The sequence below is a fragment of the Thalassospira sp. MIT121401 genome, assembly GCF_047125595.1.
GTDB lineage: Bacteria > Pseudomonadota > Alphaproteobacteria > Rhodospirillales > Thalassospiraceae > Thalassospira > Thalassospira povalilytica.
In genome coordinates, this window is sequence record NZ_CP138926.1 from 3901374 (window position 1) to 4602094 (window position 700721).

At 56.2% G+C, this 700721-nt stretch carries 621 protein-coding genes, 4 tRNA genes, 3 pseudogenes and 3 riboswitches (1 of these 631 only partly in view); of the genes and pseudogenes, 344 read left to right on the forward strand and 284 right to left on the reverse strand.

Going from position 1 to position 700721, the window contains the following annotated elements:
• The 3 genes from cysS to SIB88_RS18040 all read right to left on the reverse strand — a co-directional run.
• Positions 1-1328 carry the 5' portion of a cysteine--tRNA ligase gene (gene cysS, locus SIB88_RS18030; RefSeq protein WP_412558723.1) on the reverse strand. It extends 49 nt beyond the left edge of the window, so the window shows 1328 of its 1377 coding nt (coding positions 1-1328); its start codon is at positions 1326-1328; the stop codon falls past the left edge of the window.
• A gap of 67 nt (positions 1329-1395) precedes the next feature.
• Entirely contained in the window at positions 1396-2748 is a 1353-nt protein-coding gene (gene gltX / locus SIB88_RS18035) for a glutamate--tRNA ligase (protein ID WP_412558724.1), read from the reverse strand.
• A 24-nt stretch (positions 2749-2772) separates the two neighbouring features.
• Positions 2773-4449 carry an NAD+ synthase gene (locus tag SIB88_RS18040; protein WP_412558725.1) on the reverse strand — a complete coding sequence of 559 codons (1677 nt, stop codon included), beginning with the start codon at positions 4447-4449 and terminating at the stop codon, positions 2773-2775.
• 260 nt (positions 4450-4709) lie between these two features.
• Between SIB88_RS18040 and SIB88_RS18045 the strand changes: the two genes are divergently transcribed.
• The 3 genes from SIB88_RS18045 to SIB88_RS18055 are packed head-to-tail and all read left to right on the forward strand — an operon-like array spanning position 4710 to position 7011.
• Positions 4710-5054, forward strand: a complete 345-nt coding sequence (locus SIB88_RS18045; protein ID WP_082817668.1) for a YbjQ family protein — start codon at positions 4710-4712, stop codon at positions 5052-5054.
• Between the two features lie 18 nt (positions 5055-5072).
• On the forward strand, positions 5073-6404 hold the full coding sequence (locus tag SIB88_RS18050) for a M48 family metallopeptidase (protein WP_412558726.1): 1332 nt from the start codon (positions 5073-5075) through the stop codon (positions 6402-6404).
• A 31-nt stretch (positions 6405-6435) separates the two neighbouring features.
• A complete protein-coding gene (locus SIB88_RS18055; RefSeq protein ID WP_412558727.1) occupies positions 6436-7011 on the forward strand; it encodes a hypothetical protein in 576 nt (191 codons plus the stop codon).
• Between the two features lie 129 nt (positions 7012-7140).
• Here the strand turns inward: SIB88_RS18055 and SIB88_RS18060 are convergent, their stop codons facing one another.
• Together SIB88_RS18060 and SIB88_RS18065 are read right to left on the reverse strand one after the other, a co-directional pair.
• Complete coding sequence (locus SIB88_RS18060) at positions 7141-7626, reverse strand: hypothetical protein (protein ID WP_068517214.1); 486 nt, start codon at positions 7624-7626, stop codon at positions 7141-7143.
• A gap of 393 nt (positions 7627-8019) precedes the next feature.
• Positions 8020-9405: a class II 3-deoxy-7-phosphoheptulonate synthase gene (locus SIB88_RS18065; protein ID WP_068517216.1), complete on the reverse strand. Its 1386-nt coding sequence runs from the start codon at positions 9403-9405 to the stop codon at positions 8020-8022.
• Positions 9406-9826: 421 nt separating this feature from the next.
• On the opposite strand from SIB88_RS18065, the gene SIB88_RS18070 reads away from it, so the two are divergent.
• From SIB88_RS18070 to SIB88_RS18080, 3 genes are all read left to right on the forward strand, one after another.
• Positions 9827-10570, forward strand: a complete 744-nt coding sequence (locus SIB88_RS18070; protein WP_206928044.1) for a sulfite exporter TauE/SafE family protein — start codon at positions 9827-9829, stop codon at positions 10568-10570.
• 126 nt (positions 10571-10696) lie between these two features.
• Positions 10697-11341 carry a hypothetical protein gene (locus SIB88_RS18075; protein ID WP_412558728.1) on the forward strand — a complete coding sequence of 215 codons (645 nt, stop codon included), beginning with the start codon at positions 10697-10699 and terminating at the stop codon, positions 11339-11341.
• Between the two features lie 52 nt (positions 11342-11393).
• Complete coding sequence (locus SIB88_RS18080) at positions 11394-11966, forward strand: IMPACT family protein (RefSeq protein ID WP_412558729.1); 573 nt, start codon at positions 11394-11396, stop codon at positions 11964-11966.
• A gap of 23 nt (positions 11967-11989) precedes the next feature.
• Here the strand turns inward: SIB88_RS18080 and SIB88_RS18085 are convergent, their stop codons facing one another.
• A complete protein-coding gene (locus tag SIB88_RS18085) occupies positions 11990-13015 on the reverse strand; it encodes a LacI family DNA-binding transcriptional regulator (RefSeq protein ID WP_068517220.1) in 1026 nt (341 codons plus the stop codon).
• Between the two features lie 171 nt (positions 13016-13186).
• On the opposite strand from SIB88_RS18085, the gene SIB88_RS18090 reads away from it, so the two are divergent.
• From SIB88_RS18090 to SIB88_RS18110, 5 genes are all read left to right on the forward strand, one after another.
• The gene (locus tag SIB88_RS18090; RefSeq protein ID WP_068517221.1) at positions 13187-13750 is read left to right on the forward strand and encodes a gluconokinase; all 564 of its coding nucleotides are present in this window, start codon (positions 13187-13189) and stop codon (positions 13748-13750) included.
• 45 nt (positions 13751-13795) lie between these two features.
• Positions 13796-14824: a TRAP transporter substrate-binding protein gene (locus SIB88_RS18095; RefSeq protein WP_068517222.1), complete on the forward strand. Its 1029-nt coding sequence runs from the start codon at positions 13796-13798 to the stop codon at positions 14822-14824.
• A 194-nt stretch (positions 14825-15018) separates the two neighbouring features.
• Positions 15019-15612: a TRAP transporter small permease subunit gene (locus SIB88_RS18100; protein ID WP_412558730.1), complete on the forward strand. Its 594-nt coding sequence runs from the start codon at positions 15019-15021 to the stop codon at positions 15610-15612.
• Between the two features lie 85 nt (positions 15613-15697).
• On the forward strand, positions 15698-17005 hold the full coding sequence (locus tag SIB88_RS18105) for a TRAP transporter large permease (protein WP_114114039.1): 1308 nt from the start codon (positions 15698-15700) through the stop codon (positions 17003-17005).
• Positions 17006-17080: 75 nt separating this feature from the next.
• Entirely contained in the window at positions 17081-18283 is a 1203-nt protein-coding gene (locus SIB88_RS18110; protein ID WP_412558731.1) for a mandelate racemase/muconate lactonizing enzyme family protein, read from the forward strand.
• Positions 18284-18347: 64 nt separating this feature from the next.
• On the opposite strand, the gene gor is transcribed toward SIB88_RS18110, so the two are convergent.
• Entirely contained in the window at positions 18348-19709 is a 1362-nt protein-coding gene (gene gor, locus SIB88_RS18115) for a glutathione-disulfide reductase (RefSeq protein WP_412558732.1), read from the reverse strand.
• Positions 19710-19935: 226 nt separating this feature from the next.
• Between gor and SIB88_RS18120 the strand changes: the two genes are divergently transcribed.
• Together SIB88_RS18120 and SIB88_RS18125 are read left to right on the forward strand one after the other, a co-directional pair.
• A complete protein-coding gene (locus tag SIB88_RS18120; protein WP_412558733.1) occupies positions 19936-20355 on the forward strand; it encodes a DUF4870 family protein in 420 nt (139 codons plus the stop codon).
• Between the two features lie 132 nt (positions 20356-20487).
• Positions 20488-21942, forward strand: coding sequence for a deoxyguanosinetriphosphate triphosphohydrolase (locus tag SIB88_RS18125; RefSeq protein WP_412558734.1), 1455 nt, complete (start codon positions 20488-20490; stop codon positions 21940-21942).
• A 52-nt stretch (positions 21943-21994) separates the two neighbouring features.
• Here the strand turns inward: SIB88_RS18125 and SIB88_RS18130 are convergent, their stop codons facing one another.
• Entirely contained in the window at positions 21995-22738 is a 744-nt protein-coding gene (locus tag SIB88_RS18130) for a phosphoadenylyl-sulfate reductase (RefSeq protein ID WP_101248184.1), read from the reverse strand.
• Positions 22735-23295: a bifunctional precorrin-2 dehydrogenase/sirohydrochlorin ferrochelatase gene (locus SIB88_RS18135; protein ID WP_412558735.1), complete on the reverse strand. Its 561-nt coding sequence runs from the start codon at positions 23293-23295 to the stop codon at positions 22735-22737. The genes SIB88_RS18130 and SIB88_RS18135 overlap by 4 nt, the downstream gene beginning before the upstream one ends.
• Before the next feature lie 255 nt (positions 23296-23550).
• Here SIB88_RS18135 and SIB88_RS18140 point away from each other — a divergent pair, with 255 nt between their 5' ends.
• The 12 genes from SIB88_RS18140 (at position 23551) to SIB88_RS18195 (ending at position 40139) form a co-directional block, all read left to right on the forward strand.
• Entirely contained in the window at positions 23551-24606 is a 1056-nt protein-coding gene (locus tag SIB88_RS18140) for a COX15/CtaA family protein (protein WP_412558736.1), read from the forward strand.
• A 228-nt stretch (positions 24607-24834) separates the two neighbouring features.
• Positions 24835-26268 (forward strand): metalloprotease TldD, encoded by a 1434-nt coding sequence (gene tldD, locus SIB88_RS18145; RefSeq protein WP_412558737.1) that lies wholly within the window; start codon positions 24835-24837, stop codon positions 26266-26268.
• A gap of 251 nt (positions 26269-26519) precedes the next feature.
• On the forward strand, positions 26520-27989 hold the full coding sequence (locus SIB88_RS18150; protein WP_206928053.1) for a tetratricopeptide repeat protein: 1470 nt from the start codon (positions 26520-26522) through the stop codon (positions 27987-27989).
• Between the two features lie 2 nt (positions 27990-27991).
• Positions 27992-29437 carry a hypothetical protein gene (locus SIB88_RS18155; protein WP_412558738.1) on the forward strand — a complete coding sequence of 482 codons (1446 nt, stop codon included), beginning with the start codon at positions 27992-27994 and terminating at the stop codon, positions 29435-29437.
• A 36-nt stretch (positions 29438-29473) separates the two neighbouring features.
• Entirely contained in the window at positions 29474-31756 is a 2283-nt protein-coding gene (locus SIB88_RS18160) for a CHASE2 domain-containing protein (protein WP_412558739.1), read from the forward strand.
• A 69-nt stretch (positions 31757-31825) separates the two neighbouring features.
• Positions 31826-32908: a threonine aldolase family protein gene (locus tag SIB88_RS18165; protein WP_412558740.1), complete on the forward strand. Its 1083-nt coding sequence runs from the start codon at positions 31826-31828 to the stop codon at positions 32906-32908.
• Positions 32909-33023: 115 nt separating this feature from the next.
• Positions 33024-34043 carry a threonine aldolase family protein gene (locus SIB88_RS18170; RefSeq protein WP_412558741.1) on the forward strand — a complete coding sequence of 340 codons (1020 nt, stop codon included), beginning with the start codon at positions 33024-33026 and terminating at the stop codon, positions 34041-34043.
• A 408-nt stretch (positions 34044-34451) separates the two neighbouring features.
• Complete coding sequence (locus SIB88_RS18175; protein ID WP_101248133.1) at positions 34452-36059, forward strand: ABC transporter substrate-binding protein; 1608 nt, start codon at positions 34452-34454, stop codon at positions 36057-36059.
• Positions 36060-36178: 119 nt separating this feature from the next.
• A complete protein-coding gene (locus tag SIB88_RS18180) occupies positions 36179-37189 on the forward strand; it encodes an ABC transporter permease subunit (protein ID WP_068517235.1) in 1011 nt (336 codons plus the stop codon).
• 14 nt (positions 37190-37203) lie between these two features.
• The gene (locus SIB88_RS18185) at positions 37204-38127 is read left to right on the forward strand and encodes an ABC transporter permease subunit (RefSeq protein ID WP_068517236.1); all 924 of its coding nucleotides are present in this window, start codon (positions 37204-37206) and stop codon (positions 38125-38127) included.
• 3 nt (positions 38128-38130) lie between these two features.
• On the forward strand, positions 38131-39144 hold the full coding sequence (gene dppD / locus SIB88_RS18190) for a dipeptide ABC transporter ATP-binding protein (protein ID WP_412558742.1): 1014 nt from the start codon (positions 38131-38133) through the stop codon (positions 39142-39144).
• Complete coding sequence (locus SIB88_RS18195) at positions 39144-40139, forward strand: dipeptide ABC transporter ATP-binding protein (RefSeq protein WP_412558743.1); 996 nt, start codon at positions 39144-39146, stop codon at positions 40137-40139. The genes dppD and SIB88_RS18195 overlap by 1 nt, the downstream gene beginning before the upstream one ends.
• A 136-nt stretch (positions 40140-40275) precedes the next feature.
• Here SIB88_RS18195 and SIB88_RS18200 read toward each other — a convergent pair whose 3' ends face one another.
• The 4 genes from SIB88_RS18200 to SIB88_RS18215 all read right to left on the reverse strand — a co-directional run bounded on the left by SIB88_RS18200 (position 40276) and on the right by SIB88_RS18215 (position 42760).
• Complete coding sequence (locus SIB88_RS18200) at positions 40276-40923, reverse strand: LysE family translocator (protein WP_412558744.1); 648 nt, start codon at positions 40921-40923, stop codon at positions 40276-40278.
• Positions 40924-41000: 77 nt separating this feature from the next.
• Positions 41001-41504, reverse strand: a complete 504-nt coding sequence (locus SIB88_RS18205; RefSeq protein WP_068517240.1) for a cupin domain-containing protein — start codon at positions 41502-41504, stop codon at positions 41001-41003.
• A 112-nt stretch (positions 41505-41616) separates the two neighbouring features.
• The gene (locus SIB88_RS18210) at positions 41617-42174 is read right to left on the reverse strand and encodes a copper chaperone PCu(A)C (RefSeq protein ID WP_412558745.1); all 558 of its coding nucleotides are present in this window, start codon (positions 42172-42174) and stop codon (positions 41617-41619) included.
• A gap of 67 nt (positions 42175-42241) precedes the next feature.
• Complete coding sequence (locus tag SIB88_RS18215) at positions 42242-42760, reverse strand: DUF2946 family protein (protein WP_412559386.1); 519 nt, start codon at positions 42758-42760, stop codon at positions 42242-42244.
• Positions 42761-42819: 59 nt separating this feature from the next.
• Here SIB88_RS18215 and SIB88_RS18220 point away from each other — a divergent pair, with 59 nt between their 5' ends.
• A complete protein-coding gene (locus SIB88_RS18220; protein ID WP_181848986.1) occupies positions 42820-43320 on the forward strand; it encodes a DUF2867 domain-containing protein in 501 nt (166 codons plus the stop codon).
• A gap of 74 nt (positions 43321-43394) precedes the next feature.
• Here the strand turns inward: SIB88_RS18220 and fumC are convergent, their stop codons facing one another.
• Positions 43395-44786, reverse strand: coding sequence for a class II fumarate hydratase (gene fumC / locus SIB88_RS18225; protein ID WP_341653010.1), 1392 nt, complete (start codon positions 44784-44786; stop codon positions 43395-43397).
• 160 nt (positions 44787-44946) lie between these two features.
• Positions 44947-45750 carry a DeoR/GlpR family DNA-binding transcription regulator gene (locus tag SIB88_RS18230; protein WP_412558746.1) on the reverse strand — a complete coding sequence of 268 codons (804 nt, stop codon included), beginning with the start codon at positions 45748-45750 and terminating at the stop codon, positions 44947-44949.
• Between the two features lie 228 nt (positions 45751-45978).
• Here SIB88_RS18230 and phnD (SIB88_RS18235) point away from each other — a divergent pair, with 228 nt between their 5' ends.
• The 5 genes from phnD (SIB88_RS18235) to glpD all read left to right on the forward strand — a co-directional run bounded on the left by phnD (SIB88_RS18235) (position 45979) and on the right by glpD (position 50973).
• Entirely contained in the window at positions 45979-46947 is a 969-nt protein-coding gene (phnD, locus tag SIB88_RS18235; protein WP_228194372.1) for a phosphate/phosphite/phosphonate ABC transporter substrate-binding protein, read from the forward strand.
• A gap of 85 nt (positions 46948-47032) precedes the next feature.
• Positions 47033-47830, forward strand: coding sequence for a phosphonate ABC transporter ATP-binding protein (phnC, locus tag SIB88_RS18240; protein ID WP_068517247.1), 798 nt, complete (start codon positions 47033-47035; stop codon positions 47828-47830).
• A complete protein-coding gene (phnE, locus tag SIB88_RS18245; protein ID WP_068517248.1) occupies positions 47827-48633 on the forward strand; it encodes a phosphonate ABC transporter, permease protein PhnE in 807 nt (268 codons plus the stop codon). Before phnC (SIB88_RS18240) ends, phnE (SIB88_RS18245) begins: the two co-directional genes overlap by 4 nt.
• A complete protein-coding gene (gene phnE, locus SIB88_RS18250; RefSeq protein WP_068517249.1) occupies positions 48627-49451 on the forward strand; it encodes a phosphonate ABC transporter, permease protein PhnE in 825 nt (274 codons plus the stop codon). Before phnE (SIB88_RS18245) ends, phnE (SIB88_RS18250) begins: the two co-directional genes overlap by 7 nt.
• Before the next feature lies 1 nt (position 49452).
• Positions 49453-50973, forward strand: coding sequence for a glycerol-3-phosphate dehydrogenase (gene glpD / locus SIB88_RS18255; RefSeq protein WP_412558747.1), 1521 nt, complete (start codon positions 49453-49455; stop codon positions 50971-50973).
• 81 nt (positions 50974-51054) lie between these two features.
• On the opposite strand, the gene SIB88_RS18260 is transcribed toward glpD, so the two are convergent.
• Positions 51055-52425: a glutamate--cysteine ligase gene (locus SIB88_RS18260; RefSeq protein WP_068517251.1), complete on the reverse strand. Its 1371-nt coding sequence runs from the start codon at positions 52423-52425 to the stop codon at positions 51055-51057.
• Between the two features lie 11 nt (positions 52426-52436).
• Complete coding sequence (locus tag SIB88_RS18265; protein ID WP_412558748.1) at positions 52437-53237, reverse strand: 16S rRNA (uracil(1498)-N(3))-methyltransferase; 801 nt, start codon at positions 53235-53237, stop codon at positions 52437-52439.
• Between the two features lie 73 nt (positions 53238-53310).
• Here SIB88_RS18265 and ubiA point away from each other — a divergent pair, with 73 nt between their 5' ends.
• The 3 genes from ubiA to SIB88_RS18280 all read left to right on the forward strand — a co-directional run bounded on the left by ubiA (position 53311) and on the right by SIB88_RS18280 (position 57054).
• Entirely contained in the window at positions 53311-54264 is a 954-nt protein-coding gene (ubiA, locus tag SIB88_RS18270; protein ID WP_101248142.1) for a 4-hydroxybenzoate octaprenyltransferase, read from the forward strand.
• 213 nt (positions 54265-54477) lie between these two features.
• Positions 54478-56277: a cation:proton antiporter gene (locus SIB88_RS18275; protein WP_068517253.1), complete on the forward strand. Its 1800-nt coding sequence runs from the start codon at positions 54478-54480 to the stop codon at positions 56275-56277.
• A 69-nt stretch (positions 56278-56346) separates the two neighbouring features.
• The gene (locus tag SIB88_RS18280) at positions 56347-57054 is read left to right on the forward strand and encodes a class I SAM-dependent methyltransferase (RefSeq protein WP_412558749.1); all 708 of its coding nucleotides are present in this window, start codon (positions 56347-56349) and stop codon (positions 57052-57054) included.
• 269 nt (positions 57055-57323) lie between these two features.
• Here SIB88_RS18280 and SIB88_RS18285 read toward each other — a convergent pair whose 3' ends face one another.
• The 3 genes from SIB88_RS18285 to SIB88_RS18295 all read right to left on the reverse strand — a co-directional run bounded on the left by SIB88_RS18285 (position 57324) and on the right by SIB88_RS18295 (position 60464).
• Positions 57324-59021, reverse strand: a complete 1698-nt coding sequence (locus tag SIB88_RS18285) for a methyl-accepting chemotaxis protein (RefSeq protein ID WP_068517255.1) — start codon at positions 59019-59021, stop codon at positions 57324-57326.
• Between the two features lie 319 nt (positions 59022-59340).
• Complete coding sequence (locus SIB88_RS18290; RefSeq protein WP_206928065.1) at positions 59341-60090, reverse strand: hypothetical protein; 750 nt, start codon at positions 60088-60090, stop codon at positions 59341-59343.
• 17 nt (positions 60091-60107) lie between these two features.
• Entirely contained in the window at positions 60108-60464 is a 357-nt protein-coding gene (locus SIB88_RS18295; protein WP_068517306.1) for a DUF4170 domain-containing protein, read from the reverse strand.
• A 254-nt stretch (positions 60465-60718) separates the two neighbouring features.
• Between SIB88_RS18295 and SIB88_RS18300 the strand changes: the two genes are divergently transcribed.
• Entirely contained in the window at positions 60719-62245 is a 1527-nt protein-coding gene (locus SIB88_RS18300; RefSeq protein ID WP_412558750.1) for a UbiD family decarboxylase, read from the forward strand.
• Positions 62246-62294: 49 nt separating this feature from the next.
• Here the strand turns inward: SIB88_RS18300 and SIB88_RS18305 are convergent, their stop codons facing one another.
• On the reverse strand, positions 62295-62882 hold the full coding sequence (locus SIB88_RS18305) for a hypothetical protein (RefSeq protein ID WP_412558751.1): 588 nt from the start codon (positions 62880-62882) through the stop codon (positions 62295-62297).
• Between the two features lie 251 nt (positions 62883-63133).
• Here SIB88_RS18305 and SIB88_RS18310 point away from each other — a divergent pair, with 251 nt between their 5' ends.
• Positions 63134-64483, forward strand: coding sequence for a TldD/PmbA family protein (locus SIB88_RS18310; protein ID WP_412558752.1), 1350 nt, complete (start codon positions 63134-63136; stop codon positions 64481-64483).
• A 102-nt stretch (positions 64484-64585) separates the two neighbouring features.
• Here SIB88_RS18310 and SIB88_RS18315 read toward each other — a convergent pair whose 3' ends face one another.
• Together SIB88_RS18315 and SIB88_RS18320 are read right to left on the reverse strand one after the other, a co-directional pair.
• A complete protein-coding gene (locus tag SIB88_RS18315; protein ID WP_197460759.1) occupies positions 64586-66544 on the reverse strand; it encodes a methyl-accepting chemotaxis protein in 1959 nt (652 codons plus the stop codon).
• Positions 66545-67194: 650 nt separating this feature from the next.
• Positions 67195-68142 carry a diacylglycerol/lipid kinase family protein gene (locus SIB88_RS18320; protein WP_068517260.1) on the reverse strand — a complete coding sequence of 316 codons (948 nt, stop codon included), beginning with the start codon at positions 68140-68142 and terminating at the stop codon, positions 67195-67197.
• A 219-nt stretch (positions 68143-68361) separates the two neighbouring features.
• Between SIB88_RS18320 and SIB88_RS18325 the strand changes: the two genes are divergently transcribed.
• Together SIB88_RS18325 and SIB88_RS18330 are read left to right on the forward strand one after the other, a co-directional pair.
• A complete protein-coding gene (locus tag SIB88_RS18325) occupies positions 68362-69279 on the forward strand; it encodes a UDP-2,3-diacylglucosamine diphosphatase (protein WP_068517261.1) in 918 nt (305 codons plus the stop codon).
• Positions 69276-70415, forward strand: coding sequence for a glycosyltransferase family 4 protein (locus tag SIB88_RS18330; RefSeq protein ID WP_412558753.1), 1140 nt, complete (start codon positions 69276-69278; stop codon positions 70413-70415). Before SIB88_RS18325 ends, SIB88_RS18330 begins: the two co-directional genes overlap by 4 nt.
• 48 nt (positions 70416-70463) lie before the next feature.
• On the opposite strand, the gene SIB88_RS18335 is transcribed toward SIB88_RS18330, so the two are convergent.
• Positions 70464-71264 (reverse strand): hypothetical protein, encoded by an 801-nt coding sequence (locus tag SIB88_RS18335; RefSeq protein WP_412558754.1) that lies wholly within the window; start codon positions 71262-71264, stop codon positions 70464-70466.
• Between the two features lie 256 nt (positions 71265-71520).
• Here SIB88_RS18335 and SIB88_RS18340 point away from each other — a divergent pair, with 256 nt between their 5' ends.
• The 7 genes from SIB88_RS18340 to SIB88_RS18370 all read left to right on the forward strand — a co-directional run bounded on the left by SIB88_RS18340 (position 71521) and on the right by SIB88_RS18370 (position 78507).
• Positions 71521-73251 carry an ABC transporter ATP-binding protein gene (locus SIB88_RS18340; protein ID WP_082817672.1) on the forward strand — a complete coding sequence of 577 codons (1731 nt, stop codon included), beginning with the start codon at positions 71521-71523 and terminating at the stop codon, positions 73249-73251.
• 26 nt (positions 73252-73277) lie between these two features.
• Positions 73278-74051, forward strand: a complete 774-nt coding sequence (locus SIB88_RS18345; protein ID WP_231856654.1) for a lysophospholipid acyltransferase family protein — start codon at positions 73278-73280, stop codon at positions 74049-74051.
• Positions 74048-75340 carry a 3-deoxy-D-manno-octulosonic acid transferase gene (locus tag SIB88_RS18350; protein ID WP_412558755.1) on the forward strand — a complete coding sequence of 431 codons (1293 nt, stop codon included), beginning with the start codon at positions 74048-74050 and terminating at the stop codon, positions 75338-75340. Before SIB88_RS18345 ends, SIB88_RS18350 begins: the two co-directional genes overlap by 4 nt.
• Positions 75333-76304: a tetraacyldisaccharide 4'-kinase gene (lpxK, locus tag SIB88_RS18355; RefSeq protein ID WP_412558756.1), complete on the forward strand. Its 972-nt coding sequence runs from the start codon at positions 75333-75335 to the stop codon at positions 76302-76304. The genes SIB88_RS18350 and lpxK overlap by 8 nt, the downstream gene beginning before the upstream one ends.
• The gene (locus SIB88_RS18360; RefSeq protein WP_206928076.1) at positions 76297-77196 is read left to right on the forward strand and encodes a lauroyl acyltransferase; all 900 of its coding nucleotides are present in this window, start codon (positions 76297-76299) and stop codon (positions 77194-77196) included. Before lpxK ends, SIB88_RS18360 begins: the two co-directional genes overlap by 8 nt.
• Positions 77197-77296: 100 nt before the next feature.
• Entirely contained in the window at positions 77297-77890 is a 594-nt protein-coding gene (locus SIB88_RS18365; protein WP_412558757.1) for a hypothetical protein, read from the forward strand.
• A 113-nt stretch (positions 77891-78003) separates the two neighbouring features.
• On the forward strand, positions 78004-78507 hold the full coding sequence (locus tag SIB88_RS18370) for a MarR family winged helix-turn-helix transcriptional regulator (protein WP_068517269.1): 504 nt from the start codon (positions 78004-78006) through the stop codon (positions 78505-78507).
• 31 nt (positions 78508-78538) lie between these two features.
• On the opposite strand, the gene SIB88_RS18375 is transcribed toward SIB88_RS18370, so the two are convergent.
• Genes SIB88_RS18375 through xseA form a run of 3 tightly spaced genes read right to left on the reverse strand, consistent with a single transcriptional unit; the run spans position 78539 to position 82692 of the window.
• Positions 78539-80095, reverse strand: coding sequence for a gamma-glutamyltransferase family protein (locus tag SIB88_RS18375; protein WP_412558758.1), 1557 nt, complete (start codon positions 80093-80095; stop codon positions 78539-78541).
• 15 nt (positions 80096-80110) lie between these two features.
• Positions 80111-80965, reverse strand: coding sequence for a M23 family metallopeptidase (locus tag SIB88_RS18380; protein ID WP_289078370.1), 855 nt, complete (start codon positions 80963-80965; stop codon positions 80111-80113).
• A complete protein-coding gene (gene xseA, locus SIB88_RS18385; RefSeq protein ID WP_412558759.1) occupies positions 80965-82692 on the reverse strand; it encodes an exodeoxyribonuclease VII large subunit in 1728 nt (575 codons plus the stop codon). The genes SIB88_RS18380 and xseA overlap by 1 nt, the downstream gene beginning before the upstream one ends.
• A gap of 119 nt (positions 82693-82811) precedes the next feature.
• On the opposite strand from xseA, the gene purD reads away from it, so the two are divergent.
• The gene (gene purD / locus SIB88_RS18390; RefSeq protein WP_412558760.1) at positions 82812-84095 is read left to right on the forward strand and encodes a phosphoribosylamine--glycine ligase; all 1284 of its coding nucleotides are present in this window, start codon (positions 82812-82814) and stop codon (positions 84093-84095) included.
• A 33-nt stretch (positions 84096-84128) separates the two neighbouring features.
• On the opposite strand, the gene SIB88_RS18395 is transcribed toward purD, so the two are convergent.
• Genes SIB88_RS18395 through SIB88_RS18405 form a run of 3 tightly spaced genes read right to left on the reverse strand, consistent with a single transcriptional unit; the run spans position 84129 to position 87056 of the window.
• Complete coding sequence (locus SIB88_RS18395; protein WP_101248159.1) at positions 84129-84929, reverse strand: ABC transporter ATP-binding protein; 801 nt, start codon at positions 84927-84929, stop codon at positions 84129-84131.
• Positions 84926-85990 (reverse strand): FecCD family ABC transporter permease, encoded by a 1065-nt coding sequence (locus SIB88_RS18400; protein ID WP_206928082.1) that lies wholly within the window; start codon positions 85988-85990, stop codon positions 84926-84928. Before SIB88_RS18400 ends, SIB88_RS18395 begins: the two co-directional genes overlap by 4 nt.
• Before the next feature lie 40 nt (positions 85991-86030).
• On the reverse strand, positions 86031-87056 hold the full coding sequence (locus tag SIB88_RS18405; protein ID WP_250284818.1) for an ABC transporter substrate-binding protein: 1026 nt from the start codon (positions 87054-87056) through the stop codon (positions 86031-86033).
• Positions 87057-87282: 226 nt separating this feature from the next.
• A riboswitch (cobalamin riboswitch) is annotated at positions 87283-87482 on the reverse strand.
• Between the two features lie 170 nt (positions 87483-87652).
• Between SIB88_RS18405 and SIB88_RS18410 the strand changes: the two genes are divergently transcribed.
• Positions 87653-89254 (forward strand): glucan biosynthesis protein, encoded by a 1602-nt coding sequence (locus SIB88_RS18410; RefSeq protein ID WP_228194392.1) that lies wholly within the window; start codon positions 87653-87655, stop codon positions 89252-89254.
• A gap of 55 nt (positions 89255-89309) precedes the next feature.
• Here the strand turns inward: SIB88_RS18410 and SIB88_RS18415 are convergent, their stop codons facing one another.
• The gene (locus tag SIB88_RS18415) at positions 89310-90227 is read right to left on the reverse strand and encodes an AraC family transcriptional regulator N-terminal domain-containing protein (protein ID WP_412558761.1); all 918 of its coding nucleotides are present in this window, start codon (positions 90225-90227) and stop codon (positions 89310-89312) included.
• Positions 90228-90398: 171 nt separating this feature from the next.
• Between SIB88_RS18415 and SIB88_RS18420 the strand changes: the two genes are divergently transcribed.
• Complete coding sequence (locus SIB88_RS18420) at positions 90399-91145, forward strand: SDR family oxidoreductase (RefSeq protein ID WP_068517278.1); 747 nt, start codon at positions 90399-90401, stop codon at positions 91143-91145.
• Between the two features lie 92 nt (positions 91146-91237).
• Positions 91238-91504 (forward strand): Atu4866 domain-containing protein, encoded by a 267-nt coding sequence (locus SIB88_RS18425; protein WP_412558762.1) that lies wholly within the window; start codon positions 91238-91240, stop codon positions 91502-91504.
• A gap of 62 nt (positions 91505-91566) precedes the next feature.
• Here SIB88_RS18425 and SIB88_RS18430 read toward each other — a convergent pair whose 3' ends face one another.
• Positions 91567-92208, reverse strand: coding sequence for a class I SAM-dependent methyltransferase (locus tag SIB88_RS18430; RefSeq protein ID WP_412558763.1), 642 nt, complete (start codon positions 92206-92208; stop codon positions 91567-91569).
• Positions 92209-92363: 155 nt separating this feature from the next.
• On the opposite strand from SIB88_RS18430, the gene SIB88_RS18435 reads away from it, so the two are divergent.
• Positions 92364-92837 (forward strand): RrF2 family transcriptional regulator, encoded by a 474-nt coding sequence (locus tag SIB88_RS18435; protein WP_412558764.1) that lies wholly within the window; start codon positions 92364-92366, stop codon positions 92835-92837.
• A 1-nt stretch (position 92838) separates the two neighbouring features.
• Here SIB88_RS18435 and SIB88_RS18440 read toward each other — a convergent pair whose 3' ends face one another.
• Positions 92839-93291: a nucleoside deaminase gene (locus SIB88_RS18440; RefSeq protein WP_068517281.1), complete on the reverse strand. Its 453-nt coding sequence runs from the start codon at positions 93289-93291 to the stop codon at positions 92839-92841.
• A 296-nt stretch (positions 93292-93587) separates the two neighbouring features.
• Between SIB88_RS18440 and SIB88_RS18445 the strand changes: the two genes are divergently transcribed.
• The 6 genes from SIB88_RS18445 (at position 93588) to SIB88_RS18470 (ending at position 99870) form a co-directional block, all read left to right on the forward strand.
• A complete protein-coding gene (locus tag SIB88_RS18445) occupies positions 93588-94310 on the forward strand; it encodes a gamma-glutamyl-gamma-aminobutyrate hydrolase family protein (protein ID WP_412559387.1) in 723 nt (240 codons plus the stop codon).
• The gene (locus tag SIB88_RS18450; RefSeq protein ID WP_412558765.1) at positions 94307-95683 is read left to right on the forward strand and encodes a pseudouridine synthase; all 1377 of its coding nucleotides are present in this window, start codon (positions 94307-94309) and stop codon (positions 95681-95683) included. The genes SIB88_RS18445 and SIB88_RS18450 overlap by 4 nt, the downstream gene beginning before the upstream one ends.
• Positions 95684-95689: 6 nt before the next feature.
• Positions 95690-96259 carry a 16S rRNA (guanine(966)-N(2))-methyltransferase RsmD gene (gene rsmD, locus SIB88_RS18455; RefSeq protein WP_412558766.1) on the forward strand — a complete coding sequence of 190 codons (570 nt, stop codon included), beginning with the start codon at positions 95690-95692 and terminating at the stop codon, positions 96257-96259.
• A 139-nt stretch (positions 96260-96398) separates the two neighbouring features.
• A complete protein-coding gene (locus tag SIB88_RS18460) occupies positions 96399-96980 on the forward strand; it encodes a helix-turn-helix domain-containing protein (protein ID WP_101248193.1) in 582 nt (193 codons plus the stop codon).
• A gap of 166 nt (positions 96981-97146) precedes the next feature.
• Positions 97147-98313, forward strand: coding sequence for a CynX/NimT family MFS transporter (locus SIB88_RS18465; protein WP_068517284.1), 1167 nt, complete (start codon positions 97147-97149; stop codon positions 98311-98313).
• A gap of 96 nt (positions 98314-98409) precedes the next feature.
• Complete coding sequence (locus tag SIB88_RS18470; RefSeq protein WP_412558767.1) at positions 98410-99870, forward strand: serine hydrolase; 1461 nt, start codon at positions 98410-98412, stop codon at positions 99868-99870.
• A gap of 61 nt (positions 99871-99931) precedes the next feature.
• Here the strand turns inward: SIB88_RS18470 and chrA are convergent, their stop codons facing one another.
• The 4 genes from chrA to SIB88_RS18490 all read right to left on the reverse strand — a co-directional run bounded on the left by chrA (position 99932) and on the right by SIB88_RS18490 (position 104165).
• The gene (gene chrA, locus SIB88_RS18475; RefSeq protein WP_412558768.1) at positions 99932-101113 is read right to left on the reverse strand and encodes a chromate efflux transporter; all 1182 of its coding nucleotides are present in this window, start codon (positions 101111-101113) and stop codon (positions 99932-99934) included.
• A gap of 294 nt (positions 101114-101407) precedes the next feature.
• Entirely contained in the window at positions 101408-102877 is a 1470-nt protein-coding gene (locus tag SIB88_RS18480) for an AMP nucleosidase (RefSeq protein WP_101248169.1), read from the reverse strand.
• Between the two features lie 516 nt (positions 102878-103393).
• The gene (locus SIB88_RS18485) at positions 103394-103636 is read right to left on the reverse strand and encodes a hypothetical protein (RefSeq protein WP_068517287.1); all 243 of its coding nucleotides are present in this window, start codon (positions 103634-103636) and stop codon (positions 103394-103396) included.
• Position 103637: 1 nt separating this feature from the next.
• A complete protein-coding gene (locus SIB88_RS18490; RefSeq protein ID WP_068517288.1) occupies positions 103638-104165 on the reverse strand; it encodes an RNA polymerase sigma factor in 528 nt (175 codons plus the stop codon).
• Between the two features lie 344 nt (positions 104166-104509).
• Between SIB88_RS18490 and SIB88_RS18495 the strand changes: the two genes are divergently transcribed.
• Positions 104510-104719 carry a hypothetical protein gene (locus SIB88_RS18495; RefSeq protein ID WP_068517289.1) on the forward strand — a complete coding sequence of 70 codons (210 nt, stop codon included), beginning with the start codon at positions 104510-104512 and terminating at the stop codon, positions 104717-104719.
• Positions 104720-104790: 71 nt separating this feature from the next.
• Here the strand turns inward: SIB88_RS18495 and SIB88_RS18500 are convergent, their stop codons facing one another.
• Positions 104791-105375, reverse strand: a complete 585-nt coding sequence (locus SIB88_RS18500; protein WP_101248172.1) for a YqaA family protein — start codon at positions 105373-105375, stop codon at positions 104791-104793.
• 97 nt (positions 105376-105472) lie between these two features.
• Positions 105473-105940 carry a hypothetical protein gene (locus SIB88_RS18505; RefSeq protein WP_114114354.1) on the reverse strand — a complete coding sequence of 156 codons (468 nt, stop codon included), beginning with the start codon at positions 105938-105940 and terminating at the stop codon, positions 105473-105475.
• Positions 105941-106167: 227 nt separating this feature from the next.
• On the opposite strand from SIB88_RS18505, the gene SIB88_RS18510 reads away from it, so the two are divergent.
• Together SIB88_RS18510 and SIB88_RS18515 are read left to right on the forward strand one after the other, a co-directional pair.
• Entirely contained in the window at positions 106168-106671 is a 504-nt protein-coding gene (locus tag SIB88_RS18510) for a Dps family protein (RefSeq protein WP_068517290.1), read from the forward strand.
• A 74-nt stretch (positions 106672-106745) separates the two neighbouring features.
• On the forward strand, positions 106746-108125 hold the full coding sequence (locus SIB88_RS18515; protein WP_101248173.1) for a diacylglycerol/lipid kinase family protein: 1380 nt from the start codon (positions 106746-106748) through the stop codon (positions 108123-108125).
• A gap of 56 nt (positions 108126-108181) precedes the next feature.
• Here the strand turns inward: SIB88_RS18515 and ftsY are convergent, their stop codons facing one another.
• The 15 genes from ftsY to SIB88_RS18590 form a co-directional block, all read right to left on the reverse strand.
• On the reverse strand, positions 108182-109117 hold the full coding sequence (gene ftsY, locus SIB88_RS18520; RefSeq protein ID WP_068517292.1) for a signal recognition particle-docking protein FtsY: 936 nt from the start codon (positions 109115-109117) through the stop codon (positions 108182-108184).
• Positions 109114-110370 carry a tRNA (N(6)-L-threonylcarbamoyladenosine(37)-C(2))-methylthiotransferase MtaB gene (mtaB, locus tag SIB88_RS18525; RefSeq protein ID WP_068517293.1) on the reverse strand — a complete coding sequence of 419 codons (1257 nt, stop codon included), beginning with the start codon at positions 110368-110370 and terminating at the stop codon, positions 109114-109116. The genes ftsY and mtaB overlap by 4 nt, the downstream gene beginning before the upstream one ends.
• Positions 110371-110581: 211 nt before the next feature.
• The gene (locus SIB88_RS18530; protein WP_412558769.1) at positions 110582-111607 is read right to left on the reverse strand and encodes a GGDEF domain-containing protein; all 1026 of its coding nucleotides are present in this window, start codon (positions 111605-111607) and stop codon (positions 110582-110584) included.
• 196 nt (positions 111608-111803) lie between these two features.
• Positions 111804-112733 (reverse strand): acetylglutamate kinase, encoded by a 930-nt coding sequence (argB, locus tag SIB88_RS18535; RefSeq protein WP_068517295.1) that lies wholly within the window; start codon positions 112731-112733, stop codon positions 111804-111806.
• Between the two features lie 37 nt (positions 112734-112770).
• Complete coding sequence (gene yihA / locus SIB88_RS18540; RefSeq protein WP_114114343.1) at positions 112771-113433, reverse strand: ribosome biogenesis GTP-binding protein YihA/YsxC; 663 nt, start codon at positions 113431-113433, stop codon at positions 112771-112773.
• 72 nt (positions 113434-113505) lie between these two features.
• Positions 113506-115218, reverse strand: a complete 1713-nt coding sequence (yidC, locus tag SIB88_RS18545; protein ID WP_068517296.1) for a membrane protein insertase YidC — start codon at positions 115216-115218, stop codon at positions 113506-113508.
• A 45-nt stretch (positions 115219-115263) separates the two neighbouring features.
• Complete coding sequence (gene yidD, locus SIB88_RS18550) at positions 115264-115575, reverse strand: membrane protein insertion efficiency factor YidD (RefSeq protein ID WP_101248177.1); 312 nt, start codon at positions 115573-115575, stop codon at positions 115264-115266.
• Positions 115572-116033, reverse strand: a complete 462-nt coding sequence (rnpA, locus tag SIB88_RS18555; RefSeq protein WP_068517297.1) for a ribonuclease P protein component — start codon at positions 116031-116033, stop codon at positions 115572-115574. The genes yidD and rnpA overlap by 4 nt, the downstream gene beginning before the upstream one ends.
• A 4-nt stretch (positions 116034-116037) precedes the next feature.
• Entirely contained in the window at positions 116038-116172 is a 135-nt protein-coding gene (gene rpmH, locus SIB88_RS18560; RefSeq protein ID WP_007091264.1) for a 50S ribosomal protein L34, read from the reverse strand.
• Positions 116173-116331: 159 nt separating this feature from the next.
• Entirely contained in the window at positions 116332-136845 is a 20514-nt protein-coding gene (locus tag SIB88_RS18565; protein WP_412558770.1) for an Ig-like domain-containing protein, read from the reverse strand.
• Between the two features lie 146 nt (positions 136846-136991).
• On the reverse strand, positions 136992-138347 hold the full coding sequence (locus SIB88_RS18570) for an HlyD family type I secretion periplasmic adaptor subunit (RefSeq protein ID WP_068518769.1): 1356 nt from the start codon (positions 138345-138347) through the stop codon (positions 136992-136994).
• On the reverse strand, positions 138344-140485 hold the full coding sequence (locus SIB88_RS18575) for a peptidase domain-containing ABC transporter (protein WP_412558771.1): 2142 nt from the start codon (positions 140483-140485) through the stop codon (positions 138344-138346). Before SIB88_RS18575 ends, SIB88_RS18570 begins: the two co-directional genes overlap by 4 nt.
• A complete protein-coding gene (locus SIB88_RS18580; protein ID WP_068518767.1) occupies positions 140482-142203 on the reverse strand; it encodes a peptidase domain-containing ABC transporter in 1722 nt (573 codons plus the stop codon). Before SIB88_RS18580 ends, SIB88_RS18575 begins: the two co-directional genes overlap by 4 nt.
• A 199-nt stretch (positions 142204-142402) precedes the next feature.
• Positions 142403-142810 (reverse strand): RNA-binding S4 domain-containing protein, encoded by a 408-nt coding sequence (locus tag SIB88_RS18585; RefSeq protein WP_410177007.1) that lies wholly within the window; start codon positions 142808-142810, stop codon positions 142403-142405.
• A gap of 95 nt (positions 142811-142905) precedes the next feature.
• The gene (locus tag SIB88_RS18590) at positions 142906-145746 is read right to left on the reverse strand and encodes a helicase-related protein (RefSeq protein WP_068518766.1); all 2841 of its coding nucleotides are present in this window, start codon (positions 145744-145746) and stop codon (positions 142906-142908) included.
• A gap of 153 nt (positions 145747-145899) precedes the next feature.
• Between SIB88_RS18590 and SIB88_RS18595 the strand changes: the two genes are divergently transcribed.
• Positions 145900-146208 carry a hypothetical protein gene (locus SIB88_RS18595; RefSeq protein WP_156480863.1) on the forward strand — a complete coding sequence of 103 codons (309 nt, stop codon included), beginning with the start codon at positions 145900-145902 and terminating at the stop codon, positions 146206-146208.
• 31 nt (positions 146209-146239) lie between these two features.
• The gene (locus tag SIB88_RS18600) at positions 146240-147001 is read left to right on the forward strand and encodes a hypothetical protein (RefSeq protein WP_068518765.1); all 762 of its coding nucleotides are present in this window, start codon (positions 146240-146242) and stop codon (positions 146999-147001) included.
• Between the two features lie 23 nt (positions 147002-147024).
• Here the strand turns inward: SIB88_RS18600 and soxR are convergent, their stop codons facing one another.
• On the reverse strand, positions 147025-147483 hold the full coding sequence (gene soxR / locus SIB88_RS18605) for a redox-sensitive transcriptional activator SoxR (protein ID WP_082817795.1): 459 nt from the start codon (positions 147481-147483) through the stop codon (positions 147025-147027).
• Between the two features lie 115 nt (positions 147484-147598).
• Here soxR and SIB88_RS18610 point away from each other — a divergent pair, with 115 nt between their 5' ends.
• On the forward strand, positions 147599-148189 hold the full coding sequence (locus SIB88_RS18610; RefSeq protein ID WP_412558772.1) for an NADPH-dependent FMN reductase: 591 nt from the start codon (positions 147599-147601) through the stop codon (positions 148187-148189).
• A 220-nt stretch (positions 148190-148409) separates the two neighbouring features.
• Here SIB88_RS18610 and SIB88_RS18615 read toward each other — a convergent pair whose 3' ends face one another.
• A complete protein-coding gene (locus SIB88_RS18615; RefSeq protein ID WP_068518762.1) occupies positions 148410-148736 on the reverse strand; it encodes an HPF/RaiA family ribosome-associated protein in 327 nt (108 codons plus the stop codon).
• Positions 148737-149048: 312 nt separating this feature from the next.
• Here SIB88_RS18615 and htpG point away from each other — a divergent pair, with 312 nt between their 5' ends.
• From htpG to SIB88_RS18630, 3 genes are all read left to right on the forward strand, one after another.
• A complete protein-coding gene (gene htpG / locus SIB88_RS18620) occupies positions 149049-150929 on the forward strand; it encodes a molecular chaperone HtpG (protein WP_412558773.1) in 1881 nt (626 codons plus the stop codon).
• Between the two features lie 155 nt (positions 150930-151084).
• The gene (locus SIB88_RS18625; RefSeq protein WP_412558774.1) at positions 151085-152419 is read left to right on the forward strand and encodes a deoxyguanosinetriphosphate triphosphohydrolase; all 1335 of its coding nucleotides are present in this window, start codon (positions 151085-151087) and stop codon (positions 152417-152419) included.
• Positions 152420-152422: 3 nt separating this feature from the next.
• The gene (locus SIB88_RS18630; protein ID WP_412558775.1) at positions 152423-152653 is read left to right on the forward strand and encodes a hypothetical protein; all 231 of its coding nucleotides are present in this window, start codon (positions 152423-152425) and stop codon (positions 152651-152653) included.
• A gap of 107 nt (positions 152654-152760) precedes the next feature.
• Here the strand turns inward: SIB88_RS18630 and SIB88_RS18635 are convergent, their stop codons facing one another.
• The 7 genes from SIB88_RS18635 to SIB88_RS18665 form a co-directional block, all read right to left on the reverse strand.
• Positions 152761-152958: a YqaE/Pmp3 family membrane protein gene (locus tag SIB88_RS18635; protein ID WP_068518759.1), complete on the reverse strand. Its 198-nt coding sequence runs from the start codon at positions 152956-152958 to the stop codon at positions 152761-152763.
• 30 nt (positions 152959-152988) lie between these two features.
• Complete coding sequence (locus SIB88_RS18640) at positions 152989-153753, reverse strand: OmpA family protein (RefSeq protein ID WP_228194417.1); 765 nt, start codon at positions 153751-153753, stop codon at positions 152989-152991.
• Between the two features lie 585 nt (positions 153754-154338).
• Complete coding sequence (locus SIB88_RS18645) at positions 154339-155181, reverse strand: hypothetical protein (RefSeq protein WP_114112998.1); 843 nt, start codon at positions 155179-155181, stop codon at positions 154339-154341.
• Positions 155182-155363: 182 nt separating this feature from the next.
• Entirely contained in the window at positions 155364-156161 is a 798-nt protein-coding gene (gene xth / locus SIB88_RS18650; RefSeq protein WP_068518756.1) for an exodeoxyribonuclease III, read from the reverse strand.
• A gap of 76 nt (positions 156162-156237) precedes the next feature.
• Entirely contained in the window at positions 156238-156924 is a 687-nt protein-coding gene (locus tag SIB88_RS18655; RefSeq protein ID WP_068518755.1) for a fumarylacetoacetate hydrolase family protein, read from the reverse strand.
• Between the two features lie 66 nt (positions 156925-156990).
• Positions 156991-159738, reverse strand: a complete 2748-nt coding sequence (locus tag SIB88_RS18660) for a cation-transporting P-type ATPase (protein WP_412558776.1) — start codon at positions 159736-159738, stop codon at positions 156991-156993.
• Between the two features lie 171 nt (positions 159739-159909).
• Positions 159910-160896 carry a 2-hydroxyacid dehydrogenase gene (locus SIB88_RS18665; RefSeq protein ID WP_068518754.1) on the reverse strand — a complete coding sequence of 329 codons (987 nt, stop codon included), beginning with the start codon at positions 160894-160896 and terminating at the stop codon, positions 159910-159912.
• Positions 160897-161096: 200 nt separating this feature from the next.
• Between SIB88_RS18665 and SIB88_RS18670 the strand changes: the two genes are divergently transcribed.
• Positions 161097-161612, forward strand: coding sequence for an SH3 domain-containing protein (locus SIB88_RS18670; protein WP_068518753.1), 516 nt, complete (start codon positions 161097-161099; stop codon positions 161610-161612).
• Positions 161613-161831: 219 nt separating this feature from the next.
• On the opposite strand, the gene SIB88_RS18675 is transcribed toward SIB88_RS18670, so the two are convergent.
• Entirely contained in the window at positions 161832-162878 is a 1047-nt protein-coding gene (locus SIB88_RS18675; RefSeq protein WP_412558777.1) for a hypothetical protein, read from the reverse strand.
• A 260-nt stretch (positions 162879-163138) separates the two neighbouring features.
• Complete coding sequence (locus SIB88_RS18680) at positions 163139-164530, reverse strand: class I SAM-dependent RNA methyltransferase (RefSeq protein ID WP_412558778.1); 1392 nt, start codon at positions 164528-164530, stop codon at positions 163139-163141.
• 389 nt (positions 164531-164919) lie between these two features.
• Between SIB88_RS18680 and SIB88_RS18685 the strand changes: the two genes are divergently transcribed.
• A complete protein-coding gene (locus tag SIB88_RS18685) occupies positions 164920-167547 on the forward strand; it encodes an EAL domain-containing protein (protein ID WP_068516910.1) in 2628 nt (875 codons plus the stop codon).
• A gap of 127 nt (positions 167548-167674) precedes the next feature.
• Here the strand turns inward: SIB88_RS18685 and mgtE are convergent, their stop codons facing one another.
• The 3 genes from mgtE to SIB88_RS18700 all read right to left on the reverse strand — a co-directional run bounded on the left by mgtE (position 167675) and on the right by SIB88_RS18700 (position 172001).
• Complete coding sequence (mgtE, locus tag SIB88_RS18690; protein WP_101247078.1) at positions 167675-169078, reverse strand: magnesium transporter; 1404 nt, start codon at positions 169076-169078, stop codon at positions 167675-167677.
• Between the two features lie 201 nt (positions 169079-169279).
• Entirely contained in the window at positions 169280-171571 is a 2292-nt protein-coding gene (locus SIB88_RS18695; RefSeq protein WP_068516912.1) for an NADP-dependent malic enzyme, read from the reverse strand.
• 343 nt (positions 171572-171914) lie between these two features.
• Positions 171915-172001, reverse strand: a tRNA-Leu gene (locus tag SIB88_RS18700).
• Positions 172002-172118: 117 nt separating this feature from the next.
• On the opposite strand from SIB88_RS18700, the gene lipB reads away from it, so the two are divergent.
• From lipB to SIB88_RS18715, 3 genes are all read left to right on the forward strand, one after another.
• Positions 172119-172781 carry a lipoyl(octanoyl) transferase LipB gene (gene lipB / locus SIB88_RS18705; RefSeq protein ID WP_206928107.1) on the forward strand — a complete coding sequence of 221 codons (663 nt, stop codon included), beginning with the start codon at positions 172119-172121 and terminating at the stop codon, positions 172779-172781.
• A 65-nt stretch (positions 172782-172846) separates the two neighbouring features.
• On the forward strand, positions 172847-173776 hold the full coding sequence (locus tag SIB88_RS18710) for a diguanylate cyclase (protein WP_412558779.1): 930 nt from the start codon (positions 172847-172849) through the stop codon (positions 173774-173776).
• Between the two features lie 355 nt (positions 173777-174131).
• A complete protein-coding gene (locus SIB88_RS18715) occupies positions 174132-174671 on the forward strand; it encodes a hypothetical protein (RefSeq protein WP_228194426.1) in 540 nt (179 codons plus the stop codon).
• Positions 174672-175128: 457 nt separating this feature from the next.
• Here SIB88_RS18715 and SIB88_RS18720 read toward each other — a convergent pair whose 3' ends face one another.
• Positions 175129-175521 (reverse strand): DUF4169 family protein, encoded by a 393-nt coding sequence (locus SIB88_RS18720; protein ID WP_341652873.1) that lies wholly within the window; start codon positions 175519-175521, stop codon positions 175129-175131.
• A gap of 131 nt (positions 175522-175652) precedes the next feature.
• Positions 175653-176771 (reverse strand): hypothetical protein, encoded by a 1119-nt coding sequence (locus SIB88_RS18725; RefSeq protein ID WP_068516916.1) that lies wholly within the window; start codon positions 176769-176771, stop codon positions 175653-175655.
• Positions 176772-177107: 336 nt separating this feature from the next.
• Here SIB88_RS18725 and SIB88_RS18730 point away from each other — a divergent pair.
• Both SIB88_RS18730 and SIB88_RS18735 read left to right on the forward strand, forming a co-directional pair.
• Positions 177108-177184 (forward strand) — tRNA-Arg (locus SIB88_RS18730).
• A 56-nt stretch (positions 177185-177240) separates the two neighbouring features.
• Positions 177241-177317 (forward strand) — tRNA-Arg (locus SIB88_RS18735).
• A gap of 182 nt (positions 177318-177499) precedes the next feature.
• On the opposite strand, the gene SIB88_RS18740 is transcribed toward SIB88_RS18735, so the two are convergent.
• Entirely contained in the window at positions 177500-177988 is a 489-nt protein-coding gene (locus tag SIB88_RS18740) for a fasciclin domain-containing protein (RefSeq protein WP_068516917.1), read from the reverse strand.
• 267 nt (positions 177989-178255) lie between these two features.
• On the opposite strand from SIB88_RS18740, the gene SIB88_RS18745 reads away from it, so the two are divergent.
• Positions 178256-178777: a glycine cleavage system protein R gene (locus SIB88_RS18745; protein ID WP_228194428.1), complete on the forward strand. Its 522-nt coding sequence runs from the start codon at positions 178256-178258 to the stop codon at positions 178775-178777.
• Positions 178778-178831: 54 nt separating this feature from the next.
• Here SIB88_RS18745 and SIB88_RS18750 read toward each other — a convergent pair whose 3' ends face one another.
• Positions 178832-179992: a GGDEF domain-containing protein gene (locus tag SIB88_RS18750; protein ID WP_412558780.1), complete on the reverse strand. Its 1161-nt coding sequence runs from the start codon at positions 179990-179992 to the stop codon at positions 178832-178834.
• A gap of 377 nt (positions 179993-180369) precedes the next feature.
• Here SIB88_RS18750 and SIB88_RS18755 point away from each other — a divergent pair, with 377 nt between their 5' ends.
• Entirely contained in the window at positions 180370-181356 is a 987-nt protein-coding gene (locus tag SIB88_RS18755) for an HpcH/HpaI aldolase/citrate lyase family protein (RefSeq protein ID WP_288348699.1), read from the forward strand.
• A gap of 87 nt (positions 181357-181443) precedes the next feature.
• Here the strand turns inward: SIB88_RS18755 and SIB88_RS18760 are convergent, their stop codons facing one another.
• Positions 181444-182466, reverse strand: coding sequence for a zinc-binding alcohol dehydrogenase family protein (locus SIB88_RS18760; RefSeq protein WP_412558781.1), 1023 nt, complete (start codon positions 182464-182466; stop codon positions 181444-181446).
• Positions 182467-182644: 178 nt separating this feature from the next.
• On the opposite strand from SIB88_RS18760, the gene SIB88_RS18765 reads away from it, so the two are divergent.
• A complete protein-coding gene (locus SIB88_RS18765; protein WP_068516922.1) occupies positions 182645-183013 on the forward strand; it encodes a winged helix-turn-helix transcriptional regulator in 369 nt (122 codons plus the stop codon).
• Here SIB88_RS18765 and SIB88_RS18770 read toward each other — a convergent pair.
• Positions 183010-183501 (reverse strand): GNAT family N-acetyltransferase, encoded by a 492-nt coding sequence (locus tag SIB88_RS18770; RefSeq protein ID WP_412558782.1) that lies wholly within the window; start codon positions 183499-183501, stop codon positions 183010-183012. The genes SIB88_RS18765 and SIB88_RS18770 overlap by 4 nt on opposite strands.
• Positions 183502-183649: 148 nt before the next feature.
• On the opposite strand from SIB88_RS18770, the gene SIB88_RS18775 reads away from it, so the two are divergent.
• The 7 genes from SIB88_RS18775 to SIB88_RS18805 all read left to right on the forward strand — a co-directional run bounded on the left by SIB88_RS18775 (position 183650) and on the right by SIB88_RS18805 (position 193205).
• Positions 183650-184606 (forward strand): acetyl-CoA carboxylase carboxyltransferase subunit alpha, encoded by a 957-nt coding sequence (locus SIB88_RS18775; RefSeq protein ID WP_068517011.1) that lies wholly within the window; start codon positions 183650-183652, stop codon positions 184604-184606.
• A gap of 159 nt (positions 184607-184765) precedes the next feature.
• A complete protein-coding gene (locus SIB88_RS18780; RefSeq protein WP_412558783.1) occupies positions 184766-185599 on the forward strand; it encodes an ion transporter in 834 nt (277 codons plus the stop codon).
• Positions 185600-185716: 117 nt separating this feature from the next.
• Positions 185717-186496 carry an MBL fold metallo-hydrolase gene (locus SIB88_RS18785; RefSeq protein WP_068516925.1) on the forward strand — a complete coding sequence of 260 codons (780 nt, stop codon included), beginning with the start codon at positions 185717-185719 and terminating at the stop codon, positions 186494-186496.
• Between the two features lie 88 nt (positions 186497-186584).
• Entirely contained in the window at positions 186585-189821 is a 3237-nt protein-coding gene (locus tag SIB88_RS18790; protein WP_412558784.1) for an ABC transporter transmembrane domain-containing protein, read from the forward strand.
• A 30-nt stretch (positions 189822-189851) separates the two neighbouring features.
• On the forward strand, positions 189852-190097 hold the full coding sequence (locus tag SIB88_RS18795; RefSeq protein ID WP_101247088.1) for a hypothetical protein: 246 nt from the start codon (positions 189852-189854) through the stop codon (positions 190095-190097).
• 179 nt (positions 190098-190276) lie between these two features.
• Positions 190277-191764, forward strand: coding sequence for an NAD-dependent succinate-semialdehyde dehydrogenase (locus SIB88_RS18800; protein ID WP_412558785.1), 1488 nt, complete (start codon positions 190277-190279; stop codon positions 191762-191764).
• A gap of 40 nt (positions 191765-191804) precedes the next feature.
• On the forward strand, positions 191805-193205 hold the full coding sequence (locus SIB88_RS18805; protein WP_412558786.1) for an aspartate aminotransferase family protein: 1401 nt from the start codon (positions 191805-191807) through the stop codon (positions 193203-193205).
• A 135-nt stretch (positions 193206-193340) separates the two neighbouring features.
• On the opposite strand, the gene SIB88_RS18810 is transcribed toward SIB88_RS18805, so the two are convergent.
• Positions 193341-193766, reverse strand: a complete 426-nt coding sequence (locus SIB88_RS18810) for a hypothetical protein (RefSeq protein ID WP_412558787.1) — start codon at positions 193764-193766, stop codon at positions 193341-193343.
• Between the two features lie 331 nt (positions 193767-194097).
• Positions 194098-195117 carry a TRAP transporter substrate-binding protein DctP gene (dctP, locus tag SIB88_RS18815; RefSeq protein ID WP_068516931.1) on the reverse strand — a complete coding sequence of 340 codons (1020 nt, stop codon included), beginning with the start codon at positions 195115-195117 and terminating at the stop codon, positions 194098-194100.
• A gap of 219 nt (positions 195118-195336) precedes the next feature.
• Here dctP and SIB88_RS18820 point away from each other — a divergent pair, with 219 nt between their 5' ends.
• The 10 genes from SIB88_RS18820 to SIB88_RS18865 all read left to right on the forward strand — a co-directional run bounded on the left by SIB88_RS18820 (position 195337) and on the right by SIB88_RS18865 (position 205058).
• Positions 195337-196734 (forward strand): PLP-dependent aminotransferase family protein, encoded by a 1398-nt coding sequence (locus tag SIB88_RS18820; RefSeq protein ID WP_068516932.1) that lies wholly within the window; start codon positions 195337-195339, stop codon positions 196732-196734.
• A 156-nt stretch (positions 196735-196890) separates the two neighbouring features.
• The gene (locus tag SIB88_RS18825; RefSeq protein WP_228194436.1) at positions 196891-197472 is read left to right on the forward strand and encodes a TRAP transporter small permease; all 582 of its coding nucleotides are present in this window, start codon (positions 196891-196893) and stop codon (positions 197470-197472) included.
• Positions 197473-197485: 13 nt separating this feature from the next.
• Complete coding sequence (locus SIB88_RS18830; RefSeq protein WP_068516934.1) at positions 197486-198769, forward strand: TRAP transporter large permease; 1284 nt, start codon at positions 197486-197488, stop codon at positions 198767-198769.
• A 117-nt stretch (positions 198770-198886) separates the two neighbouring features.
• Complete coding sequence (locus SIB88_RS18835) at positions 198887-199672, forward strand: Asp/Glu racemase (RefSeq protein WP_412558788.1); 786 nt, start codon at positions 198887-198889, stop codon at positions 199670-199672.
• A 12-nt stretch (positions 199673-199684) separates the two neighbouring features.
• Positions 199685-200674, forward strand: a complete 990-nt coding sequence (gene eutB, locus SIB88_RS18840) for a hydroxyectoine utilization dehydratase EutB (protein ID WP_412558789.1) — start codon at positions 199685-199687, stop codon at positions 200672-200674.
• Between the two features lie 5 nt (positions 200675-200679).
• Positions 200680-201672 carry a cyclodeaminase gene (locus SIB88_RS18845; RefSeq protein ID WP_412558790.1) on the forward strand — a complete coding sequence of 331 codons (993 nt, stop codon included), beginning with the start codon at positions 200680-200682 and terminating at the stop codon, positions 201670-201672.
• A 57-nt stretch (positions 201673-201729) separates the two neighbouring features.
• Entirely contained in the window at positions 201730-202911 is a 1182-nt protein-coding gene (gene doeA / locus SIB88_RS18850) for an ectoine hydrolase DoeA (RefSeq protein WP_068516937.1), read from the forward strand.
• A gap of 101 nt (positions 202912-203012) precedes the next feature.
• Positions 203013-204011 (forward strand): N(2)-acetyl-L-2,4-diaminobutanoate deacetylase DoeB, encoded by a 999-nt coding sequence (gene doeB / locus SIB88_RS18855; protein WP_412558791.1) that lies wholly within the window; start codon positions 203013-203015, stop codon positions 204009-204011.
• A 1-nt stretch (position 204012) separates the two neighbouring features.
• Positions 204013-204504: an Lrp/AsnC family transcriptional regulator gene (locus SIB88_RS18860; protein WP_068516939.1), complete on the forward strand. Its 492-nt coding sequence runs from the start codon at positions 204013-204015 to the stop codon at positions 204502-204504.
• A 116-nt stretch (positions 204505-204620) separates the two neighbouring features.
• Positions 204621-205058: an EamA family transporter gene (locus SIB88_RS18865; RefSeq protein ID WP_068516940.1), complete on the forward strand. Its 438-nt coding sequence runs from the start codon at positions 204621-204623 to the stop codon at positions 205056-205058.
• Positions 205059-205195: 137 nt separating this feature from the next.
• Here the strand turns inward: SIB88_RS18865 and SIB88_RS18870 are convergent, their stop codons facing one another.
• From SIB88_RS18870 to SIB88_RS18920, 11 genes are all read right to left on the reverse strand, one after another.
• On the reverse strand, positions 205196-205381 hold the full coding sequence (locus tag SIB88_RS18870; protein ID WP_068516941.1) for a hypothetical protein: 186 nt from the start codon (positions 205379-205381) through the stop codon (positions 205196-205198).
• Entirely contained in the window at positions 205381-206733 is a 1353-nt protein-coding gene (locus tag SIB88_RS18875) for an amidase (protein WP_101247337.1), read from the reverse strand. The genes SIB88_RS18870 and SIB88_RS18875 overlap by 1 nt, the downstream gene beginning before the upstream one ends.
• A gap of 13 nt (positions 206734-206746) precedes the next feature.
• Positions 206747-208168: a TRAP transporter large permease gene (locus tag SIB88_RS18880; protein ID WP_114113022.1), complete on the reverse strand. Its 1422-nt coding sequence runs from the start codon at positions 208166-208168 to the stop codon at positions 206747-206749.
• 57 nt (positions 208169-208225) lie between these two features.
• Positions 208226-208798 carry a TRAP transporter small permease subunit gene (locus SIB88_RS18885; RefSeq protein ID WP_068517014.1) on the reverse strand — a complete coding sequence of 191 codons (573 nt, stop codon included), beginning with the start codon at positions 208796-208798 and terminating at the stop codon, positions 208226-208228.
• A gap of 98 nt (positions 208799-208896) precedes the next feature.
• Positions 208897-210054, reverse strand: a complete 1158-nt coding sequence (locus tag SIB88_RS18890; RefSeq protein ID WP_068517015.1) for a TRAP transporter substrate-binding protein — start codon at positions 210052-210054, stop codon at positions 208897-208899.
• 208 nt (positions 210055-210262) lie between these two features.
• Entirely contained in the window at positions 210263-211228 is a 966-nt protein-coding gene (locus SIB88_RS18895; RefSeq protein WP_412558792.1) for a 2-hydroxyacid dehydrogenase, read from the reverse strand.
• Between the two features lie 505 nt (positions 211229-211733).
• Entirely contained in the window at positions 211734-212897 is a 1164-nt protein-coding gene (locus tag SIB88_RS18900; RefSeq protein ID WP_412558793.1) for a Gfo/Idh/MocA family protein, read from the reverse strand.
• Between the two features lie 56 nt (positions 212898-212953).
• Entirely contained in the window at positions 212954-214009 is a 1056-nt protein-coding gene (locus SIB88_RS18905) for a sugar phosphate isomerase/epimerase family protein (RefSeq protein ID WP_412558794.1), read from the reverse strand.
• A gap of 104 nt (positions 214010-214113) precedes the next feature.
• Positions 214114-215070 carry an ABC transporter substrate-binding protein gene (locus SIB88_RS18910; RefSeq protein WP_068516946.1) on the reverse strand — a complete coding sequence of 319 codons (957 nt, stop codon included), beginning with the start codon at positions 215068-215070 and terminating at the stop codon, positions 214114-214116.
• Between the two features lie 63 nt (positions 215071-215133).
• Positions 215134-216147: an ABC transporter permease gene (locus tag SIB88_RS18915; protein ID WP_068516947.1), complete on the reverse strand. Its 1014-nt coding sequence runs from the start codon at positions 216145-216147 to the stop codon at positions 215134-215136.
• Complete coding sequence (locus SIB88_RS18920; protein ID WP_412558795.1) at positions 216140-217693, reverse strand: sugar ABC transporter ATP-binding protein; 1554 nt, start codon at positions 217691-217693, stop codon at positions 216140-216142. Before SIB88_RS18920 ends, SIB88_RS18915 begins: the two co-directional genes overlap by 8 nt.
• Positions 217694-217946: 253 nt before the next feature.
• Between SIB88_RS18920 and SIB88_RS18925 the strand changes: the two genes are divergently transcribed.
• A complete protein-coding gene (locus tag SIB88_RS18925) occupies positions 217947-218981 on the forward strand; it encodes a LacI family DNA-binding transcriptional regulator (protein ID WP_412558796.1) in 1035 nt (344 codons plus the stop codon).
• Between the two features lie 60 nt (positions 218982-219041).
• Here the strand turns inward: SIB88_RS18925 and SIB88_RS18930 are convergent, their stop codons facing one another.
• On the reverse strand, positions 219042-219530 hold the full coding sequence (locus SIB88_RS18930) for a VOC family protein (RefSeq protein WP_068516949.1): 489 nt from the start codon (positions 219528-219530) through the stop codon (positions 219042-219044).
• Between the two features lie 812 nt (positions 219531-220342).
• Between SIB88_RS18930 and nspC the strand changes: the two genes are divergently transcribed.
• Together nspC and SIB88_RS18940 are read left to right on the forward strand one after the other, a co-directional pair.
• Positions 220343-221440 carry a carboxynorspermidine decarboxylase gene (nspC, locus tag SIB88_RS18935; RefSeq protein ID WP_068516950.1) on the forward strand — a complete coding sequence of 366 codons (1098 nt, stop codon included), beginning with the start codon at positions 220343-220345 and terminating at the stop codon, positions 221438-221440.
• A gap of 76 nt (positions 221441-221516) precedes the next feature.
• A complete protein-coding gene (locus SIB88_RS18940; RefSeq protein ID WP_068516951.1) occupies positions 221517-222758 on the forward strand; it encodes a saccharopine dehydrogenase family protein in 1242 nt (413 codons plus the stop codon).
• 54 nt (positions 222759-222812) lie between these two features.
• Here the strand turns inward: SIB88_RS18940 and SIB88_RS18945 are convergent, their stop codons facing one another.
• Positions 222813-223250 (reverse strand): Lrp/AsnC family transcriptional regulator, encoded by a 438-nt coding sequence (locus SIB88_RS18945; RefSeq protein ID WP_068516952.1) that lies wholly within the window; start codon positions 223248-223250, stop codon positions 222813-222815.
• A 245-nt stretch (positions 223251-223495) separates the two neighbouring features.
• Between SIB88_RS18945 and SIB88_RS18950 the strand changes: the two genes are divergently transcribed.
• The 13 genes from SIB88_RS18950 to SIB88_RS19010 all read left to right on the forward strand — a co-directional run bounded on the left by SIB88_RS18950 (position 223496) and on the right by SIB88_RS19010 (position 237553).
• Positions 223496-223729: a hypothetical protein gene (locus tag SIB88_RS18950; protein ID WP_068516953.1), complete on the forward strand. Its 234-nt coding sequence runs from the start codon at positions 223496-223498 to the stop codon at positions 223727-223729.
• Between the two features lie 334 nt (positions 223730-224063).
• Complete coding sequence (locus SIB88_RS18955; protein ID WP_114113029.1) at positions 224064-224525, forward strand: (2Fe-2S)-binding protein; 462 nt, start codon at positions 224064-224066, stop codon at positions 224523-224525.
• A gap of 3 nt (positions 224526-224528) precedes the next feature.
• Complete coding sequence (locus tag SIB88_RS18960; RefSeq protein WP_412558797.1) at positions 224529-226697, forward strand: molybdopterin cofactor-binding domain-containing protein; 2169 nt, start codon at positions 224529-224531, stop codon at positions 226695-226697.
• 102 nt (positions 226698-226799) lie between these two features.
• Entirely contained in the window at positions 226800-227795 is a 996-nt protein-coding gene (locus tag SIB88_RS18965; protein ID WP_412558798.1) for an XdhC family protein, read from the forward strand.
• A gap of 13 nt (positions 227796-227808) precedes the next feature.
• Positions 227809-228453, forward strand: coding sequence for an NTP transferase domain-containing protein (locus SIB88_RS18970; RefSeq protein WP_412558799.1), 645 nt, complete (start codon positions 227809-227811; stop codon positions 228451-228453).
• Positions 228454-228509: 56 nt separating this feature from the next.
• On the forward strand, positions 228510-229190 hold the full coding sequence (locus SIB88_RS18975) for a response regulator transcription factor (protein ID WP_101247111.1): 681 nt from the start codon (positions 228510-228512) through the stop codon (positions 229188-229190).
• Positions 229191-229195: 5 nt separating this feature from the next.
• Positions 229196-230536 (forward strand): histidine kinase dimerization/phospho-acceptor domain-containing protein, encoded by a 1341-nt coding sequence (locus SIB88_RS18980; RefSeq protein ID WP_412558800.1) that lies wholly within the window; start codon positions 229196-229198, stop codon positions 230534-230536.
• 75 nt (positions 230537-230611) lie between these two features.
• Complete coding sequence (locus tag SIB88_RS18985; RefSeq protein ID WP_412558801.1) at positions 230612-231520, forward strand: LysR substrate-binding domain-containing protein; 909 nt, start codon at positions 230612-230614, stop codon at positions 231518-231520.
• A 427-nt stretch (positions 231521-231947) separates the two neighbouring features.
• The gene (locus SIB88_RS18990) at positions 231948-233108 is read left to right on the forward strand and encodes an ABC transporter substrate-binding protein (protein ID WP_114113033.1); all 1161 of its coding nucleotides are present in this window, start codon (positions 231948-231950) and stop codon (positions 233106-233108) included.
• A 220-nt stretch (positions 233109-233328) separates the two neighbouring features.
• On the forward strand, positions 233329-234318 hold the full coding sequence (locus SIB88_RS18995; RefSeq protein ID WP_412558802.1) for an ABC transporter ATP-binding protein: 990 nt from the start codon (positions 233329-233331) through the stop codon (positions 234316-234318).
• Positions 234315-235286, forward strand: coding sequence for an ABC transporter permease (locus SIB88_RS19000; RefSeq protein ID WP_412558803.1), 972 nt, complete (start codon positions 234315-234317; stop codon positions 235284-235286). The genes SIB88_RS18995 and SIB88_RS19000 overlap by 4 nt, the downstream gene beginning before the upstream one ends.
• Complete coding sequence (locus tag SIB88_RS19005; protein WP_228194455.1) at positions 235276-236091, forward strand: ABC transporter permease; 816 nt, start codon at positions 235276-235278, stop codon at positions 236089-236091. The genes SIB88_RS19000 and SIB88_RS19005 overlap by 11 nt, the downstream gene beginning before the upstream one ends.
• 34 nt (positions 236092-236125) lie before the next feature.
• Positions 236126-237553 carry a gamma-aminobutyraldehyde dehydrogenase gene (locus SIB88_RS19010; protein WP_068516963.1) on the forward strand — a complete coding sequence of 476 codons (1428 nt, stop codon included), beginning with the start codon at positions 236126-236128 and terminating at the stop codon, positions 237551-237553.
• Positions 237554-237617: 64 nt separating this feature from the next.
• On the opposite strand, the gene SIB88_RS19015 is transcribed toward SIB88_RS19010, so the two are convergent.
• From SIB88_RS19015 to SIB88_RS19030, 4 genes are all read right to left on the reverse strand, one after another.
• Positions 237618-238838, reverse strand: a complete 1221-nt coding sequence (locus SIB88_RS19015) for an amidohydrolase family protein (RefSeq protein WP_412558804.1) — start codon at positions 238836-238838, stop codon at positions 237618-237620.
• On the reverse strand, positions 238831-241395 hold the full coding sequence (locus SIB88_RS19020) for an ATP-binding cassette domain-containing protein (RefSeq protein WP_412558805.1): 2565 nt from the start codon (positions 241393-241395) through the stop codon (positions 238831-238833). Before SIB88_RS19020 ends, SIB88_RS19015 begins: the two co-directional genes overlap by 8 nt.
• Positions 241395-242270 carry a branched-chain amino acid ABC transporter permease gene (locus SIB88_RS19025; protein WP_250284957.1) on the reverse strand — a complete coding sequence of 292 codons (876 nt, stop codon included), beginning with the start codon at positions 242268-242270 and terminating at the stop codon, positions 241395-241397. Before SIB88_RS19025 ends, SIB88_RS19020 begins: the two co-directional genes overlap by 1 nt.
• A gap of 106 nt (positions 242271-242376) precedes the next feature.
• Positions 242377-243564 (reverse strand): ABC transporter substrate-binding protein, encoded by a 1188-nt coding sequence (locus tag SIB88_RS19030; protein WP_170310213.1) that lies wholly within the window; start codon positions 243562-243564, stop codon positions 242377-242379.
• Positions 243565-243845: 281 nt separating this feature from the next.
• Here SIB88_RS19030 and SIB88_RS19035 point away from each other — a divergent pair, with 281 nt between their 5' ends.
• Positions 243846-244271: a nuclear transport factor 2 family protein gene (locus SIB88_RS19035; RefSeq protein WP_068517020.1), complete on the forward strand. Its 426-nt coding sequence runs from the start codon at positions 243846-243848 to the stop codon at positions 244269-244271.
• Positions 244272-244379: 108 nt separating this feature from the next.
• Here SIB88_RS19035 and SIB88_RS19040 read toward each other — a convergent pair whose 3' ends face one another.
• Entirely contained in the window at positions 244380-245093 is a 714-nt protein-coding gene (locus SIB88_RS19040) for a GntR family transcriptional regulator (RefSeq protein ID WP_412558806.1), read from the reverse strand.
• A 138-nt stretch (positions 245094-245231) separates the two neighbouring features.
• Here SIB88_RS19040 and SIB88_RS19045 point away from each other — a divergent pair, with 138 nt between their 5' ends.
• On the forward strand, positions 245232-246824 hold the full coding sequence (locus SIB88_RS19045; RefSeq protein WP_412558807.1) for a gamma-glutamyltransferase family protein: 1593 nt from the start codon (positions 245232-245234) through the stop codon (positions 246822-246824).
• 34 nt (positions 246825-246858) lie between these two features.
• On the opposite strand, the gene maiA is transcribed toward SIB88_RS19045, so the two are convergent.
• The 4 genes from maiA to hppD form a co-directional block, all read right to left on the reverse strand.
• Positions 246859-247539: a maleylacetoacetate isomerase gene (gene maiA / locus SIB88_RS19050; protein ID WP_412558808.1), complete on the reverse strand. Its 681-nt coding sequence runs from the start codon at positions 247537-247539 to the stop codon at positions 246859-246861.
• 9 nt (positions 247540-247548) lie between these two features.
• Positions 247549-248568, reverse strand: coding sequence for a fumarylacetoacetate hydrolase family protein (locus tag SIB88_RS19055; RefSeq protein ID WP_412558809.1), 1020 nt, complete (start codon positions 248566-248568; stop codon positions 247549-247551).
• A 15-nt stretch (positions 248569-248583) separates the two neighbouring features.
• The gene (hmgA, locus tag SIB88_RS19060; RefSeq protein WP_412558810.1) at positions 248584-249954 is read right to left on the reverse strand and encodes a homogentisate 1,2-dioxygenase; all 1371 of its coding nucleotides are present in this window, start codon (positions 249952-249954) and stop codon (positions 248584-248586) included.
• 82 nt (positions 249955-250036) lie between these two features.
• The gene (hppD, locus tag SIB88_RS19065) at positions 250037-251149 is read right to left on the reverse strand and encodes a 4-hydroxyphenylpyruvate dioxygenase (RefSeq protein WP_412558811.1); all 1113 of its coding nucleotides are present in this window, start codon (positions 251147-251149) and stop codon (positions 250037-250039) included.
• A gap of 163 nt (positions 251150-251312) precedes the next feature.
• On the opposite strand from hppD, the gene SIB88_RS19070 reads away from it, so the two are divergent.
• Positions 251313-251783: an Lrp/AsnC family transcriptional regulator gene (locus SIB88_RS19070; RefSeq protein ID WP_412558812.1), complete on the forward strand. Its 471-nt coding sequence runs from the start codon at positions 251313-251315 to the stop codon at positions 251781-251783.
• A gap of 99 nt (positions 251784-251882) precedes the next feature.
• Here SIB88_RS19070 and SIB88_RS19075 read toward each other — a convergent pair whose 3' ends face one another.
• From SIB88_RS19075 to SIB88_RS19095, 5 genes are all read right to left on the reverse strand, one after another.
• Positions 251883-252635: an ABC transporter ATP-binding protein gene (locus SIB88_RS19075; RefSeq protein ID WP_068516972.1), complete on the reverse strand. Its 753-nt coding sequence runs from the start codon at positions 252633-252635 to the stop codon at positions 251883-251885.
• Positions 252632-253393 (reverse strand): ABC transporter ATP-binding protein, encoded by a 762-nt coding sequence (locus SIB88_RS19080; RefSeq protein ID WP_101247124.1) that lies wholly within the window; start codon positions 253391-253393, stop codon positions 252632-252634. The genes SIB88_RS19075 and SIB88_RS19080 overlap by 4 nt, the downstream gene beginning before the upstream one ends.
• 3 nt (positions 253394-253396) lie before the next feature.
• A complete protein-coding gene (locus tag SIB88_RS19085) occupies positions 253397-254575 on the reverse strand; it encodes a branched-chain amino acid ABC transporter permease (RefSeq protein ID WP_412558813.1) in 1179 nt (392 codons plus the stop codon).
• A gap of 1 nt (position 254576) precedes the next feature.
• Complete coding sequence (locus SIB88_RS19090) at positions 254577-255593, reverse strand: branched-chain amino acid ABC transporter permease (RefSeq protein ID WP_068516975.1); 1017 nt, start codon at positions 255591-255593, stop codon at positions 254577-254579.
• Between the two features lie 118 nt (positions 255594-255711).
• Positions 255712-257073 carry an ABC transporter substrate-binding protein gene (locus SIB88_RS19095; protein WP_114113046.1) on the reverse strand — a complete coding sequence of 454 codons (1362 nt, stop codon included), beginning with the start codon at positions 257071-257073 and terminating at the stop codon, positions 255712-255714.
• A gap of 201 nt (positions 257074-257274) precedes the next feature.
• On the opposite strand from SIB88_RS19095, the gene SIB88_RS19100 reads away from it, so the two are divergent.
• The 4 genes from SIB88_RS19100 to SIB88_RS19115 all read left to right on the forward strand — a co-directional run bounded on the left by SIB88_RS19100 (position 257275) and on the right by SIB88_RS19115 (position 262456).
• Positions 257275-258855: a helix-turn-helix domain-containing protein gene (locus SIB88_RS19100; RefSeq protein ID WP_228194464.1), complete on the forward strand. Its 1581-nt coding sequence runs from the start codon at positions 257275-257277 to the stop codon at positions 258853-258855.
• Between the two features lie 163 nt (positions 258856-259018).
• Positions 259019-259402 (forward strand): response regulator transcription factor, encoded by a 384-nt coding sequence (locus tag SIB88_RS19105; protein WP_369813515.1) that lies wholly within the window; start codon positions 259019-259021, stop codon positions 259400-259402.
• 91 nt (positions 259403-259493) lie between these two features.
• Positions 259494-259673: a hypothetical protein gene (locus tag SIB88_RS19110; protein WP_068516978.1), complete on the forward strand. Its 180-nt coding sequence runs from the start codon at positions 259494-259496 to the stop codon at positions 259671-259673.
• Between the two features lie 2 nt (positions 259674-259675).
• Positions 259676-262456: an ATP-binding protein gene (locus tag SIB88_RS19115; RefSeq protein WP_412558814.1), complete on the forward strand. Its 2781-nt coding sequence runs from the start codon at positions 259676-259678 to the stop codon at positions 262454-262456.
• A gap of 29 nt (positions 262457-262485) precedes the next feature.
• Here SIB88_RS19115 and SIB88_RS19120 read toward each other — a convergent pair whose 3' ends face one another.
• The 3 genes from SIB88_RS19120 to SIB88_RS19130 all read right to left on the reverse strand — a co-directional run bounded on the left by SIB88_RS19120 (position 262486) and on the right by SIB88_RS19130 (position 265706).
• Complete coding sequence (locus SIB88_RS19120; protein WP_068516980.1) at positions 262486-263667, reverse strand: CmpA/NrtA family ABC transporter substrate-binding protein; 1182 nt, start codon at positions 263665-263667, stop codon at positions 262486-262488.
• A gap of 3 nt (positions 263668-263670) precedes the next feature.
• Positions 263671-264261, reverse strand: coding sequence for an ANTAR domain-containing response regulator (locus SIB88_RS19125; RefSeq protein WP_068516981.1), 591 nt, complete (start codon positions 264259-264261; stop codon positions 263671-263673).
• Positions 264262-264398: 137 nt separating this feature from the next.
• Positions 264399-265706 carry a NarK family nitrate/nitrite MFS transporter gene (locus SIB88_RS19130; RefSeq protein ID WP_250284980.1) on the reverse strand — a complete coding sequence of 436 codons (1308 nt, stop codon included), beginning with the start codon at positions 265704-265706 and terminating at the stop codon, positions 264399-264401.
• A gap of 777 nt (positions 265707-266483) precedes the next feature.
• On the opposite strand from SIB88_RS19130, the gene nirB reads away from it, so the two are divergent.
• The 4 genes from nirB to SIB88_RS19150 are packed head-to-tail and all read left to right on the forward strand — an operon-like array spanning position 266484 to position 272991.
• On the forward strand, positions 266484-268955 hold the full coding sequence (gene nirB, locus SIB88_RS19135) for a nitrite reductase large subunit NirB (protein WP_412558815.1): 2472 nt from the start codon (positions 266484-266486) through the stop codon (positions 268953-268955).
• A 5-nt stretch (positions 268956-268960) separates the two neighbouring features.
• Positions 268961-269311 (forward strand): nitrite reductase small subunit NirD, encoded by a 351-nt coding sequence (gene nirD, locus SIB88_RS19140; RefSeq protein ID WP_068516984.1) that lies wholly within the window; start codon positions 268961-268963, stop codon positions 269309-269311.
• Positions 269301-272009, forward strand: coding sequence for a molybdopterin-dependent oxidoreductase (locus SIB88_RS19145; protein WP_412558816.1), 2709 nt, complete (start codon positions 269301-269303; stop codon positions 272007-272009). Before nirD ends, SIB88_RS19145 begins: the two co-directional genes overlap by 11 nt.
• Positions 271981-272991 carry a siroheme synthase gene (locus tag SIB88_RS19150; RefSeq protein ID WP_412558817.1) on the forward strand — a complete coding sequence of 337 codons (1011 nt, stop codon included), beginning with the start codon at positions 271981-271983 and terminating at the stop codon, positions 272989-272991. Before SIB88_RS19145 ends, SIB88_RS19150 begins: the two co-directional genes overlap by 29 nt.
• 116 nt (positions 272992-273107) lie before the next feature.
• Here SIB88_RS19150 and SIB88_RS19155 read toward each other — a convergent pair whose 3' ends face one another.
• On the reverse strand, positions 273108-274607 hold the full coding sequence (locus SIB88_RS19155) for a CoA-acylating methylmalonate-semialdehyde dehydrogenase (protein WP_114113052.1): 1500 nt from the start codon (positions 274605-274607) through the stop codon (positions 273108-273110).
• Between the two features lie 152 nt (positions 274608-274759).
• Between SIB88_RS19155 and SIB88_RS19160 the strand changes: the two genes are divergently transcribed.
• Complete coding sequence (locus SIB88_RS19160) at positions 274760-275647, forward strand: LysR family transcriptional regulator (RefSeq protein WP_206928156.1); 888 nt, start codon at positions 274760-274762, stop codon at positions 275645-275647.
• A 158-nt stretch (positions 275648-275805) separates the two neighbouring features.
• Here SIB88_RS19160 and SIB88_RS19165 read toward each other — a convergent pair whose 3' ends face one another.
• Positions 275806-276210: a DUF2218 domain-containing protein gene (locus SIB88_RS19165; protein WP_068516989.1), complete on the reverse strand. Its 405-nt coding sequence runs from the start codon at positions 276208-276210 to the stop codon at positions 275806-275808.
• 602 nt (positions 276211-276812) lie between these two features.
• The gene (locus tag SIB88_RS19170) at positions 276813-277400 is read right to left on the reverse strand and encodes a 4'-phosphopantetheinyl transferase family protein (RefSeq protein ID WP_412558818.1); all 588 of its coding nucleotides are present in this window, start codon (positions 277398-277400) and stop codon (positions 276813-276815) included.
• 191 nt (positions 277401-277591) lie between these two features.
• On the opposite strand from SIB88_RS19170, the gene SIB88_RS19175 reads away from it, so the two are divergent.
• The 20 genes from SIB88_RS19175 (at position 277592) to yghX (ending at position 296872) form a co-directional block, all read left to right on the forward strand.
• Positions 277592-277990 (forward strand): hypothetical protein, encoded by a 399-nt coding sequence (locus SIB88_RS19175; RefSeq protein ID WP_412558819.1) that lies wholly within the window; start codon positions 277592-277594, stop codon positions 277988-277990.
• An 8-nt stretch (positions 277991-277998) separates the two neighbouring features.
• Positions 277999-278766: a beta-ketoacyl synthase chain length factor gene (locus SIB88_RS19180; protein WP_412558820.1), complete on the forward strand. Its 768-nt coding sequence runs from the start codon at positions 277999-278001 to the stop codon at positions 278764-278766.
• Complete coding sequence (locus SIB88_RS19185; RefSeq protein WP_412558821.1) at positions 278759-279709, forward strand: lysophospholipid acyltransferase family protein; 951 nt, start codon at positions 278759-278761, stop codon at positions 279707-279709. Before SIB88_RS19180 ends, SIB88_RS19185 begins: the two co-directional genes overlap by 8 nt.
• Positions 279684-279944 carry a phosphopantetheine-binding protein gene (locus tag SIB88_RS19190; protein WP_068516994.1) on the forward strand — a complete coding sequence of 87 codons (261 nt, stop codon included), beginning with the start codon at positions 279684-279686 and terminating at the stop codon, positions 279942-279944. Before SIB88_RS19185 ends, SIB88_RS19190 begins: the two co-directional genes overlap by 26 nt.
• Before the next feature lie 2 nt (positions 279945-279946).
• On the forward strand, positions 279947-280195 hold the full coding sequence (locus SIB88_RS19195; protein ID WP_068516995.1) for an acyl carrier protein: 249 nt from the start codon (positions 279947-279949) through the stop codon (positions 280193-280195).
• A complete protein-coding gene (locus tag SIB88_RS19200; RefSeq protein ID WP_412558822.1) occupies positions 280176-280781 on the forward strand; it encodes a hypothetical protein in 606 nt (201 codons plus the stop codon). Before SIB88_RS19195 ends, SIB88_RS19200 begins: the two co-directional genes overlap by 20 nt.
• Complete coding sequence (locus SIB88_RS19205) at positions 280778-282505, forward strand: AMP-binding protein (protein ID WP_412558823.1); 1728 nt, start codon at positions 280778-280780, stop codon at positions 282503-282505. The genes SIB88_RS19200 and SIB88_RS19205 overlap by 4 nt, the downstream gene beginning before the upstream one ends.
• Complete coding sequence (locus tag SIB88_RS19210) at positions 282502-284211, forward strand: glycosyltransferase family 2 protein (RefSeq protein WP_412558824.1); 1710 nt, start codon at positions 282502-282504, stop codon at positions 284209-284211. The genes SIB88_RS19205 and SIB88_RS19210 overlap by 4 nt, the downstream gene beginning before the upstream one ends.
• Entirely contained in the window at positions 284201-285760 is a 1560-nt protein-coding gene (locus SIB88_RS19215) for an HAL/PAL/TAL family ammonia-lyase (RefSeq protein WP_412558825.1), read from the forward strand. The genes SIB88_RS19210 and SIB88_RS19215 overlap by 11 nt, the downstream gene beginning before the upstream one ends.
• Positions 285757-286164, forward strand: coding sequence for an acyl-CoA thioesterase (locus tag SIB88_RS19220; protein ID WP_068517000.1), 408 nt, complete (start codon positions 285757-285759; stop codon positions 286162-286164). The genes SIB88_RS19215 and SIB88_RS19220 overlap by 4 nt, the downstream gene beginning before the upstream one ends.
• Positions 286161-286883: a LolA family protein gene (locus tag SIB88_RS19225; RefSeq protein ID WP_412558826.1), complete on the forward strand. Its 723-nt coding sequence runs from the start codon at positions 286161-286163 to the stop codon at positions 286881-286883. The genes SIB88_RS19220 and SIB88_RS19225 overlap by 4 nt, the downstream gene beginning before the upstream one ends.
• Positions 286883-289222 (forward strand): MMPL family transporter, encoded by a 2340-nt coding sequence (locus SIB88_RS19230; protein ID WP_412558827.1) that lies wholly within the window; start codon positions 286883-286885, stop codon positions 289220-289222. The genes SIB88_RS19225 and SIB88_RS19230 overlap by 1 nt, the downstream gene beginning before the upstream one ends.
• Positions 289222-290451 (forward strand): NAD(P)/FAD-dependent oxidoreductase, encoded by a 1230-nt coding sequence (locus SIB88_RS19235; protein ID WP_101247145.1) that lies wholly within the window; start codon positions 289222-289224, stop codon positions 290449-290451. The genes SIB88_RS19230 and SIB88_RS19235 overlap by 1 nt, the downstream gene beginning before the upstream one ends.
• A complete protein-coding gene (locus tag SIB88_RS19240; protein ID WP_412558828.1) occupies positions 290436-291071 on the forward strand; it encodes a DUF3261 domain-containing protein in 636 nt (211 codons plus the stop codon). The genes SIB88_RS19235 and SIB88_RS19240 overlap by 16 nt, the downstream gene beginning before the upstream one ends.
• Entirely contained in the window at positions 291068-292294 is a 1227-nt protein-coding gene (locus SIB88_RS19245) for a beta-ketoacyl-ACP synthase (protein WP_412558829.1), read from the forward strand. The genes SIB88_RS19240 and SIB88_RS19245 overlap by 4 nt, the downstream gene beginning before the upstream one ends.
• On the forward strand, positions 292291-292797 hold the full coding sequence (locus SIB88_RS19250) for a hypothetical protein (RefSeq protein WP_412558830.1): 507 nt from the start codon (positions 292291-292293) through the stop codon (positions 292795-292797). Before SIB88_RS19245 ends, SIB88_RS19250 begins: the two co-directional genes overlap by 4 nt.
• Positions 292794-293519, forward strand: coding sequence for a 3-oxoacyl-ACP reductase FabG (gene fabG, locus SIB88_RS19255; protein WP_412558831.1), 726 nt, complete (start codon positions 292794-292796; stop codon positions 293517-293519). Before SIB88_RS19250 ends, fabG (SIB88_RS19255) begins: the two co-directional genes overlap by 4 nt.
• Positions 293516-294745: a beta-ketoacyl-ACP synthase gene (locus SIB88_RS19260; RefSeq protein WP_068517008.1), complete on the forward strand. Its 1230-nt coding sequence runs from the start codon at positions 293516-293518 to the stop codon at positions 294743-294745. Before fabG (SIB88_RS19255) ends, SIB88_RS19260 begins: the two co-directional genes overlap by 4 nt.
• A 35-nt stretch (positions 294746-294780) precedes the next feature.
• On the forward strand, positions 294781-295734 hold the full coding sequence (locus SIB88_RS19265) for a D-2-hydroxyacid dehydrogenase family protein (RefSeq protein ID WP_412558832.1): 954 nt from the start codon (positions 294781-294783) through the stop codon (positions 295732-295734).
• 247 nt (positions 295735-295981) lie between these two features.
• Complete coding sequence (yghX, locus tag SIB88_RS19270) at positions 295982-296872, forward strand: YghX family hydrolase (RefSeq protein WP_412558833.1); 891 nt, start codon at positions 295982-295984, stop codon at positions 296870-296872.
• A 111-nt stretch (positions 296873-296983) separates the two neighbouring features.
• Here the strand turns inward: yghX and SIB88_RS19275 are convergent, their stop codons facing one another.
• The 7 genes from SIB88_RS19275 to SIB88_RS19305 all read right to left on the reverse strand — a co-directional run bounded on the left by SIB88_RS19275 (position 296984) and on the right by SIB88_RS19305 (position 304568).
• Positions 296984-298036, reverse strand: coding sequence for an aldo/keto reductase (locus tag SIB88_RS19275; protein ID WP_068518409.1), 1053 nt, complete (start codon positions 298034-298036; stop codon positions 296984-296986).
• Positions 298037-298132: 96 nt separating this feature from the next.
• Positions 298133-298768, reverse strand: a complete 636-nt coding sequence (locus tag SIB88_RS19280) for a DAK2 domain-containing protein (RefSeq protein WP_412558834.1) — start codon at positions 298766-298768, stop codon at positions 298133-298135.
• 12 nt (positions 298769-298780) lie between these two features.
• Complete coding sequence (locus SIB88_RS19285; RefSeq protein ID WP_068518404.1) at positions 298781-299782, reverse strand: dihydroxyacetone kinase subunit DhaK; 1002 nt, start codon at positions 299780-299782, stop codon at positions 298781-298783.
• 11 nt (positions 299783-299793) lie between these two features.
• Positions 299794-300840: an ABC transporter permease gene (locus tag SIB88_RS19290; RefSeq protein WP_082817772.1), complete on the reverse strand. Its 1047-nt coding sequence runs from the start codon at positions 300838-300840 to the stop codon at positions 299794-299796.
• Positions 300837-302384: a sugar ABC transporter ATP-binding protein gene (locus SIB88_RS19295; protein WP_170310216.1), complete on the reverse strand. Its 1548-nt coding sequence runs from the start codon at positions 302382-302384 to the stop codon at positions 300837-300839. The genes SIB88_RS19290 and SIB88_RS19295 overlap by 4 nt, the downstream gene beginning before the upstream one ends.
• Before the next feature lie 92 nt (positions 302385-302476).
• Entirely contained in the window at positions 302477-303487 is a 1011-nt protein-coding gene (locus SIB88_RS19300) for a substrate-binding domain-containing protein (protein ID WP_206928175.1), read from the reverse strand.
• A 58-nt stretch (positions 303488-303545) separates the two neighbouring features.
• The gene (locus SIB88_RS19305; protein ID WP_068518401.1) at positions 303546-304568 is read right to left on the reverse strand and encodes an ABC transporter permease; all 1023 of its coding nucleotides are present in this window, start codon (positions 304566-304568) and stop codon (positions 303546-303548) included.
• 185 nt (positions 304569-304753) lie between these two features.
• Between SIB88_RS19305 and SIB88_RS19310 the strand changes: the two genes are divergently transcribed.
• A complete protein-coding gene (locus SIB88_RS19310; protein WP_412558835.1) occupies positions 304754-305785 on the forward strand; it encodes a LacI family DNA-binding transcriptional regulator in 1032 nt (343 codons plus the stop codon).
• 186 nt (positions 305786-305971) lie between these two features.
• On the opposite strand, the gene SIB88_RS19315 is transcribed toward SIB88_RS19310, so the two are convergent.
• The gene (locus SIB88_RS19315; protein ID WP_412558836.1) at positions 305972-306856 is read right to left on the reverse strand and encodes a helix-turn-helix domain-containing protein; all 885 of its coding nucleotides are present in this window, start codon (positions 306854-306856) and stop codon (positions 305972-305974) included.
• 158 nt (positions 306857-307014) lie between these two features.
• On the opposite strand from SIB88_RS19315, the gene SIB88_RS19320 reads away from it, so the two are divergent.
• The 7 genes from SIB88_RS19320 (at position 307015) to SIB88_RS19350 (ending at position 315769) form a co-directional block, all read left to right on the forward strand.
• Positions 307015-308226, forward strand: a complete 1212-nt coding sequence (locus tag SIB88_RS19320; protein WP_412558837.1) for an FAD-dependent monooxygenase — start codon at positions 307015-307017, stop codon at positions 308224-308226.
• Positions 308227-308229: 3 nt separating this feature from the next.
• Complete coding sequence (locus SIB88_RS19325) at positions 308230-309315, forward strand: maleylacetate reductase (RefSeq protein WP_412558838.1); 1086 nt, start codon at positions 308230-308232, stop codon at positions 309313-309315.
• A complete protein-coding gene (locus tag SIB88_RS19330; protein WP_412558839.1) occupies positions 309312-310154 on the forward strand; it encodes an intradiol ring-cleavage dioxygenase in 843 nt (280 codons plus the stop codon). Before SIB88_RS19325 ends, SIB88_RS19330 begins: the two co-directional genes overlap by 4 nt.
• A 92-nt stretch (positions 310155-310246) precedes the next feature.
• Positions 310247-311698 (forward strand): aldehyde dehydrogenase, encoded by a 1452-nt coding sequence (locus SIB88_RS19335; RefSeq protein WP_412558840.1) that lies wholly within the window; start codon positions 310247-310249, stop codon positions 311696-311698.
• Between the two features lie 141 nt (positions 311699-311839).
• Entirely contained in the window at positions 311840-313459 is a 1620-nt protein-coding gene (gene mdlC / locus SIB88_RS19340; RefSeq protein WP_412558841.1) for a benzoylformate decarboxylase, read from the forward strand.
• Positions 313460-313515: 56 nt separating this feature from the next.
• Positions 313516-313848 carry a hypothetical protein gene (locus SIB88_RS19345; RefSeq protein WP_412558842.1) on the forward strand — a complete coding sequence of 111 codons (333 nt, stop codon included), beginning with the start codon at positions 313516-313518 and terminating at the stop codon, positions 313846-313848.
• A 175-nt stretch (positions 313849-314023) separates the two neighbouring features.
• Positions 314024-315769 carry an ABC transporter ATP-binding protein gene (locus SIB88_RS19350; protein ID WP_412558843.1) on the forward strand — a complete coding sequence of 582 codons (1746 nt, stop codon included), beginning with the start codon at positions 314024-314026 and terminating at the stop codon, positions 315767-315769.
• A gap of 22 nt (positions 315770-315791) precedes the next feature.
• Here SIB88_RS19350 and SIB88_RS19355 read toward each other — a convergent pair whose 3' ends face one another.
• The 8 genes from SIB88_RS19355 to SIB88_RS19390 form a co-directional block, all read right to left on the reverse strand.
• Positions 315792-316583 carry an ABC transporter ATP-binding protein gene (locus SIB88_RS19355; protein WP_412558844.1) on the reverse strand — a complete coding sequence of 264 codons (792 nt, stop codon included), beginning with the start codon at positions 316581-316583 and terminating at the stop codon, positions 315792-315794.
• Positions 316580-317629 (reverse strand): FecCD family ABC transporter permease, encoded by a 1050-nt coding sequence (locus tag SIB88_RS19360; RefSeq protein ID WP_412558845.1) that lies wholly within the window; start codon positions 317627-317629, stop codon positions 316580-316582. The genes SIB88_RS19355 and SIB88_RS19360 overlap by 4 nt, the downstream gene beginning before the upstream one ends.
• Positions 317626-318756, reverse strand: a complete 1131-nt coding sequence (locus SIB88_RS19365) for an ABC transporter substrate-binding protein (RefSeq protein ID WP_412558846.1) — start codon at positions 318754-318756, stop codon at positions 317626-317628. The genes SIB88_RS19360 and SIB88_RS19365 overlap by 4 nt, the downstream gene beginning before the upstream one ends.
• A 73-nt stretch (positions 318757-318829) precedes the next feature.
• The gene (locus SIB88_RS19370) at positions 318830-321127 is read right to left on the reverse strand and encodes a TonB-dependent receptor (RefSeq protein ID WP_412558847.1); all 2298 of its coding nucleotides are present in this window, start codon (positions 321125-321127) and stop codon (positions 318830-318832) included.
• 145 nt (positions 321128-321272) lie between these two features.
• Positions 321273-322334, reverse strand: a complete 1062-nt coding sequence (locus SIB88_RS19375; protein ID WP_412558848.1) for a FecR family protein — start codon at positions 322332-322334, stop codon at positions 321273-321275.
• A gap of 156 nt (positions 322335-322490) precedes the next feature.
• A complete protein-coding gene (locus tag SIB88_RS19380; protein ID WP_068518387.1) occupies positions 322491-323021 on the reverse strand; it encodes a sigma-70 family RNA polymerase sigma factor in 531 nt (176 codons plus the stop codon).
• 392 nt (positions 323022-323413) lie between these two features.
• A complete protein-coding gene (locus SIB88_RS19385) occupies positions 323414-324115 on the reverse strand; it encodes a GntR family transcriptional regulator (RefSeq protein ID WP_250280398.1) in 702 nt (233 codons plus the stop codon).
• On the reverse strand, positions 324112-325488 hold the full coding sequence (locus SIB88_RS19390; protein ID WP_412558849.1) for a formimidoylglutamate deiminase: 1377 nt from the start codon (positions 325486-325488) through the stop codon (positions 324112-324114). Before SIB88_RS19390 ends, SIB88_RS19385 begins: the two co-directional genes overlap by 4 nt.
• Before the next feature lie 81 nt (positions 325489-325569).
• On the opposite strand from SIB88_RS19390, the gene hutI reads away from it, so the two are divergent.
• The 7 genes from hutI (at position 325570) to SIB88_RS19425 (ending at position 334153) form a co-directional block, all read left to right on the forward strand.
• Positions 325570-326781, forward strand: a complete 1212-nt coding sequence (hutI, locus tag SIB88_RS19395) for an imidazolonepropionase (protein ID WP_412558850.1) — start codon at positions 325570-325572, stop codon at positions 326779-326781.
• Positions 326782-326825: 44 nt separating this feature from the next.
• Complete coding sequence (gene hutH / locus SIB88_RS19400) at positions 326826-328367, forward strand: histidine ammonia-lyase (protein WP_412558851.1); 1542 nt, start codon at positions 326826-326828, stop codon at positions 328365-328367.
• A 1-nt stretch (position 328368) separates the two neighbouring features.
• Complete coding sequence (hutG, locus tag SIB88_RS19405; RefSeq protein ID WP_412558852.1) at positions 328369-329172, forward strand: N-formylglutamate deformylase; 804 nt, start codon at positions 328369-328371, stop codon at positions 329170-329172.
• Complete coding sequence (hutU, locus tag SIB88_RS19410; RefSeq protein WP_412558853.1) at positions 329169-330845, forward strand: urocanate hydratase; 1677 nt, start codon at positions 329169-329171, stop codon at positions 330843-330845. Before hutG ends, hutU begins: the two co-directional genes overlap by 4 nt.
• A gap of 77 nt (positions 330846-330922) precedes the next feature.
• Positions 330923-332017, forward strand: coding sequence for a TRAP transporter substrate-binding protein (locus SIB88_RS19415; protein WP_101247173.1), 1095 nt, complete (start codon positions 330923-330925; stop codon positions 332015-332017).
• Positions 332018-332084: 67 nt separating this feature from the next.
• Entirely contained in the window at positions 332085-332606 is a 522-nt protein-coding gene (locus SIB88_RS19420) for a TRAP transporter small permease subunit (protein ID WP_101247174.1), read from the forward strand.
• Complete coding sequence (locus tag SIB88_RS19425) at positions 332606-334153, forward strand: TRAP transporter large permease (protein ID WP_114113091.1); 1548 nt, start codon at positions 332606-332608, stop codon at positions 334151-334153. Before SIB88_RS19420 ends, SIB88_RS19425 begins: the two co-directional genes overlap by 1 nt.
• A 79-nt stretch (positions 334154-334232) precedes the next feature.
• Here SIB88_RS19425 and SIB88_RS19430 read toward each other — a convergent pair whose 3' ends face one another.
• From SIB88_RS19430 to SIB88_RS19455, 6 genes are all read right to left on the reverse strand, one after another.
• Positions 334233-336392 (reverse strand): HlyD family efflux transporter periplasmic adaptor subunit, encoded by a 2160-nt coding sequence (locus tag SIB88_RS19430; protein WP_412558854.1) that lies wholly within the window; start codon positions 336390-336392, stop codon positions 334233-334235.
• Positions 336393-336397: 5 nt separating this feature from the next.
• Positions 336398-337726 carry an efflux RND transporter periplasmic adaptor subunit gene (locus SIB88_RS19435; protein WP_412558855.1) on the reverse strand — a complete coding sequence of 443 codons (1329 nt, stop codon included), beginning with the start codon at positions 337724-337726 and terminating at the stop codon, positions 336398-336400.
• 51 nt (positions 337727-337777) lie between these two features.
• Positions 337778-338509 (reverse strand): efflux RND transporter periplasmic adaptor subunit, encoded by a 732-nt coding sequence (locus tag SIB88_RS19440; RefSeq protein WP_412558856.1) that lies wholly within the window; start codon positions 338507-338509, stop codon positions 337778-337780.
• 68 nt (positions 338510-338577) lie between these two features.
• Positions 338578-340167, reverse strand: coding sequence for a TolC family protein (locus SIB88_RS19445; RefSeq protein WP_412558857.1), 1590 nt, complete (start codon positions 340165-340167; stop codon positions 338578-338580).
• Positions 340168-340337: 170 nt separating this feature from the next.
• Positions 340338-343337, reverse strand: coding sequence for a beta strand repeat-containing protein (locus SIB88_RS19450; protein WP_412558858.1), 3000 nt, complete (start codon positions 343335-343337; stop codon positions 340338-340340).
• Between the two features lie 72 nt (positions 343338-343409).
• On the reverse strand, positions 343410-346028 hold the full coding sequence (locus SIB88_RS19455; protein ID WP_412558859.1) for a DUF4347 domain-containing protein: 2619 nt from the start codon (positions 346026-346028) through the stop codon (positions 343410-343412).
• A gap of 397 nt (positions 346029-346425) precedes the next feature.
• Here SIB88_RS19455 and SIB88_RS19460 point away from each other — a divergent pair, with 397 nt between their 5' ends.
• From SIB88_RS19460 to SIB88_RS19520, 13 genes are all read left to right on the forward strand, one after another.
• A complete protein-coding gene (locus SIB88_RS19460) occupies positions 346426-347139 on the forward strand; it encodes a phage tail protein (protein WP_412558860.1) in 714 nt (237 codons plus the stop codon).
• 79 nt (positions 347140-347218) lie between these two features.
• Positions 347219-347929, forward strand: a complete 711-nt coding sequence (locus tag SIB88_RS19465) for a phage tail protein (protein WP_412558861.1) — start codon at positions 347219-347221, stop codon at positions 347927-347929.
• Positions 347930-348717: 788 nt separating this feature from the next.
• Positions 348718-350223 (forward strand): sensor histidine kinase, encoded by a 1506-nt coding sequence (locus SIB88_RS19470; protein ID WP_412558862.1) that lies wholly within the window; start codon positions 348718-348720, stop codon positions 350221-350223.
• Positions 350192-351562: a sigma-54-dependent transcriptional regulator gene (locus SIB88_RS19475; protein WP_412558863.1), complete on the forward strand. Its 1371-nt coding sequence runs from the start codon at positions 350192-350194 to the stop codon at positions 351560-351562. Before SIB88_RS19470 ends, SIB88_RS19475 begins: the two co-directional genes overlap by 32 nt.
• A gap of 244 nt (positions 351563-351806) precedes the next feature.
• Positions 351807-353144 (forward strand): ABC transporter substrate-binding protein, encoded by a 1338-nt coding sequence (locus tag SIB88_RS19480; protein ID WP_412558864.1) that lies wholly within the window; start codon positions 351807-351809, stop codon positions 353142-353144.
• Positions 353145-353165: 21 nt separating this feature from the next.
• A complete protein-coding gene (locus tag SIB88_RS19485; protein ID WP_068518374.1) occupies positions 353166-354479 on the forward strand; it encodes an ABC transporter substrate-binding protein in 1314 nt (437 codons plus the stop codon).
• 95 nt (positions 354480-354574) lie between these two features.
• Positions 354575-355474 carry a branched-chain amino acid ABC transporter permease gene (locus tag SIB88_RS19490; RefSeq protein WP_412558865.1) on the forward strand — a complete coding sequence of 300 codons (900 nt, stop codon included), beginning with the start codon at positions 354575-354577 and terminating at the stop codon, positions 355472-355474.
• Position 355475: 1 nt separating this feature from the next.
• Positions 355476-356423: a branched-chain amino acid ABC transporter permease gene (locus tag SIB88_RS19495; RefSeq protein ID WP_412558866.1), complete on the forward strand. Its 948-nt coding sequence runs from the start codon at positions 355476-355478 to the stop codon at positions 356421-356423.
• Positions 356420-357196 (forward strand): ABC transporter ATP-binding protein, encoded by a 777-nt coding sequence (locus SIB88_RS19500; protein WP_412558867.1) that lies wholly within the window; start codon positions 356420-356422, stop codon positions 357194-357196. The genes SIB88_RS19495 and SIB88_RS19500 overlap by 4 nt, the downstream gene beginning before the upstream one ends.
• Positions 357193-357855 (forward strand): ABC transporter ATP-binding protein, encoded by a 663-nt coding sequence (locus SIB88_RS19505; RefSeq protein ID WP_068518370.1) that lies wholly within the window; start codon positions 357193-357195, stop codon positions 357853-357855. Before SIB88_RS19500 ends, SIB88_RS19505 begins: the two co-directional genes overlap by 4 nt.
• A 48-nt stretch (positions 357856-357903) precedes the next feature.
• On the forward strand, positions 357904-359058 hold the full coding sequence (locus SIB88_RS19510) for an iron-containing alcohol dehydrogenase (RefSeq protein WP_412558868.1): 1155 nt from the start codon (positions 357904-357906) through the stop codon (positions 359056-359058).
• Positions 359059-359076: 18 nt separating this feature from the next.
• Positions 359077-360552 carry an NAD-dependent succinate-semialdehyde dehydrogenase gene (locus tag SIB88_RS19515; RefSeq protein ID WP_412558869.1) on the forward strand — a complete coding sequence of 492 codons (1476 nt, stop codon included), beginning with the start codon at positions 359077-359079 and terminating at the stop codon, positions 360550-360552.
• 21 nt (positions 360553-360573) lie between these two features.
• Positions 360574-361728 carry an iron-containing alcohol dehydrogenase gene (locus SIB88_RS19520; protein WP_412558870.1) on the forward strand — a complete coding sequence of 385 codons (1155 nt, stop codon included), beginning with the start codon at positions 360574-360576 and terminating at the stop codon, positions 361726-361728.
• Positions 361729-361831: 103 nt separating this feature from the next.
• Here SIB88_RS19520 and SIB88_RS19525 read toward each other — a convergent pair whose 3' ends face one another.
• On the reverse strand, positions 361832-362779 hold the full coding sequence (locus tag SIB88_RS19525; RefSeq protein ID WP_082817770.1) for a cyclase family protein: 948 nt from the start codon (positions 362777-362779) through the stop codon (positions 361832-361834).
• 214 nt (positions 362780-362993) lie between these two features.
• Positions 362994-363079 (reverse strand) — tRNA-Leu (locus tag SIB88_RS19530).
• Positions 363080-363296: 217 nt separating this feature from the next.
• Here SIB88_RS19530 and SIB88_RS19535 point away from each other — a divergent pair.
• From SIB88_RS19535 to SIB88_RS19550, 4 genes are all read left to right on the forward strand, one after another.
• On the forward strand, positions 363297-363884 hold the full coding sequence (locus tag SIB88_RS19535; RefSeq protein ID WP_068519748.1) for a YqaA family protein: 588 nt from the start codon (positions 363297-363299) through the stop codon (positions 363882-363884).
• Positions 363885-363927: 43 nt separating this feature from the next.
• Complete coding sequence (locus SIB88_RS19540; RefSeq protein ID WP_228194507.1) at positions 363928-364434, forward strand: disulfide bond formation protein B; 507 nt, start codon at positions 363928-363930, stop codon at positions 364432-364434.
• A gap of 297 nt (positions 364435-364731) precedes the next feature.
• Positions 364732-365619, forward strand: coding sequence for a helix-turn-helix domain-containing protein (locus SIB88_RS19545; protein WP_412558871.1), 888 nt, complete (start codon positions 364732-364734; stop codon positions 365617-365619).
• Between the two features lie 146 nt (positions 365620-365765).
• Positions 365766-367946, forward strand: a complete 2181-nt coding sequence (locus SIB88_RS19550) for a TonB-dependent receptor (protein WP_412558872.1) — start codon at positions 365766-365768, stop codon at positions 367944-367946.
• Between the two features lie 104 nt (positions 367947-368050).
• Here the strand turns inward: SIB88_RS19550 and SIB88_RS19555 are convergent, their stop codons facing one another.
• Positions 368051-368617: an HNH endonuclease gene (locus tag SIB88_RS19555; protein WP_068519752.1), complete on the reverse strand. Its 567-nt coding sequence runs from the start codon at positions 368615-368617 to the stop codon at positions 368051-368053.
• Positions 368618-368991: 374 nt separating this feature from the next.
• A complete protein-coding gene (gene rpmB / locus SIB88_RS19560) occupies positions 368992-369285 on the reverse strand; it encodes a 50S ribosomal protein L28 (protein WP_008889909.1) in 294 nt (97 codons plus the stop codon).
• Positions 369286-369371: 86 nt separating this feature from the next.
• Between rpmB and SIB88_RS19565 the strand changes: the two genes are divergently transcribed.
• Entirely contained in the window at positions 369372-369770 is a 399-nt protein-coding gene (locus SIB88_RS19565) for a hypothetical protein (protein WP_412558873.1), read from the forward strand.
• Positions 369771-369803: 33 nt separating this feature from the next.
• Positions 369804-369992: a hypothetical protein gene (locus SIB88_RS19570; RefSeq protein ID WP_068519754.1), complete on the forward strand. Its 189-nt coding sequence runs from the start codon at positions 369804-369806 to the stop codon at positions 369990-369992.
• 119 nt (positions 369993-370111) lie between these two features.
• Here the strand turns inward: SIB88_RS19570 and SIB88_RS19575 are convergent, their stop codons facing one another.
• Both SIB88_RS19575 and SIB88_RS19580 read right to left on the reverse strand, forming a co-directional pair.
• Positions 370112-372196, reverse strand: a complete 2085-nt coding sequence (locus SIB88_RS19575; protein WP_412558874.1) for a putative bifunctional diguanylate cyclase/phosphodiesterase — start codon at positions 372194-372196, stop codon at positions 370112-370114.
• A gap of 180 nt (positions 372197-372376) precedes the next feature.
• Entirely contained in the window at positions 372377-372976 is a 600-nt protein-coding gene (locus SIB88_RS19580) for a short chain dehydrogenase (protein WP_412558875.1), read from the reverse strand.
• Positions 372977-373078: 102 nt separating this feature from the next.
• Here SIB88_RS19580 and SIB88_RS19585 point away from each other — a divergent pair, with 102 nt between their 5' ends.
• A complete protein-coding gene (locus SIB88_RS19585) occupies positions 373079-374014 on the forward strand; it encodes a LysR substrate-binding domain-containing protein (RefSeq protein WP_412558876.1) in 936 nt (311 codons plus the stop codon).
• Here the strand turns inward: SIB88_RS19585 and gluQRS are convergent.
• The 4 genes from gluQRS to SIB88_RS19605 all read right to left on the reverse strand — a co-directional run bounded on the left by gluQRS (position 374005) and on the right by SIB88_RS19605 (position 378703).
• A complete protein-coding gene (gene gluQRS, locus SIB88_RS19590; protein ID WP_412558877.1) occupies positions 374005-374844 on the reverse strand; it encodes a tRNA glutamyl-Q(34) synthetase GluQRS in 840 nt (279 codons plus the stop codon). The genes SIB88_RS19585 and gluQRS overlap by 10 nt on opposite strands.
• Positions 374845-374862: 18 nt before the next feature.
• Positions 374863-376788, reverse strand: coding sequence for a cobaltochelatase subunit CobT (gene cobT, locus SIB88_RS19595; protein WP_068519758.1), 1926 nt, complete (start codon positions 376786-376788; stop codon positions 374863-374865).
• A 51-nt stretch (positions 376789-376839) separates the two neighbouring features.
• Positions 376840-377847: a cobaltochelatase subunit CobS gene (gene cobS, locus SIB88_RS19600; protein WP_412558878.1), complete on the reverse strand. Its 1008-nt coding sequence runs from the start codon at positions 377845-377847 to the stop codon at positions 376840-376842.
• A 211-nt stretch (positions 377848-378058) separates the two neighbouring features.
• Positions 378059-378703 (reverse strand): J domain-containing protein, encoded by a 645-nt coding sequence (locus SIB88_RS19605; protein ID WP_068519760.1) that lies wholly within the window; start codon positions 378701-378703, stop codon positions 378059-378061.
• Positions 378704-378862: 159 nt separating this feature from the next.
• Between SIB88_RS19605 and SIB88_RS19610 the strand changes: the two genes are divergently transcribed.
• From SIB88_RS19610 to SIB88_RS19620, 3 genes are all read left to right on the forward strand, one after another.
• On the forward strand, positions 378863-379159 hold the full coding sequence (locus SIB88_RS19610; protein ID WP_068519761.1) for a BolA family protein: 297 nt from the start codon (positions 378863-378865) through the stop codon (positions 379157-379159).
• A 141-nt stretch (positions 379160-379300) separates the two neighbouring features.
• Positions 379301-380554: a PQQ-dependent sugar dehydrogenase gene (locus tag SIB88_RS19615; protein WP_068519762.1), complete on the forward strand. Its 1254-nt coding sequence runs from the start codon at positions 379301-379303 to the stop codon at positions 380552-380554.
• Positions 380554-381144 carry a c-type cytochrome gene (locus SIB88_RS19620; RefSeq protein WP_412558879.1) on the forward strand — a complete coding sequence of 197 codons (591 nt, stop codon included), beginning with the start codon at positions 380554-380556 and terminating at the stop codon, positions 381142-381144. The genes SIB88_RS19615 and SIB88_RS19620 overlap by 1 nt, the downstream gene beginning before the upstream one ends.
• Before the next feature lie 25 nt (positions 381145-381169).
• On the opposite strand, the gene SIB88_RS19625 is transcribed toward SIB88_RS19620, so the two are convergent.
• The 6 genes from SIB88_RS19625 to SIB88_RS19650 all read right to left on the reverse strand — a co-directional run bounded on the left by SIB88_RS19625 (position 381170) and on the right by SIB88_RS19650 (position 387282).
• A complete protein-coding gene (locus tag SIB88_RS19625; protein WP_412558880.1) occupies positions 381170-382549 on the reverse strand; it encodes a hypothetical protein in 1380 nt (459 codons plus the stop codon).
• A gap of 122 nt (positions 382550-382671) precedes the next feature.
• Complete coding sequence (locus SIB88_RS19630) at positions 382672-383259, reverse strand: DUF2889 domain-containing protein (RefSeq protein ID WP_114113126.1); 588 nt, start codon at positions 383257-383259, stop codon at positions 382672-382674.
• Between the two features lie 174 nt (positions 383260-383433).
• Positions 383434-383883, reverse strand: a complete 450-nt coding sequence (locus tag SIB88_RS19635) for a CBS domain-containing protein (protein WP_068519766.1) — start codon at positions 383881-383883, stop codon at positions 383434-383436.
• 231 nt (positions 383884-384114) lie between these two features.
• Positions 384115-385389 (reverse strand): HlyC/CorC family transporter, encoded by a 1275-nt coding sequence (locus SIB88_RS19640; protein ID WP_412558881.1) that lies wholly within the window; start codon positions 385387-385389, stop codon positions 384115-384117.
• A gap of 163 nt (positions 385390-385552) precedes the next feature.
• Complete coding sequence (gene aroB / locus SIB88_RS19645; RefSeq protein ID WP_288348619.1) at positions 385553-386668, reverse strand: 3-dehydroquinate synthase; 1116 nt, start codon at positions 386666-386668, stop codon at positions 385553-385555.
• Positions 386669-386670: 2 nt separating this feature from the next.
• Complete coding sequence (locus SIB88_RS19650) at positions 386671-387282, reverse strand: shikimate kinase (protein ID WP_068519769.1); 612 nt, start codon at positions 387280-387282, stop codon at positions 386671-386673.
• A 431-nt stretch (positions 387283-387713) separates the two neighbouring features.
• Here SIB88_RS19650 and SIB88_RS19655 point away from each other — a divergent pair, with 431 nt between their 5' ends.
• The 5 genes from SIB88_RS19655 (at position 387714) to SIB88_RS19675 (ending at position 393418) form a co-directional block, all read left to right on the forward strand.
• Positions 387714-387851: a hypothetical protein gene (locus SIB88_RS19655; protein WP_412558882.1), complete on the forward strand. Its 138-nt coding sequence runs from the start codon at positions 387714-387716 to the stop codon at positions 387849-387851.
• Position 387852: 1 nt separating this feature from the next.
• Positions 387853-389910 (forward strand): antifreeze glycopeptide, encoded by a 2058-nt coding sequence (locus SIB88_RS19660; protein WP_412558883.1) that lies wholly within the window; start codon positions 387853-387855, stop codon positions 389908-389910.
• Between the two features lie 12 nt (positions 389911-389922).
• The gene (gene xerD / locus SIB88_RS19665; protein WP_412558884.1) at positions 389923-390873 is read left to right on the forward strand and encodes a site-specific tyrosine recombinase XerD; all 951 of its coding nucleotides are present in this window, start codon (positions 389923-389925) and stop codon (positions 390871-390873) included.
• A gap of 213 nt (positions 390874-391086) precedes the next feature.
• Entirely contained in the window at positions 391087-392925 is a 1839-nt protein-coding gene (locus SIB88_RS19670) for a GGDEF domain-containing protein (RefSeq protein WP_101247198.1), read from the forward strand.
• A gap of 139 nt (positions 392926-393064) precedes the next feature.
• On the forward strand, positions 393065-393418 hold the full coding sequence (locus SIB88_RS19675; protein ID WP_101247199.1) for a hypothetical protein: 354 nt from the start codon (positions 393065-393067) through the stop codon (positions 393416-393418).
• Between the two features lie 21 nt (positions 393419-393439).
• Here the strand turns inward: SIB88_RS19675 and SIB88_RS19680 are convergent, their stop codons facing one another.
• The 5 genes from SIB88_RS19680 to SIB88_RS19700 all read right to left on the reverse strand — a co-directional run bounded on the left by SIB88_RS19680 (position 393440) and on the right by SIB88_RS19700 (position 397130).
• Entirely contained in the window at positions 393440-394090 is a 651-nt protein-coding gene (locus tag SIB88_RS19680) for a GDSL-type esterase/lipase family protein (protein ID WP_341650697.1), read from the reverse strand.
• Positions 394087-395406, reverse strand: coding sequence for a CCA tRNA nucleotidyltransferase (locus SIB88_RS19685; protein ID WP_341650698.1), 1320 nt, complete (start codon positions 395404-395406; stop codon positions 394087-394089). Before SIB88_RS19685 ends, SIB88_RS19680 begins: the two co-directional genes overlap by 4 nt.
• A 73-nt stretch (positions 395407-395479) precedes the next feature.
• Positions 395480-395767, reverse strand: coding sequence for a hypothetical protein (locus SIB88_RS19690; RefSeq protein WP_068519776.1), 288 nt, complete (start codon positions 395765-395767; stop codon positions 395480-395482).
• A 38-nt stretch (positions 395768-395805) separates the two neighbouring features.
• On the reverse strand, positions 395806-396450 hold the full coding sequence (locus tag SIB88_RS19695; RefSeq protein ID WP_068519777.1) for a CoA pyrophosphatase: 645 nt from the start codon (positions 396448-396450) through the stop codon (positions 395806-395808).
• Entirely contained in the window at positions 396447-397130 is a 684-nt protein-coding gene (locus SIB88_RS19700; RefSeq protein WP_412558885.1) for a DUF1285 domain-containing protein, read from the reverse strand. The genes SIB88_RS19695 and SIB88_RS19700 overlap by 4 nt, the downstream gene beginning before the upstream one ends.
• A gap of 11 nt (positions 397131-397141) precedes the next feature.
• Between SIB88_RS19700 and SIB88_RS19705 the strand changes: the two genes are divergently transcribed.
• Genes SIB88_RS19705 through SIB88_RS19720 form a run of 4 tightly spaced genes read left to right on the forward strand, consistent with a single transcriptional unit; the run spans position 397142 to position 403919 of the window.
• Complete coding sequence (locus SIB88_RS19705; protein ID WP_068519779.1) at positions 397142-398182, forward strand: AAA family ATPase; 1041 nt, start codon at positions 397142-397144, stop codon at positions 398180-398182.
• On the forward strand, positions 398183-399136 hold the full coding sequence (locus SIB88_RS19710) for a DUF58 domain-containing protein (protein ID WP_412558886.1): 954 nt from the start codon (positions 398183-398185) through the stop codon (positions 399134-399136). It begins immediately after the preceding gene.
• Positions 399133-401847, forward strand: coding sequence for a DUF4159 domain-containing protein (locus tag SIB88_RS19715; protein ID WP_412558887.1), 2715 nt, complete (start codon positions 399133-399135; stop codon positions 401845-401847). The genes SIB88_RS19710 and SIB88_RS19715 overlap by 4 nt, the downstream gene beginning before the upstream one ends.
• The gene (locus SIB88_RS19720; RefSeq protein ID WP_412558888.1) at positions 401844-403919 is read left to right on the forward strand and encodes a hypothetical protein; all 2076 of its coding nucleotides are present in this window, start codon (positions 401844-401846) and stop codon (positions 403917-403919) included. Before SIB88_RS19715 ends, SIB88_RS19720 begins: the two co-directional genes overlap by 4 nt.
• A 179-nt stretch (positions 403920-404098) precedes the next feature.
• Here SIB88_RS19720 and SIB88_RS19725 read toward each other — a convergent pair whose 3' ends face one another.
• A complete protein-coding gene (locus SIB88_RS19725; RefSeq protein WP_068519783.1) occupies positions 404099-405064 on the reverse strand; it encodes a LysR family transcriptional regulator in 966 nt (321 codons plus the stop codon).
• A gap of 176 nt (positions 405065-405240) precedes the next feature.
• Here SIB88_RS19725 and SIB88_RS19730 point away from each other — a divergent pair, with 176 nt between their 5' ends.
• Positions 405241-406197, forward strand: coding sequence for a glutathione S-transferase family protein (locus tag SIB88_RS19730; RefSeq protein WP_412558889.1), 957 nt, complete (start codon positions 405241-405243; stop codon positions 406195-406197).
• Positions 406198-406347: 150 nt separating this feature from the next.
• Here SIB88_RS19730 and SIB88_RS19735 read toward each other — a convergent pair whose 3' ends face one another.
• From SIB88_RS19735 to SIB88_RS19775, 9 genes are all read right to left on the reverse strand, one after another.
• Positions 406348-406851 carry a F0F1 ATP synthase subunit B gene (locus SIB88_RS19735; protein WP_068519785.1) on the reverse strand — a complete coding sequence of 168 codons (504 nt, stop codon included), beginning with the start codon at positions 406849-406851 and terminating at the stop codon, positions 406348-406350.
• A 4-nt stretch (positions 406852-406855) separates the two neighbouring features.
• A complete protein-coding gene (locus SIB88_RS19740; protein WP_101247207.1) occupies positions 406856-407341 on the reverse strand; it encodes a hypothetical protein in 486 nt (161 codons plus the stop codon).
• Positions 407342-407415: 74 nt separating this feature from the next.
• Complete coding sequence (locus tag SIB88_RS19745; protein ID WP_033068123.1) at positions 407416-407640, reverse strand: ATP synthase subunit C family protein; 225 nt, start codon at positions 407638-407640, stop codon at positions 407416-407418.
• A 60-nt stretch (positions 407641-407700) separates the two neighbouring features.
• Positions 407701-408423: a F0F1 ATP synthase subunit A gene (locus SIB88_RS19750; RefSeq protein ID WP_114102061.1), complete on the reverse strand. Its 723-nt coding sequence runs from the start codon at positions 408421-408423 to the stop codon at positions 407701-407703.
• 34 nt (positions 408424-408457) lie between these two features.
• Positions 408458-408811, reverse strand: a complete 354-nt coding sequence (locus tag SIB88_RS19755; protein WP_068519788.1) for an AtpZ/AtpI family protein — start codon at positions 408809-408811, stop codon at positions 408458-408460.
• Positions 408812-409253: 442 nt separating this feature from the next.
• Complete coding sequence (locus SIB88_RS19760; protein WP_412558890.1) at positions 409254-410585, reverse strand: class I SAM-dependent methyltransferase; 1332 nt, start codon at positions 410583-410585, stop codon at positions 409254-409256.
• A gap of 109 nt (positions 410586-410694) precedes the next feature.
• Complete coding sequence (gene smc / locus SIB88_RS19765; RefSeq protein WP_412558891.1) at positions 410695-414228, reverse strand: chromosome segregation protein SMC; 3534 nt, start codon at positions 414226-414228, stop codon at positions 410695-410697.
• Between the two features lie 72 nt (positions 414229-414300).
• Positions 414301-414897, reverse strand: a complete 597-nt coding sequence (locus tag SIB88_RS19770) for a thioredoxin domain-containing protein (protein WP_068519791.1) — start codon at positions 414895-414897, stop codon at positions 414301-414303.
• 257 nt (positions 414898-415154) lie between these two features.
• On the reverse strand, positions 415155-415760 hold the full coding sequence (locus SIB88_RS19775) for a DUF721 domain-containing protein (RefSeq protein ID WP_231856781.1): 606 nt from the start codon (positions 415758-415760) through the stop codon (positions 415155-415157).
• A gap of 77 nt (positions 415761-415837) precedes the next feature.
• Between SIB88_RS19775 and mutY the strand changes: the two genes are divergently transcribed.
• Positions 415838-416911: an A/G-specific adenine glycosylase gene (gene mutY, locus SIB88_RS19780; RefSeq protein ID WP_412558892.1), complete on the forward strand. Its 1074-nt coding sequence runs from the start codon at positions 415838-415840 to the stop codon at positions 416909-416911.
• A gap of 102 nt (positions 416912-417013) precedes the next feature.
• Here the strand turns inward: mutY and SIB88_RS19785 are convergent, their stop codons facing one another.
• Together SIB88_RS19785 and SIB88_RS19790 are read right to left on the reverse strand one after the other, a co-directional pair.
• Positions 417014-417223 carry a hypothetical protein gene (locus tag SIB88_RS19785; RefSeq protein WP_228196116.1) on the reverse strand — a complete coding sequence of 70 codons (210 nt, stop codon included), beginning with the start codon at positions 417221-417223 and terminating at the stop codon, positions 417014-417016.
• Between the two features lie 140 nt (positions 417224-417363).
• The gene (locus tag SIB88_RS19790; RefSeq protein ID WP_114113140.1) at positions 417364-418464 is read right to left on the reverse strand and encodes a site-specific DNA-methyltransferase; all 1101 of its coding nucleotides are present in this window, start codon (positions 418462-418464) and stop codon (positions 417364-417366) included.
• Between the two features lie 487 nt (positions 418465-418951).
• Here SIB88_RS19790 and SIB88_RS19795 point away from each other — a divergent pair, with 487 nt between their 5' ends.
• The 8 genes from SIB88_RS19795 (at position 418952) to SIB88_RS19830 (ending at position 428357) form a co-directional block, all read left to right on the forward strand.
• Positions 418952-419956 carry a BMP family protein gene (locus SIB88_RS19795; protein ID WP_412558893.1) on the forward strand — a complete coding sequence of 335 codons (1005 nt, stop codon included), beginning with the start codon at positions 418952-418954 and terminating at the stop codon, positions 419954-419956.
• Between the two features lie 230 nt (positions 419957-420186).
• Entirely contained in the window at positions 420187-421797 is a 1611-nt protein-coding gene (locus tag SIB88_RS19800; protein WP_412558894.1) for an ABC transporter ATP-binding protein, read from the forward strand.
• Positions 421794-422861 carry an ABC transporter permease gene (locus SIB88_RS19805; RefSeq protein ID WP_114113141.1) on the forward strand — a complete coding sequence of 356 codons (1068 nt, stop codon included), beginning with the start codon at positions 421794-421796 and terminating at the stop codon, positions 422859-422861. The genes SIB88_RS19800 and SIB88_RS19805 overlap by 4 nt, the downstream gene beginning before the upstream one ends.
• 11 nt (positions 422862-422872) lie before the next feature.
• The gene (locus tag SIB88_RS19810) at positions 422873-423814 is read left to right on the forward strand and encodes an ABC transporter permease (RefSeq protein ID WP_114102049.1); all 942 of its coding nucleotides are present in this window, start codon (positions 422873-422875) and stop codon (positions 423812-423814) included.
• Between the two features lie 48 nt (positions 423815-423862).
• Complete coding sequence (locus SIB88_RS19815; RefSeq protein WP_412558895.1) at positions 423863-425152, forward strand: amidohydrolase family protein; 1290 nt, start codon at positions 423863-423865, stop codon at positions 425150-425152.
• Between the two features lie 49 nt (positions 425153-425201).
• Positions 425202-425810 (forward strand): flavin reductase family protein, encoded by a 609-nt coding sequence (locus SIB88_RS19820; RefSeq protein WP_068519801.1) that lies wholly within the window; start codon positions 425202-425204, stop codon positions 425808-425810.
• A gap of 168 nt (positions 425811-425978) precedes the next feature.
• Entirely contained in the window at positions 425979-427280 is a 1302-nt protein-coding gene (locus SIB88_RS19825; RefSeq protein ID WP_412558896.1) for an esterase-like activity of phytase family protein, read from the forward strand.
• 102 nt (positions 427281-427382) lie between these two features.
• Positions 427383-428357, forward strand: coding sequence for an SAM-dependent methyltransferase (locus tag SIB88_RS19830; RefSeq protein WP_412558897.1), 975 nt, complete (start codon positions 427383-427385; stop codon positions 428355-428357).
• On the opposite strand, the gene SIB88_RS19835 is transcribed toward SIB88_RS19830, so the two are convergent.
• Positions 428348-428758, reverse strand: coding sequence for a GFA family protein (locus tag SIB88_RS19835; protein WP_231856783.1), 411 nt, complete (start codon positions 428756-428758; stop codon positions 428348-428350). The two genes, SIB88_RS19830 and SIB88_RS19835, sit on opposite strands and share 10 nt — an antisense overlap.
• 237 nt (positions 428759-428995) lie before the next feature.
• Here SIB88_RS19835 and nadB point away from each other — a divergent pair, with 237 nt between their 5' ends.
• The 3 genes from nadB (at position 428996) to SIB88_RS19850 (ending at position 432328) form a co-directional block, all read left to right on the forward strand.
• Positions 428996-430642, forward strand: a complete 1647-nt coding sequence (nadB, locus tag SIB88_RS19840) for an L-aspartate oxidase (RefSeq protein ID WP_101247220.1) — start codon at positions 428996-428998, stop codon at positions 430640-430642.
• 68 nt (positions 430643-430710) lie between these two features.
• On the forward strand, positions 430711-431187 hold the full coding sequence (locus tag SIB88_RS19845; RefSeq protein ID WP_412558898.1) for an MOSC domain-containing protein: 477 nt from the start codon (positions 430711-430713) through the stop codon (positions 431185-431187).
• A 70-nt stretch (positions 431188-431257) separates the two neighbouring features.
• The gene (locus SIB88_RS19850; protein WP_412558899.1) at positions 431258-432328 is read left to right on the forward strand and encodes a sensor domain-containing diguanylate cyclase; all 1071 of its coding nucleotides are present in this window, start codon (positions 431258-431260) and stop codon (positions 432326-432328) included.
• Between the two features lie 18 nt (positions 432329-432346).
• Here the strand turns inward: SIB88_RS19850 and SIB88_RS19855 are convergent, their stop codons facing one another.
• A complete protein-coding gene (locus SIB88_RS19855; protein ID WP_412558900.1) occupies positions 432347-432895 on the reverse strand; it encodes a DUF4269 domain-containing protein in 549 nt (182 codons plus the stop codon).
• Between the two features lie 208 nt (positions 432896-433103).
• Between SIB88_RS19855 and SIB88_RS19860 the strand changes: the two genes are divergently transcribed.
• Entirely contained in the window at positions 433104-434060 is a 957-nt protein-coding gene (locus tag SIB88_RS19860) for an AEC family transporter (RefSeq protein WP_068519808.1), read from the forward strand.
• A gap of 65 nt (positions 434061-434125) precedes the next feature.
• Here SIB88_RS19860 and SIB88_RS19865 read toward each other — a convergent pair whose 3' ends face one another.
• Positions 434126-435268, reverse strand: coding sequence for a YHYH protein (locus SIB88_RS19865; RefSeq protein ID WP_412558902.1), 1143 nt, complete (start codon positions 435266-435268; stop codon positions 434126-434128).
• An 89-nt stretch (positions 435269-435357) separates the two neighbouring features.
• Positions 435358-437232 (reverse strand): ABCB family ABC transporter ATP-binding protein/permease, encoded by a 1875-nt coding sequence (locus tag SIB88_RS19870; RefSeq protein ID WP_101247223.1) that lies wholly within the window; start codon positions 437230-437232, stop codon positions 435358-435360.
• Between the two features lie 251 nt (positions 437233-437483).
• Here SIB88_RS19870 and SIB88_RS19875 point away from each other — a divergent pair, with 251 nt between their 5' ends.
• From SIB88_RS19875 to SIB88_RS19905, 7 genes are all read left to right on the forward strand, one after another.
• Entirely contained in the window at positions 437484-438770 is a 1287-nt protein-coding gene (locus tag SIB88_RS19875; protein ID WP_412558903.1) for a glutamate-5-semialdehyde dehydrogenase, read from the forward strand.
• Positions 438767-439375 carry a nicotinate-nucleotide adenylyltransferase gene (locus SIB88_RS19880; protein WP_068519811.1) on the forward strand — a complete coding sequence of 203 codons (609 nt, stop codon included), beginning with the start codon at positions 438767-438769 and terminating at the stop codon, positions 439373-439375. The genes SIB88_RS19875 and SIB88_RS19880 overlap by 4 nt, the downstream gene beginning before the upstream one ends.
• Before the next feature lie 53 nt (positions 439376-439428).
• A complete protein-coding gene (gene rsfS / locus SIB88_RS19885; protein ID WP_412558904.1) occupies positions 439429-439818 on the forward strand; it encodes a ribosome silencing factor in 390 nt (129 codons plus the stop codon).
• Between the two features lie 76 nt (positions 439819-439894).
• Positions 439895-440353 (forward strand): 23S rRNA (pseudouridine(1915)-N(3))-methyltransferase RlmH, encoded by a 459-nt coding sequence (gene rlmH, locus SIB88_RS19890; protein ID WP_068519813.1) that lies wholly within the window; start codon positions 439895-439897, stop codon positions 440351-440353.
• A 199-nt stretch (positions 440354-440552) separates the two neighbouring features.
• On the forward strand, positions 440553-442322 hold the full coding sequence (locus tag SIB88_RS19895) for a methyl-accepting chemotaxis protein (RefSeq protein WP_412558905.1): 1770 nt from the start codon (positions 440553-440555) through the stop codon (positions 442320-442322).
• Positions 442323-442528: 206 nt separating this feature from the next.
• A complete protein-coding gene (locus tag SIB88_RS19900) occupies positions 442529-444364 on the forward strand; it encodes a methyl-accepting chemotaxis protein (RefSeq protein ID WP_412558906.1) in 1836 nt (611 codons plus the stop codon).
• Positions 444365-444421: 57 nt separating this feature from the next.
• Complete coding sequence (locus SIB88_RS19905; protein WP_250280469.1) at positions 444422-445186, forward strand: DeoR/GlpR family DNA-binding transcription regulator; 765 nt, start codon at positions 444422-444424, stop codon at positions 445184-445186.
• Positions 445187-445227: 41 nt separating this feature from the next.
• On the opposite strand, the gene SIB88_RS19910 is transcribed toward SIB88_RS19905, so the two are convergent.
• Together SIB88_RS19910 and SIB88_RS19915 are read right to left on the reverse strand one after the other, a co-directional pair.
• Positions 445228-446562, reverse strand: coding sequence for an aspartate aminotransferase family protein (locus tag SIB88_RS19910; RefSeq protein ID WP_412558907.1), 1335 nt, complete (start codon positions 446560-446562; stop codon positions 445228-445230).
• Positions 446562-447560, reverse strand: coding sequence for a phosphotransferase enzyme family protein (locus SIB88_RS19915; protein WP_412558908.1), 999 nt, complete (start codon positions 447558-447560; stop codon positions 446562-446564). The genes SIB88_RS19910 and SIB88_RS19915 overlap by 1 nt, the downstream gene beginning before the upstream one ends.
• Before the next feature lie 489 nt (positions 447561-448049).
• Here SIB88_RS19915 and fabG (SIB88_RS19920) point away from each other — a divergent pair, with 489 nt between their 5' ends.
• Positions 448050-448829 carry a 3-oxoacyl-ACP reductase FabG gene (gene fabG / locus SIB88_RS19920; RefSeq protein ID WP_412558909.1) on the forward strand — a complete coding sequence of 260 codons (780 nt, stop codon included), beginning with the start codon at positions 448050-448052 and terminating at the stop codon, positions 448827-448829.
• Between the two features lie 68 nt (positions 448830-448897).
• On the opposite strand, the gene SIB88_RS19925 is transcribed toward fabG (SIB88_RS19920), so the two are convergent.
• Positions 448898-449437, reverse strand: coding sequence for a dihydrofolate reductase family protein (locus tag SIB88_RS19925; protein WP_068519822.1), 540 nt, complete (start codon positions 449435-449437; stop codon positions 448898-448900).
• A gap of 164 nt (positions 449438-449601) precedes the next feature.
• On the reverse strand, positions 449602-451044 hold the full coding sequence (locus SIB88_RS19930; RefSeq protein WP_101247230.1) for an L-serine ammonia-lyase: 1443 nt from the start codon (positions 451042-451044) through the stop codon (positions 449602-449604).
• Between the two features lie 200 nt (positions 451045-451244).
• Positions 451245-451339: riboswitch (glycine riboswitch) on the reverse strand.
• 272 nt (positions 451340-451611) lie between these two features.
• Here SIB88_RS19930 and gpmI point away from each other — a divergent pair.
• The 11 genes from gpmI (at position 451612) to SIB88_RS19985 (ending at position 462511) form a co-directional block, all read left to right on the forward strand.
• Entirely contained in the window at positions 451612-453204 is a 1593-nt protein-coding gene (gene gpmI, locus SIB88_RS19935) for a 2,3-bisphosphoglycerate-independent phosphoglycerate mutase (RefSeq protein WP_412558910.1), read from the forward strand.
• Entirely contained in the window at positions 453182-454543 is a 1362-nt protein-coding gene (locus SIB88_RS19940; RefSeq protein WP_101247232.1) for a murein hydrolase activator EnvC family protein, read from the forward strand. Before gpmI ends, SIB88_RS19940 begins: the two co-directional genes overlap by 23 nt.
• The gene (locus SIB88_RS19945; RefSeq protein WP_068519826.1) at positions 454540-455841 is read left to right on the forward strand and encodes a S41 family peptidase; all 1302 of its coding nucleotides are present in this window, start codon (positions 454540-454542) and stop codon (positions 455839-455841) included. The genes SIB88_RS19940 and SIB88_RS19945 overlap by 4 nt, the downstream gene beginning before the upstream one ends.
• Positions 455842-455899: 58 nt before the next feature.
• Positions 455900-457432 (forward strand): divergent polysaccharide deacetylase family protein, encoded by a 1533-nt coding sequence (locus SIB88_RS19950; RefSeq protein ID WP_412558911.1) that lies wholly within the window; start codon positions 455900-455902, stop codon positions 457430-457432.
• 43 nt (positions 457433-457475) lie between these two features.
• The gene (locus SIB88_RS19955) at positions 457476-458021 is read left to right on the forward strand and encodes an RNA pyrophosphohydrolase (RefSeq protein WP_341653346.1); all 546 of its coding nucleotides are present in this window, start codon (positions 457476-457478) and stop codon (positions 458019-458021) included.
• A gap of 85 nt (positions 458022-458106) precedes the next feature.
• Positions 458107-458295 (forward strand): hypothetical protein, encoded by a 189-nt coding sequence (locus SIB88_RS19960; RefSeq protein ID WP_068519828.1) that lies wholly within the window; start codon positions 458107-458109, stop codon positions 458293-458295.
• A gap of 76 nt (positions 458296-458371) precedes the next feature.
• Positions 458372-459178 (forward strand): methyltransferase domain-containing protein, encoded by an 807-nt coding sequence (locus SIB88_RS19965; protein WP_068519829.1) that lies wholly within the window; start codon positions 458372-458374, stop codon positions 459176-459178.
• Between the two features lie 35 nt (positions 459179-459213).
• Entirely contained in the window at positions 459214-460050 is an 837-nt protein-coding gene (locus SIB88_RS19970) for an alpha/beta fold hydrolase (protein ID WP_412558912.1), read from the forward strand.
• Positions 460051-460277: 227 nt separating this feature from the next.
• Positions 460278-460955, forward strand: coding sequence for a hypothetical protein (locus tag SIB88_RS19975; protein WP_412558913.1), 678 nt, complete (start codon positions 460278-460280; stop codon positions 460953-460955).
• Between the two features lie 129 nt (positions 460956-461084).
• Entirely contained in the window at positions 461085-462068 is a 984-nt protein-coding gene (locus SIB88_RS19980; protein WP_114113163.1) for a squalene/phytoene synthase family protein, read from the forward strand.
• 200 nt (positions 462069-462268) lie between these two features.
• On the forward strand, positions 462269-462511 hold the full coding sequence (locus SIB88_RS19985; RefSeq protein WP_114113164.1) for a hypothetical protein: 243 nt from the start codon (positions 462269-462271) through the stop codon (positions 462509-462511).
• A gap of 72 nt (positions 462512-462583) precedes the next feature.
• Here SIB88_RS19985 and SIB88_RS19990 read toward each other — a convergent pair whose 3' ends face one another.
• The 3 genes from SIB88_RS19990 to SIB88_RS20000 all read right to left on the reverse strand — a co-directional run bounded on the left by SIB88_RS19990 (position 462584) and on the right by SIB88_RS20000 (position 465441).
• Positions 462584-463780: a phosphoglycerate kinase gene (locus SIB88_RS19990; protein WP_206928245.1), complete on the reverse strand. Its 1197-nt coding sequence runs from the start codon at positions 463778-463780 to the stop codon at positions 462584-462586.
• 188 nt (positions 463781-463968) lie between these two features.
• Entirely contained in the window at positions 463969-464814 is an 846-nt protein-coding gene (gene dapF, locus SIB88_RS19995; protein WP_412558914.1) for a diaminopimelate epimerase, read from the reverse strand.
• A 108-nt stretch (positions 464815-464922) separates the two neighbouring features.
• Entirely contained in the window at positions 464923-465441 is a 519-nt protein-coding gene (locus tag SIB88_RS20000; protein WP_068519836.1) for a hypothetical protein, read from the reverse strand.
• A 418-nt stretch (positions 465442-465859) separates the two neighbouring features.
• Between SIB88_RS20000 and ccoN the strand changes: the two genes are divergently transcribed.
• From ccoN to leuB, 20 genes are all read left to right on the forward strand, one after another.
• Entirely contained in the window at positions 465860-467317 is a 1458-nt protein-coding gene (ccoN, locus tag SIB88_RS20005; protein WP_068519837.1) for a cytochrome-c oxidase, cbb3-type subunit I, read from the forward strand.
• A 14-nt stretch (positions 467318-467331) separates the two neighbouring features.
• Positions 467332-468063 (forward strand): cytochrome-c oxidase, cbb3-type subunit II, encoded by a 732-nt coding sequence (ccoO, locus tag SIB88_RS20010; RefSeq protein WP_068519838.1) that lies wholly within the window; start codon positions 467332-467334, stop codon positions 468061-468063.
• Positions 468064-468079: 16 nt separating this feature from the next.
• Complete coding sequence (locus tag SIB88_RS20015; RefSeq protein ID WP_101247242.1) at positions 468080-468241, forward strand: cbb3-type cytochrome c oxidase subunit 3; 162 nt, start codon at positions 468080-468082, stop codon at positions 468239-468241.
• A 15-nt stretch (positions 468242-468256) separates the two neighbouring features.
• On the forward strand, positions 468257-469129 hold the full coding sequence (gene ccoP / locus SIB88_RS20020) for a cytochrome-c oxidase, cbb3-type subunit III (RefSeq protein WP_101247243.1): 873 nt from the start codon (positions 468257-468259) through the stop codon (positions 469127-469129).
• Between the two features lie 307 nt (positions 469130-469436).
• Positions 469437-470936 (forward strand): cytochrome c oxidase accessory protein CcoG, encoded by a 1500-nt coding sequence (gene ccoG, locus SIB88_RS20025; protein ID WP_231856784.1) that lies wholly within the window; start codon positions 469437-469439, stop codon positions 470934-470936.
• A 34-nt stretch (positions 470937-470970) separates the two neighbouring features.
• Positions 470971-471489: a FixH family protein gene (locus SIB88_RS20030; RefSeq protein ID WP_114113165.1), complete on the forward strand. Its 519-nt coding sequence runs from the start codon at positions 470971-470973 to the stop codon at positions 471487-471489.
• On the forward strand, positions 471486-473909 hold the full coding sequence (locus SIB88_RS20035) for a heavy metal translocating P-type ATPase metal-binding domain-containing protein (RefSeq protein WP_412558915.1): 2424 nt from the start codon (positions 471486-471488) through the stop codon (positions 473907-473909). The genes SIB88_RS20030 and SIB88_RS20035 overlap by 4 nt, the downstream gene beginning before the upstream one ends.
• A 4-nt stretch (positions 473910-473913) precedes the next feature.
• Entirely contained in the window at positions 473914-474102 is a 189-nt protein-coding gene (gene ccoS / locus SIB88_RS20040) for a cbb3-type cytochrome oxidase assembly protein CcoS (RefSeq protein WP_068519843.1), read from the forward strand.
• 78 nt (positions 474103-474180) lie between these two features.
• The gene (locus SIB88_RS20045; RefSeq protein ID WP_068519844.1) at positions 474181-474879 is read left to right on the forward strand and encodes a cyclic nucleotide-binding domain-containing protein; all 699 of its coding nucleotides are present in this window, start codon (positions 474181-474183) and stop codon (positions 474877-474879) included.
• 215 nt (positions 474880-475094) lie between these two features.
• Positions 475095-475940, forward strand: a complete 846-nt coding sequence (gene panB / locus SIB88_RS20050) for a 3-methyl-2-oxobutanoate hydroxymethyltransferase (protein WP_412558916.1) — start codon at positions 475095-475097, stop codon at positions 475938-475940.
• A 54-nt stretch (positions 475941-475994) separates the two neighbouring features.
• Positions 475995-476864 (forward strand): pantoate--beta-alanine ligase, encoded by an 870-nt coding sequence (gene panC / locus SIB88_RS20055; RefSeq protein WP_412558917.1) that lies wholly within the window; start codon positions 475995-475997, stop codon positions 476862-476864.
• A gap of 244 nt (positions 476865-477108) precedes the next feature.
• Positions 477109-478596, forward strand: coding sequence for a signal recognition particle protein (gene ffh, locus SIB88_RS20060; RefSeq protein WP_101247350.1), 1488 nt, complete (start codon positions 477109-477111; stop codon positions 478594-478596).
• 148 nt (positions 478597-478744) lie between these two features.
• Positions 478745-479155 (forward strand): 30S ribosomal protein S16, encoded by a 411-nt coding sequence (gene rpsP, locus SIB88_RS20065; protein WP_068519848.1) that lies wholly within the window; start codon positions 478745-478747, stop codon positions 479153-479155.
• A 47-nt stretch (positions 479156-479202) separates the two neighbouring features.
• Positions 479203-479877, forward strand: a complete 675-nt coding sequence (gene rimM, locus SIB88_RS20070; protein WP_101247249.1) for a ribosome maturation factor RimM — start codon at positions 479203-479205, stop codon at positions 479875-479877.
• Positions 479878-479880: 3 nt separating this feature from the next.
• Positions 479881-480597, forward strand: a complete 717-nt coding sequence (gene trmD, locus SIB88_RS20075) for a tRNA (guanosine(37)-N1)-methyltransferase TrmD (RefSeq protein WP_068519850.1) — start codon at positions 479881-479883, stop codon at positions 480595-480597.
• A gap of 3 nt (positions 480598-480600) precedes the next feature.
• Entirely contained in the window at positions 480601-481005 is a 405-nt protein-coding gene (gene rplS, locus SIB88_RS20080) for a 50S ribosomal protein L19 (RefSeq protein WP_068519851.1), read from the forward strand.
• A gap of 576 nt (positions 481006-481581) precedes the next feature.
• Positions 481582-482988 (forward strand): 3-isopropylmalate dehydratase large subunit, encoded by a 1407-nt coding sequence (gene leuC / locus SIB88_RS20085; RefSeq protein ID WP_101247351.1) that lies wholly within the window; start codon positions 481582-481584, stop codon positions 482986-482988.
• 11 nt (positions 482989-482999) lie between these two features.
• Positions 483000-483188, forward strand: a complete 189-nt coding sequence (locus SIB88_RS20090; protein WP_068519852.1) for a hypothetical protein — start codon at positions 483000-483002, stop codon at positions 483186-483188.
• Between the two features lie 4 nt (positions 483189-483192).
• Positions 483193-483804: a 3-isopropylmalate dehydratase small subunit gene (gene leuD, locus SIB88_RS20095; protein WP_068519853.1), complete on the forward strand. Its 612-nt coding sequence runs from the start codon at positions 483193-483195 to the stop codon at positions 483802-483804.
• Positions 483805-483896: 92 nt separating this feature from the next.
• Positions 483897-485000: a 3-isopropylmalate dehydrogenase gene (gene leuB, locus SIB88_RS20100; RefSeq protein ID WP_068519854.1), complete on the forward strand. Its 1104-nt coding sequence runs from the start codon at positions 483897-483899 to the stop codon at positions 484998-485000.
• 35 nt (positions 485001-485035) lie between these two features.
• Here the strand turns inward: leuB and sigJ are convergent, their stop codons facing one another.
• From sigJ to SIB88_RS20120, 4 genes are all read right to left on the reverse strand, one after another.
• Complete coding sequence (gene sigJ, locus SIB88_RS20105) at positions 485036-485959, reverse strand: RNA polymerase sigma factor SigJ (protein ID WP_287465316.1); 924 nt, start codon at positions 485957-485959, stop codon at positions 485036-485038.
• A gap of 149 nt (positions 485960-486108) precedes the next feature.
• Positions 486109-486543 carry a carboxymuconolactone decarboxylase family protein gene (locus SIB88_RS20110; protein ID WP_412565923.1) on the reverse strand — a complete coding sequence of 145 codons (435 nt, stop codon included), beginning with the start codon at positions 486541-486543 and terminating at the stop codon, positions 486109-486111.
• A 135-nt stretch (positions 486544-486678) separates the two neighbouring features.
• Complete coding sequence (locus SIB88_RS20115) at positions 486679-487101, reverse strand: hypothetical protein (RefSeq protein WP_341651126.1); 423 nt, start codon at positions 487099-487101, stop codon at positions 486679-486681.
• Positions 487102-487229: 128 nt separating this feature from the next.
• Complete coding sequence (locus SIB88_RS20120; RefSeq protein ID WP_228196087.1) at positions 487230-488453, reverse strand: SAM-dependent methyltransferase; 1224 nt, start codon at positions 488451-488453, stop codon at positions 487230-487232.
• A gap of 449 nt (positions 488454-488902) precedes the next feature.
• On the opposite strand from SIB88_RS20120, the gene SIB88_RS20125 reads away from it, so the two are divergent.
• The 7 genes from SIB88_RS20125 (at position 488903) to SIB88_RS20155 (ending at position 496336) form a co-directional block, all read left to right on the forward strand.
• Positions 488903-489925, forward strand: coding sequence for an aspartate-semialdehyde dehydrogenase (locus tag SIB88_RS20125; RefSeq protein WP_068519858.1), 1023 nt, complete (start codon positions 488903-488905; stop codon positions 489923-489925).
• A 184-nt stretch (positions 489926-490109) separates the two neighbouring features.
• Entirely contained in the window at positions 490110-491060 is a 951-nt protein-coding gene (locus tag SIB88_RS20130; RefSeq protein WP_068519859.1) for a sugar-binding transcriptional regulator, read from the forward strand.
• A 198-nt stretch (positions 491061-491258) separates the two neighbouring features.
• Positions 491259-492569, forward strand: coding sequence for an ABC transporter substrate-binding protein (locus tag SIB88_RS20135; RefSeq protein ID WP_101247254.1), 1311 nt, complete (start codon positions 491259-491261; stop codon positions 492567-492569).
• Between the two features lie 154 nt (positions 492570-492723).
• Positions 492724-493596: a carbohydrate ABC transporter permease gene (locus SIB88_RS20140; protein WP_068519861.1), complete on the forward strand. Its 873-nt coding sequence runs from the start codon at positions 492724-492726 to the stop codon at positions 493594-493596.
• A gap of 10 nt (positions 493597-493606) precedes the next feature.
• On the forward strand, positions 493607-494437 hold the full coding sequence (locus SIB88_RS20145) for a carbohydrate ABC transporter permease (protein ID WP_068519862.1): 831 nt from the start codon (positions 493607-493609) through the stop codon (positions 494435-494437).
• A gap of 40 nt (positions 494438-494477) precedes the next feature.
• Complete coding sequence (locus SIB88_RS20150; protein WP_068519863.1) at positions 494478-495485, forward strand: ABC transporter ATP-binding protein; 1008 nt, start codon at positions 494478-494480, stop codon at positions 495483-495485.
• An 80-nt stretch (positions 495486-495565) separates the two neighbouring features.
• On the forward strand, positions 495566-496336 hold the full coding sequence (locus tag SIB88_RS20155; protein ID WP_068519864.1) for an SDR family NAD(P)-dependent oxidoreductase: 771 nt from the start codon (positions 495566-495568) through the stop codon (positions 496334-496336).
• 120 nt (positions 496337-496456) lie between these two features.
• Here SIB88_RS20155 and SIB88_RS20160 read toward each other — a convergent pair whose 3' ends face one another.
• On the reverse strand, positions 496457-497677 hold the full coding sequence (locus tag SIB88_RS20160) for a winged helix-turn-helix domain-containing protein (RefSeq protein ID WP_412558919.1): 1221 nt from the start codon (positions 497675-497677) through the stop codon (positions 496457-496459).
• A gap of 231 nt (positions 497678-497908) precedes the next feature.
• Between SIB88_RS20160 and SIB88_RS20165 the strand changes: the two genes are divergently transcribed.
• The gene (locus SIB88_RS20165) at positions 497909-499891 is read left to right on the forward strand and encodes an SLC13 family permease (protein ID WP_412558920.1); all 1983 of its coding nucleotides are present in this window, start codon (positions 497909-497911) and stop codon (positions 499889-499891) included.
• Between the two features lie 59 nt (positions 499892-499950).
• On the opposite strand, the gene folD is transcribed toward SIB88_RS20165, so the two are convergent.
• Genes folD through SIB88_RS20180 form a run of 3 tightly spaced genes read right to left on the reverse strand, consistent with a single transcriptional unit; the run spans position 499951 to position 501491 of the window.
• Complete coding sequence (gene folD, locus SIB88_RS20170) at positions 499951-500850, reverse strand: bifunctional methylenetetrahydrofolate dehydrogenase/methenyltetrahydrofolate cyclohydrolase FolD (protein WP_412558921.1); 900 nt, start codon at positions 500848-500850, stop codon at positions 499951-499953.
• Positions 500843-501178 carry a DUF167 domain-containing protein gene (locus SIB88_RS20175; RefSeq protein WP_412558922.1) on the reverse strand — a complete coding sequence of 112 codons (336 nt, stop codon included), beginning with the start codon at positions 501176-501178 and terminating at the stop codon, positions 500843-500845. Before SIB88_RS20175 ends, folD begins: the two co-directional genes overlap by 8 nt.
• Before the next feature lie 16 nt (positions 501179-501194).
• The gene (locus tag SIB88_RS20180; RefSeq protein WP_068519870.1) at positions 501195-501491 is read right to left on the reverse strand and encodes a YggT family protein; all 297 of its coding nucleotides are present in this window, start codon (positions 501489-501491) and stop codon (positions 501195-501197) included.
• 500 nt (positions 501492-501991) lie between these two features.
• Between SIB88_RS20180 and SIB88_RS20185 the strand changes: the two genes are divergently transcribed.
• Positions 501992-502579, forward strand: a complete 588-nt coding sequence (locus SIB88_RS20185; RefSeq protein ID WP_412558923.1) for a DNA-3-methyladenine glycosylase I — start codon at positions 501992-501994, stop codon at positions 502577-502579.
• 52 nt (positions 502580-502631) lie between these two features.
• The gene (locus SIB88_RS20190) at positions 502632-503798 is read left to right on the forward strand and encodes a glycosyltransferase (protein ID WP_412558924.1); all 1167 of its coding nucleotides are present in this window, start codon (positions 502632-502634) and stop codon (positions 503796-503798) included.
• A gap of 35 nt (positions 503799-503833) precedes the next feature.
• Here the strand turns inward: SIB88_RS20190 and SIB88_RS20195 are convergent, their stop codons facing one another.
• From SIB88_RS20195 to SIB88_RS20220, 6 genes are all read right to left on the reverse strand, one after another.
• Positions 503834-504880 (reverse strand): LacI family DNA-binding transcriptional regulator, encoded by a 1047-nt coding sequence (locus SIB88_RS20195; RefSeq protein ID WP_412558925.1) that lies wholly within the window; start codon positions 504878-504880, stop codon positions 503834-503836.
• Between the two features lie 109 nt (positions 504881-504989).
• Positions 504990-505601 carry an alpha-ketoglutarate-dependent dioxygenase AlkB family protein gene (locus SIB88_RS20200; RefSeq protein WP_068519874.1) on the reverse strand — a complete coding sequence of 204 codons (612 nt, stop codon included), beginning with the start codon at positions 505599-505601 and terminating at the stop codon, positions 504990-504992.
• Between the two features lie 153 nt (positions 505602-505754).
• Positions 505755-507206 carry an efflux transporter outer membrane subunit gene (locus SIB88_RS20205; RefSeq protein WP_412558926.1) on the reverse strand — a complete coding sequence of 484 codons (1452 nt, stop codon included), beginning with the start codon at positions 507204-507206 and terminating at the stop codon, positions 505755-505757.
• Position 507207: 1 nt separating this feature from the next.
• On the reverse strand, positions 507208-510402 hold the full coding sequence (locus SIB88_RS20210; RefSeq protein ID WP_412558927.1) for an efflux RND transporter permease subunit: 3195 nt from the start codon (positions 510400-510402) through the stop codon (positions 507208-507210).
• A gap of 2 nt (positions 510403-510404) precedes the next feature.
• Positions 510405-511562 carry an efflux RND transporter periplasmic adaptor subunit gene (locus tag SIB88_RS20215; RefSeq protein WP_412558928.1) on the reverse strand — a complete coding sequence of 386 codons (1158 nt, stop codon included), beginning with the start codon at positions 511560-511562 and terminating at the stop codon, positions 510405-510407.
• Between the two features lie 309 nt (positions 511563-511871).
• Complete coding sequence (locus SIB88_RS20220) at positions 511872-513989, reverse strand: methyl-accepting chemotaxis protein (RefSeq protein ID WP_287465298.1); 2118 nt, start codon at positions 513987-513989, stop codon at positions 511872-511874.
• Positions 513990-514432: 443 nt separating this feature from the next.
• Here SIB88_RS20220 and SIB88_RS20225 point away from each other — a divergent pair, with 443 nt between their 5' ends.
• Entirely contained in the window at positions 514433-515326 is an 894-nt protein-coding gene (locus SIB88_RS20225) for an AraC family transcriptional regulator (protein WP_289078577.1), read from the forward strand.
• Positions 515327-515400: 74 nt separating this feature from the next.
• Here SIB88_RS20225 and SIB88_RS20230 read toward each other — a convergent pair whose 3' ends face one another.
• The 6 genes from SIB88_RS20230 to SIB88_RS20255 all read right to left on the reverse strand — a co-directional run bounded on the left by SIB88_RS20230 (position 515401) and on the right by SIB88_RS20255 (position 521268).
• Positions 515401-516204, reverse strand: a complete 804-nt coding sequence (locus SIB88_RS20230; RefSeq protein ID WP_101247265.1) for a carbon-nitrogen hydrolase family protein — start codon at positions 516202-516204, stop codon at positions 515401-515403.
• Between the two features lie 3 nt (positions 516205-516207).
• A complete protein-coding gene (speB, locus tag SIB88_RS20235) occupies positions 516208-517260 on the reverse strand; it encodes an agmatinase (protein ID WP_101247266.1) in 1053 nt (350 codons plus the stop codon).
• Between the two features lie 65 nt (positions 517261-517325).
• Positions 517326-518132, reverse strand: coding sequence for an ABC transporter permease (locus SIB88_RS20240; RefSeq protein WP_068519881.1), 807 nt, complete (start codon positions 518130-518132; stop codon positions 517326-517328).
• Positions 518129-518980: an ABC transporter permease gene (locus tag SIB88_RS20245; RefSeq protein WP_412558929.1), complete on the reverse strand. Its 852-nt coding sequence runs from the start codon at positions 518978-518980 to the stop codon at positions 518129-518131. The genes SIB88_RS20240 and SIB88_RS20245 overlap by 4 nt, the downstream gene beginning before the upstream one ends.
• On the reverse strand, positions 518977-520026 hold the full coding sequence (locus tag SIB88_RS20250; protein ID WP_412558930.1) for an ABC transporter ATP-binding protein: 1050 nt from the start codon (positions 520024-520026) through the stop codon (positions 518977-518979). The genes SIB88_RS20245 and SIB88_RS20250 overlap by 4 nt, the downstream gene beginning before the upstream one ends.
• A 141-nt stretch (positions 520027-520167) precedes the next feature.
• On the reverse strand, positions 520168-521268 hold the full coding sequence (locus SIB88_RS20255; protein WP_101247269.1) for an ABC transporter substrate-binding protein: 1101 nt from the start codon (positions 521266-521268) through the stop codon (positions 520168-520170).
• 182 nt (positions 521269-521450) lie between these two features.
• Between SIB88_RS20255 and SIB88_RS20260 the strand changes: the two genes are divergently transcribed.
• The 3 genes from SIB88_RS20260 to SIB88_RS20270 all read left to right on the forward strand — a co-directional run bounded on the left by SIB88_RS20260 (position 521451) and on the right by SIB88_RS20270 (position 523670).
• The gene (locus SIB88_RS20260) at positions 521451-522359 is read left to right on the forward strand and encodes a LysR family transcriptional regulator (protein WP_068519885.1); all 909 of its coding nucleotides are present in this window, start codon (positions 521451-521453) and stop codon (positions 522357-522359) included.
• A gap of 166 nt (positions 522360-522525) precedes the next feature.
• Positions 522526-523347: an AzlC family ABC transporter permease gene (locus SIB88_RS20265; RefSeq protein WP_412558931.1), complete on the forward strand. Its 822-nt coding sequence runs from the start codon at positions 522526-522528 to the stop codon at positions 523345-523347.
• Positions 523344-523670: an AzlD family protein gene (locus tag SIB88_RS20270; RefSeq protein ID WP_412558932.1), complete on the forward strand. Its 327-nt coding sequence runs from the start codon at positions 523344-523346 to the stop codon at positions 523668-523670. Before SIB88_RS20265 ends, SIB88_RS20270 begins: the two co-directional genes overlap by 4 nt.
• Positions 523671-523682: 12 nt before the next feature.
• Here the strand turns inward: SIB88_RS20270 and SIB88_RS20275 are convergent, their stop codons facing one another.
• The 4 genes from SIB88_RS20275 to SIB88_RS20290 all read right to left on the reverse strand — a co-directional run bounded on the left by SIB88_RS20275 (position 523683) and on the right by SIB88_RS20290 (position 527880).
• On the reverse strand, positions 523683-524693 hold the full coding sequence (locus tag SIB88_RS20275; protein ID WP_412558933.1) for an acyltransferase family protein: 1011 nt from the start codon (positions 524691-524693) through the stop codon (positions 523683-523685).
• Between the two features lie 35 nt (positions 524694-524728).
• A complete protein-coding gene (locus SIB88_RS20280) occupies positions 524729-526324 on the reverse strand; it encodes a peptide chain release factor 3 (protein ID WP_068519888.1) in 1596 nt (531 codons plus the stop codon).
• 103 nt (positions 526325-526427) lie between these two features.
• Entirely contained in the window at positions 526428-527465 is a 1038-nt protein-coding gene (locus SIB88_RS20285) for a permease (protein WP_412558934.1), read from the reverse strand.
• Positions 527466-527514: 49 nt separating this feature from the next.
• Positions 527515-527880 carry an ArsR/SmtB family transcription factor gene (locus SIB88_RS20290; protein WP_068519889.1) on the reverse strand — a complete coding sequence of 122 codons (366 nt, stop codon included), beginning with the start codon at positions 527878-527880 and terminating at the stop codon, positions 527515-527517.
• 159 nt (positions 527881-528039) lie between these two features.
• On the opposite strand from SIB88_RS20290, the gene SIB88_RS20295 reads away from it, so the two are divergent.
• The 8 genes and pseudogenes from SIB88_RS20295 to SIB88_RS20330 form a co-directional block, all read left to right on the forward strand.
• Positions 528040-528378, forward strand: a complete 339-nt coding sequence (locus SIB88_RS20295) for an ArsR/SmtB family transcription factor (RefSeq protein ID WP_412558935.1) — start codon at positions 528040-528042, stop codon at positions 528376-528378.
• Positions 528379-528406: 28 nt separating this feature from the next.
• A complete protein-coding gene (locus tag SIB88_RS20300) occupies positions 528407-528919 on the forward strand; it encodes an arsenate reductase ArsC (protein WP_412558936.1) in 513 nt (170 codons plus the stop codon).
• Between the two features lie 23 nt (positions 528920-528942).
• The gene (gene arsB / locus SIB88_RS20305; RefSeq protein WP_412559388.1) at positions 528943-529980 is read left to right on the forward strand and encodes an ACR3 family arsenite efflux transporter; all 1038 of its coding nucleotides are present in this window, start codon (positions 528943-528945) and stop codon (positions 529978-529980) included.
• A 22-nt stretch (positions 529981-530002) separates the two neighbouring features.
• A complete protein-coding gene (locus tag SIB88_RS20310; protein ID WP_412558937.1) occupies positions 530003-531019 on the forward strand; it encodes an ArsJ-associated glyceraldehyde-3-phosphate dehydrogenase in 1017 nt (338 codons plus the stop codon).
• An 11-nt stretch (positions 531020-531030) separates the two neighbouring features.
• A complete protein-coding gene (gene arsJ, locus SIB88_RS20315) occupies positions 531031-532257 on the forward strand; it encodes an organoarsenical effux MFS transporter ArsJ (RefSeq protein ID WP_258548190.1) in 1227 nt (408 codons plus the stop codon).
• A 338-nt stretch (positions 532258-532595) separates the two neighbouring features.
• Positions 532596-533357, forward strand: a complete 762-nt coding sequence (locus tag SIB88_RS20320; protein ID WP_412558938.1) for a PhoH family protein — start codon at positions 532596-532598, stop codon at positions 533355-533357.
• 181 nt (positions 533358-533538) lie between these two features.
• A riboswitch (cobalamin riboswitch) is annotated at positions 533539-533764 on the forward strand.
• A gap of 107 nt (positions 533765-533871) precedes the next feature.
• Entirely contained in the window at positions 533872-536832 is a 2961-nt protein-coding gene (locus SIB88_RS20325) for a ribonucleoside-diphosphate reductase subunit alpha (RefSeq protein WP_412558939.1), read from the forward strand.
• 37 nt (positions 536833-536869) lie between these two features.
• Positions 536870-537997, forward strand: a pseudogene (locus SIB88_RS20330) (ribonucleotide-diphosphate reductase subunit beta); the annotation flags it as partial.
• Between the two features lie 82 nt (positions 537998-538079).
• On the opposite strand, the gene SIB88_RS20335 reads toward SIB88_RS20330, so the two are convergent.
• The gene (locus tag SIB88_RS20335; RefSeq protein ID WP_228196060.1) at positions 538080-539060 is read right to left on the reverse strand and encodes a cation diffusion facilitator family transporter; all 981 of its coding nucleotides are present in this window, start codon (positions 539058-539060) and stop codon (positions 538080-538082) included.
• Between the two features lie 235 nt (positions 539061-539295).
• On the opposite strand from SIB88_RS20335, the gene SIB88_RS20340 reads away from it, so the two are divergent.
• From SIB88_RS20340 to SIB88_RS20360, 5 genes are all read left to right on the forward strand, one after another.
• The gene (locus SIB88_RS20340) at positions 539296-541278 is read left to right on the forward strand and encodes a heme lyase CcmF/NrfE family subunit (protein WP_068519897.1); all 1983 of its coding nucleotides are present in this window, start codon (positions 539296-539298) and stop codon (positions 541276-541278) included.
• 22 nt (positions 541279-541300) lie between these two features.
• Entirely contained in the window at positions 541301-542539 is a 1239-nt protein-coding gene (gene ccmI, locus SIB88_RS20345; protein WP_412558940.1) for a c-type cytochrome biogenesis protein CcmI, read from the forward strand.
• Positions 542540-543002: 463 nt separating this feature from the next.
• Positions 543003-543449: a response regulator gene (locus tag SIB88_RS20350; protein ID WP_068520018.1), complete on the forward strand. Its 447-nt coding sequence runs from the start codon at positions 543003-543005 to the stop codon at positions 543447-543449.
• A gap of 22 nt (positions 543450-543471) precedes the next feature.
• A complete protein-coding gene (locus SIB88_RS20355; protein ID WP_412558941.1) occupies positions 543472-546096 on the forward strand; it encodes an ABC transporter permease in 2625 nt (874 codons plus the stop codon).
• A 148-nt stretch (positions 546097-546244) separates the two neighbouring features.
• On the forward strand, positions 546245-546451 hold the full coding sequence (locus SIB88_RS20360) for a hypothetical protein (protein ID WP_412558942.1): 207 nt from the start codon (positions 546245-546247) through the stop codon (positions 546449-546451).
• Positions 546452-546454: 3 nt separating this feature from the next.
• On the opposite strand, the gene atpC is transcribed toward SIB88_RS20360, so the two are convergent.
• The 6 genes from atpC to SIB88_RS20390 form a co-directional block, all read right to left on the reverse strand.
• Complete coding sequence (atpC, locus tag SIB88_RS20365) at positions 546455-546859, reverse strand: ATP synthase F1 subunit epsilon (protein ID WP_068519900.1); 405 nt, start codon at positions 546857-546859, stop codon at positions 546455-546457.
• Positions 546860-546900: 41 nt separating this feature from the next.
• On the reverse strand, positions 546901-548319 hold the full coding sequence (gene atpD, locus SIB88_RS20370) for a F0F1 ATP synthase subunit beta (RefSeq protein ID WP_068519901.1): 1419 nt from the start codon (positions 548317-548319) through the stop codon (positions 546901-546903).
• A 52-nt stretch (positions 548320-548371) separates the two neighbouring features.
• Entirely contained in the window at positions 548372-549262 is an 891-nt protein-coding gene (locus SIB88_RS20375; RefSeq protein WP_068519902.1) for a F0F1 ATP synthase subunit gamma, read from the reverse strand.
• Positions 549263-549292: 30 nt separating this feature from the next.
• A complete protein-coding gene (gene atpA, locus SIB88_RS20380; RefSeq protein ID WP_412558943.1) occupies positions 549293-550825 on the reverse strand; it encodes a F0F1 ATP synthase subunit alpha in 1533 nt (510 codons plus the stop codon).
• The gene (locus tag SIB88_RS20385) at positions 550825-551382 is read right to left on the reverse strand and encodes a F0F1 ATP synthase subunit delta (protein ID WP_068519904.1); all 558 of its coding nucleotides are present in this window, start codon (positions 551380-551382) and stop codon (positions 550825-550827) included. The genes atpA and SIB88_RS20385 overlap by 1 nt, the downstream gene beginning before the upstream one ends.
• Before the next feature lie 546 nt (positions 551383-551928).
• Complete coding sequence (locus tag SIB88_RS20390) at positions 551929-552252, reverse strand: nucleotide pyrophosphohydrolase (protein WP_412558944.1); 324 nt, start codon at positions 552250-552252, stop codon at positions 551929-551931.
• A gap of 60 nt (positions 552253-552312) precedes the next feature.
• Between SIB88_RS20390 and SIB88_RS20395 the strand changes: the two genes are divergently transcribed.
• Positions 552313-553146: a substrate-binding periplasmic protein gene (locus tag SIB88_RS20395; protein ID WP_068519906.1), complete on the forward strand. Its 834-nt coding sequence runs from the start codon at positions 552313-552315 to the stop codon at positions 553144-553146.
• A 17-nt stretch (positions 553147-553163) separates the two neighbouring features.
• Here the strand turns inward: SIB88_RS20395 and SIB88_RS20400 are convergent, their stop codons facing one another.
• Positions 553164-555395, reverse strand: coding sequence for a primosomal protein N' (locus SIB88_RS20400; RefSeq protein ID WP_412558945.1), 2232 nt, complete (start codon positions 555393-555395; stop codon positions 553164-553166).
• 173 nt (positions 555396-555568) lie between these two features.
• Between SIB88_RS20400 and fsa the strand changes: the two genes are divergently transcribed.
• The 10 genes from fsa to SIB88_RS20450 all read left to right on the forward strand — a co-directional run bounded on the left by fsa (position 555569) and on the right by SIB88_RS20450 (position 563688).
• A complete protein-coding gene (gene fsa / locus SIB88_RS20405; RefSeq protein ID WP_068519907.1) occupies positions 555569-556225 on the forward strand; it encodes a fructose-6-phosphate aldolase in 657 nt (218 codons plus the stop codon).
• Between the two features lie 125 nt (positions 556226-556350).
• Positions 556351-557040, forward strand: coding sequence for a DUF484 family protein (locus tag SIB88_RS20410; protein WP_068519908.1), 690 nt, complete (start codon positions 556351-556353; stop codon positions 557038-557040).
• On the forward strand, positions 557019-557972 hold the full coding sequence (locus SIB88_RS20415; RefSeq protein WP_412558946.1) for a tyrosine recombinase XerC: 954 nt from the start codon (positions 557019-557021) through the stop codon (positions 557970-557972). The genes SIB88_RS20410 and SIB88_RS20415 overlap by 22 nt, the downstream gene beginning before the upstream one ends.
• Positions 557973-558053: 81 nt before the next feature.
• Positions 558054-558347: a YrhK family protein gene (locus SIB88_RS20420; protein ID WP_101247285.1), complete on the forward strand. Its 294-nt coding sequence runs from the start codon at positions 558054-558056 to the stop codon at positions 558345-558347.
• A gap of 104 nt (positions 558348-558451) precedes the next feature.
• Positions 558452-559057, forward strand: coding sequence for a glutathione S-transferase family protein (locus tag SIB88_RS20425; RefSeq protein ID WP_412558947.1), 606 nt, complete (start codon positions 558452-558454; stop codon positions 559055-559057).
• 95 nt (positions 559058-559152) lie between these two features.
• The gene (locus tag SIB88_RS20430) at positions 559153-559647 is read left to right on the forward strand and encodes a class I SAM-dependent methyltransferase (protein WP_412558948.1); all 495 of its coding nucleotides are present in this window, start codon (positions 559153-559155) and stop codon (positions 559645-559647) included.
• Between the two features lie 66 nt (positions 559648-559713).
• Complete coding sequence (locus tag SIB88_RS20435) at positions 559714-561102, forward strand: glutamine synthetase family protein (protein WP_412558949.1); 1389 nt, start codon at positions 559714-559716, stop codon at positions 561100-561102.
• 224 nt (positions 561103-561326) lie between these two features.
• Complete coding sequence (gene nadA, locus SIB88_RS20440; RefSeq protein WP_101247289.1) at positions 561327-562349, forward strand: quinolinate synthase NadA; 1023 nt, start codon at positions 561327-561329, stop codon at positions 562347-562349.
• 75 nt (positions 562350-562424) lie between these two features.
• A complete protein-coding gene (nadC, locus tag SIB88_RS20445; protein ID WP_412558950.1) occupies positions 562425-563264 on the forward strand; it encodes a carboxylating nicotinate-nucleotide diphosphorylase in 840 nt (279 codons plus the stop codon).
• Between the two features lie 67 nt (positions 563265-563331).
• Positions 563332-563688, forward strand: coding sequence for an NUDIX hydrolase (locus tag SIB88_RS20450; RefSeq protein WP_412558951.1), 357 nt, complete (start codon positions 563332-563334; stop codon positions 563686-563688).
• A 29-nt stretch (positions 563689-563717) separates the two neighbouring features.
• On the opposite strand, the gene SIB88_RS20455 is transcribed toward SIB88_RS20450, so the two are convergent.
• Positions 563718-566321, reverse strand: coding sequence for a mechanosensitive ion channel family protein (locus SIB88_RS20455; RefSeq protein WP_206928286.1), 2604 nt, complete (start codon positions 566319-566321; stop codon positions 563718-563720).
• 175 nt (positions 566322-566496) lie between these two features.
• On the opposite strand from SIB88_RS20455, the gene SIB88_RS20460 reads away from it, so the two are divergent.
• The 11 genes from SIB88_RS20460 (at position 566497) to SIB88_RS20510 (ending at position 580510) form a co-directional block, all read left to right on the forward strand.
• Positions 566497-567486, forward strand: coding sequence for a CorA family divalent cation transporter (locus SIB88_RS20460; protein ID WP_068520026.1), 990 nt, complete (start codon positions 566497-566499; stop codon positions 567484-567486).
• 137 nt (positions 567487-567623) lie between these two features.
• Complete coding sequence (zapE, locus tag SIB88_RS20465; RefSeq protein ID WP_289078561.1) at positions 567624-568751, forward strand: cell division protein ZapE; 1128 nt, start codon at positions 567624-567626, stop codon at positions 568749-568751.
• A 588-nt stretch (positions 568752-569339) separates the two neighbouring features.
• Positions 569340-570290, forward strand: coding sequence for a malate dehydrogenase (gene mdh, locus SIB88_RS20470; protein WP_068519918.1), 951 nt, complete (start codon positions 569340-569342; stop codon positions 570288-570290).
• Positions 570291-570431: 141 nt separating this feature from the next.
• Positions 570432-571661 (forward strand): ADP-forming succinate--CoA ligase subunit beta, encoded by a 1230-nt coding sequence (gene sucC, locus SIB88_RS20475; protein ID WP_228196313.1) that lies wholly within the window; start codon positions 570432-570434, stop codon positions 571659-571661.
• 2 nt (positions 571662-571663) lie between these two features.
• A complete protein-coding gene (sucD, locus tag SIB88_RS20480) occupies positions 571664-572539 on the forward strand; it encodes a succinate--CoA ligase subunit alpha (RefSeq protein ID WP_068519920.1) in 876 nt (291 codons plus the stop codon).
• A 69-nt stretch (positions 572540-572608) separates the two neighbouring features.
• Positions 572609-575521, forward strand: a complete 2913-nt coding sequence (locus SIB88_RS20485; RefSeq protein ID WP_250280576.1) for a 2-oxoglutarate dehydrogenase E1 component — start codon at positions 572609-572611, stop codon at positions 575519-575521.
• Between the two features lie 105 nt (positions 575522-575626).
• Entirely contained in the window at positions 575627-576892 is a 1266-nt protein-coding gene (gene odhB, locus SIB88_RS20490; protein WP_068520028.1) for a 2-oxoglutarate dehydrogenase complex dihydrolipoyllysine-residue succinyltransferase, read from the forward strand.
• Between the two features lie 24 nt (positions 576893-576916).
• Positions 576917-578323: a dihydrolipoyl dehydrogenase gene (gene lpdA, locus SIB88_RS20495; protein WP_412558952.1), complete on the forward strand. Its 1407-nt coding sequence runs from the start codon at positions 576917-576919 to the stop codon at positions 578321-578323.
• A gap of 158 nt (positions 578324-578481) precedes the next feature.
• Positions 578482-579021: a hypothetical protein gene (locus tag SIB88_RS20500; protein ID WP_412558953.1), complete on the forward strand. Its 540-nt coding sequence runs from the start codon at positions 578482-578484 to the stop codon at positions 579019-579021.
• A 59-nt stretch (positions 579022-579080) separates the two neighbouring features.
• Complete coding sequence (locus SIB88_RS20505; RefSeq protein ID WP_412558954.1) at positions 579081-579527, forward strand: methylglyoxal synthase; 447 nt, start codon at positions 579081-579083, stop codon at positions 579525-579527.
• A gap of 56 nt (positions 579528-579583) precedes the next feature.
• Positions 579584-580510 (forward strand): AEC family transporter, encoded by a 927-nt coding sequence (locus SIB88_RS20510; protein ID WP_068519924.1) that lies wholly within the window; start codon positions 579584-579586, stop codon positions 580508-580510.
• On the opposite strand, the gene SIB88_RS20515 is transcribed toward SIB88_RS20510, so the two are convergent.
• Complete coding sequence (locus SIB88_RS20515; RefSeq protein ID WP_412558955.1) at positions 580457-581245, reverse strand: RluA family pseudouridine synthase; 789 nt, start codon at positions 581243-581245, stop codon at positions 580457-580459. The genes SIB88_RS20510 and SIB88_RS20515 overlap by 54 nt on opposite strands.
• A gap of 151 nt (positions 581246-581396) precedes the next feature.
• On the opposite strand from SIB88_RS20515, the gene SIB88_RS20520 reads away from it, so the two are divergent.
• Genes SIB88_RS20520 through SIB88_RS20530 form a run of 3 tightly spaced genes read left to right on the forward strand, consistent with a single transcriptional unit; the run spans position 581397 to position 583416 of the window.
• Positions 581397-582212 carry a DUF6134 family protein gene (locus SIB88_RS20520; protein WP_412558956.1) on the forward strand — a complete coding sequence of 272 codons (816 nt, stop codon included), beginning with the start codon at positions 581397-581399 and terminating at the stop codon, positions 582210-582212.
• Complete coding sequence (locus tag SIB88_RS20525) at positions 582209-582976, forward strand: SDR family NAD(P)-dependent oxidoreductase (protein WP_412558957.1); 768 nt, start codon at positions 582209-582211, stop codon at positions 582974-582976. Before SIB88_RS20520 ends, SIB88_RS20525 begins: the two co-directional genes overlap by 4 nt.
• The gene (locus SIB88_RS20530; protein WP_068519928.1) at positions 582973-583416 is read left to right on the forward strand and encodes a nuclear transport factor 2 family protein; all 444 of its coding nucleotides are present in this window, start codon (positions 582973-582975) and stop codon (positions 583414-583416) included. Before SIB88_RS20525 ends, SIB88_RS20530 begins: the two co-directional genes overlap by 4 nt.
• 33 nt (positions 583417-583449) lie before the next feature.
• Here SIB88_RS20530 and SIB88_RS20535 read toward each other — a convergent pair whose 3' ends face one another.
• Genes SIB88_RS20535 through SIB88_RS20555 form a run of 5 tightly spaced genes read right to left on the reverse strand, consistent with a single transcriptional unit; the run spans position 583450 to position 588814 of the window.
• Positions 583450-583992, reverse strand: coding sequence for a DUF3833 domain-containing protein (locus SIB88_RS20535; RefSeq protein ID WP_412558958.1), 543 nt, complete (start codon positions 583990-583992; stop codon positions 583450-583452).
• A 29-nt stretch (positions 583993-584021) separates the two neighbouring features.
• The gene (locus SIB88_RS20540; protein WP_412558959.1) at positions 584022-585368 is read right to left on the reverse strand and encodes an MFS transporter; all 1347 of its coding nucleotides are present in this window, start codon (positions 585366-585368) and stop codon (positions 584022-584024) included.
• Entirely contained in the window at positions 585355-586632 is a 1278-nt protein-coding gene (locus SIB88_RS20545) for a class I SAM-dependent methyltransferase (RefSeq protein ID WP_412558960.1), read from the reverse strand. Before SIB88_RS20545 ends, SIB88_RS20540 begins: the two co-directional genes overlap by 14 nt.
• Before the next feature lie 5 nt (positions 586633-586637).
• Positions 586638-587474 (reverse strand): DUF1365 domain-containing protein, encoded by an 837-nt coding sequence (locus tag SIB88_RS20550; RefSeq protein WP_412558961.1) that lies wholly within the window; start codon positions 587472-587474, stop codon positions 586638-586640.
• Positions 587471-588814 (reverse strand): NAD(P)/FAD-dependent oxidoreductase, encoded by a 1344-nt coding sequence (locus tag SIB88_RS20555; protein WP_412558962.1) that lies wholly within the window; start codon positions 588812-588814, stop codon positions 587471-587473. The genes SIB88_RS20550 and SIB88_RS20555 overlap by 4 nt, the downstream gene beginning before the upstream one ends.
• 213 nt (positions 588815-589027) lie before the next feature.
• Here SIB88_RS20555 and SIB88_RS20560 point away from each other — a divergent pair, with 213 nt between their 5' ends.
• A complete protein-coding gene (locus SIB88_RS20560) occupies positions 589028-589618 on the forward strand; it encodes a sigma-70 family RNA polymerase sigma factor (RefSeq protein ID WP_068519933.1) in 591 nt (196 codons plus the stop codon).
• A complete protein-coding gene (locus tag SIB88_RS20565; RefSeq protein ID WP_206928297.1) occupies positions 589615-590319 on the forward strand; it encodes a ChrR family anti-sigma-E factor in 705 nt (234 codons plus the stop codon). Before SIB88_RS20560 ends, SIB88_RS20565 begins: the two co-directional genes overlap by 4 nt.
• A gap of 73 nt (positions 590320-590392) precedes the next feature.
• Here the strand turns inward: SIB88_RS20565 and SIB88_RS20570 are convergent, their stop codons facing one another.
• The 3 genes from SIB88_RS20570 to SIB88_RS20580 form a co-directional block, all read right to left on the reverse strand.
• Positions 590393-591280 carry a 23S rRNA (adenine(2030)-N(6))-methyltransferase RlmJ gene (locus SIB88_RS20570; protein WP_412558963.1) on the reverse strand — a complete coding sequence of 296 codons (888 nt, stop codon included), beginning with the start codon at positions 591278-591280 and terminating at the stop codon, positions 590393-590395.
• Positions 591281-591286: 6 nt separating this feature from the next.
• A complete protein-coding gene (locus SIB88_RS20575; RefSeq protein ID WP_412558964.1) occupies positions 591287-592171 on the reverse strand; it encodes an rRNA large subunit pseudouridine synthase E in 885 nt (294 codons plus the stop codon).
• Positions 592172-592248: 77 nt separating this feature from the next.
• Positions 592249-592983 (reverse strand): SIMPL domain-containing protein, encoded by a 735-nt coding sequence (locus SIB88_RS20580; protein WP_412558965.1) that lies wholly within the window; start codon positions 592981-592983, stop codon positions 592249-592251.
• A 261-nt stretch (positions 592984-593244) separates the two neighbouring features.
• On the opposite strand from SIB88_RS20580, the gene SIB88_RS20585 reads away from it, so the two are divergent.
• Positions 593245-593922 carry a D-lyxose/D-mannose family sugar isomerase gene (locus tag SIB88_RS20585; protein WP_114114093.1) on the forward strand — a complete coding sequence of 226 codons (678 nt, stop codon included), beginning with the start codon at positions 593245-593247 and terminating at the stop codon, positions 593920-593922.
• Between the two features lie 112 nt (positions 593923-594034).
• Here the strand turns inward: SIB88_RS20585 and SIB88_RS20590 are convergent, their stop codons facing one another.
• Positions 594035-594985 carry a tetratricopeptide repeat protein gene (locus SIB88_RS20590; RefSeq protein WP_412558966.1) on the reverse strand — a complete coding sequence of 317 codons (951 nt, stop codon included), beginning with the start codon at positions 594983-594985 and terminating at the stop codon, positions 594035-594037.
• Positions 594986-595168: 183 nt separating this feature from the next.
• Here SIB88_RS20590 and SIB88_RS20595 point away from each other — a divergent pair, with 183 nt between their 5' ends.
• The 3 genes from SIB88_RS20595 (at position 595169) to SIB88_RS20605 (ending at position 597862) form a co-directional block, all read left to right on the forward strand.
• On the forward strand, positions 595169-596293 hold the full coding sequence (locus SIB88_RS20595) for a GGDEF domain-containing protein (protein ID WP_412558967.1): 1125 nt from the start codon (positions 595169-595171) through the stop codon (positions 596291-596293).
• Positions 596294-596365: 72 nt separating this feature from the next.
• A complete protein-coding gene (locus SIB88_RS20600; RefSeq protein WP_412558968.1) occupies positions 596366-597550 on the forward strand; it encodes an NAD(P)/FAD-dependent oxidoreductase in 1185 nt (394 codons plus the stop codon).
• A gap of 120 nt (positions 597551-597670) precedes the next feature.
• Positions 597671-597862: a PLD nuclease N-terminal domain-containing protein gene (locus SIB88_RS20605; protein ID WP_068519944.1), complete on the forward strand. Its 192-nt coding sequence runs from the start codon at positions 597671-597673 to the stop codon at positions 597860-597862.
• Positions 597863-597948: 86 nt separating this feature from the next.
• On the opposite strand, the gene SIB88_RS20610 is transcribed toward SIB88_RS20605, so the two are convergent.
• Positions 597949-599715, reverse strand: coding sequence for a TRAP transporter permease (locus SIB88_RS20610; RefSeq protein ID WP_101247309.1), 1767 nt, complete (start codon positions 599713-599715; stop codon positions 597949-597951).
• Between the two features lie 73 nt (positions 599716-599788).
• The gene (locus SIB88_RS20615; protein ID WP_068520032.1) at positions 599789-600745 is read right to left on the reverse strand and encodes a TAXI family TRAP transporter solute-binding subunit; all 957 of its coding nucleotides are present in this window, start codon (positions 600743-600745) and stop codon (positions 599789-599791) included.
• Between the two features lie 78 nt (positions 600746-600823).
• Between SIB88_RS20615 and SIB88_RS20620 the strand changes: the two genes are divergently transcribed.
• The 3 genes from SIB88_RS20620 (at position 600824) to SIB88_RS20630 (ending at position 605053) form a co-directional block, all read left to right on the forward strand.
• On the forward strand, positions 600824-601123 hold the full coding sequence (locus SIB88_RS20620; protein WP_341650577.1) for a hypothetical protein: 300 nt from the start codon (positions 600824-600826) through the stop codon (positions 601121-601123).
• Positions 601124-601183: 60 nt separating this feature from the next.
• Positions 601184-602629, forward strand: coding sequence for an MFS transporter (locus tag SIB88_RS20625; protein ID WP_412558969.1), 1446 nt, complete (start codon positions 601184-601186; stop codon positions 602627-602629).
• Between the two features lie 231 nt (positions 602630-602860).
• A complete protein-coding gene (locus SIB88_RS20630; RefSeq protein WP_289078550.1) occupies positions 602861-605053 on the forward strand; it encodes a malate synthase G in 2193 nt (730 codons plus the stop codon).
• A gap of 98 nt (positions 605054-605151) precedes the next feature.
• Here SIB88_RS20630 and map read toward each other — a convergent pair whose 3' ends face one another.
• The 4 genes from map to pcaH form a co-directional block, all read right to left on the reverse strand.
• Positions 605152-605901, reverse strand: a complete 750-nt coding sequence (map, locus tag SIB88_RS20635; protein ID WP_068520033.1) for a type I methionyl aminopeptidase — start codon at positions 605899-605901, stop codon at positions 605152-605154.
• A gap of 100 nt (positions 605902-606001) precedes the next feature.
• Positions 606002-607642: a GGDEF domain-containing protein gene (locus SIB88_RS20640; protein WP_233433107.1), complete on the reverse strand. Its 1641-nt coding sequence runs from the start codon at positions 607640-607642 to the stop codon at positions 606002-606004.
• Between the two features lie 233 nt (positions 607643-607875).
• Entirely contained in the window at positions 607876-608505 is a 630-nt protein-coding gene (pcaG, locus tag SIB88_RS20645; RefSeq protein WP_412558970.1) for a protocatechuate 3,4-dioxygenase subunit alpha, read from the reverse strand.
• A 3-nt stretch (positions 608506-608508) separates the two neighbouring features.
• Entirely contained in the window at positions 608509-609222 is a 714-nt protein-coding gene (gene pcaH, locus SIB88_RS20650) for a protocatechuate 3,4-dioxygenase subunit beta (protein ID WP_412558971.1), read from the reverse strand.
• Between the two features lie 101 nt (positions 609223-609323).
• Here pcaH and SIB88_RS20655 point away from each other — a divergent pair, with 101 nt between their 5' ends.
• Both SIB88_RS20655 and SIB88_RS20660 read left to right on the forward strand, forming a co-directional pair.
• Positions 609324-610277 carry a LysR family transcriptional regulator gene (locus tag SIB88_RS20655; protein WP_412558972.1) on the forward strand — a complete coding sequence of 318 codons (954 nt, stop codon included), beginning with the start codon at positions 609324-609326 and terminating at the stop codon, positions 610275-610277.
• 10 nt (positions 610278-610287) lie between these two features.
• Positions 610288-610923 carry a trimeric intracellular cation channel family protein gene (locus tag SIB88_RS20660; protein ID WP_068519953.1) on the forward strand — a complete coding sequence of 212 codons (636 nt, stop codon included), beginning with the start codon at positions 610288-610290 and terminating at the stop codon, positions 610921-610923.
• Positions 610924-611058: 135 nt separating this feature from the next.
• Here SIB88_RS20660 and phnF read toward each other — a convergent pair whose 3' ends face one another.
• Complete coding sequence (gene phnF / locus SIB88_RS20665) at positions 611059-611772, reverse strand: phosphonate metabolism transcriptional regulator PhnF (RefSeq protein WP_114114097.1); 714 nt, start codon at positions 611770-611772, stop codon at positions 611059-611061.
• A gap of 131 nt (positions 611773-611903) precedes the next feature.
• Here phnF and phnG point away from each other — a divergent pair, with 131 nt between their 5' ends.
• The 8 genes from phnG to phnN are packed head-to-tail and all read left to right on the forward strand — an operon-like array spanning position 611904 to position 618328.
• Positions 611904-612419, forward strand: a complete 516-nt coding sequence (phnG, locus tag SIB88_RS20670) for a phosphonate C-P lyase system protein PhnG (protein WP_412558973.1) — start codon at positions 611904-611906, stop codon at positions 612417-612419.
• Positions 612416-613024 carry a phosphonate C-P lyase system protein PhnH gene (gene phnH / locus SIB88_RS20675; protein ID WP_412558974.1) on the forward strand — a complete coding sequence of 203 codons (609 nt, stop codon included), beginning with the start codon at positions 612416-612418 and terminating at the stop codon, positions 613022-613024. Before phnG ends, phnH begins: the two co-directional genes overlap by 4 nt.
• Before the next feature lie 2 nt (positions 613025-613026).
• Positions 613027-614160 carry a carbon-phosphorus lyase complex subunit PhnI gene (locus SIB88_RS20680; protein ID WP_412558975.1) on the forward strand — a complete coding sequence of 378 codons (1134 nt, stop codon included), beginning with the start codon at positions 613027-613029 and terminating at the stop codon, positions 614158-614160.
• 4 nt (positions 614161-614164) lie between these two features.
• Positions 614165-615091 carry an alpha-D-ribose 1-methylphosphonate 5-phosphate C-P-lyase PhnJ gene (locus SIB88_RS20685; RefSeq protein WP_101247319.1) on the forward strand — a complete coding sequence of 309 codons (927 nt, stop codon included), beginning with the start codon at positions 614165-614167 and terminating at the stop codon, positions 615089-615091.
• A complete protein-coding gene (gene phnK, locus SIB88_RS20690; protein WP_412558976.1) occupies positions 615091-615873 on the forward strand; it encodes a phosphonate C-P lyase system protein PhnK in 783 nt (260 codons plus the stop codon). The genes SIB88_RS20685 and phnK overlap by 1 nt, the downstream gene beginning before the upstream one ends.
• A 13-nt stretch (positions 615874-615886) precedes the next feature.
• Positions 615887-616591 carry a phosphonate C-P lyase system protein PhnL gene (phnL, locus tag SIB88_RS20695; RefSeq protein ID WP_412558977.1) on the forward strand — a complete coding sequence of 235 codons (705 nt, stop codon included), beginning with the start codon at positions 615887-615889 and terminating at the stop codon, positions 616589-616591.
• Positions 616584-617726: an alpha-D-ribose 1-methylphosphonate 5-triphosphate diphosphatase gene (locus SIB88_RS20700; protein WP_412558978.1), complete on the forward strand. Its 1143-nt coding sequence runs from the start codon at positions 616584-616586 to the stop codon at positions 617724-617726. Before phnL ends, SIB88_RS20700 begins: the two co-directional genes overlap by 8 nt.
• Positions 617723-618328: a phosphonate metabolism protein/1,5-bisphosphokinase (PRPP-forming) PhnN gene (gene phnN / locus SIB88_RS20705; RefSeq protein WP_412558979.1), complete on the forward strand. Its 606-nt coding sequence runs from the start codon at positions 617723-617725 to the stop codon at positions 618326-618328. The genes SIB88_RS20700 and phnN overlap by 4 nt, the downstream gene beginning before the upstream one ends.
• A gap of 61 nt (positions 618329-618389) precedes the next feature.
• On the opposite strand, the gene SIB88_RS20710 is transcribed toward phnN, so the two are convergent.
• From SIB88_RS20710 to SIB88_RS20735, 6 genes are all read right to left on the reverse strand, one after another.
• On the reverse strand, positions 618390-619088 hold the full coding sequence (locus SIB88_RS20710) for a DUF1045 domain-containing protein (protein ID WP_412558980.1): 699 nt from the start codon (positions 619086-619088) through the stop codon (positions 618390-618392).
• Positions 619089-619224: 136 nt separating this feature from the next.
• Positions 619225-619872, reverse strand: a complete 648-nt coding sequence (locus SIB88_RS20715) for a chloramphenicol acetyltransferase (RefSeq protein ID WP_412558981.1) — start codon at positions 619870-619872, stop codon at positions 619225-619227.
• Positions 619873-619876: 4 nt separating this feature from the next.
• Entirely contained in the window at positions 619877-620692 is an 816-nt protein-coding gene (phnE, locus tag SIB88_RS20720) for a phosphonate ABC transporter, permease protein PhnE (RefSeq protein ID WP_412558982.1), read from the reverse strand.
• 66 nt (positions 620693-620758) lie between these two features.
• Positions 620759-621775, reverse strand: a complete 1017-nt coding sequence (gene phnD / locus SIB88_RS20725) for a phosphonate ABC transporter substrate-binding protein (protein WP_068519969.1) — start codon at positions 621773-621775, stop codon at positions 620759-620761.
• Positions 621776-621843: 68 nt separating this feature from the next.
• Positions 621844-622689: a phosphonate ABC transporter ATP-binding protein gene (gene phnC / locus SIB88_RS20730; protein ID WP_068519971.1), complete on the reverse strand. Its 846-nt coding sequence runs from the start codon at positions 622687-622689 to the stop codon at positions 621844-621846.
• A gap of 298 nt (positions 622690-622987) precedes the next feature.
• On the reverse strand, positions 622988-623983 hold the full coding sequence (locus tag SIB88_RS20735; RefSeq protein ID WP_412558983.1) for an Ldh family oxidoreductase: 996 nt from the start codon (positions 623981-623983) through the stop codon (positions 622988-622990).
• A 215-nt stretch (positions 623984-624198) separates the two neighbouring features.
• On the opposite strand from SIB88_RS20735, the gene SIB88_RS20740 reads away from it, so the two are divergent.
• Positions 624199-624660 (forward strand): META domain-containing protein, encoded by a 462-nt coding sequence (locus SIB88_RS20740; RefSeq protein ID WP_412558984.1) that lies wholly within the window; start codon positions 624199-624201, stop codon positions 624658-624660.
• 96 nt (positions 624661-624756) lie between these two features.
• On the opposite strand, the gene SIB88_RS20745 is transcribed toward SIB88_RS20740, so the two are convergent.
• The 4 genes from SIB88_RS20745 to SIB88_RS20760 form a co-directional block, all read right to left on the reverse strand.
• Positions 624757-626427: a BCCT family transporter gene (locus SIB88_RS20745; RefSeq protein ID WP_114114108.1), complete on the reverse strand. Its 1671-nt coding sequence runs from the start codon at positions 626425-626427 to the stop codon at positions 624757-624759.
• A gap of 66 nt (positions 626428-626493) precedes the next feature.
• On the reverse strand, positions 626494-626907 hold the full coding sequence (locus SIB88_RS20750) for a universal stress protein (RefSeq protein WP_412558985.1): 414 nt from the start codon (positions 626905-626907) through the stop codon (positions 626494-626496).
• A 312-nt stretch (positions 626908-627219) separates the two neighbouring features.
• Positions 627220-628164 carry an alpha/beta hydrolase gene (locus SIB88_RS20755; RefSeq protein ID WP_412558986.1) on the reverse strand — a complete coding sequence of 315 codons (945 nt, stop codon included), beginning with the start codon at positions 628162-628164 and terminating at the stop codon, positions 627220-627222.
• A 72-nt stretch (positions 628165-628236) separates the two neighbouring features.
• Positions 628237-629169, reverse strand: coding sequence for an L-lactate dehydrogenase (locus tag SIB88_RS20760; protein WP_412558987.1), 933 nt, complete (start codon positions 629167-629169; stop codon positions 628237-628239).
• A 347-nt stretch (positions 629170-629516) separates the two neighbouring features.
• Here SIB88_RS20760 and SIB88_RS20765 point away from each other — a divergent pair, with 347 nt between their 5' ends.
• Entirely contained in the window at positions 629517-630455 is a 939-nt protein-coding gene (locus tag SIB88_RS20765) for a 3-hydroxyacyl-CoA dehydrogenase NAD-binding domain-containing protein (RefSeq protein ID WP_412558988.1), read from the forward strand.
• 109 nt (positions 630456-630564) lie between these two features.
• Here SIB88_RS20765 and SIB88_RS20770 read toward each other — a convergent pair whose 3' ends face one another.
• The 7 genes from SIB88_RS20770 to SIB88_RS20800 form a co-directional block, all read right to left on the reverse strand.
• Positions 630565-631500 (reverse strand): 3-keto-5-aminohexanoate cleavage protein, encoded by a 936-nt coding sequence (locus tag SIB88_RS20770; protein ID WP_114114112.1) that lies wholly within the window; start codon positions 631498-631500, stop codon positions 630565-630567.
• Between the two features lie 23 nt (positions 631501-631523).
• Positions 631524-632306 (reverse strand): SDR family oxidoreductase, encoded by a 783-nt coding sequence (locus tag SIB88_RS20775; RefSeq protein WP_412558989.1) that lies wholly within the window; start codon positions 632304-632306, stop codon positions 631524-631526.
• 44 nt (positions 632307-632350) lie between these two features.
• Positions 632351-633061 (reverse strand): ABC transporter ATP-binding protein, encoded by a 711-nt coding sequence (locus SIB88_RS20780; RefSeq protein ID WP_068519990.1) that lies wholly within the window; start codon positions 633059-633061, stop codon positions 632351-632353.
• Positions 633058-633828, reverse strand: coding sequence for an ABC transporter ATP-binding protein (locus SIB88_RS20785; RefSeq protein WP_114114114.1), 771 nt, complete (start codon positions 633826-633828; stop codon positions 633058-633060). Before SIB88_RS20785 ends, SIB88_RS20780 begins: the two co-directional genes overlap by 4 nt.
• Positions 633825-635108 (reverse strand): branched-chain amino acid ABC transporter permease, encoded by a 1284-nt coding sequence (locus SIB88_RS20790; RefSeq protein ID WP_412558990.1) that lies wholly within the window; start codon positions 635106-635108, stop codon positions 633825-633827. The genes SIB88_RS20785 and SIB88_RS20790 overlap by 4 nt, the downstream gene beginning before the upstream one ends.
• Entirely contained in the window at positions 635108-636049 is a 942-nt protein-coding gene (locus SIB88_RS20795) for a branched-chain amino acid ABC transporter permease (RefSeq protein WP_228196014.1), read from the reverse strand. The genes SIB88_RS20790 and SIB88_RS20795 overlap by 1 nt, the downstream gene beginning before the upstream one ends.
• Before the next feature lie 74 nt (positions 636050-636123).
• Positions 636124-637365 carry a branched-chain amino acid ABC transporter substrate-binding protein gene (locus SIB88_RS20800; protein WP_068519995.1) on the reverse strand — a complete coding sequence of 414 codons (1242 nt, stop codon included), beginning with the start codon at positions 637363-637365 and terminating at the stop codon, positions 636124-636126.
• 322 nt (positions 637366-637687) lie between these two features.
• Here SIB88_RS20800 and SIB88_RS20805 point away from each other — a divergent pair, with 322 nt between their 5' ends.
• Entirely contained in the window at positions 637688-638428 is a 741-nt protein-coding gene (locus SIB88_RS20805) for a GntR family transcriptional regulator (RefSeq protein ID WP_412558991.1), read from the forward strand.
• Between the two features lie 167 nt (positions 638429-638595).
• Here SIB88_RS20805 and SIB88_RS20810 read toward each other — a convergent pair whose 3' ends face one another.
• From SIB88_RS20810 to SIB88_RS20860, 11 genes and pseudogenes are all read right to left on the reverse strand, one after another.
• Positions 638596-640245: a recombinase family protein gene (locus tag SIB88_RS20810; protein WP_412558992.1), complete on the reverse strand. Its 1650-nt coding sequence runs from the start codon at positions 640243-640245 to the stop codon at positions 638596-638598.
• Positions 640246-640257: 12 nt separating this feature from the next.
• Positions 640258-640653 carry a growth inhibitor PemK gene (locus tag SIB88_RS20815; protein WP_412558993.1) on the reverse strand — a complete coding sequence of 132 codons (396 nt, stop codon included), beginning with the start codon at positions 640651-640653 and terminating at the stop codon, positions 640258-640260.
• 40 nt (positions 640654-640693) lie between these two features.
• Positions 640694-640948, reverse strand: a complete 255-nt coding sequence (locus tag SIB88_RS20820; RefSeq protein ID WP_412558994.1) for a type II toxin-antitoxin system prevent-host-death family antitoxin — start codon at positions 640946-640948, stop codon at positions 640694-640696.
• 627 nt (positions 640949-641575) lie between these two features.
• Positions 641576-641833: pseudogene (locus SIB88_RS20825) on the reverse strand (ATP-binding protein); the annotation flags it as partial.
• Positions 641752-642657, reverse strand: coding sequence for a nucleoid-associated protein (locus SIB88_RS20830; RefSeq protein WP_412558995.1), 906 nt, complete (start codon positions 642655-642657; stop codon positions 641752-641754). The gene SIB88_RS20830 and the pseudogene SIB88_RS20825, both read right to left, overlap by 82 nt.
• A gap of 108 nt (positions 642658-642765) precedes the next feature.
• Positions 642766-644745 carry a relaxase/mobilization nuclease RlxS gene (gene rlxS, locus SIB88_RS20835; RefSeq protein WP_412558996.1) on the reverse strand — a complete coding sequence of 660 codons (1980 nt, stop codon included), beginning with the start codon at positions 644743-644745 and terminating at the stop codon, positions 642766-642768.
• Positions 644746-645100: 355 nt separating this feature from the next.
• Positions 645101-645463 carry a hypothetical protein gene (locus SIB88_RS20840; protein WP_120226701.1) on the reverse strand — a complete coding sequence of 121 codons (363 nt, stop codon included), beginning with the start codon at positions 645461-645463 and terminating at the stop codon, positions 645101-645103.
• A gap of 255 nt (positions 645464-645718) precedes the next feature.
• Positions 645719-646369, reverse strand: a complete 651-nt coding sequence (locus tag SIB88_RS20845; RefSeq protein ID WP_008889661.1) for a lytic transglycosylase domain-containing protein — start codon at positions 646367-646369, stop codon at positions 645719-645721.
• Positions 646357-646920, reverse strand: coding sequence for a S26 family signal peptidase (locus tag SIB88_RS20850; protein WP_412558997.1), 564 nt, complete (start codon positions 646918-646920; stop codon positions 646357-646359). Before SIB88_RS20850 ends, SIB88_RS20845 begins: the two co-directional genes overlap by 13 nt.
• Positions 646913-647143 carry a helix-turn-helix transcriptional regulator gene (locus tag SIB88_RS20855; RefSeq protein WP_008892353.1) on the reverse strand — a complete coding sequence of 77 codons (231 nt, stop codon included), beginning with the start codon at positions 647141-647143 and terminating at the stop codon, positions 646913-646915. The genes SIB88_RS20850 and SIB88_RS20855 overlap by 8 nt, the downstream gene beginning before the upstream one ends.
• Positions 647144-647321: 178 nt before the next feature.
• Positions 647322-647654: a DUF736 domain-containing protein gene (locus SIB88_RS20860; RefSeq protein ID WP_008892301.1), complete on the reverse strand. Its 333-nt coding sequence runs from the start codon at positions 647652-647654 to the stop codon at positions 647322-647324.
• Positions 647655-648362: 708 nt separating this feature from the next.
• Here SIB88_RS20860 and SIB88_RS20865 point away from each other — a divergent pair.
• A complete protein-coding gene (locus tag SIB88_RS20865; RefSeq protein ID WP_412558998.1) occupies positions 648363-649574 on the forward strand; it encodes a helix-turn-helix domain-containing protein in 1212 nt (403 codons plus the stop codon).
• A gap of 42 nt (positions 649575-649616) precedes the next feature.
• On the opposite strand, the gene SIB88_RS20870 is transcribed toward SIB88_RS20865, so the two are convergent.
• The 5 genes from SIB88_RS20870 to SIB88_RS20890 form a co-directional block, all read right to left on the reverse strand.
• On the reverse strand, positions 649617-651356 hold the full coding sequence (locus SIB88_RS20870) for a ParB/RepB/Spo0J family partition protein (RefSeq protein ID WP_412558999.1): 1740 nt from the start codon (positions 651354-651356) through the stop codon (positions 649617-649619).
• Positions 651357-651426: 70 nt separating this feature from the next.
• Positions 651427-651846, reverse strand: a complete 420-nt coding sequence (locus SIB88_RS20875) for a DUF2958 domain-containing protein (RefSeq protein ID WP_412559000.1) — start codon at positions 651844-651846, stop codon at positions 651427-651429.
• A 14-nt stretch (positions 651847-651860) separates the two neighbouring features.
• Entirely contained in the window at positions 651861-652064 is a 204-nt protein-coding gene (locus SIB88_RS20880; RefSeq protein ID WP_008892296.1) for a hypothetical protein, read from the reverse strand.
• Complete coding sequence (locus SIB88_RS20885; RefSeq protein WP_412559001.1) at positions 652061-652966, reverse strand: ArdC family protein; 906 nt, start codon at positions 652964-652966, stop codon at positions 652061-652063. Before SIB88_RS20885 ends, SIB88_RS20880 begins: the two co-directional genes overlap by 4 nt.
• 417 nt (positions 652967-653383) lie before the next feature.
• Positions 653384-653605 carry a helix-turn-helix domain-containing protein gene (locus tag SIB88_RS20890; protein ID WP_412559002.1) on the reverse strand — a complete coding sequence of 74 codons (222 nt, stop codon included), beginning with the start codon at positions 653603-653605 and terminating at the stop codon, positions 653384-653386.
• A 164-nt stretch (positions 653606-653769) separates the two neighbouring features.
• Here SIB88_RS20890 and SIB88_RS20895 point away from each other — a divergent pair, with 164 nt between their 5' ends.
• Entirely contained in the window at positions 653770-654036 is a 267-nt protein-coding gene (locus tag SIB88_RS20895) for a DNA -binding domain-containing protein (RefSeq protein ID WP_008892292.1), read from the forward strand.
• Between the two features lie 8 nt (positions 654037-654044).
• Here SIB88_RS20895 and SIB88_RS20900 read toward each other — a convergent pair whose 3' ends face one another.
• The 25 genes and pseudogenes from SIB88_RS20900 to phbB form a co-directional block, all read right to left on the reverse strand.
• Complete coding sequence (locus tag SIB88_RS20900) at positions 654045-654557, reverse strand: DUF2285 domain-containing protein (protein WP_412559003.1); 513 nt, start codon at positions 654555-654557, stop codon at positions 654045-654047.
• On the reverse strand, positions 654514-654864 hold the full coding sequence (locus SIB88_RS20905; protein WP_008892290.1) for a transcriptional regulator domain-containing protein: 351 nt from the start codon (positions 654862-654864) through the stop codon (positions 654514-654516). The genes SIB88_RS20900 and SIB88_RS20905 overlap by 44 nt, the downstream gene beginning before the upstream one ends.
• 108 nt (positions 654865-654972) lie before the next feature.
• Complete coding sequence (locus SIB88_RS20910) at positions 654973-655605, reverse strand: acyl-homoserine-lactone synthase (protein ID WP_120226702.1); 633 nt, start codon at positions 655603-655605, stop codon at positions 654973-654975.
• A gap of 96 nt (positions 655606-655701) precedes the next feature.
• Positions 655702-656427 carry a helix-turn-helix transcriptional regulator gene (locus tag SIB88_RS20915; protein ID WP_008892288.1) on the reverse strand — a complete coding sequence of 242 codons (726 nt, stop codon included), beginning with the start codon at positions 656425-656427 and terminating at the stop codon, positions 655702-655704.
• A 261-nt stretch (positions 656428-656688) separates the two neighbouring features.
• Positions 656689-657522, reverse strand: a complete 834-nt coding sequence (locus tag SIB88_RS20920) for a nucleotidyl transferase AbiEii/AbiGii toxin family protein (RefSeq protein WP_412559389.1) — start codon at positions 657520-657522, stop codon at positions 656689-656691.
• Positions 657523-657651: 129 nt separating this feature from the next.
• Positions 657652-657804: pseudogene (locus tag SIB88_RS20925) on the reverse strand (IS3 family transposase); the annotation flags it as partial.
• A gap of 310 nt (positions 657805-658114) precedes the next feature.
• A complete protein-coding gene (locus SIB88_RS20930) occupies positions 658115-658786 on the reverse strand; it encodes a methyltransferase family protein (RefSeq protein ID WP_008892284.1) in 672 nt (223 codons plus the stop codon).
• Positions 658783-659025: a DUF2933 domain-containing protein gene (locus SIB88_RS20935; protein ID WP_008892283.1), complete on the reverse strand. Its 243-nt coding sequence runs from the start codon at positions 659023-659025 to the stop codon at positions 658783-658785. The genes SIB88_RS20930 and SIB88_RS20935 overlap by 4 nt, the downstream gene beginning before the upstream one ends.
• 48 nt (positions 659026-659073) lie before the next feature.
• Positions 659074-660150: a YncE family protein gene (locus SIB88_RS20940; RefSeq protein ID WP_008892282.1), complete on the reverse strand. Its 1077-nt coding sequence runs from the start codon at positions 660148-660150 to the stop codon at positions 659074-659076.
• Positions 660151-660201: 51 nt separating this feature from the next.
• Positions 660202-662562 (reverse strand): heavy metal translocating P-type ATPase, encoded by a 2361-nt coding sequence (locus SIB88_RS20945; protein ID WP_081579331.1) that lies wholly within the window; start codon positions 662560-662562, stop codon positions 660202-660204.
• Between the two features lie 79 nt (positions 662563-662641).
• Complete coding sequence (locus tag SIB88_RS20950) at positions 662642-662977, reverse strand: SHOCT domain-containing protein (RefSeq protein ID WP_199679524.1); 336 nt, start codon at positions 662975-662977, stop codon at positions 662642-662644.
• Between the two features lie 438 nt (positions 662978-663415).
• The gene (locus SIB88_RS20955) at positions 663416-663631 is read right to left on the reverse strand and encodes a YHS domain-containing protein (RefSeq protein ID WP_008892279.1); all 216 of its coding nucleotides are present in this window, start codon (positions 663629-663631) and stop codon (positions 663416-663418) included.
• Positions 663631-664413: an enoyl-ACP reductase FabI gene (gene fabI / locus SIB88_RS20960; protein WP_008892278.1), complete on the reverse strand. Its 783-nt coding sequence runs from the start codon at positions 664411-664413 to the stop codon at positions 663631-663633. Before fabI ends, SIB88_RS20955 begins: the two co-directional genes overlap by 1 nt.
• A gap of 112 nt (positions 664414-664525) precedes the next feature.
• Positions 664526-666310, reverse strand: a complete 1785-nt coding sequence (locus SIB88_RS20965; RefSeq protein WP_412559004.1) for a PHA/PHB synthase family protein — start codon at positions 666308-666310, stop codon at positions 664526-664528.
• 3 nt (positions 666311-666313) lie between these two features.
• Positions 666314-667324 (reverse strand): bifunctional enoyl-CoA hydratase/phosphate acetyltransferase, encoded by a 1011-nt coding sequence (locus tag SIB88_RS20970; protein WP_008892276.1) that lies wholly within the window; start codon positions 667322-667324, stop codon positions 666314-666316.
• Positions 667317-668534: an acetate/propionate family kinase gene (locus SIB88_RS20975; protein ID WP_372071495.1), complete on the reverse strand. Its 1218-nt coding sequence runs from the start codon at positions 668532-668534 to the stop codon at positions 667317-667319. Before SIB88_RS20975 ends, SIB88_RS20970 begins: the two co-directional genes overlap by 8 nt.
• The gene (locus SIB88_RS20980) at positions 668524-670347 is read right to left on the reverse strand and encodes a DUF3141 domain-containing protein (protein ID WP_008892274.1); all 1824 of its coding nucleotides are present in this window, start codon (positions 670345-670347) and stop codon (positions 668524-668526) included. Before SIB88_RS20980 ends, SIB88_RS20975 begins: the two co-directional genes overlap by 11 nt.
• On the reverse strand, positions 670344-670682 hold the full coding sequence (locus tag SIB88_RS20985; protein ID WP_199679526.1) for a DUF5676 family membrane protein: 339 nt from the start codon (positions 670680-670682) through the stop codon (positions 670344-670346). Before SIB88_RS20985 ends, SIB88_RS20980 begins: the two co-directional genes overlap by 4 nt.
• Positions 670675-671034, reverse strand: a complete 360-nt coding sequence (locus SIB88_RS20990; protein WP_008892272.1) for a YHS domain-containing protein — start codon at positions 671032-671034, stop codon at positions 670675-670677. Before SIB88_RS20990 ends, SIB88_RS20985 begins: the two co-directional genes overlap by 8 nt.
• A gap of 15 nt (positions 671035-671049) precedes the next feature.
• Positions 671050-671496 (reverse strand): phasin family protein, encoded by a 447-nt coding sequence (locus tag SIB88_RS20995; RefSeq protein ID WP_293344188.1) that lies wholly within the window; start codon positions 671494-671496, stop codon positions 671050-671052.
• Between the two features lie 116 nt (positions 671497-671612).
• Positions 671613-672227, reverse strand: coding sequence for an RNA polymerase sigma factor (locus tag SIB88_RS21000; RefSeq protein ID WP_008892270.1), 615 nt, complete (start codon positions 672225-672227; stop codon positions 671613-671615).
• A gap of 107 nt (positions 672228-672334) precedes the next feature.
• A complete protein-coding gene (locus tag SIB88_RS21005) occupies positions 672335-673648 on the reverse strand; it encodes an APC family permease (protein ID WP_008892269.1) in 1314 nt (437 codons plus the stop codon).
• A 101-nt stretch (positions 673649-673749) separates the two neighbouring features.
• Positions 673750-674259, reverse strand: coding sequence for a potassium channel family protein (locus SIB88_RS21010; protein ID WP_008892268.1), 510 nt, complete (start codon positions 674257-674259; stop codon positions 673750-673752).
• 157 nt (positions 674260-674416) lie between these two features.
• Positions 674417-675604, reverse strand: coding sequence for a thiolase family protein (locus tag SIB88_RS21015; protein WP_008892267.1), 1188 nt, complete (start codon positions 675602-675604; stop codon positions 674417-674419).
• Positions 675605-675655: 51 nt separating this feature from the next.
• The gene (gene phbB, locus SIB88_RS21020; protein ID WP_008892266.1) at positions 675656-676378 is read right to left on the reverse strand and encodes an acetoacetyl-CoA reductase; all 723 of its coding nucleotides are present in this window, start codon (positions 676376-676378) and stop codon (positions 675656-675658) included.
• A gap of 353 nt (positions 676379-676731) precedes the next feature.
• Here phbB and SIB88_RS21025 point away from each other — a divergent pair, with 353 nt between their 5' ends.
• The 8 genes from SIB88_RS21025 (at position 676732) to SIB88_RS21060 (ending at position 683429) form a co-directional block, all read left to right on the forward strand.
• On the forward strand, positions 676732-677193 hold the full coding sequence (locus SIB88_RS21025; RefSeq protein WP_008892265.1) for a sigma-70 family RNA polymerase sigma factor: 462 nt from the start codon (positions 676732-676734) through the stop codon (positions 677191-677193).
• A 314-nt stretch (positions 677194-677507) separates the two neighbouring features.
• Positions 677508-678443 carry a cation diffusion facilitator family transporter gene (locus tag SIB88_RS21030; RefSeq protein ID WP_008892264.1) on the forward strand — a complete coding sequence of 312 codons (936 nt, stop codon included), beginning with the start codon at positions 677508-677510 and terminating at the stop codon, positions 678441-678443.
• Entirely contained in the window at positions 678440-679354 is a 915-nt protein-coding gene (locus tag SIB88_RS21035) for a DMT family transporter (protein WP_008892263.1), read from the forward strand. Before SIB88_RS21030 ends, SIB88_RS21035 begins: the two co-directional genes overlap by 4 nt.
• 117 nt (positions 679355-679471) lie before the next feature.
• Positions 679472-680365 (forward strand): DMT family transporter, encoded by an 894-nt coding sequence (locus tag SIB88_RS21040; protein WP_008892262.1) that lies wholly within the window; start codon positions 679472-679474, stop codon positions 680363-680365.
• 308 nt (positions 680366-680673) lie between these two features.
• Complete coding sequence (locus tag SIB88_RS21045) at positions 680674-681315, forward strand: RNA polymerase sigma factor (protein WP_291896742.1); 642 nt, start codon at positions 680674-680676, stop codon at positions 681313-681315.
• Between the two features lie 638 nt (positions 681316-681953).
• Positions 681954-682484 carry a hypothetical protein gene (locus SIB88_RS21050; protein WP_008892260.1) on the forward strand — a complete coding sequence of 177 codons (531 nt, stop codon included), beginning with the start codon at positions 681954-681956 and terminating at the stop codon, positions 682482-682484.
• Between the two features lie 70 nt (positions 682485-682554).
• Entirely contained in the window at positions 682555-682707 is a 153-nt protein-coding gene (locus SIB88_RS21055) for a hypothetical protein (protein WP_008892259.1), read from the forward strand.
• The gene (locus tag SIB88_RS21060) at positions 682704-683429 is read left to right on the forward strand and encodes a TVP38/TMEM64 family protein (RefSeq protein ID WP_412559005.1); all 726 of its coding nucleotides are present in this window, start codon (positions 682704-682706) and stop codon (positions 683427-683429) included. The genes SIB88_RS21055 and SIB88_RS21060 overlap by 4 nt, the downstream gene beginning before the upstream one ends.
• 442 nt (positions 683430-683871) lie before the next feature.
• Here the strand turns inward: SIB88_RS21060 and SIB88_RS21065 are convergent, their stop codons facing one another.
• Positions 683872-684273, reverse strand: coding sequence for a MerR family transcriptional regulator (locus tag SIB88_RS21065; protein ID WP_008892257.1), 402 nt, complete (start codon positions 684271-684273; stop codon positions 683872-683874).
• A 95-nt stretch (positions 684274-684368) separates the two neighbouring features.
• On the opposite strand from SIB88_RS21065, the gene SIB88_RS21070 reads away from it, so the two are divergent.
• The 20 genes from SIB88_RS21070 to lspA all read left to right on the forward strand — a co-directional run bounded on the left by SIB88_RS21070 (position 684369) and on the right by lspA (position 700484).
• Entirely contained in the window at positions 684369-684782 is a 414-nt protein-coding gene (locus tag SIB88_RS21070) for a mercuric transporter MerT family protein (protein ID WP_412559006.1), read from the forward strand.
• A 19-nt stretch (positions 684783-684801) separates the two neighbouring features.
• Positions 684802-685086 (forward strand): mercury resistance system periplasmic binding protein MerP, encoded by a 285-nt coding sequence (gene merP, locus SIB88_RS21075; protein WP_008892255.1) that lies wholly within the window; start codon positions 684802-684804, stop codon positions 685084-685086.
• A gap of 4 nt (positions 685087-685090) precedes the next feature.
• Complete coding sequence (gene merF, locus SIB88_RS21080) at positions 685091-685345, forward strand: mercury resistance system transport protein MerF (protein WP_008892254.1); 255 nt, start codon at positions 685091-685093, stop codon at positions 685343-685345.
• Positions 685342-686787, forward strand: coding sequence for a mercury(II) reductase (merA, locus tag SIB88_RS21085; protein WP_412559007.1), 1446 nt, complete (start codon positions 685342-685344; stop codon positions 686785-686787). Before merF ends, merA begins: the two co-directional genes overlap by 4 nt.
• An 8-nt stretch (positions 686788-686795) precedes the next feature.
• Positions 686796-687011, forward strand: a complete 216-nt coding sequence (locus SIB88_RS21090; protein WP_008892252.1) for a hypothetical protein — start codon at positions 686796-686798, stop codon at positions 687009-687011.
• 68 nt (positions 687012-687079) lie between these two features.
• Positions 687080-688432 (forward strand): dihydrolipoyl dehydrogenase family protein, encoded by a 1353-nt coding sequence (locus SIB88_RS21095; protein ID WP_412559008.1) that lies wholly within the window; start codon positions 687080-687082, stop codon positions 688430-688432.
• 196 nt (positions 688433-688628) lie between these two features.
• Positions 688629-689087 carry a MerR family DNA-binding protein gene (locus SIB88_RS21100; RefSeq protein WP_412559009.1) on the forward strand — a complete coding sequence of 153 codons (459 nt, stop codon included), beginning with the start codon at positions 688629-688631 and terminating at the stop codon, positions 689085-689087.
• Complete coding sequence (locus SIB88_RS21105) at positions 689084-689833, forward strand: cytochrome c biogenesis CcdA family protein (protein WP_412559010.1); 750 nt, start codon at positions 689084-689086, stop codon at positions 689831-689833. The genes SIB88_RS21100 and SIB88_RS21105 overlap by 4 nt, the downstream gene beginning before the upstream one ends.
• Positions 689834-689845: 12 nt before the next feature.
• Entirely contained in the window at positions 689846-690064 is a 219-nt protein-coding gene (locus SIB88_RS21110) for a heavy-metal-associated domain-containing protein (protein ID WP_412559011.1), read from the forward strand.
• Entirely contained in the window at positions 690061-690741 is a 681-nt protein-coding gene (locus SIB88_RS21115) for a cytochrome c biogenesis protein CcdA (protein WP_412559012.1), read from the forward strand. Before SIB88_RS21110 ends, SIB88_RS21115 begins: the two co-directional genes overlap by 4 nt.
• On the forward strand, positions 690738-692207 hold the full coding sequence (locus SIB88_RS21120) for a hypothetical protein (RefSeq protein ID WP_412559013.1): 1470 nt from the start codon (positions 690738-690740) through the stop codon (positions 692205-692207). Before SIB88_RS21115 ends, SIB88_RS21120 begins: the two co-directional genes overlap by 4 nt.
• Before the next feature lie 9 nt (positions 692208-692216).
• Positions 692217-694757, forward strand: a complete 2541-nt coding sequence (locus SIB88_RS21125; RefSeq protein WP_412559014.1) for a heavy metal translocating P-type ATPase — start codon at positions 692217-692219, stop codon at positions 694755-694757.
• A gap of 49 nt (positions 694758-694806) precedes the next feature.
• On the forward strand, positions 694807-695331 hold the full coding sequence (locus SIB88_RS21130) for a MerR family transcriptional regulator (RefSeq protein ID WP_412559015.1): 525 nt from the start codon (positions 694807-694809) through the stop codon (positions 695329-695331).
• A complete protein-coding gene (locus tag SIB88_RS21135; protein ID WP_412559016.1) occupies positions 695328-695927 on the forward strand; it encodes a gamma-glutamylcyclotransferase in 600 nt (199 codons plus the stop codon). Before SIB88_RS21130 ends, SIB88_RS21135 begins: the two co-directional genes overlap by 4 nt.
• A complete protein-coding gene (locus SIB88_RS21140) occupies positions 695924-696982 on the forward strand; it encodes a lysylphosphatidylglycerol synthase transmembrane domain-containing protein (protein WP_412559017.1) in 1059 nt (352 codons plus the stop codon). Before SIB88_RS21135 ends, SIB88_RS21140 begins: the two co-directional genes overlap by 4 nt.
• Positions 696969-698234 (forward strand): MFS transporter, encoded by a 1266-nt coding sequence (locus SIB88_RS21145; RefSeq protein ID WP_412559018.1) that lies wholly within the window; start codon positions 696969-696971, stop codon positions 698232-698234. Before SIB88_RS21140 ends, SIB88_RS21145 begins: the two co-directional genes overlap by 14 nt.
• The gene (locus SIB88_RS21150; protein WP_293344248.1) at positions 698225-698791 is read left to right on the forward strand and encodes a gamma-glutamylcyclotransferase family protein; all 567 of its coding nucleotides are present in this window, start codon (positions 698225-698227) and stop codon (positions 698789-698791) included. The genes SIB88_RS21145 and SIB88_RS21150 overlap by 10 nt, the downstream gene beginning before the upstream one ends.
• Positions 698792-699011: 220 nt before the next feature.
• Positions 699012-699371 carry an ArsR/SmtB family transcription factor gene (locus SIB88_RS21155; protein ID WP_293344250.1) on the forward strand — a complete coding sequence of 120 codons (360 nt, stop codon included), beginning with the start codon at positions 699012-699014 and terminating at the stop codon, positions 699369-699371.
• Positions 699364-700008, forward strand: a complete 645-nt coding sequence (locus tag SIB88_RS21160) for a hypothetical protein (RefSeq protein WP_412559019.1) — start codon at positions 699364-699366, stop codon at positions 700006-700008. The genes SIB88_RS21155 and SIB88_RS21160 overlap by 8 nt, the downstream gene beginning before the upstream one ends.
• On the forward strand, positions 700005-700484 hold the full coding sequence (gene lspA / locus SIB88_RS21165) for a signal peptidase II (protein WP_293344254.1): 480 nt from the start codon (positions 700005-700007) through the stop codon (positions 700482-700484). Before SIB88_RS21160 ends, lspA begins: the two co-directional genes overlap by 4 nt.
• Positions 700485-700721: the final 237 nt, after the last annotated feature.

The window sequence follows — 700721 nt, forward strand, 5'->3', positions numbered from 1 at the left end:
CCGCGCGCCAGAAGATCATCACGGATCTTGTCAGCAGTTGCGAAATCCTTGTTCTTCTTGGCGTCGGCACGCTGGGCAATCAGGCCTTCGATCTCGGCTGCCTCATCCGCATCGGCAGAACCGGTAAACCAGGCTTCCGGATCACCTTCCAGAATACCAAGCAACTTGGCCGCGGCCAGGATTTTACCCTTGGCCTCGGCGCGTTCATACTTGGTTTCGGCCTTGTTGAAACGGGTCACAAGGTTATGGAACTCGGCAATCGCAAGCGGCGTATTAAGATCATCACACAGCGCATCAAGAACCGCACGGGGCACCGGCACATTTTCCGGGGTCACGTCCGCACTTTGACGAAGGGCGGTATAGAAACGATCAAGCGCCTCTTTGGCCTGACGCAGGTTTTCTTCCGTCCAGTTGATCGGCTGATGATAATGGGTGCCCATCATCGCCAGACGGATGGCTTCGCCCGGCCATTTTTCCAGAAGCTCATGCACGGTGACAAAGTTGCCAAGCGACTTGGACATCTTTTCACCTTCGACCATCAGATGGCCGTTATGCATCCAGTATTTGGCATAGCTCGAACCCTTGTTCGCGCAGCAGCTTTGCGCCAGTTCGTTTTCATGGTGCGGGAACACCAGATCCGAACCGCCGCCATGGATGTCAAAGTTTTCACCGAGATAACGGGTCGACATGGCCGAGCATTCAATATGCCAGCCCGGACGACCACGGCCCCACGGGCTGTCCCAGCCCGGAATGTCATCTTCGGACGGTTTCCACAGAACAAAGTCCGCCGGGTCCTGTTTATAGGGGGCGACTTCAACGCGGGCACCGGCAATCATTTCCTTGCGATCACGGCGTGACAATTTGCCATAGTCGTCAAACTTGCTGACCGAAAACAGAACGTGGCCTTCGGCGGCATAGGCAAAGCCCTGCTCGATCAGGCTTTCGCACATGGCGATCATTTCGGCGATATGTTCGGTCGCACGCGGTTCGATATCGGGCTTGGCGGCATTCAGCGCGCCCATATCATCAAGATATGCCTGATGCGTGCGCTTGGTGATTTCGGAAATCGGCTCGCCGCTTTCCTTGGCACGGGCATTGATCTTGTCGTCAACGTCGGTGACGTTCCGGACATAGGTTACCTTGGGATAGATATGGCGCAGAACGCGCACCAGCGTATCAAACACCACGACCGGGCGCGCATTGCCGACATGGGCATAGTCGTAAACGGTCGGGCCGCAGACATAAAGGCGCACGTGATCGGGATCGATCGGCTCGAACACCTGCTTTTCGCGGGTCAGCGTGTCATAGATACGAAGGGTCTTGGTCATGTCAAAATTGTCCGTTTGGCTGTATTGGCGATTGAATGCGGGCATTTCCGGCGATCAAAGCAGATGCTCAGACCGCCTTCCCACACAACCGCGCACGCGCCTTTTCAGAACCGATCAGAACCAGCATTGCCGACATTTCCGGGCCATGTTCACGCGCGGTCAGCGCCTTGCGAAGCGGCATGAAAAGCTGTTTGCCCTTGCGGCCCGTCGCCTCCTTGAGCGCCCCGGTCCAGGTTTTCCAGCTGGTTGCGTCAAGCTCACCTTCAGGCAGCATATCGGCCGCCTGCTTGACGAACTCGGCATCCTCGGCATCGATTTCCGGGATCACGGTCTGATGAATAACGTCCCACCATTCCAGGGCCTCGGCCACGCGCCAGCAATTGCCGCGCACCGCATTCCAGAACATCTCGTTGGCATCATTCATGCCCGCCGCAACCAGTTTCGGCTGCGCGGTTTCAAACGGCATGTCATGGATGACTTTTTCGTTCAGGCTGGCCAGTTCGGCCGGATCGAATTTCGGCGTCGAACGGCCGTAATGATCCAGATCGAATTTATCAAGAACCTGGGTCAGGCTGGCCGGTTCGATTTTATCCGATGCCCCAAGACCGGTCAAAAGCCCCACAAGAGCTTCGACCTCGAACCCGTCATTGCGCAATTCACGCAGCGACAAACTTCCCAGACGTTTGGAAAGCTGCGAACCACCCGGTCCGGCCAAAAGCGGCATATGGGCAAATTCAAGCGCACCCGGCTTACCGCCAAGGGCAAGATACAGCAAAATCTGCGACACGGTGTTGGTCACGTGATCTTCGCCGCGAATGATGTGGGTAACCCCCATTTCAAGGTCATCCACCACCGAGCCCAGCATATAAAGCAGCGATCCGTCTTCGCGGATCAAGACCGGATCCGACACATGTTCGGTGTCAAACGAGCAAATCCCGCGCGTCAGATCGTCCCATTCAACCATGCCGTCGGTCAGAAGGAAACGCCAGTGCGGCTTGCGGCCTTCGGCTTCGAGTGCCTTGATCTCGTCAGGCGACAGGGTCAGCGCCTTACGGTCATAGATGAAAGGCTGGTGACGCTGGCGGGCGGCCTTGCGTTTCCAGTTCAGCTCACCTTCGGTTTCATAGCACGGATAAAGCAATTCACGCTTTTTCAGGTCGGCGATTGCCGCATCATATTTGTCCTGACGAAGCGACTGGCGTTCTTCGCGGTCCCAGTCAATGCCAAGCCATTCCAGATCTTCACGGATGGCATCAACATATTCATCCTTGGAACGCTCCGGATCGGTATCGTCAAAGCGCAGAATGAATTGGCCACCCGATTTACGGGCATAAAGCCAGTTCATCATGGCAACGCGGGCATTACCAACATGGAGAAGCCCGGTCGGGCTGGGGGCAAATCGAAGGACAGGTTTTGTCATATCTAACTTTTCAGTTCACTTGAATCACGTAACAAGGTTCGTGAAGCCATTGGTGATCGGATAGCGACGGTCACGGCCAAAGGCGCGCGGGGTGATCTTGACCCCCGGCGGTGCCTGACGGCGCTTATATTCCGCCCGGTCGAGCAACCGCCAGACCCGGCGTACTGTGGCCTCGTCGTGACCACTATCCACGATTTCGCGTACTGACCGCTCGCCTTCAATCATCTGATGAAGAATATCATCAAGAACATCATAAGGCGGCAGACTATCTTCATCTTTCTGATCCGGGCGCAATTCGGCGGATGGCGGTTTGGTAATGATCCGTTCGGGGATCACCATGCCATCCGGGCCAAGTGCCCCGGCCGGTTTGTGTTCGTTGCGCCAGTGGCACAGGGCAAACACCGTGGTTTTATAAAGGTCTTTCAGAACCGAATAGCCACCACACATGTCGCCATAAAGCGTGGCATAGCCGACCGACATTTCCGACTTGTTGCCGGTGGTCAGCACCATGTGGCCAAACTTGTTTGAAATCCCCATCAGGATGATCCCGCGCGAACGGGCCTGAATGTTTTCTTCGGTGATGTCGGCGTCACGCCCGTCAAAGGCCGGGGCCAGCATCTGTTCGAACGCGGCCATGGCCGGACCGATATTGATGCTTTCAATCCCGGTTTTCAGCATCCCCGCACAAATTTCCGCGTCTTCCAGGCTTTCACGCGACGTATAGGGCGACGGCATCATTACCAGCCGCACCCGATCCGATCCCAGCGCATCAACCGCAACCGCGGCCGAAAGCGCACTGTCAATACCGCCCGACATGCCGATCACGACACCGGGGAACCGGTTTTTATTCACATAATCGCGCAAGCCCAGAACAAGGGTCTGATAGATCGCATCAAGGCCAACCGGATAATCGGCCTTGGGCACATCATCGCCGCAACGCCATTTGCCGTTATCGTCCTTCGACCATGTGGTCACGACAACGTCCTCGGCAAAGGCCGGCAGGGCAACCGCAAGCGATCCGTCGCCATTAAGCCCGAACGATCCGCCATCAAAGACCAGCTCGTCCTGACCGCCAACTTCGTTGCAATAGATCATCGGTGCGCCGGTTTCCGAAACGCGGTCCTCGATCAGTTTGCGGCGCAAATCGCCCTTATCTGCTTCGAACGGTGATCCGTTGGGCACCAGGAAAATCTCGGCCCCGGCTTTGGCAAGATGACCGACCACATTGGAGGTCCAGACATCTTCGCAAATCGGAACGCCAAGTTTGACGCCCCTGAACGAAACCGGTTCTGGCATCGGACCGGCTGCGAAAACGCGTTTTTCATCAAACACGCCATAATTCGGCAGATCCTGCTTGGCCCGGACATCAACGATCTTGCCCTGATCAATCAGGAGAACCGCATTATGACGGATACCGTCAATTTCCCATGGCGTGGTCAACAGCAATGCCGGACCATTTTCGCGTTTGGCTGTCTGTTCGCAAATGCTGGCGACGGCTTCATGCAGGTGACGCATGAAAGCAGGCTTCATCACCAGGTCTTCCGGCGGATAGCCCGACAACACCAATTCGGAATACAAAACAATATCAGCGCCCCGATCGGCCGCAGATTCCCAGGCAGCCACAACCTTGTCCCGGTTACCGGCAACATCGCCGACAATCGGGTTAAGCTGGGCAATCGCAATGGCAAGCATATTTGTCATGATGTTGGAATAGGAGCCGCCTTACGCGGTGTCAATTGCGGAATACGCAATATCCCATGTTTCAAACGAGATTGCCATTCCTGCATGGCAGAATTGCAGTACCTCAAATCCCGCTAATTGACTGGGATCGCAGTCTGTTTCTGCATCTGTCATGATTTTTTCATGTTGATAATGACTTGCAATTCCGCAAGCAGCCCGGTCTATTTCACCCGACCGTGAACACACGGCAAAAAACATAACAATTGATACGAGCAAACAAAATGGCCAACAGCCCCACCTCTGCCGCCGAAATGGCGGTGGTAACCATTTCCCATATCCCGGGTCGGGAGATCAGCGAAAACCTTGGTATCGTTTTTGGCAGTTCGGTACGCAGCCGCAGCTTCCTGTTTGATATTTTCGCGACTTTCAAAAACCTTTTCGGTGGCGAAGTCCGATCCTATACCCGACTTCTTGAAGACGCCCAGCACGAAGCCACCAGCCGTCTGGTCGCCCAGGCACAAAAAATGGATGCCGATGCTGTCGTTGACGTCCATTTCGCCACATCCCAGGTTGCCTACAAAGCCGCCGAGATTTTTGCATACGGCACGGCCGTAAGACTGAAATAAGGAACAGGTGCATTTATCATGGAAGACCTGTTTCTTCCGGGAATTGCACTGACCATCCTGATCGGAATCGCCTATTTGACCGGCCGTCTGGCCGACAGGGCACATGAACGCGCGCTTGTGCGCGACGAAGCATTGTTGCCCCATCAATATCTTGATTCCGGGGATGCAGTTCCCGACACAGTTTCAATACAGCAATCCCGCATGGTGACCGGCAAGGTCGTCATTGCCGAAGACCGTTTTCGCAATCTGCTGGCGCGCTTGCGCGTTTTTGTTGGCGGACGTCTTGCCGCCCACGAGGCCGCCGTTATCCGTGCCAAACGCGAAGCCGTCCTGCGCCTGCGCATCAATGCCAAGGGGGCAAGCCACATCATCGGGCTTCGGTTCCAGTCGGCCGAAATCAGTCGCGGCATGATCGAAATGATCGCATCGGGCACCGCCCTTTATACCGATCATCGTCCAACGGGTGGCAAACCGGCCTCCCTGCCCGATGACGGGGTGAATATCAGTCACCGCAATCTGTTGACCGAACTGGCATCGGCCAGCATGGCATTTCTTTTGATCTGCTGGGGGATTTATACCGCAAGCGGCTTTGCCATCGAATGGGCAGCAAGCAGCATCTCGGTAAAGGACGAAGTCGCGATCTGGTCTGAACTTGAACCGGAAATCATTGACGGCCATCGCGTCGGTTCCCAACGCAATGTGTTTGAAAACTATCTGGTTGATCTGATCAATTCTGTCCCCAAAGAGGCCCTTGGACCGGCACGTGATTATGACTTTGACGTCATGATCATTGCTGATTCGTCGCCAAATGCCGCGGCCCTGCCCGGCGGCCTGATCCTGGTCAATAGCGGGATGCTTGATCTGGTCGAAAGCGAGAACGAGCTTCTGTCGATCCTTGGTCATGAAATCGGTCACTATAACGGCCGCGATCATCTTGAAGGACTGGGACGCGAAATTGTCGGTGTCGCCTTGTCCGCCATGATGTTCCAGACCGATGCGATTTTGACAACATGGGTCGCCGGATGGCCGAAATTGCTGGCTGATCGGGATCATTCGCGCAGTCAGGAACTCGATGCCGATGACTGGAGCCTCAAGATCCTGATGGCGAAATACGGTCATGTTGGCGGCGTATCGCGGACCTTTGAAAAACTGGCTGCCATGCAGGGGGATCACAGCGTCATGGACTATCTGTCGACACATCCCCACCCGATAGACCGCGTAAACCGGCTTGATGACATGGCCCGTGAACGGGGACTTCCGATTGGCGAGACGATCGACCTGCAAACCGGGTTTGATAACTTTCTTAAAAAGTTTGACGAAATCCCGGCCCAGTCTTTGGAATTCCAATAAACAACAACTTTCCGACACAGGATATTGAACAATGCGTGGACTTTTCGCCCCGTTCCGCTTTCTGAGCGTCAGCGGCCAGCCCAATACCGAATTCTGGCTGACCCAGTGCATCATTCTGGCATCAACCGTTCTGGGTGTGTATCTGGCAAGCTTTGCCGGCTTTGAGATTGCCGTCGATTTCGACCGTTATCAAAGCACATCCGATGTCTATAACCTTGAACGATCGCTCGAAGCGGAATTTGTCGACAATATCGAAAAAGTCGAAACCTGGATTGCCGAATATCCGGAAGGCCCCATGACCTGGCACGCCCCGCAACTTGCGCCGCGCGAACGCCACAAACTTGATGATATGGTCTGGGAAACCATGCGTTATTCCCCGCGCACTTTCGAGGTCGATCCGCAAATCATTACCGGTGTGCGCCGGTTCTATTCCGACATTGACGCCCAGATGACCATCATGTTCATGCAGCAAAATGCCAATGGCATGGCGCGCAATGCCCTTAAGAATATGGGGGAAATCGTCGCCACGGCACGTAACGGCGTCCTGCCGTTGCTCAGATCGGAAATCGAACGTCTGGACGGGGAACTGGCAGAAATGACGGACTGACCGTCATCTGCCATATCCGAACATCACAAAGCCGGGGCAAAACTGTCCCGGCTTTTTCTTTCGATGGATCCGGGAAAGCGGGCCAAACGACGCCTTCCGTCCCGCCAAGCTGCACGCCAAAGTGACCGCTCAAAGCGCAAGTGCGGCGTCGATTTCATCCTGGCTCATGGTTTTGGCCGAACCGTGGATAATGCCACTGGCGACATCCATGAATTTTTGCAGCGATACGGTGATGGCATGCGCGGTTTCGCGCAAAAGTGCCTCGTTCCCGTCCGCAATGATGGCTTCAAGCTGGGTTATCGCGTGGGCAACAATGGTATTGAGGTGATTGATCGTTTCTTCAAACGGTTGACGGAATCGCGGCGGCACATGTTCATAGGCCTCGATCGCCAGTTCCTTGTCGGAAAAGGTGCTATCGCGGAAATGGTCCTGATAGCTTTTCGGTGCCCATTCCTTGCAATCCTCGATCATGTCAGGCATGTCCGGCACCATTTCGAGAAGCATCACGATCTCATTGAAATGATTGAGATAATCGGTCGCCAAAAGCGTGGTCGAGGAAATATTTGTTCCCTCTACTTTCTGTTGCCATTCGGTGAAATCCGCTTCATCCACCATCCGCGTTGCGACCTCTTGAATTTTGTTCTTGTGCAGGATTGCCCTGAATTTCTTTATACTTAAGGATATTTCATGGCGTTTGGTAGAGGTTTTTTTACAGCCAGGCCCCTTGATTGCACGACGAAACGTTCCTGTACCGCAATTTAACCCACAAAATACTGATATTCAGCCCCCAAACGGGACTCAATTTTGTGAAATTGCCTGCATCACCAACCATCATCACCCCGAACACACCAAAATCGCAAGAAATTCGTCCGCAGTAATGCGTCTGCGATGTTCGTTTCCTGTCGATCACGGTCCTTATCGACCATCGGGGCCGCCTTATAAAACAAGGCGCCCGGTTTCCCGGACGCCTTGCTGATCGACACGCATGTCGAAATATTCGAAATCAGATCAGGCAGAAGCCGCAAGCTGCTCTGCGCGGATGCTGTCGCGTTCTTTTTTGATCATTTCGGCCATCAGGAAGGCAAGCTCAAGCGCCTGGCCACCATTAAGGCGCGGATCGCAATGGGTGTGGTAACGATCCGAAAGCGCGTCTTCGGTCACTTCGCGTGCGCCACCGATGCATTCGGTCACGTCCGTTCCGGTCATTTCGAAATGAACGCCACCGGCATGGGTGCCTTCGGCCTTGTGAACGTCAAAGAAGTTTTTGACTTCCGACAGGATCGAATCAAACGGACGGGTTTTGTAACCGTTCGCAGCCTTGATCGTGTTGCCATGCATCGGATCGCACGACCAGACGACCTTGCGGCCCTCGGCCTTAACACGTTTGACCAGACGCGGCAGATGATCACCAACCTTGTCAGCACCCATACGGGCAATCAGGGTCAGACGACCGGCTTCGTTCTGCGGGTTCAGACGATCAATCAGGCGAATCAGATCATCTTCATCCATGGTCGGGCCGCATTTCATGCCAATCGGGTTTTTAACCCCACGCATGAATTCAACATGGGCCCCGTCAAGATTACGGGTACGATCGCCAATCCAAAGCATATGCGCCGAGCAGTCATAATATTCGCCGGTCAGGCTGTCCTGACGGGTCAGGGCCTGCTCATACCCCAGAAGCAATGCTTCGTGCGAGGTATAGAAATCGGTCTCGCGCAACTGCGGGGCACTGTCGGCGGTAATGCCGCAGGCCTGCATGAAGGCGACCGCCTCGTCAATCTGGGTGGTCAGCTTGCTGTAACGTTCGGCCGCCGGGCTGCCATCGACAAAGGACAGGTTCCAGCGATGGATTTTGGTCAGATCGGCAAAACCGCCCTGGGCAAAGGCACGCAGCAGGTTAAGCGTCGCCGCCGACTGGTTATAGGCGCGAATTTGACGCTGCGGATCAGGAATGCGGGCTTCTTCGGTGAACTCGATCCCGTTGACCACGTCACCGCGATAGCTTGGCAGTTCGACGCCATTGATGGTTTCGGTATCGGCCGAACGCGGCTTGGCAAACTGGCCCGCCATCCGGCCGACCTTGACCACCGGGCAGGACGCACCAAAGGTCAGAACAACCGCCATCTGCAACATGACCTTGAAGGTGTCGCGAATGTTGTTCGGATGGAATTCCTTAAAGCTTTCGGCGCAGTCGCCGCCCTGCAGCAGGAAGGCATTGCCTTCTGCGACTTCACCAAGCTTTTCTTTAAGTGCGCGCGCTTCGCCAGCAAATACCAAAGGAGGATAGCTGCCGAGCTCTTGCTCTACGGCCTCGAGGGCCTGTGCATCTGGATAAGTCGGCACCTGCTTGATCGGCAGGTTGCGCCAGCTATCAATGCTCCAGCTCTTGCTCATTTGCTTCCTCTCAATCCGGCATGTTCTTGATCATGCCGCCATTATAACACAAATCCGGTTTTTCGGCGGATTTCCGCCCTGTGGTCCGGTCATTGAACCGGGCCAAACTTGATACGGGGTTTGACCACGCATTTCCACCCCTTCTAGACTTAAGGACGATAAAAACCCGCAATTTTTTACCAACGCACCCAAAAACCACGCAAAATTCCACTCATCCCCGCCAGATTATCCGGATGGCGGCGGGCTTGACCAAACAGTCATAGCAATCAACTAGGTGCGAATCCGCCCATGCGCAATCGCCGGACGGGTTATCCCAACCAGTTATGCCACCCAATTCCGCTGACCAACGACGCTGATCAATTGCACAGTCTGGCAAATGCGGGCACACTGCGCACGCGTCACACCATTGTCCGGACCCTCCATGCCCATTGAAACCATTGCCATTATTGCCTGCGCCTATTTTGTTGCCGCCTTTGTAAAGGGCGCAACGGGTCTCGGGTTTTCGACATCGGCCCTGCCGATCCTGGCCCTTGGACTGGGTCTTAAGGCCGGCATGCCGCTTGTCATCATCCCGTCCCTTGTCAGCAATTCAATAATCATGGTCCAGGCCGGGCATTTCCGCGAAACCGTCAACCGGTTCTGGCCAATGTTTCTGGCGACCATTCCGGGACTTCTGATCGGGCTTGCTGTCCTTGAAATGGTCGACAGCATTGTGGCGGGTGCGGTTCTGGGGCTGGTTCTGATGAATTACGGGGCGATCACGCTGTTTCGCCATGGCAAGCCGATTTCGGACAAGATCGCACGCCGACTGGCGCCGATTTCCGGTTTTTCCACCGGGCTGGTCAATGGCATTACCGGGTCACAGGTGATGCCGGTTCTGCCCTTTCTGCTTTCCATGCGCCTGGATCCCAAACGCTTTATCCAGGCCATCAATATCTCGTTCAGTCTTTCAAGCATCGTAATGGCTTTTGGCCTGAGCCGGATGGGCTTGATGACGCTTGAAACCATCTGGATATCACTTGCCGGACTGGTTCCGGTTTATATCGGAACGAAACTTGGCAGTGCTGTGCGCAACCGCATGGATGCCGAAACATTCCGCAAGGTCGTTCTGATCATGCTGATTATTTTTGGCGTGATCCTTGTTGCGAAATTCGTGACCAACTAAGGCAATCACACATCCCCCGCACGGGGGATGTGGCAGAAAAGCGCGTGCAATCAATCGCATGGAATTTATAGTGGATCAGTAATCCCGAAGCACACCCGCAAAGCGCAAAGCCCGGAAACTGATTTGATGACACGCATTTTGACGATCGCCATTGCGGCGGCGACCCTTTGGCTTGCCACCGCAGCCCACCAAACCGCACACGCCCAAAGTATCACGGCGATGGATGCGTTTTTGCGCGACTTGAAGCACATGCATGTACAGGCCTTGCAGTTCTGCGACAGCAACCGCAACATCATGTCAGCCAGCGACCTTTCCAAGGCCACCAAAGAAAATGACGTTTTCGAGCTGCTGTGTATGCGCGCGCTAAAAGGGCGCAGCATCGCCAATACCGGCTGGACGTTTTACCACGAAGGCGAACGGATTGAGGGCGGCACATCGGATTTTCTGGCAATGTTGAAGGGCTTTAATATCGAAGGAAAGCTGTTCTACACCGTCATCGGCCATCGCAAGATCAAACAACATATCGGCCAACCGAATGCGCGCGTATTCTATCAACCCCGCGCGACACTTTATCGTTATGTCGATGGCGAAATGCAGCACGTCTTTGAATTCATCGATCCGCAAACCATGAACTGGAACAGCCCGGCCCCCGAAAAGCCGGATTTTTCGGCGGCAAGCAAACAGCATTCTGTGGCAATTGATGACGTCTGGAACGCTGTCCTGCTCGAAGAATTCGGTCAGACTGTCAGCTTCATCTCCGCCACCAAATAGCAACACCGATCCTGACTGGCGATCGCTGACGGATCTTGATATCAACGCTTCAATGAAAACCATCGCCCGCCCCGCTTTTGCTGAAACCGAAGAAAAGAAATCACGTTTTCTGGCCGAACTCGTTTTTCATGACGATCTGGCCGGGCGGATTGACGCGTTGCGCGCCCTTCATCCCAAGGCCAACCATCACGTAAATGCCTATCGCTACCTTAATGAGGAAGACCAGCTGATCGAGCATGGCAAGGATGATGGCGAACCGTCGGGGACATCGGGCATCCCGTGCCTCAAGGTTCTTCAGGGACGTGATCTGATCAATGTTGCGGTGATCGTTACCCGCTATTTCGGGGGCACAAAACTGGGCACCGGCGGGCTGGTTCGCGCCTATAGCGGGGCGGCCAACGCGGTGTGTGACGTTGCGGAAATCATTGATTATATCCCGCAGGGCGAGGCTGATCTGTTTGCCGGTTTTTCCGATGCCGGCACACTTGAACAGGCCTGCGCACAGGATGGCATCACCATCCTTGATCGGCAGTTTGACACCCAAGGCACGCGTATCAAAATTGCCGGGCCGCGCGAGATACTTGGCGAACTTGCCAAACGTTTCCCGTTACCCGATGCCGATTAGGCCCGTGACAAATCAGGCCAGCGTTACTTCTGGCGTGACGTGCTTTCGCGTTGCTGAAGCTCAAACCCGAGATCGACGATCTTTTGTTCGGGGACTTCCCCGTCAAGTTCGGCCTTGATCATTTCGACCGCGCGTTTGCCAATAGCATAGCGGTCGGTTCGGATCGAGGTCAGGGACGGGTGACTTGCCGCCATCATTTCAAGGTCGTTAAACCCGATGATGCCCATGTCATCAGGCACGGAAATGCCGGCCTTCTGACAGCCAAACAATGCCCCGAGCGCCAGATCATCATTGTTGCAAAATACCGCATCAAGATCGGACCGGCGTGCCCGCAATTGCCCGATCAGTTCCGCACCGAGCGACACACTGGATGAAACCGTGGTGGTCATGATCAGATCCGGATCATAGCGCCCGCCGATCCGCAGGGCATCCTTGAAGCCTTCAAGACGGCGGTGCGACCGGGGATCCATTCGCGCACCAAGGAAACCGATGCGCTTGTATCCCTTTTGCATAAGATGGGTACCGGCAGCCTTGCCACCTTCGAAATGCGAGAACCCGACCATCATATCAATCGGGTCATCCCCGACTTCCATGATCTGAACCACCGGGCATTCTGCATTTTGCAAAAGTTCGCGGGTGGCATCGGTCTGATCGGTGCCGGCAATGATCATTGCCGATGGCCCCTGCCCCAGGAAGGTCCGCACAAGGCGTTCCTCGTCCTTGGCAACATAACGCGAATTGCCCAGCTGGACCTGAAACGGCCCCTGATCCAGTTCGTCATAAATCGCACGCAAGGTATCGGCGAACACATTGTTGGTGAGCGACGGCACGATCACCCCGACAATATTGGAACGAGTCGAGGCCAATGCGCTGGCATGGGAATGCGGCACGTAATTGAGCTTTCTCACCGCATTATTGATCTTCCTGCGCAGGTGATCAGACACCTTTGAGGGATCACGCAATGCGCGTGAGACTGTGATTGTGCTGACGCCGGCCTTCTCGGCAACATCAGCAATTGTCGGCCGCCCGGCCCCTTTGCGTTTCCTCATACCCTTACATTTATTACGTCTTTTGGCTGCCGACAAGCGCCTTGTGATTGGCACGAAATTCGGCAGTTGACTCGATGTTAGCGCTAACATTATGTTAGCGCTAACATCATAACACGACAGGGCTGTCCAAGTGTAAAACCCGCCCTGAAAACCAGTGAGACCATCAATTTCATGAACCGGCAGACCAAATATGTCGTCGTCATGGGCGTGTGCGGATCGGGCAAAACCGAAGTCGCACGACGCCTGGCCAGCATCACGGAAAATGCGTGGCTTGATGCAGACGATCATCATCCCAAAGAAAATGTCGCGCATATGAGTCGCGGCCTGCCGCTGAATGATGAAATGCGCTGGCCATGGCTGGATGCGGTCTGTGCCGCGGCACAGACTGTTGGAGAAACCACCGATCCGACCACCCCGCTCGGCACGCCGTTTCCCGGCACGGTTTTCATTGCCTGTTCGGCCCTTAAGCGCCGGTATCGCGATTTCATTCGCAGCCGTCTGGGCCATGTCAGCTTTGTGTTTCTCAATGGTCCGCGCCAATTGATTTTCGACCGCATGAACAGCCGCGCTGATCACTTCATGCCGTCACAACTTCTTGACAGTCAGCTTCACGATCTTGAACCACCGGGCCCCGATGAAGACCCGCTGGCTGTTTCTATCGAAGGCCCGCTTGATGCAATCGTCCAAACCGCTGTTTCGGGTTTGAAGCAGCGTTACGCCACCCCGGAAGCCTGACGGCGACCGGAACCGCGTATAAAAATCAACCCAGGGAGAAAACAAATGAACATGTCCTTGAAAACATTGGCCGGCGCAGCCGTTGCCATCACCATGAGCGTAAGCGCCCCGTTTGCCGCAAACGCCCAGGATTACAGCTTCAAATTCCAGTCCAGTGACCCGGCCGGCAACCCGAACTTCATCATTCAGCAGGAATGGGCAGAACGCGTTGGCACCCTGACCGGTGGTCGCATTTCGATCGAAATGCTGCCGGTTGGATCGGTTGTTGAACATAACGAAACCCAGGACGCGATTGCGGCCGGCATTCTTGACGGTCACATCACCGATACCAGCTATTTCTCGGGCAAGGATCCGGCATTCGGCCTGATTGCCAACCCGGTTGGCGCATGGTCCGACCCGCAGGAAATGTTCCGCTTCATGGAATATGGCGGCGGCAAGGAACTGATGAATTCACTGGTCGAGCCTTATGGCCTGCATTTCATCGGTGCGACCACCCCGGGTCTTGAAGCATTCGTTTCCGCCGTTCCGCTTGATGGCGTTGACGACCTTAAGGGCCTTAAAATGCGCGCGCCCGAAGGCATGGTAAACGAAGTCTTTGCTGCTGCCGGTGCCACCCCGGTCAATATTCCGGGTTCGGAAGTCTTTACGTCTCTTGATAAAAAAGTGATCGAGGCTGCCGATTACACCGTGTTCTCGACCAACCAGGCACAGGGTCTGCACGACATTGCCAAACATCCGGTCTATCCGGGCTTCCATTCCATGCCGCTGGTCGAAGTTTCGATGAACAAGGCGAAATGGGATGGCCTTCCGGCCGATCTTCAGGAAATCCTGACCGTTTCGGTCCGCGACCTTGCACAGGATGAAGTTTCCCAGCTGGTCGCCAAGGACATGAAGGCAGTTGCCGAAGCCCGCGCCAAGGGTGACATCACCATTCACAACTGGTCTCAGGAAGAACGCAACAAGTTCCGCGCCATTGCCACCAAACAGTGGGCGAAAGTTGCCGAACGTTCCGAAAATGCCAAAAAGGTCTATGATACCCTGATGGAATATCTGACCTCGCAGGGCATGATCTAAGACCTGTCGAACCTGATCGGGGTGGCAAGCACCATGCTTGCTGCCCCGGTTGCAACAGCCTGCGGTGTCAGACCACCCGGTCTGCCCGGTGCAATCTGACAACCGGTACCGTTCGAGACGGCGGGACCGGTGCGGCCTCCCCCGCGTGTCAGATTGCAGGCTGTTTCTATATCGTCCCGAAGGATTACCTGATAATGACCCATCCCGCGGAACAGAACGCGCCGACCACCCCGGCGGCCATCGCTGACGAGGACACCGTGACGGTCCCGGCGGAATCCGGCTTTTATGGCAAGATGGTCGACAAGGTCGGCACCGTCTTTGCCATCGGATTTCTGGCCTCGATGAGCGTGCTGATCATTGAAATCATCATGCGCCATGTTTTTGACAGCCCGACACTTTGGGCCCATGAAACAACGACATTCCTGTGCGGGATCGGATTTGTGTTTGGCGGCCTGTTCTGTGCGTCACGCAACAAGCACATCCGGGTGGTCATTCTTTATGATATTGCCGGACCGAAAATGCGCCGGGCACTTGATATCGCCATTTCGGTGATCTGCGCGGTGGCATCGGGCTTCTTTGCCTGGGCGGCATGGTTGATGGTCGGACGTGCGGCCTTTGCCCCGGACGGATCGATCCGCCTTGAAACCAGCGGATCGGCCTGGAACCCGCCTTTTCCGTCGCTTCTTAAAATCTTTCTGTTGATCGTGATGGTGGCTTTGACCATTCAGTTTGTCATTCTGGCCATCAATTACATGCGCGGCCTTGGCGGCAAGAATGCCAAAAGTTAGGCCCGCCGCATGCCAAATGCCAACATCCCCCATCGCTTTCACATGACATTCGACGCGCCACAATGCGCAATCAGGAACCGGCTTGATGTTTGATTTACAGTCCCTTGGCATTGAATACGGCACACTTGCCATGTTCGTCATGCTGCTTGGTTTTCTTATCACCGGCATGCCGCTGGCCTTTGTTACGCTTTTGATTGCCCTGATCTTTACCCTGGGATGGTTCGGCCCGATGGCCGTTCCGCTGATCACCAGCCGGGTTTATTCATTCGTTTCATCCTTTGTCTTTGTCTCGGTCCCGATGTTCGTGCTGATGGCTGCGATCCTTGACCGATCGGGGATTGCGCGTGATCTGTTTGATGCCATGCGGCTGTTTGGCGGACGTTTGCGCGGCGGCGTTGCGGTTCAGACGATCTTTGTTGCGGTCATTCTGGCCGCCATGAGCGGCATCATCGGCGGCGAAATTGTGCTGCTGGGCCTGATTGCCCTGCCCCAGATGCTGCGTCAGGGCTATGACAAGAACCTTGCAATCGGTGTGGTATGTGCGGGCGGGTCGCTTGGTACCATGGTCCCGCCTTCGATTGTTCTGATCATTTACGGCCTGACCGCCAATGTTTCGATCGGCGATCTGTTTACATCGGCCTTTGTGCCGGGCTTCATGTTGGCGGGCTTTTATGTCGCCTATGTCCTGTTCCGGTCCTATACCGGCGACAATGTCGCGCCGCCGCCCCAAACCGAAAAAATCCCCCATTCGGAAAAAATGCGCCTGCTTAAGGGGCTTTTCCTGCCCATTCTGGTGGTTTTCTGTGTTCTTGGGTCGATCTATGGCGGGATCGCATCGGTCACAGAGGCATCGGCAGTTGGTGTTGCCGGGGTGATTGTATCGACCATCCTGCGTCGTGAATTCTCGCTTACGATGCTTAAGGCCGCGGCCATTCAAACGCTTTCGACCTGTGGCATGATTGTCTGGATCGGGATTGGTGCATCGGCCCTTGTCGGGGTGTTCAACCTGATGGGCGGGATCAAGTTCGTATCGGGCCTGATTACCGGCATTTCCGATGATCCGACCATGATCATCCTGTTCATGATGCTGATCCTGTTTGTGCTTGGCATGTTCCTTGATTGGGTGGGCATCGCACTTCTGACCATGCCGATCTTTGTGCCGATCGTTAAACAGCTTGGCTTTGATCCGGTCTGGTTTGGCGTTCTGTTTGCCATGAACATGCAGGTCAGCTTCCTGTCGCCGCCCTTTGGCCCGGCCGCGTTCTATCTTAAATCCGTTGCCCCGCCCGACATATCACTGGGCGATATTTTCAAGGCCCTTCTGCCCTTTATCTGTCTTCAGATTTTGGCGGTTGCGCTTCTGATTATCTTCCCGGGCATTACTGGGCGATAATCTGACTGATCCCTTTGGGCGGAGCCGCGTGGCTCCGCCTTTTGCGTATGATTTGCGTATTAAAGGTCACCACCGATGAAAATCACCGCCATCGAAACCGTCCGCATTGCTGAACGCCCCAATCTGTTGTGGGTACAGGTCCATACCGACGAAGGCATTACCGGCCTTGGCGAGACATTCTTCATGTCTGAAACGGTCGAGGCCTATTTGCATGAATATGTCGCCCCGCGCGTGATCGGACGCGATCCGTTGCAAATCGATCTTCTGTCGGCGGATCTTGTCGGCTATGTCGGGTTTCGGTCATCCGGTGCGGAAGTACGCGGCAATTCGGCCTTTGACATCGCACTTTGGGATATTTTCGGCAAGGCCACCAACCTTCCGATCACCCAGCTTCTGGGCGGCTTTTCACGCCGTGAAATCCGCACTTACAATACCTGCGCCGGCACCGAATACATCAAAAAGGCCACGGGCCAGACCACGGCCAACTATGATCTGAATGCCAAATCGGCCAAGGATTATGACGATTTGAACGGGTTCCTGTATCGGGCAGATGAGCTTGCAGAATCGCTTTTGGAAGACGGCATTACAGCGATGAAAATCTGGCCGTTTGATATCGCAGCTGAAAAAACCCGCGGGCAATATATATCGCTGCCGGATCTGAAATCCTGTCTCGAACCGTTTGAGAAAATCCGCAAGGCCGTGGGCGACAAGATCGACATTATGGTCGAATTCCATTCGATGTGGCAGCTCCTCCCTGCCCAGCAAATCGCCAAGGCACTCACCCCCTATCAGACGTTCTGGCACGAAGACCCGATCAAGATGGACAGTCTTTCAAGCCTGAAACGCTATGCCGAGGTTTCACCGGCCCCGATTTGCGCATCGGAAACACTCGGATCGCGCTGGGCATTTCGCGACTTGCTTGAAACCGATGCTGCCGGGGTTGTGATGCTTGATCTAAGCTGGTGCGGCGGCCTGTCCGAAGCCCGCAAGATTGCCGCCATGGCCGAAGCCTGGCACCTGCCGGTCGCGCCGCATGATTGCACCGGGCCGATTGTTCTGACCGCATCCACCCATCTGTCGCTTAATGCGCCCAATGCGTTGGTACAGGAAAGTGTGCGTGCGTTCTACAACACCTGGTATCGCGATCTGGTGACCAACTTGCCCACCGTCACAAACGGCATGATCACCATCCCCGACGGACCGGGACTGGGTACAGAACTGAACCCGGACCTTGAAAAGGCATTTACGGTTTCGCGACGGAAGTCGGTTGCTGAATAAGCAAAGGCAAACAGGCGGTGCCATACAGCACCGCCTGTTTTGATTTCAGCCCGATCAATCGGGTTTATTCGGAAACCGGGAACCGCATGGTGACGAATTCCTCGGCCGCGGACGGATGAACTGCGACGGTCTGATCGAACTGGGCCTTGGTCGCACCCATGCGAACCGCAATGCCGATGCCCTGAATGATCTCGGCTGCATCCGGACCGACCATGTGGGCACCAAGAACCACATCGGTGGTTTTATCGACAATCAGCTTCATCAGCGTTTTTTCATCGCGGCCCGACAGGGTGTGGCGCATCGGTTTGAAGGTCGATTTGTAAATCACGACCTCGCCACCCTTGGCACGTGCTTCTTCCTCGGACAGGCCGACGGTACCGACCGGCGGCTGACTGAATACGGCGGTCGGGATCGCCTGATAGGTCATGTGCCAAGGCTTGCCGCCATAAACAGTATCGGCAAACGCCATGCCTTCCTTGATCGCAACCGGGGTCAGTTGCACCCGGTCTGTCACATCGCCAACCGCATAGATGTTTTCGGTCGTGGTCTGAAGACCCTGATTGATTTTGACAGCACCGCGTTTATCAGTTTCAACACCGGCATTTTCCAAACCAAGGCCCGCTGTATTGGGGGCGCGCCCGGTGGCAAACATGACCTGATCGGCAATCATGGTCGAACCATCGGTCAGGGTCAGTGACAGGCTGCCATCTGCCTGTTTTTCAATCGCGGTGACATTGGTGTTCACGCGCAGATCAATGCCCTTTTTAACGATTTCCTCGGCCAGATGGTTGCGGATATCGTTATCAAAGCCGCGCAGGATCTGTTCACTGCGATAAAGCTGGGTCACACGGGATCCAAGACCGGCAAAAATCCCGGCAAATTCAACCGCGATATAGCCACCGCCAACCACGACAACGCGTTTGGGCAGCTCATCAAGATAGAATGCCTCGTTCGAGGTGATGGCATGCTCCGCCCCCGGAATATCGGGCTTGGTCGGATGGCCACCAACGGCAATCAGAATGCGTTCGGCCGTGACTTCGCGGTCGCCAACGATGACGGTGTGGGCATCCTTGAAGGTGGCGCGATGTTCAAACAGTTCGACATTCGAGCCAGCCAGAAGCTTTTTATAGATGCCGTTCAGACGGTCAATTTCGGCATCCTTGTTGGCGATCAGCGTTTTCCAGCTGAAGGTCGGCTCCCCCGGAAGGGTCCAGCCATAGGCAGATGCGTCTTCGAAATCCTCGGCGAAATGTGCGCCGTACACCAGAAGCTTTTTGGGCACACAGCCCCGGATGACACAAGTACCGCCGACCTGGCTTTCCTCGGCGATGGCGACCTTTGCACCATATCCCGATGCCACGCGGGCTGCGCGCACGCCACCCGATCCGGCACCGATTACAAACAGATCAAAATCAAAGTCCGACATGCGGAAATCCCTATTTTCGGTCAATTGACAACATGGCGCCAAATGTAGGGCGATAATTCCCAAAGTCGAGGTAAAACCAAGCAAAGTGGCCGTAAATTTCGTGTGAAGGGCCGTGAAGATCAAAAAGGATGATCAGTTTAACCAACCCGAGATAGCATTTTTAAACTTTCGCGCTATATGATGGGCAAGACGCGATGGGGATTGCGATGAATAAAGGAAAAACTCGATGAATGACCATATTCACGGTCAGGATGCGTCTTTTGACAATGCACCGCATTATGCGGACGAGCGTGGCGGCAATACCGCTCTTGTCTGTTACGGGCTTATGATCGCAACCCTGTTTACGGTCTTTGCCACCGGGTTGATTGCGCTGATCGTTTCTTATTTCGCGCGCGAAGATGACAATCACTGGACCAACAGCCACTACACCTTTGTGATCCGGACTTTCTGGATCAGTACACTTTACTGGATCATCACAGGCATTTTCTCCTTCTTGATTGGCTGGATTCCCCTCCTCGGTTGGGCAATCGTTGGCTTAATGATCTTGTATAACGGTGCATGGTTCATCGGGCGCAATGCGATCGGGCTTTTGCGTGCCCTTAACGGGCGTCCGATCGACAACCCGCAAAGCTGGTTCTTCGGCTAAGCCGGCATTCCAATGATGCTTTAAAATGGTGCAATCGGCGCGAAATCACTTTGCCCGATTGCACCGGACTCCCTCGCCCGTTAAAGTCAGTCGGAACACAAGATATACGACACGGACAGGGGTAGCACCGCCATGACATTGGCGTCGTCTGCGCAAGGGTCTGGCGATAAAATGCGCTGGGAAAACCTTCTTTCATCTCATCGGCTTGAATTTCGGGATGGCAAAATCCGCCTGCCCGAAGGTGCGCCCTATCCCACGCCAGATGGCAGAAGCCCATTTCAGATCGATGTGGATCGAGTGATTTTTTCCTCCTCGTTCCGTCGTCTTCAGAACAAGACACAGGTTCATCCACTTTCCGATAACGACCATGTCCATACCCGTCTGACCCATACGATTGAAGTCGGATCGGTCGGGCAGTCACTTGGCCTGATGGCCGGGGCACATATCGTCAAAAACCTGCCCGAAGGATCGGAAACCACGGTCGCCGATATCGGCTATATGGTTCAGGCGGCCTGTCTTGCCCATGATATCGGCAATCCGCCCTTTGGCCATTCCGGCGAAGATGCCATCAATGAATGGTTCACCACATCGCGCCTTGCCAAGGATGAGCTGACATCGCGCCTTTCCGGGCCGGAGCTTGAAGACCTTCGTCATTTTGAAGGCAATGCGCAAGGCTTGCGCATTATCAGCCAGCTTGAAATGAAGCGCTTTGACGGCGGACTTAACCTGACATACGGAACGCTTGGCAGTTTCATCAAATATCCGCGCAGCACGTCGGTCCCCGATAGCCGCCGCAAGGAATATACCGGCCTTAAAAAGCCCGGCTATTACCAGGCGGAACGCGACATCGCCTTTGCCATTGCACGCGTTTGCGGCCTTAGCCCGCTTGACGGGTTTGACGGGGCATGGCGGCGCCATCCGCTGGTTTACCTTGTCGAGGCGGCGGACGATATTTGCTATTCGGTGGTTGATCTTGAAGATGGCTGGGAACTGGGCTGTGTCAGTTTCGAGGAAGTCGAACGTGCCCTTGCCCCGATTGCACGCCATCCGGAAAAATATCAGGGTGATGCCGAACAACGCTGGAAAGACCTTCGTGCCGAGGGCTGGTATGCCGAGAAATCGGAAAATGACCGGATCGGGTTCCTGCGCGGCAAGGCCATCGGCAATCTGGTCAAGGCCGCAGTTGATGCCTTTATCGAACATGAAGACGCGCTTCTGGCCGGCACACTTGAAGGCGATCTGTTGGCCAACACCCCGCTTGGTCCACATGCCAAGGCCTGCAAGAAGCTTGCGGTCGAAAAGATTTACAATGCGCCCCATGTCCTGCCGATCGAGATGGCCGGGTTTGAGGTGATTAACGGTCTTCTCGACAGCTTTGTCCGTGCTGCCATCGACATTGACGAACATAAAAATCATGGCAAGCGCTTGCCGCCACAAGCGGACCGGATCGACAAGCTTCTGTCGGGCAAACTGTCCGAGGCGCCCGATCTTTACAGCCGTTTGATGCGGGTGATGGATTACATATCTGGCATGACGGATCGCTATGCCGTCACCCTGTTTCGCAAGCTTCAGGGCATTACGATCTGAATGAAAAAACCCGGCCAGATGGCCGGGTTTTTCGTTTCAAGCAACAATGTGCCTAGATGATGTAGTGAATACCGCATTCGGTCTTGTCCTGACCGGCCCAGCGACCGGCACGTACATCGGTTGAATTGGGATCAACGCGGTCTGTGCAGGGCATGCAGCCAATCGACAGGAAACCTTCGGCCTGAAGCGGATGGCGTGGCAGCGCACGATGCTCAAAGATATCTTCGATATCTTCGCGCTTGTAGCCCGCCAGCGGGTTGATCTTGATCCGCGTGCCGGCCGGTTCGATCACCGGAAGGGCATCACGTTCCCCGCCATGGAACCGTTTACGACCGGTCAGCCAGGCATCATAGCCTTCAAGCGCACGCTGAAGCGGTTCGACCTTGCGCAGGTAGCAGCATTTCGCGGTGTCCGAGGCAAACAGCATCCCGTTAGGGTCTTCGGCTTTAAGCTTTTCCTCGTCCGGGCGCATGATCCGGATATTGGTCAGGCCCAGCTGATCGACGAGCTGTTCCCGGTATTTGTGGGTTTCACCAAACAGCTTGCGGGTATCGAGGAAAATCACCGGCAGATCACGATCCACCTCGGCAACCAGCGCCAGCAAAGCCGCGGCCTCGGTCCCGAAAGACGAGGTCATGGTCACGCGGCCCTGGAATTCTTCATGCACCATCGGTTCGATCAGCGAAACGCCCTGCAAATGACCATATTTGTCAAGCAGGCGCGCGGCACGATCGGTTGCTTCTTCGACGGACATGGAGCCGCCAGAAACAATATCTTCTTCACGCATGACATTCATGGCAACCATCTCCGCCGATCGATATATTCGTCGGTCTTTTGCAGCAGTGTCTGCATATCGGCACCGCTGGCTTTCCATTTCTCTCTCTGGTCGGACAATTCGCGCAGGCGCTTGTCCCATGTTGGCACCAGCCAGGTTTCAATCGCGCGACGGATACGGCCCGCCAGCCGCGGGCTGTGACCGTTCGTCGATACTGTAATCATCAGGTCACCGCGCTGAACCCGCGCTGGCGAAAAAAAATCACAGTATTCTTTGACGTCTTCGACATTGGCAATGGTGCCGACGGCCTTGGCAATGGCGGCAAGTTCGGCTGCCTTTTCTTCGCCAAGGTCGACAATGAACATGATCGATGCCGCATTCACATCCGCCGAATTCGGCAAATAGCGATGCAGGCGATCACCGGCCTGATCGACCAGTTCGGGTATCGGGTTTTCTGAATAAACGGTGACGTATCTTGCCCCATCACCGTCAAACTGGCGCAAACGGTTCAGGGTTGCCTGACCGTTCCCAACCAAAGCGACCGAAAGTCGCGTAAGGTCCAGATTGATGGGAAACATCGTCGATCCTCTAAACGTAGTTTCTGTTTGTTGTCCATGACTATGGGTGTGGAAATGAAAACATTCAATACATTTTTTATGTGTTTTATATTTATATAACAGTTTATTTTGTGTTTAATAAGCATGGTGATTTTTGATCCGAAAGGCCACCTGCGCCCGTAAAGCTTTTCCTGCAATTTTTCGAAAAAGCCCCTATATTGGGCCAAATTCAAGCACATCTGTGCCCTTGAGAATAACGACCAAGAGAGCGTCCCGATGCCAAGCAGTGCCGCCCCTGCCCTGTCCAATCACCCGACCACCGCCCCTGTTGCACACAAGAATGTTGCCATCTGGCTTTTCGGGTGTGCGGCGATGGTCTTTATCATGGTGGTGATCGGTGGCCTGACCCGCCTGACAGAGTCGGGACTTTCAATCGTTGAATGGCGTCCGTTCACCGGCATTATCCCGCCGCTGAACGAAGCAGACTGGACCGCCCTTTATCAGCAATACAGCCAGTATCCCGAATTCCAGAAAATCAATGCCTGGATGTCGGTCGAAGATTTCAAATCGATCTTCTGGCTGGAATTCATCCATCGCCTTTGGGGTCGATTGATCGGGGTTGTGTTCTTTATCCCGTTCGTCTGGTTCCTGGCCAAAAAGTCGATTGATGGCACCACCAAGTGGAAACTGTGGGGCCTGTTCATTCTTGGTGGTCTTCAAGGCCTGATGGGCTGGTACATGGTGATGAGCGGCCTGGTCGACCGCCCCGATGTCAGCCAGTATCGCCTGACCGCACATTTCGGGCTGGCACTGGTGATTTTCATCGCCCTTCTGTGGGTCGGACTGCAACAGTTTGCACCGCGTACGATTGCCACAAATGCATCAAGGCGCAGTTGGCAGCTTTTGGGGCTTATTGTCTTTACCGCCCTTTCCGGTGGCTTTGTTGCCGGGCTTGATGCCGGATATGCCTTTAACACCTTCCCGCTGATGGACGGGCAACTGATCCCCGACGGACTTTATGTGTTTGACCCGGTCTGGCTGGCCCCGTTCGAGGACCATATGACCGTGCAATGGGATCATCGCTGGTTGGCGAAACTGACCTTTGTCATGGTTATGGTCTTCTGGTGGCGTGCGGGCAAATGGAACCTGACATCTGATCAGCGCTTTGCCACGCATCTGGTTCTGGCTGCGGCCTGCCTTCAGGTTGCGCTTGGCATTTCGACCCTGCTCAGTGTCATCTGGCTTCCGCTTGGCGTTGCCCATCAGGCCGGGGCGGTGGTCCTGGTCGGTACGGCAACCTATGCCGCATACCGGTTACGTTCCGAGAACTGATCAATATTGAACAAACAGTGCCGCGGGCTTTCATAATCGTGCTTTGCGGTCTATATAAAACGCTACGGCAATGGTTCTTTGCCATTGACCGAAAAGTACCTTTGACGGCACCGGCCGGCACGGATGGATACCCGGACATTTTTCGGGAATATCTGGCATCACGGCCATTTGCCACAAAGGGAAAGTCAAATTGCCCAGGCTGAAATTCTCAGCCCCCAAGGAGGTTTCATGACCGATCTTCGCACCACTGATAATCTGTTTTTCGCCAAGGGCGATCTTGATCGTGACCGGCTTGAATCACAGGTCAATGACGCACTGGGTACCGCCGAAGACGGGGAACTGTTCCTGGAATATCGCCAGTCCGAAAGCCTTGTATGGGATGACGGACGCCTGCGCAGTGCGAATTTCGATACCGCCCAGGGTTTTGGCCTGCGTGCGGTTGCCGACGAAGCCACGGCCTTTTCCCATTCCAACGAATTGTCCAATGATGCGATTGCGCGTGCGGCCGAAACCGTCAAGGCGGTCGGATCAGGTCGTTCGGGCAAGGTCGATTTGGGATCAATCGGCACCAATGTGTCGCTTTATTCCGACGTGAACCCGCTTGGCGAAGCAACGTTCGAGGCCAAGGTTGATCTTCTGGCCCAGATTGATGCCTATGCCCGGTCGCGTGATCCGCGCGTTGTTCAGGTTTCCGCATCGATTTCCGGCAACTGGCAGGCCGTGCAGATCTGGCGTCCGGGTGGGCAGCGCATTGGCGATATCCGCCCGCTGGTACGTTTCAATGTCTCGGTCGTTGTCAAACAGGGCGACCGCATGGAAACCGGATCGCATGGCGAAGGCGGCCGGATCGGCTATGACGGTTTCTTTGATGAGAAAACCTGGAAAAAGGCCGTTGATGAATCGCTTCGTCAGGCTGTTGTGAACCTTGATTCCGTCGCCGCCCCTGCGGGTGAAATGACCGTGGTGCTTGGCCCGGGCTGGCCGGGCATTCTGCTGCACGAAGCCATCGGCCATGGCCTTGAGGGTGATTTTAACCGCAAGGGCACATCGGCCTTTGCCGGGCTGCTTGGTCAGCGCATTGCATCGCCGGGTGTCACGGTAGTTGATGACGGTACCATAAATGATCGCCGCGGGTCGCTTTCCATTGATGATGAAGGCACACCGACCCAGCGCACCGTTTTGATCGAGGACGGTATCCTCAAAGGCTTTATGCAGGATCGCCTCAATGCGCGTCTGACCGGGGTGAAATCAACGGGTAACGGCCGTCGCCAATCCTATGCCCATGCGCCGATGCCGCGCATGACCAACACCTATATGCTGGGCGGTGACAAGGAACCCGAAGAAGTATTGGCGTCCGTCAAAAAAGGCATCTATGCCGTGAATTTCGGCGGTGGCCAGGTCGACATCACGTCGGGCAAATTCGTATTTTCCGCATCGGAAGCCTACCTGATCGAAGACGGAAAGCTTGGCGCACCGGTCAAGGGCGCGACCCTGATCGGCAATGGCCCCGACAGCCTGACCAAGGTTTCCATGATCGGCAATGACATGGCGCTTGATAACGGGATCGGCACCTGTGGCAAGGATGGACAGGGTGTGCCGGTTGGCGTTGGCCAGCCGACCTTGCGCATTGATGGCCTGACAGTGGGTGGGACCGCTGTCTGATAATCCGGCCTGACTCATCCGGATGCAGGGGTTTTCGCCAATTTCTGCATCCGCAAGTATAAGAAAACTATACAGACAAATCCAATCTCACCGGTCACCTGAATGGCTTCCATCGGCCCGTCATAGTTCATAATCTGTCTAAAGAAGATCAATAAGGTTTTGACGCGTCAGGGTTGAAGTTTGCCACCCGGCTTGATTGTCATGATCAAGTCGAGGCGGCCGTCACGATCCGAGAACATTTGGGGGAAAGCTTGAAGACAAGCCGATGGCGGCACGGTTCTGCAATTGCAACCGTACTTGGCACGCTGGTAATGGGGGTTTCCGGTGCCAATGCCCAGCAAAGCGTTGATGTGCGCACAGATGAAGCACGTCAGCTTTCGGACGATTTTGACCGCCTGCGAGACGCCACGGAACGTGCCAACCTGCTTTTGCGCACCGACGATGGCGGCGACATTACCTATGCCGATATTCTTGCCAATCCTGACGACATTGTTCTGAATTTCCGCTGGGCCAAGGCGCAATTGGCGCGCGGTGAAGTCCGTGGTGCTTCGGCAACCCTTGAACGCATTCTGGTTCTTGACCCGGATCTGGCGCCGGTGCGGCTTTACTACGCCATCGTGCTGTATCGTCTTGATAGTCTTGATGAGGCACGCGCACAGTTTGACCGTCTGCGCCAAATGGACATCTCGCCCGAGGTTGCCACCAACATCGACAGCTATGTTGATGCCATCGAAAGACGGCGCCAACGGCTTCGTCAGGCACTGACTGTCACGCTAGGTTCGCAAGTCGATAGCAACAGAAACTCGGCCCCGAATGATAAACAGCAGTTGGTGACCGGCACCCTGACAAACATCACAGCAAGTGGTGACAAACCGCAAAACGACATCGCCTATATCGGGGCGCTGCGTTACGATATCAGCTATGATCTTGGCTATCAGGAAGGGCACGAAGTCTTTGCCAGCGTAACCGGTTATGGCAGCGACCAGGTCAGGCTTGATTCCCTTGATCTTGGTTCGTTTTCTGTTGATGTCGGAACCCGTCTGCGCGGCGGTTACTGGATGCTGACACCAAGTGTGAACCAGACCGTCCAATCGCTGAGCAAGGAAAAATACCTGACATCCCGTTCAGGACGGCTGCGCCTTGACTGGAACCCGCGCCCGTTTTTCAACCTCAATGGCGAAGTCAGTTATGCTGATGAGCGTTTTCAGAACACGAGTGAATCCAGTGCATTGCGCCTTCATTCCGGTCAACGCTATGGCAGCAGGCTGGGCACGAATTACAGCTGGACCCCCAATAACCGCACCTCGTTTAACCTTTCTGCAGGTAAAAAGGAGGCTGCGCGCAACTATTACAGCTATGACAGCTTGAGTGGCGAGTTGATCCATGCTTATCTGTTTGGTGGGGGAAGTTACATAAGTGGAAGTTTCCGCTATGGGATCGACCGGTATCGCGATCCGGATTATCTGGTGACGGGCAATTCACCCCGCCACCGCATGGATCGCAGCGCACGGACAAGATTGACCTATGGCGCGCCTCTTTCACAAATACTGCCATCGGATTTGTTTGGGGATAGTAATACGGCAAATCAGATTTATGACCTGCTTGCGCCAATCAACTGGTCGATCACAGGTGAATATCTGAACACTAAATCGAACATTCCCAACTATGAATACCACAATGCCAGGGCGCAGATTTATCTGACCCGGCGATGGGAGTTCTAGTGATGCTGAACAATGCGACCACCACCCTTCACCACCGGTTCAAACGTCTTGTGCGCGGTGCTGCGCTTTGTGCCGTTTGTGCCCTGCCCCTGATGCAAGCAGCACCGGCCCGGGCCGAAGTCACCGTTGAAATGGCAGGCGTATCCGCCGCTGTTACCGGCGATGTGACACTTAACAAGGTAACAGGCGAAATCGGCATCCTTGTCGAAAGCGGAATGCCGGTCTATCTGGGCGACCGGATCATCACATCCCCCAATTCGGGAATGCAGATCTTGCTGCTTGACGAAACCGTTTTCACCATCGGTCCGGACAGCGACGTTGCCATTGACGAGTTTGTCTATGACCCGGCCACGGGCGATGGACGGATTGTTGCCGATATGGCACGCGGGGTCATGCGGTTTGTTACCGGAAAAATTCCGCTAAATAACCCGTCGAGCATGGATATCAACCTTCCGGTCGGCTCAATCGGCATCCGGGGAACCATCGGCCTGATCCGGTCGGTTTCCGTCGAACAGGCCAATGCAATTCTGCCGGGTTCTTTTGATACATCCGATCCCGACACCGCCAATCAGCAGATCTTTATGGCGGTCAATCAGGGCCCCGGCCTTGCACGCAACGACACAACATCGCGCCCGGGCGCCTTCGCTGTGACCGATCAGAATGGAAACAGTGAAAACATCACCGGGGAAAATTTCGGGGTATTTGTTGGCAGCAACGTGGTGACAGAACCATCACGCTTCCCGCTTGGTGCAGCGAGTTTTGATTTCTCGACCAATCTTGTTCGCACCGCATCGCGCAGCGATGATGAAAGTGACGGCACCAGCAGTGGCACATCAACCACACAAAATGTTGCATCGTCCCCGCAACAAACCGGCCTGACCGCCGACCAGGCCCAACAGGCAAATGCACAAACCGGCTCGAACATGGCCGGCAGCATCGAAGTGGCCATGGCGCAACTTGGTGCAACAGCAGCATCGGGCTCACAAGGCGAAATCACGTCAATTCTTGGCAATGTTGATACTGCTAGCAGCAATAACAACAGCAGCAATGATCCGTTCACCTACGATGCTTTGCGCCAGATCACCAGTGGTTCCGTGTCGACCGGTACGATCAATATTGACGGAGCAGACGTGGATTACAGCTTCAGCTCGACAGTCGATTTCGCCAACCGGACAATTGCCGTCCTGTTTTCGAACATCACCCAGACTGGATCGGGCCTGACCGGCAAGGCTGGTATTCTGGATGGCAGCTTCAATCCAACGACCCTTGATTACACCAGCAGCTCGGGCAATGTTGAGTTTGCAAGCGGGGATTTCTCGTACGATCCGAACTGCTCCTCACTCGGGTGTAGCGCGACCGCCACGTTCAAGGACGCCTATAATGTCGAATTCAATTTGTCGACCACGACCTATACTTCGGGGACGGACGGCAGCGCGACACTGAACTAGGCTGATGCAGGCTGTAATACGAAAACAGGACCAGACATGCGCCTGAGCAAAAACAGCCTGCTTCGCGTTCTTCATTATCTGATTCCATTGGGCATCCTGCTGACTTGCATCTTTTTGCGGTGGCAGGATGTTCCATTCGTCGATCAGATGCGGATGAGTGTTTTTGACACCTATCAGCGTATTGCACCGCGTCCTTTTGAAGATGTCGGGGTGCGTATCATCGATATCGACGAAAAAAGTCTTGAGGAACTGGGCCAATGGCCCTGGCCGCGCACCCGGCTTGCCGGGCTGGTGTATCGGTTGCGTTCGGCAGGAGCACGGGTTGTCGGGTTTGATGTGGTCTTTGCCGAACCCGATCGGACGTCGCCGGCGCGCGTGGTCAAGGACTGGCCCAAGGGTCGTGAGATCGGCGAAATCACGGCACTGGCCGAAAGCCTTCCTGATCATGACAGCCTGTTTGCCAAATTCATCCGCGGCACGGGGCAGGTCGTCACAGCCATTCAGCTTAGCACCAAAAAGCTTGAAACCCCGCCGCGCCAGATTGGCAATTTCAGTGTTTCCGGCGAAGCCGGGCGTCAATTATCCGATTTCATCGCGGTGTTGCCCGGGGCTGCGAAGAACCTTGAAGTCATAGAAGACGCCGCAAGCGGCAACGCCCTGGTCAATGTATCGCCCGGTCAGGATGGGGTGGTCCGGCGGGTTCCGTTGCTGGCCGCCCTTGACTATGACCTGCCCGCAATTGGCATGCCGATCTATCCGACACTGTCGATGGAGATGCTGCGCGTGCTGCAAGATGCCCCGCGAACCATGAATGTCCGTCTTTCGGGTGCAAGCGGCAGCGCCCGCTGGACCCAGTCCGAAGGGGTCGAGGCCATCCGCGTTGGCTCGGTCACCATCCCGACCGACTATGCCGGATATATGTGGGTGCATTTTACCGGTCATAAGCCCGAACGTTACATTTCAGCCGTTGATGTCATGACCGACAAGCTGCCAGCCGACAGCCTGCGCAACACATATGTTCTGATCGGCACCAGCGCAGCGGGCCTGCTTGATTTGCGCTCGACCCCGCTTGACCGGGTTCTTCCTGGTGTCGAGGTCCATGCCGAAATGCTTGAACAGATGCTGCTTGGGCATTTTTTGACCCGCCCCTATTGGGCAGCGGAAAGCGAAAACCTTGCCCTGCTTTTGATCGGTCTGTTTTTTGTGTTTGCGGTTCCGCGACTTGGTGCGGTCTGGCCAGCCGTGATTGGCGGCACCCTTGCATTTGGTGCGGCCGGCATTTCCTGGTGGGCATATGACGCCAAACTGCTGCTGATTGATCCGGTCTATCCGCTGGTCAGTTTGTTGGCAGTATATCTTGCCACCAGTTCAATCGGCTTCATGCGGACCGAAGGCGAACGTCGCCAGGTACGCACGGCATTTGGCAACTATTTGTCCCCGGCACTGGTCAATGAATTGTCGCGCCACCCCGAACGCCTGAAACTGGGCGGTGAAACCCGCGACATGACATTGATGTTTTGTGATGTCCGCGGATTTACATCCATTTCCGAAGGTTTCAAATCAAATCCGCAAGGACTGACACGCCTGATCAACCGGCTATTGACACCTTTGACCAAATGCATTCTCGATCGCGAAGGCACCATCGACAAATATATGGGCGACTGCATCATGGCATTCTGGAATGCGCCGCTTGATGTGGAAAACCACGCCCATCATGCGTGTGACAGCGCCCTTGCCATGCGACAAGCACTTGATGTTCTCAATACCGAACGCCTTGCCGAAGCCAAACGCGACAATGCACCTTTCCTGCCGCTGAATATCGGGATCGGGATCAATTGCGGGGATTGCCTGGTCGGCAATATGGGATCCGATCAGCGGTTTGATTATTCTGTGCTGGGCGATGCGGTCAATCTGGCGTCGCGCCTTGAAGGTCAGTCAAAGAATTACGGTGTTGATATCGTTCTGGGCGAAGAAGTCGCCAAACGGGTGGAAAACGATTTCGCCACCCTTGAACTTGACCTGATTGCGGTCAAAGGCAAAAGCGAAGCTGTCCACATCTTTGCGCTGCTTGGTGATGGCAAGCTGTGCCAGACTGACGCATTCCGCAACTGTGTGACACTTCATAAATCCATGCTTGCGGCCTATCGCCAGCAACAGTGGCAAGAGGCCGAAAACCTGATTGCGCAATGTCGTCAGGCATCACGCGGTATTGGCGCGCTTGCAGGTCTGTATGACATGTATGCCGACCGCATTGCCACATTCCGCACAAGCCCGCCGCCCGCCGACTGGAACGGGGTGTTTGTGGCAACCAGCAAATAGCTGGCTTGCCAAAAGGCCGGTTTCGCAACACTGTGAAAGAAAACAGGCAGTCTTGATGGTGGCTGGAAAATGCCGACCACTATCGGATTGATTGCCACCTGCCTTGCGCCCCACCAATGTAACGAGGCCCTGATGAATTTCTCGTCTGATAATGTGTCGCCAATCTGTCCGGAAATATTGAACGCGATCGCCGCCGAAAGCGAAAGTGCCGCCCTTCCATACGGGGCAGATGACCAAAGCCGGCAACTTGATGCTGCCTTTTCCAGATTGTTTGGTACAGATGTCTCGGTGGTGCCGGTGGCGACCGGGACGGCGGCCAATCTTATCGGATTATCCGGGCTTGTTTCCCCGTTCGGCGGGATCGTTTGCCACCATCACGCCCATATCAATATGACGGAATCAACCGGTGTGGCCTTTTATGGCAATGGCGCCAAACTTCTGGGCATTGACGGTCCGTCCGCCAAGATCGAGGCCGAAACCCTTGACCGGTATCTGAGCACCCATATTTCCAATGGCATGCATTCGGTTGATCCGGAATGTGTTGCGATCACCCAAAGTACAGAATTCGGAACCGTTTATGACGTTTTGGAAATTCAGGCGATCGGCAAGGTCTGCCAGAAACACCAGACCCGACTTTTCATGGACGGGGCACGTTTTGCCAACGCGATCGCAGCCCTTGACTGTCATCCGGCCGACATCACCTGGAAGGCTGGTGTTGATGTTCTGAGCTTCGGGGCGACAAAGAATGGCGCATTGGCAGTTGATGCGATTGTGCTGTTTGACCCGGCCTTGCGCCGCCACACCGAAAAAAACCGCAAACGTGGCGGACACCTGTTTTCAAAGCACCGCTATCTTGCCGCGCAATTGCTGGCATATCTGGAAGATGATCTTTGGCTGCGCAACGCCCGCCACGCCAATGACGCGGCCAAAGAACTGCAAAAAAGCCTTGAACAGCTTGGTGCAACTGCGGCCTTCCCGCCGCAAGGCAACGAGCTGTTCATGCATATGAATGACGATCTTGCCAAACGTCTGAGCGACAATGGTCTGGTATTCCGCCCGTGGGGGTCCATTGGCCCGGATGCCTATCGGTTTGTCTGCGCCTGGAACAGCCCGATTGAGGCCATTCGCGATCTGCCACACACACTTGCCTGATCCGCGCTGTTTGCCAAAATAATGCCCGCCATGTGATAAGCATTCAAAGCCCGCCTGCCCGGTTGCACCCGATCAGGGTTCACCGGACTGCCACCAGATAATTGCGAGATAGAAGATGAATTTTGCCTCTGACAATGTGTCGCCCTTTTGCCCGGAAGTCCTTGAAGCCCTGAGCGCAGAAGCCAAAAGCAACGCCCCGGCCTATGGCGGTGATGACATCAGTCAGCAACTTGACCATGCCTTTTCCGAACTGTTTGACAAGGAAGTGGCCGTCATCCCGGTTGCGACAGGCACCGCCGCCAATTGCATCAGCCTGTCGGCACTTGTGTCCCCCTATGGTGGCATCATTTGCCATCACGAGGCCCACATCAACGAAGATGAAAGCACCGGGGTGGCCTTTTTCACCGGCGGGGCAAAACTGATTGCGATGGACGGCCCGACCGCCAAGCTTGAAGCAGATGCCCTTGACCGCTTTGTTGCCGGTCAGGTCAATCGCGGGGTGCATTCAGTTGCGCCGGAATGCGTTGCCATCACCCAGGCCACCGAACTTGGCACGGTCTATCGCCCGGACGAGGTTGCGGCCATTGGCGATGTGTGCCGCAAACACGGTCTGCGCCTGTTCATGGATGGCGCACGTTTTGCCAATGCGGTTGCCCATCTTGATTGTTCCCCGGCAGACATCACCTGGAAAGCCGGCGTGGACGCCATCAGTTTCGGCGCCACCAAAAATGGTGCAATGGCGGTTGATGCCATTGTGCTGTTTGACACAAGCCTGAAACATCGGGTCGAGCAGGCCCGCAAACGCAGTGGTCATTTGCATTCCAAACATCGCTATCTGGCGACCCAGCTTCTGGCCTATGTCAAAAATGACGTGTGGCTCAAGAATGCCTCGCATGCCAACAAGGCCGCCGCGACCCTTGGCGAAATCCTGATCGGGCGTGGTGCAAGTCTGGCCCATCCGGCCGATGGCAACGAACTGTTTGTCAAACTGTCGTCTGATCTGGCTTCGCAATTGCGGGACGCCGGGGTGATGTTCCATCCGTGGCCGTCACTCGGGGCGGATATCTATCGCTTTGTTGCGGCCTGGAACACGGATATCGGGCAAATCACCGAATTGAATACTACCCTGGGGTAGTAAACTGGTATTCGGACCGGCTTGCGAATCAAACGAATCATTAAAATTCAACGGATTATGAATCGTTTAAAAGCACATCTGAATGACGTGATATTCATCCTTGCCGGTCCGAGCCCCGAAAAAAATGCACATCTCCCATACGTAAATGTTGGGGTGATTTTCATAAAAATAACAAACACTTGACATAAATTCATCATTCGGATGTCATGTCCAAACTACGTAGAACCACGCAGCAAGCGTTGACGATACGTAGAAACCCTGATTATTTTCCCTCGTCGATTGCCAACATAAATTTCTGTTGGATCGGGTAAACCCCGTCCGTTCCAATATGGCGAAGTCAAACATGACCTGAACAAGATCATGCAGGCCGCCTTGATTTGCACGGACCAGCCTTGAGGGAGGCATTTAATGAAAGCGAATTTCGTCAAAGTGGCGATTGGTGCAGGCCTGCTTGCGGCCACTGCACTTGCTGCTCCGACCGCCGCTTCGGCAAAAACCCTGGTATATTGCTCGGAAGGTAGCCCGGAAGGCTTCAACCCGTCGCTTTACACCGCAGGTACCACGTTTGATGCTTCTTCGCGTCAGATCTACAACCGTTTGGTACAGTTCAAACGCGGCACCACCACCATCGTTCCGGGTCTTGCGACCAGCTGGGACGTTTCGGCTGATGGTCAGGAATATACCTTTAACCTGCGTAAAGGTGTGAAGTTCCACACGACTGACCTGTTCACCCCGACCCGTGATTTCAATGCTGATGACGTGATCTTCACCTTCATGCGTCAGTTTGACAAAAATCATCCGTATCATGGTGTTTCCGGCGGCTCGTACGAGTACTTCAACGCAATGTCCATGCCGGACCTGATCAAGGACATCGTCAAAGTTGACGATTACACCGTTAAATTTGTTCTGAACCGTCCGGAAGCACCGTTCATCGCCAACATGGCAATGGATTTCGCATCCGTTCTGTCGGCAGAATATGCGGACAAGATGATGGAAGCCGGCACGCCGGAGCAGGTTGACCTTGAGCCGGTCGGCACCGGTCCGTTCCAGCGCATTCAGTATCAAAAAGATGCGGTCATCCGTTACAAGGCATTCCCGGAATATTGGGAAGGCAAAGCCGCAATCGACAACCTGATCTTTGCCATTACCCCGGACAGCACCGTTCGCTACCAGAAGCTTAAAGCTGGCGAATGCCATGTCATGCCGTACCCGAACCCGGCTGACCTGACCGAGATGGATGCAGACGCGTCGATCAACCTGATGAGCCAGGAAGGTCTGAACGTCGGCTATCTGGGCTACAACACCCAGAAAGAGCCGTTCACCAATCCGAAAGTCCGTAAAGCACTGAACATGGCGATCAACAAAGACGCCATCATCGAAGGTGTTTACCAGGGGGCCGGTGCTGCTGCCAAAAACCCGATCCCGCCGACCATCTGGTCCTACAACAACGATACCGTTGATGACCCGTATGATCCGGAAGCTGCAAAAGCAATGCTTGCAGAAGCAGGTTTCCCGGAAGGCTTCAAAACTGACATCTGGGCCATGCCGGTTCAGCGTCCTTACAACCCGAACGCACGTCGTATGGCCGAGCTGATTCAGGCTGACTGGGCGAAAATCGGTGTTGATGCCGAAATCGTGTCTTACGAGTGGGGCGAATACCTTGAGCGCACCAAAAAAGGTGAACAGGGTACCTTCATGCTCGGTTGGACCGGTGATAACGGCGACCCCGACAACTTCCTTGCTGTTCTGCTTGGCTGCGATGCAGTTGGCGGCTCGAACCGTGCACAGTGGTGCAACGAAGAGTTCGACAAGCTGATCCAGCAGGCAAAAACCACCTCGGACGTTCTTGAGCGTACCCGTCTGTACGAAGAAGCTCAGCTGGTCTTCAAACGTGAAGCACCGTGGGCAACCATCGCACACTCGATCGTTTTCGAACCGATCCGTAACGAAGTCGTTGACTACAAGATTGATCCGTTTGGCGGTCACATCTTCTATGGCGTCGACATCAAAGAATAAGACGACCTAAAACCTTGTCGAAGAGGCCCGGTCTTCCGGGCCTCTTTGCAATTCCGCAATAGAGAGAGACGTCCACCCGTGCCGAGAACACGCGTGGATGCACAAAAAGGCCCGATGGCATGCTAGGATTCCTGTTTCGCCGTTTGGGGGACATCATCCCGACCTTCTTCGGTGTCACCCTTCTGGTATTCTTCCTGATACGCCTCATTCCCGGCGACCCGATTCTGATGATGGCCGGTGAACGTGGTGTTGATGCAGCACGATACGCAGAACTTCAGGCACAATACGGTTTCGACCAACCGATTATCGTTCAGTATTTCGATTACCTGATGGGCGTATTCCAGGGTGATCTGGGCAAATCGTTTGTCACCAAGAAACCGGTCATTGAAGAATTCCTGACTTTGTTCCCGGCGACGGTTGAACTCAGCATCATGGGGATCCTGTTTGCCGTTATCCTGGGTGTGCCGCTCGGTGTGCTGGCTGCCATCCATCGTGGAAAATGGATCGACCATCTGACCATGTCAGTTTCCCTGACCGGGTATTCGATGCCGATTTTCTGGTGGGCGCTTCTACTGATCATGTTCTTTTCGACAACACTTGGCTGGACCCCCGTTTCCGGGCGCCTGTCGGTGCTGTACTACATTCAGCCAACCACGGGCTTCATGCTGATCGATACCCTGATCAGTGATGAAAAAGGTGCCTTTATCAGCGCACTGCGCCATATGATCCTGCCAACGGTGGCGCTTGGCACCATCCCGATGGCCGTGATCGCGCGTATGACACGTTCTTCGATGCTTGAAGTTCTCGGCGAAGAATATATCCGCGTTGCCCGCGCCAAAGGTCTGGCACCGATCCGTGTCATCATGGTCCACGCCCTGCGCAATGCCCTGATCCCGGTTATCACCGTCATCGGCCTTCAGGTCGGTGTGTTGCTGGCCGGTGCGATCCTGACCGAGACGATCTTCTCCTGGCCGGGCATTGGCAAATGGATCATCGAAGCCATGAACCGTCGCGATTATCCGACCATTCAGGGCGGCATTCTGATGATTGCCTTCCTGGTTATGGGCGTGAACCTGATCGTCGATCTTCTGTACGGGATTGTTAACCCCCGTATTCGTCATAAACGCTAAGGGGACTGCGAAAGATGAGCGAGAATACCACCCCGTCCGCAGCCCCGGCAGCCAATGTCGCAGAGCCGATTGGTGCTCCGCCCAGCCCGCTGCGCGAAACCTGGGACTATTTCCGTAAGAACCGTGGTGCTTATGTCGGATTGATGGTCATTGCCTTCATCCTGTTCCTGGCACTGACCGCACAATGGATTGCACCGTTTGATCCGATTGCACAGGACCGCACCGCGTTCCTGAAACCACCGGTCTGGATGGAAGGTGGTGACCCGCGTTACCTGCTTGGAACCGATGCGGTTGGTCGCGATATCCTGTCGCGTCTGATCCATGGTGCACAGCTGTCGGTGTCGATCGGCGTGTTCGTTGTGATCCTGTCGATGATTTCGGGCATTTGCCTTGGCATGGTTGCGGGTTATTTCCGCGGCTGGGTCGAAGTTTGCATCATGCGCCTGATGGACATCATGCTGGCCCTGCCCAGCCTGATCATGGCGCTTGCCATTGTCGCCATCCTCGGCCCGGGTCTTGAAAACGCCATGCTGGCCATCGCGATCGTCCAGTTGCCGCATTATGTGCGCCTGACCCGTGCATCGGTGGTATCCGAACTGAACAAGGAATATGTCATCGCATCGCAGATTGCCGGTGCCGGGCATATGCGCCAGATGTTTGTGAACATTCTTCCGAACTGCATGGCGCCCCTGATTGTTCAGGGCACCCTTGGTATTTCGAGTGCGATCCTTGACGCTGCTGCCCTTGGCTTCCTTGGTCTTGGTGCACAGCCGCCGCTGCCGGAATGGGGCACCATGCTGTCCGAAGCCCGTGAATTCGTGGGTTCGGCCTGGTGGGTGATCACCTTCCCCGGCCTTTGCATCCTTGTCACCGTGCTTGCCTTCAACCTGATGGGTGATGGTCTGCGCGATGCCCTTGATCCCAAGATGAAACGGTAAGTCATGGCTCTTCTCGAAGTAAAAAACCTGACAGTCGAGTTCGGCTCCGAAGACAAGCCGTTTCGCGCTGTTGACTCAGTAAGCTATTCCGTCGATCGCGGCGAAGTCCTTGGCATTGTCGGTGAATCGGGTTCCGGTAAATCGGTATCGTCCCTGGCCGTTATGGGCCTGATCGACTTCCCCGGGCGTGTCACCGCAGATGCCCTGACCTTTGATGGTCAGGATCTTCTGGGCATGCCCGCCAAGCGTCGTCGTGAAATCACCGGCAAAGACATCGCCATGATCTTTCAGGATCCGATGTCGGCGCTTAACCCGTGCTTCACGGTCGAAGCCCAGATCATGGAGGCCCTCAAGGTCCATGAAGGCGGCACCAAGAAGCAGCGTCGCGAACGCACACTCGAACTTCTTAATCAGGTTGGCATTCCCGATCCGAAGTCGCGTATGACCGCCTATCCGCATCAGCTGTCGGGTGGCATGAGCCAGCGTATCGTCATTGCCATGGCGATTGCCTGCAAGCCGCGCCTTCTGATTGCCGATGAACCGACCACGGCGCTTGATGTCACCATTCAGGCCCAGATCATTGATCTTCTTCTCAAGCTTCAGGAAGACAGTGACATGGGGCTGATCCTGATCACCCATGATCTGGCACTGGTGTCGGAAGCTGCCAACCGCATTCAGGTCATGTATGCCGGTCAGCTGTTTGAAAGCGGCCCGGCCGACAGCATCTTTGCCGCCCCGCGTCATCCCTATACGCAGGCGCTGCTCGAAGCATTGCCGGAACGTTCAGAAGGCCATGACCGCCTGCGCACCATCCCCGGCGTGGTACCGGGTCAGTATGACCGCCCGACGGGCTGTCTTCTGGCACCGCGTTGCCGCTACGCCAATGAAAGCTGCATCACCGCCCGTCCGGAAGTCCGTGACTTCAACGGGCGCGATGTCCGCTGCTTCTATCCGCTAAATGATCAGGGCCGGCCCACCGGCCTGACTGCCGATATGGCCACCGGGGAGAATGTATAATGAGCTTTCTGGAAACCAAACCCGGTGTTCCGCTTCTGGAATCCGATAATCTTGTCCGCCATTACGACGTCAATCGCGGCTTTGGCAAACCCAATGCCACGGTCAAGGCGCTTGATGGCGTATCCTTCACGCTCGAAGCCCAGAAGACCCTTGCGGTTGTTGGTGAATCGGGTTGCGGCAAATCGACCCTTGGCCGTCAGTTGACCCTGATCGAACAGCCAAGTGCCGGCGAACTGAAAATCAACGGCAACACGGTCGGCAACCTGTCGGACAAGGAAGCCAAACTGTTCCGTCGCACGGTTCAGATGATTTTCCAGAACCCTTACGGGTCGCTGAACCCGCGCAAAAAGGTCGGTCAGATCCTGGCCGAGCCGGTTTTGCTGAACATGGATCAGCTGGGCCGCAAGGAACGCGAAGAACGTGTGCGCGAAACCATGGCCAAGGTCGGCCTGCGCCCCGAATTCTATCAGCGTTATCCGCACATGTTCTCGGGCGGGCAGCGTCAGCGTATCGCCATTGCCCGTGCGCTTATTCTTGAACCGAAAGTCATCGTTGCCGATGAACCGGTTTCGGCCCTTGATGTGTCGGTCCAGGCACAGGTTCTCAACCTGATGATGGACCTTCAGGAAGAGATGAATGTCGCATATGTATTCATTTCGCATGATCTTTCTGTCGTCAGACATATTGCAGATGACGTCATGGTGATGTATCTCGGGCGCGTCGCTGAAAAAGGACCGACCGAAGAAATCTTTGCCAAGCCGCTGCACCCCTATACACGGGCGCTTCTGGCATCGGCACCGAAGATCGACCCGGCACATCGTGTAAAGGCAGAACCGCTTACCGGTGAATTGCCTTCGCCGATCAACCCGCCTTCGGGCTGTGCGTTCCATAAACGCTGCCCGTTTGCGACCGAGGAATGCGCAAAAGTTCGTCCCGAACTGCGTTCATTCGAAGGCCGCGAGGTGGCATGCCATCGGGTCGAAGAAATCGCCTGAGAACAGGCGATCACCCGGATGTCCGGGTAGACAAGGGAGCAAGGGGGCGCGCTTTAACGAGCTGCGCCCCTGCGCATTTCTGCATGAAAAACGGATTGAATGCGGCGCGCCATTTTGCGGGCAGTCCGCCCTTTGACTAGGCGGCTGAGCGCGTCCGGTCGGTAAAGGCCAAAAGCACACCGGCCCCCACCAGAAGCGTTCCCGACACCCGATTGAGCATCCGCATATGGGTTGCCGACCGGATCAGACCTTTGACCTGGCCGCCAATCAGGCCATAGGCCAGCAAAACAGTCGTTTCCATCGCAATAAAGGTCGTGCCCATCACGGCAAATTGCGGCCCGTAAGCCACAGCCGGATCGAGAAATTGCGGGAAGAAGGCCGTAAAGATCAGGATGGCCTTGGGATTGCCAATTGCCGTGATGAATTCCGTGCGCGCCAGATTGAGCGCCCCGGGATTGGTCATAAGCACCATCTGGCCATCGGTTTCGTCGGTATCATTGACCTTGGCAAGCCAGCTTTTGACACCAAGCCATACCAGATAAACCGCCCCGACCCATTTGATCACAAAGAATGTGGTTTCACTGGCCGCAAGAATGACACCAAGTCCGGTCGCGGTAATGGCAATCATCAGTGCAAAGGCGACAATACGCCCGATTCCCCCGATTGCAGCGGACGAGACACCAAAACGCGCACCATTAAACATCGCCAGAAGATTGTTTGGTCCCGGGGCCATCGCCAAGGCGATCGCAGCCCCGGCAAATAAAAGCCAGGTATCGAACTGCATGGGGCAAAATCCTGTAAGGCGGGATCATATTGCGTAAATACGTCCCGTTTGGGTGACCGTGTGATTTCGCCCGAAAATCAGTCGCGCGTCAATGCCGCAATCATGTCCGCCGCCGCAGGCCATTTGGCGGTCAGCGCGGCGCGTTTGCCCATGGAGAAATCGGCAAAATCAAATCCCGGCGCGACTGTGCATCCCAACAAGGCATATTTCCCGCCCGGTTTCAGACGCGCCCCTTGCCAGACATTCTTGGGCACGACCACTTGCGGTTTTTGCCCGGCCAGAAGGTCCTTGCCGATTTCAACCTGTTTGTGGGTGCCGTCATCAAACAGCTGAAGCTGTTCAACCGCATCGCCCAGATAATGGTGGAAGATCTCGTTGCTGGTCAGAATATGCATCCCCGAAAAGGTATCGGGTGTCAGCAAATAGTATATCGCGGTACCGGTGCTGCGTACGCCGAGATAACGGTTCCCCGGATTGCATGTTTCAAAGGCGCGAAACGTTTCGGTGTAATATCCGCCTTCGGGATGGGGTTGCAGGCCGAGTTTGGTAATCAGATCGTCGATGGTGATGTTTTCTGACATGACGGGCTCCCTCTGACCGGCGCGATTGTTTTTCCCATCATGACGAAAAACGGGAGAAGGCGCAAACCTTCCCCCGCAAAATAGTAGTGCCGATCCGAGGATACGGACCCGATCAGTTGGCGTTGTGGTTCATGCCGCCATGGTCCTTTTGACCATGTTCCATCTGGTTGTGATCCATTTGCCCGTGATCCATTTGGCCGTGATCCATTTGGCCGTGATCCATGCCTGCCGGGCCCTTGGCCATGGCATCCATCACATGGATCATCACCGGAATGTCACCGGCCTTTTCAAATTCCAGCGTCACCTGAACCATCTCGCCCTGTTCAAGCGGCTTTTTCAGGCCCATCATCATCACGTGATAGCTGCCCGGTTTGAAAAGAACTTCGCCATGCATCGGCACGTCAATGCCGCCTTCGACCTGGCGCATCTTCATGACATTGTTGGCCATGATATGGGTGTGCAGTTCGGTTTTATCGGCAAGGTTACTGCGTACACCAATGATGCGGTCCGCACCACCATGGTTCACAACCGTCAAAAAGGCCGCGCCATTGCGCACCTGTCCAAGGGATGCCTTTGCCCAGGCATCCTTGATTTCGATATCAGCCGCAAAGGCGTTGGTCACAACAAACAGCGACGCCAAAGTCGCCAGAACAGCAAACAGCTTTTTCATGAAAATTCATCCGTCTTTTGCCCGCCACATGCGGGTCCGATTTCATCAATTGAGCGGGAATTGAAAATCAGATAACGGCTGGCGGGGCGCGCGAATGACGGATGCGTGGCCATTCATGCCCGGTGGCCACGCCATTTGCCGCGGCAAAGCGGACATCATGAACAACGGCAACCGGGGCAATATCGGGCATTTCGACCGCAACCACCGCCCCGTGATGGGTCGCGCAAAGCGAACAAAATGCATGTCCTGCGGGTGACGGTATCCCGTCGGGGGCCGACGCGTGTCCGACATCCCCGTCGGCCACAGTCACCGACTTGATGCCGTTTGGCGTACAGATCAGAAGAACATCACCACCCGGAAACACATCAGCCGCGCTGGCCCGGGCAATTCCGGTTGCCTGTCCGCCAAGCAAGGCCGGGATCAAACCGGACTGGGTAACCCCGGCAAGCAGGATCACAAACGCCATCAGCCACGTTTGCAAAACGCGGGTAATGGATGGTCCCCGATCATGACGGGTATGGCGCCGGATTGAGATCATCTGGTTGATATGCCCGAATTCATCATCACCTGCAATGACATTGATCATTGCCAAGATCACATCTTGCGATGATGATGCGATCCTGTCGCCCCACCGGGAGTCCCGCGATGCACCACCCCGCCAGCACCAATGCAAGTGCCCGCCCCGTCAAACTGCCCCACCGCGCCCTTAAAGATGCAGACTGGGGGGATTCATTTGTCATTACGGTCGACAAGCCCGGGCTTGGCGCCCGTGAAGCCGCCCGTCACGTCATCAATTCGGCACCGCGCTGGTATTATCATCTGCTGGCACTGCGAAACGCCATTGTCAGGCCGCTTGGACTGAAGACCGATCTTGATACCGCCGCCATGACCAAGGTCGATACGATCGGCGTGTTTCCGGTGATCTCGGAAACAGATGACTGCGTCATCCTTGGTCTGGATGACCATCATCTGAATTTCCGCATTGTGTTCGAGACCGAAGCACTGGAACGCAATCGCACCCTTGTCCGCAGCATCACACTTGTCCGGCGCAACAATACCCTTGGGCGGATCTATCTTGCGGCGGTCCTGCCGTTTCACAACCTGATTGTGCCGGCGATGCTGAATGCTGCCTATGGCAGCAGATAACTTGTTCGGGCACGCAAAAGGCCGGACAAACAGTGCCCGGCCTTGGAAAATCGGAATGGATCGGATCAGCGTGATCAGATCATGTCGCGGGCCTGAACCAGTTCATCGAACTTTTCCCCGTCAAGGAAACCAAGCGCCATGCAGGCTTCCTTAAGACTGCTGCGATCCTTGTGGGCCTTTTTGGCAACGGCCGCCGCATTATCATATCCGATATGCGGGGCCAGTGCGGTTACCAGCATCAGGCTTTGTTCGACATAATGGTCGATCTTTTCCTGATCGGCTTCAAGCCCGGCCACACAATTATCAGCAAAACTGACCGACGCATCGGCAATCAGGCGCACCGATTGCAGCAGGTTATAAATGATCACCGGCTTGAACACATTAAGATCAAGATGCCCGTTCGAACCGCCAACTGTCACGGCGACGTGGTTGCCCATCACCTGTGCGCAGACCATGGTCAATGCTTCGGCCTGGGTCGGGTTCACCTTGCCCGGCATGATGGATGATCCGGGCTCGTTGGCCGGCAGGATCAATTCGCCAAGACCACAGCGCGGCCCCGATCCCAGCAAACGAATATCGTTGCCGATCTTCATCAGGGATGCGGCCAGCACATTCATGACACCAGACATTTCAACACAGGCATCATGTGCAGCCAGGGCCTCGAACTTGTTTTCAGCGGTTGAAAAATCAAGTCCGGTAATCTCGGAAACCTGTTTGGCAAATTCAACGTCAAAGCCCTTGGGCGCGTTCAAACCAGTGCCAAGAGCAGTCCCGCCCTGGGCCAGTTTGCGCAGCCGTTTCAGCGCATCTTCAACCCGTTCCAGCCCCAGTTCGATTTGCGCCGCATAACCGGAAAATTCCTGTCCCAGTGTCAGCGGGACGGCGTCCTGCATATGGGTTCGGCCGATTTTGACAATATCGGCAAAGGCCGCGACCTTGTCATCAAGCGCCTGTTTCAGATGTTTCAGGGCCGGTTTCAGCGCCCGTTCAATTTCCACCACCGCGGCGATATGCATCGCAGCCGGGAAACTGTCATTGGAGGATTGCCCGCGATTGACGTGATCATTGGGATGAACCGGATCGCGCATGCCCATCGGTTTGCCAAGGATTTCACACGCACGGTTGGCGATCACCTCGTTGGTATTCATGTTGGTCTGGGTACCCGACCCGGTCTGCCAGACAACCAGCGGAAAATGATCGAGCAATTTGCCATCGGCAACTTCGAGTGCCGCGGCCTCGATCGCCTTGGCCAGTTCCGGGTCAAGATTGCCAAGGGCAGCATTGGCACGCGCTGCTGCCAGCTTCTGAATGCCGAACGCCTTGATCAGGGCATCGGGCATCCGTTCGCCACCAATGCGGAAATTCTGTTTTGAACGCTGGGTTTGCGCCCCCCAATACCGGTCTGCGGGCACCTCGATTTCGCCCATGGTGTCCTGTTCAGTACGGGTGGTCACTGTTGTAGTCACGATAGATATCCTCCGTGTCAGACGTCAAACTGACCGGGGCGGGAAACCCGGTGCAACAATCCCGTGCGCTTCAACGCGGGACGTCGCCCAGAAATATGGTTCGGAACATGCCCAAAGGCAAATGCAAATAAGATTTGTTTGCATTTATTGCCCGATCGGCCTAGCCCGCCTTTTCCATCTGTTCCTGCCAGGCCAGCAATCTGATGCCGGCCCGTTCAAGCTGGGATGCGATTTCCGGGGCCGGGGCACGGTCGGTTATGATCCCCGTCAGATCTTCGAGTGGTGCGACATTTTCAAGATAGCGCTGATCGAACTTGGTATGATCCACCATCAGCCAGGTTTCGTCTGACCGTTCCATCATGGCGCGTTTGACCGCGACAGCGCGACGGTTGACGTCGCTAAATCCCTGGCGCGATACGCCGGATGCCCCGATAAAGGCGATATTGGCATGAAAACGGCGCAGATATTCGACCGTATCCGTTCCGTAAACCGCATTTTCACGCCGGTCATACTGACCCGGGCACATCAGGACGTCATCATAATCGCAAAGATCAGCCATGCCCTGCACGACCGCATAGCAATTGGTCAAAAAGGTCCGGGGCAAGGGGCTGCGCCGTGCTGCAAGAAACGGGGCGATCTGTGGCACGGTTGATCCGGCATCGATCATCGCAACATCGCCTGAACGCACCATATCGGCGGCCAGCATGCCAATCCGTTCAAACCCGGCAACGGCCGATAACTGGCGTTCGGCCAGATCGGGTTGATGGCCCATCGGCCGGGCCGATGCCCCGCCAAACTCGCGCTTGATCAGGCCTTCATTGCTGAGCGCATCAAGATCGCGGCGAATTGTTTCGGTCGCCACGTCGAATCGCTCGGCCAATGTGGCAACTCTCACATGCGGGTGAACCTGAAGTTCATGGAGAATGCGTTGTTGGCGTTCTTTTTTTCCCAAACGCAAAGCCATATCCCCTTTGAATATTGGCGGCTTTCATGATGATACAGGCATTCTAGCAACCTCTGCTGAAATCTTTTGTTACAGTTTTATGTTGATTTCTCAACTTTTCCGAACCCATAATGTTGTTAAAAGCAACAATAAAACCAACAAAACCACATCACAAATGGCTGAAATCCAGCGTTCACAGGGAAGAAAGGTTCGGTAGCCGTGTTTTCACATCCGAAAAAAACTGACGTTTTGAAACTCACCACACTGCTTGCTGCGGTTGGTATGTTTGGCTTCGCCGCCAGCCCGGCAGCTGCGGCTGACGACTGCATCGCGCGTGGCGATCTTGATCCGATTTATTGCGACATGGATGGCGATCTGGTTGCCGATGCACCGCCCGCCGATCAGCTTGTTGATCCCGACACCCTTGTCTTTGCATATACCCCGGTCGAAGACCCGGCCGTTTATGCCGACATCTGGGAGCCGTTCCTTGAGCATCTTGAAAAAGTAACCGGCAAGGACGTTCACTTCTTTGCGGTTCAGTCGAACTCGGCCGAAGTCGAAGCCATGCGTTCCGGCCGTCTGCATGTTGCCGGCTTCTCGACCGGTCCGACCCCGTTTGCCGTCAACCTTGCCGGTGCGGTTCCGTTCGCCCTGATGGGTGGCGATGATGGTCGTTTCGGTTACACACTTCAGCTTTACACCCGCGTTGACAGCGGCATCAACACCCCGGCCGACCTGAAAGGCAAGCGTGTTGCCCACACTTCGCCGACCTCGAACTCGGGCAACCTGGCACCGCGCGCCCTTCTTCCGGGTCAGGGCATTGTTCCGGAACAGGATTACGAAGTCGTCTATTCCGGTTCCCACGATCAGTCGATCCTCGGTGTTGTCGCCGGTGACTATGACGCAGCCCCGGTTGCCTCCGAAGTTGTCGAACGTATGGCCCAGCGCGACCTTTATGATCCCAAAGAAGTCAAGATCATCTACGAAAGCAAGCCGTTCCCGACCACTTCGTTCAACTATGCCTATAACCTGAAGCCGGAACTGATCGAAAAGATCAAGGAAGCCTTCTTTACCTTCGACATGAAGGGCACCGCCCTTGGTGAAGAATTCAAGGGTGTGTCGAAGTTCCTGCCGGTCACCTATCAGGAAGACTGGGCCGTCATTCGTGAAATCCAGGCTGCCAACGGTGTCAAATACACCCCGGACAACCTGAAGTAATTCACCTCAATCAATTGACGAAAACATCACAGGGCCCGGCTTGCCGTGGCCCTGTGTCGTCTCCCATTCAAACCGGGGTAACGCAATGCTGCGTATCAAAGAACTTGTAAAACGCTATGGCGACGAAAAGGCAGTGTTGAAGAACCTGAACCTTGAAGTACCTGGCGAAAGCGTGGTTTCGATCATTGGCGCATCCGGGGCGGGTAAAAGTACCCTTCTGCGCTGTATCAACCGCCTTGTTGAGCCATCATCGGGCTCCATCGAACTCAATGGCACCGAACTGACCAAGCTTGAAGGAAAGGCGCTGCGTCTGGCGCGCCGCCGTATCGGCATGGTGTTCCAGGGCTTTAACCTTATTGACCGCCTGACGGTCATGGAAAATGTTCAATCCGGGCGCCTTGGCTATCTTCCGGCCTGGCGTGCCGTGACCCGCAAATATCCGCAAGAAGACATCGACCGTGCATTTCATCTGATGGAACGTGTCGGGATCGCCCATTATGCAGACAAACGCGCCGACGAACTTTCCGGCGGCGAACGTCAGCGTGTTGGCGTTGTCCGCGCCCTGATGCAGGAACCAGAAATCCTGCTGGCCGACGAACCGACCGCGTCGCTTGATCCGAAAACGTCGCGCCAGATCATGGAACTGCTGCGCGCCCTGGCGTCCGAGCTGCATCTGCCGGTTCTGATCAACATCCATAACGTCAACGAAGCCAAGGAATATACCCAGCGCATCGTCGGCATGCGGTTTGGCCGCATCATTTTCGACGGCGAACCGACCGATCTGAACAATGACGCGATGGATGAAATCTATGCCGGTGTTCCGGCCGAAGAACGCGGTGGTGCCGAAAGCAACACCCACCTGCGCGAGGTAGCAGCACGATGAGCAGCACCGTTCAATCAACGGGCCGCACATGGAAGAAGCCACCCTTTATTGCCAACCCTGTGTTGCGCTGGGGTCTTCTGATCGCGACTGTGGCCTATGTCTGGTGGGCTATGACCAGCCTGCCCTTTGACTGGGACCGTATCCAGGATGGTGTTCCGCGCGCCATTCGCATTTTCAAGGGTGCCTTCCCGCCAAGCTTCATCCGTGGCGAGTTGCTGTTTGACGGCTTTATGGAAAGCATCAAGATCGCCATTGTCTCGACCCTTCTGGGTCTGGCACTGAGCGTTCCGATTGCCTTTGCATCGGCATCGAACATCGCACCGAAATGGCTTTATACCATCGGGCGTGGCGTGATCATCGTTGCCCGTTCCTTCCACCCGGTCATTGTCGCCATCCTGTTTGTCAAAGCAGTCGGTTTCGGCCCGCTTGCCGGTATCCTGACCCTGACGGTCTATTCCATCGGTTTTGTCGCCAAAATGCTGGCCGAACGGATCGAGGAAATCGACTGGGGACAGGTCGAAGCCATCCGTGCTGCGGGCGGGGCGACCTTTGTCACCCTGCTTTATGCCGTCATTCCGCAAATCATGCCCCGTCAGATCGGTCTTTCGATCTATCAGCTTGATAGCAACCTGCGTGCGTCGGCGATTGTCGGCATTGTCGGTGCTGGCGGCATCGGATCGACGCTTCTGAATGCGTTTGGCCGATATGACTATGACTTTGCGCTGGCCATCACCCTTTGCATCATTGGTGTGATCCTTGTCAGCGAGGCCATCAGCGGCCGGATCAGGAGGAACCTATGGTAGCCACCACTCAACCTACCGGACCGGACGCAATCGCCCATCGCGAATGGTCACGTTACACAACCAAGGAACGCTGGCGCCGCTATGGTGTCATGGCACTGGTTGCACTGGCTGTTGTCTGGTCACTTTCGACCATCAACATCATCTGGCCGTGGCTTTGGGATGCGCCCGAACAGATGGGCGATCTGTTTGCACGTATGTTCCCGCCATCGCTGGACGGCTGGAAAGACATTGCCTGGACGCTGCTTGAAACCGTCAATATCGCAACGATTGCGACATTCTTTGCAGTGTTCCTGTCCTTGCCGATTGCCCTGATCGCCGCCCAGAACACCACGCCGAACCGCTTCACACTGTGGCTTGGCCGGTTCATTCTGGTGTCGTCGCGTTCGGTTAACACCATCATCTGGGCATTGCTGTTTGTGGCGGTGTTCGGCCCCGGTGTGCTTGCCGGTATTCTGGCAATCATTTTCCGGTCTCTTGGTTTCCTTGGCAAATTGCTGGGCGAAGCGATCGAGGAAATCGACCGCGCACCGATCGAAGCCCTGGAATCTGTTGGCGCGTCGCGCTTCAAGATTCTGATCTATGGCATCATTCCGCAAGTCATGCCGACCTTCTTTGCCGTCTCCATTCTGCGCTGGGACATCAACCTGCGTGAAAGTACGGTTCTGGGTCTGGTCGGTGCTGGCGGCATCGGGATCATCCTTCAGGGGGCGATTGACACCTTTGCCTGGCAGACGGTTGCCACCATTCTTCTGGCGATCATCGGTCTGGTGATTATTGGCGAGGCCATTTCAGCTTACCTGCGTAAAAAGGTGATCTGACGTGGATAAAACATACGACCTTCTGGTCGTAGGCGGCGGCATCAATGGTGCAGGTATTGCACGTGATGCCGCCGGTCGCGGACTTTCTGTTCTTCTGGTCGAACAGCGCGACCTTGCCTCGGCCACCTCTTCTTCTTCGACCAAACTCATTCATGGCGGCCTGCGATATCTGGAACATTACGAGTTCCGTCTGGTGCGTGAAGCCCTTCAGGAACGCGAAGTTCTTCTGGCTGCTGCCCCGCATATCATCTGGCCTTTGACATTCGTTCTGCCCCATCACAAGGGTTTGCGCCCGCAATGGATGCTGCGTGCCGGTCTGTTTCTGTATGACCATCTGGCGAAACGCAAACGACTGCCCGGCTCAAAGGCCCTGTCACTGCCCGGAACCCCGGAAGGCAGCCCGTTAAAGCCGCAATTCACCCGTGCCTTTTCCTATTCGGATTGCTGGGTTGATGATGCCCGTCTGGTGGTTCTCAATGCGCAGGATGCCATGGCGCGCGGTGCCGAAATCTGCACGCGCACCAAATGCACAAGCCTGTCGCGCCAGATTGACCACTGGACGGCCGAACTGGCGCAGGCCGACGGATCGCAACGCACCGTCAAGGCGCGCGCGATTGTCAATGCGGCGGGACCATGGGTAACGCAGATGGTGGAAAATGCCGGTCTTGGCGACAAGGCCGCCGGTCTTCGACTGGTCAAGGGCAGCCATATCATCGTGCCGCGCATCCATGACCATGACCATTGCTATATCTTCCAGAATGACGATGGCCGCATTGCCTTTGCCATCCCCTATCAGCGCGATTACAGCCTGATCGGCACGACCGATGTGCCCTATGACGGGGATCCGGCACAGGTAAAGATCAGCGATCAGGAAGTCGATTACCTGCTTGATCTGGTCAATGGCTATCTGGCAACGCCGCTGACACGCGATGATGTTGTCTGGGATTATTCCGGGGTCCGGCCGCTTTATGACGACAAGAATGCCAATGCATCTGCCGTGACCCGCGACTATGTGTTTGATCTTGATACTGGCACTGGGGGCACCGCGCCTGCCATCCTGTCGATTTACGGCGGAAAGATCACGACATATCGCAGGCTTGCCGAACATGCGATGCAAAAGCTGGCCCCGGTCCTTGGCAACAAGGCCCCCGACTGGACCGCATCGGCAACCCTGCCCGGCGGGGATATGGCAGATGGCGACTATGACCGTTTCCTGGGTGATCTTCGCGCAGAGTTTGACTGGTTGCCCCAACCGCTGCTTGAACGCCTTGCACGCTGTTATGGCACCGCAATCAGAACAGTTCTGGGTACTGCCACGTCAGTGGCGCAATTGGGTCAACAGGTTGCCCCAAACCTGTATGAAGCTGAACTGCACTACCTGATTGCCAATGAATGGGCCTGTGACGCAGACGACGTCCTGTGGCGCAGAACCAAGCTTGGTCTCGGGATGCAGCCTGATCAGATCGATGCTGTCCATCATTGGTTTGCCACCCAAGCCCGACTTGGTCAGGCTGCACAGTAAGCCGTCGTATCGACAATCGACACATGAAAAAGGGCAGTGATTTCACTGCCCTTTTTTTGCCGATACGGGATCGCGATGCCCTTAATAGGCGTATTCCTTAAAGAGCGGATCGACCGACCCGTTCCATTCGGTTTCGTATTTATCAAGAAATTCCTCGGCCAGAGTCCGGCCGCTTTGGGCGACGTCGTCAAGACTGTCAAGGAAGTGGCTTTCATCATCGCCATAGCCATCCATGCGGCCACGCGCCTGAAGCCCCTGTCTGGCAACCGCCAGAACATCCTTCGACAGGTCCTGCACCGTGCCATTCTTGAACCTGGTGGCAAGGGCCGTGCGCGGCACATCATTGCGAAGGGCTTCGCGTTCCTCAACCGACAGGTCCTTGACCAGTTCCCAGGCAGCATCAAGGGCCGCATCATCATAAAGAAGCCCGACCCAAAGAGCCGGCAAGGCACAAATGCGTTTCCACGGACCACCATCGGCCCCGCGCATTTCCAGAAACTTCTTAAGGCGCACTTCCGGGAAAGCCGTGGTCATGTGATCGGACCAGTCATTCATGGTCGGACGTTCGCCCGGAACAACATCAAGTTTGCCATTCATGAAGTCACGGAACGACTTGCCTGCCGCATTGATGTATTTGCCGTCGCGATAGACAAAATACATCGGCACATCAAGCATATAGTCGACATAACGTTCAAAGCCGAAACCGTCTTCGAACACGAATGGCAACATGCCGCAACGATCCGGGTCAGTATCGGTCCAGACATTGGATCGCGACGACAGGAAACCGCTTGGCTTGCCATCGACGAACGGGGATGCGGCAAACAGCGCGGTCGCAACCGGCTGAAGCGCCAATGACGTTCTGAACTTCTTGACCATGTCGGCTTCCGAACTGAAATCCAGATTGACCTGAATGGTCGAGGTCCGAAGCATCATATCAAGGCCAAGCTTGCCGACCTTTGGCATATAGTCGCGCATGATCCCGTAACGCCCTTTGGGCATCCAGGGGGTATCTTCGCGCGACCATTTCGGCTGATGACCAACACCAAGCATGTCAATGCCAAGATCACCGCAAATTTCGCGCAATTCATGAAGATGGGTATGAACTTCACCACAGGTCTGGTGAATATTCTTAAGCGGGGCACCCGACAATTCGATCTGACCGCCCGGTTCAAGCGACACAGAACATTTGTCCTTGGTCAGGGCGATGACATTGCCGTTCTCGATGATCGGTTCCCAGTCATAGCGTTCGGCAAGGGCATTAAGCAGGGTTTTGACACCGCGCTCCCCCTCATAGGGGATCGGGCGAAGATCATCGCGGGTGAAGGCGAATTTTTCGTGTTCGGTGCCGATGGCCCAGTCACTTTTCGGTTTACAACCGGACTCAAACCATTCGACAAGCTGGCGCCGGTTTTCAATAACCGGGCTGTCGCCAGTGGAGGCGCTGACAGTCATAAGGGCTTCCCCTAATCTCTCGTAACTGGCCGGTGCGACCAATCGCCGATGCGATCCTGAAATACCGCCAATGCAGCAATTGCCGCTGTTTCGGCACGCAGGATGCGCGGGCCGAGACTGACAGGAGTTGCAAAAGGCTGTTTGCGGATACGTTCAAGTTCGTCGGCGCTAAAGCCGCCTTCAGGTCCAATCACGAGTGCATGGTTAACAACATTGGTATTGTCGATAACCGAGCCAGCGCCCTTTGCCAATAGCTGACTTAACACTTCACCAATTGGTGACCCGGTTCCTGTTTCGTCACAGAACAGAACATGGTGATTTTCAGCACCGTTTGCGACCCAGTCAAGCAACCGTACCGGGGCGGCAATTTCTGGCACAGTCAGGCGTTCGCATTGTTCGGCGGCCTCGATCACCTGTGCCTGCAACCGGTCAAGGCGCACCTTGTCGGTGATGCCATGCTGGGTGATGATGGGTTGAAGTTTTCCGACACCCAGCTCCACCGATTTTTCAATCAGGAAATCAAGCCGCTGCTTTTTGATCGGTGCAAAAACAAGAGTCGGTCCGGTTTCGGTCCCCTGTGCACGCAATCGGGTCTCTGCGGTGATGCGCCCCTTCTTTTTGCGAAGTTCGCTGATCGTGCCTAGCCACTCGCCATCCAGACCGTTAAAAATCTTAACAGGCGTTCCGGGCTTGAGACGCATCACATGTTCAAGGTAATGAGACTGTTCAGGAGCAAGTTCGATCTCGCAACCGGCCGTGATAGGATCGTGAACGAAAAGGCGTTGACGGGCGCGGGTGGCGTCTGCGGTCATGGATGTCCCCAAAGATGCCCGGGCAATGGTCGCGCCGGGATTTTATAAGATTAAATCGTTAGATAGGCCAATTATGACACAGGTCAACCAACCAATACAGAATACCAAAAACGACATGCCGGCAGATGGTTGGATTGACCGCTATATGCCCGTGCCCATACGGCCGTATCTCAAGCTGCTGCGTCTTGATCGCCCGATCGGCACCTGGCTTCTGTTATTGCCGTGCTGGTGGTCAACAGCCATGGCAGGCGGCATCACACCGGGCGTCGATGCCAAACAGATCGTGATCATGATGGCCCTGTTCGGGCTTGGCGCGGTGATTATGCGTGGTGCGGGCTGTGTCATCAATGATCTGGCCGATCGCAATTTTGACGGCAAGGTCGAACGTACCATCACCCGTCCGCTTCCCAGCGGTCAGGTCAAGGTCTGGCAGGCCTTGCTGTTTCTTGGGTTCATGATGTTGCTGGGCCTGGCCATTCTGGTGCAATTCCGGATTGAAGCGATCATTGTCGGGCTGTGTTCGATCCCGATCATCATCGTTTATCCGTTCATGAAACGATACACCTACTGGCCGCAATCTGTTCTGGGACTTGCGTTTAACTGGGGTGCGCTGGTGGGCTGGGCGGCGGTTACCGGCACGGTCGAACCGGCTGCGATTGCCATGTATGCGGCGGGCTTTTTCTGGACGCTTGGCTATGACACCATCTATGCCCATCAAGACAAGGATGATGATGCCAAGATCGGCCTTAAATCCCTTGCCCTGCGCCTGGGGGATGATACCCCGAAATGGGCCAAGGGTTTCTATACCCTGACCACGCTGTTGCTGGGCATTTCCGGGATGCTGGCCGATCTGCACTGGTCCTATTTCATCTTGCTGGGTCTGGCGGGCATTCATCTTGGCTGGCAGGTTGCCACCGTCAAACTCGATGATGCGGCCAATTGCCTGCGGCGTTTCAAATCAAATCGCGACTATGGACTTCTGGTTCTTGTCGCCATCGTTCTTTCGCATCTGATTGCTGCTGCGTGATAGCGTCACAGGTTTGTAAGGATTGCACACTGTCAAAAGATGCTATGAAAACTGTGGGCGTTTGCCTGCGGGATGATCGGGCGCGACCGGATCGAAAGTTTTTGTGCAATTTCAGCCAATTGAATTGAACGCGCCCTATAGGTTTTTGGAAACCAGACACCATCTGTCTGAAACCTTTTTCGATTAACTGATACCAACAACAGAGGCGCATAGATGGCCGCACCGATTGCCTTGATGATTGCAAGCTTGATCCTGGCTGGCGTTGGCGCACAGTGGTTTGCCTGGCGCGCAGGTGTGCCGGCCATTGTGTTGCTGTCTGCACTTGGGCTTATTCTTGGACCGGGGACCGGGCTTCTTGATCCGGTTGCCGATTTTGGTCCGCTATTGCAGCCCCTTGTTGCGGTTGCCGTCGCCGTGATCCTGTTTGAAGGCGGTCTGGCACTTGATTTCCGTGAATTGCGCCACAGTGTCAGCGGCATATTGCGCCTGACGACGATTGCGCCGCTTCTGGCATGGTTGCTTGGTGCTTTTGCCGCCCATTATCTGGCCGGGCTGAGCTGGCCGGTTGCAGCCCTGTTTGGCGGCATCATGATTGTGACCGGGCCGACCGTGATTGCCCCGCTGTTGCGTCATGCCCGTCTGGCCAAACATCCCAGCACACTTCTGAAATGGGAAGGCATCGTCAATGACCCGATCGGGGCGCTGTTTGCCGTTTTGGTCTATGAAATCATCGTCGCCACCGAACATGGCAACGGACTAAGTGGTGTGATCGGCCATCTGGCCTTTAACATCCTTGTCGCCATTGCCATCGGCCTGATTGCCGGCATTTGCACAGCCCAGGTGTTTCGCCGGGGCTGGATACCGGAATTTCTCAAGGCGCCGCTGGTTTTGGGCGTGTTGCTGACCTGTTTTGCCGGGGCCAATATCGTTCAGGAGGAAACCGGTCTTTTGGCCGTGACTGTTCTTGGTCTTGTCATCGGCAACGCCCATCTGATGGCGATTGATGAAATCCGCCGGTTCAAGGAAACCCTGACGGTCATTCTTGTTTCAAGCGTCTTTATCATTCTGACCGCCACCCTGAAATGGTCGATGGTCGAAGAACTGACCCTGGGGCATGGCCTGTTTGTGGCGGCAATGTTGTTGATTGTGCGTCCGGTTTCGATCATTGGCGCGCTCAGTTTTTCGAAGATTGAATGGCGTGAACGGTTGCTGGTCGGCTGGATCGCACCGCGCGGGATTGTCGCGGTTGCCGTTTCCGGTCTTTTTGGCGCCGAGCTTGTCCATCTTGGGTATGCCGATGGGGCGCTTCTGATCCCGCTTGCCTTTGCCATGGTGTTTTCAACCGTGGTTCTGCACGGATTTTCGATCCGGCCGATGGCCCGTTATCTTGATCTTGCGGTCAATGGTCCGCCCGGCGTTCTGATTGTCGGTGCGCATCAATGGACAATTGATCTGGCCACCCGCCTTGATGAACTTGATATTCCGGTCGTGGTGACCGATTCACGCTGGCACGCCTTACGCCCGGCACGTGAAGCGGGCCTGACGACATTTTACGGTGAAGTCCTGTCAGAGGTGTTTGAACATCACCTTGATACCAGCGCATTGGGCAAACTGATCGCGGCCACCGACAATGATGCCTATAACACGCTGGTTTGCACCGACTTCGCCCCGGAATTCGGGCGACGCTCGGTCTTCCAGACCGGCATTCATCGCGGGTCGGATGATCGCAGCCGTCATAGCGCCAGCCAGACACTTGGCGGATTGCCGCTATGTGCCAAGCCGCTGACCACCGATGACATCCGCTATGATTATCGCAGCGGCGTTTCCGTCCGTCAGACACGGTTCACCGACAGCTTTGGCTGGGATGATTTTATTGCCCTGCATGACGAAGCGCCGACCGTTCTTGCCATGGTGCGCGGCAACCAGCTGTTTCTGGGAACCGAAATTCCCAAAGCCAAACCGCGTGACGTGATCCTGTATCTCGGGATGGCTGAAACCGAAACCGCATCATGAAGAACTGCTTGCCCAAGATCGGCAAAGCCGTTACTCCGGCGCAAATGTTCATAGTCAAAGCAGCCCAGCATGACCGATAACGTCTTTGCCGATGCCCTGGTGCCAAATGTCGATGATCCGCAATTTGCCGATCTGATCGAAACTTTCACCGTGCCTGCGCGCGTGCCGCTGGCGCCGGAAATCGAAATGTATCTGGCGACCCATATCACGCCACTGTGGCAGGCGACCGAGGATATTCTGGGCATCCTTGATATCCCGCCCCCCTATTGGGCCTTTGCCTGGCCCGGCGGGCAGGCAATCACGCGCTATATCCTGGACCATCCCGAACTGGTGCGTGGCAAGCGGGTGCTTGATTTTGCTTGTGGCGGCGGCATGCAGGCGATTGCCTGTGTGATGGCGGATGCGGCCGACATCACGGCAAATGACATCGATCCGGTGGCCATCACCGCCACGCGCCTCAATGCCAAACGCAATGGTGTCGAATTTGCCACCACGACGGACAATTTTGTCGGCACCAGCGCCCCGCAGAAACGTTGGGATGTGATTTTTGCCGGCGATGTCTGCTATCAGCAGGATATGGCAAATGCGGTTCTGCAATGGCTGATGGCCCAAGCCCGTCTTGGCACCCGGGTCATTCTGGCCGATCCGGGCCGGACCTATGCGCCGACCCACAATATTGACGAGCTCGAAACATATGATGTGCCCGTCGATGTCGCGGTCGAAGATGCCGACACCAAATTCACCCGCATCTGGCAACTGTTGCCCGATCGCGGCTAGAGCAATTTCTGTTTCGTTAGATTGAAGCGTTTTGTTCGTGTTTGGCGAATTGTTTGGCAGGCACAGCACGCAAGGGCGATGCGCGGCGCCGTTCAAGCGGTGTAACGCCGCAAAACATCGCCAAACTGAAGCCTGCGGACCTTGCGGACCCTGCGGGCCGGGCATTCTAAACGGAAACGGCTCTGTGACCCATTGCAGATCGCCTGAAAAAAGCCCGACCGTCTTTGGGACCGTCGGGCTTTTGCGTGATCAGGGATGTTTGTTGTGCGTCAGCTTGCGATGCTTTTCACACAATCATTCAGTTCGGAAATCCCGTTAAAGACAAACTGGATATTCTTGGAAATATCCTGGGTGACGCTGGTTTGTTCCTCGACGGCTGATGCGATGGAATCGACATAGCTGCTGACCGATTCCGCCGATGTGGAAATCCCGGCGGTCGACGCAACCACCCGCTTGGTAATATTCATCATTGCTTCGATCTGGGTTTCGATTTCATCGGTAGCCTTGGCGGTCTGGTTGGCAAGGTTTTTGACCTCGCCTGCGACCACGGCAAAGCCCTTGCCTGCTTCACCGGCGCGCGCGGCTTCGATCGTCGCGTTAAGCGCAAGCAGGTTCACCTGTTCAGCCAGATCACGGATGATCTGAACCACGCCCGCCATCGATTCCGACGTGGTTTCCAGATCGGCACGTACTTCGTTGGCTTCTTCGGTCTTGGACACGATATCGTTCATCGCGATTTGTGACCGGTGCATGCTTTCGCTGATTTCCTGAATGGCTGCCAGCATTTCCTCGGATGCGCTGGCCACGGCTTCGGCACTGGTGCTTGATCCTTCGGCCAAATCCTTGGCCTTGCGGCGGGCATAGATCTGCTTGGTGATGTCGGTCGCATATTTCACCACCTTGATCGGACGCCCGTTCATATCCATCACCGGGTTATAGCTGGCCTGAATCCAGACTTCCTTGCCGCCTTTGCCAAAGCGCCGGAATTCGGCAACCTTGTGCTCCCCGCGCCGCAAGGCATCCCAGAATTCCTTGTATTCGGTGCTTTGGGCTTCGGCCGGATCCATGAAGATGCTGTGATGCTTGCCGATCACCTCGTCATAACTATATCCCATCGCATTGAGGAAATTGGCATTGGCATTGCGGATGGTGCCATCCATTTCAAACGAAATGACGGCTTGCGATTTGTGGATTGCTTCGATCTGTCCGGCAAAGTTGGCCGCCTGAAGCTTTTGCTCGGTAATGTCGGTGGCGTATTTCACCACCTTGAACGGCCGCCCGGCCATGTCAAAGATCGGGTTATAGCTGGCCTGAATCCAGACTTCCTTGCCGCCTTTGCCAAACCGCTGATATTCGGCCATCAGATGTTTGCCCGCGGCAAGCTGTTTCCAGAAATCCTTGTATTCGTCGCTTTTGGCATAGGCCGGATCAACAAAGATCTGGTGATGCTTTCCTTTGATCTCCGACAGCTTGTAGCCCATCGTCACAAGGAAATTCTCGTTGGCATTAAGGATATTGCCCTTAAGATCAAATTCAATCACGGCTTGCGACTTGCTGATGGCGTCAATCTGCCCGGCATAGTCGGCGGCCTGCAATTTCTGTGCAGTGACATCACTTGCAACCTTGAACACCTTATAGGGCTTGCCATTGCTGCCTTTGACCGAATTATAGGTCGCCTGGATCCAGATTTCCTTGCCACCCTTGCCGAACCTCTGAAATTCGGCGGTGAAGGATTCCCCACCCTTCAGGCGATCCCAGAAATTCTTGTATTCCGCACTTCTGGCGAACTCCGGATCAACAAACATGCTGTGGTGATTGCCACGCACCTCTGACAGATCATATCCGACCAGATCCAGAAAATTCTTGTTTGCATCAAGGATTTTACCATCGAGCGTAAATTCGATCGTACCTTGTGACTGCTTGATAGCCTGAACGATATGACGGTCATCAGAACCAGAGCCAAACATTTAGTTCTCCCTTAATCACGAAGCGTGAAACACGCACGCGAACACATAACGCACGCAAACCGCGTCGTCGGCATTCTCCCAGATTGATTCACCCAAATTTCGGTACCCTTGCTGCACAATTGGTACCTTTGAAATTACAATTCAACCGCTCATTCCGAAATTAGCCGGTTGAATACACCGTTCTTTGGACGGCTTACTGGATCCGATATAAGCATTTACTTTTCAAGTACTTACATAACATCCCGACACAATTTCAAGTGTCAAAACACATTTCCGGAATATATATAGGGTCACACCAATGGCAATTACAGGGTCGGCGCTATTTTGTGTGATCCAGATCGCCAAACGACTTTCTGAAGGCCGGATCGTCAATAAGCCGGATCACCAGATCAGGTCGAAAAACCTGCCCTGCAAGGCGCGCGACATGTGCGACCATCTGCCACTGTTCCAGGGACGGGTATCTGCGCCCGGTTGCTTCAACTGCGTTCAGGGCAAAGATATGGCCAGATGCGAATTCAAACCCGGCAACCGACTGATAAAGACCGACATGGTCGGTCGTAATACCGCAATCAAGGTCAAGATCACGGCCATGCAATTGCTGATAACGGTAATGTGTCGGAACGCTTTCGGTTACATGCATATGTCCAAGCTGCGCCGCCGTAAGCCAGGTCACCGCAACCCGGACCCGTGTCCCCGGTGACGGGGCAAGGGTTGCCGGAAAGGCACCATACCCGGTGACATGTGCCGAATAGACAATATCATGATGGCGCATCCATCCCAGTGTCACCGGAACATCATCGGGCAGGTTTTGATGGGTGAATTTGCGCGTCAACTGAACCGGCGCACGGTTTGACCCGACGGCCAGGACCGGGACCCGCCCGGCGATGGCGTCGCCGACTTCCGATGTATCAAGCGGCGTTACCGATCCACCACGAAACAGGAAATCCCGGTCCGGGGCGGCATAGGGATACAAAAACGCGCGCAGGAGATCCTGCGCGCGTGGATGATGTTCGATCTGTTCACGGAGTACGGGGTCACTGATCGCCCGCACATCGGATATCGAAAACATTGTCTGGTCGATCCGGCTTAGCCTTCAACGACACGGTAGCGGAAGTTGCAGTCATCAACATGCTGCCAGGCCAGTTTCGACCATGCTTTTTCAGCGTCGCTGAATGTGGCGAACGGACCATGGCGTTCTTCGGAACCGCCAACCGGCTTTTCGAAGTCGGTGCTTTCATATTCACCGCCAACGACCCAGTATTCTTCAAGGCGTTCGATGCGATAGCGCGAATTCGCGTCATCGACCGACTGCCAGGCCATTTTCGACCATTCCTGTTCCGCGTCTTCGAAGCTGCCAAACGGACCGACTTTGGTTTCTTCGCCGATCGGCTTGTCGAAACCGGTATCCTGATAGGTGCCCCCGATAACCCAGTATTTGGCCATCTGTGCGTCCTTCATGCTTTTGGTGAGTTGCCATGTCGCGTGTTGTGGGCCACGCGACTCAATTCTAAGCCAATGTATAACCAAATGATGCGTCAACCAAAACCGCAAAATTATGCAACGCAGCATCCCGGTTTCATGTAGGAAGCGATCGATCCAGTTACAAATGGCGTATTTGATAACAGCAAGGTTGTCCAAGCCCGCGTGCACGCGTATGAAGACAATCAGGTTTCAAAGCTTTGCAGATGACAGGTGCCATGCCCTATCAATCCCTTCGTGACTTCATGGATGCGCTGGAAAAGTCCGGCCGTCTTGTTCGTGTCACTGAACCGGTATCCCCCAATCTTGAAATGACGGAAATCCAGACCCGGCTTCTGGCCGAAGACGGCCCGGCGGTTCTGTTTGAAAACGTCGTTGGCGATGACGGCAAAAAATATGACATGCCGGTTCTGGTGAACCTGTTTGGCACGGTGGACCGGGTTGCCGCGGGCATGAACCGCAAACCCGAAGAACTGCGTGAAGTCGGCGAAACGCTGGCCTTCCTCAAACAGCCCGAACCACCGGCAAGCATCCGCGAAGCATTTTCGATGCTGCCACTGGCCAAAACCGTCATGGCGATGAAACCCAAAACGGTTTCCAAGGCCCCCTGTCAGGAAGTGGTGCTTCAGGGCGACGATATCGATTTGTCAAAAATCCCGGTTCAGTCCTGCTGGCCGGGGGAACCCGCCCCGCTGATTACCTGGCCCCTGGTTGTGACCCAGGGCCCGACGGCCGGTGAAAAAGGCGGCGACAAGCGCGATGTGTTTAACCTTGGCATTTACCGCATGCAGGTGCTGGGCAAGAACAAGACCATCATGCGCTGGCTCAAACATCGTGGCGGGGCACAACATCATGCCCGCTGGAAACAGGAAAAGCGTGATCCGCTTCCGGCCGCCATCGTGCTGGGCGCCGATCCCGGTACGATCCTTGCCGCGGTAACACCGGTGCCCGATACCCTTTCGGAATATCAGTTTGCCGGGCTTCTGCGCGGTGAAAAGGTTGAACTGGTTGATTGCAAGACCGTGCCGCTCAAGGTACCGGCAACCGCCGAGATCGTGCTCGAAGGTTACGTATCCTTGGACGAATATGCGCCCGAAGGCCCGTATGGCGATCACACCGGCTATTATAACTCGGTCGAAGATTTCCCGGTCTTTACCGTAACCGCGATCACCATGCGCAAAAAACCGATTTATCTGTCGACCTTCACCGGACGCCCGCCTGATGAGCCGTCGGTTCTGGGCGAGGCACTCAACGACGTGTTCGTGCCACTCCTGCAACAGCAATTCCCCGAAATCGTCGATTTCTGGCTGCCACCTGAAGGATGCAGTTACCGTATCGCAGTTGTATCGATGAAAAAGGCCTATGCCGGTCACGCCAAGCGCGTGATGATGGGTGTGTGGTCATTCCTGCGTCAGTTCATGTACACCAAGTTCGTCATTGTTGTGGATGACGACATTGATGTGCGCGACTGGAAGGACGTCATGTGGGCGATCTCGACCCGGATGGACCCGGTGCGCGATATCACCACGGTTACCGACACCCCGATTGATTATCTTGATTTCGCATCCCCGGTTTCGGGCCTTGGCGGCAAGCTTGGCCTTGATGCCACCAACAAATTCCCGGGCGAAACCGACCGCGAATGGGGTGAAAAAATCTATATGGATGATGACATCATCGACCGGGTTGATCAGAAATGGGAACGCTATGGCCTGCCCGGATCAGGCAAGAAAATCTGGCGGGATTAGTTGACAAAGGCGGGCTTCTAACCCGCCTTTTCTTTTCAAGAACTCACGATCAATTTCGGAAAAAGAACCAGTGATCGCCATTCTCCGCCGGTTTTTCCGAATAGAAGAATTGCGGCGCATCACACATGAAGTCATCCACCCGGATCGCGAAATTGCACATCTCTTTCGATCCGATGACTTCCTCCATGAATTCCTGGCTGTTTTCCTGCCAGCTCATGACCGGCGGGGCGGTTTCATCATGGATGCAAAGTGCATATTGTTCGGACTGCTCGAACGGCAGGTAGCGGATTTCGCTTTGTGCCTTACCGCCATGGTTGGTGACAAACAGCATGGCAAATTTCGGACCGTCGGGACTGTCTAGATCGACCCAGCCCGCAACCCGGTCGACCACATCGTCACAGGTAAAATCCCCGGTCAGCATCTGATGCCGGTAATTGCTGGCATATTGGCCACCCTGGATGCGCATTTCGCTATAAAGCTGTGCGCTTGAAACCGGGTCGGCTTTGCCATTGGCATTCAGTTCCCAAACACCATTTTCGTCGGGACCAGACGGATTACCCGGCTCATCCGCCAAAGCCGGATGGGAAATTCCCAAAATCATTGCCAAGCCGATTGCGCCCGACCTTATGTTCCGCATTTGCATTCTATCCCGTGTGCTTTGTCTGGCGGTATCACCGCCAATTATTTGCTGTTTTCCGGACTATAGCAGAAACAGGGATGAAAACAGAACGTCCAGCCCCTTGCCCCACAGATACATTCACGCCACCTTTGGGAACAAGACCAAGGGCACCTGCAATGCAGATGCATCAAACCGTTTCTGTTCTTTGCGAATACGTCCCTGCCGCCTATAACTAGCCGATAGATACATTCCGAAATAAGGGAGCTTCCATGCCCAAGACCGACATGACACTTGATCGTATCAATGATCTGCTGGCGCGCGCCAAGAAAGCCGGTGCTGATGACGCAGATGCCGTCTATGTCGAAGGAACATCTCTTTCGGTTGCCCAGCGACTGGGCAAGATGGAAAAGCTTGAACGATCCGAAGGAGCCGATCTTGGTCTGCGCGTTCTGATCGGCAAGAAACAGGCTGTCGTGTCATCATCGGACACCAGCGACGCCGCCTTGAACGAACTGGTCGAACGGGCCGTTGCCATGGCCAAGAACGCCCCGGAAGACCCGTATTGCGGCATTGCAGATCCGTCCGAACTTGCCGCAAGTTTTGATGTCGACGCGCTTGAACTTTGTGAACCGGGCGAAGTCAGCCAGGACAAACTGATCGAATGGGCAAGTACCTGCGAAGAAGCCGCCCGTTCCGTCGAAGGCATCACCAATTCCGAAGGATCAGAAGCCGGCTGGGGCCGCCATCAGATCACGCTGGCCGCGACCAATGGCTTTGCCAATTCCTATGCCGGTTCGGGCAGTCACATTTCGGTTTCGGTGCTGGCCGGGACCGGAACGGCAATGGAGCGCGACTATGATTATGACAGCGCGGTCTTTTCGACCGACCTGCGTGACCCGGTCGAAATCGGCAAAAAGGCCGCAGAAAAAACCCTGCGCCGTTTGAACCCGCGCAAAGTCAAAAGCACGCAGGTTCCCGTCATTTATGATCCGCGTGTTTCATCCTCAATCGTTGGCCATCTGTCCGGTGCGATCAACGGATCGGGCATCGCGCGCGGGACCAGCTTCCTGCTTGATGCGATGGGCAAGGAAATCTTTGCCCCGCATATCAATATTGTCGATGATCCCCACCGCAAACGCGGTCTGCGTTCCAAACCGTTTGACGCCGAAGGTGTCGCCAATGAAAAACGCTACCTGATTGAAAACGGCGTTTTGAAAACCTGGATCCTTGATTTGCGCTCGGCCCGCCAGTTGGGGCTGAAATCAACGGGCAACGCATCGCGCGGGGCCGGAAGCCTTCCGGGGCCGTCAACCACCAACCTTTACATGGAACCGGGCACCATTTCGCCCGAAGACATGATCAAGGATATCAAATCGGGTCTCTATATCACCGAAATGATCGGAAGCAGCGTCAATGGCGTTACCGGCGATTATTCGCGCGGTGCGTCGGGCTACTGGATTGAAAATGGTGAACTGGCTTATCCGGTATCGGAAATCACGGTGGCCGGGAACCTCAAGAACATGTTCAAATCCGTGGTCCCGGCCAATGATCTGACCTTCAAATACGGCACCAATGCCCCGACCTTGCGCATTGATGGCATGACACTGGCCGGTCAGTAACCTGACCGACACCAACAGACATCCAGATACAAAAACGCCCGGACTTGAATGTGCCGGGCGTTTTTTTTCGAGTCTTTTGTAATCGACAGGTTACCTCACCGATCAGCTTGCGCGGATCGTGTTGACGAAATTGTCCGTGGCACCTTTCAGGGTCGTGAAGTTTTCCGAAAGCATGCTGACCGCGCGCAAAACGTCACCCGATGCTGTTCCGGCCTCATTGACGGCCGAACTGACGGTTGCGATGTTTGAACTGACCGTGGTGGTGCCGGTTGCCGCCTGTTCTACGTTAAAGGCGATTTCACGGGTTGCTGCGGTCTGTTCTTCGATCGCCGATGAAATGGTGGCAATAATTGCATCCATTTCACTGACGGTTTTGCCGACTGCCTCAACCTGATTGACCGCACTTCCGGTGCGGGCCTGAAGGTTTTCGACATAACGGGTGATTTCCTCGGTCGCCTTGGCGGTCTGATCGGAAAGATTTTTGACCTCATTTGCGACCACGGCAAAACCACGCCCGGCATCACCGGCCCGTGCGGCTTCAATCGTGGCATTAAGGGCCAGCATGTTGGTCTGATCGGCAATATCGGAAATCAGTTTCAGCACATTTGAAATATTTTCCGATGCTTCGACCAGTTGCTGAAGGTCGGCCTGGGTCTTGTTGACTTGCCCGACCGCACTGCGTGCCACATCGGATGAATGGACAACCTGACGGTTGATTTCCTCGATCGAGGAATTGAGTTCCTCTGTGGCCGAGGCAACAGAATGCACATTGCCGCTGGCTTCTTCGGTTGCCGATGCCACAGCCACCGTCTGTTCGGATGCCGAACTTGCCAGACGTGACATACTGTCTGCGGTTGCCTGCAATTCCACTGCCGCTGCGGCAACGGTTTCAATGATTTGCCCGACATCGGAATTGAACGTGTCGGCCGTCTGGTTCATGAATTGGCGCTGGGCTTCCTTGGCGCGTTTTTCATCTTCGATTGCCTTGGCTTCAAGTTCGTCATTGCGAATGGCATTTTCCTTGAAGACCTGAACCGCGCCGGCCATCTGGCCGATTTCATCGCGCCGTTCCTGCCAGGGCACAGTGACCGTCAGATCATGGTCGGCAAGCTTGCGCATGATCTGGGTGATGGCAATGATCGGCTTTGACAGACGATCACCGATCAGAATGGCAATGACGATGCCAAGCCCCATACCGATCAGCGACGCGATCAGGATTTCGGTTTCCGCCAGACCGATTTCATCAACAACCCGTTCAAAAATTGAATGTTCGGTCGCCGAAAATTCAGCCATCAGATCGGCTGCTTCGGACAGCAACAGACTGGATGCCTGTTCCATATCGCCATTGACCGTTTCGATGATGACCAGTTCATTTGACCTGATCTTGTCAAATGCATCACGGTAATCATCAAATAATGTCATGACTTCGCCGATGGTCTTTTTGTATTCCGCATCGGGTACTGTCTGGTTGATTTCAATCAGCCCGGTCTTGAGAAGGCCGAACTCGCTGGCTGCCTTTTCGCCAAAGCTGTCATCCTGACGCCCGATCAGAATATTGGAATAAAGACGCGCCAGAAGCGCATGCTCACGCGCGGCCACCGCCTTTTTCAGGGCATCGATATTCTGGGTGGTTTCTGCACGTGCGATCAATGCATTGAGATCGGAAACGACCTTGATCCCGTCGGGTTCAAGCCGGTCAGTGATCAGGGCGTGATATTCATCGCTCAGATCACGGACTTTTTCGAAATCCTGCATGTAGCGATCAAGTGCCCCGGATATTTTCTCGATCCGGGCACGATGTTCGGCTGACTCGAAACTTTGCAATGCCTTGTCAAGAATTGGGCGGATTTGATCGGCGATGACAAACACCTGTTCCGCGTCATGGGCGCTTGCCTTGTTGGCAAATTCGCGGGCATGGCTTTTGAAACGCAAAAACCGCGTTTCAATCTGGGCAACAAGTGCGGCTTCTTCGACCCGCAGCGCATATTCATCAACATCATGTGCAACTTTGGTGAAGCTGTAGAATGCGAATGCCAGCGCTGAGACAAGAATGACCAGCACTGCTGAAAACCCCAATAGAATCTTTGTCTTAACACCCAAGTTTTCCAAAAACGCCCCCGTCGGCGCAGAAGAAACACGCGACACCATCATACCCTCCGTGTTCGCAGCACCGCGCTACGATCTCTTTGATTACCAAGGTATCTGCTCATGACAGTCACTACCCTCCCCATATGGGGAGTACACAACCCTTGTTTTAGATAATCACAATATTGCAACTAACTTAAAGGTTTGGCGTAACATGCGAAATTACAAGGAAAAGTAAGGCCGACCTATCCAGAAGACCTGTATACCTGTCCTTTCGAATATGCCCGGCAGATCGGCCCAATTCGGCGGATCAGTTTCCCTGTTTGACAACACCAAACACCGTAATTTCCAGACATGCTGGCAGACGCCGCAAAGCAGGGCACAACGCATTGGACCATCCCCAGTTATCAACCCAAGGGCATCGAAAATCAGAACCGGGGCATCGGTCCATAAAACGCCGATTTACACGCGGAAAAACCGCGAAATGGCGGGTAAGATCATGGGAATTTGCAAAAGAATGCCTGATCTTTGCTTTGCGATTTCCAAGCGTGATCACATGCCTTCTGATATCCCGGCCGCAAACAACCGGGATATCGTGCATTTGCTCTGAAGTCCTCGCTTCGGGGTTAACCGCTGGTCAGGCGAAGTGGTTCCGGGCCGGTTTCAACCACGCCCCCCGCGGCCATTGCATAGGCCTGTGGCACCATCAGCCGCACCGGATAGGGCGACAGACTAATTTCGCATGGCAGTTTGCCGGCACTTTCACCGTCAATCTGAAGCGGAGCCGGGCCACAATGGCTGGTGATCGTGATGCGTTCAGACCGCACAACCGAGACATCGCTTTGCTCATGCAACCTGTTTAACGTCAGGGCCAGCCCATAGCGCGACAATGCACCGATACCGTTGCCGGGCATCAGGACAACATCAAAACCGTTATCGGTCAGCTTCGCAGTCGGTGAAATGATGAATTCGCCGCCGTAATGCTGCGCATGGGTCACCACAACCCCGGCCACCCGATAGTTTTCCCGCCCGATATTGACTTCAAAGTCGCGATGACGCGGGAAAAAGATGTTCCGCAATCCTTCAAGAACATAGGCACCCTTGCCGATCATGCGCTTGAGCTTGAGCGACACATTGGCAACCGTATCGGCATCGGCCCCCATTCCAACCATCAAAAAGAAGGCCCGCCCATTGACCAGTCCGGGCCGGATCCAGACCTGACCGGGATTGTTGATATAGTCGGCAATTGCCTTTGCCTTGCGTTCCAGCCCGACTTCGACGGCCAGAACATTCGCCGTCCCGAGCGGGATCACGCCAAGTGGCGGGACTTCGTGACCATCGATCTGGGCATCAAGCAGACCGTTCAGGGCCTCGTTCAATGATCCGTCGCCGCCGGCAACAAACAGGCGTTGATGGGCACGAACCTTGCGCGCCAATTCACGGGCATGGCCGGGATGGGTGGTCTGCAACAATTCCACCCTGATCCCTGCATGTTGCAAAATCTTGGACAGAAACCGCTGTTTGTTCCCCCCCGCACGGGGATTGAAAATCACAGTCACATCGGCATGGGTCATTCAGAACATACTTCCGAAATAAAACCGAAATAAATCATACACACGCACTACCATATGAAAGAAAAAATGTAACAGTTGCTTTACAGAACGACGAAATTTCTGTGAACGGGTTATAAAATCACGTTTTTTATTTTAAACCGATACTGGTTGGGGACAGTATTCGGCACCTCGAAACGCCGAATTCCAGCCATCCTTTTGGCAGGATACGGAGGAGCGGCAATGACAGCGATGACGCTGCAACCGCATTACCGCACGGTCTGGATTTCAGACGTCCATCTGGGGACACGTGGATGTCAGGCAGATCTTCTTTTGGATTTCCTCAATGAAGTAACAGCAGATACCTATTATCTGGTCGGTGACATTATTGATGGCTGGCGGCTCAAGAAAAGCTGGTATTGGCCGGAAAGTCACCATGCTGTTATCACGACAATCATGGATAAGGCAAAAAATGGCGCCAAAGTCATCTTTGTCCCCGGAAACCATGATGAATTTGCCCGCGAATTTGTCGATATGACCTTTGGGCATGTCGATGTCAAAATGAACGATATCCACGAAACAGCCGATGGCAAACGCCTGCTGGTCATCCATGGCGATGAATTTGACGGGGTTGTCAAATATGCCAGATGGCTGGCCTATCTTGGGGACACGGCCTACAACCTGGCCATCGCCCTTAACCGTTACTATAACGGCATTCGCCGCCGCCTTGGATACGGTTACTGGTCGCTTTCGGCTTATCTTAAAAACCGGGTCAAAAACGCCGTTCAGTTCATCTGCAATTTCGAAAATGCCGTCGCCCACGAAGCCGCGAAACGCAAGGTCGATGGCGTGGTCTGCGGTCATATCCATCATGCCGAAAAACGCATGATCGGTGATGTGCTTTATTGCAATGACGGCGACTGGGTCGAAAGCTGCACCGCCCTTGTTGAAGACAAGGATGGCAAGCTTGAACTTCTGCACTGGGCGGAAATGCGCCAGATGGCCATGAGCCATTCCAGCCCCGGCCGGGACGCTGCAAGCACCCCGTCACTGGGTCTTGGCAAACTGATCTCCATGTTCCGCATTGCCCATGGCACGGACAATTCCGCATCGGGTGCTTCCAAAAAGCGCAGCGATGCCCCGATTGGAAAGACTGCATGAAAATACTGATCGTAACCGATGCCTGGTATCCGCAGGTAAACGGTGTTGTCCGTACCCTTGAAACCGTACGTGGCGAGCTGGGCGCGATGGGACATGATGTTCACATCATTTCGCCCGATCAGTTCAAAACTGTTCCATGCCCGACCTATCCGGAAATCCGTCTGGCCCTGTTTGCCAAACGCAAGATGGCCAAAATGATCGAGGCATTGCACCCGGTCGCCATCCACATTTCGACCGAAGGTCCGCTGGGTCAGGCTGCGCGTTCCTATTGCCTGAAACACGGCTTGCCGTTTTCAACCGCCTATCACACGCGGTTTCCGGAATATATTCATGCGCGCTGGCGGCTGCCGCTGTCGATTTCCTATCGCGGGATGCGCAAATTCCATTCCAAATCACGCTCGGTCATGGTCGCCACCGAAAGCCTGCGTCAGGAACTGTCCGACTGGGGCTTTGAAAACCTGCATATCTGGTCGCGCGGGGTGGATCTTGATCTGTTCCGGCCCCGACCGGACGCATCATTTGGCGATTTCCCGAAACCACACTGGCTGTTTGTCGGGCGGGTTGCGGTGGAAAAGAATATCGGCCATTTCCTTGACCTTGATCTGCCCGGGACAAAGTTCGTGGTTGGCGACGGCCCGCAACTTAACGAGCTTAAGGGCAAATATCCCAATGAGCAGTTTCTGGGCAAAAAGGTTGGCGAAGAACTGGCAACAGCCTTTGCTTCGGCGGATGTCTTTGTGTTTCCAAGCAAGACCGACACCTTCGGCCTTGTGATCCTTGAAGCACTGGCATCGGGCACCCCGGTTGCCGTCTTCCCGGTTCAGGGACCAGCCGATATCGTGCGCGGCACCAAGGCCGGTGCGATTGATGCCGACCTGCGTGAAGCAGCCCTGGCCGCACTTGAGCTGACATCCGAAGATGCCCGTGCATTGGCCGAACAATATAGCTGGCAGAATTCCGCCACCCAGTTCCTGCACAATCTGGCACCGTTTTCCGGCGGGTTTGACGGGATCGAGGTCGTCCGGATTTCGGTTGACGATGCCACCCGGCACAATGCGGGCACAAACCCGGCCACATCCCCGGATCAAGATCAGGCAAGCCTTGGCACAACCCCGGTCGGTCAACCCGCCCAGTAAGTGGCTGGTCCCGGAAAAACCGACGGAAAGCGTGGAACGGGTGAAGTTCTATCTGCGATAAAGGCTTTTGCGCAAAGTGCGATAAGCCAGAATACCATTCAATGCGTCCGTTCCCAGCCATCTGCGGAACGGACGCAAAATCATGTAAACCGGTCGCAAAAGCCTGATGACCTTGCGCAAAGGGACAAGTTGCCCGGCAGTCTCGCCCGCTGTGGCAACATAGGTTGCCCATCCTGACCGCAACAATTCCGGACGTTTTTTGAACTCGCGCTGAATGGAAAATACGAACAACAAAATGTCGCGGGCCTGCGCATCTTCCAATGGCATGCGGGCGTTCGGGTCTTCTTCAAAATCAATGAAGCCGATCTGGCCATCATCGCGTATCGTCATGTTACGCAATAAAGGTGCCCCGTGCGACACACCCGATGCGTGCAGTCGCGCCAGTGCGGATGCAGCAGCAGTGATATGCTGTTTGACCCGGTCTTCATTGCCGGACCGAACATCATCTTCGATCCTGGTCTGAAGGATACCGCCATTGTCACCGATTGCGATCCAGTTCGCCCCTTCGCCAATCAGATCAGGCACAAGTACGCCATGTGCGGCCAGTTTGCGCAGGGTATTGGCTTCATTCACAAGCCCCGCTTTGCCGCCGGGCGACACCGTTGGACGCAAAAGCGGAATGCCCGTGACATTGGCCAGAAAGCGCTGCAACCGATGCCAGACTTTTTCCTTTGCCGGCACCGCCTGTTTGACCCATATCCGCCGACCATTCCAGCTTAACGGGAAAACGCGTGCGCCCACGCCCTGGGCTATTGTGTGCTCGACAAGTGCGTGCAGTTGCTCGTTCATTATTTTGTCTTATATGTCGCTCTTTGTGACCTGCTGATCTACAGATCAGTTTTGTGTCCGTATGAAGCTTACTGCGGCTTGCCGCTTATGGCTCGGCGTGCTAGCAACAGCGCGTACATTTGAATATTTATTTGAAGCCTTATCCATATAGACAGTATCAGTTCGATACAATGTGGAAATGGCCTAAACGACCAGGAAGAAGCAATTGCCCAAGAACTCCTTGGACCACACCACAGAACATTGGGGCACATGGCCGTTGGTCAAGCGCATCGTCAAAGATGCCGTTGCTCCATACTTCGGGAAAATTCTTCTTGCTCTTCTGTGTATGGCTTTAATGGCTGGTGCAACCGGCCTTTATGCGCTTCTGATGGACCCCATTATCAATGATGTCTTCATCAACAAGCGCGAAGCGATGCTTGTTCCTGTCGGCGCCGCAGTTCTTGGTTCCTTTGCACTGAAAGGTTTCGCCAATTACGGCCAGACCGTTTTGATGAGCTATGTCGGTGGACGTATTCTGGCCGACATCCAAAACCGTTTGTACGAACATGTCATTCGTCTTGATATCGGCTTCTTCCACAGCACCAATACCGGCAAGCTGATCACGCGCTTTACCAACGACATCACGGCAATGCGTGCGGCCGTTTCCAACTCGCTGACCGGATTTGGCAAGGATTTGTTGACTGCCATCGTCCTGATCAGCGTCATGTTCTACAAGGATTGGCTGCTTGCCATCATTGCATTCACGGTCTTTCCCGCTGCGATCTACCCGATTGCGCGACTGGGTCGCCGGATGCGCAAGGTGTCAGCCAACACCCAGCAGCAAATTGGTGAATTTGCCACCCTGCTTGAACAGACATTCCAGGGCATCCGCCATGTAAAGGCATATGGCATGGAACCTTACGAATGTTCACGTATGGGCAAGCTGGTTGAAACAGTCTTCAAACTGAGCTTCAAGGCACAAACCGTCAGTGCCCGTTCATCCCCCATCATGGAAACGCTTGGGGGTGCGGCGATTACAGCGATTATTATTTATGGCGGCAGCCGGGTGATCGACGGTGCCAGCGATCCCGGAAGCTTCTTTGCCTTTATCACCGCCCTTTTGCTGGCCTATGAGCCGGTAAAACGTCTGGCAAATATCAACATCACACTGCAGCAAGGTCTGGCAGCATCACAGCGCGTTTTCACAGTTCTTGATATAGAACCCGAAATCAAGGATGCGCCGGATGCCAAAGCGCTGACGGTTTCAGGTGGCGATATTAGCTTCAAAAACGTCGCCTTTTCCTACAATCCGGAAATCACCGCCCTTCGCGATATTGATCTGGATATCAAGGCCGGGGAAACCGTCGCACTTGTTGGTCCGTCCGGTGCAGGCAAATCCACCATCCTGAACCTGATCCCGCGTTTCTATGACATTGATGCCGGTGCGATCACCATTGATGGTCAGGATATTCGTGGCGTTACGCTTGAATCCCTGCGCAAGGCAACTGCACTGGTCAGTCAGGAAATCACCCTGTTTGATGATACGGTACGCGCCAATATTGCCTATGGTCGCGCCGGTGCCAGCGACGCCGAGATCGAGGAAGCCGCCCGTCACGCCGCCGCTCATGACTTCATCCTTCAGCTTGAACACGGCTATGACACCATTGTCGGCGAACATGGCGTGAAGCTTTCAGGCGGGCAGCGTCAGCGTATTGCAATTGCGCGCGCGATGCTTAAAAACGCACCGATCCTGCTTCTGGACGAGGCAACATCGGCCCTTGATACGGAATCGGAACGCCATATCCAGGGCGCGCTTTCCGAATTGATGAAGGGGCGCACCACCCTTGTGATTGCGCACCGTCTGTCGACCATTGTTGATGCCGACAAGATTTGTGTCATCAATAACGGGCGCGTCATTGAACAGGGCAAGCACGAAGAATTGCTCGAACTTGGAGGGGCTTACGCAAACCTCTATAATCTGCAATTCTCAGAAGAAAACGGAAACTGATCCGGGCAATTTCGGGATAATCGGGCGTGCAGTGGCATAAGCGGATCATCAAAAGCGACACGATGCGCAGCACCTTGTGCTGGATAGCAGCGGCCTATGTGCGCCTTGTCCGCGTGACCGGCCGCTGGAAAACAGAAGGCGGCGATCTGCCCGCGCAATATTTGCGCGACGGCAAACCGTTCATCGTTGCCTTCTGGCATCAACGTTTGTTGATGATGCCCTATACCTGGCGTGCGGTTGGCGGTGATTTGCCGTTTCATATGCTGATTTCTTCACATCGCGATGGTGAAATCATTTCGCGCACCGTGGCTCATTTCGGCATTCAGACCATCGCGGGCTCCACCGGGGTTGGCAAAGGCGGGGCTGCGGCCCTGCGTCAAATCATCAAGGCACTCAAGGCCGGTGACGTTGTCGGCATGACCCCCGATGGCCCGCGCGGCCCCAGAATGCGGGCATCCGACGGGGTCGTACAGGCAGCCCGCATGGCCGGCGTTCCGGTTTTCCCGCTGACCTATTCCGCATCAAGCCGCAAGATTTTCAAAAGCTGGGACCGTTTTGTCCTGCCCCTGCCGGTGCCATTTGCCCGCGGTGTCTTTCATTGGGGGGAACCGGTTTTCGTTGAGCGCAAACTCGATGATGCCGGTCTTGAAGCCAAACGGCTTGAAATCGAAAACGCCCTGACCAAACTGACCCAGGATACCGACCGCGATCTTGGACTTGACGTCATTGCACCTGCCGGGCCCGATGAATTGCCCAAACAGAAACGGTCCGAAATCGCAGCGGGGGCAACCGGCAAATGAGCCTGTTTTACGCCTATCGCGCGGCGACCCGCCTGCTTGGCCCGGCACTTCATCTTTATCTGAACCGGCGAAAAAAACGCGGCAAGGAAGATCCGGGCCGTATTGGCGAACGGTTCGGTCATCCAAGTGCGGTTCGCCCCAAGGGACATCTTGTCTGGATCCATGGCGCCAGTGTTGGTGAATCATTATCTGCCTTGCCGGTGATTGATGAAATTCGCCGTCGCTATCCCGGCCTGTCCATTCTGGTGACGACGGGGACTGTTACTTCGGCCGAACTGATGAATGCCCGCCTGCCGGAAGGTGTAATCCATCAATTCATTCCAATCGACCGACAGGTCTGCGTTGCCCGTTTCCTGCATCACTGGAAACCCGATGTCGCGCTTTGGCTTGAAAGTGACCTTTGGCCCAATATGCTGACCAAGGCACAAAAGGCCGGTGTGAAACTTGCGCTTCTGAATGGCCGGATTTCGGAAAAAAGCTTTAAGGGTTATTCCCGCTATCCGTCATTCATTCGTCCGGTCATATCGGCGTTTGATCTTGTCCTGACGCAAAGTGATCACGAAACAAATCGGTTTGCCTCACTAGGCGCTGGTAATGTCAAAACGGTCGGGAACCTCAAATTCGCTGCCCCGCCGCTGCCTGCCAATGAAAGTGCACTGGCAAAGCTTCAGGAACAGATCGGACTGCGCCCGGTCTGGCTGGCATCAAGCACATTCGCCGGTGAAGAACGCATTGCCGGGGACATTCACAAAAAGCTCTCAGCTGAACAGGCCGGGCTTTTGACCATCATCGTGCCCCGCCACCCGGACCGCGCAAACGAGATCGAAGCCGAGCTGATCGCACAGGGGTTGCAAGTTGCCCGACGCAGCCTTGGTCACATCATTACCCCGGGCACGGATATCTATCTTGCCGACACAATTGGCGAGCTGGGCCTGTTTTACCGGATCGCGCCGGTCTGCTTCATGGGCAAGACGCTTTGCGCATCGGGCGGGCAAAACCCGCTTGAACCGGCCCGCCTGAATTGCGCCATCCTGCATGGCCCGGATATGAGCAACTTTGCCACCATCAGCGAAGAAATGCGTATTGCGGGTGCATGCCGCCCGGCATCGGATGCAGATGATCTATGCCGTCAGGTCGGCGCCCTGCTGCGTGATCGCGAAACCGCGCGAACGATCGCCGAAGCCGCCCTGCACTATGCCAATTCAAAGGCCGAAGTTCTTGACCGAACCGTTGATGCGCTGCGCCCGCTGATGGCGCAAAAAGCAATCGACGAGGCCGATCATGCGTGATCCCCGCTTCTGGCAGAAAGATGGTCTGGTTCCGAAACTGCTAAGCCCGTTATCATTGCTGTGGCGTGCCGGGGCATGCATGCGCGCAAAAACCACAACCGCGCGTCATCCGGGCTGCCCGGTATTTTGCGTTGGCAATTTCACCGTCGGCGGTGCGGGCAAAACACCAACATCCGTTGCCCTGTTTGATGTTCTAAGCGCATTGGGTCGTCACCCGCATTTTGTCAGCCGCGGCTATGGCGGCTCCATTGCCGGTCCCCATCGCGTCGACCCGGGTCTTGATGACGCATCAAAGGTCGGGGATGAACCGTTGCTTCTGGCGCACCATGGTCCGGCATGGATATCGCGCGAAAGATTTCTGGGTGCGGAAATGGCCCGGGATAACGGCGCGGATGCGATCATTCTTGATGACGGATTACAAAACCCGTCCCTGATCAAGGATTGCAGCTTTGCCGTTATCGACAGCAATTATGGCATCGGAAACGGTCGCGTCATGCCCGCAGGCCCCATGCGCGAACCCCTGATCAGCGGCCTTGAAAAGGTCCATGCGATCATTCTGATCGGCGATAAGACCCCGCACTTCATCACCAATCTTCCGGCATCCGTGCCGATCCTGCGCGCGCGGATCGTGCCGGTAAACGGCGAACGCTTTGCTGGCAAGAATGTGGTCGCCTTTGCCGGCATTGGCCGCCCGCAGAAATTCTATGACAGTCTGGCGTTGGTCGGGGCACGGATCGTCGCCACACAGGATTTTGACGACCATCATGTGTTTGCGCCCGATGAGTTGACAGCTTTGCGCATGACCGCGGCAAAACTCGATGCGGAACTTGTGACCACGCAAAAAGACCTGATGCGCTTGCCATCCGACAGCCGGAACGGCATAAACAGTCTCGACATTCGACTGGTGTTCGAGGCACCCGATCAGCTTTCCCAGATTGTGAAGACAGTACTCGCCGATGGATAAGAACAGCGACCTTTACCGGATGCGCCAAAAATACCTGTCCCACCCGTTGCAAGGGTTCGGGGCCTATCTGCTTTACTGGATGTTCGCCATCATGCCGATCGATATGGCATCGGGATTTGGGGGCTGGCTGCTGCGAACAATCGGCCCCAAACTGGGACAGTCCAAAAAGGCCCGCAACAATCTGGTCAAGGCGTTCCCGGAGAAGTCACCGGCCGAAATTGATCAGATCATCGTTGATATGTGGGACAATCTTGGCCGGTCGGCCGGGGAAATCCCCCATCTTCACAAATTGCGCCCGGGCGGACCTCGCATCGAGATCGTTGGCGTGGAAAACGGCTTGGCGCTCAAGGACGATGGCAAGCCCGGCCTGTTCTTTACCGGTCATATCGGCAACTGGGAAGTCACCATGTGCATTGCCACCGTGCTGGACATGGAAATGATGAGCGTCTATCGCGCGCCCGACAATCCGTGGGTCGATAACCTGTTCATGCGCGCCCGCAAGACATTCCGGGGCGAACTGGTACAAAAAGGTCCAAGCGGCGCCCGCAAACTGACGCGTTGCCTGAAAGACGGCGGCCATGCCTGCATGCTGGTCGATCAGAAAATGAGCGACGGCATCGCGGTCCCGTTCTTTGGCCGCGATGCAATGACGGCCCCCGCACTTGCGCAATTTGCGCTCAAATACGATGCGCCGATTGTTCCGGTGCGTTCAGAACGGATCAATGGCGCGCATTTTCGCATGACGTTCTATCCGCCCGTTCCGGTCACCAAAACCGGCGACCGTCACGCCGATGTCGCCAAAATCATGACCGATGTGAATGCGATGATGGAATCCTGGATCCGCGAACGCCCCGCCCAGTGGCTTTGGGTGCATCGGCGCTGGCCAAATTAGCATTTGCAAATTTTCCGGCATTTATTAACGCATTGAGAACATCATTGCTTCAGACTTGCGGTTCTGAAATTTGAACCCCGGGGTCAGGAGCTACCCTTTCTTGCGCCGCTTATTGATCATTCTGACTTTGATGATCGCCGGATCAATGTTTGTCGTTTGGCCAAGCATGGCGCTTGATCATGACATTGCCGATATCCGCGAAACAGCCCGTGAAATCCGGCTGCGGATATCCGAACTTGATCAGCAGCTCAAGGAACATCTGCGCAAGGCCATCGAGGAATATGGCGACCGCCCGGTCGAATGTTCGGACGAAAATCCAAGATCCACACTTGCCGAATGTGTCGAAGCCGATGCCAACGACCTGACCCGAACGGCAATCACGATTGCACGTGCGGGCGATACTGAAGACGACCTGACAGGCGATCTTGCCGATACCGAAGAACGGTTTGCCCTGTTTACCCAGCAAATGAACAAGACAAATGATCTTTTGGCGCGCGCTGGTGCCAAACTTTACATGAACAGTCTTGATGTCGGCCCCGAAATGGATCAGTTGCGCCACAATGTCATTGCCTATATCGAACTGAAACAGGCCAATCAATTGCGCACCAAGCAGGCCTTACTGATCGCAACAGTGGCGATTATCCTGCTTGCGATCTTTTCGCTGATTTTTGCCGTGATCCAGCGGTTCAGATAGAATTCAACGCCCCATCGCGTTTGTCACAGGACAATTGGCCTTGATCAATCACGCAAAGGTCGTTACCCGGTAACTCACACCTTCACACGCCCGAAACGTCAAAGGGAACCGTCATGACCGAAGCCTATTGGCAGGACATTCTTGTCGCCTTGCGCCAGATTATCCGGGCGACGGATCTCCATTCCAAACGTGTGATGAAGGCATGCGGCCTGACCATCCCGCAAGTCATGGTGTTGCGCGCCATTGACGAATTGCAGAATGTCACGGTCAAGCGCATTTCCAATCACGTGTCGCTTAGCCAGGCGACTGTGACGACCATTTTGAACCGTCTTGAGCAGCGCAACCTTGCCGAACGCCGCCGCAGTTCAACCGACAAACGGGTGGTAAACACCTTCTTGACCGATGCCGGGCGTGACGTTCTGGCAACCGCGCCGACCATGCTGCATGAAGAATTCATTACCCAGTTCGAAGCCCTGCCCGACTGGGAAAAAACACAGCTTTTGTCGTCAATGCAGCGCGTGGCAACCATGATGGATGCAGAACAGATTGACGCCGCCCCGATCCTTGACGTCAAGGCCGCCGACTGGGTGCCGCCGCAAAGCGGCCAGAACGGATAGACCGCACAACCACGCCCAAGTCCGGTCGCGATCAGACGCCTTGTTCGGGCAGACCGATGATCTGGTTGCCATTGCGTCTGGCATCGCCAACCGCCGAAAACCTGGCGCCATCCGCGCTGACCTTGGCGGCGTGAACCCCGCCAAAGAACATGTCTTCGCGGTCCCAGCGGCTTTGATTTTCAAGACTAAGCTGATCAAGCAACGCATCATCAAAGCCCGGCTCCACCGACAGAAGGCTGTCTTCGACATGCATGCGCGGCGCGGATACCGCCCCGTGCAGGGTCATGTCAAACGCATCAATATTCAAAAGCACCTGAAGCATGGTGGACCGGATGCGATTTGATCCCCCCGATCCAAGCGCAATCGCCCCGCCATCATCACCAAGATAAAGCGCGGGCGTCATCATCGATGTCATCCGCACCCCGCAGGGCCACATATGAAACCCGTCGGGCGAAAGATCGGCTTCGCCAAGCATATTGTTCATCATGATGCCGGTTTGCGGCACGATCCGCCCGGAACTTGACCCGTTTGAGATGGTCGCAGCGGCAAGGTTGCCGTCTTCATCGACAACCGAAATATGGGTCGTGCCCTGCTGACTAAGCGGGCGTTCGCCGATCATCAGACGATATCTTTCGCAAAGCTCGTCCGACAGGATCGCCGACGTCGCGCCATATTCCCCGCGCACCAAACCGGTTGCGTGGATGATCTGTGAAATTGCTTCAAGATGGCGGGCCGAACCGAAACCACCCAGTGCCATTTCCCGCGCAAGCTTAAGACCAAATCCCACCAGCACCCCGCCCGATGCCGGGGGCGGGTTCAGGACAAACCGGCCCTTGCGCCCGCCAACCAGAAGCGGGTCCCGCACCAGCACACGATAGGCCGCAAGATCATCCGCCCCAAGATATCCGCCGAATTCCCGGCATTCCCGGATCAGCGCATGTCCGATGTCACCACGATAAAACCCGTCGGCACCGGTCCGCACCAGATATTCAATGCTGTCTGCAAGATCGGATTGAACATGGCGGGCACCCGTTTCAAGCAGTTCAAACCCGGCTTCGTCGGTATGGCCCGGCTTGCCAAAAACGGCACGGCTTTCGGCCGAAAAGCCCAGCAACGGTTCGACAATCCCCATCACATAGCGTTGAAAATCATCCAGAACCACGCCATTGCGGGCCGCATCAATTGCCGGTTCGGCCAGTTGCGCCATTGGCAATGTCGCCAGATCATCATGAATTTCAAACAGGCCGGCAACAACGCCCGGCATTGCCACCGATCCATAACCGCCGTGGAATTCCTGGGTGACACCCCCGGCAAAAGTCGCAAGACGGCTTTCGAATTCAAGATCTTCGCGGGATCGCTTTTCAAGGGGGGTTTCAACAAAGAAATCATAAAGACGCGGCGGTTCCCCGACAGGGCGTGCCATCACAAACCCGCCACCACCAAGGGACGCCAAAACCGGTTCGGCGACACAGGCCGCCCACATGGCCGCCACCACCGCATCGAACGCATTGCCACCATCATCAAGCACACGGGCGGCGGCGCGTGCGGTGACTTCATGTCCTGCGGCGACGGCCCCGTGCTTTTTCATGGTTTGCGTTTCCCGTTAATTATTGGCGTTTGCCGCCTTTTGGGCCTGGTCCATCGGGGGTACAAGCAATTGGGCATCAACGCGTGCCGCTCCGACATTGATCCGCCAGTCCAGATGCGGACCGGTTGCCCGGCCCGATGCGCCCACCTTGGCAATCACATCCCCCTGTTTGACGACATCACCAACTTTGACGTCGATTTCAGACAGATGCAAAAAGGCCGACACCATGCCAAGCCCGTGATCAATAAACAGGGTGGCACCCGAAAAATACATATCGGGATGGGCAAGGGTCACGATCCCGTCTGCCGGGGCCACCACCGGGGTTCCGGTCGGAACGGCGATATCCACCCCCCAATGCGGGGCGCGCGGCTCGCCATTAAGGATACGCTGTGATCCGTAAACCCCGCTGATCGGACCAAGGGCAGGCCAGATAAAGCCGTTCTCAAGAAAATTCTCGGTAAAGCGTTCGGTGCGGGCTTCGCGGGCCTGACGACTGTCATCCTTGATCCGGTTCATGACGTCGGGATCGGGCGTGACCATTTTGGGCGGCAAACCGTCAATGCGCTGAATATCAAATTCGCGATCGGCGATGGCATAGGCGAATTCTTCGGTGCTGCCATCTGCATGGCGAACCGTCAGTTTGGCCGGACCTTCATAATCGCGGGGGAATCCGATGATGAACCGCCCGTCCGGGGCAATCGTATCAATCGCGTCCCCGTCAAGCAGAACAACATCACCGGCAGTTGTCTGACCAAAAACAATCCCGCCCTGAACAAATTGCCCCTGATAGGTCGGCTCGGCCGCCTGTGCGGTGATGCTTGCGCCCAAAAGACCGACAATTGCGATAACGGTTTTAAATGCCAAACGCATTACAGAAGGCTCCCCTGCCTGTCATCTTCCTGTGGACGCGGATTTTTCTTTTTCACCGGTTTGGGTTTGGCAAGCTTTGGCGCCACGGTTGCGCCAGCTGTTTCAACCGCGATGTTAGCGCTATCATCCTTGCGCTGTGCCGGTTCTGTCGGCTCTGACAGTTCTGACAGTTCTGACGGTTTCGCGCTTGCCGGCCCCGACGTCGCGGTACCCTCGCCAGCGGTGACACGGGCGATGCCATCGCCCATTTCAAGATCATAGGACTGCCCGGCAACAAGATCGCCCGACTTGCCAACAAGATTGCCCGCCCCATCACGCACCACGGCAAAGCCGCGTTTAAGAACGTTACGATAGGAATAGCTCTCCAGAAGCCGGTCATAACGCGCCAGTCCTTCGGCCTCACGTTTGACGATATTGCCAACCGCTGCCTGCATCCGGGCACCAAGATCAGCAATCTGTTTTTCCGCCCGAACAACATCACGCTTGGCATCACCGGGGCGCAAGCCCGCAGCCGCGCGGTCAAGACGCGCTTGCTGCATCTGAAGGGCGGATTTCATCGCCCCGTCCAGACGAAGGGCCGCATTTTCAAGACGCCCGCGCTTTTCCGAAAGCTGTTCACGCGGACTGACCAGCCGCGCACTGGCCTCGTTCAGGCGCGCACGCGCCTGCTGCGTCAGGTTGACAGCCGCACGTGGCAAACGATCCGCCCAGTTATCGAGTGTCTGGGCGCGTTCTTCGAGCATCCTTTTGGGATCCCCCAGACCACGTGCAAGACTTTCAAGGGCGGTTTTCTTTTCAAGACCCAGACGACGCACGGCCTGGGCCAGTCGAAGACCGTCTTCTTCGACCTGCCCGATCAGGTCCATGCGCACCGGCACGGCCTTTTCCGCCGCCCCGGTCGGGGTCGGGGCGCGCAGGTCCGACACGAAATCAATCAGGGTGGTGTCGGTTTCATGCCCGACTGCCGAAATCACCGGAATGTCGGAACCGGCGACCGCACGGGCAACGGTTTCCTCGTTAAAGCACCACAAATCTTCAAGCGACCCGCCACCACGCGCCACGATCAGAACGTCTGGTCGCGGGATCTGGCCATAGGGCAACAGATCATTGAAACCGCGCACCGCCTCGGCCACCTGTTCGGCGGCACCCTGGCCCTGAACCAGCACCGGCCACAAAAGAACCCGGCGCGGGAAACGGTCACGCAGTCGATGCATGATATCGCGGATCACCGCCCCGGTCGGCGATGTCACAATGCCAATGACATCGGGCAGAAACGGGATCGGCTTTTTGCGATCGGGGTCAAACAGCCCTTCGGCAGCGAGTTTCTTTTTGCGTTCTTCAAGCAGTTTCAGAAGCGCGCCTTCGCCCGCGACTTCCATGCTTTCAATCACGATCTGATATTTCGAACGGCCCGGGAATGTTGTCAGGCGGCCGGTAACGATGACTTCCATGCCGTCTTCGGGCACCAGACCAAGTTTGGCCGCCTGCCCGCGCCAGCACACGCCATCAAGAACCGCCTTGTCGTCCTTGAGCGCCAGATACATATGGCCGCTGCTGGCCTGTTTGAAGCCGGAAATTTCCCCGCGCACCCGGACAAAGGAAAAGGCATCCTCGACCGTGCGTTTGAGTGCATTGGACAGGTCGGATACCGAAAATTCGGGCGCATTTCCCGATTTCACAGGGGTTTCCGGTACCGGGGCATAAGGGTCGAACAAATCTTGCGTCATCAAGGGCACTTTATGCTAAAAGCCCGCACATTGAATCATTCTGCGGGATGGCGTTTGGGTCTAGCCTAGTTCATCGCGCATGGACCATCAAGCAATCGGACAAGTCGAAGGATAAAGTCATGAAGGTTCTGGTCGTTGGCGGCGGCGGACGTGAACACGCACTATGCTGGGCTATTGCGCGCAGCCCGCGCATTTCCAAACTCTGGTGCGCACCGGGCAATGCCGGCATTGCGGATTCTGCGCAATGTGTCGCGATTTCCGATGGCGATATCGACGGTCTGGTAACCTTCGCCAAGGACAATGCGGTCGATCTGGTTGTTGTCGGCCCCGAGGCCCCGCTGGTTGCAGGGCTTGTCGATGCGCTCGATGCTGTTGGCATAAAGTCGTTCGGTTGTTCCAAGGCGGCTGCACAGCTTGAAGGGTCCAAGGGCTTCATGAAAGACATGGTGGCAAAGTTCGGTGTCCCGACGGCTGCCTATGGCCGTTTCACCAATCCCGCCGATGCCAAGGCATTTGTTGAAAAGCACGGTGCGCCGATTGTCGTTAAGACCGATGGTCTGGCCGCAGGCAAGGGTGTTACGATCTGTCAGACCGCGGACGAAGCATTTGCCGCAATTGATGAATGCATGGTCGGTGGCAAGTTCGGCGACGCGGGGGCGGAAATCGTGATTGAAGAATTCCTCAAAGGTGAGGAAGCCTCATTTTTTGCGGTTTGCGATGGCGAGAACGTCATTCCGCTGGTTGCAGCCCAGGATCACAAGGCGGTTGGCGAAGGCGATACCGGCCCCAATACGGGCGGCATGGGGGCCTATTCCCCGGCCCCGGTCTTTACCGATGCGGTCGAAGCCAAGGTCATGGAACAGATCATCGTCCCGACCGTCAAAGGCATGGCAAACGAAGGCCACCCGTTCAAGGGTGTGCTGTTTGCCGGCCTGATGATTGACGATGAAGGCAACCCGAAACTGATCGAATACAACATTCGTTTCGGTGACCCGGAATGCCAGGTTCTGATGACCCGCCTGAAATCAGATGTGCTTGATATCCTTGATGGTGCGGCCACCGGCACGCTTGATCAGGTCAAACCCGAATGGCACGACGAAACTGCAATGGTCGTTGTCATGGCCGCAAAGGGGTATCCGGGGTCCTATGAAAAAGGGACCGAGATCAAAAACGTCCCGGCAGCCGATGCCATGGACAAGGTCAAGGTCCTTCATGCCGGGACCAAGATGGATGGTGATAAGCTGGTTGCGACCGGTGGTCGTGTTCTTGGCGTCACCGCGCGCGGCGCAACCGTCACCGAAACCCAGAAACGCGCCTATGAGGCGGTTGATGCGATTGACTGGGAAGGTGGTTTTTGCCGCCGTGATATCGGCTGGCGCGCCGTGGCCCGCGAACAGGCATAAGCCCGTATCCAAACCGATTTTTAAAAGACCGGGTTACGCAACCCGGTCTTTTTTTATGCCCGTCTGACCCGATATCCCGACCTGATAGCGGATATGACAGCGGCCCTGATCATCGCGTTCGATATCGGCAGCAACCCCGAAAACATCGCGCAGGTTTTGCGATGTCAAAATCTGTTCGGGCGTGCCAATCGCAATCAGTTTGCCGCGATCCATCATCGCAATCCGGTCACAGAACATCGCCGCATGGTTCAGATCATGCAGGGCCGCCACCACCGTCACCGGAAGGGTCCGGACAAGATCAAGCAATCCCAGTTGATGATGGATATCAAGATGGTTGGTCGGCTCGTCCAGCAACAGGAAATCGGGCTGTTGCGCCAATGTCCGGGCGATATGAACGCGCTGTTTTTCCCCGCCCGACAATGTTTGCCACATCCGGTCAGCCATCAGATGCATCTCAACTGCTTCCAGCGCCTTTTGGACAATCGCCTGGTCATCTTCCGACCAGGGTGACAGCAAACTCAGATACGGCGTTCTGCCCAGCGCCACCGCCTCGCGCACGGTAATGCGGTCAATGGTGTCGGCCTGTTGTTCGACAAAGCCGATCCGTCGCGCCAGATTGCGACGCCCGACTTTTTTCATCGCTTGCCCGTCAAGCAGGGCCTGTCCACGAGACGGGGCACGAATACCGGCCAGAACCGACATCAGACTGGTTTTGCCAGACCCGTTCGGCCCGATCAGACCAAGGAATTCCCCCGGTTCAACCCGCAGCGACACATCACTGATGATTTTCTTGAAACCGGCATTCCAGCCAACATCGCGCAGTTCCAATGTCATCGCAGAACCCTTCCATGACAAAGAATAAGCGCAAAGGCCGGTGCCCCGATCAGGGCGGTAATCACCCCGATGGGAAGAACCTGACCATCCAGGATGATGCGTGAAACAATGTCAGCCGCAACAAGGAATATCGCCCCGATCAGGGCCGAAACCGGCAGCAAAAGCCCATGCCGGGTCCCGACAAAGAACCGTGCCGCATGCGGGATGACCAAACCGACAAAGCCGATCGAACCGACAAGACTGACCATCACAGCCGTCATGGATGCCGCCACCGCAATCAGAACCACATAAACACGGCGCACCGGCACGCCAAGCGATGCCGCCGATTCCACACCAAAGGTAAAAGCATCAAGTGCGCGCGCATACCAAAGACACACAACCAGCCCGCCAAACGCAACGGGCAGCGCAAGATAGACATCGTCCCAGCGCACACCGCTCAGATTGCCAAGCAACCAGAACATGATGCCGCGCGCCTCGTCCGCGGTTGCTGCCTTGGTGACGATAAAGGATGTCAGGGCGTTGAAAAGCTGTGATCCGGCAACCCCGGCCAGAATGATCGCGCCCGCACCACGACCGGCCGGAATGGCCAGAAGCGCTACAAACCCGAATGCCACCAGTGCACCGACAAACGCGCCAAGTGACAGCGAAACCATCCCCGCCCCAAGACCAAGAATGGCAACACTGACCGCGCCGGTAGATGCCCCCGCCGAAATGCCCAGCAAATAGGGATCGGCCAGACTGTTGCGCAAAAGCGCCTGCAACACGGCCCCCGACAACGCAAGTGACGCCCCACAGGCCGCAGCCACAAGTGCACGCGAAATCCGGTAATTCCAGATGATCCCGGAATCGATTGGATCAATCTCATAGCCTGCCTGCCACAGATGATTGGCAATGGTTTGAAGAACCGTGCCAAGGGGAATGTGTGTCTCCCCCTTGGCAGCGGCAATTGCAACCACAGCGGCAAGCAGGATCAAAGCCGCCACGGCCGCACCGCTTCGCGCAAGATATGCCCGCCCCGCCCGCGATCGTGCGGGGGGCTGAGGGGGTGCTTTTTCAAACATTGAAGTCTCCGGGCATATCGAGCGCCATCGGGTTAGGCAATCAGTTCGAGGCACTCAGGCGTTCGACAGCCTGGGCAAGCGTTTCAATACCGTCAATCAGACGAATGGTCGGGTCCATCGATTGCGCATCCATCACAACGATATTGCCGTTTTTAACCGCTTTCATCTGGCGTGTAACCGGATCGGTTTTCAAAAAGTTCATTTTGACTTCCCAATCATCTGCCGGAAACCGGCGACGGCCCATTTTACCGATCACAATGATATCGGGATTGGCGCGCGCAATGGTTTCCCACCCCACGGTCGGCCATTCTTCGTCGCTGTCGATGATGTTTGTTACGCCAAGTTTTTCCGCGATATAGCCCGCCGCCCCGTTTTTGCCCGCGACATAGGGATCGCTTTTAATCTCGGCACTGGAAAACCAGAAGACGGTTGAAACATTGCTGTTCCCGCTGGCATTGACCTGTGCCAGGGACCGGGCTTCACGATCTTTCAACCTGGCAATCAGGGCCGCGCCGCGATCCTCGATATCGAAAATCTGCGCAAGGTCGGAAATTTCCCGATAAATCAGGTCCATGGAGAAACGGTCATGGCGCACCCCGTCGCCGCCGCCGGCATTGTCCTTGCCGACACAATCGGCCGGTGCGGTATAGACCGGGATCGAAAGTTCATTGAACTGTTCGGTGGTGCCGACAATGCCCTTGGGACCGACATGCCATTGATACTGGGTGGCGACCAGTTGCGGTTTTTGCGCAACCACGGTTTCAAAGCCCGGATCATTATCAGCCAGACGCGGCACGGACGCATTCACATCCCTGAATTCATCCATGACCGGACCAAACCAGACCCCGGTGCCTTTGACCTTATCGGCCAGCCCCAGCGAATAGAGGATTTCTGTCGTGCTTTGTCCAAGCGACACAACCCGTTCGGGGGCTGCATCAAAGTGCAGCGTGCTGCCGCAATTTTCGATGGCAAGCGGATATTCCGTCGCAGCCGCAAACGGGGCCGAAATCATAAAACCGGCAGCAAACACCCCGACTGCCAGCGCATTTTTATAGTGACTGATCACTTTGACTTCCTTTCAAAGACATACCGGCAAGGGTCGGCAATTACCGGCCATTGCACAGCATATCGCAAATGTTATGTTATAACATAACATACACTTTACTATCGTCAAGGGACTGGCAAAAGTGTCGGGAAATGGCGGAAGATGTCAGGATCGGTATTCAGGCGCATTTACAAAAAACTGCCGGAAACCGCGACATATGCCGACATTCTCCGGGGCACCCCGCCCGGTCCGTCGCATTCATGTCGGCAGGTCTCCTGGCTCGCGGGTCAAAGCACTTTTCCTGGCCTTCCCGGGTTCATCCCAGTGGCATTGGTCAGAAAAACGCTCACCGCCTACAGTTGCGGGGGCAGCTTCGGTTGATGGGCATGCAGCCCAGATCGAATTCCCTTCATCCGATATCCGGATACCGACATCTGACCGTTAGATTAAAGCCCAAACCCGGTCAAGGAAATTGGCAGATGACCAGAGGCATTTACACAGGGGTCCATGCAGAAATTGCAGTCGACACGACCTTGAATTTGCCATGTTTCATCCCGATTACCTCCACACTGTCTGGTATGCTTGCCGACAAATGAAACCATTGGAACATGATGCACATGACGACTTCTGTTGAACGCAGACGCTTTTTGAAATCCATCGCGGCAGCCGGTCTTATCCTGCCGGGAATGTCGATCTATCAGCATGCATTGGCAGAAGTACCGGGGCTTGACCTTGGTGCGGGACAGCCGTTTGATTTTGCCGATCTGATTGCGCGTGCCAAATCGATGGCGCAGGCCGCCTATGAGCCGCCGGTCGCCCCCAACCCGGAAATTGTCGGGCGGATCGATTACGACACCCATGGAAAATTGCATTACAAACGCGATCATTCGCCATTTTCCGATGGATCGGGCACCTATCCGGTGACGTTCTTCCATCTGGGCATGTATTTCGCCAAGCCCGTGCACATGTATCTTCTTGAGGACGGCACAGCACGCGAAGTCATCTATAAACCCGATTACTTTGACATGCCAGCCGACAGTATTGCCCGCCAGCTGCCCGAAAACAGCGGCTTTGCCGGGTTCCGACTTCATGAAGAACTGTCGCGCGATGACTGGAAAACCCAGGACTGGGCGGCGTTTCTTGGCGCATCCTATTTCCGTGCCATCGGTGATGAAGGCCAGTATGGCCTGTCCGCGCGCGGGATTGCGGTCAATACCGCCACATCCCAACCCGAAGAATTCCCCGATTTCCGCCAGTTCTTTATCGAGCCGGCCAAAAATGCCGAAGACCCGGTCACCATCTATGCGCTGCTTGATGGGCCAAGCATTACGGGTGCATACAAATTCCTGCTCTATCGCGGGCAGGGTGTGACGATGGATATCGAAAAACACCTGTTTGTCCGTCGCGATATCGAACGGCTTGGCATTGCGCCGCTGACCAGCATGTTCTGGTATTCCGAACAGAACAAATCATTCCGGTTTGACTGGCGCCCGGAAGTCCATGACAGCGATGGCCTGGAATTGTGGACCGGCAGTGGTGAACGCATCTGGCGACAGTTGAACAACCCCGAAACCATCCGCGCATCTGCCTTTGCCGATCATAATCCGCGCGGTTTTGGACTGATGCAGCGTGACCGCGATGTGAAGAACTATCTTGATGGTGTGCGCTATCACCGTCGCCCCAGCCTGTGGGTCGAACCCCAGGAAGACTGGAATGACGGTGCTGTACAGTTGATCGAAATCCCGACCGACGATGAAATCCACGATAACATCGCGGCATTCTGGGTTCCGAACGCCCCGGCCAAAGCCGGAAACAGCTATCAGTTCAAATATCGCCTTCACTGGCAGGCCCATAACCCGTTCCCGGTTGCCGAACTGGCAAAGGCAACTTCTACCCGGATGGGACGCGGCGGCGAACCGGGCACCAACCGCCCGAAAGACGAGGTCAAGTTTTCCGTCGAATTCGAAGGCGATGTTCTTGGCACCCTTGCCTATGGCGAGTTCCCGGAAATCGTCGTATCGACATCGCGTGGTGAAATCACCCGCACCAAGATCGAACCGATCATGGATACCCGTATCTGGCGGGCGGCCTTTGACCTGAAGGCGGCCGGCACCGATCCGGTTGATCTGCGTATGTATCTCAAACGCGGGGATGCCCCGCTCAGTGAAACCTGGATGTTCCAGCATCTGCCGGCACTGGGTAATCAGCATCAAGGCTGATCAAAACCTGGCAAGAATGATCAGGGGGCGGCAACACCGCCCCCTGTTTTTTTATTTACGACGCCATGCCTTCGCCCGGGCGCGCTTGGGCCGATTGCCCAAGGATTGCCATGACATCGCGCATCGGTGGTGCACCAAACATGCGGGCATATTCGCGGCTGAACTGCGATGCACTTTCATAGCCGACCGCATAGGCCGCACTGGCCGCGTCCTTCATTTCTGCGAGCATGATCTGACGCGCTGTCGTCAGGCGCAGGCGCTTTTGATATTGCAGCGGACTCATGGCGGTGACCTGTTTGAAATGATGATGGAAGGATGACGGGCTCATATTGGCGAAATCTGCCAGTTCCTCGATCTTCAGCGGCTTGTCGAAATTATCCTTCATCAACCGCAATACCGCCGATATCCGCTGCATGTTGCTGCCACCAATCGCAAGACCGGCAATCAGCGCACCCTTGCCGGTGCGCAACAGTCGGTAATGCACTTCGCGCATCAAAAGCGGCAACATGACCCCAATGTCATCGGGCCTTTCAAGCAACTCGACCACGCGCAACACCGCGTCAATCAGGCTGTCGGTGGTTTGTTCGACAAACAGTCCGCGGGCACTTTCGCCTTCTGCCCCGATCTTGAGATCCATATGCGTGACCAGCTCGCTTAAAATCTTGCCATCAAGATCAAGCGACAAACTGCGATAGGGTTGCTGATCACTTGCCAGTGTCACATGCCCGACAAGGGGCAAATCCACCGATGCCGCAAGAAGCTGTCCGGGTTCATATCGATAGAGTTCCTGACCCAGCGTGACTTCCTTGGCCCCCGACACAATCAGACACAGGCAGGGCTTGTAAATCGTTGGCACCTTAAGGCTTGGCGCGGTTGACCGGAACATCCAGACAGGCTCAACCGCCGTGCGCACCGAGCCATCCGCCTCGCAGTATTTGTCAATCAGATTACAAAGCCGCTGATAGCTATCCATTACCAAATCCCTCGCATTTCCTAGGATGCAGTATACACACCCTCACACCCAGACAAAGCCCGCTTTGACCTACTTGGAGGATTAGGCAATCCAATTCGAGTTCTGTGTATTCAACAAGCCACATCTGATCGGCACAGTAAGCGCCATGACACAAACGCAAAGGAGCATGTCATGACGAACCCGATCAATTATCTCGAAAACAAGACCGTCATCATCACCGGCGCCAGCAGCGGCATCGGGGAGGCCACCGCGCGGCTTCTGGCATCGCGCGGGGCCAAGGTTGTTCTGGGCGCACGGCGTACCGAACGCCTTGATCAGATTGTTACCGAAATCGAGGCCGCCGGTGGCACTGCCATGGCCCGGTCGGTTGATGTCACCAATGCCGACAGTGTCGAGGCACTGGTTTATAACGCCCAGAACCTTTTCGGGCGCGTCGATGCGATTTTCAACAATGCCGGTGTGATGCCGCTTGCCCCGATGTCGGAACTTAAAACCGATGAGTGGGAAAACATGATCAACGTCAATATCCGTGGTGTTTTGAACGGGATTGCTGCTGTTCTTCCGATTTTCAAGGCACAGGGCGGCGGCCATGTCATCAATACCGCATCGATTGGCGCACATGTTGTTGTGCCAAGTGCGGCGGTCTATTGCGGCACCAAATACGCCGTCTGGGCCATTTCCGAAGGCCTGCGCCAGGAAAGCGAAAATGTCCGCGTGACGACCATTTCGCCGGGCGTGGTTGAAACCGAACTGGGCCACGATATTTCCGATCCGACCAGCAAGGAATTGCTGACCCAGTTCCGCCAGATCGCCCTGACACCCGATGCGATTGCCCGTGCGGTTCTTTATGCGCTTGATCAACCCGCCGATGTTGATGTCAACGAAGTCATCGTGCGCCCGACGGCATCGGCCTTCTGATGAGGCAATCCGTCCTTTCATCCGGCTTTGCAACTTTGCTGATGATGCTGGTGGTGCTTGCACCATCAGCATCGGCCCAACAGGAGACAGAGATGCGCAAAACCATCCAAACCGCCCCGCATCCCTATATCGGCATGTGGGTGACCAAGGACGGCCATGTCCGTCAGGAACTGCTGCCCAATGGTCGCTATGACGAAGCCCGTGACACCCGTCAATCGGCCTATCAGGGCGATTATCAGGTATCGGGAAATTACATCACCTATCAGGATGACACCGGCTTTACCGCAGATGGATATTTTGAAAATGACGTTCTTTATCACGGCGGTATGGTGATGTTCCGCGAGGCGACCATAAACTAGGTCAGCCTGCCGACCCCCGGACAATACGGGCGGGCATACGGGCCCGCCCGGTTTTGTCTTACTCAGATACGTTCAAGTGCAATGACCGTATCAATGACCGAGCCCTTTTCACCCTTGGGACCGGTCGCCATGCGTTCGAAATTATCCACCGTGACGGTTTTCCACTGGCTCATATCAAGCCCCAGGGCATCGCGCGCCTGTGCAGGTGACGGGAACACCATGTCTTTGGGGGCCGATGACCATGATGGACGTGATCCGTGGGTGGTAATCAGCAACAAGCCGTTTATCGCGACCTGTTGTGCTGCCCGGTTCAAAATCCTGTCGCGGGCAAATTCGAGTGGCGATTGCAGGAATTGCGCAGTTACCAGATCAAACATGCCGTTGGGCAAGCTTGTATCCAGATCATGGGCCGCGAAGGCAATATTATCCTGCACGCCACTTCGCAGGGCATTGGCCCGCGCATAGCCCAGTGCCGTTTCCGAAATATCAACAGCCGTCACTTGCCACCCGCCTTTTGCCAGCCAGACGGCGTCATCGCCCTTGCCACAACCAAGTTCAAGTGCGCGCCCCACCGGGCGACCGACAACAAACCGCTCAAGAACAGCAGACGGCTTGCCGCTGGTTTGCGGGGACTGCTTTTCATAGGTTTCTTCCCAAAAGGTTCTGGCGTCCATTTTGGGATCAACATTTGGATCAAATTTCATCGGAGTTCTCTTGATAAAGTCGGGGATATCCGTGATTGCGAATCACGTAACATTAAAAGTTACATGATTTGTCGCACCTGTCAATTTCATGTATCTTTGATTGTTACATGTGATAAAAACGACGGAACATCTGATCGACGAACAGGACCGCCTTCATGCGTCAGGACAACCGCCTGCCCCGGGTTTTGCATGCCCTTTTGCATCTGAGCGACATGAAAGACCCCGCCACATCCGAACAACTGGCCGGGATGCTCAATACCAATGCCGCCGTTGTCCGGCGGACAATGGCGGGGCTGCGTGATCGGGGGATATTAACATCCATCAAGGGCCATGGCGGCGGCTGGCAACTGGCACGGCCGCTTGAAAAAATCACGCTGGCGGAAATTTATCAGGCGCTGGGCGCACCGACCCTTTTTGCCCTTGGCTGCGGGGATGAAGAGTCTCAATGCTTGATGGAAAAGGCGGCCAATACGGCGACCGCGCGCGCATTACAATTGGCGTCAGAGACATTCATCACGGCACTATCATCCGTCACCATGGCAGATCTGGCCGTTGATTTTGAAAAGCGGCTGGCGGAATTGGGATTAAGCCCGGATAACCTGCATCATTTTTCTGACCAGCACCACTGAGTCAGCGCAGGCTGCCAAAGAATTCCTTCAGAAGGGTTGCGGCCTCGACCTCGCCAATCCCGCCGTAAACTTCGGGCCGGTGATGACAGCTTGAACTTTCAAACACGCGCGGGCCGTGATCAACCCCGCCGCCCTTGGGGTCGTAGGCCCCGAAATAGACGCGCCGAAGGCGGGCAAATGAAATGGCGGTCGCGCACATCGGACAGGGTTCCAGCGTGACATAGAGATCGCAATTGGGAAGACGTGGCTCACCCTTTGCCCCGGCGGCGGCCCGGATCACCAGAATTTCGGCATGGGCCGTGGGATCGTTCATTTCTTCGGTCAGGTTTCCGGCGCGCGCCAGAACTTCGCCGGTATCGGCATCAACCAGAACCGCCCCGACCGGCACTTCGCCGCGACGTGCGGCCGCGCGGGCTTCTTCAAGGGCCATGTCCATATAGCTGTCTGCGCTCATAGTCTTTCCATCCCGATGATCGAACCAGTGACAGACCGGCGTCATCCCTGCCGGGTCCGGTCTTTTAGTTTGTTTCAGGACATTTGGTCCTTTTTGGGTTCATGACATTGTCCTATCACTTCACAGGGTCGGTCAAGCCATGATCACCGGCATTGGCGGATCAACACACCCTTGCCCGCCTGCGCAGAACGCATAGACTGTCGGCGTGAATTGCCGTTGCCCTTCACGGGTTAGAAAGGTAGTTTCCGCCAAACTTGTTTCGCCATCCCGTCACCAGCATCAAGGTTCGCATCGTCATGACCACGCGCAAGCCGATCATTGGCATTACACTCGATTCCGAAGAACCGGGCGGATATTCCAAATTTCCGTGGTATGCGCTGCGTGAAAACTATGCCGGTGCGGTCACGGCAGCCGGTGGCATTCCCATGCCCCTGCCCCATGAAATTGAACTGGTGCCCGATCTTCTTGATCTGATTGACGGGCTGGTGGTGACCGGTGGCGCGTTTGATGTTGATCCCGGCCTGTTTGGCGCAACCGAAAAACACGACACGGTTGTCACCAAGGATCGGCGCACCAAATTTGAATGGGCGATGGCCGAAGGTGCGCTTAAACGCGACATGCCGGTTTTGGGCATTTGCGGCGGGCAGCAGCTTTTGAACGTTATTCTGGGCGGATCATTGATCCAGCACATCCCAGACGCGATCGAAAACTGCCTTCCCCACGAACAGCCAAACCCGCGCGACGAGGCCGGTCATGACGTCACGGTCGAGCCCGATACGCTTCTGGCCAAAATCGTTGGCGATGTCAAAACACTGTCGGTCAATTCCGCCCACCATCAGGCGGTTGATGGGGTTGGCCCGGATGTGATCATCAATTCCTATGCGCCTGATGGCGTGATTGAGGGGATTGAACATCCGAAATACCGCTATTGTCTCGGGGTCCAGTGGCATCCCGAATTTCATATCAGCTCGGGCGATGCCAAAATCTTTGACGCCCTGATTGCCGAGGCCCGCAAATGAGCGACAAAAACGACACCCAGAACGACAACAAACCCGAACGCATTGCCAAACGCATTGCGCGATCCGGTGTCTGTTCCCGGCGTGATGCCGAACGCATGATCGCCGAAGGTCTGGTGCGCCTGAACGGCAAAAAGCTTGATAGCCCCGCCGTAACGGTCACCGACGAGGACGAGATCATTGTCGATGGCAAGCCATTGCCGGAAAAGGAAAAGCCGCGCCTGTGGCGACTGTTTAAAAAGCGCGGGCTGGTCACCAGCCACCGCGATGAACAGGGCCGCGATACGGTATTTGAACATCTGCCAAGCTATGTGCCGCGCGTGATTTCGGTTGGTCGTCTTGACCTTAACTCCGAAGGGTTGCTGTTGCTGACCAATGACGGGGAACTTGCCCGTTATCTGGAACTTCCGGCAACCGGATGGGCGCGCCGGTACCGTGTGCGCGTGCATGGCCGGATCGAGGAAGAAAAACTTAAACAGCTTGAAGAAGGCATCACGGTTGATGGCGTCCATTACGGATCGATCCAGGCCGAAGTCGACGTTCAGAAAGGCACCAATGCCTGGATGACCGTCACGCTTCGCGAAGGCAAGAACCGCGAAATCCGCCGGGTGATGGAACATCTGGGCTGGCCGGTAACGCGCCTGATGCGCGTATCTTACGGCCCGTTCCAGTTGGGCAGTCTGGCCCCGGGCGAGTGCGAGGAAATCACCGGCAAGGTGATGAAAGAACAGCTCGCCGCGTTCTTCCGCGGTGATTACAGCAAGGTTTCCGAAAAAAAATCGGTTGCCCGTGGCGGCACCGGTCGCCCGAAGGCACCGCGTACCGTATTTGGCCAACCCGCCCAGCGGAAACGCCCGCAAGGCAATCAGGGTGGCCCGGCAGGTACCGCCCAGAACACCAGTGATGGCGAGGATGCGCGCGACAACCGCACGGCTTCCCGCCCAAGTTCCGGTGCCGCCCGCAAGGGCCCGCGCATCGGTGCTGCCCCGCGTCCGGGTGGACGCGGCAAGCCCGCCGCCCAGAATACCCGCCCGGAACGCGAAGAGCGTGATGAACGCGGTGCAGCACGTCCGACCAACAAGGGTCGCGGTCGTTACAGCACCGGCGGCAAGGCCGGTGCATCCGATGACCGCAATGCCCCCGGCAACGGGCGCGGGCGCGGCCGTGGTGCCGGTTCTGGTGCCGGTACGGACGGCCGATCGAATGCAGGTGCAGGCGGTGGTCGTTCAGGCAGCCGTTCGGGTGGCAACTTCAACGATGTCAGCAACAAGCCGGTCGGCCGATCGGGTGGCCGGGGCGGCAAATCCGCATCATCGGGCAATGCAGCACCGGGTCGCAAACCCGCAGGCAACCGCCCGCGCGGCAAAAAGGAATGACCATAAATGCGGATTGTTGGCGGAAGTCATCGTGGACGGGTTTTGAACGCGCCTGAAGGGCGCGACACCCGCCCGACCCTTGATCGTGTGCGCGAGGCCCTTTTTAACATCCTGTCGCACGCATCACGTTGGTATGAGGATGACTTCCATCCGCTTTATGACGGCGTGGTGCTTGATGCCTATGCCGGGTCTGGTGCCTTGGGTCTTGAGGCCCTTTCGCGCGGGGCGTCAAAGGCCGTGTTCTTTGACACCGACCGCAAGGCCATCGCCATTGTCGAGCAGAATATTGACACCCTGAAGGTCGGCAATCAGGCCAAGGCACAACGCGCGGATGCCACCAAACCGCCCCGCGCCATCGAACCGGCCAGCATGATTTTCCTTGATCCGCCCTATGGCAAGGATTTGCTCGACCCCAGCATCAGCGCCCTTGCCACAGCCGGATGGATTGATGCCAATACCCTGATCATTGCCGAACGTGATCCCCGTGATCCGCAAATCGGCCTTGCCGGGTTTGAGCTTTGTGATTCACGCAAATATGGTCGCTGCCAGATTGATATCGGCCGCATGGCAGGCTGATCATCGCCCAAGCGCGACTTACAAGTGCGATTTACAAACGCGATTGAAATGATCGCGCAGATCAGCCATTCCCACCCGCCTGCTGCCAGATTGCGCAATTTGTGATACCGTTCAGACAGCATTGAAACGGTTGATGATCATGAAAGCCCTGTCGACACCCGCCCCGGACAAGGAATTTGGACGCCTGTTGCGCCAATGGCGCCGCATGAGCGACATCAAACAATCGCGTCTGGCCGATATTCTGGGTGTTACACAGGCAACCGTTTCGCGCTGGGAAAACGGCACACAGCGCCCCGCCCCGCTCCAATATGATCTGATCCATCAGATGATGACGCGCAAACGCAATTTCCGTCTTGATCATGCGATCAAGCGGCTGGTCACCCATTCCAGCCAGCGGGTCCACCTGATCGAGGACCGGTCCCACAGACTGCTATGCGCATCCCATGCCCGTGCCCATGAATGGCAGCGCGACTGCACCGAACTGCTTGGCACATCGCTTTGGCGGTTTGCCACGCCGGAAATCGCGACCGCGGAAAAAAGCCTGCATGACATGGGATGGCACGAAGATCAGGCCGATCATCTGACCTTCGAGACGTCCCGACGGGACGGTGCGCCGATGCGCATCGTTGACAGTTTCATCCTGTGGGAACGTTTTTTCCTGTCGGATGGAACGGCGGTGCGCCTGACCACCGGCTATGACCAGGCACCGAACCACATCTGATCCGGTTCGGCTTTCCCGTCCGCACGCATATTTCATACGTGGTCACCGGCCCCCGATTTCGGGTAGTCATAGCGACACCGGAATTGCCATGCATTCGAAGTGCCGCGCATTTCCGGCGATCTGCCATTTCAAACCATAAAAAAACACCACCTGACGGAAACGCCACATGCCACCGATATTTGCCATCATCATTCTGTATGGATTGGGACTGACTGCATCCATGCAGGTTGGCCTGATCGGGCCGATTGCCCCCGATTTGCGGGCGGGCTTTGGCCTTAGCCAGGCGGAATTCGGTCTTGTTGCATCCCTGATCACCGCGGCCGGGGCACTTGCCGCCATTCCAACCGGTGTCTGGGCTGCGCGCGCCGGTTTGCGCAAATCACTGGTCCTGGGCGGGCTTATGATGATTGCCGGTGCCGTGATCTTTGCCACGGCCAATGCGACGCCACTGCTTTATGCCGGGCGGCTGGTCACATCGATCGGCTATTTGCTGATTGTGGTCGGTGCGCCAAGCTGGATGGCGGGCTTTGACAATCCGAAAATGGTCGCCATGGCCATGAGCATCTGGGGCACCTTTATTCCGGTGGGCATTGCATTGGGCAACTGGATCAGTGCGGCGATGGTTGTGTGGCTGGACTGGCGTCTGGCGGTTGCGGCCTGCACGGTTCCAGTTCTTGTTTTATTGCCGCTTCTGGCATTGATGGAAAAACCGCCCACCGCGACCGTACGCAAGTCCCTTGGCAGCGGGGTGATGGGGGTTCTGAAATCACGTTCCGCGCTGAAAGTCGCGCTGACATTTTCCGCCTTTGCCGGGGCAACATCCGCAGCCCTCGCCTTCATGCCGGCAATGATGGTCGACAATCTTGATATCGGGATCGCACCGGCCGCCGGGATCATCGGAACGACCGCGATTGTCGGCAATATTATCGGGAGTATCGGTGCGGGCGTGGCCCTTGGCCGTCAGGTTGCCGGACGGCGCATTCTGATCGCGTTCTTGCCGATGATGGCAGCCGCCATTGCGACCTTGTTTGTCAGCACGGACATGGCAATCAGCCTGATCGCGCTGGTGATTTTCAATATCGGTCAGGGGGCGGTTGCCGGCACCTGTTTTGCCCTGTTGCCGGCCATCGCCAAGGACGGTCTTTCAATGCCCGCCCTTCAGGGGATGCTTGCCCAGTTTGCCGAGATTTTTGTGGTCATTGTCCCGCCGCTTACCGGGGCCATGATTGATTTCAATGGCTGGGGTGGTGCGGCGGTGATCCTTGCCGGTTTCTATTTTGCAGGCTTCATGATCTCGGCGATCAGGTCCCCCATACGCCGCGTAACCGCCTGACCTATACGATACGATGACTTGACCTATCCTGCGAAGCAGGCGACCCTCCAATCCCCTCAATCAAAGAGGCAATGACACACAGGGCAGGGAAGCGGGATGCAGTTGATCAAGGCCATCTTTATCGGAACGATATTGATTGGCCTGTCTGTTGTTGCCGCGTTCTTTATCTGGCTTGCGCCGGTCGGAGCGGCCTATAGCGCAAAGATCATGTGTTCGGCGATTTTTGTGAACGGATTGCCATCCAGCCGTGCGCGCGATGAAGACGTTCTTGCCGACAATAATGCGTTGCTGTCACTGATCACCACCAATGTCGATCTGCGCAACCAGACGGTCAGCGCCCATGCATTCGGTTTCCGGAAACGGTTTGCGGTTTATCGGCCGAATCTGGGCTGTACGCTGGCCGATGATCAGGGCCATATTGCGCGCCTGCGCAATTCGACACCGGTGATCAAACCGATTGCTGCCAAGCCGCTTCTGACCACAAGTCTTCCGGCCGAAGTCGACCGCCGCGCATTGAACAATATCCTGTTTGATGTCATGGACGAACCCGGTGTCCGACCCGAACGGCGCACGCGCGCGGTATTGATCCTGTATCGCGGCAAGGTCATTGCCGAACGATATGCCGACGGCATTACCGCACAGACGCCGCTTCCGGGATGGTCGATGACCAAAAGTGTCTGGAACACCGTTCTGGGCCGCATGCAGAACGAAGGCATGATGCCCGACATTCATGATCCGGTTCTGATCAATGAATGGCAGGCGCAGACAAATGATCCGCGCGCGGCCATTACCTATGACCAGTTGCTTCGGATGCGCAGCGGCATTGAATTTAGCGAATCCTACTGGAACCCGCTTTCCGATGTGGTGCAGATGCTGTTCGTTCAGCCGGCCGCCGCGGGCTATGCCGTGTCCAAACAGCTGGAACACAGCCCGGGTGAAGTCTTTGCCTATAATTCCGGGGCATCAAACATTCTGTCGGCTGCCGTTCGCAATCTGAGCGGTTCACGCAGCACATATCTTGCCCGCCCGACCGAACTTTTGTTCAGGCCGCTTGGCATGAAAAGTGCGGTGATCGAAACCGACCCCGAAGGATATTTCATCGCATCAAGCTTCATGCATGCAACGGCGCGTGACTGGGCCAAGATCGGACAGCTTTATCTTCAGGATGGCGTTTGGGAAGGACAGCGTTTGCTGCCCGAAGGCTGGGTCGATTACACCAGCAGCCCGGATGAAAGTGACCCCGACGTCATTTACGGGGCGCATTGGTGGCTTGATCTGCCCGGCGACCGTGATGACGAAGGCAACCCGCGAAACGGCATCGCCGAATTGCCCGATGATGCGTTCTTTGCACTTGGCCATGATGGCCAGTCACTTAGCGTCATCCCGTCCAAGGAACTGGTCATCGTGCGGCTTGGCGTTACCCGCAAGCGCGAAGCATTCAGCCTGCGCAATTTCGTATCCGATATCAGCAACCTGTTTCCCGATGCCCCGACCGCATCGCAAAACAGTCCGGACGGCGAAGACATCCAGGATGCCACCGGGCCCAGTACTGATTGATTAGCATCGATTGATTTGTGGGGGCCGAATCACGGCTAGAAGAACCAACCGGATTCAGATCCTAGGCCAGCAGCGCCACAACATACCCGGCACCTGCTCCGGTCCCGACCAGCGCCCAGACCGGCATGATCCGCCATTGCAAAACAACAAAGGCGATCGCGACACAGCCAATATCAAACATGTCATGGATTGCACCGGTCCAGATCGGGTCATAAAGAACCGCCGCCAGCAACCCAACCACCGCAGCATTAACGCCCAGCAACCCGGCCCGCATCGCGCCGATATGCCGCACCCGGTCCCAGAACGGCAACAGCCCGACAACCAGCAACCAGGCCGGCAAAAAGATCGCCACCAGGGTAATCATCGACGTCACCGCACTGATCACGATGCCGCCATCCATGGCCGACCCGTTATGCAAGGCAGCACCAAGATACGCCGCAAAGGTAAAGATCGGCCCGGGAACCGCCTGGGTCGCGCCATAACCGGCAAGGAAGGTCTGTGTATCGACCCAGCCCGGATCAACCACCGCATTTTCGAGAAGCGGCAAGACAACATGCCCGCCGCCAAATACCAGCGCCCCGCTGCGATAAAACCCGTCAATCACCGCAAACAGCCCGCTTTGATCAAAATGGGCTGCCAGTGGCAAAATGACCAAAAGGGCAAAGAAACAGCAAAGTGCGGCAATCGCCCCGGTGGCCGAACGGGGGGCCATCGGCGCCATCGGATGGTTATCGACCTTGGCGCGCAGCATCACAAAACCGGCGAGCATCCCGCCCAGAATGACCGCAAATTGCGCAAGCACCGTGTTGCTTGCGATCATGATGGCGGCGGCAACAATGGCCAGAACCGCACGCGCAATATCGGGACAGAGGCTTCGTGCCATGCCAAACAAGGCATGGGCAACCACGCCCACCGCCACCAGCTTGAGACCGCGCAGAACCCCGTCAACCGATGCCAGATCAAACCCGACAAACGCCATGCCAAGAACCGCCAGCACAATGGCCGACGGCATCGTAAAACCAAGCCAGGCCACAAGGGATCCGCGCACACCGCCAAGCGCCATGCCGATCCCCATGCCAACCTGTGAACTGGCCGGTCCGGGTGCGAACTGACACAGTGCAACCAGATCGGCATAGGCCGCATCACTTAGCCATTTGCGCCGGGCGACGAATTCTTCGCGGAAATAACCGATATGGGCGACCGGCCCGCCAAAGCTGGTCAAACCAAGGCGCAGGAAAATCATGAAAATCTGCCACAGCCCCACACCGTTTTCCGGCAGTAAAGCAGGTGAGACAGATGACACCGGCGCAGGGTCAGATTCAGAGTTAGGGTTTGTCATGTTGTCAGACATTGCGGGTTATTGCCCCATGATCACGTTCGTCAGGATCGTTTTGCCTGAACTTACGCAACCGGGCTGCACCTGCAAAGTCAAAAGCAGCCCCCTGCCCGTTCGTCATCAAACCATAATAAAACCCCTGCCACCGGTTTGATGCGGTGACAGGGGCAAGATCAAAGCGCCAGACCGGAAATCCGGGTTTTAGCGGAATGCCGGTTCGTCAAGCGAACGCAATTTGCGTGAATGCAATTGGTTGACGTCCTGACGGAGGGTATCGATGGTATCGAGACCAACCTGAAGATGCTGACCGATCCGCTGGCGATAGAAATTGTTGGCCATGCCCGGCAGTTTCAGTTCGCCATGGACCGGTTTGTCGGAAACACACAGAAGCGTGCCATACGGAACACGGAACCGGAAACCGTTGGCAGCGATTGTCGCACTTTCCATATCCACGGCAATTGCGCGTGACTGGTTCAGACGGCCGAACAGTTCGCTGTAACGCAGTTCCCAATTACGGTTGTCCGTGGTTGCCACCGTGCCGGTTCGCATGCGTGCCTTCATTTCGCGGCCCTTGAGACCGGTGATTTTGGCAACCGAGTCGGCAAGCGCTACCTGTACTTCGGCAATCGGCGGGACCGGAATCCACAAGGGCAAATCCGAATCCAGAACATGGTCGTCACGCACGTAACCATGGGCCAGCACATAATCACCAAGCAACTGACTGCGCCGCAGCCCCGCACAGTGACCAAGCATCAACCAGCAATGCGGACGCAACACAGCAATATGATCCGTTGCCGTTTTTGCATTGGACGGCCCGACACCGATATTGACCAGCGTCACACCAAGCCCGTCTTCACGGATCAGGTGATAGGACGGCATTTGCGGCAGTTGCTTGACCGCCTCGCCCGATTCCTGCCAACCCGCCGGGGCGTCTTTGCGCACATGGACCTTCGGCCCCGGTTCGACAAAGGCGACATAGGGGCTTTGCGGATCTTCGAGCTGCAATTTGGCGAATTCGATGAATTCATCGACATAGCGCTGATAGTTGGTGAACAGCACGAACTTCTGGAAATGTTCCGGTGCGGTCGCCGTGTAATGGCGCAAACGTGCCAGTGAATAATCAACACGTTCCCCGGAAAACAGCGACAGCGGTTTGGGGCCGTCACTGTTGCCGTAATGCACGCCATTGGCGATATCATCATCGGTACGGGCCAGATCGGGCATGTCAAAGATCAGTTGCATCGACCGGATATCGGTCGGACCGATACTGTCGGTTGCCGATTCGACCAGGAATGGCAGCGGGATCGGGCGATCAGACACACCAACCACAACAGGCACGTCGTGGTTCTTAAGCAGAAGTTCGATCTGCTCGCGGTAATATTCTTCAAACAGGTCAGGACGGGTCAGCGTCGTGCCGTAAATGCCCGGGTCGCGTGGTGCGCCGAACGAAAGCGTGCTTTCGACATGCAATTTTTCCGGCGGCACTTCGATGCCAAGATACGGGTAATAGGCACGTACGGGGGAAGATTGCTGACCTTGACCGAAACGGTTAAAGGCCTCCTGGACGGCATTGGCACCGGTCGCATAGATATCCTTGATGCGCGCAAGTGCCTTGTCAGCGTCAGTGAATTCAAACAGATCGCGTACCGATCCGTGTACTCCAGAAACCATAATGGATGCTCCTTTTTGTTATTGTTGTTTCAGAACCCCTGTCTGATCAAGGTGCGTGAAATCACGCCCGATCAATTACAAAGGCCCTTGGAGCGAGAGATTTATCACCGCCCGCCCGCCTTCTGACAACCGAAAACTTTTTCATCCCGTTCTATCCCTGGGTGAATATCCTGAAATACAGGGAACCGGCTGTGCCGAAACAACCCGCTTTTCCGGCGGTTTCAGATGCTTATGACTTATATGTCGGATTTATTTTCAAGAATTCCAAATGACAGTTTTGATGCGCGGCCCATAACAAGGCCGGTCTCAAATATTCTGCGCACCGGTGACGTTATCGCGGGTGCCGGAATCCGGGCAAAAAAAGTGCCGAAACCGGGGGACGGTTTCGGCAATTTCAGGGAGGTGCCTTAGACGTTGAGGGAAAAGACGGTCAACCCTGATGTGAGTTTTATATGACCATTGGTCATTAATGTCAATTTTAATCGACGCGTAGCATCCATTCGCCTGACGCATATCTCATGCTAATATATCGGCGTCTTCGGCGATCTCTTGCAGGTATTCAAGCCTGCGCTTCGCGCCCTGATCAAATGCCCACGAGTCACCTAGATGGGTCATTTTCAAGTCACTTACAATTCTGGCGGCACGCGGGTCACTTTGGACCAGGCTTTCGATTTCGTGTTTCTCTTCGTCGTCCTGAAGTGTCCCGCGTACATAGCCAAGAATGTGCTCCTTGCCATATATCGCAAGAACCGGGCTCATATTATGCGGCCTCTGAGACGTAGCGTGAGGCGTGCTCGCGCGCTTCGATTCGACCAACCGACGCACGCAGTTTGCGGCGTGCACGTCCAACACGCGATTTCACGGTACCGATTTCAACAGACATCTGATCGGCAGCATCCTGATAGGATACTTCTTCAACAGCGGTCAGCAGGATGGCCTGGCGTTCCTGTTCGGGCAATTCTTCAAGAACACGGTCGGCATCACGCAATTGCAGACGCGCCATCTGGTTGCTGCCATGACCATACACATCACCAAGATCATCCCAGTCGACCTGCGGGCCGCGGGTTTTTTCACGGCGCTTGCTGGAAATAAAGGTGTTGAACAGGATCCGGTGCAACCAGGCCTTAAGGCTCGTGCCTTCTTCGAACTGGTCCTTCTTGCTGATGGCTTTCAACAAAGTGTCCTGAACCAGATCCTGCGCAAGATCGGTGCTGCCGGTCAGGCGATATGCATGACGGCGCAGTGCTGGCACATGGTCTTCGATTTCGTTCATCACTTGAGTAGACATCACAACCTCCTTGTTCGGATGAACTTACCGTAACAAAAGAAAATGAAATTTAAAGTAAAATCGTATAGTTAACTTAGGCAATACAATGAACAAACAGCACATACACAACATTATCAAAACACATATCTGACACAATGTAGTTAAGTGCATCACGTTACATTATTTACCGCCTGTGATTACTTTACATTACTTACATCACTGCTCGAACTTACCGAGAGTCAGCAAGATGGTTGTCTTATGGAGGAAACGGAGGTAACGTAAGTTACTCCAAAATTTTTGAATGCCTTGATTTTCAATGGCTTCAGGGGCTAATTAAAGCTCCTGAAATTGACAGGAAACCCCACGTGCCAACGCCGAAAAGAACAGAAAAGCTCCAGATCATGCTGGATGACGAGGAGCTTAAGGTCATTGATGACTGGCGCTTCGATCATCGAATGCCAACGCGTGCCGCCGCAATCCGTGAATTGATCCGCCGCGGTCTTATCGCCGAGGACGTCGAAGAACCGGAGACAGAGGGCAAAAGCACGACAGATTTTCGTGTTGAGCCGGAATAAAACAAATCTTCCATGAACAAGGCCCGTCAAAAGCGGGCCTTTTTCATATCTATTTTTTCCCGATACTGGACTTATTTTCCGGGAACGGAAATGTTTTTGGGTTTCTTTCCTTCGAAAATGCGGGCGATTCCCGCGCCGAATCCCAAAACCAGTGCCCACAATCCGTAATATCGCAAGGCCCGCGATATCGTAATGGCAATCAGAAAAAGCCAAACCGGATAGGACGCGGCCCCGGCTGCCAATGCGGCAATCTGCATGGGAACGGGTGTGACACTGACCAGAAAGACCAGCCAGAACCCGCCATCTTCGAATTTCGCCTGAAGTTCATCAAACTGTTGCTGACTGCCCATCATGTCGATCAGGGGCTGGGCCAGATCATCAAATAATGCCCAGGCCAGGAAATAAAGCCCGACCGCGCCGGCCACACTGCCAGCCAAGGTCACCGTGGCGACGATAAAGCCGCGTGCACGCGATGCCGCCATCACCGGGGCAATCACGATTTCAATCGGAATCGGGATGATGGTTGTTTCAAGAAACGACGCCCCGGCAATACCGGCCAGTCCCTTGCGCCCGGCGGCAAGTTTTGCCAGCCGTTCCTGGGCTGCACGGAAAAAATCCCCGAGCCGTCCGAAAGAACGATTTTGATCGCTTTTCAAGATGATGTCCTTCCTGCCGCACAAAAAAGAACAGCCCGCCCAAAACGGGCGGGCTGTCACCCTCGGACGTCAATCGCCGAGTTCAGGTTGTGACGTCTTATTCGGCGGACTGACTGTCCGAGATGGCTTTCTGCGCATTTTCAAGCGCGTTCAGCGTATCGCGTTTGACGTCTTCCCACGTATCTGCCGATGCATCCTTGGCCGATGCCATGGCATCGCTCAACTCGTCGGTAGCGCTATCCCAGGCTTCTGCCAGTTCATCAACAGCGTCTTCGCTGTCATCTTTCACACGGGCAGACACGTCGTCATACTGATCACCAAGCTGGTCGGATTTTTCATCGACCCATGCCAGGAAATCTTCTTTCTGTTCAAAGGTGAAGTCTTTGGCTTCTTCATACTGGGCCGCAATCTTGTCGCCCAGCTTGTTGGCGTCCGACTTCATTGCATCATCGGTCTTGATCGTGCCCGATGCGTCGGTGGCATTCGCCGAACCGGCATAGGCCGGAACCGCAACACCCATCGACATAAGTACAGTACCAATCATCAGCGTTTTCTTGCTCAACATCACAACCTCCTTATTCATAATAGGCAGCACAATTACTTGCGCGCTGCTTACACTGACAAACGGATGGTGCAAAAGAATGTTCCAATTATGGTCATTTTATTTCATGGAACTTTTGAAAAAGGCCAACGTTTATATGGTCAAAGCGGCCCCGCCAAATCGCAATAAGGCACATGACATATATATATCGTGCCGATGCGGGGGCGCCTCAAAACCAAAGGAGTTTTAAAATGGCACATAGCAGTATGCAGACCGTTGCAAAGGAATTTCCCGTCGAAACCGGCGTGAACCGCAAGGATCGCCGCGAACTGGCCACGATGCTGACCCAGATCATTGGCTCGTCGCACGTACTCTATGCCAAAATGCGCGGTGTTCACTGGAACGTGGTCGGCCCGGCCTTCTATTCGCTGCATAAAATGACCGAAGAGCAGTATGAAGACCTGCATGCCGCCATTGACGATATGGCCGAACGTATTCGCGCCATCGGCTTTGCTGCACCGACCGGCCTTAAGGAAATGATGGAAAATTCTGTCATTTCTGATCAGGATAAGCTGCTTGAAACCAATGACATGGTTGCGGAGCTTGTTGATGACCACGAAAAAATGGCCCGCCTGATCCGTGACGGCGTTGCCGCAGCCGAGGAAGTCGATGACGTAAAAACTGCCGATCTTCTGACCGAACGTATCGGTGTGCATGAAGAAGCAGCCTGGATGCTGCGCGCAACGATTTCCTGATACATATATTATGAACCGGCGCCATCAGGCGCCGGTTCACCCCCGCCCTTCTCATCTTGTGAAAGTCCATTGCCGTGAAAAGTTCCGATCTGACCGGTAAGGTACATTTGCTGTTAACCCGCAAAAAGTTGCCTGATGACTGGCGTACCAATGGCGCAGAACCCCTGCGCACCGTGTTCGAAGATGCCGGTTATCAGACCGATCTTACGCTGTGTGACAATCCGGATGATATTTGCAAACACCTGAAATCCACTGCCAAACCCGGTGACATTGTCGCTGTGGGTGGCGGGGATGGCACCATCAATGCGGTTCTTGAAACCGTGATTGAAACCCGCACCGTTCTGATCCCCGTACCACTTGGCACGGCAAACGACTTTGCGCGGACCCTTGGCCTGCCCGATGATCTGGTTGATGCCGCGCGCGCTGCCATTCACGGTCAGATCAGGATGCTGGATGTCGGACGGGTCAATGACCACAGCTTTATCAATGCGGCCAGCATCGGTGTTCCGGCCGATGCGCGCAAACGGATCAATCCCGATCTTAAGCGTACCCTGGGCGCAATCAGCTATGCCGTTGCCAATTGGCAAAGCTGGCACGAAATGGATCCGCTGGATCTGACGATCACCTGCGGCGATGAGAAACCGCAAAAAATGAAGCTGCGCCAGCTGACCATTACCAATGGCCGGTATTTTGGCGGCGGCCTGCGTCCGAGCGAATCCAAAAGCCCGGAAGACGGTCTTTTGCACATGTTTGCCATTCGCGACAGTGTCGACACACTTAGCGGTCTTGATATCGCCGCCGAACTTTTATTTGGCTCGGTCGATAACAGCAGCTATGCGCTGACCATGGAATGCGACGACATCACGATCGAGGGCGAAGATGGCGCGCCGATCCTTGCCGATGGTGAAATCATCGGCAAATTGCCGGCCCGCTTTACCCTGCGCGCCGGTGCGCTGCCGGTTTTCGCCCCGAACAGCTATGTCGCTGAAGAAAACCGCAATCGCAGCGACATGCCCGAAACCATCGACCAGCAAAACGAAATCAATGATGTCGTGCGTGACACGGTTGATTTCACCTTGCGCCTTGAAGCCATCCTGCCGGTTGTTCATGACGGCCAGCTCAAATCGCTTTGCCATGACAGCACGCGCACATTGCGCGACCTGTATCGTCAGCTGGAATTAAGCTTGCGGCCCTTCGGGATCACTGCACCGTCACCCGATCCGGATTTGCACAGCCTTGAAGAACTTCGGGACCGTGTGATGGAGTGGCTGTTTGACAATGCCGACCAGCGCCTTGCAAACGGGCTTGATCACCGCGCAAAGGAACTTGCAGCCGAACTGGACCATCTTGACCAGAATGCATTGCCAGATGACCTGAAAAAGCCGATTGCGACCCTGACACAGGAAATCGCAAATTTCCGAAAGTCGATCGGCGACATCATCGCGAAATTCTGACGCAAAAAGGCAGCCCCGCGGGGCTGCCTTTTGATTTGGGAAACAGTGCGGTTAAATCAGTCCGAAAGCCCGGCCAGACTGCGGGCGAATGATTTGGCCTCGAACGGACGCAGGTCTTCGGCCGCTTCGCCAACGCCGATGGCATGAACAGGCTTGCCGAATTTTTCAGCCAGCGCGACGACAACACCGCCCTTGGCCGTGCCATCAAGTTTGGTCACGATCAGGCCCGAGACATCGGTCGCCTCGCCAAAGGTTTCGACCTGGGAATGGGCGTTCTGACCGGTCGTTGCATCAAGCACCAAAAGCGTGTCATGCGGCGCACTGTCATCACGTTTCTTGATCACGCGAACGATCTTTTTAAGCTCATCCATCAGATGGGCCTTGTTCTGAAGGCGACCGGCAGTATCAATCAGCAACAGGTCGTAACCTTCGCGCTGGGCCTGATCGATCGCGTCAAAGGCAAGGCCAGCGGCATCCGCGCCGGTATCGCGCGCAATCACCGGGCAATCGGTGCGTTCGCCCCAGACCTTAAGCTGCTCGACCGCGGCCGCACGGAATGTATCGCCCGCCGCCATCATGACCTTGAGCCCCTGATCCTTATAGGTCTTGGCAAGTTTGCCGATCGTTGTGGTCTTGCCCGATCCGTTGACCCCGACAACAAGAACCACATGCGGCTTCTTGGTCGCATCAATAACCAGCGGCCTGGCAACCGGATCAAGGATTTTGGCGACTTCGTCGGCGATGAATTCCTGGATTTCGGCGGAATCAACTTCCTTGTCGAAACGGGTTTTGGCCAGTTCCGCGCTCAGCTTTGCAGCGGTCGTAACACCCAGATCCGATGTAATCAGAAGATCTTCGAATTCTTCAAGCGCATCGTCATCAAGACGGCGCTTGGTGAAGATATCAGCAATCCCGGTGGTCAGTTTTGAGGAGGACCGCTTCAGCCCGTCTTTCAGGCGGCTAAACCAGCTTTTCTTCCCCTCTTCACTCATCCCACAAGCTCCGCTATCAGTTTTCCATCTTCAAGGCCGGTTACCTTGGCCTTGGCTATTGAGCCCGGTTCTATCACGCGATCAAGCAGAACGGGAGCAAAATGCTCGGTATGGCCGGTATTTTCCTTTTCGACCAACACATTCTCGATCATGCCGATGCGTGATTGCAGGAATTTGTTGAGCTGAATATCACCTGCTTCGCGCAGTGCGCTTGCCCGTTCCTTGCGCAGGTCCTTGGGCACCTGGGGCATCCGTGCCGCCGGGGTCCCCGGACGTGCGGAATACGGGAAGACATGCAGATAAATCAGACCGCACTCATCAACCAGACGCAGGGTATTGTCCGCCATTTCGTCAGTTTCGGTCGGGAAACCGGCAATGATATCGGCCCCGAATGTCACATCCGGGCGCAATTGCCGAACTTTTTGACAGAAATCGACCACATCCTGACGCAGATGGCGGCGTTTCATGCGTTTGAGCACCATGTCATCGCCTGCCTGCAAACTGATATGCATATGCGGCATCAGACGCGGTTCGGTTTCGATCAGACGAAACAGGTCTTCGTCCACCTCGACCGGGTCAATTGATGAAATGCGCAAACGCGGCAGTTCGGGCACCTGTGCCAGAAGCCGGCGCGACATCTGGCCCAATGTCGGCTGCCCCGGAAGATCGTGCCCATAGGACGTGATATCAACCCCGGTCAGGACGACTTCGCCATACCCGTTGGCGACCAGTTCGCGCACCTGGCTGACAATTTCCCCCATCGGCACAGAACGTGAATTTCCGCGTCCATAAGGGATAATGCAGAAGGTGCAGCGGTGATCACAGCCGTTTTGAACCTGTACGAAGGCGCGTGCGCGGCCCTCGAACCCCGAGACCAGATGACTTGCCGTTTCTTCGACCGACATGATGTCATTGACGACAACGCGTTCATGTTCGGGCATCAGGAACGTTTCGGCCTTCATCTTGGCGTCATTGCCAAAGATGCGGTCGATCTCGGTCATTTTGGCGAATTTGTCGGGATTGACCTGAACAGCGCACCCGGTCACGAAGATCTTGGCATCGGGGTTTTCCCGGCGCAGGCGGCGGATGCTTTGCCGCGCCTGACGTTCGGCCTCGGTCGTAACCGCACAGGTATTGATAATGATCGCATCATCAAGGCCGGCATTTTTGGCATGGTCGCGCATCACCTCGGATTCATAGGTGTTCAGGCGACATCCAAATGTAACTACGCGCGGCTCTTTGGTGCTTTGCATTCTGCGATCTGCTGTTGGTTCGGGAAACTCTGCGCCTGCGCAACATTGATGATGACTGCAAGTGCGGAACGCCCGGCACAGTCATCAGACCATGCCGGGCGCTGGTTACATACGCTTTTGAACGCTTCAATGCAAGTCTGCCACCGTCATGGCACACATGCATTGAAACGCAAAACCACGCCCATTGCCCCAATCGACAGTAGAACCCGTGTCACTCGGCGGCGAAATTCCGGTTCCGACCATTCTTCTTGGCGCGATAAAGGGCACTGTCGGCACGATCAATCAGCTTTGCCCCGCCTTCATTGGCGATATATTCCGCAGCCCCGACCGAAATGGTCATCTGGCCATAGGATGTCCCGGAACTCTTGGCCTTGATTTCGCGTGCAGCGATGCGTTTGCTCATATCTTCGGCCAGTGCCATGGCATCGCCAAGCGGCGTCTGGGGCAGCAGGATGGCAAATTCATCACCGCCATAACGCGCAACAATGTCACGCCCCTTGATATTGGCCTTCAGCATCGAGGCAATCAGAACCAGAATTTCATCCCCGATGCGATGCCCGAACCGGTCATTGACCGATTTGAACTGATCAAGATCGACCATCATCACACAAAACGGTTCGGGATGATCAGATGCATCATATTCCGCCGCCAGCAAGGTCAGCTGTTCTTCGAAATACATGCGGTTGGACACCCGCGTCAGGCCGTCGGTATAGGATCGCTCTCGGGTTTCATCGAGTTCACGTTGCAACATGGCAACGCGGCTCAGATAGCTATCAAGGCGCTTGTGCAAACCGTCGATTGTCTGGCGCATCTGATCGGTTTGATCGATGACCTCGGTCAGGATCGGGCTTAGTTCACGATGATCCTTAAGGGTCGCAAGTGACCGGCCAAGAAGATCGCCATATTTGCCAAGACCGGCACGCGCCGTACTCAGACATTCGTCGCTGTTTTCCACCAGCTCGGAAAAGTCTTCCATGCCACGTTGCAGGAAATCGGCAGCCTGACGGTCAAAGATATAACGGTAATAAAGCTGAAGCAGGGTGTCTTCGGCAAGTTGGTCGCCGCTGGCCTGGACCGCATCAATGACGCGCAAGATTTCGGGATTTTCTTCGGCGAAATAGACGAACCATACATGGTACAGCTCTGGCGTGGGGCGCAGGCCGCGCTCGCGCAGAGCCCTTAAAGTCGCATCCGCACATTCCCAGTGACGGGTTATCTGTTGGTCCGTCGTCGTCACCACGGTTGCTCCGGCTCGTTTTCGGTAATCATGTCAATGCACTACGCCAGAACGGCGTAAATCTGCGCATCAACATATCACGGAACCCGATATCCGTCGCGGGAAACTATACGAAAGTGGTGGTTCATTGCAGGGATCCGGTCCCGTCCGTCCGGCTGATCATTCAAGCCAGATTGACAGGACCGGTACCCGTTGATCAGTTCCCGCGGATCATGGTTCCGGCACCGCGTTCGGTGAACAGTTCCAGCAACACGGCATGGGGGGCACGCCCATCGACAATCACGGCGGCCTCGACCCCGTTCTGTACCGCATCCATGCAGGTTTCGGTTTTCGGGATCATGCCACCCTGAATGGTGCCATCGGCAATCATCTCGTTGATGTGGTCGGTATCGGCATCCCTTACAAGGTTTTTGTCCTTATCAAGAATGCCCTTCACATCGGTCAGCATATAAAGACGACGCGCACCGACCGCCTTGGCAATCGCCCCGGCCGCCGTGTCGGCGTTGATGTTATAGGTCTGACCATCCTCGCCAACACCGATCGGTGAGATGACCGGGATAATGTCGGTATTGATGAAGCAATCAAGCACATGCGGATTGACCTTTGCCGGTTCACCGACAAAGCCCAGATCAAGCACCTTTTCGATATTGCTTTCCGGGTCGCGCTTGGTCCGGGTCAGTTTGCGCGCCGTGATCAGATGCGCATCCTTTCCGCACAGACCGACACCGATGCCGCCAGCGGCATTGATGTTGGAAACGATTTCCTTGTTGATCTTGCCGGCCAGAACCATTTCGACAACGTCGATGGTTTGCTGATCGGTTACACGAAGACCGTCGACAAATTCCGACTGGATATTGAGCTGCTTGAGCATCTGGCCGATCTGCGGACCACCGCCATGCACCACGATCGGGTTCATGCCGACCTGTTTGAGCAACACCATATCCTGGGCAAACAGGCGGGCCAGTTCCGGGTCACCCATCGCGTGGCCGCCATACTTGATCACGATCGTCTGACCGTTAAATCGTCGCATATAGGGAAGAGCCTCGGAAAGGACTTTGGCACGTGCCAGCGTCCGGTATGCGCTGGATTCCGATTGATCTTCTTCAGAACGGATTTCTTCGTTCATCTCACTTCCCCATAATTAAGCGATGAACCTGACGATGTTACAGCAGCGTGGATATTTCTGCCCGCAATTCCGCAAGTCCGGTATTCTTCTCACTTGATGTCGCAAAAATCTGTGGCAAGGCGGCCGGGTGTTTCACCAGGGCATCGACCACTTCCTTGATGCGTTTTTCAAGCTGTCCCTTTTTTAGCTTGTCCGACTTGGTCAGCACAACCTGATAAGGCACCGCTGACTCATCAAGCAGCTTCATCATGTCCAGATCGGCCTTTTTGAAGCCGTGTCTGGAATCAATCAGCACGAACACACGACGCAGGGTCACACGCCCGCGCAGATACTGTTTGATCAGTGCATGCCAGGTATCGACGATATCCTTTGGCGCCTGGGCAAAACCATAGCCCGGCAAATCGACGACATAGCACGCGCCATCCAGATCAAAATAGTTCAGCTGCTGGGTACGTCCCGGTGTGTTTGACGTCCGGGCAATGTCCTTGCGGCCCGTGATCGCATTGATCAGGCTGGACTTGCCGACATTGGAACGTCCGGCAAAACAGATTTCTGTTTTTTCCTCTGGCGGCAACTGTTCGAGCTGCGCCACACCAAGAACGAAGTTAACCGGGCGGCTAAAAAGCTTCCGCCCGGCTTCGATTACTGAGTCTTCATGCTTCGGAATAGCAGTATCCGAGGGCAAATTTTCTTGTGTCATTGTCATTCCTTCCCCGAACTGGCGGGGATTTTCCCCCGAAGGGAAGATAAACCCGTAAAGGGTAGATGGGGGTTAAACCCCCATCTTGTACATGATGTAGCGCTGCTGAATGATCGACAGCGTGTTGTTCCATGCCCAGTAGATCACCAGACCAGCCGGGAAACTTGCCAGCATGAAGGTAAAGATGAACGGCAGGAACATCATGATCTTCGCCTGGGTCGGATCGGCCGGTGCCGGGTTCAGTTTCTGCTGCAGATACATGGTAAGACCCATGATCAGCGGCCAGACACCAATCATCAACATCTGGGGCGGATCCCACGGGATCAGGCCAAACAGGTTGAAGATCGTGGTCGGATCCGGTGCAGACAAGTCCTGGATCCAGCCAAAGAACGGCGCATGGCGCATTTCAATGTTCACAAACAGGGTCTTATACAGTGCAAAGAAGACCGGGATCTGAACAATAATCGGCAGACAGCCCGAAGCCGGGTTGATCTTCTCGCGCTTGTAAAGCGCCATCATTTCCTGCTGCTGACGCTGACGGTCATCCTTGAACTGTTCGCGCATCGCAGTGATTTTCGGCTGAAGCTTTTTCATCGCACTCATGGATTTGTACGACTTGTTCGCCAGCGGGAACATCACGGCCTTGACCAGAACCGTCAGCAGAAGAATGGCAACGCCGAAGTTGCCAACCAGATGGTTGATCCACTGCAGCATTTCAAAGAACGGAATGGTCAGGAACCAGAACCAGCCAAAGTCGATCGCACGGTCCAGAAGCTTGATCGAAAATTCATCCTGATATTCGACCAGCAGGTTGTATTCCTTGGCACCGGCAAACAGGCGGCTTTCCGAGGATGCAGACGCACCATCGGCAACCGTGCGGGCCGAACCAAGGTAATCTGTCTGGAACTTGTCGGTATTGTTATCGATATGGTGGCTAAAGCGCGTGGTCATCTGTTCATCAGATGCCGGCGCCAGCGCGACCAGCCAATATTTGTCCGAGAAACCAAGCCAGCCGCCGGTGGTTGTTTCTTCAACCGCACCATCATCGGCAAGGGAATCGTATTTGTATTCCTCAAGGCTGCCATTGATGACGCCGATCGGGCCTTCATGCAAAACGGCAAAGCCCGACGTATGGGGCATGCCCTTGCGCGAGATCAGGCCATAGGGATGCAGGGTAACTTCCGCACCGCTATTGTTTTCGACCGACTGTTTGACGGTGAACAGATAATTCTCGTCAATGGCGATTTCACGTTTGAAGGTCAGGCCCGCACCGTTGTCCCAGGACAGGACAACCGGGGTTTCCGAGGTCAGCTTGTCGCTGCTTGCCGTCCAGCGGGTGTCGCTGTTGGGAAGGGCGATGTTCCTGTCAGCGCCGACCCAGCCGAATTCGGCGAAATAGGCATCATCGCTGCCGGTCGGGTTCAGAACATGGATCAGCGGGCTGTCGGGTTCTTCGGTCTCGCGATAATCCTGAAGCTGGATATCGTCGATCACGCCGCCAACAAGGCGAATCGAACCTTCGATGCGTGGGGTATCAATCGCGATGCGCGGCGATTTCGCCAGTGCATCTTCACGTTTGACTGTCGGCACTGCCGGTCCACCGCCCGGTACACGCGGTGTACCGTTTGATACCTGCGGCGTGTTGGTGCCGTTTGCATCAAGCTGTTCACGAACTTGCGCCTCGCGAACCTGGGTATCAGGCTCCGGCGCAAAGAAGAATTGCCACCCGATAAGAATCACAACTGCCGATGCAATTGCCACCCACAGGTTACGTTGTTCGTTCATCGCCTCTTTCCGCTTTGCTCAGCCAGCACGCGCCGACCGCTTATTCTATTTACATGACGAAAGCGCCGGGGACCGGTTTTCACCATCCGACGACGCTTTGTTTTGTTCGCAGCCACATCCGGGCACGGGATCATAACCATGACCACCCCATGGATGGCAACGCATTATCCGTTTAAATCCCATCCAGCCGCCTTTTATTGCCCCGTGACGGGCCAATGCTTCTATCATAAATGCCGAACAGGTCGGCTGATAGCGACAGGACCACCCGATATAAGGCGACAAAAACAGCTGGTAACCGCGAACAGCGATTTGAAGAAGACGGGCTACGAAACCGGGTGCGGGCGTCCGGGAGGTCATTTTGACTGGCCTCCTGCCTTTGTCTGGGCACTGGACGGATTGCCACCGCGTCCCTTGCGGGGACGGCGCGAATCCGGTGCTGACGGTTTGGCATCAGGAACCCGACGCAGAGCAAACTTCATATCATCAATCAGCTTGTCAAACGGCCGATCAATGGTTTGGGCACGACCGATCACGACATAATCCCAACCGGGTAATGCGAGTTCGCTCATCAATTGCTCTGCCACAGCACGCAAACGCCGCCGAACGCGATTGCGGACGACGGCCTTTCCCACCTTTTTGGTGACGGTAAATCCGACTCGTGCGAATCGATCTTCACCGGCGTATTCTGTATCCGGCTTGATCCCCGGGCGCGGTGCGCCCTGAAGGATCAACCCTTGTGTAACCCATTTTCGGCGGGTGCCCGCAACACGGAGGAATTCCGCACGCTTTTTAAGGCGTTCCACCGAAATGGTCACAACATTAGGCCGACAGACGCTTGCGGCCCTTGGCGCGGCGTGCGGTCAGCACACGGCGGCCACCGACGGTCGCGCTGCGGGAACGGAAGCCGTGGCGGCGTTTCCGTACGAGTTTGCTTGGCTGGTAGGTGCGCTTCACTGCACTTACTCCGTTCTAAATAAGGTAATCCGATAAAATTCGAGGTCCGCTGTATAGGGCTTCACACAATGGCTGTCAACTCGTGACAGGGTGATTCCCCCCAGAAAACCGGCAATGCCGCCGGGATTTCGTCCCGACGGCACCCGAAATGTGAATTCGTTACCACTCGATACGTTCGACATTGGAGAAAGTCAACTCAGAACCATCCGAAAAGACGATGGTTCCCGACGAATCGGTGGAAAGTTCAAGCGAGTGTTTCTTCGAATCGGTGATTGTCCCTTCATCAAGAATCAGGGTCCAGTCACACGAATCGAGATGGCCACCCCCAACACCATGCAATTCGATGGTATCGGTCGTCCAGCCGTTGGCACCACCATCTACATGGTCCTTGCCATCGCCCATATTAAAGATGAACAGATCCGAACCGCCGCCGCCATACAGGGTATCATCCCCGATGCCGCCTATCAGCGTATCGTCGTCATCCCCGCCAAGCAGAAGATCGTTACCGTCCCCGCCACTTAGCGTATCGCGCCCGGCACCGCCCGAAAGGGTGTCGTCGCCTTCTTCGCCATACAGCTTGTCGTCACCGCCACCGCTATCGAGTGTGTCGTTGCCCGACCCGCCATAGAACGTATCCTTGCCCCAGCCCCCGGTCAGGGTGTCATTGCCAGAACCACCATCGAAATAGTTGTCACCACCATCGGCATTAAGAATGTCATTGCCATCGCCGCCAAGGAAGGTGTCATCGCCCCAGGCCCCATGGATGGAGTCGTTGCCATCCCCGCCCCAGACGGTGTTTTTGCCGCTGCCAACGTCGATATTGTCGTTGCCCGACCCGGCCGAGACCGTGTCATTGTCACTGCCGGCCGTGATGGTGTCATTGCCGCTGCCGGTTTCGATATAGTTGCGACCTTCGCCAGCACCGATGGTGTTGTTGCCGTCTCCGGCAAAGATTTTGTCATCGCCGGAACCGACACTGATGCTGTCGTCTCCTGCGCCGGTCCAGACGGTATTGCGCCCCTCACCGGCAGAGATTTTGTTGTCTCCGCCTTCGTCATAGATGATGTCGTCGCCAGAGCCGCTGCTGATCGTGTCATTCCCGGTGCCGGTCCAGACGACATTGCGACCTTCGCCTGCACTGACAAAGTTGTCACCGTCGCCGCCAATGATCGTGTCATTGCCACTGCCGGCATACAGGGTGTCCTTGCCGTCACCGGTCTCGATATAGTTATTGCCTTCATTGGCATAAATGATGTTGTCACCATCGCTGGCAAAGATCTTGTCATGACCGCTTCCGGCCGTGATGTAATCATTGCCGGTACCGCCATAGATGGTGTTGTTGCCTTCGCCGCCATGCACCGTGTCATTGCCGGAACCGGCATCGATATAATCATGGCCGTCATCACCGGTGACACTGTCATCACCGTCCCCGGCATAGATCACGTCATTGCCATTGCCACCCCAGATCGTGTCATTGCCGGCATTGGTCGATACCGTGTCATGACCGCCACCGGCACCGATGGTATCGTTGCCCGAACCGGTTTCGAAGGTTTCATTGGCATCGGTCCCCCACAGGGTTTCGTTGCTGTCTGCCAGTTCTTCGATCGTGACTTCCAGAATGGCCGTTGTCGTTGCCGTATCGTCACCATCCCGGGACTGAACAGACACCGTCAGTTCGAACGTACCGGAATAGTCGCTTGCCGCGGTGATGGTCAGCCCGACCAGCTGTGCAGCCCCAAGCGTCCAGCTTCCATCGCCGTTATTGGTCCCGGCCGACAGGCGTGCGCCATCGGGAACCCCGGAAATCGTGATCGACAGGGTTTCACTGCTGTCCGTGACCGCAGCATCAATATCAAGCGGAACACTGTTGCCTTCATCGCCGCTGGCGTCAGACACCTCAAGCGTTGGTGTATCGGCAACGCCGGCAACGTCCACAGTAATGGTGTCATTGACACTTGCACTGTCATTGCCATCGGTTGATGTCACCGTGACGTTCAGATCGAACGATCCGGAATAGTCATCGGGCGGCGTGATGGTCAGACCGTCAAGATCGCCTGCCGACAGGGTCCAGGTGCCATCACCATTATCGGTTCCGGCCGACAGGGTTGCCCCGTCGGGCACACCGGAAATCGTGATCGAAAGGATTTCGGACGCGTCGCTCAACCCGGCACTGATATCAAGGCTGATCGCACTGTCCTCGTTGCCCGATGCATCGGCAACCTCAAGACTTGGCATATCGGCAACCCCGGCCACATCAACCGTGATGACGTCACTGGTTGATGTACTGTCAGCACCAGACGTTGAAACGGCGGTAACCGACAGATCAAACGACCCGGAATAATCATCGGGCGGTGTGATCGTCAGACCTTCAAGCTGGTCCGAGTTCAGCGTCCAGGTGCCATCACCATTGTCGGTTCCGGCCGACAAAGTCGCCCCGTCCGGAACGCCCGAAATCGTGATCGTCAGCGTTTCGGTGCTGTCATTCAGCCCGGCAGCAATATCAAGCGAAATGCTTGTATCTTCATTGCCGCTTGCATCGGCAACCGACAGGGTCGGGCTTTCTGCTGACGGGTCATAAAGTTCGCCATCGACATAGATTTCAAGATTTTCGACATTGTCGACTTCAACACCCAGTGCCTCAAGCGTAAGGCTGCCCTCACCGCCAGATGCAATGTGGTCCTGCAAATCCTGAAGCGCATCAAGGACACCATCGCCCGAAAGCTGTTCCGAGGTCAGATACAGCTTCAGGGTATCGGTCTGGCTGCCCCCGTCAATGATGCCCGTGCCCTCGCCGGTCAGATCGACCGTATAGCGGATTTCATCCGATCCGGATTCGCCATACAGCTTGTCATCGCCCGACCCGATCAGGATATCGTTCGAATTCCCGCCATAAAGCGTATCGGTGCCCTCACCGCCATCAAGGGTGTCATGACCGCTGCCGCCAAGGATGGTGTCGTTGCCCGCACCACCATCAACAGTGTCGCTTGAACTTCCGGCATCGATGTAATCATCCCCGGCACCGCCGGTAATCGTGTCTTTGCCGCCGCCGCCAAAGATGGTGTCATTGCCTTCACCGCCATCGACAGTGTCATGCGAACCACCGGCATTGATGTAATCGTCACCGGCACCACCGGTTATCGTGTCCTTGCCACTGCCGCCAAAGACCCTGTCATCGCCGTCGCCACTATCGATGATGTCATTGCCGCCACCGCCATATACCGTGTCAGCACCTCCACCGGAGCTGATGGTGTCGTGACCGCTTTTGGCGTTGATGTAGTCATCGCCATCACCGGTCGTGATGCGGTCGGTGCCATCCGTGCCAATTACCGTCTCGTTCGGGTTATCAATGACCTCAACCTGAAGGTTCTGCGAAATGCTTGCACTGTCAGCACCATCAACCGAGGTCGCGGTCACCGTCAGGTCAAAATTGCCGGAATAATTGTCTGCGGGCGTGATCTTGAGCTCGGAAAGCTGCGACGCCGACAAGGTCCAGGTGCCATCACCGTTATCGGTTCCGGCCGACAGACTTGCGCCATCGGGCACACCGGCAATCGTTACCGACAGAATTTCGGATGCATCGGTCAGCCCTGCTGCAATCGCAAGGCTGATGGCACTGCCCTCGCCACCACTTGCATTCGATACCGTCAAAGTCGGCGCGTCTGCCACCCCCGCAACATCAACCGTGATGCTGCCCGTGGTCGTCGCGACATCTTCGCCATCAGCTGAAGTCGCGGTCACACCGAGCTCGAACGATCCACTGAAGTCGTCAGCCGGCGTGATCGTCAGGCCTTCCAACTGATCCGGGCTCAGTGTCCAGGTGCCATCGCCATTATCGGTACCAGCCGACAAGGTCACACCATCCGGAACACCACTGATCGTGATCGACAGAACTTCCGAGCTGTCCGTAAGACCTGCGTCGATGTCGAGCGCGATCGCAGAATCTTCGGAGCCAGAGGCATCCGCGACATCAAGCGTCGGGGCGTCTGCGACACCAGCCACATCGACTGTAATGCTGCCCGTGGTTGTCGCGACATCTTCGCCATCAGCTGAAATCGCCGTCACACCCAGATCAAACGATCCACTGAAGTCTTCAGCAGGCGTGATTGTCAGACCTTCAAGCTGATCCGGGCTCAGTGTCCAGGTGCCATCGCCATTGTCCGTACCAGCAGACAAGGTTGCACCGTCCGGAATGCCGGAGATGGTGACGCTTAGAACTTCCGAGCTGTCGGTCAGTCCAGCGTCGATATCAAGTGCAATTGCACTGTCTTCCGAACCGGAAGCATCAGTGACATTCAAAGTTGGCGCATCCGCAACACCAGCCACATCAACCGTGATCAAGCCGGTCGTCGTTGCGACGTCTTCGCCATCAGTTGAGGTTGCCGTCACCCCAAGATCAAACGACCCACTGAAGTCCTCAGCAGGCGTGATCGTCAGGCCTTCCAACTGTTCCGGATTCAGCGTCCAGGTGCCGTCACCATTATCGGTACCCGCCGACAAGGTTGCACCGTCCGGAACGCCGGAAATGGTAACGCTCAGAACTTCAGAGCTGTCCGTCAGGCCTGCATCAATATCGAGTGCAATGGCGCTATCTTCAGAACCAGAGGCATCGGCGACATCCAAGGTCGGTGCATCCGCAACGCCCGCAACATCAACCGTGATCGAACCGGTCGTAGTTGCGACGTCTTCGCCATCAGCTGAAGTCGCCGTCACACCGAGATCAAACGATCCGCTGAAGTCCTCAGCCGGTGTGATCGTCAGACCTTCCAACTGGTCCGGGCTCAGCGTCCAGGTACCATCGCCATTATCGGTACCCGCAGACAAGGTCGCACCGTCAGGAACGCCAGAAATGGTAACGCTTAGAACTTCCGAGCTGTCGGTCAGGCCTGCATCAATATCAAGCGCAATGGCACTATCTTCGTTGCCGGACGCGTCGGACACATCAAGTGTCGGCAGATCCGCATCCCCAATGACATTGACCATCACGGTGTCTGTCACGCTGGCGATATCCACACCATCCTGCGTGCTTGCCGTGATTTCCAGATCGAAACTGCCGCTGAAATCTTCCGGCGGGGTAATCGTCAGGCCTTCAAGATCGTCTGAGGTCAGTGACCAGGTGCCATCGCCATTATCGGTACCGGCGGACAGGCTTGCCCCTTCCGGCACACCGGAAATGGTGATGGTCAATGTTTCGGAACTGTCCGTCAGGCCCGCATCAATATCAAGTGCAATGGCGCTGTCTTCTGTACCCGACGAGTTCGCGGTCTCAAGTGTCGGTGCATCGGCAACACCGGCAACATCAACCGTGATCGATCCGGTTGTTGATGCCGCATCTTCGCCATCAACCGACGTCGCCGTGACGCCAAGATCAAACGTTCCGCTGAAATCTTCCGGCGGCGTGATCGTCAGGCCTTCAAGTTGATCCGGGTTTAGGGTCCAGGTACCGTCACCATTATCGGTTCCGGCCGACAGGGTTGCGCCATCGGGCACGCCCGAGATCGTTACGGTCAATGTTTCCGCGCTATCGGTCAGGGCAGCATCAATATCAAGCGCGATCGCACTGTCTTCGTTGCCCGAAGCATCCGAAGTCTCAAGCGTCGGGGCATTTGCGACATCATCGACTGCGATGCTGCGGCTTACCGATACCGAATTGGTGTCAGTACCGTCGGTTGCCGTCGCCGTAACAACAAGATCGATGCTGCCTTCAAAGTCCGACGGCGTGGTCAGCGTCAAACCCTCAAGATCATCAGGATCAAGGCTCCAGCTGCCATCTTCATTTTGTGTACCGGCACTCAGGGTCGCACCTTCAGGGACCCCGGTGATGGTAATGCTCAGGCTTTCCGAACCATCGGCATCATTCAGGGCCGCCTCGATGGTTACCGGATATGAAATGCCACCTGTTTCAGGGGCCTGGACCAGATCGGCATTTCCGACCACGACGCCGTCACCAAACGAAATCGCCTCGATCTGATTGACGGTCAGGGTTTCGCCGGTATCCAGATCAATGATCTGTGTATTGATGACGCCCTGATTGTTGGTGAAGTTCTGCAGGGAATAGGAAGTGGATGCCTTGCCAAGATACAGGACATCACTACCCGAACCGCCATCCACGGCCGATGTCTCGCCGATATCGCCCTTGATTGTCAGGCTGTCATTGCCATCGCCAAGACGGATATTGTTCCCCAGATTGGTATCGCCATTCAGGATGATCTGATCGTTACCGCCCTGCAGATCAAAATTCTCGTTCATGTTCAGGTTACGGTCGATGACAAATGTATCATCGCCACCGGTGCCCTGATGATTGGAACTGCCATTATCGACAAAGTCGTTCTGGCCCCCGCCAGTCTCCCCACCGGTTGGCGTTCCCTCCCCAATCGAAACACTCAAGGACGGCGCGTCAGCAACAGCGGCAACATCAACGGTGATGCTGCCCGTGGTCGTCGCAACATCTTCACCATCAGCAGAGGTCGCGGTCACGCCAAGATCAAACGAACCGCTGAAATCTTCAGCCGGTGTAATAGTAAGACCTTCAAGGTGGTCCGGGCTCAGGGTCCAGGTGCCATCACCATTATCGGTCCCAGCAGACAAAGTCGCGCCGTCCGGAACACCGCTAATCGTGACACTCAGAACTTCACTGGAATCTGTAAGACCCGCATCGATATCCAATGCGATAGCTGAATCTTCATTGCCAGATGCATCAGCGACATCCAAAGTTGGCGCATCGGCAACACCAGCCACATCAACCGTGATCGAGCCGGTAGTAGTCGCAACGTCTTCGCCATCAGCAGACTGGGCGGTGACGCCGAGATCAAACGATCCGCTGAAATCTTCAGCCGGCGTGATCGTCAGACCTTCAAGCTGGTCCGGGCTCAGGGTCCAGGTGCCGTTGCCATTATCCGTACCCGCTGACAGGGTTGCTCCGTCCGGAACGCCGGAGATGGTGATCGACAGAACTTCCGAGCTGTCGGTAAGACCCGCGTCGATATCCAATGCAATAGCGGAATCCTCAGAACCACTGGCATCAGCCACATCAAGCGTCGGCGCATCAGCAACGCCAGCAACATCAACCGTGATGCTACCCGTGGTCGTCGCAACGTCATCGCCATCGGCGGAAGTCGCGGTAACGCCAAGATCAAAGCTGCCGCTGAAGTCTTCAGCCGGGGTAATCGTCAAACCTTCCAACTGATCCGGGCTCAGTGTCCAGGTGCCATCACCGTTATCGGTACCAGCCGACAAGGTCGCGCCATCAGGAACACCACTGATCGTGACACTTAGAACTTCACTGGCATCCGTAAGGCCAGCATCAATATCGAGTGCGATAGCTGAATCTTCATTACCAGATGCATCGGACACATCAAGCGTCGGAGCATCCGCAACACCCGCTACATCAACCGTAATCGAGCCGGCGGTCGTCGCAACGTCATCGCCATCCGCAGAGGTCGCGGTCACACCAAGATCAAACGAACCGCTAAAGTCCTCAGCCGGTGTGATCGTCAGACCTTCAAGCTGGTCCGGGTTCAGCGTCCAGGTGCCATCACCATTATCGGTACCCGCAGACAAGGTTGCACCGTCCGGAACACCCGAGATGGTGATGCTCAGAACTTCCGAGCTGTCGGTCAGGCCTGCATCGATGTTGAGTGCAATTGCGCTGTCCTCAGAGCCAGATGTATCAGACACATCCAACGTCGGGGCGTCTGCAACACCAGAGACATCAACGGTGATCGACCCGGCCGTGGTTGCGACATCCTCGCCATCGGCGGAAGTCGCGGTAACGCCAAGATCAAAGCTGCCGGAGAAGTCTTCAGCCGGTGTGATCGTCAGACCTTCCAACTGATCCGGATTTAGCGTCCAGGTACCATCGCCATTATCGGTACCCGCAGACAAGGTTGCGCCATGCGGAACGCCACTGATCGTAACGCTGAGAACTTCCGAGCTGTCCGTCAGGCCTGCGTCGATATCAAGTGCAATTGCACTGTCTTCCGAACCGGAAGCATCAGCGACATCCAAAGTCGGGGCGTCTGCAACACCCGCAACATCAACCGTGATCGACCCGGTCGTGGTTGCGACGTCCTCGCCATCAGCTGAGGTCGCGGTCACGCCCAAATCAAACGATCCGCTGAAATCTTCAGCCGGTGTGATTGTCAGACCTTCCAACTGATCCGGGTTCAGCGTCCAGGTGCCATCACCATTGTCGGTACCCGCCGACAAGGTCGTACCATCCGGAACGCCGCTGATCGTGATCGACAAGACTTCCGAACTGTCCGTAAGACCTGCGTCGATATCCAATGCAATTGCGGAATCTTCGCTGCCCGTAGCATCGGACACATCCAAAGTCGGTGCATCGGCAACGCCAGCAACATCAACCGTAATGCTGCCAGTGGTCGTTGCAACATCCTCGCCATCAGCAGATTGTGCCGTCACACCCAGATCAAACGAACCGCTGAAGTCTTCAGCCGGCGTGATTGTCAGACCTTCCAACTGGTCCGGGTTCAAGGTCCAGGTGCCGTCACCATTATCGGTACCCGCAGACAGGGTCGCACCGTCCGGAACGCCACTGATCGTTACCGTCAGCGTTTCGCTGGAATCCATGAGACCAGCATCAATGTCGAGCGCGATGGCAGAATCTTCGGAGCCAGATGCATCTGCAACATCCAAGGTCGGGGCGTCTGCAACACCAGCTACATCAACGGTGATCGACCCGGTCGTGGTTGCGACATCCTCGCCATCGGCGGAAGTCGCGGTAACGCCAAGCTCGAACGATCCGCTGAAGTCTTCAGCCGGCGTGATCGTCAGGCCTTCCAGCTGATCCGGGCTCAGGGTCCAGGTGCCATCACCATTATCAGTCCCCGCAGACAAGGTTGCACCGTCCGGAACACCACTGATCGTTACCGTCAGAACTTCGCTGGAATCCGTGAGACCAGCATCAATGTCGAGCGCGATGGCAGAATCTTCGGAGCCCGAAGCATCAGCCACGTCAAGCGTCGGCGCGTCAGCAACACCAGCTACATCAACCGTGATCGAGCCGGTCATGGTTGCAACGTCTTCACCATCTGCAGAGGTCGCGGTCACACCAAGGTCAAACGACCCGCTGAAGTCCTCAGCCGGCGTGATTGTCAGACCTTCCAACTGATCCGGATTCAGCGTCCAGGTACCGTCACCATTATCAGTACCTGCCGAAAGGGTCGCACCGTCGGGAACACCGCTAATCGTGATCGACAGAACTTCCGAGCTGTCCGTCAGGCCTGCGTCGATATCAAGTGCAATGGCGGAATCTTCGTTACCGGAAGCATCGGACACATCAAGGGTCGGTGCGTCAGCAACACCCGCTACATCAACCGTGATGCTGCCGGTTGTGGTCGCAACATCTTCGCCATCGGCGGAAGTTGCGGTCACACCAAGATCGAAACTGCCGGAGAAGTCTTCAGCCGGGGTAATCGTCAGTCCTTCGAGCTGATCCGGGCTCAGCGTCCAGGTGCCGTCACCATTGTCGGTGCCAGCAGACAAGGTCGCGCCGTCCGGAACACCACTGATCGTAACGCTGAGAACTTCCGAGCTATCGGTAAGACCGGCATCGATATCAAGTGCAATTGCACTGTCTTCCGAACCAGAGGCGTTCGAAGTTTCGAGGGTTGGGGCATCGGCAACGCCCGCCACATCAACAGTGATGCTGCCCGTGGTCGTCGCGACATCTTCACTATCCACAGAAGTCGCAGTCACACCTAGGTCAAACGACCCGCTGAAGTCCTCAGCCGGCGTGATCGTCAGACCTTCCAACTGATCCGGGTTCAGCGTCCAGGTGCCGTCACCGTTATCGGTACCCGCCGACAGGGTCGCACCGTCTGGTACGCCACTGATTGTGACACTCAGAACTTCCGAGCTGTCGGTAAGACCAGCGTCAATGTCGAGTGCAATTGCAGAATCTTCCGAGCCACTGGCATCAGTCACATCCAGCGTCGGTGCATCGGCAACGCCCGCCACATCAACGGTGATCGAGCCGGTCTTGGTGGCAATATCATCGCCGTCGGCAGAGGTCGCGGTGACGCCAAGATCAAACGATCCGCTGAAATCTTCAGCCGGTGTGATCGTCAGACCTTCCAACTGGTCCGGACTCAGCGTCCAGGTGCCATCACCATTGTCGGTACCTGCCGACAGGGTCGCGCCATCGGGAACGCCGGAAATGGTAATGCTCAGAACTTCCGAGCTGTCCGTCAGGCCTGCATCGATGTCGAGCGCAATTGCGGAATCTTCAGAACCAGAAGCGTTCGAGGTTTCGAGGGTTGGCGCATCGGCAACGCCAGCAACATCAACCGTGATCGAACCGGTGGTCGTCGCAATGTCTTCGCCATCAGCAGATTGTGCTGTCACACCGAGATCAAACGACCCGCTGAAATCTTCAGCCGGCGTAATCGTTAGACCTTCCAATTGGTCCGGATTCAGCGTCCAGGTGCCGTCACCATTATCGGTACCAGCCGACAGGGTTGCACCGTCCGGAACACCACTGATCGTAACGCTGAGAACTTCAGAGCTGTCCGTCAGACCGGCGTCGATATCGAGCGCGATCGCACTATCTTCGTTGCCGGACGCATCGGACACATCCAAAGTCGGCGCATCCGCAACACCCGCAACATCAACCGTAATCGAACCAGTCGTCGTTGCAACGTCTTCACCATCGGCGGAGGTCGCCGTAACACCGAGGTCAAACGAACCGCTGAAATCTTCAGCCGGTGTCATTGTCAGACCTTCAAGCTGGTCCGGGCTCAGCGTCCAGGTGCCATCACCATTATCAGTCCCCGCAGACAAGGTTGCACCGTCCGGAACGCCGGAGATCGTGATGCTCAGAACTTCCGAGCTGTCGGTAAGACCCGCGTCGATATCCAATGCAATAGCGGAATCCTCAGAACCACTGGCGTCAGCCACGTCAAGCGTCGGCGCATCAGCAACACCAGCTACATCAATCGTGATGCTGCCGGTTGTCGTCGCAACGTCATCGCCATCAGCTGAAGTCGCGGTAACACCAAGATCAAACGAACCGCTAAAGTCCTCAGCCGGTGTGATCGTCAGTCCTTCGAGCTGATCCGGGCTCAGGGTCCAGGTGCCGCCACCATTATCGGTACCCGCCGACAAGGTCGCTCCGTCCGGAACACCACTGATCGTGATCGATAGAACTTCCGAGCTGTCCGCTAGGCCTGCATCAATATCAAGCGCAATTGCGCTGTCCTCAGAGCCAGATGCATCAGACACATCCAACGTCGGGGCGTCTGCAACACCAGCGACATCAACGGTGATCGAGCCGGTGGTCGTCGCAACATCTTCGCCATCGGCGGAAGTCGCGGTAACGCCAAGATCAAAGCTGCCGGAGAAGTCTTCAGCCGGGGTGATCGTCAGACCTTCCAACTGGTCCGGGTTCAACGTCCAGGTGCCATCACCATTGTCCGTACCCGCCGACAAGGTCGCGCCGTCCGGAACACCACTGATCGTGACACTCAGAACTTCACTGGAATCCGTAAGACCCGCATCGATATCCAATGCAATTGCTGAATCTTCGTTGCCGGAAGCATCGGACACATCAAGCGTCGGCGCGTCAGCAACACCAGCTACATCAACGGTGATCGACCCGGTCGTGGTTGCAACATTCTCACCATCGGCAGAGGTTGCTGTGACACCAAGATCAAATGACCCGCTGAAATCTTCAGCCGGTGTAATCGTCAAGCCTTCAAGCTGATCCGGGCTCAAGGTCCAGGTACCATCACCGTTATCGGTGCCAGCAGACAAGGTTGCACCGTCCGGTACACGGCTGATCGTTACGGTCAGAACTTCGCTGGAATCCGTCAGACCGGCGTCGATATCAAGTGCAATTGCAGAATCTTCGGAGCCAGAGGCATCCGCGACTTCCAAAGTCGGCGCATCGGCAACGCCAGCCACATCAATCGTAATGCTGCCCGTGGTCGTCGCAACGTCTTCGCCATCGGCGGAGGTCGCCGTCACACCAAGGTCAAACGATCCGCTGAAGTCCTCAGCCGGTGTGATTGTCAGACCTTCTAACTGATCCGGATTCAGCGTCCAAGTGCCGTCACCATTGTCGGTACCAGCCGACAGGGTCGCGCCATCTGGAACGCCGGAAATGGTGATGCTAAGAACTTCCGAGCTGTCCGTCAGACCCGCATCGATATCGAGCGCAATCGCTGAGTCTTCAGAACCACTGGCATCAGCCACATTTAAGGTCGGCGCATCTGCAACGCCAGCAACATCAACAGTGATGCTACCCGTGGTCGTCGCAACATCATCGCCATCGGCAGAGGTCGCGGTCACACCAAGATCAAACGATCCACTGAAATCCTCAGCCGGTGTGACCGTCAGACCTTCCAACTGGTCCGGACTTAGCGTCCAGGTGCCATCACCATTGTCGGTGCCAGCTGACAATGTCGCTCCATCCGGAACGCCGGAGACGGTGATCGTTAGAAATTCCGAGCTGTCCGTCAGGCCTGCATCAATATCAAGTGCGATGGCGGAATCTTCGTTGCCGGAAGCATCGGACACATCAAGCGTCGGTGCATCTGCGACACCTGCAACTTCAACCGTGATCGAACCAGTGGTCGTCGCGACGTCTTCACCATCGGCGGAAGTCGCGGTAACGCCAAGATCAAACGACCCGCTGAAGTCGTCAGCCGGTGTAATCGTCAGACCTTCAAGCTGATCCGGGCTCAGCGTCCAGGTCCCGTCACCATTATCGGTACCAGCCGACAGGGTCGCGCCATCTGGCACACCACTGATCGTAACGCTGAGAACTTCACTGGAATCTGTAAGACCCGCATCGATATCCAATGCAATTGCGGAATCTTCGTTGCCCGACGCATCGGCGACATCCAAAGTCGGAGCATCGGCAACGCCCGCGACATCGACAGTGATGCTGCCGATTGTGGTGGCAACGTCATCGCCATCAGCGGAAGTCGCGGTCACGCCAAGATCAAAGCTGCCCCAGAAGTCTTCAGCCGGCGTGATTGTCAGACCTTCCAACTGGTCCGGTGTCAGTGTCCAGGTGCCGTCGCCATTATCTGTACCCGCCGACAAGGTCGCGCCATCCGGCACGCCGCTGATCGTGATGGTCAGAACTTCCGAGCTATCGGTCAGGCCTGCATCAATATCAAGCGCAATGGCAGAATCTTCGGAGCCAGAGGCATCGGCGACATCCAAAGTCGGAGCATCAGCAACACCAGCCACATCAACCGTAATGCTGCCAGTCGTCGTTGCAACATCCTCGCCATCAGCAGATTGTGCCGTCACACCCAGATCAAACGAACCGCTGAAGTCTTCAGCCGGCGTGATCGTCAGGCCTTCGAGCTGGTCCGGGCTCAGGGTCCAGGTACCGTCACCATTGTCAGTACCAGCCGACAGGGCTGCACCGTCCGGAACGCCGGAAATGGTAACGCTCAGAACTTCACTGGAATCCGTGATACCCGCATCGATATCCAAGGCAATAGCGGAGTCTTCAGAACCAGAGGCATCAGCCACGTCAAGCGTCGGTGCGTCCGCAACACCCGCTACATCAACCGTAATAGAACCGGTGGTAGTGGCAATGTCATCGCCATCAGCTGAAGTCGCGGTAACACCAAGATCAAACGAACCGCTAAAGTTCTCAGCCGGTGTGATCGTCAGACCTTCGAGCTGGTCCGGGTTCAACGTCCAGGTGCCGTCACCATTATCGGTACCAGCCGACAAGGTCGCACCGTCCGGAACGCCACTGATCGTGACACTCAGAACTTCGCTGGAATCCGTCAGACCCGCGTCAATGTCGAGTGCAATCGCTGTGTCTTCAGAACCAGAGGCGTTCGAAGTTTCGAGGGTTGGCGCATCGGCAACACCAGCAACATCAACCGTAATGCTGCCCGTGGTCGTCGCAATATCCTCGCCATCCGCCGAGGTCGCCGTCACACCAAGGTCAAACGAACCGCTGTAATCTTCAGCCGGGGTAATCGTCAGACCTTCCAACTGGTCCGGGCTCAGCGTCCAGGTACCATCACCATTATCGGTCCCGGCCGACAGTGTTGCGCCATGCGGAACGCCACTGATCGTTACCGCAAGAACTTCGCTGGAATCCGTGAGATCAGCATAAATGTCGAGCGCGATGGCATTGTCTTCAGAGCCAGAGGCATCAGACACGTCGAGCGTTGGAGCGTCAGCAACGCCCGCCACATCAACCGTGATGCTGCCAGTTGTGGTAGCAATATCCTCGCCATCAACAGACTGAGCCGTCACACCCAGATCGAAGCTGCCGCTGAAATCCTCAGCCGGCGTGATCGTCAGGCCTTCGAGCTGGTCCGGGCTCAGGGTCCAGGTGCCGTCACCATTATCTGTCCCCGCCGATAGGGTCGCGCCATCTGGAACGCCGGAAATGGTGATGCTAAGAACTTCCGAGCTGTCGGTAAGACCCGCGTCAATATCCAATGCAATAGCGGAATCCTCAGAACCACTGGCATCAGCCACATCAAGCGTCGGAGCATCGGCAACGCCAGTTACATCAACCGTGATCGAGCCGGTGGTTGTCGCAACATCTTCACCATCCGCAGAAGTCGCGGTCACGCCAAGATCAAACGATCCGCTGAAGTCTTCCGCCGGTGTAATGGTCAAACCTTCGAGCTGATCCGGGCTCAGTGTCCAAGTGCCATCACCATTGTCCGTACCAGCCGAAAGGGTTGCACCGTCCGGAACGCCGCTGATCGTGATGCTCAGAGCTTCCGAGCTGTCGGTCAGACCTGCATCAATATCGAGCGCAATCGCACTGTCTTCAGAACCAGAGGCATCAGCGACATCCAAGGTCGGCGTATCGGCGACACCTGCAACATCAACGGTGATGCTGCCCGTGGTGGTCGCAACGTCATCGCCATCGGAAGAGGTCGCGGTAACGCCAAGATCGAACGATCCGCTGAAGTCCTCAGCCGGTGTAATCGTCAGACCTTCCAACTGATCCGGGTTCAGCGTCCAGGTGCCGTCACCATTGTCCGTACCAGCCGACAAGGTCGCACCGTCCGGAACGCCGCTGATCGTGATGCTCAGAGCTTCCGAGCTGTCGGTCAGACCTGTATCGATGTCGAGTGCAATTGCTGAATCTTCAGAACCAGAGGCATCGGACACTTCGAGCGTCGGAGCATCGGCAACACCCGCAACATCAACTGTGATGCTGCCGGTCGTGGTTGCGATATCCTCGCCATCGGCAGAGGTTGCGGTTACACCAAGGTCAAACGATCCGCTGAAGTCCTCAGCCGGTGTAATCGTCAGACCTTCCAACTGATCCGGGTTCAGCGTCCAGGTGCCGTCACCATTGTCCGTACCAGCCGACAAGGTCGCACCGTCCGGAACGCCGCTGATCGTGATGCTCAGAGCTTCCGAGCTGTCGGTCAGACCTGCATCAATATCGAGCGCAATCGCACTGTCTTCAGAACCAGAGGCATCAGCGACATCCAAGGTCGGCGTATCGGCGACACCTGCAACATCAACGGTGATGCTGCCCGTGGTGGTCGCAACGTCATCGCCATCGGAAGAGGTCGCGGTAACGCCAAGATCGAACGATCCGCTGAAGTCCTCAGCCGGTGTAATCGTCAGACCTTCCAACTGATCCGGGTTCAGCGTCCAGGTGCCGTCACCATTGTCCGTACCAGCCGACAAGGTCGCACCGTCCGGAACGCCGCTGATCGTGATGCTCAGAGCTTCCGAGCTGTCGGTCAGACCTGTATCGATGTCGAGTGCAATTGCTGAATCTTCAGAACCAGAGGCATCGGACACTTCGAGCGTCGGAGCATCGGCAACACCCGCAACATCAACTGTGATGCTGCCGGTCGTGGTTGCGATATCCTCGCCATCGGCAGAGGTTGCCGTTACACCAAGGTCAAACGATCCGCTGAAGTCCTCAGCCGGTGTAATCGTCAGACCTTCCAACTGATCCGGGTTCAGCGTCCAGGTGCCGTCACCATTGTCCGTACCAGCCGACAAGGTCGCACCGTCCGGAACGCCGCTGATCGTGATGCTCAGAGCTTCCGAGCTGTCGGTCAGACCTGTATCGATGTCGAGTGCAATTGCTGAATCTTCAGAACCAGAGGCATCGGACACTTCGAGCGTCGGAGCATCGGCAACACCCGCAACATCAACTGTGATGCTGCCGGTCGTGGTTGCGATATCCTCGCCATCGGCAGAGGTTGCCGTTACACCAAGGTCAAACGATCCGCTGAAGTCCTCAGCCGGTGTAATCGTCAGACCTTCCAACTGATCCGGGTTCAGCGTCCAGGTGCCGTCACCATTGTCCGTACCAGCCGACAAGGTCGCACCGTCCGGAACGCCGCTGATCGTGATGCTCAGAGCTTCCGAGCTGTCGGTCAGACCTGTATCGATGTCGAGTGCAATTGCTGAATCTTCAGAACCAGAGGCATCACTCACATCCAGCATCGGTGCATCCGCAACCCCAGCCACATCAACCGTGATGCTGCCCGTGGTCGTTGCAACATCCTCTCCATCGGCAGAAGTTGCGGTTACACCAAGATCAAACGAACCGCTGAAGTCCTCAGCCGGTGTAATCGTCAGACCTTCCAACTGGTCCGGGTTCAGCGTCCAGGTGCCGTCGCCATTGTCCGTGCCCGCCGACAAGGTTGCGCCGTCCGGAACGCCACTGATCGTAACGCTCAGAACTTCGCTGGAATCCGTGAGACCAGCATCAATATCAAGTGCGATGGCACTATCTTCAGAGCCAGAGGCATCGGACACTTCGAGCGTCGGAGCATCGGCAACACCCGCAACATCAACTGTGATGCTGCCGGTCGTGGTTGCGATATCCTCGCCATCGGCAGAGGTTGCCGTTACACCAAGGTCAAACGATCCGCTGAAGTCTTCGGCCGGGGTGATCGTCAGACCTTCCAACTGGTCCGGGCTCAGTGTCCAAGTGCCATCACCATTGTCCGTACCTGCCGAAAGGGTTGCACCGTCCGGAACGCCGCTGATCGTGATGCTCAGAGCTTCCGAGCTGTCGGTCAGACCTGTATCGATGTCGAGTGCAATTGCTGAATCTTCAGAACCAGAGGCATCACTCACATCCAGCATCGGTGCATCCGCAACCCCAGCCACATCAACCGTGATGCTACCAGTTGTCGTCGCTACATCTTCACCATCGGCAGAGGTCGCGGTCACGCCCAGATCGAACGACCCGCTGAAATCTTCAGCCGGTGTGATCGTCAGACCTTCAAGCTGATCCGGACTCAGCGTCCAGGTCCCGTCGCCATTGTCCGTGCCCGCCGACAAGGTTGCGCCGTCCGGAACGCCACTGATCGTAACGCTCAGAACTTCGCTGGAATCCGTGAGACCAGCATCAATATCAAGTGCGATGGCACTATCTTCAGAGCCAGAGGCATCGGACACTTCGAGCGTCGGAGCATCGGCAACACCCGCAACATCAACTGTGATGCTGCCGGTCGTGGTTGCGATATCCTCGCCATCGGCAGAGGTTGCCGTTACACCAAGGTCAAACGATCCGCTGAAGTCTTCGGCCGGGGTGATCGTCAGACCTTCCAACTGGTCCGGGCTCAGTGTCCAAGTGCCATCACCATTGTCCGTACCTGCCGAAAGGGTTGCACCGTCCGGAACGCCGCTGATCGTGATGCTCAGAGCTTCCGAGCTGTCGGTCAGACCTGTATCGATGTCGAGTGCAATTGCTGAATCTTCAGAACCAGAGGCATCACTCACATCCAGCATCGGTGCATCCGCAACCCCAGCCACATCAACCGTGATGCTGCCCGTGGTCGTTGCAACATCCTCTCCATCGGCAGAAGTTGCGGTTACACCAAGATCAAACGACCCGCTGAAGTCCTCAGCCGGTGTGATCGTCAGACCTTCCAACTGGTCCGGGCTCAGCGTCCAGGTGCCATCACCATTATCGGTACCAGCAGACAAAGTCGCGCCGTCCGGAACGCCGGAAATGGTAACGCTCAGAACTTCCGAGCTGTCCGTCAGGCCTGCATCAATATCAAGTGCGATGGCAGAATCTTCATTACCCGATGCATCACTCGCATCAAGCGTCGGCGCATCCGCAACACCCGCAACATCAACCGTGATTGAACCGGTCGTGGTCGCAACATCTTCGCCATCAGCAGACTGAGCGGTAACGCCAAGATCAAACGACCCGCTGAAATCTTCAGCCGGTGTGATAGTCAGACCTTCAAGCTGATCCGGGTTCAGCGTCCAGGTGCCGTCACCATTATCGGTACCAGCCGACAGGGTCGCGCCATCCGGCACGCCGGAGATGGTGATCGTCAGAACTTCCGAGCTGTCCGTCAGGCCAGCGTCAATGTCGAGTGCAATTGCCGAATCTTCAGAGCCGCTGGCATCAGTGACATCCAGCGTCGGCGCATCGGCAACGCCCGCAACATCGACAGTGATGCTGCCGGTTGTGGTGGCAACGTCATCGCCATCAGCGGAAATTGCGGTCACACCAAGATCAAACGATCCACTGAAGTCCTCAGCCGGTGTGATCGTCAGACCTTCGAGCTGATCCGCATTCAGCGTCCAGGTTCCGTCACCATTATCCGTACCTGCCGACAGGGTCGCGCCGTCCGGAACTCCGGAAATGGTAATGCTCAGAACTTCCGAACTGTCCGTCAGGCCAGCGTCGATATCGAGTGCAATCGCTGAATCTTCGTTGCCGGAAGCATCGGACACATCAAGCGTCGGGGCGTCTGCAACGCTCGCCACATCAACGGTGATCGAGCCGGTGGTGGTGGCAACGTCTTCACCATCTGCAGATTGTACCGTCACACCCAGATCAAACGAGCCGCTGAAGTCTTCAGCCGGCGTAATCGTCAGACCTTCAAGCTGGTCCGGGTTCAGCGTCCAGGTACCGTCACCATTATCAGTACCTGCCGACAGGGTTGCACCGCCCGGCACGCCACTGATCGTTACTGTCAGAACTTCACTGGAATCCGTGAGGCCTGCATCGATGACCAATGCAATTGCAGAATCTTCCGAGCCAGAGGCATCCGCAACATCCAAAGTCGGTGCATCTGCAACACCCGCAACATCAACCGTAATCGATCCGGTGGTGGTTGCGATATCGCTACCATCAGCTGATTGAGCAGTGACACCAAGATCAAACGATCCGCTGAAGTCTTCAGCCGGCGTGATCGTCAGACCTTCCAGCTGGTCCGGACTCAGCGTCCAGGTGCCATCACCATTATCGGTACCAGCCGACAAGGTCGCACCGTCCGGAACGCCGGAGATGGTAACCGTCAGCGTCTCGCTGGAATCTGTCAGGCCTGCATCGATGTTCAGCGCAATCGCGCTATCCTCGGCGCCCGAAGCATTTGAAGTCTCGAGCGTCGGGGCATCTGCGATGCCTTCGACATCGACTTTGATTTCTTCCATCACAACGGCGGTGTCGTCGCCATCGGTGGTCGAGACAAGGACCGAGAGGTCAATTTCGCCGCTGAAATCCGGTGCCGGGGTAATGGTCAGGCCTTCGAGCTGATCCGGGCTGAGCGTCCAGGTGCCATCGCCATTGTTGGTCCCGGCCGAAAGTGTGGCGCCGTCCGGGACACCGGTAATCTTGACGGAAATGCTTTCGCTGCCATCGAGAAGTTCGGTATCGATATCAAGTGCAATCGCGCTGTCTTCGCGCCCGGAAGCATCCGAAACATCAAGCGTCGCGCCGTCGGCAACACCGGCAACATCAACCGTGAAGCTTGAAGAGGTCGAGCTGGTGCTGCCATTTGCTTCGCGGCTGGTTGCGGTCACGGTGAGGCTGAAACTGCCGCTGTAATTTTCCGGCGGCGTGATTTTCAATCCGCCAAGCTGCCCTGCCGGAACAGACCAGGTGCCATCGCCATTATTGGTACCAGCCGACAAAATAGCGCCTTCCGGCACGCCGGAGATCACCACCGAGAGTGTTTCACTTCCGCCATCAAGGTCATTAAGCGCAGCAGACACATTGAGCGAAATGGCGCTGTCTTCCGACCCGGTAACACTGCCGGCCGACAGTGTCGGCGCGTCGGCGACTTTTTCGACCTCGATCACGTCATCAGTGATCGCTTCATCGGTGATCTCGGACTGGGCGGCATCATCTGCAAGGGCGGGTGCATCCGCATCGGTCGCAGGTGCTTCTTCCCCGGACGGGATGAAATCGGGTCCGCGTTCGCCGCGGCCGGTGCCGCGCGGCTGTTCGCGATCACCACGCAACTGGTTGGTGTCGCTGGTCGAAAGCGGGATTTCAGGCAGCTCGATCGTGCTGGGATCGGATTTCAGCGAAATGTCGTCATGACCGAAGCTGTCAAGATTACCATCAAAGGTTCCATCGACCGTATCAAGATTGTTTTCAATCTCGGCATTTATCGCCTGGGCGATAGACTGTTTTTCGGTGGCTTCTTCTGCCTGGACGCGTTCCTGGCGCTGGGTCGCGGCATTCTGACGACGGAAGGCCTGCTGGGCTTCGGCCTGGGGGTTGAAAACCTGGTTGCCATAATGGACAGAGCCAAGCTCCTCTTCGGGCGGACGCGCAGTATTGTTCAGGTCGTCATGAAGTTCGACCAGTTCATTACTTTCCCCATCCTGTTCCTCCACGCGCATCAGCTCTTCTGGCGTCGCTTCCTCATTGACGCTGCTGATATCTTCACTGCGTGAATTTTCCGTATCGCGAGGATCGTCCGCCATCTAACCCATTCTCCGTGAAACGCAAGACGGGTATAACCCGACTCACACTTCTATACCTTAGTATAGACACCCTGACACATGCCAGAGTTTTGTGCGGCCAGGCAGTAGAAATGGTTTCGGCATTTCCAGCGGGACCAAATGAAAGCTCATCGTTCTTTGAACGCCTGATCAAGCGAGACATACACAGGTTTCAGCAAATACTGAAGAAGGGTACGTTCCCCGGTCTGGATGTCTGCCTGCACAGTCATGCCCGGTATGATCCGTTGAGCCGAAGCGCCTTCACCAACCATGTCGGTATCAAGCGCGACCTTTCCTTTATAATATGGTTGTCCTTCCTCATCAATAAAAGTAGATGCAGAGATCGATACCAATTCGCCGGAAATACCACCATAACGTATAAAGTCAAACGCACTGACCTTGACCGTCACCGGCTGCCCGAGATGGACATGGCCGATATCTTCGGTCGAGATGCGGGTTTCCGCAATCAGGTCATCATCAACCGGCACCAGTTCCATCACGATCTGGGCCGGGGCAATAACCCCGCCGATCGTGGTGAATTGCAGGCCCTTGATGTAGCCACGCGTGGGCGCAACAATTTCAAGGCGGGCAACACGATCACGCAATTTGCGCAATGCCTCGCGGGTCTGGGCAATTTCACCGCCCAGTCGGCCAAGCTCGGTAATTGCTTCTTCGCGCTGGCTTTTTTCAAGTTCATTCAGACGCAGCTTGGCCTCGGCAATGGTTTCGCGGGCCCGGGCCTGTTCGGCAACGACCCCTGAAAGATTGCCCTGGGCTTCGTTCAGTTCGCGCTGGATATTAAGGAACAGCACCTTGGAGTTCAGCCCCTGCTCATAAAGCGAACGGCGCATGGTGACTTCCTGGCTTAGCAAATCAACCGATTTGCGAAGCGTTGCTTCCTGTTCACTGAGCTGGGCAAGTTCGGCGTTGCGTTCCTTGATCTGAACCTGAAGGATTTCGTTCTGGTTGCGATCAAGTTCGGTCTGGATGTTATAGATTTCCTGCTGATTGCGTGCGAGTTCCGGATATTGCGCAAGCAGGCTGGCAAAATCCGGGTCGCGGCCTTCGGCAAGCGCACGATAGCGTTCCGCTTCGAGCTGAAGGTTGCCAAGCTTGGTTTCCGTCTGGGACAGTTCGGCCTGCGCGCCGTCGGCCTTGAGCCGGACAAGAACCTGGCCTTTTTCAACAAGATCGCCGTCACGCACCATGATCTGTTCGATGATGCCGCCTTCAAGATGCTGGATCTTGTTGACCGCACCTGTTGGCATCACCTGGCCAAATGTAATGGCCGTTTCCTTGATCTCGGTGGTGGCAGCCCAGGCAACAAGCGCCAGAAAGCCCACCGATAGCAGCACCATGGCCGAGCGGATAAAGACCGAAATACCGCCTTCTTCAAGCAGCACGGCATGCGAAAGATAACGCGCCATGCGACGGGACCGGCGGAACCGTTCAATCGCAGTATTCTGCACAGCTGCATCACTCATAGGTAGCCTCCGTCTATCACCTGTTGCTTGATCCGTTCGGGCGGGCCGTCGCCGCGCAACTGTCCGGCTTCAAGAACAAGTATGCGGTCGGCCAGATCAAGGTGACTTGGCCGATGGGTAATCAGGAAAATGGTCGACCCGCCACGCAACCGGTTGATTGTGTGCTGAAAAGCGCGATCGGCGCGCTGGTCCAGACCGTTGGTCGGTTCATCAAACAAAATGATCGGGGCTTCACGCACAAAGGCGCGTGCCAGTGCCAGCCGTTGCAGGAAGCTTGCTGAAAACCGCGAGGAATGCTGATCACCGACACGGGTATCAAACCCGTCGGGCAAGGCTTCGACTTCCTGCAAAATGCCCGCAGACATGCACGCCATGCGCAGGTCATCAGGCGACGCCACCGGATTGGCCAGACGCAGGTTCTGGGCGATCGACCCCCGGAAAAATTCGATATCCTGCGGCACATAGGAAATGGCCTGACGCAGGGTTTGCGGATCCATCTGGCGGATATCCGCCCCGTCGATCAGAACCGCGCCGGCCTGGGGCTGATACATGCCGGCCACCAGCTTGATCAGGGACGACTTGCCCGCGCCATTGGCCCCGACCACGGCAACGACCTGTCCGGGTTTGATGTCAAAATTGACCCCGACCAGTGCCGGATCGGAATCCGAGCTGTAGCGGAAACTGACGCGCGAAAACGTAATCGCCCCCTCAAAGCGGCGCTGTTCGACCGAACGCGGCACAAGATCGCCTTCGGGCTGAAGGTTCATCAGCCGGTTGATCTGGCGGACACTCCCGCGCAACTGTGCCAGACGCGGTAAACCAAGGAAGGCCTGGTTGATCGGCCCCAGAACACGCCAGGCCAGCATCATCGAGGCCACAAGCGCACCGACACTCATTTGCGCATTCATCACCTGGTCCGCACCGAATGCCAGAACCAGCGCGCCCGCAGAAATCATCAGGATCTGGGCTGATGTGTTGATGATATTATTGACCATCGAAACCCGGAACCCGGCATAGGCCGTATCGGCCGATATGTCGCGGAACCGTGCCAGCCAGCGCTTTTCGGATGCGGTATATTTCAGAACCGACATCTTGCCGACCGTTTCGACCAGGAATTCCTGGCGGCTGGCCCCATGACGGCCAAGCTCGACCACCCGGCGTGAAACAACCGGAAAGGCAATGACGCCGATCAACAGGAAGACCGCCATCAGGACAATCGGAATGATTGCCAGCCAGCCCCCCAGATAGAACATGGCAATCAGGAAGATCGGCACAAACGGCATTTCAAGCATCACCATGGCCATCGGCCCGGTAAAGAATTCACGCACACTTTCAAAGTCGCGAATACGCGAAATCTGTACCCCGACCGGTGCCCGTTCGGTAAAGGTCGGCGGCAACGACAGCAACCGTTCAAAGATCGCGCCACTGACCAGCGTGTCAAGACGGGCACCAAAATGACTGACGATCTGACTGCGCAAGGATCGCAGGATCCAGCCCAGAACCATGACGATCACGATCCCGATTGAAAACTGGATCAGCATCGGAATGGACCGGGTTCCAATCACCCGATCATAAATGCCCATAACAAAGACCGGCGTTGCCAGTGCCATGATGTTGAGAACAAGCGTAAGCAGCAGCAGCTGATAACCGAGCGAGGAAAACCGTGCGGCAATGCCGCCAAACCAGCCGCGCTTGTCATCTTCGAAATAGCGGGCCCGGCGATCGGCCATCGTGAATTGATAGAGCTTGCCCGGCAGCGAAGACGACCGGATGACCATTTCACGATCCGTTCCGCCATCAAAAACCCGGATACCGTTATCTTCGGGGCGAATGACCACCAGTGCGGTGCCGTTATCGGGCACGAACAGGCAGGGCATCATGCGTTCGTCAATCTGATCGAAGGTCGCGTCAATTTCGCGCGACTGATAGTTCAGATGCGCAAGAACGTTGCGGAAATCGGTGATATCAAGCGTCTGGTCCAGATGCGGCAGGGCTTCTGCGACCTGGCGGGGCAACCCGCGCCAGCCAAGTGCCTGAAGCAGCGGCCAAAGACAGGCATCGAAATCCGACTGGGCATCAATGCTTGCCATTCCCATGCGATAGCCCAGCGCATAGTTCATGTTTTCGAGCTGTTTCATTGTGCCCCCGTCTCTACTGGTGCACTGAAGTTCGATTCCGCACGGGTAACGCGGGCATTGCTGCGCTTGAGAACCGGCACAAGATGATGGTCGACAATCCGGTATTGCTTGTTTGCCAGCGCAATCAGCGACGGTCGATGCGACACCATGACAAGGGTGCAGTGCTTTTTCAGTTCCAGCATCAGACTGGCCATGATGTTGTCACCGGCCATATCAAGCGAACTGTTGGCTTCGTCAAACAGCACGATGCGCGGATAATCAATCAGTGCTCGCGCAACCGCGATACGCTGCTTCACGCCACGCGGCAGTGTTTCGGATGCCTGTCCGCCGACTTCGGTGTCATAGCCTTCGGGCATGCGCATGACAATGTCGTCAAGGCCAAGACGACGGGCAATTTCAACCACCCTGTCCACACCGATTTCCTTGCGGAAGCCGGTAATGTTTTCAAGAATGGTGCCCTTGAACATCACGCCATGTTGCGGCAGATAGGCGATCTGACGGCGCGTTGATTCCGCCGTATAGTCAGACGGATTTTTGCCATCGAGCAATATGTCACCACTGTCAGGGCGCAATGCCCCCATCAAAAGCCACAGCAATGTGGTTTTGCCGGTCCCGTTATCGCCGGTGATCGCCACTGAATCCCCCGGTTCAACCACCAGATCAAGCCGGTCAAAGATCTTCTTTCCGTCGGCATGCGAAAAGCCCAGATTGCGCAATTCGATCTTGCCTTCAAGCAGCGGCATTTCCGCGGTTACCGCGCTGTCTTCGGGTTTGATTTCAAACAGTTCATTGACGCGCTGACGGGCAACACGGATATTCTGGAACTGTGTCCACAGGCTCATGGCGCGCTGCAATGGCTGGATCGAGCGCCCCGACAACATGGTGCAGGCCGCAAGTCCACCAACGGTCAGGTCACCATTGATCACCAGCACACTGCCGATCGCGGCAACCATCACCATGGTCAGCATCGAAAAGGTTGCACTGGCATTGACCGCCGCATGGGCCGAACGCGCCGCAATCAGGTCATCACCCGAACATTGTTCCTGAAGCTGTTCATGACGGCGCACCATCAGGTTTTCCATCGCCATCGACTTGATGGTGTGAATGCCCGTAAGGGTCTCGATGATAAAGTTATACCGGCGTTCGTCAGACTGGCTGCGCTTGTCCAGGGCGGCACGCAACTGATGGCCCAAAATCATCGCGGTCAGAAAGAAGGCAAGCAATATGCCGACAGGCACGGCAACAAGCACCCCGCCAATAACCGCAATCAAGGCCAGAAACAGTACGACGAATGGAAGGTCCACAATCGCGCCGATCGCCTGACCGGAATAGAAATCGCGCAGCAGATTAAGACTGTTCAAACGCTGAAGATGCAGCCCCGGTGCGGTTTTGTCATAGTCGATCAGACTTGCCGAAAGCAAATGACCGACGGCCTTTTGCGAGCTTTCATGTTCGAATTTCGCCGCCGACAACGAAGAAATATAGGCTCGGCCAAGACGCAGCACAGCCTCGATCAAAAGAGCGCCAAGAACGCCCAGGATCAGCAAAGTAAGCGTCGGTATGGAATTATGCGGCAGGACACGGTCATAAACCTGAAGCAGGGTAATCGGCAGCGCAAGCGACAGCAGATTGATCACCAATGCGGCAATCAATAGCGAAAAACGGCCGGTGCGCAGATGCGACAATGTCCCGATATTCAAGCCCGGACGACGTGTCATAAAGCGGGGATGCTCCAGGTTATGCAGAAAATACCATCCTAAAGTGGTGATATTATACCATCAGATAGGATACATAGCCGATCACTAATCCCAGTGCAAGAAATTCGTGCACCAGACACAACCGGATAATTTTGTATTCTTGCCATCCTGGCGTTAAGTCGCAGAGATCACCTAAATATCAGAAAAAACTTAAAAAGTCCTAGCCGACATCCCTGTCACCCCGCAGCCGGTCAAGCGCCCGGCGCTCTGCCTTGGTCGGACGTCCGGCACCGGCTTCGCGTTCCGCAACCGGTGCGGTTCGTATATCTGACGCAACTGCCTTTTTCGGTAATCTTGGGGGGGAATGGTCGACATACAAGCCCTGGGCTTCCGGGGCGGGCCCGCGACGTTCGCCAAGGGCGATGACTTCGACCACACGCAAATGCGGCCCCTGAAAGAACTGCAACCGGTCACCGGCGACGACCGTGGCACTTGCCTTGGAGACGGACTGACCATTCAGAACGATATGCCCGGACTGGCAGGCTTTGCTGGCCAATGACCGGGTTTTGTAAAACCGGGCATGCCAAAGCCATTTGTCGACCCTGAGCTTTTCTGACTGTTCGTTCACAACCATCCGATCCTGCATCAAGTGATTATAAAGACATAGAACGCAGAACGGCGACCCGCAAGGATCGCCGTTCAATTCCGATTTCCAGGATGCTATCAGCCTTTGGCTTCGAGCATCTCCTTAAGCTTGGCAAACGGAGAATCTTCGTTGATCTGGTTGCCTTTGTCCGGGGCCGGGCCACGTCCGCCCGGCTTGCCACCGCGACCACCCTTGCCGCCATGGTTCGGACGGTTGCCGCCCTTGCCCTTGGGACCGCCTTTGCCGCGTGCATCCTGACGCGGACCGCGCTGCTGACCACGACCGGCACCGCCACGCTTGCGGCGATCAACACGGACAAAGTATTTGACCTCGACCAGCTCATCGCCATCCGCATCGGTTTCCGCGGCCTCGGCCGGGGTTGCTTCTGCAGTGTCGGTGGATGCGGCGTCATTTGCCGGTGCTGTTTCGGCGCTTTCAGCCGGTGCAGCTTCTTCGGTTTTGACTTCGGCATCGGCCTTGGCGGTTTCTTCGGCCTTTTTCTCGGCTTCCTTGGCAAGAAGTTCGGATTTCTTGACCTTGGTTACCTCGGCACGCCAGCCAAGAGCGGTAAATACGCCTTCGGCCTGCTCGACCGTGCAGCCCAGAAGTGACAGCAGATCGGGATCAGGACGTACCTTGCCGTCGTTTTCACGGGCCTTCTGACGCAGAAGGGCTGCGAAACGTTCAAGCATGTCCACACGTGCCGCAAGCGGACCAACCGGCATATAGCCAGCAGCAAGGTAAAAGCCCTTGGAATTGGCACGATCGTTCGGAACCGATGTCCGGCCTGCCGGTGGCAATTCCGGAAGCGCATCCAGTTCACGGGCAACCGCCCAAAGAATGCCGCGCAGCTCCACCGGATCGGGTTTGAGCGCATCAAGCACATGGACGGTTTCAACACCCAGACGCACGCCAAGTTTGGCAAGCGCCTTGCGGTCTTCGTCCGACAGGTCCTTGACCAGGCTTTCAAGTTCCGAGCGCGGAACACAGCCCAGACCTTCGTTCAGCTGGAACAGAAGACCGCGAATCGGACCGGACAACTGACAATCGCGCAGGCGGGTCAGCATTTTAAGGCGCGCTTCGATATGGGCATTGACGAAATTCTGCAAACGGGTGCGCACACGCTCACGTGTCGGACCGTCAAAGAACTCGCTGTCGATCACCTGAACTTCGGGCGACAGAACTGTGTCACCTTTTTTCAGCACGCCAACCTGCGCACCGTTCCAAAGGACATCAAGCTGCCCATTCACCGCGAACTTGTCGTCTTCGTCGGTTTCAAGTTGTTTGACACGCTGGGCGATTTCGCCGGTCAGCGCGCGACGTGCGGCACTGGCAATAGCCTTGCCTTCGAAAGCAGCATCGGTTTCATCAGGGATGAAACGGAATCCATCAAGACGGCCGACAAATTCACCTTCGACCTGTACTTCACCATTCGCAGTGATGGTAGACATGAGTTCAGACTTGTCCTTGAGACTTTTCAATAAAACCGAGGTCCGTCTGTCAACGAACCTTTGGGTCAGGCGTTCATGTAGCACATCTGAGAGCTTATCCTCAATGGCCCGCGTGCGTTCCTGCCAATGATTGGCATCTTCGAGCCAGTGATGCTTGTGCGATACATATGTCCAGACGCGAATACCTGCCAAACGTGATGACAACTGATCGATATCACCATCATAACGATCCAGACGCAAGACTTGTTCGCCCAACCAGTCGATAGGCAGTTTGCTTCCGGGTTTCGCAAGATAGCGATAGATAGATGTTAGCAGCCTTGGATGGGCATCGGTATGGATATTTCTGAAGTCGGGAATCTGGCAGACTTCCCACAATAACTGTACACGATCCGGGGCCGAGGCAATGCGCGCGACATCTTCGTTATGCGCCAGATGATCGAGCATGATTTCATCGACCGGCTCGCGCGCCAGAATAAGGGTCGGGTCATCCGACCGACGGCGCAAGGATTTCTGCAACGCATCCACAGACCGGAAATCAAGCCGCGCATTCCGCCAGAAGACTTTGGCAAGCGGCTCGAACTCGTGGGCTTCGATCTGTTCGATGATGTCGGGATCAATGCCCGAAAGGTTGCCGGTAACCCCAAATGTCCCGTCATTCATGTGACGGCCGGCACGCCCGGCAATCTGCGCGGTTTCAGCCGCCGTCAAACCGCGATTGAACTTGCCGTCAAACTTGGTCAGCGCGGCAAAGGCAACGTGGTTAAGATCAAGGTTAAGCCCCATGCCGATGGCATCGGTCGCAATCAGGTGTTCGACCTCGCCATTCTGGAACATTTCGACCTGGGCATTACGGGTGCGCGGGCTCAGCGCGCCAAGAACCACCGCAGCCCCGCCCTTTTGACGGCGCACAAGTTCGGCCACCGCATAGACTTCCTGTGCCGAAAAGGTCACCACAGCCGACTGGGCCGGAAGGCGCTGGATCTTCTTCGATCCGTTATAGCTTAGGGTCGAAAAACGTTCGCGCCGGTCAAATTCGACATTATCAACCAGCTTGCGGATCACCGGGCGGATGGTTTCCGCCCCCATGAACATGGTCTCTGAGCGCCCGCGCGCATGCAACAGCCGGTCGGTAAAGACATGCCCGCGTTCGGGATCGGCACACATCTGGATTTCGTCAATTGCCAGGAAATCGACCTGCTTGGCCACAGGCATGGCTTCGACGGTACACAGGAAATAGCGGGCGGTTTTCGGCAAGATACGCTCTTCGCCGGTGATCAGCGCCACCGCCCCCTTTCCGACCTTGGCCACTGCGCGATCATAGTTTTCACGCGCCAAAAGCCGCAACGGGAACCCGATCATCCCGGTCGTATGCGCCAACATCCGTTCCATGGCCAGATGGGTCTTGCCGGTGTTGGTCGGCCCCAATATGGCAAGGATACGAGGACCGGTTCGGGTTGAAATCTGCATCAAACTTTTCCAATCGACAGCCCATTGATCAGGACCATCGCAATCTTTGGGCCTTTCAACACGCGAACCGGCGCAATGTCAAGCTTTCAGCAAAGTTCGTCACATCGTGTTTCCTCCCCCGTCAACACCCCAAACCATTTGCAGGAGGCCCCGATGAGCAACCCCGATTCTGACGACGACAACGAAGGCCAGGCAGGCACATGGCCATCAGTCGCTGCAAAGGCTGTCAAACGTCAAGTCGAGCCAGAGTGGGAAGAAACCAGTCAAACAAAACCAGTCGACCCTCACAATCCAAACGTTGAACCAGAACTTCCTGCGGATAATGAAGATTGGGAATATTGGTGGCGCAAGCTCCTCCAGCCACCGGCAAAACAGCATAAGCCCGGCTTGCCGAATATCGGTCTCGGACCTTTTGACGCCCCGCTAAAGGAATGGCGTCTATTCCGACGCCCCAAGATCTGACACCCCCAGTACGTACTAGGACCAACACCGAATGATTGTTCTGTTCAAAGTATCGACGCGTGAAAAATTTAGCCCTTTCATCCCCGGTCCTGAAACCGCTGGATACTTCAATGCATGGCGATTTGGCATCGCCAAAGTTCCTGATCAGGATTTCGGGCGCGGCGTAGAAAACTGCTTCAAATGCCCATGCTGCGAGCGCATCTTACCCACCGTATTTGCAGAGGCTGATCATCTGTTTCCCAAATCGGCGCTGCTTCAGGCACTCACTGGTGCCACCTATGCCGGGTGGCGGCGGTTTACAGAACTCGCAAACGAGGCAAACAAAAAGGATAACTATGTCTCGCCGGACGGAAACGTAGCGAACTTGAAGCTTGGTAAATCGGTCTTGCGTCTGCCTGATTACGACAACCTGACCGGGATTCTCGCCGACAACTCGGACGAGGGTTACGAACTTATCAAGGCGATCTACACGACCCCAGACGCCATTGAAAAAGACTATGATTCCGACGAGGTAAAGGTTGCCCACTGGGCAATGTCGGGGATTCAAAACGATAGCGGCATCGTACTCGATAACAGCGGAACAGAAATCCTATTTGCCGACCTTGCCGCCTTTGACATTACGAACATCGCGTTCCTTTGTTCCGTTTGCAATCAAGCCAAGAACAAAGACTTCTTCCCTGCTCACAAGGGGTTTCGAACGCGCATCAACCAACAAAAGCAGCTTGTCCACATTACCAAGGGCAGCATCATGCTGAGCAACTCGGGTAACACCTATATTGAGCAACGCAATTAGGTACTAACGCACACTGAGTGTCACTATTTCCCGTGTTCGAGCAACGGTGCCCCTGGCCCATCCTTTGCCAACTCATCTGCCGGGTTGCGCAGCGGGCAATCTGATATCGACAGGCATCCACAGCCAATACATTGCCCCAACTGATCACGAAGCCGGGTCAGTTGATCGATCCGCTCGTTCAAGTCATCGCGCCATTGCGAAGACAGCTTTTCCCAGTCCTTGGCATTGGGGACCGTGTTATGGGGCAACTTGTCAAAGGCTTCTGCAATTTCAGAAAGCGGTATCCCGGTTTTCTGGGCGACCTTGATGATGGCAAGCTTGCGCAACACGCCGCGGTGAAACCGGCGTTGATTGCCATCGGTGCGGATCGAACTGATCAGACCTTTGCGTTCATAAAAATGCACAGCCGACACCGCAATCCCGCAGCGGCTGGCGACTTCCCCGACGCTCAGATAACGCTGCAATACACCGCTTCCGGCCATTTCCCCCTCCTGCATCCTGCCTTCTGACAGGTATCGAATTTCATTGTTGACCTTAACATTAGTTGAGGTTCTAGAAGCTTACGCATTGAAGCGAAATTATCAAGGTGTCAAATCCGTGAAAGAAACATTCAATGTCACCATCATCTATGGCAGTGCACGAGAGGGGCGGCTTTGTGACATGGTTGCGCGCTGGGTACTGACAACACTTGGATCGGATCGCGATCTTTCACTTGATACGATTGATCCGGCTGTCCTGAACCTTCCGGCGGCACATACGCGTGCAGAACATCCGGGCATTGATGAACTGCACACCGCCCTTTCAGAGGCCGATGCCTTTATCGTCGTGACACCGGAATACAATCACAGCTTTACCGGCGAGCTGAAATTGCTGATTGATGCAGCCAAACAGCCATGGCGTCGCAAGCCGGTCGCCTTTGTTTCCTATGGCGGGATGTCAGGGGGATTGCGCGCCGTCGAGCAATTGCGTCTTGTCTTTGCCGAACTTCATGCCGTGACCATGCGCGATGTGGTGAGCTTTGCAAACGTCTGGGACCGTTTTGACGAAGACGGAAACCCAATCGACCAGGAAAGCACAAACCAGGCACTGCATCACATGGTGGGCGACTTGAAATGGTGGGCCGGCGCATTGCGTGATGCCCGGTATCCGAACAGCAGTCAGCAGCTTCGAAGCGCTGTTGCATCCTGACCGATAAAAACAGCTAAAACCCGGCAGGCGAAAGCCCGATATCCGTCCGACTGCGACTTTTGTGCTTTGCCCTTCTCGCGCCACCACCGCATTTGCCGAAAAACCGCAAGATCAGGCTCAAACAAAATCAGCCCCCAAAAGCAAAACGGGGCGACCATAAGGTCGCCCCGCCAATCAATGCCGGTCGGTCATCATCATTCGACCATCACCGGTCGGGTCATTAATGGTTACGCATCTTGTCCGCATAATCCTTGAGCTGTCGGCGTGCGGCCTGGAAACTGTTTTTAAGCGCGACATAGACATCTTCATGGGCATGATCAGCACTGTCACGCTTTACCATGATTTCCTTGCCCGGCACATTGATCCCGAAATGTACGGCGAAACGGTTACCGTGGTTATGGGAAGCTTGGGGTCGTTCCACCACAACATGACAACTGGTCATGCGATCGAAGGTTTCTTCCAGTTTTTGCACCTTGAAACGGATACGCTCGTCAAGCGCATCAGACTGATCAACATCACGGTAGGTGATTTGAACGGGAACCTTCATGATACGGCCTCCTGTTTAAAGCCTTGGACGCAAAGCAGGGCGTTGCACCCTGCCGTTTACCCCCGGTCCATTTGCTGTCCCGGGAAATTCAGGAACGCTTGGGTTTTGGTTTCGCGCCCCTTTTGAAAAACCGTCTATATCTATACTTAGGATACAGGACTTGCGCTGCAAGGTGCGTTGACGCATATCAAGCGCGGTCAGTAGCAATAACAGGTCACATTGCTATTTCGTGTAGCCCGTTGAAGTGTTGCAACTTCTGCCGATTGCGGGGAAGTTCAACAGACGCTTGAAACAAAGGAGAATAAAGAGGTCATGACGGAAGAAAAAATGCGGTTCGAGGCCGAGGTCAGCCGACTGCTCGATATCGTTGTCCATTCGCTGTATTCAAACAAGGACATCTTCCTGCGCGAGCTGATCTCCAACGCTTCGGATGCGTGCGACAAATTGCGTTACGAAGCGATTGCCAAACCGGAACTGCTCGCAGGCGACGCTGAATTCAAGGTCCGCCTTCTGACAGACAATGTCCGCAATGTTCTGACGATTGCCGATAACGGGATCGGGATGAACAAGGAAGACCTGATCGACAATCTTGGCACCATTGCCAATTCCGGCACTGCCAAGTTCCTTGATGCGGTCTCCAAATCCGACAATCCGAAGGATGTCGACCTGATTGGTCAGTTTGGTGTCGGTTTCTATTCCGCCTTCATGGTGGCAAACCGGGTTGATGTCGTAAGTCGCAAGGCCGGCGAAGACCAGGCATGGAAATGGTCATCGGACGGCAAGGGCGAATACACCATTTCCGAAGCCGAAATGGAAGGCCGCGGCACCCAGATCACCCTGCATCTGACCGACGAGTTCAAGGAATTCACCGAGGAATACAAGCTCCGCCATATCGTCAAAACCTATTCCGATCATATCGGCATTCCGGTGGTTTTGATGAAGGCTGATGGTGACGAGACCCTCAATGAGGCATCCGCCCTTTGGACCCGTCCGAAATCCGAAGTCACCGAGGAACAGTACAAGGAATTCTACAAACACAATTCGCATGCGTTTGATGATCCCTGGAAAACCATCCACTATCAGGCCGAAGGCGCGATTGAATATACCGGCCTTCTTTACCTTCCGACCATGCGGCCGTTTGATCTTTATGATCCGCAGCGCAAAGGCCATCTGAAACTTTATGTCCGCAAGGTCTTCATCACCGAAGGTGCCGACGAATTGCTGCCGCCATGGCTGCGTTTTGTTTCCGGTGTGGTCGATAGTCAGGACCTGCCGCTTAACGTCTCGCGCGAGATGTTGCAGCACAACCCTGTCCTGACCAAGATCAAAAACGGCCTGACCAAAAAGGTCCTGTCCGAACTGGAAACTGCCGCCAAGAAGGACGCCAAAGGGTTTGACACCTTCTGGGAAAACTTTGGTGCCGTGGTCAAGGAAGGGCTTTACGAAGACCAGTCCAACCGTGCGCGCATCCTCAAAATCGCCAAGTTCCGTTCGACCCATGGCGATGGCTGGACCACGCTTTCGGAATATGTCGAACGCATGAAAGAAGGCCAGAAGGCCATCTACTATATCAGCGGCGAAGATATCGAAGCCCTGAAACGCAGCCCGCAGCTTGAAGGCTTTGCCGCCAAGGGGATCGAGGTCCTGCTTCTGACCGATCCGGTCGATGAATTCTGGATGCCGTCAGTTGGCCAGTTTGAAGAAAAGGACTTCAAATCGGTCACCCGTGGCGGTGCCGATCTCAATGACGTCAAATCCGATGACAAGGATGACGCCAAGGACGAGAAAAAGGATGATGCCGCCAGTGACGCGTCACTGGATGCATTGATCGCATCGATCAAGATCGCCCTTGGTACCGGTGTTAAGGACGTTCGGGAATCCGATCGCCTGACCAGTTCGGCCTGCTGCTTGATTGCCGATGAAACCGGCATGGATCTGCGGATGGAACGGTTGATGAAGCAGCATAACCGCGTTGATGAAATCAGCCCGCGTATCCTTGAACTCAATCCGAAGCACAGCCTGATCAAAAAGCTGTCTGACATTGCCATCAAGGATGCCGAGGCACCGATTCTCAATGACGCGGCCCAGTTGCTGCTTGATCAGGCCCGCATTCTCGAAGGCGAAGCCTTGCCCGATCCGGTCAGCTTTGCCCGTCGTCTGGACCTGATCATGGAAAAGGGTCTGGGTGCATAATCCAGCCCGCCCACCGACATTGCGAACGGCGCATCCCCGGATGCGCCGTTTTCTTTTGCATATCGGCAAAATTTAAAATGCTTATTTACCAACAACGGGCATAAAGGCCCCACATTTGAAAGAAGCTCGGAACCGACGGGAAGGCCCAAAACACCATGACTGCGATGATGAACTGGCAAAAACTGTTGTCACCCGCACGGCTTGGCACCCGTCATTCAAGTGTCGGCGCTTTTGGCCGGTCCGATTTTCACAAGGATTACGACCGCATCATTTTCTCTGCCGCGTTCCGGCGCCTGCAACGCAAGACCCAGGTTCACCCGTTGCCCGAAAATGACAATGTCCATACCCGCCTGACCCACAGCCTTGAAGTTTCCTGTATCGGCCGGTCGCTTGGCCTGATGGTTGGTCATCGTCTTTCGGAAAAGGGCAGCCTGCCTGATACCATCGACCCCGATCACATGGCCGCCATCGTTCAGGCCGCCGCCCTGTGTCATGATATCGGCAACCCGCCATTTGGCCATGCCGGTGAATATGCCATCCGCCAATGGTTTATCGATGCCGACCCGGCCTTTACCGGCAGCCTGTCCCGCGAACAGTTTGCCGATCTGACGACCTATGAAGGCAATGCGCAAGGGTTCCGGCTTTTGACCAACAAACGGACTGGTCTGTATGATGGGGGGATGCGGCTGACCTATGCGACGCTGGCAAGTTTCCTGAAATATCCGTGGTCGGCATCGGGAAGCCCGTTTCCCCAGAAAAAGAAATTCGGGACATTCCAGAAGGAATTCGCACTGCTTGAGGAAGTGGCCGATGCCACCGGTCTGATCCGGACAAGCGATCAGGCATTTTGCCGCCATCCGCTGGTTTATCTGGTCGAGGCCGCCGATGATGTTTGCTATGCCCTGATTGATATCGAAGACGGGGTCGAGCTTGAACTGGTGGAATTCGAGACGCTGGAAAAGATGCTGCGCCCCTGTATCGAAGGGGACCTTCCCGCCGAATATCACCGCGAACAGAATATCAGCCGCAAGATATCCTTCCTGCGCGGCAAGATCATGTCGGGTCTTCTTGATGCGCTTGTCGATGCCTTTGTCCGCCACGAAGAAGAACTTCTGGCAGGTGTGTGGAAAGATGATCTTCTTGCCTGTGCCGATGGCCCCTATAACGAGCTGATCGCCACTGCCAAGTCATTCTCGGAGAAACAGATCATCCTGAACCGCCGCAAGGTCCAGATCGAGGTCGGCGCCTTTGCCCATCTTGAAACCCTGCTTGAGACATTCTGCAAAACCGCACTTGAAGTCCACAAAGCCCGATCCGAAGCAGACATTCCCTATCGGGCCGGACGTGTTCGGGAACTGATCGGCAATGATGCCATGCCGATCGGAGCGTCGCTTTATGATCTGTGTCTGGTGATCCTGGATTATGTATCGGGCATGACCGATGATTTTGCCGCCCGCCTTGCGCGCGACATTGGCGGCGGTCAGCACTGATCAATGTGGATGCTTGGCCCCTTTATTGCGCGCTATCGCAGACGGACCGCCTTTATTGCCGCAAGCGCGATGGCTGCCGTCATTTACGGGCTGGTTGATCAAAGTACCCGTCCGGAAGTTCAGGCATGGTATTGGCCCGCCGCCCTTGCCGTGACGAGCTTTATGATCACCCGGCTGGTTGTGTCGCGCCTGATCGGGCGTTTTGTCGGCGGGGTCAGACGCCATCTGCGTTGATGCCAGCGGCCCCGACCACACGTCCGGACAATCAAAAAGGCAGGCCCGAAGGCCTGCCTTTATTCTTGGGAATGTCTGTTTGGCCCATATGGGGCAAACACAGTCAGTTAGTCCTGACCGCCACCCATGGCACTGCTGATTTTCTTGTCAGTATTGTACTGACTAAGCGAATAGACAGCCCAGATCGCCGCCGGTACCCAGCCGATCAGGGTAATCTGCAAAATCAGGCAGATAACGCCTGCGATTGGACGCCCGATGGTAAAGAACAGTAACCAGGGCAGAAGTAGTGCGATCAAAAGACGCATGGATGAAATCCCCTTGTTGCGTTGACGTGCTTACATGCTGTCTTTGAAGGTGACAACAACGACACGGTTACCCTGTTCGGCCACACCGTCTTCGGTTGCGACCGGAACATTGGCTTCGCCGCTGATGCTGATCGCAAGCTTGCTTGCCGGAACACCACCATCACGAAGCGCCTTTACAACCGCATCGACACGCGATTTTGCAAGAATATCGTTATACATTGCATCGCCGGCACGGTCGGCATAGGCAACCAGGCTGATCGCAGCCGGGTCGTATTTGCCATATGCTTCGACAATCCCGTTAATGACCGACATAGCTTTGCCGTCAATTGTGGCACTGTCAAAGCCGAAATAGACATTCATCGGAACCGGCATTGCCATCGCGGCAACCGGGGCCGGTGCGGTGTCGATTTCAGCCTGAACAATTGCCAGCGCCTGATAGAAGGCGGCACGGCAATTGTCGATGTCTTCCTGCTGAATGTTTTCTTCAAGTTCCTGCAACCAGCAATCAAAGCTTGCCTGTGCCCGTGCAGCAGCCGTTGCGGCCTTTTCACGGCCACCGGCATCAAGTGCCGCCAGAAGGTCGCTGCGCGCGACTTCGACTTCACCGGTGCTGCCTTCAGGCAGGGAACGTTCGGAAATCATCTGCGGGCCGGTATCCTGGCTCATTGCAGCCATTTTGGCACGGCTGGTGAAGTACCGCGCATCCGCCCAATCGGCTTCGTCATATTCTGCCTGGGCAAGGTCGGCGTAATTCTGATGGAGGGCTGCGTCAAATGCCGACCCTTCGTCAGCCATCTCACGTACCCCTGGAATGTTCATATTTGCACACGCGCTCAAGAAGGCAGCGGCGGACACAACAGCGAGCAGTTTAGCTTTCATCGGTATTACTCCTTGTCTGACCGACATTTTGATCCCAATCCCAATTTTTTGACGGTGATGTTGGCGTCATCATGTGACGGATTTTTACATGCACCTGACAGGTCGTTTTTGCCTGTCTGTTTTTCCATGTTCTGTTTGCCATCGATCAGATCCCCGGTGCCTCAGATCCCGGAACCGACCCCGAATAGAAGGATGTGAAACCAGTTCATATCCCGAACGCATCATCACAACATGGACGGGGATATAATTACCCCTATCCAAGGATATATAGAAGTCAATTTCATGAAAAAAAGCAGTGGGATAGAGAAAATTCACAATCTTCATACTTCACGGTCGAACACAGACCATTGATCCCGCGCGATTTTATCCCGCCCCATTCCCCGAACAGGTCACAAGCTGTTGCAAAACGCATAAAAAAGCCTGACCGGGCGTTTACCCGATCAGGCCATGATTGATTACATGATTGATTATATGTCCCGGAAATCCGGCAGAAAGAAAAGATCAGTCGGACGATCCGCCAAACAATCCTTTGACAGCCCCGCCAAGCGCATTGGCGCCGTCTTTTAGTTTCTCGCCACCTGTTCCGGCTGCACCGCCAACGGCACCGACTGCACCGACAACGCCCTTGCCAAGATCACCAACACCTTGCAGCAGACCATCAACATTAAGGTTTGAAACCGCCTTGAACACCGATGCGTTGATCGCGGTCAGGATTTCACCGGCAACTTCGGCCGGCGTTGCGCCGTTATCTTCCTTGCCAACGTCCTTGAGATGAATTTCCGGAAGATTGGCCGACAATGACTTGCCCTGAAGCAATGCAGCGGAAACACCGACATTGCCGTTGCGCACATACACATTATCAATGATGATTTTGGGCCCGGACGCGGCGTCTTCGCCAGCAGCACTGTCATCTGTGCCCTGACCACCGGACGGACCGGAAACACGATGGACAAAGCTTTCCACGTTGCGCTGAATGGTCGCGATGTTGGAACTGCCATTGCCAAGTTCATAGGTCACACTTGGCGCATCCACCACCACTTCGATGATGCGGATGGTGTCGCTGGTCAGTGTCGATCCATCAAGACGTACCGAAATATTGCCAAGTGAAAAGGCATGGTCGGTTTTGTATCCTTCGGGATTGCCGATCACCAGCCCCTTGATGGCCGCAGTATTTTGCGTTGTCTCGATCGATACGGCATCGACCGTCACATCCGCAAGGGTCACCCGCGTTCCGGCCTTTTCGATCGTCGTTTTCACGATGTCATCAAGATTGACATAGACATAAACAAGCCCGCCCACGACCAGTACGATGATCGCTGCCAAACCAAACAGTATCTTTTTCATTGCCCGTATCCTGCGTAATTAGTCATCGAAACGGTGCGACATTGACCTTATGGGCACCTGTCCTGCTTCATACTCCCCAAAGAGTTGCGCTGATTGGCAGGACAATCAAGTTATTTCAAATGACAAACAGCGGGCCGGATGACCCGGGCCCGCTGTTTGGAAGTGTGATGGTCCAGCCGTGATTACAAATTGAATTCGACAACCACCGGTGCGTGGTCGGACGGCTTTTCCCAATCACGCGCAAGGTCATAGACCGATGCGGTGCGGACCGTGCCGGCCATGTTCGGTGTCATCCAGACATGATCAAGACGGCGTCCCTTGTTGCTTGCACGCCAGTCGCGCGCCCGGTAGCTCCACCAGCTGAAAAGCTTTTCGGGTTCGGGCACGACTTCACGAACCGAATCAATGAAATCGCCGGACTGACGGAACTTTTCGAGAATTTCGACCTCGATCGGGGTGTGGCTGACGACACGCAGAAGCTGCTTGTGCGACCAGACATCATTTTCCGACGGCGCGATATTGAAATCCCCGACCAGAACCGCCTTGCGGTTCGGGTCTGCGGCACGCCGATCGGACCACCAATTGGTCATTTCATCGATGAAGGACAGTTTGTGGGCGAATTTTTCATTGATCGCCGGATCCGGTTCATCACCGCCTGCCGGGATATAGAAATTGTGAAGCTCGACACCGTTTTCGAATTTCGCCATGCAGTGGCGGCGATCTTCCTTGCCACAGAAATGAGTGATGTCGGTTTCAACGAAGGGCAATCGCGATACGATTGCCACACCGTTATAGCTTTTCATGCCATGGTTATGGCGATGAACATACCCGGCGGCTTCGAATGCCTCATGCGGGAAATGTTCATCCGGGCATTTCAATTCCTGAAGGCACAATGCATCGGGTTGCTGGTCTTCGAGAAACCGGACCACCTGTTCGATGCGCAGGCGCACGGAATTGATATTCCAACTTACAATCTTCAAAACGGGCTCCGTTCAAGTCTTGTTGGGGAAAGGCCCCTGCCCCACAACCCCGGAAAGTCTATAAAAACCAAAAGGCTTATTTCAGCGTTACCGACAGTTCCGCAACATCGGCAATCACCAGATCCATACGGTCACCGCGCACAACCTGACCGACACCTTCGGGCGTACCGGTGAACAGAAGGTCACCCGGCTTCAATTCGATCAGTGTGGACAGATGCACCAGCGCATCGACAACCGGCCAGATCATTTTCGCAGTGGTGTCATTCTGGCGCACATCCCCATTGACCGAAAGTTTCAGATTGGTGGCATGCGGGTTACCGGCATCGGCTTTCGGCTTGATTTCCGAAATCGCCGCACAACCGTCAAAGGATTTTGCCATGTCCCACGGCAAACGGCGTTCCTTGAGACCGGCCTGAACATCGCGGCGCGTCATATCAAGTCCGGCCGCATATCCGAAAATCGCATCTTCGACCGCCGCACGGTCAAGATCCTTGCCCCCCTTGGACAGGGCAACCACCAGTTCGCCTTCGTAATGCAGATCATCGGTTGCCGACGGATAGGGCAGATCACCATCACCAACCACAAGGCAATCGGCCGGTTTCATGAAAACACATGGCGGGGTATCAGACGGGTCAGACCCCATTTCGCGCACATGTTCGGCATAGTTCTTACCAATACAGAAAATGCGGTTCACAGGAAAAACCTGATCCGAACCGGTAACCGGAACCGTTGTATGCTGAGCTGGTTCAAAGACGCTGCGCATTCGAAATCATCCTCAAAAAATCATGTTTGAGATAGTGATAGTCGCTCTGCGTCTAAAAGAAAATGGTCACGTTTTGCCAATTCGATCCGTAACAACACGGATCACCAGTTTTTCCAGTTCCAGAATGACAAACAGCCCGATCCCGGCCCCAATGATCCCGATGCCCGCCACAATGCTGACCGGTCGGGTTTCAAACAGGAAATGCATCACCGGCACATAGGTAAAGATCAGTTGCAGGACAAAGACCGACGATATGGCAATCAAAACCGGTCGCGTCCCGACCATGCCGCGCAAGGTCAAGGATGTACCACCAAGATAACGCACACTGAAAAGATAGAAGACTTCCATCGCGACCAGAACATTGACCGCAACCGTACGCGCAGTTTCAACAGATGCCCCTTGCATCAGCGCCAGTTCGAATGATCCAAAAATGCCCGCCATGAATAACAGCGACACAAACACAATACGCCAGACCAGAAAGCCCGACAAAACCGGTTCGGCAACATTGCGCGGCTTGCGTGCCATCAGGTCGGGTTCGGCCTTTTCAAAGGCCAGCGACAATGCCAACCCGATTGAACTGACCATATTGACCCAAAGAATTTGCAACGGCGAAATCGGCAAAACGACGCCCATCATCAGCGCAACCAGAACACCAAGCGTTTCCCCACCATTGATCGGCAACAGGAACGTGATCGATTTTTTCAGGTTGTCGTAAACCGTGCGTCCTTCGCGTACTGCATTGACGATAGAGGCAAAATTATCATCGACCAGCACCATTTCGGCGGCTTCCTTTGCGGCCTCGGTGCCCGATATGCCCATGGCGATGCCGACATCGGACCGTTTGAGTGCCGGGGCATCATTGACGCCATCCCCGGTCATCGCCACCACCCGTCCTGCGGCCTGCAACGCCATAACCAGTTGCAATTTGTTTTCCGGGCTGGTGCGGGCAAAAATGTCTGTGGTTTCGATGGCCTGTTGAAGGTCGGCCTGGCTCATCGCATCAATTTCGGGGCCGGTCAGGTAGCGTTCGGTATTTTCAAGACCCAGCTGTGCCCCGATCGCCTGTGCGGTAATGCCGTGATCGCCGGTAATCATTTTGACGCGAATGCCGGCCTGCCGACAATTTGCCACCGCGCTGATTGCTTCGGGGCGTGGCGGATCAACAAGCCCCAGCAACCCGATCATCACAAGCCCGTTTTCGACATCATCAAATGTCAATTCCTGATGGCTTGCTGGCATTTCGCGAATGGCAACCGCAAGAACACGCATGCCCTGTGCGGCAAGTCCGGCGATCCCGGCAGTCCATTTTTCCCGATCAATTTCATGATCCTGGCCATCGCTGTTGCGCTGATGGCTTGCCATGGCAACCAGACGATCCGGCGCACCTTTGACAACAATCAGTTTGTGCCCCGCATGATCATGATGAAGGGTCGCCATGTATTTGTAGCTGGAATCAAATGGCAGAACATCAAGACGCGGAACGGTTTCATCAAGCCGGTCATGATCAAACCCCGCCTTCATCGCCAGAACCAGAAGCGCACCTTCCATCGGATCGCCAAGGACGTTCCACGCATCGTCCTTGCGCACCAGTTTGGCATCGTTGCACAACATGGCCGCGCGGGTCAGAAGCGCCAAGCCTGGAATGTCATCGGCATCCTGTTCGACCCCACTGGCAACAAAGCCGCCATGCGGGTCATAGCCGATCCCGGAAACATTCACATTGCAATCAGGCATCCAGACCGATTGCACCGTCATCTCATTGCGCGTCAGTGTCCCGGTCTTGTCCGAACAGATTACCGATACCGCGCCCAGCGTTTCCACCGCCGGCAATCGCCGGATGATGGCGTGCTGGCCGGCCATGCGCTGAACACCGATCGCCATCGCGATGGTCAGAATGGCGGGCAAACCTTCTGGGATGCCGGCCACGGTCAAACTGACGACCGCGACAAAGGTGGCGTCGATGCTCATGCCCTGCACCACAACGCCAAAGGCAAATACCATCACCGCAACCAGCAAAATGATGCCGGTCAGGATCTTGGCGAACTGGCTCATTTGTCGCAGAAGCGGCGTGGTCAGGGCCGCGACATCGCCCAGAAGACGGTTGATTTTGCCGATTTCTGTCTGGAATCCGGTTGCCACCACCAGCCCCTGGGCCTGACCGGTGGTAACCAGTGTTCCGGCATAGGCCATCGATTTGCGATCACCAAGGGCTGCTTCCCTTGCCACCGGATCGGCATTTTTGGTAACCACCAGGGATTCCCCCGTCAGGGCAGATTCAAGCACCCCGAAATTCTTGACCATGAAAAGTCGAATATCCGCCGGGATGCGGTCCCCTGCTTCGAGGCGCACAACGTCCCCCGGGACGAGTTCGGTGGTCGGAATTGTCTTGCGCTGACCATCGCGCAGCACCGATGCGCTTGGCGAAAGCATGTTCTTGATGGCGCGCAGCGTTTCTTCGGCCTTGCCTTCCTGAATGAAGCCGATAGTCGCATTCAAAAAGCACACCGCCAGAATAACCACCGTGTCGATCCAGTGCGCCATCATCGCGGTTACCGATGACGCAATCAGCAATACATAGATCAAAAGATTGTTGAATTGCCTGGCAAAACGTACGAGCGCGCTTTTGGGTTTGGCCGTCGGCAGACTGTTTGGGCCATATTGGCTTTGGCGGGCAATAACGGCGTCATGGGAAAGTCCGGTGCGATCGCATTCAAGCTGATCACAGACCGCATCGATGGCAAGACCATGCCAGGCTGCGGGTGCTGTTTTGTCCTGCGAAGACTGACCGTTGTTGGAACCATTGCGTGACGCCATCAAAGCACCTGCTGCCGAATTCGAACCCGGCATCAATCATAACCATGCTGCACCGCAGCGCAATTACAGACTGTAGCCATGCACGCAATTGGCAACGTCACCACACATTTCAGATGTGGTGACGTGCCGAAATTTGTTGGTCGGATTTTGAAAAACCGGACTGTAACCGGGTCACAGAAGGCCTTCGATCACCCGGTCTGGCGGTGTGTGACCATCAACAAAGGTCTTGATATTGATCAGAACCTTTTCGCCCATATCAACACGGCCTTCGATGGTCGCCGATCCCATATGCGGCAACAGAACTGCATTTTGCAGTTCCAGCAATTTGGGATTAACCGCCGGTTCGTGTTCGAACACATCAAGGCCGGCACCGGCGATCTCGCCATCGGCCAGCATCCGCGTCAGGGCCGGTTCATCAACGATTTCCCCGCGTGCCGTGTTAACCAGAATGGCGTGCGGCTGCATCAGCTTAAGACGGCGTGCCGACAACAGATGATAGGTTGCTGGCGTATGCGGGCAGTTGACCGAAACGATATCGACATGTGCCAACATCTGATCCAGGCTTTCCCAATAGGTCGCATCAAGTTCGTCTTCGATCTCTGGATGAACGCGCCGACGGTTATGGTAATGCACAGACAGACCAAACCCCTTGGCACGGCGCGCCAGCGCACGGCCAATACGGCCCATGCCGACAATCCCCAGACGCTTGCCCCAGATACGATGCCCCAGCATCAGTGTCGGCCCCCATCCGGCCCATTCGCCTTTGCGGATAAGACGCTCGCCCTCGGCAAGGCGGCGCGAAACCGACAGGATCAGCGCCATGGTCATGTCGGCGGTGTCTTCGGTCAGGACATCGGGGGTATTGGTAACCGTAATCCCGCGCGACCGCGCTGTTTGCAGGTCCACATGATCAACACCGGTCCCGAAATTGGCAATCAGTCTAAGGTTCGGCCCCGCATGGGCAAGCACGGCCGCATCAATCTTGTCCGTCACGGTCGGCACCAGAACATCGGCCTCTTTGACGGCATCAATGAGTTCCTGTTTGCTCATTGCAGCGTCATCAATATTCAGACGCGCATCGAACAATTCCATCATGCGGGTTTCAATCGCTTCCGGCAGTTTCCGGGTTACGACGACAAGCGGTTTTTTCTTGGTCATCTGCCGATCCTATGCGGTCTTTTAACTCTTTTTCTGACAAAATGTGGCATGACGCGCTTTTGTGCCCTGCCGCATTGCAGTGATGCCACGCTCAAAGGTACAAAAGCAAGGATTTTGACGCAGTTTTTGTAATTTTATTACACAAAGAAGAGCTCTGGCAGGACGCTGTCAGAGAAAATAAACGAAGGAATACCAACACGATGCCGCAGATTTTGCGCAAATTTCTGTATCGCTTCATGGCTTTGGCGATTTTGGGCAGCCTGACCACCCCGATCGTGGCCAGCGCACAAGAATCCGGCTTGCCCATTCCGCGATTTGTCGCACTGCGGTCAGACAAGGTATTTCTGCGTTCGGGCCCGGGTTTGCGATACCCGAAGGTCTGGATCTATCATCGCCGCAACATGCCGATGGAAGTCGTTTCGGAATTTGATACATGGCGCAAGGTCCGCGACTGGGAAGGCAGCGAAGGCTGGGTTCACCAAAGTCTTTTGGTCGGGTCACGTCATGTCATCGTTACCGATGACAGCATCACGCTTTATTCCGCAGCAGATGAAAACGCCCGGAAAATAGCCATGGTTTCGGCCAGTGTCATCGGTCGCATCGAAGATTGCCCCGCTAACCTGAACTGGTGTCAACTGCGCTTTGGCGATTTCGAAGGCTGGGCCCCCCGTCACGGGTTCTGGGGCGTCTATGAGGATGAAACCGTCGAAGGCTAGGTCGCCACGCCCCGTCCATTTCCAAAGCACGTCCCGCTCAATCACCTTCACGGCCCGGGATGCGCGTGTCATCGCAATTGACCGACTGATTGTAATCACCTGAATACGGCCAAATGGTTGTGGGCAACTAAGGGTGATGACTTCCGGTGCCGTCATTGCCCTGTGCCCCAAAAAGTTCACCGGTTCAGGGCAATAATCCCGCCATAGCCCGGTGCGGCATCAGGCATCAACGGACACCCGGCTTGGGCGCTGTGAATTGCCGCCACCGCCGCTTGAGGTTGCCTGACCACCACTGTCATAACCACCAAAGACCGGCGTGCTGGTGGTTCGTGTGCCTGCGGGGCTGGTTGGTGTCGTGCCGCCAAATCCGGTTTCAAAGCCGGTATCGTCATCAGAATTCGGATCAAAGGCTGCCGTGTCATTCTGTTCAAGGAACGGATCAGGTTGCGGTTCCGGCAGGGCAAAGCCACCGACCGTCACGGTCTGGTTGGCAAGCTGACTGGCGATATCCCCCAGATAGGCCTGAAGGTTTTCAGAAATTCTGGCCTGCACATCGTCAGCCGTCGAAGCATCATTTGCGGCCAGCTGCGCCTGGACAATGTTGTCACCGGCAACCTGCGAAATACGATTCTGATCACGGGCAATCGATATGCTGCCGCCATCAGCCGCCAGCGAGATTTCACGATCACGAAGGGCTTGCTGCGCCTCGTCAATGCGGGTGCGTGCATCGGTGACGCCCGCCACATCCGACAGGTCAATCGATGACAAACCCGCTGCCAGATCATCGGCCGATGACGCATACAGATCGACATTGATCCGGTTATCCGACGAGGTTCCCGAACCGGCCTGAACGGTGATGGTCTGGTCTTCGGCCAAAAGATTGCGACCGTCATAGCTGCTATTTGCCGCGATATCGTCGATTGAGGTCAGATAATCTTCGATCTGGGCATTAAGCTGGGCGCGTTGTTGCCGTGAAAGGGTCGGATTTTCTTCGGCGGTTTTGATCAGCGCATCTATTTCATCAAGCGCATCGCCGATCCGTGACAGATCATTTGCAGCCTGCGAGACCAGATCGCTGGCACTGCCAAGTGTGCCACGCAGCTTTTCAGATGTGTAATTTGCGCCGCGCACCGCATCGGTATTGCGCCCGGCGGATCCGGCATTGGTGGCAGACTGGTTCGCATCGCCCGCAATCAACCTGTTCTGCGGTGCGATTGCACGCGCAGTATTGGTATAGATCGTAAGCTGGCTGGCCAGTGGTTCCATCGCTTTTCCGCACAAACAAGCCGGCGAGGCAACTACATGCTGCGCGGACAAAGAATTTGAAATGCTTTCAAACTTTTGCCCGCCTGACCTTCCTGGTGTCCGGCGGAAATACCAGCCATTAGTATAGATTATTCGGCGTTAAACATTAAGCGCAAATGCACAATCGGCGCGCGATATCGGGATTTCCGGCCTGATCGACCCGCATCAAAGGTGATACCGGCCCCAACCGCACCATAAATCGGCGCCGAATCGATCCCTGATCAAGCGGCCTTTGTGCGTCGCAATACCGCAAACAGTTCAAGATGCGATGACCACAGGAACTGATCGACCGGGACGATTTTCTGGATTTCATAACCGCCATTGCGCAGCACCCGCATGTCACGGGTGAATGTCGCCGGATTGCACGAAACGGCCAAAACCCATTCCGGGCCACCAATCGCCAGTTCCTCGCACTGGGCAAGCGCCCCGGCGCGCGGCGGGTCAAACACAACCAGATCAAATCCCGCCAATTCGGTCGCGGTCAAGGGCTGTCGGAAAAGATCCCGTTTGACGACCTTGATCGGGCTTCCTGATTGTCCGACCGCATATTGCAGCAATTCAACGGCACGCGGATCGCTTTCAACCGCGGTGACCGAACGCCGTTTCCCGGAAAGGGCCAAGGCAAAGGTGAAACTTCCAACCCCGCAAAACAGATCGGCCACCTGTTTGGGGGCAATATCGGCCAGTGCGGCCTTAAGGGCCGTGACGAGTGACTGTTCACCTTCGCGGGTGGCCTGCAAAAAGCCGCCCGGGGCAATCGGCACATCGACATTTTCAAAACCGACCGTTGGCGTATGACGGGCCGCAACCGGTTCGTCGGGGCGATCACCGACCTTCCAGCTCAGGCGGGCAATATTCAGACTGTCTGCAAATTCCGCCAGGTCCTGACGCATATCAAGATCAGGATCGGCTGTCGCATGGATCAGAACATCAAGCCCATTATCGGCATGCGTGACAAAGACTTCCTTGATGTCGCGCGCCTGATCGGGCGGACAGGAGGACAGAAACGTCACGAATGCTTCGCGAAATGCCATCAGCTCAGGGCGCAAAACCACGCAATCCGGAACATTGAGAACAGTATGGCTGAACCGGCCATGGAAGCCGACAAACACGCCAGACGCCCCGACATGAACCGAAAAACCGGCCCGTCGGCGACTTGCCGGCGGGGAGATTTCAACATCGGCAATCAGGTCATCGGCATCTTCGGGGTCAATCCCGGCCCGTACAACCGCCGTTCTGGCCTTGTCGTGTTTCCAGGCGCGGTAATCATCATCATTCATATGCTGAAGCGCGCAGCCACCGCATTCCTTGAAATGCGAACAGCGCGGCGGATTGAATGCGGGGCTTCTTTTCAGTTCCTCGATGACTTCGGCGCCATAGCCATCACCGCGCTTCTGGCGCAGGGCGACACGCACCTCGTCCCCGGGCAAAACGCAATCGACATAGACCAGCACGGACTTGCCGTCCGGCGCCTGGACATGGGCGATACCATCACCACGCGCCCCAACCTGTTCGATTGTGACCGGCGCTTCAAAACCAATCAACGGATCGCGCCGCGACGGCTGACGCTTGCGTCCCCCGCGGGCCCGGGGATTGCGATGATGATGTTTCATAAATTCTCTCTCGGGGGTGATCTTTGTCACGCTTTGCCTGACAGATCGACGCCACTGTCAGATGCCCGCCTGAGATACACCAGTTGACGCACCGCGAACAGGGGCGATCAAAGATTTATCTCCCGATCACGTCGCGCAATCGCCATACAGGCCGGGGCAGCATTACCATGACGCGAAAATTTATCCGCAAATGAACGCGACCAAACCCTTAAAATCGTGTAAGAATAACACCATAAAACATACAGGGAACTGTTAATCGGCCGCGTGACACGACACCATTTGTGCGACATCATGGGTTTGATGATCAGCGCAAATGGCGCGACGGAAACGTTTTCTGCGCGTATTGACGGGTCGGGGGACCTGTTTGGCGGGTCACGTATGGGGGAGATATGGAAGAAGAAAACAAGCAAGCCGACGAAAACACATCCACGCAAACGACCCGTTTGAAAAAGCGGGCCTTGGTGGCTGGTTTTCTGACGGCTCTTTTCTTTGCCTCAGTGACATTCTTTTTCTGGCAGACGTTTGAAAACAACCGCCGGACCATTTTGCTGTCTGCGGCCCAGATCACCGCCAATGCTGTTGCCCAGCAGGTCAATCAGATCGTCACCAGCAATCTGGCTGTGCTCGAAAGTTTTGCCGATAACTGGCAGGACGGCGCACCGGAAGACGAACGCGCATATCTGTCGATTGCAACGCCGTTACAAAGCCGCTTCCCCGCACTTCAGGCCATCAACTGGATTTCGCCCAACTACATCATTCTGTATGTCGCCCCGATCAAGGGCAATGTGCCCGCGATCGGTGCCGACCTTAAACGTCATCCGGTTGCCGGTCCCGTGCTTGATATCGCACTTGATCAACGCCGCACCCAGATCACTCCGACACTTGAACTTCTTCAGGGCGGGCGCGGTTTTGCCGCCTATAGCCCGGTCCTCGGGCGGGATGGGGAAATTATCGGCGTGATTAACGGTGCGTTTCGCATCCGGTCCATGCTGGCAGCAGTGATCAATACCGAACAGGTCGAAGATTACACCGTTCGCGTCCGCGAAGGTGACACCGTCCTGTTTGAAATCCGCGGCGAAGGCGACAATGAATTGTTGCAGCGTACCGTACCGGTCGAAATCGTCGGGCGCCAATGGCTGGTTGATGTGATTGCCGATCCGAAACTGGCAACACAGAGCACCATCAATCCTGAACTGATTCTTGTGTTCGGGGGAACGGCGACCGTCATATTCACCGTTCTGATCTTCATGCTTTGTAACCGGCAAAGACCGGCGGGCCGCCGGACCATGCATCACATCAATGCCGGTGATGACATCAATGATCTGGCGCTGTCGATTACCAAGCTTGATGGTCACCTGAAATCGATGTCACCCGAAACCGCCGAATTCTTTGACCTGCGCGAAGAAGATTACGGCTTTATCCGGTTTTACAATCTGGCCCCCGAATTCCAGTCGGACGGCACCGCATCGCGCCGGTCACAGGAAAAGATGCTGCTTGCGATCAATCGCGGTGACGAAGAATTGCGCCGTGAATGGATTGTGCGCAGCGCCGAGGGCGTTCATGTCGTCTGCAATCTGTCGATGAAGCCATCGACGACCAATGCCGATTGCGTCGATATCACCCTGCATCACAATCCGGCTGCCAATGCATCGGTCAATCGTTTGCGGTATCTGGCAACCCATGATCCGCTGACCGGATTGCCAAACCACGCACTGTTTGAAGACCGCCTTAATCAGGCGGTTGCGCATGCCAAACGCTATGAAAAGCTGTTGTCGGTTCTGGTGGTCGATATCGACAATTTCCGCGCGATCAATGATCGCTTTGGTGCAGATATCGGGGATGAAACCCTTCGGACCATTTCCGGGCGTCTACGCGCGACCGTGCGTGAAAAGGATACCTGTGCGCGGTTTTCCGGCGACATGTTTGCGATCATCGCAACCGACCTGTCAGAAGCCGAAGGTGCCGCACTGGTCGCCGAACGTGTCGTCGAAGCCATGTCGCAACCCATTCAGACGGCAACCGGTGATGAAATCCGGCTGCATGTAAGTGTCGGCGTTGCCCTTTATCCCAATGACGCGCGTGCGCCGTCGCAATTGCTGGCCAATGCCGATGCGGCAATGTATCGCGCGCAAAAATCGGCAGAATCGTCTTATTGCTTCTTTGTTGAAACAATGAACAACGTCATGCATGCGCGCCTGTCGATGGAAACGCAGTTGCGCCGTGCGGTGGATGAAAAACGCTTTGTGCTGGAATATCAGCCGCGCTACCGGACATCGGATCGCAGCCTGACCGGGTTCGAAGCATTGCTGCGCTGGATCGATGACAGTGGCAAACGCCGCCTGCCGCCCGACTTCATCGCGGTTGCCGATCGCACCGGATTGCTGTCCCCGCTTGGTCAATGGATCATTGAAACCGTGTGCAAGCAACTGTCCGACTGGCGGGCACAGGGATATGTCCCGGTTCCGATTGCGCTGAACGTTTCAAGCCGCCAGTTCATTCAGGCCGACCTGATCAAGAACATCATGGATCTGACCACAGAACATGAAATTGATGCGGCCATGATCGAGATCGAGGTATCCGAAGACATCGCCATGCGCGAACCCGAACGGGCACTTGGCCAGTTCTATCGCTTTGCCGAGGCGGGCATTGGCCTGACACTTGATCATTTTGCGGCTGGCAACACGTCCTTGCGCTATCTGAAACGCTTCCCTGTACAGCGTATCAAGCTGTCAAAATCGCTGTTTAATCTTTCACTCGATGAACAGCCCGAAAACAGCATTTTGCAGCCGGCAATCCGCCTGTGCAAAAGCCTGAACCGCAAAGTCGTTGCCGTGGGTGTTGAGACCGAAGAACAGCTGGCCGTCCTGCAAGCCGCCGATTGCGATGAAATGCAGGGCTTCCTGCTTTCAGCCCCGCTTGATGCGCAGGACACGACGGAACTCCTGACCCGTCAGAAAAGCTCGACGCGGGCTCAACCCAAATCAAAACCCAAACAGGATGAACAGTCCGGCAAGTAAAGCTATGCTGGCTGCTGGGCCTTTTGCGGTTCCTGTCATGCGAAATGCCATAATGCCATGACGAAATGACAAAAGCCCCGCTCGGACTGAGGCGGGGCTTTTTATTTTTGGTGTGCGATGTCCGGTCCTAAAGCAGGAATGCCGCGGCCAGTCCCAGAAAGGCAAAGAAGCCGACCACATCGGTAATCGTCGTCAGGAACACCGATGACGATACCGCCGGGTCAATGCCTGCGCGCTCAAGCCCAAGCGGGATCAGCGCTCCGAACAATCCGGCAAACAGCAAATTGACAATCATTGCCACACCAATCACAGCGCCAAGCATGACATCACCAAACCAGAACCAGGTCACCGCCCCCGAAAGCACGGCAAAGGCAAGCCCGTTCAGCCCGCACACGGCCACTTCCTTGCGGATGACGCGCCAGGCGTTGGTGCTGGTCAGTTCACGGGTGGCAATCGCACGCACCGCAACGGTCAGGGTCTGGGTGCCGGCATTGCCGCCCATCGATGCAACAATCGGCATCAGAACGGCAAGTGCCACCAGCTGCTGAATCGTTCCTTCGAACATCCCGATCACAAGCGACGCCATGATCGCGGTGCCCAGATTGACCAGAAGCCAGGTAAAGCGCGACCGCGTGGTATCAAGGATGGCACTGGAAAGGTCATCCTCCTCGCCAACCCCGGCAAGACGCATCATGTCTTCTTCATATTCCTCATCGATAACGTCAACGACGTCATCGACCGTGATCACACCGACCAGACGGCCGCTGTCATCAACCACCGGGGCGGAAATAAGGTCGCGCTGACGGAACAGATGGGCGACGTTTTCCTGTTCCTCGGTAACCAGAACCGTGCGCATTTCTTCTGATTCCATGACATCGCGCACCAGAACCGGCCGGTTGGTGCGGATCACACGCGACAGCGGCACGATCCCGACCGGGCTATAGCGCGGATCGACAACAATGATGTCATAGAAATCATCCGGAAGGCTCTTGGCCGAACGCAGGAAGTCGATCGTCTGGCCGACCGACCAGTAATCAGGGATCGCCACCAGCTCGCGCTGCATGATACGGCCGGCGGTATATTCCGGATAGGACAGCGCTTCTTCAACACGCGCACGTTCGATATCTGACAGTGCACCCAGAAGTTCGCGCTGTTCGTCCTCGTCGAAATCCTCGATGACCTCAACGACGTCATCGGAATCCAGTTCGGTAATGGCCTCGGCCACCACATCGGTGCCAAGCAGATTGATGACTTCTTCGCGAAGTTCGTCATCAAGCTCGGTCAGGAATTCCGGATCGAAATCGGGACGGATCAGTTCGACAAGCTGCGCACGCTGGTTGGAACTTGCCCAGCCAAGCAAGTCGGCAATATCGGCAAAGTGCAGTTCCGAAAGCAGTTCGGACGCGGTGTTGCTGTCATCTTCACCAAGCGCGTCGAAAATCTCGCGCGCATATTCAGGTGTCAGATCGACATATTCATCGCCAGTCGACGTTTCCGCCGGACGGTCCAGTTCTTCAACCTGACCTGTCATCTGCCCCTCCCTGAATGATGTGCTGCTTTTTGGTCCCGCACCAGATTTCGATTGCGCCAAGAAAACGCCGCGCCGGGAAGTTGAGAATCAAAATCCCGACACGGCTGTTTCTGCGCTATCACATGGCCCCGGTCAAGGGCCCCGATAGAAGATTAAAGTCTGAACCCCGCCGAATAATTCAAGTGGGGTTCAGGCTATTTTTTATTGGCCTTCCTGGCTGCGCGTCACCGCGTCAACAACGGCAATCGCCGTCATGTTGACAATACCGCGCACCGTGATGGACGGGCTGACGACGTGTGCGGATTTTGCCGCACCCACCAGAATCGGACCAACCGGCAAACCGTCGCCCAGCATCTTGACGAGATTGTACGAGATGTTGGCGGCATCAAGGGTCGGCATCACCAGAAGGTTTGCAGAACCCTTAAGCATCGAATGCGGGAAGATACGATCACGGATCGGCTGCGAAATTGCGGCATCGGCATGCATTTCACCTTCGACCTCAAGATCGGGGGCCTGGGTGCGGATCAGCTGCAACGCATCACGCATTTTGCAGGCCGACTTGTTTTCGTGGCTGCCAAAGTTGGAATGCGAAATCAGCGCGGCTTTTGGCGTGATGCCAAACCGCTTGACCACATCGGCGGCCATGATCGTGGTTTCGGCCACATGTTCCGGGGTCGGATCCACCGACACATAGGTATCGGTCAGGAAGAATGTCCCCTGCTTCATGATCATCATGTTGACGGTCGAGAAATCGGTGACACCTTTGCGCAGGCCCACAAGGTTGCGGACATAGCGCAGATGACGCAGGAAACCGCCCTGACAGCCGCACAGCATCGCATCGACTTCGCCACGACGCAGCATCAGGGCCGCAATCACGGTCGGACGGGTACGCACGATGGAACGGGCATATTCCGGGTTGATCCCGCGACGGCCCATGATGTTGTGGAAGTCCTGCCAATCCTGTTCGAAATGCGGATTGTCATCGGGATCGTGAATTTCGATCTGTTCATCAGGAACAAGACGCAGGCCAAGCTCGGCAATCCGGTCAAGGATCACTTCACGACGGCCAATCACCACCGGATGGCACACACCGTCATCGACCAGCACCTGGCAGGCCTGAAGCACACGGCGCGATTCGCCTTCGGGATAGACAACGCGTTTCTTGTGCGCACGCGCCATGTCAAAGACCGGCTTCATCACCAGACCGGACCGGAAGACAAAGCCTTCAAGCTGCTGACGGTAATGATCGAAATCCTCGATCGGGCGTTTTGCAACACCGCTATCCATCGCGGCCTTGGCAACGCGCGGCGGAATTTCAAGCATCAGGCGCGGGTCAAACGGCTTGGGAATAAGGTATTCCGGACCGAATTTAAGCTCCTCCCCGCCATAGGCGGTCGCCACCACGTCCGACACTTCGGCGGTTGCCAGATCGGCAATTGCCTCTACCGCGGCAATCTTCATTTCCTCGTTGATCTCGGTCGCGCCGACATCAAGCGCGCCTCGGAACAGGAACGGGAAGCAAAGAACGTTGTTCACCTGGTTCGGATAATCGGTACGCCCGGTTGCCATAACGGCATCGGGGCGGATTTCCTTGACCAGTTCCGGCGATACTTCCGGGGTCGGGTTGGCCAGCGCCATGATGATCGGGCGTTCGCCCATCTTGCGCAGCTCGTCCTCGCCCATGACATTTGGCGCAGAAAGGCCAAGGAAGATATCGGCACCTTCGACCACATCGCTCAGGGTGCGGGCGTTGGTTTCAATGGCATATTCCGCTTTCCACGGATCCATTTCTTCCTGACGGCCCTTATAGACCACACCAAACCGGTCGGTGACCGTGATGTTTTCCTTGGGCAGGCCCATCGACACCAGAAGGTTCAAACACGCCAGTGCCGCGGCACCGGCACCCGATGCCACCAGACGGACCTTGTTGATATCCTTGCCGGTCACACGCAAACCGTTCAGGACGGCCGCGGCCACACAAATTGCCGTGCCGTGCTGGTCATCATGGAAGATCGGAATGTTGCAGCGTTCGCGCAATGCCTTTTCGATGATGAAGCATTCCGGTGCCTTAATGTCTTCGAGGTTAACACCCCCGAAAGTCGGCTCCAGCGCTGCGACAATATCGATAAATTTCTGCGGGTCGGTTTCGGCGACTTCAAGGTCGAAGACATCGATATTGGCGAACTTCTTGAACAGAACCGCCTTGCCTTCCATCACCGGCTTGGATGCCAGCGGGCCGATCGGCCCAAGACCAAGCACAGCCGTACCGTTGGAAATCACACCAACCAGATTGCCGCGAGCGGTAAATTCCGCCGCAGTATCGGGGTTTTTGACGATTTCCTCACATGCGAACGCAACGCCCGGCGAATAGGCCAGCGCAAGGTCACGTTGGTTGGCAAGTGTGGTGGTTGCCGTTACGGACAATTTCCCCGGGGTGGGATACCGGTGATAGTCCAAAGCCGCTTCGCGCAGCTTGTCATTTCTATTTGCCATTATAATACCTTTTAATTTCAGGTATTTACATTAATTAACCACGAAATGGTTAAATCCTGATAATTCACTCTAGCGGGACGCCCAGACTAAAGCAGTTTTCCCTGCGATAGAAGCACTCAGTGTAACGCACGGCCAATGGGCTGCATTGCATAATTCTCAACGCGGCACTGCACAATAAATCAATCAGTTGTATCGCAACTGCGTTGATTACCGGACATCGCCCGACACCGCCTGACCGGAACATTGTAGGACATATATGGGGAAGGTCCAGAAACGAAAAAACCCGCCATTTCTGGCGGGCTCTTTTTCGTGGCTTTCCCGGTCGCCCGGGTGGGCCAGATAATGGTGCGGTCGAGAAGACTCGAACTTCCACGGTATTTCTACCACAGCGACCTCAACGCTGCGCGTCTACCAATTCCGCCACGACCGCATATTGTCTGCAGCAAGTCCCGTGAGGTTTCGAAGTGGGCTTGCCTTGGCGCGGAAAGGGAGATAGCAAATTGATTACCCCTGATCAAGGGATCTTTTCACTTATTTGACAGGAAAAATGCAAAGCATCGCCCCAACCGCGCAAATCCTAGAGTGGCGCACCACCTCCGAGTTGGTTTCGTACCCCGAAGCCCTTGCCGAAATGGAAGCCCGTGCCGAGGCCATCCATGCTGGCGAAGCCAATGAACTTGTTTGGTTTCTTGAACATCCGCCACTTTATACAGCCGGCACCAGCGCCCATCAGGAGGATTTGGTCGATCCGGATCGTTTTCCTGTCTATGACGCGGGCCGTGGCGGCCAATATACCTATCACGGGCCGGGTCAACGTACGGTTTACCTGATGCTCGACCTCAAGAATCGCGGTCGTGACGTACGTGCCTATGTCCATAATCTTGAAGAATGGGTGATTCGCACCCTTGCTCTGCTTGGGGTCAAGGGCGAACGCCGGGACGGCCGTGTCGGCATCTGGGTGGTGCGGGCGGATGGCCGTGAAGACAAGATTGCCGCCATCGGCGTACGTGTGCGCCGCTGGGTGACCTTCCACGGCATTGCCATCAACCTTGCCCCGGATCTTTCGCATTTCGGTGGCATTGTTCCGTGCGGAATTTCCGATCACGGGGTCACAAGCCTTGCCGACCTTGGGGTCGATATTACTATGGATGAACTTGATCGCCTGTTAAAACAGACCTTTACCGAAGTATTTCCCGGGCCAGCTGAATGAATGACACGTCGCAACCAGCATCGAATGCCACCCGATCGGCGAAAGGCAACAGCAAGGGCCACAAAATGCCCGAAAGCGTTGCCGAGGGCGGCATGGCCGATGCTGAACGCGACATCCTGGCCGAGCTCGAAAAGGCACTTGGCGAACATATCGCACTGATATTGCGCTGGAATCGGAAGCTGATGTTTCCCGATTCCCCGCATCCGTCCGAAATGGACGATGACGAACATGACTGCGATTTTGGCGCCTGGTACGAACTTAACCGCAATAACCGCCTGATTGATCAACCCGCCATGCATGCGCTGGCAGCAACCCATCAACAATTGCACGATTCGGCCAAACGGCTTTTAAGTGCGCGCGCTGTTGATGGCGAAATCGATTCGGCCGAATTCGATATGATGGCCCTGCGCGCCGAATCGTTTTTTGCCCAGTTGCGTCGTCTTGAACGCGCATTTCGCACGGCGCGCTCCGATGTTGACCCGCTGACCGGGACCTATAACCGTCAAACCATGATGGGGGATCTGAATTCCGAACGCGAACGTGCGATTCGAACCCAGGTCCCGACCGCCATCGCCCTTGTTGACCTTGATCACTTCAAATCGGTTAATGATACCTATGGCCATCAGGCCGGTGATCTGGTGCTGCAATCGGTTGCCGGTATCCTGCAATCCCATGTCCGCCCGTTCGACAAGGTTTACCGATATGGCGGCGAGGAATTCCTGATCTGTCTGCCCAATGCAGACATGAAACAATGCGCGCGCGTGCTGGAACGTCTGCGCCGGGTGATCGAAGCATCCCCGGTAACAATATCCGATAGCACCACCCTTCCGGTCACTGCCTCCATCGGGGCGGCACCGATGACCAAAAGCCGCACAATCGAACAAATCATCGAAAAGGCCGACAGGGCCCTATATGCCGCCAAGGAAGGCGGCCGCAACCGGGTGCGGGTCTGGCGCAACCCCGACACAAAACCGGCCCCAAAACCGTCTAAATAGCGCGCAAGGCGCATTCCCGATCCCTAAACAGTGACCAAGTGGATGCGAATTGCGCATGCAGGCGTGTTTTCATGCGTCATGATCGGGTTTGTATCGGGTTTAAGGGTGATCATCCCCTGATTTGCCGGTCTGCCGATTTTCACGGAAAAACAGACACCTGGTGCTTTGGTGCGATGTATTTCACACACAGGAATAAAAAATTCTTTCGGTCTGCAATCTTGTCTTCACAAGTTGGAAACATATCTGCAAACTATAATAATAAAAGGCAGCATGGCTTCGGCCCCGACGCCGAGGTGAGAGAGAAAAGCTGCCAGCTTGGGAGGGAATTCGGTTCTATCTGAACGGAGGCCCCTGAATGTCCAGTTCTATGGATTTTGCACCTGGCGATCCCGCGCTGATGCTCACGGTGTTGCGCAGTGCCGAAGCAAATCTTGACCGCAACATGCTGTTGCGGCGCGTTTTATCCCTTTTCTGCACAGACGATGATGGCAATCAGGTTGCCATTGAAGATGGCCCGGATTTGCAACGGCGCATCGACACCGCCATTGCCAATCTGCAAATGGCCGGGCTTATTCGTGTGACCACCGGTGACGAACTTTCGATCACTTCCCTTGGAACAGCCATGATGATGGCCTATCCGCTGGGTATTGATGATGGTGTGCTGTGTTCGCTGCCGGCATTTCGCAATCGGGTCTATGAAACCAATGCCCCTGTGGTGCATGAACGTCATCTGCCCAATTCGGCGTATGGTTCGGGCTTTTCCGCCGGGCTTGATGCGCATCGCCTGACGGAAAATCCCTACCCGTCAGATTCGCGCGATCATGAAGACTGGCTTATGGGCTGGGACGAGGCACTTGATCAAAGCAAACGCGAAGCCGAAACGCTTCTGAACTGATTTCCGGTTCATCCGGAATATCCGCCCAAAAGACCTGTGACCGGCACCGGATCAAAAATGGTTTTGGTGCTGTGATTTGAATTCCCGGCATATCGCCGGTACTGCCGTGCTCATCCGATGTAACGGCCCGAATTTGCCCGCGTGTTTTGCAGTGACGGCATCAGGCCCCTGACACTGTATTTCCGACCCGGGTGACGGCATTCTGCCCCCTGCTTCCCAGTTCAATGTCCCTATTCAATGTCCACGCCCCGTGACGAAGGCGCGCTCAGCCACTCGAGAGCGCACCAGTGATGCCTTGCACGTCCGACATCACCTCCTCCACCCAGCAGGCAGGCAAGACTGCTTAGCGGCCCCATGAAGTAGTACGGCGGGGTACCCCCGAACGCGACTATGAACCACCATCACGCTGTCACACGCAACGACAGGATGGGAAATTTATCTATGACAGGAAGGCTGATCAGGCCGGGTCATTCCCCGGTTTGCCGTGACCGAAAATCGATACGACATTATCCCGCGCGGTTTCGTCTGATCGGCTTTTTGCCAGCCCGGGCTCGGACGGCTGCGGGTTTTGATCGGCATCATGGTCTTTGACACCCGCATCCCGGACATCAGCCGCATCGTCTTTATCCGGTCCATCGGACACTTTGGGCCTATTGGACCGATTGGACGCATCAGGATCATCACGGCGATGACCATCAAGATGCTTGCCCGCCGATTGCTTGCGGGCGTCATTCAGATCGCGTTCATGCCGGGTGCGCCCGTGGAGAACCCGGTTCTCGTCGGCTTTTTTGGCCTTTTCATTGCGCTGCTTACGTTTGCGCACCTGACGCAAATTGACGAGATCACCCATCACACTCTTCTTTGGAACATTATCAAACCGACAGGGGATCTGTCGGGTCACATTATCCAAAACAAACGGGTGCTTCGATTTCCCGAAGCACCCGCCATAGCCGTTCTTAAAATCCGTATGTCCAGCCGGACTTAGCGCACAAAGACATGCACCTCGTTGGCCGAAACAGATGCGCTGGTGGCATCCGATGCGCGCACGCGCGAACTCGGCATGCCCATATCGGTGAGCGAGCGAAGAACCGCCTGCGCATTACGTTTGGATTTGTTGGAATTCAACGCAACCTGCGCCGGGGTACCACGATTCGGGGTCACGGCAACCACGTCAAAGCTTGCCTGCGGGCGACGTTCCAGAACACGGTTTACCGCGTTATAAAGCGCCTGCTCGTATTTCACGTTGGCATTGTCAAACCGGATAACCACCAGCGGACGGTCGCTGGTTGCGGCCATGCGCGGGCTGCTCGATGCCGGTGCGGCCTGTGACTGGAAGACACGCTTGGAAAGCGAATCCCCGAAGATTTCACCGTTTTTAACGGCCAGTGCCAGGGCATTCAGGTTCGCACGTTCGGTGCTGACATAGGATGTCTGACGCGACAGGCTTTCGCTGATTTCATTGAGAAGACGGTCAATCAGCACCGTGGTGCGGTTGGTTTCGTCTTCAAGCAGCGCGAGCTGACGGTGATCTTCGTCAACAGCACCCGATACCTGATAAGCCGAACGAACCGACTCAAGCAGGAAGGTCGAAAGCGTGCTGTCGGCGGCAACCTTGTTTGCCAGCGAATTCAGCGCGGCGATATCGTCATTCACACGATCCAGTTCGGACTGCGCGGTGTTCCACTGCTGCACCAGAACCGGGTTACCCGGGGTGGTACCAACCTGCAGACGCGCGCTGATTGCCGCCACAGTGCCGTGATAGGCCTGCGAGTGCGACACAGTCTGTGCCCGAAGCTGTTGCAATTCGTTGTTGTGTTCATTCAGAGCCGCCTTCAGGCGGTTGAGTTCCTGCTGCATGTTCTCGACTTTGGAACCGACAAAGGTCCCGGTCTGAGAAACACCGGTCAGCGGCTGCGTGCTTGCAGCAACATCGTAACTGGTGGTGGCATTGGCACCAACCGGCTCGGATGCGACCACATTGTTCTGGGTCGTATCTTCTTCACCAGCAAGTGTCGGCCAAAGGGCCTCAGAAGAAAAAGAACATCCCCCCAGCATAAGGGCGGTGCCGATTACGGCAAGGTAGGTTTTACGAACGGCCATTTCGATCTATTACCTAAGTAGAAATATGCGAATCTCCCTGGGCTTGCCTTTTTATGTGGTGAAACAAGCCCCTGCTCCCCCGGGATTGAAAGCATCTTAGTCCACGACCACTTATGGAACAAGACGCATTTGCCCCTTTTTTGCCGAGTCTTGTCCATAAGTCCGACAAACCGGACAAAGCCGGGCAAAACAAGTGCGTAGCAGTCCTGTAAACGGTGGCTTGTGAAAAAATACCTTTTTTTGAAATTTACTGCTTGCAATGCCCTGCTCGTTTGCATAAGTTCCGCTCCGCCGACGGGGAGCACACCCAAGCAAACCGCCGGAAATTAAGGCAATGCGCCCGTAGCTCAGCTGGATAGAGCATCTGACTACGAATCAGAAGGCCGGAGGTTCGAATCCTTCCGGGCGCGCCAGTGAAAGGCTCGACGTTACCGCGTCGAGCCTTTACCATTTACATAAGCTTTAAAAAGCGCCCGTAGCTCAGCTGGATAGAGCATCTGACTACGAATCAGAAGGCCGGAGGTTCGAATCCTTCCGGGCGCGCCAGTCAAAGGCCCGACGTTACCCGTCGGGCCTTTGTGCTTTTTGGGCCTTTGTTGTTTTTGCACTTTGCCGCTGCCCTTCGATCACAATCCCCAAAAGAAAACAGCCCGCCGCAATTGCGCGACGGGCTGCACGGATGCCAATTCTGGCAAGTTGCCATTCCAGCCAATCATAATTCCGGCAAATTACATCGATGGCATGATCACGCTGTCGATCACGTGAATGACACCGTTATCGGCTTCGATATCGGCCGTTACGACCGATGCGTCATCGACCATGACGCCACTGGTGGCGTTCACATCAATGGTGTCGCCCTGCACACTGGCAACCGCCATTTCCTTGCCGGCGATGTCACCCGACATCACCTTGCCCGGCACCACGTGATAGGTCAGGATTGCAACAAGTTTGTCCTTGTTTTCGGGTTTCAGCAGGTCTTCGACCGTGCCTGCCGGCAATTTCGCAAAGGCATCATCAGTCGGGGCAAATACAGTAAACGGTCCGTCACCCTTAAGGGTATCGACCAGGCCTGCTGCCTGTACCGCAGCAACCAGCGTTTTGAACGAACCGGCCGAAACGGCGGTATCGACGATGTCGGCAGCCTTGGCCGATGCCGCGCCAAGCAAAAGGCCCGCAGCGGCGCTAACAGCAATAAGCGAAGTTCTGAAAGCAGTCATGTTTCAATCTCCTTGGAACGTGATTACGGAATTTCGCATTCCGCATTTCGCTGTCAGAGATCGCTTACGCTCAGGGTTTGACGGTTGGTTCAATCATATAAATGTGAACCCGGATACCTCATCGGATGTCTGATCCCGCGCGTACTGACCTTATTTTTCTTTGTTTCGGACAATCGACAAAAGACCGCGCGAAGCGCATATAGCTATTGATAGGATGGCAATTCAAAACAAAGCCTTAGGGAACTTCCACAATACGGAGCGCGACAGATGAACGCCAACGCACGCATTATGATTTCTTGCGATGACCGCGTCGGTCTTATTTCGGACATTACCGGACGCCTGTTTGACATTGGAGCGAACCTTGGCACGACTTCCTTCACCATGAAGGACGCAAAAGCGATCTTTGAAACCGATTGCGAACTGCCTGAAAGCTGTTCCATTGCCGAATGCAAATCCGCTGTCAGCGAACTGCCGATGACCGATGCGGACATTGTTGTTGAACAGATCGCGGCTGCACCGGAACTGACCACCGCCCCCGGCGCGACCCACTTGATCGAATGTTCCGGCATTGATCAGCCGGGCCTGATCGCCCGGCTGTCGGAAATTTTCATCGAATATAATGCCAATATTGTCCGCATGGCGGCATCGGCGACCGATGAAAAGGATGCGCGCATCTATACCACCCGTTTCGCGGTCGAAATCCCGGCCGAACGGGCGGCAAACTGCCTGGCGACCCTTGCCAATACGGCGGGTTCCATGCGGCTTGTTTTCAAATTTGATGAGCTTTGAGTAGCAAGGCAGCCAAGCCTGACACCGGCCCGAACCGATAGTTTTGTTGCCTGATCAGGCAACCACGCGGTTACGGCCGGCCTGCTTGGCTTCATAAAGTTTCTGATCGGCGCGCTTCAAAACGCCCCAGGGATCGGTCGCATCATCGTCGCGTTCGCAAACCCCGACCGAAATCGTCACGGAAACGGTTTTGTTCTTTTCAGGGACAGCAATTTTATTTTCAGCAATCCGTTTGCGCAGCGCTTCGAGCGGCTCTGTAGCCTTTTGCACGGTCCGGCCAGCAAACAGCACGGTGAATTCTTCGCCGCCATAACGGAACGCCTTGCCACCCCCGCCAACACGTGACAATTCACGCGCCACCTTTTTCAGAACAATGTCACCAACATCATGCCCATAGGTGTCGTTGAATTTCTTGAAGTGATCAACGTCAAGCATCGCAACCGTGTATTGATTGCCAAGTTCGGCCATGGCATGGCCAAGGGCGCGCCGCCCGGGCAATCCGGTCAGATCATCGACAAATGCCATTCGCCAGGCTTCCTGGGCCAACCCGGCAAGAACCACCCCCGTCGCGGCGAGATAACCATATTGAATGATGCCCGTACCCATGACAGTCGCGACATCAATGGCAATGATCGCCGCCGCAAAACTGGTTTCAAGCGGCTTGTGACGGATCAGCAACAACACCACCGCCACAAACGAAATAATCATGGCCGGGTGGGGCATCGCGTCGAGGAAACCGGCACTGACGAAAAACCGGGTATCCAGCAGATGATACAGTGCCGATCCAACATCGGGCTGCCCGGCAAGCATCAGCATGACAAAAATCTGCAATCCCAGAACCAGCATCCGGGCGATGCCGCGCGGATTCAGAACACCACGTTCCGCGGTAAAGCCAAGGATCAGCAGATTGATCGGGATCAGATACAGCGTCGCGATGCGTAAAAAGGCCAGCCCGTCGGGCGAAAACCCCGCCCCGTTACCGACCAGAAGCCAATAACAGATCAGCAGCAATAGCATCACAAACACCGCGCGCCCGCGGTTGAACCACCACGCGATCGCACCGCCCAGAACCGCCAGCAAAAACGGACCATACCGGACAAGCCCGGCCAGTTCGTTCGGTACAAGGTTTGGCGAAATCGCCAGAACCAGACATGCCCCCATGATCAGGACAGGTGCCATACCGGCGGAAACAATGATGGAATAAGCGCGACGCATGGGTCGATTTTTACTACCTGCTGATGTGACCATCGGGAATGGCTGCAGTACGCCGCCCCCGGATATCGGCGGTAATCTAGCGGCTGAGCTGTTAAGGGGCTATTGCTTTATCGGGCTTATCTCCACTTTTTCTTATTAAACACCCGTCTGCGTCGAAAGCACAATGGAACGTACGCTTTTTAAGCTTGCCAGCCTTCGCATATGCACCATAAATTGAGATCAGGACTACCGCGACGCACAATGATCGCGGACCACATAACTGTCACGGCGGCCACGGTACGATCCCGAAAACGGGACGCAAAACACGCCAGCGACATTCACGGGATTGCTTGCCCGTGATGTCCACTTGAAATGACAGGTTCTGGAGAGACGTTATCATGAGCTTCACCACACCGACCCCGGCGCCAGCACGCCTGAACAGATCGGAACTTGCCGTCCCCGGCAGCCGGATCGAGCTGTTTGAAAAGGCCGCCAAATCCAAAGCCGATGCCATTTTCCTTGATCTGGAAGACGCGGTAGCGCCCAGCGACAAGGAACAGGCCCGCAAAAACATTATCGCGGCAATCAACGACATTGACTGGGGTGACAAGGTTCTGTCGGTCCGGATCAACGGTCTTGATACACATTATATGTATCGTGATGTTGTCGATGTTCTTGAACAGGCCGGCGACCGGCTTGACCTGATCATGATCCCCAAGGTCGGGACCGCTTCCGACGTCTACGCCCTTGATATGCTGACAACCCAGATCGAAACGGCCAAAGGCCGCAAAAAACGGATCGGGTTTGAATTGATCATTGAAACCGCCCTTGGCATGCAGAACATCCACGAAATTGCCGCGGCCTCCCCGCGCAATGAAAGTCTGCATTTCGGTGTTGCCGATTACGCGGCCTCGACCAAGGCGATGACCACCGGCATTGGTGGCCCGAACCCGCATTATGGTGTTCTAACCGACAAGGATGGCGACAATCCGCGCGACTATCACTGGGGCGATATGTGGCATTATGCCATTGCGCGTATGGTGGTGGCCGCACGTGCCAATGGTCTGCGCCCGATTGATGGTCCGTTTGGTGACTTTTCCGATCCCGATGGCTATCGCGCCCAAGGGGCGCGCGCCATGGTGCTGGGCTGCGAAGGCAAATGGGCCATCCATCCAAGCCAGATCGGCCTTGCCAATGACGTCTATTCACCGTCCGAGGCCGAAGTGACCAAAGCCAAACGCATCCTCGAAGCCATGGCAAAAGCCCAGGCCGAAGGATCCGGCGCTGTCGCCCTTGATGGCCGCTTGATCGATATTGCATCGATCAAACAGGCCGAAGTCATGGTTAAACAGGCCGAAGCCATTGCCGCGCGTGATGCGGGCTAATCCAAAAGCCCGGCGACGTTAAAACGGTAAAAGGGGCGCAGATCACTGCGCCCCTTTTGGCTGTAAAACGCGAATTTTCAGGCGTTCCTAGTCCGGGATCGCATCAAAGGTGATCTTGCCAATCGCCTTGCCGCTTTCAAGAAGCGCATGGGCCTTTTGCAGGCTTTCCGGTGTCAGCGGGCCAAAGCTTTCATTTGCGGTATTGGCAATCACACCGTCATCGACCAGCTGTGCGACAGTTGCCAGCAATTTATGCTGTTCAATCATGTCATCGGTCTGGAACATCGAGCGGGTGAACATGAATTCATAAGAGAAGCTGGCAGACTTTGCTTTCAGAAGGTCGACATTATGATTTTGCGTCGCTTCGGTGATGGTCACGATCCGGCCCTGTGGCGCGATCATGGTTGCCATCACATCGAAATACTGATCCGTTTCCGACGTGCAGAAGATGTAATCGACATTCGACATGCCAAGGACGGCCAATTCTTCATCAAGCGGATTGCGATGATTGATGACGTTGTCCGCGCCGAGTTTCTTGACCCAGGCAACGGTTTCGGGGCGCGATGCGGTCGTGATCACCTTCAAACCGGCAAGTTTTGCCAACTGGATCGCGATCGAGCCGACACCGCCTGCACCGCCAATGATCAGGATGGTTTTTGCGCCATTCGTTGCCACCGCATCGCGATCAATCAGCAAACGGTCAAACATCGCTTCCCACGCGGTGATGGTGGTCAATGGCAAGGCCGCGGCCGCTGCGAAATCAAGTGATTTCGGTTTTGGGGCGACGATGCGTTCGTCCACCAGTTGCAACTGGGCATTCGATCCGGACCGGGTGACATCGCCCGCATACCAGACTTCATCGCCCGGACGGAACAGGGTCACATCTTCGCCGACCGCTTCGACAATACCGGCCGCGTCCCAACCCAAAACCCTGAACGCGCCGTCATCCTGTTTGCCTTTGCGAACTTTGAAATCAACCGGGTTAACCGCAACCCCCTTGACCCGCACAAGAATGTCATGACCGGTCGCGACCGGTGCTTCGGTCTCAATCCGGGTGAACAGCCCGTCGGTATCGACCGGGGCGGATTTGTAAACGCCAATGGCTTTCATCGTAAGTCGTCCTTTTCTTCAAAGGTTTGATTTGTGAATGCCAAAGAGTTAGCGCATAATGACCAAACTGATAAGTACGCACAATTTTTGCATATAGTGACAATTTGTATACTATCGCGGATTTATCCGGTTTTCGCCAACAGTGCTCGCGTTATTTCGACCATGAAGGAGTTTCACGATGACCATCTGTCCGCCCAATCGCAGTCCCGGTTGCCCGGTCGAAGGCGCACTTGATGTCATTGGGGGCAAATGGAAAGGTGTGGTGATGTTCCATCTGCTTGATGGAACAAAACGGTTCAACGAATTGCGCCGCATGATGCCCGGCGTTACCCAGCGCATGCTGACCCGCCAACTCCGCGAGTTGGAGGCCGACGGTCTTGTCCATCGCGAAGTCTATGCCGAAGTTCCCCCGCGGGTCGAATACAGCCTGACGGCCAAGGGCGAAACATTACGCGACATTATCCTGGCCCTTAAGGCATGGGGTGAAACCCATGTGCCCTATTATGCAGTGTCAAAACAGGGGCTTCCGGAAACACAGACCGCCTAGACCGAAAGACGCCGGGCCATTTTCCAGAATGTCGGGCGATCATGTCCGTCGTGAATGCCCTCGCCAGCAATGTCAAATCCGCGGGCGCGAAAGAACGCGATATTGTCGCGCAGTTCCACACGAACATGCAAGCGCATCATCTCCTTGCCGTTCTTTGCCGCCAACGCACAGGCCGCCTCGACCAGTGCACGGCCGATACCCCCGCCCTTGATCGCGGGGTCCACTGACAATTTATATAGGTACGCATCCTTGCCGATATCTTCGATCCAGACCTGTCCGACCACGGTGCCGTTTTGATCTTGGGCCAGAATCAGGGTATCGCGGGCAAATCGCCACTGAAGTTCGGACACATTCACCGACTTTGCCGAGCTTGGCGGATCGACGATGCCATCCTGAAAGGCAAATGCCGCCAGAAGAATTTCCACAAGCCGGTCAAACGGAACTTTTTCAGGTACTTGCGCGACTGTGATCTGGATACTGGACGTCATGGCAACCCGCGTGCAAAATGTCACTGGATGAAGTGCGAACCTTACGCCATAAACGGAAAATATGGATAGCTTATCGGTCAACTCTTGACGTAGCGGGTTGATCAACTATGTTCCGCCCCATTGTTTCCCAGTCGGATATGATGCCCTGATGCATAACTTCCTCGATTTTGAAAAACCGATCGCCGAACTTGAAGGCAAGATCGAAGAGCTCCGTCACCTGACGGGCAATGACGAAGTCAACATCGCAGACGAGGTTGCGCGCCTGCAGGACAAGCTGACCAAGTTGCTGCAAAGCACCTATGGCAAGCTGACCCCGTGGCAGAAGACGCAGGTCGCCCGCCACCCGGATCGTCCGCACTTTACCGACTATATCGCAAACCTGTTTGACGATTTCACCCCGCTTGCCGGCGACCGCCAGTTTGGCGAAGACGCTGCAATCATCGGCGGTTTTGGTCGTCTTCAGGGCCGCACCGTAATGGTGATCGGCCATGAAAAAGGCCGTGATACCGAAACCCGTGTGAAACACAATTTCGGTTCGGCCCGTCCGGAAGGGTACCGCAAGGCCATCCGCCTGATGCGTATGGCTGAACGTTTCAACATTCCGGTTGTGACCCTGGTTGATACGGCCGGCGCCTTCCCGGGTGCCGATGCCGAAGCACGCGGCCAGTCCGAAGCCATCGCGCGTTCGATCGAAGCCTGCCTTGATATCAAGGTTCCGCTGGTATCGGTCATCATCGGCGAAGGCGGTTCTGGTGGTGCGATTGCGCTTGCGGTTGCCAACACGGTGCTGATGCTTGAAAACTCGATCTATTCGGTGATTTCACCAGAAGGCTGTGCCTCCATTCTGTGGCGTTCGGGCGACGAAGCCAAAACCGCTGCCGAGGCCCTGCGCCTTACCGCACAGGATCTTCATCAGCTTGGCGTGATCGACGATATCGTGCCCGAGCCGCTTGGCGGCGCACAGCGCAACGCCAAGGAAGCCTGCAAACGTGTGGGTGATGCCATCATCAAGGCCCTTGAAAGCATGGATGATGTCGAAGGCGGTGTTCTCAAGGCACGCCGTCGCGACAAGTTCCTTGAAATGGGCCGCAAAGGCCTGAACTGATTTTAAATTCAGGGCGCGATACTCGTGGTTTGACGTGTCGCGCCCTGTTTTGCTGATCTCCGGCGCAATGTGTCCGTCGGTTACATCCCGGCAAGAACAGGCGCCCATTTTCTCCCCTTTTCGGTGTCATCATACTCATCGAACGGAGCCTAGACCTGAATGGACGCTCTTCGCCGGATCGTAGAATCCAGTCGCTTTAAAAATTTCATCACCATCGTCATTGCTGTGAATGCCGTGATTCTGGGGTTTGAAACCTCTGAAACGGTCATGGCAAAGGCCGGAACGGTTTTACATGTTCTCGACCAGATTGCCGTTGCGATCTTTGTCGTCGAACTGCTGATGAAACTTGCCGTTTATCGGCTGGCCTTTTTCAAGCGCGCCTGGAACGTCTTTGACTTCACCATTGTCGCGATCACACTGCTTCCGGCCGGACAGGGCATTTCGGTATTGCGGGCATTGCGAATCCTGCGTGCGTTCCGCCTGATTTCGACCGTGCCATCGATGCGCAAGGTGGTCGAAGCCCTGATGCGTGCCATTCCGGGCATGGTGTCGGTGCTGACATTGCTGTCGCTTGTTTTCTATGTTTCTGCTGTCATGGCAACCAAACTGTTCGGTCAGGGTTTCCCCGACTGGTTTGGCACAATCGGCGCGTCGCTTTATTCGCTGTTCCAGATCATGACGCTCGAAAGCTGGTCGATGGGGATCGTCCGTCCGGTCATGGAGTCTTACCCGCTGGCATGGCTGTTTTTCGTTCCTTTCATCCTTGTCACGACATTTGCGGTGCTCAACCTGTTCATCGCAATTGTGGTTGATGCAATGTCGACCCATGTCGATGTCGAAGAAAACAAAACCCGCGACGAGATCGAATTTGATCATCAGGAAATCATGCAGGAACTCCGCGCGTTACGTCAGGAAATGAGCAAACTTTCCGCGGCCCAATCAGCGGCAAACACCGGCCCGAATTCCGATCAAAACAGATCATCCAACACCTAAAAGACAGGTGGTCAGAGCACCATCGACAAGAAAAATTCAAGCTTTGCTCATAAAAGGGGGTGGTTAAACGCCCCGAACCTCGTCTAATCTTTCGACAAAATATCGGGAGAACGGGGAATGAAGCTTACGTTTGCGGGGACGGGCTCAGCCTTTTGCATGGCAGCCGACAATTTTCAGAGCAACATGGTTCTGGAAACGACCCCGTCGGGTAACGCACAACCGCATCGCCTGTTGATTGACTGTGGTTCAGATGCGCGCCATTCGCTGCGCAACCTTGGCTACATGCCCAACGACTTTGATGCGGTCTATATCAGCCATCTGCATTCGGACCATATTGGTGGTCTGGAATGGATGGCGCTTGCCAACTATTTTGTGTTTGACGGGCATCGCGCCACGCTGTTTGCGGTTCAGGAACTGCTGGAACCATTGTGGGAACATTCCCTGCGGGGCGGTCTTGAAACCAGCGACCATGGCAACAGCCAGCTGTCATCCTATTTCGATGTTGCCCCGCTCAGCATCAAGGACGGCTTTGACTGGCAGGGACTGCATCTTGATGTCATCCCCGCACCGCATATCGTGACCAATGAAACCACCATGTATTCCTATGCCCTGTTCGGGCACGGAAAAAAGCAGTCCTTTTTCCTGACGACAGATGCGATTTTCAATCCCGACGACCATATGTCGCTGTATCAAAAAGCAGATATCATTTTTCAGGATTGTGAACTTGGCCCCAGACATTCCGGCGTCCATGCCCATTACAAAGAACTGGTCACGTTGCCCGACGCGGTAAAAGCCAAGATGTGGCTTTATCACTATCAGGCCTATGACAAACCCGATGCGATTGCAGACGGATTTTGCGGTTTTATCGAGCCAGGACAAAGTTTCGATCTTGGCTGATCGGTATCCTTGCGCATAATCTGCACTGCACCCAATAAAAACGAGCGACAGGAACAAAAAGTTCCAATGCAACAGACGGGACGTGCGAATGCCCAAATCGGTCTTTGCCTATATCTGGCGCCATAGTCGCCTTCAGCAGATCATCCTGACCGTGGTGACGCTGCTTTCATTCCCCTTCCTGTATTATTCGCTCGACCTGCCAAAGCAAATCGTCAACGAAGCCATCGGTGGTGCCGGCGCGCCCTATGATATTCTTGGCGTGCCGCTGAACCAGATTGAATATCTGTTTGCGCTGTCGGCAATTTTCCTGTCGCTTGTATTTGTGAATGGCGGGTTCAAATATTTCATCAACGTCTATCAGGGCGTGATGGCAGAACGCATGCTCAGACGGATGCGCTATGAGCTGTTTGATCGTGTCCTGCGTTTTCCCCTACCGCATTTTCGCAAAACCAGTCAGGGTGAAATCGTTTCAATGATCACCGCCGAGGCCGAACCGCTCGGCGGCTTCTTTGGCGAGGCGTTTGCCCTTCCGCTTTATCAGGGCGGTATCCTGATCACGATTTCGGCCTTTATCTTTATCCAGGATCCGCTGATGGGTCTTGCGGCGGTCGCCTTTTATCCGTTGCAGGGATATCTGATCCCCAAATTGCAACGCCGGGTGAACCTGCTTGGCAAACAGCGCGTGCAAAACGTGCGGCGCATGTCCGAGCATATCGGCGAAACCGTTGGCGGTGCGACCGATATTCGCGCCCATGAAACCCAGGGGTTTGAACTTACCCATTTCACCCAGCGTCTGGGCCGGATTTTTGAAATCCGCAAGGAAATCTATTACCGCAAATTCTTTATCAAGTTTCTCAACAACTTCATTGCCCAGATCACGCCGTTCTTTTTCTATTCGATTGGCGGTTATCTGGTTATCACCGGTGACCTCAGCTTCGGGGCGCTGGTTGCGGCCCTTGCCGCCTATAAGGACATGTCAGCACCGTGGAAAGAATTGCTGGCCTATTACCAGCGTCTGGCGGATGCCCACATCAAATATGAACAGCTGCATGAACAGTTCGAACTGCCGGATCTTGCGCCCGAACATCAGCTTAGTGCGCCTTTGTCGCCTTCGCTTTCCGGCCCGCTTGATGTCAGTGCGCTGTCCTGGATCGACGAAGACGGCACCCGCGTTGTTGAAAATGTTTCCTTTAACATGGCGCTTCCGGGCAATGCCCTTCTGACCGGATCCTCCGACAGCGGCAAGTCCCAGCTTGCCCGTCTTTTGGCGCGCATTCTTGATCCGACCAGCGGACGCATCCAGTTCAATGATCTTGATGCAACCGCATTGCCACCCGCGGTCATCGGCCAGCGTCTGGCCTATGTCGGGGCGGATGCGTATCTGTTTAATGGCAGCATCGCCGATAACCTGTTTTACGGATTGAAGCACCGCCCGGTCATCATTGATCAGGATGCGGAAAACGATAATACGGACCCTGAAAAATCCGACGTTAAAAACGCGCTCGCCCGTACCAAACAGGACGCGAAGCGCCAAACAGACGATCCCAAATATCCGCTTCCGAAATTCGTCGAGACCATCGAACTGTCAGATCCGGCCGATCTGCCCTGGAAGTTGACCCGCGAGATGTATGACGAGATCAGGATGTCGGGCAACATCCCCTATGATCCGTCTGCCGAATGGATTGATTATATCGGGCCGGGCTATCAGTCGCTTGATGAATTGCGCAGCGAACTTTTGCGCCTGCTCGAAGTTGTGGGCCTGGATCGGGACATCTACCGGATCGGCCTGTCGCGCCGGATCAATGCCGAAGAACGCCCTGACCTTGTCGAGGCCATTCTTGATGTTCGCCCGCGCCTGAAGGCGATCCTTGAAGAACGGCAATTGTCCGATCTTGTCGAACCCTATGACATCGAAAAATATAATGATAACGCCCCGGTCGGCGTGAACCTGATGTTCGGGTCGCCATCGCGTACCGATTTCAAGCGTTATGAATTCCTGTCTCATCCTTACATTCAGGAAAGCCTGCGGGAAAACGGCCTCTATGACAAAATGGTCAAGATGGGTCGTGAAACACTTGATCTGATGATCGAACTGTTTACCGGCTTGCCGCCCGGGCATGAATTTTTCGATCGTTACAGCTTTGTCTCGGCCGATGAGATTGCCGATGTCAAAAACATCCTGAAACGCACAGACGGCGTTGCTGTCGATGACATGCGCGAAGAAGACCAGCTTCGTCTGCTTGACGTTGCCATGCAACTGACCCCGGCCCGCCATCGTTTGCGGGTGATTGATGATGATTTCCGTGACCTGATTCTCAAGGCGCGCCCGAAAATTCGGGCCAACCTGCCAGAAGAACTGTCACAACATATCGACTTCTTCGAAGCAGACGGTTACGCCCCGGCTGCCCCGATCATTGACAACCTTCTGTTTGGTCGCTTTGCCTATGGCCGAGCGCACTCAGAAGAACGCGTTGGCGAAGTCCTGTTCGAAATCGCCCATGAAGGCCGCCTGTATGAAGGACTGGTTGCACTCGGTCTTGAAAGTCAGGTCGGTGTCGGCGGCAGTCGCATGTCACAGAACCTGCGTCAGAAAATCGCCCTTGTCCGCGCCCTGATCAAAAATCCCGATCTTCTGGTTGTCGACGAAGGGTTGTCGGCACTTGACCGTGAAACCCGTGAAAGCGTCATCAATTATCTGACCGGGGAAAACGACAATACCAGTCTGGTCTGGGTTGATGGCGATGATCAGGACAATGACAAGTTCGATACATTGCTGCATATGTCGAACGGCAAACTGGTCAAACGCCGCAGCCATACCGACGATGAAAGCAGCGACACCACCGAAACCGAAGACGATGCCGCCATTCTTGCCGATGGCAATATCGAACAGGAAGTCCGGCTGCTGCGCACCATTCCGCTGTTTGCCGGTCTTGATCCCAGTGTCGTCAAGCTGCTGGCCTTTACCAGTCCGCGCCTGACCTTCAAACATGGCGAGGTCCTTGTCAAACAGGGCGACCCGGGCGATGCCGCCTTTATCGTGATTTCCGGTCGCGGTGAAATCTGGCTGACCACCGAGGAACAACAAACCCTGAAACTGCGCGATGTCCATCCCAAGGAAGTCATCGGCGAAATCGCCCTTCTGGTCGATGCACCGCGTTCGGCAACCATCCGTGCTGTCGAGGACATGACGGTTCTCAAACTCGACAAAACGGAATTCCTTGGCCTTGTCCGACAGGACCAGGCCGTCGCGGTACAGCTGATCCGTGTCCTTGCAGACAGACTGGATCAAACCACCAAACAACTCAGCAGCCGGACAAGCGACTAAATGTGCCCTGAATTGCTGAAATAGCCGACCATGAACAAAGTTGCTTCCATATTGCTTGCTGCGGTGATGGCCATTGTCATGCTTGGCGGGTTTATGGCCCTTCTGGGCGGCAGCATCGTCGGGGCGCTGGTTTTCATCCTTGGCATTCCCTTTGCCTTTCCGATGTCGACCAGTGTGGTTGTTCTGTTCTTTTTGGTGATTATCATCCGTACCGTGATCGAAAAGCGCCGCCAGAAACGCGAAATGCAGAAATACCTGACATCGCCTGACGACTGAAAACCGGGCGTTTTGCGCCCGCGCAGAAAAAACATCCGGATTTGACCATCGCCGACCAAAAAAAACGCATCATTTGGGTCCGAGTTCGGAAACCTCCTCTGAGAAACTGCTGATAGCTTCCTTGCAGTTCAACAAACAGGCTCGACCGGAAGTGTCGGCTGGTTCTCAAGGAGGTCAAAATGACGGCACAGTCAAAAGAACAGCGTTGTGTGTCGTTAAGCCAGCTTGCCGATTTGCGGCTGCTGCGCGAACACGCCTATATCGATGGACGCTGGTGCTCGGCCGATAATCTTCAGGTTATCGAAGTCACCAACCCGTTCGATGGAAGTTTTATCGGCACAGTCCCGAATATGGGAATCTTCGAAACCCGCAAGGCCATTGCCGCGGCCCGCGCGGCCTTTCCGGCATGGGCCGGGTTGCTGCCCCAGGAACGAGCATCTGCACTGCGCCGCTGGCATGATCTTCTGATCGAGAACAAGGAAGATCTGGCTTTGCTGATGACCCTTGAACAGGGCAAGCCGATCAACGAAGCGCGTGGCGAAATCGATTACGCGGCAAGCTTTGTCGAATTTTACGCCGAAGAAGCCAAACGCGTGAATGTTGAAAACATCACGTCCCACCTTCCCGGCCGCAATATGAGCGTCAAACGCGAACCGATCGGTGTTACCGCAGCCGTCACACCATGGAACTTCCCGTGCGCAATGATCACGCGCAAGGCCGCTGCTGCATTGGCAGCCGGTTGCACCATGATCGTCCGCCCGGCAACCGAAACGCCGTTTTCCGCCACCGCCCTTGCCGAACTGGCCGAACGGGCCGGGATCCCGGCGGGCGTGTTCAATATCGTTACCGGTGACCCCAACCCGGTGGTGGGTGAGCTGTGCGGCAATCCGCTGGTGCGGGCATTGTCCTTTACCGGTTCGACCGAAGTTGGACGTTTGTTGCTGTCACAAGGGGCACAGACCATCAAGAAAATGTCGATGGAACTTGGCGGCCATGCCCCGTTCATCGTGTTTGATGATGTTGATGTCGACGAGGCAGTTGCACATGCAATCAATGCCAAATTCGCCACCAGCGGACAGGATTGCCTTGCAGCCAACCGCATCTTTGTCCAGCGCGGCATTTATGATGCGTTCCTCGACAAATATGCCAAGGCGATTGCTGCCCTTCGGGTTGGAAACGGCATCGAGGAACATGTCGAGATCGGACCTTTGATGCATGATCGCGCCATTACCAAATGCGAACAGCATGTGGCGGATGCCCGCGCCAAAGGTGCGCGCGTTCTGACCGGCGGCAAAAAGATGGGTGGCTTGTTCTATACCCCGACACTTCTGGCCGATGTCACAAGCGATATGCAAATCTATCGCGAAGAAACATTTGGCCCGGTCGCACCGGTCATGGCCTTTGACCACGAAGATGATGTCGTCCAACAGGCCAATGACAGCGAATATGGTCTGGCTGCCTATCTGCTGACCAATGATCATGACCGTGCAGCACGGGTTTCCAACGCCCTGGAATACGGCATGGTCGCGCTTAACTGCGTCAAGATCACCGGCGCCCCCATTCCGTTTGGCGGGGTCAAGCAGTCAGGACTGGGTCGCGAGGGATCGCGTCACGGTCTCGAAGAATTCACCGAACTCAAATATGTCTGCGCCGCCTACAAGGCCTGATGCGCCAGAACGACCACCGCATTCACATGGGAGAAGCAAAATGAATGTCATCAAAAACACCACCGCCGACTTGCAGGAAATGGATCGGGCGCATTTCATGCATCCATCCACCCATATGCGCCAGCACGCCGCCGGGGAAACCCCGAACCGCATCATCAATGGCGGCAAGGGCATCTATATCCATGACACCGAAGGCAAAGAAACCCTTGATGCCTTTGCCGGTCTTTATTGCGTGAATATCGGTTATGGCCGCACCGAGGTCGCCGATGCGATCTATGCCCAGGCCAAGGAACTGGCCTATTATCACACCTATGTCGGGCACAGTAACGAGCCGATCATTCGTCTGTCGGACCGCATTGTCAAAAGCGCACCCGAAGGCATGCAGCGCGTCTATTACGGCATGTCAGGGTCGGATGCGAACGAAACCAATATCAAGCTGATCTGGTACTACAACAATATCCGCGGCCTTCCGCAGAAGAAAAAGATCATCTCGCGCTGGCGCGGCTATCATGGTTCCGGGATCATGACCGGTAGCCTGACCGGCCTTGCGGCCTTCCACAATGCGTTTGACCTTCCACGGGCACCTGTTCTGCACACCACCTGCCCGCACCATTACTGGAACGCCGAGGCCGGCGAGACCGAGGCCGAATTCGCCAAACGTTGCGCCGATGATCTTGAAAAAATGATCCTGCGCGAAGGTCCGGAAACCGTGGCCGCCTTCATTGGCGAACCGGTCATGGGTACGGGCGGCATCATCACCCCGCCCGAAGGCTACTGGGATGCCATTCAGGCGGTTCTGAACAAATATGACGTTCTGCTGGTTGCCGACGAGGTTGTCACCGCGTTTGGTCGTACCGGGTCCTATTTCGGGTCCCAGCATTACAGCATGAAACCCGACCTGATCACGATTGCCAAAGGTGTGTCATCGGGCTATCTGCCGCTTTCGGGTGTGATTATCGGTGAACGCGTCTGGAAGGTCCTGGAACAGGGTTCGGATCAGATGGGCCCGATCGGCCATGGCTGGACCTATTCCGCCCATCCGGTATGTGCGGCTGCTGCCAATGCCAACCTTGATATTGTCGATGGTGAAAACCTGACGGGCAATGCGGCCGAGACCGGTGGCTATTTCCAGCATCTGCTGCGTGAAACCTTCAAGGATCATCCGCTGGTGGGCGAAGCCCGCGGTGTTGGTCTGATGGCGGCCCTGGAATTTGTTGCCGACAAAACCAAAAAGGAACGCTTCGATCCGAACGCAAAGATCGGCCCGCGTGTGTCAGCCGCCTGTCTTGAACGCGGCATGATTGCACGCGCGATGCCGCACGGTGACATCCTTGGCTTTGCCCCGCCGCTTTGCATCACCAAGGCGGAAATCGACAAGGTTGTCGATATCGCCAAACAGGCGGTCGATGCCGTTGCCGACGAAGTCGCCGCGGGTAAATAAGCCGGCGGAACATAATCCCCGCCGCGTCCAACCTTCTTCCCAACGCGGTGCACGAACAGGGGCCGGGCCCATGACCGGCCCCTGTTTTAATTTTTGTCATTGATGGTCACGGCACCGCTGATCCGGGGATCCGGATTACTGACAAACCGTTTCAAACTTGCCAGACGCCCCTTTTTTTGACGATACAGTGCAACTGCCGGTCACACTGCCGGATGCATTGATGATTTGAAGTTTGATTTCGGCATTGCCGCCATTTTCCGCGGGCCACCAGATCGAACCGGCACCGTCAGAACCCGACAGGTTCACATAAGGCGCAGCATTGCTGTTGGTCACCCCTGAAACGACAGTGCTGTTTGCGGAATTGCTAAGCGCATCACGCACAGTCACCGCCGCAGAATCAGGCGACTTTTCCGCCCATTCAGGCGGCGACACAGGCACACCATTGGGGTTGAGGACCTCTGCCTTGGGCGAGGTCACAAATGTTCCAAGCGCCATCAACGCAAACATCAGCACCGGAAAAATAGCATCACGGGCACATTGAAGCAGGTTGAACATATTCACGGCCAGTTCCTTTCACGTCAGTTTCAACACCACAGACCGGTTATCGGAATGGGCACGTATTAGACGCCTGACCCCCGTTATTGTGAGGTTTGCAATAACGTCCGCCCCGCCCGTCAAGCCATCGATCCGGCCATCGATCAAACACCCGCGCATCGAAAACAGACCGGGCATCCGCGATGCATACGTCATTTGCGGCACAGGTTTGAAATGCACGCCAAGATATCAACCATCAAAAAATACAACTTTTGGTATTAAATCTCAAAATACAAAAACCCCGCAGCAAAGTGCTGCGGGGTTTTGTCAGATCACCGTTGAAGACGGCGAGACGTTATTACATCTCGGTGCCGAATTCCTTGCGAAGTGAGTCCAGAACTTCTTTGGTGTCACCACCGACTTCCTCGACCAGGCTTGCGCCAATGCCTTTGGAAGCGTCTTTGAACGCTGCGCGCTGTGCATCGTCAAGACGGATCACCTGGATGTCCGGCTTGGCTTTCTTGATGCGATCAAGTGCTGCGTCGTTGGCTTTTTTCTGGGCTTCATAGATGAAGTCGTCGAGTTCGGATTTCACCTCTGCCAGCATTGCCTTGCGCTCGTCAGACAGACCTGCATAGAAGTCCGCATTCGAGACCACCGTGGTGGTGTATTGCTGCTGACCGGCATAAATCAGATAGTCGGTAACTTCATAGAACTTGGCACTTTCGATGAAGAAGATCGGGTTGACCTGTGCGTCGATCACGCTGGTCTGAAGGCCCGAATAAACTTCACCCCACGGCAGTGCGACCGGATCGGAACCGAACGATTTATAGGTCTCGATCAGGATCGGCGAAGTCATGACGCGGAATTTCACACCGTCGAAATCAGCCGGTTTCTTGACTTCTTTCTTGGTGGTCCAGACCATTTCGCCTTCCGGGTACATGGTATAAAGCTTAAGTCCCTTGGACTCGAAATCCTTCGAAAGACCTTCATAAATGGTCGGGCTGCTCGACAGGACCTTTTTGTTCACATCGTTGTCCTGCGACAACAGATACGGAACACCAAATACCTGGATTTCCGGAACAAAGGTACCAAGGTGACCCGGTGACGCGTTCGAGAACTGAACGGCACCTGCCGCCGTCAATTCGGTAATGTCGTTTTCCGTGCCGAGCTGACCATAGGTGTAAATGGTAACCGTCACATCGCCATTGGTCTTTTCTTCAACAAGGCGTTTGAATTCCTTGGCATAAAGATCCTGAACATCACCCGGGCTTTCCTCGTGGGCGAATTTCCATTCTTCGGCATGGACGGCGGTCCCGGCTACTGCGAACAGGGCGGCAGCAGACAGGGTTGCCTTGAAGAGTTTGTTCAAACTCATATCGAAGTCTCCCTTATTGTTACGCGCAACGACCGAGTTTTGACCCGGATTCAGGGGCGTTTGGTTGGCACATCAATGTCATGAACGCGCAAAGTGTTGAAATGTTCCTGCATCAGGTCAATGCTAGTTTTGTTTCATGACAAAATAACATTGACGTCTACACATTAACCCGCAGCTCATGTTAGGGTTCGACAAAACAACGAGGGTGGAAATCGAACAATGTGGCTGCCAGACATCAATCTCAGCGGCGAAACAGGTCCGAAATACAAGGCACTGGTCGAAGCAATCATCACCGATATCGAGTCGGGCAGATTGCGCCACGACGTTCGCATGCCAACCCATCGCGAACTGGCCTATCGCCTGAAAGTCAGCGTGCAAACCGTCAGTGCGGCCTATAAGGAAGTCGAACGTCAGGGCTATCTCAGATCCGAACGCCGACGCGGCACCTTTGTCCAGGCGCGCCTGACCGACCGGGCATCGACCTTTATCCTCGACAGTCGGCAACCCGACCTGATCGACCTGTCGATCGTGCGCGCCGCCTATACCGATTTTCACAATGATCTGTCGCGTCAGATCAATACCCGCCTGTCCGAAGAACCGCATCACAGCTGGATGGAAAGCTGCCGTCCGGTCGCCGGCTTTGAATATCACCGTGACATCGGCCGCACCTGGCTTGCCGGACATGGTGTTGATGTTGCCATCCCCAATCTTTTGATCACCAATGGCGCGGCACAGGGGGTTTTCACTGCCCTTGCCACCGTTGTTCAGCCCGACGACGTGGTCCTGACCGAAAGTCTGACCGACCATGGGGTCATCGGAACGGCAAGTATCCTGCGTTTTAAACTCGGCGCCCTGCCCACCGATGACGAAGGCATCCTGCCCGATGCCTTTGAACGCGAATGCCGCAACCGGCAGATCCGCGCCCTTGTCGTCACCCCGATTTTCACCAACCCGACCAACTGCCTGATGGGGCTGGAACGGCGCAAGAAGATCGCTGAAATCGCCGAACATTACGGTGTGTATGTCATTGAAGATGACGTCTATCGCCCGCTTCTTGAACAAAACCTGCCCCCGATCACAAGCTTTTTGCCCAAGCTCGGCTTCCATGTTTCAAGCCTGACCAAGATCGTCATGCCGGGCCTGCGCACCGGTTTCCTGACCGTTCCCCAGCACTTGTCGATTCGCGCCAGCAGCGTGTTGCGCGTCACCGGCTGGATGGGGACCCCGATGATGGCAGAGATCGGCGCACGCTGGATTGTCGATGGTACGGTCGAACAGGCCGTCACCGTGCAACGCGCCCTGATGCGCGAACGCCAGGCCCTTGTCGCCGATATTCTGGGCAGTGCGGTCGTGCGCCATCACCCGACATCGCTAAGTGCCTGGGTTCGTATTCCCGCCCATTGGCAGGAAGAATGGTTTGCCTCCGAACTGCGTAAAAACGGCATTGCGGTTACGATTTCCGACCCCTTCATGACCGTAAAGGTCCCCCGCCCCAATGCCATTCGCATCTGCCTTGGCGGAGCCCCCGACACCCCGACATTGCATCACGGGCTGATGCAAATCCGCCATACAATGGAACAGATGCCCGGCGTTCATGCCTTCGACGTTATGTATTGATTTTTGTGCCATGACAAAAATCTGATTGAACCGTCACAAAGCGTTTTTATTCTGACCAGACCGGCGCGAAGCGGACGGCAATACTGTGTGGGAGGGAACCATTCACCGCACATCACGTTCTGCAACAATGTCTCGCACGCGCATCAAGGAGGTCGTATGTCAGGTTCAAACGGGGAGACCCCCGCCCCGAGTGGTGGGGTGTTGGGCATTCTGAAACGTCTTGATGACGGGTTATCCGTGATCGAGCGTCAGCTTCTGGGGTGGAGCATCGTGATCATGGCGGTCAATACCGTCGCCAACGTGATCATGCGCCTTGTCTTCAGTTCGAGCATCTTCTTTTCCGAAGAACTCAATCAGTTTCTGATCATTCTTGTCACATTCGTCGGCATCAGCGAGGCCGCCCGCATGGGGCGCCATATTCGCATGTCCGCCTTTACCGACATGCTCGGCCCGACGACCAGCAAGATCATGATGATCATCATTACCACCGGGACCGCCTGCCTTCTGTTTCTTCTGGCCTGGTATTCCGTCGATTATGTGATGTCCCTGATCAAGTCGAACCGCCTGACCCCGGCCTTGCGCATACCGTATTACTTCACCGTCCTCTGGGTTCCGTTCGGTCTGACCGTTACCGGCATCCAGTTCCTGTTTGCCGCTGCAACGAACATCTTCAAACCGGGGACCCATCTGTCCTATCGGGTCGAAGACACGTTCGAAGCCGAAGATCATCACCTGTAAGGAGGACGGAAAAATGGATCTTGGAACCTCAATCCTTCTGGTGATGCTGGTCCTGCTGGTACTTGGCTTCCCGATGATGGTACCGCTGGCAACCGCCAGTGTTGTGGCATTTGCCTTTTACATGCCGATCCCGGAACGCATCCTGATTCAGCAAATGGTCACCGGCATTTCGCCCGTGGCCCTGATCGCGGTGCCGATGTTTATCTTTGCCGCCGATATCGTGACAAAGGGCCATACAGCCAACCGGCTGATTGACCTTGCCATGACATTTGTCGGCCATGTGCGTGGCGGTCTTGCCGTGACCACCGCCCTTGGCTGTACGCTGTTTGGCGCGGTATCGGGCTCGACCCAGGCAACCGTGGTTGCCATGGGGGGACCGTTGCGTCCCAAGATGCTCAAGGCCGGCTACGAAGACAAATTCGCCATGGCCCTGATCATCAATGCCAGTGACATTGCCTTTTTGATCCCGCCATCAATCGGCATGATCGTGTTTGGTGTGGTTGGCAAGGTTTCGATTGGCGAGCTGTTCCTCGCGGGGATTGGTCCGGGCATTCTGATCCTGATCATGTTCTCGCTTTACTGCATGTATTACGCCAAAAAGAACAATATCCCGACCATCCCGCGCATGACCTGGGCGGAACGCGGACGGGCCGTGATCAATGCCGGTCCGGCGATCATGTTCCCGGTTCTGATTGTCGGGGGCATCTATCTGGGTTGGGTCAGCCCGACCGAGGTCGCAGCCGTTGCCGTGGTATATGCAATCATTCTTGAAGTTCTGATCTTCAAATCGGTCAAATGGTCCGAATTGCTTGAAATTGCGCGCTCCACCGGCCTGATTACCGCGGTTGTGTTTATTCTGGTTGGCGCTGGAACGACATTCTCGTTTGTCATTTCCTTTGCCCAGATCCCGCAGCATGTCATTGGTGCGCTGGGTCTTGAAGGTGCCAACCCCTACATCATTCTGGCCGCGATCTGCATCGCGTTCTTTATCGGTTGCATGTTTGTCGACCCGATTGTCGTCATTCTGGTTCTGACACCGATCTTCATGCCGCTGGTCAATCAGGCCGGTCTTGATCCGGTTCTGGTCGGCACACTGGTCACGCTTCAGGTCGCGATCGGATCGGCCACACCACCATTCGGGTGCGATATCTTTACGGCCATCGCGATCTTCAGGCGACCCTATGCCGAGGTCATTCGCGGGACGCCACCGTTCATTTTCATGCTGCTGCTGGCAGCGGTGATTCTGATTTTCGTTCCGCAGATCGCGTTGTTCCTGCCTGAACTGGCGTTCCGTTAACCGACACCAGTCTGGCAGAAACCGGGCACTGTCCCGGAAACAAATTCGACAGCATGTGAAACCCGGGGCGGTCCCGATCAAAACATAAAGACCGCCCCATCCATGGAGTTCAGGACGATGTCCGTATCCCCAGCGGTCACGCCAGAGCCGGTAGACCTGCCCTATTTTCCTGATCCGGTCGGACCGGCGGGCAAGATCGGGCTGATCACACTGGCGACTGACTTCAACAGCGAGGATGACCTGCGCGGCATCCTGCCTGCCGATATTCGTCTGTTCACCACCCGGATTGAAAATGCCAATCCGGTCACGGTCGAAAACCTGCGTGCGATGGCCGATGACCTGCCACGCGCGGCCCGCACCTTGCTGCCGGGATACGGGGTGGATGTTGCGATATTTGGCTGTACGTCGGGCACGGCTGTCACCGGTTCGGAACGGATCGCATCCCTGATCCATCAGGGGATGCCCGGTGTAAAGGTCACCAACCCGCTTCTTGCCGGTGAATTGGCCCTGCGCGCGGTAAAGGCGCAAAAAATTGCCATCCTGACCCCCTATGTTGCCGACGTTACCCGTTCGGTCGCCGACGGCTTTGCCGCACAGGGTTTCGAGGCCTCCCGTCTGATGGGGTTTGGCCTTGATAGCGATCAGGACATGACCGCTCTGCCCCCGGGCATTCTGCTTGAAGCAGCCCTTAAGGCCGACACACCCGATGCCGATGCAGTTTTCATTTCCTGCACGGCCATTCGATCGGCCGAAATCGCCGCCGAGGCTGAAAAGAAACTCGGCAAACCGGTGATCACCAGCAATCAGGCCCTGATCTGGCATGCGCTGCATCTGCTTGGTTATGACAAACCGGTCACGGGGTTCGGAACCCTGTTTGACCATGCCCCACAACCCGAAGAATAAGTCGAGGTCGCCATGAAAGACCCCATCACATTTGCTGATGTTCTTTCTGCCCGCAAAACCATTGCGGGTCATGTGATCCATACGCCATTGCGCCCCTCTACCGCCCTGTCCGAGCGTGTCGGGAACCCCGTCTGGCTGAAATGCGAACACCAACAATATACCGGAAGCTTCAAGCTGCGCGGTGCTGCCAACGCTGTCTTGCGCCTCAACGACGATCAGAAGGCCAAAGGCGTCGTTGGCGTTTCGACCGGCAATTACGGTCGCGCCCTTGCCTATGCCGCGCGCAATGCCGGGGTGCGATCGGTCATCTGCATGTCCGAACTGGTGCCAAAGAACAAGGTCGACGGCATTCGCGCCCAAGGGGCCGAAGTCCGTATAACCGGACAGTCGCAGGATGAAGCCCAGCTTGAAGTCGACCGTCTGGTCAAGGAAGACGGCATGACCATGCTGCCGCCCTTTGACCATGCCGATATCATTGCCGGGCAGGGCACACTTGGACTTGAAGTCATCGAAGCCCTTCCGGATGTCGATACCCTTCTGGTGCCGTTGTCTGGCGGCGGGCTTCTGGCCGGGGTTGCGCTGGTGGCGAAATCGATCAATCCGGCCATCCGGGTGGTTGGCATTTCGATGGAACGCGGCTGCGCAATGATCACAAGCCTTCAGGAAGGCAAACCAACCGCTGTTCGGGAATTGCCGACACTAGCCGACAGTCTTGGCGGCGGCATTGGCGAAAACAACCAGTACACATTCGATATGTGCGCCGATCTGACCGATGATTTTGTTCTGGTCAACGAAACCCAGATCGCAGACGGCATTCGTGCGGCCTATCACGATGATCAACAGGTGATCGAAGGATCAGGCGCCGTTGGCATCGCCGCCCTGCGCGCCGGTCTGGTGGATAACCCCGGACGGACGGTTGTCCTGACCACGGGCTGCAACATCGATATGGAATTGCACAAACGCATTGCCGGCGGCGAAGACGTCGACCTGATGGCGGAGTAACCGATATGCCCAAAATCAGAATTCTGACCGAAAGCGATCTTCGCAACGTCATCGATCTTGATCGTGATGCGATCAAATGCGTTGAAGATGCCTTTGACGCACTGGCGACCAAGGATGTGCGCATGCCACCGATCCTGCGCCTTGATATCGAAGATCATAATGGCGAGGTCGATGTCAAAACCGCCTATGTGCCGGGCCTTGACAGCTTTGCCATCAAGATCAGCCCGGGCTTCTTTGACAATCCCAAACTGGGCCTGCCGTCGGTTAATGGCATGATGAACCTGTTTTCATCAGAAACCGGCATGCTTGAGGCCGTCCTGCTTGATAACGGCTATCTGACCGATGTGCGAACAGCAGCAGCGGGGGGCGTTGCCGCGAACCATCTTGCGCGCAAGGATGCCAAACATGCCGCCATCTTTGGGGCCGGTGTGCAGGCCCGCCTGCAACTCAAGGCGCTGACACTGGTGCGTGATATCACCTCTGCCACCATTTGGGCCCGTGACATCGCCAAGGCCGAAGCATGTGCCAAAAAGGCATCGCTTGAACTGGGCATCCCGGTATCGGCCACCGATGATGGCAAGGAGGCCGCATCGAACGCCGATATCATCGTCACCACAACCCCGGCCCGTGAACCGGTCTTGATGGCCGACTGGGTTGCACCGGGCACCCATGTCACGGCCATGGGATCGGATGCCGAACATAAAAACGAAGTTGATCCGGCCCTGATCGGCAGGGCGGATCTTTATGTCTGCGACAGTCAGGCACAGACCAGCATCCTTGGCGAACTTCACCACGCCTTGGCTGCCGGGATTGTTGCCCCTGATGCCGCATTCCCCGAACTCGGTCAGATCATCGCCAAATCGGCACCCGGCAGGACATCTGCCGCGCAGATTACGGTCTGTGACCTGACCGGAACCGGTGTCCAGGACACCGCAATCGCCACCCTCGCCCGTCAACGCTGCGACTTGGTCGCTGCTGGCGTCGAGATTTCGTCTTAATAACACAAGGACAATGGGTCAGGAAAAACTGAAACCCGCCTTTTTTGGAGGCCTGCGATGAGCCAGGTTGAATTGAATTTCACGCGCGAGGAATATGCCGAGCGTCTGGAGAAAACCAAAAACGCCATGGTGGAAAGGGGCATCGATCTTTTGATCGTCACCGATCCGTCAAACATGGCCTGGCTGACCGGCTATGACGGCTGGTCCTTTTATGTCCATCAATGTGTGCTTGTCCCGATCGAAGATGATCCGATCTGGTTCGGGCGATCCCAGGATGCCAACGGGGCAAAGCGCACGGTCTATATGACCCATGATCGCATCATCCCCTATGCCGATTACTACGTGCAATCGACGACCCATCACCCGATGGATTATCTGTCGGAGGTCATCGAACATCGCGGCTGGGCAAGTCGCCGTATCGGCGTGGAAATGGATAACTACTATTTCTCGGCCAAGGCGTTCCTTCAACTTCAGACCCATCTGCCCAACGCCAAGTTTTCCGATGCCACCGCACTGGTAAACTGGCAGCGCGCGGTAAAATCCGAGACCGAAATTTTCTATATGCGTCAGGCTGCCCGCATTGTTGAAAACATGCATGAACGCATTTTCGAAATTGTCGAACCGGGCATGCGCAAGAACGAACTGGTTGCCGAAATCTTCCGTACCGGGATTGCCGGGATTGACGGTATTGGCGGCGATTATCCGGCGATCGTGCCGTTGCTGCCATCCGGGCAGGATGCCAGTGCGCCGCATCTGACCTGGGATGAAAAACCCATCCCCGGCGATGCCGGAACCTTTTTCGAGATCGCGGGCTGCTACAAACGCTATCACGCGCCCTTGTCACGCACGATCTTCCTTGGCGATCCGGATCAACGGTTCCTTGATGCCGAAAGTGCACTGATCGAAGGCCTTCAGGCCGGGCTCGAAGCCGCCAAGCCGGGCAATGTTTGCGAAGACATCGCCCTTGCCTTCTTTGGTGTGCTTCAGAAATTCGGCATCGAAAAAGACAGCCGCTGTGGCTATCCGATCGGGCTGTCCTATCCGCCGGACTGGGGCGAACGCACCATGAGCCTGCGCCCCGGCGATCGCACGGTCCTTGAACCGGGCATGACATTCCACTTCATGCCGGGTCTCTGGTTTGATGACTGGGGGATCGAGATCACCGAAAGCATGATGATCACGGAAACCGGCAGCAAAACACTGACCAGCTATCCGCGTCAGCTGTTTGTAAAGAACTAAGCCAAAAGCCGCACCGGGCCGCGCCATCGACATACGATGCGGGGCCCGGTTGCCCGATATCAAAGCCCTTACAAGACGGTCGCAAGACCAAGGACACGACCATGACAAAACCATCCCCCATCAGCCCGACGATCCCCCTTGATCAGGATGGCGTGCATCACGGCTTTTTAAAACTGCCCTATTCGCGCGATGATTCCGCCTGGGGCGCTGTGATGATTCCGATTACCGTTATCCAGAACGGCGATGGCCCGACCGCCCTTTTGACCGGCGGCAACCATGGTGACGAATATGAAGGGCTGGTTTCGCTGTTCAAACTGGCAGGATCGCTTCAACCATCCGACATTACCGGTCGCGTCATTATCCTGCCGGCCATGAATTATCCGGCCTTTCGCAATGCATCGCGCACGTCGCCCATTGATGCCGGCAACCTCAATCGCAGTTTCCCGGGCAAACCCGACGGAACCGTGACCCAAAAGATCGCCGACTACGTTTTCCGCCATCTGGTGCCGATGGCCGATATCGTTCTCGATATCCATTCCGGTGGCAAGACACTTGATTTCATTCCGTTTGCAGCCGCCCACGTCCTGCCAGACAAGGAACAGGAAGCCCGGTGCGTTGCCGCGATGAAGGCATTTGGCGCCCCCTATGCCATGATGATGCTTGAACTTGATGCGGTTGGCATGTTTGACACTGTGGTCGAGGAAGCCGGTAAAACCTTTGTCACCACCGAACTCGGTGGGGGTGGTTCGACCACGGCCGAACGGGTGGCGATTGCCGATCGCGGGGTGCGCAATCTTCTGATCCATGCCGGGATCATCACCGGTGACATTGAACCGGCCCCGTCGGGGACCACCATGCTCGATATGCCCGATGACAGTTGTTTTGTCGCATCCGAGGCCACCGGGCTTTTCGAACCCTGTGTCGATCTGGGTGCAATGGTCAAAAAGGGCGATCTGATCGCACGCATTTATGATGTTGAACGCACCGGCACGCCCCCGCGCGAATATCACGCGGCCCGTGACGGCATTCTGTCATGTCGCCATTTCCCGGGACTTATTAAGACTGGCGACTGCCTGGCAGTGATTGCAAAGGTACTCTGACATGATCAGGCTGGATGAGCTGGATCTGAAAATCCTTAAAACCCTGCAACGCGAAGGGCGCATCACCAAAGTCAAACTGGCCGAGGCGGTGAACCTTTCGCCCAGCCCGTGCTGGGAACGTTTGAAACGCCTTGAAGACCTTGGCGTTATTTCGGGGTATCACGCCCATCTCAACCTTGAAAAGCTGGTCAAACCGACACTGGTGATGACCGAAGTCACCCTGCGTCATCATCAGCATGCCGATTTCGAAATTTTCGAAAAGGCCGTGCAGGACATCCCCGAAATCATCGAATGCTATGCGCTTGGTGGCGGGGTTGATTACATGCTCAAGGTGCTTTGTCATGATGTTGATGCCTATCAACGTCTGATCGACCGGTTGCTGGTGTCCGATATCGGGATTGACCGGTATTTCACCTATATCGTGACCAAAAAGGTCAAAACCACCGCCATCATCCCGGTCGAAAATCTGGTCGAGCCCCCCGAACGGCGATAAGTGCGTGAATATTCCTGGTTATGGGCGTTTGAAACGTCTTAACAGTCAGGGATTATGATATCGCGGGCAATCCCCAACCGGATTGCCCGCATACACGCATTTGGCAGGATAAACCGATGAAAGAAGTAATCGACAGCTGGCAACTCTGGGCCGGGCTTGCGGCCTGTTTTGCCGCATTAACAGCAATCTTCGCCAAGGTCGGGGTCGCCAATATCAATTCCGATTTCGCAACCTTTGTTCGTACCATCATCATTTTGATCATGGTTTGGGTGATCATGCTGACCAAGGGGGCCTGGGAAAATCCGGCCACCATATCGGCGAAAACCTGGTATTTCCTGATCCTGTCGGGACTGGCAACCGGTGCATCCTGGCTGTGTTATTTCCGCGCTCTTAAAATCGGCGAAGCCGCCAAGGTGGCCCCGATTGACAAGCTCAGCGTCGTGCTGGTTGCGGTGTTTGGCGCGATCTTCCTGGGTGAAAAACTGACCATGGTCAGTTGGCTGGGTGTCGCCATGATCGGAAGTGGTGCCGCCCTGATCGCCTGGCGGGGATAGCGTCCCGCCCACCCCAACCAAAAAGCTCCAACCACAAAGCCCTATCGACAAAAAGAGAGGCAGGAATATCTCCCTGCCTCGTCAGTTTGCTCACATCTATCTGTGATCTTCAGGGTATTGGTATTCCCCTGAACAAATCAGTGTTTGTCTTCGGAATGGCCCATGGCAACACGCCAGATGTCCCAACCGGCAAGCCCGATACAGATCGAAACCATGATGGCAAGATCCCAGCGCGGCACATAGGCCACCAGAATGCCGACGAACCCGACCAGAATGACAAACGCCAACAGCGCCATGACCCGATTTAAAAGACCGCTTTGCATTACGCGTCCTCCTGATTTTTGAGGAATTTTTTCAACCAGTTTGCCGTGCGCATCAAACGCGCATCATCGCCAACCCGGCCAACAAGCTGAATGCCCATCGGCATGCCGTTCTGTGACCATAACAGCGGAATGGTAACCGCCGGGGTGCCACAAAACGTCCAGAGACCGTTAAAGATCGGATTGCCGGTTGTCTGAAGATTTTTCGGTGCCGGTCCTGTTGCCGCCGGCGTGATGATCACGTCACACCGGTTAAAGACTTCCTCAAGCCCGGCATTAAGCACCGTGCGCCAGTCAAGTGCCGCAAGATAATCGCGCGCCTTGATGTCATTGCCCTTGTCGATCGCCTCAAGGATTTCGGGGGACAATTGTGCGCGACCGCGCTTTTCATAATCGTAGTAATCCTTGGCCATTTCGGCAAAGTTGATGCGTGCGCGCAACGCATTGGCATCATCAAACGCCTTTGGCAGCGGGGCCTCGAAACATTGATCCCCCAGCATCCCGGTGATTTCCTGAAATGCCATGACAGTTTCTTCGTCTGCAACTTCTTCAAATTGCGGCGGACGAACAAACGCAAACATCGGGGTCACCAGCGGATCGCTTTTTGCGATTTCAAGCAATCTTGGTGCCGGACTTGGCGTCGTTGCAGGATCCTTTGGATCATATCCAAACAGGCTTTCGGCCACCAGCGCCGCACCATTGACCGAATTGGAAAACACTCCGATCGTATCAAGGGTCGGGCTTTGGCTTAGAACGCCGGTCCGGGCAATGGCCCCGAAGGTCGGCTTGAACCCGACGACACCGCAAAACGATGCCGGACGGATCACCGATCCCCCGGTTTGGGTTCCCACGGCAAGTGGCACCATGGCCGCGGCAACTGCGGCGGCCGACCCGGCAGATGACCCGCCCGGGGTATGTTCCGGGTTATGGGGGTTGCGGGTTTTTGACGGATGCATAAAGGCAAGTTCGGTCGAAACCGTCTTGCCCATAATGATCGCACCGGCAGCCTTAAGGCGCGAAACCAGCACGGCATCTTCTTCGGGCACGCGTCCCTCATCAAGAACCGTGCCGTTTGACGTCGGGATTTTGGCCGTATCAATCACATCCTTGAGACCGACCGGAAGCCCGTGCAACGGTCCGATCGGTGCACCGGATTGCCGCCGAATATCAAGTGCTCGCGCCTGGGCAAGGGCATGATCCCCATCCAGCCACGCCCAGGCCTGAACCTGGGGTTCGACCTCGGCGATGCGGGCAAGACAGGCCTCGACATATTCGACTGCACGGACCGCCCCGCTGGCAAGGCGGTCGCGCAGTTCAATAACATCAAGTGTCAGTAACGGGTTGATTTCAGTCATCTGAATGCCCCCGTTACCGTGCGCCATAGAACAGGTCAGGCAGATGGAACACGATCTGCGGGAACGCGTACATCAGAACCATGCTGACAATAACCATGAACAGGAACGGCATGATGCCCTTGAAGATATCGGTCAACAGGATGCCGCTTGGCGCAACCCCCTTCAGATAATAGGCCGACATCGCCATTGGCGGGGTCAGGAAGGAGGTCTGAAGGTTCAGGGCAACAAGAATACCAAAGAACAGCGGATCGATATCAAACAGCGGCAGCAGCGGCAGGAAGATCGGCACGAAGATGATGATGATCTCCGACCATTCCAGCGGCCAGCCAAGCAGGAAGATGATCAGCTGTGCCAGCAGCAGGAACTGAAGCGGGGTCAGGTCCAGTCCACCGACAAATTCCGCAATCACATGTTCGCCGCCAAGATAGGAGAACACAGACGAGAAAGTGTAGGAGCCGACAAACAGCCAGCACACCATCGCCGATGTCCGCACCGTCAGATAAACCGACTCACGCAGGCGATCAAAGGTCAGCGCACGATAAGCCGCAGCAAGGATCATCCCGCCAAGTGCACCGATCGATGCTGCTTCGGTCGGGGTTGCCAGACCAAACAGGATCGAGCCCAGAACCGCCAGAATAAGAAACGCCAGCGGGAAGAACGATGTCGCCAGCATCCACAGAACCTGCGGCAACGGAACTTCCGGAATTTCATCGCTGGTCGGACGCGGTGCGGCTTTGGGCTGCAACATTGCACGGCCCATCACATACAGCAGATACAAACCGACAAGGGTCAGACCCGGCAACAGCGCACCGGCATAAAGGCGCACGATCGACACACCCGATGCGGCGGCATAAACAATCAGCATGATCGAAGGCGGGATCAGAATGCCAAGCGTACCACCGGCACAGATAATGCCCGCAGCAAAGCTTTTGTCATAGCGTGCCTTGAGCATCGCAGGCAGTGCCAGCATCCCCATCAGGGTCACAACCGCACCGACAATACCGGTGGCCGTTGCAAACAATGCACAGGTGATCAGGGCTGCAACACCGAGTGATCCGGGGATATTGCGGGCCGCGATATTCAGGGTCGAGAACAACCGGTTGACGATATTGGCGCGCTCAACGATATAGCCCATGAACAGGAACAGCGGTACTGCGGTCAGCACCTCGTTGGACATCACCGTGTATGTCTGGTTGATAAACAGATCGAAAATTCGGTTATTGAACGCCCCCTCAAACCAGGTCAGCGCAGAGGTAAGGGTATCGCTGTCTTCGGCAAGCCGGTTAAAGGCCCGCCACATACGACCGGCATCAAAATAGGCGTAGTAGCCAAATCCGATCCCCAGCGCCATCAGGGTAAAGGCAACCGGGAAACCCAGAAATACCAGTATAATAAAGATGCCCAACATCATAAGGGCGACATGTGCGTCAATCACTTTGGAAGCTCCGTTCGGGGGCGTGTCTTGCGCGTGTATGACAAAGGCTGATCATCATCAGTCTTCTTTGGTCACACGCTGTTTGATCAGCAGTTCTTCGGTTTCTTCAACATCATCCTCTGCATTGCGCCAGTACCCTTCACGGATACACAGAATGCAGCGCATCACCTGTGCGATGCCCTGAATGAAAAGAAGAATTCCGGCCGCGACCATCACCGCCTTGAATTGGAAAATCGGAACACCCGCCGGGCTGTTCACACTGACTTCGCCATATCCCCACGACCGGATGGCATATTTGCTGCCAACCAGAATGAGCGCCGTCACCCCGGGGAAGAAGAAGAAGATATAAAGTACCAGGTCGACCATGGCCTGTGTTTTGGGTTTCCAGAGACGATACAGGAAATCCCCACGGACATGTCCGCCGCGTGACAGGGTATAAGCCCCACCCATCATAAAGAGCGTGCCATACATGATGAATGAAACATCAAGTGACCAGGTCGTCGGCGCGTTAAAAATATATCGCGCAGCAACCTCATAGCTCATGCCCAGTGTCATCAAAATGATCAGCCAGCCAAAAGCCTTGCCAAACCAGCCCGAAAGCTTGTCCGCGAATTCAATAAATCCAATCATGAAACCCTGTCCGTTAGCATTGACCGCCCCGCCTGATGCACGGGCACCAGACGGGGCAGTCAGATTCATCGCAACACTGAACAACCGTTAATGGTTGATCAGAGTTTCAGCTTGCCCGGGAAGTAGTGATTATAAGCAAGCTGATAATCAGGCGAGTTCATCAGTTCATAATAGGTTACACGCTCGACCCAGGCGCGCTGGCTGTCGAGAACCTTTTTCATGAACGGATCTTCTTCAAGCGTCGGGATCAGTTTGTCCCACGCATCAAGCTGTGCACTCAGGATTTCCTTGGACGTACGATGTACTTCGACACCTTCGGCCTGCAGTTTCTGCAAGTCAGAGGAATAGTTGTCCATCGCAAGTGCGGTGTTCGAGGTCGAAGCTGCTTCAACCGCGTGACGCAGGATCGCCTGCAGATCCGGTTCCAGATCTTCCATCAGCGACTTGTTGAACAGGAATTCAAAGCTTTCGGATGCCTGATGGTACGAAGACAGATAGTAGTTCTTCGCAACGTCCTGTGCGCCGAAACGCATATCCGAAGACGGGTTGTTGAATTCGAACGCGTCAATCACGCCACGTTCCATTGCCGGTACGATCTCGCCGCCCGGAAGCTGTGCAACAGACATGCCCATCGACTGCAGAAGGTCTGCGGCCAGACCGACAGTACGGTATTTGAAGCCCTGGATGTCGGCAACGGAGTTTACCTGGCCCTTGAACCAGCCGAACGGCTGCGCAGGCATCGGGAAACCAAGAAGACCGACAATATCAAGCCCCATCACGTCCTGAATCAGTTCGCGATAGAATTCTTCACCGCCACCGGCATAGAACCAGCTCAGCATGGTGGTTGCAGAACCGCCGAAGACCGGACCGGTACCGAACAGCGATGCTGCCTTGTTCTTGCCGTACCAGTAAACCGGCACGGAATGGGCGATGTCGATCACGCCATCATTGACACCGTCCAGAACCTGGAAGGCTGCGACAACCGCACCAGCCGGCAGAAGGTCGATTTTAAGACGACCACCCGACATTGCTTCGACGCGGTCAACATATTGCTGGGCAAACGTCATCCAGATATCGGACGACGGCCAGGAAGTCTGCATTTTCAGCACCATCGGTGCCGGCTGCGCATGAACTGCCGGTGCGGCAAACAGCCCTGATGCTGCTGCACCGCCGGCAACCACCCCGGTCGCACCTTTGGTAAGGAACGAACGACGGGATACTTCCTTGGACTTCACGTCTTCAGACTTGGTCTTCATATCCATTATTTCCTCCCAGATTTACCGTCTTTGACCAACAACCATTGCCGGAAAAAGAACGATAACTGTCAGCCTTCAAAAGCCCCTGACTTCAGTATTGAAGATCGTAGATCATGCGCTTATCCCGTTTCGGGACCTGAAAAACGGCACGCATTTTGTTATTATTAGAATTACGAACTAACTGAATTACGACGGTTTTCCCGTCTTGTTATGCCACCCGGTCACCCGGTTCACGGCCTGCAAAATAGGCATCAAGATTATCAAGTGCGCGAAAGCCCATCGCATCGCGCGTTTCTTCGGTTGCGGAGCCTATATGTGGCAACAGAAACACGTTTTTCAACGCGCTAATTCGTTGATTTCCACCGGGTTCGTTCCGAAAAACGTCCAGACCGGCAGCAAACAACTTACCACTTTCAAGCGCATCCACCAATGCGTCCTCATCGACAAGATTACCACGTGCTGTATTGACCAGAATGGCCCGGTCCGGCAGCCAGCCGATCGTCTCGGCATTGATGATGCCGGTTGTCTCGGGCGTTGACGGACAATGCAATGACAACACATCGGAATTGGCAAACAGGCCTTCAATCGTGTCGTGATAAATTGCCCCCTTTGCCAGATGTTCGGCAACCGGCTGACGATTATGGTAATGAACAGTCATTCCAAAACCGCGCGCACGTTCGGCGGCAACCTGACCGACACGGCCCATGCCAAGCACACCGAAACGCTTGCCGGTCACCTGACGCCCGACCATAAAGGCCGGCGACCAGAAATCCCAGTTTCCGGCACGGATCATGGCGTCACCCTCGGCCCCGCGACGCGCGGCACCAAGCATGCACAACATGGCGATTTCGGCCGTGGCATCGGACAATACGTCCGGCGTATTCGTCACGACGATGCCGGCCGTCTTGGCAGCCGCCAGATCAACATGATCAACCCCGACCGAATGGTTGGCGATGATTTTGAGACGATCGGGCAATGCCGCAATCACATCGGCAGAAAAATGTTCGGAATGACACGGCAAAACCGCGTCAACCTGCTGACATTTTTCAATAAGCTCTTCCCGGGTAAATACCCGGTCTTCGGCATTGGTAAGCACCTGATAGTCGCGCGCCGCGCGTGCCTGTACGGCATCGCGAAGACGTCGGGTAATCAGAAGCTTTGGTTTCTCGGGCATGCGGACGCTCCCGGTTTTCCCTGATAGGTAGATTTATTTATTATGCTTCAAGGAAACACCTATACGAAAAAACCATCAATAGGCGATCAACCAACCGGTAACTCTTTTTCACTTCGTGGAAAACCATCAGGTTGACGCCCATCGCGCCGCACATGCGAAAATTTAGCTATCACATTGATTCTAATATGTTAAACACGGATTGCAGGTTCCCGTACGGCCAATGTTGCGGCCATCGAAATCCGGACCACCTCCACCATCCAGAAGTATAAAATCATCAGATCCCCGATCGGGAATCGTTACATCAACATTGGTCATTTACCGCACTGCAAGACTCTGATTCGCGGCAAATCGTTGTCAAAATTGATCGATAAAAAAGCCGCTGCCAGATGGCAGCGGCTATATGCCGACATGGCTGTCGGTCGGGAAGAATCCGTTTCAAGGATGTCTCGACATGGTTTGGCGATCCCCAGAAACACCAAGCAATGTCAACGAATATGAGACATCCTCACATTTTGACCCAAACGGCCCCGTCCCGCCCGGACCGCACGACGGCCTCGACAAATTTCATGCCCTTAAGGCCTTCGACCACACCGGGCACCAGAAGCGCGCCGTCATCGGGCTTGGTGCCATTGATATGGGCCGTCAGTTGATCGGCAAAATCGGTGTAAAGGTTGGCAAAGCCCTCAAGATATCCCTCCGGATGTCCCGGCGGGACGCGTACACCACGAAGCCCCTCGGCACCGATCCCCGCACCACCGCGGGTCATCAGTTCCGGACGACCATCAAGGGGACGGAAATGAAGCTGGTTGGGATGTTCCTGGGCCCATTCGATGCCGCCCTTGTCGCCATAGACCCGCAAACGCAGACCGTTTTCATGTCCGACCGCAATCTGGCTTGCCCATAACATGCCACGCGCACCATTGGCATAGCGCAACAGGATTTGCACATTGTCATCAAGCTTGCGGCCCGGAACGATCGCATCGACATCGGCACAAAGTTCACTGATCTCAAGCCCGGTTACGAACTCGGCAAGGTTATGGGCATGGGTTCCGATATCGCCAAGCGCACCGCCCATGCCTGCCTTGGCCGGGTCGGCGCGCCAATGGGCCTGTTTGTTGTCGGTATCTTCAACCCGGGTCGCCATCCAGCCTTGCGGATATTCGACCTGCACCAGACGAATATCGCCAAGCTTGCCATCCGCCACCATTTTGCGGGCCTCGCGGACCATCGGATAGGCGGTGTAATTATGGGTCAGGGCAAACAGAAGTCCGGTTTCCTTGACCTTGGCGGCGATCTTTTCGGCTTCTTCCACTGTCAGGCAAAGCGGCTTGTCACAGATCACGTGAATTCCGGCATCGAGCATCGCCATGGTGATGGGAAAATGCAGATGGTTCGGCGTGACAATCGCACAGACATCAATGCCGTCCTCGCGAGCGGCCTCGGCCTTTGCCATGGTTTCAAAACTGTCATAGCTGCGATCGGCGGCAATGAACAGTTCGGCCGCGGATGCCGCCGCCACATCGGGCTTGGATGACAATGCACCGGCAACCAGTTCATAACGATCATCAAGACGGGCGGCGATGCGATGGACCGCACCGATAAAAGCCCCCTGACCACCGCCAACCATGCCAAGGCGGATGCGACGACCGGGATTGGGAGAATTGCTCATGTCTGTCTCCAGATGTCGTTGACTGTTTTCGAACCGCGAAAGTCTTTTACGACGGCCTATCCAAGGCCAAGGATGCGGCGATTGGCCGCCTCGTCGGTGCCGCCATCGGCAAAATCGTCAAAGGCCTTTTCGGTTACGCGAATGATGTGATTCTTGATGAATTCGGCCCCTTCGCGGGCACCGTCTTCGGGATGTTTAAGGGCGCATTCCCATTCCAGCACGGCCCAGCCATCAAAATCAATGGCCGCCAATTTCGAGAAAATCGCACCGAAATCGACCTGCCCGTCGCCAAGCGACCTGAACCGGCCGGCCCGCCCGACCCAGCTTTGATACCCGGAATAGACACCCTGGCGTCCGGTCGGATTAAACTCGGCATCCTTGACGTGGAACATGCGGATACGATCAGCGTAAATATCGATAAAATCAAGATAATCAAGCTGCTGCAACACAAAGTGACTTGGATCATAAAGGATGTTGGCACGCGGGTGGTTCCTGACGCGTTCAAGGAACATCTCGAATGTCACCCCGTCAAACAAATCCTCGCCCGGATGAATTTCATAGCAGATATCAACCCCGGCATCCTCGGCAGCATCAAGGATCGGGCTCCAGCGTCTGGCAAGTTCATCAAATGCGGTTTCGATCAGACCGGCCGGACGTTGCGGCCACGGATAAACATAGGGCCAGGCAAGTGCGCCCGAGAATGTCGCATGGGCCGAAATACCCATATGGTTTGATGCCTTGATCGCGGCCTTGACCTGATTGACGGCCCATTCCTGACGGGCCTTTGGATTGCCGCGGACTTCCGGTGCGGCAAAACCGTCAAACATTTCATCATAGGCCGGATGAACGGCAACAAGCTGTCCCTGCAAATGGGTGGAAAGTTCGGTTAGCTCGACACCATACTGGCCAAGAATTCCGGTGATTTCGTCGCAGTAATCCTTGCTTGATGCGGCCTTTTCAACATCAAAAAGGCGCTTGTCCCAACTGGGAATTTGCACCCCCTTATATCCAAGCGACGCAGCCCAGCGACCAATGGAATCAAGGCTATCGAACGGGGCTTCATCGCCTGCAAACTGTGCAAGAAAGATTGCCGGTCCCTTAAGTGTTTTCATTGCGGGCCTCTTTAACTGCGTCCTGACGGGATATCGGGGAAAGATGGATGTGTCGGGCGGACAGCCGCCCGACACGCAAGTGTGCTCGTCTCAACCAAACCCGATTAGAACGGGCTGTCCGGGAAATAGAAGTTCTCGGCATTGTCCTGGGTGACAACCGTGGCACCAAGGATGTAACGGCCTTCGACCGGCGCGTTCGAGGTAAACTTCATCACCGTGATATCAATCGCGGTTGCGATCATTGCCGGCGGATAAAGCACATCAATCGGGGTCAGTTTGTCGCCATCCATCACGCGTTTGATGATGTCTTTCATGCCCGCACCGCCAACGATGAACATCTCATCGGTACGATCGGCCTGTTTGACCGCTTCGATCACGCCAAGCGCAATGTCGTCATCCTGTGCCCAAACCGCATCGATTTTCGGGAAGCGCGACAGGAAGTCCTGCATCACTTCATAGCCGTCATCGCGGTTCCAGTTGGCATGTTTCATATCAAGGATTTCGATCTTTGACCCATCAAGCGTTTCGACAAACGCATCAACACGTTCGGTATCAACCGTGGTCGGAATGCCGCGCAAAACAACGATCTTGCCTTCGTCATTCAGACGTTCACGAATATATTCACCCGATACACGGCCCAGTTCCGGGTTGTTGCCCGCAACATAGACATCCTCGATCCCCGGAAGCGAAAGACCACGGTCAACCACCGTGACAAACTTGCCGGCCTGTTTGACCTGCTGGACCGGAACGGTCAGCGGATCGGATTCAAAGGGCAGAACCACAAGCGCGTCGATATTCTGAACCGATACCAGATCTTCAAGATCGTTGGCCTGCTCGGATGCGCCATTCGCGCTGACCACGATGATGTCGATATTCGGATAGGTTGCCTCGATCCGCTTTTCAGCCTGTTCGGCATGCCAGTTCAGGCCACCGGCCCAGCCATGGGTCGCCGCAGGAATGGAAACCCCGATCTTGATTTTATCAGCCGCCAAGGCCGTCGTGGATGCAAGGCCAAGACCCAGCACACAAGCAGCCCCCAGATATTTTGTAAACGTTTTCATCAACGCTTCCTCCTGATCAAAAAATGATGCGTTTTCACATTCTTCCCGGACGTTGATCGCCGGTTATTTGCTCTTTTTGCGTCGCCAGTCCCCGCGTTGCAGGAACACAGCCACGATAATGATCAGCCCCTGAACCGCTCCGTTCAGATAGTTACTGATCGCATCCGTCAAATTCAGGATATTGCCAATGGTGGTCAGCATGATCGCACCAACGACCGTGCCCCAGATCCGGCCATAGCCACCCTTAAGCATCGTGCCGCCAATGATCACTGCGGCAATCGCTTCGAGTTCCCAAAGAACGCCCGTGGAACTGGATGCCGATCCCAAGCGCGGCACATAGATGATGGTGGCAAGCGACACGCAAAGCCCCTGGATCACATAGGTCATGGTCTTGACCCGGTCGACATGGATTGCCGAATACCGCGCGACCTGCTCGTTTGATCCGATGGCAAAGCATTTGCGGCCAAACGGCGTCATGTTCAGCAACACATAACCGGCAACCGCGACGGCAAAGAACACCAGAACCGGCACAGGAATGCCCAGAACATCGCCGTAATAGACCGGGCGATAGACACCGCGCACCTCGAAATCAAGCGACAGCGTCCCGCCATCAGCCATATAGGTCACAAGCGACCGGTAAATCCCCATGGTGCCAAGGGTGACGATGAAAGCTTCGATCTTGCCTTTGGTACTGACAAGCCCGTTGATCGCACCGGCCCCGACACCCAGAACAATGCTGAGCACAACACCGATCAGAACCGTTTCGATCCCGGCGCCAAGGGTTGCGACCAGCGTGTTCATCACAACAATCATCGCACCCGATATAAAGGCCGCCATCGACCCGACCGAAAGATCAATCCCACCAGCGGTAATCACAAAGGTCGCCCCGACCGCGATGATCCCGATAAAGGCCGCACGGGTAAAGATATTGGCAAGATTGCCACCACTCAGGAACGCTTCGTTGATCGCGGTTCCCAGAATGAACAAGCCGACAAGGGCCAGAAACGGACCCAATGCCTTAAAATCAATAGTGAACCCGCTTGAAGCCGATCTTTCGGTTCGCTCAAGGCTATTCATGAACAGACACTCCCTGCTTGCCTGAAATTCCTGTCGCATGCCGCATGATTTCATGTTCGTTGCGGTCGTTTCCTTCAAGAATGCCGGTAATGCATCCGGCTGCCATGACTGCAATACGGTCAGACAAGCCAAGCATCTCGGGCATTTCAGACGACAGGAGGATGACGGATTTTCCGCGATTGGTCAGATCGCCGATGAAATGATAAATCTGGCTTTTGGTGCCGATATCGATGCCGCGCGTCGGCTCGTCGATAATCACGATTTCCGGGTCGGTTTCCATGACCTTGGCCAGCAACAGCTTTTGCTGATTACCGCCGGAAAAATCACCGACCTTGGATTTGCGATCGGCGGCCCGGATGTCGAATGCTTCAATCGCGGTTTCAAGGGCGGCTTCCTCGGCCTTGCGGTCAATGATCACCCGCCCGAATTTCTCCAACGCCAAAAGGGTCAGGTTCGGGCGCATTTCCATATTCAAAAGAAGTCCGCTGCCTTTTCGATCCTTGGTCAGATAGGCAATCCCGCACGTCTTGGCATCCTGAAGACTGTTGATCGCGACCCGATTGCCATTGCGTTCGATTTGGCCTGAACTGCGTTCGCGAAGCCCGATGATCGCTTCCATAAGGGCGGTACGCCCGGCACCGACGATCCCGGCAAAACCAAGAACCTCGCCGCGTCTAAGATCAAAGCTGGCGTCACGGACCTGACCGTCCACCGACAGATTGCGCACCGAAAGCGCAACATCACCGGCATGTCCGGGGGTGCGATCGGGGAACATCTGTTTGATGTCACGTCCGACCATCAGGCGCGCCATATCATCCTTTTCAAGACCCGCGACCGGTTCGGTCGTGATATGGCGGCCATCGCGCAGAACCGTTACCCGGTCGGCGATGGCTTTGATTTCATCAAGCTTGTGGGAAATATAAAGGATCGCGACACCCTGATCGCGCAGGCGCCTGATCTGGTCAAACAGGATATCAACCTCGCGCCCGGTCAGAACCGCGGTCGGTTCATCGAGGATCAGGATATCGGCCTTTTTCGACAGTGCCTTGGCGATCTCGACCATCTGACGATCGGAAACCGACAGATCACGGATACGGGTTTTGGGGTCAACATCACATTGCAACTGGTCCAGAAGCTTTGCGGCTTCCTGTCGCATCGTGGCTTTATCAAGGAACCAGCCACGCTTGATCTCGCGGCCAAGGAAGATGTTTTCTTCAACGGTCAGCTGTTCGGCAAGATTGAGTTCCTGATGGATCAGGATCACACCGTGATTTTCACCGGCTTCGCTGTCATGGAAGGTGACTGGCGCCCCATCAAGAACAAGTTCGCCGCTGCTGGGCTGATGATAACCGGACAGGATTTTCACAAGTGTCGATTTGCCAGCACCGTTTTCCCCCAACAGCGCATGAACTTCACCGGCCATCAGGTCGATGGAAACGTCAAAAAGGACCTGTGCCGATCCGAATGACTTGCAAATCTGCCGACCGGACAGGCGTGTGCGCACCTGCTGATCGGGATTAACGGCGTGAACGGCCGCATCCGTCATGAATGTATCCTCCCTGGCGTCGCATTTTTTGCGATCAGCTTTTAGCACCGCGTGCCGTGATAAATGCCCCGGCCGGGCGCATCGGGCGCCAACAGACCGGCCATTCACCTGAACTGGCGGTATTTACCACTGTGTAAACGTTTTCATTTTGAATGTAAACCTTTACATTTTCATGATTGTGACCAAAATCACCACCGACAACGATGTATCGAATGCCGCTGGACAGGTTTTATCGGGCGGAGTAGGAAGAAGCATGAGTGAAAAAATCGCGACGATTGATGATGTTGCCCGCCATGCAGGGGTGTCTATCGCCACTGTCAGCCGGGCCTTGCACAAACCTGATGTGGTTTCCGAAACCACACGCGAAAAAGTGCAAACTGCAATCGCCGCGACCGGCTATACCGCCAATGTCATGGCCAGAAACCTGCGCCTGAACCGTTCGGGCATGATCCTTTTGCTGGTGCCTGACATCGGAAATCCGTTCTTTTCGGCGATTCTGTCCGGGATCGAAAAAGGTGCTAGCCAGGCGGGCTATAATGTCCTGATCGGCGATACGCAAAACGACCCTGAACGCGAAGCAACCTATGCCGCCTATTTGCGCAGCAATCAGGCCGACGCCATGATCCTGCTGAACGGGCGTCTTCCGGCATCGCTTGCCAATGCACCGGCCAATGCCACCCCGCCGGTGGTGGTTGCCTGCGAACGAATTCCGGGATGTGCCTTGCCAACGGTGATCATTGACAATGACGAGGCATCCTTTATCGCCAACCGTCACCTGACAGAGCTTGGCCATACCCGCATCGCCCATGTCAGCGGCCCATCCACCAACATCCTGACCACGGACCGCGTTGCCGGATATCGCCGCGCACTCGAAGCCGCCGGCATTGCCCATGACCCGGCCCTGATTTATCGCGGGGATTTCTCGATAGATTCGGGTATTGCAGCAGGCCGGGCGCTTCTGGCCGATCCTGAAACCCGGCCGACCGCCGTTTCCTGTGCCAGTGATGGCATGGCCATCGGCGTGATTGTTGCCGCCAAGGAATATGGCCTTAGAATTCCCGAAGATGTATCGGTGGTCGGCTTTGACGATATTCCCCATGCCGCGGCCTATGATCCGCCCATCACCACCGTTCGTCAGCCGCGCCGCCGCCTTGGCGAACAGGCAATCAGCCTGCTTCTTGACCGTCTGGGATCAAAGGGGATGTTTGAACATCGCGAACCCGGTCCGGTCATTATCCCGACCGAACTGATCATCCGCCAAAGCAGCGGCCCCTGCCCGGCATCCTGACACATAAGGCACCATCGCTGCCCGAACCGGTCAGCGATCTTTCATCGGCAGAACGCCCGATCAGTCACCGGAAATCTTTTTCCATTCACCAATGACCGCACGGGCATTGCCTTCGTGATCATGTCCGGACTTGGCACTTTCGGATGCAAAAATCTCGAACCGGATGCCATTGGGATCGCGAATGAAAAGACGCCGCGACTGTCCGTCATCTTCGTTGTGATAGACGACCTTGTGCTGGAACAGATGGTTTTGCCAGGCAATCACATCGCGTGGTGCGGCACAGCGCAACCCGATATGAAAAACGTCATCTGGCATATGCGGATCATCGGGATAAGGCCCGGTATCCGCCGGCCAGTCATAAAAGGACAATCTGGTCCCGTCAGGCAGCGCATAGGTAATCAGCAAATAATCGCTTTTCCAGGATGGGCTGTAACCGCTTTCGGCATGGACAAGCTTGGCCGCCAGCACCTTGGAATAAAAGTGGTCGGTTGCTTCAAGGTCGCGGGTTGGAAACGCAAGATGGTCTACACTGACTGCTGCAGGTTGCATGGTTTCCTCCGTCTTTGTGAGTCCCTACCGCCCCAACGCCCGTGATCGGAAAATGATCCGTCACGGGGTTTGCGTTTTGCCGGTGCATCGGGTTCCGGTCTGGCGGGGGTGCAGGCACACCCGTCCACGAACATTATTCCACCATCACCTTTACCGGCGTCACATTGCGGGGCCGCTCCGTTGGCGGGCGGGTCATGATCGATCAAACCATGCGCACCGCCCATAACTATCAGATAGGCAATGGCAAACCGAAATCAATGCGACCAAATACCAGATGCCCGCGCGCACGAATGACATGTCCCGATGCGCGATACCCCGTGCAAAACCCACGCTGCATCGCGAAAGTCCGGTGGGGCCACCAACCGAATACACATCAAAACAACAACATCGCCCCCATGACCACCGCATCGCATCACGGCTAAGCACTTGGTTATTTTGGCGAATGCGCATCGGTCCGGGGTGTTTTGCAAATCCCGGCAGTGCCGTTACAATCATGTTAAACAGTTCGGACTTTGGAATGCGGTATTGACCACCCTGCCCCCCGCTGCTATTGGGTCGCGGCAGATACGCAGAAACACGCGCAGCCCTTATCGGCTGACTTTGGCAACAACTCAAATGACGGGGACGAAGTGATGAATGAATACAGTTTATCTGTCTCTGTCTATTGGATCACGCATCGTCTTGCTGATCACTAGTTGATCCGGTTGTTTTCCACCAGATTGGTGACTGCCCGAAACCCGGAAACTGGCGCAACCCGCCATGTATCGCGTTTCATCCGCATTTTCCCGTGACATAGTTGTAGAGAGCCGCCTATGCCCGCAACGCCCTATTATCTGATCGACAAATCCAAGCTGCTGCGCAACATGGAAAAGATCGCCTATGTGCGCGAACATTCCGGTGCAAAGGCGCTTTTGGCGCTCAAATGTTTTGCGACCTGGTCGGTTTTTGATTTCATGTCCGATTATATGGATGGCACGACGTCTTCGTCGCTTCATGAAGTCAAACTGGGTCGTCAGAAATTCGGCAAGGAAACCCATGCATACAGCGTGGCCTATTCCGACAGCGAAATCGCCGAAGTCATCGAAAATGCCGACAAGATCATTTTCAATTCGATCAGCCAGCTGACCCGGTTCAGCGCGCAGGCATCGGGCATTGTCCGCGGCCTTCGCCTTAATCCGCAGGTTTCGACTTCAAGCTTTGATCTGGCCGATCCGGCGCGCCCGTTTTCACGTCTGGGCGAATGGGATGTCACCAAGGTCGAAGCGGTGATGGATCAGATTTCCGGCTTCATGATTCACAATAATTGTGAAAATGCCGACTTTGATCTGTTTGACCGGATGCTTGGCAATATCGAGGAAAAATTCGGATCCCTTCTGTCGCGTGTTGAATGGGTCAGTCTTGGTGGCGGCATTCATTTCACCGGTGATGACTACCCGCTCGATAAATTCTGTGCGCGTCTTAAGGCCTTTTCCGAAAAATTCGGCGTGCAGGTCTATCTGGAGCCGGGCGAAGCATCGATCACCAAAAGCACGACCCTTGAAGTCACCGTGCTTGATACCCTGTTTAACGGCAAGAATCTGGCCATCGTTGATAGCTCGATCGAAGCCCACATGCTCGATCTTCTGATCTATCGCGAAAGTGCAAAGGTCCTGCCCAACAAGGGCGACCATCATTACATGATTTGCGGCAAGTCCTGCCTTGCCGGGGATGTCTTTGGCGAATTTGATTTCGAAAACGAGATCAAGGTAGGCGACCGTATCTCCATTCAGGATGCGGCCGGTTACACCATGGTCAAAAAGAACTGGTTCAACGGGGTCGGCATGCCGTCCATCGTGATCCGGGAACTGGACGGAACTGAACGCGTTATTCGCGAGTTCACTTTTGATGACTACGTTTCGAGCCTTTCGTAAATCGAAAGCGCACTTTTCATAGCGAACCGGAGCACGGGTGCTCCACCTCTCAAAACAAGGGAGTTTTTGGCCCGACATGAAAAAGAATGTTCTGATTATCGGCGCAGGTGGCGTCGCACAGGTCGTAGCACATAAATGTGCGCAGCATAATGACGTGCTTGGCGATATCCATATCGCTTCGCGTACTGCTGCGAAGTGCCAGGCAATCATCGACAGCATCCATGAAAAGAAAAACCTCAAGAACCCCGGCGTTCTTGAAGGTCATGCACTTGATGCCACGGATGTCGATGCAACCGCCGCCCTGATCGAGAAAACCGGCAGCCAGATCGTCATCAATGTCGGGTCTGCTTTCATCAATATGCCGGTGATGTCGGCCTGCATCAAAACCGGTGTCGCCTATCTCGATACCGCCATCCATGAAGAGCAGGACAAAATCTGCGAAACCCCGCCATGGTATGCCAACTATGAATGGAAGCGCCGCGAAGAATGCGAAAAGGCCGGTACCACCGCGATCCTCGGTGTCGGCTTTGATCCGGGCGTTGTGAATGCCTATGCCAAACTGGCGGTCGAAGACTATTTCGACAAAATTGACTCGATTGACATCATCGACATCAATGCCGGCAGCCACGGCAAATATTTTGCCACCAACTTCGATCCGGAAATCAATTTCCGCGAATTCACCGGCACCGTCTATTCCTGGCAGGATAACGAGTGGAAATCGAATAAGATGTTCGAGATCAAAAAGATCTGGGACATGCCGGTGGTCGGCGAAAGCCAGACCTTTATGACCGGCCATGACGAAGTCCATTCCCTGTCGCAGAATCTTGACGTTCCGAACGTTCGTTTCTGGATGGGCTTTGGCGATCACTACGTCAATGTGTTCACGGTTCTGAAAAATATCGGCCTTCTGTCCGAACAGCCGGTCAAAACCGCCGAGGGTCTTGAAGTTGTGCCGCTCAAGGTCGTAAAGGCCTGCCTGCCCGATCCGAGCTCGCTTGCACCTGATTACACCGGTAAAACCTGCATCGGTGATCTGGTCAAGGGTACGAAGGATGGCAAGGAAACCGAAGTCCTGATCTATAACGTGGCCGATCACAAGGACGCCTATAACGAAGTCGGAAGCCAGGGCATTTCCTATACCGCCGGCGTGCCGCCGGTTGCCGCTGCGATGCTGATCGCCACGGGCGAATGGGATGTGAAGAAAATGGCCAATGTCGAAGAACTTCCGGCCAAGCCGTTCCTCAACCTGCTCAATGGCATGGGTCTTCCGACCCGCATCAAGGATGCCAATGGCGACCGGGCACTCGACTTTTCCTAAGTCCAAGTGACGTCAGAAATACAAAGAAAATGGCGGGTTTTGACCCGCCATTTTTCATTTAAGCGATCCGAGAACCGCAAGACTTTCATATCGCTTGATATAGGGTTCATGAAACACCCGATCGACAAAGGCACTGTATTCTTCCATGTCACCGACCTGAATGCGCAGCACAAAGTCATGGGCACCGGTGACGTGATGGCACTGCACGACTTCGGGCATTTTGGCGAATTCTTCGCGCATCAGCATGTACCGGTCCGGGCGATCACGTTCCATGGTCAGCAGCACGATCACGGTCATGCGCTTGCCAAATACCTTGGGCGATACCACCGCAACATCACGTTCAATCACACCGGTTTCACGCAAACGCTGAACACGGCGCAGGCATGCCGCCGACGAAAGCCCAACTTTCCCCGCCAGTTCATTGCCTGTCATGCGGCTGTTTTCCTGCAACAGCTCCAGCAGGCGATAGTCGAATTTATCGAGTTCCGCCACGTTTCGAATTCCCGGCTCGTGATGATGCCATGTTAACCCATCAATCGGGTTCGGCCCCTAACACCCTGTAACCAAACATGGCGCAGGCCGCAAACGAAAGAAAATCGTTTTTACAGAATTTTTGCGAAAATCTCGCACGAATTTGCGAAGTTTGCGCGCCAATTCACATAAGTCAGGCGTAAATTGTTTTCGGGTTCAGAGGAAACTCTGCCCCTTATTAGCAAACAAACTAGCGAGCCAGCATCATGCCAGCACAGTTTACGAATGACTCCCTCGTCGCCACCACCAATGTAGCGCCGGTTTCGGGCGCATCCATCTGGCGCTGGCTCGTCCTTTTGCCCCGCAAATGGGCCCATGCCCACAAGGTCGCGCGCGACACCGAAATGCTTCGCCATGCCCCGCGTGAACGCCTTGAAGATATCGGCATTGCCCGCAGTGACATTGACTTTGCCTGCGAACACGGCCACGCCCCGCGGTAATTCACATCCCCCAAAAAAAGATGGCAGACACGTGCCCCACACAGTCTGACCAACTAAAAAAGCCTGTCCATGCAGTGTGCATCGACAGGCTTTTTTTGTTCTGGCAATACACGAATTGCAAAAACCGTAAAACCGCCGCTTCTCCTTGCTGTGGGAACGCGGAATTTCCTGCCCGAAACACCCGTCGCGACCAGCCTGTTTCTGGCCATTTGGAAAAACTGATCACCCTGTTCGCAGCCCACGGGAAATGGGCCAAATACCCGTTTACCGCTTGGTTACCTGTGCCTGCGTGATGATCGCCCATAACAAGCCAAAAGAGAGAGATGAGGCGGTCATGCAATATCAGCTTAAAATCAATGGCGAGACCCGCACCGTTGATGCCGAACCCGGCACACCGTTGCTTTGGGTTTTGCGCGATGAACTTCAACTGACCGGGACCAAGTTCGGTTGCGGTGTTGCCTATTGCGGTGCCTGCACCGTGCATGTGGACGGTTACCCGACCCGTTCCTGCCAGACCTTTGTCGAAGACGCGGTGGATAGTGAAATCACCACCATCGAAGGTGCAACCGACAAGGTTGCCCAGGCCGTTCAGGAAGCGTGGCGTGAAAAAGACGTCGTGCAGTGCGGCTGGTGCCAGTCCGGTCAGATCATGTCGGCCATCGGTCTTTTGACCGAAAACCCGAAACCGACCGATGAAGACATCAAGGATTACATGAATGGCAATGCGTGTCGCTGTGTGACCTATGTCCGCATCAACGAAGCCATCAAGCTCGCATCCCAGAAGCTGGAGGCCTAAGTCATGAACATCAATGTTTCACGTCGCGGTTTCCTTAAGGCATCTGCTGCGGGCACGACCGCCCTTCTGGTCGGGATCAATGCCAAGGGTGTTCTGGCCGCCGGTTCAACGGCGGCGGCGGCAACCGATCTGAACCCGTTTGTCAAAATCGATGCCGATGGCACCGTTACCGTCATCATCAAGCATTTTGAAATGGGCCAGGGCACGACAACCGGCCTGACCACACTGGTCGCCGAAGAACTCGATGCCAATTGGGATACGGTTGTTCCCGAATTCGCCCCGGCCGATGTTGAACGCTACAAGAACCTGTTCTTTGGTGCGCAGGGCACGGGTGGTTCCACCTCGATCGCCAACTCCTTCATGCAATATCGCGAAGCCGGTGCGGCTGCGCGTGATCTTCTGGTCCGTGCTGCCGCCCAAAGCTGGGGGGTGGATGCATCAACCATCACGGTTGAAAACGGCATGCTGTCATCGGGTGGAAAATCCGGTCATTTCGGCGAATTCGTTGCCATCGCCGCAACGCTTTCCCCTGTCGAAAAGCCCGCGGTCAAAACCCCCGATCAGTTCAAACTGATTGGCAGTGACAAACTGCACCGCAAGGACAATACCGGCAAAACCAATGGCACCGCGATGTTTGCCATGGATGTCAATCTGCCTGGCATGATCTATGCCGCCATCATCCGCAGCCCGAAATTCGGCGGCACGGTGGTGTCATTTGATGACAGTGCGGCCAAGGATGTCGGTGGTTTTATCGCTGCACAGGTTCTGCCCAACAAGGCCGGCGTGGTTGCCTTTGGCAAAAATACCTGGGCGGCGTTCCAGGCCCGTGATGCCCTGTCGGTTGATTGGGATTTCAGTGCGGCGGAAACGCGCAGTACCGATGCCATGATTGCCGATCATGTGGCATTGCTTGACGCCCCGCAATTTGATGCCAATCACGAAGTGCCGCTGGCCTCGGTTGCACCGATCCTTGAAGGGGCTACCAAAACGATTGATGCACAATTCACCTTCCCGTTCCTGGCCCATGCGCCGCTGGAACCGGAAAACTGCACGATTGAGCCGGTCGGTGATGGTGTACGCGTTCATGACGGCTGCCAGTTCCCGACCCTGACCCGTCCGATGGTCGCAGCAACCCTGGGCATTGATCCGTCCAAGGTCGAAATCAGAACATTGTATGCCGGTGGTTCGTTCGGGCGTCGTGCCAATGCGGCATCGGATTACAATGTCGAAGCCGCCATGGCCTTTGCCGTTTCCGGGCGCAAGGTCCCGGTCAAACTGGTCTGGAGCCGCGAAGACGATATCAAGGGTGGCTATTATCGCCCGATGTCGGCCCATCGTGCCAAAATCGGCCTTGATGCCGATGGCAAGATTGTCGGCTGGGATCATCGTCTGGCAACCAAGTCGATCGCCAAGGGTGGCCCGTTCGAAATGATGGTTCAGAACGGCGTTGACCCGACCTCGGTCGAAGGGGTCGCCGAAAGTCTTTATACCCTTCCCAATATGGGGATCGGTCTCAGTGACTTTACCACGGCGGTTCCGATCAACTGGTGGCGGTCAGTCGGCCATACCCATACCGGCTTTGTGATGGAAAGCCTGATGGATATGGTCGCGACCGAAACCGGTCAGGACCCGATTGACATGCGTCTTGCCATGCTCGATCCGTCCGGTGCCAATCAGGCCCGCATGATCGAGGCCATCAAACTGGTCCGCGAGATTTCCGGTTGGGAAAGAGGCGACAAGCGCGGCTTTGCGGCCCACTTCTCGTTCAATACCTGTGTCGCAGTGGTTGCCGATGTCACGGTCGAAGACACCACTGTTCACGTCAACAAGCTGTTCATGGCGGTCGAATGCGGGGTTGCCATCAATCCCGATGTCATCCGTGCCCAGATGGAAGGCGGGGCGGGCTATGCCCTTTCAGCCATCTTCCGCAACGAAGTCACCCTGACCGACGGCGAAGTCGATCAGTACAACTTCCCGGACTATGAATTGCTGCGCAATCCGGAAATGCCGGAAATCGAAGTCGCCATTGTTTCATCGAACAATGCACCAACCGGTGTTGGCGAACCGGGCGTTCCCCCGACCGGTCCGGCTGTTGCCAACGCCATCTTTGCCCAAACCGGCAAACGGATCCTTGATCTTCCCATGACCAAGGCCGGTTTCGATTTCGTCTAAGGTATCGTCGGCATTGCCGGCATCGCTGCCCGGGGGACCAAATTTCTTCCCCTTCCCCGGCTCTCCGGGCAACTCCCCTTTTATTGAAAGGGCGTGTGACTGATGAATAACCAACTTTCCGCCATGCTGTCGGCCTGGCAGGAAAACCGCAACAGCACCGAATGGGTGCTGGGCACGGTTTACCGCACCGAAGGATCGGCCTATCGCAAGGCCGGGGCCATGATGCTGATTAACGGGCACGGACAGCAGTTCGGCCTGCTGAGTGGCGGCTGTCTTGAGGCCGACATTATCCGCAATGCCCGCAAGGCCATGCTGACCGGTCGCCCGGTCATGCTGACCTATGACGGCAATGACGAAGACGACCTGTCCTTCAAGCTTGGTGTTGGATGTGGTGGCACGGTCCATATCATGCTGCAACCGGTCAGTGCCGAAAACGATCTTGGCCTGTCGGATTTGCACCGCGCCCTGACCCGACGCCAAAGCGGCCTTTATTTTCAGAAAATCAACGCGGTCGAAGGCTATTTCCAGACCGGTGAAATTCACGCCAACCCGCCCGCCCATATCGAAAATCGTATCGATGGCGACTGGCTGGTTACGCCGATTTCGCCCGAACCCCACATCCTTGTGGTGGGGGGCGGCATTGATGCCCGCCCGGTGATCGGGATTGCCCATACCATGGGCTGGAAAACCACACTGGTCGACCCGCGCCCCGCCAATGCGCGGCCCGAACATTTCCCGCAGGCCGATATGATCCTGCGCACTATTGACCAGGACCTTGCCGCCTATGTCCGCGATCAGCGGGTCGATGCCGTGATCCTGATGGCGCACAGTGTCAGCATTGATGCCAATGCGCTTGGCATTTTGTGCAACACCCCGATCCGGCATCTTTCGGCCCTTGGCCCGCGCCATCGTTTTGCCGATGTGCTTGAACGGGCCGGACTTGAACGCCGTGATCTGCGTTTTGACATTTCAAGCCCGGCGGGTCTGGATATTGGCGGGCAATTGCCCGAAAGCATCGCGCTTTCGATGTTGTCAGGCATCCATCATGCCCTGTTCAAACAGCGCGCCGCACCGGCCATGGCGCAGGCCGCGGAATAAGACTGATGCATTCATGACCCCGCAGACAAATCATCCCGTGCCCAAATGCGCTGCCCTTATTCTGGCTGCGGGTGAAAGTACGCGTTTTGGCGGCCGCAAACAGTTGGCCGACATCCATGGCGTTCCGATGATCCGCCACACGATTGATGCGCTTGCCAGTTTGCCCGGGCTTGATCGCTTTGTCGTGCTGGGTGCTTTTGCCGATGAAATTCGCCCGGTCATTGGTACCGATTGCCATATCGTTGACAATCCGGACTGGGCATCGGGGATGGGAAGCTCGATCGCTGCTGGTATTAAGGCCATTGCGAAAAACGGGGATTATGACGCCGTTCTGATCGCGCTATGTGATCAGGTCAGGCTAGGCCGTCGCGATTATCAAAAACTGATCGGATCCTTTGACGGCGAACACATCATTGCCACGCGCTATTCCGGTGGCTTTGGTGTTCCAGCACTGTTTCCGGTGCGTCTGTTTTCCGAACTTGCGATCCTGTCCGGGCCATCGGGGGCGCGCGCAATCCTGAACGGGGCGGATCATGACGTGATCGGTCTTGAACTTGAAGCCGCGCGTTTTGATATCGATACCCGTGACGATCTGAATGCCGTTCTGAGCATGCCCGCTGGCTCGGCCGTATCTGGCAAGCCGGGCTTTTCCGGCTGACCTGCGGGTGGAAATGCGACATGGTAACCCTGCGCGCTGTTAACGAGATGACGTGAATGAAAGCAACCGCCAACATCATGGTCCTTCTGGTCGAGGACAATATGGATATCGCCGCAACCGTCAGTGACTATCTGACAATTGAAGGGGTCGAATGCGACCATGCCTATGATGGCGAAACCGCGTTCAAAATGGCCCTGACCGGGGAATATGACGTTATCCTGCTTGATCTGATGTTGCCATTTCGCGACGGCATCAGCATTTGCAAGGCGCTGCGCGATGAAGGGATTGATACCCCGGTCTTGATGCTGACCGCGCGCGATACCCTTGATGACAAGATCGAAGGTTTCCATGCCGGTGCCGATGACTATCTGGTCAAACCGTTTGCGCTTGAAGAACTTTTGCTGCGGACCCGCGTTTTGTCACGCCGGCGCAGTGGGGAAGTAAAACGGTTCTCGCTTGGTGACCTTCGGATTGATTTTGAAAATCGTTCGGTCGTGCGGGCCGGGCAAAATATCAACGTATCGCCAACCGGTTGGACGATATTGGAAGTTCTTGCGCAAAACAGCCCGCGCGTTGTCACCCGCTCGCGCCTTTCAATGGCATTGTGGCAGGGCGATCCGCCTGATACCAATGCGCTGAAAACGCATCTTTACAAATTGCGCCATCGGATCGACAAACCGTTCGAGCAAAATCTTATTCACACCATTCCGGGCCAGGGCGTGGCCCTGCGCGAGTAACTGTTATGTCGTCACCCTGCTGTGCCCCCAAGACCCGCTCCTTTTCGCGCTTTGTGCGCAATTACGTGTTGCTGGGTCTGATCATCACGCTGGTTCTTTATACCGCCGTGCTTAATTTCTACATGCTCTATGGCAAGTGGATGGTCGCAGCCTTTCAGCTTCAGCTGATTGCCGAACAATATGACGATCAACTTCTTCGTGACCCGAATGCGCCCCTGCCCAAGGGGTTCAATATTGAATCCTTTGAAAATTTTGATCAGTTGCCCGCCGAATTGCGCGCCCATGTCACACCCGATGATCTGGAAACCGGCGAGCTTTTCTACATCAATACCGATCAATATACCGATCAGAAAACCCCGGAAAATCCGATCTTTCTGGTCTTTCCCCATCAGCTTGCCGATGGGCGCAACATCCTGATTTTGCAGACCTATCACGTTGGTGACGGTGATAGTGTGTTTTTCGAACGCCTGCATAATCTGGCGTGGCTGTCTGTTCCCTTTGCCCTGATCGTGATCTGCATCTTTGCGTGGTTCCTGTGGATCATTGGCAAACGCCTGACCAAACCGTCCGAAGATTTGCAAAGCTGGGCCAATAACCTGACCGCCGACAACCTTGGTGCGCCAATCCCCGACTTCGGGTTCGAGGAACTGAATGACGTTGCCCACGAACTGCATCGGTCCGTTGACCAGATCGACAAATTCGTTGCCCGCGAACGCGAATTCCTGCGTCAGGCCAGCCACGAATTGCGCACGCCTGTCACAATCGTTTCGGGCAATGTCGAATTGCTGGAAAAAAGCCCGCTGAACGCCACCCAGTCACGGGTGATGGCACGCATCAAACGCGCAAACCGCAACATGCAGCAATTGCTTGAAACGCTTTTGTGGCTGGGTCGGGAAAACGCGCCGCTGGGCGAAACCGAGCATATCCATTTCTCAAGCTTTATCGAACAGGAAATCAGCGATCTTTCCTACCTGACCGAGGGCAAACACGTCACATGCCACTTTGTCCCCGATAGCCGGGAAACCGAAATTGCGACATCACGTGCGGCCCTGATGATTGTGGTGTCCAACCTGATCCGCAATGCGTTTCAGCACACCCCAAAAGGCCAGGTCACCATCACCCTGACCGGCACCGAACTGACCGTTGAAAACACCATTTCGACCTGTAATGGCCAATGTACCACGCCGCAGGGCGAAGGCATCGGCTTGCAGCTTGTCCGGCGCATTTGCCAACGGCTGGACTGGCATTGCACATCGACGCATCTGCCCAATGGCGGCATGTCGGTCAGCTTCGACCCCGGTGCCAGAACACTGGTCAAACCGGCCCCCGAACTGGTGGAAAGCTAAGTCCATCTGCATTCCTTGTCACGGTATCGAAAAAACCGCGACAAGGTAACTGCCATCGCCTATCGTGATGGCATCATGGCATTTACCATTCGACAGCTTCAATATTTCGTCGCCGTTGCCGAACAGGGAACTGTATCGGGGGCGGCGCATATTCTGTCGATTTCGCAATCTGCCGTGACCGAGGCGATCAAGGAACTTGAAGCCGATCTTGGCGTCACCCTGTTTGACCGGCATTCGCGGGGCCTCAATATCACCCATAACGGTCACCAGTTCCTGCGCCATGCCACCACGATCCTGGCCAGCGTATCGGACGCCAAACAGGCATTCGAAGACACCGCCAAGGCCGAACAGGGCGAATTGCATCTGGGCGTGACGTCGCTTGTTGCCGGTTATGTTCTGTCTGACATTCTGGCCCGTTATCGCCGCGCCTATCCGCATGTGACGGTCAGTGCGATTGAAGATAACGGTGATTATCTGGAACATCTTCTGATTGGCGGGGAAATTGATGCCGCGGTCATGGTGATTTCCAACCTGCGCGATCGCCTTGCCCTGCAATCGGAAATTCTTGAAGTTTCCCCCTATCGCCTGTGGTTGCCACTTGGTCATCGGTTGGCCACCGCGCAAAGCATCACCCTTGATGATGTGACATCCGAACCCCTGATCATGTTGACCGTTGATGAAATCGAAGAAGCCACCGGCAAGCTTCTTGGTGCGCTGGGCACCCGTCCGCGGGTGGCGTTTCGCACCAGATCGGTCGAGGCAGTACGCAGTCTGGTCGCCACCGGGGCTGGATTGTCGTTGCTGCCCGATCTGGTTTATCGCCCCTGGTCGCTTGAAGGTGACCGGATTGAAAGCCGCGATGTATCGGGCACCCTTCCAATGGTTCAGGTCGGCGTGGTCTGGCGGAAAGGATCACCGCTTTCACAAGCCGCACGCGATTTCATCGGACTTACGCAGGCCCATCGTGCAACACGTTTGCGTTAAAGCATATTGCCTTAAATCTGATCCACTTTGCCGGAGGCATCATTTTGTCCGGCAAGGAAAGGTTTGCAGAGCGTAGCGGGGCTACGATCAAGAACCTTGACGCTGCGGGGCAAAACGATGTCCCGGCCCGAAGGGTTTGATTTTGGCGGCCTTTGGCGAAGTTACATCGCTTGAACGATGCGCCGCATCGTCCTGTGCGCTGTGCCTTGCCAAACGACACGCCAAAAACAAACAAAGTGAACCAGATTTAAGGCAATATGCTTTGGGCCCCCCAATCGCTTTGCCACCATACGCCACAGTATGATATCGGAAAAACCGATAACGCATTTCTGATAAATGAAATTGTGAATGCTCAGGATCGGCGTACCCTTGGCTGCGGGAAATAAAAGTCACACGAATTGACGCCCTGCAACTGGGAGACATCACAATGAAATCGTTACTGAAATCGGGCACGTCCGTCATGGTCGTGCTTGCCTTTGCGGCCAGCCAGGCCGCAGCCGCCGACATGATGACCGAACTTGGCACCCCCGAAGGCAACGTGAATATCGTTGCATGGCCGGGCTATATCGAACGCGGTGAAACCGATGCCAATTTTGACTGGGTGACATCGTTTGAAAAAGAAACCGGATGCAAGGTGAATGTCAAAACCGCCAACACATCCGATGAAATGGTCGCCCTGATGAACGAGGGCGGCTTTGATCTTGTCACCGCATCGGGCGATGCATCGCTTCGCATGATTGCCGGCAAACGCGTTCAGCCAATCAATACCGACCTTATTCCAAGCTGGAACACGGTTGATGACCGTCTGAAAAGTGCACCCTGGCACACGGTTGACGGCAAACATTACGGCACGCCCTATCAGTGGGGGCCGAACGTTTTGATGTATAATACCGAAGCCTTCAAGGAAGCGCCGAAAAGCTGGGATGTTGTTTTCAAGGAAATGACGCTGGCCGATGGCAAATCCAACAAGGGCCGCGTTCAGGCCTATGACGGCCCGATCCATATTGCCGATGCGGCGCAATATCTGATGGCGCATAACCCGGAACTCGGCATCAAAAGCCCCTATGAGCTCAATGCCGATCAATATGCCGCTGCCCTTGATCTTTTGCGCGGACAGCGCGAACTGGTTTCGCGGTACTGGCATGATGCCTTCATCCAGATGGATGATTTCAAAAACGAAGGCGTTGTGGCATCGGGTTCATGGCCGTTCCAGGTCAACCTTTTGAAATCCGAAGGCCTTCCGATTGCATCGACCATCCCCGAAGAAGGTGTGACCGGCTGGGCTGATACCACCATGCTTCATGCCGATGCCGAAAACCCGACCTGTGCCTATTTGTGGATGGAACATTCCCTGTCACCAAAAGTTCAGGGCGACCTTGCCGCATGGTTTGGCTCCAACCCGGCAGTTCCGGCTGCTTGTAAGGGCAATGCCCTTTTGGGTGACGAGGGTTGTGCAACCAACGGCTTTGATGATTTCGACCGCGTAAGCTTCTGGCAGACCCCGGTTTCGAAATGTGAAAGTCAGGGTGAATGCGTCCCCTATTACCGTTGGGTATCTGACTATATCGGTGTGATTGGCGGTCGCTAAGACCTCCTTGTGACCAGACATGGTAGGGCGTCAGGTGTCTCGTACACCCGGCATCTGATGCCTGCCTGCTGAAATGTGCAATCGCTGCCAATCCGGGGGGCTTGGCCGTGCGATGGGCATCAGCCACGGTCACACATCACCCGATTGGGCGCCACCCGCCACCTCCCTTGCGACCCGAAGCCCGCCCTGCGCGGGCGGGCTTCAAACAACTGGTTTACCAATGACGACTGCAGTTTCCTTTTCCAGAGTTTCACGCCATTTCGGCTCGGTTCGCGCCGTTGATGATGTGGATCTGTCAATCGCCGAGGGCGAATTTTTCGCTATGCTCGGCCCGTCAGGATCGGGCAAGACGACCTGCCTGCGCCTGATTGCCGGCTTTGAGCAACCGACAAGCGGCCATATCGAAATCTTCGGCACCAAGGTCGAAAACGTGCCGCCCTATCGGCGCAACGTGAATACCGTGTTTCAGGATTATGCCCTGTTCCCGCATATGAACATCATCGACAATGTGGCCTATGGCCTGATGATCCAGGGAATGGGCAAGGCCGAACGTCACAAGGCCGCCAACGAGGCCCTCGAACTTGTCGCCCTGCCCGGCTATGGCGACCGTCGCCCGGGGCAGCTTTCCGGTGGGCAGCGCCAGCGCGTTGCCCTTGCCCGTGCCTTGGTCAACAAACCCAGGGTCTTACTGCTGGATGAACCGCTGGGCGCGCTTGATCTGAAACTGCGTGAACAGATGCAGGACGAACTCAAAACCCTGCAACGCAAACTTGGCATCACGTTCGTCTTTGTCACCCATGATCAGGGCGAAGCCCTGTCGATGGCCGACCGGGTTGCTGTTTTCAATAACGGTAAAATCCAGCAGATCGGAAGTCCGCAGGATATCTATCAACGTCCGCAAAGCCGCTTTGTCGCCGATTTTGTCGGATCATCAAACGTACTTGAACCGGCCTTTGTCAAACAGCTGACCGGCAAGGCCGCCTATGCCAGCCTGCGCCCCGAAGCCATCCGCTTTGTTCAGTCTGATGGCCACGCAGCAACCGTGACCGGAAGCAGCTATTTGGGCGGCACCACCCGGGTCGGGTTGGCGCTTGGCGATATGCGGATCAATGCCCTGATCGCTGCCGATCAGGTCGTGCCGCAAAATGGCGCCGCTGTTCAAATCAGTTGGCAGGAAAGCGAATTGCATTTGATGGAGGATGCCCAATGACGGCCGCATCCCCCGTCACGGAATCCGCGCAAGGTACGGCCATTCTGCCCGGTCAGGGCGGATGGACCGGATCGCTGTCAGACCGGTTCTGGCGCAATCCCAAACTGCTTTTGATCCTGATGCTGACCCCGCCGGTTCTGTGGCTTGGCATCATCTATCTTGGATCGCTGTTTGCGTTGCTGGCGCAAAGCTTCTTTTCCATCGATGAATTTTCCGGGATGGTTCAGTACGAACTGACGCTTAAAACCTATGGCGAACTGTTCCGTCCGGCCAATCTTGATATCATCATCCGCACCGTTTCCATGGCGGCCATCGTTACGGTTGCCGCGGCCTGTGTGGCATTTCCGATTGCCTATTTCGCCGCGCGTTATGCGCGCGGAAAATGGAAGGCACTGTTTTACATCGGTGTGATGCTGCCGCTTTGGTCTAGTTATCTGGTCAAGGTCTATGCCTGGAAACTGATCCTTGCCAAGGAAGGCATCCTGACATGGATTTTTGCCAAGCTGCATCTGACCTGGCTTCTTGAAGCATGGCTGGCGATCCCGATCATTGGTGGCTATTCCCTGTCGGTCAGCTATACCGGGACCTTCCTTGTGTTCCTGTATGTCTGGTTGCCCTTCATGGTTCTGCCGGTTCAGGCCGCACTTGAACGGGTACCGGGAAGCTATATCGAGGCATCGGGTGATCTTGGTGCGACGCCGGGTCAGACATTCCGCCATGTGATTTTCCCGCTGGCCTTGCCCGGTATTGTCGCGGGGTCGATTTTTACCTTCTCGCTGACCCTTGGCGATTACATCATTCCGCAAATTGTCGGGTCATCGCGCCTGTTTATCGGTCAGGCCGTCTATGCCCAGCAAGGCACAGCAGGCAACATTCCGCTGGCCGCGGCCTTTACAGTCGTGCCGATTGTCATCATGGGCTTCTATCTTTGGGGTGCCAAACGCATGGGGGCTTTCGATGCGATCTGATGGAAAGCAACGCGCACCCTTTGCGCTTAAGGCAGCTGCCGGGCTTGGACTTGCCTTCATGCATCTGCCAATTGCCCTGATCTTTGTCTATGCCTTCACGACCGAGGATAAATCATATCAGTGGCCGCCCCCCGGTTTCACCCTGAAGTGGCTGGAAGTCACATGGAACCGCCCGGATGTCTGGGATGCCCTTAAACTGTCGCTTCAGGTCGCGACCATTTCGACCGTGATTGCCATGGTTTTGGGAACGCTTTGTGCTGCGGCGGTATCGCGGACCAAATTCTTTGGCCGGGAAACCATATCGCTTCTGGTGATCCTGCCGATTGCCTTGCCGGGCATCATCACCGGTATTGCGCTTCGATCCGCCTTCAGCATTGCTGACATCCCGTTCTCGATCTGGACGATCATTCTGGGTCACGCGACGTTCTGTGTTGTCGTTGTCTATAACAACGCCGTCGCACGGTTCCGGCGGACATCGGGATCACTTGTCGAAGCATCAATGGATCTGGGCGCCAACAGTTTCCAGACATTCCGCCATGTCATTCTGCCCAATATCGGCACGGCCCTTTTGGCGGGGGGGATGCTGGCCTTTGCCCTGTCCTTTGACGAGGTGATTGTCACGACCTTTACCGCCGGTCAGCAATCAACATTGCCGATCTGGATGCTCGAAGAACTTGTCCGACCGCGCCAGCGACCTGTCACCAACGTGGTGGCGATGGTTGTGGTTCTGGTCACGGTCCTGCCGATCCTTGCGGCCTATTACCTGACCCGTGATGGCGATCAGGTGGCCGGATCCGGGAAGTAACAACGTAATAACGATAGAAACGGGAGAGCTTATCATGGACACAAAGATGCTGATCGGCAGCAGCCTTGAAACGGGCGTCGAAGCCGAAGAAAACATCATCAATCCCAAAACCGGCGAAACCATCATGATGCTGCCCGAAGCATCGATGGAACAGATCGACCGGGCCGTAAATGCCGCCGAACATGCATTCCAGTCGTGGTCGCGCACCACACCGGCGGAGCGGTCGAATTACCTTCTGAAAATTGCCGACCGGATCGAGGCCGAGGCCGAAGAATTCGTCAAACTGGAATCGCTTAACTGTGGCAAACCGATCAATGCGGTACGCGATGACGAAATCCCCGCCATTGTCGATTGTTATCGTTTCTTTGCCGGTGCCGTGCGCTGCATGCAAGGGTCGCTTGCCGGTGAATATATGCCCGGCCATACATCAATGATCCGTCGCGATCCGATCGGGGTTGTGGGTTCCATCGCGCCGTGGAACTATCCGATGATGATGATGGCCTGGAAACTGGCCCCCGCCATTGCCGGGGGCAACACCGTTGTTTTCAAACCGTCTGAACAAACCCCGCTGACCGCCCTTAAGCTTGCGACCATTCTGGCCGATATCCTGCCCGAAGGCGTGGTCAACATCGTTCTGGGCCGTGGGGCCACGGTTGGCAATGCCCTGATCAACCACCCCAAGGTCGATATGGTTTCGATCACCGGCGATGTCGCGACCGGCAAAAAGGTCCTTCAGGCCGCCGCCAAATCGGTCAAGCGCACCCATCTTGAACTCGGTGGCAAGGCGCCGGTGATTGTATTTGATGACGCGGATGTCGATGCCGTCGTCGAAGGCCTTCGCGCCTTCAGCTACTATAACGCCGGGCAGGATTGCACAGCGGCATGTCGTATCTATGCCGGTCCGAAAATCCATGACAAGCTGGTGGCGGATCTTTCGTCGGCGGTTTCAAGCATTGCTTATGCCCGCCCCGATGATGCTGAAAACGAAATTGGCCCGCTGATTTCCGAACGTCAGCGCGACCGGGTGGCAAGCTTTGTCGCCCGCGCATCCGAACAGAAACACATCGAAATCACCACCGGTGGCAAACTGCATGACGGTCCGGGCTTCTTCTATCAGCCGACCGTGATTGCCGGTGCCCTGCAAAGTGACGAAATCGTCCGTCGCGAGGTCTTTGGCCCGGTGGCATCCATCACCCGCTTTACCGATGTTGACGAGGCCGTCGCATGGGCCAATGATTCCGATTACGGTCTGGCATCGTCAATCTGGACCAAGGATATCTCACGCGCCATGCAAACAAGTGCCCGTCTGCGGTATGGCTGTACCTGGATCAACACCCACTTCATGCTGGTCAATGAAATGCCCCATGGTGGTTTGAAACAGTCCGGCTATGGCAAGGACATGTCGCATTACGCACTCGAAGATTACACCGCTGCTCGTCACATCATGATCGCGCACGGTTAATCCAAAAAGCAATCATCAGACAAAAAGGGCAGCCGATCCGCTGCCCTTTTTTCATTTGTATGATTTATGGGTGAAACAGCCTTGCGGCGGGATGTTCGAACGTGACCCGCCCGTCTTTCATGCCCCACACGGGGCGGCTGATTTCGGAAACCACCTGTGCGCGGCTTTGGGCCGGTAGGATGATGAAGCTCGCAGCTTCGCCCACTGCAATCCGGCTGGATCGCCCCAGAAGTCTGGCCGGGGCATCGGCGATCATGGCAAAGCAGTTTTCAAGTTCGGCTTCTGTCGAAAGCTGACTTACATTGGCATAAAGGTTCGCCATCCGGGACAATGAACAATCCCCAAAGGGCGTAAACGGATTAAGCACATTGTTGGTCGCAATCGTGCAGCAAACCCCGTGCGCGGCAAGTTTATGCGCCGGGGCCACACCCCGCGGCACACTATGATCATGATCGCGCCCGGTCAGGAAAAGATCGGTTGCCGGAAGCACGGTCAATCCGATCCCGGCATCACGCATAATCGCAATCGTGTCTTCAAGTTGCGGTTTGGGCAGAACCGACAGCTTGGTGACATGGCCAATCATCACCCGGCCCTGCCAGCCAAAGGCAATGGATTGGCGGGCCACTTCATCAAGATGACGCCATGAACCGTCCAAATCAAAATCCAGATGGAAATCAAGATCGACATCATATTCCCGCGCCATTTCAAACAGGCGCAGGATCTGACCGTCGGGATCGGTATCCATATAGGGGCAGCCCCCCAAAAGATCCGCCCCGTTTTCAAGGGCCTCGCGCAGCAATTCCTCGGTCCCCGGATAATTCAGCAACCCTTCCTGCGGGAAGACGCAAATTTCGATATCCATCGCCCATGCGTAATCGGCCTTAAGCCGCTTGATGGCGTCAAAGCCCGCAAGCCCGATGCCCGGATCAATTTCCACATGGGTGCGAATGGCGTTGGTGCCCTGGGTGATTGCCTTTTCAATCACCTTGGCCCCGCGGGCATAGACGTCATCTTCGGTAAAGCCGCTTTTGGCATTGGCAACCGCACTGATCGCACCCGAAAGTGTCCCGGTTTCATTCTTGGCACGATCCAGAATGCAGGCCTTATCCAGATGCAGGTGGCTTTCAACAAAGCCCGCCGTCACCAATTGCCCGGCCGCATCAAAAACGGGCCCATCCCCGGTTATCGATTGACCGATTTCAACGATCCTGCCATTGGCGATCCCAAGATCAAGAAGGGTGTTTTCGCCATGCAGGCAGGCATTCTTTACCAGATAATCAAACATCTCCTACCGCCACCTTTTCTTGATTTTTATCGCCCTGTTCACTGCCGCCCAGATAGGCGGCAATCAGGCGTTCATCCTGACGCAAATCCGATGCGGGGCCCTCGGCAACCACCTGTCCCTGTTCCAGGACATAGGCATAATCCGCCACCGAAAGCGCCATGGTCGCCATCTGATCGACCAGAAGAATGGTCACGCCATCATCGCGAAGCTCGCCCAGAATGGCATAAAGTTCTTCGACCATCGCCGGTGCCAGACCAAGGGACGGTTCATCAAGCAAAAGCGCCTTTGGCTTGGCGACCAAGCCACGCGCAATCGCCATCATTTGCTGTTCACCACCGGACAGCAACCCTGCCGGGCTGTTGATGCGGTCACGCAACCGCGGGAAGCGTTTCAGGATGGTTTCAAGTTCCTCGGCACTGACCGGTTTGGGTTGCTTATAGGCCCCAAGTTCGATGTTTTCGCGCACTGTCAGTTCCGGGAAAACCTGACGCCCTTCGGGTACAAGGATCAATCCCTGTTCAACGATCTGATGCGGGGCAAGGGCATGGATATATTCGTTATTAAGAACAATCTGCCCCTTTACCGGGCGCAACAGTCCCGCAAGGGCGGTCAGGAAGGTCGACTTGCCTGCACCATTGGCGCCAAGCAGTGCGACCATCTCGCCCTGACGGACCTTGATATCAACTGATTGCAGAACCGGGGCCGCACCATATCCCGCGGTCAGGCGCAGGGTTTCAATCACCGGGGAGTCCCCGGCTTCGAACGGAATGGGTCGTGGGCGCGCCTTCATCTTTCCATCGCCAAGATAGGCCGCAATAACTTGCGGGTTGCTTTGCACCGCCTGCGGGCTTCCGAAAATGATCGGGGTTCCGGCATCCACCGCCAAAATCTGATCGGAAATGCCCATGACCATTTCCATGTCATGTTCGACCAGAACAACCGCGATCCCGGCATCGGCCAGTTGGCGCAACAGTTTGGAAAGTGCCACCTTATCGGCATGCATCAATCCGGCAGCCGGTTCATCAAGCAGAAGAACACCGGGCCTGGTCGCAAGTGACCGGGCAATTTCGACAAGACGGCGATCCACATGCGGCAAATCACCCGCACGGGCATCGATATCGCCCTGATAGCCGCAAAATGCCAAAAGTCCGGCGGCATGGTTGCGGTTGTCATCTGATGCAATCGCCTTGAACGGCTCGCCAAAACGACCAACCGGAAGACCGGCAATGACGTTATCGACCACCGACATATTTTCAAAAAGCCGGGTTGCCTGATAGGTGCGCGCAATCCCGTTGCGAGCGGCAAAGTCGGTCGGTTTTCCGGCAATGTCCTGATCACCGATACCCACCGCACCCTCGGTCGGTTTGTAAAACCCGCTGATGATGTTCAAAAGCGTGGTCTTGCCTGCCCCGTTCGGACCAATGATCGACGTCACCTGTCCCGGCTTGGCGGTGAAGGATACGGAATTGACCGCCTTCACCCCGCCAAAGGCAATCGAGATATCATCAACCACCAGACCGTCAGACTTGGCGTAGGCTTTAAGCCCTGCCTCGATCTCGACCGCCGGGGTGGCATTGACCGTGCGTTTTTTAAGCGGGATGAACCGTTCGATCACACCGACAATACCGCGCGGCGCGATCAACAGAACGACGATCAGAAGTGCGCCAAAAATCAGCAAACGATATTCGGCAAAATCGGCCAGCATTTCGGGCAGCATCACCGAAACCGTGGCGCCGACCAGCGGCCCCAAAACCGTGCCTGCCCCACCCAGAATGACCGCAAACAGATACAGGATCGATTGACTAAGCGGGAAGTTGCTGGGTGCAATAAACATCATAAGCGGCGCAAACAGCGCCCCGGCAAGACCCGCCATCGCCGCCGCAATGGCAAAGCCGGTCGCCTTGACGACAAAGGCATTATAGCCCAGCGAACTGGCCGCAATTTCGGCATCGCGCATCGATGTCATCGCCATGCCCCAGCCACTTGTCGCCAGACGACGGAATGCCAGCAACGCAACCCCGCCCAGAATAACGCACAGCATCACCAGATCGGTTTCACTGAGCATATAGCCAAACAGTTCGGGCATCGGGAAGCCCATCAAACCGTTCTGCCCGCCGGTCAGGGCACGCCATTCAATCGCGCCATGTTCGACAATAAAGGCAAAGGCAATAGTCACCATGGCAAGGAACGGACCCGCCATCCGCACAGCCGAAAGGGCCAGCAAACACCCGGCAAACCCGGCAATCACCGATGACGCCACCAGCGACAGCCAGAAATTCAAGCCCGCGAGCGTCAGGATCGCACTGGCATAGGCACCAATCGCAAAGAACCCGACCTGCCCCAGTGACACCAGACCCGTCAAACCATAAAGAACGTTCAGCCCCACACACAAAATCGTGGTGATCGCGACAAGGCCAATGATGAACTGCGTATAGCCGCCGGTGATTGAAACACCGATCAACCCGCCAAGCACGGCAAGGATGATCGCAGCGTCAAGAGCAACAGGCTTGTTCAGTTTGGGCATCGGGTTTTTAAGTTGAAACTTCGTTTTCATCATCAGACCTTCTTGATCGCTGCACGACCAAACAGGCCGCTTGGTTTGATGGTCAGGACCGCAATCACAAGTGCGAACACGACGATGAAGGTATAGGACGATCCGAGATAGGTGGTCACAGCGGCCTCGACCAGACCATAGATAAAGCCTGCCAGCATCACGCTATAAGCCGAAGTCATGCCGCCCAGAATGGCGACGGCAAATGCCTTGAGACCAAAAAGCGTGCCCATGTCCGAATGCACCGAAAACAGCGGCGCAATCAACAGCCCGGCACAGCCAGCAAGCATTGATGAAATGGCAAAGGAACCGGTGACCATCACGGTTGTGTTGATCCCCATCAGCTTTGCCGCCTGAAGGTTTTGCACCACCGCCAAAAGCGCGCGGCCCTGCCGGGTATGGCGGAACAGGGCATGAAGGGCCAAGGCCACACCGATGGCCGCAATCGGGATCAGTATTTGTTGCGGATAAACGCCCGTCCCAAAGATATTCCAGGTTTCACCAACAAGGGCGGACGGCAACGTGCGCGGTTCATTGCCAAAGGTAAAAAGCACCGCGTTATCAAGTAAGATACCGCCGGCAACCGTCGCCATCAGCCAGGCTTCGGAATTGCGAATGGCAAAGGGACGGACAAGGAAAAACTCGACCAGAATACCGCCAAGCCCGCAGCACAGAATGGCAAGCGGGTAACCGACAATGACAGGCAAGCCATATTGTTCACAAAAAACAAAGCCCAATACCGCACCCAGCATCACCATCGATCCTTGGGCGAAATTGACCTTTGAGGACACCGAATAGGTGATCTGAAAACCAAGTGCGATCAGTCCGTACATACTGCCCAGACCGATCCCGGTAATCAGGGCTGCGATTAATAATGTCATTGCCAGTCGCCTGTTATGTCGCGCACCAGAAGTGCATCATTCAAAAAAGGAATAAAGCCCTGTGCGATGCAGGGTGGGTCCGCCGCGCACAGGGGTAAAAAGCGGCTTATTTAATCGGAATGATTTCGCCTTCGACGAAATGCGCGAAGGTGTAATCTTCCGGACCAAGCGCGTCCTGATCATCCGGGGTGAACGGCTTGTCATAGGTTTTGATCATGCCTTCGACGCCCGAAATCTCGTACATCGCTTCGCGGATGGCCGGACCGTCGGTCGAACCGGCCTTTTCGATGGCCGCTGCGATCAGAAGGGTCGCGTCATAGGCATTGGCAATACCGGTCGCCGGGGTCACATCGGCAAGGGTTTTGATTTCCGGGAATTTTTCCTGAAGCTTGACGAACATCGGGCTGGTTGCATCGGTAAACAGATAGGTCTGGATGAAATGGACCTTCTCGCCGGATTTGCCTGCCAGTTCGGTAAAGCGACCGCCAGCCGGGCCCCAATGCGAGGAAATCGGCACATCCCAACCCATACGATCAAGCGACTTGATCACCTGTGCGGTCGGGGCAACGTTGGCAACCACGAACAGGGAGTCAGCACCATTCTCCTTAAGACGGGTCAGCTGCGGGACAACATCGACGTCATTTGATTCAAACTTTTCGATCCCGGCATGGGTCATGCCGCGTTTTTCCAGCGCCTTGAGCAAGCCCTTCTCGTTGGACTCCCCCCACGGGTTGTTGATCAGGATCATGCCCGGCTTTTTGGCACCGTAATTTGCAATCAGATATTCGGTGATTGCTTCGTCGACATATTCATCAACGGCGGAAACGCGGAACACATAGTTTTCTTCAGCACCGTTTTTGGTGATGCCGGTACCAGCAGCCCAAGGGCCGATGAACGGAATTTTCTGCTGATTGGCATACGGGACAATGGCAAAGGATACCGGCGTATCAAGACCGCCAATGATCGCAGCAACGCCTTCGCGCTGTGCCAGTTCACGGGCCGCGACCAGACCTTTGCCCGGGTTGCTTTCATCGTCGCGCGATACAAGTTCAAGCGGCTTGCCAAGAACGCCGCCCTCGGCATTGATCTTGTCAATCGCAAGGGTAATGCCGCGCGTGATTGCTTCGCCGGATTTGGCCGACTGGCCACTCAGCGCAGCAACAAGGCCAAGCTTCACGGTGTCTTCGGCACGGGCGTTATGGATGGGCAAGGTGGCAGCGAACATCATCGCAGCAGCGGCCCCCAAAAGGGCGGCACGGCGCGTCAGTTTCGGAATAGGCGAAGAAATAGGCATGTGAGACTCCCTGATTATGTGACTTTCGTATTCCGGTCGCATTCGGTCGTCGCAGTTTCACGATACGCGCCGAACAACCACCGCACTGCAGCAAGGCCCGTGCCAAGAATAAGAATTGATAAATTTCAGATACTTACGAAAATTCAGGTCAATTAACGAAACGCATTTGCCTCATGTATACGCAAATTGCATGCAATTATTGCATAAAATTAGTGCATGCAAATTTTCTGCCTGCGTATTATGCTGATCACAGATCAATTGCAGTGAATGAGGAATTCCAGATGACCGATCAGACTGCGGTAAATGTGCTTGATACACTGCCGCCCGAAGCCCGGACCGTGCGCGATTTTCTTGATGCATCCATGAAGCCCGACCCCGAACTGGCGGCGACTTTCATGTCTGATGATGTTGTCATCACCTTTACCGATGGTCAGAAATACGACCATCCGTCGGGCACCACGGCCTTTAACGCTGCGCGCTATAAATGGGTGAAAAAGAAGTTCGGTCAGTTTGATGTCGCCAATACCAACGGCCAGACCGTGGTTTACAGCACCGGCTGGCTTTATGGCGAATGGCCGGACGGAACGCCGTTTGAAGGCAATCGTTATGTCGACCGTTTCGTGATTGAAAACGGCAAGATCGTCAAAATGGATGTCTGGAATGAAAGTGCCGAACGCATTCTGGTGCGCAAAGGCATCAAGGCCTGATCCCCGATGCATATCCGACGATGCGGCGTATCGATCCATGATCACGTTTGCGGAACTGACCGCCTGCTTTTGCGGGCGGGCGGTTTTGTCCGCGCACGTACTGTTGCATTAGGCCCCGCCGTCACGCACCCTTTTGGCATAGGGTTCAAGCGCATCCAGATACAAAAGCGGCCCGCCTTCCTCGGTCGTGAACAATGCGCGGTCGGCCACGGCGGTCAGGTGATGCCGCATCAATTTGCGCGCGGTTTCCTCATCCCCGGTTTTCAGGGCTTCGATGATTTGCCTATGTTCCTGAATGCCACAATCGGTCGAATGCGGCCTTGCATACAGCGACAGCGTCAAACCGCAGCGATATCCGATTTCCTCGACATAGCGCAGCAAAACCGGGCTTCCCGAAAGCTTGGCCAGCAGGATATGGAACTCGGTCGCCAGCCGGATCGAAATCGGCTCGGACGCATGTTCGGCTGCGACTTCCTTGGCCAGATGGGCTTCGAGTTCGGCCAGAAGTTCCGGGCTCATATTCTTGATCACCCGGCTGATCACAAGGTCTTCGATCTGGGTGCGCAATTCAAACAGATCGCGCGCTTCTTCAAGGCTGGGTTTGGCGACCATCGCACCCTTGTTGCGGCGAAGTTCAACCAGACCTTCGGCGGCAAGTCGTTCAAGGGATTGACGAATAAGGGTACGGCTGACGCCGAAACGTTCACCAAGGGAATCCTCGGGCAATTTCATGCCGGGCATCAAAACGCGTTCCAGGATTGCCGAACGCAATGCCGAACTGATCATGTCCGTGCGGTGTTTAACCTTGTCAGATGCCTTCATGCCTGCCCGCCACGTTTCCCGATGCATACAATAAACTGTTTGCGTTTGTATAATTGATTGCATGCAATTTCGCCACAGCTGATCCGACCTTTGCCAGATCCCGCCCCATCATTTGAAATCGCAGAAAGAAATCCGACCATGCCCGATCCCGCATCCATCCACCGCCATCGCGCCATGATCACAAGCCCCAGCACCGCCGCCAGCGAGGCCGGCGCGCAAGTCCTGCGTGATGGCGGCACCGCGATCGAGGCCGTGGTCGCAACAGCGGCAATGTTAGCGGTAACATACCCGCATTTCTGCGGCATTGGCGGGGATGCGGTCTGGATGGTGTCGGATGCATCGGGGAAGGTCCAATCCTTTATGGGCATTGGGCAGGCCGTTCAAAATCCGGGCAGCTTTGCCGATGCGGGCAAACCGATCCCTCTGCGCGGTGCGGGTTCAACCCTGACCACCGCCTGCACGGTTGATTCCTGGCAGCATGCGCTGGATCATTCGGCACGTCACTGGGACGGCAAAAAGACGCTTTCCGATCTGATTGCACCCGCCATTGATCTTGCCGAAAACGGCTTCCCGATCAGTGCATCACAATGCTTCTGGCTTGATTTCCGCAAAGATGACATCGCGAACTGGCCGGGCTTTATCGATATCTTTGCCCCCAACGGCAAAATGCCGGTAGCGGGCGAGATGTTTTATCAGCCGCAACTCGCTGAAAGCCTGAAACTGATCGCGCAAAACGGCGCGCGCGATTTTTACGAAGGCACCCTGTCGGATCGCATCGTTGCCGGGCTTTCAGCGGTCGGTTCACCAATCACCAAGGCGGATCTTGCCAACACCCGCACCCGGACGGTTGATGCGGTATCCCTTGAATATGGTGATGTCACCCTGTTTGCCCCGCCTGCCCCGACACAGGGTCTGGCAACGCTGATGACCATGGGGGTTTTGGGCGAACTCGGCCCCAAAAACTGGGCCGAAGGCAATAGCGATCATTTCCATCTGGTGGTTGAGGCCATCAAGCAGGCATTTCTCGAACGCGATCAGATCGGTGATCCCGATTTCGCCCAAACCGACTTTACCGCAATGCTTGATCCCGCAAATCTGGCACGCGCAGCCAGGTCTGTTTCGACTGAAACCGCCTTGGACTGGCCCCATCCGTTCCGACATGGCGATACGGTTTTCCTTGCCGCCAGGGACGCGCAGGGCAATTGCGCCAGTGTTCTGCAAAGTACGTATTTCGATTGGGGCAGCGGGGTGGTTGCCGGTGATACCGGCATCGTCTGGCAGAACCGGGGGGCGGCATTTACCACCAATCCGGACCACCCGAACTGCTTCAAACCCGGCAAACGCCCGTTCTATACGCTTAATCCCGGTTTGGCCCTTAGGAACGGCAAACCGCATCTGCTGTATGGGACCCAGGGGGCGGATGGGCAGCCGCAAACATTGGCGATGTTGCTGACCCGTGTTCTTGATTTCGGCCTGTCACCAGCCGACGCCCTTGCCAAGCCACGCTTCCTGTTGGGCAAGACATTTTCCGACAGCAATGACAGCCTGAAACTTGAAGTCGATGCCGGCGATGACGTGTTTGATACACTTTCTAAGCGTGGTCACATCCTGCGCGCGATTGAAGCCCAAAGCGCGCTTGCCGGTCAGGCCGGGATCATTCGCATTGACGATGACGGCTTTGTTGACGGTGCGCATGATCCGCGAAGCGACGGCATGGCAATCGGGGTTTAAGCCCAGAACCGACAGGATTTAAGCACCCGCGTCATTAGCGCGGGCACCTGTCAGGATGGGCATTGGCAAAGGCGTCTATGGCGAGACAGCTTTGTTCGATCGCCCTGATCCGCGGAAAGTGAGAAAGGCTCACATTCCAGCGGCGCGCGTTGTAAAGCTGCGGGATCAGGCAGATATCGGCCATGGACGGGCGATTGCCATGGCAAAATTTTCCACCGTTCGTCTTGTTGCCATCGCCGCCTTCATTCGTGCGCGTCGCCAGCATGGCCTCGAACGCGGCCAGGCCACTGCCGATATATTTCTCCATCCAGTTATGCCGGAACGTATCGGCGTCTTCGCCACTGGCGGATGCCAAATCCATGACATGACGCACCACACCCAGATTGCAGATGGGATGAATATCCATGGCAATAACATGTGTCAGGGCTCGCACGCGTTGCCGGGCAAGGGTTTCGGATGGAAGCAATCCCTGCCCGGGCCTTGTTTCATCAAGATATTCGATGATTGATACCGATTGGGTCATCATGATCCCGTCAATCTCAAGGGCTGGCACCAGCCCCTGGGGATTGCGTTTGAGATAGTCCGGGACCTTGTGAATCCCGGCCAGAAGATCAATCGGCACCGTCCGATAGGGAATATTCATCAGCCCCAACGCAATCCGCACCCGGTAACTTGCCGATGATCGCCAGTAATCATACAGGACGACTTCGCCCATATTCGGTCCTTATGGCTTGTATTGACGAACGGCCTGATCAATCGCACCAAAGACTGACCGGCCATGATCATCAAGCATTTCAATTTTGACCCGGTCGCCAAATTGCAGGAACGGGGTTATCGCCGCACCGGTTTCAATCGTTTCGATCATGCGGATTTCAGCAATACAGGAATACCCAGCCCCGCCTTGATCAACCGGCTTGCCTGGTCCGCCATCAAGTTTGTTTGATACCGTCCCCGACCCGATAACAGTGCCTGCCGCCAGCGGGCGTGTGCGTGCAGCATGGGCAATAAGCTGGGCAAAATCAAATGTCATGTCGATTCCGGCATTTGCCCGTCCAAACGGCTTGCCATTCAGATCAACATGAAGCGGCAGATGAAGCTTCGCCCCATCCCAGGCATCACCGAGTTCATCTGGCGTTACCGCAACCGGCGAAAATGCCGAAGACGGTTTGGACTGGAAAAACCCGAACCCCTTGGCCAGTTCGCCGGGAATAAGACCGCGCAGCGATACGTCATTGACCAGCATGATCAGCCGAATGGCAGAACGGGACTGATCAAGGCTAGCACCCATCGGAACGTCATCGGTGATGACCGCAATCTCGCCTTCCATATCGATGCCCCAGGCGGTATCGGCCATCAGGATATCATCACGCGGCCCAAGGAAACTGTCAGAGCCGCCCTGATACATCAGCGGATCGGTCCAGAAGCTTTGCGGCATTTCGGCCCCGCGGGCCTTGCGCACCAGTTCCACGTGATTGACATAGGCCGACCCATCCGCCCACTGATAAGCGCGCGGCAATGGGGAATGAAGGTTTGCCATATCAAGCGTCACGCGCCTGGCAATCGTGGAACCGGCTTCGATTTCATCGGACAGTTCGCGCAAACGCGGTGCGATCACCGACCAGTTATCAAGGGCGGCCTGAAGGGTTGGCGCGATCGCGCTGGCATCGACATAGGATTCCAGATCACGGGTTACCAGAACCAACTGACCATCACGAGTGCCGTTTTTAAGGGATGCAAGTTTCATCTTATCGTTTTGCCTTTATTTCCGGCCTTCGGGGGTGCCATCAAATTTGCGTTCAAGCCCGGACCAGCAATCAAGATAATCATCCTGAAGGGTTTCAAGTTCGGCGGCGAATTTGGTCAATTGCTGCGGAAAGCGGGTTTCGAACATAAACGCCATGGTGCCATCAAGCTTCTGCGGGCCGAGTTCGGCATTTGATGCCTTGTCAAAGCCGAATGCATCGGGGCCATGGGCCAGCATCATGTTGTGCAAACTCATGCCGCCCGGAACAAATCCCTTTTCCTTGGCATCATATTGCCCGCAAATCAGGCCCATGAATTCCGACATGATGTTGCGGTGATACCATGGCGGGCGGAATGTATGTTCGGCCACCATCCAGCGTGGCGGGAAAATCACGAAATCGACATTTGCCGTGCCTTCCTCCCCCGAAGGTGCGGTCAGAACCGTAAAGATCGACGGATCGGGATGATCAAACAGGATCGCGCCAACCGGCGAGAATGTCCGAAGATCATATTTGAACGGTGTGTAATTGCCGTGCCATGCGACCACGTCGAGTGGTGAATGACCAATCGACGTTTCGTGAAACTGCCCACACCATTTTACCCTTACCCGACACGGGGTTTCCTTATCCTCATAGGCGGCAACGGGTGTTTTGAAATCACGCGGATTGGCCAAACAGTTCGCCCCGATCGGCCCACGGTCTGGCAGCGTGAATTTCGCACCATAATTTTCACAGACATAGCCGCGCGCCCCGCCATCAATCCCGGCGTCAAGGATGCTGACCTTGAACATCATGCCGCGCGGGATCAGGGCGATCTCAAGCGGGCCTACATCCATGATGCCAAGTTCGGTAAATATCCGAAGCGTGCCGGATTCCGGCACGATCAGAAGTTCACCATCGGCATCAAAGAAATAGTCATCGACCATATCGGCATTGCAAACATAGACATGGCTTGCCATGCCCGATTGCGACATCGCATCGCCCGCCGTCGTGATGGTGCGCATGCCCGAAATGAAATCGGTTGCGTCTTTTGGCATCGGCACCGGATCCCAGCGCAATTGACCAAGGGCAAGACTGTGATCATTCAGGCACGGGGCGGTTTTCCAATGCGGGTGATCAAGGACGGTAAAGCGGCCATTATGTTTGACACTGGGCCGGATGCGATACAGCCAGGACCGTTCATTGGTGCCGCGCGGCGCGGTAAAGGGCGAACCGGAAAGCTGTTCGGCATAAAGCCCATAGGCGCATTTTTGCGGGCTGTTTTGCCCTTGTGGCAGGGCGTCGGGCAGGCTTTCGGTTTCGAAATCATTGCCGAAACCGGGCATATATTTCAGATCGGTTTGATCCACGGCCGGATTGGCCGGATCACGGGTCGGTTTATCAAGCATGGCGGTCAATCCAACTGCGATAACAACAAACCGTCAGGGCCGCGTAACACACGACCCTGAACTGGATATGGGGTTGGCGGACCTATTCCGCAGCATCAACTTTCAAAACGCCACGGCGGATCTGGTCTTCTTCGATGCTTTCAAACAGGGCGCGGAAATTGCCCTCGCCAAAGCCTTCGTCGCCTTTGCGCTGGATAAATTCAAAGAAGATCGGTCCGATCACGGTTTTTGAGAAAATCTGAAGCAGGATCTTGGTCATGCCACCATCGACGACCCCTTCGCCGTCGATCAGGATGCCATGCTTTTTCATCCGTTCGATCGGCTCGTCATGCCCATTCACACGGTCATGGGATTTCTCGTAATAGGTTTCCGGCGGACCGGGCATGAATTTCAGATCATTGGCCGCAAGCTTGTCGGTGGCGTCATAGATACCATCCGTACCGACTGCGATATGCTGAATGCCTTCGCCTTTGTATTTGCGAAGATATTCTTCGATCTGGCTTTTATCGTCAGTCGATTCATTCAGCGGAATGCGGATTTTGCCGCAGGGTGATGTGATCGCACGGCTGACCAGGCCGGTGATTTTACCGGCAATGTCAAAGAAGTGGATTTGCTTGAACCCGAACAGATCGCGATAGAAATCCCACCATTTATCCATATTGCCGCGATAGACGTTGTGGGTCAGATGGTCGAGATAATAGAAACCGACACCTTCGGGCTTGGGATCGCGTTCGCCCAGCCAGTCAAATTCCGCGTCATAGGCCGATCCGGTATCGCCATATTTATCGACGAAATACAAAAGCGATCCGCCAATCCCGACAATCGCCGGGACATCAATGGTCTTGTCATCGCCCAGATACGGTTCCGCCCCCTTGGACACCGCGTGATCAAAGGCATGTTTGGCATCAACCACACGCCATGCCATCGACGGTGCGCAGGGGCCGTGTTTTTCAACGAACTTCATCCCATGCGAGCCTGGTTCGGCATTAAGGATGTAGTTGATATCGCCCTGACGCCAGACGGTGATGTTTTTGGTCTTGTGCTTGGCCACCGGGCTATAGCCCATGCGGGCAAACAGGGTTTCGAGTTTTTCGGCATCCTCATGGGCGAATTCGACAAATTCGAACCCGTCGGTTCCGGCAGGGTTATCATCACTGATGGTGGCACGGGGGGCATCATGCGGGAACGGACCCATCGGAAGTCTCCTTTGATTGAAACATTCGAATTTCTGGAACTGTTCGAATTCTTGTTATGTCCCAATCGTGCGCCAAACCGCATGCAACGTGCATGCATTTTGGGTTGATTTCCGCCATTGAATGCACACATCATGCATAATTACGGAAATAGGCGCGGACACCATGCAACTTGATCGACTTGACCTTAAACTGCTTGCGGAATTGCAGCGCGACGGGCGTCTGACCAACAACGATCTGTCGGAACGGATCGGGCTATCGCCGTCGCAATGTTCGCGCCGTCGTGCCCGGCTTGAAGAAGACAAGGTCATTCGCGGATATCGTGCCGATATCGACCGTCAGAAGATGGGTCTGGGGTTGCTGGTGGTGATTTCGGTGACCCTTGCCACCCATAACCGCGACAATGCCAAACGGTTTGCCCGCCTTCTGGCCGATTTACCCGAAGTCCTTGAAGCATTTTCCCTGACCGGGGAAATGGATTATCACCTGAAAGTCGCGACCAAAGACCTGGCAGCACTGTCGCATTTCGTCAACGAGGTGCTGCTGCCCCATGATTCCGTGCAACATGTCAAAACATCGATTGTTTTAAACGTGTTAAAGGATTTCGAAGGACTGGCCGTCAGCCCCGATATTTAGGATCAAAATGGCAAAGGCCGCACCTGCTGGCGCGGCCTTACCTGTCCCGAAGCCCCCCTTACAACAAAGCCTCGGCGACACCCCCCTATTTTTCGGAAATCAGATGGCCAGATACTGGTCACGCAATTCCGCATCATCAAGAACAGCCTGGGCGGTTCCGTCAAAGACGATTTCGCCGCTATCCATGATGATGGCGCGATCGGCAAGTTTCAGGGCCGCGATCGCATTCTGTTCAACGATGATGGTGGTGATGCCCAGTTTCTTGACGTTTTGAAGCGTCTTTTCGATTTCCTGAACAATCACCGGTGCCAGACCTTCGTACGGTTCATCAAGCAGCAATATCTTGATATCGCGTGCCAAAGCCCGCCCGATCGCCAGCATCTGCTGTTCACCACCCGAAAGCGTGATGGCTTCCTGTTCCGCCCTTTCGCCAAGGCGCGGGAACAGCTCATAGATGCGTTCGACCGACCAGCCGATCGGTTCGGCAATCTGGGCCAGCTCAAGATTTTGCTGAACCGTCATGCCCGGAATGATCCGGCGGTCTTCGGGGACAAGCTGCAATCCGAGACGGGCGGCCTGCCACGCCTTCATGGTGTGCAATGGCTGATGATCAAGCCAGATTTCCCCATGTTTGACTTCCGGGTCCGACATGCGGGCCAGCGCACGCAGGGTCGATGTTTTTCCCGCCCCGTTTCGGCCAAGAAGAGCCAGAATTTCGCCTTCGCGGATGTCAAAGGACACCCCCTGAACGATATAGCTTTCACCATAATAGGCATGCAGGTCATAGACCGAGAAAAAGGCCGGGTCGCCGCCCTGTTTGCGGACAGGTTCCTGTTTTGGCAGCGCGTTCATACTGCTTCCCCTCCGAGATAGGCTTCTTTTACTCTGGGATCATTGCGGACTTCTTCTGGCGTGCCTTCGCAAATGATCGCCCCCTGTGCCAGCACACTGATGCGATCAGCCAGACTGAAGACAACATGCATGTCATGTTCAATGATCACTTTGGTCATGCCGCGTTCCTTGATCCGTTTGAGCAGATCAATCGTGCGGTTGGTATCATGACGTGACATGCCCGCCGTCGGCTCATCAAGCAGGAACAGCTTGGGATGCTGTCCCAGACACATGGCCAGTTCGAGACGCCGTTTGTCACCGCGCGACATCGATCCCGCGACATTGTCCTTTTGCGAAATCAGCCCGACATCTTCCAGCAGATGTTCGGCATGTTCGCGGATCTCGTTTTCGGCAAACAGGCTTTTGAGGAAGCCCAGCTTGAACTCGCCATCGCGCTTGGCAAAGGCGGGAACCATCACATTTTGCAAAAGCGAGAGTTCCGGGAAAATTTCCGGGGTCTGGAACACACGCGCCACACCAAGCTGGTTGATTTCGTGAGGCTGCTTGCCGGTCAGAACCTGATCGCCAAGCAGAACCCGCCCGCGATTGGGGGCAAGACGCCCGACAATCACGTTCAGCAAGGTCGATTTCCCGGCACCGTTCGGTCCGATAATGGCGTGAACCGTGCCTTCCTTGACCCGAAGATTGATGTCGGAAAGCGCACGCAAACCGCCAAAATTCTTGTCTACATCGGTTACATCAAGAATGTATTCAGACATTGATCAGATCTCCCCCGCCGATGCTTGTTCTTTTTCTTTGTTTTCATGTGCGCCGGATTTCGGTTCGGCCTTGTTGCGGTTGGTGAGCAGTCGTGCAAGACGGCTGATGCCTTCCATGATGCCACCAGGCAGGAAGATCACGATCAGCATAAAGACCAGACCAAGGGTCAGGTGCCAGCCTTCGCCAACGAACAACCCGACCACAGCCGCAACCGGATGCGCCAGCCAGTCCGGCAGGAACGAAAAGGCATTCAGAAGCACCGTCTCGTTAAAGGCCGAGAAGATGTTTTCGAAATACTTGATGATACCCGCACCAAGCAGCGGACCGATCAGGGTGCCGACGCCGCCAAGAATGGTGATCAGAACCACCTCGCCCGAGGCCGTCCACTGCATGCGTTCCGCACCGGCAAGGGGATCGGTCACCGCCAGAAGGGACCCGGCAAGCCCGGCATACATCCCCGAAATGACAAAGGCCGTCATCAGATAGGGTCGGGTATTGTACCCGGTATAACCCATGCGGTTCTGGTTGGACTTGATCGCGCGCAGTTTAAGCCCGAAGGGCGAACGGAAAATGCGCAGATAGATAAAGAACGAAATCAGCATCAGGGCCGCACAGATATAAAAACCCGAATAGCCGATCCCTTCGATCCCGAACAGGTTCGGGGTCGGAAGCGACGCATCGGCTTCGATCCCGGCCATCCGGTCGAGAACACGCGCATCACCCTGGGTCAATTGCAGACCGGTTTCACCATTGGTGATCGGGGTCAGCACCGAATAGGCCAGGTTATAGGACATCTGCGCAAAGGCCAGCGTCAGGATCGAGAAGTAAATCCCCGACCGGCGCAAGCTGACAAACCCGATGGCAAGAGCAAACAGACCCGACAGAATGGTGCCAAAGATCAAAGCCGGAATGACATTCATCGATAGCAGCTTGAACGACCAGACAGCGGTGTAGGACCCCACCCCGAGAAAGGCCGCATGCCCGAATGACAGATAACCGGTCAACCCGAACAGAATGTTATAACCGATGGCAAAAATGCCAAAGATCATGAATTTCTGCATCAGATCGGGATAGGCCGCACCAAATGGCTGCAACCAGATCGGCATGGTCAGGACCACCACCGACAGGATCGCCATGTAAAGAAGGTCCTGCTTGGGGGAGACGATTTTTGTGTTTGTCATTTTAGCTCTCCATCACGCCCCGACGACCCATCAGACCACGCGGGCGGGTCAGCAGAATGACGACGGCAACAAGGTAAATGATGATCTGGTCAATGCCCGGGAAGATGTCTTTCACCTCGGTCATGGACGAGAAGGATTGCAGAATGCCAAGCAGGAAGCCTGCAAGCACCGCACCGGGCAAGGAGCCCATACCCCCGACAACCACCACAACAAATGACAGCACAAGGAAGTCCATGCCCAGATGATAATCCGGGGGCAGGACAGGCGTGTACATCACCCCGGCAAGACCGGCGACCACCGCCGCGATGCCAAACACAATCGTAAATCGCCGTTCGATATTGATGCCAAGAAGTTCGACCGTTTCGCGGTCTGCCATGCCCGCACGCACCACCATCCCATAGGTGGTAAAATGCAGGAACGAAAAGACAAGCCCGATGGTCAGAAGCGAGAAGGCCAGATAAATCAGACGCCACCAAGGATAGACAACCGACTCACCCAATCCGAAAACCGCACCGATTGCCGCAGAACCCGCCACAATATCCGGGGCACCTTGCGGGATCGGGTTGGCCCCGAAAAAGGATTTGACCAGTTCCTGCAACACAATGGCCAGACCAAAGGTCACAAGGATCTGTTCGGCGTGCGGACGCTTGTAGAAATACCGGATCAGACTGCGTTCCATCACAATACCGATCAACAGCATCACGGGTATCGCCAGTATGATCGAAAGCGGCACGGACCAGTCAATGATTGCCTTGCCGGTTTCACCGAACCAGACTTCGAGATAAGGGGTTTCCTTATAGGCATCAAAGAAGGTCACGGACTCATCCTTGACCCGCACAGACAAGGTCAGGATTTTTTCGAGCGTAACAGCACAAAAGGCGCCCATCATGAAAATGGCGCCATGGGCAAAGTTCACCACGCCAAGCGTGCCGAACACCAAAGTCAGGCCAAGTGCAATCAGCGCATAGGCCCCGCCCTTGTCCAGACCGTTGAGAATTTGAAGAAATATAGCGTCCATCAGTTATCCGCCGCGTATTCGTAAAGGACTTAATGAAAAGACCGTTGGGACATCTTGAGGGGCAAAATGGGCCGACCACTGGGAAATGGCCGGCCCTGCTTGCATCACTTGGGCTGTATCAGACCTGATACGGGCCAAGCTCCCCACCGAACATGTCGGCCGGATACTCAACCTGCGAACGCGGTACCTGTTTGACGACTTCAAGAAGGTCAAAGTTGGACTGCGGTTCCTGTTTACCACGCACCACAAGAACATCCTTGAAGCACTGGTGATCTTCCGCACGATACAGGGTCGGGCCATTGCCCGCGCCATCGAACTCGAACCCTTCGAGCTGCTTGATGACTTCCCAGGGTGCAAACGTGCCGGCCATTTCACAGGCGTTTGCATAAAGCAGCGTCTGGACATAGCAGGTGTGTGCAGCCTGGGACGGCGGGAAGCCGTATTCCTGACCGAAGGATTTGACAAAGGCCTGCGACCCCGGATCGGTCAGCGACCAGTGCCAGTTGGTGGTCCCCAGAATGCCCTTCGCGGCATCACCGGCACCCTGTGCCATCAGGCGCGAATACAGCGGAACAACGATTTCGAAGTTCTTGCCATTGACCTGTTTGTCACGCAGACCGAACTGAACCGCCTGGGTCAGGGAGTTGACCATGTCCTTGCCATAGTGGTTCAGGATCAGAACATCTGCACCCGAGTTCAGAACCGGCGTGATATACTGCGAGAAGTCACCCGCACCAACCGGGGTCCGGACGGTGTTGACGGTTTCCCAACCGATATTCTCGGTCGCGGCCTTGATCGATTCTTCCTGGGTCCAGCCCCAGGTATAATCTGCCGTCAGGTGATAGGCGCGGCGATCGGTGCCATATTCATCCTTGAGCACCGGCGCAATTGCCTGACCGGACATATAAGCGTTGAAGAAGTGGCGGAAGCCATAACGCTTTCTGTCCTTGCCCGTGGTATCGTTGGAGTGGGTAAGACCCGCCATGAAGATGACGCCCATTTCCTGGCAAAGACCCTGAACGGCAATCGCAACACCCGATGACGAACCACCGGTAACCATTGCGACATTGTCTTTTTCGATCATGCGCTTGGCAGATGCACGTGCGGCATCGGACTTGGTCTGGGTATCGCCGGTCACGAACTCGACCTTCTTGCCGAGAATACCGTTTCCTTTGAGTTCAAGCGGCTTGATGGTGTTGAGCATGCCGCCGTCACCTTCACCATTCAGGTGCTTGACTGCAAGCTGATAGGCACGCAATTCGTCAGCGCCTTCGTCGGCATACGGACCGGTCTGCGGTACGTTGAAGCCGAGTTTCACACTGCCTGAACTACCCGGATCGCCACGAAAAGTCTGGGCGTGGGCATTCTTGATGAAATGCATCGGGAACGTGCCACCGATCAGCGCCGCACCGGTCGTCGCAGCTGTCCCCTTCAGGATCGTACGACGAGTTACATTTCGGGTATTTTTAGTCTCCGACATGGTTTTCCTCCCCAATGTCTTGGGATCTGTTTCAGAGAAATCTGAGGTCTGTTTTCTGGTTGGTTTTTTTCACGACCTGTCAAAACAATGGGCACGTTCTGAAAATGAATCAACACTGAGTTGATATATAACGATTTTTTTGTAAATATATTGGCGAGAGAGATGAAAATTTGTAAATTTTGTCAAGATTGAGGTCGCCACATGTCCCGCCAGGCCCCCATCGGACACCGCATTCGCGGCCGCCGCAAAGATATCGGCATGACGCAAAATGCCCTGGCAAAAGCCGCCGGGATTTCGCCGAGCTATCTGAACCTGATTGAACATAACCGCCGGTCAATCGGCGGCGGGTTGCTGATGCGGATCGCAGCCGTTCTGGACATCCATCCCCACACCCTGTCGGGATCGGAAGAAGGCCGCCTGCTTGCAGATCTGAGCGAAGCCGCATCCGATCCGGTTTTTTACAATACCCCGATCGAAAGCCGCGAATTCCCCGCTATGATTGCAGCCGCACCGGGAATGATCAGCGCGTTTCTTGCCCTGTACCGCGCCTATCGCAGCGGCCTTGACGAGGTCGACGCCCTGTCGGAACGCCTGAGCCACGATCCGTTCCTGACCGAGGCCAGCCATTCGATCCTGACGCGGATCACATCGATCCGCACGGTTGCCGAGATTTTTGATGATTATGACAACCTGTCACCGCAACAGCGCGCCCGGTTCAACGCGACACTGGTCAAGGAATCCCATCGGCTGGCGGAATCCGCGACCGAGATCTTCAACTTTCTTGAACGCGGAAATGCCGGGCGCCCGGCCAACAACCCGGCCGAAGAAGTCGATGATCTGCTTTATGACAATGCCAACTACTTTCCAGCCCTTGAAGACAGTGCCGCAAGGCTGCGCCCCGAGATTGATCCCGATGGCGGGCTTTATCTGACCGATCTGATCAACTACCTTGAAAGTGCGCATAATATCCGGGTCGAACGTCTGCCATCCGAAGACTTTGCCACCAACGGATATCACTGGGACACAGAACAAAAAACGCTGCGCATTTCGCGCGCGCTTCCGATCACATCGGCCCGGTTTCAGGCCGCCCGCACCATCTGCAAACTTGAAGCAGGTGATACGGTCAATGCGGTTCTTGCCACCGCCAATATCAGCAGCGAAGCCGGACGCATGCGCGCCTATGAGGCGTTGATATCCTATTGCGCGGCGGCACTTATCCTGCCCTATGATGCGTTTCTGGCCGATGCGCACGATCTGCGCCACGATATCGAATTGCTTCAGCAACGCTATGCGGCAAGCTGGGAGCAAATCTGTCACCGGCTGACCACATTGCGACGCCCCGGCGCGGAAGGCGTTCCTTTTCACCTGATCCGCACCGACATTGCCGGCAATATTTCCAAACGGTTTTCGGCGTCCGGCCTGCAATTGCCGCGATATGGCGGCGCCTGCCCGCGATGGGCCGTGCATGAGGCATATCTGGCCCCGGAACGGGTGATTTCGCAATTCGTGCGCCTGCCTGACAACAGCGAATATCTGTTTGTGGCCCGAGCCTTGCGCACCGGGGCTGGCGGCTATGGCACGCCGCAATCGGTTCATTCGGTCATGATCGGCTGCGACACGGCATTTGCCAATGAAGTGATCTATGCCGATGCCTTGCCGCTTGAACGTCCGGAATCGGCCGTTCCGGTCGGCATTGCCTGTCGCCAGTGCCCGCGTGAAGATTGCGCACAGCGCGCCTATGAAATGTCAGACACCGCCGATGGCCGGTCCAGTCGGGCGTAATGGCGCGCACAGTCGGTACCGCGGGTTGTTTTCACCGGCATTTTGCCGGCTGGCAACCGCACAAACCCGCCAGATTTGCCCCCACCCAAAGTAGCATTATAATTCCTTAAATTAACAGATAGGATTACCATCATAAGAATCAGAAAAATCGGGGAGAATGTCCTTGAATGAGAGACCAAAGGTCCTGATTGCTGAAGATGAGGAAACCATTGTCGAATCCCTAAGCTTTCTTATGGAAAAGGAAGGCTATGACGTGCGTGTGGCCACCGACGGCCAGACCGCGATTTCCATGATCGCCCGCGATGCGCCAGACATGGTTTTGCTTGATGTCATGATGCCCGGCTGTGACGGGTTCGAAGTCGTGCGCGCGGTGCGCAGCGATGCCAATACCAAACTGATCCCGATCATGATGCTGACAGCCAAGACCCGCGAAGTCGACCGGCGCAAGGGGCTGGAACTTGGCGTTGACGATTTTGTCACCAAGCCGTTTTCGACCCGCGATGTGGTGTCGCGGGTGCGCGCCCTGCTTGAACGGGCAGATAACTGAAAACACCGCATAAAGACCGTTTTCCGACCGACAATCAGGAGACATTCCCATCACGCCACCCCGCAGACTGACAGAACGTGCGCTTGCCCTGATGCTGGTCGCCCTGTTTCTCTGGATACCGCCACTTGTCGGGATGTTTTCCCTTGATGGCATGGTATTCGGGTTGCCGATCCTGTTTGTCTATTTCTTTGCCGGCTGGGGAATTCTGATCATATTTTGCGCGCTTTTGACGCGCGCCCTGCGCAACGCGGCACAATCCGAGGGGCGATAAAAATGCTGTCCTCGGAACTGGTGATTTTCGTTTCGCTGTTTTATGTCGGGCTGCTTTACACCATTGCCTGGTGGGGCGACAAACGGGCCCGTGATGGCCATTCCTGGGTCCGGAACCCGACGGTCTATACCCTGTCGATTGCGGTTTACTGCACATCCTGGACATTTTATGGCGCGGTCGGAACGGCGGCGCGCAACGGGCTGGAATATCTGACGATCTATCTTGGTCCGACGGTGATTTTCCTGGGCTGGTGGTTTTTGTTGCGCAAGATGCTGCGCATTTCCAAGGCCCATCGCATCACCTCCATCGCCGACTTCATTTCATCGCGTTACGGCAAAAGCACCCAGCTTTCCGTGCTTGTCACCTTGATCGCGGCTGTCGGCACCACGCCCTATATCGCGCTTCAGCTCAAGGCGATTGCAACCAGCTATACGGTTTTGACCGTCTGGGACCATGGTATGGTCGAAACCGCGCAGCACAGTCTTTCGATCTTTTCCGATAGCGGTTTCTGGGCGGCCCTTGGCCTGGCGCTGTTTGGCATTCTGTTTGGCACGCGTTTTATTGATGCCGATGAACATCACGAAGGCATGGTTGCCGCCATCGCCTTTGAAAGTCTGGTCAAGATGTTCGCCCTTCTGGCGGTCGGTATTTTTGTCTGCTTTGTGATGTATGGCGGGATCGGTGATCTGTTTGCGCAGGCCGCGGCCAATCCCGATACGGCGCAATTGCTGCTTTTGCGCGAAGACAGCGCGCCGCGCTGGTTGACGCTTATGATGCTGTCGATGGCGGCAATCCTGTGCCTGCCCCGCCAGTTTCAGGTGATCATTGTTGAAAATGTCGATGAACGCCATCTTGCCACGGCCAGCTGGGCCTTTCCACTTTATCTGTTGTTGATGAACCTGTTTGTGTTGCCCATCGCCCTTGCCGGGCTTGGCGCCCTGCCCGCCTGGGCGGACCCGGACTTTTTCGTCATTTCCGTGCCATTGTTTGAAAACCAGTCGATGCTGGCACTGCTGGCCTATGTCGGCGGGCTTTCGGCCAGCACAAGCATGGTGATTGTCGCCACCATCGCATTGTCGACCATGGTTTGTAATGACCTGATTGTCCCCGCACTTTTGCGTATCAAGCCGCTGCGCCTGACCGAACGCGATGATCTGACCGGACTTTTGATTTTCATCCGCCGCGCATCGATTGTTGTCGTGGTGTTTTTGGGCTTTGCCTATTACCGGTCGGCGGGGGCCACCGATGCACTGGCAGAAATCGGGCTGATTTCCTTTGCCGCCACCGCGCAATTCATTCCGATCATGATTGGCGGTCTTTACTGGAAAGGCGGCACCAAAACCGGCGCGCAGGTCGGGCTTGTCGTCGGCTTTGCGCTTTGGGGATATACCCTGTTGCTGCCATCCCTTGCCGATAGTGGCTGGATGGACCCGGCCCTGATCCAGAACGGCGCATTCGGGCATCCGTGGTTGCGGCCCGAAAACCTGCTGGGCCTGACCGGATTTGCCCCGCTGACCCATGCGCTGATCTGGTCGATTTCGCTTAATACCGCCTTTTACGTGCTGATCAGCCTGTTCACCCAGCCAAGCGCACTTGAACGTATTCAGGCGACTTTGTTTGTCGATGCCTTTTCACGCAAAGGACAAGACACGGTAATCTGGCGATCATCAGCATCGATTGATGATCTGTATGAACTGGTTGAACGGTTTCTGGGACGCGAACGCGCCTTTCATTCGTTCCGCGAATTCGGCTGGGAAAAAGACACATCCTGGCGCGGCAAAGGCGAAGCAGATGCCGATATGATCGCCTTTACCGAACGATTGCTTGCCGGATCCATCGGGGCAGCATCGGCGCGCGTGATGGTGTCATCGGTTGCCAAGGGCGAAATGGTCAGTCTTGAAGAAGTCCTTGAGATCCTTGAAGAAACATCACATGTGATCGAATATTCCCAGCGGCTTGAACAAAAATCCCATGAACTGGAAAAAGCCGCCGCCGAATTGCGGGCCGCCAATGACCGGCTCAAGGAGCTTGACCGGCTTAAGGATGAATTCCTGACCATGGTCAGCCATGAATTCCGGACACCTTTGACATCGATCCGGTCATTTTCGGAAATTCTGGTCGATACTCCCAACCTTGAACATGACAAGGTCGAACATTTCCTGTCGATCATTGTCCGCGAAAGCGAACGCCTGACCCGCCTGATTGATGACCATCTTGATCTGGCCCGACTTGAAGCCGGACATTCAGACTGGCGCGCAGTTGATGTCGATCCGCGTACCGTACTTGATGAAAGTGTCGAAGCGGTCAAGGGACTGTTTGACAGTCGCGCCGTGCAGCTCACGACCGAGTTTTCACGTCAGTCGGTATTGCTGCATGTTGATCGCGACCGCCTGACACAGGTGTTTATCAATCTTTTGTCCAATGCCGCCAAATTTGCCGATCCCGACCATCCCAGCGTCACGGTACGCGGTGAGGCCATGGATGGCGGATATCTGGTATCGATTACCGATAATGGCCGCGGGGTTGCCCAGACCGAACTTGAAACCATCTTCGACAAGTTTTCGCGCAGCGGCAAATATGCCGATGATCAGCCAAAACCATCCGGGTCGGGCCTTGGACTGGCGATTGCCCGCCATGTTGTCGAACATTGCCAGGGAAAAATATGGGCCGAAAGTCCGCCAGGTCAGGGCGCCACTTTCCGGGTATTCATTCCCGGCCAGATCATGGAGGCCATCGATGCGGTCCGCCCGGGCGTTTTCCGCACGGACAGTTTTGGCACCTGATCCCGAGCCCGTCTTCCCGATAGCGCCGATCAGCTGACCTTTTCCGGATCAAAAACCGTATTATCAAGGAAACTGTCCGGCCCGACAAAGGACCGGTCATCGGCATCATTTGCGCCTTCGACCCGCCAGTCATGTTTGGGCACTGCGACATCAAGATCAGCCACCGCCGCGCGATACAGATCGGGGCGATAAACCTGGCGCACCACGGAATTAAGATCGGAATCCGCAGGCACCTGTCCCCAGCGTTTCATCTGTGTGCCAACCCAGCTTCCCTGCGACAGCCACGGGAAAGTGGCGGTATAGCGATAAAACACATGGCGATCGGGGATATCGGTCGGGGCTTCGCCCGGGCGCAGAACCGGCCGCCCGCCCAGCGACGCCTTAAGAATTTCATAGGGCGCGCCGACATTGGATTCCTCGGACAACATTTGCGCCAGCTCGGAACGGTTGCCCGGCTGATCGGCCCATTCGGCGGCACGCACAAGGGCACGGACAAGACCCGATACCGTTTCCGGGCTGGAATTCACCCAGTCTTCGCGAATGCCCAGAACCTTTTCCGGGCTGCGCGGCCAGATATCATCCTTAAGCGCGACAATCACGCCATCGCCATGAAATACCGCGCGCTGGTTCCAGGGCTCACCGACGCAATAACCATCGACCCAGCCATTGCGCAGACTGTCAAACATGCGCGGCGGGGCAATCACACCGATATTCACGTCCCGATCCGGATCAATCCCGGCCGCCGCCATCCAGTAGCGCAGCTCGTAATTATGGCTGGAGAACGGAAATACCGTCGCAAAGGACATGACCGGCCGACCCGCAGCGCGATCTTCATCAATCACCTTTTTAAGGGCGCGGCCCGAAAGTCCGCGCGGACCATGCATTGCCGCCGGGTCGGCTTCAAGCATGCGCTGATACAGTCTGGTCGAAACCGTGATGGCATTTCCGCCGCGCCCCAATGCCATTGGCACGACAATATGCTGAACCGGGACCCCGCCAAGGCCAAGACGGGCGGCAATCGGGATGCCTGCCAGAAGATGGGCTGCTTCGAACACGCCATAGGACAGCTTGTCGCGAATGGCCGCCCATGACATTTCACGGACCAGTTCCAGATCAATATTTTCCTGCTCGGCAAAGCCCATCGCGCGCGCGACAACCGGTATGGCGCAATCAACAAGCGGGACAAAACCAAGACGAACCTTTTCAGCCATTCCTCAAAACTCCAACTGAAACGCCGTGATGACGCTTTGGGCGATCTCGTAAATCTTGCGATTCTGTTTCATGGCGTTCTTGCGCAACAGCGCATAAGAATCTTCTTCGGACAGGCCTTTTTCCTTCATCAGGATGCCTTTGGCCCGTTCGATCAGTTTGCGTTCATTGAGTTTTGCCTGCGCCTCGTCGCGTTCGCGTCTGAGCTGATCAAAAACATTGAAGCGCGATATCGCCATTTCGACGATGGGACGAATGCGGTCCTGTCGCAGGCCGTCCACCACATAGGCACTGACCCCGGCCGATACGGCTTCCTGGATCATTGAGGCGTCGCTTTGATCAACAAACATCGCGATCGGGCGTGCAATGGCGCGCGACACCTGAAACATCTGTTCAAGCGTGTCACGGTCCGGGTTTTCCAGATCAATAATGATGATATCAGGCGCCAGCGCCTGAATGCGTTCGACCAGATTATGTGACGTCCCGATACGGGCGACGCGGGCATATCCGCTTTCGACCAGGCCACGTTCGACAATGGCTGCGCGATCGGGATTCTCGTCAATTACCAGAATGTTATATTCTTCCAGCTTTACCAAAATTAACTCTAACTCCCTGACAACCCGGGTGGTCGCGTCTCTCTTTTGTTTTTAATTTCCGTCCCGTTTTCGGATCCGGATTGATGTCCGGGATGCGATATCCACCGCATCCCGAAAAGATCTGATTGGCGGAAACCTTATTCCGCCGGTACTGCCTGCGCCGGTGATGACGCGGCCAGGCGTTCGGCCTGTGCGCTTTCAAACCGTGCTTTTTCCTCGGCCTGGGTCGCAGCTGAGAACCGCACCGCCAGGGCCGCGAACGAACAAACGATCACGGCACAGCCCAGATACAGAAGCCCTTCCTGATAGGTAAGTTCTTCGGACTTGAACAGGAAGCCCGCCGCAACCGCACCGGCATTGCCACCGGCACCAACGATACCGGCAACCGAACCCAGTGCCTTGCGATTGACAAACGGTACGATCCCGAAAGTCGCGCCTTCGGACATCTGCACAAACAACGAGAAGACGATCATCACGGCAACCGCAACAGCCAGTGCTTCCATCTGGGAGAAGGCAACAAGTGCCACACCTTCGATGAACAGCGCCATGAACAGGAATTTGACGCGCCCCGAGAGGCCACCCTTGGCGGCAAATTTATCGGAAAACACACCGCCCAGCGTGCGGGCAAAAATGTTCATCAGACCAAACAGACCGGCAATCATGCCCGCCGTTGCCAGCGACAGCTCAAACTTGTCGAAGAAATAGATCGCCGCAATGTTGTTGATGGTCAGCTCAACACCAAAGCAGGCAGCATAGACTAGGAACAATGCCCAGACGCGGTAATCGGAAACCGCGGCCATCATGCCCTTGGCAGCACCGGCGGTATCATCTTCGGGTTTGAGCGCGCCGCTTTTGCGCATCTCGTCATAGTTGCCTTCCGGGCAATCCGTGGTGAAGACCCAGTAAAGAACGGCAACCACCAGCATGATCGCACCCGGGAACACCATCGCCAGACGCCAGCCCATGGTTTCCGCAACCCCGAACCCAAGCACCATGGCAAGGATCAGCGGCATGACCATCTGGGTGACACCACCGCCAAGGTTACCCCAGCCGGCCGTCGTGGCATTTGCCGTACCGACGACATTGGGGGCAAACATCATGGATGTATGATACTGGGTAATCACAAACGATGCCCCGATCGCCCCGATGGCAAGACGCGCCAAAAGGAAGGTTTCATAGCTGTCGGCAAGACCGATCAGCATGACCGGAAGCGACCCCAGAACCAGAAGCCCGGTATAGGTCTTGCGCGGGCCTATCTTGTCGCAAAGCGGCCCGATCAGAAGCCGCACCAGAACCGTGATGGCAACCGATGCAATGATGGTGCTGCCGATTTCGCTTTTGGTAAGTCCAAGATCATCGCGTACCAGCGGCATCAAAGGCGCGATCCCGAACCAGCCAAAGAAGCACAGGAAGAATGAAAGCCAGGTCAGGTGAAAAGTCCGCATCTGAACAGTCTTGAGACTGAAAAGATTTATGCGTGTAGCCTTGTTCTTGATTTCCATAATGTGAAGCCCTTCGTTTAGGTCGCGCAGAGCTTGCGAGATGCTGTGTACGACCGACGGTTTTTCCCCATGGGCCTCTTGCTTCATCTGATGGATTCCGCAGGCGACCCGTCATTCGTATCGGAAAGGCTGCGCGTCCATCGCGCTGCTGCTCCAAACGTCTGATCGTCCGCCGTTGGACGAAGAACTGTGAGCCACCCGTCGTTGGGCCTGCTTTCGTCAAAGCTGCTCACACGGGATGACATGCTGCAAACAGCGCGCCAGTTTTCCCGCGATGCGGGATAAAATTTGCAAATTGCTGGAATCCAATGGTTTTGGACGAACGCGCCTGCAAACAGCGATTTTGAATTTTTGCAAATTTCGAAATTTTGCACATTTTTTAATCTTGTCGATTTTGCGCTGTTTATTTTTTGATCAAATACGATCATTCCCCGCATAACAACTCAACCATCCGGATTGCAATCCCCGTTAAATTACAGACGGTTGCAAGATAATTTTCCCCGTTTCCCATTTTGGCACGGGACTTGAATATATCGGGGTATGAGCGCGGGCAGTGTCGCCTGCGGCTCCGGCCGAAAAGCCGATTGCATATATAAAGAATCCAAAGACGGGTTCACCGGATAACGACGTCCGTTGCGAAATGCCTTTTAAAAGAGCAGGCCGCATCGGGCGTTTTTTTTTGTGCCAACTTCGCATCCCGCGACGAGGAGCCAGAGACAAATGAACCACGTCCCTGCAAACATAAAAGCCGCAAAATCCCGCCTGGTTGTCATTGGCAACGGCATGGCCGGCATGAGAACGGTCGAAGAAATCCTGAACCGCGCACCGGACAAATACGACATCACGGTTTTCGGTGCCGAACCGCGTGTGAACTATAACCGCATCATGCTTTCGCCCCTGCTGTCGGGCGAAAAGAATTTTGACGAAATCGTCATCAACACCCCGGAATGGTATCGCGAAAACAACATCCATCTTTATTCCGGCGACCCGGTTGTTGAAATTGACCGCATCCGCAAGGTCGTCATTTCCAAAAGCGGCACGGAAACCGAATATGACCGCCTGTTGCTGGCCACCGGTTCGGACCCGATCATCATTCCGGTTCCCGGCCACAAACTTTCTGGTGTTGTTACCTTCCGCGATGTCGATGATGTTGACGTCATGCTGGGTGCTGCGGCCAAGGGCGGCCCGGCCGTTGTGATTGGCGGCGGGCTTTTGGGTCTTGAAGCCGCGGTCGGACTTCAGGCACGCGGCATGGATGTGACGGTTTTGCATCTGGCAGGGCACGTCATGGAACGCCAGCTTGATCCGTCTGCGGGTTACCTTTTGGCACAGGAACTTGAACGGCGCGGCATCACTGTAATTACCGAGGCCGACACCGCCGAAATCGTCGGAACGGAAACCGTAACCGGCGTGCGTCTTAAGGACGGACGCATGATCCCGGCTGATCTGGTGGTCATGGCTGTTGGCATTCGCCCCAACGGGCGCCTTGCCGCAGACACCGGCATCGCAGTCGAACGTGGCATTGTCGTTGACGATGTCATGACCACCAGTGATCCGGCGATCTTTGCGGTTGGCGAATGCGTGCAGCATCGCGGCCAGTGCTATGGCCTTGTCGCCCCGCTGTTTGAAATGGCGAAATCCTGTGCCGATCATTTGACCGAGATTGCGACCGATGGCTACGCCGGGTCGGTCACCTCGACCAAGCTTAAGGTCACGGGGGTTGATGTTTTTTCCGCCGGTGATTTTTCAGGTGGCGGCAATACCGAGGAAATCGTGTTCCGCGATGCCGGACGGGGCGTTTACAAACGCATCGTCCTTGAAGACGGCAAGATCAAGGGCGCGGTTCTTTATGGCGATACCACCGATGGTGGCTGGTATTTCCAACTGATGAAAGATGGCGAGGATGTTACGGAACTGCGTGACACCCTTGCCTTTGGTCAGGCGTTTGCCGGGGGATCCGCCGGAAACCCTCTTGACGCCGTTGCAGCCCTGCCAGATGACGCAGAAATTTGTGGCTGTAACGGCGTTTGTAAAGGTTCCATCGTTTCTGCTATCACCGAAAAGGGCCTGACGACCCTTGATGAGGTCAAAGGCCACACCAAGGCATCGGCATCCTGCGGATCATGTGCGGGACTGGTTGAAAACCTGCTTGCCGCAACTCTTGGCGGTGATTATCAGGCCGCAACGGTCAAGCCGATCTGCACCTGCACCGATCATGATCATGACAGCGTGCGCCGCCTGATCATTGCCAAGGGCCTTAAAACCATGCCCGCCATCATGCAGGAACTGGAATGGAAATCATCCGATGGGTGCCATGTTTGCCGCCCGGCATTGAACTATTATCTTCTGGCTGCATGGCCGGGGGAATATGTCGATCATGGCGCATCACGTTTCATCAATGAACGCGTGCATGCCAACATCCAGAAAGACGGCACCTATTCCGTGGTGCCACGCATGTGGGGTGGCCTGACCAACCCGCGCGAACTGCGCGCGATTGCCGATGTCGCCGATAAATTCGACATCCCGACAGTCAAGGTTACCGGCGGTCAGCGCATCGACCTTTTGGGTGTGAAAAAGGAAGACCTTCCGGCGGTTTGGGCCGATCTTAATGCCGCGGGCATGGTATCGGGTCATGCCTATGGCAAGTCGCTTCGGACCGTCAAAACATGCGTCGGACAGGAATGGTGTCGTTTCGGCACCCAGATGTCGATGAGCATGGGGGTCGAACTTGAAAAAATGACCTGGGGATCCTGGATGCCCCACAAGTTCAAAATGGCCGTTTCGGGCTGTCCGCGCAACTGTGCCGAAGCCACCATCAAGGATTTCGGCGTGGTGGCAACCGATGGCGGCTGGGATTTGCATGTTGGCGGCAATGGCGGCATCCATGTCCGCGCGACCGAACTTCTGTGCAAGGTCACAACCGATGAAGAGGTCAAGGAATATTGCGGTGCCTTCATCCAGCTTTACCGCGAAGAGGCCCGTTATCTGGAACGCACCGCACCGTGGATCGAGCGCGTTGGCCTGAAACATGTTCAGGAACGGGTTGTGGATGATGCCGAAAATCGCAAGGCCCTGTTTGATCGATTCATGATCAGTCAGCAAACCGCCCAGAAAGACCCATGGGCCGAACGCGCATCCGAGGGCGTTGACGCCCACGAATTCAAACCCCTTTCGATGGTCGCAGCGGAGTAAGACAGATGACGAACAATCTGACCTGGGTAGAAGTCGGACCCGCTGCCAATATCCCGCAGCAAGGCGCGCGTACCCTGCAAACCCAAACCGATCGCATCGCGATTTTCAGAACCCTTGATGATCAGATCTTTGCCCTGCTTGATCGCTGCCCGCACAAGCAAGGCCCCCTGGCACAAGGCATCGTGCATGGCCATTTCGTCACCTGCCCGCTTCATAACATGGTGTTTTCGCTTGAAACCGGCGAGGCACAGGGCCCCGATGATGGCTGTGCTGCCAAGGTAGAATGCAAGGTCATTGACGGCATGGTGCGGGTTGGCCTGACCGAACTGCAAGCTGGATTGCGCCATGCGGGATGAGGTCAAAACAACCTGCCCCTATTGCGGTGTTGGCTGTGGCCTGATCATTTCGCCAACCCGTGACGGATGGGCTGTCGGCGGCGATCCCGACCACCCCGCAAACCTTGGGCGCATCTGCTCCAAGGGGGCGGCGTTGATCGATACCATCATGGCCGAGACCAAACGCGATTTTCGCCTGCTTGAACCCGAAGTCGATGGCAAACAGGTCGGCTGGAAAACCACCATTGCCGAGACCGCCAATCGCCTGCGCGATACCATTGAAAAACATGGCCCGAAATCGGTGGCCTTTTACGTCTCCGGTCAGCTCCTGACCGAGGATTATTATGTCGCCAACAAACTGATCAAGGGCTTCATCGGGTCACCCCATATCGATACCAATTCAAGGCTTTGCATGGCATCGACCGTGGTCGGGCATAAACGTGCCTTTGGCGCGGATGTGGTGCCCGGATGTTACGAAGACCTTGAAATCGCCGATCTGGTCATTCTGACCGGGTCAAATCTGGCATGGTGCCACCCGGTGCTTAATCAGCGCCTGCGTGCGGCCAGGGAAAAGCACGGCACCAAGATTGTCGTGATTGATCCAAGACGGACGGCAAGTTGCGATATTGCCGATTTGCACCTTGCCATCAAACCGGGCAGCGACGTTGCCCTGTTTAACGGTTTGCTGGCCTGGCTTGACCAGACGGGCAATACCGATCTTCGTTACGTCGCCCGCCATGTCAGCGGCTATGAACAGGCCGTGGCAGAGGCCCGGGCCGACTGCCCGGACATCGAGACAACCGCACAAAAATGCGGGCTCGACCAACAAGACAGCGCCGATGAAACCGGCTCAGGTCTGGGAAAACTGGAAACGTTGTTTAACTGGTTCTCGGCCTTTGATCGTACCGTCACGGTATTTTCACAAGGCGTGAACCAATCATCTAGCGGGTCGGACAAGGTCAATGCGATCCTTAATTGCCATCTGGCAACCGGCCGGGTCGGAAAACCGGGTTCAAGCCCGTTTTCCGTCACCGGCCAACCCAACGCCATGGGCGGACGCGAAGTTGGCGGTCTCGCCAATCAGCTTGCCGCCCATATGAACCCCAATGATCCGGTCGATATTGATCGCGTCAGACGGTTCTGGAAATCCGATGCCCTTGAACCGGGCGAAGGATACAAGGCGGTCGACATGTTCCGCGCCATTGAAACCGGCGAAATCAAGGCCGTCTGGATCATGGCAACCAACCCGGCAGTCAGCCTTCCGGATGCGGATCGTGTGCGCCTTGCCCTGTCACGTTGTCCGCTGGTGATTGCATCCGATGTCGTCAATGACACCGACACATTGCGCCATGCCCATATCAAACTGCCCGCCACCGGATGGGCAGAAAAATCGGGCACCGTCACCAATTCCGAACGGCGCATATCGCGCCAACGCCCGTTCCGCGAGGCCCAGGGCAATGCCAAGCCCGACTGGTGGATCATGACCGAAGTCGCGCGTGCCATGGGATATGGCAAGGCTTTCAAGTACAAGGATCCCGCCGATATCTTTGCCGAACATGCCGCCCTTTCGGAATTTGAAAATGACGGCATGCGGGCCTTTGATATCGGCATCTGGCATAAGGCCAGGAAATCGGCCTATGACGCGATGGAACCGTTTCAATGGCCGGCTTCTCGCAAACATCAACCGGCCAGCGGCTCCCAACGGCTTTATGGTGATGGCATATTCACCACGTCAAGCGGTCGGGCCAAAATGCTGGCAGTTGCGCATATTGCGCCGCAATCCCGAACCAGTCGCGACTTCCCGCTGATTGCCAATAGCGGCCGGTACCGCGATCAATGGCACACCATGACACGCACCGGAACAGCAGCACGTCTTTCGGCCCATCGTCCGGAACCGCTGCTTGAAATCCACCCAAAGGACGCCGCCAAATTCGGGCTTTCGGATGGTGGCATTGCCCGGATCAAAAGCAGCCATGGCGCGTCCCTGATGCGGGTTCTGGTCACAGATGCGCAAATGCCCGGACAGGTTTTCATTCCCATGCACTGGAACGATATCTTTTCGGCAGCAGGCGGGATCGGTCGGCTTTTGCCCCCCAATGTTGATCCCCATTCCGGCCAGCCCGAAAGCAAACATATCCCCGTTGCCCTCGAACCATTTGCCCCGAAATGGCAGGGATTGCTGTTTTCAAGTACCCCGGTTGACCTTGGCAGCCTGCCCTATTGGGTGGCGGCGACCGGGCCGGGCAGCATGATTTATGAAATCGCCGGGTCCGAACCGATGATGTTCAAGTCCCTTTTGCCGATTGCGGCCAATGAGGATGACGAACAGGTCATTGAATATAGCGACAGCAAAAAGGGCGTTCATCGTTATGCCCGATTGAACGGTGATCGCGTTACCGGCGCCCTTTTCATCGGCCCGGACCGCCCGGCCCTTGGCCGTGACTGGGTTTCAAACCTGCTGGCAACCGATCAGGTCGCTCCCCTGGAACGCAATGCCCTTCTGGCCGGGCGGATGCCCGATGCGGGCGCAATCAATGATCGCCTGATCTGTTCATGCTTCTCGGTCGGGCTGGCGGCCATCAGCCGTGCCATTTCTGATCAGAATGCCGTAACCGCCGCCGATATTGGCCGTTTGCTCCAGGCCGGGACCGGGTGCGGTTCGTGCCTGCCGGAAATAAAGGAGATTCTCGATGACGCATTACCGCGCGCCGCAGAATAATCGCGGGCTTACGCCAGATGTTGCTGCCCATGCTGCGACATCTGAAAACTTCGCCTATTTTCCGGCCTTCATACATGTGACCGGCAAAAAGGTATTGGTGCTGGGCGGCGGTGAAGTCGCACTTGGCAAGCTGCGCCTGCTTGTGCGCAGTCAGGCAAAGATCACGGTCGTCGCACCCGAAATCTGCGACGACATTGCCGTGATGGTGGACGAAGGGCGGATCGTTTGGGAAAGCGCGCCCTTCGTCGACACCATGATCAACCGGGCGGTCATGGTATTTGATGCCGCCGATGATCCATATTTGACCGCACGGGTGCAGGCCGCGACCAGACGGCGAAACATCCTTTTGAATGTGGTCGACAAGACCCCGCATTGCGATTTCATCGTGCCGGCAATCCTTGATCGCGCACCGGTAATGATCACGATATCAACCGGCGCCTGCGCCCCGGCGCTTGCACGCATCATCCGGCAGCGCCTTGAAACCGTTCTTCCGGCATCCATGGCACAACTGGCCCGTATTGCCCGCGATGCGCGGCAAAAGGTCGCCGATCACCTTCATGACAATGTGTCACGCCAGCGGTTCTGGACCCATTTTTTCCAGCGCGGATTGCAAGAAACCCCGACCGGCACCCCACGCGACAGCGATATTGACCATGCCCTGCGCCAGTTCGTTCCCGATGGCAGCAGTGCGACCGTCCCCGGCGGGCAGATCATGAATGCCGAAATCCATGCCGATACTGCCTTTGATCTTCCGCACGGCATCGCGCGCGCGATTGAAACCGCCGATATCGTCTTTCACGAAGACCACATTGCGGAAGATATCCTGACGCTTGCCCGGCGCGATGCCACCCTGATCCCGATTGGCTGCATCAGCCTTGATCACGACCCCGACACCAAACGTGACAGCATCGAACAGCAAACCAGAATTTTCGCCCGACAGGGTTTCAATATCGTCACCCTGACCCAGGCGATCACGCACTAGATCATCCTGACGTCCATCCGGTTCACCCTGTGGATTATGGCTCCCCGTATTCCACACAAACTAAAGGCGCGCAAAGTACCCCCTGCGCGCCTTTCTTTTTGCCAGAAGGGCAAAAGTTATTTCATCGTCGGCATGACGAATTCCGCACCTTTGCGAATACCGGTCGGCCAGCGTGAGGTGATGGTTTTCAGTTTGGTGTAGAAACGCACACCTTCGGGACCATGCATGTGATGATCGCCAAACAGCGATGCTTTCCAGCCACCAAACGAATGGAACGCCATCGGAACCGGGATCGGAACGTTAATGCCGACCATACCGGTCTGGGTACGTGCGGCAAATTCACGCGCCGTATCGCCATCACGGGTAAAGATCGCAGTACCGTTGCCATATTCGTGGCTATCGACAAGGTTGGCAGCGGTTTCGTAATCGTCGGCGCGAACAACCGACAGAACCGGGCCAAAGATTTCTTCCTTGTAGATGCTCATATCCGGGGTGACGTCATCAAACAGGGTGCCCCCGACAAAGTAGCCTTCTTCATAGCCCTGGAGCTTTATATCGCGGCCATCAACAACAAGTTTGGCACCTTCTTCGACACCCTTGTTGATATAGCCGACCACCTTGTCACGATGGGCTGCCGTTACCAGCGGCCCCATTTCAGCCGCCGGATCGGTCCCCGGTGCAACGCGCAATTCATTGATGCGCGGAACCAGCTTTTCAATCAGAGTATCTGCCGTTGCCTTGCCAACCGGCACGGCCACCGAAATTGCCATGCAACGTTCGCCAGCCGACCCGTAAGCAGCCCCCATCAGGGCATCGACCGCCTGATCCATGTCGGCGTCCGGCATAATGATCATGTGGTTCTTCGCACCACCAAGGGCCTGACAACGTTTGCCCTGCGCGGTTGCGGTTTCATAGATGTACTTGGCAATCGGGGTCGACCCGACAAAGCTGATCGCGGTGACGTCCGGATCAAACAGAAGCGCATCAACCGCTTCCTTGTCGCCTTGAACAACGTTGAATACGCCATCAGGAAGACCGGCCTCGGTCAGCCATTCCGCCAGCAGAAGGGATGCGGACGGATCACGCTCGGACGGTTTGAGGATAAAGCAGTTACCGCATGCAAGTGCGACCGGGAACATCCACATCGGCACCATGGCCGGGAAGTTGAACGGCGTGATACCGGCAACGATCCCCAAGGGCTGACGCACCGAATGGCTGTCGACCTTGGTGCCGACATTTTCGGTGAATTCACCCTTGAGCAACTGCGGCGCGCCGGTTGCAAATTCGACAACCTCGATCCCGCGGGTGACCTCGCCCAGCGCATCGGACAGAACCTTGCCATGTTCGGCGGTGATTGCCGCGGCCAGTTCTTCGGAACGGTCTTCAAGAATGCCAAGAAACTTGTTGAGGATACGCGAACGGCGAAGTGGTGTGGTGTTGGCCCATTCATCGCGAACAGCTGCCGCCGATTCAACAGCGGCACGTACTTCGGATTTGGATGCAAGATCAACCGTGCCGCTTTGTGCGCCGGTTGCCGGATTAAAGACAGCAGCAGAACGACCGGATTTACCGGCGACGCGCTTGCCATTGATGTAATGGGTGATCTGGGTCGACATGGGGTTCCTCCCGACTAAACCTGATTTCGGATTGCCTGATTTCATCACCGGCAAACTGGACCCATTATGACTATGCACTGCAATGCACATCAATTATCATTCCTGCAAATTCGATGTGCAAAAATTAAAGTCATCAGAGGTCAGTCACCGTAATGGATTGGGATCGCTTCCGCATTTTCCTTGCCGTCGCCAGGCAGGGCCAAATCCTGGCCGCCGCACGCCAGCTTGGCCTGAACCATGCAACGGTCGGACGGCAACTGACCGCCCTTGAGCAGGAACTTGGCACCAAACTGATTGACCGGCGCACCACCGGATCGGAATTGACCACCGCAGGGCGCGAATTGATGGCCGCGGCGGAGGCCGCTGAATCTGCTTTTCTGCGGGCCGGAACCGCTGTTTCGAACCAGTCCGAAGTCATCAGCGGCACGGTCCGGGTTGGTGTGCCCGATGGATTGGGGAACTATTTTCTGGCAAGTGAGTTGGCTCACTTTGCGGCGAATCATCCTGATCTGGTGATCCAGATTGTGCCGCTGCCTCGCACATTTTCCCTGTCACAACGCGAAGCCGACATCGCCATCACCCTTGATCGCCCCAAACAGGGACGGCTGGTGATCAAGAAGCTGACCGACTATACGCTCAGCGTCTATGCCAGCCGGGATTACATTGAGCGTTACGGGGATGTACGGACAGAGGCCGACCTTTCAGATCGGCTGTTTGTCACCCATATCGAAGACCTGATTTACAGCCGTGCACTTGATTATGCTGCCCGGCTTGGCAAATTGATGAAGCGCCGCTTTGAATGCGGCAGCGTGGTCGCCCAGATGGAAGCCGTACGCAACGGACATGGCATCGGCATCCTGCATGATTATGCCACCGATGGTGTGCCTGATCTTGTGCGTTTGCTGCCTGAAATCCGCTTTACCCGCAATTACTGGATGCTTCAGCACCCTGACACCAAAGATACGCGCAGCGTCGCGTCGGTCGCGGAATATATCACGCGGGTTGTCCGCGCAGCGCGCGACCGGTTCGTCATGAGCTAACCCACCAAACCCAAACCCGAACCCAGGGCGACAAACCCGTCCCCACAACGACATCAGGCACAAAGACAGGATTCTGTCCTTGTGCCTGGATGGGGTCCGCTTTTGCGGGCGGATCTGACAGTCAAAGACCGGTCAGATCAAATATTAATGACCAATGGTCAATGTTTACGCCAGTCAAATTCGATCACTTGCTGATCGGACAGGCTCCGCAATTTTTCTTCGAAATAACCGCGGATCTGATCAAGGCCCTTACCGTCGGAAGCCGACATCGCGACAGTCAGGAAAGATGAGCTGGCAGAGATTTCACAAACCCCGTCCTCAAAGGCCAGAAGACCCTTGTTTGCATCGCGCAGTTCACCATGAACCGGTTCCTGCACAGAACCAAGAAAGCCTTCAAGATAGCGGGGGGCGTTGCGTAGATAGATATCCGCAAAACAATAATTGGCGTCCATATCCTGATCCAATTCCATATCCGGATGGTTTGTCATTTCCGATGATTCCGCCGGGGCATCATCATCCTTATCTTGGCCGGTACCCTGTGCCTTGATTATCCGGTCAGACATGCACAAACCCATTTCTTCCAATGGCGCATAAAATGCACCAAACGAATCCCCATTACCCCTATCACCTGCATAGCACAGAATACATGCACGCGACAATAGTGACCAGCAGTCACTAAAATGTGAGCTTTAATGTAAAGACCACATTTTCTAAAGCGGAAAATGTCTCAAAATCGTCGAAGCGCAACCCGTCATGGCGATTTTTTTCATAAAAATCTTATTTTCTGCCAATTCGATGACGATCAAAAATCGAAAATGTCATAAAAATCCCATGAAACCAGCGACCTGTACCTTGAAACGCAGCCGCAAAAAAATCACGAAATGGCGACTCCATGCACGAAACTTACGGCTCTTGGGACCAGCTTTGACCGCATCGGAACAGGGCCAAACCAGATCTTTCCATAACGGCACCCCGGCATGACAACACCAAACCGTTGGCATCGCCAAGCAGTTGCACAGATACATCCGCAATCATGGCTTGGACATACCCAAAGCACGCCATTTCGCCATGCAGGACAACCGGCCTGTACTGAACACGTAACCATGTAAGACAGCGCGCCAACTGATGTGTTTCCGGATGGTTAGCCGCGCGATATCGCGATCCTTCAGGACGCCGTCACAACAAGGTGACCGGCAAAATCCGCTGGCAGTTTCGGTACATGTTCTTCGATTGGCGACACCCTTTTCTGTGCCTGCGGGTCGATAATTCCCGTGGCCTTGAAAACCGCTTCATAGCGGCACCAAGCCTGATAGAAATCATCAGGGCTGGTTGATCGCGGCAGCAACAATTGCTCTGCCATGTCGGCAACCGGCCGGCGGGCGTCCTTATATTCAATGTCGATACCGACCGAAATACCCGGTCGTGTCGCCAGCGCGACCGCAATCACGTGCCGGGAATGGCTGATCGAGGCCGATAGATTTGCCCCATCCCGATCAATCCCCCGAACCCAGGGCCGCCCATCGGCATCCTTGAACACAGGTCCCTGTCCGTCGTCATGTTCATAAACAATGTCATCATGCGGCCCCGCATCCTGTATCCCGGAACGGAGAAAATCAGTACATTCGGAAATGACTTTTCTGGCAAGAAGCCGCAGCAATTCATGTGCGAGCGCGGACATTTCCCGGCGTGATGAGCGGGCAGTCGGCAGCTCGGCCCCAAGGGTGCGGATCGCGTAAACAACCCCTTTATCCAAAGCTGAACAATGCTTCATTCCCGTCAAATTGCCGATCCCCAAAGTGGTACTTGTCGCCACCAGCACAATCCATTATTGCTGAACTCTGGTCACACGAGCACGGTCAGAAGCAATGAAAAATCATGCTTTCCGGCCAATCATGACTGCGATCAATTGAATTCGTTTTCACCAAAGAATCAAGGCAGATCAAAATGCGTAGCTTGAAACTTGCAGCAGTTGCCATCGTTTTTGTGGCACTCAGTGCCTGTACAGCAACTGTTCAGAACTTTTCGAACCAGCCCTTCCCGAGCGATGTCGAAAAGCTCAGCATGGAAGAAATTGAAGCAACCATCATCGAAGCCGCATCTGCACGCGACTGGATTGTTCAGCGCGAAGGCGAAGGACATCTCAAGGCAACCTACGCACCGCGTTCGCATAGCGCAGAAGTTGCCATCTCCTTTGATAAAAAGAACTATTCGATCATTTATGTCGACAGCACCAATCTGAACTATAATGGCACCCAGATTCACCGGAACTATAACCGTTGGGTCAACAACCTGAGACAGGATATCCTGCGTGCGGTCTCTGCCCGCGCCGCACTTGCCAACTAGGACTTCAGATGACGCTGCTTTGCGCCTGCCTGCCCTGCTGGGCTTTTTGGGAAAATACCGATGGTCAGGCCACCCTGACCACAAAGCGTGACGGGGATCCCCGGATCACAACCGAACCATCGGATCCCGCCCAACTGGCGCGCAGCATCAAACCAGCCTGGCGGCGGCGACTGGACCTGTTTGGTCGCGCCGCCGCCGAGGTGCTGTCCCACACACTTCAGACCACCGAAAATCCGCGCATCGTTTTCTGTTCGCGCCACGGCAATATTGACCGCACGGTCAAACTCCTTCATCAGGTTGCCACCGATGATGCCGTTTCCCCCGCCGATTTCAGCATGTCGGTCCATAATGCCTTTATCGGGGTGGCATCCATCAACTGGTCGATCACCGAAAGCCATACGGCCATTTCCGCCGGGGATGACAGCCTGATTGCCGCACTGACCGAAACACTTGCGCAACTTGCATCAGATGCACGGCCGGTCATTCTGTGTTTTGTCGATCTTCCCCTGCCGGAAATCTATAATGATCAAACCGCACAGTCTGATCAGGGCGTGGCACTTGCCATCCGTTTTGATCCGCAAAATGGCGATCGTAATAGCGATCATGATGGCGAGCTGTACCGTTTCAAAAGCCTGACCACAGACGAACGCAGCATGCTTTCGCCCGCAAGCGCCATTGACCATGGCAAGGCACTGGTTGATCTTTTATCGTCACGTCAGAACGATATTCGCATTGCCGGAAAATCAAGCGCCTGGACCATCATACGCCATGACTAAACCCGCCCTGGCCCAGCGCCCCGACGCCCCGGATCATCCCCGCACGCAAGCGCCCGATCAAACGGTGGCAGGCGCCAGACCGGCGCGCGACACACGCCTGGACAACCCCCGCAATACCCGCAAAACCCGCAAAACCCCGTCCCGTCAGGCCCGTGGCCTTAACTGGTACTGGCGGTTATTTGCCACCGGATTTGCCTTTTGCAGTTTCGGGCTTGGCGGGCTGTTGATGGCACTTACGATTTTTCCGGCCATGATGGTGGTTCTGCAAAACCGCGCCAGACGCCGCAAATACGCGCAATTTGTCATTTGCCGCGGATTTCGGCTGTTTACCTGGATGCTCGATATCACCGGGGTCGCCGGTGTAGAAGCACACAATGTTGACCGTTTGCGCACTGCGCGCGGCGCACTGATCATTGCCAATCACCCGACCCTGCTTGATGTGGTGATGATCCTGTCGCGGATGGACAGATGCCAGTGCGTGGTCAAGCACGAGCTGTTTCGCAACCCGTTCCTGTTCGGGGTGGTGCGCGCAGCAGGTTTCATCCGCAATGACGACAATCCGGAATACCTGATTGTTCAGGCCCGTCATCATCTGGCCGCCGGGGCGAATATCATGATCTTTCCCGAAGGCACCCGGACCCCGCCGAAATGCAAGCTCGGCAAGCTTCAGCGCGGGGCTGCAAACATCGCGATAGAGACACAAGCCGACTTGATTCCTGTGGTTGTACACTGTAATCACGATACGTTGAAAAAAGGGGTCCCGTGGTATCGTATTCCGCCGTCCAAAATCCAATTCCGGTTGGAAGTTGATCCCCCCATCTTATTTAACGACATACATGATCCCGGGTTGCCGCGGGCGAAACAATCGCGCGCGCTGACACGGTTCATCAAAGAATATATCTTGAGCAGATTGAAACATGACTTCGCTGGAAACAGAACTTAAAGCCTTCATCATCGAGACCCTTAATCTTGAAGATGTGCAGGTCGACGATATCGACAGCACCGAAGCCCTGTTTGTTGATGGGCTGGGCCTTGATTCCATCGATGCCTTGGAACTTGGCGTCGCGCTTCAGAAAAAATACGATGTGCGCATTGATGCCAAAGACGAAAACGTCAAAACGCATTTTGCCTCTGTACGCAATCTGGCGACCTTCATCCAGTCAGAGAAAGGGGCGTAAACATGCATAGTCGCGACGAAATCTATAACCAGTTGCACGCCTATCTGGTCGAGTTGTTCGAAGTTCCGGCCGAAGACATTTCCCCGGATGCCCATTTGATGGATGACCTTGATCTCGACAGCATCGATGCGGTTGATCTGATTGTGAAATTCCAGGAACTGACCGGCAAGAAAATCCCGGCAACTGAATTCAAATCGGTCCGAACCGTCGATGACGTGGTCGAGAAAATTCATGACCTGGTCAGTTCCTAATCGCATTGGTGCCATACTGCTTGCGATACTGGGTATTGCCTATCCGGTACTGGTCTATTTCGGATTATCGGTCTTTTCACCGCGCCTGATTCTGATTGTGCTGATTGTGGCTGTGTTGCTGCGTGCGGCACTGTTTCTTGGCAGTGGCAAACGCGTGCAGGCAATCACTTTTCTGTTGGTTGCGGTGATCCTTGCCTGTGCGGGGATCGCCAGCGAACTGGTGGCGATCCGGTTTTATCCGGTCATTGTTTCTGCAACGCTTGCCGCGTTGTTCGGGGTGTCTCTTTTGGTCGGGCGTCCGATGATTGAACGCTTTGCGCGGTTGCGCACCCCCGAACTTGACGATTATGCCATCGGCTATACCCGCATACTGACAGCGGTCTGGGTCGGCTTTTTTATTGCGAATGGCAGTATTGCGGCCTGGACGGCCCTTTATGCCAGTATCAAGACATGGACCCTTTATAACGGGCTGATATCCTATGTGCTGATTGCGGTCCTGTTCGTCGGCGAATGGCCGGTGCGCCGTATTCTGCGTGCCCGTCATGATCGCAAAACACAAGACAGCACCGGTCAGGAGAACGCATGAGCGTTTTTTTCACAAATCTCGGCAATCCGCAAAATGCCCATACCGGACTGTGTTTTGAAAATGACACCACGCTTTCGGTTGGTGCGATCAATGCGGATATTGACCGCCTGACCACACAGCTTGATGCGGGCAAACGCATTTCAATTTATTGCCAGTCGACACGCCTGTTCATGATCGCGCTGGCCGCCGTCTGGCGGGCCGGTTCAACCGCGATCCTGCCGGCAACCGACAAAAGCGGGTATCTTGATGAAATCGGCCAACAGTTCGATACCCACCTTGATGATGCCAGAATACAGCAATTGCTGATCGCCGCGAACACCAAGCCCGTCCCGGCAACACCCGGCATTCCGCCTGCAACATCATGCCAGGCGATCTTCTTTACATCCGGATCCAGCGGCACACCGAAACCGGTGATCAAAACCCTGGCCCAGATCGAAGACGAAATCACAATCCAGTCGCCCCTTTGGCGGCCGCTTATGGGCGATGATGCCCGCATCATCGGTCTTGTGTCCCATCAACATATTTACGGTCTGATCTTTCGGGTGATCTGGCCTGTCATGACCAAACAGGTCACCTGCGCCCAGCAGGCCCAGTTCTGGGACATGGTTCTTGGCGAAATGCAGACCGGGGATATGCTGGTCGCAAGCCCGGCACAGCTTAAAAACCTGCATCCTGATCTGGCCACCGCCCCGCGCCCGGCATTGGTCCTGAGTTCCGGTGGACCGCTTGATTTCGCAGCAGCACAGTCGGCCACAGCCATGCTTGGCGTCTGCCCGACCGAGATTTATGGCAGCACGGAAACCGGCGGCATTGCCTGGCGCCAACAGCATCAAGAAGACGCCCCCTGGCACCCATTGCCGCAGCTTGAAACCGGGCTGAACGATGCCGGATGTTTGCGGGTCCGCGCCCCCCATATTGCCGGAACCGACTGGTATCAGACCGAAGACCGCGCGATGCTTGACCGGGAAAAGAACAGCTTTGTCCTTAAGGGGCGTGCGGATCGTGTCGTCAAGATCGGTGGCAAACGGGTGTCGCTTGGCGCGGTCGAAGAACATCTGCGCCGTAATGAACTGATCGAGGATGCGGTTGCCTTGCTGGCACGCGAAGATGATCCGCGGCTTGCCGTCGTTGCGGTCCTGACACCGGACGGAAAGGCCGAACTGGAAAAGCGTGGTCGTTTCCGCATGGGGCGGCTGTTGCGCCGCGAACTTTCAAAATTCGAAGAAGACGCCGCCTTGCCGCAACGCTGGCGGTTTGTCGATCGCCTGCCCACAGACAGCCAGGGCAAAAAGCCGCTTCATCTTTTGCGTGCCCTGTTTGATGACAATGGCAATGCCTTACCCGAGGTCACCGAACATGTACGCGACCACGAACGCGATGCCGTATCACTGACGCTTAAACTTGACGGCGACATGACCTGTTTCAAGGGTCATTTTCCCGGGCAGCCGATCTTACCCGGCGTCATTCAGCTGCATTGGGCCGCCCTGTTCGGGGCATCGGTTTTTGGATCGTCGCGCAATGTTGCCGAAGTCAGCCAGCTGAAATTCCGCAAACCCATCACGCCATCCGACGTGATCCGGCTTGAAATTGATTTCGATGCGTCTGCCCATCGCCTTAAATTCAGCTACCGTTCGGATCAGGACGATCTGCACAGTTCGGGAACGCTGAAATTGCGGGTGCCACAAGATGACGGGGCAAAGGACGAAGGGGAAAAGATCGCGTGAAAATCTGTGCGCTGATCCCGACCTATAATCACCATACCGTTCTGGCCGATGTGGTCGCCAAGGCGCGATCCTTTGATCTGTGTGTTTTCATCATTGATGACGGATCGAACACGCAAACCCGTCAGGTGGTCGCAAACCTTCATGATCCCGATCATGGCGTATTTTGCCATCGTCTTCCGCACAATGGCGGCAAGGGTGTTGCTGTCATGACCGGCATGGAACTGGCCCATCAGGCCGGCTTCACCCACGCCATTCAGATCGATGCCGATGGTCAGCATGATCTTGATCGTATTCCCGAAATGCTGCGCGCTGCGCGAAATGCACCGGATGCACTTGTCACCGGGCTTCCGGTTTATGATGACAGCATCCCGACCGGCCGCAAAATCGGGCGCTGGGTCACCCATTTCTGGGTCTGGATCGAAACATTGTCCTTTGCCATCCGCGACAGCATGTGTGGCTTTCGCGTTTATCCACTTTCGCAAAGTCTTGCAGTCTGGCGCAGCGAAGGCCTTGGCAAAAAGATGGATTTCGACACCGAACTGATGGTGCGGCTTTACTGGCGGGGTGTTCCGGTGATCCACATCCCGACAAAGGTGACCTATCCCGACGGCAACATATCGAATTTCCGGATGTGGAAAGACAATGTCCTGATCAGTGCGATGCATACGCGCCTGGTCTTTGGCATGATCTGGCGACTGCCCGGTTATTTCCGGCGCGGGGCGACCTTTGCCCCGCGACAGCGCGATATTGCACATGACAACCCGCCCGTCTCGTCCCAACACTGGTCGGAAATCGACGAACGCGGCATGTATTTGGGCATGCGTTTTCTGGGGGCCGTGTACCGTTATTTCGGTCGCCGGTTCTGTCTGGCTGTGATGATGCCCATCATCTTCTATTTCTATCTGACCGGAAAAAATGCGCGCCGGGCATCGCATGATTTTCTGATCCGCGCCCAAAAGGCCGGAGCCAACATCACCCCGACCAGAATGAATGTTTTTCGGCATTTCTTGCGGTTCGGGGAAAGTGCACTCGACAAGATTGCGGCATGGTGCGGCAAGCTGGGCGAAGGCAATCTTGACCTTCCTGATGATGCCGAAAGCCTGTTTGACTATCTTCCGCGCGATCAGGCGGTCGTGCTGCTGGTGTCGCATTTCGGCAATATGGAACTGGTCCGCGCGATTGCCAGCCGCGACCGCGACTTTCGTGTCAATGTTTTGCTTCATCAAAAAAATGCGGCCCGGTTTGGCCGGGTTCTTCGGAAATTTGCCCCTGAAAGTCAGGTCGACCTGATTGAAGTAGCCGACATCGGCCCGGACACCGCCATCATGTTGCGCGAACGGGTTGATCGCGGCGAATGGGTGGTGATTGCGGCTGATCGCATTGCGATTGGCGCGCGCGACAAGACCGTGCTGACGCCATTTCTGGGCGAAGATGCCCAATTCCCGCAGGGCCCGTTTATTCTGGCCTATTTGCTGCAATGTCCGGTTTATGCGGCAGCGGCATGGCGATCGGGCAAGACATTCCGGATTGCCTGGCACAAACTGGCCGATCAGATGATCCTGCCACGCGCCAACCGGCAGGCCGCGATCACGAAATATGCCAGTGCCTATGCGCAATGGCTTGAAAAGATTGTTGTTAACGAACCGCTGCAATGGTTCAATTTCTATGACTTCTGGGCGAAGAAAAAGGCTGATAATGACCAATAATCACATCAATATCATTTTTGGCGAAAACGATCTGACGATCGAAGATGTGATTGCCCTGTCCGAGCAACGCGCCCGCCCCGTCCTGTCCGGAAGCAGCGAATTTCGCGCCCGCATCCAGAAGGGGGCCGATTTCCTTGATCAGGAACTGCGCGAACATGGTCATATCTATGGGGTGACAACCGGATATGGCGATTCCGTTTCACGCCGTGTGCCCCCCGAACTGGTGGCCGAACTTCCCCTGCATCTTAGCCGTTTTCACGGTTGCGGACTGGGCAATATCCTGCCCGCGGATCAGGCACGCGCCGTTCTTGCCGTCCGGCTGGCATCACTTTGCAGCGGCTATTCCGCGGTAAGTGTCGATCTGCTTGATCAACTGACCGGGCTTCTGGCCCATGATATCACGCCGCTGATCCCCGAAGAAGGATCGGTTGGTGCATCGGGCGATCTGACCCCGCTTTCCTATGTCGCCGCCGCCCTGATCGGGGAACGTGACGTGCTTTATCGCGGTACCAGAACCACTGCGCGCGACGCCCTTGAACAGGCGGGGCTTCCCCCGCTTGTCCTGCGCCCGAAAGAAGCCCTGGCGATCATGAACGGTACGGCAGTGATGACCGCTTTGATGTGTCAGGCCTTTGTCCGGGCGCAATATCTTTGCAAACTGACCAGCCGCATTACCGCAATGGCCAGCATCGGCTTGCTTGGCAATCCGGCGCATTTTGACAAACGGCTTTTTGCCGCCAAACCCCACCCGGGACAGGCGCAAATTGCGGCATGGATCGAAGGGGACCTTTGCCATCTTGGCGATGATTTCGAACCGGCCCGCTTGCAGGACCGGTATTCATTGCGCTGTGCGCCCCATGTGATTGGTGTGCTGGCCGATATGATGCCGACATTCCGCAAAACGCTGGAAATCGAACTCAATAGCGCCAATGACAATCCGCTTCTTGATGTAGGTGAGAACACCATCCTGCATGGTGGGCATTTCTATGGCGGGCATGTTGCCTTTGTGGCCGATGGCATGAAAACGCTGGTTGCCAATCTTGCCGATCTGATGGATCGCCAGATGGCGCTTCTGGTCGATACCAAGTTCAATCATGGTTTGCCGTCCAACCTGTCGGGATCGAATGCGGAACGCGCGTCAATCAATCACGGTCTTAAGGCTGTTCAGATCGGTGCATCTGCCTGGACGGCCGAAGCATTGAAACAAACCATGCCCGCCAGCGTCTTTTCGCGTTCCACCGAATGCCATAACCAGGACAAGGTCAGCATGGGCACGATTGCCGCGCGCGATTGCCTGCGCGTGCTGCAATTGACCGAACAGGTGGTCGCCGCCAACCTGATCGCCGCCCTTCAGGCCATCCGCCTGCGCGAAAAGTCGGGCGAAATCACGCAAAAGCAGCTTGGTCCGGATCTGGTGGCGTTCATTGACCACCTAAAACAGGACATCGATTTCATCGACGAGGACAAGCCGCTTGAAGCCACCTTGCGTCTGGTGATTTCGCGCATCCAGAACCGCGACTGGACGCTTTATGACGGGGATATCGCATGATCAGCGCATCCGTCACCGAAACCATCCAGTTCTATCATCTTGATCCGATGAATGTGGTATGGCACGGCAATTACGTGCAGTTTTTCGAAAATGCCCGCTGCGCGCTTCTTGACCGGATTGACTATAATTATCCGCAAATGGATGAAAGCGGCTATCTGTGGCCGATCGTCGACATGCGGGTGAAATATGTCCGTCCCTGCCGGTTCGGGCAGAAAATCAAAATCACCGCCACGCTTAAGGAATATGAAAACCGTCTCAAGATCGACTATCTGATCAGCGATGCTGATAGCGGTGAAAAACTGACCAAGGGCTTTACCATTCAGGTTGCCGTTGAAAAGGCCACGGGCGAAATGCTGTTTGCCAGCCCGCAATGTCTGATCGACAAGCTGGAAGCCCGAAAATGATGCAGTTCCTGCCCGCATCAAAGCAGATCATTTTGCACATTGCCCTGATCGTGTTTTTCGCGATGACAGGCCAAGTGGCATCGGCCCGCGCGGATGCTGCGCTGCCCGCCACCAAACTGCAACAGATCGGTGATGATCAGTATCTTGCCGGTGCATTTCGCCTTGATCGGTATCTTGCCGGGTTTGAACAGCCACTGGTTTCAAAGGGGGCCTTTACCCTGTCGCCAGGCGACGGGCTGGTCTGGCAAAACCGTGAACCGTTTCCCGACGTGACTGTCATGACCGATCGCGGCATCACCCGTATCGGGGATGACAGAAGCCGTGAAACCATCGCCAATGGTGCGCAATTCAATCAGTTCATCACCCTGATTTCAGCCGTTCTTTCCGGTAACTGGGATGCACTTTCCCAACATTTCACAGTTACTGAACGGTCTGCTGAAATGGATGTTGAAAAGGGCGTCGAAAATAACGCTGAAACCGATGATGCAACTGGCGGCGACAGTGCCAGCACCTGGCAGATCGAACTGACCCCGATTGCCGGGCGCCCGATTGCCGATCAGATCGCGCATATTACCGCATCAGGCCGTGATTTTGTCGATCATGTCCGGATTGACAAACCCACCGGCGATCATGACGAAATCACTCTGTCAAACCAGACGGTTGCGTCCCAGCCCCTTCCTGACGACATCGCAGCCCTTTTGGCCGGGCAGGCACAATAATGAATGTGCGCGCCGTCATATGGGGTTTGTGCCTGATCGTTATGGGGGTTCTGACCTTCTGGCAGATCAACGCGCAAAACGCCAAAATTGACGGTGATATCCTGTCACTTATCGGGCGCGAACACCATGACCGGGATGCCGACCAACAGGATCGGTCAAGCGACATCAATATTGTACGGGATATTCTGCTGCGTGATGCCAATCAGGTCATCATCATGATGACCCATCCCGACCGCGACCAGCTTGAAAAAGCAAGCCGCACCCTTGCCCAGAACTTCCGCGACATGGACGGCACCACATCGGTCAGTCTGCCCGGGTTTGAAACCGGCGATGCAAGATCCCTTTATGGGTTTTATCTTGATCATGCCGGGGGGCTGTTATCGCAAAAAGACCGTGACCTGCTGACCAATGGTGACGGGCAACGCATTTACAAGCGTGCGGTCCAATCGCTCTATGCGCCGTCATCCATGGTCTCTGCACAATCGCTTGCCAGTGATCCGTTTTCATTGCTGCCCGGCTTTTTGGCTGAACTCGGTGACAAGATCGGGCAAAGCGGCCTTGTGCACCAAGATGACCGGTATGGAACGCCAATCATCATCACCCTTGCCCCGCATGTCCGGACAAGCGGATTTGAAGCCGACTGGGTCAAACATGCCAATGACCTGATTGCCGCTGCGACGGCATCGGATGACAACCTTTTGATTGCCAAAAGCGGACAGATTTTCTTCGCCGTGTCCGAAGCCAGCCACGCAAAATCAGACGTCCAGCGCATTGCCGTGATTGCAACATTCGGGGTGATTGCGATGGTGGTTTGGGTGTTCATGTCGCCACTTCCGATCCTGGCAGCCTTGTTGACGGTCGGAAGCGGGCTTCTTGCCGGTATCACCGCCCTTGTACTGATCTTTGACAGCATCCATGCCATTGCGCTGGTTTTTGGTGCCAGCCTGATTGGGATTTCCATCGATTATGCACTGCATTATCTGGTTTTGCCCGGATCAAGCGGAACGGATGACACGCGGCTTTCGCATGTTAGGCCGGGGCTTCGGCTCGGTCTTTTGACCACGGTTTGCGGATTTTCCGCATTGGCCTTCACACCGACGATCCTGCTTGCGCAAATATCGGTTTATTCAATTGCCGGTCTGATTGCCGCCTATGTCACCGTGGTGACCATTTTGCCATGCCTGCCGGCCCGCAATATCCGCGACCGCGCCGCCATCAGGGTGATCTATCAGAAAATCGATACTGTTCTTTTGGCTGTTCGGCCATCGAACGGACTGCGTCATGTCATGCTGGTTCTGGCGGCTATCGCGTTAATTGGGGCGGCATTTTATCTGCCCGCCAATGATGATATCGCCGCCCTTGGCCATGGGGATGACGCCCTGATTGACGATGCACGGATGATTGGCGAGACCCTTGGCATGGGCGGGAACCCGCAATTCATCCGGGTGGATGGCGATGACATTCAGGACCGCCTTGAAACCGGCGAAGCCGTCCGCGATGCATTGCGTCCGCTGATTGCTGATGGACGGATCGGCAGTTTGTTTGGCCTGTCCGATGTCATACCGTCCATCAGCCGCCAGAATGCCAACCGCGCCCTGATCACATCGCAATTGATTGAACCATTCGGCCCGCAATTGCAGGGCGTCATTCCGGTGGACGTGGCGAGCACACAAGACACCAAAACCCCGCTTGAACCCGCCCCGGAAATTCTTGCAGCCATTCCCGGATTATCCGGCCTGCAACGCGGTAAAACCGATATCATCCGCCTTAATGCGGTAAAGGACGTCGATGCCGTGCGCGATGCGATATCGCATATCGGACAGGCCCGCCTGATCAATCCGCGCGAAACCATTACCGGTCAGTTTGCCCGATACCGTGTCTGGGCCAGCATCGCGCTTGGTGTGTCCCTGCTTGTTGCGGGACTGGTTGCGGTGTTGCGATACGGGTTTCCTGACGGGCTGCATGTCGTGACCGCACCGCTGTTCGCCATCCTTTGTGCTATAAGCGGGGCCTTTGTGCTTGGTGTGACGATCAATTTCTTTGCCATTATGGCGCTGTTTCTGGTGTTTTCCATTGGCGCGGATTACGCGATCTTTACATCCGAAAGCCGCCAGCACGGCACACAGGATGCAACCCGGTTTGCCGTGTTCCTGTCACTGATCAGCAGCGTTTTGGCATTCGGGCTTCTGGCGACAAGTTCGGTTCCGGTGGTCAATGCCATTGGAACCATCATTTCGATCGGGCTGATATCGGCGTGGGTGCTGTCATACTGGATGTGCGCCGGGCATAAAGGCAACGATCACTACACCACCCACCCGCAATCCAGGGGACACCAATAATGCACGATTGCGACATTGCGATCATCGGCGCCGGACCGGCCGGGGCCGTGGCGGCAAAATTGCTTCATGATGCGGGAATGCATGTCACCGTGCTTGAGGCACAGACATTTCCGCGCTTTGTCATTGGCGAAAGCCTGTTGCCCAACTGCATGAACATCCTTGAACGCGCGGGTCTTCTTGATGCGGTTCAAAAGGCCGGGTTTCAGTTCAAGAACGGTGCGGTTTTCGAACGTGGCCCGCTGTATCAGTCCATAGATTTTCGCAAGAATTTCGAACCATCAGGCTGGGGCACCACATTCCAGGTCCAGCGCGCGCGATTTGACAAAATCCTGACCGATACCGCCATTGCCGCGGGCATTGATATCCGGTTCGCGCACAAGGTTACCGAAGCCAGCCTGACCGATGGCGACTGCCAATTGACATTTCAGAATGACCGTGGCGAAACCGGCAAACTGCGCGCGTCATTTGTCCTTGATGCCAGCGGATATGGCCGCGTTCTGCCCCGAATGCTCGGCATTGCGCGGTCCGGCCAATCCATCGAACGGCGCGCACTGTTTACCCATGTTCAAGACAACATGTCGCCCACCGATCACGACCGGAACAAAATCCTGATCACGGTTCACCCGACCCATCAGGAAGTCTGGTACTGGCTGATTCCGTTTTCGGACGGCACATCATCGGTCGGCGTGATTTTCCCCGACCAGGATCCCCGATGGTCATCAATGGATGAACAGGCGATCTTTGATCAACTGATTGCCGATACGCGTCTTGGAACCATCCTTGCCGATGCCAGACCGATCCGTCCGCTTAATGCGATTGCCGGATACAGCGCCCAGTCCGATCAGCTGTTCGGCGACGGATATGCGTTGCTTGGCAATTCGGCGGGGTTCCTTGATCCGGTATTTTCATCGGGTGTCACCATTGCCATGCAGTCGGCCGAAATGGCGGCCAACGTTCTGATCAATCGTCACAATGCCAAGAATGTCGATTGGCAAAACGATTATGCCATTCCGCTTGAACGTGGTGTTGCGACCTTTCGTTCCTATGTCGACGCGTGGTATGACGGTCGGCTTCAGACCATCATTTTCAATCAGCCGACCGAAGACACCAAGGTCAAGCGCATGGTTGTTTCGATCCTTGCCGGATATGCCTGGAATCTCGACAATCCACTTGTAAGCAAAACCGATCATTACCTTAAGATGTTGCACGACCTATGCGATCCGTCCTGACCATCATGGTTGCCGCAATGCTCGGTGCCTGCAGCCCGCAATTTGCCGATCGCCCGGATGGCGATCCGGTGAATGCGTCTGTCCGTGATCTGGTGGTGCCCGATGGTGAAAACGATGTTTTCCTGACCCTGCCTGCCAATCCATGGAAGGCTGCCGACCCGATCAATATCGCCCAACAGGTCAGCGCGACATGGACCGACCCGGAAGCGGCAGAAACCAGGGAACGCACAACCTTTATCGCCCGCATTGCCATCACCACCAGCCACGTCATGGTCACGGTACTTGACGGTTTGGGACGGCGTGCCCTTGATATTGACTGGACGGAAAACGCACTGAATGTCACACGCGCTGACTGGTTACCCGACCGGATCGGTGCGCGCCGTCTGCTGGCTGACATGTTTGTCACCTATTGGCCGCTTGACGATGTCAAAAATGCACTTGGTCACGACATGACGATCCAACAGACCCCGTCAGGCCGGATCATCCATTCCGATCATAGCCAAAATGCCCTGATCACGGTCACCCGTCCCGCGACCGACCCCTGGCAGGGAACGGCAACATTGCATAACGCGCGCCATGGATACACACTGACCATCAATTCACAGCGGATGGCACCATGACAGCGACCGGAAAACCCGCCTTTCTGTCGGCCCTTGGTGTTGTTTCGTCACTGGGATCGGGCAAGGCACAATCATCAGAAACCCTGTTTGGCGATCGCCCCGCCGACATGATCCTGCATGACGATTATCTGGTCGATGCCAGCACCATCCTTGGCACGGTCACAAGTCCGCCCGATGCCCTGCCCGACCATCTTGGCCACTATGATACGCGCAACAATCGCCTGTTATGGACGGCGGCCAACCAGATCACCGATGAAATTTCCGATGTCATCGCAACATTCGGCAAGGATCGGGTGGCGATCATTCTGGGCACCAGCACATCGGGGATCGAAGAAGGCACGTCGGGATATCGTGAAAAACTTGCGACCGGAAAATGGTCGGACACCTTCCGCTATGAACATCAGGAAATCGGATCACCGGCAGATTTCCTGCGCGATGCCCTTGGCCTGCAAAATCAGGCCTATGTGATTTCAACAGCCTGTTCTTCAAGCGCCAAGGCCTTTGCCGCGGCAAGACGCCTGATGAATGCCGGGTTTTGCGATGCCGTGCTGGTCGGGGGTGTGGACAGCCTGTGCCGCCTGACCGTTCGGGGTTTTCATTCGCTAAGCTCGGTTGCAACGGGGATTTGCAATCCACTGAGCATCAATCGCGACGGCATCAATATCGGCGAAGGTGCGGCCCTGTTTGTCATGCGCCCGGACCGGGGGGATATTTCGGTGCTCGGTGTTGGGGAAACATCCGATGCCCATCATCCCAACGCCCCCCATCCCGATGGCATCGGTGCGACCGCGGCCATGCGGGCCGCCCTGGATCAGGCGGGCCTGTCCCCGGCGGCGGTGTCCTATGTCAATATGCATGGCACAGCGACCCCGCTTAATGACAGCATGGAAGCACGCGCCATTCATCAGGTTTTTGATCATGACATTGCCGTCAGTTCGACCAAACCCATGACTGGTCATACACTTGGTGCCGCCGGCGCGATTGAGGCCGCCATTCTTTGGCTGTCCCTGACCGAAATGGAAAACGGCACACCGCTGCCCCGTCATATCTGGGACGGCGTAGCCGACCCGGACATCCCGGAAATCAATCTTGTCAAAACTGTCGGCCAACGACTTGCACCGGCTGAACAATCTGCAATGATGAGCAACTCCTTCGCCTTTGGCGGCAGCAATGTATCCGTCATTCTGGGGCGGGGATTTAACCGTATTGGTCCGTCATCATGACTGCACATAACACCCCGTCCTTGATGCCACCGGTTGACGAACTTGTCCTGCACGCAGCCCCGATGCTGCTGATTGATGAAGTATGTTCTGCCGACCCAGACCGGCTGCATGCCCGTGTTCGCATTCATAAAAACAGCATGTTCTTCGAAGACGGCATTGGGGTTCCGGCCTATGTCGGCATTGAATATATTGCCCAGGCCGTCGCCGCCTATAGTGGCTGGCGCGGCAAACAGGCAGACCCGACCACGCCGCCGCGCATCGGCTATTTGTTGGGGACACGCAAAATGACCCTGGCCTGCGACGGCTTTGCGGCGGGCAGTTGCCTTGATGTCTTTGTTAAAAACATTTTCGAAGATGACCAGATGGGCGTCTTCGAAGGCGATGTCAGAAACGGTGAAACCGTTCTGGTCAACGCCCAGATCAATGTCTTCCAGCCGGCATCTGCCCCGGATCAGCCCGAAAACACCATGACGACCACCAACCAAGAAACGACACAGCCATGACACAGACCATTCTGGTAACCGGTGCCAGCAAGGGCATTGGTGCCGCCACTGCAAGACGCCTTGCCCGTGACGGATTTGACATCATCGTCCATTACAATTCGGACCGCGATGGTGCGCAATCGGTTCTTGATGATGTCATGGCCGCGGGACGCAGCGGGCGTCTGATCAGTTTTGATATCGCCAATCGTGATGCGACACGCACCGCCATCGAAGATGATATTGCGCAACATGGCGCACCATACGGGGTTATCCTGAATGCGGGCCTGACGCGCGATGCCGCGTTTCCGGCCCTTGAAGATGATGATTGGGACAGTGTGCTGCACACCAATCTGGACGGATTTTACAATGTGATCAAACCCGTGATCATGCCAATCATCCAGCGCCGCAAAGGCGGGCGCATTGTCGCATTGACGTCAATTGCCGGACTGGCGGGCAATCGCGGACAGGTCAATTATGCCGCCTCCAAGGCCGGGATTATCGGCGCGGTGAAATCATTGGCGCTGGAACTGGCCAAACGCAAGATCACGGTCAATGCCGTGGCACCGGGCGTCATCGAAACCCGGATGACCGAAGACCTTCCGGAAGACGAGGTCAAGGCAATGATCCCGATGCGCCGTTACGGCACGGCAGACGAAATCGCCGCCGCTGTGGCGTTCCTGTGCAGTGACGATGCATCCTATATCACCCGCCAGGTCATCAGTGTGAACGGGGGAATGCTATGACCAGACGGGTTGTTGTAACCGGCATGGCCGGGATCACCGCACTTGGTGATGACTGGCAAACCATTTCTGCACGTATGAATGCCGGCGAAACCGGGATCCGGCGCATGGATGAATGGGACGGGAAATATGATCTTCGTACCCGGCTTGCCGGCCCGGTAGAAGGCTTTAACCTTAAAGGCAAGTTCACCCGCAAACAGTTGCGCAGCATGGGCCGCGTTGCCCAGATGTCGGTTGCGGCCACGGACAAGGCGCTTGAAATCGCCGGTCTTCGCGATGAAAAGTCGATTTTGCAGGGCGGACGCCTTGGGATTGCCTATGGGTCGTCATTTGGCAGCACCCCGCCGGTGCTGGGTTTCACCCGGTTGATGGAAACCGGTGACAGCAACGCCATCACCGCCACCAGCTATATCCAGATGATGAGCCACACATCAGCGGTCAATATCGGGGTTCTGTATGGCATTTGCGGGCGCATCATCCCGACATCGACCGCCTGCACATCAGGCAGCATGGGCATCGGTTACGCCTATGAAGCCATCAAATACGGCATGCAGGATGTCATGATTGCCGGTGGGGCAGAAGAACTCTGTCCGACCATGGTTGCGGTGTTCGACACCCTGTTTGCCACCAGCGACAATAATGATCAGCCCGATGTTACCCCGCGCCCCTATGACCAGAACCGCGATGGTCTGGTAATTGGCGAAGGTGCCGGAACCCTGATCCTTGAAGAATACGAACATGCGGTTGCCCGTGGTGCGACCATCTTTGGCGAAATTGTCGGATTTGCCTCAAACTCCGACGGCGCACATATCACCCAGCCACAAGCCGACAAGATGGAAATTGCCCTGCGCAAATCACTTGAAGATGCGCGACTGTCGCCGGCCGATATCGATATCGTCAATGGTCACGGCACCGCGACCGATCATGGTGACCTTGCCGAAAGCAAGGCAACCCGTGCCGTATTTGACCGCGCCATTCCGATCCATACACTTAAGGGGCATTTCGGGCATACGCTGGGGGCGTGCGGTGCGATCGAAGCATGGCTTGGTCTTGAAATGATGCGGGACGAAACCTTTGTGCCGACCGCAAATCTTGTTTCGCCCGACCCGGAATGTGCCGATCTTGATTATATCCGGTCCGAACCGCGTACCATTTCCGCCGAATATCTGATGAGCAACAATTTCGCCTTTGGCGGCATCAATACATCGCTGATTTTCGCCAGAATATAAATGCTTTGACCTTATCCCACACAGGACACCCGACCATGCGTATTGCCATTCTTGACGATTACCAAAAACTTGCCCTGCAATCGGCTGACTGGTCTGCTGTCAAGGCGCATGGCGAGATTACGGTCTTTCATGACACAATCACCGACAAGAATGCGTTGCGTGACCGGTTGATGCCGTTTGACATCCTGTGTGTCATGCGCGAACGCACACCGATTTCCGGCGACCTGATCCGCAGTCTGCCCAATCTGAAACTGATCGTCACGTCGGGCAAACGCAATGCGGCAATTGATGTGGCAACCGCCCATGAATGCGGGATTACGGTCTGCGGAACGGAATCGCCGTCGACTGCGACACCGGAACTGGCATTTGCCCTGATGCTGGGACTTGCACGCAATATTGTGGGTGAAAATGCCTCGATGCGCAGTGGCGGCTGGCAGATCGGGCTGGGTCAGGATCTTGCCGGATCGACATTGGGTATTATCGGCCTTGGCCGTCTTGGGGCACAAATCGCCAAAATCGCCCAGGCCTTTGACATGCACATCACCGCATGGAGCACCAACCTGACACCGGAACGCTGTCAGGAAGTCGGTGTTGAATACAAACCCAGCAAGGAAGCCCTGTTGCGCGATGCCGATTTCGTCACCATCCATCAGCGTCTTTCAGACCGCACACGCGGCCTGATCGGCACCGAAGAATTCCGGCAGATGAAGAAAACCGCATTTCTGATCAATACATCACGCGGGCCGATTGTTGATGACGCAGCCCTGATTGATGCCGTCAACCAGGGCGAAATCGCCGGTGCAGGTATTGATGTCTATGATCAGGAACCGCTGCCGGCCGCCCATCCGCTGCGCAAATGCGACAAGCTGTTGCTGACCCCGCATCTGGGCTATGTCACCCGCCATACCTGGGATGTGTTTTATGGCCAGACGGTTGAGGCGGTGCTGGCCTGGATCAATGGTGATCCGATCCGGGTTCTTCCATCATAGCATCATCGCAAACGATATCTGCCGTCGCTTGTCCGGACGGACCGGGATCTTTATGTGACCACGGTTACTTTTTGGCCGTGATAGCGCGTTTGTGACTTGTGAAAAAATCAGGATAGATGACAATCATTCGCACGCAGGGGCCAGGACGCAAAACAGCGCCCCCCGCTGCGACGTGCGTTGATCTGATTTGTCTTTGTTACCGTCACCACCAGCCCCCCAATCCCCGTGTCACTCAGGACAGGAGCGCATGATGGAACGTCTGACTGCCAAGGATTTTTCGCCGGAACTGCTTGAACTATATGATTTTTACGCGCATGGAATGATTGACCGGCGCGAATTTCTTGATCGTGCGGGCCGCTATGCGGTTGGCGGCATGACGGCACTGGCCATCCTTAATGCCATGAGCCCGAATTACGCAATGGCCCATCAGGTTGATTTCACCGATCCCGACATTGTTGCCGAATATATCACCTATCCGTCCCCCAATGGCCATGGCGAGGTACGCGCCTATCTGGTCAAACCGGCCAATGTCACGGGCAAGGTTCCCGGTGTGGTGGTTGTTCACGAAAACCGCGGGCTTAACCCCTATATCGAAGATGTCGCACGCCGGGTCGCCAAGGCGGGCTTTATCGCCCTTGCCCCGGACGGTCTGACATCGGTTGGCGGTTATCCCGGCAATGATGACAAGGGTCGCGAATTGCAACGTACCGTCGATCCGACCAAACTGATGAATGACTTCTTTGCGGCCATTGAATTCCTGACCGCCCACGAAGCCACCACCGGGAAAACCGGCATTACCGGTTTTTGCTATGGTGGCGGGGTCGCCAATGCGGCTGCGGTTGCCTATCCCGATCTTGGTGCTGCTGTCCCGTTCTATGGCCGTCAGGCCGATGCCGCCGATGTTCCGCGCATTCAGGCACCGATCCTTTTGCAATATGGCGAACTTGATGAACGGATCAATGCCGGCTGGCCAGCCTATGAAGAAGCACTGAAAGCCAATAACAAGGTATATGAGGCCCATATCTATCCCGGTGCCAATCATGGTTTCCACAATGATTCCACACCGCGCTATGACAAGGAAGCCGCCGAATTGGCATGGCAACGCACCATCGACTGGTTCAACAAATACCTGAAATAGGCCGGTCCATTTGACGGACCAACCAGCCCGACACAGACAAAAAAAACACCGTGACCGACATCAACCGGTCACGGTGTTTCATCATATGCGCCTTGGGAAATTTCGGGCGGCTTAGTCGCCTGCCCGGTTATGCAGGGCCCAGTCGCCGTCGCTGAATCTGTCGCGGGCAAACTGGCCCTGATGCCAATAGGGATAGATCAAAGGTGGCTGGCTGACCTTGTCCAGACGGGTCAGGTCATCTTCATCAAGTTTAAGGTCAATCGCGCGGAAATTGTTGATGAATTGCTGTTCGGAGCTGCCACCGACAACCAGCGAAGATACCGCCGGGCGCGTCAGCAACCAGGCAAGTGCGACCTGGGCGGCTTCAACGCCGTGTTTTTCACCCACCGAGATCAGGACGTCAACTATATCCCACAAACGTCCTTGATCCCGGATGGGTGGTTCGGTCCAGCCCGCCTCTTGCCTTGACCCTTTTGCAACAGGATTTTGGCGGGTGTGTTTACCGCTCAGCAAACCGGCCGCCAACGGGCTCCAGACCAGAACACCTAACCCCTGATCGACCGAAACCGGAAGCAATTCATATTCCGCTTCGCGGGCTTCAAGGGTGTAATGGATTTGCTGCGTAACGAACCGGACGCGACGGTCGCGTTCGGATGCCTGCAACGATTTCATGATGTGCCAACCCGAATAGTTCGAACAACCGACATAGCGCACCTTGCCCTGTGTCACGAGGGTATCAAGAGCCGCCATCTTTTCTTCGACCGGTGTGACACCATCCCATTCATGCATGTAATAGATATCGATATGATCGGTTCTAAGATTGCGCAGCGACTTTTCGCATTCACGGATCAGGTGATAACGGCTGACACCTTCGTCATTTGGGCCGTCGCCAATGCGCATGCGGGCCTTTGACGTCACCAGAACCTGATCACGCCGCCCGTCAAGAACTTCACCAAGAATCTGTTCTGACAGGCCGGTCGAATACATGTTGGCGGTATCAAAAACATTCACGCCGTGATCAATGCAGCAATCGACAAGACGCCGTGCTTCGGGCACGCCCTGCTTGCCGACCATGGCAAACGGCCCCTGCCCGCCAAAGGTGAATGTGCCCATTGAAATGGCTGAGACTTTCAATCCGGATCGGCCAAGGGTTCTGTATTCCATGGTGGGTTCCTGCATTTATCAAAGACGAAAACTTTTGATGGCACGGCATGCGACCAGATCAGAGGGAGAGGCCAATCTGAACCGCATGCCGCCGCATCAGCGGTTACAAAATTCTGCAACCGTTTCGATCAAAAGGGCCGCGACCGTGCTGCCGGCATCCTGAAGACCTTTGCTTTTTTCGGCAAAGGCGGCTGCCTTGCCATGTTGCGCAACAAGGTTCTTTGTGGCCTCAAGCGCGGCCTTGGCATCGCCGGATGCCTTGCTTGTTGATTCTGCCAGTGACAATCCCGCTGCAACCGATGCTTCGAGGCTTTCGGCAATCGGTACCAGAACGTCGAGAACCGTCTTGTCCCCCAGCTTGGCCTTGCCGCGTTCGGCAATACCATCGGCATAGGCCCGCCAGAATGCGGCCATCTCGGCCGCACCGATTGCATCGGCATCGCCAAGCGCCTTGCCACCGCGCATGAAACCGGTCGCGGTCAGCGTCCCCATGGTTGACGGGGCGGCCTTTGCCATTGCTGCACCGGCCAGCATGAACTGTTTGCCCATCGGTGTATCGGTCTGGGCGGCGACCGTTGCCGCCGCTGCTTCGAAGGCGGCATTCATCGTAATGCCCAGATCGCTGTCACCGACCTTGGCATCAAGGGCGATCAGTTCATCGCGTTTGTCACGGAACGTCGCGTGCAGTGCTTCGAACAATGCGGTGATGTCACCGCTGGTAATCTTGTCCATCTTGGCCTCGGCTTACTTGGCAAAATGTTTGAAGAACGGGGTGTCGGCCTTGGCCGCCATCAGACGATCAAGTTCGTCATCAAGATGCAGCACCGAAACAGATGCCCCGGCCATTTCCATCGATGTCGCGAACTCGCCGATCCAGACATGCTTGACGTTGACCTTGCGTTCGCTCATCAGCTGATGGACGCGACGGAACAGGATATAAAGTTCTTCAAGCGGGGTGCCGCCAAGGCCGTTGACCAGGATGGCAACGCCGTCACCGGCCTTGTAATCCTGTTCGGCAAAGATCTTGTCCATCATCTCGTCAACCAGCGGGTCGGCAGCGGTTAGCTTTTTGCGGCTGATGCCGTTTTCGCCGTGGATACCCATGCCGATTTCCATTTCATCGGCACCGATTTCAAAGGACGGCTTGCCGATTTCCGGGATCACGCAGCTGCTTAGCGCGACACCGATGGTGCGCGTGCGATCCTTTGCCTTTTCGGCAACGCGGGCGACTTCTTCAAGTGACATGCCTTCTTCGGATGCGGCACCGGCGGCCTTATACAGGAAGAAAATCCCGGCAACGCCACGGCGCTTGTGTTCTTCGCCAACCACGGATGATGCAACATCGTCATTGCCGACCACCGAAAGAACCTTGATGTCTTCCATGTCGGCCAGTTCGGTCGCCATATCGAAATTGATGATGTCGCCGGTATAGTTGCCATAGATATAAAGAACGCCCGCACCCTGATCGATATATTTGGTGACTTCGAGCATCTGCTCGGCACTGGGCGACTGGAACACACCGCCTACGGCCGCACCATCAAGCATGCCTTCACCAACATAGCCCAGAAACAGCGGAAGGTGACCCGAACCGCCACCGGTCGCAATGCCGACCTTGCCCGGTTTCGGGGATGCTTTCACATAGCAGCGCTTGTCATCATTGACATAGGTGACGTCGCTGTTGGCGAGATAGATACCCTCAAGCATCTCATCGACGAAATTCTTGGGATCATTCAGAAACTTTTTCATGATTTTCTCTTTTATTTCGCAGGTTTGAATTTGCGCTGTCGGGTGACAAAGAAGGCCGCGGCAAGCAGGATGAACGCGCCGACAAACACACGCTGCCAGGTACTCGGAATGCCGACCATCACCAGAACGTTGTCGACAACAACCACCAGCAAAACACCCAGCATGGTGCCGATAACCGACCCGGTTCCCCCGGTGATCCGCGCCCCGCCAAGTACCACGGCTGCGATCACGGAAATCTCGGTTCCGACAAGATCAAACGGGTTGGCAAGCCGGTTCGCGGTGATATGGACAATCCCCGCCAGACCGGCCAATGCACCGGCATATCCAAAAACAAACAGGTGAACGATTTTGACGTTGTAACCCAGGCGTGCGGTGACTTCCGGATTGCCGCCCAGCGAAAAGATCGCCCGCCCCATCAGGGTACGCCGCATGATCCACCAGGTCAGAACCGCAACCACCGGCAGGATCAGGAAATAAACCGGAAGACTGACAATCGCGCCATTTGCGGTTTCAAACTCCAGAAGCGACAAACGACCGAATGTCGCCATCTCGCCGGGCAGTTCCATGATCCAGGTTGTCCCGATAAAGGCCAGCAACCCGCCCCGGAAGAAATATTGCGTCCCGATGGTCACAATCAGCGATGGCACGCGCAGCGTATAAACCAGAAAACCGTTCACAACGCCCAGAAACACACCGCCGGCAATCGCGATGGCAAACACCACAACAATCGACAGATCCGGCGCATATTTCTGAACCAGCAGCGTGATCGAATACATCGTCAATGCAGCAATGGCGGTAAAGGAAACATCAATCCCGCCCGCCGCAAGAATGACAAACACGCCCAGCGCAAACAGCCCGGTCACGACACTTGCCCGCCCGATATCAATCAGGGTGGAGGGCTGCAAAAATGCCGGATTGGCAATCGTCACGGCGATACAGATCGCCATCAGCAAAACAAGGGTGACAAATTCCGGTCGTTTGGCGATCAGACCGCTCAATCCGCCGCCCGGCCCGGCATTTGCCGCGGCCTGATTATGCGAGGTTCCAGCCGCACTCATGCTGCACCTTCCTGTACTGAACCAAGCATCGCCTGGTAGATCTCGTCTTCATTTGCGCCCGCGCCGTTCAGATCGGCGACGATTTCACCGGCACTCATCACAAGAATGCGGTCGCAATTCTGCAAAAGTTCGGGAAGGTCATCACTGACGATGACAAGTCCGATGCCCTGTTCGGCCATTTTCTGGATGGTCTGGTAAATCGCATCCTTTGATCCGACATCGACACCGACCGTCGGCCCGTGCAGCACCAGAATTTCCGGATCGATGCTCAGCCAGCGGCCAATCAGAACGCGCTGCTGGTTACCGCCCGAAAGCGCCGATACCGGCAATTCGATATCCGCGGTATTCAGGCGCATCTTTTCGGAAATGTCGCGGGCAATTTCCTTGCCCTTTTTCATGTCGAGAATGCCGAACTTGCTGGCAAGTTTGCGCAGGATCAGCGCGATTTCATTCTGATAGATCGACTTGTCAAGAAACAGGCCTTCCGACAGGCGGTCTTCGGGGACATAGCCGATCCCCGCATCAATTGATTCCGACGCGCTATGGATGCGCACCGGCTTGCCATTGACCGAAATCGAACCGCCAGCCGCCGGTTTGATCCCGGCAATCGCCAGTGCCAGTTCGTTCCTGCCGGAATCCGAAAGCCCGGTAATGCCAAGAACCTCGCCCTTATGCAGTTTGAAGCTGACATCGCGAAAACGCCCGGGCACTTCAAGACGATCCAGCACCATCAGGGTTTCGGCCGATGGCGCCCCGGTGCGATAACGTTTTTCACTGATCTTGCGTCCGGTCATCAGTTCGGCAAGATCCGTGCGGCTGTAATTGTTGATCGGCCCCTGGGCAACGCATTGGCCGTCACGGAAGACTATGGCATGGCCACCGATCCGGTAACATTCTTCGAGTTTGTGGGTAACGAACAGCACGGCCACATTTCGCGACCGCAGTTTTGACACCACATCAATCAGGTTTTCGACCTCGCGCCGGGTCAGCGACGTGGTCGGTTCATCCATGATCACAAGACGCGCTTCGCACGCAATGGCGCGCGCAATCGCCACAAGCTGACGAATGGCAAGCGGAAGGTCAGACACAATGGTCGACAACAATTCCGCCGTAACATTCAGCCCGACCTGCGACAGGGCCTTGGTTGCGGTTTCTTTCAAACGTGCGCGGTCAAGCGTGCGCAAAAGGCGACCATGGCCTTCGACAAGCTGCTCGCCAAGCGCAACATTTTCCATCACGGTCAGATTGGGGATCAGCGACAGGTCCTGATAAACCGTCTCGATCCCGAAATCGAGTGACTGGATCGGCGTCAGTTCATCATGAACCTCGCCATCAAGAATGATCTGTCCTTCGCTGGGCGGATGCGCACCAGCCATGATCTTGATTACGGTACTTTTGCCACATCCGTTTTCACCAAGCAGGTGATAGACCTCACCAGCCTGAAGCGACATGTCCACCCCTCTGAGGGCATGCACACCGCCAAACCGTTTGTGGATGTTTCGCAGCTCAAGGAAGCAGCGATTTTGCGGATCTTGCTTGGTCACCAGTTATTCCCTTTCTGCTGACGTTTCTGTCAGGCATAGCCATGCGGTCCGGCGCATTGTGCGTTGCGCCGGACCACTGGCATCAGGTGATCTTAGAAAAGGTAGTCCTTGTAGGTGTCCTTGTCGGCCAGCACCATGCCGTTACCAACAATCAGAAGACCCTTGCCTGCACCCGGTTTGACGGTGACGCTTTCATAGCCTTCAACACCAAGATCCATACCGTCGGTAATTTCCTTGCCTTCGAGCATGAATTTCGCGACCGCATTCATCGCCATGCCGGCTTTCTGCGGATCCCAGAAACCGATCGCGGTGATGGCACCGGAATCCAGATACGCTGCCGACGGGTTCGGAAGACCGGTACCGACCAGGCAAACCTTGCCAGCCAGACCTGCCTCTTCGATCGCACGGCCTACACCCAGAACATCGTTACCAGCCGAGGTCTGGAACCCTTTGATATCGGGATGTTTGCGCAGGATTTCCTTGGCCTTTTCATAGGTGCCGTTGGCATCATCGAACGATTCATTGTTCGGATCGACCAGTTCCATGCCCGGATATTTCTTGGCATTTTCTTCACCGGCACCAACCCACTGCATGTGGGTACGGCTGCCCAGCGAACCGACAAAGGTGGTCCATTTGCCTTCGCCACCCATGCACTGGGCCAGACGTTCGTTCAGTGCCGCACCGTAATCGGCATTGTCAAAGGCCTCGATATCGGCGTGGGTGTTGGCCTGGTTGTCGGCTTCGTGGGTGACGATGATCGTGCCACGATCCATCGCACGGCCCAGGATACCTTCAAGAATATCCGGATCCATCGGCACAACCGCCAGCGCATCCACACCGGTTGCCACCAGATCCTGAACGATCTGAAGCTGCTGTGCGGAATCCGCAGTTGCCGGACCGACTTGGCGAATGTCCATTTCCGGGTTCTGTTCGGCGAATTTGTTCACGCCGGTTTCCATACGGTCAAACCACGGAATACCGCTGATTTTAACAACCGTGGTGATGGCCTTGCCATCCTGTGCCGATGCCGGTGCGGCAGCACCGACCATGGACAGGGCAGCAACCGCAAAGGCAGAGCTTTTCAAAAGTGTCGAAATTTTCATTGTTTTCCTCCCGAATTGGAAAATTCTATTAGGCAGACAGTGCCCTCGTTCCTTGTTTTTATTTCCGTGCTTGAGGGCGTTGCACAGATGCCGTGACCGCGCGAAATTGCGGACTGAAAAAGTCCGTCAGACGGAACCGTCCGATGGCCAGGAAACCAAGAAGCAAGGCACCCCAGGCAAAATCGCGGACAAAATTGGAAAGCCCCATGAAGTTGAGCATGCTCGACATCATCTGAAGGGCGATGGCAGACAGGACCACACAGACAACACGTCCATATCCGCCTTCCGGACGCACCCCGGCCATGACGGCAATCAGGATGGCCACCAGAAGATAGGATGTGCCGTAGTCCCATTTCACATTGATGGTTCGTGCCGCGATGATGATACCGGCCAGCGATGACAGAACGCCGCTGACGGTATAGGTCGCGATAATCACCTTGTTCTGCGGGAAACCTGCATATTCGGACGCCTTGGGGTTCGATCCGTTAAGCATCAGCCACAGACCAAACGGCGTATAGCGCAGAACAAAACCGATCAGACAGGCAACCGCGATGAACAGAAGAAAGCTGATCGGGATTTCAAACAGGAACCCGTTGCCGATTTCATAAAGGGGGCCCGGCGCACCAACACGCACCGACCGCCCGTCGGACAGAACCACCGCCAGTCCGATAAAGAACATCTGCGTACCAAGGGTGCAAAGGATCGCCGTGATTTTCAGATAGGCGATCAGCAATCCATTCAGCAATCCGCCCAGCAGCCCGACCGCCAGCGCAACCAGAATGAAGAACAGCGAAAACATGCCCGGGTCGCTTGATGCCGAAAAGTGACCGGCAACAAGCGTTGCCGCAGCAACGCCGGACAGATTTGCAAGCGCAATACCCGAAAGTTCGATACCGCCATTGCCCACCGACATTGCCAGCATGACACCGATCGCCAGCAACCCGATTTCCGGCACCTGACCGGCCATCGACTGCAGGTTAAACAATGAGAGATAGTTCCCACCAGATACAATGGCGCCAGCTGTCATGAGCACCACAATAAGTGCCACCAGGACAGTGAAATGCCCGTCTTTGGTACGCATAAATCCTCCCTTATGCGTTTAGTAAATTTTTTGTTTTGTTGACTAAAACTACCAACTCATTTTTATGTTGGCAAGCAGGCACTTTCACTAAAATACTCAGTGCAAGGTTGCATTGCGCCGTGCAGAATGTTTATTAAACAAACTAAACAAGAAAAAATCAGGGACGGGACCCCGGGGACAACCATATGAAAAAAAACAATAAAACCACGATCAAAGAGATTGCCGAACGTGCAGGCGTTTCGCCGTCTACCGTGTCGCTCGTGCTGAATGGAAAAGGCGAAATTTCCGGAACCACCCGTTCGCGGGTTCTTGAGGTCGTGTCATCCCTGAACTACACACCGCGCACACCGAAAAAACGCGCAACAACCCAGAAAACCATCAAGTTTCTCAAGATTGCCAAGCACGGTCATACGGTTAACCGCGACCACAGCCACTTCATTTCCGATTACATTGATGGCATGTCGCAAGAAGCGACGAGTCGGGGCTACAAATTACAGGTCCTGAGCTACGAGAATGTTACTGCAGACGACATTACCGACATTCTCGCGACCTCGGATGCGACCGCCGTCATCGTCCTGGGCACGGAATTAAGCCGCGAAGACATTCAGAAAATCCAGGATCTGCACTTACCGATTGTTTTTATTGATACTTTCTATGATCTGGTCGAAGCCAATTTTGTCGATATGAACAATGGCGACGCTGTTTATACAGTCCTTGAGCACCTAAAAAGTCTTGGTTTTACTAAAATTGGCTATGTCGGCAGTGAAACACAGACCCGGAACTTTGCCCTGCGCAAGGACGCCTTTATCAACAACATGGCGACCCTTGGCCTGCCGGTGGCCCCTGAACATGTGCTGTCGATCGGATCGACCCTGTCATCGGCCTATGAGGACAGCGTTGATGCCCTGGGCAAGGACATCGCCGAGGCCTATTTTTGTGCCAATGACATCATGGCCTATGGCTTTACCAAGGCGCTGAAGGAAAAAGGCTACAAGGTACCCGAAGATGTATCGGTGATCGGTTTTGACAACCTTCCCATGAGCATCACACTCGACCCGCCATTGACCACCATTGATGTGTCCAAACGCAAAATCGGCAGCATGGCGATCACAGTACTTGATGAGCTGATCAATGCCGACACCATGCCCCCTGCGGTCAAGGTGCTGGTTGGTGCGCAACTGATCAAACGCGCCAGCACGCGCCCCAAAAACGGATAGCAGCACCCCCAAACCTGTTTGGGCCATCGGCACGGATACAGCATCCTGCGTGACCGGATGATCGGCCGTACTGGACCTTCTGGCGCCGGCGTCTCTGGCGCAGAACCCTCTGCCCTGCATGCACCCGCCAACACCCGCCATCCAAGCCCGTTTGCCCCCAGTTAGCCCACCACCCCAAAAGATGGATCAGGAACTTTCACGCATCCGGGTTCTGAACTGGCGCGGTGTTTCCCCGGCCTGGGCGGAAAAGAACCGGGTGAAATAGGACGGGCTTGAAAATTCAAGCATATAGGCGATCTCGGAAATTGGCAGATCGGAAAAAACCAGCTTGCGCTTGGCAGCCAGCAACAGGCGGTCACTGATCATTTCCCCGGCTGTTTTACCGGTAACCGTCTTGACCGTGCGGCTCAGATGGGTAGTGGTGACCGACAACATGTCGGCATAATCGGCCACCGAAAACTTGTCGGTTTCGTGCTGTTCAAGCAGGGTCTGAAAACGGTTTACCAGTTGCTGTTGGCGACCCGATGACTGATCATTGAAATCGGGGTTGGCCGACAATCCGCGATTAAGCGAAATCAGCAACAACATGAACAGGGATTCGAGTGCGACATTGCGCTCCTCGCCCAGTTTTTTATGTTCCTTTTCAACCTGCTGAACCAGTCCGAGTGTCTCGCTCAAAAGATCACGATGCAACGCCCCGACAACCAGTTGCGGCCGCCCGATCCAGTTCTGGCACCAGCCGTTATGTTTGCCAATCCGCATCACATCAATGGTCGGAACCGTGATCACCCAGCCATTCATGCCAACCTGATAGTCAAAGGCATGACTGCAAAGTGCGGGCAACCACACAATGGCCGGCCCGACGATGTCGCGTGACAGGTAATCGATTTGCCCCTTCACCCGTCCGTCGCCAAACACAAACATCTGGGCCAGACCTTCGTGATAATGCGGCTCGACCGACCAGCCGTGAATATGGCTGCGCTCGACAATACGTTCGCAATTCAAAAAGCCGACATGATCGGACGGATCCCCCAAAACATAACGTTCCCGATCAAGATGCGTCTGGGTCATCGGCCATCCAAATGTTGAAATATTGAAATTTTAAATCCGTTGCGTGGCTTGTTCGAAACCCCGTGTCGCGGAACAATCACCACAACATGGCGCACGGAAGACTTTGCACTCTTTCGTCAGAAAAACAAGGCATACCAAGCTAAATCGGGAGAACATCCATGACAACCATTGCAATTGCGGGCGCTGGCATTGGCGGCCTGACGGCGGCACTTTATCTACATCGCAAGGGCTTCGATGTGAAAGTTTTCGAAGCGGTAAAGGAAATCAAACCGCTGGGGGTCGGCATCAATGTCATGCCCCATTCGTCGAAATTGCTGCATGATCTTGGCTTGGGTGACAAACTTGACTTCACCGGCATTCGCACCCGCTGCATCGAATATCGCACCAAATTCGGGCATGTGATCCAGTCCGACCCGCGTTGCGTCGAAGCAGGCTTTCCCGCCCCGCAATATTCAATCCATCGCGGTGCCTTGCAGTTTCTGTTGCTGTCCGAAGTCCATAACCGCGTCGGCCCCGGATCGGTTCAGACCGGCATCCCGGTGACCGGTTATCGTCAGAATGACGACGGGGTGACCGTCCTGTTTCAGGACGGATCGGAATTTGCCGCCGACTTCCTGATCGGCGCAGAAGGACTGCGTTCCCAAATCCGCCAGCAAATGCATCCCGACGAAGGCCCGCTGAAATATGAAGGCACCATGATGTTCCGCGGTGCTGTTGAAATGGACATGATCGGCGATGGCAAAACCATGGTGATTGCCGGGGATCACGATGTAAAATTCGTCACCTACCCGATCAGTGAAAAACTCCGCAAACAGGGCAAGGCACTGACAAACTGGGTGGCAGAACTGCGCCACAGCAGCCCGCGCCACATTGACGATGCAGACTGGACCCGCGGGGCAACGATTGATTACATCACGCCGTTTCGCGAATTCCAGATGGGGGACATGAATTGCGCCGCCATCATGGAAGCAACCGACATCGTCACCGAATTCCCGATGGTTGATCGCGACCCGCTGGATTTCTGGACCGATGGGCGGGTGACCCTTTTGGGGGATGCGGCCCATCCGATGTATCCGATCGGCGCCAACGGGGCCAGCCAAGCCATTCTTGATGCCCATATGCTGGCCGAATGCCTGGGGCAACAAAACAGTCCCGACGGACTTTTGGCCTATGAAAACAACCGTCGTCCCGCCACGGCCAATGTCGTTCTCAGCAACCGTCAGGGCGGCCCCGAACGGGTTCTTGATATCGCGGCATCACGTGTCACCGGCCCCGATGATCGGATCGAAGACCTGATCACGCCCGAAGAACTCGAACAGGTCGCAGCCGGGTATCGCAATGTCGCCGGTTTCCAGAAAAAGGCGGTGTGATCCATGTCGATTTTCAATGTGGGCTTTGACCGCCAAGGCACCGCCGTCCAGGTCCGTTTCCAAAAGGGCGGGCGTTCCGACCTTGGCCCCGAACTTGATGCGATCAAGGCAAAACGGCCACTGGTTCTGACCACCCCGGAACAGGTTGATCAGGGCGAAGCCCTTATTGACACGCTTGCCGGTCGTGCAGCCGGTCTTTATACCCGCGCCACCATGCACACGCCGGTTGATATCACCCGGGATGCGCTGGAAACGGTCAAGAAATCCAATGCAGATTGCGTGATTGCCATTGGTGGCGGATCGACGATCGGACTGGGCAAGGCGATTGCCTATCACACCGATCTGCCGCAAATCGTGTTGCCCACCACCTATGCCGGGTCCGAAGCAACCCCGGTTCTGGGGCAGACCGAAAACGGGGTCAAATCGACGCTGAAATCCGAACGCGTCCAGCCCGAAGCCATCCTTTATGACGCGGAACTTGTGCGCAGCCTGCCGATTCCGATGTCGGTCACAAGCGGTCTGAACGCCATGGCGCATGCGGTCGAAGCCCTTTACGCCCGCGATGCCAACCGCCTTTCAAGTGAACTTGCGCTTTCGGGTTTGCGGGCCTTTGTCACCGGTCTGCCGGTGGTGGTGTCATCGCCTGATGATCTGGATGCCCGTGAAGACACCCTGTTCGGCGCCTGGACATGCGGGGCGGTGCTGGCACAGGTTGGCATGGCCTTGCATCACAAACTTTGTCACACTCTTGGCGGTACCCTGAACTTACCGCACGCGGCGACCCATGCGATCATACTTCCGCATGCCACCGCCTATAACGAAGCCGCTGCACCTGAAAAACTCGCCCCGCTTGCTGCCATTCTTGGCAGCGATACCGCTGGCGGCGGGCTTTTTGATTTTGCCGGAAAACTTGGCGCACCGACGGATTTGAAGTCCCTTGGCGTTGCCGAGCCTGATCTGGACCGGGTTGCTGATCTGGCTGTGCAAAATCCCTACTGGAATCCTGTCGCAATCGAACGCCGGGCCATTCGGGCCCTGCTGCAAAATGCCTATGACGGGGTTCGTCCAGAAACGGGAGTCACATCATGACCGGCTTTTTCACCGAAGAAAATTCAGCCCAGACCGTCAATGCCCGGATGGGTGATGACATTGACCCGCGTCTGAAAACCATCATGACCGCACTGGTCAAACATTTGCACGCCTTCGTCAAGGAAGTCGAACTGACCGAAGACGAATGGAACAGCGCCATCGCGTTTCTGACCAAAACCGGTCAGATCTGTAGCAATGAACGCCAGGAATACATTCTACTAAGCGACGTTCTGGGTGTCTCGATGCTGGTCGATGCGATCAATAACCGGCGCCCGGACGGTGCCACCGAAAACACTGTTTTCGGTCCCTTCCACGTCAAGGACGCGCCGGTCCGCCAGATGGGCGACAGCATCTCGCTTGATGGCAAAGGCGAACCTTGCCTGTTTACCGGCCGGGTTCTTGATCTGGATGGCAATCCGGTCAAAGGGGCTAAAATTGATGTCTGGTCGGACAATGCCGATGGCTTTTACGACGTCCAGCAACCAGACAGTCAGCCCAAATGGAACAATCGCGGCATCTTCGTCACCGGTTCGGACGGCGCATACAGTTTCGTCGGTATCAAACCAGTCAGCTACCCGATCCCCGATGACGGCCCGGTTGGCAAGATGCTGGCTGCCCTTGGGCGTCATCCGTTTCGCCCGGCCCATACCCATTTTCTGGTTACCGCACCGGGATATCAGAAACTGGTGACCCACACCTTTGTCGGGGACGATCCGTATCTGTCATCCGACACGGTATTTGGCGTCAAGGAAACCCTTGTTGCCCCGTTCGAACCCAACCCGGATGGCACCACAAAATGGGTATCGAAGTTTGACTTCATTCTGGTGCCAGAAACCTGACCGGGATGGCGCACCGCATGAAACACCCGGCACAACAACCATCATAAAACGCTGCAACACCGAATTTGCGCAGCACAGGGAAGGAAATCGCAATGAATATCGACATGCTTATCGGGGGCACCCCGACCCAATCGATCAGCAATGAAATGTTTGATCGCAAGAACCCCGTCACCGGCGAGGTGGTGACAACCGCACCGGCAGCCAAAAGTGGCGATGTCGACCTTGCAGTCAAGGCCGCGGCCGATGCGTTCAAAACCTGGTCGAAAACCGGCCCGTCGGAACGGCGCGCCATCCTGCTTAAGGTTGCCGAAGAATTTCAGGCTGCTGTTGCCGACTTCATGCAGATCGCCGCACAGGAAACCGGTGCAACCAAGGTCTGGCTTGGCTTCAATGTCAAAGTTGCATCGGGCATGATCCGCGAAGCTGCCGCCATGACCACCCAGCTCAAGGGTGAAGTCATTCCGACCGACAAGCCGGGATCACTTGCCATGTCAGTGCGCCGTCCGGTTGGTGTACTGGTGGGCATGGCACCCTGGAACGCGCCGATTATTCTGGCGGTGCGTGCAGTTGTCATGGCGATTGCCTGTGGCAATACCGTGGTGCTCAAGGCATCCGAACGCTGCCCGCATACCCACCGCCTGATTGCCGAAGTTTTCCAGCGCGGCGGGCTGCCCAAGGGGGTGCTTAATGTCATTACCCATTCCGCCGATGACGCGCCCGAGGTTGTCTCGGCCCTGATTGCCCATCCCGATGTTAAACGGATCAATTTCACCGGATCGACCCGGGTTGGACGCATCATTGCCGAACAGGCCGGCAAGCATCTTAAACCCGTGTTGCTTGAACTGGGTGGCAAGGCACCGCTGATTGTTCTTGAAGATGCCGATCTTGATGCCGCGGTTAATGCCGCCGCATTCGGGGCCTTCCTTAATCAGGGGCAAATCTGCATGTCGACCGAACGCATCATTGTCGATGACAGTATTGCGGATGAATTTGTCCGCCGCTTCGCCCAAAAGGCCAAATCCCTGACCTGCGGGGATGCCACCAAGCAGGATGTCATTCTGGGATCAGTCGTTGATCGCGACATCATCGATCGGGTGCGTCAACTGGTTGATGATGCGATGGGCAAGGGGGCTGTCATTGCATCGGGCGGCGTTCCTGATGACAGCACCATCATGCCCGCAACCATTGTCGACAAGGTCACACCGGATATGGACATCTACCGGGATGAAAGTTTCGGTCCGGTTGTCGCGGTGCTGCGTGCCCGCGATGCCGATCACGCCATCGAGCTGGCAAATGACAATGCCTATGGCCTGTCGGCATCGGTGTTCGGATCGGATATCACCCGGGCGATGCGTGTCGCCGACGCCATTGAATCGGGTATCTGCCATATCAATGGCCCGACGGTTGCGGACGAAGCCCAGATGCCATTTGGCGGGGTGAAGGCATCGGGCTACGGCAAGTTCGGCAGTTTGCAGGGTATGGAACAGTTCACCGAACTGCGCTGGATCACCATCGAAGATCCCCATCAGCATTATCCGTTCTGACCTCCCCGGGCCTTATCGCCATGCTTCTGATCGGGTCAGGCACGTCTTGATCTGACCCGATCGATCCAGTTTGCCGGTTGCCGATCCGTATGGGCAACCGACCCCTTTTCGCCACCTCATCGCAGCCAAGGATGCCAACGCATGCCATCTTCACTTAACGCCCGAAAATCCGGTGACTGGACAACCGTTCGCGAAGCAACCTTCGATTTCTTCCGTTCTGTCGGGGTCGATACGTTTTTTGGCAATCCGGGATCAACCGAGCTGGCCATGCTCGATCGCTGGCCGGAGGATATTCGCTATGTGCTGGGCCTGCATGAAGCATCGGTTGTTGGTATGGCTGACGGCTATGCGCGCGCCACCGGCAAGGCGGCCTTTGTCAATGTCCATTCGGCCGCCGGTCTCGGGCATGCACTTGGCAATGTCTATACGGCCTATCGCAACCGGGCGCCGATGGTGATCATTGCCGGTCAGCAATCGCGTGAACTGCTTCCCAATCAGCCATTTCTTGGTGCCAGCAATGCCGCCGATTTTCCAAAACCCTATGTAAAATACAGCATCGAACCCGCCCGGGCCGAAGACGTGCCTGCCGCCATTGCCCATGCCTACCGGATTGCGATGCAGCGCCCCTATGGTCCGACCTTTGTTTCAGTTCCTGCCGATGACTGGAACGTGCGGTGCAAACCGCTTGTCCCGCGCCAGATATCGTCGGTGACCGCCCCTGATCCGCGCATGATTTCCGATGCGGCCAATGCCATTTCATCTGCAAAATCGATTGCCTTTGTGGTTGGCGCTGAAGTTGACGAAGAAGGTGCGGGTGATGCGCTGGTTCGTCTGGTCGAACGTCTTCAGGCCCCGGTCTATGCCGCCCCCTTTGCTGCACGGGTTACATTCCCCGAACATCACGATCTGTTTGCCGGGTTCCTGCCCGCCGCCCCGGCCAAGGTTTCAAGCACCCTGACCAAATATGATCTGGTGATTGCTGTCGGGGCACCGGTCTTTACCTATCACGTGCCCGGCCCGTCCGATCTGCTCGACAGTGACACCACGATCATTCATCTGACCACCGATCCCGATGCCGCATCTTCGGCCCCGCTTGGTACCAGCATCGTCGGAAGTCTTGCATTCGGGTTACCGATGCTGGCTGATCTGATTGATGTCCGCCCGGCACGCAGCGAACCTTTTGCCCGCCCGAAACCGGTTATTCCGGATCGCGGCACGCATATTTCGCCTGATTATTTCCTGCATCGCCTTGGGCAGGAAATGATCGACGATACGGTTCTGTTTGAAGAAACCCCATCCGTGCGCCCCGCTTTGCAGGATCATGTCCGTATTGCGAACTGGAACCGCTTCTTTACCATGGCCAGCGGCGGGCTTGGTTATGGCCTGCCCGGTGCGGTCGGCTTCGGGCTTGCCCAACCCGATCAAAAGGTCGTCTGCCTGATCGGCGACGGGTCATTCATGTATTCGCCCCAGGCCCTTTGGACTGCGGTTCAGCATGATCAGGATCTTGCGGTAATTATCCTTAATAACGGGGGCTATGGCGCGATGCGATCCTTTAGCAAGGTTTTGCAGGTGCGCGACGTGCCGGGGATCGAACTTCGGGGACTTGATTTTGTCGAACTTGCACGCGGCATGGGCTGCCCGGCCGAACGCGTAACGTCATCTGATGAGTTTGATGCCCGGTTTGCGTCCTTCATGGCGCAAAGCGGTCCGCGGCTTCTTGAAGTCGTCATCGATCCGGAAATCCAGATTTTGTATTAGCCCCGCGTCGCAAAACCGCGCAAACCATTCCCCATGTTCAAACCGCCGGTAATCCCATGCCCAATGCCAAACTTTATGTCGATCACAGCGTCTGGAGCGAAAATCAGGCCGAATTGCACGGATCATTGCCCAAACTTCGCGATATCCTGTGCCAGCGGCTGAATGTTGCCCCGAACGCCTGTCAATTGGCGCTGATCCCGGTTTACGGTCTTGCCGATCAGCCCGCCATCAATATCGAATTGCATATCATGCCCCATCCCGAGCGCACCCGGGATCTGCTTGAAACCCTTGGCGGGGATCTTCAAGACATGATCGGGGATCGGGCCGGTTGCCCGTGTGCTGTGCGCATCGCGACCCTTGACCGGCAAACTTATGTTGCGTTGAAATAGCACCAAACCCGCCGCACCACACATCTGATAACCGCCTGCTGTCCCGGTGATGGCAGGCGGTAATTTCAGGAATCCCGGCCATTGCACGATCATCAAGGTTTCGCACAGTTTAACTATGAAAATGCGAAGCATTCCTATATGAAGAAGGGGCCACTTTTTCCTTGGAATCCCCTTGATGATCAATGAATTCTTTTCCTATTACCTGCCCCATAAACGCCTGTTCATGCTTGATTTCGGCTGCGCGGTTCTGTCGGGCGTCCTTGCGCTTGGATTTCCGGTCGCGGTTGCCGGTTTCGTCGATGTGTTGCTGCCCAAACAGGACTGGTTTCTGATTGTTCTTGCCGCAATCGGCTTGCTGATTGTCTATGTCATCAATACCGGTCTGATGGCAGTTGTCACCTATTGGGGGCATGTGCTGGGCATTACCATTGAAACGGAAATGCGCCGGCGTGCCTTTGATCATCTGCAAAAGCTGTCTTTCCGGTTCTATGACAACCAGAAAACCGGCCATCTGGTCGCCCGCGTGACCAAGGATCTCGAAGAAATCGGCGAAGTCGCCCATCACGGTCCCGAGGACCTGTTTGTCGCGGTAATGACCTTTATCGGTGCGCTGATCCTGATGTTCATGGTGCATGTACCACTTGCACTGATTGCCATGACCATTGCCCCGTTGATCATGTGGCTGGTGGTGCGGTTTGGCGGCGATATGACCCGCAACTGGCAAAGCCAGTTTGGCCGGGTGCGCGCCTTCAACGCCCGGATCGAGGAAAATGTTGGCGGTGTTCGCGTTGTGCGTGCCTTTGCCAACGAAGAACATGAACGCGCCCTGTTCCACAAGGACAACGAACAATATCGCACCGTCAAACTTCAGGCCTATGCCATCATGGCGATTAGTCTTGCCATCAATTATCTGGGCATGCGCATTGTCCAGGTGGTGATCCTGCTGGCCGGGACCTATTACGTCGTGACCGGCGGGCTGAGCATCGGCGGTTTTGTCGGGTTCCTGCTGCTGGTCAATGTGTTTTATCAGCCGCTTGAAAAGATCGCGGCCGTTGTTGAAACCTATCCCAAGGGCATTGCCGGTTTCCGCAATTATCAGGAATTGATGGCGACCGAGCCCGACATTATCGACCGGCCGACCGCACGTGATGACATTGTTTTGCGGGGCAATCTGGTGTTTGAAAATGTCGATTTCGGCTATAGCCCCGATCGCACCATCCTCAACAATATCAATATCGCGATCGAAGCCGGCGAAACCGTGGCCTTTGTCGGCCCGTCCGGGGCGGGGAAAACCACCCTGTGTTCGCTGGTGCCGCGCTTTTACGATGTCACTGGTGGCCGCATCATGATTGATGGCTGCGATATCCGTGACATCACCATGAAATCCCTGCGTCAACAGATCGGCATCGTGCAACAGGACGTCTTCCTGTTTGCCGGAACCCTGCGCGAAAATATCGCCTATGGCCGCCTGACAGCCAGCGATGATGAAATCGTCGATGCAGCACGCCGGGCGCGACTGGATGATCTGATTGCGACCCTGCCCGACGGGATTGATACCGTGATTGGTGAACGCGGGGTCAAGCTTTCCGGCGGTCAGAAACAGCGCGTTGCGATTGCCCGGATTTTCCTTAAAAACCCGCCGATCCTGATCCTGGACGAAGCAACTTCGGCCCTTGATACCGAAACCGAACGCGCCATCCAGCAATCGCTTGATGAACTGGCACAGGGGCGCACGACCCTGGTCATTGCCCACCGCCTTGCTACCATCCGCAATGCCAATCGCATCGTTGTCATCACCCAAGACGGCATCGCCGAACAGGGTAGCCACGATGCCCTTCTGGCCAAAGACGGGGCCTATCGCCGCCTGCATGATGCACAGTCCCTGACGACCGGCGGCGACAGCACCCTTAAACGGGCATAAGCCCCTGAAAAAACCAATCCGATCAGGCCGCTTCACCATCCCGAAGCGGCCTGATGACCTGCACCAGCGGTCGTCCGTCGCAATCAAGGGTCACACGTGTTTCCACACGGTAAACCCGTGCCAGGTTCGCAGGCGTCAGGACATGTTTCGGATCGCCAGATGCAATGATCTTTCCCCCGTGCAACAGCACGATCTGGTCGCAATAGCGCGCCGCAAGATCAAGATCATGCAACGCCGCAACAACCACACCACCCCGATCCGAAAGCCGTTCACGCACCAGATCAAGCACCACCATCCGCCAGTGCAGATCAAGTGCCGATGTCGGTTCATCAAGTAACAAGACATCCGGATCACGCATCAGCGCAAGCGCCAATCCAACCAGCTGCCGCTTGCCGCCGGACAAGGTATGCAAGGGCGACAACGCAAATTCCGAAAGCCCGAGCCGGGCAAAAATGCCTTCGATCTGATCGGCCAGTTCGCGGTCCGAAACATCAAGATCAAGCGCGCGTGCCGTGCTCCACATCAATTCGGTCGGCAAAAGCGCCGACGGGTTTGGCGGCGATTGCGGCATGCTGGCCAACCTGTGATGCCATCCGTCATGGCCCATGTCGGCACGGGTCCGCCCATCAATCGTGATGTGCCCGGTCGTGCTTTTTTCCCCGGAAAGACAACGCATCAGGGTCGATTTCCCCGACGCGTTCGGCCCCAAAAGACCAAGAACCTCGTTATCGTTCAGGGTCGGAAGATCAACCAGATCAAGAACCGTGACCTGACCATATTTTGCCGTGATACCGGTTGCACCAAATACCGTCATGCCCGATGCCTCCGCCCGGATAAAAGACCAAGAAACACCGGAACCCCGACAACTGCTGTCAGAATACCGACCGGAATGATCACACCGGGGATCAGCGCCTTTGACAGGAATGACGCACATGACAGGATCAAGGCCCCGCACAATGCCGAACCAGGCACCAGCATCCGATGATCCTCGCCCAGCAACAGTCGCGCAATATGGGGCCCGACCAAGCCGATAAAACCGATTGCGCCGACAAAACAAACCGCGAATGCCGCAAGTACCGACACCCGCAATATCACCCACATGCGCAATCGACCGACATTGATCCCCATGCTGCGTGCGTGCGCCTCACCACCGCGCAACAATGTCATCACCCAGACATGGCGCAATGAAAATGGCAGGACACACACAAAACACGCACTGACAAGCCCGACCTCAATCCAGCCCGCCCGCGTAAGGTTGCCGATGGTCCAGAAAACGATCTGTGCAATCGCTTCTGCACTGGCCAGATATTGCAAACCCGCGGTCAGCGCATTGCACAGAAACACCAGCGCAATCCCGAACAGGACCACCGTTTCGCGTGCCCCGTTCGACCATCGCACAATCATCAGGATCAAGGCCCCCGATCCAAGCGCAAAGACCATCGCCATCACCGGAAGAACCGCTGTCTCGCCCACCAATGGCACGACCGGAACCACAACAATCGCAAGACTTGCGCCCAATACCGCGGCAGATGACACGCCAAGCGTGAACGGACTGGCCAGCGGGTTATCGAGAATGGTCTGGGTTTCAATCCCCGCCAGTCCAAGGGCCGCCCCGACCGCAAGCGCAATCAACGCATCGGGCAGGCGCACATCCCACAAAATGATGCGCGGCCTCAGATCAAGCTGATCGGGCCAGAAAAGCCCGGTCACAATATCGCCAAAACCAAGCCCCGCCGGGCCCGCCCACAGATCCAGCGCAAGCATGGCAACAAGCCCGATTGCAAGCCCCGCCACCGTCAGAACCCGCCGTTTCTGGATGGTTCCGAAACGCTGATAAAGCGACGTTTCCCCGACACTCATTTCTGATGATCAACCGTTGCGCTGTAAACGCCGTTCAATTCGAATGGCAGCCACTTCTCATAGATTTCGGTCAAGGTATCGACCGGATCGATATCGGTAAAAAGATCGGGATGGATCCATTTGGCAAAGGCTTCGAGTGCGACGATATTGAACGGAGAATTATAGAAATTGTGCCATATGCTGTGCGCCCGGCCGTTTCGAACCGCATCAAGGGCGGCAAATTCCGGTGCGGACAAATAGCGCGTCAAACTTTCAGACGCCGTTTCGCGCGTCATGCCCGGGCCAAGTGCGACCGGTTCTGCACCGGCAATGAATTCCTCATAGATGCCCGACGCCGTCCCGATCCACACATCGGGGTTTTCAACCAGAAGAAACTCGGCTGTATGTTGTGCTGTGGGTCCGGGGGCAACCGCATCGGCAATATTAAGCCCGCCTGCAATCCCGACAAACGGACCAAGCATCCCGTCAGCCATCCCCCAGCAGCATTCATACCGCCCCGGATGGGCTTGCAAGAATACGGTCGGCCGGGTTTTGGCCGTCGCGACACGCTGTTTGATCAGGTCAAAGCGTTGCTGATAAAATGCACTATATTCCGCGGCCCGCTTTTCCGCGCCCAAAAGTTGTCCCAGCAATTTGACCGACGGCAATGTGTTATGCAGCGGGTCGGCCCGGAAATCGATGAAAACGATCTTCGTTCCCGCTGCGGTCAGCTGATCAATCAGTTCGGCATTCTTTGCACCGGGCCCATGATCATTCAGGCCGAAAATCGCAAGTTCCGGGGCAAGATCAATGATCTTTTCCACCGAAATGCTGTCTTCGTTGCGCCCCCCGAACAGCGGAATATCAGCAGCCCGCGGAAAGCGTTCATAAAGCTGGGTTTCAAGTCCGGGATGGGTCCAGCTCAGCGGTGTCATCATACCGACAATCCCGGCAACCGGATCATCGGGGCGCAACAATGCCAGCAACGGAATATAGCGTCCCTCGCTAATTACCAGGCGCGTGACCGGCAATTCGATACTGACCTTGCGCCCGGCAAGATCGGTGACCTCGATCGTTTCGGCGCGCGCAGTCGTCATCGCCACGATCAAGAAGAACAGAACAGATAAGGATTTCAGAACAACTGTCATGATCCACCCTTGAAATAGCAAAATCCGGGGCAGCAAACGCTGCCCCGGCAAGACCGGTTATCTTTTGGCAAGATCAGAACTGTGCTTTTGCCATCAGCAGGAACGAACGACCCGGCTCATAAAGCGGGACCACATTGGTGAAGTCCTGCCCATAGCTTCCGCGATCGGCATATTCTTCATCAAAAATGTTGTTGGCTTCGATCCGGAGTGTCAGGTAATCGGCCGCTTCGGGCTTGTATTCGGCATAAAGCCCGACAACTTCATAGGCTTCCTGGGCTGTGCCACCGGCATCGGCGGTATCGGTGTTTTTCAACGCCGCATCAATCGTGCCCCCGATGGTCAGGTTAATGCCTTCGATCATATGGGCTGCTTCAAGGGCAATGACCCGACCCAGCGGCGCACCAAGATACTGTGTGCCATCTGAATCCGCCGGGCTGCCATTCAGGGTGATTTCACTGTCGGTATAGGTTACCCGCGCAAAGCCCGGACCCCAGTTATATCCGGCACCAAGGTTATAGCCCCGGGTTTCGAAATCAACGACGACCGACGGTCCGGTGCTCCAGCCCGGATCACGCGCATTGTCAAATGTGCTGCGGAAAATACCGGCATTGAACGAAAACCCTTCATGCTGAACTTCAAAGCCGGTGGTGTAGTTTTCCGCACGGACCGGTTTGACGCCCTTGCTGTAATCCCAGGCCGGGTTCATCACATAGTTTTCCGCCAGTGCAATACCGCCCCAGACATTGGAATAACCGGCATTGATGGTCAGGAACTCGGTGACATCAACCGCGGCGGCGACATTGCCGCTCAGCCCTTCATTTTCAATTTCGGTGCCGTCAAGACCGACAAATTTCTGGCTGTCGCTGCGCAAACCAAAGGACAGACGCAGCGGATCAAGCGGCTGAAGACGTGCCTGGGCATATCCACCGAAATTGGTCGCCTCTTCCTCGCGGTCTGACGTCGGGCCGTCATATTCGGCCGTGTCGTGATAGAAATCGACACCGGTCGTAATCGTATCGCGTTCCGACAGGTTGAAATCATTTTCAAACTTGCCGGAAAAACTGCCGGTGGTTCCACGACCCTGTTCGGTCAGCGGCGCGTACAGATAGGTCTCGCTATAGGCAAGAACCGCCTTGGGATCCCAAAGACCATCTGCACCGTTTTGTCCGTAATTGAAGGTAAAGTTGCGCCGGCGCATATCATAGCCAAGCTCGTCTGGCTGATTGCGGTTGGTCAGATCCGTCATGTTCGCACGGTACGGACGACGTGCACGGTCGCGTACCTGTTCGCCGGAAAATTCAAACCGGTGACCGCTTTGTGCTTCATAGGCCGACTTGATCAGCCCGGATCGCATATCGGCTTCGGTACCGGGAACCTGATCGCCGTTACCTGCCTCGTAATCATCGCCCTTGGCCCATTTGAAATAGCCAAGAAGCTCAAAACCACCGGCACGGCCATAGGACGCCAGATCGTTGGTAAAGGTTTCACCATTGGTGTCGTAGCTGGCCTTTGCAAACCCGCCAAGCGAACGACCCGGTTCCAGCACATCGGCAACATCGACGGTCTCATAGACAATCGCACCACCAAGTGCCGCCGGTCCGGCATCTGCCGGGGCAACGCCGGGATCAACACGTGCGGCCTTAAGCAGGCTTGGGTCGATCAGGTTGGTACCGCTGTGGTGGAAAACCTTGTTGTTCTGACGCGCACCATCAATGCTGATGGCAAGATTGGTTTCCTCGATCGCGTTGACATAAAGTTTCTGGTTCAATGGCACCGATCCACCAACCGACACGGCGGACTGCCCGGCAAACACGTCCTTGACGTCTTGGGGATTGCGACGTTCAAAATCCTCGGGCGTGACATAGATCGACTGTGCGCGGTCTGCCGCGCCAATGTGGTCATCGGTATGGGTATTTGCCTCAACCAGGATCGGGCTGAGCGATGTCGCACCATCCGAATCACCTTGTGCGGTACTGACGATGGTGATCGCCCCATTCGATCCGATCCGATAGGAAAGCCCGGTTCCGGCGAGAAGACGCTGCAACGCATCTTCGGTGCGCAGATCCCCCGAAACACCCGGCGTTTGCACACCGCGTACCAGATCACCATTTGCAGAAACCTGGACACCGGCCTGCTGGCCGAACAGTGCCAGCGCATCGGCAAGCAATTGACGTTCGATGTCAAAGCTGCGAACGGCGTCGGCCTGTGCAATTTCCTGGTTTGAAATTTCCTGATTTTTCTCCGTCGCTGGCAGGCCGGATGCTTTTGCCTCTGTGGCCATCCCCTGAAGTGCCAGCATTGACAGCGCGGTCGTCACCGCAAGGCGATTTCGCCAGTTCCCCTTAACGACCGACAACTGAACCCCCATCATCAATATTCTCCGCTTGGTATGTTTTACATTCCGGTGAAATGCAAATGCGACTTAAATTCACCATCTAACCAAGCAACGATGCGGGCGTTCTCGATTTTCAAATTTATTTTCGTCTTTTTACGAAAAAAACGCGCAAGCCCCTGTTTTATCGGCGGGAAATCACCATCAGCCACGGCGAAATTTCGCGAATTTCTGCCCCTTGGGCATCGGCCATGACCTGCAGGGCGGCCTTCGGATTTTGCAGATCATAAATCCCGGTCAGCAGCTTTTGCGCCAAATCGGCATCCGAAATCACCACCCATCCATCATAATAGCGGTCAACCGTTTCAACCATTTCGGCAAAGGCGCGATCCTTGGCGATCAACTGACCGTTTCGCCATGCCCCGACCAGTGCCGGCGACAGAGATTGCCGCGTCACATCTCCGTCGGGACCAATATGGGCAACATCCCCGGCCAGCAATTCAGCCCCGTCCCCCAGCGCGTCGCCATCAACGCGCACACGCCCATGTTCGACGGCAACATCAACACCATAATCGCTGCTGCGCACATTGAACGCGGTTCCCAGAACCGTGGTCCTAATACCTTGCGCTTGCACCGTGAACGGGCGTTCCGTCATCGGGACAACCTCAAAGAACGCCTCCCCGTCAAGCAAGGTCACCTGACGATCCGTTGAAAAATCAAATGCCACCGCACTTTCCGGCCCAAGATGCAGTCTTGATCCATCCGGCAGGGTATAAATCCCGGTTTCGTGGGTTGCGGTCGCATAATCCGCTTCAAACTGTGTCAGCCAGCCGGGCATCAGCACCACCAGCAAACAGGCCGCCAATACCGCAACCGACATGCCGATGAAAGTGCGCGACCGCGCAAATGACCGCCGTGTGCACTCCGGTGATGCCGGGCTGATCCGGGCCACCCTATCCCTGCTGACGGCACCGGCGTGATCTGCCGGGCGCAACTGGCGCGCGGGTGAAATCCTGTCCTGTTGCGGGGTTTTGTCCTGCTGATGCAGTTCCCATTCCGCGCTATGGACCGGTACTGTCATTTCAAGCATCTGCCAGACGCGCAGGGTCTCATCCCAGTCGGCACGGTTTTGCGCACTGGCTTTTAGCCATTCATCATGTTCGCGGCGCAAGGTCGCGTTGCCCGGGTCCTCGGACAGGCGGGCGATCCATTCACTTGCAGAACCGGGATGGGTCAATTCCGTCATGGCGTTGTGTCTCTCCATGTGTCAACAGGACACAAGGCACCTTTTTGGTGCTGTTTGCGGGTATCTTTCATGTCCTGGCACATTTTTATTTCTCTCCTGTCCAATAAACGAATGGCACCCTTCGGATTTTCAAATTTTCCGACAGATTTTCCTCGTCTATCTCCCTTTTGCCAGAAACAGTTTGCAGTGTTCGATCGCATCAACAACAAGCGAATGCGCAGTTCCGATAGAAACATCAAGGCGTTGGGCGATTTCCGCATACTTGCATCCGCCAAACCGATGCATCTCAAGTGCAATGCGCGATTTTTCCGGCAACTCGGCCAATGCCTTTTCCAGAAGACGCAATTCACCGCGTGCAATTGCCTTTTCTTCGGGATCGGGGGTGTCTTCGGCGACCATTTCCGCTGATGCTGTGCCATCCCCGTGGATCAGGGCATTTTCCCGACCGATCCGGCGACGGCCATCAATGGCAAGATTGCGAACAATACGGAAAATATAACCAACCGGTTCGTCCAGCTTGGCATCGAGTTTGACCTGCTGGGCGCGTTCGAGCCGAAAATAGGCATCCTGCACAATGTCTTCGGCCAAGGCCTGATCACCAACGATTGCGCGCGCATACTTCACCAGTTCATGCCGACGGGCAATGAACACGGTCAGAAGTTCGTTATCGCACAGGGTCGCAACCATTCCACAAACCAGTCAAACATCGCGATCAAAAGCGATTGCGAATTGTTTGCATTTACGCGGAATATGCAGGGCTGTCAAATCGCCAATATCTGGCAATGCTGATTAATCGATCCGGATTTTCAGATTTTCTGTCTGCTGAACGGGCCCTGTATCACCCGCCAACCGGGTGCACAAAGCCACCATCCAAGCCACAGAAACCGCCAATGATCCGGCATCTTGGCACTATTTCAGTGCCCCGGCATTTTACGGACCGATGGCATCACGATCAGCACACCTGACACATGACGATTGTCACGCACCCGACCTGCAACGCTTTGCCATCGTCGGAAATCAAACGGGCCGTCGTACCAATGGCAACGGCCAAGGAAACTGATACCGGCATTTGCAGCAAATCAGATGGCCGAATGCATGCGGTAGCCCGGCGCAAAAAGCAATCTGGCCGACGTGATCCCGGCGTCATTTTCCCAGGTGGTCCGCTCCATCAGAAACAGGGGCGCGCCGGCATGGGTGCGCAAAATCTTTGCTTCCAGTTCGGATGCCAGCACGGCGGAAAATGATATATCCCCCTTGGTGTACGGGGCATGCAGAACCAACCATTCATTGGCACTGATCTTTGACAGATCGGCATCGACGATTTCCGGAACGGTGTCGATCGATACCCAGCGTTCTTCAAACATATAGGGTTTGCCATCGGCCAGATGCAGCGACGAAATATGGAGCATGTCGCTTTTGGCACTGACGCCAAGATTGGCGCAGATTTCCGGAGTCGGTGTGCGGCGTTCACTCAGAAGCAGGCCATAGCCGTATTTCTGTCCACGACCTTCGATTTCAAGACGGATGACCGGAATATCAAGCTTTGCACGACGGACCGGATGGGTGGCAACCCGTGTGCCTGCCTTGCGCCTGCGATCAAGGAATCCTTCGGCGGCCAGTTCGCGCAGCGCCCGGTTCACCGTGGCACGCGCGCAACCCAGCTGTTCGGCAAGTTCGACTTCCTTGGGGATCTGATCGCCGGGCTTCCATTCGCGTGTATGGATGCGGCGCAAAACCTCATCATGGACCGATTGCCAGTTTGTCTGTTCCGAAGCGCTCACACCACTTCCTTGAGTTGTTCCATCACCTTGCGATACCGGTTGGTGATCGTGTCATGGGCGATGTGGCGGCCTTCGGTCACGACATGGCGACCGGCCGACCAGACATCACGCACCATGCGATCATCTCCGGCAAAGATATATGTATCGAGGATCGTATCGCCTTTCCGGCCGATCAGGTCAACAGCCGAGCCATCCAGCGCCATCAGATCGGCCAGTGCACCAATCTCGATCCGTCCGCAATCGCGCCCGGCAGCACGTGCGCCGCCCTGTGCCACCGCATCATACAAGCGCCGTCCGGTGGATTTTTCCGGTGTTGCCAGGGCCGCACGGGATTTGTCGCGCAGGCGCTGACTGTAATCGAGTGTCCGCAATTCTTCCGAAAGCGAAATCCGGATGTTGGAATCCGATCCGACCCCAATCACCCCGCCGGCCCCCAGATAACGCACACCGTCAAAGATACCGTCGCCAAGGCTGCTTTCGGTGATCGGACAAAGCCCCGCCACAGCACCGGTCTTTGCCAGGCCAAGGGTTTCATGTTCCTGCATCTGGGTGCAATGGATCAGGCACCAGTTTTCATTTACATCAGCATTTTCCAGAAGCCACTCGACCGGGCGCTTGCCCCAGGATGCTTCGACTTCTTCGACCTCGGCCACCTGTTCGGCCAGATGCATATGGATCGGGCCATCCTTGGAAAGCTTTGTGGTCGCAATCAGGTCTTCACGGCCAACTGCACGCAGTGAATGCGGGGCAACGCCAACGCGGGTATCGGCGGGCAAACCTTTAACCGCACGAACCGATTCCTCATACAATTTGGCGAACTGTTCGGGATCGTTGCCAAACCGGATCTGTCCGGCACCCAGCGGACGCTTGTCACAGCCCCCGAATTGATAATGAACCGGCAAAAGAGTCAGACCAATACCAGTAATATTTGCAGCCGCCGCAATGCGTTCGGCCATCTCGCCGATATTGTCATACAAATACCCGCCCGGACGGTGATGCAGATAATGGAATTCAGTATTATTGGCGTAACCAGCTTCCAGCATCTCCATCTGCACAAAGGCTGCGATCGCTTCGACATGATCAGGCGTCAGCTGATCAAGGAAGCGGAACATCAATTGTCGCCACGTCCAGAAGGTATCGCGCGGGTCCGGCCCGCGTTTTTCGGTCAGACCCGCCATCGAGCGTTGAAAGGCATGGCTATGAAGGTTGGCGACAGCGGGCAACAAAACCCCGACGCGATGATCGGCGGTCGATGCCAGTTCGGGTGAATCGGCTTTAATATTGCTGATTTTGCCCGATTGATCGACCTCTACCGCGACGTCCTGCGCCCAGCCATTACTGGTAAGTGCCTGATTTGCCCAAAGAATCGTCATAATCCATACCCGTCTTGACAGAAATATTATGTGCAGACATATTATCGTTAATAACGGACTTATCAAGGGGTGATCCTTCGCATGCTGCTCAGAAATGCAAAAGTCGTCACAATCACGGATGATAATCGCTACGGACTGATTGAATGTGGTGCGATTGCCATTCAGGACGGCTTGATCGACTGGGTCGGCAGCAATGATGAAGTCCCCGCCAAATATCTTGAGCAAGCATCCCGCGACCTTGAAGGCCGCCTGATTACCCCGGCCCTGATTGATTGCCATACCCATGTGGTTTATGGCGGCAACCGCGCGGTTGAATTTGAAATGCGCCTTGAAGGGGCAAGCTACGAAGAAATCGCGCGTGCTGGCGGCGGCATTGTTTCAACCGTCACCGCCACCCGCCAGGCCGATGTGGACCAGCTCGTAAAAACCGCGCTGCCACGGGTTGATGCGCTTTTGGCCGAGGGTGTGTCGGTCATTGAAGTCAAATCGGGCTATGGCCTTGATCGTGACACCGAACTCAACATGCTGCATGCGGCCCGCAAAATCGCGACATTGCGTCCGGTCCGGATCAAAACCACCTTCCTTGGCGCCCATGCGACCCCGGCCGAATTCAAGGGCGAACCCGATCGCTATATTGACGAGGTCTGCATCCCCGCCCTGCGCGCCGCCCACGCAGAAGGGCTGGTTGATGCGGTTGACGGGTTCTGCGAAGGCATTGCCTTTAACACCGATCAGATCAAACGCGTATTTGACGTTGCGCGCGAACTTGGCATTCCGGTCAAGCTCCATGCCGAACAGCTTTCCAACATCGGCGGCACCAGACTGGCCGCCGAATATGGTGCGATTTCAATCGACCATGTTGAATATGCCAACGAAGACGACGCCAGGGCGATGGCAAAATCGGGATCGGTTGCCGTCCTGTTGCCCGGTGCATTTTACACCCTGCATGAAACCCGGTTGCCGCCGATTGCCGATTTTCGCAAGCACGGCGTGCCGATGGCAGTTGCCACCGACTGCAATCCGGGCACATCGCCATTGATGTCGATCCTTCTGACCATGAACATGACCTGCACCCTGTTCCGCCTGACCCCGGAAGAGGCACTTTGCGGTACGACCAAACATGCCGCAACCGCACTTGGCCTTTCCGATACCGGACAGATCAAGGCGGGTCTTCGTGCCGATCTTGCCATCTGGGATATCGAACACCCGGCCGAGCTTTCCTATCGCATCGGGTTCAACCCGCTGTTTGAACGAATTTTCGGCGGCGAAACCGTCGCCCGCAAAGCCGAATAAGACAAACGAAACGCCCCACAACCTGTATTCGACAAGGATGCAAAATGACCGTAACCCTGACGCCCGCCGCAGCAACGCTTGCCGATCTTGAAAATATCTGGCGCAACCAGATTGCCGTCAAACTTGATCCGTCGGCAAAGGCCGGTGTCGAGGCCGCCAGCGACATGGTCCGTGACGCTGCCGAAGGCGAGGATGCGGTTTACGGGGTCAATACCGGGTTTGGCAAACTGGCATCGGTCAAGATTGCCGCCAAGGATACCGAAACCCTTCAACGCAACCTGATCCTGAGCCATTGCTGTGGCGTGGGTGAACCGCTTGATATCGCCACGACGCGCTTGATGATGGCGTTGAAATTGCTGTCACTTGGGCGTGGTGCATCGGGTGTGCGCTGGGACCTGATCGAACTGATCGAAGGCATGCTGGCAAGCGGTGTGACCCCGGTTGTCCCGTCGCAAGGATCGGTCGGCGCATCGGGCGATCTGGCCCCGCTGGCCCATATGGCCGCCGTCATGATCGGTGCGGGCGAAGCGGTCTATGATGGCCAAACCATGCCCGGTGCCGATGCCCTTGCCAAGGCTGGTCTGAACCCGGTTGTTCTGGGTGCGAAAGAAGGCCTTGCCCTGATCAACGGGACACAGTTTTCAACCGCCTGTGCATTGGTCGGGCTGTTTTCGGCATGGCGCAATGCCGCGAGTTCCATCGTCACCGCGTCACTTTCGACCGATGCGATCATGGGTTCGACCGCCCCGCTGGTTGATGAAATCCATACTCTTCGCGGTCATCCGGGTCAGATCAATGTGGCGCGTGCGATGCGCGATCTGATGGAAGGTTCGGAAATCCGCGAAAGCCACCGCGAAGGCGATACCCGCGTTCAGGACCCTTATTGTATCCGTTGCCAGCCGCAAGTCACCGGCGCAGCCATGGATTTGCTGCGCTTTGCCGGGCAGACGCTTGAGATCGAAGCCAATGCGGTTACCGATAACCCGCTGGTTCTGAAAGAAGACGGGCGCATTGTTTCGGGTGGGAACTTCCACGCCGAACCGGTGGCCTTTGCCGCCGATCAGATCGCCCTTGCCGTTGCCGAGATCGGCGCAATTGCCCAGCGTCGCGTGGCCCTGATGGTTGATCCGACGCTTTCGCATGATCTGCCGCCGTTTCTGACCCCGGAGCCGGGCCTGAATTCCGGTCTTATGATTGCCGAGGTCACAACGGCCGCCTTGATGAGTGAAAACAAACATCTTGCCAATCCGTGCTCAACCGACAGCACGCCCACCAGCGCCAATCAGGAAGACCATGTATCAATGGCCGCCCACGGCGCACGCCGTCTGGCAAAGATGAATGCCAATCTTTCCTATATCCTTGGCGTCGAGCTGATCTGTGCTGCACAGGGTGTTGAATTCAGAGCCCCGCTTAAAACCAGTGCCGGTCTTCAGAACGTCCTTAAAACCGTGCGCAAGGATATCCCGACCGTCAAGGAAGACCGCTATATGGCGCCTGATCTTGCCAGGGCGGCCGACCTTGTGACCGGGGGTGCGCTGGTTGCCGCAGCCAAACTGTCCGGCTTCGTGGTCGGGGAAGGTGCATAACATGACCAATCCCGTTGAAATCAAACGCGGCGATGGCCCCATTGTTCTGGGACTGCCCCATACCGGCACCCATGTTCCCGATGATATTGCCGCCAAACTGAATGATCGCGGGCGCGAGCTTGCCGATACCGACTGGCATATCCACACGCTGTATGACGGACTGATCGATAATGTCACGACGGTTCGTGCAACCTTTCATCGTTATGTGATTGATGCCAACCGCGATCCCGAAGGCGTCAGTCTTTATCCCGGTCAGAACACCACGACCTTGGTGCCGCTGACCGATTTTGACGGGGAAAACATCTGGGATGTTACCCCGACCGAGGCCGATATTGCCGCCCGTGCCGCCAATTTCCACGCCCCCTATCACGCGGCACTGGCAGCCGAACTTGAACGGGTGCGCGCCAAACATGGTGTGGCGATCCTGTATGATTGCCATTCGATCAGATCAAACATCCCGTTCCTGTTTGAGGGCACCCTGCCCGATTTCAATATCGGCACCAATCTTGGCACCACCTGTGATCCGGCGATCGAAGAAGCCACGCGCAAAATCTGTGCGAATGCCGATGGATATACCAGCATCGTCAATGGTCGTTTCAAAGGTGGCTGGACCACCCGCCATTACGGTCGTCCAGACATCAATCAGCACGCCATCCAGATGGAACTGGCACAGTCGACATACCTTTCGGCCGAGGAAGCACCCTGGGCCTATGACCAAAGCCGTGCGGCAAAACTGCGCACGCATCTTACCGACATTCTGAAGACACTGGCCGATTTGGCCCCATCACTAAGAGGCAAGTCATGACCAACAATCCGCGTCACAACCAGCGTGATATCTATCCGGCAACCGGAACCGACATCACCGCCAAAAGCTGGCTGACCGAAGCGCCGATGCGCATGCTGATGAACAATCTGCATCCCGACGTTGCCGAAAATCCGCACGAACTGGTGGTGTATGGCGGTATTGGCCGTGCCGCGCGTACCTGGAAAGATTTCGACCAGATTGTTGCCAGCCTCAAGGAACTTGAAGACGACCAGACCCTTTTGGTGCAGTCGGGCAAGCCGGTTGGCGTTTTCCGCACCCACAAGGATGCGCCGCGCGTTCTGATTGCCAACTCCAACCTTGTGCCGCATTGGGCAAACTGGGATCACTTCAACGAACTCGATAAAAAAGGTCTGGCAATGTACGGCCAGATGACGGCCGGTTCGTGGATCTATATCGGATCGCAGGGCATTGTTCAGGGCACCTATGAAACCTTTGTCGAGGCCGGTCGTCAGCATTATGGCGGCAACCTTAAGGGCAAATGGATCCTGACCGGTGGTCTTGGCGGCATGGGTGGCGCACAGCCGCTGGCAGCCGTGATGGCCGGTGCGTGCTGTCTTGCGGTTGAATGCGATGAAACACGTGCGGATTTCCGTCTGCGTACCCGCTATGTCGATGAAAAAACCCATTCCCTTGACGAAGCGCTTGAAATGATCGACCGCTGGACCAAGGCGGGCGAGGCAAAGTCGGTTGCCCTGATCGGCAATGCGGCCGACGTCTTCCCGGAACTGGTCAAACGTGGCGTTCGCCCCGATATCGTCACCGACCAGACATCGGCCCATGACCCGGTTCATGGGTATCTGCCGCAAGGCTGGAGCGTTGCCGAATGGCGCGAAAAACAGGACTCCGATCCCAAGGCGGTTGCCAAAGCCGCCCGTGCATCGATGCGCGTTCAGGTCGAAGCCATGGTTGCCTTCCACGAAGCCGGTATTCCGACCGTGGATTACGGCAACAATATCCGCCAGATGGCGCTTGAAGAAGGCTTGGAAAACGCATTTGCCTTCCCGGGCTTTGTTCCGGCCTATATCCGCCCGCTCTTCTGCAAGGGCATCGGCCCGTTCCGCTGGGCGGCCCTTTCGGGTGATCCGGAAGACATTTACAAGACCGACCAGAAGGTCAAGGAACTGATCCCCGACGACAAACACCTTCATAACTGGCTGGATATGGCGCGTGATCGCATTTCCTTCCAGGGCCTTCCGGCACGGATCTGCTGGGTCGGGCTGGGGCAGCGCCATCGTCTGGGTCTGGCATTTAACGAGATGGTCAAGAATGGTGAACTGAAAGCCCCCGTGGTGATCGGTCGCGACCATCTTGACAGCGGATCGGTCGCAAGTCCGAACCGCGAAACCGAAGCCATGAAAGATGGCTCGGATGCGGTCAGTGACTGGCCGTTGCTTAATGCGCTGCTTAATACCGCATCGGGGGCCACCTGGGTCTCGTTGCATCATGGCGGCGGTGTCGGAATGGGCTTTTCGCAGCATTCCGGCATGGTGATTTGCTGTGACGGCACGGAAGATGCCGCACGCAGGGTTGAACGCGTCCTTTGGAACGATCCGGCAACCGGTGTGATGCGTCACGCCGATGCGGGATATGACATTGCACTGGATTGCGCACGGGAACACGGGCTGAACCTGCCCGGTATTCTCGGCAAGTAATCAAAAACCTTAATGCAGGGGCAATGACGATTGCCCCTTCAAAACCTTTCAGGGTTCAATCAAGGAGGCTCCTTAACATGAAAAGACGTGAATTTCTGACGGCCGGTGTTGCCGGCGTTGGTGCAGCGGCGGCGGCAACCTTTGCCACCCCGGCAATCGCACAGGACAAGCGCCAGTGGAACATGGTTACCGCTTGGCCGAAAAACCTGCCCGGGCCGGGGGTCGCAGCCCAGAAACTGGCCGATCGTATCACCACCCTTTCGGGCGGCCGGATCGAGGTCAAACTGCATGCTGCCGGTGAACTTGTACCGGGCAATGGCGTGTTTGATGCGGTTGCCGAAGGCACGGCTGATATCTATCACGCGGTTCCGGCCTATTGGGGTTCGAAATCCAAAGGCATCCTTCTGTTCGGTTCACAGCCCTTTGGTCTGCGCGCAGACGAACAGGTTGGCTGGCTGACCCATGGTGGCGGTCAGGAACTCTATGATGAAATCTATGGCCAGTTCGGTCTGAAACCGTTCCTGTGCGGCAACTCCGGTCCGCAATGGGCTGGCTGGTTCCGTAATGAAATCAAATCGGTTGACGACCTTAAGGGTCTCAAATTCCGGACCACCGGTCTGGCGTCTGAAATGTGCTCGAAACTGGGCATGGCCGTTCAGGCCATGGGGGGTCGCGACATGTTCCAGGCGCTGCAAAGCGGTGCGCTTGATGCCGGTGAATTCATCGGCCCGTGGAGCGACAGCGCCCTTGGCTTCTATCAGGTTGCCAAGAACTACTACTGGCCGGGTGTCGGCGAGCCGTCCTCGGCCGAGGAATGCGCGGTCAATGCCAAGGCATATGCCGACCTTCCGGACGATCTGAAGGCCGTGGTCAAGTTTGCCTGTGACAGTCTTTATAACGAAGTCTGGACCGAGTACGAGACCAAGCACGCCATGGCGTTGCAGAAACTGGTGGCAGAACAGGACGTCAAGGTCCGCATGCTTCCCGATGATGTGGTTGAAGCCATGGGCAAGGCCGGTGCGGAAGTCATTGCCGAACTGCGCGAAAGCGACGATGCCCTGACCCGCAAGGTCACCGAAAGCTTTGTCGCATATCGTGATCTGATCGGTGGTTATATGACCTATGCCGATAACGGTCAGATGAATGCACGCGCCAAGGTGCTCGGCTTCTGATAAACATGATACCCGGCGCAAGGATACCGATCCTTGCGCCGGTTCTTTTCGTATCCGGGGGGATGTGATGCAACGCCTTGCTGATCGGCTTGATCTGATCAATCACTGGACCGGGATGACAGTGCGCTGGTTTGCGCTGATCATGGTTCTTTTGCAATTTGCCGTGGTTTTGCTGCGCTATGTTTTCGGTTTCAGTTCAATTGCACTGAATGAAAGTGTTCTTTACCTGCATGCCGGGCTTTTCATGCTTGGCGCGGGATATACGCTTTTGGTCGACGGGCATGTGCGGGTCGATATTTTCTATGCCGGGGCCGAAAACCGCACCAAGGCCCGCATTGATGCATTCGGCTATACCATTCTTGCCATTCCGTCGATGATGGCACTGCTATACTGGACATGGCCATCCGTGATCAATTCGATCTCGATGATGGAAGGGGCGATTTCGGTGGGCGGCATTCCGGCCGTGTGGCTTTTGAAATCCCTGATCCCCGCATTTTGTATTCTTTTGATTATTCAGTCGGTTGCCTGTTTGCTCAGGCAGATCATTGCCCTGCGCGATGGTGTTGACGATCAGGGTGCGCAAAGCTGATGGAATATCTTGATCTTTTGATGTTCGCCGCCCTGATGGGCTGCATCCTTCTGGGTTTCCCCGTTTCGTTTTCGATCGCCGGTGTGGCGATCATTTTCGGTTATATCGGCTGGGCCACCGATGCGATGAATATCGGGCTGATGGGCGCATTCGGGCAGCGGGTCTTCGGGACGCTGACCAATGATGTTCTGATCGCCATTCCGCTTTTTGTCGTGATGGGTGTGATCCTTGAACGGTCACGCATTGCCGAAGATCTGCTTCATACCATGGGCCGTCTGTTTGGCCAGCTGCGCGGCGGGCTTGGCATTTCGGTCGTTCTGGTTGGCGCGTTGCTTGCGGCATCGACCGGGATTGTCGGCGCGACAGTGATTGCCATGGGCATGATCGCACTTCCGACCATGTTGCGCACGGGATACAACCCTAAACTGGCATCGGGGCTTGTCTGTACGGCCGGGACGCTGGGCCAGATTATCCCGCCTTCGACGCTTTTGATCATTCTGTCTGACGTCATGTCATCGGCCTATCAGCAGGCCCAATATGAACAGGGCAAATTCACCATCGAAACCATTTCGGTTGGTCAGATTTTTGCAGGTGCGCTGGTGCCGGGCCTGACGCTGGTGGCGATTTACATCCTTTATATCCTGCTGCGCGGGGTGTTTCGCCCCGATGACATGCCGCCAGTGCAAAGCGATGATGGCCGCCCCGATATCGGCGAGGTTTTCCGTGCTGTTTTGCCGCCGATCCTTTTGATCATTGCGGTTCTCGGCGCGATCCTTGGCGGGGTTGCCACCCCGACCGAAGCCGCATCGGTGGGCGCAATTGGCGCGATCCTGATGGCCGGTGCCCGTCAGGGGGCCAATCGCACACTGGTGCTTGCCGGGACGATATCGCTTCTGGTTCTTGCCGTGATGGCGGGGATTGCCCCGGTGCGTTTCCAGCGCAGTGACCTTACCGGTGTCGATTATATGCTGGGCGGGGTTTATGTGGTGCTGGCAATCATTGGCATTGCTGCGATCTTTGCCTGCCTGCGTCAGGCGTGGAAGGCAGATATCCTGAAATCGGCCCTGACATCGACCATGACGGTAACATCGATGATCTTTGCCACCATTCTGACCGCCAGCATGTTCTCGCTGGTGTTTATCGGACTGGGGGGCGAGGACCATGTGGCCGAAATCCTTGAAGCCATGCCAGGTGGTCCGACAGGAGCGCTCCTGTTTTGCATGGCGCTGATCTTTATCCTTGGCTTCTTCCTTGATTTCGTTGAAATCACGGTGATCCTGTTGCCGCTGATTGCTCCGGGCTTGATCATGATGGGCCATGATCCGGTGTGGCTGGCGATCCTGATTGCCATCAACCTGCAGACATCATTCCTGACCCCGCCGTTTGGCTTCTCGCTGTTTTACCTGCGCAGTGCCGCCCCGCCGGAAATCACCACCGGTCAGATCTACAAGGGTGTCGTGCCATTTATCGCACTTCAGGTCTTTGGCATCTTCGTCATCTGGCTGTGGCCATCATTGGCGCGCTGGCTGCCAAGTGTCGTGTTCTGATCGCGCACAAATCCAAACAAAAACGCCCCGGCACGCCGCGGGCGTTTTTTTTATGATCGTTCGGGGAGGAAGCCGTCTTCTAGAAGTTCATTTCTCGTATCAGGTTGGCAGCGACAAATTCGTAAAATTGTCTCGCCCAGCTTACGGCAGCCGAGTCAATTTTCAACACCCCCCTTTGAACATGAGAAAAGCCACCCGCCAACCCGGTAATGTCCGAGCCCCCCAGCACACGCCCTGTTACCTTAAAAACCGGATCAAGCGCGACATACTTCCCAGCCTCGTTCTTGGTCGCAGCAATAACGCCCCCATTAGTTGAGGTCATTATTCGCTCATCAATATAGGAGCTGTTAATCCGTTCAACCGTTTCTATCTGAACATCTATTGCAGCTTGCGATATCTGTTCTGGATAAAAGCGTGCCGAAGCACCTTCAGAAATACGTGTGATGTCCCGTTGCGAGACATAGGCAGTGATTTTCCAGTTCGTATTTTTGTCAGACACAATGCGGACAAATGAAACCTTTTCTCCGACCCAGTGACCAATTCTAAGCTGATCAGATATTTCGCGAACGGTACCGCTTATCGGTGCCGTCAGAGTCAAGAGCTCCTGATGTGCGCTCAATGCATCAATACGTGCGGAAAGACGTCGCATTTCCTGCAATCTGGCACCGTATGCATCTCGCTCCTCGGGATTTGCCTCTGCTCTACTGAGCAGGACACGCGCCTCCTCAAGTTCAAGCTCACGAATATGATACTCGGCTTCAAGTTCTGGCGATCTCATGCGAGCAATCTGTGCACCCGCTTCTACATGATCAAATTTTTTTACATTGATAGCGACCACTTTCCCGGCAAGCGCACTAACGACTTCGGCTTCGTGCTTAGCCTGAAGAATGGCTTGGCCGGTCACCTGACTTTGCCAAGGCACGACGGAAAGCAGAATCATCGCCGCGACAAGCACTCCTAACCCCAATTGGTAACGAGTGAACTGTGCCTTTTGACGTTCTTTCCACCAAACTTGCACTTCCTTGATGACCGGGATCACGATGAACCACGCTATTTCAATGGTAAAAAGGATGATACCCAGAAGTTTAAAAAACAGATGATAGACAATAAGTGCAATGCCAAGGAACAGAAAGAAGCGATAGATCCAAACCGCAATGGCAAAGGCAGCCAGCATTTTTCGTTTTTGTGCAGGCATAGGTTCTGGCGGCGGATACCCAAATGCAAACAGCTGTTCACGAATGGTCCATTTGGCAATAGCAAAAGACCGGCTTTGCAAGTTGGCGATACCAAGAAAGTCTGACAACAAATAGTATCCGTCAAATCTCATAAATGGACTAAGATTTATCAGAAGCGTCGCAATCCAACTTGTCGAGGCCATCAAGAACACAGCGCTTTGCAAGGGTCCAGGCGGCAAAATATGCCAGAAAAAGGTGGCCAACAGCGCTATTGCCAGTTCGACGCGTATGCCCGCAGCTCCAATACGCAGACGTTGGGATTTGCTGGTTAAACGCCAAGCGTCAGACGTGTCAGTGTAAAGAACCGGATACATCACGAGAAACGCCACCCCCATCGATGGCACACGACAGCCGTAACGAGATGCGCTGTAGGCGTGACCAAATTCATGCAGGACTTTAGTCAAACCAAGGGTGATTGCCATCCAAGCGACACCTTGCCAGTTGGCAAACCCCATAAATGTAGCAATGAAAACATCCCATTGCCGCAAAGTCAGAAAAATACCGACCAATCCGACAAGCAAAATAGCAACACCAACTCCCCGTGAGGCGAAGAAATCGGCAATGTGCTGTGTGGCATGTAAAAATCTGTCGGGATGTATCAGTGGAACTCTAAAAAACAGATAGTTGTGGACTATCCACTTCCAGAAACTTTGCTTCCCTGCCTTGGAAATTCGGGAAAACTCGGCAACGACTTCTGCATTGTCTCGCTGTATGAGGCCATTTCCATGCAGGAACTTGATTAGAGCTGTCAGGGAGGCAGTACTTGGTGTCAAGACCGTCTCTTGACGCACCTGATCAAGAATAAGGTCTCCCCGGCGAAAATGCCAACGGCACAACATTGCGAACTGCAGATATCCAATGCGGAAATACCGGTTCCGCACAGGATCATGGATCGTCCAGCATGGAGCCCCGTACTCATCGTTACCAGCAGGAAGCAATTTCAATTCTTCCCTTAGCAAAGGTACAGTCACATTCCCTGCATCTTGCTGCGTTCCTGATGACATCACAATCAGAAACCGATCATTTGACGCAAGGCAGAAAGTGGTCGACGAAGCAGAAAGAGAATCAGTGGAGTGTCTTCCCCCATGACTTTAGCCGAGCCCCTAAGTCCGATCCTCGGCAAAGGTTCATCGGTATGAAAACGCGCAATCGCCCGATACGCAAGGATTCCGTCGGGAGTATCCTCCGGCTGGTATGCGGCATATTCAAGAGTCGCAGAAACAGCATGAAGCGGATCAATATCAAGAAAGAACCTTACCTCTGCCCCGTCTTCCAATGATATCGCATCAGAAACCGGGATATAGATTCCTAGTTCCGCATCCTCTGGACGTGCGATCAACATCACTTGTTCACCAGTCGAGACAGGGCGTCCCCGCCAGTCATTAGGATCACCAAATATTGCAATCCCCGCTTGCGGCGCTTTAACATCAACTTGGGACAATTGATATTCGCTGAAAGCCGCCTGTTCTTTGCGAAGTTCAAGTCGCGTCTGGTGTAAGGCAACCTCAGATCGACCTTTGGCATCGCCAAATGCCTGTTGGGACGCACGTCTTAGCTCAGCAGCAGCCATATCAACTGCTCGCAGTGCAATTTCGTAGTTTGCTCGAAGCTCCGCATCTTCAAGGGAGAATAGTAAGTCACCTTTCCTGACGGTAGCGTTGGGCCGGACCGCAACATCTCTGATGACGCCCCTGATCGGTGCTGCAATCATGATTGGCGCCCGGGGTCGGACTGTTGCGGGCGCGATGATGCTCTGTTGCACTGGCATAACCATCACAAGAATTAATGCAATCAGTGCCAAGTACACCAAGATTCTTCGGCTTTTACTCTCGCCTAGAATGTCTCGGTGTTTTTTCTGGGGTGCTAACGCATTCCAAGCGTGTCCAAGGGCGTCTGTCATCTGCTCTAGCAATAGCGCTTCCGCTTCTTGCCATTGGTCATCTCTGATCAAAAGCAGTGTCCCGAGACGCTTTCCTCCTGGGGCAAAGACCGGTTGATAAAGGATGTTTTCCCTGAGGAACTCCTGCCAGTCATTAGCAAAGTCGCCCCCGTCAGCAGAACGAGACCAGAATGCTGCTTTCTCTTGGTCTCTTGACCGATTGACAAGCTTTTCGACGAACCGGATGAACGGCGCATTGCGATCAACGGTCGGTACATTTGAAACGGCAACCACCCGTTCTTTACCATCAGATCCGCGTATGCACAGAATCGCCTGCAGATATGAAACCAATCGCCTTGTCTCTGTGACTGCAGTAAAGCGCAGTGCCGTCAGATCCGGTGCTTGCCGAATAGATCTCTGAAGGCTTAGTAAAACCGCGGATGCAGAAATGGAATTCATACGCTTTATCAGACTAAACTTGTTTCAAGGCAGAATAGAAATCAGCCACACTCAGGGTTTTGGGTCAAAAATCGCTATACCACTCATACCTGGAAGAAGTTGATCTTCCTTATCGTCAAGAACAGCGAAAACCTTTACAGTTTGACTGACTGCATCAATGAGAGAGCCAATCCGCTCGGTGCGGGCTGTTACAATCATGCCGGTTTCGTCAATACGCGCCTTGAACGTGTCGCCCACCGTAAGCCATGACAACCATTGCGATGGCACAATCAATTCAAGTTCCAGATTCCCCGACCCGATAATTTCAATGATTTCGTCGCCGGGATTGGCGATCTGGTAGGGCTGACTACGCCATTCTACAACTACGCCATCATAAGGAGCGTTAATTTTGCAGCGATCAAGATAGACATCCTGCAACTGCAACTGGGCCTTTGCACTGTCGCGCGCCGACTCAGCCATAATGACATCAAGCTCCCCAACGCTACGCAATTCAAACAACCGCTGTTGCGATTTCAGCTGTGCATCTGCCCTGCGAAGGTCAGCTGCAACAGTTGCCCGTTGGGCCTTGTAAGATTGGCAATCAAACGCAATCAGCAAATCACCCTTCTTGAAACTTGCCCCGGGTCTTACCGCAATGTTTTCAATTCGTGCGGCGAGCTCGCCCGAGAGAACTGCGTGTTCACGCGTTGAGACCAACACCCGACTCTCGAACGCATCCTGAGCAAAACTTGCGGATTGCCCGCCAACAACCAACACGGCAAGCCAACAGAAGTAGCTTGCCACGTTAATCCTCGCTGTCTTGCGAGCGCCAAGAAATTTGCATCCTCGCATCGATGTACGCGTAACAATCATTATTGAAGGACTGCCTGCTGACTTTCCCTGGTGATTTCTTCTCCCTGGTCATCCGCAGTTGCAACTTTTGCACCCGGGGCATCGAATTCGCCGCGGTTCCATCTTGCCAAAACCTCTCCCACTGCCTTGGCCAGACTATCGACACTTTCGTCAGGTATCTCGCTCGGGAAGGGATCAGCGCCAATCGAGGCAAACAACCGGCCATATGATGCTTGCAAATCAGCGTATGCCATGTCGCGCTGCAGATTGCTTAGCAAGGCTCGAACATCGGCACGGATTGATTGAGCTTCACCAACAGTGTTAGCCGACTGGCTGGCATCAATTGTTCTAGCGATATTGCCCTGGACCTCGGCAATCCGTTCGGCCAGTTCGAAGTCGCGCTTGGAATGAGCAAAGCGCAACTGTGCGATATTGACCTGACTGATTACGGCCATGCTCAAGGCCAAACGACGAACTTCTGAAAGTTCAATTTGGCTGTCTGCGAGGCGCATGTTTGCAGGTGCTTTGAACACCTGCATTAAATTCCAGGAGAGGTTAATCGCTCCTTCGTACCATTTCGAATTTACCTTGTAGCTATCAGTTGTGTGATTGATACCTGCGCTGAAATTCAATCCGGGAACCATCTGGACGATCGCAATCTTGGCTTCCTGCTGATTGATCCTCATCTGATAGGCTTCAGACCGCAGTTCGGAGCGGTTCTTCAGGGCTTCGAGCTCAAGTGTCTCTGCTGTTTCTTTAATGACAGGCAACGGCTCACGGTCAGTCTCCGTGGCCGCCTGGAGGGTAAATTCGCTGTCGGGATGAATATTCATCAATACAGCAAGTTCGGTCCGTGCCTCAATCAATTGCCGACGCCGCGTTTCCAGCTCTCGCAATGTCAACAGGAGGTCTTCCTGATAGCTCAGCGCATCAAGCGGTGCCCCCACGCGTTCGCGAACCTGGGTATCAGCACGCGAAAGGGCTTGCCGTACTTCTTCGAGAACCGGTTCAAATTGCGTCAGTGCTCGTTCTGCCGCAGCGGCCCGCCAATAGGCGCTGCGCGTGTCATTTATGACGTTGTGAATAACTTGGCGACGGCGTTCCTTGACGATCAATGCCATATCTGCCTGTTGATTGGCACGCATGTAGCCAATGGCAAAATCAAGAACGTTCCAACTCACTGTTAGATCACTGTCACGAACGTTTTTGTCCGAACTTGTCGAAGTTGATGTCTTATCTTCGTTGTAAGTCGCGTCTTGTTTACTGCGTCGGGTCCAGCCAGATGATGCAACAACATCCGGAAGCAAGTTGACATTAGCTACGTCAAGTTGCCCCATTGCAACGGCTTCTTCCATAAGCTTAAGCCGGTGATCAAGGTTATACTTGAGAGCGCGCGCGATTGCCTCTTCAAGGCTTAGAGGTCCACTGATTTTTTCCTGCTTTGCAAACAGTCGATCAAGATCCTCTGCTACGCGTGCATTGTCATCCGCACTCGTCAGCGGTTCGGGTGTGACAGCACATGCAGATAGAAATGCGACAGCACCTGCCGCAACGACAAGACGTCGCCACTTGCGAATCACTCCCGATTTTTTGACAGTTCCAGCAACCAAGTCCAGTTCCCCCAATAGTCTGTTTTCATTCGGCGTTTCAAATTTAGCCTAACGAAAACCAGATATATTCAATCCAAGTCCAAATCCGATCCGGGCTCATTTCTTGAAGCGTTAAATCACCCGGTGAATCTGTATCTCCCAATTATTCAAACCAAACACCCGTTTGGTCTTCATACTGGCATACGGTGAAGCGTCAATGCTTTGGCAAGAAGTTTCGCCTCTTGATCTGACATACCACCAAAAGCAGCCAGTTGACCGCTGAAATCCCCCTGCCAAGCCGGGGCCAAGTCATCGCCCCCCTCTTTCAGGGCAGCCTGATCACCACCTTCACTTTCAGACGCACCGTTACCTTCAGCTGGCGGAGTGCCATCCTGTCCTTCAGCACCCGGCGAGCCACCTGGCTGTCCTAACGGCAGACCATCAAGGCCGTCCGACGGTCCACCAGCGTCAGAACTCCCACCAAGTCCCGTACCAACACCAACTGGCGCCAGACCGCCAGCAGGTCCAACACCTCCACCAACGCTGGAGCCGCCACTTGCACCGCCAAACCCTCCAGCGCCACCCTGCACTGGACCCACACCAAGACCGCTGCCCAAGCCGCTGCCTATGCCACCGCCAAGGCCGCCCCCCAATCCACCACCGACTGCGCCGCCGGTGCCTAGATTACTGGAAAGGATGGATGTACCACCGTCAAGACCACTGCCCACTTGCGAAGAATTCAAGCCGGCTGATACTGGTGTCCCGGAGTTGCCAATTGGGCTCGTATTGCCAAGCTGACCAGTAACCGTCGTCTGGATATTCCCGCCCGCGATGATCGGACCCGCACTACCGCTTCCGCCAGCATTTGTGGTAATCGCATTACTGACCGGCGTTCCTGCATCACCACCTGCTGTCGTTCCCGGTATTTGCAGGAGCGGCGGCGGCGTCACTACCTTAGCCGGTGTCGGCGTAGGCGGTGTCACTGGTGGCGGCGTTGTTGTGGTCGTCGGTTTGGCCACAACAATCGTAGTCGTGATCGCATTGCTCGTTGCATTGCCATCAGAAAGACTGAAGGTTACAGTTCGGTTCGCATAGGTCGGTGTACCTGCCGTATTCTGGTAAGCAACCGCACGCACTACCTCCTGAACATTCGCCGGCGTTGCATTGGCACCAAGGCTGATAACAAGGTCGCTCCCGGCCTCAATTGCATTCGTCAACGTACCAATCACGATCCCACCAACTGACACATTCGAACCGGCCGTTGTCCCGTCAAGCGTGATCGTCGTACCTGAAGTCGAGATTGTCAGAAGGTCTTCACCCGCCACAAGGCCTGCCGAAATGCTGACGGTTAGGGTTCCTCCATTGAAATCAGTGGAATCAACGTCTGTGACCAATGCATTCTGTCCGACATCAAGCTTAAGTGTCTGGCCGGCAGTGTAATTCACGCTGTCTCCAGAAAGGCTTCCGATAGCAGGAGCATCATTGACCGCAGTAATGTCGATATTGCCACTGCCAATCTGCGGATTGGTCGTGCCGTCATTGGCGTGGATTGTATAGGTCGCCGTCGCCGTGCCACTCGCGTTCGCAGCACCTGTATATTGAATATTCGATGCCGTCGCGAGATAGGTGTTGATATTTGCGGTAGTCCCCTGAAGAGTGATGCTTCCCGTACCTGAGTTGCCAATTGTGACACCGCCCGAAGAGGACGCTGTCAGCGTTCCGCCTGAAACTGCGATAGTCACTGTGAGGCTGGTGTTATCAACGTCGGAAATCGTGATTGCCGACAAATCAAAGTTGCCTGCAGTATCCTCTGTCACAGAAATCGTGGTGGTTCCGCCATTGGCGAGGCTGAGTGTTGGTGCATCGTTAACCGCAGCAACAACAACCGAGCTGACCGCTGCCGTGCTTACAAGCCCGTCGTTGTCCGTTAGCGTAATTGAAACACTGCGTGTAGATGCCGTCGGGTTCTGGCTATCGTTTTGATATGCTACCGCGCGTGCCAAATCCTGCACGCGCGCCACGGTCGCGTTGCTATTGAAGTTGATAACCAGATTGTTACCAGCAGCAATGTTATTGCCCAACGTACCAATCACGGTCCCACCAACTGACACGTTCGAACCGGCCGTTGTCCCGGACAAGGAGACGTTTCCGGTCGTAATCAGGGTCAGAATATCTTCACCGGCCTGTGCATTAGCCGAAACTGTCACCGTCAGATTACCACCATTGAAGTTCGCCGGGTTATCCGCATCCGTGATCGTAAGGTTACCACCGGAATCTAGCGCAACAGCTGAATCCCCCTCGGTGAAGTTCACACTATCACCACCAAGGTTGGCAATTACCGCCGGATTACCCAAGGTCATGGTAAAGGTTGCCGAGGCGGCCTCAGCACCGGAGTTTGCAGTACCATCGGCGTCATTAACAACAAGGTCAAATGACTGCGCACCTGACCCGGCAGAGGCTGACCAGCGCGTGTTTTGAACCAGTGTCTCGACGCGGGCGTTGGTTGCATTGGTGTTAAATGTGATGGTTAGCGTGTTACCACCTTGACCATCGTTGGTCGCGTGCACCGTACCAATCGCAACACCACCAACCAAGATGGTTTCACCTGCTACAATCATCCCATCACCGCCAGAGGTCACATTCGTACCGTCAAAGCTGAAGCTACCATTCGCACTGTTGCCACCGTTTGGCGTGATTACAAGTGACCCGCCATTGTAATCAGCAGAGTCCGCATTGCTCAGCGTGAAGTTACCATCCTTATCAATGTTCGATGTATTACCCGGCTGCAATGCGCTATTGTCACCATTAAGGTTCCCGATTACCGGCGCATCGTTCACAGCTGTCAGCGAAACCGTCGATGTAAGGTTCGGTGCGGCACTGTTGCTACCGCTATTGGCCGTACCACCGTTATCCGTGATGCCGGTAATGGTCACAACGCGGTTTCCGGAAGTCGTCGGATTATCGCTGGTGTTACGATAGGAAAGCCCATCGACCAATGTCTGCATCTGTGCAGCTGTCAGGGTGGCACCAGTGAAGCTAATCGTCGCAGTGCTTCCGGTGACGGATACATTCACGGTCAGACCATTGGTTGCGGATGTCACCGAATTGCCATTGGTCATTGCAACATCGGAACCATCAAAACTGATAATTTCCGATGCACCATCCGAAACGTTTGTGACCGTCATCGTCATCGCACTAAAGCGATCAGCACTTTCAACCGTAGAGGCCGTAACCGTGTTAAACAGGTCAGATCCACCTGCACCCTAGACATAGGTCGGGTTCCCACCCGTCGCAGAGAGGGTCGGCGCGTCATTCACATTGGTGATACTGACCGTGGTCGAGCCGGTCGCAATCAGTGCACCGCCAGTTCCTTGAGCACTACCGGAGTTACCATCACTGAAGGTCCAGTCGATCTGCACGCTTGATGCCGGGTCATTCGATGAGTTGCTATACCGGATCCCCTGCATCACTTCGTTGACAAGCGCAGTGGTCGGGATCGTCCCATTGTTCTGGAACGTGATCGTCAATTGGCCGGATGTTGAGGTATCGAAACTTGCAATGACATTGCCACCGCTTTCAATGTTCGAGCCATTCAGCGTCAGGTTACCACCCGTAAGCATCGAAAAGACGTCAGCAGCATTCGCGCCACCGTTCCGGACCAGAACCAGCGTTGCGCCAGCAAAGTTTCCATTGCCCCCGTTAAGCGCTGCAAGCTCGACATCAGACACTGTCACATTGGAGTCCAGAACAACGGCCGACCCGCCCTCGGTAAAGGCCGGTGTTCCATCAAGGCCCGTCAGAACCGGCGCATCGTTGACAGCGGTCACGTTGATTTGTGTCGTACCCGCGGCAACGTCGCCGCTCCCGTTTCCGTCATTCACCGTCGCAGTAATCGTCGCAACGTTGTTGCCTGTTACATTTGAAGCTGGTGTGTACTGAATACGGCTGGAGGAGTCGAGATACGTGTTGATATCAGCGGCACTGCCGACAAGTGTTATTGTCGTCGCGTTGACCAGCGTTTCCGTCACACCGCCGCCGACCCCAGCACCATCTGCTGGCGTCGCAAAGGTACCTGCTGAAACTGTAAGCGTTACCGTCAACGTATCGCCGTCCACGTCTGCAAAAGTTGCTGCCGACAGATTGACGTTTGAAAGCGTGTCTTCGGTAACCGAGACACTCGCAGGCATAGACGTGCCTGTCGGATCGTCGTTAACCGCCGTAATATTCACCGTGATAGAGCTGGTTGAGGAATCCACCGTGCCATCGTTGACCTTGGCCGAGATGGTCGCTGCGCTGTTCCCGCTCGCATTCGATGCACCCTGATAGCTCACATTTGTTGTGGTATCGAGGTAGGTATTGATGTTCGCAGCTGATCCGGAAAGCGTTAAGGTTCCGGTGCCAGATCCGCTTACAGTCACGCCACCGTTACTGGTCGCGGTCATGACACCTGCGTTCGCTTCAAGCGTTACTGTCAGGTTATCCCCATCACTGTCAGCAACTGTAATGGCCGACAGATCGATGTTGGTCGAAACGTCTTCTGTAACAGTAATACTTGATGGGGCGCCAGTCAGTGTCGGCGCATTATTTGCCGGGGCTGCCGACGCGATCAAATCGTCAAATGCCAATCGCATGTTCCCATCACCACCAGTCAAGGTGACAGTAAATGAACTGACAGCAGTCCATCCCAAAGAGACATTCGTAGCGTGATATCCGCCACCCATGGTCATGGTAACGCCATCCAGGCTGCTAAAAGCCACGTTCACGTTACTGTTTGATGAACCCGAAGTAGTATCACTGAAAACATACGTTGCGCCGGCTTCCGTGGAAACCGATAACATTCCAATACTGGTTATATTTACCGGACTGTTGAAATTAAACGTGTAGCTCGTCCCGTCTCCGGTCGCCTGCCCCCAGAAGTGACCACCAATGAAAGGAACCGTACCTGACCCACCAGAAGTATATGTTACGGTTTGCCCTGAAAACTCAAACCAACTGCCGCCCGATGATGTGGCTATTGTATAGCCAATGCCGTCCACTGTGCTGGTAACGGTCGTACCTGACGCGGTTGCAGAATCCATATTGTCGGTAGCAAGCAGGTGTTCATAGCTTGAGCTATACGCCATGCCCTCCAGCGCACCCGTCGCATATTCAAGTTCCCAATCACCGCCAAGATTTGACGCGCCCGTATCGTCGACAGATGCAGCGATGTCTGCTCCTGTTGCCAGCGCAAGTGCGTCAGCAAAGGCCTTTCCGTCACCACCGGCTACGCGACAGCCATAGAGCAGGATGTCACCACTTTCGGCAAGAGATGAACCGATAGCAGCCAAGTCATCTGCGCGTGAAACGACCGTTTCAGAATTAAGCGCCATATCACCAAGATAGACCACGCCTTCTGCGCCATGACTGATGATGTGAAGCGCATCAAAGTCCGCGTTCTGAGCCGCCCATGCGACGATCTGATCAAGCCCATCGGCATTGCCATCCAGCACAACAATTTCAACGCCGTCACCAATGCCGGTAATCAGGTCGTCAATGTCTGTCAGGCTGCCATCAATGAAGACAACTTCCTTGCGACCACCATTCTGGGCGGCATCGGCCATACGTAGAATATCGAACTCGCTGCCCGACGTCAGAACATCGGACTGATTCGCCACATCTTCTGATTGCAAACCATCGCCGTTGGATGAGGAGGTGTCGCTTTCCTGATGCGTTACCTGCTCGGCTTCAGCATCTGCCTGCGCTTGTTCCGCACTGTCGGCGGCAGTTGCAGCGCCGGCAGCATCAAACATAAAGCGCGGTTCAAGCGCAATCGGGGCGACAGCATCGAAACCAGGAATAGAACGAGGGGCGCTTTCCTGACTTCGCGTAAGAAAATTCTTCAACGTATTCACCGTATGGCAGCACAACAACTAGCGATTGTATATATCGTACCTAGACAACAATATACAACCATCCTTACCCGTATTTGTGCCTCCAAAAACGGCTTTATCCAACAAAGAAATCACCTTGTCAGAATCTGTCAGGTTTTAGGGTGTAGTTTGAACGCGGAATTCAATTCATAGTAAATCCGGGACAGCAAAATCGCTACTAACCGTAAGAATAAAAACAAAAAATGTGCGAGAACCAATTTCAAAATTCTTCATCACGGATTGACACAAATCCGCATTGCCAACGTCAAAAAAGCCCCCCCCCCCTCTAATTCTATCACGCTCGGAACCAATCAACTTTCAAGACCAGTGAAACCAAATCCGACATATTCGTATAAGGGAGTTAATGCTCATGCTCAAATCCACATTCACCAACCGCGCCAAACGCTTCGCCATGGGCACAGCGTCGGGACTTGCGACATTGTTTGTTATCGGAAATTTTGCAAAGGCTTGCCCTACAGATCCTTATCTTGCATCGGTCTGTACAACGGTCGCCAACTTCTGTCCCCGCGGCTATGCGGAGATGAGGGGCCAATTGATGACGATCTCAAGCAACAACGCTCTTTATTCCCTGCTGGGATGTAAATGGGGCGGCGACTGCAGAACCAGTTTCGGGATTCCGGACATGCGCGGCCGTGCGGGTATTGGTACAGGAACCGGACCAGGCCTGACCCCCATCCAGCTCGGACAATCGCGCGGACAGGAAGATGTAACACTTGATATTTCACAACTGCCTGCACACACACATACTGCAACAGCAACCTTGAGCAACCTGTCCGTAACACTCGAAGCCCGTGATGGAGTTGGCGCATCCCCGTCTCCATCAGAAGACAATAATTATCTGCAAACCGTTGGAGAAAATCCGTTCGTTCCAAACGCGACCGCAAACCTGTATGGAACTGGCACCGGAATGCCGATTGAATTGGGCGGCGTAAGCACATCCTCAAGCGGGATAGATGTCACCATTGGCACAACTGGCGGAAAGGTGCCGGTAGATGTTCAGGGGCCGGTAATGGCAATGACCTATTGCATCGCCACAATGGGCATATACCCACCACGCGACTGAAATCAAAACTGACGGTCATATGAGAAAAGGCAGCAGCCAAAACAGCGCCATTTTCTCATGCAATTATCACGAGGATACAATGACAAATTCATTCGGACGCCAGAAGCAACGTCAGTCGAAAATGAAGCTTGCAGCCTGCTCCTTTGCGTTTGTGCTCGCTGGCAGCATCTCTGTCGCTGCATGTCCGACCGAGCCATATCTTGGCGAGGTATGCATGACAGCGGCCAATTTCTGCCCCAGAGGCTATGCCCCACTGGTCGGGCAATATGAGGACGTGAACGAATACTCTGCCTTGTTTTCGCTGACGGGATGCCAATGGGGCGGCAACTGCCGCAGCACATTTCAACTACCAAATATGCAAGGACGCACCCCGATTGGTGTAGGCCAAGGTATCGGCCTCACTGACATAGACCTAGGCCAGTGGCGCGGGCGGGAATATGTCCGCCTTGCTCTTTCACAGATGCCTACGCACAATCATGCTGCAATCGCAGAGGGGGGAGCGACAGCAGAATTAGACGTGTATGATGGGCTTGGCACCTCACCGACACCAAGCGTCTCTGAGAACTACCTTCAAGCAATTGGTCAAAACCCGTTCCAGCCAAACACGACTGCCAATTTGTACGGCGCGGGTACTGGAAGTCCGGTTGAAATTGCCGGCTTTGAAGCAAGTGGTACCGTTGCTGTTGCCCTTGGTGACACTGGTGGAAGTCAACTGGTCAATGTGATGGATCCAACAACGGCACTCACATATTGCATTGCCATGGACGGCACTTATCCACCACGCAGTTAACTTTGCCTGGGTGTGCCAAAATCGGATCAGGTTTCGGCACACCCATCGCCTTGGAAGGGCTAATTTAAACCTGCAACTCGACTTCTTCGCAGAGAACTTGTCGCCAGCAACCACAAGCCACCCAACCGCCACAATCTGCACACGCGCCGTTTCTGAAGGCCCCGCATCAGCAACCACCAATACGATTTTCTCAAGCTGTATCAAACCAGAGAGCATTGTGTGATCAAAGCGCAGGCTGTTGATGAGCAGGATGGGTTTGGTTACCTCATCCATTATCTTACGTTTGCTGGAGATAACTTTAGGCGAAATGGGAATGTGACTAGGAAAAGTGCAAATCAGCGCTATGATCTACACGATTTAGGGATCTCGTCGATCAGGAAGGCATTCAACCAAAAGACACGTAGAAATGTCCATTTGGCCATGTGCTATTCTTCCGCCGTTTCTACACCAGATGAATTTACAAAGCAGAGTTGCTTCTAGAGAATTTTACCTTGGTTAGATTGCTTAAGAAGTCGACCATGCTGGGGGGGGGGCAAAGGGTGCTCAGGTTTCACTGGTCCCGAAACCAACGACTGAGCCTTGTGGGCCGATATACATTGTTATCGGTAGGCGTTGTTGTATGCGCAATTGTCGCAATCAGCTTCTTCTACCAGCGTTTTTCCAATGAACTGATTGACCGGCTTACAGGGGAGAGACTTAGCGCGCAGGTCGCGGCTACGTCAAACAAGCTCTCCGCTTTTCTCGATACGCGCATCTATCAGCTGGTAACATTGTCAAACCATCCAGCCATGCCCGCATTCATTGAGGCTCCAAACTCTCCACAGGCCGAAGAAGCTCTGACCCTGCTTCGGGTCGAGGCGGATTCTCCCGACCTTTATGGTGTCCTGTTTTTTGACTGGTACGATAATCTTGATCGACTGGTCGCCGGGCAAGCTGCATCGGGTCCACCATACTGGTCCAAAAACGGCTGGGATATTTCCGGCCTTCCGCGGGTCGAACATGAAGGCATTGAATTCATCGGTCCCAAATTGCCTGAGAATGGAAATTCCGGCTGGATTTTGATGCGGGCCCACATCCGTGATACCGGTTTGGGGCAGAACACCTCTGTCGGCCTGCATGTCCGTCTGGCATCACTGACCGAACTGTTGGCAAGTGCCGGGGTATCGGGCGTGATTGATCCGCTTTTGCGCACGCCGGGTGGCATTGTTCTTGATGCAACCGGACGCCCCACCGAAGTCAATGGCGAGCTGATCGAAGGTCCAAGCATCCTTCCGGGCTGGAACCTTGTGATGAGTGTTAGACCGGGCACTATCCTGCAACCTATTGACGAAACGCGTTTCTGGCTCGCGGTGACTGCGGCCGTAATCATTGTGGTTATACTGGCAATCTTTTTTGCCTTGTCACGCAGCCTGCGTCGACGGGTCGATACGCTTGTTCAGGGGGCACATAGTATTGCGTCGGGTGATCTCTATTATCGTCTGCCCGAAGGTCGCCGGCGCGATGAAATCAGCACAGTCGCCAAGGCCTTCAACACCATGGCCTGGCAACTTAAAGACCTGATTGATCGTACGGTGCGGGCTGAAAAGCTTGCCGTTCTGGGCCAGTTTGCCACCGGCGTTGCCCATGAAGTCCGCAATCCTCTGGCCACCATGAAAACCACTGTTCAAGCCCTTGTTCGCAAGGAACCTGATGGAGAGCGCAAGACGCTTCTGGATGATATGGGTCATCAGATTGATCGCCTGTCACGCGTGGTGAATGACCTTCTGGCCTATGGCCGACCGGGGGAAGCATGCCCCCAGGTAACAGAAATACGTGATTTGTTCCGCCAATCATCGCGGGTACTGATCCCGGTCGCCGAAGAGGCCCATGTCCGATTTTATACCAGTGGCGATTCCCGTCTGACGATCTTTGTCGACCCGGATCAGATGTTACAGATCCTGCTTAATATCGGGATCAACGCCATTCAGGCATGCCAGCCCGACGGCACGGTTAGCCTGCGAGCAGAACGCCACAAGGACCAGGTAGAAATACGCATCACCGACGATGGAGCCGGCATCCCCAAAGAGCATTTACTTGACGTTGTGCAGCCATTTTTTACCATGAAAAGCAAAGGAACCGGACTTGGCCTGACAATCAGCCAACAACTGGTCGAGTCAAATAACGGTACCATCAATATTGAAAGTGCCCCGCAAGAGGGCACGACAATCACATTGAAGTTCCCGGCAACGAAACCGGAAACTTCAAAGGAGGAAACATCGAAAAATGCCCCGCAAGATCAGGATTCTGATCGTTGATGATGAAGAATCATTCGTCCGATCACTAAACTTTGCGCTTCGTACCGAAGGCATGGATGTCACCGGCGTCCATTCCGGAGAAGATGCGTTTCTGCAAGTCCGTGAAAACAAATTCGATATCATCCTGCTTGATCTGCGCCTGCCCGGTGCGGATGGAATGGAGGTGCTTGATAGCATCCGCAAACTTGATATCGACGTGCCCGTCATCATGATTTCGGCTCATGGCGATACCCGTGCGGCGGTGAAAGCCGTCAAACTCGGTGCAGCTGACTACCTAAGCAAGCCGTTTGAACTCGATGAGTTGATCCATACGATCAACACTACCCTTGATCAAAACCGCACTGCACTTGAGCTTGATTACCACCGCAAGCGCAATGTCCCGACCAACGGACTGATCGGTGAATGTGCGCCGATGCGCGAATTGCGCACGACAATCGGCCGCGTTGCACAAAGCAGTGCCAGCCGTATCCTGCTGCAAGGGGAATCCGGGACTGGCAAGGCGCTGGTTGCGCGCGCCATTCACGGCGAAAGCCCGCGCGCTTCAAACGCCTTTATCGAAGTCAACTGTGCCGCGCTGCCAGAACAGCTGATTGAAAGCGAATTGTTTGGTGCGGAAAAGGGCTCCTACACCGGAGCGCATCAGAAACGTACCGGCCTTGTCCGGCTTGCTGATGGCGGCAGTCTGTTTCTCGATGAAATCGGCGAATTGCCCCTGGCCCTACAGGCGAAGTTTCTGCACTTCCTTGAAAACGGAGACTATCGCCCGGTAGGAAGCGAGCATTCCGCATCGGCTGATGTGCGTGTGATTGCCGCGACCAACCGCGACCTTGCGGAAGAAGTCCGTCAGGGAAATTTCCGTGAAGACCTGTTTTACCGACTGAACGTCATCACCATTGACATTCCCGCACTGCGCCACCGCGGCGAGGACATTATCAGTTTGGTCGATCATTTCGCCGATCATCAGGCCAAAGCCGAAGGTTGCCATCCGATCCACTTTGACGATGCGACCCTTGAACTGCTACGCCATCATCGCTGGCGTGGCAATGTGCGCGAGCTTAAAAACCTGATTGAGCGATTGACCATTCTTTATCCGTCCAAACAGATTTCGCCGGACCTGTTGCCGGCCGAATTCCACGCTACGGATAATAACCCGAATGATCTGCAAAGCGGGTATTCGGATGGCAATGCGCAACTGCAAGACCGCATGGACAATACCGAGCGTCATCTGGTCCAAGATGCGCTTGATCAGGCCGACGGTCATAAAGGCCGCGCAGCAGAAATCCTTGGCATTTCGCGCCATGCCCTGAAACGTCGTCTGCAACGGCTGGGCCTGCAGTAACTTATCCCCAACCCGAAGCATTTTCGACGCACCCTTGAGCGGTTTCCGCTCAAGGGTGTTTTACTGTTTGAGCGCCTAACGCTCAAATTCGCGCTCAAGACCGCTCCATGATTTTGGCCCAAAACGGTCAATCGCGCGGCTTTCCTGACTTTGCGCCGAAATTTCGCAACTGGCACAGCCTTTGCGGAATAGCGAGACAAAGGTACAAACGCGAATGGAACAACCATTCGCAGGGAGGAAAGTCATGGAGATGCTCAAACACCCGGTTTCCGGGTGCATCACCATTATTGTAGCCACGTTCGCACTGTTTGCGGCCAATACCGCACAGGCAGAACGTTTTGAGCTGGGCGCATCTGCACAGAACGCAGATGCTGTCATCGGCTGTTTGTACCCAATGACCGGACGGTCGGCCACATATGGCCGCGACAGTATTTCCGGAATCAAAATCGCACTTCAGGACCTTGAAGCCGAAGCCAAATCCGGCCTTGATGTACCCAATCTTCGCGTCATCGCAGATGATCCGCGATCAAAGGCATCCTATGCGGTTCGTCTGGCGCAGGATTTTATCACCAATGACAATGCCAAATTCTTCTGCGGCATAGTGTCATCTGGTGTTGCCCACGCCGTAAGCGACCTGGCCCGGACTGAAAAAATCATTATGGTCGGAACCGATCATGCATCATCACGGCTAAGCATCGAGGCAGGCCACGATTATTACTTCCGCGTCACCAATGACAGCTGGACATCGATGGCAGCCGGTGCCCGTTATTTACGTGATCTGCAAAAGGAAACCGGGTGGAAACGTCTTGCCTTTGTCGGACCGGATTATGATTACGGCCATGTTTCCTGGACGGATCTGCAACTTGCCCTTGATGAATTGGGTGTCGAATATGAAACCGTCGGCGACCTGTGGCCAAAGCTCTATGAGCCGGACTATTCGATCTACATCAATGCCCTGCAATCAGCAAAAGCCGACGTGGTCGTAACCGCCCTTTGGGGCGGGGATTTCATCGCCTTTATCAAACAGGCAGCCTCAACCCGGTTCTTTGAAACCACCCGTCTGGCCAATTTCGACACAGGCGCCAATTATGATGTGATGATGGCCCTTGGTGATCAACCCTATCCGGGATTGATCCTTTCGGCTCGCCATCACAATAACTGGCCCGAAACGGGCCGGAACAAGCGGTTCGTAAAACAGTTTCACGACATGACCGGGCGTTATCCGACTTATGCGGCCGAAGGCGCCTATACCGGGATCATCGCCATTGCACGCGCCATTGAAAAGGCAGGCGGCGTGGATGATGACCGCGCGCTGATTACCGCCCTTGAAGGATTGCAACTGGCCCTGCCCGAAGATCCGCCGGGCTTTGCATCCTACATCGATCCCGAAACTCACCAGATTGTCCAGGCGCAAGCCGTGGGCACGGTCGTCCACAACGAAGACTTTCCACCATCGAAACTGATGGTCGGGAATTGGGCGATCTACGATGCCGAAGACCTCAAGCCATCCAAAGAGATGGTCAAACGTCGCCGCGATGCCGTGGCAGGCGGGTCGGAGGCAGTTCCACCGCCAACTCCATGACCTTTCCCAAGGGAGGAAATAGTGAAGAACAATAAATCAAAATTCAGCAAACATCTTGTATCGGGCGTCGCAGCGCTTGCCCTTGCAGCAGGTGCAGCCGGTTCTGCATCGGCCGCTGAAAACGGCAAATTCCGCGTCGGGATCGTGACCTTCCTGTCCGGTCCGGCAGCTGGCCCGTTCGGCGTTCCGTCGGCTAATGCCGCCAAGGTTCTTGTTGAAGAACTGAACAAGGGCAACCTGCCTGCACCTTACGACAAGATCGGTATCAATGGCGCCGAAATCGAAGCCGTCATCATCGACGAGGCTGGCGGTGCGACCAAGCAGGTTGAAGAATACCGCAACCTTGTTCAGCGGCAAAAAGTCGATGCTGTCATTGGCTATGTTTCGTCGGGCGACTGCCTGGCAATCGCACCAGTTGCCGAAGAACTGAAAACCTTCACCATCGCATATGATTGCGGTACTCCCCGTCTGTTTGCCGATAACCCGGATGCACAATACATGTTCCGGACCGGTCTTGACGCATCGGTCGATAATATCGGCGCAGTTCGTTATCTGGCCGCGACCCGCCCGGACGTTACCCGTCTTGCCGGCATCCAGCAGAACTATTCGTGGGGTCAGGACAGCTGGGCTGACTTCACCGCGGCCGCATCTGCGCTCCTGCCCGAAGCCGAAATCGTCGAAGAACAGTTCCCGAAAATCTATCAGGGCCAGTACGGCGCAGAAATCTCTGCCCTGTCCGTGAAGCGCCCGGAAATCGTTCACAGCTCCTTCTGGGGTGGCGACATGGAAGCACTGGTTCTTCAGGCAAATGCCCGTGGCCTGCTTGAAGATGCAACCGGTCTTCTGACTTGCGGCGAAGCATCGTTTGCCACCTACAAAGATCAGGCCCCGAACGGCATGATCATCGGTGCTCGTGGCCCGTTCGGCCAGTTTGCCCCGGATAACGAACTGAACACCTGGTTCAAGGGTGTCTATCAAAACGCCTATGACATTGAGCCTGTCTACCCGGCAACCAAGATGGCACAGGCGATCCTTGGTCTGAAATATGCCGCCGAGAACGCCGGTGTCGCCGACAAGGAAATCCCGTCAGCAGAGCAACTTTCTGCTGCGATGAAAGGTGCAACCTTTGAATCGGTTTCAGGCACGGTTGAGATGGCGCGCGGCAATGGCCATCAGGCCATGCAGGGTATTACCTATGGTGAATATCACTACGAAGACGGCGTTGCATCAATCAAGAACGCTGTTTCGTTTGATGGCGAATGCGTAACCCCGCCCGAAGGTGTTGCGGCTGCGGACTGGATCGCAGACGGCTTCCCGGGCGCGAAATGTAACTAAGCACACACGCTCTGTTTCACTGAGCTTCCTGATCCAGCGGGCATCCCTTTTCCCTTGGGATGTCCGCCCCTTTCCCTGCACACTGGATATTTGTGATGACAAGTCTTCTTGCCGTCCTGATTGATGGCTCGATCTATGCATCGTGGCTGTTTCTTGTGGCTGCCGGCCTGACCGTGATTTACGGGGTGATGCGCATCCTGAACATGGCGCATGGCAGCTTTTATGCCATCGGCGCCTATTCAGCAGCGTCACTGGTTGGCTGGTATTTCAACAACGGCATCGGCCCGGCATGGGTCAGTTATTTGATGCTGGTTGGTGCCGCGCTGGTTGCCGGCCTGATTGTCGGTGTGATTATCGAACGCGGATTGCTGCGCCTCATGTATGGCCGCAACGAAATCCTGATGGTGATCATTACCTATGCCCTTCTTCTGATCCTTGAAGACGGTATGAAAATCGTCTGGGGTGTCAGCCCGTATTTCGCATACCAGCCTTATTCCGAACTTGGGCGCACTTCGCTCGGTTTGCTTAAGGTTTCAAATTACGACGTCGCCCTGGTCGGAGTATCCGCACTTCTTGGGCTTGGCCTGTGGGCATGGCTTGAACGCACCAACCAGGGCAAAGTCCTGCGTGCGGTGATCCATGACCGCGAAATCGCGGTTGCCATGGGCGTAAACGTGAAGCTGATGTTCACCATCACCTTTGTTCTGGGCACCACGCTGGGCGCACTTGCCGGTGCATTGACCGCACCTGCGATCTCGGTAGTACCGGGCATAGGTATTGAAGTGATTGTTCTGGCCTTTGCTGTGGTGGTGATTGGCGGCCTTGGCAGCATTGGTGGTGCTGCAGTCGGCGCCCTGCTGGTCGGACTGAGTCGTGCGGCCGCTGTTCACTACGCTCCTGAATTCGAACTATTCGTCATTTATGGCGTGATGTCGCTGGTTCTGGCGTTCCGTCCCGAAGGCCTGTTTGGCCGTACTTTGGCGAGGAAAATCTGACATGCGTCTTGATAAAACTGAAATCTCGCTCGGGCTGATCGCACTTGGCTGCGTTCTGTTCGGCTTCGTTTCGCCGGGTTGGCTGATCTTCCTTTTGACCATCGCACTGGCCAAGGCACTTGTCGTGCAGGGTGTCGTCATGCAGATGCGTTCCGGCCTTGTATCCTTCGGCCAGGGGCTTTTCTATTGCATCGGCGGCTATACTGTCGGCATGGGCGGCCAGTTCTTTGGCATTCATGATGCGGTTGCCGCCCTGTCACTTGGCATGTTTGTCGCGATTATCATCGCAATGCTGTTGGGTCTGTTACTAACGCGCTATCGCGAAATATTTTTTGCCATGCTGTCGCTGGCATTTTCGATGATCCTGTTTGGCATCCTTGTCAAAAGCCAGGAACTGGGAAGCACGGACGGCTTTAACGTTCATGACTGGACCCTGTTCGGCTGGGCTCCCGAAGCCGGTGCTGGCAGCCAGCAAACCGTCTTTACCATGACTGTGATCTCTGGTCTGATCGTTGCTGTTCTGATCCATCGTTACACCAAGGCAGGCATTGGCGTCATTTGCGAAGCTGTTCGCGAAAATGAAGTCCGTGTTGAATATCTCGGTCTTTCACCGCGCTGGTTGCTTTATGGCAACTATGTTGCTGCGGCGGCGGTATCGGCCCTTGGTGGCGGTCTGACGGCCCTGGCGACCGGCCACGTTGATCCGGAGATGGCCTATTGGACCACGTCGGGCGAATTTGTCTTCATCGCGCTTTTGGGTGGTTTGGGCCACGTGGCTGCACCATTTATTGCCGCCATCGTCTTCTCGTTCGTGCGGACATACGCCATCGAATTCGTACCTCATACCTGGCAGATGATCCTCGGTTTCACGCTGCTTGCGGTCATTATCTTCCTGCCCAAAGGGCTGTGGAGCCTGGTCAGCCGTGAAAAAACAGGAGAACGGGCATGACCTGCATTCTTGAAACACGTTCACTGAACAAGGAATTCGGCGCGGTCATCGCCGCAAAGGATTTGAACATTCAGATCAACAAGGGTGAAGTCGTTGGTGTGATCGGCTCCAACGGAGCCGGCAAGACGACCTTCATCAACATGGTGACGGGTTATCTCAAGCCGACCCGGGGCGAGATCCTATTTAATGGCAAGTCGATCATGGGGCATTCTCCGCGTGCCATCACACGTGCTGGAATGGCACGTTCCTTCCAGGTCGCTCAGCTGTTCCCCGAAATGACAGTGCTTGACAATCTGATTGTTGCGCTGGCTGCGGCCGAAAGCGCCCGACCGAGTTTCCTGAGCCCCCTTCGCAGCGATGCACGCATCGCAAGGGCTGAGGAAATCCTCAAGGAATTCGGTGTCGCAAACTATCGCGATTCAATGGTGACCGCCGTCCCGCAGGGGGCGCGTAAACTGGTTGATATCGCTATGGCATTGATCGGCAATCCACAGATGCTGTTGCTTGATGAGCCAACCAGCGGCGTCAGCATGGATGAAAAAACCGGCCTGATGGATACGGTCATGAACGCCGTGCGTCAGCATGGCGTTACCGTTCTGTTTGTCGAACATGACATGGATGTGGTCGAACGCTATGTCTCGCGCGTTCTGGCGTTCTATAGCGGCGAAATCATTGCCGATGGCGAACCTGCGGCAGTTCTCGCCGATCAGCAGGTCCGCGATCTTGTGACCGGCCATCGTCCCACCATCAAACAAGGGAATGGCGCATCATGACCCTGGAAATTCGCAATCTCGATGTTTCGATCGGCAATATTCCGATCCTGCGTGATGTCTCGCTTTCAGTACCGTCCGGCAAGATGTTTGGCCTGATCGGCCATAACGGGGCGGGCAAGACCACCCTGATGCGCGCCATCATGGGCCTTCTGGATGCAGATCAGGGCACCATCACCTTTGATGGTCAGGACCTGCGCAAGCAGCCTGATTTCGCCCGTGCCAAAACCGGCATCAGCTATATGCCCGAAGATCGCCGTCTGATCCCGTCACTGACGGTCGAGGAAAACATTCTTCTTCCGGCCTGGACCAACGGTATTGCAGACGCTGCGGAACGGTTGAAATGGGTCTATGACCTGCTGCCCGAAATCGCCCAGTTCCGGGATCGCCGTGCGTTGCAACTTTCCGGTGGTCAGCAGAAACTGGTCTCGCTCGGGCGTGCATTGATGCCCGGTCGTAATCTTCTGTTGCTTGATGAACCGTTTGAAGGGGTCGCACCGGTGCTGTCACGCCGTTTATCGGAAGTCATTTCCGATCTCGGCAGCAGTGGCCTTTGTGTCCTGATTTCTGAGTCCGATGACACCCACTCTGCCGATTTGGTGGCAGGCAGTTATCGCATCGAACGTGGCACCGTTTCCAAGGCTGAACAGGAAACCGCCTGATCCCGACGACAGCCCCGACAACAGACAAGTCAAAAGACGAGGTTCCCCATGTCAGACTTTGTGTTTGAAACAACCCCTCGCGTCATTTGCGAGTTCGACGGCGCCGTGAAACTCGGTGCGCTTTGCAAGGAGTTCGGCACAAAACGCGCTGTTCTCATCTCTGACCCGGGCTTGCAAAAGGTTGGCCTGATAGATGCTCCCTATGCCGCTCTTAAGGAGGCCGGGATTGAAACCCTGCTGTGGACTGATGTTCAGGCAGACCCGCCCGAGGAAAGCATTCTTGCCGCGGTCAAAGGTGCCCGTGACTTCAAGGCCGATATCGTCATCGGCCTGGGTGGCGGGTCATCGCTTGATACCGCAAAACTGGTCGCCCTTCTGTGTGGCAAGGATCAGAAACTTGACGAGATCTATGGCATCGGTCTGGCGACGGGTCCGCGCCTGCCGCTTATTCAGGTGCCGACCACGGCTGGTACCGGTTCGGAAGTCACCCCGATTTCGATTGTCACCACACCGACGCACGAGAAAAAGGGTGTCGTGTCCAGCCTGCTTTATCCCGATGTCGCACTGCTTGATGCCAAACTGACCATGGGCCTTCCGGCCCCGATCACGGGCATGACCGGCATTGATGCCATGGTGCACGCCATCGAGGCCTATACCACCAAGCACAAGAAAAACGCCCTGTCGGACGGACTTGCCATCCGCGCGATGCAGCTGATGACCGCCCATATCGATGATGCGGTTTCTGCCACCCCATCACGCGAAGCGCGTGAAGCCATGCTTCAGGGGTCCATGCTGGCCGGAATGGCCTTTGCCAATGCCCCGGTCGCGGCTGTTCATGCCCTTGCCTATCCTCTAGGCGGGCATTTCCATGTTCCGCATGGACACAGTAATGCGCTGGTCCTGATCGAAGTTTTGAAATTCAACCGGGATGCGGCCGTATCTCAATATGCCGAACTCGCCCGCGCCATTCTGCCGGATGAAAAGTTCGCAAATGACGATGCTGCCTGTGATCGCTTCATTACTTTCATGACCGACATGGTCGAACGCATGCCGTTCAGCCGCACCTTGCGCGAAGTCGGCGTGGCGGAAAGCGATCTCGACATGCTGGCAACCGATGCGATGAAGGTGGAACGCCTTTTGATCAACAATCCGCGTGAAATGACGTTCGACGCCGCACGCGCGATCTATGCCGCCGTGCTGTAACGAAAAGGAATAGCCACCATGACCATCCAGCTAAATGATACTGGCCTTTGGCAAACCCAGGGGCATATCGACGGCCAATGGGTCGCATCCGACAGCGGCAAGACCTTTGCGGTTGTTGACCCGGCCACCGGCGAACATCTTGCCGATGTGCCCGATATGGGTGCCGCCGAAACCCGCCGTGCGATTGATGCCGCCAATGCCGCCCTTCCGGCGTGGCGGGCCAAAACCGCCAAGGAACGCGCAAATGTGCTGCGCAAATGGTTTGATCTCTGCATGACCGCTCAAGCAGACCTTGCATTGCTGATGACCCGCGAACAGGGCAAACCCCTGGCAGAGGCATCCGGCGAAGTCGCCTATGGTGCGTCCTTCCTTGAATGGTTTGCCGAAGAAGGCAAGCGCATCTATGGCGATGTTATCCCGTCACATGGGGCGGACAAACGCATCATCACCGTCAAACAGCCGATTGGTGTTGTTGCCGCGATCACGCCATGGAACTTTCCGATGGCCATGATCACGCGCAAATGCGCCCCGGCCCTTGCCGCGGGTTGCACGGTCGTCATCAAACCGGCAGAAGATACCCCGCTGACCGCGCTTGCACTGGTCGAACTGGCCAAACGCGCCGGGTTCCCCGATGGCGTAGTCAATATCGTCACCGCATCACATGGTGCTGAAATCGGTGGTGAACTGACTGCCAACCCGATCGTGCGCAAACTGTCCTTCACCGGCTCCACGCAGGTCGGCAAACTTTTGATGCGTCAATGTTCTGATACCGTCAAAAAAGTCAGCCTGGAGCTTGGCGGTAACGCGCCGTTTATTGTCTTTGACGATGCCGATCTGGATGCGGCGGTTGCAGGTGCAATTGCCTCGAAATACCGCAATGCCGGGCAGACCTGCGTCTGTGCCAACCGCATTCTGGTTCAGGAAGGTGTCTATGACGTCTTTGCCGCCAAACTGGCCAAGGCCGTTGGTAAACTGCGCGTGGGTTTGGGCACCGAAGAAGGAGTTACCCAAGGCCCGCTGATCAATGCCAAGGCAATCGAAAAGGTCGAAGCACTGGTCGAGGACGCGGTTTCCCGCGGGGCAAAGGCTGTTCTGGGCGGTGATCGCGCCAAGCCCGACAGCAACTTCTTTACCCCGACCATCCTGACCGGGGTTACATCGGATATGCGGATTTTCTCCGAAGAAATCTTTGGCCCGGTTGCACCGCTGTTCAAATTCAGCAGCGAAGAAGACGCCATTCGCATGGCCAATGACACGCCATTTGGTCTGGCGGCCTATTTCTATGCCCGTGATATCGGCCGCATCTGGCGGGTTGGCGAGGCGCTTGAATACGGCATCGTCGGCATCAACGAAGGCATCATTTCGACCGAAGCAGCACCGTTTGGCGGGGTCAAGGAATCCGGCATCGGCCGCGAAGGGTCAAAATACGGCGTCGATGATTTCGTCGAGATTAAATATATGTGCCTCGGCGGTCTCGCCGGGAATGCCAACTGATCCCGGATAAGGAGACACATCATGAGTTTCATGTTCCGAAGCGCGCCGCGCATCGTCTGCAAAGCCGGTGGCATTGCCAAGACCGGCAGCCTGATGAAGGAACTCGGCGCCAGCCGTGTCACCATTGTCTGCGATCCCGGCATCGTCAAACTGGGCTTTGCGCAAAAGGCGCAAGATGCGCTTGAGGCCGTCGGTATCGCGGTTCAGGTCTTTTCTGACGTCGAAGCCGACCCGCCCCAGAAAATCGTCGAAGCCGCTATTGCGGGGGCACGTGACTGGAAGGCGGATGGCGTAATCGGTCTTGGCGGCGGCAGCTCGCTTGATAGTGCGAAGCTGGTTGCATTGCTCGCCAACAGCGATCAGACCATCGAAGAAATCTATGGGGTGGACAAGGCAAGCGGTGATCGCCTGCCGTTGATCCAGATCCCGACCACCGCCGGGACCGGATCGGAAGTTACATGGGTGTCCGTGATTACCGATAACGACCACCTCAAACAGGTTGTCTACACCCCGCAACTGATGCCCGATATCGCCCTTCTTGATGCGGAACTGACCTATGGCCTGCCGCAAAAGGTCACAGCGGCCACCGGCCTTGATGCCATGGTCCATGCGATCGAAGGCTATACCAGCCGCACACGTAAAAACCCGATTGCCGATGGCATGGCGGTCACCGCCCTTTCGCTGCTTGGCAAGAACCTGATGAAGGTGATTGAAAATCCGGGTGACAAGGAAGCACGCTCTGCCATGTTGCAGGGATCGCTGATTGCCGGGATGGCGTTTGCCAATGCATCGGTTGCCGCCATTCATGGATTGGCCTATCCGCTGGGCGCACGCTTCCACATCCCGCATGGTCATGCCAATGCGCTAGTCATGGCGCAGGTGATCCGCTTTAACCTGCCAGCCGCGAAAAAGCTGTATGCCGAACTCGCCCCGTGCCTGATCGAAGGGGTCGATTTCGACAGCGAAGACGCCGCCGCCGAGGCGTTCGTCAAACGGATTGAAGAAATGGTCCCGGCCAGCGGCCTTGAAATCCGCCTGCGCGATCTTGGCGTCACCGAAGAGTCCCTGCCGGAAATGGCCGAGGAGGTCTTTACAAAAATCCATCGCCTGATCGACAGCAATCCGCGCGACATGACCGCCAAGGAGATCGAGGCGATTTATCGCAGCGTTTATTAATTTGCCCGTCTGCAAACTTCGGTTTGTATCGTGGCACAAGAACCGGCGGCCTGTTTGGTCGCTTGGCCGCCGGTTCTAACGTTATCAAAATGATCAGACCGGCTTAGCGAATGGCAACCGGGTTGATGATCATCTGTACAGCGCCCTTGAGCTTGGCCTGCCCGAGAACGAACAGGAACTCGTGTGCCCGGTCTGCGGCCAGGTCCCTCGTGACGATATTTTCAAGAATATAGACACCGTTTTCTGCCAGAAGCTTCACATGGACCGGGAAGAAAGCACTGGGATCTTCATGGGGAACAGCTTCAAGCCCCCATGTATCGGCACCAACGGCGACAACACCCTGATTTGCCAACCATTCCGCTGCTTCCAGACCAAGGCCCGGTTCGGTCGTTCCGTAAAGCTCATTGTCCTTCCCGACCAAATCAAGCCATCCGGTATGGATCAGAACCACATCTCCCTTGCGAATTTCGGTACCGGCCGCTTTTTGAGCCGCCATGATGTCCTCAAGGGTGATGACATAGCCGCCTTCAAGACGATCAGTCCCCTTGATCGCAGCAACGTCCAGCAAGACTCCACGCGTTGCCATTGGTGGCACGTTTTCAATGCCAAGCTTGGTCAGGCCGGTGGCTGCGACCATGTCTTCGGCGTGGTTATTATTATAATAGGTATGATGATCACCCAGATGACCCAGACCATCAATCTGTGTCCCGACACCGAGCCAGCCGGTGAACATGTCATCGTTATAGGTTCCCGCATTGCTGCCGATTGTTTTGTTACCGCTTTGTCCGGGCGAGAAAACCGTCACAGCGACACCACGTGGTGCAAAGGCCGGCGTATCACGTGAAACTTCCATCCCCAGTGAATAGACCTTGCCTTCGGAAATCAGCTTGCTGGCTGCAAGTGTTATTTCCGAAGTCAGATAGTTCGCAGCCCCGATTTGATCATCAGGTCCAAACGGTGATGTGAACCGGTCATCAGCCGAAGCGGTACCGATTGCGCCGATAAGACCAAGCATCATGGATGCAGAGACAAGCATTTTTGCTTTTTGCATTTCTTCCTCCCTAAGTTGATAAGGACTCAGAGAACAGCAATTATAATGCCAATCAAAAGTGGTGAAAAACCTAGACAAAATGAAGAGACCGGAGCGGAATCCGATCCACCCAGAGTGTAAAATGATCGGTTACCGCTCCGGCAAAACACGCAGCCGATCGGCCTGTCTCACCAAACTGGCAATCTTTGTCATTCTAAATTTTGAGATAAAGCGATGGTGCCCCCGGGGAGAATCGAACTCCCACTCACTAGGTGAAACAGATTTTGAGTCTGCCGCGTCTACCAATTCCGCCACAGGGGCAGGCAATACAGGTGCTGTTGCGCACCGTCCATCGACGGGCGGGATAATAGCTGTAAATTTCGCGGGGTCAATGGGGCTTTGTGCAAAAATGTTACTGATTTTGCGATCCCGAACTGCGTCATTGCGATCATCGGGAAAATGCGCTTTGATCGCGCCAAGTTTCAAGGCCAAGCGCCACCCGTCAAACGATCGTCAAACAAGATAAGGCGCATTTGCCGTGATCCGCAGTCTTTATGATTGGACCATGAATCTGGCCAGCCATCGCCATGCCGGATGGGCATTGTTTTTTATTGCCGTCATTGAAAGTTCGGTTTTTCCGATCCCGCCTGACATCCTTCTGATCCCCATGATCATTGCCGCACCGACCCGGGCGTGGCGCTATGCGCTGATTTGCCTTGTCGGGTCCGTCCTTGGTGGCGTGATCGGTTATGGCATCGGGTATTTTCTGTTTGAAACGGTCGGGCGTCCGGTGCTTGAGCTGTATGGCTATGGTGCCAAGTTCGACCAGTTCCGGGACTATTATAATGACTGGGGGGCCTGGGCTGTATTTATCGCCGGGGTCACACCATTCCCCTATAAGGTGATTACGATCCTGTCCGGGGTAACCGCCCTTGATCCGCTGGTCTTTACCGTGGCATCGATTGCCGCGCGCGGTTTGCGGTTCTTTGTCATTGCGGCATTGATCTGGAAATTCGGCCCGGCGATCCGCGATTTCATCGAAAAGCGTCTGGGCCTCGTTTTCACCATATTTATCGTGGTTCTTGTTGGTGGATTTGCCGCAATCAAACTGATTCCGCACGGCTAGTTCGATGAAGACATTTCAAGGAAGACGGGATTCGGATCTACTGATGTTAAAATTGCTTCGCCCGCACTACATGCCGGCCTTTGCGCCGATTGTGCTGTTTCTGGTATCGACCGGAAGCATCGGCTTTGCCCTATATGCCCAATATGTGCAGAAATTGCTGCCCTGCATCCTGTGCCTTTATCAGCGCAAGCCGTTCTATATCGTGATCGGGCTTTCTGTTCTGGCGCTCCTTCTGATCCGCTTTCCCAAGGCAGCACGTGCCATCGTCTATCTTTGCGGGCTGACCTTTGCGGTCGGTACCGGCATTGCGATTTACCATGTCGGGGTACAGGAACTGTGGTGGCAGGGCCCGGCCATGTGTGGTGGCGTGCAAAGTGGTGCAAGCTCCCTTGCCGAGCTCAAAGCGCAGCTTCTCGCCCAGCCGATCATTCGCTGTGACAAGATCGACTGGACCCTGTTTGGCATCACCATGCCAACGGTCAATGTGTTCTTTTCAGCAGCCCTGACGGTATTTTGCCTGATCGCACCGTCGCGCTGGATGAAAAAGTAACCACATAGCTTAGTCCGAAATCACATCAGACCGCCGGTATTGAAACTGGCGGTATTGAACCGCCCTCATAAACACCGCTTGAACCCGCCCACATCCTGGGCGGGTTTGTTTTTGATCGCAAACCCGCATAACGCGATCATTTGACCACAAAATGAACGATTCTTTATTTGATAATGAGAATTGTTATTGTTTGCACGAAATTCCCGGTTATATTTGCGCAGCGATTCCCTATGCAGAATCGCCATCAGACATCATGGACCACTCGCAGATCAAAGGACCGACCCAGGATTGCCCGACATGACGTTCCATCCGCAAATGACCAGCAGGATCGAAGGTATTTCACTTCTTGATGATTTGCGTTTCCGTCGCTGGAACGCGGCCATCACGGATTTGTGGCATGTCGAATGCGAACAGGAGGCCGGTGGCACCTATGTTTCGCGTGCGCCAAGGCTTGTTGCCATTCTCGACTGCATTGGCGACGGAAATGTCGAAGTTCGGGCATCAAGCGATACAATACAGCGTGGTCACCGTGGACAAGGATGCCTGTCCTATGTCCCGGCCGGGATGGAAGTATCTTCTGAAGTGCTTGGAAAGTGCCGGCTACGCCATCTTGATATTCATCTTGATGTCAATGCGCTTGAACAAAGTATCGGCAATGCATTTGACCGGATCGCGCTTGAAACACCGCGCATCGGTTTTTGCGATCCGCGGATCAATGCACTGGTTCGACTTCTGGCCGAAGAACTCGAGAACGGTCAGCCAAGTCCGCAAATCTATGGCGAGGGTCTGATAACAGCATTGGTATCAGCTCTTCTAACACCGACTCAGACTGAAGAGCCCCAACGCAAACGCGGCAAGCTTGCCCCTTATCAGTTGCGCAAGACTGTTGACTATATTGAACAGAATTGCGGTCGCACGATCCGCCTTGATGAATTGGCGCAACTGACCGGGTTGTCACAATCCTATTTCTGCTCGGCCTTCCGGGAATCCACCGGCATGCCACCCCAGCAATGGCAGATGAAAGCCCGGGTCGAGCGGGCAAAAAACCTTTTGAAAAAGGGTGACACACCGTTGGCATCCGTCGCCGTCGGTCTCGGTTTCGCTGATCAGGCACACCTGACCCGGGTATTTCGCAAAATCGTTGGCACAACCCCTGGCGCCTGGCGCAAGGAACAACTTGCCTAATTTTTGCCAAATTCCGTTCAATCCACCGAAATCCGGTTCAATATTCCACACCCGCGCGCGTGGTATCGAATTCTCATCATGAAAGATGACCCGCCGGTTCCCGCCCTGCTGGTCGTCGCAAAGACAACCTATACAGGGAATCCACAATGCGTTTTACAGGACAGAAACTGTCTTCGACCCTTTTGCTCGGCACGGCGCTTGCGCTGGTTTTTGCCGCCCCTCATTTTGCACTGGCGCAGTCCGCAGATGATGCGACAGCAAGCGAAGGCGAAACCACTAAAGCAGTGATCATCGAAGGCGAAGCCACAGTCGAGGCCGGTGACCCAACCCCGCCGGTTTATGCCGGTGGACAGGTTGCCACCGGGACGCGCCTTGGTGCCTTTGGCAACAAAGACACCATGGACACACCGATTGCAGCGACCGGCTACACCAGCGAACTGATCAAAAACCAGCAGGCACGCGACATTTCCGACGTGATGGATAACGATCCGTCGGTAATTAACACCAACGGGTTTGGCACCTTTGCCAATCGTTTCACCATTCGCGGTTTTGACCTGACGGCCGATGACGTCTCAATTGACGGGCTTTACGGCACAGCACCGCGTCAGTCGGTTGCCCTTGAAATGTTCGACCGCGTCGAGGTGATCAAAGGCGCCTCGGGCTTCTTGAATGGCATGGCACCTTCTTCCGGTGGCTTGGGTGGCAACATCAACCTTGTCCCGAAACGTGCCGGTGATAATCCGGTGACCAGCTTCACCGGCAGCTATGGCGCCACCAGCGAAGTCGGCGGACATTTTGATTTTGGCCGTCGCTTTGGTTCCGAAGATCAGTTCGGGGTGCGCACAAACGTCATGCACCGGGTCGGGGAAGCGTCCATCGAGGATGAAGATCGCGAAACGTCACTAGGTTCCATCGCCCTTGATTATCGCGGCAATGACACACGGATCACCTTTGATGCCGCGATCAACAAGCTCCGTGTTGAAGAAGGGCGCCCGACAGTTGCAGCAGGATCGCTGACGTCTCTTCCAAGCGCACCGTCCGGCTCGCACAACTTTGCTGCAGACGGTACCTATAGCGATCTCGAAGACAAATTTGCACAGCTTCGTTTTGAATATGACGCCACCGACAGCACCATGCTTTACACCGCGATTGGCGCGCATAATTCAGATGAGATCGGCGATTATTCGTCTGTCACCCTGACCGGTACGGATGGCTCCGGCAACTTTGGCAGCCTTGCTACTGTTTATGAACGTGACGATGTCAGCGGTGTTGCCGGTATCCGTCAGGAATTCGAAACCGGCCCGGTCAAGCACGAGATCAATGCCGGAACCACAGCGATGTGGCAGGAAGCGCGTCAGAACTACAACTCGGGTTCCAACGTGGCTGGCAATATCTATAACAGCGGCCCATCAACCGTGGCCTTTGGTGACGCCGGGGACGCCAAGCTGAATGCCCACACAATCCTGACCAGCTATTTCATCGCCGATACCCTGAGCTTCATGGATGATAAAATCCACCTCACCGGCGGTGTACGTCGCCAAAATGTCAAATCGCGTGGTTATGACATTTCAACCGGTGCAAAAAATTCCAATTACGATTCTTCGGCCAACTCGCCAATGGCAGGCATCGTTGGCAACGTCACCGATCAAATTTCAGTCTATGCCAACTATATCGAAGGTCTGGCGAAGGGTGAAACCGTCACCAATGCGTCGGCGACCAACCGTGGCGAAACACTTGCTCCGTTCAAGACCGAACAGATGGAAGTCGGTGCAAAGTTTGACTTTGGCACCTTTGGCGGTAGCATTGCTCTGTTCCAGGCTGAAAAGCCTTCTGCCTTTCTTAATTCCAGCAACGTTTACACAACCGATGGCGAACAGCGTAACCGTGGCCTTGAACTGACGGCATTCGGTGAACCGGTTATTGGCACGCGCATTCTGGGTGGCATCACCTTTGTTGATGCCGAACTGACCAAAACCCAGAACGGCACCAACGATGGCAACACCGCACCGGGTGTACCGGAATATCAGGCAACGCTGGGTGCAGAATATGACCTGCCATTCCTTAACGGTGCAACAGTCGGTGGACGTCTGATCCATACTGCCTCGCAATACGTCAATACTGGCAACACGGTCGAAATTCCGTCCTGGACGCGATTTGACATGAGCGCGCGTTACGTAACCGAGCTTTATGATTATCCGGTCACCTTCCGCGCCAATATCGAAAACCTGACCGATAATGACTATTGGGAAACGGCCAGCACCCAGTGGAGCTATATGACCGTGGGCAAGCCGCTAACTGCAACCTTCTCTCTGACGGCCGACTTCTGATCGTCTGAGCTCTCTCATCACGGAGTAGCTCTGTAACAGCAAAGCCGACGGTGATATCGCCGTCGGCTTTTTTCGTGGCGCTTTTACAGGCTGAAACGGGCTGCCTAGAAGTCGTATTCCAGTTCGGTATCCCAGTACAAAAAATCCCGCCAGCTTTCGTGAAGATAGTTTGGCGGGAAGCGGCGTCCTGTTGACTGGAGTTCGTGCATGGTGGGCTGTCCCGGCGTCCTGCGCAGTCGCAGGCCCGCCTCGCGGACCGATCGGCTGCCCTTGAACAGGTTGCAGTCAGAACAGGCCGTGACGATGTTTTCCCAGTTTGTACGTCCGCCCCGCGCCCGCGGGATCACGTGATCAAAGGTCAGCTCGTTTGTCGGCAGACGATCACCGCAATACTGGCACGAAAATTCATCGCGCAGGAACACGTTGAAACGGGTGAAAGCCGGGCTGCTTTTGAGCGGGACATATTCCTTGAGCGATATGACGCTGGGCAGCTTCATTTTAAAGGATGGGGAACGTACTTCGCGGTCATATTCGGAAAGAACATCGACACGTTCAAGAAAGACCGCCTTGAGCGTATCCTGCCAGGACCAAAGAGACAGCGGGAAGTAGCTCAACGGCCGGAAGTCGGCGTTAAGAACAAGTGCCGGACACGCATTGGGCGATAAATGCATATCATCCGCTCCACCGTGTTTACCGAGTCGCTTGCCTTATTTAGCAGGTTCGGGAATCGCTGGTGATGAACATATCATGACGTTTCACCAAACCGGGCGACGCGGCGACGTAAACCACTGATAGAGCAAAGTATAGACCAATTTAGCAAAAGCGCAAAGCCCGTGTTCCGCCGAGTCGCGTTTTATCGACGTCATGCCGCACCATCGCCCCAGAACAGCGCGGGAACCATGCTTGTGCGCGGCACAAAAAAAGCTGCACCACCGGTGATGGTACAGCTTGTTCTGTGGCCGTTTGACAGGCCAGCGATCAGAAAAACGAAAGGCCCGCCAGAAGCGAGCCCTCGTAAAATCTGTCTGTAAAGCAGAAGCCTGAATTAGGCAGCTTTTGCTTCAACAGCTTTGGCGACCTGGCGTTTGATTTTCACCAAATCTGCCGGCAGCTTTGCATTTGCAGTGCTGAGCAGATATGCATCCAGACCACCACGTTTTTCGATGGTGCGGACAGCATTGGTGGTCAGACGCAGACGCACCGAACGACCGAGCGACTCACTAAGCAGCGAGGTCGGCTGCAGGTTCGGGAGGAAACGACGTTTGGTACGATTGTGGGCGTGGCTCACATTCATGCCGACCAAAACGCCTTTGCCGGATACCGGGCAGCGACGTGCCATGACCTGATCTCCTGGTCTATAAATTCGCAAAAGGACGCTTGGCCTGAACATGCAGGCCCGCGCTTGGAAGCGGGTTAATACTGCCTATGACCAATGTCGTCAAGCCTTCATCAACCGAAAACCGCGACAAAAACGCTTATCCGAGCCGATTTGACGATAATCCGTGGTTTGGGTCGGTTTTTACCCAACTCAACCGCACGGAATCTGCATCTTTTCAAACCGGCGCGACAATATCAAAGGCCACAAAAAGCAGCAATCCCCCCATATTCCAGGCACAAATCAACCGATTCCCCCATGACCCGCAACCGATACCCGCCAGAATCGTGTTTTCAACGCCCCTACACAGTTTCGATTCCACATTCCGTCCACAGACGGCACCAAATCACCCCATATGGCACCACTGGCGGATCAATGGTCGATATGGACAGCTGATTGACACGGATCAAAACGCAAAGCTGCAAAGAATGCTAGCTTCAGCACCATGAGTTAAGAAATCCGTTTGGGGAGCATGACGGAACATGAAAACAGATAGCAAAGTATCACTGCCCCTTCTGGGCATTCTGCTGGTCGCGGTCGCAGGCCTGGTTCTTTATCTTGCCGGGTACGTTCTGGCGCATTTCGGCGTGCCTGTCGCTTCCTTCTGGATTTATGTCGCCTTGGCACTTGTTCCGGTTTGCTTCCTTGTACTGATTGATTTCAGTCGCTGATCTGCCCCCAAGACAGAACAGCACAAAAACGGCCGATCACATGATGTGACAGGCCGTTTTTTTTGTGCGCACAGAGACATTATGCCCGCACTCAGGATACCTGTGATATCAGCCGCCCCCTAACGGTCGGAAAGGGATTTCAGCGGCGGGGTATCTTCGACCTGCCAATGGCAATCCAGACAGGGAAGCGCGCCCGGACGGGCAAAGAAATACCCCTGATAGGCATCAACCCCCAATGATTGCAGAAGGTTTCGCTGCTGGTCAGTTTCCACACCTTCGGCAATCACCTGCAAACCGAAACGATGCGCAATCAGGATCGCGCCTTCGATCACCACACGGGCATTCTCGTCCATTTCAAGGATAAAGGATTTGTCGATCTTGACCGCGTCGATCTGAATTTGATGCAGACGCGACAGGGATGAATATCCGGTCCCGAAATCGTCGATGTGAATGCCGATCCCCATATCGAACAAATCATCAATCACCCGGGAAATCATTGATCGCTGGCGTTCTTCAAAGATTGATTCGGTAACTTCGAGAATAAGCCGCGTTGGTACCAATCCCGTTTCACTCAGGATTTGCGCCACCATTTCGGTAAATCCGGGTGCCACAAGCTGACGGATCGAGACATTGACAGCGATCTTTGTTTCGTCATCCCCGCCCGTTGCAGCACAGATTTCCCGACAGGCTGTCCGCATGCACCATTCGCCAATTTCAACGATCAAGGCACTTTCCTCGGCAATCGGGATGAATTCGTCGGGCGGCACAAGGCCAAGCTCATTGCTGTTCCAGCGCAGCAGGGCCTCGTAAGAGACGATCTGGCCATCATCGGCATCGATGACCGGCTGATATTCAAGATAGAACTCACCAATGCCAAGGGCGCGACGAAGGGCCTGATTGATGGCAAGGCGGCGTTCCTGTTCGGTCAGAAGCGTTTTGTCATAGTTGCGCACACTGCCACGCCCGGATCGTTTGACCTCGGCCGCGGCAAGGTCGGCCCAATGGATCAGTTCGGAAATTCCCGGGTTTTTGGCCGCAGCAAACGCCACACCGGTGCTGAACCCGACATGAAGCGAATGCCCGCAAATCATGATGGGCTGGCTGATTGAAGCACGCGCCTTCTCAATCGTATTTTCAACCAGCCCATGCAGCTCGTCATGCGGAGCTGCAAGCACCATCAGGAATTCATCCCCGCCCCAGCGTCCCACCGCGTGCCGATCATCGACATAAGCCTTCAGACGGTCACTGACAATGCGCAGGACCTCGTCACCGATGGCATGACTAAGCCCGTCATTGATCTGTTTGAAGCGATCAAGATCGATGAACAGAACCGCGTAATCAAGGTCATCAGATGATTGGCGTTTCTGATTGAACCAGGCCGCAATGCCATCGCGGTTCAGAATGCCGGTCAGGGCATCATGTTCGACAAGATTTCGGAGTTCCTCAGTCCGTTCTTCGACCCGCGCTTCAAGCGTCGCATTCCAGTTTTCCATGATGCGGTTTTTCTGGCGCAAATCTTCGACCAGACCGTCATTTCGATGTTTCAGCACCAGTGACCGGAACAGGACAACGTGATTGTTCCGATGCGTAACCAGCATCACCATCAAAAAGATGATGGTCATGATGGCAAGAACATAGTTGGCATCGGCCATGACCGTAAAAATGATTACCGGCGGAAACAGAAGCGCCGTCAGATAGAGCCGCCCGACCAGGAATATCGGCGCAAGAATCCCCGTGGCACCGCCCGCCAGACCGGCAAACATGATCAAAGTCATGAACTGGCTTTCGCCGCGCACGATCGGAATTTCAATAATACCGATCACAGCCCACAAGATGGCAGCTGACAGGACACCAAGCGCATATCGCCGCTGCCAGATATGAAAGGCATCGGCATCGAGTTCCGCGACCTTTGCGCGTTCACGATGATAAAGATACCCGCCCCACAGACGAACAGCGCATAAAACAGCAAGGATAACAGACCACCAAACGGTGATCGCAACCAGATCCCCCAGCAACCCCAGAATGATCACAAGGCCGCCTGCCGCGGCAAGATTGACAATAATATTTGCCCAGTTGTTGCGATAGGCAAGATCCAGCAGGTCACGGCGGACCTTGCCGGTGATCTCGTCACCGGCTTGTAGTGCAATTTGGGGATCAACAAATCGGCTTGCGATCTTTTTGACCAAACCGGCACATTTTTCCATCTGGTCTGGTTGCCTCTGACATCGTCGCTTGAACTTACAATCCTATAGATAGGTACTATTCAACGACAACGAGAATATCGACAACAACAAAGATCGGATAAATCCGCCCCCCTGATTTGGCCATCAAAAGAACGGGATCAGGGGTTTCAGCCCCCGATCCTGTTCGTTCACATCAGAAAATCAAAATATTTCAAAGACCTGGCCGGTCTGAAGACCTTCGACCGATTTGGCATAGCCAAGAGCCGCACGGGCAGCTGGCACCGGATCATGGCCGCGGAAATAGGGGGCGTAGCCTTCCATCGCCTCGGTGATGACGCCGGGGCTGACCGCGTTGATTCGATGTCCCGGCTTCATTTCGATGGCCGCCGACTTAACAAATCCTTCGATTGCGCCATTCACCATGGAGGCCGAACTGCCAAACTCGATCGGATCCTTGGCCAGAATGCCGGTGGTCAGGGTAAAGGACGCCCGGTCCGCAACGTAGTCCCGCCCGATCAGGACCAGATTGATCTGCCCGAACAGTTTGTCATCAATCCCGATGCGGTATTTGTCTTCGTCCATGTCGGCGAAATCGCCAAAATGGACCTTGCCGGTGGTTGAAACCACCGCATCCACTGTGCCGACCTTTTCAAACATCGCGCGAATGGAAGCCTTGTCTTTCAGGTCGACATTCACATCACCGCTGTTGCGTGACGCGCGGATGATTTCGTGACGCGGCGACAATTCGGCATCAACACCTTTGCCAATAAGGCCCGATGCGCCGATCAAAAGAACCTTCATGTCATCCTCCTTAGATGAAAACTGCACTGACTGGATGATTTCACAGAACAGTTGGCGCGATAATCTGGATAATCCCCAACCATTCGTTTAGTATTTTAAACAATGAAAGATTATCTCAGTGAAATGCGCAGCTTTGCCGCGGTTATCAAACAGGGCAGTTTCACCGATGCCGCCCGCGCCACCGGCGTGTCCAAGGGCCTGATCAGCCAACATGTCAAACGGCTTGAAGATGTTCTTGGGGCGCAATTGCTGTTTCGGTCGACCCGGAAACTGGAACTGACCGAAACCGGTGCGACCTTTCTGGAATATTGCGAAACGATCACCCAAAGCGCCGATGCCGCGTTCGAAGCGGTCGAAGCCCTGCGCGGGGAGCCGGTCGGCACTGTGCGCATCACGGTTCCCGTGTCGTTTGGCGAGATGTTTTTGCAAGACATCATCGTGGCCTTTCAACAGGCCCACCCACGTATCCAGATCGAAATGGAACTGGAAAACACGTTCCGCGACCTGCAATCAGCCCATATTGATATCGCCATCCGCGCCGGGCTGACCGATGATCCCGATCAGGTCGCCATTCCGCTGGGTCAACTTTCCGAATTGATCTGTGCCAGCCCCGAATACTGGAAAGCCCACCCCAAACCGCAGACGCCGGCCGATCTTGTCCATCACAACTGTCTGGTCAATTTCCAGTATTACAAGGACCGCAAATGGGTGTTCTTTTCCGATGACGGACCAACATCCATCACGGCCGAAGGCAATTTGCGCCTGAACCACTATCCGCTGATCCGCAATGCCACGGTTCAGGGACTGGGCGTTGCGCGTTTGCCGCGGTATGTCGCCATGCCTGAAATTCGCGCCGGTCGGATTGAAACAGCCCTTGAAAATTATCGGTCACCTTTGCGACCGATCTATCTTGTTTATCCCTATCAGGGAAATCTGCCGATCAAGAACCGGCTGATGATCGATTTCATCCGCAACTGGTTTGCCGATCGCCCGGACTTGCTTGAAACCACATCAGCATCGCAAAGCGATCAGAACTGATCCGCCAACAGCCGGACATCATCGGGGCTCATGCCATCTTCGCGCATTGATCGCAGGGTCTTTGACTTGTCGCGTTTGGCAAACCGTTTGCCATCAGGACCAGTCAGAAGCCCGTGGTGGTGATATTCCGGAACGTCATAGCCCAGAAGTTCCTGCAACAAACGGTGCAGATGGCTGGCAAAGAACAAATCCTGCCCGCGGGTGACAAGACTGATCCCCTGAAGATGATCATCATGGGTCACCGAAACATGATAGCTGGTTGGTGTATCCTTACGCGCCAGAACCACATCGCCAAAGATTTCCGGGGTTGCGATCTGTCGCCCGGCGGCGCGGTCAAACCACACCAGTTCGCGCCCGACACGTTTGATCGCGCCATCCATATCCAGTCGCAGGGCAAAGCTTTCCCCGGCCGCAATCCGGTCTGAACGTTCCTGTGCGGAACAATGGCGACATGTCCCGGGATAAAGCGCCCCATCGGGTCCGTGCGGTGCATTGCCGATCCGTTCGATTTCGGCCTGAATGTCCTTGCGGGTACAGAAACAAGGATACAGCAACCCCATTTCCGTCAGGCGATCAAGCACCGCCTGGTAATCGACGAAATGTTCTGACTGAACACGCACCGGTTCTTCCCATCGCAGGCCAAGCCAGGCCAGGTCTTCGAAAATCGCATGCAGATATTCCGGGCGACAGCGGGTTTGATCGATATCTTCGATCCGCAAAAGAAAACGGCCATGCAGCCCGGCCTGTTTCATTGAAAACAGCGCGGAAGCCGCATGGCCAAGATGCAGATATCCGGTCGGGCTTGGTGCAAATCGGGTGATCGCCGTCATCCTTTGCACACCCTGCCCTTACCAGCGGTCGCGGTCACCCGCAGCGCGGTCGCGTGCCTGCCCGCCATCGGCGGGGACATGGCGCATCGGGCGTTTGGGTTGCCGCGCACCCTGTTCATCAAACAGGTCCGAAAGCTCGGCAAGCATTGTACCGCCAAGTTCTTCGGGATCATTGATCGTCACGGCACGCCGGTAATAGCGTGTCACGTCATGGCCGATACCAATCGCCAGAAGTTCGACCGGTGATCTGGTTTCGATCCATTCGATCACTTCGCGCAAATGCCGTTCCAGATAATTTCCGGAATTGACCGAAAGCGTCGAATCATCGACCGGCGCACCATCGGAAATCACCATCAAAATCCGGCGTTGCTCGGAACGACCAAGCAAACGTTCATGGGCCCACAGCAGTGCTTCGCCGTCGATATTTTCCTTAAGCAGCCCTTCGCGCAGCATCAGACCAAGGTTTTTGCGTGCCCGACGCCACGGCGTATCGGCCGCCTTGTAGATGATGTGACGCAGATCGTTCAGGCGTCCCGGTTTGGGGGGCTTGCCACTGTCGACCCAGCGTTCGCGTGACTGACCACCTTTCCACTGACGGGTGGTGAAGCCGAGAATTTCGACTTTCACCCCGCACCGTTCCAGCGTGCGTGCCAGAATATCTGCCGACAGGGCGGCAATCGTGATCGGACGCCCCCGCATGGAGCCGGAATTGTCGATCAGAAGGGTCACGACCGTATCGCGGAAATCGGTATCCTGTTCCTGCTTGAATGACAGAGACGTCGACGGTGTTGCCACGATACGGGCAAGCTTGGCCGCATCAAGAATGCCTTCTTCCAGATCGAAGTCCCAGCCACGGTTCTGCTGCGCCATCAGGCGGCGCTGCAACCGGTTGGCAAGACGCGACACCACGTTCTGAAGGTTGGCAAGCTGCTTATCAAGCATCGCGCGCAACCGCGACAATTCAAGATTTTCGCACAGGTCATCGGCGGTTACGACTTCGTCATATTCGCGCGTGAAGGGCTCATAGCCACGTTCGACCGGTTCGTTCCGACCATCAAATTCCGGCTGCTCACCCGGTCCGGCAGGCTTTTCTTCCTGCGACATGGCTTCAAGCTGCTGGTCGTCGATATCGCCTTCGCCGGCTTCGGCATCTTCGGACCCGGCTTCCTGTTGCTGGTCACTGCCATCGGGTTCGGAATCGTCATTCTGGCCCTGCTGACCGCCCTGACTTTCCATCTCTTCCTGTTCCGGGTCGTTTTCGCCTTCCTTGTTTTCGTCGTCCTCGCCTTCCTGTTCGGGCGGGGCGTCATCAAGGTCGTCTTCCAGCGACAAATGATCAAGCAAACGGCGCATGCCGCGCGCGAAAGCTTCCTGATCATCAAGAACATCACGCAGGTCCGAAAGATCAGCCCCGGCGTTTTCTTCGATATGGGTCCGCCACAGATCAATCAGCGGACGCGCGCTTTCCGGTGCGCGTTCGCCGGTAAAAATCTCGCGGGCCAGCATGCCGATAGCATCGGCAAATGGTGCATCGTCCCGCGATGTCAGGCGATGAAAGTTCTTGGCGTGGCAATCCTGTTCGGCATGGTCACGCAGGTTTTTGCGCACCCCGGGGAAATAGCGTGATCCCACGGCCTCGACCCGTGCTGTTTCAAGCGCATCGTAAACAGCCTGAGCCTCGGCTGTTTCGGGCATGCGTTTGGCATGCAGGGCAACGTCGTGGTGGCGCATTTTAAGCGCCCAGCCATCGGCAATGCCACGCAGGTCTGCGACTTCGTCCTTGGGCAATGCCTGTTTGGGCATGGGCAAACGGACATGTTCGCCATATCCGCCCGGACGCCCGCCTTTGACAAAGCCGACTTCCAGATCATTGCGCCCGGCAAGCGCGCGAAATGTCGCCGCCGTGCCGCGCAAGAACCCGGAAAGAGCCTCATCATTCTTCATCTTACTACTCGCTTGTGGGACCAGCTCGCCAATCTGCTTTAAGGACACGCCTTAGCGCACCATCACATTGATGGCTTCTTCAGGCAGCTCTTCGCCAAAGCAACGCTGATAATATTCCGCCAGGATCGGGCGTTCGACCTCGTCGCAACGATTAAGGAACGTCACCCGGAACGCATAGGAAATATCACCGAAAATCTTGGCGTTTTCGGCCAGCGTAATCACGGTACGCGGGCTCATAACGGTCGAAATATCGCCAGACACAAATCCCTGACGGGTCAGGTTGGCAAGAGCCACCATTGCTTCGATCTTCTCGCGGCCTTCGGCAGTATCAAACGCCGGAACCTTGGCAGCAACGATGTTGGTTTCATCGGCAACCGACAGATAGTTCAGTGTGGCGACAATCGACCAACGGTCCATCTGGGCCTGGTTGATCTGCTGGGTGCCGTGATACAGGCCGGTGGTATCGCCAAGACCAACCGTGTTTGACGTTGCAAACAGGCGGAAATGCGAATGCGGATGGATGACCTTGTTCTGATCAAGAAGGGTCAGCTTGCCATCGACTTCCAGAACACGCTGGATCACGAACATGACGTCCGGACGACCGGCATCATATTCATCAAACACCATCGCGACAGGGCGTTTGAGCGCCCAGGGCAGAATGCCTTCGCGGAATTCGGTGATCTGTTTGCCATCCCGCAGAACGATTGCGTCCTTGCCGATCAGATCGATACGGCTGATGTGACTGTCAAGGTTGACGCGCACACACGGCCAGTTCAGACGCGATGCCACCTGTTCGATATGGGTCGATTTGCCCGTACCGTGATACCCCTGGATCATCACACGGCGGTTGTGGGCAAAGCCCGCAAGAATGGCCAGCGTGGTGTCGCGGTCAAAACGATAGGTCGGATCAGCGACCGGTACATGTTCGCTGCCCTGGCTGAATGCCGGGACTTCCATATCAACATCAATCCCGAACGTTTCGCGCACGGAAATGGTGGTATCTGGGGCATCAAGCGGATGTTCTGCCGCCGCACCCGTCGCTTCGTAACCTTGGCTCATAAGTACTCGCGCATTTCTCGGACCGACGCTGGTGACGCGGTCGTTTCGTTAAACTTGCTCATTAATAGCGGTTTAGGCGCATCACTCAAAGGGAAGATGCGCAAAAAATCTCTATTACCGCAAAAGGTTTGCTCGATAAGACATCCCCGATACGCAAACCGCAACCAGATTGACCAGATTTTTTGGAATTATTGCAGCGGAACCGGCCCGCTTACAGGGTCACGCGGGCCTCAAGATCGCGGATATAGCTCATAAGCGAACTATAGGCCGCGCTGATCTTTTTAAAGCGTTCCTCGGCAACCTTGTCACCGCCATTGGCGTCGGGATGGTATTTTTTGGACAGTGCCTTGTATTTGGCCTTGAGCTCGTCCCGGGTGAACGGCCAGCCAAGATCAAGGGTCGCCATCGCCTGTTGCTGTTCGCTGGGCATGCCAAGGGCACCTGCACGGCGCTGGGCATCTTCGCTTTTGCGGCGCTGCTCGGCACGGGCATCCCCGCCCGGACCATGATGGGTCTGCTCACCGTCTTCGTTAAAGAAGCCGAACCCGTCCTTGAATTTGAAATTGAACGGCTTTTTCGAACCGCGAATATGTCCGAACTTCCAGGTCGGGCGCTGCCAGTGGGTATCGCGACGCACGTCGTTTTCGATATCCTCGGCTTTCATGCCTTCATAATAGTTCCAGGATTTGTTGTATTCGCGCACGTGATCAAGGCAGAACTTGTAATAGTCGCGCAGCTTGCGATCCTTGGGCGCGCGGAATTCACCATGGCCGTCACAGCCCGGCCAATCACAATCGGGCAGGATCGGTTCATTGTGATACAGCGTCTTGCGCTTGTTGCGGTGTCCTCGGTTCATCTGGGTCTATATGTTCTGAAAATCGATGCACGCAATATCATACGGATCGATTAAATGCGATAAAAGGCTTGAAAAACTGCCATTGCGTGCCAGAACCTGTCACACAGTTCAAATTTTGCACCCGATTGCAAACATCCGCAGAAAACAGAGGCCCTTATCATGCAGGTAGCCAATCAGATCCGTGACATTCTGACCGAACATTTCAGCCCGGTCGAGTTACAGATCATCGACGACTCCTCCAAACATGCCGGTCATTCCGGTGCCGATCCACGCGGCGAGTCCCATTTTTCGGTCCTGGTGGTGTCTGAAAAATTCGAAGGTCAGAACCGTGTCAATCGTCAACGCCTGGTTTATGGCGCACTCGACACCCTGCTTAAGGAACGCGTGCATGCGCTGGCCCTGAAAACCATGACGCCCGATGAATACAAGGCGGCGCTTGCCAATAGAACCAATTAAATACAATTCCATATCGTGAAATCAACCTAGACGTTCACCCCGATTAGGCGCAATGCTTGTGACACAAGCCGGTCCGCAAGCATTGCCGGACCGGCACGGATGCCCGCCAATGGCATCTGTTTCAATCGGGAGGACTACGTAATGACTAAACGCCTGCTGATGGCGAGTATTGCGCTTGCCATTTCCGGATCTGCATATGCCCAGGCACCTGCACCGGACAATCTCGAAAAACTTTCAAACTTCCAATCCACCGGCACCACGGAATTCACCGTCATCGAACAGGGCGGCGATTACGCAGAAGGCATCAAAAGGACGCTTGAACGTATCAAGTTGCCAGCCGGTTTCAAAATCGGCCTTTATGCCATCGTGCCAGATGCGCGCCATATTGCTGTTGGCCCGCAAGGTGTCGTGACATTCGTCGGCACGCGCAAGGACAAGGTCTGGTCCGTCACTGACCGCAACAAGGACAGGGTCGCCGACGAGGTCAAGGACTTCGCCCCGTCGCTTCGTTTCAGCATTCCGAACGGTCCGTGCTTCTCGCCCGACGGGATGCTTTATATCGCCGAACAGAACCGCGTGCTGACCTTCCCGGCGGCCGAGTTCTTTTATGAAAGCCCGGATGTCGCGGCCTTTAATGTTGTCAAACAGGGCGACCTGATCCCGCCATCCGAGGAAAGCTATAACCACACGGCACGCGTCTGCAAAATCGGCCCGGATGGCAAACTTTATATCTCGTTGGGGCAGCCCTTCAACGTTGCGCCCGCCGACAAGCTTGATCTGTATCGCGAAGTCGGGATTGGCGGCATCATCCGCATCAATACCGATGGATCAGGGCGCGAAGTTTATACCTATGGGGTGCGGAACTCTGTCGGTCATGACTTCCACCCGGAAACCGGTGAACTGTGGTGGACCGATAACCAGGTTGACGGCATGGGTGATGATATCCCGCCCGGTGAAATCAACCGTCAGACGGCCGCCGGCCAGCATTTCGGTCATCCGTGGTATGGCGGTGGCGATGTTCGCACCAATGAATATGCCGGTCAGGAAGTCCCCTATGACGTGGTGATGCCCGCGGTTGAAACCGTGGCCCATGCCGCTGATCTTGGCATGACTTTCTATACGGGCAAGATGTTCCCGGCCAAATACAAGAATGCGATTTTCTCGGCCCAGCACGGGTCCTGGAACCGCACGACACCTGTCGGTGCACGCGTGATGGTGACCTTCATTGATGCCGAAGGAAACGCCAGCACCGAACCATTCGCCGAAGGCTGGATCGACGAGAATGAAGAATATCTTGGTCGTCCGGTCGATGTTGCCCAGTTGCGTGACGGATCGATCATTGTTTCCGATGATCTGGCCGGTGCGCTGTATCGCATCTGGTATGAGGGCAATTGATGCGTATTGTGATGATCGCACTTCTCGGCGGGCTTTTGCCCGCCGGGACCTTGATGGCCCAGGACGCATCCACAGACCTTCAGGACGGGCGCAAGGTTGCGGGCATGTGCCGCACCTGTCACGGACTGGATGGCAAGGCCCGTATTCCGATTGCCCCGCATATTGGCGGCGAACCGGTCAATTATCTGATCAGTCAGCTTCAGGCATTCAAAACCGGCAGCCGCGAACATGAAATGATGACGGTGGTCGCACGCGGATTATCCGATGATCAGATCGGCAAGGTCGCCCTGTGGTTCAATCATTTCACGATCAATGCCACCCTGCCTGCCGGTACGTCCGAAGACGACGCGCCGGAACTGTGTGTCGGGTGTCATGGTGTAAACGGTATTTCCGAGCTTGATGATGCGCCCAATCTGGCCGGGGAAACTAACATCTATATCGAAACGCAGCTTAAGGCATTCCGGACCGGCAAACGAACGCATGATGTCATGACCCCGATTGCCCAGGATCTTGACGAAACCGAAATGCAGGAAGCCGCCGACTGGTATAGCAAGATCACCATCGACATCACCGACCCGGCGCCAAAGTAAGGCCCCGATACCCCGGTAAATGTGATCAGCTTTCGGGACGCAAGGCCGCCGAAACATCCAAGCCAACGGTCAGCACTGCCAGTGTCTGACCGTTTTCCGGATCCAGAACCGGCACGGTGATCTGTGACAGGAAAGTACGGGTCGATGCATCAAAGCGGATATCATCAATCAGGGCATGTTCGCGATTGATGCTTTGCGCCATTTGATATTGCGGTTCATCGGACTGATCATAGTCCGACGTCAACCGGTTCATGCCGATCGTCTGGCCATAGATATCAAAAACAAAGGCCTCGGCGACCTGTTCCCCGCTTGCCAGCTGAAAGGCGCGCAGGAATTCCGACAAACTGTTGCCCAATATCTCGCGCGCCCTGTTACTTGGCTGACCAAGCCTTCCCATGGTTGACCATTCCTCGTCAATCAGACGGCGCTGATCAGCCGGCAACCGCCCGGGACCAAGCGCCCCGCGCACATTGCGGATCAGATCCGGGGATTTTGCCAATTGTCGAACCATCGGCAACTGAACCCGTTCAATTGCATCGCGTTCCCAGGGTTCAAGATGCATCGGACTGGTTTCGCAAAATTCCAGCACCGTATTCAAACGGTTCACAAGGTCGGGGAATTCCGCCACATATCGTTTCGAGAAATAGACAACCAGTGGCGCATAACGTTCAAACTGAACCTGAAACTGTTCTGCACCAATGCCAAGTTCATTGCGCGCAATTTCAAAACTGTGTTTATCGACAAGCGCGTAATCAACCCGTCCGGCCGCGACCTGTCCGACCAGGGATGCAATCGATGGCACACGGACAAGGTCGCCATATCCCTGCTCGGCCAGCCATTCGGCTTCGTTTGATCCAAGAATGGCACCAATTGTTTCAAACCCGCCGGGTTTGGGCACATTGGCACTGACCGGTTCGGCCGTGCGGCGTGATGGCGATACCCACACCCACTTTTCCAATGCCAGGGGGTTTGACGCCACCGCATATTCATCCATGAATTCACTGATACGCGCCAAAAAGAAGCCATCGGCCTGCCCGTTGCGCACCATTTCCCGGTTGCGCTGGCGCGGTGCGACGGCCAGACCATAACCGACACCGATATGGTCAAAGGCGCAATCAAGCACCGAAACGGAATAACCGCCAAGCGTCCCGTTGCGAAGTTCCTGATACGGGGGATGAAGGTTGGTTTGCAGGATCAGGAAATTGTCCTGACTGTCATTGTCAGGTTGGGCGACCTCAACCGGGCGTGACACGATATCGTTGGCCAAAACCGCCGGGCCAGCAACACAAAGTGCTGCCATCGCGACCAGACCCGCGCCCAGCGCGTGGCGGGCCGCATCGCGCAGCAGACCGTTTCTTCCCTTATTGTTGTTTTTGGTTATTCCAGCACGCCGTAGGATTGTCATGAGTAACCCGCAAAAACACGTGACGGACCGATTTTGTTGATATTGGGCCCATCGACGGAACTTGCAAGATCGGGCCATTTCCCGGGACGAGGTCGATGCTTGTTGCCACCAGTTCCCGGTAGTTATTTGTCGCCTGTATAGAATTCCGGGGCAATGCGCTTGACCGCGGCGCCATCACTGCGCCACCCATGACAGGTATTGATCAACGGCATCCGGCGGGCCGGTTTTGATGCGCCGTCATCTGACGGGTCGTCCTGTTTTTTGGCTTCCAGTGACTCCCGGGCCAGGATCGGGAACACGGTCTGAAAGGCGGTGGTTGCGACCGGCCCCATCAATTCATTGAGATGGGTACAGCCATGCACGCCGCCGACCCGATCGCGGATCTGTTTGCGCAACCCCGGACCAAGTTTCAAACCGACCAGATTTTCGTAATTCGGGGTGATTGCGTCGCAGCCATGGAACGGCGCGTAATCGGTGACGGCTTCGACGGCACGGATCACCAGATCATCACCAATTGTCACGCGGATCCACATGCCATGTACCGGTTCGCCGGGCGGAATTTCGCCGCGATCATCATTGGTAAAGGCATAGGTTTTGATATCGGTAATGTGACCTTCGATATCCCACAGGCCATCCTTGCGGCGAAACCCCTGACAGGTGACGGTGCGGGTATGAATATGGTCTCGATCTGCGGGGCGGGACAATGGCATGGGAACTCTCTCCTTTACGTAAACGTAAAGACATTCCCCTATGCGCTGTCAAGCAACAAAGCGTGTCGCAGTGCGACATCCAGGCGGTTTCGGGGCAATGCGCACCCCGAAATCCGCCATGCAGGATCGGCGAATTACGGCGCGATCCGATGCAACTGTGATGGGAAACAATCGTCAGGCGACGCCGTAATCGGACCCGAAAATGAACTTTTCGCGTTCACGAACATCTTCTTCGAGCTGGGCCTTCACCACGTTAAACAGATCGCGGATCGACACCATGCCAATGACCTTGTCCCCGTCAACAACGGGCAAGTGACGATATCGCCGCGCACTCATCAGATCGAGTGCGTTCATTGCGGTATCGTTGGGACCAAGGGTATCGGGATCGGCTGTCATGACCTTTGAAAGTGGCACATTGGCCGCATCAAGCCCCTTGCCCACCACACGGTTCACCAGATCGCGTTCTGTGAAAATTCCGGCAAGCTTGGCCTGATTATCAACAATGATCACGGCCCCGATCTTGCGTTCGGTCATAAGGTTCACGGCATCCATCACGGAATCGGCGGGATTGAGTGTCGCGAGCGATTGCTCCTTGACCACACCTGGAACGATTTTCGTATCCATTCATCTCTCTCTGCAGATTGCTGTTGCCACATGCCCAAACCCGATCGGATCATCTGGTCCTGCATCGCAAGTCATTGCAATGCAACGGGGCCCTCATTTGCAAGTGGCCCTGCAATCCTTTGGGTCAAGACCTTGAACCAAGATTTTAACCCATAAGTGGAGAAACTTAAAACATTTTGCGCGACAAAGGATCAAACGGCATCGCCGGTTGGCAATGCCGTTTTGGCGGTTTTATTCCTGATCCTCGGAGGCCAGATCAGTGACTTCGTTCATGCGAACGCGGGTGATCTGGTTGCGGATACGGCGCAGAACTTCGAATTCGAACCCGTGGAACCGGAACTGCTGACCGACATCGGGAATGCGCCGGGTTTCATACAGCAAAAGACCGGCAACCGTTGCGGCTTCTTCGTCTGGCAAACGCCAGCCAAACCGGCGGTTCAGGTCGCGGATCGTCACATCACCACGCACAATCACCGATCCGTCTGCCTGCGGCAGGACACCGACAACCTCGACATCGGTTTCATCGGCAATGTCGCCGACGATTTCTTCAAGAATATCTTCAAGCGACACAACCCCTTCGAACGCACCGTATTCGTCAACGACGATGGCAAAATGTTCGTGCCGCTCCTTGAAGGCCTTGAGCTGGTCGGCAAGGGTTGTTGAATCCGGAATGAACCATGGTTCGGCACTTAGTGCGCGCACATCTGATGCATTGGCGGGCTTTGCACCGCGGACAATCGCCTTAAGAACCTCGCGGGCATGAAGAACACCAACGATATTGTCGGGGTCTTCTTCATAGATCGGAATACGGGTATGCGGACTTGCCAGAACCGTATCCAGAATTTCTTCCATCGGGCGGGTGATATCGATCATCTGCACCTTGCGACGATGGACCATGATTTCCCAGACACCGACATCTTCCAGATCAAGCACGCCATGCAACATGGTGCGTTCGGCATGGTGGTTTCCGACCACGACGTCATCGGCATGCAGTTCGATCGCGCCACGCAATTCGCGTTCGCTGTCCAGTCCCGGACCTTCGCCACTGCCAAACAGGCGCAAGGTTGCCTGCACGATCACCTGAATGCTTTGGGTGACCGGGGCAAAGATCACGACAAGGATGCTCATCGGGCGCGCAACCCGCAATGCCATGGTATCGGCATGTTGCAGGGCATAGGTCTTTGGCAGGATTTCCGAAAAGATCAGAACAAGGGCGGTCATCACGGCGGTCGCATAAACAACGCCGTTTTCCCCGAACAGTTCGATCATCACCGACGTCGCCAGGGCCGAGGCCAGAATATTGACCATATTGTTGCCCAGCAGGATCGCCCCGATCAGGCGTTCCTGATACTGGCGCAGTCTGTTAACGATCCCTGCACGCTGATCACCATCCTGTTCCTTGTGATGCATCACAGGACGTGACGCAGCCGTCAGCGCGGTTTCCGAGCCAGAAAAGAATGCCGATAACATCAGCAGGAAAAAAATCACGATAATCGTGATTGTCATTCAGGGTCGTCTCCAAAGGGTGATCTCAGCCGGACTACTTTGTCCTGTGTTCACCTATAAGGTCAATTGTCGTTAAACAAGTTAACGACATCACAAATTGCAAAAAAGCAATCCCGACGTCCTTTCGCCCGAAAAAGGCGACAAGCCGTCGGGATCGTTATTGTTAGCGGCGGCAGGAACGGGTAATCGCGGCGCGCATTTTCTCGACATCCATTGCCTTGGATGTGAATGCCTTGCCGATACCGCGGGTCATGACAAAGGTGATTTCACCATCGCGGACCTTTTTGTCACGCGACATGTGACCGATCACCTTGTCGATATCCCAATGCATGCCGGTAACTTCGGACGCCGCAACCGGAAGCCCGACCGATTTCAGATGGGAAACGATCCGGTCCTTTTCACCGGCCGGGGCCAAGCCCATTGCACCGCAAACGTCATGGGCAATCACCATGCCCATGGCAACGGCTTCGCCATGCAGAAGCTTTTCGCCATACCCGGTTTCGGCTTCGAAGGCATGACCGAATGTGTGGCCAAGGTTCAAAAGCGCGCGCTTGCCGCCTTCGCGTTCGTCTTCGGAAACGATCCGTGCTTTTGCCGCACAGCTTTTAATTACGGCCTGTCGGCGTTCGGGGCCGTCCGTCGACAGAACCGCCTGACCGTTTTCTTCAAGCCAGGTGAAAAATTCCGGATCATCAATCAGACCGTATTTGACCACCTCGGCATAGCCCGAACGAAGTTCGCGTGCCGGAAGGCTGTCAAGCACCGCTGTATCAGCCAGAACCAGACGCGGCTGATGAAATGCCCCAACAAGGTTCTTGCCCGATTTGGAATTGATCCCGGTTTTGCCGCCAACCGAACTGTCGACCTGCGACAGAAGGGTCGTCGGGATCTGGACGAAATCAAGCCCGCGCAGCAGTGATGCGGCAACATAACCGGCAAGATCACCGACAACACCGCCACCAAGGGCGATGATCAGGGTCGATCGTTCAATCCCCATTGCCAGGATCTGTTCGACGACATCTTCGAACACGGCAAAGCTTTTGGATTTTTCACCTGACGGCACGATGACTTCGCGATGCGCAATCCCTGCTCCGTCAAGCGATGTCAGAACCGTTGCCAGATGATGTTTGGCCACCACGGCATCACTGATCACGACGACACCGGCCTTTTTGACGAACGGTGCGATATATTTGGCGGTATCGGCCAAAAGGTTGCTGCCAACAAGGATGTCATAGCTGCGCGCGCCAAGTTCGACGCGAAGGGTGTCGTGATTGCTCACTCTCAGGTTCCTGTCTTGATAAGTTGACCGTCATCGTCAAAGGATTTCGCCAACAGTTCGAGAACGGCGTCCCGGGTGGCTTCCTTTGAAGATTCATCACAGTCAAAAACAATGTCTGCCCCGGCATAGACCGGATAACGCGTTTCGATCAGGTTCGCCAGAATCTCGCGCGGGTCGCCGCTATTGAGCAACGGACGGTGGGTCCGGCCACTTGTTCGATGCAGCAGCAATTCAAGATCGGCACGCAGCCAGACAGATATGGATTTTTCAAGAATAAGGTCGCGGGTGCGTTCGCGAATAAACGCGCCGCCACCGGTTGCCAACACAATCGGTTCGCCATCAAGCAAACGGGCTATTACACGTTCCTCACCATCGCGAAATGCCTCTTCGCCATACAGCTTGAAGATATCGGCAATCGAGCAGCCGGCGGCTTCTTCGATTTCGCGGTCGGCATCGACAAAATCCAGTTTCAGTTCCTTGGCAACCATCCGGCCGATGCAGCTTTTTCCAGCCCCCATAAGCCCGATGAAAACCAGTGTCCGGCCCTTAAGGCCGTTACGGATTTTGGCGATCACGTCTTCGTGCAAACCCGACTCGGCAATGTTGCTGTCCATGTTCGGTTTGCAGTCCTGTAGTTCAATCGGTTGATATACAAATTACCCAATTCTTTAGGGCAGCTGAACCCCGAACGCAAGCAAACCGCACATGATCGACGACAAAAAACATCCGTCGATTTTGCATTCTTCGTCACATCGAAGATGTTGACCGCGCATTTTGGCTAATGATGTTGCGGGGCGTTTATTAACCCTCTGTGAGGAACAGCGCCCTATACTGCCTTGAAGTTGCCGGATTGAAATGCCATCCACGCGGTTTGATAACGCCACGGCGCGAAGAAAACCGGTGGGAAAATATCTTTGATGCAGGCTGGTCAGGCGGTCATGAGAACAAATGATCGGCCCTTACTTTCCGTTTCTTGCATCTTTGATTTTCGTGGCCATACTGGTAGCTGCGTCATTTGCTTAAACGCTTCGAAGTCTGGATTAAAATGAGAATCTTATCGCGCATCATCCTGTTGCTGGTCATCGCTGTGATTGTTGGCGGTGCGACGTTCCTTGTTACCTGGGACATTCCGGCACCGACCCCCCAAATCGAAGAAACCATCCCGAATTCGAGGTTCAATTAAGATGACGTTGCGTTCCCGCCTGCTGATACAGACCTGTTTACTGGCCATGATGACGGGAACGGGTGTTATCGCCTCTTCTGCGCATGCCCAGACATCGGCCCCTGTGCCGCTGTTTCTCAAACAGGAAGCAGAACGGGACGCAGAACAACGATCTTCTGATCCGGTATCCTCCCCGGACAGTGGCACGGTATCCCAGGGCGGTTTTGGTGCCCCGGCAACCGGGACGCAACCATCGCCCTTCCCCTCCGATCCGAACGCGGTTCAATCACTGTCACTTGGTGCTGTTGATGCCGAGGCGGTCGGGACCCTTGACCGTTCGCGCGGCGGACTGGGCATTGACATGTGGAACGGGGCGACCCGCAAATCCGCAGCCAAGCTGATTTCCGACCTGCCTGCCACACCGGCAACCCATGCCGCACGCGACCTTCAGGTCCGCCTGTTGCTGTCTGCGGCGGCCCTGCCACAAGATTCCAGGGATATCAGCCTGCTTGATGCCCGCGTTGCCAAGCTGATCAATATGGGCGCACTTGACGAGGCGATTGAACTTGTTCGCGCCACACCACAAGGGGCGCGCGGTGAATTGCTTGCCGAGGCCGAGGTCAATGCCCTGATGATCGGGGCACGCCTTGATGAAGCCTGCGCTGCGATCGAAAGTTACAGCGCAAGCTATGACCAGATGTTCTGGCTCAAGGCGGCGGCGATGTGCGCATTTTATGCCAATGATCCGACCGCTGCTGCGTTTTCGGTCGATCTTGTTCGTGAAATGGACGGGGAAAAGGACGCCACCTTCTTTGGGCTGGTTGCGGCCATTCGAAGCGGCACGGTAGTCAAACCCGACCTTCTTGAAGAATTGCGCCCGATCGATCTGGCACTTCTGGCAATTGCCAAACAGGCCATCCCGACCAGCCAGCTTGAATCAGGTAATCCGACGGCCATCATCGGCATTGCCAATGCCGATGCCACCCCGACCGATGTTCGCCTTGAAGCCGCGCGCAAGGCCGAAAGCCTCGGTTTGATTGATGCAGCCAAACTTGGCGAAATCTATGGTTCGGTCAGTTTCGAAGCCGGTGCGCTTGAAAATGCCCTTGATGATGCCGCCGAAGGCATCCAGGCGCGGCAATTTGCCAAACTCTATCAGGCCGCGGCCCAAAGTGACGTGCCTGCGGCACGCGCCGAAATTCTTGCCGCGCTTTATGACACCGCCCAGATCGAAGGCGATTTCATGCAGGCCGCCCGACTGAGCGCACCATTGCTGGCAGACATTCCGGTCAATGGTGATTTTTCATGGTTTGCGGTCGCCGCACTTAAGGCATCCTTGGCGGCAAACAGCCTGGAACGTGCTGCTAACTGGCTTTCGGTGGCGAAAAATGGTGCCAATCCGGGCAATGACATCGCATCGCGGCTTAGCATGCTTTATCCGGTTCTGGCCATTTCCGGCCTTGAAGAAACCGGGGCCATCCCCGCATCGGAACAGGTTTCCCAAGCGGAAAACAACGCGCCATTCGGCCTTGACGCCACCGGATCCAACCAGCACATGATCCCCCAAAGCTTTGGTCTGGGCGGTGCGGTTGCACCGGTAAGCTCGATGGCATCGGCAACCGTGATGCCCAATTCGACGTCCCCCGAAGACATTCAGAAGGCAACCGATCGGGCTGCTGCCCTTGCCCGTCATCGGGCGCGAATGGTCGAATGGCAGGAAATGCAGGCCGCACGCGGTGATCAGGCCGCGGCAAAACGCTATGCCGAACTGGTTTACACCCTGTTTGAAGGGTTCGGGATCGAAGTTCCCGCCGGGCTTTGGGACAGTCTTCTGAGCGCGCCCTATGCCGAGGACCGCCTGACGATCAGCAGTGCGGTTGCCCATAATCTGGCGGCCTCAGCGAGCGCACAGCACAAGGCCAAAACCGTCGCCATGGCCATTCAGGCACAGCAAATTGCCAATGCCCCGAATGCCGATCCCAAGGTTCTGGCAGATACGGTTGCCGCCCTTGAAATGGTTGGACTTCATAGTGATGCCCAGCATTTGGCGACTGAACTGTTGCTGTCATTTGATCAGTAATGGAACCCGGCCATGGCCAAGGCACCGACAAGTTCGCTGATATCGGCCTTTCTTGAAATGTTGGCAGCAGAGCGTGGCGCCAGTGCGCACACGCTTGATGCCTATCGCCGTGATCTTGAAGATTACGCAGCATCACTGTCGGCGGGAAAATCCGATCCGGTGCGTGCAGGTGATGCGGATGTGCGGCGCTATATGTCGCAACTGGGCGCGGCCGGGCTTGCCCCGCGGACACAGGCACGGCGCCTGTCGGCCGTACGTCAGTTTCACAAATTCCTGTATTCGGACGGGTATCGCAATGACGACCCGTCATCAAATATAGAAAGCCCGCAACAGGGTCAGACATTGCCCAAATTCCTGTCGATTGACGAAATCGACCGCCTGATTGCCACCGCGTCTGATCATCCGGGCATCAAGGGCAAGCGTCTTCTGGCGATGGTGGAACTGATGTATGCGACAGGCATGCGTGTTTCCGAACTGGTCGAACTGCCCTATGCCGCTGCGGCCCGCGATCCGCGGATGCTGATTGTCCGGGGCAAGGGCAGCAAGGAACGGCTGGTACCGCTGTCTGATCCGGCACGTGATGCGATGCGCGATTATCTTGATGTGCGCGATGCCTTCATTCCATCAGACAAATCAACCGGCCATGCCGACCGGCCGGGGCAATCCTCATACTTATTTCCGTCGCGCGGTAAAACCGGGCATCTTACCCGTCAGATGTTTCTGAAAATGATCAAGGATCTGGCGATTGAAGCCGGAATTGCGCCGTCACGTGTATCGCCGCACGTACTGCGCCATTCCTTTGCCAGCCATCTTCTGGCCAACGGGGCCGATTTGCGGTCCCTGCAAAAGATGCTGGGCCATTCCGATATTTCGACCACACAGATTTACACCCATGTTCTCGAGTCCCGGCTTCGCGGGCTGGTGCAGGAACATCATCCGCTTGCGCGCGTCAATGCGACCTGATCCGGGGTCGGGATCATCTGATTTGTCTAATACCTTTGCATAGGCAAAAGTCGATTATTTGACAAAAAAACGGACGTTTTCTGCGGATGTCACATATTCGTAATCTAACTGTCATCAAGTTGTTGTCGAACCTGAGCTACCAGCATGATCAAATATTAATGTGACTCCTTCAATCCGGGAATTCAGGCCATTTTTGAAGATCGGGGAACTGCATTGGCGTTTGATGCAGAAGATGAATTGATATCGGATCGACCCAAGACCAAACCGGTCATGCTGCGCAACTGGCAGCAGGTCGTTGAAAAAGTCGACTTTGCGTTCCAGCCCATTGTCAGCCCGCATACGGGTCATGTTTTCGGATATGAGGCATTGTTGCGCCGCTGGGAGGATGCCGGTTTTCCATCCATTCAGGCCCTGTTTGATACCGCGTGGGATACCGGAAACCTGCACAGTGTCGACATGTTGCTGCGCGCCAAGGCCATTCAGAAATTCGCGCGCATGCCTGACGCAAAACGTCTGAAGCTGTTTTACAATTTCGACAATCGCGTCGTAAAAACCGAAGATTACCAACCCGGCCAGACGGCTGCACTTCTGGCCGATGCCGGTCTTGAACGCGATACGATCTTTCTTGAGATTTCCGAACGCCACGAAATCAGCAATGCCGCCTATCTCAAGGATATTCTGGTGCGCTATCGCAGTCAGGGCTTCAAGATCGCCATTGACGATTACGGCAGCGGCTTTGCCCAGTTGCGCGCGCTCTATGAATGCGAACCGGACATCATCAAGATCGACCGGTTCTTTATTGACGGCATTGATCGCGACCGGCGCAAGGAACTGTTTGTCACCCAGATTACGGCCTTTGCCCATATGATCGCAGCCCAGGTCGTTGCCGAAGGCGTTGAAACCCGCGAAGAATTCCTGTGCTGCCGGCGGCTTGGCTGTGATCTGGTACAGGGCTTCTTTATCGCCCGCCCGTCGACCGATCTGCCTGAACGCACCGATCTGGTTCAGGTCGCAGCCGACATCGCGGCCGATACCCGCCGCCAGTCTGATCGCGACGACGATGTTGTGCGATCCTATCTGCTTGATACGCCAGCCATCCCCAGTGACATCAACCCGGTCGATATCCTGACCTATTTTCAGCAGAACCCCGATATCACCCTGGTTCCGGTGGTCAATCAGGATGGCGAACCGATGGGGGTTGTGCGCGATTCCGAATTCAAGGCTTTCATCTATACCCCGTTCGGGCGCGAGTTGCTGCAAAACCCGGCCAATCGCGCCAATATCAAACGGTTTCTGCGCCGCTGTCCGGTTGCCGACATTCGCACCAGCCTGTCAGAACTTCTGGAAACCTTTGTTGCGACCAATGCGCTTGATGGTGTGATCCTGACGGAAAATGGCCGCTATCTCGGTGTGCTGGATCAAAGTGCGCTGTTGCGCGCGGTCAATGAACGCAACACCCTGAATGCGCGCGATGAAAACCCGCTTACCCGTTTGCCCGGCAACAGCGCGATTTACCGCTATGCTGCCCATGCCCTGTCACAGCCACGCAAACGGCGATTTGCCGTCTATTTCGATTTTGACAATTTCAAACCGTTCAATGACCGCTATGGATTCCGCCAAGGGGACCGCGCGATCCTTTTGTTCAAGGATATCCTGGGCAAGGTGCTTAGTCAGAATGACTGGTTTGTCGGCCATATTGGCGGCGATGATTTCTTTGCCTATGTCCAGTCGATCGATTTCGAAGTCGCGGTCGAAGCCGTCCAGCGCGCCCAGGCCATGTTCGATGCCCAGATCAAAAGTTTCTATGACCAGGAAACCCGAGATCGCGGATATCTGATCGGCAAGGGGCGCGACAATAATGTCACCCGGTTTGATCTTATGAGTGTCAGTGCCGCCCTTGTGCGCATTCCCCCGGAACGCACCGACATCACCCTTGATCACATTTCGGTCGAGGCCGCCAAGCTTAAGGCGATTGCAAAAAACAGCGAAAACCGCTTTGCCAGCGGCATTTATGACGCCCCCTGCGCCCCCATTCCGGTCAGTGGGAAATAAGCCGCAATCCCCAACCGGCCACGTTCCCGGTTGGCATTACAATCCAACTACAAATTAACGCTTCAATTTATCAGATTGATGGGTAATATTCCGGTCAAAGAAGACAACATCAACGATACTGAACGAGCATTCCGCATCAATGGTCAGCGTTTCCTCATCCTCTGATCTGCAAACGGCAATTCCGGTCCGTCCGACCAGTCCGATTGCACAACGTCAGCAGTCCGAACAGGAACTTCAGCAACAGAATCAAGCTGTTGAACGCACAAGCCGTGCGGCTTTGACATCGGATCAGGAAATTGACCGTGCCGTTCAGGCCTATGAGCGCGACCGCAACGAACAGCAACGGTTCGTCAAGGAAGGCGCACAGGACACCGTCCTTGAAAACTATATCGACCAGTTCGATCCGTCGGGTTACGGCAAAAGCGGTTCGGCAAATTCCGCCAGCGCCAACAACGCGGCCGGGCGTGGTCAATATATCAATATTCTTGCCTGACCGGGCTTGGCCCATCGGGCCCTATTCGATCAGTCCGACAGCCCCTTTCCAGCCATCCCAATCCCAGATCATTTCAGCAAGCCGGTCATAACCGGCCTTGTCCGGGTGATAGCCATCCCCGCGACGCAGGGCACGCTGCCAGGTTTCGTCTTCAAGTGTTCGTTGGAACAGATCAAGATAGGGCACATCAAACCCGCGTGCGGTTTCCAGATAAATCTGGTTCAGACCTTCAAGACGTTCATTGATTTCCTGGCTTGATTTGCTGCCATTGATCACGGCCTGCGGACCGATCCACAAAGTCGGGGCAAGCGTGGCTGCGGCACCGATGATTTCGGAAGCATTCCCCGCAGATTTCGCCGGTGAAACCCGCATCGTGGTTTCTTCACCGCGATCTTCGGCATGGTTGGCATCATTGACACCAAAGCTGAACATCAGAACTGTCGGGAATTCGGGCACCATGCGAAGCTCGGCCTCGAACTTCCAGCGCGCCTTCAGGCCATCGGTGGTTTCCGCACGAATGCCAAGATTATAGATCGTGACTTCGCGTTTGGCCTCGTCAAGCAACCGACGGCCAAGACGCATCGGCCAGCCGCCCTTTTCCCCGTCGCGCACACCATTGACCAGACTGTCTCCAAAACAGCAAATGCGATGTCCGATTGCGCCTGTGCTCATTGCGTCTCCTGTTCGCCAGCTTTGGAAAGACTGGCAAGATATGCCATCAAGTCGTCCGGACCGGGTGCAAAACCATGATCAAGCCAGTAATTTTCGGCCTGTTTCAAAAGGTCGCCGATCCGGGGTCCCGCCGGGGCGAGCCCGGCGGCAAGAATGTCGCGCCCTTGTATCGGCAATTTGACCGGCTGCCAATTTGTTGCCGCATCAATCAGGCTTTTCCATTCTTCGTTTTCCTGACGCGAACAACGCGGCGGCACGGATGCGCGCGTACTCCAAGCCAGCAACACCGCATCCCGAAATGCATCCGCCCCGATGCGATAAAGATCGCGGCGAATGTCATCAACCGACATGTTCGGATCAATCAGCGGCGCATGGGAAACCATCGCCGCAAACCGTTCCGTTTGTTCATTGGACAGACGCAAGGCGCGGGCAAGCTGTTCGGCGGCTTCAAGATTGTCATTCGCACCATTGTCGCCGGTGACAAACAGGGACGCCAAGCGGCGCAACGGATCAGGACGAATGGCTGGTACAGCAAGTGCCGTACTGTCAAGCCATTGCATGATCCGCAAACAGTCGGTGCGGGCAAGTTGCGGCAAGATCGTCGGCAAGATGCCAAAACCGATCATGTCGCCAACCGTGCCGGCCGGGCTTTTGGCGCGCAGCAGTTTGAACAATTCATCGCGGATGCGTTCAGCCGAAATATCAAGCAGTCCCTGCGCGCCCTTGCGACAGGCTTCTGCCCCGACCGGATCGATCGGGGGCCGCCCGAACCATGCCTGAAACCGGAAAAAGCGCAAAATACGCAGATAATCCTCGGCGATGCGGTTTTCCGCAACGCCGATAAAGCGTACCCGCCCTTCGCGCAGATCGGTTTCCCCGTCAAACGGGTCGTAAACCGTGCCGTCCGGGTCACAGTAGATGGCGTTAAAGGTAAAATCGCGCCGCTTGGCATCGGCAAACCAGCTGTCGGTAAAGGCGACCTCGGCGTGGCGGCCATTGGTTTCGACATCGACCCGCAATGTGGTGATTTCATAGGAACCGGCATCGGTGATCGCGGTGATTGTCCCATGTTTGAGCCCGGTCGGAACAACCCGGATGCCAACCTTTTCAAGGGCGATCACGGTTTCTTCGGGTTTAAGGTCACAGGCAATATCAACGTCATGCAAATCACGTTTGAGCAACGCATCGCGGACAATTCCGCCAACATAGCGCGCCTGACCGCCATGCTGGGCGATGGCGTCAAAAACGCGGGCAGTATCATCGGCAACCATGATCCCGTATGGCTGCAATCTTCCGGTTGGTTCAAGTGCCGTCATCGCACGTTTGGGCTTTCACCGTTTACGGAGTGTAATCTGAAACAGGGGCAGACGGTTGTCTGTCAGACAGGTGTTATTTTTTCGGCTCGAAATAGCCGGGTTCGACAACACCGTCGCGCAATACCGGGGCATGATAAATGGAATCGGGTGGCGCACCAGTCCCCAATGCGGTGAAAATCAAAATCGCCGCCGTCAAGGCGACCCCCGCCCCGAACAGCAAAAGCCACGGGCCCTTGTTCCAGGGCGGAATGATATCGTGGCCTTCACGAATGGCCTTTGCGCGCGCCCATTTCAGCCACAGCCCGTAAATCACAAAGGGCAGGATCAATGGCAGGCCGATCTGGATGATTTGTCGCAACATGTTATTTCGTCCCGAACACTTGGCGTTGGTCGCTTGGCTTATAGTTGCACGCTTGGTGCGTTGGCACGGATCACTTCACTGAAATTCACCAGCATCCCGGCGGTCGCCCCCCAGATGTAATATTCCCGATACGGGATTGCAAAATACCGTCGGCGCGTACCTTCAAACGTGACGGTCTGCAATTTCTGATTTCTGGGATTGAGGATGAATTCAAGGGGTACTTCGAACACTTCGGCCACTTCGTGATCATCCGGTGTCAGGTCAAAAGGCGGCGTCACCAGCCCGATCACCGGGGTCACCTGATAGCCGGTCACCGTATAATAGTCGTCAATACGACCGATCAGATCGATATGGCGGCGTGCCAGACCAATTTCTTCTTCGGTTTCGCGAAGGGCGGTTTCTTCAAGAGTTGCGTCTTCCTGTTCCTGACGTCCGCCGGGAAAACTGATCTGGCCGGCATGATCACTAAGATGGTCGGTGCGTCTGGTCAGGATTACCTGCAAACCGGCATCGCGTTTGACCAGCGGCACCAAAACAGCAGCCGGGCGCGACACCAGTTCGCCTTCGGCAAAGGCACGCGCACGTGATTTCGATCCGGGATAATCCACGGCATGATCACCGCGCCGTTGCAGAATGTCGGTCTGTGGGGCCCTGAGGGCAGCTATGATATCATCCGGGTTCATTCAACCGTCTCCATCCGGCCAATTTCGAAGAACTGACCATGACTGTAAACACCGATACGTACCATATTACTGTTGGGATCTTTAATTTCATCAGCCAGTTCAACCAGTTGATAAAATACCGCGCGGTTCAGGCGCGCTTCAAGTCCGCGTTCCAGCCCGATATAGGGCGACGGTTCACCGGTTTCAGGATCATGTTCAACGCGTAACGGATGATCCGCGTCCAGATCGACCCAATGGTCGATATTGGTGCGAAAACGGATGACCTGATCGGTGCCGTTGCCGTCATTTTGCAATTCGACCGCGATAAAGGCGACATCTTCGACGTCAATCCGGGCCATTTCGGCCGGGGTGACCAGCCAATGGCCGCCTTCATCGTCACGTTGCAACACAGATGAAAAAAGTTTCACCAGTTCAATTCGACCAATCGGACCACCTTGATAGAACCAGGTTCCATCCCGACCTATAGACATAGGAATATCGCCGCAGATTTGCGGATGTCGGCCGTTACCGGGTTTACCCCCGCGCAGGCGCGACCACAATTTTTCGGCGAGATCGATGGTTTGTTGGTTATCAGTCATGCTGTACAGTTGATCCCGAGCCAGACGTGTTCCCGTAAGGTTTATGTGATCCCATCTGCGTTCTTCGATCTGCTGACATCCACACTGCAACAAAGGAAGCAAAGTTTCGCATCATGACAAACGCGCCACGTTTCCCCGAAGAAATGGGTTTTTCCCAAGATAGCAGTCTGGAACGCGACGCCGCTCGCCTGGACGAATGCGTCGCGCGGCTGGCCGAAGCCCGAAAAATGGTTTCATCCATTATATTTGGGCAGAATGACGCCGTAGAGCAAACACTTATCGGCATTTTATCAGGTGGCCATGTCCTGATGGTCGGTGCGCCGGGGCTTGGCAAATCATTGCTGGCCCACACATTGGGCAAGGTTCTGGGGCTTCTGGACAAACGTGTTCAGTTCACCCCGGATTTGATGCCGGCCGATATTCTGGGTTCCGAAGTCCTTGAAGAAGGGGCCGACGGCAAACGCGCGTTCCGCTTTATCAAGGGACCGGTATTTTGCCAGTTGCTTCTGGCCGATGAAATCAACCGTGCCAGCCCGCGCACCCAGTCCGCACTGTTGCAGGCGATGCAGGAACGCGAAGTATCGGTTGCCGGATACAGTCACAAGCTTCCCGAACCGTTCCACGTGGTCGCAACCCAGAACCCGCTTGAACAGGAAGGCACATATCCGCTGCCCGAAGCACAACTTGACCGTTTCCTGCTTGAAGTGCGGCTGGGATATCCGAATGCGGATGAAGAACGCAAAATCGTGACCGAAACCACCGGACGCTATCCCACTCGCCCGCGGCAGGTTCTTCAGGCCGACGATCTGGTCGAAGCACAGGATTTTGTCCGCCGCCTGCCGATGCCCGACCGGGTACTGGATACCATCATCGCGCTGTGTCGCGAATGCCGCCCCGAAAGCACATCAATTGCCGATATTCGCGACAATGTCGCCTGGGGGCCGGGCACCCGTGCGGCACAGGCGCTTTCGCTGGCATGTCGGGCACGTGCGATGCTGTTTGGCCGGTTTGCACCGTCACTCGAAGATATCGAAGAACTGGCCGTCCCGGTCCTGCGTCATCGATTTGGCCTGACCTATGGGGCCCGTGCCGAAGGCTTCACCGCCAAGGGCCTGATTACCGATGCGCTTGCCCACTTGCAGGAGAAACCATAATTGGCCGTCACCGCCGTGCATGATCATGTTGCTGCCGCACGTGCACTTGCCGCCCGGCTGCCCCAGCTGATTGATGAGTCGCGTCGCACGGCCATCAGTTTGCGCAGCGGCCTGCACGGCAATCGCAAAGTCGGCCCGGGCAGTGATTTCTGGCAATTTCGGCCCTATGTCCCCGGTGACCCGACCAACCAGATCGACTGGCGGCGATCCGCACGCAGCGATCATACCTTTATCCGCCAGACCGAATGGCAGGCCAGCCACAATTACTGGATCTGGCCGGTTTTATCGCCATCCATGTACTGGTCATCAAGTGACAAGATCCCCAGCAAAGCCGAGCGTACCCTGATCATTTCGATCGCCCTGGCAGATCTTCTGATTCGCAATGGCGAAACCGTTGGCACATTTGATGGTGAACGCACCCGCATCACATCGGCCGAACATCTTGAAAAACTTGCCCACGCGATGCTGGCAACCCCACACAGTATTGCCGAACAGGGCGGAACCATTCATGCCGGGCGCAAACATTCGATCCTATTGCTTGGTGATTTTCTGGAATTTTCCGATCAGGGGGAAAAAACCGGCAATGTGATCCGCCGTCTGGGCCAATACCAGAATGACGGTGCCTTGGTCCAAATTCTTGATCCGGCCGAAATATCCCCGCCATTTCGCGGGCGGATCAATCTGTTTGATACCGAAGATCAGATGATCTATCGCAGCGAACGTTTTGAAGACATCGCCGATGGATTCAGACAGCGGGCGCAAAAATGGCGGGCATCGGTGCGCGATGCGGCACGCCACAATGACTGGCTTTATGACCGGCATGTCACATCGGAAAGTGCCAGCCCGACATTGCTTGCGCTGTATCAGCATCTTAGCGAACGGCAAAACCAAAGCGGATCGAACGGCCGGGGACGCCCGACCCTGCATCGCCATAACCAGCAGGAGACGTCATGAGCCTTGCGGCCATCACATTCCTGCATCCGGCGATGTTGGCGGGCCTTATGGTTTTGCCGATTGTCTGGCTTTTGATCCGGTCGGCCCCGCGCGCACCCAAAAATGTGATCTTCCCGGCCGCACGTCTGTTGCGCGGCCTTAAAAGCCAGCGCCGTGACATTCAGCGCGCACCGATCTGGCAGACCATTTTACGCTGTATCATTTTGACCTTGCTGATTGTTGCGGCCGCCCGCCCGGTCATGAACCGCAATGACTTTGCCGCCAATGACGGGGCCATTCTGATCATTGCCGACAACGGCTGGGAAAGTGCCGCAAACTGGACCCAATACCGCACCGCCCTGCAACAGATTGCCAATCAGGCCCGGTTTGATTTACAGACCGTCTATCTGGCGCAAACCGCCCCCGAGGCCGCCGGGGCATCCACCTGGAAATTGCCAGAAATTGTCGGTCCGATATCGTCGCAGGGAACGGAAAACCTGATTGACCGGCTGCATCCGCGCCCTTGGAATTCGGATTATGCCGCCCTGTCGGACCTGATTTCCGAAAATCCTGAAATGACCAATGCCATCGGCAGTATTTTGTGGCTGACCGATACTATGAACAGCCCGGGCAAAGCCGACATTGCCAGGGAACTTCTTGATATTGCGCCAATCACCGTCATTTCACCGCCGCGCACTGACCGGATCGCCATTCGGGCTTTGACCCGGTCGCGCACCGGAATGGTTGCAACCATCGCCCATGATCGCAGCGATACCCCGCGTGTGGTCAATCTTCTGGCGCGCGGGGATCGGGGAACGGTGCTTTTGCGCCACAGTGCGGAACTTGCCGCGAATACCGATCAAAGCGACATTGCGATCTTTTTGCCAAGCGACATCGCCAATGCCATTCAGGCAGTCGGCATCGAAGGCATTGAAAGTGCCGCGACCATGTATCAGACCGGGGCACGATGGCAACAACGGCGGGTTGGTGTGATTGTCAGTTCGGGCGACAGTCCCGGCGTATTGTCCGATCAGTATTTCTTCCTTGATCGGGCCTTGTCGCCCTATGCCGATGTTACATATGCCCCGCTTGGCCAGTTGCTTGAACAGAAGGTCGATATTCTGGTGGCAACCGGGCCGATTTCGGGTCTTGGCAGTCAGTTTGAAACCCTTGAACGCTGGGTCAATGACGGGGGGATGCTGGTGCGCTTTGCCGGTGACAGTTCGACTGAAATCGGCAATGAATTCCTTCCGGTGACCTTGCGGCTGGGCAACCGTGATTTTGGCGGGTCGATGTCGTGGGAAAAACCCAAACGGCTGCTTGATTTCCCCGATAACAGCCCGTTTTACGGCATCACCATTCCAAGTGATATCACGGTCAACCGTCAGCTTCTTGCCGAACCGGACCCCGATATCCTTGGCAAAACATGGGCCCGCCTGACAGACGGCACCCCGTTGATCACCAGTGCGGCACGCAATTCGGGCCGGGTGGTTCTGTTTCATGTAACGCCATGGGCGGACTGGTCGAACCTTCCGATGTCGGGGCTGTTTGTGGAACTTTGGCAAAAGATCCTGCCCCTTGCCAGTCCGAGCAACCGGAACGATGCGGAACTGAGCACAAGCCTTCCGCCCCAGTCGGTTCTGGACGGGTTCGGGCAAACCCATCAGCCTGATGCGCTGGTTTTGCCGGTGCGTTCGCCACTGCCAGTGCCGAATCCCCGTCATCCACCGGGCATCTATGGGGAAAACGGACAGGCCGTTGCGCTTAACCTTGGTCCGTCACTGACCAATATCGCCGATACCGTGGTTTGGCCATCCGGGGTCACCACGCGCAAGATCAAAAGTCAGGATCAGGTCGACCTTGCGGCATTGTGCCTGTTGGGGGCACTTTTGCTGTTGCTGGTTGATGCGTTGATCCTCCTTGCCCTTCATCATCTAAGCTTGCGCCGGAACAGCAAACGCAATGCATTTACCACCATCTTGCTGGTCGTCGGGATTTCCGGTGTTGCAACCGCCATGCTTTTGGCAACAAACGGAACCGGTCATGCGGCATCGGTTCAGGAAGCCGCCCTGCAACCGCGGCTTGCCTATCTCAAGACCGGTGTTGCCCCGGTCGATCGGCTTAGCCATGCGGGGATGACCGGCCTTACGGAATATTTGCGCCGGCGCAGTGCCGCGGACCTTAACACGGTGGACGGGGTTGATCCGGAAACCGACGAGCTCAGTTTCTATCCGCTGATCTATTGGCCGCTTGTTGATGGACAGGCCGCGTTTTCCGAACGCGCGCGCGAACGGTTGAACCGGTATCTGAATAATGGTGGCATGATCCTGATCGACAGCCGCGACCGCGAAGTTCAGCCGGCCCGTCTGCGACGCTTGCTGGCCGGGTTGGAAGTTCCGCTTCTTGATCGGGCGCCGGGCGACCATATCCTGTTTCGCAGTTTCTATTTGCTTGATCATGCCTATGGCCGGTTTTCGGCCCCGTTATGGCTTGATGCGCGGCCCAATCAACGCCTGGATGGGGTGGCGTCGGTATTGTTTGGCGGCAATGACTGGGCATCGGCCTGGATGATCCCGGAAGGCCGCGATGAAATCCGCACCGAAGACATCGCCCCACGCCAGCGCGAGCTGGCCGTGCGTTTTGGCATCAATCTTGTGATGTATGCGCTGACGGGCAGTTACAAGGGCGATCAGGTCCACCTGCCCGCCATCCTTGAAAGGCTTGGCCGATGAAACAGGGATGGCAGAATTTCCAGATTGCACCGTTGCTTGACGTCACCCTGCTGCAAGGTCTGGCATTGCTGTGCCTTGCGGCAATCATTCTGTTTACCCTGTTGCGGTTGCGCGGCACGGTTTGGCGGGCGGTTGTGATGGTTCTGGTTTTGCTGGCATTGCTTGCACCGCAATTTACCGACCGCGAAAGCGAAAAGCTTAGCGACATTATCCTGGTTCTGGTCGACAGAACCGCCAGTCAGCGCATCGCAAACCGGGCGGCACAAACCGATGCCGCCATCGCCGAAATCAGGGACCGTTTCGCCGATGACCCGTCGGTCGAACTGCGCATCGAAGAAGTCAGCGGTGAAACCGACACCCGGATGTTTGCCGTTCTCGACCGGCTTTTGGGCGGAATTCCGCGCGAACGTCTTGGCGGGGTGATGATGATCACCGACGGCCAGGTCCATGATGTCCCGACCCGTCTTGATCTCGGCGCGCCGTTGCATGTCTTGATCAGCGGAGCGCGCGATGAACGCGACCGGCGTCTGGTCATTCGCCAAAGTGCCGATTACGGCATTGTCGGCAAACAGGCGGAATTCATGATCGAGGCCATTGATCATGACCTTCCGCCGGGAACGGCAATTCCGGTTCGGATGCTTCTGGAAGACGGCACCGAAGACGAAATCCTTCTTCCGGCCAATGAACAAAGCCGGGTCAGCATTCCGGTACCGCATGCCGGTTCGGTTCTGGCAGAATTGCGCATGGAAGATGCCCCCGAAGAAACCGACAAAAGCAACAATCGCCTGATCCTTGAAACCACGGGCGTGCGTGACCGGTTGCGGGTGTTGTTGCTCTCAGGCGAACCCCATCCGGGGGAACGTGCATGGCGCAACCTGTTGCGCGCGGACCCCGGTGTTGATCTTGTGCATTTCACCATATTGCGCCCCCCTGAAAAGGGCGATGACACCCCGATCAATGAACTTGCCCTGATCCCGTTTCCGATCCGTGACCTGTTTGAAGTCCGTCTGCGGCAATTTGATCTGATCATTTTTGACCGCTATCAGATGCGTGGTGTTTTACCGCCCCACTATCTTGAAAAGGTGGTGGATTACGTCCGTTGGGGCGGGGCGGCACTGGTTGTCGCCGGCCCCGAATATATCGGCCCGGATGGCCTTTCAAGCACAGCACTCGACAAGCTGATGCCTGCCGAGGCAACCGGACGGATCGTTGAACAACCCTTTGTCCCGCGCGTCAATGCGGCGGGCCGGTTGCATCCGGTAACTGCCGCGATTGCCGGATCGCCAACCACGCCCCCCAAATGGGGCCGCTGGTATCGTCAGATCGAAACCCGGGTGTCGGACCCCGATGCCATGACCCTTTTGACCGGGGCCGATGAAATGCCGCTTTTGACCTTGCAACGGGTCGAAGAAGGCCGGGTCGCGATGCTGAGTACCGATCAGATGTGGTTGTGGCAGCGCGGGCATGACGGGGGCGGACCGGTGGCCGAACTTTTGCGCCGCCTGTCCCACTGGCTGATGAAGGAACCGGCCCTTGATGAAAACACCGTCACCACAACGCGTAGCCCGGATGGCGAAAGCCTTATTCTGAACTGGCGTAAAATCGGTGCGGCACCGGAAATGGCCAATGTCATCAACCCGGAAACCGGTGAACAGATCAATGCCCGGTTCGAACAGCTTCCCGATCAGTCATGGCAGGCAACGGTTCCAATTGCCGAACGCGGTCTGATCCGGGTGGGGGTACGCGACCGCAATGACCGGCGGCAAACCGCCTTGCATGTGGACCGCGATGTTCTGACACCTGAAACCCAGAACACCAATTCAACACCGGAACTTCTGGCCGAACTTGTCGCGGCGAATGACGGCTTTATCGGTCGGATCGAAGACGGCCTTCCGGATTTCCGCCAGGTGCCCGATGACCGTGTCTGGCATGGCAGCAACTGGGCCGGATTTGTTGAAACCGACAGCTACAAAACCGTCATTGGCGGCATCACCAATCTGTTGCCGCTGCCTGTGATTGCGCTTCTGATCGGGGGGATTTGTCTGTTGGGATGGCGGGCTGAAAGCAACTAGGCCGCCGGTCGTCATATCTGATTGCACGATCACCTATCGCAATGTGACCAGACAATGCGTGCCTTCCGGCCCCGGTCACGGACCGTACTGATTGCAATGCCCTGCCCCGACGCACAAACGATTGCCAGGTTACCCGGTTTCTGATCCGTTGCTTGCCCGCGTTAACAGGCCTGCTTCTGTTACGGTGCGGGACGTTGACGACCGCGGCCCTGTTTATATTCGTGACAGGCGGCCTGATGGAAATTGCACAAGCCGCCGCGGAATTTCTCGACCAGAAAATCGATAAAGACACGGACCTTACTCGGCAGATGGCGACGTTCCGGATAAACGGCATAGATCCCGCCATTGTTAAGCGGGTCATAATCCTTGAGAATTCGGACAAGGCGGCCTTCGCTTAGTGCTTCGGCGACGATGAATTCCGGTTCGCGCGCAATGCCAAGCCCGCGAATGGCCGCGATCGAGGTGAATTCACCATTATTGCACGACATGACCGGATTGACCCGCACCGTAACCGGGCCGTCCGGCCCTTCGAAATCCCAGATATTCGGGCTGGCAACGTTGGTATAGGCCAGGGTCTTGTGATCGGCCAGTTCCTGGGGCGTTTTGGGTTCACCAAACTGTTCAAGATAGGCCGGTGCAGCAACCACATGCCCGGTATAATCGGCAAGCTTGCGCGCGATCATGCTGGAATCCTTAAGCCGGGTGATACGGATCGCCATATCGAACCCTTCGGCCACCAGATCGACCATATGGTCCGCCAGATGAATATCCACATGCAGCCCCGGATACATTTCCATGAATTCGGTCACCAGTTGCGGCAAATACATCTGGCCAAATGTCAGCGGCGCAGAAATGCGAAGGGTGCCGCGCGGCGTACCGCGCAAATCAGTCAGCGCATGTTCGGCCGTTTCGATTTCTTCGACGACGCGTGCACAATGCTGATAGAAAGTTGATCCGGCATCGGTCAGGCTAAGACGACGGGTGGTACGATTGAGCAACCGGATACCAAGACTGTCTTCAAGCTTGGTCACGTGCTTACTGACAGCAGATTTCGACATGCCAAGCTTGCGCGCCGCACCGGAAAAACTGCTTTCTTCGACGACACGGGCGAAAACGGTCATTCCGTCCAGATTACCGATCAACATGATGATACTCCTGATCGTATCGCAACCCGACTGTTGCGTATTGGGAAACAAATAAATCTCACAACAGCGGATTGTCTTCAACGCGGAAATGGCAACAATAGCTGAAACAGCAAAATTTCAGGTCTGCCTGATATGACCCGATCGGTCATCGGCAGACCAAAAAATCGGAGAGAGAAATGGGCCAACTGGTAGACGGCGTCTGGCAAACGGAGTCCCTGCTTGCCAAGAACCGCAACGGTAAATTCAACCGGCAGGATTCAGCATTTCGCAATTGGCTGTCGGCCGAGCCCGATGCAGAATTTCCCGCAGAGCCCGGGCGTTATCATCTCTATGTTTCCTATGCCTGCCCGTGGGCACATCGCACCCTGATCTTTCGTGCGATCAAGGGCCTTGAAGACATGATTTCGGTCTCGGTCGTGCATTGGCATATGGGCGATGACGGCTGGCAGTTTTCACCAAAAGACGGTTACATCGATGATCTGGGCAACCATGCGCTGCTTCATCAGGTCTATACCGCAGCCAAGCCCGACTACACCGGCAAGGTCACCGTGCCGGTCCTGTGGGATAAGAAATCGGGCCGTATTGTCAGTAATGAGTCATCGGAAATCATCCGCATGCTCAATACCGCCTTTGATGGCCATGGCGCCAAGGAAGGCGATTACTACCCCGAAGATCTGCGCAGTGAAATTGATGCGGTCAATGACCGGGTTTATCACGATGTGAATAACGGGGTTTACAAATCGGGCTTCGCCACCAGCCAGTCGGCCTATGAAGAGGCCGTAACCACCCTTTTTGACACTCTGGACTGGCTTGAAGACCGGTTGGGTCAACAGCCCTACCTTGCGGGCGAGAAGCTGACAGAAGCCGATTGGCGGCTGTTCCCGACCCTGTTGCGGTTTGATGCGGTCTATCACGGGCATTTCAAATGCAATCGCAAGATGCTGCACGAATATCCCAATCTCTGGAATTATACCAAGGCGCTTTATCAGCATCCGGGCGTCCGCCAGACGGTGCATTTCGACCATATCAAGAACCACTATTACCAAAGCCACCCGTCCGTTAACCCATCCGGGGTGGTGCCGGTAGGTCCTGATCTTGATTTTGATGGTCCCCATGATCGCGACCGCTTTTAGGGTCCCGGTCACCTGAACGTTTAACCCCGCCCCCTGACAGCCCGGACGCATCGATACCGTGCCGCGATTTGATCCGCCGCCGGCATCCGGGCAAACAAAAACCCCGCAAGCAATGCTTGCGGGGTTTTCAATTTCCGAAAACGGAAACTCTTAGTTCAGGCGACCTTTGATTTCCGCAATCGCGTTGTTCACCAACTCGTCTGCCTTGGCACCGGAAACCTTGTCAGTAACAAGGGCGGTGGTTGCCTTTGCTGCGATTTCGGCGACATGCGCACGAACTTCGGCAATGGCCTGGCTTTCAAGGTTGGAGATACGTTCCAGAGCCTGCTGTTCACGGCGTTTGAGTGCCGCTTTGAGCTCAGCCTGGGCGCTTTCAAGCATACGGTCGGCTTCTGCCTTGGCATGCGCGCGGATCTCGTCAGCTTCCTTCAGGGCTTCGCGCTGTTTGGCCTGATAATTGGCCAGAAGCTCTTGGGCTTCTTCGCGAAGACGCTGAGCTTCGTCCAGCTCGTCAGAGATCTTCTGTGCACGTTTATCAAGTGCGCTCGAGATACCCTTAACAGCCTTGAAACCGCCAAAACCGGCGACCAGGACGAAAGAAAGCGTAGTCCAGGTGTATGGATCGGTAAGGAAAGTAACCTCTTGGGTTGCCATTGTCTTACTCTCCTACAATCGCCGAAACAGCCTTGTCGGCAGTTTTGGCCTGAACCTTGACACCGATAAGTTTTTCGGTTGCTTCGCGGGCGATTTCCGAAGCTGCTTCTGCAACACCGGTCAGTGCGTCCGTTTTGGCATCCGCAATTGCCTTTTCGGCATCAGATGTCTTTTTAGACAGCTTCTTGACCAGTGCTTCGGTTTTTTTGGCTTGCTCTGCAGCAGCCTTTTCCGACGCTTCGCGAATGTCTGCCTGAGCGGCATCACGAGCTTCTGCCAAAGCAGCCTCGTATTTCGCGATGGCGGCATCGGTTTCGTCTTTCAACGCCCGTGCCTTGCCAAGGTTGTCTTCGATGGTTTTCTGACGGCGCTCAAGCACTTCACCAACTTTCGGCAGCGCGATTTTCGACATCAGGAAATACAAGACGGCGAAAATGACGAACAGCCAGAAGATCTGTGCAGAGAACGTCGCAATATCAAACTGCGGCATAGCCTACTCCCGAATTCAACGACACCGGCGAGGGGGTCCCTCGCCGGGCCGTGTATTCGCTCAAAAGGCGCCGATTAGACGAACAGAACGATCAGCGCAACGACGAGTGCGAACAGTGCAATAGCTTCGGTAACAGCAAAGCCGATCCAGCCATACAGTTCAACGTCGCCTTTTGCAGCCGGGTTACGGCCAACAGTCGCAATCAGGCTCGACCAGATGTTACCAACACCAATACCGGCACCAATCATGCCAATAGCAGCCAGGCCAGCACCGATCATCTTAGCAGCATCGAGTTCCATAACTTCACCCTTTCGAATTTCTTAAAGGCAATCAGAAGAGATCACACCAAACCACACACATCAGTGCATGTGGATTGCATCATGGAGATAGATGCAGGTGAGAATTGTGAACACATAAGCCTGAAGCGCAGCAATGCCGAACTCCAGAACAGTAATCCCCGTCAGCAGAGCAAACGGAAGCACGCCGAGAATGCCAATCAGGCCGACGAACCCACCGATAACTTTCAGCATGATGTGGCCGACGGTCATGTTTGCAAACAGTCGGATAGCCAGGCTGAACGGACGAGAGAAATAGGAGATGATTTCAATCGGGACCAGAATGATCGCGGTCGCAATCGGCGCACCTTCAGGGAAGAACATCCGAAGGTAATGCGTGCCATGACGCATGAAGCCGATGACCGTCACACCGATGAAGATCACCAGAGCCAGCGCGAAGTTAACCGCGATGTGGCTCGTGAAAGTAAAGCTGTGCGGGATCATGCCAAGCAGGTTCCCGAACATGACAAACATGAACAACGTGAAAATGAACGGGAAGTACTTGCGACCCGCGCTTCCGACGTTATCTTTGAGCATATTGGCGACGAATTCGTACATCACCTCGGCAGCACCCTGCCAGCGACCCGGGACCAATGCACCGCGACGCATGGACAGCGTCATAAAGCACGTTACGAGAACGGCTGCGAATACCATCCAAAGTGCGGAGTTGGTGAAGGAAATATCAATGCCGCCAAGCGAAAGCTCGGCCAAGGGCTTGATTTCAAACTGCTCTAGCGGTCCAGCCACCGTAATCCTCGCTCAATATTATAAGGCTTCGGGATTATTTCCCGTCCCCCTGCTTGTGCTCCCTCATCGCACGACCAAGTCCGACAGCACTGTCATAGCCCTTGGCAACACGATAAGCGTTCAAGCCTCCGGCACCTGCCCCGAGAAAGACAAACAGAACAAGCAGCCAAGGCGTCGTATCAAGCACCCGATCCAGCGCCCAGCCGATCAACAAGCCAACAAGAACAGCAGCGATCATTTCCGCCGAAATTCTCATGCCAAGTGCCATCCCCTGGGATGGTTTGCCAGTCGCCCGGTTCGGGCCGTGCTTCTCTTCGCGTTTGCCTGCTACAGCTGCCAGCTTGCTTTCAAGCTCTTCTAATGAAGCGCGATCTTTGTCATCGCTCATTGTCGTGAACCCCGCTTTGGCAACCTTGCAAACGTCGCAAGGAAATGCGCGGGCAACATACTTAGCACCCCATGGGCTGTCAAGCTGTAAAACCCCGCCTGTGAAGGAGGGTCAAAACGCCAATAATTCTTTTCATTACAATAAGTTATATTGAATTATGTGAAGGAAAACACTTTTGCACTTAGGCAATAGTCGCAGACGAATTTGCCCGGGCTTTGGCAATCACGCCAGCTACAACCGGCAGTTTCCCTTGGTTATCATGTGTTTGGCCTGAAACTGCACAACCGGTTGCAATGTGATCTAATTTCACACAGGCCGGTGATTTTCACCTTTTTTGGTCGATATTTTACGACCTTGGCGTCTGTTTTGACGACCAATTGCACCGCAGGTTGGTCGATTCACGCCGCCAACATATCGCAATCGGGAATCAGTACCGGCGTGCCTATTGCTTGCGAACCGTCAGCTGGCGTTCACTTTCGGCTTTTTGCCAACCATCCGGCATGCTGGCCAGCATCCAGTCGAACTTGTGAAACAGTGCCCACACAGCGCCAAGCGTGTTGATGGCAATCGAATTCATATCGATCGGCTGTTTATCAAGGATGTCATCGCGCAAGATCCGGACAAGATCCGCGACCGTGTTCTTGCCATCAAAGACCGCCAAAAGCCGCGCCAGATCAGGTCCCCCCGTCAGGTCGACGGCATTGCCGCTGCCATCTTCGATCAGAACAGGCTGCCCGGCCAGGGCAACAAGATCATCAAAGAAGGACGGGGTCGGTTTGACAAAGAAATAGGGTGCAAGATCCCCATCGGGCAGCATTTCAGCCGCCTGGGCGCGATCATCCCGGGTCAGGTAAAAAGCATGGAGCGGCATAGCACCGCTATATCGTTCGCAAAATGCCTGCTGATCACGAAGCGGCATCGCCGACAGTTCCCGCAACAAAGCCGGATCACGCACCAGATTGCCGATCGCATAATGCGCCTTTCCCGTGCCACCAAAACCGAAAAACCCAGTAAAGGCCGCAACATGCAAATCAGCCGATGCGGCAAAGTCATAGACGCCGTGCACGTCATAGGCACATTCAACGGGATGCAACAGCAAATCGACAATTTCGGGATCGTTTTCAAGCAGGCCTTTGATAAAGCCCGGACCGCCCCCCATCTTGAGCAACATGTTGTCTTCGGGCAAATTGCCAAGCAGCTTGCGCGTCATGGCAAGCTGTTCGGACAGGTCCTTGTTGTTCAGAAGCGGTTCGATCATTTTGCGCCATTCGGTGACGGCAAGACGCCCATGTTCGCCATAGACCATCACCCCCATCGCACCATCGGGCATAAGAACCGATGCCAGATCACGAAGCCCTTCCTGCGGGTCTTCAAGATGATGGAGAACCCCGGCGCAATTGATGTAGTCAAACCGGTCGGGTTTTGAGGCGGCGAATTCGGAAATGGTCGCATTGACATAGGTGACATTTTCAAGGCCGCGGGCCTCGGCACGGGCGCGTGCGACCCGGGTGCTTGCCTCGGACGGTTCAAGATAGGTCACCGATCCACCAACGTCGCGCAGCTGTTCGGCAAGCCAGATCATCGCATCGCCCGTTCCGCCCCCGGCAACAAGGGCGCGAAAAGATGCATCAATCACCTTTGTCCCGCCAAAGCAGTAATGATTGACGCGCGACAGGGTATCAAGCGGCGGCATCAACAAACGGTCTTTTTCCTCCTGCGGGTCGCGCAGCGGATAGGGAAACTGTTCGTAAAGTTCGCGCACTTTCTGGGACATCAATCTATTCACCGTCATTGAATTTCAATGCCGGTGTAACATTGACGGTCCTATCAGTTCATTAATTTCCGATAATCTAATCACCGCATCGCGTTCATGGGCACGAACATCAGCTCGTAAAATCAAGCTCGGTCTGTTCTTTTTTCGAATAGACTTCGGCCTGATGCAGATCGACCGATACCAGTGATGACACCCCGCGTTCGGCCATCGTCACCCCGAACAGGCGGTTCATGCGGGCCATGGTCATACGGTGGTGCGTAATGACCAGGAAGCGGGTATTGGCATGACGGCCAATTGCTTCGAGCAGTTTGCAGAAGCGGTCAACGTTGGCGTCATCAAGCGGTGCGTCAACTTCGTCAAGCACGCAGATCGGGGCCGGGTTGGTCAGGAACACTGCAAACAGCAAGGCAACCGCGGTCAGGGCCTGTTCACCACCAGACAACAGCGACAGGTGCTGAAGCTTCTTGCCCGGCGGGGATGCCATGATTTCAAGCCCGGCTTCAAGCGGATCGTCGGCCTCGGTCAGCATCAGATGCGCACCGCCGCCACCAAACAGGCGGACAAACAATTGCTGGAAATGTTTGTCGACTTCGTCAAACGCCGTCTTGAGACGTGCACGTGCTTCGCGATTGAGCTGATTGATGCCATTGCGCAGCTTTTCAATGGCAGCAATCAAATCATCGCGTTCCGACACCATGGTGTCCTTCTGTTCCTGCAATTCTGCCAGTTCGACTTCGGCACGCAGGTTCACCGCCCCAAGATTTTCGCGTTCGCGCGACTGGCGTTGCAGGCGGGCTTCGATATCGGCCTCGGCCGGGAGTTCCTTGGTCAGATCAATCTGGCCAAGTTCAACCAGCTGGTCGGGCGTTGCATTGACGCGTTCGCGGATACGCTCAATCAAATCGCGGCGATGTTGTTCGGCCTGTTCAAGCAAGGCCTCGCAGCGCACGCGGCCCTCGCGGGCTTCGGCCAGTTTCTGTTCAGCTTCCTTAAGATTATGGTCGGCTTCGCGCTGGGCATTTTCGGCCTTTTGCAATTCGTCGGCCGCGTCCTTGCGGGTCTGATCGGCCAGTTCGACCCGGTCCGACAGGATCGCACGGCGTTCTTCGATCTCTTCGGGCTTGAGTTCAAGCTCCTCGATCTCCATGCGGGCTTCGTCCTGACGGTCGCGCAATTCGGCAACACGTTCCCCCGCGCCTGACGCACGTTCGTTCCAGGTCGCAATTTCGTTTTCAACAAATTCAAGACGCTTGCGCCGGCCCGACATTGCACTTTGCATGCGTTCCAGCATGCTTCTTGCTTCCATCTGATCGGCACGGGCATCGGAAAGATTGGCACGCTGTTCGATCAGCTCGGCCTTGATTTCCATCAGACCTTCGCTGCTTTCTTCAGGCAGTGCTGACAGTTCTTCCTGTTCGGCGATGACTTCATCAAGGTCCTGCTTGGCGCGCTTTTCGGCTTCTTCGGCGTTTTGCAGGCGGCTTTCAATGGCGCTGGCGTCGCGTTTGATATTGGCGATTTCTTCACGGGCGCGCGACAGCGTTCCTTCGGCCTCGCGCACTGCACGGTGGGCTTCCTGTTCGGCGGTGCGGGCGGCTTCGATTTCTTCATCAAGCCGTTCGACATTTTCAGTCGCAATTTCCGAACGCTCAAGTGCGGCTTCGACTACCGCATCGGCTTCTTCAAGTTCGCCGCGCAATTCTTCAAGCCGGTTGCGTTGGCGCAAACGCACCGCTGCGGGCAATTCGGCCCCGGCCAGAATGCGATACCCGTCCCAACGCCAAAGCGCCCCTTCGCGCGACACCAGCCGCTGCCCGACTTTCAAATTCTTGGACAGGAAGTTACCCGTGGCATCATCGTCAACAATCCCGATCTGCCAAAGACGGCGGTTCAAAAGTGCCGGGGCTTCGACAAATTTGGCAAGTGCCGTCACGCCCTCGGGCAAGGCCGGATCATCGGTTGCCGGATCAATCGCCGACCAATGCATCGGCGCATCGGCGGCATCAGGCGCATCAAGATCTTCGCCAAGGGCCGCTGCCATCGCCAGTTCAAGACCGCTTTGCACGGTGATGTCTTCGATCACGCCCGAATATTTGTCGTCATCGCCGCCCTTAAGCAGACTTTCCAGCGCTTCGATTTCCGCCATCAAGCGGGCCTTGCGGCTTTCGGCATCGCGCAGGGCATCACGTGCATCGCTTTCGGCCGTTTTAAGACTGTCTTCGCGGTCGCGCATTTCTGCCAGCCGCATTTCGGCTTCTTCGACCGCCATCTTGCGCTGTTCGCAAAGCTCTTCGCATTCTTCAAGATGCATGTTTGCTTCTTCAAGGGCCTCGGTAAAGTCGGCCTCGATGCGGATATCATCAAGCTTTGCCACTGCCTCGTCATGGCGTTCGGTCAAACGGTTACGGCGCGCATTAAGTTCGCTCAGGCGTTGCTGAACCGATTTAAGACGGGCTTCTTCCTCGGCGACCTTGCTGGTCAATGCTTCGACCGCACCTTCGAGTTCTTCGACACGGATGGCCTTTTCAGCGGCAATTTCACGGGCTTCGTCAAGCTCGTCATCCTCGCCGCCCTGGGCTTCGCTCAGTTCTTCGCGTTCACGTTTAAGCTTTTCAAGCGCGCCCTGGGCATCACTTGCCAGTTCGGCTTCGCGGGCAAGGTCGGCGTCAATTTGCTGAATGCGCGCACGAAGCTGGCTCATCTGGGTTTCGATCTGTGCCTTGTCTTTATCAAGGCCTTCGCGTTCGATCAAAAGTCGTTGCAGGGCGGCGGCCGCATCGGCTTCCTTTTTGCGCAAGTCGGGAAGACTTGCGGCAATATGGGCCTGTACTGTTGTCGCCTCGGTCACAGACGAGGTCAGATCACGGACCGCACTTTCGCCCGCGACCAGCAATTCACGTGCATCATTCTGACGTTTCTGTGCATCGGTCCAGCGGATATGGAACAGCAATGCCTCGGTCTGGCGAATGCTTTCGGACAGTTTGCGATATCGTTCGGCCTGACGGGCCTGCTTTTGCAAACTGGCAATCTGGCCATCAAGCTGCACCAGAACGTCTTCAAGACGTTCCATATTCTGTTCGGCGTTCTTAAGGCGCAATTCGGCTTCGTGGCGGCGTGAATGAAGACCGGTGATACCGGCTGCTTCTTCAAGGATCAGGCGCCGCTGGATCGGTTTGGCCCCGATAAGTGCACCGATCTTGCCCTGGGACACCATGGCATTTGATCGCGCGCCGGTCGCGGCATCGGCAAACAGCAACTGCACGTCGCGTGCGCGGACATCCTTGCCATTGACCTTGTAATTCGATCCGCCGCCGCGTTCGATGCGCCGGGTCACTTCGAGAAGATCGAAATCATTGAACATGGCCGGGGCTTTGCGTTCGCTGTTATCGAGCGTCACGGAAACTTCGGCCACATTGCGCGCAGGACGGGACGATGTCCCGCCAAAGATAACGTCGGACATGTCGGAGCCGCGCATCTGCTTGGCCGATGTTTCACCCATCACCCAGCGCAGCGCTTCAACAAGATTGGATTTGCCACAGCCATTCGGGCCGACAACACCTGTCAGCCCGTCTTCAACCAGCAAGTCTGTTGAATCGACGAAGGATTTGAACCCCGTCAGCCGTAGCGATTTAAACTGGACCAATCATGTCCCCCGGTCCGACCTCTGCCCCTGTTGCCGGACACCGCAATACGGTATCCGGCGAAATTGTTTTGCTTAGTCGATAAGATCTTCGACTTTTTCGATGAAGAATTCTGCTTCACGGGCACCGGCAATGGTTTCACCATCAAGGATGAAGCTCGGTGTCGAGGAAACGTTGAATTCCTGTTCGCCTTTCATGCGCGATGCAACGATGGCATCGATCATTGCCTGATCGGCAAGGCAGGCATCAACCGCGTCGCTGTTCATGCCCCCGAAACGCACGACCTGTTTGATGCCTTCGATCGGGTCTTCCGAACGCGCCCAGCTCAGCTGCGATTTGAACAGCATGCTCAGAACACCGAAATAACGATCATCACCGGCGCACTGGGCAACGGCGGCTGCGCGCAATGCAACAGCATCAAGCGGATAGTCGCGGAAAACCAGCTTCAGCTTGCCGGTATCAATCAGCTTTTCCTTGATCTCGGGCAGAACCTCATTGTGGAAGGCTGCACAATGCGGGCAGGTCAAAGACGCATATTCAATCATGGTTACCGGGGCATTTTCATCACCCAGTACATGTTCTTTCCATTCTGTTGCATGTGCCTGCTGGGTCCCAACGACACCAAGTGCAATCAGAAATGCACCTGCAAGAAACTTAACCGCCTTTAGCAAGGAAACCTCCGTTAAAACAAAGTTTTGTGATTACAAGCCTGTTGCAGCGCGGGAGTCAACACACGCCACAAAACGGCTATTGCACCAACGAGTCGCCAAGGTCGCGTGAAAATGCGGCAAGACCGTGTTCGTTCATTTCAGGAAACTGATTCGATATTTGCAACACGCCAGCCCCGCCATCCAGCACACCGCACAACCATGTCGGCATGCACGCAAAGCATCCCGCGCCCATCATGGAAATATACAATCCGGGTTGATTACTTTTTGCCGGTTTTGGGTTTGAGCCCGCCCGTCGCACCGGCGATATGACGACCAAGCCGGGTCAGAACTTCGCGCAGATGCGGGTCTTCGATCTTGTCGATGCTGGCCTGGTTGTTTTTTGCGATATTGCCTTCGGGAACACTGGTTGGCACATGAACCGTGCGTTCGGGACGGGAAATATCGCCCTGCATCATCTTGATGCGGTCCACCGCCCGATACCCGAAATAGGTATTCACCCGGTCAATGATCTGGGGCATGCGATGTTGCAGTTCGATCGCGACCGGGCCGGTGACACGAATCACCAGCGTTCCGCCACCGGCATTTTCGCCGCGCGGCGGGGAATATTTTACCGGCATGGTGAATTGTTCAAGGTCCCGCCCGACGATTTCGGCCCAATGCAGGATGATTTCCGTCTGGAAAAAACCGCGTTTCCGAACCAGCGGCCGGGTCAGGTTCCCAACCAGCGGCGCGACATTGCGCAAGCCCATCCGGCGTTCGGAACTGCCCATCGGGGTGATGTTCTGACGTTTCTTGACCGCGTTTTTTGCAGCAACCGACGCGGATGTCTGATCCGCACCGGCAGATGTTTTCGTATCAGCCATATCTTTTTGCTTGCTCAAGCCCGGTTCTTTCGTAGGGTCACTCGCAGATTCCAATCACAACATAACACGGGACCGCCGTGCATTTCACCACTGACGATATATCCCGCCTCGGTCAGACCATGCTGGAATGGTATGATCGCCATCACCGCACCTTGCCCTGGCGTGCCGAGCCGGGCGAAACACCCAACCCGTATCACGTCTGGCTTAGCGAAATCATGTTGCAGCAAACCACGGTCCAGACCGTCGGACCATATTTTGCTGCGTTTCTGAAACGCTGGCCGACCGTGACGGATCTGGCCAATGCCGAACTTGATGATGTTCTTCATGCCTGGCAAGGGCTTGGATATTATGCACGGGCGCGCAATCTGCACAAATGCGCCAAGGTGGTCGCGACCGAATATGACGGAATTTTCCCCGATACCGAAGAAGGCTTGCTGAATCTGCCCGGTATTGGTCCCTATACCGCCTGTGCGGTTGCGGCCATTGCCTTTGACCGCCATGCAAGCCCTGTCGATGGCAATATCGAACGGGTGATTTCGCGGCTGTTTGCCCTTGAAACACCGCTTCCGGACGTCAAACCGGAAATCAAGGAAAAGTCCGCGGCCTTGACCCCGTCAAACCGCCCCGGCGATTATGCCCAGGCGCTGATGGATTTGGGGGCAACCGTTTGCACCCCGCGCAATCCGGCCTGCGGCATCTGCCCCTGGCAGGCCGATTGCGAAGGCCGCAAGGCAGGCATTGCAGCCGATCTTCCCAAAAAACGCAAAAAGGAACCGAAACCAACCCGGGTTGGCTATGCATTCTGGATCCGGCGCGAAGATGATGGTCGCATCCTGATCCGCCGCCGCCCGGAAAAGGGATTGCTTGGCGGGCTTTACGAAGTCCCGGGCAGTGACTGGCGCGCGATTGACGCCCCCGATGATGTCATGCTGTCAGACGCACCGGTTAAGGCCGCTTGGTCGGAACTTGATGGCACGGTAGGGCATACATTTACCCATTTCCATCTCAATGTCAGTGTTCTGGCCACCACCATTCCCGCCGCTCAGGCCGATGAAATGGACGGCAGCTGGACAACGATTGACGGCCTGTCCGACTTTGCCCTGCCGACAATCATGAAAAAGATCGTCCGCCATGCCCTGAAATACCGATAGAGGTTCAGACATCCACAGGAACGGACAGACCACGATCACAAATGAAAAGGCCCGCGATTTTCATCACGGGCCTTTTTCTTTTTATATCCTTGCACGGCGCGATCAGGCGTAAATATCGATCACCTGTCCACGTCCCCCGGTCGGGGCCGGTGCGGCCTGCTGCGAGGTCTGCGTTTCTGCTGTTTGCTCGATCCGCTGTGTCTGCGGCGAATTCAGGTCATTGCTACCCGTTTCAGAAATCGGGGCGGCTGCCTGCTGAATCTGGATCGGGTTGGGTGCATATCCTGCACCACCTACGGCACCTGCCTGCATTACGGTCTCCATCTATCCTTACGGATAATATTTGATCGTCATTTCATAGCAAGTTTTCGCGTAAAAAGCAAAAACCGGTGCAATTTTTCAATCGCACCGGCTTTGGGCATCAAAGATTTAATCGGAAAATCCGATCAGGATCAGGCGGGGACCTGTCCCATTTCCTTGCGCAGCTGACTGCGCAGATTGTCGATCGACACCAGACGTCCGTCACATTTGTAATGCCAATAAGTCCAGCCATTACAAGCCTGTGCGCCCTGAACATGTGCGCCGATCTGATGGATCGAGCCGGCATTGTCCTTATGGCTGATCGAGCCATCCGCACGTACCAGTGCCGCAACATTTCCGCGGTTGTCATAGATTTTGTCGCCCGGCGACAACAGACCGCGTTCGATGACCGCACCGAACGGAATCCGCGGCAAGGCGCGTTTCGATTCGGTCAGTTCCAGGCTGTCACCATCAAGCATCTGGACCTTGGCGATGCGATCACGTGCCGCTTCCGCATAGGTTTCTTCGCGCTCAAGCCCGATGAAGTGACGGCCCAGACGGCGCGCAGCAGCACCGGTCGTGCCCGTGCCGAAGAACGGGTCAAGAACCACATCCCCCTGGCGGGTGGTTGCCATCAGAACGCGCTGAAGCAGGGCTTCGGGTTTCTGGGTCGGATGGACCTTTTTGCCCTTTTCATCCTTGAGACGTTCCGAGCCGGAGCAAATCGGCATCAACCAGTCAGAGCGCATCTGCAAGCCTTCATTAAGCTGCTTCATCGCTTCGTAGTTAAAGGTGATGGCTTTTTGCTCTTCGCTTTTGGAACACCACAGAAGCGTTTCATGCGCATTGCAGAAACGTTTGCCGCGGAAATTCGGCATCGGGTTGGTCTTGCGCCAGACAATGTCATTGAGGATCCAGTACCCGATATCCTGAAGCATGTTACCGACGCGGTAAATGTTGTGATACGAGCCGATCACCCAGATCGCACCGGTATCTTTCAACACCCGGCGTGCGGCGGTCAGCCAGTCACGGGTGAATTCGTCATAATGACGGAAACTGTCGAACTGATCCCAATGGTCGTCAACTGCATCGACCTTGGAATTGTTCGGGCGCAGCAGATCGCCCCCAAGCTGCAAGTTATAGGGCGGATCGGCAAAAATCAGATCAACGGATTTTTCCGGCAGGCTGTTCATCAGTTCGATGCAATCGCCGACCAGAACCTGATCAAGTGGTAAAGTTGTTTTTTTAGTCATGATGCCTTCTAGGTTCCCCTCGAAATCTTGAGGAAAGCATCAACCGAAATAGTTAATGAAAGAGTTAACCGACTCCGAAATTTTTCAAGGATTCGCATTGTGTTAGAAAGTGCGCCACCTGTTTAGACAATCTTAACCGGTCTGCTCCAAAAACCGGAAGATTTCAGTCCGGCAATCCCCGTCACCGCGACAGGGTCAAATCCCCGGTCAGACCGGGCGGACTCCGCAGTTCCAAAACAGTCTGCTTATCCTGAAATGCCGGCCCGGAAAGTTCCCCATCGCCTTTCAGGTGAAGAAACAATCACTTATACACGCGCCAAGCCGTATTTCCCCGCCCGGACGCGCTAAATGGCCGGTTTAAATCACAAAAACTGACCGTTCGGACAGAACACGCTTTGCCTCATTTCTGATCGTGTATACAATCTGCCCACAATCTATGCATAAAAGTTGAACTTCGCATAACGGCAATAACCTTCAGGGGGACAAAATGAAGTCTGGCACTTTCAGCCTTTCCCGTCGTGCACTGCTTTCGGCCGTCGCCGCAGCAGCAGCGGTGGTTTCCTTTGGCTTTGGCACACCGGCACAGGCCGACCCGCTTAAAGTTTCGGCAATCTATACGGTTCCGGTCGAACAGCAGTGGGTTTCGCGCATTCACAAGGCGCTGAACGCCGCCAAGGAACGTGGCGATATTTCCTATGAATTTTCCGAAAACGTCGCCAATACCGACTATGAGCGCGTCATGCGCGAATATGCCGAAAATGGTTCTGACCTGATCGTTGGCGAAGTCTTTGGCGTTGAACGCGCAGCACGCAAGGTTGCCGCACAATATCCCGACACCGCCTTCCTGATGGGGTCAAGCTTTGCCCCGGATGGTGACAATTTCTCGGTGTTTGACAACTTCATCCACGAGCCGAGCTATCTGGTCGGTATGGCTGCCGGTGCGGCAACCAAATCGAACAAAATCGGCATGGTTGGCGGTTTCGCCATCCCGGAAGTCAACCGTCTGATGCATGCCTTCATGGAAGGTGCAAAATCGGTCAATCCGGATGTCGAATTCATGGTGACCTTCATCAACAGCTGGTATGACCCGCCCAAGGCAAAAGAAGCATCCTTTGCCATGATCGATAAGGGTGCCGATGTCATGTACGCAGAACGTTTCGGCGTTTCCGATGCCGCCAAGGAACGCGGCATTCTTGCCGTTGGCAACGTGATCGACACTGCGGCGGATTATCCGGGCACGATCCTTGGTTCGGCACTGTGGCACATGGAAGCAACCATTGACCACGCCATCGAAGCCGTCAAAGCCGGTGAATTCAAAGCCGAAGATTACGGCAAGTTCAGCTATATGGAATATGGTGGCGGCAGTGTCGTTCTTGACGGAAGCCTCCTTCCCGAAGGCACGGTTGCCAAGGTCGAAGCCAAACAGGCAGAAATCCTTGACGGGTCATTCACCGTTAACGTGAATGACGAAGAACCGAAATCTTCGATGTAAGATTTCCTTAAATTTCAGGGGCAGTTCGGTGTAGAAGCCGGACTGCCCCTTATCTGTTTGATCCCGATTTCGGGATTGCGACAATTTGGGAACGTCACCGCATCTTTTCAGGCGCTTGATGCATACCGGGCACAGTCGGCAGGTTTGATCAACTTGCGCTTTGTGTTGCGGTCACGCACCATCGTCCTTTCGCCCCACAGCGTGACGCAAAAACAAAACGGAATGCCCGGATGTCATCTGCTGCGCAAACATCACAACAAACGTCCCAAGACCTGCTGCTTGCGCTGGCAGGCATCACCAAACGATTTGGCCCGCTGATTGCCAATGACGCCATCGACCTGACGGTCCACAAAGGCGAAATTGTTGCCCTGCTTGGCGAGAATGGCGCGGGCAAAACCACATTGATGAATATTCTGTTCGGTCACTATGTCGCGGACGAAGGCACGGTTACGGTTGCCGCGCGCGACGGCAACCTTGAACAGCTTGAACCGGGCGCCCCGCAGGCGGCCCTGGATGCCGGGATCGGCATGGTTCATCAGCATTTCACATTGGCCGAAAACCTGACCGGCCTTGATAACATCGTGCTGGGGACCGAACCGATTTTCCGCCTGCGCCGCGACCGCACCAAGGCACGCGCCAAACTGGCGGAATTGATGGCCGGATCGGGGTTGAATGTCGATCTGGATCAACCGGTTCACAAACTGACCGTTGGCGAAAAGCAACGCGTTGAAATCCTTAAGGCCCTTTATCGCGATGCCCGGCTTCTGGTTCTGGATGAACCGACTGCGGTTCTGACCCCGCAAGAAGCCGACAGCCTGTTTGCCGTTCTTCGCAAACTGGCGCAGAACGGTCTGGCAGTCATCATCATCGCCCACAAACTGGCCGAAGTTCTGGCTGTGTCGCACCGGATTGCGGTTTTGCGTGGCGGCAAGAAAGTCGGTGAAATGATGACAAGTGACGCCGATCATCGTTCCATCGCCGAATTGATGGTCGGGCGCGAAGTTCCGGTCAGTCGCCGTATCGCCCGTGAACCGGGCCAACCGGTCCTTACCCTTTCCGAAGTCACCATTGATCGTGGCGATTCAAGACGGTCCCTTCATGGTGTTTCCATCACGGCCCATGAAGGCGAAATTCTCGGTATCGCCGGTGTATCGGGCAACGGTCAGGCCGCCCTTGCGCAATTGATCGCGGGCCTTGATAAACCTGATCACGGTTCGGTCGAGATTTTTGGCCAAAAGGTCGAAAAATTCGACGCCCATCAATTTGCGCAAAACGGCATCGCCCGCATCCCAGAAGACCGCCATCATGATGGCATGGTCGGATCCATGACGGTGGCGGAAAATATCGCCATCGAAGATGTCCGAAATGCCGGTTATCAGAAATTCGGCTTCCTTGATTTTGAGGCAATCCGCAAACGCGCCGAACATGCCATCACCGATTATGATGTACGCTGCCCCGGCCCGGATGCCCCGGCACGACTGTTGTCGGGCGGTAATATCCAGAAACTTATTCTCGCACGCGTTCTGGAAAAATCGCCGAAACTGATTTTGGCCAATCAGCCGTCCCGCGGCCTTGATGTCGGCGCACAATCCGAGGTCCACCGCCGTTTGCTTGAAGCCCGTCAAAACGGGTCGGCCGTGATCCTGATTTCGGAAGACCTTGATGAACTTCTGACCATTTCCGATCAGATCGCCGTCATCCATGCCGGTCACATCACCCCGGCAATGGCGACCGATACCATTGATCGATCCGAACTTGGATTGATGATGGCCGGCCAGAAGAAAGCCCATCATGCCCCGACCAACCAAAAGACCACCACGCATTCGGGAGAAACGGCATGATCCGCTTTGAACCCCGCGCTAATCCCGGACCTGTTCTGACCTATGGCGTTCCGGTCATTGCCGCCGCCATTGCCATTTTGCTGGCGGCCATTCCGCTTGCACTGGCCGACGCCCCGATCATCAAGGCATACGGCCTTATGATCAGTGGTGCATTCGGGTCGGTCTTTTCGATTTCCGAAATGCTGACCCGCGCGACCCCCCTGATCCTGACCGGTCTGGCAGCAGCCATCGCATTCCGCGCAAAACTTTGGAATATCGGTGCCGAAGGCCAGCTTTACATGGGGGCCATGGCCGCTGTGGCCATCGGATCGGGTGTGATTGATGGTCCCAGCTGGATCATGATCCCGGTCGTGATGATTGCCGGCATGGTTGCCGGTGCGCTGATGCTGATCGGCCCGACTTTGATGAAAACCCGGTTGGGTGTTGATGAAGTCGTCACCACGCTTCTTTTGAACTTCATCGTTCTTCTGTTTGTTCAGATGATGCTTGAAGGGGCGCTTAAAGACCCGATGTCGATGGGTTGGCCGCAATCCGAACCGATTATCGACAGTGCGGTTTTCCCGCCACTGATCGAACGGATGCGTGTTCATTTCGGCCTGATCATCGCACTGGTGTCGGCCATTGCCCTGGCCGTCTTTGTCAAACGGACTGTTTGGGGCTTTGAAATTCGTGCAGTCGGCGAAAATGCCGCGGCCGCCAAATTCGCCGGTATTTCGGTCACCAAAACCATGATCCTTGTTGCCGCACTTTCGGGTGGTCTGGCCGGTTTGGCCGGGGTTGCCGAAGTTGCCGGAACACGCGGTTATCTCGCAACCGACCTGTCACCGGGATATGGTTATGCCGGAATTGTCGTTGCCATGCTGGCGCGTTTGTCACCGGTCGGGGTGATCGCATCGGCCCTGTTTGTGGCATCGGTATTTGTCGGTGCAGATTCCATGAGTCGCGCGATTGGCGTTTCCAGCTATCTGGCCGATCTGATTGTGGCGATGGCGTTGCTTTGTGTTTTGATTGGCGGCTTCTTGACCCGGTTTACGGTTCATTTTGATCGCAAGACAGCCGGGTAAGGAGAACAGACATGGAAATCATCGATATTCTTCTTGCTGCCAGCTTTTGGGAAGCCGCCATTCGTATCGCAACCCCGCTGATTTTCGGAGTTCTGGGCGCACTTGTTTGCGAACGTGCCGGGGTGCTTAACCTTGGTATCGAGGGCATCTTTACCGCCGGTGCCATGGCCGGATGGATGGCCGTGTGGCTTGGCGCCGGCCTTTGGGGTGGTGTGCTTGTTGCCGCACTGGCCGGGGCGTTCTTTGGTCTGATCCATGCGATCCTGACAGTGCCGCTTGGCCTTAGTCAGCATGTATCTGGTATTGGGGTGACCCTTCTTGCCACCAGCCTTTCCTATTTCACCTATCGTACGGCCCTTCCCGATGTGTCATCACCGCCGCGCATCGAACCGTTTCGTCCGCTTGATATTCCGTTCCTGTCAGACTTGCCATTCATCGGTCAGGCCCTGTTTTCACAAACCGCGATGACGATGCTGGCACTTGTTCTGGTGTTTGTTACCGGCTGGGTTCTGTATCGCACGCCGCTTGGCCTTGCGATCCGTGCGGTCGGTGATAACCCGTCCTCGGTCGAGGCACAGGGACTTTCGGTTTATGGCCTGCGCATCGGTGCGGTTGTTGTCGGCTCGTCCCTGATGGCACTGGGCGGGGCGTTTCTGACCATGTCGGCCTTTGATGCGTTCTTCTTTGGCATGATCAATGGCCGTGGCTGGGTTTGCATTGCGCTAACCGTGTTTGCAAGCTGGCGACCGGGCAAGGCATTGATCGGTGCCCTGTTATTCGGGGCCTTTGATGCGTTTCAGGTTCGCCTGCAAACCGAAGTGGGCGCATTCCTGCCATCGCAGGTCTTCCTGATGATGCCCTATATCCTGTCGATCATTGCCCTGATTGTTGTTGCCCGTAAGGCCGATTATCCCAAGGCGCTTCTGGTGCCCTGGTTCAAGGGCCAGCGTTAATCACAACAATCCGTTTCTGAACGCCACCACAAGACCAAGGATGACGCCATGCAAGCCGATCTGATTTTGAAAAATGCCAATATCGCCAATGGACAGGCGGGCGTTGATATCGCTTGTAGCAATGGAAAGATTGTCGAGATTGGCCAGAACCTGAACATCCCCGCGACCGAGGAAATCGATTGTGGCGGCATGCTGGTCAGTCCGCCCTTTGTCGACAGTCACTTCCACATGGATGCCACCCTGTCGCTTGGTCTGCCGCGCATGAATGAGTCTGGCACCCTGCTGGAAGGCATCGCACTTTGGGGCGAACTTAAACCGCTTTTGACACCCGAAGCCGTAATTGAACGCGCCCTTAAATATTGCGACCTTGCGGTATCCAAGGGCCTGCTTGCCATTCGCAGTCACGTTGATGTTTGTGATGACCGGTTGCTTGCCGTTGATGCGTTGCTTGAAGTTAAAAAACAGGTCGCACCCTATATCGATCTGCAACTGGTTGCCTTCCCGCAGGATGGCTATCTGCGCAGCAAAACCGCCAAGGAAAACACCATCCGCGCGCTGGACAAGGGCGTTGATGTTGTCGGTGGCATACCGCATTTCGAACGGACCATGGCCGACGGCGCACAAAGCATTGCGGAGCTTTGCGAAATGGCGGCCGACCGTGGCCTGATGGTTGATATGCATTGCGATGAATCTGATGATCCGCTGTCGCGTCATATCGAAATGCTGACTTATGAAACCCAGCGCCTTGGGCTTCAGGGGCGCGTTGCCGGATCGCACCTGACATCGATGCATTCGATGGATAATTACTATGTGTCCAAACTGATTGCCCTGATGGCCGAGGCAGAAGTTTCCGCCATTGCCAATCCGCTGATCAACATCACCCTTCAGGGCCGCCATGATACCTATCCCAAACGCCGTGGCATGACCCGCGTGCCGGAACTGCGCAAGGCGGGCCTGACCGTGGCGTTCGGCCATGATTGTGTGATGGATCCCTGGTATTCGATGGGGTCGGGTGACATGCTTGAAGTCGCATCCATGGGGCTTCATGTTGCCCAGATGACATCACGCGATGATATCCGGGCCTGCTTTGATGCCGTGACCAAGGAACCGGCCAGGATTTTGGGGCTTGATGGATATGGCATCGAGGTTGGCAACAATGCCGATTTCGTTATCCTGCAAGCCCGCGATACGATTGAAGCCATCCGGATGCGGGCCAACCGCCTGTTTGTCATTCGGCGCGGCAAAATCATTGCCGAAACGCCGATGGCCCAGACCCGCCTGCATCTGGCCGACCGTCCGGATCATGTGCGTGAACATGAATATGCGCCGGGCCAGTAATTGGTCCGGTTCGGATTTGAAGACAACCTGCTGCTGAACGGATGCCGCCATGTTCTATGAACCGGGAAAAACGCCACATAACCTGCCCCATGATCCGTTCAAGGCCTGTGTGGCACCGCGTCCGATCGGCTGGGTTTCGACCCTTGATAAAAACGGGCGTCCCAACCTGGCGCCCTATTCGTTTTTCAATGCGGTGCTTGGCACCCCGCCGATGGTGATGTTTTCATCAGGTGGTTCGATTGACAGTCTGCAAAACGCCCGTGATACCGGCGAATTTGTTGTCGGTGTTGCCCCGCGTGCGATGCTTAAGGAACTGAATTTTTCCTCGTCCCCACTGCCGCCGGGTGAAGACGAATTTGAATATGCCGGACTTGAAAAGCTTCCGGCCAAATGCGTCAAACCGCATCTGATCAAGGGTGTTCCGATCCATATGGAATGCACGGTCTATCAGATTGTCGATCTGCCCAGTGCCTTTCCCGATAAACGGCCCTGTGCGATGGTGATCGGCACTGTGGTCGGCTTGCACATTGATGATGACATCATTCGCGATGGCATGGTCGATATCACGCTGTTTGAACCACTGGCCCGGCTTGGCTATCAGGAATATGCCAGCGTATCGGAAACCTTTACGGTCCGCCGCGAGGATTTCTGGAAATAGAAAATCCGTTAACCGGTTGATTGGTTTCATCAAAACGACGCGCAAGCGCAAACAAACTGTCACAGAGAATCTCTAATGTGAACAAGAACACAGTTCGCTCGAACATTTACGGGCTTGAGCTGTGGGTTCTTGCACTTTTTTCAGATTTTTCTGTGGGGGATTTATTCCATGAAACGGACGTTTGCAGCGGGCGTTGCCGGCTTTACAGCCTTGCTTCTTGCCAGCTCGGCCATGGCAGGGGACGCCAGGGTTTTTGAAACCAAAAGCGCGATCAACAATCTTTCGACCGTGATGGTTGATGGCGGCAAGGCCCGTGACCTGACCATTGGTCTGGGCTCCGGTGCATATCGTCGTCCGGGTGATCCGGCCAACATGTTCTATGCGGTTTCCGACCGTGGTCCGAACTTTGTTTGCGGTGACGTTCAGGACGTTCTTGGCGTTGCCGAAGACGTCGTATGCAAGGGCAAGAAAGTCCGTATCTATCCGACCCCGGATTATTCCCCGTCAATCTACACCATTTTCCTCAATGACGATGGCAGCTTTGACATCAAGGATGTCATCACCATCAAGGATCAAAATGGCGTTCCCCTGACCGGCCTTACCAACAAGCTGACCGTTGCCAAAACCGAAAAGCCGGTTGATGCCAACGGCAACCCGCTTGAACAGTCCGTATCGTCAATCGATGCCGAAGGCATCATTCGCCTGTCTGATGGCACTTACTGGATTGGGGAAGAAAACGGCCCGTCCGTTTTGCATGTTGCAGCTGATGGCACCGTGATCGAACGCATCGTTCCGGCCGGATCGGAAAAAGATTTCGATGGTGCGGCCTATAAGGTATCGGGCGGACTTCCGGCCATTCTGGTGACGCGCCAGACCAACCGCGGCATTGAATCCATGGCCGTATCGCCAGACGAAACCAAGCTGTATTTCATGGTTCAGAACCCGCTGGCCAATCCGAATGCAGATGCCTACAAGGCGGCCAAGAACACCCGTCTGTTCGTTTATGACCGTGTGGCTCAGAAGCTGACTGGCGAATATATCTATCAGCTTGATGATCCGCAGACCTTCCGCAACGATCCGTCCAAGAAACAGAATGCCCCGCGCATTTCCGAAGTCCTTGCCCTTGGCAATGACCGTCTGCTGGTTCTCGAACGGACCGACAAGACCACCAAACTGCATGAAATCAAGCTTGATGGCGCGACCAACATTCTTGCAACCCGCTGGGATGACATGTCCACCAGCCCGTCGCTTGAACAGCAAAATGACCTGTCGACCATTGATCTGGTTGCGGTGAACAAGACCCTTCGCTTTGACAGTGCCGACTATCCGGAAGCACCGAACAAGCTTGAAGGTCTTGCCATCATGGGCGACGGCGCACTTGCCATGATCAATGACAATGATTTCGGCATCAAGGGCGACCCGACCAAGGTGATCCTGATTGACGGTCTGGTTCAGGCCGACAAATTCTGATTTGGTCTGTTGCCACCTTGGCAACCGTCACATCGCGGCAGGAAAGCTGTTATGCAGCTTTCCTGCTTTTTTATTGGCTGAAATGGGCGTAAAAGCAGGCCCATGATGACAAACACACAGACATTCGACACCCCGGACGGCATTGATGCCGTTATTGAACCCATGGATGCAACCGGCTACCTCGCCCCTGTCGGGTTTGAGGATCAGCTGTTCAATGAACTGGGCGATGTCGTTGAACGCCATGACCGGTTGATGTTCGCACCCGGCCCGGAACGCCGCGTTTTCTGGGCGCAGAATGTCTGGCGCAATCCGGTCCGGATTGCCATCCCGTCGATCAAGGGTGCGGCCAAGATCCTGAAATTCAATCAGCGCAACTGGGCCCTGTTCAAGTTTGATCATTTTTCCCGCGCCAAGCTGATCGAAGGGCACCTGCCCCATGTATCGGCAAAGCGTCAGGTATTTGGCGAACCGGCCCCGACCGCGCCGCTTGGTTCATGGACGCTGATTGATCCCGATACGATCATCGCATCGGCTGATTGTTCCAGCCCCTGGAAAAACGGCGATGTCGAATTTGAAGAAGACAAGGTCACACCGCCAAACCGCGCGTACCTGAAACTGTGGGAAGCCTTCACACGGCTTGGTGCCTATCCGCAGCCCGGACAACGCACCATGGATCTGGGCGGAAGCCCGGGTGGATGGACCTGGGTTCTGCATGAATTTGGCACCGATGTCATTTCCATCGACAAGGCGCGGCTGGACAGCAAAATTGCCAACTTGCCGCGCGTTGATTTCCGTCAGGAAAGTGCCTTTGGCCTCAATCCACAGGAAATCGGCCATATCGACTGGCTGTGCTCGGACGTGATTTGTTATCCGGATCGCCTGTTCACACTGGTCAATCAGTGGATGGAAACCGGCATGGCGACCAACTTTATCTGCACCATCAAATTGCAGGGCGATACGGATTACTCCGCCATCACCCAGTTTGCCGATATTCCCGGATCAAAGGTCGTGCATTTGTATAACAACAAGCACGAACTGACCTGGATGAAGGTGCCCGGCGTTACCGATCAGGATTGATCAAGCTGTTTGATCGCCGGATCAAGCGGGTAATAGTCACCTTTGTCGGCACAGAAAATCTGACCGGCTGTCGTCATGTTAGCGCTATCATCAAGGGTTCCTGGCATCACCGCCATATGATCGGTGCGCACCGGTCGCCAGAACAAACCGGTGCCGCATTCCTTGCAAAAACCGCGATCGGTTTTTTCCGACAAACGATACCAGCGCAACCCGTCATCGCGGATCAGATCAAGATGATGGCGATCAAACCGGGCATAGGAACTGACATGGCCGTGCAGTTTGCGACACAGATTGCAATGGCACATGACCGTATCATCGACCGGTCCATTGATTTGATAGCGCACGGCGCCGCAATGGCATCCGCCGTGATAGCCGGTTTTTTCGGCTGAGTGTTTGTTCACCGCGACCTCCCCCGATCGGTGATGAATGGTTCCTTTTTTATCTGTCATGGTGTGCCGATAATGCAAGCACTGTGACACAGACTTTCCGTTCAACCCGTATTCATCACACCATTTCAGACAAATATGTTTGAGATTGATGAAAAGCAGTCCTATTCTGCGGCTTCTGTTCGGAGCCAGATGATGACGCCACCGCGCCATTCCCTGCCATCTGACCCCGCCCGAAAGTGATGGGATAAAATGTCCGAAAATTCTTTCCATTATGATGTGCTTGTCATCGGTAGTGGTGCTGCCGGTCTGTCCACTGCACTTAAACTCGCCCCGCATGTAAAGGTCGCTGTCCTGTCCAAGGGCAAGATCGATGACGGATCGACAAACTGGGCCCAGGGCGGGATCGCAGCGGTTCTTGATGCGACTGACAGCATCGAAAACCATGTTCGCGATACCCTGATTGCCGGTGCCGATCTGTGCAAACGTGAAACCGTTGAATTCGTTGCCGCCAATGCGCCGCGTGCGATTGCCTGGCTTGACGAGCTTGGCATTCAGCTGACCCGTGATCCTGATGGCGACAACAGTCAGCCATTCCATCTGACCCGCGAAGGCGGGCACAGCCACCGGCGCATCGTCCATGCCGCCGACGCCACCGGCCGTGCGGTTCAGACCACCCTGCAAAGCCAGGCGGTCAATCATCCGAACATCAAGATTTTTGAAAACTATCTGGCGATTGATCTGGTCACTGATCGCAAATTCGGCGGCGAAGGCCGGCGTTGCATCGGTGCCTATGCGCTTGATCTTGAAACCGGCAAGGTAAAATCATTCAATGCCCGCACGGTTGTTCTGGCAACCGGTGGTGCCAGCAAGGTTTACCGTTTCACATCCAACCCGGACGGATCGACCGGGGATGGTATCGCCATGGCATGGCGTGCGGGTTGCCGTGTGATGAACATGGAATTCAGCCAGTTCCACCCGACCTGTCTTTATCACCCGCAGGCCAAATCATTCCTGATCACCGAGGCCGTGCGCGGTGAAGGCGGCAAGTTGCTGTTGCCAGACGGCACACGTTTCATGGACCGGTTTGACGAACGTGGTGAACTGGCTCCGCGCGATATTGTCGCACGCGCCATTGACCATGAAATGAAGCGTCTGGGTGCTGATTGCGTCTATCTCGACATCACGCACAAGGGCAAGGATTTCATCAAGGAACACTTCCCGACGATTTATGAAACCTGCCTTGGTTATGGCATCGACATGACCAAACAGCCGATCCCGGTTGTTCCGGCCGCCCATTACACCTGTGGCGGGGTTCTGACCGATCTGCGCGGGCGCACCGATTTGACCGGACTTTATGCGATCGGTGAATGTGCAGGCACCGGTCTTCATGGTGCGAACCGTCTGGCATCCAACTCGCTTCTGGAATGTCTGGTCTTTGGCGAGGCCGCGGCCAATGACATTATCGAAGCGCTTCCGGTCGAAGATCATTTCAAACCGATCCCCGATTGGGATGAAACCGGCATCACCGATTCCGACGAGGAAGTCATTGTTGCCCATAACTGGGAACAGTTGCGCAACGTGATGTGGGATTTTGTCGGCATCGTGCGCACCACCAAACGTGTGCAGCGCGCCCAGCACCGTGTTGATTTGCTGTTGTCGGAAATTGACGAATATTACGGCAATTTCCGTGTCACCAATGACCTTCTGGAACTGCGCAACCTGTCAGTGGTGGCCAAGCTGATCATTCAATCGGCCCTGTGGCGTCGCGAAAGCCGTGGTTTGCATTATACCACCGATTATCCCGACCTTGATCAAAGCGGATCACCGCGCCAGACCATTCTGGTGCCTGAAAACTTTGCCGGGCGCTGGGTGATTGCCGGTCAGTGGAAAACCTGACCGGTCACCTGACGACACCAATCCATCCATACCAAAACATGCCCTGATGCCCGCAACGGAACCCCGCCATGACCGCGCACGCCACACTGATCGGAATTGCCCGCAAATCAAAGTCCCATGCGCCAATGGAGACACTGGATCAGGTTCAGGTCAGTACCGAACTTGGCGTTGATGGCGATTATCGCGGCAAGTTGCGCCGTCGGCAGGTGACGATCCTGGCCGAGGAAGGCTGGAACGCCGCCATCAACGAAATCGGCAAACCTGATCTGCCCTGGACGACAAGGCGGGCAAACCTGTTTGTGCGCGGGATCGATCTGCCGCGTGAAAAGGGCCGCAAACTTGTCATCGGCAGCGTAACATTTGAAATTACCGGGGAAACCGATCCCTGCCACCGCATGGATGATGCCGCACCGGGGCTAAAGGACGCCATGACACCCGACTGGCGCGGCGGGGTAACGTGCCGGGTAATTGAAAGCGGCGAACTGGCGATCGGGGACCAGGTCACGATACCGGTGGCCGGATCGGCGCAACCGCACAGGAATTGAATTCGGACATCAGGCATCGGGCAAACAGAATTTACATCAAAGGTTATTGATCAACCGGGGGGAAGATCAGATGAAAAAAGCTGAATTACCAGACAATGAAGCTGCCCGTCAGAAGTCGCTTGAAAGCATGGGCATTCTGACCAGTGATGCCGACCCCGAACTTGATCGTATTACCCGTGTTGCCCAACGCATTTTCGGATCGGAAATCGTGGCGATATCGCTTCTTGATAATGATCGCCAGTTTTTCAAATCCAACATCAATCAGCCGACATCGGAAACCCCGCGCGATATTTCGTTCTGTGGTCATGCCATTCTGGGTGACAAGACATTTGTCGTCGAGGATGCCGAACATGACGAACGGTTCCACGACAGCCCGCTTGTCACCGGCATTCCCAATGTGCGTGCCTATGCCGGTGTGCCGCTGACCAATCCGGATGGCTTCAAGATCGGCGCATTGTGCGTGGTCGATACCCAAACCCGCCATTTCAGCGAAGAAGACCTTCAGATTCTTGAAGATCTGGGCCATTGGGCGGAAACCGCGATTGCCCTGCGCTATGGCGCAAGAACCCCGCAACAGGTTCTTGATGATCTTGACCCGGCCAAACATGAATTGCTGATCGATCCGATGACGCGGACCTGGAATGACGTCGGGATGAAGGAATTCCTGCACCGCGAACTGATCAATGCCCGGCTCAAGCATGACAGTCTTGCGATCTATCGGTTTGAAATTGATGACCACGAAAGACTGCTGCAAACCTATGGCAAGGACACCGTCAACCGGATCGTTCAGGCAATTGCGTCGGTTATCACATCATCATTGCGTGACCGCGATGTTGTCGGGCGGGTTGATGAATGCGGCTTTGCCTGTCTGATGCCCGGTGTGCGTCAGGAACAGACAAGTTTTCTTGGCTTCAAGCTGTGCGATACGGTGCGCGAACAATGCCGCTTTACCGACATGGAAGGCGATCCTGTCCGCATCACCATCAGTGTCGGCGCCACCTGGGCTGACCCCGACACCAAACTGCATTTCAAAGCCAACCGGATCCTTGAACATGCGGCAAATGCCATGGATCAGGCCAAGGCAGACGGGTTCGAAAACGTTGTTTATCGCGCCCTTCCTGCACCAGACCGACCGGTTTGACGCGGTTGGTCCCGGGCATCATTTCCCAACCGTTGATACCAACCGGTCGTGCATTTCACCCGGTGTCATATCCGCCATTTCCGCCAGCAAGATATAAGGATCGCCGTCCAGTCCCAATAGTTGGGCAAAGGCAGGTTCGGTTTTGATCCCGGCCATCTTCAGGGCCAGTACGCCTTTTGCGAAATCCGGACCCATCAAATGCAATATCCGGGCTTCAACCAGCATATGGACAAATCCGAACTGCGACATGACCGGGCAGTTTGTTGCAAATATCTCGACAGGAAAGCCGCCACAGACAAACCGGATAACCACCGCCGCCCCGACATTTGCCGTTGCCGCGCGATCATGACAGGAAAACTGCGCGAACGTATTCAGTCGCGACATGGCAAATTTCCTGAACCGGTCCAAATCGGATGCATGACACAGAATATCGATATCGGAACTGGCGGTATCGATCCCGATCGGCAATGTCCCGGCAACAACCGGATCAAAATCCGAAAGGATGTCCATGACCCCGAATTTTTGCAGAATTTCTGCGGCCTGACGCCCACGCGAAGATGCCGACATCAACCGATCCAGCCCGCGAAAGTCATCACTTCGACACCCGCAAGGCCAATCCATTACTGTTTGGTTCATTGTCAAAACCATTCCGTTTCTTGACCCGATCGACCAATGCGGAGATACCTGATAATCGCAGCCATTCCAATCAGATGGTGCTGCGCCAGCCATTTGCGCATGTTCCTGTGCGCAGCCAACCAGAAAGCCCGTAAGTCACATGCTTGATATTCTGGCGATCACGTCACCGATCTTCATGATCATCGCGATCGGCTATTTTGCAGTCTATCGCAATATCGTGCCGCAAAACATTGTGCGCGGCATGGGGGCATTTGTAATGAATTTCGCGTTGCCATGCCTGTTGATCCGGGCACTGGGGCAGCGTGATCTGACCGAAATTATCGAGCCGGTCTATCTTCTGGCGTACGGGATCGGGTCGCTTCTGGTGTTTGCATTTGGCTATTTCTATGCCTTGAAGGTTGCCGGCAAAAGTCAGGCCAACGCCACCTTGCAAGGCCTTGGCATGTCTATGTGCAATAGCGGCTTTGTCGGATATCCGGTCGTCTCCCAAATCCTTGGTCCGACTGCGGCAATCGGACTTGCGCTGTGTGTCATGATTGAAAACCTTGTGATGATGCCGCTGGTTCTGGTGCTGGGTGACAGTGCACAAAATAACGGGCAAAGCCGCGTACAGGTACTTGGCAAGGCGTTTGTCAATCTGGGGCGCAACCCGATCATTATCGGTATTGCCATCGGACTTGTGATTTCGTTATCGGGCGTCACATTGCCCGGCCCGATTGTCCGGGTGATTGACATGCTGGCATCGGCGTCGGGACCGGTTGCATTGTTTGTCATTGGCGGGGGCCTTGTCGGGCTGAAGCTTAAGGGGCTTCGCGTCGATATGGCACGCATCGTCAGCGCCAAGCTGTTGCTGCACCCGATTCTGGTCTTTGTTCTGGTTTATCTTCTGCCGGATATGGATCCGACTTTGCGGATCGCCTGCGTTGCCTTTGCCTGTTCCCCGATGCTCAGCATCTATCCGATTTTCGGCCAACGTTATGGCCACGAAGGATTGTGTGCAGCATCACTGATGATGGCAACATCCCTGTCATTCATCACCATCAGCACCGCATTGTGGCTTCTCGATACCACCCACGTCTTTGGTCCGCTGCCCTGACATCCAAAACAGCATCATCCGCCGCCACTTAACGGTCTATCTCTACCTGTCACCGGCGCAAGATTTCACCTTGGTGGCTGGCCGAACTTTGGACGTTGCCCGGGGAAACCGCCACCCGGCGGAGGACCACGGCGACCATCCGGGCCTGCACCACCTGGGCCACCACCCGGACCACCCCCTGAACCACCCCCAGGGCCGCCACCTGGTCCATTTCCACCGGGTCCACCGGGCGGCATGCCACCCGGCCCCTTGTTGAAGCTGGGATCGCCAATGCCGGCCAACAGGCGCGGGATGAAGGGGAAACTCTCTGTCACGAAATAGGCATAGGTTCCTTGCGGATATTCCGGTGTCACGGTTTCGCGGCCATTGGCCTCGTCAAGGTCACCAAGACCGGGCACATATTCGAAATCCTCGCCATATGTTCCGTCATATGGCCCGCCCGGACCACCAGGACGCGTGCCGGTTTTGACCCGCCATGAACTGCGCAACGCGACCACCGGTGATCCCGGATCATTGGGGTCGGCATAGCCAAACATCGCATAGATCGGGAAACCGTCGGCCGCAAAACCGATGCGAATGGAATGCTGATCGGGTGACCAGCTTTTTATCAGCCCCTTGGGCACGCCATGATAATGATAGGTGCCATCGGGCTGCACATGGGCATTGTTTTGATCAAGCCCCAGATCAAGGGTTGGTGAAATCGCTTCGTATCGCCAGCCGGACTGGCGATTGCGTTGCCAGAATTCCGCAGTATAGGGATCAAACGGAACCCCGTTTACCGCAACACCGAATGACAGGCGATCAATCGGGGCGAACCGCCCGGTACGAACCGGGTTCAGGGGCAAACGGAATTCAAGGGACTGCGCCTTGATCGCATTGGGGTTGCGCCGGTTCGGGAAACTGCCGGTGGCATGATCGGGAATGGCGTTTGATGTGATGTATCGATACCGACCATCTTCACGCATGCGGACTTCGTTTGACAGTGCCCAGGCCTGCCGGGACGGGTTCAAGACCATACCGGCCAGGGGCAACATGCCAAGCCCAACCAGAAGATTGCGCCGCATTCGGTCGACTTCTTTACGTGTGTCGCCGGTATATCTGCCCTCGTCCATCGGCGCGTGATCATGCTGATGATGGTGATCATGGTGATGATGAGTGAACTGCTGATCCTGCTGCGCGTGAAGTTCGCTTCGTGTCAGTTTCGGCACCGGACTTTCCCCCAAAAGCAGATGTGGCGTCATCCTGATAGTTGGGGATAACGCCACACTGTTCCAGAGAAAAATCTGATATATCCGCCCTAGCCGGGGATTTCCCCCGCATGCGCAAGGATTTCCTCGGCCTCGCGGATTTCCTGTTGCTGGGCCCACATTTCCGAATACAGCCCGTCCTGTGCCAGCAAATCCTGATGGCGGCCACGTTCGGCCACCTGCCCATCGCGCAGGACAATGATTTCATCGGCATCGATCACGGTGGAAAGCCTGTGCGCAATCACAAGGGTCGTGTGACCCCGCGATACATCACGCAGGGCCTGCTGAATGTCCTTTTCCGTTCTGGTATCAAGGGCCGATGTTGCCTCGTCAAAGATCATGATTTTTGGACGTTTCAGCAACATGCGCGCAATCGACACACGTTGCTTTTCCCCACCCGAAAGTTTCAGACCGCGTTCACCCACCATGGTTTTGAACCCGTCGGGAAGACCGGCGACAAAACCGTCGATGCTGGCAAGTTTGGCAGCATTTTCGATTTCTTCCTGCGCGGCACCGGGGCGGCCATAGGAAATGTTATAGGCGATGGTATCGTTAAACAGCACGGTGTCCTGGGGTACGATGCCGATTTCCTGACGCAGTGAATTTTGCGTCACATCGCGGATATCCTGACCGTCAACCGTGATCCGCCCGCCCGATACGTCATAGAAACGGAACATCAGACGCGTCAGCGTCGATTTCCCTGCCCCGCTTGGCCCGACCACGGCGACGGTTTTACCCGCTGGCACCTCAAAGCTGACACCCTTAAGGATCTTTCGATCCGGGTTGTAGGAAAAATGAACATCCTCGAACCGGATCGCTGCATCCTTGCAGGCAAGTGCATTTGCGCCCGGCTTGTCTTCGACTTCCTTGTCGACATCAAGCAACGAGAACATGCGTTCCATATCGGTCAGCGACTGTTTGATCTGGCGATAGACAAAGCCAAGGAAGTTCAGCGGCATATAAAGTTGCAGCAAATAGGTATTCACCAGCACAAAGTCGCCCACCGTCATGGTGCCGTCTTTGACCCCCTGGGCTGCCAGCAACATATTCAGAACAAGACCGACCGCAATGATCGCACCCTGCCCGACATTGAGCTTGGAAAGCGAAACCTGTGACTGGACTGCTGCAATCTCATAGCCCCGCAATGCGGCGTCATACCGCTTTGATTCGTGGGCTTCGTTATTGAAATATTTAACCGTCTCGTAATTGATCAGACTGTCGATCGCCTTGGTATTGGCTTCGTCATCGCGCTTGTTCATTTCACGGCGGAACTTCATCCGCCATTCGGTCACCACCAGCGTAAAGACGATATAGATCACGATGGTGACAAAGGTGATCAGCGCAAACCAGACATCATAAAGCGCCCACAGGATCACCGAAACCATGACGATTTCAAGCAGGGTCGGCAGGATATTGAACAGCATGAAGGACAACAGGAATTCAATACCCTTGACCCCGCGTTCAATCGCACGTGACAGCCCGCCCATCTGACGGTCCAGATGAAAGCGCAGCGACAATCCATGAAGATGTTCAAAAACACCAAGGGCCGATGTGCGAATGGCCCGCTGGGCCACCTTGGCAAAGATCGCATCGCGCATTTCGCCGAATGCCGCCACCAGAATACGCACAAGGCCATAACCGACAATCAGCGCAACTGGCACAACGATCAGTGATGTACCATCCGTCCCGCCCGACTGCGCTGCTGATTGCGCGGCATCACCGGCCTTTTCCCCGCCGCCCAGCGCATCGACCGCGTATTTGTATAATACCGGAATGTAAACGTTTGCGACCTTGGCCCCGACAAGAAACAGCAAGGCCAGAACAACCCGCGCCTTAAGTTCAACTTCGCCGCGTGGCCACAAATAGGGCAGAAATGTTTTGATAACGCCAAACTCCGCGCGCGCGGTTGGCTGATCGGAACCCATATTTTTCAAATTCTTATCCCCAAACAGGTACCGGACAGCATGGCGGGATGCGCACGGTATGTCTTTTCATTCTGTCCCAAACAGATGGACCGGAATGCCCGCTTTGGCAAGCACGCATGGACGTTTATCCACTTAAGATCATTGCGAACTGCGGGTTTGATGTCTATTTTGCCAATTTGTTGATAAAATCTCAAAACGGCGGGTTTGACGCAGGTACGATCAAACCGCTTTCTAGGAACGGAACCAGGATCATGACGGCGCTTGCCAGTATCGAAAGTCAGGACATCGCGACGCTTATGCGCGAAATGGGCATCAATGCCCGCACCGCTGCACTCGAACTTGCACAGGTCCCGTCAGAACCAAAAGTAGCCGCCCTGAAAGCCGCCGCCGCAAAGCTGCGCGAAAATGCCGCTGTCATTCTTGAAGCCAATGCCAAGGATATGGAAGCCGGCCGTGCAAAGGGCCTTACGGCTGCTCTTCTGGACCGTCTTGCCCTTGACGAAGCCCGGATCGAAGGCATTGCATCGGGTGTCGAAGCGGTCGCAGATCTTCCTGATCCCGTCGGTCGTGAACTGGCCCGCTGGAGCCCGGAACATAACGGGCTTGATATCGCACGCGTCTCGGTACCGCTTGGCGTGATTGGCATCATTTATGAAAGCCGCCCGAACGTTACCGCCGATGCCGGTGCGATGTGCATCAAATCAGGCAATGCCGCGATCCTGCGCGGCGGGTCGGAAAGCTTCAACTCGTCGCGCGCGATCTTTGATTGCATGAAAGCCGGCATCATCGAGGCTGGCCTGCCCGAACATGCAATCCAGATGATCCCGGTGACCGATCGTGCCGCGGTTGGCGAAATGCTGAAATTGTCGGACTATATCGATGTCATCGTTCCGCGCGGGGGCAAGTCGCTTATTTCGCGCATTACCGATGAAAGCCGCATTCCGCTGTTCAAACATCTTGAAGGGCTGTGCCACACCTATGTCCATGCCAGTGCCGACCCGCAAAAGGCCGTGGACATCGTGGTCAATGCCAAGATGCGCCGTGTGGGTATCTGTGGTGCGACCGAAACCGTCCTGATTGACAGTTCGGTTGCCGGGCGTCTGTTGCCCCGTATTGCCGAGGCGCTGGTTGCCAAGGGCTGTGAGTTGCGCGGTGATGAAACCGCACAGGCGATTGATGGCCGCATCAAACCGGCGACGGCGGATGACTGGGTCACAGAATATCTTGATGCGATTGTCTCGATCAAGGTCGTCTCGGGTGTTGATGAAGCCGTCAATCACATCAACACATACGGTTCGCACCATACCGATGCGATCATTGCCGAAAACGCCACCGCCACCGCGACCTTCCTCAACGGGGTTGATTCGGGGATCGTGATTGTCAATGCATCGACCCAGTTTGCCGATGGCGGCGAATTTGGCATGGGGGCAGAAATCGGCATTTCGACCGGCAAGCTTCATGCACGCGGTCCGGTCGGAGTCGAACAGCTGACCAGCTATAAATACATCGTGCGCGGTCAGGGTCAGACCCGTCCATGAGCGTCCCTGCGCCAAGATCGCATGTCGCACCAAAACGCGTCGGATTGCTGGGCGGGTCGTTCAACCCCGCCCATGAAGGGCACCTTCATATATCGCTCGAAGCGTTGAAACGCCTGCAATTGGACGCGGTTTGGTGGCTGGTATCCCCGCAGAACCCGCTCAAGTCCAGAACCGGTATGGCCGACCTTGCCGATCGCTTTGATTCTGCACTGATGATGGCAAAGCATCCCCGCATTGTTGTTTCTGCAATTGAAACCGAGCTTGGAACCCGCTATACGGCCGACACTCTTGCAGCCTTGCAGCGTCGTTTTACCCAAACACGGTTCGTTTGGCTGATGGGAGCAGACAACCTGGCCCAGTTCCATAAATGGAAATGGTGGGACAGGTTGATTTTACGTGCTCCCATTGCGGTTATCGACCGTGAGGGGTATTCTAACAAGGCATTGTCCGGAACCGCCGCGCGCCGTATGGAACGCTGGCGTATTCCCATGGACAGGGCGGGTTTGCTGGCCGATCTTGATGTTCCGGCCTGGGTATACCTGCCGATCAAGCGCCATCCGGCCTCTTCGACCGCAATTCGCGCCGAAGGCAGATGGCAGGTGTAAGCAACACGGAGAGGTGCGTTTCGGGTTATCCGACCATCCCGTGGAAAGTTAAGGTGGCGACCATAGGTACCGCAAAACAAACTCTGAAGCCGGGCGAAATGCTTGCGCTGATCCAGAGATCGCTCGAAGACGACAAGGCAGAAGACCTTGTCACCATTGATCTGACCGATAAAACCTCCCTTGCCGATCATATGATCATTGCATCCGGCTCGTCATCACGTCGTGTGGCAGCCATGGCAGAACATATTGTCGAAGCAATCAAGGATGCCGGTCAGGGCCGTGCCCAGGCAGAGGGCAAGGAACAGGGTGACTGGGTTCTGGTTGATACCGGCGATGTCATCGTTCATCTGTTCCGTCCGGAAGTTCGCGCCTTCTACAACATCGAAGAGATGTGGGGCGTTGAAAACCCGGCTCTGAAACAGCAGGCAGCGCGGCTGTATTAACAGCCCGCGCTGTGTGGCGCCTGCCGGTTGCGGGCGTCACTGAACAGATATCTGCATAACGGTCTGGATCTGAGACATGCAAATTACCCTTGCTGCGGTCGGGCGGATGAAAGCCGGCCCCGAAAAAGATCTGTTTGACCATTATGCAGCCCGGCTGCGCTGGCCCTTTGCCGTACGCGAAGTCGAAGAAAAGAAAAAACTCCCCCCCAATCAGCTCAAAGACCGCGAAGCAGAATTGCTGCTTGGCGCCATACCCGACAACGCGTTCCTGATTGCCCTTGATGAACGCGGCAAGGAATATGGTTCGATCGAGTTTGCCCAAAAACTCGAAGGCTGGATGGATCAGTATGCCGGCAATATCGCCTTTGCCATTGGCGGGGCAGACGGACATGGCGCGGCCCTTAAATCCCGCGCCAATACGCTATGGTCACTCGGCAAGGCGACCTGGCCGCATATGCTGGTGCGCGCACTGATCGCCGAACAGCTGTTCCGCGCACATGCTATCCAGACCAACCACCCCTATCACCGCGAATAAAATATCGGGTGCACTGCACCCCCTGTCCTGACGACCTTTTCGTTCAGATCGCAACGGATGACCGAGTGAAGAAATCGCTTCTCTCGTTTTTCGTGCATGTTGCCTTGCAACATATCGCCATTCCCGCTAACATTTTCATGAAAAGAAAAAAACATTCCCAATATCAAAAATACTCTTGGGTAGTGGCGAGGCTTTGAAAATGGAACAAACCGTCTTTTCGGCAGATCAGGCCGCCGATGACGCGCGCAATGGTGGTGCATCCGACGCACAGGTCCGGGATCTGATGCGCGGCATTTCAGCTGCCCTTGATTACATTCAGCATCTTCTGGAATTTGCCAATACGGCCGGCGAAAGCCAGGACAGTCTGATGCGCGAGATTGATGTCCGATCAAACAATTTGCGGGCCGGGCTTGATGAAACCCGCCGTGAAATTGCCAACAGCACCGACGTTGCCCACGAAGTTCAAAACACCACCCGATCAACTGTTGCCAGCAAGACCGACGCCATCCGCACCGATCTTGAACGCATCAGCGCCGAACTTGAAACCAAGGCCGAAGGCGCCAACAAGGTTCTGGGCGCGATCGAGGATATCGGCAAGGGCATCAAACTTCTGGCGCTCAATGCTGCCATCGAAGCGGCCCGGGCCGGGGATCACGGGCGGGGCTTTGCCGTTGTCGCCAAGGAAGTCGGCAATCTGGCCCAAAGCACCATGCAACGCACCAACGAGGCGGTCGATCTGATTGACCTGTCGGAAGTCACACAGGCATTGCGCAAAAGCATGGCCAATATCGGCAGCGACCTTGACAGTCTGGGCAGCGAGATCGAAGCATCCCTTGCCACGCTTCAGGAACGGTTTGCCAATATGTCCGAACGGCTTTCGGACATTTCCGAACATAACCAGGTGGTGTTTGAATTGCTGTCGGGCAGCAAGGACGCATCGGCCCGCACCCGCAACAAGGTGACCTGGGCGCGGACCGATACCAGGACACTGGCCACCACATTGGCCGATGCCGGAACAGCCCAGCAAAAACTTGCAGGCTTTTTGAAAACCAACCACCTGCATGATGACCCGACCTTTGACCGGCTGGCTGATATCAAGGCGCGCGGAAAAATCCGCATTGCCATCGAACCGGCCTTTGTCGGGTTGTCATTCCGCCTTAGACCCGGGGATCCGTTGCGCGGACTGGATGCGGACTATGCGCGCGCATTGGCAAAATGGCTTGGTGTGGAATGTGAATTTGTTGAACATCCTTGGGATTTGCTGACCGAACTTCTGTTTGTCGGCACCAAACCGGGCAGCCCCACCGCCGATGTGGTCTGGAGCGCCCTGCCACCAAGTGAGTTTTACAAAGGTGTCGCCTATTCAGATACTTATACCTATTTGAATTTTGCGCTATGTCGCCGGGCTGGCAATACAAGCATCAACCGCCTTGCCGATCTTGATGGCAAGGTTCTTGGCATCATCAATGATCCGGTGGCCTTTACCGTCCTTGAAGAACAGGGCCTGCGCTGGGCGGAAAATGAAAACAAACCCGGCGGTATCGCCAGACTGTCCAACCTGATCGCCTATAGCGACCAGACCCGCCTGCATGATGCCCTGGCCGACGGGGCCGTTGATGCCTTTGCGGTGGATCAGCCGATTTTCCACTGGGCCGCCAACAACCCCGAAAGCCCTTGGCACGGTCGGATCGAAGTTCTCCCGGGCAGTATTCTGCCCTTGCCTTACTATTATACCGCGGCGGTCGCGGCCGATCCGTCATCATATAACCTGCTTGCCGCGATCAATGAATTCATCGCCGGGTTCCGCGCCACACCGGAACGGGCCGCCATTGAAAAACTGTGGCAGGGACAGGCCATCAATCATCATCTGACCTACAAGGATGAAGCCGGCAATCTGATCGGCGCGGACGAACTCGAAACCCTTTATCACGCCCACTGCCGCAAACACGGCATCCGGATTGACGCATAAGGCAACATGATCACGGCATCGTCGGGCGTTCAGTCCGGACGATGCCGTGATCAACCCGCAAAAACCCTAAAACAGATCACCACCGTCACAGATCCTGTTTCGCAAATTCATAATATGCTGCCTTGCAACATAACTCGCCCGACGGTAGTGTTTCCCTAAAAGAAATAATTATTCCCAATTCAACGGGTAGTGGTGAGGCTTGAAGTATGGAAGAGACCATTCTGGCACCGCGTGATGACAGCATCACGCAAGATGATCACGTTTCGACACTCCAGCAACATGATGCATCCGACCTGGCAAAGGATGCAGAAACCGAAGAAAAATCCGCGGCAAGTTCAAATGATCTGGCCCCGCTGATGCGCGGGATATCTTCGGCACTGGATTATATCGAACATCTTTTGACATTCGCCAATACGGCGGGCGAAAGCCAGGACAGCCTGATGCGCGAAATTGATGTCCGGTCCAATAACCTTCGTACCGGCCTTGATCAGACCAAACGCGAAATTGACGAAAGTACCGCGACCGCCAGCACGGTTCAGGATGCCACCCGCACCACCGTTTCATCCAAGACCGATGCCATTCGAAGCGATCTTGAAAAGATCAGCCAGGACCTTGAAACCAAGGCCGAAGGTGCAACCAAGGTGCTGAGTGCAATCGAAGATATCGGCAAGGGCATCAAGCTTCTGGCGCTCAATGCCACGATCGAGGCGGCGCGCGCAGGCGAACACGGGCGCGGTTTCGCCGTCGTCGCAAAGGAAGTCGGCAATCTGGCCCAAAGCACCATGCAGCGCACCAACGAGGCGGTCGATCTGATTGACCTGTCTGACGTAACCCGGTCCTTGCGCGAAAGCATGGCAAATATCGGAAGCGACCTTGACAGTCTTGGCAGCGAAATCGAAGAAGCCCTTGGCGGGCTTAAGGATCGTTTTGCGGCGATGTCGGGCCGCCTTGACCATATCAGCGGCCATAATCAGGTTGTTTTTGAACTGCTTGATGCCAGCAAGGAATCATCGGCACGCACCCGCAGCAAGGTTTCCTGGGCCACCGGCGAAATTGGCAACCTGTCGGCCTGCACCACCGATGAAACCGCGATCAGCGCCAAGCTTTCGCAGTTTTTGCGCAGCAATCATATCCATGATGACCCGGCCTATGACCGGCTGGCAGATATCAAGTCACGCGGCAAAATCCGGATCGCGATTGATCCGGCACTGGTCGGCGCATCATTCCGCCCCCAAAAGAGTGGCCCGCTTCACGGCATTGATATCGACTATGCCCACGCCTTTGCCAAATCGATCGGTGTTGCCTGCGAATTTGTCGAACATCCCTGGGATTTGCTGACCGAATTGCTGTTTGCCGGCAAAAAGGCCGGGCAACCGCCCGCCGATGTTGTGTGGTGTGCATTGCCACCGAGCGACTTTTACAAGGGTGTCGCGTTTTCAGATACCTACACCTATCTGAACTTTTCTCTGATCCGGCGACCGGAAAACACATCGATCAATACGATCGCCGATCTCGAAGGCAAGGTTCTTGGAACGGTCAATGACCCGGCCGCACTTGCGGTTCTTGAAGATGTCGGATTGCGCTGGGCCGATAATGAAAACAAGCCCGGCGGCATTGCCAAACTGTCGAACATGATTGCCTATGGCGATATTTCGCGGGTTCATGATGCGGTTGCCACCGGTGCGATTGATGCCTTTGCCGGCGACCATCCGGTCTTTCACTGGGCATCAAGCAACCCGCAAAGCCCGTGGCACGGGCGGCTTGAAGTCCTGCCCAAGCCGATCCTGCCCCATCCGTTTTTCTATGTCGCGGCCGTCGCGGCCGACCCGGCTTCCTATACGCTGTTATGCGCGATCAATGATTTCATTGCCCGGTTCCGCACCACCCCGGAACGGGCCGCGATTGAAAAGCTGTGGCAGGGTGAGGCCATAAATCATCACCTGACTTACAAGGACGAAGCCGGCAATCTGATCGGAGCCGACGAACTTGCCAACAGCTATCAGGCCCATTGTCGGAAATTCAACATCGACCCGGCGAAATAAGGCGGGTCCCCATACAACACGCTGGCGCGATGACGGTATCGGCACTATCATCGCGCCATGGCAACAAACAAAAAATCCCTGCGACAACAACGCATTCTGCGTGAACTTGACCATGAACCGTCCCTGCGGATCATTGATCTGGCAGACCGTCTTTCCGTGTCGACAGAAACCATCCGGCGCGACTTTGACGAACTGACCCAACAGGGATTGATCAACCGCACCTATGGCGGGGCGGTGCGTCGCCAGTCAAGCGAACCGGGACTTAATGAACGCCACAAACTTCATATCGCCGAACGTGAACTGATTGCCCGCCACGCCATGCCTGTATTGGCCGGGACCCGCCATATCATGATCGGATCGGGTGCGACCACGGTCCATGTAGCCAAACGGTTGGCCGTAACCATGAATGACCTGACGGTCATCACCCATTCATTCGGCGTGGCAACGGTTCTTGCCATCAACCCGACCATCCGGGTCATTATGGCACCGGGCCTTTATCACGCCCAGGAAGGCGCGATGCATGGTGCGCAAACCATCCGGTTTCTTGAAAATTATCGGGTGGAATGGGCGATCCTTGGCGCCAGCGGCCTTGATGAAGATGGTGCAAGCGACGCCCTGATCGAAGCATCCGAAGTCTATGCCGTCATGATGGAACGGGCGACACGGTCCATGATCGTTGCCGATCATACCAAATTCAATCAGGCCTTCCCGGCGCGCTATTGCGACTGGGGAAATGTCGATATCCTGATCAGTGATCAGACACCGCCCGGATCCCTTGGCGAGACCATCCACGATACCGGTTGCCTGATCAAGGCCGGCTGACTGCCAAGTGCTGATTGCTGAGGGCCGATCACCCCAACCGACTAACCACAAGCACGCAGGGATTTTCCAAGCGCCTCGATAAAGAAATCGACTTCTGATCGTTTCAGGCACAGGGGCGGGCGAATTTTCAAGGTTTGCCCGTATTTTCCCGCCGCTCCGATCAGAACACGGTGACGGCGCATGGCATTGATGACATCGGCCACCAGTTGACCGCTTGGTCGGGTCGGGTCACCGTCTTCTGACAGATCCACCCCCAAAAACAGCCCCGCCCCGCGTATATCACTGATCCGGCCATCCAGTTCGGCCAGATGCTGCAACCCTTCGCGCAAATAGGCCCCGCAAACCGCGGCATTGTTCTGAAGATTTTCATCACGGATGACATCAAGCACCGCAAGCCCCGTGGCCGCGGCAACCGGGCTTGCGGCAAAGGTATTGAAATAGCCGACATCCTCGCAAAATGCGGCCAGCATTTCGGGCCTTACCGCGATCCCGGCCATCGGAAAACCATTGCCCATCGGTTTGCCCATACTGACGATATCAGGGGCGACGTCATGACGTTCAAATCCCCAAAACGCGTCCCCGGTCCGGGCAAATCCGGGCTGGACCTCATCGGCGATGAACACACCGCCTGCACGGTGAATAACCGCGACAGCCAGTCGCAAGAACCCCTTGGGATTGGAAAAGACCCCGTCACTTGAAAAGATGCTGTCGACAATCAGGGCCGCCACCCCGTGCCCGCGCTCCTTCAGGGTGATCGCAGCCGAATGCACCGCATCTGCAAACCCGGCGGCAATATTGTCGCCATAGGCATGCTTGCCCGGTGGCGCGATGGCGATCACATGATCGGGCAAACCACCACGCTTGATTGCCGATGGCGATATCTCGGTCACAGCCGCCGTATTCCCGTGATAGGCACTTTCCGTCACGATGATGCCACGCGCCTTGGCCGCACGTTGCGCAATCCGGATGGCAAGGTCATTGGCCTCGCTACCGCTACAGGTCAGGACGATGTTTTCCAGATGGTCGGGAAATGTCGCCTTAAGGCGATCAAGATAGGCTTCAACTGTCTGATGCAAATAACGACTGTTGATATTCAGCCGGGCGGCCTGATTGGCCATGGCACTGACCACTTTGGGATGGCAATGCCCGACCGAAGGCACATTGTTATAAAAGTCCAGATAGTTGGTGCCATCGGCCGCTGTCATCCAGCATCCCGATGCCGACACCATTTCGATCGGGTCGCGATAAAACAGTACGGAGGCCGCCCCGACATTGCGCAACCGGCGCCCCAAAAGATCGCTTTGGGGGCTGTCTTTTTTTTCCGGGCCATGATTGTCAAAGGCATTCATATCCAGAATGGGGCGCGCCTTGGTCATTACGCCCCCTCTGCTACAAGATAGCTTTGCGCCATGGCAATGGTGCCGTCGGTAAAACCGGTTCCCATTTCCCGGGCGGTCGGCGTTTCGGGATGGCTGGCAATCCAGGCCGTCAGCAACAACCGTCTAAGCATCACAAAACTGTCGAGCATCGCACAATCGGCATCGGAAAACGGCGCAATCGTGCGATATCCCTCTATCCAGGCTTCCTTAAGGGCCGGAACAATCGGGTCCAGTTCGATAAAGCTGATGGCCGCGGCAAAGTCATAACCAAACCAGCCAAACCCGCAGTCATCAAAATCAATAACGCCAAGCCGGTCCCCATCGACCAGAAGATTGGCCAGCCGCAGATCGGCATGGATCAGACCAAACCGGTCATTGCCCATGCCAAACGTCATAAGCTTCTGATCCAGATGCTGGCAAACGCGCGTCAGCACCGCCAGACCGGCCCCATCAAGACCCGGTGCGGCACGCCAGTCCCCCCAATGCGGGGTCGCGCCAAGGGTCGTGTCAAAGGTCCAGCTTTTGCGCACAAAATTGACCGACCGTGCCCATTGCCGCGCATGCCCGTGCAGGCGCGCACTGATCGCGCCCAGCTTGAAAAAACCGTCCACCAGCGCATCATCCGCAGATGGTTCATCGCCTTGCATGAAATCAAAAGCAACAACATGGCGACCAACCCCGTCCTGATCAAACTCGGCAACCAGTGATCCGTCACTGCGCATGCGCGGCTTGGGTGTATCGACCACCTCGGCAGCGCGAAGGGCATTGATCCAGGCCAGCTCAGACTCGATTTCAGACCGTGTGTGATATCCGGGGCGATGAACCCGCAAAATCAGCCGTGCGCCCGTTTTCGGGTCTGTCGCCAAAAACGTCGCATTCTCTGACACGGTCAAAAGCCTGACATCGGCATCCCCGCCCATGCCCCACCCCGGCAGAACCGAAATCGCACCGTCACGCAGGCGGCCAATCAGTTCGTCATCATATATTCCGCCCAATGCAGCCTCCCCTTTTGTGCTGTTCCGGTCCCCGGCTCACCTGTTGGCCTGTACCCGATCCAACAATCTTTAACCTACCGTCATCCAGCCACGGCGCGACCACCGGCATCACTGACATCACCCGCGTCCGCCGCATCGTTGCGTTCCGCCATGTCCCGGCATGCCCCTTCATGTCGCCGCCCTGACTTTGCCGGCCCCTGGCCTTTGGTCGTCCTTACCGGCCATGGCAGCAGGTTCTCCTCGAACTGACGGGCTTTAACTGGCGGGCTTTAACTGGCGGGCTTTAACTGGCGGGCTTTCTGATAAGCCGTCCGAAACTGTGTTCGGTGAATAGTGCGCCTTAAAATGTGTAACTTGCAACATTTTTTGTTGCATCACGGAAAAAATCGCCCAATCATCAAGAAAACACTTCGCAACGCACAATCAGGGTAGCGCCACACCATCCCCGTCGGGGTATCGGACATTGGCACCTTCACGAAAGGATCCACCATGCTGACTTCAATTTCGGGAAAAACTGTCATCGTCACGGGGGGCTCCAAAGGGATCGGCAAGGGCATCGCCAACGTCTTTGCCAAACAGGGGGCCAAAGTCATGATTGCGGCCCGCACAGAAAAGGATGCGGCCATCGCAGTTGGCGAAATTACGGGTTCTGGCGGGACGGCCGATATGGTTTTGTGTGATGTGTCGAACTGGGATCAGGTCGCCGGGATGGCGGAATATACCGCCAAGACGTTTGGCGGCATTGATATCCTGTGCGCCAATGCCGGAATTTTCCCGCAAGTCAAAATGATCGATATGACGGCAGATGACTGGGACCAGGTCATGGCCACCAACCTTAAAAGCAGCTTTCTGTGCGTTAAGGCCTGCATCCCCTATTTCGAAAAAGCGGGCAAGGGACGGGTTGTGATTACCTCATCGATCACAGGCCCCGTAACCGGTTATCCCGGCTGGTCGCATTATGGCGCGTCCAAGGCCGGACAACTTGGCTTTATCCGCACCGCGGCAATGGAACTGTCGCGCTATAACACGACGATCAATGCCGTCATGCCCGGCAATATCATGACCGAAGGCCTTGCCGACCTTGGTCAGGACTATCTGGACTCAATGGCCAGTTCAATCCCGCTCAAACGTCTGGGCAGCGTCGAAGACATCGCCAATGCGGCCCTGTTCTTTGCCTCGGACGAAGCGGCCTATATCACCGGGCAATCCATCATCGTTGACGGCGGCCAAATCCTTCCGGAATCGCTTGATGCCTTGGGCGAGATTTAATCGCCTGCCTGTGCCCAGCCAGAAGTCAAAAACGCGCTGACCAATGTCAGCGCGTTTTCATTTTCGGTTCAGATATCATGCAATCCATACTGGCTGCGCACCACGCCGGAATTATAGCGTTCTGATGCCAGCAACCGTGGTTTGATGCCACCGGCGTCACGCCCGAACAATGATATGCCGTCCCCCAGAACCTCCGGGATCGTAAAGATATCCAGCTGATCGGCAAAGCCGCCAAACAGGAACTGTGTGACCACACTTCCGCCGCCAACAACCCAGATGTCGCCATCGCCATTGCGGCTGTCGCGAAGCTGATCGACAAGTTCGATGATGCTGCCGCCATAGGCCTCGGTATTGGCCGGGCGGTCTTGCGGAAGATCGCGTGATGTCAGAACGATGGTGCGACGGGCCTCATAGGGCCAATCGCCAAATTCCATCACCTGATCAAAGGTGTTTCTGCCAATGATCAGCGTGCCTACGGAGTCCAGAAAATCATCAAAGCCGAATTCGGCCGGATCATATTCATCCAGCCAATCCACCGCACCATTGGTGCGCGCTATGAAGCCATCCAGACTGACCGCGATGTATATGCGGAACAGCTTTTTGCTCATGTCTAGGTCCAACCTTTGGTGGGGTCTTTGCCCCTTGTTTGCTCGCGCAGATCATAACAGATCCCCAACCAAAGGTCGCAAGAAACACATTTCACCAACCGGAAGTGAAATGACTATAACACCCAAGACGTTGATTTAAATCGCGTTTTATCAATGTTGTAACATCAACATTCAACCACGTTGACATTGACGGCAAGGCCACCCTGACTGGTTTCCTTGTACTTGCTTTGCATGTCGAGTCCCGTCTGGCGCATGGTTTCAATCACACGATCCAGCGACACGGTATGCTGCCCGTCGCCACGCATTGCCAGACGCGCGGCATTGATTGCCTTGACCGCGCCCATGGTGTTGCGTTCGATGCATGGTACCTGCACCAGACCGCCAATCGGATCGCATGTCAGGCCAAGATTATGCTCCATCCCGATTTCGGCGGCATTTTCAACCTGTTCGGGCGTGCCGCCCAGAACCGCACAAAGCGCGCCTGCGGCCATTGAACAGGCAACACCGACCTCGCCCTGACAACCGACTTCGGCCGCCGAGATGGATGCGCGTTTTTTATAGATCGACCCAATTGCTGCCGCGGTCAGAAGAAATTCGCGAATTTTGGTCTGACTGACATTCGACCCGAACCGTTCGTAATACCGAAGCACGGCCGGAATGACGCCAGCCGCACCATTGGTCGGTGCGGTCACAACACGTCCGCCGGCGGCATTTTCCTCGTTCACGGCAAGGGCATAAAGATTGACCCAGTCAATCACGGTCAGCGGGTCGCGAAGGCCCGCTTCGGGTTTTTCGGTCAATTCATGATAAAGCTTTGATGCCCGGCGTTTGACATTCAACCCGCCGGGCAAAATGCCATCGGTTTTGCATCCGCGATCAATGCAATCCATCATTGCCCGATGAACACGATCGACAAATTCGTATGTTTCGTCCGGGCTGCGCCAGCTTTGTTCATTGGCCATCATGATTTCGGCAATCGATGCACCTTCGCGTTTGCAAATGGCCATCAATTCATCGGCCGATGAAAACGGATGGGGCAGCGTGATGTTATCGCCGGAATATTCCGCCCCGCGATCATCGCCAGACACGATGAACCCGCCACCGACCGAGAAATATTCCTGTTCATGAATTTTCACGCCATCGCGGTCAAATGCGGTGATCCGCATGCCATTGGGATGCTGTGGCAGGGTTTCGGTAAAGTGAAACACCAGATTGGTTTCACGATTGAAATCAACCGGATGCTTGCCATAAAGCTGCAATTGCGCGCTGCTGTCGATGGCCTGCACGGTTGGCGCGACATCATCGGGGTCCACACTGCGCGGCCGATGGCCCGAAAGCCCCATGATTACGGCCGTATCGGTGGCGTGTCCCTTGCCGGTCAGGGCAAGCGATCCGTAAAGATCGACCACAACACTGCCCGCCTTGGTCAAAAGATTGCGGGCATCAAGTTCAAGACAAAACCTGTATCCGGCGCGCATTGGTCCGACGGTATGCGAACTCGATGGTCCGATCCCGATGGTATAAAGATCAACAACAGAAAGGTTTACGTCTTGCACAGAACCGTCCTGCGATCCCGAACGGGGACCGGTGGCGGGATTGGTGGTCATAAGGGCCTCCTTCACGGCTCTTGAACGCGCGAAAATCGCGCCGTTTACGAACCGGTGTCTTGCCCCCTCTGTCCCTTGACCTGAGATTGTGCGCCCATGGGTCGAAAACAACATCAACCCACAGGTTTTCATCCTTCGGTGGAAGCCGGTTGTCATACATGTTTGATCTGTATGCGTGCCGAATTCTCTCTCCAGAGCCTCTATCCGCGACGGTCCATCTGCCTGAGAGTTTTATGGGGCTATTGCTCCTTCGGCGCCGGTTATGCGGGTAACCGGGCTCTCCCGTCGTGGTGCGAGACGCCATTTCTGCCGCCTCTGAGGATCACCGTTGGGGGCAGATTATCTGTGTCTGATACCCCTGTCAAAAAGCAGCTTTGCACCTGCAAAAAATTCCAGGTCGGGGTACTGTTTCGCGACCACATTCGTGCTAAATTGCCGAAATTACGCATTTGCCTGTTGTGAGTAACGGTTGACCCACCCTGCCCGCGCAACAGGATTGATGGCGAATTACCCGGTAAGTCACCATATTTACGGGTAATTCAGCCTTTATCTCTATCAGTGGGGTTTATGAACGTGACTGTATCGAATTCCGTAAAGCGCCCGCGCCCTGTGGTGCTGTGTATTCTGGATGGCTGGGGGTATCGCGAAGAAACCAAGGACAACGCCGTTGCCTTGGCCAATACGCCTGTCTGGGATGCGCTTTATGCCAATTATCCGACCGGATTCCTCAAGGCTTGCGGTCTGGATGTCGGCCTGCCCGAAGGTCAGATGGGCAATTCGGAAGTCGGTCACATGAACCTCGGTGCCGGTCGTGTCGTCATGCAGGAACTGCCCAAAATTGACGAAGCCGTCAAAACCGGAAGCATCGCCGATACCGACGCCGTCAAAAAGATCATATCGACCCTCAAAGACAGCAAGGGTGTCTGCCACATTGCCGGTCTTCTGTCCGAAGGTGGCGTTCATTCCCATCAGGCCCATATGGCCGCCCTCGCCAAAATCATTGCGGGCGCCGGTGTGCCGGTCAAAATTCACGCCTATCTTGATGGTCGTGATACCGCCCCGAAAAGTGCTGCCAAATTCCTTGAGAAATTCCGCGCCCTGATCGGCGATGCCAATGTCGAGATTGTCACCGTGACCGGGCGTTATTACGCCATGGACCGTGACAACCGTTGGGAACGCGTCAGCCAGGCCTATTTCACCATGGTTCAGGGCAAAAACTATGCCGATGGCCGCACTGCCGAAAGTGCGGAGGCCGCAATTGCCAATGCCTATGCGAATGACACCACCGACGAGTTTGTCCTGCCAACCGTGATTGGTGATTTTGACGGGATCAAGGATGGCGACGGCATTCTGATGACCAATTTCCGTGCCGACCGTGCGCGTGAAATCCTTGCCGCCCTGTGTGCGCCGGAGTTTGACGGGTTTGATCGCGGCACCGCGCCGAAATTTGCCGTGCAGGCCGGCATGGTCGAATATTCGTCCGAACACGCCAAATACATGGATGCGATCTATCCGCCGCAAACCCTTCCCAACATCTTTGGCGAAGTGGTTTCCAAGGCCGGGCTGAAGCAGCTTCGTATTGCCGAAACCGAAAAATATCCACATGTGTCGTTCTTCTTTAACGGCGGCGAAGAACAGGTTTTCGAAGGCGAAGACCGCATTCTGGTCGCATCCCCCAAAGTCGCGACCTATGACCTTCAGCCGGAAATGTCCGCACCCGAAGTCACCGAAAAACTGGTCGATGCCATCAAGTCGGAAAAATATGACGCGATCATCCTGAATTTCGCCAACCCCGACATGGTCGGGCATAGCGGCATTCTGTCGGCTGCAATGAAAGCGGCCGAGGCCGTTGATACCTGCCTTGGCAAGGTGATTGATGCGATCAAGTCGGTTGGCGGCGTTGCCTTTGTCACCGCCGATCACGGCAATTGCGAGGTCATGGTCGATCCGGAAACCGGTGAACCCCATACTGCACATACCCTTAATCTGGTACCGACCATTCTTGTTAACGGTCCGGAAGGGGTAACATTGGAGAATGGGCGCCTTGCCGATGTTGCACCGACTTTGCTGCAACTCCTTGGCGTGCCACAGCCAGCCGAGATGACTGGCAAACCGTTGCTTAAGGGCCTGAAACAGAATGATGCGCTTCTTGCGAGCTAAGTCAGCTTATGAGATCGCCCTGCCTGCCGTGACCGCGCTTGCGCTGTGTCTGGCAGGCGGGGCAGCGCCTTCTTTTGCCCAGTCGCTCCAAAAAGTTGACAAGAAACTTGATCAGCTTGAAAGCCAGCTGTCCGAACAGCAAAAACAGGAAGAATTCCTGTCACGCAAATCGCGGGAACTCTGGACCGAGGAACAGGCCCTGCAATCCGAAGCCATTTCTGTTGCCCGCCGTACCCAGCGTCTGGAGACAACCCTGACCGAACTAGAAGATCAGCTGCAATCGCTTGAAACCCGTGAAAAGGTCGCGGCCACAAGCCTTGAGGACAAGGCCGGTCAATATGCCCGCATCCTGATGGCCTTGCAGCGTCTTTCGACCACCCCGCCCGAAGCGGTCATTGCCCTTCCGACATCGCCGCAGGATACCTTGCGTTCGGCAGTATTGCTCAAGGCTGCCCTGCCCGGCGTTGAACAGCATGCCCGCGACCTGCGTAAGGAACTCGATGAAATTGCACGTTTGCGCGAAGATATCCGCACCCAACGCGCGGACGTCGCCGAAGCCACCCGTGCGCTGCAACAGGAACGTACATCGCTTGCCGCATTGCTGAGTGAAAAGCGCCGCTTGCGCACCGAAACCGAGGCCGAAGCCCACGAAGCCGCCAAGGCCGTAAATGCGCTGGCTGACGAGGCCAAATCACTTGGCGAGTTGCTGAGCACCTTGCGCAAACGGGCCGAAGGTCTGCCCGCACCGCGATCACGCCCGGAAATTGATGTCGCCACCAGGACCGAACCCGATGCCGATACGCTGGGCGCAACCACGATTGCCCGCAATACGCCCCCCGAACCGCCAGCCCGCAAGGAAGAACCGGCCGCAGCCACCCCGAAACAGGATGGCACAAGCGACGAAGAATTCGCGGTTGGCAGTTCGATCACCCTGGCACATGGGCATTTGCGCATGCCTGCCAGTGGCAAAGTCGTCACACTGTTTGGGGAAAAATCGCGTGGTCCGGACGGATTGACCGTCACAAGATCCAAAGGAATTGAGATCAGTACCCGCGCAAATGCGCAGGTTGTCTCGCCCTTTGATGGCAAAGTTGTCTTTGCTGGCCCCTTCCGCGGGTACGGCCGACTCTTGATTATCGAACACGGCGAAGGATACCATAGTCTTATCGCCGGTTTTGATCGGCTCGACAGTGTGGTAGGACAATATCTGTTGGCGGGCGAACCTGTTGGTATTATGGGTGAAACAGCGCCTAAACTCTATCTGGAGATGCGCCAGGACGGAGAAGCGATCAATCCGCTTCCGTGGCTGGCCTCGAAAAACGGCAAGGTAAGTGGATGAAAACCTCTCGATTGGCAGTACTCGCACTCGCGACCGGCATGACTTTCGGCCTTGCGTCCCCAAGTCTGGCGCAATCTTCAACCTCCTCGGCTGAGACATATCGTCTTTTGAACCTGTTTGGTGATGTGTTTGAACAGGTCAAAGCCAAATATGTCGAAGAAGTCGATGACAAGCAGCTGATCGAAGCCGCCATCAACGGCATGCTGACGTCACTTGATCCGCATTCCTCTTATCTGAACATGGATAATTTCGAGGAAATGCAGGTCGATACCCGTGGCGAATTCGGCGGTCTTGGCATCGAAGTCACGATGGAAGACGGCTTTGTCAAAGTCATCGCACCGATCTATGACACGCCCGCCGAAAAGGCCGGCCTGCAACCGGGCGACTTCATCACCCATATCGACGGCACCGCCATTCGCGGCATGACGCTTAATGATGCGGTCGAAATGATGCGCGGCAAGGTCAATACCGACATTGTCCTGACCATCATCCGCAAGGGCGAACAGGCCCCGTTTGATGTCACCCTGACCCGTGCGGTGATCAAGATCCAGTCGGTCCGCGCCGAAGCCAAGGATGATATCGGCTATATCCGCATCACCAAATTCAACGAACAGACCTTTAGCGGCCTGCAACGTGCGATTGGCGACATGCGCGATCAGATCGGCCCGGAAATCAAGGGTCTGGTGATTGACCTGCGCAACAACCCGGGTGGCCTGCTTGATCAGGCGATTTCGGTATCCGATGCCTTCCTGGACAAGGGCGAAATCGTATCGACCCGCCCGCGTGATACCCAGAATACCGAACGCTATAACGCGCGGTCCGGTGATCTGGCCGAAGGACTGCCGATTGTTGTTCTGATCAATGACGGTTCGGCATCGGCATCCGAAATTGTTGCCGGCGCTCTTCAGGATCACCGCCGTGCGGTCATCATGGGCACGCGCAGCTTTGGCAAGGGATCGGTTCAGACAATCCTTCCGATGCCGGGCAATGTTGCACTGCGCCTGACCACCGCGCGTTATTACACGCCATCGGGCAAATCCATTCAGGAAGTCGGCATCGTTCCGGACATCATCGTGCCCCAGGCCCGTGTTGAAAGTATCGAAAGCGATACCCGCCGGTCCGAGGCATCCCTGAACGGTGCGCTTCGCAACGAGGACGCCGCGACCACAGACGCAGAAAAGGATGCAAATTCCCGCCGGGATGAAGCCGAGCAACTTGCGATCGACGATTATCAGCTTTCGCGGGCGCTTGACATGATCCGGGGCATTTCGCTGTTTGGTCCGCGCCCGAAAGGGTAAGGACCATCCGGACATCGTGAGAGACTAGCTGTTCGTGTTCAGGAAAATCCTAAATTCCTTGCCATTCCGAAAGAAGAAGGATGGCGATCTCGACGAGGACATGGCCGGCGCGCTGGCCGACGACCTTGGCGACGGGATGACTGACGCTGAAGAAGTCAATCTTGATGACCTGCCTTTTAACGAACTTCCGATCGAAATTCAGATCAAGCGTCTGCCCAAGCGGCCGAAATCACGGCGCAGCTGGCTGTCGAAAATTCTGATCATTCTGGTCTTCCTGTCGCCCTTCGGGGCGACAGCGGTTGCGCTGATCCCGATCCTTGATCCGGAAACCGGCTGGCGGCTGTTTCATCTTGGCAGTCCCGAGGCCCTGGTGGCTGTCCCGGGGTCCGAGCGCGAACTTCAGGAAGAAATCGCGCGCGGTGTGCGCGACATGCAGGAACGCGAACGCGCCCAGCATAACGGCGATGTCGGTCCCGATGGCACCCCACAATCCGCCGAAGACATCACCAATCAGCTTTCCGGTGTCTCCGATCTGGTCGGGCCGGCCGATCAGGCTGACGGTGTTGCCCCCGATACCGAACTAAGCCCCGAAGAACTGGCCGCCATCATTGCCGAAGAAGGATCGATTGACGATCCGATCGAACCCGATCCTTTGCGCAAGGCCCCGCTGCCCGGTCTGGATGAAGAAGGCAGTTTCGGCCGTGTCCCGCGCATTGCCGATGATGGTACCACACCGTTTGATGCCTATAAGCGGCCCTTTGAAAAAACCGACGGGCAACCCTATGTCGCGATCATTCTGACCGGGGTTGGCCTGAATGAAGCCCGCACCGAAACCGCGATCAATGATCTGCCGCTTAATATTTCGTTGGGCATTTCCCCTTATAGCCGCGACATCAAAACTGTTGCCGAACAGGCCCGCGAAATGGGCCACGAAGTCTTTCTTGAATTACCGATGGAACCGGCCGATTTCCCGCTTTCCGATCCGGGGCCGCGCGCACTTTTGACGTCCCTGTCAGAGGGTGAAAACCTTGTGCGGCTTGAATGGTTGCTCGCACAGTTCCCCGGCTATGCCGGACTGGTCAGCCACGAAGGATCAAAATTCGGAAGCCTTGATAGCGCCATCCGCCCGATCATTGAATTCGTATCGCGTTCGGGTCTGATGTATCTCGAAGGTACGCGCAGCGGCATGGCAAGCTATGGCGCACAACTGGCATCAAATGCCGGAACGCCAAACGCGGTTGGCAACATTCTGATCGATCAGGTTCCCAGCCGCCGCCAGATTGATGCAAGACTTGCCGATCTGGTCCAGCTTGCCAAACGCAACGGTGTTGCTATCGGCTTTGCCCAATCCTATCCGGTCACCATTCAGCGCCTGCGCAACTGGGCCTTGCGCCTGAAACGACAGGGCGTCGAACTGGCACCGGTCAGTGCGATTGCCAATATGCAGGTCACCCCGCAATCCGCCGCCGAAGCAGAAGCCGCACGCCGCGAAGCCGAACAGCGCGAAAGCGAAATCATGGCACAGGAAGCCGAAAACAATCCGGCTGAAAATACCGCAGACGAACCCGCCGCCACCATCGAAAGTCAGTGACCGGACGCCATACGCACCCGGCCCCGATCACCCAGGAGAAATCATGGCTGACAAATCCGCATCCCCGTCCGATACGAACTCAACCGAAGCCACAAGGGTAAAGGCCGAAGACCTGCCCTATCGCCCCTGCGTCGGTATTGCGCTTTTTAACAAGGATGGCCTGGTCTGGGTCGGCAACCGTTTCGGATTTGAAGGCGCATGGCAATTGCCCCAGGGCGGCATTGACGATGGCGAAACCCCGATTGACGCCGCCCTGCGCGAGCTCAAGGAAGAAATCGGCACCGACAAAGCTGAAATCATCGCCGAAACGCCCGACTGGCTGACCTATGATCTGCCAGACCATCTGATTGGCAAGGCGTTCAAGGGCAAGTATCGCGGCCAAAAGCAGAAATGGTTTGCCATGCAGTTCACCGGCAAGGACAAGCATATCAATATCGATGTGCCCAACCCGGAATTTGATGCCTGGCGCTGGAACGACCTGGCGACGCTGCCCGACATGATCGTGCCGTTCAAACGGCCCGTTTATTTGCAACTTGCCGAGGCATTTCGTGATGTACCGCAAAGAATTCGTAAAATGAAAAAGGCATAAAGGATCAGAACGCGGCTTGATCGCTGCTTTCTTTTCGCTAAATTTTACGAATTATCAGACACCTACGACTTAGAGGAGCTCCAATATGGGTACGGATCGGTTTATCTTTGGTGTTCTGACCATTGTGGTCGGTCTTTTCGGACTGTTCTATGCGTCAGGCTCGCATGACGGTTATTCCTATTTTGTCGGCTTGGCCCTGTTTGTCGGTGCTGTGCTGTTCATGTTCCACCTGATCAAGGGGTATTATGATCAGCTTGATGCTGCCGATCACTGATCACGCGCTGTGCCTGATACAGCCGTAACCGGCATCAATGCTTTTAAATTCCCCCAAAAGGCTCTAGGAATTAACCATGAGCAATACACATTGGGATCCTGCCCGTTACGGTCTGTTTGGCAATGAACGCCTGCGACCTGCCATTGATCTGATTGGCCGCCTGCCAAAAGCAGCCAGCGGCTTTTCCCCGCGCCATATCGTTGATCTGGGATGCGGTCCCGGTTCGGTGACCGCAATTCTTGCCGATGCCTTTGCAACGGACAACGATGACAGTCCCCGTATTGTCGGCGTTGATTCATCTGACGAGATGTTGGACACCGCGCGCAAACGATCCGAAAACATTGACTGGCAAAAGGCCGATATCGCCACCTGGCAACCTGACGAGCAGGTCGATCTTCTGTTTTCCAATGCGGCCTTGCATTGGGTGCCCGATCACTCGACCCTGTTTCCCCGCCTTCTGGACTTTGTCCGTCCGGGCGGCATGATCGCCATTCAGGTTCCCAACAATTTCCTGGCGCCAAGTCATCAGCTGATCGGCGAAGCTGGCATGGACTGGCGCAAGGAAGTGGCACAGGCCATGCACGCAGCCCGTATCATGCGTCCGGGCGATTATTTCGATGTTCTCGCACCGTCATGCGATGAGATCGATCTGTGGCAGACGCAATATTGTCATGTCCTGAACGGGCCGGATGCGGTTTATAACTGGACCAGTTCGACCATCCTGCGCCCGGTGATGGCTGCCCTTCCTGATGACGCGGCACGCGCGACCTTTACCGCGAAATACAAGGAACGCCTTAATCAGGTTTATCCGATCCGCGATGATGGCCGCACGCTGTTTCCGTTCAACCGTCTTTTCATGGTTGCGCGCAAACGCCCAAGCTAACCCCACCGAACCATTCCCTGACAAGGAGCCGCACCATGGCAGAATTTCGCGAACATTTCGTCAAATGCTGCGGGTACGAGGTCCATGTCCGGGCATGGGGCAACCCGTCCCGACGGCCATTGATCATGATGCATGGTCTGGCGCGGCTGGCTGATGATTTTGATCATGTCGCCCCCCATTTCACCGATCAGTACTATGTTCTGTGTCCGACCATGATCGGGCGCGGCTTTTCCGGCTGGGCCAAGGACCCCGACCGTGAATATACCGTGCCCTTTTATGTCGCGCAGATGTTCGAGCTTTTCGACCATTTCGGCATAGAAACCTGTGACTGGATCGGGACATCCATGGGGGGCCTGATCGGGCTTTATGCCACCGCCGAAGTTGCCGGACGGATTGAAAAGCTGGTTCTTAACGATATTGGACCCGAACTTGATCCGGACGCGGTGGCGCGTATCAAATCCTATGTCGGCGCATCACCCGAATTTGAAACCATTGATGACGTCGAAAAACTGGTTCGGCTGGTTTATGCCCCGTTCGGGGTGGCCGACGATGCAACATGGGCGTTTTTGGCGTCCCGTTCCGTACGGCGCCTGCCAAACGGCAATTTCATGATGCATTACGATCCCGAAGTCATGCGCATCTTTGCCGAACATATTGATTCCTTTGATGCCTGGGACGTTTTTGACGCCCTGCCCTGCCCGGTCATGCTGATCAGCGGCGAACAATCCGACCTCATCCCCAAGGCGATTGTCGAGAAAATGAAAAATAAAAAACCCGAAATGCCGGTTTTTGCAGTGGCGAACTGCGGACATGCACCCCATTTGAATGACAAAGCACAAATCAACGCTATCAGGGACTTTTTGGGGCGCTAAAGCCAGTGGTGCGCGTAACATACGCGAACCGTCTGTTGACGCCATCTTTTAAAAAAATCCCCTGATGAAGTTCACGCCGTGACAATGCCGCAGTCAATGTAGAGGCACGGACACGACACGGTTGGTACGGGACCGACACCGAAACTTGCCTGACTTCCAGTAATGGGGGTCCCCTGACCAGTGCGCTGATTGCTGTGACCGTTAGATCACCTGTGGGAACAGGCGGCATGATGATGAAACCGCATTTGGCTAAAACCTCGATCTGTACTGCATTTCTGGCCACCGCGATGACTGCGGGTTCGGGTCTGTTTTCGGCTGTTTTCGCCCAGTCGACAGACAGCACACAGGTTCCGGCATCCTCACGCCTGACCTTTGGCACGGATCTTGGCGCGGGCATTCTGCCACCTGCCGGATCAAACGGGATCGGTCGCTATTTTTCCAGCCGCCCACAAAACAGCATCGTGATCGGGCCTGCATTACAGGATGCGCAAGATCTCGAAAATGCCAGTCAGTTCTGGCTTGAAATCGACAGCAACCGAAATACCCGCACCAACGCACTTAGCGCGCAAATCGGCTTGGGCTATGCGCCGGTGCCGGAACTCGGCATTGCTGTTGGGCCGTTTGTCGAACTGGGTTCAACCCGATCGGAAAATATCGGCAACTATCAGACCGGCGGCTATGCGCCCGATCAACGGCGCAGCCAGGTTTTGTTCTCTGACAGTGACAATGCCTTTCACGATGCCGGTCTTGCCGCGTCTCTGTCCTATATGCCGCTTGAAGATATCTGGATCGGGTTGCATGGCAGTGTGTCGCGCAATATGGCACCACCCCATCCGGAACAAAGCATCCTTGACGGTATTGACGCCATGCTGGGATTGACCGCCAGCTACCGGATCGAATTCTGATCATTTGGTGTGTCCCCGGTGTGATCATTTCCGGGCTGTCACGGGAAATCCCTGTTGCACAGGACGGGCAGTCCTGTATGACTCTTGGAAAGATAATCCACCGGGATATTCAGGGACATTTAGACACGCATGAGCCATTCGCTCCCATCAAAGGCCGTACTTGGCGCCCCGTTTGAGGCATGCAATGCACTTGCTGCGGCCAAAAATGCCAATCTTTACCGTGCGGCCATGCGTCTGTCCCCGGAACGCCAGCGTTTCTTTCTGGCAAGCTATGCCTCGATGCGGGTCATTGACGACATTGTTGATGACGGCTTTCTTGAACTGCCCGATGCCGAACGTCATGCACAGCGTGAAACCGTTCTGGAAACCATCAATCAGTGGCAGGCCCAGATCATTTCCGCCAAAGCCGGGGCTGACAACCCGTTGCCGGAAACCGGCCCGCTCAGCGGTGATGTCTATGACGCATTGCGTCTGACCCTTGGACGCAGCGATCTTTCGCCCGAACCATGGGTTGCCCTTGCCGATGCGCTGCATCGCGATGTTGCCGAAGAACCGATGGATGAATGGGATGATTTCATCGCCTATTGCGAAGGGGCAACTGCCGCACCGGCATCGATCTTTGTCTATCTTCTTTCGGCCAGATACGATCCGGAAATCGGCTATACGTCGCCCCTGACCAACCCGCCGATCTATCACGCGCGCGATATGGCAATTTTCTGCTATATCATTCACATCCTGCGTGATCTTCCCGAAGATATCAAAGGCCCGGACCGCCTTGTCACCATTCCGTCCGAAATGCTGATTGCCGCCGACATTACGCTTGGCGAAATCCGCAACGCCATCGGTCAGGCCAAGTTCGAAAATCTTGATTACCTTGGGCGTATCCTGCTTGAACATGCCTGGGAGCATTTCGAAACAGGTCAGGCGCGCTCGGGCGAGCTTCTTTCGATTCTTGATACCGACGAGGCCGATACTTTATCGCGCCTGTTCACGGTCTATATCGAACTGGGCGGTGCCATGATGGAAAACGGTTATGCCAGCTTCCTGAAAGATCGCGATGCGATCATGAAAAGCACGGCACAAAACAGCCTGCCTGACGTCAATCAGCAATAAGTCCCCGGATCGTGCAAACATGCTCGACCTTCCTGCCAGGGTCGCGCATCATATTTCATGCCCCGACAAGACAAGAACCATCGGCCGCATCGAACCGGACTGTGCAAACAGGCCCGCTGCGAAATATTCGGACATTTTGCACAGGCTTGCCAAAGCCAATTGTTTGCGGCCTCTCTTAACGACGTCAAAGAGGTCAAGTGATGTTTCCGCTGCTTAAAAAGGTCGAAACCTGGGTGCGCAATCAGTGGGTTGATGCGACGGTCGGATTTATCCTGTTATTCACCGCCTTAAACGATACGGGCGATACCCTGGTTGATGATGTCATGACCGGCAATGTCGGCACATCCCACGGGGTTCTGGTTCTCGGACTGGCCCATGTGGTCCGATCAATCCCGCCCGTGATCAAAAGCATCGGCATCATTTTCTATCCCGAAAAGACCTAAAGCCGTTTCAGGCTGCCCAAAAGAAAACCCCGCCAGATGGCGGGGTTTGTCGTGAATTCTTGACCGGCAATCTTACTTGGCGCGAAGGGCCGCAACACCCGGAAGGGTTTTGCCTTCCAGCCATTCCAGAAACGCACCGCCCGCGGTCGAGACATAGGAAAAGTCCTGATCTGAATCCGCATGGCGAAGGGCAGCAACCGTGTCACCACCACCGGCAACCGACAGAAGTTTGCCTGCCTTGGTCAGTTTTGCCGCATGCTGGGCAACCGAAACCGTCGCCGTATCAAACGGGGTGATTTCAAACGCACCAAGCGGCCCGTTCCAGACCAGCGTTTCACAAGATTCCAGACGCTTGTTCAAATCGACGATGGTTTCAGGACCGGCATCCAGGATCATGCCGTCGCTGGCAACGTCATTGATGTCTGAAACATCATGTGGTGCATTTGCGGCAAATTCCTTGGCAACCAGACCATCAACCGGCAGAACGATTTCACAATTGGCGGCGTCGGCCTTCTTGAAAATCTCGCGGGCGGTTTCAAGAAGATCATGCTCGCACAGCGATTTGCCAACATTGACACCCTTGGCCGCCAAAAACGTATTGGCCATGCCGCCACCGATCACCAGTTGGTCAACCTTGGCAACAAGGTTCCCCAGAAGATCAAGCTTGGTCGAAATCTTGGCACCGCCAACAATTGCCATCACCGGATGTTTCGGAGCTTCAAGCGCATTGCCCAATGCTTCGAGTTCGGCCTGCATCAAACGGCCGGCATAAGCCGGAAGTGCGCGCGCCAGACCTTCGGTCGAGGCATGGGCACGGTGCGCACAGGAAAACGCGTCATTGACGTAAACATCGCCAAGCTTGGCCAGCTCGGCCACGAATGCCGGGTCGTTCTTTTCTTCTTCTGCATGGTAACGCAGGTTTTCCAAAAGCGCGATTTCACCGTTTTCAAGGCTGTTGACCACGCTTGCGGCCGCATCACCGATGCAATCATCGGCAAATTTCACCGGGCGGCCCAACTGTTTGGCAAGGGCTTCGGCAACCGGTTTGAGCGACATTTCAGCAACGCGCTGGCCCTTCGGGCGGCCAAAATGGGTGATGACGACCAGTTTGGCACCGGCATCAGCCAGTTCGATCAGGCCCGGAACGGTACGGTCGATGCGGGTCGTATCACCAACAACACCATCCTTCATCGGAACGTTAAGATCAGCGCGCAGCAATACGCGCTTGCCAGCGACATTGACACCGTCAAGCGTATTAAAGTCAGCCATTATCTGAACCTGCTTTTGAGTTTCACAAAAGACGGGAGGCGGGCGTCCCGACATGGATCGGACCTGATCCTGTTGGGCCCTGTTTTGCCCGATCACGACAATCGACGCAAGGCCCGAAGGGGTCCGTAAAAGTACCTGTAAAAAATAACCGGCCAACATCACCATGCGGGCCGGTTACATATTTCTGATCAGTGCGCACCCAACAGGGATGAATGCAGGAAGCCCTGGAAACTGGTCGCGACCGGTCCGGTCATCAGGACATGGTCATCGGGCAACCATTCAATCGTAAGCTTGCCCCCGTCAAGAATGACATCGGTTTTGCGCCCGGTCAGTCCGCGACGGGCCGCCGCAATGCCGACCGCACAGGCACCGGTGCCACATGCACGCGTCACACCGACACCACGTTCCCAGACACGCATCCGGATCTGGCTTTCGCCGATGATGCTGCACACTTCGATATTGGCGCGTTCGGGAAACATTTCGTGATGTTCAAGGATCGGTCCGAATTTTTCGATATCGACGGCTTCGGCGTCATCGACAAAAAAGACCGCATGCGGATTGCCGACATTGACCCCGACTGCGTCCGAAAGCGGACCAAGCGACAATGGAATATGGTTGGTATCAACCGCTTCTGACAGCGGGATATCACGCCAGTCCAGCCGGACCTGCCCCATATCCACGGTTACCTGGCCATCAGCCAAACCATTGGCATCAAGAAGGCCAACCACGGTTTCAATGATCGCATCATTGCGGCCAAGCTCGCCCATGACGATGCTGGCAACACAGCGCGTGGCATTGCCACATGCCTCGACCTCGCCGCCATCATTGTTGCGGATGCGCATGAAGGCATCGGCAAGATCATCGCGGGCCGGTTCGATCACGATCAACTGATCGCAGCCCACACCGGTTTTGCGATCTGCAATCCGGGCTGCGGTTGCGTTATCAAGATCAAGCACAGCGGGATCGCGTCGTCCGTCAAAGACAACGAAATCATTTCCCAAACCATGCATTTTGACAAAAGGAATACCGTTCATACCCGCCTTATAGTCCTGTTTCCGGGGCCCGTCCACATATCGCTTACCCGGATGTAGCACGAATATGCCCCGGCGCAAGCTGGCGTTTTTACGGATTTGGAAATGCTGTCAGGCTGACAGTTTCGGGGTTGCCGGCGCGCAATAGCGGACCTTGCTTGGCACGAAGCCGGCCTTGGCGAAATAATCGCGCAAACGCCCGTCACATTCGCCAAGCGAAACATACACATTGGCGCATTTATGATCGCGCGCCAGCCGGTTCATCGCATCGCGCATGGCATCAAACACATACGCACCCGCCACGATTTCCACCGCCATGACATTATCGACATGCAGGACAAGCCCGTCAGTCATGTCATCACGCACATAATAGGAAAACAGACCGTGGATATAGCCGCGCTCGTTGGACAGAACGATGATGCCACGCTGGCGTTGCCATAAAAGCTGGTCGGCATCGGTTGCCCCCGCCAGGCCAGAGTCCGCCCCCGTATCACCAACCGGCAGACAATACCGGTCGACAAAGGCACGCCATCGATCAAAAGACATATCGACCTGCATCATCTGCACCAGCGGATACGTCATATCCGCAGTGTGCGATGTAAGGGGATGTGCCTGATAGGCTTCTGACATGATTACCGTCCTCTGGAATTTACCCGATCATGCCGCAAATAAATCCGGTCAACCTTGATGTGCATCAACACGTTTGGATGCGTTGGGGCGCATAAACAGCCACAACACTTGAGGTCCCCGTCCAGCGACAACATGGAATCCCATGATTGAATTTCCAGCGGGTATTGCGCGCTTGTATTGACGTACATCAATGGCTTTTGGGTCATGTGCCCGCATACTCGCCGGACTGAATGGGAAACCTCGCCAGGTTCAATACGTCCCTGTTTCAAACGGGATGCATTGTGGGTGGGGCTTCAAGTGCAGGTGAATAACCCTTCCTCGGATCGGGTTATTCACGGGGACGGATGAAACTGTCCGAGAGGGTCTGGACAGTTGCCCCGAACACCTTGAACGGGAGTCAAGCATGGGCCAAGGGAGCATGGCACAGACAGCATCGCCTGCGGTTGCTGTTAATTATAATATGGACGTTGTGCGCTGGGCCGCACTCGCGACCGTATTTTGGGGAGTCGTCGGATTTCTGGTGGGTGATGTCATCGCCTGGCAGCTCGCATTTCCGGCGCTCAATTTCGACAATGAATTTCTGAACTTTGGGCGTCTGCGCCCATTGCACACCTCGGCAGTTATCTTTGCCTTTGGTGGTAACGCTTTGCTGGCGACTTCCTTCTATGTGGTTCAACGCACCTGCCGCACCCCGCTTTATGGCGGCACGGCGTTGCCTGCATTTGTATTCTGGGGGTATCAGCTTTTCATCGTGATGGCCGCGATCGGTTACGTGACCGGCACCACCCAGGGCCGCGAATATGCCGAACCGGAATGGTTTGTTGATCTGTGGCTTACCCTGGTTTGGGTCTGCTATCTGGCGATGTTTGTCGGTACCCTGCTGAAACGTCAGGAACCGCACATCTATGTGGCAAACTGGTTCTATCTGGCGTTTATCGTCACGATCGCGATGCTCCATCTTGGCAACAACCTTGCCATTCCGGTATCGCTGACCGGCACCAAGTCCTATTCGATGTTCTCTGGTGTTCAGGATGCCCTGACCCAGTGGTGGTACGGCCATAACGCGGTTGGCTTCTTCCTGACGGCCGGCTTCCTTGGCATGATGTATTACTTCATCCCGAAACGGGCCGAACGTCCGGTTTATTCCTATCGCCTGTCGATCATTCACTTCTGGGCGCTGATCTTCCTCTATATCTGGGCTGGTCCGCACCATCTGCACTACACAGCCCTTCCTGATTGGGCGCAGACCCTTGGCATGACCTTCTCGATCATGTTGTGGATGCCGTCCTGGGGCGGGATGATCAACGGTCTGATGACGCTTTCGGGTGCCTGGGACAAGCTGCGTACCGACCCGGTCCTTCGTTTCATGGTTGCTGCTGTCGGTTTCTATGGCATGTCGACCTTCGAAGGTCCGGTCATGTCGATCAAGGCCGTCAACGGACTTTCGCACTATACCGACTGGACCATTGGTCACGTGCATTCCGGTGCGCTTGGCTGGGTTGCCTTCGTATCGTTCGGTGCGATCTACTTCCTGATCCCGGTTCTGTGGAATCGCGAACGCCTGTATTCGATGCGTCTGGTGTCGCATCACTTCTGGTTGGCGACCATCGGGATTGTTCTTTACATCACCTCGATGTGGGTTTCGGGGATCATGCAGGGCCTGATGTGGCGCGCCTATGACGAACTGGGCTTCCTGCAATATTCCTTCATCGAAACCGTTGAGGCGATGCATCCCTACTACATCATTCGCGCAACCGGCGGCCTGCTGTTTGTTCTTGGTTCGCTGCTGATGGTCTGGAACGTCTACAAGACGATCAAGGGCGATCTGCGTAACGAAGCTCCGATCGGCACACCTGCCACTGTTGCAGCCGAATAAGGGGGGAACGAGATATGCTTCTTAAAAAACACCATATCGTTGAAAAGAACGTCTTCGTTCTGATCCTTGGCATTTTCCTGACCATCATCATTGGTGGCATCGTGGAAATCGTGCCGCTGTTCACGATGGAACAGACCATCGAAAAGGTCGAAGGGGTACGTCCCTATTCGCCGCTCGAACAGGCCGGTCGCAACATCTATATCCGTGAAGGCTGCTATAACTGCCATTCCCAGCAGATCCGTCCGTTCCGTGACGAGGTCGAACGGTATGGCCATTACAGCCTTGCCGCGGAATCGATGTATGACCACCCGTTCCAGTGGGGATCGAAACGCACCGGTCCGGACCTGGCACGTGTCGGCGGGAAATATTCCAATGACTGGCATGTGGCCCACATGAAGGACCCGCGCTCTGTCGTGCCGGAATCAATCATGCCGGGTTATCCGTTCCTTGCTGAACGCAAACTGAACTTCGATGACGCACAGGCCCATCTCGAAACGCTTCGTATGGTCGGGGTTCCCTATACCGACGAAATGATCGAGACGGCCAAGGCAGACCTTTACCTGCAGGCCAGCGAGGATGCGGCCTATGACGATGATTTCCTTGCTCGTTACCCGAATGCGGCAACAGGTGATTTTGACGGCAAACCGGAAGAACTGACCGAAATGGATGCGCTGATTGCGTATCTGCAGGTCCTGGGCCGGATGGTCGACTTCACCACCTATAACCCGCAGATGAACCTGCGCTAGGGCAAAGGGGAACGTCATGGAATTCTTTACGCAACTCGCTGACTTTTTCCGCCCCCTGTGGGGACTGTGGCTGATGCTTCTGTTCAGCGCGATCATTGCCTGGGTCATGTGGCCAAGCAAAAAGCGCAATCGGGACATGGAAGCACACGCCCGGATTCCGCTGCGGGATCAGGATTAAGGGGAGAACAGAGTAATGCCGACACATGTCGAAAAAGACCAGGTATCCGGGCGCGAGACCACCGGCCATGAATGGGACGGTATCAAGGAGCTCAACACACCGCTTCCGTCCTGGTGGGTCTATGTTTTTTGGGTGACCGTAATCTGGTCAATCGGTTACTGGGTGGTTTATCCGTCCTGGCCGACCGCCAATGACTATCTCAAGGGGATGTTCGGGACGACCAACCGTACCCAGCTGCATGAAACCCTGAACAATGTTGCTGCCGAACGCGCTCCGTTCATGGAACGCCTTGCGGCACTCGATGTAACGGAAATCACCAGCGATCCGGAACTTCTGAACTTCTCGATGGCCGGTGGCAAGGCGATCTTTGCCGACAATTGCGCACCGTGTCACGGAACGGGCGGATCGGGCAATCCGGGCTTCCCGTCGCTTCAGGATGACGCATGGCTTTGGGGTGGGACACTTGAAACCATCAACGAAACCCTGCATGTCGGGATCCGCTGGGATGCCAATGAAGACACCCGCATGAATGACATGCCGGCCTTTGGCCGTGACGAATTGCTTGAACGCGATCAGATCGACGATGTTGTGCAATATGTCCTGCACTTCACCGACCGGGCAACCGACAAGGCCGCGGCTGATCGTGGTGCGATCGTGTTCGAAGAAAACTGTGCATCCTGCCATGGCGACAATGCCAAAGGCATTCAGGAACTCGGTGCGCCGAACCTGACAGACGCCATCTGGCTGTATGGGGGCGACAAAGCCACCATCACCGAAACCGTGACCAATTCGCGCCGTGGCGTGATGCCGGCATGGGAAGGCCGTCTTGACGAAGAAACCATCAAGATGCTGACAGTCTATGTCCACTCTTTGGGTGGCGGCCAGTAAAACAGACTGCCAGGGCCGGTGATATCTATCATCGGCCCTTTTTATTCCGGGCACTTTGTCCGAAACGAGATGTCCGTCGCAGTTTTCCCATGATCTTCACGTCGTAAATTGACATGTATCATGGTTACTGAGGCGGACCTTTCGTATTTTCAGGCTCAGATTTGAATAATGAAAGCCTGCCCCGAAAAGCTGCTGACAAATTGAACTTTCTGTCTGACAGCTTGGCCGTTTGCTCCGACTGGCGGTTTCCCGCAAAACCACCGCCATCAGCACGGTAGGGAGCACTAACCAGGTAGCGAAAATGGCCATGTCCAGCTTGCCGCATCCCGATGCCGAACACACCGCCAGCCCGCTTGTCAGTGATGGCAGCGACTATGACGATCAACCGCTTTATAAAACGCGTGACAAGGTCTATCCCAAACGGGTTTCCGGCCGGTTCCGTAACCTCAAATGGTTCGCACTGATCGCGTTATTGTCGATTTACTGGCTGGTGCCATGGATCCGCTGGGATCGTGGACCAAGCGCCCCCGATCAGGCAGTGCTGATCGACATGGACCTTGGCCGCGCCTATTTCTTCTTCATCGAAATCTGGCCCCAGGAAGTCTACTACATCACCGGCATCCTGATCATGGCGGCAATCGGTCTGTTTCTGGCAACCTCGCTGTTTGGACGTATCTGGTGCGGTTATGGCTGCCCGCAAACGGTCTGGACCGATCTTTTCATGCTGGTCGAACGTTATATCCAGGGCGATCGCAACGCGCGTGTCCGCCTTGATCAGTCGAAATGGACGTTCGAGAAATTCTGGAAAATCGGTGCAACCCATCTGGCCTGGATTGCCATTGCCATGGCAACCGGCGGCGCGTTTGTTCTGTATTTCAACGATGCCCCGACCGTGATTGTCGATGTCTTTACCGGCAATGCGACGCTGGCTGTTTATGTCACCATCGCGTTTTTGACTTTCTCGACCTATCTTCTGGCTGGCTGGGCTCGCGAACAGGTTTGCACCTATATGTGTCCCTGGCCGCGTTTTCAGTCGGCAATGCTGGATGATGAAAGCCTGATCGTCACCTATGAAGGATGGCGAGGGGAAGCCCGCGGGCCGCTTAAACGCAAAAACCTGACCCGTGGCGAAGTCCCCGAAACCGGCCACTGCATCGATTGCCGTGCCTGTGTGAATGTCTGTCCGACCGGCATTGATATCCGCGACGGCCTGCAGATGGAATGCATTGGCTGTGGCCTGTGTATTGATGCCTGCAACGACATCATGGACAAGGTCGGCTTTCCGCGTGATCTGGTCCGGTTTGACTCGGTCCAGAACACCCAGCTTCGCGCCCAGGGCAAGGCAACCCGCGTGCGCATCATTCGCCCGCGCACCATTTTCTATGCGGCCATCCTGACCGTGGTGGCATCGGTGATGATGTTCGGTCTTTTGAACCGTTCGGTCCTTGAACTCAATGTGCTGCGTGACCGCAACCCGCTATTTGTGACCCTGTCTGATGGCGATGTCCGCAATGGCTATACGGTCAAGTTGCTCAACAAGGAACAGTCGCTGAAAACCTATGAACTGACGGTTTCCGGCCTGACGATTTCGGATTTCCAGATCATCGGTCAGACCCCGAACCAGAAAGGCACCTTTGATCTTGAAGTGGCGCCAGACCGGGTTGGCAGTTTCCGTGTGTTCATTGCCGCCGATCCGTCGGCACTTGATGGCGATGCAACACCGTTCGAATTCACGGTGACCGATACGGAAACCGGAAACACCGAAACATATGATACAGTATTTGCCGGTCCCAAGACCGACCGCTGATCGTGAAAACGCTTTGGCACAGGAAAGACAAGCAATGGCAACGCATATGACGTCTCCTTCTTCTGATCAAACCGGCCCGCGCAAATCGGATCGCTGGATCCCTTGGTACTTTGTTGGCGGCTTTGCCATCATGCTGATTGCCAATATTTCGCTGATCACTTTTTCCATGACCAGCTGGAACGGCCTTGTCACCAAGCACGCCTTTGAAGAAGGCAACAACTACAATGCTGCAATTTCCGGTGCGGCCCGTCAGGCCGAACTTGGCTGGCGCAGCAAACTGACAGTCGGGGGTGTCATCAATCAGTCGGGCACTGTCACTGTTCTGTTCCGTGACAAGGACAGCAACCCGATCAGTGGTGCAAAAATGTCGATCGTTCTGACCCGTTCTGACCGCGACGACATGGACCAGACCATCCCGATGGCCGAAGTTGCACCGGGCGAATATCGCGCAAGTGCATCTTTCCCGGTATATGGTCGCTGGCAGGTCCGCACCATCGCCCATGCCATGGGTGATGATTACCAGACACTTGAAAACGTCGTCATCAATCCATGACCCAGCCCGCCCTTTGCCGTCACTGCCAGGAACCGGTCACTGCCTCGTCACCGGCGGGGCCTGACTTTTGCTGTGCGGGATGCGCCGGAGCGTATGAGCTGCTGGGCGAATTGGGGCTTTCATCCTATTACAAACGCCGCGCGGTCGATCCCAAAATCCGTGCCCTGCGCCCAGATGAAGAAACGCTTGGCAGTCTTGATTTCACCGAACTGGCCAGCACCGATGACACCGGCACCCACCATCTTAATCTGATGGTGGATGGCATTCATTGTGCGGCCTGTGTCTGGTTGATCGAAACTCTTTTGCAACGCAACGATGCCGTGACGCGTGCCCGGGTCAATATGACGACCCGCCGCCTGCGTCTAAGCTGGCAGGGTGCGTCGTCCGATATCAGTGCCATCCTGTCACCGGTTTTGCAGATGGGCTATCGCCTGATCCCGTTTGATCCCGCCGCCCTTGAACAGGCAACCGTGTCGCGCAACAAGGAATTGCTGCGCTGTCTGGCCGTCGCCGGATTTGCGGCCGGCAATGTGATGTTGTTATCGGTTTCTGTCTGGGCCGGGTATTTTCAGGGCATGGGCGGGGCAACCCGCGATCTGTTTCACTGGTTATCGGCGTTGATTGCTTTGCCTGCCGCTGCCTATGCCGGGATGCCGTTTTATCGCTCCGCACTGGGTGCCATCCGCAACCGGCGGGTCAATATGGATGTGCCGATCAGCCTTGGTGTGATCCTTGCCCTTGGCATGAGCCTTGCCCAAACCATTCGTAGCGAACCGCATGCCTATTTCGACAGTGCGATCACGCTTTTGTTTTTCCTGCTGATCGGTCGTTATCTGGACGGGCGGGCCCGTGGACAGGCACGGTCGGCCGCCGAACATCTTTTGTCGCTGAATGCCCGGTCAATCACCGTCATTGACGATGACGGAACCCGTCGCCTGATCGCCCCGCACAAGGCAGAACCGGGCATGGTCGTTCTGACGGCAGCGGGGGAACGGATCGGCATTGACGGTGAAGTCATCGACGGCCAGTCCGACATTGATACCAGCGTCATCACCGGCGAAAGCATCCCGGTCCTGACCCGCCCGGGCAAAACAGTCTTTGCCGGCACGACCAATATATCCGCGCCTTTGCGCATTCGTGTGACGGCAACCGGCGGCAATACCCTGTTATCGGAAATTGTCCGGCTGATGGAAAATGCCGAACAGGGTCGGGCCAAATATGTCGCCATTGCCGACCGGGTGGCCAAATCCTATGCCCCGGTTGTTCATTTCCTGTCGCTGGCGACTTTTGTCGGCTGGTGGCTGATTGGTGGTCTTGCCTGGCAGGATGCGCTGATGAATGCGATTGCGGTTCTGATCATTACCTGCCCCTGTGCGCTGGCGCTGGCGGTTCCGGTCGTTCAGGTCATTGCCACCGGCCGGTTGTTGCGTGCCGGAATTCTTGTCAAATCGGCAACCGCACTTGAACGGCTGACCAAAATTACCGGTATCGTCTTTGACAAGACCGGAACACTGACCACCGGCAAACCCGAACTGGTCAGCCAGACCGACGCCGAAACGCTTGAACTTGCAGCACGCATTGCCGCAAACAGCAATCATCCGTTGTCCCGCGCCCTGGTGCGTGCGGCTGGCAATGTTGCGGCCATGGCCAATGTTACCGAACAACCGGGCCTTGGCCTGACGGCGCATACACCGTTTGGCACCATTTTGCTTGGCAGTCGCACATTTTGCGATATCGCGGAAAACGCCGATTTGCCGTCTGATGTCACCGGGCCGGAATTATGGTTGGCAGAACCGGGAAAATCACCGACCCGGTTTGTGTTCCGCGACACACCGCGCAGTGACGCGGTCACGGTCGTTGATACCCTGCGTGCGCGCGGATTTGATATGACATTGCTGTCGGGTGACCGCAGCAGCACGGTCCGCCAGCTTGCAGAAACAATCGGCTTGCGTGACTGGCATGCGCGCATGTCCCCGACCGACAAGGCCGGCTTTGTCCAGAAACGTGCAGATGACGGCAAGTTTGATCTGATGGTCGGCGATGGCATCAATGATGCCCCGGCTCTTGCCTGTGCCCATGCATCAATGTCACCTGCAACCGCTGCCGAGATTTCGCAAAACGCGGCTGATATCGTATTTCAGGGTGACAGGCTGGGTGCCGTCATCGAAGCCATCGACGTCGCCCGCAAGGCCGACCGGCTGGTGCGTCAGAACTTCGCCCTGTCCTTTGCCTATAACCTGATTACGATTCCCCTTGCGGTATCGGGCTTTGTCACCCCCCTGATTGCAGCCATCGCCATGTCATCGTCATCGCTGATTGTTATTGCCAATGCCTTGCGCCTGCATGCCAAAACATCCGGACAATCGCCAAACCTTGATATCGCGCCCCTGCGCCCCACATCCCAACAGGCAGGAGCCTAATGGCATGAGCAACCTTCTTCTCCTGATCCCGATCGCACTTTTTCTGGGTCTTTTGGGGCTTGGTGCCTTTTTGTGGTCACTGCGTTCCGGGCAATTCGACGACATGGAAGGGGCCGCCAATCGCATCCTGTTTGACGATGATGACGACCAGTTTGCGCCTAAATCCAAGAAATTCCACCACAATGACAGTTAGAATAACTTGAAACGCTCCTGTCTGTTCGCATAAATTAACGCTACTCAATGTATCGGGTCACCAGTATCGGAGTCTGCGATGGCAGTCCGCCCCCAACTTTGCGAAGCCTGTTCTATCAAGGACTTGACCTTCTGCTCGTCTTTGCACGGGGCTGAACATGATCAGCTGCGCCAACTGCTGACTCACGTCCAGTTTGATTCACACAGCACCATCTTCCACGAAGCCGAAGAAGCCGACTATGTCTTCAACGTCACGTCGGGCTCGGTCAAACTGTACAAATTGCTGGGTGATGGTCGCCGTCAGATCACCGGTTTCCTGTTTGCAGGCGACTTTCTGGGACTGGCCCTGAACGCCAATTACAGCTACACCGCCGAGGCAATCGAACCGGTCACGGCCTGTCGCTTCCCGCGTCAGAAGCTCGAAAAGCTGTTTGATCAGTTCCCGCATCTTGAAAAACGCATGCTGGGCATGGCGGTGGACGAACTTGCCGCCGCACAGGACCAGATGCTGTTGCTCGGCCGCAAGACTGCCAAGGAAAAGGTCGCATCCTTCCTGTTGATGCTGGCCCGCCGTCAGGAACATCGCGGTGAAAATACCGATACCATCAACGTCCCGATGAGCCGGTCCGACATTGCCGATTATCTGGGTCTGACCATCGAAACCGTGTCGCGCACCCTGACGCAACTGCGTAAGGAAGCAACGATTTCGCTCAAGGATAACCGCCATATCGAAGCGGTCGGGCTTGATATGCTCGAAGACCTTGCCGAAGGCCTCTGAATTCTTTTGTGCAACTGCACAGTAATGCTGACTGCGTCTTTGAAATGATGCGAGGAAAAAGCGTAAATTCGGCCAATTGATAACCTGTTGGCCGAATTGCCTATTTCGCGATTGCAAAAAAATATTTCCCGAATACCGTCATCATATTGTAAACATGACGGCACGCCCGACACAGATCGGGCAGCCAAATCCGGTCGAACCGGGGGAGAAACGTCATGAGTGCCACCACAAAAAAGATGGGCCGGGTTTCCGTCCCACAGCTTCGCGCCCGCAAGGGTGGCGAACCGATTGTCTGCCTGACTGCTTACACAACGCCAATGGCCCAGCGCCTTGATGAACATTGCGACCTTCTGCTGGTCGGCGATTCACTGGGCATGGTTGTCTATGGCATGGAAAGCACGCTTGCCGTGACCGTCGACATGATGGTCAATCACGGCAAGGCGGTCATGCGCGGCTCGAAAAATGCCTGTGTCGTGATTGATCTGCCATTTGGCAGCTATCAGGAATCCAAGGAACAGGCTTTCCGGACCGCATCGCATATTCTTGCCGAAACCGGCTGTGCCGCGGTCAAGCTCGAAGGCGGGGCCGAACTGGCCGAAACCATCGAATTTCTGACCCAGCGCGGTGTGCCTGTCATGGGCCATATCGGCCTGATGCCCCAACAGGTCAACACCATGGGCGGTTTCAAAAGTCAGGGTCTCGGCGAAGCTGCTGCTGAAAAAGTCCTGGCCGATGCCCGCGCAGTCGCCGACGCCGGCGCCTTTTCCGTCGTGGTCGAAGGAACGGTTGAACCGGTCGCCCGCCACATCACCGAAACCATCGATATTCCGACCATCGGGATCGGTGCATCGGTGGCCTGTGACGGCCAGGTTCTCGTCACCGAGGACATCCTTGGCCTGTTTTCGGATTTCACGCCAAAATTCGTCAAACGCTATGCCAATCTGGGCGATGCCGTCTCCGAGGCGGTCGGCCAGTATGCAAGCGAAGTGCGCAACCGTCAGTTCCCGGCGGATGAACATTGCTTTGGCGTTACCAAAAAAGGTAACTTGCGCGCGGTCTGATGCCTGATGGTTCTGACCGCCGCGATTTCTTGAAATTTCGATACGACGATTACGATGCCTCTTACGACTGTTCACACTGTCGCAGATTTGCGCGCGACTGTTGCCGACTGGCGCGCGCAGGGTCTGCGTGTTGCCCTGGTGCCAACCATGGGTGCGCTTCATGACGGCCATATCAGCCTGACCCGTCTTGCCCGTGAACATGCCGACCGCGTGATCGTATCGATCTTTGTCAATCCGACCCAGTTCGGCCCGAACGAGGATTTCGGCGCCTATCCCCGCACTCTGCCCGATGATCAGAAACTTCTTGATGCGGCCGGGGTGGAACTGTGTTTTGCCCCCTCGGTCGAGGAAATGTATCCCGACGGCTTTGCCACCAAGGTCAGTGTCGATGGCGCGATGACCAATGTTTTGTGCGGGGCGGCCCGCCCCGGCCATTTCGATGGGGTGGCCCAGATCGTCACCAAATTGCTGCTTCAAGCACTGCCCGATTGCGCGATTTTCGGCCAAAAAGATTATCAGCAGCTGATGGTCATCCGCCGTTTCAGTGCGGATCTCAACATTCCGGTCGACATTATCGGGGCCAAAATCCTGCGCGAAGAAGACGGTCTGGCCATGTCGTCACGCAACCGGTATCTGTCGCCACAGGAACGCGAAACCGCGCCGGTTCTGAACCGGGTTCTGGCCGATATCACCGCCAAGGCCGCCAAGGGTGCCGAACTTGGACCGCTTTTGGCCAAGGGGCGCGAAGATATTCTGGCCGCCGGGTTCAATCCGATCGACTATCTTGAAGTTCGCGATGCGCAAACGCTTGAACTGGTCAGCCAAACCGTCACCAGACCGGCGCGAATCTTTGTTGCTGCGCGTCTTGGCAAGGCCCGCCTGATTGACAATCACGCGATTGATCCGGTCAACCCGGCGGTTTGAACATCCGGTTGGATGCCCCCGGGCACCATCAGAATCGGGGATTGGGTTCGAAATGACTCGAAAAGCGCAGAACATCGCGCTTTTGCGCCCGATTGCGCTTGACTCCCCACCCCCGATCAAATAAACCCTCCTCACCAAAGGTCGCCCAAGGGGTGACTCCCCCAGTCCTCGAGTTTTCGAGCACTGGGTTTTAGTTTTTTGTGCGTACGCGGTGGAAACACCGGCAACACAGACGGGATTTGGAATGTTTGAAGGACTAAGCGATCGCCTTGGCGGAGTTCTCGATAAGCTGCGCAAACGTGGCGCGCTGAAGGAATCCGACGTCAAGGAAGCCATGCGCGAAGTACGCGTCGCCCTGCTTGAGGCTGACGTTGCGCTGCCGGTCGTCAAAACCTTTATCACCAACGCCACCGAACGTGCGGTTGGTCAGGACGTTCTGCGCTCGGTCACCCCGGGTCAGATGGTCGTCAAGATCGTCCATGACGAACTGAAAAACATGCTGGGCGAAGGCGAAGACATCAATCTTGCCTCGACCCCGCCGGTGCCGATCCTGATGGTTGGTCTTCAGGGTTCGGGTAAGACCACCAGTTCTGCCAAGATCGCGCTGCACCTGACCAAGAAGCGCAACAAGAAGGTTCTTCTGGCATCGCTCGATATCTATCGTCCGGCCGCCCAGCAGCAGCTGAAAGTGCTGGCCGACGATAATGGTCTGGGTGTTCTGCCGATCGTTCTTGGCGAAAAGCCGGTTTCGATTGCAAAACGCGCCATGGATACCGGCCGCAAGGAAGGCTATGACGCCGTCATCCTTGATACCGCCGGCCGCCTGCATATCGACATGGAACTGATGAGCGAAGTCGCCCAGGTCCGTGATGCGGTCAACCCGGTTGAAACCCTTCTGGTCACTGATGCGATGACCGGTCAGGACTCGGTCAATGTGGCCAAGGAATTTGCCGAAAAGGTCGGCATCACCGGTATCGTTCTGACCCGTGTTGACGGTGATGCGCGTGGCGGTGCGGCCCTTTCGATGCGTCAGATTACCGGCTGCCCGATCAAGATGATTGGTGTCGGCGAAAAGATCGACGAGATGGAGGCCTTCCACCCCGATCGTATCGCCAACCGTATTCTTGGCATGGGCGACGTTGTCAGCCTGGTTGAAAAAGCCGCTGAAACGATCAAGGCCGAAGACGCCGAGAAAATGGCGAAGAAGCTGCGCAAGGGTCAGTTTGACCTGAACGACCTTCTCGCACAGCTCAAGCAGCTTCAGAAGATGGGTGATCTTTCCGGCATCATGGGGATGTTGCCGGGCATGGGCGCGCTGAAAAAACAGATGTCGCAGACCAAGCTTGATCCGAAACTTCTGACCCATCAGGAAGCGATCATCCTGTCGATGACGCCGAAGGAACGTGAAAACCCGGCCCTGATCAAGGCATCGCGCAAAAAGCGTATTGCCGCGGGCTGTGGCCTGACGGTTCAGGACGTGAACAAGCTGCTCAAGCAATATCAGACCATGTCCACCATGATCAAAAAGATGGGAAAGATGGGCAAAAAGGGTCTGTTTGGCGGCATGCCGAAAATGGATCCGGCAATGCTTGAGGGCGGCGAAATGCCCGACCTCGGCAATCTGCCAAAAGGTTTCCCCGGTGCCGGGGGCGGTTTGCCGCCCGGCCTGCCGGGATTGGGGGGCGGCGGTGGCCTTCCTCCGGGATTCCCGGGATTTGGCAAAAAGAAATAGCCAGACCCCAGGTTCTTAAACAGGTTCTCAAGAATGCCTCTTAGGAACCGAAACGGTCGCAAGACCGCAGACTACAAGACTAGCGAATAGGCCCCTCGGGGCCCTGATTTAGAAGACTACAAACCCAAGCTGAAAGGAACTTATCCGAATGGCTGTCAAGATTCGTCTTTCCCGTGGCGGTGCCAAGAAGCGTCCGTACTACCGTATCGTAGTTGCTGACGTTCGTGCTCCGCGTGACGGCAGCTTCATCGAGAAAGTCGGTACCTATGATCCGATGCTCCCGAAGGATGCTGACAACCGCGTGACCTTCAAAGAAGAGCGCATCAAATACTGGCTGTCTGTTGGTGCACAGCCGACCGATCGTGTTGCACGTTTCCTTGGCAAGGCTGGCCTTGCTGACGCGTTCAAACCGACCGAACAGCCGCAGAAGTCGGCTCCGAAAGCGAAAGCCCAGGAACGTCTTCGTGAGAAAGCTGAAAAAGCTGAAGCTGCTGCTGCCGCTGCTGCGGAAGCCGCTGCCGAAGCAGCAGCACCTGCTGAAGAAGCTGCAGGCGAGTAATCGCTGAACGCACGCTTTGATCAGATACCGGAAACTTGTGAACCGAAATGGCTGATACCCGCAAATCCAAGAACGACGAAGCTTATGTCTGCGTAGGCATGATCACCGCCCCGCACGGGGTGCGTGGTGCCGTGCGCGTCAAAAGCTATACCGTCGACCCGGATAACCTTGTCGGTTACGGCCCGTTGTTCGACGCCAAGGGACGCGTGAAATACAAGCTGTCTCCTGTCGGACATGTCCGCGACCAGCTGATCGCCAAGATCGAAGGTGTGGACGACCGGGACGCCGCCGAACGGCTGCGGGGTACCAAGCTTCATGTACCACGGGCGGCACTGCCCGAGACGGAAGATGAAGACGAATTCTATCTTGCCGACCTTGTCGGTCTGAAGGCCTTCCACATTGATGGATCGCTGTTCGGGACCGTACGGGGCGTGGCTGATTTTGGCGCTGGCGACGTAATCGAAGTCGCGCTTGAAGAAGTCCGTGGCAAGGTTGTCGTTCTTCCGTTTACCAAGGAAGTTGTTCCCGATGTGGTGCTTTCGGAACGCAAGCTGGTGGTAAATCCGCCCGAGGGGCTCCTGCAGGATGAAGACGGACCCGGCAATCGCAGCCGCCGTCCCAACAAATCCCGCAAGGACTCTCAGGCCGACCGCGATTCTGATGCCGTCACTGCCGATGCAGTAGGCGCGGAAACCGCGACCGGCAGCGGAAAGGAGGCCTGATCGATGTCTGTGTGGCAGGCAAAAGTTGCAACCCTGTTCCCGGAAATGTTCCCGGGTGTGCTTGGTCAGTCTTTGGCTGGCAAGGCGCTTGAGAACGGGATCTGGTCGCTTGATGTCAAAGACATCCGCGATCATGCAACCGACCGCCACCGCACTGTTGACGACAATCCTTTCGGGGGCGGGGCCGGCATGGTCATGCGCCCGGATATTGTCGACGCTGCCCTGCGTGAATTGCGTGCCGACGCACCGCAATTGCCGCTGATTTATCTCAGCCCGCGGGGAAAAGTGCTGAACCAGAAACGTTGCCGCGAACTGGCAGCGGGCCCGGGTGCCATCCTGTTGTGCGGTCGTTACGAAGGTATCGACCAGCGTGTACTTGATGAACACCAGGCCGAAGAGATCAGCATCGGCGATTACATCCTCATGGGCGGCGAACTGCCGGCCATGGTCCTGATTGAATCGTGCATTCGCCTCATCGAGGGAACGGTCAACAAGACCGAATCCGTCGACGAGGAAAGCTTTGAAACCGGGTTGCTTGAATATCCGCATTACACGCGCCCGGCCAATTGGAACGGGCGTGACGTGCCGGAGATCTTGCTTTCCGGACATCATGCCAAGGTACAAGCCTGGCGGCATGCACAGGCAGAAGAAATTACTCGTGAGCGACGCCCGGACCTTTGGGACCAGTATGTCGCAAACGGGAACATCAAAGAGGGTTAAACCATGACCAACATCATCCAGCAGCTCGAGAATGAGCAGCTCGACAAAATCGTTGCGCAGCGCGAAGTTCCGGAATTCGACGCAGGTGATACCGTTCGTGTACACCTGAAAGTCGTTGAAGGTACCCGTGAGCGTATCCAGCAGTTCGAAGGCGTTTGCATCGCCAAGAAGAACCGCGGCCTCAACTCTTCCTTCACCGTGCGTAAAATCGCATCGGGCGAAGGCGTTGAGCGTATCTTCCAGTCGTACTCCCCGGCCATCGACAAAATCGAAGTCGTTCGCCGCGGTGACGTTCGTCGCGCGAAACTGTACTACCTGCGTGGTCGTACCGGTAAATCTGCACGTATCGCCGAGCAGACCACCGGCCACAAAGGCAAACTGACCGCAGCAGAACGCGCGAAGAAGTAATTCTCCGCCGTTTGGCTATGTCAGACGAAAAGACGGGCTCACCTTCGGGTGGGCCCGTTTTCTTTTGCACCTTCGTGGACGCCAGCATTTACACCATCGCGCCAACCGGGGGCGAAATAAATACGCAAATGCACCTTAAAGTTGCATTATAGCGAATCGCCCGATTTCCGCCTGATATGATCAGACCCGCAGAAACCATACCATTATTTGATCAGCTTTTTTTATATCAGATATCCCTAACCTATATCGATTTCACTGGATTTGGCTACTCTGGGATGCTGTAATTTTCGCGATTCAATTTCCGGGTGTAAATGACGGTAAAACACGCGCACCGCACCTTGCGATTTAAAGGCCGCGGTGTATAAAGGCACTCCCGCGGCAAAAACAATCAAACCCGCGTGGTTCTGGATAATAAAATTTCGCAAACCGGATTAAGCCGGTTGCGCCGGAGAAAACGCCATAACCGATCTGCTGCCTTGGGCAGGATCACCATGCGTATTTTTCGAGACATTCCGAGCCACACAGACGGGGCGGTTGTTGCTGCTCAAAAGATCGATGTTTTATGAGGAGGTCGAGATGGGTCAACCTAAAACCCTTTTTGACAAGATTTGGGAAAGTCATGTGGTCGATACGCAGGATGATGGCACCTGCCTGCTGTATATTGACCGTCATCTCGTCCACGAAGTTACCAGCCCGCAGGCATTCGAAGGTCTTCGCAATTCCGGCCGCAAAGTGCGCCATCCCGAATTGACCCTTGCTGTGCCCGACCACAACGTTCCGACGTCTGACCGGTCCCAGGGCATCAAGGAAGAAGACAGCCGCATTCAGGTCGAAACCCTTGACCAGAACGCGCGCGAAACCGGCATTCATTATTTCCCGATGAACGACCTGCGTCAGGGTATTGTTCACATTGTCGGCCCGGAAGAAGGCTTTACCCTTCCCGGCGTGACCATGGTTTGTGGTGACAGCCACACCTCGACCCACGGCGCATTCGGTGCCCTGGCATTCGGTATCGGCACGTCCGAAGTCGAACATGTTCTGGCAACCCAGACCCTGGTTCAGAAACCCGCCAAAAACATGCTGGTCAAGGTTGAAGGCGACCTGCATCCGGGCGTTACCGCCAAGGACATCACCCTTGCGATCATCGGTCGTATCGGTACGGCTGGCGGTACCGGCTATGTCATCGAATATGCCGGCTCGGCGATCCGTTCGCTGTCGGTTGAAGGCCGCATGACCGTCTGTAACATGTCGATCGAAGGTGGCGCACGTGCCGGCCTGATCGCACCGGACGAGAAAACCTTTGAATATATCAAAGGCCGTCCGATGGCCCCCAAAGGTGCCGCATTCGAACAGGCTGTTGAATACTGGAAAACCCTGCCGTCTGACGAAGGTGCCCATTACGACAAGATTGTCGAAATTGATGCGGCCGACATCGTCCCGCAGGTTACCTGGGGCACCAGCCCGGAAGACGTCGTACCGGTTACCGGTGTTGTTCCGTCGCCAAGCGACGGCAAGGACGCCGGCAAGCAAAAGGCCATCGCCCGTTCCCTCGAATATATGGGTCTGACGGCTGGCACCCCGATCGAAGAAATCAAGATCGACCGCGTGTTCATCGGTTCGTGCACCAACGGTCGTATCGAAGATCTGCGTGCCGTTGCCGAAGTCGCCAAGGGTCGCAAGGTTTCCCCGTCGGTCAATGCCATGATCGTTCCGGGTTCCGGTCTGGTCAAGGAACAGGCCGAAGCAGAAGGCCTGCATGAAATCTTCATCGAAGCAGGCTTTGACTGGCGCGAGCCGGGCTGCTCGATGTGTCTGGCAATGAACCCGGACCGTCTGGCCCCGGGCGAGCGTTGCGCTTCGACTTCGAACCGTAACTTCGAAGGCCGTCAGGGTCGTGGTGGCCGTACCCACCTCGTCAGCCCGGCCATGGCAGCAGCAGCTGCAATCACCGGTCACCTGACTGACATTCGCAAACTCGGTTAAAGAAGGTTCCCATGGCCGATACCGCATTCATCAATTTTCGCGAAAACGCCCCCCGTATGGGACGTGCTGCCGTGCTGGAGCAACTTCTGCCCCAGCTGACCGGCATCAACCTGCCCGACTTTGTCGCACAGGAACTCGACGCGACCGAAGAATTGATCGAAGCACTGGGCCTGGCCTGGGAAACCGGAAGCAAGGGATAAGACGATGGAAAAATTTACCAAGCTCACCGGTGTTGCTGCACCGCTGCCGATGATCAATGTCGATACCGACATGATCATCCCCAAACAGTTCCTTAAAACCATCAAACGTTCTGGCCTTGGCAAGAACCTGTTTGATGAAATGCGTTACGACGACAATGGCAACGAGATCCCTGATTTCGTTCTGAACAAGCCGGCCTATCGCAATGCGCAGATACTGGTATCTGGCGACAATTTCGGCTGTGGTTCGTCGCGTGAACACGCGCCTTGGTCGCTGCTCGATTTCGGCATTCGTTGCGTGATCGCGCCGAGCTTTGCCGACATTTTCTATAACAACTGCTTCAAGAACGGCATCCTTCCGATCCGTCTGCCGCAGGAAGATGTCGACAAGCTGATGGCCGATGCCGAACGCGGCGCCAATGCCACTGTCACCGTTGATCTGGAAAATCAGGAAATCACCGGTCCGGATGGCGGCTGCATCAAGTTCGAAGTCGAAGAATTCCGCAAGCATTGCCTGCTGAACGGTCTTGATGACATCGGTCTGACCTTGCAGAAATCCGATGCCATCAACGCATTCGAAGCCAAGCGCGCTGCATCGCAGCCCTGGTTGTCGCTCTAATTCAAAAAGGGGTGGCGAACGGTTTCGTTTGCCGCCCCTTTTCTATCGCTACGGGGTGAGCGGCCCCGAAAATATCTGGGAAGGATTCTTTTATGACCACCACCAAAAAAGTATTGATGCTGCCGGGCGACGGAATTGGTCCCGAAGTCATGCGTCAGGTCCAGCGCGTCATGGACTGGATGGCGAAAAAGCGCAATGTGAACTTCGAAATCACCGAAGGCCTGATTGGCGGTGCGTCGATCGATGCACATAACAACCCGCTGACCGACGAAACCCTTGCCGATGCAATGGCAGCGGACGCGGTTCTGCTTGGTGCTGTTGGTGGTCCGAAATGGGACGATCTTCCGTTTGATATCAAACCGGAACGCGGTCTTCTGAAAATCCGCAAGGAAATGGGCCTGTTTGCCAACCTGCGTCCGGCACTGGTGTTTGACGCACTTGTTGGTGCATCGACCCTGAAAGAAGAAGTCGTCAAGGGTCTCGATATCATGATCCTGCGCGAACTGACCGGCGGCATCTATTTCGGCCAGCCGCGCGGCATCGAAGAACGCGACGGTGTTCGCACCGGTTTCAACACCCTTGTCTATTCCGAACCGGAAGTCGAACGCATCGCGCGCGTTGCTTTTGACATGGCCATGAAACGTGACAAGCGTCTGTGCTCGGTCGACAAGGCCAACGTTCTGGAATCCACCGTTCTGTGGCGCGAAGTTGTTGAACGCGTTGCCAAGGACTTCCCGGAAGTCGAAGTCAGCCACATGTATGTCGATAACGCATCCATGCAGCTGGTTCGTAACCCGAAACAGTTCGACGTGATGGTCACCACCAACATGTTTGGCGACATTCTGTCGGATTGCGCTGCCATGCTGACCGGATCGCTCGGCATGCTGCCATCCGCATCGCTTGGTGCGGCCGACGCTGACGGCAAACGCAAAGCACTTTATGAGCCGGTACACGGTTCCGCACCGGACATCGCCGGTCAGGACATCGCCAACCCGCTGGCAACCATTCTGTCCTTTGCCATGATGCTGCGTTACTCGTTCGACATGGGCGACGATGCAACCCTGATCGAAAATGCGGTTCAGAACGTCCTTAAGGGCGGCCTTCGCACCGGCGACATCATGCAGCCGGGCATGGCAAAAGTTTCGACCACCGTCATGGGTGAGTCGCTGATCAACGAACTCGACAAACTTGTCTGATCCTTCGTTCTGATCACAAATTCAAAAGGCCGGGTTTATTGCCCGGCCTTTTTGCTATCCGGGTCGATTTCAACGGCATTGCCGACGACCGCCTCAAACAGCGCAAGCTTGTCGGGATTGCGATGCACGAACAGATCCACAATCCGACCATCCTTTTCCGTTGCGCTTAGTGCGGTTTCAACCACGCCATCCACCATCATCAGAAGCCAGCATTCCCCGTCCAGCACCACATAGAACGCCCGTTCACGTGGATTGCGTTTGCGCCAGACACCAACAAAGAACCGTGCAACATGATCCGGACCATAAAGCGGATTGGCAGTGGCCAGCGCCTTGCCACCGCCATCGGAATGCAAAATGACATCCGGGGCAAGCTGGGTCAGAAGCTGACCGACATCACCAAGACTAAGCGCCGTGACAAAGGCCTGCATGCGTGTCTGATCACATGGCTGTCCGGTGATTTCCGGTGTCGCATCGCGGTCATTTTCACGCTTCATTTTGCGCCGGGCCCGAAACAGGATCTGACGGGTATTGTTCGGGGTGCGTTCGATCACCGGGGCAATATCATCATGTGCCCAGTCAAACACCTCATACAGGACAAGTGCCACCCGTTCGACCGGCGCAAGTCGTTCAAGCATCAAAAGATACGCCTGCCCCAGACCTTCCTGTTCGATCAGGTTGGTTTCGGCTTTGGGCGGTTCTGGCGGCATCCACGGTTCGGGCAACCAGTTGCCGACATAGTTTTCGCGCTGGCGCCGGGCCGATTTCAGAACATCCAGACAAATATTGCTGCACACCCGGACCAGCCAGCCGGTTGCATCCTTGATCTCGGCGTGATCCTGCTTGCGCCATCTGAGCCACACATCCTGCACCGCGTCTTCGGCGTCGGCATGACTGCCCAGCATCCGATAGGCCAGCGCCGTCAGACGTGCGCGATGCTGTTCAAAAATCGTATCTGACATCCTGTACCCATCAAACGGGTGAAGCGGCACGGGATTACCCCGTACCGCCTGATCTTGTTGCTTGCGTTGCTTCATCCTGCCCGATGGACCTTCCTGTTGCAAAGAGACGATATCATCTGTCTCCCGGACAACGGGCGCGGAAAGCCCGGTCATGCAAATTCGTGCTGGGCAATGCCAAGACGGTTCCAGGCATTCATGGTTGAAATCACGCAGGTCAGTTCCGAAATCGCATCGGCTTCAAAATGTGCCAAAAGCGCACGGTGGCTTTGTGCAATGCGTTCCTGACTTTCGACCCGGGTCAGGCATTCCGCCCAGTCAAGTGCGGCGCGTTCGGCATCGTCAAACCCGTCTGCGGCGCGCCAGACCGGCAACATCGTCAGTTTGGCCGCATCGCCACCATGTTCGGCAAAACTTTTGGCATGCATGCGCAGGCAAAACGAACACTGATTGATCTGTGACACGCGGCATTCGATCAAATCACGGAGAACGGCTGGCACCTTGCCATTTTCAACAATGGCCGTGGCCAGACCATACATCGATTTGAACAGGGTCGGGCTGGTATCGGGGAATGAAAAACGGCTCATCATGGTTCTCCTTGCTCGGTAACGGGATCACGTCCCTTCTGCCCACAAGGACGAAACACAAACGGACCGCGTTACACGGCCCGTCCGTCTTTTTTTGTTTTTTCCGCGTTCACCCGGTAAACGCGCCCGAAAAACCTAGGCCATGCCAAGCTTTTTCAATGCATCGGCCAGGGGCGCATGCATGACCCATTGCCAATCCTCCCCCGTCGACTGTTTGCCATCGGCCAGGGTAAAGATCGCCGCAAGATAATCACTGACATCGGATTTGCAGACCGGCAGCCCCGCAGCAGTTGCGATTTTCCCGGCCAGTCGGCCATATTTCTTGTGCCCGATCCGGCAGCCGAAATGCCCGACCGTTTCAGCCAGCTTAAGACCGGTAATTTCGCGCCCCGGTGCCCGTGCGTGGGCACGCAACATGTCCCGTTCGCAACTCGACAGTTCGATCGCACCCAGTGCCTTGACGTAATCTTCCACCTGCCCGATATGCGCGGCCCGGCTTGTTAGCGATGTCTCGCTGCCCTGATGATCAGTGTCATCCCAGTTCATCACTTTCAGCATGTCGTTTCCTCCCGACAAAAGACCGGTTGATCGCTTTTTCACATCTGTCGTGCCGGTCGATCACGCGATGTGTCTTGGGACCCTTAAACAAGTCAGGGCGGGAAACCATCGTTCCCCGCCCTGTATCCTCAGGCATAGTCAAAGCCCGGCTTGGTAAAGACAAACTGGCCAACCCGCATGCCGCCACCGCCTTCTGACTCGTCAAAGGCATTGATGCAGCCCGCCAGATAGAATTCCCACATTCTGCGGAATTCCTCGTCATATTTGACCGGGTCAAGTTCATCACGCACCGCCCGGAACCGGTCACGCCAGGCCCGCAATGTCCGGGCATAGTTGCGCCCGGCATGGAAATGCGATGCCTCGACCATCAGATTGGCGTGCTCGGCGGCTTCGATCACTTCATGAACCGCCGGAATATAGCCGCCCGGGAAGATATATTTGTCGATCCAGGGCGATGTAAATTCGGCGCGCGGCTTGATGATGGTGTGAATGACGGCCCGCCCACCGGCCTTAAGCAGTTGGCCAACCTTTTCGAAATAGGTTTTGAACTGATGGCGACCGACATGTTCGAACATGCCCACCGATACCACCCGGTCATATTTTCCGGCATTGGCATCGGCAAAGACCCGGTAATCAAGCAAATGATAATCCAGTCCGCTTTTGGCATTGTCGCCCATCTCGGCCCGCTTTTGCTGCGCCCAGTTATATTGTTCGGTCGACAATGTGATACCGTGGACCTCGGCCCCTGTTTCGCGGCGGATAAACCGGCTTAACCCGCCCCAGCCGCAACCGATATCGACCACCCGCAATCCCGGCTCGTTGATCTTGAGCCGCTGGGTGGTCAGGCTCATTTTGCGGTGTTGCGCTTCTTCAAGGGTTTGCGCCCCGTCATCCCAGAAGGCACATGAATATTGCATCTCCGGATCAAGGAAGCGGGTATAAAGATCATTGCCGATATCATAGTGATGGCGGACGCGTTTTGATGCTGCCTTGACGGTGGTAAACTGGGCAATCTGGAATTTGAGCGCCTGCAACTTTTCGATAAAGGTGCCAAAGCCGCTCGACGAATGTCCGCCTTCGAAATTAAGGCGCAACACGCGGATCAGATCTTCCATTTCACCGCTGACAAGGTCAAAGCCGCCATGCATATAGGCTTCGCCAAATCCCGGATCGGGACTAAGCGCCATTTTAAGGGTGTTGGTCCAGTCGGGCACGGTCATGCCCGCACGCGGTTCCGAACCATCACCCAGAACGATTTCATGTTTTTCATCCACGCGGAAAACCAGCGTTCCGCGCGTTACATGTTCCCGAAAGAAATCGAGAACCTTTTTCTGTGTCCAATCCAAACTCATCGGGTACGTCATCGGCCGTCCTTTTTGCAAAAGTCGGAAAACTGATCGCCCCATATGCAGCAATGCCGCATATCTGCATCTAACCCTTTGTCAGGATCGTTTTATCTTGCCATTTGGAAGGTCGTCAGATGGTGGCAGCGGTTTCGCGATGCGATCCGAGCCGAAAGCAGAAATCAACCAAGCAGGATGCGAAACGATTCTGATTTCGGGTTCGACACATGAACCCCGTATACGATTTTGCCAGATTTTTCTGCGATCTCAAGTAGTAATCATAGGTGGAATGACAAGGATGCGCTTGCGCAATTGTCGTGAAAGCCTTACATCTCGCGCCAGATTATCAGACATTATCCACAGGCATGCGCCTGCGCCGTCCGAACCGCCATGCGGCTTATTGCCTGCGTTGGCCCGGGTCCGGCCTCCATGCCGACCAGACTGAAAAGAGGCACCTGATGGGCTATAAAATCGCCGTTGTCGGCGCGACCGGAAATGTCGGGCGCGAAATGCTCAACACTCTTGCCGAACGCAAATTTCCCGCCGATGAAGTCTTTGCACTGGCATCCTCGAAATCAATCGGTCGTACCGTTTCCTATGGCGAAGACGATGATCTGAGCGTATCGGACGCGGCCAATTTCGATTTCTCGCGCGTTGATATTGCCCTGTTCTCGGCCGGCGGGGAAACCGCCAAGAAACTGGCTCCCAAGGCCGCCGAGGCCGGCTGTGTTGTTATCGACAATTCCAGCTATTGGCGCATGGAACCGGGCGTTCCGCTGATCGTGCCCGAAGTCAATGGCGATGCCCTTGCCGGTTACGCCAAAAAGAACATCATTGCCAACCCGAACTGCTCGACCATTCAGATGGTGCTGGCCCTTAAGCCGCTTCATGACATGGCATCGATCAAGCGTATCGTGGTTGCGACCTATCAGTCGGTATCCGGGGCCGGCCGTGCCGCCATGGACGAACTGTTCAACCAGACGCGCGGCATCTATGTGAATGATCCCCCGCAAAAGGAAGAATTCACCAAACAGATCGCCTTTAACGTCATTCCGCATATCGACAGCTTCATGGATGATGGCGCGACCCGTGAAGAATGGAAAATGACGGTCGAAACCCGCAAGATCCTGGATCCGGAAATTGCCGTTCACGCAACCTGTGTGCGTGTTCCGGTCTTTGTCGGCCACGGCGAAGCGGTCAATATCGAATTCGAAAAACCGATCACCGTCGAAGATGCCCGCAAGGCAATGAAAGATTTCCCGGGTGTGTCGGTTGTCGATTACCGCCAGGACGAAGGCTATGTCACCCCGCAGGAAGTCCAGGGCGAGGACAATGTCTTTGTCTCGCGCGTGCGCAAGGATCCGACGGTCGAAAACGGCCTGTCACTGTGGTGTGTCGGCGATAACCTGCGCAAGGGTGCGGCCCTTAACGCGGTTCAGATTGCCGAAAAACTGGTTGCGGATTTCCTGCCCAAGAAATAAGGAAAACCAACAGCTTCCTTTGCAAAACCCGCCCTTTTTGGGGCGGGTTTTGTCGTTGATAGACGCATGGACGCTGGTAACAATTCCAAAAAGACGGTAGGGAAAAAGACAAGACTTCAGCGATAAAAGCGTTCATCACCCAGTTGGCGCATGATGAACAAGAAGATATGTCGGGGGGAATCGGATGGTCAAAAGAACGCGCAAGGAAGCAGCCCGTCTGGATGAAGCAGCCCGCGCGGGCTGGCTTTACTATTGTGCCGGGAATACCCAGGACGAAATCGCCCAGAAGCTTGGCGTTTCACGTCCGACCGCGCAACGTCTGGTCTCGGCCGCCGTCAGCGAAGGACTTGTCAAAGTCCGCCTTGATCATCCCATCACCCATTGCATGGAACTGGGCAAGGCGATCTGCGAAAAATACGGTCTGGCCAATTGCGATGTCGTGCCCACCGACCCCTCCGCCCCCGAGGCAATGTTTGGCATGGCACAGGCCGCCGCAACCTATCTTGAGCGCGCCTTGCAGTCTTCTGATCCCAAAATCATCGCCCTTGGCACCGGGCGTGCCATGCGCGCCATGGTCGATGAAATCGGCCGCATTGACGGCAGTCACCACAAGATCGTCTCGCTGGTCGGCACCATCGCCCATGACGGGGCGGCAAGTTTTTATGATGCGGTCACCGATCTGGCCGACCGCACGCGCGCCCCGCATTATCCGTTGCCGATCCCGGTGATCATCGAAGATCCGAAAATGCGCGAACGCATGCAAAAGCAACCGCCGATGGACAATATCCTGAAACTCGCCCGCGAAGCGGATATCCGCTTTATCGGTGTCGGGCATCTGGGCGATGACGCACCGCTTCATATTGACGGATTTATCACCAGGGATGAACTGACATCCCTGCGTCAAAGCGGTGCAATCGGCGAAGTGATCAGCTGGTCCTTTGACGAAGACGGCAATATCCTTGATCACCCGGTCAATCATTGCGTCACCAGTGCCCCGGCGGTTCAGCCGGCCACCAACACCATCGCCGTCGCCAAAGGGGCCAAAAAGGTCGCAGCGATTCGCGGGGCCATGCGCGGAAAACTGATTTCGACCCTGATCACTGACGAAGCCACCGCCGAAGCTTTGCTGCGCTAGCACCGCGCGCCAGGCTGCGACAATATAACGCATAGCCACCCTGTCAGGCCGCCTGACAGGGTTTTGTTTTGTGCGCCGCAAAAACGAATTCGTTTGACAATATGCCGCGAAATTGAGTGAATGCTCATTACCTGAACAAATGATCAAGACGGACAGCCAAAGTTGTCCAACGGGTAGACAGTCCTTTTGGGAGGAAATATGAAACGCGTAATGGGAGCAGCGCTGTGTGCGCTGTTGGCTGGCGGTATCGCACACGCCAATGCCGAAACGAAACTGACCATCGCAACCGTGAACAACGGTGACATGATCCGCATGCAGAAGCTGACGGATGATTTCACCTCCAAGAACCCGGACATCACGCTTGAGTGGGTAACCCTCGAAGAAAACACCCTGCGTCAGCGCGTCACCACTGATATCGCCACCAAGGGCGGTCAGTATGACGTCATGACCATTGGCACCTACGAAGTGCCGATCTGGGCCGAAAAGGGCTGGCTCGCACCGCTCGACAATCTGGGTGCCGACTATGATGTCGATGACATCATGCCGGCCATCCGTTCGGCCGTTTCCAAGGATGACGCGCTTTATGCTGCACCGTTCTACGGTGAAAGCTCGATGATGATGTACCGCAAGGACCTGTTCGATGCGGCCGGCATTACCATCGATGGTCGCCTGACCTGGGACCAGACCCTTGAAATCGCCAAGAAACTCCACAAACCGGACGAAGGCGTCTATGGCATCTGCCTGCGCGGCAAGGCCGGCTGGGGTGAAAACATGGCGCTGATCACCACCATGGGCAATGCCTATGGCGCGCGTCTGTTTGATGAAAACTGGAACCCGACCTTTGACAGTGCCGAGTGGAAAGCAGCACTCGACATGTATACCAACATCCTTGGTAACTATGGTCCTCCGGGTGCAACGTCGAACGGCTTTAACGAAAACCTGTCGCTGTTCAACTCGGGCAAATGCGGCATGTGGATCGATGCAACCGTTGCGGCATCCTTCGTGACCAACCCCAAAGAATCCAAAGTTGCAGACAAGGTCGGCTTCACCGAAGCGCCGTGCGCTGCGACCTGCACCGGTGCCAACTGGCTCTGGGCATGGAACCTTGGCATCCCGATGGGTTCCCAGAAAGTCGAAGCCGCCCAGAAATTCATCGCTTGGGCGACCTCGAAAAACTATCTCGAACTGGTAGCGTCGAAAGAAGGCTGGGCAAACGTACCGCCGGGCACCCGCATGTCGCTTTATCAGAACCCGAAATACCTCGAAGCCGCACCGTTTGCTGACGAGACCCTTCTTGCCATCGACAGTGCAGACCCGATCAATTCGACCATGAAACCGAAACCCTATGTTGGTGTCCAGTTCGCTGCGATCCCGGAATTCCAGGGTATCGGCACCACGGTCGGTCAGCAGTTCTCCGCAGCTCTTGCCGGTCAGATGTCTGTCGATCAGGCCCTTTCGGCCGCACAGTCAAGCACCGACCGCACCATGCGCAAGGCTGGGTACTACTGATACACCACAGGCCGGAAGTCATTTCATCGCACATCTGAAATGATTTCTGGCCTGCGCCTCCTTGACCTGATGAACTTGGGGCGGTGGTTGCAAAACGCACCGCCCTCTTTCCATCCGGAAAAGGATCCGCAACATCAATCTCGGGGAGCACATCATGTCGACACGGGCCTCGACCCTGACCGGGCGTATCATGTCCGCACCGTCGATCATTGTCCTGTTCTTGTGGATGGCCGTCCCGCTGGGCATGACGATTTACTTCTCCTTCCTGCGCTACAACCTGTTGTCGCCGGGAATGGAAGAATGGATCGGCACACTTAATTACGAATTTTTCCTGACCGATCCGGCCTTTTTTGCATCACTGGCAAACACGCTTTTGCTGGTTGGATCTGTTTTGGTCATCACCGTTGTTGGCGGCGTCCTTTTGGGACTGATGCTTGATCAACCGATTTTCGGGCGCGGTATTCTGCGTCTTCTGGTGATTGCCCCCTTCTTTATTATGCCGACCGTGAATGCACTGGTCTGGAAAAACCTTTTGATGGACCCGGTTTCGGGGATGTTTGCGTGGATTGCCAGCCTGTTTGGCCTGCCCGCGATTGACTGGTTTACCAATGCGCCGCTGACCTCGATCATCATCATGGTGTCCTGGCAATGGTTGCCCTTTGCCGTTCTGATCCTGCTGACCGCACTTCAATCGCTGGACCGCGATCAGAAAGAAGCCGCCCAGATGGACGGGGCCGGTCCGGTTGCGATCTTTTTCTATATCACGCTTCCCCATCTTAGCCGTGCGATCACGGTGGTGGTGCTGATCGAAACCATCTTCCTGCTGACCGTCTTTGCCGAAATCTTTGTCACCACCGGTGGTGGCCCGGGTCTGGCAACGACCAATATCGCCTTCCTCGTCTATACCCAGGCGCTGTTGCAGTTCGATGTTGGTGGTGCATCTGCCGGCGGCATTGTCGCGGTCATTCTGGCCAATATCGTGGCGATCTTCCTGATCCGCCTTATCGGCAAAAACCTGGACAAATAAGGGGCGCGACATGGAAAACAAACAAACACCCCTTGGCTATATCAGTTTCTCGGTCTTTGCCTGGATCGTCGGTCTTCTGATCTTCTTCCCGATTTTCTGGATGGTTCTGACCAGCTTCAAGACCGAGCTCGAAGCCGTTTCGATCCCGCCCAGCTTCATCTCCTTTGACTGGACGCTTGAAAACTATGCCGAGGTCCAGGAACGGTCGAACTATTTCAAGTTCGCCATGAACTCGGTGATCCTTGCGGTCGGGTCAACACTGGTCGGGCTGGTCTTTGCCGTGACCTGTGCCTGGGCCATGGCCTTTAACCCGACCAAACGCACCAAGGATGCGCTTCTCTGGATGCTGTCGACCAAAATGATGCCGCCGGTCGGCGTGCTGGTGCCGATCTATCTGGTGTTCCGCGACTGGGGACTGCTTGATACGCGCTTTGGTCTGATCATGGTTCTGTTCCTGATGAACCTGCCGATCATGGTCTGGATGCTTTACACCTATTTCAAGGAAATCCCGACCGACATTCTCGAAGCCGCACGCATGGACGGCGCAACCCTGCCCAAGGAAATCATCTTTGTGCTGTTGCCCATGGCCGTGCCCGGCATTGCCTCGACCATGCTGCTCAATGTGATCCTGGCCTGGAACGAAGCGTTCTGGACGCTCAACCTCACCACGTCCGATGCCGCACCGCTGACCGCTTTCATTGCCTCCTATTCCAGCCCCGAAGGGTTGTTCTGGGCAAAGCTTTCAGCTGCATCGACGCTCGCGGTGGCGCCCATTCTGGTCATTGGCTGGTTCTCTCAGAAGCAGCTTGTTCGTGGTTTGACATTCGGCGCGGTCAAGTAACCGCAGGCCCAATCGAAATAGAGAAAGAAGGAACACCAAAATGGGTGCTATCCGACTGGAAAAAGTCAAGAAAAGCTTCGGAACGCTGGATGTTATTCCCGGTGTCGATCTTGATATCAATGATGGTGAATTCGTGGTCTTTGTCGGTCCGTCGGGCTGCGGGAAATCAACCCTGCTGCGTCTGATTGCCGGTCTCGAAGATGTCACCGATGGCAAAATCCTGATTGACGGCACCGACGTTGCCAACGAAGCCCCGGCCAAACGCGGCCTGTCGATGGTCTTTCAGTCCTATGCGCTGTATCCGCATATGACGGTCTATAACAACATTGCCTTCGGCCTGAAAATGGCGGGCGAAAGCAAGGACGTTATTGATCAGAAAGTCCAGTCCGCGGCCAAAATCCTCAACCTGACCGATTACCTTGACCGTCGCCCCGGCGCGCTTTCGGGCGGGCAACGTCAGCGTGTTGCCATCGGACGTGCGATCGTGCGCAATCCGGCGGCCTTCCTGTTTGATGAACCGCTTTCAAACCTTGATGCCGCCCTTCGCGTCAATATGCGTCTTGAAATCACCGGTCTTCATCAGGAACTCAAAACCACGATGATCTATGTGACCCATGATCAGGTCGAAGCCATGACCATGGCCGACAAGATCGTGGTTCTTCAGGCCGGCCGTGTCGAACAGGTCGGCAAGCCGATGGAACTTTATAACAGCCCGGCCAACAAATTTGTCGCCGGTTTCATCGGCTCACCGAAAATGAACTTCCTGGGCGGGGAGCTTGCAGCAAAACATAACTGCCATGAAATTGGCATCCGTCCCGAACATCTGACGGTCAGCACTGATCGCGGCGATATCGCCGCAACAGTCAAGATCGCCGAACATCTTGGGGCCGAGACATATCTCCATGTCGAAGCTGATGGCCTTGGCCCGATGACGGTCCGCGCCACCGGCGAAATGCCCCTTGGTGAACATGACAAAATCTTCCTGACACCTGAACAGGATCGCATCCACCGCTTTGACGCCCATGGTCTTGCGCTTGGACCTTCCTGATACGTGCACAATCCGGGCCGCACTGCCCCACACCAGCATTGCGGTCCCGCCTTACCAATCAAGCTAACTGTGAGTCCAAAATGTATCTTAAAAAGTTCGATCTTTCCGGGCGTCGTGCCTATGTCACCGGTGGCGGTCGTGCCATTGGTCTGTCCTGCTGCGAAGCACTGGCCGAAGCCGGTGCCCATGTTGTCATCGGCGATATCAGCGAAGCTGTCGCCGAAGAAGGCCGTGATTACCTGAAATCCAAAGGTTACACCGCCGATATCGACATCATGGATGTCACCAACACCGATCAGGTCCGCGCCAGTGCGGAAAAAATGGCCAAGCAGGGCGGCATCGATATTCTGGTCAACAATGCCGGGATTGCCCGGTCGGAAACCCCGGCCGAAACCGTCACTGACGAACATTGGCTGAATGTCATTGACGTCAATCTGAACGGCACTTTCTGGTGCTGCCGCGAATTTGGCAAACAGATGCTGGCCAAAAAGAACGGTGTGATCGTCAATGTCGGTTCCATGTCAGGCTTTATCGTCAACAAGCCCCAGGAACAGGCCTATTACAACGCATCCAAAGCAGCCGTTCATCACCTGACCAAGTCGCTGGCGGCGGAATGGGGCGGTCGTGGTGTGCGCGTCAATGCGGTCGCACCGACCTATATTGCGACCCCGCTGAATGAATTCGTCAAATCCAAGCCGGAAATGTATGACGCCTGGATCAATGGCACCCCGATGGCCCGCCTTGGCCTGACCGAGGAAATCGGATCGGTTGTGCTGTTCCTGGCCTCTGACGCGTCCAGCCTGATGACCGGATCCATTGTTCTGGCTGATGGGGGTTACACCTGCTGGTAAGGCCAGGTGCAACTAATGGCTACAATGTCCTGAAGCTATTTGTAGCCAGGTCGGAACAATGGTGAAACGGGGCGCAGATGTGGGACCTGCGCCCCGTTTACCTGTTTATCCCCTGACCTTTCATAAGGTCGGAACACTGCCCAAATAGCGTGAAAACGCATTGTCGCCCGCGATCTCGACCCCGTTTTCAAGACCAAGGAAGCTGGCCAGACGGCGCAATTCCGTCATCAATGGCCCGGCCACATCCCGCTGATTGCATCCGTCTTCCAGATGCGCACTTTGCACCAGAAGAACGCCCTTTTTGCGCTCCGACTTCAAATCGACACGCGCAACAAATTCGCCATTCAACATGAATGGCAGAACGTAATAACCGTATTGGCGCTTTTCGGCCGGCACATAAATCTCGATCCGGTAATTGAAACCGAATATGCGTTCCACCCGGTCGCGTTCCCACATCACCGGATCAAACGGCACCATTAAACAGGTCGGCTTGGCGCGCGCACGCGGATTGACATGCGGGCACAAATACCCCGCCTGTTTCCATCCTTCGACATCAGCACACAGCAACCGCCCCTCTTCGACCAGCTTGATCAGGCAATCCTTCACATCGGCTGTCGGCAGACGGAAATATTTGCGCAAATCGGCCTCGGTCGCGATGCCCATCGCCGCAATCCCCTTGCAGATCAGGTCTGATTGCGCCTCGATCCTGATCGGTGCCGGGTCATGGGCCGCATCCCCGATGATCCGGTGCGGCAAATCATAAATCCGCTCGAAACTTGACCGGCGTTTTTGCGCCATGACCTGCCCGCTCCAGAACAGATATTCCATCGCGGTCTTGGTTTCCGACCATCCCCACCATTGGGAACTGCTGGCCCCTTTTGCCTCAAGATCACTGGAACCGACCGGGCCGTTGCGTTCGATATGATCAAGAATTCCCTGGATCAGTTCGGGCTTTTCACGCTGGATACGGGCAATCCGACCCCAGGTGCCAACACCCTGTTTTGCATCCTCCATCCGCCAGCGATACAGCGGATAATCCTCGACCGGGATCATCGATGCCTCATGGCCCCAATATTCGAACAATTTGCGTTCGCGCGACTTGCCCCAGACAATGTCATCAAGCATCGCCGGGTCATACACACCCAACCGGCTAAAGACCGGCATGTAATGGGCACGGGTCAAAACATTGACACTATCAACCTGCAGCATATTGGTTTTGCGGATGGCCTTCATGATCCGGCGTTTGGTCACCGGACGGTTGTCATCCTGTTCAAACCCCTGCCCGCACAGTGCAAGATTACGGGCCTGTTTGACCGAAATGGCTACGCTGGCAGTGGGCATTGGGGCAGTGTCAACTGGCATGATACAACATTCAAATTGGCAAATAAAAACAGGATGATGCTACGGTCATGTGCATGGGTCCGAACCCTAACATATTCTCCTGACAAATATGGCAGTAGCAACCAAAACGTAAATTATCCTGCCCCCTTTCGACATCACTTGACCACCCGAACCACCGCACCCTAGCATTCAACATCCCCATACCGGGCACAACAAGATCGGACGGCATAAATGGATAGCGCACAAATCATGATCCTGACTGTCCTTGTCGGCACAGTTGCCCTGTTTTTATGGGGGCGCTGGCGCCATGACATGGTGGCCATGGCATCGCTTTTGATGTGTGTGGTGCTTGGGCTGGTCCCGACTGGCGAGGCCTTTAACGGTTTTGGCCACCCGGCGGTGATTACCGTGGCCTGTATCCTGATCCTGTCATCCGCCCTTCAGCAATCCGGCGCGGTTGATGCCCTGACCCGGACGGTATTGCCGCAATCGGCCGGGCCGTTTGTGACGCTTGCCGCACTCAGTCTTCTGGCCGCCATTCTGTCGGCCTTTATGAACAATGTCGGGGCCCTGGCACTTTTGATGCCTGTTGCCCTTCAGATTGCCAACAAACAGGGCGTGCCACCGGGCAAGATTTTGATGCCGCTTGCTTTCGGCTCGATCCTGGGCGGAATGACCACCCTGATCGGGACGCCGCCAAACCTGATTGTTTCGGGCTTCCGTGCCGGTTTGAATGGCAGCGGATTTTCAATGTTTGATTACAGCCCGGTCGGCATTGCCATCGCCTTGGCCGGTTTGGCCTTTGTCATTCTTGTCGGGCGTTTCCTTGTTCCGACGCGCGAACGTGCCGGTGCCGAAGGATTTGAAACCGGCTCCTACCTGACCGAAGCCCGCATCACCGAAGGCAGCAAAGCCGCCGGCATGTTGCTCCGTGACATCAATGACGAGCTGGAAAAATCCGACGCCCAGGTCATCGGTCTGATCCGCAATGAAAAACGCATTCCGGCCCCGAACCCGTATCGGGAACTTCATGACAATGACATCCTTCTGATCGAAGCAGAGCCCGAAGGCTTGGCAAGTGCCCTTTCCGGTCTTGAGCTCACCCTCGAAGCCGAATGGCGCAGCATTCAGGCCGAAGCCAAGGCCAAAGCTGCCGAGAAAGAGAAGGAAAAAGACAAAGAGGACGCCGGCACAGATGCCAAGGAAGCGGCGACTGAAACGGTCAAGGAAACGACCAAGGCACAAAATGCCCGAAAACCTGACGAAAAGGTAATCTCGACCGACGCAAAACCTGGCGATGAAAAATCACCGGACGGCGAACAAACGGCCGAGCTTCATAAAAAGGCCCTGCAATCGGATGACATTTCCCTGATCGAAGTCGTGATCCTGCCAAATGCCGCCTTTATCGGGCGGTCGGCGGCCGATATTCGCATCCGCAGCCATTATGGCATCAACCTGCTGGCAATTTCACGCCAGGGACAGCGCTCCATGTCGCGCTTGCGCACCATGAAAATGCAGGCCGGCGACGTTCTGCTGATGCAAGGATCGCCCGCCGCCATCAGCGAATTTGGCAATCGCATGGGCTGTGCGCCGCTGGCCGAACGCGCGCTTCATCTTGGCGACAAGTCACAAGCCTTCAAGGCCAGTGCGATCATGGCCATTGCCATCGCCCTTGCGGCCTTTGGCATCGTGCCGGCTGCCATTTCCTTTGCGCTTGGTGTGTTGGCAAGCCTGCTGTTTGGCGTTGTTGCCCCGCGCACCCTTTATGACGCGGTCGACTGGCCGGTCGTGGTCCTGCTGGCGGCCCTGATCCCGGTTGCCACCGCGATGGAAACCACCGGCAGTGCCGACCTGATTGCGCGCTTCCTGCTTGAAACCATCGCCCAGGGCAATGCCGTGATCGCTGTCGGGCTGATCCTGATCGTGACCATGACCCTGTCGGATTTCATGAACAATGCCGCCACCGCGGCCGTCATGTGTCCGATTGCCATTGGCAGTGCTGCCCAACTCGATGCCAGCTCCGACCCGTTCCTGATGGCGGTCGCCATCGGGGCTTCCTGCGCCTTCCTGACCCCGATCGGCCATCAAAACAACACCCTCATCCTCGGCCCCGGCGGCTTCCGCTTCGGCGACTACTGGAAACTCGGCCTACCGATTGAGATCATCGTGGTGGCGGTTGGTGTGCCAATGCTGCTGTGGGTTTGGCCGCTTTAAGCAAAAACAAAAAGGGCAGCCAATGGCTGCCCTTCGCATTCTCAAAACTGTCTACCAGCTTAGCTGTTAAAACCGAGGTTCGGCACATCGAGGCCGTTGGCACGGCAGGCCGAAATCAGGGTGTTGTTGAGCAGGCAGGCAATGGTCATCGGGCCGACACCGCCCGGAACCGGGGTGATGGCACCGGCGACTTTGGATGCGGTTTCAAACTCGACATCGCCAACCAGCTTCATTTTGCCCTCGGCCCCTTCAACCCGGTTGATGCCGACATCAATCACCGTGGCACCCGGGGCGATCCAGTCGCCCTTGACCATGTTCGGGCGGCCAACCGCGGCAACGACGATATCGGCGCGGCGGACTTCTTCGGGCAAATCGCGGGTGCGCGAATGCGCGATGGTCACGGTGCAGCTTTCTTTCAGCAGAAGCTGCGCCATCGGCTTGCCAACGATGTTGGAACGCCCGACCACGACCGCGCGTTTGCCAGACAGATCACCAAGGGTATCTTTGAGCAGCATCAGGCAGCCATAAGGCGTGCAGGGGGCAAAGCCCTCACCGCCGGTGGCCAGTGCGCCGGCATTGACGACATGGAAGCCATCCACATCCTTGGCCGGGTCGATGGCCGCCAGGATCGCCTGTTCGTCGATATGTTTGGGAACCGGAAGCTGACACAGGATGCCATGAACGTTTTCATCGGCATTGAGCTTGGCGATCAGGGCCAGAAGATCTTCCTGGCTGGTCTCGGCCGACAGTTTGTGTTCATAGGAATTCATGCCGCATTCAAGGGTCTGTTTGCCCTTGTTGCGGACATAGACCTGACTGGCCGGGTCTTCGCCGACCAGAATGACGGCAAGACCGGGGGTCACACCGTGGTCCGCTTTCAACTTGGAGACTTCTGCTGCGATGTCTTCGCGCAGTTTGGCTGCGAATGCCTTGCCATCGATGATTTTTGCGTCACTCATGTGTCTGTCCGCCCGTCAGTTCGGTAATTTGCGCCATCAGCTCTGTGGGGGTGCCGGAAATCACCAGCACCTTGTTGCGGTCTGTGTGTCCGCTAACGATCCCGACCGAGGATTTAGGCCATTTGGCCGCTTTTGCCAAAAGTTTTATCAGGGCCTGATTGGCTTTGCCGTTTTCCGGCACTGCTGTCACCGATGCCCTAAGCTGCAAACGCCCGCTGACATCTTCAATCAGACCGTTGATCGCATTACGCGAAGCCTTTGGCGTCAAACGCACAAACAGACGGATCCCGGTTTGATCAGAGAGTATCTCGCAAACGGGATCAGTCATTGTCTGATTGAGACATCTAGTAACCTAAAAGAGCCATCCGGACATCGGTCTGGATCAGCATATTGGCAAATTGCAGCACCAGAATCAGAATGATCGGCGAAATGTCGATGCCGCCAAGGTCCGGCATGATCCGCCGGATCGGGCGCAGGGCCGGTTCGGTCACACGATACAGGAAATCACCGACCATATAGACGAATCGGTTGCTGGTATTGATCACGTTGAATGCCACAAGCCATGACAGGATTGCAGATGCAATCAGCATGAAAATGTAGATCCCAACCACAGTATCAATCAGCCAAAAAATCGCCAGCATCGCCGCTCCTTACGATCGCCGGGCATATTCGATTTTTGCCCGGTAAGATGTTTGCACGCAGCAAAACCTAGTCGGCAATGACCGGCAACGCAAGCGCAGAGCGTTGATTTTACCCCGCCGAAGCACAAGTTTTCGTCGCTTTGTGATCCCCGTCACCCGACAGGTGGCTTCTGCGCCGCTTTCCGTGCCGCACCTGATTGTTTTGCACAGGATGATGTTCCACCGGATTGTGTTGCACCCGATTGTGTTTCATCGGATCGTGTTACCCCGGATTGTGTTGCGCCCGGTTGTGCTGCATCGAAATAAGTAGCACCGGATCAGGTTGGGATGCTGAAGCCTGAAACGCTGAAACCGCACACGCCGGAGCCTCGCATTCCAGGGCCCGGTATTGCGATGCCCCTGCCAGAAACTGTCAGGAGATGTCAGGGCACAGCCGATCTGTGCTTGCAGCAGGGCGGCCTTGGGCCAAGAATGCGCCAAACCATCAAAGGATGAAACACATGCCAGATCAGGTTCACCGGCGTTGCGGCTGGGCGGAAACCCATCACGACAAACCGTTTTATGTCGATTATCACGACACCGAATGGGGTGTTCCGGTCCATGATGACCGGCTTTTCTTTGAAATGCTGATCCTTGAGGGCGCCCAGGCCGGGTTGAGCTGGCTTACGATTCTGGCACGGCGTGATACCTATCGCGCGGCATTTGATAATTTCGATGTGCATAAGGTCGCGGCCTATGACGCGGCCAAGCAGGAAGCACTTTTGGCCGATCCGGGGATTATTAGGAATAAACTAAAAGTCGCGGCGACTATTAAAAATGCCCAAACATTCATTGCCATCCAGAAAGAGTTCGGAAGCTTTGATGCCTATATCTGGAAATTCGTCGATGGCCGCCCGGTGATCAATCACTGGAACACCATGTCCGAAGTTCCGGTATCAACCGAGCTTTCCGACCGGATTTCCAAGGATCTGAAAAAACGCGGCATGAAATTTGTCGGCACCACCATCATCTATTCATTCCTGCAGGCCACCGGCCTTGTGATGGATCACACCAAGGAATGTTACCGCTACCATCAGTTGGCAAAATAGCCATCTGTTCGGAACCGCCAAGGCCTGCTATAGGCTTGGTATGGCAACGGTAATGCATATCATCAACGAACTGGACGCTGGCGGGGCGGAACGTGTCCTGACCCGGATTGCGTGCCATAATGCCCGAAATTCTGATCCCGATGCGCCGCGCCAGATTGTCGTATCGCTGATGGACGAAGGTGTTTATGGCCCGGATTTGATAGAGGCCGGCGTTGAGCTGCATTGTCTTGGCATGACATCGGGCATACGCGATTTACCAGCGGCGTTTTTCAGGCTGTCACGCCTGATGCGACGCAAAAAGCCCGATGCCATCATGTCGTGGCTTTATCATTCCGATTTTATCGCCACCCTTGCTGCATTGCTGTCGGGGCGCGGTACCAGACGGCTGGCCTGGAATATCCGCTGCGCGGAAATGGACCTTGCGCAGTATGGGCGATCAACCCGGATCGTGCTTGGATTGCTGGCAAAATTATCGGGACGACCAGCAATCGTTGCCGCCAATTCACATGCCGGGCAGCGTCACCATATCAGTTGCGGATACCATCCCCGAAAATGGGCCTATCTGCCCAACGGGTTTGATACAGACGAATGGCATCCCGATCCGGGCGCGAAATACCGGCTGTGCAAGCAGATCGGCATCACGCCGGACAAATATCTGATCGGTATGGTCGCCCGCAAAGATCCGGCAAAAGACCACGCCACCCTGTTTGAGGCCATCAGGCTTGTCCGCGCCCAGGGTCATGACGCCCATCTGGTCTTGATCGGTCACGAAACCGATGCGCTGATCATTCCCGACGAGCTTGGCGGACATGTTTCAGCCCTTGGCCTGCGCCGTGATGTGGCTGCGCTGGTACCGGGTTTTGATATTGCAGTCCTGTCATCAAGCTTTGGCGAAGGGTTCCCGAACGTGATCGGTGAAGCCATGGCATGCGGTGTCCCGGCAATTGGCAATGATGTCGGCGATGTTGCAGATATTCTGGGCGGCACGGGCAAGACGGTGCCGCTGCACGCCCCCGACAAATTGGCCAATGCCATCGTCGAATTGCTGACAGAGGATGTGGACAGTCGCAATTATCGCAAAACAGCGGCCCGCATGCGCATCATTGATCATTACAGCCTGCGGGCGATGAATGACCGCTATCTGGCACTTTGGGATGGGCTGGCTGGCAAGCGCGATCTGCCCGATTTCGATTTTACCGGTACCGACAGCAGCAAATAGCCCGCCCGGTCAGATCCCCTTATCCCGAAACGGGGTCAGAGCGGTTTGCTTGATCCGCGGAGTAGTAATGTGGTTTCAAGGGTGATGGTTTTGCCCGGGGTTTCCGACAGGGCCATTTCGGCGGCAAGGCGGCCTTTTTCAACGGAATCCTGATACATGGTGGTCAGGGGCGGGTCGGTGCGTTCGCCAGCGGCAATACCGTCAATTCCGATCACCTTGAGATCGTCCGGCACCTTGCGCCCCGACATGCGTGCGGCATCAATCGCGCCGATGGCAATCACATCAGACATGCCCAGAATGCCATCGATTTCAGGATGGGCTGCCAACAATTCAACAGTCATTTTCGCACTGTGATCGGACTGATTGTCGCATTCGACATGCAGCACATCGGACGGCGCAATGCCCGCACCGGCCAGTGCGGCGTGATAGCCGGCAAGACGTTCGCGCACCACCCGGTGACTGGCAGCACCGACACGGTTGGCATTCATGGGGCCGAAATGATCATGGTCGGTTGCCTGAAGCGACAGAATGGCAAAGCGTTTTGCCCCGCAATCAAGCAAATGCTGCGCAGCATTTTTCCCGGCAGCAAAATCATCCAGTGCGACAGTGCCAGCGGCACCGGCAATATCGGTATCAATGCTGATCAGCGGCTGGTTGCGGCGCTGAATGGCGGCGATGATATCGTTATTGTCGGAATAGCAATGGACCAGAAAAGCATCAACCGCCGCATTATTGACCGCGGCAATTGCCTGTTTCTGGTTCTGGGCCGAAATGATCATGACATTGACGCCCTGCTGGGCACATTCGCGCCCGATCCCGCGCAGCAATTCAATCGCCACCGGATCGGTAAAGGCATATTCGAGATTATCGGGAAATACCACGCCAAGTGCCCCGGCCTTGCCGGTACGCAACATGCGCGCCATGACATGCGGCCCGCGATAGCCAAGTTCCTTGGCCGCGGCGAAAATCCGTTCGCGGACTTCGGGGCGGACCAGATCGGGTTTGCCAAACGCGTTGGACGCCGTTCCTTGCGAAACCCCGGCCGCCTTTGCGACATCCAGAAGTTTTACGCGTTTCGCCATGCGCCTGTTTCCCCGAACCCGTGTGTTTCACACTGATATTGATCTGATTTGCCTACACTATAGCCAAAAGCAGCGCATTACTTCCAGAACACATTATCCGGGTCTTGGACTATCTGGTTTCAGGTTGGGTATTGCGAAATGTCAGATTGATGCGCCCATTGACCTGACGGGCTGTTTTGGGAATTTGATGCAGCCAGCAATGCTGGGTTTCGCCCGCCATGATCAGGGCCGAGTTATGGGGCAAATCGATGCTGATCCGGTCCCCGGTCTTTTTGTGGCGAAAATGAAAGCGGCGTTCTTCGCCAAAGGACAAGCTGGCGATTACCGGATTTTCGCCCAGAACATCTTCATCATCGGCATGCCATGACACACTGTCACGCCCGTCACGATAATAGTTCAAAAGCACCGTATTGAATGGCGCACCAGACAGGTCTTCGGCCAGTTTGCGCAGCGGCGCGACAACCGAAGGAAACGGTGCGGCCGGATGATAGACCCCGCTATAGCGATAGGCGACCTCGCCAAACCATGCCGTCAGACGCGGCACCGGGATTTCCTTGCCATGGATTTTGGCGATTTCCTGTTGCCAGACAATCCCGGTTTTGAGGCGGGCAAAGGCGCGGTCGGCATCATCGGGGGTCATGATTTCACGCAGCAGCAATACTTCGCCGTCAAAGGGCAGAAGATTACGTGGTGGTTCATTGGCAAACAGATCGCCGGTCATGATTATCCCCGGAAGTCACACTGCCAAAGACCTATGCCGAACGATTGAGAAACTCAAGCCACAGTTCGCTGATATATCTGTTTTCACAGGAAGTTGAGGCGCACAATCCCGCAATCCGCGCCGGTTTCCGTGCCCTTGCAGATATTGCCGGTGTCAGCCGTTGATCAGGGTCACGCCATGTTGCGCAGCATAACGTTCGACATCCTCAACACTTAAACCCGCCGCACTGTAAAGATTGATGGTTTCAAGTTCGAGATCGGTTTCGGCATCGGCCAGCGATTGCAGCGCAGATGTCAGGCTGCGCTGGGAATCAAGGACATCCAGAAAATCAGACAGCCCCTGAACATAGCGGACCCGCGATTGTTCAAAGGCATCGCGGTGATGCTGAACAGATGCAATCAGGGAATCACGTTGCTGCATGGCACCGACATAGCCATAGATCGCACTTTCGACATCATCAATCGCATTCAAAAGCGTCTGTCGATAGGTCAGAAACGCCTGCTCGGCTTCTTCTTCGGCTACCGTGATATTGGCACGGCGTTCGCCGCCATCATAAAGGGTCGCGTCAAGAAGTGCGCCAACCGCCGCCATGGCCGTTCGGACAATCGGCCCGGTGCCATACCCCGTTACCCCGAGTGCGAGCGAGCCACTTAGCGTCAATTCCGGATAAAGGGTGGCGGTTTCAACACCGATCTGCGAGGTCGCACCGATCAAAGCCAGTTCGGCAGCACGAACATCGGGTCGGCGGCGCAACAGATCGGCCGGAATGCCGATTGGCGGGCTGCTTTGAAATTCGGGCAATGGCGATGCATCAAGAAGCAAATCACGATGGGTGCCTGGCTGGGCGCCAACCAGAATTGAAATGGCATTGATCGACCGGTCAATGCTGATCTGCAAGGTCGGTACGGTTGCTTCGAGGTCGGAAACTTCGGCACGCGCACGCGACAGATCAAGCTCGGAGCCAAGACCGGTTTGCAAACGGACCTGAACAATGTTGCTGGTCTGGCGTTGCAGATCGAGCGAATCCTGCAAAAGCGCAAGACGTTTCTGGGCACCGCGCAATTCGATATAGTTGGTGATGATATCGGCGATCATGGTGCGATAGACATCTTCGCGCAGATAAACCTGACGGAGATAGTCGGCCTCGGCGACCTGTTCTTCGCGGGCCTGACCACCCCAGATATCCGCCGTCCAGGAAAAATCAATCCCCGCGCCATAGCCCAGTTCATCGACATGATCGCCACTGGCCCGGCTTGATGTTGACCGTTCGGCCGAACCGTCAAGGGACGCGCCAACAGTCGGACCATTGGCCGCGCCGACCCCGCGTGCAGCGGCCGCGGCAGCACGGATACGGCTAATCGCGATTTTAAGGTCGATATTGTTGGCCACACCTTCGTCAATCAGGCTTTGCAGCACCGGATCGGTGGTGCTTTCCCACCAGCGGCCATGATCGGCCTGCGAGGCGGCAATCACCGGAACTTCCGGCGTATAGGCCCCGACCAGATCAAAGTTCGGTGCGGTATAATCCGGCCCGACGGACTGACACCCGGCAAGTGCGGTCAGAAGTGCGATGCCCGAAACAGCAAACAGACGATTTTTGGTCATGTTATTTTGCACTTCCTTCAATGCCACCGCGTCCATCCGGACCATGCGGGAGTTCGTCGGGAATTTCACCCGTATCAGGAATGGATTCCGCAGCCCGCAACTGTGTTTGCAGTTTAAGACCACCATCGGCACGTGCGGAAACAAGCGGTGCCAGCAACAGATACAGAACCGGTGTCAGGAACAAGGTAAAGACGGTGGCAAAGCCAAGCCCGCCAAACACCACCCAACCGATTGCCGCACGGGCTTCTGCCCCGGCACCGGACCCCAGAACCAGCGGCAGCCCGCCCAGAACCGTTGAAATCATCGTCATCATGATCGGGCGCAGACGCACCATTGCCGCGTCATGGACGGCCTCGCGAACGGAGCGTCCGGAATCACGCAGCTGATCTGCAAATTCAACCACCAGAATGCCGTTCTTGGCCATCAGCCCGACCAGCATCACGAGCCCGATCTGGCTATAGATATTGATCGAAGTGCCACTGAGACTGAGCGCAAAGATCGCCGCAGCCAGCCCGAATGGCACGGTCAAAACAACCACAAGTGCGGACATGAAACTTTCGAACTGGGCAGCCAGAACCAGAAGCACCACCAGAACCGCAATCAGGAAGGTGATCTGGACGTCACTTGAAGTTTCACCAAGGGCCGCGGCATCCCCGAGGAACAGAACACCAATCCCGGGCGGCAGCACCTTGTCAGCAGCCGCATTGACGTCATTGACCGCCTGATCAAGGGTGTAGCCCGGTGCTAGGTTGGCCGACACACCAACCGCGCGTTGCTGACCTTCGCGTTCAAGTTCGGATGCGACGGCTTCCTCGCTAAGCGTGATGACAGACGATAGCGGCAGGATGCGACCATTGGTGCCAGTGACAAACAGATTTTCCAGATCAGACGGATCATTGATGCTGCCCACAGCACTGCGCAATTTGACCGGGATGCTTTGGTCATCAACATTGATGTCGGTGACTTCGTATCCTTCGATCATCGCGCGCAAGGTCGTATCAAGTTCATCGATTTCGATGCCCAGATCAAAGGCGCGTTTGCGATCAATATTGACCAGAAGCTGTGGCTGGGTGGTCTGATAGGATACCCGGATACCGGTCAGATTGGGATTGTTTGCTTCGATCTCGGCCTGAAGGGCACGGGCATTGGCAGCAAGATTGCGATAGTTCGTCCCGGTCAGGGCAAACTGCAATCCTTCGCCGGTGCCCCCGCGCAGGCCAAGACTGTTGGGTTGCCACACGAATGCCTGCACACCGGGCAGAGCATTAAGCTTGCCGCGGATGCTGTTGGTGATGTCCTGCTGGCTTCTGGCGCGTTCATCCCATGGCACCAGCGGCGCAATCACCAGCGCACGGTTGGGGTCCCAAAGACCGACAATCGTGTAGATATTCTGGGCTTCGCCCGCATCGACGATCGGGCGAAGAATGTTTTCGACCGCTTCGACCTGACGATCCATGTAATCAATGCCGACACCATCAGGCCCGCGCAGCGATACCAGGATACGGCCGCGATCCTCGTTGGGCAGCAATTCCTTGGTCACGACGTTATAGGCACCAAAGGCCATCCCGCCGGCAATGATACAAATGATCAGGGTGATCACCGGATTGCGCAGCACCCATTCAAGGATCACGCGATAAATCCCGGCAAAGAATATCCCGACCCGTTCAAGCAGGTTGGGTTCGGCCTTTGTATCACCGTCATGCGGATCGATATGTTTCAGGCGCGATGCCAGCATCGGACACAAGGTCAGCGCGACAAAGGAAGATACCGCCACCGAAAAGGCCAGAACGAAACCGAATTCCCGGAACAGACGGCCTGCCGTACTGGGCAGGAAGGAAATCGGCACGAAAACCGAAATCAGGGTCAGCGTGGTGGCAATGACCGCAAAGAAGACCTGACGGGTGCCAAGCACCGCAGCGGCCATGGACCCAAGTCCCTGATGACGGCGGCGCTGAATGTTTTCAAGCACAACAATCGCGTCATCGACAATCATCCCGGTTGCCAGAACAAGAGCCAGCAAGGTCAGGATGTTGATCGAAAAGCCCATCGCCCAGATCGCGGCGACCGTACCAACCAGCGCGATCGGAATGGTTACCGTCGGGATCAGTGTTGCAGAAAAAGAGCGCAGGAACAGATACAGCACGCCGATCACGATAATGATGGCAAGCGCCAGACTGGTGATCACTTCCCAAAGGGCCCCTTCGATGAAGACCGCATCGTCGGAGTTCACGAAGATTTCGATATCGTCATACTGATTGTTGAGCCGTTCGACCGCATCGCGAATGCCATTGGAAATCGCGATGGTGTTTGATTGTGCCTGGCGCACCACACCAAGGCCGATCACCGCACGCCCGTCGAGACGCACATAGGAAGACGCATCATCAGGGCCGTAATAGATATCGGCAACATCGCCAAGCAGGATGCTGTCACGGACCAGCATCTGATTAAGTTTGTCGACTTCCCAGACCGACGCATCGGCACGGACAAAAAGCTTCTGATCGGTGGATTCAAAACTGCCGGCCGGAATATCGAACTGGGCCGTGCGCAACACATCGGCGATGTCTTTGACCGACAGGCCGTAACTTGCAATGCGCAGCGGATCGACACGCACATGCAGGACCTTTTCGCGGTCGCCATTGACCGTGATTTCGGCAACACCGGGCACCGCCAGCAATGCCGGGGAAATCTGGTCATCAACGATATTGGCAAGTTCTTCTTCGGTCAGGCGGTTACTGACCACGGCCATGCGCATGATGGCACTGGCATCGGCGTCGGCCTTGACCACGCGGACTTCCTCGACCTCGTCGGGCAGGCTTCTGGTGGCGCGGCTGACGGCTTCGCGGATGTCACTTGCGGCATCATTGATTTCAACATCGGGAAAGAATTCGATGCGAACCCGTGAACTGCCCTCTTCGCTTTGGGAATTGATGTCCTTGACGCCGCTAACGCGTGAGGCAGCACTTTCAAGAACCGATGTGACTTCGGCATCGACGGTTTCCGGCGATGCGCCGCTATAGGTTGCGGTAATGGTTACGGTCGGCCGGTCAACGTTGGGCAGTTCGCGGATTTCCACACCCAGCATCGCCGCCAGACCGGCAAGGATGATCAGCAGGGAAACAACACAGACCAGCACCGGACGGCGGATACTGAGCGAGGCAAGATCATTCTGATCCTGATTGCCGGAATGATCGGTCATGATCAGGATCCCTCACCGTCACCCTCGCGGGTGGCAACACCGTTACGGGTGTCATTGCGAACATCATTGCGGATACTGGCCGAAACGGTCCGGCCCGGACGCAGGCGCAACACGCCTTCGACTACGATCAGATCGCCATCGGCAATCGGTCCATCAAGCAGGATGCGGCCATTGGTACGTTTGACGACCCGGACCGGAATGCGGGCGACCTTGTCATCATCAATGCGCCAGACATAAGTCCCGCCATCGCCCCACAACACAGAGATTTCAGGAACAGACGGATATCGTTTGCCTTCGATATCGACATAAACCGCAAAGGACATCCCGGCAAGCAGGCGGCCATTGGGATTGGGCACACGGGCCCGAACGGCGAATGTGCGGCTTTCGGGGTCGATACGGCTGCCGATGGAATCAACAACACCGGTAAAGAGCTCGCCGGGCAGGCTCCAGGTTTCGACACGGACAGACTGACCGGGCTTAACATTGTCGAACCGGGTTTCGGCGACTTCGAAATCGACCAGAATGCTTTCAATATTATCAAGGGTTACAAGAACGGTTGAGCTGTCGACACGGTCACCGGCCTCGATTTGCGGGATGCCGACAATGCCGTCAAACGGGGCCAGAATAGTGCGGTCGGCAAGATCGACTTCGGCCTGATCAAGCTGAATGCGGGCTTCGGCAAGGGCCGTCCGCGCAGAATCGACTTCGCTTGCGGCAACAGCACCCAGCGGGCGGGCCTGTTCATAGCGGGCAAGGAGCTGTTCGGCGTCCTTGACCTGAACCGCGGCAAGGTTGCGGGCAAGCCGTTCGCGTTCGGAATTGAGGATAACAAGAACCTGGCCCTTGGTGACCTTGTCACCGGCGCGGACCAAAACGTCTGATACTTCGCCAGAAACAGCCGGATAGATCGAAACCCCGAGTGCGGATTTCCCGGTCCCGACCGATTCAACAACGGTCTTTTCATCCATCAAAGTGGCATATTCGGCAATGACCGGAAGACTGCGTTCACCGCCGGCATCACCGCCGCGTTGCTGCGCCTGCTGGGACGGCGCGCCGGGCGACACAAGTGCCGTGATTTCGTCTTTGGCAAAAATATAGGCAGACGCCGTAACTGCAACCAGTGCGACACCTGCGATCAGAAGCGTTGATTTACGCGCCATCGCATTGATACTTCCAAGTCGGGCAGATCACATGATCTTCCCCAAGAGAGCCCTGTTCCCGTCCGGGAAAGTTTCCGTATTTCAATTCATTACCCGTGATGGGTGCTTGTTCTTTTTATGAAACACTTGTACCGGGAAAGATATTGCAACCGGTTGGGCAGAACCACAGAAAAAGTGTATCAGAAACGTCGCAGTTTGTATCTTTCTGCACGATTTGGTCGCTGTTTTGATCCATGGTGACATCAAAATACAATTGGCCCGCACAGTCAAAGTGACGTGCGGGCCAATCGTTTGAAAACAAAGGCGTGATCAGGCAGCACCCAGCATCCCGGATTTGGGAAATGCCACCAGATTGTCCTGTTGCCAGATGTCAGAACCGTCATCAAGGGCCGGATCATCGTTGCCCGATGCATCATCGTCGCTTGCGGCCGAGGCCACAGCACGATCAAGCGATGCGGTCAGTTCGGTCACATTGCGTTCGACCTCGTCCGCACGACGGTTAAGATCAAGGCTGAGCTTGCGGGTGACTTCGATGTCGTTGGAGACTTCGACAATGGCAGCACCGACATTGCGCACCGCATCCCCGGCCAGTGCGATGGCGCCGGTAATTTCCTCGGTCTCGCGGCGCTGATGTTCGACGTCGCCTGCGACTTCATCGGAAATCGACATCATCGAGCGCACGGTCACGCCGACATCTTCCATCGATGCAACACACCGGTCGGTCACAGCCCCCATGGCATTGACATGTTCGGTGATTTGCTCGGTGGCGCGTTCGGTCTGACCGGCAAGGTTTTTGACCTCGGCCGCAACCACGGCAAAGCCTTTGCCTGCTTCGCCGGCACGCGCAGCCTCGATCGTGGCATTCAGGGCCAGAAGGTTGGTCTGGCCGGCGATGCCCCGGATCAGATCGACAATCTGTTCGATGCTGAGTGCGACTTCGCGCAGGTCATCGACCGCCTTGGCCGATTGTTCGGTGGAGCCAACCGCGTTCTGGGCAATTTCGCGCTGACGTTCGACGCGGTTTGCGATGGACCCGATGGCTTCGGTCAGGCGGATGGCCGCATCGCCAATTGCGTTGGAATGCGACTGGCTGTCCTGTGCGGCATCGGTGGCATTCTGGGTCTGGGTGGTGACACGTTCGGCGGCCGCGGCGACCTCGGTCACCGCTTCGCGCATGCGGGTGACCTGATGGTTGACCGATTTGACCAGACCGGTGGTTTCGCCTTCGATGGTTTCGGCCATGGCACCAAGGGATGCGCGGCGTTTTTCTTCCTCGATCCGTTGCAGGGTGATGCGTTCTTCGGCCATCTGTTCGATCTTGAGCGCATTTTCGCGGAAGATCGCAACAGTACGCGACATGGCACCGAATTCATCACGACGGTCGATATCGACCAGATCAATGTCGGTGTCATTTTCACTCAGGCGTGTCATGTCGCCATTCACACGTTTGAGCGGGCGCAGGATGCTCATGGCGATGCCAAGCGCCAGCGCCAGGGCCAGCGCAACGCCGATTGCCGCAACGATGATGTTGGTCAGTGCAGATTTTTCCGACTGCGCGTGGGCCGCATCAACCAGAATGGTCTGATGTTCCATGGCTTCGGCACGGATATTCTGGGTGATGGTCTGAACTTCGCGGACGGCGGATTTGAAATCATCCATCGACTGGCGGAACCCGCCGATTGAGCCTTCAAGCTGGTTTGCGCCCTGCTTGAGAAGGTCATTGTCACGCACGGCATAGGAGAAAAGCTTTTTGTCATTGCGGGACAATTTGCCGACCGCGTTTTTGATTTCATCCTGAAGATCGGTCAGTGCCGATGTGTTCGCACGCGCCTGATCAAGGGATTCCGGCGTGCGCAGGATGGAATATTGCAGGCTGTTGACGATGGCGGCCAGATTGGCCTCGCCCAGCTTGTCTCCGAACTTGTCGGCGATTTCGGGATCGCGCTTGGCGATGAATTCTTCGAGTTTGGCGGCCGATTTGCCAAGCTGATTGGCACCCAGCAACATGGTGTCGGATGCGGCGGTCAAATTTTCGGCCCGCAGAACCAATGGCTCAAGGGTCGCGATGTAATCGGCACTCAGACTTTCGAGTGTGTCGGCACGGGCAACATCACCCGATGCCCGCAGGGCTTCGACCAGGGTCGCGCCGCTTTGTTCGGCATTCTGGCGGATGGTCGCGATGCCTTCGCGATCAAGCGGATCGACGGTTTGGGCAAACAGAAGAACCTGGTTTGACAGGCGTTCAAGTTTCAGGGCGTAGTCGTTGGCAAGACCAACAAGGCTTGTGCTTTTGGCGATTCGGTCGGCATGGGCCCCGAAGCCAAGCAGATATGTCGAAGACAGTGCACTGAGGCCGACAAGCAGGACAACCAGAACAAAGAAGCCTGCAAAGATGCGTGATCCAATGCGAATTCGATCAAGAAACATGTAAGATCCAAACAGAAAATGGGACGTTTGGCGCGATCCTTACAACGGTGCATCGCTTCGTTTTGTAACACTTAGATGAAATCCGCATTTGTCGCGCCATTCCTGACCGTTCCGATCACTTCGCAGGTGCAAAACAACAGGAATCGCGCATCAAAATGTTCATATGAACATCGCCCTATACATCTGTTGAGGGCGACCGATACCCTGTCAAAGGCGCTGTTTCTGGAACTTTTCAAGGATCGGCGGCGACTCGCAGCTATTCGGGGCGGCGAACATGGGTGAACCCCTGCCCGGCCATCGCCGGACACATGATGGCGGATTGGCAAAAGCAACCGATAGCCAGCAGCGAGCCCCTCGCATGCAGCAAGAACGAGCCCAGGCCGAAAATGTCACGGTGACAATATTGTTCAAGCCGGGGGATTTTTTGGCGCTATACTTGGCGCATGGGAACAGGTTTGCCGCATAATGGTGCCACGCGACCGCATCCGACTGCGGCCCGGCGCCCCCGCGAGATTGCCCGTCACTGGCGGGCAGCTGACGGCATTGATTTGTTCGAAGCCGATTACAAGAATTTCACCTTTCCCAAGCACAGCCATGACTATTACGCGTTCGGCACCATCCTGAACGGGGCGGAACAGTTCATGACGCGCGGGACCAATTATGTCGCATCGCGCGGGCAACTTTTGATGATGAACCCGATGCAGGTCCATGATGGCGGCCCGGCATCCGATGACGGGTATCAGTATCAGATCATGTTCATCGCGCCCGAGATTTTCGGCGATCTGGTGCGTGAACTATCCCCGACCAATACCGGGCTTCCGTTTTTTGGAAATTGTGTGGTCGATGATCGGGAACTGCATCTGCAATTGCAGCAGCTTCATCGCATGTTCCGCCCGGATTTGTCGGCAACGACAAGCTTGCTCGAACGCGACAGCCAGCTTCTTTACAGTGCGGCACGCTTGGCCCTGCGCCATGCGGATGCGCCGCCCTTTGTCTATCGTCCGGGATCGGAAGACAAGCGCGTGCAGACCGTGATCGACTATATGGCGGCCCATCTTGATGAAAATATCGCGCTTGAAGATCTGGCAACCATCACCGGGCTGAGCCGGTTCCATCTGTTGCGCGTATTTCGCGAGGCAACCGGGCTTCCGCCCCATGCTTATTTCAATCACATGCGCTTGCGCCGGGCCAAACGCATGCTGTTTGACGGCGCCACAATCGCCGATGCGGCCGCGGCCACCGGCTTTGCCGATCAAAGTCACCTGAACCGGCATTTCAAAACCATGTGGGGCGTCAGTCCCGGCGCCTTTATCGCAAGCCTTGACCGCAAGGCCTGATCATCACGCCTGATCACAGATCATTTCAAGATGCCTTGATGATGCATCGCGGTTGATCGCGATCCCTGCCCCGATCAGTTTTCGTCGAGCAACCCGGCATAGCTTTCCGGGCGACGATCCGCGAGATAGGGGAATTCCGTGCGCGATTTTTTCAAGGCGTCAAAATCAAGATCGGCAAGGATCAGGCAATCTTCCCCGCCGGCGCGCGCAAGGTCGGACCAGGGGCTGCAAATCACGCTTTTGCCGACATAATCCAGATCGCCTTCCTGATCACAGCGATTGGCATAGGCCAGAAACATCTGACTTTCCATCGCACGGATCGGCACCATCATTTCGGCGACCCGGTCAAAGGGTGCCATCTGGGCGGTCGGCACCAGCAAAAGATCACATCCCTTAAGCGCGATGCTGCGCACCAGTTCGGGAAACTCGACGTCATAGCAAATCAGCATCGATACCTTGATGCCGTTCCAGTCCACCACCAGCGGCAGGTTGTTACCCGGTGCAAAGCAACTGCGATCAAGATCGCCAAACAGCTGGATTTTCCGATGCAGCAACCGGCGTTTACCGGTCTTGTCAAACAGCGCACAGGCATTGTAATTGCGCCCGTCATCGCCCAGTTCGCCAAAGCCGACAACAATGGCAATCCCGGTTTCGCGTGCCATCCGGCTTACCGCAGTAAGGCTGTCACCCGACAGCTTTTCAGATTCCGCAAGAATGGCGGCGCGCCCGATATTATAACCGGTCAGATACATCTCGGGTGCGATGATCAGATCAGCACCGGCATCGCGGGCCTCACGCGCGCGGCGCGCAAGGTTCGCGATCCGGGTCGGTTTATCAATGACTGCGTCCTGGCCGGACTGATAAACCGCGATTTTCATGACTTATCCCTCACCCTTGCGGCGTTTGATTGCATCGGTCACCAGACACAGTTCCTCAAACAGCACCTGGGCACCGACATGGGCGGTATTGGTGGTGGCATCATATTGCGGGGCGACCTCGACAATATCGGCACCAACAAAATCAAGCCCCTTGAGCCCGCGCAAAATCGCCAGTGCCTCGCGCGAGGTCAGACCACCGATTTCAGGCGTGCCTGTCCCCGGCGCAAAGGACGGATCAAGACAATCCACATCAAATGAAAGATAGACCGGGCCATCGCCAATCACTTCGCGTGCCTTGGCAATCACGGCATCAACACCCATTTTCGGGACTTCTTCGGCATGGATGACGGTCATGCCGCTGTCATAGGAAAATTCCCACAGATATTCCGCCCCGCCGCGAATGCCGATCTGGATGGTGCGTTCCGGATCAAGAACCCCGTCCATCACTGACTGGCGGAACGGGCCGCCATGATGGAACTTGGCCCCTTCATATTCGCCGCTGGTATCGCAATGGGCATCAAGATGGATCATGCCGACCGGGCGGTCCTTGCCAACAGCGCGCTGGATCGAATAGCTGATCGAATGATCACCACCAATGGCAATCGGGATCACCCCGGCATCAACGATTTTGGTGAAATAATCGACGATGTCTTCGTGACAGCTTTCAAGCGAGAAGCGGCTGCGGAACGGCACATCGCCGATATCGGCAACATTGCAATGGGCACCGGGCACCATGCGCAAAACATGTTCATACGGGCCAATGCGTTCGATGTTGCGCACTGCACGCGGACCAAGACGTGCGCCGGCCCGGTTCGTCACGCCCAAATCCATCGGCACCCCGACAAGGGCAACATCCAGACCATCAAAGTTGTTTTTTGCCGCATCGGGGGCAAAAGGCGCATCAAGGAAAGTCGGCACGCCGGCAAACGGCCATTTGCGTTCGCCGCTTGCGGAAAACTGGGTTTCGGCCACTTCCTTGAAGTGCGGATCGAACATGTCGCCGCCTTTGGCGTTGCCATATTTCTCGCGCAGTTTTGCGAGTTTTTCACTGTTCATGATGGTGGCCTCCTAGGGTCGGGTGGGACGTTTATTGTTGGGGATATGGCAGATCAAAATTTGCATCAGCCATCCTCGTCATGGCGCCAGGCGCCAAGCAATCGTGGCAAATCGCCAAACCGTGCAATCAGGCCGAACACAATCACCGCCACAGCCACAAACAGGACTGTCACGGACGCCATGGTCGGCGTATAGCCATATCGCAGGGAGTTGAAGATCTTGATCGGCAGGGTCTCGACCGTGAAGCCGACCGCCATATAGGCAACGATATATTCATTGAGCGACAGCACGAACGCAAAGGCCATGCCCGAAATGATATAGGGCAGGATCAAAGGCAGGATCACGGTGCGCAGAATGGTCTTGTCATCAGCGCCCATGGTGGCGGCTGCTTCGACCAGACTGTCATCAACGGCATCAAACCCGAGTGTGAGTGTGACAAGCGGCAAGGTGACAAAGAAAATGCCGTGACTGATCACCACCGTCCATGGCTGCCCATAGGCCCCGGCCGTGGTCCAGAAACTCAGGAACCCAAGCGCGGTTATGACCGGGGGCAAGATAAACGGTGCCAGTCCGAGCACCTGGACAATCCGCGCCCAGGGCGCATGAAACCGCCACAGGAACCATGCCAGCGGAAAAGCGACAATCACCGAAAGACACGATGCCCCGATCGCCACACCGACACTGTTAAACAGGGCCTGACGCCAACCGTCATCGGTGAAAATCTGGGCATACCAGTCCAGCGAGAAACCCTGTGGCGGGAAGGACAGCGATTTCTTTTCGTTGAATGACACCCCGGCAACCACGACAAGCGGCGCCGACAGAAAAAGCACAAGCGATCCAAGAAACAGGCGCAGGACAAATTTGTTGATCATGCCGCGTGCTCCTTTTTGCCATAGAGCAACGAAATCGCGACAAGTGACAAACTGACCAGTACCAGAAATACCGCCATTGCCGCTGCAAATGGCATGTTGGATTGATAGATCGCCTGATCCGTGATCAGAACCGACAATGTCCAGTGAGACGGTTTGCCCAGCAATTGCGGCAACAGATAGCAACCAAGCGCAAAGACAAACACCATGATCAGGGTGGAAACGATGCTGTTGCGAAGGGCTGGCACCACAACATTGGCAAAGCTGCGAACCGGTCCGGATCCCAGAGTCCGGGCGGCTTCGACCAGAGACGGGTCAAGACGCGACAGGGCGGGATACAGCACCAGCACGGTATAGGGGAATGTCTGATAGACCATACCGGTCATGACCGCGCCGAAACCGGGCGACAAGGACATCGGTTTGTCCATGATCCCCAGCGACACCAGAAGATTGGTGATCCCGGCCGTACGTGACAGCAAGGTCGACCAGCCAAAGCCGATCAGGACTTCTGACAGTGACAACACCGATAGAAGAAACACCAGCCAGACAACCTGTGCCTGGCGGCTCATACGGGTCAGGATATAGGTGAACGGGAAGGCCAGAACGACCGAAGCCACCGCCACCAGTGCCGCCAAACCAATCGAAAAGCCCAGAATTCCACCAAAGAACCCGGTCAGAAAGCGCGCATAGTTTTCAAAAACAAAGGCCGGTTCGTAAAACGCCCCCTGCACGCGCTGAAAGAATGAAATGGCAATCATGATCCCGAACGGGATCACAAAGAAAACCGTCAGCATTCCGGCCGGGAATGCGATGGTGGCGTAGTCGGCATATTTTTGCGGTTTAAGCTTCATGCGTCCCCCAACACCACACAGGCTTCCCGCGGGAAGGACACAGAAACCCGGTCACCTGCCGTAACGTCGGGGCGGTCTGACGGGGTGGTTATCGCGGTAATCTGTTGACCGGACACATCAAGATAGAATTCGATACTGGCACCAAGATCACGGATATAGGACACCGTTCCTGTCAAAATCCCCGGGGCATTTGCCCCGTCATCTTTCGCAAGGCGGATATTTTCCGGCCTGACTGAAATGGTCACATCCCCCGATGCCGGGACATCATCGGCCAGCAAGATACCACCGGCAACGGCAATCTGGTCCGCCCCGTTGACCCGCCCCGTAATCAGGTTGGTCATGCCGATAAAGTCGGCAACAAAGGCATCCTTGGGTTTTCGATAAATTTCGACCGGCGGGGCAACCTGATGAACCTTGCCCTGGGACATCACCACCACCAGATCGGCCATGGTCATGGCTTCGCGCTGGTCATGGGTCACGACAATGGTGGTAATTCCCAGCTTTTGCTGAAGCTGTTTGAGTTCGATCTGCATGCTTTCGCGCAATTTGGCATCCAGTGCCGAAAGCGGTTCATCAAGCAGGAAAAGCTTGGGTTCAAGTGCAAGCGCACGGGCAATCGCCACGCGCTGGCGCTGTCCGCCGGACAGTTTGGCGACCGGACGGTCAGCCATATCTGGCAATTGTACCAGTTCGAGAAGACGTTTGACCGCCTTGAAACAATCGGCCTTTGATCCGCCGCGAATACGCAACGGATAGGCGATATTTTCGCCCACCGTCAGATGCGGGAAAAGTGCCAGATTCTGAAACACCATGCCGAAGTCACGCTGATGGGTGGGAATGCGCGTGACATCGTTTCCTTCAAGCAAGATCCGGCCATGGGTCGGATCTTCGAGCCCGGCAATCATCCGCAGCAAGGTCGTCTTTCCACAGCCCGACGGCCCCAGAAGACACACAAATTTCCCGTTGGGGATCGTAAGGCTGGTTTCATGAACGGCGGTAAAGTCACCGAACTTCTTTTCGATGGAATCAAAGACCAGACCAGACATTGGGCATCCTGTTTATGACATTGGACAAGGCAACCAGGCAGCATGCCGTGGCCATGATCGATGACCGGCAGGGTGATTTGCACCCCGGGCATGCTGCCTGTCTGCAAGATCAGCTGTTAAAAGCCGGACCCTGATTGGCAATTAGCCAACAATCAGTTCGGTCCATTTCTGCGACAGCCAGTCGGCGCGCTGCTGATACATGTCATAACGCGGAATGATCGGTTCGATTTCCGAGGAAACCGATGCGAATTCGGCATCGGTCAGGCCGGTTTTGGCCCGCGGAATGGTCGGGGATGTGCCGACCTTGCGCGACAGCAATGCCTGGATTTCCGGCTGGCTCATGAAATCGATAAAGACATGGGCCAGATCGAGCTTTTCAGAAGCCTTGGAAACCGCCCAGCTGCCGGAATCGTTAATGCCGCCTTCTTTGGGGAAGGTCGAGCGCACCGGATAACCATCGGCCGCCGCAAGACCGGCAACATCGTGGTAATACTGGCCCATCGGGATTTCACCCGATTTGAGTGCCTGTTCGAACTGGGCTTCGTCACGATACCAAAGCTGCACGTTGTCTTTGAGTTCGGCCAGCTTGTCCATGACCTTGAGAATGCCTTCTTCGGTATCAAGGATTTCCTGACCACCGAAATAGGTTTTGGCCGTGACATCCAGCAGGAAGGAGTTGGTGACAAGCGCAAGAAGACCAAGCTGGCCTTCACGTTCGGGTTTCCAAAGTTCGGCCCAGCTGGTCGGTGCTTCGCCAATCACGTCAGAGTTGGAAACAAGGGTGATGTACCAGGTAACCGCACCAACCCCGCAAACACTGCCATCATCATATTTGTTGATAAAGGCCGGGATGACATTTGCAACATTGGGCATTTTGGCCGGATCAAGTTTCGCCCAGATGCCAGCGGCTGAACCGCGCAGCATGCTGACCTGTGAAATCATCGATACATCGGCAGGTGCCTGACCGGCGCGCGCTGCCTGTTCAAGCTGCACCAGCCATGCTTCGCCCGTCGGCTGGGCAATCGATTCGACAGCAATGCCGGTCGCCTTGGTGAATTCGGGGAAGATATGCTTGTCAAAGCTGTCTTTGAAATACCCGCCATAAGCCCCGATCTTGAGGCTTTTTTCCTGGGCTTTCAGAATGCCCGGAAAACCCGTGATACCCGCCATCGCAACCGCAGAACCGCCAGCAATCCCTGCCAGCACGGAACGGCGGCTGATACCCTTTTTCATGTCGTCCATGTGATCCACCTCTGATAATTGGCGGGTCTTGGCCCGCCTGTGTTTTTGTTTCTTGCCACCGCCTTTTCCCAGAACAGCGATGTCGTTTGCCTAGCAGATCAAATTGCGCGACCCGAAAAAATCACGTAATGCTGAAACTTACTTTGGGATTCTTCAAAGTAAGTCACGGGGGATGTGTCGGAATGGCGATGGAACAAACCGATCTCAAGCTTTTGCGTATTTTTCTGACCATCGTTGAAGCCGGCGGATTTGCAGCCGCACAAAGCGAACTCAATCTGTCGCTTTCGACCATTTCAAGTTATGTCACCGCCCTTGAAACAAGGCTTGGATTTAGCCTGTGCAAACGCGGGCGCAGCGGCTTTTCCCTGACCCGTGAAGGTCAGGTGGTATTCGAAGAAGCCCACCGCCTGTTCAAATCGGTATCGCATTATGAAACCAAGATGCGGTCGCTCCGCGACAAGCTTAATGGCACATTGACCATCGGTTTGACCGACAACACCATCACCGATCCAGGGGCGCGCCAGATTGAAAAAACCATCGCGCGTTTTGTCGAACAGGCCCCGGATGTAACGTTGAATGTTGTGACCTATCCGCCCAATGATTTGCTGCGCGAAGTCGTGACCGGCGCCATTCAGGTCGGTGTCTGTGCCTTTCCCAAAACGGTTCTGGGGTTAAGCTACATCTCGCTTTATCCGGAAATGCACCGGTTTTATTGCGGGGTGGATCACCCGCTTTATCATCAGCCCGACAGTGAAATCGATATTGACGAAATCCGGCGCTTCCGGATTGTCGGGCGCAAATTCTGGCTTGGCCGCGACCTCAAGGATTTTGCGATCGCCCGCCCGCACGCCACGGTTTCGGATATGGAGGCCGAGGCACGCCTGATTCTGTCGGGTGCGTTTCTGGGTTATTTGCCCGAACATTACGCCAAACAGTTCGTCGAAGCCGGACGGATGCGCCCCATCCGCCCCGATCAGTTCTTTGTCGAGGCAATGTTTCAGGCAAGCTTTGATTCCAACAAGCAGCTTGATCCGGTTGCCGAGCTGTTTCTTGACCTTCTGATCGAAGACTTTGGCGCAAAGCGGGTGTGAATTTCACATCACCGCCTGATCGGGCAATAGCAATATCGTCCAATACGCCCTGTCTGATCTGCCCGATAGTGGAGCCTGTAAGACTTGGCTCCTCGCCCACCAGCAAACCGGAACCGCCAGTCGCCCCCAAATGAACTGGCGCATAAAACAATAGGAAATGTCGGAAATGTCACGCCCCGGACCTGCCCAAATCGGGCATTTCGACCCTGATACCATCAGACGCGGCGCGATTGCGTGCCTGCCACTTTTGCCAAGCACCATTATCTTTGGCGCGGTGCTTGGCGTTCTTGCGTCCCAGCGCGGCTTGTCGCTGGGCGAACTTTTATTCATGAGCCTGACGGTCTTTGCCGGATCGGCCCAATTCGTGTCGGTTGATCTGTGGCGCGAAACCATTCCGGCCGCCACCATCATCATCGCAACAGCGGTGATCAATATGCGCTATATCCTGATCGGTGCGTCGCTTCGTCCGGTATTTCGCGGCCGTCCGCTTTGGGTCAAGATTTGCGGCATGCATATGGTGGCCGATGAAAACTGGGCGGTGACCATGACCCAGCCAAACCTTGCCAATCCGGGCTTTCTGCTGGGTGGCGGGATCTTTCTTGGTGTGGTCTGGGCCACGGGCAATATTGCCGGTTACCTGCTGGGCGGGGGCATTCCCGACCCGGAAGTCTATGCGCTTGATTTCGCCTTTACCGCGGTTTTTGCCGCCCTGACCATTGGCATGTGGAAGGGCAAGGTTGACCTTTTGCCATGGGTGGCCGCCGCGATCGGATCGATCATCGGGCATTATACCCTGCCCGGCACCTGGTCGATCCTGGCCGGTGCAGGGGCCGGTGTTGTCACCGCTGCCCTGACATGGCGCCCGGATATGGATGATGACAGTCTTGAGGCCGAATTTGCCGTGGAAGGCCGCGATGCCTATGGCGCCCCCGAAGGCACCGTCAACACCGGCAAAACAGCGACCCTCAGCCCGGAGGCCGGCAAATGACCCAGTTCCCTGATCTGACGACTTTCAGCCTTGAAGCCGTTTTGACCATCCTTGGCATGGCGGCTGTAACATATGGCATGCGTCTGGGCGGGCTTTTGATGGCCGATCGGTTGCCGCAACACGGCCGCTGGGCGCATGTGCTTGAACGCCTTCCCGGTGCGGTTCTGATTTCGGTCTGGGTGCCCAGTGCGCTTTCAGCCGGGGCCATCGGCATTGCCGGTGCGGCAGCAACAGTCGTTACCATGGCGTTTGCACGTAACCTGTTTGCGGCAATGGCCGTGGGGATGGTTCTGGTGGGTATTGGCCGATATCTCTTCGGCTAGCTACCCCATCCGTTACGCAGGCTGTTTGGCCAACCGGTTGAGTTTGAGGATAGAGAATATCTTTTCAAACAACTGGTTGGCCGCCTTGCGGATGGTTCGATTTTCAAAGGCGAAATACAGCCCCACCGACAAAGCAAGCGTTCCGGCCACAGCACAGGCCACGGCCAGCGCATCGCCAAACCTGGCATCGGTCGCGGCACGAATGATCACCAGGCCGATATTCTGATGCAGCAGATACCAACTATAAGAAATCAGGCCGACCGGCCAAAAAATACTCAGTATCGGCAAGCGCCGCGTGGCGATCACAACAACACCAACCAAAAGAGTCACAGCAGCATAGGGCACCACTGCGTCATAGGCCCCGGTCGTAAAACTTGCGAGATACGCCAGAATAGCAAGCAGGTAATAAGGACGCTGCTGCGCGTCTAAATCCCGGGTATGAGCGAAAAACAGAGCCGCACCGATCAGGAACAGGATGATATGTTCCGGTCGAATGATCCGGTCGAAATGATCAATCCCGACCAACCGCAATCCAAGCCCGATCACAAACAAGCCAACCATTCCGCCCAGAATAATCGACGGGCGGCGGCTGATGCTCAGCAGGAAGCCATAGATAAAGTAGAATTTAAGCTCGACGATCAGGCTCCAATACACGCCATCGACTGGTGGCATGATGGCGGCATTGAGGAAAAGAAGGTTTCCCAGCGCCTGAACAATCGTCACTTCTTTGCCCGGCAGGCCAAAATAGCTGACCAGCGCAAAGGTCAGAACCACGCCCGCAGCATAGGCCGGATAAATCCGTCCGAAACGCCGCCCCCAGAATGTTGCAAGTGATCCCGTCCGTTCCGCCGTCATGGCAATGCAATAGCCACTGATGACAAAGAAAAGATCAACACCAAGCCAGCCAAATTCAAACATCGGCGCAAATGAAAGCCCGGTGTAATCGTTGGGCCAGCGGCCAAGGTAATGGAATGCAACCACCATCAAAACAGCGATGGCGCGCAATCCATCGATTGCCGCCATCCTGCTTTGCTGTGTCTGTGCCGGCATGTTCATGCCTAGGCAGCAACCATGTTTTGTTCGCGGGTGGACTCGAACTTGAGGTTCGGCCAGTCGCGTTGCGTGGTTTCAAGGTGCCAGGCGTTACGCGCGATAAAGACCAGTGTGTCGTCATGGTCTTCAAACAGTGCCGACTGGTTTGAATCGCGGAACTTCTTGATCTCAAGCGGGTCATCGCCCATGACCCAGCGCGCCGCATAGGCCGGGGTCTGTTCGAAATGGACCTTGATGCCATATTCAGCCGCGATGCGTTCCTTGAGAACTTCGAACTGAAGCTGCCCGACCACACCAACGATCCAGTCCGCCCCCATCATCGGTTTAAAGACCTGGGATGCGCCTTCTTCGGCAAGCTGTTCAAGGGCACGCTGAAGGTGCTTGCCCTTAAGCGGGTCATCAAGACGGACTTTCTGCAGCAATTCCGGGGCAAAGGCCGGAACACCACGGAAGCGAAGGTCTTCGCCCTCGGTCAGGGTATCCCCAATACGAAGCGTGCCGTGGTTCGGAATGCCGATAATGTCGCCCGGCCATGCTTCTTCGGCAATGTCACGTTCATTGGCAAAGAACAGCATCGGGTTATGCACCGCCATCTGTTTGCCTGCACGGACATGTTTAAGCTTCATGCCGCGTTTGAAATGGCCCGAACACAGACGGATGAATGCAATACGGTCACGGTGGTTCGGGTCAATATTTGCCTGAACCTTGAACACAAAGCCAGCGACCTTGGGTTCGACTGCTTCGACCAGACGGGTTGCGGCTTCTTGCGGGCGCGGTGTCGGGGCGATATCGCCAATACCGCGCAACAATTCACGCACGCCAAAGTTATTGACTGCCGACCCGAAGAAGACCGGGGTCAGATGCCCTTCGCGATAGCTTTGCAAATCAAATGGCGGGCAGATTTCGCGCACCATTTCGACTTCTTCGCGCAGCTTCTCCAGAAGATAATCCGGGATCAGTTCATCAAGCTTGGGATCATCAAGGCCTTTGATCGGGATGGCTTCCTTGACGACATTGCCGCCTTTTTCCATGAACAGAAGCTGATCATTGACCACATCGTAACAGCCATGGAAATCACGGCCCGACCCGATCGGCCATGTTACCGGTGATACATCAAGGGCCAGGTCCTGTTCGATCTGATCGATCAGTTCGAACGGATCACGGGATTCACGGTCAAGCTTGTTGACGAATGTGGTGATCGGCACGTCACGCAGACGGCAGACTTCAAACAGTTTGCGGGTCTGGGCCTCGATGCCCTTGGCACCGTCAATCACCATGACGGCGGAATCAACTGCGGTCAGCACGCGATAGGTATCTTCGGAAAAGTCTTCGTGGCCCGGCGTATCAAGCAGGTTGAAGATGTTCTTTTCAAACTCGAAGGTCATCACAGCCGAAGACACGGAAATGCCGCGGTCCTGTTCGATCTTCATGAAGTCCGAACGTGCGCCGCGCTGTTCCTTTTTTGCCTTCACCGCACCCGCCATCTGAATGGCACCCCCGAACAGCAGCAGCTTTTCGGTCAGGGTCGTTTTACCCGCATCCGGGTGGGCAATGATGGCGAAGGTACGGCGACGCGATACCTGCTGGTCAATCATCGACATGGTTATCAACTTTAATCCGATATGAATTTCTTGGCGCGCAATGTAGCGATTTTTACGCTCAATGCCACCGTGAAATCGTCATATCGGGCATGTAGGGCTGCAATCAGCCCAGCCAAATCTGCGAAATCACCCCGATTGCGAACGATCCGACCAGCGCATAGGCCAGATACAGGACAAAGACAGGCTTTTTCACCAAGGCAAACACCGCAATCGCCGCCGGAATTGATGACACGCCGCCCGCGACCAGAAACGCCATCGCCGCCCCCGGTTGCATGCCCTGGGCAATCAGGCCCTGCATCACCGGAAGGGCGGCATAACCGTTCAAATAGGCCGGAACACCAACAAGGGTGGCAATGGCAATCGGACCAACGCCATCCCCGCCAAGCAGGCCGCTGACACTTTCGGCCGGGACATAGGACACCATCATGCTTTCGAGCAAAAAGGCAAAAGCCATCCATTTGCCAAGGAAGATCATGTTTGAAAGCGCCGATTTGCGGAACCTGGTCACCCGGTCGCCATCCTGCCAGAATTTCCAGACGACATCCTTGGGCGCGCGCACCTTGGCCCCGCCGCATCCGCCATTGCCAACCCCGTCTCGCAGCGGATCAGTGAGGAACCCACGCCCCACCAGCCACATCGTGACAAAGCCACCCATCAGACCAAGCGCGATGGCAGCAATCATTTTGATCACCGCAAAATCGGTTCCCAAGGTGCCTGCTGTCAAAACAAACATTGCCGGATCAATCACCGGCGATGCCAGCCAGAATGCCATAACCGGGGCAAGCGGAACCCCCATGGCCAGCAGGGCCGCAATCAGCGGAATAACCCCGCAGGAACAGAACGGTGACAAGGCCCCGAATGCGGCAGCGGTAAAGACCATGCGCACCGGATGCCCGGCAAAGGCCCGCGAGATCAGGTTATCCGCCCCGCTTGCCGTGGCATAGGCGGCAATCGCGATCGACAGCAACAAATAGGGCGCGGTTCCGATAAAGGCATCAAGGGTGAATTCAATGCTTGGCACCAGTTGCGCAGGATCGAACAGATAGACCGCCAGCAAAATCGCCAATCCCGCCAACAGAACGCGGTCAAAATGACGGACTGAAACGCCGATGCAGCGGAGTTGGATTGTCAGGGCAGTCATATCCATATCCCTAGAAAATTAGTTATATTTTCCCAAACAAAAGACCCGCTTATGCAAGGGCCTTGGAATCCTTGTTACTTGTGGCATCGGTTTCGGTAGTGGAACCGCCTGATGACAGGGGTGAAAGATCAACACCGCTGCAACATTCATCGGCAATGAAGCCGACGATATTCTGCATCACATCAAAATCCGCCCGGTTGCGGGTTTCACGGCCCTGTTTTTCCTGGGTGACAAGACCGGCCTGAACCAGCGTGCCAAGATGATGCGCCAGGGTCGATGCCGGCAATCCAAGCAAACGGCCAATATCACCGATATTCAACCCATCGCGTCCGGCCTTGACCAGTTGGCGATAGATTTTCAATCGGGCTTCATGACCCAGTGCCGCAAAGGCAGGTGCAATGTCTTTTTCTTTCATGTCGCAATCATAACTATATTTCTAGTTATTTAAACATATTTTTGCGCTGAGAATAAGGCATTGATACTAAAACATAAAAATCGATCTTTGGCCTAAACCAGCATCATGACACGCAATTGTCACTTGCCAATTGATCAATATGTCGATAATTCCAGACATATGGACACAAATAACGCAATTACCGCCCTGGCCGCATTGGCACAGGAACACAGACTGGCTGCTTTTCGCTTGCTGGCCGCGACCGGTGAAACCGGCATGGCCGCCGGGGAACTGGCACGCCAGATCGGCATCCCGCACAACACAATGTCATCGCATCTGGCAACATTGAGCAATGCGGGACTGATCACCGCCACGCGTGATGGCCGATCAATGATTTATCGCATTGTGCCCGTCGCCATGCGGGCATTGCTGGGATTTCTGACCGATGATTGCTGTCAGGGGCGCCCGGAGCTTTGCGGGCTGGCACCGGTGACGGCACCAAAGACAGAATGCTGTTAATTCAATCTGCCTTTCAGGGGACAAACACATGTCTGGTGGAACCTATAACGTGCTTTTTCTGTGCCGGGCCAATTCGGCGCGCAGCATCCTGGCCGAAGCCATCCTGAAAAAGGAAGGTCACGATCATTTCTTTGGCTTTAGCGCGGGGTCCTATCCACGGGGCGAAATTCACCCCTATGCGCAGGAGCTTCTGAGCAGCCTTGGGCACGATATCAGCAGCTTTTCCTCAAAGGGGATGGAAGTTTATTCCGAGCAGGACGAAATCAAATTTGATTTCGTTTTCACCGTTTGCGACGCCACCGCCAATGAAGATTGCCCGATCTTCCCCGGATCCCCGATGACCGCCCATTGGGGTGTGCCCGACCCGGCCGGGATTGAGGGTAGCGAAGCCGAGAAACGGCTGGCCTTTGCCGATACCTATCGGATGTTGCGCAACCGGATTTCGATTTTCACAAGCCTGCCTTTTGCGTCACTTGATCGCCTGTCGCTGCAAAAGGAAATCGACAGGATCGGCCATATTTCAGACCGCGAGGATGCATGACACAGAAAAAGGACACCGTCGCCATGGGATTGTTTGAACGCTACCTTACGGTTTGGGTTGCGGTCAGCATCGTGGCCGGCATTGTGCTTGGCGAACTGTTTCCGGCCCTGTTTCAGGCGATCGGCAATCTGACGGCCTATGAGATCAATTTGCCGGTGACGGTTCTGATCTGGTTGATGATCGTGCCGATGCTGATGAAGGTCGATTTTGGCGCCTTGCACGAAGTCGGTCGGCAATGGCGCGGCATTGGCGTGACGCTTGGCGTGAACTGGCTGATCAAACCGTTCACCATGGCAGCACTTGGCTGGCTGTTTATCGGGTTTCTGTTTCGCCCGCTTTTGCCCGAGGCCCAGATTGAAAGCTATATCGCGGGCCTGATCCTTTTGGGGGCAGCACCGTGCACGGCGATGGTGTTTGTCTGGTCGCACCTGACCAAGGGGGATGCCAATTTCACCCTGACGCAGGTGGCCCTTAACGACACCATCATGATTTTCGCCTTTGCCCCGATTGTTGCGCTGTTGCTTGGTATTTCGGCGATTAGCATTCCATGGGAAACCCTGACCATTTCAGTCGTCGCCTTTATCGTCATCCCGGTGATGGCCGGTCAGGTGATCCGAAGCCGGGTAATGAAGGGCGGCATGGATCATTTCAATGCATTTGATGCCCGGCTCAAACCGGTTTCGATGATTGCGCTGCTGACAACACTGGTCTTGCTGTTTGCCTTTCAGGGGCAACAGATCATTGCCCAGCCGATCATCATCGCGCTTCTGGCCGTGCCGATCATTTTGCAGACCTATTTCATTGCTGCCATCGCCTATGTCGCCAACAAGTTTCTGGGGGTGGAGCACAGGATTGCCGCACCCTCGGCAATGATCGGTGCATCAAACTTCTTTGAACTGGCGGTCGCCACCGCCATTGGCCTGTTCGGCTTTTCATCGGGGGCGGCATTGGCGACCGTGGTCGGCGTTCTGGTCGAAGTCCCGGTGATGTTGTCGCTGGTTGCCATTGCCAACCGGTCACGTGGCTGGTTCGCATCAAACACCGCCCCGCAAAACAAGTAATCAACGCATTCAGGTTATCGAGATGAGCAAGAAAATACGCATCGGCATCAACGGTTTCGGCCGCATGGGGCGGCTGGTTTTACGGGCGGGCTGGGGCCACCCGAACCTTGAATTTGTTCATATCAATGAAATCCGGGGCGGGGCCAAAACCGCGGCCCATCTTCTGGAATTTGATTCGGTTCACGGCCGCTGGTCCAACCGGGTTGATTGCATCAATGACCAGGTGGTGATTGATCAGACCCACAAGATTTCGTTTTCCGAAAACGCCACACCGGCCGACACCGACTGGATCGGCATGGGGTGCGACATCGTTCTGGAATGCACCGGCAAATTCAAAACGCCCGAAACGCTTCAGCCCTATTTTGATCAGGGTGTGAAAAAGGTCATCGTCGCAGCCCCAGTCAAGGAAGGTGCGCTTAATATCGTCTATGGGGTCAATGATGATCTTTACGATCCGGCGACACATCATCTTTTGACAGCGGCAAGCTGCACCACCAATTGTCTGGCCCCGGTGGTCAAGGTCATGCACGAACAACTTGGCATCAAGCATGGTTCGATCACCACCATCCATGATGTGACCAACACCCAGACGATTGTCGATCTTCCGCATAATGACCTGCGCCGGGCGCGGTCGTGTCTGCAATCATTGATCCCGACCAGCACCGGCTCCGCCACCGCGATCACGATGATTTATCCGGAATTGGCAGGCAAATTGAACGGGATCGCCGTGCGTGTGCCGCTTCTGAACGCATCGCTGACCGATTGCGTGTTTGAAGTGGCGCGCGATACCGATGTTGAAACGGTCAATCGCCTGATGCGCGAGGCATCGGAAACCTATCTTGCCGGTATTCTGGGCTATGAAGACCGCCCGCTGGTCAGTGTCGATTACCTTAATGACAGCCGGTCTTCGATCATTGATGCCGGATCGACCATGGTGATCGACAAGCGACAGGTCAAAATACTGGCCTGGTATGACAATGAATGGGGCTATGTCTGTCGTATGGCGGATCTGGCTGCCAAAGTCGCGCAATCGCTTTAGGAATGCCGATCATGTCATCTGCCATTCGCAATTATGCACTTGTGACCGGGGCCTATTGGGGCTTCACCCTGACTGACGGGGCGTTGCGGATGCTGGTGCTGTTGCATTTCCATGCCCTTGGCTATTCGGCATTTGAAATTGCCCTTCTGTTCATCCTCTATGAAGTGGCGGGGATTGTAACCAATCTGGTTGGCGGATGGCTGGCACAAACACGCGGGCTGCGCTTTACCCTTTATAGCGGATTGATCCTTCAGATCGCATCGCTTGCCGCACTTTCGCAAACACAGGCCGATTGGGCACCGGCCATTTCGGTTATCTATGTCATGGGACTTCAGGCCGCATCGGGTGTGGCCAAGGACCTGACCAAGATGTCGAGCAAATCGGCAATCAAGGTTCTGGTGCCCGCAGATGCCGGGGGCGCGCTTTTCAAATGGGTTGCCCTTTTGACCGGCTCGAAAAACGCCCTTAAAGGGGTCGGCTTTTTCATGGGCGGTGCGCTTTTGTCCTGGCTTGGATTTTCCGGGGCATTGCTTGCCATGGCTGTCGGTCTTGCCATCACGCTGATCGCGGTTGCACTGTCACTGGGCAATGCCATGTCCGGACCGTCAGAAAAGATCAAACCCAAATTCCGGGACGTGTTTTCGCGTGACCGCAAGATCAATGTCTTGTCGGCAGCCCGGCTTTTCCTGTTCGGGTCGCGTGATATCTGGTTTGTGGTCGGACTGCCGGTGTTTTTGGCAGCCGAACTGGGCTGGAACCATATCGAGGTAGGCACCTATATGGCGCTTTGGGTGATCGGATACGGCTTCATTCAGGCCTTCGCGCCCAAAATGCTGCGCGCCGGATCACACGAACCCGATGGCCGCACCGCCCGGTTCTGGATCGCAGCCTTGATCGCGGTGACCACTGCCATTGCCGCGGCCGTCACACAGGGGATTGCGCCGCAACTTGCAGTTCTGGGCGGGCTTTTGGTGTTCGGGATTGTCTTTGCCGTGAACTCGTCACTGCATTCCTATTTGATCCTTGCCTATGCCGACGGCGACAAGGTCGCGATGAATGTCGGGTTTTATTACATGTCCAATGCCATCGGGAGGCTTTGCGGGACCATTCTGTCGGGCGTTGCCTATTCCTATGGCGGGCTGGTCGGATGTCTTGTGACGTCGATCGCGTTTTTGACCATCAGCTGGATCATCAGTGCCGCCCTTCCGGCAAGAAGCGCCATCACACCGCAGAGTTGAACAAAAAAGTTCTTTCGCAGATGCGGGATAAATGACTGAAAAGACTCACAATCCGGATTCACGAAAATTTCATCGTGCAAAAAACCGTGACAAGACACTGCATATAGGGGTACGATTCCAATTAACGGTCAATCACTGGACCGCAGGAGGGGTTCCCGAGTGCCGCGAAAAAGCGTCTTACAACGAGAATTTTCGCCCCCCGGATCGCACATGCAACATGTTGTGACCGGCGGAAACTCCTACCGCCACTTCCATCGCAAGATGAAAATTGAATGCGCGCCTTTCCATGACGGAATGGCGCGTTTTGCTTTTTTGGCACATTTGATGAGGTGATCGTCATGGGTAAGCGCGCAGCACGCCGTCGTAACCGTCCGCAACAGTCCGACAACAATGTCCATGAACTGTTTGATGAAAAGAACGCTGACTGGCACCCGCTTCAGGGGGAAGTCGCAGAACAGAAAGGACAACGCGATCAAAGCTACCGCCGCAACATCCGCCCGAAAAGTGAAAACCAAGCCGCATTGATGGAAGCCATTGATGCCTTCAACCTGGTCCTTGCCCTTGGCCCGGCAGGCACCGGTAAAACCTATATCGCCGTTTCCAAGGCAGTCGAAGCCCTTGATAAGGGTGATATTGGTCGTATCGTTCTGGCCCGCCCGGCTGTTGAAGCCGGCGAAAATATCGGCTTCCTGCCCGGCGATGTCGAAGCCAAGATGGCACCTTATCTTCGCCCGCTTTATGACGCGCTTAATGATCGTCTTGGCACCAAGCGCCTGCGCACATACCTTTCGGACGGCACGATTGAGATTGCCCCGATCGGCTATATGCGTGGCCGTACCCTGAACAATGCCTTCGTCGTCATCGACGAAGCCCAGAACTGCACATACGGGCAGCTCAAGATGCTGGTGACCCGTCTGGGCTGGAATTCCACCATGATCCTGACCGGCGACCCGGATCAGACCGACCTACTGCCGGAAATGTCGGGTCTTTCGGAAATGTCCGAGCGACTTGAAAATGTCGAAGATGTCGCCTGTGTCCAGCTGCGCGACAAGGACATTGTTCGCCATCCGCTGGTTGCAAGCATGCTTACGGTTCTCTGATTTCGGTCATCAAGTTCCGACACAGCAAACCAAAGAAGAAAAAAGGACGGGCCCCGAAAGGGCCCGTCACTTTTTTGGATCTGCTTATATAGACTGATAATTCTTGGCTTCGCGCCCGATCACCGGGATCGGTAAAACCTGTCAAGAAAACATATATATTGACGAAATTTTCAATCCGAACCCAATATATAGACATCACGGTCCTTCTTACCGAACCATATCGGTTTGAAGGCTAAGAGGGAATTCGGTGCGTTTTGCATATGCACGACAATGCCGAAGCTGCCCCCGCAACTGTAAGCGGCTAGCATTAATCCAACCATGGTCACTGAAATGCTTGGCATTTCGGGAAGGCCGGATGAAGCATCGATCCGCAAGCCAGGAGACCTGCCGTGAGCGAACGTAAACATTCACGGGCGGGGTGTCCCGGTGGAGTGCTTGTGATCTGACTGGCAGACCGCCAATCATCCCTGCATACCTCCGTTTGGCCTTTGCCCCCATATGATTGGGGCTTACGATGTCAGAAACAGTCGAGTTGGAACGGCCAGCCGTTTCCGATCCTTCATCAAATTCATACACCATCTATCAGGTGATCCGTCGTAACGGATCGGTCACGGCCTTTGATGCAACCAAAATCAAAACAGCCCTGACCAAGGCATTTCTTGCCGCAGAGGGTGAAACCGCGTCGGGATCACATCGGGTACATGACATTGTCGATGGATTGGCCGATCAGGTTACCACGACCTTGTTAAAGCGGGCCGCGCCGGGCCATACCCTTCAGATCGAAGATATACAGGATCAGGTCGAGCTGGCCCTGATGCGCAGCGAACATCACAAGGTTGCGCGCGCCTATGTCCTGTATCGTGAAGACCGTGCGCGCGAACGCGCCAAGCTTGATGCACGCAAGAAAAGCAAAAAGGCCGGGCAGCCCGAACTTCATGTCACCCTGCCCGACGGCAGCAAAAGGTTGCTTGATATTGACCGGTTGGCGACCGTGATTGCCGAGGCCTGTGGCGACCTTGATGGCGTCAGCACAGCACCGATCATGGAAGAAACCAGAAAGAACCTTTATGACGGTGTCACCACCGGGGAATTGGCACTTGCCCCGATCATGGCAGCCCGAACACTGGTAGAGCGCGAACCGAATTACGCCTTTGTCAGCGCACGCCTGTTACTTGACAAGCTTCGGACAGAAGCCCTGAGCTTCGTCTTCGACCAGCCCGAACAAGCCACCCAGGCCGAGATGGGCGCACGATACGCGACCTATTTCCCCGCCGCGATCAAGGCAGGCATCAAGTCCGGCCTGATTGATCCGGAATTGTTAAAGTTTGACCTGAAAAAGATTGCCGCTGCGATCAAACCGGAACGCGATCTGAACTTCCAGTATCTGGGACTTCAGACGCTTTATGACCGTTACTTCCTGCATGTCAAAGGGTCGCGGTTTGAACTGCCACAGGCCTTTTTCATGCGGGTTGCCATGGGTCTTGCCATCCGTGAGATCGACCGCGAAGCCAAGGCAATCGAATTTTATGATCAGCTTTCGACCTTTGTCTTCATGGCATCGACCCCGACCCTGTTCAATGCCGGGACATGCCGCCCGCAACTGTCATCCTGCTTCCTGACCACCGTGCCCGATGACCTTGATGGCATCTTCAAATCGGTCAAGGACAACGCGCTTTTGGCGAAATATTCCGGCGGTCTTGGCAATGACTGGACCCCGGTGCGTGGTCTTGGCGCCCATATCAAGGGTACAAATGGCCAAAGCCAGGGCGTGGTTCCGTTTCTGAAAGTCGCCAATGACACCGCCATTGCGGTTAATCAGGGTGGCAAGCGCAAGGGGGCTGTTTGTGCCTATCTTGAAACCTGGCACATCGATATCGAAGAGTTCCTTGATCTGCGCAAGAACACGGGCGACGACCGCCGCAGGACGCATGACATGAACACGGCCAACTGGGTACCGGACCTGTTCATGGAACGAGTGATGGCAGATGCGCCATGGACCCTGTTTTCGCCCGATGACACGCCGGACTTGCATGATCTTTATGGTGCGAAATTCAAGACCGCGTATAAGGCATATGAAGCCAAGGCCAATAGCGGCCAGATCACGAATTTCAAAACCGTGCGCGCGGTGGATCTTTGGCGGCGCATGTTGACCATGCTGTTTGAAACCGGTCATCCATGGATCACCTTCAAGGACCCGTGCAATATCCGCTCCCCGCAACAACATCGTGGCGTGGTGCATTCATCAAACCTGTGCACGGAAATTACACTCAATACATCGGCAGACGAGGTCGCGGTTTGTAACCTTGGTTCGATCAATCTTCTGGCCCATGTCACCGAAGACGGCCTTGATCACGACAAGCTGGCACAAACGGTGAAAACCGCGATGCGGATGCTTGATAACGTCATTGATATCAACTTCTACACCATCCCCGAAGCACGCTATTCCAACATGCGTCATCGCCCGGTTGGCCTTGGCCTGATGGGCTTCCAGGATGCGTTGCAGAAACTCAAAATCGCCTATGCATCGGAACAGGCAATCGATTTTGCCGATGAGAGCATGGAAGCCATTGCCTTCCACGCCATTTCGGCATCGGTTGACCTTGCCGCCGAACGTGGCCGCTATGAAAGCTTCGACGGATCGCTTTGGTCAAAGGGCATCCTGCCAATCGACTCCCTTGAACTGCTTGCCGACGTTCGTTCGGAATTCAATGTGGACCGGACCCAATGTCTTGATTGGGATGGCCTGCGCGAACGTGTCAAATCGACGGGTATGCGCAATTCCAACACCATGGCGGTTGCCCCGACCGCAACGATTTCCAACATTTGTGGCGTCAGCCAATCAATTGAGCCCGCCTATCGCAACCTATTTGTGAAATCGAACATGTCTGGCGATTTCACGGTGGTCAATGCCGCCCTTGTCCGTGATCTGAAAGAACGCGGTCTTTGGGACGAGGTGATGATATCCGACCTGAAATATTATGATGGCAGCATCGGCCAGATTGACCGCATTCCCGATGACCTCAAGGCGCTTTATGCAACCGCATTTGAACTTGATTCATCCTGGTTGATCGAGGCGGCATCACGTCGTCAGAAGTGGCTTGATCAGGCGCAGTCCCTGAACCTTTATATCGCCAATCCGTCTGGCAAAAAGCTTGATGATCTTTATCGTCTGGCGTGGTTGCGCGGACTCAAAACCACCTATTACCTGCGATCAAGTGCCGCGACCCATGTCGAGAAATCGACACTTAAGGGCACCGATGGTCGGCTGAATGCGGTGGTGAATGCCCCGCAAGCCGCAAACCCTGCCCCGTTGCCTTCGCCTGTCACCGCGCCAGCGCCAGCAACAGCGCCCGCAGTCAGCAATCGTCCATCCGCCGTCATTGATGCGGGCGCCGCATCCGATGCGATCACCAGTGGGGACGTCTGGGGCAAGGCCTGCTCTCTTGACGATCCGGATTGTGAAGCCTGCCAGTAACAAGAAAACGGGAACGAGAACCATGCTAGATTGGGTTGAAAACGACACTCCCGCTGCGACAAACAATGTCACCAGCAACCCGGCATCATCTGATGCCGGGGACGGAACCACAGATGCCACCGGACTTGGCGAGATTGACCGTTCCGGCGGTCGTGTCACGGTCAGTGACAAGGCGATGATCAATTCGCGGGCCGATGTGAACCAGCTTCTGCCGCTCAAATACGGCTGGGCCTGGGACAAGTACCTTGCGGGTTGCAACAATCACTGGATGCCGACCGAGGTTTCCATGCAGGCCGACATCGCGCTTTGGAAATCGCGCGATGGTCTGACCGATGATGAACGTCGGATGCTGAAACGCAATCTTGGCTTCTTTGCCGCATCCGAAAGCCTTGTTGCCAACAACATCGTTCTGGCAATTTATCGCCACCTGACCAACCCGGAATGCCGCCAGTATCTTTTACGACAGGCCTTCGAGGAAGCCGTTCATACCCATACGTTTCAGTATATTGTCGAAAGCCTTGGTCTGGATGAGGGTGAGCTTTTCAACATGTACCGCGAAGTGCCGTCAATCACTGACAAGGCGGCATGGGCGTTAAATTATACCAAGCACCTTGATGATCCGAATTTTGCCACCGGCACGCCCGAACGCGATCAGGATTTCCTGCGCGATCTTGTGGCGTTCTATGTCGTGTTTGAAGGCATGTGGTTTTACACCGGATTTGCGCAAATCCTGTCACTTGGCCGGCGCAACAAGATGGTCGGTATCGCCGAACAATATCAGTACATCCTGCGTGACGAGAGCATCCATCTCAATTTCGGGATTGATGTTATCAACCAGATCAAGGCTGAAAACCCGCATCTTTGGACAGCGGAATTTCAGGAAGAAATTCGTGCGATGTTGCGTGACGCTGCCGAACTTGAAGCGGCCTATGGACGCGACACCATGCCCAATGGCTTCCTTGGCCTGAATGCCGAGCTCTGTGAGCAATATATGCACTTCATCGCCAACCGCCGTTGTGGTCAGCTTGGCCTTGCCCCCGTATTTAACGAGGTCGAAAACCCGTTCCCCTGGATGTCAGAAGCCATGGATCTGAAAAAGGAAAAGAACTTCTTTGAAACCCGGGTGATCGAATATCAGAACGGCGGCGCGCTTAGCTGGGACTGATTGCCACACCCAACATCATCATAAACAAAACGGCTGGGAACATGTTTCCAGCCGTTTTCATTCAAGCCTAGTCTTTTGGCGGTTAGCGCCCCATGGCGGCGACTTCGCTTCCGGCGTTGGAAACCGGGATGTCGTGTTGGCCGGCGCGTTTGGCGCGACCGGTGTGCCAGAATTCCGGGTCTTCGGTATAGCCGCTATATTCATCGAGATGGATGTCTTCGGGCGGTTCGGGATGGATGGTGATATCAAGATCGGGATATTCGGAGCGGATGCTGTCCATTACCTGATGGCAGATGGTGTGGGCTTCGCGCATCAACATCCCGCCATCCATGATCAGTTCGATCTCGGCAAAGCGATGCACGCCCGATGACCGCGTGCGCAGGCGGTGAATGCCGATCACCGATGCGTTTTTCATGGTCAGTTCAATAATGCGCTGGCTGTCGGAATCGGGCAGTTCCGCATCCATCAGGACCTTGACCGAATTGCGTCCGACCTTGATCGCGGAAAACAGCAGGAAGCTTGCCACCAGTGCGCCGATTGCCGGATCGGCCCAGGCAAATCCGGATACCCCGGCAAACAGGGCAATGATCACGGCAAGATTGGCCAGAATGTCGCTGCTGTAATGCATGGAATCGGCATCAACCGCCACCGAGCCCGACATTCGCACTGCCTTGCGCTGCAACAGTACCAGACCGACTGTCATGACAAGTGACACAGCCATGATCCAGATGCCTTCATAGGCAAAGGAAATCTGTTTGGGTTCATTGAGCCTTGATGCGGCCTCGGCCAGGACCAGAACAGCCGCCCCGATCATGAAGGCCGACTGAAACAGCCCGGCAAGGGGTTCTGCCTTGCCATGGCCGAAACGGTGATCATGATCGGCCGGGCGCCATGCCGAACGGACCGCCATGAAGTTGATCACAGACGTGCCGACATCAAGCATACTATCAATCATGGAGGACAGCAGACTAACCGAGTCCGTCAGGAACCAGCCAACAGCCTTGATGATGATCAGGGTCGCAGCAATGACAATGGAGGCCGTCGTTGCACGACGTGCCCACATTTCTTTCTGCGCTATGTCAATGACGGGACATTGACTCATACGTTGTTGACCTCTGGCCGCCCAATCTGCCACCTGACAGCGGTTTTATAGCCTGTTTGAGCATAATATGTAATGACTATTGCCATATTTTCGCCCAGCGTTGTGCAGCAAATAGCGCATATTTGATATTCCGCAAGGTTTCCAAGCCTGTTTTAAGGGATTATATCTCGCAATCGGGCGCACAAGAGAGAACCTAATGATTGTAGAGATCGGACATTACGCACTGATATTGTCACTTGTTGTGGCACTCGCCCAGTCGACCTTGCCGTTTTTGGCCGCATCGCGCAGAGACCCGGTTCTTTTGATGGTGGCGCCGCGACTGGCGATCACCTGTTTTGCACTGGTCGCCGCCAGTTTTCTGGCGCTGACCTATGCATATGTGGCGTCTGACTTCTCTGTTCTCAATGTTCTGTCAAACAGCCATACCTCCAAACCGATGATCTACAAGATCACCGGTGTGTGGGCAAACCACGAAGGATCGATGCTGCTTTGGGTGATGATCCTGACCCTGTTTGGTGGTGCGGTTGCCGCATTCGGGCGCAATCTTCCGCCAACGCTTCTGGCCCGCGTGCTGGGCGTGATGGGGCTGATTGGTGTTGGCTTCATTCTGTTTATCGTTCTGACCTCAAACCCGTTTGAGCGCGTGATCAACCCGCCGCTTGATGGTGAGGGCATGAACCCGTTGCTGCAAGACCCTGGCATCGCCATCCATCCGCCCTTCCTGTATCTGGGCTATGTCGGGTTTTCCGTTGCCTTTGCCTTTGCAGTCGCCGCCCTGATTGAAGGGCGGGTTGATCCGGCATGGGCGCGCTGGGTCCGTCCATGGACGCTTGCGGCATGGGTGTTTCTGACCGCCGGTATCGGGCTTGGTTCCTGGTGGGCCTATTACGAGCTTGGCTGGGGCGGCTGGTGGTTCTGGGATCCGGTGGAAAACGCATCCTTCATGCCCTGGCTTGCCGGTACGGCGCTGTTGCATTCGGCGATTGTGGTCGAAAAGCGTGATGCGCTGAAAAGCTGGACGATCTTTTTGGCGATCCTGGCGTTTTCGTTCTCGTTGCTTGGGACGTTTCTGGTGCGTTCCGGGGCGCTGACATCGGTTCATGCCTTTGCCACCGATCCGACGCGTGGCGTGTTTATTCTGTTCTTGCTGTTTATTACGGTTGGCGGGTCGCTTGGCCTTTATGCATGGCGTGCGCCCAACCTTCGGGGTGGCGGACTGTTCCAGCCGATTTCGCGCGAAGGCGCACTTGTGTTTAACAATGTGCTGCTTTCGATTGCGGCGGCCATGGTGTTACTGGGCACGCTTTATCCGCTGTTGCTTGAAACCGTGACCGGGGAAAAGATTTCGGTAGGTGCGCCGTTCTTCAACGCGACCTTTGTGCCGATCATGACCCCGGTCATCATTGCCATGGCGCTGGGTCCGCTGATGCCTTGGAAACGTGCCGACCTTTTGGGCGTATTCAACAAGCTCAAGATCGCGCTGGCGGCAACGGTTGTGGTCGTTCTGGTCACCTTGTGGCTTGCCGGCGGGCCGGCCTTTGCCCTGTTCGGGCTTGGACTGGCGACCTGGCTATTTGTCGGATCGATCCTTGAATGGGCCGGGCGGATCAAGCTTTTGCGCGAACCGTTCGCCACCAGTCTGCGCCGGATGAAGAACCTTCCGCGTTCGGCCCATGGCACCATGCTGGCCCATGCCGGGGTGGCAATCGTGGTTGCCGGGATTACCGGATCACAAGCCTGGACCGAAGAAGCCGTGCAGTCGCTTGCGGTCGGGGAAAGCGCACATATTGCCGATCATACCTTTACGCTCAGCGCGATCCGGGAATATCAGGGGCCGAACTTTGTCGCCCGTGAAGCAACCATCACCATTGCCACACCGGGTGAACGCACGGTCATTTTGACGCCTGAAAAACGTGTCTATACGGTCGAGGGCATGCCCACCACAGAGGCCGGGATTCAATCAAGCTTTACCGGCGATATCTATGCCGTGATCGGCGATCAGGATGAAAGCGGCAAGTGGATCACGCGGTTCTATGTCAAACCGATGATCCCGTGGATGTGGGCCGGTGGCCTGATCATGGTGTTTGGCGGGCTGATGTCGCTTTCGGACAGACGTTACCGGATTGGTGCGCCGACCCGTTCCCACAAGGCAGCGGCCAAAGCCGTTCCCGCAGAATAAGCGTCAGGGCTAGGAAACCTTCATGACCATCTGGATTGTTCTTGCCGCCATTACGCTGCTTGTTGCGGGCTTTGTCCTTTGGCCGGTCCTGCGTCAGCGTGAAACGGGTGCCGATGCTGCGTCTGATGACGACGATCAAAACGGCAACAGTGAACTGAACCATGATCTTGCGGTTTATCGCGACCAGCTGGCCGAGATCGAGCGCGATATCGAACGCGGTGTCCTCAGCACCGAACAGGCCAATGCGGCACGTATCGAAGTACAACGCCGTATCCTGAATGCGGATCAGCGCATCAAGGCCCGGGAAAGTGGTGCGACATCCGGCATCGGCAAGCCGTCACTTCGGATATATTCCGCCCTTGCGATTGTGCTGTTTCTGATTGGCGGGTTCGGGCTTTATCTTGATCTTGGCAGCCCCGATATGCCCGACCGGCCGATTGCCAGCCGGGCTGATGAAATCAATGCCATCCAACAGGCAGAATCAATCAATAGCGACCGGCTTGCCGCACTCAACCGTGCGGTCAGTGATCTTTCGCAAAAGCTGATTGCCGATCCGGAAAACCTTAAGGGGTGGGAACTGCTTGGCGCCAGCCTGATGGCGCTTGGCCGCCCGGTCGAGGCACAGACTGCGTTTCTTGAGGCCGTCAAACTGTCTGATCGCGATGGCGATTATCTTGCCATGTATGCCGAAAGCCTGATCCGTGGCGACAATGGCCAGATCAATGCGACCGCACGCGGTGTCCTTAAAGAAGCCGCGACAACCCAAAGCGGCGACCCGCGCATCCAGTATTATCTGGGCCTTACCGATGCACAGGATGGCAATATTGCCGCGGCTGTTGATCGCTGGATCGCGCTTGCCAACAGTGCCCCGGCTGATGCGGCCTGGTTACCGATGGTGGTTGCCCGGATCAAGGATGCCGCCCTTGCCCAGGGAATTGATATCGAAGGGCGACTTGATGTCGCAAAGGCCGCGCCATCCAATGGTCCAAGCCAGGACGATGTCGCCGCCGCCCAGCAAATGACACCCGAAGAACGTCAGGACATGATCAATTCGATGGTCGATGGACTGGCCGATCGTCTTGACGGCAATCCGGACGATCCGGAAGGCTGGGCACGGCTGATGCAGGCCTATATGGTGCTGGGGAAACAGGACAAGGCACAGGCCGCCTATCAGAAGGCATCGGATGTATTTGCCGATCAGCCCGATCTGGTCGCCCGGTTTGATGCATTGGCAAAAGAGATCGGGATCACAGCAAACTAGATCCCGACCAAGCAGCCCCCGATGATCTGGGCTGGCAATTCGCGGAATGGCGCTGTAAAACTGTTTGCAGTTGATGAACCTGGCAACCATTCCCCGACACGTTGCCAGCCGGGCGATACCGCCCGTTTTCACCCATCATGATCCGCCCGGAAATCCGGCAGATACGGCGGTGATAAAAATATCCCTTCTCCCCTTCCACCACCACTTATGAGATATTATATTTCATACGTAAGAATAATGATTTCTACCTTAACAAGGCCTTATTGATTTGATTTTCGTGTCAAAGTATGAGAACCAGTCTTAAGGGTAGCTAATTTAGCAAATTGCTATTCTAGGATATGGGGTGCGGTCGGTGGTTGGGGAACCATTGTTCTCTTTTCTTTTTATAATTCAAGAGATTCGCAGAGCGGGAAACAGGGACGGGGTATAGGATAACTACCCACCCGATTGGATAATGGGTGCAATGTCGGCTCACGCAAATGGCATAACGAACAATCTGTTGCTGATTGAAGATAATCCGGGTGACGCACGTCTTGTGCGCGAAGCTCTTCGGGAATTCAAACGCCCGGTGGAGCTGCATCACGTCAAGGATGCCACCACAGCGTTGCAGTTCCTACAGCAAGACGGCCCCTATCGGAATGCGCCGCGCCCGCGCCTGATTCTTCTTGATCTCAATATGCCGCGCAAGGACGGTCGCGAAATGCTGCGCGATATCCGCAATGATCCCAATTCGGCATCAATCCCCGTCATTGTCCTGACCACGTCGGGTGCGGACCACGATGTTGATCTTTGTTATGCTGCCGGGGCAAACTGTTATTTGCGCAAACCGGTCGATGTGACAGAATTCATCGATCTGATGAAAATGATCGAATCCTTCTGGCTGGGGCTGGCTTTAACCCCGACGCCGTAACCCACCTGCCAGCGAGACGCGCATGTCCCGCCTGCCATCATCTTCTTCGCGTTACGCCGCATGCAAAGCCATCGGTCGCTTTGTCCATTGTCAGCTTCGCAGACCGACTGCTGGCATATGGGCACTGTTTGCGACCTTGGTGTTTGCAATCACCACCCTGTCACTGACGGTCAGCATGACCCATTCAGTACGCGATGCGCTGCGCCAGTCGGCCGAACAAACAATCGGTGGCGATATCTCGTTGCGGCTGTTTCACCGACCGCCAACAGATGCGGAGTTGGGGTTTCTTGAAACTTTCGGCATTGTGGGTGTCAGTGCCGAACAACGCGTCATGATCCACCCCGTACCCGATCAACCCGGAATTTTATCGGAACTCAAGGCCGTTGACCGGACATATCCGCTTTTCGGGGATATGAAGCTTTCGCGGCCCGGCCCGGTCAGCGCCATTCTGGCAAACGATGATGATGATCATGCCGGTGGCAACAAAAACCTGCCCGGGGCAATCGTTGATCAGGATTTTCTTGATCAAAGCGGACTTTCGATCGGCGATGTCATTCATCTCGGCGATCAGCAATACCGTATTCGCGCAGGGTTGCTGGCCGAACCGGAACGACAGTTCAGGCTGTTTTCACTGGGGCCGCGCGTTATCGTATCGCTTGATGAATATCGAAAGAACGCCCTGCTATCTTCAGACAAACAGGTTTACTGGTATAGCCGACTGAAACGCAGCCAAGCTGATCCCCGCCCCAACAGTCAGGTGATCGCCGATATCGAAGCCCGTTTTCCCGAAAGTGGCTGGCGCATTGTGAATGCTGCTGATGGCATCCCGGGTATCGAGCGGATCGGCGAGTTCGCTACAGCCTTTGTCAGTTTGATCGGCATTGCGATCTTTGCCATTTCAATGAGCGCGATTGCCAACGCCATTCGAACCGATTTGAACGGGCGGCAGGACCAGTTTGCCCTGATGCGCGCCGTCGGGGTCAGACCGGGGCAGCTTGGCATCACCATCGCCGGGTTGGTCGGGGGAATTTCGGTTGTGGCATTGATTGTATCGGCATTTATCACCCAACTTTTGGCCGGTATGATCGCCCCGATATTTGCAAGCAACCTTGGTGTTACACTTAACCCGTCAGTCCATCAATGGACTGATATTACGGGCTTTGTTGCGTGTTTTGTGGCTTTGCTGTCAATCGGGCCGATACACGCGGCATGCGCGGTCAAGCCGGCCCTGTTGTTTCGCCATCAGACCGACAAAACGCCGCACGGGTCAGGCACGCAACATTCCGGGGCGTGGCTGACCCGCGTAGCAATCCTGGCATCGGCCATCGCTGTTATCTGGTTTGCAATGCGCCTGATCGGGCCCGGTTGGTTTTCCGGTGTTTTGATCGCGGTGCTTGTGCTGTGTCTGTCGGGATTTATCGGCGTCGGATTTTTGGTACGCAAGGTTTCAGCGCTGGCCGCACATCGATGCGCGGGATCGCCATCCTTGAAACTGGCCCTGCGCAATATTGCCCGCCCGACCAGCCCGACAGTTACTGTTGCCGCGTCATTTGGTCTGGCAGTGACATGCCTGTTTGCGGTCATTGTGTTCGGGGCACTGGCGGGACATCACCTTAGATCCGTCTTGCCAACCGAAACACCCGATCTGGTGTTTTTTGACCTGCCCCCCGATCAGCAGGCCACTTTCCGGACTGCCGCCCTTGCCGTGCCATCGGTGGAAGCGATCGAACAAATGCCATTCGTGCATGGTCGGATAACCCATATTAACGGCAAGCCGGTTGTCCTTGATCAGGTGCCACGACGCTATCACTGGTTTATCCGTGGTGACCGGGGTCTGTCCTGGGCGCGTCACCCAAACACAACATTGCAAAAGGCCGAACTTGTGGCTGGTGATTGGTGGCCGGGCGATAGCATCAATGCAAACCTTGTGTCGCTTGATGCCGATATTGCCCATGCACTTGGTCTTGGGCTCGGCGACAGCATTTCGGTCAATATTCTGGGTCAGCGGCATGACCTAAAGATCGCCAATCTGCGCAAGATCGACTGGTCGCGCCTTGGCCTTGATTTTCCGATGGTATTGTCCCCGATGCAGCCGCCATTTGCCCATGGCGTGATCACGACAATTGACCTCGTCCCGTCATCCGCATCCCGAAATACCGCCGCCGCGATCCGCCGCCTTGGCGATCAGTTTCCCGCCGTTCCGATGATCCGGGTATCGGATGTCATGGATCGCCTTGGCACCCTGTTTGACCGGGTGCACGGCGTTCTGTTGCTATTGACGGTATTGGCAACCGTCGGGGCCTTGCTGGTGATTGTGACCGGGTTGATTGCCCTGCGTCAGGATGGCGCGGCCAATCTTGCGATGCTGCGTGCCCTTGGTATTCGACCGGGGCAAATCATTCGAACAGGCGCACTTGAAACCGGCATTGTGGTTGCGGCAAGCGGGGTTCTGGGCACGGTGGCCGGGACAAGTGTCGCGGTGCTGGCAGCATCGCGCATCGGATCATTCGACGTCGCGGAGACCGCGGTAATGATGGCGCCCCTTGCGGCAGGGGCCGTGGCACTGATCGGGATCATCGGGTTTGGTGGCGGATGGATTTTGCAACAGGCATCCCTTCGGGCTCAGTCGGGCTGGCGTCGCGGATAGGACCAGAGAGCACACCAAACAGGGCTCTCTGCCCATGCTGACCTGAGCTGGGCTGGGCTAGGCTAGTTTGGACCGAGCCAGACCGGGCCAGACTTGCCCCACAGCAAAGCAGATAGCAGGCCCCGTCCATGCCACGCATGACTGCGGCATGAATCTGCGCATCAAGGCTGCGAAATTCGGTATGGACATATCCCGATTACAAGGTCAGGGACGCTGCGAAGCCATCCAAAAGCCATGCGCAGCGCATCCTGAATTATGGTGTCACCTTCATGTGATGGACATCTATCAGAACGAGACACCACCAACAAAAAAGGCCGCCCACAAGGGCGGCCTTTTTCAGGAATATTTCAACTGACGATCAGTTGGTCAGGGCAGCAATCTGTGCACGGGCAATTTCGAGCGCGCGCTCGGCATTTGCCTTATCGTGGGCAGTGCTGGCTGCCTTGAGGTCGGCAGTTGCCTGCTCAAGACGTGCCTGTGCTTCGTCAGCTTTCAGATCGGCAACCGGAACCGCTTCTTCTGCCAGAATGGTGCAACGCTCGGGATTAACCTCTGCGACACCACCGGCGACGAAGATACGTTCGGAAACCTTACCACCTGCATAGATGTCGATGACACCCGGACGAATGGTCGAGATCATCGGCGAATGCTTCGGCAGCACACCAAAATTCCCGTCCGTGCCCGGAACAACGACCATCTCGACCGGCTCTGATTTGAGCAGGGCAGACGGTGAAACAAGTTCCAGTACAGTCGTATCAGTCATGACAATCCTCGCTCCTTAGCCGGAGGGGGACCGAAACTGCCTTAGGCAGCTTCGGCCATCTTCTTGGCTTTTTCGATGGCTTCTTCGATGGTGCCGACCATGTAGAATGCCTGTTCCGGCATGTGGTCATATTCACCAGCGCAGATCGCTTTGAAAGCCTTGATGGTGTCTTCGAGCTGAACGAATACGCCCGGAGTACCGGTAAAGACTTCTGCAACGTGGAACGGCTGCGAAAGGAAACGCTGGATCTTACGGGCACGTGCCACGATCAGCTTGTCTTCTTCCGAAAGCTCGTCCATGCCGAGGATGGCGATGATGTCCTGAAGACCTTTGTAGGTCTGGAGAACACGCTGAACTTCACGAGCGGTCTCGTAGTGTTCCTTGCCAATCACGCCCGGATCGAGTGCACGCGAGGTGGAATCGAGCGGGTCAACTGCCGGATAGATGCCAAGCTCGGCAATCTGACGGTTCAGCGTGGTGGTTGCATCAAGGTGAGCAAACGAGGTTGCCGGTGCCGGGTCAGTCAAGTCATCGGCCGGGACGTAAATTGCCTGAACCGAGGTAATGGAACCTTTTTTGGTCGAGGTAATACGTTCCTGCAGCGCACCCATGTCAGTTGCCAGCGTCGGCTGATAACCCACAGCAGACGGGATACGACCGAGAAGTGCCGACACTTCCGAACCAGCCTGGGTGAAGCGGAAGATGTTATCAACGAAGAACAGAACGTCCTGGCCTTCTTCGTCACGGAAGTATTCCGCAAGGGTCAGACCGGTCAGAGCAACACGTGCACGTGCTCCCGGGGGTTCGTTCATCTGGCCATAAACCAGTGCGGCTTTGGATTCGCCTTCCGGATTGATAACGCCCGATTCCATCATCTCGTGATAGAGGTCGTTACCTTCACGGGTACGTTCACCAACACCTGCGAAAACAGAGTAACCGCCGTGGCCTTTGGCAACGTTGTTGATCAGTTCCATGATCAGAACGGTTTTACCAACGCCTGCACCACCGAACAGACCGATTTTACCACCTTTGGTGTACGGTGCGATAAGGTCGATGACCTTAATGCCGGTAACCAGAATTTCGGTGTCGGTTGCCTGATCGATGAAGTCAGGTGCTTCACGGTGGATCGGTGCGGTTTTGGTCGCGGTAACCGGACCACGTTCGTCAACCGGCTCGCCGATCACGTTCAGAATACGACCAAGGGTTTCCGGACCAACCGGAACCGAGATCGCGTCACCGGTGTCGATGACTTCCTGACCGCGCTTCAGACCTTCGGTGGTGTCCATTGCGATCGTACGAACCGCATTTTCACCAAGGTGCTGTGCAACTTCGAGAACCAGACGCTGACCGTTGTTGTCAACATGCAGCGCGTTCAGAATGGGAGGCAGTTCGCCGTCGAATTTAACGTCGACGACGGCGCCCATTACCTGGGAAATTTTCCCCGCCTTCTTGTTCGCCATAGGTATTGTCTCCTGCTCGGACAAAGCTATCCGTTAACTTCCTGCGACCCGCTTACAAAGCCTCGGCGCCGGAAATGATTTCAATCAGTTCATTGGTGATCTGAGCCTGACGTGAGCGGTTGTACTGGATGCTCAGTCGGTCGATCATGTCGCCGGCATTGCGGGTTGCGTTATCCATCGCGGACATACGCGCGCCGTGCTCGGATGCGCTGCTTTCAAGCATTGCACCGAAAATCTGGACGCCAACGTTACGCGGCAGCAAATCAGCCAGAATGGCTTCTTCGGACGGTTCGTAATCATAAACCGCAGAAGAACCAGTAGCTTCTTCCTGCTCAGCAGCTTCTTCACCGACAAACGGGATGAGCTGCTGTGCTGTTGCCACCTGCGAAATCGCGGACACGAACTTGTTGTAGAAGATCGTGCAGACGTCGAATTCGCCTTCGTCATACAGCGCCAGAACTTTATCGCCAACTTCGGAAGCAGAAGAGAAATCAATGCCCTTCTTGCCTTCGATGCCGGTATACCGGGCGACAATACTGTCACCAAATTCACGCTTGAGCGCATCTGCGCCTTTGCGGCCAACACAGATCAGCTTGACCGTTTTGCCTTCGGCCTGCAGGGCCTTGGCTTTCAAACGGGCAGCTTTGACGATCGATGCGTTGAAACCACCGCAAAGGCCACGGTCTGCGGTGAAGACAACGAGCAGATGCACATTGTCTTTACCCGAACCGGCCAGAAGCTTCGGAGCGCCTTCATTGCTACCGACGGCGGCTGCAAGACGACCCAGCATCGTCCCCATGCGTTCAGCATAGGGACGGGCTGCTTCGGCTGCATCCTGTGCACGACGGAGCTTGGAGGCTGCCACCATCTTCATCGCCGAGGTAATCTTCCTCGTCGATTTGACGCTGGCAATGCGCGAGCGCAGATCCTTCAAACTAGCCATTGCGTTTCCTCCTTCGCCTAAGTTTCAGTCTTACGCGAAGGTTTTCGCGAACTTGTCGAGGAACGCTTTAAGCTTGGTTTCGCTGTCTTCCGACAGAACCTTCTCGGTGCGGATCGCATCGAGGATATCAGCACCAGCGGAACGAATTTCCGACAGGAACTGGTCTTCGAAAGCGCGAACTTTGTTCACTGCGATACCGTCGAGATAACCTTTAACACCAGCATAGATCACGACGACCTGCTCTTCGACCTTGAGCGGCGAGTACTGCGGCTGCTTGAGCAGCTCGGTCAGACGTGCACCACGGGCCAGAAGTTTCTGGGTTGCCGGATCAAGATCCGATGCGAACTGTGCGAATGCTTCCATCTCACGATACTGAGCGAGTTCCAGCTTGATCGAGCCGGCAACCTGCTTCATCGCTTTGATCTGTGCGGACGAACCAACACGCGAAACCGACAGACCAACGTTCACAGCCGGGCGTACGCCTTTGTAGAACAGGTCGGTTTCAAGGAAGATCTGACCGTCGGTGATCGAGATCACGTTGGTCGGAATAAACGCCGAAACGTCGTTACCCTGGGTTTCAATGACCGGAAGTGCGGTCAGCGAGCCAGCGCCGTTTTCGTCATTCATCTTCGCAGCACGTTCCAGCAGACGGGAGTGCAGATAGAAGACGTCACCCGGGAATGCTTCACGTCCCGGCGGACGGCGAAGCAGAAGGGACATCTGACGATATGCAACTGCCTGCTTGGACAGATCATCATAGAAGATGGTTGCGTGCATGCCGTTGTCACGGAAGTACTCGCCCATTGCGCAAGCAACGAACGGTGCCAGGAACTGCATCGGCGCCGGGTCGGACGCGGTAGCTGCAACGACAATGGTGTTTTCCATTGCGCCGCGCTCTTCGAGGACCTTGACAACCTGTGCAACGGTCGAACGTTTCTGACCAACTGCAACATAGATGGAGAACATCTTGTCGCTGTCGGTTTTCGCTGCATCGTTCACCGGCTTCTGGTTCAGAATGGTGTCAACGATGATGGCGGTTTTACCGGTCTGACGGTCACCAATGATCAGCTCACGCTGGCCACGGCCGATCGGGATCAGGGAGTCAATCGACTTGATACCGGTCTGTACCGGCTCGTGAACCGATTTACGCGGGATGATGCCCGGTGCTTTGACGTCGGCAAGGCGACGTTCTTTGGTTCCCAGATCGCCTTTACCGTCGATCGGGTTACCCAGCGCGTCAACGACGCGGCCGAGAAGTTCTTTACCAACCGGAACGTCAACGATGGCGCCAGTACGTTTAACCTGGTCACCTTCCTTGATCGAACGGTCAGAACCGAAGATCACGACACCAACGTTGTCTTCTTCGAGGTTAAGGGCCATGCCCTTAATGCCACCCGGGAAGTCAACGAGTTCACCAGCCTGAACATTGTCCAGACCGTAAACACGGGCAATACCATCACCGACGGACAGAACCTGACCGACTTCGGCAACTTCGGCTTCAGCGCCAAAATTGGCAATCTGATCCTTGAGAATAGCGGAGATTTCCGCGGCGCGGATTTCCATCACGCAACCCCTTTCATAGCGAGCTCGAGCTTCTGCAGTTTGGTACGAAGCGAGGCATCAAAAACCCGGGAACCGACCTTGACGACAAGACCGCCAAGAACCGCCGGATCAACTTTAAGGTCCACTTTGACAGTGGCGCCGACAACTTCTTTGAGAGCGCCGGTAACGGCTTCGATTTGCTCTTTTTTCAACTCGGATGCCGAGGTGACCTGTGCGGTTACTTCGCCATTGTGAGCTGAGAGCATGGAAAGGTAGGAATCGATAACACCCGGCAGGGCAAACAGACGACGCTTCTGAGACAGAAGTCCTACGGTCTTCTTGGTCAACTCGGAAACGCCAAGCTTGTCCAGAAGAGCCGCCATCGCCTTGGCCTGCACGTCCCGGGAAATCACGGGACTGCGGAGTACATTCCGGAGGTCATCACTGTTTGCGATGGCCTGGTCGAGCAATTCAAGATCGCCTTTCACAACATCAAGCTGCTTGGCCGAATTGGCCAAGTCAAAAAGTGCAGTGGCATAGCGCCCTTGGAGCCCGGTCGCGGCAGTATTTTGGGACACCGGTGAAAGCCCTCAATTCTGGTTATGAGAACGACTCGGATACGTATAAAAAAATGGTCTCCCGAAAGGGTCTCCTTCCGGGAAGCGAGCGTTTGGTATCACATGTCCATGGCGTGGGCAACCCCCGCGCAAGCGCATTTGGACGCTCTTTTTCATTCTTTGGCAAAGAAGGCCCGAAACACCGCGAAAACACCCGTTTTTGCGGGGGATGTACGACTATTTTATAACGCGCCCTTATCAACCAAACGGCACTTTGGGTATTCGATCACGCTATTTTCGCGACGAATCCCCCGATTTGGACGAACATTCTTTTTGGCCGACCTGCTCAAAACAGATCAAAGCCCGGCAAAAGTGTAACCGAGTTCACACCTGAGATACCCGGCGCACGACCATGAACCGATAAACTTCGCCCCGATATCCTGCGTTTAAATTCGGTATGGGCATTAGGCGTGGGCATCAGGTGCGGACATTAAGCCCGGGCATCCCGCACTTATATAAAGACAGGCGTGCCTAGGACATCATGTCTGGGCACCGGATTGTCAGGCGTCAGATATGAGAACCGGTACCGTCGCCTTTTGACTGCCAGTTTCGCGACCGGTTGATGGCCATCTTTGCATCGCATTGCGAGCCGAGCTCCAGACCGAACTGATCCATCAGCCGATATAGCAATATCATCACGTCGGCGGCCTCTTTGCCGATTTCGGACAGATCACGCTGATCAATGGCATCACCAAGTTCATGCATTTCGAGCATGGCGCGATCCCAAAGTGCTTTCGGATCCATCACCGGACCAAAGGTTTCTTCCGCCCATGCACAGATTGATTGTTGGCTTTCGGTCCGTGCATTATTGTTTTCGCAATGCTTTTTCACTTTAAATCTCTGGCTATATCAAGTTGCACCGGTTCCAGCCGCCCACAACGGACGACAGAAATGAGAAAACCGATCGACACACGCCATGAAACAAATGCCATCTTCCGGATGGCAGCTGTTTGCCTGACCCTGTGTGTCTTGGTGTTTTCATACAGCACCGCCCAGGCACGGACACTGATTATCGAATGTCTGAGCGAACCGCCCCTTAAATGGTGGTCCAATGACAAGGCGCTTGGCATCGATGTCGATATCATGACCGAAGTTCTGCGCGAAATGGGGATCACGGATTACACATTCCGCTTTGTCGATACCGGTCGACGGTTGCTTCATAATGCCGAACAGGGGCAATCCGATATTGTGCTGACCCTGTCGTTGAATGATGAACGCGAACGTTTTCTGACCTATCCGGAAGAAGCCCACCTGCTGCTTGACTGGCGTTTTGCCATTCGCAAGGAAGACAGCAACCATATCCGGTTTTCCGATTTTTCCGATCTGTCCAATGTCCGGATCGGGGCTGCTGCCGGCTATTCCTATACACAGGCATTCTGGGAATCCGGACTGGATATCGAAACGGTTGCCCGCAACGATCTTTTGATTCCGATGCTGTTGCAGGAACGCTTTGACGCCGTACCGGTCAATTATCTGAGCACTGTTTTTGAAACCATCCAAAGCGGTGAACGCAGCAAGATTGCCTTTTTGTATCCACCGCTGCGCCGGGCGGCCTATTACAATCCGTTTTCCAAGGCATCGGATTACCCTGACAAACAGGTTTTTCTGGCCCGCTATGACGAAATCATCCGTGAAATGCGCGATGACGGGCGGCTTCTGGCAATTTTTGAACGCTACCTTGGCCCGGACGGGTTGGACTGGTGGCAGTCACAATATTCCCAATAAGCCGCATCCAATCATTTTTACATGAAGCTATACGGGTCAATATCGACCTGTACGCGGACACTGCCCGGTGTTTTGACCTTTGACAGCCAGTCATGAATAAGCGCCTGCATCTTCACCCCTTTATCCGCACGGATCAGGAAACGACGGCGATAGCGCCCGCGCAACAGCGATAGCGGTGCTGGTGCCGGCCCCAAAATCATCAGGCCATCGCCACGCGGCGCCGCCCGGCCGATCCGCCAGGCGGCTTCGTCGACTTCGTTTTCCTTTTTGCCGCTGATGATAAGGGCGGCAAGTCGCCCATGCGGGGGCATGCCATGGGTCATGCGCTGGGACAGCTCAACCTCGTTAAAGGCATCGCGATCACCAGCAGCAATCGCCTTGATCACCCGGTTGGCCGGATCGGCTGTTTGCAAAATGACCGTACCCGGTCGATCGCCACGCCCGGCACGCCCGGCAACCTGGGTCAGCAATTGATAACTGCGCTCAGCCGCCCGCAAATCCCCGCCCGCCAGACCAAGATCGGCATCGACAACCCCGACCAGGGTCAGCATCGGAAAGTGATACCCTTTGGCAAGGATCTGGGTCCCGATCAAAAGATCGACTTCATGGTTATGAACCCGTTTGACCAGTTCGGCGGCGGCCTTTGGCCCCATGATGTTATCGGATGTCGCGACCTCGACCCGGATATCGGGAAAGGTTTCGACCGCTTCTTCAAACAGGCGCTCCACCCCCGGACCGCACGGGGCAAGCTTGCCCTCGGCCCCGCATTCCGGACAGGTATCAGGGGCCTTGGCCTGATAACCGCAATGATGGCATTGCAGCTTTCCCCAGGCACGATGTTCAACCAGCCATGCCGTACAGTTCGGGCACTGGAACCGATGCCCGCAGGCCCGGCACAGGGTCAATGGCGCATAACCGCGCCGGTTCAGGAACAGCATCGCCTGTTCCCCGCTGGCAAAGGTTTCGACCAGCCGCTTTTTCAGGGTCGGCGTGATCCAGCGATTGCGTTCGGGTTTGTCCGAACGGATATCGATGATTTCGACACTGGGCAAAACCGCCGCCCCGTGACGGCTGCCAAGCTCGACACGCTGATAGCGGCCGGCTTCGACATTGGCCAAAGTTTCAAGCGACGGGGTCGCCGATGCCAGCACCACCGGAATATTGCCAAGATGGGCCCGCGCCACAGCCATGTCGCGCGCGTGATAAATCACGCCGTCTTCCTGTTTGAAGGCGTGTTCATGTTCCTCATCAACCACAATCAGACCAAGATCGTGATAGGGAAGGAACAAGGCCGATCTGGCGCCCACCACAAGTTTTGCCGATCCGTCTGCCACCGCCCGCCAGGTATCGCGACGACGCGCCTGCCCGACTTCCGAATGCCAAAGGGCCGGGTTCACACCGAACCGGTCGCGAAAACGTTGCAACCACTGAGCAGAGAGGGCGATTTCGGGCAACAGGACGACCACCTGCTTGCCTTGGGCAAGGGCGGCACGGATCGGTTCAAAATAGACCTCGGTCTTGCCTGATCCGGTGATGCCATCAAGAAGGGTACAGGAAAACCCGCCACTTTCGACCTGTGCACACAGGGCATCTGCCGCCGCTGTCTGTTCATCCGAAAGATCGGGCCGCGGGATTTCAAGATCCGGCAGATCAAACGGCGATGGCGGGGTCACCATCAAGCGTTGCACGGCACCTGCTTCGACCAGCCCCTTGACCACACTGGCACCGGCCCCGGTTTCGCGCAGGATATCGCCCTGCTCCATGGGGGGATGATCGGCAAGAAACGCCAGAACGCGTTTGCGTGGCGGCGTCATACGCAGCGACGCCGCATCAAAATCCGCATTGAGCGTAAATCTGAAAATCGGTTTGGGGGCTTCAAGGGCGTCAGGCACGCTCATTGCCATGCGCAAAACGGCACCTTGCGGGGCCATGGTATAGGCCGACACCCAGTCAACGAACCGGCGCGTTACATCGGCCATCGGTTCGGTAGGGAGAACGCCGTAAATTTCGCGCAGTTTGGACGACTCGACATCACCCTTGGCCGGTCCCCAGACAACACCGCGCTGGGTTTGCCGCCCCAGCGGGATTTCAACGAAATCGCCGGGCGCCACAGAAATGCCTTCTGGCACCAGATAATCATACGGGCCCGCCAAAGGCAGAGGCGGCAACACAGAAATCGTCTGTGCGGTTACCTGAAAGGCCGGATCATCAGCAAACAGATTTCCAGATGTGGCCTTTGCGGCACTCATATATTATAAACCCCGTGAGATTGCCTGTAGCGCCGAACCTGATTTGCGGGTTCCGGGCCGTCAGGCAAAGACGTAAACGGTCCCACAGCCATGGGTTTGGTCCCGTCATCAGATGGCTCTGACCCTAGCAGCTAACCGCATCATTGAACAACAGGTCCTAAACAGGAAATCCAATGAAGTTTTTCATCGATACCGCTGACATCGACGCAATCCGCGAACTCGCCATGTCCGGCCTCGTGGACGGTGTCACCACCAACCCGTCGCTGGTAGCAAAAACAGGCCGACCGTTTCTCGAACTGATCAAGGAAATTTGTGACGTTGTCGACGGCCCGGTCAGCGCAGAAGTTGCAGCGACCGACTACGACACCATGGTTGCCGAAGGCCGCAAACTGGCGAAAATTGCCGACAATGTTGTCGTCAAACTGCCGCTGACGGCTGATGGCCTCAAAGCTTGCCGTACCTTCACCGACGAAGGCATCCAGACCAACGTAACCCTTTGCTTCTCGGTTGGTCAGGCGATCCTGGCTGCCAAAGCCGGTGCGACCTATGTGTCGCCGTTCGTTGGCCGTCTTGATGACATTTCGTCTGATGGCATGCAGCTGATTGCTGACATCTGTGAAGTTTACAACAACTACCCGAACTGGACGACCGAGGTTCTGGTTGCTTCGGCCCGTGGCCCGCAGCACGTTGTCGACTCGGCACGCCTTGGTGCGGATGTTGTCACCATCCCGCCGCAGGTTCTTGGCCAGCTGACCAAACACCCGCTGACCGACAAGGGTCTTGAGACCTTCCTGGCAGATTGGGAAAAAACCGGCCAGTCGATCCTTTAAGTCGTCCCGTATCCGGCACGACAGATAAAAACCGCGCGGTGCGCCGGTTTTTAACATGCATTTAACCCGGCTGCCCGCATTGTGGCAGCCGGGTTTTTTATTTCTAATTTTTCAAGCCGGAACCGATGGAAAAGACAGCTTTGCGCGCCGACGATGTCGTCAACTACCTTGCCGAGAATCCAGATTTCTTTACGACGCGTCCGGACTTGCTTGAAAGTCTTGAATTGCCGGTGCGCGAGCTGGGCAATGGCGTTGCCGACATGCAGCAATATGTCGTGGCGCGCCTGCGCGATGAACGCGAAAAGCTGCGCGGTGCGACCAGCGAACTGATCAATATTTCCAAATCCAATCTTGAAACCCAAAGCCGCATTCACCGGGCGGTTCTGGCATTGCTGAATGCCCGCGGTTTTGAAACCTTTGTCGAAGCCCTTCAGGATCTTGTGCCCGAACTGCTTGATCTTGATGCGATTGCGCTGTGCTTTGAAGAATGCGACGAGGCCCCGGTGCCAAGCTGTGGCGGTCGTGTTCGGCGCCTCGTTGTTGGTGCGGTTGATCAGGTTCTTGGCGAAGAACAGGATGTCTGGCTGTTGCCGGATGATGCCGGGGATGAGGCGATCTTTGGTCCGCGGGCCGAGGAAATCCGATCAGCAGCAATCGTCCGCCTTGCGCCGTTTTATGGCGATCCGGTCGGTATCGTCGCCTTTGGCGTCAAGGAACCGGGATATTTCAGCCCGGCCCAGGCCAATGATCTGATCATGTTCCTGGCATCCGTGATCGAGTTCGGGGTACGCAGATGGCTGACCCAAACGGTCTGATCGCCCTTAAACTGCCCAACGACCTGCGCGAAGCCATTGCCGACTGGCGGGGGTGGCTTTGCGATGAAAAACGCGCATCCGATCACACCACGGAAAACTATCAGGCCGACCTTTATGCCTTTTTGGGGTTTGTCACCGACCATCTTGGTGCGGTCCCTGATCTGAAAGATTTGCTGCGCCTGAACCCGCGCGATTTTCGAAGCTGGCTTGCCCGGCGCAGCATGGATGGCATGGCCAAAACATCAACGGCGCGTGCGCTGTCATCGCTGCGCAATTTTTACCGTTTTCTGGAACGGTCAGGGCGCGGGCAAAATGCCGCCGTGCAATCCATCCGCAACCCGCGCCTTCCGCAATCCACACCCAAACCGCTGACACCCGATGATGCGATGGCACTGCTTGAAAATGCCGATGCCTGGCAGGATGAGCCATGGCTTGGCAAACGCAATCTGGCATTGTTCACCCTGCTTTATGGATGCGGGTTACGTATTTCCGAAGCACTGGACCTGAACGCCAATCAACGCCCGACCGGGGATTCGATGGTGATCACCGGCAAAGGCAACAAACAGCGCCTTGTCCCGGTCTTGCAGATTGTGCGTGATGCCATCGATGATTATATCCGCGCCTGCCCGTTTGCCCCGGACGGTGATGAACCGCTTTTTGTCGGCGCGCGCGGCAAACGGCTGGTCGCACAGGTCGCCCAACGTGAAATGCGCAAGGTCCGCGAACTTTTGAACCTGCCCGATACGGCGACCCCGCATGCGCTGCGTCATTCCTTTGCCACCCATCTTCTGGCCGGTGGCGGGGATTTGCGCACCATTCAGGATTTGCTCGGCCATGCGTCGCTTTCGACCACCCAGCGCTATACAGCGGTCGATACCGAACAGTTGATGGCGGTCTATAACGGCACCCATCCCCGGGCGCGACGGCGATAAACCATCATTCCCGAAATTTGGCGGAAACGATCCGGGTTTCCATGCGTTGGCACTGTATCATTCACCCAACGGGAGACCGCCATGAAACTGTTTCGCTCACGCCGTTTTGACGCCAGCCCGAAGCACCGCCAGGTCTATAGCGCCTATGAGATTGCCTATTCGACAGTCGATCTGCTTGCTGCGGTGTTGTTCATCATCGGCAGTGTGCTGTTTCTTGATAAGGCCACGATGCATGTCGGGACGTGGCTGTTTATCATCGGCTCGGTCCTTTTCGCGGCACGCCCGGCTGTAAGGCTGGCGCGCGAACTGCATCTTTCGGGACTTGGCGATGGCAAGACCGACCATCAGCATGCCGATCAGTCCGCACAAAGCTGAGCTCTGCTTTGGCCTTAGCGCGCATTTTGCAAAATTTCGTTTCCACCGGCTTGCAGTTCCCCCTTACACTGCCCGCAAACAATTGATTCGACCGGAGGAAAATCATGATTCTGCGCTCCAGTGGCCCGTCGCCGTTTGGCCGGAAAGTCAAAATGGTTGCCAAGATTCTTGGCATCTATGACCGTTTGACCGTCGAGATGTCCAACACCAATGATCCGCAAGACACATTGCGCCAGCAGAACCCGCTGGGCAAAATCCCGATCCTGATTCTGGATGACGGTCGCAAGATTTTTGATAGCCGCGTGATTTGCGAATATCTTGATGCGCAGGTCGATGGCATCACCCTGCATCCGACCGAAAGCGACGCCCGGTGGGAAGCATTAACGCTTCAGGCGCTTGGCGATGGCATTGTCGATGCCTCGATCCTTCAGGTTTATGAAAACCGCATGCGCCCCGAAGACAAGCGCCATGATGACTGGCTGTCCTATCAGGCAGACAAGGTCAAACGATCGCTTGATCAGCTGTCCCAGACCCCGCCATCGCTTGAAGGCGATCTTACGATCGGGCATGTCGCGATTGCCTGTGCACTCGGTTATCTTGATTTGCGCTTTGAGGGCAAATGGCGCGCGAGCTATCCTGCGCTTGTCGCTTGGCTTGATGCCTTCCGGGCGCGTGTCCCGGCCTTTGACGCGACCAAGTTCGAAGGTTGATCTTTTTATCGGCCCCGCCCGTGGCATGATGGACGGGGTCGCAAATGCCCAAACAATAACGACCCGATTTCCCAAAACCCGGAGCCTCACCCGTTATGTCCCGTCTGAACAGCGTTATCCGCCGCCTGCAAGCCCAACGCGACTGCCTGAATGCCGCCGCAGAAATGATCAAGGATCAGGACGGCATCGTACTGGAAGTCGGTCTGGGCAATGGCCGGACATTCGACCATTTGCGCGAAATCATGCCGGATCGGGAAATCTTTGTATTTGATCGTCAGATCGCCGCCCACCCGAAATGCATCCCCGATGACGATCATCTGTTCCTCGGCGATATTTTCGAAACCCTGCCCAAGGCAGTCGAACAGTTCAAAGGCAAGGTTGCCCTTGTCCATTCCGATGTCGGCACCGGGGACGAGGCCCTTAATGCCAAAATCGCGGCCTTTATCGGCCAGACCCTGCCTCCGGCCTTGATGGTCGGGGCGATTGTCGCCTCCGATCAGAAGATCGACGTACCCGGCACGATTGCCGAACCCCTGCCCGAAGGTGTGCCGCAGGACCGCTATTTCTTCCGGCGTTTCAAAGGGCAATAATCCGCCCGCCCGACAACCTGGCCATAATCGGCCACCGCCCGTAATCCACCATCAGGATGCCAGACCGTGACCACCAGTAATGCCTCCTCCCCCAGCGGATCGCAGCTTTCCGAAGCACAGGATTTCCTGGCCAAATATCCCGATGTCGAAGCCATCGACATTATCCTGACCGATTTCCACGGCATCGGGCGCGGCAAGATGATCCGTCGGCACGAGCTGGAAGGCATTTATAAATCCGGTCGCGGCTTGCCAAGCTCCCTGTTCGGACAGGACGTCACGGGCGAGGATGTTGATGATTGCGGTCTGGTCCAGACCGGGGGCGGCGGCGATTGCCGGTGCTGGCCGGTGCCGGGCACGCTTGGCTATCTGCCCCATACCGGTCGCGGGCAGCTTTTGATTGCCATGTATGAAGAAGATGGCACACCCCATGATGTCGACCCGCGCAATGTGTTTGCCGCACAGGTCAACCGGGCCGGGAAACTCGGCTTTCGCCCGATGGGGGCGTTCGAACTTGAATTTTATCTGGTGGATCGCACGCCCGATGCATCGGGCCTTTATCACCCGGCATCCTATGCCATGACCAAACGCGGATCGTCGCTTCGCAATACCATGTCGGTTGACGAGATTGACGAAATGTCACCGCTGTTTGATGCGGTCTATGAAGGCGCAAAGCATCTTGACCTTACCCTGGAAACCCTGATTTCCGAATATGGTCCGGGCCAGTATGAAATGACCATCCGCTATCGCGATCTGATGCGTGCAGCCGATGACGTCATCATTGCCAAGCGCCTTATCCGCACCTGTGCACGGCGTTTCGGCATGGAGGCAGTATTCATGCCAAAACCGTTTGGCAACGAAGCCGGGTCAGGCATGCATTTGCACCTGTCACTGGCCGATCCGGACGGCAACAACCTGTTTGCCGATCAGGCAGACGGATCGCTCAGCCCGCTGATGCTCAATGCCATTGGTGGCATTCGCGGAACCATTGGCGAGACCATGCTGCTCCTCGCCCCGTTCATGAATTCATGGCGCCGATTTGCCTCGGCCATGTATTCACCGGCATCGGATGACTGGGGCGTTGAAAACCGCACCGTGGCGCTCCGCGTACCGGGCACACCGGGCAAAACGCGCCATTTCGAACATCGCATTGCCGGTGTGGACGCCAACCCGTATCTGGTGGCCGCTGTTACCCTCGGTGCCGCCCTTGACGGGATCGAAAACAAGATTGATCCGGGCAAACCCTGCGAAGACGAAATCGGTCAGGCCAAAGCCCCCAACGACCTGCCGCGTCACTGGCTTGATGCGATTGACCAGTTTGGGGCATCCGAGTTCAACAAACGCACGCTTGGCGACCGCTTCCACACGGCCTTTACCAAAATCAAGCAGGCCGAATATGAACATATGGCGCTTAAGGTTTCGGCTGCCGAGTGGGAATGTTACGGGTTTTCCGTTTAAGGAAGATCGGTGATCGACCCGATTGCGCACCAAACCAGCCCGCCATCAAGGTGGCGGGTGGAATTTTATGTCCTGCGTCTGGTGCATGACCGGGTGAATAACTGCCCCATTTCCTTGCCATCCTTGCTTAATGGCGATATTCAGTTCTCAAACTGTCATTAACTTGCAATGCCGGGCCCCGCGACTTATCTCCGGCTTGCAAACAGGCGAGATGAGACAACGCCATGAATGAAATGATCACCATTGCCGAAGCTTCTGCTGACGCAATGTCGGAAATGCAGATTGATCCGACCCTTGATCTGGAAGCTGAGATTCAGCGCCTGAAAAAGGAAAAGAACGCGATCATTCTGGCCCATTACTATCAGGATGGGGAAATTCAGGACCTTGCCGACTTTGTCGGCGATAGTCTGGACCTGTCGCGCAAGGCTGCCGAAACCGATGCCGATGTTATCGTTTTCTGCGGTGTGCGTTTCATGGCCGAGGTTGCCAAAATCCTCAGCCCGAACAAAACCGTTCTGTTGCCGGATTCGAAAGCGGGTTGCTCGCTCGAAGATTCGTGTCAGCCCGAACCGTTCCGCAAATTCCGCGAACAGCATCCTGATCACGTATCCATCACCTATATCAACTGCTCCGCAGAGGTGAAGGCCGCGTCCGATATTATCGTGACCTCGTCCAATGCGGCCGAGATCATCGATCAGATCCCGCTTGATAAACCGATCCTGTGGGCACCTGACCGCCATCTTGGTTCTTACCTTGCCAAGAAAACCGGTCGTGACATGACGCTTTGGAACGGGTCGTGCATCGTGCATGAACAGTTTTCCGAACGCGAACTGATCCGCCTTAAGACCCAGAACCCGGATGCCAAGATCGCAGCCCACCCGGAATGCCATGACGGTATTCTGAAACATGCCGATCACATCGGATCGACCCGGGCCATTCTGGAATATGTGATCAACGGTCCGGATCAGAAATATCTGATCGCGACCGAGCCCCACATTATCCACCAGATGGAAAAGGCAGCCCCGCACAAGGAATTCATTCCTGTACCGGGTGCGGACGGATCATGTGCGTGCAACAATTGCCCGTTCATGGAGCTCAATACGCTCGAGAAGCTTTATCTGTGTCTTGTCAATAACGGCCCGCAGATCGTCATGCCCGAAGACCTGCGTGTAGCAGCGGTCAAACCGCTTGAACGCATGCTTGAAATGTCAAAGCACATTCCGGTCAAAAAAGACGACGCGGCCTAAGCCAGATCACCTTACAGCCCCGCAAATATTGCGGGGCTGTTTGCCTTTCCCATCGCATTTAATACGGCACCCACCATGACCGTCCTGACCCAGGCTGAAATTTCGGAATTCATCGACCGCGCCTTTGCCGAAGACATCGGAACCGGCGACATCACATCTGACAACGTTGTGCCCGCTGATGCGCGCCTGCGTGTTGCCCTTGAAACCCGCGAGGATATCGTGGTTGCCGGGCTTGATATCGCGCTGGACTGTTTCCGCAAACTGGTCCCCGATGCCAAAATCGAAAAGCATTGCGAAGATGGCGATGCGATCAAGGCCAAGGACGTTCTGGCCGTGGTTGAGGGCAATGCGCGCGGTATTCTGACCGCAGAACGTACCGCCCTTAATACGCTTCAGCATCTTTCGGGCATCGCCACCACCACGCGCACCTATGTGGCTGCCATGGGCGAAACAACGGCGAAGCTTTTAGATACCCGCAAAACATTGCCGGGTTGGCGCAAGCTGGAAAAATATGCCACCCGCATGGGGGGTGCCCAGAACCACCGTATGGGCCTTTATGACGGCGTGATGATCAAGGACAACCATATCGGTGTTGTCGGATCGATCACCAAATGCGTCGAAGCGGCCCGTGCGGCCAACCTGCCCAAGATCGAGGTTGAATGCGATACCCTTGATCAGGTGGCCGAGGCCGCCAATGCCGGTGCCGATATCATCCTGCTTGATAATATGGGACCTGATATGCTGCGCGAAGCTGTCGCGATTGTTGACGGCCGCTGCAAGACCGAAGCATCGGGTGGCGTGAACCTTAAAACCATCGGGACGATTGCCGCCACCGGTGTTGATTACGTATCGGTCGGACGCATTACCCAATCGGCCCCGGCGGTTGATATCGGGCTGGATGTTGCCATCCTGTAATCGCACCATGCCCCACCCGGACACACAAAAATCACCGCAAAGGATTATCCGGACCGCAAACTGGATTTTGCGTGACGGGGAAAAAGTGCTTTCGGTGCGCAGTCATGGCCGCGACCGTTTTTATCTTCCGGGCGGGAAAATCGATCCGGGCGAAACCGCCCGCGATGCCATCATTCGCGAAGTCGCCGAGGAACTTGGCGTCACCCTGATTGATGACAGCATCCGGGAAATCGGCACCTTTGCCGGGCATGGCCACAATCAGCCCGACGGGGCGATTGTGCGCATGACCTGTTTCACAGCTGCCTATCGCGGCATGCTTGCCCCGGCCCGCGAGATCGCCGAGCTGCGCTGGCTGACCCAGCGCGACCGTGACCTGATGGCCCCGATGGGCCAAAAGATCACAGCGGCACTTTTTGACATCTGACAGATTTGCATTTCCGGCCCGGGCAATTCCTAGCGCGGGGCATCTGCATCCGGATCACCACCAGCATCCGGGATGCCGCGGCTCGACGCGTCCTGATCGCGTGAAATATCCTTGGCGGCCGATGGCGGTGTTGCCTGCTGGTCGGCACCGTGTTCGTCAACATCATCCGATTGCGGGGCCTGCTTGTCCTCGACCTGCGGGGTTTCGGGGCGCGGTCGGGTCTGACCGCGGCCGGCATCGCGGATTGCCTCGGTCAGCTTATCGATATCACGCAGATTAAGGTCACGCTGCGGGAACGGAATTTCGATGCCTTCGTCACGGAACCGCTGCACAAGTTCAAACCGGATCGAACTTGCAACCGCCATGACATCACCGATATCGCGCAGGAAATAGCGCAGCTCAAAATCAAGCGAGCTGGCACCGAAATCCATGAACACGACCTGTGGTGCCGGATAACTCAGGATTTCGCGACGTTTATCGGCCATCTCAAGCAGGATTTCACGCACCTTGTCGACATCGGCCCCGTATGAAACGCCGATCTTGATGATGCCACGGCCCGACCGTTCCTTAAGCGTCCAGTTCAGGACCCGGTTGGAAATCAGTTCGGAGTTCGGAATGACAACCGATGACCGGTCAAAGGTTTCAATTTCGGTGGCGCGTACCCGGATGTCTTTGACAAAGCCCTGATCGGCACCAACCACGATCCAGTCCCCGACCTTGATCGGTCGTTCGACCAGAAGGATCAGACCCGATACGAAGTTGTTGACGATACTTTGCATGCCAAAACCGATACCGACCGAAATCGCACCGGCAATGATCGCAAGGTTCGAAAGATCCATGCCCGCCGCCGAAATAGCCAGCAGCACCGCAAGACAGATCCCGGCATAACCGAAGATCGCCGAAACAGAATGTTGCAGCCCCTGATCGAGCTTGGTGTTGGGCAGAACCCGCGTACTGAGCATCCGCTGGAAAAACCGCATCGCGCCCAGAACAATGACAAACATCAGGGCCGCAAGCAGGATCGACTTCAGGGAGAAATGAATTCCCCCGACCTGGATGCCGACAAAGGCCTGCTGGACTGCAAGGATGAGGTCAACCCAGGCAATATCGGTAAAGATCATCACCGCGACCGGCACGGCAATCGTCACCATCACCACATCGATCAGAACACGCAGCCAGAAATAAAGGGTGCCATGCACCGCATCGGTGGTTTTGCTGTCTTCGGCCGGTTCGGGCCGTACCAGATAGGTGTGCATCAATGCGCGGCTATAGCCGCGCAGCAACCAGTAACAGGTCAGGAATGCCAGACCCATCATCAGGTTTTCCAGAATGAAGCGCGCCAGCGCCACATAGCCCAGCGCCATCAGAACCGGCATCAGAATGGCGACGGCCTTCAGACCACGGCGACTGCGCCGTTCAAGTTTGGGCCAGAATTCATGCCGGTCCTTTTCGTCATGCACCCAGAAGACGCCAAGCGACGACACAAACAGCAGGACCGAAATGATCAGAACGTTGGAAATGCTTTGGACAAGCGCAATATCAAGCGACGTACCAAGGGTTGTCGCGCCTTGCAACAGCACCATGTCCCAGGCAAAGATCAATGCCACCACCAGCGACGAAACCCCGACAATCCGGGCACCGCGCGGCGTCGTTCCGGCCCGGCGCAGGGTCGGTGAAAATGGGGAATGAACGCTGCGAATGGCCGCGCCGACAAAAAGCAGAAACAGGGCCGCGGCAAAGCATTGATGGATGAAATCGCCCATCGCCCCGTTCAAAAGGTCCTCGCGGGAATCAAGAATGCCGTATGCCACCAGCAACGCGATCCCGGGCACCATTGCAGTAAACAGGAACCGTGTCCCCGATATCAGGGCAACCCGGTCTTCGGACGGCACGGCTTTCCAGCGCGCCGGCATATAGCGCAGGACAAGGACTTCCCCGCCAATCAGGGCCGCAATCACGATAAAGGATAACAGAACAAGTCCAGGCGCAATTTCGGCAAGCTCGTCGGCCGCCTGACCTTCGAGTTCCAGATTGGCATAGCGTGCCTGCACCATGCTGGGCAGACGCACTATTTCACCCCACGCGGTCAACCAGACACCGGGATCAAGCGGCACATCAACCCGGCCCAGAATGCGGCGCGTGAAGCGTTCGCGGGCCAGTGCGGCAAGCTGATCGGAAAGTTCGGTCGCGCGGAAATCGACAAGTTCAAGCTGCTTGATCACCCCGGTAACGCGCGCGATGTCCTGCCCAATGCGTTCACGTTCTCGCGCGACAGCGGGGACTTCTTCCTGGCCTTCTGCCGGGGGTTCGCCAAGCTTGCCAAGGGCGGCTTTAAAGCGCTTCAGCCGCTCATCTGCGCGGTCATGAAGGGTATTCACACCAAGCTGGATGGTTTCGATCTTGTCACGGCCATCGGAAATAAACCGGTTGGTGACTTCGTCACGGGCGATCGTCTTTTCCAGATCGCCAAGCGCATCATCCCATTCGGAAATCCGGTTCTGGGCGTTTTCCAGTTCGATTTTCTGAACGGCTTCCTGAGCCTTGTCGTCGCCTTGCGCCGCCACAGGGTGCGTCGCTGTCATCGCCAACAAACAGATTGCAAGACCTGCGAATACGTGACGAAGAGAAGTCATGCCTGATGATCCATATTGATGCCCAAAGACCGGTATTTGACCGTTTTGCCCGATTTGCAAACAAGTTACACTGAAGAATGTAACGAATCATCAAACGTTTCGTTCCCATGATTGATGAAATCGCCATCTGCTGATTGCCCGCATGATTTTCGGCAAAACAGCCAAGGAGCCCCCAATGCACAAATCGGCCCTGATCAACGCCTTTCAGATCAACCAGGACGGGTCGGCAAAACCGATCGAATGGAGCACCCTGCAAGACGGACTGCCAGCACCAAGCGAGACATCCTATGTCTGGGTTCATCTTGACTGGATGGGCGAAGGGGTGCGCAACTGGCTGATCAATATTGCCGGTATTGACCCGACGATTGCCGATACCCTTGCAACACGCGGAACCCGTCCTGGGGTTTTCTTTTATGATCCGGGTTATTCACTGAACCTGCGCGGGGTCAACCTGAATGCCGAAAACGATCCGGCCGATATGATTTCGGTGCGTTTCTGGGTCACTTCAAACATGGTCATTACCCTTCGCAATCAGTCGCTTAAGGCATTTGACGATATCCGTTCGGCAATTGCACAAAACAGCGCGCCGCGCAGCATCGATGATTTCGTTCTGACCGTGGCTGAAAGGCTGATCCATCGGCTTGAAAATGTCGTGCGCGGCATCGAGGCAGATGTCGAAACCATCGAGGAAGACCAGGAAACCGTTGCCGAGGGCAAGACCCTTGCCCTGCGTCGGCGCGGGTCGGATATCCGCAATTCCGTCTCGCGGCTGCGCCGCCATCTGGCCCCGCAGCGCGACGCGCTTTCAAACTATGTCGAACAGAAACCGGCCTGGTCGGACAAGCGTTTCAAACGGCGCGGACGGGCCCTGACCGACAAGACGATCCGCCTGATCGAAGAATTTGATTCGCTTCGTGAACGCATCCAGATTGTGAACGAGAACCTGATGGCGATCGAAACCGAACAGATGAACCGCACTATGTACTGGCTGACCGTAATTGCCGGTCTGTTTCTGCCGATCAGTTTTGTCACCGGGCTTCTTGGCATCAATGTCGGGGGCATTCCGGCGGCGGACAACCCGTACGGCTTTGTCACGGTTGCGGTGATTTTGACGGCCATTACCGCCTTTGAAATCTGGCTTTTCAAAAAAATGCGTCTGATCTGACAGGCGGGCATCACTGGCGACGCCTGCCCAGGGCAGAATGCGCAATCGCATCAAGCGCCTTGTTGCATTGCAATGCGTCTTGGCGCTATGACATTGCACATTGAGCTGATTTCTTTCACTGCATCCGAGACTTGTTGATGACCGACGGCCCGCTTTCCCGTTATCGCGCGAAAATCACATCTGGCGAGCTGTCCCACGATCCGATGCAGGAGCTGTGCGCGGAAAAACTCCAAAGCCTGAAAAACGCGCTGTCCCATTACGAACCCTCGACCGGGTCGGGCGGCTGGCGTGAACGGTTTGGATTGACCCGGCGCCGTGAAGAACCCACCCCGCCATCCGGGCTTTATATTTATGGCGAAGTCGGGCGTGGCAAATCCATGTTGATGGACCTATTCTATGAAACCATCGACATTGAAAAAAAGCGCCGCGTGCATTTCCACGACTTCATGCAGGACGTGCATGAACGCATGCACCGGTTCCGCAAGACCAAGAAAAAAGATGACGCCGACCCGATCCCGCCCATCGCCAAGGACCTGGCCGATGCGGCCTGGTTGCTGTGTTTTGATGAAATGCAGGTCACCGATATTACCGATGCGATGATCCTTGGTCGGCTGTTCGAACAGCTGTTTGACCATGGGGTGGTGATTGTGACCACCTCGAACCGCGTCCCGGATGACCTTTACAAGGATGGCCTGCAACGTCAGAATTTTCTGCCTTTCATCGATATGATCAAGCAGAAGCTTGATGTGCTTGAACTGGCCAGCCCCACCGATTACCGGATGCGCAATCTGACCGCAGCAGACGTATTTCTGTATCCGTGCCAGCGTGAAGAAGCCGTTGGCAAAATTGATGAAATCTTTGAAACCCTGACACAGGGCGCGCGCGTTGCCCCCGACAGTTTGACCATCAAGGGCCGCAAGATTGAAATCTCGGCGGCGGGGGCCGGTGTGGCCAAATTCAGCTTTGACGAGCTGTGCACACGTCCGCTTGGCCCGGGGGATTACATCGCCCTTGCCACGCATTTTCATACCATCGTCATTGATTTCATTCCCAAACTGCCGGATTCCCGCCGGGACTGGGCCAAACGGTTCGGGACATTGATCGATGCAATGTATGAACACAAAACCAAACTGATCTGCGCAATCGAATGCGACCCGACCGAGATTTACACCGACGGCGATTATTCGTTCGAGTTCCAGCGCACGGTGTCGCGCATGACCGAAATGCGCAGCCAGGAATATCTCGACATGGCGCATTTGACCTGATTTCTGCCCCACAGCGACCGCGCAAATGATCACGGATCGCGCCGCCGGGATGGGTCAAAAAACGACTCCACCCATCAGAGTTTAAAACGGTTGCAATAATTCGCCATATGGGCGCGTATCGCCGGGTGATTCTTGCGTGAGGCATGTCACAAACGCACAATCGCGCAAATTTCATCGTATTAGCGTTTTTTCGTGTACGTGCCCGTCGCATGGCTGATGGCCGTTTCGTGCAATGCTGGGGCGGTGCAATCGGGATCGCACGCCCGAATTGGCAGCAAACGCGCAGACTGCCTTTCCTTTAGGCAGCCCGCAATCGTAAACAGGCTTTGGTTTTGCTGCGCATTCATGCCCCTTCGCAACCGCAACATGAACGGTTTTTAAGCGTTTAGACCATAGTTGCAACAAACCCCGAACCGGCGGTTTTCCTCGTAAAAACAGCGGGGTTTCCCCTTGTAAATCGAGACGATTCAGTTTACGACACTCGATGTTTACGAACGATTATTTCGCGTTCGCAGGTTTAAATTTTCAATCGCGCTCCCAAGTTGAGTTTCGACCCCCAGGAAGCGTAATAGGGAAGAAGGTAACGGAATGGCCCGCAACAAGATCGCGCTCGTCGGTGCTGGCAATATTGGTGGCACGCTTGCTCACCTCGTCGGCCTGAAAGAGCTTGGCGACGTCGTCCTTTTCGACATCGTTGATGGAATGCCACAGGGCAAGTCGCTTGACATTGCTGAATCCTCCCCCGTCGACATGTTTGATGCCGACCTCAAGGGTACCAGTGACTATAAAGACATCGCAGGCGCTGATGTTGTTATCGTCACCGCAGGTGTAGCTCGCAAACCGGGCATGAGCCGTGATGATCTCATCGGCATCAACACCAAAGTCATGACCCAGGTCGGTCAGGGCATCAAAGAACATGCTCCGAATGCATTCGTCATCGTCATCACCAACCCGCTTGATGCGATGGTTTGGGTGATGCAGCAGGCAACCGGCTTCGATCCGAAGAAAGTTGTCGGCATGGCAGGCGTTCTGGATTCGGCACGTTTCCGTTACTTCCTCGCAGAAGAATTCAACGTATCGGTCAAAGACGTTACCGCATTCGTTCTTGGCGGCCACGGCGACACCATGGTCCCGTCCATCCGTTATTCGACCGTTGCCGGTATCCCGGTTCCCGACCTGATCAAAATGGGTTGGACCACGCAGGAGAAAATCGACGAGATCGTACAGCGCACCCGTGATGGCGGTGCAGAGATCGTTGCCCTGCTCAAAACCGGTTCTGCTTTCTATGCCCCGGCTGCTTCGGCAGTTGCGATGGCAGAAAGCTACCTGAAAGACCAGAAACGCGTCATGCCGGTTGCTGCTTATCTGAGCGGCGAATACGGCGTTGATGGTATTTACGTCGGCGTCCCGGTTGTTCTGGGTGCTGGCGGTGTTGAGCGCATCGTCGAGATCAATCTTGACGAGTCCGAAAAAGCAAACTTCGACAATTCCGTGAACGCAGTTCGCGGCCTCGTCGATGCTGCTAAGGGCATGCTCTAAGAACGCGAAGCGGGCTGGTCGTTGACCGGCCCGTTTTTCAATCATTGGTGTTTTTAAAACTTCAATGATCGCGGGCCTCGCAAACAAAGTCCCTCCCGCATATACGGGGACATTGAAATCCCGATTTCTGACCCACAGGAAATCGTACGGAAGGCAAGAAAGCGACCGAACATGAATATTCATGAGTACCAGGCGAAAGAAATTCTTCGCAAATACGGTGTGACCGTGCCGAATGGCAAAGTTGCATATACCGCTCAGGAAGCCATCGAAGCTGCCCAGTCCCAGGCTGGTCCGGTTTACGTGGTGAAATCCCAGATCCATGCAGGTGGCCGCGGTAAAGGCACCTTCAAGGAAGCCAAAGCAGGCGATAAAGGCGGCGTTCGCGTTGTCAAAAGCGTCGAAGAAGTTGGCGCAAACGCCGAACAGATGCTCGGTTCGACCCTGGTGACCCACCAGACCGGTCCGGAAGGCAAAGAAGTCAAACGCGTTTACATCGAAGAAGGCTGCGATATCGCACGCGAACTGTATCTTTCGGTTCTCGTCGACCGCGCTTGCTCGCGCGTGATCTTCATGGCTTCGACCGAAGGCGGCATGGACATCGAAGAAGTTGCCGAAGCAACCCCGGAAAAGATCGTCACCGTTGACATCGATCCGGCTGCCGGCTTCTCGGGCTTCCATGGCCGTAAACTGGCATTCGCACTTGGCCTCGAAGGCAAGCAGGTTTCCAAAGCTGTCAAATTCATGTCGGCAATGTACCAGTGCTTCCTCGACACCGATGCAGCCATGGTTGAAATCAACCCGCTGGTCGTGACCGGCGAAGGCGACATCATCGCGCTCGATTGCAAAATGAACTTCGACGACAACGCGCTGTTCCGTCATCCGGACATCGAAAACCTGCGCGACGAAGACGAAGAAAACCCGGCTGAACTTGAAGCTGCCAAACACAGCCTCAACTACATCAAGCTCGATGGCACCATCGGCTGCATGGTTAACGGCGCAGGCCTGGCCATGGCAACCATGGACATCATCAAGCTTTATGGTGGCGCACCGGCAAACTTCCTTGACGTTGGTGGCGGCGCGACCAAAGAACGCGTTACCACGGCCTTCAAACTGATCCTGTCTGACCCGAATGTCGAAGGCATCCTGGTCAACATCTTTGGTGGCATCATGCGTTGTGACGTGATTGCAGACGGCGTTGTGGCAGCTGCCCGCGAAGTCAGCCTGAACGTTCCGCTGGTTGTTCGCCTTGAAGGTACGAATGTCGAACTTGGCAAGAAGATCCTCGAAGAATCGGGTCTGCCGATTGTTTCGGCTGACAACCTTGCCGATGCCGCCGAGAAGGTGGTCAAAGCTGTGAAGGAGGCCGCGTAACTATGGCTGTTCTCGTCGATAAAAACACCAAAGTTATCTGCCAGGGTTTCACTGGTTCGCAGGGTACTTTCCACAGCGAGCAGGCTCTTGCATATGGCACCAAAATGGTTGGCGGTGTTACCCCGGGTAAAGGCGGCACCAAGCACCTTGACCTGCCGGTCTTCAACACCGTTGCCGAAGCGAAACACGTTACCGAAGCAAATGCTTCTGTAATCTATGTTCCGCCGCCCTTCGCAGCAGATGCAATTCTTGAAGCCATCGATGCAAAAATCGAACTGGCTGTCTGCATCACCGAGGGTATTCCGGTTGCTGACATGGTTCGCGTCAAGCGCGCGCTCGAAGGTTCTTCGACCCGCCTGATCGGCCCGAACTGCCCGGGTATCATTACCCCGGACGAATGCAAAATCGGCATCATGCCGGGTCACATTCACCGCCGCGGCAAAATCGGTATCGTTTCGCGTTCCGGTACGCTCACCTACGAAGCAGTTGCACAGACCACGGCCGCTGGCCTGGGTCAGTCGACCTGTATCGGTATCGGTGGTGACCCGGTCAACGGCACCAACTTCATCGACTGCCTCGACCTGTTCCTGAAGGATCCGGAAACCGAAGGCATCATCATGATCGGTGAAATCGGTGGTTCGGCTGAAGAAGAAGCATGTGAATTCCTGCAGGCTTCCAAAGTCAAGAAACCGGTTGCTGGCTTCATCGCCGGTGTTACCGCACCTCCGGGTAAACGCATGGGCCATGCCGGTGCGATCATCTCGGGTGGCAAGGGAACTGCCGACGCGAAAATGGAAGCCATGCGCAGCGCTGGCGTTCTTGTTGCCGATTCCCCGGCAAGCCTCGGCTCGACCATGCTGAAGGCTTTGAAGGGCTAATCTGGGTAGTCAGAGGAAAGGCAAGGGGGGGCGTGGTCCTGTCTTGGGGACCATGCCTTCCGACCACAAATGAAACCTCAAGATCTCGACACGATTCTTAACGAGTCGAACGCAACCTACATCGCTCAAATCTATGCCCGGTATCTGGAGAACCCGTCTGCGGTTGACCAGAGCTGGGCTGAGTTTTTTGACGGGTTGCAGGACGACGCCTCCGAACTCCTCGCAGAAATGCGTGGGCCGAGCTGGCAGCCGCGGGAAACCAAGGTTGTTGGCGGCATGGAGGGATACGACGTCTCACAGGGACATGCCGAACGTCAGGCCCAGGTGGCCTATGCACCGGCAGCCCTCGCAGCACCGGGAGCGGCACAGGTCAATTCTGATGCCATCCGCGCTGCGGCCAATGATTCCATTCGCGCACTGATGCTGATCCGATCCTTCCGTGTGCGCGGCCATCTGGAAGCAAATCTGGATCCGCTGGGCCTTGCCCCGCGTGAACCACACCCGGAACTTGATCCCAAGACCTATGGCTTCACCGAAGCCGACATGGACCGTCCGATTTTCATCGCGAACGTTCTGGGTCTTGAAACCGCGACCATTCGCCAGATCGTTTCTCTGGCGCGCAAAACCTATTGCGGGTCGATCGGTATCGAATTCATGCACATTCAGGAACCTGAACAGAAGTCATGGATTCAGCAGCGGATCGAAAGCATCGGCAACCAGACGCAGTTTACTGCACGCGGCAAGGAAGCCATCCTTGAGCGCCTGGTAGAAGCCGAAGGCTTTGAAAACTATCTGCATACCAAATATGTCGGCACCAAGCGTTTCGGCGTTGACGGTGGCGAAGCCCTGATCCCGGCGCTCGAACAGATCCTTAAACGTGGCAGCCAGCTTGGCATCCGCGAGGTCGTGTTCGGTATGCCGCACCGTGGTCGTCTGAACGTTCTTGCCAATGTCATGGCCAAGCCGTTCCGCGCGATCTTCTCGGAATTCATGGGCAACCCGTCCAAACCGGACGACGTGATGGGCTCGGGTGACGTTAAATATCACCTTGGTACGTCCGCCGACCGTGAATTTGATGGCAATGTCGTTCACCTTTCGCTGACGGCGAACCCGTCGCACCTTGAAGCGGTGAACACTGTTGTCCTTGGTAAGGTCCGTGCAAAACAGTCCCAGCGCAAAGACACCAATCGCGAGCAGGTCATGGGTATCCTCCTGCATGGTGATGCGGCCTTTGCCGGTCAGGGTCTTGTTGCGGAAACCTTCGATCTGTCGCACCTCAAAGGGTATCGTACCGGTGGTACCATCCACTTTGTTGTGAACAACCAGATCGGTTTCACGACCAAGCCGACCGATTCCCGTTCTTCGCCCTATTGCTCGGACATTGCCAAAGTCGTTCAGGCACCGATCCTGCACGTCAATGGTGACGATCCCGAAGCAGTGGTTCATGCGGCCCGCATCGCGACCGAATTCCGTCAGGAATTCAAACAGGACGTCGTTATCGACATGTTCTGCTATCGCCGCTTTGGCCACAATGAAAGCGACGAGCCGGCCTTCACCCAGCCGAAGATGTATGACGTGATCGGCAAACACCCGACCACCAAGGACATCTATGCACAGCAGCTGATCAAGGAAGGTCTTCTGACCGAAGAACGCGTCAAGGAACTGGACAAGTCGTTCCAGGATTATCTTGATGAAGAGTTCAAGGCGTCCGAAGCATACCGTCCGAACAAGGCTGACTGGCTTGAAGGCAAATGGTCCGGACTTGCATCCTCGCATGGCGAAGATGCCGACTGGATCGGCAAGACCGGCGTCGACGAAGATCTTCTTCAGGAAGTTGGCCGTGCGCTTTCGACCGCACCGGAAGATTTCGACATCAACCGCAAAATCCTTCGTCAGTTGAAGGCCAAGGCGAAGATGTTCGAAACCGGCGAAGGTATTGACTGGGCAACCGCCGAAGCACTGGCGTTCGGTACGCTGATGTGCGAAGGCACCCCGGTCCGTCTTTCGGGTCAGGATTGCCAGCGCGGTACCTTCTCGCAGCGTCATGCCAAACTGGTCGACCAGACCACTGAGGCCAAATACACCCCGCTCAACAACATCCGCACCGGTCAGGCCGAGCTTGAAGTTCTCAACTCGCCGCTGTCCGAAGCCGGTGTTCTGGGCTTTGAATATGGTATTTCCCTTGCCGAGCCGCACTCGCTGGTTCTTTGGGAAGCCCAGTTCGGTGATTTTGCCAACGGTGCACAGGTCATCATTGACCAGTTCATCAGTTCGGGCGAAGCCAAATGGCTGCGTATGTCGGGTCTGGTGATGCTTCTGCCGCACGGTTACGAAGGCCAGGGTCCGGAACATAGTTCGGCCCGTCTGGAACGTTACCTGCAGCTTTGCGGTGAAAACAACATGCAGGTGGCCAACGTCACGACACCGGCAAACTATTACCACATCCTGCGCCGTCAGATCCGTCGCTCGTTCCGTAAGCCGCTGATCCTGATGACACCGAAGTCGCTTCTGCGTCACAAGCAGTGCGTGTCGAACCTGTCCGAATTCGGTCCGGGTACGACATTCAAGCCTGTGATCGAGGAAACCGGCAAGCTGGTAGATGCCAAAAAGGTCAAACGCGTCGTTCTGTCGTCGGGCAAGGTCTATTACGATCTTCTCGCCGAGCGCGAAAACCGCGGCATCGAAGATGTTGCCCTGGTTCGTGTCGAACAGCTTTATCCGTGGCCGGAAAAAGAACTGGCAACGGAACTTGCGAAATACCCGAATGCTGATGTCGTATGGTGTCAGGAAGAATCCGAGAACATGGGTTCCTGGTTCTTCGTCGATCGTCGTATCGAAGCCACCCTGTCGAGCATTTCGCACAAGGCGGGTCGTCCGGTTTACGTTGGTCGCGCAGCTTCGGCTTCGCCGGCAACGGGTCTTCTGAAGGCCCACCTGCGTGAACAGGCCGAACTAGTCGATGCGGCACTAAGCGTAAAATAACTTTACCGAACGGGCGAGCAATCGCCCGTTCAATACGTTCATTTAGAATTCATTCGCATCATGGCAGACCCACACTGCCTGATTGAAAAAACGGTCGAGGAAAAAATGGCGACTGAAGTTAAAGTTCCCGCGCTGGGCGAGTCTGTATCTGAAGCCACGGTGGCAAAATGGTACAAAAAAGTCGGTGAAGCTGTTGCTGCCGATGAACCGATTGTCGAACTTGAAACCGACAAAGTGACCGTTGAAGTCAACGCACCGGTTGCCGGCGCGATTGCTGAACTGGTTGTTGGTGAAGGCGACGAAGTCGAAGTTGGCGCCCTGATCGCCATGATCAACGAAGGTGCCGAAGGCGCTGCTGCTGCTCCGGCAGAAGAAAAAGCAGAAGCCAAGGCGGAAGAAGCTCCGGCCAAGAAAGAAGAAGCCAAACCGGCTCCTGCTGCTGCGCCGGCCGCTGCCACCGCAGCCAACACCGACCATCCGCTGCCGCCGGCAGTTCGCAAACTGGTCGAAGACAACAATCTTGACCCGGCCGCCATCCCGGCAACCGGCAAAGATGGCCGTCTGACCAAAGGCGACGTCATGAACTATCTTGCTGGTGGCGCACCGGCACCACGTGCGGCTGCACCGGTTGCTGCGGCCCCGGCAGCGCCGAAGCCGGAACGTGAACTGCGTGACGGTGAAGAGCGCGTCAAAATGTCCAAGCTGCGCCAGACCATCGCGCGCCGCCTGAAAGAAGCCCAGAACACCGCGGCCATGCTGACCACTTACAACGAAGTGGACATGACCAACCTTCTGGCTTGCCGTAACCAGTACAAAGACGGCTTCGAGAAGAAGCACGGCGTGAAGCTTGGCTTCATGTCCTTCTTCATCAAGGCCTGCACCACGGCCCTGAAAGAATGGCCGGCTGTTAATGCCGAAATCGACGGCAACAGCTTCATCTACAAAAACTACTGCGATATCGGCGTTGCCGTTGGTACCCCGCAGGGTCTTGTTGTTCCGGTTATCCGTTCGGCCGAAGAAAAAACCTTTGCCGAACTCGAAAGCACCATTGTCGATTTCGGCAAACGTGCCCGTGACGGCAAACTTGGCATGGATGAAATGACCGGCGGTTCCTTCACCATCTCCAACGGTGGTGTCTTCGGGTCGCTTCTGTCCTCGCCGATCCTGAACGCACCGCAGTCCGGTATCCTCGGCATGCACAAAACCCAGATGCGCCCGGTCGCAATCGACGGCAAAGTTGAAATTCGTCCGATGATGTATCTGGCACTGTCCTATGACCACCGTATCATTGACGGCCGCGAAGCGGTCTCGTTCCTGGTACGCGTCAAGGAATGCATCGAGAACCCGGAACGCATCCTGCTCGACATCTGATCAGACAAAAGGATCAAAGAACTCATGAGTGAGAACTACGACATTGTCGTGATCGGTGGCGGTCCTGGCGGTTATGTTTGCGCCATCCGCGCCGCACAGCTCGGCCTTAAGGTTGCCTGCGTTGAAAAACGCGGTGCACTTGGCGGTACCTGCCTGAATGTCGGTTGCATTCCGTCCAAGGCACTGCTGCATTCTTCCCACCTGTTCGAAGAAGCTTCGGAACATTTCGATACCCACGGCATCGAAGTTTCCAAGCCGAAGGTCAATCTTGAAAAGATGATGGCCCGCAAGGACAAGGTCGTTGACAGCAACGTCAAAGGCATCGAGTTCCTGTTCAAGAAGAACAAGGTTACCTATGTCAAAGGTGCCGGCGAGATCACCTCGCCGACCTCGGTCAAGGTTGCCCTTCTTGATGGTGGCGAAGAAACCCTGAATGCCAAGAACATCGTCATCGCGACGGGTTCGGAAGTCACCCCGCTGCCGGGTGTTGAAATTGACGAAGAAAAAATCGTCTCTTCGACCGGTGCGCTGACTCTTCCGAAAGTGCCGAAGAAGATGGTTGTGATTGGTGCTGGCGTCATCGGTCTGGAACTTGGTTCCGTCTGGCGTCGTCTGGGTGCCGAAGTCACCGTTGTTGAATTCCTGGACCGCATTCTGCCGGGCATGGATGGCGAGCTGGTCAAACAGACCCAGCGCATCTTTGCCAAGCAGGGTCTTGAATTCAAACTCGGCCACAAGGTAACCGCGGCAAAATCCACCAAGTCCGGCGTGACCCTGACTGTTGAACCGTCCAAAGGCGGCGATGCAGAGGAACTCAAAGCTGACGTGGTTCTGGTTGCCATCGGTCGTCGTCCCTATGTTACCGGTCTTGGCCTGGACAAGGTTGGTGTTGAACTCGACGAACGCGGTCGTGTCAAAACCGACGAATACTTCCAGACCAATGTTGGCGGCATCTTTGCGATTGGCGACACCATTGCCGGTCCGATGCTTGCCCACAAGGCGGAAGAAGACGGCGTTGCCCTTGCAGAAATGATTGCCGGCGAAGAAGGCCATGTCGATTACAGCAAGGTCCCGGGTGTTGTTTACACCTGGCCGGAAGTTGCTTCTGTTGGCAAAACCGAAGAACAGCTTAAGGAAGAAGGTGCCGAATATTCTGTCGGTAAATTCCCCTTCACCGCCAATGGCCGTGCGAAGGCGATGGAAAGCACCGATGGTTTCGTCAAGCTGCTTGAAGACAAGAAAACGCACCGTGTCGTCGGCGCGCATATTGTCGGCCCGGCTGCTGGCGATCTGATTGCCGAAGTGGTTCTGGCGATGGAATACGGCGCATCCGCCGAAGACATCGCACGCACCTGCCACGCCCACCCGGCCCTTGGCGAAGTCGTCAAGGAAGCGGCACTGGACGCGGACAAACGCGCAATCCACATGTAATTGATCAGTCACCTGATCTTCAAACGGCCGTCCCATGCATTTGGGGCGGTCGTTTTGTTTTGGGCAATCCTTGAATCTAAAATACACTTCCCCATAACAAGTGCAGCTAAAGGCGCAAATTAGGCTTGTACTTCACAGTCAAAGGCTTAGTGGACTTAATGAGCAAGTGTGACGAACTCCCGGAACAGAACGTATTACTCGGCAGGCAGTTTGAAGCATCAATAGGCGAGCCTTGGGATTTTGTCTCAAAGGCCGGTCAAAATGTTCTGACAGGCACACTTGTAAGCTTGTCTACCCAACTGAGACCTGATCTACGCCTCCTGCTTGATGTGGCCCCATTTACGTATTCAGGCATCGAAGTTCGGCAGGTGTTTGCGTCCAACCGATACGAACCCGACACGGAGGATTTGCTAGCTGCTCTTGCTGATGGAAAAAGTCTGCATATGAATATGGGATTCCACAAATCTGGGCACATCATCTCGAAGGCGGCTTTCGAGAGCTTAGACTTCATGCGCGTTGGGAGTGACGTATCCTTCTTGGTCGGCGCAATGAAACTTAAACCAAACAGCCTGCTGCGAAGAGCCATAGACACGTTAGGCTTCCGCTCCAAAAAGGCGAACTCCATTCTTCGTCTTAGAGATTGGCTAAGTCGTTCTGACAATGCAGCTTTGCGAAAAGGTCTGACTTTTCGGGCGTGACGCAAACCGGCTTTGAGGATTAGTATGATCATTCAAATTCCAAGGCCCGGAGAGCGCACATGACCCTATCCATCGGCGTGGTTGCCCATGATCGTCGCAAACGCGAAATGGCGGACTGGCTGGAAAAGCACAAGGACGCATTTGCCAACATGCGCATCTTTGCCACTGGCACCACCGGGCGGGTTTTGCAGGAACGGTTTGGAGAACTTGATATCCATCCGCTTAAAAGCGGGCCATTTGGCGGGGATCAGCAACTTGGTTCCATGATTGCACATGGGCAGTTACAGGCCCTGTTCTTTTTCACCGATCCAATGACACCCCATCCACATGATGTCGATGTCCGTGCCCTGATCCGGCTGGCGAACCTGTATGAAGTGCCGATTGCGTGCAACCAAAGCACGGCCGACCTTCTGATCAGCAATCCCCGGTTCGAGGAAATCTGCGAACAATATCGCGATCATTCCCCGGAACAGGTCTTTGCCGATTACAACAATCGAAAAGTCTGATGAATTAATCGCCCCTGCCCGATATACGCCACCCGTCCCGGAGCGCCCCGTCCGCCATGTCACTTGCCTATGAACTGATTGCTGCGATCTTTCCGATTTTTGCCGCCATTCTGGTTGGGGCTGCGCTGAAGCGTTATCTGATTACCGGATCGGATATCTGGGCCGGGATTGATCGGCTGACCTATTACCTGTTGTTGCCATCCCTTCTGATTGTCGAGATTTACCGGGCGGATTTTTCAAGCGGCAATGCAGGCACAGCAGTCGGTGTTACCCTTGCAGCAACCCTTGGGCTGTCGGCCGCCTTGCTGATCCTGCGGCCCCTGATCACGCGCGATACGCCGCTATTTACATCAATCTTTCAGGGGTCGGTTCGATATAACAGCTATGTGCTGCTGGCGGTCGCCGACGCGCTTTACGGGGCCGAGGGCCTGGCACTTGCCATTGTCTTTGTCGCGGTCATGGTGATTGCCACCAACATGCTGGGTGTGGTGGTGTTAAGTGCGTTTAGTGGTGGTAAAAGCAGCCTTACGCGCATCATCAACGGGATTGTCAAAAACCCGATCATTATCGCGGCTGGTGCGGGCGCCATCCTGAATGTGAGTAATATTCACGTTCCGCTACCCATCGAAAATACCGCCGCCCTTTTCAAGACGGCGGCCCTGCCGCTTAGCCTGCTTTCGGTTGGTGCCGGCCTTAAATTTATTCTGAACAAAAAGGCAATCTGGGCCATCACACTGGCCACCACCATCAAGCTTGCCATTCTTCCGCTGATTACGGGCATCTGTCTGCATCTGGCGGGGGTTGATGGCATGGTTTTGGCGATGGGCGTGTTCTATGCCGGAATGCCGTGCGCCGGGAATGCCTATATCCTGGCGCGTCAGCTCAATGGTGATCCCGATGCCATGGCATCGATCATCACGCTTGAGACATTACTCTCCGCCTTCAGCGTCGCTGTCATCGCCGGTATATTGAGCATCAATTGAGCTGGCATGGGCGGCATAATCCCCGTCATAGCCACAGGCAGAAAGCCCCGGACGCATCAGTTCGGGCGGCGGTGCGTCGACCACGACCGGATCACGATCGGCATGAAACGGTACAATGATCTGACGCGATAGCAGCATCAGCGTCGGCGGCGCGCCAAAGATCGGCGGTTCGTCCCCGCGCCCGTAAAACGGATCGCCAACCACCGGATGGCCGATATGGTCAAGATGCACACGCAACTGATGGGTGCGCCCGGTATGGGGCACCAGTTCAAGCCAGGTGATATCGTGACCGTCAGCATCCTTGCCTCGGCCAAGAACCGTGTATTCGGTCTTTGACGGCTGCCCATCGTCATGGACGACCATCTGCCAGCCGCTTTCATCATTGATCTTGCCGATCGGGGCATCAATGAAGCCATGGTCATCTGCCATCGCACCACGCACCACCGCCCAATAGGTCTTGCCGATTTTCTTTTCGGTAAACAGGCGGGTGATTTTCTTGGACGATTTCGGATGACGGCACAGCAACAGACACCCGGCCGTATCGCGATCAAGACGGTGTGCCAGGGTCGGTTCAGGCTGAATACCGAATTTAAGATCCGGCAAATAGGCATCAACATGGAAATAGGTTTTCGGCCCGCCATGCGATGCCAGTCCCGGTGGCTTGTTCAGCACGATGACGCTTGAGTCACGGTGCAATACATGCGCAATAAGATCTTCGGCAATCGGATGGGTCATTGATACGGCCTTTCATACAAGCCCCTGCTTTACCCCATCAGGCGATGCCGGGCAATGATGATGACATTTGATCTAGCGATCCCGTGACAGCGTAACAAGATCAGACAACCGGTCATTCAACCTGTATGCGTGCAACCCGGAACTCTTGATCATGATTGACGTTTCAAAACATGTCAGACCTGTTCTTTGTGCTGTGGCGATATTGGCCGCAATCGGCATTGGGGCCATCCCGAAGATGACCCATGGCAGCCCGATCAAATCCGATGACAGCCCGGTGCCATCAAACGGGCTTGCCACCGATACGGCTTTATCAACCGCCTTTGACCGGCCTGACACATGCAAGGGTTTTGATCCGATCAAACGATACGGTCCGGAACTTAAATTTCAAATCCGCCGCAATGATGCCCCGGTCGGGGTTCATAGTGTGACCTTCAATCGCGGGCGCGACGGGCTTCAGGTCGTGGCCCAAAGCAATATCGATATCAGCATCCTGGGTTTTAATGCCTATCGGTTTGCATATCGATCCGAAAGCATATGGCAAGGTAACCGGTTGATGCGACTGTCGGTAAATGTTGATGATGACGGTGAAAGAACGGATGTCACGGCCACCCGTGAGGCCAATCATCTGGTGGTGAACGGCCCGGGTGGTCGCCAGGTCATCCCGACAGACATCTTTCCGACCGATCACTGGCATTGCGGTGTTCTGGCCCGAAAATCGGTTCTGAACACGATTACCGGCAAACCGAATGAGGTCACCATCACTGCCGGTCAAAGCGAAATGCTGCGCACAATGGACGGATCAATCCGTGCCACCGGCTTTCGTTATAATGGCGAACTCAAGACCGATGCCTGGTACGACCATCTTGGGCGTTGGGTCGGGTTGCAGTTTCGTGCGCGTGACGGATCGACCATCACCTATCGCTGCATGAATTGCCAAACCCGCAATGCCGCAAAGGAACAGGGATGAAAAAGCACTTTCAAACCATCTGGATTGTTGGTGCGTCAGCCGGAATTGGCGCCGCATTGGCCGCCAAATTCGCAAACAACCCGACATCCGAACAGCAGAACATCATCATTTCAGCCCGCAATGGCGACAAATTGCGCGAACTGGCCGATGCATTGCCCGGGGTCATTCCCGTTGCCGTCGATATTACCGATCCGAATGCGGTCAAATCCGCCTTGGCCCGGATCGAGGAGGAATTCGGCCTGCCTGATCTGGCCGTGCTGGCAGCCGGTATCTATTCGCCAATGAAAGTCGCGAATTTTTCGGCAGATACGGTTCGAAGCCATATCGATACCAATTACATGGGCGTGGTCAATTGTCTGGAGCCGCTTTTAACGCGCATGCGCGCGCGTCGGTCCGGGGAAATTGCCGTGGTGTCGTCAGTTGCGGGATATCGCGGATTACCCAATGCGGCGGCCTATGGCCCGACCAAGGCCGCACTAATCAATTTATGCGAGACATTGCACACCGAATTATCGGGCAGTGGCGTTCTGTTGCGGGTAATCAATCCGGGTTTTGTCAAAACGCGTCTGACCGACAAGAACGATTTCGAAATGCCCTATTTGCTGTCACCTGATCAGGCGGCAGACTTCATGTATAAAGACTTGTGCGGCAAGGATGATTTCGAAATCGCGTTTCCGCCGCCCTTTGTCCGGCAACTGAAACTGACGCGTATTTTGCCCTATGGGCTGTTCTTCAAACTGATGCGCAAACTGGTGAAGGCATGAACGAGACTGAAAACAGAAAACGCCATCTGATTGCTGCTTATGGCGCCTATTTTGAAAACCTGTCCCCGGAAACCGTTAACGAGCTTTCCGGGATGGTCACAGACGATTTTACGTTTTCTGATCCCTTTACCACCCGCAAGGGGCCGGATGATGTTTGCGCCTATCTTGGCAAAACATTCACCGATACCGAGAACCCCAATTTTGTTGTCACCCACGAGGCCCTTGATGGTGATATCGGGTTCTTGCGCTGGCAGTTCTCGGCAAAAATTCCGGTGATCGGACATTGGGAATTTTGCGGCATGACCGAACTGACATTCAACCAGGATGGCAGCCTTTTGGCATCCCATGTTGATTACTGGGATTCCGGTCAGCATTTCTATGGAAAATTGCCGATCCTTGGCTGGATCATCAAACGTCTTGCGCGTCGTGTTGCAGGCTAACGCCCGGTTGCTAACCCACACCCCAGCCAAACCCTAGTTCGCTGCAAGACTGTTGTTTCTGTTGAAAAACAGGGTCACTTCGCCAATTTCAAAGCCCCATTTACGAACCCGGGCGCGATTGACCAAAACCCCGTCGGGTTGCAGGAACATCCAGTCATTGAAGCTGACGCGCCAGGCACCGTCACCGACCTTGAGATCCATGTCATAAGACCAGTTCAGCGCATTGCCATACTGGCTTCCGATCGCGGTGCCGATAATGTCGTCAGCCCGTCCTTCATAGGCATGGTCGCCGGTCTTTGTGATCACCCAGACACGACGATCGGTTTCACCATCGTCATACAGAAAATCTTCTTCCAGTGTCAGGGTGCCGTCCTTGACCGTGCCGGTGATATCGACGGTAAATTGACGACGCAAAGTCCCGAACCGGTCTTCGAATATTCCCCATGCCCGGCTGTTGCCTTCGAAATAGTCAAAGACATCGAAGACGGGTTCCTTTTGCGCAAAATCCTGCGGTTTCATCGACCCACATCCGGTTAGTACCAATAAAAAGCTCAGCGCAATCATTTTACGCAGCATAGGCTTGCTCCTGATTCCTGACCCCAAGATCAAACTCTGCGGCGAAGAAGGCGCCGACGAATGGCAACCTGATGCCGACTTCCCAGTGGAAAGCGCCACATCATCCCGATTGCTCCTGCTTTCAATACGACGGGAAACACCGCATAGATCAGAACCAGGACGAGCAAGGCACCGCTTTTTTGCCCGTCCCCCTCGGTCAGGCCATAAGCCCCCAGCACCGGAAGCGCAATTCCGGCCGCCAATGCCATGGCAAGTTTGTTGGTCATGTTCCAAAGGGCGAATAAAAGGGCCGTCCGTCTGACCCCGAACCGGTAACGGTCCCAGTCATCGACATCGGCCTGTATCGCCGGCGGCAATGCCAGATCGGCCCCCAATGCCGCCCCGGTCACAAGGCAAATCACGCCAAAGCCGACAAAATCGCCAGATCCCAGAAACGGCACAAAAGCAAAGGCCGCAATCGCCATGATCATCGCTATACACCAGATGCGATGTTTGCCAAACCGTGCCGACAAACCAACCCAAAGCGGAATGGCAATGATTGCCGCCAGAAAATAGGACAGGATCAGGATATTTTCAGCATCACGATCGAGCTGCAAAAAATACCGCACAAACAGCGGAAAACACACAGCAGGCAGGCCCGCCGCCAGACCGTTGATCATCCATGCAGCAAGCAGTCGCACAAACAGACGGTTGCCCGACAAACTGCGAAGTCCCAGCCGCAAAGTTGTCGTGAACGTCAGATTACCCATCGGGGCCAAGGGTGATGTTGCAACAGTTTGGTGCGCAACAGGATCGGGCACACGCCAGATCAGAAGCACAACAAAAACAGCCCCCAGAACAAGGGTCGTCAGGGCAAGCATCCTGATTTCATCAGACCGGTCGGCAGCATCCAGCAACACGGGAAGCCCACCCGCCAGCACAATGCCGATCAAGCCGGCCCCTTCGCGACAGGCCGTCAAAGAGGTCCGAGTTTTGTAATCGCCCGACAGATCAGCCCCCCATGCAAGATAGGGGACCTGAAACAGGGTCCAGCCCAGAAAGAGGATCGTCGCCCACCAGAACAGATAGGCCACATCGGGATTGTCAGGCGGGGTAAAAAGATTCCACAAACCGATACCGGCAATCACCGCACCGATCGCCACCCAGCTTTTGCGTGACCCGGACCGGTCAGACAACCACCCGATCAACGGATCGGTTGCCATATCAATCACGCGCACCAACAGCAATATGGCCCCGGTGGCCGCAAGCCCCACCCCAAGGTCATCACCATAATAACTTGGCAACAGGACATAGGCCGGGATGGTTGGCACGGCTGCCGCCATCGCCGGAAGCGCATAAAGAAGCGCTGTATTCCGGGAAATATCAGACGCGGGCATTGCCGGGATGTTCGATCACGAACAATCCAACATCGATCGAGCCGCAATCAAACCCGGTTTCGCAATAGGCCAGATAATATTCCCACATGCGTTTGAACCGCTGATCAAAACCCTGTTTGGCGATGTCATCCCAGCGATGCTGAAAACGGCGCTGCCATTCGGCCAGCGTGCGGGCATATGACTTGCCAAAAAACTCACTATGGGCAACGGTCAGGCCTGCCTGATTGACAGCCGCCGAAAGCGCGGTTGGCGACGGCAGCATTCCACCGGGGAAGATATAACGCTGAATAAAGTCGGCACCCTTGCGATAGGTTTCAAATCGCGCATCATCAATGGTGATGATCTGTAAAACCGCACGCCCGCCGGGACGAAGACATTTACGGATCATTTCGAAATAGGTTGGCCAATGTTCTTCGCCGACGGCTTCGAACATTTCGATTGAAACGATCTTGTCGAACTTTCCGTCCTGATGGCGGTAATCGCGCAGCGCTATGTCTGTGCGGTCATTCAGCCCCTGTGTCAGAAGCCTGCGACGTGCATAGGCGTGCTGTTCGGCCGACAAGGTCAGACCGGTTACGTTGCACCGATATTTGCCTGCTGCCAGTTCGGCAAACCCGCCCCAGCCGCATCCGACTTCGAGCACCGTTTCACCGGGCTGCAATTCTGCGAGATCGCAGATGCGCTGATATTTTGCGGTTTGCGCCCCATCAAGTGACATATTCGGGCTGCTGTAATAGCCCGAAGAATATGTCATCCCCGGATCAAGCCACGCAGAATAGAATTCGTTTCCAAGGTCGTAGTGATAGGCAATGTTGCGTCTGGATCCTTCCAGGGTGTTGGCGTTGCGCAAATGCCCAAGACGCGCCACCATCCGTGACAGGAAGCCACCCGCCAGACGGGCACGCACGATGTTTTCATTAAGCATTGCAACGCGCATCAGACGGGTAATGTCCGGACTGCTCCAACTGCCATCCATATAGGCCTCGGCAAAGGCGACATCGCCGCCCGTGGCCAGTTTGCGGATTGCTTGCCAGTCATGGATGTGAATGGCAGCCTGAAGATCCGTTTCCTGATCACCGGTAAAATGCAGATGGTCATTGTCGGGCAGAACGATGGTCAGTCGCCCGAACTGCAAATGCGACAATACCCGTCGCAACATTACCTTAAGCAGGCTGCGATTTCCGGTCATGCTGCCCAGCAAGGGCACAAGACGATCACGCAATGGAACAGACAATTCAGAAGCCGTCGGATTACGGTCAGGCATTGTTCTTATCTCTTTCCTGCTTGGGTCGCTGCGGTCCCGGTTTCCAGAACATAGGTCACCGGTCTTTGTGGTGGTGCCGGTCGTTTATGGAATGTCATCCCCTTGCGCCAAAGATGAAGCGCTTCCCAGTGGATGCCCGCCACGACCTTGAGCGTCATCAAAGGATAGCGAATGAACGCTCCGAACAGTTTACGGTCAGACAGGGCATTTCGATCACCAACAAAAGCCGCATTCAGAAACGCCCCGCGGGCATCGGTTTCGCGGATCGCCACCGCAACATTTTCACCCGGAATGCGAATACGGAAATGGTAATCGGCCACCATATCGATAAAGGGTGAAACATAGAAACCCTTGGCACAGGATTGGCGCAAGACACCCTTGTCATCAATCGCGTCTGGTCCGACCGGGATCAGATAGCTGTGGCGATCACCAAAAGTGTTGGAAACTTCGTACAGCATCGCACCAAGCCCGCCATCCGCCCGATAACAAAAATAAACCGATAGCGGATTGAAAACAAAACCCAGCAGCCGCGGATAGCAAAGAAGTTCAATCCGTGACGCGCAATCAGCCAAATCATGTTCTGCCAGAATGGCTTCGAGACGGGTGCGCAAATTCTGCCCCGCCCCGTCTGCGTGATCACGGTCATGGAAGGAAAACAGATTGAAACCATTGCGGCTGAACAAACGCAATCTGGCGGCAAGATCATCGATCTCGTCAAGGTCGAGCAGGAACGAAAACACCGAATAGCGCAGCTTGTGCCGTTTCGGCCGCAACCGGTTATGGGTGACGACACCTTCATACAGGGCGGATGCCCAAGGGGCTGGCTTCGATGTTGAGGTCATGACACCTCGCTTGATTGCGGGACGATGGTTCCGGTCACGTGGATGCGGCCATTTTCATCGTCAACGATCCAGGGACGGCGCACATTGCCAAGGGCTTCTGCCACCGCAAGGCCGGACTGCAATCCGTCCTCATGGAAACCGTAACCGAAATAGCTTCCGCAATACCAAAGATTATCGACACCCTGGATCGACCAAAGGTCTTTTTGCGCCGCCATTGCGCCCGCATCAAACAGCGGATGATCATACAGGAATGAACGGATAACACTGCCCGATGCGGGATGACGGGGCGGGTTAAGGGTCACAAATAGCGGTTTGGCAGGATCCAGATGCTGCAACCGGTTCATCCAGTACGTAACACAAACCTTTTTCTCGCCGTCCTGTTCTTCGGCCAGATAGTTCCAGCTTGACCAGACCTTTTGGTTTTTGGGCATCAGGGCCGGGTCACTATGCAGTATCGCAAGATTGCGTTCGTATTTGAACGCCGAGAGAAGCGTTTTGACCTTGGGAGCCGGATCATCCTGGAGTGCCAAAGCCTGATCACCATGACAAGCCAGAACCACGTGATCATAGATTTCCCGGTTGCCGTAACGGTCTTCGACAAACGCACCACCGGCCGGGTTTCGACCGACCTTTGCGATTGCACGATCCAGAACCACACCGCCCGAAATGCCTTGGGTCATGCGTTTCACATACTGGCGCGATCCGCCAAGCACCGTCCGCCATTGCGGCCGGTCTTTAAGCTGAAGCAATCCATGGTTCTGACAGAACCGCACGAAGGCCGCCAAGGGATATGCCATCATGGTATCGACCGGTGTCGACCAGATCGCAGCCCCCATCGGCAACAAGTGATCATTGATGAATGCCGATGAATATCGGTTTTCGCGAAGATAATCGCCAAGACTGATTTTTTCAGCACTGCCATCTGCAAGAGCACCGGGTGCTTCGCGGTAGAAGCGCAGAATATCGCGCACAATTTTCCAGAACCGCGGGCGAAGCAGATTGCGTTTTTGCGCAAACAGTGCCCCAAGATCGCCACCACCATATTCCAACCCGCCCCGATCCATCGATGCGGCAAAGGACATGTCGGTTGGCGCAGTCTCAACACCAAGATGATCAAACAGCGCACAGAGATTTGGATAACAGCGCGTATTGTAAACGATAAAGCCCGTATCGACCGGGGTGCTGTCGGCATCCACCGTATTGGAATGACCACCGGGCCGATCATCCTTTTCATACAGGGTCACGTTGTGGGATTGGCTGAGCAACCAGGCTGACGACAGGCCGGAAATGCCAGAACCGACAACCGCAATATTGAGTTTTCCCGAAGTGACAACGTTCATATCGAACCGGCCTGCTTGCAGTTATGTTTTCAAAACTACATATCAATACGCATGGCAATAACATGCGGATCACTTAGCAGTTTATATGTGATGTCATTGTAAGTACCTGTCAGAAAACGTACAATTTCATCTGATCCAAAAGAACACGGCCGCCGTATTAAAGTCATGATGAACATGATCTTGGCGCGGCCCCAAAGGGGACCTGAAACCACAATGACCGGCACCAAGTCCAAACGCCCCGGCCCGGCAGACCCGGTTGAGGCGAAAAAATGTGCCGATTGGATCGTTTCCGTCGCGACAACCCGCGATCGGGAAGCGTTTGCGCAACTGTTCGCGCATTTTGCCCCGCGCGTTAAGGCCTATATGTTCCGGTTTGGCGGAAATGCCGAAACCGCCGAGGAACTGGCCCAGGAAGCGATGATGCAGGTTTGGCGCAAGGCGCATCTGTTTGATCCGTCCAAGGCCGCGGCCAGTACATGGATCTTTACCGTGGCCAGGAACCTGCGCATTGACCGGTTCCGCCAGCGCAAACATATCGAGGTGGATGATTCCGACCCGACGCTTATTGTTGACGAAGATCCGCTGGCCGATGAAGTGGTCGGCCGCGATCAGGAAGCGGTTCTTGTCAAAGCTGCGATGGAAGAATTGCCCGCCGATCAGAAGGTAGTTGTCGAATTGTCGTTTTTTGAAGATTGCTCACACAGCGAAATCGCAGAGCGTCTGAATATCCCGCTTGGGACAGTTAAGTCCCGGTTGCGCCTTGCCCTGGGTAAGCTGCGCGGCGGACTGGAAGGTGTCGCATGAATATCAAGCATCATCCAACTGACCAGACATTGATGGATTATGCCAGCGGGTCGCTGTCACAGGCGATGGAACTGCTGGTGGCAACCCACATGACCCTGTGTCCGCATTGCCGCAACAAGGTAAGCGGGTTCGAAACCATGGGCGGTGCCGTGCTTGAAAATACCGACAGCATGTCAATGAGTGATCATTCACTTGATCACGTGATGGCCATGCTTGAGCGCGAAGCAACCAACGAAAATATTGTGACCGAAAAGCTGCCCACCATGCGCCGGATTGCGGTTGGTGAAAGCATTACCGGCAGCACCATGGCGTCGCTTCCGCGTCCGTTGGCGGAACTTCTGCCCGAGGATGTCACATCCCTTGACGACATCCCGTGGAAGTCGCTGGCGCCGGGTGTGAAACAGTTCCAGCTTAAATCGATCGAAAGCAAGGGTACGGTCCGTTTGCTTAAAATCGCGCCGGGTATTTCGATCCCGGATCACGGACATCATGGTCATGAAATGACCTTGTTGATCAAGGGATCCTATATCGATGAAATCGGCCGGTTCCGGGCCGGCGATGTTGCCGATCTGGATGATGATGTCGATCATCAGCCGATTGCCGATACGGCAGAAGAATGCATCTGCCTGATCGCAACCGATGCCCCGATGAAGTTCAACCGCCTTTTGCCGAAATTGTTGCAGCCATTTTTCGGTATCTGATTTCCGATGCGTCCCAACGCGCCAAGCCCCGCAGGATGAAACTGCGGGGCTTTTTTTTTCGGTTGGTATGGGATTATTGCGCAGCAACCAGCCAGTTGATTCTGTGCTGTGCCGGTCCGGGGAATTTGCAGGTTTTGGCAAGCCAGTCGCCGATGTCGGCAAGCTGCTGATCAAATTGCCAGGGCGGATTGATGACAAGCAAGCCGGTGCCGCGCATCCGTCCCTTTGCCCCGCCCTGATCAGTGGCAAGTTCGGCGCAAAGAACCCCGCCCGATGCCTTGATCGCACCAAATGATGTGCGCAAATCACCGTCAAATCCGTCCTCAAGGATCGGATACCACAGCATGAAGGTGCCATTTGGCCATTTCTCCCATGCATGCTGCACGGCGTTTGCGGCCTTTTGATAATCCTGTTTCACATCATAGCTCGGATCCATCAGGACCAGTCCGCGACGGATCGCAGGCGGCATCATGGCTACAAGGCCTTCATAGCCGTCACGTTTATGCAGATGGATGCGGCCATCGCGTTTGACACGATGATGCAGGGTTTCATGTTCGCGCGGATGAAGTTCCATCAGAATCAGTTCATCTTCTTCGCGCAGCATTTCGCGCACAATGAATGGCGATCCCGGATAAAACGGCCCACGATAGGCATCTTCTTCGCGCACACCATAATCGCGGCCCTTTGCCACCGGATCAAAACGCGCCACATGATCAAGGAACGCTGCCAGCATTTCCGGCGGATTTGGTCCGGCCTTTGCCCGCGCATAGCCGTCCTTCCATTCGCCGGTCTTGGCCGCCTGATCACTGCCAAGATCATACCAACCCGATCCGGCATGGGTATCGATCACACAGAACGGTTTTTTCTTTTTGCGCAAATGACACAGGACAAGCCACAAGGCCGCGTGTTTGTGCATGTCGGCAAAATTCCCGGCATGAAATCCGTGCAGATAGCTCAGCATGTCCCTTTATCCTTTCCCGGGGCGCGTATTGCCGCGCCCACCGCCGCCCGGACGTGATTTTGCCCCGCCCCGTGCAGATGCCCGGTTGCCGGATTTGGCGTTGTCTTTACGTGATCCTTTATGGCGGCCAGACCCTGACTGGTTTGACGTCCCGTTTTCGTCACTCTGCGATGCGCTATGCGATGCCTGATGGCGCTGGCGGGCGGACTTATAGCCACCCTTGCGGCGCGACGGGCGGGCCGGGCTTACTTCGCGCGCGTCGGCATCTGACGCGGCGTCAAGCTCGGTCCGCTTTGGTGGCTTTGCCGATCCGGGCGACAAACGGCGATGGGTTGCCGGTGGGGCATCAACATCAATGATTTTCCATTCGCCCGGGGCAAGACCATCCAGCGCCCAGTCACCGATCGCGTGACGGATCAGGCGCAATGTCGGAAAGCCGACAGCGGCCGTCATGCGGCGAACCTGCCGATTGCGGCCTTCGGTGATGGTCAGTTCGATCCAGCTGGTCGGGATTTCCTTGCGATAACGCACCGGGGGATCGCGTTCCCACAGATTGGCGGGTTCATCGATACGGCGGACCTTGGCAGGCAGGGTCATGCCGTCTTTAAGCTCGACCCCATTGCGCAAATCGTCAAGCGCCTGATCGGTTGGTTCGCCATCGACCTGCACCAGATATGTTTTGGGCTTTTTGTATTTCGGATGGGCGATCTGTGCATTTAGCGGCCCGTGATCGGTCAGCAACAGCAATCCTTCGCTGTCGCGATCAAGGCGACCGGCGGCATAGACCCCCGGCAGATCGATATAGTCAGCAAGCGTCGCCCGGCCATTTTCACGGTCGGTAAACTGGGTCAAAACGCCATACGGCTTGTTAAACAGGATCAATTGCGCCATGGCGCGCATAAAACCAGCTTTGTCGGGTCTGTCAATATGTCCCGGTGATGATCATCGCATAACGGCAATGAACGTACTTAATCCTCGATCAGATATTCCATGGTGGTGACAACACGCACGGTTTTGTTGATCTGGCTGGCTTCGTTCATATTGGGGGCACCATCACCGGCCAATATCTGAAACAGGCCTTGGGTTGCACGGCGGATACCACCAAGCTGCCCACCGGAATCCGTGGCAAATTGCATGGCAGCTTCGCGCGCATTCGCCGTTGCCGCCGCAATCATGTCGGGCTTGATGGCATTCAGACCGGTGAACAGATAGCTCGGCCCGGGATTATAGCCCTGCCCGCCCAGAACAATGCCGCCCTGAAGCAACTTTCCGATATCCTGTGATGCGGCCACCACCGCATCAACATCATCTGTGCGGACCTGAATGGTCTGATTGACAATGAACCGGCTTTCAACCGGGCCGGACCGATATGCCTGCGCCAGTTGATCGGTTACCTGCAGGTTTTGCAATTCTGTCTGATCGCGCGTGATGCCGTGGCTGGCCAGAAAATCCAGAAGGGTTTTGGTATCGGCATCAATTTTGGCCTGGGCATTTTGCAACACATCATCGGTTGCAACATAGGTCATTGGCCAGACGGCCTTGTCTGCCTTGACATCACGTTCTGCCAGCCCTTTGACCGTTACAAAACGATCCAGTGATCGCATGTTTTCGATCCCTTGGCCAACCATCCATCCGGATACCGCGATTCCGCCCGCGACCACAATTGCCGCGAAAACTTTTGCAAAGCCTGAAGATTGCGTCATGTGCCCGTCCTTTTCCCTTGCACGCCAAACGTGAAATTCGCCATCGGATAGCCTATTCTTTATATCATGATATCGCCGTTGAAAGCGGCAATTACGAGGCACCGTTTCGTGAAATCAATGTGCCCGTAAAATTGTGCAAACAGGATTTTGAATGCATTCAAAACTGGTCGCTTTCTGGCCGACATCATGTTAAAAGCGCGCCAACACATTCAGGGTCGGCAAAACCGGCCCACGCCATTCACACGTCACAAGAGGTCATCCATGCTGCGTTCTGAAATCAATGCCTGCATTGAGCACGCCAAAGAGCTGTACGCATCCATCGCATTCAAATTGCCGGAATGGGCCCATTACAGCCCGTCCCAGTGGGACGCCGAACCCGATCTTGCGAAATGGTGCCGTGACCATCAGATGGGCTGGGATGTGACAGATTATGGCGAAGGCAATTTTGACAAGCGCGGCCTGATCCTGTTTTGCCTGCGCAATGGCATCTTGCGTCAGCCGGGCGAAGTTCCCTATGCCGAAAAGATCATGATCGTCGGTGAAAATCAGGAATGCCCGTGGCACTACCACAAGGTCAAAATGGAAGACATCATTGTGCGGGGTGGCGGCAATCTTGTGATCGAACTTTGCAATCTGACCGAAGACGGCCAGATGGATAAGGTCAATGACGTTCGCGTGCGCACGGATGGCAAGCTCAATATCCTGCCCGCAGGTGGCAAGGTTGTGCTTGAACCGGGTCAAAGTGTCACCCTGCCAAGAACGCTTGTGCATCGTTTCTATGGCGAAGAGGGCAAGGGCCCGGTGATTGTTGGCGAAGTATCCCAGGTCAATGACGACCTGACTGACAACTATTTCTTTGATTGCGATGCACGCTTTACCGAAATCGAAGAAGACGTCACGCCCATTCATCCGCTGTGGAATGAACTGCCAAATACGTGATCAAACACCAAACGTTCTGAATACAGAAAAGCCCCGCCGGTAATCCCTGCGGGGCTTTTTATTTGCATATCGGTGCGTACCGGTTGGTCCCGGTCGGCAGAGATGGGTTAGATCATTCCGCCGGCTTGTGATCGTTGGGGTCACCAAGAATATCTGCAAATTCCGGCAGATCACGCAGCGGTTCAAATTCTTCTTCGGTCCACGCGGGCTGACGCATTGATTCGGAAAGTTCGACCGCGCGCTGCAAATCAGCAAGGGCGGCTTCGCGGAAGCCAAGGCCGGCATTGGCGCAGGCACGCTGGTAATAGCCATTGGCACTTTCGGGTTCCTCGGCCAGCAACCGGTTGCACAGGCTTAGTGCCCAGTCACGATCACCGAGCTGCAAGGCCGCATCCGCCTTGTAGGCCATAACTTCCGGATCACCCGGGGCAAGCTCAAGAATCTTGTCATAGGTTTCGATTTTCGAACGCGGATTTGACAGCTGATTGGCCTGCAACCACAGGGCATGGATGGTCTGTGTACGTTCGATTTCGTGCTGATGTTCGTTAATCAGCTTGGATTTCAGGCGCAACTCATCCTCAAGCGAGGACAACCGGGCTTCGAATTCTTCGGAAAGGCGGCGCAGTTCCGTATCCGCCAGATTGCGGACACTGGATTTCAGTTCACGCAAAGACTGCCAGCCCAGCATGGTCAAAAGCGCACCCACCGCAGCCACGAAATAGAAGAAATACGTAACCGTATTGGAGGAATAGGAAATGGCCTTGTCGATGGCTTCGAGCTGACGGTTGACCACTTCGCGCAGCAGTTCGGCGCGCATGCCCTGCATTTCGGTCCTAAGGTTTTTCAATTCATCAAGAACATAACGTTCCATCAGGGGCGGCATGTTTGACCGTTCGGACGGATCAAGTGCTCGGAAATCGATGCCATCAGCAGGAAGGGGACTTTCCGAAGAAGCCGTGCTTTTTGTGTCATCGGTCTGGGCATGGACCGGTTGGGATATTGCGCCAACAGAAAGAAGACCCAGCATCAAAGCCAGAATTAAGAAAGCACATTTTTTTGTCATTGATCCCGCGTCCTGTTTTCCTGCCCGTTCGGTGATGAGACCATAGGTATCAGGAATGAACAAACACTAAAACCGGCAAGCATCCATCCATAAGAAATCACTGATCCACATCAACACAGCAGATCCAAAAACAGCTTAACCTGCCGGTTAGGAAACAGTTCAGGATTATCCCCCAGGTTGGCCATGCATACTTACGGTCTACGTCACGAACATGCCGAAGAACATTCCAAGCTTGCGCTGGACTTGATGGCGCAGCTTGGTGTGATTCCCCATCCTGACAATTTTCTGATTTTCTATTCCTATCTGGCCGGAACCAACCCGGACATGAACCAGACGATTGATATCCTGCGCAGCAACCACCGCGCATTTGACGAATTGCAGTGCAAGGCAATTCATGACCGTTTTTTCAGTACCGAACGCGAACGCAAGATCACCGAACAGATCACGACCGAGCTGCGCCGACAGCTTAACAATGCGCTTAACAACGTCAAAAAGATCGGGGTCGATACCACCAAATACGCCGAGGCGCTTGACCATTTCTGCGACTATATTTCCAGCAAGGATTTCAGCAATCTTGAACAATCCCTGCATACGCTTGTTGGCGCAACGCGGCAGATGGAAGATGTTAGTCATGTCTTTGGCCAAAGCCTTGATAGCAGTTCGACCGAGATTTCACGCCTGCGTCAGGATCTGGCCAAGATGCGCCACGAAGCCATGACAGACGGGCTGACAGGCATTGCCAACCGCAAGGCATTTGACGAGAAACTTCGTGAAGAAGCCATGACCGCAATGGAAAGCGGCAAACCGGTCAGCTTGCTGATCCTGGATATCGATCATTTCAAAAGCTTCAATGACAATCACGGCCATCAGGTCGGTGATCAGGTTCTGCGTCTGATGGCAGAAGCATTGGAGCGAAATGTCAAAGGACAGGATTTCGCCGCACGATATGGCGGTGAAGAATTTGCTATCATTTTGCCGCAAACAACACTGGGTTGCGCCAAACAGGCCGCCAACATGCTGCGCCACAATGTGGAAACCCACAATATTGTCAGCAAATCAAACCAGAAAAAGGTCGGGCGCATCACGGTGTCGATCGGCGTTGCAACATTCCGTTTCGGGGAGCCGTTGGCACGGTTGATCGAACGTGCAGATGATGCGCTTTATCTTGCGAAATCGCGGGGCCGCAATCAGGTGGCAAGCGAACGCGATGTCGAACGCGACGCACAACATCGCAAAGACCAAATCATATCCCCGGCAAAGGGTTCCAAATCAGCCGACGGCAAGCCCGCAAAGCAGCGTTGCGCCTGACAGCGCTGACAACCGGCCGATTTCCACGTATAAGGCAGGCCAACTTATCGAAAATAAACTGGTCTGATTTACGTGAAAAAAATCGATGTTCTGATCATTGGTGCCGGTGCAGCCGGCCTGATGTGTGCAATTGAAGCCGGCAAGCGCGGTCGATCCGTGGTGGTTGCCGATCATTCGGCAAAGCCCGCCGAAAAGATCCGCATTTCCGGCGGCGGTCGATGCAATTTCACCAATATCCATACCAGCCCGGAGAATTTTATCTCCGAAAACAAGCGTTTCTGCGTGTCGGCCCTGAAACGCTATACGCAGCACGACTTCCTTGATCTCGTGAACAGCTACAACATTGCTTGGCATGAAAAGACGCTGGGACAATTATTCTGCGATGAATCATCGTTCCAGATCATTGATATGCTTCTGGACGAATGCGATGCGGCAAATGTCGAAATTCGCCTGAATACCGAAATTTCAAACATCATCCGCCGGGAGAATGGCGGATTTGATGTGACGACGCGCACCGGTGCGCAATGGACCTGTCAGTCGCTTGTCGTTGCCTGTGGCGGATTGTCGATCCCGAAAATCGGCGCCACCGGGTTCGGATATCAGATCGCCCGTCAGTTTGGCATCAATGTCATTCCGACCCGTGCGGCCCTTGTGCCCTTTGTATTCGATCCGGAACTGCGCACAAAAACCGGTGAACTTTCGGGCATTTCGGTTGATGCCGTTGTCGGCTGCAACAAAAAGCAGTTCCGCGAAGGTTTGCTGTTTACCCATCGCGGACTTTCCGGACCATCAATTTTGCAGATTTCGTCTTATTGGAATGAAGGCGACAGTATCACAGTCAACCTCAACCCTGAAGAAGATGCGTTTGAGATCCTGAAAGCCGCCAAGGCCGAAAACCCGAAGCAGGCGGTGCATAATGTTCTGTCGCGCATCCTGCCAAACCGGCTGGCGCAAATGATTACGGCCAATCACGGTCTTGAACGCCCCATCGGGGAAACCGGGGACAAGGCGCTTCGCAAACTGGCAATGGATGTCAATCAATGGTCGGTGATGCCAAGCGGCACCGAAGGATACCGCACAGCCGAAGTCACGATCGGCGGGGTGGACACCAACGCCTTGTCATCAAAAACCATGGAAGCCCGTGACGTGCCCGGACTTTATTTCATCGGCGAGGTCGTCGATGTCACCGGGCATCTTGGCGGCTTTAATTTCCAGTGGGCCTGGTCATCAGGCTGGTCCGCCGGACAGGTCGTCTGACCCTTATTTTAACGCGTAATTAGCAAACAACTTTCCCCTGTCGGGAACAACACCGCATTTCAACCGTTTATCAGACAAGCGCGGCAAAAATCGCCGCAGCAATAAACACGAGGTTGGAACATGCTTGAGTATGGTGGAATTATTGGCCTGTTGGTCCTGATTGCCGACGTGTGGGCCATCATCAACGTTATGGGCAGCGGTGCAAGCACCGGCTCGAAAGTTATCTGGACGGTTCTTATTCTGGTTCTGCCGGTACTGGGACTGATTATCTGGCTGTTTGCCGGTCCGCGTAGCGGCCGCGTCTCAGCATAACATCAGATCGCACCTTCGCGGTTCGCAGATCAAAACACAAAAGGCCGACAGATATCTGTCGGCCTTTTGTCATTTCAGATGTGGTGTCAGATGCCCGCAGCAAAAATCGCCACGGCCCCGGCACAAACCAGCGCCACCCGCGTCACGACGGCGCGCGGCGATATCAGACCGAACGAAATTGCCGTCAGGCCAACCGCAACCTTAAGCCCCGCGGCAATCGCCCAGACCGGATCATTGCCAAGGTCAATCAGCGATGCATTGGCGATCATGGCAAGCGGCACGATATACAGCCCGACACCAAGCGCCATCGCGGTTCCGGCAACCTTGAGCCAGTTTTCTTCGACCATACCCGCCGCAATAAACACTGCACCGCAGACCGGGGGTGTGATGGTCGACAGCAAGGCAAACCAGAACACGAACAGATGTGCCTGCAACGGATCAAGACCAAGTTCGATCAAAGCCGGGCCCGCCACGGATACGCAAATGACATAAGCCGCCGTGGTCGGGACTTCCATACCAAGGATCAGACAGGCCAGTGCCGTCAGCAACAAGGCAGGCCATAACATCCCGCCGGACCCGGATAGCAGGAGCGACGTAATTTTCACCCCAAGCCCAGTCAACCCGAGAACCCCGATCACAATCGAGGCACAAAGAATGATCGACCCGATCATTGCCACCTGACGCCCGGCATTCAGACAAACGTCGGTAAAGCGATCCTTTGCCCGAACCAGATCAAAAGTCAGTGTGCCGTCAAAAAACAGCAAGGCCGCCCCGGCAAGCAGGGCAAGGCATGCGGCATATTGCGGCGTGTAGCCACCCCCGAACATTCCCCACAGCAAAATGGTAAAGGGCACCAGGAAAAAGCATGATGTGATAATCACAGCCCGCATTGTCGGGCGATCTTTTTCCGGCACACCGGGAAGATCGAAACGCTGGGCAAAGGCATTGATCCCCACCCAGACCGCAAGGAAATAAAGAATGGCCGGCAAGATCGCCGCAACCATGATTTCGACATAGGGACGCCCGGTCAGTTCCACCATCACAAACGCACCCGCCCCCATCAAAGGCGGCATGATCTGACCACCTGATGAGGCCACCGCTTCGACCGCGGCCGCCAGCCGTTTGGGATAGCCAAGCCGGGTCATTGCCGGCAATGTAATCGCACCGGTCGATGCCACATTGGCCGATGCCGATCCCGATATCGAACCAAACAGTGCAGACGAAACGACAGATACCTTTGCAGCCCCGCCCTTAAGACGGCCAGCAGCCGCACCGGCAACATTCATGAAGCCCTGTCCGGCTTCGCCAGCATTCAGAACGGCACCAAATATCACAAAGATCGCAACGATACTGACCGACACCCCGGTCAGACTGCCCCAAAGGCCGCCTTCGGCAATGGTCAGGGTCCCCAGCATGCTTTCGACCGGAAGCCCCGCATGCCCAAATTCACCGGGAATATATTCCCCCCACAGCGCATAAAGCAGTGCAATCGACGCCACCAGGGGCAGTGGCCAGCCAATGGCGCGACGCGCCATTTCCAGAACAATCAGCAACAGCGCGGTCGCAATCGCGATTTGCCCGTTGCCCATCAAAAATCCGTACTGATCACCAAGTGCCGAATGATTGGCAACAATCCAGCCACATCCAAACAAACCGACAATGGTCAAAGCGATGCCGGAGATTTTTTGTGCCGGTGTTTTCGCAACAAAAATCAACGCCCATGGCAAGGCAAGCGCCATGTGGATCGGGCGGCTGACAAGGTTGGGAACAAGGCCGGAAAAAATCAGCCACAGGTGAAATGCAATCGAAACTGCACCAAGGATAATCCAGAAGGGACGAGAAATGGCCGACATGTCAGATCAGTACATTTGATAAAGAACGGCCCGGCAAGACTGCCGGGCCTGTGATGCAAGAAAAGATCAGAACTTAACGCTGATCATCACGAACCGGGAAACCTGCCTCGGCGTAGTAACGCAGCGCGCCGGCATGGATTTTACCGGTGATGTTGCCCAACATTTCCGGCGCAACACCGTTCCACCAGGACGAGCTTTCACCCATTTTGGCTTTCTGTTCCCAGAAGGTCTTGGTCAGTTGATAGGCCGTATCATCATCCATCTGGGTGGTCGCAAAGGCGACAACAGACAGTGATGCGGTGGTGATGTCCTTGTCCTGACCGTTATAGGTGCCAGCCGGGATAACCGTCTTGTCACGTTTGGTCAGGGCAAGCTGTTCATCAGACAGCGACAGAACATTCACATCCGTACCCGCAGCCGCTTCGATCACGTTGGGCGCAGGCCAGGAACCTGCAGTGACAAAGCCGTCAATCTGACCGTTTTTAAGGGCGGCAACCGCGTTGGAAAGCTCGGCATCCGCAAGATTGACCTTGCCATCAAGACCGAACAGACCAAGGTACTTTTCGCCTTCCTTGGCCCCGAAGGAGCCCTTGCCCAGCAAAATGGTTTTGCCTTCGAGACCGGCAAAATCGGTCGCGCCGGAATCAGCGCGCATGACGAAATGCATGGTCAGGGACGGGATCGGAAACAGGGCGCGGACGCCTGCAAATTTTTCAGCCGGGCGGTCCTTGAACGGGCCTTTGGCAGCCTGGGCGAGGCTGACCAGACCGGGCGGCGACGTGAAGACATAGTTGCCCGGACGTACCATGGCTTCCATGACGTTCTGAACCGAACCCTGGCTTTCTTCGACCGTGACGATCACATCACCGTTGGTACCGGTTTTCATGGCTTCGGCGAATTGGGCCGCCATCTGGTAATAGGACGATGCGGCTTTTGCCGATTTCAGGGTGACACGGGTTTCGGCCTGTGCGGCAGTCGCCATCGACAGGGCCATGACACCGGCGGCAATGGCGCCAAGAGTACGTTTCATTTTCAAGGTTTCCTCCCCTTGTATGGTGGCCCGCCGGTCGGCTTTGGTTGCCGAACTTGAAGACGAACCGTTTCGCTGGTGGCGAAAACGCGCAAAATCCAGCCCGCTTTCAGGATGGTTTTTGGCAAAAAGAACCAAATTCCCGGTCATAGAAAGCATCTGGGGCGCCAAGGTCAAGCAGCTTGTGGCATTGATTTGCCGTCAATCGAATTCAAGCAGTCCGGATTTCACATGCCAGTTGCGCAAAACCGGCACTATTCGCGGCAGGGCTTCGCCCTTAAAGGAGGCGATGAAATTGCACGGGAACTTCTTGTGCAGACTGGCGTTAGCCCCAAAATGCATGACAATCCTTTTGCTTCAATGGCTTGTTTGGATTGACATGTTTCGTATCCTTGCCGCAGGGTGTCCCTGCCCCACACGAACTCAGACGAGGAAGCCATGCCGCGCTCGCCGGTCGCACTGATTATTGCACTGTCAGCCACTTTGTTTGCCGCATTCGCGCTAAACAGTGGCGCATCGCTGCAATCATCGCTTTTGGCACTGCGTGCATCGGCAGAAGGATTCGCGCCGATCTTCACCGGTATCATTATGGCGTCCTATTATATCGGGTTCGTTGCCGGGATTGTCTGGGGCGCAAGTCTGGTTAACCGGGTCGGGCATATTCGAACCTTTGCCGCCCTGGCATCGACCGGATCCGCGATCACGTTGCTGCATGCCGTTTTTGTCGATCCGATCACCTGGTCGCTGTTTCGTGCGCTGACCGGGCTTTGTGTGTCGGGGCTTTATCTTGTGATTGAAAGCTGGTTGAACGCGCAGGCCGACAACACGTCGCGTGGCGGTACAATTGCCATCTATATGACGGTGTCGCTTGGCGGCCTGGCAATTGGTCAGTTGCTTTTGAATGTATCACCGATCAGCAGTTTCGAGCTGTTTACGGTGGCCTCGGTTCTGTTGTCGCTGTCTCTGGTGCCGCTCGCATTGACGCGCCAGCCGCCCCCCACGGCAGTCAGCGGCGAACGCATGACGTTCCGCCGCCTTTATAATATCTCGCCGCTCGGCTTTGTTGCCGCATCGGGTGCCGGTGTATTGTCCGGGGCCATTTACGGAGTTGGTCCGGTTTTTGCCGCCGACCTTGGTTTGCCGACCCATGATGTCGCCTATTTCATGTTCTTTGTCATTCTGGGCGGCATGATCATGCAGTTTCCGATCGGCAAACTGTCCGATATGGTGCCGCGCCAATATGTGATGATTGTTGTTCTGTTCGGGTTGGCGATCTGTGGGCTGATCCCGCTTGCCGCGCCGGATATGATCCGCAACAACCTGACACTTTGGGGGGGTATTACGGGTGTGTTCATCATGCCGATCTATGGATTGGCTGTGGCCTATGTGAATGACTATCTCGAACCCGAAGACATTGTTCCTGCATCTGGTGGCCTGTTGATCATTTACGGTGCATCCGCCGCCACTGGGCCGCTTCTGGGTGCCAGTGCCATTGGCCATATGGGCCCATGGGCGCTTCCGGTCTGCTTTGCGATTATCGGCATCTGTGTCGCAAGTTTTGCGATCTATCGCGCCGGTTTCGGCCGTCGTATCAGCATCGAGGAACAGGGTCAGTTTGTTGCCGTGCCGCGCACAACGCCAATGGCATTTGAACTGTCCCCGATCACCGATGACCCGGGCCAGGATCAGGAAGATGGCCAAACCGCGGGCAGCAGCCCCCTTGATCCTGATGAAATCGCGGAAATGATGACCCCGGATGGCACCGCACATCCCGATGATTTCGGTCAGGTCGCACTCGACGATCCCCAGTCCGATGACGACACCGAACGGCAATCGGGATCAGGACCGGAAACGGGCCCCGCATCCGGTTCAACATCGCGATAGCTTAAAGGCCATCCGCCGGGATCAGACGGAGATACCGGCGGTATCACTGTGACCGGTCTATTTCCATAATACGGAAAACATCCCGAAATAGTAAAACCGGCTGTGGACCAGCACGGGTTCCAACCCATATGTTGTGGCAAATGAAAGCGTGGGAACGCAAAGAGGACGACGTTCGATAATCGGACGATTTCCCGGCTCCCACGGCGGTTCCAAGTCTGGTGAGAGAAACACATGACCCAACGTATTCAAAAAGGCGGACTTCAGATCGCAACGGTTTTGCATGATCTGGTTGCCAACGAAATCATTCCCGGCACGGGAATCAGTTCTGATCAGTTCTGGGCGTCATTTGAAAAGCTGGTCACCGAACTTGGCCCGCGAAACAAGGAGCTTCTGGCAAAGCGTGACGCGCTTCAGGCAAAGATCGACGAGTGGCACCTTTCGCGCCAGGATCAGGCACGCGACCCGGCCGCCTATAAGGAATTCCTGACCGAAATCGGGTATCTGCTGCCCGAAGGGGATGATTTCTATATCGGCACGACCAATGTTGATCCGGAAATTGCCCGTGTCGCCGGTCCGCAGCTTGTTGTGCCGGTCATGAATGCGCGTTACGCGCTCAATGCTGCCAATGCACGCTGGGGCAGCCTTTATGACGCGCTTTATGGCACCGACGTCATTGATGAAGCCGATGGCAAGGAAAAGACCAAGGGCTTTAACCCGAAACGTGGTGCAGCCGTTGTTTCCTATGCTGCGGACTTCCTTGATCAGGCGGTTCCGCTAGCCAGCGGCAAACATGCCGATGCAGCCAAATATGAAGTCCGTGAAGATGGTTCAGGCTGGTGGACGCTTGTTGTCACGCTTTCCGATGGCAGCGAAAGTGCTCTGGCACAGCCGTCACAGTTCATTGGTTACAATGAAAAGAACGGTGCGCTTTCGGAAATCCTTCTGCGCAACCATGGTCTTCATGTCGAAATCCGGATCGATCCGAGCCACCCGATCGGCAAGGAACATGCCGCAGGCGTTTGTGACGTCATTCTGGAATCGGCCCTGACCACCATTCAGGATTGCGAAGATTCGGTCGCTGCTGTTGATGCCGAAGACAAGACCCTTGTCTATCGCAACTGGCTGGGCCTGATGAAAGGCACGCTTGAGGAAAAATTCGAAAAAGGCGGCAAAACGGTTACCCGTCGCCTGAATGCGGATCGGACCTATCAGGGCTTTGACGGCAACGAGGTTGTCCTTCCGGGGCGCAGCCTGATGCTGGTGCGTAACGTTGGCCATTTGATGACGTCCGATGCGGTTCTTGATGCCAATGGCAATGAAGTGCCCGAAGGTTTCATGGATGCCATGATCACCGGCCTGATTTCCAAGCATGACGTCGAAGGCAAGAACGAGCTTTCGAACTCCCGTCATGGCAGCGTCTATATCGTAAAGCCGAAAATGCACGGCCCCGAAGAAGTCGCACTGACCAACGATCTGTTTGCATTTGTTGAAAACGCGATCGGTGTTCCGGAAAACACCCTTAAGGTTGGCATCATGGACGAGGAACGCCGCACGACGGTGAACCTTAAGGAATGCATCCGTGCAGCCAAAGACCGCGTTGTCTTCATCAATACCGGCTTCCTTGACCGGACCGGTGATGAAATCCATACCAGCATGGAAGCAGGCCCGGTTGTCCGCAAGGAAGCGATGAAAGACCAGTACTGGATCGCGGCCTATGAAAACTGGAACGTTGATGTCGGTCTTGAATGCGGCATGAAGGGCATCGCCCAGATCGGCAAGGGCATGTGGGCAAAACCTGATCGTATGGCCGAAATGATGGTTGCCAAAATCGGCCATCCGAAAGCCGGTGCAAACTGTGCCTGGGTTCCGTCCCCGACGGCTGCGACCCTGCATGTCATGCATTATCATCAGGTCGATGTTCGTGCCGTTCAGGACGAAATCGGCAAGCGCGAACGTGCAAGCCTTGATGACATTCTGGCCATTCCGCGCCTTGGCGACATCAAACCGATGCCAAGCGAAATCCAGGAAGAGCTTGATAACAACGCCCAGGGGATCCTTGGATATGTTGTCCGCTGGATCGATAGTGGTGTGGGTTGTTCCAAGGTGCCTGACATCAATGATGTCGGCCTGATGGAAGACCGTGCAACCCTTCGTATTTCAAGCCAGCATATTGCAAACTGGCTGCATCATGGTCTTTGCACCGAAGAACAGGTCATGGAAACCATGAAGCGCATGGCTGCTGTCGTTGACAAGCAGAATGCCGGTGATCCGACCTATCGCAATATGGCACCGAATTTTGATGACAGTGTCGCCTTTGCTGCGGCCTGTGATCTGGTCTTCAAGGGCCGCGAGCAGCCGAACGGCTATACCGAGCCGGTCCTTCATGCCCGCCGCCGCGAAGCCAAGGCAAAATACGGCGCATAAAACCCGCCAAAAGCATCAAAACAAAAGCCGCCCGGATCATTCGGGCGGCTTTTTTGCTGCAAAAAATGCTGCGCCATCAAGTGCAGCATAAAATCTGCTTATTCGCCAAGCGTCATGATCTCGTAGCCCTTGTCGGTGACAACAAGGGTGTGCTCATACTGCACGGTGGCATCACCGGTATCGGCAAACAGTGTCCAGCCATCTTCACCATCCAGCGCCCATTTCGCGCCATAGGACAGGAATGGCTCAATGGTGATGACCTGTCCCTTTTTCAGGGAACGGCGTTCTTTGGGATCGTCCCAGGTCGGGATGGTGTGCGGATGTTCGTGCAATGACTTGCCAATCCCGTGACTGGCCAGATTGCGGATCAGCGTATAGCCGCCCTTGCGGGCAAAATTTTCAATCTTGAGACCGATTTCACGGATCGGGGCCTTGTCGCGCACCACCTTGATCCCGGCCCACATCGCCTTTTTGCCATCTTCGCACAGCTTGGCAATTTCCGGCTTTGCCGTGCCGCAAATGAAGCTGGCGCCGGTGTCGGAAAAATATCCGTCCAGCGACGCGGACACATCGATATTCACCAGATCGCCATCGGCCAGAACCTGATCGCCGGGAATGCCGTGTGCCACCGCTTCGTTGACACTGATACAGGTCGCACCGGGAAATTTGTATTCGCTTTCGGGTGCGGAAACCGCCCCGGCATCTTCAAGGATTTTGCGTCCGATATGGTCAAGTTCAGCCGTGGTGATCCCGGGAACCGCAGCCGCCCCCATCGTATCGCGGGCACGCGCGCAAATCCGGCCAATCCGGCGCAAATGGTCAAGGTCTTTTTGGGATGAAACTGTCATGAAATGCTTATTGCGATGGCGCGTTGCAAAGTCAAGAAAACCCGCGTCTGACAGGGTTTTATCATTGATGAAATTGTCGTAATGCGGCCCAAACGGCGCGTCAGGCCCGCGAAGTTGAACTGTCGGACGATTTTTCGACAACCGAAAACAGAACATATCCGTTCTTGCCCCGCGCCTTGGCGGTATAAAGCGCAATATCGGCACGTTCCAGAAGCTTTTCCGGGTCATGGCCATGTTCCGGATAGACCGATATCCCGATGCTCATATTGATCGAGACCCGGTTCCCGCCCGTGATGAAGGGCATCAGGATTTCGTGCAGAATGCGTTCGGCAAGCATGGTTGCCTCGGTGGCACCGTTTTTGTCGACATGACAGACAATGACCATCTCGTCACCGCCAAGACGCGCGACAAGATCACCACCCCGCACGCATCGCCGCAACCGCTTTGCCACTTCGCGCAGAACGTCATCACCCGCCGCATGGCCAAACCGGTCGTTGATCGGTTTGAAATCATCCAGATCAAGCATCAGGATCGCCAGTTCGCCTTTTTTGCGATCTGCGCGCGCAATGGCATGTTCAAAATAGGCATCCATCGCCAAACGGTTGCCAAGCCCGGTCAGCTTGTCATGGTGGGCGATATGTTTCATCGCCCCCAATGCCGCATCTTTTTCCGTCAGCTTGGCCAACAGGGACTGGAGGTTTTTGGACAGGATATTGATTTCGCGGGCGCCGCGCACATCCGGCAGCTGGCTGATTTCGCCGCGCTTCATTGCTTCGATCGCGTTGGCCATATGACCGATCGGCCCGACCAGAAAACCGGCCGCCCACCAGGCAATGATACTGAACACGACCGCAAGAACCGTTCCCCAGATCAAAATATCACGGCGCAATTCAAATACCGGTGCAAGGGCATCATCGACATGCTGACGCACGAGGATCGACCAGTTCAGGCCATCATAATCAAGATGCCCGTCAGCAGGCGCATATCCGGTCAGATATTCCCGGCCATCGGGCCAGGTGCTTATTTTCCAGCCGACATGATTGCGCTTTGCCTCGGTCAAGGCATCAAGACGCAGGCTGGTCCCCACCAGTTCCTGATCGGGTCCCAGCAACACCGTGCCTTCCTGCGAAATAACAAAGATATCGACATTCTGATGAATCCCCTGACCACCAAAAAGCGACTTGCGGACCGTATCGGCCCATTCCCAGCTTAGATGTGTTGCCAGGACACCGGTGAATTCATCGCTGTCATTGACCAGTGGTACAGCGATATCGACGAACTGGATGGGTTCACCATTATAAAGCGGGAATTTTTCGGCAAGCAGTTTGGCATCATGCACATCACCGATGAACTGGCCGTTCTTGCCGTACTGGAATACGGGCCGCTGGGCAATATTCATTCCCACAAGCATGTCACCGGTCGCGGCAACCACCGTTCCTTCGTGATCAAGTACACCGATCCAGGTGAAAATCGGAATTTCCCGGCGCAGCCGATTGATGATCGAACTGATTTCGCGCACATCTTCGAAATTGCGCAGGGCACCCAATGTGCTCAGAACTGAGACTTCGCCGCGATGTGTCCACATGGTGCGGTCAAGCTCATCGGCCATCTGAAGTGCGATATCAGACACGCCAAGGCCGATCTGCGTTTGTAAATCTGCACCGGACCGTTTGCCGACCACAAAGCTCATCAATGCCGCCAACCCGACAACCATAAGCGCAGTTGCCAGGGCGACTTGCACACGGATTCCGACTTGAAACAGCTTGTTCAAGGCTGACCCTCTCACTCTCCGGGACCGGGGCATATTGTTTTTACGTGTTTGCCCTCGGTGCGGCTGGTTTGCCATACCGCATTTAATGACGGTGATATAAGGATCAGACAAGCGGTTTTGAAGAAGGACCCAAACAAAATATGACAGCCATCTTATATGGCTGCCATATTCGAATGCACGTGGATCAGCGTCAGACGCGCCGATCAAATATCAAAGAACACCGTTTCGTTTTCACCTTGCAGAACAATGTCAAAGCGATAGACCGGGACAGCGCCGCTGTCATCACGCGTTGCGATCAGAGTTTTGCGGCGTTCGGCTTGCTCAATCAGGTTCAGGACCGGGTCGACTTCATTGGCGTTTTGTTCGTCGCCAAAATACATCCGCGTATTCAGGCCGATATTGATGCCGCGTGCGACAATCCAGAAATTGACATGCGGCGCCATATCCCGACCATTTCGGCCTGTTACCACACCGGGCTTGATGGTTTCAAACCGGTACACCGCAGTATCAAAATCAGTGCCGGTGCGCCCCCAACCACGGAAGTTTGCATCAATCTCGCCCCTGTTCTGGCGATCAAGTTCATGGTTGTAGCGGCCATCTGCATTGGCCTGCCAGATTTCAAGCAACGCATCGCGAAGCGGCGTACCCGTCCCGTCAATCACCCGGCCTTCGATGATGATCCGTTCGCCACGGGTATTTTCATCGGCCATGATATTGGTGAAATCATTTTCAAAAATATCAAAGCCCGCCTGTTTTGGGATCAGGCCGATATGGACATAGGGACCCGCCGTCTGGGATGCGGTTTCTTTGAGATATTCAAGTGGCTGCACCATGGATCAGTTCCCTTCCAGACGGTTTTCAAACAGGGTCGAACGGCGACCGCGCAAAACGATGTCAAACTTGTAGGCAATGGTATCAAGCGGGATCGAGCCATTGAGATCAATTGGCGCAATCAGTCGGTTGATCGCATCTTCATCGGGAATGACATGGACAATCGGGCATTCCTTGATCAGCGGATCGCCTTCGAAATACATCTGGGTGATCAGACGCTGGGCAAAACCCGATCCAAAGACCGAGAAATGGATATGGGCCGGACGCCAGCTATTGACATAGTTGCGCCACGGGTAGGGTCCCGGCTTGATCGTGCGGAAAAAATAATAGCCGCTTTCATCCGTCAGCGCGCGCCCGCACCCGCCAAAGTTCGGATCAATCGGGGCCAGATAGGTATCCTTTTTATGGCGATAGCGCCCACCGGCATTGGCCTGCCAGAATTCAACCAGCGTATGGGGAACAGGGCGATTGTTTTCATCAAGAACCCGACCATGCACGATGATGCGTTCACCAATCGGATCGCCATCCTTGGCATAATTGCGGATCAGATCGTTATCAAGCGGACCAAGTTCGTGCTGACCAAATACCGGTCCGGTTGTTTCGGATAATGATCCCTGAAGCGACAACATCGCCTGACGCGGGGAACGCGCGACTGATGTTTTATAAATCGGCGTATAGCCCGCGGGCTGAAGCGTTCGGTCACGCTGATAGAATTCCATTGATCTTCCTCCGCAAAATGTTTGTTCCGGTTTGTGCCGGCGTTGCGAACATCCTGCGCAGTCGATTGCATAAAATAAATGCATGATTTATCATTTAATTCATGAGCAATTTCGATCATTTGGAACTGGACGGGCATGCGTTGCGGTTGTTTCTGGCCGTCCTTGAAGAAGGATCGGTAACCGCAGCCGCCGAACGGCTTGGCGTGACGCAATCAGCGGTCAGTCACAATCTGACCAAGCTGCGCCGGATCATGCGCGACCCGCTTTTCACCAAATCCGGGCGCGGCATTGTTGCCACCGCCCATGCCCAAAGCCTGGCCGAACAGGCGCGGTTTCTTCTTGATCAGATGCAGGCCTTTGCCAGTGGGGCAGATTTCAATCCCGCCGATGCCCGCCTGTCGCTGACCATTGCCGCAAACGATCTTCAACGCGATCTGTTGTTGCCCAGCCTGTTTGAAAGCCTTGAAAGGCAGCTTGCCGATATCCGGATGACGGTTGTGCCATCCCTTTTGCCCGGTCCGGCCTTGTTGCGCGAAAATCGCTGTGACCTTCTGATTTCGCCGCGCCCGCCCGAAGGTGTCGATATCGTCCAGAAACGTCTTTTGACCGATCATTACATGGTGTTTTTCGACCCCGAAATGCGCGCAGCCCCGGCAAATGCAGATGACTATATGTCAGCCCGCCATATCACGGTTCGTTACGGCAATAACCGCACCCTAGAATTCGATGATATGCTTGAAAATCAGGGGATTGATCGTAACATCGTTTTGCGGGTGCCGAACTTTACCGCCATTGCCGAATTTCTGCGGGGCAGCCAGATGATCGCAACTTTGCCAAGCCTTTTGCAGCAGCACGCCCTGCGTGATTTTGCGCGTGTGCCCATGCCACTCGATACACTTGCCGCCAACGTCATCGATCTTCCGATCTATATGTGTTGGCACCAACGATATCAGCACGATCCATCACACAGATGGCTTCGTTCCCAGCTTGAAGATGTGGTGGCTGCCAAATTGCGTACCCCATCAAACCGCCCGCTTTCGCAACAAACAGGCTAGACAGCACGTCATGACCATTACCCAGATCATTTATTGGCTTGAATTGGCGGGCGTCGCCGTTTTTGCAATAACCGGCGCGCTTGAAGCATCACGACGCCAGATGGATGTTGTCGGCTTTGTTCTGATTGCGACCTTTACCGGTATTGGTGGTGGCACCGTTCGTGACGTGATCACCGGGGCGACGCCGGTTTTCTGGATCCGGGACCCGGCCTGGGTGGTGACGTGTATCGGGGCTGCGATCTTTACCTATTTCACGGCTCATCTTGTGGAACGGCGCTATGTGGCGCTGATCTGGCTTGATGCGCTTGGCCTTGCGCTATTTGGTGTAACCGGGGCTGCAATTGGTCTTAATCTTGGTGTTGCGCCACTGGTCGCGATCATTCTGGGAATGATTTCCGCAACATTTGGCGGCATGGTCCGCGACGTTGTGTGTAACGAAATCCCGCTGATCCTGCGCCCGGAAATCTATATCAGCTGCGCACTTCTGGGGGCGAGCATCTATGTCCTTGGCACGGCCGTTCTGGAATTGCCGCGTGGACCGGTGGCAATCATTGCGTTTTTCTGTGCGTTTTTGCTGCGCGCCTGCGCGATCAAATTCAAGCTGAGCTTCCCGGTTTATAAAGCACGTCCCGGCCGCGAATATTAAGCCAAATGCAGGTGTTTTCAGCCGACGCCTTTGGCCTCAGCACATCCATAGTGAGTTAACTGACTTGATCGCATAACAAGGCTGTTTTGGGCTTATAACCCAGCATAATTTTTGACAAATGCCCAGTAAGCCTTGTCATTCGACAATCAGCTGCACCCGATCACTTGAAAAGGCCGTAACGCCATATTCGATCGGCACCCCGGCAGAATCAACATCGATGCTTTCCGTTGAAATTACCGGGCGGTTTTTGGCCTGTTTCAACAGGCTTGCCACACGTGATGACGGCAAGGCAGCCGAAATTCGCGTTGTTTTGCGGCTGTAATCATCAATGCCAAATCGTTTGAAGGCCTCGGTCAGGGATTTGGTTTGCGTAAAAATGTCAACGATGCCGTCAAAACGGGCTGCCGGCATGTAGCTGGTCGCCACAGCCAATGGAATGCCATCGGCCTCGGAAACAGAAAACAGTTCAATCACGCGGGTACCGGGTTTGACATCAAGACAATTGGCGACCGTTACATTTGCCTTCAGCACCTCTGACGAGATCAGCCGTTTATCGGGAAGACGGTGGCGCCCCGATACGATCTGGGAAAATCGGGTTTTGGATCCCAGCGGATAATCCAGTATCTGCTCCTGGACAAAGGCACCGCGCCCCTGCTCGACACGCACCACATGACTATCGACAAGTGCCGCCATCGCACGGCGCACGGTATGCCTGTTCACGCCGAACCGGCGCACCAGTTCCATCTCCGTCGGCATTTTGTCACCGGGTGAAAACACACCTTCGGCAATATCAGCCAGAAGCTGTTTTTCAATTTGTTTCCAGATAGATAGTCCCGGCTCCCAATCCATCACTTTCCCCGTTCATAAAACTTTCACCGCAAGACCTTTGCCAAGCTCGATGAATCGTCTTATAACGTGAATATGTATAGACGTCTATACAAATTTTGAATTTGTCGACTTGCTGGAAAAGGATCAGACAGATGACGGCGCAAACCGCCCGGACAGACGGGCCCGCCCAGGATCACAATCCCCTTCATCAGAACCAGACAGAGCCTGTTGATCAGGCGACTGCGGCGCGGCAACGCTGGATGTCGGTTCTTGCACGCACACCACGTGCGACACTGGAACGCGAATGGACCACCCGTCATGGCGATCAGAATTGGTCCCTGTTGCGCGAACCACAGATCGGCATGGTGATGGTGCGTGGACGTGCAGGTGGTGCGGGGCAGCGTTTCAATCTTGGTGAAATGACCGTAACGCGCTGTGCTGTGACGCTTTCGGACGGCACCGTTGGCCATGCTTATGTCAAGGGACGCGACCGGGTGCAGGCACAATATGCCGCGCTGTTTGATGCTGTCATGCTGCGCGATGGATCGGCCGGGAATTTCATTGATGACCTTGCCAGTGCACAGGCCGATGCCAAACGCGACCACGCCCGCAAAGTTGCCGCAACCAAAGTTGATTTCTTTACCCTTGTCCGCGGAGAAGACGAATGACCCTGCAATCCCAGACAAGTGACTTGCTGCCGGGCTTTGACCATGCCGCCTTTGATTCGAATGCCGTTTTCCGGGTTTTGCTTGATGCCATGTCGCGGCCCGGGCGCATTTATGACCTGCCGGTTTCGATTGCCACACCTGATGGCCTGAATGCATCTGCCACCGCGACACTCCTTGCCATGGCAGATATGGACACCACCATCTGGCTGTCGCCATCGAGTGCAACAAAATCCGCGAATGATCATCTGAAATTCCATTGCGGCTGCCCGATCAGCGATGACGTTGCGCAGGCCGACTTTGCCGTTGCCCGGATTGATGATGACCTTTCCTTCATCACCCGTCTTTCGATGGGCAATGCCGAATATCCCGATCAATCGGCAACCCTGATCCTGATGGTCGACGACATCACCAATGCACCGGCAATGAAACTGACCGGGCCGGGGATCAAGGACAGCCATGACCTTGCGATCAAGAACCTTCCGGCAAGCTTCCATGCCTGGCGTGCGGAAAACCATCACATGTTCCCGTGCGGGGTTGATGTGATTTTTGCAAGCCCGACCCAGATTACCGCCCTTTCGCGCACCACCCGGATTGAGGTCATTTAACCATGTATGTTGCCGTCAAAGGTGGCGAACGCGCCATCAACAATGCCCACCGGCTGCTTGCCGAACAGCGCCGTGGTGACAAAAAGGTTGCCGAAATCCAAACCGATCAGATCGAACAGCAATTGTCGCTGTCCGTAACCCGCGTCATGGCCGAAGGATCACTTTATGACCGTGATCTGGCCGCCCTTGCCATCAAACAGGCCCGAGGTGATTTGATCGAGGCGATTTTCCTGATGCGTGCCTATCGCACGACATTGCCGCGTTTTGCCTTTTCCAAGCCGATCAAAACTGCGGACATGGATATATCACGCCGCATTTCGGCAACCTTCAAGGACTTGCCCGGCGGGCAGATTTTGGGGCCGACCTTTGACTATACCCATCGCCTGCTGGATTTCACCTTGATGGCCAATGGCGAGGAACCGCTTGATGCGCCATGCGGTGAACAGCCGGTGGATGAACATATGCCCCGCGTTCTGGACGATATCCTGAATGACGAGGGCCTGATACAGGACGAACCGGTCCCGGTTGATGACACTGGACCGGTTGCCGATTTGACCCGCGAACCGGTCAAGTTCCCGGCCGGTCGTGACCTTCGATTACAGAACCTGAGCCGCGGGGATGAGGGATTTGTTCTTGCGCTTGGATATTCGACCCAGCGCGGTTACGCCAACAGCCACGCCTTTGTTGGTGAAATCCGCTATGGCACCGTATCGGTTGAAATCGAACCCGAAGAACTCGGCTTTGCCATCGATATTGGTGATATCGAACTGACCGAATGCGAAACGGTCAACAAGTTCAAGGGATCGAAAACCAAGCTGCCGCAATTTACCCGCGGCTATGGTCTTGTTTTCGGTCAGAACGAGCGCAAGGCAATTTCCATGGCGCTGGTGGATCGCGCCATGCGCGCCGATGAAATGGGCGAACAGATCATGGGGCCGGCGCAGGACAGCGAATTCGTGATGGAACATAGCGATAACGTCCAGTCCACCGGCTTTGTCGAACATATCAAGCTTCCGCACTATGTCGATTTCCAGGGCGAGCTTGAACTTGTTCGCCGCATGCGGGCCGAAGTCGAAGAACGACTGGCCAAGCTTGATACTGAAACCGCCCGATCCCAACCCGAAGCCGCGGAGTAATTCCATGGAACAGACTGTCAATTATTCGGCGGATGGGGCAACGGCCTATAATTTCGCCTATCTCGATGAACAAACCAAACGCATGATCCGGCGCGCGTTGCTTAAGGCCGTTGCGATTCCGGGATATCAGGTCCCGTTTGCGGGTCGTGAAATGCCGATGCCTTATGGTTGGGGTACGGGTGGCGTGCAGGTAACCGCCGCCGTTATTGGTCCGAATGATACCCTTAAGGTCATCGACCAAGGGGCTGATGACACCACCAACGCGGTTTCCATCCGTCAGTTCTTTGCCAAGACGGCAAATGTTGCGACGACCGAAAAAACCGCCGAGGCATCGATCATTCAGACCCGCCACCGCATCCCGGAAAAGGAACTGCGCGAAGATCAGGTTCTTGTCTATCAGGTGCCGATCCCCGAACCGCTTCGTTTCCTTGAACCGCGTGAAACTGAAACGCGCAAGATGCATGCACTTGAAGAATATGGCTTGATGCATGTGAAGCTGTATGAAGACATCGCGCGTCACGGCCACATCGCCACCACTTATGCCTATCCGGTGATGGTGGATGATCGCTATGTGATGGATCCGTCACCGACGCCCAAATTCGACAATCCGAAAATGAACGATATGGCGGCCCTTCAGCTGTTTGGGGCGGGACGTGAAAAACGCATCTATGCCCTGCCGCCCTACACCAAGGTCAAAAGCCTCGATTTCGAAGATCATCCGTTCGAAGTCCAGACCTGGAAAGATGAATGCGGCATGTGCGGCGCCCGCGACAGTTACCTTGATGAGGTCATTCTCGACGATCAGGGCAACCGGATGTTTGTTTGCTCGGACACGGATTACTGTTCCGAACGACAGGAAGCCGGCCATCGCGGCCCGCAACATCATGACCAGCCCCTTGGCAAGGCAGCACGCGAAAAGGCAGCAGAATAATGACCCAGATGAGCAATCCGCTTTTGCGTGTGGACAACCTGACCATGATGTATGGCGACCGGGTTGGTTGCAAGGATGTCAGTTTTGAACTTCGCCCCGGCGAAGTTCTTGGCATTGTTGGAGAATCCGGTTCGGGAAAGTCCACTTTGCTGCGCAGCATTTCCGCCCAGCAGGAACCGACCAAAGGGACGGTCAAATACAATACCCGCATTGACGGTGTGTGCGATGTCTATCAGATGTCCGAAGCCCAGCGCAGGCTTTTGATGCGGACCGACTGGGCGTTTGTGCATCAAAACCCGCGCGACGGGTTGCGCATGAATGTCAGTGCCGGGGCCAATATTGGCGAACGCCTGATGGCGATCGGGGATCGTCATTATGGCAATATCCGCAGCAATGCGGACGCCTGGCTTGGCAAGGTCGAAATTGCGTCCGAACGCCTTGATGATCTGCCATCGACTTTTTCGGGCGGCATGCAGCAACGTTTGCAGATTGCCCGCAACCTCGTAACCAGCCCGCGCCTCGTTTTCATGGACGAACCCACGGGTGGGCTTGATGTTTCTGTTCAGGCCAGATTGCTCGATCTGCTGCGCGGGCTGGTTCACGACCTTAATCTTGCGGTGATTATCGTCACCCACGATCTGGCGGTTGCCCGGCTTCTTTCGCACCGGCTGATGGTGATGCAACAGGGCAAGGTGATTGAACATGGCCTGACCGATCAGGTTCTTGATGACCCGCAGCATCCCTATACGCAGCTGCTTGTTTCTTCCATTCTTCAGAACTGACCGGGGCGGGAAAATGTCTGAAATGCTTCATGCTCAAAACGTCGCCAAAAGCTTTACGCTCCATACCCAGGGCAGCGTAACCATTCCGGTTTTTCAGGGTGTTGATTTCACCCTGTCGGGTGGGGAATGCATCGCGCTGACCGGTGAATCGGGTTCGGGGAAAAGTACCTTTATGCGCATGCTTTATGCCAATTACACGTGTTCTGACGGATCCATCAAGGTGTTCCATGATGGCAACTGGCTTGATATCACCACCGCCAGCCCGCATTCGATCCTTGAGGTGCGCAAACGCACCATGGGCTATGTCAGCCAGTTCCTGCGCGTGATCCCGCGTGTGCCGACCCTTGAAATCGTGGCCGAGCCGCTGGTTGCTCTGGGTACTGCCCGCGAAACCGCGATGGACAAGGCACGCGATCTTTTGACCCGGCTTCGCATTCCGGAACGTTTGTGGCAACTTTCGCCACTGACATTTTCGGGGGGCGAACAGCAACGGGTGAATATTGCCCGTGGTTTTATTGCCGATTACCCGATCATGCTGCTTGATGAACCGACTGCATCGCTTGACGCCCAAAATCGTGCCACTGTTCTGGCATTGATTGAAGAAGCCAAGGGACGTGGGGCGGCGATCGCCGGTATTTTCCATGACCATGAAACCCGTGATGCGGTGTGCACCGGGTCGTTTGATGTGACTTCGTTTAAAGTTGGGGCCAATGACTGAACAGATTTTTACCAATGCCAAACTCGTCCTGGCCAATGAAGTCATTGACGGTGCCGTCCAGATAAAAGACGGACTGATTACAGATGTTTCCGACCGGCCATCCAACATTGCCGGTGCCGAGGATATGGGTGGCGATTACCTGATGCCCGGGCTGGTGGAACTTCATACCGACAACCTTGAAAAGCACCTGACCCCACGCCCCAAAACCCGCTGGCCCGCCACGGCGGCCGTTGTCGCCCATGACAACCAGGTGGCGAGTGCGGGGATCACCACGGTGTTTGATGCCATTTCAGTTGGCGATGTGACCGATGGGTCGGAACGCATCGAACGCCTGATTGAATCGGTTACCGCCCTTGAACATGCGCTTGAAAACCAGCTTCTGCGCGCAGATCATAAACTGCATCTGCGGTGCGAAACGTCTTATGGCGGGCTGATTGAGGCACTTGATAACCTTGTTGATCTGCCTTTGGTCAAGATGCTTTCGGTGATGGACCACACACCCGGTCAGCGCCAGTTCGTCAGCCTTGATGCCTATTACACCTACTATCAGGGCAAATACGGCATGACCGACGAAGAAATGCGGAAATTCATCGCATCGCGCAAACGCGATTCCGAACTTTATTCCGTCAAACATCGCCGTCATGTGGTGGATCTGGCACATGCCAAGAACCTTGCCCTTGCCAGTCATGATGACGCAACTGCCGAACATGTTGCCGAGGCCGTGCAGGACAAGATGACTGTGGCCGAATTCCCGACCACCCTTGAAGCAGCCAAGGCATCGCATGAAGGCGGACTTGGCGTGATGATGGGCGGACCGAACCTTGTACGTGGTGGATCCCATAGCGGCAACGTTGCGGCAGGCGATCTGGCCAGGAATGGCTATCTTGATATCATTTCAAGTGATTATGTCCCGCACAGCCTGCTGCACGGGGCGATGAAACTGTTTGATGATTTTGACGGCTATGATTTGCCGCGCGCCATTCGCACCGTAACGCTTAATCCGGCAACGCAAGTCGGCCTGACAGACCGTGGTGAAATTGCCACGGGCAAGCGCGGCGATCTGATCCGGGTACATCATTCCCCGCATCATCCGATTGTGCGTGGGGTCTGGCGTGAAGGTGTTCGGGTGTCATGACCGAACGCCATACCCATGATGGCGTGATAAAACCGGGACTTCTGGTCCTTGTCGTCGGCCCAAGTGGCGTTGGCAAGGACACCCTTCTGGATGCGGCACGGGAACGGCTGAAAGATGCCGCGCATATCTGCTTTCCGCGGCGTTGCATCACCCGCCCGGCCGGGTCGGTTGGGGAAATCCACATTCCGGTCCGACCGGAAGATTTCGCTCAGATGGCCCGCCAGGGTGCCTTTCTGCTGAGCTGGAAGGCGCATGATCTTTGCTATGGCATTCCGCGCCATGTGCAAGATGATGTGGCAAATGGCAAAACCGTGATCGTCAATGTATCACGCAGTGTGATCGATGATGCCCGATCCCTGATCGGTCATGGTCAGGTCCGGGTTCTGAATATTCGGGCCAGCAGGGATGTTTTGCGCCAACGTCTGGAAGCCCGCGGGCGTGAGGACATTCTTGATATCGAACGACGTCTTGCGCGTGCGTCCGCCTATCAGATCGATGGCGACAATATCGTTCATGTCGATAATGATGCCGATCTTGAAACCGGTATCACACGTTTCATCGCCGCCATCGAGATTGATCACGCGATCGCCAATCGGGCCTGAACCCTGTCCCTCCGACGAAACATTACAAAAAATGCTGCAGTTTTTGCTGCAGCATTTTTGTTTAGCCCTTTAGGGAAAATCTTTGCAAAAACCGGAATGGCTTGCCGTCACCCGGATCCCCGAACAGGCAGATATCGGTAACTTCAAACGGTTCAGTACAAAGCGGCGCAACAACGGGTACCAATGCCTTTTCAAAGCGCGCAACCTGATCGGCTTCAAGCTTGTTGGTCAGGGTCAGATGGAACCGGAATTCTTCCATCACATAGGGATATCCCCATTTGACCAAATTGGCTTCCTGACGATCGGAAAGCCCCACCGCGCGGCGCTTGTTCATTGCCGCTTCGTCTTCGGGTTTGCGAAAATCATCAAGATCACGCACCAGCAATGCTGCAAGCGCGCCAAGGTCGCCCAACGGTTCGGTCGGCACAAGTGCCAGAAACCGACCGATTGCCTTTAACTTAAGGGGACCGCAAGTGACCGGTTTGATTTGTGCTGCAACATCTTTGATCGCGGCTTCAAGGTCGGTTCTGCTTTGCCCGTCATTCAGGGCGAAGGGCGGCTTTAAAGTCCCATGAAAGCCATAACGGGCGGGTGATGTGGTGACAGCAACGACTTCATCATCATCAAGCCCGTCAACAACCGGTCGCGCAACATCCTTTCCGGTTCCGGCATCGCGCCCCAGCCAGGCATTGCCAAAAGCCCCAAGGCCGCTTTGCGGTGCCGGGGCATAATAAAGGGCATAGCGTTGATATTCTGACATGATTTCTCTTTGACGGAATGCCGTGGGACCGAGCCTCATCTTGGGAATTGTCGCGCCAACGCGCAACACCCGTTTGATGAAAAACGCCGAAGAATCTCATCTTCGGCGCATCGCAAAATCAAACATCAATACCGGTTCAAACCGTATCGTATTTCAGGCAAAAATCACGTACCGGAAGGCTTCGGAAATCAACCAGCCGTTCGCGCAACATATCATGGGACCAGTCCCACCATTGGATGCGCAAAAGGGCATCGATGATATCGGCTTCAAACCGGGGACGAAGGGGACTTGCCGGAATGCCGGTCACAATGGTGTATGGCGGCACATCCTTGGTCACCACTGCACCGGAACCGACAACCGATCCAATGCCGATGGTCACCCCGCCCTGCACGATCGCACCATGACCGATCCAGACGTCATGCTTAAGTGTCACGCGTTTTTCCCGACGCCAGTCAAAGAAGGCCGGATCATCATCGCCAAGCTCATAGGCGCTTGATCGATACTGGAAGTGATGCATGGATGCCCGGTCCATCGGATGTTGCCCGGGATTGATTCGGGTATGGGCCGCGATATTCACGAATTTTCCGATATCGGAATAGATGATCTCGCTGTCATTCACGACATAGGAATAATCACCCATTTTCGTTTCGCGCATTGATGTCCGTGGACCGACCTCGGTCCAGACACCCATTTCGCAATCAACAACCGTCGCAGTGGCATCAATGGTCGGATATTCCGAAAGCGCCTTCATGGCCGGTTTGGCCTGCGTGATTTGAAAAGTCATCTGATCACGTCACCAACTTGCGCAGACGCTGGGAAACCATATCCAGCAGGCTGACCGAAATGATTATGATGATCATGACGGCCGCGGTTTCGGCGTAATAGAACCCGCGAATATATTCCCAAAGCACCATGCCAATCCCGCCCGCACCGACGATACCAAGGACCGTGGCCGACCGTACGTTGGACTCAAACCGGTAAAGCGAATAGGAAATCCAAAGCGGCAGGACTTGCGGGATTACGCCAAAAATAACTTCCTGAAGTGCATTGGCCCCGGTTGCGCGGATGCCTTCGACCGGTTCGGGATCAATCGCCTCGACGGCCTCGGAAAACAGTTTGGCAAGAACACCTGTGGTGTGGATCCAAAGTGCAAGAACACCGGCAAACGGACCAAGCCCCACCGCCACAACGAACAGCATGGCAAAGACCATTTCGTTAATGGCACGGAAGGAATCCATCAAACGGCGAACCGGCTGATAAACCCAGACCGGCACGATATTTTCAGAGGACAGAATGCCAAACGGGATCGAACACACGATTGAAAGCGCCGTTCCCCAGATCGCGATCTGGATGGTGATCCACATTTCTTCGACATAGGTCTTCCACATCAGGAAGTCCGGCGGAAAGAAACCTTCTGCGAAATCGACCATATTGCCGCTGTTTTCAAACAGGGCCATCGGGCGCATATCCGCACCTTCCCACGACATGGCCAGAAGACCAAGAATGACCGCCCAAAGCAAAAAGCTTGATGCCGAGCGTTTCCGGTCCCTTGGCGGAAGCTCCGTTGCGACAGATGACGCGGAAGAAATGCTGCTATTCATCATGTTAATCCCGGATGGTAAATGCAAACAGGGAGCACACGGTCCGTGCGCTCCCTGTCGGAAGATCGATTACTCGTAGGAAACGAGGATTTCGAGTTCAGCCAGTTTCTTGTCGATTTCAGCAACGCGTGCTGCTTTTTCGTCTGCTGACAGTTCTTCGGTGTTCTGGATTTTCAGCTTGTTCTTATAAAGTTCAAGCTGACGGATCGGGTAAAGCTGCGCGTTCGAGCTTTCCATGAATTTACCCATACCGTCCTGGATACCTGCCAGAACCTTGTTGGCACCTTCAACATCGCCCATACGGCCATATCCAAGGAAGAAGGCCTTGATTTCGGATTTCAGTTCGCGCGACAGGTCCTTGCGGTAAACCATCGGGTCAGACGGGATCAGCGGCGAGGTCCAGATCACTTTGACCTTTTCGGTGATTTCCGGCTTGTTCATTTCGGTACGTGCGAGCTGCTCGGAATTGTTGGCAGCAACATCAACCTGCTTGTTGGCGGTCGCCATCAGGTTGGTTTCGTGGTTCGCATTGCGAACGGTCTTGAAGCAATCCTTCGGATCAACACCGTTCTGCGCAAAAACGTAATAGGTCGGAACCAGGAAGCCCGAGGTCGAGTTCGGATCACCGATACCGAAATTGAGCGAGCCATCACATTTCAGCATGTCGGCAAGGGTATTGAGCTTGTCGTTATCTGCCTGGGTGATGATGTGGGAATAATATCCGTTCGAACCATCGGATTTGGACGTCTGAACGAAAACTTCACCACCAGCACGGTCAACGGCTTCCATCGCCGACTTGTTGCCAAACCAGCCAACATGAACCTTGCCAAAACGCATGCCTTCGATGATGCCGGCATAGTCCGGGGCAAAGAATGCCTCGATTTCCTTGCCGAGCGCTTTTTCCATGTCGTCGATCATCGGCTGCCACTGGGCTTTGAGGTTCGAGCTCGACTCAGTCGAGATGAAGCCGAAAACCAGCTTTTCCGGATCCTGTTCGAGCGGCTTGTACTCAACATCAGCAGCAGCAATGCCCGATGCCAGCAAGGTTGCAGCCAGTGCTGCAGATGCAATTGTCTTGGCGATCATAAGAAGTCCCCTGTCAAATATGAATTGGACGTGTGTCGATGAGGTAAGGCAGTCAAAACGTGACCCGGCTAGCTTGTCGCGATGGCCAGATCCTTTTTCGCAACCGGCTCAATCGCGGGACGTGTTTCATCCCCGGAACCATCTGCAAAAAGCTCGGAAGAATATTCGCCGTACAATTCGCGCAGGAATTCCGGCGTCAACTGGGTGGAGGGCCCGTCAAATACGACAGCACCATCGCGCATGGCGATGGTGCGTTTGCAATAGTCTTTTGCGTAGTCAACCTGATGAAGGGACACGATCACGGTCACGTTGTCTTCACGGTTCACACGATCAAGGGTATTCATCACCTTGCGCGAGGATGCCGGATCAAGCGACGCGATCGGCTCATCGGCAAGAATAAGACGCGCACCCTGGGTGATGGTCCGGGCAATTGCTGCGCGCTGTTGCTGCCCGCCGGAAAGATTGCGGGCCTTTTTGGTCGCATGCGCATCAATACCGACACGATGCAATGCGGCCATGGCACGCATTTTTTCGGATTTGGTAAACAGGCCAAGTGATCCGCGCCAGGCCGGGACGCGCCCCAAAAGCCCCATCAGCACATTGGTCAAAACCGACAGGCGGCTGACCAGATTGAATTGCTGGAAAACCACACCGATTTCTGCGCGCACCTTGCGGGCGCCGCGCGAAATCTTGCCATTTTCCTGAATTGTTTCGCCAAACACGACGATCTTGCCACCGTCGCGATCACCGCGCAGCAATCCGGCAACATGGCGGATCAATGTTGATTTTCCCGAACCGGAAGCACCGATAAGCGCAACCATTTCGCCTTCCCGCACCTGTAACTTCACATTTTTCAGTGCGCGTTTGTCACGGGTAAAGCTTTTGTTCAGCCCAGAAATATCTACAACCAGCATCAAGAAATCGCCTGCATGTGTTTCGCTGGATGACGAAGCTACGCATGAACGGCGACTCTACGGTGACACTGATGTTACAGTTCGATGATTACGGCGCTCTGTTTACGCCAACAACAATCAAACTCGTCTATACATCAAATATATTTTCAGTAATTTCAAAAGTACATCGATGCAGATAAATCATATTTAAAATGATCTTGTAAAAATAGAAAAATAAATCAGAATATCTCAAAACAAAAAACCTGCACATGCACCATGACCTGCGCAGATTTTCATTCAAAATATATCGTTATTTATTTTACGTGATTTCTTCGATTGCGGAAATCACATCATCTTCGATTTCAAGGCCGTCAATTTCAGCAATGGCGCGCGCTGATTTACCGCGCCGTCCCGGAAGACGCACACCGTCTTCGGCGGCAATTTCATTAGCAATCGCAGCAAGATGATCCATGACACCGGCCCCGCCCGTCGACGCCGGATCAATTGCAATGATCATTTGGCCCAAAGCAGGCGGCTTGCCCTTGTCATCAAACAGGGATGATGACTGATGACCGAATTGCGCCCCGGTGAGACCGGCCGCGAGAAGTTCGACCATCATTGCCAATGCTGCACCCTTGACGCCGCCAGCAGGGACCATGGTTCCATCCAGTGCCTTGACGGGATCGGTTGTCGGGTTCCCGTCCGTGTCAAATGCCCAATCATCGGGAATTTCGACACCCTTTTGCTTTGCCGCCATGATTTTTCCGCGTGCGACTTTCGACAGAGCAAGGTCAATGATCACAGGATCGCCTGCACTTCCGACCGGAACCCCAAAAGCAATCGGGTTGGTCCCGAACATTGGGCGCCGACCGCCCCACGCCGCCATTGCCGCCGGGGCATTGGCAAACATCATCGCCGCCAGGCCCTGTTCTGCAAGGCGTTCGACCGTCAATCCCATAACACCGGCATGATGGGATTTAAAAATTGATGCAACAGCAATCCCCTGCTGGCGGACCATGTCAGGCAAATGATCCATCATCAAATCCAGCGCAGGATAAGCAAACCCGTATTGCGCATCAATCCGCAAGACACCCGGTGCCGGCTTTTCCATTTGCGGCGTAGCATTGCCATCGACTTTTCCTGCGCGGGCCTGTGCGGAATAGGCCGGAACGCGCCGGAAACCGTGACCACCCTGTCCGGATGCTTCTGCGGCAACCAGCGCGGTCGCAACGGATGCTGCATTGTTCCGGCTGACATTGCAACGCATCAAAGCATCGCAAACAAGCGTATGAGCATCTGACAGGGAAATTTTCATGATGGATCTGACCTTGGGTAACAGCGGAAAACGCCATGGGCGGGATTGCTGTTACAATAAGCCGATGCCCGGTCAACAGGCAAAGGTGTTTTACCGTTTTCTTGCACTGCACATCATATGGCCTGTCGGCGCAAACATCTGAAGTTGTGCTAAAATCCTGCCTTAAACTTTCGATACGTTTCATCATCAGCCTCACCCAACACAGGGATAGTGACATGCGCACCACAAAACCGATCATGTTTTCCGCCGTCGCGATGACAGGCGCGCTGCTTTTGTCTGCATGCAATACGACCGGACAGATGAATACCGGGGGTGCCTGGAAAAATGTCACGGGCAAGGACTGGCACCTAACCATGCTGTCCGATGGCGGACAGACATTTACATTTACACCGACATCGCCAATGCAACCCAGTGCTGTCTTTTCAGAGGATGGAAAGGTTAACGGGTCTTCGGGCTGCAACAGTTATTTTGGCACCTATGATCAGGATGGCAATCAACTGACATTTTCGCCACTCGGCGCGACCCGCAAGATGTGTCTTAATGGCGCGATGGCGATCGAGGCAGCTTTTAACAATGCGACAACACAGGTCACGCACTGGAAACTTGGCAATGACCAACTGGTTCTGATTGACCGGGATGGCAAAACCATCATGACGTTTACAACCAAGGCCCCGTAAGCCAATAAACGGCTTGATGAACGCAAATAAAAAGGGCGCCAAACGGCGCCCTTTTGTTGTTTCCGGCGATGTTTTCGATCGCTTTCAAACCGGAAATCAGTCGTCGGTTTTGGTTGCTTCGGATTTCGGACCGACTGCTGCCGGTTCGGTACGCAGCCCCTGAATGATCGAGAAGCAGGCCAATAACAGCACAATCGCAAACGGGAAGCCGGTTGATACGGCCATCGCCTGCAACGAGCCAAGCCCGCCACCCAACAGCAATGCGATCGCAACCAGACCTTCGAAAGTGCACCAGAAAACACGCTGGGGAACCGGTGCATCAACCTTGCCGCCAGCAGTGATCGTATCGATCACAAGCGATCCTGAATCCGATGAAGTCACAAAGAAAACAATCACCAGAATAATGCCCAAGAATGACGTGATCGCATGCATCGGCAATTGTTCAAGCATTGTGAACAGCTTGATCGGAAGACCGGCTTCGGCAATGGCAGTTACACCTTCGCTGACCATGTGAACGGCAGTACCGCCAAATGCGGTCATCCAGAAGACACATACAAGCGACGGAATGATCAGAACACAGGTGATGAATTCACGCACTGTACGCCCGCGCGAAACACGCGCGATGAACATGCCAACAAACGGTGACCAGGAAATCCACCATGCCCAATAGAATGACGTCCATCCCTGGCTGAAGTTGGTATCAGCACGACCAACCGGGTTGGACAGGGCCGGAAGATATTCGACATAGGCAACAAGAGACGTAAAGAACCCCTTGATGATATCCATGGTCGGACCAACCAGAACCACAAACAGCAACAGCAAGGCCGCCAGTACCATATTGATTTCCGACAGACGTTTGACCCCGGCATCAAGCCCGGCCAGAACCGAGATCAGCGCCACACCGGTAATGGCAATGATCAGAAAGACCTTCGATCCGTCGGTCACTGAAATCCCGAACAGGAAATCAAGTCCGGCATTGGCCTGTTCAGCGCCAAAACCAAGGGACGTCGCAAGCCCGAACAGGGTGGCAAATACTGCTAGAATATCAATAACATGACCGGTCCAACCCCACACACGTTCGCCAAAGATCGGATAGAACACCGAGCGCATTGTCAAAGGCAGGCCCTTGTTAAAGGAAAACAGCGCCAAGGCCAGCGCGACCGTCGCGTAAATTGCCCACGGATGAAGTCCCCAGTGGAAAATGGTTGCCGCCATTCCAAGATCAAACGCCGCATCGGCATCACCGACCGCCGCACCCAAAGGTGCCCAGTCCGTACGCATGCCGTCATCGCCGAATGCAGTGCCCCCGATCGAGGACGAGAAATGCGAAATTGGCTCTGATACGCCATAGAACATCAAACCGATGCCCATACCAGCTGCAAACAGCATCGCAAACCAACCCGAATAGGAATAATCGGGTGTCGCATCTGCGCCGCCAAGACGGACCCGTCCAAGCGGCGACACAATCAGAAACAGACACAAAATAACAAAAATGTTGGCCGCAGACAGGAAGAACCAGTCAAAGGTCGAGGTCAACCAGCCACGCAGGTCATTGAACATCGGCCCGACACTTTCCTGAAAGGCCAGTGTCAAAAATACAAAAGCAACAATCGACAACCCGGAAATCATGAAGACCGGGTTGTGCACATCAAGACCAAACGGTCCGATCTCTGTCTGGATATTGTCCTGACCGATTTCATAATCGGTCTCGATCGGGTTCGCTGCACCATCCGGGCTTTCAATGCCCGTATCAGCTTCTGACCCCATTTCAAACTCCCTAGCTTCGTGATTAAACAGCTACCCCTAGCCGTCTTTACTCAAAGGCGTGATTGTTTAACGCACCAGGAACACGGATTGATCCGCGTGTGATGCAACATATCCGCCATGAGATGAAAAAATATGGTCGGCAATGCCGGGAATATGCGACGCCATAACAATCACATCGGCGCCAAGCTCATCGGCTTTGCGCACCAAAATCTTGCTCAGATCTGTTGCCAGATCATGGGCAATTTCCGCATCCGCAGAGACTTTCAACCCGGATTTGCCGGCTGTTTCCCGTGCGAAATCCGACAATTTCTGTTCGAACTCTTTGGGGCTGTGCGCCACCGAAGACGGGGTATTTGTCCCAACCGCAAGGAAACAAAGTTCGGATTTGTAATGTGTTGCCAAATCGATGGCCGTTTGAATGGCCTTTTCCATTTTGTCGATATGGGCCAGATCCACCGGCACAAGCATCTTCTGATACATTCATTCCTCCGTTGTGTGCACGCAAATATACGTGCCAATCCTTCGGTCGAAATCAAAGTTCAGAGATGATAACAGGTCATTGAATACAAATCAAAAATGGGCAGAACCGGAAAAAATCAAAGATATTTGATATTCAAATCACGAATTAAAAGAACACAATGATTTTGCATCAACACTACAATAACCATAAGTGATTTACGCCGCTTACAGCGGTTAAGATTTATTATTTATGATCCGACAATAACATCATCGAAATGGCGGAAAATATCAGAGTGCAGGGCTACGCGGATCACGGAGCATAACAGCGTGCAGTCAATCCTGATTGACCATACGGGTGATGGCCTGACACACATGGGCAAAGCCGTCCTTGGCCCCGGGGCTCATATATCTGGCACGGAGCCAGCCATGGATCATTTGTGGTTCTTCGCGGTATTGAACCCAAATGCCTGCCCGCGCCAGGCGCGCGGTATATTCACGTCCGTCATCACGTAACGGATCAAAATAGGCTGATGTTATATAGGTCGGGGGCAACCCGCGAAGATCATCCACGGACAAGGCATGCGCCACCGGATCATCCATCGGCGCTTTCAAAACATCGCGGTAATAAATGACATCATCGGTGCTTAAACCCGGGGCGCTGGCCATTTGGCCGTAACTTGGCCAGTTAAGATCCCCGCCAAGTGCCGGATAAATAAGAACCTGACCAAGAATACGATCCCCAAATCCATCATCCCTGGCCCTTAATGCCAATCCGGTCGCCAACATGCCGCCCGCACTGTCACCCACCAGAACGATCTTTTTCCCCGCCATCAGCAAACTGTGCATCACGGTGTGACAGTCTTCATGCTGTGCAGGCCAGATATATTCGGGTGCCAACCGGTAATCGATTGCGGTTAGTTCTGCCTGCGCACTTTCTGCAATATCGGCACAGATTGCATCATGGCTGTCACATGATCCAACCACGAACCCGCCACCATGCATGTAAAGAATTCTGTGCGGCGTACCAAGGGTTTCCGGACGGTAATGGCGCACCGGAACCGTTCCGATAACATCGTCCTGAATGTGCATGCCATCCGGACGCGCACGCCCAAAATACGAACATAACACATCATACCAGACGCGCTGTTGCTCGATCCCGGCGGCAACCGCATCAGGTGGATAAAGGCTGTCGCATTTGGCAATGAAAGCACGGATGCCCTCTTCTTCGGGCATCGGGTCATAACTGATATCGAATGAAACCGGGCCGGAATCCGACATTTGGAAACCTTTGCGTGTTGGGACCCCTCAAAACTAGCGCGGTTTTCCGACCTTTAAAAGGGTTCTGTCGTATCAGAGTGAAATGCTTTCCACACGATCCTTCAAAAGCTGTGCACTGCGGCCGAGACCTTCGAGTTCTTCTGCCGCAAGATCCGGCATCAGGTCCTCCGATACGCCGTCCGCACCGATCACCCGTGGAATCGACAAGGCAACATCGCGCACATCCCCGATCTCGGCCATGACACAGGAAACCGTCAGGACATCATGCTGATCACGGGCAATGGCCTTGATAATCCGGGCCAGTCCTGCACCAATCCCGTAATAGGTTGCGCCTTTGCCCTTGATGATTTTATAGGCCGCATTGCGCACACCATCATCAATCCGTGCACGCACATGCTGGGTGATCGGCGATCCCACCTGGGCGGCGACTTCTGCCAGGGACAAAGACCCCACCCGGGCATTGGACCAGGCCAAAACTTCGCTATCACCATGCTCGCCAAGAACATAGGCATGCACCGATTGTGGCGATATTCCCAGATGCCGGCCAAGCAAACTTCTAAACCGGGCCGTATCAAGGATGGTTCCGGAACCAATAACCCGACTTGCCGGCAATCCGGAAATACGCTGCGTGATCTGGGCCATGATATCGACCGGATTGGACGCAATCAGAAGGATCGCATCGGGCGCAACGGCAAGGACATTACCCACAACCTCCTTGAAAACTGCGGCATTGCGCTCCAACAAGGCAAGTCTGGTTTCACCGGGCTTCTGACTGACCCCGGCCGCAAGAATAACAACCCGCGCCCCGGCAAGCCCGTCATAGTCGGCCGCCTCCACAATTGTTGAGGACATGAACGGAACAGCATGGGCAATGTCTTCTGCCTGGGCGACGGCAAGATCATGGTTCTGATCAACCAGGACAACCGAACTGGCAAGTCCCATAACCGCAAGCGCATAGCCCGCTGAACTTCCAACCATTCCGGCCCCGACAATCCCGACCTTCATCACTTAATCTCCCGCATCAAACCCCGTCTTCACATCAATGATGCCACCGGCGAGTGAAGCGGTCAAAAAGGATAAATGTTGCGCAACAAAACATCCCTATTTTGCAGATGAAAAAACCACAGGATCGATTGCGGTCCAGAACGCAATTCTAAATCGAAATTTCAATCACTTAGCCCGGACTAAACCATTCCAATCGCACCCGGTTTACGGTAGAATTTCAACAATATAAGGCCGCATGCGCGCATCATGATTTCCGGGGAAAAATTACCGCCAATAGGTGATTAAAAACAACAACATACACCGGACCAACCTGTCATGATCGGCACATCAAATAACGGGAGGAAATTTTGGGTAATTCGGACATCCGCCAGGTGACTGTTGTCGGAACAGGCATCATTGGCGCAAGCTGGACCTGTCTTTTTTTGGCACATGGTTTTGATGTTGTCGCAACCGATATTCGCGACGGCGCAGAACATGATCTGAATACCGCAATCGACCGGTTCTGGCCAACACTTCCCGAGACAGTTCTGGCCAAAAAACAGCGCGGCAATTTGCGTTTTTCAACCGACCTTGATGATGCTTGCGCAGGCAGCGGATTTATTCAGGAAAATGCGATTGAACGACTGGATGCAAAGATCGAATTGATGCGCCGCATCGATGCCGCGACATCCAAAGATGCCATCATCGCGTCAAGTTCATCGGCCATTTCGGTGACCGATATGCAATCGGCCTGCGCACATCCCGAACGCGTCGTTCTTGGCCATCCGTTCAACCCGCCCCATCTTGTACCGTTGGTCGAACTGGCCGGCGGGGAAAAAACGGGTCAACGGGCGCTGGAACAGGCAGAAGCATTTTATGCTGGTCTTGGGAAAACGCCGGTTTGGCTGGAAAAAGAAATATATGGCCACATTGCCAACCGGTTGCAGGCCGCAATTTTCCGCGAAGCCATTCATATGCTTGATCATGGCATCGCATCGGCCGAAGACATTGACCGCGCCGTGACCGAAGGGCCCGGACCGCGTTGGGCATTGATGGGGCCATTTATGACCTATCGGCTGGCCGGCGGAGACAAGGGCATGCAGGGATTTTGGGACATGTTTGCCCCGATGCAGGAAAAACTTTGGGCTGATCTGGGCAATCCGACACCACAAAAAGATCTTCAGGATCGGGTAACCGCCGCGGTTGAGGACTCCTATGCCGACAAATCAATTTCCACCGTTATTCGGGAACGTGATGCCCGGTTGCGCAAGATACTGGCGGTCAAAAAATCACCCGTTTCCGATTGATGTCGGGATAAAAATCACCCGCAAAAAAAACGGCACAGTGTCAAATACACTGTGCCGTTTTTACTTTGGAACCGGTCAGACATGACAAGCCATATCTGGTGTATCCGCCCTAGAAATTGACCTGATCACCGCCTTTAAGCGACAGCATGGCGCGTGCTTCGTCCGGGGTTGCGATTTCAAGACCAAGACCTTCGAGAACCTGTCGAATGCGCAGAACCTGTGACGCGTTGGACTTTGCAAGCTGACCCGGGCCATTCCAAAGGGAATCTTCAAGCCCGACACGGACATTGCCCCCCATCGAAGCCGCCATTGTCGTGATCGGCAATTGATGGCGTCCTGCGCCAAGCACCGACCAGACATAATCGTCACCAAACAGGCGATCTGCTGTGCGCTTCATATGCGCAACATCTTCGGGATGCGTGCCGATACCGCCAAGAATGCCAAACACTGTCTGAACAAATAACGGCCCCTTGACCAATCCGCGGTCACGGAAATGCGCAAGGTTATAAAGGTGGCTGGTATCATAGCATTCAAATTCGAACCGCGTACCGTTCCCAGAACAGGCTTCGAGAATATATTCAATATCCTTGAAGGTGTTGCGGAACACGATATCTCGGGAATTTTCTAGATATGCCGGTTCCCAGTCATGTTCGAATTTCTGGAACCGATCAAGCATCGGGAACAACCCGAAATTCATCGACCCCATATTCAAGGACGCAACTTCCGGCGCAAATTTAAGCGCAGGCTGCAAACGTTCCTGGACCTGCATCGCAGGACTGCCACCGGTTGTCAGGTTCAAAACCGCATTTGTGGATTGTTTCAGCCGCGGCAGGAAACGGGCAAACATGTCCGGGTCCTGGGTCGGACGGCCGTTTTCAGGATCACGGGCATGAAGGTGCAGGATCGCCGCCCCGGCTTCGGCGGCCTCGATGGCCTGTTCGGCGATCTGGTCCGGGGTCACAGGCAAATGTGGAGACATGCTGGGCGTATGAATACCACCGGTAATGGCACAGGTGACGATGACCTTGCGTGACGTTTTAGCCATGTTGTTTTTCCTTTTTGATCCGCTCAGATGGTTTCGACATTGCCGCAGACACTGATGGCCTGCCCGGAGATATTTGCCCCCGCCGGGGACGACAGGAACAGCGCCATACCGGCCACATCTTCCGGCTCGACCATGCGGCGCAACGAGACCTGTGACAGGTATTGCGCTTCCATTTCCGCGTAACTGATGCCAAGGGATTCAGCGCGGGACCGGATCACGTTTTCAATGCGCGCGCCCCGAACCACACCGGGCAATATGGCATTGACGCTGATGCCATCGGGACCGGCTTCCTTGGCCAGACTTTGCGTCAGTCCGACAATTCCCCATTTCGCTGCGGCATAGGGGGTGCGAAGCGCATATCCAAGCCGCCCGGCCACCGATGAGATATTGATGATCGTTCCGGCCTCATTGGCGCGCAGCAATGGCAAGGCCCGGCGCAGAACCAAAAACTGGCTCATCAGATCGATATCAAGGGTGCGACGGATTTCTTCGACAGAAAGCTCGTCAATGGCACCGGTCGGACCGGAAATGCCCGCATTATTAACCAGGACATCAAGCCCGCCGAGCTGTTCGGATGCCATGGCGAGCAACTGATCAACCTGTGTTTCGTCCGAAACATCGGTCACGCGAGTCAGCACATCGGGAAAGTCTTTGGCAAATGTGCCAAGGGCATCTTCGTCAATGTCACAAATCAGAACCTTGGCACCGGCTTCGCGAAAGGCACAGGCAATCGCCTTGCCAATCCCTGACGCCCCCGCTGTCACCAGAACCCGAAGGCCCGACCGCGGTCGGGTTCGTTCAATCATATTCATTTTCGACCTATTCATGATTTACGCCCACGGCCCGGCCATCAGGCAACTTCAAGCCAGTTGCGCCGCACTTCGGGTGTTTCTTCAAGCTGTTCGGGAGTCCCGCGATAAACCAGTTCGCCATGGCCCATGACCATGACCTGCTGGGCAACTTTCAATGCGATGGTCAGCTTCTGCTCGACCAGGACCACAGCAACGCCGCGACGCCCGATATCAAGGATCACTTCCATCACGACATCGACAATCCGTGGCGCCAGTCCCTCGGTCGGTTCATCAATCAAAAGAAGCCGCGGATTGCCCAGTAACGAGCGGCAAATGGTCAGCATTTGCTGCTCGCCACCGGATAAATATCCGGCCCGAATGCCCCGACGTTCGCGCAGACGCGGGAAATAGTCATACATTTCCTCGATCGTCCATTGATGCGCACCAGGCGCGCCTTTTTGCCCGCCCATAATCAGATTTTCCTCAACCGTCAAATTGGGGAAAACCAGCCGTTCCTCGGGAACATATCCGATCCCCTTTCGGCAAATGTCATAAGGGCGCTTGCCCGCAATCGATTGCCCGTCAAGGGTCACGGTTCCCGCACTTGGCGGTACCAGTCCCATCATTGCCTTTAACAGGGTTGATCGACCCGACCCGTTGCGTCCCAGCAAGGAGACAATACTGGATTCACCGATTTCCATATCGATGCCGTGCAGGATGTGGCTTTTTCCATAGTGGGCATGCAGCCCTTTGACTTCGAGCAAGCTCATTTCGCCCCCTCCTGACCAAGATAGGCTTCCTGGACTTCACGATTGGCACTGATGCGTTCGGGGGTATCGGTCGCAAGAATGCGGCCATATACCAGCACCGAAACCCGGTCACACAGGCTGAAGACGACGCTCATGTCATGTTCAACCATCAAAAGCGTCTTGCCTTCGGTCACCTTGCGGATCAGCTCTGCGGCTTTTGCCGTTTCTTCGCGCGACATGCCCGCAGTCGGTTCATCAAGCAAAATGACATCGGCACCGGTCGTAAGCGTCATGCCGATTTCAAGTGCGCGCTGCTCGGAATATGTCAGGTCCCCGGCCATGCTTTGCGCACGTGCTTCAAGCCCGACCCGGTTCAGAACATCGGCAGTTTCGTCATTGACCCGACGCATCCCCGCTGCCGACCGAAACAGTCCATAGCGCACCTGATGGCGGGCCATGACCCCGATCCGCAGATTTTCAAACACGGTCATGCGATGAAAAATGTTGGTGATCTGGAATGATCGTGCCAATCCGGCGCGATTGATCAAGTGCGGTGAAAGACCGCCAATGCTGTTTCCTTCAAGCCGGATATCGCCCGATGACGGCGCAAACATCCCGGAAATCAGGTTAAACAAGGTCGACTTTCCCGCCCCGTTGGGTCCGATCACTGCATGTCGTTCGCCCGGACGAATATCAAGGTTCAATCCCTGCAAAACATCGATCGGCCCAAATGACTTGCTGACATCCGAAAGCTGCAACGCAGGCGTCTGTGACGTTATCTCATTCATTCTTTGCCTCCTGCACCGACGGTCATATCAGCAGTCGTCGCCTCATCCTTGCGTGCCCAAAGCCGGTCAATCACGCGACGGGCCCGGATCAGGATGAAGACACCCCCGCACAGCAACACAAGCGGCACAAGCCACGTCACCGGGTTAAGCGGGCTCCAGGACAGACCAAACAGGTCATAGGCCGGGAAGCCACCCGATGCCCCGTCGCGGGCCATTGCATAGTCCTGACCGAACAGAACTTCGGCACTTTCGGTCAAAAAGACAGTCCCTGCCGCAATCAGAATGCCGCCGCCCAAGGCCACAAGATACGGACCGCCAATCTTTGCCAGATCGAGCTGGCGACGATTGCGGATATGGTGATCAATCACCCCGCCAATACCTGTTGGTGCATACAACATCACCAGAACGAAAATCAGTCCCTGGTAAAACAGCCAGGACCGGGTCAGATCCGAAATCAGGAAGGAAAACAGGGTAAAGACCGTTGCGCCAATCACCGGACCAAAGAACACGGTCGATCCACCGACAAAGGTCTGCAAGACCACCTGTGCGGATACCGATCCCGAAAACAGCGAATAGTTTGCTGTCTCGTTGGAAATCGCCAGAAGCGCACCGGCAACACCGGTCATCATGGCCGAAACCGCAAAGACGATCACCTTGGCGTAATGGGCGTTATAGCCCAGAAACTTGACGCGCTGCTCATTGTCACGCAGTGCAAGCGTCAAACGCCCGAAAGGCGTTCTGGTATAGGCCCAAAGTGCCAACCCGCACAGCACCACCCAGCCAAGGGTCAGATAATAGACTTCGATGATCGTGCCAAACCCGAACCCCATCCAGGGCATCCGCATCGACGACACGCCTGCTTCACCGCCAAACGTCCCTTCGAGATGCGGGGCCAGCGAATGAAACAGTTCGGCTATTGCCAGGGTCACCAGCGCGAAATACACGCCCGACCGCATGGTCGAAAAATACCCGGCGACCACCCCAACCACGAGCCCGGCCAGCCCCCCAGCCAGCGGCAAAAGCGGCGTTGGAAAGAATAGACCGTCTTCTACCGCGATCATCAGATGCAATGCAGCAAAGGCACCAACCCCGAAATAGGCCGCATGACCAAAGGACAGAAGTCCCGCCTGACCGTTCAGCAGATTGAAGGCAAGGGCAAACAGACTGGAAATCAGGACATTGATCAGCGCATTCTGCCAACCAAGTCCGAGAAATGGCGGTACCGCGATCAACAGAACCAGCAGCAGCGCCAGAAGAATTTTTTGAATGGATGTCATCATTAATTCCGTTCACCCATCAGGCCGGCCGGACGTACCAGCAGGACGATCAACATCAGTGCAAAGGGAATGGTTGCGCTTACCGAAGACAGCTCAAGCGTCAAAAGACCGCCCACCGATCGCGCCCAGTCGCCAAGCCCGACCACGTCAAACATGCTGGCAATTGACCAATCAAGACCGACAGCAAAAGACGAAAACAGGCCAATCAGAAGCGACGCCACCAGCGACCCTTTAAGAGATCCAAGGCCACCAACAACCACAACGACAAAGACGATAACGCCAAGTTCGATACCCATATTCGGGTTGGTCGGATAAAAGGCACCGGCAACAGCACCAGCCAGCCCGGCAAGGGCGGCCCCGGTTCCGAAAACGAACATGAACACAATCGGAATGTTGTGGCCCAGTGCCTCGGCCATTTGCGGCAACCGTTCAGCTGCGCGCACGACAATACCGGTACGTGTCCGCGTCAGCAGAAGCCACAGCACCGTAAACATGATGACCGCAACCGCACCAATGAACATGCGATAGAATGGATATCCGGTGCCGAAAATCTCAAAGGCGGAAAACCGCAATGCTTCGGGCATCTGGTAATTGACCGGGAAATCGCCGAAAAACAGCTTGATCAGCTCTTCAATAATCAGCGCCAGACCAAAGGTCAGCAAAAGCTCGTGCGCATGTCCGTGGGCATGTACCCGCGGCAGTAAAAACCGCTCGACCGCCATACCAACAAGCCCGACCACAACCGGTGCGACCAGAATGCCGGTCCAGAAACCGAAGATCGAAGACACCGCATAGGCGACATAGGCACCGAGCATGTAAAACGAGGCATGGGCGAAGTTCAGCACACCCATCATGCCGAAAATAAGCGTCAACCCGGCCGAGACCATAAACAGCAACAAGCCATAGGTCACGCCGTTCAACGTGGAGATAATCGCGAATTCCATGAGACTTCCGGACTAAAAGAGGCAGAAAAGACCCGGCACAACACGATGAAGGCCGGGTCATGAAGGCGTCGGGATTACGCGTTCGGGCGCTTCATCTGGCAGCTGTCCTGCACCGGATAGATCGCCTTTTCGCCGGGAATTACCTCGACTGTCTCAAAGCCCATATCCGTGCCGTCGGCCGGATATTTTGCGCCCTTGACCACTTTGGAAACCACCACCGGACGAATGGTCTGGTGATCTTCCTTGCGTACCGAAATCGGTCCAAGCGGCGACTGGTAAACACTGTTTTCCAGTGCCAGCGCGATGTCGGTGACATTGATGTCGCCGCCCTTGAAATCAAGCGTGGACAAAGCTTCCTGAAGCTGGCCCAGGGCAAAGGTCGAATGACCTTCGACAAAGATCGGATAGGCTCCCGTGGCTGCCTTGTAGGCTTCCGGGAATTCGTTGGTCGGGGTCGCCGCATTGTCATAGTTGTTGGCGATATAGTGACCCAGTGCCGTCTGACCGGCATTGGCGATGTTGCCCGGCTGATCAAGGAAGGTTGTCGCAAAGGTCACATCAAGACCCGCATCACCGGTCGCCTTCATCAGCAACAACAGGTCATTGGACCAGTTACCGGTAAAGACGGTGTCCGGCTCGGCCGATTTGATGCGTGCAACGAACGGTGCAAAATCCTGGATCTTGTTCACATCATGCAAGACTTCGCCAACAACCTCGTATCCACCCTCGGATGCGGCGGCCTCAACAGCGGCCTGCACATCCTTGCCCCAGGAATAGTTCTGGTTGATGGCATAGGCCTTGCTGCCCAGTGCATCCGACTTTTTCATGGCATTGACCAGGGCGGTAATGCGCATCGGTGCGGTCGTGGTAAAGCGGAAATGATAGAACTGACACTTGTCGCCGGTAAGCTCCATGGCTTCACCGCCAAGGTTCATAAAGATCATTTCCTTGCCGGGATTGCGCAAATTGTGTTTGCGAACATCTTCGGTCAATTGGCCGGCAATTGCCGATGATGCACCCTGAATGATAATATTTACGCCGTCCGCAACAGCCTGACGGAATTTGTCCGCCGCTTCGGACGCGCCGCCGGCATTGTCATATTCCGTCACCTGAACGGGTTCACCGTTAAATCCGCCAGCTGCATTGATACGATCAACACCGTATTTTACAGCGCGCGCATAAAGACGCCCGGTCGAGGTTTGCGACCCTGACAGACTTTCAATAATCCCGATTTTAAGGGGCTCTGCCTGCGACGTAGCGGCACCAAGGGTACCCGCGCCCAGCGCCATCGCGGCACCGAACGCAAATTTTGTCATACGATTCAAGTTTTCCTCCCAGATAACACTTGTTTGTGTACTTGGTCTGCCGCGCTGCGTCAGTTATTCCAACGTCTTGGTTCGGCATTGACGGCAGTATAGACACAAGAATTTGACTGAGTAAAGATATTAGATATGTGATCACACTTTAATTTCGAAGACCTTTTCTCACCCGGTGCACATTGCCATGGCCAACACACTGGACGTAGAATGCCATAGGCAGTACTCCTGTAATCACCTGATTTGGCGTAACTTGTGACCATTGGTGAAATGTTTTGCCACCAGGTCCAACGTTTCTTCACCTTCTTGAGGCACCGAGTACGTGAATACCTTCGACCTGACAAAGAATTCCAAACCGATGCTGGCCCCGGTTGATGTCTCTACCGTTCAGGAACGGGTTTATCAAAGCCTGCGACTGGGCCTGCTCCGGGGCGAGTTCCTGCCTGGCGAACAGGTTTCCATCCGCGCTCTTGCCAATATGCTGGGCACCAGCGCCATGCCGGTCCGCGAAGCGATCGCGCGCCTGATCGCCGAACGTGCCATCGAACAGTCCGGACCGCGCACCCTTCGCGTTGCGCCCTATCATGCCTCCGAACATGAAGCATATATTCGCATCCGCATGCAGCTCGAAGGTTACGCTGCCGAACGCGCCGCCAGTGGCCCCAAAAACCCGAAACTGCTCGACGCCCTGCGTCGCCATAATGACCAGATCAAAGAAGCATTGCAGGTTGATGATTATGACGCGGCCCTGACCGGCAATCAGGCCTTCCATTTCGAACTATACCGCGCCAGCGGCTATAGCCAGCTTCTTGACCTGATTTCCACGCTCTGGCTGCGCACCGGCCCGATTGTCGCCTCCGCACGCAAGGATACTTCGCTGTTCGAACGCGTGTTCACCCATGGCGTCAAGATCCACAGCAATGTCATCGATGCCGTCGCCCAACGCGACCGTGCCGCGGCCCGCTGGTCGGTCAATCTTGATATCCGCTCCTCACATCTGGCCATCCGGCGTTTCTACAAGCTTGCAGATGGCAATGAGGCTGATGTTTCCGGGGCGGATTGATCTGATTTTTGGCCAGGATTAGCGCTCGCATTGCTCGCTCAGCTCTGGCCTTTGACCTTCGCAAAGAACCTTGTGCAAACAGGCCTTGGCCTGTTTGCGATGTTCCAGTCCGCATGCACCCGACAATCGAACATTAAAAAAGCCCGCCCTTGTTGGGGCGAGCTTATTTAATGTTGGTTGCGGGGGCCCGCAGCCGCGTTTGTTAAAGCTTCGGGTGCTGGAGAGCTTTTCTCCTCGGCAACCAAGCCCAGAATCCCAAGCAATTCGCCGCGTAAAACGGCTGTAAACTCGCCCCTGCCCTCGCCTGGAGTGATCACCACCTCGCCGATCAAAGAGCGAACATCCGCAGCCGCCTCGGCATGCGTTTCGGGGCTTGCCAGAGCGCCCGTCAGCTGGACGACTTGCGCGCGGTACAGTTTGGCGACACTCGGGTGCACGTTCGGCATGTCGGCTGGCGCCTCGGTGAGGCGTGCCGTGATCTCGGCCTTCTCCCGCTCCAGTTCCTCCATCCGCGCTTTCATGGAAGGCTGGTACATACCGTCCTCAATGGCCCGCATGATGCCCTGGATCGCGCGCTCGATCTTCTCGAGAGCTTGGCGGTCGACCACCGCCTGGGCACGGCGCTCCTGGTTCTGCCGGTTGGTCTGCTCCACATAGGCGCGCACCGCCCGGGCCACGGCATCGGCCGAAACCAGCTTGTCCTGCAGACCCGCCAGAGCCCGTCGCTCGATCACCTGCCGAGCCACCGTACGGTTGTTGTCGCAGGTACTGCGCCGGTAGTGGTTCAGGCAGCCATAACGGTCCCGCGCGATGATCCCGTACTTGCCGCCGCAGCAACCGCACGTCAGCAGGCCGGACAACAGGAAGGCCGGACGGCGCAAACTGTGGATGCGTTTCGCCCGCGCTTCCCGCACGCCGATGGTCGTTGGCTCGAACTGCTTCGCAAGCTCGGCCTGCCGATTTTTCACCGCTTGCCAGAGCGCGTCATCCACGATGCGCAGTTCCGGGACATCTGTCCTGATCCATTCGGACTCGGGGTTCGGTCGAGAGACGCGCCGCCCGGTGCTCGGATCCTTGACGTAGCGCTGCCGATTCCAGACCAGCACGCCGACGTAGAGCTCGTTGTTGAGAATGCCGGTGCCCCGGGAGACATGCCCCCTGATCGTCGTATCACCCCAGGCGCGGCCGAGTGGACCAGGTATCCCTTCGTGATTCAGGTCAGCCGCGATCCCCCGCGGGCTTCGGCCGGCCGCGAATTCGCGGAAGATGCGCTGGACGATCCGTGCCTCGGCCTCGTTGATCGCGCGCTCGCCGCGAAGCGGCTCGCCGTCGCTGTTGGTGCGCTTGACGACGTCATAGCCGTAGCAGAGTCCCCCACCCGCCTTGCCGTTCTCGACGCGCCCCTGGAGACCGCGATGGGTCTTGGCCGCGAGGTCTTTCAGGAATAGCGCGTTCATCGTGCCTTTCAGGCCGACGTGCAGCTCCGAGATTTCGCCTTCGGCCAGGGTGACGATCTGCACGCCGGCAAAGCGCAGGTGCTTGAATAAAGTTGCGATATCGGCCTGATCACGGGAGATGCGGTCGAGCGCCTCGGCCAGCACGAGGTCGAACTTCCCTTGCCTGGCGTCCTGGAGCAGCGCCTGCATGCCAGGCCGCAAGGTCACGCTGGCGCCCGAGATGGCTGCATCCTGGTAGGTGTCGACGACGCGCCACTTCTCTCGCGTGGCGTAGTCACGGCAAACGCGGAGCTGGTCGTCAATCGAGGTGACGCTCTGATTGTCGGAGGAGTAGCGGGCGTAGAGCGCAACCTTGATCATCCTCAATCCCCTCTATCGGCGGACGCCACTGCTCTGGCGCTGCCCGCTCAACTCAAGGAATTTGTCTTTCACCCGCGCGAAGAGGCGCGGCGGGATGAAGCCGTAACTGAACACGTCGGGGCGACCGGGCAACGGAGCGAGGCCGCCGTTCGGCCATTCATCGACGTTGTATTCCGATACGACCACCCAGCTCGGCGCCTCGTCCAGCCCGAGCGCCTGCCCCACCCTCGCCGGTATCTCGATGCCGGCCGTATCGTCGCCCGGCGGCGCGTGCGTGATCGGCAGAATGACCACGAACCTTGGGCGGAGACTGGAGTCGCTCGCTGCCACCAGGCAGGCTGGACGCTCCTTTCCCTGATCGCGGCCAGCGGCGGCTTCACGGGACCAGAGATAGTCGTAGCGGATCACCAGACCGGGTTTCGGCTCCGGGAGGGCCACCGGACCCGCCTCACTTCATGAGGTCGTCGAGCGGGGCATGTTCCGGGTCCATCTCGGCCCGGCGCACGGCGTCCACGACAACCTCCGGTGCCTCCGTCGTCCGACCGGTCCGGCGCGCCGCCGCCACCAGCCAGTCATAGTGGTCCGCCGACATCAGGACTAGTTCACGCCGGCCATGGCGGGTGATCTCGACGGGCTCACGCTGGGCCTGATGTTGGTATTCGCCGAACTTGCGCTGAAATTCCATCGCGGTGGTTTGCGCCATAGTATCCTCAGCATGCAAATGTCTGATCATCTGTATTCTCCGTATAATACAAGAAATGTCAAGCTCGATCGCTCAAACCCGGCCGTGTCACTCATCTCGCGGCTCGTTGTCATTGACCGGCAGGAGAAGCTTGGCATGCTCTCGTGCCAGATGCCGGCCGATGGCCTCGGCTATCCGGCAGATACGAGGATCGAGGGACTCGTCCCCCGCCCGGCCGTTGTCGTTGGCCGGCGCCCTGGACTCCGATTGGCGATCGCTCCTCTTCATGGCGCATCCCTTCCAAGGGGACCAATTGATCGGTTCGCCCAACAAGGGATCCACCAGAATGGCAGAATCCAAAACTGCCTTTATATGCGCTCTCCTACGCGCTCCTCGTATGACTCTTTGAAAAGCGAATTAGGGCGTAGGAAATCGCCTGGAAGCGGAAATAAATCAGCTCTCGACACGAGGTCCAATGTGCAGTCCCTATGATCTCCCCCCCGAGGCTGTCAACCGGCATGGAAAAGGGCCCCCCTATCGGCGTGGAAAAGGGACCCCTCTGGCGGTTGGGTGAGGTGGGCCTGACGCGCCGGAGCTTTCGGGTGGTGCAGGCGTGTCAGGCCCACCTCTGTTTCGGCTTGGGTGGGTTCAGGCGCGGTTTTTGAAGCGCCAGCTCTCGTTGCCTGTCTCGACGATTTCACAGTGATGGGTGAGGCGATCGAGCAGTGCAGTGGTCATCTTGGCGTCACCGAAGACGCTCGGCCATTCGCCGAAGGCGAGATTGGTGGTGACGATGACGGACGTGCGCTCGTACAGACGGCTGATCAGGTGGAACAGGAGTTGGCCGCCGGACTGGGCGAACGGGAGATAGCCCAGTTCGTCCAGAACGACGAAGTCGAGGCGGGCGCCCTCTTTAGACGCGTGGTCGCCTCCTTAGGCGTCCAGAGCCGACGCACACCCAAGAACGCCTTAAAGTAGTCAGTGATATTCCGCTGATTGGCGCGATCGAATACCGCGAGGCTTCCGCCGTCATCAGTCAGGCAAACAAGCGCCGATTTCTGCATGGCCTTTCGATCCTCGATAAACGTATTGTCAACGGAGGATACGACTGCCCGCATACCACCATCTGCGGTTTGTTCTTGCCGAAAACTGAGTACTGTCTGGTCATCGAATTTTATGAGCGCAAACGCTGGTGCCCCTGCACCGGTGAGTTCCGCGATGATGAAAGCCCCACGTGAGGATGTCGCTCTGTGATTGATGTGGAATGACTCGGCCACTTCTTTCGAACTTTGAACAAAGCGGTCAGGGTCCGCATTCATGGAGCCCAGCGAGCGCCTGACACCTTGATCTGGCCCGATGAACTCGAAGCGATTGCCAATGTTCGTTTCACGGATTCGAGCAAGGAAGAATGCTTCGAAACCGGAGACATCAACCTCGTCCATTAGAACGAGGTCATCCTCCGCGGGTCCGACTACATGGAAAATCATGCGTCTGATGCGCAATCGATCAACGATATCATTATCCAGGAGCCCCATATTCCCCCCATTTTTGCGGTTCCACAGGATGATGACTGATTTTTGCCACACGCGAAAGTCGCAGTACGCCCCTTTCCCCCTGCCCTGGTAGACCAGCAGGAGCCTCAATGCGGTGGCCCAACAGCCACTGGCCCAACTTGTTGCGGCTCGGGAGCCAGCACCGGACTTGCTGCCGGCGCACGTGCTATCACCCATGTACAGTCGCGGACTGTGACATCGTGACCATTTCAAGCTAGCTAGTTCGTGACCAAAGTTCTGCGGCTTGCAGGTTGTACGCAACCGAGAATCGAGCGTCTTCACTTACTAAGAAACCCCCGGCCCGCTCCGCTTGCGTCCCAGGGACCAGGAGATCGTATCGCCGCGGATGATCCCGGATACCTGCTTGCCGAGGTTGCGCTCCAGGACCGGCCGCCACGGCACCAGCGTGAACTCGCGCGCCTTCTCGATCACGGCGAACCGGCCGCTGGCAAGATCGAGCCGCCGACGATAGACGCCCTCGATCCGTTTGCCGGGCTCGCTCTCGGCGTATCGCAGACCAAGCTCGCCCGCGAGCTGATCCGCGACGCGTGTCAGCTCGCGCCGGCGCAGGATGCCGAGCATGTTGGCGCGGTAGACGATCCGATCCTGCTCCTGGCGGGCGAACTCCTGCTCGATCAGCCACTGCCGGCGCCGGTCGAGAGTCTCGCGCACCTCGCGCCCGAAGCCCGCATCACGGAGAGCCGTCGGTGTGTCGGCGAGCAGCTCGCGGTCGAGCCAGGTCGCGCCGTCTGCGCCGAGCTGCCGCTCGAGTGGCACGGCGGACAGCACGTCGACGATGACCGGGCTCGCCCGCACCCGACTTCGTTCGTATGCCGCCGCCCGATCCAGATGATCGGACGCGATCGTCCAGGTGCCGTCCGGCTGCCGCTCGACACCAATGCCGCGCCGACGCATCGCCTCGAGCCGCCGCACGTGCGTCTCGGCGAACGTGATCGTCGCGGCCGGGTCGTGCCGAAGATGAACGTCGACGCTGTAACGCCCCTCGTTCGCGGCGGCGATCTCGGCGATGGTCCGGTCCACGTCTCTCGGCGCGGCCCGCTTCGGCTCAATCGCGACGATCGCGCCGTCCGGCAACGGATCGGTCGCGTCAGCCTTTCCGATGTCCACGTAGTGAGCCCGGCCGTCGACGCCATCGACGATCAGGTAGTGGCGGTCGTTGATCTCGTCGGAGAGGCCGCGCGCAATGACGCGGCCAACCACCCGCCGCGCCTCCGGGCCGGCCGGGTCGTAGATAGTGTAGTCCGAGGCCGCCCGGTCCCGCCCCTCGCGCGCCATCTCCCGGTGCAGGGTCTTGATGATGTCACCCCTCTCGCCCAACCGACGCAGCACCGGCTCCAGGTCCTCGGCGAGCCGCCACCGGCCCGGCCCGACCTCCTCGGCGAGCCCGAGCCGACGCAGCTTCTGCAGCCGGCCGGCGCGCAGGGTCTGGCGAAACGTGTCGCCGGCCGCGGTGCCGGGCCGGACGAGGCCGTCCTCGCCGACGTCGCGCAGCAGGCCGCGGTCGAGGCTGGTGAAGCGCTCCTGCTCCACCTCCCGGCGCAGGCGGTGCTCGATCTCCAGATCGGAGCGCGGCCCCAGGTCGAGGCCGACGATCTCCGCCGCCCGCTCGCGCATGCCCCTGGCGAGGTAGTCGCGGGCGATCACCAGGTCCTTCCCGCGGTCGTCCCGGCCGCGCAGCACAATGTGCGTGTGGGGATGACCGGTGTTGTAGTGGTCGACCGCCACCCAGTCGAGCCGGGTGCCGAGGTCCGCCTCCATCTGGCGCATCAGCCGGCGGGTGAATCCCTTCAGCTCGTCATACTCGGCGGCGTCCTCGGCTGAGACGATGAAGCGGAACTGGTGCCGATCGCCCTCCCCGCGCTCGAGGAACGCCCGGCCGTCGGCCCGGTCGGACTCGGCGTCGTACAGATCGCCGGGCAAACCCTCGCGGGTGACCCCGTCGCGCTGGATGTAACGGAGATGGAGCCGCGCCGCCTTCCGCCCCTGCCCCTTCAGCTTGACGATCCGCGACTTCACGATCACCCGGCGCGCCCGGTAGGCGGCATAGCGGTCACGGGAAGCCAACACCCGGCCCACGCCTGACCCGCGGCCGATGCGGTTGCCCTGGAAGGTACCGCGACCCGACGAGCGGCCGCCGGCGAGCGCCACCGACCGCAGCACCTGGTGCAGGTAGCGGCGTCCGCGCTTGCTGCCGCGGCTGCGGATCCGGCCGAGCCTCGGCGTGAAGTCGTCGTCATCCTTCATGATCGCCGCCGGTCAGTTGGCATCGTGATCCACGAGTAGACGGCGGTCGACCACCGTCGCAAGCCGGCGCCACGAAGATCGCGGCAGACCAACGACTTACGACCACCCTGGCGCCATCCCGGCAGGGCATGGCGCCAGGAAAAACGATGTGCAGGCAAAGACATAGGCGACACATGGCGCCATCCTTTTATCTTGCCCTACCGGGCTTCTGAGCCACCTACCGTCCCTCCTGCGATCACCTGCGATCTCTCACTGAACCTCGGCTCGGGCAACGGGTCGCGCACCGGCCAGGATCACCACACAAAGAAGTCGGGAGCGGCACTTGGCGGTACCGCTCCCAGGGTGGCTCATGGCATCATCCGCCGCCCGCGAAGAACGCCTGATCGGCGCTCTCGAAGCTCTCGAAATGCCGCAGACCGAGCATCCAGTGGACATGCCGATCGGCATCGATGAGGCACGTCGCGACGTAGTAGCGGGCGCGGAAGTAGCCGAGAATCGCCACCCGCTCGAACGTCTCGTCTTCGTCGTCGAGGCTCTCCCAGGCGCCGAGATTCATCTCCGCGATGCGTCCGTCCCAGTGGAAATCGGCCCGCTCGGCGGCGATAAAATGCTCGATAACGGCGTCAATTCCGTCGCTGCCGAACTCGGCGGTCAAGTCGCGGCGGAGCTGCGGGAAGCGGTCGAACGCGGCGTGCGGATGCGTGTGAAGCGTGGTCATCGGAACCTCCGTAGTTGCTGTCCTCCTCATCGAGGACAGCTCCCGCCATCGGCCGGCGAAGCGGCCGTCAAGGACGCCGGAGGCGCCGCGCCAGCGGGGCGCGGGGGAGCCGAAATGCGGAGCGGAGCGCCAGCGCAGCGGAGCATTTTGGGGGGACCGCGCATCCTTGACGGCCGCTTCGTCCTGGCTGGTACGCTGGGACAACCGAGACGAGGTTCTCTCTCTCCGACAGGGCACCGTCCGTGCCGCCGCGGCTCATCGGTCTCTGTCCGGGACGGTGCGCAAGGGCACGAACAGGTTCCCCGAGGCCGGCGCCGCCAAGGGTTTGTGACCGCCCGCGACTGTCGTGCGCAGAGGAAAGAAGAGACGCCGATCCGGAAGGACGATCCCATCGATGCTGGTTGTCAAGCGGGTCGGATCAAGTCGCGCGAGGAATAGACGCGTCTCGCGCGGTAACGGTCGCCCGTCAGTCAGATGCTCCTGGTATCGCCTGGGCCCGGCGTTGTAGGCGGCGAACAGACCCGGGAATCCGAAGCGTTCGTAGAGGGCGCGGAGGTAGGCGGTCCCGGCCAGAATGTTGTCGCTCGGATCGTGCGGATCGTGACCAAGGCCATTTCGCCGGCGCATCTCGTCGTAGGTGTCAGGCATCACCTGCATGAGGCCCATGGCACCGGCGGATGAAGTGATCGGACGGCCGTTGAGCATGGTTCGCCCGGCGCTTTCGGCCTGGATGACCGCGCGTATCCAGAGTGCCGGGACGGCGAACCGGGCGGAGGCCCCGGCGATGAACGGCTCCCAGCGGTCGAGCCGCTGCTTGATGGCGGCCGGTTCGGCGACGGCGGAGGACGGGCACGCCAGCGTCGCGACGGCAACCATGCCCAGCACCCGGACGGTCATCCGGTCCATAGCGGCACGAGCCTCCCAATGATCGTGGCGCACCGCACCGGCCCGAAATACCGGCTGTCGAATGAGCCGCGGACATGTGCCATCAGCAGGAAGACCTCGTCGGCGGCGAGCGTGCGACAGCCGGTCCAGCGCGGCAGCACACGGCCGAAGGAGTCGCGATTGCGACGCGTGGCGACATACGTGCCGTTGACGAAGACGGCATCGCCGACGGCGCAGACGACATCGTCCGCAACCGCCACGAGACGCTTCACCAACGGCACCCCGACCGGCAGATAGCCACGGTCGGCCGCGAGCCGGCGGGCGTCGGGCGGCAAGGTGGCGAGCACCAGATCGTCGCGTGCCGGAGCCGTGCGGCTGACCCAGTAGAGCCCCACGGGCGCGCTGGCGCTGGCGTTCCAGACGAGGCGCGGCGCCGGCGCGGCGAGTGTTGCGAAGCCGAGCGCTGCGAGCCCGAGGCCCGCGAGGACGAGCGGGACGCGCGGGCGGCGACGCCCGCGCCGGCGCCGCGTCGGCCGCAGAACGCCCGACGACAGGAGCCGGTCCTCACGCATCGGAGGTCGAGCCCTTGGACCGGGAGTCCGACCACGCGTCGAGGTCGTCGATGTGGTAGCGGACGTAGCGACCGTGCTTGCGATACTTCGGCCCGCCGCCGGTCACGCGCATTTTCTCGAGCGTGCGGCCCGATAAGCCGACGTAGTGGGCGGCCTGGGCGGTGTTGAGGAAGGGGCTGCCTTTCTTCGCGCGGGCGGCGCGTTCGTGCTCGTCGTCGCTCATCGTCGTCACCTCGTCGTCCGGAGCGCGCGACCGGCAGGATCGCGCCGTTGACGGCGAGGATGGGCGCGCGAGGGGGCGGTCCGGGACCGGCGAAAACCGCCGCCCGGGCATTCGCCGCCCCTTCCGAGACAGGCGAAAGGCCCCGCGCCCGAAGGGCGCGGGGCCGAGGCGGTGGCCGTCAGTCGACCGGGTTCCAGATGATCGCGAAGGTGTCGGGATCGTCCTGCCCGGCGGCGCGGCCGAGGTTGGCGTAGAGCTTGCGCGGCCCGAACTCCGGGGCGGCCAGGCTCAGCGAGACGTAGCTGTTGCCCGAGTTCTGGCCCACCCGCTTCCAGGCGGCGCCGAGTTCCACCCGCTCGCGGTCGTCGGTGAAGACCCGATAGTCCGGCTGGTTGTCGGCGTCCTTGTCGCGGTTCGGCAGGAGCACGACGCTGCGCCGGATGCTGAGGGTGTTGATGAAGCCCTTGTAGGAGCCGTCCGACTGGCGGTTGACGTATCCGATGGCTGCCATTGTTCGATCCTCCGTTTGATCGTGCAGGGCGCCCATCGCCCTGCTTACGGCGGACCGTCCATGGCGGGCGCCGAACCGGTGCACCCGGAGGGCCGGAGCGTCAGCGGAGGACCGGTGGAGGCGGCTATTTTGGAGCGCAGCGGGCGCGAGGAAGCCGCGCGCAGCGCAGCGAGCACGGCGGGGAAAATAGTCGCCGGAGCCGGTTTCGCCGGAACGGGGACCGCCATAGGTCCACAAGCCGGAGCAGGCGCGTGGGCGCTTGCAACGACGGCGGATCGGACTGGAGGCGGCGCGGTCTACGTCCGCGGACGACAGCCCTACAGGCTGCTGGAATCAGACACCGGAACCGGCTGCGGCGTAGCCCCCTGCTGACCGAACGAATGACGCCGAGACCGCATCCGGCCTCGCCACTCGATGTCCGTTGCGAGCGAGCTCAGGGTCGGCCCCCAGACGGCGGCAAGACGCGGCGCCGCGTGCTCGCTGGCCGATTGCCTTGGCGCTGGACCGCACGGCTCGCAGTTTGGCCTCGGCGGGCGGATGCGGACAATAGGCGGATCATCCAAACGCGCGAGCACGGCACCGGCCGACGACGCTTGCGCCGCCGCCCACCCCGTCTGACAGGCGCGGGACCGCTCTCTCGGACCATCATCCGGCAGCCGCATCCGATGAGCCTTGTCTCTGCGCATGGCCACGCGGCAAATTGGGACCATGGCCGACGAACCTTCACCAAATCAGCCCGTGCCGCCCTGGGCCGATGCCGATCTCTCGCGATGCCTGCCGACGCTCGCCGCCGGCGGTGAGCGTCAGGATATGGAGTTCAAGGAACGCTTTCCCGGCCAGGCACGCGATCTCGCCAAGGAGATTGCGGCCTTCGCCACCTCCAATTTCGGCACGATCCTGCTCGGCGTCTCCAAGGCGGGCGGGGTGATCGGCCTCGCGGATTGCGAAAGCGCGTCCGAGCGGGAACGCCTGCTCGACCGCGTCGCGGGCATCTGTGCGAACAGCATCAAACCGTCGGTGACGCCGGCGCTCGCGTTCGCCGTGGTCGAAGACCGCACCGTGCTCGCCATCGCCGTGCCGAAGGGCGATGCGCCGCTCTACTACGTCGCCGGAGTGCCGTACCTCCGCCAGATGGCTACCTCGCGGCCGGCTGAGCCGCACGAGGTGATCGACCGGGTTCTCGATTGGGACCGGGCGAGAAACGGCAGCGGCCGGCCGAGCCCGGAATCCGAGTTCTTGAGCCAGACCGCGTCGCTCGTCGTCGATGTCGTCGTATACGCCGACGAACTCGAAGAACGTCGCGTCAAGCCGTGGCTCAACGAGACACGCCACGGACTCGCATGGGCGGCCGAAACGGCGCGCGACCTCGCGGCCCGGACGCCGGGAGACTTCGCGGAGATGGTCGAGCCGTTGGAGGAGATGGCGAGCAATCTCGACCGTGCTGCACACGAACGTCTCTCCATGGGCGGCGGCTGGGACGAGATGGACGCGGCGGCGCGGGCGGCAAGGGAGACGGCACGGAGCATCTGGACACGCTGGATCGAGCCGCACGGCTTCCATGCTGACTCGGTCGCCGGCGTACGGGAGACGGTCTCGGAAAACGCGCGAAAGCTCTCGAGCCTCGCGGCGCGGCTCCAGGAAATGGACGATCAGGGACGGCTCGACGGCATCCAGTCGTCGGCCGGAGAGATCGGACTGGTGCTGCTCAAGGCCGCAACCTTCGGCGTCGGGCTCGGGGACGATCAGCGGATCGAGGAGTTGACAGCGATCGGCCGCGCCTTGCGCGACGTGGAGACCCGGACGATCTACGCCGACGGCGGCCAGTCAGCCCGGAGAATACTCGACGACGTCCGTGACGCGAGCGCGAGGCTGAACGCTTGGCTCGCCGGCCTTCCGTCTGAAGCGGAAGCGGGAGCATGAACGAGAGCGGGCGGCGGCCGTCGGGCCGCCGCCCGCGACGGATCACGCGGCATCGAACAGGTTGCGGACGCGCGCCCATTCGTCGGCCGTCTTGAGACTGCCGTTCTCAGTGTACGCCCGCACGGGGAACGCTAGCCAGCCGGGCAGCCAGCCCTCGACCTTGGCGCGGCCGTTCGCGCCGTCGAGGCAGTCGCGGATGATCTTCTTCTGCGTCTTCGCTTTCTCCGCGACGTTGGCGTCGGCACACCGCTTGCCCGCGACCTCGGCCAGCATGGCGTTGAGCACGGCCTTGTCGCGGATCATGTCGAAGAACGCGTCATCGGGCTGCCAGTGCTGCCCCGCGTCCACGCCCAAGTGGTTGCCGACCGCCTCGACCACAGCGCTCCCCGCCGCCATCGTTTCGGCCATGACGCAGGCGGCAATACGCAACACGTCGTCATCGGACAGCGCCAGCAGCTTGGCGAATACGACCGCCGTGGGATAAGCGTCGTAGCCCGGCTGGGTCACGCTGTGGTGATAGTCGGGCCGGTCGAGCAAGGCCAGCACTGCCTGCCGCTCGGCGTCGAATGCCTGCTGCGCCGGGCTGTTCGCGACGCTCTCGGCGATGGCGTCACTGCGGGCCTGCTGCGGCTCGGGCTCCACCTGCCAGTGACCGGAGGACGCGACGGCATGCGCCACCATGAGCCGCAACGCCACGCCCGGGTGGGCTACGAGCGCGAGGCGGACCACGGCGTGACGGTGCAGGTCGAGGTAGTTCTGCATCGCCTTGGTGGCCTCGGGGCGCGCGACGGTGGCAGCCTCGGTCGCGTCGCCGTCCGCGTCCGCCGAGGCGGCTTTCTTGGCCGCACGGCGGACCTCCTTGCGGCTGAGCCAGCCCTCGTGGACCTCGACCTCGCCCCGGTGCGAGACGGCGATGAACACCTTGCCGCCCTTCGTCTTCGGGGTCTTCTCGTGCTCCCAGCTATGGAAGTATTGGCCGGGCTCCAGCACGACGACCTCCGCCCATCCGGCTTCCAGAAGCGCGTCCCGCTTCGCCGCGATGGCCTCGTTCTGCTTCTGCCAGAACAGGTCGGCATCGGCGAAGTAGGCGTCCTCGCCGAACAGGTCGGCGACGATCTGGCCGGGATAGTCCTCCACCGGGAACAACGCGGCGCTGGTAGGGATCGACTGGCCGCCGAACAGCCACTGCTTCAACTGGAAGCCGCGCGGCGCGTATTGCTCTGGGTCGGCGAACAGGGCGAGCCAGTCCTTCTGCTGCGCCTTCGAGGCCAGGGTGAGATGGCGCACGGTCTCGGCGTCGATCTCGCCCTTGCGATAGGCCGTCCTGATCCTCGGCATCAGGTTCCCGAGGGCGAGGCGGCGCTTCACCATGACCTCGGTGATGCCGAAGGTCTCGGCGATCTCGGCCACCGACTTCCCTTCCCTCGTGAGCCGCGCGAAGGTCTCGTACTGGCTCATCTCGTCGGGGTCGAGACGCGCGGCGTTCTCGATCAGCGAGGCTTCGAGCGCGTCCGCGTCGTCGCCCGGCTCCATCACGGCGCAGGGCACGGGCTCGACCTCGCCGCCTTCCTCGGCGACCGCCTTGGCGGCGAAGAAGCGCCGCCGCCCGGCGACGATCTCGAAGCGCTCCGGCTCGCCGTTGGGCCGCACCAGCAACGGCTGCAGGATGCCGCGCGCGCGGACGCTCGGCAGGATGTCAGCGACGTCCGGCTCGCGCTTGGCGTTCCGCATATTGCACGCCGAGACGTCCAGCTTGTCGAGGGGGATGTGTTGCAACTGCATAGTCACTCTCCATGGTCTGAGGTTGGCGGCCCCCTCCCCTCGCAGCGCGCAGGCGGGGGCCGTGCGCCGCCTATCGGCGCGTCGGTCCCGCCCCGTCGGGCGGAAGCTCGGGATTGCGGATGCGGAGCGCGGCGGCGGCCTGCGACAGCATGCGCTCGGACTCGGTGATGCGGCCCGCGATGCGCGCCGCCTCGGCATAGACCGAGAGCGGAAAGCGGGCGGCGAAGTGGAGGTCGCGCTCGATGCCGCGCCTGAGCGGTCCCTTGACGCTCTCAAGCTCGGCGAGGCTGACATAGCCAAGCTCGGGACAGCCGAAGCCGAGGTCGCAGAGCCCGAACAGACTGTCGCCGTCCGGCATCATCTCGGTGATCAGCCACGTGGCCGCGCCGGTCGGGTCGAACAGCTTCACGACGGGGACGTGGTCGGTCTCGCGCTCGGCGGCGCCGTTGGCGAGCAGGCGCTGGCGGATGTCGTCAGGGATCAGGATCATGGCGGGCCTCCGGGTCAGAACAGGTCGAGCTGGTTGCGCGCGTCCTCGTCGAACAGGCCGACGTTCAACGGCTTCTGCGGGACGCGCGGGGTGAGCGGCGCGGCCATGCGCGCCTCGATGCGTTCGCGCTGGCTGACCGGGCGGACGCCGGGAACGAGGGTCTGCTCGCCCTCTTGTGTCGGCTCGCTGGCGAGTGGCACGGGAGCGGGCGCGCTCATGCCGCCGCTCCCGCCGCGCCCGCCGTCTCACGGAAAGCCAACAGATAATCGGCGGCCTTGGAGGCGTGGCTCGCGGCGCGGAAGATGGCGCGGTTGTCCTCGCGCAAGACCTCGAGCCATGAGCCGATGTAGTCGGCATGGCGCACGGTGGGCGCGATGGCGAGGCTGGCGCAGACGAACGCGCTCGCCATCTCGGCGACCAGTTCCTCGCGGGCGTAGGCCTTGCAGCCGAACGAGCCCGACAGGTCGCGGGCGAGCCGGGAGGCGTGCCCGGTCCAGTGGCCGAGCTCGTGAAAGCACGTCCGGTAGTAGTTGATCTGTTCGAAAAAGGCGGGCTGCGGCGGTACCTGTATGAAGTCCGCGCTCGGCACGTAGAAGGCGCGCTCGCCGCCGATGCGGAAATCGGCACCGGTCGCGGCAATCAGCGCCTCGGCGTGCGGGACGGTCTCGCGCTCGGGCAGCGGTGCCGCCCCGCCATGGACACGCTCGGGCAGGTCCTCGCACTGCGCGACGTTGAACACGGTGAAGCGTTTGAGGAAGGGCACCGCCTGCGGCTCGTCGCCCGTCTCCGCCGCGCGCTTCCGCTCGTCCTTGGGGATGAAACGGTCGGCGTAGACGACGGTGGTGCCGCGCTCGCCCTTGCGCACGTGCCCGCCCATGGCAAGCGCTTGCCGGAAGGTCAGCCAGTGCTGCGCGGCGTATCCCTTCTCGATGACCGCGCCCCACAGGATCAGGATGTTGATCCCGGAATAGGCGCGCTCGGTTGCGGCGTTCCGGGGCAGGCCGATCCCGGCCTTGGCCTTGCCCCAGGGCTGGACCCATGGCACCCGCCCGGCCTCAAGCTCGGCAATGATCCGGTCGGTGACCTCCTGATAGACCGTCTCCCGCTTGCGCTCCGGCATGGCAAACCTCCGCTCGCAAAACCTCGCGCGCCTTTCCCCGGAAGCGGGGTGGGCGGCGAGATGCGACCGGACAGGCCCGCCGAAGAGGCGGACCGCACCCGGAGGGCCGGAACGGAGTGGAGGACCCGGAGCGCAGCGGAGGGTTGCGGGACGCCGCGGCGGGCCTAGAAGGGAGCGCCGCCCACTCCGCGCCACCGGGAAAGGCAACAGAAACAAGTTCGCCGCCCGCAAGGGCGGCGGCCGTCGGGCAGCCCGCAGGGCTGCCTATCGCGCCAGGGATCGAAGCCCGAAGGGCCGAGACGCCGTCAGGCGGCTCGGTTCACGAGAGCCCGGCGACCGGCCGCGAGGCCGGGCGGGCGCCCTAATCGGAGAACCAAGAGCCGAAATCGATGAACTCGGGGAGCGAGGAACAGCGCCTCAGAGTTGAGGCTCTTTCGCGGATGTGGCGGGCCGGCGCAGGAGATCCGCTGCCTCCACGCCAAGACCCTGGGCGAGCCTGTCCACCACCTCGATGCTGGCGGCGTAAACGCTGCGCTCCAAGGCGCTGATATAGGTGCGGTCGATGTCCGCGCGGTCGGCGAGTTCTTCCTGCGACAGGCCCTGGGCCTGCCGGTATTTTCGCAGATTGAGCGCCAGCACCTCTCGTATTTCCATGGACGAGAGAGCACCGGCTTGTTGAGTATTTCACCACGGAGTATTTTCGACAATCGGCGAGATGTCGGCGTTGCAAGCCTGTTGCGGGCTTTACAGCCGAGACGCGAGCGGCGACGCGGGCAGCAACAATGGCAGAGGAATTCCGCACGATGCCGACGGATAATCAGGCGCCGAAAGCCGCCGACCAAGTCCCTTGGGCGGAGCGGATCACGCCCTACGACGAATCCCATTTCGTGACCTACCTGCGGCTGTTGGATGCCGAGGCGGACGGGGCCGACTGGCGGGAGGTCTCGCGCTTGGTGCTCGGACGGGACCCGGATACCGACGCCGCCGCCCGCCGCTGTTGGGAAGACCACCTCGCGCGGGCGCACTGGATGACGCGATCCGGCTACAGGCAACTACTCGAAGACGCCTGAGCGGCGCCTCAGCGGAGGAGCTTGCGGTATCCGCCGCGCATGAGCTCCCGTCCGCGGCGGACGGCGCGACGCACCTGGTCGCGCAAGTGGTCGCGCGGATCGCGCCAGTCGGCCTCGACGCGCGCCTCGCCGAAGAGCGCCACGGCGATCTCGCGATAGGGTGCGCCGGCGAGCCAGCCGTCCAGCGCCTGCAGCACCACGCGGAGCCGCCGCCCGCGCGGCTCGATCATTCGATAGTCTGGAAATCGGCCGCGCCCAACGATATTGGCGAGGCCTTCGAGCGTAGCGAGACGGGCGCGGAGATGCACGGCCGGGAGAACGGCATCGGTCAGCAGGCGCACCGGCTCGGACAGGCTTGTACCCCGGATGTCGAGTTGAAGCGCGCAGCCGGATTCCGAAAAGAGAAGGTGCTGCCGCCCGTCGGGCATCCGGAGGAGCGCCGCCCGGCACGGGACCTTCGACAAGCTGAAGCGGCCGCTATCGCCCTGCACGGCGGCGGGAAGCGCGCGGATCGGCAGCACGTGCGGACACGCGCGCGAATCCCAGAAGACGACGGCCTCGGTCGCCGTCCGCTCGGGCGCATCGGCGAAAAAACAGGCACCAGTTGGCCAGCTCGGGCAGCTCCGTCCGCGCCGTCATGATTGTCAGGTTCGGCGCGGGCCGTTCGATCGCGACGGCCGCCGAGGCCTCGGACCAGGCGCGCCGGTAGGCCGCGTCGCGGCGCAGGAACTCCCACGCCCACCCCCGCCGCGGCAAGGCGGCGGTGTAGTCGTAGGCCGCGCATCGGCGCCAATCCGCACCGGGGCTGCTGTTCGGCGGCTTAACCATACCGGCAGGCTCCGCGTCGAGCGCGGGAGAAGACCGTCGCCTGCCCCCGATATCCCCCGTTTTCTGCGATCTCCTCCCCAGTGCCTGATTCCGAGCGCCGGGCCGAGCTCACGCGGCGGCGGACGCGACCGGCGCCCAGAGCACCGGGCCCGTAAGGTCGCCGCGCCGTCGCACGTTGGCGAGGCCGGCCGGGGAGACCTCGAGATAGCCGGCGACCGATCGCGTGCCGGCGAACGACCGTGGCGCCGCGATGCGCCGCAGGGGCCAGCCCGCGCGCCGCAGGATCCGTTCCATGGCGACGTCGGTGACGGTGACGATGTCGGAGAGGCCGCGGGACAGCCCGAACTCGATCATGCCCGCGAAGAGCTCGAAGGTCGCCCGGGCGACGCCATGCGCGCCTTCAGGGCCGTCGCGTTCGACGTCGAGCGCGAAGCGGCTGCTCTCCCACACGGCCGGGTCCGACGGCGCCGGCGCCCCGGCCAGCAGCGCGGCGAAGGTCTCCGTCAGCATGGTCGGGCCAATCGTCGGCAACAGCCGCACGCAGCCCTGGACGCGGCCGCCGGCGCCACGCTGCAGGAGATAGACGGGGTGGAGCGCGTCGAAGGTGTCGATCTCCATGTCGCCGCTGACCTCGACGTCCCAGTCGAGCCGCTGCTTGAAGACGCGGTAACGTAGGCGGTACATCTCGGCGAGATCATCGGCGAACGCGCCGTACCGGTCGGACGTGATGAGTTGCATCATGATCGCCTCCTGCGAAGGGGAACTTTCGCGCATTGGAGGCGAACAGCTGGCGCGAGACACCCTGTGCACTTGCACGGGGTGACGAGGTGCCCCCGCTCAGTGCAACGTCGGCTTGGATGCGGACAGGCGTGCCACGGCCTGGCAGACCGTGCGGACGTTGAGCTTCATTTTCGCGTTGTCGAGGTGGAACGCCACCGTGCGGCGGGAGATCCCGAGGATGCGGCCGATTTCCCAGGCGGACTTGCCCTGGGCCGCCCACTCCAGGCACTCGAACTCGCGCGGCGACAGCGCGGCGCCGTCGACGACGCGGTCGGCGGCAAGCTTGCGGCGGGCATGGGCGTGGAAATACAGCGCCATGAGCTGCAGGGCCGTGGCGTGCGCCTCGACGCTGCGGCGGAACGCCGGATGACGCTCGTCGGCGGCGAAGGTCACGGCGGCGACCGGCCCACGCCCGTCGTGGATCGGAATGGTGAAGCCGCAGCGGATGCCGAAGGCGGCCGCCTCGTCGAAGAACTGCTGTTGCCGCTTGGTGAGCTCAGACTGCCCGGCGCCGGGCCCCCATTCGAAGGGATCGGCACCGCGCGTCGCCTGGAGGATGACCGGGTCGACGCGCTCGTAGTGGCTTTCGACGTAGTGGCCGATCCAGGCGGCCGGATAGGTGGAGACCACCAGCGCCTCCGCCCCACGCCGGTGGGGCATGGACAGATAGGCGAAGCAGGTGAGGTCGAGCGCGGCCGCCGCGTCGGCCATGGCCTTGTGCAGGTCGTCGAGGTCGACGCTTTCCGCGAGGCGGTCGATGAAGGTCTGAAAGATGCGATGCATCCGTCTTCCTTCCGATCGACGCGAATGGGGCCTTCCATTTCGGATCGTCTTGCCGTCGCCTGCCCAGGGCCCATACGCGAAATCCGTTGCAGGAATTCTATCGCTGGTGCGCTCGACGAAACAAGCAACGAACCAAAACTTGTGAGGACTGTTATTGGCCATACGCCTCGGAAACAACGGCCGATCTTCGGTTTCCTGCCCTCCTCCGGACGATGTCGGCATCGTCGGCCACCGTCGCCGGCGGTCACCGTGATCGTCGCTTCACGTCACGACGCCAGGGGGTCCCCCTTCCGACCATTGCCGGTCAAACGGCTGCCCTTGGCGGAGCGCTTCCGTGAGCGGCGTGAGGAATTCCCTGATGGAGCCGACCACATCGGGGAGCGCCGGTGGCGGAAGAGCCGGGCGTCCCCGGCGTTGGAATGCCTGCCACTGCTGCTGCTTGCCCCGGTCGCCCGCGAACTCGTCGCTCAGCCCCACCGGGGTGACCTCGGGCAGCGCGGTGCCGCGCCGGTCGAAGGTGACGCGGACCGCCGGGGCGAGCGTCTGTCCATCGAACGGGAAGGACGACGCCAGCACCCAGAGATCGTAGAAGTCCTTCATCCGGCTGTTCAGCATGCCGAGCGAGACGATCGCCTCGTACTTTTCGGCGACTACCGTCTCCCGTGGATAGGCGCGGATGCGCGGGGCGGGAAGCGCGAGAAGCGACGGGGACTCGATCTCCTCGGCCTTCGGCGTCACGGCGTCGCCGAAACCGATGTCGACCTGAACCGATAGGCGGGCACTGGCGAGCTGTGCCTCGAGGCGCACGCGGGCGCCGGGGTGCCCTTCCTCGTCCCGCATCGGCTCGACCTGGACGGACTCGGTGATGAACTCAAGGCCGTCGTCTTCCTCCACGGGCGTATCGCAGAGCGCCCGGAAGGTCGTGGTCAGCGCCTCGATGTCCCGTTCGCCGAAGCCGAGAAGGTCGAGGTCGCGCGTGGCGCGATACGGTTCACCGGCCCAGAGGATGAAGAGCAGGGCGCCTTTCAGGATGAAGCGGTCCCAATGACCAGACGTCCCGAGGCGATAGAGAAGCCGTTCCAGGGCGTAGCGGATGAAGACGAGATCGACGTCCTCGCCGCGCTCGCGGGCGCGGTTGGTGAGGCGCTGGCGAACGGACGCCGAGAGGTGGCTCGGCTTGTCTGAACAGTTTCGGGGCTGTCGCTAAGTGGATGTCCGCCTAGGTTAGGCTGCGGCCGGGATTGGCTGCTGCGTCGTGAGATATGCCTGATCGGGGGCCTGCCCGCCAAGCGATGATTGGGGTCTCCGGCCGTTGTAGAACGCCAGGTACCGGCTGATCGAGGCGCGGGCCTCCGGTACGTTGGCATAGGCGCGCAGTTGGCGTCGAACGCCGCCTTGCCTGCTCTAGCGAGGGGCAGAGCCTCGGAACGGTGACGTCAGTCGTCGTGTCGCGCGACAATGGTGCGATGGCTTTCCATCCGACAAAGACAGCACCGGCAGCGACCACGGTGATGACAAAAATGGCGGCCGGACTTGAACGGCGCTGCAGGTCCGTGGCTGAGCGCTTGTACTTCTTTTGGTTCATGTCTAATCTCTTCCGATGCGTTGGCATCCAGTCGAGAGTCGTGCGGGCGCCGTCGACAACCGGTCATTCCGACTGGTCTATGGAGCCGATAATGAATTCGGCTCATTGTCGGTCCCCCTCAACGGCCGGGCTGGTGAAAATGTCTTTGAGGCGGGGCATGAACCGGGGCACTCTCTCGGCGTAGCGTCGGTACACGTCACCCAATTCGGCTTCGACTTCCCGCTCTTCGCGCAGGGAAAGACGCCAGTACATGACAAGCAGAACGGGAAACATCGCCAGTGTGAGAATGGTCGGCCACTGGAACAGGAACCCAACCAGAATCAGGACGAAGCCGACATATTGAGGATGGCGAATGCGGGCGTAAGGCCCCGTGGTCGCGAGCGTTCCCGTCCGTTGTGCTTGGTAAAGGACGCGCCAAGCGGCGGAGAGCAGGATGAACCCGCCGCCGATAAAGCCGAAACTCAGAATGTGGAAGGGCCCGAGGTGCGGGTTTGCCTTCCAGCCAAACAGCATTTCCAGGAGATGGCCGGAATCATGGGCAAGCCAGTCGACGCTTGGGTAGTTGGTCTGCAACCAGCCCGATAGGAAATATATGGTGAGCGGGAAGCCGTACATCTCAGTGAAAAGCGCGACCAGAAAGGCGCTGAAAGCACCGAATGAGCGCCAGTCCCGGCCAGTCTTCGGCTTAAAGAAGCTAAAGGCGAACAGGATGAAGATCGCCGAGTTGACCACCACCAAGAACCAGAGGCCGTAGGCTGGAACTTCGTTGCTCATCTGTCGTCCTCCCGCGGTTCGTCGCGGTGCGATCCGTGATCGCCCCCGTGGCTGCCATGCATGAAGAAATGCATGCCCACGCAGAGTCCGAGAATGAGGAGGAGCGGCAGATAGCCCAGAATATGCGCGGCATGCTCTTCCCACAGGAAGTAACCCGCCACTGCCAGGAATCCGAGCAACACCATGCCCGAACGGGAGAAAATGAAGCTCCGAAAGCCGCTGGTTTCATGCTGCGCCATGTCGCGTCCCCTCTTCCGACCCTCGTCGTTTCCGAAATACGGTCGAGGTCATCCGCCCGCGCCCTGAACCATCTGATGGCCTTTGCCGCCGATCTGGATCTCTCCGCGAATCCTGAGATCCCGCTGATCGATCACCCAAATTTTCGGCTCGTCGGCGCTGGAGACGTAGAGCTTGCCCGTCCCGCGAATGACGGCGAGGTGGTACGGGGCGGGAGCCGAGGAAACACTGCGCTGGGCGCCGGTAGCGAGATCGATGGCAACCACCTTGTCGCCACCAAGGACCGCGATGAAGAGCGCGCCGCCGTCATCGGACAGGTCGATCCCGTGGAGGGCCGTTTCGAGGCGAATCGTCTTCACAACCGTCTGGTCGCCGACCTCAACGACGGAGACCGTGCCGTCGTCGACGTTGTTGACGTAGAGAGTGACGCCATCTCTGGACAGAACGATGTGTTCGGGGCTGCCGCCGACAACGGTATTCGACCGGACGATCCACCGTGCCGTGTCGATCTCGCTGACCGTGTCGTTGCCGGCGTTGCTGACGTAAAGACGGTCACCGCCAGGAGCGAAGGCCGCGTAATTGGGCAGGGGCCCGGTGGCGACCGTCGCGACCACCTCATAGGAGCCGAGGTCGATGGCACTGATTGATCCGGCGTTGGGATGGGTGACGACGGCGAACCGGCCATCGTCACTGACCGCGACGTGATGGACGGCGCCGGGTACGTCGATGCGCCGGACCACGGACCCGTCGACCGTTCGAACAACCGAGACCGTGCTGACTTCCGCGACGGCGTTCCTGGCATCGGGGGAGGCGGCACCATGGTGCGCGGCATGCTCGTCTTCGGAAACGCCCGCCGGCTTCGCGACAGCTTCGCCGTCTGATGCGCGCGTCTCGAAGCTTCCGGCAATCAAGAACTGTCCGTCGGGCGTTCCGGCGAGCCCATGAACCGCCGCCGGACCAGTCAACGTATCGACGATTTCGTCCGTCGCGGCATCGACAGCGACGATCTTGTTCTCCCCGCCGAGAGGCACATACACGAGCGGTTCAGCAAGAGCCGTCTGCGCTCCCAACGCCAAGGCCATCAGTCCTGTCCAGGCGGCGGCCCGGGAAAACGATATGACGTTCATAGCTTGTGGTTCCTTTCCGTAAAGCGCATTGCCGCGCCGGGATGAGCCCTTCTAGATCTTCACCGAGCGCAGCCGGAGAGCGTTGCCGACTACCGATACGGACGACAGGCTCATCGCCGCGGCTGCGAATATCGGCGAGATCAAAATCCCGAAGAACGGGAACAGAACCCCTGCCGCCACCGGCACGCCTGCGGCGTTGTAGAACAGGGCGAAGAACAGGTTCTGCTTGATGTTGCGCATCGTCGCGCGCGAGAGCTTCCTGGCCCGGACGATGCCGTTGAGATCACCCTTGACCAAGGTGAAACCCGCGCTCTCGATCGCCACGTCGGCGCCGGTGCCCATGGCGATGCCGACATCGGCCTGGGCCAGTGCAGGCGCGTCGTTGACGCCATCGCCTGCCATCACGACCTTTCGGCCTTCGTCTTGCAGATCCTTGATGATGCGCGCCTTGTCTTCGGGCAACACGTCGGCACGGATCTCGTCGATCCCGAGTTTTCCAGCCACCGCCTTCGCGGTACGCTCGTTGTCGCCAGTCGCCATGACGATGCGGAAGCCTTGTTCGTGCAGCGCCTTCAGCGCGTCCGGCGTCGTCTCCTTGACCGGATCGGCAACCGACACGAGACCGGCGATTTCGGACCCGACGATGACGAACATCACCGTTTCGCCTTCGTCACGTCGAGCATTGGCGGTCTCGGAGAGCTTGCCGCCGTCGAGCCCCAGATCGGCGAGCAGCTTTGCGTTGCCGAGCGCCACTGATTTGCCGTCGACGACGCCTTTTACCCCTTTGCCGGTGACGGCTTCGAATTCATCCGCGTTAGCCAGCGCAACATCGCGTTCTTCGGCCCCGGTGACGATGGCTTCGGCGAGTGGGTGCTCCGAGCCCCGCTCCAGGCTTGCGGCCAAGCGCAGCACCTCGTCCTCCTCATGCCCGGGTTGCGGCAAGACCGCGACGAGCTTCGGCTTGCCGACGGTCAGCGTCCCCGTCTTGTCGACGATCAGCGTGTCGACCTTGGCGAAGCGTTCCAGCGCCTCGGCGTTCTTGATGAGCACGCCGGCTTGCGCGCCTCGGCCCGTCGCCGTCATGATCGACATCGGCGTTGCCAGGCCCAGCGCGCACGGACAGGCGATGATCAAAACGGCGACTGCCGAGACCAGTCCGTATGAGAGGGCCGGGGCAGGCCCCCAAAGAGACCATGCGATGAACGAGAGAATTGCAATGACGATCACGGCCGGTACGAACTTGCCCGCCACAGAGTCGGCAAGTTTCTGGATCGGGGCACGGCTGCGCTGCGCGTTCGCGACCATCTCGACGATCTGGCTCAGCATGGTGTCGGAGCCGACGCGTTCGGCTTCGATCACGAGACTGCCCGTGCCGTTGATTGTGGCGCCGGTGACCTTGTCGCCCTCGACTTTCTCGACCGGAACCGGTTCGCCAGAGATCATCGATTCATCGATCGACGAACGTCCCTCGACCACCACGCCGTCGACGGGGACCTTATCGCCCGGGCGGACGCGCAGCCGATCGCCGACCTTGACGTCCTCGAGCGGGATTTCTTCCTCGCTCCCGTCCTTGCGGATCACCCGGGCGGTCTTGGCGGCCATATCCAAAAGGGCGCGAATCGCCGAGCCCGTTCGCTCGCGCGCGCCAAGCTCCATCACCTGGCCGAGCAGCACCAGCACGACGATCACGGCGCCGGCTTCGAAATAAACCCCGACATGGCCCTCCGCATCGCGAAATCCGTCCGGGAAAATCTCCGGCACGAGCACGGCGACGACACTGAAGAGATAGGCCGCGCCGACGCCCATCCCGATGAGCGTGAACATGTTGAGACTGCGGTTGATCACCGACTTGACGCCACGCACGAAGAATGGCCAACCGGCCCAGAGAATGACCGGTGTCCCCAAAGCGAGTTCGATCCACAGCGTCGCACGCTCGCCGAAGATGTCGCGGACGAAACCGAGCCCAACAAAGGGGCCCATCGTCAGCACAAGAAGCGGAACCGTCAGCACGGCGCCGATCCAAAACCGGCGCTTGAAATCAACAAGCTCGGGATTCGGTCCGTCATCGGGGGCTGGAACCCCCATAGGCTCCAGCGCCATGCCGCAGATCGGACATTCTCCCGGTTCGTCCCGCACGATCTCGGGATGCATCGGGCAGGTATATTTCGTGCCCTTAGGCGCTGTTTCGGCCTTGTGCTCGCCGGCGAGATAATGCTCCGGGTCGGCCGCGAACTTGTCGTGGCACTTTTGAGAACAAAAGTGATAGGTCTCACCCTCGTACTCTTGGCTCGGCTTGTCCTGATCCAACTGCACCGTCATTCCGCAAACCGGATCTCTGGCCGTCATAGCCTTGACGGAACCTGTTGTACCGTCAGAGCGATGGCTGTGATCGTGATCATCGTGCTTATTCATTGGCTTGTTCCGGCTTTCCGGTTCGATTGACGATGGATGTGCGGTCTTCCGCGGCTCTGGCTTTTGTTGGAAGACGGTTTCAGTCGGAGAGCAGACGCTTTCGTTCTTCGAACTCTTCCTTGTCGATCTCGCCGCGGGCAAAGCGTTCGTGAAGGATGTCGAGGGGCCCGTTCGTTCGTGATTGCGATCGGGTTACCCGTCCTGAATCGCCACCCAGCCAGCGGACCGCGAGCACGATCGCGAGGATGATCCCGCCCCAGAAGACAATCATCATGACGGAGCCAAAAATCATGTGTCCCCAGCCCCAGCCATAGTGCCAATAGTCGGATCGATCGGCCGAGGTTTGCGCAAGTGCCGGCATCGAGACCACCGCGGTGGGCAGCGCCAGGGCCAAATTCGTCAATCGTCTTCTCATTTGACGCTCCTTTCGTGGTACATGGCCTGTCCAATCATCTCTTCGATGTGAAATGCGACTTCGGCGTACAAACCGTCACCGCTGTCGGTATTCGCGGAAACGTTCGCAGGATCTCTGTTCTCACATCTATAAGGACGACGAGAGACGCTCAGCGTTACAGTGACGGGGATTCACAGGCAGTGGCCGCCGGGCGGGCGGACTGAGGCGGCAGAGATCGTCTGAAGCCCTTTGGGAGCCTCGCCTGCCGTGCCTGAACAGGCGTAGAGCGAAGGCGGAACAGCGGCACTCGGCCCGAAATCGGCTGCCGATCTTCCATAGATCGGTCGTTCGAAACCCTACAAAATTGCGTCCCGGATACTCGTAAAGGTCCTCTGCAAGGGACGCATCGCTCACGCTTTCACGACGATCCGTTCTTCGTCTGACGTCACAGGTCTGCGGCTACGTATCCTTACCGGCCGATGGCTGCGAGAAATAGGCCAGTGAGGAGGAGTATCGTTCCGGCGCTGTAAGAAAGAGCTTGTGACAGCCCTCCGAGCAGAAAAAATACGCCCAGCCCTCACGCTCCTCGTGAGCGACGGCCTTTTCGGGCGTCAGGCGCATGCCGCATACCGGGTCGGTGACCACTACGTCTTTTTCGGGTTCGAAGCCGGCCATCAGTGAAACACCATCCCTTCGATGTGAAAGCCCGCGTCGACGTAGAGCGTTTCCCCGGTGATGGCGCTCGTATAATCGCTCGCCAGCATAAGCGCCGTACGTCCCACCTCGCAGGCGTCCACCGTGCGCCGCAGCGGTGCCTTGCGGACGGTCTCATTCAATAGTTCGTCGAAATGCTCGATGCCCGAGGCGGCGCGTGTCGCGACCGCCCCGGCCGAAATCGCGTTCACCCGGATCGCCTTGCCACCGTGTTCATGGGCCAGGTAGCGTACAGACGCTTCAAGGGCGGCTTTGACTGGCCCCATGACATTGTAATGATCGACCACTTTTTCTGCGCCGTAGTAGCTGAGCGTCGTCAAGCTGCCACCTTTGTCCATGAGCGGCTCGGCGAGCTTCGCCATACGGATGAAGGAGTGGCACGAGATAAGCATCGATTCAGCGAAGCCTTCTCCCGAACAATCGGTCAACCGGCCATGGAGATCTTCCTTACGGGCCCACCCGATCGCATGAAACAGAAAATCCAATCGGCCCCATTTCTGCTCGATCTCCCCGAAGACGGCCTCCAATTGTCCCGGCTCGGCGACATTGCAGGGCAGGAAAAGTTGCGCGTCCACCTGTTGCGAAAGCGGCTCAACAAAGGGCTTGGCCTTGTCGTTCAGATAGGTGATGGCAAGATCGGCGCCGGCGTTCCGAAAATGCTGGGCCGCCGACCAGGCCAAACTGTGTTCGTTGGCAATTCCCACCACCAACCCCTTCCGGCCTTTCATATCGATGAGTTCCATTTTTTGCGCTTGCTCCTTTCTCCGGCCAGGCGGGCCAGGCGCGATCCGTCTCGCCGCGCACGATATTATTCGGGACCAGACATAGCTGCGGACGACAGGGTCACAGCCTGGGTCAGGGCATCAGCACATAGGTGCCGGGCGCTTCGCCCAGCCGCCGATAGCCCTTGCGCGCCGCCCCCAGGCCAGGGGGCTTAACGGGTTCACCCGAATGGTTGCTAAGCCACCCTAGCCAACAGGGCCACCATGAACCCTCATGGTGGGTGGCCCGCGCCTGCCAGGTGTCAGGGTCCAGGTAGGCCGCGAGATCATCGTGGGTGGCGATCTGGTGACGACGCCGGGTGTTGCCAGGTGGGCTCACAATGCCGGCATTGTGGCCGCCATTGGATAGTACGAAGGTAACATCAGCATTGGTTTGGCTGTGGATCTTGTAAACCGACCGCCACGGCGCGACATGGTCCGAGAGCGTGCTGACCGCAAAAATCGGAATGCGGATGTCATGCAACGACACCGGGCGACCGTCGACGCGATAGCGTTCGTCCGCCAGATCATTATCGAGGAACAGCTGCCGGAGATATTCGGAGTGCATCCTGGCAGGCATGCGCGTGGCGTCAGCATTCCACGCCATCAGGTCGAACATCGGTCGGCGCTGTCCCATGAGATAATTCTGAACCATGGCCGACCAGATGAGGTCGTTGGAGCGAAGCAGCTGGAACGTGCCGGCCATCTGCTTGGTATCGAGACAGCCCTGCTCGGCCATGATGTCCTCAAGAAAGCTGACCTGGGCCTCGTCAATGAACAGCATCAATTCGCCGGCTTCCGTGAAGTCCGTCTGCGCGGCGAAGAGGGTCATGGTTGCCAGCCGGTCGTCGCCATCGCGGACCATGGCCGCCGCAGCAATCGATAAGAGCGTTCCACCGAGGCAGTAGCCGACGCCGTGGACGCGGCTTTCCGGCGCGATAGCTGACACCGCGTCGAGCGCGGCCATGACGCCCAGCCGGCGATAGTCCTCCATACCAAGGTCGCGATCTTCGACCGTCGGATTTTTCCAGGAGATCATGAAGACCGTGTGACCCTTCTCGACCAAGTATTTCACCAGCGAGTTCTCGGGGCTAAGGTCGAGGATATAGTATTTCATGATCCAGGCAGGCACGATCAGGATAGGCTCGGGATGAACCTTATCCGTCGCCGGCATGTATTGGATCAGTTCGATCAATTCGTTACGGAAAATCACTTGGCCCGGTGTAACCGCCAGGTTGTCGCCGACCGCAAACCGTTCCGTGCCGGCAGGTGGCCCCCCACGGACCGCGCGTTGCCAGTCCTCGAAGAAGTTCACCGCGCCGCGTACCAGATTTTGGCCCCCGGTATCGAGGGTCTCCTTCAGGACCTCGGGGTTGCTCGACGGAAAATTCGCAGGCGACATCATATCGAGCAACTGCCGGGCAACGAAGGAAACGACCTCTTCATGGTGCCTGGAGACGCCGGAGATGCCGGTTGTGGCGTTGTGCCACCATTGCTGGGTCAGGAGAAAACCCTGATAGATCGCGTTATATGGCCATGCCTGCCACGGATCACCGGCAAAGCGTTTGTCCTGCGGCAGGGGCTCGATGCAGGCCTCGCAATGAGGATCCGAGCAAGCCCGTGAACAGTATTCCAGATAGCGCGCCCATTTGCGGGCGGCCTTCCGAACTAGTTCTATTTGCTTGTCGGGCGACATGACGAGATGCTGCGCCCAGTCCGTATACGCTTGAGCAAGCGCCACGGGCGACACACCGGCGGTGATCTGCCCGAGTGTCGCGTGGAGAGGTTGATCCAGGGATAAACCCCTTCCCATCGGTTCGTTGCGAGGCGTTGCCAGCGCGGTTTGCTCCGTTCGTATTTTCGTTGGATGGTGCCCCATGGTTCACGCTCCCATCGGACAGCACGCGGCTTCAGGTTGAGCCGCGCAATGAATGGCCGATTCCGATTCTCCTTGTTGCAACTGCTGCGACCGAGGCAGCGCAGGTTGATGCATCAGGACGGCGAGCGCCAGCGCCGCCAACCGGGCGGCCGGCGGATCGGCGCGGGAGCTGAGCACCACCGGCGCGGCGAGGCCCATGACGACGCCCGCCGCCGTGGCGCCGGCCAGATATTCGAGATTCTTGGCCAAGATGTTGCCGGAAACGAGATCGGGGACCAGCAGGATATCGACATCTCCGGCGACCTCCGAGACGATGCCTTTCTCGCGGGCTGCGTCGGCTGAGATGGCGTTGTCAAAAGCCATCGGGCCATCGACGATCGCACCTGCAATCTGGCCCCGTTTGGCCATCAAAGCGAGACAGGCCGCGTCGAGGGTCGATGCAATGGCCGGATTGACCGTCTCGACCGCCGACAACACAGCTGCCTTCGGTGCTTCTATGCCAAGGAGCGTGAAAAGTGCGATGGCGTTCTCAAGAATCTGCGCTTTCGCGTTGAGGTCCGGCATGATGTTGATGGCCGCGTCCGTGATCGCGAGGAGCTTCGGATAGGCTGGAATGTCGACCATGAAGACGTGGCTGACGCGGCGACCTGGGAGTCTGAGGCCCTGGTCCGTGTCTAGCAGGGCCCGCATGAAGGCATCGGTGTGAATGTGACCTTTCATGACCGCGTCGGCATCGCCGTTTCGGACGAGATCGACACCGGCGCGGGCTGTCTCGGCGTCGCTCTTTGCGGAGACGATCGCAGCCCGGTCGATCTCCACATTGGAGGAGGCTGCGCAGGCCAGAATCGCGTCGGGATCGCCGACGAGCCGGGGCTCGATCAGGCCAAGCGCCACGGCTTCCTGAACCGTTTCGAGGACAAGGCCTTGATCGGCGGCGACCACGGCGACGCGGATCGGCGTGCGCTCCTTCGCGCGTGCGACGAGATCTTCGAGAGTGGCGGGATGATCAACCATGGGCTCGCACATTCTCCTTTCCGGATGCCCTCAGAATGTTTTGAGTATGGCGCGCGATGGCCAACTCCTCGTCAGTCTTGAAGGCTTCGATGAGCACACCGCTGTCGTCGGTCGAGACAACGCGTTGTTGACCGGCGTTCCGCTCCGCATCAAGCGTGAGACCGAGATAATCGAGCCCCTCGCAGATGCTGGCGCGGATTTCGGGCGAGTTAGCGCCAATACCGCCGGTGAAAATCAACCGATCGAGACCGCCGAGCGCGGCCGTCAGGCCAGCCAGGTGCCGGCGTGCATGGTGGCTGAAGAAGTCGATCGCCTCCGCCGCCTCTGGAACGTCCCGCCGGGCCAGGAGATCGGCCATGTTGCGGCTCAAGCCGGACAGACCGAGCAGGCCCGATTCGGTGTAGAGCACCTGTTGAAGGGCGTCGGGAGTCATTTGCTTTTCGATCAGGAGATGCAGGAGTACGCCGGGATCGAGATCGCCGGGACGCGTCCCCATGGGAAGGCCGGCAAGTGTACTGAAGCCCATGGTGGTCTCGACGCTGTGTCCGTTCCTGATCGCCGCCATCGACGCGCCGTTGCCGAGATGGGCAACAATGATTCGTTCCTCCGCAGCTGCGTCGCCGTCACGCCGGCGTACCTCGCCGATGACATACTCATAAGACAGGCCGTGAAAACCGTAGCGCCGGATACCCTCTTGCTCGAAACGGCGCGGCAAGCCGGTCAAGCGCGCCACACGTGACAAGCCATGGTGAAACGCGGTGTCGAAGCAGGCGACCTGCGGGAGATCGGGCCGTTGTCGTCGGACCGCCGTGATGCCGGCCAGGTTATGGGGCAGATGGAGGGGCGCGAGCGGGACCAGTTGCTTCAGCCGGACCTCAAGCGCGGGCGTGACCACAAGCGAACAATCACAGCCCTCTCCGCCATGTACCAACCGGTGGCCAACGGCAACGGGTGTCGCTTGCGTGTCGCGATCCTCGGCCCAGTTCAGAAGCAGGTCGAGGGCCGCGTCATGGTCGGGAATTGCCCGCGTTTCATCGACCAGTGCCGTCCCGTCCGCTGCCCTCACAAGGAAACGTCCTTCGTCGAAGCCAATGCGTTCCAGAGAACCCGACCAGGTTCGCTGGGGCTCGGCGGGAGCCGCGTCGAACAGCGCGAACTTGACGCTGGAGGATCCACTATTGATGACCAGGATCGCGCCATCAACGGCCATCGTTCTTCGCCTCGCCTTCATTCCCTACTGTTCCCGCCGCGGATGTCTCCTGGCCGTAAAGCTGCCCGAACGCCTGTTCGTAGCCGGCGTCGCGCCACTCGCGGACCTGCTCGATCGCCCCGGAAAATTCGGCGAAAAGCTCCCGTTCCCTTTCCAGCAAAGGATGATCCTCGGGCAGCGGTTTCCGCGTCTTGGCAATACCATCTGCCAGAGCCGCGACACCGCGCATCCATGGGTTGAACGACTCGGAAAACAAGTAACGGCTCGTTCGCATCGGATGCAGCCACTTCAACGACTCCGCGGTCCATGGATTGCTCGCCATCTGAACCCACGGACTGACGAAGCTCCGGTAGAACGCCTCGCCCGCCTCGGAAACAGCCCGCACTTGTTCGAATGCCTGGCTTTGCTCCGGAAACTTCAGATCCTCGACCCGCCGCTCGTCAAACCGCACGGTGAATTGCGGCTTGTGGCAGTCGGGGTCGCCGCTCGGGTTGTCGATCTTCATCTCGTAGAGGCCCGGAGCGAGGGCTTCGATCTCATCGAGGTTTTCGAGAATGGCGCGATGTTCAAGGCGGGCGACCTTGGCCGACACGAAGATGCCGAGATGGCCCACATGCGGATTGGTCAGATAGACGATCCGTTGACCCGCCTTCTTCAGATCGGCCGTATCCTCATATACGGTCGGAATCCAGCCCAGAGCCTGATGCGGCGGCGTGATGTTGTCTCCGTAGGAGGCAAAGATGACCAACGGATTGCGGATGCGGCGCAAATCGGCGATGCAGCCGTCGCAGATGCGCATGATGCCCTGTTCCAGCTTGTTGCCGATGAACAGGTTTTCGACGATCGCCAGTATTTCTTCGCGGCTGAGGAAATAGAACCCGTTCCACCAGCGCTCGAACTCGAGGAAGCGCTCGCTCTCGGTATCGACCTTGTGGAACAGACCGGCGTATTTCTCCCAAATAGCCTTTTCCGGCTTCAGGTTCTCGAAATTCAGGGCCAGCCACGCGCCATCGAAGCGGCCGTTGCCGAGATCGGCCGTCAAATGCGTGAGCCAGGCGCCGCCGAGCAGTCCTCCGGTCACCCGCATCGGATTGACGCCGGCCTCGCCTGACCAATAGGACAGCGGCGAGCCGTTCAGCACAGCAGGGCCAACCAGACCCTCACAGTCGGCCGAGAGCAGAGTCATCGCCCAACCGGCCTGACAGTTGCCGTAAAGGACAGGTGGCGTGCCGGAATGGCGTCCGGCGACCTCCTCCACGAAGCGCCTGAGTGCATGTAACACGTCGGCCAGTGTCTGGCCGGGCGATGGCTCCGGGAAAAAGATCACGAAATATGTTGGATGCCCCTCGTGGAGCGCCATGCCGACTTCGGAATCGTGCTTGAACCCGCCGATCCCCGGCCCGTGCCCGGCGCGCGGATCGACCACGATGACCGGCGGCTTGTCGGGATCGACGCAGTCGTCCCAGCAGTCATCGCCGACTTCCGTAATCCGCAGGAGCGCATAGTTCGCGGGAGGCTCGAAGCGCCGTGCGTCGAGGATCGTCTCGTATTTGAAGTCGAGCAACGGCGGCAAACCGGCGCGTTCATGCTCGAGCATATTGTCGGCGCGTTGTCTGAGCGTGTCCCAGAAAAGGATCGTCCGCTGCCAGAGGTCGACCTGGTAGTCGACGAGATCCTGGCCCGGCAGTCGAGCGTCCGAAGCATCCTCCACACGCTTCTGACGCCGGGCATCCGCCTGGCTTACCAGTTTAAGTGCGGGTGCCCGTTTGTCGCCGGCATCGGTCGTGGCTTTTTGCCTCTTTGCCGTCGTCATGGCCGGCCTCCCCGGCCACTGTGCGCGGCAAAGAAATTGTAAAGCGGCGCGAAGACCAGTGCTACATACCAGCCATAGGCGAAGCTCTCGGCCAGGCCGAGGAAAAAGCTCTGCCAGCTCAGCCAAGTGAAGCCAGGAAGGAGCCGGAACCAGCTTTGATACATCGCCTGGCCGGGAAACAAAAGGTCGAAGCCGACGCAAAGAGCGAAGGTGACGGCCAGGAAGAGGCCTAGGCTCAAGCCGAGCGCCATCACGGGTATTCTTGAAGCAGACTGAACCGGCAGGGGCGTCCCCGCGCGCGGCGGCGTCCTCGAAGAGATATTGAGATCAGACATGGCGGTCCTCCAACTGGGGCGTCGGCGTCTCGGTCTTGGCACCGGGTCCGACATATTGCTCGGGCGCAGCCTCAAAGCGCTCCCGGCATTCCCGCGAGCAAAAATAATAAACACTGCCGTCATGGACGCTCGGCTTGGCCTTGTCGGTACTGACGGTCTTGCCGCAGACGGGATCGACGTCCTTGGTTGGGGGAATCCACCGCAACTCCTCGGCATTCTTTTGCCGGCTGTGGTTCGCATCGCCGTGCTTGGCCTTGCCGTGCCCATGTCCCATGACATGGGCGCCGCAGCCGAAGCGCATCATCACGAAGATGATCACCGCCCAGATCAGGAAGTAGGAAAGCGCGTTCATGAACCCTGCCCGCGACTACTTTTTCGCTGCGCTTGTCTTCGAGGCTGCGGTGCCGTCGTTCTCCGACCGCTTCACGGCAGCGCTCTCGTCGTCCTGGCCCGCCGCCGCTCGGCTCGCCTCGTGCACCAGCCCGGCGCAGCATTTGGACGTGATCTCGGCAAGCTCCCCAACATGGCTGGCGAGCGCCCCGAAGAGATCGCGATAGGCCTCGGCTTGCCGTTCGAAAAGAGCCTTTGGATCCGAAGCGTTTTCGCCAGGCTCGAACGCCGCGCTCATCTGGCCGACGCGGGATTCAAGGAATTCGGCCTGGCGCCTAGTGACCGCTTCCGTCGTGTCGAACATGAGATTCGTCATGCTCCGGAGCGCTTCAACATTACGCATTTGCAGGGCCGTGATGGCTTCGAGGTCGAGCCCCCGATACTGCAGAACTGCGGGATTGGTGGGTTTGGATGTGTTTGGCATGGTCGGCTCCTTCGGATGGTCCATCAGATTGAGAACGGGTGACCTGAAGCTGGTGCGCGACGGCGCGCCAATGTATTCGGGCCGTCGTTCAGATAGACGGTCCGGGGAGCAATTCGTTACAGTTCGGAGGGTCCTTCCCCGATCTCCGCACGAACATGGCCGGCGTAGTCGCACTCGCAATCGAGATAGCCATGAATTGGGCAGGTCCGACAGGTCTCTTCCAGCTGCTGCCGCAAGGCCTGGCGGGCCCGGTGCAGACGCACGCGAAAATTGCTCTCCGTGATGCCGAGCGTGCCAGCGATACTTTGGCGGGACTCGCCGATCAAGTCGGCGCGCCACAAGATTTCCGCATACTCCGACTTTAGGGTCGGAAGAAGTTTGTAAAGGCACACACAGACAAAGAGATCGAGATCGCTCTTGGCTTCGCCGGTCAAGAGCACCGACTCCAGATAGTGGTATTCCGCGTCCCTTTGACGCTTCTTGCCTTGGGCGCGGTAATAGTCGACTAACGTCGTCTCCAACACCCGGCGCATCCAGGCGCGCAGCTTTTCCGTGTCGCGAACATCGCCAACCCGGGCAAGCACCTTGACGTAGAAATCGTGCAGAACGTCGGCGGCCTCCTCTTCATTGCCGAGCCGCCGCGCGAGAAAGCGAAAGAAGTCCTGCTGAATTTCCACCATGACTGCATGGACAGCGTCTCGTGGTGAATCACTGTCTTGATCGTCAGTCATGTTCTCTCCCGGCCTCGTAGATATGGCGAGAGATCATTTTCACCTGTTGCGATATAAATCTCGAAAATAGCGTGATCGCCGGATGATGAGCGGGGCTTGGCAACTGCTCAGTGACCGCCATGTTTTTCCTCCGCGGTCCAGCGCGACAGAAAGACGCGCTCATAGGCGAACACTGCGGCGATGGCGGCGACCGCGATGACCACGATAAGCGGATCTGATTGCAGCTTTATGGCGCCAAAGACGCCGAGCACGAGCGCGTCGAGCGCGATAGCCATAATCAGTACCCAGCCGCTCGCGTCGATCTCGTGGCGCAGGCGGCGGAACACGCCCCAATGGATCAGGATATCCATCACCAGGTAGAAGAAGGCGCCGAGCGATGCGATGCGGCTGAGATCAAAAAGCACCGTCAGGACTCCCGCAATCACCACGGTGTAAACCAACGTGTGCTCGCGGATCGGACCGGACATGCCGAAATGACTGTGGGGGATCATCTTCATGTCGGTCAGCATCGCCAGCATGCGCGAGACGGCAAAGACACTGGCGAGCAGCCCCGAGGCGGTCGCGACAACAGCAAGCGCGATGGTGAAATAGAAACCGTAAGGACCGAGGGCCGGTTCGGCTGCCTCCGCGAGCGAATAGTCTTTCGCGGCGACGATCTCGTCGAGCGAGAGACTGGAACCGACCGCGAACGCGACCAGCAGATAGACCACCACGCAAATCGCGATTGAAATGATGATCGTGCGGCCGACATTGCGATGCGGATCGACGATCTCGGCGCCACTGTTGGTGATCGTCGTGAAGCCCTTGAATGCGAGGATCGAAAACGCGATCGACGCCGTGAAGCCGGCGATCGGGATGGATTGCGACGACCCTGACGCCGGCTCGAAGGTGAAGCCGCCGGCCACCAGCGCGGCAATGCCGAAGGCGGCGATGCCACCGATTTTCAGGAATGCCATGACGACTGAGAACAGGCCAACGGAGCGATTGCCCGATATGTTAACAAGATAGGCGAAGACGATCAGCCCGACGCCAAGCGCGGGCACGAGAATGCTGCCTGCCTCTAATTCGAATGGCCTGAGAACGTAGGCGCCGAAAGTCCGCGCGACGAGACTCTCGTTGATCACCATGGAGAGCGCCATCAGCAAAGCGGCGGCGGCCGCAATTGCCCCCGGCCCATAGGCCTTCTGCAAGATCATTGCGATTCCGCCAGCGGACGGGAAAGCATTCGACATCTTCACATAGGTATAGGCGCTGAATCCGGTAACGATCCCGCCGGCGATGAAGGAAAGCGGAAACCACGGGCCCGCAAGTTCTGCAATCTGACCGGTAAGCGCGAAGATTCCCGCTCCGATCATGACGCCGGTGCCCATCGAGACACCGCCGGTCAGAGTGATGCTGTTCGCCTGGTAATCAGATTTCATCAGATCCTCTCGCCCACTCTATAGAATATGGGCATTCCTATACTGCACATTGTCTCTGCCGTTCTGCCCACACCAGAAATATTCTATGAGCATTTGGAAGGCTAATTCATACTGTCCGTATTTTGAGGTGGCATCGGGGCCGACTTGAACCTCTTGTCCGCGTTGCCGCGAGTCGGCTCGGTGCAGGATCGCCACGGCCAAAGACGTGCCATCGCGATATATATGAAGGATCCCGACCAAGCGATCAGCAACAGGCCGTTCAAGGCCTCAACGCCGGTGATGAAGCGGAGGTGATCAGAAGGAAACACATCGCCGAGCCCGAGCGAGGTGTAGCTCACGATCGAAAAATAGAGGTAGTCGAGCGGCTCGGCGACGGCCAGGCCGCCGAAACCGCCGAGGGCGAGGACGCCATCACCAAGCGCATAGGCGACCGCATAAATCCCAATCTCGATGAGATGCGCTGCGGTCACCATAAGAACGATGACCAGGATACGCACACCAGCGGTCATCGCGATGCGCGCCATGCCACCGGACAGCCAACGCAGAACCGCATAATGAAATAAGAACGTCAATATGGCGAGTGACAGCGCCAGTATTGTCGCGACAAGCATTTTGGCCCCTATCCTTCGGCATTCTTGTTTTTAAGTATCTTTGTGGCCGCTTGAACGCGGAGAAAACGGCATGAAGCACTATGGTCACGCAGCGACGGTAGGTTTGAACGGCATCTTCAAGCTACCTGCCCGTCACCTGCGGATCCGACAGTCAGCATCAGGACGTCCGCTCCAAGGTGAGTGCGATGCCCTGCCCGCCGCCGATGCAGAGCGTCACCAAGCCCCGCTTGACCCCATTGCGCTCCATTGCATGCAGGAGTCGCGTCGTCAAAACGGCCCCCGTTGCGCCGATCGGATGACCGTGGGCAATAGCGCCGCCTTCGACGTTGACGATGTCTTGTTCGATTCCGATCTCACGCGCGAGCGCAACGGCAATGGCGGCAAAGGCCTCATTGATCTCGACGCGGTCGAGATCGCCAACGCTCCAGCCCGCCCGCTCCAGAGCCTGAAAGACGGCCGGTACCGGTCCGAGGCCGAACATGCCGGGATCGACCGCGCCCACACCGTAGGAAACCAACCTGGCCATGGGTTTAAGACCGTTCTTCTCCGCCCAAGTCGCCTCGGCGATTATCATCGCCGCCGCGCCGCTGTTGAGTCCCGGCGCATTGCCAGCCGTAATCGTACCCTCCTTGCGGAAGGCAGGCCTGAGCTTGCTCAGACTGTCGAGGGTCGTGTCGGGTCGGTTGTGTTCATCGGCGTCGAATGTGGTCGTCTCCTTACGAGTCTTGAGTTCTACCGGAGCGATCTCTTGCTTGAAATTGCCAGCAGCCTGCGCCTCGGAAAAGCGCCGCTGAGAGCGTTCGGCCCAGCGATCCTGATCTTCGCGCGTAATCTGAGCCTTCTTCACCAAGTCTTCCGTGTGCCAGCCGGAGTGCTCGCTGGAAAAGGCGTCGTTCAGGCCGTCACGGAGCATGCTGTCGTGCATCTGGGCATCACCCATGCGATAACCCCAGCGCCCGTTTTGAACGATGTAGGGGGCCTGGTCCATGTTCTCCATGCCGCCGGCGACCGCGCAGTCGATATGTCCGAGCATGATCTCCTGGGCCGCCGAGGCGATCGCCTGAGCCCCAGAGCCGCACACCCGATTGACGGTCATCGCTGGCACGCCAACCGGAATGTCAGCACCGATTGCCGCCTGGCGTGAAGGGTTCATTCTGGCGCCCGCCTGGATCACCTGTCCCATGACCACGGTTTGAACGAGCGAGGGATCGACGCCCGACCGCTCGATCGTCGCGCGGATCGCCGTTGCGCCGAGCTCGGTCGCCGGCAGATCTTTCAAGGATCCTCCATAGGTGCCGATCGCGGTGCGCACGGGGGTACAAAGCATAACCTGCTTGTGAGTCATCGGTGTGCTTTCCTTCTTGTCTCGCTTGAGTGGATTGGTTCCTGATTCCGCTCAGATCAGGTACTGGCCGCCATTGACGGTCAGTGTCGAACCCGTGATGAAACCCGCGTCGTCGCTCGCCAGAAACACCACGGCCCGGGCAATTTCCTCGGGTTGGCCGAGGCGGCCGACCGGGATCTGGGCGACGATGCTATCGAGAACCTTAGGGGGAACGTCGGCGACCATGTCGGTCTCGATATAGCCCGGGGCAATGGCGTTGACGGTGACGCCTTTGGCGGCGCTCTCGAGCGCTAGCGCCTTGGTGAATCCCAGAAGACCGGCTTTCGCCGCCGCATAGTTGGTCTGGCCCAGTTGGCCCTTCTGGCCATTAATCGAGCTGATGTTGATAATGCGGCCGTAACCGCGCTCCCGCATCGGGGAAATGACGGTGCGGCACATAGTGAAACAAGCGGTCAAATCGGTATCGATTACCGCGCGCCAGTGCTCTGACGTTAATTTATGGAGCATAGCGTCGCGGGTGATCCCCGCATTGTTCACGAGAATCTCGACCGGGCCATATGCGGTGGTGATTTTCGCGACGGCGGCGGCGCAGGCCTCGTCATCGGCCACATCCCATTTGAAAACAGGGATGCCCGTTGCCGCCTTGAAGTCTTCGGCCGCCAGATCGTTGCCGTGGTAGCTAGCGGCGACCGTATAGCCCGCATCGCGCAGGGTTCTGGCAATCGCGGAGCCGATTCCGCGCGTGCCGCCGGTCACCAATGCCGTTCGTCCCATGATTTCAACCCCCGTAAGAGATACCAGCCGCTCTGCAACGGCCGTTGCAGCCTTGTGCGAAAACTGCAGATTGCGTTGTGTCGCGTTGGGCAAGGTCTTTGATCACGTTCATTCCTCCTGACGGGCTCAATCCTTCGGGGTCCTCCATGTCTAGAAGACGATGCCCGGCTGGCTCCGTTACACAAGGAGCGCTGATCGCATAGTCGTTCGACGGGAAGGAAAGCTCCGACCCGCTCCGGTGGCCGTGAAGGATTTGTGTAACTTTCGGCGACCCATTCACGTCTTATGTGACGCCAATGAAAATCCGGGTGGGCACACCGTCCCGGTTTTGAGCAGCGGAGGAGCGAGGCCAAGTGATCGAGACGATGGAAGATGGAAACCGCGCCGCTTCAAAAGCCGGCCTGATTGATCCAGATAACGAACAGCTCGTTCATCCAGAAGGGTTTTTAACCCCAAGGTGCCAGCCATGCCGACGCCAGCGCGACAGCCTTGATGGTGGCGTTTTGGCGGCACACAAAGGCCGGAACGGAAATAGCGACGGGGAGGGAGATTCTGGGTGTCCACCGGACTCGGACGGCTCCGACGACACCGAGATGGAGGCAATTCTGCAGGAGTTTATCGAAACGCTTATGCGTCTCTTGGAACCCCGCTACGCCGAGGTGGTGTGGCGCGCGGAAATTCTGAATCATCCGCCCACCAGGATCGCCACAGATCTCGGTCTCAGCGAACAGATAGTCATCAGACGACTTCAGCTAGGCCGCCGGACCCTCCTACACCTCGTCATGTTGACGCTGGAACCCCCTCTTAAGGTTTGATGCCCAAACATTTTGACTGTTCCGTGCTGGGAAATAAAACGGCAATCAAGAATTTACTTGGAATCGACAGTAGCGACAGATAAATTGGCAATAACTCTCGAGTTTCTGCGAATTTACCCCTGTCCCGTCCAATCAAGGGATGAGATAGGGGCTGATCTCGAAGAGGGGAGTGACAGGTCGTCTGATGCGATGCAATGATCCTGGATCCTTTCACGCTGAAGCCGGTGGTAGCCGCGGGAGCGTCTGCCTCGCCGTGGCGCGAAATGAACGCAGAACTTTGTAGTCAAAGAGTACGTGAAGAGAGGATAGAATCAATGAGCCAAGCCCATAGCGGCCATGCCGGCCACATGCCGTCAAGCGGACGGGGAATGGTGATCTCGGCTTGGCTGACCGGCATCTATTTCGTAATCGAGATGGGCATCGGCCTCTGGACGGGCTCGATCGCGGTGATTTCCGACGCCTTCCACACCTTCTCGGCGGTGGGTGGCGTACTAGTCGCGATCGTCGCCGCCAAGCTTGCCCGCCGCCCCGCCGACGAGGATCGCAGTTTCGGCTGGTACCGCGCCGAGATTATCGGAGCGCTCGTCAATGGCGGCTTCCTTCTGGGCATGGCGCTCATCGTGATCGTAATGGGTGCGATGCGGCTGTCCGACCCGATCGAGCTGCCTACCGGGCCGATGCTTTGGGCCGCGGCGGGCGGGCTTTTCACCGAGTTTATTTCGCTCGGCTTGATCTGGAAGCAGAGCCAGAGCGACCTGAACGTGAAAGGCGCACTTTGGCACATCATTCAAACCTTCGTCGGCAGCCTGCTCATTATCGTGACGGCACTCGTGATTCAATTCACCGGGTTCCTGCTGATCGATCCGATCCTTGGTATGGGCTTCGGCTTCGTGCTGCTCTGGGCCAGCTGGGGCATTCTGCGCGACGCTGCTCACCTATTGATGGAAGGCACACCGGCCGACGTCGGCCTGTCCGATGTCACCGGCGCGCTGGAGCAGGTCGAAGGCGTTGCGAATGCCCACCACGTTCATGCCTGGGCTCTGACCAGCGGCCGTTACGTCTTCTCCGGTCATGTGCGCGTCGCCGACGAGACCGATCCCCAAGCGGTCCTGGCGGCAGCGCACGCCATGCTCAAAGAAAAATTCGGATTCTTCTTCGTCACCTTGCAGGTCGAGGACACCTGCCTTGATGAGTCCGGGGCTGAAGCCATCGACGTGACGCGCACGGCAGGGGGCCGCAGCCGGAAATGAAGATCGTTCTCCTGCTCCTGCTGATCACGCTGTCGGAGGCCACAATCGGCGTGTTCGTGAAGCTCACCGACGGACTGATCCCGATCCAGACGCTGAATTTCTACGCTCTGAGCTTCGCGGCCGCCTTTCTGATGGCGGTCATGCCGCTGGCGACCGGCCGGCCCTTGCGCTTTCCGAAAGGCAACCTGAAAGACACCGCGATCATCGGCGTGCTGATCGCCACGCAGATCAGCGTTTTCAACTACGCCATGACGCTGGTGCCCATCGCCAATGCGGTGATCTTCTGGAGCGTCGCGCCCTTCTTCGTGTTCATCTTCTCGGCGCTGTTTCTCGGTGAAAAGGCACGCAAGAGCTACATCCTGATCTTCGCCGTCGCGCTGACCGGTATCGTCCTCGCCAAGCCGCTTGAGGGCGGCCACATGATCGGCAACCTCGTCGCACTCGGCGACGGCGCGATCTACGCCGCCATGGTCACCTACATGCGCTACGAAGGAAAGACCGAGGCCGGCAACGACATCGCCTGGTCGATGCTCGCGGGGGCGCTGATCCTGTCGCCAGCGCTCATCCTCGCCGGCCCCGGCACGCCCGCCGCGACCATCTCCTATGCCGCACTCGGGATGGACCTGCCGGTGATGCTCTGGGCAGCGGGGCTGGGCATCGTCTCGACCGGCTTCGCCTATTTCGGCATCTCCATCGTCCTCAAGACGCTCAACGCCAATGTCTATGCGCTCGTCGATATCATCGTCTCGCCGGTCGTGGCGTCAACGCTGGGCTACCTTATCTTCGCCGAAATCCCGGCGCAGGGCATGATCTATGGTGGCGCATTGCTGCTCGGGGCCGGTTTCTGGTTGACCCGCGAGATGTCGCGCGGCGCGGAAAACCGGGCCGTTCATCCCTGCCAGTGTGCGTGAACCGAACGGATCAACTCGTGTGAATCCAATCAGCAACGACACGAGACTTGGCAGACAAACGCCAGTAGGTCGTGATGGTGGTGTCGCGGGACGGATAGACGATGGGATGAAAGTCGAGTGACCGTTGGAATCATCGCGCAAATCATTCTGGTCATGTTGCTTTGGGCTGCCTGCTTCCCGCTGATAACCGTCGGCATTGAATTTGCCCCTCACCTGACATTCGCCACGCTGCGCGCGTTCCTGGCAGGCGCAGCGTTGATCATCGTCGCGCTTGCATTGCGGCAGCCCCTGCCCAAAAGTCGTCGAATCTGGACAATGTTGGCCATCGTTGGCGCAGGTGCCACCAGCCTGGGCTTCTTGGGGATGTTCCATGCCGCGGAATTCGTTTCCCCGGGCATCGCCACTGTAATCGCCAACACCCAACCGCTGTTGGCGGCGGGCCTGGCGGGTATCATCCTCAAAGAACAGTTGACCGCGCTGGGCAAAGCAGGCCTTGCCTTGGGCTTTATGGGGATACTCGTCATCACTTCGCCCCAGATACTCACCGGCGGGCAAGAAAATTACATTCTAGGAGTAGCCTATATTGTCCTGGCTGCACTCGGCGTCACGGTGAGCAACGTTGTAATTAAACGAATTGCCGGAAACGTCGACGCCCTTATGGCAATGGGCCTCCAGTTGCTCATCGGCAGTGTTCCGCTCGCTATTGTCGCCTGGGCCACGGAGGAGCCAACAACGATCCGATGGTCGTTGCCATTTGTAGGCGCGCTCCTTGTTCTCAGTCTGTTCGGGTCGGCGTTAGTATACTGGCTATGGTTCTCCGTGCTGGAGAAAGCGCCTCTCAACCGCGCGAACGCGTTAAGCTTCCTGATCCCGATTTTCGGCCTTGCAATGGGCGCTTTGTTTTACGGTGAGACCCTTGGCTGGATGCAGATCGTCGGCATTGTCCTTGCGATTCTTGGGGTCGTGTTGGTGACGCGCAGAGGGACTAAGCCGGCCAGAATGGCCGGATAAGGGCAACCGTGTTGGTTTGCTGCTGCCCGGCCTAGGTTCGCGCCCGGCGTCCACCACAGATTTCTCTCGACTTACCTTCGACCACGGCGGTTGCCCTTACTGAACTACTGTACCGTTACTCTTTATGGCTTTGATTTAGATCAATGCCGTTGCTCTCGATTCTCGTATTATGAACCCGAAACTCGACCCCTATGGTGGGTTTTAGCGCAAGGCTAGCGTGGGGTGTTTTTGTGCGTTGACCTAAGGCGCTCAGCCCGAAGATGTTTCCAGATCGCCCGATCTTGCCAACTCGGGCCGAGGTTTTGAGCATGACTGTAGCAACACATAAGACGATTGAAACCGACCCACTTTCCGATGAGCTCGACAACACGTCACGGCCGATGACCCCGGAAATAGAAATGGCACTCACCGACTATTATCACGAATTTCGTCGCTATCTCGTGCGCCGGGTCGGCGATTCGGTCACTGCGGAGGATGTGCTTCAAACTTTCTGCGTGCGAGTCATCAACAGCGGGACAGTACTTAGGAATAGCGAAAGTGTGGTCGCCTGGTTGTATACGGTGTTGCGCTCGGTGCTGACCGATCATTACCGCAGTGAGGCTGCACGGCGGCGCCGAAAAGACAGCTACATGCAAGACCAGATGGTATTGGCCGACGGCCAGGTAGATCTAGCGAACGAGAAAGGCGTTTGCAGCTGTCTTCGAAAGCTTGTGCCGGGGTTGCGCCCGGACTATGCAGAGATTCTTGAACGGATCGATCTGTCGGATGAACCGCGTGAACGAGCCGCAGCTGATCTTGGGATCACACCATCGAATGCGAGAGTGCGCCTGCATCGGGCGCGCCAAGCACTGCGTGTTTCTCTAGCAGCGTTCTGCACCGATTGCTCCGAAGGTAGATTTGACGACTGCACTTGTGAATCAATGCGCGACGGCAAGAGCTGTAGCTTGTAACTATCACAAAGTTCTACAACTGCCCTTCTATCGGCGGGCTGAACCGCGCCGGGTTTGCCGAAGGCTTCAACTCTCAAGAGGATGGAGCGATGAAAGAGAACAAACCCCTACTGACATACTCAGGCTGAAGTGCGCGCGAGGTGATGAGCCCATACGATCTCGAAGCCTTCTAGACTGAGACCGACGCGGGATTCGGCGACGGGATATGAAACTGTTTCCACAGCGTCCTTGTCCACGCTCAGGCCAGAATGCGCCGACTTGATGTCGCGTGTAGAGCTGTTGGGAGATCCGCGGAATCGTGCGGCAGCGCCTCGGCGCCGACTTGAAGAATGTCGCTGTGCGGCTGTATCACGGCTAAGCAGGCACTGGAAAAGCAGCAGCAGGGGATTTGTTTGTGCCTGATCTGCCCGATCCATGGTTTCCTCGACTGCCGCTGTGAAGAGACGGATTGTGCACGGGGCCGGATTGTGCACGGGGCCGGCAGGTGGGCTGAAGCTGTAACGGCGGGCAAGTCGTTCCGTCTGTAAGTCCAGGTGGTTGTGCCTTCGGGTCACCATAGCGATCCGATGTCCGACGCAGCACCGGTTGCGCCGTCTCCACCCCTACAGCGTCTTTCATCCCAACCAAGGAGACCGGAGATGACAGATTCAAGAACGATGATACCTTCCAGCACGATGCGTTTGCCGGGTTTGAAAGCTCTCGCCATAGCCGCGGGCCTCACCGTCCTCACCGCGGCAGGTGCGTTGTCGGCCCAGCATGGAGCAAAGCCACAGCAAGGCCAATCTCAGCAGATGCAGCAGCAGATGCAAGGCGGACCGTCCTTCGAGCGCATGCAGGAGATGATGCAGCAGGCCCGCGAGACAACAGACCCTGCCGAGCGCCGGCAGCTCATGCGCCAGCACATGCAGATGATGGTCGAGAAGATGCAGGCGATGCACGGCATGATGGGGAACATGCCCATGCAGGGCCAGATGGGCGGCCGGATGTCGGGCCATCAGGGATCCGGCAGTCAGGGCATGGGCATGTCCGGGGACATGTCGGACGATATGTCCGAACGGATGCAGCAGATGATGGGGCGCATGCAAGAGCAGCAGGGCATGATGCAGCAGATGATGCAACAGATGCTCGAACAGCAGCGCATGATGATGGAGATGGACGAAGACCGCTAACGTCTGGAAGGCGGCTGCCGCATCCTGTATGCGGCAGCCGCCCCCAAGGAGAGAAAGGGACGGTTCTGTAATGCTGGTGCAGTTCGACTTCGTCTGTAACGGTCCCTTCGGCCAGGACGTGGCCGAGGCGATGGACGGGCTGGCGCCCGCCATTGAAAACCTCAACGCCAAGCTGTTCGACGTGCACCGTCCCCTGAGCGAAATCACCAAAGGACCAATGTGAACGAAGGGCAGGACACACGACCCAATCCACCCTGGCCTCGCACCATCGCCGGTCTGGCGGTGTTGGCCGTCTTCCTCGCGACCGTCCTTGTGTTATGGCGCATCGGCATACTGGACCGCCTGCGCGACGGCGCAGCGCTTGAGCAGGCTGTGATGCAATTCGGCCCGCTCGGCCCCTTTTTGATCATCGGCCTGATGACCGTCGCCATTGTCATGAGCCCGATTCCAAGCGCGCCGATCGCGCTCGCCTCCGGCGCGGCCTACGGCCATTACTGGGGCGCGTTCTACGTTGCCATTGGCTCCGAGATCGGCGCCCTAACCGCTTTTGGCGTCGCGCGCCTCATCGGATACGACGCACTCAAGGCATGGCTCGGCACGCGGCTGTCGATGGGTGTCCTGCACCGCTTCATCACGTCCCAGAACGCCCTCATGGCGGTCGTGTTCGCGACACGGCTCATGCCGTTCCTGTCCTTCGACATCATCAGCTACGCCGCCGGTCTGACGCCGCTCAGGACTTGGCGCTTTGCCGTTGCGACCCTGTTCGGTATCATCCCGGCGAGCTTCCTGCTCGCGCATTTCGGAGATGAGCTCGCCTCCGGTGACTGGCGGCGTGCCGGGTTAACGGTGCTCGCCCTTGGGCTCATAACCCTGCTTCCTCTTGCCTGGAAGACTGCTCCGGCGCGCTACCGACTAGCTCTGAAGCGCTTATTAAAGCTTGGATAAGCGAGGAACCCCGCGTCGCAATAGCAGTTCTGGCGGTATGTCAGCGTGAATCCCAACGTGACTTGCTTGTGCAACCTCGCCAAGCCGCATTAGTCGGCCCGATTTTACAGAACACAACCTTGCCATGCGTAGGCGACATCAACACCTATGGCGCCATCGCGCCATGAGCAAAAGTTCCAGAAATACCGAACACTCCTCCTCCGAGTATGGCTACAGCTTGATTTTTAGTGGTTCCCATATGGTACCCGATCGCATTTCCGGACTATAGCTTGAGAGTCGAAAAGCTCGCTAGCGTGCTGTACTAGCGGGCTTAATTTGGTTGCAGGGGCAGGAAGCCACCGGCAGCCAAACTCGCTAGTCGTGGCCGTATGATGGCAGCAAGCCATCCTCCGTAGGATGAAGGACACCGCTCTAATCGGTGCCACGGTGGACAAGAACCTTCTCATGCGGACAACGCATCCACGATCGGACATTCCGGTACGTCGCCGCCATCGCACTTCGCCGCCATGTCCTTGAGCACGCGCTCCATGCGCCTGAGATCGGCAATCTTGCGGCGGATGTCGGCGATGTGGGCCAGCGTCATCTCCTGTACCTCTCCACAGCTGTAGTCGCCACCATCAACGAGCCGCAGCAGTGCGCGGATCTCGTCGAGCGAGAAGCCCAGTTCTCGGCTCCGGCGGATGAAGGCGAGCCGCTTGAGATGCGCGGTTTCATAAATCCGCTGTCCGCCGGCGGTGCGCGGCGGCTTGGGCATGATGCCGATCCGCTCGTAGTAGCGGATCGTCTCGATGTTGACCCCGGTATGTTTCGAGATCGTTCCGATTCCATAACTGGCGGTCGTCATCTCATTGTCCTGTCTCACCATTTTCTCCCTTGAACCTGTAGCGACTACAGCTCCTATCTTAACATGGCAAGACCGAACTGGTGAGGACCAAGCCAATGGCTCGAGCGGACGAAACGGCGGTCGGCGCAATGGAAATCGGGCAGGAAACGGAAGGCGCTCAACGGCGCACCGGCTGGGCGGCTGCCGGCGGCATTCTCGGTGCTGTCGGTGCGTCGTCCTGCTGCATTCTGCCGCTGGTGCTGTTCAGCCTCGGCGCCGGCGGCGCCTGGATCGGCAACCTGACGGCGCTGGCGCCCTATCAGCCGATCTTCGTCGCCGTCACCCTTGGCTTCCTCGGGTACGGTTTCTACGCCGTCTACTGGAAACCGCGGAAAGCCTGTGCCGAAGGCGCGGCGTGTGCGCGCGCCCTCCCGGGCCGCACCGTCAAGGCCGCCCTTTGGGTCGCGACGGCACTGGTCGCCGCCGCGATCGCTTTTCCCTACGTCGCACCGACACTGCTTGGCGTTTGAATGGAAGGAGGTTCGACGGATGATTCGCGCGCTTTTCGCTGCCTTGGTCCTTACAAGCCTCTTTGTCGGTACCGCGGCCATCGCCGCCCAACGGACGGTGACACTCGCCGTCGACGGCATGACGTGCGCGAGCTGCCCCTACATCGTGAAACAGTCGCTATCCCGCGTGCCGGGCGTCGAGCGGGTCGAGGTCTCGTACGCGGACAAGCGGGCCGTCGTAACCTTCGACGACTCGAGAACGGACGTTGCCGCGCTGACGAAGGCGACCGCCGGCGTCGGCTTTCCTTCCGCGCTCGTGGAATAGAGTGATGGCGCTGGACGATCGCAAGGTTCTCGCCACGGGAGTTGTCGGCTCCGTCGTCGCGGCGATCTGCTGCTTCACGCCGGTGCTCGTCGTGGTACTCGGCGCCGCCGGGCTCGCGGCCTGGCTCGGATGGATCGACTACGTGCTGCTGCCCGCGCTCGCGCTTTTCCTAGGAATTACCGCCTACGGCCTGTATCTGCGCCGCTGCCGCGTGAAAGCCGCGGCCGCCGCAACATCGAACCCGGAGCATTCGACATGACCCTGATGACCGACGACTGCTGCACCACCGGCCAGACCGGACTCCGCCGCACCTATGATCTCGCCGTGATCGGAGCGGGCTCGGCCGGCTTCTCGGCCGCGATCACGGCCGCCGAGCTGGGCGCACGGGTGGCGCTCATCGGCCATGGCACGATCGGCGGAACCTGCGTGAACGTCGGCTGCGTGCCCTCCAAGACGCTGATCCGGGCAGCCGAGACACTGCACCAAGGCCGCGCGGCTGAACGATTCGCCGGCATCGAGGCCCGCGTCGGGCTTACCGACTGGTCCGCTACCGTCTCGCAGAAGGACGAGCTGGTGGGCGCGCTGCGTCAGGCGAAGTACAAGGACCTGCTCGCGGCGTACGAAGGGATCACCTACGTCGAAGGACGGGCGCGGCTCGCCACTGACGGCGTCCTGGTCGAGGGAGAGCCGCTGCGGGCCGGCAAGGTGGTGATCACCACTGGGGCCCGCCCTGCCCTGCCGTCGATCCCCGGCATCGAGGAGGTGTCCTATCTCACCAGCACCACGGTGCTCGAGATCGCAGAGCTGCCGCGATCGCTGCTCATCATCGGCGGCGGTTATATCGGCTGCGAGCTGGCACAGCTCTTCGCGCGCGCCGGCGTCGAGGTGACGATCGCCTGCCGCCGCGGCCTGCTGCCGGCGGCCGAGCCGGAGGTCGGCACCGCCCTCACCGGGTACTTCGAGGATGAAGGCATCCGCGTGCGAAGCGGGCTCAAATACCGCCAGATCCGTGAGACGGAAGACGGCGTGATCCTGAACGCGCTCGCGGAGGGCAACGACGTACGCCTCGAGGCAGAGCGGGTCCTGATCGCCAGCGGCCGACGACCGAACACGGAGGAGATGGGCCTCGCCGAGGCAGGCGTTGTCCTGTTACCGAACGGCGGCATCGAGGTCGACGAACGCCTGCGCACGACGAAGGCCGGCATCTACGCCGCCGGCGACGTCACTGGCCGCGACCAGTTCGTCTACATGGCCGCCTATGCTGCCCGGCTCGCGGCGGAGAACGCGCTCAACGGCGACAGCCGGCGCTACGACAACGCGGCGATGCCGGCGGTCGTGTTCACCGATCCCCAGGTCGCCAGCGTCGGCCTGACCGAGGCCGCGGCGGGCCAGGCCGGCCACCGGGTCAAGACCTCTCTCCTGTCGCTCGACCAGGTGCCTCGCGCGTTGGCAGCGCGCGACACGCGCGGCCTGATCAAGCTCGTGGCGGAGGAGGAGACGGACCGGCTGCTCGGCGCGCACATTCTCGCGCCCGAAGGCGCCGACAGCATCCAGACGGCCGTTCTCGCCATCAAGCACGGACTCACGGTCGCCGAGCTTGCGGAGACGATCTTCCCCTATCTCACAACGGTCGAGGGCCTGAAGCTCGCCGCCCAGACGTTCACGCGCGACGTGGCCAAGCTGTCGTGCTGCGCGGGGTAACGGGGGCCATGGAGACCGGCGATAAGGTCCTGGCGTTGCTCGGTGCGAAGGTGCTCTGCTGCGTCGCGTTGGTCCTCGCCGCCACCGGTGTCCTGGGAGGGTTTGGCGCCTGGCTGATCGACGGTGCCGGAGGGTGGCTCGTTGCCGGCCTGATCGTCGCGGCCATCGTGGCGCTCATGCTCGGGCGCCGACAGGAGCGGACGAAGACGCGCCATCCCGGATGAGGCACCCTATATGAGGCGACAGGAACCTGCCGCTACGCGCCCCGTTTTCGACTTAGGACGAGAATAGGATGACCCAACGCTTCGACCTCGTGGTAATCGGCACAGGCACCGCCGCGAGCGGCGTGGCGAGCCGCTGTCGCAATGCTGGCTGGTCGGTGGCCATTGTCGACGAGCGGCCCTTCGGCGGGACCTGCGCGTTGCGTGGGTGCGATCCCAAGAAGGTGCTGCGGCGGGCGGCCGAGGTGGTGGATGCCGCGCGGCTCATGAACGGACACGGAATCGCTGGCCCCGCCCCCACGGTGGATTGGCCCGCCCTCATGGCCTTCAAGCGAAGCTTCACCGATCCGGTCCCCGAGGCGCGGGAGAAGGCCTTCGCGGACAAGGGCATCGCCACCTTCAACGGCACGGCGCAGTTTATTGGCGAAAACACGATTTCCGTCGGCGAGGACCGGCTCGAAGCCCGATACATCGTGATCACAAGCGGGGCGAAGCCGGTGCCGCTCTCCATGCCGGGCGCGGAGCACGTCATCACTAGCGACGACTTCCTCGAGCTGGCGGCTCTGCCGAAGCGCGTGCTTCTGATCGGCGGCGGGTACGTCTCCTTCGAGTTCGCCCATATCGCCGCACGCGCTGGTGCCGAGGTGGTCATGCTCGACCGGGGCGAACGGCCGCTCAAGGCGTTCGATCCCGACCTCGTCGAAATGCTGGTCGAGCGCACGCGGGCCCTCGGCATCACCTTCCGCGCCAAGGCCGAAGTGACGGCGATCGAGCAGGCGAACGGCGGGCTTGGCGTCATTGCCAGGATCGACAGGGCCGAAGAGCGGTTCGAGGCGGACCTCGTCGTGCACGGCGCCGGCCGGGCCGCGGCGATCAGCGCGCTGGAGCCCGACAAGGCGAACGTCAAGGCGGACGGTACGGGCGTCGAGGTCAACGCGTATCTGCAGAGCATTACGAATCCGGCGGTCTATGCCGCTGGCGATGCCGCAGCCACGGCCGGGCCGCCGCTGACACCGGTGGCCAGCCTGGAGGCCAAGGCGGTGGCGGCGAACCTGTTGGAAGGAAACCACGCCACGCCCGACTACACCGGCGTGCCGAGCGCCGTGTTCACCGTTCCCGAATTGGTGCGTGTCGGTCTGAGCGAAGCCGACGCAACGGCGCAGGGCCTCGAATTCGAATGCAAATTCTCAGACATGCGGGGCTGGTTCTCCGTCCGTCGCGTCGGAGAAACCCACGCCGCGGCGAAAGTGCTGGTCGAGCACGGATCGGGACGGATCCTTGGCACGCACATCCTCGGGCCGGAAGCGAGCGAGACCATCAACCTCTTCGGCCTCGCCATGCGCACCGGGCTAAAGGCGGAAGACCTCAAGGGCCTGGTCAGCGCCTATCCGTCGGCAGGCTCGGATATCGGCTCTCTGATCTGACGCCGCGCTCGTCATGGTCTGAGACAGGCGCAAAGCCTTCCACGGCGCTGGAAGCGCTTCCCAGGTCGATGTCGCGTTCCTGACCGGCTTCCCGACGGAATAACCACCGTCTCTCCTTTCCCGGCACGACTCCGATCCCTTGACTCTGTACCGTGGTACGGAGCGTAGGCTTCAATGAGCGATCGAGGTGAGAGACATGATTGGCATGACCATCAGCAGGGCCGCGCAGGCGGCCGGCGTTGGCGTCGAAACGGTCCGCTTCTACGAGCGCAAGGGCCTGATCGAGCAGCCCCCGAAGCCCGCCGCCTCAGGCTTTCGGAGCTATCCCGACGAGACCATCGAGCGCATCCGGTTCATCCGGCAGGCGCAAGAGCTGGGCTTCTCGTTGCGCGAGGTCCGGGAGCTCCTGGAGCTGCGCGCCGATCCCGAGGCGGATGCGGCCGACGTCCGGGCCCGGGCTACGGCGAAGCTCGACGACGTGAACGAGAAGATGCGCCAGCTCCAGCGCATCGGACAGGCCCTGGAGGCACTAATCGCGTCTTGTCCCGGCCACGGTGAGCTCGGCTGCTGCTCGATCATGGAGGCGCTGGAAGGTCACGAAAAGGCGGACGTCGGGGCCACGCAAGCCGTTGATACAAAGCCAAGACCAGGATGACGGACCTCCTCGCACAGTTTCAGCAACTTCCCGCCGTCTCGCTCGCGGCCTTCGCCCTGGTGGCGGCCGCCGGCCTGCTCATGGGCATGGCGCCGAGCTCGCTGCCGCTGGTCTCCGTCGTCGTGGGTTCGGTCGCCGGACGCGGAACCGCGGAGGCCAAGCCGGCGAGCCGACGGGGTCTCGTGTTCGCCGCCGGCTTCGTGCTCGGCATCGCGACGATCGACGCCGCAATCGGCGGGCTGTTCGGGTTCGTCGGATACACGCTCATCCGGGCGCTCGCCGGCTCGCTCGCGATCACGAACCTCGTGCTTGCGGGGCTGCTGGTGACGATGGGGCTCGCCCTTTTAAGGGTCGTCCACGTGCCGTGGCTGCGGCGGCAGGCGCAGCCGCGCGAGGTGAACTCCTTCGCGGGGGCTTACGCGCTCGGCATACCGTTCGGCCTGTCGACCTGTCCCGCCTGCATGCCGATGGTGCTGCCCGTCCTCGGGGCCGCCGCGGCAACCGGCGAGGTCTGGGTCGGCGCAGCCCTGCTGTTCACGTTCGGCATCGCGCGCGGCGTGCCTCTGCTGATCGCCGGAGCGGCGACGGGGGCCGCGATGCGCCTGCGTGGCGCCACCGCCTGGGTGCCGCGTATCGAGCGCGCCGGCGGCGTCCTGCTGCTGCTGGTCGCGGTCTATTTCCTCTATCAGAGCGCGATGTACGCGGGGATCGTCCCGCCTCTGCTCCTTCTTACCGACCTGCCATAGGAGGCAATTTCCATGGACACGACAACCTTCAAGATCGACGGTATGCACTGCGACGGCTGCGCCGAGCGCATCCGGTCGCTTCTGAACAAGGAGCCGGGTGTCCGAGAGGCACGCGTCGCCTTCGCCACGGGCTCGGCGGAGGTCCGCTACAACCCGCATACGGTGGACGGGATGCGGCTTCGCGAGATCATCGAGACGGGGGGCTTCGATGTGGTCGAGACGACGGGGTGACGGAGTTCGGGCTTCCGAATCTGGTGCTGCTGCCGATCGGGCTCGGCCTGCTCGGCTTCGTCGAGCCGTGCTCGATCGGCTCGAGCCTCGTTTTCGTCAGGTACCTGGAGGGCAAAGGCCGGGTCGCCAGGCTGTCGCAAGTCGCCGTCTTCGCGCTGACGCGCGGAGTCTTCATCGGTTTACTCGGAGCGGCAGCGGCCGGCATCGGCACCGCCTTCCTCGGTTTCCAGAAAGCCGCCTGGATCGTGCTCGGCACGATCTATGCCGCGATCGGCCTCTTCTACGTACTGGGCAAGGCCGGGTTCCTGATGCGGACGATCGGACCGCGTCTCTCCGCCCTCTCGGGCGGCAGGGGCTCCGCGACCCTCGGCCTGCTGTTCGGGCTCAACATCCCGGCCTGCGCGGCGCCGCTCATCTTTGCGCTGTTCGGCGCCGCGGCGGCGGGCGGCGCGGCCGGACGGCCGATCGCCAATGGCTTCGTCTCGCTGGGGCTGTTCGGCCTGGCGCTGTCGCTGCCGCTGGTTCTGGCCGCCGCCTTCGGGCCGGCGCGCCGGGCGCTCGACTGGCTCGCCGGCCTGTCGCGCCGCATTCCCTTCTGGACCGGCCTGGTGCTGATCGTCCTCGGCGCGTGGTCGATCTGGTTCGGGCTGTTCGTGAACCCGGAGGACTGGACATGATGGCATTCACCCGCGCTCTTCGCGCCATCGCCATAATCGTTGCCGGCCTGGTGATGGCGACGGCGGCCGGAACTGCCGCCGAGAGAGCCGACGACGACGTCCACTACCGATCGGATACCGTCGACATCGCGGCTCACTGGGCGGCCCGCGCGACGCTCGCCAACGCGGTGATGTTCAGCGGCCTGGGCGAGTCGCTCTCGGTCTCCATGTCGACGGCCGACGACATCCTGAAACACGCGGGCTATGTCGCGCGGCCGGCGATGCCCGATATGGCCACGGTCGGGGCGGTTTACGCCGCCGGCGACCCTACGTTCATGCAAACACCGGATCTCTCCGATCTGCGGACCTTGCGCTGGGATCCCGGAAGCTTCGACCGGACGCTCGAGCCGGCCGCGCAAGCCTGGGCGCTCATCAAGATCACGAGCCCCGGGTTCCACCTCAATTTCCACGACAACAAGGCGGACAAGCGAATCGCCCTGATGATGCTGCCGCAGGCCGAAGCCCTGGCCGGCGTCCTCGCCAAGCGGCTTCTGACGGACCGGGGCCTGTTCGCGGCCCGCGCGCCGGACGGCACCTTCGCCGAGCCCCGTGCCCGCGACCAGGCCGTCGTGCTGTGGGGCGTGTCCAACCTGATCCTCGCCGCGACGAGCGCGCGCGAGGACTACTGGCACACGGCCTATCGCGCGCTCGTCGATGCCGACGATTACCGCAAGCTGGCGGACCGTGCCTTCGCGGCCGTCGAGCAGTTGCCGCCAGAGACCGCCGGCGACCGGGCCCTGGCAGTCGAGGCGCTGGGCCGCTACGCGCTCGCCGCGAACGACAAGCAACGCCGCGAAAAAGCCCTGACGCTGGCGCGTCGCCACGCCAACGCGCTCCAAAAGTTCCAGGATCTGTCCCTGGAAGATGCCGCGCTTGCCGTTTACGGTCTCGTCGAGGCCGGCCGGCTGCTGCGGGACGACCGGTTTGCGAAGGCAGCGGCCGCCGCATTCGAGACCGGGCTGATTCCGAAATGGGACGACCGGCTCGGCGCGTTCCGCACGGGCGAGCCCGTCAGCTACACGCCGTCCACCGCGGCCGCCGTCGCGGCAGCGCTGAACGCCATGCGCCGGCACGGCGCAGGCGATCTCGCGAAGGCAGCGAACCGTCTTTATCCGAGGTTTCTCGAAACGGTTCTGGTCGATGCGAGACTGCAGCTCGCGAGCCCGCTGCCGCTGGTCCCGGCCCGCTACCGCGAGGGCCGGCCTGATACGGCCTTCGCGCATCCGGCGCTGCCGACACCGGAGAAAGCCGGCCTCGCACCGGTCTTCGCCGGCGAGGTCGTACACGAGAACGGGACGGTGCGCGTCTCCGATCGCCGCTTTCGCACGGCAGACGCGATGTTCCTCGCCAACATGCTGGTGATGCCGCACGAGGGACAGGCCGACACGTTCCTGCCCGCGAACCGGCTCGAGAGCCTCGACAGATAGGAGAAGGACATGGCCGAAGCCATCGCGCAACAGGCACAGGAGCGGGGCATCGAGAGCCTGCAACTCAAGATCGGGGGCATGAGCTGCTCGTTCTGCACGAACGCGATCGAGCGCGGACTCCGCCGCGAGAAGGGCATCGAGGAGGTGCATGTCTCCCTCGCCCACGAGGAGGCCCTGGTGCGGTTCCGGTCGGACGAGACCGACGAGACGCGGATCAAGGACACGTTGCGCGCCCTCGGCTTCATCGTGCGCGACCCGCGCAAGGTCGGCGGCTTCGACGAGCAACTCGACCTCAAGCGCAAGGAGCGCAACGACCTGATCTCGGCGGCGAGCCTCGCCCTTCTCATGTTCTGCGCGATGGCCGCCATGTGGCTCGGCCTCTGGCAGATGCAGGACTGGCACGCCTGGACGGCGTGGGCGTTCGCCACTTACACCTTCGGCTGGAACGGCCGGCGCATCATCCGTATGGCGTGGGGCGCCGCGTGGCGCGGCATCACCAACCAGCACGTGCTGCTCTCGGTCGGCGCCATCGGCGCCTATATCGGCGGCCTCCTCGGCGCCCCGCTACCGTTCCTCGGCTGGTACGGCTTCGTCGGGTTCCCGCCCGTCGACTTCTTCGGCGTGGTGGTGTTCCTGACCACCTATCACTTGCTGTCCGGCTACGTCTCGCTCGTGGTGCGCACGAAGGCGTCGGAGAGCGTGCGCCGGCTCCTGGAGATGCAGCCACCGACGGCCCGGGTTGTTCGCGACGGCCGGGAAGAGGACGTCGCGATCGACGAGGTCGCGATCGACGACCGCGTCCGCGTGCGCCCCGGCGACCGCATCCCGGTGGACGGCACGGTGGAGGACGGCACGTCGGCGGTCGACCAGTCGATCGTCACGGGCGAGCCGATCCCCGAGGAAAAGAAGCAGGGCGACGAGGTGATCGGCGGCAGCGTCAACCAGACCGGCACGCTGCTCATCCGCGTCACCCGCACCGGCGAGGACAGCTTCCTGCGCCAGGTCGCGCGCCACGTCGAAGAGGCGAAGGCGATGAAGCCGGGGATCATCGTCCTGGTCGACCGGGTGCTGCTCTACTACGTCCCGGCGGTGCTCGGGATATCGGCGGCGGCGCTCCTGTTCTGGGGCTTTGCGCCGCTGGCCTGGGGCGGCGCCATGCAGTGGGTCACGGCGATCTATGCCGCGGTCACGGTGCTCGTGATGGGCTATCCCTGCGCACTGGGCATGGCGACGCCGCTGGCGCTGATCCGTGGTGGCGGCATGGCGGCCGAGCGCGGCATCCTGATGCGCTCGGGCGAGGCGTTTCAGATCCTCAAGGACATAACCCATGTCGTGCTCGACAAGACCGGCACGCTCACCGAGGGCAAGCCGCGGCTCGTCGCCGCCGAGGCAGTCGGTGATTTCGGCCGGGACGAGGTCCTGCGCCTGGCTGCGGGCACCGAGTCGGCCTCGGAACATCCGCTTGCCAGCGCCATCGTCGACGGCGCGGTGGAACAGGGGCTCGAGATACCGCAAGCGCGCGACTTCCAGGCAACGGCCGGGCAGGGCGTCGAGGCGACCGTCGCGGGGCGCCGGGTCCTGGTCGGCACGACCCGCTTCCTGCGCGCGAGCGGGGTCGACGTCGCGCCGGCAGAAGAGATGCTCGACCGGCACGAGGCACAGGCGCACACCGCCGTGCTTGTCGCGGTCGACGGGGTGGTCGCCGGGGTGCTCGCGATCGCCGACGCGGTCAAGCCGGACGCGAGGGATGCCATCGCGGAGCTCAAGGGGCGCGGCATCACGCCGGTCATGCTGACCGGCGACAACGAACGCACCGCCAGGGCCGTCGCCGGTCAGGTCGGTATCGAAGAGGTCCATGCCCAGATCGTGCCGCAGGACAAGGCAGCGCGGGTCCGCGCGCTCCAGGAGCAAGGCGCGCAGGTCGCCATGGTCGGCGACGGCATCAACGACGCGCCGGCGCTGATGCAGGCGCATGTCGGCATCGCCATCGGCGCGGGCACCGACATCGCGATCGAGTCCTCCGATGTCGTGCTGATCGGCGAACGCCTCGGCGCCGTGCCGGAGGCGATCACGATCGGCGGCATGAGCTATCGCAAGACGGTGCAGAACCTGTGGCTCGCGTTCTTCTTCAACGGCGTCGGCGTGCCGCTCGCGGCCACCGGGGTCGTGCATCCCTCCTGGGCCATGGCCGCCATGGCCGCCAGCGTCACCCTCGTGCTCGCCAACTCGTTCGGCGGGCAGGTCTTCACGCGCGGCAAGGCGCGGACAGATCACGTGCCGGAACATCCCAGGCAGGCCCCCGAGGAAAGCCGGAATACTCCTGACACCAATGGTTCGGAGCTCAGGCTCTCGGTGCCGAGCATTCACTGCCAGGGCTGCATCGAGACCATCGAAGCCAACCTGCGGCTCGAGCCGGGGATCGGTCGTATCGAGGGGGACGTGAGATCAAAGACAATGCGCGTCACCTACGACGACGCCGACACCTCCCCGGACACGATCGAGGCCGCCGTCACAAGGCTGGGGCACAGGGTGGAAAAGCGGTCCGCCTGACGGGCGAAAGGTTGAACCTCCCCCAACAGGAGGTTCTATACGAGTGGACATGGAACAGCATTCGACCCGCGGCCTCTACTCGATCGGCGAGGCGGCCGAGGCCACCGGCCTGTCGGTGAAGGCGATCCGCCATTATGAGGAGGTCGGCCTGATCCCGCGGCCGCGCCGACATGACGGCAATGCGCGGACGGGCGGCAACCGGCTCTATACGGAATCGGAACTCGCCAAGCTCCGGTTCGTCCGGCAGGCCCGGCATCTCGACCTGGGGCTGGACGAGATCCGTCGCCTCCTCGAGATCGCCGAGGAGACGTGCCCGAGCCGGCATCCCGACTATCATCGGATCCTGACCGGCCACCTGGAGACGGTGACCCGCCGCATCGCCCAGTTGAGCGACTTGCAGGCCCGGCTGACGACGCTGCTGTCGAAGGATGGATCCGGGCGTGTCCAACGCTGCTCCGGCGACGGCTGTGGCTGCCTCGACGCGGACCCCGCTCCTGGCCGCCAGCGCGTCGGCGGTGAAGGTGATGCCCGCGGGAGCCGACGGAGAAAGGGCCGGGACCCCGGTTCGCCATGAACCGGTTGATCTGGTCCGCCCTCCGGAGATGGCTTTATCTGCGCCGCGGCCGCATGCCGTCGGCCGATCTCGACGGGCCGGTGTGGTATTTCGCGTTCGGCTCCAACATGAACGAGCGCCTGTTCCGCGAGCGTCGTCACATGACGCCGATCGAGACCCGGATCGCCCGGCTGGACGACTACCGCCTGCGATTCGCCGTCGCGGGGCGGCGGAGTCCGGGCGCTTCGGCCCGTTTCGTGGAGCTTGTCCAGGGGATCGACCAGGTCGCCGCGGGCGGACGCAAGCCGGGCGTCTCGGCTCCGGCCGATATCGTGGAAGCCCTCGGCGAACACGTCTGGGGCGTGCTTTATCTGCTTCCGTTCCGAAAGTTCGTCCGGCTCGACGCGAGCGAGGGGCGGCAGTACGCCTATCTGTGGGTCGACGTCGAGGACCAGGATGGCCAGACCGTCCACGCCCTCACGTATTGCGTCCCCTACCCCGCTCCGGAAGGGCGCCCCTCGCGCGGCTATCTCGAGTTAATCCGCACCGCCGCACAGGAGCGAGGTATGCCCGAAAGCTACGTCGCTTTCCTGGATCGCGTGGAGCCGCGTCCGTGATCGAGCTGGACGAAACCACTCCCGTGGCGACGCGGCAGCCGCGCCGCCGGTGGCTCAACTGGCTGGGCACGGGAATCGGCCTCGGCCTGATCGCCCTTCTCGCCTGGCGGCTCGACTGGCGCCAGTTCGCCGACGTGCTGCAATCCGCCCGGCCGGAGTTCGTGGTCGCCACCTTCCTGGCGATCACGCTGGAGCAGGTCATCCGGGGCTGGAAGTGGCGCCAGATCCTGACACCCGTCTGCGACTGCCGGACATCGCACCTGTTCGGCGCGACCATGGCCGGCTATCTCGCCAACTTCCTCGTCCCGCTCGGCCTCAGCCCCTTCGTCCGGTCGTGGCTCGTCGCCCGCAGACAGAACATTTCAATGAGTTGCGTGCTGGCCACGGTGGCCATCGACCGGCTGGTCGACGGGCTGGTCTTCGCGGGCATCGTTGTTGTCGTGGTGCTGGCCGCGATTATCCCCGACCCGAACGGCAATATCGGCCTCGGCCTTCTCCTCGGCGCCGGAGGCAGCGCGGCGGCGATCGTGGCGGTGCTCTTTCTGCTCGTGCACCACAAGCGCCGATCGGCGTCCGGCATCGGGCTTCTTTTTGCGCTCGCCGACCGCCTGCCGGGGCGCCTGGCAGTCCGCGCGCGGTCGCTCGCGCTCGCCTTCGCCGACGGCATCGTCTGGCCACGGGCGCGCTGGCGCGGCGCCACCATCGTGCTGGCCAGCATCGTCATCAAGCTGATCGCGGCTTCGCATCTCTATTGGGCGGGCCTCGCCTTCGGCGTGGTGCTCGACCCCCTCGTCTACCTAGCGCTGCTGGCGATTCTCGGCTTCATTGTCATCCTCGCGCACACCGCCAGGGTTCCGGCGGGCTTCGTTGTCGGCGCCGTCTTTGCGCTCGGACTATTCGGGGTGGAGGATGCCGCCGCTCTGGCCATGGTGACCGTCGTCATGGCGGCGAACATGCTGACTGTCGGCCTCTTCGGCGGCTGGGGGCTCTGGAATCACGGGGTCGGTCTCGGCGATTTCGGCCGGCGGAAGGTTGCGGCAGATGCGGACCCGTGAACGCACCGGCCGCTTCGCGCGCATCGCCACCGCTGGCGCCTTCTTCCAGGGCGGCGCCGCGGCGGTCGATACCGGCACGATCATGGCGAGCCTCGTCCACGGCCTCACCGGCAGCTTGGTCGCGGTCGGCGCCGCCGCGGCGATCGCCCGCTACGGCTGGTTGTTCCCGCAGTTGTTCGTCGCCTGGTTCGCGCAAGCCCGGCGGCGGCGCATGCCGTTCTACGCCCTGGGCGCGTTCGGCCGGGTCGCCTGCCTGATCGGCGTCGGCGGGATCGTCCTCATTGCCGGTCCTACATCAGCGTCCGGCTTGATCGTTGCCTTCTTCGCGTTGTGGACGCTCTACGCGTTCGTGGGCGGCATCCTCGCGGTTCCCTACAACGACATCGTCGCCCGTTCGATTCCCTCTGCCCGACGCAGCCGTCTCCTGGCGCTCCGGTTCTTCGCGGGCGGACTGCTGGCCCTCGGCGTCGCCGCCGTCGCCGGCCAGGCGATCGACGCACTGGCGTTTCCCGCCGGGCACGCGGTGGTTCTGCTAACCGGGGCCGGGCTGCTTCTGGTCTCGGCGATCTCCTTCGTCTCCGCCGGCGAGCCGTTGGCGCCCGAGCCGAAGCAAGCGACCGGCTTCGGGCCCTTCCTGCGGGAGGGCCTGGACGTGTTTCGGCAGGACCGGCGCTTTCGCCTGTTCGTGGGCGTGCGCTGGCTCGACGGCACCGTCATGATGGCGCTGCCCTTCTACGTGGTGGCAGCGACGGAGGCCGGGGTTACTGCGGCGGAGGTCGCGACCCTGCTCGGCGCGCAGACGGCAGGCGCGCTGCTGTCCAACCCGCTCTGGGGCTGGTGGGGCGACCGGCTCGGCAAGCGCCGGCTGCTCGGCGTCACGGCGGTGCTCGCGATCGTTGCGCCGTTGCTCACGGTCCTCTGGATGGTCGTCGTGCCGCCGGGCGGAACCTCCGCCCTTCCCGCCTTCGCCGCGGTCTTCCTGGTCCTCGGCGCGATGAACAACGGCGGCAACATCGCCCATCTGGGGTATCTCTGGGAGATCTCGCCGGACGACCGACGCCCCGCCTACAGCGGCTACTTCAACGCGTTGGTGGCGCCGGCGGCGCTGTCGCCGATCGCCGGTGCGGCGGTGGTCGAGGCGATCGGGCTGTCCGCGGTCTTCGTGGCAGGCGCCGTGGCCGCCGTCGGCCAGATCATCGCCGTCCATCGCCTTCGCCATGTCGAAGAGGGGATGATGGCGCCATGTTCCTGACCCTGAAACGCGCGCTCCGGCGCGGCATCGCCCGGTCTTGGTGGCTGTCCAGGCTCTGGTATCGGCGCTTCGGTCTCCGGGTCGAGGGACGGCCGGCGGACGAGGTGTGGTACTTCGCCTTCGGCGCCAACATGCACGACAGCGCGTTCCGCGGGCGCCGCCGCATGCATCCGATCGAATGGCGTCCCGGACGGATCAGGGACTACCGCCTGCGCTTCAATCTCGAGGGTCGGCCGAGGGGCAAGGCCGCGCCAGCGAACGTCGAGCCCTCACCAGGCGCCAAGGTCTGGGGCGTGCTCTACAAGATCACGCGCCGCGACCTGATCTGGCTCGACAGCACCGAAGGGGTCCCCGGCCCGCGCTACCGCCAACTCTGGATCGAGGCGGAGGACAGGGAAGGAAACCGTATGCCGTGCGTCACCTATATCGCAGAGGGCGAGGAGACGGATGGCAACCCGTCGCTGCGCTATATCACGCTCCTGCGAGACGGCGCTCGCGCACATGGGTTACCCGAGCATTGGGTTCGGACGCTTGAGCAAGTCAAGCACGCTGAATGATTTGGAACCTTTCATTTTACGTCTCCGGCTCCCCACGGACGCTTGGTCCATTAGTTTTTCAGCCCAGATTTGCGGATCAATGATGGACGGAACAGGCTGGCGAGGTATCGCGCGTGTTCAGATGTCTTCGCTGATATGACACGGCTCCCAAAGAACCCTTTTTTTCGATCTGACGATCTGGCGCCTTGCGCCGCCCCGCGAGGCCTGATAACACGCAAACATGCGTACGCATGTTGTCACGAAAGAAATCCCGCGCGAGGTTCCGGCGCTTGCCCCGGAACAGCTCGCGGAAGTCTCCGAAATCCTGCGGTTGATGGGAGAGCCATCCCGGCTGCGCATCCTGCTGGCCTGCCTTGAGAAGCCCGGGGCGGTTGGCGAGCTGGCCGCCCGCGTCGGCATCCCCCGTTCCCTCGTGAGCCACCACCTGCGGCTGCTGCGCGCGAGCCGCCTGCTGCAGGCCGAGAAGAGCGGCAAGCAGGTGATTTATTCGCCCCTCGACGATCGGGTGCGCTGCATCGTCGTAGACGTCGCCAGCCACGTGCTCGAGATGCCTGAAGACCGCGAGGCCGCTGATGAATGACGCGGCCAAGGACAAGGAGCACGAGGAAGAATACGGTGAGCTGCTGAAATTCACGCTCGCCGGGTTCGCAGGCTGCCTGGTTCTCGGCGCTGTTCTAGACTGGCTCGGCTTTCAGCGCAGCGGTTGGGGTCAGTGGCTGGTGCGCACCCTCTCCGGCGAGGGGGAAAGCATTCTCGAAGGCATCTATGCCCTACGGCAGCGGCTACGCGGGGCCGTGGGTTCGATGGCAGAGGCCTACGGCTGGGGCAAGGTCACGGGCATGGTATTCCCGTGGATCGTCGATGCCGGGAGCCGTCTGGCCGGGATCGATGTCTACGGCGTCGAGGGATTCTACATTCCGTGGCTCTATGCCATGTCGGACCAGATGGGGGCCAACGTAGCGGGCTTCCTTTACCTGCGCCGCAAGGAAGGAGACACTAGGGCAGCCGCCTCGGCCTATGTCCGGAATCCGGTGATGCTCGCCAGCCTGCTCATTGTCGTGATCGCGCCTGTGGGCCTGTTGATCGGGCGGCTGGCCGGGTTTAGTCCGGAAACGCAAATCCTCACCGCTGTTGAAACCATCCTCGGCAATCTGTGCTGGCTGCCGCCCCTGATCGGCTGGTGGATGGAGCGGCGCGAGCGCGGGGAGGCAGCATGAAAACGCGCGATGTTGGACTGGCTTGTGCCCTCTTCGCCTTCACCCTCGATCAGACGACCAAGGCGCTCGCCCTCGCTCAGGCCCCGCGTCTGGCCGATGGAGTCGAGATTTTGCCGATGTTCAATCTCGTGCTCGTCCACAATACCGGGGTCAGCTTTGGCCTCTTTGGTTTGGTGCCATGGTGGGCGCTCGTTCTCCTTGGCCTCGCCATCGTGGCGGGCCTCGCGGTCTGCCTCTGGCGGGCACGGAGCCGCTTGGTCGGCGCTGCCCTGGGGCTGATGATTGGCGGTGCCCTCGGCAACGTGCTGGATCGGGCGCGTCACGGTGCGGTCACGGATTTTCTGGATTTCTACCTCGGAGCTTATCACTGGCCCGCGTTCAATCTAGCTGATGTGGCGGTCGTCAGCGGGGCCGGGCTCCTTCTCCTCGACAGTATTCGCGCCAAGCGGCCTTCTTCAGCGGCGGCTAAGCTGTGAGCACGATCCTTTGGGCCGCCGTTCTGCTGGTTACTGTCTGGGCGACGCATTGGGGGGCGAAGCATCTTGCCGATCCGGTGAAGAAGCTGTGCCGCCAGTGGGGTTCGTCCGCGCAGGCTAAGCGCATTTCGGCGAGCCACACACCAGATCTAATAGGAGCGAAAGAGACGGCCCCGCAAGCGGTTAAACTTGCGGGGCCCTTGTCAGATTTGGACTTCTAGCGAGTTATAACAAAAG

Excerpts from the sequence above, each read along its gene's own strand:
- gltX (WP_412558724.1), bottom strand. The coding sequence starts at position 2,748 with ATGACAAAACCTGTCCTTCGATTTGCCCCCAGCCCGACCGGGCTTCTC.
- SIB88_RS18040 (WP_412558725.1), bottom strand. The coding sequence starts at position 4,449 with ATGACAAATATGCTTGCCATTGCGATTGCCCAGCTTAACCCGATTGTC.
- SIB88_RS18045 (WP_082817668.1), top strand. The coding sequence starts at position 4,710 with ATGGCCAACAGCCCCACCTCTGCCGCCGAAATGGCGGTGGTAACCATT.
- SIB88_RS18050 (WP_412558726.1), top strand. The coding sequence starts at position 5,073 with ATGGAAGACCTGTTTCTTCCGGGAATTGCACTGACCATCCTGATCGGA.
- SIB88_RS18055 (WP_412558727.1), top strand. The coding sequence starts at position 6,436 with ATGCGTGGACTTTTCGCCCCGTTCCGCTTTCTGAGCGTCAGCGGCCAG.
- SIB88_RS18060 (WP_068517214.1), bottom strand. The coding sequence starts at position 7,626 with ATGGTGGATGAAGCGGATTTCACCGAATGGCAACAGAAAGTAGAGGGA.
- SIB88_RS18065 (WP_068517216.1), bottom strand. The coding sequence starts at position 9,405 with ATGAGCAAGAGCTGGAGCATTGATAGCTGGCGCAACCTGCCGATCAAG.
- SIB88_RS18070 (WP_206928044.1), top strand. The coding sequence starts at position 9,827 with ATGCCCATTGAAACCATTGCCATTATTGCCTGCGCCTATTTTGTTGCC.
- SIB88_RS18075 (WP_412558728.1), top strand. The coding sequence starts at position 10,697 with ATGACACGCATTTTGACGATCGCCATTGCGGCGGCGACCCTTTGGCTT.
- SIB88_RS18080 (WP_412558729.1), top strand. The coding sequence starts at position 11,394 with ATGAAAACCATCGCCCGCCCCGCTTTTGCTGAAACCGAAGAAAAGAAA.
- SIB88_RS18085 (WP_068517220.1), bottom strand. The coding sequence starts at position 13,015 with ATGAGGAAACGCAAAGGGGCCGGGCGGCCGACAATTGCTGATGTTGCC.
- SIB88_RS18090 (WP_068517221.1), top strand. The coding sequence starts at position 13,187 with ATGAACCGGCAGACCAAATATGTCGTCGTCATGGGCGTGTGCGGATCG.
- SIB88_RS18095 (WP_068517222.1), top strand. The coding sequence starts at position 13,796 with ATGAACATGTCCTTGAAAACATTGGCCGGCGCAGCCGTTGCCATCACC.
- SIB88_RS18100 (WP_412558730.1), top strand. The coding sequence starts at position 15,019 with ATGACCCATCCCGCGGAACAGAACGCGCCGACCACCCCGGCGGCCATC.
- SIB88_RS18105 (WP_114114039.1), top strand. The coding sequence starts at position 15,698 with ATGTTTGATTTACAGTCCCTTGGCATTGAATACGGCACACTTGCCATG.
- SIB88_RS18110 (WP_412558731.1), top strand. The coding sequence starts at position 17,081 with ATGAAAATCACCGCCATCGAAACCGTCCGCATTGCTGAACGCCCCAAT.
- gor (WP_412558732.1), bottom strand. The coding sequence starts at position 19,709 with ATGTCGGACTTTGATTTTGATCTGTTTGTAATCGGTGCCGGATCGGGT.
- SIB88_RS18120 (WP_412558733.1), top strand. The coding sequence starts at position 19,936 with ATGAATGACCATATTCACGGTCAGGATGCGTCTTTTGACAATGCACCG.
- SIB88_RS18125 (WP_412558734.1), top strand. The coding sequence starts at position 20,488 with ATGACATTGGCGTCGTCTGCGCAAGGGTCTGGCGATAAAATGCGCTGG.
- SIB88_RS18130 (WP_101248184.1), bottom strand. The coding sequence starts at position 22,738 with ATGAATGTCATGCGTGAAGAAGATATTGTTTCTGGCGGCTCCATGTCC.
- SIB88_RS18135 (WP_412558735.1), bottom strand. The coding sequence starts at position 23,295 with ATGTTTCCCATCAATCTGGACCTTACGCGACTTTCGGTCGCTTTGGTT.
- SIB88_RS18140 (WP_412558736.1), top strand. The coding sequence starts at position 23,551 with ATGCCAAGCAGTGCCGCCCCTGCCCTGTCCAATCACCCGACCACCGCC.
- tldD (WP_412558737.1), top strand. The coding sequence starts at position 24,835 with ATGACCGATCTTCGCACCACTGATAATCTGTTTTTCGCCAAGGGCGAT.
- SIB88_RS18155 (WP_412558738.1), top strand. The coding sequence starts at position 27,992 with ATGCTGAACAATGCGACCACCACCCTTCACCACCGGTTCAAACGTCTT.
- SIB88_RS18160 (WP_412558739.1), top strand. The coding sequence starts at position 29,474 with ATGCGCCTGAGCAAAAACAGCCTGCTTCGCGTTCTTCATTATCTGATT.
- SIB88_RS18165 (WP_412558740.1), top strand. The coding sequence starts at position 31,826 with ATGCCGACCACTATCGGATTGATTGCCACCTGCCTTGCGCCCCACCAA.
- SIB88_RS18170 (WP_412558741.1), top strand. The coding sequence starts at position 33,024 with ATGAATTTTGCCTCTGACAATGTGTCGCCCTTTTGCCCGGAAGTCCTT.
- SIB88_RS18175 (WP_101248133.1), top strand. The coding sequence starts at position 34,452 with ATGAAAGCGAATTTCGTCAAAGTGGCGATTGGTGCAGGCCTGCTTGCG.
- SIB88_RS18180 (WP_068517235.1), top strand. The coding sequence starts at position 36,179 with ATGCTAGGATTCCTGTTTCGCCGTTTGGGGGACATCATCCCGACCTTC.
- SIB88_RS18185 (WP_068517236.1), top strand. The coding sequence starts at position 37,204 with ATGAGCGAGAATACCACCCCGTCCGCAGCCCCGGCAGCCAATGTCGCA.
- dppD (WP_412558742.1), top strand. The coding sequence starts at position 38,131 with ATGGCTCTTCTCGAAGTAAAAAACCTGACAGTCGAGTTCGGCTCCGAA.
- SIB88_RS18195 (WP_412558743.1), top strand. The coding sequence starts at position 39,144 with ATGAGCTTTCTGGAAACCAAACCCGGTGTTCCGCTTCTGGAATCCGAT.
- SIB88_RS18200 (WP_412558744.1), bottom strand. The coding sequence starts at position 40,923 with ATGCAGTTCGATACCTGGCTTTTATTTGCCGGGGCTGCGATCGCCTTG.
- SIB88_RS18205 (WP_068517240.1), bottom strand. The coding sequence starts at position 41,504 with ATGTCAGAAAACATCACCATCGACGATCTGATTACCAAACTCGGCCTG.
- SIB88_RS18210 (WP_412558745.1), bottom strand. The coding sequence starts at position 42,174 with ATGAAAAAGCTGTTTGCTGTTCTGGCGACTTTGGCGTCGCTGTTTGTT.
- SIB88_RS18215 (WP_412559386.1), bottom strand. The coding sequence starts at position 42,760 with ATGATCAATGTCATTGCAGGTGATGATGAATTCGGGCATATCAACCAG.
- SIB88_RS18220 (WP_181848986.1), top strand. The coding sequence starts at position 42,820 with ATGCACCACCCCGCCAGCACCAATGCAAGTGCCCGCCCCGTCAAACTG.
- SIB88_RS18230 (WP_412558746.1), bottom strand. The coding sequence starts at position 45,750 with ATGGCTTTGCGTTTGGGAAAAAAAGAACGCCAACAACGCATTCTCCAT.
- phnC (WP_068517247.1), top strand. The coding sequence starts at position 47,033 with ATGCTGCGTATCAAAGAACTTGTAAAACGCTATGGCGACGAAAAGGCA.
- phnE (WP_068517248.1), top strand. The coding sequence starts at position 47,827 with ATGAGCAGCACCGTTCAATCAACGGGCCGCACATGGAAGAAGCCACCC.
- phnE (WP_068517249.1), top strand. The coding sequence starts at position 48,627 with ATGGTAGCCACCACTCAACCTACCGGACCGGACGCAATCGCCCATCGC.
- SIB88_RS18260 (WP_068517251.1), bottom strand. The coding sequence starts at position 52,425 with ATGACTGTCAGCGCCTCCACTGGCGACAGCCCGGTTATTGAAAACCGG.
- SIB88_RS18265 (WP_412558748.1), bottom strand. The coding sequence starts at position 53,237 with ATGACCGCAGACGCCACCCGCGCCCGTCAACGCCTTTTCGTTCACGAT.
- ubiA (WP_101248142.1), top strand. The coding sequence starts at position 53,311 with ATGACACAGGTCAACCAACCAATACAGAATACCAAAAACGACATGCCG.
- SIB88_RS18275 (WP_068517253.1), top strand. The coding sequence starts at position 54,478 with ATGGCCGCACCGATTGCCTTGATGATTGCAAGCTTGATCCTGGCTGGC.
- SIB88_RS18280 (WP_412558749.1), top strand. The coding sequence starts at position 56,347 with ATGACCGATAACGTCTTTGCCGATGCCCTGGTGCCAAATGTCGATGAT.
- SIB88_RS18285 (WP_068517255.1), bottom strand. The coding sequence starts at position 59,021 with ATGTTTGGCTCTGGTTCTGATGACCGTCATATCGTTCAGGCTATCAAG.
- SIB88_RS18290 (WP_206928065.1), bottom strand. The coding sequence starts at position 60,090 with ATGTTTTCGATATCCGATGTGCGGGCGATCAGTGACCCCGTACTCCGT.
- SIB88_RS18295 (WP_068517306.1), bottom strand. The coding sequence starts at position 60,464 with ATGGCCAAATACTGGGTTATCGGGGGCACCTATCAGGATACCGGTTTC.
- SIB88_RS18300 (WP_412558750.1), top strand. The coding sequence starts at position 60,719 with ATGCCCTATCAATCCCTTCGTGACTTCATGGATGCGCTGGAAAAGTCC.
- SIB88_RS18305 (WP_412558751.1), bottom strand. The coding sequence starts at position 62,882 with ATGCGGAACATAAGGTCGGGCGCAATCGGCTTGGCAATGATTTTGGGA.
- SIB88_RS18310 (WP_412558752.1), top strand. The coding sequence starts at position 63,134 with ATGCCCAAGACCGACATGACACTTGATCGTATCAATGATCTGCTGGCG.
- SIB88_RS18320 (WP_068517260.1), bottom strand. The coding sequence starts at position 68,142 with ATGACCCATGCCGATGTGACTGTGATTTTCAATCCCCGTGCGGGGGGG.
- SIB88_RS18325 (WP_068517261.1), top strand. The coding sequence starts at position 68,362 with ATGACAGCGATGACGCTGCAACCGCATTACCGCACGGTCTGGATTTCA.
- SIB88_RS18330 (WP_412558753.1), top strand. The coding sequence starts at position 69,276 with ATGAAAATACTGATCGTAACCGATGCCTGGTATCCGCAGGTAAACGGT.
- SIB88_RS18335 (WP_412558754.1), bottom strand. The coding sequence starts at position 71,264 with ATGAACGAGCAACTGCACGCACTTGTCGAGCACACAATAGCCCAGGGC.
- SIB88_RS18350 (WP_412558755.1), top strand. The coding sequence starts at position 74,048 with ATGAGCCTGTTTTACGCCTATCGCGCGGCGACCCGCCTGCTTGGCCCG.
- lpxK (WP_412558756.1), top strand. The coding sequence starts at position 75,333 with ATGCGTGATCCCCGCTTCTGGCAGAAAGATGGTCTGGTTCCGAAACTG.
- SIB88_RS18360 (WP_206928076.1), top strand. The coding sequence starts at position 76,297 with ATGGATAAGAACAGCGACCTTTACCGGATGCGCCAAAAATACCTGTCC.
- SIB88_RS18370 (WP_068517269.1), top strand. The coding sequence starts at position 78,004 with ATGACCGAAGCCTATTGGCAGGACATTCTTGTCGCCTTGCGCCAGATT.
- SIB88_RS18375 (WP_412558758.1), bottom strand. The coding sequence starts at position 80,095 with ATGAAAAAGCACGGGGCCGTCGCCGCAGGACATGAAGTCACCGCACGC.
- SIB88_RS18380 (WP_289078370.1), bottom strand. The coding sequence starts at position 80,965 with ATGCGTTTGGCATTTAAAACCGTTATCGCAATTGTCGGTCTTTTGGGC.
- xseA (WP_412558759.1), bottom strand. The coding sequence starts at position 82,692 with ATGACGCAAGATTTGTTCGACCCTTATGCCCCGGTACCGGAAACCCCT.
- purD (WP_412558760.1), top strand. The coding sequence starts at position 82,812 with ATGAAGGTTCTGGTCGTTGGCGGCGGCGGACGTGAACACGCACTATGC.
- SIB88_RS18395 (WP_101248159.1), bottom strand. The coding sequence starts at position 84,929 with ATGACATTGGAACTGCGCGATGTTGGCTGGAATGCCGGTTTCAAGAAA.
- SIB88_RS18400 (WP_206928082.1), bottom strand. The coding sequence starts at position 85,990 with ATGTTTGAAAAAGCACCCCCTCAGCCCCCCGCACGATCGCGGGCGGGG.
- SIB88_RS18410 (WP_228194392.1), top strand. The coding sequence starts at position 87,653 with ATGACGACTTCTGTTGAACGCAGACGCTTTTTGAAATCCATCGCGGCA.
- SIB88_RS18415 (WP_412558761.1), bottom strand. The coding sequence starts at position 90,227 with ATGGATAGCTATCAGCGGCTTTGTAATCTGATTGACAAATACTGCGAG.
- SIB88_RS18420 (WP_068517278.1), top strand. The coding sequence starts at position 90,399 with ATGACGAACCCGATCAATTATCTCGAAAACAAGACCGTCATCATCACC.
- SIB88_RS18425 (WP_412558762.1), top strand. The coding sequence starts at position 91,238 with ATGCGCAAAACCATCCAAACCGCCCCGCATCCCTATATCGGCATGTGG.
- SIB88_RS18430 (WP_412558763.1), bottom strand. The coding sequence starts at position 92,208 with ATGAAATTTGATCCAAATGTTGATCCCAAAATGGACGCCAGAACCTTT.
- SIB88_RS18435 (WP_412558764.1), top strand. The coding sequence starts at position 92,364 with ATGCGTCAGGACAACCGCCTGCCCCGGGTTTTGCATGCCCTTTTGCAT.
- SIB88_RS18440 (WP_068517281.1), bottom strand. The coding sequence starts at position 93,291 with ATGAGCGCAGACAGCTATATGGACATGGCCCTTGAAGAAGCCCGCGCG.
- SIB88_RS18445 (WP_412559387.1), top strand. The coding sequence starts at position 93,588 with ATGACCACGCGCAAGCCGATCATTGGCATTACACTCGATTCCGAAGAA.
- SIB88_RS18450 (WP_412558765.1), top strand. The coding sequence starts at position 94,307 with ATGAGCGACAAAAACGACACCCAGAACGACAACAAACCCGAACGCATT.
- rsmD (WP_412558766.1), top strand. The coding sequence starts at position 95,690 with ATGCGGATTGTTGGCGGAAGTCATCGTGGACGGGTTTTGAACGCGCCT.
- SIB88_RS18460 (WP_101248193.1), top strand. The coding sequence starts at position 96,399 with ATGAAAGCCCTGTCGACACCCGCCCCGGACAAGGAATTTGGACGCCTG.
- SIB88_RS18465 (WP_068517284.1), top strand. The coding sequence starts at position 97,147 with ATGCCACCGATATTTGCCATCATCATTCTGTATGGATTGGGACTGACT.
- SIB88_RS18470 (WP_412558767.1), top strand. The coding sequence starts at position 98,410 with ATGCAGTTGATCAAGGCCATCTTTATCGGAACGATATTGATTGGCCTG.
- chrA (WP_412558768.1), bottom strand. The coding sequence starts at position 101,113 with ATGATTTTCCTGCGCCTTGGTTTGACCAGCTTTGGCGGGCCGGTCGCC.
- SIB88_RS18480 (WP_101248169.1), bottom strand. The coding sequence starts at position 102,877 with ATGGTTTCTGGAGTACACGGATCGGTACGCGATCTGTTTGAATTCACT.
- SIB88_RS18485 (WP_068517287.1), bottom strand. The coding sequence starts at position 103,636 with ATGAGCCCGGTTCTTGCGATATATGGCAAGGAGCACATTCTTGGCTAT.
- SIB88_RS18490 (WP_068517288.1), bottom strand. The coding sequence starts at position 104,165 with ATGTCTACTCAAGTGATGAACGAAATCGAAGACCATGTGCCAGCACTG.
- SIB88_RS18505 (WP_114114354.1), bottom strand. The coding sequence starts at position 105,940 with ATGTTGAGCAAGAAAACGCTGATGATTGGTACTGTACTTATGTCGATG.
- SIB88_RS18510 (WP_068517290.1), top strand. The coding sequence starts at position 106,168 with ATGGCACATAGCAGTATGCAGACCGTTGCAAAGGAATTTCCCGTCGAA.
- ftsY (WP_068517292.1), bottom strand. The coding sequence starts at position 109,117 with ATGAGTGAAGAGGGGAAGAAAAGCTGGTTTAGCCGCCTGAAAGACGGG.
- mtaB (WP_068517293.1), bottom strand. The coding sequence starts at position 110,370 with ATGCAAAGCACCAAAGAGCCGCGCGTAGTTACATTTGGATGTCGCCTG.
- argB (WP_068517295.1), bottom strand. The coding sequence starts at position 112,733 with ATGAACGAAGAAATCCGTTCTGAAGAAGATCAATCGGAATCCAGCGCA.
- yihA (WP_114114343.1), bottom strand. The coding sequence starts at position 113,433 with ATGACACAAGAAAATTTGCCCTCGGATACTGCTATTCCGAAGCATGAA.
- yidC (WP_068517296.1), bottom strand. The coding sequence starts at position 115,218 with ATGAACGAACAACGTAACCTGTGGGTGGCAATTGCATCGGCAGTTGTG.
- yidD (WP_101248177.1), bottom strand. The coding sequence starts at position 115,575 with ATGACCTCCCGGACGCCCGCACCCGGTTTCGTAGCCCGTCTTCTTCAA.
- SIB88_RS18565 (WP_412558770.1), bottom strand. The coding sequence starts at position 136,845 with ATGGCGGACGATCCTCGCGATACGGAAAATTCACGCAGTGAAGATATC.
- SIB88_RS18570 (WP_068518769.1), bottom strand. The coding sequence starts at position 138,347 with ATGAGTGATGCAGCTGTGCAGAATACTGCGATTGAACGGTTCCGCCGG.
- SIB88_RS18575 (WP_412558771.1), bottom strand. The coding sequence starts at position 140,485 with ATGAAACAGCTCGAAAACATGAACTATGCGCTGGGCTATCGCATGGGA.
- SIB88_RS18580 (WP_068518767.1), bottom strand. The coding sequence starts at position 142,203 with ATGACACGTCGTCCGGGCTTGAATATCGGGACATTGTCGCATCTGCGC.
- SIB88_RS18590 (WP_068518766.1), bottom strand. The coding sequence starts at position 145,746 with ATGCAGATTTCAACCCGAACCGGTCCTCGTATCCTTGCCATATTGGGG.
- SIB88_RS18595 (WP_156480863.1), top strand. The coding sequence starts at position 145,900 with ATGAGCAACCCCGATTCTGACGACGACAACGAAGGCCAGGCAGGCACA.
- SIB88_RS18600 (WP_068518765.1), top strand. The coding sequence starts at position 146,240 with ATGATTGTTCTGTTCAAAGTATCGACGCGTGAAAAATTTAGCCCTTTC.
- soxR (WP_082817795.1), bottom strand. The coding sequence starts at position 147,483 with ATGGCCGGAAGCGGTGTATTGCAGCGTTATCTGAGCGTCGGGGAAGTC.
- SIB88_RS18615 (WP_068518762.1), bottom strand. The coding sequence starts at position 148,736 with ATGAAGGTTCCCGTTCAAATCACCTACCGTGATGTTGATCAGTCTGAT.
- htpG (WP_412558773.1), top strand. The coding sequence starts at position 149,049 with ATGACGGAAGAAAAAATGCGGTTCGAGGCCGAGGTCAGCCGACTGCTC.
- SIB88_RS18625 (WP_412558774.1), top strand. The coding sequence starts at position 151,085 with ATGACTGCGATGATGAACTGGCAAAAACTGTTGTCACCCGCACGGCTT.
- SIB88_RS18630 (WP_412558775.1), top strand. The coding sequence starts at position 152,423 with ATGTGGATGCTTGGCCCCTTTATTGCGCGCTATCGCAGACGGACCGCC.
- SIB88_RS18635 (WP_068518759.1), bottom strand. The coding sequence starts at position 152,958 with ATGCGTCTTTTGATCGCACTACTTCTGCCCTGGTTACTGTTCTTTACC.
- SIB88_RS18640 (WP_228194417.1), bottom strand. The coding sequence starts at position 153,753 with ATGGCTGACGAAGGGTCGGCATTTGACGCAGCCCTCCATCAGAATTAC.
- SIB88_RS18645 (WP_114112998.1), bottom strand. The coding sequence starts at position 155,181 with ATGAAAAAGATACTGTTTGGTTTGGCAGCGATCATCGTACTGGTCGTG.
- SIB88_RS18655 (WP_068518755.1), bottom strand. The coding sequence starts at position 156,924 with ATGCGCAGCGTCTTTGAACCAGCTCAGCATACAACGGTTCCGGTTACC.
- SIB88_RS18660 (WP_412558776.1), bottom strand. The coding sequence starts at position 159,738 with ATGGCGTCACGCAATGGTTCCAACAACGGTCAGTCTTCGCAGGACAAA.
- SIB88_RS18665 (WP_068518754.1), bottom strand. The coding sequence starts at position 160,896 with ATGACCAAGAAAAAACCGCTTGTCGTCGTAACCCGGAAACTGCCGGAA.
- SIB88_RS18670 (WP_068518753.1), top strand. The coding sequence starts at position 161,097 with ATGCCGCAGATTTTGCGCAAATTTCTGTATCGCTTCATGGCTTTGGCG.
- SIB88_RS18675 (WP_412558777.1), bottom strand. The coding sequence starts at position 162,878 with ATGGAACCACTGGCCAGCCAGCTTACGATCTATACCAATACTGCGCGT.
- SIB88_RS18680 (WP_412558778.1), bottom strand. The coding sequence starts at position 164,530 with ATGAAACATCATCATCGCAATCCCCGGGCCCGCGGGGGACGCAAGCGT.
- SIB88_RS18685 (WP_068516910.1), top strand. The coding sequence starts at position 164,920 with ATGGAAGAAGAAAACAAGCAAGCCGACGAAAACACATCCACGCAAACG.
- mgtE (WP_101247078.1), bottom strand. The coding sequence starts at position 169,078 with ATGACAGGTCAGGTTGAAGAACTGGACCGTCCGGCGGAAACGTCGACT.
- SIB88_RS18695 (WP_068516912.1), bottom strand. The coding sequence starts at position 171,571 with ATGGCAAATAGAAATGACAAGCTGCGCGAAGCGGCTTTGGACTATCAC.
- lipB (WP_206928107.1), top strand. The coding sequence starts at position 172,119 with ATGCAAAGCATCGCCCCAACCGCGCAAATCCTAGAGTGGCGCACCACC.
- SIB88_RS18710 (WP_412558779.1), top strand. The coding sequence starts at position 172,847 with ATGCCCGAAAGCGTTGCCGAGGGCGGCATGGCCGATGCTGAACGCGAC.
- SIB88_RS18715 (WP_228194426.1), top strand. The coding sequence starts at position 174,132 with ATGTCCAGTTCTATGGATTTTGCACCTGGCGATCCCGCGCTGATGCTC.
- SIB88_RS18720 (WP_341652873.1), bottom strand. The coding sequence starts at position 175,521 with ATGGGTGATCTCGTCAATTTGCGTCAGGTGCGCAAACGTAAGCAGCGC.
- SIB88_RS18725 (WP_068516916.1), bottom strand. The coding sequence starts at position 176,771 with ATGGCCGTTCGTAAAACCTACCTTGCCGTAATCGGCACCGCCCTTATG.
- SIB88_RS18740 (WP_068516917.1), bottom strand. The coding sequence starts at position 177,988 with ATGACTGCTTTCAGAACTTCGCTTATTGCTGTTAGCGCCGCTGCGGGC.
- SIB88_RS18745 (WP_228194428.1), top strand. The coding sequence starts at position 178,256 with ATGAACGCCAACGCACGCATTATGATTTCTTGCGATGACCGCGTCGGT.
- SIB88_RS18750 (WP_412558780.1), bottom strand. The coding sequence starts at position 179,992 with ATGCGTCGCGCTTATTCCATCATTGTTTCCGCCGGTATGGCACCTGTC.
- SIB88_RS18755 (WP_288348699.1), top strand. The coding sequence starts at position 180,370 with ATGAGCTTCACCACACCGACCCCGGCGCCAGCACGCCTGAACAGATCG.
- SIB88_RS18760 (WP_412558781.1), bottom strand. The coding sequence starts at position 182,466 with ATGAAAGCCATTGGCGTTTACAAATCCGCCCCGGTCGATACCGACGGG.
- SIB88_RS18765 (WP_068516922.1), top strand. The coding sequence starts at position 182,645 with ATGACCATCTGTCCGCCCAATCGCAGTCCCGGTTGCCCGGTCGAAGGC.
- SIB88_RS18770 (WP_412558782.1), bottom strand. The coding sequence starts at position 183,501 with ATGACGTCCAGTATCCAGATCACAGTCGCGCAAGTACCTGAAAAAGTT.
- SIB88_RS18775 (WP_068517011.1), top strand. The coding sequence starts at position 183,650 with ATGCATAACTTCCTCGATTTTGAAAAACCGATCGCCGAACTTGAAGGC.
- SIB88_RS18780 (WP_412558783.1), top strand. The coding sequence starts at position 184,766 with ATGGACGCTCTTCGCCGGATCGTAGAATCCAGTCGCTTTAAAAATTTC.
- SIB88_RS18785 (WP_068516925.1), top strand. The coding sequence starts at position 185,717 with ATGAAGCTTACGTTTGCGGGGACGGGCTCAGCCTTTTGCATGGCAGCC.
- SIB88_RS18790 (WP_412558784.1), top strand. The coding sequence starts at position 186,585 with ATGCCCAAATCGGTCTTTGCCTATATCTGGCGCCATAGTCGCCTTCAG.
- SIB88_RS18795 (WP_101247088.1), top strand. The coding sequence starts at position 189,852 with ATGAACAAAGTTGCTTCCATATTGCTTGCTGCGGTGATGGCCATTGTC.
- SIB88_RS18800 (WP_412558785.1), top strand. The coding sequence starts at position 190,277 with ATGACGGCACAGTCAAAAGAACAGCGTTGTGTGTCGTTAAGCCAGCTT.
- SIB88_RS18805 (WP_412558786.1), top strand. The coding sequence starts at position 191,805 with ATGAATGTCATCAAAAACACCACCGCCGACTTGCAGGAAATGGATCGG.
- dctP (WP_068516931.1), bottom strand. The coding sequence starts at position 195,117 with ATGAGTTTGAACAAACTCTTCAAGGCAACCCTGTCTGCTGCCGCCCTG.
- SIB88_RS18820 (WP_068516932.1), top strand. The coding sequence starts at position 195,337 with ATGTGGCTGCCAGACATCAATCTCAGCGGCGAAACAGGTCCGAAATAC.
- SIB88_RS18825 (WP_228194436.1), top strand. The coding sequence starts at position 196,891 with ATGTCAGGTTCAAACGGGGAGACCCCCGCCCCGAGTGGTGGGGTGTTG.
- SIB88_RS18830 (WP_068516934.1), top strand. The coding sequence starts at position 197,486 with ATGGATCTTGGAACCTCAATCCTTCTGGTGATGCTGGTCCTGCTGGTA.
- SIB88_RS18835 (WP_412558788.1), top strand. The coding sequence starts at position 198,887 with ATGTCCGTATCCCCAGCGGTCACGCCAGAGCCGGTAGACCTGCCCTAT.
- eutB (WP_412558789.1), top strand. The coding sequence starts at position 199,685 with ATGAAAGACCCCATCACATTTGCTGATGTTCTTTCTGCCCGCAAAACC.
- SIB88_RS18845 (WP_412558790.1), top strand. The coding sequence starts at position 200,680 with ATGCCCAAAATCAGAATTCTGACCGAAAGCGATCTTCGCAACGTCATC.
- doeA (WP_068516937.1), top strand. The coding sequence starts at position 201,730 with ATGAGCCAGGTTGAATTGAATTTCACGCGCGAGGAATATGCCGAGCGT.
- doeB (WP_412558791.1), top strand. The coding sequence starts at position 203,013 with ATGACAAAACCATCCCCCATCAGCCCGACGATCCCCCTTGATCAGGAT.
- SIB88_RS18860 (WP_068516939.1), top strand. The coding sequence starts at position 204,013 with ATGATCAGGCTGGATGAGCTGGATCTGAAAATCCTTAAAACCCTGCAA.
- SIB88_RS18865 (WP_068516940.1), top strand. The coding sequence starts at position 204,621 with ATGAAAGAAGTAATCGACAGCTGGCAACTCTGGGCCGGGCTTGCGGCC.
- SIB88_RS18870 (WP_068516941.1), bottom strand. The coding sequence starts at position 205,381 with ATGCAAAGCGGTCTTTTAAATCGGGTCATGGCGCTGTTGGCGTTTGTC.
- SIB88_RS18875 (WP_101247337.1), bottom strand. The coding sequence starts at position 206,733 with ATGACTGAAATCAACCCGTTACTGACACTTGATGTTATTGAACTGCGC.
- SIB88_RS18885 (WP_068517014.1), bottom strand. The coding sequence starts at position 208,798 with ATGATTGGATTTATTGAATTCGCGGACAAGCTTTCGGGCTGGTTTGGC.
- SIB88_RS18890 (WP_068517015.1), bottom strand. The coding sequence starts at position 210,054 with ATGAAGACCAAGTCTGAAGACGTGAAGTCCAAGGAAGTATCCCGTCGT.
- SIB88_RS18895 (WP_412558792.1), bottom strand. The coding sequence starts at position 211,228 with ATGCCCGAGAAACCAAAGCTTCTGATTACCCGACGTCTTCGCGATGCC.
- SIB88_RS18900 (WP_412558793.1), bottom strand. The coding sequence starts at position 212,897 with ATGAGCAATTCTCCCAATCCCGGTCGTCGCATCCGCCTTGGCATGGTT.
- SIB88_RS18905 (WP_412558794.1), bottom strand. The coding sequence starts at position 214,009 with ATGAAAACACTTAAGGGACCGGCAATCTTTCTTGCACAGTTTGCAGGC.
- SIB88_RS18910 (WP_068516946.1), bottom strand. The coding sequence starts at position 215,070 with ATGAAAACGTTTACAAAATATCTGGGGGCTGCTTGTGTGCTGGGTCTT.
- SIB88_RS18915 (WP_068516947.1), bottom strand. The coding sequence starts at position 216,147 with ATGAATAGCCTTGAGCGAACCGAAAGATCGGCTTCAAGCGGGTTCACT.
- SIB88_RS18920 (WP_412558795.1), bottom strand. The coding sequence starts at position 217,693 with ATGACGGATGCGGCCGTTCACGCCGTTAATCCCGATCAGCAGGTGCGC.
- SIB88_RS18925 (WP_412558796.1), top strand. The coding sequence starts at position 217,947 with ATGAGTGAAAAAATCGCGACGATTGATGATGTTGCCCGCCATGCAGGG.
- SIB88_RS18930 (WP_068516949.1), bottom strand. The coding sequence starts at position 219,530 with ATGCAACCTGCAGCAGTCAGTGTAGACCATCTTGCGTTTCCAACCCGC.
- nspC (WP_068516950.1), top strand. The coding sequence starts at position 220,343 with ATGCCCGCAACGCCCTATTATCTGATCGACAAATCCAAGCTGCTGCGC.
- SIB88_RS18940 (WP_068516951.1), top strand. The coding sequence starts at position 221,517 with ATGAAAAAGAATGTTCTGATTATCGGCGCAGGTGGCGTCGCACAGGTC.
- SIB88_RS18950 (WP_068516953.1), top strand. The coding sequence starts at position 223,496 with ATGCCAGCACAGTTTACGAATGACTCCCTCGTCGCCACCACCAATGTA.
- SIB88_RS18955 (WP_114113029.1), top strand. The coding sequence starts at position 224,064 with ATGCAATATCAGCTTAAAATCAATGGCGAGACCCGCACCGTTGATGCC.
- SIB88_RS18960 (WP_412558797.1), top strand. The coding sequence starts at position 224,529 with ATGAACATCAATGTTTCACGTCGCGGTTTCCTTAAGGCATCTGCTGCG.
- SIB88_RS18965 (WP_412558798.1), top strand. The coding sequence starts at position 226,800 with ATGAATAACCAACTTTCCGCCATGCTGTCGGCCTGGCAGGAAAACCGC.
- SIB88_RS18970 (WP_412558799.1), top strand. The coding sequence starts at position 227,809 with ATGACCCCGCAGACAAATCATCCCGTGCCCAAATGCGCTGCCCTTATT.
- SIB88_RS18975 (WP_101247111.1), top strand. The coding sequence starts at position 228,510 with ATGAAAGCAACCGCCAACATCATGGTCCTTCTGGTCGAGGACAATATG.
- SIB88_RS18980 (WP_412558800.1), top strand. The coding sequence starts at position 229,196 with ATGTCGTCACCCTGCTGTGCCCCCAAGACCCGCTCCTTTTCGCGCTTT.
- SIB88_RS18985 (WP_412558801.1), top strand. The coding sequence starts at position 230,612 with ATGGCATTTACCATTCGACAGCTTCAATATTTCGTCGCCGTTGCCGAA.
- SIB88_RS18990 (WP_114113033.1), top strand. The coding sequence starts at position 231,948 with ATGAAATCGTTACTGAAATCGGGCACGTCCGTCATGGTCGTGCTTGCC.
- SIB88_RS18995 (WP_412558802.1), top strand. The coding sequence starts at position 233,329 with ATGACGACTGCAGTTTCCTTTTCCAGAGTTTCACGCCATTTCGGCTCG.
- SIB88_RS19000 (WP_412558803.1), top strand. The coding sequence starts at position 234,315 with ATGACGGCCGCATCCCCCGTCACGGAATCCGCGCAAGGTACGGCCATT.
- SIB88_RS19005 (WP_228194455.1), top strand. The coding sequence starts at position 235,276 with ATGCGATCTGATGGAAAGCAACGCGCACCCTTTGCGCTTAAGGCAGCT.
- SIB88_RS19010 (WP_068516963.1), top strand. The coding sequence starts at position 236,126 with ATGGACACAAAGATGCTGATCGGCAGCAGCCTTGAAACGGGCGTCGAA.
- SIB88_RS19015 (WP_412558804.1), bottom strand. The coding sequence starts at position 238,838 with ATGTTTGATTATCTGGTAAAGAATGCCTGCCTGCATGGCGAAAACACC.
- SIB88_RS19020 (WP_412558805.1), bottom strand. The coding sequence starts at position 241,395 with ATGATGAAAACGAAGTTTCAACTTAAAAACCCGATGCCCAAACTGAAC.
- SIB88_RS19025 (WP_250284957.1), bottom strand. The coding sequence starts at position 242,270 with ATGACATTATTAATCGCAGCCCTGATTACCGGGATCGGTCTGGGCAGT.
- SIB88_RS19030 (WP_170310213.1), bottom strand. The coding sequence starts at position 243,564 with ATGCCTATTTCTTCGCCTATTCCGAAACTGACGCGCCGTGCCGCCCTT.
- SIB88_RS19035 (WP_068517020.1), top strand. The coding sequence starts at position 243,846 with ATGACCGATCAGACTGCGGTAAATGTGCTTGATACACTGCCGCCCGAA.
- SIB88_RS19040 (WP_412558806.1), bottom strand. The coding sequence starts at position 245,093 with ATGAAGGCATCTGACAAGGTTAAACACCGCACGGACATGATCAGTTCG.
- SIB88_RS19045 (WP_412558807.1), top strand. The coding sequence starts at position 245,232 with ATGCCCGATCCCGCATCCATCCACCGCCATCGCGCCATGATCACAAGC.
- maiA (WP_412558808.1), bottom strand. The coding sequence starts at position 247,539 with ATGGGCGAAGTCGTCCTGTATGATTACTGGCGATCATCGGCAAGTTAC.
- SIB88_RS19055 (WP_412558809.1), bottom strand. The coding sequence starts at position 248,568 with ATGAAACTTGCATCCCTTAAAAACGGCACTCGTGATGGTCAGTTGGTT.
- hmgA (WP_412558810.1), bottom strand. The coding sequence starts at position 249,954 with ATGCTTGATAAACCGACCCGTGATCCGGCCAATCCGGCCGTGGATCAA.
- hppD (WP_412558811.1), bottom strand. The coding sequence starts at position 251,149 with ATGGGTCCGTTCCCGCATGATGCCCCCCGTGCCACCATCAGTGATGAT.
- SIB88_RS19070 (WP_412558812.1), top strand. The coding sequence starts at position 251,313 with ATGCAACTTGATCGACTTGACCTTAAACTGCTTGCGGAATTGCAGCGC.
- SIB88_RS19075 (WP_068516972.1), bottom strand. The coding sequence starts at position 252,635 with ATGAACGCGCTGCCAAAACAGGAACCTGTCCGCAAACAGGGCGGCGAC.
- SIB88_RS19080 (WP_101247124.1), bottom strand. The coding sequence starts at position 253,393 with ATGTCTGAATACATTCTTGATGTAACCGATGTAGACAAGAATTTTGGC.
- SIB88_RS19085 (WP_412558813.1), bottom strand. The coding sequence starts at position 254,575 with ATGACAAACACAAAAATCGTCTCCCCCAAGCAGGACCTTCTTTACATG.
- SIB88_RS19090 (WP_068516975.1), bottom strand. The coding sequence starts at position 255,593 with ATGGACGCTATATTTCTTCAAATTCTCAACGGTCTGGACAAGGGCGGG.
- SIB88_RS19095 (WP_114113046.1), bottom strand. The coding sequence starts at position 257,073 with ATGTCGGAGACTAAAAATACCCGAAATGTAACTCGTCGTACGATCCTG.
- SIB88_RS19100 (WP_228194464.1), top strand. The coding sequence starts at position 257,275 with ATGTCCCGCCAGGCCCCCATCGGACACCGCATTCGCGGCCGCCGCAAA.
- SIB88_RS19110 (WP_068516978.1), top strand. The coding sequence starts at position 259,494 with ATGCTGGTCGCCCTGTTTCTCTGGATACCGCCACTTGTCGGGATGTTT.
- SIB88_RS19115 (WP_412558814.1), top strand. The coding sequence starts at position 259,676 with ATGCTGTCCTCGGAACTGGTGATTTTCGTTTCGCTGTTTTATGTCGGG.
- SIB88_RS19120 (WP_068516980.1), bottom strand. The coding sequence starts at position 263,667 with ATGGCTGAAAAGGTTCGTCTTGGTTTTGTCCCGCTTGTTGATTGCGCC.
- SIB88_RS19130 (WP_250284980.1), bottom strand. The coding sequence starts at position 265,706 with ATGCGGACTTTTCACCTGACCTGGCTTTCATTCTTCCTGTGCTTCTTT.
- nirB (WP_412558815.1), top strand. The coding sequence starts at position 266,484 with ATGAACCACGTCCCTGCAAACATAAAAGCCGCAAAATCCCGCCTGGTT.
- nirD (WP_068516984.1), top strand. The coding sequence starts at position 268,961 with ATGACGAACAATCTGACCTGGGTAGAAGTCGGACCCGCTGCCAATATC.
- SIB88_RS19145 (WP_412558816.1), top strand. The coding sequence starts at position 269,301 with ATGCGGGATGAGGTCAAAACAACCTGCCCCTATTGCGGTGTTGGCTGT.
- SIB88_RS19150 (WP_412558817.1), top strand. The coding sequence starts at position 271,981 with ATGACGCATTACCGCGCGCCGCAGAATAATCGCGGGCTTACGCCAGAT.
- SIB88_RS19155 (WP_114113052.1), bottom strand. The coding sequence starts at position 274,607 with ATGTCGACCCAGATCACCCATTACATCAATGGCAAGCGCGTCGCCGGT.
- SIB88_RS19160 (WP_206928156.1), top strand. The coding sequence starts at position 274,760 with ATGGATTGGGATCGCTTCCGCATTTTCCTTGCCGTCGCCAGGCAGGGC.
- SIB88_RS19165 (WP_068516989.1), bottom strand. The coding sequence starts at position 276,210 with ATGTCTGACCGGATAATCAAGGCACAGGGTACCGGCCAAGATAAGGAT.
- SIB88_RS19175 (WP_412558819.1), top strand. The coding sequence starts at position 277,592 with ATGCGTAGCTTGAAACTTGCAGCAGTTGCCATCGTTTTTGTGGCACTC.
- SIB88_RS19180 (WP_412558820.1), top strand. The coding sequence starts at position 277,999 with ATGACGCTGCTTTGCGCCTGCCTGCCCTGCTGGGCTTTTTGGGAAAAT.
- SIB88_RS19185 (WP_412558821.1), top strand. The coding sequence starts at position 278,759 with ATGACTAAACCCGCCCTGGCCCAGCGCCCCGACGCCCCGGATCATCCC.
- SIB88_RS19190 (WP_068516994.1), top strand. The coding sequence starts at position 279,684 with ATGACTTCGCTGGAAACAGAACTTAAAGCCTTCATCATCGAGACCCTT.
- SIB88_RS19195 (WP_068516995.1), top strand. The coding sequence starts at position 279,947 with ATGCATAGTCGCGACGAAATCTATAACCAGTTGCACGCCTATCTGGTC.
- SIB88_RS19200 (WP_412558822.1), top strand. The coding sequence starts at position 280,176 with ATGACCTGGTCAGTTCCTAATCGCATTGGTGCCATACTGCTTGCGATA.
- SIB88_RS19205 (WP_412558823.1), top strand. The coding sequence starts at position 280,778 with ATGAGCGTTTTTTTCACAAATCTCGGCAATCCGCAAAATGCCCATACC.
- SIB88_RS19215 (WP_412558825.1), top strand. The coding sequence starts at position 284,201 with ATGACCAATAATCACATCAATATCATTTTTGGCGAAAACGATCTGACG.
- SIB88_RS19220 (WP_068517000.1), top strand. The coding sequence starts at position 285,757 with ATGATCAGCGCATCCGTCACCGAAACCATCCAGTTCTATCATCTTGAT.
- SIB88_RS19225 (WP_412558826.1), top strand. The coding sequence starts at position 286,161 with ATGATGCAGTTCCTGCCCGCATCAAAGCAGATCATTTTGCACATTGCC.
- SIB88_RS19230 (WP_412558827.1), top strand. The coding sequence starts at position 286,883 with ATGAATGTGCGCGCCGTCATATGGGGTTTGTGCCTGATCGTTATGGGG.
- SIB88_RS19235 (WP_101247145.1), top strand. The coding sequence starts at position 289,222 with ATGCACGATTGCGACATTGCGATCATCGGCGCCGGACCGGCCGGGGCC.
- SIB88_RS19240 (WP_412558828.1), top strand. The coding sequence starts at position 290,436 with ATGCGATCCGTCCTGACCATCATGGTTGCCGCAATGCTCGGTGCCTGC.
- SIB88_RS19245 (WP_412558829.1), top strand. The coding sequence starts at position 291,068 with ATGACAGCGACCGGAAAACCCGCCTTTCTGTCGGCCCTTGGTGTTGTT.
- SIB88_RS19250 (WP_412558830.1), top strand. The coding sequence starts at position 292,291 with ATGACTGCACATAACACCCCGTCCTTGATGCCACCGGTTGACGAACTT.
- fabG (WP_412558831.1), top strand. The coding sequence starts at position 292,794 with ATGACACAGACCATTCTGGTAACCGGTGCCAGCAAGGGCATTGGTGCC.
- SIB88_RS19260 (WP_068517008.1), top strand. The coding sequence starts at position 293,516 with ATGACCAGACGGGTTGTTGTAACCGGCATGGCCGGGATCACCGCACTT.
- SIB88_RS19265 (WP_412558832.1), top strand. The coding sequence starts at position 294,781 with ATGCGTATTGCCATTCTTGACGATTACCAAAAACTTGCCCTGCAATCG.
- yghX (WP_412558833.1), top strand. The coding sequence starts at position 295,982 with ATGATGGAACGTCTGACTGCCAAGGATTTTTCGCCGGAACTGCTTGAA.
- SIB88_RS19275 (WP_068518409.1), bottom strand. The coding sequence starts at position 298,036 with ATGGAATACAGAACCCTTGGCCGATCCGGATTGAAAGTCTCAGCCATT.
- SIB88_RS19280 (WP_412558834.1), bottom strand. The coding sequence starts at position 298,768 with ATGGACAAGATTACCAGCGGTGACATCACCGCATTGTTCGAAGCACTG.
- SIB88_RS19285 (WP_068518404.1), bottom strand. The coding sequence starts at position 299,782 with ATGAAAAAGTTTCTGAATGATCCCAAGAATTTCGTCGATGAGATGCTT.
- SIB88_RS19290 (WP_082817772.1), bottom strand. The coding sequence starts at position 300,840 with ATGAGTGCGGCTGGAACCTCGCATAATCAGGCCGCGGCAAATGCCGGG.
- SIB88_RS19300 (WP_206928175.1), bottom strand. The coding sequence starts at position 303,487 with ATGAAAATTTCGACACTTTTGAAAAGCTCTGCCTTTGCGGTTGCTGCC.
- SIB88_RS19305 (WP_068518401.1), bottom strand. The coding sequence starts at position 304,568 with ATGCGTACCAAAGACGGGCATTTCACTGTCCTGGTGGCACTTATTGTG.
- SIB88_RS19310 (WP_412558835.1), top strand. The coding sequence starts at position 304,754 with ATGAAAAAAAACAATAAAACCACGATCAAAGAGATTGCCGAACGTGCA.
- SIB88_RS19315 (WP_412558836.1), bottom strand. The coding sequence starts at position 306,856 with ATGACCCAGACGCATCTTGATCGGGAACGTTATGTTTTGGGGGATCCG.
- SIB88_RS19320 (WP_412558837.1), top strand. The coding sequence starts at position 307,015 with ATGACAACCATTGCAATTGCGGGCGCTGGCATTGGCGGCCTGACGGCG.
- SIB88_RS19325 (WP_412558838.1), top strand. The coding sequence starts at position 308,230 with ATGTCGATTTTCAATGTGGGCTTTGACCGCCAAGGCACCGCCGTCCAG.
- SIB88_RS19330 (WP_412558839.1), top strand. The coding sequence starts at position 309,312 with ATGACCGGCTTTTTCACCGAAGAAAATTCAGCCCAGACCGTCAATGCC.
- SIB88_RS19335 (WP_412558840.1), top strand. The coding sequence starts at position 310,247 with ATGAATATCGACATGCTTATCGGGGGCACCCCGACCCAATCGATCAGC.
- mdlC (WP_412558841.1), top strand. The coding sequence starts at position 311,840 with ATGCCATCTTCACTTAACGCCCGAAAATCCGGTGACTGGACAACCGTT.
- SIB88_RS19345 (WP_412558842.1), top strand. The coding sequence starts at position 313,516 with ATGCCCAATGCCAAACTTTATGTCGATCACAGCGTCTGGAGCGAAAAT.
- SIB88_RS19350 (WP_412558843.1), top strand. The coding sequence starts at position 314,024 with ATGATCAATGAATTCTTTTCCTATTACCTGCCCCATAAACGCCTGTTC.
- SIB88_RS19355 (WP_412558844.1), bottom strand. The coding sequence starts at position 316,583 with ATGACGGTATTTGGTGCAACCGGTATCACGGCAAAATATGGTCAGGTC.
- SIB88_RS19360 (WP_412558845.1), bottom strand. The coding sequence starts at position 317,629 with ATGAGTGTCGGGGAAACGTCGCTTTATCAGCGTTTCGGAACCATCCAG.
- SIB88_RS19365 (WP_412558846.1), bottom strand. The coding sequence starts at position 318,756 with ATGACAGTTGTTCTGAAATCCTTATCTGTTCTGTTCTTCTTGATCGTG.
- SIB88_RS19370 (WP_412558847.1), bottom strand. The coding sequence starts at position 321,127 with ATGATGGGGGTTCAGTTGTCGGTCGTTAAGGGGAACTGGCGAAATCGC.
- SIB88_RS19375 (WP_412558848.1), bottom strand. The coding sequence starts at position 322,334 with ATGACGGAATTGACCCATCCCGGTTCTGCAAGTGAATGGATCGCCCGC.
- SIB88_RS19380 (WP_068518387.1), bottom strand. The coding sequence starts at position 323,021 with ATGGTTGCGACCCTGTGCGATAACGAACTTCTGACCGTGTTCATTGCC.
- SIB88_RS19390 (WP_412558849.1), bottom strand. The coding sequence starts at position 325,488 with ATGACGATTCTTTGGGCAAATCAGGCACTTACCAGTAATGGCTGGGCG.
- hutI (WP_412558850.1), top strand. The coding sequence starts at position 325,570 with ATGCTGCTCAGAAATGCAAAAGTCGTCACAATCACGGATGATAATCGC.
- hutH (WP_412558851.1), top strand. The coding sequence starts at position 326,826 with ATGACCGTAACCCTGACGCCCGCCGCAGCAACGCTTGCCGATCTTGAA.
- hutG (WP_412558852.1), top strand. The coding sequence starts at position 328,369 with ATGACCAATCCCGTTGAAATCAAACGCGGCGATGGCCCCATTGTTCTG.
- hutU (WP_412558853.1), top strand. The coding sequence starts at position 329,169 with ATGACCAACAATCCGCGTCACAACCAGCGTGATATCTATCCGGCAACC.
- SIB88_RS19415 (WP_101247173.1), top strand. The coding sequence starts at position 330,923 with ATGAAAAGACGTGAATTTCTGACGGCCGGTGTTGCCGGCGTTGGTGCA.
- SIB88_RS19420 (WP_101247174.1), top strand. The coding sequence starts at position 332,085 with ATGCAACGCCTTGCTGATCGGCTTGATCTGATCAATCACTGGACCGGG.
- SIB88_RS19425 (WP_114113091.1), top strand. The coding sequence starts at position 332,606 with ATGGAATATCTTGATCTTTTGATGTTCGCCGCCCTGATGGGCTGCATC.
- SIB88_RS19430 (WP_412558854.1), bottom strand. The coding sequence starts at position 336,392 with ATGTCATCAGGAACGCAGCAAGATGCAGGGAATGTGACTGTACCTTTG.
- SIB88_RS19435 (WP_412558855.1), bottom strand. The coding sequence starts at position 337,726 with ATGAATTCCATTTCTGCATCCGCGGTTTTACTAAGCCTTCAGAGATCT.
- SIB88_RS19450 (WP_412558858.1), bottom strand. The coding sequence starts at position 343,337 with ATGACGATGACGGTCACAAACGTTTCGGATGGTGCATCGGAAATTATC.
- SIB88_RS19460 (WP_412558860.1), top strand. The coding sequence starts at position 346,426 with ATGCTCAAATCCACATTCACCAACCGCGCCAAACGCTTCGCCATGGGC.
- SIB88_RS19465 (WP_412558861.1), top strand. The coding sequence starts at position 347,219 with ATGACAAATTCATTCGGACGCCAGAAGCAACGTCAGTCGAAAATGAAG.
- SIB88_RS19470 (WP_412558862.1), top strand. The coding sequence starts at position 348,718 with ATGCCCGCATTCATTGAGGCTCCAAACTCTCCACAGGCCGAAGAAGCT.
- SIB88_RS19475 (WP_412558863.1), top strand. The coding sequence starts at position 350,192 with ATGCCCCGCAAGATCAGGATTCTGATCGTTGATGATGAAGAATCATTC.
- SIB88_RS19480 (WP_412558864.1), top strand. The coding sequence starts at position 351,807 with ATGGAGATGCTCAAACACCCGGTTTCCGGGTGCATCACCATTATTGTA.
- SIB88_RS19490 (WP_412558865.1), top strand. The coding sequence starts at position 354,575 with ATGACAAGTCTTCTTGCCGTCCTGATTGATGGCTCGATCTATGCATCG.
- SIB88_RS19495 (WP_412558866.1), top strand. The coding sequence starts at position 355,476 with ATGCGTCTTGATAAAACTGAAATCTCGCTCGGGCTGATCGCACTTGGC.
- SIB88_RS19500 (WP_412558867.1), top strand. The coding sequence starts at position 356,420 with ATGACCTGCATTCTTGAAACACGTTCACTGAACAAGGAATTCGGCGCG.
- SIB88_RS19505 (WP_068518370.1), top strand. The coding sequence starts at position 357,193 with ATGACCCTGGAAATTCGCAATCTCGATGTTTCGATCGGCAATATTCCG.
- SIB88_RS19510 (WP_412558868.1), top strand. The coding sequence starts at position 357,904 with ATGTCAGACTTTGTGTTTGAAACAACCCCTCGCGTCATTTGCGAGTTC.
- SIB88_RS19515 (WP_412558869.1), top strand. The coding sequence starts at position 359,077 with ATGACCATCCAGCTAAATGATACTGGCCTTTGGCAAACCCAGGGGCAT.
- SIB88_RS19520 (WP_412558870.1), top strand. The coding sequence starts at position 360,574 with ATGAGTTTCATGTTCCGAAGCGCGCCGCGCATCGTCTGCAAAGCCGGT.
- SIB88_RS19525 (WP_082817770.1), bottom strand. The coding sequence starts at position 362,779 with ATGCAAAAAGCAAAAATGCTTGTCTCTGCATCCATGATGCTTGGTCTT.
- SIB88_RS19540 (WP_228194507.1), top strand. The coding sequence starts at position 363,928 with ATGTTAAAATTGCTTCGCCCGCACTACATGCCGGCCTTTGCGCCGATT.
- SIB88_RS19545 (WP_412558871.1), top strand. The coding sequence starts at position 364,732 with ATGACGTTCCATCCGCAAATGACCAGCAGGATCGAAGGTATTTCACTT.
- SIB88_RS19550 (WP_412558872.1), top strand. The coding sequence starts at position 365,766 with ATGCGTTTTACAGGACAGAAACTGTCTTCGACCCTTTTGCTCGGCACG.
- SIB88_RS19555 (WP_068519752.1), bottom strand. The coding sequence starts at position 368,617 with ATGCATTTATCGCCCAATGCGTGTCCGGCACTTGTTCTTAACGCCGAC.
- rpmB (WP_008889909.1), bottom strand. The coding sequence starts at position 369,285 with ATGGCACGTCGCTGCCCGGTATCCGGCAAAGGCGTTTTGGTCGGCATG.
- SIB88_RS19565 (WP_412558873.1), top strand. The coding sequence starts at position 369,372 with ATGACCAATGTCGTCAAGCCTTCATCAACCGAAAACCGCGACAAAAAC.
- SIB88_RS19570 (WP_068519754.1), top strand. The coding sequence starts at position 369,804 with ATGAAAACAGATAGCAAAGTATCACTGCCCCTTCTGGGCATTCTGCTG.
- SIB88_RS19575 (WP_412558874.1), bottom strand. The coding sequence starts at position 372,196 with ATGGAAAAATGTGCCGGTTTGGTCAAAAAGATCGCAAGCCGATTTGTT.
- SIB88_RS19580 (WP_412558875.1), bottom strand. The coding sequence starts at position 372,976 with ATGAAGGTTCTTTTGATCGGCGCATCGGGCCTTATTGGCAAAGGTGTT.
- SIB88_RS19585 (WP_412558876.1), top strand. The coding sequence starts at position 373,079 with ATGAAAGATTATCTCAGTGAAATGCGCAGCTTTGCCGCGGTTATCAAA.
- gluQRS (WP_412558877.1), bottom strand. The coding sequence starts at position 374,844 with ATGACGGCGATCACCCGATTTGCACCAAGCCCGACCGGATATCTGCAT.
- cobT (WP_068519758.1), bottom strand. The coding sequence starts at position 376,788 with ATGAAGAATGATGAGGCTCTTTCCGGGTTCTTGCGCGGCACGGCGGCG.
- cobS (WP_412558878.1), bottom strand. The coding sequence starts at position 377,847 with ATGAGCCAAGGTTACGAAGCGACGGGTGCGGCGGCAGAACATCCGCTT.
- SIB88_RS19605 (WP_068519760.1), bottom strand. The coding sequence starts at position 378,703 with ATGAACCGAGGACACCGCAACAAGCGCAAGACGCTGTATCACAATGAA.
- SIB88_RS19610 (WP_068519761.1), top strand. The coding sequence starts at position 378,863 with ATGCAGGTAGCCAATCAGATCCGTGACATTCTGACCGAACATTTCAGC.
- SIB88_RS19615 (WP_068519762.1), top strand. The coding sequence starts at position 379,301 with ATGACTAAACGCCTGCTGATGGCGAGTATTGCGCTTGCCATTTCCGGA.
- SIB88_RS19620 (WP_412558879.1), top strand. The coding sequence starts at position 380,554 with ATGCGTATTGTGATGATCGCACTTCTCGGCGGGCTTTTGCCCGCCGGG.
- SIB88_RS19625 (WP_412558880.1), bottom strand. The coding sequence starts at position 382,549 with ATGACAATCCTACGGCGTGCTGGAATAACCAAAAACAACAATAAGGGA.
- SIB88_RS19630 (WP_114113126.1), bottom strand. The coding sequence starts at position 383,259 with ATGCCATTGTCCCGCCCCGCAGATCGAGACCATATTCATACCCGCACC.
- SIB88_RS19635 (WP_068519766.1), bottom strand. The coding sequence starts at position 383,883 with ATGGATACGAAAATCGTTCCAGGTGTGGTCAAGGAGCAATCGCTCGCG.
- SIB88_RS19640 (WP_412558881.1), bottom strand. The coding sequence starts at position 385,389 with ATGACAATCACGATTATCGTGATTTTTTTCCTGCTGATGTTATCGGCA.
- SIB88_RS19650 (WP_068519769.1), bottom strand. The coding sequence starts at position 387,282 with ATGGACAGCAACATTGCCGAGTCGGGTTTGCACGAAGACGTGATCGCC.
- SIB88_RS19655 (WP_412558882.1), top strand. The coding sequence starts at position 387,714 with ATGAGAATCTTATCGCGCATCATCCTGTTGCTGGTCATCGCTGTGATT.
- SIB88_RS19660 (WP_412558883.1), top strand. The coding sequence starts at position 387,853 with ATGACGTTGCGTTCCCGCCTGCTGATACAGACCTGTTTACTGGCCATG.
- xerD (WP_412558884.1), top strand. The coding sequence starts at position 389,923 with ATGGCCAAGGCACCGACAAGTTCGCTGATATCGGCCTTTCTTGAAATG.
- SIB88_RS19675 (WP_101247199.1), top strand. The coding sequence starts at position 393,065 with ATGGTCAGCGTTTCCTCATCCTCTGATCTGCAAACGGCAATTCCGGTC.
- SIB88_RS19680 (WP_341650697.1), bottom strand. The coding sequence starts at position 394,090 with ATGAGCACAGGCGCAATCGGACATCGCATTTGCTGTTTTGGAGACAGT.
- SIB88_RS19685 (WP_341650698.1), bottom strand. The coding sequence starts at position 395,406 with ATGACGGCACTTGAACCAACCGGAAGATTGCAGCCATACGGGATCATG.
- SIB88_RS19690 (WP_068519776.1), bottom strand. The coding sequence starts at position 395,767 with ATGTTGCGACAAATCATCCAGATCGGCCTGCCATTGATCCTGCCCTTT.
- SIB88_RS19695 (WP_068519777.1), bottom strand. The coding sequence starts at position 396,450 with ATGAACCCGGATGATATCATAGCTGCCCTCAGGGCCCCACAGACCGAC.
- SIB88_RS19705 (WP_068519779.1), top strand. The coding sequence starts at position 397,142 with ATGACAAACGCGCCACGTTTCCCCGAAGAAATGGGTTTTTCCCAAGAT.
- SIB88_RS19715 (WP_412558887.1), top strand. The coding sequence starts at position 399,133 with ATGAGCCTTGCGGCCATCACATTCCTGCATCCGGCGATGTTGGCGGGC.
- SIB88_RS19720 (WP_412558888.1), top strand. The coding sequence starts at position 401,844 with ATGAAACAGGGATGGCAGAATTTCCAGATTGCACCGTTGCTTGACGTC.
- SIB88_RS19725 (WP_068519783.1), bottom strand. The coding sequence starts at position 405,064 with ATGTTGATCGGTAATCTGGACGGAATGACCGTTTTCGCCCGTGTCGTC.
- SIB88_RS19730 (WP_412558889.1), top strand. The coding sequence starts at position 405,241 with ATGGGCCAACTGGTAGACGGCGTCTGGCAAACGGAGTCCCTGCTTGCC.
- SIB88_RS19735 (WP_068519785.1), bottom strand. The coding sequence starts at position 406,851 with ATGGCAACCCAAGAGGTTACTTTCCTTACCGATCCATACACCTGGACT.
- SIB88_RS19740 (WP_101247207.1), bottom strand. The coding sequence starts at position 407,341 with ATGCCGCAGTTTGATATTGCGACGTTCTCTGCACAGATCTTCTGGCTG.
- SIB88_RS19745 (WP_033068123.1), bottom strand. The coding sequence starts at position 407,640 with ATGGAACTCGATGCTGCTAAGATGATCGGTGCTGGCCTGGCTGCTATT.
- SIB88_RS19755 (WP_068519788.1), bottom strand. The coding sequence starts at position 408,811 with ATGAGCGATGACAAAGATCGCGCTTCATTAGAAGAGCTTGAAAGCAAG.
- SIB88_RS19760 (WP_412558890.1), bottom strand. The coding sequence starts at position 410,585 with ATGTCCCAGAAAGTGCGCGAACTTTACGAACAGTTTCCCTATCCGCTG.
- SIB88_RS19775 (WP_231856781.1), bottom strand. The coding sequence starts at position 415,760 with ATGGCTGATACGAAAACATCTGCCGGTGCGGATCAGACATCCGCGTCG.
- SIB88_RS19785 (WP_228196116.1), bottom strand. The coding sequence starts at position 417,223 with ATGCAGGCAGGTGCCGTAGGTGGTGCAGGATATGCACCCAACCCGATC.
- SIB88_RS19790 (WP_114113140.1), bottom strand. The coding sequence starts at position 418,464 with ATGACTAAAAAAACAACTTTACCACTTGATCAGGTTCTGGTCGGCGAT.
- SIB88_RS19795 (WP_412558893.1), top strand. The coding sequence starts at position 418,952 with ATGAAGTCTGGCACTTTCAGCCTTTCCCGTCGTGCACTGCTTTCGGCC.
- SIB88_RS19800 (WP_412558894.1), top strand. The coding sequence starts at position 420,187 with ATGTCATCTGCTGCGCAAACATCACAACAAACGTCCCAAGACCTGCTG.
- SIB88_RS19805 (WP_114113141.1), top strand. The coding sequence starts at position 421,794 with ATGATCCGCTTTGAACCCCGCGCTAATCCCGGACCTGTTCTGACCTAT.
- SIB88_RS19810 (WP_114102049.1), top strand. The coding sequence starts at position 422,873 with ATGGAAATCATCGATATTCTTCTTGCTGCCAGCTTTTGGGAAGCCGCC.
- SIB88_RS19815 (WP_412558895.1), top strand. The coding sequence starts at position 423,863 with ATGCAAGCCGATCTGATTTTGAAAAATGCCAATATCGCCAATGGACAG.
- SIB88_RS19820 (WP_068519801.1), top strand. The coding sequence starts at position 425,202 with ATGTTCTATGAACCGGGAAAAACGCCACATAACCTGCCCCATGATCCG.
- SIB88_RS19825 (WP_412558896.1), top strand. The coding sequence starts at position 425,979 with ATGAAACGGACGTTTGCAGCGGGCGTTGCCGGCTTTACAGCCTTGCTT.
- SIB88_RS19830 (WP_412558897.1), top strand. The coding sequence starts at position 427,383 with ATGATGACAAACACACAGACATTCGACACCCCGGACGGCATTGATGCC.
- nadB (WP_101247220.1), top strand. The coding sequence starts at position 428,996 with ATGTCCGAAAATTCTTTCCATTATGATGTGCTTGTCATCGGTAGTGGT.
- SIB88_RS19845 (WP_412558898.1), top strand. The coding sequence starts at position 430,711 with ATGACCGCGCACGCCACACTGATCGGAATTGCCCGCAAATCAAAGTCC.
- SIB88_RS19850 (WP_412558899.1), top strand. The coding sequence starts at position 431,258 with ATGAAAAAAGCTGAATTACCAGACAATGAAGCTGCCCGTCAGAAGTCG.
- SIB88_RS19855 (WP_412558900.1), bottom strand. The coding sequence starts at position 432,895 with ATGTCGGCATCTTCGCGTGGGCGTCAGGCCGCAGAAATTCTGCAAAAA.
- SIB88_RS19860 (WP_068519808.1), top strand. The coding sequence starts at position 433,104 with ATGCTTGATATTCTGGCGATCACGTCACCGATCTTCATGATCATCGCG.
- SIB88_RS19870 (WP_101247223.1), bottom strand. The coding sequence starts at position 437,232 with ATGGGTTCCGATCAGCCAACCGCGCGCGCGGAGTTTGGCGTTATCAAA.
- SIB88_RS19875 (WP_412558903.1), top strand. The coding sequence starts at position 437,484 with ATGACGGCGCTTGCCAGTATCGAAAGTCAGGACATCGCGACGCTTATG.
- SIB88_RS19880 (WP_068519811.1), top strand. The coding sequence starts at position 438,767 with ATGAGCGTCCCTGCGCCAAGATCGCATGTCGCACCAAAACGCGTCGGA.
- rlmH (WP_068519813.1), top strand. The coding sequence starts at position 439,895 with ATGCAAATTACCCTTGCTGCGGTCGGGCGGATGAAAGCCGGCCCCGAA.
- SIB88_RS19895 (WP_412558905.1), top strand. The coding sequence starts at position 440,553 with ATGGAACAAACCGTCTTTTCGGCAGATCAGGCCGCCGATGACGCGCGC.
- SIB88_RS19900 (WP_412558906.1), top strand. The coding sequence starts at position 442,529 with ATGGAAGAGACCATTCTGGCACCGCGTGATGACAGCATCACGCAAGAT.
- SIB88_RS19905 (WP_250280469.1), top strand. The coding sequence starts at position 444,422 with ATGGCAACAAACAAAAAATCCCTGCGACAACAACGCATTCTGCGTGAA.
- SIB88_RS19910 (WP_412558907.1), bottom strand. The coding sequence starts at position 446,562 with ATGACCAAGGCGCGCCCCATTCTGGATATGAATGCCTTTGACAATCAT.
- fabG (WP_412558909.1), top strand. The coding sequence starts at position 448,050 with ATGCTGACTTCAATTTCGGGAAAAACTGTCATCGTCACGGGGGGCTCC.
- SIB88_RS19925 (WP_068519822.1), bottom strand. The coding sequence starts at position 449,437 with ATGAGCAAAAAGCTGTTCCGCATATACATCGCGGTCAGTCTGGATGGC.
- SIB88_RS19930 (WP_101247230.1), bottom strand. The coding sequence starts at position 451,044 with ATGACCACCAATCCCGCCACCGGTCCCCGTTCGGGATCGCAGGACGGT.
- gpmI (WP_412558910.1), top strand. The coding sequence starts at position 451,612 with ATGAACGTGACTGTATCGAATTCCGTAAAGCGCCCGCGCCCTGTGGTG.
- SIB88_RS19940 (WP_101247232.1), top strand. The coding sequence starts at position 453,182 with ATGATGCGCTTCTTGCGAGCTAAGTCAGCTTATGAGATCGCCCTGCCT.
- SIB88_RS19945 (WP_068519826.1), top strand. The coding sequence starts at position 454,540 with ATGAAAACCTCTCGATTGGCAGTACTCGCACTCGCGACCGGCATGACT.
- SIB88_RS19955 (WP_341653346.1), top strand. The coding sequence starts at position 457,476 with ATGGCTGACAAATCCGCATCCCCGTCCGATACGAACTCAACCGAAGCC.
- SIB88_RS19960 (WP_068519828.1), top strand. The coding sequence starts at position 458,107 with ATGGGTACGGATCGGTTTATCTTTGGTGTTCTGACCATTGTGGTCGGT.
- SIB88_RS19965 (WP_068519829.1), top strand. The coding sequence starts at position 458,372 with ATGAGCAATACACATTGGGATCCTGCCCGTTACGGTCTGTTTGGCAAT.
- SIB88_RS19970 (WP_412558912.1), top strand. The coding sequence starts at position 459,214 with ATGGCAGAATTTCGCGAACATTTCGTCAAATGCTGCGGGTACGAGGTC.
- SIB88_RS19975 (WP_412558913.1), top strand. The coding sequence starts at position 460,278 with ATGATGATGAAACCGCATTTGGCTAAAACCTCGATCTGTACTGCATTT.
- SIB88_RS19980 (WP_114113163.1), top strand. The coding sequence starts at position 461,085 with ATGAGCCATTCGCTCCCATCAAAGGCCGTACTTGGCGCCCCGTTTGAG.
- SIB88_RS19985 (WP_114113164.1), top strand. The coding sequence starts at position 462,269 with ATGTTTCCGCTGCTTAAAAAGGTCGAAACCTGGGTGCGCAATCAGTGG.
- SIB88_RS19990 (WP_206928245.1), bottom strand. The coding sequence starts at position 463,780 with ATGGCTGACTTTAATACGCTTGACGGTGTCAATGTCGCTGGCAAGCGC.
- dapF (WP_412558914.1), bottom strand. The coding sequence starts at position 464,814 with ATGAACGGTATTCCTTTTGTCAAAATGCATGGTTTGGGAAATGATTTC.
- SIB88_RS20000 (WP_068519836.1), bottom strand. The coding sequence starts at position 465,441 with ATGTCAGAAGCCTATCAGGCACATCCCCTTACATCGCACACTGCGGAT.
- ccoN (WP_068519837.1), top strand. The coding sequence starts at position 465,860 with ATGGCACAGACAGCATCGCCTGCGGTTGCTGTTAATTATAATATGGAC.
- ccoO (WP_068519838.1), top strand. The coding sequence starts at position 467,332 with ATGCTTCTTAAAAAACACCATATCGTTGAAAAGAACGTCTTCGTTCTG.
- SIB88_RS20015 (WP_101247242.1), top strand. The coding sequence starts at position 468,080 with ATGGAATTCTTTACGCAACTCGCTGACTTTTTCCGCCCCCTGTGGGGA.
- ccoP (WP_101247243.1), top strand. The coding sequence starts at position 468,257 with ATGCCGACACATGTCGAAAAAGACCAGGTATCCGGGCGCGAGACCACC.
- ccoG (WP_231856784.1), top strand. The coding sequence starts at position 469,437 with ATGTCCAGCTTGCCGCATCCCGATGCCGAACACACCGCCAGCCCGCTT.
- SIB88_RS20030 (WP_114113165.1), top strand. The coding sequence starts at position 470,971 with ATGGCAACGCATATGACGTCTCCTTCTTCTGATCAAACCGGCCCGCGC.
- SIB88_RS20035 (WP_412558915.1), top strand. The coding sequence starts at position 471,486 with ATGACCCAGCCCGCCCTTTGCCGTCACTGCCAGGAACCGGTCACTGCC.
- ccoS (WP_068519843.1), top strand. The coding sequence starts at position 473,914 with ATGAGCAACCTTCTTCTCCTGATCCCGATCGCACTTTTTCTGGGTCTT.
- SIB88_RS20045 (WP_068519844.1), top strand. The coding sequence starts at position 474,181 with ATGGCAGTCCGCCCCCAACTTTGCGAAGCCTGTTCTATCAAGGACTTG.
- panB (WP_412558916.1), top strand. The coding sequence starts at position 475,095 with ATGAGTGCCACCACAAAAAAGATGGGCCGGGTTTCCGTCCCACAGCTT.
- panC (WP_412558917.1), top strand. The coding sequence starts at position 475,995 with ATGCCTCTTACGACTGTTCACACTGTCGCAGATTTGCGCGCGACTGTT.
- ffh (WP_101247350.1), top strand. The coding sequence starts at position 477,109 with ATGTTTGAAGGACTAAGCGATCGCCTTGGCGGAGTTCTCGATAAGCTG.
- rpsP (WP_068519848.1), top strand. The coding sequence starts at position 478,745 with ATGGCTGTCAAGATTCGTCTTTCCCGTGGCGGTGCCAAGAAGCGTCCG.
- rimM (WP_101247249.1), top strand. The coding sequence starts at position 479,203 with ATGGCTGATACCCGCAAATCCAAGAACGACGAAGCTTATGTCTGCGTA.
- trmD (WP_068519850.1), top strand. The coding sequence starts at position 479,881 with ATGTCTGTGTGGCAGGCAAAAGTTGCAACCCTGTTCCCGGAAATGTTC.
- rplS (WP_068519851.1), top strand. The coding sequence starts at position 480,601 with ATGACCAACATCATCCAGCAGCTCGAGAATGAGCAGCTCGACAAAATC.
- leuC (WP_101247351.1), top strand. The coding sequence starts at position 481,582 with ATGGGTCAACCTAAAACCCTTTTTGACAAGATTTGGGAAAGTCATGTG.
- SIB88_RS20090 (WP_068519852.1), top strand. The coding sequence starts at position 483,000 with ATGGCCGATACCGCATTCATCAATTTTCGCGAAAACGCCCCCCGTATG.
- leuD (WP_068519853.1), top strand. The coding sequence starts at position 483,193 with ATGGAAAAATTTACCAAGCTCACCGGTGTTGCTGCACCGCTGCCGATG.
- leuB (WP_068519854.1), top strand. The coding sequence starts at position 483,897 with ATGACCACCACCAAAAAAGTATTGATGCTGCCGGGCGACGGAATTGGT.
- sigJ (WP_287465316.1), bottom strand. The coding sequence starts at position 485,959 with ATGTCAGATACGATTTTTGAACAGCATCGCGCACGTCTGACGGCGCTG.
- SIB88_RS20110 (WP_412565923.1), bottom strand. The coding sequence starts at position 486,543 with ATGAGCCGTTTTTCATTCCCCGATACCAGCCCGACCCTGTTCAAATCG.
- SIB88_RS20115 (WP_341651126.1), bottom strand. The coding sequence starts at position 487,101 with ATGCTGAAAGTGATGAACTGGGATGACACTGATCATCAGGGCAGCGAG.
- SIB88_RS20120 (WP_228196087.1), bottom strand. The coding sequence starts at position 488,453 with ATGAGTTTGGATTGGACACAGAAAAAGGTTCTCGATTTCTTTCGGGAA.
- SIB88_RS20125 (WP_068519858.1), top strand. The coding sequence starts at position 488,903 with ATGGGCTATAAAATCGCCGTTGTCGGCGCGACCGGAAATGTCGGGCGC.
- SIB88_RS20130 (WP_068519859.1), top strand. The coding sequence starts at position 490,110 with ATGGTCAAAAGAACGCGCAAGGAAGCAGCCCGTCTGGATGAAGCAGCC.
- SIB88_RS20135 (WP_101247254.1), top strand. The coding sequence starts at position 491,259 with ATGAAACGCGTAATGGGAGCAGCGCTGTGTGCGCTGTTGGCTGGCGGT.
- SIB88_RS20140 (WP_068519861.1), top strand. The coding sequence starts at position 492,724 with ATGTCGACACGGGCCTCGACCCTGACCGGGCGTATCATGTCCGCACCG.
- SIB88_RS20145 (WP_068519862.1), top strand. The coding sequence starts at position 493,607 with ATGGAAAACAAACAAACACCCCTTGGCTATATCAGTTTCTCGGTCTTT.
- SIB88_RS20150 (WP_068519863.1), top strand. The coding sequence starts at position 494,478 with ATGGGTGCTATCCGACTGGAAAAAGTCAAGAAAAGCTTCGGAACGCTG.
- SIB88_RS20155 (WP_068519864.1), top strand. The coding sequence starts at position 495,566 with ATGTATCTTAAAAAGTTCGATCTTTCCGGGCGTCGTGCCTATGTCACC.
- SIB88_RS20160 (WP_412558919.1), bottom strand. The coding sequence starts at position 497,677 with ATGCCCACTGCCAGCGTAGCCATTTCGGTCAAACAGGCCCGTAATCTT.
- SIB88_RS20165 (WP_412558920.1), top strand. The coding sequence starts at position 497,909 with ATGGATAGCGCACAAATCATGATCCTGACTGTCCTTGTCGGCACAGTT.
- folD (WP_412558921.1), bottom strand. The coding sequence starts at position 500,850 with ATGAGTGACGCAAAAATCATCGATGGCAAGGCATTCGCAGCCAAACTG.
- SIB88_RS20175 (WP_412558922.1), bottom strand. The coding sequence starts at position 501,178 with ATGACTGATCCCGTTTGCGAGATACTCTCTGATCAAACCGGGATCCGT.
- SIB88_RS20180 (WP_068519870.1), bottom strand. The coding sequence starts at position 501,491 with ATGCTGGCGATTTTTTGGCTGATTGATACTGTGGTTGGGATCTACATT.
- SIB88_RS20185 (WP_412558923.1), top strand. The coding sequence starts at position 501,992 with ATGCCAGATCAGGTTCACCGGCGTTGCGGCTGGGCGGAAACCCATCAC.
- SIB88_RS20190 (WP_412558924.1), top strand. The coding sequence starts at position 502,632 with ATGCATATCATCAACGAACTGGACGCTGGCGGGGCGGAACGTGTCCTG.
- SIB88_RS20195 (WP_412558925.1), bottom strand. The coding sequence starts at position 504,880 with ATGGCGAAACGCGTAAAACTTCTGGATGTCGCAAAGGCGGCCGGGGTT.
- SIB88_RS20200 (WP_068519874.1), bottom strand. The coding sequence starts at position 505,601 with ATGACCGGCGATCTGTTTGCCAATGAACCACCACGTAATCTTCTGCCC.
- SIB88_RS20205 (WP_412558926.1), bottom strand. The coding sequence starts at position 507,206 with ATGACCAAAAATCGTCTGTTTGCTGTTTCGGGCATCGCACTTCTGACC.
- SIB88_RS20210 (WP_412558927.1), bottom strand. The coding sequence starts at position 510,402 with ATGACCGATCATTCCGGCAATCAGGATCAGAATGATCTTGCCTCGCTC.
- SIB88_RS20215 (WP_412558928.1), bottom strand. The coding sequence starts at position 511,562 with ATGGCGCGTAAATCAACGCTTCTGATCGCAGGTGTCGCACTGGTTGCA.
- SIB88_RS20220 (WP_287465298.1), bottom strand. The coding sequence starts at position 513,989 with ATGTTTCTTGATCGAATTCGCATTGGATCACGCATCTTTGCAGGCTTC.
- SIB88_RS20225 (WP_289078577.1), top strand. The coding sequence starts at position 514,433 with ATGGGAACAGGTTTGCCGCATAATGGTGCCACGCGACCGCATCCGACT.
- SIB88_RS20230 (WP_101247265.1), bottom strand. The coding sequence starts at position 516,204 with ATGAAAATCGCGGTTTATCAGTCCGGCCAGGACGCAGTCATTGATAAA.
- speB (WP_101247266.1), bottom strand. The coding sequence starts at position 517,260 with ATGAACAGTGAAAAACTCGCAAAACTGCGCGAGAAATATGGCAACGCC.
- SIB88_RS20240 (WP_068519881.1), bottom strand. The coding sequence starts at position 518,132 with ATGATCAACAAATTTGTCCTGCGCCTGTTTCTTGGATCGCTTGTGCTT.
- SIB88_RS20245 (WP_412558929.1), bottom strand. The coding sequence starts at position 518,980 with ATGAAGCTTAAACCGCAAAAATATGCCGACTACGCCACCATCGCATTC.
- SIB88_RS20250 (WP_412558930.1), bottom strand. The coding sequence starts at position 520,026 with ATGTCTGGTCTGGTCTTTGATTCCATCGAAAAGAAGTTCGGTGACTTT.
- SIB88_RS20255 (WP_101247269.1), bottom strand. The coding sequence starts at position 521,268 with ATGGACGACATGAAAAAGGGTATCAGCCGCCGTTCCGTGCTGGCAGGG.
- SIB88_RS20260 (WP_068519885.1), top strand. The coding sequence starts at position 521,451 with ATGGCGATGGAACAAACCGATCTCAAGCTTTTGCGTATTTTTCTGACC.
- SIB88_RS20265 (WP_412558931.1), top strand. The coding sequence starts at position 522,526 with ATGTCACGCCCCGGACCTGCCCAAATCGGGCATTTCGACCCTGATACC.
- SIB88_RS20270 (WP_412558932.1), top strand. The coding sequence starts at position 523,344 with ATGACCCAGTTCCCTGATCTGACGACTTTCAGCCTTGAAGCCGTTTTG.
- SIB88_RS20275 (WP_412558933.1), bottom strand. The coding sequence starts at position 524,693 with ATGGCGGCAATCGATGGATTGCGCGCCATCGCTGTTTTGATGGTGGTT.
- SIB88_RS20280 (WP_068519888.1), bottom strand. The coding sequence starts at position 526,324 with ATGTCGATGATTGACCAGCAGGTATCGCGTCGCCGTACCTTCGCCATC.
- SIB88_RS20285 (WP_412558934.1), bottom strand. The coding sequence starts at position 527,465 with ATGACTGCCCTGACAATCCAACTCCGCTGCATCGGCGTTTCAGTCCGT.
- SIB88_RS20290 (WP_068519889.1), bottom strand. The coding sequence starts at position 527,880 with ATGAAAGAAAAAGACATTGCACCTGCCTTTGCGGCACTGGGTCATGAA.
- SIB88_RS20295 (WP_412558935.1), top strand. The coding sequence starts at position 528,040 with ATGGACACAAATAACGCAATTACCGCCCTGGCCGCATTGGCACAGGAA.
- SIB88_RS20300 (WP_412558936.1), top strand. The coding sequence starts at position 528,407 with ATGTCTGGTGGAACCTATAACGTGCTTTTTCTGTGCCGGGCCAATTCG.
- arsB (WP_412559388.1), top strand. The coding sequence starts at position 528,943 with ATGGGATTGTTTGAACGCTACCTTACGGTTTGGGTTGCGGTCAGCATC.
- SIB88_RS20310 (WP_412558937.1), top strand. The coding sequence starts at position 530,003 with ATGAGCAAGAAAATACGCATCGGCATCAACGGTTTCGGCCGCATGGGG.
- arsJ (WP_258548190.1), top strand. The coding sequence starts at position 531,031 with ATGTCATCTGCCATTCGCAATTATGCACTTGTGACCGGGGCCTATTGG.
- SIB88_RS20320 (WP_412558938.1), top strand. The coding sequence starts at position 532,596 with ATGGGTAAGCGCGCAGCACGCCGTCGTAACCGTCCGCAACAGTCCGAC.
- SIB88_RS20325 (WP_412558939.1), top strand. The coding sequence starts at position 533,872 with ATGTCAGAAACAGTCGAGTTGGAACGGCCAGCCGTTTCCGATCCTTCA.
- SIB88_RS20335 (WP_228196060.1), bottom strand. The coding sequence starts at position 539,060 with ATGTGGGCACGTCGTGCAACGACGGCCTCCATTGTCATTGCTGCGACC.
- SIB88_RS20340 (WP_068519897.1), top strand. The coding sequence starts at position 539,296 with ATGATTGTAGAGATCGGACATTACGCACTGATATTGTCACTTGTTGTG.
- ccmI (WP_412558940.1), top strand. The coding sequence starts at position 541,301 with ATGACCATCTGGATTGTTCTTGCCGCCATTACGCTGCTTGTTGCGGGC.
- SIB88_RS20350 (WP_068520018.1), top strand. The coding sequence starts at position 543,003 with ATGTCGGCTCACGCAAATGGCATAACGAACAATCTGTTGCTGATTGAA.
- SIB88_RS20355 (WP_412558941.1), top strand. The coding sequence starts at position 543,472 with ATGTCCCGCCTGCCATCATCTTCTTCGCGTTACGCCGCATGCAAAGCC.
- SIB88_RS20360 (WP_412558942.1), top strand. The coding sequence starts at position 546,245 with ATGAATCTGCGCATCAAGGCTGCGAAATTCGGTATGGACATATCCCGA.
- atpC (WP_068519900.1), bottom strand. The coding sequence starts at position 546,859 with ATGACTGATACGACTGTACTGGAACTTGTTTCACCGTCTGCCCTGCTC.
- atpD (WP_068519901.1), bottom strand. The coding sequence starts at position 548,319 with ATGGCGAACAAGAAGGCGGGGAAAATTTCCCAGGTAATGGGCGCCGTC.
- SIB88_RS20375 (WP_068519902.1), bottom strand. The coding sequence starts at position 549,262 with ATGGCTAGTTTGAAGGATCTGCGCTCGCGCATTGCCAGCGTCAAATCG.
- atpA (WP_412558943.1), bottom strand. The coding sequence starts at position 550,825 with ATGGAAATCCGCGCCGCGGAAATCTCCGCTATTCTCAAGGATCAGATT.
- SIB88_RS20395 (WP_068519906.1), top strand. The coding sequence starts at position 552,313 with ATGAGAAAACCGATCGACACACGCCATGAAACAAATGCCATCTTCCGG.
- SIB88_RS20400 (WP_412558945.1), bottom strand. The coding sequence starts at position 555,395 with ATGAGTGCCGCAAAGGCCACATCTGGAAATCTGTTTGCTGATGATCCG.
- fsa (WP_068519907.1), top strand. The coding sequence starts at position 555,569 with ATGAAGTTTTTCATCGATACCGCTGACATCGACGCAATCCGCGAACTC.
- SIB88_RS20410 (WP_068519908.1), top strand. The coding sequence starts at position 556,351 with ATGGAAAAGACAGCTTTGCGCGCCGACGATGTCGTCAACTACCTTGCC.
- SIB88_RS20415 (WP_412558946.1), top strand. The coding sequence starts at position 557,019 with ATGGCTGACCCAAACGGTCTGATCGCCCTTAAACTGCCCAACGACCTG.
- SIB88_RS20420 (WP_101247285.1), top strand. The coding sequence starts at position 558,054 with ATGAAACTGTTTCGCTCACGCCGTTTTGACGCCAGCCCGAAGCACCGC.
- SIB88_RS20425 (WP_412558947.1), top strand. The coding sequence starts at position 558,452 with ATGATTCTGCGCTCCAGTGGCCCGTCGCCGTTTGGCCGGAAAGTCAAA.
- SIB88_RS20430 (WP_412558948.1), top strand. The coding sequence starts at position 559,153 with ATGTCCCGTCTGAACAGCGTTATCCGCCGCCTGCAAGCCCAACGCGAC.
- nadA (WP_101247289.1), top strand. The coding sequence starts at position 561,327 with ATGAATGAAATGATCACCATTGCCGAAGCTTCTGCTGACGCAATGTCG.
- nadC (WP_412558950.1), top strand. The coding sequence starts at position 562,425 with ATGACCGTCCTGACCCAGGCTGAAATTTCGGAATTCATCGACCGCGCC.
- SIB88_RS20455 (WP_206928286.1), bottom strand. The coding sequence starts at position 566,321 with ATGACTTCTCTTCGTCACGTATTCGCAGGTCTTGCAATCTGTTTGTTG.
- SIB88_RS20460 (WP_068520026.1), top strand. The coding sequence starts at position 566,497 with ATGCACAAATCGGCCCTGATCAACGCCTTTCAGATCAACCAGGACGGG.
- zapE (WP_289078561.1), top strand. The coding sequence starts at position 567,624 with ATGACCGACGGCCCGCTTTCCCGTTATCGCGCGAAAATCACATCTGGC.
- mdh (WP_068519918.1), top strand. The coding sequence starts at position 569,340 with ATGGCCCGCAACAAGATCGCGCTCGTCGGTGCTGGCAATATTGGTGGC.
- sucD (WP_068519920.1), top strand. The coding sequence starts at position 571,664 with ATGGCTGTTCTCGTCGATAAAAACACCAAAGTTATCTGCCAGGGTTTC.
- SIB88_RS20485 (WP_250280576.1), top strand. The coding sequence starts at position 572,609 with ATGAAACCTCAAGATCTCGACACGATTCTTAACGAGTCGAACGCAACC.
- odhB (WP_068520028.1), top strand. The coding sequence starts at position 575,627 with ATGGCGACTGAAGTTAAAGTTCCCGCGCTGGGCGAGTCTGTATCTGAA.
- lpdA (WP_412558952.1), top strand. The coding sequence starts at position 576,917 with ATGAGTGAGAACTACGACATTGTCGTGATCGGTGGCGGTCCTGGCGGT.
- SIB88_RS20500 (WP_412558953.1), top strand. The coding sequence starts at position 578,482 with ATGAGCAAGTGTGACGAACTCCCGGAACAGAACGTATTACTCGGCAGG.
- SIB88_RS20505 (WP_412558954.1), top strand. The coding sequence starts at position 579,081 with ATGACCCTATCCATCGGCGTGGTTGCCCATGATCGTCGCAAACGCGAA.
- SIB88_RS20510 (WP_068519924.1), top strand. The coding sequence starts at position 579,584 with ATGTCACTTGCCTATGAACTGATTGCTGCGATCTTTCCGATTTTTGCC.
- SIB88_RS20515 (WP_412558955.1), bottom strand. The coding sequence starts at position 581,245 with ATGACCCATCCGATTGCCGAAGATCTTATTGCGCATGTATTGCACCGT.
- SIB88_RS20520 (WP_412558956.1), top strand. The coding sequence starts at position 581,397 with ATGATTGACGTTTCAAAACATGTCAGACCTGTTCTTTGTGCTGTGGCG.
- SIB88_RS20525 (WP_412558957.1), top strand. The coding sequence starts at position 582,209 with ATGAAAAAGCACTTTCAAACCATCTGGATTGTTGGTGCGTCAGCCGGA.
- SIB88_RS20530 (WP_068519928.1), top strand. The coding sequence starts at position 582,973 with ATGAACGAGACTGAAAACAGAAAACGCCATCTGATTGCTGCTTATGGC.
- SIB88_RS20535 (WP_412558958.1), bottom strand. The coding sequence starts at position 583,992 with ATGCTGCGTAAAATGATTGCGCTGAGCTTTTTATTGGTACTAACCGGA.
- SIB88_RS20540 (WP_412558959.1), bottom strand. The coding sequence starts at position 585,368 with ATGCCCGCGTCTGATATTTCCCGGAATACAGCGCTTCTTTATGCGCTT.
- SIB88_RS20545 (WP_412558960.1), bottom strand. The coding sequence starts at position 586,632 with ATGCCTGACCGTAATCCGACGGCTTCTGAATTGTCTGTTCCATTGCGT.
- SIB88_RS20550 (WP_412558961.1), bottom strand. The coding sequence starts at position 587,474 with ATGACCTCAACATCGAAGCCAGCCCCTTGGGCATCCGCCCTGTATGAA.
- SIB88_RS20555 (WP_412558962.1), bottom strand. The coding sequence starts at position 588,814 with ATGAACGTTGTCACTTCGGGAAAACTCAATATTGCGGTTGTCGGTTCT.
- SIB88_RS20560 (WP_068519933.1), top strand. The coding sequence starts at position 589,028 with ATGACCGGCACCAAGTCCAAACGCCCCGGCCCGGCAGACCCGGTTGAG.
- SIB88_RS20565 (WP_206928297.1), top strand. The coding sequence starts at position 589,615 with ATGAATATCAAGCATCATCCAACTGACCAGACATTGATGGATTATGCC.
- SIB88_RS20570 (WP_412558963.1), bottom strand. The coding sequence starts at position 591,280 with ATGCTGAGCTATCTGCACGGATTTCATGCCGGGAATTTTGCCGACATG.
- SIB88_RS20575 (WP_412558964.1), bottom strand. The coding sequence starts at position 592,171 with ATGGCGCAATTGATCCTGTTTAACAAGCCGTATGGCGTTTTGACCCAG.
- SIB88_RS20580 (WP_412558965.1), bottom strand. The coding sequence starts at position 592,983 with ATGACGCAATCTTCAGGCTTTGCAAAAGTTTTCGCGGCAATTGTGGTC.
- SIB88_RS20585 (WP_114114093.1), top strand. The coding sequence starts at position 593,245 with ATGCTGCGTTCTGAAATCAATGCCTGCATTGAGCACGCCAAAGAGCTG.
- SIB88_RS20590 (WP_412558966.1), bottom strand. The coding sequence starts at position 594,985 with ATGACAAAAAAATGTGCTTTCTTAATTCTGGCTTTGATGCTGGGTCTT.
- SIB88_RS20595 (WP_412558967.1), top strand. The coding sequence starts at position 595,169 with ATGCATACTTACGGTCTACGTCACGAACATGCCGAAGAACATTCCAAG.
- SIB88_RS20605 (WP_068519944.1), top strand. The coding sequence starts at position 597,671 with ATGCTTGAGTATGGTGGAATTATTGGCCTGTTGGTCCTGATTGCCGAC.
- SIB88_RS20610 (WP_101247309.1), bottom strand. The coding sequence starts at position 599,715 with ATGTCGGCCATTTCTCGTCCCTTCTGGATTATCCTTGGTGCAGTTTCG.
- SIB88_RS20615 (WP_068520032.1), bottom strand. The coding sequence starts at position 600,745 with ATGAAACGTACTCTTGGCGCCATTGCCGCCGGTGTCATGGCCCTGTCG.
- SIB88_RS20625 (WP_412558969.1), top strand. The coding sequence starts at position 601,184 with ATGCCGCGCTCGCCGGTCGCACTGATTATTGCACTGTCAGCCACTTTG.
- SIB88_RS20630 (WP_289078550.1), top strand. The coding sequence starts at position 602,861 with ATGACCCAACGTATTCAAAAAGGCGGACTTCAGATCGCAACGGTTTTG.
- map (WP_068520033.1), bottom strand. The coding sequence starts at position 605,901 with ATGACAGTTTCATCCCAAAAAGACCTTGACCATTTGCGCCGGATTGGC.
- pcaG (WP_412558970.1), bottom strand. The coding sequence starts at position 608,505 with ATGGTGCAGCCACTTGAATATCTCAAAGAAACCGCATCCCAGACGGCG.
- pcaH (WP_412558971.1), bottom strand. The coding sequence starts at position 609,222 with ATGGAATTCTATCAGCGTGACCGAACGCTTCAGCCCGCGGGCTATACG.
- SIB88_RS20655 (WP_412558972.1), top strand. The coding sequence starts at position 609,324 with ATGAGCAATTTCGATCATTTGGAACTGGACGGGCATGCGTTGCGGTTG.
- SIB88_RS20660 (WP_068519953.1), top strand. The coding sequence starts at position 610,288 with ATGACCATTACCCAGATCATTTATTGGCTTGAATTGGCGGGCGTCGCC.
- phnF (WP_114114097.1), bottom strand. The coding sequence starts at position 611,772 with ATGGATTGGGAGCCGGGACTATCTATCTGGAAACAAATTGAAAAACAG.
- phnG (WP_412558973.1), top strand. The coding sequence starts at position 611,904 with ATGACGGCGCAAACCGCCCGGACAGACGGGCCCGCCCAGGATCACAAT.
- phnH (WP_412558974.1), top strand. The coding sequence starts at position 612,416 with ATGACCCTGCAATCCCAGACAAGTGACTTGCTGCCGGGCTTTGACCAT.
- SIB88_RS20680 (WP_412558975.1), top strand. The coding sequence starts at position 613,027 with ATGTATGTTGCCGTCAAAGGTGGCGAACGCGCCATCAACAATGCCCAC.
- SIB88_RS20685 (WP_101247319.1), top strand. The coding sequence starts at position 614,165 with ATGGAACAGACTGTCAATTATTCGGCGGATGGGGCAACGGCCTATAAT.
- phnK (WP_412558976.1), top strand. The coding sequence starts at position 615,091 with ATGACCCAGATGAGCAATCCGCTTTTGCGTGTGGACAACCTGACCATG.
- phnL (WP_412558977.1), top strand. The coding sequence starts at position 615,887 with ATGTCTGAAATGCTTCATGCTCAAAACGTCGCCAAAAGCTTTACGCTC.
- SIB88_RS20700 (WP_412558978.1), top strand. The coding sequence starts at position 616,584 with ATGACTGAACAGATTTTTACCAATGCCAAACTCGTCCTGGCCAATGAA.
- phnN (WP_412558979.1), top strand. The coding sequence starts at position 617,723 with ATGACCGAACGCCATACCCATGATGGCGTGATAAAACCGGGACTTCTG.
- SIB88_RS20710 (WP_412558980.1), bottom strand. The coding sequence starts at position 619,088 with ATGTCAGAATATCAACGCTATGCCCTTTATTATGCCCCGGCACCGCAA.
- SIB88_RS20715 (WP_412558981.1), bottom strand. The coding sequence starts at position 619,872 with ATGACTTTTCAAATCACGCAGGCCAAACCGGCCATGAAGGCGCTTTCG.
- phnE (WP_412558982.1), bottom strand. The coding sequence starts at position 620,692 with ATGATGAATAGCAGCATTTCTTCCGCGTCATCTGTCGCAACGGAGCTT.
- phnD (WP_068519969.1), bottom strand. The coding sequence starts at position 621,775 with ATGATCGCCAAGACAATTGCATCTGCAGCACTGGCTGCAACCTTGCTG.
- phnC (WP_068519971.1), bottom strand. The coding sequence starts at position 622,689 with ATGCTGGTTGTAGATATTTCTGGGCTGAACAAAAGCTTTACCCGTGAC.
- SIB88_RS20735 (WP_412558983.1), bottom strand. The coding sequence starts at position 623,983 with ATGAAAATTTCCCTGTCAGATGCTCATACGCTTGTTTGCGATGCTTTG.
- SIB88_RS20740 (WP_412558984.1), top strand. The coding sequence starts at position 624,199 with ATGCGCACCACAAAACCGATCATGTTTTCCGCCGTCGCGATGACAGGC.
- SIB88_RS20745 (WP_114114108.1), bottom strand. The coding sequence starts at position 626,427 with ATGGGGTCAGAAGCTGATACGGGCATTGAAAGCCCGGATGGTGCAGCG.
- SIB88_RS20750 (WP_412558985.1), bottom strand. The coding sequence starts at position 626,907 with ATGTATCAGAAGATGCTTGTGCCGGTGGATCTGGCCCATATCGACAAA.
- SIB88_RS20755 (WP_412558986.1), bottom strand. The coding sequence starts at position 628,164 with ATGTCGGATTCCGGCCCGGTTTCATTCGATATCAGTTATGACCCGATG.
- SIB88_RS20760 (WP_412558987.1), bottom strand. The coding sequence starts at position 629,169 with ATGAAGGTCGGGATTGTCGGGGCCGGAATGGTTGGAAGTTCAGCGGGC.
- SIB88_RS20770 (WP_114114112.1), bottom strand. The coding sequence starts at position 631,500 with ATGGCTAAAACGTCACGCAAGGTCATCGTCACCTGTGCCATTACCGGT.
- SIB88_RS20775 (WP_412558989.1), bottom strand. The coding sequence starts at position 632,306 with ATGATTGAACGAACCCGACCGCGGTCGGGCCTTCGGGTTCTGGTGACA.
- SIB88_RS20780 (WP_068519990.1), bottom strand. The coding sequence starts at position 633,061 with ATGAGCTTGCTCGAAGTCAAAGGGCTGCATGCCCACTATGGAAAAAGC.
- SIB88_RS20785 (WP_114114114.1), bottom strand. The coding sequence starts at position 633,828 with ATGAATGAGATAACGTCACAGACGCCTGCGTTGCAGCTTTCGGATGTC.
- SIB88_RS20790 (WP_412558990.1), bottom strand. The coding sequence starts at position 635,108 with ATGATGACATCCATTCAAAAAATTCTTCTGGCGCTGCTGCTGGTTCTG.
- SIB88_RS20795 (WP_228196014.1), bottom strand. The coding sequence starts at position 636,049 with ATGGAATTCGCGATTATCTCCACGTTGAACGGCGTGACCTATGGCTTG.
- SIB88_RS20800 (WP_068519995.1), bottom strand. The coding sequence starts at position 637,365 with ATGACAAAATTTGCGTTCGGTGCCGCGATGGCGCTGGGCGCGGGTACC.
- SIB88_RS20810 (WP_412558992.1), bottom strand. The coding sequence starts at position 640,245 with ATGATCAAGGTTGCGCTCTACGCCCGCTACTCCTCCGACAATCAGAGC.
- SIB88_RS20820 (WP_412558994.1), bottom strand. The coding sequence starts at position 640,948 with ATGGCGCAAACCACCGCGATGGAATTTCAGCGCAAGTTCGGCGAATAC.
- SIB88_RS20830 (WP_412558995.1), bottom strand. The coding sequence starts at position 642,657 with ATGGGTGATAGCACGTGCGCCGGCAGCAAGTCCGGTGCTGGCTCCCGA.
- rlxS (WP_412558996.1), bottom strand. The coding sequence starts at position 644,745 with ATGAAGGATGACGACGACTTCACGCCGAGGCTCGGCCGGATCCGCAGC.
- SIB88_RS20840 (WP_120226701.1), bottom strand. The coding sequence starts at position 645,463 with ATGACCACGCTTCACACGCATCCGCACGCCGCGTTCGACCGCTTCCCG.
- SIB88_RS20845 (WP_008889661.1), bottom strand. The coding sequence starts at position 646,369 with ATGGACCGGATGACCGTCCGGGTGCTGGGCATGGTTGCCGTCGCGACG.
- SIB88_RS20850 (WP_412558997.1), bottom strand. The coding sequence starts at position 646,920 with ATGCGTGAGGACCGGCTCCTGTCGTCGGGCGTTCTGCGGCCGACGCGG.
- SIB88_RS20855 (WP_008892353.1), bottom strand. The coding sequence starts at position 647,143 with ATGAGCGACGACGAGCACGAACGCGCCGCCCGCGCGAAGAAAGGCAGC.
- SIB88_RS20860 (WP_008892301.1), bottom strand. The coding sequence starts at position 647,654 with ATGGCAGCCATCGGATACGTCAACCGCCAGTCGGACGGCTCCTACAAG.
- SIB88_RS20865 (WP_412558998.1), top strand. The coding sequence starts at position 648,363 with ATGGCCGACGAACCTTCACCAAATCAGCCCGTGCCGCCCTGGGCCGAT.
- SIB88_RS20870 (WP_412558999.1), bottom strand. The coding sequence starts at position 651,356 with ATGCAGTTGCAACACATCCCCCTCGACAAGCTGGACGTCTCGGCGTGC.
- SIB88_RS20875 (WP_412559000.1), bottom strand. The coding sequence starts at position 651,846 with ATGATCCTGATCCCTGACGACATCCGCCAGCGCCTGCTCGCCAACGGC.
- SIB88_RS20880 (WP_008892296.1), bottom strand. The coding sequence starts at position 652,064 with ATGAGCGCGCCCGCTCCCGTGCCACTCGCCAGCGAGCCGACACAAGAG.
- SIB88_RS20885 (WP_412559001.1), bottom strand. The coding sequence starts at position 652,966 with ATGCCGGAGCGCAAGCGGGAGACGGTCTATCAGGAGGTCACCGACCGG.
- SIB88_RS20895 (WP_008892292.1), top strand. The coding sequence starts at position 653,770 with ATGCCGACGGATAATCAGGCGCCGAAAGCCGCCGACCAAGTCCCTTGG.
- SIB88_RS20905 (WP_008892290.1), bottom strand. The coding sequence starts at position 654,864 with ATGGTTAAGCCGCCGAACAGCAGCCCCGGTGCGGATTGGCGCCGATGC.
- SIB88_RS20910 (WP_120226702.1), bottom strand. The coding sequence starts at position 655,605 with ATGATGCAACTCATCACGTCCGACCGGTACGGCGCGTTCGCCGATGAT.
- SIB88_RS20915 (WP_008892288.1), bottom strand. The coding sequence starts at position 656,427 with ATGCATCGCATCTTTCAGACCTTCATCGACCGCCTCGCGGAAAGCGTC.
- SIB88_RS20930 (WP_008892284.1), bottom strand. The coding sequence starts at position 658,786 with ATGAGCAACGAAGTTCCAGCCTACGGCCTCTGGTTCTTGGTGGTGGTC.
- SIB88_RS20935 (WP_008892283.1), bottom strand. The coding sequence starts at position 659,025 with ATGGCGCAGCATGAAACCAGCGGCTTTCGGAGCTTCATTTTCTCCCGT.
- SIB88_RS20940 (WP_008892282.1), bottom strand. The coding sequence starts at position 660,150 with ATGAACGTCATATCGTTTTCCCGGGCCGCCGCCTGGACAGGACTGATG.
- SIB88_RS20945 (WP_081579331.1), bottom strand. The coding sequence starts at position 662,562 with ATGAATAAGCACGATGATCACGATCACAGCCATCGCTCTGACGGTACA.
- SIB88_RS20950 (WP_199679524.1), bottom strand. The coding sequence starts at position 662,977 with ATGAGAAGACGATTGACGAATTTGGCCCTGGCGCTGCCCACCGCGGTG.
- SIB88_RS20955 (WP_008892279.1), bottom strand. The coding sequence starts at position 663,631 with ATGGCCGGCTTCGAACCCGAAAAAGACGTAGTGGTCACCGACCCGGTA.
- fabI (WP_008892278.1), bottom strand. The coding sequence starts at position 664,413 with ATGGAACTCATCGATATGAAAGGCCGGAAGGGGTTGGTGGTGGGAATT.
- SIB88_RS20965 (WP_412559004.1), bottom strand. The coding sequence starts at position 666,310 with ATGGGGCACCATCCAACGAAAATACGAACGGAGCAAACCGCGCTGGCA.
- SIB88_RS20970 (WP_008892276.1), bottom strand. The coding sequence starts at position 667,324 with ATGGTTGATCATCCCGCCACTCTCGAAGATCTCGTCGCACGCGCGAAG.
- SIB88_RS20975 (WP_372071495.1), bottom strand. The coding sequence starts at position 668,534 with ATGGCCGTTGATGGCGCGATCCTGGTCATCAATAGTGGATCCTCCAGC.
- SIB88_RS20980 (WP_008892274.1), bottom strand. The coding sequence starts at position 670,347 with ATGACGACGGCAAAGAGGCAAAAAGCCACGACCGATGCCGGCGACAAA.
- SIB88_RS20985 (WP_199679526.1), bottom strand. The coding sequence starts at position 670,682 with ATGTCTGATCTCAATATCTCTTCGAGGACGCCGCCGCGCGCGGGGACG.
- SIB88_RS20990 (WP_008892272.1), bottom strand. The coding sequence starts at position 671,034 with ATGAACGCGCTTTCCTACTTCCTGATCTGGGCGGTGATCATCTTCGTG.
- SIB88_RS20995 (WP_293344188.1), bottom strand. The coding sequence starts at position 671,496 with ATGCCAAACACATCCAAACCCACCAATCCCGCAGTTCTGCAGTATCGG.
- SIB88_RS21000 (WP_008892270.1), bottom strand. The coding sequence starts at position 672,227 with ATGACTGACGATCAAGACAGTGATTCACCACGAGACGCTGTCCATGCA.
- SIB88_RS21005 (WP_008892269.1), bottom strand. The coding sequence starts at position 673,648 with ATGAAATCTGATTACCAGGCGAACAGCATCACTCTGACCGGCGGTGTC.
- SIB88_RS21010 (WP_008892268.1), bottom strand. The coding sequence starts at position 674,259 with ATGCTTGTCGCGACAATACTGGCGCTGTCACTCGCCATATTGACGTTC.
- SIB88_RS21015 (WP_008892267.1), bottom strand. The coding sequence starts at position 675,604 with ATGACTCACAAGCAGGTTATGCTTTGTACCCCCGTGCGCACCGCGATC.
- phbB (WP_008892266.1), bottom strand. The coding sequence starts at position 676,378 with ATGGGACGAACGGCATTGGTGACCGGCGGCACGCGCGGAATCGGCTCC.
- SIB88_RS21030 (WP_008892264.1), top strand. The coding sequence starts at position 677,508 with ATGAGCCAAGCCCATAGCGGCCATGCCGGCCACATGCCGTCAAGCGGA.
- SIB88_RS21035 (WP_008892263.1), top strand. The coding sequence starts at position 678,440 with ATGAAGATCGTTCTCCTGCTCCTGCTGATCACGCTGTCGGAGGCCACA.
- SIB88_RS21045 (WP_291896742.1), top strand. The coding sequence starts at position 680,674 with ATGACTGTAGCAACACATAAGACGATTGAAACCGACCCACTTTCCGAT.
- SIB88_RS21050 (WP_008892260.1), top strand. The coding sequence starts at position 681,954 with ATGACAGATTCAAGAACGATGATACCTTCCAGCACGATGCGTTTGCCG.
- SIB88_RS21055 (WP_008892259.1), top strand. The coding sequence starts at position 682,555 with ATGCTGGTGCAGTTCGACTTCGTCTGTAACGGTCCCTTCGGCCAGGAC.
- SIB88_RS21065 (WP_008892257.1), bottom strand. The coding sequence starts at position 684,273 with ATGACGACCGCCAGTTATGGAATCGGAACGATCTCGAAACATACCGGG.
- SIB88_RS21070 (WP_412559006.1), top strand. The coding sequence starts at position 684,369 with ATGGCTCGAGCGGACGAAACGGCGGTCGGCGCAATGGAAATCGGGCAG.
- merP (WP_008892255.1), top strand. The coding sequence starts at position 684,802 with ATGATTCGCGCGCTTTTCGCTGCCTTGGTCCTTACAAGCCTCTTTGTC.
- merF (WP_008892254.1), top strand. The coding sequence starts at position 685,091 with ATGGCGCTGGACGATCGCAAGGTTCTCGCCACGGGAGTTGTCGGCTCC.
- merA (WP_412559007.1), top strand. The coding sequence starts at position 685,342 with ATGACCCTGATGACCGACGACTGCTGCACCACCGGCCAGACCGGACTC.
- SIB88_RS21090 (WP_008892252.1), top strand. The coding sequence starts at position 686,796 with ATGGAGACCGGCGATAAGGTCCTGGCGTTGCTCGGTGCGAAGGTGCTC.
- SIB88_RS21095 (WP_412559008.1), top strand. The coding sequence starts at position 687,080 with ATGACCCAACGCTTCGACCTCGTGGTAATCGGCACAGGCACCGCCGCG.
- SIB88_RS21100 (WP_412559009.1), top strand. The coding sequence starts at position 688,629 with ATGATTGGCATGACCATCAGCAGGGCCGCGCAGGCGGCCGGCGTTGGC.
- SIB88_RS21105 (WP_412559010.1), top strand. The coding sequence starts at position 689,084 with ATGACGGACCTCCTCGCACAGTTTCAGCAACTTCCCGCCGTCTCGCTC.
- SIB88_RS21110 (WP_412559011.1), top strand. The coding sequence starts at position 689,846 with ATGGACACGACAACCTTCAAGATCGACGGTATGCACTGCGACGGCTGC.
- SIB88_RS21120 (WP_412559013.1), top strand. The coding sequence starts at position 690,738 with ATGATGGCATTCACCCGCGCTCTTCGCGCCATCGCCATAATCGTTGCC.
- SIB88_RS21125 (WP_412559014.1), top strand. The coding sequence starts at position 692,217 with ATGGCCGAAGCCATCGCGCAACAGGCACAGGAGCGGGGCATCGAGAGC.
- SIB88_RS21130 (WP_412559015.1), top strand. The coding sequence starts at position 694,807 with ATGGAACAGCATTCGACCCGCGGCCTCTACTCGATCGGCGAGGCGGCC.
- SIB88_RS21135 (WP_412559016.1), top strand. The coding sequence starts at position 695,328 with ATGAACCGGTTGATCTGGTCCGCCCTCCGGAGATGGCTTTATCTGCGC.
- SIB88_RS21145 (WP_412559018.1), top strand. The coding sequence starts at position 696,969 with ATGCGGACCCGTGAACGCACCGGCCGCTTCGCGCGCATCGCCACCGCT.
- SIB88_RS21150 (WP_293344248.1), top strand. The coding sequence starts at position 698,225 with ATGTTCCTGACCCTGAAACGCGCGCTCCGGCGCGGCATCGCCCGGTCT.
- SIB88_RS21155 (WP_293344250.1), top strand. The coding sequence starts at position 699,012 with ATGCGTACGCATGTTGTCACGAAAGAAATCCCGCGCGAGGTTCCGGCG.
- SIB88_RS21160 (WP_412559019.1), top strand. The coding sequence starts at position 699,364 with ATGAATGACGCGGCCAAGGACAAGGAGCACGAGGAAGAATACGGTGAG.
- lspA (WP_293344254.1), top strand. The coding sequence starts at position 700,005 with ATGAAAACGCGCGATGTTGGACTGGCTTGTGCCCTCTTCGCCTTCACC.